This window comes from Rhizobium sp. A22-96 (assembly GCF_053521805.1).
On sequence record NZ_JBNWDQ010000003.1, the window covers coordinates 214,879 to 1,111,503 of the forward strand.

Genomic DNA, 896,625 nt, shown 5'->3' on the forward strand with positions numbered 1-896,625 from the left:
GCCATCTCGAAGGGCGAGGGCGGGTGGCGGCGAGCACGAAATATCCGCAGGCCGCCCAAAATCTTTGCAAATCATGCGGCCGATGCCACGCCTTCGTTCGGAAATTAGCGTCGTCGCATGTTACCGTCTAATCTCGGGTTTGTCGGATGCGGTAGGAGGTATCCGGCGAAACAGCGCAATTGGTGACTGCGATCTCGGGAGGAGAGCAGATGCTGGCAACCAGCGTTTCGCTAGATGATAAATATACCGCAGAAGAAGGCCGTGTTTTCATGACCGGCCTGCAGACGCTGGTGCGGCTGCCCATGACCCAGATGCGGCGGGATCGCGCCGCCGGTCTCAACACCGCAGCCTTCATTTCGGGTTACCGCGGCTCACCTCTCGGCGGCTACGACCAGCAGCTCCTGAAAGCCCAGACCTATCTCGACGCGCACGACGTCACCTTTCAGCCCGGCATCAACGAAGACCTTGCGGCCACCGCTATCTGGGGCACGCAGCAGGTCGGCCTTTCCCCCGGCGTCCGCAAGGATGGGGTGCTCGGCATCTGGTATGGCAAGGGCCCCGGCGTCGACCGCTCAGGCGACGTGCTGAAACACGCCAACGCCGCTGGAACCTCAAGGCATGGCGGCGTCCTCTGTTTTGCCGGCGACGATCATTCCGCCAAATCCTCGACCATTCCGCACCAGACCGATCACGAGTTCATGTCGGCGGTCATGCCGGTTATCTATCCCTCGTCTATCCACGAATTCCTCGAATACGGCCTGCTTGGCATCGCCATGTCGCGCTATTCCGGCTGCTGGGTCGGCATGAAGTTCATTGCCGACACGGTCGAGACGACGGCCGCGGTCGATCTCTCGGGCGAAAAGCGGCAATTCATCTTGCCAACTGATTTCGAGCTGCCGCCCGGTGGCCTCAACCTGCGCTGGCCCGATCCGCCACTGATGCAGGACGATCGCCTGCAGAATTACAAGGCCTACGCCGCCATCGCCTTTGCCCGCGCCAATCGCGTCGACGAAGTGACCCACGATGTGCCCAATGCCCGCTTCGGCATCATCTCCTCCGGCAAGGCCTATGAGGACGTGCTGCAGGCACTGCGCGAACTGGAAATCGGCCCGCAGGAAATGGCTGCGATCGGCTTGCGCATCCTGAAGATCCGCATGCCCTGGCCACTGGAGCCGGAGATTGTGCGGCATTTCTCCGAAGGGCTGGACGAGGTTCTCGTCGTCGAGGAGCGGCGCGAGATCATCGAGAACCAGATCAAGCAGCAGCTGTTCAACTGGCGCGCCGATGTCCGCCCGCGCATCGTCGGCAAGTTCGATGAGCACGACAACCCCTATCTCAGCCTCTCGTCAGCGTTGACGGTCGGTGCCGTCGCCAGAGCCATTGCCGGGCGCATAATCAAGCTCGATCTCGATCGGGGCCTGCATGATCGCATTGCCAACAAGCTTGCCTATCTTGCAGAGCGCGGCCAGATCAGCCGCAGCCATGTCGCGCCGCTGAACCGCACGCCGTTCTTCTGCTCCGGCTGTCCGCACAATATGTCCACCCGCGTTCCTGAAGGCAGCCGCGCCGCCGCAGGAATCGGTTGCCACTACATGGTCACCTGGATGGATCGCAACACCGAGACCTTCACCCAGATGGGCGGAGAAGGCGTGCCGTGGACGGCGATCGCGCGCTACACCGACGAAAAGCACATGTTCGTCAATCTCGGTGACGGCACCTATTTCCATTCGGGCATTCTCGCAGTCCGCCAGTCCGTCGCCGCCAAGGTCAACGTCACCTACAAGCTGCTCTACAATGACGCCGTCGCCATGACCGGCGGCCAGCAGATCGACGGCCATCTGACGCCGCAACTGGTGACCAAGCAGCTGCATGGCGAGGGCGTCAAGCCGATCTACCTGCTGTCGGATAATCCCGATGCCTATCGCGCCTCGGAGCTGGCGCCGGGCGTCAAGGTTCTGCATCGCGACCATATCGACCAGGTGATGCTGACGCTGCGCGACACCGAGGGCTGTTCGGCGATCGTCTATGTTCAGACCTGTGCGGCCGAGAAGCGCCGTCGCCGCAGTCGCGGCCTGATGGAAGATCCGGCCAAGCGCGTCTTCATCAACAAGGCAGTCTGCGAAGGATGCGGCGATTGCTCGGTGCAGTCCAACTGCATCTCAATCGAGCCGCTGGAGACCGAGTTCGGCCGCAAGCGCCAGATCAACCAGTCGAGCTGCAACAAGGATTTCTCCTGCGTCAAAGGCTTCTGCCCGTCCTTCGTGACGGTACATGGCGGCAAGCGCCGCAAGCGCAAGGCGCTGGATCATGCAAATATCGCAGTGCCCTTGCCGGAAATCCCCGTCATCGACAATCGCCCCTGGAATATCGCCATTGCCGGCGTCGGCGGCACCGGCATCCTGACGGTCGGGGCCATTCTCGGCATGGCAGCGCATCTCGATGGCAAGGTGCCGATGATCCTCGATATGGCAGGCCTCGCGCAAAAGGGCGGTGCCGTCATGAGCCATCTGCGCATCGGCCTCAACCAGGCCGATGTCACCTCGTCGCGCATCGTCAATGGCGGCGCTGACCTGCTGTTGTCGGCCGATGACGTGGTGGGGGCGTCCAAGGATGCGATCACGCTCTGCTCGTCGGTGCGCACCACGGCCATCGTCAATACCGGCCTGATGCCGGTCGCCGATTTTGTCCGCAATCGTGATTTCGATTTCAAGGCCGGCTCGGTGCAGCACGCGATCGCCAAGACGGTGAGCGACAAATCCGTATTCCTCGATTTCAACCATGTCGCTACCGAAGTCACCGGCGACGCCATGTCGACCAATATTTTGCTCACCGGCTTTGCCTGGCAGCGTGGCTTGCTGCCGCTGTCGCTCGAGGCGATTGAGAAGGCGATCGAGCTCAATGGCGTTGCCGTCAAGGCCAGCCTCTCCGCCTTTCATTGGGGCAGGCTTCTGGCGCATGATCCACAAGCCGTGCATGGCATGTTGGTCAAGCCGGATGTCGGCAAGACGCTGGCGGACATGAGCCTTGATGAACTCATTACGCATCGCAAGGCGCATTTGGCGGCCTATCAGGATGCAGCCCTTGCCGATCGCTACGCCGCCTTCGTCGCCCATGCCAACGCCTTGGCCATCAAGGAACGCCTTTCCGACAAGGTGCCTTTTGCCGTTGCCGTCACCTATGCGCGCGTGCTTGCCTACAAGGACGAATACGAAGTCGCCCGCCTTTTGACCGATCCGGCCTTCCAGGCGCATCTGCACGAGGAGATGGACGGCGATTTCAGGATTGCCTTCAATCTTGCGCCGCCCATGATTGGAGGCAAGGATCCGAACGGTCGACCAAAGAAGCGCGAATTCGGTGCCTGGATCCTGCCGCTTCTGCGCATGCTGGCACCGATGAAACGCCTGCGCGCCACGGCGCTCGATCCCTTCGGCTATATGGCCGAGCGGCGTGGAGAGCGCAGGCTGATTGCCGAATATGAGGCGGTCGCAGGCCGTGTGCTTGCCGGCCTGCGCAACGACAACGAGGCGGAAGCCCTTGCCATCCTCTCATTGTTCGATGAGATAAGAGGCTTCGGTCCGGTCAAGGAGGAGGCTGCCCGAAAGGTCATGGCTGGCATTGCCGAAAAGCTGCAGGCCTATGAGGCGCCGCGGGAGCAAAAGCATATCTCGGCCGATGCGGCCTGACGCGACTGCGGCGGAAACTTGAAGCAGATACAACGAGACATACGTTCTGAAAGATGGGACGTTCGAGGAAGTCGGGAGGAGACACCGGATGTTTGAAGGGGGACTGAACTTCGCGCTGGGTGAAGAGATCGACGCGCTGCGCGAGCAGGTGCGCCGGTTTGCCGACCGCCGTATCGCGCCGTTTGCCGACGAGATCGATCGCAACAACAGTTTCCCGATGCATCTTTGGCGGGAAATGGGGGATCTCGGTCTGCTCGGCATCACCGCCGGTGACGCCTATGGCGGCGCGGGCCTCGGCTATCTCGCCCATACCGTCGCCATGGAGGAGATCAGCCGCGCTTCGGCCTCCGTCGGCCTCAGCTACGGCGCCCATTCCAACCTCTGCGTCAACCAGATTAACCGCAACGGCACGACGGCGCAGAAGGAGCGCTATCTGCCAAAGCTGATTTCGGGCGAGCATGTCGGCGCGCTGGCCATGTCCGAGCCGGGCTCGGGCTCCGACGTGGTATCGATGAAGCTGCATGCGGAAAAGCGCGGACATCGCTACGTGCTGAATGGCAGCAAGATGTGGATCACCAACGGCCCGGACGCCGATGTTCTCGTCGTCTACGCGAAGACGTCCCCGGATGCCGGGCCGCGAGGGATCACCGCCTTTCTCGTCGAGAAGGGGTTCCCCGGCTTTTCCGTCGGCCAGAAGCTCGACAAGCTCGGCATGCGCGGCTCGAACACTTCCGAGCTGATCTTCCTCGATTGCGAAGTGCCGGAGGAAAATGTGCTCGGCCAGGTCGATGGCGGTGTCCGTGTGCTGATGTCGGGCCTCGATTATGAGCGCGTCGTCCTGTCGGGCGGTCCCGTCGGCATCATGGCGGCCTGCATGGATGTGGTGCTGCCCTATCTGCATGAGCGCAAGCAGTTCGGCCAGTCGATCGGCGAGTTCCAGCTGATGCAAGGCAAGCTCGCCGATATGTACGTGACCATGAACGCCTCGCGCGCCTATGTCTACGCGGTTGCCGCCGCCTGCGATCGCGGTGAGACGACCCGCAAGGATGCAGCCGGCTGCATTCTCTATTCGGCCGAAAAGGCGACGGCGTTGGCGCTCGAATGCATCCAGGCGCTCGGTGGCAACGGCTATACCAATGATTATCCCGCCGGACGGCTGCTGCGTGACGCCAAGCTCTACGAGATCGGCGCCGGCACTTCGGAAATCCGGCGTATGCTGATCGGCCGTGAGTTGTTCGCCGAAACTGCCTGACATCGAAATGCCACTCCTATCAATCGGTAAAGCCGCATGACTGTCCTGAAATCAGAGATATCGACGCATACGGATCGCTTCCGCGATAATCGCGCCGCCATGCTGGAGGCGATCGGCGTCGCGGAAGCTGCGGCCCTGCAGGCGGCGGAAGGTGGCGGGGCACAGTCGCGTGAGCGCCATGTCAGCCGCGGCAAGATGCTGCCGCGTGATCGGGTGATGGGGCTGATCGATCCGGCAACGCCGTTTCTGGAGATTGGCACGACCGCAGCCCATGGCTTGTACGGCGGCGATGCACCAGGTGCCGGTCTGATCGCCGGCGTGGGCCGGGTTTCCGGCCGCGATTGCATGATCGTTTGCAACGATGCCACAGTTAAAGGCGGCACTTACTATCCCGTCACCGTGAAGAAGCATCTGCGGGCGCAGGAGATTGCGGCGGAAAACAATCTGCCCTGCATCTATCTCGTCGATTCCGGCGGCGCCAACCTGCCGAACCAAGACGAGGTCTTTCCCGACCGTGATCATTTCGGTCGCATCTTCTATAATCAGGCCAATATGTCGGCGGCCGGTATTCCGCAGATCGCTGTCGTCATGGGCTCCTGCACGGCCGGCGGCGCCTATGTGCCGGCCATGTCGGACGAGACCATCATTGTCGAAGGGCAGGGGACGATCTTTCTCGCCGGTCCGCCGCTCGTCAAGGCCGCAACCGGCGAAGTGGTTTCGGCCGAAGATCTCGGCGGCGGCGATGTGCACACGCGCCTTTCCGGCGTTGCTGACCATCTGGCGCGCGACGATGCCCATGCACTCGCTTTGGCGCGGCAGGCCGTCGCCAATCTCAATCGCCGCAAGCCCGAGAGTGTCGAGCTGCGCGCGCCCGAGCCACCACTTTACGATCCGGAAGAAATCCTCGGCATCATCCCCTCCGATCTGCGAACGCCCTATGACGTGCGTGAGGTGATCGCCCGCACGGTCGACGGCTCGCGTTTCGATGAATTCAAGGCGCGCTATGGCACGACGCTGGTCTGCGGCTTTGCCCATATCCACGGTATTCCCGTGGGGATCATCGCCAATAATGGCGTGCTCTTCTCGGAATCGGCGCTGAAAGGCGCGCATTTCGTCGAGCTATGCTCGCAGCGCAAGATCCCGCTCATTTTCCTGCAGAACATCACCGGCTTCATGGTCGGCCGCAAATACGAGACCGAGGGCATCGCCAAGAACGGCGCCAAGCTGGTGACGGCGGTTGCCACCACCAAGGTGCCGAAGATCACCATGCTGATCGGCGGCTCCTTCGGCGCCGGCAATTACGGCATGGCCGGCCGCGCCTATTCGCCCCGTTTCCTCTGGACCTGGCCCAACAGCCGCATCTCCGTCATGGGCGGGGAGCAGGCGGCCGGTGTGTTGGCGACGGTGCGTGGCGAGGCGCTGGCGCGCGCCGGCAAGCCCTGGACGAAAGAGGAGGAGGCCGCTTTCAAGGCGCCGACGCTGAAGATGTTCGAAACCCAGAGCCACCCGCTCTATGCCTCGGCCCGGCTTTGGGACGATGGTATCATCGACCCGCGCAAGAGCCGCGATGTGTTGGCGTTGTCGCTCTCTGCTGCGCTCAATGCGCCGATCGAAGACACACGCTTCGGCCTGTTCAGAATGTGAGGAGATCGAGATGAAACGCGATGCCATCAATGCCAAGAATGCGCCTCAGCCGCGCGGGGGCTACGCTCAGGCGGTGAAGCTCGAGAATTTCGAGAAACTGCTGTTTGTCAGCGGCCAGATCCCGATGACATCGGACGATAAGCTTCCCGAGGGCTTCCAGGCACAAGCCCGCCAGGCCTGGCTGAATGTCGACGCCCAGTTGAAGGCCGCGGGCATGAGCAAGGCCGATATCGTCAAGGTGACGGTCTTTCTTGCCGATCGTCAGCACACCATGGAGAACCGCGAGATCCGCGCGGAATATCTGGGCGCGCTTACACCGGCCATGACTGTCGTGATTGCGGGCATTTTCGACACCGCCTGGCTGCTCGAGGTCGAGGTTATCGCTGCGCAATAGGATTCCTAGATGTTTTCGAAGATACTGATCGCCAATCGCGGAGAAATTGCCTGCCGAATCATCCGGACGGCAAGGGGGCTGGGTGTCCGCACGGTCGCCGTCTATTCGGATGCCGATATCGATGCGATGCATGTGGCGCTCGCCGACGAGGCTATCCATATCGGCGCGGCGGCGGCCAGCGAAAGCTATCTTTCAAAAGATGAGATCATCGCGGCGGCTCAGAGGGCCGGCGCGCAAGCCATTCACCCTGGCTATGGCTTCCTGTCGGAAAATGCTGGTTTTGCCGAGGCGGTCGAGAAGGCCGGGCTGGTCTTCATTGGCCCGTCGCCGGCCTCGATCCGGGCGATGGGCTTGAAGGATGCGGCCAAGGCGCTGATGGAGCGTGCCGGCGTGCCGGTCGTTCCCGGCTATCATGGTGAGGGACAAGAGCCGGGCTTTCTGGCCGAGCAGGCTGATGGCATCGGCTTTCCAGTCCTGATCAAGGCGCGGGCGGGCGGTGGCGGCAAGGGCATGCGCCGCGTCGATCGGCCAGAGGATTTTCCGAGTGCACTGGAAGCGGCGCAGCGCGAAGCCAAATCGGCCTTCGGTGACGAGGCCGTGCTGATCGAGAAATATCTGGTCCAGCCCCGCCACATCGAAATCCAGGTTTTTGGCGATAGTCAGGGCAATGTCGTGCATCTCTTCGAACGCGATTGTTCGCTGCAGCGCCGGCACCAGAAGGTGATCGAGGAGGCGCCGGCGCCCGGCATGACGCAGGAGATGCGCAGCGCCATGGGCGAGGCGGCCGTTCGCGCCGCCCGCGCCATAGACTATCGCGGCGCAGGTACGGTCGAGTTCATCGCCGATGTCTCAGATGGCCTGTCACCGGATCGCTTCTTCTTCATGGAGATGAACACCCGCCTGCAGGTCGAGCATCCCGTCACCGAGGCGATCGCCGGCGTCGATCTGGTCGAATGGCAATTGCGTGTTGCCAACGGCGAGCCGTTGCCGAAGACGCAGGACGAGCTCGTCATAAACGGCTGGGCCTTCGAAGCTCGCATCTATGCCGAGGATCCATCGCGCGGCTTCCTGCCTGCAACCGGCACGCTCTCGCATCTCCGCTTTCCCGAAGGCAATGTCCGCATCGATGCCGGCGTGCGCGAGGGTGACAGCATCACCCCGCATTATGATCCGTTGATCGCCAAGCTGACGGTCCATGCCGCGGACCGTCCGGCTGCGCTCGCCAAACTGACGCAGGCGCTGCAGCAGACGCAGGTGGCCGGCACCACCACAAACCTCGATTTCCTCACCCGCCTCAGCCAGCAGCCGGATTTCGTCGTGGGCCGTCCGGATACGGGGCTGATCGATCGGGAGGCGGAGGCTCTGACGTCTGCGCAACCGCCCGACGATGCAGCGCTGGCTATCGCCGCCATTGCCGAAGCGGGAGGCTTTACTCGGCTTGAGGGCACCGATCCGGGGTTTGCTCTTGGCGCCTGGCAGATCTGGGGCGAAATGAGCCGGCCCGTGACGCTGCATTTCGGCGGCGGCCAGGCAAATTGCCGTGTTACTGCAAAGGGCCGGGAGCTTTTCAGTGTCGCTTTCGAGGGTCGCACCATTCCCGTGCGTCTCCTGATGCAGGGCGATGATACCCATCGCGTCGAGATCGATGGCCGGCAGTCGAGCGTCGATATTTTTGAGGCATCGCATGGTATGACGCTGTTCCTCGACGGGCGCACGCATCATTTCCATCGCCTCGATCCGCTCGATGGCGGAGAAGAGGCATCGGCGGGCGGTGACCGGCTGATCGCCCCGATGCCGGGTCTCGTCAAGATTGTCCGCGTCCGTGAGGGCGATGTGGTGACCAAGGGGCAGGCGTTGATCGTCATGGAAGCCATGAAGATGGAGCTGACGCTGACGGCTATGCGCGACGGCATCGTCGAGAGCCTGCATGTCGGCGAGGGTGACCAGACGAGCGAGAGCGCCGTGCTTCTGTCGCTACGGCCGGAGGATGCGGCATGATGGAAGATCTGCCCAACCATGTCACGATCGTTGAAATGGCCCCGCGCGACGGCCTGCAGAACGAAAAGCAGCTGATCGATACCGCGAGAAAGATCGAGCTGGTCGATCTGCTCTCCGATTGCGGCTTCGGCCGCATCGAAGTCACCAGCTTCGTCAGCCCGAAATGGGTGCCGCAGCTTGCTGACGCCGCTGCCGTCATGGCCGGCATCGCGCGCAGGCCGGGTATCCGCTATGCGGCGCTGACACCCAATATGCAGGGCTTCGAGGCGGCAATTGCTGCGGATGCCGATGAAATAGCGATCTTCGCCTCTGCGTCCGAAACCTTCTCGATGCGCAACATCAATTGCTCGATAGCCGAGAGTATCGAGCGCTTCCGGCCGGTGGCGGCCGCGAGCCGTGATCGTGGCGTTCCTCTACGCGGCTATGTCAGCTGCGTCGTCGAATGCCCTTATGAAGGCGCCGTGCCTCCGGAGAATGTCGTGAGTGTAGCCTGGCAGCTGCGGGCGCTCGGTTGCTATGAAGTCAGCCTCGGCGACACGATCGGCAAGGGCACGCCGGAGGCTGTCGACCGGATGCTGGCTGCTGTTCTGGGGGAGCTTCCGGCTACGGCGTTTGCCGGCCATTTTCATGACACGTCGGGGCGGGCGCTCGACAATATTGCCGTCGCGCTCGAGCGCGGTTTGCGCGTGTTCGACGCCTCGGCCGGCGGGCTTGGCGGCTGCCCTTTTGCGCCCGGCGCAAAGGGCAATGTCGATACCGTCGCGGTCCATGAATATCTGACGGCACGCGGCTACGAGACCGGCCTTGACGAGGAGAAACTCGCCCGCGCCGCCGCTTTTGCCCGCAGCCTCAGGAGTGCCTCATGACACCGCAAACGATCCGTATCGCCACCGATGAACGCGGTGTCGCTCGCCTCACTCTGGCACGTCCGGAAAAGCATAATGCTCTTTCGGCCGATATGATTGACGAGTTGACGGCTGCAGCCCGCGATCTTGGCAATGACAAGGCAGTCCGGGTCGTGGTCCTTGCCGGTGAGGGCGCCAGTTTCTGCGCCGGCGGCGATCTCGGCTGGATGCGCGCCCAGTTCGACGCAACGCGCGACGGGCGCATGATCGAGGCGCGGCGGCTAGCCATGCTGTTCAAGGCGCTGAACGAATTGCCCAAGCCGCTTGTCGCGCATGTCCATGGCAATGCCTTCGGCGGCGGCATTGGCATCTTGAGTGTCTGCGACATGGTGATATCAGCCACCACGGCACGCTTCGGCCTGACGGAGGTGCGCCTCGGCATCATCCCCGCCACCATCAGCCCTTACGTCGTTGCCCGAATTGGCGAGGCCAATGCCCGGCCACTCTTTCTTTCGGGCAAGATCATCGATGCCTGGCAGGCGCATGCTGCAGGGTTGCTTTCAAGGGTCGTACCCGAAGAGGCGCTGGATGAGGCTGTCGAGGCGGAAGTCCGCCATTTCCTTGCAGCTTCCCCACAGGCCGCGGCACGTGCCAAGGCGCTCGCCCGCTCGGTCGGTCGGCCGATCACCGATGGCATGATCGATCATGTCGTCGAGCAATTGGCGGATGCCTGGGAAACCGAAGAGGCGAAAGAGGGGGTGACCGCCTTCTTCGAAAAACGGCGACCGAACTGGCTGCAGGCCTAAACCAGCCTGTTGTTCTCGATGCTCAATTGCGGGAACTGCGTGTTCCCCTTGACGAGTTCGTCAGATGCCGGCTTGTCCCAGCGAAAGCCCATGATCGCGCCCTTCTCCATCTCCTGGAAGAGATTGCCCGATATCACGGCCGAGCCGGCGCCATCGGCCACCGAGACGACGCAGCCGATGCCGGCATGGCGGACGATGTTACCTTTAGCGACCACATTGCGGAGATAAGGCCCCCAGCCGAGTTTCAGTCCCCAGAGCGGCGCGTTCTCGATGACATTATCGGCAATCAGCGTGTCGGCTTCGGCCGATATGCCGATGCCGAATCCGCCGTCCTGAGCGTAGGGCGCCGTCAGCGACAGGTTACGGACGATGTTGCCCGTCACGGTGGCGAGGCGGCCGCCCTTGTCGAAATTGGCGACGGCAATGCCGTTGGCCGCACCGTCGATCAGATTGTTGTTGATGGTGGCGCCCACGAATTCGAATTCGCAGAAGATCGCCGTTTCGCCGGAGCGCAGGCATTGATTGCCCGAAATCTGCACGTTCGACGCCGAATTGGCGCGGATCGCGGTGAAGGCGCAATCGGCAATGCGGTTACCGGAAACCAGCACGCCATCGGCGCGAAACACGTTGATGCCATTGCCGTTCTGGCCGGTGCCACCACCATTGGCGCCGATGCGTGCGATGCGATTGTCAGTGACGCTGCTGCCATCCTCAGCCTTGTCCCAGCGATGGATGAGGATGCCGCCATCGCCGCAATCCTCGACGCTATTGCCCGAGACAGTCAGCCCGGTTGACTGGACGGAATAGATGCCGGCTTCGGCAGCGCCCGAGATGCGGCTGCGCTCGATCCGGCCGCCGCAGCGTTCCAGCTGCAGCGCATGCTTGCGGCTGCCGGCAATCACGCAATTGTCGATCAGCACGTCATCGACGCCGGTGAATTGCAGGAGACCGCCGGCATAATCCGCCAGCCAGCGATTGCCGCCATCGAGGACGAGACCGGAAAGCTCGATGCGCCTGGCCTTGTCGGCATTCATCAGATGGCCGTCGCCGCCATAGACAAGGCGCGTTGCGCCGGGAACGCCGGTGATGCGCGTATTGTCGGGGAGCGTCAGGTTCGAGATCGTGAAATTGCCGGGCGGCAGAAGCAGAGGCACGTCGTTGCGCGCGGCGGTGTCGATCATCGCCTGCAGCTTGCCGCTCCTGAGGTCGCTCGTGCCTGGCGTTGCCTTGTAGGCGATGGCATCGATCGGGCCGCGCAGTTCGGCGCCATTCATCTTTGCAAGCGGGGCGGCAAAAATGCGGGGCGCAAACAGGCCAGCCGCCGCGGAAGCGGCGACAGAGGCGATGAACGCGCGGCGCTGGATCATGGCGAACTCCCGAAACATCGATGAACAGGCAGAAATCGTGCCAGGTAAATCTGTCCCGTTTTGGCACGCCTGCGGCCAAGAGCAGGGGCTTGGGCACGTTCTTGCTGCCCGCAGAGGCCATATCCTTCGCATCTCCTTAACCAATCCGGGACAGACGGCGATCGGAATTCGATCGCTTCGGCCTATGGGCGACTCGCCACCCATGCTAGCTCTGCCGCATGCGCATCGCAGCCTTTCAACGTATGGCACTTTTCGACGCCGTCGATCAGGCGGCGGACGTGTTGGCGCGCGATCTTGCATGGGCGGAAACCCAAGGCATCGATCTCGCTCTCTTCCCTGAATGCTACCTTCAAGGCCACAGCTACAACGAGACCATCGCCAGACGGCGCGCTCTTTCCCTGGACGATCACAATTTGAATGCTCTCGTGGGCCGCTTTGCCGTGGGGAAAACGACTGCGATTGTTGGTCTTTTCGAGCAAAGAGGCGAGGCGCTCTACAACAGCGCCATCGTTACCAGGGCAGGCCAGATAATCGGCGTCTATGCCAAGGCGCATCCTTTGGAAAGCGGTTGTTCGCCCGGAAAGGATTTCCCAATCTGGGAAGAGGGCAGCTGGCGCTTCGGCATCAATATCTGCGCCGACCTCCGATACCCCTACACATCGCGTCGCCTGGCTCGAAACGGCGCCGGCCTCATCTGCAACCCCATCAACCTGATGCTGCGGCCCCACAAGGCGGAAAGGTGGCACAAGCCGGGCATATCTAGCCTGCAAACCTGCGCCAGACACACGAAATGCTGGGTCATGGCGTCAGATGTCGTCGGCAGCAATGATGACGGCTGGTTCAGCTATGGTAGCACTGCCATCGTCGATCCCAATGGCGTCGTCGTCGCTAAGGCGGAGCCACATAGCGAGGATGTCCTTGTTTTCGATCTGCCCGATCGACAGCTCGAACGCGGATTCGATCAAAAAGCTGCTGCCATCGCTACCTAATCGTGCAAATCGCGCTATCCTCTTGAATCATGAGACCGGAGCAACTGCTTTATCCCGCGCCTGAAGGATTGTTCTGTCCGATCGGCGGCTTTTACATCGACCCCGTGCAGCCGGTCGAGCGTGCGTTGATAACGCATGGCCATTCCGATCATGCCCGCTCGGGCCACGCCCATGTGCTCGCCACACGCCAGACCCTGGATATCATGCGCATTCGCTATGGCGCTGAGTTCGCCGGATCGGAGCAGGCAGCCGACTTCGGCGAGGAGGTGACGATCAACGGGGTGAAAGTGTCCTTCCATCCGGCGGGCCACGTTCTCGGCTCGGCGCAGATCGCGGTGGAGAAGGATGGGTTGCGGATCGTCGTGTCAGGCGATTACAAGCGCCGGCCCGATCCGACCTGTGCGGCCTATGTGCCTGTTCCCTGCGATGTCTTCATCACTGAGGCCACCTTCGGGCTGCCGGTGTTTCATCATCCCGATCCAATGGTAGAGACACGGAAGCTTCTGGCGTCCCTTCGCCAGTTCCCCGAGCGCACTCATCTCATCGGCGCCTATGCGCTCGGCAAGGCGCAGCGCGTCATCCGGCTGCTGCGTGATGCCGGCTATGACAAGCCGATCTATATTCACGGCGCGCTCGAGACCTTGTGCGACTACTATATCAGCCAGGGCATCGCGCTTGGTGAATTGCGGCCGGCAACGGTAGAAAGCCGCGATCAGTCGATCTTCCACGGCGCCGTTGTCGTCGGCCCGCCGTCTGCTTTCCAGGACCGCTGGGCGAGGCGGTTTCACGATCCATTGCCGGCTTTTGCCTCCGGCTGGATGATGGTGCGCCAGCGCGCCAAGCAGCTTGGCGTCGAGTTGCCGCTGATCATATCGGACCATTGCGACTGGCCGGAGCTGACCGAGACGATTTCCGAGTTGAAGCCGGCCGAGGTCTGGGTCACCCACGGCCGCGAGGAAGCGCTGGTGCGCTGGTGCGAGCTGCAGGGCATCGCGGCCAAGCCCTTGCATCTCATCGGCTATGAAGACGAGGGCGATTGATGAAAGCCTTTGCCGATCTCCTCGACCGCCTGGTGCTGACGCCGAGCCGTAACGGTAAGCTGAAGCTGCTGACTGACTATTTCCGCGACACGCCCGATCCCGATCGCGGTTATGGCCTTGCCGCCATCGCCGGCACGCTGGAGGTGCGCAACGTCAAGCCCGCCATGCTGCGCGAGCTCGTGCTGGAGCGCATGGACGAGGTGCTGTTCCGCTATTCCTATGACTATGTCGGCGATCTCGCCGAGACCATCTCGCTGGTCTGGGACAAGGAAAGCGATATCGAGCGTTCTGCAGCCGAGCAGCCAAGGCTCGGCGAGGTTATCAGCCGCATGAATGCGCTGGGGCGTACCGAGGTTCGCGGTTTCGTCCGCGATTTGCTGGACAAGCTGGATACTTCGGGGCGCTTCGCCTTCCTCAAGCTCGCGACCGGTGCCCTGCGCATCGGCGTATCGGCCCGGCTTGCCAAGCAGGCACTCGCTGAGCTCAGCGGCAAGGACGTGACCGAAATCGAAACGCTGTGGCATGGGTTGCAGCCGCCTTATGAAAGCCTGTTCCAGTGGCTCGAGGGGCGGGGAGAGCGGCCGGTGCTGGCGACGCCGGCGATCTTCCATTCCGTCATGCTGGCCAATCCGGTCGAGCCGGGTGATCTCGATGGGCTGGATCCGAGAGACTTTGCGGCCGAATGGAAATGGGACGGCATCCGCGTCCAGCTTTCGCGCTCCGGTTCCACGAGCAAGCTCTATTCCCGCTCCGGCGACGATATCTCCGGCGCCTTTCCCGATATCGTCGATGCGATGAGCTTTGAAGGCGTCATGGATGGCGAGCTGCTGGTCGGTGGCACCGTGCGCTCCAACAGCGCGACGCGCAGCTTCTCGGATCTGCAGCAGCGCCTCAACCGCAAGACGGTCACAGCGAAGATGCTGGAGGAGTTTCCTGCCTTCATCCGCGCCTACGATCTTCTGTTCGACCGCGAGGAGGATGTGCGTGGTCGCGGTTTTCTCCACCGACGCCAGCGGCTGACAGAGATCGTCGAGACAGCGCCCCATGACCGCTTCGATCTGTCGCCCCTTGTCGATTTCACGTCCTGGGATGAACTCGACCGGCTGCGTTCCTCGCCACCAGATCCGGTGATCGAGGGCGTGATGATCAAGCGCCGTGACAGCGCCTATCTCGCCGGCCGGGCCAAGGGGCCATGGTTCAAATGGAAGCGCGATCCCTATAATGTCGATGCCGTGCTGATGTATGCGCAGCGCGGCCACGGCAAGCGTTCCAGCTATTATTCCGATTTCACCTTCGGTGTCTGGTCGATGACGCCGGAGGGCGAACAGCTGGTGCCCGTCGGCAAGGCTTATTTCGGTTTCACCGATGCCGAGCTCGAAGTGCTCGACAAGTTCGTGCGGAACAACACGGTCGACCGCTTTGGTCCGGTGCGGGCGGTGCGCGCCGATCGCGATTTCGGCTTCGTCCTCGAAGTTGCCTTCGAGGGCATCAATCGCTCGACCCGCCATAAATCCGGTGTTGCGATGCGTTTTCCCCGCATCGCCCGTCTTCGGCCGGATAAGCCGCCCTATGAGGCGGATAGGCTGGAAACTTTGATCGCGCTGATTGACGCGAAGGCTCCCGCTGTTGATGAATAGGGTAGGGCGATTCCTCACCACAATGTGAGTTGGCCTTGCCTTTCAATCCATGCAGATTTGAGCTGCGCCGGGATATTTGGACAAAGCCTATGACCATGTCTGACGACAACATATTCCGTCCCAATCGCCGCCGCGTTCTGGCCGGTCTGGCTGTCACGCTTTTCGCGCCGAATATTGTGAGAGCGGCTGATGACAGCACGGTTGGGAGCAAGCCGGCCGATAGCAAGCCAGTGGTTGTCCCCAGGGGTGATGAAAAGGCCGCGGATGCGCCGCCGTTGATGTCGGGCGACTACCGCAAGGAACGCTATCTCTTCAAGACGGATCTGCTCAGCAAGGGGCCGGCGCCGGATATCTACGAACCGCTGGTGACGCCGCCAACCGCCGACCAGCTCTTCTATCGCAGCGGTCTCGGTGGCCAGTTGGAGCTTGTCGCCTGGGTTTCCCGCTACGTGCGCACACGTACGCCGAAACCGGCCGTGCTTTTCCTGCATGGCGGCAATGCCATCGGCCAAGGTCATTGGCAGCTGATGAAGCCCTATGTCGAGGCCGGCTATGTCGTCATGATCCCCTCCATGCGGGGTGAAAATGGCCAGAAGGGCAATTTCTCCGGCTTTTACGATGAGGTGGCCGATGTGCTGGCCGCCTCCAACCGTTTGCGCAATTTGCCCGGTGTCGACCCGCATCGCATGTTCCTCGCCGGGCATAGCATCGGGGGCACGCTGGCCATGCTGGCGGCCATGTCGACCAAGCGTTTCCGGGCGGTGGCGCCGATCTCCGGCAATCCGGATGCCTATGCCTTTTTCAGCCGCTATCCGGAGGATATCCGGTTCAACACCAAGAATCCGCGCGAATTCCAGATGCGTTCGCCGCTCTGCTATGCGCGCAGCTTCAGAAGCCCGATGAAGCTGTTCCACGGTACGGAGGAAGCCCATTTCGACTCCCGACTGGCGCTGCTCGCCAAACGAGCGACGGCCAGCGGCGTGAAAATAGAGATGGCGACGGTGCCGGGTAGCCACAATTCAGCCCTGCCGGGCGAGATCGAACAAAGCATCCAGTTCTTTAAGAGCGTGGCTGTCTAGCGGCAATAGCTGCTAGACCATCAATCTTTCGATCAATGCCGCTGCTGCTTCCGCGATCACGGTTCCCGGCGGGAAAATCGCGTCTGCGCCGGCTGCTTCCAATGCCGCGAAATCCTGGGGCGGGATGACGCCACCGACCGCGATCAGGACATTGCCGGCGTGGCGGCGCAACAGGGCTTCCTTCAATTCCGGCACCAATGTCAGATGCCCAGCCGCAAGTGAGGATGCGCCAAGGATATCGACACCTTCCCGAACGGCAACATCCGCCACTTCTTCCGGCGTCTGGAACATCGCGCCGACGATGACGTCGAAGCCGAGATCGGCGAATGCCGTTGCGATGACTTTCTGGCCGCGATCATGGCCGTCCTGTCCCATCTTGGCGATGAGAATGCGGGGCTTTTCGCCGCGCGCCTTGCGGAAGGCTTCGACCGCGGCGACTGCCTTGTTGAAGATCGGGTCGGCACCGCCGACTTCCTGACGATAGACGCCAGAGATGGTCCTGATCACGGCGACATGGCGGCCGAAGGCCTTTTCCATCGCCAGCGAAATTTCGCCGACCGTCGCCCTTGCCCGCGCCGCCTTGACGGCAAAGTCGAGCAGATTGCCCGTGCCGTTGCGTGCGGCGTCCGTCAAGGCATCGAGGGCCGTTTCCACCGCAGTGGTCTCGCGCGTGCCCTTCAATTGCTGCAGCTTCGAGAGCTGCCGGGCGCGCACTTCGGAATTGTCGACCTTCAGTACGTCGACTTCGATATCCTTTTCCGGCTTGGAAAAGTTGATGCCGACGAGGATCTGATGGCCGCTGTCGATACGCGCTTGCGTGCGGGCCGAGGCCTCTTCGATGCGAAGCTTCGGAATGCCCTTTTCGATCGCTTTCGCCATGCCGCCGAGCGCTTCGACCTCCTCGATATGCGAAAGGGCGCGGGCTGCAAGATCATGGGTCAGACGCTCGACATAAGCCGAACCGCCCCAGGGGTCGATGATGCCTGTCGTGCCGGATTCCTTCTGCAGCAGGATCTGCGTGTTGCGGGCGATGCGGGCCGAATGGTCGGTCGGCAATGCCAAGGCTTCGTCGAAGGAATTGGTGTGGAGTGATTGTGTATGCCCCTGCGTCGCCGCCATGGCCTCGACCATGGTGCGGATGATGTTGTTCATCGGGTCCTGCGCCGTCAGCGACCAGCCGGAGGTCTGGCTGTGAGTCCTGAGCGCCAGGGATTTCTGATCCTTCGGTGCGAAATTCTTCTGCATCAACGCAGCCCAGATCAGCCGGCCCGCGCGCATCTTGGCGACTTCCATGAAGAAGTTCATGCCGACGGCCCAGAAGAAGGAGAGGCGAGGCGCGAAACTATCGATATCCATCCCGGCCGCGACGCCGGCCCGCGCATATTCTATGCCGTCGGCGATCGTGTAGGCCAGCTCCAGATCGGCGCTCGCTCCGGCTTCCTGCATGTGATAGCCGGAAATCGAGATCGAGTTGAACTTCGGCATTCGCTGGCTGGTATAGCTGAAAATGTCCGAAACGATCCGCATCGAAGGCTGTGGCGGATAGATGTAGGTGTTGCGGACCATGAACTCCTTGAGGATGTCGTTCTGGATCGTGCCCGACAGCTTGTCCTCGGAAACGCCTTGTTCCTCGCCTGCGACGATATAGAGCGCCATGACCGGCAGCACGGCGCCGTTCATGGTCATGGAGACGCTCATCTCGTCGAGCGGTATGCCGTCGAAGAGCTGGCGCATGTCGAGAATGGAATCGATCGCCACGCCTGCCATGCCGACATCGCCCGCCACACGTGGATGATCGCTGTCGTAGCCGCGATGGGTGGCAAGGTCGAAGGCGACGGAGAGACCTTTCTGGCCGGCCGCGAGGTTGCGGCGATAGAAGGCGTTGGACTCCTCGGCCGTGGAAAATCCGGCATACTGCCTAATGGTCCAGGGTTGCTGGACATACATTGTCGGGTAGGGGCCGCGCAGGAAAGGTGCGGCGCCTGGATGGGTATCAAGGAAATGCAGGCCGGCGAGATCGCGTTCGTCATAGCGACGCTTGACGGCGATGCCTTCCGGGGTGTCCCAGACCGGCGCATCCGTCGCCGCCGCCTTGGTTTGCGGCTTTGTCCAGGGGATATTGGCGAAGTCGGGAATTTGGGTCATGGAGCCGATACCTCCGTGAATGCCGGTGCAACTGCAATGAATTCGATGGTCGCTCTCATGCCCCCACTCCCTCATCCAGCCGTAGTGGTGTCAGCCCCATGCCGCCCACAAGCGGCCCCGGCGGGCCCAGGATCTCGACCGGCCGCTCCGTCTTCATCGCAAACAAGGTGGATCCAACAATGGGCTTGGTGCTGCGGCTTGCACACGCCTCGGCAACCATCGCCGCCAGTTGGCCGCTGGCGATCACCTTTGCCAAGCCGCCGTCGCGCTCGATACCGGTAAAGATTTCCCACGCCCGTTCGGCCAGTGTATCGGTCAGCGCTTCGATGCCACCAGCGCCGGCGGCGGGATCAGTAACGTGGTCGAGATGGCTTTCGGCGATGAGGATCGTCTGTGTGTTGCGCGCCAGCCGCCGCGCCAGCGGATCGGGAATGCCATGCGCTAGGCTGTGCGGCAGCACTGCGATTTCATCTGCGCCACCGGTGCCGGCGGCAAAGACCGCGATGGTGTTGCGCAGCGTGTTCGTCTCCGGATCGAGCTTCGTAAGCATGCGATAGCTCGTCTCCACCAGGAGATGCGCGGGCTGCGGATTGGAAACCCCACAGACCTCGGCGATGCGGCCGAAGATCAATCGTGCTGCACGGATCTTGGCCATGGTTGTGAACTGATTCTGGTCGGCCGACAGGCAAAGGCTCACCGCCGCCAACGCTGCTTCCGGCGAAAGTCCGGCGTCATTCAGCAAGCGCAGATGGCCTGCAAGGCTTGCGGCCATGACGGCCAGTTCCTGCGCTTCGGTTCCGCCGGCATTATGGACGGCGCGGCCGTCTGCGTTGACGATCGTGCCGGGCAGCTTTTGTTCGGAGAAACGGCGAATATCGCCCATTATATCGGCTTGTGCGGCACCTGCTGAAAAAGCGTCGAGGCCAAGGTGCATCTCCGTCAGTGGGTTGGCTTTCAGCGCAGTGCTCAAAGTCGCCGTGGCATCAGTGGTGAAGCCATCGAGGCGTAGCGAGATGGTCTTGCCGGATAGCGCGTCAGCGATTCTCTGGGCAAATGCCGGCGTGTCGACGCTGGTTCCCGTGCCAAAGCCAGAGGCGGATTGAGGGGAGACGATACAAATGCCGCTGGCGCCGTTGGCAAGATCGTCCTCGAGCTGCCGAAGAGCGCGATCCACATCGGGATCGTCCATGCGCTGGGTGAGGGTCCAGGGGATATCGGCCCGCTTGCGCGATAAAGGCGCGCAGTCTGACCGGCGCTCGTAGAGCGGTTCGATCGCAATGCCGTCGTCGGTTTGCGATACCAGCGTTTCCTGGAAATCCTTGCCCTTCAGCGCCCGTTCCACCAACTTCAGCCAGGTCTTGCGATCGGTCCGGTCGAAGATGCTCGGGTCGAGACTGTCGATATTCATGCCATCCTCCGTCTCGCAATGGTCTAGCCCATGATGCCGCGAGGGAAAACAGAAGTTTGGTCAATCCGCGCAATATCTTCGCTGCCGACGCCAGCTTCGCTCCAGCCGCATCCGCCATGGTGTCGCCGACCCGATCTGTGTTCCAAATGGTTTTCGATGATGGCCGATCTGCTGCCCGTTTCCCGTCGCCTGCTTGCCGCAGCCGCCTTGGCTGGTTTGTCCGCCTGCAGCATCATTCCGGATACAGGTGCGACCGATCCGGATCGCTTCGTGCAGGACACGACGCCGGTGTTTTACCGCCCGGAGGGCATCGATCCACAGAGAGTGCACCGCTTGCCGGTGCAGCCCGTGCCGCAATCTCGTGATCTCTTCCGCACGCAATTCCATCAGACCTATGGTCTGCCGACCTTCAATCCGGTGCATCAGGCCATGTATGCGCAGCGCAGCGAAGACGACTTCACGCTGCCGGCCATTCCCTACAAGCGCATCGATCCGCGCTTCCTGCGTCAGGAAGTGGACTACACGAGCAGCGAGCGGCCCGGTACGATCGTCGTCGATACCAGAAACCACTACCTCTATCTTATCGAGCCGGGCGGCAAGGCCATGCGTTACGGCGTGGGCCTCGGTGCCGCAGGTTATGCCTGGCATGGCAAGGGCGTGATCCAGTGGAAGCAGAAATGGCCGCGCTGGACGCCGCCGGCCGAAATGGTTTCCCGCGAGCCGCAGATGAGACCATTGTCGGCCGAGCGCGGCGGCATGAATCCGGGGCCGACCAATCCCCTCGGTGCACGGGCGCTTTACATCTATCAGAATGGCAAGGACACGCTTTACCGTGTTCACGGGACGCCGGATTGGCAGTCGATCGGCAGGGCGGCTTCGTCCGGCTGTGTGCGCATGCTCAACCAGGACGTGATAGATCTCTACAACCGAGTGCCGGATAAAGCCGAAATTGTCGTTTTGTAGTGCTAATTTACCACAAATTTTCGTGATGTTGCATAAGTGCGATAGCGGTACGCGGCTGCGCTCTTTAGTTTCGCTCCTGTCTCTGCGAACCTCCGGGGAGCCGAATCAGCCTGTTTGTCTCGGGTTCTTGCTTCCCCTTCAATAGGAACGATGCTGTCGACATGAGCGTGCCTCCATCACTATCCCGACGTAATTTCCTCACCCTTGCTAGCATCGGCGCCGTCACGACGCTCGCCGGCTGTGCCTCCACTGTCGAAAACGGCTCTGTCGTCAGCCCGGTGCAATATACCGGCTCGCCCAGGCCGTTCCGTACCTGGTTTTCCAGCTATGATGGCGAGCAACCGGATCCGGCAGTGATCTATGCGGCCGTGGACGACGGCGGTTTCCATGTTCCAGCCGTACCCTACCAGCAGATTGATCCGCGCTTCTATCGCCAGCGCGTCGTCGATCCGACAGGCGAAGCACCGGGTAGCGTCGTGGTCAACACCACCCAGCGCATGCTGTACGTCACCGAACAGGGTGGCACGGCGATGCGTTACGGCATCGGCGTCGGCCGCGAAGGCTTTGCGTGGCAGGGCCGCGGCGTCATTCAATGGCGCAAGAAGTGGCCGCGCTGGAACCCGCCGGATGAAATGGTCGCCCGCCAGCCGGAGCTCGTCAAGTTCTCCATCGCCAATGGCGGCATGGATCCTGGCCTGAAGAACCCGCTCGGCGCCCGCGCGCTCTACATCTTCGAAGACAAGCAGGATTCGCTTTACCGCCTGCACGGCAATCCGGAATGGCGCTCCATCGGTAAGGCCGTTTCCTCAGGCTGCGTCCGTCTGCTCAATCAGGATGTCATCGATCTCTATGACCGCGTTCCCGAGCGCGCACCGATCCTGGTCACCGCGTAAGATCGCAAGACCACGAAAACAGCAGGGCGCCCGAAAGCGGCGCCCTTTTTTATTTCCTCGCTTTTACCGCAAAGGCACATGGTAAACGCGCGCGGCCTCACTCGGCGGCGAGGTTGGTCTTCAGCCGCCGCAACTGGTCGCGCAAATTGGAGATCTCGGTCATGTCGCAGCCGGTAGCCTGGCCGATGGCGCCCATGATCGTATCGACCTGACATTGCATGGCGCTGCCCTTTTCCGTGAGTGAGACAATCACCTGACGCTCATCCCTCGGATCGCGTGCACGGCCGATCAGGCCTGCCTGTTCCAATCGCTTCAGAAGAGGCGAGAGCGTGCCAGAATCGAGATCGAGCTTTTCGCCGATGATCTTGACCGACAGGCTGCCTTTTTCCCATAGGACGAGCATCACGAGATATTGCGGATAGGTGAGGCCAACCCGATCGAGGATAGGCTTGTAGGCGCGGTTAAAAGCATGCGCAGCGCTGTAAACCGCAAAGCAAAGCTGCCTTTCGAGCCGCTTTTCCTCATCCGGGATGATGGTTTGCCCATTCACATTGTCTGTCATTGCTGCTCCGCCATTTTCTTGTTGGCGGCATTGTCACAAATTCACTTTGCAAAATCAAATTGCAAAAAATATATGTTGCGCACGATTAAATCGTGATATATACAATAATCATCCAAACCGAAGGGAGACATGACATGCCTATTCTCTACACCACCAAAGCTTCTGCCACGGGTGGCCGCGCTGGCCGCGCTGTTTCCGAAAATGGCGTTCTCGACGTCACGCTGACCGTTCCGAAGGAACTTGGCGGCGATGGCGCCACCGGCACCAATCCCGAGCAGCTCTTTGCTGCCGGCTATTCCGCCTGCTTCCTCGGTGCTTTGAAATTTGTCGCAGGTCAGCAGAAGGTCAAGGTTCCGGAAGACACCAAGGTCACCGTAACGGTCGGCATCGGCCCGCGTGAGGACGGCGGCGGTTTCGGCATCGACGTAGCCCTGTCGGTTCACATTCCTGGTATGGACAAGGCCGAAGCTGAAAAGCTTGCCGCCGCTGCTCACATCGTGTGCCCCTACAGCCACGCCATGCGCACCTCGACCGAAGTGCCTGTCACCGTCGCCTAAGACGGAACTTAGTCGTGCTGCCTGAAGGGCGGCAAGAATAGATTGGGAGCGGTGAGCTTTTTACTCGCCGCTCCTTTTCCTTTGCAAGAAATATGCTATATGTTTTCCAAGGAAAGGATGTGGCTATGGCGAAAACCCAAATATTGAGTCATGCAAAGCCTGGTGAGGCTGTTGTCATCACCAAGGCGGTGGTCAATGCTGCCGAGCGGCTGGGATTGAATGCCCGCATACTGGCGGCCGTCATCGGCGTTTCCGAGGCGACTGTGTCGCGCATGAAGCGGCAGGATCATCTTCTGGAGCGCGACAGCAAGCCCTTCGAACTCGGCGTGCTCTTCGTCCGCCTATTTCGCTCGCTCGACGCCATCGTTGGCGGCGACGAGGCCGTGGCGCGCCAGTGGCTACGCAACAACAATCTCGCCCTTGGCGCAGCCCCCCAAGACAAGATCACCTCAATTTCCGGATTGACCGATGTCCTTGCCTATCTGGACGCCCGCCGCGCTCTCATCTGAGGCGCGCGCTATTTCCGGCCGCTATTGGCGGCTGGTGGAATCGCAGCATCAGGTCTCGACGCTGAAGCTGGTCGATACTCTGGAGGAGCAGGCGCTTCTCGAAACGCTTCTGGAGGAGAGCAAGCCGGTCCTGCCGCCGGAATGCGCTGGTCTCGACTATCTGCTGGCGACTCCCTTTCGCTATGGTGCAATCTATCCGCACGGCTCCCGTTTTCGGCGTGCGGGCCGCACGCTCGGTGTTTTCTATGCCTCAGAGCAGGTGGAAACGGCGCTGGCCGAGATGAGCTTCTATCGGCTGCTGTTCTTTCGCGATTCCCCCGACACGCCCTTGCCCGGTAATGCGGCGGAATACACAGCCTTTGCCGCTGCCATCGCCACCAAACAGGCAATCGACCTGACGAGCCCCCCATTGGACCGTGACCGGCAGCAGTGGACCGATCCGGTTAACTACGAAGTATGCCAGTCGCTTGCCGAGGCGGCGCGAGCGGGAGGGGGCGAGGCTATCCTCTATCGCTCTGTGCGGGATCCCCAGGGCGGCAGGAACATCGCCCTTTTGACCGCCAAGGCTTTTGCTGCGCGCGAACCTGTCGAACGCCAAACCTGGCGCATCCGCCTGTCACGAGCCGGCGTTCAGGCACTCTGCGAATTTCCCAGGCGCCGCATCGGCTTCGAAAGGCAGGATTTCGGCAACGATCCCCGGCTGTCGTAACAGCCTTCAGAGCAGCATTGCCAGATCGCGGCGCAAGCGGTCGCCGTTGCCATCGGGCAGCCGCTCTTCCAGTGCCGCATGCGTCAGCTTCCACGTGGGTACGGCCGCGGCAAGAGCCGCTTGACCAGACGGTGTGAGGCTGAGCAGACGAGCGCGGCGATCCTTAGGATTGGGCACGATGTTTACCCATCCGCGTCGCTCCAGCGGTTTCAGGGCGGCAGTCAGCGTTGTCTGGTCCATCGCAAGCAGCGCCGTAACCGAGGCCATGGATGCGGGCATTGGTCTATTCAGGGACATCATCAGGGAAAACTGGCCGTTGGTCAGTCCAAACGGTCTCAGCGCTTCATCGAAGCGACGAGCCAGGGCGCGTGCGGCACGCTGCACATGCAGGCATAGGCAGGTGTCGCGCACAAGTAGGGTGGTTTCAAAGGGGACTTGTACTGTGTTTGACATGATTAATTAATATTGATATCAATGTATTTGTCAAGATTTTGGAGTTGGAACGCCGGAGGAGGGCGCTGACAATGAACCAGATAGTTTCCAGAGACGTATGGCTGGAGGCCCGTCGGCAATTGCTCGCCAGCGAAAAGGAGGCGACGCATCTGCGCGATCGCGTCAATGCCGAGCGCCTGGCTCTGCCATGGGTGAAGGTGGACAAGGATTATGCCTTCGACACGCCTGCGGGCAGGAAGTCGCTTGCCGATCTCTTCGATGGCCGCCACCAGCTGATCGTCTATCATTTCATGCTCGGCCCGGACTGGGATGCCGGCTGCACCGGCTGCTCCTTCCTTGCCGATCATCTCGATGGCGCACTTCCGCATCTCAACCATCATGACGTTACGCTGATAGCCGCATCCCGCGCCCCGCTCGACAAAGTGGAAGCCTATAAAAAGCGCATGGGCTGGCGTTTCCCCTGGGTGTCGTCCTTCGGCAGCGACTTCAACTTCGATTATCACGTCTCCTTCTCGAAGGAGCAGCTCGCCGGCGAGACGGTCTTCTACAATTTCACGCCCATGGATTCGGTAGAAGGGTTTGACGAGCTTCCCGGCCTCAGCGCCTTCTATAAGGACGATGCCGGCAATGTCTTCCACACCTATTCGAGCTATGCCCGTGGCCCGGAAGAGTTGATCGGCACCTTGATGATCCTCGATCGCGCCCCAAAGGGACGCAACGAAAGCAGCACGATGAATTTCGTCCGGCGCCATGACGAATATGAGGACACTGCGAAGGCGGATTCCTGCTGCCGTTAATGCGGATGGGACCTGATGGATCTAAGCGGCGGAAACATAGGGGTCGAATTATCGCGCGTCGTGCCTAGTTATAAACTAGCGCCTGCTTGCCGGGTAACAGACTGGTCGGTCGATCAACCATCGCTCGGCCGTCACTTTTATCGGCGATGATGCGCCTGTGCCGACATCGTGCGCAGGCCGATACAGACGACTGCCACAATTACAATAGGGAGAGAGATTCGATGGCTGAGAAGGGATATTTTGTCTGGTACGAGCTGATGACGTCGGATATGGCGGCAGCAGAGGCTTTCTACCGCAAGGTTGTCGGCTGGGATGCAGCCGATGCCGGCATGCCGGAAGTCGGCATGGACTACACGCTGTTCAGTGCCGGTGCAGGTCCGGTCGCCGGGTTGATGATTTTGCCCGAGGAAGCAAAAGCCATGGGCACGCCGCCCTGCTGGACCGGCTATATCGGTGTTCCCGACGTCGATGAGGCCGCAAAGACCGTTGTTGCCAAGGGCGGCAAGCTTTACCGCGAGCCGACCGATATTCCAGGTGTTGGCCGCTTTGCCGTGGTTGCTGATCCCTATGGCGCTGCCTTCTGCCTCTTCACGCCGTTGCCGGGTCAGGATTGGGAACCGGCGGCGCCCGCTACCCCCGGCTATTTCGGCTGGCACGAGCTTTATGCCGGTGACGGCCCGAAGGCTTTCGATTTCTATTGCGAGATGTTCGGCTGGGAATCGAGTTCCGATTTCGACATGGGGCCGATGGGCAAATACAAGATCTTCAAGATCGGCGACCGCGACTTCGGCGGCATCATGACCAAGCCGGCGGAAATGCCGGTGCCGGCCTGGAATTTCTATATCAACGTGCCGGCTATCGACGCGGCGATCACGCGGATCACCGAGGGTGGCGGCACAATCGTCAATGGCCCCATGGAAGTTCCCGGCGGCAGCTGGATCGTCCAGGCTACCGACCCGCAGGGTGCGTTTTTTTCCCTGGTCGCGCCGGTGCGGTAAATTAACACCTCCCCCTTGAGGGGGGAGGTCGCCGCGAAGCGGCGGGTGGGGGTGACTTCGGACCTCTAGAGATCGTCGCAGATCACCCCACCCCGGACCTGCGGTCCGACCCTCCCCCTCAAGGGGAGGGTAAAGCTTCTACCGCTTCAGGCTGCCGAGAATTCCCCGCACCAGCGCACGGCCAACCTGCGTGGCGACTGTACGGGCCATGCTTTTCATCGTTGCTTCCAGGATCGTCTCGCGCTGATAGCCGGAGCGGCCGCGGGCAGCCGGTTTGCTGTCGCTGCCGCCGAAGCCGGGGAGCGTCCAGCCGCCGGTGCTGGAGCCACCTTCCTTGGTTGCTGCCTCATCGGCCGCCTTGCTGGCGCGCGCCGCGAGGATCTCGTAGGCAGATTCGCGATCGATGGTCTGATCATAGAGGCCGGCAACCGGGCTGGCGTTGATGACGGCCTGGCGTTCGGCATCGGTCAGTGGACCGATGCGCCCGGACGGCGGCCGGATCAGGGTGCGCTCGACGATCGACGGCGCACCCTTGCCTTCGAGCATGGATACCAGCGCCTCGCCGGTGCCGAGCGTGGTGATGACATCCGCGGTCTTGAAGGCCGGGTTGGGGCGGAACGTGTCGGCGGCCGTCTGCACCGCCTTCTGTTCGCGCGGCGTATAGGCGCGCAGCGCATGCTGGACACGGTTGCCGAGCTGCGCCAGCACGGTTTCCGGCACGTCGAGCGGATTTTGCGTGACGAAATAGACGCCGACGCCCTTGGAGCGGATCAGGCGCACAACCTGCTCGACGCGCTCGATCAGCACCTTCGGCGCATCGTTGAAGAGCAGATGCGCCTCATCGAAAAAGAAGACCAGTCTTGGCTTTTCGGGGTCGCCGACTTCGGGCAGCTCTTCGAAGAGTTCGGAGAGCAGCCACAACAGGAAGGTGGCGTAGAGGCGCGGGTTCATCATCAGCTTGTCGGCGGCAAGCACCGACACCTGCCCATAACCGTTGCTGGTGACGCGCATGATGTCGGAGATTTTCAGCGCCGGCTCACCAAAGAAGTTTTCGGCTCCCTGCTGCTCCAACACCAGCAACGATCGCTGCAACGAGCCGACGGAGGTTTTGGAGATCAGGCCGTATTTGTTGGAAAGCTCGCTGGCATTTTCACCCATGTAGTTCAGCAGCGCTTGGAAGTCCTTGAAGTCGAGCAGCGCCAAGCCATTTTCATCGGCGATCTTGAAGGCGATGTTGAGCACGCCCTCCTGCGCCTCCGAGGCATCCATCAGCCGCGAAAGCAGCAGCGGTCCCATCTCGGCGACGGTGGCACGGACGCGATGGCCCTTTTCGCCGTAGATGTCCCAGAAGATCACCGGAAACCGCTCGAATTCATAGGGCTTAAGGCCGATTTCCTCGGCACGCTTCAAAAGGAAATCCTTCGGCTCGCCCTTGGCGGCAATGCCCGAGAGGTCGCCCTTGATATCGGCGCAGAAGACGGGCACGCCGGCCTTGGAAAACCCCTCCGCCAACACCTGCAATGTCACGGTCTTGCCGGTGCCGGTCGCGCCGGTGACGAGGCCGTGGCGGTTGCCGAATTTCAGCGTCAGGAATTCGTCCTTGTTGATGCTTTCGTCCGGATTGCGGCTGGCGCCCACGAAAATCTGTCCGTCCTGCTGCGGCATGGTGTCGTCTCCCTCTGGGCGGCGGCACAGCAACTTTTGAGGGTTGCCAGAGCCGTTCATCGATTTGTCCTGACACTGTTATAAGAACTGACTTGAACGGGGACAACCATTCGCGTCATGCTTATGCTTCTGGTAGTATAACGAGGTCCGGCACGGCTTGTGTCGGTTGCCCCGTTCAGTTACGTTGACGTTAACGTTATAAAGGCAGGAGGCCAAAGTGAACGAAGTTATTGACCAGATCGCAACCAAAGCCGGCATTGCTCCTGATCTCGCAGAGAAGGCCGTCGGCATGATCCTCGGCTTTCTGCAGCGCGAGGCACCCGATGGCCCCGTCACCAAGATGATCCAGGCGATCCCCGGCGCGCCCGATCTCGTTGCCCAGTATAACGGCGAGGGCAGCACGGGCGGCGGCGGTCTGCTCGGCGGACTTCTCAGCGCAGTTGGCGGCGGCGGCGGCCTCATGGCGCTCGGTCAGCAGCTGATGAGCAGCGGCCTCAGCATGGGCGAGATCACCTCGCTCGCCAAGGAAACGATCGCAACGGCTCGCCAGCATGCCGGCGACGAAGTGGTCGACCAGGTCGTCAACTCAGTCCCGGGCCTGCATCAGTTCCTCTGAGGTGAATAAGGCCTTTCCGGAAAGTTCGGGGAGGCCAGCCGCCAGCGGCCCATGGACTTAGCGGGCGTCGTCAGCGAGCGATATTTAATCTTCATGTCTTCCGGCCTTCGCCATCCTCTGTGGAGCGAGGGCCGTTGTTTTTGGAGAGGTTGCTAAGTGTCCGTCAATCCTATTCCCTCCCTTTTGCCGAGAGGGCCGGGTCATCGTTTCGTGCTGTACGGCGATTCCTGTTCCGGTGTTTCGGGCGCCCTGCATGAAGGTACTTTCGCGGCCGTCAACTCTGTCCTGAGCCGGCTCGATCCGCCGCCTGAATTCATCCTGTTTCCGGGCGACGAGATCATTGGGCTGACGGCTGATCCGGAGGCGCTTCGGACGCAATGGCGGCATTGGCTTGACCAGGAGATGGCATGGCTCGACCGGGAGGCGACACCGATCTGGCACACCACAGGCAATCACACCACCTACGACGAGATGAGCGAGCAGGTTTTCCGCGAAGTCTTGCAACTGCCGGAAAACGGGCCGCCGGGGCAGGAGGGACTGTCTTACTGGGTCCACCACGGCGATCTCCTGCTGGTTTTCGTTCATACCCTATCGACCGGCCTTGGCGGCGAAGGACATGTCGAAACGGAATGGCTTGAGGCGACGCTCAAGGCGCATACCGACGTCAGGCACAAAATCGTCCTCGGCCATCATCCCGTCTTCCCGGTGAACGGTTTTTCCGGCGCTTACCAACGCGAAATCGGTCCCGAATATGCCGGGAAATTTTGGGATATTCTCGTTGAGGCCGGTGTTCTTGCCTATGTCTGCAGCCATATCCTTGCCTTCGACGTTCAGGTGCAGCGCGGCGTCCTCCAGCTTTGCACAGCGGGGGCAGGAACTGCGCATCGGATGCCCGAAGGGGTGGAATATCTCCATTGCATCCAGGCCGCACTCGATGCGGAGGGGTTTCGCTATCAGGTGCTGGATACCGAGGGTGCGGTCCGCGAGCAGTTGCAGTGGCCTTTCAAATCAGCCGAGAATTGGAGGAACCTGCCGCATGGGTCGCATGCTGCCGCCTTCACCGGCTCCAAAGGCCCAAACAACATCGTCGAACTGCGGATTGCCGGGCTCATGGCCGAAAAGGCGCATGCGCCGGCGCAAACGCTCTTTTCCGCCTTCGACCACCAAATCATCGCCCCGCTCTGGCTTGGTCTGCGCGGTCCACGCCAGACCCTGACCTTGATCCTCGGCCGCCAGCCCGGACGCAGCCCGCACTATTGGTTCGGGCCCGATCTGCACCCTGGTCAGCCTTTCGATATCGACATCGCCTTGCATGCCGGCATGGGACCCGGTGGCATGCTCTATCGCATACATGGTGATGACAGATGGAGTTCATTCCACGGAGCCTCCGCGACCGGCCTCGAACAGATGATTTGGCCAGGCCAATGGAGCGTGGGACATGGTCAGGGCGGTCCTGCGGACCGGCCCTTCATGGGTAGCGCAATCGCCGTCCAGATTGGATATGAAAGTTAGCGCTATCACACGCGTGCGCTTTCCGTCGCCGTTTCGGATTCTGCTAAACTGCCTCTGTGACCGAGTCGCAGACAAGGGAGTGTTGGCATGGCGAAATGGGATGGCGCCTATACCTGGCACAAGCGGCCGTCGGCTGTCGGGGCGCCGGAGCGGTTACGCGTTGCGACCTGTCAGTTCCCCGTAGGTTACGACATTGCAGCGAATACGACGCAGATTCTATCTTTGATGGAAGCGGCGGGCGAAGGCGGGCGCGGATGTCGCCCATTTCCCGGAATGTGCTCTATCCGGCTATGGTTCGGCCAATTGGCCTGATTGGAGCGGCTTCGATTGGGTGGCTCTGCAATCGGCGCTTGAAGCGGTAAAGTCAGCCGTGCGGACGCACCGCCTCTGGGTCGTGACCGGCAGCGTCCATCGCGACGAGATCACCGGCAAGAAATTCAACTCGGTCTATGTCCTGGATCGTGATGGTAACCTTGCCGGTCGTTACGACAAGCGTTGCTGCTCAGCCAATGATTTGCGCGCTTTCGAATTGGGCCGTCGGCAGCTTACCGTCGATATTGAGGGTGTTTCATGCGGCTTCCTCATTTGCCGGGATTGGAGCCATCCTGAGCTTTGGCGAGACTATGAGGGACGCGTCGAGCTGGTGTTTCATTCCGCCTGTGCCGATGGGCAGGGCCGCGACAAGAACGAGACCCACACCATCCCGGCAATGATGCAGGCTTATGGCAGGCAATATCTCTATGCGATAAGCTCTTCCAATTCCTGCCGGTACAGCCAGGACTATCCAAGCCTATGGATCGAGCGCGGTGGTTATATGGGCGGTCAAGCCATACGCCATGAAGCGGGTTTCACCATCAATGCACTTGCCGACGATCCGGAACAAGACCGCTTCTTCGCTGCGGTTTTGGAAGCGCATCGTGCAGAGCGAATCTTGTACGGGCTGGTCGATTAAAAACCAGATCGGCGGGCCGGCATCCATCGATACCGGCCCTTTTCAGCTTCAAACCTTCTTGCCGCCCAGTTTCTCATCCGGCTGGTGCCATTTGCGGCCGTCGCGTTCGATGAGGTCGTCGGCGCAGGCCGGGCCCATGCTGCCGGGCGCGTAAGGATCGGGCTTGCCGCCCTCGGCCCAGAGATCGAGGAAGGGCTGCACCGCTGCCCAGCCGGCTTCGATGCCGTCGGCGCGCTGGAACAGCGTCTGGTCGCCGACGAAAAGTTCGTAGAACAGGCTCTCGTAGCCCGTCTGCTTGCCGATGTCGAAACGGTCGGCATAGCGGAAATCGAGCGACACCGGCGCGGTCTTCAGGACGAGCCCCGGTGATTTGATCGAGATTTCCATGTCGAGCCCTTCGTCGGGTTGCACCTGGATGATGAGCCTGTTCGGCGGCAGCTCGGGGCTGGAGGCGTGGGCATTGCGGGGGAACTGCGCGAAGGGCACCTGCCGGAAGGTGATGACCACTTCCGTATCGCGCGCCTTCATTGCCTTGCCGGTGCGCAGGTAAAAGGGCACGCCGGCCCAGCGCCATGTATCGACAAACAGCTTCACTGCCACGAAGGTCTCGGTGCTGCTGTCGGGCGCGACATCGGCGGTCTGGGTGAAGGCTGGCAGATCCCTGCCGGCGATCGGACCGGCGGTATATGCACCGCGAACGCCATTCTTGACCGCATCTTCGCGGGAATAATGGCGCAAAGCCTTCAGAACCTTCCCCTTCTCGTTGCGGATCGCCTCCGCATCGAAGCTGTTCGGCGGCTCCATCGCCACCATCGCCAGCAGCTGGAAGAGATGGTTTGGCACCATATCGCGCAGAGCGCCGGTCGCGTCGTAGAACTTGCCACGCGTGCCGACATCCACCAGTTCGGCGGCGGTGATCTGCACGTGGTCGATGTAATTATTGTTCCAGAGCGCCTCGATCATCATGTTGGCGAAGCGCGTCGTCATGATGTTCTGCACCGTTTCCTTGCCGAGGAAATGGTCGATGCGGTAGATCTGGCTTTCAGCCACATGGTTGAGCAGCCGCGCATTCAGCGCCTGTGCCGAGGCAAGATCGTGGCCGAAGGGCTTTTCGATCGCGATGCGGCGGAATGCGCCGGTGGCTTCGTTGGTCAGTCCGTTTTCGGAAAGCTTCTCGGCGATGTCGCCAAAGAACTGCGGCGGTACAGCAAAGTAGAAGGCCGCATTGGCGCTTGGCGCCTTCGAAAGGTGGTCGGCGATTTCCTTGTAGACGGCATTCTGCGTGAAGTCGCCGGAGATGTAGCCGATGCGCTTGCGCAGGCTCTGCCATGCCGCCTGCCGGTCCGGCTCCTCCATGTCGCCGGAGGTTTTCAGGAACGATTCCAGCCGCTCCAGCAGCATGTCGACGCCACCGGGCTCGATGCCGATGCCGAGGATATGGAGATCCTCTCCGACGAGACCACTGCGCGTCATGTTGATCAGCGTCGGGATCAGCAGGCGTCGGGTCAGATCGCCGGCGGCGCCGAAGATCACGAAGGTCAGCGGCGGTGCGGGTGCGACATCAGGGGTGGTCATGAGCGCTTCTCCATTGTGCGGGCACACATCGGGCTTCTGGTCGACATGGATATCTCCTCGGACCTGTTTCAGCTTTGGCTGTTGTTGTTCTAGCGCGGGCCGACGCCGGTTGTCGATGGGATCGACGTGCCGCCGTCAGCGTGATTTTAGCGATGATGGGATGCCTATTTCTTCACGGCGATCAGGAAGAGCCGCGGGAAGCGCAGCAGCACCTTGCCGTCCACGAGCGGTGGATAGGCCTTTTCGATAAGCTTCAGATACTCGGACGTGAAAGCATCGCGATGCTCGGCGCCGGCGTGATCGAGATAGGGGCGCAGGCCCGTGGCCTTCACCCATTCGACGATGGCCGCCGCATTCTCCAGTGCGTGATTGTAGTTGGTGTGCCAGATATCCACCCTGGCCGACTTGCCGATCAGCCTGTTGTAATAGACCGAGGGCGAGGGAAGGGGATTGCGGCGCACGCTCTTCTTGGCAAAGGCACCGCTCCAGGGGCCATTCTTTGCAGTCTCTTCCATCATCATATGGCTGAGCTCGGTCAGATTGTCAGGCATCTGGATGGCAAGCACGCCACCGGGCTTGAGGGCGTCCATCAGATGATCGAAGATCTCGAGATGGCCGGGCAGCCATTGAAAGACGGCATTGGCAAAAAGCAGGTCAACAGGTTCATCGGGACGCCACGTCGCAAGATCGGCCTTTTCAAAACTGGTGCCGGGCATACGCTTGCGGGCGGCCTCCAGCATGTTGTCGTCGCTGTCGAGACCGGAAACACCGGCAGCACCATAGCGCTCGACGATCAACTCGGTCGAATTGCCGGGGCCACAACCGAGGTCGATTGCTCGTTCGATACGTTCCAGCGGCACTTGCGCCAAAAGATCGCGCGCCGGGCGCGTGCGTTCATCCTCGAATTTCACATATTGGCCGGCAGACCATGCCATGAGCATATCCTCTTCCTAGATTGCGTATTCCATCGGTTGGATCCGAACCTTGTCGATATTTCGGCCATTGAGTTTGACCACTTCGAAGGCGAGTCGGCCAGAGTTGAAGCTTTCGCCTTCATGCGGCAAATGGCCAAGCCCCCACAGAATGAAACCGGCCAGCGTCGAATAGCGATCGGCCTCGTCGACGAGATCGATGCCGACAAGCTTCGAGAGGTGGCGAATGTCGATCCAGCCGTCGACGGTCAGCGATCCGTCCTCGCCCTTGTCCATGGTCAGCGGCTCATTGTCTTCGTCGGGGAATTCGCCGGCGATCGCCTCAAGCAGATCGGTCGTCGTCACCAGCCCTTCGATTTCGCCATACTCGTCGAGAACCAGAGCCATGCCCTGGTTCGACTGGCGCAGCCGCTCCATCAGCTTCAGCACGTTGATGCTTTCATGCACGGCAAGCGGCTGGCGGATGGAACGCTGCAGATCTATCTCGCCATTCTGCTGCAGATCGCGCATAACGTCGCGCGCGCTGGCGATGCCGACGAAATCATCGAGGCTGCCGCGCACGACGGGAAAGCGCGAATGGCCGATCTCGATGACGCGGCGCTGCTGCTCTTCGCGCGGCTTGTCGAGATCGAGCCAGACGATATCGGTGCGCGGTGTCATGATCGAGCGGGCCGAGCGGTCGGCAAGCGTCAGCACGCCGTGGATCATGTCCTTCTCTTCCGTCGAGAATACGGCCTCGTGCACCGCTTCCTCGGCGGTTCGTGCGGTTGTTTCGCCGAGCGGGTTTTGCGGCCGTTTCGCACCGAGGAGACCGAGGACGGCATCGGCGGTGCGGTTGCGGATGTTGGTCGGCGTGATCAGCCGTTCCTTGTTGTGGCGGGCAAGCTGGTTCAGCGTTTCGATGATGATCGAGAAGCCGATTGCCGCGTAGAGATAGCCCTTCGGCACATGGAAGCCGAAGCCTTCGACGACGAGCGAGAAGCCGATCATCATCAGGAAGCCGAGGCAGAGGATGACGACGGTCGGGTGCTTTGAGACGAAGGCCATCAGCGGCTTCGAGAGAAACAGCATGACGCCGACCGCGAAGATCACGGCTACCATCATGACAGAGAGTTCCTGCACCATGCCAACGGCGGTGATGACGCTGTCGAGCGAGAAGATGGCGTCGAGCACGACGATCTGGACGATCACCTGCCAGAAGACGGCGTGGACGAGCTTCTTTTCGCCCTGCGCATCGTGGCCTTCCAGCCGCTCATGCAGTTCCATCGTGCCCTTGAACAGCAGGAACAGACCACCGAGGATCAGAATGAGGTCGCGTCCGGAGAGGTCGACGCCCCAGAGGGAAACCAGCGGCGCCGTCAGCGTCACGACCCAGGAAATCGAGGCGAGCAGCGCCAGGCGGATGATAAGCGCCAGCGCCAGGCCGATCATGCGCGCGGCATCGCGCTGGTGCGGCGGCAGCTTGTCGGCAAGGATTGCGATGAATACGAGATTGTCGATGCCGAGAACAATCTCGAGAACGATCAGGGTAGCAAGACCGATCCAGGCGGATGGGTCGGATAGCCAGTCGAAGACCATTAATTGCTAAGCTTGGCACCGGCCTTGAGGAGCCTGCCAATTCTTTCCTTCAGTTTTTCGGATGATATGCCGCGCACCAATGCTGAAGCGCGGCTGGTACAACCGTCGCTATCCGGATCGCTCAGACCAATCGGGTCGGCTTTCTTGGAACTGGAACTATAAGGCTCGCTATCGGGCATGGCCTGCTATCTGGACACGAAACGGTGTTTGCGCAAGTGCATTGGGCAGATCAATCTACCCAAGTTGCATGACATTTTTTCGAAAAGGCTTTCTCGCTCAGCGTTTTGGCCCGTTCGAGGGTCGATAGTGCCGCATTGTGCCCGGACTTCGGAGTTCAAAATCGCGTGATGACGCTGATCCCGGTGCCCTCGGCCTTATCCAATGCCATTAGCGCGGGAACGGCCTCTTCCAGGCTTATCCTGCGGCCAATGAGCTTCTGCGGTGCGATCTTGCCGGCCGCCAGCATGTCGAGCATGGCATCGTAACGCCAGGCCTGCATGCCATGGCTGCCATATATTTCCAGCTCGTGGCCGATGACCTGCGCCATCGGTATCTGCGGCGTCGCATAGTCGCCGAGCATCAGGCCGACCTGCACATGCCGGCCGCGCCGGCGCAGGTTCTTGATGGAATTGAAGCAGGTGGCGGGGTGGCCGAGCGCGTCGATCGAGACATGCGCTCCACCCTTGGTAATCTCGCGCACGGCTTCCGCGACGTCGGCGACTTCGGTCGCATTGATCGTCGCGACTGCGCCGCACTCGCGGGCGAAGGCGAGCTTCTCGTCAGATATGTCGACGGCGATTGCATTCGCGCCAAGCGCGCTGGCGATCATGATGGCAGACAGGCCGACGCCGCCGCAGCCGTGCACGGCGATCCATTCGCCGGGGCGGGTCTTTGCCTGATCGGCAACGGCGCGGAAAGAGGTGGCGAAACGGCAGCCGAGGCTCGCCGCGGTCGCATCATCCACGGTCTCGGGCAGGTGCACGAGGTTGGTATCGGCATAATCGATGGCGACATATTCGGCAAAGGAACCCCAATGGGTAAAGCCTGGCTGGAACTGGCTTGGGCAGACCTGCTGGTTGCCGGAATGGCATTCGGCGCAATGGCCGCAGCCTGACACGAAGGGAACGGTGACGCGATCGCCGACCTTGAAGCGCATGACGCCGCGACCGGTCGCCACCACCTTGCCGGCAAGCTCGTGGCCCGGCACATGCGGCAACTTGATATCCGCGTCATGTCCCATCCAGCCATGCCAGTCGCTGCGGCAGAGCCCGCTCGCGCCGACCTCAATGACGACGCCGTCCTCGTCAGGCGTCGGGTCGGCCAAGGTGCGGATCTCGGGCGTCGCCTGGAAGGACTCGTAATACATGGCTTTCATGGGAATTCTCGCTGTTTCCTGACGTCTGTGCGGTCCATCATTTTTACTGATGGACTCATTCGTCAAGTTGTTGTTTCGGCGCATGAAAATTGCGCTATGAATGCGATATCAAGCGCTTTGTTGCAAATGGATTCTGCCGCGCTGTTTCTGCTTGACCCTGAGATTGTGCGGTTATTTGCTTCTCGCCAGTTGAGAGAGGAAACCACCATGGCCGTCGATACGTCGCCCCGCACCACCACCTGGACCTTTGTCGAAGGAGAATGGCTCTCCGGCAACCCGCCGCTGATCGGGCCGACCTCGCACGCCATGTGGCTTGGCTCGACGGTGTTCGACGGTGCGCGCTGGTTCGATGGCATCGCGCCTGACCTCGATCTCCATTGCCAGCGCATCAATCGCTCGGCCGTCGCCATGGGGCTGAAGGTGCTCAAGACCGCAGAGGAAATCGAGGCGCTCGCCTGGGAGGGCATCAAGAAGTTCGACGGCAAGACGCCGCTCTACATCAAGCCGATGTATTGGGGCGAGCATGGTTCGCCCGGCAGCGTCGTGGCCGTCGATGTGGAGTCGACGCGCTTTGCCCTCTGCCTGTTTGAAGCGCCGCTCGGCGGCACCGGCGGCATCACGCTGACGGTCTCGCCTTTCCGCCGCCCGTCGCCGGAAACGGCAATGACCGACGCCAAGGCCGGCTCGCTTTATCCCAACAGCGGCCGCATGATCCTCGAAGCCCGCGCCCGCGGCTTCAACAATGCGCTGGTGCGTGACATGAATGGCAATGTCGTCGAGACCGCATCCTCCAACGTCTTCATGGTTAAGGATGGCATCGTCTATACGCCGGTCGCCAACCGCACTTTCCTGGCCGGCATCACCCGCGCCCGCGTGATTGGCCTCTTGCGCCAGGAAGGCTTCGACGTGCGCGAGGAGACTCTGTCCGTCGATCAGTTCCTCTCCGCCGACGAGATCTTCACGACCGGCAACTATTCCAAGGTCGTCAGCGTCAATCGTCTGGATGATCGCGAATTCCAGGAGGGTCCGGTCGCCCGCAAGGCTCTGGAGCTTTACATGGATTGGGCGCACGGACGTAGCGCCAGCGAAGAATAGTCAGCTAAAGCCCGCAACCTATTCTGCTTCGAAAGCGTCCCTGGTGATTTGATAGGACGCAAAGGGCTGGCCGAGATAATCTGTCTCGCGCGTAGCCGACAGACCGAGCTTTTCGGCAACGCGCATGGAAGCGATGTTGCCGGGCGCTATGTCGGCGATGACGCGGTCGAGGCCGAGCGTGGCAAAAGCATGAGCAAGAACCGGTCTTGCCGCTTCCGTTGCATAACCTTTGCCCCAGCTGAACCTGTTCAGGCGCCAGCCGATCTCGATTTCCGGCCCGACTGCATCGGCGGGGATCAACAGTATCCAGCCGAGAAATTGCGTTGGATTGTCCTTGGCGAAGATTGACCAATAGCCGAGGCCATCACTGAACTTAGCCTCCATGCGGCTTGTCAGGAATAGTCGGTGTGCCTCCGGATCGTTCCACGGCCCCGGAATGAATCTCGTTACGTCCGGATCTCGATCCATGGCAAGGCAATTTTCGATATCCTTCATGATGCGCGGGCGCAGCACCAGACGGTCGGTTTCAAAAGTCGGAAGCACTGTTGTTTTCCACGGCTATCGAGACAAAAACGAAGATCCCGGGCAATCATAACCAAGCGCGGTGCCAATCCAAATTAAACGGCGCGAAGACAGCTTTTATGCTATTATGATTTTGGTCGGCACAACCATTAAGGAGGCCGCCATGAAGATCTCTCTTCCTGCTTCTGTCTATCTATACGACTATTACAGGCTGTTCTTGCAGCTCTGTGTCGTCGCGGCGATTGGATTTGTCATCTACTCCACGCTGTTTGGATTGACCTGGTGATATTGGAAGTCATCAAAGCCGCCGGCCTGCATGAGGCCGTCGGCCTGAACTCTTATGAGGTAGTCGACGATGGGCTTGAGCTTTCCCAACCGCAGCCGCAGTTATGATGCCTCGGCAAGGCGTATCCGCTTCACCGGCCATGACGGCATGTTCGAGGTCTCGTTTCTCGTCGACGCAGATGTCTTCCCGGGTTCGAATACCGAAGCCGGCTATCTTGCCGCCTTCGATAATGGACGTGAAGCGATCCAGAAGGCCGCAGCCAAAGCCTATGGCCATGCCCGGCGACGCCTCTACGTCCTGACCTCAAGCGATTTTCGCTGAGAAGACTACTCCGCTTCCTTCTTCGGGCTGACCCACCAGCAATAGACGGCCCCCATCGCCAGCAGCACGCAGGTGCCGAGGAAGACGGCGCGCATGCCGATATGGCCGCCCACGAAACCGCCCATCACGGGACCTGCCACCTGACCGACATATTGCGACGAGATGGAAAGGCCGAGGATGCTGCCGGTGGCCGCATCCGGAACATTGTGCCGGATAACGGCGGTGATGCACGGCAGGAGGCCGCCGAGCGCCACGCCCATGAGGAAGCGCAGGCCGATCAATTGCCAGGCGGAGGTTACGAAAGCCTGCGGAATGAGCAGCAGCGCCGCGACGGCAAGGGCCGCCATGATGACCTGCCAGTAGCCGATGCGGTCGGCAAGCTTACCGAGCCATGACGACGACAGGATGCTGCCGAGTGCCGCAGCGGCCATGACGACGCCCGACACCATCGTCACATTGGCGTCGGTGACGAACTGCGCGACATAGACGGTTATGATCGGCTCGATCGACATATTGGCCAGCATCAGCAAAAGGCCGAGCGACAGCATGGCGATGACGGGGCCTTTGTCGGGAATGGAGGCCCAGCTGCCGCTGGCCTTCCCGGCCTTCTTGCGAGCGGCGGATTTCTCCTCCTTGATCAGGAAAGTCGTCGCCAGGAAGGTGAAGAAGATCACGCCGCCGGCCAGCAGGAAGGTGCCGCGGATGCCGATGATCGGCGGCAGCGCGCCGCCAATCAAGGGTCCCACGAGATTGCCGGCCATGATACCGGCAGACAGCGTGCCCAGCGCCCAGGCCGAGCGATGCTTCGGCGTCTGCGCCGCTACCAGCACCATCGATCCCGAGGCATAGCCGCCGGCAAGACCGGTGAACAGGCGCAGCGCCACCAGCTGCCAGACATTGCCAGCCATGCCCATCAGCGAGATCGCCACCGTCATGCCAAGGCTGGCGCGGATCAGCATCAGCTTGCGGCCGTAGATGTCGCCGAGCCGCCCCCAGAGCGGCGCGACAAAGGCGGCGGCGAAGAAGGTGGCGCCATAGGCGATGCCCGACCACTGCACGATCGCCGCCTTGTCGGTGACGCCGAGTTCCTCGACATAGAGCGGCAGAAAGGGAAGCAGCAACGTCATTGCCACAATGGTCGTGAACGAGCCGACGAGGGCGACAATCAGGTTCCGCATCCAATGGGCGGTTTCCGGCTCGGCAGGCGCTGCTGCTTCCCATCTCGTCTCGGTCATTTCTTGGCCTTTGCATTCATTGTGTAAAACAGTTCCCGGCTGCCTGACGCCAGGATGTGACCCTTCGCGGCGGCGATCAGATCGGCGCGGGTGAACAGGTCGGGAAGATTCAGGCGGTCGACATCCAGCGCATAGACGGTGACGTGATAGCTATGGATACGCTCGTCGTTCCAGGGCGGGCATGCGCCCATATAACCGCCATGCGGTCCATCCTTCAAGTTGCCGCCGCCGGCACCATTCTGGCCGCGCCGCCCATAGTCTGTGCGCTCAAGCGGCAAGCCGGTCGCGGAGGGACCATTGCCATCCGCGCCTTCGGCAAGCGTCGTTCTGGAGGCGGGAATATCGGCAAGAACCCAATGGACGAATTCCATCCGCTTGAAATCCTTCGGGATGGTCTTGTCGTCCTTGTTGAACAGCGAAAAGTCGGTCGGCACGTCCGGGTCGACCATGGCAATGGCGTAGGAGCGCGTGCCCTTCGGCCCCTTCGACCATGACAGCGGAAGGCTCTTGTTCGGGCCAGGCGCCGATTTGTCGCTCGGCGTCGAAATGCAGGATGCATTCTCCGGCAACAGCATCCGACCGTCGCTCTTTTGGATCGTCACCTTGAGATCGGCCGCCAGCGCCGGCGTGGCGATTGCTGTTGCGAGGATGACGGTGTTCAAAAACTTGAGCATGGTTTTCATGATGTTGCCCTTTCGTGTTTGAGCTCGGTTGAGCTTTCGAGGGCAGGGTCTAGCAAATTCATTCGGAGCGTCGGCGCACGTAAACGCTCAATATGCGGCCTGAAACGCTCAGGCGCTGCGCAGCCGATCGGCGAAGCGGCGAGGGGAGCGGTAGCCGGTGGCAAGGGCCGCCTCGCGCAACGACAGTCCGTCTTCGGTGAGCAAGGTCGTCGCCAGCGCCACACGTTCGCTTGCCAGCACCTCACGCAGCGATGCTCCCTCCTGTGACAGGCGGCGTCGCAGGGTCGCGTTGCTTGTCCCCAGCTCCGCGGCGATGAGATCGGCGGTCCAGGGGCGATCGGGTTGCCAGCGCACCAGCGCGCGCACCGCCTCGGCGGTCGTTTCCGGTGAGCCCGGTAGGGCGCCGCGCATGCCGAGCACCATCAACACTTCCAGCAGGCGATGTTCGATCAATGCGATCGGCAGTCCGCCCTGGGCGATGCCTTCGCCGGCATGCTGAACCACGGCAGCCAGCAGCGCATCCAGCGGCAGATCGATCTGCGAGGCGATATGCGCGGGCGGAAAGGCCTTGGCGGCGCGACGCACAAGCTCGTCGGGAAAGGTGATGAAGATCGCCCGATAGACACCGCTTTGCGGGTCGGGATCGTTGACGACATCGCCGTTCCATCCGGCCGGCAGCACAATTACCGTACCGGCAGCAAAGCGCCGATGCCTCCCCATGCTCAGGATCTCCTTGGAGCCTTCGAGGATCGCAACGATCGAAACCTGGGAAAACGCCGATCCGGCGATGCGCTCGCGTTCACGCGTGACGAAGGTGAAGAGCGAGGAGTAACTGCTAGCGCCGATCGGCGGCGTTGTCGGACGGTTGTCCTTGGCCGCCAGGCGGCGCAGTTTTTCCAATATATGATGATGAGCCTCGGACACGACGATGGCTTCCTGCTGATGGGGTTGCGGATGAGTTTGGACCACACGGGCGTCAATGCCAAGTCCGCAAACCGCCTTGTCGGTTCGGTCGATGCATGTTATAAACTGATTGCATTATGCAATCAGTTTATGGTGCCCCCGAACGGAGATCGAAACTGGTTGCCCATCCTGAAAAGGAGATGCGCCATGAACTCCCTTGAAGCTTCCCGCTGTGACACGGTGCGGCGTCTGTTCGCCGCCTATGTGGCGCAACATCCCGATGTCGTCGAGCTGATGCTGGCGCCCGACTTCACCTTTTCCAGCCCGCGTGACGATCACATCGACCGGCGACGATATTTCGAGCATTGCTGGCCGCGGGAGAAGGTGTTTCGCGATATTCACATCGAACACCTGATCGCCGATGGTGGCGAGGTGATCGTCAGCTATCGCGCCGAGAAAGTGGATGGTGGCAGCTTCCGCAATGTCGAGCTGATCCGCTTCGCCGGCGACAGGATCGCGGAAGTGAATGTCTATTTCGGGCGCAACATCTGACGCTTTCCGCCCGGAGTGGTATGAAATAACAGTTGCATTCACACAGCGGCGATCTTCGACAGAGCTGCGGCGAGCGCGGTCGTCGGGCCGCTCATGGGGCGCACGCATGTCTCGGGGAGCAATAGTGCTGCATCGGTCATGGAAGCCTGCGCGAAAGCTACAGTAGTAGGGTTTTCGTCGTAGGCAGCCTTTACCGCGTCGGCGATGGAGGCGAGATAGGCTGGCTGATCGCCCGCCCGGAACAATGCCCATGCGCCGGGGATCAATCGAACTTCGATTTCGGCGCCTGTTGCCTTTGCCGCCGCCTCGAACAGCTCGGTGGTCGGGTCGACGGTCGTTTCGACGGTGCAGAGGATGATAACTTTGCCGCCTGCTTTTACAGCCTCGTCGGCAAGGACGCCGTCGGCTCTGATGATCGGAGCTGCGGCAGCGGTAGCGGCTTGCAAGGATGCCGGACCGAGTGTGGAGCAGTTGAGGATGACGGCATCGGCGTCCTGTGCAAGGTGTTGCAGGGTGTCAGCCGTTTGCGCCACGATATCGGCCGTCAATCCTCCCAACCGCTCGGCAGTCAGGAGAAGATCGGCGCGGACATGGTGATGGAGGGCGCCAGCCGGCAGGCCAATCTGCCTCGCTGCGTCCTCATAGATCGGGATATTGCTGTCGGCTGTGTGCAGGCAGGCTATTTTCAAGGGTCTGGTCTCGTTAAAGCCACCTTGATGGTGGCGGTTCGGCGAACCTAGCCTTTGGCACAATGGTTGTCGACGCGTGACATGCGCAGCTGTCTGGCGGCGCATTGGCAATACGAAAAAGGCGAAGGCGCGAGCCTGATTTATTCGGCGTCTGCGCGGGCCGCGATCGGCTCTATGTCGATTTCCTGGGTCACCCGCTCCTGGGCGACGTCGTCATTGCGCATGCGATATTGCGGAGAATTGTCCCGCACAGGAAGAAAAGCCGTAATCCGATAAACATCAGCCGCTTTTGGGGAAAGGCCTTTCATGCTCTTGAGGCGAACAGTCTGGCCGATGGGGAAACGATGGATGGGCACGGTGGACTACGTCTTTCCGACCACTTCTATTGCAATGGCCTTGTTATCGTGGCGCTCGGGCGCGGATGTTGTTTATCGGAAGATGCATGTCCGGCAAAACGGCGGAACTGCCGCTTGCCGAACATCGTGGCTTGATTGTTGGCGGAGTGATTGCGGGCTGCCAGTACATCCGTGGTCAGCAACGCATTCCGTTCCAATCATGCCAATCTGAGTTTGGAAATCGAGCTGCGGCCCATGCCGTCCTGCTCCATTTCGAAGATCAGTTTCTGACCCTTTTTAAGCGTTTCCAGACCGGATTTCATCACGATCTTCGCATGAACGAAGATAGCGACACTTCCGTCCGTCGGCTGAATGAAGCCGTAGCCTTTTTCCAGGTCGAAATTCTTGACGATACCGTTGAACACACTCTCTCCCCGGACTTGGCACAATCAAACGCCGACAATTGTGCCGTCGATAGTCAGACCATACGGTTGAGGAGATCAGCGGGTCGAGAACTCTGACGCCGCGAAGAGCTAAGCTGCTCAAAACGATAAATGCGCAACTATAGGATGATTGAGGCTTAAATAAGACCAGTCATCGGTGAAAGGGCGAATAGGCTGCCGAATGCCGAATTTAAGCGGCGCCATCATGTCCATGTCGGCTTGGTCGGCACAAGTGATATCTGACTGATTGACGGGTAAATTTTCCTCCGGCGTGCAACTTTTTTGGCATGTCGGCGGTTGCTCTTCCAGGTGACCGCTCCTATGTTCCGCATCACCTGCCGACGCAATTTTTTGCCAAGAGGAGATATGACCATGGCTTTCGAATTGCCTGAACTTCCCTATGATTACGAAGCCCTTTCGCCCTTCATGTCGCGTGAGACGCTCGAATATCACCACGACAAGCATCACAAGGCCTATGTCGACAACGGCAACAAGCTCGCTGCTGAAGCCGGCCTTGCCGATCTCTCGCTCGAAGAGATCGTGAAGAAGTCCTTCGGCACGAATGCCGGCCTCTTCAACAATGCAGCCCAGCACTACAACCACGTCCATTTCTGGAAGTGGATGAAGAAGGGCGGCGGCGGCAACAAGCTGCCTGGCAAGCTCGAAGCAGCCTTCGCCTCCGACCTCGGCGGCTATGACAAGTTCAAGGCCGATTTCGCCGCTGCCGGCGCCACTCAGTTCGGCTCCGGCTGGGCATGGGTTTCCGTCAAGAACGGCAAGCTCGAAATCTCCAAGACCCCGAACGGCGAAAACCCGCTCGTTCATGGCGCCACCCCGATCCTCGGCGTCGACGTATGGGAACACTCCTATTACATCGACTATCGCAACCTGCGTCCGAAGTATCTCGAAGCCTTCATCGATAGCCTGATCAACTGGGACTACGTCCTGGAGCGCTACGAAGCCGCAACGAAGTAAACTTCGCCGCATCGGCTGGTTTTCGCACCCGGCGTCTCCTTGGCGCCGGGTGTTTTCTTATAAGCCAGTCGGCAACCATGTATCCGCCTGCCGCTTGCCGACCTAAGGAGGCTGAATGCCATCAGCACCGCTCTTCCGATTTGGTGTCATCGCCGATCCGCAATATGCCGATCTGGAGCCAAACCTGGCCCTCAATCGCTATCCGGCGAACAGCCTCGCCAAGCTTCGCGATGCGATAGAAGAATTCAATCGGCACGATCTCGCCTTCGTGGTGACACTCGGCGATATCATCGATCGCGAATGGAAGAGTTTCGACGGCATACTCCCTGTCTATGAAGCGCTGCGCCACCCAAAGCATTTCCTGCTCGGCAATCACGATTTCGCTATAGCCCCTCAGCATCTGAAGGTTGTTCCCCCGCGCGTCGGCATGCCGTCGGCCTATTACGACTTCAGCCATGCCGGCTATCGCTTCATTGCGCTCGATGGCAACGAGATCAGCGTTTTTGCGCCGCCGGAAGACGACCCGCGTCGAGACGAGGCGAAGGCCCTGATGAAGGCGCTGGAGAACTCGGGCGCCCCGAACGGGCAGCGCTGGAACGCCGCCATCGGCAGTGCCCAGTATGACTGGCTGGTCGAGAAGCTGCACGAGGCAAAGGCGGCGGGCGAGAAGGTCGTCGTGATGAACCACTATCCGATCTTCCCCGAGGACGGGCATAATGCGCTCGATAGCGACCGGCTACTGGCGCTACTCGTACAACATGATCATGTCGTCGCCTACCTCAACGGCCATAATCACGCCGGTAATTTCGGTGCTGTTGACGGCACTTACTTCATTAATTTCAAAGGCATGGTCGATACCGAGACCAGCAGCGCCTATGCGATCGTCTCTGTCTACGAGGATCGGCTTGATATCTCCGGCTTCGGACGAGAGACAAGCAGGAGCTTGCCGTTAGGCTGACATCCCTATGTCAGCCGGTTGCGGCCGAAGTGCCGGTCTGCCAACCATTCACCCAGATCTGCCGCAACCTGTCGCCTTCGCTCTTGAACCAGAGGCCGGTCGCCTGGCAATCCTCGATCCGGTCGCTGCGAAAATTGCGGATCGCCTGCCGTAGCTCGCACCAGGCGACGATATTGGCCGATTCGGCGTAGTAGATCAGCGCGATTGGGCGGATCAGGCGCTCTGTGGCGCGGCCGTGTTCGTCACGATAGGCAAGATCGAGCTTTTCCTCGTCGCGAATGGCGCGGCGCACCAGCGAGAGATCGATGGCCGAGGCCGACGGAGCGGCAAAGCCCCAGGCATGCAGTGCGTTGGCCTCGAAGGTCTGACGCAGCGGCGGCGGCACGGCGCCGGCAATCTTGGTGCTGACGCGCTTGGCAGCCTGCTTTAGCTCATCATCGCCGGTGCGCTCCAGAAGCGCCAGCGACAAGACGATCGCTTCCATTTCCTCGATCGAGAACATGAGCGGCGGCAGGTCGAAGCCGGGGCGCAGGATATAGCCGATACCGCGTTCGCCCTCGATCGGCACCCGCATGGCCTGCAGGGCGGCGATATCGCGATAGACCGAGCGCACGGTGACTTCCAGCTGGTCGGCAATATCGGCCGCCGTGACCGTCCCTTTGGCCAGTCGCAGGATCTGAATGATCTCGAACAGGCGCGACGCCTTGCGCATTTCCTCTTCCCACATTGAAGGCTACTGACAACACCCTGTCAGTTGGCTTCATCTATATGACTGCCTATCGACTTGAAAATCAACAATTTCCTCTGCCGCATCCGCGCGGGGAACGATAGGCAACTGACATGGGTTACGCAGAAAATCTCTGGCTCTTCTTTCTTCTACTCTTGGGCATCATCATCGTTCCGGGCATGGATATGCTGTTCGTGCTCGCCAATTCGCTCACCGGCGGCAGCAATCGCGGATTGGCCGCGACAGGGGGCATCATGCTCGGCGGCGCCGTGCATTCGTTGAATGGCGCCATCGGCATCGGTCTCCTGATGCATTTCGTGCCCGTTCTCTTCAATCCGCTGTTGGTCTTGGGCGGCGCCTACATGGCCTACATCGGCTACACGCTGATGCGCAGTTCCATCACGGTCGGTGAAGAGGGTCCGGCCGGCAGCCGTTCCGCCTGGAAGGCTTTCCGCCAGGGTGCGGTGACTTGCCTGATCAATCCTAAGGCCTATCTCTTCATCCTTGCCGTCTATCCGCAATTCCTGAAGCCGGATTACGGCCCGATGTGGATACAGGCCGTCATCATGGGAGCCATGACCATCTTAACGCAGTTTGCCATCTATGGCGGCCTTGCCATCACCGCGGGACGCAGCCGCAATCTGCTGGTCGCCAATCCCGGAGCGACCGCCTTTGCCGGCCGCGCCGCCGGATTGCTCCTCGTCGCGGTCTCGGCATTCACGGTGTGGGAAGGGTTGAGAATGGCATGATACTGTGAGCGGGCAGGCCAGTGTGTCGGGAACATGACACTGATTTTGCTGGGTTCTCACCACTTTGTGACTTCATTGCCGGAACGGAAACCGGCAAACATGTCGCTGGTAATGCGCCGGCCGCGCACGCGGTCCTTATGACGAGTGGAGAGGTAGGAGAACGAAATGAAGTGGAAAGCGATTGTGACGGCAACGGTTTTTGCCGGTATCGCCCTGGGTTCAGTCGTCGCAGCCGACGGCACGCATGATAGCCGCATCGGATTGATGAAGAAGATCGGCGGCGCGACAGGTGCGCTCGGCGCGATTGCCAAGGGTGACAAGCCCTATGATGCCGAGATCGTCAAGGCTTCGCTGACGACGATCGCCGAAACGGCAAAGGCGTTTCCGGATCAGTTCAATCCGCAGAGCGACAAGACCGATGCCGAGGTCAACCCGAAGATCTGGGACAATCTCGATGACTTCAAGGCCAAGGCCGCCAAGCTTTCGACCGATGCCGAGACGGCACTCGCCCAGCTTCCGGCTGACAAGGCTGGTGTCGGTGCGACGCTGAAGACGCTCGGTGGCAGCTGTGGCGCCTGTCATCAGGCCTACCGCATCAAGAAAGACTAAGCGGTAGGTCGGCCTCGTCTCAGGATTGGTTTCGGCATCCGCACCGGCTTTGCCGCCGGTGCGGTGCCTTGTAGTTTTAAAGCCGAGCTAAGGGGGTAGATGTGATGGCGCGGTTTGTCCGGTGGCTGCTTTGCCTCGTCTGCGTGATCGTTCTTGGCTGTGGCGCGTTCTATGTGATCACCGCGCCGTCGCCCTTGCCGGCGAGCCATTGGGCCAACCTCGGCGATCCCGATGTCAAGAATGGCGAGATGGTGTTCTGGGCCGGCGGCTGCACGAGCTGTCACGCGGCGTCCGGTGCTCAAGGAGACGCCAAACTGGTACTGTCAGGCGGGCTCGCGCTCACCAGCCCCTTCGGCACCTTCCATGTGCCGAACATCTCGCCGGATGAAAAGGCCGGGCTCGGCAGCTGGACACTTACCGATTTCGGCAACGCCATGAAGCGCGGGGTCGGAAAGAACGGCGAGCATCTCTACCCGTCCTTTCCCTACGGCTCCTATACTCGCATGAGCGACAAGGACATCAACGATCTCTGGGCCTTTCTGAAGACCCTGCCGAAGAGCGACAATGTGGCCCCGCCGCATGAACTGCCGTTTCCCTTCAACATCCGGCTGGCGCTCGGCGGCTGGAAATTCCTCTATCTCAACGATCAGCCGCGCGTCGTGCTTGCCAATGCGGACGAGAAGGTCAAACGCGGCCAGTATCTGGTGGAGGGCCCGGGCCATTGTGGCGAATGCCACACCCCGCGCGATGCCCTCGGCGGCTTCTTGAGCGGCCAATGGCTGGCCGGAGCGCCCAATCCGGAAGGCAAGGGCCAGATTCCCGACATAACGCCCGGCTCGAAGGCCATCGGCAGTTGGAGCGCCGGCGATATCGCCAACTATCTCGAAACTGGCTTCACGCCGGACTACGATTCCGCTGGCGGCTCGATGGCCGAAGTGCAGCAGAATATAGCCCACCTTCCGGCGACGGATCGCGAAGCGATCGCGGCTTATCTAAAGGCGCTGCCGTCGCGGTGAGGGGAGGTTATTTTGATCAACCCGAGCGCCGGGCGAGATAAAGATGCGTTTCGTAATGCAGCTCGAATTCGCTGCCTTGAGCGGTAATTGCGTCGGAGATTTCGGAAAGCAGAGCTTTCATCCGATCGTCAGGCAAAAGCCGATAACTTGAGAGCGTGCGCAGCAGGTCGGTATAGCTTTGTGCGGTGTGCGCTCGGCTCCAGCGATAGCATCGCTGTGTCGGCGCTTGAAAATGTTCGGACTGGCGCAGCAATTCGGCGAACGGCCCCTTTGGCAGATACCATGCCTCCACCGGCGGTCCAGCAAGCTGCGGAGCATGGCGGGTGAAGATATCGGCGAACTTTTCCGCGAATGGCGGCTCGGGCGGCATCGGCACATTGCCGAAAACCGCGAGGGTTCCATCCGGGGTAAGCTGGGCGGCGGTCTTGGCGAAGCGCAGTTCCGGTGAAACCCAGTGGATTGATTGCGCTGCCGCCACAAGCTTGAATGCTCCCGCTCCGCCCGGCCATGCCTCGAAGGTGGTCTGCACAAAGCGAACCTTGGGAAACTCCTCCAGACCTTTCCGTGCGACCGCGATCAAGTCCTCGCCCGGATCGAGTGCGAGAACGGAAAGACCGCGGCGTGCAAACACTTGCGTCGCCTGTCCCGTGCCGCAGCCGATTTCAAGGATCTTATCCGTGTCGTTGAGGCCGGCGAAGGCGATGACGTCGTCGAAAAGCGCTTCGGGATAGGTGGGGCGGGCATTGTTGTAGAGGCTGGCAACGCCGTCGAATGTGAACCGCTGTTCCAAGGCACGCCTCCAGTTGTAGATCAAAGCCGGCAGCCATTTTTCTAGCGCATTTCCGATAAAGCTTATAGCGGCAATAGCGCGGGATTCGGCAACGGGAGAGAGCAGTCGTGGACGCAAGGGTGGCGCATAGGGTTCCTTACTTCAGCCAATGGGAAACGCCTGACATGACGCTGGCTGTCGTGGCCGAGGGCGCGCAGGTGGCTTTGCTGAGAGATCCGCTCTGGGCCTCGTCTGGCGCCCGCACCGTCGAGGACTATGCCCGCTGGGCCGGCAATCTCTGCGGCATGGCCTGCCTGAAGATGGTGCTTGCCGCCCGCACTTGCAAAACAGTGCCGATCATGGATCTGGCTATGGGATGCAGAGATTACGGCGGTTATGTCGAAGAGGCGGATGGCCGGATCAAGGGGCTGATCTATGCGCCCTTCGTTCCCTTCGTCAAGGATCGCTTCGATCTGAATGCCAGGGTCGTCACCGGGATTTCCGCCGCCGACATCGCCGATATCCTCGGGCAATCGGAGTTCTTCATCGCGTCAGTGCATCATTCCATCCGCTGGCCCGAGACCGAGCCGCCAATGAAGGGCGGCCATCTGGTGCTGGTCACGGGCATCGATGGAAGCAGGATTCGCTTCCACAATCCGTCCGGTCACGTCGTTGCGACGCGTGAGAACGCGGAGATGTCGCTGGAGGTGTTCGAGAAGTTCTTTGCAGGCCGTGGGATCGCCATCGATCGTTAAAGCTTTGAGCAGCCAACGACGATCCCTCTAAAGGCCGGCATCAGGCAAGTGCCTGCAGATAGCGCATGCCGGTCACCGGCCGCGGCTTGAAATCCATGTTTTCGTAGAAACGGTGGGCCTGGACATTGCCTGTCGCGGCGCCCACGGAAAGGTAGCTGCAGCCGGACTTGCGGGCCACTTCGCGGGCGCGGTCGACGAGATGCTGCCCAATGCCGTGGCCGCGATGGCCGTCGCGCACGAACAGATGATGCAGGTCCATGCCCCGCTGTCCCTCTTGCGCCTTGTAGAGCGGCACGAGGATGGCGTAGCCGATCAGACCGTCATCGCCTTCAGCCACGAGCGCCGTAATCCAGGGCATCGGGCCGAAGAGATCACGCTCGAGCTGTTCGGCGGTCGCGCCGGAGGGGTCGCCGTGATGGGCGGCCAGCAGCCGGATCATGTCGTTCAATTCCGGCAGGTCACGCGGCTGCGCATTGCGGATGGTCAGAACGGGTGGGCGAAGTAGTGAGATGTCGCTATCGTCTAGCATGGCATTCTGCGTCCTTGTTATTTCAATGAGCCGTCAGGACGCTGCCGATACAACAAAGCCGCCTGACGGCGGCTTGTTGACAAAATGATCTGTCTTGGCCGCCCCTTACAGGTACAGCCAAAAATACGAGCGATTGTGGAGCGCGTGCTTGATCATGGGCGCATAAATGATCCGGTTGAGCGCATTTGTCAATGGGGCCTAATGCTCGTGTTCGCATAGTCCGTGATCGGACAAAGCCCGGATCACATAGCAATCCTCGATGCTGTGGCCGTCGCAATGCGAGACGATGCGTTCGAGCTCGTGCTCCAGCCTCTTCAGCTGTGCGATCTTGATGCGCACATCGTCGAGATGCTCGCGGGCGATGCGGTCTGCTCCCACGCAAGGACTATCCGGATGCTGGCTGAGCGAGATCAGTTCCTTGATGGCGTCGATCGTCAGGCCGAGATCGCGGCCATGGCGGATGAAGGCCAGGCGTTCCAGATCGGCCTTCGAATAGCGCCGCTGGTTGCCTTCGCTCCTGTCCGGCTCCGAGATCAATCCCATCTGCTCGTAATAGCGGATGGTCGGCACTTTCACGCCGGTACGCTTGGACAGCTCGCCGATCGACAACATGGCATAATCTCCAATACCTCTAGTCTCTAGAGCAATATATGCGAGTGCTTCGGGAATTTGCAAGGGCGGGCTTCCCTCTCCGCCTTAAAAATAGTATACCCCCCTATATTATATTTCGAGGTGCAGATGTCCCACACCATTCGCCAGCAAGCCAAGCTTCTGTCACGCGTTCGTCGCCTGAAAGGCCAGATGGAGGCGGTGGAGCGTGCGTTGGAAGCGGAAAGGCCGTGCGGCGAGGTGCTGCAGCTTCTCGCCTCCATTCGCGGTGCGCTGACCGGGCTGACTGGTGAGATCTTGGAAGATCATCTGCATGAGCATGTGCTCCATGCCGAAAGTGACGAGGCCCGCCGCCAGGCGGTCGATGAAATATCCGATGTGCTGAAGACCTATCTGCGCTGATCGGGATTTCAGCATGTTCAACAGGAGAATGATGTCATGAGTATTTCCTCCGAAGCGGGCCATAGCCACGTCTTTCTCGGCTCCGATCATAGCCGCAACGAGAGACGCATCTGGCTCGTCATCGCGCTGACGGCGGTCATGATGGTGATCGAGATCAGCGCGGGCTCGGTCTATGGCTCCATGGCGCTGATTGCCGATGGCTGGCATATGTCAACCCATGCCAGCGCCATGCTGATTTCGGCGCTCGCCTATCTCTATGCGCGCCGGCACGCTCACAATGCGCGCTTCACCTTCGGCACCGGCAAGCTCGGCGATCTCGCAGGGTTCGCCAGCGCCATCGTGCTGGCGGGGATTGCGCTATTGATGGGGTGGGAGAGCTTGCTGCGGCTCTTCAATCCGGTCGCCATCAACTTCCACGAGGCGATCGCCATTGCGGTGGCGGGTCTCGTCGTCAATCTCGTCAGCGCATGGCTGCTGCGCGGCGATCATGGCCACGATCATCATGGCCATTCCCACGCACATGAACACCATCATGATCATGGCCACGACCACGCTCCCGGCGGCAAGGATAACAATCTGCGCTCGGCCTATATTCATGTCATCGCCGATGCGATGACCTCGGTTCTTGCCATTGCCGCGTTGCTGCTCGGCAGCCGTTTTGGCTGGACCTTCCTCGATCCGTTGATGGGCATTGTCGGCGGACTGGTGATCCTGCAGTGGTCGTGGAGCCTGCTGCGGGCCTCCGGCGCCATTCTGCTCGATTTCATTCCGGTGGGCGAAGACTTGCCGGATGAGATCCGCGAAGCCATCGAAACCGGCGAGGATCGCATCACCGACCTCCATGTCTGGCAGGTCGGGCCTGGACACCACGCGGCGATCGTGGCGGTGGCGACACCCATGTCGCGCGACCCCGCCTTCTACAAGGCCCGGCTCGCCGATATTCATGAGCTATCTCACGTCACCGTTGAAGTCACGGTCGACAAGGAGGCATGAAATCGAGTAGCAATCGGAGTGGTCAGAGGCTTGCCGCATTCCTCGCATAGCCCTCAATCTGCCCGATTCTGCTGGAGGCCTTCGCATGCCCATATTGCTCACCCGCCGCCGCCTCGTGGCCGGCTCGGCGTTGCTCGTTCCCGCCCTGACATTCGGCCCGGATGTGCTGTTTGCCGAGGATAGCAGCGCCTCGCCGCAGCCCTCCGCCGCAACGGACAACGCGGCAACACCGGATGCCAGCGGGCAGGGTATGGATGGAACCGACGCGGCGCAGGACAATTCGCAGCTCTCCGACGATGTCGACAAGCAGCTGGCGGATCTGGAAAAGAAGACCGGCGGCCGGCTCGGCGTATCCGTGCTCGATACAGAAACCAATATTTCGCTCGGCCATCGTGAAGAAGAGCATTTTCCGCTGTGCAGCACCTACAAGGCGCTCGCCGTCGGTTTCGTGCTGGCGCGCGTCGACCAGGGTGTCGAGAAGCTCGACCGTCGCGTTGCCTATGGCAAGGACAAGGTTGTCACCTATTCGCCGGAAACGGAAAAACATGCCGGCACCGATGGCATGACCATTGCCGAGCTTTGCGGTGCTGCGATCACGCTGAGCGACAACACCGCCGGTAACCTGCTGCTCGAAAGCTTTGGCGGTCCTGCGGCACTGACCGCGTGGCTGCGCACCACCGGCGATACGGAAACCCGCCTCGATCGCAACGAGCCAGACGTCAATCAGGCGATCAAGGACGATCCGCGCGATACGACGACGCCGGATGCCATGCTCGACAGTATCGGTCTTCTGACGCTCGGCAATACGCTGTCGGAAACATCCAGGGATCAATTGGTCAACTGGCTCGTCGGCAACACCACGGGCAACAATCGCCTGCGCGCCGGACTGACGAAAGATTGGAAGGTCGGCGACAAGACCGGGACCGGCAATAACGGCTCCTATGCCGATGTTGCCGTCATCTGGCCGCCGGAGCGCGGCCCGATCCTGGTGACGACCTTCGTCGCCGAGGGCACGGCACCGGCGAAAGACATCGAAGCCGTCTTTGCCGAAGTCGGCAAGATCGTCGTCGGTATGGTCGGGCAATAGCAGGAAATACGGTAGATAAAACAAGGCGATGCGATCGTGATGTGAATCAGGATCGCATCGCCTTCATGTAACGTGGCAATATGTTCAAACAAGAGACAAGGCAGAGGACGCGCTGTCCGTTTCCTTGTCGTCGTCGCTATTGTTGACGCCGAGCTTCTGCTTGATCTCATCCGCGATCTGGTCGTTGATGGCCTTCTGATCATCTGCAGACAGCGACTTGAAGGAATCTTCCGTCAGGCCGTGCGCGTCGAGATATTGCGCGCGGATCTTTTCCGCCGGCGTCATGTTTGCCCATTTGGCAAACTCATCCAGAATATCCTGATTGGACTGTTTGGCCGATGCCGCCGCGCTACTGTTGCTTGCAGCTGACGAATCGTCTTCATCGGTGCTGCCGTCGGATGCCGAAGACGATGTCGCGCCGATCTGACTGAGCCAGAAGCCGGACGAAATCGAGGACGGGACGCCGCTCGACGAGATCGAAGGTCCTTGCGATTCTTCCTGCTGATCGCCATCGCCGCCCGGCAGGGTAAAGGGCGTGCTGTCGTCACCATCGGCATCCTGCTGGCTGCTGCGGATCGGGGTGCTGAAGTAGTTCTGCGTGCTGTGGTGCACCTTCATCGTCATATCTCCCTGTGGGGTTTGACGCGACGATGACTCCGCAAACCTGTCCGGGGCTTGTGCGTCCGGCGTTTCTCAAGTGCCGCAGAAGGTCTGCAGTACCTGTTCTGCCGGCAGGGGCGGCTCGGCATAGGGAGCGAAGGACGGTTGGTCCTCGTAGGGCCTGGAAAGCACCTCGAGCAGTGCCTCGAACAGCGAGAAATCCTCGTCCTCGACCGCGGCCTGGATCGCCTGCTCGATTCGATGATTGCGCGGAATGAAGGCCGGGTTGGCCTTTCGCATTGCCTGCGCCCGTACCGCCGCAGTCCGGGGATCGCGCTCCAGCCGCTCGCGCCAGCGCTCAAGCCAGGGCGCTAGGGATTGCGGATCCTCGAAAGTAGCGGCAAAATCCGTGATATCGTCATCGGCGACGAGAGTGGCAAGCCGGCGGAATGCGAGCGTGAAATCGGCGCTCTGTTGCTGCATGGTCGCCAGCAGCGACTGGATCAGCTCAAGATCGCCATCTTCTTCGTTCGCAAGGCCGATCTTGGCGCGCATGCCCGCAAGCCAATGGGCCTGGAAGCGCTCGCCATAGGCCTTGATGACAGTGTTCGCCAGGTCGATCGCCGTGTCGGCAGATGGGTCGATCAGCGGAATCAGCGTTTCGCCGAGGCGCGCGAGGTTCCATTGGCCGATCGCCGGCTGGTTCGCATAGGCATAGCGGCCGTTGCGGTCGATCGAGGAAAACACGGTCGCCGGATCATAGGCATCCATGAAGGCACAGGGACCGAAGTCGATTGTCTCGCCTGAGACAGTCATATTGTCGGTGTTCATGACGCCATGGATGAAGCCCACATGCAGCCAGCGGGCAATCAGCGCCGCCTGCCGTTCGGCCACGGCTTCGAGCAGCGCCAGATAGGGATTCACCCTGTCTCTGATTTCAGGATAATGGCGCGCAATGACATGATCCGCCAGTGTCCGCAGGCTGTCGGTATCGCCGCGCGCCGCAAAGAACTGGAAGGTGCCGACGCGGATGTGGCTCGCCGCTACGCGCGTGACGATCGCGCCGGGCAGTACCGTCTCACGGTAAACCGGCTCCCCGGTGCTCACAGCCACCAGTGCCCGCGTCGTCGGGATGCCGAGTGCGTGCATGGCCTCGCTGACGATATATTCGCGCAGCACCGGACCGAGCGCCGCACGCCCGTCACCACGCCGCGAAAACGGCGTCGGGCCAGCACCTTTAAGCTGAATATCGCGTCGTCTGCCGTTGCGGTCCTTCACCTCGCCGAGAAGGATCGCGCGACCATCGCCGAGCTGCGGCACGAAATTGCCGAACTGGTGTCCGGCATAGGCCATGGCAATCGGTTGTGATCCCGGCAAAAGCTGGTTTCCCGAAAAGATCGCTGCGCCATCACGCTCCAGCGCGGCCACGTCGAGCCCGAGCTCTCGCGCCAGTGCCTCGTTGAATTTGATCAGTCTCGGCGCCGCCACAGCCGTCGGCGCCTGGTCCGCGAAGAACTGCTGTGGCAGGCGCGCATAGCTATTGTCGAACGGAACGGGTGGTGCTTGAAACGCAGCTGTTTCGGAAGGAAGAGAGCTCATGTCCCTAAGGTAGGGCGGGCGAGGAAGAGACGCAAGCTGCGGGTCGTAATCCGGTCGCGTCCCGTTGTGTCGTCAGCGTTTGCCGTCCTCCATCTCCCGCGCCATTTCCGCCAGTTTCCTCAGCGTGTTGAGATTTCGCGCTGTTCCCGCCTTTAGCGCTGGCAGTTTCAATTTCGAACGCCCCGAACCGTCGGGATAGTGGATGTAGATTTCCCTTCCTGCCACCTGCACCTCCTCGCCACCGGGTGCGATGAGCTTGTCGAGCGCATCCTTCGGCGCTGCCTCCGGAAGGAAGGTTACGAGCAGATAGTTCGGCTTGGCATTCGGGAAGGGGGAGCTTTCCGCTGCGGTCTCTAGCTCCCGGCGGCTGCGCAGGATCACGCCGGGCGATTTGCCCATCTTGCGCGCCAATGCCTCCTCCAGGCGTGCCTGCACCGTGGCCTCGGCCTCAGCCGAGCGAAAAAGCAGGTTGCCGCTCTGGATATAGGTCTTCACATCAGTGAAGCCGATCTCCTCGCAGAGCACCTTCAGTTCCGCCATCGGCAATGTGCCGGTGCCGCCGACATTGACGGCACGCAGCAGGGCGACAAAGACGCTCATCGGTTCCTCCCGGCATTTCGCCTACATCTTATTCGCGACCTTGATGGCGAAGGAATATTCGAACGCCACTTCCTCCAGGCGCTGGAAACGACCTGACGCACCGCCATGACCGGCATCCATGTTGGTCTTCAACAGGATCGGCGCATCGCCCGTCGTCTTGTCGCGCAGCTTGGCAACCCATTTCGCCGGTTCCCAATAGGTAACGCGAGGATCGGTGAGGCCGCCAAGCGCGAGGATGGGTGGGTAGGGCTTTTCGCCGACATTGTCGTAGGGGCTGTAGGCGGCGATCTGCTCGTATTCTTCCTTGCTGTCGATCGGGTTGCCCCATTCGGGCCATTCCGGCGGGGTCAGCGGCAGGGTGTCGTCGAGCATGGTATTGAGCACGTCGACGAAGGGGACGGCGGCGATGATGCCGGCGAATTTTTCTGGCGCCATATTGGCAACCGCGCCCATCAGCATGCCGCCCGCCGAACCGCCCTCGGCGATGATCTTCGCGTAAGAGGTGAACTTCTGCTCATTCAGATAGTCGGCAGCGGCGATGAAGTCCTTGAACGTGTTGGTCTTCTTCTCCATCTTGCCGTCTTCGTACCACGAAAAGCCCTTGTCCTTGCCGCCGCGGATATGGGCGATGGCATAGACGAAGCCGCGATCGGCAAGCGACAGGCAATTGGTGTTGAAGCCGGACGGAATGGCGATGCCATAGGCGCCATAGCCATAGAGCAGGCAGGGAGCCGAGCCGTCAAGCGGCGTGTCCTTGCGATAAAGCAGGGTCACCGGCACTTGCTCGCCGTCCCAGGCAGGCGCAAAGACGCGGCGGGTGACGTAATCGGCGGGATTATGACCCGAGGGCACTTCCTGCGTCTTCAACAGGGTGCGCTCGCGCGTCACCATATTGTAATCGTAGAGCTGGCTCGGCGTCGTCATCGACGAATAGGAGAAGCGGATGACATCCGTATCGTATTCCGCAGCCCCTTGCAGGCCGAGCGAATAGGCTTCTTCCTCGAAGGCGATGGAATGTTCCTCGCCGCTGCGGCGGTCGCGGATGATGATGCGCGGCAGACCGTCCTTGCGCTCCAGCCAGATGAGGTGGCGTGCGTAGGCCATGTGGCTAAGGATCAGCGTGCCTGGCTTGTGGGCAACGATCTCGCGCCAGTTTTCCTTGCCCGGTCTGTCTGCCGGCGTCTCCATGATCTTGAAATCCTTGGCGTCGCCGTCATTCGTCAGAATGTAGAAGACCTCGCCGCCCTCCGTGATCTCATATTCGATCCCGATCTCGCGCTCCGCCACCAGCTTCGGCTCGGCCGTCAGATCCGAGGTCGGGATGATGCGGTATTCGCTGGTCTCGTGGTCGTGGATATCGATGAATATATAATCATCCAACAGCGAGCCGCCGACGCCCATGAAGAAACCGGCATCTTCCTCTTCATAAACCAGACGGTCGTCGGATTGCGGCGTGCCGATGATGTGATGGAAGATCTTCGACGGGCGATGGTTCTCGTCCTGCAGCGTGTAGAAGAAGCTCTTGCCGTCGGGCGCCCAGACGCCGCCGCCGCCGGTATTATCGAGTACATCGGCAAGATCCTCGCCGGTCTCGAGGTTGCGAACCTTCAGCGTGAAATATTCCGAGCCCTTGTCGTCATAGCCCCAGATGCCATGGCTGTGGTCTGTGGAATGGTCGATACCGGAGAGGCGGAAATAGGACTTCCCTTCATTCTCCTTGTCGCCGTTCAACAGCAGCTTGCGGTCGCCGCCGTCGCGGGCCTCGCGAAAGTAATGCGGCTGCTCGCCACCGGTGACGAAGAGCGTGCCGTAGGCGTAAGGACCATCCTTGACCGGAACAGAACTGTCGTCTTCCTTGATGCGGCCTTTCATCTCGGCGAACAGCGCCTTCTGCAGGTCCTTCGTGTCGGCCATAGCCGCATTCATATAGGTGTTTTCGGCTTCCAGATGCGCGCGGATTTCCGGGGCCAGGATCGACGGATCCTTGAACATCGCCTGCCAGTTGTCGGCGCGCAGCCAGGCGTAATCGTCGCTGCGGCTGATGCCGTGGCGCGTATCCGTAACGGGCTTTTTCGGGGCGGCAGGCGGCGTGGGGAGGCTCTTGAAAACTGACACTGGAGCGCTTTCTCTGGTATGAAAGTCGGATGCGAGGAGAAGAGAGAAATAGAGGGCAGCCGCGCGAGGTTCAATAGGCAAGTGTGTCCTCAAGCTTCATGCAAGTCGTGGTAATTAATCTCGGTTGAACAGGCGGCGTGCGGAAAATCCGAGGGGAACGTTGCCTTGATGAGACCACATTCTTTACCGAAGTCGACACGTAATGCGTCGACATAGGGCGGTTGAACCGCCTTCCCCGGTGGAATGGACGCAATCAAATCCAGAACAATGCACGGGACGGTCATCATGCTGAAATTCTTTGCCCTCCTTATCCCTTTGGCCGCTTTCGCCAACTCCGCCTTTGCCGTTGATGCGACCATGAAGAAGGAATTGGAGAAGCTCGATCCTTCCGAACGGATGGAGCAGGCCTGCGACGCGGAGGCGATGAAGCGGATTGGCACGGACAAGACTGGCTTCAAGCCGGACAAGGTAATTGCCTATACCTTCGGCGATCCCGCGATGAACACTGATTCCATGAATGCGCCCGGCGCAGTCTTCCGCAGCAAGGGCGACTGGTATCATCTCTCGTATAATTGCGTCACTGGCCCGCAGCATGTTCATGTTCGGGAATTGAGCTATCAGATTGGCGACAAGGTGCCGCGCGACAGCTGGCAGCAGCACTATCTCTATAATTGAACGACCGGTCGATTCCGCCAGAGGCTAGCGCAGCCTTTGGCCTTCCACGCGCGCAAGTTCAGACAGGATGCGCTCCTGCACATCGGGCGGCTGGCGGCGGACGGCATCCGTCACATCGCGCAGCGTTGCGCGGAGACTGTGAAGCTGATCGACCAGATCCATGACGACATCGACACCGGGCTCGTTGAGGCCCATGGCGTTGCTGAGATCGAGAATGAGCTGGCCGCGCGCAATATCGGCCTCGCGGAAATTCCTGCCCCGGTCGGTGATTTCCGGAACCAGCCAGCCTTGCGAGATCCAGACTTCCAGCACTGTCGTCTCGATCTCGAGGTGCAGTCGAAACTCTTTCTCTTCCATCACCTATTCTCCCATGGTCTTTCTGGGATCTTGCGTCTTGCCTGCCTCCCATTCGGAGACGAAACGCGTGAGCTCGGGGTCGGCCACATCGGGAAGGACTACCTTCAAAGTGACGTAGGCGTCGCCGTTGTCCTTGCCGCGCACCGGCGCACCCTTGCCCTTCAGCCGCAGCACCTTGCCGGAATTTGAATTCGGTTGCAGTGTCACTGTGACGGCGCCGGATGGAGTGGGAACACGGACCTTTCCGCCCAACACCGCCTCGGTCAGTGAGATCGGCAGCTCCAGCCGGATATCGTCACCGTCGCGCGTGTAGAAACGGTGCGGAGGCACATGCACCGCAATCAGCGCATCTCCGGGCTTGCCGCCGTTAAAGCCGGGGTCGCCCTTACCCTTCAGGCGCAGCGTCTGTCCGTCGCGGGTGCCCGGCGGTATCTGGACATCAAGCTCCGGCCCATCGGGCAGGCTGATCTGCTTTTTCACGCCGTTGATGGCGTCAAGAAAGTCGACTTCCATTGTATAGTGACGATCTTGACCCTGCATCTGGGATTGGCCTCGGCTGCGCCGCGAGAAGAAATTGGAAAACATGTCGTCGGCATCGCCGAAATCGGCAAATCCGCCGGCATTCTGATAGGGGCCACGCTGACCTTCATTGGCAGCGTAATCGCGGTAATAGCTGCGCGGCGGCTTCTCGGCGCCGCTGCTGTCGATCTCGCCACGGTCAAAACGCGCACGTTTTTCCTCATCGCCGACGATGCCATAGGCTGCCGAGACTTCCTTGAACTTGTCTTCTGCCTGCTTGTCGCCAGGGTTGAGATCGGGGTGCAGCTTCTTGGCAAGCTTGCGATAGGCGCTTTGGACATCCTTTTGCGGGGCATCCCGTTTTACGCCCAGAATTTCATAGGGATCGCGGCTCATGCATGTCTCTCTTTGGGAGCACCGAAAAATACGCAGATAGTGCTAAGGCGGTCTCATATCAATCGTAACATAGACGTGGTTTGGTTGAAGCCCGCAGCCTTGTGCTTTGTAAGCTCAGTGCATTGTGATGGAAATGGCCACATTTGCCGCCAGTTTGCCATATTTCCGGCGTGTTGCCGGATGATGGCGAGCGTCGACGTGAAAAGCTGTGGCAATCACAGGCTTCTTCCGCCAGATTTTATTGCTCGATCCACTCGGTGGCTGCCCGATGAACCGTTTTTTGCTGACGTCCGCATTCCTTTTCGCCACCGCCTCGGTCGTCGTGGCCGCTCAGCCGACGCAACCGCCGGCCGGTTGGCCTGAGTTGCCGCCGAAGGCTCCGGCCTCCAACGTCAAGCTCGTCGAGCCACATCTGCACGTCAATCGGGCCGGCAAGGGTGCGCCGCGTATTGCTCTGACGTTCGACGCCTGTATGGGCAAGACCGATCCGCGCATTCTGAGCACTCTGGTCGATCAGCGTATCCCGGCGACCATCTTCGTCACCGCGCGCTGGCTGCGTACCAATCCCGATTCTCTTGCCGTCTTCCTGGCCCACCCCGATCTCTTCGAGCTGGAAAATCACGGACAGAACCATATTCCCGCTGTCGATGTCCCCACAAAGGTCTATGGCATTCCCGCCGCCGGATCGCCGCAGGCGGTGGCCCAGGAGGTCAAGGGTGGGAGCGATGCGATGATCGCCGCCGGCATTCCGCAGCCGCGCTGGTTCCGCGGCGCGACCGCGAAATATACGCCTGCCGCCATTACGCAGATCCGCGGCATGGGTTATCGGATCGCCGGGTACTCGGTGAATGGTGATAGCGGCTCGCTGCTGCCGGCCAGGATGGTCGAGAAGCAATATGCCTCCGCCAAGGACGGCGATGTCATCATCTCCCACATCAATCAGCCGACGCATGCAGCCGGCGAGGGCGTGGCGGCCAGCATTCTGGCGCTGAAAGCCAAGGGCGTGCAGTTCGTCCGCCTGCAGGATATCCCCGAAAAGGGCGACGACGGCACCACGAACTGATGGCGTAAAGCGCGGTTCTGCCTCAGCCGGGCAGTTGCGGCTGGACCTTTTCCTCGATGAAAAGCTCGTTGATGACCGTCATGACGATCAGCGACAGCGGCAGCGCCAGCATGGCGCCGACGGCTCCCCACATCCATGTCCAGAAGATGATGGCGAAGAAAACGACAAAGGGATTGAGTTCCCATTGCCGGCCCATGATCGCCGGAAAGACCAGGTTTTCCACGGCCAAATGCACCGCAAAGAAGACAATGGCGGGGGCGAGTGCGATGACGATGTCCGAATGCGTAATGATCCCGGCAATCGCCAGCGCGATCGTCATCGTCGTGACGCCGAGGAACGGGATGAAGCTGGCAACGAAGGCGAAGACGCCCCAGAGCACCGGTACGCTCAAGCCGCCGACATAGGCGATGATGGTCATGGCGACGCCGATGCCGGCATAGATCAGCGAAGCCGTGGCGAAGTAGAAGCCGAGCACCTGCTCGACCGCATTGATGATCCGGATCGTCGTCAGTCTCGCCGCCCTGTTGGAAAAGGCCATGATGATCGTCTTGCGCAGGGTGATGCGGCTGGCGAGAAACAACAGCAATGCCGCAAAGAAGATCAGGATTTGAACGATGGCCGGAGTGAGGTTGCTGGAAACGACATGCAGGACGTTGCCGCTGTTTTCCAGCAGGGTGCTGATCGACATGGGGCCGCTCTGGAAGGTTTCCGGCGAAATATGCAGCCATTTGAACCGATCGAGATAAGGCATCAGCCTATCGGAGGTTCGCTGGAAAAAATCAGGAGCTTCCTGCGCCAGCTTTGCCAGCGGTCCCGCCAGCGCATTGATAATCAGGAAGATGGCCAGTGCCACGGCCGACGAGAGAAGGACTGCATTGAGGACGCGTGGCACGCCGAGCTTGCTGAGTTTCTCCGCCGCCAGGCCGAGGATCATGCCGACCACGACAGCCAGTGTCACTGGAATGAGGATGATCGACATCATGTAGACGCCGGCAAGCGCGAGAATGAGGAAGATGCCGATGGTCGCCCAGGACGCGGCGACTTGAAGCTGGCCCCTTGGTGTATCACCCGCGAGTTCGGCAGCAGCCACGTCGTTACCGAAGGCCTGGGAGATGTTTCTCCCGGTACTCGAGTTGCCTTCGCCCGCCGCCGATCCGCGTTGCTGCTTGCCGGCGGCCTTATCAATCTCCATGCCCGTCAAATCCCCGAAGGCACGATCGCCTTGCCACTCAAACGCGAAAGACCCGTTCCGGTTCCGGAACGGGTCTCGATACGTCTGGTGTGTTGGGGGAATCAGGCGATCAGGTTCAGTCCGATGCCCCAGGGATCGCGCAACGAAACGCCGCCATTGCGCTTCTCGGTCTTGATCTCGTGCTGCTCCAGTGCGGCGACAGCATTGTCGAGTGCGGCTTTGTCGTTGAAGCGCAATGTATAGTCTGAGAGGCCGGTCATGTGCTCGGAACGCACGCCAGCACCTCGGCTGTTCCATGTATTGGCGCCGAGATGGTGGTGATAGCCGCCGGTCGCAAGGAAAGTGGCGCCGGGATAGCGCGCGGCCATGACTTTCATGCCGAGAACGTCGCGGTAGAAGGCATTGGCTTCGGCAACGTCGCCGACCTGCAGGTGAATGTGCCCGATGGCCGAACCATCGGCCATGCCGTCCCAGCGATCCTGCGGCGCGCTTTCATAGAGCGCTTGCAGATCGAGCCGCAGCGTTGCCATCTCCACCGTGCCGTCGCCGTGGAATTTCCACTGGTCGTGCGGCCGGTCGGCATAGATCTCGATGCCGTTGCCCTCGGGGTCGGAAAGATAGATCGCCTCGCTGACGATATGATCCGATGCGCCCTCGAGCACGACGTTATTCTGTGCGGCATGCCGCAGCCAGCGGGCAAGCTCCACGCGGTTCGGCAAAAGGAAGGCGGTGTGAAACAGGCCGGCGGCCGATTGCGGCGCGCGGACCGCAGCCCGGTCCGTCGTTAGGGTTAGCAGGGGCTGGCCGGCGACACCCAAGACTTCGCCGCTCGCCGTCTTCTCGATCACCTTCAGGCCAAGCATGTCCTGATAGAAGCGCGATACCAATGGCAGGTCGGTGACGACGAGATGCGATTGGCCGACATAGGCAGGGCGTGTCAGTGCGTAGGAGGGGGCAATTTCGGTCATGGGGGTCAGTTCCAACCTCGATACATGTGAAAAAAGGCAACCGGCGTCGGCGGCAAGTAGCCGTCAGTGGCGGGTCGGAGATTTCGCCGGTTGATATGCCTCTTTGATATTCTCGGCCCGCTGTACTTGATACTGTATATGGCGGAATTCGATTGTTCACAGAAGACCAGAAATTGCGGATTGAGCGTTCGCTTCCTGTTGACGAGATGCCTTGGCCGTTCACGAAGATTTATCGAAATGCCCGTTCCGTGCGGTTGCGTCCACCTTGGCGAGGTGCAAGGATCGGGCGGTTACGGAATTGGAACACGCATTATATGGCCGACTACAAGGGCATTCGCTGGGCTTATGACCGGTATGAAGTGATCGCCGACAGCATTGTCAACGGCGTCGGCGTCATATTTGCGCTCATCGGCGCGACCGTGCTGATCTTCTACGCGACCGTCTGGAGCTCCCATGGCGAAATCGCTGCCGCCTGGATCTACAGCATCGGCCTCGTGCTGACCCTGGGCATGTCCTTCACCTATAATCTGTGGCCCGTGTCGCGGACGAAATGGTTTCTCCGGCGTTTCGACCATTCCTTCATCTATGTGCTGATTGCCGCCACCTATACGCCTTTTCTCGAGCGTGGTGCCGAGGATCCGCTGCTGTTTGCCATGTTGATAGCGGTCTGGGTTTTCGCGGCCTTCGGCATCGTGCTGAAATGCCTGTTTCCGGGGCGCTACGATCGGCTGGCGATCCTGCTCTATCTTGCCATGGGCTGGAGCGGCATCGTCGTGGCCAAGCCCGTTTCGACGTATATCCCTTTCGCCTCGATGCTGCTGATCGTCATCGGCGGGGTGATCTACTCGCTCGGCGTCATCTTTCACGTATGGGAAAAGCTGCGCTTCCAGAATGCCATCTGGCACGGCTTCGTGGTTGCCGCCGCCGCCGTGCACTATTCGGCGGTGCTCACATGTTTCAGCCTGTCACCGGAAGGTTTTTGACGATCTGCGCTGTCGGCGTGCACTTCTTCGTCGACCGCAGGCTGCGCGCCAGACGCATGACGATGACGTCGTAGCGCTGCATGTCCGCCTTTGAATAATCCATCTGGAAGAACGCGGCTCCGCCGTTGCAAAGCGCCACGCCGCGAACATAGACGATGCGGCCCTGTTTCGTGCCTGAAAAGCTGATGCCACGCGAAGTTGATTTGGAATAGGAGATCTTCCAGCCCTGATCCTTGGCCAGCGCGACACGCACATTCGCTTCCGTCGTGAAGTCGCCATTGGCGACCGCTGTGCCGAAAACCTGCAGCATCGCGGATCGGTCCGCTGGTGACAGCGCAAGGCGATTGAGGTCGTCGGATGGTGCCGAAAGATGGAAGTCCGACGGCAACTCGATCGCATAACCGAAGCCCGCATTGTCATAGGACCACCAGTCAGCAGCAAATGCCGAGGTGGGGCAAAGAAGCAGGAGGGCGATCAGACGCGCGAGCATTGCGGTTTCCGGGAGGCGGGTGCTGCAAACCGATCAAGAATAGCCCTATTTTCCATAGGAATTCCATAGCGATTTAGGAAATGCGTGTAAATTAGCTCAAATTCGTTACAGCTTCATTGCGAGCCATGCAGAAATGGCGGTTTAGCCGGCTGGTATTTGTAGTTGTGATGTCGCGGTGGCGAAAAAGCTTGCAACCTTCGTCATCAGTTCCGCGGAAAACCGATTTTAGTGGTTTACGTCCGGTTTTCTCTCGCCGGGGCTTGAGAGGGGCCACCCTTTCGCCTATCCCTGCACCCTAGCTCCGGTTTTGCCGGATTCCGCATGATGATTCAGCAGGGGGAAGGCATGGCCGGTGTCACGGGCCTGACATTCCTGGCTCTATGTCTGCCCTTTTTCGGTGCGCTGATCGCGCCCGTTATCGTTCGCCGATTTGGCCATAATGCAGCTTGGCCGCTGTCGCTGCTGCCCGCGCTCGCTTTTCTCCATTTTGCCGGGTTTCTACCCGAGATTGCTTCAGGGCAGGCTGTTGAGGGTGGCCTCGACTGGGTGCCAAGCCTGGGCTTGCGTTTTTCCTGGCTGCTCGATGGCCTTTCGCTGACCTTTGCTCTGCTCATTACCGGCATCGGCACGCTGATTATCCTCTACACAGGAGGTTATCTGAAGGGGCATGCGGATCTCGGGCGCTTCTTCTCCTTCATGTTCCTGTTCATGGGCTCGATGCTCGGCCTTGTTGTCTCCGATAGTTTCTTGACGCTGTTCGTCTTCTGGGAGCTGACGTCGATCACCTCTTTCCTGCTGATCGGCTTCGACCATCAGCGGGAAGCGTCGCGCCGGGCGGCACTGCAGGCCCTGGTGGTTACCGGCGGTGGTGGTTTGGTGTTGCTGGCGGGCCTGCTGCTGATCTGGCAGATCACCGGCATCGCCTCCATGTCCGAACTGCTGCAATCCGGCGACACCCTACGTACAAGCCCGCTCTATCTCTCCGCCTTGATCCTGGTGCTCGGCGGCGCTTTCACCAAATCGGCGCAGTTTCCGTTTCACTTCTGGCTGCCGAACGCCATGGAAGCGCCGACCCCCGTTTCGGCCTATCTGCATTCGGCGACGATGGTGAAGGCGGGTGTCTACCTGCTGATGCGGCTCAATCCTGTCATGGGCGATACCGTGGCGTGGCAGACGATCCTTCCGATTTTCGGCGCCGCGACGCTGCTGGTCGGAACCTTGCTGGCGATCCGTCAGACCGACTTGAAGCTGAAGCTCGCCTATACGACGGTTTCTTCGCTCGGCCTGCTCGTGTTGCTCACCGGTTTCGGCACGGACTATGCCATCGAGGCCGCCGTACTTTATCTGGCGGCGCATTCGCTGTTCAAGGGCGCTCTGTTCATGGTCGCCGGCATTGTCGATCATGAAACGGGAACGCGCGACATTACCCGTCTGGGCGGTCTGCGCTCCGCAATGCCGCTCACCTTCGCCGCAGCGATTCTTGCTGCCGTCTCGATGGGCGGCCTGCCGCCTGCCTTCGGCTTTCTCGCCAAGGAGGAGATCTATGTGGCATTGGCGCAGGCTTCGCCGTGGGCGATTATCCTGACCGTCATCGCCGTTGTCGGCAACGCGCTGATGTTTGCCATCGCCTTTGCCGTGGCACTCAAACCCTTCGTCGGGTCCCTTACCGAGACGCCACGCCATCCTCACGAGGCGCCGCCATTGCTATGGCTCGGACCGGTGGTGCTCGCCTTGCTCGGTCTCGCTTCGGCGTTGCTCTCGGGATCATGGCACGGATACGTCTCCTCGCCGATGGCCAGTGCTGTCGGCGGCAAGGAGTTGCATATCTCGGTCTCGCTAGTACCGCATATCGGCTTGCCCCTGGCACTCTCGCTCGTCACCGTGCTCATCGGCATCCTCGTCTACTGGCAGCTCGATCGCGCGCGTTTCCTGATGTCGGTGATCTTGCGGAACCTGGGTCCAGGGCCGGATCGCGGTTTCGATGGCTTTATCTCCGGTCTGGTTCGAGTGTCGCACGTTGTCTCGCGCATCCTGCAGCCAGGCCGCCTCGAGATCTATGTAACCGTGACGTTCCTTTGCCTCGCGGCTATGCTGCTGCTTCCGCCCATTTTCCAAGGCGAATTGCCGGCAATCCCTGCCTGGCCGAATTTGCAATGGCATGAGGCGACCATCTTCCTTATCGCCATCATCGGCCTTGCCGCCGTGGTGCTTGCGCGCGACCGGCTGACGGCCATCGTCTCGCTCGGCATTCAAGGCTTTGCTGTCGCCGTCATCTTCCTGCTGTTCGGTGCACCGGATCTGTCCTTCACCCAGTTCATGGTCGAAACCCTTGCGGTCGTGATCCTGGCCATGGTGATGACGCGCCTGCGCCTTTCCGCTTCGGATCGCCGTCCGCCGTTGAAAATGCTCGCCCATGCCCTGATTGCCATCGCCTGCGGTACCGGCTTCGGCCTCCTGTTGCTGAAAGCGACGGAGGCGCCGTTTGATCTGACGCTGACGGCCTTCTTCAATCATTATTCGAAGCTGATCGCCCATGGCGACAATGTCGTCAACGTCATCATCGTTGACTTCCGAGGCACGGATACGCTCGGCGAGATCGCCGTCGTTGCTATAACCGGGCTTGCCATTCTGGCGCTGATCCGCATCCGCGCTGGCGGCGAGCGCAAGCTTGCGGCCAATGATCCCGATCTTGAGGAAAAGATGGAGGCGGAGCGCTCATGAATACGCTGATCTTCCGCACTGCCGCTCCGTTTCTGACGGCCCTGATGCTGCTCTTTTCCGTTTTCGTGCTGTTGCGCGGCCATAACGAACCCGGCGGCGGCTTCATCGGTGGGCTGATCGCAGCCTCTGCCTTTGCGATCTATGGTATCGCCTGCGGTGTGACGGCCGTGCGTCGCGCCATCATCTTTCACCCATTGGCGATTGCCGGCTTTGGCCTGCTGGCAGCCACCGTCGCCGGCTTCGTGTCCGTCTTCTCCGGTGTGCCGTTCATGACCGGGCTGTGGATCTATCCGCACCTGTTCGGCGTCGAGGTACCGCTTTCCACTGTCATGTTCTTCGATATCGGCGTCTATCTGGTCGTCGTCGGCGCCATCACCTCGATCGCGCTTGCGCTTGAAGAGCGGGAGGTCGATTGATGGAGGTCGTCTTCGCCACTCTGGTCGGCCTGTTCTTCGCCGCCGCGATCTATCTGATGCTGTCGAAATTCTCGATCCGCATCATGCTCGGCATCGCGATTCTCGGGAATGCCGTCAACCTGTTACTCTTCACCGCCGGCCGGATAACGCGTGAAGTGCCACCCATAATTCCGCAAGGCCAAAGCACGCTGGATCTGGCTGCGGCCAATCCGCTGCCGCAGGCGCTGATCTTGACGGCGATCGTCATCTCCTTTTCGTTTCTCGCCTTTCTGCTTGTTCTGACCTATCGGGCCTATCAGGACCTCAAGACGGACAATACCGGCGAGATGCGAGTAGCCGAACCAGACGAGCGGCCGCTGCCGCCTTTGGGGTACTGACGACATGGCCGGACCGACCGACATTCCCGTCGATCTCTCTGCCGCGCTGGTGGCGGCACCCGTGCCGCTCGGGCATTGGCTAGTCATCCTGCCGGTCGCCCTGTGCATTTGCCTTGGCGCCATACTCCTGATGTTGCGTAACCGCACGGAATGGCACGCTTGGATCGCTATTCCCGGCCTGCTGCTGCTGGTGCTCATGGACGCCGCCTTGCTTTACAAGGTCGCGAGCGATGGAGCCGTGACGATGGTCATGGGTCGATGGCTGCCACCCTTCGGTATCGCCTTCAGCGTCGATCTCCTCGGCGCTGCCATGGCACTGGCTGCGGCGATCGTTGCGCTCGCGGCCGGCATCTACGCGCTCGGAGAGATCGGCACCAGCGGCCGCCGCTATGGCTTTTTCCCGTTTCTGATGCTGTTGCTGGCCGGCGTCAGCGGCGCCTTCCTCACTGGAGACGTCTTCAATCTCTATGTCTGGTTCGAGGTATTGCTGATTTCGTCCTTCGGCCTGCTGATACTCGGCTCGGAGCGGGAGCAGATCGACGGCGCGTTGAAATATGCGGTGCTGAACCTCATCGCCACCACGCTGTTTCTCGTTTCTGTCGGCTACCTCTATGCCATCTTCGGCACGCTCAACATGGCCGACATCGCGATCAGGGCAAGGGCTGGCGACACCACCGCGCCACTGATGACGCTGGCCGGTCTGTTTCTGCTCGCTTTCGGCATGAAGGCGGCGGCTTTCCCGGTCAATTTCTGGCTTCCCGCCTCCTACCATACGCCGCGTATCACCGTTTCAGCCCTGTTTGCTGGCCTGCTGACCAAGGTCGGCGTCTATGCGCTCATCAGGGTTCTGGTCATGTTGCTGCCGGTCGAGCGCATGGAACTCGGCCCGATGATAACGGTCGTTGCCATCGCCACGATGCTGGCGGGGGTGCTTGGGGCACTCGGCTCGAACGACATCCGCCGTATGCTCGGCTATATCGTCATATCGGGGATCGGCACGATGCTGGCGGGTGTCGCCCTTGGCAGTGCCGATGGCCTCAGCGGAACGCTCTTCTACGCGCTGCACTCCATGGTGCTGATGACGGCGCTCTATCTGCTTGCGGGTGAAGTCGCCCGGCTCGGCGGCAGCTTTTCGCTGACGTCTCTTGGTGGGCTTTACCGGCGGAACGGTTGGTTCGCCGGCCTCTCCTTGGTGCTGTTCTTCGCTGTCAGCGGCCTGCCGCCCTTTTCCGGCTTCTGGCCGAAGGTAGTTCTGGTAAAGGCAGCGCTCTCCACCGGCGCATGGTGGCTTGCCGCCACGATCCTGCTCGCTGGCTTCCTGACCACGATCGTCTTTGGCCGCGTCTTCCTGCTGGCCTATTGGCGACCTGCGACGGATGACACTGCCGTCTCGGCAGAGCCGATCAAGTGGCAGGCAAGCATGCCGCTTCTCGCTCTCACTCTGCTCGTTGTCGCCTTCGGCTTCTTTCCCGAAAGGCTTTTGCAGCTGACCCAGTCTGCCGCGGCTGGTCTTGAACAGCCGACAGCCTATCTGCATTCGGTCTTCCCGCAGGCGGGAGCTAAGCAATGATCCTGTTTGTTCTAAACCTGTTGCTCGCCATCGTCTGGGTCGCCATTACAGGCAGTGCTTCTTTCCTCAATCTGCTGTTCGGTTTCGTCCTCGCGGCGATTGCGCTTGCCATCGTGCGGTCTTCCTATGGCGGAGTGCTTTATCTCGGCCGTGTTCGACGGATCCTTGCACTCTTCTTCCTGTTTCTGGGCGAACTTGCCAAATCCGCCTGGGCGGTCGCCGTTGCGGTCATGAGCCCGAAGATGGATGTGAAGCCCGGGATTTTTGCCTTCCCTTTGACCGTCGATCGCGATTTTGAAATCGCGCTGCTCGCCAATCTCATCACGCTGACGCCGGGCACGCTATCCGTCGACGTTTCTGACGATCGCAAGACCCTGTACGTCCACGCGCTCGATTGCTCCGATCCGGAGACCATCAGGCGCAGCATTGCTGACGGCTTCGAACGCCGGATACTGGAGGCTTTCCGATGATGGCGGCATCCATCGTTTCGGCAGCAGCAATGGTGGCGCTCGGCATTTTGAGCGTCGCATTCCTGTTTACGGTTTATCGTGTGGTCGCCGGCCCGACATTGCCGGACCGAATTGTGGCGCTCGATATGCTGGTGGCAATCGCGATCGGCTTCATCGCCGTCATCGCCATCAAGACCGGCTTCACGCTCTATATCGATATCGCAATTTCGCTGGGGCTCGTCGGTTTTCTCGCCACCGTCGCCTTTGCCCGGTTTGTTCTTACTCAAGCACAATCCGGCACTTCGGCGCGGTCTCCTGCCGAGCGGGAGAATAGTAACGAATCGCTGCGAAAGCGACCGCGCAAGCAAAACCGGCGACAAAAGGGAGGACGGTAATGGATCTGCTTTGGGCCATCCTCGTGGCAGTCATCTTGCTGGCAGGGGCATTGTTCTCGCTCATCGCCGCGATCGGCATCGTCCGCTTGCCTGACCTCTACAGCCGCATGCATGCCGCGTCGAAGGCCGGTACAGTTGGCTCCGGCCTTTTGCTACTTGCGGTCGGTATTCATTCGCAAGACTTCTCGATATTGGCACGATCCTTGGCCGGATTCGTCTTTTTCGTGCTGACCGCACCGATTGCCGCGCATCTTCTCGCACGAGCGGCGCACAAGGCCAGGTATCGACTGACCGAGCCTTCCGTGCGGGACGAATTATTACTTCAAGGGCAAATCGCGAGGCGCGTGTATAGGAAGAAGACCTAACAAACGCAAAGATTGTTAAAGAAGCAATAGCAGTTCGCCTCTTTAGTTATCTGTTTTTTAGTAGATGAATTTTTTGCGAAGAAATGTTGGTATTAAAAACTGGACATTTGGGTAAAGAGTGCTAATTCAGATTCAAGTAGAGTTCTGATGTTGAGTTAGTCTCGGCCGGGTTTAAGCTCTCAATGCTTTTAACTTTCTTGGGGAAAAGCTGAGCAAAACTTTCCTCCGGTTAACGATTGGAGATCACCTCGTGTGGTCGCTAATCCTGACATCAGGCGGCAAGAAGCGGTTTTCTTCGCGTGAAGTCTAGGGGTGGATTTCCTGCGGTATGAAATGTGGCGTTTATCCACCGTTTTTTGCTGATGGCTGCTACGAATACGGGCGATGCGTTTGTGCGGATTGCTCGGCGCTACGGGACTTGGGGATCAGCAGATTTCTGGGCTAGGCGCGGATTACATAGCAACGTTGTGCCTGTGGGCTCTCTGGAGACGCGGCGCAGCAAGCAAGCCGATGAACAGGAGAACACAATGTCAGATACGGCCCTTGGCAATGGGCAGGAGTTACTGGTTGAACTGACCGCCGACATCGTTGCGGCCTATGTCAGCAACCATGTCGTACCGGTCAGCGACCTTCCGAATTTGATTTCCGACGTACATTCCGCCTTGAGCAGCACCTCGGTTCCGGCGCCCGCCGTTACCGTTGTGGAAAAGCAGAAGCCGGCCGTATCTGTCCGTAAATCGGTACAGGATGACCAGATTACGTGCTTGGAATGTGGTGGAAGCTTCAAGTCGCTGAAGCGCCACTTGATGACCCATCATGGTCTTTCGCCCGAAGAGTATCGCGAGAAGTGGGATCTGGCAGCGGATTATCCGATGGTAGCGCCTGCTTACGCGGAAGCGCGTTCCCGCCTTGCGAAGGAAATGGGTCTCGGGCAGCGCCGCAAGCGCGGCAGCCGCTGAGAGTCATGACGCTTGAAGAAAAACCCGGCTTTCGAGCCGGGTTTTGACTATGGCCGCCGGGTAGCGGCCTGGATATGTCATGCGATCGATGGGATCCGCATCGCTGTGCCGTTGATAGTGTTCCGGCGCAGCGCCGAACGAAGGTCTACCAATACTCTTCTGAAATTGTTTAGGCAGGCGCCCTGACGCGCGCTTCTTCACGGATGCGCTTGATCATCGAGCGTAATCCATTGGCGCGCTGCGACGAGAGATGCTCGACCAGACCGATCTTGCCGAAGACGTCGAGCGCATCGAGAGCGGCGATTTCCGAGGCCTGTTTGCCGGAATAGGTGGCAAGCACGATTGCCACCAGCCCGCGGACGATATGCGCGTCGGAATCGCCTTCGAAGGTCAATGTCGGATTTTCGGGATCGCCGGATGCATGCGTGAAAAGCCAGACCTGGCTGGCGCAGCCCTGCACCTTGTTTTCCAGCGTTCGCTTGTCTTCCGGCAGGTCGGGCAGCGCCTTGCCGAGTTCGATCACGTAGCGATAACGATCCTCCCACTCGTCCAGGAAGGCGAAGTCCTCGATGATCTTGTCAAGCGCAGCCATTGTATCTGTCCAGATTATCCATTGAGGATGGATATAAGCGAAACGGCGGGCAATTTGAACCCGCTGCAAAAAAGAACGCCGCTGGCCATACTTGGCTCGCGGCGCATGAGGCGGGCAAGAGTAGAAGGTGTCAGATCCGTGGCCGCGGCATTGGCAACGGCACGGAGGAGGGCAGCCGCACCGTTCCGGTGACGACCACATCGGCGGTCTCGGTGCCGGTCACGCGCTTGGCAGGCATCGGCTGCGTCGTTGCGGCAATCTGTTCCGGGCTTACATGCGCAACTGCGGTGCCGGCAACGGTATTGGAGGACTGGTCCTTGAAGTGGCGGCCGAGCATGTCATAGGCGACCCGGGCGCCGTCACCGACCTGATATCCAAGTGCGGTCAGCGTTTCGCCACCCTTGACGCAGACCTCAGGCTTTTCGGTGCACATGGCGCCGACATATTGAACGACGCCCGAAGCCGCCGAAATCGCATCGGAAACCTGCATGGTTGGTTCGCCGGCCGGCCGAGGCGCGCCATCGGGCTTGGCAAAGATCGGCAGAAACATGAGAACCAGTGAAAACCAGAACCCCGCTCTAATCAGAAACCACATGTCCTTGCCCACCTTCTCTGTCGTTCGGCTCGTTTGCCGATTCGGACTGGTCTGTCCGATGTGGCTTGAACCCTATCCGGCAGAGGACAACATCACTTTTCAAAACTCGGTGGCATTTTCGGCTAATTTGATTCAAATTTTAGCTTTCCAAATTCGCACCGCATTTAGATCAAATTGTAGCGATTGCTGTTAAGCATGTCTCGCCCGATCCTGTTGATACGCAGGCATTTGCGGGCTCTAGCCTTGTCATAAAAGTTAACGCGCGGCGGAAATACGAATAAAATCCGTTGCTTACCCGCTGTTAACCACAAAAAACAAAGGTCAGGCATTCTGCGCCAAAACGGGATTTCGGAGGCTTTTCGGCCGGTCGGCAGGTTCTCTCTTTATTCTTTCCTTAAGTCGCGAAGGCCTATTGTGCAGTCCAATAAGTGACCGTTTTGACGGGTTGTAGTGTGCGCGTATTGAGTAAAATGGCTGTTGGGGCTGTAGCCTTCGTGGACCGGGTGAGCGGAAGCTGGCTCTCCGGGACGAACGGGAATGGCGAGGTCCCTGCGCAGGAGTTGGCGATCCTGCGCCGGCTTGCGCTTGCCTCCTCCGTCGCACTTTTTGCGGTTCCTGCCGGGCTCTCCTTGGTCACCAGTCCGGCCGTGGCATTGCCTGCCGGTGTGGCCACGGTTTGCGCTGCTTTCCTGTTTTCGGCCGTCGGCAGCATTGCGTTGACACGCCAGCGCCCAGCTTCCCATGCTGCGGACGCCATCGTCGTCGAACATCGCGATCTGATGCTGCAAGCCGCCTTCGGCATGGTGTTGCTGCTTGATCCGCAGGGAAACGTGACCACCGTCGGCGGTCGCGACCGGGCGGAGTTTCTGAGCTGGATGCGCGATCCGACGGGCCGCGGCCTGATCGAGCAGATTCATGTGTCTGACAGGATCGTGTTCCTGCAGGCAATCGACGTTCTTCGTCAGGGCAGAGATGCGATCTGCGTCGATCTGCGCCTGGAACGATCCGCCGTCATCGGTTGTGACGAGCAATTCGTCCATGTTCGTGTGGAACTGACCGCCCGCCGCGATGGCGAGGGCCGGTTGACAGGCATTGTCAGCCAATTGCGCGATATTTCGCAGGATCAGCAGCTCCGTGAAGACGCCGCTCGCAAAACAGCTGAGGCGGAATCGGCGAATGATGCCAAGTCGCGCTTCCTGGCGGCCGTCAGCCATGAACTGCGCACACCGCTCAATGCGATCCTCGGCTTTTCCGATATTCTCAGCGGCGAATATTTCGGCAAGCTGGAAAACAACCGGCAGCGCGAATATGTCGGCCTGATTCGCCAGTCCGGCGCCCACCTTCTGTCGGTGGTCAATACCATGCTCGACATGAGCAAGATCGAAGCTGGACGCTATGAACTGCTGATGGAATCCTTCTCGATCGAAGATTCCATTGCGACATGCGAGGCAATGCTGGCCTTACAGGCGAAGGAAAAGGGCCTGACCCTTTCCAGCCGCGTTCAACGCGGCCTGGGCGAGATCGTTGCCGATCAGCGTGCGCTTCAGCAGGTCCTGATCAACCTTGTCGGCAATGCCATCAAGTTCACCGATGCCGGTGGCGCGGTCACCGTCGATGCGGCATTGACCGATGGAATGCTGAAGCTCTCGGTTGGCGATACCGGCATCGGCATCGCCAGCGAGCTGCTGGCCTCTCTGGGCCAGCCTTTCGTGCAGATCCAGAACGATTACACCCGCCGCTACGCCGGCACCGGCCTTGGTCTGTCGCTCGTCAAGGGGCTGGTAGCCCTGCATGGCGGCAGCTTCTCGATCGCCAGTGCTCCGGGCGAGGGCACGGTGATCACGATTCTTATTCCGATCGATGGTTCGGGCGTCTTGGCTGTGGAGCAGCCTGCGGATGTCAATCGCCCTGTCGATTTTCCGCCGCGCCTGAAACATACTGCGGAGATGAGTGAAGGGCGAAAAGAGGAAGGGATGAATGGCCCCGCAAAAGCGAAAATCGCCTAAGGGAAGAGGCAAGGGCAAGCGCAAGCAGCCTGGGCTGGCTTCTCGCGGAGCGGTCGCCCTGGGCAGCCTCAGCCTGCGCGGAGGCACCGCGCTGGGTGGTCTTGGCCTTCGTGGAGCGGGCGCCTTTGCGGGGTTGATCGGCGGCGCCGTGGGCCGGCATCCGGCGATTGCCGGCGGCGTTGCTCTCTTTCTCGGAGTTTTCGGCTTCGTCACCGCCAATGCGCTCTGGTATCAGACGGGCGCGCATCCATCGCCTTTGCTGCGCACTCGTGACCCCGGCGCTCCCTATCAGATCCCCGGCCGCAAAGCCTTCCTGCATGCACAGCAGACCGACGCCGGCAACGTCACGACCTTCCGTATCGAGCGGCAGGATTCGGTCACCGCCGCGGCACCATCGGCCAATCCCGCCGTTGCACAGTCCGCCGCGCCCTCGAAGCTGGTTGCCGATGTGCAGGCCGAGCTCATTCGTCATGGCCTCTATGACGGTGCTGCGGACGGCGTGCCGGGCTCGCGCACATCAGCCGCTATTCTCTTCTTTCAGGAAGCGTCAGGCCTGACGCAGACGGGTGCCCCGACGCCTGAGCTTCTCGCCACCCTCAAGGCCAGTAATGCCGCTGATTTCGCTCCGGCTGCAGGTGGCAGGGCGAGTGCCCCAGTCGTTCCCGCACAACGCCCTATCAATGTCTCTGCTACGGCGGAGGCCATCGATCCGGTTGCCGCGGCCATCCAGAGCGCCGAGAAGAACATGAGGACCGGCACCGTCGTGGCAAAGGCCACGCCGAACGATGCGGTCAACACGGTGAATATGGTCATGCAGATCCAGAAGGGACTGAGCAATATCGCCTATAGCAATGTCAGCGTCGACGGGGTTGCTGGCGAACAGACGAAAGCGGCCATCCGCCGCTTCCAGAAGCATTATCGTCTGCCGGAGACCGGCGAGCCGAACATGGCCGTGCTGAAGAAGCTGCAGGATATCGGCGCGCTTTAATCCATCGCTTCAATTGCCTCGCAGGCCGCTCGCCGCTATAGCTCGGCCATGAGATTGCGCAGCGACATCTTTGTTTCCGCCATGACCCGCCGTCTGTTTGCCCGGGGCGACTTCGCTGCCATCGAACGAAAGGGCGAGGAGCAGGCAGGTGCTATCTTCATCCGCCAGCGCTTCCGCGACGGACTGGAAACCCTCTATGCTCCGGCGCCGCAAAGTTTATTCGACGGTGAGCGGGATGAAGGGCGGTTGTTCGAGATTAGGGTCGACCGCCAGGAGCCGGCCGAGATCCGCAAAGTCCTCGATCGCGAAGTGAAATTCGATCCGGATTTGTGGGTCATCGAGCTGGAGACGGACGATTTAGCCGAAATCGTCCCTTTGGCCGGTTTACGCGCCAATCCGCTGGATTAACCCGTCTCTATCGCCGGTTTGCCACGCGCAATTCGCGGATCGAACCGGACTTGGCGCCGAACAATTGTGTAGCCGGGCGCTCTGCCGGCTTTTCCTTCGGAAGATAGGTGTAGCTGTCGGCACGGCGCCATGCTTCGACGCGAGCCTGGCTCTCTTCCGCATCGATGCCGTCGAGCACCAGCCATGCGCGGCTGACGCTGCCGTGCCGTTCGGTCAGGTGCGGATAGAAGCGCTCCAGCGAATAGACGGCGTCCGCAATACCCATGCCGAGGCTGACCAAAGTTACGGCGAGTTGTTGGCCCGATGTATCGAGCAGGATGCGTTCTGCAAGCCAATGGCTCGATGAAAGCGCGTCGGCAAGAGTGGTGGCAAATTGCAGCGCATCGCGTTCCCTGGCGAAACGGACGAGCAGGGCCTCCTGCGTTTCGCTGAGGCTGCGCAGGCCGAGACGGTCTTTTTCGTCGCGAGCCAGATGGCGTGCGGCCTGCTTGATCTGCAGGCGCAAGGCTTCCTCGCGCGACAGCCGCTCATGGTCCGTCGTATCGGATTTTGGCGGAAGTGCATTCGCCGATATTTGCGGGTCCATCATGCCGCGATCTGGTTCAGCCTGATGCAGGCCGACGAGCGCGTCGATGACCTTTGGCGACAGTGAGGGCCTGCTGACGATTGCCCGTGCGTGGGCAGCGCCTTGCGTGCGGGCAATGGTGATCAGCGTATCGTCGTCGATCGCCTGTGAACTTGTGAGGAAAGGGGCAGCAATGGCAATCGGCTGGCAACCGATGAACAGGGCTACGGCCTGCGGCACTGTCGGGCATTGGGAGAGGGCGGCCACGGCCTGCCGCTTTGCCTCGTCGGAGGAGGCCTGGAACACCGGCGTAAAGAGCTCGGCAAATTGGCGAAGTTCCGATTTGGAGGGATGCCCCATGCCTTCGAAACTGGTGATCGTCGCCATCAGAACCACGTCTTTCTTACGGACTGTCGCAGGCTCTTCAAGGTCTCGAAACCGGTCACGCACGCCAACACCCATACTGATACGCAGAACAAAAACGCAGGGAACCTGACCGCCGACCACCACACCTCTTTTCGGTCGTGCCGCAAGACCCTTTTAATGTCAGGGGCGTCTTTGGCGGCGGTTGTCGAAACGGGTATGGACACAGTCGTCCTTATCTGGCTTTCACCGAAGACTAAGGCCGGCACGGTTAATGGTTCGTGAAAACTTTATTAAAATCCGAATAAAAATTGCGCGTTAAGCTTGCGCGATGGCTGAGGCCGAATTTTTGCCGGATGATATGCGGGCTAGGGGATGACGCCTGTCATAAACCATCTATCGCCGCAGGAGTGGCGATGTGAATACTCAACTTATGAGCGTTCCTGCTGCGCATCCGGCTGTAAACCAAGTGAATGCCGTCCGAAGCGGTACATCGGACATCAGTTAAGCCTGGCGTGTGAATGGAGCTGCTCTAGATGCCTCTATGCTCGCGCAGTGCTGCGAGCAGCTTTTCCGACGTATTGTAGCCGGATTGAAAAAGGCCCAACGCTGCCGTTGCCGCGAACTGGGCCTCGGTGCTTTTTATATCGATCCGCTTCTCCAGGCACCACTCATCAAGCGCGCCGCGCAGGACTATGACATCCTCTGGAGAGAAGACGGAATTACCCGCCGCAAACATTAGCCACCCTCGATTTCCGACCTTACAATACGTTAATTTTTCGTGAGCGCAAATAATAATTGCGTGACTCTTTTCTGCAACGCGGCTGTTTGCAATATATTCGCCAGCGGCGCCATCTGTTCACCTAAGAATATGATATTGCTTGATTTCACGGCGAATTTGATTCCGACGATTTTTTCGCGGCTCGTGAAACCAAAGCCATAGTCGAAGCGTTAATAGTGCATGACGACTCATGCCAAGGATGACGTGCGACGAGGATTAGCATTCTGTTAACTGCAATATGGCTGAATCCCGGTGAAAGCAGCGATTAGCAGACTGTAGTCGATAGCAGAGAAAGCATGGAAGCCGGCATCGGCGCCCATGCCGCGGTGTCCGGGAAATGCCGTGAGAAGGCGTGAATGCTCCTTGTCTCAGCCAAAAGAAATAGGCCTGATACAAGGGGAAACGCTAGCCCGCTTCAACAACGGGCAGGGTGAAATCAGTCGCAAGTTCATCCGTCTCGAGACGTAAATGGAGACGAGCATGGCAAAGGTAATATCACTTTCGGACTGGCGATTACGCCAGCCGCCGCGCGCCCAGAAGGAGCCGGTGGAAGCAAGAATACTTCTGTTTACCGGTGTGCGCTATGAGCACCTCGATACCCCGACGCACCGTCCGGGAGCAGGCCCCAAGCGGGCTAAAGGCAAGTAATACAGCCGGCTGAGACGCCTGGATGCATCAGGTCTGCATCCACTGGTTGCCGGAAATGACCTGTGGTGCCCGCATTGCGGTGCCTTTGGGCTTGAGCATTGTCACGGGCCAACTCAATCAACGCCGAATTCGTCGCATCCGGCCTGCGACAGGAATTCCTTGGCCGCATCGTCAAAGCTCGCCTGTGGCGCCATCGTGTGCAACACGGCATAGCCCTGGGCATGTGGTACTTCCACCAGGATCGATTGTGCAAGAGCAGGCGGCAGGGCCTTGCGTATGCCTGTCAGCTGGACGGGAGAGGCAAGCAGCAGATCGAGCGTGCCGCCGACGGATGTGCGGTCGCTCATGCTGAATACCTCATTAGATGCGGCGTCATAGACGGCGAGCGACCAGAACGGCACCTTGCCCTTCGCGGTCAGATGCACTGGCACGTCTTCGATGTCGAATGCGCAGACGGCAGTGCGGATGTAGGGGTCGACGTTGGAAAGCCCTGCATCGTCATCCTTGTTATCAAGCATGTAGAAATGGTTCTCGTCGCCTTCGTCCGAGACGCGGGTATAGGCATCGCGGTCGGAGAAATGCGGTAGCGACAGGATGATGACGATATGCAGAAGTGCGGCGCCGAACAGGCCGGTCAGGATTGCGAAAACGAACCTAAACATTGCCGCACCCGATTTTCTCGAGCTTCGGCATAGTGAGATCAATCAGGCCGGAATTGCTGGCCGCCGGCGAATCCAGCAGCGTCCATACCAGCCGGAAATTGCCGGCAGCGGGCAGGGCAAGCCAGTTGCCCGCGCTGGCATTGGGTGAGACGGTAATGGTGAAGCTTGAATCCGGGTTCCGCAACACAACCCAGGAATTGATCGTTAGGGGGCGTCCGGAAGGGCCTGCAAGCGGCGCACCATCATTGCCGGCGATGAAGAGCGTCCAAAGCCGCGCCGGCGGTGTCTGGCCGCTAATGCGATAGCTGCAATTTGTCGTCAGTCTCCCCCCGGCATCGTCGTCGGAAGCGGTAAACACCAATCCTTCCGCCGTGCCGTAAAGCAGGCGCCCTGCGCGAGCTCGGTGCGATTTGGCATAGGGATCAGCATCCGCCGTCTGCATTTCCGGAAATGCCTGCCAGGCCCCAAGCTTGATCGCGCCGAAGCCGGATGTCACGTTCAAAGCAAAGAGGGTGAACACAATCCCGCCGCCGAAAGCGATCAGCAGCGAAAGCGCAACAAGAAGGGGGACTCGGAACACCCTGGGATCGTCCTCGTGACAAATCGATGTCGATTTATTCCTGATTCTGACGGTGGGGGGAAGGGCAGGGCGTCGTCTGGGGCAGTTATGTCGATTTCAAGCGGAAATCCATGCCGCCTGATAGCTTCATTCGGGTAATGCTATTCCGCAGTAGCGACCTTTTGAGCTTCGAGCGCCGCCGCTGCCTTCAGTCTTTCACCGATATCGCGAAGGATCTTGGTGGAATCCACCGATAGGGAGCGTGGCCGGACGAGCGGTGGCAGGCCACCAGCTGCCGGGTCTGCCGGCTTCTTTGCCGCGACTGTCTGCGGTTTCTGCACCGGGAATGGATTGCTGATCCCCGGGATCGGCTTCAGCACCACGCCTTGGTTGGCATAGTCCATGATCTTCTTGAAGGTCATGGCCGGCAGCGTGCCGCCCGTCATGTTGTTGGTCGACGTATAGTCGTCATTGCCGAACCAGACGGCGCAGGTGTAGTTGCCGGTAAAGCCGATGAACCACGCGTCACGATAGGCCTGTGTCGTGCCGGTCTTGCCGCCGACGACGATGCCATTGTCCAGCGCCGCCTTGCGGCCGGTACCGATGATCGGAACCTGCGTCAGCATCTGGTTCATATAGGAGTTGGCTTGCTCGCTGAGGACCCGCTTGGCCGGCGGCTCGTCGCGATTGAAATCGTAGAGCACCTTGCCGTCATAGCCGGTGATCTGGTCGATGCCGTGGCGTCGCGATTGCATGCCGTCAGCGGGAAAGACCGCATAGGCCGTCGCCTGGTCGAGCACAGTCACTTCCGAGGTGCCGATCGGAATGGTCTTGTCGTTGCGGATCGGCGTTTCCACGCCCATGGCCTTGGCCATGTCGCGGATCGGCTGAATACCGAGCTTTTCCTTGGCCAGACGCACCGGGATGGTATTGATCGATTGGGCGATCGCCGTCGTCAGCGTTACCTTGCCCGCATAGCGGTTCTCGTAATTGTGCGGGCTCCAATTGCCCCAGGTGATCGGCGCGTCGACGATGGTGGAGGTCGGCGTCATGCCGCTCTCCATCGCCACGGAGTAAGTATAGATCTTGAAGGATGAACCCGGCTGGCGCAGCGCTTTTGTCGCGCGGTTGAATTGGCTCTCACCATAGTCGCTGCCGCCGACCATGGCGCGGACCGCGCCACCGTTTTCGATCATGACGCTGGCGCCCTGCTTGGCATGATAACGCTCACCAAATTCCATCAGGCTGGATTGGACCGAATCTTCCGCGGCCTTTTGCAGCCCCATGTCGATAGTCGTGCGCACGATCAGTGAACGTTCCGGAAAGCGCGTGGCAAGCCGCTGCACCTCATCGAAAGCCCAGTCGAGGAAATAGTCCGGCGTTTCGATCTGGGCGCGGTCGACGACGGAAGCGGGGTTGCGCCGCGCCGCAATCACCTGTCCCTCGGTCATCAATCCGCTCTGCACGAGGTTGGAGAGCACATCATTGGCGCGAGCGCGGGCGGCCGGCAGATTGACATGCGGCGCATATTTCGCCGGCGCCTTGAACAGGCCGGCAAGCATCGCGGCCTCGGCGAGATTGACGTCGGTGATGCTCTTGCCAAAATAGAATTGCGCAGCCGCAGCCGCGCCGAACGTGCCGCCGCCCATATAGGTGCGGTCGAGATAGAGGCTGAGGATCTCTTTCTTGGAAAGATTGGCCTCGAGCCAGATCGCCAGGAAAGCTTCCTTGATCTTGCGGTCGATCGAACGCTCATTGCTGAGGAAGATATTCTTGGCGAGCTGCTGCGTCAGCGTCGAACCGCCCTGGACGACGCCGCCTGCCTGAGCATTGACGGTGACGGCCCGGAACAGGCCGATCACGTCGATGCCGAAATGATCGAAGAAGCGCCGGTCCTCGGTCGCAAGCACCGCCTTGATGAAATAATCCGGCAGCTGATCCACCGGCACCGAATTCTCGTGAATGATGCCGCGATGGCCGATGACGTTGCCGTAGCGATCGAGAAAGGTGACGGCGAAATTGCCGCGATTGCGCCAATCGCCCTGCGTCGCCTCAAATGCCGGCATGGCCAGCATCAGCATGACCACCGAGCCGGCAGCGCCGAGCGTCAGGCCCTCGCCGAGCAGTTCGAAAACGATGCGTTTCCAGCCGCGTACACGGAATCGGCGGAAGAAAATCGTGATTTCTTCCCAGGTTTCCGCCAAACGGAAGCCGGCATTCCACAGGGTGGAGTCGATCCATGAATCGATGCGCAGAAAGAAATAGCGCTTTCGGCGCCGAGGCTTTTCGGCTCCGCTATCCTGTTGCGCTTCGGGCTCCATCTTCGGCCCGCCTTCTGGATTGGATGGGTCTTCCACGCTCTACTTCCCGACCGCTATAATGCTGCATGCCACCTTGTGGGACACGCAAAGCCCATTATCTCATAGAACGGCTAATTGAAGAATTGGTTGATTTAGAGAAAAGAACAATAGACACGCATGCCGCAGCCCGCATTTCCTGCCAGGGCGGCGAGGATTGACGATGGACGAGATACCTTTCTGGAAAAGCAAGACACTGGCGGAGATGAGCACGTCGGAGTGGGAGAGCCTTTGCGACGGCTGCGGCCTCTGTTGTCTCAACAAGCTCGAGGACTGGGATACCGGTGACGTCTATTTCACCTCCGTTCGCTGCAAGCTGATGGACAGCGAAAGCTGTCGTTGCACCAGCTATCCGAACCGTTGGGATTTCGTGCCTGATTGCGTGCAGCTGACCCCAGAGAAGGTAATGGAACTGGAGTGGCTTCCGCCGACCTGCGCCTATAGCCTCGTCAAGGAAGGGCACGATCTCTACTGGTGGCATCCGCTGATATCGGGCGATCCGGAAACTGTGCACATAGCCCGCGTCTCTGCCCGAGCCCGCACCGTCAGCGAGAATGACGTCGATGTCGAGGACTTCGAGGACTATGTCGTCGATTGGCCGTTGACCGCCAAGGATGATATGGAGCCTAATCCTCCGGCAAAATCATAGATTTCGGCGCCACGTTGCGCCAGGCACGCCGCACGAGCGTCTTGATCGTCTCGTGATCCGCGACGCGGTGGAAAAGCCGGGTCGAGCCTTTCAGCCCCCATCCGCCCGGCACGGCCTCAACGTGCTGCGGCATGATGGTAAGCGCCATCTGTTGCTGATCAGGCGTCAGTTTGACAACGCAGAAATCCGGACCAGGAAGGGTCATGAAGATCTTGCCCCCTATCCGGAAATCGCGAATTCCGAAATGTGAGCTTTCTGTCGCTTCCGGCAGGCTGAGGGCAAAGGCTATGAGATCTTCGTCGGTCATGCGCACGACAATATCATGCATGGGCGGTGCGGGGAAAATGGCTGTGGCTTGGTAGCCTGCGATGATGTCGCCTTGCTGAACACATCGCCTCTTCATTGAAATGAACCGGCGCGCATGATATCGCGCGGTGCCTTCGCACACGCTCAGGGAGCCGCCGCGTGATCCGTCATATCGTCTTCTTCACCGTTCCCGATCGCGCGAACCTCGGGGATGTCCGTTCCGGCCTGTCGATCCTCACAGCCATTCCGCATGCGCGCCTGCTGGAAATCGGCATGAATGTGAAGACAGATCAGCTCGGTACCGATGTCGATATCGTCGTCTATGGCGAGTTCGACGATGAAGCAGCGCTCGCTGCCTACAAGGCCCATCCGAATTATCAGCGCTCGATAGAGCGGGTGCGGCCATTGCGCGAAATGCGGATCGCTGCCGACTATGAGACGACGACTGCTATCCGCGAGCCGTTCTGAAAGAAAGGCCGATCAAAGGGCTTCGATCGCCATTGATTTCAGTTGATTGAGCACTCGCGCGGAATCGATTTGTCGAGGAGCGGATTCATTGCATGAGGCCGTTCAATCAACCTCTCACGTTCCGGACTCAACTTTGAAACAGGTGCCGGCAAGTGATTCAGAAGACTCAAGAAAACCCTGGCGTTTTACCTCAGTAAAACACCTGAAGGCCGGTTGCATTGGCCAATCCTGCGCGGTCGCTCATGACCGGCTTATGATCGAATGATAATCAAGAATGATTAAAAATGGTTGAGTCTCTCGTTTGTGCATGTGGTCGGAAGGCGGGCACAAGCGGTGTAACGGGCATGCATGGGCAATTGGTATCGATCGCGTTCGATCAATCGCCCTTGGCTTCGCTTCGCTGACTTGCCCATAATAGATTCAATGAGTTAAATCACGAATCGAGCGCGTCGCACGTTCTGCGAGCGGAAAATTACAGCCCATTCATTTGCCATTCAGACGTGTTTGGGTACATATTTGCTCAAGTTAATCTCCCCGTGGGAAGTCTGAAGCATGGCCTCAATTTCAAGCATAGCAGCAGCGGCCCTTGTCCTGGCCGGCTCGGCTGTTTTGCCGGCGCCGACGCCGACCCTGGTGGCCCGTGCCAACAGCGACTGCAGCGAAGCTGCGGCCGAGGTGGTTGAAAAGACGGGTGGGCAGCTCCTTTCCGCGCAGCCGTCGGGCGATAGTTGTGTCATCACCGTTCTTGTGCAGGGCAATGGGCAGCGTCCTCGCAAGGTAACGATGAAGGTGCCGATGTGAGGCATGGGCATGTTGGATCATAACGCGCAGCGGACGTTCTAAAGCCTTGAATCTTACGCAAAATCTTATCGTTTCCGTGATTCCACTGCAGCTCGATTTACAGTACTGTTTCTCGAACCGGGGAAATTGGGTCCAAACATGCGCATTCTGATAGTCGAAGACGATATCAACCTTAATCGCCAGCTCGCCGACGCCTTGAAAGAGGCCGGCTATGTGGTCGATACGGCCTTTGATGGTGAGGAGGGGCATTTCCTCGGCGATACCGAGCCTTACGACGCGATCATTCTCGATATCGGCCTGCCGGAGATGGACGGCATCACGGTGTTGGAGAAATGGCGCGGCGCTGGTCGGGCGACGCCGGTCCTGATCCTGACTGCCCGTGATCGCTGGAGCGACAAGGTGGCCGGCATCGATGCGGGTGCCGATGATTATGTCGCAAAGCCCTTTCATGTCGAAGAAGTGCTCGCCCGCATAAGGGCGCTCATTCGCCGCGCGGCCGGCCATGCCTCCTCGGAAATCATCTGCGGCCCGGTGCGGCTCGACACCAAGAGCTCGAAGGCGACCGTGAACGGCAAGCCGCTCAAGCTCACCTCTCATGAGTACCGGCTGCTCGCCTATCTCATGCATCACAAGGGTGAAGTCGTCTCGCGCACAGAGTTGGTCGAGCATATGTACGATCAGGATTTCGATCGCGATTCCAATACGATCGAGGTTTTCGTCGGCCGCTTGCGCAAGAAGATGGGGGTCGACCTGATCGAGACGGTCCGCGGCCTCGGTTACCGCATCCAAGCGCCGACCAATGCGAATTAAGTCACTCACCGCTCGCGTCCTGCTGTTGACCACGCTCTGGTCCGCCGTGGCGCTTGTCGTGATCGGCCTCGTCATTTCCAATATCTACCGCAAGAGCGCCGAACGCGGCTTTCAGGACCTGCTAAGGGCGCAGCTCTATAACGTCATCAACTCGGTGACGATTGGCGACCAGGGCGCATTGAACGGCAGCCCGCAGCTCGGCGACCTTCGTTTTGCCCAGCCGAAGACAGGCTGGTACTGGATGGTCGAACCGCTCGGCACCTATACGGCAACGCCCTTGGTATCGCCGTCTCTCGGCGCTTCGAACTTGCCTGTCCTCTCCGTACTGGAAGCGCCTTTCGACAAGAATTACGAGCGCTACTACATCGTCACGGACGCCTTCGGAAATCGCGTTCAGGTGGCCGAAACAGAAGTCGTGCTCGATACGGATGGCCGCGCCGCCCGCTTCCGCGTCACCGGCAACGTCGCTGTCGTCGAGGACGATGTCCGGAATTTCTCCCACAGCCTTTATTTCGCGCTCGTCGGCTTCGGTGTCGGCAGCCTCATCGTCAATGCGCTTGCCATTCTCTATGGCCTGAAGCCGCTCGATAAGGCCCGCGCGGCGCTGGAGCGTATCCGAGCGGGCGAGAGCGAGCGATTGCAGGGCGATTTCCCGCGCGAAATCCTGCCGCTCGCTAACGAGGTCAACGCGCTGATCGAAAGCAATAGGCGCATCGTCGAGCGGGCCCGCATGCAGGTCGGCAATCTCGCGCATTCGCTGAAGACGCCGATCGCGGTGCTGCTCAACGAATCCCGCGTGCTGGAGCGCTCGCATGGCGATCTGGTCAAGAACCAGGCCGAAGCCATGCAGGGCCAGGTGCAATCCTACCTGAACCGCGCCCGCATCGCGGCGCAGCGCGAATCCGTGCTGGCCCGCACCGAGGCCGAACCGGCGCTGGAGCGGCTTGTCCGCGTCATGCGGCGGCTCAATGCGGAGAAGGAATTCGAGCTCACCGTATCTCCCAATCTGGCGCTCGCCATGGAGCAGCAGGATCTGGAGGAGACGGTGGGCAATCTTCTGGAAAATGCCGCCCGCTTTGCCGAGCACAAGGTGCGTCTTTCCGCAACCGAGGCGCCGCCTGACGTCAAGGGCATCGACCCCGTGCGGCGTCATTGGGTGGAGCTGGTCGTGGAGGATGATGGGCCCGGCCTCGAGCCTGATCAGATCCGCGAAGCCATGAAGCGCGGACGCAGGCTGGACGAGAGCAAGCCGGGCACCGGTCTCGGACTATCGATCGTCAGCGAGATCACCAATGAATATCAGGGCCGGCTGGAGCTCTCCCGCGGTGCCTGGGGTGGCCTTCGTGCCAGCTTAATTCTGCCTGGCCTGACGAAGGATGTTGCGTGAAGCACGGCATGATGACAGAAAGAAGTTGTGGGTCATGATGATGCCGCAGCGCAGTACCTATGGTTTTGCTTGTTGATACTGGTTCGGTTGTATGAAGCTTCGTACCTTTTTCTTGATCACTCCCTCCCTCTTCGCAGCGCTTGCGCTTTCAGGTTGCTCGACCACGAGCAGCAATGGCAGCGGCGCGAGTTTGTTTTCAACCTCCAAGCCACCGGCATCGGCGACGTTCATTAGCGCGCTGGATGGCGGCATTGTCGAACGAACCGGCCTGAAGCTGAGCGACAGTGACAAGCAGCGGGCGCTGGAAGCGGAATATCGGGCGCTGGAAAGCTCGCCTCTCGGCCAGTCTGTGGTCTGGAAAGGCCGGGGTGCCAGCGGCGAAGTGGTGGCCGCAGCGCCCTATCAGGTCGGCTCGCAGAATTGCCGCCAATACACGCACACTGTCACGGTCGACGACAAGCCGACTATGGCAAGGGGAGCCGCGTGTCGCAATGACGACGGCACCTGGACGCCGCTCGACTAGCCCCAATGCGCCGAAAGGCGCGGCCAAACGCCTCAAATCTTCGTCAGCGAGGCTTTCGCGGTTGGAATAAGCGCCCCGTTAAAGTATTGGGCGTGTATGCTGTTCTGGATTCTCGTCGCCGTTCTGACGGCCGTTGTCGGCGCTGTGCTGCTTCACCCTCTTCTGCGTGGTGCAAAGGAGGCTGCGGACTGTCGTTCCGGAGAAGCCGAGGTCTATCGCGATCAGCTCCGCGAGCTGGATCGCGATCTTGCCGGCGGGTTGATTTCCACGGAAGAGGCCGGCTATGCCCGCGCCGAGATCGGGCGTCGCCTTATTGCAGCTTCCAAGGAGGAGGAAAGCGGAGCAAAATCGCCGAAGCGTGGCAGCTATCGCATCTCCCAGGCCTTTATCGTCGTGATGCTGCCCGTCATCGGCCTCTGTCTTTATCTTGCCAATGGCGATCCCGGACTGCCGTCGCAGCCATTGGAGGCGCGTCTGGAGAAGCCTGGAAGCGACCTCGCCCTTTCGATCGTCAAGATCGAGCAGCACCTTGCCAGAAACCCGGATGACGGCAAGGGTTGGGAAGTTTTGGCGCCGATCTACTTCAAGACCAACCGCATCGGCGATGCCGAGCTTGCCTATCGCAACGTCATCCGGCTACTGGGCCCGAGCGCTGCACGCCTTGGCGATCTGGGTGAGGTACTCGTGGTCAAGGCCAACGGCGTGGTGACGGCGGATGCGCGCAGCGTGCTGCAGCAATCGCGGGCGCTCGATGCCGCTAATCCGCGTACGCTCTTCTATCTGGCGCTGGCGCTTGAGCAGGAAGGCAAGGTGGCCGACGCGAAGACCGCCTTCGAGGCCCTGGCGAAGCAATCGCCGCCCGACGCGCCGTGGCTGGCTGTTGTCAATGAGCACATCGCCAAGAATGGCGGCACGCCTGTCGCATCTGCAAATGCCAATGCGCCGGGCAATCCGACCGCCGAGGAGGTCGCCGCCGCGAATACCATGAACACCGGCGACCGTCAGCAGATGATCCGTGGCATGGTCGAAAGCCTCGATGCCAAGCTTAAGGAAGATCCGAAGAATTTCGAAGGCTGGATGCGGTTGATCCGCTCCTATGTCGTGCTGAACGACAGGGATCGTGCCCTGGATGCGCTGAAGCGCGGCTTATCGGCCTTCCCGGCGGATGGCGGCGAGGGACAACAGCTCCTGGCACTGGCGAAAGAATTGGGACTGCCGACGGAGGTGACGCAGCAATGACCCGCAAGCAGAAACGTCTGGCCGTCATTGCCGGCGGCATGGGGTTCATCGCCACCGCCGTACTCCTCGTCCTCTTCGCCTTCAGCCAGTCCGTTGCCTATTTCTACATGCCGGGCGATCTCGCCAAGACCCCCGTCAATGCCGGAACGCTGATCCGCCTGGGTGGTCTGGTCGGTGAAGGCTCCATCAAGCGCGGTCAAGGCACGCAGGTGCAATTCTCCGTGACCGATGGCAAGGATACGATCAAGGTTAGATATGACGGCCTCCTGCCGGATCTCTTCCGCGAGGGGCAGGGTGTGGTGACAGAGGGCAAATTCGAGCCCGGCAGCGATGTCTTCGTTGCGGACAGCGTGCTTGCCAAGCATGATGAGCGTTACATGCCGAAACAGGTTGCCGACAAGCTGAAGGCCGACGGTGTCTGGAAGGGCGAGGAGGCGACCCAATGATCATCGAACTAGGACATTATGCGCTGGTGCTGGCGCTGGCGACCGCGCTCATCGTGTCCATCCTTCCCGTTGTCGGCGCCAGGCGCGGCGATGTGTCGATGATGGATATCGCGCCGGTCGGCTCGATCGTCACTTTCCTGCTCGTCACCTTTTCCTTCGGCGTGCTGACCTACGCCTATGTCGCCTCCGATTTCTCCGTGCTGAATGTCTGGGCCAATTCCCATTCGCTCATGCCGCTGATCTTCAAGATCTCCGGCGTCTGGGGGAATCACGAGGGATCGATGATGCTCTGGCTGCTGATCCTGGTCTTGTTCAGTGCGCTGGTCGCGCTGTTCGGGCGCAATCTGCCAGACGTGCTGCGGGCCAATGTTCTGGCCGTTCAATCCTGGATCTCGTCCGCCTTCCTGATTTTCATCTTGCTCACCTCCAATCCGTTTATCCGGCTTGATCCCGCGCCGGCCGAGGGCAAGGATCTCAATCCTGTCCTGCAGGATATCGGCCTCGCCATCCATCCGCCCTTGCTCTATCTCGGCTATGTCGGCTTTTCCGTCTGCTTCTCTTTCGCTGTGGCGGCACTGCTGGAAGGCCGCATCGATGCGGCCTGGGCGCGCTGGGTCCGTCCCTGGGCGCTCGCCGCCTGGAGCTTCCTGACGCTCGGCATCGCTATGGGTTCCTACTGGGCCTATTACGAGCTCGGCTGGGGTGGCTGGTGGTTCTGGGATCCGGTGGAGAATGCCTCCTTCATGCCCTGGCTCGCCGGCACGGCACTGCTGCATTCGGCACTGGTCATGGAGAAGCGCGATGCGCTGAAGATCTGGACGGTGCTGCTGGCGATCCTGACTTTCTCCCTCTCGCTGCTCGGCACTTTCCTCGTCCGTTCGGGTGTGCTCACCTCGGTTCATTCCTTCGCCAGCGATCCGACGCGCGGCATCTTCATTCTCTGTATCCTGCTGCTCTTCATCGGTGGTGCACTGACGCTCTTCGCCTTCCGGGCGCCAAAGCTTGCCGCCGGCGGATTGTTCGCACCGATCTCGCGTGAGGGCGCGCTGGTCCTCAACAACCTCATCCTCACGGTCGCCTGCGGCACCGTCCTCACAGGCACGCTCTATCCGTTGGCGCTGGAAACCCTGACCGGCGACAAGATTTCCGTCGGGCCGCCTTTCTTCAACATGACGTTCGGATTGTTGATGATGCCGATCCTCATTGCCGTGCCCTTCGGCCCGCTGCTTGCCTGGAAGCGAGGCGATCTGCTCGGTGCCTTGCAGCGGCTCTACGTCGTGGCCGGGTTGGCGTTCCTTGCGGGGCTCGTCCTGTTCTATCTCAAGCACGGCGGTCCGGTGCTTGCCGTTCTGGGATTAGCCGCCGGCTTCTTTCTGTTCTTCGGCGCGCTGGCTGATCTCTGGTATCGCGCCGGCGTCCGCAAGGTGGCTGCCAATGTCGCCTGGCGTCGTCTGCGCGGCCTGCCGCGCTCGGCCTTCGGCACCGCGCTTGCCCATGCCGGCCTCGGCATCACCGTGCTCGGCATCGTCGCCGTGACGACCTTCGAGACGGAGAACATCACCAGCATGAAGCCCGGCGAGACCGCCGAGCTTGGTGGCTACAGCCTGCGCTTTGACGGCATGCAGCCGGGCGTCGGCCCGAATTTCACCGAGGATCGTGCCCACTTCACGGTGAGCCGTGGTGGTGTCGCCTTCACCGAAGTCTCGTCATCCAAGCGCGTCTTCACGGCCAGCCGAACGGGAACCACCGAAGCCGGCATTCTGACGCTCGGCCCCAACCAGCTTTACGTGTCGGTCGGTGACGTCAGCGAGGATGGCGGCATGGTGGTACGCATCTGGTGGAAGCCGTTCATTCTCTGCATCTGGATGGGCGCCCTCGTCATGGCGATCGGTGGTTTCGTTTCGCTCAGCGACCGTCGTCTGCGCGTCGGTGCGCCGAGCCGGAAGGTGAAGCCGGTGCGCCCCGCCATGGAGCCGGCCGAATGAGCAGGAATTGGTTTGGCTTTGTCCGACTATGCCTCTGCCTTGCGGCAATCCTGACACCTTTGTCCGCCTTTGCCGTCAATCCGGATGAGGTCCTGCAGGATCCGGCGCTGGAGGCGAGGGCGCGCACGATCTCCGCCGAATTGCGCTGCATGGTCTGCCAGAACCAGTCCATCGACGATTCCAATGCCGATCTCGCCCGTGACCTGCGGCTACTCGTGCGCAAGCGACTAGGCGATGGTGATACCGATCAGCAAGTTCTTGATTATGTCGTCTCGCGCTATGGCGAGTTTGTGCTGCTAAAACCGCGTCTTACCGAAAAGACGCTCATCCTCTGGGGCGCACCGATCGCGCTCTTTATCGTGGGTGGATTCGCCCTTGCCGTCTATGCCCGCCGCCGTGCCGGCAAGCCCACTGGCAAGCCTCTGAGTGCCGAGGAAGAGGCTCAGTTGAAAGAGATTTTGGGGAAGTGACGCGGTCGCGTTACCCTTCACTCCATTGGAAACATTTCCTTACATTACGAATTTTTCATGGGGCGGACAGTTCGCTGTAAGGTCCGGCGCCCTATATGTTTACAATCACAAATCACAGCCGGTTCCCGCCGGTGGAAATCTGACGAGAGAAGAGAAGGTAACTCGCATATGTTCAGGAATATCAAGAACACCTTGTCCCGTAGCACCGCTATGAAGGCTTCTGTCGTCGCCGGCCTCGCTGTCGCCGCGCTGGCCACGGGTGTTCCGGCTGTCGTCAGCAATTCCTATGCCGATGCCGTCAATGTGCAGGCGCCGCAGGTTCCCAGTTTCGCCAACGTAGTCGATGCCGTATCGCCGGCAGTCGTCTCGGTTCGCGTCGAATCCCGCGTCAATCCCGTTGCGGATGAAGACGACTCCTTCGGCCTTGGCCGTGGCTTCGACGATCTTCCCGATGATCACCCGCTGAAGAAGTTCTTCCGTCAGTTCGAGCAGCAGCAGGGCCGTGGCCAGCAGAAGGGCCAGAACCAGCAGAAGAATTCGGAAGACGGCAAGGGCCATCTGCGTCCGGTCGCCCAGGGATCCGGTTTCTTTGTCTCTGAAGATGGTTACATCGTCACCAACAACCACGTCGTTTCCGATGGCGCTGCTTTCGTCGTCGTCCTCAATGACGGCACCGAGCTTGATGCCAAGCTCGTCGGCAAAGATTCGCGCACCGACCTCGCTGTTCTGAAGGTCGATCCAAAGGGCAAGAAGTTCACCTATGTCGGCTGGGCCGATGATTCCAAGGTCCGCGTTGGTGATTGGGTGGTGGCCGTCGGCAACCCGTTCGGTCTCGGTGGAACCGTCACGGCAGGCATCGTCTCGGCCCGTGGCCGCGATATCCATTCCGGTCCCTATGACGATTACATCCAGATCGACGCACCCGTAAACAAGGGCAATTCCGGCGGCCCGACCTTCAACCTCAACGGCCAGGTGGTCGGCATTAACACTGCCATCTTCTCGCAGTCCGGCGGCAGCGTTGGTATCGCCTTCGCAATCCCGGCAACGACCGCCAAGGATGTCGTCACCGATCTGATCAAGACAGGCACCGTTTCGCGCGGCGCTCTCGGCATACAGATCCAGCCCGTCAGCAAGGATATTGCCGAATCCCTCGGTCTTTCCGAAGCGAGCGGCGCACTCGTCGTCGCGCCGCAGGACGGCTCGGCTGGCCAGAAGGCCGGTATCAAGAACGGTGACGTGATCACTGCAGTCAATGGCGAGCCGGTCAAGGACCCGCGTGATCTGGCCCGTCGTATCGGTGCCATGCAGCCGGGTACCAAGGTTGACGTCTCTCTCTGGCGCAATGGCAAGTCTCAGTCGCTTAGCGTCGAACTGGGAAGCTTGCCGGCAGATCAGAACCAGGCCTCCGGCGACGACGCTCAGCCGGCCCAGCCGCAGCAGCCGTCCTCCGAAAAGGCTCTGGCCGATCTCGGCATGACGGTCGGTCCGTCCGACGATGGCAAGGGTGTGGCAATCACCGCCGTTGATCCCGACTCCGACGCCGCCGACAAGGGCATCAAGGAAGGCGAGAAGATCACCTCGGTCAACAACCAGCAGATCTCGAATGCCGGCGACATTGCCAAGGTCATCGAACAGGCGAAGAAGGATGGCCGCACGCGCGCGCTATTCCAGATCCAGTCCGATGACGGCAGCCGCTTCGTCGCCCTGCCGATCAACGCGGGCTGATCCTTTCAGCCTAGGCGATAATGCATTGGGAAGCCGCGTAGGCCACGGCTTGCGCGGCTTCCCCTTTTAAAAGATGTCAATGATGACTGGCTCCAAGGCAGGTGAAACATGACAACCGCTGGCCAACATGCCGTGAATTCCGCCGATTCTGGTTGTACCGAAGCACCCTCGGCAGGTAATGTCGCCCACATGAAGATTCTGATCATTGAAGACGATCTCGAGGCGGCGGCTTACCTCACAAAGGCGTTTCGCGAGGCTGGCATTATTGCCGATCACGCAAGCGACGGCGAGAGCGGTCTCTTCATGGGCACAGAGAACACCTACGATGTTGCCATCATTGACCGTATGCTGCCCCGCCGCGACGGATTGTCGGTCATCAGTGAACTGCGTCGCAAGGGCGTGCACACGCCGGTTCTGATTCTCTCCGCACTCGGCCAGGTCGACGATCGCGTCACCGGCCTGCGTGCCGGTGGTGATGACTATCTGCCGAAGCCCTATGCTTTCAGCGAGTTGCTGGCGCGTGTGGAAGTGTTGGGGCGCCGCAAGGGCACGCCCGAGCAGGATGTGCTTTATCGTGTCGGCGATCTTGAACTTGACCGGCTGTCACATGAAGTTCGCCGCGCCGGCAAGGAAATCCTGCTGCAGCCACGTGAATTCCGCCTGCTCGAATATCTGATGAAGAATGCCGGCCAGGTCGTGACGCGCACCATGCTGCTCGAAAATGTCTGGGATTATCATTTCGATCCCCAGACCAACGTCATCGATGTGCACGTCTCGCGGCTGCGCTCGAAGATCGAGAAAGATTTCAGCCAGCCGCTGCTCAAGACGATCCGCGGTGCCGGCTACATGATCAAGGACGAAGGATGAGTCGCTTCCGCGTCCTCTTCAAGTCCACAGCAGTCCGCCTTTCCGCCCTTTACATCCTTCTTTTTGCGCTTTGTGCCGCCACGCTGGTCTTCTACGTGACGGCCATGTCCGAGCGGTTGCTGACCGGGCAGATCCGCGATGCCGTTCAGCAGGAAGTCAATCAGGTCAAGCGCGCTTATGATATTGGCGGCCTGAACCTGCTTCTGCGCACGATGGAGCGCCGGGCCCGGCAGCCAGGCGCCAATCTCTATGTCATTGCCGGCCCGTCCGGCGATATTCTCGCCGGCAACGTGGCTTCGGTGCAGCCAGGCGTGCTCGGTCAGGCCGGTTGGACGGAGCTGCCTTTCACCTACGAGCGTTATACCGACGCATCCAACGATCCGGAGCTGCGGCATCTGGCGATCGCTAATATTTTCATCCTGGATAACGGCCTTCGCATCCTGATCGGCCGTGACCTCGGCGAGCCCGAACGCTTCCGCGTGCTGGTGCGGCAGGCGCTGATGCTGGCGCTGGCGATCATGGGTCTCGGTGCGCTGGTGATCTGGTTCGGCATCGGCCGCAACGCCCTGCGACGCATCGACCGAATGACAGGCGCCAGCCGCAAGATCATGGCGGGTGACCTCTCGCAGCGTCTGCCCGTCGGCGGCTCCGGCGACGAGTTCGACCGCATGTCGGCATCGCTGAACGCCATGCTGGAACGTATCGAGAAATTGAACGAAGGCTTGCGACAGGTCTCCGACAATATTGCGCATGACCTGAAGACGCCGCTGACGCGGTTGCGCAACAAGGCCGCCGACGCGCTCGACAGCGCAGACAGTGAGGGTCGCCGCGTCGCCCTGGAGGGCATTATCGGTGAATCCGATCAGCTGATCCGGACCTTCAATGCACTGTTGATGATCTCCCGTGTCGAGGCGGGGTCGGTCGCCGCTGAAATGACCGCCGTCGATCTTTCTTCAATCGTCACCGATACGGCCGAACTCTACGAGCCTGCAGCCGAAGACGTGGGTCTGGCTCTTACAGCCGATATCGAGCCGGATGTCGAAGTCCAGGGCAATCGCGAACTGATCGGCCAGGCACTCTTCAACCTGATCGACAACGCCCTCAAATACGCAACCGGCAGCCAGGGCCAGCCTGCGATCACATTCAAACTCTCGCGTACGCATGATGCGGTAACGCTCGCCGTCGCGGATCACGGCCCAGGCATTCCCGCTCATCAGCGCGCCGACGTCGTCAAACGCTTCTTCCGCCTGGATGAAAGCCGCTCCAAGCCGGGAACCGGCCTTGGTCTTGCGCTGGTGGAAGCGGTCATGGAGCTGCATGGCGGCCGGCTGGAGCTTTCGGATACAGATCCCGATAATCCCACCGCCAAGGGACTAACGGTAACGATGATCTTCCCCATGCAGAAACAATAGGTTAATCCTGCCTTATCCGATTGCTCCTTGGGGAGAGCTGCATGACGACGACGCAAGGCGATTTGCTGCGGGATGTCCCGGCTGGGCGACTGCGACCGCTGAACCAGACGGAGATGAAATCCGCACTCGCCGATCTCAAGCAGATCGCCGGAGCGGAACCCGTCGTTGCGGCCCTGCTCGCCGGCGAGAGCCCCTTGCGGGATTTTATCGTCGCAGCGCTGGCGCTGTCGCCGCATTTGCGCGAAACCGCCAATCTCGAACCTTCGCTGCTCGTTGCCGCCATCGAGAAGCCACTATCGTCGCAGGTCGAAGCCTTGGTTCAACAGGCGCGCCATGCCTGGCTGCCGGCAGAAAATGGTGGACCGTCGCCTTCGGAAGGCGAGGTGATGACGCGCTTGCGCGTCGCCAAGCGCCGGGCTGCCTTTCTGATTGCGCTTGCCGACCTCGCCCGCATCTACGACGGAAGGAAGACCACCCACTGGCTGAGTGCGCTGGCGGAGGCGTCGATATCGGCCGCAATCGACCACTTGCTGCTGTCCTCCCACGAAGCCGGCAAGATCTCGCTTCCCGATCCCACGAGCCCGAGCCTCAAATCCGGCCTGATCGTGCTTGGCATGGGCAAGCTCGGCGCCGAGGAATTGAACTATTCGTCGGATATCGACGTTGTCGTTTTCTTTGATGAAACGGCCGGCATCGTTCCCAATCCCGAGGATGCCATCGATATTTTCCCCCGGCTGATGCGCCGGCTGGTGCGTATCCTGCAGGAGCGCACGGCAGATGGCTACGTCTTCCGCACCGACCTGCGCCTGCGCCCCGATCCCGGTTCGACGCCGCTGGCGATCCCGGTCGATGCCGCAATGAACTACTACGAGGGCAGGGGGCAGAACTGGGAACGCGCCGCCTTCATCAAGGCGCGGCCGGTTGGCGGTGATATCGCCGCCGGACAGGCCTTCATCCGCGACCTCGTACCCTTCGTCTTCCGCAAGTATCTGGACTATGCCGCCATTTCGGACATCCATTCCATCAAGCGGCAGATCCACGCGCACAAGGGGCATGGAGCGATCGCGGTCAAGGGCCACAATGTCAAGCTCGGCCGCGGCGGCATTCGCGAGATCGAGTTCTTCGTGCAGACCCAGCAGCTGATTGCCGGCGGCCGCATGCCGTCGCTGCGCTGCCGCGGCACGGAGGAGACGTTGGCGGAACTCACCAAGGCGAAATGGATCGACGCGGAAACCCGCGACGAACTGGCGGCTGCCTACTGGTTTCTGCGCGACGTCGAGCATCGCGTGCAGATGGTGCGCGACGAGCAGACGCATCTGCTTCCCGAAACGGATGCCGAGCTGAAGCGCGTTGCCTTCATGATGGGTTTTGCCGACGTATCCGCCTTTTCCGAGGCTCTGGTCACGACCCTGAAAACGGTCGAGCGGCGCTATGCGCATCTGTTCGAGCAGGAAACGAAGCTGTCGACAGAAACCGGCAATCTCGTCTTCACCGGCCAGGGCGATGATCCCGATACGCTGGAAACGCTCCGCCATCTCGGCTTCGAGCGGCCGTCGGATATCTCCAATGTCATCAGGACCTGGCACTACGGACGATACCGCGCCACGCAATCGGTCGAGGCGCGCGAGCGGCTGACCGAACTGACGCCGGAGTTGCTGCGGGTCTTCGGCGAGAGCAAGCGTGCAGACAAGGCGCTATTGCGTTTCGACAGTTTCATCTCCGGTCTGCCGGCGGGCATACAGCTGTTCTCGCTGCTCAGCACGAACCCGGCCTTGCTCTCGCTTATCGTCAACATAATGTCGTCTGCGCCGCGGCTTGCCGAGATCATCGCCGCCAAGCCGCATGTCTTCGATGGCATGCTCGATCCCGGCCTGATGGCCGAACTGCCGACGCGCGATTATCTGGCGGAACGCATCAAGAGCTTTCTTGCCCCTGCAAGGCATTACGAGGAGGTGCTGGACCGGCTGCGCATCTTCGCCTCCGAACAGCGCTTCCTGATCGGTATTCGACTGCTGACCGGTGCTATAGGCGGCAACATGGCCGCCCGCGCCTTCACCTATCTTGCCGATCTGATCGTCGAGGCGGCGCTGGATGCGGTGATGAAGGAAATCCGTTCGGCGCATGGAGACTATCCCGGTGGCCGCGTTGCCGTCGTCGGCATGGGCAAGCTCGGAAGCTTCGAGCTCACGGCAGGCTCCGACATCGATATCATCCTGCTCTACGACTATGACGATACGGGAGGAGAATCCTCCGGTGCCAAGCCGCTGGATGCGACCCGCTATTTCACCCGCATCACGCAGCGCCTGATCGCGGCTCTCTCGGCGCCGACGGCCGAGGGCGTGCTCTACGAAGTCGACATGCGCCTGCGCCCATCCGGCAACAAGGGGCCGGTCGCCACGCGCATCAACTCGTTCGAGAAATACCAGCGCGAGGAAGCCTGGACCTGGGAACACATGGCGCTTTCGCGGGCTCGCCTGATCTACGGCGACGAGGAGCTGGTGCTGAATGCCGAGCGCATCATCGGCGAGGTTCTGTCGGTAAAGAGGGACGTTGCCAAGATCGCTAAGGACGTCCGGGAGATGCGCGGCCTGATCGAACAGGAAAAGCCGCCGGAAAGCATCTGGGATATGAAGCTGATCCCTGGCGGGTTGATCGACATCGAATTCATCGCGCAATATCTACGGCTCATTGCGCCGGCGCGTGGTGTCGGTGTCGACGCAAACGGGCTCAGCACGGCCGAGGCGCTGAAATTGCTGGGTGGCAGCCTGATGGATCGCAACGATCTGGATGTCTGCCTGGAGGCGCTTCGCCTCTATTCGGAACTGTCCCAGCTGATCCGGCTTTGCATCGATGGCACGTTTGATCCGGGAAATGCGCCTTCAGGGCTGATCGAGCTGGTCAGTCGCGCCGGCGACTGCCCCGATATTCGCACGCTGGAAGCCGAGCTGAAACGGCTGTCGAAGGCAGTGCGGAAGGTATTTCAGGCGACGGTTGGGAACTGATCAGCCCTGATTGGGGATGCGGATGGCGATGACCGTGCCGATGCCTTCGCGGGAACGGATGCGCATGCGGCCCTGATGCAGTGTTGTCAGCGAGCGTGAAATCGCAAGTCCCAGGCCGGAGCCTCCCTTGCTCTTCGCATATTGGCTTTGCACCTGCTCGAAGGGTTGGCCGATCTTGCTCAAGGCGGATTTCGGAATGCCGATGCCGGTATCGGCGATGATCAGCATCACGGCATCCTCGACCTTGCGGGTGCGAACCGCGATGCGTCCGCCATCATTGGTGAATTTCACGGCGTTGGAGAGCAGGTTGAGCAGGATCTGTTTCATGGCGCGGCGATCGGCGCTGAGCTTGACGTTGGGAGAGACGCACTGCTCGACGAGAATATTCTTGTGTGCCGCAGGGATGCGGGTAAGGCGCAGGCATTCCTCGATCAGGGGCGCGAGATCGATCTGCTCGCGGGAGAGCTTGATGTGCCCTGCCTCGATTTTCGACATATCGAGGATATCGTTGATGACGTTGAGGAGATGCTTGCCGCTGTCGTGGATATCCCTGGCGTATTCATTGTATCGGGCGGAGCCGAGCGGACCGAACATCTGATCCTGCAGGATCTCCGAGAAGCCGAGGATAGCGTTGAGCGGCGTGCGCAGCTCGTGAGACATGTTGGCGAGGAATTCCGATTTCGCCCTGTTGGCGGCTTCTGCGCGCTCTTTCTCTGCGAGATAATTGGTGTTTGCGGTCGAAAGCTCGGCCTTCTGCCGCTCCAGGATTTGCCGCGACGCGGAAAGGTCGTTGATCGTCGCCATCAGTCGGCGCTCGGAATCGCGTAGACGTTCCTGGTTGCGCTTCAGCTGGGTGATATCCGTGCCGACGGAAACGAGACCGCCGTCGCGAGTGCGGCGTTCGTTGATCTGCAGCCAGCGCTCGTCGGCAAGCTGGACTTCCGTGGTCTGCGAATGATTGGAGCGGCCCGGGTCGACGATGCGACGCTCGATGACAGGGCGAACTGCAGCAGCATTGACCACGGCGCGTTCGGTGCCCGGCACCAGCACATTGTCGGGCAGGCCATAAGCCTGCTGGAAGTGGGCGTTACACATGACGAGGCGGTCGTTCTTGTCCCACAGAACGAAGGCTTCCGAGGTGCATTCGATCGCGTCCGCGAGACGCTGATCGGCCTCGGCGTAGCGTTGCGCCAGCCGGTGCTGCTCCGTTACGTCCATGGCGATGCCGATCATGTGCACGTGGCCGGAATTGGTGCGGATGACCTGGGCGCGAGCCCGCATCCACACATAATGACCCTTGGCGTGCCGGATACGCAGGATCTGATCCACCTGGCCGGCGCTGCCGCGCGTGACGGAACGGGCCAACACTTGCAGGCTGCTGTCATCCGGGTGCATCAACCGAGCCGCATCCGTGAAGGCGAATGGTTTGTCGACGGCCGGTAGCCCGAGCATGTCGTACATCGACCGGGACCAGAAGAATTTGCGCGTGGCGAAATCGAAATCCCAGAGGCCGCAACGGCCTCGCGAAAGCGCCGTCTCGACGCGCAGGTTGGATTCGAGGAAGATCTCGTCTGCATCGCGGGCTCGTCTCACCTGCGTGTAATATGCGTAGAGAATGACGAGCAGGATCGAGGAGATGCCGGCAAAGAGCGTGACGTTGAGTGTCAGCTCATCGCGCCAGAGCTTCTCGATCTGCTCCATCGAAGCCGCCGATAGAACGAAGTCGCCCTTGTCGCCCACGAGCGAAATTGCCGCGTAATAGGGCTCGCCGTCGATCATCGTCTCGATGACGCCGGCATGATCGCCAAAATTCCGGATGGCGGAGACTTCTGGAAAGAAATTGGAGATCAACGTGCCGATATAGGCGGAGCCGGCGGCCGACGAGCCGAAAACGCGCCCGCTTGATTGCACGAGCAGAACGAAGGCGCCGGCATCAAGCCGATCCTGTGGCAGATAGGTGGCGAGCTTCCGCTCTGCATTGCCGCGGTCACCCGCCTGGAAGAGGCTGGCATCGTTGGAGAAGGCAGCCGACGCGGCGGCAATGGAGAGCGAGGTCATGCGCCGCGCCGAGGCCGCCATGCGGCTATGCTCCGTCACCATGCCGAAGAAATGCGACGCAGCGACGACCATCAGGAAGGAAACGATGAGAACTGGAATGATGCGCTTGAGGATATGTTCCGTCTGCGGAAAACGACGTGAAATCGTCTCCACTCGCGCGCCTGCTCGATCGGTAACGCCGCTGTGCCAGGACTTTAGACCGTCGAAATTAACACGCAGCCGTCCATCGGCCGCGGTTGCCCGCCGCACGTCCACCATCGCTTTAGCCTTGTCCCTCGTGTGATTCGCTGCGCCGCTCGCCCGAATCTGCCTTAATGAATCACTCGTGATTCGCCTTGTCCAGAGGGCGAGGTAAAACTTTCTTAACCATATGGGATTTCAGCATTTTTTGCACACGCAGCGGTAAGCCGCGCGCATACGAGACTCGCTGAGGCTGAAAAAGACGCTGCAAATCAGTCGTCGTTGGCGACGGCCAGACGGATCGGAATCACTCTTTCAGAATGCGCTCCACAATGTCGCGGACGTCAGTCGAAAGGTTGCCGGCACGCTCGATTCGCAGCAGGGCGGAGCGGGCATGGTCGGCGCGCACCGGTTCCAGCAGGCGCCAGGAGCGCATGGAGGTCAGGATGCGTGCGGCAAGCTGCGGATTACGCTGGTCGATATCAAGGATTTCATCGGCAAGAAGACTGTAGCCGGCACCATCCGCGCGGCCAAAGCCTGTGGGGTTGGCGAAGACGAATGTGCCGAGCACGGCGCGCATGCGGTTCGGATTGGTGCGCTTGAACAGCGGCAGGTCCATGAGCTGACGGATGCGGCCTAGTGCGCCCGGGCCGGGGATGCCGGCCTGGATGGCGAACCACTTGTCGATGACCAAGGGATTTTCGGAGAAGCGGTTGCGGAAATGCTCCAGCGCCGCCGCCGTCTCCGCCGTCTCGGGAAAGCGATGCGCGAGAATGGTCAGCGCGGCGCTGAGATCGGTCATGTTGTTTGCCGAATCGTAAGCCGCCTTTGCGCGGGCAGGCGTATCGTCCAGCAGCGACAGATAGGTGAGCGCGGTATTGCGCAGCGCCCGGCGCCCGGCGCTTGCGGCATCCGGGCTGAATGGGCCTGATGTCTGCATGCCCTCATAGAGCGCTGTAAAGATATCCTTGCCAGTCTCGGCAACCTGCTTGAGGATCGCCTGACGGGCGGTATGGATGGCATCCGGATCGTTATCGCCGCCAAGCTCGCGACCAATGTCGGCTTCGCTCGGCAAGGCCAGCGCCTGAGCCCGGAAGGCCGGCTCAAGGCTGTCGTCATTCGCTGCTGCTAGCAGCGCATCGATGAAGGCGGAATCGCAGGTGACGGCATCACCCTGGCGCGCGTCGCGAGCCGCCTGCAGCAGATTGGGCAGCCCAAGGTCGATCAGAGCCTGCCAGCGAGCGAAATGGTCGGTCTCGTAGCGAGCGATTAGTGCCAGATCCCGAGCGCTTTGATTGAACTGCAGATTTATCGGCGTCGAGAAGCTGCGGTTAAGCGACAGGACCGGCCGCGACGGGATGCCGTGGAAGACCACCGTCTGCGCTTTTTCTGTGAGATGCAGCACGTCACCGGCCAGCTCGGCGCCGGTCACGGAGGTCGGGACGATCGCAGCGCCGCTTTCGGCAATCAGCGCCAGGCGCAGCGGAATATGCAGCGGCTTCTTGGCAGTCTGGCCCGGCGTCGCCGGCTGCATTTGTTCCAGCGCCAGCGTGAAGGTCTTGGCGGCAGCATCATAGTCGCCCGAGGCAGTCACTAGAGGCGTGCCGGCCTGGTGATACCAAAGCGAAAACTGCGTGAGATCGCGGTGGCTGGCATCCTCGAAACATCTGACGAAATCTTCGATGGTGACAGCCTGTCCGTCGTGGCGATCGAAATAGAGATCCATGCCCTTCTTGAACAGATCGCGGCCGAGCAGGGTGGCGATCATGCTGGTGACTTCGCTGCCCTTCTCGTAGACCGTCGTCGTATAGAAATTGTTGATCTCGCGATAGGTCGTCGGGCGTACCGGATGGGCGAGGGGGCCGCTATCTTCCGGAAACTGCTCCGACTTCAGATGCCGAACCTCGGCGATGCGCGTGACCGGGCGCGAGCGCTGGTCGGCGGAAAATTCGTGGTCGCGATAGACCGTCAGGCCTTCCTTGAGGCAGAGCTGGAACCAATCGCGGCAGGTGATGCGGTTGCCCGTCCAGTTGTGGAAATATTCATGCGCGATGATCCGCTCGATATTGGCGTAGTCGGTATCGGTTGCGGTTTCCGGATCGGCCAGCACGTACTTGTCGTTGAAGACGTTGAGACCCTTGTTCTCCATCGCCCCCATATTGAAGTCCGACACGGCGACGATCATGAAGATGTCGAGATCGTATTCGCGGCCGAACCGCTCTTCGTCCCACCTCATCGAGCGCTTCAGCGCATCCATGGCGTAGGTCGCGCGTGGCTCCTTGCCGTGCTCGACATAGATCTTCAAGGCCACTTCGCGGCCGGACATGGTCGTGAACGTATCCTCGACGACACCGAGATCACCGGCGACGAGCGCGAAGAGGTAGCTCGGCTTTGGATGCGGATCGAACCATGCGGCGAAATGCTTGCCTTCGCCATAGCCGGCGCCGCCGAGGAAATTGCCGTTCGACAGCAGCAGCGGGTTTGCCGCCTTATCGGCGATGATGTTGACCGTATAGGGCGCGAGAACATCCGGCCGGTCGGGGAAATAGGTGATGCGGCGAAAGCCTTCGGCCTCGCACTGTGTGCAATAGACCCCACCGGTGCGGTAGAGGCCCATCAACTGCGTGTTGGCCTCCGGATTGATCACCGTGGTGATCGTCAGTTCGAAGGGATTGCTTTCCGGCAGACCGCGAATGGTCAGGCTGTCGGGTGAGGCTTCGTATCGGTCGGCCGGGACTTCGTCCTGATCGATGAGCAAGCCGGAAAGGACGAGTTCATCCCCATCGAGCACCAGCGGCGCTTTTGGATCAGTGCCCTCGCGGCGGTGAAAGATCAGCCGCGCCTCCACCTTGGTCTCGGTCGGATGCAGATCGAAGGTAAGGTCCACGCGTTCCAGAACGAAGTCGGTGGGACGATAGTCTGCCAGAGAAATGATCTGGCCGGTGTCTGTTCGCATGGTCAATCCTGATCAAGGCTTATGCTGTTCGGGTGCAATCCGAAGCGCTGCCTCGGGTTGAAGGTCGGCGCATCATTACATCGAAATCTGAACCAAAGTTAAAGTCATATCATCACTCCATAATGTTTTGCCGTGGCACAGTAAGTATTCGCTTGGTGAGCCAGTTTTCTTATCAGGGCAGGCACCACTTTCGGATGTATATCCAGTCGGCTCGTTTGCATTTCCCATCTGTTTTTACGGGTGCTAACGCGGTTGTTGCCGTGGGAATTGACGGCCTATCGTTGCTGTGCTGTCTTCTGGAAACATCATATTCGGCTAGAGGGCAGTTACTTAGAGTAAATTATTTGTTTAACCTCTTGCGATAAAAGGGCCTCTGCATAACTATAGCATGCTATTAGATGTTGGAATTATGATCGATTCCAGTGAATTCGTTCACAAAAATGAAACATCCTCCCTTTGTTGATAATTGAAATGGGCACCCCAAGGAGGCCCGATTGAGCTTTTCCATCGAGCAGCTTGCTCGCCATCCCAAGTTCCTCGTGGCGCTCCGCTTTCTTGCGGAGGCGTTGCGAAATCGCTATGACCATGGCCCGAGGATCGCGCGTGTACTGGCTTCGCATCAGCGCTGGCTCCTTACCCAGACGGCCTATGCGCTTCATCTTGAATACAACCCGGCCCTGCCTGGCTCCGGACTGACCGTCGTTGGTCTTCGTGATCTCATTACGCATCATCGCGTTGCCAGCCGCAATACCGTGTTGAGCTTCGTCGACGAATTGCTCAACTATCGTTTCATCATGCTCGCTCCCGGCCACACCAGGCGTCCGCGGCGTTATGTGCCGGCCGAAATTAGTCACACGGCGATGTTCGGGTGGTATCTATCCAATTTGGCGGCGCTCGATCTGCTGGATGATGGTGGCCGGGCCGCAGCGCTTGCCTCGTCTCCGGCGTTGCTGGATTTGGCGCAGCCGCGCATGGCGCGTCATTGTCTGGAGACGGAAGTCTGGCGCGAACCGCCGGAATGCATAGGCCTGTTTCTCTGGACGGAGGCAGGCGGTCTGGTCGTCGACTACATCATATCGCAAATGGATTTGACGAACGAAAACGCGGATCGAATCGATATCGGGCGCGTCGATGCGCGCGCCCTTGCGGCACATTTCATGATATCGCGCACCCATTTGCAGCGTCTTTTGCGCAAATCGGCCGATCGTGGCGACATTGGCTGGCACGACGAGGCCAAGAAGACGCGAATGTGGATATCGCGCAATTTCCTGGATCAATATTGCGGATGGCAGGCGGTAAAGCTGGCGGCGGTCGACGAAGCTTTTGCCTGGGCTCTGTCCGTCACGGCGGGCAACGATCCGAAGCAATGATGCGATTGGAGATATCAGCGTCGTCCCGGCGCTGTTCAGGCCTTGCCTTCAGAGCAGGACATGGTCGTGGGCTTGCTGATCCCGTCCAATGGATTTCCTAGAGGGGAATACCGGTCGCTGCTACCCGTGCGGGGCTTGCGTCTCGGCAATCGTCCTTGCGAAGGCCGCGCGCTCGCTCGAATTCCTCGGCTGCCCGCACAGCGGAGCCGATATGGCCGACCGAATCGAAAAGAGTGATAAGCGAACGCAAACCCGAAGACATGATGCAATTCCTGGAAAACAAAGTGATGTGCCGTGCAGACGCGACTTTCGCGCCTGTTAATCAGCAGGCGCGGAAATCGGCGAAAATGGCGGCTGGACGGCCGATGCGGGCCGAAACGCCTGTTCCTCGCGCAGTCATCTGCTCATTGGCAGCGATGCCGAGGTTGCGATGTCCGTTTATGGCGCGCACGGGATCGATGGCGCGGCGCAGGGTATCAAACCCGCAGTGAATAGGGCGAAAACGTGCAGTCATTGCCTTGGTTCCTTTAGAGATTCCTCCCAAGACACTGCTATATATTGCAGTGCAACATTGAGTTTGCAATGCACAACACCGAAGAACTGACATGCGCTTCACGCATGACTGATGTCATTTTTCGTTAATGTAAGCGAAAATCAGCCTAATATTTCGGCGTCGATATGATTCTTGAAGGCCAGCAGATCATTCCATGCCAGCCGCTTGTTGATGGGCGCGGTAAGCAATTCCTGGGGATGAAGGCTGGCAATCGCCGGTATCGTTCGGCCGAGAATGTCGATATCGCGCCATTGTCCGCGCAGACCGTGAATGGTTTCGGCGCTTCCGAAAAAGTGGCGCGCGGTGAAGTTTCCAAGCAATAGCAAGGCTTTCGGTTCGGCAAGCGCGATCTGTCGCTCTATGAACGGGCGGCATATCTCGATTTCCGGCGCAGAAGGTGCACGGTTGCCAGGCGGACGCCATGGAATGACGTTGGTCAACAGGATATTGTCTCGCTGCAGGCCGATCGCGGCCAGCATCTTGTCGAGCAACAGTCCAGTACGACCGGCAAATGGCGCGCCCTCCCGATCGTCATCGGCACTTGGCATGGGGCCGATCACCATGACCCGGCCTTCCGCCGTGCCGCTTGCAAAGATCGTCGAACGGGCGCTGTTCTTGAGATTGCAGCTGCTGAAGGCTTCGAGCGCAGTCTTCAGCTCGCCGAGTGACCGCGCACTTTCCGCGGCGAATCGGGCCTGTTCCACAGCCTGTTCGTCGGGGATTGCCGGCGCATTGCGCGGCGCAGCGGGAGGTGGCGGCGAAGTAGCCGGCTTTGCGACCTGACGGCGATCCGGCTGTGCCTTTGCGGCAGGCGGTTGCGCTTCGACGCGGGGCTGTGTGGCCCTTGCGCCTTGTCGTGCGGCCCGCATCGCCTCGAACTCGGCAAAGCGATCGACCGACTGTTCTTCCAGCAGCCAATCGACACCGGCATCCGCATGAAAATGCAGAAGGGCGGCAAGTTCGGCCGGTGTGAGGTCGCTGGCGGAAATCATGGGGCAACTCTAGCCAAAGCGGCGCGCGAGCGAAAGGGCAGGGGCGCTTGCTATCTCACGCCGTCCACTGGGCGATATCTTCACGTTCGCCGATCAGGGCGAGACCGTGCGCGATCGACAGTAGTTCGCCACCCGTCTCGATGCGTTCCTGGCCGAAGCGTTCGGTGAAGATGCGCCTGACCGCCGGCACGAAGGACGTACCGCCGGTCAGGAACACCTTGTCGATCGCTTCGGGCGGTGTGTTGGTGGTTGTCAGCACATCATCCAGCGCCCCTTCGATTCGGGCGAGATCTTCTGCGATCCAGCTTTCGAAATCGGCACGGCGAACCTGTCTGCGACCGGCCTTGCCGAGTGGCGGGAAGTTGAATTCGGCTTCTTCCTGAGAAGAAAGCGCCATCTTCGTTGCCGATACGGCCTGGTAGAGCGGATAGCCCTCATCATGCTCGACGAGCTCGATGAAGGTCTCCAGCTTTTCGGGCTCGAGGCTGCTGCGCACCAGCGTCTTCAGGTCGGCATATTCACGCGAGGTCTTGAAGATCGAAAGCTGGTTCCAGCGGCCGAAGTTGGCGTAATAGGAGCTCGGCATCTCCAGAAGCTTGTCGAAGCTCCGGAAGTAGCTGCCCTTGCCGATTGCCGGCGAGACGATGTTGTCGATCATCCGGAAGTCGAAATGATCGCCGGCGATGCCGACACCGGAATGGCCGATCGGGTTGGCGGTGAGCTTTCCGGCATGGGTCTCGAAGCGGATGAGCGAATAGTCGGTCGTGCCGCCGCCGAAGTCGGCAACCAGTACCGTCGCATCCTTTTTCAGATGCTGGGCAAAGTAGAAAGCTGCCGCCACCGGCTCGTAGACATAGTGGATTTCGGGAAAGCCGAAACGGGAGAGGGCCTCGTTGTAGCGCTCGGTGGCGAGCGCCGGGTCTGGATTGGCGCCGGCAAAATGCACTGGCCGACCGGCTACGATGCGCGAGACGTCGGTTGGCCAGCCGTCTTCGGCATAGGAGCGCAGCCGCCGAACGAAGATCTCCATCAGATCTTCGAAACGATGGCGCTTGGCGTAAATCAGCGTGCCCTGGAAAAGCGCGCTGGCCGCAAAGGTTTTGATCGACTGCAGAAAGCGACAGTCGCCGGGATTGTCGATGAACTGCCGGATGGCCGCATGTCCGGCCTCGACCTTCAGCGCCGCGGCACCCAGCCCCGGATCCTTCATAAAGGAGAGCGCTGTGCGCATGCTATCGGTCGTGCCTGCTGCACTGTTGAAGGCGACCGATCGCGTGTCGGGTCCATCGGCCATCGCCAGAACCGTGTTCGTCGTGCCAAAGTCGAAACCAAGCGCCCGAGCCATGCCCGCACTCCTTTCCGTCGAAATTTTCTGGATTGGGGCAAAGCCCCTGTGAGGCGCGAGACGCGCCCTTGTCGCAAAGAGCGCGCCTCATGCCATGGCTGGACAGCAAGTGCAAGACTTGGCGATGGTTTTATTCGGCCCGTCTGCAATTCTGGTCGTGTCAAACGAAACGGGCGCCTCTCGGCGCCCGTTCCTGTCACTCGGCGGCAATCGCCGTCGGCGGCTCTTTGTGATGCGGGTCCTTGTCCTTGCGCTTGCCAAGGCGGCCCAGGAAGTCGTTCAGACGGTTCATCTCGAGGAAGATAACCGGCGTGATGAACAGCGTCAGAAGCTGCGAGACGACCAGACCACCGACAACCGCGATGCCGAGCGGCTGGCGCAGTTCCGAGCTGGCTCCACCACCGACCGCGATCGGCAGTGCACCAAGCAGGGCGCAGAAGGTCGTCATCATGATCGGCCGGAAACGGCGAACACAGGCTTCGTGGATCGCTTCCGCCGGTGAGACGCCGCTACCGGATCGAAGCGTCTCCAGTGCCACGTCGATCATCATGATCGCGTTCTTCTTGACGATACCGATCAGCATCAGCAAGCCGATGAGGGCGATGATCGACAGGTCGAAGCCGAAGACCTTGAGCGCAAGCAGTGCGCCGAGGGCCGCGGCCGGCAGACCGGACAGAATGGTCAGCGGATGGATGAAGCTTTCATAGAGAACGCCAAGCACCACGTAGATCGTCAACACGGCAGCCAGGATCAGATACGGCGTGCTGCCCTGCGATTGCTGGAAGATCTGGGCGGTGCCGCCGTAGGACGTGAAGATGTCCGCCGGCATGTTGATGTCCTTCTTGATCTGATCGATCCGGGCCGTGGCGTCGCCAAGCGCTTCGCCAGCCGGCAGATTGAAGGAAACGGTGGTCGAAACAAGCTGCCCCGTCTGGTTGATGGTGACAGGCCCGGTGGTGCGCTGGACATGAGCGAAGTCCGACAAGGGCACTAGCGCACCGCTTGCCGAAGAGATGTGGATATCCTCCAGCCGCCGGTCATCCCATGGCGTGCTGGTGTCGAATTCGACCATGACGTCATAGCTGTCGCCGGTGGTTTGAATCTGCGCGGCGTTGAAGCCGCCGAACGCTTCCTCCAGCGTCGTGCGTAGCTGGCTGTTGTTGATGCCGTAGAGCGCCGCTTTTTCGGTGTCGATGACGATGTTGGCTTGCAGGGCGTTGTTCTGCTCGTCCGATGCAACGTCCGTGAAGCGCGGATCGCGGCGCATCTGCTCCAGCATCTTGTTTGCCCAAAGATTGGTCTGGTCGGCACTCAGCGCCTGTATGACCAACTGATACTGGCTGGCAGTCTGGCGGCCGCCGAAGCGCAGGCTCTGCTGCGGCGTGATGTACGCCCGCAAGCCGGGGACCGACGCGATGCTGGCGCGGAGTTCACGCAGCGTCTTGTCCAGCGGCTCACGTTGATCCTTGGGCTTCAACTGAACGAACATTGTGCCGTTGTTCAGCGGCTGCCGGGTGCTGCCGCCAACGATCGACATGACGTGGCCGACGGCCGGGTTCTGTTTGACAAGCGCGGCCGCCTGGTTCTGCAGGTCTCGCATGGCCGGATAGGATATATCCTGACGCGCCTGCGTGGAAATCTGCAGGCGGCCGATGTCCTCAGTCGGGAAGAAACTCGCCGGCAGCACCATGAACAAATAGAGCGAAAGCCCCACCGAGCCGAGGAAGCTGAGCAGAACGATGCCGCGATTGCGCAGGCACCAGGCAACACCCGTGTCGTATCCGCGCTGGACTGCGTCAAACCCGCGGTTGAACACGCGCACCGGATAGGGCGGCTGCCCATGGCCGGCTGACAGGCGCGAGCTGAGCATCGGCGTCACAGTAAGGGAAACGATGGCGGACGCGACGATGGCAATGGCGACGACCATGCCGAATTCGTTGAAGATACGACCGACAACGCCGCCCATCAGCAGGATAGGGATAAACACCGCGATCAGCGAGATGGACATGGAGATGATGGTATAGCTGACTTCGGCCGATCCCTTGATCGCCGCCTGCAGCACCGGCATGCCTTCTTCGACATGCCGCAATATGTTTTCCAGCATGACGATCGCATCGTCCACCACAAGCCCGACCGCGAGTGTCAGTCCTAGCAGTGATATGTTATCGACACTGTAGCCCAGCACATACATCATGCCGAAGGTCGAAATCAGCGAAAGCGGCACGGCAAGGCCGGGGATGATCGTTGCCGTTACGTGGCCGGTAAACAGATAGATGACGAGAACAACCAGGCCGATGGTCAGCAGCAGCGTGAACTTCACGTCGGAGATGGCGTCACGGATCGGCTGGGCCGAGTCGTTCATGACGCTCGTCGTCACCGATGCGGGAATTTCCGCATGCAGTTGCGGCAGCTTCTTGTTGATCGCATCGACGACTTCGACGGTATTGGCGTCCGGCTGACGCTGGATCGCCAGAATGATCGCCTGCTTGCCATCGTACCAAGAGCCCGCATTGGTATTTTGCACGCTGTCCTGGACGTTGGCGACATCACTCAGGTGGATCGGCGCGCCGTTCGGATTGGCGATGACCAGAGACTTGAATTGTGCGGCATTGGTATTCTGCGTATTGGCGTTGAGCGTCATGCTCTGCTTGTTGTTTTGCAGAGTGCCGACCGGAACCTGACTGTTGGCATTGACGATTGCGCTGTTGACGGTGTCGATGCCGATACCGAGGGCCTGCAGCTTGTCCGGATCGACTTCGACCCGCACGGCGTAGGTTTGCGCGCCGTACACCGTGACTTCCGCGACGCCTGAGATGGTCGATAGCGAAGGAGAGATGATGTCTTCGGCGATTTCGTCGAGCTTGCTGCGCGGCATCGTATCGCTCTGCACGGCAAGCAGCATGATCGGAGCGTCGGCCGGGTTCGTCTTTTTGTAGCCGGGTGGCGTCGTCAGGTTGTTAGGCAGCTGGCGATTTGCATTCGAGATCGCGGCCTGCACATCACCGGCGGCGGCATCGATACTGCGGCTAAGATCGAACTGAAGGACGATGCTCGTATTGCCGAGCGAGCTCGTCGAAGAGATTTCGCTGATGCCGGGGATGGTTTCGAACTGCTTGATCAGCGGTGTGGAAACCGAGGTTGCCATCGTCTGCGGCGAGGCGCCGGTCAACTGTGCCGAAACGTTGATGGTCGGAAAATCGACCTGGGGTACGGCGGCGACCGGCACGAGCTGATAGCCCGCCAGGCCGGCCAGAACGACACCCAAAGCCAGAAGCGTGGTCGCAACAGGCCGCTCGATACAGAACCTGGGTATCATTGCTGCGCTCCAACTGAAATCGTTTCGCTTTTCTGGTTCGTCTGACCATCCGCAGCCGCCACGTTCTCAGACTTTTCGTCGGAGAATTGCTCGACGACATTCTGGCCGTCGATCAGCTGTACCTGGCCTTCGACGACGACGTGATCACCCTCCGAAAGACCCTTGGCTACCGCTGTGAAGCCGCCATTCTCGCGCTCTACGGTGACCGGCGTCATATGAACTTTGTTGTCCTTGACGACATAGGCAAAGAAGCCGTCCGGGCCGGGGCTGATCGCCACGGTCGGAGCGACGATCACCGGCTCGCTGTCGTTGAGGTGAACCACGACGTTGACCGCCCGGCCGGGCCAGATTGCGCCATTGGCATTTTCGAACTTCGCCTTGACGATGATGGTGCCGGAGGTGGGATCTACCGTGTTGTCGAAGAAGCTGACTGCACCCTGGCGGGCCTTGCCCTTGCTCGACTGTGGAACGGTGCTGACCGGCACGACGCCGGCCTTCAAGGCTTCCTCCAATTCCCGCAACTGATTTTGCTGCATGTGGAATTGGACGTAGATCGGATTGTATTGGGTAATGGTCACGACGGCAGAGCCGGGGGTGAGATAGGCGCCGGGGCTCGGAACGATATTGCCAAGGCGACCGTCATAAGGCGCCCGGATTTGGGTGTTCTCAAGCAGAACCTGGTCGGATGCGAGCTGCGCCTTGTCGGCGTTGACGTCTGCCGCGGCCGTATCGCGTGCTGCGACGGCCTGATCGACCGTCTGCTGCGTCCCGGCATTGGCGAGCAGGCTCTTCGCTCGCGTGAGGGCTGATTCTGCCGCCACGAGCGTCGCCTGATCCTTGGCTATAGTGGCTTGATCCTTGTCGACGGCGGCCTGTGCGGTCCGCGCGTCGAGCTTTGCGATCAGATCGCCAGCCTTGACCATCGCTCCGTCCGTGGCTTCGATCGACGTAACGATACCGGATTCCTGCGCGGCAATGGTCGTTGCATTCTGTGCAACGGCCGAGCCAGTCGCCGTGATGTCATTCGGCAGGAGCCTCTTGGTGACGGCAGCCGTCTTGACGGTGGAGGTCAGGCTGGCTTGCTTTTTGCCGCCTGCCGGTGCCGCCTTGCTCGCATCTTTGGTTTCTGCAGAGGCCGGCTCAACAAATGAGGAAAGGAAAGGAATGCGGTCGCGATAGCCCCAGGCTGCAAGGGCAGCAATGAAAAGGAGGCCGAGGGGAAGCCAGATTTTTTTCATATTAAAGAACCGGTCGAAGCGAGTTGAAAAAAGCGCGGTCCCGCCGAAGTGTATTTATTGCGTCGCACAACAAAGACGAGTTGCGCCACAATCCATCACATCGCCGTTACCGCTAACGTTCGGTTATTCTGTCCCTATAACGCGAATTCATGAACGCTCATCCAGCGCAATCTACCACAGTTCGACGGCACGAAAAATTAAAGCTTGGAAAGCTTTCGAGTTGCTAAGGCTTTTGCGGTGCAACAAATGATCAAATGGCTATTTTTTGATTGCCGTTATGTAATAAATGGATGGCTTCGTGGTTCTTTGCATCGTTTATAGTGCAAAGCACGTTCGCAAGCCTCATAGCAGTCTCGGTCTATGCTCACGCAATCGTGTTGTCGGCCCCCGTTTACAGAGGGCCGGTTTTCCAACGGCCCATGGTGCCTTCAAAGTGAACGGGCAGCGCCTCCGTCACAGCGAACCATCGTTCCGGTCACATAACTTGCCGGCCCGCTGCAAAGAAAAGCTGCCGTTGCCGCGAACTCCTCGACACGGCCGTAACGGCCTGCGGGTATGCGTTGCTGACGCTCGGCACTGACGTCTTCGAGGCTTTTGCCGCCGCGCTTGGCTGCAGCCGTGTCAAGCTCGGCTAGCCGGTCGGTCGCGATGCTGCCCGGCAGCAGCATGTTCACTGTGATCCCATGAGCAGCGACTTCGCTCGCCAACGTCTTGCTCCAGCCGGCCAGCGCCGGACGCAGCGTATTGGATAGCGCCAGACCGGCAATCGGCTCGATGACGCCGGAGGAGGCAATGGTGAGGATCCGTCCCCAACCCTGTGCCTTCATGCTCGGCAGGAGCGCGTTGGTGAGGGTAATGATCCGCGACACCATGGAAATGAAATAGGTCTCCAGCCGATCGGCGGTCATATCTTCGGTCGTCCCCGGCGTCGGGCCGCCGCTGTTGTTGACGAGGATGTCGATACCCCCAAGTTTTGCGGTCACCGCGTCGCTAACAACCTGGACGAAATTCTCGTCGTTGAGATCGGCCCAGATCCAGTCGGCGCGACCTTTGCTCTCGGCATTGATGGCCTTGCAATTGCCCTCGAGCCTTTCGCCGCTACGGCCGCAGAGCAGCACGTTTACGCCTTCGCGCGCTAGCGCCACGGCGATGCCATGCCCGAGGCCCTTGGAAGAGGCGAGCACCAGCGCGCGTTTTCCCTCGATACGAAGATCCATCTCGATAATCCTTCCCGCTATCCGAATTCCCAAGCCCTACCTATAGAGTGCCCACGGCTGTCTTTGAAAGTCGCACCGGGGCAGAAGGTCGCAAACGCCATCAGAATATTGACGTTGACGTAAGAGTAATTTAGCTTGATTGTCGCGCTGGGTGAATTGGGGGATTGCCTGTCGCTTCCCGGCTCGACAATCCCTTTCCATTTTGACAAGAGAATAGTCGAAATGGGGAAGACGCCCAAAGGGGGACAGGCCGCGCTCCGACATCATCGAGCGCCTGGTCAATCGGAGAGAGTGAATGACAGACGCGATGGATCTTCCGGAACGCGAAAGCATGGAATTCGACGTTGTGATTGTCGGGGGCGGTCCGGCTGGCTTGTCAGCGGCAATCCGACTGAAGCAGATCAACGGGGATCTGACTGTGGTCGTGCTCGAAAAGGGTGCCGAGGTCGGCGCGCATATCCTGTCCGGCGCCGTCGTCGATCCGATCGGCATCGACCGGTTGCTGCCCGACTGGCGCGAGGAGGAGGGCCATCCCTTCAAGACCAAGGTGACCTCGGATCACTTCCTGCTCCTCGGCCCCGCCGGCTCCATCCGCCTGCCGAACTTCCTGATGCCGCCGCTGATGAACAATCACGGCAATTATATCGTCTCGCTCGGCAATGTCTGTCGGTGGCTGGCCGAAAAGGCGGAAGCGCTCGGCGTCGAGATCTATCCCGGCTTTGCGGCGACGGAAGTGCTCTATAATGACGAAGGCGCCGTCATCGGTGTGGCCACCGGCGACATGGGCATCGAGAAGAACGGCGAACCAGGCCCGAACTATACGCGCGGCATGGCACTGCTCGGCAAATACGTGCTGATCGGCGAGGGCGTGCGCGGCTCGCTTGCCAAGCAGCTGATCGCCAAGTTCGATCTGTCGCGGGACAGCGATGTGCCGAAGTTCGGCATCGGCATCAAGGAACTCTGGCAGGTGAAGCCCGAGAACCATAAGAAGGGTCTCGTGCAGCACTCCTTCGGCTGGCCGCTCGGCATGAAGACGGGTGGCGGCTCGTTCCTCTATCATCTGGAGGACAATCTGGTCGCCGTCGGTTTCGTCGTGCACCTGAACTACAAGAACCCCTATCTCTATCCCTTCGAGGAATTCCAGCGCTTCAAGACGCATCCGGCGATCCGCGGCACCTTCGAGGGCGGCAAGCGCATTTCCTATGGTGCGCGCGCCATCACCGAGGGCGGATACCAGTCGGTGCCGAAGCTGACCTTCCCCGGCGGCGCGCTCATCGGTTGCTCGGCCGGCCTCGTCAATGTTCCCCGTATCAAGGGCAGCCACAATGCGGTGCTGTCGGGCATGCTGGCGGCCGACAGGATCGCCGAGGCGATTGCGGCCGGCCGCGGCAATGACGAAGTGATCGAGATCGAGAACGAATGGCGCCAGACGGATATCGGCAAGGACCTGAAGCGGGTCAGAAACGTCAAGCCGCTGTGGTCGAAGTTCGGCACGGCGATCGGCGTCGCACTCGGTGGCCTCGACATGTGGACCAACCAGTTGCTCGGCTTCTCCTTCTTCGGCACGCTGAAACACGGCAAGACGGATGCGCAGTCGCTGGAGCCTGCCGCGCAACATCAGAAGATCGATTATCCGAAGCCGGATGGCGTGCTCACCTTCGACCGCCTGTCCTCGGTGTTCCTGTCGAACACCAATCACGAGGAAGACCAGCCGGTGCATCTCAAGGTCAGAGACATGGCGCTGCAGGTATCGTCGGAGCACGACGTCTTTGCCGGCCCGTCGACGCGCTACTGTCCGGCCGGTGTCTATGAATGGGTGGAGAAGGATGGCAAGGAGACCTATGTCATCAACGCGCAGAACTGCGTCCACTGCAAGACCTGCGACATCAAGGACCCCAACCAGAACATCAACTGGGTGCCGCCGCAGGGCGGCGAGGGGCCGGTCTATCCCAATATGTGAGATGGAATGACGGAGATCGAGCAAGACGCCTACACGATCCGTCAGGCACGGCCGGATGAGTTGCATTTGCTGGCAGCGATCGAGATCGATGCTTTCTGGGCTCTGCATGAGGCTGGGGCTGTGGATTGCGAACCCGCCTCTCTGCCCCTCGAGGTGCTGAAACAATCTCTCGCGGAGCAATTGCTGTTCGTTGCCGTCGATATCGAAGATCAACCGTTCGGCTTTCTGGCCGGCATTCGAAAGGACGGCTCCGTCCACATTGCCGAGATCGATGTCGTCAGGCGCTGGCAAAAGCGCGGCGTCGGACGCCGGCTGATGGAAGCTGCGATTGCAGCCGCCAGAACCCAGGGCGCCGTCGGGGTTACCTTGACGACGGACCGGCATGCGGCCTTCAACGCGCCATTCTATGCATCGGTGGGATTTCGCATCCTGGATGACGAGGAAAGGCCGGCTGTTCTTACGCAGATCCTGGAGAATGAGTTTGCCCACGGTGCCGATCCGGCCAGACGCGTGGCGATGGTGCTTCGATTCTAACCTGTATCCCGGGGTGCGGGCAGATAGCCAATCCGAAGCGCCATGATGTCAAACCTGGGAATCAACACAAGCGATAGCAAACGCCGCCGCAGAAAACCCTTGTAAAATCACGCTTTCTTTACAGGAAATAATCTCTGTAAATTGAGCTTTGCAGAGGGATCGCCGTGCTCTTCCGCCTTTCGATACCAAGTAACGGCTTCCTCCATGTCTCGCGGTATACCAAGGCCAACTTCAAGCATGTGACCTATATTGTTTTCTGCGCCAGCGTTGCCCTGTTTGGCAGATTTGCGGTACCAAAAGATGGCTTGGGCATAATCTTGAGCTGTGCCGCGACCAAACTCGTACATTTCTCCGAGATTACTCTGAGCTCTTGGATCCCCCTGCTGTGCCGCTCTTCGAAACCAAATGACGGCCTGCACATCGTCTTGGTTCACGCCCCGCGCCCAAAGATACATAACACCAAGATTATTTTGGGCGTCAGAAATACCTTGGACGGCAGATTTGGAAAACCACGTCGCTGCCATCGCATCATTCTGTGAAACGCCATGGCCTAATAGATATAGTAAGCCGAGATTGTCCTGTGCACTGGCGTCGCCTTGCTCCGCAGCTTTCTGGTACCAAGCGGCTGCCGTCTCATAGTTTTGCGGCACGCCATAGCCGTGCTCATAGAGTAATGCGAGATTGTGCTGCGCGCTAGTTTCGCCTTGTTTCGCTGCTTTCAGATACCAAGCGGCTGCCGCCTCATAGTTTTGGGTCACGCCATAGCCATTCGCATAGAGAAAACCAAGACCAAATTCCGCTTGCGCATTATCGTTGGCAGCTAAAGCGCGCCAATCATCCACGGCTCTCTGGTAGTCGCCACGCAAATATGCGTCTTTCCCATCGTCGACAAAAGCACCTGTCGCCGAGCAAAAGACGGCTATCAAAGTGACGACGATCCTTGCGAAAGGCATGCCATCCTCCTTGAATTTCCCCTATGGCTGCGAGTCGATAATATACCGCCTGTGTCGGCCTGCAACTTTTTCCAAAATCCCGACTTTTGTCAGAATTTTTGCGTCTGATATTTACTCAGTCGCAAGTAGTGACTTTTGCGATAATCGCCATTAGCGGAGAGCTGCGGCAAGAGATATACGCAAGGTTGATGGCATTCGCGACTTAATTGCGGGAATTAATGCTGAGTAATCTTCCGGGCGAATAGGCCGGTCGAAAGGGCGACGCCGATACCGGTCACGATGGCGGCTGCGATCCCGGCCACGCCGATTTCCTCACCAAGCAAGAAGCCGCCGCCGATGGTGGCGAGGACAGGCGTGATGGCGGTGAAGGCTGCTGCCTGCGTGCCGCCGAGAGCCTGGACTGCGAGGCCATAGGCAAGGGTGGCGGCAAGGCCGGAGAGCAGGCCCTGGCTGACGACCTGGAGGCCGATTTCCGGCAGCGGAACCGAGGCGAGCGAGCTGCCGAAGACGAAGGCCAGTCCGACATGGATGAGGAAGGACCAGACGGCGATGATGGCGCTCGATTGCAGGGCGCTGAGGCCGGAGCGGCGGAAGGCATGGGTGTAAGAGGCCCAGAGCAGGGCTGCGAGCGGCAGCAGCGTGAAGCCTTCCCAGGAGATCTGTACGCCGTAAAGGCTGCGTGCCAGAAGGATGACGACGCCGGCGACGATGCCACCGAGGCCAAGCCAACGGGTCATATCGAGCCGTTCGCGAAACAGCGTCACGCCGATCACCGCAGCTGCCAGCGGCATGGAGCCGCCGAGCAGGATGCCGGCTGCCGAGGCCGGGGTGAATTGAATGGCGAAGGTGGTCAGCTGGAAGAACAGGGCGCCGGAACCACAGACCATCAGCGCCAGCAGCTTCAGTGGCACGCCCTTCGGCAGCAGGCCGGTCCGCCACCAGACGGGCGCCAGCACCAGCGCCGGCACGCCGTAACGGATGAGACCGAGGTCGATCGTGCTCATCTGGGTCTCCGCCGTGTGGCGCGTGGCGAGAATCCAGTTTGCCCAGATGAGAACGGTGATGATCGCGCCGGCATAGCCGATCGCTGTGGGGCTGATTTTGCGGGTGGGGAGGGTCAAGGCGGTCATCGACATATCCTTTCCAACGATCCGGTTTGTCTTTCGATAGGAAGAAGATAGCGCCGAAGGCCGAGGCATGTCCTTGCTAGTTATGGCTCTGGAAACATGATATGAGCAATAATCTGCCAATATGGATGATTGAGTTTCTCAGATATGCCAAAACTGGATAAATTCGATATTGCCATCCTCAACTGCCTTCAGGAGGATGCGCGGGCCACGAATGTCGAAATCGCCGAGCGTGTGAACCTCTCGCCATCTCCATGTCTAAGGCGCATTCGCAATCTGGAAAAATCCGGGCTGCTGCGCGGCTATCGCGCCGATATCGACCGTAAGGAAGCAGGCCTGGGCCTGACCGTTTTTGTGGAGCTTAAGGTCGGCCATCACTCGAAAGAGAACTCCGAAATGCAGCAGGCAGCATTGCTTGCCATTCCGGAAGTCGTCGCCTGCCATCTGATTTCAGGAACGGCGGATTTTCTGGCCGAAGTGGTGGTGGCGGATCTTGCCGCCTATGAGAAGGTACTGTCGGAAAGGCTTCTGGTGCTTCCCGGCGTGGTTGATCTGCGCTCGAATTTCGCGATCCGCACGATCAAGACCAATGGTGCGCTGAAATTGCCAGAGCCTGAATGAGGCAGCCGGAGTGAAAATGAAAAGGGGCCGTTGCCGGCCCCTTCGCGATGAGAATTTGATTATCCTCAGAGCATCGTTCCACTAAGGATCATTAGGGCGACCGAGAAGTAGATCACCAGGCCGGTGACATCGACCAGCGTGGCGACGAAGGGCGCCGATGCACTGGCGGGATCGAGCCGCAGCTTCTGCAGAACGAAGGGCAGCATCGAGCCGGCAAGCGAACCGAAGGTCACGATGCCGATCAGGGCCGCAAAGACCGTAAGGGCGACAAGCTGCCAGTGCGGGCCGTAATCGAAGAGACCGATGGTCTGCCAGAGCACGATGCGGGCGAAGCCGACGAGGCCGAGGATGGCGCCAAGCACGATGCCTGTGGGCAGTTCGCGGATCGCGACGCGCCACCAGTCCGAAAGCTTCAGTTCGCCGAGCGCCAGCGCCCGGATGATCAGCGAGGTCGCCTGCGAGCCGGAATTGCCGCCCGAGCTCATGATCAACGGGATGAACAGGGTCAACACGACGGCCTTTTCCAGCTCACCCTCGAAATGCTGCATGGCGCTTGCCGTCAGCATTTCGCCAAGGAAGAGGGCAGCGAGCCAGCCGGCGCGCTTGCGGATCATGCCGGCAAAGCTGATCTTCATGTAAGGCTGCCCAAGGGCTTCCATACCACCGAACTTCTGGGCGTCTTCGGTTGTATCGGCAATCATCGTATCGATGACGTCGTCGACGGTGACGATCCCCAGCATATGGCCCTTGTCGTCGACAACCGGAAGCGCCAGCAGGTCGTGGCGGCGGATCAGGCGGGCGACGTCTTCCTGCTTCATCAGCGGCGGCGCCGTCACCGGCGTGCCCTTCTGGGCCACCGTGAGAATACAGGCATCGGGCTCACCGGTGATGAGACGGCGCAGCGTCACGACATGCAGCAGCACATGCGTTTCGTCGTCGAGCACATAGATGGCGTAAACGGTTTCGCGGGAGCGTTCGACCTGGCGAACATGGTCGAGCGTCTGTGCAACGGTCCAGCTTGCGAGCACGCTCACAAACTCCGTCGTCATGATGCCGCCGGCCGTGCGCGGCGGGTAGCCCATCAGGCCCTGGATTGCCACCCGGGCATGCTCGTCGAACGTGGCGAAGAGGCGGGCGCGGGTGTCGATATCCATCTCGAGCAGCACGTCGGCAACGCGGTCGTTGGACATGCCGTGCAGCAGCCGCGAGGCGTCCGCATTGCCCATGACTTCGAGAATGGCGGCTGCGTTGCGCAGCTCCGGCCGGTCGAGAATGCGCACGGCGCGTTCTTCCGGCATCTTGGCGAGGATGCGTCCAGCCTCGGCCACATCGAGCACATTCAGTGACTCGACGCGTTCGGCGATGGTGACGCCACGGTTGTTGTTGATGAATGCACGAGCGGCATTGCCGGCCCGCGCGGGAAAGCTGTTGATGTTCATTATAGCTCGCCTTTCCGTCGATCCGCCGTCGTAGCGGATCGTGGCGAGCCGACAGGAGTCGGTTAGCGCACGAATGCTACTGACGGCAAAGGCAATCGACTACTACTGTCGCTAGGCATCTAAAGATGGCTCCGGTTAATCGGCATGGAAAAGCGCTGCTCTCCATCTGGGGCAGAAGTCGCGCCGAAGGCATAAAAAGTCAAGAGGTGGAAACGGTTTAAAGCCCCATGTCGAAAGAAAAATTTGCTTGGGTGCTTGAAATTTTGTGCGGCGCAACAGGTGGCGTTGCGAATGCGTTAAAATAGCGTGGCCGGACGACGAGCGCCCGGCCTGATTTGCCCTGGATTTTGGCCGTTCAGAAGCCTGCCAGAACGACCTTGCCCTTCATTTTGCCGGTCTCGACGAGGGCATGCGCCTTCTTCAGATTGGCGGCATTGATCGTGCCCGCGGTCTCCGTCAGCGTCGAGCGCATCTTGCCGGCATCGACCAGTTCGGCGACCTTCGTCAGCAGCTTGTGCTGCTCGATCATGTCGGCCGTGTTGAAGAGCGGACGGGTGAACATCAGTTCCCAGTGGATCGACACGGCCTTGCGCTTGAAGGGCACGACGTCGAGCGTCTTCGGGTCGTCGATCAAGGCGAACCGGCCCTGCGGCGCAATCGCTTCGACGATCGACGTGATGTGGTCCGTCGTGTTGGTGGTCGAGAAGACGAAGGCCGGCGCGCCGATGCCAAGCGCTTCGATCTGCGGCGCAAGCGGCTTCGAATGGTCGATCACGTGATGCGCGCCCAGCTCCTTGACCCAAGCCTGCGTTTCAGGTCGGGATGCCGTTGCGATGATGGTGAGATCGGTGAGCGCGCGCGCGATCTGGATGGCGATCGACCCGACGCCGCCGGCGCCGCCGATGATGAGGATTGCATTCGCGACGCCGGGAACGGGATCTTGTACCTTCAGGCGATCGAACAGCGTTTCGTAAGCCGTGATCGAGGTCAGCGGCAGTGCCGCCGCCGCCGGAAAATCGAGGCTTTTCGGCTTGGCGCCCACGATGCGCTCGTCGACCAGGTGGAATTCGACATTCGAACCACCGCGATTGATGGCGCCGGCATAGAAGACTTCGTCACCTGGCTTGAACATGGTGACGTCGGGACCGACAGCCCTGACGATGCCGGACGCGTCCCAGCCGATGATCTTGTACTCACCTTCGGCCGGCGCGACGTTGGCGCGGATTTTGACATCGACCGGATTGACGGAGACGGCCTTCACTTCGACGAGCAGATCGTGACCCTTGGCCTCGGGTGTCGGCAGATCGATATCGATCAGGGATGTTTCTGCGGAAATGGGCTGGGGTTGCTTGTAGGCGACTGCACGCATGGGAGAAGCTCCTGGTTTTGTTGCACAGAGGCTAGATGCGCATTATCATCGAAAGGCGCAAGAATGCACAAATTCTGTACGTAGGTACAAAAAGGATACCGTCAATGTCGCTGCCCCGCTCCAAGCTTGTCAATAATTTCCCGGGTTGTCCGGTCGAGGCGACGCTGAGCCTTCTCGACGGCAAATGGAAGGGCGTGGTTCTTTTTCACCTGATGGAAGGCACGCTGCGCTTCAACGAAATCCGGCGCAAGCTGCCGTCGGTGACACAGCGCATGCTGACGAAGCAGTTGCGCGAACTCGAAGACTCCGGGCTGGTGTCACGCACCGTTTTTCCGGTCGTGCCGCCGCATGTCGAATATGCTTTAACGCCGCTTGGCGCCAGCCTGCGGCCGATCATCAAGGCGATGGCGGTATGGGGCGAGGAGAATGTCTTCTGTCACAACGGCCGGCAGGAGCTGGCAGCGCCCGCCGCTTCAGGCGTGGCCCGTGCGGCGTTCCAGGCCAACTGAAACAGCGAAGATCGCAAGGCCGGCGACGGAGAGAACGGCGCCGACATAGCCTGTGGCAGCCGCGGTGAAGCCCCAGGCGATGACCATGCCGCCGAGCCAGGCGCCCAGCGCATTGGCGATGTTGAAGGCGGAATGGTTGGAGGCGGCAGCTAGCGTCTGCGCATCGGCGGCCACATCCATCAGCCGGGTCTGTACTGCGGGACAAGCGGCAAAACCGCAGCCGATCAGGAAGACGCAGACGCAGAGCATGATCGGATTGGCGGCCGTCAGCGAAAACAGCGTCATGGCGATGATGTTGAAGATCATCATGCCACCGATCGTGCCCTTGATCGAGATGTCGCCGAGGCGCGAACCGACGATGTTGCCGACATTCATGCCGATACCGAACAGCGCCAGCACCACGGGCACCATGCCCGCACCAAGGCCGGCGACCTGGGTCGTCGTGGTTGCCACATAGCTGAAGATCGAGAACATGCCGCCGAAACCGACAGCGGCGATGCCGAGCGTCAGCCAGATCTGAACGCGCTTGAGGGCGCCGAGCTCGCGGGTGATGCTCGCGCCTTCCTCAACCTTGTCCTTCGGCAGGAAGAGGGCGATGAGCAGCATGGTGACGAGGCCGACGCCGCCGACCATCATGAAGGCGGCCCGCCATTCAAGAATCTGGCCGAGGAAGGTGGCAATCGGCGTTCCCACAAGCGTGGCGATGGTGAGGCCAAGCATGACCTGGCCGACAGCACGAACGCGGCGATGAACCGGCACCATGGAGGCGGCAACCAGCGCGGCAACGCCGAAATAGGCGCCGTGCGGCAGTCCGGTGATGAAGCGCAGCGCCGCGAAGCTCGCATAGGTCGGCGCGAATGCGCTGGAAATATTGCCGGCCGCGAAGATCGCCATCATCAGCAGGAGGAGCGTGCGGCGCGCCATCTTGGCGGCGAGCACGGCGATGACAGGTGCACCGACGACGACGCCAAGCGCATAGGCGCTGATCACATGGCCCGCTTCCGGCGTCGTGACGCCAAACGTATCGGCGACATTGGGCAGAAGCCCCATGATGACGAATTCGCCAGTGCCGATGCCAAAGCTGCCGACGGCGAGAGCCAGCGTCACAAGCGCAATGGCCGTGCGCGAGGGCGCTTCGACTGCGATTTGGGAATCGAGGACGTCGACGGCAATATCGCTCACGAAAACTCCTTGGGCGGCAAACCAGGCTGAGCGCCGCGAATCGGGCAACGAACCCCGGCTTCGGTGTTCAATGCATCAAATTGCAATAAGGGACTGGCGAAGCACGGACATGCCTCAAACATACTATCAATCACGGTGAGGTTACTGTCGCGTGCATTTTTTGCAGCGCAGCATGTCGAATGATGCATAAGTGAGTGCGGGTCCGCTCCGGTGCCAGGCCGCCACAGCGCTTGAAATTGCTTCATCAGAAACCATCTGTGAAAAAGCGCACGGGGGCATCAGCTCCTTTCTGAGACACAATTTGTGGAAACACCGGGAGCCCCGATGAAATTGATCGGCTTCTTCAATCGCGATGGCGGTACTTTCCGCACGACCGATATGGCTGCCTACGAGGCGAGGGCAGAGCAGGTTTTCCGCGATGCCGGTCATGAGTTCGAAGCCGTAGTCGTAGCCGGACGAGACATCGTATCGGCCATGGAGCGTGCCGCGCGTCGGGATGATATAGACGGTATCGTCGCCGGCGGCGGCGATGGCACGATTTCGGCCGCTGCCTCCATCGCTTGGAAGAACGGCGTTGCGCTCGGCGTCATTCCCGCCGGTACCATGAACCTGTTCGCGCGCTCGCTGCGGTTGCCGCTCGATATCTGGCAGACGCTGAATGTGCTGGCGACAGGCGAGGTCGATCAGGTCGATATCGGCAGCGCCAATGGCCGAGCCTTCGTGCATCAGTTCTCGGCAGGCCTGCATGCGCGTCTGGTGCGTTATCGCAATAGCTACACCTACCGTTCGCGAATCGGAAAGATGTCGGCCAGCACCCGAGCGGCTTTCGGCGTCATCGCCAATCCGCCGGAATTCGACGTCGATTTCGAAGCCGGCGATATTCGCGGGCACCGGCATGTCTCGGCGATTTCCGTGTCCAACAATCCCTTCGGTGCCAATGCCTTGCTTTATGCCGATAATCTGCGCGGCGGCGAACTGGGGTTTTACACGGCCAAGCCCTTGCGGCCGCTTGGCGTTGCCCGCCTGGCCGTCGACATGTTGCGAGGCCGGGTGCGCGACAATACCGATGTCATGGTGATGCATGCGCCGGAAGTGCATCTGCATTTCCCGAAGCTGCGCCAGCTCGCAAACTGCGTCATGGATGGCGAGCTGCTGCCGCTTGCCCGCGATGTGATCCTCAAGGTTCACCCCGGCGAACTCAAGGTGATGGTTCGCGAAGGCACCGCCGCCCGCGTCGAGCGCGAGGGTTCGGTCGATAGGCTGGCCGTCTGAACCGCTCAGAGGCGCGGCAGGTACGTCCGGTAATCGAAATCGGAAACGCTGCGCAGATAGCGGATCGCTTCCTTGTGCTTCGTATCGCCATATAGCTTCTGATAGCGCTCGCCGAAAATGTCGGCGATGAAGGCGGAGGCGCGGAAGCGTTCGACGGCCGTCAGGAAATCATGAGTCAACTTGGGCGCATCGGCCGGTACTTGAGACGGCGTTGATTCCTCGCCCGGATCGAGGTCGTTCTGCAGCCCAAACAGCATGCCGCCGAGAATTGCCGCCAACATCAGATAGGGATTGGCGTCGGCGCCGGCGACACGGTGTTCGATGCGCGCGCCGGGCCCATCCTTTTCAGGAATGCGGACGGCCGTGCCGCGATGACCAAAGCCCCAGGTCAGATCGACGGGAGCAAACGAGCCCGGCTGGAAGCGGCGATAGGAATTGGCGTAGGGCGCAAAGATCAGCTGCGCGTCCTCAAGCGTTTGCAGCAGACCCGCGCAGATCGACTTCAGCTTCTTCGGCTCGCCGCCCGCTGCATCGAGAACATTGCGGCCCTGATCGTCGATGATGCTGGCATGCACATGCAGCCCGGAGCCGGCATGGTCGGTATAGGGTTTCGCCATGCAGGTCGATTTCAGGCCGTGCTTGCGCGCCGCCTGCTCGGCCACGCGCTTCAGCATGATGCAATCGTCGGCCGCTGCAAGCGCATCCGGGCGGTGCAACAGGTTGATCTCGAACTGGCCGGGGCCGAATTCCGCTGTCGTCGCATCCGCCGGCAATCCCTGCGCCCTGGCATAGCTGCGCAGCGTTTCAAGATAGCCGTCAAGCAGGTCGACGGCGTCCATATCGTAAAGCTGATAGCCATTCGGCTCGTCTCGATAGGTCAATGCCAGGGGCGGCGAGGGGATGCCCCTGTCGCGCCAGTCGCCGGCGAGCAGGTAGAATTCCAGCTCGGTCGCCACGACGGGGGTGAGGCCAAGCGCCTTGTAGCGGTCGACCACGGCAGAAAGAATGGCGCGGGGATCCTGAAAGCTCGGGCTGCCATCAAGCTCATGCATGGTGGCCAGCATCTGCTTAGATCCAGCCGGCGCCCAGGGCATCTCCGCCAGCGTGCGCTTGTCAGCAACGCAGGTGCCATCGGGATCGCCGATCGTCAGCGACAGGCCGGTAATGTCGTCATTGTCATCGCCCCAGATATCGAGCGATTGCGTCGAAGTCGGCAGCCGCACGGCGCCGGACCAGACCTTCTTCTCGGCCGAAATCGGGATCTGCTTGCCCCGCAGTCGGCCGTTCATGTCCGAAATCAGCACCTCAATGCGCGCGTTACCTTCGGTTGCGTTGTCGGCCGCCATGCTCTTGTAAATCCCCCATGCTCACGTCATGGTCGTAACCGATCGTAGCCCGCCTTTCAATCCGACGAGGATTTCGCAGATGCCCGATACATCCAGCCGCTCCAATCTCGCCGCCCTCGATGCCGCCCACCATCTCCATCCCTTTGCCGACATGAAGAAGCTGAACGCCGATGGCGCGCGCATCATCCAGCGGGGCGAGGGCGTCTATATTTTCGATAGCAACGGCAAGAAATATCTGGATGGGTTTGCTGGCCTTTGGTGTGTAAATATCGGCTATGGCCGCACGGAGATCGCCGATGCCGCCATCAGGCAGATGAACGAGCTGCCCTATTACAATACCTTCTTCGGCACGACGACGACACCGGCAACATTGCTGTCGGAAAAGGTCTGCGCCCATGCCGGCCCGCATTTCAATCATGTCTTCTTCACCAATTCCGGCTCCGAGGCCAATGACACCTGGTTCCGCATGGCGCGTGTCTACTGGGCTGCTGTCGGCAAGCCGACGAAGAAGACCGTCATTGCGCGGAAGAACGGCTATCACGGTTCCACCGTCGCCGGCGCCAGCATGGGCGGCATGAAATATATGCATGAGCAGGGCGACCTGCCGATCCCTGGCGTCGTCCATATCGGCCAGCCCTATTGGTATGCCGAGGGCGGCGATCTCTCGCCCGAGGAATTCGGTCTCAAGGTTGCCCGCGAGCTGGAGGAGAAGATCGATGAACTGGGCGAGGACAATGTCGCCGCTTTCATCGCCGAGCCGGTGCAGGGGGCTGGCGGCGTCATCGTGCCGCCCTCCACCTATTGGCCCGAGATCGCCCGCATCTGCAAGGCGCGGAATATTCTGCTCGTCTGTGACGAGGTGATCTGCGGCTTCGGTCGTCTCGGCTCCTGGTTCGGCTATCAGCATTTCGGTGTCGAACCTGATCTCGCTCCGATCGCCAAGGGGCTATCATCGGGCTACCTGCCGATTGGCGGCGTGCTCGTCAGCGATCGCATCGCCGACGTGCTGATCAACGAGGTCGGCGAGTTCAACCACGGCTTCACCTATTCCGGCCATCCGGTGTGCGCGGCAGCTGCGCTCGAGAATTTGAGGATTATCGAGGACGAACGGCTGATCGAGCGTGTCCGCGATGATATCGGCCCTCATTTTGCCAAGGCCTGGGGCAACCTGAGGGATCATGACATGGTCGGCGAAGCGGTCAGTATTGGCCTGATGGGCGCTCTGCAGCTCGCAGCCGACAAATCCACGCGCCGCCGCTTCGAAAAGCCGGATGCCATCGGCTCGGCCGTGCGCAACCACGCTCTCACCAATGGCTTGGTGCTGCGCGCGACCGGCGATCGCATGCTGGCATCGCCACCGCTGATCATCAGCCATGAAGAAGTGGACGCCATGGTGCGCATCACACGGCTGGCGTTGGATGCCGTCTGGGCCGAAGTGAGGTCTTAACTAGCACCCCGATCGGGATGGCTTGGATCACCTTGCCATCCGGTCGGAACTCTATGCGTCCTGATTGTTACGATCGAAGATCTTGCGGACTATATAATTCGGCGAAAGATCGTCGCGATAATAGATGCGGGCGATCATTTCGGCGAGAATGCCTGTGGTGATCATCTGCACGGACGACAGGAGCAGCACGACGCCAACCATCAGCAACGGACGGCTGCCGATATCGTCGCCGAAGACGAACTTGTCGATGAAGAGCCAGAACAGGATCAAGGCTGCGAGCGCGCCGAGGCCGAGGCCAAGGGAACCGAAGAAATGGCCCGGCCGCGCCTTGTAACGCATGAAGAACATCACCGACAGCAGATCGAGAATGACGCGGAAGGTCCGCGAAATCCCGTATTTGGAGGTGCCGTGTTGGCGCGCATGGTGGGTGACGGGCACTTCGCCGATGCGTGAGCTCGGGACAACGCCGGCGACCCAGGCCGGGATGAAGCGATGCATCTCGCCCATCAACTTCACCTGCTTGATGATCGATGAGCGGTAGATCTTCAGGCTGCAGCCATAGTCGTGCAGCTTGACGCCGGTGATGCGGCCGATCAGGTAATTGGCGCACCAGGAGGGGATCTTGCGCAGGAAAAGCCCGTCCTGGCGGTTCTTGCGCCAGCCGACGAGCAGATCGAGCTGCCGCCGTTCCAGCTCCTCGACCATCGAGGGAATATCCTTCGGGTCGTTCTGCAGATCGCCGTCCATGGTGGCGATGAGCCGGCCGTTTGCGGCATCGATACCGGCCTGCATGGCGGCAGTCTGGCCGAAATTGCGCTGGAGCTCGACGATCCGCAATGTCAGCCCGTCACGCAGCAGCGAGCGGCGCGCATTGGCCAGCGTGGCGTCCGTGCTGCCGTCGTCGATAAGGATCAACTCCCAGCGCTTGTCAAAGCTCGCCATGGCGGAACAGATGCGCTCGATCAGCGGACCGACACTTTCTTCCTCGTTGAAGACGGGCACAACCAGCGAAAGCTCAAGCGGGCTTGTCGCATCGGCCTGGGGGAGGGTCGACTCTGCCGTTGTCTGCAACTCTTCTTTCTCCTACAAGACCGGCAGAAACATGCCGGGCGAAACGAGCGACTGTCCGGTCTGAAGCCTCAGCTCGCATTGGGTGCCTAACTACATGAAGACTCCGATGGTTGCCAGCCGACAGAATTGGTTTATTCGCAACCGAATGATGCTGCTGACGCTGGCCGTCGTCATTGCCTATGCGGCCTTCATCGAATGGTTCTGGGGCTGGAGTTCGATCCTGGCGCAATGGGGCAAGGTCGGCGCCCTGCCCATCCTTCTCGCGCTTGTGCTCCTGACCGGCACCTACTTTCTGCGCACCTGGCGCTTTTACGATTACTTCCCGAAGGAGACCTCGGGCCATTTCGCAGTGCTGTTCCGTGTGACGCAGGTGCATAACCTGCTGAATATCATGATGCCCTTTCGCACCGGCGAGACCAGTTTCCCGGTGCTGATGCGATCCGAATTCGGCATTCCGCTGGCTCGTGGCACTTCGGCGCTGTTCGTCATGCGGTTGCTCGACCTGCATGCGCTGCTGGCCGCGGCCGGCGTCGGTCTTGCGCTTGCTTCGCCCTATCGCATTCTGGCCTGGGTCGTGTGGTTGGCTTTCCTGCTTTTGCCGGTCGTGGGCTTCGTCTCGCGCCGCCCGCTGATCCGCCTTGCCGCCCGTATTCTGCCGAAGAAGGCGCAAGGGCTGGTGCACGAGCTGGAGCGTGGTCTGCCGGTCGATGCTCAGGCCTTTGCCCGCGCCTGGCTGACAACGGTGGTCAACTGGCTGGTCAAGGTTGCGGTCCTTGCCTGGGCGCTCGGCCTGATGAACGTCACGCCGCTGTCGGCAAGCTTCGGCGGCGCGCTTGGCGGCGAATTGTCGTCGGTGCTGCCCGTGCATGCGCCGGGAGGCGTCGGCACCTATCCGGCCGGGATCACCGCCGGCGCCATGGCTTTCGGCGCTTCAGGGGAGAAAGCTGCGCTTGAAAATCTAGCGCAGGCCAGCATCAACACCCACCTCCTGATCGTCGTTTCGGCGCTGACGGGCACCGCGATCGGTTTGCTGGTATCGCGCAAGCGCGCCTGATCCGGCTATTGTCGCGTCTTGACTTCAAGCTCGGCAAGCCGCTTGCGCAAGAAGGCCTGCTCCGGCGCCTGTTGGCAAAGCGATAGTGCCGTCACATAGGATTCTCGTGCCTCGTCGCTGCGCCCAAGCTGGCGCAGGAAATCGGCCTTCGCTGCATGCGTGAGGTGATATCGTCCCATACGCTCTTCCCCGAGCAACCTACCGACGATCGAAAGTGCCACTGCCGGGCCATCGCACATCGAAACGGCCACCGCTCGATTGAGTTCGATGACCGGTGAGGGGTTGGCCACCAGCAACAGATCATAGAGCGCGACAATCCGCTGCCAGTCAGTATCCTCTGCCGTCTGAGCCCGGACATGCTCGGCTGCGATAGCCGCCTGCAGTGCATAGGCGCCGACACTTTCTGCGGCCATCGCCCTGGCCGAGAACGTCAGGCCCTCGCGAATTCTTTCGCGGTCCCAGAGCGAGCGATCCTGATCGGCAAGTAGCACGAGATCGCCTGACGTGTCGGCGCGGGCATGCCGTCGAGAATCCTGCAGGAGCATCATCGCCAGCAACCCCGCGACCTCAGCATCCGGCAGAAGCTGCTGCAGCAGCCGGCCAAGGCGAATGGCTTCGGCCGAGAGATCAGCGCGGACGATCGCCGAGCCCGATGATGCTGAATAGCCTTCGTTGAAGACGAGGTAGATGACATGCAGCACCTGCGCCAGCCTCTCCGGCAACTCGGTCTTATCAGGCACTTCGTAGGGGATTTGGGCAGTGCGGATCCGGTTCTTGGCGCGGACGATGCGCTGGGCCACGGTGGGCGCCGGAATCAGGAAGGCGTGGGCGATCTCTTCCGTCGTCAGGCCGCATACTTCCCGCAGCGACATCGCCATCTGCGCTTCCGCCGGAATGAGAGGGTGGCAGCAGGTGAAGACCAGCCGCAGCATATCATCCTCGATCTCGTTGCTTTCAGCGATCTCCATTGTTTCACCCTCCGGATAGAGGCTGTCGGCGATATCGGCCTGGGCGGCATTGAAACGCGATCGCCGCCTGATGTGATCGATGGCGCGAAAGCGCCCGGCGGAGACGAGCCAGGCATAGGGATTGGCCGGTATCGTCTCTTCGGTCCATTGCTGTGCCGCCGCCGAAAACGCATCGTGGAGTGCTTCCTCGGCCCGGTCGAAATCGCCGAGCAAGCGGATCAGCGTCGCCAGCACGCGGCGCGAATGGCTGCGATAGATGCTGTCGATGGTCTGGTTCAGCGACACGGTGTCAGCGTTCCCCCGCGAGATCTCCCTGAAGCGTCAGAATACGCACCGGACGGATCTCGATGGCACCGTAGCGCGCCGAGGGAATACCTTTGGCGATCTCGGTCGCCCCTTCCAGATCCGGCGCTTCGATGAGATAGAAGCCAGCCAAATGCTCCTTCGTCTCCACGAACGGCCCATCCGTCACCGAAAACGTGTCGCCCCGCGGCCGGATGACGATCGATTTGTCCCGGAGTTCCAGTGCATCCGAAACGATCAGGGTCCCGTCCTGTCGCAAGCCCTCATCATAGACGAAATGTTCGCCGATCAGATGGTTCATCTCGTTCGGTGATAGCCGCCCGTCGACGTCGACCGTTGTGTAGATCAGGCATAGAAACCGCATGTCTTCTCCTCTCGCAGCTATTCGTCCGGAAAGCGGATGTCGAAGGAGGCACGGACCTCGATCATGCCGTAGCGGGCAACGGGGAAGGTGGCGGCGATGGCCGTCGCTTCTTCCATATCCCCAGCCTCGATCAGCACGAAGCCGCCGAGATGCTCCTTCAATTCGGCAAAGGGGCCGTCGGTAACAGCTGCTTCACCTTTGCGAACCCGAACCGTTCTGGCAGTCTCCGGCTCCCGCAATGCGTTGGCAATAACAATATGACCGCTGGCGCGCAGCCGGTTGTCATTGTCGATGGACTCCTGCGTGAGCCGTCGCCCTTCCTCCTCGGAAAGCTTGGCGATCTCTGCGCTCTCGAACCAGACCTGGCAAAGAAATTTCATGGCAGCCTCCTCAGGCGTCAGGGCCGAATTCATGGATCGGCCGCACCTCGATGGCGCCGAGCTTGGCGAGCGGAATGCCCGCGGCGACGCGGATCGCATCGTTCAGGTCCTTAGCCTCGATCAGGATGAAGCCGCCGAGATATTCCTTGGTTTCGATGAAGGGGCCATCGGTCACCGCCGTCTCGCCGTTGCGGACCCTCACGGTCACCGCCGATCTTGGGGACTGTAGCGCCTCGGCTTGGATCATGTTGCCACTTGCCATCAGATCCCGATCGTAACCGAGCGAATCCGAATCGAGCCTGTGCTTTTCTTCCTTGGTCATGGTGTCGAGCCTCGTGCCATCGAACCAGACCTGGCAGAGATATTTCATCGCAGCGCCTCCTCTTTCAATTTGCTGACGCCATAGACGAGCAGGCTTTACGCAAATCGACATCCCGATCCGCAGCATGACAAAAATTCCGGGCGTTGTCGAAAAGGGCGCGCGCCGGTCGTCCAGTTTCCGTCATTACCAAAGGAGAGACGGAAATGTACGGTCTGGAGGCAGCAATCGTGCACTACTGGCAAAAGAAGACAATGTCTGAAGAAGAGCTGCTGGATGCGGCGGATGTCGGAAGGGTCGTCTACCGCATCTGGATCGGATTTTCGGGCTTTGCCTTCTTGATCCTGTGCCTGAGTTGGGGTGCCGCGCCAAACGACGAACGGCCGCAGGTTGCGGCCGCCGTTCAGATGCATTCAGTACCCTCGGAGGGGCAATAGTCCGTAGCGTTGCTTACTGGAACGCCGTTTCGAAGAAGCTGCGCAGCTTGCGCGAATGCAGCTTTTCCGGTGGCATTTCGGCCAGTTTCTGGATGGCGCGGATGCCGATCTGCAGATGCTGGTTGACCTGCGTGCGGTAGAAGGCGGTCGCCATGCCCGGGAGCTTCAGCTCCCCATGCAGCGGCTTGTCCGAGACGCAGAGCAGCGTGCCGTAGGGAACGCGGAAACGGAAGCCGTTGGCGGCGATCGTCGCCGATTCCATGTCGAGCGCAACGGCGCGAGCCTGCGACAGCCGTTTGACCGGTCCTGCCTGATCGCGCAGTTCCCAGTTTCGGTTGTCGATGGTGCCGACCGTGCCCGTGCGCATGATGCGCTTAAGCTCGAAGCCTTCGAAGCCGGTGATTTCGGCAACGGCCGCCTCCAGCGCCACCTGCACTTCGGCAAGTGCGGGGATCGGCACCCAGACCGGCAGGTCGTCGTCGAGAACGTGGTCTTCGCGCATATAGGCATGTGCGAGCACGTAGTCACCCAGCCGCTGGCTGTTGCGCAGGCCGGCGCAATGGCCGAGCATCAGCCATGCATGCGGGCGCAGCACGGCGACGTGGTCGGTGATCGTCTTGGCGTTGGACGGGCCGACGCCGATATTGATCATCGTGATGCCGGCATGCCCCTTCTTCTTTAGATGGTAGGCCGGCATCTGCGGCAGGCGTGGCGGCGTCGTATCGCCCTCGGGCTGGCTGGAGCCGGCCTTGGTGATGATGTTGCCGGGTTCGACGAATTCGGTATAGCCGTCTCCGCCGCTCGCCATCAGATCACGAGCCCATTTGCAGAATTCGTCGATATAAAACTGGTAGTTCGTGAACAGCACGAAATTCTGGAAATGTGCAGCGCTCGTCGCGGTATAGTGCGAGAGGCGCGCCAGCGAATAGTCGATGCGCTGTGCGGTAAAGGGTGCTAGCGGCGAGGGCTCACCCGGCGGTGGGATATATTCGCCGTTGGCGATCTCGTCGTCGGTGGTGTTGAGATCCGGCGTATCGAAGAGGTCGCGCAGCGGGATATCTTCGAAAACCGCGGCGGATGCCTCGACATGCGCGCCTTCACCGAAGGCGAAATGCAGCGGAATGGGCGTCGTCGATTCCGACACGACCACCGGCACATTGTGGCTGCGCATCAACAGCGTCAGCTGCTCCTTCAGATAGTGACGGAACAGATGCGGACGTGTGACAGTCGTCGTGTAGACGCCGGGTGCGGTGACGTGACCATAGGAGAGGCGCGAATCGACGTGGCCGAAGCTGGTCGTCTCGATGCTGACCTGCGGATAGAAGGCGCGGTAGCGCGCCGTGATCGGCGCGCCGCTCGCCAACTTGGTGAAACTGTCGATCAGGAACGCGGTATTGCGCTCGTAAAGCTCCGTCAGCGCGTCCACAGCCTTGGCCGGATTATCGAAGGTCCGCGGCTGGAACGGGGTGGGGGAGGAGATGTCGAGGGGTGAAAAAGGAGAGATTCGGTTGCTCATGAGCCATTATAGAGTGTCGTTGTTAACAAGCAAACGACGTTGAAAGAGACGGTCCCGGATTTTCGCAGCTATTTTTGCAGCCGCATCCAGATCCCGGCCAGCCGGGATGAGGGAGTGTTCGCTTACTGAACGGTCGTGCAATAGGGCGCACCGGTTTGCAGGCATGTGAAGCTTGCTCCGAAATGCGATTGCGCGCCGCTGCGGCCGGCGTGTTCGACGACGGCTGAAAAGCTGAATGCGAAGACGGCGGCAAACAGCATGATAACAACAAACCGCCGTGCGATGATGATCGAGTCCATGTTCCTGGCCCTACCAGTGCCCTATACTGGACACTGTTTTGCCATGGTCAGGCTGAACAGGTGCTGAGATACCGGTTCATCCAGCGTTCATGATTCTTAATCTTGCTCGCAGGCTTGTTCCGGACGTCGCCCATAAGAAAAAGCCTGCCCGAAGCGAGCCGGGCAGGCGTGGAATCAGGCCTCTTTCAAGGCGCGTGTCCTCAGAGCCTCTTCCAGGTCTGCGACTTGCAGAAGATCTTCAGGACGCAGCCCGTCATCTTCAAGCTATTGCCGCTGATCGCGCCGGAGCCGCTATAGGTCTTGTCCTCGGAGGGGTCGGTGAGTTCGCCGGTATAGCTGCCGCCCTTGCCCTGCATCTTGCCGATCTGCCGGCCCGCATATTTGCCCGTCTTCAGCGTCACGCAATAGCTGTCCGCGCAGGGCGTGATGGCGGCGGTATCGCCAGCCTCGGTCTTCCAGTTGCCCACGATCGCCTCGTCGGCGAAGGCGCTGCCGGCGCTGACGAGCAGCGCGGCGACAAAAATCGTTGCACGGATCATAGTGTGTTCCTCCCCAGGGCACCTTCCGGCCCAATAGCCGGAAATGAGGCGAGATTATCTGACGCGAACGTAAAGGTAAATATATTTTGCAAGCGCAAATTCCTTGTTTTGCGGCCCTCCGGCCCATCGAAAATCACCGCTTCCAAAGACGGCAGCTTTTTTCGTGGTGAATGAAGGGTTTAAATCCAGATCTTAACAAGATGTAAAATTCGCTCAAAAGTCCTTAATTTGCAAGGCAAGCGATGTTTAACAAAATCCCAAGTTTACCAAGCATTTGTACTTTGTTTGCATCGAATTAAGCATGCATTTTAGCCGTTTTTTGAAAGCCGTCTGCGATAGTGAAGCCATCAAACGAGCGGGGCAAACCCGCCGGCCGGAAGGACCGGAAAGCCGCGAACGACGGCAAGGTCCCGACGGAAAAACAGGGCAAGTACAAATAGAAGTGAAACAGGGATAAAACCGATGGCACGCTTCGAAATACCGATGTCTGAAATGGCCATGATGGGTGGCAACGGCGCCGATGCTCTTTGCGAGCTGGGCGTGAACTACGCGACCGGCAGAGGCTGCACCACAGATCTCGTCGCCGCCCATAAGTGGTTGAATATCGCCGCCATCCGTGGCAGCGCGCGGGCGGCCGAGCTTCGTGCCGACGTCGCCGCGACCTTGACCAAGATGCAGCTCGCGGCAGCGCTCCGCGCCGCCCGCGAGTGGATGACCACGCACTGAAGCGCGCCATGCCGAATACGACGTACTGACCTCGAAGGAGGGGATGTCGGCGGACGACGGAGAGGCGAGCCGCCGAACGATGAAAACCGCGACCGGCCGGAACAAGGCCGGCGCGGTTTCGTCGTTTCTTGCTTAGCCGATCGCCTTCAATACCTTCGGGAGCGCCTCGGCCAGGAGATCCAGATCCTGTTTGGGTCCGACGCTGACGCGGATACAGCGATTGAGCGGCGCTACGCCCGGCATGCGGATGAAGACGGCGTGCTGAATCAGCCCGTCGACGATCGCGCGGGCATAGACGCCGTCGCGGCCGCAATCGATGGCGACGAAATTGGTGGCCGACGCCAGCGGGAGGAGCCCGTTGTCCCGCGCGATCACGCCGATCTGCTCGCGAGCAGCCTGGATCTTTCCGACGACCTCGGCGAGATAGGCCTGATCCTTGAGGGCTGCGAACGCTGCGACGGTTGCCAGCCGGTTCATGCCGAAATGATTGCGGATCTTGTCGAAGGCGATCACGGTTTCTGGTGCGCCGATGACATAGCCGACGCGTGCGCCGGCAAGGCCATAGGCCTTTGAGAAGGTGCGGGTGCGCAAGACGTTCGGCAAGTCGATCAGATCGGAAATCGCCGGCAGCGAACTCGCTGGCCCCGTCTCGCTATAGGCCTCGTCGAGGATCAGCAGACAATTTTCCGGCAGGGCGCGAGCAAAGGCGACGACCTTGTCGGCGTCCCACCAGCTTCCCATCGGATTGTCGGGATTGGCGAAATAGACCAGGGGCGCCTGCTCGCGATTGACCGCCTCCAGCAGCCCATCCAGATCCTCGCGATCATCCACGTAGGGCACGGTCACAAGGCGCCCGCCGAAGCCGGCAACGTGAAAATTGAAGGTGGGATAGCCGCCGAGCGAGGTGACGACAGGCGTCCCCGGTTCGATTACCATGCGTGCGATCAGGCCTAGCAGGCTGTCGATGCCTTCGCCGACGGCGATATTGCCGGATCGGACGCCGAGATGCGCGGCAAGCGCCTGTTTCAGCGCGAAATTTTCCGGATCATTGTACATCCAGATATCGCCGGCCTGCTCGCGCATGGCCGCGATCACCGAGGGTGCAGGACCAAAGCCATTTTCATTGGCGCCGATGCGGGCCTTGACGGAGAGCCCGCGCTGGCGCTCCAGCGCTTCGGGGCCGACGAAAGGAACGGTGGAGGGAAGGGCGCTGATCAGCGGCGTGAAGCGCGAAAAGGCGGACATGCTGGCTCTGTTTCCCGAATTCTGTTGCAAGGTGCGGCAGAATAGGCGCTTGGCAGGCCGTTGCAAGGGTGGAAACCGCTCGATCTGTCCACATTATGGAGCAAATTTTACCGGCCTACTTCGATGGTGAAAGAGAGCGATCAGCTTGTGGCGACTGAGGAGAAGCAGTGCTTTCGTATCGCGTCAGGAGCGGATGTTGGGGTTTATTGGAAATACCATACTGTCCAGGCCCGGAACTGACGGAGCTTTGCGAAAAAGCGTCAGATTGAGGCTTCTACTGAATTCGAAGCAACGATGTGGGTCTCAAAATGTGGACTAAAATCGTAAGAGTTGTCGCTCGGTCTGCATGCCCGATTTGTGACAATGGAAGTTGGCATTTGGAAGCGGGTGAGGATTTAGATGATCCAAATCCAATGGTTAGATGCGCCCGGTGCGGTCATGTTGCACCGTCCGGCGATTTTCGGCGTTCCACCGAATCCGAAGAAACAAAGCTACTACCTCGATCAAACGAATAGATGTCGTCGTATGAGATTCTTAAGTCCCTTAGAGTTCGCTCCGGCTCGAACGCAGACAAAGCGCTCGTGAGCGAATCTGAACGCCCGAAACGCATTCCGAGCGATCCCCAGGCCACTGCTATTCCCGCGGCGCGGACATCTGCGCGATCCGGCTTTCCAGTTCGGCGATCTTGCGATCCTTCTCCGCCAGCAACGTTTGAACAGTGGCGGCATCGATAAGCTGCGGTATGTGCTGCGGGCAGTTCACATCCCATGCGGTTACGGTGAAGAGGATCACCTGTTCGACACGCGCCTTGTAACCCTCGGGAAACAGGCGTTCGGCGAGCTCGGCATCGCCCTCGACCACTCTTGCCTCGCCCCAGATCTTGACGCGCTGCCGGTACGTATAGTCCATCAGGAACAGGTGAGCCTTGGGATTTTCGGCCAGGTTTCCCTGCGTGATGTATTGTCGATTTCCGGCAAAATCGGCAAAGCCGATCGTCTTTCTGTCAAGGACCTTCAGGAAACCCGCGGGGCCGCCACGATGCTGGATGTAGGGCTGGCCAGCAGCGTTTACCGTTGCCAGAAACGCGCTTGTGCGGCTCTCGATAAAGGCAGCAATCTCCGTCGTAATATCGGTCTGCCATGACCCGCCGATTTCCATTCTCTCATAGCCGCGCCTGGAACCCTTGCGGCTCTGGATGGCCTTCACCGAAGGCGTGAAGGCGACATCGCTTGAAAACTCCAAATTTGAATCAGACATCGCCAACTCCTGACGGCTCATCGTGATTTGCGTAGATCGAACCTATGATCCGGCCACCAGCGAAGGCAGCCGAATTACCGCTATTGCCCAATGTAATCAGGCCGCTTTCCTCGCGGTGATCACAGGGAAGTCGATCTCGGTGCCTGCGACCTTGTTGAGATAATTCGTCCATGTGTTCAGCGCGACGTGGAGAACGATCTCGATGATTTCGGCGTCGTCATATCCGGCCGTTTTCACCATCTCCACGTCGCTTGCCTCGACGCTCCCGCGTTCACGAGCCACCTTGGCGGCAAAGCGGACCGCAATGTCAGCCTTGGGGTCGTTGGACTTGCCGTCCCGGTTGGCTTGCATTTCCGCATCGTCGAGTTTGGCGAGGTTGTGACCGAGATAGGTGTGAGCCGAAAGGCAATAGTCGCAGCCGTTGATCTCGGCGACGGCAAGCGCAATCCGGTTACGGGTCTGGACCGAGAGCTTGCCCTTTCCAAGTGCGCCGAACAGTCCGAGATGACCTTCCAGGGACTGCGGACTGACCGCCATCAGACGGAAGAGATTGGGAGCGACGCCAAGCTGCTGCTTGACCGCTGTCAGCATTTGCTGGGAGGCGATTGGAGCGGCTTCGATTGTGGCGGGGATTGCGATGCGGGACATAGGACTGCCTTTCCCTTTGAGATTTGATGGCCGGACCGTACTGCCTTCCGATTTGTGCGAATATCTGCTAATTTCAGGAATGATCCTCTCATTTTACGGAAGTCATGCCTGATCGTCTCGAAGCCATGTCCGTGCTTCTCTCCGTCGTGGATGCCGGAAGCCTATCGGCCGCATCTCGTAGTCTCGGACTGCCATTGGCAACCGTGAGCCGTAAGGTGTCGGAACTTGAGGGTCATCTCGGAACGCGCCTGTTCCAGCGCGCCGGGCGCGGCCTGATCCTCACTGAGACTGGCCAGGCCTACGTGTCGTCCTGCCGGCGCATTCTGGAGGATGTCGCCGAGGCGGAGCGCACGGTTGCGGGCGAATTCAAGGCACCGAAGGGCAACCTGACGATCACCGCGCCGGTCGTCTTCGGCCGGCTGCACGTCCTGCCCGTCATCACCGAGTTTCTGAAGACCTATCCCGAGATCGACGTCCGGCTCATCCAGTCCGATAGATTGATCGACCTGCCGGAGGAGCATGTCGATCTGGCTGTTCGGATCGGCAAATTGCCCGACAGCAGCCTGGTTTTTCGCAGCGTGGGGGAGGTCAGGCAGGTCATTTGCGGAAGTCCCGGCTATCTGGCGGAACGGGGAACGCCCGCAAGTCCGGACGATCTCCGGCTGCACGACTGCATCACGTTCGAAAATCTGATGTCGGTAAAGTCCTGGACCTTCCGAATGGGCCAATCGGACATCAGCGTTCCGATCCGGTCCCGGCTCGTCGTTGACACCGCCGAGGCAGCCATCGACGCCGCAGTCGGCGGCCTCGGTCTTGCCCGCGTGCTTTCCTATCAGGTGAGGGCGCTCATATCCGAAGGGCGATTGAGAACTGTTCTCGACGATGTGGAGCAGGACCCGTGGCCGATCAGTCTGGTCTATCCGTCGCGGGGGCTTATGGCGCTGAAAGTCAGGGCCTTCCTGGATTTTGCAGCCTCGCGGCTCAAGGAAAGGCTTGGTCGACCGGGAGCTGATGCTCCATAACCGAGATCTGGACCTATCGTTTCCTGCCGCGTGCGGCGAGCGCCTCGGCATTGCCGATCATGAAATCGGCGCGCACGACACGGCGCAATGTCTCCGGCTCGATCAGGTTGATGAAGCGGACATGGATGCGGTTGCCGTTGCGGCTGGTTTCGGCGCAGGCGATGCGATAGGCGAGGCCGAGAATGTTCAGGTAATAGTGGTTGGGCAGTCCCACAGTCGTGGCAACAACGAAGCTGGCGCCGCCACGCGAGATGTCGACGATCTCGGCGCTGCGCATGGAGATGCCGGTGAGACAGGGACGTACCGCTACGAGACGCGCGGGCCGCTGGACATAGAACCGCTCCCAACTCCGTTCGTAGACTTCGGATTTGACTTTCGCCAGATGCGTTGCGCGAAGCATTGTCATTCCCTGTTTAAGAACAGACCGAATTCATCTCGGTTACACCACGAACCTTGCACGGAGGTTTTGCGGAAGCGTCAATTGCATTGGTAGAATTTTAACGGGTTCGCTGTTTGTGCCGATTTGAGGGCATCTTGACAGCAAGATCGGCTTCGATCATAGGAAACCTCGGTTCGAGGCGCCTGCCGCTCGCGGATGAAAATCCAAGGTGAAGTTCTCGCAGTTTTGGTCACAGCCACTTGAGGCATGCTGACTGACGGTAATGCGAGCCCCGTTTCACGGTCGTAATTGCGTGCCTTGGTAAAGGCTGATCCTATGACGACGTATCCGTCCATAGATGAATTGAAGGCACAGGCCCGACGTCTGCGTCAGGCCATGGCTGAGCGCGGCGATGACATGAGTCACTCGACGGCGCTGGAGCTGATCGCGAAGCAACATGGCCTGCGTGACTGGAACACGCTGTCGGCGCTCGCGGCCAAACCGAATGATGGGCCTGACGCGCCCTTCGATGTCGGCTCCGCCGTGCGCGGCCGCTATCTGAACAAGCCTTTCACGGGCAAGGTGGTGGCAATGTCGGCGAAATCAGGCGGGCTCTACAGGATCACCATTCACTTCGACGAACCGGTCGATGTGGTGGAGTTCGAGAGCTTCTCGGCCTTTCGCCAGCGCATTAACGCCCAGGTCGATGCCGACGGCATTTCGCCGCGCAGGACGTCGAATGGCCTGCCGCATCTCGTGCTCGACATCTGACATTCCTCTTTCATCGATAGATCCCTATCTTCGCCCATAACGCGTGATTCTGTCCGGATACCACCATGACCCGTCATACCGAAAACAATATGTTCCTCACCGGCTGGCTGCCTGGCGTCTTCGCCAAGACCGCCGCGCCAATCATCGTAATCACCACGGTCAGCGGCCTTTTTGCCGTCGTCGACGCCTATTTCCTCGGCGTCTATGTCGGCGCCGAGGCGCTCTCGGCGGTCAGCCTCATCTTCCCCGCGCTCATGCTGCTGGTCGCGTTGCAGACACTGGTGTCGAACGGCATGGCGAGCATCCTCGCCCGCCGCCTCGGGGCGGGGGATCGCGCAGGGGCAAGATCCGTGTTTACCGGCGCCCATACGCTCGCAATCGCGGTCGTGATTGTCATCAATCTCGTCTACTGGCTCGCAGCCCGGCAGTTCATTGCCGTGGCTGCGGCGGGAAATACCGATGTCGCCCGCAGCGCCGAGGCCTTCATGGGCGTCATGGTCGCCTTCGCGCCGATCAGCTTCTTCCTGTCCGTGCATCTCGATGGGCTGCGTTGCGAAGGAAAGCTCGGCTTCATGACGCTGGTGACGCTTGCCTCGACGCTGCTGAACATCCTGGCAAACTGGCTGTTGATGGCCGTCTTTCACTGGGGGGTAGTCGGCTCGGCCGGCGGCTCGATCCTGGCGCAATTCATCTGCTTGACGATCGTCATCATCTATCGTCTGCGTCGGCCGAATGGTCTCTGGGTTGATATGGCCCTGCATGCGCGCGAATGGCGCGGCATCTTTGCCTTCGGCGCGCCGATGAGCCTCGGCTTCATCGGCATCTCGCTGAGTTCGGCTGCCATCCTTTTCAATGTGTCGATCTGGCATGAGGGGGACTATGTCTCGACCGTCGGCGCCTATGGCATCGTCACCCGGGTCATGACCTTCGCCTATCTGCCACTGCTGGGCTTGAGCATCGCACTGCAGACCATATCGGGCCATAATCATGGAGCCGCCCTTCCAGCCCGCGTCGGCCATAGCGTTGTCATCGCCATGATTTCGGCGCTGGTTTATTGTGCGGCAATCGAGCTTATCGTCGAATTGCTGGCGGCGCATATGGGCTCGATCTTCGTGGCTGATCCGCTGATCGTCGCGGAGGTCGGCCGCATCCTGCCCTGGACGATCGGTGCCTATTTCCTCTTCGGCCAGGCGATCATCCTGTCGTCCTATTTCCAGTCGATCGGCGATGCCAAGCGCGGCGCGATCTTCGGTCTGTCACGGTCCTATCTGTTCACCCTGCCGCTGACATTCCTCCTGCCGTTCGTCTTCGGTGAACGCGGGATCTGGATGACGCCCATCTTCGCGGAAGCAGGGATGATCCTGCTCACCTGGCTGGTGCTGTCGCGCAATGCCAGGGATCGGAACTGGCGCTATGGCCTGCTGCCTGCATGAAATGGAAAAGGCCGCGCTTTCGGGCGCGGCCTTTTCGTTAAATGTCAGTCTAAGGCTAACGTCAGGACTTGAGCAGCCATTCGTGTTCTACCGCATTGTGGAATTTCCAGATGCGCTTCGGTCCGGCCATGACGTTGAGATAGTATAGATCATAGCCGTGGCAGGCGGCGCAGGGGTGATATCCCTTCGGCACCAGCGTCACGTCGCCGTCCTCCAGCACCATAGCCTCGTCCAACGACCGGTCGTCGGTATAGACGCGCTGGAAGCCAAAACCCTGCGGCGGGTTGAGGCGATGGTAATACGTCTCCTCGAGGAAGCTTTCGTTCGGGAGATTGTCCTGATCGTGCTTGTGGGGAGGATAGGAGGAGGTATGGCCGCCCGGCGTGATCACTTCCACGACCAGCAGCGAATGCGCCGCGCCATCGTCTTCCGGCATGATGTTGTTGACGTGGCGGACATTGGTGCCCTTGCCGCGTGTCAGTGCCGGGTGGGTGCCCGGCGGAATGGCGCGGGCCTCATAGGAGCCGCCACCCGGTGCCGAGCAGACTGCCAGTTCCAGATCGGTCTCCGCGGTCACCGACCAGCTTGAACCCGCCGGAATATAGAGCGCATGCGGCGCTCCCTCGAAAGGGCTCATGCGGCCGCCGAGCAGGCCGAAATCCTTCGCGCCCGCCTTGGCGCTGCCCTTGCCGCTGACCCAGACGAGGCAGACTTCGCGATCGCCGGTTTCGGCCGAAGCGGTCTCACCCGGCTTCAGGCGATGGAGATCGAAGCCGACATAGGTCCAGCCGGCGCTTTCAGGTGTGACATGGGTGACGCGGCCATGGGAGCCATCAGGTTTGACCTTGAGATTTGGCATGGACGTTGTTCCTTGCTTACTTGGGAAAACCTTCGGTTTCCACGGTGTAGCCCGCCGCCGTCATGACGCGCATCAATTCGGCATGGCCGATCTCGGCCATTTTCTGCGGCGGTGCCTTGCGCGGGTCCTGCTCGGCCTCGACCACGAACCAGCCTTCATAGCCGTAACCGGCCAGACGCTTGACGATCGCGCCGAAATCGAGCGAGCCATCGCCCGGCACCGTGAACGCACCGAGCGCGACGGCATCGAGGAAGGACTGCTTGCTGCGATCCAGCCCATCGACAACAGGCTTGCGGATATCCTTGACGTGGACGTGGTTGATGCGGGCGTGGTGGTTGTCGATGGCGCGCAGTACGTCGCCGCCGGCAAAGGCGAGATGGCCGGCATCGAGCAGCAGCGGAATACCGGCGCCGGAATTGCGCATGAAAGCATCGAGTTCCGGTTCGGTTTCGACAACAGCGGCCATGTGATGGTGGTAGGAGAGCGGCATGCCCTGCGCGGCGCACCATTCGCCGAATTCGGTGACGCGGCGGCCATAGGCCTTCATCTCGTCATCCGAAAGGCGCGGCTTGGTGGCGAGCGGCTTGGAGCGGTCACCCTGAATGGAGCGGCCGACTTCGCCATAGACGATGCAAGGCGCGTTGACCGCCTTGAACAGCTCGATCATCGGCGCGATGCGGTCCTTGTTGGCGGCAAGCTCCTCGTTGACAAGCGTCCCCGAGAACCAGCCGCCGCACAGCGTGACGTCGGCGGCGCGCAGGATCGGCAGCATCTCATCCGGGTTGCTTGGGAAGCGCCGGCCCTGTTCCATGCCGGTGAAGCCGGCGCCGCGCGACTGGCGCAGGCATTCTTCGAGGGATACGTCGTCGCTCAGCTCGGGAAGATCGTCGTTCCACCACGCGATGGGCGACATGCCAAGTTTGGCCTTCATCAATGGTCTCCTTGAAAATGGTGTCGGAGGAGCGTCTCAGCTCCTCCGGAAAAGTGTCTGACATCAGTTAGCCGATTCGCTGGGCGGCGCGGGCCTTCTCGTAAGCGGCGCGAGCCTTGTTGACCTCGGGCCGCGGGCTGACTTCGGGAACGGCGACGTCCCACCAATGGCCGCCTTCGTCCGTGGTGATCAGCGGGTCGGTATCAATGACGATGACTGAGGTGCGATCGTTCTTCTTCGAGGCCTCGATCGCCTGTTCCAGCTCGGTGATGGAGGAAACCTTGACGGCGATAGCACCCATGCTGGCCGCATGCGCCCTGAAGTCGATCTCCGGCATCACTTCGTGGTACGAATCCTTCAGCAGATTGTTGAAGTTCGCGCCACCTGTGGCCATCTGCAGCCGGTTGATGCAGCCATAGCCGCGGTTGTCGAGCAACACGACCGTCAGCTTCAGGCCGAGCATGACCGAGGTCGCCAGTTCGGAATTCAGCATCATGTAGGAGCCGTCGCCGACCATGACGACGACTTCCTTTTCCGGATGGGCCATCTTCGCCCCAAGTCCGCCGGCGATTTCGTAGCCCATGCAGGAGAAGCCGTATTCCATGTGGTAGCTGCCGGGCGCAGTTGCCGGCCACAGCTTGTGCAGTTCGCCGGGCAGGCCGCCAGCGGCGCAAAGCACGGTAGTTTTCTCGCCGCCGATCGTCCGCGTGACAGCACCGATCACCTGAGCATCGGAGGGCAGGGGGGCACTCGTGGTTGCCATCGCCTTGGCGGCGGCTTCCATCCAGATCTTCTTTTGCTGAGCGGCCTTCTCGGCAAGCGCTGCCGGAGCCTTCCAGCCGGCAAGGCCCACGTCGAGCGCCTTCAGACCTTCGCGCGCATCCGTCACCAAGGGGTGACTGTCATGCTTCAGCGCGTCATAGGCCGCGATATTGAGGCCGATCAGCGCCAGCTTTTCGTTCTTGAACAGCGCCCAGGAGCCGGTGGTGAAATCCTGGCAGCGCGTGCCGACGGCGATGACAAGATCTGTATCTTCGGCGATCGCGTTTGCGGCCGATGTTCCGGTCACACCGACCGAGCCGAGCGCTAGGGGATGCGTCTCATTGATCGCCGACTTGCCGGCCTGTGTCACCACGACGGGCACGCCGTGCGCTTCCGCGAAAGCCGTGAGCTCCTTGGTCGCCTGCGAGTAGAGCACGCCGCCGCCGGCAAGAATGACCGGCTTTTCCGATTTGCGGATCAGCGCAATGGCATTGGCAAGCTCGTCTGCATCAGGCTGCGGGCGCCGCTGGGTCCAGACATGCTCTTCAAAGAAGCTCTCCGGATAGTCGAAGGCTTCCGCCTGCACATCCTGGCAAAGCGAGAGTGTAACCGGGCCACAATCGAGCGGATCGGTCAGCACCTGCATGGCGCGCTTCAAAGCCGAGATGATCTGCTCGGGCCGGGTAATGCGGTCGAAATAGCGCGAGACCGGACGGAAGGCATCATTGGCGGAGACGGTGCCGTCGCCGAAATCCTCGATCTGCTGCAGCACCGGATCGGGCGCGCGATTGGCGAAGACGTCGCCGGGCAGGAAGAGAACGGGAATGCGGTTGACGTGCGCCACGCCGGCGGCAGTGACCATGTTCAGCGCGCCGGGGCCGATCGAGGTCGTGCAGGCCATGAAGCGCTGGCGGAAGCTTGCCTTGGCATAGGCAATGGCAGCATGGGCCATGCCCTGCTCATTGTGGGCGCGATAGGTCGGCAGCTCCTCGCGCACCTGATAGAGCGCCTCGCCGATGCCGGCAACGTTGCCGTGACCGAAGATCGCCCAGACGCCGCCGAAGATCGGCTGCTTCTGCCCATCGATGATGGTCATCTGCTTCTTGAGGAAATGCGTGACGGCCTGTGCCATCGTCAGTCGGATCGTCTTGCCCATCGGGCGCCTCCCAAATGCCGTATCTCTTTAGTTTTAAGCAATTCCGGGCGCAAAACCGCTATGCACTTTTGCTTGAATTGCTCCAGAATTTCACAGGCCGCGGGTTTTAAGCCACGCCTGTGTCAATTGCCGGAAGCGGCCGGCCATGTCGGCAGTCGCTTCCTCGTCGTTCATGCTGCCCGACAGCCAGGCGCGGGCCACATCCGAAAAGATCGTCCGCCCGACGGCGAAACCCTTGACCGAGGGTGCGGCCAGCGTCGCCTCGAAGCTGCGGATCAATTCCTCCGCCGGCGCCTCCAGACCCAGCAGCACGATACCGCGGCACCATGGATCATTTTTGGCGATCACGGCATCGATTTTTTTCCATGCGGCGGTCGATTCTTGCGGCTCCAGCTTCCACCAGTCCGGCTTGATACCGAGTGCGTAAAGCTCTTCCATGGCAGTCGGGATCGTGTCGTCGGTGAGCGGCGCGTTCTTGCTGGCGATGATTTCGACCAGAAGCTCACGACCTACTTTGCGCGCCGCTTCGAACAGCGTCCGCAGCTTCTCCTGCTGCTCCGCCTTCAAGTCCGCGGGATCGTCCGGATGGTAGAAGCAGAGGCATTTGATGCAGTGGTTGAGCGGCCATTCGATGAGCTGCGAACCGATATCCTGGCTGAATTCGAACTTCAGCGGCTTCGATCCCGGCAGCTCGACGGGGCGCCCGATCCAGGAGAAATTCTTGGTCGCGGCATCGAAGAAGGCGTCACGGCCGAAACGTTCATCGATCAGCATGCCATAGCCAGGCCGACCGTCGGCAACGCGCGCCGCCGCCTCGACGGCCAGCCGCTTGAAGGCAACGATCCTGTCATGGCCGATGCCCAGTTCGTCGGCAACGCTGACGAGCTGCGAGCGATGATCGATGGCAAGCGCCATTAGCAGCGGGATTTCTTCGCCACGCCGCGTCGTTGCCCAATGGACGTGGTTGATCGCCTCGTCCTTGCGCAATGCCCGGTGCTTGCTGCCGGTCTTGAGGAAGAAGTCGAGTTCGGTCCAGGTCGGATATTCCGGCGAGCAGAGCAGGCGGGAGACGGCAAAGGCGCCGCAAGCATTTGCCCAGGTGGCGCAAGTCTTCAGCGGTTCGTCGCGCAGGAAGCCGCGCAGGAAGCCGGACATGAAGGCATCGCCGGCGCCGAGCACGTTGAACACCTCGATCGGGAATCCCTCGCCGACGATACCGGCTTCAAGATCGTCCGAGATCGGCCCATCATAGACGATGCAGCCCATGGCGCCGCGTTTCAGCACGATGACCGCAGACGAAAGACGGCGGATTTCCTTCAGTGCGCCGAGCACATCATCCGCACCCGAGGCGATCATGATCTCCTCTTCCGTGCCGACGATCAGGTCGCAGTGCGGCAGCGTCTCCTTCATCTTGGCGGACACGCGATCGGATTTCACATAGCGCTCGAAGCCTTCGGCGTGACCGGCGAGGCCCCAGAGGTTCGGCCGGTAATCGATATCGAAGAGCACCTTGCGGCCATTCGCCTTGGCGATACGGATCGCCTTGCGCTGTGCTGCCTCAGTGTTCGGCTTGGAGAAATGCGTGCCGGAGACCAGAACGGCGCCGGAGGATTTGATGAAATCTTCGTCGATATCGCTTTCATCGAGCGCCATGTCGGCGCAGTCGGAGCGATAGAAAATCATCGGCGAGACGCCCTCGGCCTCGACCGCGAGCAGCACCAGCGCTGTCAGGCGCTCCTTGTCTGTCGCGATCCCGTCGACGGCAACGCCCTCGCGCGCCGACTGCTCGCGGATGAAGCGGCCCATCTGCTCGTCGCCGACGCGGGTTATGAGGCCGGATTTCAGCCCCAGTCGCGCTGTGCCGATGGCGATATTGGCCGGGCAGCCGCCGACCGACTTGGCGAAGGAGGCAATATCCTCCAGCCGCGAGCCGATCTGCTGGCCATAAAGATCGACGGAGGAGCGGCCGATGGTAATCACATCGAGTTTCGCCTCCGGCCGAGCGCCCGGATTATCGTGTGCCATGATGTCCTCCCGTCCATGCATGACCTCTTTTGCTCTTCAGCTTTCGCCGAGATCATGCGTTATTGAAAGTGCCGGTATTCGTTTCGTCCCGGTTGCGGTGGATCGGCGGGCTATCTTTTATGGCCGCGATCCGGGTTGTAGTGAAACATCGGTTCCGAGAATTTGTCAATTCGGAATGTTTATTCCATTTTGGTTTTATCGGCTTTTGCCATGCCTTTTCGCCGGCGCTCGGCTATGGCGACCGGGAAGGCCATGACCAGCGCCATCGATGCCGACATAGAGCGGAAACCGGCGAAGTCCGCCTCGGCCACCTCAAACCAATGAGTGGCGCAGGCGGTGAGCGGCGAGAAGGCCGAATCGGTAATGGCGATGACGGGCACGTTGCGCGAGGCGAGGTCCTCCGCCTGCGCCAGACTGTCTGCGGCATAGGGCGAAAAGCTTGCCGCGATCGCCGCGTCCTTTTCCGTGGCAAAGCGGGTGATCTCGCCGTCGATTCCATTCGGCGAAGCGACGATCTGGTGGCGGATATTCAGCTTGGAAAAGGCGTAGGTCATATGCGCCGTCAGCGGATAGGAGCGGCGCTTGGCGATGAGATAGATCGTCTCGGCCGCGGCGAGTACGTCGATTGCCTTGGCAAAGGTCTCGGTCTCGATGGTGGCGGCGAGCTTGTTGACCGATTGGCTGGCGGCAGACAGGAAGCCGGAGAGAATGCCGGCCTCTTCGTCCTTGATACCGGAGCGTTCCAGCGTCACCAGTCGCTCTTCGTAGCTCAGCGTCCGCTCGCGCAGCCTCTCGCGAAAGATGCTCTGCAGATCGGAAAAACCTTCATAACCGAGATGGTGTGCGAGGCGTACCAGCGTCGACGGCTGGACTTCGGCCGCTGCGGCAATGCTGGCTGTCGTGCCGAAGGCGACTTCGTCGGGATTGGCAAGGGCAAAGGCGGCGACCTGCGCAAGGCGCTTCGGCATGGCGCTCTTCCGCTCTATGACGATGCTACGCAGGCTTTCGAAGTCGCGCGGCACCCTGATCTGCGTGTCGATGCTGTTATCCATGCCCCATCCTTCCGCCGCCATATCAGTCAATGAAACAAACATTCCATATTTGCAACGATAGCGGATTTTGATTTACTCGGCACGAATATTTTTAAGAGAATGATTTAAAACGAATAAATTGGATTTTTTGGCAGTTTGCGCGATGTTGCGCTCAACGGCCCGCTTGTCAAAACGGTCTAAATATTCCAAAAATTGCCCAGCTTCGGGAGAAGATTTGAGGAGAGTGGGCAAATGAAGCCGTTGGGCGTTGGATTGATCGGTACCGGCTACATGGGCAAATGCCATGCGCTGGCGTGGAATGCGGTGAAGACCGTGTTCGGTGACGTTGCACGGCCCCGCCTAGTGCATTTGGCCGAGGCCAATGCCGACCTGGCAAAGGCGAGGGGCGACGAATTCGGCTTCGAGAAGGCGACGGCCAACTGGCGCGATCTCATCGCCGACCCCGACGTCGACGTCGTTTCCGTCACCACACCCAATCAATTCCATCCGGAAATGGCGATTGCGGCCCTGGAAGCCGGCAAGCATGTCTGGTGCGAAAAGCCGATGGCGCCTGCCTTTGGCGATGCCGAACGCATGCTGGCCGCAGCTAGGTCTTCGGGCAAGGTCGCCATTCTCGGCTACAATTATATCCAGAACCCGGTGATGCGGCACATCAAGGCGTTGATCGAAGACGGCGCGATCGGCGCGGTCAATCACGTCCGCGTGGAAATGGATGAGGATTTCATGGCCGATCCGAACGGCCTGTTCTACTGGAAGAGCGAACTTGCCTCCGGCTACGGCGCTCTCGATGATTTCGCCGTGCACCCGCTCTCCCTGCTGTGGTTCCTGTTCGGTCATGTCGATGCCGTCATCACCGATATGGTGAAACCCTATGCGGAGCGGCCCTTGAAGGATGGCGGCAGTCGTGCCGTCGAAAATCACGATCTCGCTAATGTGCTGATGCGGCTTGGTGGCGGCATCTCCGCCGTGTTGATGGCCAACCGGTCGGCCTGGGGCCGCAAGGGGCGCATCGCCCTGCAGATTTTCGGCTCCAAAGGCTCGATCTCCTATGATCAGGAGCGCATGAACGAATTCGAACTCTATCAGGCCGAGGGCAGGGATAGCGAACAGGGTTTCCGCAAGGTTCTCGCCGCTCCCGCCCACAAGCCCTATGACCGCTTCATCCCGGCGCCCGGCCACGGTCTCGGCTTCAACGACCTGAAGATCATCGAATGCCGCGAGCTGATCCGCGCCATTTCCGGCGAGCCCGCGTCAGTCGTGGCTTTCGCAGATGGCCTGCGTATCGAAAAATCGGTCCATGCCATGGCCCGTTCCTTTCATGAGCGGCGCTGGATCGAAATCGCAAGCTGAGCCTTTAGGCCTAATTTTCTCCCGATCCGGGGTGCAGGGTCAGTCGTGATTGACGCTTGCAGGTGCAAGCGTTACCCCTGAGGCCCATAAGCGCGTCTTCCTGCATCAGGCAGGTGGATCGCTATAATAACAATGGAGTACGGATCGTGACGGGCAGATTGGTCATTGTCGGGGCCGGGCAGGCGGGTTTTGCGCTTGCTGCCAAATTGCGTGGGCTGGGTGATTCGAGGCCGATCACCATCGTTGGTGCGGAAGAAAACCTTCCCTATCAGCGACCGCCATTGACCAAGAAATATCTGCTTGGCGAAATGAGCTTCGACCGTCTGCTGTTTCGCCCGGAGCATTGGTATGCGGACAACAATGTCGAGATCCGCGTATCCACCTGGGTCGAGCAGATCGATCGTGCCGCAAAGCAGATCGTCATGCAGGACGGCTCCAGGCTGGACTACGAGACACTGGCGTTGACGACAGGATCCACGCCACGCCGCCTGCCACCCTCCGTGGGTGGTGCGTTAGAGGGCGTCTATCTCGCCCGTGACAAGCGCGATGCCGATCTGCTTGCCGGCGAAATGCGGCCCGGTCGGCGGGTGCTCATCATCGGTGGCGGATATATCGGCCTGGAAGCCGCGGCCGTTGCGCGCCATCGCGGCTTGGAAGTGACCCTGATCGAAATGAGCGACCGAATCCTGCAGCGCGTCGCCGCCAAGGAAACGGCCGACATCTTCAGGGCAATTCATCAGAAGCATGATGTCGTCATTCGCGAACAGACCGGGCTGAAGCAACTCATCGGCCGCAATGGCCATGTCGTCGGTGCGGAGCTTTCCGATGGATCGACGATCGATGTCGACTTCGTCGTCGTCGGCATCGGCGTTGCCCCGAATGACAGGCTCGCCAAGGAGGCGGGCCTTGAAGTCGGCAATGGCATTACTGTCGATTCCTTCGCCCGCACCTCCGATCCGTCGATCTTTGCCATGGGCGATTGCGTCGAGCTGCCATGGGAAGGCGGGCGCATCAGGCTCGAATCGGTGCAGAACGCGGTCGATCAAGCCGATGCTGCGGCCGAGATCATTGCCGGCGGCGACAAGGCGTATGATCCGAAGCCATGGTTCTGGTCGGATCAATATGATGTGAAGCTGCAGATCGCCGGTTTCAACCTTGGCTATGATGAGACGCTGCTGCGCCCCGGCGCCCGCGAGGGTGCGGCCTCCGTCTGGTATTTCAAGCAGGGCCGCTTCATCGCCGTCGACGCCGTCAATGATGCAAAGGCCTATGTTACCGGCAAGAAGCTTCTGGAAACCGGCGCCAATCCGTCCAAAGCGATTCTTTCCGATCCCGCCGCCGACCTCAAGCAACTATTGGCTTGAGGTCGTTTTCACGCCCGCGAGAGCACATGTCCTTCGGCTACCGGTTGTTGCCGAATCTCGGGAAGAACGTGCGTGAAGGCGAAAAAGCGCTTGCGTCGATAAATGAATGGCCCTATCAGGGCCGCACCGGAGAGGTGGCCGAGTGGTCGAAGGCGCTCCCCTGCTAAGGGAGTATACCAGAGATGGTATCGTGGGTTCGAATCCCATCTTCTCCGCCATTCCTATCGTTCGCGCTGAACTTCAAGACGATCCAGCAATTCTGAAATCGCGCGTTCGTAGTTTCCAAGCTCCTCGTCGATTGCCACGCGCTGGGAGTTGCCGTTCTTTCTACCTATCGCCGCAGCAAGCGCTGCGCCGTGTGTGTAGTCCACGAGAATATGCACCCAAAGCAGAGCTCGCGAAGGCGAGAGGCCAAGTTCTCCCAACAGGTTCGTGAGACTGGCTGTGATTCGTCTTGCATGGTCAGGGAGCTCGGCTGACTGGTCGAAAATCGCAAGGGTCAGGCCGGGGTGTCGCACTATCCTTATGCGATATGCCTTCATCAGGGCCTTTATCCGAGATTGAGGGGTGCCTTCCGACGGTGGAACAACATCCTCATAGACAATGTCTGCCAAGGCTCCAATCAATCCGTCCCGATCTTGGAAGTGGTGATAGATCGTCATCGGATTGACGCTCGCGCGCTTGGCTACCGCGCGCATTGTCAGACGATCAAAACCCTCGCTGTCCAAAAGAGCCAAGGCCTCCGCAAGGATTTTAGCCGGTAACTCGTTTTCTTCGTCGGCGCGTGGCCTGCCTCGGCTTCGCTGGGTCATTGTGTGACCGCATAGGTCGATTGCACCAGCCCGGAAGGAAATGCACGGGTGCCCACATGCCTCAGCTGGGTGTCGCGCCGGGCCGGGCCGAACAACGGGCGGCCGCTGCCGAGCAATATGGGGACGCGGGTAATCATCAGGTCGCTGATCAGCCCTTCTTGAAGGAAGGATTGGATAATACGTCCACCATCGACATAGACACGACGACATCCTTCCGCTTCGAGCATCGCCATGGCTTGCCGTGGCGACTTGTCGGCGAAGCGGACCTTGCCGGCAAGGTCAGCGGGCACCGGCTGTTCCGCTAAGGTGGAAGAAAGAACCAGCACCGGGCGATCATAGAACCATGGCGTCATGTCGCGCACCGTGTCGAACGTGCCTCGGCCCATTATGATGACGTCGATATCAGCTATGAAATCATTGTAACCGTGATCCTCGCCTGAGGCGTCGTGCTTGAGCAGCCATTCTATGTCGCCGTCATCGCGGGCGATGAACCCGTCCAGGCTGGTTGCGATAAAAACATGACCCGTGATCATCTCGCGTCTCCTAAATTATACGGTGTATAATTATGAATCGACGCGAGCTGTCAATTCCCCAACAACGAGTGAGCTGCCTGAGAACGGTAGATCCGCCCGACGTCACCAGTCGTCGCAAGTCATGGCCCATCGACGTGACCGTTATCTCACGCTGATCAGGATGCTCGGATCGTGCTGGCTCTTGCACAAAGGTGAGACCCTTCGATCGAGATAAAGCGGGCCGAAGATCGCCATCTGGATGAAACGGACATACAAAGCCGATGCCAACAGCTCTGCAGCGTGGTCATGTCCGCGACCTATGCGGATTGCAAGATCGCTATAATGTCGGTCACCATCTGCACAATTTAGCGATATCGAATCGGCTGCGATAGAATCAATTGGAGGCGTGCATCGATTTGGGACGCTGCCGCGGACGGCTTCCGGCCTGCCCACCACCTGCAATCGTAAGAGCGAAAGCAGCAAATCGACCGCCACGCCTCTCCAAATCCTTCAATTCGCTATGAATTGGCTGATATGGCCGCCAGGCTGTGTTTCTTCGGCGATATTTGATCCGGCTGCCTAAGTGCCCGTGACATAAGAATTTTCTTAACGAAGTCTAAATCTATATTGGCGCGCAGCTGTCGTTTTGTGTCCTTTCGGCAACAGGACTTGCGGAAGGCTTACGCAAATCACCCATTCCGAGAAGATGTCGATTGCGTGACAGAGCGCGTCTTGTATTTTCAATCTCGGAAGCGAGGGCGATTGATCGTCCACTTCTTGAAACGCGAGGATGGGACAGGGAATACCTTCGGGTAGTTCTCATTCTCGAATAAAACTTTGACTGGAGGTCAATATGAACATCAAGAGCCTTCTTCTTGGCTCCGCTGCTGCGCTTGCAGCAGTTTCCGGTGCTCACGCAGCTGACGCTATCGTAGCTGCTGAGCCGGAGCCGTTGGAATACGTTCGCATCTGCGACGCCTACGGTGCAGGCTACTTCTTCATTCCGGGCACCGAAACCTGCCTCAAGATCGGCGGTAAGGTTCGTACCGAAGGTCAGTGGTACGATGCCTACAACCCGAACAGCCGTCTGGGCACGCTTTGGCACACTCGTGCTGAGCTCCGCCTCGCTACCGCAAGCGACACCGAATACGGTCCGCTGAAGACCAACACCGAAATTCGTTGGGACTGGAACGACGGCAACGGCACCAAGACCAACCTGCTGCACGCCAGCATCAGCCTCGGTGGTTTCACCGTTGGTAAGGAAGACTCCGAGTTCAACGTATTCACCGGTTACGCCGGCGACGTAATCAACGACGACGTGGTCTATGATGGCCCGTACGAATTGAACCAGATCACCTACAACTACGATGCAGGCAACGGCTTCACCGCTGTTATCTCGCTCGAAGACACCAACTCCGGCACGGGCGCAACCGGATCGAACGGCGAAGACAGCTCCGATCACTACGCTCCTGATGTTGTCGCCGGTGTTGGCTTCAAGTCTGGCGCATGGGGCTTCAAGGTCGTCGGCGGTTACGACTCGATCGTTGAAGAAGGCGCTATCAAGGCTCGTGTAGACGCTGACTTCGGCGCATTCTCGGCCTTCTTGATGGGCGGCTGGAACACGGACGGCGACAAGCTGAACAAGTATGCCGGCGCAAACGGCGCAGGCGCTGCATCTGGCATCGGCTGGGGCGACTGGGCTCTGTGGGGCGGCGCAAGCGTTCCGATCAACGAAAAGCTGAAGTGGAACGTTCAGCTCGCTTACACCGACTCCAAGATCTTCGCCGCTACGACGAACCTGACCTGGAACCCGGTTAAGAACCTGACCGTGCGTCCGGAAGTCTCCTACACCAACTGGGACTCCATCAATCAGGATCAGTGGTCTGGTATCCTCCGCTTCGAGCGCGCATTCTAATCTGATTTGACTTCGGTCATATGAGATTTATCACTTCGGTGAGGGGAGAGCCCGGCCTTTTGGCCGGGCTTTTTCTATGTTGCATAATCTGCTGCGTTTCTTTGCGTGTACTGCAAAGAGAAGAATGGTTGTTTCGGGATTGCGAATTTTCTCTTTGAATATTGTCTTGTAAGTTGCGCCATTTTTAAAAGTAATCTGAAGTAGAGATTCACTTCAACGGCGGCGATGTTGTGACAGTTTTACGACGTGATTTTTGTGCAACGCACCTTTTGAAACACGCGTCATAAATGCCGATAGTTTGTATCTGATATTGCTCTGAAAAAAACGATCTGTAGGTTCCAAATCGGAAGCAAGGCTTACTGTCTTGGTTCTCCCAGATCAGGGGTCAACTTTTAAAATCTAGGTGGGGTGGGGCGCGTCGATTTTCGCGGCGTGAAGACTCATACCTAATTGATATTGAAACTGGAGTTACTATGAACATCAAGAGCCTTCTTCTCGGCTCCGCTGCTGCGCTGGCAGCAGTATCCGGTGCTCATGCAGCTGACGCTATCGTTGCTGCTGAGCCGGAGCCTTTGGAATACGTTCGCATCTGCGACGCCTACGGTGCTGGCTACTTCTTCCTTCCGGGCACTGAAACCTGCCTCAAGATCGGCGGCATGGTCCGTACCGAAGGCGGCTGGTACAATGCTTACAATCCGGGCGTCGGCGGTAATCGCGGCACCTATTGGCATACCCGCGCTCAGCTGAGCGTCGACACCGCAACGGACACGGAATATGGTCCGCTGAAGACCAACACCGTCTATCGTTTCGACTTCAACGACGGCAAGGCCACGACCACCAAGCTGCTCTGGGCTAACATCAGCCTCGGTGGCTTCACCATTGGTAAGGCCGACTCGGCCTACAACCTGTACACCGGCTACGCTGGCGACGTCATCAACGACGACGTGATCTATGACGGCCCGTACGAACTCAACCAGATCACCTACAACTACGACGCCGGCAACGGCTTCACGGCTGTAGCTTCGGTCGAAGACAGCAACTCCAGCGGCACGGATTCGTCTTCGTACGGCTCCAGCTGGTGGACGGACGACAAGACCAATCACTACGCTCCGGACGGCGTTCTGGGTCTCGGCTACAAGGTTGGCAACTTCGGCTTCAAGGTTGTCGGCGGTTACGACTCCATCGTCGAAGAAGGCGCTGTCAAGGCTCGTATCGATGCCAACTTCGGTGGCTTCACGGCCTTCTTGATGGGCGGCTACAACACGGACGGCGACAAGCTGAACAAGTACGCCGGCACCAACCTCGATCGTTCTGCTTGCCCTGCTAGCGATGCATCGAAGTGCGGCTGGGGTGACTGGGCTGTTTGGGGCGGCGTTGGCGTTCCGATCAACGAAAAGCTGAAGTGGAACCTCCAGCTCGCCTACACCGACTCGAAGATCTTCGAAGCGACCACGAACCTCAAGTTCAACCCGGTCAAGAACCTGCTCATCGAGCCGGAAGTTACCTACACCAACTTCGATTCTGTGAACCAGGATCAGTGGGCTGGTATCCTTCGCTTCCAGCGCAGCTTCTAATTCGGTTCGCCGAATCGGATTGCACTCATCTTCTGATCTGACCTCCGATCAGAAAAAACTGGCCCGGTTCTCCCAACCGGGCCTTTCCTTTTGTGCAGAATTGAGACGTTAAGACCCGGAAAGAAATGAGCGAATGGCATCCGGAATATCACCGAGATGCAGGATGGGAGCATGTCCTTGCCCGGCGATCATCTTGATGGTGGCTCCTGGATGGCGGCGCGCCATTTCGTCGGTCGTGGCGGCGGCCAGCAGCTTCGAATTCTTGCCGCGAATCACCATCAGCGGAATGTCCTTGAAGCCCTCGAACTGTGCCCAAAGATCGGGAAGCGGCGCTTCAAGGTCGAGTGCTTGCATCTGTACGGCGATGGCAGGATCGTAATCGGCAATGGGTTTGCCATCCTTGAAGGCGTAAATTGCCCGCGCCATGTCCTCCCAATCCTCATGACTCAGTGCGGTAAAGGCGCTGCCATGATTTTCCCGCAGGATGTTGACGGCATCGTCCCGATCGGCGGGCTTCCTGTCGCGGTTCAGATAGTCGCGAATGTCGGTGAGCCCGATCTTCTCCAGCACAGGGCCGATATCATTGAGAATGACCGTTTTCAGAATATCCGGGCGGCTCGCCGCCAGCACATGCAGGACGAGACCGCCGCGTGATGTCCCGATGAAGTTGGCCTGGGGGATATCAAGCGCAGCGCAGACGGCCAGAACGTCTTGGGTTTCGACGGCGAGATTGTAGTGGGATTTCTCCGCATCGCGCTCGGACAGGCCGCGCCCGCGGGCGTCGAGCGTGATCACTCTGTAAGGAGTAGTCGGATGCTGCGTCAACAGCAGCGCCAATTGATGAAAATCCCGCGAATTGCGGGTAAGGCCCGGCAGGCAGATGACGGGCGGCCGGGCTCGCGTTGCTGTTTCATCGCCTGTGTAGTCTCGAACATAGAGCTTTAGCCCGTCCTGGGCTGGTATCGTTCGAGCAAGGAAGCCGCTTTCGTCGTCGCTGCTCATACATCGTGCCTCGTGCTTGGAATATCACTCGGGATGTAACGTCATTTCGACAGCATGCACAACCGCGGTTGAGGCTGCCGTCTAGAGCATTTCCAGGAAGAGTGCGCGGCGGTTTTCCGCCCGGAATGCGTACAAACAAAGAGATAGGGCGCTTTCGCGATTCGAAGAAAAGCGAAAATGCTCTAGCCGCGACCGTTGACGAGATCGTGCACGATATCGGCCTTCTGGCCGAGGCGCGTCTTGTAGACTTGATAGTTCTCCATCACCCGTTGCACATAATTGCGTGTCTCGGGGAAGGGGATGCGCTCGATCCAGTCGATGACCTCGTCGATCGACTTGCCGCGCGGGTCGCCATAGCGGCTGATCCATTCCGGCACCTTGTTCGGGCCGGCGTTGTAGGCGATGAAGGTAAGGATGTAAGAACCGCCGAAGGTGTCGATCTGCTCACCGAGATAATGGGCGCCGAGCGTAGCATTATAGCCGGCATCCTGTGTCAGCTTCTCGGCGGAGTAAGCCATGCCGTGCCGCCCGGCAACCGCCTTGGCCGTCTTCGGCAGCAATTGCAGCAGGCCGCGTGCGTTGGCCGAAGACACCGCCGCCGGATTGAAGGCGCTCTCCTGCCGAGCGATGGCATAGGCAAGGGCCTTGCCGGAGCCGGAAATATTGGCATTGGCCGGAATGACGCCGATCGGGAAGGCCAGCGCCGCCACGTCGACGCCGCGACCATAGGCGATCTTGCCGATCTGCAACGAGAGCTGATGGTTGCCGGAGCGCTCCGCGCGAGCCGCCAGCATGGCGATCTCGCCAGGGCTCTCCAATTGCTTCGCCAGTGCACGATAAAGCGCCTCGGCACGCCAGCCATGTCCGGCTGCCTCCAGGCGCGATATGGCCTGCACAGCCTCGCGTGCCTGGAATCGCTGCCTATCCTGAGCTGACGGCGATGGATAGGTGACATCAAGCATCCTGCGGCCGAGCTTCTCGGCCGCGAGCTGGCCGTAGAATGTGCTCGGATAGGAGGCGGCCTTGGCATAGAGGTCGGCGGCTTTTCCGGGGCCGCCTGCGTCGGCCGCACGACCTAGCCAATACCAGGCGCGCGACTGTGAGATCGGCCCATTCGACACCTGCAGGATCTTGCGGAAATGCGCCGCGGCGGTCGCGCCGTCCTTGAGGCCACGTAGTGCATACCATCCGGCATGGAACTCGGCCTCGCCAACATCTTGCGGGCTTTCCGCGACATTGGCATCGACGACGCGATAGGCATCGCTGAAATCGCCCTGGTCCACCAGGCCGCGGCTGACGATGCGCTGCTCGTTCCACCATTGCCCGGGGTTGACGAGCACGCTGCGGTCGCGCGGCATCTGCGCCAGAAGTCTGGCGGCGTCGTCATATCTGTCTTGGCGGCGCAGGTTTTCGATCCGCATGAAGAGATAGGCAGGGTCCTTGCGCCATTGCGCATCCATGGATGCGATCAGCGCATCTGCCTTGCCGGAACGATCATTGACCGCTGCCCAGGCCTTGTAGAGCGATTGCGCCTTGCCAAGGTCACCGAAACGTTTCGCTTGTACGGTACGATCGCGATAAAGCAGGTAGTCCATGCGGGCCTTGTGATCGGCGGGCGAAAGCAGGCTTGAGAATTCCGCGAGGATCTTGTCTTCGAGCGATTTGTCCAGGGTTTCGTTACGCCAGATCTTGCGGATCAGTTTCGCAGCCGGCGCTGACGAGCCGCGTGCCATCAGTGCGCGCGAGAGGATTATAGAGCCTTCCACGGTTTCCGGCTGGGTGCTGCCGAATGCGGCAAGGACTTGATCCGTCGGCGGATTTTCGGCGTAAAGAGCTCGCTCCGAGTTGGCTCGCAGGCTGCCTAGCCCAGGCCAGCCCACGAGCTCGCGGGCGGCAGCGGCAATTTCACCCGAGGGGACGCCGGTTTGGCCCGAAGTTGCGATTGCCCAGGTCAGGATATGGCGATCAAGCGTGCCGTCGCTCATGCTGTTACGCACAGCGATCGCCTGCATCGGATTTTTGTTGGAAAGTGCGTCGAGACCAGCCTTCAGGTCGCTGTTCACGGGCGCAACCGTGGAGCCAAGCGGGATCGCGGCTGTGCTCATCGGATCCGGCACCGCCATGGCCACATCGGCATCATTACGGGCTGCTGTCTGTTTACCGGGAAGCTGCGAGGCAAACGCGCCCCACGCGACCGCCAAGCCGACAACGGTCCAGATCGTCACAGGTTTCTTCATCCGGCTACTCACAAAACAATCAGGCCCTTTCCATTTGCCAAATGCTATATTAACGAAACCTTACCGGTGCTTCGAATTTCAATCAATTATGATATCGGAAACTGACGCTCACCGTTCAAAGCGCGCTTGTCGCCAGCAAGACGGCGCTTTATGGTGCGCGGATTCATAACCATGGATTGCGGCTGAAGCATGAAGGCTATGCCGCTAGGAGACTTGCATGTTCCAGGGGTCCATTCCCGCTCTCGTTACGCCCTTTACTGATGCCGGCAAGGTGGATGAAGCTTCGTTCGCATCCCATGTCGAGTGGCAGATAAAAGAGGGTAGCCGCGGTCTGGTGCCTGTGGGCACGACCGGTGAATCGCCGACCCTGTCGCATGACGAGCACAAGCGTGTCGTCGAGCTCTCCATCGAAGTGGCGAACAAGCGCGTTCCTGTTATGGCCGGTGCCGGCTCGAACAATACGCGCGAAGCGATCGAGCTTGCCCAGCACGCCGAGAAGGTCGGTGCCAATGCTGTGCTGGTGGTTACTCCATATTACAACAAGCCGACGCAGAAGGGCCTGTACGCTCATTTCGCAGCCGTCGCGGAAGCCGTGAAGCTGCCAATCTATATCTACAATATTCCGGGTCGCTCGGTTGTGGACATGACGCCGGAGACCATGGGCGCGCTCGCGAAGGCCTATGCCAATATCGTCGGCGTCAAGGATGCCACCGGCAAGATCGAGCGCGTTTCAGAACAGCGCATTACCTGCGGTCGTGATTTCCGCCAGCTATCCGGCGAAGACGCGACGGCGCTCGGCTTCAATGCGCATGGCGGTATCGGATGCATTTCCGTGACGGCCAATGTCGCTCCGCGCCTCTGTGCGGAATTCCAGGCGGCAACGCTTGCGGGTGATTATGCCAAGGCCCTGGAATATCAGGACCGCCTGATGCCCCTGCATAAGGCGATCTTTATCGAGCCTGGCCTGTGTGGCGCAAAGTATGGCCTTTCGCGCCTTGGCCGCATGAGCCGCAATGTACGTTCGCCGCTTTTGTCGACCCTGGAGCCGGGCACGGAAGCTGCAATCGATGCGGCGCTGCGCCATGCCGGTCTGCTGAACTGACGACAGGCAAGCGTACCGGGGAAACTCTCTGTTGGACCGCTCTCTCTTCACAAGGAGGGCGGTCTCGCTTATTTAGGGTGCAGGAATTTGGCGCGCCGAGGGCTGCCGCCGGAATGAACCAAGAAAAGAAGAAGAATCATGGCCCCCAAAGGCAGCCAACGCGTCGTGAAGAAGATCGTGGCGGAAAACCGCAAGGCACGCTTCAACTACGAGATCATCGATACATATGAGGCCGGGCTCGTGCTGATGGGCACGGAGGTCAAGTCTTTGCGCGAAGGCAAGGCTAACATCGCCGAATCCTACGCTTCCGACGAGGGCGGTGAGATCTGGCTCATCAATTCTTATTTGCCCGAATATCTGCAGGCGAACCGCTTCAACCACGAGCCGCGCCGGCGCCGGAAATTACTGCTTTCCAGCCGCGAAATCGGCCGGTTGCGGTCTGCCATCAATCGCGAGGGCATGACGCTCGTGCCGTTGAAGATCTATTTCAACGACAATGGCCGGGCGAAGCTCGAACTGGCACTCGCCAAGGGTAAGAAGCTCCACGACAAGCGCGAGTCCGAAAAAGAGCGTGATTGGAACCGGCAAAAGAGCCGGCTGCTGAAGGATAACCGCTAGAGCATTTCCAGGAAAAGTGCGCAGCGGTTTTCCGTCCGGAAATGCGTAAGAACAAAGAGATAGAGCCGAAAGTCTTCGGCCTTATTCGCTGTCCGCTTCCGCGTGACTGACCTCTGCCGACCGGTGAGGGCGCTCGGAGGGCTCACGGCCGATTTCGGCTTTCAGCGACACAAGGTCGATGAAATGGTCGGCCTGCCGGCGCAGATCGTCGGCGATCATCGGTGGCTGGGTTGCCATGGTCGAAATCACCGAAACCTTGCGTCCGCGCCGCTGCAGTGCTTCGACCAGCGTGGTGAAATCGCCATCGCCGGAGAAGATCACCAGATGGTCGACGGTTTCGGACTGCTCCATGGCGTCGATCGCCAGCTCGATGTCCATGTTGCCCTTGATCTTGCGGCGCCCCATGGAGTCGGTGAATTCCTTGGCCGGCTTGGTGACGACCTTGTAGCCGTTATAGTCGAGCCAGTCGATCAACGGACGGATCGACGAATATTCCTGATCTTCGATAAGGGCTGTGTAATAATAGGCCCGCAGCAGATAGCCACGCTTCTGGAAGGCTTTCAGGAGTTTGCGGTAGTCGATATCGAAGCCGAGGCTCTTGGATGCAGCGTAGAGGTTGGCGCCGTCTATAAAAAGTGCAATTTTCTCGCGTGGGTCAAACATCGCTTACATATCCACTGTTACAAAAACGTAATATCTTTATTCAAAGTTCAGCTAAAACAATGCCTTATGCTGCAGTGCGGAATAATTCGTATTACTTTATGAACTATTCATATAACCGAGACTTAGGGCACGAAAGGGGATATTCCAAGCAACCTAAGATAGAATTCATAGCTTGTCGCGGAGAATTTTAGCACTTTTCCCGACGGTGCGCAGGCGCTCAAACAGGAAAAACTTGAATTTGCCATCGTTTGCTTGTATCGGCGTGCTACTCCGAGACATGATGACGACATCACGACCGCAAAGGACAGGCAATGGCCCGTGTCACAGTAGAAGATTGCATTGATAAAGTTGAGAACCGGTTCGAGCTCGTATTGCTCGCCAGCCACCGCGCTCGCCTGATTTCGCAAGGGTCCTCGATCACGATCGACCGCGACAACGACAAGAACCCTGTCGTCGCTCTGCGCGAAATCGCCGATGAGACGCTGTCACCAGACGATCTCAAGGAAGACCTGATCCATTCGCTGCAGAAGCATGTCGAAATCGATGAGCCCGAGCCCGATCCTGCAAGCCTTCTGGCCGCCGGCGGTGCTTCTGCCTCGAGCGACGAAGAAGAAGATGCTCCGGAAGCCGTTACTTTCGACCAGATGTCGGAAGAAGAACTGCTGGCCGGCATCGAAGGTCTGGTTCCGCCGGAAAAAAGCGACGATTACTGATCGTTGCGCTTGATGCTCCGAGCAGGAGCGATATGATGAGGGGATGCGTGCGCCGGTCATATGACTGGCGCGCTTTTGTTTTTGCGGGAGTAGCCTTGGAATGATGCGGCAATACGAGCTTGTTGAGCGGGTGCAGAAATACAAGCCCGATGCCAACGAAGCTCTGCTCAACAAGGCCTATGTCTATGCGATGCAGAAGCATGGCCAGCAGAAGCGTGCCAGCGGCGATCCCTATATTTCCCATCCTCTCGAAGTTGCTGCCATCCTGACGGATATGCGTCTGGACGAATCGACCATTGCTGTCGCGCTGCTCCACGACACGATCGAGGATACGACGGCGACGCGCGCCGAGATTGACGAGTTGTTCGGCGAGGATATCGGCCGGCTGGTCGAGGGCCTGACCAAGATCAAGAAGCTCGATCTCGTCACCAAGAAGGCCAAGCAGGCGGAAAACCTGCGCAAGCTGCTGCTGGCCATTTCCGACGATGTGCGCGTGCTTCTGGTGAAGCTTGCCGATCGCCTGCACAATATGCGCACCCTAGATCATATGTCGCCGGAAAAGCGGGCCCGCATTTCCGAGGAGACGATGGAGATCTATGCGCCGCTTGCCGGCCGCATGGGCATGCATGACATGCGCGAAGAACTGGAGGAGCTGTCCTTCCGCCACATCAATCCCGAAGCGCACGATACCGTCACCAAGCGCCTGGAAGAGCTGTCGCGGCGCAACGAAGGCCTGGTCAAGAAGATCGAGACGGAGTTGCGCGATCTTCTTGTTGCCAACGGCCTTGCCAATGCAATGGTCAAGGGCCGGCTGAAGAGCCCTTACTCGGTCTTCCGCAAGATGCAGTCGAAGTCGCTGTCCTTCGAGCAGCTTTCGGATATTTACGGCTTCCGTCTTCTCGTCGATGACGTTCCGTCCTGCTACCGCGCGCTCGGCATCGTCCACACGCGCTGGCGCGTCGTCCCGGGTCGGTTCAAGGACTATATCTCGACGCCGAAGCAGAATGACTACCGCTCCTTGCACACGACGATCGTTGGCCCCTCCAGTCAGCGCATCGAATTGCAGATCCGCACCAAGCGCATGCATGAAATCGCCGAATTCGGCATCGCCGCCCACACGCTCTACAAGGACGGGGCAAACGGCAATGGCGACGGCGAGCTGCTCTCGCGGGAGAGCAATGCCTATTCCTGGCTGCGTCACACCATCGAGGCGCTGGCCGAAGGCGATAGCCCTGAAGAGTTCCTGGAGCATACGAAGCTCGAACTGTTCCAGGATCAGGTCTTCTGCTTCACGCCCAAGGGCAAGCTGATCGCCCTGCCGCGTGGGGCAACGCCGATCGACTTCGCCTATGCCGTTCACACCAATATCGGCGACACGACAGTAGGCGCGAAAATCAACGGCCGTATCATGCCGTTGGTGACGCGCCTGACCAATGGCGACGAGGTCGAGATCATCCGCTCCGGCGTACAGGTGCCGCCGGCCGCGTGGGAAGAGATCGTCGTGACTGGCAAGGCGCGCGCCGCCATTCGCCGCGCCACCCGGCTTGCCATCCGCAAGCAATATGCCGGCCTTGGCCATCGCATTCTCGAACGCACCTTCGAGCGCGCCGGCAAGGTTTTCTCGCGGGATGCACTGAAGCCTGCCCTGCATCGTCTCGGCCAGAAGGATGTCGAGGACGCTATTGCTGCCGTCGGGCGAGGGGAGATGTCGTCGCTCGATGTGCTGCGCGCCGTCTATCCCGACCATCAGGATGAGCGCGTGACAGTCAAGCCTGCCGGCGATGAGGGTTGGTTCAACGTCCACAGCGCCTCCGGCATGATCTTCAAAATCCCCGGCAAGAACAAGGCCGACCTCGTCGATGGCATCGAAGCTCCGCCCATCCGGGGTCTCGCAGCCAATGTCGAAGTGCATTTCGCCCCGACAGGCGCCGTTCCCGGTGACCGCATCGTCGGCATCATGGAAAAAGGCAAGGGGATCACCATATACCCCATCCAGTCGCCGATCCTGCAGCGGTTCGACGACGAGCCGGAGCGCTGGATCGACGTTCGCTGGGATCTGGACGAGGCCAACAAGTCCCGTTTTGCCGCGCGTGTCCTGATCAACGCGCTGAACGAACCCGGCACACTGGCCAAGGTGGCGCAGACCGTCGCCGATGTCGACGTCAATATCCGCATTCTCAATACCGTCCGCGTTGCCGCCGACTTCACCGAGATGGCGCTGGATGTCGAGGTCTGGGACCTGCGCCAGCTCAACCAGCTTTTGGTCCAGCTCAAGGAACTCGATTGCATCGCAACGGTGAAGCGGCTTTACGAATAAAGACACCGCTTCCGCCATCGATCCGGGCATGCTGCATATTTTGTGATCATTTTATGACCAAATTCGAGCGGCTTTCCGGATTGATATGCATTGAACGCATGGCTGTGTGTATTTTAGAGCGGTGGTAATTAGCCTCCGCCGAGCCTATCTTCTGGTCATCGAAGAAACGAAACAGAGATGAGAGAAGACAATGTTTAGCCCGATCAAGAAAATCGCCCGCGCCCTGCGTGTTCCGAGTGTTGAAGAACGCGAAATGGCTTACCTGAATGGTTCGCATGACCGTTTTGACCTTGAGTATCGCCAGCGTCAGGTTGACCGCGGTCTGTTCCGCGTCCGTTAATCGCCGTTAATACTTTTACGACCAGGAGGGGCGCGTTGTTATTGCGCCCTTGGAGCTTCCCGATCTTGCGGGAATGCTTCCCCGAAATGGAAGAACGTTTTTAATTCTGCCTCCTGAGCAGATGACGTTCCAAAAAAGGGCCGTAGTTGCGGTTCTTAATCAGTGCGTGAATGCTTCGCCGGTCTTGTCATGACGGCCCCCAGTGCACTAGATAAGCCGCATGCTATTTCGTCGCCGAAAACCACTGACACTGAAGGAAAAACTGCGGGAGCATCTTTGGCCCCGCAAGGGTTTCGTTCGTTCATTCCAATATTTTGGTAAGCGCCTCGTTCGTCTTGCAGCCTCGCCGCATTCGGTTGCAGCAGGCTTCGCAGCGGGCATCGTTGTGTCATGGACACCCTTCATCGGCGTACATTTCGTGATGGCGATCATCATCGCCTATCTGATCGGTGGCAATGTCATTGCCTCCGCGCTCGGCTGTCTGGCGGCCGGCAATCCCATTACCTATCCCTTCATCTGGGCCTTCACCTGGGAAATTGGCCATCTGATCCTGGCGCGTGACAGCGGCGGGCAGGGCGGTGGCATCGATCTGCCGGCGCTCTGGCACAAGGGCGACCTCCTGCAAATTTGGGACCCGGTTTTGAAGCCGATGCTGATTGGCGGCATTCCCCCGGCGATCATTTCCGGCGTCATCGTCTATGCGCTCACCTATTATGGCGTTAAGACCTTCAAGACGCGCCGCAAGGAACGTTTGATGGAGCGTGCCCGTGAGCGCCTGGCGCTTGCCGACAACGCATCGAGCGTTTGACGAAGCCTGACTTCGCCCCGGCCGCCTGGAGGGCCTTCTATTGATCATCGGGATAGGCAGCGATCTTATCGACATCCGCCGCGTCGAAAAGACGATGGAGCGCTTTGGTGCGCGGTTTACGGAGCGCTGTTTCACCGACATCGAGCGAACCAAGTCCGAGCGCCGCAAGAACAAGGCCGCGTCCTATGCCAAGCGTTTTGCCGCCAAGGAGGCCTGCTCCAAGGCACTGGGTACCGGTCTGGCGCAAGGCGTCTTCTGGCGCGACATGGGTGTCGTCAATCTGCCGAGCGGCAAGCCGACGATGCAGCTGACCGGAGGGGCGGCGGAGCGACTCGCCTCTATGTTGCCGGCAAATCATCGCGCCGCCATTCATTTGACGATAACTGATGATTTTCCTCTTGCTCAGGCATTTGTGATCATCGAGGCTCTACCGATGGACGGCTGAATCGCCGTCAGATGCCGCTTTTGGCACCGGCGCCATTGCCGCCGTGATTTGAAGCGAGTAGAGAAGGCCTGAATGCAAGTTGCGCCGGTGGGGTGCGAAAAAGGAATAAGACTGCGTGTCCGAGAAAGCCGTAAAACAGCAGAATGCTCTGTGGGAAAATATCAAGGTCATCGTTCAGGCACTGCTCCTGGCCATGATCATCCGCACGGTTCTATTTCAGCCATTCACCATTCCGTCCGGCTCGATGATGCCGACGCTCCTGGTCGGCGACTATATCTTCGTCAACAAGTTCGCCTACGGTTATTCGAAATATTCGCTGCCGTTCTCGCCGGACCTGTTCAACGGGCGTATCTTCGGCAGCGAGCCGAAGCGCGGCGACGTCGTGGTTTTCCGCTTCCCGCCAAATCCTGATGTCGACTACATCAAGCGCGTTATCGGTCTCCCCGGCGACCGTATCCAGGTGAAGAATGATATTCTCTATATCAATGGCCAGGCCGTGCCGCGCGAACCGCATGGCACCTTCGCTTCGGATTATAGCCAGGAACCGGGTGATAACATCGCGGTCTACAGCGAGCGCCTGGCGGATACGGGCAAGGTCTACGACACGCTGGACCTGTCGCCGAATTCGCGTGGCGATAACACCCAGGAATATGTCGTGCCGGCAGGTCACTATTTCATGATGGGCGATAATCGCGACAATTCGGACGACAGCCGCTTCGATGTCGGTTATGTGCCGGCTGAGAACCTTATCGGCCGTGCCAGCATCATCTTCTTCTCGCTCGGCCACGACACGTCGTTCCGGGAAGTCTGGAAATGGCCGACCAACATGCGTTGGGATCGCCTCTTCAAGGTTGTCGAATGACGAAAGTGCCGACGCTCTCGCAGGCGGATCGTAGCAAACTCGAATCTGCGATAGGCTACGAGTTCGTCGAGAAGGATCGTCTCGATTGGGCGCTGACGCATGCCAGCGCCCGTACCAACAAGACGGATAATTACGAACGGCTGGAATTTCTCGGTGACCGGGTTCTCGGCCTGTGCATTGCCGAACTGCTGTTCAGAACCTTTACGACGGCGACGGAAGGTGAGCTTTCGGTGCGCCTGAACCAGCTGGTCAGCGCCGACACCTGCGCTGAAGTTGCCGACGAGATGCAGCTGCACCTCTATATCCGCACTGGCGCCGACGTGAAGAAGCTGACCGGCAAACGCATGCTCAATGTACGTGCCGATGTTGTCGAAAGCCTGATTGCGGCAATCTATCTGGATGGCCGCCTCGAAGTGGCCCGCAAGTTCATTTTGCGCTATTGGGAGCGTCGCGCCGTTCGGCCTGATGGCGCAAGACGCGATGCCAAGACGGAATTGCAGGAATGGGCGCATGCGAAATTCGGCGTTACCCCGGTCTACAGGGTTGATGATCGCAGCGGACCGGATCATGATCCCCGCTTCACGGTAACCGTAGAAGTGGCGGGAACGGTGCCCGAGACAGGAATTGATCGCTCCAAACGCGCGGCCGAGCAGGTTGCGGCGACGCGGATATTGGAACGAGAAGGTATATGGCAGCCTCAGTCAACTGAGAAATGACTGCCTGGAAACGACGGAAAAGATGACCAATCAAGAAGACACGCCCACCGACGACGGTGCGGCTGAACACATCGGCCCAACCCATTCAGGCTTCGTGGCCCTCATCGGCCCGACCAATGCCGGCAAGTCGACGTTGCTCAACCGCCTCGTGGGCGCAAAAGTTTCCATCGTCAGCCACAAGGTGCAGACCACGCGCGCGATCGTGCGCGGGATCGCCACCCACAACAACGCGCAGATCGTGTTCATGGACACGCCCGGCATCTTCAAGCCGCGCCGGCGTCTCGACCGCGCCATGGTGACGTCTGCCTGGGGCGGCGCCAAGGATGCCGATCTGATCATGCTGCTGATCGACAGCGAGCGCGGATTGCGCGGCGATGCCGAAGCCATTCTCGAAGGGCTGAAGGAGGTTTTTCAGCCGAAGATCCTTGTCCTCAACAAGATCGACCGTGTCCGTCGCGAAGATCTGCTGGCGCTGGCCGCTGCCGCCAACGAGAAGATCGAATTCACGCAGACCTTCATGGTATCGGCCGAAAACGGCTCCGGCTGCGATGATGTGATGGACTATCTGGCAAAGACCTTGCCGGAGGGGCCTTGGTATTATCCGGAAGACCAGATTTCCGATCTGCCGATGCGTCAGCTTGCCGCCGAAATCACGCGCGAAAAGCTGTTTCTTCGCCTGCATCAGGAACTTCCGTATTCCTCGCATGTCGAGACGGAAAAGTGGGAAGAGCGCAAGGACGGCTCTGTTCGCATCGAGCAGGTGATCTATGTCGAGCGCGAAAGCCAGAAGAAGATTGCGCTGGGCAAGGGAGGCGAGGCGATCAAGTCGATCTCGACCGCATCGCGCAAGGAACTCTCCGAGATCCTCGAGCAGCCGGTGCATCTCTTCCTTTTCGTTAAGGTACGCGAGAATTGGGGAGATGATCCCGAACGCTTCCGGGAGATGGGGCTCGAATTCCCGCGTTGATGGAACTTTGCTCCGCTGAGCGCTTTATATTGCAGCAGTTTAGCGGGCGTGTCGCCTGGGCTGATGCAACTCAGGGGAGCGTTTCATGGCGGGTGCGGCGGCGATGCATGGGCAGCGAACCTCATGCCAGGAATGTCCGTTGAGATTGCTCCCGAGCTTCCGGGAATTCGAGCGCGATGAGCTGAGTTTCATAAGCCGCTTCAAGAAGGGTGAGCTTCTCGTCGACGCCGGCGCCACGATTTTCCTGGAAGGCGCGCACAGTGCCCACCTCTTCACCATCCTGTCAGGCTGGGGCTTTCGCTACAAGACGCTTGAGGACGGTCGCCGGCAGATCCTCAACTATGTGATGCCGGGCGATCTCATCGGATTGCAGGGCTCGATCATGGGCGAGATGCAGCACTCCACCGAGGCGTTGTCGCCGATTACGCTTTGCGTATTCGAGCGGGCGGAATTGATGACGCTTTACAATTCTCATGCCTCGCTTGCCTTCGACGTTACCTGGATTGCTGCTCAGGAAGAGCGAATATTGGACGAGCACCTGCTAAGCATCGGGCGTCGATCGGCAGTCGAGCGGGCAGCCTATCTGATCGCCTACCTGCATCAGCGGGCCAGTGCCCTCCGTCTCTTTGATGGCAGCAAGGTCATCCCGATCACGCAGCAGCATGTTGCCGATACGCTCGGCCTATCCGTTGTCCATACCAACAAGACATTGAAAAAGCTGGCGGAACGCGGACTGATCGCCTGGCAAGAGCGTGGCTGCAAGGTTCTCGATGGAGAAAAGCTCGCCGAAATCGCGGATTGGAACGGTCTTGATTCGGGACGGCGCCCCTTTATTTGACGCCTATTATTGTTCCCGGCAGTATGTCTTTTTTAAATGTCGGCATCGACTGTATCAGGTTAGATTACTTCCTCCGTCACTTTTCGACCAGTTTCACCTTTTACTAACCCCGGTGGCAAAAGCGATTGGAGCATTTTGACGAGCCCATAGTACCGCAATGCAAAAAGTGCGAAGCGGTTTGGAGGCAAGGTCATGTCACAAGAGACTGCGCCGGCATGGATGGTGAAGCCGTCCATTCAATACGGGCCGATGATTGGCGCCGGAGGGATAAATGTGGGATTTATTTACGGGCAGCACCATTTGGGTGCGGGCGTGCAGGATGGCGTTGAAATGACGGTTCAGCGCGCCCTTATTCTGGAAGACAATCTGATTATTGCTATGGAAGTGGAGGAAATACTGCACCTTGTCGGAATTGGACAGGTGGAGATCGCCTCGAATCTGGAGCAGGCTGTTAACGCCATACATTCCGACAGCTTTGATTTTGCGATGTTGGATGTCAATCTCGGCGAGTCGACAAGCTTTGGCTTTGCCCGGCTTCTGACCGAGCGTGGCATCGCGTTTGGTTTCGTCAGTGGTTATTCCGATACACTCGATTTTCCGCCGGATTTGCGGCATGTGCCGCTTTTGAACAAGCCTTTCGACGAACAGTCGATGCGTCTCTTTATCAACGTGCTGTCGACAAGTGCCTCTTCCGGCATGTGACAGCCGGCGCCATTTGCCCTAAACTCGAATCGAGACATTCTTTCGGGCAAACCAGCCGATGCAGTGGCAAGACCATGCGATCATTTTGGGCGTCAAGCGCCTCGGCGAGACAAGCGTCGTCGCCGAGGTGATGACCCGTGCGCGTGGTCGCCATATGGGCCTGGTGCGAGGAGGGCGATCTCGCGCCATGCAACCGGTGCTGCAGGCGGGAAACCTTGTCGAAGTCACCTGGCGGGCAAGGTTGCACGAACATCTCGGCGAATTCCGGATGGAGCCGGTCGCGCTGAGAGCCGCGCGGCTGATGGAGACGGCAACCGCGGTTTATGGTGTGCAGGCGATGGGTGCGCTTCTGCGTCTGCTGCCGGAGCGGGATCCGCACCCGCATCTCTATGACGCGCTGGATGTCATCCTAGAAAACCTGCAAAATCCCGCAGATGCGGGCGAGCTTTTCGTGCGCTTCGAACTGGCAGTCTTGAACGATCTCGGTTTCGGCCTCGATCTGGCCGAGTGCGCCGCGACCGGCATCCGCGAAGACCTGGCATTCGTTTCGCCGAAGACTGGCCGTGCCGTCTGCCGTGCGGCTGGTCTGCCATGGGCCGACAAGATGCTGGCGCTACCGCCTTTCCTGGCGGCTGGGGCCGTGGTTGCGGCAGACAGCGAAAGCCTGGCCGCGGCCTTCCGCCTGACTGGCTTCTTTCTGCATCGCCATGTCTATGAGCCGCGCGGCATAGAGATAGCCGCCGCGCGCGAAGGCTTTATTCAGGCGGCGATGAAGGCTATTGCCGTTGCCTCATTGGACAACAGGATGGTTTCGCCCGGCCTTGTCGCCGAAGGCTGACAAGGCGAACGCAAGCCGCTTCAAGGAACATGCGTTGATCGTTACCGCCGCTTGAACGCCCAACCTTCCGGCCGCCCCTCGAGCACGGTGACCGTATCGCCGATCTTCACCGAGCCTTCGCCGCGCGGAACGGCGTTCCAGCCGAAGAGCGGGCCGGGAACTCGGCGGTCGGCGGACATGCGGATACGGCCCATGGCGGGCATCGGGTTCGGCACATCACGTGATCCGGTCGTCTGATCCTGCGTGGTCATGATGCAGCGCGCGCAGGGCTTGACGAGATCGAGACGGATGCCGCCGATTTCGATCGCCGCCCAGCGGTCCTCTGGCCATTCCTCATCGATATCGATGACGATATTCGGCCGAAAGCGCTCCATGCCGACGGCGCCTTCGCTATGGGCGGCGAGATTGGCGTTGAGCGCCTTCAGCGATCCGGTTGTGGTGACGAGGATCTGATATCCGTCGGCGAAGGTAACCGGTGTGTCTTCGCCAGCCCATTCCGGGCTGGCTATGCGCTTGGCAAGCCTGTCAAAAAAGACCATGCGGACCTCGCGCCCCAGCCAGGCCGAGAGGGCTTTGTTGGTTGCCTCGTCGGCGACGGAAGCGCTGACCCGCGATTTCCAGACGACGACATCCATACGGTTTTCAGGATGCGGCGGCGGCACGATGATGTCGGATTTTCCGTCCATCTTCAGCCGCATATAGGAGGGGGCCGGCTGGATATCGATCCGAGCCAGATCCTGCAATTCGCGTTGCGTGAAGAAATGGCCGGAGGGATCGACCAGCATGGCACGACGATCTCCGGCGAGCCCGAAGGCGTCGACGGATGCCGACGAAATGGCGATACCGCGTGCGCTCTTAAGGGGATAGATGAAGAGATCGCTGACCTGCATGATGTAGCCTCAGATTTCGTCGATGAACATTGCCAGCACAGTTTTCAGCCGGTCGTGCCGTGCGCCGGCAAATCTGCGGCCGGTCTCGGTCTGGAAACCATCCGCCAGTTTGAACAGCTTTGTCTCGAAATGGTCAATGGCGAAGCGTTTGTCGTCGAGCGGCCGCTCGGTTGCGAGCGGGTCGAACGGGTCGTAGAGGCCTGAACCGAGACGGCCGGCAATATAGAAGCAGCGTGCCGCGCCGACCATGCCGATCGCATCCAGCCGATCGGCATCCTGCAGAATTTTCGCTTCCAGCGTTTCCGGTGGAAGATTGGCGGAGAAGCTGTGCGTGGTGATCGCATGCGCCGTCGCGGAGATATCGGCATCGGCCCATCCGAGCTGCTGCAGTATGCCTGAGGCTTTTTCCGCCGCGAGCCGCGATGCCTGCGCGCGATGTGGCGAATTCTTCTCGACCGCTACACAGTCATGCAGCAACACGGCCGCGGCGAGGATGCGGGCATTGCCGCCATCTTCGGCCTGGATGGCCATGGCATTCCTGAAGACGCGCAGGATATGGGCAATATCGTGCGAACCGTCGTCGCCATCAGCCGCATGGGGGATGAGATCCGCAGCCAGCGTTTCGAACGGGGCAAAGGCCCGCGCCATCCTGTTGGTATCCATTGTCGCATTTGCTCCGGAATGATCTGTCGGCAATTCCCCCGTCCTACCGGGTGCAGGGATTCGCCGCAATCATCCCGCCGTTTTCTTGCGCGTCAGGATCTTCTGATAGAACAGGCCAATGCCGATCAGCACAGCGCCAAGGCCAATGAAGGACAGCGCGCGCAGGAAGCCCTCGAGGTTCGCCATGTCGATCAGGAACGCCTTCACGACAGCGATCGAGACCAGTGCCGCAGAAGCAATACGCAGGCTGCGCGCCTCGAAACGAGTGCCAAGCCCGAGGAGGGCGATGCCGATCAGCAGCCAGACGAGCGAATAGGAATAGAGCTCGCCCTGGATGAAGCCATTCCAGAAGGGAATATATTCTCCCTGCCAGAAGCGGCGAACCGACAAGGTCGCCCAGGCGAAGGCCATCACGGCTCCGGCGATGGCCAGCATGCTGACATAGGGAAGCGGCCGCCGATTGCGTGCGAAGAGCGCCAATCCCCCATAGGCGGCGGCGGGCAGCAGATAACCCAGCAATAGCAGGTTGAACACCGGGATGCGGCCCGTGCTTTCGCCCGTGATGAACGGGTTCAATCCCAACAGATGCGTTGTCAGGATCAGGACGACGGAGAGGGTGCCGAGGGCCATGCTGCCATAGCGGAACACCGGGCTCGCCGAACTGAGATCGAGCGCCATCAGCGTCGCGGAGGCGCCGATCGCCAGCAGGGTGTAGATCGATTGTTCTCCGAGCGTCGGCACGGCATCATTCAGCACGCCGCCATTCATCGCATGGCGCACCAGAATGGCGATCGTCAGCAATACGAGGAAGGAAGCCAATGCCTGCAGCGCACTGCGCAGCCGAATATCCGCAGTGCCGCGAACCATGAAGGCCGCCCAGGCGGCCAACGCGGCGGGAATGCCGTAGCCCGCGAGCAACATGTTGAAGACCGGCGTCGTGCCGAGCTCGCCCGGGTCGACGATGGTTGGTTGCCAGGCAATGCGCCCCATGGTGATGATCAAGGCTGCGACCATGGTCCAGGGAAGGACCGGCCAGTCGCGCACGCGCGCCGCCAGAAGATAGGCAATGCCGAGAACCGGCAGCAGTATGGTGGGCACCGCATGATGCGCGAGCGTGTGCAAGGCAAAGATCATGGCGGCAAAGGAGCCGGCGGCGAGGATGTTGGTCGATAGGTTCAGCCGGTCGCCCGAGCGGCGGTATTGCCATTCGGCATATGCCAGCAGCACGATCGCTAGACCGATGCCGTAGAGACCGTGGAGCCAGTCGAGCATCCAGTTGCCATAGTTGACGAAGCTGGTCGTGGCGATCGTCAACGGCGTCGCAACCATGATGAGGCACCAGAGTGCGGCAAAGGGCTTTTCCTCCTCTGCGAATCGCTTGAGGAAGAAGCCACCGATCAGCACGAAGATGGCTCCGAGGCCGAGCGCTTCATAAAGCACCATGTTCTGGATGGTCGAGATGGCATCGGCGCCAACAGTTTCGGCGCCGGCGATCCAATTCGTCAGGACGCCGTATATGCCGAAGACTGCGATGATGGCCGAGAAGATTGCTGCCCAGGCGGAATAAAGACGGCCGGCGCCGAAGGCTGCGACTGCCGCGACGATCGCCGCGAACATGTAGATGGCCTCCACCATGGGATATCCAAATTGGAGACTATAGGTCAGCAAGCAGAGCGCCACGACAAGGGCGCCGATTGTTGCCGTGAGCGTCATTCCGAGCGGTGGGCGGGTCAGGAACGCGCCCCAAGCGACGGAGGCTCTGGGCTGCGATGGATCATCCTCCGACGCGCCGCTAATTCCGGTGGTTGCGGCCTCCTGATATCGCCCGGGCCAAATAAAGATGGTGCCGCCGATCATGGCCAGCATCGAAAGCGTTATAGGCGTGAAATCCACAACCTGACTGTAGGTAATGTACAGCAATGGCCAAAGGCTGAGCAGCGCGTTGGCGAGCGAGGGCGCAATGTGCCAACGGCGCAGCCGAGATGCCAGCAGGGTCGCCAGCCAGGTCAGAACAAGGTAGCCGAACAGGACCCAGGGCCGAGGCGCCGCCGGCCCAATCAGGGCAGGGGTGACCATTGAGGCAAGCAAGCCGAGGCCGGCGAGCGCCTGCCCATGCAGCAACGACAACGCGACGGTGGCAAGCGAGATCAACGCAAGCAAAATGAAAGCCGTTGCCGGCCCGATGAAGCCATAGATGCCATGAGCAGCATAGGTCGAGCCGAACAGCGCCACGACACCTGCGGCCGTCAGCACGCCGGGGATCATCGCGTTCTGGAAAGCATTGCCCAGCACAGGCGCCGAGCGGCGGCGGATGACTTCGCCAGCCGCGACCAGGATCAAGCCGAAGATCGCTGCGAGCACCAGACGGACGCCCGGGCTCAGCAATCCGCTCTCGATCGAATACTTGACCATGAAAATACCGCCAAGAGCGAGAGCGATGCCGCCGACCCAGACTGCCCAGCGTGCGCCGATCGTGCTTTCCAGGCTCTCGCGTGGGTGTATCGCTTCCGGCGCGGTGTGGCTCGAACTGCCGTCCGTCATTGTGTCGGCAATGTCGCGTGCGGCGATCGAAGGCTCTTCGGTTTCAACCGTCGCTGGGGCTTCCATTGCCGCTTCGGCTACCAGGGCCTCTTCGTCGACTGACGGTTGCTCTGCGGCGTCTGTTCCCGAATCAGTCATCAGGGCTGGTTCGCTTGCGCCTGCCGTCTGGAGCTTGCCGGCGAGGGCATTCTGCAGCTCCTGAATGCTGCTTTCCAGTCGCTTTATCCGCAGGTTGTATCCTCGCAATACGAAAATACCGACGATCACGACGATGAGCGGCAACAGTTCCATCATGTCCTCTCCCTGGGTAATCCGCCGCACAATATACCAAACGGGCTGCCCGGTAAGCGCAGATAATCAAATTTGCCTATGATTCCAGTGGATTATGTCAGGTGAACCAATTCGTGCCGTAGTGAGGAAATATTAGGTGATTCCGATTTACTACTTGAAAACTATGGTTAATGATCATTAACAATTTGTCTTTACCGCTGGCGCGAAGCAGCTTATCAGGAACTCATAGTTTAACCCCGAATGTATTGCGTGCAAACGACGTCGCATGAGGCGGCTCCTACCACAGGAGGTTTGTATGTCCCATGTATCTTCCACATCCAACAGCTCTTATCCGTATCGCGGCACGCTCTCGCGCCTCGATGCCAATGGTGACGGCGTTCTCAGCCGTGAGGAACGCGAAGCCAGCGAACGCCCTGGAATTCTCGAGGAGAATGACGGCGGCAATGGCAATAATAGCTCCGGCAGTGCCCTGGGCAGTCTGATGGCCAAGCTTATGCAGCTGCCGAGTGCCGAAACCGCATTCAGCGCCAAAGTGCCGCAATCCAATGTGGCGTTCGATATGGATCTGCTGTCGCCACTGGATGCCTATAACAGCACCTACGGCCAATACGATGTGAATAGCATCGCAGCCTGAAATAGGCGATTTCGACTGATCATGTTGGCGGCTTGCCGGATAACGGCGGGCCGCCTTATCTGTTTGATGCAAATCATTTTCCAGCCTTCGGAACACTCCTGCCTGAAATGCGTTGGACAATATCAACGCAACGAGGGAGTACCGTTTCATGAAACGGACAATGATGATGGCGGCAATTCTGGCTCTGGCCGCGGCCATGCCGGCGGCCGCGCAAGGCCAGAATACGGCGACAGCCGATTTTGTCGGGCTTGATGGCAAGCCGGCCGGCCGGGCGACGCTGACCGAGGGCAAGGCGGGTGTGCTGATCGAGATGGAGGTCTCCGGCCTGCCGACCAATCGCTGGGTTGCTTTCCATATTCACGAAAATAGCAATTGCGACCATACGCACGGATTCGAATCCGCCGGCGGCCATTTCAATCCCACGAAAGCCGACCACGGTTTCCTCGCGGCAAACGGCCCGCATGCGGGCGACATGCCCAATCAGCATGTCGATCAGGACGGCAAATTACAGGCCCAGGTGTTCAACGGCATGGTGTCGCTCAATGGCAAGAACGGCATTCGCGGCCGCACGCTGATGATCCATGCGGAGTCGGATGACTACCGTAGCCAGCCTGTGGGAGGCGCCGGCAAGCGCCTGGCATGCGCGGTCATCCAATAGGTGAGCCGGCAAGGGTGATTCGCACTCTCGACCCCGCATATGCCTAGCGGGGGTTGTCTCCGCTAGGTCCGTGCCCACCGCTAATATGATTCGTCGGCTGTCAATTATGGTTAATGATGAATTAACACCTATCTTTAATCACGTGGCCAAATCGACCTATTCTGCCTTCAGTTGACTAAGCGTGCCGGGGGGCAGTCGAACACGCCGATGGCGTTTGCTTAGGAGATTTGGATGAGTGGCGTTTCTTCAATTGGAAGCAGCATGACGGCTGCCTCGTACAGTCCCCTTGATAAGAACCAGGACGGCGTTGTGGATGCCCAGGAATTGCAGGAGGCTGCGCAATCGGGCCTTCTGTCGGCAAGTATCCTCAACGACGAGGATAGCGACAGCAGCAGCGATCCAAGCGCCACTGATGTCTTCTCAGGCAATCTGGCGTCGATGCTGCTGCAAATGCAACAGGGCAGCGCCGGCCAATCCGGCTCGTCGACGTCAACCGATGGCTCCTCGGACCAATCGCCCATGGACCAGCTGTTTGCCAGCCTCGATAGCAATCAGGATGGCAAGGTCTCGGAGACGGAGTTCGTTGCGGGCCGACCCAAGGATATGAGCGAAAGCGATGCCGAGAACCTGTTCCAGAGCATTGATGCGCAGGGTTCCGGTTCACTGACCAAGGATCAGTTCGCCGAAGGTCTCGATGCGCTTAAATCCTCGGACGCTTCCGCCGCCGATATGCTGTCATTGGAGCCGGCATCGAGCAGCAGCACCGACACAAACTCGGTAACGGCTGCCGAAGACGCCGCGATGGACGCCTTCCTTAGCCAGATGCAAAACCCGACGAGCCTTTATCAGAATACCTATGGTCAGTACGATCCTGACCAGGCGAGTGGCGTCGCTGCCTGATCTCCAGGTGGTGGATTGTCGTAACATGGACGGAGGCTGCGGGAGTGCGGTCTCCGTTTTCATGGATGATCGTTAGGAGCCGCCAATGGCAGCACGAACGGTGCATTGCCGTCGGCATCCGCACCGCGTCCTATCTCCTTGACTGCAGCAACCAGCCGGCCTCCGCGGCCAAGCATCTGATCGCCGATCGAGACCAGCCTTGCATTTGGCGTTGCGAAGGGAGAAGCCGAGCGTAGGCGACGCGCGAGCGTCAGATCATCCTGCTCCGGTTGGACGGCAAGAGCAGCGATCAGCGCCGCAGCCGGCGATCGCGAAACACCCATCCAGCAATGGATCAGCAAAGGCAACGCCCGGTCCCATTCCCTCGCAAAATCGATAATGGCGCGAACATGCGCCTCCTGCGGAGCCACGAGGTCACCCGTACCCGCGAAGCTGATATCGTTCATGTTGAGCAGCAGGTGCCGATCAGCACGGATAACGGCAGGCCGATGAAAGGTCTGCTCCTTGGCCATCAGGCTGATCATCTCGCAGGCCTTGTGGCGAACGGCCATTTCGGCGATGCGCGCCAGAGGTGACACGACAATCGTGGTCACGGTTCCGTCCTCATCGCCGCACGGTCAGCCTCGATCTCCTCGAAACGCCGAAGGAACAGCCGCTGCGCCTCGATTGCCGGCATGGGCTCGATCGGCAGCATCTCGCGGGTAATGTCGCGGGGTTGACCAAAGAACTTGCGCGCTTCCTCCGGCGTGAATCCGGCAAGCAGCGTCGCTTCGAAATAGGCCGAGACCGTATCTGCCTTCTTGATCTTTTCCTTCAGCTGCGGCGCGCAATGCGGCGGCAGGGCAAAGCGTCGATAGATCGCCGCCTCGAGCCGTTTCTCCACCTCCTTGTAGTCGCCTCCAACCACGGATTTGAACGGCGAGATCATGTCGCCGATGACATATTCCGGCGCATCATGCAGCAGTGCCGCCAGCAATTCGTCTGGTGTCGCCGGATTGAGATGGCGAAAGATCGCCTCCACGACCAGACTGTGCTGCGCGACAGAGAAGGCGTGGTCGCCTGAGGTTTGGCCATTCCAGCGCGCGACGCGGGCAAGCCCGTGGGCGATATCGCTGATTTCGACGTCGAGAGGCGAGGGATCAAGCAGATCGAGCCGGCGCCCGGAGAGCATGCGTTGCCAGGCGCGCGGAGCTTTGCCGGATGTCATGCCGAAGCCTCGTCGGTCGAGGCCGGGAAGGAGAGGCCCGACCATGCGGGCAGCGACACTGTCACTTCGACGTCACCCGCGAGGATCGGTGTACCTGCGGCAATCGCTTCGCCAGCGCGGTCGATGCGGATAATGGCAAGGCCCTTGCTGCCCACTACCGAGCCCAGCGATCCCATCGGCTTGCCGCCGGCGGTGAGGTCGGTTCCGGATGAGGGAAGATCCGCACTACCGCTGACGGTGACGACACGTCTGCGCGCCGTGCCGCGGTGGTGCATGCGGGAAACGACTTCCTGGCCGATATAGCACCCCTTGCGAAAGCCCAGGCCGCCGTTGAGATCCATCAGCACATCGTGCGGAAACGCATCCTGCAGCGGAAAATCACGGCCGGAAACGGCGATGCCATTGGCGATGCGCAGCGCGTCGTAAAGCACCTCGGAATCGTGCCCATGTTGGCCCGCCACACGCGTCAGCGCTACGCCTGCCTTGAGAAAACGGCTGTCTCTGGGGTCTTCGCCGGCTTCATCGGCCCAGGCAACCGTGACACCATCGGTCTCCGTGGCGGTGAACTCGACCTTGGCGCGCAGCCGATACATGGTGAGCCGTTTCAGCAGGCCTTCCTGCTGAGCGGTGTCGGTTTCGATGAGAAAGCCGGCACCGTCCCGTCGGATCATGAAGTCGAACAGGATCTTGCCCTGAGGCGTCAGCAACGCGCCGGGGCGCACCTCATCCGCGCCGAGCGAGACGAGATCGGTGGTGATGAGATTGTGCAGAAAAGCTTCCGCTTCCGCGCCGGTGACGTGGATGAAGGAACGCTCTTTCAGGAATACGGCTGGCATGGTGGATCCGCTGATTTGGCCTATGCCTCAGAGGTAGGGCCTTCGGCCGGGAACCGCAAGTTCCCGGACTGGATCATTCGCCCGAGGTAAAGAATTTCCAGCGGCCGTCCGGCGTGATGCCGACGCGATAGAAATTATAGCCGCCGAATTCCAGCATGTCGGCGTAATCGCCCGCTGTCACGATGCGCATCAGGTCGACCTTCTCTGGCGTGGAGAGTGTCTTGATGTCCTTCTGTGCGAAGTAGGGCCAGATATAGATTTCGTCGGGCGTACCCTGGCCGACATGGGCGAAGCCGGTCGACATGATATCGAGAAGGATCGACATGATCTCGATGCCATCGGGATCGCCCGAAAGATCGTGCAAAGTCTTGATCGGATCTTCGCCGGGGTCGTCGGCAGTGACCTGGGTCTGCTTGAGGCCGGCACCGACATTCATCAGTGGCCGCAGGCGCTCGAGATCGCCGGAAGCGGCGGCCTCGACGATCGCCGCGCGGAGCTTTTTCACCGGCTCGGGCGCCTTGTCGATATCGAACAGAAACTCGACGGACTTGCTTGAGTTCGATGTGTCGCCGCTGCTCTGGCCTGCCTGTTTGTTCACCAGCGGATCCGGCATCGGCAGGCTGTTCGACGGTGCTTCAAGCGCCTGCTCGATCGGCTTGTCGTTCTTTTGCTGGCCAGGTGTGCCGGCTGCTTTCGGCAATGGAGCCGGCGGATTGAGCTGGGAGAAGGCCAGGGCCGGTAACGGCAGGGCGGCGCCGCTCAAGAACAGGGTGGCAGCGGCAAACGAGGCAATGGAACAGCGGAACTCATTGCCCGGAAAGATACGCATCAGCAATCTCTGATTGTTATTGCAGGGTACGGTTCGGAGAGAACTCGCCAGCGAGCATGCGTTCGCGAAGCGATTCGAGCAAGGCTTCCGCGCCCTGTTCGCCCTGATTACGAATTGTCTCACGAATCGCGTGAGCAATGGCAGCATCGGCAATAATTTCCGGTTCGATACCGTCTGCCATGCCGTCGGCCCAAGCTTCATTCTGGTATTCCAGCGCTGCCTGCATCTTTTCATGGACGATCATATCGTCGATTTCATTCAGGCTGGTTTCCATTGATTCTTTCCTCGAGACGTTCATGTCCTTACCACTTGCTTAATAACTTTATCAGCCTTTTCCTAAAACGACACGGCTCGGTACGAAAAGGGGTTAATAAAACGTTAATTTCCAAAGCGCGCGGTGATTTCTGTGGCCAGTGTTGCACCTTCGTTACGGTATCGCTCCTCGGCAACGAGGGCCTGCGGTGTGCAATTGGCGTAAACCGATGCGAATGACCTATACCCACGGTTGAATGAGGCCGTCAGCCTCTCCTTCCGTTTCTGCTCGCCCTTCGTCTCGGTATCGAGCAATTGCTGCATGTCGCCGCGCCATCCGTCTTCTCGTGTGGCACTGCATAGATTGCGCAAATAATCGATCGAGCCGAGAATTTCGGCAAGGCGGGAAAGTTGCTCGTCATAGGGCGTGGGCCGTTCGACGTCCGCATTGTCGGGCGCCTGCACCGGCGGAGCATTCGCTGCAGGCTGCGCCGCCGCGGGAAATGCAGCAGCCAGCCCAATGCAGATCAGAAGCGATTGCCCAAGACGGTTGTGAATCATGGCGCCAGTTGACCGGACAAGCATGACGGGAACAAGGCGTCAGGCCGGCTTTTCACCCCGTTATTGCTCCATATCGTTAATTTGGCGGCCGGATTGCGTTCCTGCAGCGGCAATCCTCTCGACACATTCGAGCACGCTCGCCGGCACGGGCAGGGCGCGGATTTCCTCCAGCGAATACCAGCCGATGGCAGCGGCGTCGTCGGCAGCTTCCGCTATCGCATCCTTGTCGGCATCGACGAGGAAGACCGACAGCAGAAAATGGCTCGTCAGCGTACCGTCTGCCGCATGCGAACGCAGGTCATAGGTTTCGAACAGGCGAGGGTTGCGCGCCGTGATGCCGGTTTCTTCCTTGAACTCGCGCAGGGCGGCTTCATCAGGCGTTTCGCCTTCTTCGGCCCTGCCGCCTGGAAAGGCGTACATGTCGGCCGACGGCGGGTTGCTGCGCAGCACCAGCAGGAAATGGCCGTCGCGTTCAAGAATGGCGGAGGAGGCGGGGCGGGGAAGAGACATCATCGGGTCGGTTCGCATTCGCATGACAGGACTGGAGGCAATGGCTTAAGCCATTATCGGCCAATCTCTACAGGAATCGACCCTTGCTGTCCCCTTGGAAAGCCCCTTAACTCGCTGTCGAAATAGGCGACGATTCGGATGCGCCGCATGCACGAGTGACCATGGGGATGATCTACGGACTTTATGCTCTGGCAGCGCTGGCCGAAATTGCCGGCTGCTTCGCCTTCTGGGCCTGGCTCCGGCTGGCAAAGCCGATCTGGTGGCTTGCTCCCGGCATGGTGGCTCTGGCCTTGTTTGCATGGCTGCTGGCATTGGTGCCGAGCGAAGCCGCCGGGCGCACTTTCGCGGCCTATGGCGGCGTCTATATCGTTGCCTCCGTTCTGTGGCTCTGGCTGGCGGAGGGTCGCTTGCCGGATCGCTGGGATATTTCAGGCGCGGCCATCTGCCTCGTCGGTGCGGGTCTCATCCTCTTCGGCCCGCGCGGCTAGCTTCCGCTTGACCCGGCGCTTTCCGGGTGCAAAACAAGCCCCATGTGCGGACGCTTTGCTTTGACATCGACGGCGGACTATGTGGGCGAGGCGTTGGGCGTTCTGCTGCGCGACGATTTTCCCGCGCGCTTCAATATCGCGCCGACGCAACCGATCCTTGTCGTGGTCTCAGGTGACAGGCAGCAGCCCGGAAGCAATCTGCCGGATCGCCGCGCTCTCCTGGTTCGGTGGGGTTTTTTGCCTGGTTGGGTAAAGGACCCGAAGGAGTTTCCGCTTCTGATCAATGCGCGGGCCGAAACGGCGATCGGTAAGGCGTCTTTCCGAGCGGCCATGCGCCATCGCCGCATCCTTATTCCCGCCTCCGGCTTTTATGAGTGGCATCGGCCGTCGAAGGAAAGCGGCGAGAAATCGCAGGCCTATTGGATCAGGCCGCGCAGGGGCGGGGTCATTGCCTTTGCCGGGCTGATGGAAACCTGGTCGTCGGCCGACGGCTCTGAGGTGGATACCGGCGCGATCCTGACGACCGCCGCGAACAGCACCATGCGGCCCATCCATGATCGTATGCCGGTCGTTATCCAGCCGGAGGATTTTGCCCGCTGGCTCGATTGCAAGACGCAGGAGCCGCGCGAGGTCCTGGATCTGATGGCACCGGTTCAGGAGGATTTCTTCGAGGCAATTCCGGTTTCGGATAAGGTCAACAAGGTTGCCAACATGGGACCGGATCTGCAGATGCCGGTAGCGGTCGAGCCGGTGCGGAAATTGCCAAAGAAGACAAATCCCGACGATGGCCAATTAAGCCTTCTCTGAGCGGCCGCCATTTGGCGACCGGCGTCGGGATGCCTCTGCGCCAAGTGGGCTTGGCACGCAGGCAGTCGATTATCGAACCTAAGCGATTTTCTTCTTCAGCGGCTTCTTCAGCATCAGGTGAGCTGCAAGCACGGCCTTCAGGCCCAGAGGGCGATACAGCTTGCTCGGATCGATCTTTGCCTGCGGTTGTGCTTCTTCGTCTTTCTTCTGCGTCATGATTAACTCCTCACCATGCTCCCCCGGAGCATTTCGCGATTCACTGCCGTGCATCGCTATCTCGTGGTAAATCATGACAAATCGAAGGCGTTGGCCAATCAGCTTTTGTAAACAATGACCATATTTCGAGAGATTAGCATCGAATCTTCGCGTAAAATCCGTTCTGACGAGATGCTAATATTCGGTTAAATACTTCGGCTGTGCGCACGCCCACTACGGCACGGCGTCCATCTCAGTCCATCTGATTGCTAAGGGAAACTTACAGACTGCGGTTGCGAACAGGGGTGCCTTCAGAGCCTTCACACCGGGCGCTTTGCGCGCCTCTCAGATATGCCGGCCGATATCGTCGTTGGAATCGTCGACATCCGGATCGCCTGGTCCATTGATGGTGTAAGTGCCGTATTTCTTCGCCCAGGAACGCGCGCCAAGCGGCAACGACAGCAGATAGACGACGACGGTCACGACCATGACATGCCATGTATAGCTCATCAGCAGCGCCACATAGACGACGAGAGCAAGCATGATCGGCAGCACGAGATCACGGCGGATGCCATTGCCTTCTGTTTTGCCGGACCAGACAGGCAGGCGGCTGACCAGCAGAAAGCCGATGAGCACCGTGTAGGCGGCTCCGAAGTAAGCGAAAGTCTTGTCTGGTGTCAGCCCGAGGAAGCCGAGATAGACCGGCAGCAGCACCAGCATGGCGCCGGCAGGCGCGGGAACGCCGACAAAATATTCCGATTGCCAGGAGGCCTTGTGTTCGCGCTCGACCATGACGTTGAAGCGCGCGAGCCGCAAGGCGGCGGCAATGGCGTAAATCAAGGCAGCGATCCAGCCGAGCGAGTGAGCCTGGTCGAGCAGAAAGACATAGACGACCAGCGCCGGAGCGACACCGAAATTGACGATATCGGCCAGCGAATCCATTTGCGCGCCGAATTTGGACGTCGCTTTCATTAGCCGCGCCACGCGCCCGTCCACGCCATCGAGGAAAGCCGCGACCAGCACCGCGACGACCGCAAGTTCGTAGCGGTTTTCGAAAGCAAGGCGGATACCCGTCAACCCCGCGCAGATGGCCAGCACGGTGATCATGTTCGGCACGATCAGCCGCAACGGAATTTCCCTGAGGCGCGGCCCGCGGGCTTCGTCGTTGGGTCCGTGAGGCTCGAAAGGCGGAAAGGGCGTCTTCATGTCACTCGTTTTCCTGAGGCTCAGCTGCGGCGGCTAACGGTCGGGCCCTTGGCGGAGCCGAATTCGGCAATCACGGTTTCGCCGGCAATCGCCCTCTGGCCGACGGCAACGCGTGGAGAAGCGCCTTCCGGAAGGAAGACATCGAGACGCGAGCCGAAGCGGATCAGGCCGATGCGCTCGCCGGCGTCCAGCGGCTCGTTCGGGTTGACGAAGCAAAGGATGCGACGGGCGACGAGGCCGGCAATCTGCACCACGCCGATCTCGCCGTGCTTGGTCTCGATGACGAGGCCGTTGCGCTCGTTCTGCTCGCTCGCCTTGTCCAGTTCCGCATTGAGGAAGCTGCCCTGACGATAGGCGATATTGGTGATGCGGCCGCGCATCGGCGAACGGTTCACATGGCAGTCGAAGACGTTCATGAAGATCGAGACGCGCAGCATCGGTTCTGTGCCGAGGTTAAGTTCGGCCGGCGGCGTAACCATCTGCACGCCGGAAACCTTGCCATCCGCAGGCGATATCGCCAGATCGTCGTCCTGCGGCGTCATGCGCTCGGGATCACGGAAGAAATAGGCGCACCAGAGCGTGAGGATCAGACCGATCCAGAAGAGCGGCTTGAAGATCCAGCCCAGCACCAGCGACGCGACGAAGAAACCTGCAACGAAGGGATACCCCTCCTTGTGCACCGGAACGATGACGTTGCGCACGCTGTTCAACAAGCTCATCTACAGCCTACTCCGTTAGGGCGCCCTTGCGAAAACCGAACCCCGGTTACCGCGCGACATCGCGCCAGTCAAAAGATGAGAACAAGATAAGCGGTCTTGCTCTGATTACCAGTCGACGGTGACTACAGGCAAACGCTGTCATGGGCAATGCTCTCCCACGTTTGCCCGCATGCTATCCGAATTTCGTTTGCTGCGTATCGCTATCTGGCGCTTTCCAAATCCGCTCTCGTAAAGACGGGAAGAACGGAAAGCTGCGGAACGCCCTGGATTGCAGGAGCGCCTTCTCCGCGCCAGATGGCGCAGATGACGGCAAGGATGTGTGCCTGTTCGCCGAGCGCCAGGTGATAGGCATCCTTGACCGCGCCACCCGTCGTAATCACATCCTCGATGAAGGTTACCTTGCGGCCGGCGAGTTGCTGGCCCTCGATTGCCCGGCATGTCCCGTAAGTCTTTGCTTCCTTGCGGATAAACGCTGCTGGGAGGCCGGTCTCAAGCGAGATTGCCGTCACAAGCGGGATGCCGCCCAGTTCCAGACCGGCAAGGATCTCGGTCTCGGCCGGGAGGAGTTCAATCATGGCGCGCGCAAGCGGCTTCAACAATGATGGCGTGCCTTCGAAGCGGTACTTGTCGAAATAGCGGTTGGAGATCTGGCCCGAGCGAAGCTTGAACTCGCCCTCCAAGGTTGCCACTTCGGCGATACGCCGCGCAAGATCGCTTTTCGTATAAGTTACGCCATCAGTCATCAGCAAACCTCCAATATCGCAAAGTTTCACGCGTATACGCGCGAAATCATGCGGCCGTAAACCACATAATGTTCAGCGGTTGCAACGCGTGATGCTGTTGGGCGGGAAGGGCGTTCGCCCTTCACGCTCGGAGGGCCGTAAAAGACAAGCCGCCGGAGACGATCCGGCGGCCTGCGAATGTGAACGGTGTTTCGGAGCAGATATCAGAGGCCGAGAGCGGCGCGCAGTTCGGCCTTGGCGCCTTCGTATTCGCTCTTGTAGTCGTCATGCGTCATGATGGTTTCGGCGATGACGGTGCCGGCGATGCGGCCGGCTTCGATGTCGGATGCATAGTGGATGCCGCCGACGACGCGGTTGTGACCGTATTCCCAGGCGCGAGCCATGATGACCGGACGCTTCTCAGGCACCATGTTCGAGAGCACGATGCCCATCAGCGTGCCGAGCGTCGTGTGACCGGACGGATAGGAGCCGGACTTCGACAGCGGAACGATCGGCTTGACGAGATCGCTGTAGAGATGCGGACGCGGACGCTTCCAGACATCCTTGGCCGGATCGACGACGGCGCCTTCGGTCTCGACGATACGGTCGAAGAAGGCCGAGAACTTCGGCAGGTTTTCCTTGGTGAATTTCGGATTGTCGATGACGTCGGAGAAGCGCCAGACGTTTTCTTCGGCATCGGCAACGGCGCGTGCGGCCGCTTCCGGGGTGCGGGTGACCTGGATTGTCAGGATTTCGCCGAGCTCGGCCTTCATCTGTGCCGAATCATTGGCAGGCGGTGGCGGCAGCAGATTGAGGAGATTGATCTCCTTGGCATCAGCAAACGGCTTGGCATCCTCAGCGAAAACCGGCGAGGCAACGCCGATAACGAGCAGCAACGTTAAAGCTTTGGTGAAATTACGCATTTGGGGCTCCCTTTTAGTGAGACCCGTACCTATCAAGCTGTTGTCTCAACTACGTGACAAGCGCAGTGTGCAATCTCTCCGTGCCATATTTGCAGCGGTGGTCATGCTTGATGCCAGCATGCTTCAGCTTGCCGGCGCCAGCCGGTTGACCACGCCCAGGTCGTCGTTTTCGCGCACCTGCTTCAGATGCTCCTCGGCCTGTGTTGCCTCGCGCTGGCGGCTCCACATGGAGGCATAGAGACCATTCTGGGCTAGAAGGTCTGCATGCGTGCCGCGCTCGGCAATCACGCCGCTTTTCAGCACGATGATTTCGTCGGCGCCGATCACGGTCGAAAGGCGGTGGGCGATGACCAGCGTCGTGCGGTTCTTGGAAACGACATCGAGGGCTGCCTGGATTTCGCGTTCGGTCGTGGTGTCCAGCGCTGACGTCGCTTCGTCGAGGATGAGGACCGGCGGCGCTTTCAGGACGGTGCGGGCGATCGCGACACGCTGCTTCTCGCCACCCGAGAGTTTGAGGCCACGCTCTCCGACCTTTGTGTCGAAACCCTCGGGCAGAAGGCGGATGAAATCGCCGATCTGGGCGATCTCGGTCGCCGCCGCCACATCCTCGTTGCTGGCGTCTGGCCGGCCGTAGCGGATGTTGTAGGCGATCGTGTCGTTGAAGAGCACGGTATCCTGCGGAACCATGCCGATGACCTTGCGCAGGCTCTTCTGCGTCACCGTGCGCAGGTCCTGATCGTCGATGGTGATCGTGCCGCTCTGGACGTCGTAGAAGCGATAGAGAAGGCGCGATAGCGTCGATTTGCCCGCACCCGACGGGCCGACGACGGCCACCGTCTTGCCGGCCGGCACCTCGAAGGAAATGCCCTTCAGGATCGGCCGCGCGGGATCATAGGCGAAATGCACGTCCTTGAACGAGATGGCGCCATTGCCGATGACCAGCTCCTTGGCGTCGGGCGCATCGACCACTTCCGGCCTGACTTCCAGCAGGTCGAACATCTCTTCGATATCGGTCAACCCCTGGCGTATTTCGCGATAGACGAAGCCGATGAAGTTGAGTGGCACGGAGAGCTGCAGCAGCATGGCATTGATGAAAACGAAGTCGCCAACCGTCTGGTGCCCATTGAGAACCGACCAGCCGGAGATGACCATCATGACTGTGGTTCCGAGACCGAAGATCACGCCTTGGCCGAAGTTCAGCCAGCCGAGCGATGTCCAGACGCCGGTCGCCGCTTTTTCATACTTCGCCATCGATTGATCGAAGCGCTTGGCCTCCATCTCCTCGTTGCCGAAATATTTGACGGTCTCGAAGTTCAACAGCGAGTCGATCGCCTTCGTATTGGCGTCCGTGTCGCTGTCGTTCATCGTGCGGCGGATGGAAATGCGCCAATCGCTCGCCTTGACGGTGAACCAGATGTAGAGCCAGACGGTGACGGCCGTGACGGCGAGATAGGAAAAGCCATAGCCGCGCCAGAAGATGATGGCGGTCAGCAGGAATTCGATGAAGGTCGGAAACGTGTTGAGGATGGTGAAGCGGACGATCGTCTCGATGCCCTTGGTGCCCCGCTCGATGACGCGTGACAGGCCACCTGTCTTGCGCTCCAGATGGAAGCGCAGCGACAGCTCATGCATGTGGACGAAGGTGCGGTAGGCGAGCTGGCGAACGGCATATTGGCCAACGCTTGCAAACAGCGCATCCCGGAGCTGGTTGAGGCCGAGCTGGATGAGACGCGTGACGTTCGTGGCGATGATCAGGGCGATGGCGCCGACCATGAAGGCAGGCAGGATGCCCTGCATATCGAGCTTGCCGTTCAGGGCGTCGACGGACCACTTGAAGAAATACGGGACCAGCAGCAGGAAGAATTTCGAGATCAGCAGGAAGACGGTCGCCCATACGACGCGCATTTTGAGATCCATGCGACCGGCGGGCCACATATAGGGCCAGAGGTTGACGATCGTATTCAATGGATTGCTGGAATCCGCCGATATGGTCTTCTTGCGGTCTGCCATGTCCGTCTCCGGCGAAATAATTGAGGCAGCCGGACAGTGACGATGTGGTGTCGGTCCGGCTGGAAAGGCCTGACACACAAAGGCATGGCCGCTGCGTGAAGGCGATGGGGATCGCGCGACGCTTATACTATTTTTATGACGCATAAAAGCATTGGCCGGGCGTTGGTGGCGCCCGGCCAATGAATGTCGTTATCGAGTGACGGCGATCCGCCTAGAGATGTTCGCCCGAAAGCCGCTTGCGGTGAAGCTCTTCGGCATTGGGCAGTGCATCCTTCGGCAGGCCGAACACCTGTCCCGGCAGGATACGGTCCGGATTGTTGATCTTGTCCTCGTTGGCCAGATAGATCGTCGTGTAGCGCACGCCGGCGCCATAGATGCGACGCGAAATCTGCCACAACGTATCGCCGCGACGGATGATGACCGCGCTGGTGTCCTGCGAAAGCGGCGCCTGCTCCAGCGTCTTCGGGCCGTTCTCGCTGGACGAGACCTCCGGATTCGGCTGTGCCGGCGCCGTCTGCACGGGAGCGGTGATGGCGGCGATCATCCGCTCGAGATTGGGCAGCGCATCGCCGACCGACTTCGGGTCCTTCGGAAGGGCCTGCAATACGCCAAGCGCCTTCAGGGCGGCGGCCGAGGCATCGGAAGCAATCTTTTTCAGGCTGGCGCTGGCGCTGATCGACGGCCGGAATTCCGAAAGCGATTTCAGCGCGATCTCGGTGCCGGAGCGGGCGGCGGCAAGCTGTTCCGCATTCGGCTGCTTGCCATCGGTGAACAGACCCTTCAGCAGCGCGAAAGCCTTGCCGGCGCCTTCCTTCAGCTTGGCGAGTTCGCCCTCATCGAGCGGCACCATGTTCGCCGCCGTCGATTGCGACTGGGCGCCGGTCGCAGCCGGCGTCTGTGCGGCAACGGTTACCTGATTGCCTTCCGGGCGGGTGAAGTTGACGCTGGTGCGCACCACGACCTTGCCTGCCTCGTCAAGCACGTCGACACGGATCTTGTGGTCGCCAACCGCAAGCGGCATCGCGCCATCGACGACGAAATGGCCGTCTGCGCCGGCAGCAATTTCGCCGATCAGTTTGTCGTCGGCATACGCGCGCACCTTGGCGTTCGGCTTCGTGGTGCCGGCAACGAAGATATGGTCGTTTTCGATTTCGACCGCATTGACCATGACTTCGGGCTCAGCGTCGGTCTTTGCCGGCGGCGGGGTCGTCGTGCCGGCAGCAGGGTTGGCCGATGCGACGGCCGTGCCATCCTGCTGTGGCTTGGCGTCGGGGGTCGTTGCGGTGTTGCTCTGGGTATTGGCTGCCGGTGCATTCTGCTCCGCGGTGTTCACGCGACCCTGCTTGGCCGAGGGCGCCGTGATGATGCGGCTGGCGGTGCCGGGCTTCGAGACCATGGCGAGAAGCTGTGTGGAATCGTCCTTCGGCACGGAAACGGTTGCGACTTCCTGGGAATTCACGGCCTTGCCGTCCTTGCCCGTGGCACGCAGCACCAGTTCGTGGTCGCCGGGTGGCAGGGGATTGTCGAGTACGGCGGCAAAATCGCCACTGGGCCCGACATTGGTCGTGGTGACGACCTTTTCGCCATCGACAATCTCAAGCTTGGCGTTCGGCTCGGCCGAACCGGCGATGACGGTGGAACCGTCCGGCTCCACGCGCAGCACGTCGAAGGACGGGACTGGAGACTTTGCGGCGGCCTCGGTCTGTGGTGCCGGCTGGCCGGTCAGAGCCGCCAATGCCCTGTCGATCGCGGCGCTGGCTTCAGCGGCGTTATCCGGAAGCGACTGGATGATGGCGACTGCCTTGCCCGCGCCATCCTGGGCCTTTTTGATGAGGCCGGTCGTTGTCGCGTCGATGCCTTCAGGAAGCGCAAAGCCGACGATCGATTGAAGCGCCGTGATCGTCTTCGTCTTCGCGGCTGCGACAATATCCTGGCTTGGCGCGGCGCCATCCTTGAACAACCCCTTGAGGTCGACGAGCGATGTCGCCGCAGCGCCGGTCAGATCGGTCAGCTTCTTGGCAAGATCGGCCGTGTTGACGGCGTTGGACACAGCATTCTGTGTTGCCTGGGCCGTCGTCTTCGCGGTCTCGCCAGCCTTCTGCGCATTTTCGTCGATGGTGTTCTTCACCGTGTTGCTGGCTTGATTGACGACATCGCCGATTGGGTTCTTGTTGCCGTTGATGCGCGGCATTACGAAAAAGACCATAAGGATGGTCGCAATTATCAGCACCAACAGAGCCAGCCAACCGGCACGGTTCTTCATCATCATTCATCTCCACGCGGCGCAGTCGTCGCAACTCCTGAAATTGCTAGCGATTTCGCCTGCTTTTACAAGCTTTCTCAGCCATTTTCGCATGCCCGGGCACAAGTTTTCCGTCGAAAAATCTTGACTGAGCATTCGCAGCATTGTTGTTTGCATCCATGACCGACGATTCCACGCCAATTCGATCCATCTGCGTCTATTGCGGCTCCAGGCCGGGGCGTGATTCTTCCTACATGACCGCAGGCCGGGAGCTGGGCAAAAGCATAGCCGAGAACGGTTTGCGCCTGGTCTATGGCGGTGGAACCAAGGGCATCATGGGCGCTGTCGCAAGCGGCGTGCTCTCGCATGGCGGTCAGGTCACCGGCATCATTCCGGAATTTCTTGTCGACATGGAAGCGACGCGCCATTCGCTCGGTCAACTGGATGAGCTGATCATAACCTCGGACATGCATGAGCGCAAACATGGCATGTTTGAACGGTCGGATGCCTTCGTGGCACTACCGGGCGGCATCGGCACGCTGGAGGAGATCGTCGAGATCATGACGTGGGGTCAGCTCGGCCGTCACGAAAAGCCGATGATCTTTGCCAATATCAACGGTTTCTGGGATCCGATGATGGAGCTCATCCGCCACATGACGGAAGAAGGCTTCATTCACACTCCCCATCGCGTACAGCCGCTGCTGATCGACAACGTGGCCGACATCATCCCGGCCATCCGCAAGCACGCTGCCGAAACGCGCGGCGACCGCAGCGGCGAAGAGGCTGTTATTTCCAAGCTCTGATTAGAGATTTGCTAACCATGCTTGGTGGTTAGCGCTCTCTGCTCTGACGCAGCATCGACCAGCTGTAAAGCACAAGCCCGGCCCAGATCAGCGAGAAGGCGATCATCTGCGTCGTGCCGAAGGGTTCCTTGAACAGGAAGACGGCGATCAGGAAGACCATTGTGGGCACGATGTACTGCATGATGCCGATGGTCGACATTCTCAGAAGCTTCGCGCCGTTGGCAAAGATCATCAGCGGCAGCGCCGTCACCAGCCCGCATCCGAGCAAAAGCGCGGTGTCCGAGAGGCCTGTCTGGTAGAAATGGCCTTCGCCGCGCGCTTCCAGGTAAAGAATGTAGAGCGTTGCGGGAATGCAGAGCAGCAGCACCTCAATGAAGAAGCCCTGATTGGCCCCAACGGGCAAAGTCTTGCGGAAAAACGCGTAGAAGCCCCAGGAGAAGGTGAGCGACAGTGCGACCCAGGGGAGCGTGCCGGCTTTTACGGTCAGGATGATCACGGCCACGGCTGCAAGGCAGATCGCGACGATCTGCGTGGGCGCCAGCTTTTCCTTGAGCAGGATGGCGCCGAGCGCGATGCTGAAGAGCGGATTGATGAAATAACCAAGGGCTGCATCAAGCGAATGGCCGGCGCCGATCGCCCAGACATAGGTTCCCCAGTTGATGGTCACCAGAGTTGCGGTCAGCGAGGCCATGGCAACCGTGCGCGGGTTGCGCAGCGCCACCTTCACGTCCCCCATGCGGCCGAGTGCCAGCAAGACGGCGCCGGCAACCGGAACCGACCAGAAGATGCGATGGGCGATGACCTCAAAGGCCGGGATATGCGCAAGGGCCTTCATGTAGAGCGGTAGAATGCCCCAGAAGAGGTAGGCCGTCATCGCGAAGCCGAAGCCGCGGATAGCGTCGTTGTTCTTGATTTCCGGCTTGACCGCATCGGTGGTCATGATTTTTCCCGTCATTCCTTGTTATTTGAGACGGGATTACTCCAATGCGTAACGCATGGCTAATTCATTTCCTTGACGGCATCGTCAAGCTTTTTGATAGACGGCGGATCACTCCGCCGCAATCTTGCCCGCCATATGGCGGTTCTTCATCAGCTTGTAGATGACGGAATCCACCAGCGCCTGGAACGAGGCGTCGATGATGTTTTCCGAAACGCCGACCGTCCACCAGCGCACGCCGTCGCTGTCGGTGGATTCGATGAGCACGCGGGTTATGGCTTCGGTGCCGCCATTGAGGATACGCACCTTGAAGTCGGCCAGTTCCAGATCGTCGATTTCGTGCTGGTATTTGCCGAAATTCTTGCGCAGCGCCAGGTCGAGCGCGTTGACCGGGCCATCGCCTTCGGCGACCGACATGATGGTCTCGCCGTCGATGATGATCTTGACCACCGCTTCGGAGACGATCTTCACCCGGCCGTGGGAATCGAAACGGCGCTCGACCATAACACGGAAGCCGTCGATCGCGAAGAATTCCGGGATGGTGCCGAGCGTGCGACGCGCCAAAAGCTCGAAGCTGGCATCCGCGCCTTCATAGGCATAGCCGGTGGCTTCGCGTTCCTTGACGATCTGGATCAGCTGGTCGAGTTTGGGGTCGTCCTTGCCCACTTCGATGCCACGGCGCTTCAACGCATTGATGAAGTTCGACTTACCGCCCTGATCGGACACCATGACCTTGCGGAAGTTACCGACGGTCTCAGGCGGAATGTGCTCGTAGGTGCGCGGGTCCTTGAGCAAGGCGGAGGCATGGATGCCGGCTTTGGTCGCAAAGGCGGAGGCGCCGACATAGGGAGCCTGATGGTCTGGCGAACGGTTCAGCAGTTCGTCGAAGGCATGCGAAAGGCCGGTCAAGCCCAGCAGCCGCTCGCCATCGATCGTCGTTTCGAAGCGTTCGCTATAGGCGCGTTTCAGCGCCAGTGTCGGGATCAACGTTACCAGATTGGCATTGCCGCAACGCTCGCCGATGCCGTTCAGCGTGCCCTGGATCTGCCGCACGCCGGCTTCGACGGCGGCCAGCGAATTGGCTACCGCTTGCCCTGTGTCGTTGTGCGCATGGATGCCAAGACAGTGCCCGGGAACGCCGCAGGCAATGACGGCCTCGACGATGGCGCGGACCTCAGGCGGCTGCGTTCCGCCATTGGTGTCACAGAGCACCACCCAACGCGCGCCGGCATCATAGGCCGTCTTGGCGCAGGCAAGCGCATAGGTCGGATTGGCCTTGTAGCCGTCGAAGAAATGCTCGCAATCGACAAGGGCTTCCTTGCCGGCGCCGATGGCGGCCTTGACGCTCTCAGCGATGCTTTCGAGGTTTTCCTCGTTGGTACAGCCGAGCGCGACCTTGACATGATAGTCCCAGCTCTTCGCCACGAAACAGATCGCATCGGCTTTCGCCTGCAAGAGGCTCGCAAGGCCAGGATCGTTAGAGGCGGAAATGCCGGCGCGTTTGGTCATGCCGAAGGCGACGAAGGCAGCCGATTTCGTCCGCTTCTCCTCGAAAAAGGCCGTATCGGTGGGATTGGCGCCGGGATAGCCGCCCTCGACATAATCCAGACCGAACTCGTCCAGCATGGTCGCAATGGCAATCTTGTCCTCGACGGAAAAATCGATGCCGGGCGTCTGCTGGCCATCGCGGAGCGTCGTGTCGAAGAGATAGATTTTTTCGCGTGTCATACTGTTTCCTCCGGCGAACCGGTTTGTTCTTGCTCAGTCGCTCCCTCTCCCTGCTGGCGGGGAGAGGGCTGGGGTGAGAGGCCTTGCGAGGTCAGGCCTTCCCGGCAAACCTATCTGTCGCCCGGATCAGTTGATCGAGAATGCCCGGCTCCGAAGCGGCATGGCCCGCACCCTCGATCAGATGAAATTCCGCCCTCGGCCAAGCCTTGTGCAGCGCCCAGGCATATTTTGCCGGGCAGGGCATGTCGTAACGGCCATGGACGATGACGCCGGGAATGTCCTTGAGCTTATGCGCATCGCGCAGAAGCTGGCCTTCTTCGAGCCAGCCGGCATTGACGAAGAAATGGTTCTCGATGCGGGCGAAGGCATGCGCGTATTCCGCATCCTCGAACTGGCTGCTGACGGATGGTTCGGGCAGCAGGGTGATTGTCTCGCCTTCCCAGATCGACCATGCCTTGGCGGCCTCCAGGCGAGCGGCCTTGTCCGGATGCGTCAGCAGGCGATGGTAGGCTGCCATCATCTCATGGCGCTCGTCAGCCGGGATCGGTGCGACGAAACGCTCCCATTTGTCAGGAAACATCTCGGAAACGCCAAACTGATAATACCAGTCGAGCTCAGCCCGCGTCAGCGTGTAGATGCCGCGTACGACAAGCTCTGAAACCCGCTCCGGATGCGTTTCGGAATAGGCGAGCGCCAGCGTCGAGCCCCAGGAGCCGCCGAAGACGAGCCATTTTTCCACACCGGCCATCTCTCGCAGCCGTTCGATATCGGCGACCAGATGCCAGGTCGTGTTGGCGTTCAGCCCGGCATGCGGCGTCGAGCGCCCGCAGCCGCGCTGATCGAACAGGGTCACATCGTAAAGCGCCGGATCGAACTGGCGGCGATGGTTCGCCGAGCTGCCGCCGCCCGGACCGCCATGCAGGAACACGGCAGGCTTGGCGCCAGGCGTTCCCACGCGTTCCCAATAGATCACATGCCCGTCGCCGACATCGAGATGACCGGACGCATAGGGTTCGATTTCCGGATAGAGCGTCCGCAGCGTTTCCGTCATATTTTCAGTCCCTGGGCAGGCCAGACGTCGGTATCGTGATCGGGATGCTGGAAGGAGATGATCCGCTCCTGCTGAGCATAAAAATCGGGATCCTGATGCACCGGCTTTTCGAAGATGGTCTCGACCCAGGGGAGGCGCGAGGCGTGGTTCACCTGGATCTGCGGGGCCAGATCGTCACGCTCGTCGAAAGCGCCGATGGCGATTTCCAGGCCACCGGGATGGCGATAGGTCATCGGCGTGCCGCAATCCTTGCAGAAGCCGCGCTCGATATTGATGGAGGACTGAAAATAGGTCGGTTCGCCACGCGTCCATTCCAGACTGTCGCCCGGTGCCGTGACCAGGGCGGAGAAGAAGCTGCCGAACTGCTTCTGGCACATGCGGCAATGGCAGATCGACGGGCGGCCGAGCTCGCCGCGAATGCGAAACCGCACCGCGCCGCATTGGCATCCTCCGCTTCTGGTGACTTCAGTCATGGCGCTTCTCCTGTGGCCAGGTTGAGGTATCGTGATCGGGATGTTGATGGTTGGACAGGCGGATCGACACGGCGCGATCGGTTCCATCTTCATCCGGTTCCATTGGCAGCTCATCCAGCGCATGGAACCAAGGCATCTTTGTCCCGCAGTTCGACTGCGCGACGGGCTGGACAGCCATCGGCTCATCGAGCGACCCAAGCGTCACATTGATGAAATCCGTGCCGGGAATATCGTAGAACAGCGGCGTGCCGCAGGTGCCGCAAAAACCGCGGCGCACGAGATCCGACGAATGAAACCACGAGGGCTCGCCGCGCGTCATCTCAAAGCCGGCGCGCTTGGCGCTCCCCAGCGGCAGGGCATAATTGCCCGATGCTTTCTGGCACATGCGACAATGGCAGAGATGCGGATAGGCGAGCGCGCCCGCAGCACGATATCGGACCGCACCGCATTGGCATCCCCCGCTATATCCTTCCGCCATCGTCATTTTCCGGTCTCCGCAGGCCACTCTGCCGTATCGTGATCCGGATGCTGATACGAGACAAGCTCGAGCACGAAAGGCGCCTGCTCGGCATCGTCTTCTGTCCGGTAGCCGGGCAGCAAATGTAGCCGGTCGACAAAATCGATCTTGGCTTCCGTGCCATATTGCACGACAGGCGGCAGCTGCGAAGGATCGTCGAAGGCGCCCGCCGCCACGGCCACACCATCCGGCGCCTCATAGGTCAGCGGCGTGCCGCAATCCCCGCAGAAGCCGCGCTTGACGTGGTTGGAAGACTGGAATGTCTTGCGCTCCCCGCGTGTCCAGACAAGCTCGGCGCCGCGCGTCGAGACCAGCGGTGCGTAATAGGCGCCGAAGGCCTTCTGGCACATGCGACAATGACAGATGGACGCATCTTTCAGCGTGCCCCGCACCCGAAAGCGAACCGCACCGCATTGACAGCCGCCGGTGTAGGTTGAAGCAGTCATTGCCTATCCTTTCCGAGGACGATGAGGATATGCATGCAGACATTGTCGATATCCTTCAGGACATCGTCGTTCCAGAAGCGCAGAACAGTCCAGCCGTCTGCTTGAAGGCGAAGGGTGCGGACCCGGTCATACGTCTGATCGCGATCGTTGGCGTGCTGGGAGCCGTCGACTTCGACAATCAGCTTCTCGGTCGGGCAGGCAAAATCGACGATATAGCCAGCAATCGGCAATTGCCGGCGGAAGCTGAGACCCATGAGGCGATGGGCGCGCAATTCGTTCCAGAGACGCAGTTCCGCGTCAGTCATGACCCTGCGCATGTGGCGGGCATTGCTGCGGATTTTGGGCGGGACTGGAGTATGCGGCAAGGTACCCCCCTCTGTCACTTTCGTGACATCTCCCCCACAAGGGGGGAGATTGTTAACCCCTGGCACTCGCTCGGCCCAAGTGGAGATAGAATCTGCGGAGGCCAAGCCTAATGATTGTATGAGGACATACGGCAAGCTCCCCCCAATCTCCCCCCTTGTGGGGGAGATGTCACGAAAGTGACAGAGGGGGGTATATGCACTCACCGCTTGACCTCCCAAGTCGTGATGCGCTCGCCCGTCACGGGATCCTTGCCGTCCTTCAGCTGGATGCCTTCAGCCAAAAGCGCATCGCGGAGCTTGTCGGCTTCGGCAAAGTTCTTCGCCTTCAGCAGCTCAAGGCGCTGGCGCACCTTGGCATCGATATCGGAAGCAACCGCTTCATCGACTTCCGCCTTCTTCGGCAAGAGGCCGAGCAGGCTGGCGCTTGCCGCGAAGACGGGCAGGAGGCTGGCGTCGGCATTGGCGGCCTGTGCCAGCGCATGCAGCGCCTGCACCGCGGTGACGGTGTTGAGGTCGTCGGCGAGTGCGGCGACAACAGTTGCATCCGGCGCGGCACTGCTGGCATCCGCTGCCGGCCATTTGGCGAGCAGCCGTTCGGCCTCCTCCAGACGCTTGACGGAGAAGTCGATCGGCTCGCGGTAGTGCGTCATCAGCATGGCGAGCCTCAGCACTGCGCCGGGCCACGTCCGGCCGCCGAGCTTTTCCGTCTGCAGCAGCTCATGGATGGTGACGAAGTTGCCTTCCGATTTCGACATCTTGCGGCCTTCGAGCTGCACGAAGCCGTTATGCATCCAGACGTTCGCCATCGTGTGCGTGCCGTGCGCGCAACGCGACTGAGCGATTTCGTTTTCATGATGCGGGAAGATCAGGTCCAGCCCGCCGCCATGAATATCGAAGACATCGCCGAGATAGCGCCCGCTCATGGCCGAGCACTCAATATGCCAGCCCGGACGGCCACGACCCCAGGGGCTTTCCCAGCCGGGTTCGTTCGCATCGGAGAGCTTCCACAGCACAAAGTCGCCGGGGCTCTTCTTGTGCTCATCGACGGCGATGCGCGCGCCCGCCTGCTGCTCATCGAGATTGCGCTTCGAAAGCTGGCCGTAATCGGCCATCGACTTCGTATCGAACAGCACTTCGCCACCAGCCCGATAGGCATGACCCTTGGCGATCAGCTTCTCGATGATCACAATCATCTCAGCGATACTGTCGGTCGCCCGCGGCTGCACCGTCGGCTCAAGGCAACCGAGCGCCGCGGTATCCTCGCGGTACTGCCGTTCAGTCTTTTCCGTTACCAGCCGGATCGCCTCGTTTAGCGGCAGGCCAGGTTGGTCGCGCAGCGCACGCGCGTTGATCTTGTCGTCGAGATCGGTGATGTTGCGGACATAGGTGACGTGGCTCTCGCCATAGACCTGCCGCAGCAGCCGGAACAGCACATCGAAGACGATGGCCGGACGGGCATTGCCGATATGGGCGAAGTCATAGACCGTCGGGCCGCAGACATACATGCGGACATTGTTGCGATCGATCGGCTGGAAATCGACCTTTTCGCGCGTCAGCGTGTTGTAGAATCTCAGTTGCGGCTCGGCGCCCATTTCACTCTCCCAAAGGCATAGATCCGAAAAAAATCGTCACCGGCCGGCCGGAACGTTTGTCATCTTGGATTTTGGGAGACGAAAACGGCCAGACCAGCAAAGCGCTAGCGAATAATTTTCCGGCAGATAATGCAGATAACCGTTTTCATGGCAGGCTTTATCGCGCGACAACGATGATTGGTCAAGAGGGATACAAGCGACATGTCGGCGGACAATGGCTTAATGCATTCGCCTATCCAAAGACTACCGATTATTCAAATCCTGAGATTTCGAAAAGATAGGCTGGTGCCGCAATTTTTGAGTAAAGCCAGTGGAAGTGAACGAGATCACCCCCGTATCAAGTTCAATCTCGTAGTCCCAAAGCAGGCATTTTCCATTGGGCGATAAGTGGGAATTCTTTCGTGTCAGGCCCATAATGAAGCACAAAAGAGCCTGCCCTTGCTCGATTTGAATTTTAAAATCGCTGACATTGTGGAAGGCAATGTCAGAGGCCGAAACCCAAAAGCCCAAATACTGGTCGCCTGACTTTTCCCATTTGAAAATATAATCGATATCGAGCGCAAACTCGAATTTCTCGTTTGGCATCGAAAAGGAATAGAGCCGGTTGTCGTGCCAGCCCATGATGTCGAAGTCTTCCTCTGTCCAGACTTCCTTCTCAAGCATGAGAGCCTATTCCGGCATCCGGTAGTCGACGAGCTTGTTCTCGCGCACGACGAAGAGCTTGCCGGTTTCGGTGACATCGGCGCCCGCGAGCGGCAGGATCGCCTTGGCGACCTCGCGGGGATGCGGCAGCGTATCGGGATCTTCGCCGGGCATGGCCTGGGCGCGCATGGCGGTGCGGGTTGCGCCCGGATCGACGCTGGTAATGCGCAGCGGCGTGCTCTGTGTTTCTCCGGCCCAGGTGCGCGCCAGTGCCTCGACGGCGGCCTTGGAGGCGGAATAGGCGCCCCAGAAGGGCCGGCAGCGGTGGGCTGCGGCCGATGACAGGATCACGGCGCGTCCGGCATCGGAGCGCATCAGCAGCGGCTCGACGGAGCGGATCAGCCGCCAAGTGGCGGTGACGTTGACGGTCATTACCTTCTCGAACACTTTCGCCTCGATATGGCCGATCGGCGAGATGACGCCGAGCACGCCGGCATTGGCGACGAGGATATCGAGCTTGCCCCAGCGCTCGAAGATCGAGCCGCCGAGCGCGTCGATGGCGTTCATGTCGGCGAGGTCGAAAGGTACGAGCGTCGCCGAACCGCCGGCCGCCTTGATGGCATCGTCCAGCTCTTCAAGTCCCCCGACCGTGCGGGCGCAGGCGATCACATGCGCGCCGGCCTTGGCGAGTTCCAGAGCCGTGAAATAGCCGATACCGCGCGACGCGCCGGTAACGAGGGCGATCTTGTCCTTGAGGTTGACGCTCATGCTGTCTTGATCCGAATGCTATGGGAAGGAAAGGGGCGAGAAGCGCCCCTTGTCAGCCGTTACCGAAGGTCAGCCGTTGCTGGCAAGCATGGAGAGCTTGCGCACATTGCTGGTGCTTTCCCGGTCGAGCAGGCGAGTCGGATAGTCACCGGTGAAATAGTGATCGGTGAACTGCGGCTGTGCGTTGTCACGCGGTTCGCCACCGACAGCCCTGTAGAGCCCGTCGATCGACAGGAACTGGAGGGAATCAGCGCCGATGAAATCGCACATGGCCTTCAGGCTGCCATACTGGTTGGCAAGCAGCTTTTCGGCGTCCGGCGTGTCGATGCCGTAGAAGTCCGGATAGAAGATCATCGGGCTGGCGACGCGGATATGCACTTCGCGGGCGCCGGCTTCGCGGATCATCTGCACGATTTTCACCGAGGTCGTGCCGCGCACGATGGAGTCATCCACGAGGATGACGCGCTTGCCTTCGATGATGGCGCGATTGGCGGAATGCTTCAGCTTGACGCCGAAAGCGCGGATCTGCTGCGTCGGCTCGATGAAGGTACGGCCGACATAGTGGTTGCGGATGATGCCGAGCTCGAAGGGAATGCCGCTTTCCTGCGCATAGCCAATGGCAGCCGGCGTGCCGCCATCCGGCACCGGCACGACGACATCGGCCTCGACAGGAGATTCCTTGGCAAGATTGATGCCCATGTTGCGGCGAGCGACATAGACGTTGCGGCCACCGACGACGGAATCGGGACGGGCGAAATAGACATATTCGAACAGGCAGAGCCGCTCGGGCTTGGTCACCTCAGGCTTGCGGGCATCGATGGTGATCGAACCGTCGGGCTGGATCTCGCAGATGATGACTTCGCCATTTTCAACGTCGCGGACATATTTTGCGCCGATGATATCGAGAGCGCAGGTTTCCGAGCAGAAGATCGGCTTGCCGTCGAGCTCGCCCATAACAAGCGGCCGGATGCCGATCGGGTCGCGGGCGGCAATCAGCTTGGTGCGCGTCATGGCCAGCATCGAGTAGCCGCCTTCCATCTGGCGGATGGCATCGATGAAGCGGTCGGAAGAAGAGGCCTGCTTGGAGCGGGCAATGAGATGGAGAACGACTTCGGTGTCGGATGTCGACTGACAGATGGCGCCGTCAGCGATCAACTGCCGGCGCATCGTTAGGCCGTTGGTGAAATTGCCGTTGTGAGCGATGGCGATGCCGCCGACTTCCAGCTCAGCGAACAGCGGCTGCACGTTGCGAAGGATGGTTTCGCCCGTCGTCGAGTAACGCACATGGCCCATCGAGCGGTCGCCGGGCAGGCGGGCAAGCGTGGCAGGATCGGTATAGTGATCGCCGACGAGACCCATGCGCCGCTCCGAATGAAAGCGCTGGCCGTCGAAGGAGACGATGCCGGCCGCTTCCTGACCGCGGTGTTGCAGGGCGTGCAGGCCGAGCGCCGTCAGCGTCGCCGCATCGGGGTGCCCGAGAATGCCGAATACACCGCATTCCTCGTGCAGCGTGTCGCCGTCGATATCATTCTCGATGGAAAGGGAATGGTTCATGGCTGCTGGCCTTTGCTCTCAACGTGGGCGGATCGGGCGGCGTCACGACTGATACTACAATAGCTGAAAATCCGGCCGGAAAACATATCGGGCCGGATTTTCTGATTTCTTGCCGCTCACATGGCGATTATCGCGCTGCGGGTCAAGCCTGTAAACGTATTGTCAATTGTTTGTCTGCGGTGCGGGCGCATCGTCGGGGGGCGCGGTATCGTTCGTCGTACCGTTGTCTCCACCTTGCTGAGGCTGCGTCTGCTGTTGCTGATTGGGCGCGATCTTGTTGATGATCTCGGGCGGCAGCATCGCCTGAACGTTGTCAGGAAGCGCCGATTTCAGCTTTTCGACCATCGAATCGAGGAATGGCTTCGACTTGGCATTGTTGACCCAGTCCGGACGGGCGGCAGGTGCGACGAGCCAGTTCCAGAAGGCCACCACGACGACCATCAGCAGCAGACCGCGAGCTGCGCCGAACAGGAAGCCCAGCGTCCGGTCGAGCGCGCCGATGCGGCTGTCGATAATAAAGTCCGCGATCCGGATGGTGATGAAGGAGATGATGATCAGCGCCAGCAGGAAGATGACACCGGCCGAGGCGATCGTGGCGATCTTGGTGTCGGCCTTGTATTGCAGCGCATAGGGAAGAAGCAGGGGATAGAGATAGTAAGCGGCGACGGCCGAGCCGCCCCAGCTGACAATCGAAAGAATTTCGCGGGAAAACCCGCGGACCATGGCCAGAACGGCGGAGAATAGAAGAACGCCGATAACAATACCGTCGAAAATCGTAATGGGCATGTATAATCCACTTCAAGACTTGCCACGCCGTGTGGCGGGCATCGGCCTCAGTCAAGAGCCTCTTCTACGTCAAGGACGGCTGAAGTAAGGCTCAGTCTTCATCTTCCGCACGCTTGAGCGCGCCCTTCGATCCGGCTATGCGCGCCACCAGATCCGGTAGGCTTTCAACCTCGCTCCAGCGTCCGCCGTTGACCTTCGGAAGGTCGGCGGAAGCGGCAGGCAGAACGGCCGCGGAAAATCCCAGCTTCTCGGCTTCCTTGAGACGCTGGCCAGTGTGCGCAACCGGCCGGACGGCGCCCGACAGGCTGACTTCGCCGAAATAGACGCAATCGGAGGGAAGGGCAAGACCGGCCAGAGAGGAAACCAGTGCAGAGGCGACGGCAAGGTCGGCAGCCGGCTCAGAAATGCGGTAGCCGCCGGCGACATTGAGGTAGACATCGTGCTGGCCGAGGCGAACGCCGCAATGTGCCTCGAGCACTGCGAGAATCATCGATAGCCGCGCCGAATCCCAGCCGATCACGGCTCGCCGGGGCGTACCGAGTGAGGTTGCCGCGACCAATGCCTGCACTTCGACCAGCAGCGGTCTGGTACCTTCCATGCCGGCGAAAACGGCCGCACCCGGTGATTTGGAATTGCGCTCGCCGAGGAAAAGTTCTGACGGATTGGCAACGTCGCGTAGCCCTTTGTCGGACATTTCGAAGACGCCGATCTCATCGGTCGGGCCGAAACGATTCTTGACGGTACGCAGGATGCGGTAGTGATGGCCGCGATCACCTTCGAAATAGAGGACGGCATCGACCATGTGCTCGACCACGCGCGGGCCGGCGATCTGGCCATCCTTGGTGACGTGGCCCACCAGCACCATCGCGGCGCCGGTCTGCTTGGCAAAGCGGATCATCGCCTGAACGCCGGTTCGCACCTGCGTGACGGTGCCGGGAGCGGACTCGGCAAGTTCGCTCCACAGCGTCTGAATGGAATCGATAATGACGAGATCGGGCCTCTTGCCCTCGGCCAGCGTCGCCAGGATGTCCTCGACATTGGTTTCCGCCGCCAGCATGACGTCGGTATCGGCCGCCTGCAGTCGCTGCGCGCGCAGGCGAACCTGTGCCACAGCTTCTTCGCCCGAGACGTAGACGACCTTGTGGCCCTTGCGGGCAAGCGCCGCCGCTGCCTGCATCAGCAAGGTCGATTTGCCGATACCGGGATCGCCACCGACGAGAACAGCTGAGCCGCGGACGAAACCGCCGCCCGTGGCGCGGTCGAGTTCGGAGATGCCGGTGTAGATACGAGGCGCTTCCTCGATCTCGCCCGAAAGCGAGGTCAGCGTCACGGGCCGGCCCTTGCGCGGCGTCTTTGCCGGACCGCCGCCGATCCCGCCCATGGGATCTTCCTCGACGATGGTGTTCCATGCGCCGCAGCTATCGCACTTGCCGGCCCAGCGATTATGGATCGTGCCGCAGTTCTGGCAGATGAATTGTGTACGGGCCTTGGCCATCGGATGCTGTTCTCAAAATTCTATTGCTCCGCTCTTCGAAGCGAATCGCGATCGGCTGTCAGATAATGTCTTTCGCGGCCTATCAAAACTAATGATTTCCGTATCAACGGTGATCGTGGCAGCTTTTATGCCAGCCTTTTTATGGATGATGACCGATGTTCGACTATTCGCTTGCCCACTGGATCGCCTTTCTGACCGCCGCAACGCTGCTCAATCTGTCGCCGGGGCCGGATATCGCCTTCATTCTCGGTCACACGATCCGAAGCGGCATGCGTTCGGGTTTCGCGGCGCTGTTTGGCATATGGAGCGGTGCCTGCCTGCACGTGTTGATGGCCGCTGCCGGGCTATCGGCGATCCTGGCGGCTTCCGCGATTGCCTTCTCGGCAGTCAAATGGATCGGTGCCGCCTATCTGATCTGGCTCGGCATCCAGGCGTTGCGTTCGAAAGGTGAGGGTGCCTGGATCAAGGAAGCCGGCAAGACCTTGTCCTCAAGCCGCATCTACCGGCAGGGCATTCTGGTCTCGCTGCTCAATCCGAAGGTTGCGATCTTCTTTCTCGCCTTCCTGCCGCAGTTCGTCGTCGAAGGCGCGGGCCCGGTCTGGGCGCAACTCCTGCTGCATGGCAGCCTGATCATCGTCGTGGCCGCCTTCATTGAGCCGCCACTTATCCTTCTCGGCGGTCGTCTGAGCGAGGTACTGCGGCGCAATCGCAGTCTCGGGCTGTGGCTCGATCGTGGGTTGGGAACGCTGTTTGTCGCTCTCGGCGTGCGCCTGGCGATCAGCGCGCGCTGAAGGCATCTCCGGGAAAAGTGCGGAGCGGTTTCCGTCCGGAATGCGGAAAACGGGCTATTCCTCCGTCTCTTCCGAGATATACCGCCGCTCGTGCCGCAACCCCATGCTGGTCAGCATCTCATAGCCGATGGTGCCGGCAGCTCTGGCCGCATCGTCCAGCAGAACGTTGTTACCGAAAAGCTCGATATAGTCGCCGGCGCGGACCAGGTTTTCCGGAAGGTCGGTCACGTCGAAGATGGTGAGATCCATGGTGATGCGGCCGGCAACCGGGACCTTGTGCCCGGCGATATAGCCGTGACCACCGGCTATGCCCGTCTGGCGCAATGGTACGCCGGCGCTCGACTGGCTGCGCATATAGCCATCGGCGTAGCCGGCCGAGACGATCGCCAGCCGGCTGTCGCGCGTCAGCTGCAGCGCGCGGCCGTAGCCCACCGTTTCTCCCGCTTTCACGGAGCGGGTCTGGATGATCCGGGCTTCGGCCGTCGCCACCGGGCGCATCGGATTGGCTATGCCGGGTACAGCCTCGCCGCCATAGGTGGCGATGCCGGGGCGAGTGAGATCGAAATGGTACTCTGGCCCGAGGAAGATGCCCGCCGAATTGGCAAGGCTTGCCTCAATCCCCTCGAAAGCCGCGCTGACCTTGCGGAAGGCCTCCAGCTGTTGCCGGTTCATCGCATTCGAAGGATCGTCGCCGCAGGCAAGGTGGCTCATGACCAGCACCGGCGAAAAGCTCGCGGGACGGGACACGTCATCGGCAAGCGCCAGCGCATCCTCCATCGGCAGGCCCAACCGATTGAAGCCGGTGTCGACCTGCAGCGCGCAAGGATAGTCGCCATATTCCGACAGGACCGACATCCAGAAGGTCAGTTGTTCCTCGGAGGCGATGACGGGAACGAGGTCGTTTTCGAAGAATGTCCGCTCCATGCCCGGCCAGATGCCGCAAAGCACGAAGATACGTGCCTCCGGCGCATAGAGCCGCAACGACGCGCCTTCGTCGGCGGTGGCGACGAAGAAATCGCGGGCACCGGCCGCATAAAGGGTTTCGCCGACATCCTCGATGCCGAGCCCATAGGCATCCGCCTTGACGACGGCGGCGGTGCGGGCTCTGCCTGAACGGTGAGCCAGGTCACGCCAGTTTTCAACGAGTGCACCGAGATCCACCGTCAGCCGCAGGCCGGCGGCAGCGAAAGCGTCATTGTCGTCGAAACTATCTGTCATGGGACCGCCTGAACAAGGAAATGGCCGGAGATGATTTGGCTCCGGCCAGGATAGTGATCATCGATGAAAAGAAAAAGTGCTGCGACGCACATATGCGCCGCCAAACAGCTTTATCAATGCTCTTCATACTGAATGAATGAGGAATCGGCGAGGTCGGCAAAACGGGTGAATTCCGACTGGAACGCGAGCCTCACAGTGCCGGTGGGTCCGTGGCGCTGCTTGGCGATGATCACGTCGGCGGTTCCCTTAACCCGCTCGAACTGGGCTTCCCATTCCGCATATTTCGGATCGTTGATATCGCGCGGCTCGGCATTTTTGACGTAATATTCCTCGCGGAACACGAAGAGCACCACGTCGGCGTCCTGCTCGATCGAGCCGGATTCGCGAAGGTCGGAAAGCTGCGGCCGCTTGTCTTCACGGCTTTCGACGGCACGCGAGAGCTGGGAGAGCGCGACGATCGGAACGTTGAGTTCCTTGCCGAGCGCCTTCAGGCCGGTGGTGATCTGGGTGATTTCCTGGACGCGGTTCTCGTTTGATTTTCCCGAGCCGGTCATCAGCTGAACGTAGTCGACCACGAGCACATCAAGGCCGCGCTGTCGCTTCAGGCGCCGTGCACGCGCCGACAGCTGGGCGATGGAGATACCACCGGTCTGGTCGATATAGAGCGGCACCTTCTGCATCATCATCGAGCATGCCACCAGCTTCTCGAAATCCGCGTCGTTGATATCGCCGCGGCGGATCTTCGAGGAGGAGACTTCCGTCTGCTCGGAAATGATACGGGTGGCGAGCTGTTCCGACGACATTTCCAGCGAGTAGAAGCCGACGACACCGCCATTCTTCGCCTTGGTCGAGCCGTCGGCCTGCACTTCGCCTTCGAAGGAGGCGGCGATGTTGTAGGCGATATTGGTGGCAAGTGAGGTCTTGCCCATGCCTGGACGGCCGGCAAGGATGATCAAGTCGGAGCGCTGCAGGCCGCCCATCTTGCTGTCGAGCGAGTGAATACCTGTGGATATGCCCGAGAGGCCGCCATCGCGCTCCTTGGCGACGGCGGCCATGTCGATCGCCAGCGCCACGGCGTCGTTGAAGGCCTGGAAGCCGCCATCGTAACGGCCGTTCTCGGCGAGTTCGAACAGGCGCCGCTCGGTATCCTCGATCTGCGTCTGCGGCGGCATGTCGAGCGGTGCGTCATAGGCGATGTTGACCATGTCTTCGCCGATGGTGATCAGCGCGCGGCGCAGCGCCAGATCGTAGATGGCGCGGCCATAGTCCTCGGCATTGATGATCGATACGGCCTCGACCGCGAGGCGCGCCAGATACTGCGCCACCGTCATGTCGCCGACCTTCTCGTCGGCCGGCACGAAGCTCTTGATGGTGACCGGATTGGCGGTCTTGCCCATGCGAATGATGTCGCCGGCGACCTCGAAGATCTTCCGGTGCAGCGGCTCGTACAGGTGGACGGGCTTCAGGAAGTCGGAGACACGATAATAGGCATCGTTGTTGACGAGGATGGCGCCGAGCAGAGCCTGTTCCGCCTCGATATTGTTAGGCGCCTCGCGATAGTGCTGATCGGCGGGAGCAATGGCGGCGAGCTTGCGCGGCGCTTCGTTCATTTTCCATCTCTTCGTACTTTGGAGTATCGAATGGTTTGCGATGAACCGCTGTCATGGTCAACTGCGCAAGTGGGTCGCATTGGTGAATGAGAGCAAATTCGGCGGCGCTATCAACATTGTTCCACTCGTCCACAGGACAAGTTTCCGCCACTTAAAAAATCCCTTGTCGCCACTTTGCAACGATAGGACCGACACACGAATCACATATGCAAGCCATTCGGGGGCATTTTAGCCGGGTATTTCGCTATTTGCATCAGCTTTCGCGGCTATGATGCTTGAAAAGATAAGAAAATCCGGTTATTGCCTGTAAATAGGGTAGGCTGCTAATAGTATAAAGTTGCAATAAATGTCTGGTGCGCCATCAAGACGAGAGCTGTTCGACGATCTTTCCTCTTTCAACCGTAAGTTGAGAGCTGCATTCGATGCGCTTGTTCGCGAACATGGGATGACCCTCGCGCGGGCACGGGTTTTTCACAAGCTCTCGCGTCGCGACGGGATAAATCAGCGCGAGCTTGCCGACGAGCTGGAGCTTGAGACGCCGACGCTCGTGCGCATCCTGGATGCCATGGAGGCGCAGAGCTTCATCGAGCGCCGAGCCGTGCCCTCAGATCGCCGCGCCAAGCAGATATTCATGACGGAATCCGGAAAAGTCGTTGCTGCCGAGGTCGAGGCACTTGCCACCGGTGTGCGTGCGGATATCTTGGAGGGGATTTCGGACGAGGATATCGGCATGGCGCTCAAGGTTATCCGCGCCATGACTGCCAATCTTCAGAATGTGGGCAAGTCATGAGGTAGTGCATGAGCGGTGAGCCGAGCCTCGTTTCCGAAGCGGAAAGCACCACCGTTCCTCCTGCTCCGCCGCCCATGCCGGGGTGGAAGGTGCCGCTCTACATCGCGGCGTCCGTGATGTTCTTCCTGACGCAGGGCCTGGGGCTCAACCTCGCCTTTGCCAATCTCACCCAGATCCAGGGCACCATTGCCGCAACGACGACGGAATCGGCATGGCTTTCGGCCGCCTACATGGCCCCGAACGTCAGTCTTGCCATCGCGCTGGTCAAGATCCGGCTGCAGTATGGCGTCCGCAATTTCGCCGAGGTCAGCATCCTCGGTTTTGTCGTCGCCTCGCTGCTCAACCTCTTCGTTTCCGACCTGCATTCGGCAATCGTCGTCCGCTTTTTGAGCGGTATCGCCGGTGCGCCGCTTTCGACGCTTGGTTTCCTCTACATGCTGGAAGCCTTCGAGCCGGCCAAGAAGATGACCGTCGGCGTCAGCCTGGCGATGACGAACACGCTGCTAGCTGCCCCCATCACCCGCCTCGTATCGCCTTCGCTGCTCGATTATGGCGAGTGGCGCGGCCTCTATACGCTGGAAATGGCACTGGCGCTGCTGGTCATGCCGATCATCTATCTCCTGCCTCTGACGCCGCCACCGCGCGTTAAGGTCATCGTTCTCGGCGATATCTTCAGCTATTCGCTTGTCGCCATAGGATTCGGCTGTCTGGCGGTTATTCTGTCGGTGGGGCGCCTCTATTGGTGGCTGGAAGTGCCCTGGCTCGGCGTTGTGCTGGCGATCGGCATAGCATCCCTGACGCTTGCCATCGTCGTTGACCTGCGCCGCTCGACGCCGCTCATCGACGTTCGCTGGCTGCTGCGTCCCGAAATCCTGCACCTGACCGCAATCCTGCTGATCTTCCGCCTGATCGCGGCCGAGCAGACCTCGGTCATCATGACCTTCTATCAGAACGCCGTCGGCCTTCTCTATGATCAGCTTTCCATGCTGTATTGGATCATTCTGGCCTTCTCGGTGATCGGTGGGCTCATCTGTACGGTCTTCATGGTGTATGGGTTCAGCTGGCAGATCCAGTTCGCCGCGCTCATCCTGATGGGAGTAGGGGCCCTCATGGACTCACAGGTGACGAACCTCACCCGACCGGAGCAGATGTATCTCAGCCAGGCGATGATGGCGGCCGGCGCGGCACTCTTCCTGCCGCCATCCATGTCGCAAGGTTTCAAGGCGGCGCTGAGCAAGGGACCGCCCTATCTCGTGACCTTCTTCGTCGTCTTCACCTTCACGCAGAGTATCGGCGGTCTCATCGGCTCGGCCTTCTATGGCACGCTGATCATCATTCGCGAGAAATTCCATTCCGCCGTCTTGACCGAGCGGGTGCTTTTGACCGATCCGCATGTGGCCGAGCGCGTCAGCCAGCTTTCATCGTCCTATGGCAAGGTCATCGGCGATAGCGCTCTTCTGAAGGGAGAGGGGTTGGCACTGCTTGGCGCGCAGGTGAGCCGCGAGGCGAACATGCTCGCCTATGGCGACGCATTCTTCGTCGCCGCCGTCATCGCCTTCCTGTCGCTTGCCGGTCTTTCGCTGCACGTATTGTTTCGCTTCGTCAGAGCTCGGCTTGCTGAAGATCAGCCTCAAGCCGTAGCCCCCAACCCATGAGGATATGAAATAGCTCCATGTCGAGGCTCGTTCGCTCCCCAATCGAAGTCATCGCCGTTCTCGCCGGCATCGGCGGCGTCATGCTTGTGCTTTATGCCTGGCATCTGCCGCCGTTCAAGAGTTCCGTCGAGACCACTGACGATGCCTATGTCAAAGGCTACGTCACGACCATCAGCCCGCAGGTCAGCGGCTACATTACCGCTGTGCCGATCAAGGACTACAAGCTCGTCAAGCAGGGCGATGTGCTCGCCCAGATCGACGATCGCATCTATCGGCAGAAGGTGGCGCAGGCGAACGCGACATTGGCTGGTCAGAAGGCCGCTCTTGCCAATTCCCAGCAGCAGGAACAGGCGGCCAAGGCCGGCATCGTCTCCAGCCAGGCGCAGATCGATAGCGCCAACGCCGCGCTGAAGCGCGCCCAACTGGCTGCTGATCGCGTGACGACGCTGGTCGCCAGGGGCGTATCGACGACAAGCGATTCCGAACAGGCGCAGGCGACGCTGCAGCAGGCACAAGCATCGGTCAATCAGGCCAAGGCCGCCCTCGACGTATCGCAGCAGAACCTGACGACGATCATCGTCAATCGCGCCTCGCTCGAGGCAGGCGTCAGCGGCGCGGAGGCAGCCGTGCAGCTTGCCAACATCGATCTTCAGAACGCAACGATCGTCGCGCCTCAGGACGGCCGCGTCGGGGAGGTCGGTGTGCGCCTCGGCCAATATGTGACGGCCGGAACGCAGCTGATGGGGCTTGTGCCGAAGGACATCTGGGTAATCGCCAATTTCAAGGAAACCCAGCTTGACGGCATGAAACTCGACCAGCCGGTCACCATCTCCGTCGATGCGCTCGGGCACCGGCAGATCAAGGGCCGTATCCAGCGTTTCTCGCCGGCGGCAGGCTCCGAGTTCGCCGTCATCAAGCCGGACAACGCCACCGGCAATTTCACCAAGGTCGCCCAGCGCATCGGCGTCCGCGTGAAGATCGAGGATGGCCAACCCCTGACCGACGAATTGGCTCCAGGCATGTCCGTGGTCGTTTCGGTCGACAAGGATTCCACGCCGTTGCCGGAGCCTTCCGCCAACGATTGATAGGGCGGGAATCGCGTGTCGGATGACAAACAAAAAGCCCGGATCGTTGATCCGGGCTTTTGCATATCCAGCAATGGGCTGGAAATTATGCGTCGTCGTCTTCAGCGTTGCCGTCGGCTTCCGGATCGAAGAAGTCTTCCGGACGCAGGGCGTCTTCGTCGATGCCGTAGATGGCGTCGGCGGAGGTGAGGGTCTCACCCTTGGACTGACGCTCGGCTTCTTCGGCGGAACGGGCAATGTTGAGTTCGATCGTGATTTCGACTTCGGCGTGAAGGCCGATCGTAACATCGTGCAGGCCAATGGCCTTGATCGGCGTGTTCAGGTGAACCTGGCTACGGCCGATGCTGAAGCCTTCAGCAGCGAGGATTTCAACGACGTCACGGGCAGCGACCGAGCCGTAGAGCTGGCCGGTTTCGCCAGCCGAGCGAACGACGATGAAGGACTTGCCGGCGAGAACGTCGGCGACCTTCTGGGCTTCGCTCTTGCGCTCCAGGTTACGGGCTTCGAGCGTTGCGCGTTCAGATTCGAAACGAGCCTTGTTGGCAGCGTTGGCGCGCAGCGCCTTGCCGAGCGGCAGCAGGTAGTTGCGAGCAAAGCCGTCGCGAACCTTTACGGTTTCGCCCATCTGGCCGAGCTTGGAGATGCGTTCGAGAAGAATGACTTCCATTTTCTTGTTCCTTTCTATGTCAGATTTTCGTGTCTGTTGGTTTGGGTGTGTCTGCATCCTTGTTCGGGGTCAGCGATATCGCCTTGCGGGTATCGTAGAGGCCGAGAACAAGGATGATGAAGAGCGGTAGCGTCAGGAAGAACGAGACCAGATAGAAGAGGACAAGCACGGGTATGCGCCAGTCCTTGCCGCGCGTCCGGTAGTGCAGCGACGCAAAGCCGGAAACGATGAAACCCGCGCCGAAGGCGCCGAGGACGGCGGCTGCGATCAGGCCGATCACGCCGCCGAAGAACATGGCGACGATCGCCACGAGAAAGACGAAGATCGCATTGCGATTCATGCGCAGCGACGAGGGAATATCCTCGCGCGGGCGCAGATTGTGCTTCGAGGCCGTGACGATGCGGATCGCCACATAATAGGCAGCCAGCAGCATCATGACCCAGATCATGCCCCAGACCATGGGAATGGCGTAAAGCATCAGGAACTTGGTCTTGTCGATCGCCGCCGCATCGAGCTGCAGTGCCGGCTGCTGTTGGTTTACGGCCTTGACATAAAGGTCGATCACCTGGCCGACGAGATCGGCATTGTAGCCCATGATCGCGCCAACGATGATGATCATGGCCGCGGCAAGGCCACACAGATGCAGCATGATGTCGGAGAGCGGATACCAGGCCATCAGATGGTCAGGGCCGCCGAGTTCGGAAGCCGGGCGCGCCAGATTGGCGAGATGGCTGAGCCATGCCGGGATCAGTGTCAACAGAACCGTAAAGAGCCCGAAATACAGAGACTGCCAGACGGCGCCGACGAGACCCGCCACCACGACGGCGACAATGACCGCAGCGTTACCCCAGCCAAGACCGACGATCAGGATGGGAAGAGCGGAAAGCGCGCCGAAAAGGATAAAAAGCAAAGGCTGAGTGGTCGCGCCATACACGAGTAAGGCGACGGTCAGACCGGCGAGCACGCCGATGCCAAGCTCTTTTGCGTTCAACTTTTTCACGTCGCTGTCCTGCTTCGTATGAGCAGTTAGAGGATGCTTCCGAAATTCTGTTCTGGAAGCCGTCCCCAACATGGGGTTTCAATGTTCCGATCCGCGCCCATCGCGAAAGGGAGAAGGGAAGGCATGACTGCCTTCCCTCGATTTCATGCAGCGTCGGCTTGAATTAAGCGACGACGTAAGGCAGCAGGCCGAGGAAACGGGCGCGCTTGATCGCCTGGGCGAGTTCGCGCTGCTTCTTCTGGGAAACGGCCGTGATGCGGGAAGGAACGATCTTGCCGCGCTCGGAAATGTAGCGCTGCAGGAGACGAACGTCCTTGTAGTCGATGCGCGGCGCATTGGCGCCCGAGAACGGGCAGGTCTTGCGGCGGCGATGGAACGGACGGCGGACCGGTGCGGAGGAAACTTCAGACATTGTTCAAAATCTCCTTATACGCGGTCTTCGCGCGGACGGCGCGGACGGTCTTCGCGGTCACCACGATCCGGGCGAGGACCACGGTCACGATCGCCGAAGCTGCGCTCCGGGCGGTCGCCATCGCGGCGCGGACGGTCGTCACGGTCGCGCTTCTGCATCATGGCAGACGGGCCGTCTTCGTGCTTTTCAACAGCGATCGTCATGTAACGCAGGACGTCTTCGCTGATGCGCATCTGACGTTCCATTTCCTGGATCGCAGCGGCCGGAGCATCAATGTCCAGCAGGGCATAATGAGCCTTGCGGTTCTTCTTGATGCGGTAGGTAAGGGACTTGAGGCCCCAGTTTTCGATACGCCCGACTTTACCGCCGTTAGCTTCGATAACACCCTTGTACTGTTCTACGAGGGCGTCGACCTGCTGAGCGGAAATATCCTGTCGAGCAAGGAATACATGTTCATAAAGAGCCATGGATAGCTTTGCCTTTCTTGCGTTGATCTGACCCGGGCTCTAGCGGCTAAGCCTCAACGACTGCTCCTGAGAGGGATAACCCCAAGCAAGAAAAGCGTTTCCGAGACGGTCGAGAGCGGAGACACGGGAGGCTGGAACGCTTCCGTTCCGACGATTTTCCTTGCGAAAAACCGGCCCTCCGTTCAGCCACCAGCCAGAAGACCGGGTTGCGAACAGGGCGGCTTATACGGATTTTTGCGCGAAAGGCAAGGGGACTGGCGAAATTCAATGAAAACCCGCATTGAGGTCTCATTATCAATTTCACCTACTTATTTGACAACAAGTCACCGCAACAGACCTCTCGGACATAGGTATTGCCGAACGTTAAAAAGGCGTCTTTCGCGACTTCATTCTTTGCTCTCAATATCTGGAGCAAAGAGCTTTCAATGCCATTGTCTCCCGTCGCCTTGACCGTAATCGCAAACCCACCATTCGTCGTCAGATGTACTGCCAAAGGAACTTTCGAACCCAAAACGAGCGATCGTGCAGTCGCCAAATCATCGACGCTCCTAATTTGAATATAGGTCTTCCCGAACTCTTTCTCTTCGAACTCGCGAACCCATACCCAAGCATGGTGCATATACCCGCGCTGCCCGGCGATCGATACCTGATACCAGTCACCGTCACTCGCTTTGATTTCGAGTGCGCTTCCGTTTGCAAAACTGGCAATTGTCTTTGAACTCGCGCTGGTGTCGGCCTTGAGTGGCGCAGTGCCTTTCGGGTGTTGAACAATTCCGTTTTGTGCCAAGGGAATTTGAAGAGTGGTGGAGGCCTCTTCGACGGTTTCTGGTTCCGCTTTTGGCTCATCCTCATCTGGTGTCGTCACGCTATACTGTTTCATCTCGCTTGCCGACAGGTAGCGCATGTCATCGGAATCATATTTCAGGGAAAGCTTTAACAGTCCGGGGTCGGCACCCATATCCGTCATGTAGGATATGACGTCGGCTGTTATCGCTTGGACCGCGGCGACGGCGTCTTCAACGCGCATACCCTTCGTATCGGCAAATGAGGTCTTATGGACACCGATCGATCCGGCGTCAGCAAAACGAACGACGCCACCAAGGAACGCCAAGGAGCAGGCTGACGAGCATTCTTGTACACGTACGGCAACCGTGGTCAAACCTAGTGACCGGATCATTCTTCCTAGTTCGAGTGCCTTTGAGACATTTCCGCCGGGGCTGTCGAAGGTGACGGAGTTCGCGCGGTACGATTTCACTGCCTTACCAAATTTGCTTAAATCATCGCCTGAATCGAACGAGCCCTTTACGAGGATATAACGCCTCCCGTCATCCGTCGTGAAGTGGGTGTAACTGAGACGAGCATTCGCATCGGCTGCGAAATAGGTCATGCCCAAAACAAATAGCCATGAAGCACAGCCGATTTGAAATGCTCTCACGACACTCACTCCTGCCTAAGGGAAACTATGAATTTCATAGGTTCCGAGTTTCCACAAGGTCTGCGTTCATCTTTGAGTGTCACTAATGTTTAGATTGCAGAGATTGGGCGCGCCTATGAGTTTACCCCGCCGTGCTGGCCGGGTAGCTGCGTGTAGCGGTGCAGAAGAGGACTTTTGAGAACAGGGCAAAAGCAACACCCGGTTCTCATTAATTTAGGTTCTGAATTGAGGGCCTTTGGCATGAATATGCTCTGCCAATTCATAACCGAGTAGAAGTGCTACTCGCGTCTGTATTCGCTATCGCATTGCGTGCCGCCCGCTCTCCCGTCATGATGCCGTATCAATAGAGGTGACACGACCATTCATGCGCATCTTTCTCGTCCGCCACGGCGAATCCCTCGGCAACATCGATGACCGCGCCTACCAACAGTTCGGCGATCACAATGTTCCGCTGACCGAATGGGGCTATCGCCAGGTGCTGGGGGCAGCGCAGGCGATTGCTGCCTATCTAAAGGGACTGCCGGCTGCCGAATTGCGCAAGCTGAGCGTCTGGTATTCGCCCTTCTTGAGAACGCGGCAGAGCAAGGATGCCTTGCTGGAGGTTTTGCCGGCCGAACTAATCGGAGACATCAGGCAAGACTACCTGCTGCGCGAGCAGGATTTCGGGCTCTTCACCGAAATCTACGACCACGCGGAACAAAGGCGAAAATTTCCCGACGAATTCGAGAAGTGGGCGCGGCTGCGCAACAACAACGGCAAGTTCTACGCGCGGCCGCCGGATGGGGAGAGCCGGGCGGATGTCGCCCAGCGTGTTCGTCTGTTTCTGCAAACCATCATGCACGACGCCGAAAACGGAAAGAACAACGTCATCATCGTCGGTCATGGGGTGACCAACCGCGCCTTCGAAATGAACTTCCTGCATCATCCGGTTGACTGGTTCGAGCGCTCGGACAATCCGGGCAATGCTGACGTTACATTGATCGAGGGAAGGCGTTCGGAGGATTATCGGTCCATCTTGCTGCACAAGTCTGTGGATCGTGTGAAAGGGCAGGAGGAGTTGCGCGAGGCCTATGGTTCCGAACTGACCATAGCACCAAAGGCCGGGAAATAGATCGCCCGCCTCGACACATTCCGCCTCTACCCAACTTTCATTTGCCAAGCGCTCCGCCCTGCGACGGAGCGCTTCAACACATTACATCGGCATCGGATATTTCCGGTGCACCTGCTCGATCTCGGTCAACACCTCTTCCGGCAGCGTCACGTACGCGGCGGCGATATCGGTTTCGAGCTGCGCCATGGTGGTGGCGCCGATGATGACCGAGGCCATGAAGGGCTTGGTGAGGCAGTAGGCAAGCGCCAGCTTGGAAGGATCGATACCGTATTTGGCTGCGATTTCCAGATAAGCCTTGACCGGCGGTTCCTGCAGAGGCTGCAGGCGCCCGCCGATATCAAGGTTGATCGAGCCGCGCGAGCCGGCCGGCCGGGCGCCGCCGACATATTTGCCGCTGAGGATACCGCCGGCGAGCGGCGAATAGGCCAGTAGCCCGACATCCTCGTGATGCGAAAGCTCGGCCAGGTCGAGATCGAAATGCCGGTAGAGCAGATTGTACTCGTTCTGCGTGGTGGCGACGCGCGGCAGGCCCTTCTGCTCGGAGATCGTCAGATATTTCTGGATGCCCCAGGTCGTTTCGTTCGACAGGCCGATAGCGCGGATCTTGCCGGCCTTCACCAGTTCGCCCATCGTCTCAAGAATATCGGTGATATTGGCGACGACCTTCTCGCGATCCTGGTTGAAGGGGTTGTAGCGCCAGTTCTGGCGGAAATGGAAATGGCCGCGGTTGGGCCAGTGAACCTGATAGAGGTCGATGTAATCGGTCTTCAGCCGCTTCAGGCTGCTGTCGATCGCAGCGCGGATATTGGCGGCATCGGCGCCCTGGCCGTTGCGCAGATAATCGCGGCCAGGCCCCGCGACCTTGGTGGCAAGCACGACATCCCGGCGCTTGCCGGTCTTTTCGAACCATGAGCCGATATATTCCTCGGTGCGGCCTTGCGTCTCCGGGCCGACGGGCGTCGTTGGGTACATTTCGGCGGTGTCGAAGAAATTGATGCCCTTATGGAGCGCATAATCCATCTGCTCGTGGGCTTCTGCTTCGCTGTTCTGCGTGCCCCAGGTCATCGTGCCCAGGCAAATCTGGGAAACTGAAATATCGGTGCGGCCTAAATTCTTATATTTCATGGGAAAACCTTGGGGGTAGGAGAAGCTGAAAATGAAGAGGGTCGCGCGAATTTAGGCGCGAACTGAGCGAGCGCAAGAAAAAAATCATTGCCTTTCGCAGGCGCAAAAGCCTGTGGCTGCGGGGCTTGCGCTATTGACTCCGCTGCAAACAATGTCATTGGGAAGCGAAACGACCCCTAAAAGGACGCTTTATAATGACAGTTGCTTTCACATTTCCCGGCCAGGGCAGCCAGGCCGTCGGCATGGGCAAGGATCTTGCCGACAATTTCGCCGAGGCGCGCGCCGTCTTCGAGGAAGTCGATGAAGCGCTCGGTGAAAAGCTCTCCGACGTCATCTTCAATGGTCCGGAAGACAAGTTGACGCTGACGGCCAATGCGCAGCCGGCGCTGATGGCTGTGTCGCTTGCCGTCATTCGTGTTCTGCAGGCCCGCGGCCTCGATCTGAAGAGCAAGGTCGCCTATGTCGCCGGCCATTCGCTCGGCGAATATTCGGCGCTCTGTGCTGCCGGTACTTTCTCGCTTGCCGACACCGCGCGGCTGCTGCGCATTCGCGGCAATGCCATGCAGGCGGCGGTTCCCGTCGGCGTTGGCGCCATGGCCGCGATCATCGGGCTCGAACATGCCGATGTCGTCGCCGTCTGCGAGGAAGCATCCGGCCTCGGCGCCTGTCAGATCGCCAATGACAATGGCGGCGGCCAGATCGTCATTTCCGGCGAGAAGGCTCCCGTCGAGAAGGCGGCCGAGCTTGCGACCGCGAAGGGTGCCAAGCGCGCCATCCTGCTACCGGTCTCTGCGCCCTTCCATTCCGTGCTGATGGCGCCGGCTGCCGAAGCGATGCGCGAAGCGCTCGCCGGCGTCGCCAAGGCCAATCCGGTCGTGCCCGTGATTGCCAATGTCAGGGCTGCTCCGGTGACGGATGCGGATGAGATCGCCAGGCTGCTCGTCGAGCAGGTCACCGGCCAGGTGCGCTGGCGCGAGACTGTTGAGTGGTTTGCTGCTAACAATGTGACAACATTGTATGAAATCGGCGCCGGCAAGGTGCTGACTGGCCTGGCTCGCCGTATCGACAAATCGGTCAATGGCATCGCCGTCAACAATGCTGCGGATATCGACACCGTGCTTGGCGCATTGCTCGGCTGACAGAATTCAAGGAACGAGGGACAAACATGCTTGATTTGACCGGCCGCAAGGCCCTGGTAACCGGTTCATCCGGCGGCATCGGCGAAGAGATCGCCCGGCTCCTGCACAAGCAGGGCGCCATTGTCGGCCTGCACGGCACACGCGTCGAAAAGCTGGAGGCACTGGCGTCCGAACTCGGCGATCGCGTCAAGATCTTCCCGGCCAACCTGTCGGATCGCGACGAAGTCAAGGCGCTCGGCGCCAAGGCTGAAGAGGAGCTCGGCGGCGTCGATATTCTCGTCAACAATGCCGGCATCACCAAGGACGGCCTGTTCGTGCGTATGAGCGACGACGATTGGGATGCCGTGTTGGAAGTCAACCTCACGGCTGTCTTCCGCCTCACGCGCGAGCTGACCCATCCGATGATGCGTCGCCGCTATGGCCGCATCATCAACATCACGTCGGTCGTCGGCGTCACCGGCAATCCGGGTCAGGCGAACTACTGCGCCTCCAAGGCCGGCATGATCGGCTTCACCAAGTCTCTGGCGCAGGAAATTGCCACCCGCAACGTCACGGTAAACTGCGTTGCTCCCGGCTTCATCGAGAGCGCCATGACCGGCAAGCTGAACGATAAGCAGAAGGAAGCCATCATGGGCGCCATTCCCATGAAGCGCATGGGCACCGGTGCGGAGGTCGCTTCGGCGGTCGCCTATCTTGCTTCCTCGGAAGCAAGCTACGTCACGGGCCAGACGATCCATGTCAACGGCGGCATGGCAATGATCTAAAGGGAATTGCTATTGGAGGGAACTTTCCCTCCAATAGCATGTTGAGCAACCCGGAGCCGGCTATTTTCTGGCTTTGCGACGGACTTAAACCGTGTTAAGCGGGCCATGACTGTGAACAGTCGTCCCGAAAATGCAGACGGACGGCGCCGCGCTCAAGGCGGCTCGACCGGATCTCAGTGCCGGGTTGAACGGGTTTGCCAGCGGCGTCAAGACAGATGCTGCAGGCTTGAATTAGGTAGGGATGTCACAGGGCATTCTGATCAGGACATAAGGTCGAGGAAACCGACATGAGCGATATCGCAGAACGCGTAAAGAAAATTGTTGTTGATCATCTTGGCGTTGACGCCGACAAGGTCGTTGAAGGCGCAAGCTTCATCGACGATCTGGGTGCGGACTCGCTCGACACTGTCGAACTGGTCATGGCCTTCGAAGAAGAATTCGGCGTTGAAATCCCCGATGATGCTGCTGACTCGATCCTGACGGTCGGCGACGCGGTAAAGTTCATTGAGAAGGCCCAGGCCTAATCCTTTGTGCTTTTTGAACGGGCGGGCTGAAGAGTCCGCCCTATTTCGTCCGGCAATGTCGGGCGAGCAATATTTATACGCATATCATCATAAGAAGACGGGGGTCTGCGGGCGATGAGACGTGTCGTTATCACGGGTACCGGCATGGTATCACCTTTGGGCTGTGGCACGGAGGTGTCCTGGTCACGCTTGATCGCCGGGCACAACGGCGCACGCCTCGTGACCGAATTCGAAGTCGAAGATCTTCCCGCCAAGATCGCATGCCGCATTCCGGTAGGCGACGGCACCGACGGCACCTTCAATGCTGACGATTGGATGGAGCCGAAGGAACAGCGCAAGGTCGATACCTTCATCATCTACGGCATGGCTGCCGCCGATATGGCGCTTGCCGATGCTGGCTGGCATCCGGCCACCGACGAGGACCAGATCGCGACCGGCGTCATGATCGGCTCCGGTATCGGCGGTCTCGAAGGCATCGTTGAAGCCGGCTACACGCTGCGCGACAAGGGCCCGCGCCGTATCTCGCCCTTCTTCATCCCCGGACGCCTCATCAATCTCGTTTCCGGCCAGGTCTCCATTCGCCACAAGCTGCGCGGCCCGAACCATGCCGTTGTCACCGCATGCTCGACCGGCGCGCACGCCATCGGCGATGCTGCCCGCCTGATCATGCTCGGCGATGCCGATGTCATGGTGGCCGGCGGCGCGGAAGCTCCGGTCTGCCGTATCTCGCTTGCCGGCTTTGCCGCCTGCAAGGCGCTGTCGACGGAATACAATAACGACCCGCAAAAGGCGTCACGCCCCTATGATCGCGATCGTGACGGCTTCGTCATGGGTGAGGGTGCCGGCATTGTCGTTCTGGAAGAGCTGGAACATGCCAAGGCGCGTGGCGCCAAGATCTACGCCGAAGTTGTGGGCTACGGCCTTTCTGGCGACGCCTATCATATCACCGCTCCGTCGTCCGACGGCGAGGGCGCGTACCGCTGCATGATGTCGGCCCTGAAGCGCGCGGGCCTGACCCCGGCGGATGTCGACTACATCAACGCTCATGGTACTTCGACCATGGCAGACACGATCGAGCTCGGCGCCGTCGAGCGGCTGGTTGGCAATGCAGCATCGAAGATCTCGATGTCATCGACGAAATCGGCGACGGGTCATCTGCTCGGCGCTGCCGGTGCGATCGAGGCGATCTTCGCCACGCTCGCCATTCGCGACAACATTGCACCGCCGACGCTCAACCTCGACAATCCGGAACGGGAGACCGCAATCGATCTCGTTCCGCACAAGGCCCGCAAGCGGGAAGTCAACGTTGCGCTGTCGAATTCCTTCGGGTTCGGCGGCACGAATGCGTCGCTTGTCCTGCGCCGTTATGAGGCTTAATAACAGCGCGTAACTGCAACAGCGGGAGTGTTACTCGGCAAGCCTGCGTGCCGTTCTCGAAGGTTACCGTGTTTCAGTGCATCCTCAAGATGCGTCGCGGTCATGTTCGATCGGTGTAAGTCGGAGCCTGACAAGGCCCCGACTTATCTTCTGAACCTGTTTTTTGCCGCATTGCTTGGCCAAAGAGCAGGCAATTAAAAAAGGAAGGGATTGCCGGTGAGCGATACGAACCAGAGCAACGGAACTCCGAACGGGCAGAAGGGGCCGATCATCCCTAAATCGGCGAATGAAGCCCTGCGCCCGGAGCGTGTTCCGGATCCGCCGAAGCGTTCCCGCAAAGCCCGCAGCCAGATGGTGATCTTCCTGAACTTCTTGATGACGCTGGTGGTTTTCGTCGTCATCGCAGCGGTTGCCGGCACCTATTATGCATTCTCGATCTACCGAAGCCCTGGCCCTCTGACGACGAACACAAATTTCATCGTGCGCAATGGCGCCGGGTTGAACGAAATCGCCAACCGACTGGAATCCAACAACATCATTACGGACCAGCGCATTTTCCGCTGGCTGACGGCCACCTATCTGCATGATGGCGAAACCCTGCGGACCGGTGAATACGAGATCAAGGCCGGCGCTTCGATGAAGGACATCATGGAGCTGCTGAAATCGGGCAAATCCATCCTTTATTCCGTGACCCTGCCGGAAGGGCTGACCGTTCGACAGATCTTCAACAAGCTGCAGGCTGATCCGGTGCTGGAAGGCGATTTGCCGTCGGCCTTGCCGACGGAAGGCAGCCTGAGGCCCGATACCTACAAGTTTACGCGCGGCACCAAGCGCACGGAGATCGTCGAGCAGATGGCCGCCGCGCAGGAAAAGCTGGTGGATCAGATCTGGCAAAAGCGTGATTCCGGCGTGCAACTGGCCAACAAGCAGGACTTCGTTACCCTGGCTTCGATCGTCGAGAAGGAAACCGGCCTGGCGGATGAGCGTGCGCATGTCGCCTCCGTATTCCTGAACCGGCTTGGCAAGGGCATGCGCCTGCAATCCGATCCGACAATCATCTATGGTCTGTTTGGCGGCGAGGGGAAGCCTTCCGATCGCCCGATCTACCAGTCGGATCTGAAGAAAGAGACGCCTTACAACACCTACCTGATCAAGGGTCTGCCGCCGACGCCGATCGCAAATCCCGGCAGGGATGCGCTGGAAGCGGTCGCCAACCCCTGGAAGACGCAGGATCTCTATTTCGTGGCCGACGGCACAGGCGGTCACGTCTTTGCCGCGACGCTCGAAGAGCACAACGCTAACGTCAAGCGCTGGCGCAAGCTGGTCGCCGAGAAGGGCGAAGATCCGAGCGCCATCGCCGTCGATGGTCAGCCCGACGATTCCGCAACCGCTCCGGGCTCTGGCACTCAGCAGAAGAAGAAGACCAACTAATCCTTATTGCACCACGGCGTCGATGAGGCCCGTGGTGCGGTTTCACTTTACATTGGTCGTCAATCCAACGATTTTCGGTGGATTGGGGATGGGAATTTTCGGAGGCTTGCATGGCATTGCAGTCCATGACCGGTTTTGCCCGGCGTGAGGGAACGAGCGGTCGCGGTCGCTGGGCATGGGAATTGCGCTCGGTGAACGGCAAGGGGCTGGATGTCCGCCTGCGTCTGCCGCCCGGCCTTGAGCGGCTGGAGACGGAAGTCCGCAAGTCGATCTCCGATCGGTTTTCCCGTGGCAATCTCCAGGTCAGCCTGTCGCTGTCTGTCGAGGAAAGCCGCATTGAGGTTGTCGTGAACCAGGATGCGCTCGCAGCCGTGCTGGCGCTGCGCGATCAGCTCGCTGGTATCATCGATCCCGCGCCGTTGAGACTGGATAGCCTTATGGCGGTTCGAGGCCTTGTCGAGTTCAAGGAAGCCGAGGAAAGCGAAGAAACGCTTGCGGCGCGCGATGCGGATATCCTGAATGGCCTGACGGCGGCCGTGGCGGATCTCCACGAGATGCGAGGCCGAGAAGGGCAGGCACTTGGCAATATCCTGCTCGGCCATGTCGCCACAATCGAGGCTCTGACGGCAACGATCGAGCGCGACCCCTCCCGCTCGCCGCAGGAGATCGCCACGAGGCTGGCGGCTCAGGTTGCCATGCTTCTTGAGGGCTCATCCGGTCTCGACCGCGACCGGCTGCACGCCGAAGCCGCGCTGCTTGCCACCAAGGCCGATCTTCGCGAAGAGATCGACCGGCTTAAGGCCCATGTCGCGGCAGCTCGCGATCTTATTTCCAAAGGTGGACCGGTTGGCCGCAAGCTCGATTTTCTTGCACAGGAATTTAACCGGGAATCGAATACTATCTGTTCGAAGTCGAATGCCGCCGCAGTCACCACTGCCGGCATCGAACTGAAGGTAGTTATCGACCAGTTCCGCGAACAGGTTCAGAATCTGGAGTAGGCCATGAAGCCGGCGACATCAACATCCATCCCGATTGCCCGCCGGGGGCTGATGCTTGCGATTTCCTCGCCGTCCGGCGCGGGCAAGTCGACCATCGCGCGCACCTTGCTGGATAAAGACAAGCAAGTGAGCCTTTCGGTCAGCGTTACGACCCGGCAGCGCCGGCCGAGCGAAATCGAAGGGGTGCACTATCATTTCGTTTCGCAGCGCGAGTTCGAGCGTCTTCGTGATTCCGACTCTCTGCTCGAATGGGCGGAGGTGCATGGCAATTTCTATGGCACGCCACGCGAACCGGTTGAGACCGCGATGGCCGAAGGCCGCGACATGCTCTTCGACATCGACTGGCAGGGTGCCCAGCAGCTGCAGGAGAAGATGCCGGCGGATGTCGTCTCCATCTTCGTGCTGCCGCCGACCATGACCGAGCTGCAGTCACGCCTGCATCGTCGCGCCGAGGATTCCGAAGAGGTGATCGCCATGCGTCTCGCCAATTCCCGGGCCGAGATCGCCCACTGGCGCGAATATGACTACGTCATCGTCAATGACGACCTAAATGTTGCCTTCGACGCCGTACAGTCGATCGTCAAGGCCGAGCGCCTGCGCCGCGATCGCCGACACGGCATGTTTGATTTCGTCCGGGATTTGCTGGAAGAGACGCCGAAGCTCTGAGAGGCCGGCCGTCTGCTCTGATCAGAGGCAATTCGCCAATCGGCAGAACTCTTCGATGGAGAGCGTTTCAGCGCGCCGCTGGGGATCAATATCCGCTTTGAGCAGCAATGCCTCGCCGCCGATCGGCTTCAGGCTCTGGCGTAGCATCTTCCGGCGTTGGCCAAAGGCTGCCTGCGTCACCTTCTCAAGCTTGTCGACCGCGCAGGGAATGGGGTTTTCCCGCGGCGTCAGATGCACCACGGTCGAGGTGACTTTCGGCGGTGGCGTGAAAGCCTGTGGTGATATGTCGAAGGCCATGTGCGCCTGCGTGCGCCAGCCGCAGATCACGCCAAGCCGGCCGTAATGATCGTCATCTTCCTGCGCAACGATCCGCTGGCCGACTTCCTTCTGGAACATCAGGGTCAGCGATTGCCAGAAGGGCGGCCAGGAAGCCGGCAAGAGCCAATTGACGAGCAGCTGCGTGCCGACATTGTAGGGGAGGTTGGCGATGATCTTGACAGGGCTTGCCGGCACCATTGCCGCGAAGTCAGTCTTCAGGGCATCGCCCTCGATGACCTCGAGCCGCCCTGGGTAGTGATCGGCAATTTCCGCCAATGCCGGCAGGCAGCGCGCGTCGCGTTCGACGGCGATGACCTTGGCCGCACCCAGCGCTAGGATGGCGCGCGTCAGGCCGCCCGGTCCCGGTCCTACCTCGAAAACCGTAACGCCCTCAAGCGAACCGGCGTTACGGGCGACCTTCTGCGTCAGGTTCAGATCGAGAAGGAAATTCTGGCCAAGCGCCTTGCGTGCGTCGAGGCCGTGGCGCTGGATCACATCGCGGAGGGGAGGCAAACCATCAAGAGCGGCCATCAGCGGTTGCTTCCGGTCTTGCCGCTGATTTCGCTTGCCAGCTTGAGGGCGGCCACGAGACTGTCTTCCTTTGCAAGGCCCTTGCCGGCGATGCCAAAGGCCGTGCCGTGGTCAGGCGAGGTGCGGACGAATGGCAGCCCGAGCGTCACATTGACGGAATCGTCGAATCCCAATGCCTTGGCCGGGATCAGGGCCTGATCGTGGTACATGCAGATGGCGACATCGTATCGGCGTCGGGCTTCGTCATGGAACATCGTGTCGGCTGGCAAGGGGCCGAAGGCGTCGATCCCCTCACTGCGAAGGACGTCGATTGCCGGCCGGACGATCTCGTCGTCTTCCTTGCCAAGTGCGCCATTCTCTCCGGCATGTGGATTGAGGCCTGCAACCGCAAGGCGTGGCTTGGATATGCCGAAGCGGGTTCGCAGGTCATGCTCGGTGATCCGGCAGGTCTCCGCGATCAGATCGGCAGTCAGTGCCTGCGGTACATCCTTCAGCGGAATATGAATCGTAACCGGGATAGCGCGGAGCTTGGGACCGGCCAGAAGCATGACAGGCATGACCGGCCTGCCGGTCGCGCGCGTTGCCAGATCCGCCAGAAATTCCGTGTGGCCTGGGAAACCGAAGCCGGCATCATAGAGAACCGACTTGGCGATCGGGTTGGTGACGACGGCGGAGGTCTTGCCGCCCATGGTCAGGGAGACCGCCATTTCGATGGCAGCGATTGTTGCCTTCGCGGTGCCGACATGCGGCTCACCTGCAACGACGCTTACCCCAGCCTCGATCGGCAGGACCGGCAGGGCATCAGGGAAGACATCGCATGCGGTTGCGGGATCGGCCTCCTTCAGAGGCACTTCGAAGCCAAGCTGTAAGGCCCGTCCAGAGAGAACGTCCGCATCACCGAGAAACAGGAAAGGTGGCAGGCCGAGCTCGCCGCGGCGAAGCCAGGCGGCGAGCGTGATGTCAGGGCCTATACCCGCCGGATCCCCTTGCGTCAGCGCTAGGGGGATGGAAGAGCGCGAGGGCATGGACGATCAACGATAGACAATCTGCGCCTTGGTGCGCAGTTCATCCATGTACTTCTTATCGTTGGCGCTAACGCCCTGCTGGGCACTGTTCTTGCCGATATCCTCGGCGCGGAAGACGGCAGCCGCGGCGACGTCATCATTGACCTGACGCTGCGAGCAGATGGCGACATATTCGACGCCGCGATCCGTCACGACAGCGCTGGTCGTATTGCCGGTAGCCTTTTCGAGCAACGGCTTCCAGATCTCCGGAACTTCCGGCGCCAGAATGCGGCCGAGATCCTGAACCGAGACGTCGCGCATCGTCGCGGCAAATACCTTTGCCTGATCGCAGCCTGGGAATTTTGCACGGGAAGCTTCGGCTTCGGCCTTGCGTGCATTCAGAATGGCATTCCGCTTTGCGGGCGGGACGACGAAAATGATCTGCTTCAGGAAGTATTCCGTCGTGACCGGCTTCGTCTTGTTCTCCGTCATGCGGGTGACGAGATCGTCGTTCGATATCTTGCTGCTTGCGCCGAAGCGGGCATTGACCACGCGCGGCCAGCTCATCGAAATGGCAATGTAGGATTTGAAGTGGTCGACCGTCACGCCCATCTTATCGAGGATCTGGCTGAGTTGTGCCGTCGACATCTTGTTGCTGGCGGCAAAACGACCGAAGGCAGCGTCGACCTCCGTTGTCGAAACGGACATGCGCAGACGGGAGATTTCCGCGCGTTTCAGCGTTTCGTCGACAAGCTGATCCTTTGCCAGCTTGTTGAGGTCGCCCTTCTGACGCTGCAACTTCAGGAAGTTGACGCGCTTGGCGATATCGCCCGATGTGATGACCTGGTTGTTGACAAGAACCTTCACCTCGCTCGCCGCAAAGGCGACATCGCTGCTCGGCACGGCGAAGCTTGCCATAACAAGGGCTGCAGCTCCGAACATCAGAGCGCGCATCGGTGTCTTTCCAGAAAACATCAACTACCCCTTCCCAAAGGTCTTTCTGTCGGCATGCACCATTTCGGCACGCCTTAGGCGCAATACGTCAACTTTGCGCCACATGTCTACAACAAGCGCGATGAATTGCAAAATCCTTGCGGCGAAACAATGACGCAAAAGGGAGAGCGATCCGCCTCGAAACAATAAAGCCGGCTGTGAAGCCGGCTTTATGCAATTTTCTTAGATATCAGAACGTTGCGTCCTGGACGCTGCCAAGGTTGACATCGCCGAGCGTACGGAAGGTCAGCCGCGCGCCGATCGACCAGTCGCTTGCGGCCTGGTTGGTCGAGTCCTTCTTGTTCAGGAACGAAATGTTCAAGATCGTGCACTCGTCCTCGTAGGAGAGGCCGATACCCTGACGGGTGACCTGGCTGTTGTTGATATCGTAGCTGACCGTTCCAAAGACGGACCAGTATTCCTTGAACTTGATCTGAGCACGCGTCTGGATTTCATCCTGATTGCTCGTAAAGCCATACTGAGGCTGGGCGGCAATATGGGTGTAGATCAAATTCGTCTGGAATATATCGTTCGAGAAGCCGAGCGATGTGTCACCACGACGGAAAGCGAAGTCCTTTTCATCGAAGCGGTAGGATGTTGCCAGTGAGATGCCCTGCGGCGTCGTCAGGCCGAACATCGTAACATAGTCGGAACGAGTGCTTTCAAGGCCCGAATCCGAGCCGACGCCCGCGAGATCCGTGGTGGCGAAGGAGTTGCGTCCGGCAAGCTGATAGGACTGGCCGAAAATATGCTGCAACTTGTAGCCGTTGTCGAAGCTGCCCGTATAGCGCCAGCCGAGGTTGGCGCGCGTACCGCCTTCTACACGGTCGAATCCAGAGAACTTGTCGCGGTCGAACAGGTTCGTGGCATCGAAGACGAAGCTCTGCGCATCTTCGTTCGGCAGTCTTCCGCCAAGCTGCTCGTCCGGGCGCACATAAAGCTGCGCGATCGGCTCGAACACATGCGTGCTGTTGCTTGTCGTGATGAGGAATGGATACTTGGCCTCAAGACCGGCCGTCACCATGCCACGCGTTGCAAAGTCACTGTTGTCGTAATTGCCAGAGTAAGTGCCGGCTGTCGGCCCATTCATATCCAGGCCATAGACGTCGCCACGAGCTGCGGCCAACGGAGTCAATACCAAACCACCATCGGTGGTAAAGGTGCGCTGCCACTGAAGCTCGGTAGTCAGTCGGGTATAGTCCCCCTTAAGGCCGAGGTAACGATCGTTCAGGGTTGGATCGAGAAGAGACGTGGTGGCGTCGAGCACCGAGGTTTTGTCACGCGATAGATGCGTGAGGTTCATCGTTGCCGACAGCTCGCCACCATAAACCGATTTTGGATCGACATAGTGATAGTCGATGCTCGGATAGACGTAGGCCTGCTGCTTTTGCGACGTATTATTGTTGTCCGCATCCTGCTCGTTATAGTAGAAAGCGCGCATGTCGAAATAGTTGCGCTTGCCCAGGCCCGTCAAATAGGCCTGATTGATATGGGTGCTCTGGTTGAGACCATCCAGGCCATAGGTGCGCGAGAAGTTATTGTCACTCTGCGCCATGACGTCCCAGCCGAAAGTCCAGCGGGGATTAATCCTGAAGTCCGCCTTCGACGAGATCATGCCGCGCGTTTTATGCTCGGCATCGCTGGTACCCGACGTAAAGGCCTCTTGATCCATCTGGCTGATACCGGCGACGCGTAAAGTATGCGTACCGTTCTCGAAACGCTGACGGAATTCGCCTTCCAGAAGAAGACCCTGGTTGGTGAAGCCGGTGGCGGTGACTGTCGCATCCATGCTGGGCGAGATGACGTAATAGTAAGGAACCCTTACGCCAACGCCGAGGCGCTGCGAGATGCTGACCGACGGAAACAGGAAGCCGGACTTACGCTTTACCGTATTGTCGGGAACTTCGATCCACGGCACGTAGGCAATCGGCTGGCCGAAGAGCTCGAAACGAGCATGCTCCAGGCGGATGGTATGGGTCACGCCGTTCTGGACGACGCGCTGTGCCTTGACCTGCCATAGCGGCGCGCGGCCCTGTTCGGAGCAGGCCATGCAGGCGGTGTAGACGCCCTTTGTCAGAATCAACTGCGTGCCGCCGACGCGTTCGCCCTTTTCGGCGACCATGCGTGTGTTGTCGGGCATCTCGACGCGCAGAGAATTGACGAAGCCATCCGAGAAGCTGTCGGTGACATCCATTTTGTCACCGTACATGCGATTGCCGTCCGGGGTGATCAACTCGACATTGCCGAGAGCCGTCATCCGCCCGGATTTCTGATTATATTCAACTTTTTGGGCGACCATTCTATAGCCGCCATAGTTGATCTGAACGGCACCGCTGGCGGTGACGATCTGCGTGTCCTTATTATATATCAGCTCGTTCGACGACAAGACGAGCTTGGCGCCGTCCGGTACCTTCACCTTGACAGGAGAGGTCGCTGCACCGGCGCTGCTATTATTATTGCTAGCCTGTGCATAAACTGCGACCGGGCTCATAATATACGCGCATGCGGCCGTGCCCGTGACAAGGGCAGCCACAATCTTTCTGATACTCTTGCGGTTGGCTGCCGCCACTTAGCCGTCCTCCTGATGAAGCAGGATCGTTGCTCCGAATGCTAATGCGACGATCACGGGTATCCATGTCGCCACGAAGGGAGGAACCACTCCGCTGCTCCCGAATGCTTTTACAAGCACGGTGACAACATAAAGCACGAAGCCTGAGAGGATTCCACCCAGAATCACAGAGCGCGATTGGTTGAATCTGCTGAATTTTAGGGACACAGTTGCAGCGATCAGCGTCATGGCCACCAAAAGGAACGGCTGTGACAGCAGCGAGTGAAACTGCGTTTCGAGTGCATTGGTCGAGATGCCGAAGGAGCGCGCGACCTTTATTCGATTAGAAAGATCATAAAAAGCAATGGTTTCCGGCTGCGCCAGACGCTGAGAGACAAAATCCTGTTTCAGATTCGTACGGACCTGTACCGAACTTTTGTGATCCGGAATTTCACCCGGCCGACGTTCGACAACATTGTTAAGAAGCCAGTAACCATCTTCCAATTTTGCCGACTCGCCATCCTGGCGGAGAACGATATTTCCCTGTGAATCGAAGTGGATAAACACGACACCCTTAAGCGTCGTTCCGTTGTCCAGAATAGCCTTGGCACCGATAATCGTGTCGTCTTTCCCACTCGATTGGCGCAGCCACGGCACGGAAAGTGTATTGTGATAGGACGGATCGCCGCGCAGATCGGCTTCCATCGTTTCAGACAGTCGCTGTCCCCAAGCCGCCACGGGATTGAGGGCGAGCATCGTCAAAAGGCCAACGCAGAAGGCGCCTACCACAAAGGGCGTCATGAACTGCCAGACCGAGATGCCGGCCGCGCGGGCGATCACCAGTTCGCGGCGTCGGTTGAGCGCGATCAGCACCGTCATGCCGACGAAGAGCGCGATGAACGGTACTGTCTGCTGCATGATGAACGGCAGCCGGACCGCCGTCATTATCAAGCCGAGGGAGACGGTGTAGCCGGGCAACCCGGCGAGGCGTCCGGCCGTCTCGCTGAAATCGACGAGATATACGATGGATATGACGCCCAGGAAGAACCAGAACGTGGTGACGACGTAACGCGTGAAGAAGTAGCGTCCGAGCGTACTGAAGATCATGCGCCACTCCCGTTCGAATTGCCGGGTGCAGCGGGCAGGCGCTCCTGAACCTTCTGTCTCCAGTTGCTGAGGCGATTGCGGATCGATACCGGCATCGACATTTTCCGGTTTCTCATCAGCAACGCGATGGCTATCAGCGCGGCGGCGATATTAAGGCCATAGAGAACGCCAATGAAAGCGGGTGTACTCTCGATCTGGTTGGTGGCGTAGAAATCAGCCCAGCGCAAGGCAAAGGCCAAGGTCAGAGCCGACACCATGGGGTGCAGCCGTGCCTCACGATGCGATCGCGCATCGCCGGCGATCACCAGGGAGATCAGCGCGAAAATGGCGGGAAGCGCCCAGTCGTTGAGGCGGCGGTGCAATTCCGTCCTGTAGCCGGTAGGCTTTGCCTTATAGTCCGCGTCGTTCGGATCTGGATTCAGCAGGAAGCTGAGGCTGCGGTCGCTGGCGCGCAAGGTCGCCTGGCCGCGATTCTGCGTCATGTCAGATAGATCGAAGGAGTAGGAATCGAACTTGATTACGGAGACGTTGCCATCAGGCGTCTTGCGGTGAACCTCGCCATCCTTCATCAGCAGCGATGAGCCGCTCGGATCGACGGCGCCTTCCTTGGCGTAATAGATGAGATCGAACGCCGGATCGCGTGAATCCACCACGAACAACCCCTTGAGGATGCGCCCCGACATGCGCTGGCTGATCTGCACATATAGGCCGTCGTCGATACGTCGGAAATTCTTCTCTTCGATAACGGTGGAGAGAAGGTCGGCATAGGCTTCGGCCACCATCTGGCGCGCAGCGACGCGTGCCTTGGGCTCGACCACATTGTCGACGAAGAAAGAGAAGGCGCTGACCGCGATCGCGAGGATCATGATCGGGCGAATGATGATGCTGCGTCTTGCACCCGCCGCTTCCATGACTGTCAGCTCGGAATCACTGTTCATGGCCGTCAGCGTCTGTGTGATGCCGATCACGAGTGCGAAAGGCAGAACGATGGGGATGATGGTCGGCAGGATAAGGGTCGCAAGCTTTACGAAAGACCCCATCGACTGGCCGCTGTCGGTCACGAGATTGATGCGCTGCAGCACCTGGGTCGTCCAGATAATAGCAAGCACTGGCAGCAACGCCACCAGGAACATCATACCGACACGCCGTACGATATATGTTTCGAATAACTTCATGCCGGCCCTTAAACGCAAACGCTCTTCGGGCGAGCCGACAGAGATTCACCCTCATCTACGCTGTTTGCGTTTTTTTGGCGACAACCAACTCGCAAAAAAATCGTTAATTTTCCGAGATTCTTTTGTTGTGTGTCGTTTGAGATAATGCCAGCAGGGCGGCGAATATGACAAGCGAGGACAGCCATCCGAGCACGGCATCTGAAAGATAATGTCCGCCAAAAGCCACCCGAAGTGCCGGAATAAGCAGGGAAACGGCCGCAATCGGCAGAGCGACGGCCGTCCGCAACGGTTGGGGGATGATGAAGATCAGGCAGAACAGCCAACCCGCAGCAGCAGCTTCGCCGGAGATGAACGAGCAGTTGCTGACACATTTGCCGGCGAAGGATCCTGCATGGACGAAGTCGAGCGTGCCGCCGAACAGATCGGTTTGCCGAGGGCGAGGGCGACCCGAGAAGGCTTTTAGCCAAAGGTTGACGACCAGCACCGGGCCGATCAGCAGGGAGCCGAGCGCAATCTTCAGGTTGCGCGCCCTGTCCTTGTTGAACGTGGCGCCATGGTGCTGCCAGCATTGAAACAACATCCAGCATAGAGCGAACGCAGTGATGTAGGGCAGTTGGAAGAACACCTCCCGCAGGAAACGCATGCGCGGATCGTCGCTGTACGGGAAAAAGCCGCAGATCTGGTCAGGCTTGGCAAGGACGTGGCATTGCTCGGGCAGGAAGAAAAGATTCGCGACGGCAAGATCGATCTGCGGAAAGAGCGAAAACAAGCCGAGCAGCGCCCACCATAGGCAGAAGAGGGCGATGAAGGCGTCGCCAGCCGTCCGCGGGCGCAGAATTTCAGGAAAGCGGTCTTCCCGGTTCAGGCTGTTGAAATCAATAATCAAGGCGGTTTCCGCTACAAGAACAACACCGTCCGACGACGATAAAATCGATTATTTGAAGATCTTAGCCGCACTAAATGACAGGGATTTGAAGCCGCCGGTTTGCTTCCTCGAGGAATGGCTTTGCCAAAGGGTTGTATTCCCTAGGCAAACCTTGAATGATGGTTGCCTAATCCTTCTTCTATAATTGCATGTTCATCGGAGCAGAAATGTCTGTGAAATTCGAGATCTCCTTCGCCAAGTCGGCTCGCCTCAGTGGTGGTCTGGCCATTCTCCTGAAAGACACGGACAGTGAGAGGCCCGCAGGCGCGGACAGCGCCGATCCGGCAAATGTTTTTGCCAAGGCCGCGCCGATTTCCGGCTTCAAGAGCAAGGCGTTGAGCAGTCTCGACATCATTGCTCCGGAAGCCGCTCCCGTCGATCGGATCATTGTCATCGGTGTCGGCAAGGCCAAGAACCTGCAGGCACATGACTGGCTGAAGCTCGGCGGCGGCGCGGCAGCCAAAATCCGCAATGTCGAGAAGGTAGCCATCTACATCGATGCCCCGGGCGTCGAGGTCGGAGCCAAGGCGGCCGCCGATTTCGCGTTGGGCATGCTGCTGCGCGCCTATAGCTTCGATACTTATAAGACGAAGAAGGGCGATGACGAGGAGAAGGGCAGCGCTCGCAAGGCCGTGAAGGTGACGATCGTGACCCAGGAAGCCGCTGCGGCCAAGAAGCTGTTCGCCGCCTCGGAAGCCATTGCCGGCGGCGTGATTCTTGCGCGCGATCTCGTCAACGAACCGCCGAACGTCCTCGGCCCGGTCGAATTTGCCGCGAAGGCCAAGGAGCTTGAGAAGCTTGGCGTCGAGATCGAAATCCTGACCGAGCGCGAGATGCGCCGACTTGGCATGGGCGCACTGCTCGGCGTTGCCCAAGGTTCCGTCCGGCCGCCGCGCCTGGTGATCATGCAGTGGAAGGGGGGCAAGTCGAAAGACAAGCCAGTGGCTTTCATCGGCAAGGGCGTGGTGTTTGACACCGGCGGCATCTCCATCAAGCCGGCTGCCGGCATGGAGGACATGAAGGGTGACATGGGTGGGGCTGCAGCCGTGACCGGCCTGATGCATACGCTTGCCGCGCGCGGCGCCAAGGTCAACGCTATCGGTGTCATCGGCCTTGTCGAGAATATGCCTGATGGCAATGCCCAGCGCCCGGGCGATATCGTCACCTCCATGTCGGGCCAGACGATCGAGATCATCAACACGGATGCCGAGGGTCGGCTAGTGCTCTGTGATGCGCTCTGGTACACCAATGACCGTTTCAAACCGCAATTCATGATCAACCTGGCGACCCTGACCGGTGCGATCCTGGTTGCACTCGGCAATCTGCAGGCTGGCCTTTTCAGCAACGACGACAAACTGTCGAACGAGCTGACGGCGGCAGGACTGCTGACCGATGAGCGCCTGTGGCGCATGCCGCTCGGCAAAGACTACGACAAGATGATCGACAGCAAGTTCGCCGATATGAAGAATACCGGCGGCCGTTATGCCGGCTCGATCACTGCCGCTCAGTTCCTGAAGCGCTTCGTTGGCGAGACGCCCTGGGCGCATCTCGATATTGCCGGTACGGCGATGGGTTCGGTGCAGGATGAGATCAATCAATCCTGGGGTTCCGGTTTCGGCGTGCGCCTCCTCGACGAGCTGGTCCGTGCCAACTACGAATCGTGACCCGCGCCGCTTTGTGAGATAGAAGAGGCGCCATGACAGACGTTCTCTTCTATCACCTGACCGAATCGAAGCTTGAAGATGCCCTGCCGCCGCTCATCGACAAAAGCGTCGAGCGCGGCTGGCAGGTGGCCGTGCAGATGCGAGACCCGGCGCGGCGCGATGTTCTCGATACTCATCTCTGGACCTATCGCGAGGACAGCTTCCTGCCGCACGGCACCGATGAAGGCGAGATGGCAGACCGGCAGCCGGTGCTTTTGACCGTTTCGCCTGACAATCTGAACAATGCCGCCGTTCGTTTCTTCATCGAAGGTGCGGAAGCGACTGATGTCGAGTCCTACCAGCGTGTCGTTCTGATGTTTGATGGTTACGACCAGGAGCAGCTGGAAAGCGCTCGTGCCCAATGGAAGCGGCTGAAAGGCGAGGGGCATAATCTGACCTACTGGCAGCAGAGCCAGGATGGTCGCTGGGAGAAAAAGGCCTAGCAGGTCTCCCGCATTGCACGGAAAATGCGCCTACTGGCCTTCCGCAAGGATCTTCTGGATAAAATCCTTCTTCGCCGCCGTATAGGCCGCGCGGTCATTGGCATATTTCGCTGCCAGTTCGACCTTCAGCGCCTCATAGGCATGGGCCAGGTCCGGTTCCCGACGCAAGCGATCGCGGAAAATAAGGAAGTTGCGCCAGGTCGGGCCGCCATATTCGACCACATGCACCAGGTGCGTGCGGGTGTTCCCTTCGATATCACGACCAAAAATATGATCGTCCGGGACAATATTGCTGCCGGCATAGATATAGCCGATGGATGCCATCGGCTCGATGCAGGCGAGGCCATCCTCGAAGCGTCGGACGCCCACGGCGATATCGATGATCGGCTTGGCCTTGATTTCCGGGACTGAGGTGCTGCCGAAATGCTGCACATCGACGGCAAGGTCGCCGAGCGCACCACGAATGGCAGCCTCTTCCAGCAAATAGGCTTCGTGCCAGCTCTGGTTCGGCTCGGCGAGCCTGACAGATTTGTTGCCGACGCCGAGCCCGAAGGTCTGTTCATGCTCCGATGCCATAGGCATCATCTCCGATGAGGACTTTGTGCTAAGCTAGCACGTTGCGGATCGAATTGTCTTCATCGGGAAGCGCGTATCAATCATAAAATGCTTCGACAAATTTGCGTTTGCCGAGCATGAAAGCATCGGCGACGTGCCGCAGCGGCGAAACGTCGACGTCGGAGGTTCCGGCTTTGACGATTTCCGCAAAACGGCGATAGAGCGAAGGATATTCGGCTTCAGGCGCCGAGAAGGTCAGTTCGCCGTTCACCGAAAGCTTGGAGCCGCCTTCGGCTAGAACCATCTGGCCGGCGTCCGTCTCGGCGACGATATCCCAGCTCTGCTTGCCGGTCTGGCGCCAGTCGAATTCGGCGTGAACCGGAAGTCCCTGGCCACTCTTGAAATGGAGATCGGCTGCGATGGGCGAATCGCGATTTTCCGGAAACTCCAGTGTTGCGCCCGTCAGGAAAAGGGCGGGGAAAATATGCGTGACGATCGACAGCGCGTTGATGCCGGGATCGAAAACTCCGAGCCCGCCGGCCTGCCAGATCCATTCCTGGTTTGGATGCCAGTGACGGACATCTTCCTTCCAGATGACATGGACGCTGCGGATGGTCGTACCGGCGAGGAAGGCTTTTGCCGCCTCCACTGCCGGAGCATAGCGCGAATGCCAGCTTGCAAAAAGCGAAACACCCTTGGCTTTTGCGAGATTTTCGAGATCCACAATTTCGCTCAGCGTCGCCCCCGGTGGCTTTTCCAGGAAGACGTGCTTGCCGGCCAGAAGCGCCTTGTAGGCTGCCTCGTAACGATATTGCGGCGGCATGCAGAGCGAAACCGCATCGATCGAAGGGGCGGCGTCCAGCATGGCCTCGATGGTGGTGAAGGCCGGAATGCCCTCGACCGTACCATGGCGGCTGGCCGTGGCGACCAGCTTGAAATCCGGATTGTTCGCGATGGACGGAAGGTGCTGGTCGCGGACGATCTTGCCGACGCCGACAATAGCGAGGTTGATGGGGGACATGGGTGTCTCTCGATTAGTATGATTATTAATCTGATCTTTATCAGAATGCTGCCAGTGGGCAAGGGTGACCAGACATGATCTCCGACGGAGCGATTCAGCCGTCGCTCTGCTTTACGATCGTCTCTCGGAGAAAACTGTAACCCAGTGCGACGCGTGCCGCCAGCTCGGTCGACGCCCCGTCACCCCCATGGCCGCCCGAACCGAATTCATGAAACAGTGGATGATGGCCGAGCTCCTCCATGCGGGCGGCAAACCGCCGTGCATGCGAGGGATGAACCCGGTCGTCGTTACTGGAGCTCTCGATGTAGATCGGCGGATAGGTAATCTCGGAGGCAGGCTTGATGTTTTGCAGCGGCGAATAGGTCAGCAGATATTCGAGATCGGCCGGATCGTCGGGACTGCCGTATTCGTCGATCCAGGCCTGCCCGGCCGGGAAGACGTGGAAACGGGTCATGTCCAGTACCGGCACCTGGCACCAGATCGCACCGAAATCCTGCGGATAGCGTGTCGTCATGACACCGGTTAGCAGCCCTCCATTGCTGCCGCCATTGGCGGCAATACGCGAAGGCTTGGTGTAACCCCGGGCAACAAGATCACGAGCGACCGCGACAAAATCGGCGTAGGCCCTATGGCGTCCATGGCCCTTGGCGGAACGATGCCAATGGGGGCCGAGTTCGCCGCCGCCACGAATATAGGCCTGGACGTAACCGCCACCCTGTTCCAGCCAGCGGCCGATCGTGCCGGAATAATACGGACTGAGCGAAACGTCGAAACCGCCATAACCATAGAGCAGTACCGGCAGTTCGCCTTTGGTCCAGCTCTTTGGCAAGACAAGCCGATAGGGCACCTTCGTGCCGTCTTCGGAGGTGGCTTCCAGCAATTCGGCGACCATGCCTTCACTGTCGAAATAGGCAGGCGAACTGGCGATATGCTCAAGCTCAAGCGGCTTCTCGCGATTGGAAAGCTCCAGCCGATAGCTCGATGGCGGCTGGAGGAAACCGTTGCCGTAGACCTGCAGCGTATCGTCGCCGAGATGCAGGTCGGAATAAAGGGGTGAGATCCCCACCGTCTGTGCGTCCGCCGGCAAGACAATCTCCTGGACTGCAGCATCGGCCCGAGCCAGATCGAGGACGAAGAGGCGCGGTTGCAAATTGTCGGATACGACGAAAACGCACCATTCCCGCATCAGCAAGAAACGCGATATCGATTGCCGTTCGCCCGGCGAAAACAGCACACGCATCGCTGCACCGCCGGGATCGCCGGCATGTCGGGGCAAGGGCTGTAGCACTAGGCTGCCGGCAGCCACCCGCTCGTCAGTCTTCGCAAGCCAGAGACAGTAGGAATGGTTAAACCCCGCGTCGATCTCTCTCGGCAGATCGATCCGCCGCAACGAAAGGTCCTCATCCTCGATGAAGACGCTGGAGCTGCCGATTTCATGACCGGCAATGAACAGGCGCACCGGCCGCTCAGCATTCTCCGTAGCAGTGCTGTTGGTCAGCGGATTGAGCACGGTGCAGGAACCGTAGACGTCGGCATCATCGGCCGCATAGAGCACAGGCGCTTCTGCGGGAGCGACCCCGCGCTTCAGGCTGCGACCGACGCGCGGCCATCCCGAACGGGTCGAGGAGAAGCGATCGATCGAGCCGAAATAGGCGATCTCGTCGCGGCTGAGCCAGGTCGCGTGGCAGCGCACCGGCGGCGTGTCGAACCCGCCTTCGACGATGCTTTTCGCCTCGCAATCGAATTCAAGGAGCCGCATGGGATCGGAGCCGCCATCTGAAAGGCAAAGCAACACGCGGGTCGGCTCCCAGGGACAGGTAATCGCGCCGCGCCAGAGCCACGATCTGTTTTCACTGGCACAGAAGGCGTCGAGATCGAAGATCGGCTCCCAGGGTGCATCGGGGAGAGGGGTCTGGTCTGCGGGCAGCCGCGACCATACGCCGAGGGGATGATCCGCGCTGCGGTGAAAGTCGAACAGCCAATTGCCACGGCGCACGGCGTGGATCAGCCGGTCTTCCCGCTCGATAAGGGCTTTGATCGCCGCACTGTCCGCCTCGAATTCCGGCGTCTTCAGCGCCTTCTCCGATTGCGCACCCCTCTCGGCGACGAATTGCAGGGTGAGTGGATCGTCGTCGCGTTCGAGGTGGAGGTGCATAATAGCCCTGAAATCCATTGATGATGGCAGTCGCCCGCCACCAAATCAAAATACGGCCGCGGAAGCAACCATGCTTCCGCGGCCGTATTGACCATGGATTTTTCGGTGTTGACGGGTCTCAGCGCACCATCTTGATATCGGCCTGAGCGACGAGATTGGTCGCCGGGGCGGGAGCGTGCCGGTACTTGAGTGTCACCACCTTGTAGCCCTCTTTTTCCAGACGGGTGAGAAGGACCGGCAGCATCCTCACGGTCCGCTGGTGGATGTCGTGCATCAGAATGATGCCGTGGCCGCGTTGATGCAGCTGTCTCATGGTGCGATCCGCCACAGCGGCGGGCGTCGAGGTGAAGTAGTCCTTGCTGTCGACGTCGACATCCATGACGATCATGCCGCGGTCGGCGATGGCGGCACGCAGGCGCTTGGAATCGGCAAGGTAGGGGAAGCGGAAGAAAGGCACGTCGCTGCCGACAACCTTGGAGACGGCGTTCTTGCCCTTGGCAATCTCGGCCATCGCCATGTCGAAACTCATCTTGTCGAGGTCCGGATGGCGGAAGGTGTGGCTGCCGATCGTGTCGCCGCGAGCGGAGACTTCCCGGGCGGTCGCCGGATGAGCCAGCGCCATCTCGCCGACCATCATGAACGTCGCCTTGACGCCGAACTTGTCGAGCGTGGCAAGAATGCGTTCGGTCTTGCCGGGGGCAGGGCCGTCATCGAAGGTCAGGACGACTTCCTTGTCCGCCAGCCTGATATCCTTGAGCGAGGAGACTTCAAGCGTCCGGCCGGCAAGATTGTGCGGGCCGTTGAGACCCGCCAGATCTCGGGTCTCGAGATCGGCGACGAGCCATTTGTTCGGCTCCATTTCGACCGGGTCGTTAGCTTTCAGCGCCTTGTGGCGCGGCTCTTCGGCGGCGTAGCCGGTCTTGAGCGAAGCTTCGCTGCCCGGCTTTGTGGCACATCCTCCCAGAGCCAGGGACACGGCAATGCCAGCCAGTAAAACGCGGTAGTTCATCGGAATCGCTCAACACTTATGTCAATGAAGGTTGAGCGTACTTTCCGTAATTATGGTTAATGATCGGTTAGGATCGGCTCCGAAACCATTAAGAATTCGCCGAGATCAACCGGCCATGGCGCTTTCATATTCCGCTGAAAGTTCCAGCCATTGCTCTTCGGCTGCAGCGAGCTTTTCAGCGGCATCCGCGCGCTGCTTCGCCTTCTCAGCAGCCTTGGCGGGCGCCTTCTCGTAAAGGGCGGGATCTGCAAGCTCTGCATCAAGCGCCTGAATCAGTTTCTCAAGCTTGGTGGTCAAGGATTCGATTTCGTTGATCTTCTTCTTGAGCGGCGCCTGCGAAGCACGGCGCTCGGCAGCGAGCTTGCGCTGATCCGCCTTGGAGACGGAATCGTCGCCGGCATTTGCCTTGGCCTTGTCATCGCGCGGCTTCGGGCTCGCAACGACGAGGCTGCGATAATCTTCAAGATCTCCGTCGAAGACCGATACTGTGCCGTCGCGCACCAGCCATAGCCGGTCGACCGTCGCCTCGATCAGATGGCGGTCGTGCGAAATAAGAATAACGGCACCGGGATAGTCGTTCAGCGCCTGAATGAGCGCATTGCGGCTGTCGATATCCAGATGGTTGGTGGGTTCGTCGAGGATCAGCAGGTTCGGCGCGTCGAAGGCGGCAAGGCCCATCAGCAATCGGGCCTTCTCGCCGCCGGAGAGGTCCTTGACCTGTGTGTCCATCTTCTCTGTTGCCAGGCCCATTTGCGCGACGCGAGAGCGCACTTTTGCTTCCGGCGTCTCGGGCATGCGGCGGCGAACATGCTCGACAGCCGTCTGGTTTGGAATGAGATCATCGAGCTGATGCTGGGCGAAGAAGCCGATCTTCAGGCTCGGCGCCAGCTTCACATCGCCGCTCTCGGCGCTAAGCCGACCGGAGATGAATTTTGCGAAGGTCGATTTGCCGTTGCCGTTCGAGCCGAGCAGGGCGATGCGGTCATCGGCATCGATACGCAGGTTCAGCCGCTTCAGGATCGGCTTTTCCGGCTCATAGCCGACGGCACCGCCGCTGACGGCGATGATGGGCGAGGCGGGCTGCTTTTCGGGCTCCGGAAAGCTGAAGCCCATGACATGATCTTCGATGACGGAGGCGACGGTTCCCATCCGCTCCAGCGCCTTGACGCGCGACTGCGCCTGCCGCGCCTTCGAGGCTTTGGCCTTGAAGCGGTCGATGAAGCTCTGCAGATGCTTGCGCGCCGCGTCGTTCTTGGCTTTCGCCTTCGTCTGCAACTCGTCGGCCTCGGCCTTCTGCCGCTCGAACTGATCGTAGGAGCCGCGATAGAAGGTGAGTTTCTTCTGGTCGAGATGGACGATGGAATTGACCGCCGTGTTCAGCAGGTCGCGGTCATGCGAGATGATGATGACGGTATGCGGGTAGCGGCGAATATAGTCCTCGAGCCACAGCGTGCCTTCGAGGTCGAGATAGTTTGTCGGTTCGTCGAGCAGCAGCAGATCCGGCTCGGAAAACAGCACGGCTGCGAGCGCCACGCGCATGCGCCAGCCGCCGGAGAAGGAGGAGGCCGGGCGCTTCTGCGCTTCGTGGTCGAAGCCTAGGCCGGCGAGGATGCTGGCGGCACGCGCTTCGGCAGAATGCGCGCCGATATCGGCAAGCCGCGTCTGGATATCGGCGATCCGGTGCGGGTCGGTTGCCGTCTCGGCTTCCACGAGCAGGGCGGCCCGCTCCTTGTCGGCCGCAAGCACGATATCGATCAGCGGCTCTTCCGTGCCGGGCGCTTCCTGCGCGACCTGGCCGATGCGGGCATTACGCGGGATCGACACCGAACCGCTTTCGGGGGCGAAATCGCCGGTAATGATCCTGAACAGTGTGGATTTGCCCGCGCCATTCTTGCCGACGAGACCTGCCTTCGTGCCCGCCGGAAGCGTCACGTTGGCATGGTCGATGAGAAGGCGGCCGGCAATGCGGGCGGAAAGGTCTGAAATCGAAATCATGGCGCGGTTTTGGCCGAACTCGGCGCCGAAGGCAAGAGTGTGAAAGCGCTCAGGCGTCTGCGCGGAGGGCTGCTTTCGGCAGATTGGCGCAGTTCTTCAGCCTCTCGGTCAACTCGGTCTCGTAGAGCATCAGATTGCTCAGGGAGGCGTTGAGGCTGTCGAGCGTCGCATTGACATCCGGAATCGTTGCGATCTCGCGGGCGAAATGCTGCTTTTTCATCAGCCCCTTGGCGAGCTGATCCGCCACCTCGCGCAGCATCTCGGCCGCATCGTTTTCGGATTTGCGTGCCACCAGTCCGCAATGGCTGACGAGGCGATGTTTCAAGCCGATCTCGTCGAGCCTGCCCTGCGAGGGTTGGGGGCCAAGCGCCTCGATCTCTTCGGAAAGACAGCGGTCCTGCCCAAAGAGCGCTTCATGGAAGAGTTGATAGTTGCGCGGCAGGTTTCGGATCTTCAGCCGCGTCATGAAGCGGCCGATGGCTTCGAGCTCGGTTTCTCCTTCACCGTCAGCATTGTCGGTGAAATACGTGGAAACACCTGTCTGCGAACTCTTCATGCCTGCTCTCTGACTGCCACTCGGTCGATATATCTCTCCAATTTGCAGGTGCGCAGGTTAAGGCAGCATGAACAAAACGGCTTATCGGCTTGGCCACGCAACAAAATGAGGCACATGCTCAACGCATGGGCGAGGTCGAGAAATGCCGGCTCGCTCAATGCTTACATCGCCAATGCCTATAACCACTGCTGCCCTTCGGTGCGTTGGAAGTGCAAGAGGTCCAGCACCAACGATGGCTTGCCCATCGACGTCAGGATCATGTGGCATTGGCCGCGATGATGGGTGTGGTGGTTGAACATATGCCCCACTGCCAGGTGAAGTGGGTGAGTGATGGCGCCCGGTCGCAGGACGGATGTATAGGTGATGTCGGTGGCGAGAGCCGCAGCATCGAGCGTATCGACCCAATCCCTGATGCGCCGATCTTCCGCTTCGCGTGCTGCACGAAGGCCTTTGAGATCGTCATGCAGAACGAGGCCCAGTGCTTTCGGTATTTCGCCGGTGCCGCTGAAGCGCTGCATCCATAATCGGTCCGCCACCAGGAGATGGTTCAGCGTGCCGTGGAGCGAACCGAAGAAGGCGCCACGGTCTTCGTGGAACTCCGCGTCGCTGAGGTCTGCTGCGGCATTATAGACCTGAACATTGGCCCAGCGATTATAGTCGGCAAGCATCCTGAAATACCTGAGCATATCGTTCTCCTCCATTGTGGTGGTGATGTTATCGCGAAGTTCGGCAATGGGCAGCCGCTTCGTGGCCTCATGGATCGCGAATCGGTGGCCCGTACTGTGACAGCGGCGTGAAATTGGCCCATACCCCTTGTTTTCGGGCTGTGGGGCGGGTAAAGACCGCCCACTTTTCTCTGATTACAAGGAATGGATCCATGGCGATTGAACGTACTTTCTCGATGATCAAGCCGGACGCAACGAAGCGCAACCTTACCGGCGCCATCACCAAGATTTTTGAAGACAACGGCCTGCGCGTCATCGCCTCCAAGCGCGTCTGGATGAGCAAGCGCGAAGCCGAAGGCTTCTACGCTGTTCACAAGGAACGCCCCTTCTTCGGCGAACTCGTCGAAGGCATGACCTCTGGCCCGACCGTCGTTCAGGTTCTGGAAGGCGAAGGTGCCATCCTGAAGAACCGCGAAATCATGGGTGCCACTAACCCGGCCAATGCTGCTGAAGGCACGATCCGCAAGATCCATGCTCTGTCGATCGGCGAAAACTCCGTTCACGGCTCGGACGCTCCGGAAACGGCTGCCGTCGAAATCGCCTACTGGTTCGCCGAAACCGAAATCGTCGGCTGAATCGGCCTCTCAGCTCCAGGGCTGAACGATTTGAATTGACTCATGAAAGCCGGGATCGCATCCCGGCTTTTTTCATGCCGGACAGGCGGCGTCGTGCCCATAGTCGGTGCTGCCGTCGCCCTTGAAGACCTCCGGATTGGCTGTGTAAACCGGGCCGACGACGAGGGGCTTGGTCGGCAGCACCGTCTGATCGAGATCGGATTTCACCTCGGTTTTGATCGTCTGGATCGTCTTGTTGCTGGCATCCACGAGCTTGATCGAGACGGAATAGGGGCGATCCTTGCGCACGCAGCGCAGGTCCGGGCTTTCGAGCGTGATCTTGTCCCAGAAGGTATAGATCTTCTCGCGGATCACAAGCGGATCGCCACCGGCTGGATTTTCGAATTCCGCGACAGCCGTCGTCCCCTCGGGAATTGGAGCGATCTTCTTGAGCGTGACCATGTAGCTGGCGCTTGCCACGCGATAATTGAAGACGAAGAGGCGGCCGCTCAGCTGGGTCGGGCCTTCATCGTCTTTCCTCTGGCAGCCGGCTAGCGCCAGTCCCATGATCGTCGCGGATAATAGGATCGTTCGAATTTTCATGGTGCCGTCTCCTCCTTCTTGCGCCGGTAGTGCCGGCTTGCCTTGGCGCGGTTGCCGCAGACCGCCATGTCGCACCAGGCGCGGCTTTTGTTCTTGCTGCGATCGATGAAGAGCCAGCCGCAGTTGCCGCAGATTTTCATGCGTTCGGGATCGGGCATGGCGATCAGGCGCAGCGTCGAATGTACGGTGGCTGCATCGAGTCCATCGGACGACGCGCGCTTGAGAACCTTCGCCAGCACAGCCAGGAGTTCGGCCAGCAGCATGTCGGCCATCTCGCCCTGAACGCGGGCGCGAAAGTAGCGGTCGATCGCTTCGCGCAAACCGATGAAGTCCGTCCTGTTCTCGCGCACCACAGGCAGAATATCGCCAAACAAGGCCCGCTCGGCGCAGAAATTCGCCGCCGCCTTCGGAAAGCTTTCCATCTGGCCTGCCGCCTCGAACCGGTCGACCCGGCGCTCGTCGTCATGGCGCAGGATCACGCTGTTGGCGACATCAAGTGCCAAGGCGCCACCGGAAAAACGATGCGGGGTCCAGGAAAAGCTCATATCGAAAATTATAACTGGTAAAATCAATTTTGCCAGTTACTATTTACCAATCCTTCGGAGGGGCGAATGGCTTATCTTCTGCAGCAGTTGGCGAACGCGGTTCCGCTTGCCGCGCTTTATGCTGCGCTGGCCTTCGGTTATGCCATTGCGTTCGGAGTGATGAAGCGGGCCGATATCACCTACGGTGCGCTGTTCGCCTTCGCCGGCCAGATGCTGGTGCTGTTTACCGATGTCGGCTACACGCGGATGTATCTTATCCTGCCGGCCGCCTTCACCTTCGGCGCGATCGTTGCGGCGACTTATACGCTGGGCACAAGTTTGCTCGTCGGCCGCTCGATCATGCTGCCTCTCTCGCGCAAATCGCCGAATACCGTCATCGTCGCCGCGCTCGGCATGATGATCATCCTGATGGAGACGGCGCGGCTCGCCTCCAATACCCGCGGCATCTGGCTGCCACCCTTCCTGAACGGAGCGATCGTCTTCTGGGATAGCGGTGACTTTCGGGTGACGCTGACCGAGATCCAGCTGATTAATACGACATTGATGATACTGGTCATCCTGGCCGGCGCCTATGTCCTCAAATGCACGGGATGGGGCCGTATCTGGCGGGCTGTCACCGATGACGCGCTGGCCGCCGAGCTTTGCGGCACAAGCGCCAATCGCGTCTTCCTGATGGCCTACGTCGCCTCGGCACTGGTCGCGACCATCTGCGGGCTGCTGGCCACCTCCTATTACGGCACGATGGATTTCGGGGCAGGGCTGATGTTCGGGCTCAAAGTGCTGATGATCGCGGCGGTCGGGGGCTATTCCGACCCGCTGAAGTCTGCGGCAGGCGCTGCGCTGCTCGGCCTGGGGGAGACGATGTGGGGGGCTTACGGCCCATTCCTCTGGCGCGACTTCGTCATTTTCTCACTGCTCGTCCTGCTGCTGATATGGAGCCGGCGCGAGCGGGTCGTTCCCTGAGCTCTATGTCTTGCCCGTCCATTTGGCACGAGCGGTATCGTCCGCATCTTTGGCCGCAATCCAGTCGCCAGCCTTGCCGTCCTTGGCGTGTTCCTTCTTCCAGAACGGAGCCGAGGTCTTCAGGAAATCCATGACGAAATTGGCGCCGTCGAAAGCAACCTGCCGATGTGGTGCTGCGGCGATGACGAGGACGATGTTTTCGCCGGGCACGATCTTGCCGTAGCGATGGATGGCGGTCAGGCCGAGAAGCCCGAAGCGGTCGACGGCAAGGTTGGCGATGCGGGTGATTTCCGCCTCCGCCATGCCTGGATAATGCTCCAATTCAAGTGCGCTGAGCGTGCCGCCATCATTGCGGCAGAGCCCGGAAAATGTCACGACGGCGCCAATGTCGAGCCGCCCCTGTGTCAGCCGGTCGATCTCCGTCTGGAGATCGAAATCTTCCTGCTGAACTTTGACAAATGGTGAAATCATCGCAATTTCCTTGCCGCCCTCCGAAACGGTCTGAGGAGCTTCCCGGCCCTTCGCTTTGGCTCAGGGCGTTCGTCGCTGCAATCGATTCACTGGATCGATTGCTCGGGCGTTGCCCGACCGCTCCTCACCCTCCAGTCATCGGAGGAAAGAGCCCGATCTCCCGCGCGCCAGCGATCGGCTCGTCATGATCGGCGTGTTCCATGTTGATGGCGACGCGGATCGCTTCCGGAAATTGCAGCGCCGCTTCGTATTCTTCGCCCAAGGTCTTCAAATGGTTGAGGAGATCGCCGACGGTAATCACCTCGGCAGGCAGGGAAATCTCTTCCTCGGCCTTGCCGATCCGCTCGCGCACCCAGGCGAAATAGACGAGCCTCGTCATCATTCATCGTCCACGATATGCTTCAGGCCGGCGCGGAAATAGTCGTAGCCGGTGTAGATGGTCAGCAGCGCCGCGACCCAGAGCAGAAGGATGCCGATCTCCGTGGTGTAGGGTAGCACCTTGTCACCGGCCGGCCCAGCCAGAAGGAAGGCGATGGCCACAAGCTGCGCAGTCGTCTTCCATTTCGCGATACGCGTCACGGGAACACTCACCTTCAATGCGGCCAGATACTCGCGCAAGCCGGATACCAGTATTTCACGGCAGAGAATGATGATCGCAGCCCAGAGCGACCAGCCGGCAATGGTGCCGTCCGCAGCCACCAGAAGCAGGATCGAGGCCACCAGCAGCTTGTCGGCGATCGGGTCCAGCATGCGGCCGATATTCGAGGTCTGGTTCCAGATGCGCGCGAGATAGCCGTCGAGAAAGTCGGTGAGCGAGGCAATGACGAAGATCCAGAGCGCAACCCACCGAGCGAAATCGGAACCTTCCAGCTTGCCTTCGATGAAGAAGCACAGAACGATCAGGGGTACGCAGAGGATGCGGCCGTAGGTGAGCAGATTGGGGATGCTGTAAGCGCGCGAAGCCATGGAAATCGTTTCGTTTCGGTTGTATCGGCGGACTTTGATGAGCTTCTATTCAAGCCCCATCGCGTGCCGACCTTTTGATTGAGCATGATCTGGTCCAAAAACCGCTCCGCACTTTTTGGGATCATGCTTAGATGATGGTTTGACTAGCTTATCGTCAACATTGTTTCTGTTTTTTCACCGCTATTGCGTGGAATTTGCGACCGAGATTTCTTATTTCGCGGCGTCCTCGTGGAAATGATTATAGACCTGCCGCGCTACCGCTTCCGATATGCCTTCCACGGCCATCAGATCGGAGAGGGCGGCGCGCGATACGGCCTTGGCGGTGCCGAAATGCTGCAGCAGTGCCCGCTTGCGCGAAGGGCCGATGCCGCCGATCTCGTCCAGCGGGTTCTTCACCATCTCTTTCTTGCGTCTGGCGCGATGCGATCCAATGGCGAAACGGTGGGCTTCGTCGCGCAGGCGCTGGATGAAATAAAGCACGGGATCGCGCGGCGGCAGGGTGAAGCTTTCGCGGGAAGGAGGGAAAAAGCGCTCGCGTCCCGCATCGCGGTCGACGCCCTTGGCGACGCCGATGGCGATGACGCTGTCGGTGATTCCCAATTCCTCGAGAATGGCGCGCACGGCGGTCATCTGCCCCTGGCCGCCATCGATGAGGATGATGTCGGGCCAGGCGGGGAAGGGCTGGTCGGCCGCATCGGCGGCGGACGCCTCGGTCACGGCGCTCCGGTCGGGCTTGCCCTCTTCCTTCAGCAGCCGGGAGAACCGCCGGGTCATCACTTCGCGCATCATGCCGAAGTCGTCACCAGGGGTGATGTCAGTCGATTTGATGTTGAACTTGCGGTACTGGCCTTTGACGAAGCCTTCAGGTCCCGCCACGACCATGCCGCCGACGGCATTCGTTCCCATGATATGGGAGTTGTCGTAGATCTCGATGCGCTGCGGCACGTAAGGAAGCTTGAAGGTTTCCTTGAAGCCCTCAAGCAGCCGCGATTGCGAAGCCGTCTCCGCAAGCTTGCGGCCATGCGCCTCGCGGGCATTGGCAACGACATGCTCCACAAGATCGCGCTTCTCGCCGCGTTGCGGCACGAGGATCGAAACCTTGTGGCCAGTCTTCTCGCTCAGTGCGGTTGCCAGCAGCTCGATTTCCTCGACGGTCTCCGAAAGCAGGATCTGTTTCGGAACCGGCTTGTCATCATAGAACTGCGCCAGGAAGGCGTTCAGCACCTCGGCGCCGGACAGCGATGGGTCTGCCTTCGGGAAATAGGCGCGGTTACCCCAGTTCTGGCCGGTGCGGAAGAAGAAGACCTGGATACAAGAGATACCACCCTCATGGTGAATGGCGAAGACATCGGCCTCCTCGACTCCGGCCGGGTTGATGCCCTGGTGGCTTTGCACATGCGATAGCGCCGCCAGCCGGTCGCGAAAGACGGCCGCACGCTCGAAATCGAGATTCTCGGCGGCAGCATTCATCTCCTCGGCCATGTGCGCCTTGACGTTCTGGCTCTTGCCGGACAAGAAATCCTTCGCCTCCTGCACCAGCTCGGCATACCCCGCATCGCTGATCTCATGCGTGCAGGGGCCCGAACAGCGCTTGATCTGATAGAGCAGACAGGGCCGGGTGCGCGTTTCGAAAACACTATCGGCGCAAGTCCGGATCAGGAAGGCACGCTGCAGCGAGTTGATGGTGCGGCCGACGGCGCCCGCCGACGCAAAGGGACCGAAATAATCGCCCTTGCGGGCGCGCGCCCCACGATGCTTGAAAATGGCGGGTGCGCGCCGGTCGCCGGTGATCAGGATATAAGGGAACGACTTGTCGTCCCGCAGTAAGACATTGAAGCGCGGCCGCAAGCGCTTGATCAGATTCGCTTCCAGCAGCAGCGCTTCCGTCTCGGTGCGGGTGGTGACGAACTCCATATTGGCGGTTTCGCGCACCATCCGGGCAATACGGTTAGAATGCCCTCGGCCCATGGCATAGTTGGCGACACGCTTCTTCAGGCTGCGCGCCTTGCCGACATAAAGCACGTCGCCGGCTTCGTTGAACATGCGGTAGACGCCGGGGTTGTTCGGCAATCGCTTGACGAACTCGGCGATCAGTTCCGCGCCGCGAAGCCCGGTTTCGTTCTTGCCGCCTTCGTTCCAGTCGACGGGCACGACAGGGGAGGCGGCGGCATCGCCCTCTACCTCGATGTCGTCTTCTATATCATCCGATTCGTCGTAGAGAATGCCGCCGTCGGGCAGCTTTCTTCCATTCATTCCGCACTCTCCGCCACATCGGGCGTTTCCCAGGCAAGATGCTGGCCGCCATCGAGCGCTATCATTTGGCCCGTGATCGAGGGCGTGTCAAAAAGAAAGCGGATGGTGTGGCCGAATTCCTCCAGCCCCGGCGCCGCCTTTAATATGAGGCCGTCGATCTGCGCTTGAAAGTCCTCCTCCGACTGTCGAACGCTGCGCACCGTCGGGCCCGGGCCGATCGCGTTGACGCGAATGCGAGGCGCAAAGCTCTGGGCCATCGTTTGAGTCGCGGCCCAGAGCGCCGCCTTCGATAAGGTATAGGAATAGAAGCGCGGATTGAGCGCCCAGACCCTCTGGTCGACCATGTTGACGATCAATCCCGGATGGGGCTCGGGAAGCTGCCGGACGAAATCGGCAGCGAGGATGGAGGGCGCACGGACATGCACGGCAAAATGCGCGTCGAAGGCTTCCGAGTCGAAACGCTCGGCGGAATCACCGAGGAAAGCGGAGGCGTTGTTAACAAGCAGATCAAGTGGGCCGAGTGTATCGGTGACCCTTTCGACAAGGGTTGACGTCTCACCAAAATTTTGCAGATCGGCCTTGATCGCAATCGCCTTTCTGCCAGCTTGTCGCAATTTTGCCGCAATCTCCGCAGCCTCGGCGAATGATTGATGAGCATGCAGCGCCACTGAAAAGCCGTTAGCCGACAAATCCTCGGCGATTGCCCGGCCTATTCTTTTCGAAGCGCCTGTGATCAGCGCCGTTCGTAGTTTTTCCTGGCTCAAGATGCTGCCTTCTTCTCGTCGTTACCCGGTCGACGCTCATATAGGGTGTGGATACACCATATGAAAAGGTGTTGAGACGAATGACGCTCTCGATGCGTCTTATGTAAAGCTTGAGTTATAGTTCGATTAAAATAAGTATACACGGTTTAACCATTGGTTATGGTTAACAATTCATCTGTTGCGATGAAGCAACATCGAAATTCAGCCACCTCTGTGCCACAATGATATCATATTTTGGCTCTTCCAATTCCTCATTTGCACTCCAATTTCAATCTCGATCCGGGAGGGATTTGTTTTAATTGCTCGTGACGCTTCGAAGTCAAAGATAGTAGACGAAGCACACGGGACTGAAAGGAGAAAAGTATGCGTACTCTCGTAACGACCCTCATGGTCTCCGCTTTGGCTCTCGGCGGCTACACCGCAGCTCATGCTGCCGACGCTGTTGAGCAGATCCCGCAGCCGCCCGTCGCTCAGGATGCACCTCCGGCCATCAATAACTGGTCTGGCTTCTACATCGGTGGCGAAGGCGACTGGAACAAGGGTCACTTCAACCGCACCGGCAACAGCTACGCCTTCGGCGGCGGCGCCTTCACCGGCTACAACTGGCAGCAGGGCCAGATCGTATACGGTGTCGAAGGTGACCTCGGTTACGCCGACTCCGAAACGAGCCGCAACGGCCTCACCGCCAAGAACGGCATCAACGGCTCGGTTCGCGGCCGTCTCGGTTACGACTTCAACCCGTTCATGCTGTACGGCACGGCCGGTCTGGCTCTCGGCCAGAACAAGCTCTCCGACTCTACGTCGTCTGAAAGCAAGACGGGCGTTGGTTACACGGTCGGTGCAGGTGCTGAAACCTTCATCACCAACAACATCACGGCTCGTCTCGAGTACCGTTACACCGACTACGGCAAGAAGACCTTCAACCTCGACTCGGGCAGCTTCTCGCGCGGCTTCGACGAGCAGAGCGTCAAGGTCGGTATCGGCGTCAAGTTCTAATCACTTGACCGCATGGTATGAAGAAAAAGCCGGGGCTCTTGCCCCGGCTTTTTCTGTTTGTCCTTAGAGTTGTGAAGCATCAGCGCCTGATGTGATCGGGCACGATTTATGCTCGGGGCTTCATTGCCTGATAGGCCGGAAAATGCTTCTCGAACTTCGCAGCCCATTCGATCAGGCCGGCGTGATCCGTCTCCCATTGGCCTTCGAAGCGGAGCTGCAAATAGCCGATGAGGGCAGCAAGCGCGAAATGTCCTGCATGTAGCTTCTTGCCGATCTTCGGCGGTTCGGCGCTAAGATGCATGAGTGCGCGCTTTGCCTTTGTCCATTGCCGGTCGATCCACGGCTGGTGCTGCTTTTCAGGCTCGCGAAGCCGCCGTTCATAGACGATGGAGAGAAGGCATTCCTTCGTGCCGTCGCATAGCGCTTCCAGAACTTCGGCCTCGGTGCGCTTGCCCTTCTTGGAAGGATAAAGGCCGCCTTCCTGGCGGTCGAAGTAATGCATGATCGCGCGGCTGTCGAAAATCGCCTCGCCATCGCCGGTCAGCAAGGTCGGGATCTTGCCGAGCGGATTATTGTCGACGAGCAGCGCCGGTCCTGCATTCGTCTCGACATGGATCTCCTCGAGCTTGATGTCGAGATGGCGCGCCGCCATGCGCACCTTGCTGGAAAAGGGGGAGGCGGGCGAGCAGAGCAGTCTCATCAAGTCACCTGTGGGATATGCAGAGAAGGATTCAATGTTCGCCGCGCAGCCAGAAGGCGCGCTGCGAGGCGAAGCGATCCTGCGCCAGCAGGTCCTTCAGCGCCGGCAGCAGCGCATGCAGCTCGTCCTTCAGCGTGAAGGGTGGATTGACGATGATGAGGCCGGAACCGGTGAGCCCGGTGAAGCCGCGATCGCTTTTGATGGTGAGTTCGGCGCAAAGCATCTTCGGGATTTCCAATGCCTGCAGCGCCTCGTGGAACTGCTTGATCGGCGCATCCTTCTTGATCGGATACCAGAGGCAATAGGTGCCGCCGGGAAAACGTCGCCAGGCCTTCGCCAGGCCGTCCACCAGCCGCTCATATTCGCCGTCTTCCTCGAAGGGCGGGTCCACGAGCACGATGCCGCGCTTTTCCTTCGGCGGCAGATGCGCGCCGAGCGCCAGCCAGCCGTCGAGCTCGGTGACGCGGGCGTGGTGGTCTCCCTCGAACAGCCGGTGCAGCCGCTGGAAGTCCTGCGGGTGCAGCTCCATCGCCGACAGCCGGTCTTGCGGGCGGAACAGCATGCGGGCCAGCTTGGGCGAGCCGGGATAAAGCCGGATGCCGCCCTCGGGGTTCAGCTCGCGAACGGCAGTGAGGTAGGGCTCAAGCAGGTCGGCCACCTGTGGCACGAGTTCCGCCTCGAGCAGGCGGCCGATTCCGTCTTGCCACTCGCCGGTTTTCTGCGCCTCCTCCGAGGAGAGATCGTAAAGCCCGATGCCGGCATGCGTGTCCAGGACGCGGAACGCCTTGTCCTTGTTCTGCATGTAGCGGACGAGGCGGGCAAGGATCGCGTGCTTCAGCACATCGGCGAAGTTGCCCGCGTGATAGATATGCCGATAGTTCATTGTCGGTGAAGTCCGCATGAATTGTTGAGATGGGCCGGATTATCGCTAGTGGCCGGTCACCGCTTGAAATATAGAAATATCATGAACATTGCGACCCCTATTCAAGCCAAACCCCGCATTGGTCACACGGCCTGTCCGCACGACTGTCCGTCCACCTGTGCGCTGGAGATCGATCTGACCGAGGATGGCCGGATGGGCCGCGTCCGCGGCGCCGGCGATCATTCCTACACATCCGGCGTTATCTGCGCCAAGGTCGCGCGTTATGCCGAGCGGCTCTATCATCCCGATCGTCTGATGAAGCCTTTGCGCCGCGCCGGCGCCAAGGGCGAGGGGAGCTGGCAGGAAATCTCCTGGGACGACGCTCTGGACGAGATCGCCGAGGCCTTCGTCAAGGCTGAGGCCAGGGATGGCAGCGAGGCGATCTGGCCCTATTTCTATGCCGGCACCATGGGTTGGGTGCAGCGCGATTCCATCGATCGCCTTCGCCACGCCAAGCGTTATTCCGGCTTCTTTTCCTCGATTTGCACCAATCCGGCCTGGACCGGCTTTACCATGGCGACGGGCGTGCTGCGTGGCCCCGATCCGCGCGAGATGGGCCGCACGGACTGCGTCGTCATCTGGGGCACGAATGCGGTGGCGACGCAGGTCAATGTGATGACGCATGCGATCAAATCCCGCAAGGAACGCGGCGCCAAGATCGTCGTCGTCGATATCTACGACAATCCGACGATGAAGCAGGCCGATCTGGCGTTGATCGTCAAGCCGGGCACGGATGCGGCGCTCGCCTGCGCCGTCATGCATGTCGCTTTCCGCGATGGCTATGCCGACCGCGCCTATATGGCTATATATGCCGACGATCCCTCAGGTCTAGAAGAGCATTTGAAGTCGAAGACACCTGCCTGGGCCGCCGATATCACAGGCCTTTCGGTCGACGAGATCGAAGCCTTCGCCAAGCTGGTGGGAACCACGAAGAAGACCTATTTCCGCCTGGGCTACGGCTTCACCCGCCAGCGCAACGGTGCCATCGCCATGCATGCGGCGGCCTCGATCGCCACGGTGCTGGGCTCCTGGCAATATGAGGGCGGTGGCGCCTTTCATTCGAACAGCGATATCTTCCGCATGGACGCGAGCGAGCTGACCGGCCGCGCCATGAAGGATGCCGACATCCGCATGATCGACCAGTCGCAGATCGGCCGCGCATTGACCGGCGACGCCGTGGCGCTGCGCCATCGCGGCCCGGTGACGGCCATGCTGATCCAGAATACCAATCCGGTGAACATCGCGCCCGAGCAGCGGCTGGTGAAGCGTGGCTTTGCCCGCAGCGATCTCTTCGTCGCCGTGCACGAGCAGTTCATGACCGACACGGCCGAGATGGCCGATATCGTCATTCCTGCCACCATGTTCGTCGAGCATGACGACATCTATCGCGCCGGTGGCCAGAACCATATTCTTCTTGGCCCGAAGCTGGTGGAGCCGCCACCGACGGTACGCAGCAACCTTTTCGTCATCGAGGAACTGGCCAAGCGTCTCGGCGTGGCGGATCGGCCCGGCTTCGGCTTTTCCGCCCGCGAGATGGTCGATCGGATTCTGACGAAAAGCGGGCTGCCGGATTACGACCATTTCCTCGAGCACAAATGGTTTGACCGCCAGCCGGCTTTCGAAGACGCGCATTTCATCAACGGCTTTGGCCATCCCGACGGCAAGTTCCGCTTCCGTCCGGATTGGGTCAACCAGCCTGCGCCGAACCGGCCGCCGGCCGCCGTTGGATTGCTTGGCCCGCATGTGGAGCTGCCGGAATTTCCGGATCAGGTCGACGTGATCGAAGTGGCCGATCCCGAGCATCCGTTCCGGCTTGCGACGTCGCCGGCGCGCAATTTCCTCAATTCGAGCTTCGCGGAAACCAAGACCTCCCGGCAGAAGGAAGGCCGTCCCGAAGTGATGATCAATCCGGCCGATGCCGAGCGGCTCGATATCATCAATGGAGAGTTGATCCGCGTTGGCAATATGAGGGGCGATATTCGCCTTCATGCGCGCGTGACGACAGAGGTGAAGCCCGGCGTGCTGATCGCCGAAGGTCTCTGGCCGAACAAGGCTCATGTTGACGGCGAGGGCATCAACGTGCTCACCGGCGCCGATCCGGTCGCGCCCTATGGCGGCGCGGCGATTCACGACAACAAGGTATGGCTTCGCAAGGATGTGGCATGACCGAATTTGGAAAGGCGAAAGCCGAGATCGTCAACGAAAAGACGTTGGCGGACCAATGGACGCGGCTGAGCAGCTACGATCTCGACTACACGGATTCTCGCGGCGAAAAGCACCGCGTGAAGCGCGAGGTCTATCACCGCACCCCGGCCGCCTGCATCCTGCTTTATGATCCCAAGCGTGAGACGGTGGTGCTTGTCCGCCAATATCGCCTGCCATCGCAGTTGGTCGGCATGCCGGCATGGATGATCGAAGTGCCCGCTGGACTGCTCGACGGTGACGATCCGGAAGCTGCGATCCGCCGCGAAGCCATGGAGGAAACCGGGTTTCACATTCGAGACGTCCGCTTCCTCTTCAAGGCGCTGACCTCTCCCGGTTCAGTGACCGAGGTCATCCACTTCTTTGCTGCGGTGATCGATACGGCGGATCGCATCGCCGACGGCGGCGGGCTTGCCGAGGAACATGAAGACATCGAGGTTCTGGAAGTCCGCTTGTCCGAAGCCATGGCCATGATCGAGGCGGGCGATATTTACGACGCAAAGACGATCATGCTGCTGCAATGGGCAGTCCTGAACAAGGCCAGCCTCAAATAAGCAGGCGGCCGGCCGGGAGGCATGTCCACCGGCCTTCATCATCATGTCACGAATCGGGGCTAACGGGGCGTCTTGATCGGAAACATTCGAATGTTTCCCGACCGCCTTCGATATTTGATGCTGTTTCAGGAGAAAGCCGATGTGGCTCAGCAATTTCACGCTCGTTCTTCCCAATGAAGTCGTCGAGAGCGGCGCGGTGCGCATTGAGGACGGCGTGATTGCCGAAATCCGCTCCGAGCCAGTGGAACAGCCGACATTCGATGGTGGCGGGCGTCTGCTGATGCCGGGTTTTGTCGACCTTCACTGTGACATGATCGAGCGCGAGATCGCCCCTCGACCGAATGCCATGATGCCAATCGATTTCGGCATTCATGAACTCGACAAGAAGCTGGCCGCTGCCGGCGTCACCACGGCTTTTGCCGCGCTCTCCTTTGCGACTGAAAGCGTCTACGGTCACGTCCGCTCGCTCGAAACCACCTCGGCGGTCATCCGTGGCATCAACGGCCTGCGCCATGAACTGTTGATCGATCATCGTGTCCATGCCCGCTACGAGATCACCAATCTCGGCGCCGCTCCGACGCTGGAGCGGCTGCTGGAAGAGGGCTCCGTCGATATGGTCTCACTCACCGACCATACGCCGGGGCAGGGGCAATACAACGATATCGAAAGCTATATCCGCAGCATGTCCGAGCGCCGCTCCATGTCGCGCGAGGCGGCCGAGGAAGTTGTGGCAAAGCGTATCGCGCAGCGCCAGGACCCGGAGATCGAGCGCAAGCTGCATGACGTGGTCGAGCTTTCGCTGAAGCATAAGCTGTCGCTCGCCTCGCATGATGACGACAGTGCCGAAAAGGTTGCGGCGATGCACGATCTCGGCGTGACGATCAGCGAATTTCCAGTCACCGGACCGGCAGCCGAAGAAGCCTGCCGCCGTGGCCTCTGGACCTTGATGGGTGCGCCGAACGCGTTGCGTGGCCAATCCATGTCCGGCAATCTCAGTGCGCTGGATGCGGCTCGCTCCGGCTTGCTCGGCATTATCGCGGCCGACTATCACCCGGCTGCCTTCGTCCCGGCGATTTTCAAGATTGCGGACGTGGTTGCCGGGGGTCTACCAGCGGCGGTTGCGACGGCAACGTCCAATGCCGCGCGTTCGGCAGGCCTCAAGGATCGTGGTGAGATTGCCGTCGGTCAGCTTGCCGATCTGGTGGCAGTCGAACCGGGCTCGGTTCACCGCATCCGCGCAACCTTCCGCGGCGGCCGCATCGTCTATAGCGACGGCACGCTGCATCCGCTGATGGTGCTGGCCGCCTGAAAACTAGCTCGCATCACCGAGCAGTGACACGACCTGCTGCCCTTTGGCGGCAGGCGTTTTGGCAAGGCTCACGGCCTTTCCGCCGTCCATCCTCACATTGCCTTCCGCGAAGAGGCGCAGCGACTGCGGATAGATCTGATGCTCGATCGTCAGTACGCGGGCAGCCAGCGCGTCCGCCGTGTCATCGGTCAAGACCGGCACGGCGGCCTGGCCGATCACCGGGCCTTCATCCATGCCTTCGGTGACGAAATGCACCGTGCAGCCTGCAATGCGCATGCCGGCGTCGATGGCGCGCTGATGCGTATGCAATCCGGGGAAAAGCGGCAGCAGGGAAGGATGGATATTGATGATCCGGCCTTCGTAAGCCTGGATGAAGCGGCCGGAAAGCAGCCGCATGTAGCCCGCAAGGCAGATGATGTCGGGCGAGAGGGCCGCAAGCTGCGCAAGGATCGCCTCTTCATGGGCTTCCTTGCTGGCAAAATCCTTGCGGACGAAAGAGAATGTGGCAATGCCTTCGGCGGCGGCTTTCGCCAGTCCACCGGCATCGGCCTTGTCGGCGATGACGCCGACGATCTCGGCCGGATAGTCGGCGGCCTTCGTGGCTTTCAGAAGAGCCAGCATATTGGAGCCGCCGCCGGAGATGAAGACGACGACGCGTTTGCGCGGCGTGGTCATAGGGCCAGCGTGCCCTTGTAGACGGTGCCGTGAGCGCCTTCTTCGCGCGCGATCATGCGACCGAGTGTGATGACTGCCTCGCCCTCGGCTTCGAGTGCGGCCTTGACGGCAGCAACATTTTCCGGCGCCACGACGACGATCATGCCAACGCCGCAATTGAAGGTGCGCAGCATTTCCTTGGCTTCGACGCCGCCCGTCTTGGCGAGCCACGAGAAGACCGGCGGCACCTTGACGGCGGCCAAATCGATTTCAGCGGCCAGATGCTTTGGCAGCACGCGCGGGATATTTTCAGGGAAACCGCCGCCGGTGATATGGGCGAGCGCCTTCAGACCATGGGTCTCGCGGATGGCCTTGAGCAGCGGCTTCACATAGATGCGTGTCGGCGTCAGCAGCGCTTCGCCGAGTGCCTTGCCTTCGGCAAAGGGGGCCGGGGCATCCCAGCCAAGGCCGGAAAGTTCGACGATCTTGCGCACCAGCGAAAAGCCGTTGGAATGGACGCCGGAGGAGGCAAGGCCGAGAATAATGTCGCCTTCGGCAATATCGCCCGAGGGCAGTAACTGACCGCGTTCGGCAGCACCAACGGCAAAGCCAGCCAGATCGTAATCGCCATGGGAATACATGCCCGGCATCTCGGCCGTTTCGCCGCCGATCAGCGCGCAGCCCGCATCGCGGCAGCCGGCGGCAATCCCGCCGACGATCGCCGCGCCCTGGTCGGGATCGAGCTTGCCCGTGGCGAAGTAATCGAGGAAGAACAGTGGCTCGGCGCCTTGGACAACCAGATCGTTGACGCACATCGCGACGAGGTCGATGCCGACTGTGTCGTGATAGTTCGCGTCGATGGCGATCTTCAGCTTGGTGCCGACGCCGTCATTGGCAGCCACCAGGACAGGATCGGTAAAGCCGGCGGCTTTGAGATCAAACAGGCCGCCGAAACCGCCGATTTCGCCATCGGCGCCGGGGCGGCGCGTCGAGCGCACGGCAGGCTTGATCTTTTCGACGAGCAGGTTGCCGGCATCGATATCGACACCCGCGTCGCTATAGGTCAGACCGTTTTTTCCAGACTGGCTCATGCTTGCGCCTCCGATGGCCGCCCTTCGTCTCGACAGGGCTTCGATCGGGTCGCCATTGCATGATAGGGCCGTTTATGCAAGGCGCAAGCGCCTCAAACCCCTCGATTTCCCCGCTTCACAGCGCATGAAGCCGATTTCCGGTCTGAGGCTTGACCATAATTGCAGCATCATCCTATGTCCTAAGCAAGCGGCAGGTAGGCCGGAAACAGCGGGGAAGTCGATGGAGCAAAAGGTCAGCGGAGCGAGCCTCAAGCGTCAAGTCACGTTCTGGGTGATCGTGCTCGTCGTCTTCATCAGCTTTGTCTATATCTTCAGCACGATCCTGCTGCCGTTCATCGCCGGCATGGCGGTCGCCTATTTTCTCGATCCGATCGCCGACCGGCTGGAAAGGCTTGGCCTTAGCCGCCTGATGGCGACGGTGGTGATCCTCGTATCCTTCGTGCTGGTCTTTGCCCTGGCGCTGACGATCGTCATTCCGATCATCATCAACCAGTTCAACGACTTCATTCAGCACATACCGACCTATGTGCAGCAGATACAGCAGCTGATCGCCAAGGCGCAGACGATGGTGCTGCCGGACTGGATCCGCAATCAGCTCGGCGCGATCAAGGACAATTTCTCCAGCATCATGTCGGAAGGCTTGAGCTTCGTCGGCGGGCTGTTCGCGCAGCTCTGGAGCTCCGGCAAGGCGCTCGTCAACATCCTCTCGCTGATGGTCGTCACACCTGTCGTCGCCTTTTACATGCTGCTCGATTGGGACCGGATGATTGCCAAGGTGGACGACTGGATCCCGCGGGACCACGTCGCCACCGTCCGGCAGATTGCTCGCGAGATCGATCAGGCGATTGCCGGTTTCATCCGGGGACAGGGCTCGCTCTGCATTATTCTCGGCGTGTATTACGGTGTCGGCCTCTCGCTCGTCGGCTTGAACTTCGGCCTTTTGATCGGCCTGTTCGCTGGTGCCATCAGCTTCATTCCCTATGTGGGCTCAATGGTTGGGCTGGTTCTGGCCGTCGGAGTGGCGCTGGTCCAGTTCTGGCCAGATTATCTTTGGGTCGGCCTGACGCTCGCGGTCTTCTTCACCGGACAGTTCCTCGAGGGCAACGTGCTGCAGCCGAAGCTCGTCGGCGAAAGTGTCGGCCTGCATCCGGTCTGGCTGATGTTCGCGCTTTTCGCCTTTGGCGCCCTTTTCGGCTTTGTCGGCCTTTTGATCGCGGTTCCGGCCGCGGCAGCCTGCGGCGTGCTTGTCCGGTTTGCCCTTTCGAGATACCTTCAGAGCGATCTCTACCACGGCCGTTCGGAAGCAGGTAAGGCGCGCAGAGCCAAGGCCGGGAAGCCCGAGAACAGCTAGACATGACCGATACAAAAAATGCTGATGTGAGGCGCAAGACCGCCGAACAGCTACCCTTGGCCTTTACGCACGACCCCGCAAGCGGCCGTGACGACCTTCTCGTCGCCAATCCATTGAGCGCGGCGGTGAAGATCGTCGATTCCTGGCCGCATTGGCCGTCGCCGGTGGTCATCCTTGCCGGCCCGGTCGGCTCGGGAAAATCGCATCTCGCCAATATCTGGAGCGAGAGATGCGACGCAACGTCGATCCATCCCGTGGCGGGCGCCAATGCCGCCGTTGTGGCTGCGAACGGCCCCGTCATCTTCGAAGATGTAGATCGCCTCGGCTTTGACGATAGAGAGCTGTTCCATGTCATTAACAGTGTCAGGGAAAACGGCACCAGCCTGCTGATGACGACGCGCCTCTGGCCGATGTCCTGGCCGGTCACTTTGCCGGATCTGCGCTCTCGCCTGAAGGCGGCGACGGTGGTCGAAATCGGCGAGCCGGATGAGGAATTGCTGTCGCAGGTGATCGTAAAACTCTTCGCCGACCGCCAGCTTTATATCGATGACAAACTCGTCCTTTATATCGTCAATCGAATGGAGCGTTCCATGAACGCGGCGCAGTTGATCGTCGACCGGCTGGATCGGCTGGCGCTTGCGCGAGGCACGCGAATTACGCGTGTGCTGGCGACTGAAGTGTTGAATGAACTGGGTAATGCCGCTCAACCCGATTGAGCCGATGTTGAACTGTCACAGTTCCGTCGTCAAACTGATATACGTGGCACATGGGTTAGAGATGAGGGTAGGTGGAACATGGACTCGGCAGTAACGGAACATCAGGACGCCAGCCAAGAGACACCGGAGGCCACGCCGCCGATCAACGAGCTGCTGAGCAGCCCCGAACGCTTCATCAACCGCGAATTTTCCTGGCTGCAGTTCAATCGCCGCGTTCTCGAGGAGACGTTGAACACGGCGCATCCGCTGCTGGAACGCGTGCGCTTCCTCTCCATTTCCGCCGCCAATCTCGACGAGTTCTTCATGGTGCGCGTCGCCGGTCTTGAAGGCCAGGTCCGCCAGAAGATCTTGGTGCGCACGCCCGACGGCAAGACACCGGCCGAACAGCTCGACGATATCCTGCGCGAGATCGACAATCTGCAGATGGAACAGCAGGCTTCGCTTGCCGTCCTGCAGCAATATCTCGCCAAGGAAGACATTCTGATCGTCCGCCCGGCCGCCCTTTCCGATATGGATCGGCAGTGGCTGCACACCGAGTTCGAGCAGGCGATCTTCCCCGTCCTGACACCGCTCTCCATCGATCCGGCCCATCCGTTCCCATTCATTCCGAACCTCGGTTTCTCGATCGCGCTGCAGCTGAAGAGCATGAACGGTCGCGAGCCGATGACGGCACTGCTGCGTCTGCCGCCGGCGCTCGATCGCTTCGTGCGCCTGCCGGATGCGAGCAACGTCATCCGCTACATCACGCTTGAAGACGTGGTGAACATCTTCATCCACCGGCTCTATCCCGGCTATGAAGTGCAGGGCTCGGGTACGTTCCGACTGATCCGCGACAGCGATATCGAAGTCGAGGAAGAGGCCGAAGACCTTGTGCGCTTCTTCGAAACCGCACTGAAGCGCCGCCGCCGCGGTTCGGTGATCCGCATCGAGACCGACTCCGAAATGCCGCTCGAGCTGCGTCAGTTCGTGGTGGAATCGCTGAACGTGCCGGGCAACCGCATCGCGGTTCTGCCGGGCCTGCTCGCCCTCAATACGCTCTCCGAAATCTGCAAGGCGCCGCGCGACGATCTTCGTTTCGAGCCCTACAATGCGCGATTTCCTGAGCGCGTCCGCGAGCACGCCGGCGATTGCTTCGCCGCAATCCGCGAAAAGGACATGGTCGTCCACCACCCCTACGAATCCTTCGACGTGGTGGTCCAGTTCCTTCTCCAGGCTGCTAGGGATCCTGACGTTCTGGCGATAAAGCAGACGCTTTATCGTACGTCGAATGACAGCCCGATCGTACGTGCGCTGATCGACGCGGCCGATCTCGGCAAGTCGGTGACGGCTCTGGTGGAGCTGAAAGCCCGTTTCGACGAAGAGGCAAACATCCGCTGGGCTCGCGATCTCGAGCGCGCCGGCGTGCAAGTCGTGTTCGGCTTCATCGAACTCAAGACCCATTCGAAAATGTCGATGGTCGTGCGGCGCGAGGACGGCAAGCTGCGCACCTATTGCCACCTCGGCACCGGCAACTACCATCCGATCACCGCGAAGATCTATACCGACCTTTCCTACTTTACCTGCGATCCGAAGATCGCCCATGACATGGCGAACATCTTCAATTTCATCACCGGCTATGGCGAGCCGGAACATGACATGAAGATCGCGGTTTCGCCTTACACGCTCCGCAGCCGCATCCTTCAGCATATCGAGGGTGAGATCGAGCATGCCAAGAACGGCCATCCGGCTGCAATCTGGATGAAGATGAATTCGCTTGTCGATCCTGACATCATCGACGCGCTTTATCGTGCCAGCAATGCCGGCGTCGAGGTCGATCTCGTCGTGCGCGGCATCTGCTGCCTGCGTCCGCAGGTGGCCGGCCTTTCCGAGAATATCCGCGTCAAGTCGATCATCGGCCGCTTCCTCGAGCACAGCCGCATCTTCTGTTTCGGCAATGGCCAGGGCCTGCCTTCGGACAAGGCGCTGGTCTATATCGGCTCGGCGGACATGATGCCGAGAAACCTTGATCGTCGCGTTGAAACCCTCGTGCCGCTGACCAACAAGACCGTGCATGAGCAGGTGCTTTCGCAGATCATGCTGGGCAATATCATTGACAATCAGCAAAGCTACGAGATATTGCCGGACGGTACTTCAAGGCGCATGGAAGTGCGCAAGGGAGAAGAGCCATTCAATGCGCAGCAGTATTTCATGACCAATCCCAGCCTGTCCGGCCGCGGTGAAGCCTTGAAATCCAGTGCGCCGAAACTGATCGCTGGGCTGTTGTCGGGCCGCAACAAATAAACTGGACCTGCATGGTTGAATCAGAAGCCCAGGGGCGCCTTCCCGGTATTGCCCCTGTCTCCGTTGTCGATATCGGGTCGAATTCGGTCCGTCTCGTCGTCTATGAAGGCCACTCGCGGTCGCCAACCATTCTTTTCAACGAGAAAGTGCTTTGTGGCCTGGGAAAGGGCATAGCACTGACCGGGAAGATGGATGAGGAAAGCGTGGCCCGGGCGCTCGCAGCCCTGCATCGCTTCAAGGCGCTCTCCGATCAGGCCCGTGCATCGACCATCTATGTCCTGGCGACAGCGGCTGCGCGCGAAGCGAGCAACGGTCCCGAATTCATCCATCAGGCCGAAACCATCCTGCAGCGCAAGGTGCGCGTGCTCTCCGGCGAGGAGGAGGCGCGCTTCTCCGCGCTCGGCATCGTCAGCGGCTTCTTTCATCCCGATGGCATTGCCGGCGACCTGGGCGGCGGCTCGCTGGAATTGATCGATATCAAGGACCGGGAAATCGGCAAGGGCATCACCCTGCCGCTCGGCGGCCTGCGCCTGTCGGAATATGCCGGCGGTTCAATCGAAAAGGCGCGCAGCTTTGCGCGCAAGCATGTGAAGACGGCGAAGCTTCTCGCCAAGGGCGAGGGCCGCACTTTCTATGCCGTTGGCGGCACCTGGCGAAACATCGCCAAGCTGCATATGGAAACCCGCAAATATCCGCTGCACATGATGCAGGGCTATGAAGTGTCTCTCGAGGAGATGATGCGGTTCCTCGACCAGCTCGGCGATGCGCGGGAAACGAAAGACCCGGCTCTGCTGACGATTTCAAAGCACCGCCGTTCGCTGCTGCCCTTCGGCGCAGTGGCGATGCGCGAAGTGCTGGCGACCATGAAGCCGTCCATCGTCTCCTTTTCCGCGCAGGGTGTGCGCGAGGGCTATCTCTACTCCTTGCTGACGGAGGCGGAACGCCAAAGCGACCCGTTGCTTGTGGCGGCTGGTGAGCTTGCCATCCTGCGAGCCCGTTCGCCGGAGCATGCCCGCGAGCTCGCCGAATGGACGGGGCGGATGATGCCCTTCTTTGGGATCACCGAGACCGAGGAAGAGAGCCGCTATCGTCAGGCCGCGTGCCTTCTGGCGGATATCAGCTGGCGTGCTCATCCGGATTATCGTGGCCTGCAGGCGCTGAACATCATCGCCCATACGTCCTTCGTCGGCATCACCCATGCCGGCCGTGCCTTCATCGCGCTTGCCAATTACTATCGTTTCGAGGGATTGCACGATGACGGCGCGACCGAGCCGTTGGCGACGATCGCAACCCCGCTCTACATCGAGCGCGCCAAGCTGCTCGGTGGCCTGCTGCGCGTGGTCTATCTGTTTTCGGCATCGATGCCGGGCGTTGTGCGCAATCTGTCGTTCCGCCGTTCGACAAACCCCGAGCTGGATCTCGAATTCGTGGTTCCGGCCGAGTATCACGATTTTGCCGGCGAGAGGCTTGATGGGCGCCTGCAGCAGCTCGGCAAGCTCACGAACCGCCGACTGGCGTTCTGCTTCGAATAGGTCCGCTCGAATAATGCCTCTCCCCGCAGGGCAGGGAGAGGCGGGATTGTTGCAGCTTACTTCGCGTTCAGGAAATCACCGACTTCAAGAATGCTGAACTCGTTGTCGTCTGCCTTGTCGACGGCTCGGCCGGCCGAGAAGGGCAGGTTGTTGTCGTTGCCGATGATGATATGCGTGGCATCGACGCGGTCGACATTCTCGATGGTGACGAAGGGCATGTCGTAGAAGCCTTCGCCGCCGCCCTGGCGACGCTTGTGGTTTGGATCCTCGATGCGCATGAGATCGATATAGCCGATCTTGCGGACGGATTTGCCGACATTGGCGTCGCTGAACTCGATTTTGTAGACGCGCTTCAGCTCTGCCGGGGCTTCGAAGCAATCCGGCTTCGGCTGCTTGGGATCGGCGCAAGCCTTGTCCTTCGTGCCGGCGCCGTTGTCGCGCTCGATCACCAATGCCGTCTTTTCATCGAGCATGTTGAAATCGCCGATCGACGCACCCTTGTCTGCGAACGGATAGAGCCAGCTGCGGCCGGTCCAGCCCTTCGAGGCGACGTCGAATTCGATGACGCGGATGGCGGTCTTGCCATCGACGCTCTCCATCTGGCCGTCATCCTTGTAGATCGGGCCTTCCAGCAGACCGTAGAGCTTCGAGCCGTCCTTCGACATGGCAAGGCCTTCGAAGCCGCCAGAGCGCTTCAGGTTGAAGGCCGGCATCTTCTGCGTGGGGTTGCCCGGAAGCTGCAGCAGCGGATTGTCCGGAGACATCACAGGCTTGCCGTCGACCGTCGTCGAGAAGACGTCCGTCAGCTGGCCATTCGTATCGAACTTCAGCAGATAGGGACCGAACTCCTCGCCGATCCAGAAGCCGTCTGCGACGGGCTGGATCGATTCGATGTCGAAGTCGGAGCCGGTGAGATAGCGCTTGTCGGAGCCTTCGAGAACGATCGGGAAGGGGGCCTTCTTGTTCGGGTCGGAAAGGAAGAGGTTCTTGACGACATCGACCTTGCCATTGTCCCAGTCGAACTTCAGCTGGTGCAGGAAGAGCATCGCGTCGCTGGAGTTCTGCTTGGAGCCGAAGCCGTTGTCCGACAGCGTCCAGAACGTGCCGTCAGGCATGGCCTTGATGCCGGAAAAACCCTGGATCGGCTGGCCGTCGAAAGGCAGCTTCAGGTCGGTCACGCGAGCGCCGTCCTTGCCGGGCACAGTGCCGAGAGCCTCTGTGCGCTTGCGATCCGGCGTCGTGAACTTGCCGGAGGTCTTGACGAAATCAGGCGCATCGGCCGGCGCTGGAACGATGGTGTTGGCCGGCAGGATGGCCTGCCCGGCAAGCTTTGCCGGAAATTGCTGCTCGTCGGCATGGGCCGATGCAGCAAGCAAAATGAAGAGTGCCGTAGAGGCAGAAAGAATTCGGGTCATCATGTCACCTTGTTGGCCAGGATTGGCGAAAACAACCCCGCTTAACAGGCGAGCAGTGTCGACGAATTAACGCTTAGGTGAAGATTTGGTGACTGTGGACAACCTATGAGGTGTGAAGCCCAGGCGTGTGTCGATATGTCAATACAGCCGATGCTTTGTATTGCTTACGATCTGCCGCGTGCTGTCTTGAGGGCCTGGCGGCTTTGCGTATGAAGCGCGATGACGCCAAGCGACTGGTCGCGGCCGCGAACGGCATGCTCCCCGAGGTCTTCCTTGATGATCGCTTCGGGAAGCTCCAGCTGCCGGGCGAGGTCTGTGGAAATCAGCACCTGGCGCTCCAGCGTCTTGCAGAGTGATTCCAGTCTGGCGACGGTGTTCACCGTGTCGCCGAAATAGGCGATCTTGTGATGATCGACGCCGATTTCGGCGGTGACGATGCTGCCGCCATGCAAGGCAGCCCTCAGGCGTGGTACTCGACCGTATGATTTCAGCCATGTCTCGGCATTCTTTTCGATATCGTCGAGAATGTTGAAGACACAGCGCACGCAGTTGGCATTCTTGACACCGCGCCGAAGCGGCCAGGTGATGACGGCGGCATCGCCGATATAGTCGTCGATTGCCCCCTGATGCCGACGCACGGGTTCGGCCATGGCGCCAAATACGGCACCGAGAAATTCCTGCGTCTTGAGATCTCCATGCTCTTCCGCAAACGCGGTGGAGCCGACGAGATCTACGAACAGAAATACGCGCTCTTCCTGCACAGGATTGCGGTAGCGACCGGTCAGCAGGCTGAGGAAGATATCGCGCCCCAGCAATTCCCGCACGCGGCCGACGAAAATGACGATGGCCGTTACCAGCACGGCATAGATATAGACGTCAATCTTCAGGACCGTGAGGTCTTCCCAAGAGCCGTCGACCAGGCCCAGCAGTTTCATGAGGCTGCCTGCAATGGCGTAGCCGACGCTCATCAGGAGGAAATCGACGATCAGGGCCGAAAAGATGAAGGCCGGTGTCGGCAGGCGATGCATCCAGTCATTCAGCCTCGACAGGATCATCCGGCGTTCGAAGACCAGCAGCGGCATGCCGCAGAACAGCGCAAAGACCGCACCGATATAGGACGGCGCTTGCGGGAAGAATATCTTGCCGTAGATGACACCCGTCGAAGCGACGAATAGCGATGTCAGAATCCAGTTGCGCATCGAATGGAGAATGCCCATTCACTTTTCCGCCGAGAAGCGACGCCTGTCATTGGCGCGGAATTGCGCCAGCAAACTGGAACGTCATCGAATATAACGACCACATCAGACGTTCATTCCACGAGATTTGCGGCGCAATCGTGATCGCCGTCTGCATGCCCGTTGCCGAATCATACGCAATCGCAACGCGTCGGGAAAGAGCGATGTCGCGACTAGAGCGTGACCGTCTCGACCCGCTTCCCGACGAAGCGCAAGGCCACCTGGCCCTGGATCAGCTGCAGAGCCGTTTCGCCGAAGAGATCGCGCCGCCAGCCGGTAAGGGCGGCAACATCGGCCTTCTCGCCTTCCGCGGCGATCTTGTCGAGATCTTCGCTATTGGCGATCACTTTCGGCGCGACGCCATGCTTTTCCGCGATCAGCTTCAGCAGCACCTTCAGCAGTTCGGCAGCGGCGGCCGTGCCTTCGGGAGCCTGCTGATGGCGCGGCGGATGCGGCATGTCGGATTTGGGTAGCGCCAGGGCAGCGTTGATCGCCTCGATCACGGCCGCACCGGCGGCGGAACGTTCCCAGCCCTTCGGAATGGTGCGCAGCCGGGCAAGCGCTTCGCTGTCCTTCGGCTGCTGTTGGGCGATCTCATAGATAGCATCGTCCTTCACCACACGAGCGCGCGGAACGTTGCGGGCGCGTGCCTCGCGTTCGCGCCAGGCGGCCACATATTTGAGCACTGCGAGTTCCTGTGGCTTGCGCAGTCGCATCTTCAGGCGCTGCCAGGCATCATCCGGATGCAGATCGTAAGTCTCGCGCGCTTCGAGGATAGCCATTTCCTCCTGCAGCCAGGAGGCTCGTCCTTCGCGCTTCAGCTGTTCGTCAAGCGCAAGGTAGACGTCGCGCAGATGGGTGACGTCGGCGAGCGCATAGTCCAGCTGCTTTTCCGACAGCGGCCGGCGGCTCCAGTCGGTAAATCGCGAGGACTTGTCGATATGGACATTCTTGATACGGCTGACGAGCTGATCGTATGAAACGGAATCCCCGAAACCGCAGACCATCGCCGCGACCTGCGTATCGAAGATCGGATGCGGGATGAGATTGCCGCGATGGAAAATGATTTCGATATCCTGACGTGCCGCGTGAAAAACCTTCAGCACGGCCGGGTTTGCCATCAGCTCGAAAAATGGCGCAAGGTCCAACCCCTTGGCCAGTGGATCCACCAGCACTTCGGTTGTCGGGCTCGCCATTTGTATCAGGCACAGCTCTGGCCAGAAGGTTGTCTCGCGCAGGAATTCGGTATCAATGGTAATGAATTCCGACTTGGCCAGCTCTTGGCAGGCCGCCTCCAATTGGGCGGTAGTTTCGATCATCTCAACACATTCATCGGTAAAACAATTCCTTAACTTCCTTCTCCTTTCAGCCGGATATGTCAATACTTTCGCGGACAAAGCTTTGCCGCATTTCGTTTTTTGCTGAAATTACCCGGAAGGATGCAGCCGCGAGGGGCTCCAGGCGGATGGACTATCGACGGCTGTAAGTTAGGCGACGCGGACGTAGCTGGTCATGCCGGTTTTCTGATGCTCGATGATATGGCAATGCAGCAGCCAGTCGCCGGGATTGTCGGCGACGAAGGCGAGCTGCACTTTTTCATCCGGCTGGATCAGGTAGGTATCGGATACGAACGGCTGCACCTGCCGCGTCGAAGAAGAGATGACGGTGAAGCTCATCCCGTGCAGATGGATCGGATGGCTGTGGGGCGTCACGTTTTCCATGTCGATGACATAGCTCTTGCCGAGTTTCAGTTCGGCAAGCGGCGCGGTCGGGTCGGGCGTGTCGCCCGGCCACGGCACCTTGTTGATCGCCCAGAAGCTGTAGCCGAGCGAGCCGCAGATGCTGTTGTCTGCCGTATTTTCCGCCGTTGAGCTGAGGATCAGCGGCAGGTGTGTTGCTGCGCCGAAATCTGCCTTCTGCACTGGATTATCTTCCAGGGGTGGCAGATCGCGAACGTCGCGCTTCAGCGAGCTACCCACCGAGCGCAGCGTCGCCAGCACCTTCGGGTTCGTTCCCTTGATGTCCTCAAGCTTCACCACCGCACCTTCGCTATCGGGCATGCGCACGGCCAGTTCCAGTCGCTGGCCGGGGCCGAGCTGCAGCAGGTCCAGCGGAAAACGCTGCGGCACCGGATTGCCGTCGATGGCGATCACGGTTGCTTCGGCTCCATCCATTCGAAAGGAATAGATGCGCGTAACATCGGTAATGGCAATGCGCAGCCGCACAAGGCCGCCTGAGGGCGCATCATATTGCGGCTGCTGCTGCCAGTTTGCTGTCCGCACCGTACCATAGGTGCCGGATTTGGCGGCATCGCGGGGGCGGAACTGCGCGATGAACTGGCCGTCGCCACCCAGGCGCCAATCGCGCAGATTGAGCACCACTTCCGAATCGAATGCTGGATCCTTCGGGTTTTCGACGACAATGACACCGGTCATGCCATGGCCCATCTGCTCCAGCGTGTTGCAGTGCGGGTGATACCAGAATGTGCCGGCGTCGGGCGGCGTGAAGGCATAATCGAAATGATCGCCGGTATAGACATAGGGCTGGGTCAGGAAGGGCACGCCGTCCATGTTGTTCGGAAGCCGGATGCCGTGCCAGTGGATCGTCGTCGGATCGTCTATGCCGTTGATGAGGCGGGCGGCGAAGGATTCGCCCTTCTTCATGCGCACCACAGGCGGCATTCCGCCGTCACCATACGTCAGGACATCCTTGGTAGGCCCGCCATCCGCCAGATTGGCCTGGATCTTGGCGGTCTTCAACACACGCGGCTCGGCTGCCGCCGCCTTGCCGGCAAACCTGCCGGCGATGCCAAGACCGACACCATAGGCGCCTGCGACCGCGGAGGCTTTCAGAAGATTGCGGCGGGTCAGGATTGGCATGTCGGGCTCCGGGGGCGAAGATATCTGGATGTCTGTTTAAAGTTGACCGTGCCGTTCAGCAATAGCATTGCGGTAGCCAAACTGCCGCAGCGGCTACTTGCGGGTGTCGATAGAGGCGGTGAATGATCTTCGTTTGGCCTAGCTACAGGCTAATCCATATGCTCTCTGGGTGGCGATAGTCGAAATGGGAGAACCAATGTCTCGCGACGTTCCGGATCGGTTGCGGCAATTCGCAAAGGCAATGCGCAGCGACGCGACCAAGGCGGAAAATATGCTTTGGCAAGCTTTGCGTCGAAGCCAACTCGAAGGCTTCAAGTTCAGGCGACAGGTGCCGATCGATGGCTATATTGTTGATTTTGTATGTTTCGAAGCGCGGTTGATCATTGAGGTCGATGGCGCGCAGCACGCCGAAAGCGTGAGGGATCGGAAGAGGGATGTTTATTTTTCAAATCAGGGCTTTCGCATCCTGCGAGTGTGGAACCATGAGGTCGTAACGAATCTCGATGGAATCTGCCTGACAATCCTGGCGGAGCTTAAAAACACCGGAGAATAGCTGGAGAGCGAGGCAAACTCCGACCTATCTCGCCCCTGGCGGGCGAGAAAGCAATTTCACTGGTTTAGGAATTGCGAAACAGGACCTTCAAGGCACACCAAGGCATGGCGCAATTTCTAAGCCATTGAAATTGCAAGAGCGGGGGTCACGTTCTTGTTCCAGAAACTCTGGGATTGGATGCGTCCCTGCCTTCCCCCTCTCTTGCAATTTCTAACACTTAGCCTTGCGGCTAAATGCAAGAAATTGCTTTCTCGCCCGCCAAGGGCGAGAGAAGGCCATCGCTCAAGCCTTGACAAATCGGGCGTGCCATGCGCTTTTCCGCCCGATTTTCTCGTCGGCAGGCGAGGGCTTGCATGCCCTTTCGCCGCGGCCCGCCAAGTCCAGGATATATACTATGCATCGCTATCGCAGCCACACATGCGCCGCCCTGCGCAAGTCCGACGTCGGTTCGACCGTCCGTATTTCCGGCTGGGTTCATCGCGTCCGAGATCATGGCGGCGTGCTGTTCATCGACCTTCGCGACCACTATGGCATTACTCAGGTCGTCGCCGACCCTGATTCTCCGGCGTTCAAGCTCGCCGAAACTGTCCGTGGCGAGTGGGTCATCCGCATCGACGGCCTGGTGAAGGCCCGCACGGAAGATACCGTCAACAAGAACATGCCGACCGGCGAAATCGAGCTTTACGCTCAGGAGATCGAAGTGCTCTCCGCCGCCAAGGAATTGCCGCTGCCGATCTTCGGCGAGCCGGACTATCCGGAAGACGTGCGCCTCAAGTATCGCTTCCTCGATCTGCGCCGCGACACACTGCACAAGAACATCGTCAAGCGCACGCAGGTCATCTCCTCCATGCGCCGTCACATGGGCGAAGTCGGCTTTACCGAATACACGACCCCGATCCTGACGGCCTCATCGCCGGAAGGCGCGCGCGACTTCCTCGTACCATCCCGCATCCATCCCGGCACCTTCTACGCGCTGCCGCAGGCGCCGCAGCAGTACAAGCAGCTGCTGATGGTCGCCGGTTTCGACCGCTACTTCCAGATCGCGCCGTGCTTCCGTGATGAAGACCCGCGCGCCGACCGTCTGCCGGGCGAATTCTACCAGCTCGACCTCGAAATGAGCTTCGTCACCCAGGAAGACGTCTGGAACACCATGGCACCGCTGATGACCCAGGTGTTCGAGGAGTTTGCCGATGGCAAGCCCGTCACCAAGGAATGGCCGCGTATCCCCTATGACGTTGCGATCCGCAAGTATGGCTCCGACAAGCCGGACCTGCGTAACCCGATCGTCATGGAAGCCGTCACCGAGCATTTTGCCGGCTCCGGCTTCAAGGTCTTCGCCAATATGATCGCCTCCAACCCGAAGGTCGAAGTCTGGGCCATCCCGGCCAAGACCGGTGGTTCGCGCGCGTTCTGCGACCGCATGAACGCCTGGGCGCAGAGCCAGGGCCAGCCGGGCCTCGGCTACATCTTCTGGCGCAAGGAAGGCGAAAAGCTCGAGGGCGCTGGCCCGCTCGCCAAGAACATCGGCGAAGAGCGCACTGATGCGATCCGCACCCAGCTCGGCCTCGATGACGGCGACGCCTGCTTCTTCGTCGCCGGCGATCCCGCCAAGTTCTACAAGTTTGCCGGTGAAGCCCGCACCCGGGCCGGCGAAGAGTTGAACCTGGTCGATCGCGATCGCTTCGAGCTGTGCTGGATCGTCGACTTCCCGTTCTTCGAATGGAGCGAGGAAGAAAAGAAGGTCGATTTCGCCCACAACCCGTTCTCGATGCCGCAGGGTGGCCTTGAGGCGCTGCAGAACCAGGATCCCCTCACCATCAAGGCGTTCCAGTACGACGCCGTCTGCAACGGCTTTGAAATCGCCTCGGGCTCGATCCGTAACCAGTCGCCGGAAACCATGGTCGCTGCCTTCGAAAAGGTCGGCCTCAGCCAGGCTGATGTCGAGGAGCGCTTCGGCGGCCTCTACCGCGCCTTCCAGTATGGTGCGCCTCCGCACGGCGGCGCTGCCTTCGGTATCGACCGTATCGTCATGCTGCTGGTTGGCGCCAAGAACCTGCGTGAGATCTCGCTGTTCCCGATGAACCAGCAGGCGCAGGATCTGCTGATGGGCGCTCCCTCGGCCGCAACGCCGACGCAGCTGCGCGAACTGGCCATCCGCCCGGTACCGCCGGTGAAAAAGGACTAAGATCCTTCAGGCCCGTTCAGAAATACAAAACCCGGCGACCGAAATCGCCGGGTTTTTGTTTTGGATATTGGGCACAGGTTAAATCGCGGCATAGACCGCTTTGGCGAGATCAATCGTGAATTGCCCCCACATGCCTTCGAGCGCCGTGTTGGTCAGCGCCACCACAGTCAGCTTTTTCCGAGGGTCCGCGAACCAGCTGTGACCGTATACGCCACCCCATTTGATCGTGCCCGCCGAGAAGGGCACTTGAGCGGCGAGGGGGTCGGTGATGACAGACCAGCCATAGCCGAAACCGACGCCGGTCTGCAGAGCCTGCATATGTCCATCAGCCTGATCGGTCATCATCGTCTTCACGGTATCTGCCGCCAAGAGCGGTGCGCCACCCCTCTGTATGGCCTCCAGAATTGTGAGGATATCATGTGCCGTTCCGGCCATGCCTGCGCCGCCGGAATGATAGGAGCCGGGATCGAAGATCCTGTCCGGTGCAAAGCGGATCACACCGTCGAGTATCGGAACAAGCGTGCCGTCTTCCATTCGCTGCGGCTGGGGATCACCATTTACGTAATTGGCCGAGAGGCGGCTGCGATCCCGAACCGAGAATGCCGTATCGGAAAGGCCGAGAGGCTTCATGACAAGCTCTGCGACTACATCGCCGAGCGCGCGGCCGGTCTCCTTTTCGATGACGCCGCCGAGCACATCCATCGCCAGCGAATAGCGCCAGTTTTCGCCGGGTGCGAATAGAAGCGGGACACTGGAAAGGCGCCTGAGATTTTCTGCGATCGCAAGACCGGGCGTGTCGAGGCCATCGGACACACCGGCACGATGATAGGGGCCGTCCTGTTCCTCGGCGAAGGTGTAGCCAAGCCCGGAGGTGTGCGTGAGGAGATGCCGGATAAGGATAGTGGCTTCGCCGCCGTCGGGCAGTCGCGGCCGGAAATCGGGCAGCCATTTGGTGATCGGATCGTCGAGCACGATGCGGCCTTGTTCGACGAGCCGCATGGCGGTGATGGCGACAATCGGCTTGGTGATGGAGGCAAGGCGGAAGATGGTATCCTCTCGCACCGCCACCTTGTTCTCGCGATCAGCCAGACCGGCGGCGCGCCGATAGACAAGCTCTCCGTCCCGGGCGACCAGAACGACGGTGCCGACCAACCTCTTGTCCGCCAGGGCGGAATCGACAGCGGCATTCACGCCTTCAGCAAGGCTGCCGTCGCTTGGGCGTGCGGAATTTTCGAGGGGAAGACTCATGGCGCAAAACCTTCTATAATCACAATGACCATTCCTGAATAAACCAGATTGGAGATTATTTCTAGAGTGACCATTGTGAAAAATAATGAGGCGGCCGAAAATTCTGCGCCGCGCAAACGCGGCCGCCCGCCCGCCTTCGATCGCGAGACCGTTCTTGCCGCCGCACGGGATACATTCTGGAAGCATGGTTATGACGGCTCTTCCATCGCCGATCTGACCGCGGCAATGGGAATTACGCCCCAGAGCCTCTATGCCGCCTTCAATTCGAAAGCTGATCTCTATCGCGAGACGCTCGAGCAATATCGCCGCATGCCGCGGCCTGAACCCGGTAATCCCTTTCAGGAGAAGGTGGATACGGTGACAGCCTTCGAACGCTTCCTGACGAATTCGGCCAGGATTTTCACCGCACCTGAACATCCGAAGGGCTGCATGATTTCGACGGCAGTGCTGAATTGCGCTGAGGAGAACGAGCCGATTGCCCATCATGTCGCATCCATGCGCCTGCAGACGCTGGATATCTTCACCGCCCGGATCGAGCGCGGTATTGCGGAGGGTGACATGCGGCCGGACGCCAATGCCCGCTCTCTGGCGCGCTTTCTCGGCGCGATCGTGCAAGGCATGTCCGTGCAGGCGAGGGACGGTGCGACGACGGATGAGCTGCTCGCCTTGATAGCCCATGGCTTGAGCGAGCTTCGGAAGTATCAGCTCGCCACGACAGCAGGCCTTTGACGGCAAAGAAAAACCCGGCGACCGAAATCGCCGGGTTTCCATATCGTTCGGTGAATGACCGATCAGTCGTTCGACGAAACCTTGAGGCCGATGACCTGCGGGATCGAGTTCGGAGCGCCCATGGCAGCCCCGATGATCATCGGCACCGGAACCGGCTTGCCCGGAGCGGCGGAGATCGTCAGGCTCTTCGGATTGTCGAGATAGGAGCTGACGGCAGCCGATACGGCGTTCTGCAGTTCCGGAACGTTGAGCTGCGCCATCATGATCGGCGTCATCGCCTTCAGCGTGTCGGCGAGCTGCTTGCCCGTGACGCCCTGCTGCTTCCCGGCGAAATCAAGCGCGCGAGCCGTGATCGACGCATCGTCGAAACGAATCTTGGCGCTGTTGAACGTCAGCTGCTGCAGAAGGCCGAGCATGGCGAGGCCGGCAGACTGCTGTGCTTCCTGCTGGTTCGGGTTGGAGCGTACGGTCTTGAGCGCATCCTGCATCGACTTTGCGAAGGCAGGCGTGTAGCCGGAAATGCTGAAGGCCAGGTTCAGCTTGCCGATATCCCGGAAATCGAAGGAATATTCGCTGATGTCGATCGTGCCGGGGCCGATTTCCCAGCTGCCCTTCATGGCGATCGTGCCATCGACCTGCTGCAGCTTCAGCGCCTCGATGGCTTCCTTGGCCTTCGGGTCGTCAACCTTGCTGAGATCGCCCTTGACGCCGTTGATCTTGGCGTCGAAATCGAGGCCCGACTTGTCGTCGCGCTTCTTCATGTTGGCATCGGCGCCCTCGATCGAGAACACTTCGTCGCCGTCCTTGCTGACGGACACGGCGCCTGCATGGGCGCTCTTGTAGTAGAGAAGCGAGGTCAGGTCGCCCTTGGTGGCGTCGGCCGGGATCTCGACACCGGTCAGCTTCAGGTCGGTGGCGGAAATGGCCGCGCCATCCTTGTCAAAATCGACATCCGCAAAATCGATTTCATCGATCGTGTAGCCGCCATTGCTTTCTTCAACGCCATCAAGGGTGATGTCGCCGAGCGGAATGCTGTTGTCCAACCCGGCGGCCTTGAGGGTCGCGCCCTTCAGCGTCACCGTCGTGCCGTCCACATCGACACCTTCGGCGGCGATCGAGCCGCCCTGCTGGCCGTATACGTCGTTGATCTTCTTCAGCAGGTCATTGCCATCAAGCGCGAAGGCTGAGCTGGCGAAAGACAGGATGGCGGCGCTGCTCAGCATCAGCCGCGTGGTCCGGTAGAAAGTCATGATGGCGTTTCCTCGTTAAGACGGTGGTATCTAGGCGGGGGGTGTACATATTCAGCGTGTACTGCCGGGATTTATATTGATCTTTCTCTAAAAATCCAACGACAAAGACAATTGCGAGCAGGTGCAGCAAAAATGTGTCTATCTCCGTATGGAAAGATGGTTGAAAGGCCTTCATCCACAAGTGCTTTCCGCTGATTTCTTGCCGGGAATCGCGATCTTCTATAGTCAAGGGCCATGGGACAAAATCTGACTCCGCCGTCTGGTGATGGCGACGACAACATCCTTCCAGTCGATCTGAAGGCAGCACTCGAAGAGCGCTACCTGGCCTATGCCTTGTCGACGATTACGCAACGCGCGCTTCCCGACGTTCGCGACGGTCTGAAGCCGGTGCATCGGCGCATCGTCTATGCGATGAGCGAGATGGGGCTACGTCCCAATGCGGCCTTCCGCAAATGCGCGAAGATCGTCGGTGAGGTGATGGGTAACTATCACCCGCATGGCGACCAATCGATCTACGATGCGCTGGCGCGCCTCGCGCAGGATTTCTCGCAGCGCTACACGCTGGTCAACGGCCAGGGCAATTTCGGCAATATCGACGGCGATAGCCCGGCCGCGATGCGCTACACCGAATCCAAGATGACGGCGGTGTCCGAACTGCTGCTCGAAGGCATCGATCAGGATGCCGTGGATTTTCGCGACACCTACGACGAGTCGAATTCCGAGCCCATCGTTCTGCCGGGTGCCTTCCCGAACCTGCTTGCCAATGGTTCCTCGGGCATCGCGGTGGGCATGGCGACTTCCATTCCCTCGCACAATGCCCATGAGCTCTGCGACGCCGCGCTGCATCTGATCAAGGATCGCGATGCCACGGTCGAGAAGCTGGTGGAGCTCTATATTCCCGGTCCGGATTTTCCGACCGGCGGCATCATCATCGATGATCGCCGCAGCATCATCGAAAGCTACAAGACCGGCCGCGGCGGTTTCCGCGTCCGCTCCAAATGGGAGATCGAGGATCTCGGCCGCGGCGGCTACCAGATCGTCGTCACCGAAATCCCCTTCCAGGTGCAGAAGTCGAGGCTGATCGAGAAGATCGCCGAACTGCTTATCGCGCGCAAGCTGCCGCTGCTCGAAGACATCCGCGATGAATCCGCCGAGGATATCCGCGTCGTTCTCGTGCCGAAGAGCCGCAGCGTCGATGCGACGATCCTGATGGAATCGATGTTCAAGCTCACCGAGCTTGAGAGCCGCTTCCCACTCAACATGAACGTCCTGTCCATGGGCCGCATTCCCAAGGTCATGGCGCTGAATGAAGTGCTGAAGGAGTGGCTGGATCATCGCCGCGAAGTTCTGTTGCGCCGTTCGCGCTTCCGGCTTGCCGCCATCGAAAAGCGGCTTGAGATCCTTGGCGGCTTCCTGATCGCCTATCTCAATATCGATGAGATCATCGCCATTATCCGTGAGGAGGATGAGCCGAAGCCCGTGATGATGGAGCGGTTCGGCCTCACCGACAACCAGGTCGAAGCGATCCTGAACATGCGGCTGCGCTCCTTGCGCAAGCTGGAGGAATTCGAAATCCGCAAGGAATTCGACGGCCTCAGCAAGGAAAAGGCCGACATAGAATCGTTGCTCGCCTCGGAAGAGAAGCAGTGGCAGACGGTTGCCTGGGAAATCGGCGAGGTGAAGAAGAAATTCGCCAAGGCCACCGAGATCGGCCGCCGCCGCACGCAGTTTGCCGAAGCGCCCGAGGCCGATGACGCAGCGATCCAGCAGGCGATGATCGAGAAAGAGCCAATCACGGTCGTCGTCTCCGAAAAGGGATGGATCCGTGCCCTGAAGGGCCACATTTCCGATACGGCGACGCTGACCTTCAAGGAAGGCGACGCGCTGAAGGTGGCCTTCCCGGCCCAGACGACCGACAAGATCCTCATCATCACGACAGGCGGCAAGGCCTATACGCTCGGCGGCGACAAACTGCCCGGCGGGCGTGGTCATGGCGAACCGCTGCGCATCATGGTCGATATGGAGAATGATCAGGATGTGCTGACGGCCTTTGTCCATGATCCCCAGCGCAAGCAACTGATCGCCTCGACGGCCGGCAACGGCTTCATCGTGGCCGAGGCGGAGCTGGTTGCCAATACCCGCAAGGGCAAGCAGATCATGAATGTCTCCTATCCGGACGAGACGAAGCTGCTGGTGCCGATCTCGGGCGATCATGCTGCCGTGGTCGGCGAGAACCGCAAGATGGTGATCTTCTCGCTGTCGCAGGTGCCGGAAATGTCGCGCGGCAAGGGCGTGCGCCTCCAGCGCTACAAGGATGGCGGCGTCGCCGATATCAGATGCTTCGCGATTGCCGATGGCCTGACATGGGAAGACAGCGCTGGCCGCACCTTCACCAAGACCAAGGATGATCTGGCCGAATGGCTGGGCGACCGCGCCAGCGCCGGCCGCGCCGTGCCGAAGGGCTTCCCGAGAAGCGGCAGGTTTTCGGGGTGACGAGCGGTTGGGCGTAGCCCGAGCAATCGACCCGGTGGGTCGATTGCAGCGACGAACGCCCTGAGCCAAAGCTAAGGGCCGGGTGGCGCCGCAGATGGGGTCGTCGCTACCCGGCGAGTGGAATGCAGAAGTCTTTGAAAAACTGCGTAGCGCCCGTTTCGTCAATTTCTCCGGCGGCGACACCCTGTACGAAGGCGACAACCGTTGCGTCATCAGCGTCGATCAGATTGCCGTTGATGTAGAGAAACGTGAACGCTGCCAGATAGCCTGCTCGTTTGTTTCCATCGGAAAATGGGTGATTCCGAACGATGCCGTAGAGGTAAGCGGCGGCCAGAGCGAATAAATCATTCTCGCCATATGCTGCCTTGTTCAACGGGCGCGCCATGGCTGCTTCCAGCGCATTCTCGTCTTTTAGTCCCGGCAATCCGCCATGCTCAGCGAGTTGCTCTTCATGCATGATTTCAACCGCTTTGCGGGAGAGCCATTTGTAGTCGTTCATTTTGCGAGTTCACGCAGGGCGGCGCGATATTTCTGCATGCCAAGTCTTGCGGCCCGCAGTTGTTCGGCAAGGTCAGCGCGCTCCGGAACCAACTCGATGTTGCCGTTCACTTCGCGGATCTCCAGCGCATCGCCATTTTTCAGGCCGAGCCTCTGGAGAACTTCCTTCGGAATAATCACGCCCTCGGAATTGCCGATTTTGCGGATGACGACGTTCATATCTCAACTCTCCAATGTAATAACCAAGTTATAACATCGGGCGGCGATAATATCAACGCATTGACCTTATCCGGCCATCGCCGCTCGTGTCTTCATCCGCGCCTGCCACAGCGAATGGGCTCCCAGCGCCACGATCAATATGGCGCCGCCAGCAAGGGTCATGTCGGTTGGCGCTTCGGCAAAGATCATCCAGACCCAGATCGGCGCCAGGATCGTTTCGAGGAGATAGAACATCGCCACCTCAGGCGCCGAGAGGAAGCGTGTGCCTGTGGCGAGGCACCAGAAGGAGAGGGGCATGAGTACAGCCCCGTCGAAGAGGATCCAGCCGGGATGCTCGATCGAAAAGCCTGAGGGGATAACGTGATAAAGTCCGACAATGGCTGGCATGACCGCCGCCAGCAACGAGGCGAAACCCATATCCTGTCGCGAGGCGCGGCTGATAGTGATGGCGCAGGCAATCGAAAACGACGCAACCACGGAAAGTGCATCGCCGAGAAGATGGCCGCCCTCCATGCCGTCCCCGACGATCAGGCCAACGCCGATGATCATGACGGCCATGGTGATGAAGGTCGAAACGGCGGGACGTTCCTTGAGGAATATCCAGGAAAGCAGCGCCGTGAACATCGGGTTGAGCGCGATGATGAAAACCACATTGGCTGCCGTCGTATAATAGACGGCAAGAAGAAAGCTGATCGTCGTCAGCCCATAGAAGAACCCCACCGGAAGCCCAAGCCAGCCGGGCAGCACGCCGCGCAGCGAACCGGTGACGCGACGGATGATGAAGAGGGCGGCCAGCGCCACGACCACCGTTGCAAGACTGCGTACCGACAGCACCGACCAGACTTCGCCGCTGGAGAGCCGGATCAGCGGAATATCCATCGACAGGGCCAGGCCGCCGAGTGTGGTCAGCAGCAGGCCCTTCCTGTGGTCTGAGAGATTGGCGAACATTCAGCGGGCGCTGTCTTTGTCGCCGTCCGCGGCTGGGTCGAAGCGCTCCCAGCCACGCGGGGTCAGATGTTCCTGCGGCTGAAAACGCGTCTTGTAGTCCATCTTGCGCGATCCCCTGACCCAATAGCCGAGATAGACGTGCGGAAGTCCCAGCGCCTTCGTCCGCTTGATGTGATCGAGGATCATGAACGTACCGAGCGATCGCTCGTCGAAATCGGGATTGAAGTAGGAATAAACCATCGACAGCCCATCGCTCATCACATCGGTTAGGGCCGCCGCCAGCAGTTCGCCTTTCGGGCGCTGTTCCAGCCCGGAGCCTTCCTCACGACGGCGATACTCAATGATGCGTGTGTTGACATGCGTGTCTTCGACCATGATCGCATAGTCGAGCACGGTCATGTCGGACATCCCGCCCTGTTGGTGGCGATAGTCCAGGTAACGGCGGAAGAGGGAATATTGTTCGCTCGAGGGCTGTGCCGGAAATTCGGTGGCGATGATATCGCTATTGGTTGCCAGCACGCGTCTCATCGAGCGGCTGGGCTCGAATTCCTGGGCAAGAATACGCACCGATATGCAGGCGCGACAAGATTCGCAGGCCGGTCGATAGGCGATGTTCTGCGAGCGTCGAAAGCCGCCCTGCGTCAGGATATCATTCATCTCCGCGGCGCGCGGACCGACGAGATGCGTGAAAACCTTGCGCTCCATCTCGTGCGGCAAGTACGGGCAGGTAGCCGGTGCCGTCAGATAAAACTGCGGAGATGGCGTCGACTGCGTGTTCATCTGCCGTTGAATGCCCTTTCTTTCGGCATTGGTTTTTTACAAGCATGGCCCAAGTTTGGAAAACGTCAACCATGTCCTTTGCTAAAGATCACAGTTTCCTAAAAGACTGCATGCGAAAAGACCGCCCTATGCGCCCAAAGGCTTAGCCGTAAACCGCATATGGAGTTGTGGATAGCGTCTCGTCCTAGGCCGTGCGGGCGATTACCGTACCGAGCAACAGGTCGTGCACAAGGCGGCTGCGATCGGTGAAGAGGCCTGCGAGCAGGATCAGCGGCGTCAGCACCGAGTTCAGGATCCAGAATAGTGCCAGATGGACGATCGCGGTCAGGAAATCCATCCGCCGACCGTCGACCCGCACCATCGTAATGCCCATGGCGCGCATGCCGAGCGACGCCTGATAGGGGCCGCCAAGCGTCCAGCCGAAATAGAGGCCGGCAACGAGGATGAAGAGCACAGGATAGAGGAAGAAGCCAAGCCCGAGTGTCAGGATCGACAGGAAGAACAGCACGACGGCCGCAGGAATGCAAAGCAGGGCGACGATGATATAGTCGACGATGAAGGCGAAGATGCGCCGGCTCAGCACACCACTATAGGCGCGCCAGTCTTCCGGTGCTGCATAAAGCGGGCTGGGGTTCAGGCTCATCGTTTTTTGCTCCTTCGCGTGCCCTTCAATCGTTCCGATATGAAGAAGGCTTATGCGCCAGTTGAAAGATCCTTCTGCGACTTTTATACGACCGATCGGCGCGAAAGCCGCAGCAAGGGAAACATTTGCCGAACATATGGTGTCAGGTCCGGCAAATACAATAAGCCTGGCTTGGAGCTACTTTCTTGCCAGGTGCCTTGCCACATCCATCGCGAAATAGGTGAGGATGCCGTCGCAGCCGGCGCGCTTGAAGGCGAGCAGGGTTTCCAGCATCACCCTTTCGCCGTCGATCCAGCCATTGGCGGCGGCGGCCTTGATCATCGCGTATTCGCCTGAGACCTGATAGGCGAAGGTCGGAAGGCCGAAAGCCTCCTTCAGCCGCCAACAGATGTCGAGATAGGGCAGGCCCGGCTTGACCATCAGCATGTCGGCGCCTTCCTCTACGTCGAGGGCCGCATCGCGCACGGCTTCGGTGCCGTTTGCCGGGTCGATATAATAGGTCTTCTTGTCACCCTTCAGCAGCCCGCCGGTGGAAATCGCCTCGCGGTAAGGGCCGTAGAAGGCCGAGCTGAACTTGGTTGCATAGCTCATGATGCCGACATTCTGGTGGCCGGCGGCGTCCAGCGCCTGACGGATGGCGCCGATGCGCCCGTCCATCATTTCCGAAGGTGCGATGATGTCGGCACCGGCGTTGGCCTGATAGACGGCCGCGCGGGCGACCTGCTCGACCGTTTCGTCATTGACGATCTCGTTGCCACGCAGGATGCCGTCGTGCCCATGGCTGGTGAACGGGTCGAGGGCGACATCGGTAATGATGCCGATGTTCGGCACGGCTTTCTTGATCGCGGCTGTTGTCAGATTGATGAGGTTGTTCTTCTCGAGGCTGTTTGAGCCGGTCTCGTCGCGCAGTTCCATTTCGATGTTCGGGAATGTGGCGAGCGCGGGAATGCCGAGATCAGCCGCTTCCTTAGCTGCTTCCACGGCTTTATCCACCGTCATGCGGTTGACGCCGGGCATGGCGGGGATCGGTTCCACGATGCCGGTGCCGGGGATGACGAAGATCGGCCAGATCAGATCGTCGACGGTCAATCGGTTTTCCTGCACCAGGCGGCGGGTCCAATCGGCCTTGCGATTGCGCCGCATGCGACGATGCCCGGTGATCTCGTCCACGAGATGCGTCTTGTTCTCCATGATGCCGCCATCCTTCTTCGTCTATCTATGGCCTTATTATATGGGCAGCGTACCTAGCACGCTGTCCCCAGGATTCAAAACCAGGCGAAAGGCCGCAGCCATTATGCTCTGGCGAGCCGGGTGCCTCCTACGTATTGTTCGCGCATGGACTCTGATTCTTCGACCGTACCCAAGAATACGCTGACGGACATCCTGTTCGTCCTGTTCCTGCGGCTGATCGCCATTGCCTGCTTCTGGCTCGGTCTGCAGTACTGGGCCATGCTGGTCGGCTACTCCCTTGATGGCCATGCCCGCTTCGACCTCCTTAATCTGCCGTGGAAGGTCGCGAGCGCTGGACTGGCCGTCGTTTTCCCCGTCGCCGCGCTTGGATTGTGGCTCACCGTATCCTGGGGACCGGTGATCTGGGTGCTCGCTGCAGGAGGGCAGGGATTGATGTACGGGATGTGGCCGGAGGTGTTCGGATCCAATCCGTTGATCATGATCTTGCATGTCTGTGTCGCCGTGCTGTATTGCCTGTTCCGCATCCTTTTATGGCAGGAAAAGCGCCGGCGCCGGCAGCAGCAGGTAATGGTTGATTTACCCTGAGACAGCAAGAGTTCGCGGTAAGGTGCTGTTAAGCTTGCAGTTTAAGTAGAATTTTATGTGTATTCGATAGGGTCTCACTCAAGGCGGGAAGAAAACGACACCGCCAAACAAAACAGAGTGAGGCCAAGTCATGATGAACACGAAAATGAAGCCGCAGGCAGTTGCGAACGCTCGGGATCAGCAGGTTGACGACATCCGGGCCCTCTACATGGAATCTCTCCATCTGGTCGAGCGTTTGCACCGCCGCCTGCTTGATGTCATCAAGGACGAGTTCGACCGTCAGGGTCGCGACGACGTCAACGCCGTCCAGGCGCTTCTCCTTTTCAACATCGGCAATTCCGAACTGACAGCCGGCGAACTGCGTTCCCGCGGTTTCTACCTCGGCTCCAACGTTTCCTACAACGTGAAGAAGCTGGTCGACCTCGGCTTCATCAATCATCAGCGCTCGCGCATCGACCGTCGCTCGGTCCGCATCAGCCTGACGGAAACGGGCCAGGACATCGCCGAAACCGTTGCCAAGCTCTATGAGCGCCACATCGGCTCGATCGACAAGGTCGGCGGCATCGGTACCGACGAGTTCACCCAGATGAACAAGCTCCTGCAGCGCCTCGACCGCTTCTGGAACGACAGCATCGCCTACCGCATGTGATTAGCGACCGTTGATCGGTCGCAAGATCCTCCAGTCGAAACAAGCTGGACACGTTCCCTGCGTGTCCGGCTCGCTCCTGTTCTCAACCCTGCAATTGTGCGCTTTTTGCCACGTCCGCTCCTCACCTTCTGTCGCAGAGGAGGCTCGGGGCATCTGAGCGATTGACGGCAGGTCAGGACAGGTTATGAACCAAGCCCATTCTGTGGTATATTAGCACATACAATATGGCGATCCTCCGCGAGCGCTCGGCACGGCAAGTTTCATGCCGCGCGACACGAATTGGCCATATTGATATGACAGCGGAAACTGACGGCAAGCGACGTTTTCAAACATCGATCTCCCTATGCCTTCGCTTCGCAATATTGTGATAGTTCGTGGCGAAGTTTTTGGTGGTGCATTAAGGGAACGGATCGATACTGAGCTGCGTTACTTGGCGCGAGCCGCGCTAATTGCTGCTTTCCTCTCTAGGCTGCGTATAATTGGATCGCAGCGCTGAACGGTTGGGATATGTCGAAGAAAAACGGAATTGAACCCTTCTCGCGCCGCTCTTTCCTGCGGTCGGCCGTAACTTTTGGCGCTGCCGCATTGGCTGCACCGGCCCTCGCGCAAAACGCGACACCGCTGGAAGCGTTGATCAATGACCGTTCTCGCGGCAACTGGGACGACCAGTTCGATGCCAAGGCCGCGGCTCGTACGGCCGCCGCCGTACAATCGAACACGCCAATCCTCGGACCGGATTCCGTGCCGAACATCCAGCAGGCGATTGCCCAGTATCAGAGCATCGTTGCCAATGGTGGTTGGCCGCAGGTCAATCCGACGAGCCAGCAGCCTCTGCAGATCGGCGCCACTGATCCTGCGGTGCAGACGCTTCGTCAACATCTGATGGTTTCCGGTGACTTGCCGCGCGAGGCGGGTATCTCCTCCTCCTTCGATTCTTACGTGGACGGCGCCGTCAAGCGCTTCCAGGCTCGTCACGGCTTGCCGCCAGATGGCGTCATCGGCGATTTCACGCAAAAGGCGATGAACATTCCCGCCAATGTTCGTCTGCAGCAGCTGAATACAAATCTCGTCCGCCTTCAGACCTTCCCGTCCGACCTCGGACGCCGTCACGTCATGGTCAACATCCCGGCGACCCGTGTCGAAGCCGTGGAAGACGGCCAGGTGGCACTGCGTCATGAGGCGATCGTCGGCCGTGAATCGCGCCCGACCCACATCATCAATTCGAAGATCTATGAGGTCATCCTCAATCCATACTGGACGGCGCCGCGCTCCATCATCATCAAGGACATCATGCCGCTTATGCGGAAGGATCCGACCTACCTGACGAAGAGCAACATCCGCCTTCTCGATGGCAAGGGTCAGGAAGTAGCGCCCGAGACGATCGACTGGAATTCGGACAAGGCACCGGACCTGATGTTCCGTCAGGACCCGGGCAAGACCAACGCCATGGCGTCCACGAAGATCAACTTCCATAACCCCAACAACGAATACATGCACGATACGCCGGAGCAGGGGCTGTTCAACAAGCTGATGCGCTTCGACAGCTCGGGCTGTGTGCGCGTTCAGAACGTTCGTGACTTGGCGACCTGGCTGTTGTCGGAAACGCCTGGCTGGCCGCGCCAGCACATCGAGCAGGTGATCTCGACCCGCGTCAACACGCCGATCACCCTGGCGACGGAAGTGCCCGTTTATTTCGTCTACATCTCCGCATGGAGTGCTCGCGACGGCATCGTGCAGTTCCGCGACGATATCTATAATCTCGACGGCAATGCCCAGCTGGCGCTTGATACGACCCAGGGCATGGAGCAGCCGGTTCAGTAATCGGCATTCCGACTGCAATTCATATCAAAGCCGCATCCCCGGATGCGGCTTTTTCATTGGCCGGAACCGCTCTGCGTAGAATGCCCAGCAAATGTCGCTGGTCGTATTGCCCTTGTGCGACCCTGACGTTAATACCAACTACATTGCCGTTTGGCCGTTCAGGAGCTTTCACGATGACCAATGCGTTCACCGAACCCTTCTTCAATCGCTCGCTTGCCGATACTGATCCGGAAATTTTTGGCGCGATCGGCAAGGAATTGGGTCGCCAGCGGCACGAAATCGAACTGATCGCCTCGGAAAACATCGTCTCGCGCGCCGTGCTGGAAGCGCAGGGCTCGATCATGACGAACAAGTACGCTGAGGGATATCCGGGCAAGCGCTATTACGGCGGCTGCCAGTTCGTCGATATCGCCGAAGAGCTCGCCATCGAGCGCGCCAAGAAGCTGTTCGGCGTCAATTTTGCCAACGTCCAGCCGAATTCCGGTTCGCAGATGAACCAGGCCGTATTCCTCGCGCTGCTGCAGCCGGGCGATACCTTCATGGGCCTCGATCTGAACTCGGGCGGCCACCTGACGCATGGTTCGCCGGTCAACATGTCCGGCAAGTGGTTCAACGTGGTGTCCTATGGCGTGCGCGAAGGCGACAACCTGCTCGATATGGATGCGGTTCAGCGCAAGGCCGAGGAAACCAAACCGAAGCTGATCATCGCCGGCGGCACGGCCTATTCCCGCATCTGGGACTGGAAGCGCTTCCGCGAGATCGCCGACAGCGTTGGCGCCTATCTGATGGTCGACATGGCTCACATCGCCGGCCTCGTCGCTGGTGGCCAGCATCCGTCGCCGTTCCCGCATTGCCACGTTGCCACCACGACCACGCACAAGTCGCTGCGCGGCCCGCGCGGCGGCATGATCCTCACCAATGACGAGGATTTGGCCAAAAAGTTCAATTCGGCCGTCTTCCCCGGCCTGCAGGGCGGCCCGCTGATGCATGTCATCGCCGCCAAGGCCGTCGCCCTCGGCGAAGCGCTGCAGCCTGATTTCAAGGACTATGCCGCCCAGATCGTCAAGAATGCCAAGGCGCTGGCCGAAACGCTGATCTCCGGCGGCGTCGACGTCGTCTCCGGCGGCACCGACAACCATCTGATGCTTGTGGACTTGCGCAAGAAGAACGCCACCGGCAAGCGCGCCGAGGCTGCCCTTGGCCGAGCCTACGTCACCTGCAACAAGAACGGCATTCCGTTCGATCCGGAAAAGCCTTTCGTCACGTCGGGTGTCCGTCTCGGCACTCCGGCCGGCACGACGCGCGGTTTCAAGGAAGCCGAATTCCGCGAAATCGGCAATCTGATCATCGAAGTGCTCGATGGCCTAAAGGTTGCCAACTCCGATGAAGGCAATGCTGCCGTCGAAGCGGCCGTACGCGAGAAGGTGGTCAAGCTCACCGACCGCTTCCCGATGTACGGCTACATGGGCTGAGGAGGGCGCATGCGCTGCCCCTATTGCGGTACGGAAGACACGCAGGTGAAGGATTCGCGCCCGGCGGAGGATAATACCTCCATCCGCCGGCGGCGTATCTGCCCGGATTGCGGCGGCCGCTTCACGACGTTCGAGCGCGTGCAGCTCCGCGAGCTGATGGTCATCAAGAAGACCGGCCGCAAGGTGCTTTTCGATCGCGACAAGCTGGTGCGATCCTTCGAGATTGCGTTGCGCAAGCGTCCGGTCGATCGCGATCGCATTGAGCGTGCCGTTTCCGGCATCGTTCGCCGCCTCGAAAGCTCGGGCGAGACGGAAATCAGCTCGGAGCAGATCGGTCTTCAGGTGCTGGAAGCGCTGAAGAGTCTCGATGATGTTGCTTTCGTGCGCTATGCGTCCGTCTATCGCGATTTCTCCCATGCGGAGGATTTCGAGCACGTGATCAACGAGATCAACGCCAAGATCGCCCGCGATCCGCTGGATCCTTGACTATGAGCGAGCAGCCGGAAGACGAGCGTTTCATGGCGGAGGCGATCCGCTTTTCGCTCACGCATCTAGGGCTGACCTCCACCAACCCGTCCGTCGGCTGCCTCATCGTGAAAGATGGCATTGTCATCGGCCGTGGCGTCACGGCTGTGGGCGGCCGTCCGCATGCTGAACCTCAGGCTCTGGTCGAGGCAGGCGAAGCGGCGAGGGGAGCGACAGCCTATGTCACGCTCGAACCCTGCTCGCATTACGGCAAGACACCGCCCTGCGCCGAAGCGCTGATCGCTTATGGTGTCGCACGGGTTGTCGTCAGCGTCACCGATCCCGATCAGCGTGTGTCCGGCCGTGGCATCAACATGCTGCGTGCTGCCGGCATCGAAGTCGATACCGGTGTTCTTGAGAAAGAGGGTAGGCGCTCCCTGGCGGGCTACCTGATGCGCCAGACGAGAAACCGGCCCTATGTGACTCTCAAGCTTGCCGTTTCCGCCGATGGCATGATCGGCAGGACAGGCGAGGGGCAGGTCCGCATCACCGGCGATCTTGCCCGGGCAGAGGTGCAGAAGCTGCGGGCCGAAAGCGATGCCATTCTCGTTGGTATCGGCACGGCGATCGCAGACGATCCGGAATTGACCTGCCGGCTTCCGGGCCTGGAAGATCGCACCCCCTTGCGTATCGTTATCGATGAAGACCTGCAGCTGCCGCTCGGCAGCAAGCTGGTGAAGACTGCGCGGCAATATCCGGTCATCGCCGTTGCCAGCCATCAGCCGCCCTTTGACGAGAATACCAACAGCGCCTTTTTAGGTCGCCGCGCCGCCCTTGATGCGGCGGGTGTCGAGGTGCTGCAGTCCAATTCCAGCGAGCCGGGAGAGCTGCTCGAAGCTTTGGGCACGCGCGGGATTTCCTCCCTGCTGGTCGAAGGTGGCGCCAGGACCGCGCGGCGTTTCCTCGAGGCCGGGATGGTCGATCGCATCCTGCTGTTCCAGGGACCGGCCGATATTGGCGAAGGCGGTATTGAATCGCCCGTTCTCAGATCCAATATCCCACCCAGTTTCATGCATATCGGCGAGAGCCAGTTTGGCGACGATCGCTGCGACGAATACGAAAGAGGTTTTTGATGTTTACGGGAATTGTCACCGATCTCGGCACGGTCGAATCCGTTTCTCCTCTGAAAGAAGGTATCAAGCTGCGCGTTGCCACCAATTATGATCCGGCAACCATCGACATGGGTGCTTCGATTTCGCATGCCGGCGTCTGCCTGACAGTGACCGGCCTGCCGCAAGAGGGCAGCAACGGTCGCTGGTTCGAGGTCGAGGCCTGGGAAGAAGCCCTGCGGCTGACCACCATCGGCAGCTGGGAAGCGGGAGCCAAGATCAACCTCGAACGTTCGCTGAAGATTGGCGATGAGCTCGGCGGACACATTGTTTCCGGCCATGTCGACGGCAGGGCTGAAATTCTCTCGGTAACGCCTGAAGGCGATGCCACCCGCTATCGCCTGCGCGCGCCGGAGCATCTTGCCAAATTCGTCGCGCCGAAGGGGTCGATTGCACTCGACGGCACCTCGCTGACGGTCAACGCCGTCGATGGGACCGATTTCGACGTGCTGCTGATCCGCCACACCCTTGAGGTCACCACCTGGGGCGAACGCAAGGCCGGAGACTTCGTCAATTTCGAGGTCGATACCATGGCGCGCTATGCTGCCCGGCTGGCTGAATTTCCGGTCGTCCGCGAAGGCTGAGCCTCACCCCCACTCCCACATATGAGCTCGGACTGTTTACTCGAGCATTTTCTCCATGCGAAAATTCGCCAGCGTCTGGCCGAGCTTTTGCACCTGTTGCGCGGCCAGGACGACAAAGCCCTTTCGCTCGAAGAAGGGACGGGCGGTCAGGCTGGCTTCGGTGAATATTCGCTGCAGGCCTTGATCGCGAGCAGCCTTTTCGACGGTCGCAAGCAGCAGGCTGGCAATACCCTTGCCCTGATGATCGGGGTCCACGAACATCATGTCCAGACAGCCGTCCGGCTTGAGATCCGTGAAACCGACCGGCATTGGTCCGTTCATTGCAAGCCATGTCGGTCGGCTCGCGCGATATTGAGCCCAGACTTCGGCATCATCGACCTTTGCCCAGGCCGCAATTTGCTCGGGGCTATAATCCTTAGATGCAGTCTCACGAATGGCTCTTAGGAAAATGTCGATCGTGGCCCGTGCATCATCCGGCACATAGGCCTTGATCGAGAACATCTCCAACATCCGCGCCTTTTCCCGGTTCGTCTATCGTTCGAACATGGCGTTGGGTTTGTGTTTGTAGGTCACGTCACCGATCCGCCGGAAGCCGATCTTTTCGGCGATGCGTAGCGACGGCTTGTTTTCCAGATCGACCATGCAGGTCATGCGCCGGCCGGCGAACTGCTTGTCCGCCCAAGAGATCGCGGCACTCATTGCCTCCGTCGCATAGCCCTTTCCCTGCATCGGCGGCGTGATGCCCCAGCCCGCTTCGAGCGTGCCCTCCGTCGACGGGATCTCGTCTCTGTGCAGATCGAGAAAACCAACTTCGCCGATCAGCTTGCCGCTTTCGCGTTCCTGGACCGCGAAGAAACCGAAGCCAAGATGATGCCACAGGCCGCCGTAGCGCAGGAGGCGCGCCCAGACCTGCTCGCGGGTGGGCAACTCGCCGCCGATGAAGCGCACGAGGTCCTTATGCTTCCAGAGATCAAGAAATTCGTCGAAATCGTCCAGCCGGTGGCCGCGCAGCAAAAGCCGCTCAGTCGTCAATATCGGAATGATGGTCATGGGGGTCTATGTCTTTGCTAATATGTATTTGGTTAGATTCAGTCGTTCGATGCGCCGGGCTCGCCGTCCCAGTAGTCTACATTGGTGGTCGCAGCCCGCCCGATGACGCGGAATGCCGCCTCACCGTTGCGGTTGGTCTTGGCCAGAAACTTGCCGGAATCGGGATATTCGACGACTTCCGTCTGCGCCTTGGTCGAAATGGCGAGATAGATCAGCACACCAGGGCCGTTGTTGATCAGCTGGTGCGCCGTTTCCGGGCCGCCGGCCGGGGCTCCGAGGACGTCACCCTGCCTCACAGCAATCCGATGGTCTCCAAAACGATATTCGCCTTCACCGTCGAGAATGACGAACATCTCTTCCTCGACGTGATGATTGTGAAACGGACAGCCCGATTTGCCGGGGGGGACTTCGTTGTAACTGATGCCGAGGTGCTTCAGGCCGAGCATCGCCCCGAAAGAGGCGTCGCTGCCGGCAAAAAAGCTTCCCTGCTGCCAGTGATCCAGCTGAAGTTCGCCGACATTCACGGCGGGTATGGATTTCTTCGTCATGAGCCCCCCTTCCCAAGTCTGGAATTATTATCGAAGCAGCCGCACGCGCGAAAGCTACAATTTTATGGGTGTTTCGATGATCTCCAAATAGGGTTAGAATCAGGCTCGACCGTTGAAAAACACTTGCCAAGCGAGGCCTGCCGTGGTTTGACCCGGCCTAATAAGGTGCCCAGCCCCTCTCAATCCGCAGGTGATCCATGTCAAGCTCTTCCAATGCCCATATCCTGATCGTCGAAGCCCGCTTCTACGACGATATGGCCGACGCCCTGCTCGATGGTGCCAAGACCGCTCTCGAGGAGGCAGGCGCCACCTATGACGTCGTCACCGTGCCCGGCGCGCTGGAAATTCCGGCTGCGATTGCGATGGCGCTTGACGGTGGTGACAATGGCGGCGTCGTCTATGACGGCTATATCGCTCTCGGCATGGTCATCCGCGGCGAAACCTATCATTTCGATATCGTCGCCAATGAATCCTCGCGCGCTCTGATGGATCTCGCCGTCAGCGAATCCCTGCCGATCGGCAACGGTATCCTGACCGTCGAGAATGACGATCAGGCCTGGGCGCGCGCACGGCGTACGGACAAGGACAAGGGTGGCTTTGCCGCCCGTGCGGCGCTGACGATGATCGCGCTGAAACAGAAGTTGGGTGCATAAGTTCATGAGCAATCAGGACAACGAGCGATCGGCAAAGCCCGCTAATCAGCGGGGCGCGGCGCGTCTTGCGGCGGTGCAGGCGCTCTATCAGATGGATATCGGCGGAACCGGCGTTCTGGAGGTGGTGGCCGAATACGAGGCGCACCGTCTCGGGCAGGAACTGGACGGTGAGACCTATCTGAAGGCTGACGCCTCCTGGTTCCGTTCCATCGTATCGGGCGTCGTGCGTGAACAGACCAAGCTCGATCCGCTGATCGGCTCGGCTCTTCAGGACGACTGGGCGTTGTCGCGTCTCGACAGCACCGTTCGTGCGATCCTGCGTGCCGGCACATTCGAACTGCTCGACCGCAAGGACGTGCCGGTTCCGGTCATCGTCACCGAATATGTCGAGATTGCGCATGCCTTCTTCGAAGAAGATGAGCCGAAACTCGTGAATGCCGTGCTCGACCGAATCGCCAAGCAGGTTCGCGGCGAAGCCAAGAAATAAGCTTCGCCGAGGCTGCGGCCTCCGGCGCGTTGCGCTTTCGTTTCCTTCGTTCGCGCCTGATTTCAGCCACGGATATTCTTTTGAACCTCCTGCGGGCGTTTTACCCGCGGGCGGTCTTGACGCGACGTTTTCCCAACAGCAATCTTGCACTGCACATCCGTCGATCGCCTTGGAGGAGGGCAGTCACGGTTGTCGCAGGCGGCCGGGGGAGGAGTGAACCGCCGGCTTTTTTGGAGGGAAAAAGCGAAATGTCGATTCTTATAGGCGTTATAGCGTGCGGGCTGCTCTCGGTGGTTTATGCCATCTGGACGACCCGGTCGGTGCTTGCGGCCGATCAGGGTAATGCGCGCATGCAGGAAATTGCGGGTTATATCCGCGAAGGCGCACAAGCTTATCTGGCGCGCCAATATACAGCGATCGCAATTGTTGGTGTCATTGTTTTCATTGCCGCCTGGCTTCTATTGTCTGGCGAAGCCGCTATCGGCTTCCTGATCGGCGCAGTTCTCTCGGGCGCGGCCGGATTCATCGGCATGCATGTCTCCGTGCGCGCCAACGTTCGCACCGCGCAGGCCTCATCGCATAGCCTGTCCGCCGGTCTCGATATCGCCTTCAAGTCGGGCGCAATCACCGGCATGCTGGTTGCCGGCCTCGCATTGCTTGGCGTCTCGATCTATTTCTACGTGCTAACAGGCGTTCTCGGTCATGAACCGGGCTCGCGCGATGTCATCGATGCACTCGTCGCCCTCGGTTTCGGCGCGTCGCTGATTTCGATCTTCGCCCGTCTCGGCGGCGGTATTTTCACCAAGGGTGCCGATGTCGGCGGTGACCTGGTCGGCAAGGTGGAAGCCGGCATTCCCGAGGATGATCCGCGCAATCCCGCCACCATCGCCGATAACGTCGGCGACAACGTCGGCGATTGCGCCGGCATGGCAGCCGATCTGTTCGAAACCTATGCGGTCTCCGTCGTCGCGACCATGGTCCTCGCCTCGATCTTCTTCGCCGGCTCGCCGCTGCTTGCTTCCGCGATGATCTATCCGCTTGCGATTTGCGGCGCCTGCATCATCACATCGATCATCGGCACCTTCTTCGTGAAGCTTGGTGCGAATGGATCGATCATGGGCGCTCTTTACAAGGGGCTCATCGCCACCGGCATCCTCTCGATCCTCGGGCTGGCCGCGGCCACGTCGCTGACCATCGGTTGGGGCTCGGTTGGGACCATCGCCGGTTTCGAGGTCACCGGAACCAAGCTCTTCGCCTGCGGCATCGTCGGCCTGATCGTCACGGCGCTAATCGTCGTCATCACCGAATACTACACAGGCACGAACAAGCGACCGGTCAACTCCATCGCGCAGGCATCGGTCACCGGCCACGGCACCAACGTCATCCAGGGCCTCGCCGTTTCACTTGAATCGACGGCTTTGCCGGCGATCGTCATTGTCGGCGGCATCATCGCGACCTATCAGCTCGGCGGCCTGTTTGGCACCGGTATCGCCGTTACGGCCATGCTTGGTCTTGCCGGTATGATCGTTGCGCTCGACGCCTTCGGCCCGGTCACCGACAATGCCGGGGGCATCGCGGAAATGTCGCATCTTCCGCCGGAAGTGCGCAAATCGACCGATGCACTCGATGCGGTCGGCAACACCACCAAGGCAGTCACAAAGGGCTATGCCATCGGCTCGGCTGGTCTCGGCGCACTGGTACTGTTCGCTGCCTATTCGAACGACCTGCAGTATTTCGCGGCTCACGGCGACAAGTTCCCTTATTTCGCCAATGTCGGCACGATCTCCTTCGATCTGTCGAACCCCTATGTCGTTGCCGGGTTGTTGTTCGGTGGCCTCATTCCCTACCTCTTCGGCGGTATCGCCATGACGGCCGTCGGCCGGGCTGCCGGTTCGATCGTCGAGGAAGTGCGCAAGCAGTTTCGCGAGAAACCGGGTATCATGCAGGGCACCGAACGTCCCGATTATGGTCGCGCGGTCGACATACTGACCAAGGCCGCCATTCGCGAGATGATCATTCCGTCGCTGCTGCCCGTTCTGGCACCGATCGTCGTCTATTTCGGCGTTCTGCTGATTTCCGGCTCCAAGGCCTCGGCCTTCGCAGCCCTCGGTGCGTCCTTGCTTGGCGTGATCATCAACGGCCTTTTCGTCGCCATCTCCATGACGTCGGGTGGCGGTGCATGGGACAATGCCAAGAAGAGCTTCGAGGATGGCTTCGTCGACAAGGACGGCACGCGCCACATGAAGGGCTCCGAAGCTCACAAGGCCTCGGTAACGGGCGATACCGTCGGCGATCCCTATAAGGATACAGCGGGTCCCGCAGTCAATCCGGCGATCAAGATCACCAACATTGTCGCATTGCTGCTGCTGGCTATCCTTGCCGGCTAAAACATGATGCCGAAAGGCGCGGAGCGGATTGAGAATTCAGGTCGGCTCGACCTGAATTCTTCCGCTCCAGGCGAAGCAAAAACGAACGCATAAAGAAAACCCGCGAGGCGAAACGCCTCGCGGGTTTTTTGCTGGAAGACTTTCCCGGCTTACTGGCCCGGGTTGAGGTTGTTGAGGAAGTTCCTCGCACCGTTGACGCCACTGCCGCCACCCTGGAGGATCTGCTGCAGGAAGGTGATGTCGCGGCCGCCTGTCGGCGTCGTCCGGCCGATCATGTCGAAGACCTTGCCGTCCTTCAGCGTGTAGTTGGCTTCCTGCTTCACGATGCCATCCTTGTCGAAATAGATCGCCAGGATGTTCTGGTCGACCAGCTTCGGCTTCATGAAGGCGACGGCGCGCGTGCGCTTCTGGGAAATGTAATAGAAGACCTCGCCGTCGAACGTCGCAGTGGTCGAAGGCGTACCAAGCGAGAGCAGGACCTGCTCGCGGCTCGAGCCAACCGGCGCCAGCGCCAGCGACTGCTGATCGAAGATGTAACCGTTGTTCATGACGTCGCCGGTCTGGCAAGCCGTAAGTCCTACGGTCGCAATCACCAGGGCGATGGCGGCACTGCTGCTGAAAGTTATGTCAGACTTGAAATACCGTCTGGTCAACGACATCTCATCTCCCCTAATGAATCAATCCGATGGCCGGTCGGCCGGTATCACCTTGCTGTACATATCATTGTGGCCTTTCCGCGATTGAAAAGGGCACAAGACGTTGTTCGTCACTCTTCATCACCGATCATGCACAGCGTGACGACGGGTAAGGGCAGGAGCCTCGAAGCGGGCACAAACGGCATTGCAATTCGCGCCTGCTTCGGTAAACCAGCTTTAGCGTGGATGCAACAAGGCCAAGCAAAAACGGCGCGCTCTGAATGAGCCAATTCCGGGAATTCTCATGATTTTTGGGCTCTTTCGCAAAAGAAATAACAATCAGCTCATTGTCGTCAGGCAATATGAGCTTCTGACATCCGTGGCGCGGCAGCCGATTTTCTATACCGATTATGATGTGCCCGACACGGTGATGGGGCGCTTCGAATTGCTTTCGGTCGTCATGATCCTGTTTTTTCGCCGCACACGGGCGTCAGCGACCAGTGGGCAGGAGCTCGCGCAGGAAATCGTCGATGCGTTCTTCGAGGACATCGATTATTCGATCCGCGAACTCGGAATCGGTGACAACAGCGTACCGAAGCGCATGAAGAAGCTGGCGGGTATGTTCTATGGCCGGCTCGAGAGCTATGCAGCCGCCATGGACGGCAATGATCGCGTTGCTCTTGCCGCGGCCCTTCGGCGCAACATCTATCCCAAGGCCGCTGACGGTGAGGCCTCCATGGCCGCGCTTGCGGAATGGATGATGACCGCGGAGGCGCATATGGCTGGGATAGAAGAGGATGCGATTGCCACGGGTTCGGCGGTGTTGCCGTTGCCGGCCGCGCTCGGGCAACAGTTGGTTTAGGAGATAAGAATGAAAAACAACGACTCCGGCGAAACGCCTTTTTCCTATTTCGTGAAGGTTGGCCACATCTCCGCCAATCCCGTCGAGGTGCATGTCGAGGCTGATAAACGCGAGCTTGCAGGCCTGGCGGAGCTATGGGATGTCCTCTCTGTGGAGAAGCTTGAGGCCGATCTGAAGATCTCGCGCTGGAAGCGTGACGGCGTGCGGATCAAGGGAGATGTGCGGGCGAAGATCGTTCAGGCTTGCGTCGTTACGCTCGAGCCTGTGGAATCGGAGATCAACGAGAATTTCGAGCATATTTTCGTGCCGGAAGATTCCAAACTGGCGCGCGCGCCGTCGATGGATGCCGGTGAAATGGTGCTCGATCCGGACGGCCCTGATATCCCAGAGACATTTACCGGAGATACAATCGATGCCGGTGCGGTCGTTGCGGAATTCGCAGCGCTCGCAATCGATCCTTACCCACGCAAGCCCGGCGTAGAGTTCGACGGGCATATTGAAGATACGGGCGAAAGTGACAGGAAACCGTCACCTTTCGCGGTTCTGAAAGACTGGAAAAAGGAATAGACCCTCGTGGCAACCGAGCACAATTCAGTTGTAACCGAGGGAGAAAACGGTATTTTGACGCCAAATTCGCCAGGCCCGGCGGACAACAAGGACTAGGGACGCGTGATCAGAATTTCTCTTGACCTGATGGGTGGCGACTTCGGCCCTGAGGTTGTTGTTCCCGGCGCGGCCAAGGCGCTGGATAGGCATCCCGATATCACGTTCATCCTATACGGACAGAAGGACCGCTGCGAGGCGGTCCTGGCCAAATATCCGAAGCTTAGGGAAAAGTCCGTCTTTCACGAATGTGATGTTGCCATCGGCATGGACGAGAAGCCAAGCCAGGCACTTCGCCGCGGCCGCTACGTGTCCAGCATGTGGCGTTCGATCGAAGCGGTGAAGCTCGGAGACGCGGATGTCGTCGTGTCGGCCGGTAATACCGGCGCGCTCATGGCTATGGCGAAGTTCTGTTTGCGCACCATGGCCAATATAGAACGGCCGGCGATCGCCGCGATCTGGCCCACGCTGCGCGGCGAAAGCATCGTGCTTGATGTCGGAGCCACCATTGGCGCTGATGCCCAGCAATTGCTCGATTTTGCCTTGATGGGTGGCGCCATGGCGCGTGCGCTCTTCGAGATCGAACGTCCGACGGTTGGCCTGCTGAATGTCGGTGTTGAGGAAATCAAGGGGCAGGAAGACGTCAAGGATGCCGGACGCCTGATCCGTGAGGCCAATCTCGAATCGCTTGAATATTCCGGTTTCGTCGAAGGCGACGATATCGGCAAGGGTACGGTCGACGTCGTGGTCACCGAAGGCTTCTCAGGCAATATCGCGCTGAAGGCTGCAGAGGGCACGGCAAAGCAGATCGGCGCCTATTTGCGCGCGGCGATGACGAGGACGTTGCTGGCGCGCATTGGCTATATCTTTGCCAAGGGCGCGTTCGACCTGCTGCGCGAGAAGCTCGATCCCAGCAAGGTCAATGGTGGCGTCTTTCTCGGCCTCAACGGTATTGTCATCAAGAGCCATGGTGGCGCGAATGCCGAAGCCTTCGCGGCGGCTATCGATGTTGGCTACGATATGGCCAAGAATGGGCTCACGCAGAAAATCGAAAATGATTTGAAGAGATATCATGCCAAGCGGCTCCCCCCAATCGGGCCGGAAGCGGCATGAGCGACGGGGTAAAAGCAGAATGATCCGTTCAGTTGTTCGCGGTTTTGGGGCGGCGCTCCCCAAACGCGTCATGACCAATGCCGAGATGGAACAGGTTGTCGAAACCAGCGACGACTGGATTGTCCAGCGCAGCGGTATTCGTCAGCGCTACATAGCAGGCGAAGATGAAACCACGGCGTCGCTGGGCGAGCAGGCGGCGCGAGCCGCCCTTGCCAATGCCGGTTTGACGCCCGACGATCTCGACATGATCATCGTTGCCACCTCGACACCGGACAATACTTTTCCGGCAACCGCGGTGAACATTCAGAATCGGCTCGGCATGCATCATGGCTTTGCCTTCGATGTTCAGGCCGTCTGTACCGGTTTCGTCTATGCCGTGACCACCGCCGACGCCTATATTCGCGGCGGCCTTGCCAAGCGTGTGCTCGTCATCGGCGCCGAGACGTTTTCCCGTATTCTCGATTGGACCGATCGCACGACCTGCGTTCTCTTCGGCGACGGCGCTGGCGCCCTGATCCTCGAGGCAGGCGAGGGGAGCGGCGCCAACACCGATCGCGGCGTGCTCTCGGCAAGTCTGCGTTCCGACGGCGCGCACAAGGACAAGCTCTATGTCGACGGCGGTCCGTCGTCGACGGGCACGGTCGGCGTGCTGCACATGGCCGGGCGTGAGGTGTTCAAGCACGCCGTCGGCATGATCACGGACGTTATCCAGGCTGCCTTCGATGCCACTGGTTCGACCGTGGAGGATCTGGATTGGCTGGTGCCGCATCAGGCCAATCGCCGGATCATTGACGGCTCCGCCAAGAAGCTTGGAATTGCTCCCGAGAAGGTTGTGATCACCGTCGATCTTCATGGCAATACGTCCGCTGCCTCGATCCCCCTGGCGCTTTCGGTTGCTGCCGGAGATGGCCGAATCAAGAAGGGTGATCTGGTGATGCTGGAGGCGATGGGCGGTGGATTCACCTGGGGTGCAGTGCTGCTGCGCTGGTAGCGCGATATCTCCAAAAGCCGTTCCGAACAATAGCTTGACCGTTTGCCGCAAGGGCAATAGTCTCTCACGGCTTGAATAAGATTACCTATCAATATGGGCGGGGAGCTATGACGGGCAAGACAGTGACGCGCGCAGATTTGGCGGAGTCGGTATTCCGGAAAGTCGGCCTCTCGCGGACGGAGTCGGCGGAGCTCGTCGAGACGGTTATCGATGAAATTTGCAACGCCATCGTGCGTGGCGAAACCGTAAAACTCTCTTCATTCGCGACGTTTCAGGTGCGCGATAAAAATGAACGCGTCGGTCGCAATCCGAAGACCGGCGAGGAAGTGCCGATCTCTCCGCGCCGTGTCATGACGTTCAAGGCATCGAACGTTTTGAAAACGCGCATTCTGAAGGCTCATGCAAGCCGCAAGGCGAAAGCCAGACCGGCAAATCCAGCCTCCTGATCCATCCGAAAGCTTGGTTTTGTAATGGGCCACATGCCTTGCGCTGTGGCCTTTAGCGTTCGGTTTCTGCGCGGCTTTTCAGCTTGCTTGTGCAGCAGTTGAACAGACCACTTGAATTTCCGCCGCCAAACCGTTGAAATATGGTGAGTCGTATCTTGAAGGATTCGGCATCGATATCCGGTTTTGCGCGATCCGGCCCGAATGGTGCCGCACTCACGCTGTGGGAGTATGATGATGGACAAGAGCCCGGATGCATTTCGCACGATCAGCGAAGTTGCGGAAGACCTTGATCTGCCGCAGCATGTCCTACGGTTCTGGGAGACGCGCTTTCCACAAATCAAGCCGATGAAGCGAGGCGGCGGTCGGCGCTATTACCGGCCTGAAGATGTCGATCTGCTGAATGGCATCCGGCATCTGCTCTATGATCATGGCTACACGATCAAGGGCGTTCAGAAGCTTCTGAAGACCAATGGCAACAAGTTCGTCATCGCCGTCGGTCATGGGGATCTCGCCAGTGTCGAAGCTCTGGCTGCTGCCACACAGGAGCCCGCACCCGTCGAGCCGCGCGTCAACTCGGCCAACCCCGATGAAGATCAGATTGTCGGCCGTGCCAAGGCACCGATAAGCCGCCGTTTCTTCAATTTCGTCAGCGGTGACGATGGTACGCCGGATGTTTCCATCGGCAAGTCCAGTGTCGGCAAGGAAGATCGAGCCCTGCTGCAGGAAACGCTTTACGATCTTTTGGAATGCAAGCGCCTGCTGGATCAAGTGCGATAAGGCGCATCTGTTTCGCGCTGTGGATGTATGCCCAGTGGCGTATGTACAATATGCGAAATACAAATTATGGTGGTTTGCGTGCTGATTAGCATCCTAGGGATGCTGACCGGACGCATATGTATAGGTATCGGCTGCGTTCGGTGACATTTTTGTCACATTGCCACTCTTCTGCGTTGTAGGAAATTAGTTCGGCAGCCTTATTAACTTGCCCGACCCCAACTCTGGGTTCAGTTTGGCGGCGAAGCTTCGTTGCTTCACCCTTCAAAGAAGGGGAACAGCCAGTCAGGCCATGGAGGGGCAAGAAATTGTCTGCCGGGAGACTCCGTCCCTGATGGATAGTCGAATGGAGACACCATGAACATCAAGAGCCTTCTTCTTGGCTCCGCCGCTGCAATCGCCGCAGCGAGCGGTGCGCATGCCGCCGATGCCATCGTTTCAGCAGAACCGGAACCGCTGGAATATGTCCGCATATGTGACGCCTACGGTACCGGCTATTTCTTTATTCCCGGCACTGAAACCTGCCTGAAAGTCGGCGGCAAGGTCCGTACCGAAGGTGAATGGTACGATGCCTATAATCCGCGTAGCAGGGTCGGCACTCTCTGGCATGAGCGCGTGGAGCTCAATGTCGATACTGCGACCGATACCGAATATGGAGCGCTGAAGACCAACACCATCTTCCGTTGGGAATGGAACGACGGAGGCGCGACATCCGCCAAGCTACTGTTCGCCAATATCAGCCTCGGTGGCTTCACGGTTGGTAAGCTCGACTCGCAGTACAACCTTTATGTGGGTTATGCCGGCGACGTCATCAACGATGATGCGATCTATGATGGCCCATACGAACTCAACCAGCTGACCTATAATTATGATGCAGGCAACGGTTTCACGGCCGTGATCTCGCTCGAAGATAGCAACTCCACGTCCGACGGCTCGGCATCTTACGGCGCCGGCTGGTGGACGGACGACAAGTCCGACCACTACGCGCCCGATGTTGTCGCTGGTTTCGGCTACAAGGTGGATAACTGGGGCTTCAAGATCGTCGGCGGTTACGACTCGATCGTCGAAGAGGGTGCCATCAAGGCACGCATCGATGCCAAGTTCGGCGCTTTCGAAGCCTTCCTGATGGGCGGCTGGAACACCGATGGCGACAAGCTCAACAAATATGCCGGCACGAACCAGGATATTTCCGCCTGCACGACGTCGAGCGGCACCGTCAACGCCGGCAAGTGCGGCTGGGGTGACTGGGCAGTCTGGGGCGGCGTTGGCGTTCCGATCAACGACAAGCTGAAGTGGAACCTGCAGCTAGCCTACACCGAGTCGAAGATGTTCGAGGCAACGACGAACCTCAAGATCTATCCGGTCAAGGATTTCCTGGTCGAGCCGGAACTGACCTATATGCACTACGACTTTATCAAGGATGATACTGTCGCCGGCATCCTCCGTTTCGAACGGAATTTCTGATCCGAGCAGGCTATCTGCCGCAGTCCCCAAATGGATCTGCCGGCAAAAGCCAGGCACCGCAGGCCCCGCCGAAATGCGGGGCCTTTTCGTTCGCGGCCCCATCGGCTGTTAAGCATGCTACCATCTTTGCGCGCATCTCAAGGCAGTTTTGGCCCGATTCCGTGCATCGCATGATAAGGTTGGCTTGCTAAACATTACCTTTGGCTGTATTCGCTTCTTCGGGGTTGTCTTATAAATTGCCGGAGGGAACATGCGCATACGTGCCACCGTGGCGGCGAGTCTCGTCGCTATAACCACCATTCTATCGAGCTGTCAGACACCACAGGAATCTGCGATGAATGCCGAAATGACCTGTCAGTCGCAGGGCTTCCGCCCAGGCACGCAACGCTACAATCGCTGCGTCGGCGCGACCTATCAGGCAAACCGCGTTCAGGCGCAGCAGGCTGAAAATCAGGCTGCCGGACTTGCCGCTGCCGGCATCATCGGCGGTGTTCTGGTCGGCGCCGCAGTCAGCGACCATCATCACCGCGGCTACTACGGCCGGCCTTACTATCGTCGCTGCTATCGTTGCTGGTAGTCGGCACGCTGGCCCGCATATGAATTTAAAAACTCCGCTGGTTCGCTCCGGCGGAGTTTTTTGTTTTCGTCACACGACGTTAAAACGGCGTGACAATCTCGCGGTTGACCAGCTTCAAGCTGCGATCCGGCTGCAGGATATAGGTCTCATAGACATCCTCTCCCCATTGATTGGTGAAGCGATGGTCAATGCGGGCTCCGATCGGCGATTGGGTCAGCTTCATGTGCGGCTGGCCGCCATAGGTGATGCTGCCGGGAATGGGTTGCAGCGATTGCGTCGTGTTGCATGCCGCGAGCAGCGGCGCACACAGCATGAGGACTATCAGAGGCTTCATCGCCGTAACTTTCCGTTGACTTCTCGTTTGCCGGAATTCGTCACGCAATTATGACGGAAGGGCATCTATGAGTATGGATCGAAATCACTATATACAGGTAGTATCGGCATGCTCGGCGACAAGGTTTCTCACGCAGATGTGCTTGGGCAGTGCTGCCGGATTTCGAAGGAGTCGCATATGTTTACGATTGCCAGATCGATAACTGCCGCCGGCTTTGGTTTGTTGCTGGCGGCCGGCGCCGCCATGCCGGCAGGCGCAATGACCATGCCAGCGCTATCTGTACCCGCGCCCGAGCAGACCGACGTCATCCAGGTTCGCGATCACGGACATGGCCATTGGCACAATCACAATCGCTGGGGTGGTGGTCATCATTGGCGCCATGGTTCCGATAGCTATTACGACGACGACTCGGACAGTGGCGTGCTCTTCAAATCCTTCGTGACAGGCACACTCTTCAACGGGCAGCGTGCCAGAGGCTATTACGACAGTCATACCCGCGCCTGCGCGAGCCGCTACCAGTCTTATCGGCCTTCGGATAACACCTATCAGCCGAGCAAGGGGCCTAGGCGCGCGTGCCGCTAAGCCGGAACTTTTTCTAAGCGGGTTATTACTTTTCGCTTGCGTCGGGAAACTCTAAACTCTAAACGAAACAAGCCGTTTCGGCAGGTCGGGGCGTAGCGCAGCCCGGTAGCGCACTTGACTGGGGGTCAAGGGGTCGCAGGTTCAAATCCTGTCGCCCCGACCATTTATCTCCTTGAGCTCCCAATCGAATTTTCAGTGAGTTAGCCGCACCAGGAAGGCGCCTGGCCGTTCCAGCGCCGTGCGAGGCCCTCGGAGACGAGCTGGTCGCCGATTGAGCGGCCGGCGCGCATGGCTATGCGCAGCTTGCCGCCATTTTGGTCGTCGCCACGGTTGCTGCCGGAAAGCACGAAGGTCCCGTCATTGAGAATGGCCTGCAGCCGCAGTTTTGCGGCCACCGCCTTTTGCCTCTCGCTTGGGCAACGCGCGGCACCGACATCGGGCACATCGACATCGGCCAGCTGGATCCTGACGCCATCCTGCCAGAACGTGTTGCCATCCACCACGCAGTTCGTGCCGGAACCGCCGCCGCAAAGCACGAACCGGCCGCCGCTTTGAACCCGCGGAGCGGGGGAGGGTCTTTCGATCGGCGTCTTGCTCACCGGCATGGCCACGGGAATGGCTGCCGGCGGTACCGGCAGGGCGTTTGTCTCACGCGGCTCGGGAGTGATTGCTGCTGTTCTGGCCCTCGGCTTGCTTGCCGGTACCGGCGCTTCCTGTGCCACATGCGGCAGACCGGCAACGGCGCCTGCATGAGCAATCATCGACGGCATTTCCTTGCGATGCTGGTAGGCGTAGATGCCGGCCACGGCCGCCAGGCCGACGACACCCCACAGCCACATCGAACTGCCCGCGCTGGATTGCGGCTTGCGCCGCGTGCGTCGTTTCGCTTTTGCCATGGTAGAATCCCTCAATTGCGAGGGGATTATCGCCGCGATTTCTTACCGATCCGTTGGCTTTTCGTCACCTGGCGCCGAAGGCCGGGGATTCCTATTTCGTTGACGTGGTCGATGGCTTGAGCTTGACGGCCATCGTGACCTGGCCGCTCACCGAAAGTTTCGGCCCACGCCCATCGAAATTATTGATCGACGTATTGCTCGACATCGCACTGATTTCGCAGCTGTCGGCGATGGTATCGAGCAGGGTGGCGCAGCTGCTTGCCGCGACCTTATAGAAGGATTTCAATGCCTTCTCCTGCTGCTCCTCATTGTCGCCATCGGGTAGCGAGTAGGAAAACGATATCCCGGATTGCACAGAGATATATCCATCCGGCAGCTGCCGAGGGGTGCGCAGCGGCAGATTCTGGAGATTTTGCGCCAGGGCCGGCAAGGCCAGACCGGCCAGCAGCAATCCAAGAACAGCGGAAATAAAGGATCTGGTCGTCGTCATCGTCAGGTCTCCGTTTTGTTCGCTTATCTCAGGTGCAGATGAAGGTCTGGTGATGGCGTAACTTAAAATTGTATCTTTTGCGAAGCTGTCGCATTGTGTGCGAATCAGAAATGCATCACGGCATGCGATTGCACCAAAAGCTTTCTTGCCAAGCCTAAGGCCAGAGCGCATAGTCTAGTCATATTGTCGGGCAAGAAGCGGATACTGGCGATATTGTTGCGTGCTTCCGCCCGAAAGACGAGGCAGCGCAATGTTGGAAACCCCACTACATCCACGGGATTTACCCCTGTTTTCGGACGATCTGGATCGTCTGGAGAAGGTATTGGACAGCGTCTGCCGGGATCGCGGCATGAACCCGCGCAGTCCGGAGGCCGAGCGGGTCGGGGCGTTGATCATCCAGCTTTATCGCCAGGGGGTGAAGGACGACGCTAAGCTCCTCGCGCTCGCCAGGGCTTATTTCTGACACAACTGCGTTTTTTTATGGCCTTGAATCTAATCGATTTAAGCTGATTTCACATAGCAGCAATGATGCATTGTGTCTGTTCGAAGCGACACTGCCATCCTATATATGCTGCATTGCACAAAGAGAATTGATTTCTCAATGTCACTGATTCTCCATTCAGGGACAGTGCGCGGCTGCCGCAGCGGAGGAAACACCGGGAGCGGCGGGCGTGGATAATGTGAAAGGCCCATGATGAATTTTAAAGTTCCGAGCCGGCTTCGCCGTTTGCTCGTCGATTCCGTCGAGCTTCCGCAGCTCAAGTTTCCGATGACACGGCCGCTCGCGCAGCCGTCGCGTCGCCGTATTTCCGCGCGGCCTACGCCGCAGCGTTTGACGGAAATCCTGTGGTTCGGCCGTAATCCCGGCGACCTGCGCATGCTCGAATATGTACCGCCGGGCGTCAAGGGCCCGATGCCGCTCGTCGTCGTCCTGCACGGCTGTCATCAGAATGCCGAGGATTTCGATCGCGCCAGCGGTTGGACCACTCTGGCTCGCCAGCACGGATTTGCGGTGCTTTATGCCGAGCAGAAGCTGTCGAACAATCCCAACCTGTGCTTCAACTGGTTTCGCCCGAGCATGGTGACACGCGACCGCGGCGAACTCGGCTCCATTCGCGAGATGATCGATTTCAGCCGGCGTGTGCATACGATCGACGATAGCAAGATTTTCGTCATGGGCCTGTCTGCCGGCGGTGCCATGGCTGCAGCGCTCCTTGCGACCTACCCGGAGCTGTTTGCCGCAGGCGCCGTCATTGGCGGCTTGCCTTTCGGCGCCGCCCGCGATGCCATGTCTGCTCTCGATGTGATGAACCGTGGCTCGACGCGCGCAGCTGAAAAATGGGGAGAACTCGTCCGCGAAGTTTCGCCCGATGCCGAGCGTTATCCCGTCGTCTCCATCTGGCATGGCGACGAGGATGAGGTCGTTTCGGTTGCCAATGCCGAAGCATCGATCGCCCAATGGCTGGACGTACGTGATCGTCCGCGGATCAAGGGTCGCCTGCGCCTCTTCGAGGGCGGCGAGCGGCGCGAATGGCGCGACGACTACGGCAACATCATCCTGGAACTTGTGACGTTGAATGGCTTTGGCCACGGTCTGCCGGTTGGTCCGGTCATCGAAGGCTGGGAGCCGGCAAACGATACCGAGCGCTACATCCTGCCTGCGGCCGTTTCCGCGCCGGAGCAGCTGGTCAAGGGCTGGGGATTGGCGGCCTAGATGTCTCTCGGGAGAGATGTAATCTAGCTCCCGGGCTTTGGAATAGATAGGATTGCGGAGCGGTCGTGCTAAATCGCATGATCGCTCCGGCTATCAATCATCATTAGTGGCGTTCAGATTTTCCGGCCGAATGCCATCATCATCGGCGCTCCGATGCCTGAAGCGGATGCCGGCGCCGCCGGCTCCATCATTACCGCTTGCAAGAAAAAGCACGCCGCGCGTTTCGAGTGCAGATCGTACGGCGGTAAGTGCCTTCCCATCGGCGGAATTCACATCCGTTTCCAGCGCTTCAATAGTCGATACCGGAAGCTTGCTTTCGCCGGCGAGAGCTTCCGCTGTCAGTCCGAGCATGGCGCGCGCGCCGCGTAATTGTGCTGATGTGATCATCGTTTAAGTGTACCGCATAAGCTTGAAAATCGGAACCGTTTTCGGGTGAAAATCACCAGTCGGCTCAGAACGCGGCAATGCTTTTTGTCCGTCCTTCGGCAACGGTGCGCAGCCTGGCGTTTTCCGGTCTTTCCAGCGGGGCAGGGGCGGGATAGCCGAGAAGATCGTAGTAGATTTTCTCCGTGGCGTCGGCCATGCCTGCAAGCGTATAGCCATCCTTGCGACGGCGAGCCTCAGCGGCAAAGTTGGCAAGCAGCTTGGGATCAGCGAAGCGCGCCATCGCGGCGGCCAGCTCTTCCGGATCGTCGCTGTTAGGTACGATGTAGCCGTTCCTACCGGGCTCCACCACCGTTCGCGCGCCGCCAACATCGGCCAGCAAGAGAGGCTTGCCCGCGGCCGCAGCCTCCAGCATCACATAGGACATCGCTTCGTAGCGGCTCGGCATGACCACGACGTCGAAAGCATCGATGGCGGTGACCCCCGGTATGCCGTCATCAAGGCGAGCTCGATGCTCGAGGCCGGCCGCCTCGATCATGTCGGTAACGGCAGATGCCAGTTCACCGACGCCGATCATCAGCAAATAAGCCCGCGGCAGTTCCGCGGCTATGCGGGCAAAAGCCTCGACCAGCCGTTCCGGTGCCTTCTGCCGGGTCATGCGGCCAACGAAACCAAAAACCAGGGCGTCCTGAGGTATCCCATAACGCTTGCGGATGGCGCCTCGTTGGCTGCTTGGTGGGGCATTGACGCCGTTGACGACGATGCTGAGGTGCGTATCGGAAATGCCGAGCGACAGTGCGTGATTATATTCATCCCTGGAAACGCAGATCACGCGGTCTGTCAGGCGATTGCCGAGAAGGCGCTCGATGCCGCCATAAATCAGCCGGCCCTTGGAACCCAAAGTCGGATCCATGGTGCGAAAGGCGTGCGGTGTATAGAGCACCGGCGTATGTCTTCCGGGCAAGCGCAAGCGCGTCAATGCGCCGGCTTTCGAGCTGTGACCATGGATCAAATCAAAGGACCCGTGTCCGGCGGCAATCTTGCGGAGATGCCACCATGCGGTGATATCCCACGGGCCTGGCGCGCGGCGCATGGCAAGCGGGATAACATGGTCGAGGCCGATGCCTTCCAGCTCAGAGACGAAAGCTGCCTCGGCGCGCACCGGCGAATAAACGGCGGTCACCGAATGGCCGCGATGCTGCATCGCCCGGCATAGATCGAGGAAATGCCGGCCGGAGCCGCCGCCGCTCGGTTCGAGAACCTGCAGCAGCGAGAGGCGCTTGATGCTGGTACGAATATTCACGGTGCTGCTTCCCTTCGCGTCAAGCTACGCTGGTACTTTTGCTCGAGGGCGCCGCAGCCCCAGACAATGCCGATCAGCATGTAAAGATGGCGCCAGTGGTCGGTATCGATGACGTTGCCGATGCCGACATGGCCGAGGACGACGATCCAGGCGATCATCACGTAGGGCTGCCAGGGCCGCTCCTTCAGGAGATTGCGAAAGCCGATATAGATGGTCCAGCAGATCATGCTGACCCAGCAGAAGAAGCCGAGCCAGCCATAGGTGGTCAGCGTCTTCAGCCAGATATTGTGTTCGTCCTCGCGAAACATGGTGGAGAAGACCAGCGGTCCCAGGCCGAGCGGCCGCTCCATGGAGAGCATGAAACCGATGCGATGGCGCTCGAAGCGGCCAAGATGCCCGCCATCATAGTTCTGCACCAGTTGCGTGCGGGTGGAGAAGAGATCGTTGACCTGCGGAAATTGCAGGGCGACCACGAGCAGCACGACCATGAGGATGATCGCCGCCAGCGACATAACCAGAATACGCAGCCGAAACGTGTTGCTCCGGTGTTTCAGCAGCATGCAGAAGATCAGCATTGCGGCAGCAAAGGCAAACAGCGCCCACGCCGCGCGGGAGAAGGAGAGGAAGATGCCGAAGGCGAGAATAAACAGGCAGACGCCCTTGATCGGCGCCTTTTTCAGATCGCCGATCAGGATGCCGTGCATGAGGTAGATGGTCGGTGTCACCAGGAAGGGACCAAAGACGTTCGGGTCCTGGAAGGCGCCCATGGCGCGGTCGTAGCGGGTAAAGATGTCGAAGCCGGGAACGGCATGGAAATAGCCGAGGATGCCGAGGCTTGCCGTAATGAGCGCGGCGACGACCCAGGTATTGAAGATCAACTTCAGCCGCTTTTCACTGTCTTCGATGATGGCGGCATAGAAGACGGAGCTGAGCGCCAGGAAAGTGGAGACGGCGATATAGACTGGGCCGTCGAGGTGGTCGCTGGCGTTGAGATTGCGCATCTGCGTGATCGACAGCATGCCGCCGATGTTGAACGCCAGAAACAGGGCCAGAAGCGGTGCGACGCTGCGGGATATCTTCAATCCGAGAATGAACCAGACGCCGATGAGAAAGGCGAGCCAGAGCTCATAGGGCGCGGGTTCGGCGATCACGAAGCCGGACAGGAAAACCCCGACGGCAACGCTGGCCGTTCCGATCAGCCGCAACGCGGCGAGCTGCGGCCGCGCGATGCGGGAGGAGGGGAGCTCGATCGTGGTCAATAGGCGTTTTCCGTATTGAGCAGACGGAACGGCGTCAGGAACAGGATCTTCAGGTCGAACAGCAGCGACCAGTTCTCGATGTAGTAGAGATCGTAGGCCGTGCGGAACCTGATCTTGTCGTCGCTGTCGATCTCGCCGCGCCAGCCGTTGATCTGTGCCCAGCCGGTCACGCCCGGCTTGACGCGATGGCGGGCGAAATAGCCTTCGACGACATCGGAATAGGTCCGGTTGTGGCTGGCGGCGAGCACGGCATGCGGTCGCGGGCCGACGAGCGAGAGACTGCCAAGAAGCACGTTGAAGAGCTGCGGCAGCTCGTCGATCGACGTCTTGCGGATGAAACGTCCGACAGGGGTGACACGCGGGTCGTTCTTGGTCACGGCATTGCGTGCGGTCGGGTCGCTCATTTCAGTAAACATCGAGCGGAACTTGAAGACGTTGATGATCTCGTTGTTGAAGCCGTGACGCTTCTGCATGAAGAGGACTGGCCCCTTCGATGTTGTCTTCACGGCGATCGCTGCTCCGAGCATGATCGGCCAGAGCAGGGCCAACGCCACCACGCTGAAGAAGACATCGAAGATGCGCTTGGCGACGCCGTCCCAATCACGGATCGGCTTGTTGAAGATATCGAGCATCGGCACGGCGCCGACATGCGAATAGGCGCGGGGCCGGAAGCGCAGCTTGTTGGCATGCGCCGCCAGACGGATGTCGACGGGCAGCACCCAGAGCATCTTCAGTAGCTGCAGGATGCGGTCTTCGGCGCTGATCGGAAGCGCGATGATCAGCATGTCGACACGCGTCAACCGGGCGAACTCGACCAGCTCGGCAACCGTACCCAGCTTCGGATAGCCGGCGACCATCACCGGCGAGCGCTTTTCGCCGCGGTCGTCGAAGATGCCGCAAATACGGATATCGTTGTCGGGCTGGTGTTCGAGGGCGCGGATCAGCTCCTTGGCCGGTTCGCCGCCGCCGATGATCACGGCGCGTCTTTCCATGATGCCGTTGCGGGCCCAGTTGCGAATGCCATAGGCGAATAGCAGCCGTGCGACGATAAGGAATCCTGCGCCCGTGGCCAGCCAACCGCCGAGAAGGGGGATCGAATAGATGCTGTTGATGTCGAAGGGGATGAGGGCAATGGTTACTACTGCGAAAGCCGCAACCCACGGGCCGACGATGCGATGAAGGAAACGATGCGGTGAGCGCAGTATCGGTATCTGATAGGCGTCGGCCACCTGAAGGAACATGATGGCAAGGCCGCTGAGCGCAATGGTCACGGCCGCTTTCGACAGGAACGGATGCTCGCCCGGCGCTGTTTCGAAGAAGAAGAGCGCCAGCCCAACCGCGAGCAATGACAGGAATTCGAACAGCCGATATTGCCCGATGATGATCGCCGGCGTCTGGTTGGTTTCGCGAAATTGCTCGGCGATCTGCCGTGCATAGGCATTGATATCGCTGCTTGGACGATCGTCGCGAGGCTCTTCGGCGCCGCGGGTACGGATTTCCGAAACCTGCTTGCGAATGTTGTCCAAGTTAAATTGCTCGGACTTCTCACTAGTGTTCATGGCAATTCATCCGGTCGTTACCGGAAGAGAGCTAGCAGATATCAGCTAAGAAACACTTACAACACCTGCTTGTATTCTAACCTTCTCCACCCAAGCCAAGTATATTTTGATACAGGTGCAAAGTATCGCGGGCCATGACCGAGGCGGAAAAGTTCGCCCGGATCGTGTCAATATTGGGCATGTTGCGCTGGCTCCATTCCGGCCCCGTGATAGCTTCGGCCATGACGCGCGACAGGTCGTCGGCATCATCGGGTTTGGCGAGTGCTGCGCTGTCTTCTCCGAGTGCCTCCGGAATGCCGCCGACCCGCGAAGCGATGACTGTCTTTCCAGCGGCCAGCGCTTCCAGCACGATGTAGGGCATAGCCTCGGCACGCGAGGGAACGACGACATTCTGGGAAACGGCAAAGGCTTCCTGCACGCGCATGGCCGGCAGCATGCCGATGCGGTGACCCAGGCCGCGCTCGATCATCATCCTGTGGTACTTGTCCCTGTCCGGCCCGTCGCCGATCATTAATGCAGAGAGCGGCCTGCCGATCCGTCGCTCCGTTCTCGCGAAGGCGTCGACAAACAGATCGGGGCCTTTGAGGTCTCGCAGCATGCCGATATAGACGAAATGCACGGAGTCCGATCGTGTCGGTATGCTGCGGAAATCGCGCTCGCTGATGCCATTGTAGATCAACACCGAGCGCGTGCGCGGCTTGCCAATCTTCTTCTCATAGGCGCGCCGTTCGAAATCGCAGATGAAGATCAGGCCGTCAGTCAAGAATTCCAGCATTCGCTCAAGGCTGTGCACCAGCATGCCCTGGAGCGAGGCGCGCGGGAAATGCAGGCTGCCGCCATGCGCGGTATAGAGGCGGGCCACGCGATATTTGTTCACCCGCAGGATCGAGCCGAGCACACGCGCAATCAGGCCGCCCTTGGCGCCGTGCCCATGCAATACATCCGGCCGTAAGCCTCTGATTTTCTTGTAGCTGCTCCAAAGCGTCGAGGCATCGGAGAGACCGATATGCCGCCGGATCGGCAACCGGATCACGCCGAGTGCGAGAAAGGGCGCAATGTCCTCGAACAGATGATCTTCGTGCTCTCCGCCGGTGAGGCTGTCGCAGAGGATGCCGACTTCATGCCCCGCCTTGCTCTGCTCCTCCGCCAGATCCCGGACGTGGCGGAAGACCCCGCCGACGGGCGATCTGAAACAGTGGAGGATCCGGAGGGGTTTTGCCATGGGTGGGCGCGGTTAGAACAACCGCTCTCTGACGTAGATCGTGTCGCCCGCCAACACCGGATCGGAGATGCCGACACGGCCGGTCATGACGTGACCGTTGATCTTGCGCGTAACGTCCGCATTGGATTGATTGGCGCGGCTGCTGAAGCCGCCGGCGACCGCGATGGCATTCTGGATCGTCATGCCGGGGACGTAGGAATACTGGCCCGGCTGGCCGACTTCGCCCATGATATAGACTGAACGGTAGCGATCGACATCGATCGAGACGTCGGGGTCACGAATATAGCCCTGGCGCAGCTTCTGTGCGATCTGGCCGGAGAGCTGCTGCAAGGTTCGGCCGCGAGCGGTGACCTGGCCAATCAACGGAAATGCAATATAGCCGGCCTGATCGACAGTATAGGTATTGCTCAATCCGGGCTGATCGAACACCGTCACACGCAGCCGGTCACCACTATCTAGCGAATAAGGCTGGATCGTCGCCTCGTTGAAGGCCTTCGGCGCGGGCTGATAGGTATTGCAGGCAGCGAGCGCGGCGCTCATGGCTGCCATGCTGAGTGCAAGGGCAATCTTTGGCTTTGCGAAGGGCATTTCGCGCTCACAAGAATGGAGAATAACTGCCGTCGTTATCAGTCCGTTAGGGTTAATGATCGGTAAATAGTCAATAGGATTCCCGCTAAAATTTAGTTGCGTCGAAAATAATGCAAGCGAAATACTATTAACGCTTGAGTTACCATAGTCGTTTACGGTTAATTTCGGCTTTCTATTACGGAGTTCTTGCATATGTCCGGTGTCAACAACACCCAGCAGGATGTGGACATCGATCTCGCTCAGCTCTTTCGCGCCGTATGGCGGCGACGGTTGCGGGTCATCGCCATCACGCTGGCGGGTGCTTTTCTGGCGCTTGTCATCGCCAAGCTCGTGTCGCCCGAATATCGTAGCGAGACCCGTATCCTGATCGAGCAGCGCGCTCCGGCCTTTGCAACGACGACGACCAATAATGATTCCAGTGCCGCGCCGTTGCTGGACGAACTGAATATTGCCAGCCAGGTTCAGATCCTGCAGTCCGCAGATCTCATCAAGCAGGTCATTACCAATCTCAAGCTTTACGAGCATCCGGAATTCGCCGCAGCCAACAACAGCTCCGCGCTTTCCGATCTGCTGGTCAAATTGCACCTGAAGCGTGGCGCCGCCGACAAGGCACCGGAAGAGCGCATGCTGGACGCATTTACTGGCCGGCTGCAGGTCTACCAGATCAACAGTTCGCGTGTGATCGGCATCAGCTTCACGTCCCGCGACCCGGATCTCGCCGCCAGCGTGCCCAATGCCGTAGCGCAGGTCTATCTGTCCATGCAGAGCGGCGCCAAGCTCGATTCCAATAGCGAGGCGACACGGTGGCTCGAGCCGGAGATCGCCAATCTGCGCGAGAAGGTCAGCGAAGCCGAAAAGAAGGTTGCCGATTATCGTTCGGCCAACGGTCTTCTTCAGACCAGCCAGAACGGCAACTTCGCCACACAGCAGCTTGCCGATATCTCCGGTCAACTCGCACAGGTGCGCGGCAACAAGGCCAATGCCGAGGCGCGTGCTCAAGCCGTGCGCAACGCTCTGGCTAGCGGCCTCTCCACCGACACGCTTGCCGATGTCGCCGGGTCTCAGGCCATTCAGCGATTGAAGGCGACGGAATCCAGCCTGGAATCGCAGATCTCGGATCTGTCGACGACGCTGATGGAAGGCCATCCACGATTGAAGAGCCTGCGCGCGCAGCTTGCCGATATCCGCCAGCAGATCAACCGCGAGACCCAGCGGATCCTGACCAGCATCGAGAATGAAGCCAAGGTGGCGCAGCTGCGCGAGCAGCAGTTGCTGGGGCAATCAAACACGCTCAAGGCCGATAGCGCCAGGGCAGGGGAGGATGAGGTCGGTCTCAACGCGCTGGAGCGCGAAGCGGCGGCCGAGCGGCAATTGCTGGAAACCTATCTTGCCCGCTACCGTGAGGCAGCCTCCCGCGCCGACAAGAATTCGAGCCCGGCCGATGCACGCATCGTTTCCAAGGCCGTGGAGCCGGCCGATCCCGCCTTCCCGAAGGTGGGTCCCATCGTGGTGGTTGCGGCGGTCGCAAGCTTCCTGCTGACCTCGATTGTCATCATGCTGGCGGAGTTGTTCAGCGGACGCGCATTGCGGCCTGTTGGTCCTTCGAGCCGCGAGGAACGGGCTGCGCCTGAAATTTCGTCTCGCCCTCAGCCTGATATCCGCGCCGAAGCTGTTGCCAGCAAGCGTGCTGATGTCCCTGCAAGCATGCTCTCCGTGCCCGCTGATGAAGCGTTGGCGCAGGAAATGGAAGCGGCGGTCGATCCGGTTCATACGCCCGAGGAAGTGGTTGAGGAAACCGAAGAGGAAGATTTCTCCATTCAGTCGGTTGCCGACTATTTGATCGACAGCGGCTCACGGTTGGCAATCGCCATATCACCGAGCGGTGATGGTGGTTCCACCGCGACGGTCATGCTTGCGCGCACAATCGCAGATGCCGGAAACCGCATCGTGCTGGTCGACATGACCGGAACCGGGTGTCCCTCCAGGCTCATGGCGGAACATGACGAGCTTCCCGGCGTGACGGACCTGCTTTGTGGCGAGACCGCCTTTGCCGACACTATTCATCCGGACCGGCTTTCCGATGCCCATCTTGTGCCGCAAGGCATGAGTGATCTCGGCCGTGCGATGCGGGGCGCCGATCGCCTGTCGCTGATCCTCGATGCGCTCGGCTCGGCCTATGATATCGTTCTGGTGGAATGCGGCGCGGCCGAGGTTTCCGGAGTGGCGCGCCTGACGCGCAGCAAGGAAACGGAAATCATTCTTTCCATGCCCGAGCCTGACGAAAAGCAGTTCCTTGTGGCGATGACTGAGTTCCAGAAGGCCGGCTATGAGCACATCATCCTGATGTCCGGCTGGCGCGAGGAGCATGATCCGGACACGCGCCGCGACGCCGCCTGATCAATCTCCAGCCCCGCCGCTGCCATCGTCTGCCGATGCAGCGTCGCCGTCACGTCGCGCCCGTATTTTCTGGATGAAGGAATAGAGCCGTCGATTGGACTTGATCGCCACCTTCGTGCGCGTAATGCCGCGTTGTGCCACCGCAGCCAGATGGCCCATCGTCGAAATCGGCAGGAACAGATCATACTGAACCGTTTCCATCGGGCACCATGAGCGTTTGTAGGTCTGGTTGCCGATGCCGAAATCGAAGAGGGCGGCGCCCTCGCGATGCAGCCGCTCGATCATCAGCCAGAACAGCAATTCGCCGGGGCTTGCCTCGGGGACGAGCGTCTCGTCGATGGAGGCAAACTGGCAGATGACATGGTCTCCCTTGCGCGAGAGGGCGGCGATTGCCGGAATATGGCCCTCATGCTCACCCTTCAGTCGCAGCGCGTGGATCTGCAGCGTCGCATCGAGGCCGCTATTTCCATCCCGGTGCAACATCGCACGCAGCGCGGTCTTGATGCGGGTGTCTTTGAAGGCATCCGGCAGGCCGGCATCCTTGAAGCGGACCGCCTTTTGCCGGAAGAACAGGTCGAGAAGCGCGTCCTGCTGTTCGAAATCGGCAATGACGTGCTCGTAACCGCCTTTGGCATCCAGGAGCCTGCTCTGATGCTTGAACTTTTTGCGCCGGCGCTTGGCGTTCACCTGCTTCAGGCTTGCTTCGAAACTGCCGAGGAAGGGAAGCTGGAAGGCGCGGTTCTGGTTTTCGATTGATGTCAGCGATGCGAGCGGGCTGCCGCGGCCACGCCATGTGAGGGGAACGTTGCGCAGGACGACGACATCGACCTTGCCGCGCAGAGCCGCCGCGATGGCGTTTGCCTGAATGGAAGTCAGTTCGCCATTTGCCAGGAAGCCGGCCGAAAACAGGCCGGTATTGATATTATTATGGTGCCCCCCGATGAACTCGGCCCGTCGTATTCCGCGGCTGCGGATGATCTCGAGCGGCAGGATGAAGGCAACATGCTCGCCAATGGAGCCACGGACGATGGTCAGCGGTCGTTGGAAGCTTTCCACCCAGGCGGCACACCAGTCATAGCTTTGATGCAGTGAGGTCAGGTCGTCTTCTTCCAGCGCGCGCCATTCGGCTTCAAGCGGCGCCATGCTGTCGAAGATGTCGACGCGCAGATGGGTGCCTGCGGCAGTCTGCGTCGGCACGGATGCTGTCTGCTCAACCGTTGCCTCGGCGGCGGCCATATCGGCGATATCTCGCGTCTGGGTCTGCATCCGATCCTCTCCGCGCTGGCGGCATTCGGGCACAACCCTACGGGGAGCGGTTTATTTTTGGCTTAATAGGGCACGATTTGCCTGGGTATCCCGTGGATCAGGGTTAGCCTTGCGTAAACGCTGCGCGTGCCGCGACTATTGCGGACGTGGCCCCGCCATCCATTTGATAATGCCCATGGCCGGAAGCACCCAGATGATACCGCTGAAAAGGAAGTAGAGGAAATGGACCCAGCCGGGTTGCTCTCCGAGCGTACGCACTGCAACTATCATGGCAACGATCGCATAGATTACAACCAAAAGCACAAGCAGGATCATGCCGATGAATTTGCGCAGGCGAAGGGGCACGAGTGGGTTTCTCCTCTTACAACGACATGCCGCGACGGCATGCCGCAAACTCCCGGGACTTGTTTTGCACGCCCCTATCGGGCAAATCAACAGCCTGATCGAAGGGAGACGACATGGCTGCCACTAATTTCACGTCGGAACAGGCTATAATGAAGGAAGTGGTCCGTCAGGACCGCAATCGCAGAGCCATCCGCCTCTGGCTTGCCTGCGTGCTGCTGGTTCTCTTCGGCCTCGTGCTGGTGGGTGGCGCGACGCGGCTGACCAATTCCGGCCTGTCGATCACCCAGTGGCAGCCGATCCACGGTGTCGTTCCGCCTCTGAACGCGCAGGAATGGCAGGAGGAGTTCGATCTCTACAAGCGCATCCCGCAATTTCAGCTCCTGAACAAGGACATGACGGTCGATGAGTTCAAGGGCATCTTCTGGTGGGAATGGGCGCACCGGCTGCTTGCGCGCGCCATCGGCATCATCTTCGGCGTGCCCTTGCTGTTCTTCGTGCTCACCGGCCGTGTCGAGCGGAAGCTCTGGCTGCCGCTTGCCGGCATCTTCGTGCTCGGCGGGTTGCAGGGCGCGATCGGCTGGTGGATGGTGTCGTCAGGTCTGGAGGCGCGCACGGACGTCAGCCAGTATCGCCTCGCCACTCATCTCGTCACGGCCTGTCTGATCTTTGCCGCCTGCATGTGGTTCATGCGGGCGCTGTCGCCGCACTCCAACGAGGCGCCGCCGACCCGCTATTCGGCGAAGCTGGCGGGCCTTATCGCCATCATGGCGCTGTTTCAGATCTATCTTGGCGCGCTCGTTGCCGGGCTGGATGCCGGCCTGAGTTACAACACATGGCCGCTCATGGATGGCGCCATAGTTCCGAACGGTCTGCTCGTGCAGTCGCCCGGCTGGATCAATTTCTTCGAAAACCCGAAGACGGTGCAATACGTCCATCGACTCGGCGCCTATGCGCTCTTCATCGTCGTGGCCATCAACATGATCATCTCGCTACGTGCGGCGGCGCAAACGACGCATGCGCGCCGTTCGGTCGTCCTGTTCGTGCTGGTTCTGATCCAGGCGATCCTCGGCATTTCGACGCTGCTGCTGCAAGTGCCGCTGCATCTGGCACTGGCGCATCAGGCCGGCGCTTTGATCGTATTCGGCTTTGCCATTGCCAATTGGCGCGGGTTTTACGGGGAATTGCCGCGCCAGACATCAATTGTCGTGGGAGGTTGAGGCGCCACTGTGCGCCTCATTCTTTTCGCTTTGCAGGTTTCCGGACGGGAAACCTCTATATATTTTCCTTGGAAATGATCTAGCGCGAGGCGACGCTTGCCGCCGACGACATGCGCGATACGACTTTCAAGTGCTTGATTTCACCACGCTTGAAGGCGGCGAGGAAGCGATTGTAGTCCTTGAAGACCACGCAGCCATTCGACTCTCCACGGCCTCCTCTGAGCATATAGGTATGAGCCAGCAGGCCGTCACGGCCATAGACGCGAGAGCCGCCTGTGGGTGTCAGGCGCAGCGCCTGTACGCCATGGAAGGGGCTTTCCCTGTAGGTCAGCTTATAAGTCTCGGGCGGTGTCGGGCCGGTGTTTTTGCGGTCGACATAGCGCGGATTGTCACGCATGTAGCCGAGGCCTGAATGGGCTTCCAGACGCTCGCCGCTCGGCAGATAGACGGTCTTGGCTTCGATATCGTAGATCGCCGTACCTTCGCCCGGGCTGATGGCCGCAAACGGATTGAGCGAGGGCTTGGCCTTGCGCACGGAGCTGTCATCCGGATCCGCATAAGCCATCAGGCGCGCCGGTGGCTGCGCCGTGGCGGTATCCTTGACCGTTGCTCTCGCGATCGCGGCGGTGGCTGGCGTATTGGCACGCTGCACATCCGCGTCGCGGGCAGGGCGGGCCAGCGGCACTACGCTCAGCACAGCCTCGGCCATGGCGATATCGGCATCCTTGGCGGGCAGTGGCGTCGCTTCGGCGATGGCCGGCAAGCCTGCGGGTGCTGCCGAGGCGACTGCCAGCGGCTGCAGCGCCGCCTTTGCAGGGCCTGCTGCCGGGATCGAGGCTGCGGCATATTTTACCTGCGCCAGCGATTGCACCGCCGTCGCGAAATTGATGGCGATCACCTTGCGCAGATGGTCGATCGTCTCCGGTGAGGCTGCTGCTATTTCCACGCGGCCGCTCTTGATGCTGGCGGATGCGCTTTGCGCCTGCTTGATATCAGATGCCTGCTGGGCGAGTGCAGTCGCCAGATGAAGGCGCAACGCATCCTTCGACTGAACCATGCCATCCTGGGCAGGCGCATAGGCCGCGCCGCCGACAGGAGCGTTGGCGGGCACGCCGGCGAAGCGGTTCCGGTCGTTCAGCGATGCGACTTGGCTGGAGAGACGCGCAGGGTGCGCCATCTGGCTTTGCGGCACGATGAAAGCCGATGCTCGCGGCGTGAGGAAATCATTGGCGGCGGTGGTCGCGCCCGGAAGGGACAGCACCATCGATTGCGTGGTGATCAGCGTCGCGGCGACCCAGGCGAAAGCCACCACGGCGACGCCGGTGGCCAATGTGCCGGGGCGGATATTGAAGGATTTTTTCCGTCGCGAGGCGTAGCCGGAACGCGAATTGAGGTTACCGAAGCCTTCGGTCACAAACGCCATGATACTCGTTATCCAAACTACACAGACACTATGCCGGCTCACAAATGCACACGTCGCCCTGACGCTGAACCTGCGCCTGACCACCACATTGCCGACTGTCTGGAAGCATGCCGAATTATGGTAACCAATTCCTTTACGCTGCTTCATTCTTGGATATTCATTTAAAAAAGGGATGCCTTTGATGACCAATTCACTCGGGCCCTAAAGCCGATAAAGAATGAATCCGGCCGACAATGGGTCGCGCCGCATCGCGGTCGATCAATTTTCCGTGTAGCGCCTGCTAATTTAGCGGAAAGGCAAAATTGTGGCTGCCAACTGTCAAAAGTAGGCGTCGAACTCTGAGGCGCCAACTGCGCATGAAAAAGCCCGGCCAACCGATCGCTCAGAGCGAACAATTGGCCGGGCGAATAGAGTGCCGGCTGGTAGGCTGACTGCGGCGCCTCAGGCGCTCAACATCAGATCCATGTTCTGCACGGCAGCGCCCGAAGCGCCCTTGCCGAGATTGTCGAGCAGAGCCACCAGATTGACCTGGCCAGTGCCCGGCGTGCCGAACACGAACAGCTTCATCGTATCCTTGCCGGCGAGCTCGACTGCGTTGACACGCGGCAAGGCGCGGCTCTCATCGAGCGAAACGACCTGAACGATATCCTGGCCGGCATAATGAGCCACCAGTGCGGCGTGAATGCTTTCCAGCGTCGCGCCCTCTGCCAGATCACCCAGGTGCAGCGGCACCTGCACGATCATGCCCTGCGCGAAGCGGCCGACGGATGGCGAAAAGATCGGCGCGCGATCGAGCAGGCCATGCGTCGTCATTTCAGGCACGTGCTTATGGGTCAGCGGCAGGCCGTAGAGGAAATGTGGCGCGTCGATCGCATCCGGATGATCCGCATTTTCCATCTGGGCAATCATCTGCTTGCCGCCGCCGGTATAGCCGGAAACGGCATTGACCGTGACGGGATAGTCGGCCGGAAGAATGCCGGCGGCACGCAGCGGCCGGATAAGGCCGATTGCACCTGTCGGGTAGCAGCCCGGATTGGCGACGAAGCGCGCAGACTTGATCTTGTTGCCCTGATCGCTGTCCATTTCGGCAAAGCCATAGGCCCAGTCCGGATGGATGCGGAAGGCGGTGGAGGTGTCGATGACGCGGACATTGTTGTTGGCCGCCACCATCGTCACCGCTTCCTTCGACGCATCGTCGGGCAGGCAGAGAATGGCGATATCGGCACTGTTCAGCATGTCCTCGCGGATGGCGGCATTGCGCCGCTCGGCTTCCGGAATGGACAGAAGCTCGACATCGCGGCGGTCGGCCATGCGCGTGCGGATCTGCAAGCCCGTGGTTCCGTGTTCGCCATCGATGAAGATCTTCGGTGCCATTTTATATCTCACTTTTTCAACAGGTTGAGAGTATTTCCGGATTCAGTTTGCCATGCAGTTGATTCAAAATGATAACAGCTGGATTTGTCCGATCATGATCTTGTCCGAAAACCGTTTCATACTTTTCGGGATCATGCCTAACGCCCAGCCGCACGCCTTTCAGCGTGGAGACCGAGCATATACATCGCCACCGTTGCCCCTGCAATGGCGGTGATATCGGCATGATCATAGGCTGGTGACACTTCAACGACATCGGCGCCCCTGATGTCGAGTTGATGCAGCCTTTGCAGCACCGACAGGATCTTCGCGCTGGAGGGGCCGCCGGCCACCGGCGTTCCCGTACCCGGTGCATAGGCCGGGTCCAGGCAATCGATATCGAAGGTAAGATAGGCGGGCGAGCCCTTGGTGTGAGAGATGATCGTCGAGGCGATTTCGGCAGCACTCATTTCCTCGACCTGGTGGCCATAGAGAATATGGATGCCGAAATCATCGGGCGCATGCGTGCGGATGCCGATCTGAAGGGAGCGATCGGGATCGATCAGCCCTTCACGCACGGCGCGGGCGACGAATGAACCGTGGTCGAGCCGCTTGCCATCATCGAACCAGGTGTCCTGATGCGCATCGAATTGCACCAGGGCGAGGGGCCCATGTTTGGCGGCATGTGCCTTCAGCAGCGGCCATGTGATGAAATGATCGCCGCCGAGCGTCAGCATGAATGCGCCGCTGTCGAGGATCGTGGTGGCCTGTCGCTCGATAGCGCCGGGTGTTTCCTGATGATTGCCGTAATCGAGCAGGCAGTCGCCATAGTCGATGACGGATAGCTCGGCGAAGAGATCGCGATTGAACGGATATTGCGGATCATTGTCGAAGATCGCCGAGGCGCGGCGGATCGCCTGCGGCCCGAAGCGCGTTCCCGGCCGGTTGGAGGTCGCCGCATCGAAGGGGATGCCCCACACCACGGCATCGACGCCCTCAAGCGATTTGGTAAAGCGCCGGCGCATGAAGGAGAGCGCGCCGGCAAAGGTCGGGTCGCTGGCGGCCGAGGTCAGGCTGGTCGCGGTGAAGGCGTGGTCAATCGACGTGCTCGGCAAGGGCCTCTCCTTTGCTCGCATGGAAATCATAGGCCCGTTCTACCTTGGCTATGCGAACCTTATATTGCTCGTACCAGCGCTCACGGCCCAGTTTCTGCGCGCCCAGATGCGACACGACATTCTTCCAGGCGTGGATGCTCTTCTCATCCCGCCAGAAGGAGATTGTGATGCCGAAGCCATCGGCGCCGCGCGCGCTCTCAAGCCCGAGACAGCCGTCCTGTGCCAGCGCCAGCGTTTCCATGCGTTCGCCCATGGCGCCATAGCCATTGTCTCCCTCGGTGCGGATGGAGGAGAAGGAAACGATGTAGTAGGGCGGCTCGGGTGTGTTTGCAAAATGCGATGATCTGTCTGTGCTCATGGCGTGCCTCTTCGGGCGAACGGGAATCGCGGGTTTGATGTGAATCGTAAGGGAATGGGCCTCGATGGATTATTTGCCCGATCTCGCGGTGCATTGATATTCCTTTTTCACGCAGGCGATCTGCGGCGTGGAGCATTGGGCCAAGCGGTCTGTGACAACACAGTAGGAACAGCTGTCGGTGAAAGCCTGGCAATCCGTGTTCGCCTGCAGAAAGTCCCGCATGCTCTGCATCTCCACCGCCTTCTCCGGAGGCGGTGGCACGGTATCGTCGCAAAGGGCCGGCGACATGCCGGCCATTACAAACAAGATGGGCAAAGCGAATCTGAGCATGTGCATCCCTCACTTAGAAGGTCCGAGCCTGCATCAAAAGCATGACTTCTTCGACAGATATGCACTTTTGCCGTGCAAGTGTAAAAAGAAAAAGGCCGGGCAAACCCCGGCCTTTCCAAATCCGATCCCGGCTAATGACTTGGTACCGGTTTTTGGGCGGTTCTAGCTTCTCCTCCGCAGGTGCCAAAGGGCAAACAGCGTCACAAGAGCCATGACGGAGCAATAGCCGGCTAGCGGCCATGCCGTATCTCCTCGGAGGAAGACGACGAACAAGGTGCCGACAAGGCTGACGATCAGGCTCTCCACGCAGAAGTAGAGTGCCACTGCTGTCCCCGCCGTATTGCCGAAGGCTTGAAGTGCGCCATTTGCCGTGACCGCCGTCGTAAAGACGATGCCGATGGCAATGATCCACATCGGCAGAACGAAGCTGACAAACGACGGAACCAGAAGCAGTTCTCCTGCCGCAAGCAGCAAAGCTCCGGCGAGCAGCAGCATCATCCCCCTGGCAAGACTGCCGGCCAAACCCCATCGTTTGACGAAGCCTCCGGCAAAACGCGCCGTGACGATCATCACCACCGCCGCGGTCGCGAAGGCAAGGCTGAAGGAGAGGCTCGAGAAACCGGCCCGATCGATCAGCACGCGCGGCGCGGTCGAGAAGAAGACGAAGAAGGCGCCCATGGCCGCGCTGAAGCCGATCGTGTAGGTCCAGAAGGAAAAATCCTTCAAGATTGGGCGAAAGGCTGTCCTTTGCTTCGATTCGACGATCGGCCGGGTTTCATGCCATCGCAGGATGGCATGAAGGATAGCCAGTAGTGTCAGGATGCCGAGAATCAGGAATATGACACGCCATCCGAAGTGATCCGAGATCAAGGCGCCGAGGATTGGGCCGAGAGCCGGCACAAAAGAGAGCATGGCACCCAGCAGGCTATAGATCACGGCGCTTTCCGGACGTTCGGCATAGACATCCCGCACCGTTGCAAAGGTCGCAACCAGCGCCGCCGAGGCCCCCACCGCCTGCAGCAGGCGCAGGACGACGAAGAGGCTGGCGGAGGACGTTCCCGCGAGCAGGAAGGATGCGGCGGCAAACAGTGCCGCACCGCCGATGAGCACGGGCCGACGTCCGACAATGTCGGAAAGTGGCCCAAAGACGATCTGGCCCGCGCCGAGCGTGAGCATGTAAAGGCTGAGGGTCAGCTGGATGACGGCCGGTGACGTATCGAGCGCACGCGGCATGATCGGAACGGCCGGGAGGTAGATATCCATTGCGAGGGACGCAAGAATATCGAAAGGCGCCATCAGCAGCAGCGCTGCCGACAGGCGGTAGTTCCACGTTTGGGTTTTTGAAGGCATGAGTAGACACCCGCTCAAATAACTGGATTTGGCGGCAGCCTGTCTTTCATCATGGTCAGATTGGCTGTGACAGACGCCGCAACAACAAAAAGCTGCTGCGGCCTATCTGTCTGCGGACTTGGTGCTTCCCATCGTCTGGTCCTGTCTGCGGCTTCGGCTATTGCGAGGCGCTGCGCTTATCTACCAGCAGCGTCCGAATGCGACAATGCGCAAAAGAAAAAGGCCGGGTTTGCACCCGGCCTTTCCAAAATCCGATCTCGGATAAGCGATTAACGCTTCGAGAACTGGAACGAACGACGTGCCTTCGCACGGCCGTACTTCTTACGCTCGACGACGCGGCTGTCGCGGGTCAGGAAGCCACCCTTCTTCAGGACCGAGCGCAGGCCCGGTTCGAAGTAGGTGAGGGCCTTGGACAGGCCGTGACGAACGGCACCGGCCTGACCGGAAAGACCACCACCGGCAACGGTAGCGACGATATCGAACTGGCCATCACGGGCAGCAGCGAAGATCGGCTGACGCAGGATCATCTGCAGGACCGGACGGGCGAAATAGTCCGTGTAGTCCTTTTCATTGACGATGATCTTGCCGGAGCCGGCCTTGAGCCATACGCGGGCAACAGCATTCTTGCGCTTGCCGGTTGCGTAGGAACGGCCAAGCGAGTCGACCTTGCGGACGTGAACCGGAGCAGCAGCTTCCGATGCCGTGCCGAGATCCTTCAGGGAAGAGAGATCAGCCATTATCAGGCGCTCCTTACATTCTTCTTGTTCAGCTTGGCGACGTCGAGAACGACGGGCTGCTGGGCTTCATGGGGATGGTTCGAGCCGGCGTAAACGCGCAGGTTCTTCATCTGGCGACGGCCGAGCGGGCCGCGCGGAACCATGCGTTCGACAGCTTTCTCAACGACGCGCTCCGGGAAGCGGCCTTCGATGATCTGACGAGCGGTACGCTCCTTGATGCCGCCGGCATAACCGGTGTGCCAGTAGTAAACCTTGTCTTCGTACTTCTTGCCGGTAAGGACGACCTTGTCGGCATTGATGACGATGACATTGTCGCCGTCGTCGACGTGCGGCGTAAAGGTAGCCTTATGCTTGCCACGCAGACGCATTGCGATGATAGAAGCGAGACGACCAACAACGAGCCCTTCGGCGTCGATGAGGATCCACTTCTTCTCCACCTCTGCAGGCTTCTGGGAGAAGGTTGCCATGTTGCATACTCTCTTTATAGGACCCTTGGCCCGAAGGCGCTTGGGCGTTTCTTGTTGCTTGATTTGGCTTGCTTTATGCCGGCCAAAAAGAAAGCAGCCCGGAAAGGCTGCAATCTTTGGCGGCTTATAGAGCGAACCGATATCGGCGTCAATATAGCCGAATTTTGCAATCTCAAAAATTTGTCAACAAAATCAATGTGTTGTTTATATGGTATAATTATACCACACATTTAAGTCGTCAACCCAGCCGCAAAACCAGGACGCCAGCGGCAATGATCGCGCCGGCAACGTAGCGCCAAATGCTTGATCGCTCCTTCAAGACGAGAACCGATATGACCAGCGCGAAGAGGATCGACGTCTCGCGCAGGGCAGCGACCATGGCGACAGGCGCCTTGGTCATCGCCCATAAAGCCAGCCCGTAGGAGACGATCGAGCCGCCGCCGCCGATAAGCCCACGCCACCAATTATAGCGGATGTGAGCGGCCACGGCATTGATGCCACGCTGCGAGATCGCCCATATGAATAACAGAACCGGCGGCAGGAGCGACATCCACAGCGTATAGGAGATCGAGTTGCCGGATATCCGTGCGCCGATGCCGTCGACATAGGTATAGGTCGCGATGACAATGGCATTGGCAAGCGCCAGCAGGATAGCCCGGCGACTGCCCTTCCGGGCTTCGAAAGCAAGTGTCAAGATACCGGCGCAGATCGTCATCGTGCCGATCAGCGCGCCGCCTGACAGTGATTCCTTGAGGATGAAGCTGCTTGTGGAAACGATGATCAGGGGTGCCACACCGCGCATCAGCGGGTAGACGAGGCCGATGTCGCCCGCACGATAGGCGGCCGCGACGAGCTGGAAATAGGCAAATTGCAGAATGGCCGAGGCGCCGATAAACGGCCAGGCCGCGGAAGCCGGCATGGGCAGGAATGGCAGCAGGGGCAGGGCTGCAACAGCGCCTCCGGCCGAGACCAGTGCGGCATCGAGCGATTTGTCGGTGCCGGCCTTGATGATCGCATTCCATGTCGCATGCAGCAGGGCGCCGAAAAGGACAAGGGCGATGACGTCGAGTGACACGAAAACCTCGGAAATTGGCTAGGAGACACAAAAGCTTGGTAATTTGTGGGAGTTTGGCTTTCATATGCTCCGCAATCCATCAGAAAGCAACGAAATATGCTGTCTTATGAGACTTGTCCTGCAAGGGAATATTTGGGACACGGGCTTGAATGGAGGCGTTCGCTTTAGGTTCCGATCGCGCCTCTTGATATTATGTATTACTAATTTATTGGAGTATGAATCGCGAACAAACATCGCATGTGATGTGAACGCATGGGTAGAATTAACTCATTATGGTGCAGTTGGTACTGCCGTCCGATGCGGCCATAGAATAAAAACGCCTGCGAGAAGTTGTTGAGTTGAAATGATCCTCTATTTTCTCGTTATGATTGATTTTGAGTTAAATACAGTGGAAAATTTTGCAAATAATGTAAACTATTACAGATTACCGATTATCGTTACGTCAATGCCATGCACTAGCTTTTCGGTGACGGTTTTAAGTATAAAACTGAAATACACCTATCAAAATTGGTGTAAAGCGGCCTAAAACCAAAAAATATTCTGTGGGAAATTTGTGACTGTGCACATAAAGCTGCGTTCGCAATCGGTTCTCATTTCAGCCGCCATTTTATTAGTAATAACTAATTGGCATGCGAATGAATGGAGAACAAAGATTGCATTTCACGAGAACGCATTTGAGCCGCATCTGGGAAACCTATGAAAGCGCTTTGACAGCTACCCCGCGCCTAGGTCCACGACAACCTCTGCATGGTCGCTGCGTCGGCAGCGCTCCATGCCCAGAACAATCAGTGGTCGTAAGCGACTGTATGCGCCGCGCCCGAAGTAACACCTAGCGCATCACAATCACCGCCGGAAAATCAAATCATCGTCATCAAGGTCGGTTGTCGGCCGGCATATGTAGACGGGGCAGGAGGCCCGGTCTTTTGTGGGCAGATAATCCTGATCGGCATAGTAGCCGATGTCGCACGCGCCGCTGTCTGCGACATAGCGGTCATAGAGTGTCATGTTGGGCGTTCTTTTGGACGGGTAGCGCATGATCACGGCCCGTTCGCGATTGATAGTCGCCTTGGCCTCGGCGCAGGTCATCGACATGGAGTTGTAACGGGAAATCGCCAGAGCCGGCGTCGCGGCCACCGTAATCAGTAGGCCCAGGAGAACGATCTTTTTCATGGGGTTAATCCTCCCTGAAGTTGTTATAATGCAATATATACGTAGAGGCTGCGGCTGCGGTTTCTATGTTTGCGGCAGAAACGCAAGTTCGATCGAGTAGGGAGGCTTCGTGATGAACCACGACACTTATGACGATTCCTATATTGCCGATATCCTTCTTTCAGTCAGGACCATCGCGGTCCTCGGCGCTTCACCCAATCCCGCGCGGCCGAGCAACGGCGTGATGGCCTATCTGCTCAACAAGGGCTATCGCGTCATTCCTGTTAATCCCGGCCAGGCCGGCAAGGAAATCCTCGGGCAATGGGTCTATGCGCATTTGGCCGATATTCCCGAGCCGGTGGATATGGTCGATGTCTTTCGTGCGCCCGAATATCTGCGGTCGGTCGTCGAGGAGACCATCATGGTCGATCCCCGTCCGCCGGTGATCTGGGGTCAGCTCGGCGTGCGTGACGACGCGGCGGCGGCAAGAGCCGAGGCTGCAGGCGTCAGGGTCATCATGGACCGTTGCCCGGCCATCGAATATCCGCGTCTGGTTGCCTGATCCGAGATGGCGCCGGCCGTGGACAATCGGCCGTTTATCGCGCGATCTCTCTGAAATATGGCAAGTTTTTTCCGCGAGCCGAAGAGCACGGCAAAGTTCGCGGTTAACTTTCATGTTCCGACCGCTATGATCTTGCCACGACAAAGACAATCTGGCGGGAGGAAAGATCATGCCGACGAACAACCCTGGTTTCGATACGCTGGCAATCCATGCAGGCGCGCAACCGGATCCCACCACCGGGGCCCGCGCGACGCCGATCTATCAGACGACATCCTTCGTTTTCCAGGATGCGGATCATGCCGCAGCACTCTTCGGACTGCAGCAGTTCGGCAATATCTATACCCGCATCATGAACCCGACCCAGGCTGTGCTTGAGGAGCGGGTGGCGGCCCTTGAAGGAGGAACGGCAGCGCTTGCCGTAGCATCTGGTCATGCGGCCCAGCTGCTCGTCTTCCACACCATCATGCGGCCGGGCGATAATTTCGTCGCCGCCAAGCGACTTTATGGCGGCTCCGTCAATCAGTTCGGCCAATCCTTCAAGAACTTCGATTGGCGGGTCCGCTGGGCTGATTCGGCCGATCCGTCGAGCTTCGAAGCGCAGATCGACGATCGCACCCGTGGCATCTTCATCGAGAGCCTCGCCAACCCCGGCGGCACTTTTGTCGATATTGCAGCAATCGCTGCCGTTGCCCACAAGCACGGCCTGCCGCTGATCGTCGACAATACCCTGGCGAGCCCCTATCTGATCCGGCCGCTGGAGCACGGCGCCGATATTGTCGTGCACTCGCTGACGAAATTCCTCGGCGGCCACGGCAATTCCATGGGTGGCATCATCATCGATGGCGGTACGTTCGATTGGTCGGCTTCGGGCAACTACCCCATGCTGTCAGAGCCAAGGCCGGAATATAATGGTGTCGTGCTGCACGCGACCTTTGGCAACTTCGCTTTCGCCATCGCCTGCCGCGTTCTCGGCCTGCGCGATCTGGGGCCGGCAATTTCACCGTTTAACGCTTTCCTGATCCTGACCGGCATCGAGACGTTGCCGCTACGCATACAGCGCCATTCCGACAATGCGATCGCCGTGGCGCGCTGGCTGAAGGGGCAAGAGAAAGTGGCGTGGGTCAACTATGCCGGCCTTGAGGATGACCCGAACCACGCATTGCAGCAGCGCTACTCCCCCAAGGGAGCAGGGTCGGTCTTCACCTTCGGGCTGAAAGGCGGCTACGAGGCGGGCAAGGGTCTGGTGGAGGGGCTGGAACTCTTCTCCCATCTCGCCAATATCGGTGACACCAAGTCCCTGGTCATCCATCCCGCATCGACGACGCACAAGCAGCTGACCGACGAGCAGAAGGTCGCTGCCGGTGCCGGGCCCGATGTGGTGCGCCTGTCCGTCGGCATCGAGGACGTCAAGGATATCATCGCCGATCTGGAGCAGGCACTGGCGAAGGTTTGATGCGGCGGGTGGCAAAGCGTTAAAACCCGCCGCGTGTCGCCAAGTCAGATTGAATTCAGGGAAACTCGCTGCTCGAGTTTGGCGGCGGTTTCCCTTCGCTCGCTGTAGCGATCGGTGAGATATGGCGAGGCGTCGCGGGTGATGATGGTGAACTTTACCAGCTCTTCACAGACGTCGACGACCCTATCGTAGAAAGCCGACGGCTTCATACGGCCGTCAGCATCGAATTCCTGATAGGCCTTGGCCACCGAGGACTGATTGGGGATGGTGATCATCCGCATCCAGCGGCCAAGCACACGCATCTGGTTCAGTGCGTTGAAGGACTGGCTGCCGCCCGACACCTCCATGACGGCGAGGGTCTTTCCCTGCGTTGGGCGGACGGAACCGATGGAGAGCGGAATCCAGTCGATCTGCGCTTTCATGATGCCCGTCATGGCTCCATGGCGCTCCGGACTGACCCATACCTGACCTTCAGACCATTCGGACAACTCGCGAAGTTCCTTCACCTTCGGATGGCTCGCCGGCGCCTCGTCGGGGAGGGGCAGGCCTTTGGGATCGAACATCCTGACCTCGCACCCAAGGCGTTCCAACAGGCGGCGGGCCTCATGGGCGAGCAGACGGCTATAGGAGACCTCGCGCAAGGAACCATAGAGGATCAGGATTCGCGGTCTATGCGTCGAGAATGCCGGGCGAAGCGCATCGAGATCCGGCTGGTGCAGGTGCCCGGCATCCAGGGCGGGGAATGTCTCAGACAATGCGCTTGCCTTTCTCATCGAGGACCTTCTCGCCGTCTTCCTTGATGAATTCACCCTTATGGGTGTCCGGAAGTATATCGAGTACGAGTTCGGATGGCCGGCTCAACCGTGTTCCGAGTGGACTAACCACGAAAGGGCGGTTGATGAGGATGGGGTCCTTGAGCATGGCATCGATCAATTGCTCGTCCGTCAGGGTCGGGTCGTCGAGGCCAAGTTCAGCATAGGGTGTTCCCTTCTCGCGGATCGTCTGGCGGACTGTAAGGCCTGCGTCGGAGATCAGTTTGGTCAATTGCTCCCGCGATGGCGGCGTCTTCAGATACTCGATCACCAAGGGTTCGATCCCGGCGTTCCGGATCATCTCCAGTGTGTTTCGGGAGGTCCCGCAGGCGGGATTGTGGTAGATGGTGACGTTCATGATGACGTCCTTTCGCTGACTGTATTTTTGATGACTGCGGGGCTGGCCTCGTACCAGCCTTTGGAACGGTTCACGATCCAGACGACCGAGAGCATCACGGGAACCTCGATGAGGACGCCGACGACGGTCGCAAGCGCTGCGCCCGACTGAAAGCCGAACAAGCTGATCGCGGCCGCCACTGCGAGCTCGAAAAAGTTGCTGGCACCAATCAGGGCCGACGGACCGGCCACGCAGTGCTGCTCTCCGGACATGCGGTTCAGCAAATAGGCGAGCCCTGAATTGAAGTAGACCTGGATCAGGATCGGAACGGCCAGCAATGCGATGATCGTCGGTTGCGCGATAATCTGCTCTCCCTGGAAGCCGAACAGAAGAACGAGAGTTGCCAGCAATGCCAGGAGGGATAGCGGTTGCAGCTTTGCCAGGAGGGCGTCCATCGCGCGAGTCGACCCCTCGGCTGTCAGATATCTGCGGATAATCTGCGAGATCGCTACGGGAATGAGAATGTAGAGCGCCACCGAGATCATCAATGTATCCCAGGGAACGGTAATGGCGGACAGCCCGAGCAGCAATCCCACGATCGGCGCAAAGGCCACGATCATGATTGCGTCGTTCAGCGCCACCTGGGAAAGGGTGAAGTGGGGCTCGCCTCTGGTCAGATTGCTCCAGACGAAAACCATGGCCGTACAAGGTGCCGCAGCAAGGATGATCAGCCCCGCGATGTAGGAATCGATCTGATCTGCCGGGAGAAAGGGATGGAATAGCCAGCCGACGAACAGCCAGCCCAGCAGAGCCATCGAGAACGGCTTGACGGCCCAGTTGATGAACAGCGTGACACCGATCCCGCGCCAATAGCTCCCGACCTTCGCAAGTGAACCGAAATCGATCCTCAGCAGCATCGGAATGACCATCAGCCAGATGAGGATGGCCACGGGAATATTGACCTTGGCGGCTTCGGCTGCGCCGATGGCATGGAATACACCGGGCACTAGGTGGCCAAGAGCGATGCCGGCAACAATGCACAAAAAGACCCAGACGGTCAGATATCTCTCGAAAGTGGACATCAGCCTGCCTTCTCGGATTTGACCGATGCACCTTCAAGGGCGCTGATCTGCCGAAGCTTGTGTTCCTGCGCTATGCGACTGCCGCCCGCCTTGCTGAGCATCGACCCGGCGAGAATAGAGCGTGCGGAATTGCCCGTGCACAAGAAGAGCGCGCTGTAGGTCCTAGCGGTCATGGTCATGTTCCGTGGTTAGGTCGGAGGTCGAATGGTCGCCGGCGGGCAGCATGGCGTAAGATCGGCGATCAAGGGCGCGCACAATTCCGCATTTCCCCCGCAGCAGTCCTTAAGAAGGAACAGCGTCAGCGCCCGAAAACCTTCGAGATCAGCACGGTAGATTATGGAGCGGCTCCGGCGTTCGCTTCGCACGATGCCGGCTCGAGACAGGGTCCCCAGATGCGCGGACATCGTGTTCTGCGGAACATCAAGCATTCGGGCCAGTTCGCCCGCTGGGATTCCATCCGGCTCCGATTTGACCAGCAGGCGAAAGGTTTCGAGCCTTGTCGTCTGCGCCAGGGCGGCCAGCGCCGCAATTGCATCTGTTGATTCCATATATCCAGAATAATGGATATATAGATCTTGTCAACTGGAGAGCCGTGACTGCCTCCTGCATTTGATTATCTTCAAGACCGAAGCGGCTTGGCCGCGTCGCGGTATTCGTCTGGCTCACCTATTTCGAGGCGCCGCAATCCGGCAAAGGGCTGAAAAAGCCGATGGGCTATCTTTGACGGCCTGTCGTTTCGTGCTTGTCTCGATCCGGCAGCTACGAGAAAAGCAATGCAGGCGAGCAATGAGGAGGCATTCATGACGACATATCTGCGACTGGATATCGATGGCGTCGAACCGGAAGCGGGAACGCCTGCCGCAGATCGGCTCGTTTCGGGGGCTCCCGCGTTTCGCACCTGGAACCTCGAAGAGGCCGATGGCGATCTTTATGCAGGCATATGGGAGGCGACGCCGGGCAAATGGAAGATCATCTATGACGAGTGGGAATACTTCCATATCCTCTCGGGCTACTCAATCGTGACGGCGGACGACGGCGAGACTTTTCATCTGCGTGCAGGCGACCGTCTCATCTTGAAGCCGGGCTTCAAGGGGACATGGGAAGTCATTGAAACGACTCGCAAGGATTATGTGATCCGACTTTGAAAAGTTTGTTGAATCAAAACATGAAGTTCGATGTTGCGAATTGCCCGAAGCGGCCCATTCCATGGGGTTCCGCATCGGCCGCGATGATTGCCGCAGGTTGTGTCACCGCCGCTTCATTAAACTGTCATCAAACTGAAACAATGCGGCATTAGAGCCATCACTGTCGCTAGGAGATTGAGGTGGGGTTCTTAACCGATGGGATACTCCGTGCTCAGCTCCTGCTTGCCATCCTTTCATCACTCTGGGAAGTGAGTTCAATCATGTTGAATCAGAAATTTCGTTCGCTCTGCCTGACTGCAGGCTTCATCGCGGCTATGTCCGTTTCGGCCTCGGCTGCCGACATCACGGGCGCCGGCTCGAGCTTCATTGCTCCGGTTCTGTCCAAGTGGGCCGAAGGCTACAAGGCTGCGACGAACAATGTCGTCAACTACCAGTCGGTCGGTTCGGGCGCTGGCATCAAGCAGCTCCTCGACAAGACCATCATCTTCGGCGCTTCCGACAAGCCGATGAGCGACGCTGACCTCGAGAAGAACGGCATTGCCCAGTTCCCGATGATCTCCGGCGGTATCGTCGTTTCCTATAACGTTGCTGGCGTAAAGCCTGGCGAACTCGTTCTCGACGGCAAGACGCTGGCTGACATCTTCCTCGGCAAGATCGCCAAGTGGGACGACGCGGCTATCAAGGCTCTCAACCCCGACGTGAAGCTGCCTTCCGCTCCGATCTCGGTCGTTTATCGCGCCGACAGCTCGGGCACGACCTTCAACTTCACCGACTACCTGGCCAAGGTTTCGCCGGAGTGGAAGGAAAAGGTTGGTTCGAACACGGCTGTTGAATGGCCGGTCGGCTTCGGCGCCAAGGGTTCTGAAGGCGTTTCCACCACAGTCAACCAGACGGCTGGTTCGATCTCCTACGTTGAATATTCCTACGTCGTCGCCAACCACATCGGTTTTGCGAAGATGAAGAATGCTGCCGGCAAGGTTATCGAGCCGAGCCTCGACACCTTCAAGGCTGCTGCTTCCAACGCTGATTGGGCCAAGGCCAAGAACTTCAACCTGATCATCACCAATCAGCCGGGCGAAAAGAGCTGGCCGATTGCAGCTTCGACCTGGGTTCTGCTCTACAAGAAGCCGGCTGATCCTGCTCTCAACGAAGAAGCGCTGAAGTTCTTCAAGTGGTCCTATGAGCATGGCCAGAAGGACGCAACCGCCCTGTCGTACCTCGCGATCCCGGAAAGCGTTGCTGCGATCGTCGAGAAGTCCTGGAAGACGGACTTCGGCACGAAGTAATCTGTGCTGAGTTAAAAGTTACGGCGGACAGGGCATGGCCCTGTCCGCCTTCGTGACAGGACAAGGGGAAATCGATGGCTGATGCGACTCAGACGGCTGGCTTCCAGGGACTGGATACCAGCGCCAGCACCAGGAAATTCCGGATACAAGACCGGATTTTCTACTTTATGACGCTTGGCTCGGCTGCTCTTGTCGTGCTTCTGCTGCTGGCAATCATCGTGGTTCTCATCATCGATGCCCTGCCGACCTTCCAGGCCTTCGGGTTTTCGTTTCTATGGGGCACGAAGTGGAGTGCTCCTGCCGATATCTATGGCGCCGTACCTGCCGTTGTCGGCACGCTGGTGAGCTCGCTCATCGCCATGCTGATTGCCGTTCCCTTGGGCATCGGCATCGCCATCTTCCTCACGGAACTTTGCCCTGGCAGCCTACGACGTCCGATCAGCACGGCCATCGAGCTTCTGGCTGGCGTTCCCTCCATTATCTACGGCATCGTCGGCTTGTTCATTCTCGTGCCGCTGATGCAGAACTATATTCTGCCGTTTCTTATCATGACGATCGGCGAAGTGCCGATTATCGGCCTGCTTTTCCAGCCGCCGGCACCGGGTGTCGGCCTGCTGACGGCAAGCCTCGTGCTGGCCGTCATGATCCTGCCGTTCATCACCGCGATCTCCCGTGACGTGTTCGGAACGGTGCCGCCGATGCTGCGTGAATCCGCCTACGGCATGGGCATGACGACATGGGAAGTGGCTCGCTACATCCTGATCCCCTACACACGACGCGGTCTCGTCGGCGGCATCATGCTCGGCCTCGGCCGCGCGCTTGGCGAAACCATGGCCGTCACCTTCGTCATTGGCTCGGTCAGCCGTCTGCAATCGTCGATAATCTCGCCGTCCACCACCATTTCCGCCCAGATCGCGAACAACTTCGGCGATGCCGACGGTCTGCAATTGTCGAGCCTTATTGCGCTCGGCCTGCTCCTGTTCGTCCTCTCCTTCTGCGTGCTTGCGGTGGCGAGATGGATGATCGGCCGCGGCGACGCGCTTTGAGGGAAAAAGCCATGGAAAATGCAATTCGTCAGAACATCGTGTCGCGGCGTTACGGAAAGAACCGGGTGATGATGGCCTTGTGCTTCATCGCGGCCGTCCTCGGCATATTCTTTCTCAGCGTGATCCTTGTCAGCCTGGTTTACCGCGGTGTATCGGCGCTGAGCCTTGACGTGTTCACCATGTCGATCCCGGCCCAGGGCTCGCGCGGCGGCCTGATCAACGCGATCTACGGCACCGTGCTGGTCACGGGCTGCGCCATCCTGATCGCCGCGCCGATCGGCATTCTCGCCGGCACCTATCTGGTCGAATATGCCAACGGCAGCAAGCTTGCCGAGGCCGCCAAGTTCCTCAACGACATCCTGCTGTCCGCGCCTTCGATCATCATCGGCGTGTTTGTCTATGGTGCGGTTGTCGTGCCCATGCGCGGCAACTCTGCCTTCGCCGGCATTCTCGCGCTGGCGCTGATCGCCCTTCCTGTGGTAAACCGTACTACACAGGACATGCTATTACTCGTGCCGAATGCGCTTCGGGAGGCGACTGCCGCGCTCGGCGCGCCGCGCTGGAAATCCATGGTGATGGTGATTTACCGTTCCGCCTGGACGGGCATTCTCACCGGTATCCTGCTGGCCGTCGCCCGCATCAGCGGCGAAACCGCACCGCTTCTCTTCACAGCCGGCTACAGCAAGTTTATGAATGCAGGCTTGACCGGTCCAATTGCCACGCTGCCGGTTGCGATCAATACGCTCGCCGCCGATGCAGGCGAGGATCTGAAACAACTGGCCTGGGCCGGCGCGCTGATCATCACCGTAGCCATCCTCGCCCTCAACATCCTTGCCCGTGTCTTGAGTGGGCGCCGCCAATGACGCAGCCGCCGAACGATAGGAATGAGACCATGAACATGAGCGACAGCAATTTCCAGAGCGTCAATGCACAGCCGGGGAAGGACGCCGCGTCCCAGTCGGATCTCGGCGCGCTCGCGAAACTCGAGGTGAAGAAACTCGATTTCACCTATCAGAACGGCCATCGCGTTCTGAAGGACGTGAATATGAACATCCGCAAAAATGCGGTCACCGCGTTCATCGGCCCTTCGGGTTGCGGCAAGTCCACGCTGCTGCGCACGTTCAACCGGATGTATGATCTTTATCCCGGCCAGACGGTTGCGGGCGAGATCCTGCTCGATGGCCGCAACATTCTCACCAAGGACGTCGATCTCAACGATCTGCGCGCCAAGGTCGGCATGGTGTTCCAGAAGCCCACGCCGTTCCCGATGACGATCTATGAAAACGTTGCCTTCGGCATCCGGCTCTATGAAAAGATCTCAAAGGCGGAGATGGACGTCCGCGTCGAAGCCGCGTTGACGGAAACGGCACTGTGGAGCGAAGTGAAGGAAAAGCTGCACCAGAGCGGACTTGGCCTTTCCGGCGGTCAGCAGCAGCGCCTCTGTATCGCCCGCGCCATTGCCCTTCGCCCGGAAGTCCTCCTGCTCGACGAACCGACCTCGGCTCTCGACCCGATCTCGACCGCCAAGGTCGAGGAACTGGTGTCGCAGTTGAAGGGCGAGTTCACGATCGTCATCGTGACGCACAATATGCAGCAGGCAAGCCGTATCTCCGACAGCACCGCCTTCATGTATCTTGGCGAGCTGATCGAATATGGCGCCACCGAGCAGATCTTCCAGGCACCGAAGGTCAAGCGCACGGAAGACTATATCACCGGTCGCTACGGCTGATACGACCTGGGCATCGCTTTCGTTGATTTGCAATGGCGCGCTGATCAAGCGCGCCATTTTGCATTTCGCGGCGCGAATGCTGCTTTCCGGTCACCAGGCTGCACTCGACCGCCAGAAAAGACGCTGCGGTTACATCCCGGCAAGCTTACCCAGGCGTCTTAGCGCGTGAATCTGGTCCTCGATCGTCGGCACCAGTTCGCCGCCATCCGTATCGGGCGGCGTATCTGCCGCCTTTGCGGTTTCCGTCTCGTTGAAGACGATGGTGCAATTGCGCCCTGCGCGCTTGGCGGCGTAAAGCGCGCGGTCGGCCGACGAGACGAGCCGGTCCCAGCTGACGGTGTCGCGCGGCATCATCGCAAGGCCGACGCTAACTGTCGCCGACACCAGCGAGGGACCCGCGAGCAATGGAACACGGCAGAAATCGGCACGAATGGTTTCCGCCAGCGCTTCCGCCTGCGCCTGATCGTCTATCGGCACGAAGGCTACGAACTCCTCGCCGCCCATCCTGCCGAATGCGCCATTGCGCGGAACGAATTGGCGCGCGATACGGGCAAATTCCGTGAGGACCATGTCGCCGGTCTGGTGGCCGTGGCGATCGTTGATCGATTTGAAATGGTCGAGATCGAACAGCAATGCGGCAAGCTTCTGTGGCTGTCGCTGTTTGTCACTGACGAGAATATCGTAGCTCTCCTGAAGGCCGCGCCGGTTCAGGACGCCCGTTAGCGTATCGGTGATGGAGATCGCCCGCCAGCGGCGTTCGGAGCGTTCCATCAGCAGCTTGCCGTTCAAGACGATGGCGACGATGACAATGAGTGCATAGCCGAGCGCGGCGTAGCCACGGTAGATCAGGGCCTCTTCCAGGGTTGGCCTCAGCAATGACATCCAAACACCGGAGAGGAAACAGAAGCAGGCAAGCGTCATGAAAACGACGCCGAGCTGTCCGCGCGCCGGCTCCCGGCGCCCTTCGCCCGGATGCACGGCAAAGGCAAGCAAAGTTGCGCCGGCGGCGCCGGCGAGATCGTAAAGAATGACGCGATTGACGAAGTTGTCGCTGACCCAGGGCAGGCTGACGCCGACGAGCCAGATGGCTGGCGGCAGCAACGCCGACCATTCAAGCCTGCGCTTGTCCATCCAGCGGAAACCGGCGATCCATGCGCTTTCACCAAGTAGGGCGACGGCATTGCCGATCTGGATCGACCATATGTCAGGAATGATGCCGCGAGCCGCGACCATGGCAAACCCGATAGCGCTGACGCTGAAGCCCAGGGCCCACATCAGATAGGCGGGGGATTGGCGGTCATGGCGCCAGGCAAGCAGGAGCACGGTTGCCAGGGTGATGGCTTCGGAACACCAGATGGTCAGCCCTGTGGTCATGTTAAGCACGATCGGCATTTCTCCCGGCCAGGGTCTTCTCGTCTGCGCGAAAGGCGGGACGGTTCCTGTAATGAGCTTATCCTTACCGAATAAGATGGTAAGTTCCTTAAGTGTCTTGGTAAATTTTACTTGTGGCCGCGCGCTTGCCGCATGGCATGGTCCTTCACGTTTTCTTCATCTTGCTGCCGGGAAAAGCGGTGGGTTGTGCCTGGCGCCGTCCTTAGCCACTTGGCGTTACAAAAACGGCCATTAGAAATGCTTTGTCAACGCTTCCTGGGGCATTAGTGCTTTTTGAGGTTATGCTTTCATGCGTCTTGAAGTGCAGGGCAGGGACACTCTATGTAGGGATAAAGGAATTTTGTTCGATTCCCGGTGTTTTTGTCGCCGGGGCAAGCTTGGTAAAGGACGCACATGAGAAATCCAGTTGATACAGCTATGGCTCTGGTGCCGATGGTTGTTGAGCAGACCAACCGTGGGGAACGGTCTTACGACATCTATTCCCGCCTGCTGAAAGAACGTATCATCTTCCTGACCGGCCCGGTCGAAGACCACATGGCAACATTGGTGTGCGCACAGCTCCTCTTCCTCGAGGCAGAAAACCCGAAGAAGGAAATCGCGCTCTACATCAATTCGCCGGGCGGCGTCGTCACCGCTGGCATGGCGATCTACGATACGATGCAGTTCATCAAGCCTGCCGTTTCGACGCTCTGCATCGGGCAGGCTGCATCCATGGGGTCGCTGCTGCTTGCAGCCGGCGACAAGGACATGCGTTTCGCAACGCCGAATTCCCGCATCATGGTTCATCAGCCCTCGGGCGGTTTCCAGGGGCAGGCTTCGGATATCGAACGCCACGCGCGCGACATCATCAAGATGAAGCGTCGCCTGAACGAAGTTTACGTCAAGCATTGCGGCCGGACCTACGAAGAGGTCGAGCAGACGCTCGATCGTGACCATTTCATGTCCTCGGATGAGGCCAAGGAATGGGGTCTGATCGACAAGGTATTGACGTCGCGTACCGAAATGGAAGGTGAAACCGCCGCGTGATTATCCACGTGACGGTGCCTTCCATGCCACAGTTCTATCCCATTTGTGAACGAATAGGGGTTTAATGTGGAAGAGAACGCGGTAATAGTATGCATTCATGCTATGTAGCGTTTTTGTGACATGGCATTCGGCATTCGAAGGGGAATCGTTGCCACGCAGTTCCGGTGAGCCGGGCCTGCGTTCAGTACCCCGAAGGGCGCCGCGATCTGCCAGTAACGAGGGGCAGGTCCGGCGGGCGCATTGAGTGGACCGCGATTTCAGCTTGGAAATTGGCGGCGTGCTGGAAGGAAAGTGATATGAGCAAAGTCAGCGGCAGCAACGGCGGCGACTCGAAGAACACGCTTTATTGTTCGTTCTGCGGTAAGAGCCAGCATGAAGTCCGCAAGTTGATTGCCGGACCGACCGTCTTCATCTGCGATGAGTGCGTTGAGCTATGCATGGACATCATCCGCGAGGAAAACAAATCCTCGATGGTGAAGTCGCGTGACGGGGTTCCGACACCGCAGGACATCATCAAGGTTCTCGACGAATACGTCATCGGCCAGCGCCAGGCGAAGAAGATCCTGTCGGTTGCCGTTCACAACCATTACAAGCGCCTCGCGCATGCGTCGAAGAACGGCGATGTCGAGTTGGCGAAGTCGAACATCATGCTCGTCGGTCCGACCGGCTGCGGCAAGACCTATCTGGCCCAGACGCTCGCCCGCATCATCGACGTGCCCTTCACCATGGCCGATGCCACGACATTGACCGAAGCCGGTTATGTCGGTGAAGACGTCGAAAACATCATCCTCAAGCTGCTGCAGGCTGCCGACTACAACGTCGAGCGCGCCCAGCGCGGCATCGTCTACATCGACGAAGTCGACAAGATTTCCCGCAAGTCGGACAATCCGTCGATCACGCGCGACGTGTCGGGCGAGGGCGTACAGCAGGCTCTGCTGAAGATCATGGAAGGCACCGTCGCTTCGGTTCCCCCTCAAGGCGGCCGCAAGCATCCGCAGCAGGAGTTCCTGCAGGTGGATACGACCAACATCCTCTTCATCTGCGGCGGCGCCTTTGCCGGCCTCGACAAGATCATCTCCGCCCGTGGCGAGAAGACCTCGATCGGCTTCGGTGCTACCGTCAAGGCGCAGGATGATCGCCGCGTCGGTGAAGTGCTGCGCGAACTGGAGCCGGAAGATCTGGTGAAGTTCGGCCTCATCCCGGAATTCATCGGCCGTCTGCCTGTTCTGGCGACGCTGGAAGACCTGGATGCGGATGCGCTGATCCAGATCCTGTCGGAGCCCAAGAACGCTCTCGTCAAGCAGTACCAGCGCCTGTTCGAGATGGAAGATGTCGAACTGACCTTCCACGAAGATGCGCTGCGCGAGATTGCCCGTAGGGCGATCGTCCGCAAGACGGGCGCTCGCGGTCTGCGCTCGATCATGGAAAAGATCCTCCTCGACACCATGTTCGACCTGCCGGCGCTGGAAGGCGTGCGCGAGGTTGTCATTTCCGAGGAAGTCGTCCGTGGCTCCGCTCGTCCGCTCTACATTTATGCCGATCGGCAGGAAGAAAAGGCCAACGCAACGGCCTGATGTCTTCATCGACGATCACGAATCGGGGGCTCGTCATGGACGGGCCCCTTTCTGTTTGAAAAATCGTACAGTTTACTGATAAAGTCTTGGATAAGCTGATGGGAATGCCATCAAAGCTGGTTGTGAAGAGCGCCTGCTGCGGCCATCATGGCATGATTCTGGAGCATCCGGTGATTTGGGCATCAGCCCGGTATTTTCCTTCGGATTCCGCTTCGCCAGTGATTGTTTGAGTGGCTGGGCTTCGGTGTTTGTTGTTGCGTTCCTCCTCGTAAACAAGCGGGGCTGCCGTGTGACGGTGGCATGTCTCGCGTGACTTGAAATAGGTAATGTGAAGCTCCACTTGTTTATCAAGTGAGAGAGCCGGCTAATCCTCCCCCCAGCTGGCAGAGAGCCCGGGAACGGGACGACGGAAAGGAAATAACATGACTAAGAAAACGTCTGCGGCACATGAGAGCATTGCCTATCCGGTATTGCCGTTGCGCGACATCGTGGTTTTCCCACACATGATCGTGCCGCTGTTCGTCGGACGGGAGAAATCCATTCGCGCGCTGGAAGAGGTCATGGGCTCCGACAAGCAGATCATGCTGGTCACCCAGATCAATGCCAGTGACGACGATCCCGCGCCGGACGCCATCCACAAGGTGGGCACTGTTGCCAATGTTCTGCAGCTGCTGAAACTGCCCGACGGTACCGTCAAGGTGCTGGTCGAAGGCCGTGCGCGCGCAGAGATCGACGAATATACCAGCCGCGAAGACTTCTACGAAGCTCTCGGTCATACGCTCAACGAGCCGGAAGAGGATCAGGTCGAGCTTGAGGCGCTGAGCCGTTCGGTCGTTTCCGAATTCGAGAGCTACGTGAAGCTCAACAAGAAGATTTCGCCGGAAGTGGTTGGTGCTGCCAGCCAGATCGACGACTATTCGAAGCTGGCCGATACCGTCGCATCGCATCTGTCGATCAAGATCACCGAGAAGCAGGAGATGCTGGAAACCACCAGCGTCAAGGCTCGCCTCGAAAAGGCGCTCGGCTTCATGGAAGGCGAGATTTCGGTTCTGCAGGTCGAGAAGCGCATCCGCTCGCGCGTCAAGCGCCAGATGGAGAAGACCCAGCGCGAATACTACCTGAATGAGCAGATGAAGGCGATCCAGAAGGAGCTCGGCGACGGCGAGGAAGGCCGCGACGAGATGGCCGAACTGGAAGAGCGCATCTCCAAGACGAAGCTGTCGAAGGAAGCCAAGGAAAAGGCCGATGCCGAGCTGAAGAAGCTCCGGCAGATGAGCCCGATGTCGGCTGAAGCGACCGTCGTGCGCAACTATCTCGACTGGCTGCTGGGCATCCCCTGGCACAAGAAGTCGAAGGTCAAGGCTGATCTGAACAATGCCGAGAAGATCCTCGAAGCCGATCACTTCGGTCTCGACAAGGTCAAGGAGCGCATCGTCGAGTATCTGGCCGTCCAGGCGCGTGCGACCAAGATCAAGGGGCCGATCCTGTGCCTCGTCGGACCTCCGGGCGTCGGCAAGACCTCGCTTGCCCAGTCGATCGCCAAGGCGACCGGCCGTGAGTATGTCCGCATGGCGCTTGGCGGCGTTCGTGACGAAGCCGAAATCCGCGGTCACCGCCGCACCTATATCGGCTCGATGCCCGGCAAGGTCATCCAGTCGATGAAGAAGGCTAAGAAGTCCAATCCGCTGTTCTTGCTCGACGAAATCGACAAGCTCGGCCAGGACTATCGCGGCGATCCGTCTTCGGCTCTGCTTGAGGTGCTGGACCCCGCGCAGAACTCGACCTTCATGGATCACTACCTGGAAGTCGAATACGATCTGTCGGACGTGATGTTCATCACGACGGCGAATACTTTGAATATCCCTGCGCCCCTGATGGACCGCATGGAAATCATCCGTATCGCCGGCTACACCGAAGATGAAAAGCGCGAGATCGCCAAGCGGCACCTGCTGCCGAAGGCCATCAAGGAACATGCTTTGCAGCCGAGCGAATTCTCGGTGAGCGACGATGCCCTGATGGTCATCATCCAGCAGTACACCCGCGAAGCAGGCGTTCGTAACCTCGAGCGCGAATTGATGAAGCTCGCCCGCAAGGCGGTCACCGAGATCATCAAGGGCAAGACCAAGTCGGTCGCCGTTACGGGTGAGAACGTTCCGGACTATCTCGGCGTGCCGCGCTTCCGCCATGGTGAAGCCGAACGCGAAGATCAGGTCGGTGTTGTCACCGGTCTCGCATGGACCGAGGTTGGCGGCGAACTGCTGACGATCGAAGGCGTGCTGATGCCGGGCAAGGGTCGCATGACCGTGACCGGCAACCTGAAGGAAGTCATGAAGGAATCGATTTCCGCTGCGGCATCCTATGTCCGCTCGCGCGCCGTCGATTTCGGCATCGAGCCTCCGCGCTTCGACAAGAGCGACATCCACGTGCACGTGCCGGAAGGTGCGACGCCCAAGGATGGCCCGTCGGCCGGTGTTGCCATGGCAACCGCGATCGTCTCGATCATGACCGGCATCCCGGTTTCCAAGGATGTCGCCATGACCGGTGAAATCACGCTGCGCGGCCGCGTGCTGCCGATCGGTGGCCTGAAGGAAAAGCTGCTTGCGGCTCTGCGTGGCGGCATCAAGAAGGTGCTGATCCCGGAAGAAAACGCCAAGGATCTGGCGGAGATTCCGGACAACGTGAAGAACCGGATGGAGATCATTCCCGTGTCGCGCATGGGTGAGGTGATCAAGCATGCGCTTGTTCGCCGGCCCGAGCCGATCGAATGGGATGGCACCGTCGAAACGCCCGTGATCGCAACGGTCGAAGGCGTCGACGATGTAGGTGCGACGATCGCACATTGAGGCTCATCGCCTCAATTCTGTCGAATTGTCATAAATGACGAAAAGACCGGCATTTTTGCCGGTCTTTTTTTGTGAAAAGCGGCTGGTAACGCTTGCTTTTCCTTGATTTGCAGGGCTTTTGGGGTTGCGGCGGGTAAGAGCATTCGTACTTGCACCCCGCTTACCGATAAGTCGTTTCATACCAAAGAAAGGGGTGGAAACATGAACAAGAATGAGCTCGTGTCCGCAGTGGCCGAGAAGGCCGGTATCACGAAGGCTGACGCTGCTTCCGCTGTTGACGCTGTTTTCGAGACCGTCCAGGCTGAACTGAAGAAGGGCGGCGACATTCGCCTCGCTGGTTTCGGCAGCTTCACCGTTTCCCACCGTGCAGCCACGAAGGGCCGTAACCCATCCACCGGCGCTGAGGTCGATATTGCGGCCCGCAACGTGCCGAAGTTCACGCCCGGCAAGGGCCTGAAGGACTCGGTCAACAGCTGATTTCGTTTTCACCCGCTGCGAGGCGTTAGCCTTGCGGGTGAGGAACATTGAGGGTCCGCCTTAGCGGGCCCTTTTTTGTTTTGAGATAGGGAACGGCTGGATTTTGTTCATTAGCCACGACCATCAAAATAAGGGATGTCCACGGCGTAGACGCTTGGTGCATTCTGTTGCGAGGGAAACGTCATGAGGTATTTTCGAACGCCCGACATTGGCGTTTCAGCCAAATGACCATCAGGATGATCACGAAATGACCGCATCGTCTTCCTTTCTCGGCCTTCCCGATCAACTAGCCGATGGCAGCCTGTGTCGCGCGATCATTTTCGGAGCTGGCCACGGCAGCACCTATCCCGACAAAGACAGTCGTGGCTATATGTTGGCTGCCGACGCTATTCGCTCAGCAAGCCAGGGTGATGCTCCTTTGAGCGAACATTGGGATTTCGATATTGGCGGCCCGCTGTTTGACGGCAAGCCCCCGTGCTGCGTCGATACCGGCGACATCCAAACCACCATGCACGACAATGCCGTAAACCGTGCCCGGATCGAGGCGAGGACGCGTGAGATACTGGCATCATCAGCCGTACCGATCCTGATCGGCGGCGATTGTTCCGTGACGATCCCTTTCCTCGCCGGATTTGCGGATCATGGGCCGGTCTGGGTCCTGCAGATCGATGCTCATATCGATTGGCGCGACGAGCTGCACGGCGAGCGCTACGGCTATTCGAGCCCGATGCGTCGGGCGAGCGAGATGCAGCATGTTGCCGGCATGGTTCAGGTCGGTCTTCGTAGTGTCGGCAGCGCAGGTCTCACTGAAGTCGAAGCCGCGAAGCGCTATGGCAGCCATTTCGTGACGGCTCGCAAGGTGCATGCCGAGGGCGTCGAAGCCGCTCTGCAGCATATTCCTGAAGGTGCGCGGGTTGTTGTCACCCTCGATTGCGACAGCATCGATCCATCGATCATGCCTGGGGTAGCCGCGCGCACGCCCGGAGGTTTGACCTATACACAAGTAATCGAACTGATTGCGGGTCTGGGTCGGCGCGCGAAGATTGCTGGTTTCGACCTGGTCGAATTCTATCCGCCTACCGATATTGACGGCTTATCGGCCGTCACCGCCGCCCGCATTCTTACCAACGTCATCGGAGCCATTGTCCGGCAAGCGTAAGCCCTTTTGGGATCGGGCTCTATTCCGGAATATTGGGGGAGGCTCTTGCCCGCGGGGGAGTTCAATCGCAAACAGTCATTTCAATGGCGATGAACGACAGCGAATTTGGATGAGATCATGACTGGTTTAAGCCGCCCGGACCTAAGCGATATTCAACTTGGTGATTGGGTGGATCGTCGGCTGCCGCCTTTTTGGCGGCCATATACGCGCCTGGCCCGGCTGGATCGGCCGGTAGGAATATGGCTGACGCTTTTCCCGTGCTGGGCAGTTCTCATCCAGGCATCGTACGGTTTTCCGGACCTTCGAGAGCTGGTTGTTTTCTCTCTCGGTGCCTTGCTGATGAGAAGCGCCGGCTCGACGGTTAACGATATTGCAGATCGGAAGTTTGACGGCCATGTCGAGCGAACCCGCTTTCGACCTTTGGCAAGCGGACAGATCGGCGCGCTGCAGGCTTCTGTCTTTCTGGCCGTCCAGCTTGCACTGGCGGCATCGCTTCTGTTCTTCCTGACACCCTATGCACGCCTTGTCGCCATATGCGTTCTGCCGCTGGTCTTCATCTATCCGCTCTGCAAGCGTTTCACTCATTGGCCCCAGGCTGTGCTGGGTGCGGCGTTCAATTGGGGCATGCTGATGGCTTGGGCCGAAGTTGCCGGGCATATCCCGGCGGGCGCGGTCCTCATGTGGGCTGGCGCTATCGCATGGCAGATCGGCTACGACACCGTCTATGCCTATGTCGACGTAAAGGACGACACCCAACTTGGCCTGAAATCGACGGCAATCCTGTTTGGCCGGCACGGCAAGGCCTGTGTCGGTCTGTTCTATGCTCTGACGGTCTTGGCGTGGTCGGTCGGGGGCTGGTTGCTCGGCATGTCGCTGGCCTACGCCATGGGAATGCTTGTCATAGCCGCGCACCTGGGCTGGCAAACCTGGCGAATCGACCTTGACCGTCCCGAGGTGAATTTCCGCCTGTTCCTGGCGAATATCCTGACCGGAGCGCTGCTAGCCTGCGCGGCATTCATCGGAACGTGGTGAGCCGTTCAATCAAGCTTTAGAGTATTTCCAGGAAAAGTGCGCAGCGGTTTTCCGTCCGGAAATACGTAAAACAAAGCGCTCTACGATTTGAAGTTTGCCAACCGAGTGTTGTGCCGGGAAGCGGCCTTTGGTTCGGTAGGGGCCGGATCATCCCGGCCCCTCGTTTCCGGATCGGCTATTACCAGCGATGATGAACGTGCGGAGCGATCAGGCGTTCGTAGATCTCACGCGTCGCCGCCATGACATCAGCGGATAGCGGTGCAAGATCGGCGGCAGCCGCATTGGCCTTCGCCTGTTCGGCATTGCGCGCACCGGGGATGACGACCGTAACGGCGTCGCTCATCAGGATCCAGCGCAGCGCGAAGGCTGCCATGCTGGAGCCCGCGGGCACCAGCTTGCGCACCTCTTCCACCGCCTGAAGGCCGACTTCGAAGGGAACGCCGGCAAAGGTTTCGCCGACATCGAAAGCCTCGCCATGGCGATTGAAGTTGCGGTGATCGTCGCTGGCAAATTGCGTGTCGCGAGTGATCTTGCCGGAGAGCAGGCCGGAGGCCAGCGGCACGCGGGCGATAACAGCCACGTTCTTGCGCTTGGCTTCCTTGAAGAACAGATGATCAGGCCGCTGGCGGAAGATGTTGTAGATGATCTGGATGCTGAGCACGCCCGGAAATTCGATGGCCTTCAGCGCCTCTTCGACCGTCGCAACACTGACGCCATATCCCTTGATCTTGCCGGCCTTCTGTAGCTCATCAAGGCCTGTAAAGACTTCCGGCCGATAGAGAACTTCGGTCGGCGGGCAGTGCAACTGAACAAGGTCCAGGCTTTCGACGTCGAGGTTCTTCAGGCTGCGATCGATGAAGCCTTCGAGATTGGCTTTGGTATAGCCCTCTGTCACATGCGGGTTCAGCCGGCGGCCGGCCTTGGTCGCCACCATCGGGCGCTCGCCGCCTCGGGCCTTCAGCACATCGGCGATGATCTTTTCCGAGCGGCCGTCACCATAGACATCGGCGGTGTCGATGAAGGTCATGCCGGCATCAAGCGCAGCATTCAGCGCCGCGCGGCCATCGGCCTCGCTGACATCGCCCCATGCGCCGCCGATCTGCCAGGCGCCGAAGCCGACATCGGTGACGATGAAGGGTGTCCGTCCGAAAGCATGATGTCTCATGAAAGATCTCCTCTTGGTAATGAAATGCCAGCGCAGTAGCAGCCGACCGAACCTGCCGCAAGCGCGCAGGGGGCAATGCAGGATCGCAATCGCGTGACCCAGGAATATGACAGCTCCGACCCGCTTGCGAAACCATTGGATGAAGCAAGTGGCGCAGTGTTCATTGCCTCTCCGCTTCCTTACAAGGGGAGACCGGATATCTGACGGTGATCGGAGCCCATGCCTTCTTTCAGTTTCATCCATGCCGCCGACCTGCATCTTGGCAGCCCCTTTCAGGGGTTGGCCCTGAAGGACGCCGCTGTCGCCGCCATCTTCGTGGAAGCGAGCCGCAAGGCCTTCTCGACGCTGGTGGGGCTGGCGATCGAACGGCGGGTCGATTTCTTCGTCATCGCCGGCGATGTCTATGACGGCGACTGGAAGGACAACAAGATCGGCCTGTTCTTCAATCGTGAAATGGCGCGGCTCGAGCGGGCCGGCATCCCGGTCTATCTGCTGCGCGGCAATCACGATGCGGCAAGCGTTATCACCAAGACCATCACCCTGCCAAGCAATGTCTATGAGTTCCCGACGAACAAGCCTGGCAGCGTCAAGTTGGACGCGCTACAGGTGGCGCTGCACGGGCAAGGCTTTGCCGAACGCTCGGCCAACGACAATCTGGCGATTTCCTATCCCGCACCGGTCACAGGCTGGTTCAACATCGGCATTCTCCACACATCGCTGACCGGCCGCGAGCCGCATGCGCCCTATGCGCCATGCTCCATCGATGATCTGCGCTCGCGCGGCTATGATTACTGGGCGCTTGGGCATGTGCATGACTACGAAGTGGTGGCGCGAGATCCGCTAGTCATTTTTCCCGGCAACCTTCAAGGTCGCAACATCCGCGAGCGCGGCGCCAAGGGCGCGGTGCTTGTGACCGTCGAAGACGGCCGCATCGAGCATGAGCGGCTGATTGTTGACGAGGCGCGCTTCGCACAGATCGATATAGGCATCGGCCCGGATGACGATCAGACAGCGATCCTGCGTCGCGTCGAGCAGGCGGTGCAGCCGCTCGCCGACAATATGGCCGGGCGCATGACGGCGCTGCGGGTCAGGCTTTCGGGTATCACGCCGCTGCACGGCGCCATTACCGCCAACCGTCAGCAATGGCGCGATGAGGTCGAGGCCGCGTGCCATCGCGTGCATGAGGATATCTGGCTCGAAAAGCTGGAGTTGCGGCTGGAGCCGCCGCCGGCATCAGTCATCGAGACGGATGGCGCACTCGATCTCCGCCAATTGCTGGCCGAACATGCAGGCGACACCGATATCGTGACTGAGGCGGGCAGGTTGGTCGACGAGATTGCGATACGCCTGCCGGGTGGCCTTGGAGCGGCAGCACAGCCGCTGGATGACAGCATGGAGACCCTCATCGAGGAAGCGCGGCAACTGCTGCTCGCGCGCGGGCAGGGGGCTGGCTGATGCGTTTCGACCGCCTCGATATTCTTCGCTATGGAGCACTGACCGACCGCACGCTCGATTTCCGCGCCGGTGCCAAGCTGCATGTCATCTATGGTCCGAACGAAGCGGGCAAGTCTTCGGCTCTAAGCGCGATTTCCGATCTGCTCTTTGGTTTTCCCGCCGCGGCTGAGCAGAGCTTTCTGCATGAGCCCGGCAGCTTGCGGATCGGCGCTTCGATCAGCGCGCGTGACGGCGCGAGGCTCGCTTTCCGCCGCCGCCGCGGGCGCAAGAGCACACTTCTTGCCCCCGATGACAAGGAGATACCGCTTGCCGAGGATGCGCTTTCGCCGTTCATCGGCAATTTGAGCCGCGATGTCTTCGAGCGCGCCTTCGGTCTGGATTCACAGAGGCTGCGGCAGGGAGCGACCACCATGCTGCGCAGCGGCGGCGAGATTGGCAGCCTGCTGTTTTCGGCCGCCTCCGGACTCACCGGACTGTCGCGGCTGCGCCAATCGCTGGAGGCGGAGGCCGACGGTATCTACGCGGCCAGACGCTCGAAGGACCGCGGTTTCTATCAGGCCCTCGACCGCTACGAGGATGCCCGGAAAGCCGAACGCGACAACGAACTCAAATCCGGGGATTGGAAGAAGCTGCTGGCGGAGGCGGCCGAGCTTGAAGCCGAACTGGAGCGTTTGCAGGCGGAACGCCGCGAGACGCGACAGACTCTGGACCGGCTCAAGAAACTGAAGACCTTGCAGCCTCTGCTCGCGGAGATCGACGCCGAAACCGTCGCGCTGGAGGGCTTGGCTGATATCGCCGCGATACCCGAAAGTCTGGGCGACAAGCTCGAGCAGAGACTGCGGGACAAACAAGCCGCCGAGGAGGAGCTGCTCCGGGGACGGCAGGTGCTTGCGCGTGCCGAGGACGACCTGTCCCGCATCCATGTCGATGACGGGTTGCTGCAGATCTCGGGCGATATCACCCAGCTCTTTGCCGACACCGGCAACTATCGCGCCCAGCGTCACGACCTGCCGGGTGTGGATCGGGAGTTGGCTGACTTCGAAACGGAGCTCACGCAGCTTGCCCGTCGCCTCGGTATTGCTGAGGTCGAGCTGGAGAAGCGTCAACCGAGCGATATCGACCGTACGCGCCTGTCCGAGCTGGCGGAGCAGGGCAGGCAGCTTGTGCGGCAAATCCAGTCCCTCGCGGAGCAGGTCGAGAGTGAGCGCGGACAGCTTGCGGCCCTGGAGAAGGATAGTCTTGCGGGGCGATTGATCGATCCGAGACCCTATATCGATCAGCTCGAGGCACTGGGCAACGATCTCTCTGCCTTGGCGCGTCTTGACGGGCTGCAAACGCAGATACGGCGCATCGAGACCGATCTCAAGGAGGTTGCCGGGCAATTGCGGCCACCGGTCGGTGACATCGATGCACTTTTCTCCGTGCCCCTACCGGAGCCGACGGAGATTACCGGGCATCGCGATGCCATCGATGCCGCACGCACGAGGATGCGCGAGGCCGCCGGCAAGCTGCAAAACTATGATGAGCAGCTGGCGGAGATAGAGCGCACGCTCGCGGATGCCGAGCGTAACGGGCCGATCGTAACGCGTGAGCAGATCGTCGCTGCGCGTGAAGGTCGCGATGCACAGTGGACCGCTATTCAGCAGAGCCTGGCGGATGGCCCGGCTCCGGGAGCCAAGGTGCTTGCGACGCTGACCCAGAGCCTTGCCGAGGCCGATCGTCTGGCCGATGCCGCGTTGAGCGATGCGGACCGTGTTGCGCGCCATGCCGACTATCGCCTGCGTCAGGCGCGCCTGCTGCAGGAGCGCAAAGAGGCCTCCGAGCGGTTCGGAATCTGTGAGAAAACCCTGAAGGATGCCCAGGCAACCTTCGCTATGCTTTTCGAGCCTTGCGGCATCGATGCACTCGATCCTTCGGCGATGCTGGAGTGGCGGCGTGGAGTTGAATTGCTGCGACGTGAGCGCAAGGCATTGCGCGATCTGCTTGACGAGCGGGATGAGTACGCTGCGGCTGAAGAACGCGTCTTACCCGCCTTGCAGGACATCGTGGAGGCGACCGGCTACAAGAGCGGCCGGCTACCGCCGGTCGCAATCGCGGACGGGCTGCGAAAGCATCTGCGCCTGCTGTCAGAACGCTGGAGTGAAAGCCGGACGCGGGAGGGGGAGATTGGCGCGACGCGCGAGCGGCTCGCCCGGTTCGACGGCCAGCAACAGGTATTGGAGCGGCAGCATGCCGACTGGAACGAGGTTTTCGGCAAGGCCGCCGAACATCTCGGTCTGCCATCCGACACGACATTGGACATGGCGTCCGCAGCCCTGAAAGCCTGGGAAGAACTGCCGGATGCCTTGGCGGAGCGCGATAACCGCTTGCGGCGTGTGAGCGGCATGCGGCGCGACATGGCGGATTTCGAGCGCCGGCTCGCAACGCTTGCAGCCAGCGCCGGCTATGAGCTGGATCATCTGCCGCCGGATGCCGCAGCCGAAGCGCTGCATAGCCGCGCCAATGCCATGCGCAGCGAGCTGAAGAAGCGCGACGGCCTGGAGGAGGATCGTCAGCGCGCGGAAGCGCTGCTTGTCCGTCACCAGGAGGCGCTTACCGCCATCATCGACGATCTCGATCATCTGACTGCGGATCTACCGGGGTCTAAGGATTTGCCTGCGTTGCTGTCGCGGCTGCGCGAGCGCACGCGCTTGAGTGGCCGCTTGATCGAAAGCCGCGATCGCTTCCGTCAGCAAGCTGATGGCAAGGCGGAAGACGAGGTTCGGATCCAGCTTGGCGATTTCGAGCGGGTTGCCGCAGATCTTGAAATAGAGCGGCTGGCCGAAGAGGACCAGCGGCAGTTCACGGCGCATGGCGCACTTTCGGCGCGGCTGGCGGAAAATGGCCGTCAGCGGCAGGCGCTTGAGACCGGTGTCAGCGCTGAATACGCGGTGTTCGAAAAGCTATCGGCCGAACAGGAGGCAAAGGATCTGGCGCGGCAATGGGTCGTCCTCAAGCTTGCCGTGCGGATGTTGGCGGGCTCGATGGAATCCTATCGCGAAAAGCAAGCGGATCCGGTCGTCAAGCGGGCAGGCGAGCTGTTTTCACAGCTGACCGGAGGCCGTTTCCTCCGCCTCGTCGAGGCGCATGACGAAAGCGATGCGCTGCAGTTGCTGGCGGAACGCGTGGGCGGTGAGCGTGTGCCATTGGATGGCCTGAGCGAGGGCACGGGTGACCAGCTCTATCTCGCCCTGCGATTGGCTTTCCTGGAGGATTATTCCGCCCGTAACGAGCCGGCACCGCTGATCGTCGACGATATCTTTCAGACCTTTGACGATGAGCGGGCAAGCGCGGGATTGAAAGTGCTTGCGACCACTGCCGAGCGTTTCCAGACGATTCTCTTCACGCACGAGATGAGCGTGGTCGAGATTGCCAAACGCGAGGTGGGTGAAGGCTTGGACCTGATCCAACTTTGAGATGGGGCCGGACGGCCCCGCAATCCCTCACGACATCGACGGAATGAATAGCTGTGTCGGCACCACGATCCGTGGGTCCGACTTGTCGCGGCTATAGGCGGGATTGAGCGCCCTGTCGGCAAAAGCCTGTGTCGTATGCAGCCGGCGCAGATTGCCCTTCTCCTGCTCGAACCGTCTCTTGCGCTCGCCTGACTTGTCCGATCCCCGTGAAAGAGATTCATGATGGTAAAGGCAGGCAAACGGCGTCCAGACGATGCGAAAACCCGCCTTGTGCGCGCGCAGGCAATAGTCGACGTCATTATAGGCGACGGCAAAGTTTTCCTCGTCGAACAGGCCGATCTTCCGAAGGCAGTCGCCCGAGATCAGCATGACAGCGCCGGTGACGCAGGTCATGCTATTGCGGACATGCAGCCGGTTCATAGGCCCGCCGAATTCCCTTGGCTTGTTCATATACCAATGTCCGGCCAGGCCGCCGAAACCGACGATAACACCCGCATGCTGCATCTTGTTATTCGCGAAGAGCAGCTTGGCACCGACGATGCCAGTCCGGTCATAGGCAAGGCAGGACACCATCTCCTTCAGCCAACCTGGCTCGATGACCTCGACGTCATTGTTGAGGATCAGAAAGTGCTCTCCTGTAGACGTCTTCAGGCCGCGATTGACCGAGCGCGAGAAATTGAAGGCTTCGGGTGTGACGGCGGCTGAAAAATTCGGACGCGTTTGGCTATAGCGGTCGTAGAGATCAAGGACAGCCTGGTTGGTGGAACCGTTGTCGACGACCAGCACCTCGAAATTGGGGTAATCCGTCTTTTCGAACAGGTCATTCAGAACTCGGGAGATGAGGTCGAGATTGTCCTTGCTGGGAATGACGATCGAAACCTTCGGCCAGTCGCGAGGCGCTTCGAAGACGACCCGATGCAGCGTCTTGGTCAGCGTTCCCTCAACTTCGATCGCTCGCTGTTGCCGTTGGAATCTCTCGGTTAGCGCTCTGCGCGCATTTACCGTCGCGGCATCCATGAATTTGCGCGAATAGGTCCGGCCATTGCGGCGCCACCAATAGGCGGGGTAGGGCAGGTGCAGGATGCTTTGCTCCGGAACACCCTCCAGATAGCGCAGCAGCAGATCATAATCCTGCGAGCCATCGTAACCGGTTCTGAGGTACCCGATCTCCCGCAGCCGGCTGTGGCGATAGATGGAGAAGTGGTTGATATAGTTGACGCCCGTAAGCAGCACGGGATCATAGGCAGGCTTCAGCATCACTCCGGTCGGCTTCAGCGTGTCGTCGACCACCAGTTCGTCGGTATAGAGGAAATTGGCGTGCGGATTTTGCTCCAGCGTATGCCTGATCAGTTTGAAGGCATGCGGAGCGATCACATCGTCATGATCGAGAAAGGCGACCCATTGGCCGCTTGCGTGAGATAGGCCGGAATTGGTGGCCGCCGCGATCCCGCCGTTGCGCTCGTTCAGCATGAGGCGAATGTTATCTTTCGCATGCCGCGCCTCATACCATTGCCGCGTCTCCGGCGATGTCGAGCCGTCGTCGCTCAGAATGAGTTCCGTGCCCTGTTCCCCTTGGGCTTCGAAGGACTCGATGAGATCATTCAGGTATCGTACTGGTGCATTGAAGACGGGAACGACGACGCTCAGCCAGGTGCCAGTTGTTGCCGACGCCGGTGAGGCCACGAGATCGGCTGCAAGTCGGTAGTTTGCGTCGGCATATTGCGCCGTCAGATTGGCGGCCCGTTTGCCGAATTTCAGATTTGGTATCTTGGTCCAATGTTGCGGAAGTTTGCCGAGATCGATGCGCTCGGTCTTTTCCCCCGCCGCGTTCAAGTGTGCAATATAGGTCTCTGCCGACTTCGCTGATGCGAAAGCCTTGACCTCAAAACGAAATATAGTCGGGAAGCTGACCGGATCGGCGCGCAGCGCGCAAATCGTCCCAACCGACCCTATGTCTGCCGTGATGATGAAGCGGCGTGCCTCCGGCAGCGAGGCGGCATCCTTTTCGCGAAATCCGCGGCCGCGATTGATATAGAATTTCGGATCTATCGGTTCGTTGCCCGCGGCGATGTGAATGACGAGCAGCCGCTTTCTGACAGGCGAAAACCTGATTTCAAAAGCTGGATCGTCACCCAGGGATTTCCATAGATCGGAACCGGCGCCAACCGCGATTGCACGTTCCAGGTCAGCGTTGGGTAAAATTTTCAGTGCCATAAGCCTATTTATGTCCAGAGGCCCGCAACGAGCATTATTCTTAAAAAATCAGCCTTAAGCTGCACCACTGAGCGGTTCAAAATGTATGCCCGGAAATGCCGGTGTCGCGTGCTGCCGCATTTTTTCAATCGAGTTGCGCGTGGCATCGCGAGCTGCAAGATAACATTCTCGATCGCTGATCAGCTGGTCAATCGCCGCCAGCCATTCTTCGGCGGTGTTGCCGATATGAAGTTCTCCGGGGACGGCACATCGCGCGAATGTCGGGCATTGTGAAAAGATCGCTGCAGCCTGCAAACGGCTGATGTCGATACGCTTGGTGTCGGCCCGGCTTGCATTTGTTTTTCCCGACAGCAAAGGGGCCAGCGCTATATCGGCATTGTGCTTCGTCGTCCTGGCAAGATAGGCCGGCCACGATAGTGGCGGGATGATGGTTATCCTGGCAGGATCGATCCCTTGGCGGGCCCAGCGGCGTGCAACGGTACCATTGGCAAAAACTTCGAAATGCAGATGGATATGTTTTTCCATCGCGGCTTTGACAATCGGCATCAGGAATTCATGTTCGTGACGGTGAACGCCGGTTGCATGATAGACCATCTTGACGGGCGGTGCGTCGTCGCCTTCGGCGATGGAGGGTGCATCCGAGAGATTTGCCGGCATGGGCGCCAGGATATCGATCTTGTGGCCCGTCGTGGCAAGGGTACCCGCCAGGGCCTCGGTCGAGGTCCAGATATGCGTCAGCAGTCGATTGACCCTCGGCAATGGACGAACGGCTAATTTGATCAGCCTGTATTTGTAGGGCAAGCTCGCTTCCTTGCCGGTGACGACGGCACGAATATCGTCATCGACGAAATAGGCTACTCCGGCGAGATCATCCCGTCTTTCTTCAAGCCAGCGCAACTGCGGGTGCTTGATGTAGCGGCAGATGATGACGAAGAGACCTTCGCTGTCGATCGCTTCGAGGGGATCGTCGAGGCCTTTCATGATGACCGGGATATCGCCAAGTGTCTTGGCGCGCTCATCGAGATAGTAGCTGAAGCTGGGGTTGGGATGGCGCGACAGGATTAAGAGCCGCTTTGCCGCACGACGAGAATCTCTCATTGCCGCTCCGAACGGTAGCGGCCTTGGAAGCATGTGATAGAGCATATCGCGCAGAATTTGCATGGGCCATCCGCGCAATTCTAAGCCAGCCGATTTCGGATGTTCATCAGGACGGCCAGGGCCACTCCCCAAAGCAGCAGTGTCACAGCGAAAATCGCGCCGATCCAGAGCAGCCGCTGCGGATATTCGGCTTCATCCGGCAAATCCGGTGCGAGGAACGTGTCGAGATAGAGAAGCTGCTGCTTGCTGACGAACCGAACCTGCTCCAGCGTTTTCATGCTGGTTGCGAACTGCTGTTCCGCCAAGCCCTGCTCCAGTTCGCGCTGAGACATATCGACTGAAACATCGGCAAGGTTCTGCTCGGATTTGTTCTGCCCGGCAATTTGGCTGTTAAGCTGATCCAGTTGCGCTTGTTGGCTTTCGATTTCGCGTTTGAGAACACGCATTTGCGGGGCGTTGGGCGACACAGCGCCGAGCTGGGCATCATATCGTTGCTGAAGATCTATCCGCTGCTTCTGTACGGATGAGATCAGGTTGGTGATAACGGTCGACGATCCCTCGACACTGAGAACACCCGTTTGGTTGCGAGCAGCCAGAAGCCGGTCCCGTGCGCCCTGCAACTGGTTCTTGGCGTTATCGAGATTTGCCTCTGCCGTCGCGATGACATCGCGCCAGATGCGGTTGTTGACGTCGTTGACCACGGTTTCGGAGGCCGCGACGACCTGCTGCAGCACTTTCTGCGCGTCTGCGGCCGAAAAAGCGCGAGCCTTGACCGTTACGATGCCACTATTAGCGTCGATTTTGACCGAGACCATATTTTCCCAATAATCGAGCAGCTTTTCCGAACTCACATCCGATTTGAGCCTTGCCAGCCGGTCGATGGACTGGTTCCCATAGATCTTCTGGAAGTCGACCTTGCCCTCGAGTGCTGCCACCATATCCTTGCTTTTGATGAAATTGGTGACGATCAACGTATCCTGGACGATTTGCGCAGCAGGCAGACCGGTGACTTTTGCCAGTTGGTTTCCTCCAAGCGCCGGCGTGGAAGACCGCACGGTAAAACGGGTCTCCGATTGGTACTGATCGGATGCCATGAAGGTAAAATAGCAGATTGAAGCGATATTCGGGACGACGAGCAGCAGCAAAGTAGACACCAGGATCACCTTGCCGATGATCTGCTGCATCGGACGCGGCCGCAGGCCGACGGCCTTGAACAATTGGCTTCGTCTCGATGTCGAGAAACGCAGCTTCCGCGCGGTCACGGATAGATTCGTGGCCACGCTGCGGCTGTGTTCCGTTGCGCTGAGCTGAATCGTCTTGGGTGCGTTTTCGGTGTCGTGAGCCATATCGGACCTTGCCGGCAATTCCTCGTGTCTTATCGGTTCAGTCTATAATAGGCTTCGATAGCCTGCTCCACCTTATCGAAAACAATAAGCCTGCCGTCGACAAGTACCATGCCCTTGTCGCAATGCGTATTGATCATACTCATGCTATGAGAAACCATAATGATGTCGGAAGTCTTCCGTCTGTTTTCGAACGCGATGCGGCAGCGCTCCTGAAAACGAGCATCACCGACGGCAAGAACCTCATCCACCAGGTAGCACTCGAATTCTATGGCCATCGAAAGGCCGAACGCCAGGCGAGCGCCCATGCCCGAGGAGTAGGTACGCACCGGAGCGTCTAGATAATCGCCCAGTTCTGCGAACTCCTCGACGAAGCGGGACACGCGTCTCACATCTTCGCCGTAGGCGCGGGCGACGAAATGAACATTGGCTCGTCCTGTCATCAGAGGATTGAAGCCACTGCTCAAACCCAAGGGCCAGGATACCCGTACGTCCTTGGAGATTCTGCCCGAATTGGGCAACATCGTTCCGGCAATCATCCGCACCGTGGTCGATTTGCCGGCGCCATTGACCCCCAGCAAACCGTAGGAATAGCCCGACTGGAACTCGCAACTCACTCGATCGAGGATGACTTTCTTGCCGGCCTGAGTCTTGAAGAACTTGGAGACATTGTTGAATCGGATCATAACGCATCCCGTCTCATATCCGGTGATCCTCCACGGATGCCCAGATGAGAGAAAGCGTCGCCCATGTTACAATCAGGGCAAGCAGGATGATAAGGGGTGTGCTGACCCTGCGAGGGAAAATCGATTCCTCCGGCAGCACGGGTTTGACGAAGACAGCAAGATAGAGTGTTTTGCGAAGAGCCTCGGCAAGCACCGCGTCGTAATTCTTCTGCGAGCTCTCATACAGCTTCTCGGCGATCATGCGTTCGGTATCGAGTCTGGAATATTCCAGCAAGGCCTTCGCCAGGCTGGCATTTTCCGGCCCGGTCAATGCCGATTTCATCTTTTCGATCTGCGTGTCCAGACTGTCCTTGGCCAGGGTTAGCTGCTGATAGGTTGGAGAGTTCTCAGCGTTAGATTGCCGCATGACGAACAGGCGTGTTTCAAATTCCATCTTCTGGGCCAGCAGGCCCGTGAGAAGCGTACCGCTGTCTTTTGCCTGCGTCTGTGGGCTGAGCAGTCCGGAGGCGTTTTGAAATTGATTAAGGGCAATGAGCGTGTCGCCGTAAGCCTTGCCGCTTTTCTCGACATCGGCCTTCATGCTTCGGACGATATCACTGCGTGCCCGCTCGGAGAGCTCGTTGATGAGCTTTTCGCTTTCATCGATGATGGCATCCGCGAGCTTTACGGAATCATCGGGTGCGAAAGTCCGGACCTTCAGCGTGATGATACCGGAGGTGACGTCGATATAAGCGGTGACGTGGTCGTTCCAGTATTTCAGGAATTCCTCGTCAGATTGGGAAGCGCGAAATCGCGTCAGGAAATCCGCATCCTGCTTTGTAAACATCGAGCGGTAGTCGAGTTTCGCGCCAATTCTTTTCAAGATTTCCGTGGAATGGATGAAGCTGGTTACAACATAGGCGTCCTGTGATGCCGAACGCATGTTGAGGGCATTGGTCGCTCCTCCGGCGCGGAGAGAATCGTCGCCGTCGCCGCTGTCGCTGGCTCCCGATACCGCTCGCACGGCAAAACGTGCTTCCGCTACATATTGGTCCGAGGCGATAAAGGCATAATAGAGCGAACTCGCCAAAAACGGCAGGATAACGAGCAGCAGGAAGCCCAGCAGCCTCAACGGCGGCTTGCCACCGGAGCGGGTTTCCGGTTTCGGTCCATCATGGACCGGCGTGTATTCGATTTCTTCAAGGTCGTTGCGCCCGCGTTGACTGGGCATCTTGCGTCGAAACAACGCCGGCAGGATGTGCCGGCCGGGCTTAACCTGCGGAGAATCCTGAACTACCGCCTCTTCGATGACTGGTTTTGGCATGTCAGCTTGCAATCGTTTCCGGCAATTCAGACGTGGCTGGCTTCATCGCTTCACGCACGTAGTGATCGAAAATCAAATCTTCTTCAAGCATAAGCTCAGCAATATGCAATGAACGCAGCCGTGTCGCAATGTCTTCAAGTGCACTATGCCTTGGGGGCAAGGGGAAGTCATCGACCGAAATCCCGAGCAATTCGCCGACGGCATGCTGGAAATAAAGACTGTCAGTATCGCGTCCAACGATGGCAAAACGCGACAGCAGATCGATCGCTGTCGCTACATCGGCGCGCGTGACAGCCTGTTCAGGTATGGTCGTGGCAAGTTGACGGGTGACGGGCGAGGCTATCACGTTTCTTACGTTTTGCGGTGCTTTCTTGAGAGCCATTTTGAGCGAGGCCTCGCTATCAAGAGTGACATCGGCAAAATGTTCCGCAGCAGGTGCGAGGATGATTTTGTCGCGATCGCCGAAGAAGGAGATTTGAGTTTTTGCCATTCGTTTCAGCAGGAATATTCGCAAGGCCAGTTCATAATATGGGTCCGTGAGCAGGACGATTGCCTTGAATCCCTTATCCAGAAACTCCTCGTAATTGCGCATGAGCAGGCGACCGCTGATGTAGATCGACTGGATGGCATTCAGATGAAAGGCTTGAAGCGTGGTCTCGTGGCCGAAACGCTCCACGGACGCGAGCTCATATTGGAAATGGCGGCCGCAGTGATAGTCGAACTTGACCATCGGCAGCAGCTGCGTTTCAAGCCGCACGACCTTCAGCGGAATTGTCGTCGACACCTGAGGTCGCCTATAGATCAATAGTCCGGATTTGGCGTCGTGGATCATCAGCGAACTACGTTCCACCAGATCGGGAATGATCGTCGTATCGAGTTTGAAACCGACGCGACCGTCTTCATGACGTCCTGAATCGATAACCGCCTGTTTGATCTGATCGCACGGCAGAACCATCAATTCGCCGTCGGCATCCGACACCTTGATCTGCGGCTTATCGGAAAAGCCGTCGGGGATCAGGTAACCCTCGATCAAGTGCCCATGATCATATTCGAGGTTAAAGAGCACGGATATCCTCCGATGCCCCCATTCGGCATGGGCTGGGTCCCGATCGACGACCGAAATGCATCAAATTATCCACCGCGCCACTCAATGCATCGAGGCAGCTGTCGGCATCGTCTTTATCGAATTCCGGCATTCAGGCCTCATCACGCGATTTACGGGCCATCAGCGAAAAGCTTGGACCACCGGGATGGCTGAAATCCTCATCCCTGATGATGACGTCATCAAAGCCAAACTCGCGCAAGAGCATCAATATGTCGTCTCTGTGCATCCAAAAGTGCCGGTCCTTCATGCCGCCACAGAAGGATGCATTCGCATTGGCATGATGGTAGCTGCGCTCGTAGTAGCGTACCGCAAGGCCACCAACCATCCTTGTCTCAACTTTACCGCTGAAAGGCAGGCGGCGAACGTCACCCTCAGGCATTGCTTCTTCGAGAACGAAGTGGGTCCAGATGAAAACCGCATTGGAACGCTTGGCCAGCAGCCGAAGAAATTCGCCGGGATCCGCCATATGGTACAGGACGCCTGATGCTATGACTAAGTCATAAGCGGCTTCCCGTTCCGTCAGCCATGACTGAATATCGCCCAGCATAAATGCAGCGCTGTCGATGCTCAGAACCTGCTTGGTGACCAGGCATCGGAGGAAGCAAAGACGATTTGCTTCAATCGCATCGATTTTCGCGGGACGATGGCAATGCAGCATGTAGGTATGCATACCCTCCAGAGGGCCGACCTCCAGAACAATCTTACCCTCTATCGAGCCGAAAGTCTGCAACGCCCATGCAATGCGGTCGTCAGCATAGAGAGGCAGATTTCCAGCGCTGAGGTTGAATTCTGGCGGAAAAGCGCAATTCCAGCCTGGCAGGGCATCGATTGCGTTTTGGAAGCTTGGCATGCCCTGCTCGTATTGATCGAATATCTCCAAGGGGGTTTTCGACGGTTTCTTTTGCGAACGTCTTGCAAAGCCGAGCATGGAGGCAACCTTAATTTTCATCGGCCATTAGCCGATCTGAAGAAATTTGTGGGCCGAATTCAAACGGAAGCGCGGTTGCTTTCATCCGTTTTCAGCCTTGAATATAAATTCCGCAGTAAACTGGTGTATTTTGTGAACGTCCCCGACTCTTTGCCGAATGATCGGCGGCACTTTCCTGCAACCGCAGATCTGTTCCATCGGAGGCCGGGAAAGCTCCGTATACTCTGTTGTTGCCATTAACTGATTATCTCGCGGAAAGTCGATATTCGACAGCTTCTGATCGATGTGACCTGCCATCGCTGGCTAAAGTTCAGTTCGGGACGTGCAACCTTTATAGGCAATGGCGAGACGACGAAAGCCGGTTCGGCACGAATTGACGAAACATAAATTCGTTACTCGTGCAGGCCGTCGTTAATGCCGTTATCCAGCGGTCATTTACCATAATTCTTAAAATTTTAATTAAAGCCCTCAAGGAATACCCGCGTAAATTGCTTCGTTCGCATTTGATCCTTATACACGGGGAGGGGCGCGCGTTCATCCAACTCCCAAGTGTGTTAAGATGATCGCATGTGACTTTTTTGATTGTATTTGCAGTATTATGGGCTTGTTGTGGGACGTCCATTATGCTTTTCAAAGCATCGTTAGATTTAATATATACGATGTCGGTCCGAACCGTCGGGTAGTGCGGCAGCAAATGGGTTTGAGGTTGTTCAATTGATTCGTATTGGCGCCGTACTTTGTTGCCTTGTTTTGGCGGGGTGCAACTCCGTGTCGAGCGAGGGGCCGCTTGCTGATGCGATAACCAAGGATGCGGGGCAATCCAGTGCCGAACTTGGCCGGCAGAATGCAGCGGTTTTCGATATTGTCGACATTGACAGCCGCAGCGCGCGGCTGGTTTCGGATTATGTTTCCTCCGCGTTCAATCGCCGGTTCGGCATCGGTGGTGGCGCCGCACCGGTCGTAATCGGCGTTGGCGACGCACTGAAAGTGACGATTTTCGAGGCCGGTGTTGATGGCCTCTTCTCCACGGCGCAATCTAAGCAAGTGTCGCTGGATATCGTCGTGCAGCCCGACGGAACTGCGGCCATCCCCTATGCTGGCTCCGTTCGATTCTCGGGCAAGACGCTCGATCAGGCCCGCAAGGCTATATTGGCGGCTTTGGCGACCAAGGCCGTCGAGCCTGATGTCATCGTGACGAGCATGGGAACGCCGTCGCGAACCGTCACTGTTTCGGGTTCGGTCGGCCGTCCTTCCATGGTTTCGCTGGACCTGACCAAGGAAAAGATTACCGAGGTGATCGCCAAGGCCGGCGGACCTTCGACGCAGCCTTACGAGACCTATGTCACGCTGGTTCGCGGCAGCAGGACCGGGACGGCTTTGCTGAAGTCCATTATCGAGCATCCCTCCGAGGATATCTATGTCCAGCCGGGCGATCAGATTTTCCTCGTCCGTGATCCGAGAACCTTCACGCTGCTTGGTTCCGTGCGCGGAGACGGACGCCTGGAATTTGGGGCTAACGATCTCAACCTTCTTGAGGCCGTTGCCCTGGGGCATGGCGCCATCGATGACTCGAGCAACGCCAAGGGCTTCTTCCTGTTCCGTTACGAGGAGCCGGATGTCGTCAGGAGCCTGCTTGGTCCGGTGCGATTCCAGGGGCTGCTGCGCAAGGGCATGGTGCCAGATTCCAAGGGGCGTTATCCGATCGTCTATCGTTTCGATATGTCCAATCCCGATAGCTTGATCGTTGGGCAGACTTTCCCGGTCAAGAGCCGTGATGTGATCTATGTGTCACGTCATCCCTCGGTTGATATTCGCAAGTTCCTGTCGATTGTCGGTGCGCCATTGGGTATCGCCGCCCAGGGAGCTGCGACAGCAACCATTCTGAGCCAATAATACCAACGGCAGAGGTTCCTTCTCCGGTAAACCTCTGTTTTCACCCGCATCGATGGATAGATGCCGACATCTGTATGGTCGTGACGGATCATGCCTTGTTGTTAAGATCGAATTGATCGCGAATTGATATGCGGGATGAAAGGGGAGCGCGACTTCCGCCTAAGGCGTTGGATATCATGGATTGCATCGGTTGCTGCGTTGCCGCATATTGACTGTACGCCCGGATTTTTTATCTATGACAACCAGAGATAATTATCGTGTGAACAGTTGATAGTGAAACTGGCCAGTTTGATACGACGCATTCTGTAGAAATATTGCCGAGAGATCATGACAGTTGAAATTATCGGACGCGCAAGCGTTGCACCTGGGGCCGGGTCGATCGAAGAGCTTCAGCTCGTCCTCAAGGAAGGGCGTTGTACTGTAAGCCGCATACCTGAGGGGCGCTGGGACTTGGCGCGCTTTTGGCATCCGGCTGTCGGCGTCCAGGGCAAGACCTATAGCTACGCCGCCGGCGTCATCGATAATATATATGGCTTCGATCCGGCGGTTTTCGGCCTTTCGCAGCGCGAAGCCATGCAGATGGATCCGCAACAGCGGATTCTTCTAAATGTCGTTTGGCGCGCCCTGGAAGATGCGAATTTGCCGATCGACGGCTTTGAGGGTCAGAAAGTCGGTGTCTATATCGGTGCTTCCTCTCTGGAGCACGGCAATCTGACACTCGAGGACCCAGCCTCCGGCAGCCCGTATTTTATGACGGGCAATACGCTGTCCATCGTTTCCAACCGTATCTCGCACATATTCGGGCTGCGCGGCCCGAGCATGACGATTGATACCGCTTGTTCCTCGTCGCTGGTTGCTTTGGACCAGGCGGTGCGGTCGCTGGAATGTGGTGAGATCGATACGGCCATTGTCGGTGGTATCAACATTCTGCTCCACCCAATGTCCTTTGTCGGCTTTGCACAGGCACGCATGCTATCGCCCGAGGGGCTCTGCCGCGCTTATGACGATAACGGCCGCGGCTATGTCCGCGCGGAAGGCGGCGCGGCGATCGTGCTGCGGCGGACCGATGTCGCCCTGCGTGAAAAGGATCGCAGCTACGCCAGAATTCATGCCGTCGGCGTCAATTCGTCCGGGCGTACCAACGGCATTTCCATGCCGTCACGCGAGGCACAGGCCGCCCTGCTGCGTTCGATCTATGAAGGCCAGAATATAGACGTCAATCGTATCGCCTTTATAGAGGGTCACGGGACGGGAACAAAGGTCGGCGACCCCGCCGAGATCTGGGCGATCGGTGAAGTCATAGGGCGCAATCGCCGAGCGCCGGTGCCGGTAGGTTCGATCAAGACCAATATCGGCCATACCGAGCCGGCATCCGGTCTTTTCGGTCTGCTGAAGGCGATGATCTCGCTGGAGAACAATTTCCTGCCGGCGTCGCTGCATTTCGACAAGCCAAACGAAAATATCGACTTCGAAGGATTGAACGTCCGGGTCAACACCTCTGCGATCGAACTTCTCCCTGCAAAGCAGGCGCGCTTCGCCGGGGTCAATTCCTTCGGATTCGGTGGCACGAACGCTCATGTCGTCATCAGCGATCCCGATCCGATCGCGCCGCCCGAACCTCAAATTCGCGGCGAAGGGATGGTGTTTGCCGTCAGCGCCCAGACCGCTTCGGCACTTTCGGCGCTGCTTGAAGATTATAGAAGACGTCTTGAAAATGCCGAGCCAAAGGAAGCTCGACAGATCGTCGTGTCCGCCGCAGCCAACCGTGAACCGATGCGTCACCGCTTCGCCGCGCGCGCCAAGGACAGCGCGGCTGTGCTTGCCGCAATCGATGCGCATCTTGCCGGAAAGAATTCGGTCGGCGAAGCCGGCGAGGCGCCGGCACAGGCCGCCAAGATCGCCTTTGTCTTTTCCGGCAACGGCTCGCAATGGGCAGGCATGGGCGCCGGCGCCTATCAGGAAAATCGCCATTTCCGTCAGTGCTTTCAGTCTTTCAGCGCACTTTTCGAATATTATCTGGGCGAAAAGCTCACGGATCTTCTGGTCGCTCCGGATCTTTCTGCGCGGCTGGCCGATACCAAGATTGCGCAACCTCTGTTGTTCGCGGTCCAGGCTTCGCTTTCGGATTGCTTGTGGGCCTTAGGCGTAAGGCCCGATGCCGTCCTCGGTCATTCCGTGGGCGAAATCGCTGCTGCCTATGCCGCCAAGGCGCTGACGGCTGCCGAAGCTGTCGCCATCGTCGCCAAACGCTCGCTGCATCAGGATCTTCTCGCTGGTGAAGGCAAGATGGCGGCCGTTGTTCTCAACGAAGACGCGGCGCTTGCCTTCGCGCGATCCAATGGCCTCGACAGCATCTGCATTGCCGCGATCAATGCCCCGAATTCGGTGACGATTTCCGGTCCGGTCAGCGAGATAGAAGCATTCAGGGACGCTGCGCGCAAAGCCCATATCGTCGCGCATGTCCTCGACATCAACTATCCTTTTCACCATCCGATCATCGATCGCGCCAAGGATGCGTTCCTTGCAGATCTGCCCGATGTGGCGCCGGATGACGGGGCAGGGACCTTCATCTCCACGGTGACGGGCGAACTGCGCGACGGACGTCTGCTGGATGCGCAATATTGGTGGCGTAATGTGCGCGACCCCGTGCTGTTCAAGGCCGGCTGCCAGGCTGCGATGGCGATGGGGTGCAATCTCTTCATCGAGATATCTCCACGCCCGATCCTGACCAATTACATAGCGGAAATTGCAAAGCAGGCCTCGATCCAGGTTATCGCCATACCGACCTTGCCGCGCGAGGCTGCGGTCGCCGGTCACGATCCGGTTTCGCAATCATTTGCGCGCGCGGTTGCCAATGGCGCGCCGGCGCTGCGGGCAAGGGGCAGCGCCGCGCGCAACGCATTCGTCAATCTGCCGCCGCTGCCATTCGAGTTGGTCGAATTGCGCACTCAACCGACCAGTGACGAGATCGATATTTTCGGCCGCGATCGCAAAAGCGCATACAGCTTGCTCGGTTGGCGAACCGACCCCAATGGTTCGAGCTGGAAAAACCATCTCGATGCCCAGCTGTATACCGACCTTGCGGAGCATGTGGTCGATGGTAAGGCAATCATGCCGGGCAGCGGTTTCATCGAGATCGCCGTCACCGCCGCGCAACAATATTATGGCGCGGATGAGGTTGAAATCGGCAATATCGAGATCGTCCGGCCGCTTGAGCTGCGCCAGGACCGCATGGTGGAATTGTCGACGATCCTCTCGCCTGAGACCGGAGATCTGGAGATCCGGTCACGCGAACGTCTTAGCCATGATGACTGGACCATCCACGCCGTCGCGCGCTGCCGCAAACCGCTTGAGTCCGAGAGCTTTGGCAACGGTTTCGAACCATCGAGCAAGGCGCGCAAATCCGTCCTGACCTCCGAGATGGCCTATGAAACGGCGGAGCGTTTCGGACTGCATTATGGTCCGGGCTTCCAACTGCTGTCGAAGGCTATCGCTTATGGTCATGACGCAATCGAAGTGGACCTGAAGCCGGCGGCCTCGCCTTCGAATCCCTTCGCGACCTATAATCTCAACCCCATGTCGGTCGATGCGGCTTTCCATGGACTTGTTGCTCTTTTCGACCAGCTTTCCGGGGACGAAACCGGCGCGCCCTATATCCCGGTTCACTTCGGCACCGTGCGGATTTTTGGCAAGGCAAGATCGGTCGTCAAGGCTCTCATCGAGATCGATCGGTTCAGCGCCAATTCGATCAAGGCGCGCTTCGGCCTGTTCGATGCGAGCGGCGAACGGGTCGCAGACCTCGACGATTGTCGCTTCCGCCGCACGCAGCTGCGCCGCCGTACAACGCTCGATTCCGTCGCGTTTCACTATGAAAGTATCCCGTCGAGCCTCTTCGCGCGCCGATCGAATGCAGATATGCGCCCGTCCGATGTCTCGGCCTTGCCAGGCGTGGGCGGGGATCATTCGCCCAACAATGCGACCCTGCTTCTTGACGCCGCGATTTACCGGGCATGCCATGATATCGCCCTCGCGGCTGCCGAGCGCCGCAGCACTGTTTCGTTTTCCGACCTCCCGGGTGATCCTGACTTCAGGCCTTTCCTGGTCAATTGCCTCTATATTCTCGAAGATGCCGGCATAGCCTCTGCAACGGGGAGCGAATGGAATATCCCGACGGAACCGACGCTGCCGCCGGTTGCGGAACTGCTGCAGGAAATTTATCGCGAGGATGCCGGCCGGGTCGCCGAGGCCGTTCTCGTCAACAATGCGTATCATGAGACACTCGAGCGTTTGGCGGCAATGCGACCGCACGCCCTGGGACAAGAGCCATCGGTATCCAGCCCGAATCTGCCTGGGGGCGCGACGCTGGAACATGTGCTCGTTCAATCCCCGCTGAGCGAAAGACGGCTTGAGATCCTGGCGGAGGCTCTTGCGGCTTCCATCGAAGCCAATCCGGGCGTCATCCGGCATATTGTCGAGATTGGCTCGGTATCGACGGCTTTCAGCCGCAGGCTGGCCGAAATTGCAACAGCGATAGGTTCCAGCCTCACCATTGCCGAGCCGCGCGAGCAGATGCGCCGTTCGCTCGAGATCGCTTTTGAACGCGACGCGAACGTCATCGTGACCGAGCCTGCCAAGCTGGCTGATCGCACCGTCGCGGATATTCTTGTTGCAACCGGCGACCAGAGCCGGCATCTGCTGCGGCATGATGATGGCACCCAGGCCATGGTCCGCGCCGTTGCGATCCGTGGCGGTCAGTTGCTGCTGGCCGATCGTGCGCCGAGCGCCTTCAATGATTTTGTTTTCGGCCTGTCGGAAGGATGGTTCGAGGATAGCCAGTCGCCGGAATTTCCGGTCGGACGACTCGGTACGAAGCAACAGGTCGAGGATCTGCTTGCCGCACTGGGCTTTGCCAAAGTCCAGCTGCGCGAACTGGCGTTTCCGGAAGGTACGTTGATTGCTGGGTCGGCCATCGCTGAGCCACAGTCGCAAGCGACCGACCGGGTGGAAATTTCGGAGCCGGTGTTGATCCTGTCCGAGCAGGGCAAGAAGGGCATGGGCGGCCTGAATGGACGAGCCGCCGTTGTCGACATCGGTTCATCGTCCGTCGATATCGCGGAAGTGTTGGAAGCATTCGACCGAAATTCGTGTGGGATCGTCTATATCGCCAATGCGAAGCGCGATCGCGACACGACCGAACTCTCGCTGTCTCGCCTTTCGATCTTCACCGAACTGGCAAATACACTATCGCGCAACAGCAACGGTGTGAGGAGCAAGCTGGTCATCGTTGCGCCGGGTGGCTCGCCATTGTCCAGCGGACCCGTCGATGTCGCCAATGCCGGCCTCTGGGCTTTCGCGCGCGTCCTTCAAAACGAATACGACGCTTTCGATGTGCACCTGGTGGATGTCGATGCGGAGGACAAGCGGGCATTCGCTGTCGTCGAGACCATATTGGCCGCAGAGACCGACAATAGGGAATGGGCACTGGATCGCTCGACTGGAGAAATTCGGGAGATCCGGGCGGCTGCCGGCCCCTTCGTCGCCAGCGAGACGAACCGGCATGACTTTGCCGCCGCCACCATCCGCCAGCACGCAAGCGGTCGCCTCGACAGCATGGCCTGGGAGGAAACAAAGCTTCCGGTGCCCGAGGAGAGTGAGGTCGTTGTCGCCGTTGAAGCCACCGGCCTCAATTTTCGCGATGTCATGTGGGCGATGGGCCTTCTGCCGGAAGAGGCATTGGAGGACGGTTTTGCTGGCGCCACGATCGGTATGGAATTTGCCGGGCGGGTTCTTGCCGTGGGAGATGCGGTCGGGGATCTGCAACCCGGCGAGAAGGTGATGGGTATCGGCCCCGCCGCCTTCTCCACGCATGTTCGCGTCCGCCGTGATGGCGTGACCAGGCTGCCGGAGAAAATGGAAACCGCTGCCGCAGCCACGGTGCCGGTTGCTTTCCTGACGGCCTATTACGCCATGGTCGAGCTTGGTCGCATCCAGCCGGGCGAAACCATCCTGATCCATGGAGCGGCCGGCGGCGTCGGCCTCGCAGCGCTTCAGATCGCAAAGCTGAAGGGCGCCAGGGTCATAGCCACCGCAGGCACGGTCGAAAAGCGCCGCTTCCTCGAGACGCTCGGGGCGGACCATGTGTTCGATTCCCGCTCGCTGGATTTCGTCACCGATGTTCGCCGGATAACGCGTGGCGAGGGTGTCGATCTCGTTCTCAACTCGCTGTTCTCCGAAGCGATGGAGCGCAGCATCGAACTGGTCAAACCGTTCGGGCGCTTCCTGGAGCTTGGCAAGCGCGACTATTATTCCGATCGCAAGATCGGCCTGCGGCCCTTCCGCCGTAATGTCAGCTATTTCGGCATCGATGCGGATCAACTGCTGGTCAATGTGCCCGACCTGACGCGGCGAATCTTCGCGGAAATCGGTCAGCTCTTCGCGGACGAAAAACTGACGCCCCTGCCATATCGTGCCTTCGGCTATGATGAGATCGGCAACGCCTTCAGGTTGATGCAGAATGCCGGCCATATCGGCAAGATCGTCGTGCGGCCACCCGTTGTCGGAAGCGATGCTGTCTTGCCCGCACCGGCGAAATCCCTTCGGTTTGACGCCAGGGGCACTTTCCTCGTGGTTGGCGGTATTGGCGGTTTCGGACTTGCCGCCGCCGATTGGCTTGTCTCCAAGGGTGCGCGCCGTATCGCGCTGTGTTCTCGCCGCGGCATAGCCGACGCTGAAACGAAGAAGGCCATGGGCGATTGGGCGAAGCGGGGCGTTGTGACGACGCTGCACGCCTGTGATATCGCCGATGAAAAGGCAGCCGGGGCGCTGCTCTCCTCGCTTCGAGCCGAAGGCGGGCTGAAGGGCGTCATTCACGCCGCCATGGTTCTGGATGATGCGCTCCTTGCCAATTTAACGCCGGAACGCAATCGACCCGTCCTCGAGGTCAAGATACGCGGTGCCGAGATCCTCGATCGTTTGACGCAAAAGGATCAGCTTGAGCTGTTCCTGCTGTTCTCGTCGGCCACGACCATGCTCGGCAATCCCGGGCAGGCGAATTATGTGGTCGCAAATGGCTATCTGGAAGGCTTGGCGCGTGCGCGGCGCGCAGCCGGCAAGCCTGCCCTGGCCGTCGGTTTTGGTGCCATTGCGGACAAGGGCTTCCTCGCCCGTCATGGCGAAGTCAACGAACTGCTGTCCAAGCGCATCGGCAAGACCGCCCTCAAAGCCCGCGATGCATTGGAGCAGGTCGAACGCTATATCCTGGCAGACAAGGGGACCGTAGACGCCGCCGCCGTCATGATTGGCGAAATCGATTGGAATGCCGTTCGCCTGTTGCCGATCGCAAGCCGGTCGCTGTTTGAACCGCTGATGCGCCATGCCGGCAGCCACCAGTCGCTGAACGAAGGCGGTATCATCGATCTCAGGGAACTGATCAAGGGCAAGTCGGAAGAAGAGGCGCAGGCAACACTTCACGCGCTCGTCGCATCCGAGATTGCTGCGATCCTACGCGTGACCGAAGACACGGTGACACCGGACAAGGTGTTGAAGGATATCGGCCTCGATAGCCTGATGGCCATGGAACTCGGCTTGAGCTTTCAGCAGAAGACGGGCTTCGATATACCCTTGAGCGGCGTAGGTGAGGGCACTACCGTCAGTGACGTGGTCAGCCGCTTGCGTGACCGCGTCATGAATCGCGGTGGCGACGAAGCGGATAGCGCTTCGGCGAGCGAAGATCAGGTGGTCGAACGTCTGGCCCGCAGCCACACTGCGGAGCAGGAAAAAAGGGTCGCCAAGTAATGACGCAAGATGCCAATGATGGCAGCCCGGCGGAGCAGAAGAAAAGCAATCTGCTGGAACAGATGCGCCGCGTCGGTGAATCTTCTGGGCGCAATCGTGCCGAACGCCTGAACCGGCAGTCTCTGCCTCAGCAACGTCAGGCGATCCGCTTTGAAGATCTGCCGGAATACAAGCGCGTTGCGACGCAACGGATAGCCGGCGAGATGCTTGGCGTCGCCAATCCCTTTTATCGTTCGCACGATATTGCTGCCGGCGCGACGACACGCATCGGCGGGCGCGACTTCGTCAACTTCGCTTCCTATGACTATCTGGGCACAAATACGGACCCGCATGTCGCGGCGAGCGCCAAGGAGGCCATCGATCGCTTCGGAATTTCCGCCTCCGCCAGTCGTCTGGTTGCCGGCGAACGGCCTGGGCATGTGGAGCTGGAGCAGAAACTTGCCGGCGTTTACGGGGTCGACGCCGCGGTTTGCTTCGTCAGCGGCTATCTGACCAATGTGGCGGCGATCGCCTGCCTCATGGGGCCGCAGGATCTGGTGATCCACGACGAGTTCATCCACAACAGCGCATTGGCTGGCATCAAGCTTTCAGGCGCCGTACGTCGGCTGTTCAAACACAATGATGTCGAGAATCTCGAGAGCACCCTGAAGACGCTGTCATCGGATTTCCGGCGCATCCTTGTAATCGTCGAAGGCATATATTCGATGGATGGCGACGTGGCCGACTTGCCGGCTCTGCTGGAATTGAAGGCGCGTTATGGTTTCTGGCTGATGGTCGACGAAGCCCATGCGCTCGGCATCCTCGGGAAAACAGGCCGTGGAACCTTTGAGCATTTCGGGCTTGATCCGCGCGACGTCGATATCTGGATGGGTACCCTGTCGAAGACGACTTCGAGCTGTGGCGGTTACATCGCCGGCAACAACGCGCTTGTCGATATCTTGAAGGCGGAAGCGGGCGGCTTTGTCTACAGCGTCGGTCTGTCACCTGTCCTTGCCGCCGCGGCAATTGCAGCGCTTAATGTCCTTCAATCCGGGTCAGAGCGAACCGAGCGCCTGAGGCGCAACGGTCACCTGTTTCTCGAATGCGCCAAGGCGGCGGGCCTCGATACCGGCCTCAGCGTCGGTCATTCGGTCGTGCCTGTCATTGTCGGCGATTCGCTTCGTGCGGCGCAGCTTTCGAACGATCTGTTGGCGGAAGGCATCAATGTGCTGCCCATCATCCATCCGGCCGTGCCGGAGGGCATGGCACGCCTCCGCTTCTTCATCACCTGCGATCACACGGAGGAGCAGATCCGCCGTGCGGTTGCGTTGACCGCGGCGAAGCTCAAGAGTTTGCAGGACAGGAATTTCGGCCTGGCATCGCTTGATATGGATAAGATGATGCAGTTGCTGCCGACAATCCAGACATCGAGCGGCAGGCCGTAACATCCGGGTGGGGGTTCATGCACGTTATCGTCACCGGAGGCTCCAGCGGAATTGGTTTGGCGATCGCGACGCTTTATGCGAGCCGTGGCGATCGTGTATCTCTTCTTGCCCGTCATCCAGGACGATTGGAGCAGGCGCAAGCCCAGATCGCCGCGCTCCCGGGAATCGATAGCTCCCGCATTCAAATCGCATCGGTCGACGTGGCCTCCGCCGCACAGGTCTCGTCAGCGATTGAGAGCTGTGAAGCATCGTTCGGGCCATGCGATATTCTGATCGCGTCCGCCGGCATTGTCGAACCCCGGACATTCGACGCCATGCCGGCATCTGTCTTCGATGAACAGATTTCGATCAATCTGCTTGGAACTGCAAATGTGGTGCGCGCGGTCTACAAGGGTATGAAGAGCCGCCGTGACGGCAAGATCATGATGATCTCGTCCGGTGCCGCCTTGATCGGTATTTTCGGTTATACCGCCTATTGTGCGTCCAAATCCGCATTGGGCGGCTTCGCAGAGGCGTTGAGCGCCGAGGCAGCGGCTTACGGCATCCGCGTTTCAATCTGCTTCCCGCCCGATACGCAGACGCCGCAATATCGGCGCGAACTCTTGATGCGGCCGCCTGAAGCGGCGGCCCTCATGGGCTCGGTCAAGCCGTGGAGTGCGGAGGCGGTGGCGGCAAAGATCGTTGGCGGGATCGATCGGGGCAGGGCGAAGATCCACTTTGGGTTTTCGTTGACCATGCTCGCTTATTTGGGGCCTCTGATAAAGCCATCACTGATATGGTGGGTCTCGCGAAAAACGCGAAAAAACATTGGGAAAGAGACAAGCGAAAGTCTTGCCGAAAGTTCGGATCGACGATTTGATCATGGTAAGTAATACAAAGCAGTTGTCGCTGTTGCGCTTCCTGCGAAACATCGGCAGGAGAAGGTGAGTCAGGGAGTTGGCTGCCCGTTCCCGGCGGGCGAAGAAAACGCTGTCACGGACAGCGAATAATGGGTGGCGTAGTTTTGAAGCTTCATGATTTTCCGGTTCTCTTGACGCTTGCAGGCTTCGCGTTTTCCTGCGTCGTGGTGTTCCTGACCGATACCTTCGCGATGCCAGCAGCCATCAATGCGCAGAATCGTATAGAGAGAAGCTGGTGGCGCACAATTTGCGACTGGGCAGTCAGAATCCCTGTGATCCTGCTGATCTATGCCGCCTTCTTCGCAATTTCCTGGCGCCCCATCTACAGCACGCAGGCCGTCATCAGCTTCTTTGTCATCTTCACTGGCATTTCGCGCGCCAAGTTTGAATTCATCCGGGAACCCCTGGTGTTCTCTGACATCGCTCTCGTTGTCGACGTCTTCAAGTACAAGGAAATTTTCTACGCGACCTCGCTGAATATCGTCTTCTGGGTGATCGCCTTCGCTTACGTGTTCGGCCTAAGCGGCCTCTACATGTATTGGGAACCATCTGTTCTGCCGGCGCACAATGATTTCTTTTGGGTGCTGGTGATGTTGGCCGTCGCCTTCGCGCCGTGGCTTGCTCTGTTCAGCAGGATAGTCAGCGAACCGGTATGCCGTTTCACGCAGAGGTATCTCGGCAAGGTCGACGTCAAAGTGGATACGGTGCGATTCGGCACCTTCGCCTCGGTGGTCTTTCATTTCGTCATCTGGGTTGGCGTCAGACGCGAGGCGATCGTCGCGGAGCTGTCGGGGCGCTTTATCTCGGCATTGCAGGAGCTTTGGGAGCAGGGCGACGACGAGCCGCTCATCGTCATCTGGCAATCCGAGTCCTTCATCGATCTCCGGCATTTCGGCGTCGAGAACGTCAAGCTCCCCAATCTCGACCGTTTGCGCGATCAAGCCGCTCAGTGGGGCCGGATGACCAGTGTTTTCGAAGGGGGCTACACGCTGCGCACCGAATTTGCGGTGCTGAGCGGGCTGTTACCCGAAAATGTGCATATCGATGCGAGCTATCCCTATTTGCGCGCCAGCCATTACAAGGATGTCGTCTGGCCCGCGCGGCTCAAGAAGGCGGGATGGAAGACGCAGTTCATTCACCCCTATGACAAGACCTTCTTCCTGCGCCACAAGGCTTTGCCCCAGCTCGGCTTCGACCGGATGATGATGCTGGATGAATTCGATCACAATCCAGAGCGGGACGGTCCCTATGTCAGCGACCTCACGCTGACGAAAAGCGTGATTCGCGCGATCGACGAAGATGGTCCGAACAAGAATTTCGTCTTTGTCGCCTCCATGGCGAATCACGGCCCGTGGGAGCCCGGTCGCTGCGGCGATCTGGTCAATCCGGTGGATATTTACGGTGAGCTCTTGATGCGCGCCGATCATGCGCTCGGCAATCTCGCCCATCATCTCGACAGGCTGGATCGCCCGGTCTGGCTCTTGTTTTACGGCGATCATGCGCCGTTGCTCAAGGCCTTCGCCGATCCGTTCCCCGATCCGCGCACCGATTATGTCATCGTGCCGCTGGGGAGGGCTCGCGCCCATTCGCAAAAGCCGACGCCGCAGCAGGAAGAGGCGCCCTGGAATCTCATCGGCACCATGCTGCGTTATGCGGGGTTGAGCACTGAGGTTTCGGAGTGATGACAGAGGGGAAAGGGGAGGGAGACGGTTCTCCCCGCGTGTTCCTCTTCCTTCAGGGGCCATCCTCGCCCTTGTTCGTAGATACCGCCAGAGCGCTGCGGGCAGCTGGCGGCCGATGCCTCCGCATCAACCTGAATGCCGGAGACTGGATCTCCTGGCGGAAAGATGGTGTTCTCAATTATCGGGGCAATTTCACCGATTGGCGTGACTACGTCAGGCATCGATTCGAGACCGAGAATGTCACGGATCTGATTCTGCATGGCGAGGAGCGTCCCTATCATCGCGTCGCCATCGAAGAGGCGCACCGGCTGGGCGTCTGTGTCAGCGTCGTGGAGATGGGATATTTGCGGCCGGACTGGGTGACGCTCGAGCGTGATGGGCTGTCTTCCAACTCACATTTTCCGGCGGATCCGGCCTATATCATCCAGGCGGCTGCAAATCTGCCGGAGCCGGACTGGACGCCGTGTTTCAGCCAGACTTTCCTCGCCGAAGCGCTCTATGACCTGCTCTATTATCTGCCGACGGTTTTTCTCTGGTTCCTCTATCCCGGCTACCGGCGGCATGGGCTTTATCATCCGCTGATGGAATATGCCGGTTGGCTTCGCAAACTTCCCTTTGGCGGAAGGCGGTCACGCGAGGCGGGGAGAGTGATCGAGAGGATGATCGGCGATGGGCGGCGATTCTTTGTCTACCCCTTGCAGCTCCAGACGGATTATCAGCTGCGTTCGCACTCCCCCTTTCATCGACAAGAGGATGCCATAAGGCTGATTCTGCGATCCTTTGCCGCGAATGCGGCCCACGAGACGCATCTCGTCGTCAAATTGCACCCGCTCGATTGTGGGCTCGTCGATTGGAGGGCCTATATTGCCCGCCTCAGTGCCTCCCTGGGCCTGCCAGACCGTGTTCATGTCATCGATGGCGGAAGCCTGGATAGATTGATTGCTGCAAGCGGGGGGATGGTGACGGTCAATTCCACCGCGGCACTTTCGGCTCTACAGGCCGGCAAGCCGGTGAAAACTCTGGGCGTCGCGGTCTATGATATGGAAGGGCTTACCGACCAGCAGCCCTTGTATCGATTCTGGCAGGACCCGGTGCTGCCGTCGGCCGAGCTTCGCGGCGCATTTTTGCGGCTGCTTGCTTCGAGCGTGCAGCTACGCGGCAATTTCTGCTCTAGAGCAGGTGCAGACGCCGCGGCCAAGCAGATTGCCGAAAGATTGCTGTCACGAACGGTCAACCTGCCCGGCGCCTTCATCGATCCCCTGCCTCGGCAAAAGCCGGCAAAGATCGATGTTCCATAGCCGCCCGATACGACGCATCTCGATATGAGCGCTGCAAAGGGAATCAGCGGCTCATTTTTGGGAGTGTCAGGCAACCCGATGACCGTGAAATTGACATTGCGGCTGCATATATGTGGAATTGTACCGAACCTGATGCGCCGATTCGACGTTGGGATAGACAACACATCACTGTTTGCGGGGAGCAAACGTCATGGATGGCGGTAAGATGGAAAGATTTATGCTGAAAGAGCTGCTGATGATCATAGCGGCTCTCGTGCTCGTTTCCGTGGTGCTGCTGGGGATCGTCATAACCGGCAACTATTGAGCAGCTGCCGCAATCGCCAGACGTCTTCCACATCCAGCGCTAAACCGGTGCTGATCAGCAAGTATTCTTAATCAGGATAGTTTTGGGAATGGTGGGCGATGAGAGACTCGAACTCCCGACATCCTCGGTGTAAACGAGGCGCTCTACCAACTGAGCTAATCGCCCTTCTGCAAACCGGGATATTCGCCCGCCGCATTCGGTGGCCGTGATCTATGCGGAACGACGAAAAACCGCAAGAGTGTTTGTGAAGTTTTTTTGATTTTTTTGATCTTTGAACAGTTTCGACCGCCACTATCCCCATGCGCAGATCCGAGGGCAGGGCGATTTTCACAGCGCATGTAAGGCTCTGATGAAATGCGCAAGGCGGGAGGCTGCTATGTCAAATCGGAAGGGCGGAAATTGGGCTCGAGCTTGTCCAAAACAATTTTCGCTCTGTCATCGATTTGTATTCAAACCTGCTTGACACCCAAACGCGAACCCCGTAGTTAGCCGCTCATCGAACGGCGAGGCCGCTTTGATGGGTGCGAAAGCGTCCAGAATGCTTGAAATGAAATGCGGGTGTAGCTCAGTTGGTTAGAGTGCCGGCCTGTCACGCCGGAGGTCGCGGGTTCGAGCCCCGTCACTCGCGCCATTTCAAGGCAAATCTGGACTTGGTACTCGGCTGAAAGGCCAAACAATGCGCGGGTGTAGCTCAGTCGGTTAGAGTGCCGGCCTGTCACGCCGGAGGTCGCGGGTTCGAGCCCCGTCACTCGCGCCATTCTTTCCCAAGCCATTACAATCAATCATCAATTTATTGCGATTGCGAAAGGCCCTTTTCGCGTTTGCGCCAATTTGTCGCGATGCCGTCGCAACATATTGATATCTACCGCTCGACAGTACTCCAAACGACCGATTCAAAAGGCTTGCGCCCGCGCTCCGGCTGCGCTAACCACGGCTTTGTTGCAACACTCTTTCGCTTGCTTGGGCATTTGCTCAGATGCGCCGCCCCGGCGCTGATCGCAGGCAGGGATGGACATGATGACTGGACTGCTCAGTTCCTATATTCCGATAGCGATTTTCATTGGTATTGCCTTGGTGATTGGCCTGGCGTTGTTGATCACGCCGTTTGCCGTCGCTTTCAAGGCGCCTGATTCCGAAAAGCTTTCGGCCTATGAATGCGGCTTCAACGCATTCGATGACGCCCGCATGAAGTTCGATATCCGCTTCTACCTGGTATCGATTCTCTTCATCATCTTCGACCTGGAAGTCGCCTTCCTCTTCCCCTGGGCCGTATCCTTCGGTGCGATCGGCTGGTTCGGGTTCTGGTCGATGATGGTGTTCCTCGCGGTGCTGACCATCGGCTTTATCTATGAATGGAAGAAGGGAGCCCTGGAATGGGAGTAGCCCCAAGCAACACGCCGCTCGTGGCGCCGCAGCCGAAGGGGATCATCGATCCTGCAACCGGCCGGCCCGTTGGCAGCAACGATCCGTTCTTCGGCGAGATCAACAATGAGCTCGCCGACAAGGGCTTTCTGGTCACCTCGACCGACGAGCTGATCAACTGGGCCCGTACCGGTTCGTTGATGTGGATGACTTTCGGTCTCGCATGCTGCGCCGTCGAGATGATGCAGGTTTCGATGCCGCGTTACGACGTCGAGCGTTTCGGTTTCGCGCCGCGCGCTTCGCCGCGTCAGTCCGACGTTATGATCGTCGCCGGTACGCTGACCAACAAGATGGCTCCTGCGCTCCGCAAGGTCTACGACCAGATGCCTGAGCCGCGTTACGTCATCTCGATGGGATCCTGTGCCAACGGCGGCGGCTACTACCATTATTCCTATTCGGTTGTGCGTGGATGCGATCGCATCGTGCCGATCGACATTTACATACCGGGCTGTCCTCCCACGGCAGAGGCGCTGCTTTACGGCGTGCTCCTGCTGCAGAAGAAGATCCGGCGCACCGGCACGATCGAACGGTAAGGCAGGGGACAAGGCATTATGAGTGAAGCCCTGAACGAACTCGCCGCTTACCTCACGGAAGTTCGCAGCGCCTTGATCTCGTCGAGCGAGATCAAGTACGGCGAGCTGAACGTGACGACGACGGCCGAAAACGTTATCGGACTGCTGACCTTCCTGCGTGACGATGCCAAGTGCGGCTTCGTCAACATGACGGATATCTGCGGTGTCGACTGGCCGCAGCGTGCTGACCGTTTCGATGTTGTCTATCATCTGCTGTCGCCGAAGAAGAACCTGCGCATTCGCGTCAAGGTTCCCGTCGGCGAGGATCAGCCTGTGCCGTCGGCCTGTGGCATCTATCCCGGCGCTGATTGGTTCGAGCGCGAAACCTGGGACATGTACGGTGTTCTCTTCACCGGCCATCCGGATCTGCGCCGCATCCTGACCGACTACGGTTTCGAAGGCCATCCGCTCCGCAAGGATTTCCCGACCACCGGTTTCGTGGAAGTTCGCTATGACGACGCTGCCAAGCGCGTTGTCTACGAGCCTGTGGAACTGAAGCAGGAATTCCGCAACTTCGACTTTCTGTCTCCCTGGGAAGGCACGGACTACGTGCTGCCGGGTGACGAAAAGGCGAAAGCATAATTTGAAGGTGTGTGGCGGGCTTCGGCCTGCCATTCTCTGAATATCTGACAACGCGAGCATCGCCGCCATGACAGAACATAACGTTCGCAACTTCAACATCAATTTCGGCCCGCAGCATCCGGCCGCGCACGGCGTTTTGCGTCTTGTCCTCGAATTGGACGGCGAAATTGTGGAGCGCGTCGATCCGCATATCGGCCTGCTGCATCGCGGCACGGAAAAGCTGATCGAGACCAAGACCTATCTGCAGGCAGTTCCTTATTTCGACCGCCTCGACTACGTCGCGCCGATGAACCAGGAGCATGCCTATGCGCTGGCCGTCGAGAAGCTGCTCGGTATCGATATCCCGATCCGCGGCCAGTTGATCCGTGTGCTCTATTCGGAAATCGGCCGTATCCTGTCGCATCTCCTGAACGTCACCACGCAGGCCATGGACGTCGGCGCGCTGACGCCGCCGCTCTGGGGCTTCGAAGAGCGCGAAAAGCTGATGGTGTTCTATGAGCGTGCCTCCGGCTCGCGCATGCATGCCGCTTACGTGCGTCCAGGCGGTGTTCACCAGGATCTTCCGGAAAAGCTCGTTCAGGATATCGGCGATTGGTGCGATCCCTTCCTGAAGGCGCTCGACGATATCGACGATCTTTTGACCGGCAACCGTATTTTCAAACAGCGTAACGTCGATATCGGCGTCGTTTCGCTCGAAGACTGTTGGGCCTGGGGCTTCTCCGGCGTCATGGTTCGTGGCTCGGGTGCCGCATGGGACCTGCGCAAGTCGCAGCCCTACGAATGCTATTCCGATCTCGAGTTCGACATTCCGATCGGCAAGAACGGCGACTGCTACGACCGTTACCTCATCCGTATGATTGAAATGCGTGAGTCCGTCCGCATCATGAAGCAGTGCGTCAACCGCCTGCTCGGCGATGCGAAGACCGGACCGGTCTCGTCGCTTGATGGTAAGGTCGTACCGCCGAAGCGTGGCGAAATGAAGCGCTCGATGGAAGCCTTGATCCACCATTTCAAGCTTTACACCGAAGGCTATCACGTGCCGGCCGGCGAAGTTTACGCAGCCGTCGAAGCGCCGAAGGGCGAGTTCGGCGTCTACCTTGTCTCCGACGGCACCAACAAGCCTTACCGCTGCAAGATCCGTGCGCCGGGCTATGCGCATTTGCAGGCCATGGATTTCATGTGCCGCGGCCATCAGCTCGCCGACGTTGCTGCAGTTCTCGGTTCGCTCGACATCGTCTTCGGTGAGGTGGATCGTTGATGCGAGCCTGGCAGGTTGTCATTCCCGCGCTTCTGGTCGCCTGCGGTGCTTCGGCACAGCAAGTGGGCAAGACGCAGAACCTGCCAAACATGAAAATGCAGGGTTCGAACACAACAGGCTCGAATGCTGCAAAGGGTGAAAGCACAGTCTCGCCGGATGGGGATTCGACCGTGGCCGATCTCCTGTCTCGCGGTTATCAAATCAAGGCCGCTGTGCCAAACGGTGGCAAGTTCGTTGTGTTTATGCAGAAAGACCAGTCGGCCTACGCCTGCGAATTTTCGTCTCTGACGAATACGCGGTGTGGGTCCTTAAACTGAGATAAGGCGTGAAAGATGTCCGTTCGTCGACTAGCCGAAGATCAATTCCAGCCTGCCGCCTTCGCTTTCAGCGATGAGAATGCGGTTTGGGCGGAAAAGACGATCAAGAAATACCCCGAGGGTCGCCAGCAGTCCGCCATCATTCCATTGATGATGCGCGCGCAGGAGCAGGATGGCTGGGTCACCAGGGCGGCTATCGAAACGATAGCCGACATGCTGGATATGGCCCATATCCGCGCGCTCGAAGTCGCGACCTTCTACACGCAGTTCCAGCTGCATCCGGTCGGCACGCGCGCCCATGTTCAGGTTTGCGGCACGACGCCCTGCATGCTGCGCGGCGCGGAAGGGCTGATCAAGGTCTGCAAGAGCAAGATCAATGCACACGCCTTCGATCGCAATGCCGACGGCACGCTGTCCTGGGAAGAAGTTGAATGTCAGGGCGCCTGCGTCAACGCACCGATGGTGGTGATCGGCAAGGATACCTACGAGGATCTGACGCCGACACGTCTCGAAGAGATCATCGACGCGTTCGCGGCAGGCAAGGGCGGCGAAGTTCCGACAGGCCCGCAGATCGATCGCGTGTTCTCCGCGCCGGAAGGCGGATTGACGTCGTTGACATCAGAAGAACCGAAGGCAAAGAGCACGCCGGCCAAGGCCAAGGCTGACGCCGTTTCGGTTCCGCCATCTGAAGCGGCACGCGTAAAGAGCACGGACGCCGAAACCAACCAGAGCCTGAAGACACCTGCGACTGCGCCGGCCGAAGCGGCGAAGAATGCCAAGTCTGCGGAAGCGCAGCCGGTGGCAGGGGAGAAGACCGAGACGACGCAGAAGCCGTCACTGACGGACAAGAACCGTCCCGCCGGCATCGAGAAGCCCGCGCAGCCGGACGATATCCAGCTCATTTCCGGCGTTGGTCCGAAGATCGAGTCAATCCTGCACGAGTTGGGCATCTTCACCTTCGCGCAGATTGCGAGCTGGAAGAAGGCCGAGCGCGAATGGGTCGATGGCTATCTGAATTTCAAGGGTCGGATCGAACGCGACGATTGGATCAAGCAGGCCAAGGCACTCGCTAAGGGTGGCGAAGCAGAATATATCAAGGTCTTCGGCAAGAAGCCGCGGTAAGAGGTGAAGCATGTTACAAGATCAAGATCGCATCTTTACCAATATCTACGGCCTCAAGGACAAGTCCCTGAAAGGCGCGATGTCGCGCGGCCATTGGGACGGCACCAAGCAGATCCTCGAAAAGGGTCGTGACTGGATCATCAACGAGATGAAGGCTTCCGGCCTTCGCGGTCGCGGCGGCGCAGGCTTCCCGACCGGCCTCAAGTGGTCCTTCATGCCGAAGGAAAGCGACGGGCGTCCGCATTATCTCGTGGTCAACGCCGACGAGTCCGAACCGGGCACCTGCAAAGACCGCGATATCATGCGCCACGATCCGCACACGCTGATCGAAGGCTGCGTCATCGCCGGTTTCGCCATGGGCGCAAACACCGCTTATATCTACGTTCGCGGCGAATATATGCGCGAACGTGAAGCCCTGCAGGCGGCAATCGACGAATGCTACGATGCCGGACTTCTGGGAAAAAACAACAAGTTGGGCTGGGATTATGATGTTTATGTTCATCATGGCGCCGGCGCTTACATCTGCGGCGAAGAGACCGCGCTGCTCGAAAGCCTGGAAGGCAAGAAGGGCCAACCGCGCCTGAAGCCGCCATTCCCGGCCAATATGGGCCTCTATGGTTGCCCGACGACCGTCAACAACGTCGAGTCGATCGCCGTTGCTCCGACGATCCTGCGTCGCGGTGCCGGCTGGTTCTCCTCCTTCGGTCGTCCGAACAATGTCGGCACGAAGCTGTTCATGCTTTCCGGTCACGTCAACCGTCCGTGCACGGTTGAAGAGACCATGGGCATCACCTTCCGCGAACTGGTTGACAAACATGGCGGCGGTATTCGTGGCGGCTGGGACAATCTGCTCGCCGTCATTCCCGGCGGCGCATCGTGCCCGATCGTTCCTGCGGCTGACATTATCGACTGCCCGATGGATTTTGACGGCCTGCGTGAAGTCAAGTCGTCTTTCGGCACCGCAGCGGCAATCGTCATGGACAAGTCGACCGACGTTATCAAGGCGATTGCCCGCATCTCGGCCTTCTTCAAGCATGAGAGCTGCGGCCAGTGTACGCCGTGCCGCGAAGGAACGGGCTGGATGTGGCGCGTTCTGGAGCGTATGGCGCGCGGCAATGCGCAGAAGCGCGAGATCGACATGCTGTTCCAGGTGACGAAGCAGATCGAAGGTCATACCATCTGTGCACTCGGTGACGCGGCCGCATGGCCGGTGCAAGGTCTGATCCGCAACTTCCGCCCGGAGATCGAAAAGCGTATCGATCAGTATACGGCCAACGCGACGAGCCACGGCGCAGTGCTGGAAGCAGCGGAGTAAGGATTGTCATGGCGAAGACCAGGGATATCAAGCAGGACAGCGGAGCGGCCGATAATGCATCGGCTGATCTCGGCCGCGTCGCTGCCGATATGCTGCGGAACGCGCCAACAATGCCGATCCATCCGCTGATGGCTCATCCGGCGGCAGCGTTTGCCGCTGCGGCTGCCATAGGCTTCGGCGTCACGTCGCAGATTGCCGGTGCATTCTTCGGTGCGCTCCAGGGGGCCGTCGAGGCCGCCAACAAGCGCGCTGTCGTGCCGACCGCAAAAACTGTCGCGGCCGCCGACGAAAAGCCGGCGGCAAAGAAGGAGGGGGCAGGGGAAGCAAAGCCTGCTGCCAAGCCTGCTGTATCAAAACCCGTGACTGCCAAGGCAAAACCTGCGGTCGCAAAGAAGGCCGAACCGAAGCCGGTTGCGGCTGCCGCGACCGTGACGGCGCCTGCCAAAAGCAAGGCCAAGGTCGAAGTGGCGGCACCGGTTGCAGCCAAGCCGGCTCCCGCGCGCAGCCGCAAGGTTGCTGTGAAGGCTGATGATCTGAAGCGGATTTCGGGCGTCGGTCCGAAGCTGGAGCAGGTGCTCAACGGACGTGGGATCCAGCGCTTTGCTGATATCGCGGCCTGGAGCGACGCGGATATCGTGCGGATCGATGCCGAGCTCGGCTTTGACGGCCGCATCAGGCGCGACGATTGGGTCGGCCAGGCAAAGGCACTCCTGCCGAAGGGCCGGAGCTGAGATTTTTTCCCCGAAAGCCTCAGGCGATCGAGGAAAGTGAATGAAGGCGGTGGAAACGTTGCGGGTATGACCCCCAATGTTTCGACCGGCGCCGGTCTTGCGGGGACAAGATTGGGCAAAGCTTATGACAAGCAAACTGGCGCCACACGGTTTCGTGCCGTGCCGGTGGCAAGCTGGTCTTGCGATTATGAAATTGTCTGCGGCCAGGTTCGGCTGCAGACGTGACATAGGACTGAGTGGACGATGGCTAAACTGAAGATTGACGGTAAAGAGATCGAAGTTCCGGATCACTACACGCTTATCCAGGCGTGCGAGGAAGCCGGCGCCGAAGTCCCGCGCTTCTGCTTCCATGAACGACTGTCGGTGGCCGGCAATTGCCGCATGTGCCTCGTCGAGGTGAAGGGTGGCCCGCCGAAGCCGCAGGCATCCTGCGCCATGGGCGTGCGCGACATCCGCGGCGGCCCGAACGGCGAGCTTCCGGAAGTCTTCACCAACACGCCGATGGTCAAGAAGGCCCGCGAAGGTGTGATGGAATTCCTGCTGATCAACCACCCGCTGGATTGCCCGATCTGCGACCAGGGCGGCGAGTGCGACCTGCAGGACCAGGCCATGGCCTTCGGTATCGACAGTTCGCGCTATCAGGAAGACAAGCGCGCCGTCGAAGACAAGTATATCGGACCGCTCGTCAAGACCGTGATGAACCGCTGCATTCACTGCACGCGCTGCGTCCGCTTCACGACCGAGGTCGCCGGCATTTCCGAGCTGGGCCTGATCGGCCGTGGTGAAGATGCGGAGATCACCACCTATCTCGAACAGGCGATGACCTCGGAGCTGCAGGGCAACGTTGTCGACCTTTGCCCGGTCGGCGCGCTCACCTCCAAGCCTTTTGCCTTCACGGCCCGCCCGTGGGAGCTGAACAAGACCGAATCGATCGACGTCATGGACGCGCTCGGCTCGGCCATCCGCGTCGACACGCGTGGCCGCGAAGTCATGCGCGTGCTGCCGCGCGTGAACGAGCAGATCAACGAAGAGTGGATCTCCGACAAGACCCGCTTCATCTGGGATGGCCTGAAGACGCAGCGCCTCGACAAGCCTTACGTCCGCAAGGACGGTCGTCTGCAGGCCGCGACGTGGAGCGATGCCTTCGCCGCCATAAAGTCGGCAGTGTCTGCCACCAGCGGCGAGAAGATCGGCGCCATCGCCGGTGATCTCGCTTCGGTCGAAGAGATGTACGCTCTGTCCGAACTGCTGAAATCGCTCGGCTCGGAAAATCTCGACTGTCGCCAGGACGGGACGGCGCTTGATCCGTCGCTTGGCCGCGCAAGCTACATCTTCAACCCCACCATTGAAGGCATTGAAGCCGCCGATGCATTGCTGATCGTCGGCGCCAACCCGCGCTTCGAAGCAGCCGTGATGAATTCGCGCATCCGTAAGCGCTGGCGTCGGGGCAAGTTCCCGATCGGTGTGATCGGCGAACATTCTGATCTGCGCTACTCCTATGATTATCTCGGCGCCGGCCCGGATACGCTTGCTGACCTCGTTAGCGGCTCGCACAAGTTCGCCGACGTTCTGAAGAACGCTCAGAAGCCGATGATCATCATCGGCCAGGGTGCGCTGATCCGCGAAGACGGCGCGCAGGTGCTGGCAAACGCCGCCAAGCTCGCCGCTGCTGTCGGCGTCGTCAAGGACGGCTGGAACGGCTTTGCGGTGCTGCATACCGCAGCGTCGCGCGTCGGAGGCCTTGATCTCGGCTTCGTACCCGGTGCAAAGGGTGTTGATGCGGCAGCCATGCTGTCCTCGATGGATGTGCTCTTCCTGCTCGGTGCCGATGAGCTCGATTTCAGCCGCAAGGGCGCGAAGTTCACTGTTTATATCGGCTCGCATGGCGACAACGGCGCTCAGAGTGCCGACGTCATCCTGCCGGCTGCGGCCTACACCGAAAAGTCGGGCACCTGGGTCAACACTGAGGGCCGCGTTCAGATGGGCAACCGGGCCGGTTTCGCGCCGGGCGATGCCCGCGAGGACTGGGCCGTCATCCGCGCCCTTTCCGATGTGCTCGGCAACAAGCTTCCCTTTGATTCGCTGAGGGAATTGCGCGCGAAGCTCTATGCTGCTTTCCCGCATTTCGCCGCCATTGATGAGATCGCCGAAGGCGATAGCGCTCAAATTGTCGCACTTGCGAAAAAAGCCGGCGCGATGGGCAAATCCGCGTTTGCTTCGCCGATCAAAGACTTCTATTTGACGAACCCGATAACGCGTGCCTCGGCTGTCATGGCGGAGTGCTCGGCGTTGGCCCGCAACAATTTCCAGGCTGCGGCAGAGTAAAGGCAGAGGACTATGGATTCATTCGTTTCGACCTATCTTTGGCCGGCGCTGATTATCATCGGTCAGTCCCTGCTGCTCCTGGTCTGCCTGCTGATCTTCATCGCCTATATCCTTCTTGCCGACCGCAAGATCTGGGCGGCGGTTCAGCTGCGCCGCGGCCCGAACATTGTTGGTCCGTTCGGCCTGTTTCAGTCCTTCGCCGACCTTCTGAAGTTCATGGTCAAGGAGCCGATCATTCCGGCCGGCGCCAACAAGACTGTGTTTCTGCTCGCGCCGCTGGTTTCCGTGGTGCTGGCGCTGTCCACCTGGGCCGTCGTGCCGGTGGCTCAGAACTGGGTCGTGGCCGATATCAATGTCGGCATTCTCTACATTCTGGCAATCTCGTCGCTCGAAGTTTACGGCATCATCATGGGTGGCTGGGCTTCGAACTCGAAGTATCCGTTCCTTGGCGCGCTGCGCTCCGCCGCACAGATGGTGTCCTACGAAGTCTCGATCGGCCTTGTCATCGTCACCGTTCTGCTCTGCGTCGGTTCGCTGAACCTCACGGACATCGTGCTGTCGCAGCAGACCGGTCTCGGCACCAAGCTCGGCCTGCCGGCATCCTTCCTCGACTGGCACTGGCTGTCGCTGTTCCCGATGTTCATCGTGTTCTTCATCTCGGCGCTGGCTGAAACCAACCGTCCGCCCTTCGACCTTCCGGAAGCGGAATCGGAGCTGGTTGCCGGCTTCATGGTGGAATATGGCTCTTCTCCGTACATGATGTTCATGCTCGGCGAATACGCTGCCGTCGTCCTGATGTGCTCGCTGACCACGATCCTCTTCCTTGGCGGCTGGCTGCCCCCGGTCGATATCTGGATCCTGAACTGGGTTCCCGGCATCATCTGGTTCCTTTTGAAGTCGTGCCTTGTTTTCTTCATGTTCGCGATGGTGAAGGCTTTCGTGCCCCGCTACCGCTATGACCAGCTCATGCGTCTCGGCTGGAAGGTGTTCCTGCCACTGTCGCTCGCCATGGTCGTTATCGTTGCATTCGTGCTGAAGCTGACGGGATGGGCATGATAATGTCGATCCTCGCTTCAAGCAGATTTGGAGGTTGAAGATGGCCGGAATTTCCAACGCCGTCAGCTCGCTGTTCCTCAAGGAATTTGTCGGCGCATTCTTTTTGTCGATGCGTTACTTCTTCAAGCAGAAGGCAACGATCAACTACCCCTTTGAAAAGGGACCGGTCAGCCCACGCTTTCGTGGCGAACACGCCTTGCGCCGTTATCCCAACGGCGAGGAGCGCTGCATCGCCTGCAAGCTCTGCGAAGCCATCTGTCCTGCCCAGGCCATCACCATCGAGGCGGGGCCGCGCCGCAACGACGGCACCCGCCGTACGGTGCGTTACGACATCGACATGGTGAAGTGCATCTATTGCGGCTTCTGCCAGGAAGCCTGCCCGGTCGACGCCATCGTCGAAGGGCCGAATTTCGAATTCGCCACCGAAACCCGCGAAGAACTCTATTTCGACAAGGCGCGGCTTTTGGACAATGGCGACCGCTGGGAACGCGAAATCGCGCACAACATCGCGCTGGATTCGCCGTACCGCTAAGCGGAGTTTTGAATATGCCGTGACAGGCGGCGCGATTGTCGCCGTCGCGGTTAAATCTAGACCGGAGCTTTGCTGGACCAAGGTCTGACTGAGCTCCATCGGGCAGGGGACCTCCCAGCTGCCCGGGGGAAGACGAAAAAGGCACCAACATGGGTCTGCAGGCTCTTTTTTTCTATATCTTCGCCTTTGTCGCTGTGGCGTCGGCGTTCATGGTCATCTCGGCGCGGAATCCGGTCCATTCGGTCCTGTTCCTCATCCTGGTTTTCTTCAACGCGGCCGGCCTCTTCCTGTTGATGGGGGCTGAGTTCCTGGCGATGATCCTGCTGGTCGTTTATGTCGGCGCCGTGGCGGTTCTCTTCCTCTTCGTCGTCATGATGCTCGACATCGACTTCTCCGAGCTCAGGTCCGGCATTCTTGAATATGCACCGATCGGCGCCTTGATCGGCATCATTCTTGCCGCGGAACTGATCGTGGTCATTGGTGGCAGCGTGATTTCGCCGACCATTGCCAAGTCGGTCGCCATGCCGATCCCCGCGATTGCGGACCGCACGAACACCGCCGCCCTCGGCGACGTCCTCTACACCAACTACGTCTATTTCTTCGAGATCGCCGGCCTCGTGCTGCTGGTGGCGATGATCGGCGCGATCGTGCTGACATTGAAGCATCGCACGCACATCAAGCGCCAGAATATTTCCCAACAGGTCGCCCGCACGCCCGCGACCGCCGTCGAGGTGGTCAAGGTCAAGCCGGGGCAGGGCGTCTGAGGCGAGGCACGAGGATCAAAGGAACAACATCATGGTCATCGGACTTTCCCACTACCTCACGGTCAGCGCCATCCTCTTCGTGCTCGGCGTCTTCGGTATTTTCCTGAACCGCAAGAATGTCATCATTATCCTGATGTCGATCGAGCTCATATTGCTCGCGGTCAACATCAACATGGTCGCCTTCTCGTCGTTCCTTAACGATATCGTCGGCCAAGTCTTCGCTCTGTTCATTTTGACTGTCGCCGCCGCCGAGGCTGCGATCGGTCTTGCAATTCTCGTCGTCTTCTATCGTAACCGCGGCTCTATCGCGGTCGAAGACGTCAACGTGATGAAGGGCTGATACAGCTATGTTCTTATATAAGGCTATCGTCTTTCTTCCCTTGATCGGTGCGATCATCGCCGGCCTTTTCGGTCGCGCGATCGGCGCCAAGGCTTCCGAATATGTCACCAGCGGCCTGATGATCATTGCCGCAGTGCTGTCATGGATCGTCTTCTTCACGGTGGCGCTCGGCCACCCGGATGGAGCGATCAAGGTCGAGGTGCTGCGCTGGATCCAGTCCGGCGGCATCGACGTCTCCTGGTCGCTGCGCGTCGACACGCTGACCTCTGTCATGCTGATCGTCGTGAACTCGGTCTCGACGCTGGTTCACATCTATTCGATCGGGTACATGCACCACGATCCGCATCGTCCGCGCTTCTTCGCCTATCTCTCGCTCTTCACCTTCGCCATGCTCATGCTGGTGACCTCCGATAACCTCGCCCAGATGTTCTTCGGCTGGGAAGGCGTCGGTCTGGCCTCCTATCTGCTGATCGGCTTCTGGTTCAAGAAGCCTTCGGCATCGGCGGCCGCAATGAAGGCCTTCATCGTCAACCGCGTCGGCGACTTCGGCTTCGTGCTCGGCATTGCAGGCGTCTTCGTTCTTTTCGGTTCGATCAATTTCGACGTGATCTTCGGCAATGCTCAGAGCTTCGCTTCGGGGCAGGGTGGCCAGCCGACCGATATCGTGCTGAACCTCTTCGGCCTGCATCTTGATCGTGCCCAGGCACTGACCGGCGTCTGCCTGCTGCTCTTCATGGGCGCGATGGGCAAGTCGGCACAGTTCCTGCTGCACACCTGGCTGCCGGACGCCATGGAAGGCCCGACCCCGGTCTCGGCACTCATTCATGCCGCAACCATGGTCACCGCGGGTGTCTTCCTCGTCGCCCGTATGTCGCCGATCTTCGAACTTTCGCCTGACGCGCTGACTTTCGTCACCATCATCGGCGCGATCACCGCCTTCTTCGCGGCAACCGTCGGCCTCGTGCAGAACGATATCAAGCGCGTCATCGCCTACTCGACCTGTTCGCAGCTGGGCTACATGTTCGTCGCCCTCGGCGTCGGCGCTTACGGCGCGGCCATCTTCCACCTGTTCACGCATGCCTTCTTCAAGGCTCTTCTGTTCCTTTGCGCCGGCTCGGTCATCCATGCCGTCGATGGCGAGCAGGATATGCGTCACATGGGTGGTCTTCGCACACACATCAAGAAGACCTACTGGATGATGATGATCGGCACGCTGGCGATCACCGGTGTCGGCATTCCGTTCTCGCCGATCGGCTTTGCCGGCTTCTTCTCCAAGGACGCGATCATCGAGGCTGCGTACACCTCGCACAATCCGGCGTCAGGCTTTGCCTTCACGCTGCTGGTTATCGCCGCTCTGTTCACCAGCTTCTACTCATGGCGCCTGATTTTCATGACTTTCTACGGCAAGCCCCGCGCTTCGCACGAGGTCATGCATCACGTCCATGAATCGCCGAATGTCATGCTGATCCCGCTTTATCTGCTGGCGATCGGCGCCGTATTCGCCGGCTGGTATTTCCATGAGTACTTCGTAGGTCACGACTACGAGGAATTCTGGAAGCACGCGCTCTTCACGCTGCCTGATAACAAGATCCTCGAAGAGATGGAACATGCTCCGCACTGGGTCGAGCTCAGCCCGTTCATCGCGATGGTCGTCGGCTTCGTGGTTGCCTGGTACATGTACATCAAGTCGCCGGAGACGCCGCGCAGGCTCGCTCAGCAGCAGCGTCCGCTCTACGAGTTCTTGTTGAACAAGTGGTACTTCGATGAACTCTACGACTTCATCTTCGTTCGTTCCGCCAAGGCGATCGGACGCTTCCTCTGGAAGAAGGGTGACGTCGGTGTCATCGATACCTACGGCCCGAACGGCATTGCCGCCCGCGTCGTCGACGTCACCAACCGCGTCGTGCGCCTGCAGACCGGTTACCTCTATCACTATGCCTTTGCGATGCTGCTCGGCATTGCAGCCCTCGTTACCTGGATGATGCTCGGGAGTGCCCTTTGATGACCGATTGGCCTATTCTCTCAACGGTCACGTTCCTGCCGCTGGTGGGCGTCCTTCTCCTGCTGTTTACGCGGGATGACGGACCCAACGGCCGCCGCAACATCCTGAATATTTCGCTGGCGACGACGGTCTTCACCTTCATCGTGTCGCTGTTCATCTGGATCTGGTTCGACAACGCCAATCCGGGCTTCCAGATGATCGAGAAGCATGACTGGCTGACCACCGGCATCAGCTATCACATGGGCGTCGACGGCATCTCCATGCTGTTCGTCATCCTGTCGACCTTCCTGATGCCCTTCTGCGTGCTGGCAAGCTGGCTCTCGGTGGAAAAGCGCCTGAAGGACTACATGATCGCCTTCCTCGTCCTTGAGACGATGATGATCGGCGTCTTCGTGTCGCTCGATATCGTGCTGTTCTACGTCTTCTTCGAAGCCGGCCTGATCCCGATGTTCCTGATCATCGGCGTCTGGGGCGGCAAGGATCGCGTCTACGCCAGCTACAAGTTCTTCCTGTACACGCTGCTCGGCTCGGTGCTGATGCTGCTCGCCATCATGGCGATGTACTGGCAGTCCGGCACGACCGACATCCCGTCGCTGCTGGCCTACAAGTTCCCGCCGCAGATGCAGACGTGGCTATGGCTGGCCTTCTTCGCCTCCTTTGCGGTGAAGATGCCGATGTGGCCGGTCCACACCTGGCTGCCAGATGCCCACGTTCAGGCGCCGACGGCTGGCTCCGTCATCCTGGCAGGCGTCCTCCTGAAGCTCGGCGGCTACGGCCTCATCCGCTTCTCGCTCGGCATGTTCCCGAATGCGTCGGAATATTTCGCGCCGTTCGTCTTCGCGCTGTCGGTCATCGCCATCATCTACACCTCGCTGGTGGCGCTGATGCAGGAAGACATCAAGAAGCTGATCGCTTACTCCTCGGTCGCCCACATGGGCTACGTGACGATGGGCATCTTCGCTGCCAACCAGCAGGGCGTCCAGGGCGCGATCTTCCAGATGCTGTCGCACGGCATCGTTTCGGGCGCTCTCTTCCTCTGCGTCGGCGTGATCTACGACCGGACCCATACCCGCGAAATCGCGGCCTATGGCGGCCTGGTCAACAACATGCCGAAATACGCGGTCGCGATGATGGTCTTTACGATGGCCAATGTCGGTCTGCCCGGCACCTCCGGCTTCATCGGTGAATTCCTCACGCTGATCGGCGTCTTCCGTGTCAACACATGGGTCGCACTGTTTGCCGCCACCGGCGTCATCCTGTCGGCTGCCTATGCGCTCTGGCTATATCGCCGCGTCATTTTCGGCGTGCTGGAAAAGGAAAACCTGAAGAAGCTGCTGGATCTGTCGCCACGTGAACAGTTGATCCTTTATCCGCTGATCGCGCTGACGATCCTCTTCGGTGTCTATCCGGCTCCGATCTTTGATGCCACGGCCGCTTCGGTGGACCTTCTGGTAAACAATTACACCGCTGCCCTGCACGCTGCGCAGAATGTTGCGCTGTCGATGAATTGATGACGGGACCTATTCGACATGACTGCTGACACAATTCTTGCAAGCCTGCATCTTTCCATTCCGGAGCTCATCCTCGCGGTCGGTGCGCTTGTGCTGCTCATGATCGGCGTCTTCTCAGGCGAGCGGTCCGGACCCATGGTCACCGGTCTTGCCATCGCACTTCTTGCGGTGGCCGGTCTCTGGATCATCTTTGTGCCGGGCGAAGGCCTGGCCTATGGCGGCGCCTATCTCGCCGACGGCTTCTCGCGCTTCATGAAGGTCGTTGCGCTGGTCGGCTCCATCGTTGCCATGTTCCTCAGCATGGGGCAGGCGCGCGAGCAGAAGCTCGATCGCTTCGAATTCCCGGTGCTCCTGCTGCTGGCGACCCTCGGCATCCTGCTGATGATCTCGGCGCATGACCTGATTTCGCTCTACCTGTCGCTGGAACTGCAGTCGCTGGCGCTCTACGTCGTCGCCGCCATCAACCGCGACAGCCTGAAGTCGACCGAAGCCGGCCTGAAGTATTTCGTCCTTGGCGCTCTGTCTTCCGGCATGCTGCTCTATGGCATGTCGCTAGTCTACGGCTTCACCGGTCATACGAGCTTCGATGCCATCGCAACGGCGCTGAGCGCCGAGACGCGCTCGCTCGGTCTCGTCTTCGGTCTGGTTTTCGTTCTCGCCGGCCTGGCCTTCAAGATCTCGGCCGTGCCGTTCCACATGTGGACGCCGGACGTTTATGAAGGCGCCCCGACCCCGGTTACTGCCTTCTTCGCCGCCGCGCCTAAGGTTGCCGCCATGGCAATCCTGACCCGTATCGTCGTGACCGCCTTCCAGCCGGTGCTTGCCGACTGGCAGCAGATCATCGTGTTCATCTCGATCGCCTCGATGCTGCTCGGCTCCTTCGCCGCTATCGGACAGCGCAACTTCAAGCGACTGATGGCCTATTCCTCGATCGGTCACATGGGCTATGCGCTGGTCGGCCTTGCCGCCGGCACCAAGACCGGCGTCTCGGGCGTTATGCTCTACATGGTCATCTACATGGTCATGACCCTCGGCTCCTTCGCCATCATCATGGCGATGCGCCGCAAGGATGGCCGTCAGGTCGAAAGCATCGACGATCTCGCCGGTCTTTCCACGACGAACCCGTTCATGGCGGTGGTGCTGACCGCGCTGATGTTCTCGTTGGCAGGTATTCCGCCGCTCGCAGGCTTCTTCGGAAAGTATTTCGTCTTCGTCGCAGCTATCCAGGCTCATCTCTATGCGCTCGCCATCATCGGCGTTCTCTCATCGGTTGTTGGCGCCTACTACTACCTGCGCGTCATCAAGGTGATGTGGTTTGACGAAGCCAAGGATGAATTTGCCCGCACGGCCGGTTCGCTGCGTCTGGTGTTCGGTCTGTCTGGCCTGTTCGTCATCGCTTACGTCTTCTTCGGCGGCGCAATCGGCGGTGCTGCCGATCTGGCGGCCGCGACGCTGTTTTGATGGCGTCTGACACGAATAGCCGGAAGTCGCTTGCCGACTTCCGGCATGATGCCCTTCTTGAGACTTCCTCGACAAACAATGTGTGCCTGGAAAGGGCGCGCTCCGGTGACCCAGGCAATCTATGGGTGACCGCCGAGCGTCAGACCGGCGGCCGCGGCCGCCGTGGCCGCCCTTGGGTCTCGGAACCCGGCAATCTCTACGCATCTCTCCTGTTGATCGATCCTGCCCCGATGGAGCGCCTTGGTTCCTTGCCGCTTGCGGTCGCGGTTGCCGTGCATCAGGCTGTGCGCAGCGTGTTACCGCTGGCTGCCGAACCGGCCGAGATCAAGTGGCCAAACGATATATTGGTTGGTCGCAAAAAGATCTGCGGGATCCTCATCGAGGGGGAAGCTCTTCCCGACGGGCGCTATGCGATTGTCATCGGCATCGGCATCAATGTCGTCGCCATGCCCGATAATCCCATGTATCCGGTGACCTGCCTGCGCCAGCAGGGCTCCATGGTCTCGGCGGAAGAGCTGTTTGCGCATCTCTACGCAGCAATGGCCGAAGCGCTTGTCGTTTGGAACAGCGGCAAGGGTATTCGGGAGATCACGGCTCGCTGGCGTGACGTGGCGTGCGGCATCGGTGAAAAGATCACCGTGAATTTGCCGGACAGGTCGATTTTAGGCCATTTCGTCGGAATCGATGATAATGGCTTGTTGATGCTCGAAACCGAGGACGGCAGGACCATGCCGATCGCAGCGGGCGATGTTTTTCTTAGGTAATGATTGAGGACGAAATGGCGAAACAAGACGAACTGGTGTTTCTGCCACTCGGCGGCGTCGGTGAGATCGGGATGAATCTCGCGCTGTACGGCTACGGCACGCCGGAGCATCGTCAATGGATCATGGTCGATTGCGGCGTCACCTTCCCGGGGCCGGACCTGCCTGGCGTCGATCTGGTATTGCCGGACATCCGCTTCCTCGCCAAGGAACGCAAGAACCTCAAGGGCATCATCATCACTCACGCCCATGAGGATCATTACGGCGCGCTGAATGATCTCTGGCCTGGCTTGAACGTTCCTGTCTATGCCTCCGGCTTTACCGCCGGTCTGCTGGAAGCCAAGCGCGACTACGAAAAGACGATGGGCGAGATTCCGATCACCCCTTTCAAGGCTGGTGATCGTATCAATGTCGGTCCCTTCAGCATCGAAGGTGTTGCCGTCAACCACTCGATCCCAGAGCCGATGTCGCTGATGATCCGCACGCCGGTCGGCAACGTCATTCATACCGGCGACTGGAAGATCGATCACGAGCCTTCGCTCGGGCCGCTCACCGACGAGACCCGTTTTCGGCAGTTGGGCGACGAAGGCGTGCTGGCGCTGATGTGCGACTCCACCAATGCTCTTCGCGATGGCGTATCGCCTTCCGAAAAGGACGTTTCGGCGAGCCTGCGCAAGATCATCGAGAATGCCGAGGGCCGGGTGGCCATCACCACCTTCTCCTCGAATGTCGGCCGCATCCGTACTGTCGCCGAGGCAGCCGAAGCCGCCGGTCGCGAAGTGCTGCTATTGGGCAGTTCGCTAAAGCGTGTCGTCGATGTCGCCCGCGACGTCGGCCTCATGGAAGGCGTCAAGCCGTTCATCGCTGAAGACGAGTATGGCTATATCCCGCGCGACAAGGTCGTGGTCATTCTGACCGGCAGCCAGGGCGAGCCGCGTGCAGCGCTTGCCAAGCTGTCGAGGGATGAGATGCGCAACGTCGCGCTCGCTTCGGGCGATATCGTCGTCTTCTCGTCGCGCGCCATTCCGGGCAATGAAAAGGCCATTCAGGATATCAAGAACGGCCTGATCGAGCAGGGCATCCATATCGTCACGGATGCCGAAGCGCTCGTTCACGTGTCGGGCCATCCCCGCCGCAACGAATTGCAGAAGATGTATGAGTGGACGCGGCCGAAGATCGTGGTGCCCGTGCATGGCGAGCCGACGCATCTGACCGCGCACAAGGAACTGGCCGAACAGAGCGGCATCTCCATCGTTCCGCGCGTGCGCAACGGTGACATATTGCGCCTCGCGCCAGGCCCGGTCGAGGTGATCGGCGAGGCGCCGCATGGGCGTATCTTCAAGGATGGCACCCTGATCGGCGATTTCGACGAGATGGGTATTGGCGAGCGCAAGAAGCTCTCCTATGTCGGTCATGTCGCCGTCAACGTCGTGCTCGATGCCCGTTATGACATCGTCGGCGATCCGGACCTCGTTGCGATCGGCCTCCCGGCCTATGATGACGAAGGCGAGGACATGGAAGATACGCTTTTCGACGCCATCGTCAGTGCCATCGAGAGCATTCCGCGCGCCCGCCGCAAGGATTTGAACATGCTGCAGGAGGCCGCTCGCCGCGCCGTGCGTGCGGCTGCCAACCAGGGCTGGGGGAAGAAGCCGCTCGTCACCGTGTTCGTCACGCGTACCGGCGGCTGAAGCCCGCGATCCGAACGGGGAGGAGAGATCCGTGCTTGGACGCATTAATCATGTCGCGCTCGCCGTACCGGATCTAGCCGCGGCCGCGAAGGCTTATCGCGAGACACTGGGCGCGGTCGTGTCTGCACCGCAGGTGCTACCCGAGCATGGGGTGACCGTCGTTTTCGTCGAATTGCCGAACAGCAAGGTGGAGTTGCTGGAGCCGCTGGGCGAAGCTTCGCCGATTGCGGCCTTCCTGGCCAAGAACCCGGATGGCGGCATGCATCACATCTGCTACGAGGTTGCCGATATTCTTGCTGCACGAGATCACCTAGTCGCCACGGGCGCTCGGGTGCTTGGCGGCAGCGAGCCGAAAATCGGCGCTCATGGCAAGCCAGTGCTTTTCCTGCACCCCAAGGACTTCTTCGGCACGCTGATCGAGCTCGAGCAAGTGTGACATTAAGGCGCTGAAAGACGCTTTGAAACGCCGCGGCGTTAATCCTATAAACAACTGGGAAGAGGAAGAGGCGAGCAGGCTCGTCTTAAGGGAGCAGAATGGTCCAGCAGATTTTATCGAGCTTGGCGGTATATTTCGTTGTCTGGTGGATTACGCTTTTTGCAGTCCTTCCATTCGGCCTGCGCACTCAGGCCGAGGATAAGCATGTGATCCTTGGCACCGTCGAAAGCGCCCCCACGAAATTCCAGGCATGGAGAGTGGTGCTCACCACGACGCTGGTCTCGGCTCTGGTCTATGGCACCTGGTATGTCGCATCGCATTATCTGGGACTGACCGTAGACTCGCTTCCACAGATCGTTCCGAACTTCGATAAATAGCCGATCGGGACCTAGGCGAGAGCGGCACGAACAGACATCGCCTCGCAATCACCTTCAATTCGTCACACGCCTGTCATGTCCGTAAAGCAAAGACTTTACGGAAAGACGGTTGCGATATGCTGGTTGAAGAGCCTTCTGATGCTTGCTGTGGAGCCGGTCGACACAGAGCAACGAAGGCGAGAAAGCAAAAAAAAACAAGGCTATAAGCCTTGTTTTAAAGTATCGCGTGATCCTTATCCGTTACCGGGGCAGCGAGTGAACGCGCCTAAGATCTGATCCTCCCAAGACTTGACCGCGAAACGGCAAGAATTTAGCCTTCTTGCCTCTTTTGTGAGCTAAAATTAGCTCAAACATTGAGCTTTGTCATCTGTTTTTTTGCTTTTTTACTACAGTCGCGCAGAATTTTTCTATTGACAGATTTTCGTCGTAAATCCTTATAAACGCCCATTTTTTCGAAATCGTGAAAATGTGCTGCATCGCCTGCATTCTCGGGCGTTTGCCAAATTCCCCTCCTATAGAATGCGGGTTTCCTTCCTGCGCCGAAGCAGTTATGAACTGCCTTCAGTACACAATTTGCTAACGATTCCGCAAAGAGCGGACCGTCAAACCATCTGGAACAAGCGTCATGCGTCTGTCTCGTTACTTCATGCCCATTCTGAAGGAAAATCCTAAAGAGGCTGAAATCGTTTCTCATCGCCTCATGCTGCGCAGCGGCATGGTTCGCCAGCAGTCGCAAGGCATTTATTCCTGGCTGCCGTTGGGCAAGCGCGTGCTTGACAAGGTCAACAAGATCATTCGCGAAGAGCAGAACCGTTCCGGTGCCATCGAGCTTTTGATGCCGACGCTGCAGTCGGCCGAGCTCTGGCAGGAAAGCGGCCGCTACGAAGCCTATGGCAAGGAGATGCTGCGCATCAAGGACCGGCAGGACCGGCCCATGCTCTATGGCCCGACCAATGAGGAGATGATCACCGACATCTTCCGGTCCTACGTCAAGTCCTACAAGGACCTGCCGCTGAACCTCTATCACATCCAGCTGAAGTTCCGTGACGAGATCCGTCCTCGCTTCGGCACCATGCGCTCGCGCGAATTCATGATGAAAGATGCCTATTCCTTTGATCTGACGCAGGAAGGCGCTGTCCACTCCTACAACAAGATGTTCGCGGCCTATCTGCGTACGTTCAATCGTCTTGGTCTGAGAGCGATCCCCATGCGGGCCGATACCGGTCCGATCGGCGGCAACCTCAGCCACGAATTCATCATTCTTGCCGACACTGGCGAGTCGGAGGTCTTCTGCCACAAGGATTTCGTCAATTTCGATATCCCCGGCGAAGATACGAATTTCGATGATGTCGCCGGCTTGAAGAGCATCTTCGATCAGTGGACTTCGGTCTATGCCGCGACCTCGGAAATGCATGACGAGGCTGCCTTCAATGCTATTCCCGAAGGCGAACGCCTGTCGGCGCGCGGTATCGAAGTCGGCCACATCTTCTATTTCGGCACGAAATATTCCGAGCCGATGGGTGCGAAAGTGCAGGGTCCGGACGGCAAGGAACACGCTGTCCACATGGGGTCTTACGGTATTGGCCCGACACGCCTTGTTCCCGCCATCATCGAAGCATCGCATGATGAGAACGGAATCATCTGGCCTGCTTCGGTTGCGCCGTTTGATGTCGTGGTGATCAACATGAAGACCGGCGACCAGGCATGTGACGATGCTTGCGAGAAGATCTACGCCGCTCTCTCGAAGGCCGGCAAGGATGTCCTCTTCGACGATCGTGACGATCGCGCCGGAACGAAGTTCGCAACGGCGGATCTGATCGGCGTGCCCGTGCAGATCATCGTCGGGCCGCGTTCGATCGCGGGCGGCGAAGTGGAAGTGAAGGATCGCAAGACCGGCGATCGTGAGACGATGACAGTCGAAGCGGCAATCAAGCGGCTGGCAGGCTGATAGACGATAGATAGGATGGAAGGCGAATGGCGGTGAATGTGGCAGTGGAACAGCAGGTGAATTCGTCCAAGGCCAGCCCGTCTTCTCGTCCGTTTTCCGGCTTTGAACGGCTTGTCGCCTGGCGCTATCTCCGCTCCCGGCGCAAGGAAGCGTCGATTTCGGTCATTGCCGGCTTCTCGCTGGTCGGCATCATGCTGGGTGTCGCCGCGCTGATCATCGTCATGGCCGTGATGAACGGCTTCCGCGCCGAACTCTTCAAGCAGATCCTCGGCTTCAACGGCCATGTCGTGGTGCAGCCGATCGATTCGCCGCTGACTGATTATGCTGAGCTGGCAAAGAAGTTTGCCGCGGTTCCCGGCGTCACCATGGCTCTGCCCTTGGTCGAAGGCGAAACGCTCGCCTCCGGCCGTGGCGGCTCAGGCACTGGTGCGCTGGTGCGCGGCATCCGCGCCGAAGACATGACCAAGCTCAAGACCGTTTCAGATCATGTCGTCTCCGGCGACATGGTAGGCTTTGCCTCGGGGCAGGGCGTTCTGGTGGGCACGCGGCTTGCGCGGCAGTTGGGGTTGACAGTCGGTGACCAGATCACGCTGACAGCTCCGGATGGCGACGTGACGCCGTTCGGCGTCAATCCACGCGTCAAGGCCTATACGATTTCCGGCCTCTTCGAAGTCGGCATGTCCGAATATGATTCCTCCGTCGTCTTCATGCCGTTGGAGGAGGCGCAGCTCTTTTTCAACGCACAGGGCATCGTTGAGAAGATAGAGCTCTTCGTCAGCAATCCGGATGATGTCGACGAGTTGAGGCCGAAGATCGAGGCTGCGGCGGGTCGGCAGGTGTTCCTCACTGACTGGCGGCAGGTCAACGAGACCTTCTTTTCGGCGCTTCAGGTCGAACGCAATACGATGTTCATGATCCTGACGCTGATCGTGCTCGTGGCGGCCCTGAATATTATTTCCGGCCTGATCATGCTGGTGAAGGACAAGGGAAGTGATATCGCCATTCTGCGCACAATGGGCGCGACGTCAGGCGCTATCATGCGCATCTTCTTTATGACAGGTGCTGCCATCGGTTTGGTCGGCACGCTCGCCGGCGTTCTTCTCGGCGTGCTGGTCTGCCTGAATATCGAATCCATCCGCCAGTTCTTCTCCTGGATTTCGGGCACGGTGATCTTCAATCCCGAGGTCTATTTCCTCAGCAAGCTCCCGGCCCAGATGAATATGAGCGAGACGATCTCCGTCGTCGTGATGGCTCTGACGCTTTCTTTCCTTGCCACGATCTTTCCGGCCTGGCGTGCCTCGCGGCTCGATCCGGTGCAGGCGTTGCGCTACGAATAAGGAATCCGCATTTGATGAAAGGCAACGTCGTTCTCCAGCTCTCCGACGTAGAGCGCCATTACGGGCAAGGCGATACCCAGCTATCGATCCTGAAAGGAGCCGACTTCGCTCTGCGCAGTGGCGAGATCGTCGCGCTCGTCGCCCCCTCGGGCACGGGCAAGTCGACGCTTTTGCATGTAGCCGGCCTGCTTGAGCATCCGGATAGCGGCGAAGTCTTGATCAACGGCCAGGCATGCGAAAATCTCTCTGACGACAGGCGCACTGCCGTTCGCCGCAGCGAGATCGGCTTCGTCTATCAGTTCCATCACCTGCTGCCGGAATTTTCCGCGCTCGAAAATATCATGATGCCGCAGCTGATCTCCGGCCTCTCACGCAAGGACGCCAGCGAGCGGGCTGCCCAGCTTCTCGACTATATGCGCATCGGCCACCGCGCCCATCATCGCCCCGCCGAACTGTCGGGCGGCGAACAGCAGCGCGTCGCCATCGCCCGCGCGGTCGCAAATGCGCCGCTGGTGTTGCTCGCCGATGAGCCGACTGGCAATCTCGATCCGGCAACCGCGCATTATGTGTTCGATGCGCTGGAAGCCCTGGTGCGCCAATCGGGCCTCGCAGCGCTGATCGCCACGCACAATCACGAACTCGCGGTCCGCATGGACCGTCGTGTTACGCTGAGCGAAGGCAAGGTGGTCGAGGTTTGATCGCTCGTTACGGAACGACCAAACCGCCGCGATAATCCAGCTCATAGGCTTTGCGGTCAGCGACCATGATGACTTCCTGGCCGCTGAAATGGGCGCAATCGCCGCTGCTCTGATCGACGTAGCGGCCGAACGCGTGCTCGAACTCATAGCCGCCGAGAAAGCGCTTCTCATCGAGATAGAGTCGCAGCAGGGCGGACTTGATGACCATGCCGGCACGATGTCCGTCGATCAGATCCGGCGCGACGATGTGGCCGAAATAATTCATCGCCCAGACCGGTTCGCCATCGTGCCAGACGAGTTCCTGCCCGGCGAAATCCGTGCCGCCGAAATAGCTGTCGAGATAGCGCCAGCGGCCGCTGGCATAGCCGATATCATGCGAGCCGCTTCGGCAGGACGGCAGCCTCTCGCCATCGCCGACATAGGTTTCGGACTTGGCGGTGACAATGAAATCATTCAACTCGGCAAGATCCGGCATGACCCTCTCCAATTTTGATGAGGGCTCACAATGGCATTTGCCTCGTGAATTGTAAAGAACAAATAGTGAACATATGCGCTGTCACTCGCCGTTTCCACAAACCTTCTGGCCGAAATCATCCTGCCAGTCCTGAATGCTAACCGTCCTGGCTTCGGCCTTCAGATCCTTGCCGCTCTTCGTCGCCTTGCCGGTGAGCACATTGTAGTCGCAGCTGTAACTGGAGTCGGGCTCGAGCGTATCTCGGTAGGTATAAGTGTAACCGGCGACGATGAAACTGTTGTTGCGATAGGCGAGCGTCAGCGTCTGCTGCCAGCGGTCGCGCCCGACGCTGTCGTTCTGCGAGGTGACGGCGATGGATCCATTCGGGAGGGCCGCAATTGACGGCTCCTGGCCGACCATGCCGTCAGGCCCGACCGTGCCCCAGACTTTGTGCGGAGCACTTGCGGCCAGCGTCAGAAGCAAGTGCTCGCCGCCGCGCAGGTAGATGTAGATGCCGATCGGATTGTCGGCATCGTCGCCCGGAGCGGATGCGACCAGCAAAGCGAGATCGGGCTTACCGTCCTTGTTCCAATCGCCGATCGCCGCATCGATGATACGGTCGGGTGCAATGGCGTCTTCGGCCTGGGCCGTGGTTGCGAGCAAGGCTAGAGTGAAGGCAGCATAAGCCAGTGATTTCATGGTGATCTCCCCTTCATTCCTGCATAGCCTCGGCTTGTCCGCGCGTCCATTGGCAAGGCAAAAAGTCAGGCAATGAAATTTATTGATGTATCTATTGACTCTCGAACAAAAATAGAACAAAAAAGAAACATAACGAGTAAGGAGCGCGTAAATGACCGATATCATTCGAGACGTTGCAGCATTCACCTCCATCGTGATGTTTGTCGCCAGCTTTTCCCTCATCATGATGGCGATGTGAGTTTTATCTCTGTATGCACATGTTGCTCCCCGGTTTGATGGGAGCAACTTCTGGACTTTGTCGTCCGCAATGCCGAAGATATCACCGATTCATTTGGGCATGCGGAAGGGTACAAGATGGCGGATATTGGCGACAGTGGCGCATCGGCGGCGTCGGTCGGTGAGGCACCGGAATTCGTACACCTGCGGGTCCATTCCGCCTATTCCCTGCTTGAGGGCGCTTTGCCGCTCAAGAAGATACTGGCCAAGGCCGCCGGCGACAGTCAGCCCGCGATCGCCATCACCGATACCAACAATCTCTTTGTCGCTCTCGAGTTCGCTCAGAAGGCGATGGACGAAGGGTTGCAGCCGATCATCGGCTGCCAGGTCTCGATCGACATGGAAGATGGCGGCGAGGGCGAAAAGCGCGGGCCGCAGCAATCGCTTGCCAAGCTTCCGTCCATCGTCCTTCTCGCCGCGACGGGAGAAGGCTATGAGCGCCTCGTCGATCTCATCAGCCGCGCCTACCTCGGCGGAGAAGGCAATCAGGCCGTTCACATTACCACTTCGTGGTTGGAGGAAATCGGCACCGAGGGCATGATCGCGCTTACCGGTTCGCTGGGCGGCCCGGTCGATATGGCTCTGAAAGAGGGCCATGCGCCACAGGCGTTATCGAGGCTTCTGACACTGAAGCGGTTGTTCGGCGACAGGCTCTATGTCGAGCTCCAGCGTCACGGCACCTATGATCGCCGTCATGAACGCAAGATGCTGACGCTTGCCTATGAGCACGAGCTCCCGCTGGTTGCCACCAACGAAGCATTCTTCCCGACGCGCGACGACTACGATGCCCATGATGCGCTGATGGCGGTCGCCCACAATGCCATCGTCTCGGACGATACGCGCTTCCGTCTGACGCCGGACCATTATCTGAAAAGCCGGGCCGACATGGCCAAGCTCTTCGCTAACTTGCCCGAGGCGCTGGAGAATACCGTCGAGATCGCCCGGCGCTGCTCCTTCGTGCTGCAAACGCGCAAGCCGATCTTGCCGCGCTTCACGGGTGCCGCCGCCGACGAGGACGAAGCCGACCGTGCCGAATCCGCAGAGTTGCGCGCCCAGGCGGTCGAAGGCCTCGACCAGCGTCTGGCCTCGCTCGGCATGGCGCCGGGTTATGAGGAGAAGGATTATCGCGAGCGGCTGGAATTCGAGCTCAGCGTTATCGAGGGCATGAAGTTCCCCGGTTACTTCCTGATCGTTGCCGACTTCATCAAATGGGCCAAGCGGCATGATATTCCGGTTGGGCCGGGCCGCGGTTCCGGTGCGGGCTCGCTGGTCGCCTATGCGCTGACGATCACCGACGTCGATCCGCTGCGCTTCTCGTTGCTGTTCGAGCGCTTCCTCAACCCGTCGCGCGTATCCATGCCCGACTTCGACATCGACTTCTGCCAGGATCGGCGCGAAGAGGTGATCCGTTACGTGCAGGCCAAGTACGGCCGCGAGCAGGTGGCGCAGATCATCACCTTCGGTTCGCTGCAGGCGCGTGCTGCGCTTCGCGACGTCGGCCGTGTGCTGGAAATGCCTTACGGCCAGGTCGACAAGATCTGCAAGCTGGTTCCGAATAACCCCGCCAATCCGACGCCATTGAGCAAGGCGATTGAGGAAGAGCCGCGTCTGCAGGAAGAGGCGGACAAGGAGCCGGTCGTCGCCCGGCTGCTCGATATCGCCCAGAAGATCGAGGGCCTCTACCGCCATGCCTCGACGCACGCCGCCGGTATCGTCATCGGCGACCGGCCGCTCTCGAAGCTCGTGCCGATGTATCGCGATCCGCGCTCCGACATGCCGGTCACCCAGTTCAACATGAAATGGGTGGAACAGGCCGGCCTGGTGAAGTTCGACTTTCTCGGCCTGAAGACGCTGACGGTGCTGAAGACGGCGGTCGATTTCGTCGCCAAACGCGGTATTTCGATCGATCTCGCCAGCATCCCGCTCGATGACAAGAAGACCTACGACATGCTCTCGCGCGGCGAGACGGTTGGCGTGTTCCAGGTGGAAAGTGCCGGCATGCGCAAGGCCCTCATCGGCATGCGTCCGGACTGCATCGAAGACATCATCGCACTGGTGGCGCTCTATCGCCCCGGTCCAATGGAGAACATTCCGGTCTACAACGCCCGCAAGCACGGCGAGGAAGAGATCGAATCGATCCATCCGAAGATCGACTATCTCTTGAAGGAGACGCAGGGCGTCATCGTCTACCAGGAGCAGGTGATGCAGGTCGCCCAGGTGCTGTCGGGCTATTCGCTCGGCGAAGCCGACCTTCTGCGCCGCGCCATGGGTAAGAAAATCAAGGCGGAGATGGACCAGCAGCGCGAGCGTTTCGTCGATGGCGCCGTCAAGAACGAAGTGTCCAAGGGCCAGGCCGACGTCATTTTCGATCTGCTCGCCAAGTTCGCCAACTACGGCTTCAACAAGTCGCACGCCGCCGCGTACGCCATCGTCTCCTACCAGACGGCCTTTATGAAGGCGCATTATCCGGTGGAGTTTCTGGCGGCGTCGATGACGCTCGATATGGCCAATACCGAAAAGGTCAATGACTTCCGCCAGGATGCCAAGCGCCTGGGCATCGAGGTCATCGCGCCCTCGGTCCAGACCTCGTTCCGCCATTTCGAGACCGGCGAAAACCGCATCTATTATGCGCTGGCGGCCATCAAGGGTGTCGGCGAATCGGCGGTGGAACACATTGTCGAGGTGCGCGGCGACCAGCCCTTTGCCGGCATCGAGGATTTCTGCCTGCGCATCGATCCGAAGCAGATCAACCGTCGTGTTCTCGAAAGCCTGATTTCCGCCGGCGCCTTCGATTGTTTCGACATCGACCGCGCACAGTTGATCGGCGGGTTGGACCGGATCATGGGCTATGCCCAGGTGGCGCAGGAAAACAAGCGCAGCGGTCAGCACGACATGTTCGGAAGTGCTGCGTCCGGGCCGGAGAAAATCACCTTTCCATCCTATACGCCATGGCTAGCTTCGGAGCGCTTGCTGCGCGAGTTCCAGGTGCTCGGCTTCTATCTGACGGCCCATCCGCTTGATACCTACAAGAGCGTGCTCGACAAGATGCGCGTGCAGAACTTTGCCGATTTTTCCGCTGCGGTGAAGCAGGGGGCCGGCAACGGTCGTCTCGCCGGCACGGTGATCTCGAAGCAGGAGCGCAAGACGCGCACCGGCAACAAGATGGGCATTTTCGTCTTCTCCGATGCCTCCGGCCAGTTCGAAACGGTGCTTTTTTCGGAAACACTCAACCAGTACCGCGATGTCCTCGAAGTCGGAAAATCCTTCGTCATCACCGCGCAGGCGGATGAGCGACCCGAAGGCATCAGCCTGCGTCTGCAGACGGCGCAGTCGTTGGAAGAGAAGTCGCTGCAGATGCAGAAGGCGCTGCGTGTCTATGTTCGCGATTCCGGGCCGCTGAAAGCGGTAGCGGCGCATCTAAATACAAAGGGAGATGGCCTCGTCTCCTTCATCGTGATCAAGGATGAGGGTTCGCGCGAGGTCGAGGTAGCGCTGCCGGAGAAATACCGCATCACGCCCGAGATTGCCGCCGCATTGCGCACGGCGCCCGGCGTTATCGATGTCGAGCTGGTCTAAAGCGCGTCGTGATCTTTCAGGATCGCTCGCCGCGCCTTAGTACCTGATGCTCAGCCTTTTTTGCCGAGCGCGCCATTGTTGGTGATGGTGATGAAATCGGTCTCGTTGCCGGTTTCCGGTCCTATGCCCGTGTCGGAGATCGTCAACGACGAGCCCTGCGTCAGCAGGTCCTCGATGCGATGGCGTGCCTCATCGGGAATGCTGATACGGCCGAGCGCCTGTCCGGCGGCATCGAGCGATTGCGACTGGGCCTCGCTCGTAATCCCCAACCGCTTCTTGGTCTGCTTGCTGAGGTCTTCTTCCAGCGTCATGCCGAACCAGTCAGCCTTGCCGCTGATGCGATCGATCGCATTGGCGGTGAAGAAATGCACGCCCAGCGCTTCCTCCGGCTCGGCGATATTAGCCGGCGCCTCGAAGAGCGGCTTGAAATTCTGGCGGACCATGATCGCGCCGTTCGGCGGTTCGCCCTTGCCGGCGGCGGCATAGACCGCCTTCATCAAGGCCGGGCTCACAAGCCCGCCTACCGTCTTGATATCATGCGCCTTCTTGAAATCTTCGATTGCCTGCACCGTCGCCGGACCGAGCATGCCGTCCGGCGTGCCGACCATGAAGCCCATGCCGTTCAACAGGCCCTGGAGATCGCGGACATTCTCGCGCAATCCCCGTCGGGTGATCAGAATGCTGAGTGGCGCCTGCTCCGCGGGTGGCTCAACAACCGCCTGCGCCTTCGGAATCGGGATCGAGGTGACATCGTTCGTCGCGACCTGCAGCGGTTGCGCCTGCGGCAGGAAGCTTGCCGTCATCGGGCGCAATTCCATGCCGGAAAATAGAGCGGGGGGAGGTGCCGCCTGCGGTTGGAACAGCATGGAGTTCTGAAAGGGCTGAGGCACCAGCGGCTGGTCGGCGATGACGACGTGTACGCCGCGCTCCGTCATCTGGTAAAGCGCCTTGGCAAATGCCTTGGGCATGCGCACGCAGCCATGAGACGCCGGATAATTCGGAACCGAGTTGGATTCATGCAGTGCGATGCCCGACCAGGTCAGCCGCTGCATGAAGGGCATGGGCGCGGCCGAATAGAGATTGGACTCGTGATAGACCTTCTTCTCCAGGATTGAGAAGATGCCGCTCGGCGTCGTGTGCCCACGCTTGCCGGTCGAAACCTTCGAGGTCGCCACCACCTGGTCGCCATCATAGACGGCAAGCGATTGCCTGTCCTTCGACACCACGATCTGCAGGGTGCGGGCATCCGATGCGGCAAGGCTAGGATGGGAAAGGGCAGTAGCTGAAAGCAGCCCAAGCCCAAGCAGGAAAAACGGCTTCATGGACACAACCAAAACGCAATACTCGTAACGGCGAAGGTTAGACTTCGAAGTTTAAGGAAGACTTGCCGAAAGTGAATGCTTCTATCTGCGCGTCGGAAATCAATGCTTCCGGATGCGAGAGGCAGTGGCAGAAATACAAAAGCAGGGTGGTGAACCCTGCTTTTGCGGTAACCTATCGATAGAGAATGGAGGTATCAGCGTACGCTGGACGCCACCCAGTTATGCCATTCTTCCGCGCTGCCATGGAAGGCATTGAGGTCGATCCTGCCGTCGACGCCATGCGAGACGCCGGAGCCGGAATATTGCCAGAACAGCCAGTTCCGGCCCGGATAGACCTTGGAAGGATGAGCGGCGACGGAGCGCAGCCAGAAGGGATAGTTGAGCAATTCACCGCGCAGATTGTCGCGATAGAAATCCGGAGCGGTATAGACGATGGGGCGCTGGCCGTAATGTCTTTCCAGCTTGTCCATGAAGACCTGCATCTTCGCCAGAACCTGTTCGCGCGACGGCCGCCGCTTGCAGCTGGATTCGCCGTTCCATTCCACGTCGATCACCGGCGGCAGGGCGCCAGCCTCCCGTGGAACGTTGCGGATGAACCAATCGGCCTGCTCGCCGGCGGTCCGGCACCAATAGAAGAAGTGGTAGGCACCATGCTTCAGGCCGGCTTGCTGTGCGGCCCGCCAGTTCTTCTTGAACATCGGATCCAGATGGTCACCGCCATCGGTCGCCTTGATGTAAACGAAATTGGCACCCTGCGTGCGGAGCGTGTTCCAGTCGATGTCACCCTGCCAGCGGGAAACGTCGACGCCATGTACGGCCAGCTTCCTTGGCGAAGTCGTGCCGAAGTTGATCGGCTTGGCATCGCGGAACTGGTGGGAATAGATCTGCATCGGCTGCTGCCGCATGGCGCGGGGCATCGGGTTTGCCGGCGAAAGCATGGCGAGCGGCCGTTGCAGCGGCATGGGAACGTCATCGCGACCCTGGTCGGATGGCAGGAATCCCTCCGGCCGGGGATCGGCAGGCAGCGAGGTCGCCAGCGCCTGCTGCCGCTCGACGCGCGAGACGGTTTCTCCGATTTCGACCGTCGGCACCGGGGTGCCGCTCTTGGCTATGGAGCTGGTCATTTCCTTGGAAGGCGCGCTCGACTGCGCGGCTTCGCGCTCGCCTCTGGCGGCGCAGCCCGATATCGTCAGGCAGGCAAGAAGGATGGTCGATACAGCCGATAGACGCATAGGAACCCGTACGCAAAACACAATCGACAGCCCAACAGAGCTGCCCGGAAGTTACAGAGATCGAGTCCTAATAGAAATTTACCAAGAAAGATTGAATCCGAGCTATTCGCGGCGAAGAATCGCACACGCGAGGCAATTATTTGTTATGGCCCACAATATCACCGATTGGTGACTATTTGGCAAGCCATTGTTATTTATCGCGTTTTCCGCCGAAGGTGTAACCGGTCTCGACGGTCTTGTTGCCGAATTTTTCTCGAAGCTTGTCCATGGCCGCCTCGGCTGCGGCGCGGCGTGTAGCCTGCTGGTCGATCAAATCGGGAGGATCGGCGCGTCCGGCATCGCCAAGATCGGTGACGCCGATGCCGATGAGACGGAACTTCGTACCGTCCGTCTCCGGCTCGAGCAGGCGCAAGCCGGTGCGGAAGATTCGGTCGGCGAGCTGCGTCGGGTCTTCCAGGCGGCGGTTGCGCGTCCGGCTCTTGAAATCTGATGTTTTCAGCTTCAGCACGACGGTCTGGCCGGCGATGCCGCTGCGCTTCAGACGGCGCGAAACCTTCTCCGACAGATCGCGAAGGATGGGCACCAGGTCATCGTAGCGGGATATGTCTTCGAAGAAGGTGGTTTCGGCCGACACGCTTTTCGCGGCCTCGTTCGGATGCACCGTGCGGTCATCGATGCCGCGCGACAGGCGGGAAAGCCGCTGGCCGATGACGCCGTAGCGGCGCATGAGGTCGCTTTCGTCCATGCCCTGCAATTGGCCGATGGTGCGAATGCCGTCGCTTTCCAGCGTCGCCGCGAAGGCCTTGCCGACGCCCCAGATGGTTGTCACCGGGCGGGGCTCCAGAAACGAAACGGCCTCCTCACGGCCGATGACGGAGAAGCCGCGGGGCTTCTGCAGATCAGAGGCGACCTTGGCGAGGAACTTGCAGTAGGAGAGGCCGATGGAGATGGTGATGCCGATCTCCTGCTCCACGCGCCGCGCGAATTTCGCCAGGATACGGGCCGGCGGATCATGATGAAGCCGCTGCGTGCCGTCGAGTTCCAGAAAGGCCTCGTCGATCGAAAGCGGCTGCACCAAGGGCGTCAGATCCTGCATCATGGTGCGGATCTCCCGGCCGACCCGCACGTACTTCTCCATGTTCGGACGGATGACCACCGCCTGCGGACACGCTTCCAAGGCCTTGAACATCGGCATCGCGGAGCGAACGCCGTGAATGCGGGCGATATAGCAGGCGGTGGAGACGACGCCGCGCTTGCCGCCGCCAACGATTAGCGGCTTGTCGGCCAATTCCGGATTATCCCGTTTTTCGATCGAGGCATAGAAGGCGTCGCAATCGATATGCGCCAGCGTCAGCCCATAGAGCTCGCGATGATAGACGAGGCGAGGGCTGCCGCAGGCCCGGCAACGCGTACGCACGGCAGATTGCTCGCTCAAGCAATCGCGACAGAAACCGGAAATCTTGTCGGGCGCAGTGGTCATCGAATGAGAACAAAAATTGAACATTGCCACTTTATGTTTTAAGTTTGCGAGTCTCAAGCGGGAAAACAGGGAGGTGATGGAGTGGAAAATTTACGCGTGCAGCCTCTGACGTGGGATCGCTGGGACGATTTCGAGGTGTTGTTCGGACCAAGCGGCGCCTGCTACGGTTGCTGGTGCACGCATTTCCGCATTCCGACATCGCAGCGCAAGACGATGGACGGAGACGCCAAGAAGCGCTTCATTCAGGACCGCGTCGCGGCGGGACCGCCACCCGGCCTCCTCGGCTATGCCGGTGAGCGCCCGGTTGCCTGGGTGCAGGTCGGGCCCCGCTTGGAGCTACCGCAATGGAATTCACCGAAGACGGTCTCGCACCCGCTCGATCCGGCCGATGCCGAGGATAGCTCGGTCTGGGCGGTGAGCTGTTTCTTCATGAATTCGCGTGATCGCGGCAAGGGATACAGCCATCGCATGCTGTCGGAGGCCATAAATTTCGCCAAGGCTTCAGGTGCGCGTCTGCTTGAGGGCTGTCCGATCGAACGCACGAAGCAGTCAAAATCCGTGGGTCTCTATGTCGGCTCGCAGCGCATATTCGAGGCGGCGGGATTTTCTGAGATCGCCAAACGCAAGGACGGGCGCCCTCTGATGCGCCTCGTCCTTTGATATCGGGTCGATGGTTTCAGCCGCCGATGTGAGCCCTGAGCAATGGCGCCGCCTGGCTCCATTCACTCGCTTCGGGAATGCCTGCCGGCGCTGCCGGCGCCATGCGGTGGACGACAGAATCAGGCTTCAGATTGATCAGGAGGCAGTCCGGAACATGTTCGCCAACCGAATGCAGATTATGCGCCATGTCGTCGACGAAAACGACCGGCAATGCGCGCCTTGCATGCAGCGACCGGACGATCGGCCCTTTCGGCTGCAGCGATGCAAGCAATGGATAGGCAAGGCCGAGCCGATCGAGAAGGCGGCGCCGCTGAGCCCAGTATTGCGGCGGCATGGCCGTCAGGAAAACGATATCGGCATCCTTGGAAAAGTCGCCAAGCGTATCGACGACAAGATCAAGGGGCGTCTGCCATTGCTCCTGCGCCTCGAAGAAGGCCTCTATCAGCCGGTGGACGTCCTTTTCCTCCAGCGCCGTTCCGTTGGCCCTGGAGATGATGTTGCCGGTCAGCCGGAAGGATCGCGGCAGGAACTCATGGCCTTCACCGTCGAGGAAGGTCAGGAAAGGTGCAAAGAAATGCAAAACGACATCGTCGACATCACAAACGATCAGCGGCCGATCCTGGAGGCGGATATGCGATGTATCGAATTCGAGCGGTGCATCCATGATCAATATTCTCCGGAGGCCAGGCCGGGCGGCGAGAAATGCGCCGATGCAGCGGCGACCGCCTCCGGCGGAATGCCGTTGGCTTCGCAAAAGGCCAGCAATGTCGGTTCGTGGTTCATCAGGAAGTCCAGCATGCCCGCGAGAAAGGCGGGCTCGTTGATGGCGTTGCGCACCTGCGCCGGTTCAACTCCGGTCAGGGCCAGAAAGCGGCTGAACATATCCGGTTCGTTCGCCAGCCAGCCGAGTACGGCAATGGCTGTCTCTTGCGGCGCGGCCGCATTCTTCTTCGGGTTCTTGAAGTTACTTTGCATTTTGAAGGGTGAGTTACCTATTTTTCAACCAAATCCCGGTAGTATGCGATTCAAGTATTTGTGGAATCGGTTCCTCGCGACCCTATATTTCGAGAGAATGGATGCAATACCGGATGCAGGGACATCTCTCCATGCCTAAACAGGTAATGATTGTAGAAGACAATGAGCTGAATATGAAGCTCTTTCGCGATCTGATCGAGGCGTCCGGTTATACGACGATCCAGACCCGAAACGGTATGGAAGCGCTTGATCTTGCTCGTAAACACCGCCCAGATCTCATTCTGATGGACATCCAGCTTCCGGAAGTTTCCGGGCTGGAGGTGACAAAATGGCTGAAGGAGGATGATGATCTGCATGTCATCCCCGTCATCGCAGTCACGGCCTTTGCCATGAAGGGCGATGAGGAGCGCATTCGCCAGGGCGGATGCGAAGCCTATGTCTCGAAGCCGATTTCCGTGCCGAAATTCATCGAGACCATTAAAACTTATCTGGGCGACGCCTGAGCGTAGGAAGAACGAATGACCGCCCGCATCCTGGTAGTCGACGATATCCCGGCAAATGTGAAGCTTCTGGAAGCGCGGTTGCTGGCTGAATATTTTGAGGTGCTGACCGCCGAAGATGGTTTGCAGGCGCTCGCCATCTGCGCGCGCGCCCAGGTCGATCTTATCCTCCTCGATATCATGATGCCCGGCATGGATGGCTTCGAGGTGTGCGAGCGCCTGAAGTCCGATCCCCGTACCGCTCATATTCCTGTGGTCATGGTCACCGCGCTCGATCAGCCGACCGATCGGGTGCGCGGCCTGAAGGCCGGCGCGGATGATTTCCTGACCAAGCCGGTCAACGATCTGCAGCTCATTTCTCGCGTCAAGAGCCTGCTGCGCCTGAAGACGTTGAGCGATGAATTGTCCATGCGCAACGAAACGGCGCGCAATTTCGGCATCGATGATCTGTTGCGTGCCGGCGATGGCCGCGCCGAAGAAACCGGGCAAGTGCTCCTGGTTGACGGCCGCGCCAACTCGCAGGAACGCATCATCCGCACGCTCAAGCCGATCGCGGAAGTCGTCGCCATGTCCGATCCGCAGGCGGCCTTGTTCGAGGCTGCAGAACGGCCGTTCGAACTGGTCATCGTCAATTCGAATTTCGACGATTACGATCCGCTGCGGCTCTGCTCGCAGCTTCGCTCGCTGGAGCGTACGCGCTTCCTGCCGGTGCTATTGGTGACGGAGCAGGGGGCAGATGACATGATCGTCCGTGCCCTCGATCTCGGCGTCAATGATTATATCGTTCGGCCTGTCGATCCAAACGAGCTGGTGGCCCGCTGCCTGACGCAGATACGCCGGAAGCGCTATAATGATCGCCTCCGCGCCAGCGTACAGCAGACCATCGAGCTTGCCGTCACCGACGCGCTCACCGGTTTGAACAACAGGCGATACCTGGACAATCACCTGAAGATTCTTTTCGATCGGTCGTTGGCCCGGGCCCGTCCGCTCTCCGTTCTGATCGCCGATATCGATCGCTTCAAACTGGTCAACGATACCTACGGTCATGATGCCGGCGACGAAGTGCTCAAGGAGTTCGCTTCCCGTATCCGCTCGACGGTGCGCGGTGCCGATCTGGCCTGCCGTTATGGCGGCGAGGAATTCGTTGTCGTCATGCCGGATACGACCGCCGACATTGCCGCCGCCGTCGCAGAGCGTCTGCGCGCTGCGGTAGAAAATATGCCAGTCAAGCTGCGGGATGCCGGTGCCACGCTTAACATCACGGCCTCCTTCGGCATCTCGTGCCGTTTGGAGACAATCGAGACACCGGAACAGTTGATGAAGCAGGCCGATCTTGCTCTTTATGAAGCGAAAAGGGCCGGGCGCAACAGGGTTGTCGCTTCGGCCGCCTGACTGAAAATCGGCCATAATAGGGTTGGTTTTCCCATGAATATTGGGGGACTTGCCGGGCTGTTGAGTGAAGATTAATTATTTTTAATCTTCTGATGAGATCCACTGGAGCACAGATCTTGCTGGACGTTGAGCGTCGTATTTTTACTTCGGAATTGAAAGAGAACCTGCATTTTCTGCGCGTTTTGTGACGAAGTCAGTTCGGTTGTTATATAGTTATGATTTCCTGCCTATTTTCGTCGGAAGACGCAGAAAGGAGACTAGACATCATTTGAAAAGCATTATCGTGCTTGGATATTCTTAGTCGGCTGTATTTAGAGTTTGTCATAAATACGGGAGTTGTTGATTTTTTCTTGGAGAATATTCAATTTTGATTTGTTAATTCTACGGGAGATTTCTGTCAGTGGTGACGTGAATTTTAACCATCCCAGCAGACGGGTATTTTTCATCATTAAGAATTTGTTGATTTTCTTTTGATTTCGCGCGAATTTAGTCCCGTACAGAGACAGCCCATAAGGGTTTCCAGATACCCCATGATGCTCAGGTCCGCCGCATCTCCTGGGTCGTGGGGTCGGTCGGCTGGCAGGCAAATTACAACGGTTCCTCGTGCCGTTTTGCAGGCTAGCCGGCCCCCGAATTCAGAACGCCGCTCTTCGATTTTCGAAGGCGGCGTTTTTCTTTTTGGAGGCGCTGGCAGTCCTTTTTCAGGTCATCTCGAGCGGTAAAACCCGATCGGATTTTACGGGTGCGAAGCGCTGAAAACGAAAAAAGGCGCAAGCCCGGAGGCTGCGCCTTTTGTAACCTGAAGTTTAGGAAACTTACTTGATCTTCGTTTCCTTGAACTCGACATGCTTCTTAGCAACCGGGTCGTACTTCGTCTTCGTCATCTTGTCCGTCATCGTACGGCTGTTCTTCGTCGTGACGTAGAAGAAACCAGTGTCGGCCGTCGACAGCAGCTTGATCTTGATTGTGGTAGCCTTGGCCATAGTCGTCCTGCCTTTAATAAAAATGAACGCCGTGGACGGCCAGTGCGGTGGTCCACGGCGAATTCTGGCGCGAAAATACAAATCGCGCCCGAAAAGTCAACCTCTGTTGCCCATGAAAAGCAGTCGTATCCCCGAAAGCAGAACATAAAGGCCGAAGAAAAAGGCTACAGCCCAGGCAAAGCCGCTGGGATTGACCAAATCCATCGCGGTACCGATCGTCGGCGGCCCGAGAACCATGCCGATCGCATAGCAGAAAACGAAGGCCGCATTGGCGGCCACAAGGTCTGCGCCGGTCAGCCGCGTACCCAGGTGGCTGAGGCCGACCGTGTACATGCCGGAAACGCAGCCGCCCCAGAAGAGCAGGATGACGGCGAGGATAATCCAGTTCGACGACAGGGATGGCAGCAACAGCGCGCCAACCAGGCCGATGGTGGCCATGATCGACAGCAATGGCCGCTTGTCGCGCATGCGGTCGGCCAGCAGCCCGAGCGGAATCTGAAACACGAAATTGCCGATGCCCATGACGGTCAACAGCAATGCCGCCTGCGATTCGTTGAAGCCCAGGCGGGTGGCATAGCTGGTAAACAGCGACCCGCCGCCAACGGTCACGGCGCCGAACACGAACACGGCCGCAGTGGCCGTCGGCACCAGGAAGATATAGCGGACGAAATGCAGCTCGGGCTTCTCGTCGACCACGGGACTTTCGTTACGGGCGATGAAGATCGGGATCGCCGCCGCCAGAATGATGCAGGCGCCAATCAGAAACGGCATGAGGCCCTCGCTGCCGACAAGCGAGAAGAGCAGGGGGCCGGCCGCAAAGCCAAGCGAGAAGACCGTGGAATAGAGGCCGAGTACGAAACCACGCTTGGACGGTGGCGAAGCCGCATTGATCCAGAATTCCGACAGAATGAAGAGGGTGGTCGTCGAGCCGTGGAACAGGATGCGCAGGGGGAACCACAGAAGCAGGTTTTCTGCATAATAGAAGCCCAGCGAGCTCAGCGCGGACAGTATCACGGCCCAGATCATCGTCTGCACGACGCCGAAGCGATGCGCGAGCTTGGTGGTGATGATAGCCGCGAGCATGGCCGCTATGCCCATCATCGCCGTGTTGAGGCCGATCAGGCTTGAGGAGACGCCGCGCTTCTCCAGAATGATGCTGAGAAGCGGCAGGCCCAGGCCAATGGCAATGCCCACGGCGGATACGGACGCGATGGCGGCGACGAGCGAAGGCCAGTGAATTTCTTCGACATGGCCGGCCTTGCCGTTCGTCGGTTCAAGCATAAACTGATCCCTGGAGCATGAGGCAGGCGAATCGATCACGATACGCAACATAGAAAGGCACGGCTCGGCCAAATTCAGGTGACGGGTCGGCTTTCATGAGATCGGTCATATCCCCCAGAATGATCCTTTCGATGCCCGGCATGTTCAGACAAGAAAAGCCGCTCGTGTCAAGCCGTTGCCGCCGAAGCAGCGTGTGCGAATCACGAATATCCGGGAAATCGATCATGGTTCCCGCTGGGGGAGAGCGATAATGCGAAACAACCGCGGTCTCCCGAGCAGACCGATGTGACAGGCTTGCGGGCATGGTCACGACCGCCCGTTTCCCTGATCCCATTCGTCCGGGCTGTCGTCGTGGCCGCCGAAACCATGCATGCGCAGCGCCCATTGCAGGCCGATCACGCCACCCTTGATGGGCTGTATGATCGCGAGGGCCGCTATGACCGTGATCGGCGCCCAGATGGCGAGATGGACCCACATGGGCAGATTGAAGGCCATGTCCGTCATCATGTAGCCGCCGACGATGATGTGGCCGAGAACGAAGATCACCAGGTAAGGCGGCAGATCATCGGCTCGTTGATGAAAGATCTCCTCGCCGCAAACAGCACAATTGTCGACTGGCTTCAGGAAGGCGCGAAAGAGTTTGCCCGTCCCGCAGCGCGGGCAGCGGTTAAGCATGCCGCGGGAAATCGACCGGGCGACCGGGCGCTCGCTTTCGTCGGTGCCGCCGTAGCGGATGGGGGAATCGGATGGGCTGCCCGTCATGAATGCTCTTCCTTACTGCCGGCAGCCATCGTTTACCGGCGGCCGCGCGGTGGTCTCGTGCCCGGCGTCTTGCGTGCCTGGCTTTGATTGCGACGGGTCGCCTTGTGGAAAGAGCGTACCGCCGTCGGCAACGACCGTCCGTCACTCAGCATCTCGAAGCGCAGGGCGCCTGCAAGCGGTACGGCTTCCACCAGCCGCACGGTCACCTCGTCGCCAAGGCGATAGCCGAGCCCGGTCTTTTCGCCCGTCAGCGCCTGATGCGCCTCATCATAGATGAAGTAGTCGCTGCCGAGCGTAGATATAGGGATGAAACCGTCGGCTCCGTAGTCGGGCAGGGTGACAAAAAGTCCCGACTTGGTGACACCGCCGACGCGCGCCTCGAATTCCGCGCCGACCTTGCCCGCCAGATGATGGGCTATGAGTCGATCGACCGTCTCGCGTTCGGCGGCCATGGCGCGGCGCTCGAAGGTTGAGATCTCGGCGGCGATGTCATCGAGCACAGCTTCCTCATCCGGCGTGATGCCGCCTTCACCGAAGCCGAGCGAGCCGACGAGCGCACGATGCACGATCAGATCCGCGTAGCGGCGGATCGGTGAGGTGAAATGGGCGTACTTCATCAGGTTCAGGCCGAAGTGCCCGATATTGTCGGGGCTGTAGATTGCCTGACTCTGTGAGCGCAGCACCATCTCGTTGACCATGGTTTGATGCGGCGTACCCTCGGCCTTCGCCAGAATGCCGTTGAAGCTGTTGGCCCGGACATTGCCACCCTTGGCGAGCGTTATGTCGAGGGTCTTGAGGAATTCGCGCAACACTTCCTGCTTGGCGAGCGTCGGACCGTCATGGATGCGGTAGATGAGTACCTGCTTCTTCTTTTCCAGCGTCTCGGCGGCGGCGACGTTCGCCTGGATCATCATTTCTTCGATCAGCTTGTGTGCATCGAGGCGCGGCGGCACGAAGACGCGGTCGACTGTGCCATCCTCCTTCAAAAGGATCTTGCGCTCGGGCATGTCGAGTTCCAGCGGCTGACGCCGCTCGCGGCCCTTCTTCATGATCTCATAGGCATGCCACAGCGGCTTCAGGATCGGCTCCAGCATCGGCCCGGTCTTATCGTCGGGTTGGCCGTCGATGGCCGCCTGCGCCTGCTGGTAGGAAAGCTTGGCGGCACTCTTCATCATGATGCGATGGAAGGTGTGGCCCGCCTTGCGGCCTTCCTTGGAGAAGATCATCCGGACGGCGAGGGCGGGACGGTCGACGCCTTCCTTCAGCGAGCAAAGATCGTTGGAGATGCGCTCAGGCAGCATCGGGACGACCCGGTCGGGGAAATAGACGGAGTTGCCGCGCTTCAGCGCCTCTCGGTCGAGCGGCGAATGGGGGCGCACGTACCAAGAGACGTCGGCAATGGCGACAGTGACAACAATGCCGTCTGGATTGTCGGGCGACGGGTCCATCTCGGCATAGACGGCATCGTCATGGTCCTTGGCGTCCGCCGGATCGATGGTGATCAGCGGCAGGCTGCGCCAGTCCTCGCGATGCGCCATCGTCGCGGGCTTGGCCGCATCGGCTTCGGCGATCACGGCGGCCGGGAAGACATGCGGAATGCCATGGGCATGAATGGCGATCATCGAGATCGCCTTTTCGGAAGCGACGGAGCCAACGACCGAGAGAACCTTGGCGCGCGGCAGGCCGAAACGGCCAAGACGGGCGACTTCGACCTCGACGAGATCGCCATCCTTGGCGTCGCCGGTATAGTCCGGATCGATCACCATTTCTTCGCCGCGCCGCTCGATCGGCATCAGCCGACCGCCGCCGCCCGGCGTCTCGCGGAAGACGCCCATGCTGGCGCCCTTGCGCTTGTCGATAACCTTGATGATGCGTGCCGTATAGGCCGGACCGCCACGATCCACCGCGGCAAATATCTTCGCGAGGACGCGGTCGCCCATGCCGGCGACCGGCGCCTTGCCCTTGCCATTGCGGCCGGCGGGTGAGGAGGACTGCTTGATCATCACGGCCGGTGCCACGCCGTTCTCATCAGCCCAATCGGCCGGGCGGCCGATCAGTCCGCCATCCTTGTCGCGGGTCGTGATATCGAGAACGGTGATCGGCGGCAGTGCACCCGGGCGGATAAGCGACTTGCGGCTCTTCTGCACCATCCCGTCTTCTTCGAGCTCGCGCAGCAGGCTCTTCAGCGCAATGCGGCTCTCGCCCTTCAGGCCGAAGGCCTTTGCAAGTTCACGCTTGGAAGCCTGCTCGGGATGTTCCGAGATGAAGCGAAGAATGACTTCGCGCGGCGGCAGGGTGCCGTGCACGATCGCCATCATCGGCTCGGTGTCGCCGCTGGCCTTACCGGCGCGGCCGGGCTTGCCGGAACGACGTTCCGACGATGGATTCCTGCCGCGCGGTTCTCTGCTCACTCTGCACTCTTCTTTTTCGCTGCCGTCTTGGCCGCGGGCTTCTTTGCAGCAGCCTTCGGCTTGGCGGTCGTCTTTGTCGCTTTGGCACCGGCGGCCGCGGTCTTTGCCTTGGCAGGAGCCTTTTTCGTTGTAGTGCCGCTCTTGCCGGCTTTCGCAACGATCAGAGCCAGGGCTTCCTCAACTGTGATCGCCTGCGGGTCGGTGCCCTTCGGCAGGGTGGCGTTGACTTTGCCCCAATTGACATAGGGACCGTATTTCCCGTCACGAACGGTGATCGAGCCGCCGCCGTCCGGATGCGCGCCAAGATCCTTCAGCGCTGCCGGCGTGCCGCCGCGTGCTCCGCCTGCCTTGCTCTGCTTTTCGGCAAGCACGGTCACGGCGCGGTTCAGGCCGACGGTGAATACGTCCTCGACAGTTTCGAGATTGGCGTAGCTGCCGTCATGCAGCAGGAAGGGACCGTAGCGTCCGATGCCGGACGAGATCATCTTGCCGCTTTCAGGATGCTTGCCGATATCGCGGGGCAGCGAGATCAACGCCATCGCCTTCTCGTAGTCGATATCCTCAGGCTTCCAGCCCTTCGGCAGCGACGAGCGCTTGGCCTCTTTGCCATCGCCACGCTGGATATAAGGTCCGAATCGGCCCGAACGCAGTGTCAGCTCTTCACCGGTAACCGGATCCTGGCCGAGTGCCTTCGGTTCATTCAGCCCTGTGGATTCTGCTTCCGCACCGCCTTCCGAAGAGAGCTGGCGCGTATAGTTGCATTCCGGATAGTTCGAGCAGCCGACGAAGGCGCCGTACTTGCCGAGCTTCAGCGACAGGTTGCCCGTGCCGCAGACCTGGCAGATGCGTGGATCGCTGCCGTCTTCGCGCTTCGGGAAGACCAGCGGCGCCAGCGCCTCGTTCAACGCGTCGAGCACATTGGTGACGCGCAGTTCCTTGGTGTCCTCGATCTGGGCGAAGAAATCGCGCCAGAAATCGCGCAGAACGTCCTTCCAGTTCAGCTCGCCGGCGGAAATACGGTCGAGTTTCTCTTCGAGATCGGCGGTGAAGTCGTATTCGACGTATTTGGTGAAGAAGCTTTCCAGGAATGCGGTCACCAACCGGCCCTTGGCTTGCGGCACCAGCTTGCGCTTGTCGATCGTGACATAGTCGCGGTCGCGCAGCGTCGCCAGCGTCGCCGCATAGGTCGACGGGCGGCCAATTCCGAGCTCTTCCATCTTCTTGATCAGCGATGCTTCGGAATAGCGCGGCGGCGGTTCGGTGAAGTGCTGGGTCGAATTGATCTTCTGCTTGGCGAGGTTTTCGCGGGCGTTGATCTCGGGCAGGCGGCCATCCTCGTCGTCGGCATCGTCGCTTTGCTCACCGTCTTCCTTCTGGTCGGTATAGGCGGCGATGAAGCCGTCGAAGCGGATCACCGAGCCGACGGCGCGCAGTCCGGCCTTCTCGCCAGCCTTATCAGCCAGAATCTCGACGGTGGTGCGTTCGATCTCTGCGGAGGCCATCTGGCTGGCAATGCCGCGCTTCCAGATCAGGTCATACAATCTCAGCTGGTCGGCATCGAGGTATTTGCGGACGTGGTCGGGTGTGCGATCGAAGCCGGTCGGGCGGATCGCTTCGTGTGCTTCCTGGGCGTTCTTCGCCTTGGTCGAATAGAAGCGTGCCTTTTCCGGCAGGTAGCGGTTGCCGAATTGATCGGCGATTGCGACGCGAGCCGCATCGATCGCTTCCGGCGCCATCTGCACGCCGTCGGTACGCATATAGGTGATGAGACCGACCGTCTCGCCACCGATGTCGACGCCTTCATAAAGCTTCTGCGCTACCTGCATGGTGCGCGAAGCGGAGAAGCCGAGCTTGGAGGACGCGGCCTGCTGCAAGGTGGAGGTGGTGAAAGGCGGGCTCGGATTGCGCCTGACCGGCTTTGCCTCGACGCTTTCGACGACATAGGAGGCACCTTCCAGCAATGCCTTCAGCTTGCCGGCCTCTTCGCCGTTGCCGATTGCGCGCGGCTGCAGGCGCTTGCCGCCGGCGGAGACGAGACGAGCTTCGAATTCGTCGCCGCGCGGCGTCTTCAGGATTGCCGAAAGGTTCCAGTATTCTTCCGAAATGAAGCGCTCGATCTCGGATTCACGGTCGCAGACGAGGCGAAGCGCGACGGACTGAACACGGCCGGCCGAGCGGGCGCCAGGCAGCTTGCGCCACAGCACCGGCGACAGATTGAAGCCGACGAGATAATCGAGAGCACGGCGGGCGAGGTAAGCGTCGACCAGCGGCACGTCGATGTCGCGCGGGTCGGCCATCGCGTCGAGCACGGCTTTCTTGGTGATGGCGTTGAAGACGACGCGCTTGACGGGCTTGCCGTTGATGACACGCTTCTTGTTGAGAAGATCGAGAACATGCCAGGAAATCGCCTCACCTTCGCGATCCGGGTCGGTCGCGAGGAACAGGGCGTCGGAGGATTTCACCGCATCGGCAATGTCCTTCATGCGCTTTTGCGAAGCGCCATCGACTTCCCAGAGCATTTCGAAATCCTGGTCCGGCAGTACCGAACCGTCTTTGGCGGGCAGGTCACGCACATGGCCGAAGGAGGCAAGAACCTTATATCCGGGTCCCAGATATTTGTTGATTGTCTTAGCCTTGGCAGGCGATTCCACCACTACAACGTTCATCATTAAGTCTCTGAATACGAGGTCGTGCCGAAACAAGGCACTGGAGAAGCCGGGCTTTTCCGTCTTCCCGGCCTTCCGACATGGACAGGGAATTCGTCGCGGTCAAGAGGCGAAGTCGATTTTTGCCATCGACGCGGCGATGCGAAGCTTAGAATTGGTATGCGTGTCACAGTTTTCAATCCAGCATGGAGATCGACACCAGCCCGCCGGGGTGGCGATGCAGCCGTCCGGCCATGTCCAGCTCAAGAAGGACAGAGTGAACAGCGGATACCGGTAGGCCGGTATGCCTGACGATATCGTCAATCTCGACCGGTGTCGGCCCGAGCGCGTCGACGATGTAGTCACGCTCGGCATCGTCGGGCGGCACGGAGAGCGGCTTGCTCCGTTCGATCGGAGCTTCGACAGGGCGAGGGCGGAAGAGATCCGGCTCGGCCAGCGGCCGCAAGGCGTCGACTATATCGCCCGGCGTGGTCACGATCATCGCGCCGTCCTTCAACAGGCCGTTGGTGCCCTCGCAACGGGGATCGAGCGGCGAACCCGGAACGGCGAAGACCAGCCGGCCAAATTCGCCGGCAAGACGCGCGGTGATCAGCGAGCCGGAGCGGGTCGCGGCCTCGACGATGACGACGCCGAGCGAAATGCCCGATATCAGCCGGTTGCGGCGCGGAAAGTCGCGTGCCCGCGGTTCCCATCCGAACGGCATCTCGCTGACGGCAAGCCCGTTTCCATTCCATATGTCGTTGAGCAGGCCGATATTCTCCGGCGGGTAGGGCTGATCAAGACCGCCGGCCATTGCGGCGACGGTCCCCGTTTCGAGGCTGGCGCGATGGGCGGCGGTATCGATGCCACGCGCAAGCCCGGAGACGACGGCATAACCGGCCTCGCCGCAGGTTCGGGCAATCATCGCGGTGAACTTCGCGCCGCTGATCGAGGCATTGCGCGAGCCGACGATACCGATGGCCGGTCGCGTCGCCGTCGGTACATTGCCCTTGACCGTCAGGAGAGGCGGCGCCCCGTCGATCTCCCTTAGCGCCGGCGGATAATCCGGCTCGCCGATGCCCACGAAGCGTGCGCCGAAGCGATGTACAGCTTCCAGCTCGCGCAGAGCGTCTCGCTCGTCGGCAATGCGGATCGCTCGCGTCGAGCCGCCGCGCTGGGAAAGTTCCGGCAGCATCGCAAGCGCTGCTTCTGCCGAGCCATAATGATTGATGAGATCGCGAAAGGTGGATGGTCCGACATTGTCGGAGCGGATCAGCCTGAGCCAGGCTATCCTTTGTTTTTCGGTCAGCGCAACTCCGGTCCGTCTTGCGCTGCCTACGTCCATTATCCCTTTGCTCCGATCTTGCCTTCCGTTCCGGCGGTCAACCGGGCGATGTTGGCCCTGTGCTTGTACCAGGAGATGACGGTCATCAGCGCCATGACGGCGGCAATCTTGTCGACGCCCAATATCCACAATACAACCGGGATGACAAGGGTTGCAACCAATGCGGAGAGCGAGGAATAACGGGTCGTGAAGGCAATGACCAGCCAGATGATGGCGAAAATCAAGGCCATCAGCGGCGCCAGGCCGAGGAGGATGCCGAGATAGGTCGCGACGCCCTTGCCGCCCTTGAAGCCGATCCAGACCGGGAAGATGTGGCCGATGAAGGCCGCGAAGCCGGCAAGCACACCGGCATCCTCACCGAAGAAATGGGCTGTTATCAGAACGGCGGCTGTGCCCTTGAAGGCATCGAGCAGCAGCGTCGCAGCCGCAAGCCACTTGTTACCGGTGCGCAGCACGTTTGTCGCGCCGATATTGCCCGAGCCGATATTGCGGACGTCGCCGAGGCCGGCCATGCGCGTCAGCAACAGGCCGAAGGGGATGGAGCCGAGCAGGTAGCCGATGACGATGGCTGCCAGCAATGTCTGCGGGGTGAGCTGCCAAGTCCAGAAATCCGCCATCACGTCTTATTCTCCGTAAACCCGGGCTTGCCCTAGAGGCTGTGAACCAGCTTGCCGGCGACATAGGTCGCGACTGCCCGGCCGCTCATTCTCGCATCTTCGAAAGGTGTATTTTTCGAGCGCGACAAAAGCATGTCTTTTGCGACAAGCCAAGGCTCGTCGAGATCGATCAGGGCGATATCTGCCTTGGCACCTGGCTTCAGCGTACCGGCATCGAGACCGAAAATCTGGGCCGGCCGCGTCGACAGCGCATCGATGAGTCGCATCAGGCTGACCTGGCCGCTATGATAAAGCCGAAGGGCGGCGGCAAGCAGTGTTTCCAGGCCGACGGCGCCGTCTTCAGCTTCGCCGAAGGGCAGGCGCTTGGTATCCACATCCTGCGGGTCGTGCGAGGAGACGATGATGTCGATCGTGCCGTCCGCCAACGCTTCGATCATACCCGTGCGATCGTCCTCGGAGCGAAGCGGCGGGTAGACTTTAAAGAACGTCCGGTATTCGCCGATGTCGTTCTCGTTCAGTGCGAGATTGTTGATCGAGATGCCGCATGTGACCTTGGCGCCGCGCGAGCGGGCGAGGCGGATGGCCTCGGCCGATTCGGGCACGGAGATCATGGCTGCGTGGTAGTGGCTGCGGGTCAGTGCGGCGATACGCAGATCGCACTCCAGCGGGATAAGCTCGGCTTCCTTAGGGATGCCCGATAGCCCGAGCCAGCTCGCCAGCAATCCTTCATGCATGACGCCGTTGGCGCCGAGATATTTGTCGCGGGTCTCGCAGGAAATGACCGCGCCAAATTCGCGGGCATAGGTCATCAACCGCCGCAGGACCTGCGTGTCATAGACGGCGGAATGCGCATCGGTGAAGGCGACGGCCCCAGCTGCCCGAAGCAAGCCTATTTCCGTCATCTCTTCACCGGCGAGACCCTTGGTGAGTGCTGCTGCCGGATAGACATTGACGACCGCCGTATCCCGCGCCGTCTTCTTGACGAATTCGACCAGGGCGATGTCGTCGATGACGGGATGGGTATCCGGCATCATGATGAAGGAGGTAACTCCGCCGGCCGCTGCCGCACGGCTTGCTGACGCGATCGTTTCGCGATGCTCGCCGCCGGGCTCGCCGACATGGACGCGGGCATCGACCAGGCCCGGCACGGCGACAAGGCCGGTGCAATCCCGCACCGTCGCGCCCTTGGGTGTCGCATGGCCTTTGAGGCCCTTGCCGGCGAAAATGATGATGCCATCCTCGACGACAATCGCGCCGACCTCATCGAGATTGCGGGAGGGGTCGATGATGCGGACATTCTGCAGGACGATTGAGTTGCTCATGCGCCTGCTCCCTCGCTGCGAGGCCCCTGGTTCTGGGAGATGAGCAGCGTCTCCATGACCGCCATGCGCACGGCGACGCCCATTTCCACCTGTTCGGCAATGACGCTCTGCGGACCATCGGCGACTTCGGAGGCGATCTCGACCCCACGGTTCATCGGGCCTGGATGCATGACAAGCGCATCCTCCTTGGCGGCTTTCAGCGTCTCCGCGTCGAGCCCGTAGAAATGATAGTATTCACGCACCGACGGCACGAAGGCGCCGGACATTCGCTCTCGCTGCAACCGCAGCATCATGACGACATCGGCGTCCTTCAGGCCTTCCTTCATCGAATGGAAGACCTCGGCGCCCATGTCGGCGATGCCCGTGGGCAGAAGCGTGGCGGGAGCAACCACACGGACGCGGGCACCCATGGCGTTTAGAAGCAGGATGTTGGAACGGGCAACGCGCGAATGCAGCACGTCACCGCAGATGGCGACGATGATGCGCGAAAGCTTGCCCTTGGCGCGGCGGATCGTCAGCGCATCGAGGAGCGCCTGGGTCGGATGCTCGTGCTGGCCGTCACCGGCATTGACGACCGAGCAGGAGACTTTTTGGGCAAGCAATGCGGCAGCGCCTGCGCTCGAATGGCGAATGACCAATACGTCCGGCCGCATGGCGTTCAGCGTCATCGCCGTATCGATCAGCGTTTCGCCTTTTTTCACCGAGGAATTGCCAACCGACATGTTCATCACATCGGCGCCGAGCCGTTTTCCGGCCAGCTCGAAGGAGGATTGCGTGCGGGTCGAGGCTTCGAAGAAGAGGTTGATTTGCGTGAGACCGCGAAGCGTCGACGTCTTCTTCTCACGCTGGCGGCTTATCTTGACGGCTTCGTCGGCCTTGTCGAGAAGATAGGTAATATCCTGCTCGGTAAGACCCTTGATGCCGATGAGGTGGCGGTGGGGAAAGAAGACCATGGACCTGCCCTCTGAATGTCGTCAGGGGGTCTATAGAGAGGGAGCGCCAAAGGGGCAAGCGCGCGTATGCGATGAGCCTGCTTGTTCCCCATGCAATTTCGCCCGAATGCCGTTACAGCAGCTATGCTGTTGGGAGACAAAACTTCCGGTTTCCTTTTGCAACCCTCTTGCTCTAAAAAGCGATTCATGACCCAACAGACCCGGACCGACGACCCATTTGCCGACTTGAACCAGCCGAGCCTCTGGTCCGGCATCAATGCCTATCGTTCCGATCCGCTCATCGTTGATCTGACCTCTGGTCTGCCACGCTCGATCCGCGAAGATTTGGAGCAGCTCGGCCGCTTCGTCACCTCTCACGAGGCGCAGGAGCTGGCGCGTATGGCAAACCAGGGCACGCCGCAGCTGCGCACCCATGGTCCGCGCGGCGAGCGTCTCGATGTCGTCGAATTCCATCCGGCCTGGCACGCGCTGATGCGCCGCTCCATGGCGTCAGGCCTGCATTCCTCGATCTGGGATGCACAGGCGGATCCCGAAGCAAAGGGACAGTCGCACAAGGTGCGCGCCGCGCGCTTCTATCTGACGGCACAGCTCGAATGCGGCCACCTCTGCCCGTTGACGATGACCAGCGCCTCCGTGGCCGCCATGATGGCGTCGCCAGCCGTCCAGAAGGACTGGGCGCCAAAAATCCTGTCGCGCAAATATGATTCGTCCAACAAGCCCGCCATGCAGAAGACCGCCGTCACCATCGGCATGGGCATGACAGAGAAGCAGGGCGGCACAGATGTGCGTGCCAACAAGACCAGTGCGGAAAAGGTGAGCGACGGCATCTACCGGCTTTCGGGCCACAAATGGTTCATGTCGGCGCCGATGAGCGATGCCTTCATCATGCTCGCCCAGACCAAGGAGGGCCTTGGCTGCTTCCTCGTGCCGAGGCTGCTCGAGGATGGCTCGGCCAACGGCCTCCAGTTCCAGCGGCTGAAGGACAAGCTCGGCAATCGCTCGAACGCGTCTTCCGAAGTCGAGTTCCACGACACATTCGGCTTCCTGCTCGGAACGCCCGATGCCGGCATACGCACGATCCTCGACATGGTGACGCTGACGCGGCTTGACTGCGCGTTGGCCTCGGCCGGTATCATGCGGGCTTCGCTGGCCGAGGCGGTGCATCATGCGCGCGGCCGCAGCGTGTTCGGCAAGATGCTGGTCAACCAGCCGATCATGACGCGCGTGCTCGCCGACATGGCGCTCGATGTTGCCGCAGCAACGGCTCTCGCCTTCCGTCTGGCCGAGGCCTTCGACAAGGCGAGCGGCAGCAGCGAGGACGCGGCCTATGCCCGTGTCATGACGCCGGTTGCCAAATACTGGTGCTGCAAGATCGCTCCGGCTCTCATCTATGAAGCCATGGAGTGCATTGGCGGCAGCGGCTATATCGAGGAGCGTCCGATCGCCCGTCATTACCGCGAAGCACCTGTTAACGCGATCTGGGAAGGTTCCGGCAATGTCATGGCGCTCGACGTTCTACGCGTGTTGAACCGTGGCAAGGACCTGTTCGAAACAGTGTTCGCCGGCCTTGCCCGCGATCTCGGACCTGCCGGCAAGAAGACCATCGAGGTGCTGCGCGCAGCCATGGCGCTTTGCGAGCAGGATGAGGGCGCTGCCCGCCTGCTAGTCGAACAAATGGCGCTTGCTGCCGGGGCGGCCGAACTCTATCGCCTCGGTGCCGGCAAGATCGCCGACGCCTTCATCGAAACCCGCCTTGCCGGCGGCTGGCGCTCCACCTATGGCATGCTCGACGCGCGGTTCGATGCCGGCTACATCGTCGACCTCCTCTATCCGCCGGCCACCTAGAATTTGCGCCGGCGATTGCCGCGATACCAATATGTATTATATATTGGTATCGACAAGGGAGTCTTTCATGGCCCGCAACACATCAGTTTCGCTCGGTGATCATTTCAGCGACTTCATCGATGCCCAGGTGCAGACAGGCCGCTACGGCTCCGCTAGCGATGTTGTCCGCGCTGGCCTGCGGCTGCTCGAAGAGCACGAGGCAAAGGTCCGGGCTCTTAAAGAGGCGTTGATTGCCGGCGAGGAATCCGGAAAACCCGCCCCCTTCGATAATGCTGCATTCCTGAAGCGGATGCGTGCCACATATGGCGAATAGGACTGGTCGCTACGGTCTATCGCCCTTGGCGGAGGCCGACCTTGAAGATGTCTGGCGATATACGGTCGAGAACTGGTCTGCGCAGCAAGCGGAAGCCTACCATGCCGAAATCGTCGAAGTTTTCGAGGGGTTGGCGTCCGGTCTGAAAGTCGGGCGTCGTGCCGACATTCGTGAAGGCTATTTCAAATATGCCGTCGGCTCGCATGTGATCTACTATCTTCTATCCGATGCGGAGATGAGTGTGATTCGTGTGTTGCATCGGCGAATGGATGTCAGCCGGCACCTCTGAAGAGGTGTTTGGATCTGAACAATTTGGCTTGGTATCATGTTCGCATTCGTTTGCAGGGGCTCCCATGATCAATCTCCGTCCAGTCCAACCCGACGACATTGACCAGCTCTATGCTATCTCGCTGAAGACGGGTGATGCCGGCAAGGATGCGACGCCGCTTCACCGCGACGGACGTTTGATCGGGCACATCTATTCGGCGCCCTATGCGAAGCTTCTTCCCGAACTGGTCTTCGTTGCCGAGGATGGCGAAGGTGTCTTTGGCTATATTTCCGGTGCCTTCGATACGGTCGCTTTCGAAGACCGGCTTGAGCGCGAATGGTGGCCGGGCTTGCGCCGGCAATATGCCGCTCCGTCGGGAGATCCGACGCTTTGGGATGCTGACCAGCGGCGCATATCCGCAATCCATCGTCCGAACCGAGTGCCCACCTTCCTCACAGATCGCTTTCCCGCACATATTCATATGAACCTGCTGCCGAGGGCTCAGGGGAAGGGCATCGGCACGGCTTTGCTCGGTCGCTGGATTGAGAATGCCCGCGCCAACGGTGTCAAGGGCATTCATCTCGGTGCCAATTCCGGCAATCACGGCGCGATCCGCTTCTGGTCGTCGCGGGGTTTCGTGCCGGTGGAACTGCCCGCGGGTCTCGCGTCGGAAACGACCGTATGGTTTGGCCAATCGCTCTAAATCTGTGGATTTGCGGGCTTAGATGATATCGCTGCCCACAGCTTAGTTGTTCGCGTCGATGCGGCTTGCTACTCACCGCTCGGTGACAGATTGGAGCTGAGTCGATGGCCGTTGCAAACGCAGCCGTTAAAATACCGTTGGAAACGCCTGTTGCGGAAAAGCGGGTGCGCAACCGCGCCGCGACCGAGCAGGCGATCCTCGATGCTGCCAAGCGGCTTCTGGCGGAGGAGGGGTTCCAGAATTTCGGCATCAATGCGGTGGCGCGCGGTGCCGGCTGCGACAAGCAGCTGATCTACCGCTATTATGGCGGCCTCAACGGCCTTGTGGAAGCGATCGGCACGGATCTCGGAGACTGGGTGAAGGACCGCATTCCCGACGACACCGGCGGCATGTTCATTCTGACCTATGGCGATCTGATGGAGCGCCTTGCTCTGCTATTTCTCGACGCCCTGCGCGCCGACCCGTTGATGCGCCGCATTGTCGCCTGGGAAGTCTCCGAAAACAGCGAGCAGGTCCGCCGATTGTCCGAGGCCCGTTCCAAGGCGCTGGCGGGCTGGATCGAGCGCATGCGCGGCTCGCTGACACCGCCGAAAGGGGTCGATGCGCAGGCGGTCAACGCCATGATCTTCGCGGCCATCCAGCATCTTGTCCTGTCGGCAGCGATCAGCGATCAATGCGCCGGTCTTCCTTTGAAAAACGCCAAGGATTGGGAGAAGGCGGCAGCCTCATTGAAGCGGATCGTACGCGGCGTTTACGGCTGATGCCGGCGCCCGTTCGGGAGATATCCACAAGCCCACCGCGCTGTTAACCTTAACAAATGGTTTACGTTGCGCCGCACCGGTTAACTCGTCACTGTGAAGAGACCGATTGTTAACCATCAAGCGTGCAGCCATGGGGTTGAGACCCGCAAAATTAGTGTTTCTTGTCGCGGCGATGATGTTCTTCGCCGTGCTCGCACTAGATATAACCTGGCCCGCGGTGGTTTTGAGCGCCATGGCGCTGTCGAACTGGTTTGTCCTTTCGGCTGGCACGACGCAATTTCAGCGTCGAAGGGGTACCGCATGAAGTGGTTGTTGATTTGCTGGGCTGGGCCCGTCTCGTTTCTCGGGGCTTGGTATTATCTGTCGTACTACGACATGAGCTTCGGCATCTTCATGCTGACACGGCAGATGCATGACCTAGTGTTCGATATCTACGGCAAGATCCTCGGCATTCCGCCGGAAACCATTCCGCCGCTGGTCGCGCGCGCGATCGCCTTCGACAGTCTGCTTGTCTTTGCGATCTTCGGCTTTCGCCGCCGCGCAGCCATCATTGCCTGGTGGAAGCGCCGTCAGGCGTCGAGATCGGGCAGGGTGGCCCTGCCGAGCGCCGACAGCCTGTCCAAGGCTCCCTGAAGAATAAAGCTCGCCGCCGCCGAGTCGATACGCTCGGCTCGCTTGGCGCGCGAGACGTCCATTTCCAGAAGCGCCCGTTCGGCCGCGACGGTCGAAAGCCGCTCGTCCCAGAAGACGAAGGGCAGGGCGGTCTTGTCGGCCATGCTGCGCACGAAGGCGCGGGTGGCCTGGACGCGCGGCCCCGAAGAACCATCCATATTGACAGGCAGGCCGATGATGAAGGCGGCGACCTTCTCCTTCTCTGCGAAGGCGAGCAGGGTCTGGGCGTCCTGGGTGAACTTGACCCGCTTGATCGCCGGGCGCGGCGTGGCGAAACGCCGGCCGAGATCGGACATGGCCAGCCCGATGGTCTTGGTGCCGAGATCGAGGCCGGCGACTGCCTGGCCGGGCAGAAGCATCACGGCCAGGTCTTCGATGGTCAGCGTCGTCATCGGGCTTTCGCTCCTGTCAAAACAAATTGAAGTCAAAGCCGCTTTTCTTTGTCGCGGTTTGAGATATCTCCTAGACACCAGCCTTCCATTGCAAATCAAGTCATAAGGATAAACCCGATGAAGATCATTTGGCTCGGCCATGCCGCTTTTCGTATCGAAACGGCGAAGGCGAAAATACTGATCGATCCTTTCCTGACCTATAACCCTTCCTTTGCCGCCGCCGGCCTCAACATCAAGGATGCCGCCGAAGGCGTGACCCATATCCTGCTGACGCACGGCCATGCCGACCATGTCGGCGATACGGTTCAGATCGCAAAGGACACCGGCGCCGTCGTTCTCGCCAACGCCGATCTCGCCTCCTGGCTGGGCACGAAGGGCGTCGAGAAGCTCGAAATGGGCAATACCGGCGGCACCGTCAGCCTCGGCGGCTTCTCGGCCACCTTTACCAATGCGCTGCACTCTTCCGCCCAGATCACGGAAGATGGCGTTTCCCACGCGCTCGGCAACCCGAACGGCCTGATGCTGCATTTTGACGATGAAGCATCGCTCTTCCACATGGGCGATACCGACATCTTCTCGGATATGGCCCTGATCAACGAACTGCATCAACCCGATATCGGCATCCTGCCGATTGGCGACCGCTTTACCATGGGCGGTGCCGTGGCCGCACTCGCCTGCCAACGCTTCTTCAACTTCAAGACCGCCATCCCCTGCCACTATGGCAGCTTCCCCTTCATCGACCAGACCGCGGAAAAGTTCGTTGTCGGCATGGAAGGTTCGAAGACGACGGTTGCCGCACCGAAGGTGGGCGAGAGCGTTTCTGCCTGACGATACCCGTTGCGTATGGCGGGCATGGTCTTTATAGCGAGTGAGAAAAATCCTATCCGGAGAATGCCATGTCCGTCGATCTCGCCACTGTCAAACGCGTCGCCCATCTTGCCCGCATCGCCGTCAATGAAGACGAAGCGCAGCGGATGATGGGCGAGCTGAACGGCATTCTGGGCTTCGTCGAGCAGCTCTCCGAAGTGAATGTCGATGGCGTCGAGGCGATGACCTCGGTGATGCCGATGGCAATGAAGAAGCGCACCGACGAAGTCACAGACGGCAACAAGGCCGCCGACATCGTTGCGAACGCGCCGAATACCGATCAGAATTTCTTCCTGGTGCCCAAAGTCGTCGAATAACGGTTCCCTTCGAGCCTTTCCGACCCGTTGCCCAATTCCAGATCTGAAGCGAAACAAAATGAGCGAACTGACCAGCCTGACCATTGCCGAAGCCCGCGACAAGCTGCGCGCCAAGCAGATTACCGCCACCGAACTGACCGAAGCCTATATTTCGGCGATCGACGCGGCCAACGGTCAGATCAATGCCTATATCAAGGTGACGCCGGAAAAGGCGCTAGACATGGCCAAGGCTTCGGATGCACGCCTCGCAGCCGGCAAGGCCGGCGCGCTCGAAGGCATTCCGCTCGGGATCAAGGACCTGTTCGGCACCGAAGGCATTCACACCCAGGCCTGCAGCCACATCCTCGACGGTTTCCAGCCGCGCTACGAATCGACCGTCACGCAGAACCTCTGGAACGACGGCGCCGTTATGCTCGGCAAGCTCAACATGGATGAATTCGCCATGGGCTCGTCCAACGAGAGCTCCTATTACGGCCCGGTCATCAACCCCTGGCGCGCCGAAGGCACCAACCAGCAACTCGTTCCGGGCGGCTCGTCGGGCGGTTCGGCCGCTGCCGTTGCCGCGCATCTTTGCGCCGGCGCCACCGCCACGGATACCGGCGGCTCCATCCGCCAGCCGGCCGCCTTCACCGGCACCGTCGGTATCAAGCCGACTTACGGCCGCTGCTCGCGCTGGGGCATCGTCGCCTTCGCCTCGTCGCTCGACCAGGCCGGCCCGATCGCCCGCGACGTGCGCGACGCCGCCATCCTCCTGAAGTCGATGGCAAGCGTCGATGCCAAGGACACGACCTCCGTCGACTTGGCCGTGCCGGACTATGAAGCCTCGCTCGGCCAGTCGCTGAAGGGCATGAAGATCGGTATCCCCAACGAATACCGCGTCGATGGCATGCCGGACGAGATCGAAAAGCTCTGGCAGCAGGGTATTGCCTGGCTGAAGGACGCCGGTGCCGAGATCGTCAACATCTCGCTTCCGCACACGAAATACGCTCTGCCGGCCTACTACATCGTCGCGCCCGCCGAAGCCTCCTCGAACCTCGCCCGCTATGACGGCGTCCGCTACGGCCTGCGCGTCGACGGCAAGGATATCGTCGACATGTACGAGAAGACGCGCGCTGCCGGTTTCGGCCAGGAAGTGAAGCGCCGCATCATGATCGGCACGTATGTTCTGTCGGCCGGCTATTACGACGCCTATTACCTGCGCGCCCAGAAGGTCCGCACGCTGATCAAGCGCGATTTCGAGCTTGCCTTCAACGCCGGCGTCGACGCCATCCTGACGCCCGCCACGCCGTCCTCGGCCTTCGGCATCGCCGACGAGGACCTCGCTTCCGATCCGGTGAAGATGTACCTCAACGACATCTTCACGGTGACGGTCAACATGGCCGGTCTGCCGGGCATCGCCGTCCCCGCCGGCCTCGACCCGAAGGGCCTGCCGCTCGGCCTCCAGCTCATCGGCAAGCCGTTCGAGGAAGAAACCCTCTTCAAGACCGCCCACGTCATCGAACAGGCCGCCGGCAAGTTCACGCCGGCGAAGTGGTGGTAAGCACCGCTTTTTTATGACCGCCACCGATCAAGTGATCGGCGCGGTCTTTCTAGAGCAAACTGCACATCAATAAGTCGTGTTATAATTGCAACAACACGTGTGCATAAGCGTGTACGCTCATTTCTCTACCTTGAAACGATTCTAAACTGGAGCTATACGCGCAATCCCGGTCGTCGTGCCGATGCGAGCGTTGATGGTTGGAGCTCCAAAGCTCCTCCCGTGCAGGCGGTTTGCCGTTCTGTATACGAATGCCGTGTCGGGAGACGGGAAGGCTTTTGGAGTATAGCTCAGATAGGTAGAGCACCGGATGTTCGTCCGGAGGTCGTGGGTTCGAATCCCGCTGCACCAGCCAAATGGATAGCTCAGCTTGGTAGAGCATCAGACTTATAATCTGATTGTCAAAGGTTCGAATCCTTTTCCAACCGCCGGTCGAAAGGCCGGCACCAGCCTGCAAAGCTGTTTACCAATGACGGTCCGGGGACCGGAATGCGCAAGTTCGGATATCCGCGTAATCTCCAGGGATTGCCGGATAGATGGACGAGCGCCGGGATTATGGGCTTGATTGGTGATGAAGATTTCGCCGTGCCCCGGCCAGCAAGGAGGAAGCCCTCCAAAGCCGTCGGGATACTGCGCAACCCGCTCTTCGCAAATCCGCCCGTCGTCACTGCCACCGGTCTCCGGATCTCGATGATCGGCACATGAAACGAAACACGAAAGGAACATCGGTCTATGACGTAGCGCATACCGAAGGAGTAGGAACAATGATGACATTTCTCGATAAGATCTTGGGACGCAAGCGCGTCCTCGTTAAGGAAAACGAACGTCTGGTCGCCCTGTACAAGGGGACGATTCTTGGCATTTTCGGGCCGGGTCAGCATGTATTGCCGAACCGACACAACAACCTTGATGTTTTCCGCTACGATCTGACCAATCCGGTTTTTGCATCGGTCTACGAGAAGGCGTTGTTCGAAAAGCTCCCGGAGGTTGCCGAGCATCATCTGGCCGTATTCCGTACCGATGTTGGCCAGGTTGCCGTCATCGAGCGCGACGGCGCAATTTACGCCACACTTGGTCCGAGCCAGAAACTTGTTGTCTGGAAGGAAGCAGGCCCGTGGAAGGAAATACGCGTCGATACCGCAGACGAACTATCCGTCGACCGAGTCCTCGCGCGTCGCCTTGGGCTGGCACGGAAGCATGAGTTCGTCGGCAGCTACGCCGTGCTTGAAGGGCAGGTGGGGCTGCTGTTCGTCGAGGGCATCTACCTGCGGACGCTCGATCCGGGCATGCATACCTTCTGGAATGTCGGTAAGGCGCTGCAGGTCAAGATCGTCGATCTGAAGCGTCAGTCGCTCGATGTTGCGGGGCAGGAACTCCTGACCAAGGATCGCGTGACGATCCGTGTCAACATCTCCGCGGATTACCGCGTGGTCGATCCGGTCAAGGCCGTTGGCTCCGTCAAGGATTTTGCGGATGCGCTCTATCGTGCTCTGCAACTGGCTTTCCGCCGGACGCTCGGCACGATGACGCTGGACCAGATCCTGGAGCGCCGCGTCTCCATCAACGCCGAAGCGGCCGAAAAGGTGCGCGAGGACATGATGGTGATCGGTGTGGAAATCTCGGATATCGAACTGAAGGATGTGATCCTGCCGGGCGATATGCGTGAGATCCTGAACCAGGTGGTTGCCGCCGAGAAGCAGGCGGAAGCCAACGTCATCCGCCGCCGTGAGGAAACGAACGCCACCCGTTCGTTGCTGAACACGGCGAAGGTGATGGCGGAGCATCCGGTCATGCTGCGCCTGAAGGAACTCGAGGCTCTGGAAGCTATCGCCGGCAAGGTGGATAAGCTGACGATCCACAACGGCACGAGCGGCTTGATGAACGATCTCGTCAAGCTTCGCGATATCTGATGCCACTGACAGGAAGGGCCGCCCGGAAATCCGCGCGGCCCCTTTTGCGTGTGCCAATATTCCGCCCACGCGCCATCACACTTTGGACCGAAATACGATCATAAATTGCAGCGAGCCGCTTGGTCTCGTCCACTGCAACCGAATCGGAAGGTCTCTTCATGCTCAAGCAAGTCACGGCGATCCTGCTCCTCAGCGTGTCATGTCCAGCGATTGTGCTGGCCGCCGACAATGGGGCCATTCGATCCATTACCCTGTCCTCGGGCGGTCTGGCCCAGGTTTCGCGAGCGGCCGATATCAATAGCGACGGCGTGATCCAGATCGAGGTGCCGCTCGATCAGGTTGACGATATCCTGAAGAGCCTTGTGGTCAACGGGTCCGCGGGTTCGGTGGCCGGCATGTCGCTGGCAGGGCCGCAGCCCTTGCAAGAGACATTCAAGGGCCTGCCATTCAGTCTGGAAGCGCTCTCCTCCGTGCCGTCGCTTCTGACATCGATGCAGGGCGCCAAGGTGGCGGTTACCAGCGGTGGCAAGACCGTTGAAGGAAGCATCCTCGGCATAGAGGCCAGGAAGGCCGACGAGAAGACATCGACTTATCTGCTGACCGTCATCGACAAGGATGGCGCGGTGGAGACGCTGGCGCTCGGCCAGGATGCGTCCGTCCGCTTTGACGATCCCGATACGAGGGCAAAGCTCGCCAAGGCGACGGCAGCCATTGCCCGCGGCAAGAACGATCGCACCCGCGCCATCGATATCAAGGTGAATGGCGTGAAGAACAGCGGTGATATCGGTCTCACCTATGTCGTTCCGTCACCGATCTGGAAAACGGCCTACAAGGTCGTCATCGATGGAAATAACAAGGCGCGCCTGCAGGCGTGGACGGTGCTGGAAAATGCCAGCGGCGAGGATTGGAAGGGCATCAAGCTGACGCTGACCTCGGCCGAACCGGTGACGCTGAAGCAGGGCCTGCACCAGCTTTATTGGAGAGAGCGGCAGGAAGTGCCTGTCAACACGGCGTCGAACAATGTCCCCGATCCGGACAGCGGCGATCTCTCCAACAGGCGGCGGCTGGCATCCAGCGCCGCGGCGCCTGCACCCGCCGGGGCCATGCATTATGAGGCCAAAAGAATGGCGGATGCGCAGGCCTATGCGACCGACGAGTTGGCGCGGCCGGCAGAACCGATGCAAGTTGCCGCCGGAAATCCAACAGCGGCAACCGAAAGCGATATTTCCGCTACCTTCGAGCTTCCGGGAACTTACGATCTGGCCAATGGCGATACCTTGTCGGTGCCGATCAAGGATGCGGATGTCGAGGCCAACATGGTGGACATGTATCGGGCCGGCAGCGCCTTTCGCAATCCCATCGCCGCCGTGATGCTGAAGAACACCACCGGGGTCAGCTTGCCGGCGGGCATTCTGACCCTCTACGATAGCAAAACCGGCTATATCGGCGATTCCCAGCTGTCGGCGCTGCCCAAGGACGACACGCGCCTCGCCAGCTTTGCCACCGATCGAAAGGTATCGATCAGCGAACAGCAGACGCCGACCGAGGAAATCGCCTCCCTCAAGGTTTCCGATGGCGTGATGAATGCCACCGTTAGATATCGCCAGACGACGACATACACCGTGTCAGGTGCGCTTGATGGCGAGCGGACCGTTATTATCGAACATCCGATCCGGGACGGCTGGGCGTTCTCATCAGCCGAAAGCTTCGGCAAGACTGCAACGCATCAACGGCTCAAGGTGGTCGTGCCCGCTGGCACGGAAAAGACGCTGACGGCAGTCGACGAGCAGCTTCAGAGCAATAGCTATGCCCTGGTCGATGTTGAACCGGACATGCTGCTCGGATGGTCGGCCTCGACACAGGACAAGGCGCTGACGGACAAGCTCACAAATCTGGCAGACGCGCGCAAAAGGCAGGTCGCGATCCAGAACGAACTGGCGAGCCTCGACAGCGAAATCGAGAAAACCATCAACGATCAGGAACGGATAAGGCGCAATCTCGGCGCCGTGCCCGACAATAGCGATCTGAAAAAGCGCTATTTGAAGGCTCTGGCGGATAGTGAGGACCAAATTGCCTCGATGAACGAAAGGCGCGATACGGTGCAGCAGGAAAGCGATCGTCGCGGCGACAAGGTGACTGACATCATCAGAACATTCTGATCGCGGTCGGCAGCGCCTATTGGAGAGAGCCGCCTCACCGGGCGGCTCTCGTCCTTGCTCTATCGATTGTCCAGCTGCGCCCTCACCAGCTTCAGCCCCTTTTCCGTGATCCGGTAGGGTTGACCGTCGGTGGACCGGATGGCCTTCAGCCGTCTGAGCCTGCGAAAGAGTTCAATCCCGAAATCGGGATAGAGCCAGCCGTCGCGCGTGTAGCAACTGGCGGTCTCGATCTTCTTCTTTTCGGTACGTTCGAGTTCGATGCGTCCGCCCTGAGCGAGCAGGTGGAGAATGCGCTGTTCCGCGCGTGAAATATCCATTGGAGTCAGAATCCGTAATGCGCCATAGGGCGCAACAAAACGATCCGAAGCTTCCCTGGAGGGAAGTCGGGGCTTCGTTTTTCAGGCCTGGCACGCAAGCGAACTTGCGAGCGAGGCCTTTACCGGGTCTGACAAAAGGTGGACATAAAAACTCCGTCGAGGCGCCGTGTTTAAAACAGGTTGCGCCCGGCAGTCAAGCGCAACCGTATCTGCGGTATGAAATGCGATGTGCAACCGCGAATCTCGCCGCTGGAAAAAGCCGCGCTCCGGTGCTTTACTACCGGAAATGGCGGGGGCTTGATGATCCATATTCGCAATGCCCATGAGGGTGAAACCGAGGTATTGGCGAGTATAGGCGTGCGCTCCTGGCAGAAGGCCATGGGCGCGATCGGAGGCTCGGGTGAGCTTCTGGAGAGCGCCAGCGACGCCTTTGCCAATTTCACCCGCAATATGTGGCTGACGATCACGATCATCGAACTGAATGCGGAAGTTGTCGGTTGGGCGGCGCGTGAGGCGCTCGATGAGACCATCTCCGATTTCTGGATCGATCCCGGGTTTCTTCGTCAGGGATTGGGTTCAGCGCTGCTGGCACGCATCGAGCAGGATGTGCGCGAGCAGGGACTGGAAAAGATCTCCCTTCACACGCACGCCGGCAATGCCGACGCGATCGGCTTCTTCAAGGCGCACGGCTACGAGATCCGCTGGTTGTCGATCGTCTATTCGCCGAAGCTAGATAGCGACGTTCCGACGATTGGACTTTCGAAAGCGCTGGTCGAGGACGGCGACGGCGCCTATGGTCCCGGCATATAGCGCGCCGGCAGTGCCGAAAGCCTTGCGCCATCTTGCCAATTGCTCTACCTCACAAAGTTCAGAAGAACAGCATTTCAAGAGCTTCCCATGACCCTTGTCGACGTCCGCACGCCAGATCCGAAACGCTTCATTCCCGGTGCCACCGGCGATTGGGAAATCGTTATCGGCATGGAAGTCCATGCCCAGGTGTTGAGCAATTCCAAGCTCTTCTCCGGTGCCTCGACCGAGTTCGGCAAGCCGCAGAATTCCAACGTGTCGCTCGTCGATGCCGCCATGCCCGGCATGCTGCCCGTCATCAACGAGGAATGCGTCGCGCAGGCCGTGCGCACCGGTCTCGGCCTGAAGGCGCAGATCAACAATCGTTCGATCTTCGACCGCAAGAACTATTTCTATCCCGATCTGCCACAGGGCTATCAGATCTCGCAGTTCAAGGACCCGATCGTCGGCGAGGGCAAGATCGTCATCTCGCTCGGCCCGGACCGTCAGGGCCAGTTCGAAGATATCGAGATCGGTATCGAACGTCTGCATCTGGAGCAGGATGCCGGCAAGTCGCTGCACGACCAGCACGCCACCATGTCTTATGTGGATCTCAACCGCTCCGGCGTCGCGCTGATGGAAATCGTCTCCAAGCCGGATATCCGCTCGTCGGACGAGGCGAAGGCCTATATGACGAAGCTGCGTTCGATCGTGCGCTATCTCGGCACCTGCGACGGCAACATGGACGAGGGCTCCATGCGCGCCGACGTCAACGTTTCGGTCCGCCGCCCGGGCGGTGAATTCGGCACGCGCTGCGAAATCAAGAACGTCAACTCCATCCGCTTCATCGGTCAGGCGATCGAATACGAAGCACGCCGGCAGATCGGCATTCTGGAGGATGGCGGCACGATCGACCAGGAAACCCGCCTGTTCGATCCGAACAAGGGCGAGACGCGATCGCTGCGCACCAAGGAAGATGCGCATGACTACCGCTATTTCCCGGATCCTGACCTGCTGCCGCTCGAATTCGACGATGCCTTCGTCAACGAGCTAGCCAAGCATCTGCCTGAGCTGCCGGACGACAAGAAGGAGCGCTTCGTTCGTGAGCTCGGCCTTTCGATCTACGACGCCTCCGTGCTCGTCTCGGAAAAGGCGATCGCCGATTATTTCGAAGCGGTCGCTGCCGGCCGTGACGGCAAGATGGCGGCCAACTGGGTGATCAACGACTTGCTGGGCGCTCTGAACAGAATCGGCAAAGACATTGAAGAGACTCCGGTTTCGCCCGCCCAGCTCGGCGCGATCATCGACCTCATCAAGGCCGAGACCATCTCCGGCAAGATCGCCAAGGATCTGTTCGAGATCATCCTCACCGAGGGTGGCGATCCCGCTGAGATCGTTGAGGCCCGCGGCATGAAGCAGGTCACCGACACCGGCGCCATCGAAAAGGCCGTCGACGAAATCATCGCCGCTAACCCGGACCAGGTCGCCAAGGTCAAGGCCAAGCCGACCCTTGCCGGCTGGTTCGTCGGCCAGGTGATGAAGTCCACGGGTGGCAAGGCAAACCCGCAGGCCGTGCAGGCGTTGGTCAAAGCCAAGCTCGGCATCGAAGAGGAATAGCAGGTGTTCTTCGTACGCACCGCCGGCGAGCAGGATCTGGAAAAGGTCCGCGCTCTGCTGCGCGAAACCTGGCATGCGACCTACGATCATATCTATGGGGCAGACAAGGTCAGCGAGCTGCATGCCTCCTGGCATTCTCTGGCATCGCTGAAGGCGCGGCTGGCGAAGAAGAACGCCGAATTCCTCGTCGCCGACGACGGCAGGGCAATTGGCGGCATGGGTTATGCCGCCATGTCCACGGAAATGACCAAGACGGTCATGTTGCACATGCTCTATGTCGGCCCGCGCTATCAGCGGCAGGGTGTCGGCCGCGACATCTTCGCCGAGTTGGAAACCTGCTTTCCGGACGCAGAAATCATGCGGCTCGAAGTCGATCCGCAAAACGAGCCGGCGATCGCCTTCTACAAGGCGCATGGTTTTGTCGAAGTTGGCCGCGCTGACAATAACGGGCCGGGGCAATCGGGCATACCGACGCTGGTGTTTGAGAAGCCGCTGGTGAACAATTAGGGCGGCGAGCAAGGTCTAAGATGGAAAATACCCGCCTTGTTATCCGCGAAGCGCTGGAATCTGATCTCCCTGCCTTGATAGCGCTTTTTGCCGCCGATGCGGTGGGTGGCCATGGCGATACCACTGATCCTTCCGCCTATGATGATTATCTCAGCGCCTTTCGCGCTGTCGCCTCATCTTCGGACCAGACGCTCTATGCCGCCGAACTTGCCGGCGAGATCGTCGGCACCTTCCAGACGATCGTCGTCACTTCGTTGCATGCTCGGGGATCGTCCGCGATGATTATCGAGTCGGTCCAGACGCGTTCGGATATGCGCGGGCAGGGGATAGGTGCTGCGATGATCAATTTCTGCATCGACGAGGCAAAAAGCCGCGGCATGCGGCTGGTGCAGCTAACCTCGAATGCTCAGCGCAAGGATGCCCACCGTTTCTATGAGAGACTGGGCTTCAAGCCGAGTCATCTCGGTTTCAAGATGGCATTGAAATGACCGTGTTTCCTGCCGGAATCACTGGACAAGCCGATCTCGTGGCGGCATAAGCAAGCTATCGAATTCTGGTATCGCTCGCCCCTCAGCGGGTATCGAGGAAAAGACATGTGGAATTTCATCGTACAAACCTTCACCTGGTGGAATGGTCAGACAATGGGTACGCGATTCGCGACCTGGCGTTTCGGCAAGCGCGTTGGCGAGGATGAATTCGGCAATGTCTATTACGAAGGCGGCATGTCCTCCTATGGTCTCCAGAAGCGCTGGGTAATCTACAAGGGTTACGCGGAAGCTTCGGCGATTCCTCCGGGCTGGCACGGCTGGATGCATCACCGCACCGACGTTCCCCCGACCAAGGAAAACTACGTCGCCAAGGAATGGCAGAAAGAGCACCGCGCCAACCAGACCGGCACTCCGCAAGCCTATCGTCCGCCGGGTTCGCTGGCTGTTGCCGGCGAGCGTCCGCGCGTGACGGGCGACTACGACGCCTGGACCCCGGGCAACTGAGCATAGCGAGCCGGCTCGTCCTTTGGCCACAATTGGCCGTTAGGCGCGAGAGATGCCGGCTCTTGCTCGGCGCTTTGACCGAGACCAAGCGGAGAGTGGCGGATATGACGTTTTTCACGCGGAGCGCTTCTTTGCGTGCAATAGCGGGAGCGGGCCTTGCTCTCCTGGCCGGTATCCTGTCCGCTCCATCAGCAGAGGCGGCGCGCATTGCCAATCCTGTCGCCGTTTTTTCCGGCCTCGACAAGATCACCGGTCGCATCACCACTTTCGACGTCTATATCAACGAGACCGTCCAGTTCGGCGCGTTGCAGGTGACGCCGCGTGCCTGCTACTCGCGCGATGATACCGAGCAGCAGAAGGTGGATGGTTTCGTCGAGGTCGATGAGATCACGCTTGATCGCCGTATCCGTCGCATCTTCACCGGCTGGATGTTTGCCGACAGCCCAGGCCTCAACGCCGTCGAGCATCCGATCTACGACGTGTGGCTGAAAGAGTGCAAACAGAAGTCCGACGTGCCGGCGCCGGATACTGCCGGCGCGAAATAATCAACTTGCCGAGAATTTATGGCTAAAATGGCTAGCCCGCAGGAGCATGGCTCCCGCGGGCATTTTGTTATTCAGCCTGCGGATTTGCGGCCGCTTCTGCGATCGCGTCGCGATCCCCGTCATCGGATAGATCGATGGCAATGCGCATTCCGGCCTTGATACGATGACGCAGGGCGTCGCCGCGCCCCGAATGCACCTTCAGTTTGCCGTCCTCATGCAGGGTCTGAAGCCTCCGTCGTGAGATAGTAAGCTCGGATGCTAGCAACCGGTCGAGGCGAAGGCTTGCGGCGCACTCAGCCGCAAGCTCGATCTCAAGCGTGGTCCAACCGTCCAGGCGCCGGATCATCTCTTTCCGAACAACGGCATCGGGCGACCAGTCGATGCGCTGTGCGTATCGCTTCAGTCCATCGACATCGAACTCCTGAAGCCGCACCCAGTCCGGATCGCTGTCCTGCAAGGCGGCCAGTGTCGATTGACCTAGGTCACGCACGTTCCGCCGCTCGAAGAGCGTTCGGTTCCAGGTCTTGTCGCAATCGGTGCATTTGTAGATGAGCCAGGCATCAAGCTTTCTGCCATTGGCATTGAGCCTGATCCTGCCGCTCGATCGGAAGGGTTTCAAACATCCACAGCCGCTGCAGGCGATCCATGGTTGGGGTGCGGTCTGGGGAGAAATGGTCCATCGGACCCGAAGAATATTGCACATACCGTCTTGGTCTTCCGTCTGGAAGTTCACCAAGCTGGCGGCAGGACAAGCCCTTTACGGGCACGGTGTGGCGATGTTGCGGGGACGGCTGAAGAGCTGAGACAGCAATGGCTGCGCTGGGCGCGTTTTGACAATGCCAAACCGGTCTCAGGCCACCACCCGATGAACATGATCGCACATCGGCAGCGCTGGGCTACCCATGCACGGGGTGAAACTGGATGAGACCGGTATTTACGACGGCAAAGCGGAACCTCTATGCACCAACGCTCTTCGCGTTGAGCGATAGCAAATAACAACCGTAGTTTGAAGCCCCGAAAGCTTCAGGCCGGGATTGTCTCAGGCGTCCGTGTTTCCCTTGCGGCGAAACATGCCGAGAACCTTGCGGCCAGCGGCAACCACACCCGCCAAGGCGACGATCAGTCCCTTCTTGAGCGCGAGAAGGGCGACGCCAAAACTCTTCAAGAAGCCCAGAACGATGGCAAGGAAGCCAAGCTTCGCCGCAATCTTCACGCCGGCGCCCGCCGCGATCATCCCCGCCATGCTGTAGGCGGCGATCTTGTCGCCATTGACGAAATCGGCATAACGTTTGCCGCTGTCATACTGCACGGTGTTGATGACGCTTGGAATGGCGGTGTTGATTTCCTGCAACTGATCGAGCCCGGCGATGAAATCGAGTTCCGTGACGCCCTCGCGCCCGAGAACGCGGACGGAGTAGTTGAGCGTATGCTCCCCGTTCTGATCCTTGCCGAAGATCAGATCGCGCGCCCAGTGCAGGGCGTGCGTTGCCTTGTCGTAATGCGGCGGCTCCGCCCAGCCGACAAGCGTGATCGGATCATAGCCCTGCTGCTCGCGTTCCGGGTTTGCCTCTTTGATCGCGTCCTGGATCTGCTTCAGCACTTCGTTATAGTCAGTCGATGCGGCATCATCGTCGGAGACGTGACCACTCTTATCATAGTCGATGACCGCACCCCATGAGTGCGGATCGGTCGGCGGATATTTTGCCGGAAAGATCATGCCGAGGGTGGTGCCGGCGGCACTCTCCGGATTGCCCCAGAGTTGCACCAGTACCTTCCTCGTATCGTCCGGATTGAGATAGTAGAACTGATCCGAAATGTTCAGCGTCGCATCTGCTGCTGAGAGCTTGATCGCGCCTTGCTGAAAGTTCAGCTGTTTCAGCGCTGTGGCTGCAGGCCCTGTCGGAGGCTCGGCGCCGAACATGTCGTGGAAGGATTTGGCATCGGCCTGCGTTGTGGCTGCCAAAGCGGCGAGAACGGCGATTGCAAGATAATTTTTCAATGTACTACCCCCGGCTGTCGAGGCCAACTTAGGGCATTCTTGATTAGAATCAATTCATTGACGGAAAAATTCAGTCGTTTGCAAAACTTAAGTTGGGCGATTCCATCGCCTTCTCGAGCATCTTTGAGTAGCCGTCCTTCGGCACATCGATCGCGCCGAATGTCTTCAAATGCTCGGTGGTGAACTGGGTGTCAAGCAGGGTGAAGCCGCGTTGCCGCAAGCGCTCGACCAGATAGACAAGGCAGATCTTGGAAGCATCCGTGCGGCGGGAGAACATGCTCTCGCCGAAGAACGCTGAGCCGAGCGAGACACCGTAAAGGCCGCCGACCAGCTTGTCGCCCTCCCAGGCCTCGACAGAATGCGCATGGCCGATATGGTGCAGCGTCATATAGAGGGAACGGATCGTCTGGTTGATCCAGGTGCTGGGCCGGCCGCTGGTCTGCTCGGCACAGGCTACTATGACGCCGCCGAAATCCGTGTTGAAGCGGATGTCGAAAGGCTGCTGGCGGATCGTCTTGGCAAGGCTTTTGGAGACATGAAAGCCATCGAGCGGCAAGACGCCGCGAACTTCCGGCTCGACCCAGAATATCTCCGGGTCATCAGCCGATTCCGCCATGGGGAAGAGCCCGATGGAGTAGGCGCGCAGCAAAATCTCCGGGGTAACGCCGGGATGTCTGCTGCGCGTACCAGGCACGGCCTAGGCCGATGTCTTGGCCAGGTAGTCTTCCAGCCAGTGGATATCATAGTCGCCATTGGCGATATCCTGGTTGGAAACCAGATCCTGGAACAGCGGCAGGGTGGTCTTGATGCCGTCGACGACGAATTCGTCGAGCGCGCGGCGCAGGCGCATCATGCATTCGACGCGGGTGCGGCCATGCACGATCAGCTTGCCGATCAGGCTGTCGTAGTAGGGCGGGATCTTGTAGCCCTGATAGGCGCCCGAATCGATACGCACGCCAAGCCCACCCGGCGCATGGAAATGCGTGATGGTGCCGGGGGAGGGAACGAAGGTGCGCGCGTCTTCCGCATTGATGCGGCATTCGATGGCGTGGCCATGGAAATGCACTTCATCCTGCGTCACCGAAAGGCCGCCGCCGGAGGCGACGCGGATCTGTTCGTGCACAAGATCGATGCCGGTGATGGCTTCCGTGACCGGATGCTCGACCTGCAGGCGGGTGTTCATTTCGATGAAATAGAACTCGCCGTTCTCGTAGAGGAACTCGATCGTGCCGGCGCCGCGATACTTCAGCTTCTTCATGGCGTCGGCGCAGATCTGGCCGATCTTCATGCGCTGTTCGACGTTGAGCGCCGGAGAGTTGGCTTCTTCCCACACCTTCTGGTGACGGCGCTGCAGCGAGCAGTCGCGTTCGCCGAGATGGACGGCATTTCCTTCGCCATCGCCGAACACCTGAACTTCGATGTGGCGCGGCTTGCCGAGGTATTTTTCCATGTAGACGGAATCATTGCCGAAGGCGGCGCCGGCTTCGGTGCGTGCCGTCGACCATGCTTCGACGAGGTCCGCTTCCGTGCGCGCCACCTTCATGCCGCGGCCGCCGCCGCCAGCCGTTGCCTTGATGAGCACGGGATAGCCGATCTCGCGCGCCGTCTTCAGCGCATCGGCCTCGGTTTTCACTTCGCCGTCTGAACCGGGAACGACCGGGATGCCGAGCTGCAATGCAGTGGTCTTGGCCGTGATCTTGTCGCCCATGATGCGGATATGATCCGCCGTCGGGCCGATGAAGGTGATGCCATGCGCATCAAGAATATCGGCGAACTTGGCATTTTCCGAAAGGAAACCATAGCCGGGATGCACGGCGTCGGCGCCTGTGATCTCACAGGCGGCAACGATCTGGTGGATGTTGAGATAGCTTTCGCGAGACGGCGGCGGGCCGATGCAAACGCTCTCATCCGCAAGCCGTACATGCATCGCATCGGCGTCGGCGGTGGAATGCACCGCGACGCTGGCAATGCCGAGTTCCTTGCAGGCGCGCAGCACCCGCAGGGCGATCTCTCCGCGATTGGCTATGAGAATCTTCGAAATCATTGGCATGGGCTTACTCGATGACGACAAGAGGTTCGCCGTATTCGACCGGGCGTCCGTCCTGAACGACGATCTCGGTCACCGTGCCGGACTTGGGCGCAGGGATCTGGTTCATCGTCTTCATGGCTTCGATGATCAGCAGCGTCTGGCCTTCCTTGACCACGGAGCCGACCTGGATGAAGGCGGCCGAGCCCGGTGCCGGCGCCAGGTAGGCGGTGCCGACCATGGGCGCGCTGACGAGGTTGTCAGGATTGCGCGTCTTGCCTGCAGGTGCTGCTGCGGCAGCCGGTGCAGCGGCGGCAGGAGCGGCAAACGCCGCGGGTGTCCCGACGGGCGCCTGAACATATTGCACGTTGCCGGCGCGGGACACGCGGATGCGCAGATCTTCTTGCTCGACTTCGATCTCGGTGAGATCCGTGTCATTGAGAATATTGGCGAGATCGCGGATCAGCGCCTGGTCGATACCCGATTTCTTTTCAGCCATTGGATTTCTTGCCCTGTATTTTTGTTATTGGGTGATGGATTTCAGCGCATGAAGCGCCAGGATGTAACTATAAGGTCCGAAACCGCAGATCATGCCCTTGGCAGCGGGCGCGATCATCGATTTGTGCCGGAATTCTTCGCGGGCGTGGATATTGGAGATATGCACCTCCACCACGGGAACCGAAATAGCGCGGATTGCATCATGCAGCGCGATCGACGTGTGACCGTAGGCGCCGGGATTGATCGCAACGCCGGCGGCAGTATCTCCTGCCTCATGCATCCAGTCGACCAGCACGCCTTCGTGATTGCTTTGGCGGAAATCGATGGTGAAGCCCAGGCTTTCGCCGGCGGACTTACAGTCTGCCTCGATATCCTTCAGCGTCTTGCCGCCATAGATGCCCGGCTCGCGCTTGCCGAGAGCGTTCAAATTGGGTCCGTTGAGGACAAAAATAGTTTGCGCCATCAGTGGTTCCGTCTAAGTGCAGCGCAACCTATAGACTCCCGAGGCCTTATAGGAAAGCCCCGCAGCGAAGGTTGCGCGTCTCTAGATGTGGAAACGCCGCGATTTTGGCGATTTTGAGCCCCATCGAAATCGGTGCGGTTTCGATGAGGCCTCAAAAGCAGTACGCGACGCGGAGATGCGGTTCTCAGCAGCTGGTCTTGCCGCAGCTGCGGACGTTGGCAATCTTCTGCTGAATGGCTTCGAGCCCGATCGCGCCCGAAATCGTTTCATTGCCAATGACATAGGCCGGCGTACCCGTGACGTTCAGATCGGTCGCGAGCTGGTAGGTCGCCTTGATCATGTCGTTGTTCGGGCTCTTGGCCATTTCCGCGCGAATGGCCGCTTCGGTGACGCCGAGGGAGGTGGCAACCTCGATGGCACTATCTTCCGACGCACGGCTATCGCTTCCCAGAAGCGCATGGTGGAACTGGGCGTATTTTTCAGGTGCGAGCTTGCGGAAGGCATCGGAAACCCGCGATGCGGCGACCGAATCCGCCCCGAGGATCGGGAACTCCTTCAGGACGAAACGCACGTCCTTGTCCTGCTTCAGCAAGGTGTCCATATCCCCCAGCGCATGCCGGCAATAGGTGCAATTGTAATCGAAGAATTCGACTACCGTGATGCTGCCCTTCGGATTGCCGATGGCGACGTCATCCTTTGAGTTGAAGATAGCATCCTTGTTCTGGGCAATCAGCTGGGCCGACTGAGTGAGGCGGGCCTCGTCCTGCTTCTTCTCAAGTGCCGCCTGCGCGTCCAGCAGAACTTCCGGATGCTCGACGAGGTATTCCTTGATGAACTCCCCGATTTCCTTCTTCTGCTGATCGTCCAGTGCGGCAGCGGGCTGGATTGCGGCGAAGGATGCTGTAAGGGCAATCGCCGAAACCGTCAGCAGGCTTTTGAAAGAAAAGGTCATTGGGTCCTCGTTTGGATCTATGCGGAGACTTCATTTTCAGATGCGGCATAGCACCGTCGGGTTAACATCCGCAAATATGCATGGGCAATTTACGGCGCATGCTTATTTCCAGAAACAGGAATTTTCGCGACAAAGCCGCAATCGCAGGATTGTGAACGGCCGGATATTGCGGCAAATGTCGCATGGCAATCCCATCCGAGAGAGAATTGATCTTGTTTTCCCTATCCAAGCGCAGCGACGTCGAACCTTTCCATGCCATGGATGTGCTGGCCGAGGCGACGCTGCGGCGTCAGGCCGGGCATCCCGTCATTTCCATGGCTGTCGGCCAGCCGTCTCACCCGACGCCCCAGGCGGCGCTTGAAGCGGCGCGCGCAGCGCTTGGTCACGGCCGCATTGGCTACACGGATTCGCTCGGTACTCTTGCGCTGCGGCAGGCGCTCTCCGCGCACTACAAGACGCGCCACAGCCTGTCGGTCGACCCCAAGCGCATCGCCATCACCACAGGCTCGTCGGCGGGTTTCAATCTCGCCTTCCTCACCCTGTTCGATGCCGGCGATAGCGTCGCCATCGCCCGTCCGGGATACCCCGCCTATCGCAATATCCTAGCCGCATTGGGGCTCGATGTTGTAGAAGTTCCGGTGAGCGAGGAAACGCAATTCACGCTGACGCCGGAAAGCCTTGAGGCTGCGCAGATCGCCAGCGGCAAACGGCTGAAGGGCGTACTGCTCGCCAGCCCCGCCAATCCGACGGGGACAGTGACGGGCAGGGCAGCGCTGAAGGCACTCGCCGATTATTGCTCGGATCGTTCCATCGCCTTCATCTCCGACGAGATCTATCACGGGCTCACCTTTGTCGGCGAAGAGACAAGCGCCCTGGAGCTGACCGACGAGGCGATCATCATCAACTCCTTTTCGAAATATTACTGCATGACCGGCTGGCGCATCGGCTGGATGGTGTTGCCGGAGCGACTGGTGCGTCCCATCGAACGTGTCGCCCAAAGCCTCTACATCTCTGCACCGGAACTTTCCCAGATCGCCGCCGAAGCAGCCCTTGGCGCGGGGGAGGAGCTGGACAGCTATCGCGACAGCTATGGTCGCAACCGCGATTTCCTGATGCGTCGCCTGCCGGAGATCGGCTTTCGAATTGCCTCGCCAATGGATGGCGCTTTCTACGCCTATGCCGATGTCAGCCGCTTCACCAATGACAGCATGGCCTTCGCCCGCAAGATGCTGGCGGAAATCAATGTTGCCGCCACGCCGGGTCTTGATTTCGACCCGCTCGAAGGGCATCGCGCCATACGCTTCTCCTATGCCGGCTCGAATGCCGAGATCGAGGAAGCGACCGAACGCATGGCGGCTTGGCTGAAATAGAATCCGGGATCAAAGACTTGTGGCGGCTTTTGAAGATCCGCTGGTAAGAACTTGAATCAAACTGCGAGGTAATGGGCTTACCTCTTTGGGCCATAGGCCGACCACACTCTTCAGGGTGGGGTGTGGCGGGTATTGTCGCCGAGCTTAGAAGATTGGCGTCGCTCTTATTGTTCTTCAAAACAGAAAAACCGGCCGTGTCGTCACGGCCGGTTTTTATTTATTCGTTCCGAACAACAATGTTCAGAAGAAACCGCGGCGCTGCCACCAGCCGGCCTTCTTCGGCTTGGTCGGATCGCTGTCGCCATCGCCGCCCTCATTGGTGCGGGTGGATTTGACCACCGGCTCGGAGGACGAGACGTTGGACTCGCGGTTGGCGCGCGCCGGCTTGGCTTGTTCGTCGACAGCGGCCGGTTCCACGGCGCTATCAAGGGCTTCGGTGATCTCGGCAACCGTCTCGGTTTCGATGTCGGCCGCAGGAGCTTCCTCCACGATCGGTGTCTCGACAGGCGATGCTTCGACGGCTTTGGGCTTGCGGCGGCTGCGGCCCTTCGCAGGCTTCACATCCTCGGTAACGCTGGCGGCCGTCTCGACGGCTGCCATGGCCGGCTGAGCTTCGACAGCAGCTTCGGCTTCGGAGACGGCGATTTCAGCGACCGTTACAGTCGTTTCGTTCTCGTCATCACCCTTGGCTTCAAGCGCTTCGGCCGAGCCGGATTCGCCATTTGCACCCTGTTCGCCACCCTCGTTTTCACGGTTGCGGCGACCGCCGCGCTTGCCGCGACGACGGCGCTTGCGCTTCTGCTGTGCATCGTCATCATCGGAGGATGCGGCGGCGTCAGCATTGACGTCATCTTCATCCTCGTCACCTTCTTCTCCGTCCTCGGCGGCATCGCTCGCGGAGGTATCGTCGGAGCCGGAGGCAGTCTGGGTGTCATTGCCACGTCCGCGACGGCGGCGACGACGCTTGCGCTTGCGGCCATTCTCATTGCTTTCGGAGCGGGCCGCCGGCTGCTGTTCGGTCGCTGCAGCCTTTTCTTCCAGCTCTTCGTCTTCTTCCTCGTCGGCCTCGATGACGATATCGTCGTCATCGTCCTCGGGGATTGCAGCGAAGTTGAACAGGCTTTCGATCTTGACCGGATTGGCCACCGGCTCGCCGCGGTCGATCGCGAAGTGCTGGGTACCAACGGAATTATCGGCACCGATAATGATGGCGACGCCGAAGCGGGTTTCGTAATCGACGATCGTCTGGCGCTTGTGGTTCAGCAGGTACAGCGCAATGTCCGGCGTCGTGCGCACGGTGATGTCGTGCGTCGTGTTCTTGAGGAGATATTCCTCGATGCCGCGCAGGACGTGCAGCGCGACGGACGACTGCGAGCGCACATGGCCGGTTCCGCCGCAATGCGAGCAGATCTGCGTGGTGCTTTCGAGAACCGATGCGCGGATGCGCTGGCGCGACATTTCCAGCAAGCCGAAATGCGAGATGCGGCCGACCTGGATGCGGGCGCGATCGTTCTTCAGGCATTCCTTCAGCTTCTTCTCGACGGCGCGATTGTTGCGCTTTTCTTCCATGTCGATGAAGTCGATGACGATCAGGCCGGCAAGGTCGCGCAGGCGAAGCTGGCGGGCCACTTCATCGGCGGCCTCGAGGTTCGTCTGGAGCGCGGTGTCCTCGATCGAATGCTCGCGGGTCGAGCGGCCGGAGTTCACGTCGATCGAAACCAGCGCTTCCGTCTGGTTCATGATCAGGTAGCCGCCGGATTTCAGCGTCACCTGCGGCTGCAGCATGCGGTCGAGCTGCGCTTCGATGCCGGAGCGCGAGAAGATCGGGTGGATGTCGCGATAGGGCTGAACCACCTTGGCATGGCTCGGCATCAGCATCTTCATGAAGTCTTTGGCTTCACGATAGCCTTCCTCGCCGGAAACGATGACTTCGCCGATATCCTTGTTGTAGAGGTCGCGGATCGAGCGCTTGATCAGGCTGCCTTCTTCATAGACGAGGCAGGGAGCGGTCGACGCCAGCGTCAGCGTGCGGACGTTTTCCCACAGGCGCATCAGATATTCAAAGTCGCGCTTGACCTCAACCTTGGTGCGGTTGGCACCGGCGGTGCGCAGGATCACGCCCATGCCCTGCGGCACTTCGAGCAGCTTGGCGATTTCCTTCAGGCGCTTGCGGTCCTGCGGATTGGTGATCTTGCGGGAAATACCGCCGCCGCGCGCCGTGTTCGGCATCAGAACCGAATAGCGGCCTGCGAGCGAGAGATAGGTCGTCAGCGCCGCACCCTTGTTGCCGCGCTCTTCCTTGGCCACCTGCACCAGCAGGATCTGCCGGCGCTTGATGACTTCCTGAATACGATACTGCTTGCGCGGCTTGCGCTGCACGCGGTCCGGAACCTCTTCCATCGCGTCTTCGGCGCCGACCGACTCGATCACTTCCTCTTCGTGGTCGTGATCATCGTCGTCGTCGTCATGGCGACGCTTGGAAAGGTCGACATCTTCGGAAATCGAATCGGTTTCGACCATCGCGGCCATCTCGCCGGAAGGACCTTCCTCGTCGTCGCCGGGTGCGTCGACCTTGGCCTCGGCAGGGGGCGCTTCTTCGGCGGCGACTACCTTCTTGCGGCTGCGGCGCGGCTTCGCTGCCTTCTTGGCCGGAGCCTCATCGACGGGAGCGGCTGCTTCTGGGGCAGGCGCCTCTTCTGCGATCGCCGCAGACACGGCAGCCTCTTCGCTCTCCTTGGCATGGATGCCGATATCCGGCTGTTCCTGCTGCGAAAGATCGAGCGCGGTTTCCACATGCTCGACATCGTCGTCGCGGCGATGTTCCTCGGCTTCGGCTCTCAGCAGCGCCTGCCGGTCGGCGAGGGGGATTTGATAATAGTCGGGGTGAATTTCCGCAAAGGCCAGAAAGCCATGCCGATTACCGCCGTAATCAACGAAAGCGGCCTGCAGCGAGGGTTCGACCCTGGTTACTTTTGCGAGATAGATGTTGCCGCGTATCTGCTTCTTGTGCTGGGACTCGAAGTCAAATTCTTCTATGCGGTTCCCGCGAACGACAACGACGCGCGTCTCTTCCTCGTGAGACGCATCGATAAGCATTTTGTCTGCCATGAAAGCTGTGCTCCTCGGCGCCGGCAACCGGAAGGGAGCCTGCCTGTCACATGGACAAGCCGGATATGTTCCACCGTTGCTGCACCGGATAATGAAAGTCGCGATTGGTTATTCGGCGGTGACAGCATCCAGACGGCAACCGGGGCGTTACTTCCCTGGGGTCTGTTGACTTTGTGAAAAAGCTGCTGCGGTAACATCCGTAACCAAGCGAGATCGACTATGCCTTAGACCCACAAGCGGGGTCCGATGAATGTGCTCTCTAAAGAGCGTTTGGTGGCTCTCCACCGATGAATTTCCCGTCTGAAACCGGAAATCCAGATATCCACTATTTCGAATAGAAGCACTGCAGACGTCGGATGAATGCCGCTTATGGCGCCTGGTACTCGAGGCGGCTGCCGTTGCGACGACTCTATCCCGTCAACACTTCTACCCTAATGTGCGTTGTATGTTTTATCTGTCACAATAGCAAGGGAAAAGCCAAGTATGCCATAATATTGATGGATTCGTCGGATGATGAGAGCACAGGAGAGCGTCTGTCGATTCTCTTCGAGGCACATCGTCAGATGGCATCCATCACGTAACCTGGTTCCCGTTATTGGGGCTTCAAAAACAACGTCGGAACCGATATGGGGCGCGTTGGATAATTGTTAAAGGGATTGCGGCATGTGGCGGAGATCGGTGTGAAGGCTTTGCGACTTGCGACGGCGGCCTTTACCCTTGTGGCGCTGGCGATGTTTGCGCCACTCGCGCCTTCCATGGCGGCCGACGGCTCCCTGCTCGCCTACGGTGCCCGCATAGCAGGTGACGATGCCCGCACGCGCATCGTCATAGACATGGATCGCGAGCCGACCTTCACCGTGCATTATCTCGACAATCCGGTCCGCGTCGTGGTCGATCTTCCGGCAACGGCTTTCGGCTTTCCGGCCGCCGATCTCAAGCCGACCGGTCTTTTCAAGGATATTCGCTACGGTACGATGGACGCCGATAGCGCCCGCATCGTGCTGACGGCGAAGAAGCCCGTGAAGCTGGTCATGGCCAAGGCGCAGGCTGACGAGAACGGCAAGGGACATCGTCTCGTGCTCGATGCCGAAATGCTGCCGGCGGACCAATTTGCCGAGTTGGTCAAGCAGCAGAGCTGGACGAGCGACGATACGGCCAAGGATGTCGGTCCAGTCGAGCCAGCGCAGAAGGCCGACCCGAACACGTTCCTCGTCGCCGTCGACGCTGGGCATGGCGGTATCGACGCTGGCGCGACCGGCACGGATGGAGTGACGCAGGAAAAGGACATTACACTGGCCTTCGCCAAGATGTTTGCCGACAAACTGAACGCTCAACCGGGCATCAAGGCCTTCCTGACGCGTGACAAGGACCAGTATCTGTCGCTTTCGGAGCGTGTGACGATCGCCCGGCAGAACAGAGCCTCGCTCTTTATTTCCTTGCATGCCGATACGCTCAAGCAGAAGGATATTCGCGGCGCGACGGTCTATACGATCTCCGACAAGGCGTCCGACCGGCTTGCCGGGGAAGTGGCCGATCGCGAAAACAATTCCGATCAGATCGCGGGCACCGAGACAAAGACGCAGCCGGCTGCCGTTACCGACATTCTGATGGATCTTACCCGTCGCGAGACGCAGGCCTTCTCCATTTCGTTGGCGCAGGACGTGTTGTCCTCGTTTACCGGCCAAATCTCCATGATCAACAATCCGCATCGCCACGCAGGCTTCCAGGTCCTGACGGCGCCGGATGTGCCCTCGATCTTGCTCGAGTTGGGTTTCCTCTCCAACAAGGAAGATGAAAAGCTTCTGCTCAACGAGGATTGGCGCCAGAAGGTCGCCGACCGGCTGACGGAGGCTGTCAAGCAGTATCGGGTATCGATCATCGCAAACGGCGGTTAAGGAGCTTCAAGCCAAGCGTCAGCCGTGGCTTCCATGTAACAGCGGTGAACTTTAGAATTGGATGAAATTGGGAATAGAGGAGGCAAGCCCTATTTTGCTCACATTCCCGCCGTTACAGCAAAGTATCATTCACGCGCGGATGGTGCACGGCTTTGTCTAGTTGCCGTCTTGCATTAACGCCGTGAGCGTGCAAAACGCCCGTGGTTATGCGATGATATCGCAGTCGTGCCGCATGAAGAACAAGCACCGGTAGTATCATAATGATCAGACTGATTGGATATTTCTTTGGGCTAGGCTGCCTCCTTTTTCTGGGCGCGGCAGCTGCGGCGGCGATCTATTTGAGCGTCGTCTCCAAGGAGCTTCCCGACTACGAGGTGCTTGCGAAATATGCGCCGCCCGTGACGACTCGCATTCACGCCGGCAACGGCGCGTTGATGAAGGAATATTCTCGCGAAAACCGGCTTTTCGTACCGATCCAGGCCATTCCTGATCGCGTCAAGGCAGCTTTCCTTTCGGCTGAAGACAAGAATTTCTACAATCATCCGGGTGTCGACGTTAACGGCCTGCTGCGCGCCGTCGTCGTTAACCTGCAGAACATCGGTTCGGGCCGCCGCTTCGTCGGCGCATCCACCATCACGCAGCAGGTTGCCAAGAACTTCCTGCTTTCTGCCGATCAGACGTTCGACCGAAAGATCAAGGAAGCGATTCTGTCTTTCCGCATCGAACAGGCCTACAGCAAGGACAAGATCCTCGAGCTCTATCTCAACGAGATCTATTTCGGGCTGAATTCCTATGGCATTGCCGGCGCCTCGCTTACCTATTTCGGCAAGTCGGTCAACGAGCTCAGCATCGCCGAATCGGCCTATCTCGCATCGCTCCCGAAAGGACCTGCCAACTACAACCCGTTTCGTCGCGCCGAGGCTGCGCTTACCCGCCGCAATTGGGTGATCGACCGTATGGTCGAGAATGGTTATGTGAGCCAGAGCGATGGCGAAGATGCCAAGAAGCAGCCCCTCGGCGTCGTGCCGCCGAAGAGTGGCCCATCGTTGTTTGCCTCCGACTATTTCGCCGAGGAAGTCCGCCGGCAGCTGATCGACCAGTATGGCGAAAAGACCCTTTACGAAGGAGGTCTCTCGGTTCGCACCTCGCTTGATCCGCAGATGCAGCTGGAAGCGCGCAAGGCTCTGCAGGACGGTCTGGTCGATTATGACGAGCGCCGCGGCTATCGTGGCCCCATTAAGCAGATCACGACCTCGCAGGATTGGGGAGCCGAGCTTGCCAAGGTCCCGAGCTTGAGCGATGTGCCGGAATGGCAGGTCGCCGTCGTGCTGTCCGTATCCGATCAGGCTGTCGACATTGGCTTGCAGCCGAGCGTCGATGCCAGCGGCAAGGTTTCGACCGACCGCAAGCGCGGTACCATCGCCGCAGCCGACATGCGCTGGGCCTTCCGCTCGGCCGGCGGTAAAGCGGTGAAATCACCCAGCGGCGTGCTGAGCCCAGGCGATGTCATTTTCGCGCAGAAGACCGGTAGCGCCGATTCCAGCAGCTATCGCTTGCGCCAGCCGCCGAAAGTGCAGGGCGGCCTGGTGGTCATGGACCCGCATACCGGGCGCGTGCTCGCCATGGTCGGCGGTTTCTCTTATGCGCAATCCGAGTTCAACCGCGCGACCCAGGCAAAGCGCCAGCCGGGTTCGTCCTTCAAGCCCTTCGTCTACGCAGCCGCGATGGACAACGGCTATACGCCTGCCTCCGTCATTCTGGACGATCCCTTGCAGATCACGCTTAGCAATGGCGATGTCTGGAAGCCTACGAACTACGAAGGCGAGGGCGGTGGTGTGCACACGCTGCGCTTCGCCATCGAACATTCGCGCAACCTGATGACGGTTCGCCTCGCCGCCGACATGGGCATGCCCCTGGTCGCCGAATATGCCGAGCGCTTCGGGATCTACGACCGCATGAACCCGGTTCTCGCCATGTCGCTCGGTGCCGGCGAAACGACGGTGCTGCGGATGGTTTCGGCCTATTCGGTCATCGCCAATGGCGGCAAGCAGATCAAGCCGACGCTGATCGACCGCATTCAGGACCGCTACGGCAAGACCATCTTCAAGCATGAGGAGCGTGTCTGCGACAGCTGCAACGTCAGTGCCTGGCAGAATCAGGATGAACCTGTCATCGCCGACAATCGCGAGCAGGTGCTCGATCCGATGACGGCCTATCAGGTCACCTCGATGATGCAGGGCGTCGTCATCCGCGGCACGGCTGCTGGGAAGATCAAGCTCAACACCGATGTCGCCGGTAAGACCGGCACGACCAACGACGAAAAGGACTCCTGGTTCGTCGGCTTCACGCCGAGCCTCGTCGCCGGTCTCTACATCGGCTACGACACTCCGGCCACGCTTGGTAGAGGCGGCACGGGCGGCGCTCTTGCGGCTCCGATCTTCAACGAATTCATGCAGGCTGCGACGAAGGACGAGGCGCCGGAGAAATTCCAGGTGCCACCGGGAATGACGATGATGGCAGTCAACCGCGCCACGGGCATGGCGGCAGAACCGGGCGATCCGAGCGCCATCATGGAAGCCTTCAAGCCCGGCACCGGCCCTGCCACGACCTTGACGGTCATCGGCGGCGGAGAGGCGGCACAGGTCGCTCCAGAGGAAATTCTGCGGACGTCGCCACAGGCGAACCAGGCTGTTACCTCGGGAGCCGGCGGCCTGTTTTGATGCCATCCTATTTGTCCGATCACGATGCCGCGGGGCTTTACAGCTGCGGCATGTGTATCTATGTCACCAGCACTCTTTGAATTGGATTGCCGCTCGTCACGAACGGCGAAATGAAGAAGCAGGAACATGAGAGCCGAAATCGAGAAAATAGTCGACGAAACCAAGCAGGCTATCACCCTGCTGAGGAGGCATCTTTGACTGGGATCAGGCGGTAAGACGACTGGACTGGTTGAATAACAAGTCAGAGGATCCGACCCTCTGGAACGATGCTGCCGAAGCGCAGAAACTGATGCGCGAGCGCCAGCAGCTTGATGATGGCATCAGTGGCGTGCGTGCCCTCGAACAGCAGCTTACTGATAATGTCGAGCTGATCGAACTGGGCGAAGAAGAGGGCGATGCCGATGTCGTTCGCGACGCGGAAGAGGCTCTCAAGGGCCTGAAGACCGAAGCGGCGCGCCGGCAGGTGGAAGCCATGCTCTCGGGCGAGGCCGATTCCAACGACACCTATGTCGAAGTCCATTCGGGCGCAGGCGGCACCGAGAGCCAGGACTGGGCGAACATGCTGTTGCGCATGTATACCCGCTGGGCCGAACGCCAGCGCTTCAAGGTTGAGCTGCTCGAAGTCCATGACGGGGAAGAAGCCGGCATCAAGTCCGCGACGCTGCTCGTCAAGGGACACAATGCCTATGGCTGGCTGAAGACCGAATCGGGCGTGCACCGTCTCGTGCGCATTTCGCCCTATGACAGCAACGCGCGCCGTCACACGTCCTTCTCGTCGATCTGGGTCTACCCGGTCGTTGATGATTCGATCCAGATCGATATCAACGAAAGCGACTGCCGTATCGATACCTATCGTTCTTCCGGCGCCGGCGGGCAGCACGTCAACACCACCGACTCGGCCGTTCGCATCACGCATATCCCGACGGGCATCGTCGTGCAGTGCCAGCAGGAACGTTCGCAGCACAAGAACCGGGCCAAGGCCTGGGACATGTTGCGCGCCCGCATGTACGAGGCGGAGCTGATGAAGCGCGAAGAGGCAGCCAATGCCGAAGCCGCTTCCAAGACGGATATCGGTTGGGGTCACCAGATCCGTTCCTACGTCCTGCAGCCCTATCAGCTCGTCAAGGATTTGCGCACCGGCGTTGCCAGCACGGCGCCCGGCGATGTGCTTGATGGCGATCTCAATGAATTCATGGAAGCTGCGCTTGCGCATCGCATCAGCGGTGCGGCGGATGCCGTTGTCGACGACGTCGATTGAGTTCAGATAGATGCGAACAAACAAAAGCCCCGGTAACGGGGCTTTTTTCATGCCGGCATTCGTCAGCATTCAATCGGAGAATTGTTCTGCCAGTATCCTCTCGGACCAGGAGCGATCCGGATCGGAAAGAATGCGCGCGGTCGTGTCTTCGGTCTGGGCGATCCGGACGCTGAGGACCGATTTGACCTCGGCATTGTCGGCGACGGCGTTCACCGGCCGCTTCTCCGGTTCCAGCACAGTAATCTCGATCGAAACCTTGTTCGGCAATAGGGCGCCGCGCCAGCGGCGAGGGCGAAACGCACTCACGGGCGTCATGGCCAGCAATGGCGCTTCCAGCGGCAGAATGGGACCGTGGGCGGAGAGATTGTAGGCAGTGGAGCCAGCGGGCGTCGTGACCATCAACCCATCGCAGATCAGTTCCGGCAGGCGTACGTGTCCATCGATCTCGACCTTGAGCTTTGCTGCCTGGTAGGACTGGCGAAACAACGAGACTTCGTTGATGGCGAGCGCGACCGAGGTGGTGCCGTCATCATTGCGCGTGCTCATCTGCAGCGGATGAAAAGCATTTTCGACAGCTGCATCAATGCGTTCCGCCAGGCAATCCGTGCGATAGTCGTTCATCAGGAAGCCGATGGAGCCGCGATTCATGCCATAGACGCGCTTGCCGGAATTCATCGTCTTGTGCAGCGTCTGGAGCATGAAGCCGTCGCCGCCAAGCGCCACGACGATATCGGCCTCCTGCTGCGGCGTCTGGCCATAGAGGCGAATCAGTTCTGCCTGAGCCTCCTGGGCTTCCGGAGCAGGTGAGGCGAGAAAACAAACAGACTGAAAATGACGCGACATGCAATGTCCCTTTAATCATCGTACTAGGTAGTCATATTCCCCCTATGCGACAAGACGTTTTGCAAAGACTGGTAAATCTGCGATCGCCACGGTGAACCGGAACCTGAGGAAAACAACCGATTTTCCCTTTACAGGATTTCAAAATCTGTTAGTTGGCATGCCGATGTGCCCTTGTAGCTCAGTTGGTAGAGCACCTGATTTGTAATCAGGGGGTCGCGGGTTCGAACCCTGCCGGGGGCACCATCATCATTCCGCAAGTGTTGCGGTTCCTCCATTACAATTTGCAAATCATTGGTGTCCGCGTTCACGCGAACCGCAATGAGTGTCCGATTTTTTCAGGAATATGGTGGCGATGCTAATGTCGGTATGGAAAACCGGCGACATCAGCCTAATATGTCAGTGCAGACGCCTTCAGGCCGTTTGCGACGATCTTCAACATAATATCGCTCCTTGGAAAGACATGACCATCAAGCCGAAGAAGCCCAAACTCGAACATTCCGAGCTCTCAGGTGAATTTACCGATGACGATGTCACCGTTCTGGTCGATATCTTTCGCGCCGCCGGCACCAATGACGACTGGCGGATGGAAGTCATCACGCCGGAGGAAGATCTGATCGAGTGGGAAGAGCCCTTCGCTACCGACCGCGAAGCCTTCGACGAATTCCTGGCGACGATTGCGCGCGATGGCATCAGGTCGTTCTTTGACGAAGCGGATCCCGCAGTTCACTGAGCCTCTTTCGGCTTTTCCGTCGATTTCATCGTCACGGCGCGGCTCGGTTTGCCGTCGGCATGTCGGCCGACCGCAGCCGAAAGTGTCGCTTCATTTACAAGGCGCAAAATAGGCATACACTTCTCCGGCCAATGGCGGGCGCGGATATGATCATGCACAGGATATCGAGGCATGTCGTCTTGGGATTGCCGCTTGTTGTGATCGCGGTGATTGTGAGCGTGTCGGCTTTGGCCGGCGAGAACTGCTACTGCAAGAATACGGATGGAAAGCAGCATGCGGTCGGTGAGGTCGCTTGCATGACCGTGGGCGGCAAGAACTATCTCGCGCAATGCGAGATGAACCTCAATGTCACCTCCTGGTCGAAGTTGCAGGAAGGATGCCCGGTCACGCGGAGCGGGTTCAAGCAGCAATCGGTTTGGCACCCTCAGCTGATCGCGATACGCTGACCATTGCTGGCTATTGGCCGTGGCAGGTGCGTTCCGAATGGCGCCCATGCCGGACGGGTCGCTCTACCATGTCTTTCAACAGAAAATAGGAATGGGCGAAATAGATGCCTATTTCCGCGGCGCAGCCTTCGAGATTATTCCGCTTTGCCGTTGGATCAATATATCCCTCCACGCTGGGCGGATCGTGAAAATGAACTTTCGGATATTCGACAGTACCACGCACACAGTGAAACCTTGCGCCGCGCGACAATGATCAGTGGCCGTTGAACCGGCTCCAAGAAAGATGTCGCGTTTCCGAGGCATCAACCAGATGCGCCGCTCCGATGCTCAGCCGCCCTGTTTGCGCAACAGCAAGAGCGGCTCGCCTTCCTCTTCGTCGGACTTCTGAAAACTGCCGTCCGGCTTCATGTCGAAGGAGAGGGAGGAGCCGTCATTGCCCAGCATCACCAGGCCGAAGCCCTCCGTCGCCCAGAGCGAAAGCTTGAGGTCGCCGACTTCGCTGGGACAGTCCCCGGCTGGTGACATTTTCGCGGTTCCGTCCGGATCCTTGTCGGTGGTCAGCGTGACATCGCAGACGGGTTTTCCATCCGGCCGTTGGATGTGCCAGGCTCCGGCGAGGCTTGCAACGGTCGGCACATGGTCGACGTCGCCAAGCGCTGGTAGCAGCCAGGTGGGGTCGCCGGCGTCACTCTCCCAGGGAGAGCCTTCTTCCTGCTGGAACCGGACAAGCGTTTTCGCCGAGGCATCGATGATGGTGAGGGATCCGTCATCGGCGAAATTCCATGCGCTCGCCTTGGAGAGTGCGGGCAGGGGCGTTGCACAGGCGTCCGCCCCGGTGATGCCATAGCCGCCGCCGGTGACCGGGTTGGTATCGAAGGTCAGCCGGCATCCCTTGGCACCGCTTTCAGGTGCCAATAGCCATGCGCCCGCCTGCGCTTTGACAAGTTCGTCATCGGCAGCGCGTGCCGGTTGACCCATAGCGAGAGCAAGGGCGACGGAAGCCGCCGCTAGACCAAGAACACGGATCAAGGCAAATTCCCCCAACTGGTCGCGGCAGCTTCGGTGCCGCTAGATTTTCAGATAGGATCGCGCCGCATAAAGCGCGATCGCCGCTGCATTCGAGACATTGAGCGATTTGATGGCGCCCGGCATGTCGAGGCGCGCCAGTGCGTTCACGGTTTCCCGCGTCTTCTGGCGCAATCCCTTGCCCTCGGAGCCGAGAACGAGGGCGACCTTGCCGCCGCTGAAGGTGCCTTCGAGCGGTGCCGGCCCTTCCGAATCAAGGCCGATGGTCGTGAAACCCAGCTGGTGCAGTTCGCCGAGCGCATCGGCGAGATTGGTGATCTGTATATAAGGTATGAGTTCGAGCGCGCCCGAGGCCGATTTTGCCAGCACGCCTGATTCGGTCGGGCTGTGGCGCTGCGTGGTGATCACGGCTCCTGCATCGAAGGCCACGGCCGAGCGCATGATCGCGCCGACATTGTGCGGATCCGTCACCTGATCGAGAACGAGCAACAGCGGGCTGTCCTTCAGCGCTTCGAGGCGGCGAACGGGCAGGGGCCGCGTTTCCAGCATCACGCCCTGGTGGATCGCCTCAGGTCCCAGCACCTTGTCGATATCCTGCGGCGAAACGATCTCCACGGGAATGCCGATCCCTTCAACGGGGCCGATCTCCAGCCGCACCAGCGCATTCTGTGTCGTGGACAGCTTAATGTTCTTACGCTCGGGATTGGCAAGAGCGGCGCGAACGGTATGCAATCCATAAAGAAGGACCTGGTCCGGCGCGAGTGCCGGCGGCTTCCAATCGTCCGCGCCCGCCCGCTTGCGCTTCTGCGGCGCCGGCGTCGGGATTTCGCCGCGCTCGCGCTTGGCGTCGCGATGGGCGCGCCGCAGGGTGGCATAATGCGTATCCTTGGCCGACTTGTCGTCGGCGGTGTTGTCTGGGCCGGAGCGGCCGGAAATTTTATCTTTGCTCATGCGGCTTTATAACCAGCGCCTTCCCGGGCGCATAGCCTCTTTTGGCGGCAAGCTTTTCCCACAGGCTGAAATCTTTTCGTCATTTTTGGTAATTCCCTGTGTTGACAGACGGAAATCGTCCGGTCATATACGCGGCGCAGATGACGGCGGCGACGCCAACATCGAGCAACTTGGTCGCAAGATCCAGTCGGAATACTGGAGGGATGCCCGAGTGGTTAAAGGGGACGGACTGTAAATCCGTTGGCTCAGCCTACGTTGGTTCAAATCCAACTCCCTCCACCATTCCGGACCGGATCTTGACCACCCGCGCGGGTATAGCTCAATGGTAGAGCAGCAGCCTTCCAAGCTGAATACGCGGGTTCGATTCCCGCTACCCGCTCCAAAGTTTTTAAATCACCTAGCTATATGACGTGTCACGGTGTGCCAGTCGGCCTTCTTAGTTCGACATTCCACTTGTTCCCGCGTTCGGCGGCTGCTCTCCAAGCCATCGCTGCGGCTATATGCCAGGCTCCGGCGTCTCGACCTGCTCGGCACCGCATCGTCGTCCGTCCAATCCTTGCCGGCGCTTGAGGCCTCGTAAGCTTCAAGCGTCCCGGATATCCGAAGCAAGCCCACGACAATCCCGCCGACCATACAGGCAATGCCCGTCACGGCAATCATGTGGTGCATTGTCTCACTCCAAAGACTCTACCTCGCTGCTGCAATCAGTGACTGAGCCGAGCGATTTCTCTTTCGGCATCGGCAAATTCCTCTGCCCAACACTTCAAGTCAGCGGGAGTGGCGCATTCAGGCAGAGCATTTGCTGCGTAAGCACCCAGCATTACTCTTGCCAACTTGCGTCTCGATTTTGCGGCGTCCCTTGGCAATTTAAAGATGATCAGATCTTGCGTGTCATCGGTCATGATCAACCCGCTTTGTGTCTTCGGTATGCAAAGGTTCCGGTGGAGATACGCATCGGGGTCAATTGTGGGTGTCCCCGCATTTCCACGTTTTAACTACGGCCAACCCAATAGCCAGGGTGGCGTCATATGGAGGCGTAGCGAGGTTTCGGCTGATAAGTTGACATACAGCGTCGCGAACTTGATCGGCAGTTATTTTATCCGGAAGACAGGTCTTGCCGGCAAGCCGAGTATACTTGCCGTTGTTAAATGTCTTCTCTTGCGGGCTTTCGGCTTCTAGAGCGCGATCCATTGCTCTTGAAGCGGTGTTCATGTGATCAAGGACGCCTGCGATATAGAATGATGCGCTTTTGGGATCGGACTGACAAAGGCCGTAGAGCTCATAAAAGTTCATGTGTCGCGCGTCAGGGGTGGCGTTCGATGGAAATACCGTCACCGTGACGAGTAGCAACGCTGCGATTAGTCTCATGAACTTAACTCAAGATTGAAGTTGTTGTTTAACATTCAATCATCCCAGATATTTTCTGACAATGCCTCATTCGTGACAGAACACGCCGCGCCGACCTCATACGCTTCGCAACTGGTCTACTTCCTCGCAAATTCGATGGGATCTGGCTCCGGCATACCGGCTCGCGCTTCCCATGCGGCCGCGCTCAATTTTCTCCGACGGGTGCCGAGGCGAGGAAATTTCCCCCAACCTCCCGCTTCCTTCAGGCGAGTTTGCTTTCAGCATCACGGCTCGAAATCCGACCATTTGTATTCCCAGCGATCGCCGAGGTGGTTAAATCATGCGCACACAGGCTGCGTACCGCTTGAAAACGTTGGCGCCCTTCCTCTTTGCATATTTGACATGAAGGGTTGCTTATATCAACGCGAGCGATAGATATTGCTCAGGCAACCGAAACGGGAGAGCGCAAATGGGTATCTTCGACAAGATCAAGGGTGCAATCTGGGGACAGGCAAAGGCTGCCGAGGCTGCTCCTGCACCGACCACCACCGCTGCAACTGCCAATCCGGCGCCTGCGCCGACGCCGACTCCTTCGTCTACCACGGCCGCCACATCGCCTGCGACCAGCGCGCCGTCGGCTCCGGTGGATATCGCCTCGATCCTTGATGCGGCGGTAAAGAAGAGCGGCCAGAAGCTGGACTGGAAGCATTCGATCGTCGATCTGATGAAGGCGCTTGGCATGGATGCAAGCCTTTCCGAGCGCAAGGAACTGGCGCAGGAACTGGGCTACACCGGAGATGCCGGCGATTCCGCCAAGATGAATATTTTCCTTCACAAGGCGCTTCTGCAGAAGCTTGCCGACAATGGCGGCAAGGTGCCGGCCGATCTTCTGGACTGATAGCGTCAAGCATCGGTGAACGGCATCTGCCGGCCTCAACCGGTAAAGCGTCGCGATCGGTGACGATCTATAGCCGTTTAATTATTTTGCGCCCTTTCCCAGCGGGAGAGGGCGCTTTGTTTTGACCGATATCCCATTTGCAAGGATGCTTTCATCCCGCATCCACCACTGGAATTCCATAGGATGCTTCCCTATCTAAGCGTCTGAACCGGCAAATGCTTTTTTGTCTTTCCGGATCGGCCGGCGAACCTTACGCGGCGAATGAAAGTCGAAGGCTGCGGATCATGCGCCATCGGCCGGGCTTCGCTTGAAATAGGCCCTGCAATTAAGTCTTGCGCAAACGCGACGAAAGCCTTAAACGGCGGCACTAAACCGGTTCGCCGGGGTCACTCATTACGTTCATAGGAAGCATTCAAATGGCAAAGAGTAAGTTTGAGCGCAATAAGCCTCACGTTAACATTGGTACGATTGGGCACGTTGACCACGGCAAGACGTCGCTGACAGCAGCGATCACGAAGTACTTCGGCGAGTTCAAGGCGTACGACCAGATCGACGCTGCTCCGGAAGAGAAGGCTCGTGGTATCACGATCTCGACGGCCCACGTTGAGTATGAGACGCCTGCTCGTCACTACGCTCACGTCGACTGCCCCGGCCACGCTGACTATGTCAAGAACATGATCACCGGTGCTGCACAGATGGACGGCGCGATCCTGGTTTGCTCGGCTGCCGACGGCCCGATGCCGCAGACCCGCGAGCACATCCTGCTTGCTCGTCAGGTTGGCGTTCCGGCAATCGTTGTGTTCCTGAACAAGGTCGACCAGGTTGACGACGCCGAGCTTCTCGAACTCGTCGAGCTCGAAGTTCGCGAACTTCTGTCGTCCTACGACTTCCCGGGCGACGACATCCCGGTTGTCAAGGGTTCGGCACTTGCTGCTCTTGAAGACTCTGACAAGAAGATCGGTGAAGACGCGATCCGCGAGCTGATGGCTCAGGTTGACGCCTACATCCCGACGCCTGAGCGTCCGATCGACCAGCCGTTCCTGATGCCGATCGAAGACGTGTTCTCGATCTCCGGCCGTGGTACGGTTGTGACGGGTCGCGTTGAGCGCGGTATCGTCAAGGTTGGTGAAGAAGTCGAAATCGTCGGCATTCGTGCGACGTCGAAGACGACGGTTACCGGTGTTGAAATGTTCCGCAAGCTGCTCGATCAGGGCCAGGCAGGCGACAACATCGGCGCACTGGTTCGCGGTGTTAACCGTGACGGCGTCGAGCGTGGTCAGATCCTGTGCAAGCCGGGCTCTGTCAAGCCGCACAAGAAGTTCATGGCTGAAGCCTACATCCTGACGAAGGAAGAAGGCGGCCGTCATACGCCGTTCTTCACGAACTACCGTCCGCAGTTCTACTTCCGTACGACGGACGTGACCGGCATCGTGACGCTTCCGGAAGGCACGGAAATGGTTATGCCTGGCGACAACGTGACCGTTGCCGTTGAGCTGATCGTTCCGATCGCGATGGAAGAAAAGCTTCGCTTCGCTATCCGCGAAGGCGGCCGTACCGTCGGCGCAGGCATCGTTGCCTCCATCGTCGAGTAATCCCAGGATTATTCCTTTATAAAGAGGCCCCGCTGGAAACAGCGGGGCCTTTTCATTTGCTTGATGGTTGGCGAGCCTCCGCCAGAGCCCTGCTGACGATGTCTGCAACGAAATCGCTCTTGCCGCCGGTATAGTGATCCCAATCGCCATCCGCTTCGATTGCAAGCTTCCTCTTCAACGTCGCATAGGTCTCGGCAGCTTCGGGATGAACGCGAAGATAGTCGCGAAAGAGGACCCGTTCCTGATGGGCAGGATTGTCCGGCAGGCACAGATAGAGGCGCGTCCCGTAGGGCTTCTCGTCCTTGGTGAATGTCCACCTGTCGGCGCCATGTGGGTCACCGTGAAAGACGTATCCATCATGCTTCAGCCGTTCGGTTGCCTCGATCCTTGCTTCATTGGATAGAAGTACTGCATCGATATCGAGCTTCGGCTTGGCGCAAAGTCCTGGGATGGATGTGCTGCCAATATGCTGGATATCCGTCGGATGGCCGAGCAGGGCCGTGATCGCCTCGCGCCGGCTGCGGAAGAGGGCGGGCCAAGCAGGGTCGTAGTCGACAAGTTTGATTGCGTCCATTCCGTACCCGCCTTCCGCGCGATTCCCTCAGCCGTCGTGGATCTTTCTCCCAATCTCTCCCTGAGACAATCCGACCACGCCATATGCCTTGCGAAACGCCGGAAAGGGTCTATCTATCGCCCGGTTTTCCCAGGAGGAGATTTTCATGAAGAAGCGCATATTGTTCACCGGCGGCAGCGGCAAGGCCGGGCGGCACACTGTTCCCTGGCTCGTCGAAGCCGGCTATGAAGTTCACAATATCGATCTCGTGCCGCTCAATAGTCCCGGCGTTACCAATCTGCAGGCCGATATCACCGATGCGGGACAAGTCTATAATGTCCTGAGCATGCATCGGGATTTTCCCGATCTCGAAGAGGGCAAGGGCGTGCAGTCCTTCGATGCCGTCGTGCATTTCGCCGCCGTGCCGCGCATCCTGATAAAGCCGGATAACGAGACCTTCCGCATCAATACGATGGGGACTTACAATGTCATCGAAGCGGCCGCCAAGCTCGGCGTCAAGAAGATCATCGTCGCGTCAAGCGAAACGACCTATGGCGTCTGTTTTGCAGAGGGGCATCGTGATTTCCATCAGTTCCCGCTGGACGAAGATTATGATGTCAATCCGATGGATTCCTATGGCCTGTCGAAGGTCCTGAACGAGAAGACGGCCCGCGCCTTCGCCGAGCGTTTCGGCATCGATATCTACGCGCTACGCATCGGCAACGTCATCGAGCCGCATGAGTATGAGCGTTTCCCGGAATATTTCGCCAATAGCGAGATGCGCAAGCGAATCGCCTGGAGCTATATCGACGCCCGCGATCTCGGCCAGATCGTTCATCTCTGCATCGAGAAGAGCAGCCTTGGCTACCAGGTTTTCAACGCCGCTAACGACACGGTCTCGGCCAACACGCCGTCTCGCGAACTCGCAGCGAAGCATTATCCGAACGTGCCCTTCACCCGCGAGATCGGCGAGTATGAGGGCCTGCTTTCCAACCGCAAGATCCGCGAGGTTCTGGGCTTCAAGGAGGAACACGACTGGCGTAAATATGTGAAGGTTTGAGCTTCAGCGGCCTTTAGCACACGCCGGCTGGTGTTTTCCTCTGCCCGCCATCGATATCGAGCCGGGCAGGGGTTCTCTCCATTTGTTACGCTGCATAACCAAAAATGCTTCCGCAAACACTCGACAAATATCGTCATTTATCTAAGTAGAGTTGTGTTCGCAGGGTGTCCCCTTGAGATTGCAGCTCTCGGTAGGCCGTATTCAGGTCCCTGTTTCGAGCAAGCACCGCTTGGACAAGAGTGCCCGGGCGGGGTTGAAATGGACGCGGCCAGCGCCGCGACGCAGGATAATTTGCCGGGTGATTTTAGAGCAGCCGGCCGCTTCGGAGGTATTATGAAGGATAGTGTTGCACGTATATTTGTCGGCTTTGATTCAAAGGAGGTCGTAGCCTATCACGTCCTCGCCCAGAGCATCATCGAGCATTCTTCGATCCCGGTGGCGTTCTCGCCGATCGTGCTCGGTAATCTCGGCGGCATTTTCACGCGTGAGCGCAACGCGCTGCAATCGACCGAGTTTTCCTTCTCGCGCTTCCTCGTGCCTTATTTGAGCAACTATGAGGGCTGGAGCATCTTCATGGATTGCGACATGCTCGCCCGAACCGATATCGCCGAGCTCTGGGCGCTGCGTGACGACCGTTATGCGGCCATGTGCGTCAAGCATGACTACCAGCCGAAAGTCGAAACCAAATTCCTGGGCCAGACGCAGACCAAATACGAAAAGAAGAACTGGTCGAGCATGATCCTGTTCAACAATGCCAAGTGCAAGGCGCTGACCAAGGATTTCGTCAATACAGCGACCGGCCTCCAGCTCCACCAGTTCAAGTGGCTGGAGAGCGACGATCAGATCGGGGAGATCCCGGTCACCTGGAATTACCTCGTCAATGAATATGACCGCCGCGAAGATGCCAAGCTGGTGCACTTCACCGACGGCGGTCCGTATTTCGACGAATATCGCAATGACGATTATGCCGAAGAATGGTTCGCCATGCGCGACCGGATACTGCACGTTCAGCAGAAGTAAGCGCATTGGATCAGGAGGAAACAGATCCTATCGGCAAAGGCATTCCGGCGGCAGGTTCTGCGGCCGGACTGGGCAGCGCCGCTGAGTGGCGCGCGGTACTGGCGGCATTCTCGCATATCGTGCTGGTCGCCAACAGCGATGCGGTCGATATAGCGAGCCTGCAGGCGCAGTTTCCGCCCACGGCGCTCTTTGTCTTCTTCAATAAGGTCTACAAGGTTCTGGATCGACCGTTCCACGGACATTCACTGCTGATCTCGCGTGGCCAGCCGCGCGGTGCCAATATCGTCTACCGTGGGGAGGTGGGCGAGGTCGTCAAATTCTTTCCAAAGGAATACTTCCTCGGCATCCTCAATATCCGCCTCGGCCCCGAAGAGAAACTCAATCCGGCCGCGGACTTCCAGGGCGCACCCACCGGCCATCTTGATCTGGTCGGCCTCTGTTCCGATTTCTATACCGAGGGCAAGACGCCGACGAGCGGCTTTGCCCTGGCGCTCTGGTTGAGCGATCTGAAGCTGCCCGGTGCTATCGTCCTTGCTGGTTTTTCGGCAAGGCGCAGTCAGAAGTGGCGAGTGGTCTCCGTGCATGACTGGAGCTTCGAGCAGACCTTCCTGCGGCTCTTTGCACGGCTGGGAAAGATCACCATTCACGGCGGCGTATCGCTTAATCCCTATATCAGGCTCGCCGAACGATTTACCGACATACCGCCAGCCGAGATTTCGCTCGCGGCTGCAGAGGTATTGTCCGAGCGACTCGGCAACACCGATGCTGAGGTAGACAGGCTGATTTCCTTGACGAATGTGATTCGCTCCACGGATAACTTCCTGCGCCAGCTCAGGCCGAAATTTCTCAAACGCAAGCCGAAGGCTCCATCCGGAGAGCAATAGGCCAAAACAGGCTGCTTTGCCGCCTTTCTTCTTGGCCTTGCGGCAGCACATATCAGACGTGTTGCGGCAGAGTGAAGTGAGGAGCGACTGTCTTGATTGGGAAAAAGCGAAAAACGCTCTTGCCAATCGTTTCGTCCCGCCTTAAAGGGAGCGCCATGTCTTCGAACTGCCCGGACGGTACACCGCTCGATGCAATTCTCGAAGAAAGAAGGGGTATAGCTCAGTTGGTAGAGCGGCGGTCTCCAAAACCGCAGGTCGTAGGTTCGAGCCCTGCTGCCCCTGCCATTTTCCTTGATCTGACTGGCGCGCTGATATCGCTGCTTCTCGGGTTGAGGATTATGCCGGTTTGGCGGCAAATTTTCGAAAACACTGGATTACCTCTTGTTAAAACGGGAATCGGTGTTTATGTAGGGGTTCAACAGACACGCGGTGCGTGGGGCTGATTTGTTCAGCTTTACGCGCCGTAATTGCGTGGGCAGTCAATGGCATCCAAAACGAATCCACTAGCGTTTCTGCAGCAGGTACGCTCCGAGACGTCGAAAGTTACTTGGCCCTCTCGCCGCGAGACGATGATCTCGACGGTGATGGTATTGGTCATGGTTGTTTTCGCCTCGTTGTTTTTCTTTGCTGCCGACCAGCTCATCGGCTGGGTTCTCAGCTATGTGCTGAATACCGGCAACTGATAACGGGTGGAGATGAACATGGCGGCACGTTGGTACATCGTCCACGCTTATTCTAATTTTGAAAAGAAGGTGGCTGAATCCATCGAGGAGAAGGCTAGGCAGAAGGGTCTCGATCATTTGTTCGAGAAGATCCTCGTGCCGACTGAAAAGGTTGTCGAAGTGCGTCGCGGCCGTAAGGTCGATAGCGAGCGCAAGTTTTTCCCGGGTTACGTGATGGTTCGCGCCAACCTGACGGATGAAGCTTACCACCTGATCAAGAATACGCCGAAGGTTACTGGCTTCCTGGGTTCAGACAATAAACCAGTTCCGATTCCGGATTATGAAGCCGAGCGCATTCTCGGTCAGGTCCAGGAAGGTGTCGAGCGGCCGAAGGCCTCCGTGTCCTTCGAGATCGGCGAACAGGTCCGCGTTTCCGATGGTCCGTTCGCTTCGTTCAACGGCACGGTTCAGGATGTGGATGAAGAGCGTTCGCGCCTTAAGGTCGAAGTATCGATCTTCGGCCGCGCTACGCCGGTCGAGCTTGAATACAGTCAGGTCGAGAAGGTCTGATTATCGTCATTGCGAAAGGTCGGTGTCATCGCTGGCCTTTCTTTTGGGCTTGGATATAAGTAAACGCTTACTTATGTCTCGCGGCGCAGCCGCAATCCGCGTGGAAGGGTAGGGTCTTAGCCGGACCTGGTGATCCGCACCACGCAACCGCAGCCGCCGGAGCGATCCGGCATAATGGGCCGGGTAACCGGTCATTTGGAAAGGCAGAGAGAAATGGCTAAGAAAGTAGCGGGCCAGCTCAAGCTGCAGGTCAAGGCCGGCTCGGCGAATCCGTCGCCGCCGATTGGTCCTGCGCTTGGTCAGCGTGGCATTAACATCATGGAATTCTGCAAGGCGTTCAATGCGTCTACGCAGGAAATGGAAAAGGGTATGCCGATCCCGGTCGTCATCACCTACTACCAGGACAAGTCCTTCACCTTCATCATGAAGCAGCCGCCGGTCAGCTACTTCCTGAAGAAGGAAGCAAAGATCCAGTCCGGCTCGAAGACGCCGGGCAAGGGTGGCAAGGCTGGAAGCCTCACCAAGGCTCAGATCAAGTCGATCGCCGAAGCCAAGATGAAGGATCTGAACGCCGCCGATATCGAAGGCGCAATGGCCATGATCGAGGGCTCTGCCCGCGCCATGGGCCTGGAAGTGGTGGGTTGAGATCATGGTAGCAAAGCGTATTCAGAAGACTCGTGAAGGCGTTGATCCGACAAAGCTTTATGCTCTGGATCTGGCCATCAACATGGTCAAGGAACGTGCCGTCGCAAAGTTCGACGAAACCGTCGAAATCGCGATGAACCTCGGTGTTGACCCGCGTCACGCCGACCAGATGGTTCGCGGCGTTGTCAACCTGCCGAACGGCACGGGCCGTACGGTTCGCGTGGCCGTTTTCGCTCGTGGCGCCAAGGCCGACGAAGCCAAGGCTGCCGGTGCTGACATCGTCGGCGCTGAAGACCTGGTCGAAATCGTTCAGGGCGGCAAGATCGATTTCGATCGCTGCATCGCGACCCCGGACATGATGCCGCTCGTCGGTCGCCTCGGTAAGGTTCTCGGCCCGCGTGGCATGATGCCGAACCCAAAGGTCGGAACCGTTACGATGGACGTCAAGTCTGCCGTTGAAGCTTCCAAGGGCGGCGCTGTCGAGTTCCGTGTCGAGAAGGCTGGTATCATCCACGCCGGCATCGGCAAGGCCTCCTTCGAAGCCAAGGCTCTCGAAGAAAACATCCGCGCTTTCGCGGACGCCGTCATCAAGGCAAAGCCGGCTGGCGCCAAGGGTAACTACCTGAAGCGCGTAGCGATCTCCTCGACCATGGGTCCGGGCGTCAAGATCGAGCTGTCGACGGTTACGGCGCCTAGCGCCTGATAATCATATCGGACCTCGTGTCCGGTGTTTAAGAATTCCCGGCCTTTCGAGGCCGGGATTTCTGGAGAAATCCGGAATTCCTGTCCGAGATTGCAGGTGGTTATCCCTTAATCACTTAAGCCTGCATGAGACGGGTAAGACCCGAATTTTGAAGAAGCATCGCTTCGATGAACTCGGTTCGAGCCTTGGATGCCTTGTGCCTTTGAGCCGTCAGGCTTGAGCGCGAGGGGACAGGATCCTCAAGCGTCGCTTGGGATCTCTCTTGATCCCAGGAGGCAAAAGGCAACCCGGCAGGTCCGTTAACCCGGTCCTGTCAACTGGAGAAAAGCAGTGGAAAGAGCGGAAAAACGCGAATTCGTCACGGAACTGAACGAAGTCTTCAAGGCTTCGGGCTCAGTTGTCGTGGCCCACTATGCTGGTGCTACAGTCGCTCAGATGAACGATTTTCGTTCGAAGATGCGCGCTGCTGGCGGCACTATCAAAGTCGCGAAGAACCGCCTGGCCAAAATTGCTCTTCAGGGCACCGAAGCGGAAGGGATTTCCAATCTCTTCACCGGTCAGACGCTGATCGCATACAGCACTGATCCGATTACCGCTCCGAAGGTCGTCGTGGATTTCGCCAAGGGCAACGACAAGATCGTTGTCTTGGGCGGCGCCATGGGAACAACAACGCTCAACGCCGAAGGTGTGAAGTCGCTCGCGACCCTGCCTTCGCTGGACGAGCTGCGCGCGAAGCTGCTGGGCATGATCCAGACTCCGGCTACCCGCATCGCAGGTGTTGTTGCAGCGCCGGCAAGTCAGCTTGCTCGCGTGTTCTCGGCCTACGCCAAGAAGGACGAAGCCGCGTAAGGCGGTTTTTCGCTGTTCATAATCAACCAGTTCGAACCGAACAAAAGGAACTAAAAAATGGCTGATCTCGCAAAGATCGTAGACGACCTCTCCTCGCTGACCGTTCTCGAAGCCGCAGAACTGTCCAAGCTTCTCGAAGAAAAGTGGGGCGTATCCGCCGCTGCTCCGGTAGCTGTTGCTGCCGCTGGCGGTGCTGCTGTTGCCGCTGCCGTTGAAGAAGAAAAGACCGAGTTCGACGTCGTCCTCACGGATGCCGGCGCTAACAAGATCAACGTCATCAAGGAAGTCCGCGCTATCACCGGCCTGGGCCTCAAGGAAGCTAAGGACCTCGTCGAAGCTGCTCCGAAGGCTGTCAAGGAAGCTGTCTCCAAGGCAGAAGCCGCTGACATCAAGAAGAAGCTCGAAGACGCCGGCGCTAAGGTCGACGTTAAGTAAGCTTGAAACTGCTTTGGGAGATGGCTTTTTGCCGTCTCCCATTTGCCGTTTTTCTGAACAAATTACCCAAAAGCCGCAGGCAAAACGGCTTTTGGGTAATGGGTTCTTCAAGAGGATGGTCTCAAATCGAACCGCGACGCAATCCGTGCCGAGCGGTTTTCGATTAGTTAGACGAGATTGAACTACTCATTGATTGATGGGGTCGCCTGGCCAGCGTTTCCCATCCGTTGCAGGCCCGGGTGCAGGATTTTAAAGGAGCGACGATGGCTCAGACCCTTTCGTTCAATGGGCGCAGGCGCGTACGCAAGTTTTTTGGTAAGATTCCCGAAGTCGCAGAGATGCCGAACCTCATCGAGGTTCAGAAGGCATCCTACGATCAGTTTCTCATGGTCGAAGAACCCAAGGGCGGCCGCCCGGACGAAGGTCTTCAGGCTGTTTTCAAGTCGGTTTTCCCGATCACCGACTTCTCCGGCGCTTCCATGCTGGAGTTCGTATCCTATGAATTCGAACCGCCGAAGTTCGACGTCGATGAGTGCCGCCAGCGCGACCTGACCTACGCCGCGCCGCTGAAGGTCACTCTCCGTCTGATCGTGTTCGATATCGACGAGGATACCGGCGCGAAGTCCATCAAGGACATCAAGGAACAGAGCGTTTACATGGGCGACATGCCGCTCATGACGAACAACGGTACGTTCATCGTCAACGGCACCGAGCGCGTTATCGTATCGCAGATGCACCGTTCGCCGGGCGTCTTCTTCGATCATGACAAGGGCAAGAGCCATTCTTCCGGCAAGCTGCTCTTTGCCGCTCGCGTCATTCCGTATCGCGGTTCCTGGCTCGACATCGAATTCGATGCCAAGGATATCGTCTACGCCCGTATCGACCGTCGCCGCAAGATTCCGGTGACGTCGCTGCTGATGGCGCTCGGCATGGATGGCGAAGAAATCCTGTCGACCTTCTACACGAAGTCGCTCTACCAGCGCTCCGGCGATGGCTGGCGCATCCCCTTCAAGGCGGAAACGCTGAAGGGCGCCAAGACCGTTACCGACATGATCGACGCCGACACCGGCGAAGTCGTTGTCGAGGGCGGCAAGAAGCTGACGCCGCGCCTGCTGCGCCAGCTGCAGGACAAGGGCCTGAAGGCCTTGAAGGCCACCGACGAAGAGCTTTATGGCCTGTTCCTGGCCGAAGATATCGTCAACTTCCAGACCGGTGAGATCTATCTCGAAGCCGGCGATGAAATCGACGAGAAGACCCTGCCTGTCATCCTCAAGGCTGGTTTCGACGAAATCCCGGTTCTCGGCATCGACCACATCAACGTCGGCGCCTACATCCGTAACACGCTGTCCGCGGACAAGAACGAGAACCGTCAGGACGCTCTGTTCGACATCTATCGCGTCATGCGTCCGGGTGAGCCGCCGACCATGGAGTCGGGCGAAGCCATGTTCAACTCGCTGTTCTTCGATGCGGAGCGTTACGACCTCTCCGCCGTCGGCCGCGTTAAGATGAACATGCGTCTCGACCTCGACGTCGAAGACACCGTTCGCATCCTGCGCAAGGACGACATCCTGGCCGTGGTCAAGATGCTTGTCGAACTGCGTGACGGCAAGGGCGAGATCGACGACATCGACAACCTCGGCAACCGCCGTGTTCGTTCTGTCGGCGAGCTGATGGAGAACCAGTATCGTCTGGGTCTGCTGCGCATGGAACGTGCGATCAAGGAACGCATGTCCTCGATCGAAATCGACACGGTCATGCCGCAGGATCTGATCAACGCCAAGCCGGCTGCCGCCGCCGTTCGCGAATTCTTCGGCTCCTCGCAGCTGTCGCAGTTCATGGACCAGGTGAACCCGCTTTCGGAAATCACCCACAAGCGCCGTCTTTCGGCTCTTGGTCCGGGTGGTCTGACCCGCGAGCGCGCCGGCTTCGAAGTCCGCGACGTTCATCCGACGCACTACGGTCGTATTTGCCCGATCGAAACGCCGGAAGGCCCGAACATCGGTCTCATCAACTCGCTGGCGACCTTTGCCCGTGTCAACAAGTACGGCTTCATCGAAAGCCCTTATCGCCGCATCATCGACGGTAAGGTGACCAACGATGTGCTCTACCTCTCCGCTATGGAAGAGGCGAAGTACTACGTTGCCCAGGCTAATGCCGAGCTCGACGCCGAAGGTTCGTTCATCGAAGAATTCGTCGTCTGCCGTCATGCCGGCGAAGTCATGCTCGCTCCGCGCGACAACATCAACCTGATGGACGTCTCGCCGAAGCAGCTGGTTTCGGTCGCAGCCGCGCTGATCCCGTTCCTGGAAAACGACGACGCCAACCGCGCTCTCATGGGCTCGAACATGCAGCGTCAGGCCGTGCCGCTTCTGCGTGCCGAAGCTCCGTTCGTCGGTACCGGCATGGAGCCGGTCGTCGCACGTGACTCCGGCGCTGCCATCGGCGCCCGCCGCGGCGGCGTGGTCGACCAGGTCGACGCGACGCGTATCGTTATCCGCGCCACCGAAGACCTCGATCCGTCGAAGTCCGGCGTCGATATCTACCGCCTGATGAAGTTCCAGCGTTCGAACCAGAACACCTGCGTCAACCAGCGTCCGCTTGTTACCGTCGGTGACGTGGTCAACCGGGGTGACATTCTGGCCGACGGTCCGTCCACCGACCTCGGCGATCTGGCCCTCGGCCGCAACGTGCTTGTCGCGTTCATGCCGTGGAACGGCTACAACTACGAAGACTCGATCCTGCTCTCCGAGCGTATCGTTGCCGACGACGTGTTCACCTCCATCCACATCGAAGAATTCGAAGTGATGGCGCGTGACACCAAGCTTGGTCCGGAAGAAATCACCCGCGACATTCCGAACGTTTCGGAAGAAGCGCTGAAGAACCTGGACGAAGCCGGTATCGTTTACATCGGTGCTGAAGTTCAGCCGGGCGATATCCTCGTCGGCAAGATCACGCCGAAGGGCGAAAGCCCGATGACGCCGGAAGAAAAGCTTCTGCGCGCCATCTTCGGTGAAAAGGCGTCCGACGTTCGCGATACCTCCATGCGCATGCCGCCCGGCACCTACGGTACGGTCGTCGAAGTTCGCGTTTTCAACCGCCACGGCGTTGAGAAGGACGAACGCGCCATGGCGATCGAGCGCGAAGAGATCGAGCGTCTCGCGAAGGACCGCGACGACGAGCAGGCGATCCTGGACCGTAACGTCTACGGCCGTCTGGTCGAAATGCTGCGTGGTCAGGTTGCTCTTGCAGGTCCGAAGGGCTTCAAGAAGGGCACGGAACTGTCGAACGCCATCGTTTCGGAGTATCCGCGTTCGCAGTGGTGGATGTTCGCCGTCGAAGACGAGAAGATCCAGAGCGAGCTCGAAGCCCTGCGTGGCCAGTACGACGAATCCAAGTCGCGCCTTGAACAGCGCTTCATGGACAAGGTCGAGAAGGTCCAGCGCGGCGATGAAATGCCTCCGGGCGTCATGAAGATGGTCAAGGTCTTCGTCGCTGTTAAGCGCAAGATCCAGCCAGGCGACAAGATGGCTGGCCGTCACGGCAACAAGGGTGTCGTATCGCGCATCGTGCCGGTTGAAGACATGCCGTTCCTCGAAGACGGTACGCATGTCGACATCGTGCTGAACCCGCTCGGCGTTCCCTCGCGTATGAACGTTGGTCAGATTCTCGAAACGCACCTCGGCTGGGCTTGCGCCGGCATGGGTCGTCAGATCGGTGAACTGATCGATGCTTACAAGGCGAGCGGCAACATCGAACCTCTGCGCAAGACGATCGACATGGTCGTCGGCGACGGTCCGAAGAGCGACGACGTGCACGCATATGACGATGCATCGGTCCTGCGTCTGGCCGACCAGTGGAAGCGTGGCGTGTCCATCGCGACCCCGGTCTTCGACGGCGCCGGCGAAGCCGATGTCAACGAGATGCTGGCAATGGCAGGTCTCAAGGAGACCGGTCAGTCGACGCTGTACGACGGTCGTACCGGCGAGCAGTTCGACCGTCAGGTCACGGTTGGCTACATCTACATGCTGAAGCTGAACCACCTTGTCGACGACAAGATCCACGCCCGTTCGATCGGTCCATACTCGCTCGTCACCCAGCAGCCGCTGGGCGGTAAGGCGCAGTTCGGCGGTCAGCGCTTCGGCGAAATGGAAGTCTGGGCGCTCGAAGCTTACGGTGCAGCCTACACGCTGCAGGAAATGCTCACGGTCAAGTCGGACGACGTGGCCGGCCGCACCAAGGTCTACGAAGCCATCGTTCGTGGCGACGACACCTTCGAAGCGGGCATTCCGGAAAGCTTCAACGTTCTCGTCAAGGAAATGCGTTCGCTGGGTCTCAGCGTCGAACTGGAAAACTCCAAGATTGACGATCTGCAGACCGCGACCCAGCTTCCGGACGCAGCCGAGTAACAGCTGATAGGGTGCGCGCTGTCCGTCAGCGCGCACCGTTCCAGCCGGCGCCCGATTTCCGGTGGCGCCAGGCGGGGACGGTTTCGCCGCATTTTGCGGTTATTGTCGTTTTAGCGCGTCAGTCCGGTTCCCGGGAATTTGCCGGCACTGATTGCAGTTCGAGGGCGCTTCGCCCCAAAAGGAGACAGGCATGAACCAAGAGGTCATGAATCTTTTCAATCCGCAGGTGCCTGCACAGAACTTCGATTCCATCCGGATATCGATCGCATCGCCGGAGAAGATTCTTTCCTGGTCTTATGGCGAGATCAAGAAGCCGGAAACGATCAACTATCGTACGTTCAAGCCGGAACGCGATGGTCTTTTCTGCGCGCGAATCTTCGGGCCGATCAAGGATTACGAGTGCCTGTGCGGCAAGTACAAGCGCATGAAGTACAAGGGCATCATCTGCGAAAAGTGCGGCGTCGAAGTCACGCTGTCGCGCGTTCGCCGTGAGCGCATGGGCCATATCGAGCTCGCCGCTCCCGTTGCCCACATCTGGTTCCTGAAGTCGCTGCCTTCTCGCATTTCGACGCTGCTCGACATGACGCTGAAGGATGTCGAGCGCGTTCTTTACTTCGAGAACTACATCGTCACCGAGCCGGGCCTGACTGCTCTTAAGGAGCATCAGCTTCTGTCGGAAGAAGAGTACATGCTCGCCATCGACGAGTATGGCGAAGACCAGTTCACCGCCATGATCGGTGCTGAAGCGATCTACGAGATGCTTGCCAGCATGCAGCTCGAAAAGATCGCCGGCGATCTGCGCTCCGAGCTTGCCGACACCACGTCGGATCTCAAGCAGAAGAAGCTGATGAAGCGCCTGAAGATCGTCGAGAACTTCATGGAATCGGGCAATCGTCCTGAATGGATGATCATGAAGGTCGTCCCGGTCATCCCGCCGGACCTACGCCCGCTGGTTCCGCTCGATGGCGGCCGCTTCGCGACGTCGGATCTGAACGATCTGTATCGCCGCGTCATCAACCGTAACAACCGTCTGAAGCGCCTCATCGAACTGCGCGCTCCGGGCATCATCATCCGTAACGAAAAGCGCATGCTGCAGGAATCTGTCGATGCGCTGTTCGACAACGGCCGCCGTGGCCGCGTCATCACCGGCGCCAACAAGCGTCCGCTGAAGTCGCTGTCCGACATGCTCAAGGGCAAGCAGGGCCGCTTCCGTCAGAACCTGCTCGGCAAGCGCGTCGACTATTCCGGCCGTTCGGTCATCGTGACCGGTCCGGAACTGAAGCTGCACCAGTGCGGCCTGCCGAAGAAGATGGCGCTCGAGCTGTTCAAGCCGTTCATCTACGCCCGCCTCGACGCCAAGGGTTACTCCTCGACCGTCAAGCAGGCCAAGAAGCTGGTCGAAAAGGAAAAGCCGGAAGTCTGGGATATCCTCGACGAGGTCATCCGCGAGCATCCGGTTCTCCTGAACCGCGCACCGACGCTGCACCGCCTGGGCATCCAGGCCTTCGAACCCATGCTGGTCGAAGGCAAGGCCATCCAGCTGCACCCGCTCGTCTGCACGGCCTTCAACGCCGACTTCGACGGCGACCAGATGGCTGTTCACGTACCGCTGTCGCTTGAAGCCCAGCTTGAAGCACGCGTGCTGATGATGTCGACCAACAACATCCTGCATCCGGCAAACGGCGCGCCGATCATCGTTCCCTCGCAGGACATGGTTCTCGGCCTCTACTATCTGTCGATCCTGAACCAGAACGAGCCGGGCGAAGGCATGGCCTTCTCCGACCTCGGCGAGCTGCACCATGCACTCGAAAACAAGGTCGTGACGCTGCATTCCAAGATCCGCGGCCGCTTCAAGTCGGTCGACGAAGAGGGCAAGCCCTATTCGAAGATCTACGAAACGACGCCCGGCCGCCTGCTGATCGGCGAACTTCTGCCTAAGCACGGCAAGGTGACCTTCGATATCTGCAACCAGGAAATGACCAAGAAGAACATCTCCAAGATGATCGACACGGTCTACCGCCATTGCGGGCAGAAGGACACGGTCATTTTCTGCGACCGCATCATGCAGCTCGGCTTCTCCCATGCTTGCCGCGCCGGCATTTCGTTCGGCAAGGACGACATGGTCATTCCGGATACCAAGGTTAAGATCGTTGGCGACACCGAAGCCTTGGTCAAGGAATACGAACAGCAGTACAATGACGGTCTGATTACCCAGGGCGAAAAGTACAACAAGGTTGTCGACGCTTGGGGCAAGGCTACCGAAAAGGTCGCCGAAGAAATGATGGCCCGCATTAAGGCCGTCGAATTCGACGAAAAGACCGGTCGTCAGAAGCCGATGAACTCGATCTACATGATGAGCCATTCGGGCGCTCGTGGTTCGCCGAACCAGATGCGTCAGTTGGGCGGCATGCGCGGCCTCATGGCCAAGCCGTCGGGCGAAATCATCGAGACGCCGATCATCTCGAACTTCAAGGAAGGCCTGACCGTTAACGAGTACTTCAACTCGACGCACGGTGCCCGTAAGGGTCTTGCAGATACCGCCTTGAAGACCGCGAACTCGGGCTACCTGACCCGCCGTCTCGTCGACGTCGCTCAGGATTGCATCGTCACGCATGTGGATTGCGGCACCGACAAGGGCCTCACCATGACCGCCATCGTCGATGCCGGTCAGGTCGTTGCTTCGCTCGGCGCCCGCATCCTCGGCCGCACGGCACTGGACGATATCGATCATCCGGTCACGGGTGAGCGTATCGTCGATGCCGGCACCATGATCCTGGAACCGGATGTCATCGAGATCGAGAAGGCTGGTATCCAGTCGATCCGCATCCGTTCGGCACTGACCTGCGAAATCCAGACGGGCGTATGCTCGGTCTGCTACGGCCGCGACCTGGCTCGCGGTACGCCTGTCAACCTCGGTGAAGCTGTCGGCGTTATCGCCGCACAGTCGATCGGTGAGCCGGGCACGCAGCTGACCATGCGTACCTTCCACTTGGGCGGCACGGCGACCGTGGTCGACCAGTCGTTCCTGGAAGCTTCGTATGAAGGCACGGTGCAGATCAAGAACCGCAACATGCTGCGTAACTCCGATGGCAACCTGGTTGCCATGGGCCGCAACATGGCGGTTCAGATCCTGGACGAACGTGGCGTCGAGCGCTCCTCGCAGCGCGTCGCTTACGGCTCCAAGATCTATGTCGACGAGGGCGACAAGGTGAAGCGCGGCCAGCGTCTGGCGGAATGGGACCCCTATACCCGTCCGATGATGACGGAATTGGCCGGTACGGTTCAGTTCGAAGACGTCATCGACGGTCTTTCGGTTCTCGAAGCGACCGACGAATCCACCGGCATCACCAAGCGTCAGGTTATCGACTGGCGTTCGACGCCGCGCGGTTCGGACCTGAAGCCGGCGATCGTCATCAAGGACGCCAGCGGCAATGTTGCCAAGCTGTCGCGTGGCGGTGAAGCCCGCTTCCTGCTCTCGGTCGACGCGATCCTGTCCGTCGAGCCGGGCCAGAAGGTGTCGCAGGGTGACGTTCTTGCCCGTTCGCCGCTGGAAAGCGCCAAGACCAAGGACATCACCGGTGGTCTGCCGCGTGTTGCCGAACTGTTCGAAGCTCGTCGTCCGAAGGACCACGCCATCATCGCAGAGATCGATGGTACGATCCGCCTCGGCCGCGACTACAAGAACAAGCGCCGTGTCATCATCGAGCCGGCGGAAGACGGTGTCGAGCCGGTCGAATACCTGATCCCGAAGGGCAAGCCCTTCCACCTTCAGGAAGGCGACTACATCGAAAAGGGTGATTACATCCTCGACGGTAACCCGGCTCCGCACGACATCCTGGCGATCAAGGGCGTGGAGGCTCTGGCTTCCTACCTGGTCAATGAAATTCAGGAAGTCTACCGCTTGCAGGGCGTTGTCATCAACGACAAGCACATCGAAGTGATTGTCCGTCAGATGCTGCAGAAGGTGGAAATCACCGATGCAGGCGACAGCCAGTACATCGTCGGCGACAACGTCGACCGTATCGAGCTGGACGACAACAACGACCGCCTGATCGAAGAAGGCAAGAAGCCTGCTTACGGTGATCCGGTTCTGCTCGGGATCACCAAGGCATCGCTGCAGACGCCGTCCTTCATCTCCGCCGCTTCCTTCCAGGAAACGACGAAGGTGCTGACCGAAGCTGCGATTGCCGGCAAGACCGACGGTCTGCAGGGTCTGAAGGAAAACGTCATCGTCGGCCGCCTTATCCCGGCCGGTACCGGCGGCACCATGACCCAGATCCGCCGTATCGCTACGGCTCGCGACGAGCTCATTCTGGAAGAGCGTCGCAAGGGCACGGGCGCAGCTGTCGCAACGCCGATGCTGCAGGATATGGCTGGCGAGAATGCCCCGGCCGCTGAATAAGCGAGACCGCGACCATTAGAAAATAAGGAACCGCCCGGAGCGATCCGGGCGGTTTCTTTTTGCTTGCTGATAAGGGGAGGGAGGGGCACCTGCCTCGGGGAGGCGCGGCCCGTCAGCGGAACCGGATAATCGCGACTTCGCCCTCGAGCGCGCCCTGATAGGCCGATGCGTGCGGCTCTTCGTCCGGAACATCCGTCAGCATGCCGATCTGGTCGAGATCCGCCTCGATGAAGCCTTCCTCGGCGAGCGCGTTGAGAGCCTCGCGTACGGCCGTGTCGTCGTCCGGCGCCCGCAGCATGACATGCAGGTCGATGCCTTCTCCGCCATCGGTCTCGTAGCCCTTGCCGATGATGATGAAGACCATGGGGCCGTCGGAATTGTTGTCGTTGTCTGGCGCAGTAATCATGAGTCTTCCTTCGGGAGTATCGAATCGACCCGGCGATTCCTCGTGGTTGCCTGGGGTCATCGGGTGGAATTGGCTTTCGGTGATTCCTTATAGGGATTTTGGCGAAATACCAAAGTCCATCTTGCCGAAGAGGCGCCATTTCCGTATTCAAAGCGTCAAATGGCCGGTTTTCCCGGGCTTCCGGGCCTTTGTGACAAAGATAATTTCTTAACCGGCCTTGACGAAACGGCGGGAAACCAGTAGTACCGCCGCCATCGGGACCCATGTGAGGCATGGCTGTTCGGAGCGACGCGCTCTGGAGTTCACCTCAAACAAGGTTCTAAACGCACGTTGAAGACAAGAATGCTGCACGCAAGACGCCATCTTGGTGTCCTCTGCTTTTCTGTGGTCCATCTGCGAAAGCGGATCGGGCCACGTTTTGCGCATTGAGACGATCGTGTGTAGTTGCCGGTGACGGCGATAGTCATGCCCGCAAGGGTGTCGAGATAGATTTACAAGGGATGGTTGAATGCCTACCGTAAACCAGCTGATCCGCAAGCCTCGCCAGGCGCAGGTAAAGCGCAATAAGGTTCCTGCTCTCCAGGAAAACCCGCAGAAGCGTGGCGTTTGCACCCGCGTTTACACGACCACGCCGAAGAAGCCGAACTCGGCTCTGCGTAAGGTCGCAAAGATCCGTCTGACCAACGGCTTCGAAGTCATTGGTTACATTCCCGGTGAAGGTCACAACCTTCAGGAACACTCTGTCGTCATGATCCGTGGCGGCCGCGTAAAGGACCTTCCGGGCGTTCGTTACCACATCATCCGCGGCGTTCTCGATACCCAGGGTGTCAAGAACCGCAAGCAGCGCCGTTCCAAGTACGGTGCGAAGCGTCCGAAGTAATTCGGTTTCAGATAATCCGGTGCTGCGCGAGGTTCTCCGCGTGGTGAAGCGCCGCTAACAGTTGAGAGACGAGAAGTACATGTCCAGACGTCATAGAGCAGAAAAGCGCGAGATCAATCCGGACCCGAAGTTCGGCGATCTGGTCGTTACGAAGTTCATGAATGCCATCATGCTCGACGGCAAGAAGTCCGTAGCTGAAAACATCGTATACGGCGCATTCGACGCCGTGCAGGGCAAGGCAAAGCAGGAACCGCTCGGCGTGTTCCATCAGGCTTTGGATAACATCGCTCCGCACGTTGAAGTTCGTTCGCGTCGTGTTGGTGGTGCTACCTACCAGGTTCCGGTCGACGTTCGTCCGGAGCGCCGTCAGGCTCTGGCCATTCGCTGGCTGATCACTGCTGCTCGCAAGCGCAACGAAACCACCATGGTTGACCGCCTGAGCGGCGAACTTCTCGATGCCTCCAACAACCGCGGCGCTGCCGTTAAGAAGCGCGAAGACACGCACAAGATGGCTGATGCCAACCGTGCGTTCTCGCATTATCGCTGGTAATCCCGAACGGTTTCGGAAAGGCAGTCCATTATGGCTCGCGAATATAAAATCGAAGACTACCGCAATTTCGGTATCATGGCGCACATCGACGCCGGCAAGACCACGACCACCGAGCGTATTCTTTATTACACCGGTAAGTCGCACAAAATCGGTGAAGTGCACGACGGCGCAGCCACCATGGACTGGATGGAGCAGGAGCAGGAGCGTGGCATCACGATCACCTCTGCTGCTACCACGACCTACTGGAAGGGCCGTGACGGCAAGACCCGCCGCTTCAACATCATCGACACCCCCGGCCACGTCGACTTCACCATCGAAGTCGAGCGTTCGCTGCGCGTTCTCGACGGTGCCATCGCTCTGCTCGACGCCAACGCCGGCGTTGAGCCGCAGACGGAAACCGTCTGGCGTCAGGCTGAGAAGTATCATGTTCCGCGCATGATCTTCTGCAACAAGATGGACAAGACCGGCGCTGACTTCTATCGCTCGGTTGAGATGATCAAGACCCGTCTCGGTGCGACCGCTGTTGTCATGCAGCTGCCGATCGGTGCGGAAACCGAGTTCAAGGGCGTTATCGACCTGATCGAGATGAATGCTCTCATCTGGCGCGACGAATCGCTCGGCGCTCAGTGGGACGTCGTCGAAATCCCGGAAGACATGAAGGCCAAGGCTGCCGAATATCGCGAAAAGCTGATCGAGACCGTTGTCGAGATCGACGAAGCCGCGACCGAAGCCTACCTCGAAGGCAACCTGCCTGACAACGATCAGATCCGCGCGCTCGTCCGTCGCGGCACGATCGACGTCAAGTTCCATCCGATGTTCTGCGGCACCGCCTTCAAGAACAAGGGCGTTCAGCCGCTGCTCGACGCCGTTGTCGACTACCTGCCGTCGCCGCTCGACATTCCGGCGATCAAGGGCATCGACTTCAAGACGGAAGCCGAAATCGAACGTCATGCTGACGACAGCGAGCCGTTGTCCATGCTGGCATTCAAGATCATGAACGACCCCTTCGTCGGTTCGCTGACCTTCGCCCGCGTTTACTCCGGCAAGCTCGAAAAGGGCGCATCGGTCATGAACACGGTCAAGGACAAGCGCGAGCGCGTCGGCCGTATGCTGCAGATGCACTCGAACTCGCGTGAAGACATCGAAGAAGCCTTCGCTGGCGATATCGTTGCTCTGGCCGGCCTCAAGGAAACCACCACTGGCGATACGCTCTGCGATCCGTTGAAGCCGGTTATCCTCGAGCGCATGGAATTCCCCGAGCCGGTCATCCAGATCGCGATCGAGCCGAAGACCAAGGGCGACCAGGAAAAGATGGGCCTCGCGCTCAACCGCCTGGCTGCCGAAGATCCGTCCTTCCGCGTGAAGACGGACCAGGAATCGGGTCAGACCATCATCGCCGGCATGGGTGAACTTCACCTCGACATCATCGTCGACCGCATGCGTCGTGAATTCAAGGTTGAAGCTACCGTCGGCGCGCCGCAGGTTGCTTACCGCGAAACCATCACGCGTCAGACGGAAAAGGACTACACCCACAAGAAGCAGTCCGGTGGTACTGGTCAGTTCGCTCGCGTCAAGATCGTGTTCGAACCGAACCCGGACGGCGAAGACTTCAAGTTCGAGTCGAAGATCGTCGGCGGTTCTGTTCCGAAGGAATACATCCCGGGCGTTCAGAAGGGTATCGAAAGCGTTCTGTCTTCGGGCCCGCTGGCTGGCTTCCCGATGCTCGGCGTCAAGGCGACGCTCATCGATGGCGCCTTCCACGACGTCGACTCGTCGGTTCTGGCCTTCGAAATCGCCTCGCGCGCTTGCTTCCGTGAAGCAGCCCGTGAAGCTGGTGCCCAGCTCCTCGAGCCGATGATGAAGGTCGAAGTCGTGACGCCGGAAGATTACGTCGGTGACGTTATCGGCGATCTGAACTCGCGTCGTGGCCAGATCCAGGGCCAGGAAAGCCGCGGTATCGCAGTTGTCATCAACGCGAACGTCCCGCTGGCGAACATGTTCAAGTACGTCGATAACCTGCGCTCCATGTCCCAGGGTCGTGCACAGTACACGATGACCTTCGACCATTACGCGCCGGTTCCGTCGAACGTCGCACAGGAAATCCAGGCAAAGTATTCCGGTCAGAAGTGACCGGAATACCAATTGACCGATAACAAGAATTGATCCCCTCGGGGACAGGAAAAACGGAGAGCCGAAAATGGCAAAGAGTAAGTTTGAGCGCAATAAGCCTCACGTTAACATTGGTACGATTGGGCACGTTGACCACGGCAAGACGTCACTGACAGCAGCGATCACGAAGTACTTCGGCGAGTTCAAGGCGTATGACCAGATCGACGCTGCTCCGGAAGAGAAGGCTCGTGGTATCACGATCTCGACGGCCCACGTTGAGTATGAGACGCCTGCTCGTCACTACGCTCACGTCGACTGCCCCGGCCACGCTGACTATGTCAAGAACATGATCACCGGCGCGGCTCAGATGGACGGCGCGATCCTGGTTTGCTCGGCAGCCGACGGCCCGATGCCGCAGACCCGCGAGCACATCCTGCTTGCTCGTCAGGTTGGCGTTCCGGCAATCGTTGTATTCCTGAACAAGGTCGACCAGGTTGACGACGCCGAGCTTCTCGAACTCGTCGAGCTCGAAGTTCGCGAACTTCTGTCGTCCTACGACTTCCCGGGCGACGACATCCCGGTTGTCAAGGGTTCGGCACTTGCTGCTCTTGAAGACTCTGACAAGAAGATCGGTGAAGACGCGATCCGCGAGCTGATGGCTCAGGTTGACGCCTACATCCCGACGCCAGAGCGTCCGATCGACCAGCCGTTCCTGATGCCGATCGAAGACGTGTTCTCGATCTCGGGCCGTGGTACGGTTGTGACGGGTCGCGTTGAGCGCGGTATCGTCAAGGTTGGTGAAGAAGTCGAAATCGTCGGCATCCGTGCGACGTCGAAGACGACGGTTACCGGCGTTGAAATGTTCCGCAAGCTGCTCGATCAGGGCCAGGCAGGCGACAACATCGGCGCACTGGTTCGCGGTGTTAACCGTGACGGCGTCGAGCGTGGTCAGATCCTGTGCAAGCCGGGCTCTGTCAAGCCGCACAAGAAGTTCATGGCTGAAGCCTACATCCTGACGAAGGAAGAAGGCGGCCGTCATACGCCGTTCTTCACGAACTACCGTCCGCAGTTCTACTTCCGTACGACTGACGTGACCGGCATCGTGACGCTTCCGGAAGGCACGGAAATGGTTATGCCTGGCGACAACGTGACCGTTGCCGTTGAGCTGATCGTTCCGATCGCGATGGAAGAAAAGCTTCGCTTCGCTATCCGCGAAGGCGGCCGTACCGTCGGCGCAGGCATCGTTGCCTCCATCGTCGAGTAATAAGCAGGCGGCTGGCCAAGGCCCGCAAATGAGTGATGGGGACGCCGATAAATTCGGTGTCCCTCTCGATCTTTGAAACCGGTGGCCCGCCTAAGGTAACTAAAGGTAAAGACGTGTCTCTTAGAGAGACGCGCGGATAACAAACACAAGGATAAAGTCGAATGAACGGCCAGAATATCCGCATCCGCCTTAAGGCGTTCGATCATCGGATTCTCGACGCTTCCACGCGCGAGATCGTGTCGACGGCTAAGCGCACCGGTGCTAGCGTCCGGGGCCCCGTTCCGCTTCCGACCCGTATCGAGAAGTTCACGGTGAACCGGTCCCCGCACATCGACAAGAAGAGCCGCGAGCAGTTCGAGATGCGCACGCATAAGCGCCTTCTCGACATCGTTGACCCGACCCCGCAGACGGTAGACGCGCTGATGAAGCTCGATCTCGCCGCCGGTGTCGATGTTGAGATCAAGCTCTGAGACCTGGTCTCGAGCTGAGTGAGAAGGATTGAACCGATGCGTTCAGGTGTGATTGCACAGAAGGTGGGAATGACCCGCGTCTATAACGACGCCGGCGAGCATGTCCCGGTAACCGTATTGCGTTTGGAAGGCTGCCAGGTCGTGGCCCAGCGCACAGTAGAGAAGAATGGCTACACCGCAGTTCAGCTCGGTGCCGGCCAGGCAAAAGTTAAGAACACGACGAAGGCCCTGCGCGGTCATTTCGCCGTCGCCAGCGTTGAGCCGAAGGCCAAGCTCGTTGAATTCCGTGTCACGGACGAAAACCTGCTTGAAGTCGGTACCGAGATCAAGGCAGCTCACTTTGCAGCTGGCCAGCTCGTCGACGTAACCGGCACGACGATCGGTAAAGGTTTTGCCGGCGCCATCAAGCGCCACGGCTTCGGCGGTCTGCGTGCCACGCACGGTGTGTCGGTTTCGCACCGCTCGCACGGTTCGACCGGCTCGCGCCAGGATCCGGGCAAGGTGTTCAAGAACAAGAAGATGGCTGGTCACATGGGCCAGACGCGCGTGACGACGCAGAACCTTGAAGTAGTATCGACCGACGAAGATCGCGGTCTGATCCTTATCAAGGGTGCGGTCCCCGGCTCCAAGGGTGCCTGGATCATCGTACGCGACGCCGTCAAGTCGGCAGCGAAGTAAGGGAGCCAAACCAATGGAATTGAACGTCAAGACCCTCGAGGGCAAAGACGCTGGGAAGGTTTCCCTTTCTGATGCGATTTTCGGCCTTGAGCCGCGTGAAGATATCATCGCACGCGTCATTCGCTGGCAGCTCGCCAAGAAGCGCCAGGGCACGCACAAGGCTAAGGGCCGCGCAGAAATAGCGCGCACCGGCGCCAAGATGTACAAGCAGAAGGGTACGGGCCGCGCTCGTCACCATTCGGCCCGTGCTCCGCAGTTCCGCGGCGGTGGTAAGGCTCACGGCCCGGTCGTGCGCAGCCATGAGCATGACCTTCCCAAGAAGGTTCGCGCCCTCGGCCTGCGTCTCGCGCTCTCCGCCAAGTTCAAGGCTGAGGACGTTATCGTTCTCGACAGCCTGGTCGCGGCTGATGCCAAGACCAAGGCTCTGGCCGGTGCTTTCGAGACGCTGGGCCTGACCAACGCGCTCTTCATCGGTGGTGCAGAGCTCGACAGCAACTTCAAGCTCGCAGCCGCGAACATCCCGAATATCGATGTTCTCCCGGTTCAGGGCATCAACGTTTACGACATCCTGCGCCGCGGCAAGCTTGTGCTGTCCAAGGCTGCAGTTGAGGCTCTAGAGGAGCGATTCAAGTGACGGATCTTCGCCATTACGATGTGATCGTTTCTCCTGCGATCACCGAAAAGTCCACCCTGCTTTCGGACAACAATCAGGTTGTTTTCAACGTTGCCAAGACCGCGACGAAGCCTGAAATCAAGGCTGCCGTCGAAGCGCTGTTCGGCGTCAAGGTAACGGCCGTCAACACCCTGCTGCGCCTGGGCAAGACCAAGCGGTTCAAAGGTCTCGTCGGCAAGCAGAAGGACGTGAAGAAGGCTATCGTGACGCTCGCCGAAGGCCAGTCGATCGACGTCTCCACCGGTCTCTGAGGAATAAGAAAATGGCATTGAAAACATTCAATCCGACGACCCCGAGCCAGCGTCAGCTGGTCATCGTCGACCGCTCTTCGCTCTACAAGGGCAAGCCGGTCAAGGCGCTGACGGAAGGCCTGACCTCCAAGGGCGGCCGTAACAACACCGGCCGTATCACCGTTCGTTTCCAGGGCGGTGGTCACAAGCGCACCTATCGTCTGGTAGACTTCAAGCGTCGCAAGTTCGACGTTGAGGGCACCGTCGAGCGTATCGAATACGATCCGAACCGTACCGCTTACATCGCTCTGGTGAAGTACACGGACGGCGAACTGGCCTACATCCTCGCTCCGCAGCGTCTGACTGCCGGCGACAAGGTCATCGCTTCGGAAAAGGCCGTGGACGTGAAGCCGGGCAACACCATGCCGCTTCAGTTCATCCCGGTCGGCTCCATCATCCACAATGTGGAAATGAAGCCGGGCAAGGGTGGTCAGATCGGTCGCTCTGCTGGTTCCTACGCCCAGCTCGTTGGTCGTGACCAGGGTATGGCGATCCTTCGCCTGAACTCAGGCGAACAGCGCCTCGTGCACGGCAGCTGCCTTGCAACGATCGGTGCCGTTTCCAACCCGGATCACGCCAACATCAACGACGGTAAGGCCGGTCGTTCGCGTTGGCGCGGCAAGAAGCCGCATAACCGCGGCGTCGTCATGAACCCGGTCGACCATCCGCACGGCGGTGGTGAAGGCCGCACCTCTGGTGGTCGCCATCCGGTGACCCCGTGGGGCAAGCCGACCAAGGGCAAGCGTACGCGGTCGAACAAGTCGACCGACAAGATGATCATGCGCTCGCGCCATCAGCGCAAGAAGTAAGAGAGGAAGTCTCAAGTGGCTCGTTCAGTATGGAAAGGTCCGTTTGTTGACGGCTATCTTCTCAAGAAGGCTGAGAAGGTGCGTGAAGGCGGACGTAACGAAGTGATCAAGATGTGGAGCCGTCGCTCCACCATCATGCCGCAGTTCGTTGGTCTCACCTTTGGTGTTTACAACGGCAGCAAGCATATTCCGGTCAGCGTCAATGAAGACATGGTCGGACACAAGTTCGGCGAGTTCGCCCCGACCCGTACCTATTATGGTCACGGTGCGGACAAGAAGGCGAAGAGGAAGTAACAATGGGCAAGGCAAAAACCGAACGCCGGCTGAAGGATAATGAGGCGCAGGCAGTTGCGCGCACGCTCCGTGTCAGCCCGCAGAAGCTCAACCTGGTCGCGGCTTCTATCCGCGGCAAGAAGGTTGATCGCGCGCTCGCAGAGCTGGAGTTCTCGCGCAAGCGTATCGCAGGCGCCGTCAAGAAGACGCTCGAATCCGCGATCGCCAATGCAGAGAACAACCATGATCTCGACGTTGACTCGCTGGTCGTGGCTGAAGCCTACGTCGGCAAGTCGATCGTCATGAAGCGTTTCCACGCTCGTGGCCGCGGTCGTGCATCGCGCATCGAACGTCCGTTCGCGCATCTGACGATCGTCGTTCGTGAAGTGGAAGCTCAAGAGGAGGCCGCATAATGGGTCAGAAAATCAATCCAATCGGTTTTCGTCTTGGCATCAACCGTACCTGGGATAGCCGCTGGTTTGCGGACAATGCCGAGTATGGCCAGCTTCTTCACGAAGACCTGAAGATGCGCAAGTTCGTCATGAACGAACTGAAGCAGGCTGGTATCTCCAAGGTGGTCATCGAGCGTCCGCACAAGAAGTGCCGCGTCACGATCCACTCGGCTCGTCCGGGCCTGATCATCGGCAAGAAGGGCGCTGACATCGACAAGCTCCGCAAGAAGCTGTCGGACATGACGAATTCCGAAACGCACCTCAACATCGTTGAAGTTCGCAAGCCGGAAATCGACGCAACGCTCGTTGCCCAGTCGATCGCTCAGCAGCTCGAACGCCGCGTTGCTTTCCGTCGTGCCATGAAGCGCGCCGTTCAGTCCGCGATGCGTCTTGGCGCCGAAGGCATCAAGATCACCTGCGCAGGCCGTCTTGGCGGTGCTGAAATCGCTCGTACGGAATGGTACCGCGAAGGTCGCGTGCCGCTGCATACGCTGCGCGCCGACATCGACTACGGTACGGCTGAAGCAGAAACCGCTTTCGGCATCTGCGGCATCAAGGTTTGGATCTTCAAGGGCGAAATCCTTGAGCATGATCCGATGGCCTCCGAACGCCGCGCGCTCGAGGGCGACGCCCAGGGTCCGGCTAGCCGCGATCGCGATAGAGACCGCCGCCGCGACAACGCTTGATAGCGTACGTGGCAGATAAGTTCGGAGAATAAGAAAATGTTGCAGCCAAAGCGTACGAAGTACCGTAAGCAGTTCAAAGGTCGCATCAAGGGCGTCGCCAAGGGCGGCTCTGACCTTGCGTTCGGTGAATTCGGTCTGAAGGCGCAGGAACCAAACCGTGTCAACGCTCGCGAGATCGAAGCGGCCCGCCGCGCGATCACGCGCTACATGAAGCGTGCCGGCCGTGTATGGATCCGCGTGTTTCCGGATGTTCCGGTCACCAAGAAGCCGACCGAAGTCCGTATGGGTAAAGGTAAGGGCTCCGTCGAATACTGGGCATGCAAGGTCAAGCCCGGCCGCATGATGTTCGAGATCGATGGCGTAAGCGAAGAAATCGCTCGTGAGGCTCTGCGCCTCGGGTCCGCCAAGCTCTCAGTCAAGACGCGCTTCGTGCAGCGCATCGCAGAGTAAGGAAGAAGCTCATGAAAGCCGCAGATGTTCGCGCCCTGAGCGCCGACCAACTCAAGGACGAGCTTGCCAAGCTGAAGAAGGAGCAGTTCAACCTGCGCTTTCAGAAGGCGACTGGCCAGCTTGAGAAGTCCTCGCGCATCAACGAAGTCCGCAAGGACATCGCCCGCGTGAAAACCATTGCCCGCCAGAAGGCGGCAGAAGCAAAGGCCTAAAGGAAAAATAACATGCCGAAGCGCATTCTGCAGGGCGTCGTGGTCAGCGACAAGAACGAGAAGACGGTAGTTGTCCGCGTAGAGCGTCGTTTCGCTCACCCGCTGCTCCAGAAGACCGTTCGTCGTTCCAAGAAGTACAAGGCTCACGACGAGAACAATCAGTACAAAATCGGCGACGTCGTTTCCATCGAGGAATGCGCGCCGATCTCCAAGGACAAGACCTGGACGGTCGTTTCCGCCCAGTCCAAGTAACAGAATTTCGCTCAGGCCCTTGCGCTTGGGCGAAATATCTGTATGAAGCACGAGCTTGGAAGCAGGACGCTCGAGAACGGGCGTTCTTTTGCTTTGTTGATGGCTGGTGAAGGTGACCGAAGCGGTCCTGGAACCCGGCAAAATCAGACAAGACACTAGTCCATAAGCCGGGGTAGGGGGTCGGTTGACCCAACCATTCCGGTAACAACAAGAAGGCGACCTGACATGATTCAGATGCAAACAAACCTCGACGTGGCGGATAATTCCGGCGCACGTCGTGTCATGTGCATCAAGGTGCTGGGCGGCTCCAAGCGTAAGTATGCCTCGATCGGCGACGTCATCGTTGTTTCGATCAAGGAGGCTATTCCGCGCGGCCGTGTGAAGAAAGGTGACGTGATGAAGGCGGTTGTCGTTCGTACCGCCAAGGACATCCGTCGTCCGGATGGCAGCGTCATCCGCTTCGATACCAACGCAGCAGTCCTCATCGACAACAAAAAAGAGCCGATCGGCACCCGTATCTTCGGACCGGTTCCGCGCGAACTTCGCGCCAAGAACCACATGAAGATCATCTCGCTGGCTCCAGAAGTACTGTAAGGGAGCGGAGCGATGCAGAAGATCCGTAAAGGCGACAAGGTCGTCGTATTGACCGGTAAGGACAAGGGCCGTACCGGCGAAGTCGTTCAAGTGCTGCCGAAGGAAGACCGCGCGGTCGTCCGTGGCGTCAATGTTGTCAAGCGCCACCAGCGCCAGACGCAGAGCCAGGAAGCCGGCATCATCAGCAAGGAAGCCCCGCTTCACCTGTCCAACATTGCAATCGTCGACAAGGACGGTAAGCCGACCCGCGTCGGTTTCAAGGTTGTGGATGGCAAGAAGGTCCGTGTGGCCAAGACCTCTGGAGAAGTGATCGATGGCTGAGGCAAAGTACGAGCCGCGGCTCAAGAAGGAATACAACGCTCGCATTCGCGCGGCTATGCAGGAGGCTTTCTCCTACGCCAACGAAATGCAGATCCCGAAGCTTGAAAAGATCGTGATCAACATGGGCGTAGGCGAAGCAACGGCTGATTCGAAGAAGCCGACTGTTGCTGCTGCCGACCTCGCAGCGATTGCCGGCCAGAAGCCGGTCATCACGCGTGCACGCAACTCCATCGCAGGCTTCAAGGTCCGCGAAAATATGCCGATCGGCGCCAAGGTTACCCTGCGCGGCGCTCGCATGTATGAGTTCCTGGATCGTCTGGTCAACATCGCGCTTCCGCGCGTTCGCGACTTCCGCGGCCTGAACCCGAAGAGCTTTGACGGTCGTGGCAATTTCGCCATGGGCATCAAGGAGCACATTGTGTTCCCAGAGATCAACTACGACAAGGTTGATCAGATGTGGGGCATGGACATCATCGTTTGCACGACGGCGAACACGGACGACGAAGCCCGGACTCTTCTGAAAGAGTTCAACTTCCCGTTCCGTCAATAACCGTAACGACGAGCGTAGAAAAGGAACCCTGATATGGCGAAGACAAGCGCAGTTGAAAAGAACAAGCGCCGCCGCAATACGGTTGCCACTCAATCCGCAAAGCGGGCTGCTCTGAAGGCAATCATCATGAACCAGTCTCTTTCGATCGAAGACCGGTTCAAGGCCACTCTGAAGTTGGCATCGCTCCCGCGCGATGGATCGAAGACCCGTATTCGCAATCGTTGCGAAGTTTCCGGCCGTCCGCGCGCCTACTACCGCAAACTGCGCATGTCGCGTATCGCGCTGCGTGAACTCGGCAATCTCGGCAAGGTGCCGGGCATTGTCAAGTCGAGCTGGTAAGGAGCAGATTAGATGACTATGACTGATCCTTTGGGCGATATGCTCACCCGCATCCGCAATGGCGCTTCGCGTCGCAAGTCGTCGGTTTCGACGCCTGCTTCCAAGCTCCGTGCGCGCGTTCTCGATGTCCTCCAGGCTGAAGGCTACATCCGTGGCTACTCCGTCGTCGATTTCGGCAACGGCAAGTCTGAGCTCAGCATCGAGCTGAAGTACTATGAAGGCACGTCGGTGATCCGTGAGATCGGCCGCGTGTCCAAGCCGGGCCGCCGAGTTTATGTCTCGGTTAAGTCCATTCCGCAGGTCGCGAACGGTCTCGGCATCACTATCCTTTCGACTCCGAAGGGTGTGATGGCTGATCACCAGGCTCGTGAACAGAATGTTGGTGGTGAGGTTCTCTGCTCGGTCTTCTAAGATCGAACAGGGATCTCCTTCGAAACAGACAGGTTTGAAAAAATGTCTCGTATCGGTAAGAAGCCCGTTCAGGTGCCTGCAGGGATCACGGCCTCGGTTGATGGCCAAAAAGTGACTGCCAAGGGCCCTAAGGGCGAGCTGTTTTTCATCGCTAACGATGAAATCGGTCTCAAGCTTGAAAACAATGCAATTGTCGTAACGCCGCTTAACGACTCCAAGGACGCTCGCTCAAAGTGGGGCATGTCCCGCACGATGGTCGAGAACATCCTGAAGGGTGTTAAGGAAGGCTACGAGCGCAAGCTCGAAATCAACGGCGTCGGCTACCGTGCCGCCCTGCAGGGCAAGAACCTGCAGCTCGCGCTCGGCTTCAGCCACGACGTGATTTACGTGCCGCCGGAAGGCATCACGATTGCTGTGCCGAAGCCGACGGAAATCGTCGTCACCGGCATCAACAAGCAGCAGGTCGGCCAGGTTGCCGCTGAAATCCGCGAATATCGCGGTCCTGAGCCCTACAAGGGCAAGGGCGTTAAGTATGCCGGCGAGCGGATCGTCCGCAAAGAAGGCAAGAAGAAGTAAGGATCACGCGAAATGGCTAGCAGGAAAGAAGCACTTGCACGTCGTGCCAACCGCGTGCGTCGTCAAATCAAGGCGGTGGCCAATGGCCGTCCGCGCCTGTCGGTTCATCGCTCGTCGAAGAACATCTACGTTCAGGTCATCGATGATGTGGTCGGTAAGACGCTTGCGTCTGCCTCCACCCTCGATAAGGATCTGCGCGGTTCTCTGAAGACTGGTGCCGATACCGCCGCCGCAGCCCTCGTTGGCAAGCTCGTAGCCGAGCGTGCCTCCAAGGCAGGCGTCAAGGAAGTCGTGTTCGATCGCGGCGCCTTCATCTACCACGGCCGCATCAAGGCCCTGGCTGAAGCAGCCCGCGAAGGCGGTCTGTCCTTCTGATCAAGTTTCCGGTCGGCAGCTTTCAAGCGCCGGCCGGATGTTCACCGGACCGCACGTTTCCCCTCCAGGGGAGGGCATGCGGTTTTTGTTGTTTGCCGATTGCACCCGGAAAAGAAAAAGGAAGAGGACAATGGCACAGGAAAAGAGGGGCTCGCGGGATGACCGTCAGAGCCGTGAAGAGCGCGATAGCGAATTCGTCGACAAGCTGGTCGCGATTAACCGCGTCGCCAAGGTCGTAAAGGGTGGCCGCCGTTTCGGTTTCGCCGCTCTCGTCGTCGTCGGTGATCAGAAGGGCCGCGTTGGCTTCGGTCACGGCAAGGCACGCGAAGTGCCGGAAGCGATCCGCAAGGCTACCGAAAGCGCCAAGCGCGACATGATCTTCGTACCGCTGCGCGACGGCCGTACGCTTCACCATGACGTTCATGGCCGTCACGGCGCCGGCAAGGTTCTGCTGCGCTCGGCCAAGGTCGGTACCGGTATCATCGCCGGCGGCCCGATGCGCGCCGTTTTCGAAACGCTCGGCGTTCATGACGTTGTCGCCAAGTCGACCGGTTCGTCGAACCCGTACAACATGGTTCGCGCCACGTTCGACGCCCTGAAGCACCAGGTTCACCCGAAGGACATCGCAGCTCAGCGCGGCATCAAGTATGCCACCCTGCAGGCTCGTCGTACCGCTTCGGGCAACGCCACCGAAGAATAAGGGAGTTTGACCTATGGCCAAGACGACCAAGAAGGCTGAAGCCAAGACCGTTACGGTCGAACAGGTTGGCAGCCCGATCCGCCGTCCGGATGTTCAGCAGAAGACGCTGATCGGTCTCGGACTGAACAAGATGCACCGTCGCCGCACGCTGGAAGATACCCCGGCTGTTCGTGGCATGATCCGTGCTGTCCAGCATCTCGTTCGCGTTGTCGACGAGAAGTGAGCCGGAGGTAAATTGCTATGAAACTGAATGACATCAAGGATAACGAAGGCTCTACCCACAGCCGCAAGCGCCTCGGCCGCGGCATCGGCTCCGGCTCCGGCAAGACCGGTGGTCGTGGTGTAAAGGGTCAGAAGTCCCGCTCGGGTGTTGCGATCAACGGCTTCGAAGGTGGTCAGATGCCCATCTATCGTCGCCTGCCGAAGCGCGGCTTCAACAACATCTTCGCCGCCGATTACGTTGTCGTATCGCTGGCTCGCATCCAGGCTGCCGTCGATGCCGGCAAGCTCGATGCGAAGAAGACCGTTGATGCAGCAGCTCTTAAGGCTGCCGGCGTCATCCGCCGCGTCAAGGACGGCGTTCGGGTTCTCTCGGACGGCGAACTGAAGGCGAAGATCACGCTTGAAGTTGCAGGCGCTTCCAAGCCGGCGGTCGAAAAGATCGAAAAGGCTGGCGGCTCCATCAAGCTGCTGGCTGCGGCCGCAGAAGCTTCTGCCGCAGAATAATCTTATCAATAATCGCCCGGGGTGCTTCACTTCGGGCGATTTTGCTCCCATATGTGAGCCTCACGAATCTGAACGATGCGGCAGTGTCTTTCCGGTTGATAACGGGAACCAAGGGTGAGGCGTCCGATTGCACCGCAATCCGTCCAAGCCCGGCTTTTGAACAATTTACATACTGATTCCGGACCCGGCCGATTATGCCGGAATTGGTAGTGCGGAGATTTGCATGGCTTCTGCAGCGGAACAACTGGCGTCCAATCTCAATTTCTCGACCTTCGCCAAGGCTGAGGATCTCAAGAAGCGCTTGTGGTTTACGCTCGGCGCACTTCTCGTTTACCGGCTCGGCACTCACATTCCGCTTCCTGGCCTCAATCCTGCTGCCTATGCGCAGGCATTCCAGAATCAGTCTGGCGGTATTCTCGGCCTCTTCAACATGTTCTCGGGCGGCGCCGTACAGCGCATGGCGATTTTCGCGCTCGGCATCATGCCCTATATTTCCGCCTCGATCATCGTTCAGCTCATGACCTCGGTCGTGCCTTCGCTTGAGAATCTCAAGAAGGAAGGCGAGCAGGGCCGCAAGATCATCAACCAATACACTCGCTACGGCACGGTGCTGCTCGGCGCATTGCAGGCTTATGGCATTGCGATCGGCCTTGAGCATGGCAATGGTGTCGTGATCGATCCAGGCTGGTTCTTCCGCATTTCCACGGTCATAACGTTGCTCGGCGGCACAATGTTCCTGATGTGGCTCGGCGAACAGGTAACTTCGCGCGGTATCGGCAACGGTATCTCGCTCATCATCTTCGCCGGCATCGCTGCTGGTCTGCCGACGGCACTTGCCGGCACGCTCGAGCTGGGCCGTACAGGTGCTCTGTCCACAGGTCTCATTCTGGCTGTTCTGGTCGTCGCTGTCCTGGTCATCGCGCTCATCGTTTTCGTCGAACGTGCCCAGCGTCGCCTGTTGATCCAGTATCCGAAGCGCCAGGTCGGTACCCGCATGTTCCAGGGCGATACGTCGCACCTGCCGTTGAAGCTCAACACTTCGGGCGTCATTCCGGCGATCTTCGCATCCTCGCTGCTGCTGCTGCCGGCAACCGTTGCGGGCCTCGGCAACAACACGGCGCTTCCGGGTTGGGTGACGTCGATCGTCGCGGCACTTGGTCACGGCCAGCCTGTCTATATGGTGCTTTACGGTGCGCTGATTGCCTTCTTCGCTTTCTTCTACACGGCGCTGGTCTTCAATCCGAAGGACACGGCAGACAATCTGAAGAAGCATGGCGGCTTTATTCCGGGTATTCGTCCGGGCGAACGCACCGCCGAGTATATCGACTACGTGCTGACCCGGATCACGGTCATCGGCGCGATCTACCTCGTCTTCGTCTGCATCCTGCCCGAAATTCTCGTGTCCCAGACCGGTATTCCGCTGTCGCTGGGTGGCACTTCTCTTCTGATCGTGGTTAGCGTAACGCTGGATACGGTGGCACAGATTCAGGGTCACTTGATCGCGCAGCAATATGAAGGCCTGATCAAGAAATCGAAGTTGCGTGGAGGAAAGAGGGGGCGATGAGACTCATACTTTTAGGGCCGCCGGGAGCAGGTAAGGGGACCCAGGCCCAGCGTATCGTGGAAAAGCACGGCATTCCGCAGCTTTCCACCGGCGATATGCTGAGAGCTGCGGTGGCGGCCGAGACTGAGGTTGGCAAGCGCGCCAAGGCTGTCATGGACGCCGGCAAGCTTGTTTCGGATGAGATCGTCAACGCCATTGTTTCGGAGCGAATCGACCAGCCGGATTGCGCCAAGGGTTTCATCCTTGACGGTTTCCCCCGCACTCTGGTGCAGGCCGATGCGACGGAGCAGATGCTGAAGGCCAAGGGTCTTGAGCTTTCCGTCGTCATCGAGCTGAAGGTCGATGACGCGGAACTGATTCGCCGCGTCTCGGGGCGTTACTCCTGTTCGAATTGCGGTAGTGTCTATCACGATACCGATAAGGTTCCGGCGACAGCCGGTGTCTGCGACAAGTGCGGCTCGACCCACTTCAAGCGCCGCCCGGATGATAATGCCGAAACGATGGCGACGCGCCTCCAAGTCTACTACAAGGAGACCTCGCCGCTGATCGGTTACTACTATGCCAAGGGCAAGTTGCAGAGCATCGACGGCATGGCCGATATCGAGCATGTGACGGATAGCATCGAAGGTATCCTGGCTAAGCTTGGATAGCCTAAAATAAACTTGCCGAAGCGGTTGCTTTTTTGCGCTGATTCCGCTAAACACCGCGCCAACTCGCGACATGCTATGCGATCGGCGCGGATTTCCAACGGGGAGTCCGGGTACGGTCGTTTTGACATGTTGCGGACTCACAACGAACAAGCAGCTCCCGGGCTGCATAACAAGGCCCTTTGCTTAGGCAAAAGGAATGCAAGGAGAACAGGCGTGGCTCGTATCGCTGGCGTCAACATCCCGACTGCAAAGCGCGTAGTTATTGCGCTTCGTTACATTCACGGGATCGGACCGAAGTTTGCACAGGAAATCTGCGAGAAGGTCGGTATTCCGGCTGAGCGTCGCGTCAACCAGTTGACCGATGCTGAAGTTCTGCAGATCCGCGAAACCATCGACCGTGACTATCAGGTCGAAGGTGATCTGCGTCGCGATACCGCGATGAACATCAAGCGTCTGATGGACCTGGGCAGCTACCGCGGCTTGCGTCATCGTCGCGGCCTGCCGGTTCGCGGCCAGCGCACCCACACCAATGCTCGTACCCGCAAGGGCCCGGCAAAGGCGATCGCTGGTAAGAAGAAGTAATTTCCGGGCAACCGGATTTGGGAGGCTGGCGGTCCGCCGGCCTCTTTTGAGTTTGAAGCGGTGCCCTCCGGGTATCGCTTCGGTGTAGCCGCTGGCATTACGGCGGTGCAGAGATCCAAGAAAGGACTAACATGGCCAAGGAAGCCGTACGCGTTCGTCGTCGCGAGCGTAAAAATATCACGTCGGGCGTCGCACACGTCAACTCGACCTTCAACAACACGATGATCACCATCACCGACGCACAGGGCAACGCTATTGCCTGGTCGTCCGCTGGTGCCAAGGGCTTCAAGGGTTCGCGCAAGTCGACCCCGTTCGCTGCCCAGATCGCTGCTGAAGACTGCGCCAAGAAGGCTCAGGAACACGGCATGAAGTCGCTGGAAGTTGAAGTTTGCGGTCCGGGCTCCGGTCGTGAATCTGCTCTGCGCGCGCTCCAGGCTGCCGGTTTCATGATCACGTCCATCCGCGACGTGACCCCGATCCCGCACAATGGTTGCCGCCCGCGCAAGAAGCGTCGCGTCTGATCATCGCCACTCTCGACACTGGCCGGGGTAGATGCGCCCGGCTTGGTGTTTCTCAAGCTCGGTTGCCACGATTGGATGGTGGCAACGAACGGAAGGCAAAAACATGATTCAGAAAAACTGGCAGGAACTGATCAAGCCCAACAAGGTCGAGTTCACCTCGAGCGCCCGTACCAAGGCAACGCTCGTGGCCGAACCGCTGGAGCGTGGCTTCGGTCTCACCCTCGGCAACGCGCTGCGTCGCGTTCTGCTGTCTTCTCTGCGTGGCGCCGCTGTGACGGCTGTGCAGATCGACGGCGTGCTGCATGAGTTCTCCTCTATCCCGGGCGTCCGGGAAGACGTGACGGACATCGTGCTGAACATCAAGGAAATCGCCATCAAGATGGATGGCGATGATGCCAAGCGCATGGTCGTCCGCAAGCAGGGCCCAGGCGTAGTAACAGCTGGCGACATTCAGACGGTCGGCGATATCGAAATCCTCAACCCCGAGCATGTGATCTGCACGCTCGACGAGGGCGCCGAAATCCGCATGGAATTCACCGTCAACAATGGCAAGGGCTATGTCCCGGCCGAGCGTAATCGTGCGGAAGATGCTCCGATCGGTCTCATCCCGGTCGACAGCCTCTATTCGCCGGTCAAGAAGGTGTCCTACAAGGTTGAAAATACCCGTGAAGGACAGGTTCTCGACTACGACAAGCTGAGCATGTCGCTGGAAACCGATGGTTCTATCAGCGGTGAAGATGCAGTCGCTTTCGCGGCACGCATCCTGCAGGATCAGCTTGGCGTGTTCGTCAACTTCGACGAGCCGCAGAAGGAAACCGAAGAGGAAGCAGTTACCGAACTCGCTTTCAACCCGGCTCTCCTCAAGAAGGTGGACGAATTGGAACTGTCTGTTCGCTCGGCAAACTGCCTGAAGAACGACAACATCGTCTACATCGGCGACCTCATTCAGAAGACCGAAGCAGAAATGCTCCGCACGCCGAATTTTGGTCGCAAGTCGCTGAACGAAATCAAGGAAGTTCTCGCTTCCATGGGCCTGCACCTCGGCATGGAAGTGCCGGCATGGCCGCCTGAGAACATCGAAGATCTCGCCAAGCGATACGAAGACCAATACTAACGTTTCAAACGGCAGGCGAACGATGCCTGCAAGTGAAGGAGAATAGCAATGCGCCACGGTAAAGCCGGCCGCAAGCTGAACAGAACCGCTAGCCACCGTAAGGCGATGTTCGCCAACATGGCAGCTTCGCTCATTACCCATGAGCAGATCGTCACCACGCTCCCGAAGGCGAAGGAAATTCGTCCGATCGTCGAGAAGCTGGTTACCCTCGGCAAGCGCGGCGACCTGCACGCTCGTCGTCAGGCCATCTCGCAGATTCGCGACGCCGTTGTCGTCGCCAAGCTGTTTGATGCGATCGCAACGCGTTACGCCACCCGCAACGGCGGCTACCTGCGTATCATGAAGGCTGGCTTCCGCCAGGGCGACAATGCCGCTCTCGCAGTCGTCGAATTCGTCGATCGCGACACCTCTGCCAAGGGCGCAGCCGACAAGGCTCGCGTTGCTGCCGAGGAAGAAGCTGCAGCCGCTTAAGGCTAGCTTCGGATAAAAGATCCAGGGCCGGATGAGCGATCATCCGGCCTTTTTGGCGTTTGAGGGTTTGCCGGGAGCCGACTTGCTCTCCTGGAGCCGCCATGGACCACGAATATGCTGGCTGAGTTGCCTGGCGGCTCATGCTCTTGAGCTATAGGAACGACTATTGGACACGCAGCGGCAATTCATACGCAGAAGGGCGATGCTACTTCTGGCCCTGTTCTTGACCATAGCCTGCGGTCTTGCGCTCCGGCGATTTGGTTATGCCGCCGATCTTCCCTTCACCGTGGTCAAATATGGTGGTTCGATCTTGTGGGGCGCGATGGTCTATTGGCTTCTGGCGACGCTATTCGTCACCGGTAGGCCTTTCAAAATTGCTTTCGGCGCGCTGATCCTGGCGACGGCCGTCGAATTCTTCAGGCTTTGGCATGCACCTGCGCTGGATGCGTTTCGATTGACCACCGCCGGCGCCTCGTTGCTCGGAAGAGTGTTCTCGCTGTGGAACATTGTGGCCTATGCCGTTGGCATAGCGGCGGCTTTGGTGCTGGATCGCATTCTGTTGGCGGTAAGGCGCGCCAACTGAGATCGCGGTACAGCAGGGCGATCGGATCGCTGCATCATGAAGGCCGGATGAGCGATCATCCGGCCTTCAGTCGTTTGCCTATGTGGGTAGCGACGCCAAGCACGGCGCTATTCGGCTGCCACGGCGTGCCGGCGCGAAGGCTCCGTTCTGTGAAGATAAACGGCGAAAGTATCCCACGGCGGCGTGATCGAGAGCTGTGCCAGCAGGCGGCCAATCTCGCCCCGGTGATATCCTCCATGCGTGACGACATGGAGGAGCATCTCCTGCCGCGACATGCAGCCCCTGTCGCCGTCGGTGAAGACGAACGGCAGAGCTTCGGACAAGAGGTCAGGGGTCAGCGTTTCAAGATATCTGAGATACCATTGATCCGACGCGATCAGCGCGGTGCGGAGCTCCGCCAGTGATGGCGTGTCCGGTGTGTTGTCGGCAGTGAAGCCATGGTCCTGCCCGTTAAGGTGGGCCGCAAATATCCGGCCGACGACCAGGGAATGGTTCATCAGGCGGATGGAGGCATGACGCTCCTTTGCATGCCGCACGGTATCGAGGTTACCTATGCCGTCAAGCAGATCCTTGTTTGCCCATGCCTGATAGCTGAAAAGCGTATGCAGCAACGACTGTTCGCTCATGAGAAATCCCTTTTTGTTATCCGGTAAAATGCGAGTAATGTGTTCACATTTTCGAGGAGCAGGAAGGGCATGTCTACTCGCATTGGAAAGTCCGGCGCCCCGATGCGAAAGGAGCCGAGCCAGGCGCGTTCACGGGCGACGGTCGATGCCATTCTCGAGGCGGGTGCTCGCATTTTGGGAGATCGCGGATGGGCCGGATTTACGACGAATGCCGTCGCGGCGGTTGCCGGCATCAGCATTGGGTCGCTCTATCAATATTTTCCCGACAAGCTTTCCCTGGTCGAGGCCATCCGGCGGCGTCACTTCGATGACATTCTGGCGGTCATGCGGAAGGCTATGGCCGGAGACTTGCCATTGCAGCAGCGCGCAGAGGCTCTCGTTGAGGGCATGATCGATGCCCATAACATCAATCCGGAGCTGCACAGGGTGCTTCTGGACGAAGCGCCCGGGTATGATGGCTCCAGATTGGCGCATGATGCATTTCTTGCCGAGTATCAAGGCCACTACAGAGATTTTGTGGCCGCGCATCGCAGCGGTCGCAAAGGTCCCGGCAATGACGTTCTCGCGCAGCTGCTATCGGGTGCTGTCGAGGGCGTGATCCACAGTGCAGCCCGAAAGCGTACGCTCGGTTCGCCGGAGCTGAAACAGGAACTGGCGAGGATGATCTGTTCCTATCTGCGAAACGCTGATTAACCCTTCGCGGTCGACCCGGCGCTGTTCCGACCATCGTTGAACGCATGGCTGCATTTCGCTTTTCGGATGGTAATTTGAGTTCATATAGTTTGAATCCTAATTAGTTTAGTGCTAATAGATAATTATGGAATCGCTCAACACTCTTCAACGCATTTTCACCGCCAATCTGCTGACCACTGGCCGCCAATGGCGCCGGGTCGTCGATCTCGCACTGAGCTCCTACGGCATCTCGGAGGCCGCGGCAGCACCGCTGCTCTGGATCGGCCGTCTGGGAGGAGGTGTCCGACAGGTGGCGATCGCCACCTATGTCGGTATCGAAGGTCCGTCGCTGGTTCGGCTGATCGATCAGCTGGAAAGCATGGATCTCGTGATCCGCAAGGATGATCCGACGGATCGCCGCGCGAAGGGTCTTTGGCTGACGCCGGAGGGCGAGAAGCTTGCGTCCCGCATGGAAGACGCGCTCGACGAACTGCGCGGCAAGATCCTTGCCGATGTCGACAAGGCGGATATCGAAGCTGCTATCCGCGTCCTGAAGGCCTTCGAGGAGTTCGAGACCGTGAAGACGACCGAAACGGAGCCGGAGAAGGAGAGCGTTTCATGAGCATTCCATCCTGGCGGGACTGGCTGTTTTCGGTCAAAGCCTTCATTGCAGCCATCATGGCGCTGTTCATTGCGCTGTCGCTGGACTTGCCGCGCCCTTACTGGGCAATGGCGGCCGTCTATGTGGTTGCCAATCCGCTTGCGGGCGCAACGAGCTCAAAGGCGCTCTATCGTACGCTCGGCACGCTGATCGGCGCCTGTGCCTCGGTGATCTTCGTTCCGCTCTTCGTCAATGCGCCGGAATTGCTTTCGGTCGTCGTGGCGCTCTGGACCGGAACCCTGCTGTTCATCTCGATGCTCGACCGCACCTCGCGCAGTTATGTCTTCATGCTCGCCGGCTATTCATTGCCGCTGATCGCGCTGCCGACGGTCGGCGCGCCCGAAACCGTATTCGACGTCGCGCTTGCCCGCTCCGAAGAGATCATCATCGGCATCGTTTGCGCCAGCGTCGTCAGCTCCATCATCTTTCCGAGCAGCGTCGGCACCGTGCTCGGCCAGCGCATCGGCTCCTGGCTCGATGATGCCGGCACCTGGGCCGATGAAATCCTGCGAGGCGAGGGTGCTTCACCCGCAACGCCGCTGAAGCGTCAGAAGCTTGCCGCCGACGTCTCCGGCCTCGACCTTGTCATCAGCCAGCTCAAATATGATGCGGGCAGTCGCGATATCGTCAGGCATTCCCGGGAGCTGCGCGGCCGTCTCTTGATGCTGCTGCCGCTCTTCTCGTCGCTGGCCGACCGCTTGCATGCGTTGAAGGCCGGCGAGAAGCCGCTGCCTCCGGAGCTTGTCTCGGTTCTGAACGATGTCGCCGATTGGCTGGGGCAGGGCGGACGCGGCAAGGCTGATGACACTGCGGATGCCTTGTCGAAAAAGATCGAGGAACTGCAGCAGAATGACCTTGATCTCGGCTGGGACGATCTCGTCCGGTCGAGTGCTCTGGCGCGCCTGAAGGAAATCGTCGATCTCTGGCAGGACTGCCTGACATTGCGCGACCAGATCGTCTCCGGCCAGCAGGTCGGCACCTGGCGGCCAGCCTTCCGGCACCGGAATGTCGTCGGCCAAAGCAGGCACTATGATTATGCCTTGCTTGCCTTTTCGGCCGGCACGGTCGTCGTCGGCATTGCTGCTGCCTGCTTCTTCTGGATCTATTCCGGATGGGAGGACGGCGCCGGCTTCGTCACAATGGCGGCTGTTGCCTGTTCGTTTTTCGCCGCGCTCGATCGCCCTGCGCCGTTCATCACCTCGATGTTCATCTGGAGCGCAATGAGCCTGGTGATTGCATGCGTCTATATCTTCGGCATCCTGCCTTCCATTTCCGGCTTCGAAATGCTGGTGCTGGTCTTTGCGCCGCCCTTCCTGGTGATGGGCCTGTTGATCCCGCGGCCACAGACCAACCTGCTCGCCATGCTGCTGGCGGTGAACGGCGCCACCTTCATTGCGCTGCAGGATCGCTACACTGCCGATTTCGCCAGTTTCGCGAATAGCGCGATCGCCGCCTTGGCAGGCATCGGCTTCGCACTCGTCTGGACCTTGATGACCCGTCCGTTCGGCTCTGAACTTGCCGCCTGGCGGTTGGTGCGCGCCGGCTGGACCGACCTTGCCGAAACGGCAGCCGGCATCCGCCGCGCCGATCACGAGCGCCTCTCCGGCCGCATTCTTGATCGTCTCGGACAGCTTGTGCCGCGTCTTGCCGGCATCGAGGACCGTGAGCTGAAGAAGGTCGACGGCTATGCCGATGTCCGCCTCGGCTTCAACGTGCTGATGCTGCAGAAGGAGCGGGGCCAGCTGAATTCCGCCGCTGCCGCCTCCGTCAGCGAGGTTCTGATCGGCGTGTCCGATTTCTATCGTTCGCGGCTGAAGGCCAAGCGCGCCATCGATCCCTCCGACGAGTTGCGCCTATCGATCGATCGTGGCCTCGAAGCGGTGGCGCAGAACAGGCGCGAGCCCGGTCGAGCCAGCCTCGATGCCCTGGTGGGGCTCCGCCGCGCGCTCTTCCCACATGCCGAACCACCGGCGAGCTGGCAGCCGCCGGTATCGAACACGTCTCAACCTCTTCCCATTGCCGCCGAGTAACATCATGCCCGCAGAATTCGATCTTTATGGCGTCTACATGCCACGCCTTCTGGTTCTCATGCTCGTGACGCTGTTTGTCGTCATCATCCTTCGACGCCTGCTCGCATGGGCTGGAGCTTACACTCTGGTCTGGCATCGCGGCCTTTTCGATCTGGCGCTCTACGTTCTGTTGCTCGGCGCCGTCTCCTCTGTCTCCCGTTGGTACTTCACATGAACACGTTAAAACTCATCGGCCGTGTCGCCGTCACCCTCATCTTCGTCATCGCTGCCGTCTATGTCGGCCGCCAGCTCTGGGGCCATTACATGGACGAGCCCTGGACCCGCGACGCGCGCTTGCGCGCCGATGTCGTCGGCATTGCGCCTGACGTTTCGGGCCTCGTGAGCGACGTCCTGGTCAAGGACAACCAGATCGTCAAGAAGGGCGACCTTCTTTTCCGTGTGGATCGCGATCGCTTCGCCATCGCCCTCGAACAGGCGGACGCCGCGCTCGCAAGCAGCAATGCCGCTCTCGAACAGGCTCAGCGCGAAAGCGCCCGGCAGGCGCGCCTCGGTGATGCTGCTTCCTTGCAGCAGAAGGAGCAGGCGCTGACCGCTGTGCAGCAGGACGAAGCCGCTGTCCGTCAGGCGACAGCCAACCGCGAGCTTGCCCAGCTGAACCTCGATCGCTCGGAAGTCCGTGCCACCGTCAACGGTACGATCTCGAACCTCAGCCTGCGTCCGGGCGATTATGTCTCGGCCGGTACGGCGAAAGTGGCGCTGATCGACAGCGATTCCCTGCGCGTTGAAGGCTATTTCGAGGAAACCAAGCTGCCGCGCATCCATGTCGGCGACGAAGTCTACATCCATCTGATGGGGCAGGCCGAAAAGCTGACCGGCCATGTCGAAAGCATCGCCTATGGCATCGAGGATCGCGAACGGACCTCGGGCAGCCTGCTTGCCAATATCACCCCGACTTTCAGCTGGGTACGTTTGGCGCAGCGTGTGCCGGTGCGCATCGCACTCGACAAGGTGCCTGATGGCACGAAGCTGATTGCCGGCCTGACGGCGACCGTCGAGGTACAGGAGCAAGGTCAGGCCAAGATCGCCAGCGCTGCGGAATGAACATCTCGTGAATGGGCAGAGCGGCCGAGTTCAGGCCGCTCTGGAATTGGAAGCCGCAACCGGCCGGCGCGCGGCCCGGCGTCGCTCCATCATGATCGGCCTGTAGGATCTGTAGAGGATCATGGCGATCAGCAGGCCGATATAGATAAACTGCTCCAGCGACAGGATCTTGGTCGACAGCGCGAAGTGCAGCGCGCCGCAGGCTGCGACGATATAGACGAGGCGGTGCAGCCAGATCCATTTCTTGCCGAGCCGCTTGATCGAAAAATTGTTCGAGGTCACGGCCAGCGCCAGCAGCATGACGAGGCCTGCCATGCCGAACATGATGAAAGGCCGCTTCAGCACGTCATCAATGACGGCCCGCACATCCAGCGCCTGATCGAGGACCATGTAGACGGTCAGATGCATCAGCGCGTAGTAGAAACAGAGCAGGCCGAGCGCGCGGCGATAGCGCAGATAGTTCCAGCCGAAGAGATCCCGAAGCGGCGTGACCGCAAGCGTCAGCAGCAGGAAGCGGATCGCCCAAAGCCCCAGGAAAAGCTCGAAGGTCTTGACGGCGTCGGCGCCAAGCTGGTCCGTAGCGCCGAGATAGAATTCCCAGGCAGCCGGCAGCAACCCCACGATATAGAGCGCCCAGACGGAGGCCGGTTGCCAGCGCTTGGGCAGGGCGAAGGAAAAAGCCATCAGAAGTTCACCCGAAGGTCCATGCCGCTATAGAGGCTGGCGACTTGATCGGCATAGCCATTGAAGGGCAGGGTGGGGTGACGGTTGGAGCTGAAGAACCCGCCTTCGCCGATGCGCCGCTCCGTCGCCTGGCTCCAGCGGGGATGGTCGACAGCCGGATTGACGTTGGCGTAGAAGCCGTACTCCTGGCTGTTGGTCACTTGCCATGTGTTCAGCGGCTGCTTGTCGGTGAGCGTGATGCGCACAATCGACTTGATGCCCTTGAAGCCGTATTTCCACGGTACGACGAGGCGGATCGGCGCGCCGTTCTGGTTCGGCAGCGTCTCGCCATAGAGGCCGACGGCAAGCAGCGTCAGAGGATTGCGCGCTTCATCCAGCCGCAAGCCCTCGACATAGGGCCAATCCAGGGACTGCAGGAGACCCGATTGCCCCGGCATTTCCGAAGGCCGGACGACTGTTTCGAAGGCAACGAACTTGGCGCTTCCCTGCGGCTCCACCTTGTCGAGCAGTGCCGCAAGCGGAAATCCGTCCCAGGGGATGACCATCGACCATGCCTCGACGCAGCGCATGCGATAGACGCGCTCCTCCGGTGGGAACTCCTTGATCAGCGCGTCGATATCGAAGGTGCCGGGCTTGTTGACCATGCCGTCGACCTTGACGGTCCATGGCCGTGGCTTGAACTTGCCGGAAAGATTGGCCGGGTCGGCCTTGTCGAGGCCGAATTCGTAGAAATTATTGTAGGTGGTGACATCCTTGATCGGCGTCAGCTTCTCGTCGACAGTATAGTTGCTTTTCGTCACGGTCAGTGCGTCAGCGAGCGCGGCCTTGCCGCCAACTGCTGCCATGCCGATGCCGGCCGCTGCTGCGGTCAGGAATTCGCGCCGCCTCAGATAGGCCGAGCGCGGTGTGATCTCGGAAGACGCAATTTTCGGCGGACGATAAGAAGGCATGACAGTTCCTTTATGCGATCGCAGCTTCGATATGAGCTATACGCAGCAGAGGCATATTTTGTTACACTCTTAGGCCGGCAATTCTTTGCAAGGGAAACCAACTTTTTGTGTGTACTTGTGATCGGGCGGCTTCGTTCCCAATTCTGATCACAGGTTCGTCGCGCCGAAGCATATCATAGTTGCCAATCCGCTCCTGCCCTTGTGGCGTACCGGATTCGCTTGAGTTGATAGTGACAGTACCGCACGATTGGATTAGGACAATTCCAAAAAGCAGGAATGTCGGCGCTCCCTTGGGCGCAAAGCTCGGGCCGGCCGACGCCGCACAAATTCCAGGATGACGAGGAAGACACCATGCCAGCTTATCGTTCCAGAACCACGACCCACGGCCGCAACATGGCCGGCGCACGCGGCCTTTGGCGCGCGACGGGTATGAAGGACAGCGATTTCGGCAAGCCGATCATTGCGGTGGTCAACTCCTTCACCCAGTTCGTGCCCGGTCACGTTCACCTCAAGGATCTCGGCCAGCTCGTGGCGCGCGAGATCGAGGCGGCCGGCGGTGTCGCCAAGGAATTCAATACCATCGCCGTCGATGACGGCATCGCCATGGGCCATGACGGCATGCTCTATTCGCTGCCGTCGCGCGAACTCATCGCCGACAGCGTCGAGTACATGGTCAACGCCCACTGCGCCGACGCCATGGTCTGTATCTCCAACTGCGACAAGATCACCCCCGGCATGCTGATGGCGTCGCTGCGGCTGAACATCCCCACGGTCTTCGTCTCCGGTGGTCCGATGGAAGCCGGCAAGGTCATCCTGCATGGCAAGAAGGTCGCTCTCGACCTCGTCGACGCCATGGTTGCCGCTGCTGACGATAAGATCAGCGACGAGGACGTCGCCACCATCGAACGCTCGGCTTGCCCAACCTGCGGCTCCTGCTCGGGCATGTTCACGGCCAATTCGATGAACTGTCTGACCGAAGCCCTCGGCCTGTCCTTGCCCGGCAACGGCTCGACGCTTGCCACCCATTCGGACCGCAAGGAACTCTTTCTCGAAGCCGGCCGCCGTGTCGTTGCTCTGGCGAAGCGCTATTATGAGCAGGACGACGTGACGGCACTGCCGCGGACGATTGCGAGCAAGGGCGCGTTCGAAAACGCCATGGCACTTGATATCGCCATGGGCGGCTCGACCAATACCGTGCTGCATATTCTTGCAGCAGCCCATGAGGGCGAGATCGACTTCACGATGGATGATATCGATCGCCTGTCACGCCGTGTTCCCTGCCTTTCCAAGGTGGCGCCTGCCAAGGCCGACGTTCATATGGAAGATGTGCATCGCGCCGGCGGCATCATGGCGATCCTCGGCGAGTTGAACCGTGCCGGACTGATAAATGCCGACCTGCCAACCGTTCACGCTGCGACGCTGGGCGAAGCTCTGGCACAGTGGGATATTGCCGTTACCGACAACAAGGCTGCCCTGGAGCTCTTCAGCGCCGCTCCTGGCGGTGTCCCGACGCAGGTTGCCTTCAGCCAGAGCGCGCGCTGGGAAGAGCTTGATCTCGATCGCGAAAAGGGTGTCATCCGCGATGCCCAGCATCCGTTCTCCAAGGATGGCGGTCTTGCCGTCCTCAAGGGGAATCTGGCTGTTGACGGCTGCATTGTGAAGACGGCTGGCGTCGATGAATCGATCCTGAAATTCTCCGGCCCGGCCAAGGTCTTCGAAAGCCAGGACGCGGCGGTCAAGGGCATCCTTAGCAACGAAGTCGTTGCGGGCGATGTCGTCGTCATCCGCTACGAGGGCCCGAAGGGCGGCCCCGGCATGCAGGAAATGCTCTACCCAACGAGCTATCTGAAGTCGAAGGGCCTCGGCAAGGCTTGCGCACTGATCACCGACGGCCGCTTCTCGGGCGGCACTTCGGGCCTGTCGATCGGCCACGCCTCGCCGGAAGCGGCAAACGGCGGCACGATCGGTCTGGTGCGCGAAGGCGACATGATCGACATCGACATCCCGAACCGCACCATCAGCCTGCGCGTCGACGATGCCGAGCTTGCAGCTCGCCGTGAAGCCCAGAACGCCAAGGGTTGGCATCCGGCGGAACCGCGCAAGCGCAACGTGACCACGGCGTTGAAGGCCTATGCTGCTTTCGCGACCAGTGCCGACCGCGGCGCCGTCCGCGATCTGGGCGGGAAGTAACCAGGCTCCTTCGCCCCGTGAAACGGGGAGAAGGTGGACTCGAACGGTCGAGTATAGCTCGGCCGCGAGAGGACGGATGAGGGGCCTTTCGAGCTTTATCGCAACAGCGGATTTTGCCGAACCTGCGGTAGCCCCTCACCCTAGCCCTCTCCCCGCAGGCGGAGAGAGGGGAGGTTTCAAATCCACGGCTAAAGCGGCCGATTGATCTGCTTGTACGTGTCGTTGAGCACTTTCAGGCGCTCCTCATAGGATGTGGTCAGGCAGGCGACATCGGCTTCGCAGGCCTGCCGCTTCTTCAGCCATTCCGTCTGTTGATCCTGCATCGTGCCGCGCGCGCCCATGGCGAGCAGGCCGGAAAGCAGGTCGAAAGTCGTCACCATCTTCACATCGGCGTCGTTAAGCGCCCTGACGTCGCATATTTTCTTCTCATCGGGCTTCAGGGTCTGCGCCTCGCAATCGAAGCTGGCGGCATACGAAGTGCCGGCAGTGCCGAGAGAGAGGAGAAGGACGGCGGCGGCTAGATGGTTCAATCGCATGTTTGGCTCCCTATGACGATTCCCAACGCGAAATGCATGACAGCATGTTTTTGTTCACCGAACCTGTTTTTTATCGCTGAAAACTTCCATTTATGCTTCATGCTTCCGCCCTCTTTCCTTTCTAGCGTCGGGCGCTACAACGTTGTTTAAAGAGAATTAAAAAGGGAAATTTCCATGCATGTCCTCCTGAAGCGCACTGCCGTTTCGATGATTGCCCTCGCAATGGTGATGCCGCTTTCCGCTGAAGCACAGACGGCGAAGTCGGTGCCGCAAAATCAGGTGCAGATGCAGCTTTCCTTTGCGCCGCTGGTCAAGCAGACCGCCGGTGCCGTGGTGAACGTCTATGCGGAGCGCCAGGTGCAGCGGCAGTCGCCCTTCGCCGGCGATCCCTTCTTCGAGCAGTTCTTCGGCCAGCGCATGCCGAATCGCACCGAGAAGCAGTCCTCGCTGGGCTCTGGCGTCATCGTCGAGGCCAACGGCACTGTCATCACCAACAATCACGTCATCGATGGCGCCGACGATATCAAGATCGCGCTGTCGGATGGCCGCGAATTTCCCTGCAAGGTCATATTGAAGGATGACAGGGTCGATCTCGCGGTCCTGAAGATCCAGTCAAAGAACGAGACCTTCCCGATCCTGCCCATCGCCAATTCCGATGCGGTCGAGGTCGGCGATCTCGTGCTGGCGATCGGTAATCCCTTCGGCGTCGGACAGACGGTGACGAGTGGTATCGTATCGGCGCTCGCCCGCAACCAGGTAAAGAACGAGGTCGGCTTCTTCATTCAGACGGATGCCTCGATCAATCCCGGCAATTCCGGCGGCGCGCTGGTGAACATGAATGGCGAGCTGATCGCGCTCAACACGGCCATCTTCTCGCAAGGCGGCGGCTCCAACGGCATCGGCTTTGCCATCCCTGCCAATCTGGTCAAGGTCTTCCTGGCCGCCTCCGACCGTGGCGACAAGTCTTTCGAGCGGCCCTATATCGGCGCATCCTTCGAGCCTGTGACGTCTGACGTTGCCGAAGCGCTTGGCCTCGACAAGGTGCGCGGCGCACTGGTGACCAAGGTTGTCGACGGTGGCCCCGCCGCCAAGGCTGGCCTGAAGCCCGGCGAGGTGATCACCGCACTCAACAGTATCCCGGTCGAGCATCCCGATGCGCTGGGTTATCGCCTGACCACGGCAGGGCTTGGCGCCACCGTATCGTTGACCGTGCTCGACAATGGCAAGGAGCATGAGGCCAGCATGACGCTTGCCGCAGCGCCTGAATCGACGCCGCGCGACGAGAGGCAGATCCAGGGCAACAATCCCTTCTCGGGCGCAACGGTTGCCAATCTTTCGCCGCGCGTCGCCGATGAACTGCATCTGCCGCCTGATTCCACCGGTGTCGTCATCGAGAGCCTGAAGTCGGATTCGCCAGCTGCGCGTCTCGGTTTCGCGCCGCGTGACATCGTCGTCTCGATCAACGGTGTCAACGTCAACTCGACCGAGATATTGCAGCGGACCGTCGGCTCCAATCCGAGCTTCTGGCGCGTAGAAATCGAGCGTGACGGCCAGCGCATCCGGCAGTTCTTCCGATGAGTAATGACCTGTTTGCACCGCGGATACCGGAGGAGGTCGCAAACAAGCGGCCTCTGGCCGATCGCCTGCGGCCGCAAACGCTGGCCGAGGTCACAGGCCAATCGCATCTGACCGGTGAAGACGGCGTGCTTCGCCGGATGATCGAAGCCGGCTCGCTCGGCTCCATGATCTTCTGGGGGCCGCCCGGCACCGGCAAGACGACGGTCGCAAGGCTGCTTTCGGGCGAGGCGGGTCTTGCCTTCGAACAGATATCGGCGATCTTTTCAGGCGTCGCCGATCTGAAGAAGGTATTCGAGGCAGCGCGCCTGCGCCGCATGGATGGTCGCCAGACCCTTCTTTTCGTCGATGAGATCCATCGCTTCAATCGTGCCCAGCAGGATAGCTTCCTGCCCGTCATGGAGGACGGCACGGTGATCCTGGTCGGTGCGACGACGGAGAACCCGTCCTTCGAACTCAACGCCGCTCTTCTGTCCCGTGCCCGTGTCCTCACATTCCAGTCGCATGATGAGGAAAGCCTGGAGGAGCTGCTGCGACGCGCCGAGGCGGTGGAGGGCAAGCCGCTGCCGTTGACCGAAAATGCGCGCGCCAGCCTGATCGGCATGGCCGACGGCGACGGGCGCTCGGTGCTGACGCTCGCGGAAGAGGTCTGGCGTGCCGCGCGCAAGGACGAGCTTTTCGACCCTGACATGCTGATCAAGATCGTCCAGCGCCGAGCTCCAGTCTACGACAAGGCGCAGGACGGGCACTACAATCTGATCTCGGCCCTGCACAAATCCGTTCGCGGCTCCGATCCCGACGCAGCGCTTTACTATCTCGCCCGCATGTTCGATGCCGGCGAGGATCCGCTCTATCTCGGCCGGCGGCTGGTGCGCATGGCAGTCGAGGATATCGGCCTTGCCGATCCGCAGGCGCTGGTGATCTGCAACGCCGCCAAGGACGCCTATGAATACCTGGGGTCACCGGAGGGTGAATTGGCGCTGGCGCAGGCCTGCGTGTATCTCGCCACCGCCCCGAAATCGAATGCCGTCTACACCGCCTTCAAGGCGGCGACGCAAGCCGCGAAGCAGAACGGTTCGCTGCTGCCGCCCAAGCATATCCTCAACGCGCCGACGAAACTGATGCGCACCGAGGGATATGGCGACGGCTATCGCTACGATCATGACGAGCCGGATGCCTTTTCGGGCCAGAATTACTTTCCGGAGAAGATGGGCCGCCAGACCTTCTACGATCCGCCCGAGCGCGGTTTCGAGCGCGAAATCCGCAAGCGGCTGGACTGGTGGTCGAAGCTGCGCAAGGAGCGCGGCGAGCGCTAATCAGCAAATCACCTGCTGGTGACTGCTTTCCGCTATGCTTTTTGCATACGTGGAACGGTTACCCTGTCCACCATCTTGACGCTCGATTCCGCCAGGCTCTTGTGGCCTTCCATATCGACGACCAGATGCCAATGGCCGGCCTCCGGAATGACCAGCCGTATCGGGGATTTCTTGGCGACGCCGCCAAGGAACTGATGCTTGAGGGTTTCCGTGAAGCGCTCGAAATTAGAGCTGTTCATCAGCCTGACATTGGCGACAGCCGAGAGCGTAATCTCGATCACCGTACCGGCGTGCTGTTCTTTGAGATCGTAATGGCTGTAGCGGAAAGCAGGCTTCGACATCTTGTTTCTATTCTCTGGGACACCCGTGCCAAAAACCTACTCAAGGCGGGTTAAGGAAGCGTTTGGTCGGGTTGCAGCTGTCGAAGCCTGCCCTGGAGCGGTTGAGCGTTTCTCAGAACCGCTCAACCGCTCTAAACTATTGTTCTTACGCAATTTTAGATGGAGAACCGCTGCGCAAGTTTTACTCGGGTTGATCTGGGTCTAGTGCAGATTGGACGAGGTGAATACGAAACCATCCAGGTCGAGGACTGCGCCTTCCGGCGCGTGGCAGATGTCGGCCGGGTTATGGTTGCATTCTTCAGCCGCAAAGTGCAGGGCAGCGGCCTCGTTGCGGAACAGGCCGCCGACGAGCCCCTGACGGTCCTGGACGATCCAGCTGCCGCGGCGATCACGGCCGATGACGAAGCGGGCCGGTGCCGGCGAAAAGGGGCCGTGAGCCGAGCGGCGCTGGATATGCTGTGCGTTTGCCATTTTTTCTTCCTCTTGGATCTCTTCGGTTAGGTTCAATGTCCGGCCCAATGCAGCAGCATCTGGAGGACGCCGGCGATGAGGAAGACAAGCCCGAGGCGCGGAGCGATGGAGCGAAGGCCATGCAGCAGCGCGTCTGAAGAGAGATGCCGTTCGTCCCCGGCAAGGGCCACGGCGCGAGGGCGTTGGAGGGGATCGGCGGTTAGGCCGGCATGCGTATAGCGTGACATCGTAGTTCCTTTCCAGTGTCACCGGCACCTGAGGTCCGCTGGACCATGGGTGCCACGCTCTTGAATCTATGGGTGAGTTGCTAGGATTTCCATTTGCCTCGAATGGCAAAAATATAAAAATCTCATAGGGATGACGTGATCTTACAATCCCAGCCGGAAGGTTCGGCGGGAGGCAAAGCGGCCGCTTCCGTCGGCTTGAAACTGTGCGAGGGCAGTCTGGATCGCCGTCGCGGTTTCATTGGCTACGCCGACCAACGGCAGGCGCACATCGGCTGCGATATACCGCACCAGCGACAGGGCATGCTTGATGGTCGCCGGCTCGCTTTCACGCGCTAGCGCATTGAATAGCGGCTGCAGGCGTTCGTCGATGGATTGGGCTGCGCTGATATGGCCACAGGCCGCCGAATGCTGCATGGACTGGAATAATCGCGGCACGATATTCGCCGCGCTGGAAAAGCAGCCACGGCCGCCTGCGACAGTGAAGGCAAACGCACTGGCATCGTTAGACGTATAGAGCCCTAATCGCTCGGGCAGCTGGGATCGCCAGCGATCGATGCGCGAGATATCGCTGCTGTCATCACAAATCCCGATAATCCCGGGAATCTCCGCCAGTCGCAGGACGGTCGCCGGAGCGAGATCGATTGCGGTATGCGATGGCTGATTGTGGACGATGAGCGGCAGCTCGGTATGGGCGGCAAGCTGTTCGAAGTGATGAAGCACGCCCTTCTGGGTCGGCTTTGAATAGTAGGGCACCGTCACAAGGGCGGCGTCGGCGCCAAGTCGTTGCGCCTGCAGCGTTTCCGCGATGGTCGTTGCCGTGTCGTTCGTGCCGGATGCGACGATGACGGGCACCTGGTCCTCGCAAAGTTCGACACAGATTTCGATGGCGCGAAGCCGTTCCGCCTCCGTCAGCGTCGGGCCTTCGCCGGTCAGGGAGCAAACGAGGAGCCCGTCAACGCTGCTCAGCAATTGCCATTCCACATGCGCCATCATATCGACGCTGTCGAAAACGCCGTTATGAAACGGGGTGACAAGGGCGGTGATCGCGCCGCCGATGCGTCTTTGAAAGCTTGGCCTTTTCATCTCGGCTGCGCCTCAAAGATAATGCAGCACGATGAAGAGCTCGAGGCCGCCAAGCAGCAGCCCGAAGGCGAACATCGCTTGAAATGTACGTTTCTCGCGTATCTGCCGATCGCGGGGCTGGCGCCTCGGTCGGGCCTTCGCCGTTGGAACCGATGCGGTCGTGCGATGGTGTCTCTCATCGCTATTGTGGACGAGGACGCGGATGGATTCCGTCAGGTTTGGTGCGTGTGTATCGAGCATGGCAGCTGCCTCCGTATTTCAACAGAAGCGTAGTGCCGGGCGACATAGGAAATCCATTCGCGGCCGGAGCCGAAGAAGTAAGTGCGATATAAAGGACCGGAAAGCGCTATCCGGCCGCTTGCAGGTTCTTCCGATCGAGCTGCCTCACCAGCGCCAGGATCGTTGCCGAAACCGGCGTTGCAACGCCCGTCAGCTTGCCGAGCGAAACGACGACGCCGACGAGGGGCGTGATCTCCAGCGCCTTGCCGGCAAGCAGATCCTGCAGCATCGAGGTCCGTACCGGCCCGATCTGGCGCGAGTGTTCGAGACGCTCCTCGACCGACATCGGCACTTGCGCGCCCAAAGCCTCGGCGACCGCTTTCACCTCGCTCATGACCTGGCCGACCATCACCGAAAGAGCGGGGTCGTTCATGATGTCGGACATCAATCCGCGCGTCAGAGCGCTGATCGGATTGAAGGCGGCATTGCCCATCAGCTTGCTCCAGATATCGTCGCGAATGCGCGCGGAAATGGAGACGGTGACGCCGGCCTGCTGCAGCAGTGCTGCGATGGCCTCTATGTCGGACGTTGTCTCGCCGGACGGCTCACCCAGGATGAAATGGCCCTTGTTGCTGAGCCTGATCTCGCCGGGATTGGCGACCTCCGCTCCCTGATAGGCAACGCAACCGATGACGCGCTCGGGACCGATCAGTCGCCAGAGATCGCCATTCACGTCCAGTTCTTCCATCTGGTGCTCGGCATGGCCGCTCTGCCGATCCCGGTGAAAATACCACCACGGTACGCCGTTGAGGATCATCACGACGCGGGTGCCGGCATGCAGCAGCTTGGCGATGCCGGGCACGGCCGCCGCCAGCTGATGACCCTTGAGGCCGGTAATGACGAGATCCTGTGGTGGCAACTCGCCCGCATCGTCCGTTGCCGTCACTTGTGCCACGAGCGCGCTGCTTGCCTCTGCTTCCCAAAGATGAATGCCGCCGGAGCGAATGGCTTCCAGATGCGCCCCGCGCGCGACGACAGAGACCTTCGCCTGATCGCCGGAGGAAGCCAGCTTTGCCGCAATCGCGCCACCGAGTGCGCCCGCGCCGTAGATACAGATATTCTTGAAGGGGGAAGACGTCATGGCTTGGAGCTCCAGTCAGATCGCATGCGCTGAAAATTATGTCACGTCGGTGATTTGGCGAATGGTTCATTAGGTCGGCGGCAATTGGAATTGAAAATCGCGAAGCCTTCCTTCACATTATCGGCATATGGAAATTTCGCCATGCTCGTTCGAGCTCAAATGGAATCAATCCGGCAAGAAAAATAGTATCGGCTTGTGCCGCCGGCATGGGTCGGTGCGGATTTCGTGAACAAGATCATGTTTTCACTGCATACGTTTGGTGGTTTGAAGCTTCTGGATGGCGATGGCCGAAAGGTCGCGTTTCCCGAGAAGGGGCTGTTGATACTTGCCTATCTCATGACGGAGCCGACATCACGCGCGCCGCGCAGCGCGATCGCCCAGCTTCTGTGGGGGCTGGATGACAATGGCGGCGCGCAAGTCAATCTGCGCAAGCTGGTTTCAAGGATAAGGACTCGTCAGGGAGAGCTGGGTAGCACATTTCTTCGTTTCAACGAGAGCACGGTCGAGCTTGAGCCGCATCTGCTGGCCTCCGATATCTCTGCTCTCGACGCGACTGCTGACGGCCAGGTTTTCGCAAGGCTGCAGTTGCTAACGAAGACGCTCCCGGCGGAGTTCCTGCCTGATGTCGATTGCGAGAGCGCGGTTTTCTTTGGATGGCGTGCAAGGCAGAAGCGTCACCATATCCGGATGCTGAGGGAGACGATCAAGGCTGCTGCCGAGGCGACCACAGCGGACGATGCCGGTCTGGTGAGGGCGGCGGCCTTCCTATTTCTGAGCCTCGACCCGCAGGACCGGGATATCCATCCAGTTTTGCTGCAGATATTCGATGCTTTCGGGGAGGCAGAGCATTTTCGGCAGCTCTCCGGGCGGCGCAATGCGCTTTTGGCCGCATGGTGGGCGCGCAAGTCTGGATCGCCGCATCTCCGTGACGAGAAGGGCATCTCGCTGCTGGCAGATTTGGCGGCCGTACCTCAAGAGATCCGGATGCCATTCCTGGTCCTGTCTCCACCTGACGGGCCGGCCTGTGGATATGACGCATCATCCCTTGTCGAGGATGTCACCATTGGTTTCTGTGCGCTGAACAGCCTTGAGGCGAATGAGGGCGGCAGGGCGATCCAGATCGGTTGGCGCAACGCAGCTCCAGCCGGGACCTTGGATCGGCAGGAGCGGTCATATGCGCTGGAGATGCGGTTCAGTGGCCACGATAACGAGACCCTGTTGTTCTCGCAGCTTGTCGACGCAGCGAGCGATGAGATCGTCTGGGCGGACCGGCTAAAGATTGCACCATGCGCTCATGGACAGCAGCGGCAGGAGATTTCCCGTCACCTCGTCCTGTCGCTGGCCGGGCAGATCGAGCGATGCGAGATGACAAGATCCCATTTCGAGGGAAATCCGGCTGGTCATCAACGCTATCTCGCTGGCCGCCGCTATCTGGACCGTCTCTCCGTATCGAACCTGCAGAAAGCGCGGACAGAGCTGAAGGCTGCGCTGCAGAGTGGCGGGCCCTTCGCTCCCGCCTTGGGCTCCATTGCCCGTACCTATTCGAAGCAATGGTTGTTGACCGCGGGAGACGATGCGGCTCTTTTGCAGGAGGCGGAAGCCTATGCCCTGCAGGCTATTGCCGCGCGGCGTGACATCGCGGACGGCTACCGCGAGCTTGGTGTCGCAAAAAGCTTCCAGGGCGCAAACGACGAGAGCATCGAGGCTCTGGAGCTTGCCGATGCCCTCAATCCGAACCATGCCGGTATTATCGCCGATCACGCCGAAGCCCTGGTCTATGCATCCAAGCCTGATCTGGGTCTGCAGAAGATCGAACATGCGCTCGCGCTCAATCCGCTTAGTCCCGACTCCTATTTGTGGATTGCTTCGGCGGCCAGCTACATGCTCGGCTCTTTTGACGCTGCCCTTGGCTATATCGCTCGGATGGCGGATACCAGCTTGGCAGACAGGATTTCTGCTGCCAGCTGGGCGATGCTTGGCGACGAGGAGAGGGCAGGGTTCTTTGTTCGACGCGTGCATCAGGCCAATCCCGGCTTCGACGTCGACAAGTGGCTTTCCGTCATACCGTTCAAGGAGCAATGGCAGCACGAGATTTATCGAGACGGGCTGCGCCGGGCCGGCTTCTGGAAGAGCGCCCCCAATTCGGGCGAAGCATAGTCGGCACTCTCATCATCACAGCAGGTTTTGACGGGATCAAAACAGGCGTTTTCCAATCGACATCCGTTCGGGCTAGTCTTTACCACAATCGCATCCTAACCTCGGCTATATCGCTCTGGACCGGGAACAACCGGTGCGGTATCGATCTATCGTTTTGTCCTTTCTAAGTTGATGAATTTGCCGGGGAAGATCGTTGCGTTTCGAAGCCTTAAACCGCCTCTGGGAAAGTGTTCGGGAGACCAGCCATGATTTCCGGGCCTCGACGGATGTCTTTCCCGTCATCGATATCGAGAAGCTCGGATCGACACTCGATCTGAAGGAGAAAGGTGCGGCAGCGGGAAGGCTGAACCGGCCGGCCACGGGCGCCCAATCATTCGACGAGACGGAACAGCGTATCGTCGCCTGGGTCGAGGCGGAGAAGAAGAGTTCCTATCAGGTCCTCGAAGATCAATTCCAAACCTTCGACAGTCGCCTGCGCAACCTCGATTTCGAAGGCCAGTTCGGGCTGATCCGTCAGGCGAACGCCTCCAGCCTGTCGGATTTTCGTGCCGAGGTGGCAAGCGGCGTCGACGAACTGCATGGCCTTCGGCGCAATCTGAAGACCGCCGAAGATGAAATGGTGGATTTCAAGGCCCGGCACAGATTGCAGCGCGCCGCGAAAGTCTCGAGCAAAGCGGCATGGGGCTTCAAGGTCTCCCTCATCGTCTTTCTCATCCTCATCGAAATGGTGATGAATGGCAGCTTCCTTGCCAAGGGGAGTGAGCAGGGTGTCGTTGGCGGTGTGACGGAGGCGGCGGCCTTCGCCTTCCTGAACATCGGCACCGCGCTGATGTTTTCCTTCTTCTGCGTCCGCTTTCTCGTACATCGCTCCTATGCGCTGAAACTGCTCGGCCTGCTTGGGCTCGTCGCCTATATCGCTGTAGCTCTCGGGATCAACATCGCGCTGGCGCATTATCGCGAGGTATCGGCCACCATTTTGAGCGGCGCCGGTGCCGAGGTGATCCAGCGCTTGAAGACAGCGCCGCTCGGACTGCAGGAGCTTAATTCCTGGATGCTCTTTGCCGTCGGCCTTATGTTCTCGCTCTTTGCCTTCATTGACGGCTGCTATCTGACCGATCCCTATCCAGGTTTCGCCGGAGTGCAGAAGCGTCTTGATGCGGCGAGGGACAATTATATCGACCGCAAACTCGATCTGATCGATGACCTGCGCGAGATTCGTGACGAGCACAACAGCCAGATAGAGGCAATCATCCGCGATCTCTCGCTTCGCCGGCAGGAGACATCAGCCATTATCGCCCATCGTGGCCGGACGGCGGGGCTATTTGCCGAACATCAGAACCATCTGGAGCGTGCAGCCAATGTGCTGCTCACCTCTTACCGCGATGCCAATAGATCGGCCCGCGCCGAGCCGGAGCCGCCCTATTTCCTGTCCGCCTACAAGATGGAGCGATTGACACCGGTGATGCGCACCGACGAGGAATTGGACGACAAGGTGCTCGGCGCTCGTGTCCAGAGCGCGCAGGGCGAGCTATCCGAGCAGATCAAGCAGATCGGCGACGAATTCGAACGGGCTATCGACAAGTATCACAAGCTCGACAATCTTTTCCCGGAGAGCATCCTTGGCGCGACGCAAGCGGCGTAGCCGGCACGGCGGTTCCGCCGGCCTCATCATCGCAACGGTTTGCCTCGCCGTCCTGTCCCTGGGGATCGTCGGCGCCTATGGCTGGCTGCGCTACAAGGCGGGCGGCAATGTCGCCGTCGACCAGGCGTCGCTTTGCCCGGTGGATGGCCCGAAGGCGGAAACGGCGATCCTGCTCGATGTCACCGATCCGATCTCGGATACGACCGCGCTCGATCTGCGCAACCAGTTCCAGAAGATCGTGGCGGACGTGCCGATCGGCGGCGCGATCGATATCTATGCGCTGACGGAGAAGGAAGGCGAGCTCATCCAGACGTTTCATGGCTGCAATCCGGGAAGCGGCGCAAATGTCGACGAATGGACCAGCAATCCGCGTTTGGCCCAAGCCCGCTGGGAAAAGGGCTTCCAGAAGCCGCTCGCCGATATCGCCGGCAAGCTGACCGAGGGAGAGTCCGGCAGGCAATCGCCGATCATGGCGGCCATTCAGAAGATCAATCTGGAGGTTTTTTCCGGTGCGGCGGGTGGCATGCCGAAGCGGCTCTACGTCGCTTCCGACATGATCGAGCATACAGCTGCCTTCTCGAATTATCGCGATGGCGCTTCCTACCAGAAGTACCAGCATAGCCCGGCAAACGACCGTTTCCGCACGTCACTGGATGGTGTCTCGGTCAGGATACTTGCCTTCCAAAGGCCGAATATCAAGTTCAGCATGGAAGATCTCGCCAACTTCTGGGCGCAATGGATCAAGAGCAACAACGGCCATTTCGACGGATTCGTGCGATTGGAGGGGATACGCTGATGGCCGGAACCGAGGCGCGATACGTCATTCGAGACTACGGCCCGATGGTTCTTTTTGCATCCGCTACCATCGGCGGCATGATCTTCATCTGGTCGTCGAAACTCCTGGGCTGGTCGCTGCCGATCGTGACGGGCGTGCCGCTGCTGCTGATGGGGATTTACTTTGTGGCTTCGCTGGCCTTCGCGGGATTTCGCCTGCACAACGAGCAGACCGGCGACAACCTCTATTACATGGGTTTTCTCTTCACCCTGTCGAGCCTGGGCGTTTCGCTTTATCTCTTTGCCGGCGAAACATCGATCGAGACCATCGTCCGCAATTTCGGTATCGCCGTCACCTCGACCATCGCCGGCGTGACGCTGCGCATCCTCTTCAATCAGATGCGGCGCGACCCGATCGATATCGAGCGCAGTGTACGCCATGAGCTTGCGGAGATGACGCGGCGGGTGCGCACCGAGCTTGATTCCTCGTCACGCGAGTTCTCGCACTATCGACGGGTCAGCAATCAGATGTTGTCGGAGGGGTTCGAAGAGATCGCGCACCAGGCCGAGCGCAATGGCGAGGAGATCAACAAGATCCTGGAGACGCTGGCAAAACAAGCGGTGACCCCGATCAACGACGCAGCGGCGCAACTGACGGCGACGACGTCGCAGCTATCGGAGATCATCGGCAAGTTCGGCACCGCCGTCGAAAGCGTCGGCCGGAAGCTGGAAGAGATCCGTTCGCCTGAGGACGTCGTCCGCTCCGAGCTGGCCCCGGCGATCGTCGCCATTAAGGAGATGTCGGAGGCGCAATTGCAGCCGCTGCGCAACATCGAAGAGGCGCTCGGCCGCATGGCGGAAGCCATGGGGCAAACGCCGTTGCCGAAGCGGAAAGCCGAAGGGGATAACGCAGCGGATGATGAAGCGGTGCCGCGAAAACGCTGGTGGCATCTATGGTAACGGGGACGCCGGACGGCGCGCCAAGACTGGAGCATAAAGGCTATAATCGTGGCCTTATTCTCGGTCTGACGATGGCCGAATCCATGCTGCTCCTCGTCTTCTGCCTGCTGCTGGTCGCTGCGGCCATGATTTCGGCGGAGAGAAATCGCCGCTATGAAATCGAGCGCAAACTCGAGAAAGCCGAACAGCAGGTCACCTCGCTTGAGAAGAGGCGGGCAGAGCAGACGGCCGAGATCGTGCTGCTGCAGTCCAAGGTCGTTTCCGGCGATCTCTCTGCCGCCGATAAGGCCGTGGTGGGCAAGCAATGGCGGGAGCTGGTGCTGGCGAAGGAGACGCTCGACAGCATAGTGGACGAAGGCGCGACGCCGGCCGATCTGCAGTCGCTTTCGAAGGTTGCCGCGGTGCTGAAAGAGCATAACATCGCGCTGGCGGCCGCGCCTGACGAGGTCAACAAGCTGCTGGCTGGCAACGGCGGCGGCGGCGGTGCGCATGACTGGCCGCCGATCATCAATCTCGACGATGCCAAGAAGAACTATTTCCAGTCGGGCAGTGCCGAGCTCACCGGCACCTTCGCTCAGTTACTGACCACGACGATCACAGACGAGATCGCCAGCAATCTGAGCCTCTACGGTGCCAATATCGTCGAAGTGATCGGCCATACGGATGAGCAGCCGGTGGCGCGAGAGAAGTCCAACCTCGACGATACGATTATCAATGCGATGGATGGCAAGCTGCCGGTATCGTCCCTGCAGCCCGCCGACAATGCCGGTCTTGGGCTTGCCCGCGCCATCGCTGTTGCCAACGTGCTCAAGGCCAATCCCAAGCTGAAGGATGCCACCATCCTGCCGATGTCGGCCGCGCAATTGATCCTGCCCGGAGATACGGTGACATCGGGCCAGCGCGGCGCCGTGGAGTCACGCCGCCGCATCGAGATCCGCGTGCGCGGCAGAACCGCGCCGGTTGCCGTCATCAATGCCGGAACCACATTGCCCGCCGACGTGCACTGACGGCGGCGGACAAGAGCGTCAGCCATGCAGGCCTGGCGCCTCGTGGCCGGTACGTGCCACATATTCGGTATAGCCGCCGGCATATTGATGGATGCCTTCGGGCGTCAGCTCCAGAACGCGATTGGAGAGTGCCGCAAGGAAATGCCGGTCGTGCGAGACGAACAGCATGGTGCCCTCATATTGCGACAGAGCCTTGATGAGCATTTCCTTCGTGTCGAGATCGAGATGGTTCGTCGGCTCGTCGAGCACGAGGAGGTTCGGCGGGTTGAAGAGCATGATCGCCATGACCAGCCGCGCCTTTTCGCCACCGGACAGTACCCGGCATCTCTTCTCGACATCATCGCCGGAAAAGCCGAAGCAACCGGCAAGAGCCCGCAGCGAGCCTTGCCCCGCCTGCGGAAAATCATGTTCGAGTTGCTGAAACACGGTGCGCTCGCCGTCGAGAAGATCCATGGCGTGCTGGGCGAAATAACCCATCTTGACGCTGGCACCCAAGGCTACGCTGCCTTCGTCCGGCTGCGCCGAGCCTGCCACCAGCTTCAGCAAGGTGGACTTGCCGGCGCCGTTGATGCCCATGATGCACCAGCGCTCGCGGCGACGCACCACGAAATCAAGTCCTTCATAGATGATGCGGCTGCCGTATTTCTTATGGACGTTTTTCAGGTTGACCACGTCTTCACCCGAGCGTGGCGCGGGCTGGAATTCGAAGGCGACCGTCTGACGACGCTTCGGCGGCTCGACTCGATCAATCTTTTCCAGCTTCTTCACGCGGCTCTGCACCTGCGATGCATGCGAGGCGCGCGCCTTGAAGCGCTCGATGAACTTGATTTCCTTGGCGAGCATGGCCTGCTGGCGTTCGAACTGTGCCTGCTGCTGCTTCTCGTTCTGGGCGCGCTGCTGCTCGTAGAACTCGTAGTCGCCCGAATAGCTGGTCAGGTTGCCGCCGTCGATCTCGATGATCTTGGTGACGATGCGGTTCATGAACTCGCGGTCGTGCGAGGTCATCAACAATGCGCCTTCATAGCCCTTCAGGAAGGACTCCAGCCAGATCAGGCTTTCGAGGTCCAGATGGTTGCTTGGCTCGTCGAGCAGCATGACATCGGGGCGCATGAGCAGGATGCGGGCGAGCGCCACGCGCATCTTCCAGCCGCCAGATAGCGCGCCGACATCGCCGTCCATCATTTCCTGGCTGAAGCTCAGACCGTCCAGAACCTCGCGGGCGCGTCCCTCGAGAGCATAGCCGTCCAGTTCCTCGTATCGCGCCTGCACCTCGCCGTAACGCTCGATGATCTCATCCATCTTGTCGACCTGGTCCGGATCGACCATGGCTGCTTCCAGCTCGCGCAATTCGGCAGCGACGATGCTGACGGGGCCGGCGCCTTCCATCACTTCGGCAACGGCACTGCGCCCGGCCATTTCACCGACATCCTGGTTGAAGTAGCCGATGGTCACGCCTTTATCGGCTGAGACCTGGCCCTCGTCGGGCTGCTCCTGTCCGGTGATCATCCGAAAAAGGGTGGTCTTGCCGGCACCATTGGGGCCGACGAGCCCGACACTCTCGCCCCTGTTAAGTGCGGCGGATGCCTCGATGAAGAGGATGCGATGGCTGTTCTGCTTGCTGATGTTTTCGATACGGATCATGTCTATGCGCGGCCCACAAATAAGTTTTCGGGGGCCTTATGCCACGGGTTGTCAGTTCTGTCGCAGGTTTTTGATGATATGATCGGGAGCCAGGGACGCCGTGGCTAGATAAATGAATCCCTATCCATGCCGGTCGGCCGGAGTTTCCGGCATCTCAATCGTAGAATCACGCAACGGCGACATCAATCATCGTATTTTTACAGACTATACGTTCCCAAAACGGGCGATAGAAAGCTTTGACCGGTAATTCTGTCACAATAACCGAATTTCCGAAAAATATTATCGGTATGCCCGAATACGTACAAGCCAGACGGTTTCTGGCTGGCATCAAGTGAATATTGCCTTCTAGCTTGCGGGCGTGGTCGACGCTTGGCCGATTTGATTACATGGGCTCTCTCTTGGAAAATGCGGGTTCCAAGACGAGAGATTTCACCGGGTAATTGAAAGTCGCCTTGAACAGACATCGGAGCTTTTGGCAATCGGAGCGCACACCCGACGGGTTTCGCTCATTCTTTAACTCGATGATAATAGGGGGCGAAAAATGCAGATGGCTGCGGTGTCAGGTGATGTCGATGTCCTGGATGTAACTCTGAGAAAAGCTTGGAGTGAAGTTCATGGATGGGTTGGCGACAGAATTCCGCATATCCTGAAATTTGTTCGTGAATTGCATACTGCCGACAATGTCACCGGCGATATCCTGGAGATCGGCGTTCATCATGGCAAGCTGTTCTTCCTGCTTGCGGCAGCATCGAGAGACGATGAACACTGTGTGGCTGTCGATCTTTTTGAGGATCAGCAGAAGAATTTGGATCACAGCGGGAAGGGATCGCTGAGCATATTCAGCCAGCACCTGGAGAAGCTTTTTCCAGAATATGCATCGAGGGTCACCGCCATTTCCGCTGACAGCATGTCTTTGACGCCGGTCACGGCGCGGGACAAGCTTGGTGTGACGGGAGTGCGGTTGATGTCGGTCGACGGAGGGCACACGATCGCTCACGTCGTCAACGATATGCACATTGCTCAAGAACTCCTTGTTCCGGGAGGCGTCGTGCTTCTCGATGACTTTATGGGCGTGCATTGGCCGACGGTGACGGAAGGATTCTACAGATACATGCAGGTTGCCAACCGGCGGCTTGCTCCCTTCCTGATTTTCCAGAACAAGCTATTCCTGACGACCTTTTCGGAACAGCCTGCTACCTTGACAAAATTGCGTAGCTATCTGGATCGAACTCTGCCCACCGAGATCCATTCCGGACGCTGGCGCTACACTACGGTCGGCGAGCACACCGTCCTTTCATTCGCATAGTTTACTGGACCGCCGGCGTTAAAGCCGGAGCGAATACCCGCGCTCAAGAGCACTTCAAATCAAAAGGCCCCGCAACTTTCGTCCGGGGCCTTTCCAAGTGATCAGTCAAATTCCAGCGCTCAGCTGCAGCCGCTCGTTGCGCCGCAAGTGTCGCACTTTTCGCAGGTGCCATTGCGAACCATCGTGAAGTTCTGGCATTCCGTGCACATGTTGCCGGTGTAGCCTTGCATGATGGAGCGGGCGCGGCGTTCGGATTCCAGCTTCTTGGCATCCGTCTTGGCGGATGCGGCGTCACTGGCGGCCTTGTCGGTGAAGAGGCCGGTGGAGGATTCGGCGGTTTCGCTCACCAGTTCCTCTGCGATCTCTTCGGCCAGTTCCTTCGCGCGCTCTTCATAATCGCGCTTGAAGGCGACGACTTCGGAGGTGGAGATGGCACTGGTCGGTTCCAGCTTGCGCACCGTGTTACCGGCAAAGGCCGTCACGCTTGCGAGCGAAGCGGCGCGTGCCGGAGCGGCTGTGGCTGCCCCCTTGACCTGCTCGCCGCTGGTGGGAACCAGCGTCGGCTTGTAGCCGCGGGTCAGGCCCTTCGAGACGACGTCGGCCTTGCCTTCGGAAACACCACGGCCAAGTGCCGTGTTGTTGAAGTCGGAGGTGTCGACATGAGCGAGGTCGTGGCGGCCGAGATAGGAGATCGCCAGTTCACGGAACACGTAGTCGAGGATCGATGTCGCGTTCTTGATGGCGTCGTTGCCGGTGACGATTCCTGCCGGCTCGAACTTGGTGAAGGTGAAGGCGTCGACATATTCCTCGAGCGGCACGCCATACTGCAGGCCGAGCGAGACCGAGATCGCGAAGTTGTTGATGAAGGCGCGCAGTGCCGAGCCTTCCTTGTTCATGTCAAGGAAGATTTCGCCGAGGCGGCCGTCGTCATATTCGCCGGTGCGCAGGAAGATCGTGTGTCCGCCGATCTTTGCCTTCTGGGTATAGCCCTTGCGGCGGCCCGGCAGCTTCTCCTGCGTGCGGATGACCTTTTCGATCACGCGCTCGACGATCTTCTCGGTGATGGTGACAGCCTGTGCGGCAGCCGGAGCCTGCAGGAATTCTTCCAGCGCATCTTCGTCATTGTCGTCTTCGATCAGCGACGAGTTGAGCGGCTGGCTGAGCTTGGAGCCGTCGCGATAGAGCGCGTTGGCCTTGAGGCCGAGCTTCCAGGAGAGCATGTAGGCGTTCTTGCAATCTTCGACGGTTGCTTCGTTCGCCATGTTGATCGTCTTGGAGATCGCGCCGGAGATGAACGGCTGGGCAGCCGCCATCATGCGGATGTGGCTTTCAACCGAGAGATAACGCTTGCCGATCTTGCCGCAGGGATTGGCGCAATCGAAGACGGCGAGGTGCTCGTTCTTCAGGAACGGAGCGCCTTCCAGCGTCATCGCGCCGCAAACGTGGATGTTGGCGGCCTCGATGTCCTTCTTGGAGAAGCCGAGGTGATCAAGCAGGTTGAAGCCGATATCGGCCATCTGTTCGTCGGAAACCTTCAGCGTTCCCTTCAGGAAGTCGGCACCAAGCGTCCACTGGTTGAAGACGAACTTGATGTCGAAGGCGCTCTTCAGCGCAGCATTGACCGCTTCGACCTTCTCGTCCGTGAAGCCCTTGGCCTTCAGCGTCGAGGGGTTGATGGCCGGAGCCTGGTTCAGATTGCCATGGCCGACGGCATAGGCCTCGATTTCGGCGATCTGGCTTTCGGAATAGCCGAGTGCACGCAGCGCTTCCGGAACGGCGCGGTTGATGATCTTAAAGTAGCCGCCACCGGCGAGCTTCTTGAACTTCACGAGAGCGAAGTCGGGCTCGATACCGGTCGTGTCGCAATCCATGACGAGGCCGATCGTGCCGGTCGGCGCGATAACGGTGGCCTGGGCGTTGCGGTAGCCGTGCTTTTCACCGAGGTCCAGGGCCTTGTCCCAGGCAGCCTTGGCATGGGCGACGAGATCCTGATCCGGATTTTCGGAATGGATCAGCGCCACCGGATTGACCGACAGGCCTTCATAGCCCGTGGTCTCGCCATAAGCGGCGCGGCGATGGTTGCGGATGACGCGCAGCATATTCTCGCGGTTCGGCTGGAACATCGGGAACGTCCCGAGCTCGGAGGCCATTTCCGCCGAGGTTGCGTAGGAGATGCCGGTCATGATGGCGGTCAGCGAGCCGGCGATGGCGCGGGCTTCATCGCTGTCATAGGGAATGCCCGAGGACATCAGCAGGCCACCGATATTGGCGTAGCCGAGGCCAAGCGTGCGGTATTCGTAAGAGAGTTCGGCAATGCGGCGCGACGGGAACTGCGCCATCATCACGGAGACTTCGAGAACGACGGTCCAGAGGCGGACGGCATGTTCGTAATCGGCGATGTTGATCCGCTTCGTCGCCGCGTCCTTGAAGGTCATCAGGTTCAGCGAAGCGAGGTTGCAGGCCGTGTCGTCGAGGAACATGTATTCCGAGCACGGATTGGATGCGCGGATCGGGCCGGCCGCCGGGCTGGTGTGCCAGTCGTTCATCGTCGTGTTGAAATGCAGGCCCGGATCGGCCGATGCCCAGGCGGCGTAGGAAATGGATTCCCAGAGGTCGCGTGCCTTCAGGGTCTTGATGACCTTGCCATCCTTGCGGGCGGTCAGGTTCCAGTCGCCATCGTTCTCGACGGCGCGCAGGAAGTCATCCTTGATGGAGACCGAATTGTTGGAATTCTGGCCCGATACGGTGAGATAGGCTTCCGAATCCCAGTCGGTGTCGTAGGTCTTGAATTCCAGATCCTTGTAGCCCTGGCGAGCAAACTGGATGACGCGCTGAACGTAGTTTTCAGGAACCTGGTCCTTCTTTGCCGCGCGGATCTCGCGCTTCAGGGCAGGGTTCTTGGCCGGGTCGAAGCAATCGTCATTGTCACCTTCGCAATTGACGGTGGCTTTCATGATCGCCTTCAGGTGCTTGGCGACGATCTTCGAACCGGTAACGAGGGCAGCAACCTTCTGCTCTTCCTTGACCTTCCAGTTGATGTAATCCTCGATATCCGGATGATCGATGTCGACGACGACCATCTTGGCGGCGCGGCGCGTCGTGCCGCCCGACTTGATGGCGCCGGCAGCGCGGTCGCCGATCTTGAGGAAGCTCATCAGGCCGGACGAACGGCCGCCGCCGGAGAGCTTTTCGCCTTCGCCGCGTAGCAGCGAGAAATTGGAGCCGGTGCCGGAGCCATACTTGAACAGACGGGCTTCGCGAACCCAGAGATCCATGATGCCGCCCTCGTTGACGAGGTCGTCTTCGACGGACTGGATGAAGCAGGCATGCGGCTGCGGATGCTCGTAGGCCGACTTGGACTTGGTGAGCTTGCCGGTGAAGGGGTCGACGTAATAGTGGCCCTGACCGGGGCCATCGATGCCGTAGGCCCAGTGCATGCCGGTGTTGAACCACTGCGGCGAATTCGGAGCGACGCGCTGGGTGGCGAGCATATAGGCAAGTTCGTCACGGAAGGCGGAGGCGTCTTCTTCCGACGAGAAATAGCCGCCTTTCCAGCCCCAGTAGGTCCAGGTGCCGGCCAGGCGATCGAAGACCTGTCGCGCGTCGATTTCGGAGCCGGTCTGCTGCTCCTTGGGAAGATCCTTCAGCGCCGCATCGTCAGGCACGGAGCGCCAGAGGAAGGAAGGAACGTCATTTTCCTCAACCTTCTTGAGCTTGGCGGGAACGCCGGCCTTGCGGAAATATTTCTGTGCCAGGATATCGGCGGCGACCTGCGAGAACTGCGCGGGCACGTCAATGTTTTCGAGGCGGAAGACGATCGACCCATCGGGGTTCTTGATCTCGCTGGTCGCCTTGCGGAATTCGATATCCGCGTAAGCTGACTGGCCGGCCTTCGTAAAGCGACGTTCGATGCGCATGGTCCCAATCCTCATTCGTTGGCGCGCCCGTGAGGGGAAAGGGCGCAAAAATCCCTATCCGGCCTCGCGATTTCAACGCGCAGCCAGTCTTCAATCCGCTTTCTGACAGGAGGTGTCACCCGGAGATGGCTTCCTGTATCTTGTGGTGATGGTGGCTGCAAACACTAAATATAGTATTAACAGCTTATTGCCGCCAGTCCCCGCATGTGTTTTTTCGGCAGCATCGGCATCGGCACAAAAAGCCCCATGGCGGCCACTACCAAGAGTGTATCGCCCTGAATCCAAATCCGATTTCGAATTGAGAACCAGCCCTCATAAAATCGCCTGGTCCAGTCGCCGCCGCAACGTCGTCCATTAACTTTGAAAGACATGAGTCCGTCAAGGGGTGGTTTGAGATGGATTGTTAACCACAATATCTTGTGGGCTCATCTGTGGAAATTGGGGAAACGTCAGGAGGGTAGAAGATTCAAGAACTTGAGGGGGGATGCTCGTGCTTGCTGCGATGATGAATAGGGCGAATGTCATCACTGCCGGAGTCAAAAGCGACAAAATTGTGACCGTGACCCTCAAGCCATTGGCAGCGAGGCAAAAGCATGCCGTGGCGTATTATGATTCGTTCGGAACGCCTTGAATCTCACACGTTCTCGTCAGATGGCATCCACTAAATATAGTGGGCGCCGCAGCGCCCACCTCTATTATGACTGTCCTGGCTCGCTTTGACGCCTTGCGCCGAATCAATGCTGATTCGCGCAACGGCCATTCAGCTTCAGCCGCGATGACCCTTGGCAATCGGCTCTTGATAGGTGAAGCCCATGTCCCATGGAAAGTAGATCCAGGTGTCCTGGCTGACCTCGGTGATGAAGGTATCGATTGTTGGAACGCCGGTCGGCTTGGCGTAGACACAGGCGAAATGCGCCTTCGGCAGGAGGGCGCGGACTTCGAGGGCCGTCTTACCGGTATCCGTCAGATCGTCGACGACGAGAACGCCTTCGCCGCCATTGACGGAAAGTTCGGGTGCGATGCCCTTGAGCAGGTTCATTTCACCCTGGCTGGAATAATCGTGATAGGAGGCGACGCAGACCGTCTCAATCAGGCGGATGTTGAGCTCTCGCGAGATGATGGCGGCAGGCACGAGGCCACCACGGGTGATACAGACAATCGCCTTGAATTCGCGGTTAAGGCCTGCAAGCCGCCAGGCAAGCGCGCGGGCATCGCGATGGAACTGATCCCAGGATACGGGAAAGGCTTTATCGGGCAGGGACATGGCAACAGGCTCCGGGGCATGGAATAACGACGCACCGGCGCGCCGGCGACCCTGAGCAGACCCCGCGGCGGGCGCGGACCATGAACCAAATCCGGAACGCGGTTCGCTGCTATCTGCTTGAACAGGATCTCATCCGGGAAAGAGCTAGGTGTCTTTCGGGATCATGTTCCATCGACCGCGCGAACGGTTCCCTGGCGGGAATTCTGTCATCGGTCGCTGCTTTCTGCTGGATTTACCGTCAAAAGGCAATAGCGGCAAAGCAACGGACTAGTGCACATCCCCGCCGGAAACCTTCGCTTCCGGCATTCTCGCCGATTACCGGGCGAGAAGCGTCATCGCCGTCATGGATTGCAGCAATGTGCGCGTCGTGCCGCCGAAGATCATCTGCCAGAGCCAGGAATGGGTATAGGCGCCCATGACGAGCAGATCGATGCTGTTGTCGGCAAGGCGATTTTCGATGACCTGCGAGGGCGTTGACTTGCCGGAGCAGGCGGCTGTTTCGAACTTGGCCCGAACGCCGTGGCGCGTAAGAGCCGCCGCAATCTGAACGCCGCTTTCCTTGGAGGGATGGGTTTCCTTTTCCGAGGTGCTGACTGAGAGAATTTCCACGGAATCGGCAGCTTTCAGGAAGGGCAGGGCATCGAAGGTGGCGCGCGCCACTTCCTTGGAGCCATTCCATGCGATCAGCACGCGACGAACGGGCTTCGGTTCCTTCAGGATATAGGGGATCAGCAGGACCGGGCGGCCGCTATCGAACAGGAAGGTTTCGACATCGACCTGGGTGTCGGCATATTTGGACGGGTCGGGCTGCACGGCAACCAGCAGGTCGGCGCTGCGGGCGCTTTCGATCAGCGGCTCGGTGCCGTAGCCGACGGTGCTGGTGAAGCTGTGCCAGTCATAATCGAGGCCCGCACCTTCCATTTTCGTGCGGAACAGACGCTCGACTTCGATCGCCTGGTTATGGGCGACATCCTGAAGCGCCTGAACGGCGACAGGGTCCGGGATTTCCATCGGCGCCACCAGCGGCACTGTGGAGACGACTTCCGCATGCAGGCCGACAATGTGGGCGCCATGCTCCTTGGCAAAGGCCGCCGCAAAATCGGCGGCGACGCGCGTGTTGTCGGGATTGTCGAGGACGGTCACTATGGTTTTATAGGACATGACGTGATCTCCCATGCGGAAGGGTTGGATCGTTTCATTATATCAGCATTCCGCTTCAGAATAATGCGCCGAGATCGTTCCGGTTCCACAACAAAATGCACGCCGCCGTTGAAGGTTACGCTTCAGCGGACTGATTTTCCTTGGCTTTCGACTGCCGGATCGTTTCGATCATCGCTCGCACTTCGCCAGCGACGCTTTCAACAAGCTCGGCGGAGCGGCCTCTTACGACGATTTCTGTCGAGAAGAATTGGCCGACATAGCGCGGATATGAGCCGATGCTGGTATCCGGATGTGCCTTTTGGATGAGGCCGAGCGGCGTACCGATTTCGCCTTCACCATAAGGGCAGGAAATCGCCGTCGACAGCATGCGCACGCCGGTTCGAAGCGTCGGGATGACATTGTCGAGCATCGCCTGGAAAACCTGCGGCACGCCGGCCATCACATAGACGTTGCCGATGTTGAAGCCGGGAGCGGTCGAGACTGGATTGGGGATATGCTTCGATCCCACGGGCATGCGCGCCATGCGCTGGCGGGCTTCGGTGAATTCCATATCGCGTCTTGCATACATTTCACCCATCAGCCGCATGGCTTCGGCATCATGTTCGCAAGCCACGCCGAACGCCTTGGCGATGGCATCGGCGGTAATGTCGTCATGCGTCGGGCCGATGCCGCCGGAGGTAAAGATATAGTCGTACTGACTGCGCAGCGCGTTCAGCGCCGAGACGATGGCATCCTCATCGTCGGCGACGATCCGGACTTCCTTCAGATCGATTCCGGCGAGCAGCAGCACATCGGCGAGATGGCCGATATTCTTGTCCTTGGTGCGGCCGGAGAGCAGTTCGTCGCCGATAGCCAGCATGGCGGCGGTGACAATGGTATCGTTGGTCATGAAAACATCCGTGGAGTTGCGCAGCGGCGCGTTCGCAAAAGCTTTGAAATAGGTAACGCCGTTTTCTGCGAATGCAAACCATGGTTTTTGCGTCGCCATCGGTCACTGCAGAGCGCCACAAATGAATTTTCGTCTACAGGGGATGAACAGTGCGTTCTGGGCATGGGGGCTGCGCTGCTATCGCATCGCTGCTAGAACTTCCCTCGACACTCAACGCGTCCAAAAAACAGGAGACGTTCATGGCTAAGGTTCTGGTTCTCTACTATTCGGCTTACGGTCACATCGAGAAGATGGCCTATGCCGTCGCAGAAGGCGCAAAGTCCGCTGGCGCCGAAGTCACCGTGAAGCGCGTGCCCGAGCTCGTGCCGGAAGAGGTCGCAAAGGCCTCCTATTTCAAGCTCGATCAGGAAGCACCTGTTGCAACGCCTGACGAACTGGCCGAGTACGATGCCATCATCGTCGGCGCAGGCACCCGCTTCGGTACGGTCGCCTCGCAGATGCGCAATTTCTGGGATCAGACCGGCGGTCTCTGGTTCGGCGGTAAGCTGGTCGGCAAGGTCGGCTCGGTCTTCACATCCTCTGCCACCCAGCACGGCGGCCAGGAATCGACCATCCTCGGCTTCATCCCCACCCTGCTGCACCACGGCATGGCTGTCGTAGGCCTTCCCTATGCATTCCAGGGCCAGATGGGCACCGAGGAAGTCAAGGGCGGCTCGCCCTACGGCGCTTCCACCATCACCAACGGCGACGGCTCGCGCCAGCCTTCCGAAATCGAGCTGGAAGCAGCAAAGTTCCAGGGGGCCCATGTCGCCAAGATCGCTGCCAAGCTGACCGCCTAATTCGAGCTTTGCATATTGAGGAAACGGCGCGGCGGAAGCTGCGCCTTTTTCGTTTGGGCATGAAGGATTTCGTGTTTGGTGCGGACGACGGGGGTCGAACCCGTACGGATCACTCCGAGGGATTTTAAGTCCCTTGCGTCTACCAGTTTCGCCACGTCCGCGTGCCTTTCCCCTTCAAGCACTTGAGCGATTCAGTCAAGGAAATGTTTTGACGAAAGCGAGCCAGCTGGCCTGGGCGCGCCGCGCTACAAGAAGTATCCGGTGCGATAAGCTCAGCGTCCTTTGAGGACTGCGATGAGTGCCGGGGTTGCCTTCTTCTGCTGGAAGAGGGCTTTGAAATCCGCATAGCTTATTTTTCCGAAAGCGAGGCCGTTCGTCAGCCGCTGGCAGAAAAGCCGCTTCGCGTCGCTTTTCTGCGATTTCACATAAAAGGCGATCTCATCCAGCGTTTCTGAAGGCAAGTGCTGCGACATGCACTTTTCGGCGACCAGCGCACGGGCGCTCGGGCTTTCCTTCAAGATCGGGATCGCCTTCTCGAAGCTTTCCTTCTGCGGTGTGCAGGAGGCCAGAATGGCGAGAGTGAAGACGAATGACGCGGATCGGATCAAGCGCATGATGATGGTCTCCCTAGAATAATATCGGGATAAACACCTTTCGCGCGATTCTCAATCGCAAGCGCAATTATGAAGTTAACTCTTGCGCTGTCGCTGGTAGGCGAAGCCCGCCTGAGCCGACGGGTCGGTTCTTGGACGGGCCTCTAACCATCATCATGATGGCTGTCCCGTATTGGAGAGAGGCAGGTCCGTGCTGTCAATTCGCAGATTTCGGGGGGATTTCGAGGATGGAAGGCATCTATCCTCGATCCGGACGATTCATCATGAACAATATCGATCCTGCAGGTCGGAAAGGATGCTAAACAGGCTTTCTTTGGTCATCTTTCCTGTGCCATAGCGGGAATGGATTGAAAAAGGACGGATAACCGTGGACAAACAAACTGTTCTCGAAGCCACCGAGGCCATGCGTGGTCTCTTTCCCGCAACGCCGCTGCAGCTGAACGAGCATCTTTCGGCGCGCTACGGCGCCGAGATTTGGCTGAAGCGCGAGGATCTGACGCCGGTCCGTTCCTACAAGATTCGCGGCGCCTTCAATTTCTTCCGCAAGGTGATTGCCGAGGGCGGCACGGAGAAGACCTTCGTCTGCGCATCCGCCGGCAATCATGCGCAAGGCTTTGCCTTCGTCTGCCGGCATTTCGGCGTGCCGGGCGTGGTCTACATGCCGGTCACGACGCCGCAGCAAAAGATCGACAAGACGCGCATCTTCGGCGGCGAATTCATCACCATCAAGCTCTTCGGCGATTTCTTCGACCAATGCTATCAGGCGGCGCGCGAGCACGTCGAGAAGATCGACGGCGTCATGGTGCCGCCGTTTGATCATGTGGATATCATCGAGGGGCAGGCAACTGTTGCCGCCGAAATCGCCGAACAGCTGCCGGAAGGTGTCGTGCCCGACCGTATCCTTCTGCCTGTGGGCGGCGGCGGTCTGGCGGCCGGCATCACCAGCTATTTTGCCGATCGGCTTGCCCGTGACGCTTTCGTCTTCGCCGAGCCGGCCGGCGCGCCGAGCCTCAGGCGCAGCATCGAGGCGGGGCAGGTGGTTACGCTGACCAAGGTCGACAACTTCGTCGATGGCGCCGCCGTCGGTCGTATCGGCGATCTGAATTTCGCCGCGCTGAAGGATTTTGCCGCCGAGCAGGTCCAACTCATCGATGAGAACGCCATCTGCGTCACCATCGCCGACATGCTGAACGTCGAGGGTGTGGTGCTAGAGCCCGCCGGCGCATTGGCGATCACCGCGCTCGAGACCCTGGATCGCGACAGCATTCGCGGCAAGACCATCGTCGCCGTTGTCTCAGGCGGCAATTTCGACTTCGAGCGCCTGCCTGACGTCAAGGAGCGCGCTATGCGTTACGCCGGGCTGAAGAAATACTTCATCCTGCGTCTCGCGCAGCGTCCCGGTGCCTTGAGGGATTTCCTCAACATGCTCGGACCCGAGGATGACATCGCGCGTTTCGAATATCTGAAGAAGAGCGCCCGCAATTTCGGCTCGATCCTGATCGGCATCGAGACGAAGAATCCGGACAACTTCAAGGAGCTTATCGCCCAGTTCGAAAAGTCGGGCATGGGGTATGAGGACATCACCGAAAACGACATCCTGGCAAACCTGATCATTTGACTTTGCGAGCCTGCAACCTTCGTGCTAAAGGCGATCCATGGCTTCGTTCTTTTCAAATATCATCTCGATCTTCACCGGTGGCGCGTCGCAGGCGGGCTCCGAAAAGTCCGGCGGCTCGACTGTCGGTGCCGAGCCTCAGATGCATGCCGGTTGCACGATCCATGCAACGCCGCAGCGCGAAGGCAATCAGTTCCGCCTCATGGGCCGGATCGAGAAGGACGTGAACGGCGAAATCCTGGTGCGCAACTTCATTCGCGCCGATGTTTTCAGCTCGTCGGACGATGCCGTGGAATCGACCTTCCGCAAGGCGCAGCAGATCATCGATCAGAATGGCCCGTCGCTGTTCGGCGATGGCGAGAAGATCCGCCAAGTCTAATTCCAAAGCTAATTGGTGATAAGCCGTGAGCGGTAAAAGCCATCGAAGGAACTGAGTGTTCCTTCGATGGCTAGCAATCTCATGCTGCCACGGAAATCTGCGGTTCGTTGGTAACGGGAAAATTCACCGAGCGCGCAATGAAGCACATTTCGTGCGCCTTGTGATGCAGCTCAAGCGCTATCTTTGCGTCCGATGTGGCGTCGATGACGATCCTGGGATGCAGGGTGACTGAGGTGAATTGCCCGGCGCCACCACTCTCTTCCAGCATGATTCCCTCCGCTGCGTCCTCGTAAGACAGGACGACAACGCCGGCTTGCGCGCAAAGGCCGAGATACCAAAGCTTGTGACAGGCCGAGAGTGATGCGACCAGCAGTTCCTCGGGGTTCCAGCGCGCTGGATCGCCTCGGAAACTCGGGTCGGAAGAGCCGGTGATCGCCGGTTTACCCTCGGCACGTATCTCATGATCTCGTTTATAGCCGCGGTAGCTCGACGTTCCGATGCCGTCATTTCCGGTCCAGACGACATTGACGATGTAGGTATGCAGCTTGTCTTTCACGAGAACCCTCCGACTTCACACCAGTAAGTCTGTGCTCCGGATGTATTCCATCGAAGCATCGTGATCGCGTATACTGCAACGGATCGGCTGAAGGCTTAAGCCACTTTTGCGATAAATTGCAGACCGGTCTCGCGCGGCAATCGGAATTCGGAGATGCGAGCCGCATTCCCGAAAAGGAAAGGCCGCCTCCAGCATCACGCTTCCGGCGGCCTTCTTAATAAGGCCAAGGCACCGGCTCGCAAAGAGACGAGCGGGCGCCTAAGCTCTGTAGGCTCAACCCTTGCGGAATATCTTGGCGCCGGAGGGGGCGTTGATGGCACCGCCGTCAACCGTGATCTCGATCGCCGTGACGTTGACGGAATCGTCTGATGCGAGATAGAGGGCGGCCTTGGCGAGCTCATCGGCTTCGCTCATACGACCGAGCGGGCTCAAGCTGCCGAGATAGGCCTCGAGCGCGTCCTTGGCGTCCGGCGTTGCTGCACTTGAATCCCAGATCGGTGTCCTGGTGGCGCCAGGAGTGACCTGGTTGACGCGGATGCCGCGCGGAGCGAGCTCCGATGCCAGATTGCGGGTCATGGCGCGAACGGCGCCCTTCGTGCCCGCATAGGCCGAATAACCGGGAATACCGAGCACGGCATGAACAGAGCCATTCAGGATCACGGAGCCGCCGTCGTTCAGATAGGGCAGCGCGGCCTGCACGGTGAAGAAGACGCCGGTGAAATTGATGCGGACGATGGTCTCGAACTGCTCGAGCGTGGTCTGGCCGACCGGGGTTTCGCCGCCAATCCCGGCATTGGCGAAGACGATGTCGAATTTTCCGAGCTTCTCCGTCGCCTGAGCGAAAGCCTTCTCCATTGCCGGAATGTCTGTGGTGTCGGCCTGCAAGGCCAGCACGTTGTCACCCAGTTCCTTTGCGGCCGCTGCAAGCGTCTGCGGATTGCGGCCGGTGATGACGACCTTTGCACCCTCGGCGAGGAAGAGGCGGGCTGTAGCGAGGCCGATACCGCTGTTTCCGCCCGTGATGACGGCGACCTTGTTCTTGAGACGCATGTTCATAGCTCCTGTTGGCTTTTCTCACGATCTGGATTATGATCGTTCTCTATAAGGATTATGTTCGTAATCCATTTTGTCAAGGCTAAGCGGAAAGGATTCTCGATGGGCCGTTCACAATTGGAAAAACAGAAGACGCATGAACGCATCGTCGAGCTTGCCGCGAGACGCCTGCGAGAAGAGGGCCTGGACGGGATCGGCGTCGCGGATCTGATGAAGGAAGCGGGACTGACCGTCGGCGGCTTCTACAAGCACTTCGCCTCTCGTGACGAGCTGGTGGCGGAGGCGGTGCAATCGGCTGTCGAATCCTGGCGGAAACAGCAGGAGGAGAAAGGCATCGATCCCGCACACATACCGCTGAATGAGTATGTCGAGACCTATCTCAGCGAAACTCATCGGGATCATTGCGGCGAGGGCTGCGCCTATGCCGCACTGACGGCAGACATGGCCCGCAGCAGCGAGGCGGTCCGCACTATCGCAACGGAAGGACTACGGAAGAATTTCGATGCCATGACGGCGCGTATGCCGCAGCCGGAAACGATCGATGCAAGGCAGAAGGCGATTATCGCATCCTGCCTGATGACCGGCGCCGTCGGTCTCGCGCGCGTGGCCAACGACGAAACGCTCTCCAGTGAAATTCTGGAGACGGTGAACCAGTTCGTGAAGAGTTTGGCGAAGGCCGAATAAAAATGAAAAGGCGGCCGACAAATGCCGACCGCCTTCAATGCTTGGGTAGCGCCGTCGATTAGGCAGCAAGCGCCAGTTCGGATGCGCGGGCCTGAGCGGCACCGATTGCCTTCTCGACTGCTTCCGGACCGAAGGCGATGCCTTCGACATAGACGGTCTCGACTTCGGTAATGCCGATGAAGGCGAGAACCGACTTCAGGTACGGGACAGCATGGTTCAACGGAGCAGCCGGGCCTTCGGAGTAAACGCCGCCGGATGCGAGAACGATATAGGCCTTCTTACCGGTAGCCAGGCCCTTCGGGCCGGTTTCGGTGTAGGTGAAGGTACGGCCGGCGCGAGCGATGTTATCGATCCAGGTCTTCAGCGACGAATAGATGTTGAAGTTGATGAGGCCGGTGCCGATGACCACGGTGTCGGCAGCGAGCAGTTCGTCGACGAGTGCGTCGGAAACCTTCACCAGTTCGTTCTGTTCAGGTGTGCGAGCGTCAACGGGCGTGCGGATCGCGGCCGTGAAAGGGCCGTCGATATGCGGCAGCGCGTCGGCGGCGAGGTCGCGATGAACGATGGTCTTGCCCGGGTTGTTTGCCTTGATCTTGTCGGCAAGCTCGGTGGCGATCTTGGTCGAGAGCGAGTCAGCGCGCGGGCTGGATGTCAGAAGCAGAATGGAGGACATGTCGTTATTCCTTTTCAATGAGTTGCGAAATCGGGCGGGAGAACCCGATCACCTTCCCCCAAAGAGATAAGTCCTCAGTGCCATCGAGAAAAACTGTGATAATATGGATCATAGTTATCGATAGAATGGATGGCAGATGCTCCCCAATCCCACCCTCGACCAATTGCAGGTCTTTCTGACCGTTGCGGAATCAGGCAGTTTTTCGGCTGCCTCGCGCGTGCTCAACCGTGCTCAGTCGGTCATCAGCTATACGATCGCCAATCTGGAGGCGCAGCTTGAAATGCCGCTGTTCGAGCGCTCTGGCTCGCGCCAGCCGAGATTGACGGATGCGGGCAGGGTGATGCTGGAGGATGCGCGGCGCATCCTGTCGGACCTTCAGGTGATGCGCGCCAGGGTGAAGGGCTTGAAGACTGGGCTTGAGGCGGAAGTGTCCGTTGCCATCAGCGTCATGGTGCCGGTCCATGCCACCGTCGACGTGCTGCGGGAATTCCGTGACCGCTTCCCCTTTGTGTCGCTGCGTCTCGATACTGGTGAGCTTGGTTCGATGCTGGAGCTGGTTACCAGTGGCAAATCGACGATCGGTATTGGCGGCTCGATATTGAAGCAGGATGATGCATTGGTCATCGAACGCATCGGCCATTCCTTCATGTTACCGGTCGCAGCGCCCACCCATCCGCTTGCCCGTCTGGGACGGCCGCTGGCGCTTGCCGATGTGCGCGAGGAAGTGCAGCTGGTCGTCACCGATGCCTCAAGCCTCACGAACGGCAAGGATTTCAATGTCCTGTCCTACAAGATCTGGCATGTCAGCGATATCGCCACCAAGCATCAGTTGATCCGCGGCGGGCTTGGTTGGGGTGGGCTACCGGCCTCGTTCATCATGGAGGATTTGCAGAAGGGGCGTCTGGTGCCGCTGGCGCTGGATGCCTACGACCAGAGCGAATATCCGATCTATGCGGTTCGCAAGCTCGATAACCCTCCCGGTCCGGCTGCGGCCTGGATGATCGAAGCCTTCAGCTCACGCCTTTCCCGCTGCCCGAACCAGGCGGATTTCAAGGCGGCGGTCGAGATGTTTCATCCGGAAGAGACGCAGCTGGCAGCCGAATGAGGACCCTCTCCCCGAGCCGGGGAGAGGGCGATATTCTGACGGCTTACAGCACCAGCCGGTAATTGCGGAAGCCGTCGGCACCTTCGCCGGCGTCTTCGATCTTCACGCTCTTAACCTGATCCAGGAAATCCTTGGCCTTTGGCGAGCTCTGGAACACCGCTGTCGTGCCCGGCAGCGGCTTGAAGGTCCAGTTGCCGTCGGCGGTCGGATTGATCGTGCCCTGATCGTGCACGTAGCGCACGATGACGTCGCGGTTGGTATCCGGTGCCTGGTAGACGACCTTGTCGGCGCCGATCTCGGGGAAATTGCCACCGCCGCCGGCGCGATAGTTGTTGCTGACCACGACGAATTTCTGCGTGGGATCGATCGGCTTGCCATCGAACTGCAGGTTCTGGATGCGGTTCGAATCGGCATTCAGAACCTTGCCGTCATCGCCGAAGCGGCGCGGTTGCGACACGTCGATCTGGTAGGTGACGCCGTCGATCACGTCGAAATTGTAGGATGGGAAGGCGTTGTTGATAAGATCGGCATCCTTGGCGCCGGGCTTGACCTGATTGAACATGGCAGCCGACATTTCCAGCCAGTTCTTGACCTGCGCGCCGTTGATGACGACGGCCTGCACCGTGTTGGGATAGAGGTAGAGGTCGGCGACGTTCTTGATGGCGATATTGCCGGCCGGAACGTCCGTATAGTAGTCGGCGCCGTTGCGGCCGCCGCATTTGAAGGGAGCTGCGGCTGAAAGAACCGGCAGGTCCTTGTAATGCGTCTCCTTCAGCATGTCCTTGATGTACCAGACCTGCGCCTGGCTGACGATCTGGACGGATGGATCGTCCGCGACCAGCGCGAAATAGGAGTAGAGCGGTGCGGAGGTCTTGCCGACGGGCGTGCGGACATAGGTCAGCGTCGCTTCATGCTCGGCCTTGGCCGCTTCCACCACTTCCTTTTTGTCGGCAACATCGGCGATGACCTTCTTCTTGTCGTCGCGGTGATAGATCGGCCGCGCCTCGGAGGTGAAATCGACGATCTTCCAGCTCTTGCCGTCCTTTTCGAGCAGCAGGTCGATGAGGCCGAGATGCGACCCCCAGAAGCCGGCCATGACGGCAGGCTTGCCATGCAGCGTGCCCTTGACCGGATCGGCATCCTTGATGCCGTCCCAAGTCTTTGGGCCAGGGAAGACGAGATGCTGGTGGCCGGTGAAGACGGCGTCGATGCCGTCAACGGCAGCAACATAGAGCGAGGCGTTTTCCATCTTGTCGGATGGGCCGCTGCCGTCGATACCGGAATGCGAGAGAGCGATGATGATATCCGCACCCTCAGCCTTCATGACCGGCACCCAGGCCTTAGCGGCTTCGACGATATCGCGCGTCTGCGCCTTGCCTTCGAGGTTCTTGATATCCCAGAGCATGATCTGCGGCGGCACGAAGCCGATGAAGCCGATCTTGATCGGGCTTTCATTGCCTGATCCGTCCTTGATCTTCTTTTCCTGGATCAGATAGGGCTTGAAGAACAGGTCGTCCTTCGTCGGATCGGAAGCGAGCTGGCCCTTTGTCAGATTGGCGCAGACGAAGGGGAAGTTCGCGCCGGCCAGCACCTTGAACATGAAGTCGAGGCCGTAATTGAATTCGTGGTTGCCGAGCGTTCCAACGGAGTAGCCGAGCGTGTTCATTGCCTTGATGACGGGATGGACGTCGCCGTCCTTCATGCCGTGCTGGTAGGCCATGTAATCGCCCATCGGGTTGCCCTGCAGCACGTCGCCATTGTCGATCAACAGCGAGTTGGTAGCTTCCGCACGGATGTTGTCGATGATCGTCGCGGTACGCGTCAGACCCATCGTGTCATTCGGCTTGTCGGCATAGTAGTCGTAGGGGAAGACGTTGACGTGGATGTCAGTGGTTTCCATGAGACGCAGATGCGCCTGGTTGCCGGCCGCGCGCGCTGCAAAGGGATGCAGCATGATCAACGCCGCAGTGGCACTGAGGCCCTGCAGCAGGGAACGGCGCGACATACTGGGCAAATCCAGAATGGAAGACATGAAACACTCCTTCTACGGTGGGGCTATGGTCCCGCGATCATCTCTCGGGTGAGGGAGATTAGGACGATTTGCGAAGGTGTGCACCAGTAATGTGACAGGCTTATTGTGGACGGCGATCGGCAGCCTTCCGCAAGCGCTTAACGTTTCAGAACCGGCTTTATGTCCTTGTGGAAAAAGCGGAAATAGGAAGCGACCTTTGCCGATGCATTGGACGAGCGGTCGAACTCGATGCCGATACGGCCGTTGTGGGCCCAACGGACGAAACCATCCAGCAGGCCGATATCATCGCATTCGACACGAACCTTGCTGCCTGCAGCTGCATAGAGCGGTCCCTGTAGATCGAGAGCAATCCCACTGGTGGAAATGTTGACGACACGGCCTGCAACAAGCTTGGTGAAATACCGCACGTGGCCGGTTAGTCGGGCATGTTGGCGCGGCGAACCTCGTGACTTGATCTTCAGATTATCTTGAACGAGAGATTTCGAAGAGGACTGCATAATGTTATCCCGGCTCGCACATCTTTTTTCAGGTTTTGGATAGCATGCGTGCATTGAAAAATTCTTAGGGTAACCGCTAAAATTGTAAGCGAACGTCTCGAATCGGCACCAGTCTCAGACGATCAGCTGGGAAGTTTCTTCGAGGGCCAGCAGGTTTCCTGTTGTTGGGCGGACGTCGATTGGCAAGCAGATATGGAAAAGGGGAAGGACGTTGCGCATCGTTTCTTTGAATGCATGGGGCGGCCAGTTGCATGAGCCGCTCATGCCTTATCTCATCGATGTGGATGCGGATGTCCTGTGCCTGCAGGAAGTTGTGCGTACACTCGATTCGAAGTCCGATTGGCTTGTTTATCGCGATCACGGCGTGGAGCTTCAGCAACGGGCGAATCTCTTCGAGGAGCTGCAGGCCGCCCTACCGGGTCACGATGCATTCTTCCTTCCGGTTGCGCGGGGTGATCTCTTCGACAGCGACCGACAGCTCTTTTCGGAATTTGGCCTGGCGACCTTCGTCCGTAAGTCCTATCCGGTCATCGGTCAGGCCACCGGGTTCGTGCACGGCGAATTTTCGGCCAACGGCTGGGGCGCGCATCCAAGGTCGCGCAATGCCCACTGCATCCGCCTTTTCGACTATGAGCACGATTACCCGATCACCATTGCCCATATGCACGGCCTTCGCGATACGGCGGGCAAGGGAGATACGCCCGCCCGGCGTCATCAGGCGGATGCACTGGTTGAGATTATCCGTCAGGTGCGGCAAGGCGACGAGCGGCTGGTTGTCTGCGGCGATTTCAATGTGTTGCCGGATAGCGTTACATTCGAAGCTCTCGGCAACCTTGGTCTTGTCGATCTCGTCACCTCACGGGGACATGACGATACCCGCACGTCTCACTACAAAAAGCAGCCTCGTTTTGCCGATTACATGCTGGTGACGCCAGATGTTGAGGTGATCAAATTCGATCCCGTGGCCGAGCCCGAGGTATCGGATCACCGCGCGTTGCTGCTGGACCTGCGATGATAGAGTTCAAAGGCCGACATTCGGCCGGTCGATGATCTCGCGCAGGGCGAAGCTGGAATTGATCTTCACGACATGCGGCAGCGCCGAAAGCCAGTCGCGATGGATGCGCTCATAGTCTTCCAGATCGCGTGTGGCGACGCGTAATATGTAGTCGTATTCCCCCGACATGAGGTAGCAGGAGAGCACGTTCGGACAACGCTTCACGGCCGTTTCGAACTCCGAAAGCGTCTTGGCGAATTGGCCGGACAGCGAGATATGCACGAAGGCGATCATCTTGTAGTCCAGCGCCTTGTGCGACAGATGCGCATGATAGCCGTCGATGACGCCGTTCTTTTCCAAGATATCGAGCCGGCGCGAGCAGGCCGATGGCGACAGGCCGACCTTCTCGGCGAGATCCGCATTGGTCATCCGCGCGTTCTGCTGCAGCATCCGCAGAATCGAATGATCGATGGCGTCGAGGTCAGACATTCGAAGATCCTTCGAAAAAACTCTTGTTGGCGCAATAATTCACGAAAAATGATGGTAGCGCAAATCGTCTTTGCAAGGACATTGCAGAGCGGAGGTGGTCTGATTTCCCTCGGAGAGATTGCAGACGCAAAACCATTCGAGGAGGAATGAAATGCGCGTTGGTTGCCCCAAGGAAATCAAGAACCACGAATATCGCGTCGGCCTGACGCCGGCATCCGTCCGTGAATATGTCGCCCATGGCCACGAGGTCTGGGTCGAGACGAAGGCCGGTGCCGGCATCGGTGCCGACGATCATGCCTATATCGCCGCCGGCGCCAAGATCGCCGCCAGCGCCAAGGATATTTTCGACAAGTGCGACATGATCGTGAAGGTCAAGGAGCCGCAGCCTTCCGAATGGGCGCAGCTTCGTGAGGGCCAGCTTCTCTACACCTATCTGCATCTGGCACCCGATCCGGAGCAGACCAAGGGCCTGCTGGCTTCGGGCGTGACCGCCATTGCCTATGAGACCGTCACCGACGAGCGTGGCGGCCTGCCACTGCTGGCGCCGATGTCCGAGGTCGCTGGCCGTCTATCGATCCAGGCGGGTGCCACGGCCCTGCAGAAGGCCAATGGCGGCCTCGGTATCCTGCTCGGCGGCGTGCCGGGCGTTCTGCCGGCCAAGGTCACCATCATCGGCGGTGGTGTCGTCGGCCTGCATGCGGCCAAGATGGCGGCTGGTCTCGGCGCCGACGTCAGCATCCTCGACCGCTCGCTGCCGCGCCTGCGCCAGCTGGACGATATCTTCAACGGCCGCGTCCACACCCGCTATTCCAGCATTCAGGCGCTGGAAGAGGAAGTCTTCTCCGCCGACCTGGTCATCGGCGCAGTTCTGATCCCCGGTGCCGCTGCGCCGAAACTCGTCACGCATGAGATGCTGTCCGGCATGAAGAAGGGCTCGGTCATTGTCGACGTCGCCATCGATCAGGGCGGCTGCTTCGAAACCTCGCATGCGACAACCCATTCCGACCCGACCTACGTGGTCGAGGGCGTCGTGCACTATTGTGTCGCCAACATGCCCGGCGCTGTTCCGGTCACCTCGGCGCACGCGCTGAATAACGCCACCATCTATCACGGTCTGGCCTTGGCCGATCGCGGCCTGCGCGCCATCGCGGAAGACAAGCACCTCCGCAATGGCCTTAACGTGCACAAGGGCCGCGTCACCAACAAGCCGGTGGCTGAAGCCTTGGGTTACGAGGCCGTCGCGCCGGAAAGCATTCTGAACGTCGCGTAAAGCCCATCGCGCGTACGTCAGATGGAAACGCCGGCATCCGTGTATGCCGGCGTTTCGGTTTTATCGATCCGGCACTGATAGCAGTTGTTGCGCGCCGAGCGAACATGGACATAGGCGATGTCGGGACGTTCGAGCAGCGAGGCGGCATAGGCAGGAATATCCCCCGTCGGCGTTACGGCGCCGGTTCCATAGACGATGCGGTTGTTCTTCCCATAACCACGCACGATGAAGTCGCGGCTGGTCGCCAGCACGGGCGGCAGGACTTCCGCTGCCTCGTAGCGCTTGCAGGGCGTCTTGTGCAGGAAGATCGGGCCGGTTTCCGCATAGGGCTGCAATTCCGGGAAGGGGCGGTAGGCAAAGACGAAAAGCTCTTCGCCGGCCGCGATATTGTGCAGGCAGTGGCGGCAGGGATGACCCGGACCATCGGAGATCATGGTCTCCGGCTGGTGACCATAGGCGTCGGCACCACCGTTCCAGAGAATTTCGGCATCGGATGTGGGCATGGCTGCAAAGGTGACGGAAGGCATGGCAAAGCTCCTTTCGAGATTTACCATGTGATGCTCCGGACCAGCGCAGGAAGCCACCCGATTCCTGCCGCCCCTAAAATACCCTAGCCCTTCCTGGCGAGCTCCAGCAGTTCCTTATCGCTCAGTGGTCGGACGATGCCTTCGCCGGTTGATGTCGGCGAGAAGCCGAACATCTGGTAGAGCTGCAGGGCTCGCGGATGATCGAGATTGTTCGTCGTCGTCACGATGCGTTGCGGGTTCAGCGCCCAGATCGCGTAGAGCGACTGGAGCAGGAACCATTTGCCGATGCCGAGGCCGAGCGCATTTTCGATGAGGCCGAAATGGCTGAGCTCGATCGTCTCTTCATCCTGACGGAAATATTCGAAGAAGCCGCCCGGTGCGCCGTTGACGTAGAGCACGCTGATGTCATTGCGCGGGTCGTGGAGGGCCGACGCCAATTCCTCGTCAGAGAGGCGAAGCCTGTCGACCCAGTGCCAGCGGGCGCCGACCTGGCGATAGAGATAACGATAGAAGGGTAGCGGAATGCCCGGAGAACGCATGATGGCCGTCTGGATGTTGACCGGCACCGCCAGACTGGTCTTGGGCGGCGCCGTCATTTCCAGACGGGTGATATGGACCTTGATCGATGAAGGGGTTTTCACGACCGCGCTGCTCAATCTTGACCAGTAACGATGGGCGTATCCGGGCGGCTGCCCCATTCCGACCAGGAGCCGTCATAGAGCTTGTTGTCGCCATGGCCGAGCGATTCGAGCGCCAGCGTGATGATTGCTGCGGTAATGCCCGAGCCGCAGGTGGTGACGACAGGCTTGTCGAGATCGATGCCGGCCTTCTCTATCGTCTCACGCAGTTCCGGCAAGGACTTGAACTTGCCGTTCGTGGCAAACACACCCGATGGCAGGTTACGAGCTCCCGGCATATGGCCCGAGCGCATGCCTTCGCGCGGCTCCGGCTCTGCGGCTGCAAAGCGGCCGGCGCTGCGTGCGTCCGCGATCTGCAGGGCGTGGCTATCGACGATGCCACGCATCTCTTCAAGGGAAACGACACGGCTGCCGTTGAACTTCGGCTTGAAGGTCGCCGCTTCGAAGGCAGGTAGCGCTGTTTCCAGCGGACGTCCCTCGGCCTTCCAGCCATCCAGGCCGCCGTCGAGCACGAAGACGTTCGGTGCCCCCATGACGATGTGGAACAGCCACCAGACGCGCGGTGAAGCAAACAGGCCCGGGCCGTCATAGATGACGATGCGGTCGGTCTCACTGATGCCGAGCTTGCCGACTTCCGCGGCAAAGAATTCGGGCGAGGGGACCATATGCGGCAGGTTGGTCGAATGATCCGATATCTTGTCCTGATCGAAGCGGATGGCGCCCGGAATATGGCCGCTGGCATATTCGGCGTCGGCATTGCGCTTCTGCGCCGGTAGATAGAAGGACGCGTCGAGGATGCGCAGGTCCTTGGCACCCAACTCGCTCTGCAGCCAGTCGGCGGATACGACGAAACGGCTCTTGTCCGCTGCCATGATGATCTCTCCCTGCTATGATTTATCGGCTTGGATATGGGGATATGGATATGGGCGCTGGCCCGGTCAATTCTCGTCGGTCGATGCCCCGAACCGAATGCGGAAGCGGCGGTTTTCCTTGCCCTTCTTTTCGATCTTGGCGATGTGGATCGCCCCGACTTCCTGTGTCTCGGACACATGTGTGCCGCCGCAGGGCTGGCTGTCAACGGCGGAATCCTCGCCGATGCAGACAAGACTGACGCGGCCAAGCCCCATCGGCGGCCGCACGTTCTTGGATTTGACGATGCCGGGATTGGCCGCCAGTTCCTCGTCGGTGATCCACTGGAGGAACACGGGATGGTTCTCATTGATGAGGGCCATCATCTTGGCCGTCACTTCGTCCTTGTAGATCGTCTCGCTCATGTCGAAATCGACCCGGCTTTCTTCCTCGCCGACCGCTGCACCGGTGATCGGGTAGGGGCAGATCACCGAGAGCAGGTGACAGGCCGTGTGCATGCGCATCAGCTTGTAGCGGCGCGGCCAGTCGATATGCAGCACCAGCTTTTCGCCGAGAATGGGCAGAGGTTCGCCTTCGAGCGGCACATGGATGATGATGTCTTTGATCGGACCATGCTTCGTCTGCCCAAGCATGATCCTGGAACCGTCACCGCGTTCCAGGAAGCCGGTATCACCAGGCTGTCCGCCCGAGGTTGCGTAAAAGCAGGTCTGGTCGAGCTCGATGCCCCCGTCTTCATGGATTGCGGTTACCACCGCCTCTGCGGTCGAGAGGTAGAAATCGTCACGATAGAGGGCATTCACGGTCATGAGTTCACGCTACTGTTTCATATGGGACGGAAATATCCGTCCGCTTTGCAAGATAGGATGGCAGCGGCAGGCCCTTCGACTTCAGAAAATCCGGATTGAAGAGCTTGGACTGATAGCGATTGCCGTAATCGCACAGGATGGTCACGATCGTATGTCCCGGGCCAAGATCCCTCGCCAGGCGTACGGCGCCCGCGATGTTGATGGCCGTCGAGCCGCCAAGGCACAGGCCTTCATATTCGACCAGATCGAAAAGATAGGGCAGGGCTTCTGCATCGGTGACCTGGTAGGCGAAATCAGGCGTAAAACCTTCCAGATTGGCCGTTATCCGGCCCTGGCCGATGCCCTCGGTGATCGAAGAGCCGGAGGATTTCAGCTCGCCGTTCTTGTAGAACTCATAAAGCGCGGCGCCTTCCGGGTCGGCGATGCCGATCTTGATGTCCTTGTTGAAGCCATGCAGGCCCATGGCGACGCCCGCCAATGTGCCACCGGAGCCGACCGAGCAGATGAAGCCGTCGATCTTGCCATTGGTGTCAGTCCAGATTTCCTTGGCGGTCGTCTCGATATGCGCCTGACGGTTGGCGACGTTGTCGAACTGGTTCGCCCAGATCGCGCCGTTCGGCTCCGTCTTTGCCAGTTGCTCGGCCAGCCGGCCCGAGACCTTCACATAATTGTTCGGGTTCTTGTAGGGAACGGCTGGAACCTCGACCAATTCAGCGCCGAGCAGCTTCAGCGCATCCTTCTTTTCCTGGCTCTGGGTTTCCGGAATGACGATAACAGTGCGATAGCCGAGTGCCTTGGCGACAAGCGTCAGGCCGATGCCAGTATTGCCGGCCGTGCCCTCGACGATAACGCCACCGGGCCTGAGCAACCCCTTCTTCTCGGCATCGCGAATGATATAGAGCGCGGCGCGATCCTTGACCGACTGACCGGGGTTGAGGAACTCGGCCTTGCCAAGGATGGTCGAGCCCGTCGCCTCGGAGGCGCCCTTGAGCTTGATCAGCGGCGTATTGCCAATTGCTTCGAGGACGGACGGATGGACGGTCATGGAATCTGCCTTCTGTTCGCAACTACTGTAAGAACGGTCTTTTCCCTTCACAAGGCGATATAGGCAAGAAATTCTGTTCCTCGCTCTTTGTTCGGCCCGCAAAATTCGTCTTGGGCGACGTTCTTTGGGGTAGTGCCGGCTCTCTTGCTAGTCTCCGATAAGTGACATCGATTTCCTCGCCGAACCAATAAACTGGCCGAAAGCGGCCACAATGATGCGCTATTTCTAAAATGCCACGGACGGCCGCGATTGAGCGTTTGATGTAGGCGACCGCCAGCCAAGGAGAAGAGCCATGAGCCCGTTCATCGCACGTCCTGAACACGGAGTTGTCTGGATCACCGGCGCAAGTTCCGGCATCGGCCGTGCACTGGCGCTGAAATTGGCGGAAGAAGGCTACAAGGTGGCCGTTACGGCCCGTAGCCACGACAAGCTTCTGGCCTTGCAGGCCGAGGCAAGCAGCCTTCCCGGCAGCATCGTCGTGGTGGATGGCGACGTGACCAATGCCGAAGATATGGAGCACACCATAGCGGCTATCGAATATCAGCACGGCGCGGTTGCGCTGGCTGTGCTCAATGCCGGTATCTATCTGCCGGCGCGCGGCGAGGATCTGAACCATGAGGTTTTCGACCGCAGTTTCGCGGTCAACCTCCATGGCGTGGTCAATTGCCTCATTCCGGCAGTGCGGCACATGCGGGCCAGGGGATATGGCCAGGTTGCGCTTGTGTCGTCACTTGCGGGCTATGCTGGCCTTCCCGGTTGCGCCGCCTACGGCGCCACCAAGGCCGCCCTCATCAACATGGCGGAAAGCCTGAACTTCGAACTCGATCGCATGGGCATCCATATCCAGCTCATAACCCCCGGCTATGTCGAAACGCCGCTGACGGCGAACAACAAATTCGCCATGCCGGGTATCCTGTCCGCCAAGGAAGCGGCCGACACGATCGCTGCCGGATTGAAGTCACCGGCTTTCGACATCAGTTTCCCGAAGAGCATGGTCTATCGAGCAAAGCTTTTGAAGCTGCTGCCCTACGGCCTCTATTTCCGCATGGTCCGATATTTTCTCGGAGGCGGCGGCAAGCGGCCGTCCGTCGGCACACGGGCAACGCCGCACCCGGCGGAGTAGCGCTTATCATTCAGTCTTCAGCGACGCATGCGCTTCAAGCGCGCGTCGCCGCGCAACGGCATGATCGACGATCGGTCGTGGATAGTGCTGGCCAAGTATTATGCCCGAGCGCCTGAGCACATCATCAGGTGCCTCGAATGGCCGATGGATATATTTGCCGTCAAGATTGGCCAATTCGGGCACGAAGGTCCTGATATAACCGCCGTCCGCATCAAATTTTTCGCCCTGCAGCACCGGATTGAAGATGCGGAAGAAGGGTGAGGCATCGGCGCCGGACCCCGCCACCCATTGCCAGTTTGCGGCGTTGGCCGCCGGGTCGGCATCAACAAGCGTGTCGCGGAACCAGCTTTCTCCCTCGCGCCAGTCGATCAATAGATCCTTGATCAGGAAGGAGGCGACGATCATGCGGACGCGATTGTGCATCCAGCCATGGCGCCAGAGCTGTCGCATGCCGGCATCGACGATCGGATATCCCGTTTGCCCACGCCGCCAGCTGTCGAACAGCTTCGCATCCGAGCGCCATGGGAAATCGTCATAGCGATCGTTCCAGTTGGCCGAATTGAGTTTGGGGAAATGGAAGAGCTGATGATAGCAGAATTCCCGCCACGCCAGTTCCTTGCGAAAGCGAACGATATTGTCCGTCGGGATATGTTTGGGAAGACCGCGCGTAGAGTGCCAGACCCGCGCTGGCGAGATCTCACCGAGCGCCAGATGTGGCGAAAGCAGCGATGTTGCCGGCTTGTCGGGAAAATCGCGATCGATGGCGTAGCTGTCGAGTGAGGCCTCGATGAAATCGGTGAGCTTCTCGCGTGCCGCAGCCTCGCCTGGTGTCCACATATCCTGGAAATCGGAGGCCCAGTTCGGCTTGGTCGGCAGCAGCCCCCACGAGCCGAGCGAATCCGATTGGGGCCAGTGGCTGGGTGCCTCCATTTTTTTCGGGGCATCGATCGGGAAGGGTGGCTCGCCGGATTGCTCCAGTGCCCGCCAGAACGGCGTATAGGTCTTGTAGGGATTGCCCGTGCCGGTGCGCACGCGGGACGGTTCGTGCAGCAGCTGACCGGCAAAGCTGTTTGCCTCGAAACCTGCATCCCGCAAGCTCTTCTTGACGTGCATATCCACAGCCATGCCTGCGGGATCATAGCGGCGGTTCCAGACGATCGCTTCTGCTCCGGTTTCCTCGACAAACTTTTGGATGACCGAAAGGGCATCACCCGTTCGCAGAACAAGCTTGCTGCCGAGCGCGAGAAGACTTTCGTCCAAGGCGGCGAGGGAATGATGCAGCCACCATCGTTGTGCCGCCCCGAGCGGCCCACAGCCTTTCACTTCCGGCTCTTGGATATAGATGGGAACGACAGGCCGCCCTGAGGCCGCCGCCGTCTGCAGGGCGTGATTGTCGTCAAGACGGAGATCCTTGCGGAACCACAGGAGGATAGGCTTCGGCTCGCTGTTGGATGATGTCATGGTTCTCGTCGGTCGCCTGTACGGTTTTCAGATGTTGTGTTGCCGCCGAACCAGTATACGACGCGGGTAGAGGAATGGTTCCACCACCGCCCGTTTCATAAGAGAATTCTACACGCAACTCTCGTGAAGGAATCTGGACACTGCCTGTGATATAAGGGTCTTTGTCACTGTTCTGTAATGCAAATTCGCTAGCAGTCCAGCCGATTGACGGCCCAGAATTGACAGGCGGGGAAAATTGATATGGCGGAAATTCGGATCGAACAAGTTCGCAAGGCCTATGGACGCAATGAGGTCGTTCATGGTGTCGACCTGAATTTCCGATCGGGCGAGTTCGTCGTCATTCTCGGGCCTTCCGGCTGCGGCAAGTCCACGTTGCTGCGCATGATTGCCGGCCTTGAGGATATTTCCTCGGGCGAGATCATCATCGACGGCAAGGTCGTCAATCAGCTTGAGCCCCGCGAGCGCGGCTGCGCCATGGTCTTCCAGAACTACGCGCTCTACCCGCACATGAATGTCGCTGCCAATATGGGCTATGCATTGAAGGTGGCCGGCGTGCCGCGCGAGGAGCGTGACCGACGCATCAAGGAAACCGCCAAGATCGTCGGCCTGGAGGATTTCCTCGCCCGCAAGCCGGCCGAGCTTTCCGGCGGCCAGCGCCAGCGCGTCGCCATGGGTCGCGCTATCATCCGCGAGCCGAAGGTCTTCCTCTTCGACGAACCGCTGTCCAACCTCGATGCCAAACTGCGCGTACAGATGCGCGTCGAAATCCGCCGCCTGCACAAGCGCCTGTCGGCCACTTCGGTTTTCGTGACCCATGACCAGGTCGAGGCCATGACACTCGCCGACAAACTGGTGGTCATGTACAAGGGAAATGTCGAGCAGGTCGGCACCCCTCTTGAAATCTACAACACGCCGCGCACCCGCTTCGTCGGCTCCTTCATCGGCTCGCCGGCCATGAACTTCCTGGAAGGCACATTTTCGGCCAACGGCGAGCAGTTCATCTTCGATGGCCTGCCGATCGGCATTGATGCCAATATCGGCAAGCGTCATGCCGGCCAGCCTGTCGCCCTCGGTATCCGCCCGGAACATGCCCGTCTCGTGCCGGCAGGCACGCTTGGCGCCATTCCGGCGACGGTGGATTTCGTTGAAGAACTCGGCGCCGGCCGTGTCATCCATTGCGATATAAACGGATCGAGCTTTGCCGTCGCCGTATCGGACCACACGACCGGTCAGACCGGCCAGTCCGTTGGTCTCGAACTGCCGCCGCAGCACACGCATCTCTTTGCACAGGATACCGGCCTGCGGCTCGACGCCGTTGCCTCCGTCACGCCGCTTAAGGTGATGGCGCACTAATTTCAGACATCAATTTTTAGCAGGAGTGCCCGGAAGTCTTTATGACTTCCGGGCTTTTTTATGCCGAGCTGCCGTCGATTGCGGCAGCGATCCGGGCTCTAGGCTCGCCGGCGGATCATTTGGCGCATTCGAAACTCTCCGCCTTGTTCGGATCGGTCGCCCCGGCCTTGTATTTCGGATAAGAGGGGTATTCGCACATGGGCCGTGTGCGGCCGGCGCCATCCTTGCCGGCATCGCCGACGATCAGATTTTCGGGGGCTTTTCCTTTTTCGACCCAATTCTCCAATGCCGTCAGAGGATCCCAGGCGGCGATGAACTTGCCGCTGCCATGGCCGAATCCGGGCACGAGGTAGAAGCGCATGAAGCTATGGACCTCGTCCGCCCTCATCGTTTTGACCACGCGCTCATAGTAGGAAACCGTATTGTAAGGCGAGATCGCGAAATCGATGGTGCCGTGCATCAGCAGCATCTTGCCACCGCGCTTTTCGAATGCGGACAGGTCGGCGCTGTTCGCATCGATCAGCTTGGAAACCTCCCCTATACGCTTTGCATATTTCGCGGGATCGAAAGTCATGGTGTCGAACTTCGGATCGCGCACGATCGCGTAGCGGATCAGTGGATCTGCCAGGACGGCAAGGCCGAAATTGGCGACAGGAGTCGGCGGATTTGTCAGATCCGGCGATAGGCCGAAACCCCAGAGACCATAGAGATCGCCACCTTGAAAAATCGGCCAGCGCGCGAAGCCCTCGACACCGTCCTGCAGCTTGACCGGAGACTTATAGGGCGTGTTGATCGTCTTCAATACCGCGATCTGCGCGTCTGAAAGGCATGTGTCGCCTTCATCCTTTCCGCTTGTGCAGCGAAGGTCCTCAACCTTGAAGGTTGCGTCGCAGGCTGTCGTATTCGAGATGAGGCCGTCTTCAACGCCGTCGAGCTTGTCGCATGCCCTGGTGACGGCAGAATTGAGCAGTTCGACTTTGGCGGGGTTTAGATAGCCGCCCTTCCGATAGAAAGCCTTCGCGAGATGATTGCCGGAAAGCTGCAAGGCGGAGAAGGGGTTGGCCGGATGAGTGACGATGGCGCCATCGTAATCGGCCGGCCAGCGCTGGATGGCAATCAGGGATTCGTGCCCGCCCTGCGAATTGCCTTGAATATAGGTCTTCTGCGGCTTCCTGCCGTAATAGTCGGAGACCACGGCCATTGTGACATCGTGGGTCTTCTTGATTTGCAGACCGCCGAAATTGGCAAGGGCCTCATCGTTCAGGAGAAATTTGCCGTCGAGCACCGATGGCGACTGGTGGCCGCTGTCGCTGCCGAAGGTAACATAGCCGCGCTGCAGAGGCGTCTGGACGGCATCCGAGCCAAAGGAGACGTTTTTGACCGCCTCGATCAGGGTTCCGTCATAGCCTCCGCCGCCATACTGGATGATCTTGTCGTTCCAGGTCAGCGGCAGATTGATTTGGAAATTGATGTTCGGTGCCTTGGGATCAACGGGCTCGATCCCACCGAGCACCTTACAGAAGCCACCGCCGGCGGCTTGGTCGCCTTTAAGGAGGTCAGCGGAATAGACGACAGCGCGGCGAGCCGGCTCGCCGATCTTGTCCGGGGAAATCAACATTCCGCGCAAGGCCATGCAATGCGCTTCTTCGGGTGTTGGCATGTCTTGAGCAGCGCTGACGCCTGCGCTCAAGAAAAGCACGGCATTCGCCAAGATAAATTGCCAAAGTCTCATTGCGTCCTCCTCCTTGCAATTTCGATGCCTTTGCATGGTTGGATTTGTCGCTCGACCAATTTCGATGTTCCTGTCGGGAACCGCGCGCCTGCACCATCTTTTCGCGACGAAGCCCCACCGCGCCGATAGCGCAGGTGGCGAGATCATGGCGAAAAGCATGCAATTGGCTGAAACTTGACGAATCCCCCCAATCAGGCCCTCCAGCCGATTGAGTCAGTGAAAAATGCAGGCAACGAAGGAGCGTCACAATGCATTTTTCGGGCAATAAATTGCATTAATCGAACATCGCCACAGACGCGCGTGGGGTGGCGTGCGCAGTCAGGCAGCGACAAAAGCCTGGAGGCGGGAGGGGATTTAATGTCTTTGGCGCCGGCGGCGCGGGCAACTGCCGCGCCCGATAATGAGGCGCGGCAGGCTACTTATCACTTCTCGGTCGAGATGAGCCCGCGAACGAACCAGCGCTGCATCAGCACGACGACGGCAAGCGGTGGCAGCATGACGATGAGTGTGCCTGCCATGGCGATATGCCATTCCGGAAGGCCACCAATGTTCGGGATGAGCTGCTTGAGTTCGGTCACTGCCGTCATGTGCGCCGGATCGGTGGTGACGAGCAGCGGCCAGAGATACTGGTTCCAGGATCCGAGAAACATGATCGTGCCAAGTGCGGCCATGTTGGTGCGCGACAGCGGCAGCAGGATGTCAACGAAGAAGCGCAGTGCTCCGGCGCCGTCCATGCGCGCGGCCTCGGTTAGCTCGTCCGGTATCGTCAGGAAGAACTGACGATAGAGGAATGTACCCGTCGCGGTCGCGACCAGCGGCAGGATCAGGCCGATTGAGGAGTTAAGCAACCCGAGGTTCAACGCGACTTCAACGCCTGTAACCTTCTGGATGAGCCAACTGATGCCGGTGACGTCGAGGATCCCCTGATAGGGCGACAAGACGTTCGCCGCGACCGCATAGGTCGGCACGATGCGCACTTCGAGCGGAAGCATCAGCGTTATGAAGATCAGCCAGAAAATGAAATGGCGACCCGGATAGCGAAAGTAGACCAGCGAAAAGGCAGTGATCGCAGAAATCAGCACTTTTCCCACCGCAACACCGCTGGCGAAGATCAGGCTGTTCAGCAGCTTGGGTCCGAGATTGGCGGTTGTCCAGGCCGTCTGCAGATTGAACCAGAAGTCCGAGCCGGGGATCAGCGACATCGGAACCTTGTTGACGTCGGCCAGATTATGCGATGCGGCGATGGAGACGATTGCCAAAGGTCCCACCGCCACCAGGAAGCCGATGAACAGGATCAGATGGGTGAAGAAATTAAGGATAGGTGTGCGCTCGACCATGTCAGCCTCAACGGTAATGAACGCGCCGCTCGATGAAGCGGAACTGGAAAATGGTAATCACGATGATCAGCAGCATCAGAACAATGCTCTGCGCCGCCGCACCAGAAAAATCGAGGCCTTTGAAGCCGTCGGAATAGATCTTGTAGACCATGAGGTTGGTCGAGTTGTGCGGCCCGCCTGATGTCATGATGTCGACGATACCGAATGAATCCTGGAAGCTCTCGGTGATGTTGATGACCAGCAGGAAGAAGATCGTCGGCGTAATTAACGGGAATTGGACATCCCAGAACCGCCGCAGCACGCTGGAGCCATCCATCGCTGCTGCTTCCATCAGCGAGCGCGGAATGCCCTGGAAGGCCGCCAGGAAAAAGATGAAGCTATAGCCGATATATTTCCACGAGAAGGCGGCGATGATGCAAGCCATGGCCGCGTTGCCGTCGAGGCCCGGATCCCAGATGCCCGGCCACCACTGATTGACCACCGCGATAAGGCCGGCTTCCGGCGCCAGAATGAAGCGGAAGGCCATTGCCGATGCGGGCGCAGCAATACCATAGGGCCAGATCAGAACGACGCGGTAGAATTTCGAGCCGCGCAGCTGTCGATCGGTCAGGGCTGCGAGGACAAGGCCGCCAACCATGGAAATGCTGGTGCTGATGGCCGCGAAAATGATGCTGATCGTAACCGAGTTCCAGTAATCGGAACTGGCGAGGATGGCTTTGAAATTGTCGAGCCCGACCCAGATGTTGCCGCCGCCCCAGGGCTGCTGCAGCGTCAACGACCAGAAGACCGCTTGACCGGCCGGCCAATAGAAAAAGGTGAAGATGAGGAGCAGCTGCGGCACTGCGAACAGGATGCCAACGCTCCATTTGCTGAAAGTTATACGCTTTTCCATGGTCTCTTCCGGCTTGGGATTCCGATGCCATTCTTGCTCTCATAACGAACGTCCGCCGGGAAACCCCGGCGGACGCCGCCTGTCACGAGCTTTGCTGCTTAAGGCAGCTGCTTGCCCTTGTAGGTAGCTTCGAAGCGATCGAGAACGGCGTCGCCATTCTTGACCAGATTGTCGATGCCTTCCTGAACGCTGACCTTGTTGGCGAAAATGGCCTGCATCTGATTGCCGAATTCAGCGCGGATCTGCGTGAAGTTGCCGAGGCGAACGCCGCGGGTGATCGGGGTCGGCTCGGAGGCGGTCAAGCTGGCGATCGCGATTTCACGGCCCTTGTAGGGAGCCTTGTCGTAGAAGCCGGAGGACTTCATGAAGTTGAAGCCAGACTTGGTGACCGGAATATAACCGGTGTTGGTCGACCAGAAGAGGGCGGTTTCCGGCTTGGCGATGAAGTTTAGGAACGCGGCAGCGCCCTTGTATTCATCAGAGGACTTGCCGGAGAGAACCCAGAGCGATGCGCCGCCGACGAGCGAGTTCTTGCGCTCGGTGCCGGCATAGACCGGAAGTTCGGCAACATCCCAGTTCAGGCCAGCCTTCTGGGTCTTGGTGATCGAGCCGTGGTCGCCGACCGAGGTGAGGATCATCTGGCAATCACCAGAAGCAAAGGCCTGGACCATATCCTGGCCGAGATCCTTCGACTTGATCTTGATGAGGCCCTGATCGTACCAGCTCTTGAGGTCGGTAACGTACTTGACGAACTTGGTCTTGTTGACGGTGAGGCGAGCGTCGATGCCGTCATAACCGTTGTTCTTCGTTGCGACCGGCTGGTCGTGAATAGCAGAGAACTGCTCCATCAGCTGCCAGCTTTCGTTGCCGGAGATATTGATGGCCATCGGGCAATCATAACCAGCGCCCTTCAGTGCCTTCATGTCGGCAGCGGCATCTTCCCAGGTCTTCGGAGCTTCGGTCTTGCCGATCTTGGCGAAAGCGTCCTTGTTCCAATAGAGCAGAGCGGTCGAAGAGTTGAACGGGAAGGACAGCAGTTCGCCCTTCGACGTTGCGTAGTAACGGGCGATACCCGGGAAATAGTCGTTCCAGTCGACCTTGTAACCGTTTTCAGCCATCAGCTTGGTGACGGAATGATAGGCGCCCGAAAGCATCATGGTCGCGGTGCCGACGTCATAGACCTGAACGATCGTCGGCTGCTTGCCGGCACGGAAGGCGGCAATGGTGTTCTGCAGAGCAGCGTCGTAGCTGCCCTGGCTGACGCAGGAGACTTCATAATCCTTCTGCGAGTCATTGAAGTTCTTGCACATCGTCTGAACAACGCGTTCCAGGTCGCCCGACAGGCCGAACCAGAAATCGAACTTGGTCGGAGCAGCAGCAGCAGGCAAGGCCAGCGCTAAGCTCATGACGCCGGCGGCGGCAGCCGAAATGCAGTTTTTAAGTTTCGACATAATCCCTATTTCCTTTTTGAAAGCTCGGAACCGGTGGTCTTGCGCAAGTCCGCGGTAGCGGCGTTATAGACAAGCTGTGTGACAGTTTGTTGAGGGCGAGAATCCCGTGTTGCCGGGCATTTTCAGTCGAAGTAAGGGGGGGCGGGGCGCGCTCTTCAATCGATTATACATTTGAGAAAATGCTAATCAAGGCGTGCAATATTCAACGGTTCGCGCCCGGCTTGTCGCCTGTTCGCAAGTGGCCGATTACCTTGCTTGCTGACGGCCCGAACGGTGATGCATGATCACCCACGGCGAATCCTGAAAGCATTGGGGGAAGAGATCGATGGATCTGAGTGAGAAGCAGAAGATGGTGGCGGGCGAATGGTATTGTTGCTTCGATCCAGAACTCGATAGCCTGCGCTGGCACGCGCGCGATGCTGTGCATCAGCACAATACCATGCTGCCGTCGCAGCGCGGCAATATGGGGCCTGCTTTATCTGCGCTCTTTGCCGATGCCGGGGAGAGCGCTTTCATCGAGGCTCCGTTCCACTGCTCCTACGGCATGAACATTTCGCTGGGGAGCCGGGTCTATCTGAATGCCGGCTGCACCATTCTCGATAGTGGCAGCGTGCGCATCGGCGACGGCAGCATGCTCGGGCCGGGCGTCCATATATATTGTGCGGAACATCACAAGGATGCGGCGCTGCGCGGGCAGGGCATGGAAATTGCGCGGCCGGTCACGATAGGCCGGAGCGTGTGGATTGGTGGTGGCGCGATCCTCGTCGGTGGCGTGACGATCGGCGACGGCGCAATCATCGGCGCGGGCGCTGTGGTGACCAGGGATGTCGCGCCGGGCGCGACCGTTGTGGGCAATCCCGCTCGTCCGGTCGGCGTAAGATAAAGCGGGGCTAGCTTGCCGGGCGGCGCTTTCGCGTCCACCACACGGCAAATCGCCTGCGCCAGCGGCGCACGGTGGGCATATCATGCGACAGCACGATGAAGCCCAATGGCAGCATCCAGAAGCCAAGCACCGGCAGGAAGCCAAGCAGGCCGCCAAAAATGAGAGCGATGCCGACGCCGAGGCGCGCAAGCCGCGATCGGGGTAGGGGAATTCTCACAGAGCCGAAAACAAGCTCGCGAGTTGAGGGATCAATGCCGAAACGGCGGGTTTTCCGGCCATTTCGATCGGCATTTGCTGTCGTTCCGCTTTGATCAGTCATCCACAGGAAATGGTGAGGCGGCGAAATAATGCAAGAGAATTCGATTTTTTTGAAAAAACCGCTTGGCAAATCGGGAAAGCATTTGTAGAAGCCCACTCACACCGCGCCAAGCGCATTCCCTGGTAGCTCAGCGGTAGAGCATTCGACTGTTAATCGACAGGTCGCCGGTTCGAATCCGGCCCGGGGAGCCACTCTTTCTGAAAGAGCTGGTCTTGGCTATATCCAAAAGAACATGGATGTTGCTTCTCTAACTACCTTTGAAACTCCCATCTGGGATGATATGCGCACGACGATCAAATCGCCAGCGGCGCGTCGCCATGTGGTACTGTCCTGGAGATGGTGGCGCTTGCGCGATCGATAGGGATTCCACGGAAGTCTTTTCAGTTGCGAAGCTGGGCCATTTGCGCTTGTGTCGGCGAAAAGCATGAATCTGAGGAATTGCTAGAGATGATGCGTGGATTGATGACTTTGGCGTTGTGTCTATCGATGAGCGCCGGGCACGCCTTAGCTGAACCCGAAGCCGTCACGAATGCGAAAACGCTTTGCCGCGCAGTCGACACGACAATCTCGCTGTCTCCCTGCACCTACTCCGAGGAAGCGAAAACGGTCACCGTCTCAGTTGCGACCGCAGGCGGAGACGCTCGGGAGCTTTGCCAGACCATCGTGAGTTCGCTTGTCGAAAAGCAGATATATTTCGGTGCCGCTCCCTGGAAGCTCAATCTGAAGTCGCCCGCCAGCGGCGACAGCACGATCGCATCTTGCGATTTGCCGCAAACTCCTCACTGAAGGGTAACGCCGGCCGGAGAGCGGTGGATGAAACGAGAGCTGGTGAGATGTCGAAAGTCAATGATCTGATAACGTCGGCAAAGAGCGTGTGGGACCGATACGATAAGGGGCGCATGGAGAGGGAAACCGTCCGTGAATGGGTCTTGCGCCTCGGAGCCTATCCGCCGCCGCATGGCGACCGCGTGCGGGAAGCAGTGGAGTGGTTCAAGGCCCATTCGGGCGCCGAAGTGGCGGCCGATATCCGAAATGTCGATCTGGACAGATTGAGGGCAATCTTTTCGTAGCGAGCCGATCGCACTTGATTGTCCTTACGAATGCGATAGAGACCAGAGAAGAACGCGACTGCCGTTAATCTAGAACGGGGTCGGGCGGCCGATTGACGTCACGCTGCTGCTGCGAGATCACGCAGCCGTTCTCTTGTCACAAACTTGAAGAGTGCAGGGGCTGCGTCGACGCAGCTGTGCGATGGCATTCGAGGCATTTGACTTAGCGTCGATTTTCCTTCTCGATGCCGCTTGTGGCGTAGTTGACCTGTCTTTCCCACCCATGCCAGATTGCCGCCGTTCTTCCGACTGCTGATGGGGCGTACGGGGAACATGGGCCGCGTTCGGCATGTTGGGGGATACAATGGTTGAGGAAACGAGCTCTCGCACGGGAGCGTTGGTTGGTTGGGTTGTTAGCGCAATCGTGATTCTCATATTGGCGGCCGATGCTGCCGTAGATCTTTTTTCACCCTCGCTGATCAGTGCCGAGATGGAGGCATCGGGCTTCCCGACCAGCCAGGCAACATTGCTCGGCCTGATCATCCTCGTCTGCGCAGTTCTCTATGCGATTCCACGTACCGCGGTTCTGGGAGCCATCCTGACGACGGGCTTCTTTGGTGGCGCGATCTGCACCCATTTCCGCCTCGGAGAAGTGGGGTCTCCGCCACAACTTATCAGTTTGGTTTTAGGTATCATGGCCTGGGGTGGTCTCTATCTTCGCGACAAGCGGATTCGCGACCTTCTGCCCTTTCGCGTCGCGGCTGGCTGAAAAACGAACGCCACACCACCAGGGCTTTTTTGTGTTGCAACAACAGTATGTTGCACCTGCTCTGATTCATCGCTCGCTAACCATAGCTCCTTAACCGGCAGGAATTGGACCACTGCGACAAGTGGTAAATTCACACGCCGTTATCGACAGTTTTCGTGCAGATGTATGTGGTATTTCGACGAAATTTGGTTCAAGGTATGGTTGCTCTCGTGAATGTGAGAAAATGTTCATGTGGCGTTAATATGAACCGGCGCATGAACGTAGTGCGCGATACGCGCAGCATAGTCCCCCAATGCTTAGAGGTTCGACATGAAAAACCTGATTCTTGCTTCTGCACTTGCTTTGGCATCGGTCGTTGCCGTCAGCGCATCGGCCGAGGCAGCTCCGATGCATCATCGTCACCATCAACATTGCCACATTAAGAAGGTGAAGCATAAGGTTCATGGCCACTGGGTCGTACGCAAGGTACGCGTCTGCCGTTAATCGGTAGAAGCTTCGAACTATCGGAAATTCCCTTTTGACAGCAAGTCGGCCGCTACCGAAATCACCGGTAGCGGCCGTTAGCTTTTCCAGGCTTGAAGATCTCAAGCCAGATGGTGGTTCAAATCGCGGGCGCCTGGGAGCCAAACGGTTGGCCGTTGATCGTTACACCAGGATCCATCAATCAGAGGCGTCAGGGGCGTATTTCAAATATAACGCCACTATGGTGGCGGTGACGGTAGCGCCTGTCGTCGGACCAGTAACGATCCCTGTCGCGACGATCCCAGCCGCGGTCGCCACGCCAATGGCGGCGATCACGATCGCGCCAATGACGGCGATCGTCATACGAGTCCGGGTGCCAGCGTGTGCCATGGTCCTGGACCAGAATGATGTTAGAGCTATTCGGCGCCGATGGGCTGCCGAAAGGCGCTGCCGAGGCGGGCAGGGCAACAGATAATAAGGACCCCACGGCCAAAGCGGCGGTCAAGGCGATTGAAGCAAGATGTTTCAAGTCGGTAACTCCTTCTTAGGCACGTCCCTTTCACCGTAAACGCTGTGGGTGCGACAAGGTTCCCCTTTCTGGTTGATCGGGATTCGTCACGACACGCGGTGATGGATGGTCATGCTTGCGATTTCAGGAGTTCAGCGCATAAAAAAAAGGGGGCCGGCAGGGAAAGCCGGCCCCCTTCCTTCTCTGATCGGAGGTCAAATCTGATCAGGTTAGAAGTTGCGTTCGAAACGCAGGATGCCCGAAACGGTGTCGTCGTGGGCGTAGTCGTAGTGAACGTAGGTCAGTTCCGGCTCGACGAGGAGGTTCTTAACCGGATTGAACTTCAGGTTCGTGGTGGCTTCGAACATCTTCGAGTCGGTGTAAGCGAGCTGGAGGTTCCACTTCAGCTTTTCATTGACCGGAACGCCAACGCCGCCCCAAACTGCCCAGTCACCCCAGCCGCACTTCGATGCGTTGACGGTGCCATTCGGCGCCGTGCAGGCCGAAACGTCCTGGTTGGTGCCGGCATACTTGTTGAGCTTGTCGCCGTCGGTGTTGTAGCCGCCCATCAAGAAGGCCGTGAATGCGCCGAAGTCAGCGTCTACGCGAGCCTTGATGGCGCCTTCCTTGACGATCGAGTCATAACCGCCAACGACCTTGAAGCCCCATGCACCGGACTTGAAGCCGAGACCGCCAACAACGTCAGGAGCGTAGTGGTTGGTCTTGTCGTCCGTCCAGAAGCTGGCGCCGTAAGATGCCGAGCCGGTCGTAGCAGAGTTGGAATCTTCGAGCGAGATCACAGCCGAGAAGCCGTTGCCGCCGTCATATTCATAGGTCAACTGGTTGAGTTCGTACGGACCGTCATAGATCACGTCGTCGTTGATGACGTCGCCGGCATAACCCATGTACAGGTTGTACTGCGAGTCTTTCTTACCAACCGTGAAGCCGCCGAGGCTGATGTAGGACCACAGCAGGTTGGTGCTGGTGGAGCCGCCGTCATTCCAGTCCCAACGAACGATGGTTTCGGTCTTCAGCGGGCCGTATTCGGTGTCGGTCGCGGTGTCGACGTTCAGCTCAGCACGAGTGTGCCACAGCGTGCCCTGATGGCTGTCACGGTTATAGGCGTTGTACCATTCACCTTCCGTACGAACCTTGCCGCCGATCTTGAGGCAGGTTTCCGTACCCGGGATGAAGAAGTAGCCTGCACCGTAGGCGTCGCAGATGCGAACGTATTCCAGCGGCTCCGGCTCAGCAGCAACGATAGCGTCAGCTGCATGAGCACCGGATACTGCTGCCAGGGCAGCAGCGGAGCCGAGAAGAAGGCTCTTGATGTTCATAATAACTCCAATCTTTCTTGATTGGGCCTGAGATTTCGCGCCGCCGAAGCGGCGTGCCCAACCCCATCCCGTTCATGTTCCCTATCAGTAGGTGCGAAGTAATAAGCCCCGCGAACTATTTCCTGAACCTGCTTCACTGATTTGGCAAGATACTAAGACTGGCGAACTATATGTGCGCTATCCGAAAAAAAAGTTTGTTGCAAAAATGACGCAATTCGCCGACTGAGCCGACTATGTGGCCATTTTGCGCCCAATTGGCGACACCGAAAACAAGGGCTGTCTTTGGGCTGCAAGTCCTGAACGGCGTCGCCGGAACGATGCCGGGGAGGGCGAGTCGGAGATGCGCGGCAATCGCATTGTGTCGTTTGCGTTCCGGATCGATCCGGCATGTGTTCAGGAGTGTTTATATCAGCGGCAACGAGAATGATGGAGCTGCTCTGATCTGCGCATCCGCATATCCGGCGCGAAACGATAGCAGTGCGCCCGATGAGACTACTGGGGGCGTAGTCTCATCGGGCGCGGGACTGTCCGGTTCAGGGGTGGCATCCAAACCGGTAGCAATGAAGCTAACATCTACCGTAGGTGTGTATAACCTACCTGAATGGGCTGGCACGAACGCGGCCCCGTTAGGAAACGGAGCTGCGCAATGGATACCGTTTCAAAATGGTTCGAAACGAGTTCGAATCCGTGTCTCACCGGATTGACTCACCACAAGGGAATGACGGCGGCAGTTAACGATGGCTTCCGACGAACGGTCTATCCTCCGAACCGCGCGACGCAACGACTTAGGTGGTCACTGCGCTTTCCCATCGCATATGGAGGATCGGGAAGGGACGGCCCTGGTCGTCAAGCTCCGAACGGCCCGTCACCTTGAACCCCAACCTTTCGTAAAAGCCCACCGCCGTCGGATTCTGCTCGTTGACATCGACGGTAACGACGTCTTTTCCTGTTCGGAAAGTGTCGAGAAGAAGACGTCCTAAGCCTGCGCCTCTGCTTTCCGCATGAACGAAAAGCGCGTCGATATGGTTTCCGGAGGTTCCCAGGAAGGCGTGGGATGTATCGTCACCATCGACAGCCACTGTGAATTCGGCATTCGACAGGTAATCCTCCAGCACCATCTTCCCGATCGCCTCCAGATCCGAGTCACTGAGAAAATGATGGGTGGCTTCGACGGCCGTCCGCCATACCTCATAGTTACGCGCTATGTCGGCCGGTTTGGCTTGTCGCAACTGGAACATGTCAGCCTCTCTCATGTCTTTTTATGATTCTCAGGTGCTCGTTTAGGATCTCCGTCGGAATGCGTAAAGACTGCTTGCGCGTGTGGTTCGTGTCACGGGGCCTTCATGAGGAGCCGCTAGACGGCAACTCATGACCCACGTTTCCGACAAGACCCAGCCCAAAATCGCCAAGTCGATCGTTGACCCTACTGCAAGGATCAGAGACTCGATCATAGGTGATCGTTGCGAGGTTCTCGCAGATACCTCTCTGCATTCTACGCAACTCGGCGATTTCTCTTATCTCGGGCCTCGTTGCACGGTTGCCGATGCCGAGATAGGGCGCTTCTGCGCCATTGCCGCCGAGGTGAGAATCGGTGCGCCCAATCATCCGATCGATCGTCCCTCAATGCATCGTTTCACCTATTGCCCGGAATATTATTCGGCAGACGCGACACGCGATCTTGCTTTCTTTGAAAAACGCCATGCCGACCGTGTGACTATCGGCCACGATGTTTGGATAGGGCATGGCGTGATCGTTCTGCCCGGTGTCACAGTTGGGAATGGAGCGGTACTGGCGGCCGGAGCCGTCGTTACCAAGGACGTCTCGCCCTATACGATCGTTGGAGGCGTCCCGGCTCGCTTGATCCGTGAGCGATTCAGTGCGTCCGTCGCGGCGAAGCTGAATGATATTGCGTGGTGGGATTGGCCGTTCGAAACCATAATGGAGCGTCTTGAAGACTTCCAATCCACCAACATCGAATCCTTCTGCGAACGCTGGTCGAAAATCGGCTGATCACCGAGATTGCGATCATGATTTCAAGATCTTTCGGAAGCCGTCGGCTCCAGCGACAAATCGGCCGCTATGTTAGATGCCCCCAAGTCGAGCGACATTCTCCGAATGTATAGAGCGAACAAATTGGCAAGTCTGAAAATACCGAAAAAATTCACTTTCTTACGCAATTATAGAGGGAGAGGAGAATCGGAGAGATCGCCAAAAGTGGTGGGAGACGAATGGAGGTCTCACTACTACAGACGAATTCACCTCAGTTCGCCGGCACGAAAAATGAGTAGATCAAGCAGATCGGCAAGGTCGTCTCTGTCGTCAAAATCGAGGCGTGCCTAGGTGCGATCATGCGTAATGCAGTCTCTAAACTGAAACAGCCGGCCACGCCAAAGTATTAGGAGGTAGCGGAATGGATCGTAGGTGGAATTTCATAACGCACAACCATCCGATGGGATGTATAGCCAGGTACTGACTATATCACCATGGCGAGAAGCGGGTTATTCGTGCGCGCCGCGATCACATTATTCTTCGGCACGCAGGCAAGCCGAATGCGCGGGCAAGTTCGCCCTCCTGGTTAGGCAATTCGTCAATAGAGCCGGATAGCGGAGAGCTTGTCGGCGCTATATAAAATACCGACAACAATCGGCCCTATTGGGCAACGACATGCAAAACGGAAGCTTCGAAGAGCTCTGCGACAGACTGGTGGGATGACATGGCGGTCGGGCAAAAGGCTAAGCTGAGGGAGAGCATCGTAGCCTACGCAAACCAGCGATCCTAATTCGCGCCGGCCACATCGAGGTCGAAAACACTCAAATATGAAACTCGAGCGCTCCCGCCCGTGTTTCGTGGTACTTATCCAGCTCAAATCGAGCTAATTGGGCGCAGTCGACGTTGGCGCAATGCTCTTGCTCCATCTCGACCCGAACGTTGATCGAGACCACCAACCGCAGGCCCTGTCGAACCGCTTCCGCAGAGACTTGGCTCAGGGTAGGAATTCCACCCAAACATTTGTCCATGATCTCCTCGACAAGCCGCTCGAACGCCATGTCACCTTTCACTTCCAAATTGCTGTTCCTCGTCTTTAGTTTCGACAGAAAATTCGGATTGCGAATTGCGATAGCCAATCCGACGGCATGGAGACCGAAGGACCGCGTCACCCAGTACTACCCCGACAGCGCTTTTGCCAAGGCTATAATGTGGCAACGCTCCGGCTTTTTGCTTCGCCGATAGGCAACGAGATCTGGGATCGTGGTGTGTTACCCGCAAGAGGATCGCTGCGTGGGCTTTTGCGAACCATTTAAATCAGATCGGGAAGAGGTGACACCTATCCGTCGGCGTTACTGCGTCGTTTCTCAATATTCGTTCCTTTCAAGAAGAACACGATGGCGGCGTATGTGCAAGGCAGGAAGACAAACATGAGTCGGGCGCGAAATTAACCTGCGACGCAATTGAGAATTGGCGATGCAACAAGCCCATACATCAAAACAAACTCGACACCTTTGGAACTTCAAGACGGCCTGTCGTCGGAATTTCGCCCACGTGGCCCAAAGGGTCAATCGTTGTTGGATCGCTTCAAAGTTTTCGAGACCACCACGAACCGGTTGATATTCTTATGACAACAGTATCGGGTGCCTACGTCCCCAAGAGGAACAAGACTGGCACTCCTGGTATCGGCTCGGCGGATCTGGGCAGATGCAATATGTCTAATGTTTAGCTTTGTTCATGCGGACTTGGAAAAGCAAGCGCAGAAAAATTGCGATTGCAGCTGCTTTGATCAGCTGTTGGCCGGGCCGCTATACAGTCCAGTGCTCCCAATGAGGCTTTATCAGTCGACAAAAGCACGATGCCTGCGCCTATATGTTCATTTGATATCAGTAAGCTTCTAGCAGCTAAAAGATCGTCAATCTCAGATGAGAATATAGCCTATTCACTGCTTCAGTAGCTGAGGTTTTGCCTGCATCAAGCACTATGTCTGGGCAATCCGGTATTTCAAATGCGCTATCTATACCTGTGAAGTTTTTGATCTCGCCGGCACGCGCACGGTCGTAAAGGCCCTTCGCGTCACGCGCTTCGCAGATTTCTAGCGACGTACTTACATATGTCTCGATAAAAATCACGTCACCTGCGATTTCTCGTGCTAATTTCCGCTCCTTTTGGAAAGGGGAAATCAAGGCCACGATTACAATGAGTCCGGCTTCAGCCATGAGGCGTGCCACCTCAGCGACTCTCCTCACATTCTCTGCACGTGATTCATCAGAAAAGTCTAAATCCTTGTTAAGGCCGTGTCGGACATTGTCTCCGTCCAAAATAAAAACATGCTTGCCCTCAGCAATAAGGCGCTTTTCAAGCAGATTGGCGATGGTGGACTTGCCCGCGCCCGAGAGCCCGGTGAGCCATATAATAGCGGGCTTCTGCCCTTTCATTTTCGCGCGAGTTTCTCTCGAAACTTCAAAGTCTTGATATGTAACGATTCTCGTCTCACAATTTCTATTAGTTTCTGCTTCAATTTCAAGCATTGTATTGGAAATTCGATTCATAGATGCAGATCTTCCAGGATCTCAATACGTTCTCATTTATGCATCAAAACATTCTCTTCTGAAAAAAACGAAATTGCTAACACTCAATTCCAGTGCTTAGTAGCACTACAGAGTCGCAAACACGCACGATTTTATCTCTCCTCCGTGGCGATGAGATTTTTTATGCGCCACCCTCAATTTCATTGAGAGGTAATCTTAGCTCCATCCAACTCGAAGATGCAAATGCTTTGTATACACTCAATCATCGCGATTGGCCGTTTGGCTGTAGCGCCTAATAACTTGCTTCATTGCTCCTAATCCGATGAAATCACCTGTCGGATTGAGCGCAAATGAGTCCTTGGTCGGACCGACATCACATGCATTGTTTGCCGATATCTTTTCCGTCAACTCGATCGTCTGTCCAATTATTTTCCGATGATCGTCTCCAGACTCTGCAAAAATCCTAAAGTCATGTAAGTCGCGTAGAAAATTTCCTCGCGGGCGATGAATGTTAGTGAATTGCGTTTGGTAGTGATGTAGAGGATTGATCTGCTACCATTGCATGCACTGAGATGAAACGAAAAATTGAACATTTCAAATATCGCGAACCCGTTTACTAATTTTAGCTCCCGTCGCAAACGCTAGCCGTCCTCACTTTTGTGAGTATGGGGCAGCCTACCTCTCGGTGGCAAATTTTTGATGATACGTCCGCCGGATATCGGGCAGTTAATCTGGAGTGAGATGATTGGCAACAATTAGCAAAATTATCCAACGCAACATGACGGCCCTTAGAGCTCGTGAAGTAGAAGTAAGTGAGCTTGTTGACGTTGAATGGTATTTCAATCGCTATCCTGACGTCCGAGCGTCAAAAATGGATCCGCGATATCATTACCTTCGATACGGTGGATTTGAGGGGCGCGATCCCCATCCCCTTTTTTCAACTTCCTTCTATGCAACGCGATATCCAGCGGTAACTAGTTCGGGAATGAATCCGCTAGTTCACTATCTTCGCATTGGTGCCGCATCAGGCTATGATCCGCATCCTATATTTTCGAGCATCTATGTCGCAACGCGGTTGGGCACCTGCAAGAATCCATTAATCTCATTCTTGGAAAGCAGCCGTAATGGGGCTTTGGTATCGCCTCATCCACTTTTCGACTCAGAGTGGTATGCGCGACGGTATGGAGCCGAGATCCCAAACGGCATGGATCCGCTGATTCACTTTATCTATTTCGGGGCAAGACTCGGATTCGACCCGCACCTCCTTTTCTCAACATCCTATTATCGGGCGCGTTACAGTGACATAGGGCCCGAGGTTAACCCGCTATCTCATTTTATTGCACAAGGCGCGTTGGAAGGACGGGACCCGCATCCGGCTTTTGATACCAACTGGTACCGAGCCCGGTATATGGGCGGATTACCTGCTACCGATAATCCCTTAGTACATTTTATTTCGGTGGGCAGTCTCGTTGATGCTGTTCCACATGTGCTCTTCCCCACCGAGCAATATCGACGCGAGATGGGTGAATCGATGCCAAAAGATGCGCATCCTCTAATGTATGCGCTTCAGCAAAAGCATTTGAAATTTGAAGTTCCAAAGCTCACCGTCGATGAAGAGACGACCATTTCCAAGCGTCGTGCTGAGGTCGCCATTTACCATCAGATTGATGCATTCCTAACGTTCAATGTTGATGCCATCTCAGGTGGAATCTTCTCAATTTTCTCCATTGTAGAGGAATTGAGGCGGTTGGGGAGAGAGACGGTGCTCTTTTCCTTGCCTGGCGGCGACCCTATAGTTCGATATAAGCGGTTCAATAATCACGAGATCATCTTGCCTTTCGGAGATCTGATTTCAGCTATACGGCTGAAACGCATACAAACGATCCATGTCCCAGAGGTTGTGTTGCCTATTTTTATTAATCACCTTAGGGATGTTCTCGGTAATCCAGAGCTAAGAGATATAAAACTTAATATACTCAACCAAAATGGCGAATTAATGCCAGAAAAGCATGTCTATCAGCGGTTTGTGCATCAATTTCGTGAAGCAACTATGACGACCGCACATGAACGCTATTCAACAAGCCTCCATGCCGAGCGTTGGGGCGTTCCGATAAAGCACATATCCACGTATATGTCGTTCGACGACTATAAAATACGAAATTTCACTTCGAAGAAAAATATTATCTTGCTGTCTCCTGATCGAATGATTGGTGATGAGGTTGTATTAGATCAACTACAGTCGAGTTTTGGCGGATATTATGTATATAGAGTTGCTGCGCTTCATTATGAATTCTATAAATTCTGCATAGGTTGGTGTAAGTTCTGTATTACGTTTGGGGAAGGGTTAGATAATTATTTCATCGAAACTACGTTCACGGGAGGAATAGCATTTGCCGTCTACAATCCGGTCTTCATGCCATCCTCGATGAAAGCACTTCCGAACGTGTTTGGAAATTTGATTGAAATGAAAGAGAAACTCCCCAGTTTGATGCGAGATCTCGAACTCGACGAAAAATATCGCGAAGAAGTTTTCTTGATGAATTTCAGCCTTCTAAAAAAGCTGTATGACAAAAGTATATACCGCCAAAAATTGAAGGACTTTTCCTTGGGCCGTTTCGATTGGGCGCCGGGAGCCGCGCAATGAGAGGTCGGGTTCTTGTAGTTCCGGCTGGTACGGAAATAGGCCACGAGGTCTACGAAAGCCTGCGCTATTCGAAGCACTGGGAATTGGTCGGCGCGAACGCTGTTAAAGATCACAGCGAAGTCACCTTTCCGGAGGCCTATTTCGGTCTACCCTATGTTGATGATGATAGCTTCGTTTTTGAAGTTCAGCGCCTGGTTGCGGAGAAGAGGATCGACTATGTCATTCCTGCACATGACGAGGCCTTATTTCAGCTCTCAGGAAAGTCAACGACCGCGGTTTTTGTGGGTCCCTCAATCGAACTATCTGATATCCTCAGATTTAAATCCAAGGTTTTGATGAAGCTTCGAGATCACATTCCGGTCCCAGAAGCTATTGGTAACTCACCGTTATTTCCAATTTTTAGCAAACCCGACCGGGGTCAAGGATCGAGAGGTGCGCGAATCGTCAGAAATGAGAGAGAGCTTGAACTCCTAAACGAAGCGCGGGAACCAATGATATTCCAGGAGTTACTGCCTGGAGATGAGCTGACCGTTGATTGCTTCTCGTTGCCGGATCACGAGGTTGTCTATTGTGCTGCACGACGGCGAGAGCGGGTCTCATCTGGTATTGCGACTAGAATGCAGATGGTCGAGGAGCCTCTCATGTTAAAACATGCTTCGGTCATTTCGAGGGAGCTGAAGATTTCGGGTGCTTGGTTTTTTCAGATGAAGCAAGACATCCACGGGACGTACAAGCTTCTTGAAGTAGCAAATCGGATTGCCGGTTCCTCGGGGTTTCAGAGGGCAATGGGAATCAACCTGATGGATGCGTGGCTGCATCAACTTGCTGGAAAGGAGGTCTCTTTTATTAAGCCGTTTGTCGACGGGCTCATATATGATCGGGCGCTTTACGCTCGTATTAAGCTCCATCGAATCGTGAAAAATATATACGTCGATTTTGATGACACCTTGATTTTCAATCAGGGAAAACAGGTGCACCATCGACTAATCGGACTCCTGTATGCTTTTAAGATAACAAAGGGCGTTCCGCTTACATTACTAACGAGACATGGCGGCGAAATTGATGCATTGCTTCGCCGAATGGGCTTGATCGAGCTTTTTGATAGTATAATTCACTTGAAGAATGGTGAGAAGAAGTCGCTATACATCAATTCAGACGGGGCTATATTTATAGATGACGCCTTCAGTGAGAGAAAAGAAGTAAATTCTTTGGGCGGAATAATTTGTCTTCCGCCCGAGTCAATTGATGTATTAGAAGCTATACTATGATATCAACCCGAAGGCATTTGCTATGCATACCCTGCGACGCGCCCCATTATATGTCACTCGCCCTATTACACCAACTCTCGATCTGGTAAGTCGTTACAATGCGGCAATATTCGAAAGTGGAATGTACTCAAACTTCGGTCCGATGGAACAGAGCCTGACTTCGCAATTTCGCGAGAGGTTTGACTGTGACAAGGTATTACTGTTCAACAACGGAACAATAGCCTTGCTTACGGCTCTTCTGTCACTACCTCGTAAGGGAGGCACGTTTCTCACAAGTCCGTTTACATTTCCTGCAAGTGTTCACTGCATCAAGTTGGCGGGATACGACGTGCGCTTCGTGGATGTGGACGAGAAGACGTTGAATATTGATCCTCAAAAAATTGAGGACGCTTGTGACGATGATACAGTGGGCATTTTGGCTGTCCACGTCTACGGAAATCCATGTGACATTTCTGCGATCCATGATTTGTGCCGGCGCAAAGCTTTGTACGAAATCTATGACGCCGCGCACTGCTTTGATGTCTTTGATGACGGCCAGGCAGTCTATAAAAGTGGTCTAATGAGCATTGCGAGCTTGCACGCAACAAAATTGATGCATACTGGCGAAGGCGGCGCGCTGTTTGTCTCGGATGGCGGTATTTTCGAACGAGCACGTTCGTGCATGAATTTTGGCATTCAAGGAGAGGATATAATTCACGGAATCGGCCTCAACGGCAAGTTAAGTGAAATCAATGCTGCCATTGGACTCGCAGTGCTTCCACAGGTCACCATGGAAATCTCCAAGCGAAAGGTGATTGCTGATCGCTACACCCGCCTTTTAAGTGGACTAAAGGGCGTCGACTTTCCCTATTTTAAGGAGACGACGACCAGGAATTACCAATATTTTCCGGTCATATTTGACCGTAGCGGTGGCTTAGATCGCGATTCGATATGGTCTGCTTTGAGGGCTCGAAATATCTTTGCCCGTAAATATTTCTATCCTCTGTTATCTGATTGCTTTCCGTATAACGCTGGCGGGAACGAGAGATACTATCCGATAGCGGTTAAGGCAGCGCAAAATGTGTTGTGCTTGCCGATGCATTCCGGTGTCAGCGAAGGCGACGTTGATGAAATCGTGGATATTATTTTGCAAACGCTGGAGGGAGGTAAGCCGTGGCTATCAGCCTGATTTTGCCTGTTCATAATGCGGAAAATTTTCTTGTCGAAACGCTTTACTCAATTAACGAAGCCCTTGGAACTGGCGATCAGCTAGTCATAATTTTCGACAACTGCACAGACGGTTCTGTTGCAGTATTTGAGGCATGGCGTAAGTTAAATGCCTCGGCCATTGGATATGAAATAACGATTTCAGTGGAGACGCTGGGAGGAGTGGCGGAGGCTCGCAATCGAGGAATAGATTTGGCTGATCGACCATGGATCAGCTTTGTTGACCACGATGATGTCGTCTCGGCTTCGATTTATAGGGATCTTTTGGCAGCCACATCGCGAACAGGTGCCGATGTGGCGCGCTGCGGTTACGCGAAACGTTCCAAAGATAATGTGGAGGTTTTCTATCCTGACTTTTCTCCAGACTATTATGCCTTTTTCGGAATATTCATATGGAATTCGCTGTTCGACGCCGAGCTAATAAGAGGAAATGCGATCCGTTTCGTTCCTGGATATGGCGAGGATTATGAATTCAACCTTCGAATTGCACAGCATTCCAAAAGTCAGACGTTTGTGAAGGGACCTTTGTATTACTGGAGAATTCATGGATTAAATCATCACCTTGCGCGCAGGCCCGAGGATTTCGTTGAGCGTGTTTTGGGGATGTTTTATCGAAACCAGACTTACCTATCGCGTGCGCCAAATGCAGGGGCCGCTTTTAGCAAATGGGTGCACGACTATCTAGTGCATTTGCGGAACCAGTTTGGCTCAGCAGCCGTCGACGCCGCGATTGAGAAGTCCGGTTTGGGCCCATCACTTTCGAGAATATGGTTACTTTCACTGAATTGACCGGGCAATTTAAAAAATGCCACCAGGAACATCCTTGATCGAGTCTAATCTATCGGGAAAGTAATAATGAAGAAGTAAAGAGCTCTCGGCATGGGAGGTTGAGCCAATGGTGAGCTGCTAGGCAATGGCATCGCAGATATCCTTGCATCTCGCCGCCACCAGTCATGCAGGTAGGGCGGGCGGCTGGCTTGTTAACTTTGCTTTTCTAAGTTCTCTGCGGCAAACTGCAACCGCGGTTCCGCGTCCATGTTGTGTTCGCCACTCCGATCAATAATCGCCTACCATGGATAAGCAACATGAGTTTTTCTATGGAATGCCCGATCACAGACTAGGGCGGACAAGGTAAGTTGAGAGCGGAAGACCGGTTACGGTGAAGCATGTCGCCGCATTCAGGCACGCTGTCTTCGACCGCAAATCCGAGAAGACCGATCTCGCATAACTCGACCTCGCGCTGGAGGACATAGAAACGGGTCCATGTTGACGACGAAGCGGATAGCTTTTCAGGGAAAGCCGCAGCCCAAACAACGCGCAGCCAATCGCTGCGCTCTTACCGCCCATCTTCCGCGCATTGAAGAAAACATCGAACCGGAAAACTTGTTCTGCTCTTATGGCGGAGGCTTGCACTACATCGGCGAGGACCCATCGCCACACAGCTCCGCGTCATCATCATTCACTGCCCCAAAATATGCCTGCCAAGCCTGTATGGATTGCGTTGCTCAGGCTCGAGCGCCTCCACTATTGATCTAGGTCGGATTTTCGGTAGTGACCACCATCACCTATATGCTGATGTCCAAATACGCCGACCATCTCTTGCTTTAACGGCAGGCCCAGATCAAGGGGCGCCAGGGCATTGATCTTGACCGCTCTGTACTTACTGATTGGATCGGTCAGGCAGCATCCGAATTGTGACCTGTCTTCGATGCCTTGATTGCCGACCTGAAGCGCTCGACCAAGCTCTTCATGAACGAGATGCGTGCGCGCCGGTACTCGATCCGGCTCCCGTAAAAGTAAGCCCCAATACTCTAAGCACTTGCTCGTGACGACTACCCGTGGGGTGGCGGTGCTCCATTATGCGCGACCTCCATCTATGCCCTAGGTCGGGCCGTGTAGCGCGCCGAATGGATATTGGAAAGATTCACGGGCGTCGTTTAGGTCGAGGGATATGCCGGATATAATCGGCTGATCACTCCAGATCACGTCGGTCCCAACATTCAGCTCGCCTATTATTGGGCTTACGCGCTACGCAAGCTTGCCGAGATCACTCGTACAGGCTCAGTACGGATTGCTGAGGAAAGTGCGAAGCGGATCGGTAAACTCTATAGCATCGAAGCCAAGCTACGCGGCTTCAACTCTTGACTCTCGTCTTGCAGGAGGACAAGGGCGATAAGCACCGCTAATCACTAACATGCGGACCTGGCTCACCCATCATCGCGCCCGCGTTGTTGGCAGGTCGCTGCTCGGCGAAGCACTTGCTTACATTGCTAAATACTGGGTTGGGCCTCTGCATCTTCCTAACCGCCGGTCATATCGAGATTGATAACAACGCCGTCGAGAGAACCATTCGGCCGATGGCATTAAATCGGAATAATGCCTGTTTTCCGGCCATGGGGCTGGTGCACAGAAATGAGTGATTATTGTCTCGCTCATCGACACCCGCGAGCTCAACACCATCGATCCGTTCGCCTATTTGACCAGAACATTCATCGGTGTCGTCACCGGCTATAAGCCGAACTGCATCAAAGGACTTTCGCCATGAGCCGTTAAAAACACCTAAACTGCTTGACATCACGAGTTAGAGGCCATTCCTCGGACACCTTCGGGATTCACACTGCTACTCGGTAAATTGTGACCTCAATTGCTATACCTCCCTGGACGAGGATACGAACACTTGAAGCCGCCGTCGTATAGAGTAAGAGCTTTCCGGTTTGACGATTCATCCAAATTGTTGGCCCCGTTTTATCGTCCGCGATTACTAACAGAGCAAGACTGAGAGTGCCCAGCCGCCAATATGCTAAAATATTTGCACATCACGCTCTTTAATCGTGGTCAATGAAAGTTGCCGCCATTGGCCGATTCGGCTCTCTTGCGTATTCAATCTGCCAGCAATCAGCATCTACTCCCAATACCGTGTCCGCCAGGCCATAAGCTCTGCTGAAAACTATCCTTTCCGCGGTCTTATTATCCAGATATCGCTTCGAGTTTGGTAGCGAATGAAACCGGACCGACGTTAATAATTCGTACGCGCGGAGCATTCAGCTTAAAAAACTTTAATTGCCATGGAGTGACGACCATTCACGCTATGGATCTATTGGATTTAGTACACGTGTCTCTTCCAGGCGGAAAATATCACTGTTGACCTTGTTGAACGTCAAACAATTAGATCAATCAGGCATGCGAGGTGGAGAAACAACGGTGCTTATGTTAAACTATCGATTTGTAAATTCATCTCACTTGTGGTGAAAGGGCGGATAACGCGCCCAATCTCGATACCGGGGTTATAGCCAATCTACTGTCGAATACAATCTCAAGAATCCATAACCACCGATACTTAAAAAGGTATTGGCCATTCGTATTCCTGGCTGTATTCAACCGTCAGTCGTACCATTCAGAGCCTTGTAGCCGGCGGAACTGATCAAAGAGATTGCTGATTGCAAAGCTTCCCTCGAAGGTACAACACTGCAGAGTGCCGCAAATTCGCTGACAAAAACGCCTGGGCTTGCAAGAATCTTCTCATATTCGCAGACTGCGAATGCACCTTTGACGATCCCGATATCGCGGAAACAATCTGCGTACATTGCGATCGCATGGGAGTAACCGTTAAAATAATCTAGCATGCTATTACCGTACGTTTCATCGCGGTTGACTAGGCTGCATGCAACGCCAAATGGGTTTCTCACCACAATAACATAAAGTGGATTTGGAAGTGTTTTTTCAAATGCATGGAGCATTGTCAGCGCTGCCGGCAGCTTAAGACTCCAGCCTTCGTATTTTGAAACTTTGTGTTCAATCAAGCTATGCCAGCGGTCGTAATCTGTGATGCTGTTGTTAAGGAGATCTACAAAGTCGAAGTCTTCGTGGGTGGTCGGATGGAGATTATCTCCCATATTAAGGTTAACCGCCCGCATGACTGCCGCTACCGCTGAAGTCCCGCCCCGGCTGGAGCCTGCGGTTATAACGTTGAACGGCCTCTTAAATTGCCGTTCTAGTCTATCTGCGCCGAAAACTGTTAGTGTCTTTTTCTGCTCAATTTGCATGCGCATGCCTCGTTAATAAAGTCGGGACATTTCTGCCAAAGTGCCGCAGGTCGTCAAGCCAACATCCAATAACAACGTGGTTCGCGCAATTATTTTTGTGGAGCAGTTGGTTTTGTTCGGCCGCCCGTCATGGAGTTAACGAGGAATATTTGTATGAAAGATATTATACTGAAAACTGGAGCATTTCTGGTTGCACTGCCGATAGCGCTATCGGCCGCGGCTGAGCAATATCCTTCCCCACCCTATGGCGATCTCAAGCTCACAAGTCCGCGAGGTCAGTCTGGACAGCTTGTCATCGCGCCAACTGGACGGGTTGTATTGTCTGCGGTGTTTGACGTCTCGGCATATGGCGCCGTGGGCGATGGCACTACTGATAATGCCACTGCATATAGTAAAATAATCTCGGCTGTCGCGACGGGCGCTCAGGGTGGCCGGATTGATTTTCCCTGCGGCAAGTTCAAATCGTCGCTGCCGCTATCTTTGTCGGTCCCCAACGGCAAGCACATTTCAATCAACGGTCAGGGATGCACAGAGCTCTTTTTCCCTGCCTCTGATGGTATCAAGTTGATCTATGGAAACAACGCCTCCTATGCATCGATCGCCGATCTGAAGGTCACCACTGGGAGTAGTTCGTCTCGCTACACAGCGATTTGGCTCACTTCGGCTGTGGTCAACACGCCGCAGAATGCATCCCCATCCTACATTAATCATGTTTCAGTCAATGGCAGCGACGGACTTGGCCTCATGAACTACTGGGGCAAAGGGATCTTTCAAGACAAGGTATCTTTCCTAAATGTCGATGACTTCAATTTTAACGGGTCCAGCACGCTGCAGGGCATGGGCATGTTATTGCAAGGCGACACGGCGAATGCAGAGTTCAACGTCGTCACCAACGTCAGCCATTCGAATTTTGCTTTTTGCGCTGTTGGCGTTGAATACGGCGAATACTATCAAGGGCTGAATTTCACCGAAAATAATATTACTGGTTGCAATCGAGGTATCTACTCACCTCCGGGCAGTACTCTAAATTTGCAAGCGTCGATTACCGCAAATCAGTTCAACAACGCAACCTCGAGTATCGAGTTTGCATCGGAAATGCCTGGTGCCCAAATCGTTGGCAATACGTTTTTGTTACATGGCTACGGCATCAAGACAGTCGGTCTGATCAACAGCACCATAATTGGGAATTCATTCTCGGCTGCTGCGAAGCCCGGCGACGGCAATGCCATTAACATCGGTTCGTCCAACAATTCGGCTGAATCTGCAATCATCGATGGAAACGCGTGTCTGAGCATCAATTCGTGCATCACTGTTGCAAGCGGTGCCAAGGGACGAGCATCCGGCAACATTTGGTGGAATGTAGCGACGCCCTATACAAATGCCTCCAGCAATTTTTTCCAGGGTGGGAATATTGCCAATGGCGCACAATTTGCGTCGCAGGCTGGTAGCCTATCCGGAGTGACATTTAGCGACATTGTTACAGTCAATAATCTGTTAGCGTCGAAAACTGTTCCTACAATTTCCTCCGGCTTTTGCACCTCTCCAAGCATAGTTGTTCCGAACGGAACATGGACATTCCGGATTTTGGTGGGGTCATCATGCTCGGCTTCCTCCGGCGTCATTACCATGCCGACGGCTGCTAATGGCTGGGATTGTAAGGCTACGAGCGGGACCGCCGTGGCGTCGAGCGTTCCCGTCCAAGATCTTACCGGATCAACAGCGACAAGTATCACCATAAGGAATTACTCTCGCACAACCGGCGCCGCAGCTAACTTTACTAGTGGAGATGTGCTGTTGGTTTCGTGCGTTGGTCAATGATTATAGAGCCATCAATGAAGCGCCGAGGAAAGGACGTACGCGGTTCATCTGCGGGCTGCCGTCCTTCCAACGTCTTGCACACAAACCATTACCGTCATTTAGGGCGATCATGCATTTAATGCGATAGAGTTCGTCAAAGTCTTTGGTTGTGACGAACAGCTTGTTGTCGCTGAATGCAATAGGCCGTAGGTTTGAGCCTTCGGACGCCATGTAGCGGAAAACGCCCTCTGATACGGCTGCGCTTGTTGGTGAGAAAAAGTCATCGAGCGCCATGATGCCACCGGGTGAAAGAACGGACTCGACAAGCTTCATGTCGTGGAAGACGCCGTCTGCGCTATGGTCGCCATCGATGCTTGCAAAGCAAATTGAGGTAATGCCCGCGGATGCAAGATGCGCCTTAAACGCTTCTTCCGTCAGTGATTGGGAATTTGACTGTATCAGAGTTACGGTTGAGGTAGATGCATGATCTGTGACAACCCGCTCCACATTATTTTTGGCTGTCTCTTGTTGGCCCAAGAAAAACACATCCATCCCGGCCCATTTGATATCAGTCGAGGCCGCCATAAAGGAAAGATACGCGCCTTCAAACACGCCGATTTCCAATCCGTCTCCTGGGATGTTCATCGTTTTCTGCGCGGCAAGCAACATTTCCGTAACTTCAACTGCGCCAGGGTAGAGCCATCCCTTGATCGTATCTTTGACCTCGGACAAATATTTTTCGGCTGAAATCGGCATGAAAATCTCCCAACAAATCCAACTCGCCGATCAGTAAAGTCTTCCGATCGAAAATTGAAGCGGAGATTTGCAACGCCTGCTTGTTTTATCGAGGATTGTTCAAGAACACGATCATGTAGTGACAACAGACGAACTTACAATGAATCCATTAAGAGGCGCCTGCAGCATCTCTCCGTGGCGAGCCCGATAAATAGAGTGCCTATTCCGAATGCAAGTAGATATTCTTTGTTCACCAGCTTGTCGCTATAGTTTTCAAAATAAGCTGATCGCATCCACTCGACGCATTGCAAAACTGGATTGTAAGCGAGGAGGTTTGTCGCTGTGTCCGGTAAATCGATGGTGACGAAAACGCAGCCTGATGTCAGATAGAATATGATACCTGCAAGAGCCCACGCGGTGGCAATCATCGGTATGAAAGCGCAAGTTACGCCAACGATTGTGCCAAACCCCAGAGCCAGCAGAACCGTAGCCATATAGGCAAGAACGGCTTGGGCAGGATCGTCTGGAAATGGGGGAATCCCCATAGCGGTGAAAATAATCCACACTAGCACGATTGTTATAAATCCGGCGATTATCTCAAGAAAAGCCCGACCAAATAAAATATCAGTAATGTGGATTGTTTGAAACAACAACATATTCTTGTTCATAATGACGGATAAGCACATGAACCGCGAAATATAGATGAAGGTCAGGGTCGGAATGACACCGGCACCGAAATAAATAAATGGACTTTGCCCATAGGGTGCGGCACGTCCGAACAGGGCGTTGAGAGTGATAATGACTACCATGTGAACCAATGGCCATAAAGACTGAACGATAAAGCCGGCTCCATGATTGAAAAACCTAGTTCGCATATCGCGAAGAATCACAGCACCCATTGCGTTTCTCTTTGTTTTAAACGCTTTGATTATTGGCGATCGATGGAGGAGCCTAAATTCTTGCATCATAAATCTCGAGACGTACACCGATAAGTCGTAACTGAGCTGTCTTAACACGATTATGATTGTACCTAAGATGGCGTTTGCACCTGTTATTACAAAATTCAGATCGTTGAACGATGGAAATCTCTCTAGGAAGTTTTCAATTCTCCTTACTAATTTCTCATCGCCAACCGTTGTGATCAGCCATCTAGATCCACATGGTAATACGCTTTGTTGACTTAGCTTTGGCAAGCGCATCTCAGCAACGCAAGCGCTTTTTATCGTGGCCTACAACAAGCTACGCGAAGTTATCTGCGACGATGAACACGTCTATTTCTCACGGCATTCCATGAAACCGAAACTCGTCCCGAACGCGGGCCGGTTGCTTAAGTTTTAGCTTGTCTGCGGATGATCGAGGCGTTTGTCGCGATCACGTTGCTCGACTTGGCGGCGTCGCCGGGTACCTCCCTTCAAATCGGCGTGGCTCTTCTGCGCAACATCCATTTGTGGATCACTTGCGTGAGCATTCTGGTTCGTCTTTCAACTCAAGATCTCAGGAGATTGCGATTCCAATCAATAACCGCGGTCCAACACCGCGGTGAGGGCATTTATATTTTTCATCGTGGCAGCTACGGTCATCGGGTGGTATGCCGTCTCAATCTTTCACAACAGCCAAAGGTTTATGACGCAGTTGCGCCTGCCATCAAAACTGCAAACGGCGCCAGCTCGACAGTATAGCAAAGCCATCAGCCTTCGGTTTTCCCCTGTTGGGCGATCCGAGGCTAATGTTAGTGCGTGCTCGGTTTGGCCTCTACCACCGGAGTTCAGGAGGGACCGTTCTCGCGTGGTTAGACGAAGCTCGCGGGCGCGGGTGGCTTAGAGTTCAAGGGTGAGTAAGGAGGCACGGTGTTATAGTGTTGCTGCCCACGTTCCGATGATGAACTCGCCTCTTTGGACGTGTAGGAGATTTCCATGTTGAGTAGTTCGTTTATGTGCTTCGAGTTGAAGCTTTCGCAGTAGTCGTTCTGCCAGTGTTACCGGGTTTAGTTTAGCCGTCTTTGCACTGGCTAGTGCAACCCACTCTAGCGTAAACTTGTCGATTACGTCAGCGCAAATGCAAGGCATTTGTCGCGAGCATGCGAGTTTTCTTGCGGTTGTGCATACGATCCTCGACAAAGTCATAGGACAGGACATGGTTAGGATATTCCGGCCGAAGCCGGATGCGCGGAGCTGTCGTTCAGCCAAAGTCGACCAGATTGGTGCGGTTACGCCCCGATAGCTATATCGGCCATGATGTCGGCGCTCAATGCCACTTCACTATCTGGTGTCACTGCGACCTGGCTGGATGAAGCGATAGTGGCCGAGAACCTGTCAAGCCGCGTCGTTCGCACACGTCCAGCTTATCAAGACATAATCCATACAAGCTCGGCGATGGGCAGAGCTTCGAAGCTTGTCTTGACGGCTCGGTCAGGATCATCTTCTCGAGATTCAGACCGCTAGCGTTCTTATGTAGCCTCCGTCTCGCTTATCGGCCGAATCGCTTCCATTGTTGATTTTTCCTGCACATTCGCCATGTCAACCTGACGAAGCTTCGTCACTATCTCTTCGACTCTGTGTCGTTTTGCTGCAATTTCAATCTTCTTCTTCGGTGCTTAGCCATACTTGAAGAAAAATCACTCCCCAGAAGGTGGACCCATTCAAGCCTGAATTGCTAAGCCTTGAAGATCTACATTTGATTTCGAACGACTATAACGATGATGACAGGGATAAAGCGGTCCAGCTCAAGATCGAAAGATATATTTGGAGGCCTCGCCCGGAATCGAACCGGGATGCAAGGATTTGCAGTCCTCTGCGTAACCACTCCGCCACGAGGCCATCCGATTTATAAGGGCGAGTGATGCCGGGCGTTTAGAACGAATCTTGAATCGGCGCAAGAGCCTCAATCTGAATATCGCTCTTTTTTCAACATTGCCGGCAATTCATGGGCGGTGAGAACCCTTCATAGGGTCTGCGCAGGATGTCTATTCTTCCAGGCAGGGAAAGGCGAACTTGAAGGAACGTGCGATCAGTGAACTTGCAGGCCGCTCGAGCTGCCAGGAATGTTCCGCCATCCACTTGCATGCGATAGCCGTCGCCTTCGTGTTGTTGAGATCGGGCGGAAGACAGAATGCCCCCACGAACTGCTGAAGGTAATGCGTATAGCGCGATGAGTTTTTCGGCGTCTGCTTCGTGGCACGGATGGTCAGGTTCTTCGTGCGCTGCGCTTCGTCGAGAATCCCCTGCACATAGACCGAGGCCAGCGTCCGGTCCTCTTCACACCATTCATCAAGCTGTTTGCCGGTGACGACATGTCCGATGATCGGTGCCGCGGCTTCCGGCGCTTCATCGCTCAAGGCGATCTGGGGTATGAGAAGGACGGATACTACGACAGAGAGCGGAAGCCGCATTCGAAGGGCCTACATCATTGAGGACAGACTGGCGGCCAGAAAAACCACCAGCGGCAACGAGGTTGCTACAAAAAGAACGAGAGAGATAGACATCCCAGTCACCTTCTATTCAATTTTAATCTTAACCCGAATGATTTCGGGCCGGAAGGTTGATTGGTCACCACGTTCAGGCGGTCCAATATCGGCAAGCGTGTTCCCGGGAAGTTAACATTTGACTAACGAATGTGCCGCTTTGAGCCAACCTCCTTCCGTTTGCCCTCGAGATTGTCGCTCGGTGTCGACGGAAAGAACCTGCTGCAGGGCCTTCAGTCTCTATAGCTACGTGGAGCAGGCATCGTTTTGATTGTTGTTCTCCAGCGACGCATTGCCAGGAATCTGGATGCCGCGTGCAGCGATGCCTTGAAAGCGTAGCAACAGGCGATTAAGACACGGATAGCAGTGAAGCAAAGCCGGCCTCAAAAGGCGCAAGAGGATATGATGGATTTCGAAGCAGCACGTGTGAAGATGGTCGAGAACCAGATCCGCACGACGGATGTCACCTCCCATTCCGTGTTGAATGCATTTTTTGCAGTACCGCGCGAAAATTTCGTGCCGGAGAAGTCGAAGCTCCTGGCCTATGTCGACAATGACATCGAGATTGCCCCGGCAGCCTCAGGCAAGCCAGCCCGGTTCCTGATGGAAGCTTCCCCCTTGGCGAAGCTGCTGCAGCTCGGTGTCATCACCAAGGACGACAAGGTCCTCGATGTCGGCTGTGGCACGGGTTATGTATCGGCCGTCCTGTCGCTTATCGCCGGTCAGGTGGTTGCCCTGGAATCAGACGAAGAGCTTGCCGGTCAGGCCAAGACCAATCTCGCGGCGCTCGGCTATGGAAATGTCACCGTTGTCACCGGCGATCTGGAAAAGGGTCATGCGGGCAATGGCCCTTATGATGTCATTTTCCTCAACGGCTCGATCGAGCAGCTGCCGCAGGCGCTGCTGGAGCAGCTTGGCGAAGATGGACGCCTGATCACGGTGCTTGGCTATGGCCACGCCGCACGCGCCACGGTTTTCATGAAGGAGCGCGGCGCTTTCTCGGAAAACGTTTTCTTCAACGCGTCGATCAAGCCGCTGCCTGGTTTTGCCAAGGCCAAAGAATTCGTATTTTGATCGTTTGAGCGATCAGTGACGTGTTTGTGACAGGCGCCTTCAGGCGCCTGTTTTTTTATGCGCCCGCATGTGTCAGAATCAGAGATAGCAGGGCGATTCGCTGTGATCGTAACAAAACTGTGCATCACCGGGTTTAGTGCTTTTCAGGTGATTTTTTTCCCGAGGACAGTCATCTAGGGTGACCCTGATTCGGGTGCCGCGTTGGCGAGTTTCCGGTCATCGGATATGGGAAAACGGGGATGAATATGGCTCAGCCAAATGTAGTGCGTGAACCGTCCATGGAAGAGATCCTGGCATCGATCCGCCGGATCATCGAAAGCAACGAGCCCGTCACCGGAAAGCCGATGTCATCGACACATTTTGGCGCTTCCAACGGTCGTGACGATGACATTCAATTGACTGTCGACGAGGAGTTCGCAGCTGCCGATCGCGCCCGTGCCGCCGATCAGGAGCCTCGCTTCGTTGCCGCAAATTCGCAGATGCCCGTTACAGAGCCTGAGAATGCCAATCGCGGCCTGTCGCTTGCCGATGTCGCTGCTCGCGTTCGCGCAGCCTCCGAACGCAACGCCGCAATGCTGAGCGCCGGACGCGAATTGCCGCTGCCGCGCGAACTGCCGCCGGCCATGGCGGCGCGCCTTGCCGAAGCTCATGTCGAGCCGGTCAGCAATTTCCCGCTGCGCAATACCGTTGTCGAGGTGCCAGCGCCGGCGGTCCAGCCCGTGGCGGAAGTATTATCGGTGAGCGAAGCGGAATCCGCGATAGAGGAAGCGATGGCGCAAGAGGCGGCTCCGGCTCCGCAGATGTCTGCGCCGGTCGAAACGCCGATTTTTCACGCGCCGGAAGCACATCGGCCTGTCGCAAACGAAACCGAGCCGTCCCTGTCTCTGGCTGCGCCCACACCATCTTCCCCATTGATGTCCGAAGCTGCGGGCGCGCAGGTCTCCCGTTCGTTTGAAGAGCTTGCGGCCATGGTTGATGGCGGCCCGCGCCGCTCCCTCGATGAATTGGCTCAGGAAATGCTGCGGCCGATGCTGCAGGAATGGCTCGACGACAATTTGCCGACCTTGGTCGAGCGTCTCGTGCGCGAAGAAATCGAACGAGTGGCGCGCGGCCCGCGCCGCTGATAAGCCTTGAGCTTCGGGTAACCGATCCGCCGCTCCGGGCTCCGGGGCGGCTTTTTTATTGACTTGCCCACAGCCATCCTATTTACAACCCGCATCACCCAGTCCTCTAGATCCGGTCAAAAAATGCTCGACAAAACATATGATTCCGCCGCGGTCGAACCGAAGATCGCCCAAAAATGGGATGAAGCCGACGCTTTTCGCGCCGGTGTAAACGCCAAGCCGGGCGCTGAAACCTTCACCATCGTCATTCCGCCGCCGAACGTGACCGGTTCGCTGCACATGGGCCATGCGCTGAACAACACGCTGCAGGACATCATGGTGCGGTTCGAGCGCATGCGCGGCAAGGACGTTCTCTGGCAGCCGGGCATGGATCATGCCGGTATCGCCACGCAGATGGTTGTCGAACGCCGGCTGGCCGAACGCCAACAGCCGGATCGCCGCAAGATGGGCCGCGAAGCCTTCATCGAGAAGATCTGGGAATGGAAGGCTGAATCGGGCGGCCTGATCTTCAATCAGCTGAAGCGCCTCGGCGCGTCCTGCGATTGGTCGCGCGAGCGCTTCACGATGGATGAGGGCCTGTCCAAGGCCGTTCTCGAAGTCTTCGTTACGCTCTACAAGGAAGGCCTGATCTACAAGGACAAGCGCCTTGTCAATTGGGACCCGAAGCTGCTCACGGCAATCTCCGATATGGAGGTCGAACAGCACGAGCTGAAGGGTAATCTCTGGCATCTGCGCTATCCGCTGGAGCCGGGCGTTACCTATGAATATCCGATCGCCTTCGACGAGGAGGGCAGGCCGACCGAATTCGAGACGCGTGATTACATCGTCGTTGCGACGACGCGCCCGGAAACGATGCTCGGCGATACCGGCATTGCGGTAAATCCGGAAGACGAGCGTTATCGTGGCATCGTCGGCAAGCATGTTATTCTGCCGATCGTTGGTCGCAGGATTCCGATCGTCGCCGATTCCTATGCCGATCCGACCGCCGGCACCGGCGCGGTGAAGATCACCCCCGCACATGACTTCAACGACTTCGAGGTCGGCAAGCGGGCAGGGCTGCGCTCGATCAATGTGTTGAACATTGATGCCTCCATCACCATCAAGGAAAACGAGGATTTCCTCGAAGGTCTCGATAATCCCGCGGCGCTGCATGGTGCTTGGGACGAGCTGGAAGGCAAGGATCGCTTCGAGGCACGCAAGATCATCGTCCGCATCTTCGAAGAGGCAGGTCTGCTCGACAAGATCGAGCCGCATACGCATGCCGTGCCGCATGGCGATCGTGGCGGTGTGCCGATCGAGCCGCGCCTGACCGAGCAGTGGTTTGTCGACAACAAGACGCTGGGGCAGCCGGCGCTGGAATCCGTCCGCGAAGGAAGAACCAAGTTCGTCCCCAGGAATTGGGAAAACACCTATTTCAATTGGCTTGAGAATATCGAGCCCTGGTGCATTTCCCGCCAACTTTGGTGGGGCCATCAGATTCCGGCATGGTACGGACCGGATGGCCAGGTCTTCGTCGAGAAGACCGAGGAAGAGGCACTTCAGGCGGCGATCCAGCATTATCTCTCGCATGAAGGCCCGATGAAGGCCTATGTCGAGGACCTGCTGGAGAACTTCAAGCCGGGCGAAATCCTGACGCGTGACGAAGATGTGCTCGACACCTGGTTCTCGTCCGCTCTCTGGCCGTTCTCGACGCTCGGCTGGCCGGATGAGACGCCGGAACTGGCGCGCTATTATCCGACGAACGTCCTCGTGACCGGCTTCGATATCATTCCGTTCTGGGTCGTTCGCATGATGCAGATGGGTCTGCATTTCATGAAGGATGAGAACGGCAATCCCGTCGAGCCATTCAGCACGGTCTATATTCACGCACTGGTGCGCGACAAGAACGGGCAGAAGATGTCGAAGTCCAAGGGCAACGTCATCGATCCGCTTGAACTGATCGATCAGTACGGCGCCGATTCGCTGCGTTTCACGCTGGCGATCATGGCGGCGCAGGGCCGCGACGTGAAGCTCGATCCGGCCCGCATCGCCGGCTACCGCAATTTCGGTACCAAGCTCTGGAACGCCACGCGCTTCGCCGAGATGAACGGCGCCAAGAGCGATCCGCATTTCGTGCCGGAAGCTGCCGAACTCACCGTCAACCGCTGGATCCTCACGGAACTTGCCCGCGCGGAACGTGACGTCACCGAAGCGCTGGAAAGCTTCCGCTTCAACGATGCGGCAAGCGCGCTCTATCGCTTTACCTGGAATCAGTTTTGCGACTGGTATCTCGAGCTGCTGAAGCCGATCTTCATCGGCGAAGACGAGGGCGCAAAGGCGGAAGCCCAGTCCTGCGCGGCTTATGTGCTCGAGGAGACCTACAAGCTGTTGCACCCGTTCATGCCGTTCATGACCGAGGAGCTTTGGGCGCATACGGCAGGCGAGGGACAGGAGCGTGAAGGCTTGATCTGCCACGCCGACTGGCCGGCCCCGTCTTATGCGGACAATGTCGCCGCTGACGAAATCAATTGGCTGATCGACCTCGTCACCGGCCTTCGCTCTGTGCGCTCGGAGATGAACGTTCCACCGGCGGCCACTGCGCCGCTGGTCGTTGTCGGGGCGAACAGCTTGACGCGCGAACGCCTGTTCCGCCATGACGCTGCCATCAAGCGGCTGGCACGCGTCGAAGCGATTTCGCTTGCCGATACCGCGCCGAAGGGGGCCGCGCAGATCGTCGTCGGTGAGGCGACGGTATGCCTGCCGCTGGGCAGCCTTATCGACCTGTCCGTTGAAAAGGCCCGCCTTGAAAAGGCGATCGCCAAGAACGACCAGGATATGGCACGCATCGTCGGCAAGCTCTCGAATGAAAAGTTCGTTGCCAACGCCAATCCGGATGTTGTCACCGCTGAGCGCGAACGCCTCAGCGAACTTGAGGGGCAGCAGACCAGTCTCAAGGTGGCCCTGGCCCGCGTCAGCGAAGCGGGCTGAACGGGAAAGCAAAATCGTTTCAAGTAGTTGAAAGGCACGCGACATACGTCGCGTGCCCTTTTTGTTTGTCCGGTCGATTCGGGATCGATTGATTGGATGGGAGGAATTCGCTCGCCGCCAGTTTCGCGCAGGCGAAGCGGAATACACTCAAAATTAGTAGTTATTCTCGAAAAGCGCGACTGTTGTCAGATTGTAACAGAATTGTTGCTATGAAGAATGAAAATCTACGCGGGGATGAAAATGTTTTTTAAAAAGCAAAAACTATCTAAAATTGTAGATTTTCGGAGGCCGAGCTCACATCCTTACGTAAATCAATCACTATCTCCCACGGTTGCAACTGTGCCGGGGCACATTGCTAATTCAATCGATCATGACAACAATCGAAGAAATGAATGCACCAGTGGGGGAGACACAATGGCATTTTCCGTTGCGCTGAGGGGCGCACTTGCAGTCGTCATCGGTTCATCTTTCGCGAGCGCCGCCTTTGCTGGCGGCCTTGATCGCGGCGGTTACGATATCGACCTGCTCTTCGACAAGGGACGTTATGTTTTCGAGTCCGGCGTTACCTATGTCATGCCCGACCGCAAGCTGAAGAATGCGAAGGACACCGATCCGACCGACGGCAATCTCAATGGCCGCAGCCATTCGACGGATGCGTCGGAGAATTATGCGATACCCTATGGCGCCTTCAAGATTGGCATCACCGACGATCTCGACTGCATGGCCGACTATTCGCAGCCGTTCGGTGGGCATCTGAACGAGGGCCAGAATTGGGCCGGTGCCAACAATGAAATCGAGGTCAAGGTACGCACCAACAATTATGGCGCAACCTGCTCGTACAAGTTCGATGTAGGTCCTGGCGAATTCCGCGTCATTGGCGGCGGCTTCTATCAGGAAGTCAGCGGTTATAAGTCGCGTCTCGTCTCTGCCATTCCGGCTCCGCTTTCCTCCATCTACGACGGCGTCGGTTCGCTGGATGTGGACGGTCACGGCTGGGGCTGGCGCGCCGGTCTCGCCTACGAAATTCCGGAATATGCCTTCCGCACCAGCCTCCTCTACAACAGCCGGGTCAAGTACGACAACCTCAAGGGTACCGTCGATCTGACCGAACTGCCGCCGATCCGGCCGTTCTTTGGCAAGGTGACCTCGGTGTTCGGTTCGGCCGATGCGCCCGATTCGCTGGAATGGAAAGTGCAGAGCGGCATCGCGCCTGATTGGCTTGCCTTCGGCTCGGTGAAGTGGACGAACTGGAGCATCCTGCAGAGCATCGCGCTTTGCCCGACCTCCACACGCGGTGTTTCCTGCAAGACTGGGAGCCCGACGGAATTGACCTCACTGGATCTTCTGTACCGCGATGGCTGGACCATCACCGGCGGCGTTGGACATAAGTTCAATGACAAATGGAGCGGTGCTGTCAGCCTGACTTGGGACCGCGGCACGAGCGATGGCTACGGCATGAATTCAGACACCTGGACGCTCGGCGCAGGTGTAGCCTACAAGGCGACGGAACATGTCCAGTTCAACTTTGGTGGCGCGCTTGGCCTGATGACATCAGGCAAATCCGGACAGATCACTCGCGGTGGCATCGTCTACGGTAACGATGCCAGCTACAGCTTCGGCAACGATTTGGTCGCCGCTCTTCAAACTTCGGTCAAAGTAAGCTTCTGACCATAACCCATTGAGATGAAGGGGTTATCGACTGCCCCTTCATGTATCTTCCGACGCCGCGGCGCTTCCGAGCCTCGCGGCGTTTCTTTGCCGCATGGGTGCCTGCGTCGGCGCAAAAGCGTGAGATTTGCCGCGTTCATGGTTAAGGAAATCTCAAGGTCGGTAAAATTTTTGTGACGAATTAGCAACACTCTATTTCAACGTATTGCAGGCCCGTGATCAGATTACAATTTGTCCATTTCCCGCCACAAATGGGGAGCAGCGATTATACGGGCACAGGGGCAAGCCTTGTAGAAAGTGCGTAAGCGGTCGATGGGTGAACTTCCACTTTGGCATAAACAAGAAATCCGGATCGGAGCGGCAGCGCTTCCGATGCAGCGAAAAAGTCTTTGTCTCTCAGGGGAAGTCGCCGGCCTGGTGATGTTCGATTTCAATTATCGAAAAGCAGATATGGGCGCCGTCTTGGTAAAGCCATGTGCTGATAACCGCACAAATGCTGGTTTGGACATAATTGCAAGCTATGCTCGCAATTGTGGCAAACAGCCTTCGTTGAATGCCGCAGGGACCTTCTTTTTGGAGGGTCATCCAGTCTTGTGTGCCATCAGGGAAAACATTCGCAAATCTGATGGCGTGTATGCGAACGCCGCGGCAGATGCGGATGGAGCGAAAGAAATCGACTGTTATGTTTAGGTCCGAGTTCATATCAGCGAGAGTCATGATGCTCAGCCTGTGTCTGGCCACTGCGGTGGCGCTGGCAGGCCAAGCCCGCGCATTCGATATCAATGCCGGTGTCAGCAAGGAATCAGGTCCGTTCGATCTCTTCAAGTTCGGCTTTCGGGCCTACAAGAACGGACAGAAGGAAGAGGCGGTCGAAGCGTATCGCTATGCCGCCGAAAAGGGTCATACCGGTTCGCGCTGGGCTCTCGCCAACATGTATGCCGATGGCGACGGCGTCGCTCAGAATGATTTCGAAGCCTTCAAGATCTACAGCGAGATCGCGCAGCAGGGTGTCGAGCCGGGTTCCGAGGACACAGGCTTTTTCATCAATGCGCTGCTTGCCCTTGCCAGCTATTACAAGACCGGCATTGCCAACAGTCCGGTGAAAGTCGATCTCAGTCAGGCACGCCAGCTCTATTTCCAGGTTGCCTCGACTTTCGGCGTGCCGGAGGCGCAGTTCCAGCTTGCGCAGATGATGCTGTCCGGCGAGGGCGGTTCGGCCAATGTGCAGCAGGCCAAGAAGTGGCTCAATCAGGCACGCAAGAGCGGCCATCCGGGCGCCATGGCCGTTTTCGGCAATCTCCTGTTTCAGGAAGGCCAGTCCATTCGCGGCCTGGCATTCATGACCGCGGCGCTCGACAAGTGCAAGCCGCAGGATTGCGGCTGGATGGAAGACATACAGGAACAGGCTTTCTCGCTGGCCAACGAGAATGACCGCCGTGTCGCGGTCTCCATGGCGCATCAGCTCGACGTTGCAGGCTCCGATTGATCGGCGCCTCCCTGCCAAAGATGGCAGGGCAGTTCGGGCCGATCAGGATAGAAGCCTAGTGGTTGAAATCGAGATGCGCCATGACCGGGACGTGGTCCGAAGGTTTTTCCCAGGCGCGTACATGCTTTTCGATTGCAGTCGACGTCAGGCGATCGGCAGCTTCCGGCGACAGCATCAGGTGATCGATGCGGATGCCGTTATTCTTCGGCCAGGCGCCGGCCTGATAATCCCAGAATGAATAGAGCTTGATCGCATCCGTGGTCGCGCGAACAGCATCGGTGAAGCCGAGATGTTCAAGCTGGCGGAAAGCTCGCCGCGTCTGCGGCAGGAACAGGGCGTCGTTTTCCCATACCTTCGGGTCGAAGCAATCATGCGGTTCGGGAATGACGTTGTAGTCGCCGGCAAGGACGATCGGCTCTTCCAGCGCCAGACGATCTCCGGCGAACTTCCGCAGACGTTCCATCCAGGCAAGCTTGTACGGATATTTTTCCGTATCGACCGGATTGCCGTTTGGCAGATAGAGGCAGCAGACCCGCAATGCGCCGTGTCCTTCGATGGAAAACACTGCCTCCATGAAGCGGGATTGTTCATCGCTGTCGTCACCGGGCAGGCCGCGCGTCACTTCGTCAGGCTTGGTCCTGGAGAGAATCGCAACGCCGTTGAAGCCTTTTTGCCCGTGTGTCTCGACATGATAGCCGAGCGCTTCGATCTCCAGGCGCGGAAAGCCTTCGTCGACCGTCTTGATCTCCTGAAGGCAAACGATGTCCGGGCTCGAATCCTTCAGCCATTGGCAGAGGTTCTCGATGCGCGCTTTGACGCCGTTGATATTCCAGGTGGCGATTTTCATGGACAGCTCATTCCGTTGCTTCGTCCTTTTGTATCCGCAGCGGAACGACTTGACTACAGCCCATGTGAAAACCGGCCCGGAGCAAAGGCTCCGAGCCGGTGATCAAGCTGTGGAAAAGAGGAGGGGTCAGATCGCAAAACTGGTGCCGCAGCCGCAGCTTGCAACAGCGTTCGGATTCTTGATCTGAAAAGATTGCCCGAGCAGGTTATCCACGAAATCGATCTCGGAACCGGCCATATAGATCAGCGACATCTGATCGATCAGCACCTTGGCATCGCCTTTTTCGACAACGATATCATCATCCTCGGGGCCTTCGGCGAGATCGAATTTATAAGAAAATCCGGAACAGCCACCGCCTTCAACGGCAACGCGAAGTGCCTGTTTGCCGGATTCCGCGCCGACGATCGCAGCGATTCGCTTTGCTGCGGCATCCGATAGGGTTACGCCTGTCTCAGTCATGTCTTCCTCCTGCCGGGGTCAAGATCCGGAGAGAACCAATTGGCCGTCGAACTTTCAAACGGCTGATATCCATAGCCTTTATCATGAAAGTCAGGCCGGTGACAGCTCTGGTTTCGCGGTTGAGCCGCGCGCCATTTTGCTGTTTTCTTGTCTATAGGTATGAAGGCTGTAAAGCGGCGTCAATGGGTGGGTTCCTCCATGTTGGAAGGAAAGCCATTGATGGGGTGAAATGAAGCGACCGTCGTGCGCCTGGATGCACGGGGCGAAATGCCGAAATGGATTGATGATGACGATCGATACGCATGCATTGGGTTTCGGGTATGGTGAGAAGGCAGTTTATGCGACCAATCCATGGGCATCGCGGGGGCGGCTTTACGATGAGGGTTCGAGCCCGACGCGCTCCGAATTCCAGCGCGACCGCGATAGAATTGTTCACACGACCGCTTTCCGAAGGCTCAAGCACAAGACGCAGGTCTTCATTGCCCAGGATGGCGATCACTATCGTACCCGCCTGACGCATACGATCGAAGTCGCGCAGATTGCGCGTGCCTTGGCGCGCGCCCTGAAGCTGGATGAAGATCTGGCGGAGGGCGTGGCGCTGGTTCACGATTTCGGCCATACACCTTTCGGGCATACTGGCGAGGATGCGCTGCACGAGATGCTGCAGCCCTATGGCGGCTTCGATCACAATGCGCAGTCGCTGCGCATTGTGACGAAGCTCGAGCGGCGCTATGCCGATTTCGACGGGCTCAATCTCACCTGGGAGACGCTCGAGGGTCTGGTCAAGCACAACGGTCCGCTGATGACGCCGGATGGCAAGGGCACCCGCGGCCCGGTGCCGCAGCCGATCCTGGATTATTGCGAAATCCACGACCTCGAAATTGCCTCCTACGCCAGCCTGGAGGCACAGGTTGCGGCGATCGCCGACGATATCGCCTATAATACGCATGACATCGATGACGGCCTTCGCTCCGGCTACCTGACCTTCGACATGCTGGAGGAGGTGCCGTTTCTCTCCGGGCTCATGGCAGAGGTGAGGGCGCGTTATCCGCATCTGGAGCCGAGCCGCTTCACCCATGAAATCATGCGCCGGCAGATCACCCGCATGGTCGAGGACGTGATTGCGGTATCGCAGCGCGCACTTGCCGAAATCAGACCTGGCAGCGTTGCCGATATCCGCGGCGCCGGCCGGGTGGTCGCGACTTTCTCGCCCGAAATGGCCGAAACCGACAAGCAGATCAAGCAGATGCTGTTCAAACGCATCTATCGGCACCCCGATATTATGCGCATCCGCACCGGGGCAGCGCAGATCGTTACAGATCTATTCCACGCCTATATGGACAATCCCAAGGAGATGCAGAGCCACTATTGGGTCGATCATATCGCAGGCCTTGCCGTCGCCGCCAAGGCGCGTCATGTCGGCGACTATCTGGCCGGCATGACGGACACCTATGCCATCAGCGCCCATAAGCGCCTGTTTGACCAGACTCCCGATTTGCGCTAGGCAGCGGCGGCGTCGGGCCGATAGCGGCTCGCCCAAGCTACGTGTGGACGATATCATGAACCTTTTCACCGACTTCGAAGTAAGAATTAAGAACGCTCTCGAGCAAATTGATATTGTGCGAGAAAAGCGATCTGAGCTCGACTTCAGTCGTGTCGGTGTGGAGCCGCCGAGAGACGCCAGTCATGGCGATGTCGCCACCAACGCGGCCATGGTGTTGTCCAAGGCGCTCGGTACAAATCCGCGCGCGCTGGCCGAGATTATCGTAGCGAAGTTGAAGGAAGATGCCGATGTCGCCGAGGTTTCGGTCGCCGGGCCGGGCTTCATCAATATCCGCCTTTCCGTCGGCTACTGGCAGCGCCTGCTGTCGACGATGATCTCTGAGTCCGGTCAATTCGGCCGTTCGACTCTAGGCTTGGGCCAGAAGGTCAATGTCGAATATGTTTCGGCCAACCCGACCGGCCCGATGCATGTCGGGCATTGCCGCGGCGCCGTTGTTGGCGACGCACTGGCGAATCTGCTTGGCTTTGCCGGCTATGACGTGACCAAAGAATACTACATCAACGATGCCGGCGGTCAGATCGACGTGCTGGCGCGTTCGGTTTTCCTGCGTTACCGCGAGGCACTTGGGGAGCAAATCGGTGAGATTCCCGCTGGTCTCTATCCCGGCGATTACTTGGTTCCGGTCGGCGAAGCTTTGGTCGAGGAATTTGGCAGCAAGTTGCGGGGTATGCCGGAAGAGCAATGGCTGCCCATCGTCAAGGACCGTGCGATCGATGCAATGATGGCGATGATCCGAGAGGATCTGGCGGCGATAAATGTCCATCACGACGTGTTCTTCTCAGAACGGACGCTGCACGCCAACGGTGCAGCATTGATTAGGACCGCGATCAATGACCTGACTTTCAAAGGTTATGTCTACAAGGGCGCGCTGCCGCCGCCGAAGGGACAATTGCCTGAGGATTGGGAAGATCGCGAGCAGACGCTGTTTCGCTCGACCGAGGTCGGTGATGATATTGATCGTCCGCTGATCAAGTCAGACGGCTCCTATACGTATTTTGCGGCAGATGTCGCGTATTTCAAGAACAAGTATGACCGCGGCTTCAACGAGATGATCTATATCCTCGGCGCCGATCATGGCGGCTATGTCAAGCGGCTAGAGGCCGTGGCGCGTGGTGTGTCAGAGGGCAAGGCCAAGCTGACAGTGCTGCTGTGCCAGCTCGTTAAATTGCTTCGCAACGGTGAAGTGGTGAAAATGGGGAAGCGCGCCGGCAACTTCGTTACCTTGCGTGACGTGGTGGACGAAGTCGGTCGCGATTCCGTGCGTTTCATGATGCTCTACCGGAAGAGCTCCGAGCCGCTGGATTTCGATTTTGCCAAGGTCACCGAGCAATCAAAGGACAATCCGGTCTTCTACGTGCAATACGCGCACGCCCGCTGCATGTCGGTCTTCCGGCAGGCCAAGGAGGCCTTCCCGGATCTCGATATCGCCTCGCTCGATCTGGCCAAGTCCGTCGTCGGTGCGATCTCCGATCCGGCCGAACTGCAGCTCATCGCCAAGATTGCGGAATTTCCGCGAATCGTTGAAGCTGCGGCACAGTCGCAGGAGCCCCATCGCATCGCGTTTTACCTTTACGATCTAGCAAGTTCCTTCCATGGACACTGGAATAAAGGTAAAGATTTACCTGAATTACGATTTGTTAACGATAAGAACCGAGAATTGAGCATTGCCAGACTTGGGCTGGTGTACGCTGTCGCGTCGGTTTTGAAGTCGGGTCTTGGTATAACCGGGACCGCAGCACCGGATGAAATGCGATAAACGTCACCATTTACCCACATTGCGCTGGCATTTAACTGTAGCGTTTGCGAGTGGAACGGGTGATGGCAGAAAAACAGTTGGCGTATCGCGCAAGCGGAAACGACGAGCTCTTTGCGGATGATGATCCGCTCGCTGAACTCGCCCGCATCGTAGGTTTTGAGCCGCGCCCCGCTGCTCAGGCCGCTCCTCCAGCTCAACGGCAAGAGCCCGCCTTCAATCTTGAGGACGAGCTCCTTCGCGAATTCGAGCGCTACGATACGCCGCGTATGAATCCGGCAAATGACACTGCTGCTCCGACCGAGCAAGTGTCTCCCGTCGAGCAGGTTCAGGCCTCGCTCCCTACCGCAGAACCGGTGCGGGTCGAGCCTGAATTTGAAGCGCCGCCACAGCCTGTGGCGCCGGTCAAGCCGAGCCTGGGTGCTCGCGATCTGATCGAAGAGCTGGAAATGTCGATAGCGCCGGCTATGCAGGCGGTTATCGCATCGCCTCCGCCAGCCGTGCCGGCGGCGCCCCCGGTCGCCAAGATACCGCAATCTGCCGCCGCCACCGTGCGGTTGCCGCTTGCCAATTTCACGCTGGCATCTGCGTCCGCCCAGCGCGAGCAGTCTCCGCCAGCCGTCGCCCGTCCTATTGCTCCTCCGGTGGCGCCAGCTGCTCCCGTGGAAGCAATGTTCGATGAGATGGCCATCGATTTTGCGCCAGCCAAGGCGGCCGAACCGGTCTACCAGCCGCAGCCTGTCGTCGCGCCGCAACCTGCTCCTGTGGTCGACAGGGCGCCCGAGCCGCTGAAGGCTCCGAATGTCGATGCGGCCGCACTTTCTGCCGAGATAGATGCTCTGCTCGCGGACGTGGATCGCTATCCCGTGCCGCCGAGAGCGAATGTGCCGGCAGCGAATGTCGAGCCTGTTTTCGGGGATTTCCATCCGTCGTTCGATGAACAGCCGGTTGCGCCTGCCGCAGCCGCTGCTCCGCAGCATGAAGAGCCTGCGTCGATCACCTTCGGTGCCGAAGACCCGTTTGCGGGTCAGGACTTCGAGTTCGATCTTGCCGATATCGAGATGGAGCTTGCAGAGCTCGATTTCGCCGAAGCAAACAAGGCTCCTGTCGCTTCGGCTCCCGAGCCGATCGTTTCTCGTGCTACGCCGGTCATGCCGGCTCCTGCTGCTCCTGTCGCCGCCGCTGTGGCGCCGCAGCCGCTGCAGGCCGCACCGGTTGCTGCCGCACGCAGCGCTGTACCTGCATTCGATGCTGATCAGGCGTTACCCTTCGACCCGACGGAAATCTCCGATACGGAAGAGCGCGTCGAAACCTTCGAAGATTCGCACGTTCCGCACCTGCCGGCGATCGAGCACGAAGAGCCGATCGTTGTTCCGCCGGAATATGATTTCGACATCGATTCCGAAATGGCGAACTTTCTCGGTACACCGAAGGAAGCAGCACAGGAGCCGTTCAAGCCCTCTGCCGCCGCTGCATTCGGTGGCGCCGCCGCCGCTGCATCGTGGTCGAAGAATGCCGCCGCCCAACCGGCAGCAACGACTGCCAAGCAGCCGATCGAAGAATTCGACGAGTTCGAGCGCGCGCTTGAGGAGGATTTCCGCCGCAGCTATCGCGAGGCGTCCGCCCCGGTTGAAAACGTTGCTCGGATGACGCTGAACCCGGCGGCTGGCAGCCGTCGCCCGGCTCGCTCGGTGCGCGGCATGGCAACCGCTGCTGCCGTCATCGTGGTGCTCGGTGTGGGCGCTTACGGTGCTTACAGCTGGGTCCGCCATGGGGCGCCGATCTCCAGCTTCTCCGGCGAGCCGCGTGTTATCACGGCCGATGCCGATCCGGTGAAGGTCGCCCCGGAAAATCCGGGCGGCACCGTTGTGCCGAATCAGGACAAGGCCGTCTATGACCGCGTGGCGGGCGACAGCACCGCTGCGCCGAAGCAGAAGGAATTGGTCTCCTCCAACGAACAGCCTGTCGATGTCGTTCAGAAGACGCTGATCCCCGAATCCATATCTCCGGATGACGGCAGCGCTGACCAGGTGACACCGACCCCGGCCGGCGACACCCAGGATCCGCGCTTGCTGCCGAACCAGAATGGCGGCAATACCAACGTAGCGTCCAATGACGACGGTCAGGTGCCTGCCGTGTCGCCGCGCAAGGTGCGCACGATGATCGTCAAGCCTGACGGTTCGCTGGTTCCGCGTGACGAGCCGGCTCCCGCTGCCGTCGACAAGACGACGACCGCCGCAGCCAAGCCCACAGCGAACAATCAGGTGGCATTGGCCGACCCGACCCCGTCCAATGCAAATGCCCAGCCGGCGGCAACGCAGCCTGCGAACGACGATGCGGCAAGTGCCGAAAGCACGCCGATCCGCGTCGTCAAGACGACTCCGCTGCCGACCGCGCGTCCGGAGTCTTCCAAGGCGGCGAACACCGCAATTGCACCGCGTGAGACGCCCGCCAAGGCTCAGCCGCAGCAGGTTGCTTCGGCTAGCCCGGCGACGAGCCAGGCCGCTCCGGCAGCTTCCGCTGGCAGCAGCGGCGCCTACGGTGTCCAGATCGCCTCGCTCCCGACCGAAGCCGACGCGCAGAAGTCGCAGGCTAACCTGAAGGTGAAGTTCGCCAGCGTCATCGGCAATCATCCGCTGGAAATCCGCAAGGCCGATATCGCCGGTAAGGGCACCTACTATCGTGTCCGCGTCGTCGCCGGCTCGAAGGATGAAGCTGCAGCGATTTGCGAACGGTACCGCACCGCTGGTGGCACCTGCCTGATTTCGAAATAAGCATCAGGCGCTGAACTCTCTGAAAACGGCGGGTATAAACCCGCCGTTTTCATTTGAGGTACCTTGTTCCTGTGTATCTCGGCTTGACCTCACTCGCGTTTCGCGGCGTCAGTCTCTATGATTCGGATATGACCGAATCGAAATCCATGATCCTTGGCTGCAGCGGCCATACCATCACGCCCGAAGAGCGTTCCTTCTATCAGGGGGAGCAGCCATGGGGCTTCATTCTGTTTGGACGCAATATTTCCGAGCCGGCGCAGATCGCCGATCTGGTTGCGTCCCTGCGTGAGAGTGTCGGACGCGACGCGCCGGTGTTTATCGACCAGGAAGGTGGCAGGGTGCAGCGCATTCGCCCGCCGATCCTGCAGCATTATCCCTCGGGACAGGCTCTGGGCGACCTTTATCGGCAGGATCGCGGGCGTGGTCTGCGCGCTGCATGGCTGATGTCGCGGCTTCATGCCTTCGATTTGCTGAAGTTCGGCATCAATGTCGATTGCCTGCCAGTGCTGGATGTTCCGGTGGAGGGATCGAGCAATGTCATCGGCAATCGCGCCTATGGCGGCGATCCGGTGACGGTAACGGAAATGGGGCGTGCTGCGGCGGAGGGCCTGAAGGCCGGCGGTGTCCTGCCCGTGATGAAGCATATGCCCGGTCATGGCCGCGGCTTTGCGGATTCGCATCACGAATTGCCTGTGGTCTCCGTTCCGCGTGCGGAACTGGAGGCGCATGATTTTGTGCCTTTCGTGGCGCTGAAGGATGAGCTGATGGCGATGACGTGCCACGTCGTCTTCACCGATATCGATCCGACCAACCCTGCAACGACATCTCGCAAGGTGATCGAAGAGATCATTCGCGGCCATATCGGCTTCCAGGGCCTGCTTTTGTCGGATGATACATCGATGAACGCGCTGAAGGGTACGATCGGCGAGCGTGCGGCAAATATTATTGCCGGCGGCTGCGATATCGTGCTGCATTGCAATGGCGTCATGAACGAGATGCTAGAGGTCGTGCGCAACGTTCCGCCTTTGGCCGGTGCGGCGCTTGCAAGGGTCAAGGCAGTGGAAGCAGCATTCGGCCATGCTGACAACGCGAACGAGGCGGCGATTCGCGCCGAATTTGACGCAATGTTTGCGGTGGCCTAACCGAACTCCGAGGATCTGACGAGTGAACAAGGTGAGCGGCACGGAAAAGCTTCAGCAGGCGGCAACGCCGATGGACAAGATCTGGCAGGAGGGCGAGGGAGAGCGCGGCTCGCACGAGCCGGCTCTGGTCGTCGATATCGCCGGCTTCGAAGGACCGCTGGATCTGCTGTTGCATCTGGCTCGCACGCAGAAGGTCGACCTCTCGCGCATTTCCGTCGTGGCGCTCGTCGAGCAATATCTGCAGTTCATCGAGACTGCGCGGCGCATCCGCATCGAGCTTGCGGCCGATTATCTCGTCATGGCCGCGTGGCTGGCCTATCTCAAATCCAAGTTGCTCATTCCGCAGCAGAGCAAGGAAGACGGCCCGACGGGTGAGGAGATGGCGGCAACGCTTGCCTTCCGCCTGAAGCGCCTCGAAGCCATGCGCGATGCGGCATCCAATCTCGTCAACCGCAATCGCCTCGGCCGCGATATCTTCGCTCGCGGCGCGCCCGAACATATTCCCGATCGGCGTCAATCCGCCTTCGATGCCAGCCTTTACGACCTCCTGACGGCCTATGCCGGCCTGCGCCAGCGGCAGGCCGTCACGCAGGTGACGATCGAAAAGCGCAGCGTCTGGTCGCTTGCCGATGCCCGGGTGATCCTGGACCGGATGATCGGAGAAATCACCGATTGGACCGCTTTGGAGCACTATCTGCTGCGCTATATGGTCAGCGCCAGCGACCGTGTAACGGCCATCGCCAGCGCCTTTGCGGCTTCGCTTGAGCTAGTGCGCGAAGGGCAGCTGGAGATACGCCAGGAAGGCGCCTTTCAGCCATTATATATGCGGCGCGGGCCGAAGCATGGTTCGCTCGAGGCGGCGGAATAGGGTAGGATGCAAGCGTGACCGAGCCGCAGGACGATCAGCAGAGCATGGAATACGAGACGACCACGCCCGAGATCGACGATCGTCGCGTCGGCGAGGCGGAGCGCATTGCCGAAGCGCTGGTTTTTGCTTCGGCTCAACCGGTCTCCGAAGCGTTCATTGCCGAGCGTGTTGGCGATGGCATTGATGTTGCTGCCGTGATGCAGAAACTTAAGGCCGATTATGCGATGCGCGGCGTCAACCTCGTGCAGGTGGATGGCGCCTGGGCTTTCCGGACGGCCGCCGATCTCTCATTCGTGATCCGGCGCGATGACAGCGAGGTACGCAAGCTCTCCCGTGCCGCCCTGGAAGTGCTTGCCATCATCGCCTATCACCAGCCGGTGACGCGCGCTGAGATCGAAGATATCAGAGGCGTACAGACGTCAAAGGGCACGCTCGACGTTTTGATGGAATCGGGCTGGGTTCGCTTCCGTGGTCGCCGACGCACCCCCGGCCGGCCGGTCACACTCGGCACCACGCGTGATTTTCTCGATCATTTCGGCCTAGAGGAGCTGCGCGATCTGCCCGGTCTCGAAGAGTTGAAGGGCGCGGGGCTTCTGTCTGGCCGCATCCCCGCCAATTTCAATATCCCATCCCCCTTGATGAGCGACGAACTCACCGAGGATGAAGATCCGATCACGCATCTGGATCTGGAGGAGCTCGGTCTGCTACCGCCCAGTGGAGCGACTTCGGGCGATTGAAGCTGATATCGGCGCCTCCGGCGGTTGATCGCGCCGGGTTTGGCTCCAGCGAATTTCTTTCAGGAACCGGTAGCCGGTCTCTCTTTCGCCATCAGCAGATGCGAATATAGAAATCATCCCCTTGAGTTGGAGACGTTTGGTCGCCGCTATCGGCGTTCCACATCCTGATATACGTGGATGTACCGAATTTTGTTGTTTGAAAAACATCAATAAACGTCTTACATCGGGATGACATTGAAATCGGGAGTTATCGCAATGGGTTCTCTAAGCATATGGCACTGGCTCATCGTCCTGGCCATCGCGCTGTTGTTGTTCGGCCGTGGAAAGATCCCGGAACTGATGGGTGACGTCGCCAAGGGTATCAAGAGCTTCAAAAAAGGCATGAACGACGACGAGGATACTTCGGCCCAGCCGCAGCCGACCTCGGCGACGACGACGTCCCGCACGGTCGAGCACAAGGCTGACGAAACGAAGTAAACATGTCGGGCAGGCGGAGGCCGAAAGGCTTGCCGTTGGCCCAGGAGCCTTTGCATGTTCGATATAGGCTGGTCCGAGCTGGTAATTATTGCCGTCGTGGCCTTGGTGGTCATTGGTCCAAAGGAGCTTCCAGCAACCTTGCGGACCATCGGCAAGATGACGGCGAGAGCCCGGAAGGTCGCGGGTGATTTCCGCGCGCAGTTCGACGAGGCCATGCGCGAGGCAGAGCTGGACGACGTGCGCCAGACGATCTCGGATGCCCAGAAGCTCAATCCGGTCAATTCATTGCGTGAAGCCATGAATCCGCTGCGCGAAATGGGCAACGAGATAAAGGCTGATCTGCAGCGTTCGGCGACGCCGGATAAACCGGCCGTTGCTGCCACACCCTTGCCGGACGAGCCGGTGCCGGGTGTATCGACAGGCTTGCCCGAAGCGCTTTCCGCGGCCTCCGCGCCGAGCAATCCGCCGCCGGTCGCCGCCCCCACGCCGCAACCGGTCGCCGTTGCGAGCGAGACTGCTGTAAAGCCGAGGAAGCCGCGCGCCAAGCCGGCTGCAAAGGTCGATGATGTCGCCGCGGCAGCAGTCCAGACACCCGTCGTTACCGAAAAACCCAAGCGCGCGCCACGCAAGGTCGCCGTCGCTGCCGTAGAGAAAACGCCTGCAGCTCCCAGCAAGCGCGCTACAGCAAGCAAGACAACGCCGAAAAAGAAGGACCAGGCATGACGGGTGATATCAACGATAAGCCGCAGCCGCTTATCGAACACCTCATGGAACTGCGTTCGCGACTGATCTGGTCGCTGGTGGCGTTCTTCATCGCCTTTATCGGATGCTTTGCCGTGGCGAAGCATCTGTTCAATTATCTGGTCTATCCCTACAAATGGGCTGTGGTCTGGGCCGGGCTCGATCTCAGCAAGGCCGAGTTGATCTATACCGCGCCGCAGGAATTCTTCTTCACCCAGGTGAAGGTCGCCATGTTCGGCGCGCTGGTCATCGCCTTCCCGATCATCGCCGCCCAGATCTACAAGTTCGTGGCGCCTGGCCTCTACAAGAACGAGCGCGCGGCATTCCTGCCGTTTCTGATCGCCTCGCCGGTGCTGTTTCTCATGGGCGCGGCGCTCGTCTATTTCTTCTTCTGCCCCATGGTCATGTGGTTCTTCCTGAAGATGCAGCAGGCGCCGGCCGATGGCCAGGTGGGCATCGCGTTGTTGCCTAAGGTCTCGGAATATCTGAGCCTGATCATGACACTGGTCCTTTCCTTCGGCCTCGTCTTTCAGCTGCCCGTCATCACGACGCTGCTGGCCCGTGTCGGCCTGGTGAGCTCGGCCTGGCTTGCGCAGAAGCGCAAATTCGCGATCGTCTTCGCCTTCATCGTCGCCGCCGTGCTGACGCCGCCGGATCCGATGTCTCAGATCGGCCTTGCAGTGCCGACGATCCTTCTCTACGAGATTTCCATCTACGCGGCGCGACTCGTGGAACGCCAGCGTGCCCGGCAGACGCTTGAAGAGAATGACGAGACGTCCGATGTCGCCAAGACGGATAATGTCTGAGCGACGGATCATGATCGTTCTTCCATAGAGGTTGCCGGATCGATCTCCGACCGATATTTCGGTCGGAGCTATAGTCATGTGTAACGACCTGGAACGACGATGCTTGATATCAAATGGATTCGTGAGAATGCCGAGGCCCTCGATGCAGCGCTTGCCAAGCGCAGTGCGGAGCCTCTGTCGCAAGGCCTCATCGCGCTCGACGAGAAGCGCCGCTCCGTTGTTCAGTCCGTCCAGGATATGCAGTCCCGCCGCAACGCCGCCTCGAAGGAGATCGGCGCGGCCATGGGGCAAAAGAACACCGAGCTTGCCGAAAGACTGAAGGCAGAAGTCGCCGACATCAAGACTTCGCTGCCTGCCGCGGAAGAGCAGGAGCGCGTGCTGACGGCCGAGCTTAACGACGCGCTGTCACGCATTCCGAACATCCCGCTTGACGATGTGCCTGTCGGCAAGGACGAGCACGACAATGTCGTCAAACATGCCTGGGGCGCCAAGCCGACCTGGAACCATCCGCCGAAAGAGCATTTCGACATCGGCGAAGAGCTCGGCTACATGGATTTCGAGCGCGCCGCGAAGCTTTCCGGTTCGCGCTTCACGGTGCTGACCTCGCAGCTGGCGCGCCTTGAGCGGGCGCTCGGCCAGTTCATGCTCGATCTCCATACCAGCGAGCATGGGTATACCGAAGTCAGCGCGCCATTGCTGGTGCGTGACGAAGCCCTGTTCGGTACGAACCAGTTGCCGAAATTCGCCGAAGATCTTTTCAAGACCACGGACGGGCGCTGGCTGATCCCGACAGCCGAAGTGACCCTCACCAATCTGGTCTCCGGCGAAATTCTCGATCAGGAGAAGCTGCCGCTTCGCTTCACGGCGCTGACGCCGTCCTTCCGCTCGGAAGCGGGCTCCGCTGGCCGCGATACGCGCGGCATGCTGCGCCAGCATCAGTTCTGGAAGTGCGAGCTGGTGTCGATCACCGACGCCGAAAGCTCCATTGTCGAGCACGAGCGCATGACGGCCTGTGCCGAGGAGGTGCTGAAACGCCTTGGTCTGCATTACCGCCTCATGACGTTGTCGACGGGCGATATGGGCTTTGGCGCCCGCAAGACCTATGACCTCGAAGTCTGGCTGCCGGGGCAGGATACCTATCGCGAAATCTCGTCCTGCTCGGTCTGCGGTGATTTTCAGGCCCGGCGCATGAATGCGCGCTATCGCGGCAAGGACGACAAGGGCACGAAGTTCGTTCACACACTGAACGGCTCCGGCACGGCCGTCGGTCGCTGCCTGATCGCGGTCCTTGAGAATTATCTGAACGCCGATGGCTCCGTCACTGTCCCGGACGCACTGCTGCCATATATGGGTGGTGTGAAGAGGATCGAGAAAGCGGCATAAATAACAAGGCGGTGGGGCGATGCGCATACTTCTGACCAATGACGATGGCATTCACGCCGAAGGGCTGGCCGCATTGGAACGTATCGCCCGCACGCTGTCTGACGACGTCTGGGTCGTGGCACCCGAGACCGATCAGAGCGGCCTTGCTCATTCGCTCAGCCTTTCCGAGCCGCTGCGCATGCGCAAGGTTTCCGACAAGCATTTCGCGCTGCGCGGTACCCCGACCGATTGCGTCATCATGGCTATCCGCCAGGTTCTGGACAGGAAACCGGATATCATTCTCTCGGGTGTCAATTCCGGCTCGAACGTCGCCGATGATGTCACCTATTCCGGAACCATCGCCGGCGCGATCGAAGGCACGCTGCAGGGTGTTCGTTCCTTTGCACTGAGCCAGGCTTATGTCTACGAAAACGGCGCCCGGATCGTCCCTTGGGACGTGGCCGAAGCCCATGCACCGGCGCTGCTCGGCAAATTGTTGAATGTGGATCTGCCTGACGGCACGTTCCTGAACCTGAATTTCCCGAATTGCCGCCCGGATGATGTCGCCGGGACGGAAGTGACGGCACAAGGCAACCTTGCCTTCAACGTTCAGGTGGAAGAGCGCGCCGACGGTCGTGGCTTTCCATATTATTGGCTGAAATTCGGCGAACGCAGCGGTATCTTCCGGCCGGGAACCGATATCCAGGCGTTGAAACAAAATCGGATTTCGGTAACGCCTTTGAAACTCGATCTGACGGATTATTCGGCGCAGGACCGCGTGGCGCGGGCGCTTGGTATGGAGTAGCGCATTGACACCTCGTTTGGTGGAAAAGGAAGGCTTTGCAGCCGTGGTTCTGCGGCTGCGGGCGGAAGGCATATTGGATATCGATCTGATGACGGCGGTCGAGCAGACGCCGCGCCTGCCTTTCGTGCCCGCGCAGTTCGTCGACGATGCCTATTCCAGCCGGACCATTCCCATCGAATGCGGTGCCTTCATGGAAGGTATGGATCTGGTCGTTCGCATTCTTCACAGCCTCAAGATCAAGCCGGGCCACAGGGTTCTTGAAATCGGAACCGGCAGTGGTTTTACCGCTGCAGTCATGGGGCGGATCGTCGAGCGGGTGCTGACGGTCGACCGCTACAAGACGCTGACGACGGCGGCGCAGCAGCGCATGGATGCGCTTGGGCTGCGCAATGTCATCATTCGCCAGGCCGACGGCAGCGCTGGGCTGCAGGGTGAGGGCACCTTCGACCGCATCCTGGTAACTGCCGCTTTCACGACCATGCCGCGCTTCTATGCCGAGCAGCTGGTGTCGGGCGGATCCATGATTGCACCACTCATCATGTCCGACGATGTTTGCCGTCTGGTGCGTCTGACGAAGACCGGCAGCCGATTCGAGCGCGAGGAACTGTTCGACGTTCCCTACCAACCGATCGTGCCGCTGCTCGCCTCCTATCTTTGAAACTCAAGCCGGCTTGATGCCGATGAAACGGCCGCAAGAGAGGCCGTCTCGTTTCTATGGTTAGCAATTCCTCAAAAATACACATGCCGCACCAGTGCTTTAACCGCATGGTAAGATTAACGCGCTTTAATCGACCCATAAACGGTTGCGTCTTAAGTGGGTCGAGTCATGGGTTTCAGTCTTTCTTCAAACTTCGGTAAATCGGCAGGGAAAGTCCTAGTGGCAATTCTTCTGGCGAGCACTGCAACGGCTTGTAGTTCAGACACAACCCGCTTCAGCGGGCTCTTCTCCAAAAACACGGATAATGTGACGACCGGTTCCATCAACCGGCGCAGTCTGAATGGTCCGGATGGCGATCCGGTGCCGAGGGCCGATGTTGCTCAGGCTGGCGGTTATGGTCAGCAGGATTATTCGCAGCAGAGCGCACCGGTAACGCAACCCTACCCGAATTCGCCGGCTCGCTATAATCCGTCCTACTCCAGCGCTCGGGCATCGACCGCGCCTGTCGCAATCCAGCGTTCCGATCTTGCGCCTCCCGGCGCATCGGCCGACGCCGGCCGTCCGCGCAATGGCTCCAGGGCCGAAAATGAAGCGATGGCCCAGCCATTCCCCGCTTCGCACAACAACAATGGTTCCCGCAATGCTCCGGCTCTTGCGCCTGACACATTGTCGACGGGTACGATCAAGACCGCCGCTGCGCCGCAAATGTCTCCGGGCTGGACCACGGTCAACGCTCCGAGCGTGACGCTGCATCAGGGCGAAAACATCGCGCTGCTGTCGCGCCGCTATGGTGTGCCGGAAAAGGAAATCCTGCGTGCAAACGGCTTGCGCAACGGCGCTGGCGCACAGCCAGGCCAGCAGATCGTCATCCCCACCATGAACGGTGCGGGCGCCTCCAGCCCGGCCAAGATGGCTTCGGAAGCCACCGATCTTTCCAAGGACGGCAAGATGCCCGGCCCGGGCAAGGCTCCGCAGCAAGATGCGCTTGCGCTGCCGTCCAACGGTCAGATGCGCGGCAAGTCCCAGGCTGGTCTTGCTGACCCGAACAAGCTTGCTGCCGGTAACGGCAAAGGTCCGGCACCGAAGGGTACCTATGTCGTCAAGCCGGGTGATTCTCTTGCCAGGATTGCTAAGGAAAGCGGCGTAACGGTTGCCGAATTGAAGCGGGCCAATAATATGAAGGCTGGCGATAGCGTTCGCATCGGTCAGGCCTTGGCATTGCCGCATGGTGGCGTCGCTGCTGCCGACCCGGTCAAGACGGCTTCCATCGAGCCGCAGAAGATTTCCGCCAAGCCGACTGCAGAGCCGGTTGCAAAGCAAGCGCCCAAGGTCGTCGCTCATGCAGACGCGCCAGCCGATACCTCCAAGCCGCAGGTGGTCGCTTCCGCTTCTCCGAGCCAGTCGATCAATGACGCGGCCAAATCCGACGCGCAGGCAGATGCGCCTGAGGCAACCGGTATCGGCAAATATCGCTGGCCGGTTCGTGGTGCGGTCATCGCCGGCTACGGTGCCAACGTCAACGGCAGCCGCAATGACGGTATCGACATCTCCGTTCCAGAGGGCACGCCGGTCAAGGCTGCCGAAAACGGCGTCGTCATCTATGCAGGCAACGGCCTGAAGGAGCTTGGCAATACGGTTCTCGTCCGTCACGACGACGGCACCGTCACGGTCTACGGCCACGCCGATGCGCTCAGCGTCACCCGCGGCCAAAAGGTTCAGCGCGGCCAGACGCTCGCAACCTCTGGCATGAGCGGCAATGTCAGCCAGCCGCAGCTACACTTCGAAGTCCGAAAGAATTCGGCTCCGATCAACCCGATGACGTTCCTTGAATAGGTAGTGCATCTCAAGGACTCTGCAAAAAGCCCGGTGATCACCGGGCTTTTTGTCGTTTGAGGCCTGGAGAGCTGAGATCAGTCCCGATCAAGCACGATACGCAGCCGTCCGGCCAGATCCTGGATATATTGCCAGGCGACGCGGCCAGATCGGGCGCCGCGCGTGGTTGCCCATTCCAGTGCCTCGTGGTGCATCCGCGCCCGATCGAGGTCCAGCTTGAAATGATCGGCATAGGCATCGATCATCACCAGATAGTCTTCCTGGCTGCACTTGTGGAAACCGAGCCAAAGGCCGAAGCGATCGGAAAGAGAGACCTTCTCCTCCACGGCCTCGGACGGATTAATCGCCGTCGATTGCTCGTTTTCCATCATATGCCGCGGCAGCAGATGCCGACGGTTGGACGTCGCGTAGAACAACACGTTGTCCGGCCGCCCCTCGACACCACCGTCCAGCGCTGCCTTCAGCGATTTGTATGCAGTATCGTCGTGATCGAAGGATAGGTCATCGCAGAAGATGATGATGCGGTGCGGCGCAGCCTTCAATATATCGAGCAGCACCGGCAGCGACGAGATATCTTCGCGATGCACCTCGATCAATTTGAGCGAGATGCCCGTGGCGCGGCGTACATCCTCGTGCACCGCCTTGACGAGCGAGGATTTGCCCATGCCGCGCGCGCCCCAGAGCAGGACGTTGTTGGCGGCAAAGCCGTCGGCAAAGCGCAGTGTGTTCTCGTGCAGAATATCGCGGACGTGATCGACGCCGCGAATGAGCGTGAGCGCCACCCGGTTTGGCCGCGGAACTGGTTGCAAATGGAGCCGGGTAGGCGCCCAGACGAAGCAGTCGGCAGCGTTCCAATCGTTGACAGCCGGAGCAGGGCCGGCCAGACGTTCAACCGCGTCGGCGAGGCGGCGGACTTCGGCAAGGATCAGGGCGTTTTGGTTTTCAGTCACCGTTTTCCTCCTGAATAATGATCAAGAAAGTCGTAGAATGCGCGCGCTGTCTTGCCGGGTATCATGCTCCATCCGGAGCTGAAAGGCTAAGAGACCGGGAAAACGGTACGGTTGGCGGCTGTTTTTGTTGCAATCGCCATGCGCGTAACTATATTCCGGCCACCTGACGCGGGGCCCGTTCCCGCTAGGAGTTCAAGGGAGTTCTCGATGTTTATTACCAACGCATATGCGCAGAGCGCGACAGATTCGGCAGCCGGTGTCTTCGGTGGTTCCGGTTTCGAAATGATCATCCTGTTTGTGCCGCTGATGGTCGTTTGGTATTTCCTTCTCATCCGTCCGCAGCGTGCGCAGGCAAAGAAGCGTGACGAAATCTTGAAGAACATTCGCCGCGGCGATCAGATCGTCACCAGCGGCATCGTCGGCAAGGTGACGAAGGTCATCGACGACAAGGAACTCGAAGTCGAGATTGCCGACGGCGTGCGCATCCGCGTCGTCCGCAGTGCGATTTCGGAAGTTCGCGTCAAGGGTGAGCCTGTCAAGGCTGACGCAGCGTAAGCTTCTCTCGTGCAGGCAGCTCGCCTGGCCTGTGCATGTCCTCGAAAATCGGAATCGACTTTCTTGATGGATTATGCACAAATTCAAGGTGTTACTGCGCCCGTCGCATTTCCTGCTAAAAGCGGGGCGCAGTAGAGAAGCCCAAACTCGAGAGAATGATGCTGCACGTCTCCTGGTGGAAGACCACCCTGATCTGGTTCGTCGTTCTCTTGAGCGTGCTACTTGCCGCTCCCAACCTGCTTGGCGAGCGCGCTCTTTCCTCTCTTCCGACATGGTGGGCGCACAGAAAGATCGAGCTCGGGCTCGATCTTCGCGGCGGCTCGCATCTCCTCCTCAAGATCGAACGGGATGATGTCGAGAAAGACCGCCTGGAAGCCATCGTTGGCGATGTCGGAACACGATTGCGCATCGTCAATGTCGCCTATTCCGGCCTGACCGGAACCGGCCGGAAAATCCAGCTTCGCATCAATGATCCCGCGCAGGTTCAGGCGGCGGTAACCGCATTGCGGCCGCTCACCACCGGCTCGGACAAGCCGGCCATCACGCTTTCCCAGGGTGACGCCGGCGCATTGACACTCGATATCACCGATGCGGATATCGACAGTCACGTGTCCGCGGCGGTTGCCCGGTCAATCCGGGTCATTCGCAACCGAATTGCACAGCTTGGGGTGGGCGAGCCTCTGATCCGCAGCCAGGGACGGGATCGCATCATCGTGCAGGTGCCTGATCTCGCAGATCCGCAGCGGTTGAAGAACCTGCTCGGTCAGCCAGCTCAGCTCAGCTTCCGCCTCGTCGATCAATCGATGACGGTCCAGAATGCCATGGATGGCCAGCCGCCGGCCGGCACCGACGTCATGTTTTCCGAAGATGACCCACCGGTCGGCTATCTCGTGCAGCGCCAGCCCATCCTCTCCAATGTGGATTTTGCCGACGCCGTTGCCGTGGTCAACAGCCAGAACAATGGTGGCACGACCTCCGTGAAGCTGACGCAGGAAGCGGCCCACCGGTTCGCGCAAGCAACCGCAAGCAATCTCGGCAGGGTCATCGTCGTCGTGCTTGATGATCAGGTTATCTCTGCTGCCGCACTGAAGACCGTGATCGCAACGGGCGAGGTTGATGTTCCAGGAGATTTCACGGCCCAAGGAGCCCAGGATCTGGCTGTGATGATCAAGAGCGGGCCTTTGCCCGCGACGTTGACAACGGTTGAGGAGCGGACCATCCAGCCGGGTCTCGGCGGTGAAACCGCGCGTTACGGCATCATAGCCTGCATCGCCGCCGCGGTTTTCGTCGCCGCCTTGATGATCGGCTTCTATCGTCTGCTCGGCATTGCAGCGACCATCGCGCTGATCATCAACATCATCATGGTGTTGGCGATCATGGGGTTGCTTGGCATAGCGCTGACGCTGCCGGGAGTCGCCGCTATCGTCCTGATCATCGGTATCGGGCTGGATGCCCTGGTGCTGATCTATGAGCGCGTGCGTGAGGAAGAAAAGAAGACGCATCTCCTCGTTGACGCGTTGCGCCATGGTTTCAACCGGGCGGCCGCGACCGTGGCCGATGCCAATCTGACCGTGCTTATCGTTGCGGCCATTCTTTTCTATGCCAGCAGCGGCTCGGTGCGTGGTTTCGCCGCGACCCTTATCATCGGCGTGTTCACCACTTTTTTCACCTCCTGCTTCGTGACGCGTTCGCTCATCGATATGTGGATATCGCACCGCAAGCCGCGCACCCTCCTGGTCGGTGTGCGCAGCGGCATTTTCGACAATGCCAACATCCGCTTCATGGGCATCCGGCGTTATACGTTCACGGTTTCCGCCGCCCTGTCGGTTGCAACACTTGTTGCCTTCGCGACGATCGGCATGCATCTCGGCATCGATTTCGCCGGCGGTTCCATCATCGAAGTTCGCGCCAAACAGGGCCTCGTGGACCCGGTAAATATCCAGTCACGTCTTCAGGATATCGTCCCGGGGGATGTGCGGGTCGAGCGGATCGCCGATCGCCTCGGCGCGGTCATCCGGGTGCATGCCCAGGAGGGGGGCGAAAATGCCGAGCAATCGGCCGTAACCCTTGTGCGCGAAGAATTGGGCAAGGATTACGATTTCTCCCGCGTGGAAGTGGTTGGTCCCGCTGTTTCCGGTGAAATCACCACGACGGCTTCTCTTGCCGTGCTGGCAGCCTTGATTGCAATTCTCGTTTACATATGGCTGCGCTTCGAGTGGCAGTTCGCAGTCGGCGCGATCATCGCGACGTTGCACGACGTCATCCTGACGCTCGGCCTCTTCGTTCTGACCGGCATGGAATTCAACATGACGAGTATCGCCGCGATCCTGACCATTGTCGGTTATTCGCTGAACGACACCGTTGTCGTCTATGACCGCATGCGCGAGAACCTCAAGCGCTATTCGCAGATGCCTTTGCCGATCCTGATCGACGCCTCCATCAATCAGACACTATCGCGGACCATTCTGACATCGGCGACGACGCTTCTGGCGCTGCTCGCGCTCTACATCTTCGGTGGCGAAGTGATCCGTGCCTTCACCTTCGTGCTGCTTTTCGGTGTCGCAGTCGGCACTTTTTCGTCGATTTATATTGCGGCGCCCGTGCTGATCCTGTTCAAGCTGCGGCCGGACAAGTTCCAAACCGGTGGTGAAAGCTCAGGCCCCGCCGCCGGCGACATTCAGTCAGGCAAACCAGCGGTGTGATACATTGGCAAAAGGTATAGAAATCCGGAAAGCGCATTTCCCCGGGCGCGCACCGATCGACGCTTACGGCAATGGCGGTTTCCGCTTCGCCGACATGTCGCATCGCGGCTCTCTGCTGTGCCTGCCTTCGGGCATTTACGGCTGGGACATGCTGTTGGGCGACGCGCTGACACCGGATCGCTTCCAGAAGGTGCTCGACGAGGCCGCACAGATCGAAGTCCTGCTTGTCGGCACCGGCATGGAACTGCGACCTCTGCCGGCTGATCTGAAGTCGGCCCTGCGCGCCCGGCAGATTTCCTCCGACCCGATGAGTACGGGAGCGGCTGTTCGCACGTTCAATATCATGTTGTCCGAGTCGCGTGCCGTCGCTGCTGCGCTGATTGCAGTTTGACCTCCGGATCACGCGACATGACGACATCAGCTACGCTGCGGAGCAATCGGGACATCTGCCTCGCCACGCTTCGAGATACCGATCGCGATCGTTATCTTGCCTGCCTGTTGGCGCCGGAGGAAAAGCGCCCGGCACTTGCCGCGCTTTACGCCTTCAATGCCGAATTGGCCCGCGTCCGCGACCTCGTGCATGAGCCATTGCCCGGCGAAGTGCGAATGCAATACTGGCGCGATCTCCTCGAAGGGCAGGCCCATGGCTCGAGCGAAGCCAATCCCATTGCCGCCGAACTTCTGACGACGATTGAACAATACCGCCTGCCGCGCCAGACGTTGATCGACATGATCGACGCGCGCATCTTCGATCTCTACGACGATCCGATGGAGACGCGTGGCAATTTGGAGGGTTATGCCGGGGAAACGGCGTCAGCCCTCATTCAGCTTGCGAGCCTGGTCCTGTCACCGGACGAGGCGAAGCGTTCCGCTGATATTGCCGGCCATGCCGGCGTCGCGCAGGCGATCGGCGGCTTGCTGCTGTTGATGCCGCTCCAGCGCCATCGCGGCCAACTCCACCTGCCGCTCGAGATTCTCGCAGCAACAGGCCTTGATCGGGATAGTTTCCTAGCCGGTGAGGACAAGGCACGCATTTCAGCCGCGATCGAGGCGTTCGCGGGTCTTGGCCGTGAGCATCTGGCCAAGGCGAGGGCGGCAGGCACGATACCGCCTGCGGTATTTCCAGCCTTCTTGCCCGTAACCCTTGCAGAGCCTGTCTTGAAAAAAGCGCAGAGATTGGGAGCCGGTCTCTTCGACCATCCACTGGCGCTGCCGCAATGGCGGCGGCAGATGCGCATGGCGCTGGCCTCTATTACAAAGAAAATCTAAAATAACATCACGCTCGCGCAAGTCTCGGCGTTTATGGAGATGGGCGGGCACTTGATTTATTTTTCAGGGGGAGCTGCCGTGGGCATTATCGTCTGGTGCGTACTTTTCGCGATTGTCGTCTTCTTCGCTTTCTTCGCGACGCGCATGGCTTCGCAGAACAAGGAAGACGGTCTGCACGATACCGGACTTGCGATCATCGAGTTCGGCCGCGCTTTCCCAACCGAGGCGATCAGGCAACTGCAGACGACAGCCAACGGGCAGGCGGTCTTTGTACGCCTGCATGACGACAAGGCTGGCTTCATGCGCAGCCTGCGAAATCATTTCAGCGTCCATCTGATCGAACCCGGCCGGGCGCATGCCAGGGATTCGGGCACTGGTCGTGGTCTGGCGGTCGAGTTTCTCGATGCCCCCCATCACAATGGAACGTTCGAATTCTCAACTCCGGCAGAAGCGGCGGAAGTCTCTCTTTGGCTGCTCGGCAATTATGTGGCTGGCGACAATGCCAAGCCGGCGCAGCTGATGCCGCCGGCCAAGGCCTGAGAGATCTCAGGCGCTTTCAGCAAGGGCAGGAGCCGGCAGGCCGAGCCATTGAGCGCAATCGCCAAGCGCGCGCTTGGCGATGAGCTGACGCTTCATGATGGTCTTGTCCTTGCCGCGAAAGCGCTTGATGCCTTCCGGTCTGACGATCGACCCCGGCTCCAACTCCGGGAAAAGCCCGAAATTGATGTTCATCGGCTGGAACGAACGCTTGCCTGGCTCCTCGTCGGAGACGATATGGCCGCCGGTGATGTGGTTAAGCAATGAGCCGAGCGCCGTCGTAGCCGGCGGGAGCGATGGTGTTTCGCCCTTGCGTTCCGCAGCGGCAAAGCGTCCGGCAAGCAGCCCGATGCTGGCGCTTTCGACATAGCCTTCGCAGCCGGTGATCTGACCGGCGAATCGCAGGCCCGGTCGCGACTTCAGCATCAGCGAGCGGTCGAGCAGCGTCGGGGAGTTGATGTAGGTGTTGCGATGCAGCCCGCCGAGCCGCGCGAATTCGGCATTCTCAAGGCCGGGAATCAGGCGAAAGATCTCTGCCTGTGCGCCATATTTCAACTTCGTCTGGAAGCCGACCATGTTGTAGAGCGTGCCGAGGGCATTGTCCTGGCGCAGCTGCACCACGGCATAGGCCTTGACTGTGGGGTTATGCGAGTTGGTGAGGCCCATCGGCTTCATCGGACCGTGGCGCAGCGTTTCGCGTCCGCGCTCGGCCATGACTTCGATCGGCAGGCAACCGTCGAAATAGGGCGTGCCTTCCCATTCCTTGAAGCCCACGGCGTCACCGGCAATCAGGGCATCGAGGAAGGCATTGTACTGGGCCTGGTCCATCGGGCAGTTGATATAGTCCTTACCCGTGCCGCCCGGCCCGACCTTGTCGTAGCGGGACTGATACCAGCAGATGTCCATATTGATGCTGTCGCGATAGACGATCGGCGCAATGGCGTCGAAAAAGGCAAGCGCATCGGCGCCCGTTTCGGCCTGGATGGCGCTGGCAAGACCGGGCGCGGTCAGCGGGCCGGTGGCGATGATCGCCTGGTCCCATTCTTCGGGCGGCAATCCCTGGATTTCCTCGCGGACAACGGTGATCAACGGATGGTTCGCGATCGCCTGGGTTACGGCTGCGGAAAAACCGTCGCGATCGACAGCAAGGGCTCCACCGGCCGGCACCTGATGTCGATCCGCGCACGCCATGATCAGCGAACCGGCCATGCGCATCTCTGCATGGATGACGCCGACCGCGTTGCTCGTGGCGTCGTCTGAGCGGAACGAGTTGGAGCACACCAGCTCGGCGAGATCGTCGGTCTTGTGTGCCTCGGTGCCGCGCACGCCACGCATCTCGTGCAGGATGACGGGCACGCCGGCGCTGGCGATCTGCCAGGCGGCTTCGGAGCCTGCAAGGCCGCCGCCGATGATGTGGATAGGGGAGTGAGAGCTGGTCTGTGTCATGCGCGCGTCATTATCACGGGCAGCGCGGCGATCCAATTGCTTTGCGCAATGACTGGAGCCGAAAATAGCGCTGGAATCAAAAACGGCGCCGAAAGGCGCCGTCTTGAGGCAGTCTGCAGTTCAATACCGATTAACGGAAAGAACGTGCAGCGATGTTGCGGATTTCGTAGCGGCTAACGCCGATGTCCGACAGGGTCTGGCTGGAGAGGTTGCCGAGTTCGTTCAGAGTGCGGCGGTAGCTGATCCAGTTCTTGGCAATGCGAAGCGGGTTCATGATCTTGTCCTCAGTATCTTGTTTGCGAGCGGTACGATTACCGCCTCAGCGCTTGCACCCTATATAGGCGTGAGAACGTGCTTTGTGCAGTGCAAAGAAAAGGCGCCTGCTATGCATTTGTGCAATATGACGCCCAAAAAGCCATCAATGCCTAAAATTTACATGCCTTGCGTGTCGCGAATAGCTCGGACTAGGTCGCATTATGCTGCAGCTGCACAATGGACAAAAAAGAACGCCCGTCGCGGTGGTCCGCAACGGGCGTTGAGAAGGCTTTCGCTATTGGGCGAAGCCTATCCGGCGATTAGCGGCCGGTGGCTTCGCGAGCAACGCGATGGATGTCAGCGCGGTCGATACCGAGGTCGTGCAGTTCACGCGAGCTCATGCGGCCGAGTTCGTTGACGGTCTGACGATACTTGCGCCAGTTGTTGAAAGAGCGGGTCAGGTTCATTTTAGTCCCTTTCGAGGATTTGAAGATCTCGCGGCCCAGTGATTGGTTCCGTCGTCGATCTGATGCCTCACTATATATGCTGCGCTGCGAGAACTAAAAAGCGCGAATGCTTCATGTCACCTATGCGTAAAGTGCAATCCTTGTAGGCGATCTGCCCAAGAAGATGGCTGCTTTATGTGCATATCGCGGCTGAACGAAGAATGCCCCGAAGAGCTCGTTCTCCGGCAAACCTCAGCTTTTCAAGGGCGGTTCTCCCGTTTGCCTGCATCCGGCCATGTTTTCGCCAGCCTTGCTATTTTCGGGTAGGTCCAATTGCTGAGGTGCGCCTTGCCGGAGATTTTTGATCGGCATGCTTTGGGCTCGATAGGTTTCGCGCCCGCACGACGCTTGCTGGCGTACGAGGGTGCATCGAGTGGCATATAAACGATTGAAACGGGCAAAAAAATAACGCCCACCGCGGGAGGAGGTGCGGCGGGCGTCATTTGTGGTGATTGACGACTGGGAGGAGGAGTGTCGTCAATCCATCGGAGCGCACTGGGAGGAGGAGTGTGCAGCTCCGAATTCTCTGTCAGGATTTACATCCTCAGGCTTGCTCCGATTTGCATCGGCCCGGCGCGCCATTGCCGTGTTTTGTTGGCTCATTAATAGTATGACTTTTTGATTTTGTGCAGCGCAATAATTTCATGGGAGATATGTCGTCTGCGCATGTCTTGCATGGGTATCTCGATACCGGTCCTTAGGATACTGAATGATCGCTTAATACTGTATTAACGAGAGACATATTCGTGTGGAAGGTGCTGGCGGCGCATACGCGCAAGCTCGGATCGATCGCCTGCCGTTTTGTGGTAATTCTTCTCTATGCGGAGAGTCGCATGGGTAGGGGGCCGGGATGTATAGAGGCAGGCTGGAGCGGGATCTGAAGATCTGGGTCGACAAGGGACTTGTCGATGCGACGGCGGCACAGGCTGTGCTGCGTGAATATGACGGACGCCAGACAAGCTTCAGCGCGGGGAGGGTGCTGACCATCCTGGCGGCTGTCCTTCTCGGCTTGGCGCTATTGCTGTTCATCTCCGCGAACTGGGAAGAGATCCCGAGGCTCGGGCGCCTTGTCGCTCTCTTTGCCATGATATGGGGCTTCTATCTAGGTGCCGCGAAGCTGCTGACTGCCGGGCGCTCTATATTGGCGGCAGCCTTGCTGATTCTCGGGACATTGAGCTTCGGCGGTGCCATGGCGCTCGTCGGTCAGATGTACAACATGTCCGGCGACGAACTGAGAATGATAATCGTGTGGTTCGCGGCGGCCTGCATTGTCGCCGCGCTCTTTCGCTCGAGCGCGCAGGTCGCACTGGCTGGCTTCCTCGCCTGGGCGTTTTGCGGTGCCTATCTCTGGGATCATTTTGATCGCTGGCAGGGCGTCATGCCGTGGGTGCCGCTTCTGATGGCCGCGGTCCTGATTGCGCTCGTCAGATATGTCGACGCGCCGAGAGCGAGACACTTCGCCTATCTGATCATCGTTGGGTGGCTGACCTGGCTTTTCGGCCTGCACGAGAGCCTGAATGCGGCAATCCTGTTCGCCGCCCTCGGAATGGCCGCCTTCCTTGCAGTCAGCATCCCGGCCTCGCCACTGATGCCTCTTGCGCGGACGGCGGGTGCGGCACCAGCCTTTTACGCCTTTCTTGTCGCCGCGATCGGTCTCTTTCTGGTCCACGCCGAAGTTAGCAACGAGACCTTTACGAATGATCTTTGGGAGAAAGATGCGCTTGCCCTCATCATTGTTGCCGTTGCGACGCTGGCAAGCTCTGTCATCGCAATCGCCCTTAGCGGTCGTGACAATGGTGCGGTACGCTTTCTCGCCTATTTCGTCTTCGCCTGCGAGATCCTCTATCTCGCCAGCGAAACGATCGGCTCGATCATCGGTACGGCGGGCTTCTTCCTGATTGCCGGTTTGTTGGTGGCGTTTGCCGCCTGGGTGGTCATCCGGTTGGAACGGCGCTTTTCCGGCAGTCGCGAGCAGGGGGCACAGGCATGAGTGATCTGGCTGAGAAGAATGCTGTTCTGAGTGGCCCGCATCGCTTCTGGATTGCCGCCATCATCGTTGCGGTCCTGCAGACGGCCGTGCTCGGCTATATGGTCGGCGAGCGGGCCTGGGGCCTGCGAAGCGGTGTCGAGGTTATCCTGAAGACAGCGCCGGTCGATCCGCGCGATCTTCTGCGCGGCGATTACGTGACCTTGAACTACGACATTTCGCGGGTTCCGATCTCGACACTGGTCGGCGGTGCGCCGAAGCAAAGTCTGACCGCCCAGATCCTGTCCGTTCGCCTGAAGAAACAGGATGACGGCTACTGGGGTATTGTCGAATCATCCTTTGGAGCGCTCGATCCCAAGCCCGACACGGTCGTGCTCAAAAGCCTGCCCGTCGATTATTTCTTTTATGCGGAGCAGACCGATGCGTCGCAGTCATTGATCTCGGTCGACTATGGCATTGAGCGCTATTATGTGCCCGAAGGTCAGGGGCACGACATCGAGAGCGCGCGCAATGAGAGCCGTGTCGCCATTGCGGCCCGCATCTCTTCCGATGGTGCTGCCCACATCAGGGCGCTGCTTCTTGACGGCAAACCGGTATACGAGGAGCCGCTTTATTGACGATGTTTGCCCGCCAAAACCGGATAAGCTTGCCCATGGTCGTGGAACCGTCATTTTTCCTTTGCGTGGTTTGAAACGGGTGATATAGAGACGCCGCGCTCCGGAAGGCCCCATGGGCAGGCATCGCCATGCGGTTTTGGGAACGCGGGTATGGTGAAATTGGTAGACACGCCAGATTTAGGTTCTGGTGCCGCAAGGCGTGGGAGTTCAAGTCTCTCTACCCGCACCAAGACGTCTTATGGACGGGGGAGGCTGAACAAGCTTGTCTTCCTACATGCCGCAGGACGCGCCATTTTGCCTAGGCATCCCGCTTTCGGATAGGGAGTGGATCAGATGCTTCGACTCGTAACGAGATAGGGCTGCCTCTTGCGCGTTCATTCGAAGGCGCGGCGCTCTTGGCAAAGTGACAGGGAATTGCATCCAAGCCACGCTCGGGATTTTCCGGCGTCGTGCTCATCGAAACGAACGGCTGTCTGGGCACGGCCGCCATGAATGAAGGTAGGACAATGCAGGTTATCGAAACGCTCGCTGAAGGGCTGAAGCGCGAAATCAAGGTGGTCATCCCCGCCAAGGACATGGAAGTTCGCATGAACGAACGCCTGGCCGAGGTCAAGGACAAGGTCCGCATCAACGGTTTCCGTCCGGGCAAGGTACCGGTTGCGCATCTGAAGAAGGTCTATGGCAAGTCCATCATGGCCGACCTCGTCAACGAGATCGTTCGCGACCAGCCGCCGGCAATCCTGACCGAGCGCGGCGAAAAGTCGGCAACCCAGCCGGAAATCGCCATGACCGAGGACAAGGACGAGGCAGAAAAGATCCTCGCTGCCGAAGCCGATTTCGAATTCACGCTTTCCTACGAAGTTATCCCGGCGATCGAACTGAAGTCCGTCAAGGGCATCAAGATCACGCGCGAAGTTGCTGAGATTGCCGAAGACGAAGTCACCGAGCAGATCCTCAAGATCGCCGAAAGCGCCCGCACCTACGAAACCAAGAAGGGCAAGGCCGCTGACGGCGACCGCGTCACCATCGATTACCTCGGCAAGGTCGACGGCGAAGCCTTCGACGGCGGCAAGGACGAAGACGCACAGCTCGTTCTCGGCTCCAACCGCTTCATCCCGGGCTTCGAAGAACAGCTCGTCGGCCTCAAAGCTGGCGATGAGAAGGTCATCACCGTAACCTTCCCGACCGACTATCCGGCCAAGAACCTCGCAGGCAAGGAAGCCACCTTCGACATCAACGTCAAGGAAGTCGCAGCTGCCGGCGAAATCGAGATCAACGACGAACTCGCCACCAAGCTCGGCCTCGAATCGGCTGATCGCCTGAAGGAAATCGTCCGCGGCCAGATCGAAAGCCAGTACGGCTCGGTTACGCGCCAGAAGGTCAAGCGTCAGATCCTCGACCAGCTCGACGAAATGTACCAGTTCGACACCCCGCAGAAGCTCGTCGAAGCCGAATTCGCCAGCATCTGGCGCCAGATCCAGACGGATCTTGCTGAATCGGGCAAGACCTTCGAAGACGAAGACACCACGGAAGAAAAGGCTCGCGAAGAGTACCGCAAGCTTGCCGAGCGCCGCGTTCGCCTCGGCCTCGTTCTCTCCGAAATCGGCGAGAAGGCCGGCGTCGAAGTCAGCGAAGACGAACTGCAGCGTGCGCTTTACTCGCAGCTCCAGCAGTTCCCGGGCCAGGAAAAGGAAATCCTGGAATTCTTCCGCAACACGCCTGGCGCTTCGGCCAACCTGCGCGCGCCGATCTTCGAAGAGAAGGTCATCGATCACCTGCTGACCGAAGTCGACGTCACGGACAAGACCGTTTCCAAGGAAGCGCTGCTGGCCGACGACGAAGCCGAAGACAAGCCGGCTGCCAAGAAGGCTGCTCCGAAGAAGAAGGCCGCTGCCAAGGCTGACGCGACCGAAGCTGCCGCCGACGGCGAAGAAGCCGCTCCGAAGAAGAAGGCTGCTCCGAAGAAGAAGGCTGCTGAAGACAGCGCCGAATAATCGGTTTTTCTTTCTGATTGAAATGAAGCCCTGCCGCTCGCGGCGGGGCTTTTTGTTGCAGTGACGAAAGGCCGTCTTGCTCTTCGAGGCGCCAGCCGCTTGGACAAATTCAGGCCCTCCGCTTCTCAGGGTGGGGACGGTTCATCGCGTGGAACGAAGCCTAGTCGATGTGCGTCTTGCCCAGAAGCTTAGCTCTTATAGTGAGGTGTGTAGGGCGGTTAGGCCAGAGCCCCGAACCACGAGGGCGAGTGGTGAATAGGTCACGCGATTCCGGACATCTGCACGAGCCGCCGTCGATTGCGATGGACATTTTTCACCTCCGTCATACGCTCCAACTGGAAAAGCAGCTCGGTGCGATAACCCAGGATGCAGGACGTGATTGAAGCGGTGATGTTTGACCTTGATGAAACCCTCATCGATCGGAGAGCGGCGCTGAGGGCGTTTCTGCCGGATCAATTCAAGCGGTTCGGGGATCAACTGCAGGGCGTGCCATTGCGGGCGTTCGAGGCAACTTTCTTTACATTGGAGAAGGAAGGCCTGGTCGACAAGCAAAAACTCTACCCGAGCTTGGCAGCAGCTCTGGATGTGGACAGTCATTGCGGAGCTCGCCTGCTTTCCGATTTTCAAACGCATTATCCGCATTTCGCCAGGCTATCGATTGGCGCTCTCGAAACGCTGGTAGCGTTGCGGGCGCGTGGTTTGAAGACGGCCATCATCAGCAACGGTCATACCAAAGTTCAATCCGCAAAAATTGAGATCACCGGGCTCAAAGACGCCGTCGACCTCGTTGTCATTTCGGAGGATGTCGGGCTGCGGAAGCCGGACCCGCGAATTTTTCGACTCGCCGCCGAACGGCTGGGCGTGGCGCCGGCACAGTGCATCTTCATAGGCGATAATCCGGAGGCGGATGTCCTGGGTGCAGAAGCATCTGGGATGACAGGCGTATTCTATGGTGACGGTGCGATCTGGCCAGACACACTGCCATTCCCGAAATACGGCATAGATACTCTCGACGAGGTTCTCCCCCTGATCGAAGCTGTTGCACGGGATCTGCCACGGTCGCCTGACGTCAGTTGGTAGCGGCTCAAATCTCCGACTTGATATCGCCCATGCGGTTCCAGGCATCCAGACCAGCGATCTTGTAGGCTTCAGCGAGCGTCGGATAGTTGAAGGTGTTCTCGACGAAATATTCGACGGTGCCCTTGAGGTTCAGCACCGCCTGGCCGATGTGGACGAGTTCGGTCGCGCCTTCGCCGACGATGTGGACGCCGAGCAGGCGGCGTGTCTTCAGCGAGAAGATCATCTTCAGAAGGCCGGTATCGAGGCCCATGATGTGGCCGCGCGAGGTCTCGCGGAAACGGGCGATGCCGCATTCATAGGCGATGTGTCGTTCCTTGACCTCTTCCTCGGTCAGGCCACAGGTGGAGATCTCAGGCACGGCGTAGATGCCGTAGGGGAAGTATTTCGGCGGCTCCTTGGCGATCGCACCGACAGCGACACGCGCGGCGATACGGCCCTGTTCCATTGAGGTGGAGGCAAGGCTCGGGAAGCCGACGACGTCGCCTGCGGCAAAGATATGCGGAACCTTGGTGGCGAAGGTTTCCGGATTGACGCTCAGACGGCCGCGCGCATCGGCCTCGAGGCCGGCGGCGGGGAGATTGAGCGTATCGGTCGCGCCCATGCGGCCGGCGGCAAACAGCACCATATCGGTGGTGAGGCGGCGGCCATTGTCGAGTGTCAGTTCGACCTTGCCGTTCTGATGGGTAACCTTGTCAGCCTTCTGGCCGAGGAACAGCTTCATGTTGCGATCGCGCAGCTGATAGGTGAAATCCTCGACAATCTCCTTGTCGATGAAGTCGAGCATGGTCGACTTCGGATCAATCAGCGTCACCTGCGTGTCGAGCGCACTGAAGATTGTAGCGTATTCGATGCCGATGACGCCGGCGCCGATCACGACCATCGAGCGCGGCAGCTCCTCAATTTCCAACAGCTCGTCGCTATCGAGAACCGTCTTGCCATCGAAGGGCATGTAATCGGGACGGAACGGCTTGGTGCCGACCGCGAGCAGGATGCTGGCGGCGGAAACGGTGACAACCTCGCCGTCATCCTTAACGACCTGCATGGTCTGGGGATCGACGAAGCTTGCCTTGCCGCGCATATGCTGAACGCGATTGCGCGCGAACTGGTGTTCCAGCACTTCGACTTCATGATCTAGGGTGATCAGCAGGCGGCGGCGCAGATCCTCTGCGCTGATTTCCTGCTTGACGCGATAGGCACGCCCATAGAAGCCGCGTTCGCGCCAGCCTGACAGGTTCAGCGCGGTTTCACGCAGCGTCTTGGAGGGGATAGTGCCGGTATGGACCGAAACGCCGCCGACGCGCTTGCCCTGCTCGATGACGAGCACCTTCTTGCCGAGCTTGGCAGCCTGAATGGCACCTCTGCGGCCGGCAGGGCCACTGCCCACGACTAGAAGATCGAATTGGTCCATCGGGAAGCCTCGGATGATTGGATAGGGAATCAATGTCGCAACGCAACATGCTGTCCGTCAACCGGTAGCTGCTCAATGTTACAGATTATCTAACAGGAAACGCCGTTCCTCAGGAGGCCGGCGGGTTGAGCCAGGGTTGGAGCTTTTCGAAAGTCCGATCCATGGCATAGGCACGCATAAAAGGAAGAGAGACGTGTCCATAGACGATCGACATCTGGTTGCCTGCAATCGCCTGACTGGTCTTGGCGATGGCGGCCAGATAAAGCGCGGATGCAAGCCCGGTGCGGTCAGCTCCGGCCTGGCAATGAATGAGGATCGGTTTTGGCGCATCACGCATGATCTCGACCAACTGCGCCGCCTGCGCCTCCGTCAATTCCTTGTTCGAGGACATGCGGAAATCGATATGATTGATGTCGAGCTGCTTCGCTTCGGCGACTTCCTTATCGTACCAATGACGGCCGCTATTGTTGCCACGCAGATTGATGATGGTCTTGATGCCATATTGCTTCTGGAAATCCGCGATAGTCGCTGCCGATGGCTGAGAGGAACGATAGAGCTCACCGGCGATGACCGGATGGAAATTCGTTGTCCAAAGCATATGGGCATAGAAGCCGCCCGCGACTGCCGTAAATGCCACCAAAGCGACAATTGCCCCGCCACCGATGCGGCGGAGGTAACGAGCAAGTGTCGGCGATATCTTCTGCATGCGATCTCCGGGCTGGCATAGCGCTCAAGCGAATAGGTCAAATTAAAACAACACCATATGCCAACAGACTTGCCGTTTTGGGTGCGGCGATCCTTTTGACAGGTCATCATGATGCTGAACTGAAAAATGGAAACAGGGATCAAGAGGGCAAGATCGCAAGATTTTACGTAGGCCTACAAAGCGTATGAATATAAAAATATAGAGAATTTAACATTATATTAAAAATCACTAATATTTTACTTTAGCGTAATTGAAGCGATTTCAGATCAGCCGCAATGCTCTGAAGCTGACATGGCCGTTCTTGCCGATGATAATATGATCGTGAACGGTAATACCCAAGGGCTTGGCCGTATCGATGATCGTCTTGGTCATCTCGATATCGGCGCGCGACGGCGTCGGATCTCCTGACGGATGATTGTGGACGAGAATCACCGCTGTGGAAGAGAGTTCCAGTGCGCGCTTGACCACCTCGCGCGGATAAACGGGCGTGTGGTCGACGGTGCCAAGGCCCTGGATTTCGTCGGCAATCAAGGCGTTGCGCTTATCGAGGAACAGTAGCCGGAATTGCTCGCGCGCCTCGTGCGCCATAGCCGTGTGACAATAATCGATCAGCGCCTTCCAGGAAGATAGAACCGGTTTACCCGTCAGTTCGCTCTTCAGCATGCGCTGCGCCACGCTTGCGACAAGCTTCAGATCAAGCGCGACTGCATCGCCGACGCCGCTGATCTCCGTCAGCAGGCCCACCGGCGCACCGAAGACGCCGCCGAGCGTTCCGAAGCGGGCGAGCAGGGCCTTGGCGATCGGTTTCGTGTCGCGGCGCGGAATGAGCCTGAACAGCAGCAATTCGAGAATTTCATAGTCGGCGAGCGCCGTGTCGCCACCGTCGCGATAGCGGTTGCGTAGCCGCTCGCGATGGCCATGGTAATCGGCTTCCACTTTGGCAGGAGCCGATTTGGCGGCAGCGGGTGGCGATTTCGCGGATTGCGCAGGAAAAAACATCCGCTCATCGAAAAGCTGGGCTTCTTCCAACGCCTCCGCCGTCCCGCCGCCGTCAAGGGGCATGTCACCATGTCCGGAAGAGCGAGCGGGGCGTTTCGCCATCAGTTATCCCTGCAGCGGCGGCAGGCCGGGGCGATCGAGACCGCCGGGCGATAGGGTAAAGATCTCGCAGCCCGTGGCAGTAACCCCGACGGTGTGCTCGTATTGAGCCGAGAGCGAGCGATCTCGCGTCACGGCAGTCCAGCCGTCGCCGAGCACCTTCACATGTGGCTTGCCGAGATTGATCATGGGCTCAATGGTAAAGATCATGCCCTCGCGCAATTCCGGTCCGTCGCTGGCGCGGCCGTAATGCAGGATATTCGGCGAGTCGTGGAAGAGGCTGCCGACGCCATGGCCGCAGAAGTCGCGAACGACGGAGCAGCGCTCTGCCTCGGCATAGGTCTGGATCGCCTCGCCGATGGCGCCGGTGCGGGCGCCCGGGCGCACGGCGGCGATGCCGCGCATCAGGGATTCATAGGTGACTTCCAGAAGCCGTTCCGCCGAGCGCTTGATTTCGCCGACAGGATACATGCGGCTGGAATCGCCATGCCATCCGTCGAGCACATAGGTCACGTCGATGTTGACGACGTCTCCGTCGCGCAGCGGCTTTTCGTTGGGAATGCCGTGGCAGACGACATGGTTGATCGAGGTACAGGAGGATTTCATATAGCCGCGATAATTCAGCGTCGCCGGAAAGGCACCGTGATCCATGCCGAATTCGAAAACGAAGCGATCGATGACGTCGGTCGCGACGCCCGGCTCGACGATGGCGGCGAGTTCATCGAGGCAGCGGGCGGTTAGCTGGCACGCCTTGCGCATGCCGGCAAACGCATCCTGCCCGTAGAGGCGGATAGCGCCCGTATTCTTCGCCGGCGCGGTTGCCGCTTCGATGTAGTTCACCATGGTTAGCCTTCAGCCGAAATCTCTATACTGGTATCTAATGCAGCTATGCCGGGTTCGTCTATCGGGATCAACCCGGCAGGGGTGATTTCCGTCGGTGAAACCCTGCATTTCAGAGCATATACTTCGACGCCGCGCCCCAACGCCCGCTCGAAGGCCTTGAGGTAAATGGGATCGAGATCGCCGCAGATCCGAAAGCGATGGCAATCATCCCGCTGGATCACGAACAGCATCAGGGCGCGAAAGCCTGCCTGCACCATGTCACCAAGCTCTTCCAGATGCTTGGCGCCGCGCGCCGTCGCCGTATCGGGAAATTCCGCCAGATGTGGCTGTCGCATGAAGTGGACGTTCTTGACCTCGACATAGGTGGTTGTCTTCAACGGGTCGGTCAAGAGCAGGTCGATGCGGGAGTTGCGGCCGTAATTCTGCTCGCGCTTGACCGTGGTGTAGTCGCCGAGATCGGAGACCTGGCCGAGCGCGATGGCTTCCGCCGCGATGCGGTTCGGCATGCCGGTATTGACGCCAACCGTCGTGCCGTCGGCCTCGATCAGCTCGAAGACATGGCGATACTTCCGCTTGGTGCCCTCATGCTCTGAGAGCCAGATGCGGGAGCCGGGCGCCGTCAGCCCCAGCATGGAGCCGGTATTCGGGCAGGAGCCTGTGATAAGCGTCCCGTCTTCCAGTTCGGCATCGAAAAGGAAGCGCTTGTATCGCGCGATCAGCCGGGCAGGGACGAGAGGCGGATTGAAGAGCATGAATGAATTGATCGCCTAGGCCCGTTCCAGCACGAAGCTGCCGGGCGCCTCTTCAAGGGCGTTGAGAGCCTGGCCGCCGGGCTGGCGCGCAGGCGCCATGCGATGGTCCTGGGACAGGATCCATGCATGCCAATGCGTCCACCAGGAGCCGGGCGTCTCCTTCGCGTCCTCCAGCCAATGCTCGTAGTCGCCCTTCACCGGGCCACCGGTCCAGAACTGGTATTTGCGCTTGTCCGGCGGGTTGACGACGCCGGCGATATGGCCGGACCCCGTGAGCACAAATTCCACCGGCCCGCCAAAATACTGGCTGCCGACGAAAACGGACTTCGCAGGGGCGATATGATCTTCCCGCGTCGCCAGATTATAAACGGGGATGCGTACATCCTTCAGCGACAATGTTTTGCCGTCGAGGACCATCTTGCCCTGGCTCAGCGTATTGTTGAGGTAGCAATTGCGCAGATAGAAGGAGTGGTTGGCCGCCGCCATACGCGTCGAATCGGCATTCCAGAACAGAAGATCGAAGGGCAGGGGTTCCTGACCCTTCAGGTAGCTGTTGACGAAGTATGGCCAGATCAATTCGGAGGCGCGAAGCATATTGAAGGCCGCGGCCATCTTCGATCCCTCAAGATAGCCGACGACATTCATCTGCTGCTCGAGCGACGCGATCTGTTCCTCGTCGACGAAAACCTTGAGATCGCCGGCAAAGGTGAAGTCGACCTGCGTCGTCAGGAAGGTCACGGTGCGGATGCGCTTGTTCTTTTCCTTGGCGTGGAGGGCGAGCGTTGCCGCGAGCAGCGTACCGCCGACGCAATAACCGACAGCATTGACCTCTTGTTCGCCGGTCGCCTTTTCGACGGCTTCCAGCGCGAAATCGATGCCTTCGCGCGCATAGGAGGTCCAGTCCTTCAGCGCGTGGCGTTGATCGGGGTTCACCCAGGAAATGACGAAGACTGTGTGTCCCTGTTCCACGCACCATTTGATGAATGATTTCTGCGGGTTGAGATCGAGAATGTAGAATTTGTTGATCCAGGGCGGGCAGATGAGCAGCGGCCGCTTCAGCACCTTCTCTGTCGCCGGCTCATATTGGATGATCTGGCAGACATCGCTTTGTGCGATCACCTTGCCGGGCGTCAGCGCCATATCGCGACCGACGGCAAATTTCGTCATGTCGGTCTGCCGCAACCGCAATTCGCCGCGGCCCAGATTGATGTCTTCGGCAAGCATCTTCATGCCGCGCACCAGGTTCTCCGCGTTGGAGGCGACCGTTTCGCGATAGAGCTGCGGATTCGTCGCAATGAAATTGCTCGGCGAAAAAGCGGCCGTGATCTGCTTCGTATAGAAAGCGGCCTTGTGGCGCGTATGGTCGTCCAGGCCCTCAGCGTCGCCAACGAGCTTTTCCGCCCAGCCGGCGGTCAGAAGATAGGTCTGCTTCAGAAAGTCGAAGAAGGGGTTCTTCTGCCAGTCCTCATCCGCGAAGCGCTTGTCCTTGACCGGTTCGGCCTCGGTCTCGGCAGACGAATCGCCGTTGAGGCGCTGCAGCGTTTTCGTCCATAGGCCAAAATAACCAGACAGCAGATAGGTTTGCGCCTCCAGCGTCCGGCGCGGGTCGGAAAGCCAGTATTCGCCGACTTTGGACAGCGTTTTGACCATATCGGTGATCGGATCGGCGACGGTGTCAACCTTCTCGCCGCGTTCGCGTGGCGCCAGCCACTCGGATGCCGCCTTGCCGAGATTTTCCAGCGCACGGGCGAAGTTGACGGCCATCGCTTCGGGATCCCTGACGATGTAAGGCTCGACTGACTTCGGGTCGAAGCCGGCAAAGCCGCCATTTCCTTCATTGTTGTCCCGCTTGCTGTCGGTCACGCATCATCCTCCCGGCGGCAATTGTCTCTTGTTTTCCATTTGTACATCTTGCGGGAAAAGGAATACAAGTCGAATGAAACGCAACCCTGCTCTTGCTTTGCTGCTGCGACAAATTTAACAGTCGCAACCCACAGCAAGGAATAGCGCAGGAAGACAATTATGGGCGGCGGCATGGTGGCAAGACTGAACCGGTATTCCGTACTCTGCGGTGCGATGTGCGGAATTCTCGCATTGACGCTCGCGGGCTGCTCGACTCCTGAGGAAAAAGCGGCCTTTGCCAAGCGCAAGCAGCCGCCGGCTGCTGTCATCGTCAAACCTGCCAAAGGCAGTCAGGTCGATCTCAGTAACACGCAGCAATACTACAAGGACGGCTACCCGTCTTTCAACGCGCCACCGACAGCCGCGAACGTTCAGATCAACGATCAGCAGGCTGGAGATCTGGTCAAGCAGCTGACCGCGCTCGGATCGCAGCGCAAGGCCGGCACCATCTCGGAAGCCGAGTACCAGAAGCGCGTCGCCGACATGCGCAAGCTCGCCGCCGAACACGGCCAGGATACGTTGCAGGAAATTCAGAAAGAGAGCAGCGCTCAGCCGAGCCAGACGCAGAATTAACCTTGCGTTTCAGGCAATTTCGACGCAAAGCGTTCGGATAGGCCGAATTTGGATGTGTCTTTATCGGTTAAGTGCAGTTTGCCTGCGCAACCGCCCAAGATTCACCTTATCTTTCGAGTCAGCTAGTTGCGGCGCCGCGATTCCAAGTTCGTATCGCGGCTCACCGGAAGATCGACGAACTTCATCGCGGTTGTGAGGGCCGCTGTCCCTGGGGAAATAAATGGAAGAGTTTCATAAAGTCCGGCGTTTGCCGCCCTACGTTTTCGAACAGGTCAACCGTTTGAAAGCAAGCGCGCGAGCGGGCGGGGCGGACATTATCGACCTCGGCATGGGCAATCCCGACCTTCCTACCCCGAAGGCGATCGTCGACAAGCTGTGCGAAGTGGTCCAGGACCCGCGCACGCATCGCTATTCCTCATCCAAGGGAATTCCTGGCCTGCGCCGGGCGCAGGCCGCCTATTACGCTCGTCGTTTCGGCGTCAAGCTCAATCCGGATACGCAGGTGGTCGCCACGCTGGGCTCCAAGGAAGGCTTCGCCAACATGGCGCAGGCGATCACGGCGCCGGGCGATGTCATTCTCTGCCCGAACCCGACCTATCCGATCCACGCCTTCGGCTTCCTGATGGCAGGCGGCGTCATCCGTTCGATGTCGGTCGAGCCGGACGATAGCTTCTTCCCTCCGCTGGAGCGGGCCGTGCGTCATTCGATCCCGAAGCCGCTGGCCTTGATCCTCAATTACCCGTCGAACCCGACGGCCTATGTGGCGACGCTGGATTTCTACAAGGAAGTCATCGCCTTCGCCAAGAAGCACGACATCATCGTGCTGTCGGATCTCGCCTATTCGGAGATCTACTTCGATGACGCTCCGCCGCCGTCGGTGCTGGAAGTTCCTGGCGCCATGGACGTGACGGTCGAGTTCACCTCGATGTCGAAGACCTTCTCCATGCCCGGCTGGCGCATGGGATTTGCCGTCGGCAACGAGCGGCTGATTGCTGCATTGACGCGGGTGAAGTCTTACCTCGATTACGGCGCCTTCACGCCGATCCAGGTGGCCGCGACCCATGCACTCAACGGCGACGGTTCCGACATCGCCGAAGTGCGCAGCATCTACAAGCGTCGCCGCGACGTTCTGGTCGACAGCTTCGGCAAGGCCGGCTTCGAAGTGCCGCCGCCGGCAGCGACTATGTTCGCCTGGGCGAAGATCCCGGAGAAGTTCCGTCATCTCGGCTCGCTGGAGTTTTCCAAGCTCCTCGTCGAGAAGGCCGACATCGCGGTTGCGCCTGGCATCGGCTTCGGCGAGCAGGGCGACGATTATGTCCGCATCGCGCTTGTCGAGAATGAGCATCGCATCCGGCAGGCAGCGCGCAATCTGAAGCGCTTCCTCTCCACCGCCGATGAAACAATGCATAATGTGATTTCGCTGAACGCACATCGTTGATATCGCGCGGCAGCCGTTCCCGCGGCTGCCGTCCCAAGATACTGATCAGGAATTTTTCATGGCAGATGCCCTCAAAATCGGCATTGCGGGCTTGGGCACCGTTGGTGCCTCGCTCGTCCGCATCATCCAGAGCCGCGCCAACGAGCTTGCCGTCACCTGCGGCCGTCCCATCAAGATCGTCGCCGTCACCGCGCGTGATCGCACCAAGGATCGCGGCATCGACCTCACGGATGTCGAATGGTTCGGCGGTCCGGTCGATCTGGCTCAGAAGGCCGATATCGATGTTTTCGTCGAGTTGATCGGCGGCTCCGAGGGCGCTGCCAACGCTGCCGTGCGCGCCGCTCTTGCCCGTGGCCTGCATGTCGTTACCGCCAACAAGGCGCTTCTTGCCTATCATGGTGTCGAGCTCGCGCAGATCGCGGAAGAGAAGGGCGCTCTGCTCAATTTCGAAGCGGCGGTCGCCGGCGGGATTCCGGTCATCAAGGCCCTGCGCGAATCCTTGACGGGCAACACGATTTCGCGCGTCTACGGCATCATGAACGGCACCTGCAACTACATCCTGACCCGGATGGAGAAGGAAGGCCTGTCCTTTGCCGATTGCCTGAAGGAGGCGCAGCGCCTCGGCTATGCCGAAGCCGATCCGGCCTTCGACATTGAGGGCAATGACACGGCGCACAAGCTAGCCATCCTGACGACGCTTGCCTTCGGCAACCGCATCGCAGCCGACGACATCTATCTCGAAGGCATCACCAACGTCTCCATCGAGGATATCCGTGCTGCCGCCGATCTCGGCTATCGCATCAAGCTGCTCGGCGTTGCCCAGCGCACCGAAAGCGGGATCGAACAACGCGTGCATCCGACCATGGTACCGCTCGATTCGGTCATCGCCCAGGTCGATGGCGTCACCAATGCCGTGGCGATCGAATCGGACATTCTCGGGGAACTGCTGATGGTAGGCCCCGGCGCCGGAGGCAACGCCACAGCGTCCTCCGTACTCGGCGACATCGCTGATATCGCCAAGAGCCAGCCGGGCGCACAGCGCGTGCCGGTGCTTGGCCACCCTGCCAAGTCGCTGGAGCCTTATCGCAAGGCGCAGATGCAGAGCCACGAAGGCGGCTATTTCATCCGCCTGACCGTTCTCGACCGCACCGGCGTCTTCGCAAGCGTTGCGACCCGCATGGCGGAGAACCACATCTCGCTCGAATCGATCGTCCAGCGCTCGACACAGCACCTGTCGCCCTCGGCGCATCAGACGATCATTCTCGTGACCCACGCGACCACCGAGGATTCGGTGCGCAAGGCTGTCGCTGCCATAAAGACCGAAGGCTACCTCGTCGGCGAGCCGCAGGTCATTCGCATCGAGCGGCCGAAGGAATAGGCTGACGACGGCGGCGCTTCAAAGGACGCCGCCATCCTCAAATTTTGGGAGAGATGGTGGAGCAACCGGTCGATCCAGTTCAGCGAGCCTTTCTGGGCGTGGAGCGCTCGGTATCCGGCAATCGCTGGGTCTCCCGGCTCGACCAGGCCGGACAGAACAGGGCACTCGCCATCGCGCAGGTGCATGGTCTGCCGGAGCTGATCGCCCGCGTGCTTGCCGGTCGTGGTGTCGGCATCGATGAGGCCATGGCCTTCCTCGATCCGACGATCCGCAGCCTGATGCCCGATCCCTATCTGCTGACTGACTGCGAAAAGGCGGCACAGCGCCTTCTGCGTGCGATCAAAACAGGCGAAACCGTTGCGATCTTCGGCGACTACGATGTCGATGGCGCCTCCTCGTCGGCGTTGCTCCATCGCTTCCTGACCCATTTCGGCGTTCCAGCCAGCATCTATATCCCCGATCGTATCTTCGAAGGCTACGGCCCCAATCCCAATGCCATCAACCAGCTCATCGACAATGGCGCGACACTGATCGTGACGGTCGATTGCGGCTCCACCAGCTTCGAGGCGCTGGATGCGGCAAGAGCGCGTAATATCGACGTCGTCGTCATCGATCATCACCAGGTGGCGCACGAGCTGCCGCCATGCCACGCGTTGGTCAATCCGAACCGTGAGGACGATCTCTCAGGGCAGGGGCATCTCTGCGCTGCCGGCGTCGTCTTCCTCGTTCTCGTTGCTGCCCTGAAGCAATTGCGTGAAGTCGGTGACGCTCGTGTGCGCTCGCTGGATCTTCTGGCCTGGCTCGATATCGTCGCGCTCGCGACCGTCTGCGATGTCGTGCCGCTCAAGGGTCTCAATCGCGCCTATGTCGTCAAAGGCCTGATTGCCGCCCGTCACCAGGGCAATCCCGGACTTGCCGCTCTGTTTCGCAAGGCAGGGCTTGGCGGCCCGGTGACGCCCTATCATTTCGGTTTCCTGATCGGCCCGCGCATCAATGCCGGCGGCCGCATCGGCGATGCAGCACTCGGCGCGCGCCTGCTGACCCTCGACGATACCAGTGAAGCCGAGACGATTGCTGCGAAGCTCGATGAGCTCAACCGTGACCGCCAGCTCATGGAGGCCGCCATGCTGCAGGAGGCCGAGGGTGAAGCGCTGGCGGAATATGGCAATGGCGACGGCGCCTCGGTCATCATCACGGCGCGGGAGAACTGGCATCCCGGCATCGTCGGCCTAATCGCCTCGCGCCTCAAAGACAAGTTTCGCCGCCCTGCCTTTGCAATTGCCTTTGATTCGTCGGGCAAGGGTACCGGCTCCGGCCGCTCGATCAACGGCTTCGACATGGGCCGCATGGTCCGCGCCGCCGTCGATGCCGGTTTGCTGGTCAAGGGCGGCGGTCACGCGATGGCCGCCGGCCTGACGGTGGAGCGGAGCAATCTCGGAAAATTGCGCGCCTTCTTCACCGAGAAGGCGGAAAAGCAGGTTGCCGGCCTCGTGGCCAACGAGACATTGAAGATCGACGGTGCACTCGGCGCAAGCGGCGCGACCGTGGAACTGATAGACCGCCTCGAAACGGCCGGCCCTTACGGCTCAGGTCATCCACAGCCCATCTTCGCCCTGCCGAGCCACCGGCTGCGCGATTCCCGTCTCGTCGGCCAGTCACATATCAAGGTGACACTGGAAGCGCAGGATGGCGGCCGGGTCGATGGCATAGCCTTCCGCGCCGCCGAAACGCCCCTGGGTGAATTGCTGATGTCCTCCCGCGGCGCGCAGCTCCATGTAGCGGGCACGCTCGGCGCCGATCACTGGCAGGGAAGCCGTCGCGTGCAGCTGCGCGTCATGGATGCGGCCAAAGCGCCCTAATCATTCCACCGATCACATGGGCGCTAAGCACCAGCGGTAGCAATGAATTTATCAATTCATGGCATCCGGCAGGTGCGTCTATTTATTGCCATTTCTCAAGAGATATTGGTCAGATTGTGAAGCGCTGTTGCTGGCGACTTTGGATGGTATCGATGTCTTTTAGAGTTAAGTTTTCTATTGCTATTTTCATCCTGATTTTTGTGGTGATGGCAGGCGCAGCCGGTTGGCTATGGGAGCGCAACGGAGCTTACGGGTTCAACACGTTGCTCCGGCGTGGCGGCACCTATTGGATTTCGATCAAGGCTGACGATCCGCGCTTGTCGCCGTCTATGCGACTGGCCTTAAGCGATCCACAGCCGGCCGCGCAAGCGGGACAACTGGTTTGGCAGGAGCCCGAGAAAGGTTTTGAAGTTGCCGAGCTGCCTGTCAAGGTCGATGGCCGCGAGGTCGACCGTATCCTGCTGAACCGTATTGATCCGACACTTTACCGCTTTGTGGCAAGAAATGCGCCGAGCGGTGACAAAGGGATCGATGAATGGGAGCGAGCGTTGCCAAACGCAGTCCTCATCGTCAATGGCAGCTATTACGATTTAAAGGGCAGGCCTGACACGCCGATCATAAGCGAGGGTACCGCTGCCGGACCGGCGATCTATGATGCGAAGGCAGGCGCCTTTGTCGCCGGCGAGGGTTTCGCGGATATCAAGGATCTATCGCATCAGGATTGGCAAACAGCGCTCGCAGGTGCGGCCAATGCCATGGTTTCCTATCCTCTGTTGATCGGCGCGGATGGACAGACCCACGTCACGACAAAGAGCCGCTGGCTCGCAAATCGCACCTTTGTCGGCAAGGATGGCGCGGGCCGCATTATCGTTGGCACGACGAAGGACGCTTTCTTTCCACTCGGCCCGCTGGCAGAGTTTCTGAAAAGGTCCCCTCTGGATTTGAAAATGGCCCTCAATTTCGACGGTGGACCGATTGCTTGCCAAAGCGTCCGGCTACCGGGATTTCAGAGGAAACTTTATGCGCTCTGGGAAGCGCAGGTCTATGGCAGCGAGGTCAGCCTTTTGAGATGGCGGCTATCGAGCGCCACCTGGGCGATGCCAATGGTTTTGACGGTCGAGCGAAAATAACGACGCGAATTCAAAGATTTCGAGGGAGAACAGTGGCACGCCCTAGGGGAGTCGAACCCCTCTTTACAGAATGAAAATCTGTCGTCCTAACCGATAGACGAAGGGCGCGTGCTGTGGCGCCCTTATAGTCAGCACCTTTTGTTCCCGCAAGCGGAAAATCGAGAAAAATCCCAGAAAAATCCATGACTAGGCGCAGATTTTTCGAGGCAATTGTGGAAAACCCAGCAACACCATGATTTGGTACGCCCTAGGGGAGTCGAACCCCTCTTTACAGAATGAGAATCTGTCGTCCTAACCGATAGACGAAGGGCGCAAGCCACACCGCACAGATAGGAATGGTGCATGGCGTCCGCAAGCGGAAGCTTAATGAATTCACGATGGGGAGGAAGAACAACAGTGGCACGCCCTAGGGGAGTCGAACCCCTCTTTACAGAATGAAAATCTGTCGTCCTAACCGATAGACGAAGGGCGCGTACAGCTGTTGTGTGGCGCGCTTATAGCGGGGTGATTTCATTCCTGCAAGCGGCAATTTCGCTTTTTTGTGGAAAAAATGACAGGTGGATGAAAGTGCTGCCGGCCCGGAATAAGCAAGACTTAACAGGGTGTTGCCGGCAGGATTGCAGATTCCCCGCTAGCGGCCGCCTTATCGGCCGGTTCCGTTTTGTATCGGCTCCACCAGCAGCTTGCCGTCCTTGCCCTGGTTCTTCGATGCGATGAAGTTTGCCAGCATCGCCGCTTCCTTGCTGTCCAGTTTGCGGACATTGGCGCCTGGTAGCGGCATGATTTTCGAAGGCGTCGCATCGGCCGTCGGCTTCATCGGGGTAGCGGCGGTTTGAGCGGAAACATTGCGGACGACGGGTGGAGGCAGAAAGTCTTCCGAGGTCCGTGTTGCCGGCGAGCCGGCCATGCCGGTTTGCGGTGCGACAGCCTGCATCGCGTTTGGCGGCATGCTGTAGACGCTGCGTATGCCCGGCGTGATTCCCTGCACGCCAGCGTCAGGCTGCGTCTTGGCAAGCGTCCCGTCTGGATTGACCGCAATCGGCGGCGGCGCCGAAAAAATGCTGCTCCTGTTTGCATTGACGCCAGTCGGCTGCGTCACGAGACCAGCAATGCTGGCGGGTGCATCGGAAGGTGCAGCTGTCGGCGCGCCGGGGTAAAGGGCCTGGTTCTGCTCGGTGACCAATCGCTGCTGCGTGCCGTTGACGCTATGGACACGCGGGTCACGATAGGCGGCATCGCCTTTCTGTCGCCTGGCCTCAGCCTTGTCGTTCAGGTTTGCCGCAAGCTGTTCGGCTTCGCTCAGCTGCGGAGCCGCCTCGGATGTCTCCTGCGGCTTCGTGCTGGTGGTCGCGCAACCGGCGATCATCACAAATGAGGCGATGACGGCAATAGTGCTTGCGAGCTTCTTCTTACCGTATAAAATCTGTCGATCGCACAAAGGACGTTCCTCGCAAAAAAAGGTTTGCATCGAACGGCCTCCTGCGAGGGACGATGATATGGCGCGCGCCGACTGGGAGCGATAACCGCGCGATATCCGATGCATGATGCTTCGAGTCGTCCAAGCATGCCGGAGGATGGGCATGGGCGGCAAGCGCGAAACGGATGGCTCCGCGCGTGCCGTAAGCCTCGCGAAAGCTTGCGTTTTACCAGGCGCCGGTATTGGGAAGGGAAGCCCAAGGCTCGGCGGACGGAAGATTGTCGCCCTTCTGCAGGATCTCGATGGAAATGCCGTCCGGAGACCTTACGAACGCCATGTGGCCATCACGCGGCGGGCGATTGATGATGATGCCATTGTCCATGAGCTTCTGGCAGGTCGCGTAGATGTCGTCGACCTCATAGGCAAGATGACCGAAATTGCGTCCGCCTGTATAGACTTCCGGGTCCCAGTTATAGGTCAATTCCAGGCTGGGCGCACCATTGCTTCGGGACGATTCGGCATCTTCGGCCGCGGCAAGGAATACGAGCGTAAAGCGACCCTTCTCGTTTTCGTAGCGGCGGGTTTCGGTGAGGCCGAATAGGGTGCTATAAAAATGCAACGAGGCGTCGAGATCGGTGACGCGGACCATTGTGTGGAGATAACGCATTCTATTTCCTCTCTTAATATTGAGCTGGTGCGATCTTGGATCGCGACGCCAGCTTCGCGCAAGTGTTGGAGCGGTAATCTTAGGGTGCGGATAAACAAAAACTAGGACTTGCGCTTTTCCGTTACCAAGATGTTAATCTTGATATCAGGGAATCAGTTAACCGTAACAGTGTGACGCGTAATCGAGGGCTGGCTAGGATGGGTGACAGAATTTCATCGAAGGGAGTTGAAGACTTCGAGGAGATGTCCGGCGATACCGTCGAGCTCGTCGAAATCTCCGGCGTCGTCAAGTGGTTCGATGTTGCCAAGGGTTTTGGTTTCATCGTGCCCGACAACGGCATGCAGGACGTTTTGCTGCATGTGACATGCCTGCGTCGCGACGGTTATCAGACTATTCTCGAGGGAACGCGCATCGTAGCGCTGATCCAGCGCCGGGAGCGCGGCTATCAGGCCTTCAAGATTCTCTCCATGGATCAGTCGACCGCCACGCATCCATCGCAGATGCCGCCGGTGCGCACCCATGTGCAGGTAACGGCGACCAGTGGTCTGGAGCGTGCCTTGGTCAAGTGGTTCAACCGCACCAAGGGTTTTGGCTTCCTGACGCGCGGTGAGGGCACAGAGGATATCTTCGTGCACATGGAAACGTTGCGCCGCTTCGGCCTGGCGGAGCTGCGGCCGGGGCAGGTGGTGCTCGTTCGCTTCGGACCTGGCGAAAAGGGCCTGATGGCGGCGGAAATCCATCCGGATGCACCAAGCGCGGCAACACGGCCGCACTGAAATCGTCGCGAATTTGTGTCTCATGGTTTCGAAGAGCGTCGCTTGGACGCTTCATTGGACCGTGAGATCGCACAATGTTTCTCGATCCAATTGCCATATGCAGGGGCTGAAGCGGCACTTCGTCGGCATTCGCGATAATCAAGATCACCCGCTCAAGGTCACCGCAACTGGCGCTAACCTCGAATTTGCAATGCATCGATCAGCCGATGCACCTTTTCGGTTGCATAGACAATATCCTCCCGGGGCAAATGCACCGTGATTTCGATCTCCTGCCATCGCCCGCCATGATCTTTGGCGTAGCTGACCGCGGCCCTTAGAGATTTGAATTCAACTGCGGGAGTGTCGGTAATCCAGAACTGTACGGTGCAGTCCGCCTCAGCATAGTCTGTAAGAGCTTTGATTGGGTCTAGGGCCATGATGAGAGCATTATACCGTTGCCAGCTCTTTGGCTATCGGACCTGTGTCTGAAATCCGCCACTATGCCGGCCAACCGGCAACGTCTCTAGTTCGGCAAGCCTCTTTCCATCACGCTTGAGCCTCCGGCCGGTGATCTCTTCAATTGGCATCCCAGCGCTTTTTGCTGATCGACAGACGTGGCCATTGCGGCCATAATATCTCCAAAGGCAACCTGTTTGAGTATGGTCTAATTTATGGCGTTGAATACAAAATATAATAAAAACATGATGTTAAGCGCACTAAAAGGCGCCATCGTGGCGCTTTTTCTCGTTGGCGCCGCGGCTCCGACTTCGGTTGCCGCGCAGGCGACGAGCCAGCAGTCGATGGCCTTCGAATCGGAGCCGCTGTCGATCACCTCGCCCAAGGGCGTGACGCACAAGTTCAGCGTCGAACTGGCTCTGACGCCGCCGCAGCTGGAATTCGGCCTGATGTATCGCGACAAGATGGCCGCCGATCATGGCATGCTGTTCGATTTCGGCACGTCACGCCCCGTCATGATGTGGATGAAGAACACCAAGCTGCCGCTCGACATGCTGTTTCTGGATCAGACAGGTGTTGTGACCCATATCCAGGAAAATGCCGTGCCTTATTCCGAGGCGATCATCAGCTCAGGCGGTCCGGTCGCCTATGTCATCGAGCTGAACGGTGGAATTGTCAAAAAAATCGGCCTTGCTGTCGGCGATAAGGTGACGAGCGCCACCATCTCAAAGAAATCGGCCAAGTAGATTTCTCCGGGGAAGAGTTGTCCGGCGTGATTTTACCTGTTGCAGCCGACAGGTGAACCGTGTATCTCCCCAATCGTTCCGCAGGGCAGGTGTTCGGCGGTACAGGATACAAGCACGATCTCGTTTGCTTAGATGCATTGTTTCGAGGATCGTGCTGACGGTACGGAGTGTAGCGCAGTCTGGTAGCGCATCTGGTTTGGGACCAGAGGGTCGGGAGTTCGAATCTCTCCACTCCGACCACTTTAAACCCCTTCATCGATATCGCTTAATTCGCGTTGGTTGCGACTGCCTTTTCGCTTGAAAGCAAAGGGATTCGCGGCTAAGCAAAAGTCGTGTTCGCGCGGCCGGCAAGGCTTCGCGCCAAGGCAAGAGAAGCAAAAAAAAGCGGATCATTCCCGCTTGATTCGGAGGCTGCAGCAATGCCTGCCAAGATTTATCGTCCCGCAAAGACCGCCATGCAATCTGGCAAGGCCAAGACCAATGTGTGGGTTCTGGAGTTCGATCAGGAGATCCCGCGCAAGATCGATCCGATCATGGGCTATACCTCCTCCGCCGATACGCGCCAGCAGCTGAAGCTGACATTCGACACGCAGGAGCAGGCCGAAGCCTATGCCAAGCGCGAAGGCATCGAATACCGCGTCATCGCCCCCAAGGATGCCAATCGGCAGGTTGTTTCCTACACCGATAACTTCCGCTTCAGCCGCATCCAGCCCTGGACTCACTGAAACAGGCACTTATTGAAGCCGCCGCCCATTGAGTTTGCTGGCGGTTTCAGGCATGAGTTGCCCGCCGCAACCAAATTGCGGCTCGGCTTTAGGCCCCTTAGCTCAGCTGGATAGAGCACCTGCCTTCTAAGCAGGTGGTCGCAGGTTCGAATCCTGCAGGGGTCGCCAAGCTTCCAACTATTTCATCCGGCCGACGTGAGATTGTGTTCTCTATCGCTCTGTCCGGATTGGGCTGTACTCTCCACCGTTCTCAATTCGCCGCTGCCATCCAACCGCCGGCATTTGTCGGTCTCGTGGCATCGACTGCCATCTGGATGAGATCGTAGCCGAACATGGCGCCGGCCAGTTTGATAACGATGATGGCTACGCCCAGTAAAGCGAGGCCGCCGATAATTCTGTCGCTTTTCTTCACGGCCCCGCTTCCCCCGACGTCTCGCGAATGCCGCATTATTCGCGGTGGCAAATAATATATCGCGTTTTCCGTGAAGCGCCATACGGCTCTTTCAGGTCGCCAATCGTGCGGCGGCGACCAACAGGAGGCAGCCTGCAATGCCTTCGCTCCAGCGGCGGCGGCGATCGCTGAAGCTCGCGTGCGAGCCGATCGCTGCAAGGGTGAGGCTGAGGAAAGTGTAAAATACTCCGCATAGGCCGATGAAGATGGCCGAGAGCAGTGACGCCTGCAGCGCTATGCTTTGATCATGGCTGATGAACTGCGGCAGGATGGCGAAATAGATCATCATGCCCTTGGGATTGAGAATGGCCGTCAGGAAGCCACGTCGGAGGCTGTCGGATGCGTTCGACGATGCCGGCACGAACTTGCCGGCCTTCATCGAGGAGCCGATCAAGCGGGCTGCTAGGTAGGCGAGATAATCGATGCCGAGCCAGCGCAACAGCATGAACAGGGCAGGAGAGGCGGCGACGATGGCTGCCACGCCGAGGGCCGCGAGTGAGGAATGGATGACATAGCCAAGGCAGACCCCGGCTGTTGAGCGTAGCCCGGCGGCCGCGCCTCCGGACATTGTCTGCGATGCCACGAAGAGCATGTCCGGCCCCGGCGTGCAGATGAGGGGCAGGACGGTGGCGGCAAAGAGAAGAAGACTGGTGTTTCCCATGAATGGAAGCTTAGCTGTTTGCGAGCGCAATCGGCTTGCTTAGATGCTAGTTTTGGACAAATAATTAGCATTAGAATTCAAAATAGGCGTTCTATTGGTGGAGGATGCCAATGCGGCTCGATGAGATCGACAAGCGCATCTTGCGCGTGCTGCAGCGCGACGGACGCATTCAGAATATCGAACTGGCCAAGGAGGTCGGCCTGTCTCCATCGCCATGCCTGCGGCGCGTGAAGCTCCTCGAGGATGCCGGCATCATCGATCGCTATGTGGCGGTGCTCAATCCGGTCAAGGCGGGTCTGCCGCTGTCGCTGTTTGCCCGCGTCTGGCTCACCGCCCAGGATGCCGAGACGATCGATCACTTCATAGCTGCCATGAAGAAACTGCCGCAGGTGATGGAGTGCTACATCATGCTTGGCGAAAGCGATGCGCTGCTGCGTGTCGCCGTGTCCGACCTCGATGACTATCGGCAGTTCCAGTCGACGCATCTGACGAAGATCAACGGCATCCAGAATGTGAAGACGGATGTGCCGAGTGAGGTCGTCAAGCAGAGCTATGCGCTGCCCTTACGCTGAAGCGCGCAGCTCCACTGCCAACTCTGTTGTGGTGCGGAGCGGGCATGAAAAAACCGCCGGCTGGGATGCAGCCGGCGGTTTTTTCGTGGATAAAGATGTCAGTCTCAGTGCAGGATCTGGCTGAGGAAGAGCTTGGTGCGCTCATGCTGCGGATTGTCGAAGAATTCCTTCGGGGAATTCTGTTCGACGATCTGGCCCTGGTCCATGAAGATGACGCGGTTGGCAACCTGGCGGGCAAAGCCCATTTCGTGGGTCACGCACAGCATCGTCATGCCTTCTTCGGCAAGACCCACCATGGTGTCGAGCACTTCCTTGATCATTTCCGGATCGAGCGCCGAGGTCGGCTCGTCGAACAGCATGATCTTCGGGTTCATGCACAGAGAGCGCGCGATCGCCACGCGCTGCTGCTGGCCGCCTGAGAGCTGTCCTGGATACTTCTTGGCCTGCTCCGGGATCTTGACGCGGGTGAGGAAATGCATGGCGATTTCTTCCGCCTGCTTCTTCGGCATCTTGCGCACCCAGATCGGCGCCAGCGTGCAGTTTTCCAGAATGGTCAGATGCGGGAAGAGGTTGAAGTGCTGGAACACCATGCCGACTTCGCGGCGCACTTCATCGATCTTCTTCAAATCGTTGGTGAGTTCCACGCCGTCGACGATGATCTGGCCCTTCTGGTGCTCTTCCAGGCGGTTGATACAACGGATCATCGTCGATTTGCCCGAGCCGGATGGGCCGGCAATGACGATGCGCTCGCCGCGCATGACCTTGAGATTGATGTCGCGCAGCACGTGAAAATCGCCGTACCACTTGTTGAGGTTGATCATGTCAACCGCGACTTCTGTCTCGGAGATGGTGAGTTTTTTCGGTTGGGCGTCAGCCATATTGTTATTTCCCTCAATTCTTATCGTTTGTGGCCGGTGTCGAGATGGCGTTCCATGAAACCTGAATAACGCGACATGCCGAAGCAGAACAACCAAAAAACAAAACCGGCGAAAATGAGACCGGTAACGGGTGTGACTGCACTTGCCCAGTTCGCGTCAGAAAAATTCTGACGGACGATGCCAAGCAGGTCGAACATGCCGACGATAGCCACCAGCGACGTATCCTTGAACATGCTGATATAGGAGTTGACGATGCTCGGGATGACCAGCTTGATGGCCTGCGGCAGCACGATCAACCGCATTTTCTGCCAGTAGCCAAGGCCGAGTGAGTCGGCGCCTTCGAACTGTCCTTTCGGCACGGCCTGAAGACCGCCGCGGAAGACTTCGGCCATATAGGCCGAGGTGAAGATCGCAACCCCGACTACGGCACGCAACAGCTTATCCACCGTCCAGCCCTGTGGCATGAACAGCGGCAGCATGTAGCTGGCCATGAAGAGCACCGTGATCAACGGCACGCCGCGGATGACTTCGATGAAGATCACGCACAGCATGCGAAGGACGGGCAACTTCGAGCGGCGTCCGAGCGCAAGTACGATACCGAATGGAAAGGACACCGCGATCGCCACGAAGGAAATCACCAGCGTCACCAACAGGCCGCCCCATCTTTCCGTTTCCACGACTTCGAGGCCAAATCCACCATGAAGCAGGAAAAACGACACAACTGGCAGCGCAACGAATGCCAGGAGCAGGTTCAACCCCTTCCTGGGAGCCGACGGTATCATCAGCGGTACAAAGGTGATGACCGTGAGAATGAGCACCAGTACAGGTCGCCAACGTTCGTCCGGTGGAAAGAGGCCGAACATGAAGATGACAAACTTCGAGCGGACGAAAGCCCAGCACGCGCCGCTCCAGCCGTCGGGCTGGGTACCGCCCTGAACGGTCGTGGCGCAGAATGTGCGATCGGTTCCGCTCCAGGCCGCTTTTACGAACAGCCAGTCGACCAGCTGCGGGATCGCCCAGACGAGAAACAGGATGGCAAGAACCGTCAGAACGATGTCCTTCGGCGTGGCAAAGAGGTTCTTCCTCATCCAGTGCCATGCGCCTCTTTCGCCGGGCGGTGCAGGCTGCTGCATCAAAAGGGTCTTGCTGACAAAGCCTTGATTTTGATCCGACATCTTATCTCTCCACCAAAGCCATCTTGGCATTGAACCAGTTCATGAACAGCGATGTCACGATGCTCAAGGCGAGATAGATAATCATCCATATGATGACGACTTCGACGGCGCGGCCGGACTGATTGAGGATCACGCCGCCGACGGCAACGAGATCGGCGTAGCCGATGGCGATAGCGAGCGAGGAGTTCTTGATCAGGTTGAGATACTGGCTCGTCAACGGTGGAATGATGATGCGCATTGCCTGCGGAATAACGACAAGCCTGGTTATGGCAGAAGCGCGAAGTCCGAGCGCGCCTGCCGCCTCCGATTGGCCCTTTGCCACACCGCGAATACCGGCCCTGACGATTTCGGCGATATAGGTGGCGGTGTAAAGCGACAAGGCGAGAAGAAGCGCCAGGAACTCCGGCCCTACGACGAGCCCGCCCTTCAGATTAAATTTGCCGGCAACCGGATAGTCGAAGGAGAGCGGTCGGCCGACCACAAGGAAGGTCAATAGCGGCAGTCCGATCAATATCCCGATTGCCGCCCAGATCGTGTGGAACTGCTGGCCAGTCGCCGCCTGGCGCTTATGTGCCCAGCGGGCCACGAAAAACACCACGGCAATTGCGACGAGGAAGGCAACGCCAACGGCCCACATACCCTCGCCGAAAATCGGGCTGGGGAAGGCCAGGCCGCGATTGCTCAGATAGCTCGAGAATGGAAGATGCACGGCATCTCGTGCCTGCGGCAGAAGCACCAGAACCCCGCTGTACCAGAAGAAGATGACGAGCAGAGGCGGGATGTTGCGGAAAATCTCGACATAGGTCTGAGACAGCTTCGCAATCAGCCAGTTGCCTGAAAGTCTGCCGATGCCGATGATAAAGCCGACGATCGTTGCGCAGATAATGCCGACCACCGAAATGAGAAGCGTGTTGAGCAGACCGACAAGAAGCGCTTGGGTATTGGTGGAATCGCTGGAATAGGGAATCAGTGCCTGTCCGAGATTGAAGCCGGAGCGGCCTTCGAGAAAGCTGAACCCGAAAGAACGGTTCAAATCGCTGAGATTGCGGGCGGTATTGTGGATCAGGAACCAACCGAGAGCCACGAGAATGATAATGGTAACGGCCTGATAAAAAACACCTCTAACTTGCGGGTTGTTTATCGCCGATACGGATGATCGCTCGCCTTCAGGCGAATTTGTAGTAATTGCCATACAAAAATTTTCCCCAATGTGCCTGTTTCAGGCTTGTTTTCTTGAGGGGAGAAAGGCGGATGCCGCCTTTCTCTATAAGTTTGTGCCGTTAGCGGCTTAGCGGACCGGCGGTGCGTACTGGATGCCGCCCTTGTTCCACAGAGCGTTGATGCCGCGAGCGATCTTCAGCGGGCTGCCTGCACCGATGTTACGGTCGAAGACTTCGCCGTAATTGCCGACGCCCTTGATGACGTTGTAGGCCCAGTCGTTGGTCAGGCCGAGGTCTGTGCCGATGGTGGAACCCTGTTCAGCGCCGAGGAAACGCTTGATATCCGGGTTTGCCGAAGCCTTCATCTCGTCGACGTTCTTCTGCGTGATGCCGAATTCCTCGGCGTTCACAAGCGCATAAGCCGTCCAGCTGACAATGTTGAACCACTGGTCGTCGCCCTGGCGAACGGCCGGGCCGAGCGGCTCCTTGGAGATGATCTCGGGCAGAACGACGTTGTCGTCTGGGTTCTTCAGCGTCAGGCGCAGAGCGTAGAGACCGGACTGGTCGGTGGTGTAGACGTCGCAGCGGCCGGAGTCATAGGCTGTGTTGACTTCTTCGAGCTTGTCGAAGACCACCGGGTTGTACTGAAGGTTGTTGGTCTTGAAGTAGTCTGCAAGGTTCAGTTCGGTCGTTGTGCCGGACTGGACGCAGACGGCGGCGCCGGAGAGCTCGAGAGCCGACTTGACGTTCAGTTCCTTGCGAACCATGAAGCCCTGGCCGTCATAATAGGTGACGGGGCGGAACTTGAGGCCAAGCGCGGTGTCGCGGTTGATGGTCCAGGTCGTGTTGCGGGAAAGCACATCGATTTCGCCCGACTGCAGGGCCGTGAAACGGTCCTTGGCGCTGAGGGGTGTGTACTTTACCTTGGTCGCATCACCGAAGACGGCCGAAGCGACAGCTTTGCAGAAGTCGACGTCGAAACCGGCCCAGTTACCGGAAGCGTCTGGCTGTGCGAAGCCAAGAAGGCCCGTATTCACGCCGCATTGGACGAAGCCCTTGGCCTTGACGTCGCTCAGCGTCGAAGCCGACGCGCCGGAGACGGTGCAAGCCAATGCTGCGGCTCCGAGAAATGCGGAGAGAGCAAACTTTTTCATCTTTCCCTACCTTTGTGTATTGTTTTATATTTAAAATTTATCGCGCCCGATGCGGGTTCTTGGGAGAACCACGTTCCCTCACTCTTCTGGCGCGAGTGGTCCTATCACAGTCGTAAATGGATTGGCGGTCAAGAGATCCGCCCCATTATTGCGGTTTTATTCGGCGTTTTCGCCTTGTGCGGTCGAAAAATGGGCATTTGACATCAAAATAAGCACCGTTTTGCCAAAAAACTGCACGAAAATGGGGTTTATCGCGCTGTTTTGTTATTTTAGCCTTCTAATAATATGGCGGGTCGATAGGGTTGGGGTTGACCCAACTGGACTTGGTCGCCACAAATCCAGCATCATACAGCGCCAAGGGCATATCCGGACATGAAAGACAAAGACACACTCCTGCAAAACGCCGGCATCAACACGCGTTTATCCCACATCGGCAATTCGCCATTCGATTTCCATGGCTTCGTCAATCCGCCCGTCGTGCATGCGTCCACGGTGCTGTTTCCCAACGCGCGGACCATGGAGACGCACGACCAGAAATATACCTATGGCACGCGCGGTACGCCGACGACGGATGCGCTGTGTGAGGCGATGGATGCACTGGAAGGATCGGCCGGAACGATCATCGTTCCCTCTGGCCTTGCCGCGGTCACGGTGCCGTTTCTGGCTTATTTGTCCGCTGGCGATCACGCCCTGATCGTTGATTCGGTCTACGGCCCCACACGCTTCTTCTGCGATACGATGCTGAAGCGCCTCGGTATTGAGATCGACTACTACGATCCGCTGATCGGGGCCGGGATCGAGCAATTGATCAAGCCGAACACCAAGCTGGTTCATACCGAGGCGCCGGGTTCCAATACCTTCGAAATGCAGGATATCCCGGCGATTTCGGCGGCAGCGCACCGGCATGGCTGCGTCGTGACCATGGACAATACCTGGGCGACGCCGCTTTATTTCAAGCCGCTCGACCATGGTGTCGACGTCTCGATCCATGCGGTGACGAAATATCCCGCCGGTCATTCGGATATTGTGATGGGAACCGTTTCCGCCAATGAGGCGCACTGGAAGCAGCTGCTGGACGCTCATGGCCAACTCGGCATCTGCGGCGCCCCGGATGACGCCTATCAGGTGCTGCGCGGCTTGCGCACCATGGGCGTACGGCTGGAGCGTCACCAGGAAAGTGCGCTGGCGATCGCGCAGTGGCTGGAGGGCAGGGAAGACGTTGCGCGGGTGCTGCATCCTGCGCTGCCGAGCTTCCCAAGCCACGAGATCTGGAAGCGTGACTTCAAGGGTGCGAGCGGCATCTTCTCTTTCGTCCTGGCTGTCGACAGTCCCGAGAAATTCAAGGTCAAGGCGCACGCTTTCCTTGATGCGCTGAAGTTTTTTGGCCTTGGCTATTCCTGGGGTGGCTTCGAAAGCCTCGCCTTGCATGTCAACCTCAACGACCGCCGCGTCACCAAGGCTCCGACGGAAGGACCGGTGCTTCGCCTGCAGATCGGTCTGGAAGATGTCGCCGACCTCAAGGCGGATATCGAAAAGGGCTTTGCCGCAGCCAAGGAAGCTTGATCAGCCGGTGGCGCGATAGCCGTAGATCCAGTCCATGTCCGCCGCAAGACTTTGCGGCGGGCGGAGTGAGAGAACAAGATCACGCGCCATGCGGATCGGGCCACGAGCATGATAAGCGAATTGATTGAAGGCGGCGCGCTGGCGCAGGCGGGCAATGCGCGGCGCGCGATGCTTCTCATAGAGATCGAAGGCTTCCCGCAGCGGGCGCGTTGCCAGCATGCCGGCCAGCTCGAAAGCATCCTCGATGGCCATGGCCGCACCCTGCGCGGCAAAGGGCATCATCGCGTGCGCCGCGTCGCCGATCAGGATCGTGTCACTGCCATTGTGCCAGCGCCCCACGCCCATTTCATAAAGCGGCCAGAGGCTCGCTTGCTCCTGAGCTTCCAGCAATCGCAGGATTGCGTCGTTCCAGCCGGAGAAGCCGCGAAGCATATTGTCTCTCTGCGCTTTGCTGCCCGTTGCGTTCCAATCCTGGCTGGTGCTGCTGCCTGAAACGATGGCAACGATGTTGAAGGCCGCATTTTCCCGGATGGGATAGCAAACGAGATGGCTTGAGGGGCCGAGAAATGCCGTGACGCTGGTCTTGTTCAGAATGGCCGGCGCCGACGCCTCGGCAACCGTGAAACGCCAGGCGATATTGCCGGAAAAGAGCGGTGAGGGCGCGTCGGGCACGAGGGCACGCGTCTTTGACCAGACACCGTCAGCCCCGATGACGAGATCGAACTCTCCGCCCGCGATCCCATCCGGCATTTGTCGGTCTTTTACATCGATGCGTTGACCGAGCCGCAGCGTGCAGAGCGCATTGGCTGCCACCGCATCTAGAAGTGCTTTCTGCAGCGTGGCGCGATGCGCGGTACCGTAAGGAGATCCCCAGCGGTACTTGGCAAAGTTCCCGCAAGGCACCGAAGCGACCTGCCGCAATGAAGAACCGGATACCAGCCGCACTTCTTCCGGCTCCAGCCAGACAGGCAGAAGAGCATCGAGCACGCCGAGCGTATCGAGGATGCGGGAAGCATTCGGAGAAATCTGCAGGCCGGCGCCGACTTCGGTCAGCGCTTCGGCCTGTTCGAAAATATGAGAACGGATGCCGTGCCTCGCCAGCGCCAGCGCCGCCGTCAATCCGGCAATTCCGGCGCCGATGATTGCGGCTGATTTGACCGGCATCAGGCTATGTCCGATCGGAATCTATCGGCTCAAGCAGCCTTGAAGTGGAAAACGCTGCCCGGCGGGATGGTCTGGTCGGCCTTCAGCGATGCGTTGTAGCGATACAGCGTCGAGCAGTAGGAGCAGACCTTCTCGTTCTCGTCGCCCATATCGATGAAGATATGTGGGTGATCGTAGGGAACCGAGGCGCCGGTGCACATGAATTCCTTCACGCCGATCTCGATAACGCGGTGTCCGCCGTCGTTCTGGAAATGGGGAATATTGTGACCGGCCATGATGATCTCCAAATGCGTCTTGCCTTGAGCGGCATGAATGTTGCGCCAGACTTGGTAGCCCCTCTTTATAATCCTTCTTATCGATTGTGTAGTGCGAAAGTCCGGCTCGACGCAGAGATTTTTGCCCATGCGGGGTTCACCTGATATCGCCGATAAAATATGGTCCGGCGCCAAGAAGACCCCAGTTTGCGAAGACATTGCCATGAATTTGAACGTTCCTGCCTTTTCCCATTTTGTCAGAGACGGCGTGAAGCTAGCCTATTTCGACGAGGGTGATCCTAACGGCACGCCAGTTCTGCTGATTCACGGCTTTGCCTCGACGGCCGTTGCCAATTGGGTCAATCCGGGTTGGCTGAAGGTGCTGGGCGAGGCGGGTTACCGCGTGATTGCCATCGACAATCGCGGTCACGGCACGAGCGACAAGCCCTATGATTCCGATGTCTACCATCCCTGGATTATGGCAGAGGACGCGGTTGCGCTTCTGGATCACCTGGGCATCCCCGAAGCGCATGTCATGGGCTATTCGATGGGCGCGCGCGTTTCGACCTTCATGGCGATCGCGCATCCCGATCGCGTCCGCTCATTGGTTCTCGGCGGCCTTGGCATCGGCATGGTCGAGGGCGTCGGTGATTGGGATCCGATAGCGGACGCTCTGCTTGCGCCGTCGCTCGACGACGTCACGCATCAGCGCGGCCGCATGTTCCGCGCCTTCGCCGAACAGACAAAGAGCGATCGGCAGGCGTTGGCCGCCTGCATCCAGGGCTCGCGTGATCTGGCCACAAAAGAAGATGTCGCAAAGATCGAAGCGCCGACGCTGATCGCCGTCGGCACCAAGGATGATATCGCCGGTTCGGCGCAGGAACTCGCCGACCTGATGCAGCATGCAGAAGTCGTCGACATTCCCAATCGCGATCACATGCTCGCCGTCGGCGACAAGGTGTTCAAGACGGCGGTCTTGGAATTCTACAAGCGACTGGAAAACCGCTAGACCAAGTCACTTGCCGGTGAATTTCGGCTTCCGGCGTGCGGCAAAGGCGGCGCGCCCTTCGGCATAGTCGGCGCTGTCGAAGGTCTCGGCGCCGATGACTTCCGCCTCGCGCAGCAGATCGCCGTCCTGTTCGATGACGGCGCGGATCGCGAGTTTGGAGGCATGCAGCGCAATCGGCGCATTGGCGGCGATCGCATGGGCGAGGGCGGATACCTCACCGTCGAAAGCGCTGGCCTCTATTTCTTCCAGCAGAAATCCGGCCGCGACCATCTTCTCGCTCGACATTGGCGCGCCGGTAAACAGCGCAACCTTTGCCATCTGCGATCCGAGCGCGTTGACGATGTCCTGCACGGCATCGGCGGGGTAGGCGATGCCGAGACGTACGGCGGGGACGCAGAAGCGCGCGCCTTGCTCAGCGATGCGCAAATCGCAAGCGGCCGCCAGCCCGAAGCCGCCGCCATAACAGATGCCGCGGATTGCGGCGATCGTCGGCACGCGGCAATGGCGGATTGCAGTAAAGGCTTCGCTGTTTGATGCCTCATAAACGACGGCTGTCTCGGCATCCTTACGCAGGCGATCGAATTCACGGATGTCGGCGCCGGCGGAAAAATCGGCGCCCACGCCGCGAAGAACGAGGACATGCGCATGTGCCTCATCGGTCAGAAAACGCACGGCCTGGGGAATTGCGCGCCACATGGCGGCGGTTACCGCATTCTTCCTATCGGGATTTTTGATCGTGATCGTGCCTATGGCATCGCTGCTGGTTACACGAAGGAGACCGCCGGCAAAATCACGTTCGAAATTCATGCGCGCTCGACCCATTTGTCTTGTGTGGCATTTATTCTATATAATGCACGCCAGACAGAAAATCGGGAGGCCGCCAATGGTCGCAGTAACGGACATTCGCCCCTTGGAGGGCCTGGGCACGGTCAAGGTCGTGGATCCCATCTGGGATAGCATGCGCGAGGAAGCTCGCACCGCCGCCGAGCGGGACCCGCTTCTGGCAGCCTTTCTCTATTCGACGATCATCAATCATCGTTCGCTGGAAGAATGCGTCATCTATCGTATCTGCGAGCGTCTCGATCATCCGGACATGCAGGCCATCCTGCTGCGGCAGACATTCGAAGAAATGCTGGCCGATTGGCCGGAATGGGGTTCGATCCTGCGCGTCGACATCCAGGCCATCTATGATCGCGATCCCGCCTGCCTGCGTTTCCTCGAAGCGGTTCTCTACTTCAAGGGTTTTCATGCCCTGCAGACGCACCGCCTCGCTCACTGGCTGTACAATCGCGGCCGGCGTGATTTCGCGCTTTACCTGCAAAGCCGCTCCTCGAGCATCTTCCAGACCGATATCAATCCGGCGGCGCGCATCGGCAAGGGCATTTTCCTCGATCACGCGACTGGCCTGGTGGTGGGCGAAACGGCTGTTATCGGCGACAACGTATCGATCCTGCATGGCGTCACCCTTGGCGGCACCGGCAAGGAAGGCAGCGACCGTCATCCGAAGATTGCCCATGGCGTCTTGATCGGCGCCGGCGCCAAGATCCTGGGCAATATCCAGATCGGCCACTGCTCGCGTATCGCCGCCGGCTCGGTGGTCCTCAAGGAAGTGCCGCCGAAGACGACTGTTGCCGGTGTTCCGGCCAAGGTCGTCGGTGAAGCCGGCTGTTCCGAACCCTCGCGTTCCATGGATCAATTGCTCGCCGAACGCATGGTCGTGGACCAGATCATGGGTGCTGGAATCTAAGGAAGGTCCAGCCTGATTTCCGAGATCGAGCGGCGTCGCCAAAGGTGTATTGGCGCCGTTCCGGTCTTTACACTGCCGCTTTTCCTATGCAAGAAGCGGCCAACCAGAGATCCTCACGGAGATGCATTGTGAAGCCTGACGAAATCAAGAAACTCGACGCCTATTTCAAGCGCACGCTTAACCCCCAGATCGTGGTGAAGGCCCGGCCGCGCAAGAATGATTCGGCAGAAGTTTATCTTGGGGAAGAATTCCTCGGCGTCGTCTATATCGACGATGAAGATGGCGATCGTTCCTACAATTTCTCGATGGCTATCCTGGACGTCGATCTCTAGGCTTTTTCGGCGATCCATATCGCAATCGAATTTTCGAGCCGTATTTCTTCGAAATGCGGCTCTTTTCTATGGCCGCTGCCGGAATTGCCATGATCGTCCAGGCAGGATTCCAACTGAGCCGGCTGCCACCCGCTATGATTTTCGCGAAGAGCGGCAATATTTTTCCCAAAGCCTCCGGTTGCAGGGTGAATGATATATATTAGGAAAATCAGAATGATGCAGTGCAACCAGTACCGTTGACATCGACCTGTTACCGGAAATGCAACCTTGAGAGGATATTGCGACGCACAAGACTACTTGACTAATGGTGCGTCGCATTTAACTTTGAGGCTGTAAACCGGCCGTCGGCTGGCCAACAAAAGGGACGGAGACGCATGTTCAATTTTGAAGAAGCCAATAAAAAGGGCAAGGAAGCTGTAGACACGGCGCTGAAGAGCTATTCCGATGTCAACAAGGGTTTCCAGGCGATTGCCGCCGAGACTGCTGAATATTCCAAGAAGTCTTTCCAGGACGGCGTTGCGCATTTTGAAACGCTCGCTGGCGTCAAGAGCTTTGAAGCTGCCTTCGAACTGCAGAGCAGCTTTGTGAAGTCCGCCTACGAAAACTTTGTCGCTGAAGCCACCAAGCTCGGCGAAATGTATGCCGATCTCGCCAAGACCGCCTACAAGCCCTACGAAGCGCCCATCGCTGCTGCGACGAAGGCTGCTGGCAAGGCAACCGCGACGGCCCCCGCCGCTTAAGAATCGCCCGAAGCGATAAAATTTGGAAAGACCGGCTGCGCGATGCGTGGCCGGTCTTTTGCGTTTTCATAAACTTGGGCCAGCCCGGGCCATATGCAGCGACTTTTTTGGCCAGAGCCCGTTTTGTCAGCGAATTGTGATTGCAGTGTCCAGTAAGGGGCTTAAAATCGCGCCAATATGAACTACCTTAGGGGTTCGGACATTCGGCCCGACCGAGTCAATAAACCAACCCACTTGCCAAGTCGGAATGCGATAGCTTCTGCCGGATGATTTGAGGAAAGAACGAAATGATCGCTGAGCCGATCCGGATGCAAAACAATGGCGAAAGGAATGGGGAAAACGCAAACCGCGGGACCTCGGTGATTACACGCACCAAGCCCAAGACCAAAAAGCCCAACCTCTACCGCGTGCTGCTTCTGAATGACGACTATACGCCCATGGATTTCGTGATCCACATCCTGGAGCGTTTCTTTCAAAAGGATCTTGAGAGTGCCACTCGCATCATGCTTCATGTCCACAACCAAGGCGTGGGCGAATGCGGGATATATACATATGAAGTAGCCGAAACGAAGGTGAGCCAGGTGATGGATTTTGCCCGGCAGCACCAACATCCGCTGCAATGTGTTATGGAAAAGAAGTGAGGATCTGAACGTGCCAACATTTTCGCCTAGTCTTGAGAAGGCGCTGCACCAGGCACTGACTTACGCGAACGAGCGGCATCACGAGTATGCCACGCTGGAACATCTGCTTTTGGCGTTGGTTGACGACGCCGACGCCGCAGCTGTCATGGGCGCGTGCAATGTTGATCTCGACGCGCTCCGTAAGACTCTGACTGAATACGTCGATAATGAACTTTCTAACCTGATTACGGGCTATGATGAGGACTCGAAGCCGACTTCCGGCTTCCAGCGCGTCATCCAGCGTGCCGTGATCCATGTCCAGTCGTCCGGTCGCGAAGAAGTGACGGGCGCCAACGTTCTCGTCGCGATTTTTGCGGAACGGGAAAGCCATGCTGCATTCTTCCTGCAGGAGCAGGAAATGACCCGCTACGACGCGGTAAACTACATATCTCACGGCATCGGCAAGCGTCCGGGCTCCTCCCAGGCCCGCGCGCCGCGTGGCGCCGAGGAAAGCGAATCCGAAAGCAAGCCGACCTCCCGCGGCGAGCAGGAGGAAGGCAATGGCAAGAAGCAGCAGGATGCGCTGAAGGCCTATTGCGTCAACCTCAACGAGAAGGCCAAGAACGGCAAGATCGATCCGCTGATCGGTCGCCATTCGGAAGTCAGCCGTACCATCCAGGTGCTGTGCCGCCGCTCGAAGAACAATCCGCTCTATGTCGGCGACCCGGGCGTGGGCAAGACGGCGATTGCCGAAGGCCTTGCCAAGCGCATCGTCGAAGGCAAGGTTCCGGAAGCTCTGGCCGATGCCACGATCTTTTCGCTCGATATGGGCACGCTGCTGGCCGGCACCCGTTATCGCGGCGATTTCGAAGAACGCCTGAAGCAGGTCGTCAAGGAACTCGAGGAATATCCGGGCGCCGTGCTGTTCATCGATGAAATCCACACTGTCATCGGCGCTGGCGCCACCTCGGGCGGTGCGATGGATGCATCGAACCTGCTGAAGCCGGCTCTCTCCTCGGGTGCGATCCGTTGCATCGGTTCGACCACCTACAAGGAATACCGTCAGTTCTTCGAGAAGGACCGGGCACTTGTCCGCCGCTTCCAGAAGATCGACGTCAACGAGCCGAGCATCGAGGATGCCATCGAAATCATGAAGGGCCTGAAGCCCTATTTCGAAGAGTATCATCACCTGCGCTACTCGAACGACGCCATCAAGTCGGCTGTCGAGCTGTCGGCGCGCTACATTTCCGACCGCAAGCTGCCGGACAAGGCGATCGACGTCATCGACGAAACGGGTGCCGCGCAAATGCTGCTGCCGCCGTCCAAGCGTCGCAAGCTGATCACCGAGAAGGAGATCGAGGTCACGATCGCCACTATGGCCCGTATTCCCCCGAAGACGGTGTCCAAGGATGACGAGATGGTTCTCGCCAACCTCGAACAGGAGCTGCGTTCGGTCGTGTATGGCCAGGACACGGCGATCGAGGCTCTGTCGACGGCGATCAAGCTGGCTCGTGCTGGCCTGCGCGAACCGAACAAGCCGATCGGCTGCTACATCTTCTCCGGCCCCACGGGCGTCGGTAAGACGGAAGTCGCCAAGCAGCTTGCTTCGTCGCTGGGCGTCGAACTGCTGCGCTTCGACATGTCGGAATATATGGAGCGTCACACGGTTTCCCGTCTGCTCGGCGCACCTCCCGGCTATGTCGGCTTCGACCAGGGCGGCCTGCTGACCGATGGTGTCGACCAGCATCCGCATAGCGTGGTGCTGCTCGACGAAATCGAGAAGGCGCATCCGGATATCTTCAATATCCTGCTGCAGGTCATGGACCATGGTTCGCTGACCGACCACAACGGCAAGAAGATCGACTTCCGCAACGTCATCCTGATCATGACGACCAACGCGGGCGCATCGGAAATGGCCAAGGCCGCTATCGGCTTCGGCTCCGCCAAGCGTACCGGCGAGGACGAAGAGGCTCTCAACCGGCTCTTCACCCCGGAATTCCGCAACCGTCTGGATGCGACCATTCCGTTCGCGCCGCTGCCGACCGTCGTTATCCACAAGGTCGTGCAGAAGTTCATCATGCAGCTGGAGGCTCAGCTTTCCGAAAGGAATGTGACCTTTGATCTGCATGAGGACGCGATCGCTTGGCTGTCTGAAAAGGGCTACGACGAAAAGATGGGCGCCCGTCCGCTGGCGCGTGTCATTCAGGAAAACATCAAGAAGCCGCTGGCGAACGAAATCCTCTTCGGCAAGTTGAAGAAGGGTGGCGTCGTAACGGTCACGGTCGGCAAGAAGGAAGACGGCACCACGGGCATCGTGCTCGAATCCGTCTCCGAGACCGCGCCGATCCGGCCGAAGCCGGAAGCTGAAGTCGGCGATGTGCCGGTCGAGGCGGAGCACGATGATGGTGACACCACGGTCAAGGCCAGAAGCCGTGTCGGCAAGGCCGGTGCAGCCGCGGATGCCCGTCGCTCGGCCAAGGCCGCTGCGGCCAGCGACAACGTGGAGCCGGAAGGCAAGTCGTCCCGCAAGGGTGGCACGGTGCCGAAGGTTCCGCGCAAGTAACCGGCGAGTGATCGCTTGAAAACAGAAAGGCTGCATTGGCAACAATGCAGCCTTTTCATTTTATTATGCGTGATATCTAATGCAAGAGATGAAGAGGTTTCTCCGCCTCCCGCTCAGCGCAAGGCCTCGATGATCTTTTTGGCGTTGTCTGCCAGAACGTCGCCATCTTCCATCTTGCCCGAATGCGGCTTCAGCGCCACGCCTTCGTGACGCGGGATGACGTGGAAGTGGAGGTGGAACACGGTCTGGCCCGCGGCCGGCTCGTTGAACTGGGCGATATAGACGCCATCGGCGTCAAAGGCTTCCTGGACCGCGACAGCGACTTTCTGGACCACGGTGATCGCGTGCTGAAGCGCTGCCGGATCGGCGTCGAGCATGTTGCGCGACGGAGATTTCGGCAAAACCAGCGTATGGCCCGGCGATTGCGGCATGACGTCCATGAAGGCGACCGTGTGTTCATCCTCGTAGACACGATAGGAAGGGATCTCGCCTTTCAGGATCTTCGCGAAGATGTTGTTGCTGTCGTAGGCCGCGTTGGTCATCCAGGGTCTCCTCGTCTTCCGTTTGTGATTGTCGTGGACGGCTAGATATCCTGCCGTTCGCCTTTGCGGAAGGGGCTGTGTTCGCTCAGAACTTCGCTCATCTCTTCCACCTGCTCCCGTTCATGCTGCAGATAGTCGGCGACCGCACGGCGCAGGCCTTGATGGCCGATATAATGCGCCGAATGCGTGATGACGGGAAGGTAACCTCGGGCAAGCTTGTGCTCGCCCTGTGCGCCTGCCTCCACGCGCTTCAATCCCTTGCTCAGCGCAAAATCGATCGCCTGATGATAGCAGACCTCGAAATGCAGAAAGGGATGATCCTCGATGCAGCCCCAATGCCGGCCGTAAAGCGTTTCTCCACCGATGAAGTTGATGGCGCCGGCAATGTAGCGGCCCTCGCGTTTTGCCATGACCAGCAGGACATCGTCAGCCATGCGCTCGCCGATCAGCGAGTAGAACTTCCGGGTGAGATAGGGCCGGCCCCATTTGCGGCTGCCCGTATCCATGTAGAAGGCGAAGAATTGATCCCAGATACCTTCGGTGAGGTCACTGCCGGTCAGCCAGTCGATGGTGATCCCGTGCTCCAGCGCGGCGCGGCGCTCCTTCTTCAGCGCCTTGCGCTTGCGGGAGGCCAGCGTTTCGAGGAAGGCATCGTGATCCGAATAGCCCTCATTGATGAAATGGAACTGCTGATCGGTGCGATGCAGATAGCCATCCGTTTCGAAGACGGAAACCTCGTCTTGCGGCAGGAAAGTAATATGCGCCGAGGAAACGCCAAGCTGCCGAGTCACTTCCTTCAGGCTCTCGGCAAGCGCCGGCTGGATGGCCTCCCGATCCTGGTCTTCGGCAACCAGCAGCCGCGGTCCCGTGGCAGGTGTGAAGGGAATGGAGCATTGCAGCTTCGGATAGTAACGGCCACCGGCGCGCTCAAAGGCATCGGCCCAGCCATGGTCAAAGACATATTCGCCCTGGCTGTGGGTTTTGAGGTAACCGACGACAGCGCCGATCAATTCACCGCTATCGGTTTCGAGCAGCAGATGGTTTCCGAGCCACCCCGTCTTGTCGGTTGCCGAGCCGGATTCCTCGAGTGAGGACAGAAAGGCGTGCGAGACAAACGGATTGTAGGGCAACACGCTGCTCGTCTTGGACGCCCCGGCCAGCCTGGACCAGCTTTCCGGAGCGATGTTCTTGAAGGATCGTTCGACTCGAATGGATAATTCGTCTGTCATCAAATTCTTGGCGCTAGGAAGGAAGGGCGGGGCTCTCAACCACTGCGCCATGCTGGACGCAGTGGAAATTCAAGTTTGCGCATCGCCTTCCTTCGATCGAAGCCGGTTTACGAGGCGATGCGCGGATCAAAACCTTCAAAGGTCATCTGGTCTGCATTGGCAAATGTATGTTTGCGGGCCGCTTCGTCGCGCACGGTCCAGGTGATGACCGGAATGCCGCGCTGGCGCTGCGCCGTGATGAAGGGGTTCGGCAGATGGCCGTGGAAGTATGAAATGAAGTCTAGCCCAAGCTGCATGGCTTCGTCATGCTGAAAAAATGTCTCAGGCTTGTTTCCTTCGGCCGTAAGCCCGACTGGGTAGGATGCTTCCAGTGACTTGAGGTCCTTTAGCAGCCAATGGTCGAAACTCATCAGCGCCACATGGCCCTTATAGCCTTCCAGCACCTCGAGCACGGATTCGGCAAAGCCTTCGTCGTCGCCTTCGCGGCCCTTGAGCTCCAGCACCAGCGGAACCTTGCCGTCGCAGAGCTGCAGAAGCTGCTTCAAGGTTGGGATCTTGTCCTTGGTGCCGCCGATGGAGAGCAGGCCGAGTTCGGCCGAAGTGCGATCGCGCAGCTGGCCGGGAAGATTGCAGACGCGCTGCAGATCGTCATCATGGAAAACGACGGGCACGCTGTCGGAGGCATAATGCAGGTCGCATTCTATGGCAAAGCCGGCATCGATGGCGCGGCTGAAGGCCGAGAGCGTGTTCTCCCAGACTTCCCTGTTCATGTCGTGATAGCCGCGATGGGCGACGGGACGTTCGGTCAGCCAGGCAAGCTTGCTCATCAGGCGATTTCCAGAATGGCATCGATTTCGACGGCGGCATTGAGCGGCAAGGCAGCCATGCCCACGGCGGCGCGGGCATGCTTGCCAGCCTCGCCCAATACATTTGCCAGAAGATTGGAGGCACCGTTGATCACAAGGTGTTGTTCGACGAAATCCGGCGTTGAGGCGACGAAGCCGTTCAGCTTGATCAGGCGCTTGATGCGGCCGAGATCGCCGCCGAGGGCGGCCTTCGCCTGTGCGAGAATGTTGATGGCGCAAAGCTCGGCGGCGCGCTGGCCGCCGGTAACGTCGACGTCTTTGCCGAGATGGCCTGTCACGCTGACCTTGCCGTTCTCGATGGGCAACTGCCCCGACAGATAGAGAAGATTGCCGCTGATGACATAGGGAACGTAGTTGGCGGCCGGTGCAGCGGCCTGCGGCAGAACAATCCCGAGTTCCTTCAGACGACCCTCTATAGCGTCGGACATTTTCATCTCCCGTTTTGTTGTAAAACCTTCAAAAATCCGGCATCAAGGCTAAGTTCCGCCAATTGGGACTGGCAGCCTCGTTTTAGCCGAAAGCGTTCTTATAACATCGCGTGCGAGTCCAACAGGAGATAATGAATGTTCCGCTCGAGTATTGCTGCCACCGTCGTTTCGGGGCTGGGCATTCTTTCACTGGGGACGCCGTCCGCCCAGGCCGCAGGTCCAAGCGGGCTTATCGCGCATCGCGCCGTCTACGATCTGGAACTGAAGGACGCCACCGACCGCTCCGGCATCGCCGGAATGTTCGGTCGCATGGTCTATGAATTCGAAGGCTCCGATTGCGCCGGATTCACCACGAATTTCCGTTTCGTCACACAGATCGACACGGGCGATTCCACGCGTGTCAGCGACCAGCAGACGACGACCTTCGAGGACCTGGCCAAGCGGGTATTCCGCTTTGAAACCAAATCCTATACCGACAGCCAGCTCGACAAGGATGTGCGTGGCGCCGCAACCGACGATCAGAAGGGCATCAAGGTCGATCTGACCCAGCCGCACAGCAAGCAGGTCGAACTGATCCAGAGCCGGTTCCCGACGGAACACATGCTCGACATCATTCAGAATGCCAAGATCGGCAAGAAATTCTTTGAAGCTCAGGTTTTTGACGGTTCCGACGATGGCGACAAGCCGTTGATCGCGACCACCGTCGTCGGCAAGCAGGAGACGCCCGCCAAGGATGACCCCGATGCCGACAAGGCCGGCGCCTTTGCCAAGACGGCTTTCTGGCCGGTGACGGTCGCCTATTTCAATGAGAAATCCACGGGCGACGCCATGCCGGTTTATCGCATGTCGTTCAAGCTCTACGAGAATGGCATCACGCGCGATCTCACCATGGATTATGGCGACTTCGTCCTGACCGGCAAGCTGACCAAGCTCGAAGTTCTCGATAATAAGGCATGCCAATAGCTGCCGGGCGATGGCGCGCAAGCTGTAAGATCTCCGTCATAAAACTGTGATCCAAGTTTCACTATTGTGTGAAACGATCGGCACGCTTGGGTGAGTCTAACCGCTTCCCATAACGATCTGGAATTGTGGTGGGGCGCGCGGGGAAATGATCGTCTTGGGGACGATTGATGATTTTTGCGGTCGGCTCCGTTTTTATGGACGAGAAAGCCCGACCTATGAGCAATACCGATATCGCCGCCGGTTCCAATGAGACCCTGCCTTTGGTCGCCGCCGATCCGGCTGAAATCGCCCGCATCGGCGATGCCATCGACATCACCGACCGTGCCGGCATTTCCGTCTATGGCGACCGCGCCCAGCAATCCGTGTCCGATTATTCGGACCGGATTCTGCGCGAAGTCCGAAACCGCGATCTCGGTGAAGTCGGCAAGCTGCTCACCGATATCATCGTCAAATCGAAGAAACTCGATCCGGCGTCCCTGAAGGACGAGGGTTTTCTTTCGCGGATGTTCTCCTCCTTCCGGGCGAGAGTTGAGCGCTTCAAGGAGCAGTTCGAGGATGTGGCGGGCCAGATCGATCGCATCGGGCTGGAGCTTGATCGCCACAAGGATATTCTGCGTCGCGATATCGCCCTTCTCGACGATCTGCACGAGGAGACAAAGCAGTCGATCCTGCAGCTCGATGCTTACGTGCAGGCGGGCAAGAACTTCACCGAGCGCTTTCGCGTGACGGAACTCCCGAGGCTGAAGAGTGCGGCCGATGCGGCTTCAGCCAATCCCGGCGGCGGCATGCTGGAGGCGCAGGTCTATCAGGATAGCGTGCAGGCTCTGGATCGCTTGGAAAAGCGGGTTTTCTACCTGCAGCAGGCCCGCCAGCTCGGCATCCAGCAGCTGCCGCAGATCCGTATCGTCCAGGCGGGTGACGAGACGCTGATCGAGAATTTGCAGGCGACCTCGGCGCTGACGGTGCCGGCCTGGAAGCAGAAGATGGTGATTCTGCTCGGCCTGACCCAGCAGAAATCGGCGCTCGAATTGCAGAAGACGGTGACGGACGCCACCAACGACATGATCCGCGAAGCTTCGAAAATGATGAAAGATCAGGCCATTGCCATAGAGCAGCAATCGCAGCGCGGTATCGTCGATATCGATACGCTTGCCGCCGCCAACCGCGACCTGATCGATACGATCGGTGGCGTGCTGAAGGTGCAGGAGGATGGCCGCGCCAAGCGGGCCGAGGCCGAGCAGCGGATGCAAAAAATGACTATTGAGCTCAAGAAAGCAATGATCGAGGCGCGGTAATTCGCATGATAAACCGCACATTCGTCACCGGCCTGATACTGGCTGCGGCTCTCGCGCTCAGCGGCTGCAATGTCGGTGGGGAAGGCCCGAAGTTCTCGATCGTTTCCGGCTCTGAAAATACCGTCATCCAGCCAATCGTCGAGGAGTTCTGCAAGGAAAAGAAGGCGACCTGCAGCTTCTCTTATGAGGGCACGCTGGATATCGGGCTTGCTCTCCAGAGTGAGCAGGGTGTCGAGCAGGACGCTGTCTGGCCGGCATCGAGCGTTTGGGTCGATATGTTCGACGTCAAGCGCCGGGTGAAGTCGTTGACCTCGGTCGCGCAGATGCCTGTCATTCTCGGCGTGCGCAAATCCAAGGCCGAGGCGCTCGGCTGGGTTGGCAAGCCCGTCTACATGAAGGACATATTGGCGGCGGTAAAGAGCGGTTCGCTGAAGTTTCTCATGACATCGGCGACGCAATCCAATTCCGGCGCCAGCGCCTATCTCGGCATGTTGTCGACGGCGCTTGGCAACAAGCCCGTCATCGAGCCTGGTGATCTCGACAAGCCGGATGTGCAGGATGCGGTCCGCTCCCTGCTTGCCGGCGTCGAGCGCTCTTCCGGTTCGTCCGGCTGGCTTGCAGATCTCTATACGGATCAGGCTTCGAAGGGCACGCTCTACGACGCGATGTGGAACTACGAAGCTGTCCTGAAGGAAACCAATGACAAGCTCGCGGGCATGGGCAAGGAGCCGCTTTATGCGATCTATCCGGCCGATGGCGTCGTAGTCGCCGATTCGCCGATCGGCTTCGTCGATCACGGACGCGGACAGGAGGTCGAGACCTTCTTCAACCAGCTTGTCGAGTATCTTCGGTCCGCGCCGGTGCAGAAGCGCATCGCCGATACCGGACGCCGCATTCCCCTCGCTGATGTTACGGCCAGGCCGGACCCGTCATGGAATTTCGATCCGACACGGCTGGTGACGGCTATACGCATGCCGGAGCCCGCTGTGATCCGCCAGGCGCTTGATCTCTATCAGGTGGCTTTGCGAAAGCCTTCGTTGACGGCTCTTTGCCTCGATTTCTCAGGCTCGATGGAGGGGCCGGGCGAAAATCAGCTCCAGGCGGCCATGCGATTCCTGTTCAATCCGGATGAGACCGGCAAGGTATTGGCGCAATGGACCCCGGCCGATCGCATCATGGTCATTCCCTTCGACGCCAATGTGCGCGGCACCTTCGAGGGCACGGGAAATCCCGCCCAGCAGAGGAACCTTGTCGACAAGGTATCGCGCCAGCGCGCCGGCGGCGGTACGGATATGTATGCCTGCGCGAGCAGGGCGCTTGACTGGATGAAGAGTACGCGAGATCTGTCGTCTTACCTGCCGGCGATCGTCATCATGACCGATGGAAAATCCGACGATGCCAATCGCGATTTCATGAGCCGATGGGCATCGGTCAGCCCGCATGTCCCGGTGTTCGGCATCACCTTCGGCGATGCGGACAAGCGGCAATTGGATGCCCTGGCGCAGGAAACCTCGGCACGCGTCTTCGATGGTCGCGGCGATCTGGTCAGCGCGTTCCGGGCAGTGCGCGGCTATAATTAGGACGAGAATGCGCAATTGGTTCGGCAATGATTGGAATTGGATCGTGGCGGGCCTTGCCGCCGCGATCGTCATTCCTGTGCTGAGCTTCTTTGCCGGCATGCCTATATGGATCGCGGCCGCCATTGGCCTGCTCGTCTTTGTCGGCCTCATCTTCGTGCTGGCCCCACGCAGCCTTTTCGAAGGGTTGGATGCCAGGGTCATCGGCCGGGGACGGCTTGAATTCGCTCGTGATCTGCTGAACTCGGCGGCACCGGCCGCGCGCAGGCTGGAAGCTTCGGCGGCCGGGATTACCAGCAAGGATACGGCAAGGCGGGTGCGGCATCTGGCGGAGATTGCCGCCGACGTCTTCGCCAAGGTGGAGGCCAATCCGGAAAGTGCCGCTACGGTGAGGCGGTTCTTGAGCTATTACCTGCCGCGCGCCGCCGAAGTGGCGGAAGGCTTCGCCGTGATCGAGGCGAAGCGCCAGCCTGATGCCGCGCGCTTGCAGGAGATCGGCCTGGTCCTGACCAAGCTGGAGGATGCCTTCGTCCACTATTCGGACAGCCTGGTCGATGACAGGCTCGATACGCTTGATACGGAGCTGCGGCTGATACAGGCCTCGCTCAAAGAGGATATAGGACGCTGATGGCCATTTCCCGCCGCGCATTTGGAGTAGGGCTTCTCGCTGCCGGAGTTGCAGGCACTGGCGGCTATTTCGCCGTCAAGGACCGGCCGGAGCTGCAGGGGCTGCTCGGCAACAGCACAAAGCTCTTCGGTTTTATCGGCGGCGAAAAGGAAGCATTCTTGGCCGATAGCGATGTGATCGGCGCGCTGCACAGCCATGGGCTTGAGATCAACAGCCGCGTCGCGGGCTCCGTCGAGATGGTGCGCGAACAGGCTCTGCTGTTGCAGAATCCGGCATTTCTCTGGCCGTCCTCCTCGATCATGGTCGATATTGCCCGGCAAAACGGCATCAAGATCCGTAATGACCGCGTCATCCTCAATACGCCTGTCGTCGTCTATTCCTGGCAGCCTGTCGTCGATGGGTTGATTAAGGCCGGGCTTGTCACCACGACATCGGAAGGCCAGCATCAGCTCGATCTGAAGGCGCTGCTCGATGCCGTGCTTGCGGGAACGACGTGGTCCAAGCTCGGCGTCGGCTCGCTCTATGGACAGTCACGGATCGTGTCCACCGATCCGAACCGATCCAATTCCGGCTTCATGTTTGCCGGCCTGGTGCTCAGCCTGCTGAGCGGCAACGTCGCGAATGCTGGCAACCTCTCGCAGTTCGGTGACAAGGCACAGGCGATTTTCCGCAACATGGGCTTCAAGTCCTCGTCGTCGGGCAAGCTGTTCGAGCAGTATCTTGCCGGCGGCATTGGCGGCGAACCGATGATTGTCGGCTATGAGAATCAGCTGGTGGAATGGATCCTCGCCGACCCGCAGCGTTGGAAAAGGGTCCAGGCCAGCAACGGCGCGAAGCCCGTGGTGCTCTATCCGCATCCGACCGTCTATTCCGCCCATCCCCTGATCGCCATCGACGAGCAGGCCGATCGCGTGATCGAGGCGCTGATCAGCCCGCGATTGCAGGAGCTCGCCTGGACAAAGCATGGGTTTCGCGGGCCGTTGGGTACGGCGACGGGTGATGCCGACAGCGCCATTGCTGGCTTGCTGCCGGCGGAAATCGATGCCGTCTTGCCTATGCCGGATGCCAATGTCATGCTGGCCCTGCTCGATAAACTGGCCGCCTGAGGGCAGGCTGGGGCTCTTTTTTAGACGAAAGCCTTGCATTCCCGGCAAATCGAATGTATGGGCAGCCGCATTCCACACGTAAGGCATGGGATTGTCCGGGAGAAATCCGGATCGTTCCGCCCGGTGGCATTCTCGAAGAGGATGCTGTTCGCCTTGCGGAGGTTCAACCGGAAAAGGATACAAAGGCATGGCATTGCCCGATTTTTCTATGCGCCAGCTTCTCGAAGCAGGTGTTCACTTCGGCCACCAGACGCACCGCTGGAACCCGAAGATGAAGCCGTACATTTTCGGCGATCGTAACAACATCCACATCATCGACCTCGCACAGACGGTTCCGTTGCTGAGCCGCGCCCTGCAGGTTGTCAGCGACACCGTTGCCCGTGGCGGCCGCGTCCTGTTCGTCGGCACCAAGCGTCAGGCGTCTGAACTGATCGCCGACAGCGCAAAGCGCTCGGCTCAGTACTACGTCAACGCCCGCTGGCTCGGCGGCATGATGACCAACTGGAAGACGATCTCCAACTCGATCCAGCGTCTGCGCAAGCTCGACGAAATCCTCTCCGGCGACGCCCAGGGCTTCACCAAGAAGGAACGTCTGAACCTTGAGCGCGAGCGCGAAAAGCTCGATAAGGCCCTCGGTGGTATCAAGGACATGGGCGGCACGCCGGACCTGATGTTCATCATCGACACCAACAAGGAAAAGATCGCGATCGACGAAGCCAAGCGCCTCGGCATCCCGGTTGTCGCCATCATCGACTCGAACTGCGATCCGGACCTGATCGACTACCCGATCCCGGGCAACGACGACGCTTCGCGAGCCATCGCTCTTTACTGCGATCTGATCGCGCGCGCTGCCATCGACGGCATTGCTCGCCAGCAGAGCGCATCGGGCCGTGACCTCGGTGCTGCCGAGGAAACTCCGGTCGAGCCGACCCTGGCGGACGGCGCCGAAGCCTGATCGCGCCGCGAGGCGGGCAGTAAATCGCCCACCCAAGCGCATTGACATCCGGGATAAGGCCGTTTGCGACTTCAAGAAGTTCGAGCGGCCTTATCGCGTTTTAGGTAACGTTTTGCCTGCTGCATAATTCCTTAAATCGGAATCGATTTAAGGGTAAAATTATGCAGAGGATTTAAAGTGCTACAGCGGCCTTTGCACGTCACTTGTGACGTGCGGCGCTGTAGACGTTAAAGTCAGGCATGTTCCAATCAAGAATTCCACAGTATGACGCAGCTTCATAACGCTGTCATACTTACGGGTACATTTCGTCCCTCAAATCGGTGCCGCTTCGGATCGAAACCGCATGCCGCACCGTATGAACCGACAAGAGGAAGCTTATGACCGAGATTACGGCTGCACTGGTAAAGGAACTGCGCGAAAAGTCTGGCGCAGGCATGATGGACTGCAAGAAGGCGCTGACCGAAACCAACGGCGATATCGAAGCAGCGATCGACTGGCTGCGCGCCAAGGGCATCTCCAAGGCCGACAAGAAGTCTGGCCGCACCGCCGCTGAAGGCCTGGTCGCCATCGCCGGCGCCGGCCACAAGGCTGTTGTCGTCGAGCTCAACTCCGAAACCGACTTCGTTGCCCGTAACGATGCCTTCCAGGATCTCGCTCGCGGCATCGCCGAAGTTGCGCTGTCCACCAACGGCACGGTCGAAGCCATTTCGGCTGCCACCTATCCGGCATCCGGCAAGCCGGTCGCCGACACCATCAAGGACGCGATCGCCACCATCGGCGAAAACATGACGCTTCGCCGTTCGGCCAAGCTGGAAGTCGAGCACGGCGTCGTGGCGACCTACATCCACAACGCTGCCGGCGACGGCATCGGCAAGCTCGGCGTTCTGGTCGCCCTGAAGTCGGTCGGCGACAAGGCCGTTCTGACCTCGATCGGCCGTCAGGTTGCCATGCACATTGCTGCCACCAACCCGCTGGCTATCCGCGCCGAAGAAGTCGATGCAGCAGTCGCCGAGCGCGAACGCAACGTCTTCATCGAGCAGTCCCGCGAATCCGGCAAGCCGGAAGCCATCATCGAAAAGATGGTCGAAGGCCGTATGCGGAAGTTCTTCGAGGAAGTCGCTCTTCTCTCGCAGGCTTTCGTCATCAATCCGGACCTGACGGTCGGCGCGGCCATCAAGGAAGCTGAAAAGACCGCTGGCGCCGCGATCGAAGTCGTCGGCATGGCCCGTCTGCTGCTCGGCGAAGGCGTCGAGAAGGAAGAAACCGACTTCGCTGCCGAAGTCGCAGCTGTCGCCAAGGGCTGATCAGGGAAAAGAAATCATATCCCGGTTTGGTGAAACCATATCAGGGAAAACCTCAGGGCATCGCGTGACAACGCGGTGCCCTTCGTGTATCCGGCTTTCACAATCATCCCCCGCGATCACCTCAAGGAGCCACGATGTCTCAGCCGATCTACAAGCGCGTACTGCTAAAGGCCTCCGGCGAAGCCCTTATGGGCAGCCAAGGCTTCGGTATCGACGTTACCGTCTCCGACCGGATTGCCTCCGATATCGCAGAAGCGCGCGCAATGGGCGTTGAAGTCGGCGTCGTCGTCGGCGGCGGCAATATCTTCCGCGGCGTTGCCGTGGCCTCCAAGGGCGGCGACCGCGTCACCGGCGACCATATGGGCATGCTGGGAACCGTTATAAACGCGCTGGCGCTGGCGACTTCGCTACGCAAGCTCGACATCGAGACCGTGGTGTTATCGGCCATTTCCATGCCGGAGATCTGCGAGAGCTTCTCGCAGCGTGCCACGCTCTATCACCTCTCCCTTGGCCGCGTGGTGATCTTCGCCGGCGGCACCGGCAATCCGTTCTTCACCACTGATTCTGCGGCCGCCCTGCGCGCTGCCGAAATGGGCGCACAGGCGATCTTCAAGGGCACACAGGTGGACGGCATCTACTCCGCCGATCCGAAGAAGTTCCCCGATGCCGAGCGTTTCGATCACCTGACCCACAGCCAGGTGCTGGAAAAGGGATTGGCGGTCATGGATGTGGCAGCCGTGGCGCTCGCGCGGGAAAACTCCATTCCGATCATTGTTTTCTCTATTCATGAGAAGGGCGGCTTCGGGGAAATCTTGACCGGCGGCGGCCGCAAGACCATCGTATCAGACAATTGACGTTCCTGTGGCGCCGGGTCGCCCCGGCGTCGCCTTATTACAGGGGAGTATAGACATGAGTGACGGCACAGACCTCAAGGAATTGAAGCGGCGCATGGATGGCGCCATCGCAGCATTCAAGAGCGATATCGCCTCGCTGCGCACCGGCCGTGCATCCGCAAACATTCTGGACCCGGTCACGATCGAAGCCTACGGCTCTCGCATGCCGCTGAATCAGGTGTCGAATATCAGCGTGCCGGAAGCCCGCATGCTGATGGTATCGGTATGGGACAAGTCGATGGTCGGCGCCGTCGAGCGTGCCATTCGCGAATCCAATCTCGGCCTCAATCCGATCATCGATGGACAGAATCTGCGCATTCCGTTGCCGGAACTCAACGAAGAGCGCCGCCGGTCGCTGGTCAAGGTTGCGCACGAATATGCCGAAAAGGCGAAGGTCGCGATTCGCCACGTCCGCCGTGATGGCATGGATGGTCTCAAAAAGGCCGAAAAGGACGGGGTAATCGGTCAGGACGAGAGCCGATCGCTCTCCGAGCGTGTGCAGAAGATGACTGATGAGACGATTTCGGATGTCGACCGCTTGCTAGCCGACAAAGAAAAGGAAATCATGCAGGTCTGATCGCACGCTGGGGACGTCGCGCTTTCGATTTGGAAACATTGAAAGCCGTGATTGTGCCCTAGATTACGAGGCCAGGGCATCTTCTGCCGAACGAAACCGGATCCATATGTCAGCTCCTACGTTCTCTGTCGTACCCGAACACGTCGCCATCATCATGGATGGCAACGGGCGTTGGGCCAACGCGCGCGGCCTGCCGCGCACCATGGGCCACCGCAAGGGCGTGGAGGCCGTTCGGGAAACGGTACGGGCGGCCGGCGATATCGGCATAAAATATCTGACGCTCTTTGCGTTCTCCTCCGAGAATTGGCGCCGCCCGGAGACGGAGGTCAGCGACCTCCTCGGTCTTCTCAAGGCGTTCATCCGGCGAGATCTTGCCGAGCTTCACCGACAGAACGTGCGGATCCGCGTCATCGGCGATCGCAGCAACCTGCGTGGCGATATTCTGCCCCTGCTGATCGAGGCCGAGGAGACCACCAGGAACAACACGGCCCTGACACTGGTCATTGCATTCAATTACGGCTCGCGCGACGAGATTGTGCGGGCTTTTGCGAGCCTGGCCAGGGACGTGGAGGCGGGACGCCTGCGTCCGCAGGACATCAGCCCGGATTTGGTCGGCGCCCGCCTGGATACAGCAGGCATTCCCGATCCCGACCTCATTATCCGCACGAGCGGTGAGGAGCGGCTGTCGAACTTCCTGCTTTGGCAGGCAGCCTATTCCGAATTCATGTTCATGCCCGAATACTGGCCCGACTTTAGCCGCGATCTCTTCTTTGCAGCGCTGGAGAAATATGCCGCACGCGACCGGCGATTTGGCGGTCTTTCCGCCAAGCCGGCGGCGGCTGTGGGGTCTTGATGAGCCGCGAACTCAGGCTGCGTATCATCTCCGGCATCATCCTTGCCGTCATCGTTCTTGCCGCTACCTGGTATGGCGGCCTGGGCTTTCGCTTTCTGGCCGCGGCTATAGGCTTGCTCGTTTATTATGAGTGGTCGACGATAACTGATCTGCATGGCACCGATCCGCAGGGAAATGCGCTCGGTTGGCTCGGCCTTGTTTTGATTGCCGGTGCAACTCTGGTGGGCGAATCGGTCTACTCCGTCGAGGTTCTGGCTGCTTTTGTCGCTGCGACTGCCGTCATGGCCGGTGTCCGGCGAAAAAGCTGGTGGCTGCCCGGAGGTGTTTTCTATTCCGGATTGACCGTAATTGCCCTTGCTGAGATTCGCGATGACGATCTGCGCGGCTTCGTGTTGATGCTGTTTATCTTCGCCACCGTCTGGGCAACTGATATCTTTGCCTATTTCGTCGGCCGTGCGATCGGCGGTGCGAAGCTCGCGCCGAGCATCTCGCCGGGCAAGACCTGGTCAGGGGCGATCGGCGGTGCCATTGCCGCCGTTGTAGCGGGAACCGCTGTCGTCTGGAGCTATTTTTCCGCCAATGATTTGAGGGTGCCGATCCTGGCGCTGGTGCTGTCCATATGCAGCCAGATTGGCGATTTATTCGAGTCTTTCATCAAGCGCCGTTTCGGCGTGAAGGATTCAAGCCATCTGATTCCCGGCCATGGCGGCGTCATGGATCGGGTCGATGGACTAATTTTTGCTTGTTTTGCGGCGTTTTTGTTGGCTATCGTAATATCGCTGACAATGAGCGGCGAGACCTTGTCATTGGGCGGCGTTCTGCTCGGTGTCTGAAACTAACACGAACAGGATCGTTGCATGGGTGCCGCTGCTGGCTTCATCGGGTTTTTAACGAACAACGTCATCACGTTTGTTTTTGTCCTGTCTCTGCTCGTTTTTGTCCATGAGATGGGCCACTATCTGGTCGGCCGTTGGTCCGGTATCCGCATCATGGCCTTCTCGATCGGTTTCGGCCCGGAGATTGCCGGCTTTACCGATCGTCATGGCACACGCTGGAAACTCTCGCTTATTCCGCTTGGCGGCTATGTGCGCTTCTTCGGCGACGAGGATGCCTCGAGCAAGACCGATGTCGATCAACTGTCGGCAATGACGGAGGAGGAGCGGGCCCAATCCTTCGCCGGCGCCAAGCTCTGGAAGCGGGCCGCGACGGTTGCAGCCGGCCCGATTGCAAATTTCATTCTCGCCATTGCTATCTTCGCCGTGCTTTTCAGCATTTACGGTCGCACCGCGGCCGATCCAGTGGTTGCCATGGTGACGCGCGACGGCGCCGCCGCCGAGGCCGGTATCGAGCCTGGCGATCGGCTGGTTGCCATCGACGGTGTCAAGATCACCACTTTCGACGAGGTGCAGCGCTATGTCGGGCTGCGCCCGAGCCGCACGATCGTGCTGAGCGTCGAACGTGACGGTCAGAAGCGCGACTTCAAGATTATCCCGAAACTGGTTGAGGACACCGATCAGTTCGGCAACAAGATGGAGATGGGCCGCATCGGCATCGCATTGGTCGATCCGCTCGTTACGGCCATCGAGCCTGCCGGTCCGGCGGCAAAGGCCGGGATATTGGCTGGAGACCGGCTGGTCGCCATCGACGGCAACAATGTCGCCACCTATTACGATATCGGTCGTTACGTCAGTGATCGCCCCGGCAAGAGCATTGTCCTGACTGTGCAGCGCAATGGCCAGATGCGCGATTTTCCGGTGGTTCCGGAGAGGCTGACCGACACCGACGCCTCCGGTAACAAAAAGGATGTCGGCAGCATCGGCATAGCTCCGATCGATCCGCTGGTCGGGTCGATTGCTCCCGATAGCCCTGCCGAAGCGGCGGGCCTAGAGCTCGGCGATCGCATTCTTTCTGTGGATGGACGTGCAATCGGCTCTATCGGTGAAGTGCAGCGTTATGCCGCCGCACATGCCGACAAGCCTGTGACCTTGTCGGTAGAACGCAACGGCCAGACGCGCGACCTGTCGGTGACGCCGAAGAAGTCGGAGGAGGCGGATGCCTTTGGCACCCAGGCGGAGATCGCCACCATTGGCATCACGGATGGTCAGAAGCCGATTAAGCTGCGCTACGAGGCTTATGGGCCGCTGCAGGCGGTGGGCGAGGGCGTCAAGCAGACTGGGAGCATCATCTCGGGGACCTTCGAATATATCGCCAACGTCATTGGCGGATACATGAAGGCTGATCAGCTGGGTGGCCCCATCAGGGTTGCGCAACTTTCGGGTCAAATGGCAACCTTAGGTTTTGCTGCGGTGCTTCAGTTCGCCGCCATACTTTCTGTTTCAATAGGGTTATTAAATTTGATGCCGGTGCCGGTACTTGATGGCGGGCATCTGATGTTCTATGCGATTGAAGCCGTAAGGGGAAAACCGTTGGGTGCACGGGCACAGGATATCGCTTTCCGGATTGGATTTGCGATGGTGTTGTCACTCATGGTGTTTGCGACATGGAACGATATTAGTTCCAGATTAGGCTAGCGGAGCGAGACGAGAGGAAATTACGATTTATTTACGATGTTTCAAAGCTGTAGTGGCGAATGGGTCACGCTTTGAAATGAAGTAAACGGAAATTAACTTGCTCCCTTGCTTGTATGTCAAAAGCGGGTAAAACGACACACGTGGCCGGAATCGGGTTCGCTCGGGGCTGGGGACGACTGAAAAAAAGGTAAGAAGTGAAAATGAAGGCTGGTTCAAGATTATTGAACGCAGTGTCGGCGGTAGCGCTGTCTGCTGGTGTTGTTGCGTCGGGCGCTGGTGTTATCACCCTTGCCTCTGCCTCAGTTGCGGAAGCCGCTGTTATTCAGCGGGTCGATGTCCAGGGTGCCGAGCGCATCGGGGCAACGGCTGTTCGTGACAATATCACGATCAAGCCCGGCAAGAGCTTCTCTCCCGCCGATATCGATTCATCGGTGAAGCAGCTTTATGCGACCGGATACTTCTCCGATGTGCATATCAGCGTTTCGGGCAGCGCCCTTATCGTCTCCGTCAAGGAAAACCAGCTGATCAACGCTGTGGTTTTCAACGGCAACCACAAGATCAAGGACGACAAGCTTCAGGGCATCGTGCAGACGCATGCTGCCGGTCCTTACAACGAAGCCAGCGTTCAGGCCGATATCAAGACCATCAAGGACGCCTATGCCTCGATTGGCCGTAACGACGTCCAGGTGACGACGCAGACCGCACAGGTCGCGCAGGGCCGCCTCAACGTGGCCTTCGTCATCAATGAAGGTGACCGCACCAAGATCGACAAGATCAACTTCTCGGGCAACCAGGCTTACGGCAGCGGCCGTCTCGCGTCGGTCATAAGCACGAAGAAGACGAACTTCCTGTCCTTCCTGACGCGTAAGGACGTGTATAGCCCGGAACGCCAGCAGGCCGACCAGGATACGCTGCGTCAGTTCTATTACAATCACGGCTATGCCGACTTCCGCATCGTCAGCGCTGACGCGACGATGAACGAGCAGAGCAACGAATACACGCTGAACTTCAATGTCGACGAAGGTCCGCGCTATAATTACGGTGACATCAACGTCGTCTCGACGGTCGATGGCGTCAATGCCGACGAACTGAAGGGTCTCGTTATCACGCACAAGGGCGATGTTTACAGCGCCAAGGATATCCAGACTTCGATCGAAAATATTTCCAAGCGCGTCGCTTCTGCAGGCTATCCGTTTGCTCGCATCACGCCGCGCGGCAACCGCGATCTGACTGGCCACACGATTGGTATCGAATACCTCGTTGACCAGGGCGAGCGCGCTTATGTCGAGCGTATCGAAATCCGCGGCAACACCCGCACGCGCGATTACGTCATCCGCCGCGAGTTCGATCTCAACGAAGGCGATGCGTTCAATCAGGAAATGATCACGCGTGCCAAGCGCCGCCTTGATGCCCTTGGTTACTTCACCAAGGTTGACATCACCACGGCGCAGGGCAGTGCCGCTGACCGTGTCGTCGTCATCGTCAACGTCGAAGATCAGCCGACCGGCTCGTTTGGTATCGGTGCTGGTTACGCCGTCGGCAACAACGGCGGTCTCCTGCTGGAAGCGTCTGTCGAAGAAAAGAACTTCCTCGGCCGTGGTCAGTATATCCGCATCGCAGCGGGTGCCGGCACGGAAGGCAATCGTACCTATAACGTGTCGTTCACCGAGCCTTACTTCCTCGGTTATCGCCTGGCTGCCGGTTTCGATATCTTCAAGAACCAGACGTCGAGCGCCGACTACTACGATTATTCGGAAGAAGGTTTCTCGCTGCGCGTCACCGCGCCGATCACCGAGAACCTGGCGACGACGCTGCGTTATAACTACAAGAAGCTGACATACGACGGCACGAACGATTGGCAGGACAATCTTTCGCGCGCATATGTCAATCTCATTGAAAACGGTCCCTGGACCCAGTCAACGATTTCGCAGACCTTCACCTACAATACGCTGGACGACCAGAATCTGCCGCGTGAAGGTTTCATCGCCAAGTTTACGCATGAATTTGCGGGCCTCGGCGGCGACTCGAACTTCTACAAGCTGAGCGGCAAGGCTCGTTACTACCAGATGATCAGCGACGAAGCCGATATCATCGGCTCGTTGACGGTCGGTGCCGGTTACGTGATGCCGACGGATGGCAGCAAGCTGAACGTGTTCGATCAGTTCACGCTCGGTGGCCGTGAAGTCCGCGGCTTCCAGAATGCTGGTATCGGTCCTCGCGTCGGCAATAACGATAACAACCCGCTCGGTGGCACGACTTACTTCACCGCTTCGGCTGAAGCGAGCATGCCGATGCCGGGTGTACCGCAGGACATTGGTCTGCGTCTGGCAGCATTCGCGGACGCGGGTACGCTCTACGGTAACAAGGCGAATTCCTTCGGCGATTCGGTTTACAACGATAGTTCGATCCGAGCTTCGCTCGGTGCAGGCCTGATCTGGTCGTCGCCGTTCGGTGTCATCCGCGTTGACTATGCTGTTCCGGTTCTCAAGCAGGATTACGACCAGGTTGAGAATTTCCGGTTTGGCATCGCCAACCAGTTCTGATATCGGCAGTCCAGAACTGCGGGCTTGAACACCGTTCTGGAGCTGGTGCTTATGGAACATACAGGTTTTTTCCCGCTCCACGGTGGAGTCAGCTTAGCTAAGCTGGCTCTCCATCTTGGGGCGGAACTTGCTGATGCGGCCTCTTCGGAGGTCGTCATCAGATCTATTGCTCCCGTCTACCGGGCGGGCGAAGGCGATATTTGCTATATTCTTTCCCGGAAAAATCGTAGCGAGCTGGAGACCTGCAAGGCTTCGGCGATTATTTGTCTGCCGGCACTGCGATCCTTTGTGCCTGCACATATTCCGATACTTCTTTCCAAGAAGCCGCATACGGATTTCGCACTTGTGGGTGGATTGCTGCATCCAGAAGCGCTGCAGCCGGTTGCGTTCACGTCGAGCCCGGGGACTATTTCACCCGGTGCCTTCATCGATGCGACGGCCAAGCTGGAAGCCAATATTGGCGTGGAGCCGGGAGCTGTCATCGGGCCAGGTGCTGAGATCGGCGAGGGAACCCGCATAGGTGCCAACGCGCTGATCGGACCTGGCGTCAAGATCGGACGAAATTGCAATATCGGCGGCGGAGCGAGCGTGCTCTGCGCCTATATCGGTAACGGTGTCATTATCCACAACGGCACGCGCATCGGCCAGGACGGCTTCGGTTATGCACCTGGGCCGCGTGGCATGGTGAAAATCGTGCAGATCGGCCGCGTGATCATTCAGGACAATGTCGAGATCGGCGCCAATACCACGATAGACCGCGGCACGATGGACGACACCGTGATCGGCGAAGGCACCAAGATCGACAATCAAGTTCAGATCGGACATAACGTTCGCATCGGCCGCCACTGCGCGATCGTCAGCCAGGTCGGCATCGCCGGCAGCACGGTGATTGGTGACGGTGTGCAGATCGGTGGTCAGGCGGGGTTGAACGGCCATATTCACATTGGCGACGGTGTACAGATCGGTGCCAAAAGCGGCGTGATGAACAGCATTCCGGCGGGCGAGCGTTATGCTGGTCTTCCAGCGCGACCCCTGTGGGATTTTCTAAGGGAATCGGCGGAGATCGCAAAGCGGTCAGGAGCAAGAGAAAAGAAGGACGGGAGTGCGGAGCATGACTGAGGAAGCCAAGGCGTCGTTGTCGTCGGCCGACGTTCTGGAAATTATGAAGCTTTTGCCGCATCGCTATCCTTTCTTGATGGTCGACAAGATCATCGAGATCGACAGCGATAATTCCGCGATCGGCATCAAGAACGTGACGGCGAACGAGCCGCAATTCACCGGGCATTTTCCGGGCTCCCCGATCATGCCGGGCGTGCTGCTCATCGAAGGCATGGCGCAGACTGCAGGCGCAATCTGCGCCCGCAAGGACGGTATCGGCGGCAATCTCGTCTACTTCATGACGATCGACAATGCCCGTTTCCGCAGACCGGTCGTTCCGGGTGATCGCGTCGAGTTTCATGTCGTCAAGCAAAAGCAGCGTGGCACGATCTGGAAATTCCATTGCGACGCCAAGGTAGATGGCTCGCTGGTTGCCGAGGCCGATATCGGCGCGATGATTGTGAGGAAGGATCAAGACCAGGCATGAGCAGCATCGCAAAAAGCGCGAGCATTCATAAGTTCGCGGTCGTTGAGGATGGTGCCATCGTCGGCGAGAACGTCGTGGTCGGCCCTTTCTGCCATGTCGGCCCCAAGGTCGTGCTTCATGACAACGTCCAACTGCTGACGCATGCCGTGGTCACCGGACGTACGACGATCGGCAAGGCAACGAAGATATTTCCGATGGCCATCGTCGGTGGCGATCCGCAGAGCGTCCATCACGGCGGCGAAGAAACGACGCTGGATGTTGGCGAGAACTGCACCATCCGCGAAGGCGTGACGATCAACACCGGTACAGCCGATTACGGCGGTAAGACGATCGTCGGCAACAATAATTTGTTCCTCGCCAATTCGCATGTGGCGCATGATTGCCGCATCGGTAACAACGTTATCATGTCAAACAACGTCATGCTGGCAGGGCATGTGACCGTGGAAGATCGGGCCATTCTCGGTGGCGGTTGCGCTGTCCATCAGTTCACGCGCATCGGCCGGCAGGCCTTCATCGGCGGCCTTTCGGCTGCGAGTTACGATGTCATTCCCTACGGCATGCTGAACGGCAATCCTGGTGTGCTTTCCGGCCTCAATATTGTCGGCATGTCTCGTGCGGGTATCGACCGTGCGGTCATTCACAGGGTTCGGCGCGCCTATAAGAGCATCTTCGAAGGCGGCGGTTCGATCCGTGACAACGCCACTGCGATCCGCGAGGAATATGTCGATTGCAAGGAAGTGATTGAGATCCTCGATTTCATCGCGGCCGATAGCGATCGCGCACTGTCGTCGCCTAATCGCGGCAAGAGCTGACGTGGTTTCGGCCGGCCTCAAGGGCGAGGGCAGGTTGGCGATCATCGCAGGCAGTGGCTTCTTGCCCGCCTATGTCGCCGACGCCGCCCGGCAGGCCGGTGAAAATCCCGTTGTTATCGCCTTGACGAATGAAGCGGACCGAGATTGGTCCGCTTTCGATCACGCCAATCTCGGCGTTGGCAATTTTGCCGGCCTGGAAGCAACTTTTCGCCGCTATGGCGTTGACCGGGTCGTCATGTCCGGCGGCGTTGCCCGCCGTCCGCCCTGGCGCGAGATCCACCCGACTTGGCGGGTGATCAAGGAATTGCCCCTAACCATTCGCACACTTCTTTCCGGTGGCGACAATGCCGTGCTGCAAATGGTCATCCGTTTGATCGAGGCCGGTGGCGTCCGCGTCGTCGGCGCGCATGAAATCGCGCCCGATCTCTTGGCAACTACCGGGCCGCTCGGCCGTCACGCACCATCCGCGGAGGATCTGCGCGATATCGCGCAAGGTGCCAAGGCTGCCGATGCGTTGGGGTTGCTGGATGTCGGCCAGGGTGCGGTCAGTGTCGGCGGTCGTGTCGTTGCGCTGGAAGGTGCCGAGGGCACGGACAGAATGATCGAGCGTGTGGCCGGCTTACGTGCTGAAGGGCGTATATCGCAGCGCCGTCGCGGCGTACTGGTCAAGCTCTGCAAACCGCAGCAGGATGTGCGTGCCGATCTGCCGTCCATCGGCGTTTCCACCGTGCTGAATGCCAAAAAGGCAGGGCTTGCTGGCGTCGCAGTGGAGGCGGGCAGGGCACTGGTTCTCGAGCGTGAAGCGGTGATTGCAGCGGCGGACGAGGCAGGCATTTTCGTTTGCGGTATCGACCGCGGATTAAGCGCGGAGGGCTTCATGTGAGCGGTGTGGCACCACTGAAGCTCGCCGTCGTCGCCGGCGAAGTCTCTGGCGATCTGTTGGGCGGCGATCTCGTTGCGGCGTTGAAGCGGCGCTATGAAGGCCCCGTGGAATTGGTTGGCGTCGGCGGCGAGGCGCTGGAAGCCCAGGGGCTGCATTCGCTGTTCGATTATTCCGAGCTCTCGATCATGGGTTTCATCCAGGTGATCAAGCAACTGCCGAAGTTGCTCGCTCGCATTCGCCAGACGGCCGATGCCATTATCGCCGCCAAGCCCGACGTGCTTCTTATCATCGACAGCCCGGATTTCACGCATCGCGTCGCCAAGAGGGTGCGCAAGGCATTGCCCACCGTTCCGATCGTCAACTACGTCTGCCCCAGCGTCTGGGCGTGGAAGGAGTATCGGGCGCAAAAGATGCTTGCCTATGTCGATCACGTGCTGGCGGTTCTGCCATTCGAGCCGGAAGCGATGCAGCGCCTCGGTGGTCCGGCGACCACCTATGTTGGCCACCGCCTGACCGTGGATGCCAATCTGCTGGAGACGCGCCAACAGCGTGCTTTGCGCGGTGCCGTCGCCGCCGACACCCCGATGACTGTTCTCCTTCTCCCGGGGTCGCGCGGTTCCGAAATCCGCCAGCTCCTTCCAGTCTTTGAGCGGGCTACCGAAGAACTTAGTCGGCGAAATAATGCAGTTCGCTACCTGCTTCCGACAGTCCCGAAGCAGGAAACTCTCGTGCGCTCGCTCCTGGAAAGCTGGACCGTCAAACCGGAAATCCTTGTCGGTCAGCATGCAAAATGGCAGGCCTTCGCGCAGGCGGATGCCGCCATGGCCGCATCGGGCACGGTGATTCTGGAACTGGGCCTGGCCAGCGTTCCGGTGGTTTCGACCTACAAAACGGAGTGGCTGGCGAGATTCGTGATGTCGCGCATCAAGGTGTGGTCGGCCGCCCTGCCGAACCTGATTGCCGACTATGCCGTAGTCCCGGAACTTATCAACGACGTCCTGCGTCCCGGCCTGTTGGCGCGTTACATGGAGCGCCTGTCGAATGATACGCGCGAGCGCGCGGCGATGCTCGCGGGCTACGATCTGGTCTGGCAACGGATGCAGACAGAGGAGCCGCCGGGCGACAAGGCTGCGGCGATCATTCTGGACGTTTTGTCCCATAAAAAAACCGGTCATTTCTGACCGGTTTTTTGTTTTCAATGCCAAAGCTTAGCGCTTGGAGACCGGAACATATTCGCGCAGCGGTGCGCCGGTGTAGAGCTGGCGCGGACGGCCGATACGCTGATGCGGATCCTCGATCATCTCGTTCCACTGAGCGATCCAGCCGACGGTACGGGCGAGAGCGAACAGCACGGTGAACATGGTCGTGGGGAAGCCCAGAGCCTTCAGCGTAATGCCGGAGTAGAAGTCGACGTTCGGATAGAGCTTCTTCTCGATGAAATATTCATCGGTAAGCGCGATGCGCTCCAGCTCGATCGCGATATCCAGCAGCGGATCGTCCTTGATACCGAGTTCGCCGAGAACTTCGTGCGCCGTCTTCTGCATGATCTTGGCGCGCGGGTCGTAGTTCTTGTAGACGCGATGGCCGAAGCCCATCAGGCGGAACGGATCGTTCTTGTCCTTGGCGCGGGCAATGTATTCCGGAATACGATCAACGGAGCCGATTTCGCTGAGCATGTTGAGCGCTGCTTCGTTGGCGCCGCCATGAGCTGGGCCCCAGAGGCAGGCAATGCCGGCAGCGATACAGGCAAACGGATTGGCACCTGAAGAGCCGGCGAGACGGACCGTCGAGGTCGACGCATTCTGCTCATGGTCCGCATGCAGGATGAAGATGCGGTCCATGGCGCGTGCGAGCACCGGATTGACCACATATTCTTCGCAGGGAACCGCGAAACACATGCGCAGAAAGTTCGATGCGTAGTCGAGATCGTTCTTCGGATAAACGAAGGGCTGGCCGATATGATACTTGTAGGCCATTGCGGCAAGCGTCGGCATCTTCGCGATCATGCGAAGACTCGCGACCATGCGCTGATGCGGATCGGTGATGTCGGTCGAGTCGTGATAGAAGGCCGACAGCGCGCCAACGCAGCCGCACATGACGGCCATCGGATGCGCATCGCGGCGGAAGCCGGTGAAGAAGCGCGACATCTGCTCATGCACCATGGTGTGGTGCACGACGCGATGGTCGAAGTCCTTCTTCTGTGCTGCCGTCGGCAATTCGCCGTAAAGAAGCAGATAGCAAACTTCGAGAAAATCGCCGTGTTCGGCCAGCTGATCGATCGGATAGCCGCGGTGCAGCAGAACGCCTTCGTCGCCATCAATATAGGTGATGCTCGACTCGCAAGACGCCGTCGAGGTGAAGCCGGGATCGTAGGTGAAAGTGGAGGTGTTCTTATAAAGGGCACCAATATCAATGACACTCGGGCCGATGGTTCCGGTTTTGACCGGCAGATCCACCGTCTTCTCACCCCAAGTTAGTTTCGCGCTTTGTTCCGTCATGCTGATCCTCCAAGATTTGGCGGGATTGACGCCATAAAAAGCGCCAAAAGGTTAAGCGACTAACGACTAGCTATATGATCCAGAGCCTAATGCCAAGTTATCCTAATGCCGAATTGTGCATTGCAGTATCAACTTTTGGGCACTGCGGTAGCCTGTTTGATCGCGCCGTTCCGGTAAATAGCGCAAATCGGTGACAGATTTGTCGATTTCGGTTGAAATCACCTGATGGTGACGGCAAAAATCGCGCGAAAGCTGTAGTTTTGCGTGGGGCAGGCGCTCAATGCCTAATTTAGAGGCACCGGAACAGCAGGAAGATGGCCGGGACCTTGTTCTGCCTTCGCAGCATCGCCACGCTATTGCCTCATTCGCCCCTCGTGCGAAGACTGGACGACGTCAACGAACGCAAGATCAGGCGCGCCTGTTCGCACAGCTCTACCTGGCCCTCGGTCATGGCCGAGCTGCCATAGGAAGACTGATCGAAGAGGAAGCGGCGCATGGTCGCGCCATCCTGTTCGCACCAATCTATATGGGGCTGGGCTCGATATTTTGGTTCAAGGTCGATAGCGATCCGCCTTCGCAAGCGGTCCTGGTGGCACTGCTGCTTTTGACGGGTGCCTTTCTGTTTAAGCGTGATGCGGGCCGTCTGTTCCGACATGCCCTCTTTGCCGGCATGCTGATGAGTCTGGGCGTGGCTCTGGCGCAATGGGAAAGCTGGCGGGCATCGACAGTGATGCTCGATTCGGCAGTGACGACAACCGTTACTGGTCGGGTCGAAAGGCGTGAATCCTATGACAACGGCCGTTGGAGATATGTCGTCAAAGTCGATGGAACGGAAAAGCCGGCCATTCGAAGAGCGCCGGAACGCGTCACTATCTTCGTCCGAAAACAGGCAGAGCCATTCAACCTGGGTGATCGGATCCAGGGCAGGGCGCGGTTAACCCCGCCGGCAGGCCCGGCCTTGCCGCGCCTCAACGATTTCGCATTCAGCTCCTATTTCAATGGAATTGGCGCGAACGGCTTCGCCTACGGCACCCCGGAATTATTGTCACCAGATGGTGATATCACAAAAGAGTCGTTGCTCGATCAGGCGGATATCTGGCTCGCCGGCCTGCGTAACAGCATAGGCGACAGGATCAGGAGAACCTTGCCAGGTGACACCGGTGCGTTTGCAGCCGCGCTTGTCACCGATGAGAGACGAGCGATTTCAGATGAAACGACCGAGGCGCTGCGAACCGCAGGCCTGACGCATATCATCGCCATTTCAGGCTTGAACATGGCGCTATCGGCGGGCATTTTCTATATCGGCCTGCGTTATCTCTTCAGTCTGTTTCCTGGTGTCGCGCAGGCCTGGCCAACCAAGAAGGTGGCCGCGTTTGGTGCGCTGCTCACCGTGACAGCCTATTACCTCATTTCCGGTTTCGGCGTGTCTGCAGAACGCGCCTTCATCATGATGGCGATCATGCTGGTTGCCGTGCTCTTCGACCGGCCATCGATCAGCCTGCGAAATGTAGCGCTTTCGGCAATCGTGATCCTCATTCTGTCTCCATCGCAAGTGCTGGGGCCGAGTTTCCAGATGTCCTATGCCGCGACGCTGGCGCTGGTGTCGGGCTATACGCTGTGGAAGCGGCGGCAGCATCGCGAAAGCATATTTTCGCGCTCCAGGCTCCTCAGCCCGCTGCTCTTCGTCTCTCGTTTTTTCGGCGGCGTGTTGTCGACATCCTTCGTCGGCGGTGCTTCGACGGCGATTTTCTCGATCGAGCATTTTCACCGACTGGCGACATACGGGCTTGCCGCAAATCTCGCCGCCATGCCGATCGTCTCGTTCATTGTCATGCCGTTCGGTATGATGGCCATGTTGCTGATGCCGCTTGGCCTTGATGCGCCATTCTGGAAAGTCACCGGTGAGGGACTGGAACTGGTCATCCTGATCGCCAAGACCGTGGCGGGCTGGGGAGGCGATATCACCTTTGGCCGTCAAGCGGGCTGGCTCATGCCGACTTTCATAGCCGGCTTCCTGATCATGACCATGTTGCGGACCCGCCTGCGCCATGTCGGGCTGCTGCTGTTGCTCTCAGCGATCGGTGCAGCAACATTCAGTTCCGGCGTGCCGAAGCCGGATCTGATGATTTCCGAAGATGGCGCTCTGGTCGCGTTGCGACAGGACTACATCTTGGCAACGAACCGCGAAAGACCGCAGGCTTTTATCTTCGAGCAATGGCAGAAGGCGCTGGTGGCAGCAGAACACCAACCGCCAACCATTCTTCCGGCCGACAGCCGGCTCCCTCATGTCAGCAAAGCAGATCGCCGCCGGCGGTTAAGCACGGAGGAACAAAACGCAGTGCGCAAGGCAATGGAGGAAGCGCTCGATCAGACGATGCAGGGAAGCTTTGCCTGCCAGAAGGGTGCATGGTGTGTCGCAATGCTTGAAAACGGCGCAATGCTCGTCACCATCGAGGACGCAGCCTATCTACCGCCTGCTTGCGATACCGCAAATATCGTCGTTACGCCGATAAAACTGCGTCTCGATCGCTGCCGCTCCGGAGCAATGCTTTTCACCGGCGCTACATTGAGGCGAACCGGCTCGGTCGAAATGAATTTCGACTCGGACACGCCTATCATCTCCACAGCTTTCGACAATCCGCAACGCCCATGGATGCGGCACCGAACCTATGATTGGCGCACCGGAACCTATGGTGTGCCAATCCGTTCTGCGTCACCAGTCAATGATAGCGGCGAATGAGGCCGACAAGCTTGCCCTGGACCTTGACGCGATCCGGCCCGAATATGCGTGTTTCATATGCCGGATTGGCGGCTTCTAGAGCGATGGAAGCGCCCTTGCGGCGAAACCGCTTCAACGTTGCTTCTTCGTCATCCACAAGGGCGACAACAATGTCACCGGGATTGGCAGTCGTCGAATTGCGGATGATGACGGTATCGCCGTCAAAAATGCCGGCATCGATCATCGAATCGCCCCGCACTTCCAAGGCATAATGTTCGCCCGAACCGAGCATATCGGCGGGAACGGTTATTTCATGGGTATTGTTCTGGATGGCCGAGATCGGAACGCCGGCTGCGATGCGGCCCATGACGGGCACCGACACCGAACTGTTCTGGTCGTCATTGGCCACCTTTGGGGGAGCAGGCGGCGCGACCGGCTGTGGCTTGCCAAGACTGCCTTCGATGACGCTCGGTGAAAAGCCGCGGCGCGGCTGCAGGCTGGGATTGTAGGCATCCGGCAGCTTGATGACTTCGAGCGCTCTTGCCCGGTTCGGCAGGCGACGGATGAAGCCTCGCTCTTCCAAAGCCGTGATCAAACGGTGAATGCCGGACTTGGATGCAAGATCCAATGCGTCCTTCATTTCATCGAAAGATGGTGGAACGCCGGACTCCTTCATCCGTTCGTGAATGAAGAGAAGCAGTTCCTGCTGCTTGCGCGTCAACATCGTCTTGGAACCCCAGAATCAAGAGAAACGTCGTGAAACAAATCCAGAACGGACACTATATGTTCCATATGTGTTCCGCAAGTACTTAAATTTCGGTAAAGCTTTGCCCTGTCAGTTAGATATTTAAAATTATCGAATGGATCGTGGCGCGGCGGCGAATGGTTATATCGGTGCTAACATAACGATAAATATGGGAAAACGCCGCTGGATGCGCAGACGGAGTGGTTTTGAGTTTAAGTCACCTATCTGAAGCATGGCTGAAATCTAGCTTGTACCGAGAAGGTTCGGCTGCTGTCGAGAAACAGTCATTGTCCAGCATCATCGCTGCGCTGCTTTGGCCTTGAATTGGACCGTGGATCGGCGCAAACCTGCCGCAGCAGAAAATCGGAGACGCCATGACTTCGTTGCCGCATCCGCTGGATCATCTTGTGTTGCCGACGGTCAATATCGCATCGGCGCGTGAACGCCTTGGCAGGCTTGGCTTTACGGTGGCTCCGGATGCGCGCCATCCCTTTGGCACCGAGAACGCATGCGTCTTCTTTGCCGACAAGACCTATCTGGAGCCCCTCGGGGTCACATCTCTGGAGCAGTGTGAAAAGAGCATCGAGGACGGCAATGTCTTCGTCGCTCGTGATCAGGCCTATCGGTTTCGAATGGGTGAAGACGGGTTCTCCGGAGTGGTTTTCGGCACGAACGACGCTGTCGCTGACGACGAACGTTTCAAGGCCGGCATGATCTCCGCCGGACGGATGCTGGATTTTTCGAGGCCGATGAAGATGCCGGATGGCACGGAAACCCAGGCGGGTTTCCGTCTTGCCTTTGCCGCCGATCTGCGTGCGCCCGATTTCCTGGCCTTCTGCTGCCAGCGCATCAATCCGTCGCCCGCCGATCGCAGCGTGCTGGAGCGCCATGAAAATGCTGTCACCGGCATTGCGCGGGTGGCGATATCGACGACCAAACCCGCCGCGTACCGCTCGTTTTTCGAGGAGATCATAGGTGACCCCAGGATATCCGAGCATTCCTTCGGGCTGACAATCCGGGCTGCCAATGCCGACATCGATCTCCTGACGCCGGAAGGCATGGAGGCGTTTTACGATTTGCGGGTCGGCAAGGACGATCCGGGGCTTCGAGCCCGCGCAATCCTTTTCAAAACACGCGATCTTTCCGTGACATCGTCGCATTTCGCTGCTAACGGCGTCACCTACACGCGTAAGAACAATCGTATATTGGCAAAGCTGGCGCCCGCAGCGGGCGCTCTTTTCGCCTTCGAGGAGATAGCATGAGCACGAATTCGGAAGTGATCGTCGGCGAGGGAGCGTCCAAGGTTCTGTTTTCCAACACTGCCAAGCTGTCGCTGATCGCCGGCCCCTGCCAGATGGAGAGCCGCGAGCATGCCTTCATGGTGGCCGGCGTGCTGAAGGAACTCTGCGACAAGCTCGGCATCGGCCTTGTCTATAAATCCTCCTATGACAAGGCGAACCGCACCTCGCTCTCCGGCAAGCGCGGTATCGGCATCGAGAAGGGATTGGAAATTTTTGCCGATCTCAAGAAGGAATATGGCTTTCCGGTGCTGACCGATATTCACACCGAGGAACAATGCGCCGTTGTCGCCAAGACGGTTGATATCCTGCAGATCCCGGCCTTCCTTTCGCGCCAGACCGACCTGCTGGTCGCCGCCGCCAAGACCGGCCGCGTCGTCAACGTCAAGAAGGGCCAGTTCCTGGCGCCCTGGGACATGAAGAACGTCCTTGCCAAGCTGAATGAAAGCGGCAACCCGAATATCCTCCTCTGCGAGCGTGGCGCCTCCTTCGGTTATAACACGCTCGTCTCGGACATGCGCTCGCTGCCGATCATGGCGGCAATGGGTGCGCCTGTCATTTTCGATGCCACCCACTCCGTGCAGCAGCCGGGCGGGCAGGGCGGCTCGACTGGCGGCGATCGCCGATTCGTAGAGACGCTGGCGCGCGCCGCAGTTGCCGTTGGCGTTGCCGGCGTCTTCGTCGAGACGCACGAAGATCCGGACAATGCGCCCTCGGACGGCCCGAACATGGTCTATCTGAAGGATATGCCAAGGCTTCTGGAGAAGCTTCTGGCCTTCGACGCCATCGCCAAGGCCTGAGAAATCACAGGCATTCAACAGGCTGACATGATTTTGCGTTACGGGGCCTGAAGGAGTGTCAAATCGGGAGGCGGAGCGGCATTGTAATTTCCGCGTCTTCGATTAAGACCATTTCAATCGATTTATAAACCAGCGAGCAGGAAGCTATCATGACCGCAATCACCGACATTATCGCCCGCGAGATTCTCGACAGCCGTGGCAATCCCACCGTCGAAGTCGATGTCTACCTCGAAGACGGCAGCATGGGCCGCGCGGCGGTTCCGTCGGGTGCGTCTACCGGTGCGCACGAAGCCGTCGAGCTTCGCGATGGCGGCACGCGCTACCATGGCAAGGGTGTTGAGAAGGCTGTCGAGGCCGTCAATTCGGAAATCTTCGACGCGATCGGCGGCATGGACGCTGAAAACCAGATCCAGCTCGACGACATCATGATCGAGCTTGACGGTACGCCGAACAAGTCCCGCATTGGCGCCAACGCCATCCTCGGCGTATCGCTCGCCGTCGCCAAGGCCGCAGCCCAGAGCGCCAACCTGCCGCTCTACCGTTATGTCGGCGGCGCTCATGCCCGCTTGCTGCCGGTTCCGATGATGAACATCATCAACGGCGGCGCTCATGCCGACAACCCGATCGATTTCCAGGAATTCATGATCCTGCCAATCGGCGCCGAAACGTTCCGCGATGCCGTGCGCATGGGCTCGGAAGTTTTCCACGTCCTCAAGAAGGAACTGGCCTCCCAGGGCCACAACACCAATGTCGGTGACGAAGGCGGCTTTGCACCGGGCCTGTCGAGCGCTCCTGCTGCCCTCGATTTCATCATGAAGTCGATCGAAAAGGCTGGCTACAAGCCTGGCGAAGAAATTGCGCTTGGCCTCGATTGCGCCTCGACCGAGTTCTTCAAGGACGGCAAGTACGTGCTGGAAGGCGAAGGCCGCACGCTGGAATCCGGCGCGATGGCTGAATACCTCGCGGAACTCGCCGCCAAGTACCCGATTGTCTCGATCGAAGACGGCATGGCTGAAGACGACTGGGAAGGCTGGAAGACGCTCACCGACCTGATCGGCAAGAAGACGCAGCTCGTCGGCGACGACCTGTTCGTCACCAACTCCGCTCGCCTGCGCGATGGCATCCGCATGGGCGTCGCCAACTCGATCCTCGTCAAGGTCAACCAGATCGGTTCGCTGACCGAAACCCTCGACGCCGTCGAAACTGCGCACAAGGCCAACTACACAGCCGTCATGTCGCACCGCTCTGGCGAAACCGAAGACTCCACGATCGCCGATCTCGCGGTTGCCACCAACTGCGGTCAGATCAAGACCGGCTCGCTGTCGCGCTCCGACCGTCTTGCCAAGTACAACCAGCTGATCCGCATCGAAGAAGGTCTCGGCCCACAGGCAAAATATGCCGGCCGCTCCATTCTTCGCGCCTGATACTCGGGCAGCGTGATCCCCGGGGATCTACGCCTTCGTCATCCAGGAGATCGAACCGCGCCTTCGGGCGCGGTTTTTTGTTGCGGGGGCAGTTAGAGTCAACGGACGGTTAATCTCTCGCGGCTAGAGTCGCTCTAGGTGTTTGATTTGACGTGATCTTATCCGCAGCCACAATGCTATCGTCGCATGGGTCTGAGGCTAGCGATCTCCAGCGATAGAGCGTTTCGAGCGAGTATGTGGACAAAGTATCATAAGAAGAGAAAGTTCGGCCGTTTCGTTCTTCCCGCTGTTACTGTGGCCTTCGTCAGCTATTTCGGCTATCATTGTGTCCATGGTGACTACGGCCTGAAGGCCACGGAGGTTTTCGAGCAGCGCCGTATCGATCGCAGCAAGGAACTCGCTGATCTCGTCGCCAAGCGTGAGCACCTTGAAAAGGAAGTCGCTCTGCTGAGCGATGGCTCCCTGGACAAGGATATGCTGGACCAATATGCGCGCTATCAGCTGACCTATTCCAAGGCGAACGAGATCGTCATCTTCAATAAATAGCCACAATTAACCGAATTTCGGTTAATTGCATTTTTGCAAATAATATCAGTTACTTGCAAAGAATATGAGCCATGCAATTATAGCATTGCTGTGGCGAACAATCTTGCCTATGTTACGCCTCACCACAAAACGAGGCTACTCACACAGGGAGGGTTGAATGGCGCCGCGAAAGAACGCGACCGTTTCCAGCCGTAAAACAGCATCCAGGCCTGCCAAGGAAACCAATGGCGGTCCGATCGCGGAATTCGACCGTGATGCGGAGCTTAAGGCTTATCGTGAGATGCTTCTGATCCGCCGCTTTGAAGAGAAGGCCGGTCAGCTTTACGGCATGGGCTTCATCGGCGGTTTCTGTCACCTCTATATCGGCCAGGAAGCTGTCGTCGTCGGCATGCAGATGGTCTTGAAGGATGGTGATCAGGTCATCACCGGTTATCGCGATCACGGGCACATGCTGGCAACCGGTATGGAAGCACGCGGCGTGATGGCCGAGCTTACCGGACGTCAGGGCGGCTATTCCCGAGGGAAGGGCGGCTCCATGCACATGTTCTCCAAAGAAAAGAATTTCTACGGCGGCCACGGCATCGTCGGCGCCCAGGTCTCGCTCGGCACCGGCCTCGCCTTTGCCAACCGCTATCGCGGCAATGACAATGTCAGCGTCGCCTATTTCGGCGATGGTGCTGCCAACCAGGGCCAGGTCTACGAAAGCTTCAACATGGCGCAGCTCTGGAAGCTGCCTGTTATCTTCGTGATCGAGAACAACCGTTACGCCATGGGCACTTCGACTGCCCGCGCTACTGCGCAGGCTGATTTCTCCAAGCGCGGCGCCTCGTTCGGCATCCCCGGCATTCAGGTTGACGGCATGGACGTTCGCGCCGTCAAGGCAGCGGCCGACGAGGCCATAACTTACTGCCGTTCCGGCAAGGGCCCGATCATCCTGGAAATGCTGACCTACCGTTATCGCGGTCACTCCATGTCGGACCCGGCTAAGTATCGCTCCAAGGACGAAGTGCAGAAGATGCGCTCCGAGCATGATCCGATTGAGCAGGTTCGCGTTCGCCTTCTCGAAAAGGGCTGGGCGACCGAGGATGATCTGAAGGATATCGACAAGGATGTCCGCGAAATCGTCGCCGATAGCGCCGATTTTGCCCAGAGCAATCCGGAGCCGGACGCATCCGAGCTCTACACCGACATTCTGCTGTAAATCGGGGAGGGACGATCAATGCCCATCGATATTCTTATGCCCGCCCTTTCTCCGACGATGGAAGAAGGCACTCTTTCGAAATGGCTCAAGAAGGAAGGCGACAAAGTCACTTCCGGTGACGTCATTGCCGAAATCGAAACCGACAAGGCCACCATGGAAGTGGAAGCTGTCGACGAAGGCGTCATCGGCAAGTTGCTGGTTGAAGCCGGCACCGAAGGCGTGAAGGTCAACGCCAAGATCGCCATCCTGCTGCAGGACGGTGAATCCGCTGCAGACATTTCGTCCGCCAAGGCTGCACCCGCTGTCGAACCGGCCAAGACCGAAGCACCTGCTGCCGCTGCTCCCGCGCCGGCCCCCGTTCCGGCTCAGCCGAAGGCCGCTGCTCCTGTCGATCCGGAAATCCCGGCCGGCACCGAGATGGTCTCGACGACCGTGCGCGAAGCGTTGCGCGATGCAATGGCCGAAGAAATGCGCGCCAATCCCGACGTTTTCGTCATGGGCGAAGAAGTCGCCGAATACCAGGGTGCTTACAAGGTCACTCAGGGTCTGCTGCAGGAGTTTGGTGCACGTCGCGTTGTCGACACCCCGATCACCGAGCATGGCTTTGCCGGTATCGGCGTCGGTGCCGCCATGGCTGGCCTCCGCCCGATCGTCGAGTTCATGACCTTCAACTTCGCCATGCAGGCGATCGACCAGATCATCAATTCCGCTGCCAAGACGCTCTATATGTCCGGCGGCCAGATGGGTGCTCCGATCGTCTTCCGCGGTCCGAATGGCGCTGCTGCCCGCGTTGGCGCTCAGCACAGCCAGGATTACGCCGCCTGGTACAGCCAGATCCCCGGTCTCAAGGTCGTCATGCCCTACACGGCAGCCGACGCCAAGGGCCTGCTGAAGTCGGCTATCCGCGATCCGAACCCGGTCATCTTCCTCGAGAACGAAATTCTCTACGGCCAGCACTTCGACGTGCCGAAGCTCGATGATTTCACCGTGCCGATCGGCAAGGCCCGCATCCATCGTCCGGGCAAAGACGTAACGGTCGTCTCCTTCGGCATCGGCATGACCTATGCCACCAAGGCGGTTGCCGAGCTGGAAGCCCAGGGCATCGATGTCGAACTGATCGACCTGCGCACCATCCGTCCGATGGATCTGCCGGCGATCATCGAATCGGTCAAGAAGACCGGTCGCCTGGTGACCGTCGAAGAGGGTTATCCGCAGTCGTCCGTCGGCACCGAAATCGCCACCCGCGTCATGCAGCAGGCCTTCGACTATCTCGATGCGCCGATCCTGACGATTGCTGGCAAGGACGTACCCATGCCTTACGCCGCCAACCTCGAAAAGCTGGCGCTTCCAAGCGTCGCCGAAGTGGTCGATGCGGTGAAGGCCGTTTGCTACAAATAAGGGGAGGGCCCATCGATGCCTATCAACATCACCATGCCTGCCCTCTCGCCGACCATGGAAGAGGGCAACCTCGCCAAGTGGCTCGTCAAGGAAGGCGACAAGATCAAGTCCGGCGATGTCATTGCCGAGATCGAGACCGACAAGGCAACGATGGAAGTCGAAGCTGTCGATGAAGGCACCGTTGCCAAGATCGTCGTTCCGGCCGGCACCGAAGGCGTCAAGGTCAATGCCTTGATTGCGGTGCTTGCCGCCGATGGCGAGGATGTTGCGGCTGCTGCTTCCGGTGCCGGTGGCGGCGCTGCCCCGGCTCCCAAGGAAGCACCGAAGGCGGAAGCTGCTCCTGCAGCCGCCCCGGCTGCAGCGCCTGCTCCGGCAAGCGTTACGGCTCCCGTTGCATCCGCTCCGGCTCCGGCCGCAGCGGACGGTCATCGCACCTTCGCTTCGCCGCTCGCACGTCGTCTTGCCAAGGAAGCCGGCGTCGATGTCGCTGCAGTTGCAGGCTCCGGCCCACACGGCCGCGTCGTCAAGAAGGATATCGAATCTGCGATCGCAGGCGGTACAGGCAAAGCTGCTCCCGCAGCAGCACCATCTGCACAGCCGGCCGCCGCTCCGGCAGCGCCGAAGGGCATGTCCGACGATGCCGTCCTCAAGCTGTTCGAGCAGGGTTCCTACGAGCTCGTGCCGCATGACGGCATGCGCAAGACGATTGCCAAGCGCCTGCAGGAATCCAAGCAGACGATCCCGCACTTCTACGTCTCGGTCGATTGCGAACTCGACGCGCTGCTGGCTCTCCGCACGCAGCTCAACGATTCCGCTCCGAAGTCGAAGGACGGCGTTCCGGCCTACAAGCTCTCGGTCAACGACATGGTCATCAAGGCCTTGGCTCTCGCACTGCGTGACGTGCCGGATGCCAACGTGTCCTGGACCGACAGCAACATGGTCAAGCACAAGCACGCCGATGTCGGCGTTGCCGTCTCCATTCCGGGCGGCCTGATCACGCCGATCATCCGCAGCGCCGAACAGAAGACGCTCTCCACCATCTCCAATGAGATGAAGGACTACGGCAAGCGCGCCAAGGAGCGCAAGCTGAAGCCCGAGGAGTATCAGGGCGGTACGACTGCCGTGTCGAACATGGGCATGATGGGCGTCAAGAACTTCGCCGCCGTCGTCAACCCGCCGCATGCGACCATTCTGGCCGTCGGCGCGGGCGAGCAGCGCGTCATCGTCAAGAAGGGCGAAATGGTGATTGCCAACGTGATGACCGTCACGCTGTCGACCGACCATCGCGCCGTCGACGGTGCGCTTGGTGCCGAGCTCCTGGCAGCCTTCAAGGGCTACATCGAAAATCCGATGGGGATGCTCGTCTGAGCCTTGTCGCGACACGGAGGCATGAATGACCAAGACTGTTCTGTGTTACGGCGACTCGCTGACATGGGGCTACAGCGCCGAGACGATCGGCCGTCATGCCTATGAAGATCGATGGCCGAGCGTGCTGCAAAAGGCGCTCGGCGATCAGGTTCGCGTCATTCCGGAAGGATTGAACGGCCGCACCACCGCTTTCGACGATCATCTGGCCGATTGCGATCGCAACGGCGCGCGGATTTTGCCGACGATCCTGCAGACTCACAATCCGCTGGATCTCGTGATCATCATGCTGGGCACCAATGACATGAAGCCGGTTGTGGCCGGTTCGGCCTTTGCTGCTCTTCAGGGCATCAGCCGGTTGGTGCAGCTGGTTCGCAATCACGCCTGGGGGTTCGACTACGAGGTGCCTGACATCCTCATCGTCGCCCCGCCGGCGATTACCGAGACGGCGAATGCGGCGTTTGCGGCAAGCTTTTTGGGCGCGGTCCACGAATCGAACAAGCTGCCGACGCTCTATAGCGATCTGGCCGACGAACTGGGCTGTGGTTTCTTCGATGCGAATACGGCCGCCGTCACTACGCCGCTCGATGGCGTGCATCTCGATGCGGAAAATACCCGGGCGCTCGGTCGCGGCCTCGAGCCGATCGTGCGGATGATGCTCGGTCTCTGATAAATTCAAGGCGCCAGCTTGCGATGCGCCGCCACCAATAAGGCAGGAAACACATGGCTGAGAATTACGACGTCATCATCATCGGCTCCGGTCCCGGCGGTTATGTCGCCGCCGTGCGCGCCGGCCAGCTTGGCCTGAAGACCGCAATCGTCGAGCGCGAGCATTTGGGCGGCATCTGCCTCAACTGGGGCTGCATACCCACGAAGGCGCTGCTTCGCTCGGCCGAAATTCTTGATCATTCCAATCATCTGAAAGATTACGGTCTCGTTCTCGAAGGCAAGGTGAGCGCGGATGTGAAGGCAGTGGTCGCCCGTTCGCGCGGCGTCTCCGCCCGGCTGAACACTGGCGTCGGCTTCCTGATGAAGAAGAACAAGGTCGACGTCATCTGGGGCGAAGCCAAGATCACCAAGCCGGGCGAAATCGTGGTCGGCAAGTCGACCAAGCCGGCCGTCGAGCCGCAGCATCCGCTGCCAAAGAACGTCAAGGGCGAAGGCACTTACACCGCCAAGCACATCATCGTCGCGACAGGCGCCCGTCCGCGCGCTCTTCCGGGCATCGAGCCTGACGGTAAGCTGATCTGGACCTATTTCGAAGCGCTGAAGCCGGATTTCCTGCCGAAGTCGCTGCTGGTCATGGGCTCGGGCGCCATCGGTATCGAATTTGCGAGCTTCTATCGCTCGATGGGCGTTGATGTGACGGTCGTCGAAGTCATGCCGACCATCATGCCGGTCGAGGATGCTGAAATCTCCGGCATCGCCCGCAAGCAGCTCGAAAAGCGCGGCCTGAAGATCCTGACCAAGGCGAAGGTCACGAAGGTCGAAAAGGCAGCCAACAGCATTACCGCTCATGTCGAGACGGAAGACGGCAAGGTGCAGCAGATCGTTGCCGACCGCATGATCTCCGCCGTCGGCGTACAGGGCAACATCGAGAATCTCGGGCTTGAAGCACTCGGCGTGAAGACCGACCGCGGCTGCGTCGTTATCGACGGTTACGGCAAGACCAACGTAGCAGGCATCTACGCGATCGGCGACGTCGCCGGCCCACCGATGCTCGCCCACAAGGCCGAACACGAAGGCGTTGTCTGCATCGAAAAGATCGCCGGTCTGCCGAATGTTCATCCGACCGACAAGGGCAAGGTTCCGGGCTGCACCTATTGCCAGCCGCAGGTCGCTTCCGTCGGCCTCACCGAAGCCAAGGCCAAGGAACTCGGCCGCGATATCCGCGTCGGCCGCTTCTCCTTCGCATATAACGGCAAGGCCATCGCGCTTGGCGAGGATCAGGGCCTCTGCAAGGTCATCTTCGACAAGAAGACCGGCGAGCTGCTCGGCGCGCACATGGTCGGCGCCGAAGTGACCGAACTGATCCAGGGCTTCGTCGTTGCGATGAACCTGGAGACGACCGAAGAAGAGCTGATGCACACGATCTTCCCGCATCCCACAGTTTCGGAATCGATGAAGGAAGCGGTGCTCGACGCCTACGGCCGGGTACTGAACGCTTGATAAATTCCTGCCTCGCCCTCTATCCAGGGGGTGGAAAACAGGAAAGGAAATCAACATGTCTATAGCTGCGCAAGGTTGGGTCGTCTTTCTTCTCATCGGGCTGGTCGCGGGTTTTCTCGCGAGCTTGATCGTCGGAGGCGGTGGGCTCATCGGTTGCTTGGTGAGCGGAGTGATCGGCGCTTTCGTGGGCGGTTTCCTGTTTCATTATTTCGGGATATCGCTCGGGATTGAAAATGCGCTTGTCGTAGAAGTCATTCATGCCACGGTCGGCGCGATTATCGTGGTGCTGCTGGCGAGACTGATCGTCTAGGGCATCCTGGCTATAGGTCTGGAACGAGGGTTTGATGGAAAGCGTGGGTTGGCTGGGTCTGATCATCATCGGCGGTCTTGCGGGTTGGCTCGCGGGTAAGCTGATGGATGCGCGCTATGGGGTCATCCTCAACATCATCCTCGGTATTGCCGGCTCGGTCGTGGCTGCAGCGCTGTTGGTGGCGCTGCATGTCGGCGTGCCCGGCGGCCGACTCGGCTTTTTCGTCACCGGTTTCATTGGTGCATGCATTCTGATATTCCTCGCCAAATTCGCGCGGCGATGAAGGGCCGCAGGTAGCGGCGGAAAGTAGACGTTTCATGGTCACGATTCTCGACACGATCAACCCGGACGCAAAGCGCGTTCGACACCCGGAGAAGGCGCATCGGCCCGATACGGAAGTCTTGCGCAAGCCGGATTGGATCCGCGTGAAGGCGCCGACATCGAAGGGCTATGCCGAAACACGCTCCATCGTGAAGGAGCACAAGCTCGTCACGGTCTGCGAGGAAGCCGGCTGCCCGAACATCGGCGAATGTTGGGACAAGAAGCACGCGACCTTCATGATCATGGGCGAGATCTGCACGCGCGCATGTGCGTTCTGCAATGTCGCCACGGGCAAGCCGAATGCGCTCGACATGGCCGAGCCGGAAAACGTCGCCAAGGCCGTCAAGCAGATGGGCCTCAGCCACGTCGTCATCACCTCGGTCGATCGTGACGACCTGGCGGATGGTGGCGCCGAGCATTTCGAAAAGGTGATCTGGGCAATCCGCGCCGCTTCGCCGAACACCACCATCGAGATCCTGACGCCGGACTTCCTGAAGAAGCCGGGCGCTCTCGAGCGTGTCGTTGCTGCCAAACCCGACGTTTTCAACCACAACATGGAAACGGTGCCCGGCAACTACCTCAAGGTTCGCCCCGGTGCTCGCTACTTCCACTCCGTTCGCCTGCTGCAGCGGGTCAAGGAACTTGATCCCACCATGTTCACCAAGTCGGGCATCATGGTCGGCCTCGGCGAAGAGCGCAATGAAGTCCTGCAGTTGATGGACGACCTGCGCACCGCCGACGTCGACTTCCTGACCATCGGCCAGTATCTCCAGCCGACGCGTAAGCATCATCAGGTCATGAGCTTCGTCACGCCGGAAGAATTCAAGTCCTATGAGACGGTCGCCTATACGAAGGGCTTCCTGATGGTGGCTTCCAGCCCGCTGACCCGCTCGTCGCATCATGCCGGCGACGATTTCGAGCGCCTGCGCGCTGCTCGCGAAAAGAAGCTGCTGCTGGCAGCCGAATAAACCCGGCAAAATTCAGTATTGCCTTTTGAGCGAACCGCGGCGAACTTGCCGCGGTTTTTGTTTGCGCCGTCATTTGCCTGTCATCTGAACGGCCTAGGGAACACGCCGCCGTTTGTGACCGGTATCGGCGCTTTAGATTCGACTATGGAGCTGGACCGTGGAGCAGATTGTCGCGCCGCTGGCGCTGCCGCATGCCGTCGATATCGACGAGGCAGCCTTTATCCTGCAAAAGGCAGACCGGATCCTTGTCATAGGTTGCTCCGGCACCGGCAAGAGCACGCTGGCGCAGGCGATCGCCTCGTTGCGCGGGCTGACTTACGTGTCCATGGACCGCGATATCTTCTGGCTGCCGGGTTGGAAGCCCCGCCCGCGCGCCGAGGCGATCTCACGGATAGAACAGGCCGTTGCCGGCCCGCGTTGGATCATGGATGGCAATAGCCCCGGCACCTTGCCATTAAGGCTGCCGCGTGCCGAGATCGTCATATGGCTCCGACCTCCGCGGCGCGTGGCATTGCGCGGCGTCTTTTCACGCTGGTTGCGTTACAGGGGCAGATCGCGGCCCGAGATGGCGGAAGGTTGCCCCGAGCGGTTGGACTGGAAATTCCTGCACTACATCTGGACGTTCGAGCGCAACGAAGTGCCGCAGTTTCAGGAAATGCTGGTGCAGCATGGCCCGCATGTCCCTGTTTTGACGCTGAATTCCCATCGTGATGGCGCGAGATTACTGGCTCGCCTGCAAGCCAGTATTTGAAACGGAGCTACCATGGATCAGATGACGATGCCCACGCTACGCCGGGAAATACACGATCTCGCCGAGGCAGCCGATCATATCCGCCGGGCGAACCGTATCCTGGTCATGGGCTGCTCCGGCGGCGGAAAGTCGACACTGTCGCTCAAAATCGCCAGCCGCTTCGGCCTTGACTATGTTTCGATCGACCGCGACGTCTTGTGGCTGCCGGGCTGGAAGGAACGTGGCAAGGAAGAGCAACGGGCCATCATCGTCTCGAAGGTGCAGGGCGAGTGCTGGATCATGGATGGCACGAACCCTTCCACCTTCGACATACGTCTGCCGCGAACCGATCTCGTCATCTGGGTGAGGATGCCGCGATTGCTTTGCATCTGGGGTGCCGTCTCGCGCTGGGTCAAGTGGATCGGCCGCACACGTCCGGAAATGGCGCCAGGCTGCAAGGAGAAAATTGACTGGGAATTCCTGCGCTTCATATGGACATTCGAAGAGAAATTTAGCCCGCGTGTCGTCGCCGGCCTTGTCGAACATGGCTCCGAGGTGCCGGTCTTCCAACTGACCAGCCGCCGTCAGATGCGCGATTTGCTTGATCTGCTTGCAGTGCCGGGCTGATCGCGAGCCGGACTTCATAATAATGCGGTCGGGCGTTTCCAAGAGGTGAAACATGAAGGAATTGAAGACCATAGATGAGGGAGCCACCCGCCTTAAAATCGCGGATCGTATTCTCATCATGGGTTGTTCCGGCGGTGGGAAGTCAACATTGGCACAGCAAATCGTCGCTCGCACGGACCTGCCTTACATCTCGATGGATCGTGAGTTTTTCTGGTTGCCGGGATGGGTGAAGAGAGACAGGGCCGAAGAACGCGCTCTTATCGCGGCCAAGGTAGCCGAGGACCGCTGGCTGATCGACGGAACCGGACCATCGAGCTTTGACCTGCGATTGCCACGCACACAGCTTGTCCTTTGGGTACGCATGCCGCGCTGGCTATGCGTGTGGGGAGCCCTGTCGAGAGCGCTGCGCTGGGTTGGACGGTCTCGCCCGGATATGGCGCCGGGTTGTCCAGAGCGTATCGACTGGGAGTTCCTGCGCTACATTTGGGATTGGGAGCGGAAATTGGCACCCAAAGTGCTTGCAGGCCTTGCCCAGCATGGCGCCGATGTGCCTGTTTTGCAGTTAAAATCCCGCGGCGAAATGCGCCAGCTTCTTGATCTTCGTGGCCGTCCTGCTTAATTGCGGCTCATGCCTCAGTTCGAAACTCATCGCCCCGTTCCGCATTCGCCTGACCAGATGTTCGACCTCGTCGCCGACGTCGAACGCTATCCGGAATTCCTGCCGCTTTGTGACGGTCTTGTCGTTCGCAGCCGCAAGGAGCGCGACGGCAAGGTGTTGCTGGTCGCCGATATGACCGTTGGCTACAAGGCAATCCGCGAAACCTTCACCACGCAGGTACTACTCCACAAGGCCGAGCGCGCCATCGATGTCAAATATATCGACGGTCCTTTCAAATATCTCGATAATCGCTGGCGTTTTGCGCCGCTGGAAAATGGCGGCTGTAGCGTCGATTTCTTCATCGACTACGAGTTCAAGAGCCGCATTCTCGGCGCCCTGATGGGGTCGATGTTCGATCGTGCTTTCCGCATGTTCACGGATGCCTTCGAGACGCGCGCGAACAAGATCTACGCTTGAGCCTGACTTACTTGGCGAGCGCGATCAGCATTTCCAGCGCCGTCTTCACGGTGGCAAGCCGAACCTTATCGCGGCCGATATCGCCATAGCGCATTTCATGATGGATGAGCTCGCCGTTGCGCGTCTTGGCGGCCAAGTGGACGAGGCCGACCGGTTTTTCCACGGAGCCACCACCGGGACCGGCCACCCCTGTGACCGCGACTGAGAGATCGGCATGGGAGCGGAAGAGGGCGCCATGCACCATCTGCAGGGCCGTTTCCTTGGAAACGGCGCCGAATTGCGCAAGCGTCCGTTCCTGAACGCCAAGCATCTCCATCTTCGCCGAATTCGTATAGGTCACGAAGCCACGGTCGACCACGGCCGACGAGCCGGGGATTTCCGTCAGCGCGCCGGCGATCAGCCCGCCGGTGCAGGATTCCGCCGTCGAGACCATCAGGCCCTTTGCGGTGAAGTCCGTCACGATGGTTTGCGCGAGTGCCAGAATCTCATCCGGGAAATGCATCAGGCCCTTCCTCCGCGATAGACGACGGTTGCGGTTGCGATAGCGGCAATGCCTTCGCGCCGCCCGACAAAGCCGATCTGCTCGTTGGTCGTTGCCTTCACGGAGCAACGATCGAGGCTGATCTCCAGAAATTCCGAGAGCTTTGCGCGCATGACGTCTCGATGCGGCCCGATCTTCGGTGCTTCCGCAATCAAAGACACGTCCGCATTCATGATGGTGCCGCCGCGCTCGCGGACGATCTTGGCCGCATGTTCGATGAAGATGCGCGAAGGCGCGCCTTTCCATTGCGGATCGGAAGGTGGGAAGTGATCGCCGATATCGCCTGCGCCGCAAGTGGCGAGCAGGGCATCCGTCAAGGCGTGCAGCGCAACGTCAGCGTCGGAATGTCCCTTCAGCTTCTGATCATGCGGGATGAACACGCCGCAAAGCGTAACGCCGTCGCCCGGCTCCAGCTGGTGTACATCATAGCCATTGCCGGTGCGCACATCGGGCAAAAGGCCGGCGGTCAGCTTTTCGTCGGCCATGGTAATATCCCTTTTGATGGTCAGCTTGACGTTGTCGGCACTCCCGGTCACCAAGGTCACCGGCAGGTGACTCCATTCCGCAATCGCGGCATCGTCGGTGAAATCCGTCCTGCCGTCGGTGGCTGCTTTCTCATGCGCCGCCAGAATATCGGCAAGGCGGAAGGATTGCGGTGTCTGCGCGGCATGAAGCCCGGCGCGGGGCACAGTTTCCATCACCAGCCCATTGTCGTCGCCCCGCTTCAGCGTATCTGTGACGGGCATGGCGGGCAGTACCGCCGGTGCGCCCGCCGCAAGGGCTGCCGCGATGCGATCCAGCAGGTCGTGATCGAAGAAGGGACGCACGGCGTCATGGATCATCACATGCGTCGCTTCGCTTTTAGCCAATTGCTGGAGGCCGGCCAGTACGGATTGCTGGCGCGTTGCGCCGCCAAAGGCAATCTCGATATCCGGTAGTCCCGTGACTTGCGTCATTGCCGAGCGGAGGAGGGCTTCATCGTCGCGATGGATGACGATGACGATCTTCGCGGTTTGCGGCCATGTCACGAATCTTTCAAGCGTATGCGCAATAACCGGTCTGCCGCCGATCGCGCGATACTGTTTTGGGCCTTCTTCCGGCGATCCCGCCCGTTCGCCGCGCCCGGCGGCAACGATCACGATTCCCACTGACAGCGGTTGCGTTGAATGCATTTGCGTCATAAACCCCCGAAGAATAAAAGGCTCCGTCTCCGGCATGGCTTTGAAAAGCGCAGAGCTTTCTTTTGAACAAGCACATGCTAAATAGATCGCCAGAACGGGATCCCGCTCCAGCAGGGTCTATCGCCTCAACTGAGTATTTTCCAGCATTTGCCCAAAAAATATCGGGGTTCTTCGAAACCTCTTGGCAAACTTCTCAAGCGTGTCTAAAAATAGTGCAGATGTATGGTGTGCCCGAAAGATAATCACTTGCTTTCCTCCGAGCTTGCAGCCTCGTTTTCCATTGGTCCGGTATCTATCCGCAATCGCGTCATCCTGGCGCCGATGTCGGGCGTGACCGATTTGCCGTTTCGGCAGCTGGCATTGCGTCATGGTGCCGGTCTGGTCGTCACCGAAATGGTGGCAAGCCGCGAGCTTGTACAGGATACCGCTGAATCCTGGGCGCGCCTGAAGAGTGCCGGCCTGAAGCCGCATATGGTACAGCTCGCCGGCCGCGAGGCATATTGGATGGCCGAGGCCGCGAAGATCGCAGCCGACAATGGCGCCGACATCATCGATATCAACATGGGCTGCCCGGCCAAGAAGGTCATCGGCGGCTATTCCGGTTCGGCGCTGATGCGTGATCCGGATCACGCATTGAGCCTGATCGAGGCGACGGTTGGCGCGGTCGATATTCCGGTAACGCTGAAGATGCGGCTCGGCTGGGATGAAAACTCGATCAACGCGCCGGATATTGCGCGCCGCGCCGAAGAGGCCGGCATTCAGCTCGTCACCATCCATGGCCGTACGCGCATGCAGTTTTACGAGGGCAGGGCGAACTGGGATGCCATCCGTGCTGTGCGCGATGTCGTTTCCATTCCGCTGGTCGCCAATGGCGATGTCGAGACACCGGATGATGCACGCGAAATCCTGCGCCGCTCCGGCGCCGATGCCGTGATGATCGGCCGCGGTTGCCAGGGCCGCCCCTGGCATGCCGGCGTTCTTGCCGGTCATCGCCAACCGGACCGTGAGGAGATCGTTGAGATCGCCGTCGGACATTACCTCTCCATGCTGGAATTCTATGGTGAGGCTGTCGGCATTCGCCATGCCCGCAAGCATCTCGCCTGGTATCTGGATCGCCATGCGCCGGCGACGACGGGTGCCGACAAGGCCAAAATCATGACTTCGAAAGATAGCCGCGAGGTGACTGCAGCGTTCCAGGCGGCGCTACAGGCCGGCGCCGATCTCCCCCAACGCGTCCAGGAGGCGGCATGACTTCAAAATCCAACTCCGGAGCCGGAGACAATGCCGGCAATTCGGTGGCGATGGCTGTTCTCAACGCGATCCAGAATCCGGTTGTCATGGTCGACGAGGCCGGTCTCATCGCCTTCGCCAATTGGGAGGCCGAAGCCTTTTTCGGCGCCAGCGCCTCGCATCTGTCGCGCTACAAGATTTCCACCTTCATCCCGTTCGGCAGCCCCCTGCTGGCGCTGATCGATCAGGTGCGCGAGCGCCGCGCGCCGGTCAACGAATATCGCGTCGATCTCAGCTCGCCGCGTCTTGGTCAGGACAAGCTGGTGGACCTCTACGTCGCGCCGATTTCCAGCGAGCCAGGCTCCGTGGTCGTCGTGTTCCAGGAACGCTCGATGGCGGACAAGATCGACCGGCAGCTGACCCATCGCGCCGCCGCCCGCTCCGTCACCGGCCTTGCCTCGATGCTGGCACATGAGATCAAGAACCCGCTATCGGGCATTCGCGGCGCGGCACAGTTGCTCGAACAGTCCGTGGAGGACGACGATCGTGCGCTGACGCGGCTTATCTGCGACGAGACCGACCGTATCGTGTCGCTGGTCGACCGTATGGAAGTGTTCTCCGATGAGCGGCCTGTCGATCGCGTTCCGGTCAACATCCACTCAGTCCTCGATCATGTGAAGGCGGTCGCCCGGGCCGGCTTTGCCCGCAACATCAAACTCTCCGAGAATTACGACCCGTCACTCCCGGCTGTTTTCGCCAACAGGGACCAGCTCGTACAGGTCTTTCTCAATCTGGTGAAGAATGCCGCTGAAGCAGTGGGCGACCGGCCGGATGGCGAGATCATGCTGACGACGGCCTATCGTCCTGGTATCCGCCTTTCGGTCGCCGGCACGCGCGAGAAGATCTCGCTGCCGCTCGAATTCTGCGTGATCGACAATGGCCCCGGTGTTCCATCAGACCTCGTACCGCATCTTTTCGACCCGTTCATCACGACGAAGACGAACGGAACCGGTCTCGGCCTGGCGCTCGTCGCCAAGATCATCGGCGATCACGGTGGTATCGTCGAATGCGACAGCCAGAACCACCGCACCACTTTCCGCGTTTTGATGCCGGCTTCCAAGGGCATCACGCTTGAAGACGCCCCCTTTCCAAACTCTACAGGGACTACTCGATGACAGCCACGATCCTTGTCGCCGATGACGATGCGGCCATCCGTACCGTGCTCAATCAGGCTTTGAGCCGCGCGGGCTACGACGTACGCATCACGTCCAACGCCGCCACGCTCTGGCGTTGGGTTTCTGCCGGCGAAGGCGACCTCGTAGTAACCGATGTCGTTATGCCCGACGAAAATGCGTTCGATCTGCTACCGCGCATCAAAAAGGCGAGACCGGATCTGCCTGTCCTGGTCATGAGCGCGCAGAACACCTTCATGACGGCGATCAAGGCGTCGGAGAAGGGTGCCTACGACTATCTGCCGAAGCCTTTCGATCTGACGGAACTGATCGCGATCGTCGGCCGTGCCCTGTCGGAGCCGAAGCGCAAGCCGGCGAAGCTCGAAGATGACATGCAGGACGGTATGCCGCTCGTCGGTCGTTCCGCTGCCATGCAGGAAATCTATCGCGTGCTGGCGCGCCTGATGCAGACCGACCTGACGCTGATGATTACCGGCGAATCCGGTACCGGCAAGGAACTGGTGGCTCGCGCCCTGCACGACTATGGCAAGCGCCGCAACGGTCCCTTCGTTGCCATCAACATGGCGGCGATCCCGCGCGATCTGATTGAGTCGGAATTGTTCGGCCATGAGAAAGGCGCCTTCACGGGTGCGCAGACCCGCTCGACTGGCCGTTTCGAGCAGGCCGAGGGCGGCACGCTGTTTCTCGATGAAATCGGCGACATGCCGATGGATGCGCAGACGCGCCTGTTGCGCGTGCTGCAGCAGGGCGAATACACGACGGTCGGCGGCCGCACGCCGATCCGCACCGATGTGCGCATCGTTGCCGCTACCAACAAGGACCTGAAGCAGGCGATCAATCAGGGCCTTTTCCGCGAGGATCTCTATTATCGTCTCAACGTCGTGCCGCTGCGCCTGCCGCCGCTGCGCGACCGCGCCGAGGACATTCCCGATCTTGTCCGCCATTTCATCACCCAGGCTGAAAAAGAAGGGCTTGGCTCCAAACGGTTCGATCAGGAAGCGCTTGAGCTGATGAAGGCCTATCCCTGGCCGGGCAACGTCCGTGAGCTGGAAAACCTCATTCGCCGGCTGATGGCGCTCTATCCACAGGACGTCATTACCCGCGAGATCATCGATGCCGAACTGCGGGCCGATGTTCCCGACAGCCCGATCGAGAAGGGACCGGTCCGCACCGGCACCATGACCATCGCCCAGGCTGTCGAGGAAAACATGCGGACCTATTTCTCGAGCTTTGGCGAAAACCTTCCGCCCCCCGGTCTCTACGACCGTGTTTTGACGGAAATGGAGTATCCGCTGATCCTGGCTGCTTTGACCGCCACGCGCGGCAATCAGATCAAGGCGGCCGATCTTTTGGGCCTCAACCGCAATACCTTGCGCAAAAAGATCAGAGAGCTGGGAGTTTCCGTCTACAGAAGTTCCCGTACCGCTTGACAACGCAATCGGATGCGTTGCATTTTCGCCACAATGCGTTGCTTAAAGGTCACGCAGGAGATTCGTCGTTTTTGCGATGGCGATTCGTCTGACGCATTTCCGTTGAGATGGAATTTCGTCCGATTTTTCAGTCAATTGTAAAAATGATTTAAAATAAAGGTTTCGCTTCTGGCGAAATCGAACGACAGTTCCCGCCTTTGCCTGTCGCTCGTGCTGATGCCGAAATAATGGCAGCACGATTTGATCAGGGGGCCGACCGTCGCTCGGGCGTGGAGATGATGGGAATGATACAGGACGCGGTGTCGCCGGCGGCGAGCGACGAGGCGGTTGTTGTCAAAGTGACGGACCGTCGTGCTTCCTTCGCCTTGCCTGGTCTCATTCTGGCCGGCGGAGCGCTATTATGCGCTATCGCGACCCTTCTGATGCTTCTTGGCCTGACGCCCGTAGGCCCCACAACTTCGGTTGTCTTTACATCGGCCGTCATCAACGGCTTGTTTGTGCTGGGATTGATTGCGCTGATTGTGCGGGAAGTTGCGAGGCTGATGAAGGCGCGCAGCCGAGGCCGTGCAGCCGCGCGTCTCCACATTCGCATCGTCGCCCTGTTTTCGATCGTAGCGATCACGCCGGCAATTCTCGTTGCGATCGTTGCGAGCCTGACGCTCAATGTCGGCCTCGACCGCTGGTTTGGCGTGCGCACGCAGCAGATTATCAGTTCCTCGCAGAATGTTGCGCAAGCCTATCTGATGGAGAATGCGAGCTATCTGCAAGGGCAGACGGTTTCGATGGCGAACGACCTGGAGCGCAATCGCTCGCTCTATAGCCTCGATCGCACCGGTTTTGCCGATCTGATGACCCGCCAGGCTCGCGGACGCGGTCTGTTGGGTGCTTTCATTGTACGGCGTGATGGCAGCGCAATCGTGCAGGCCGATATCAAAACCGAGCGTCCGCTGCCGGCGATCCCGAAGGGTGCGCTCGAAGCATCGGCCAATGGCGAGCCGTCGCTTATCCCGCCCGGAGTGACCAACCTTGTCGGTGCTGTCATCAAGCTGGATGAAATACCCGGCTCGTTCCTTTACACCGTACGGGCTGTCGATCCGCGTGTCATGAATGCGATGCGGATGGTGGAGGACAACACGCTGGAATACAAGGCGATGGAAGAGGGGCGCATGACCCTCCAGATCGCGTTCGCGGTTATCTATATCGGCTTCGCTCTGATCGTGCTCCTAGCGGCAATCTGGACCGCGATCGCTGTCGCCGACCGTATAGTGCGGCCGATCCGTCTTCTCATCAGCGCCGCAGACAATGTCGCTTCAGGCAATATGAACGTGCTGGTGCCGGTACGCTCGGCCGACGGCGACGTCGGCAGCCTGTCGCGTACCTTCAACAAGATGATCTCGGAAATCCGCACCCAACGCGATGAGATCCTTGAGGCGAAGGATGAGGTGGATGATCGCCGCCGCTTCATCGAGGCTGTTTTGTCGGGCGTGACGGCCGCCGTCATCGGGGTCGAGCATGATCGTCGCATCGCTATCGTCAATACCTCGGCCGAAGAGCTGCTGACGCTGACGAGCGACGAACTCGTTGGCAGGAGCCTGGTAGAAATCGCTCCTGAGGTCGATCAGGTGGTGACCGAGGCAACGACGCGTCATCGCAATGATTTCCGCAAACAGATCAGCCTCGTCCGCGGCGGCACGGTGCGCACGCTGAGCGTTCAGGTGACGCGAGAGGAATCGCGCGATGCCAATGAATCCTATGTCATCACGCTCGACGACATCACCGATCTGGTCATAGCGCAGCGCTCAACGGCCTGGGCCGATGTCGCACGCCGCATCGCCCATGAAATCAAGAACCCGCTGACGCCGATCCAGCTTTCAGCAGAGCGCATTCGCCGTCGTTTTGGCAAGAACATCGCCGATGTCGATCGTCCGGTATTCGATCAGTGCACGGATACGATCATCCGGCAGGTTGGCGATATCGGCCGTATGGTCGACGAATTCTCTTCTTTTGCCCGCATGCCCAAGCCGACCATGGAGCCGAGCGATCTGCGCGACATCCTGCGCGACTCGGTGTTTTTGCGCGAAATGGGCAACAACCACGTCAAATTCGAGCGAGACCTGGGCGACGAGCGGCTGGAAGGCATGTTCGATGCGCGAATGCTGGGCCAAGCCTTCGGTAATCTCATCAAGAATGCCGTGGAATCGATCGAAGGAGTGCCGAGCGAGGAGGCACGCGAGCAGCCGAAGGTCCTGGTGCGCGCTTCGCTCGATCAGGACCGTGATCGCTTTACCGTTGATGTCATCGACAACGGCCGCGGCCTGCCGGTGGAGAACCGGCACAGCATTCTCGAGCCTTACATGACGATGCGCGAGAAGGGCACGGGCCTGGGCCTCGCTATCGTCAAGAAGATCATTGAAGACCATGGCGGGCAGATCGAACTTCACGACGCTCCCGCCGATTTCGACCAGGGTAAGGGGGCCATGATCCGCGTGCATCTGCCGCGCCGTGAGCAGGCCACTGTCGCCCATACAGAAAGTGACAAGGAAAGCGTTTATGGCCTCTGATATTCTCGTAGTCGACGACGAGGAAGACATTCGCGAAATCGTTTCGGGAATTCTTTCGGATGAAGGACACGAAACCCGCACGGCGCATGACAGCGACAGTGCGCTGGCCGCGATTTCCGATCGCGCGCCGCGACTGATCTTTCTCGATATCTGGATGCAGGGCAGCAAGCTCGACGGCCTCGCATTGCTGGACGAAATCAAGGCACGGCATCCGGAATTGCCTGTGGTCATGATCTCCGGTCACGGCAATATCGAGACGGCCGTGTCGGCCATCAAGCGCGGCGCCTTCGACTTCATCGAAAAGCCGTTCAAGGCTGATCGTCTGATCCTGATCGCCGAACGCGCCTTGGAAAACTCCAAGCTGAAAAGAGAAGTGTCGGAGCTGAAGCGCCGGACCGGTGATGCTGTCGAACTCATCGGTACGTCGGTCGCAGTCTCTCAGCTTCGCCAGACCATCGACAAGGTCTCGCCGACCAATAGCCGCGTGATGATCTTCGGCCCTTCCGGTTCCGGCAAGGAGCTTGTGGCGCGGATGATGCACAAGAAGTCGACGCGCGGCACAGGCCCCTTTGTGGCGCTGAACGCCGCGACGATCACGCCCGAGCGCATGGAAATCGCTCTCTTCGGCACCGAAGGCTCTCCGGGGCAGGCGCGCAAGATCGGCGCATTGGAAGAAGCGCATCGCGGCATTCTTTACCTCGATGAAGTTGGCGAAATGCCGCGCGAGACGCAGAACAAGATCCTGCGCGTGCTGGTCGATCAGCAGTTCGAGCGTGTTGGCGGTTCGAAGCGGGTCAAAGTGGACGTTCGCATCATCTCGTCCACGGCTTACAATCTCGAAAGCAGGATCGCCGAGGGCCTGTTCCGCGAAGATCTCTATCACCGTCTGGCCGTTGTGCCCGTGCGCGTGCCGGCACTGGCCGAACGGCGTGAGGACATACCTTTCCTCGTCGACCAGTTGATGCGGCAGATTTCTGAGCAGGCCGGCATTCGGCCGCGCCGGATCGGCGACGATGCCATGGCGGTGCTGCAGGCGCATGATTGGCCGGGCAATATCCGCCAGCTGCGCAACAATATCGAGCGTCTGATGATCTTGGCGCGCACCGATGGGGCCGATACGCCGATCACGGCCGAAATGCTGCCGACCGATCTCGGCGACATGCTGCCAAAGGTCTCCGCCAAGAATGATTATCACATCATGACGCTGCCGCTGCGCGAGGCACGTGAGATGTTCGAGCGTGATTATTTGATCGCTCAGATCAATCGCTTCGGCGGTAATATCTCGCGCACTGCGGAATTCGTCGGCATGGAGCGCTCGGCCTTGCATCGCAAGCTGAAATCGCTGGGTGTCTGATCCGTCTTGCAATGCACTGACATTTGAGAATTTTGATCAGGGGCTTTCATGCCGAGAATAGCTTATGTGAACGGCCGCTACGTCCAGCACGGCGATGCCATGGTGCATATCGAGGACCGCGGTTATCAGCTCGCTGACGGCGTCTATGAGGTTTGCGAGGTGCGTCACGGCGTGATCGTCGACCTGACACGCCATCTCGATCGTCTCAATCGCTCGCTGGGCGAGCTTCGCATCGCCTGGCCGATGGCGCGCGCGGCACTGGTTGTGGTGATTCGGGAGACGCTGCGCCGCAACCACGTCCGCAATGGCATGTTCTATCTGCAGGTCACGCGTGGTGTTGCCCGTCGTGATCATGTCTTTCCGGCCGATGACACGCCGTCTTCGATCGTCGTCACTGCCAAGAGCACCGATCAGTCGCTGATTGCCAGGAAGAATGCCAACGGCATCAAGGCGATTACCGTGCGTGACAATCGTTGGGACCGGGTCGACATCAAGTCTGTGGGCCTGTTGCCGAATGTGATGGCCCGCCAGCAGGCGAAGGAAGCCGGTGCGCAGGAAGCGATCTATATCGATCACAACGGCATGGTGAAGGAAGGTGCCGCCACCAACGTCTGGATCGTCGACCATGACGGGAATCTCGTCACGCGTCCGGCTGAGCACGGCATTCTGCGCGGCATCACGCGCACGACGCTGATGGATGTGGCAGCCAAGCTCGGGGTGACGATCGTTGAGCGCTACTTCTCGGTGGAGGAGATGATGGCAGCCCGCGAGGTGTTCATCACGGCGGCGACAAGCATCTGTTTTCCGGTCGTTTCCATCGATGGGGAAACGATTGCCAACGGTCATCCGGGCAGCATGTCACAGAAAATTCGTGAAGCCTTTTTCGACGTTGCGGAAAAGACCGTGATTTGATACCAACATTCGCTGGGGGGAGAGAATGAGGGTATCTCCCGTCCGGGACCTCTGTATATCATGATATTTCACCGACTTAGGTCGGCAAAAAAGAAAGAAGCGGCGCGATGGCGGAACGTTCTCAAAACTTGCAGGACTTGTTTCTCAATACTGTTCGCAAGCAAAAGATTTCACTGACAATTTTCTTGATCAACGGCGTAAAGCTCACGGGTGTCGTAACATCGTTCGACAACTTCTGCGTTCTGCTTCGCCGCGATGGCCATTCGCAGCTCGTTTACAAGCACGCAATCTCGACGATCATGCCGGGCCAGCCGATGCAGATGTTCGAGAGCGAAGAAGCCGCATCCTAACTGGGATTTGCCACTATCACGACACGCGATACGAAAAACGATTCCCTCATTCCGGAGTCCATAAAGCACCGGGATGACATGCGCGCTATCGTGGTCGTTCCTGTTCTGAAACAGGGACGCACGTCGCGCTCCGCCCAGGCCGAGAGTGCCATTTCCGTGTCGCGTCTGCCTGAAAGCAGGTTGGAAGAGGCCAAGGGTCTCGCTCTGGCGATCGATCTCGAAGTGGTCAGCGGTTCCGTCGTTCCGATCAATGATCCGAGGCCCGCGACCCTGCTTGGCACCGGCAAGATCGAGGAAATCCTCGCCCTGCTGGATGAGTTCAACGCCGGACTTGTGATCGTCGATCATCCGTTGACGCCGGTGCAGCAGCGCAATCTCGAGAAGGCATGGAACGCCAAGGTCATCGATCGTACCGGCCTCATCCTCGAAATCTTCGGCCGCCGCGCCTCCACCAAGGAAGGCACGCTGCAGGTTGAGCTTGCGCATCTGAACTATCAGAAGGGCCGGTTGGTTCGAAGCTGGACCCACCTTGAACGCCAGCGCGGTGGCGCCGGTTTCATGGGCGGTCCCGGCGAAACCCAGATCGAAGCGGACCGTCGCCAATTGCAGGAGCGTATCATCCGGCTCGAGCGCGAGTTGGAGCAAGTGGTGCGCACCCGCCAGCTTCATCGCGCCAAGCGCCGCAAGGTGCCGCATCCGATCGTTGCATTGGTCGGCTACACCAATGCCGGCAAGTCGACGCTGTTCAATCGCATTACCGGTGCTGGCGTGCTGGCCGAAGACATGCTGTTCGCGACGCTAGATCCGACGCTGCGCCGCATGAAGCTGCCGCACGGCCGTACCGTCATTCTCTCCGATACCGTCGGCTTCATCTCGGACCTGCCGACTCACCTTGTGGCAGCTTTCCGCGCCACGCTGGAAGAGGTGCTGGAAGCCGATCTGATTCTGCATGTGCGCGATCTCTCGGATGACGACAATCAGGTCCAGAGCGCCGATGTCATGCGCATTCTCGGTGATCTCGGCATCGGCGAAGCCGAAGGCGCCGAGCGCATCGTTGAGGTCTGGAACAAGATAGATCGCTTGGAGCCGGAGGCGCATGACGCCATCGTGCAGAAGGCGTCGACCACCGAAAATGTTATCGCCGTCTCCGCAAGAAACGGCGAGGGCGTCGATCGACTGATGGATGAAATCAGCCGGCGTCTTTCCGGTGTGCTGACGGAAACCACGATCACGCTTCCGGTCGAAAAGCTGACGCTGCTGCCTTGGCTCTACAACCACGCCATCGTCGACAACCGCGAGGACAATGAGGACGGCACGGTGACGCTCGATGTCCGGCTGACCGAGACCGAGGCGGTTGAACTGGAACGGCGCATGGGCAATGGCCCGAAGGCACCGCGTGAGGATTGGGAATAGGCGGCTTCTACGCGGTCTTTACGTCGTCAAGCTGACGTTCGATCGCCTTTGCCGCTTGCCAGATTTCTTCCATTCGCTCCAGCGATGCGCCTTCCAACGTCTCGCCTTCCGCCTCTAGCGTCGTCTCAATGTGATGGAACCGGCGGCGGAATTTCGTGTTCGTCCCGCGCAGAGCCTGTTCTGGGTCGGTTTTCACGTGGCGGCCGATATTGACGACGGCAAAGATCAGGTCGCCAAGCTCGTCGCTCACCTTCGCTTTGTCACCGCTCGCAAGCGCCACTCGCAACTCGGCGACCTCTTCCTCGATCTTGTCGAGGATGGGCCCAGGGGCAGACCAGTCGAAGCCAACCTTGGCCGCCTGCTCCTGTAATTTCAATGCTTCCGTCAGGGCAGGGAAGGACCGCTGCACCGAGCCGAGGAAACCTGCCTTGAAATCCTCGGTCACGCCGCTGCGGGCACGACGCTCTGCGCGTTCGCGCTTCTCCTCGGCCTTGATCCGATCCCATTGCAGCGTCACCGCGTCCTCGGTCTTGGCGTCCGAGACGGCAAAAACATGCGGATGGCGGCGGATCATCTTGCGGGTGATGGCATGCACCACGTCGCCAAAGGAAAAGGCGCCGCTTTCCTCGGCGATCCGCGCATGGAAGACGACCTGCAGCAGCAGGTCACCGAGCTCGTCGCAAAGATCGTCCGTGTCCTTTCGCTCGATCGCGTCAGCCACTTCATAGGCCTCTTCGATCGTGTAGGGCTTGATGGTCTCAAAGGTCTGGACAATGTCCCAAGGGCAACCGGTTTCAGGGTTTCGCAGCGCCGCCATGATGTCGATCAGGCCGGAAATGTCTCGCGATGCTTCCATCATTGCCTCGGGTCTTGCTTTGTCAATTCAAAGGGATCTCGTTGCTGCCCTTCGACGCCTGGTAGTTGTCGGAGAGACCAGCATAGGCCTGCTTAATACGCGCGGTCTGTTCCTTCAACTCACCTTTGCGCGGATCTTCTTCTGTTTCCACGAGATCGGAGATGGCAAAGCTCTTCCAGAATGCGTTTTGGCGACGATAGCCGCCCGGCTCCAGGCCGAAGACCTCCTTCAGAATCTTGAGATCGTGCGGGATCGCGAAGGCATCCCGGGAATCCTCATGGCTGAAGAAATAATAATAATTGTCGAAGCCGGCCCAGGTAATCGCCGACATGCACATGGTGCAGGGCTCATGGGTCGAGAGGAAAATCAGATCTTTGGTGACCGGTTTCTCGCCCAGCTCGTAGAAGCGCTTGAGGGCATGGACCTCGCCGTGCCAGAGCGGATTCTCCAATTCGTTGTTGGTTTCCGCGACGACGAGCGAAAGGTCGGATTTCCGCAGGATGGCGGCGCCGAAGACCTTGTTGCCGGTGGCGACGCCCTTGCGGGTCAAGGGTAGGATGTCGTGCTCGACGACGTTAAGAAGGCGTGCAGCGATGCTATTGTCAGACAAGGGTTTCCTCCAACGGTTTTCGCTGCAATCTATCGGGATTGGAAATGCGGCGGTATGTGCAAATAAGTTAAAGACTATGTTCGCCACAGGCAATAAAGCAATCCGCCGATATCATTGAATCGTAAAAATCTATAGATTTTATGCATTTATTGCAATCTGTTTGCCTAGTGAGTTTTGCTCAAATCCTTGGTATGTCGAGCATAGGAATACGGACTTGCCGGGGCATTAGAATTTCTGTTTCTTCAATCTCTTGGCCGCAAAGGCGATATTCGGCACATCTCGAATTGGAATGACGATGCCTCCAAGGACTGAACAGCTTTCGGTGTTTCCCGCCTTCTTCCGTGTGGACGGAAGGACTGCGGCCGTCTTCGGCAATGGCGACGAAGCTTTTGCCAAGGTGCGACTGCTGATGAACACCCAGGCGAAGATCGTCGCCTATACGCAGTCACCTGAGGCCGACTATCATTCCTTCCTGATTGCCAATCGGATCGCGACCGCGCGCGGCGAGTTTTCGGCCGAGCAGGTCAAAGGCGCTACGCTGGTCTTCGCTGCGACGGGTGATGCGGAGGCCGATCGGGCCATCGTCGACGCCGCCCGCGCCGAAAGAATCCCCGCAAACGCTGTCGATCAGCCGGATTATTGCGATTTCTATACGCCGGCGCTGGTCAATCGCGCTCCTGTGGCCGTTGCCATCGGCACGGAAGGTGCTGGTCCGGTACTGGCGCAGATGATCCGGGCTCAGATCGATCAGATGCTGTCGCCCTCGCTCGGCAAGCTGGCGGAACTGGCGACGCGTTACCGCAAGCCGGTCGATCGCCTTGTGCCGCGCGGTGTCGCGCGCCGCGTGTTCTGGCGCCGCTTCTTCTCCGGCCCCGTTGCCGATGCCGTCAACGCCGGCCACCTGCTGCAGGCCGAACAGGCTGCGGATGAACTGCTGCAGTCCTCGCGAGAAGTCGAGGGTCGCGTATGGCTGGTTGGTGCCGGTCCCGGTGCGGAAGACCTGCTGACGCTGCGTGCCCAGCGGGTGATGATGGAAGCCGATGTCATCGTCTATGACGCTCTCGTGCCGCAGGCGATCGTCGATATGGGCCGCCGTGATGCCGAGCGGCTGTCCGTCGGCAAGCGCAAGGGCTGCCATACAAAGTCGCAGGAAGAGATCAACGATCTGCTGGTGCAGCTTGGCCGTGATGGCAAGCGCGTCGTGCGGTTGAAATCCGGCGATCCGCTGGTTTATGGCCGTGCTGGCGAGGAAATGGCCGCGCTGCGCTCCGCCGGCATCGGCTACGAGATCGTTCCCGGCATCACCTCCGCCTTTGCGGCGGCTGCCGATTTCGAACTGCCGCTGACATTGCGCGGTGTCGCCTCGTCGCTGGTCTTTACAACAGGCCATGATCTGACGGGCGATGTCCTGCCCGATTGGGCAAGTCTCGCCGTGTCAGGCGCAACCATTGCCGTCTATATGGGCCGCGCGGTCGCGGCCTCCGTCGCAGGCCGTTTGATGGAAGCCGGGCTTCCAGCGGAAACCACCGTCGCCGTCATCGAGAATGCGAGCCGCCGCGATCGTCGCCTGATGCACGGCATTTTGCGGGATCTGCCTGACCTCGAGTATCGCGACGAGTTGAGCGGGCCGGTGATGGTCATTATCGGCGAAGCTGTCGCCGGTGCGAATTTCGAACAATCCGAGCCGCTGGTCCGCCGCGAGACCGTTGCTCAAGACTATGCAAGGAGCTGACCTATGGTCGACAAGGTTCTGACCGCAAACCGGCTCACCGATGGCGTCGCCGTTTGGCTGAACGCCAATGGCGAGTGGGTAACATCGCTGCAGGAATCGCTGGTCGCGCGCCATGCCGAGGCCGAAGCCGCACTGGAAGCTGTCGGCAAGCAGGCCTATGCCGACAACAAGGTTGTCGACGTCAACCTGATCGATGTTCAGGAAACCGGCGGCAAGCTCTGGCCGCTGCGCCTGCGTGAGCGCATTCGCGCCGAAGGTCCCACCATGGAATACGCGCCCGGCTATGCCGCGGCCGATCCGGAATTTATTGCAGTCTGAGGAAGTCCCGAGGAAATCATGTATCGTTACGACGAATTTGACCACGCCTTTGTTGCGGAACGCGTTGCACAGTTCCGCGATCAGGTGGAGCGGCGCCTCGCAGGCGAACTCTCGGAAGATGCCTTCAAGCCGCTGCGCCTGATGAATGGCGTCTATCTGCAGCTGCATGCCTATATGCTGCGCATCGCCATTCCCTACGGTACGCTGAGTTCGCGCCAGATGCGCATGCTGGCCCATATCGGCCGCACCTATGACCGTGGCTACGGCCACTTCACGACACGGCAGAACCTTCAGTTCAACTGGCCGAAGCTGTCCGACATGCCCGATGTGCTGGCCGAACTGGCCTCCGTCGAGATGCACGCCATCCAGACCTCAGGCAACTGCATCCGCAATGTCACGGCCGATCATTTCGCCGGCGCCGCCGCCGATGAAGTTGCCGACCCGCGCCCTTACGCCGAAATCCTGCGTCAGTGGTCATCCGTACATCCGGAATTTTCCTTCCTGCCGCGCAAGTTCAAGATCGCTGTCACCGGCGCCGAACGCGACCGCGCCGCGATCCAGGTGCATGATATCGGTCTGCATCTGAAGAAGAACGATAAGGGCGAGATCGGTTTTGCCGTCTATGTCGGCGGCGGGCAGGGTCGCACGCCGATGGTTGCCAAGCTGATCCGCGATTTCCTGCCGGAAGAGGATCTGCTGTCCTACACGACCGCCGTCATGCGCGTTTACAATCTGCACGGACGCCGCGACAACAAGTACAAGGCCCGCATCAAGATTCTCGTCCATGAAACCGGCGCTGAAGAACTGGCGCGTCAGGTCGAGGTCGAGTTCGACAAGCTTAGGGATACCGAGCTAAAGCTCCCGGAAGCCGACGTTCAGGCAATTTCCGCCTATTTCGCACCACCGGCCCTGCCGCAACGCGCCGAGGGCTGGGAAAGCCTCGCTCGCTGGAAGAAGGCCGATCCGGACTTTGCCCGTTGGGTGCAGCAGAATGTACAGCCGCACAAGAACCCCGACTATGGCATGGTGACGGTCTCGCTGAAGCCGATCGGCGGTATTCCGGGCGATGCTTCGGATGCGCAGATGGATGCGGTGGCTGATATTGCCGAGGAATATGCTTTCGACGAAATCCGTGTCAGCCATGAGCAGAACCTCATCCTGCCGCATGTAGCATTGGCCGATCTTGAAGCCGTTTATCGCGGTCTGGTCGCTGTCGGCTTGGAAACGGCGAACGCCGGCCTGATCACGGATATCATTGCCTGTCCCGGCCTCGACTATTGCGCGCTCGCCAATGCCCGCTCGATCCCGGTGGCGCAGGAGATTTCGACTCGTTTCGGCTCGGCAGAACGCCAGGCCGAGATCGGCGAGTTGAAGATCAAGATTTCCGGCTGCATCAACGCCTGCGGCCACCACCATGTCGGTCACATCGGCCTGCTCGGCGTCGAGAAGAAGGGTGCGGAACTCTATCAGATCACGCTCGGCGGCTCTGGTGACGAACACACGTCGATTGGCGAGATCATCGGTCGCGGCTTTGAGCCCGAAAAGGTCACCGACGCTATCGAGACCATCGTCGATACCTATATCGGCCTGCGTCTCGATCCCTCCGAGATTTTCCTCGACGCCTATCGACGCGTTGGACCGCAGCCCTTCAAGGATGCGCTCTATGGCTCGTCTTCATCAGCCGAAGCGGCGTAAGGGGATATGGCCATGACGAAGATTTGGCGGGAAACCGGTTTTGTGGAAAGTGACGCGTGGGTCATCGAGACCGATGAGGTCAAGGCGACTGAGGGACAGAAGCCGCTGCTCGCTCTCGATGCGTTGATTGCCAGAGCAGAGGAAAGCAACGAAGTTGGCCTCGGCGTGGTGATCAAGCCGGCCGACGACGTGACAAAGCTGCAGCCCTATCTTGATCGCCTCGCCATTGTCGCAGTCGCCTTTCCGGCCTTCAATGACGGCCGCGCGTTCAGCCATGCCGCGCTGCTTCGCGAGCGCCTCGGCTATACCAACGAACTGCGCGCGGTCGGCGATGTGCTGATTGACCAGATTCCGCTGATGCTGCGCGTCGGCGTCGATAGTTTCGCAGTCAGCAACGAAACCGCATTAAAGCGGCTGTCGGAAGATCGGCTGCCGGGTATCCCGCATTATTATCAGCCGACCGCTCGTCCCGCCGAAGCCGGGCAGGCCTACAGCTGGCGGCGGTTGCCGGCAAAGTCGGCCTGACTATCGCGGGGCTGGAGAGGTCGGCGATTTGACAGCGTCGAGCTGCCGCATTCATGCCGATCATTATGTGTATCGTCGGCCCTATGAAATCTTGACTGAAATGCACATATTTCAGTCCTGTGGCTCCGGATGGAATGGAAAGCCTTTCAATTCGGGCTATATTATAATATCAGCCTTTCGCAATGAGCCTGCCAGGAATGACGTTTAAGACGAATACGGGATCAGAGACAGAATGAACGCCCCCGCCAAGACAGATGATTTTGCTTCCGCAGTACCAGCGGGCGTTTTCGCCGAGAAGGTGCTGAGCGTTACGCATTATACCGACCGGCTCTTTCGCTTTACGATGACGCGGCCGCAAGGCTTCCGTTTCCGCTCCGGCGAGTTTGCGATGATCGGCCTGATGGTCGACGGCAAACCGCTCTACCGCGCCTATTCGATCGCGAGCCCGGCCTGGGCTGACGAGCTCGAATTCTTTTCGATCAAGGTGCCTGAGGGGCCGCTGACATCGCACCTGCAGAATATTAAGCCGGGCGACGAAGTGCTGATGCGCAAGAAGCCGACAGGCACGCTGGTTCTCGATGCGCTGACGCCGGGCAGGCGGCTTTACATGTTCTCGACCGGCACCGGCATTGCACCTTTTGCAAGCCTGATCCGCGATCCCGAGACCTATGAGAAGTTCGAGGAAGTCATCCTCACCCATACGACGCGCGATGTCGCCGAGCTGAAATACGGCTTCGATCTGGTCGAGGAAATCCGCAACGACGAGCTCCTGAGCGAGGTCGTCGGCGACAAGCTGCGTCACTACGCGACCGTTACCCGCGAGGAGTTTCCGTTTACCGGCCGGATCACCGACCTCATCAAGAGCGGCAAGCTTTTCCGCGATCTGGGCGTGCCCGCCTTCGATATCGGCATTGACCGCGGCATGATCTGCGGCTCGTCGGCAATGCTGAAGGATACGAAGGATTTGCTGGAGCAGGCCGGTCTTACCGAAGGCGCCAACAACAAGCCCGCCGAGTTCGTCATCGAACGCGCCTTCGTCGGCTAGATGAAGTTTCTATGGATGCATGAGAGGCGGATTCGGCGACGGAGCCGCCTTTTTTCATGGGTTGGTGAGATAATCGATCAGTGCCGCCATAGCGGTTCGCGCATTCTCCGCATCGCCGCTAAGGATCGCCTTGATAGCCTGAATATGCATCGCGATTGCGCGATCCATACGACCGGGTGAGCCGGTCGAGTACCAGAGCCGGCGCGCATGCGTTTGCACCGGCCCCAGGGCCGCGATGATGAACCTGTTCGGGCATGCCTCCTCGAGGATCTCATCGAATGTCTTGTCGGCCGCGAAGAAGCCGGGAAGATCCCCCGTCAAGGCGCATTCCGTCATCAAGCGTGCGCACTCGTCCAGCTGGTCGCGCTGTTGCCTGTCGGCATGCAAGGCGGCAAGCGCGGCCGCGATCGGCTCCAACTCGCGCCTGACTTGCATGACATCACGATGGTCCTCTGGACCGATCTCGGCGATCTGCAGGCCGACGCGCGGCCGCACATGGATCAATCCCTGCCAAGCAAGCTTCTGAATTGCCTCGCGCACCGGCGTCCGGCCGTGCCCGGCCATTTCGATCAACTGCTTCTCGGTGACGAGAGCGCCGGGTTTTAGCTCGAGCGTAACGATCAGATACTCGAGCGCGAGATAGGCGAGGTGGCTAAGCGAATTCTGCATTCTGGCGACGTCCGACCGAGCTTGGAGAGCACACAGTGTCACCTGGCATCATCGGAGGCAACGGGTCGTGATATATCAATATGGCTAGGCGGCCGCCATAGCTGTCTGCGTTACCTGGCAATTGCACCGTGATCTCAAGATGTTGTAACGCATCCGCGGCGTGTGCGCCGTATCAGTGGCCGATAATCGAAGAAAGCGTTGATTGCTTCCGTTTCGCAGCCATCAGCAAGTCAAGTTCTGTCGATGACGGGCCGAACTTGTAGAAGATGCGCTTCGCTTCAGTCTCGTCGAGACGATACTTTCGCGCGAACTCGGCAATACTATATGGCCGGCCGCGCATGACCTTGCGAGCTGGTGTCCGATTGGTGTTTTCCGTCATGTTGCATCCTTTCGGTTCCATTTTCGTACATAGCGCCGCAAAGGTGGTTGGAAAGGCCTGTGCTTGCATTATGCCGTATGAATGCAACAAAAAAGGGAAGGCGAGATGTCCCGTCTTCCCTTTCTCCTCTTCCCGATTGGGGCGTCTCCCGCCCCGCGGTATCGCTATCGCCTGATCAAACGACCAATGAAGATCAGGATGCAGGCGCCGATAAAGCCCGTAATCAGGTAGTTCAGCCATGCATGGAAGGGCAGCGCAATATGGAGTGCGCCAAACAACCAGCTGGCGACGAGCGCGCCAACGATGCCGAGGACGATGTTCATGATAATGCCAGTGTTGCTTTTCATGATCATCTCGGCGAACCAGCCCGCTAGGCCGCCAATAATAATTGCTGCGATCCAACCGACGTGTGCATCTTCCATAAAAGAACCTCCTGAGGACCCGACGGGTTGTTAACATTAACTGATATACACCAAAAATGATTCGTACCCCAATATTTGCGGGGCAGCACAATGACGCCGTGCATTGCAACCCTGATTATTGAGGGAAATTGTTACGATTGTTCCGGGGAATGGAACCGTAATGCCTTTACGCGTAGCTTTTTCGGCAACAGCGATTCTCCAGCCAGGGTCACCTATTCTGCCGATCCTGACGGCAAGTGCGGCGATTCCCTAGCCTGGAGGTGAGGAAAACCATCCAGAGACAGGTATAACCTCGATTTTATGGGTTGACCGCAATAGGACGTCTGCATATGTTCCGCGCACTTCCAGCCGGGGCGAAAACGCCCGCGGAAAGGGAGAGCGTAGCTCAGCTGGTAGAGCAACTGACTTTTAATCAGTAGGTCATGGGTTCGAGCCCCATCGCTCTCACCACAGATTTTTCAAGGTCTTAGGTGGGTCTGTTAATCAGGCGTTTTATTATGAAATTTCTAAAAGGGTAACGTCTGGGGTAACCAGAGTGAAGTGCCGAAAAACTCTGCCGAGCCAGACGGCGAGGCGGAAGGTTATCTATGAAGAATTGAACGGGCCTGCGAATGCTGCAATGGGGCGCGGAGACGTAAGCGCCAACTTGGCGGATACGTTCGTGATGAATACCGCTGCCGCGACCGGACAATCCGAGCGAACCATTCAGCGTGACGCCGAGCGCGGCTCTAAGGTCATTGCCGAAGTCATCGATCTTATCACCGGAACAAAGCTCGAGACAGGCATACATCAGCGATCGAGGATTCTCCAACTCGGCGAATCATCCGCTGTTCGACCCGGTATGAATAGTGAACTTCCAGCCGTCGATCGCGACCATAAGTTCCTGTGCTTCCTCAGGGACGTGGATACGCAGGCCCATAGGGTTTGACCATCCGAGGGTGTATTCGTAATCAGAATTGTCTTCTTCCAGATCTGAACATGTGCCAGCCAGATATGGTTCGAGGTCACAATCGCCATCAATATAATCGAGGAGAGCAATCATTTTCTCTATTCGGGCCTCAAGCTCAGCTCGCAGACTCAGAGGGTCCATAGCAGACAGCAAAAGCTTAGCCATCGGCATGCCCCTTTTGTGCAGCTCCGATGAACTTTAATGTTTCAAATACCTCCCTTGCGCCGATATAGCCGACGTCTTCTTCGTAGGCTTTAATTATCCAAGCTGCTTTCGATCATGCAGTCTCGAAATCGTTAGTTGCAAGGTCAACGATTTGTCGTTCAATGTCTTTGACAGCATCAGTGGATGCGAAAGCCGCTTGTTCAGCGGCCGTGAAGCCGCATTCATCCTGGATGCGTGTGCGTTCTGCGCAAATAGCATTGAATTGTGCCGTCTTCTCTGCCACCCATTCCGTTCGTTTCGCTTCGAGCCTAGCAATACCGGCAGCATTGTCCCGGCTTACGAACAGGCCTATTTGGAAATCCATATTCTTTTGCGCCTCTTGGGCAATTTGCTCCAAGCTAGTTGCATGAATTGGTGTTCTAATAGGTTGCCCTTCTTCATCGCAACCATGGCGAAGCGTTCCGATTTGCACACGAAGCGGAGGGCATGCCTTCATGGGTTCGCTGTCTTCAATATCCGAGAAAGCCCTCCATAAGGCTTCATCGATCTCCCATAGACGCACGTGACGATCGATCAGGTCGCGAAGCGTGTGCAACGAAGGTAATGCTGATCTAGATTCATCAGACTGGGTATCCAGTAGTGATAAGGCACCACCGACATCCCCTGATTTTAGCATGTCCCGCAAATTCGCCAGTATATTACCCGCAGACATAGCTTCACCGGCGGCCACAACAGCATGGTTGGGCATGATCGTCTCTTCAGTTTCAACGGTTTTCGTTTATTTATGATAAAAAGCGCGAATTTTACCGCATGTCAACGATTTTCGTTTGTGTTAAACGAAAATGGTGAAAGGACCGCTTTTTATGACGATCACATCTGAACAATCTCGTGCAGCAAGGGGCCTCCTCGATTGGTCACAAACTCGCTTGGCAAAAGAATCCAACCTCAGCGAGAGCACAATTCGAGATTTCGAAAAGGGACGTCGCTTGCCTTCGGTGAATAATCTGGCCGCCATTCGTTGTGCGCTGGAAGCCGCCGGCGTGACCTTCCTAGGGGACGCTGAGACAGTGGATGGCGGGGTAGGGGTGAGGTTACGGAAATGACGGCAATTCCGGCGTGGATACAGATCTTTCAGGCTCTGCTGGCTCCAGCAATTGCTATCGCGGTAGGTATCGTCGGGTTTCTGCAGTGGCGCACTTCCCACCAGAAGGTTGTTCTCGATTTATTTGAGCGACGTTGGCAGGTTTATGTCGACCTTCATAATTTAGCTGCAGCCATAGAAAGCGAACACAGAAACTATGACGCCTTTCGCCAACGGGGTCAGAACTCATGGTTGATGGCACGTTTTCTATTTGGAAGCGATGTCACAATGAAAGTCGATGAGTTTTGGGAAGCAGTCGAGTCGCTCGAAAATATTGAGCGGGCAATGCACCTCTATAAGGATCGGGCCGACGAGCTAGCCGAGCGACAGAAAAATAATGAGTTCTGGAGGGACAAAATTCTAGTATTTAAGTCCAGCTTACCGAGAATCTTTTCCCCATATCTCCAGATGGCCCAAAAGTCCAAGTTCCGCTAAACTGCTAGGCGAAATCTCGCCATCGACATTCGCGCGACTTTTGCTAACTTCTACGTTGGGTAGCAGACAGCCAGGGAGGGCGGAATGTCTGAGCAGGAGAAGAATGTTGAGAACTTGCTGATGATCCGGGATGCTCTTGTCAAGAGGCGTAGAGAAAAGGCGTTTCATGCAGCCCAAAACGACGGACTAGGAACCATAAAGGCGGTCATAGAAATCCAGCAACAGATCGAGATCATCGATCGCGCGGTCGAGGATGAGGTGAAGCAATTCAATCCAGAAGTGTGGAAGATGATATTTGGATGAGTGTTGAAGGTTTTGCTCGACTGATGATAGATCTGGGGGATGCTGAATTTTCAGCAGAGGTCTATACAGTCCATGGAGGCTTTTACTCACAGGGCATAAGCTACGTTGTGAGGCGATGATGAATCCATCGTCTATTGATGGATGGTTGTCGCTGTGCCGGCAGCATGAAATTGCGGCTCGCGCTACGGCAGATAACAAAGAAGCCGCTGCGCAAGGCTTCTTCCATGCCGGTTTGGCCGTTGAATGTGCTTTGAAGGCATATATATGGCATCTTGAACGATTCAACGCGTGGCCCGACAAAGATCAGCGGCCTGACTTACACACGCACAATCTTCGCGTGCTGAAAGATATTGCCGGGATCAAGATCACGGTGACGGATTCCAATGCGCCTTGCTGGCATGTCGTGCTACAATGGGATAGGAACCAAGCTTACGATCCGAAACCGATGCCACGAAAAGTAGCACGAGCCATGGTGGAAGCGGCTTTTGGCGATGAAGGAATAGTGACATGGCTGCGCCAGACATTGAAGACAAATATCTGAAGGCTGGTCGTGAGTTTGCGTCAGCGCTCGATGCGTTAGGGCTTGATGCAAATGCTCTTTTCTGGGCATTTGATAGTGCCGAGAGCCGCCATGTTCTGGTACTTGTGACGGACTTCTTCGATTTCAAAGGGCCGCTTGAAATTTCGAAGCAGTTATTTAAGGCATATAATGCCTCCGCCACACCAAAGGAAATCGACCCCTTTGTAATCCGACTTCACTCCATTAATCAGGCGATGGGCGAACGATACTCTGAGCACGCATCGTCCGATTGGAAGCTACGGGTTCGCGCAGGGAATAAAGCAGGTCCTATTCCGGGTCTGACATCTGCCGTCATCAACAACCTGACAATTGGCGATCTCGAAATGAGACCGGAATGGGTTATCAGAGGACGGAAGGTCACCCGTAGCAAATCAAATGACCTTTCCCGGCGATGGGGACGGTTCACGCGAAATGTTGAGAAAGCTGCCGCTTAGATCCTTCAGGCCGTCGTCAGCTACTCGTAAGGCTCTCTGCTCCGCCTCACGCCTACGAGGCAGAGCGCTCCTCCATCGCCATCCGCGTATACCGCTGCACGGTGCCGTAGCTGAGACCCGATTGCTCCTGCACCCAGGGTAGCCATTCACCGTGAGGCAGCCGAGATCTGATATCGATCAGCTTGCGGCCCGTCTCGATCACCTGCTCACGATTGGCATTGCGGCGAGCCCTCCCGACCTCTGGAACCTTGTTCTTGATCGTGCTGGTCGTGTCTTTGGCCGACATACGCTGCTCGCTATAGGTACACAGACGCCAGTATATAGCGCCGGCCAGGGCGAGACGCTGATTGATCACGCCGCGGAGCTGATCGATCAGCGCGTTATTCCCCCGCGTCTCGCCCAGCGTGGTCATGACGAGCCGGAAATGGCCTTCTCCGTACTTGGCCAGGATCTGGCACATCGTGGATACGGCGCGCGTCTGCCCCGGCATAGGGAAGACGTTCGCCGGGACAATCTGAATCTCATATTCGGAGCAGATGGCTCGCACGAGGGATTCGGTTTTGGCGTTGTGCTTCACGTGTCGAGCTCCCTGTCTATTGTCCAGCACACGATAGAAGCAACACGTCACCAGATGTGAAGGCAGCCGGGGCACCGTTCGAGCGCGCATAATTCTTGACGTTGACTGTCGTGGACGTCGATGCGGTCAGATCCATGACCGGGACGCTAGACGCACTTGCGGTTCCGCTCGTCACCTTGCAGTCCCAACCATTGGCAGCTTGTCGGCATAGTGATGACACCGGTCCCCGTCACGCAACTCGTGCCGACGGCGACCCTGAATGTCCAGGTGCCGTTTGGCACAAGCACACTCGGAGAGCTGCAAAAAACTGATGAGATCGTAGGGCTCGTTTTGCTTCCCAACAGATTGTTGACGGAAACTGTGTCGCTCAAGGAAATGCCAGATAGTGGACCAGCCTGAGAAACAAGCTGGGTTCCATTTTGGATGTTCCCGCTTTGGAAGAAATTGCTAGAAGCGTTCGAATAGGGGGCGGTGACGTTACACCAGATGTTGCCGGATGCGCGGCCCTTGGCTCCGCTAGCAACATTGATGCAGGAATTGATGCTAAGGCGGTTATTCCCTGTAATTGTCACTGCCTCATCCGCCAACAAAAGACGGATGGTCAGGCGAAACAGGTGGGGGGTCAAAATTGGACGCCGGTCACCCCGCCAGAGGGGTCAATATTCCAGACCGAAACACATCTGGGCAGGTAACGCAGGCACAAGCAATTTTTGGCGAGCATTGGGGTATTGAATATGAGTATTTTTGTAACCTTGGACCCAGCCCGGCATATTACAGGGTGCTATCCCGACGACATGTTTTCCGAAGAAACACGACTGGATGATGCGATCGAAATCACCGAAGAAGTCTGGCGCGAGTGGCTTTCCGATCAGACGAAGGTTCTGTCGGCAGACGGCAGTTGCATGGATGCGGCGACAGTGGCGCTCGATGACGTCAAGGTGGCGAAAATCATCGCACTCACTGCCGCATGCGCAGCGGCGATCGTTGGCGGATACGAGTCAAGGGCGCTTGACTCGGCATACACCTACCCCAGCAACGTGACCGACCAGATGAACATGATAGGCAGTGTAACTGCCAGCCTCCTGCCTGGTTTGGCGGCAGATTGGTCGACACCGTTCTGGTGTGCAGATGTGTCTGGCCAATGGGCGTTCCGTCTGCACAGCGCAGCCCAAATTCAGATGGCAGGGTCTGACGGAAAAGCGCATGTTGTGACGTGCCAGGCAACGCTTGAACAACTCACCGCTGCTGTATCGCAATCTCCGACGGCAGAGATGGTAGAAGCCGTTACACGGCCGTCGACCTGACATATTTTAGGCTGTGATCATGTCCAAAGAATCTTGATGACATGATGGCAAATGATGTCGTGATCAACCAGTGTACAGAATTGCTTTTAAATTGGAGTCGTAGTCTATGTTTCGGTGTTCAACCACCGAGAGAATGCTGAATATGGGTCTCATCTATTCTGAAAAAACACACGCTGATGCGTCGAGGCCCAATAACCTTTTCGTCTGTTCCACGCTCGTTCTGTGCTTGTTCGCTATCGAGGCATTTGGTCCCGAAATTCGGGCGCTCGCTGAGGAAGCGGGCTGGAATGGTCATTTGGTTTTCGCCATTCTCCGCCAGCTCATGCTCGGCGCGAGCGCGATCCTGTTTTATATGGGGTTACCGCGCGTCGCTGATACACCCAAAAATCTAGTTCCGGACCAAATTACAGGATTTGATCCGCTTTTGACGTTGCGGGCGCTTGCTTGTTTTATGGTCGTTTTTGGCCATGGATTGCCGCTGGTATTTCTGCCGACAGAACGGCCCTTGAAACTGTCGGTTTGGCCTTTAATGGGCTCTGCCTGGCCTGGTGTTTGGGTGTTTTTTGTTCTGTCCGGTTATTTGATGGGCAAGGGCTTTTACAGCGGGCGCTACGGCCTTTCGAAGGAGAGAGTTTGGTCATTCTATATTAATAGGTGCCGACGGATTGTTCCGATGTACTACACGGTACTGTTTCTCACGGCTGTTCTTTCAGTTCCGGGGATCTACCTGCTTGCCAATCTATGGGAGATTGTTGCACTTGTGACTTTCTCTCAGCAAAACGGTGCGGGCATGCCGATAGTTGCAGCGCTTTGGTCCGTGCAAACCGAGGTCGCTTTTTATGCGCTCGTGCCTCTCCTGTTCGGTGGAATTTCGATAGCTGCAAAGCGATTGCATCCGATAGCGATAATCTGTGCGCTGCTCGTTTTAGGTTTTGTCTATCGTGGAGCCGCTGTGCAGCTAGATTCTGGCGGATGGGTCCCACGAGCACTGGTTCCATTGGTTGCCAATATCGACCTCTTTCTAATCGGCATGCTGCTAAATTGGGTAATCGCTCTTGTTCCAAAGCGCCCCTCGGCCAGGAATCTGCTCAACTATGGCCTTTGGCTGCTCTTGGCGGGTTATTTAGTTTTGTCCTTCGCCTACTCGCGCGTGGCGGTGCCCAATCCATACACGCAGACGTCGATGAACCTGATCATATATATTGGACCGACGCTGGTCACCTTGATGACCGGCGCGGCAATCATCCTTTTCGAGACGCACGTTAGATCCGGTGAGACATCTGGAAGGATCGGCAAGGCGATCGTTCGGAATACACAATTCTTCGGCGCAATCACTTACGCATTCTATAGCTGGCACGAGCCAATCTATCTTCATCTGCGGGCGAGTTTGCCGGCGATAATTGGGTTGCGCGAAGCGTTCACGGGGCTGCTGACAGCGCTCTGCATCACCATGGTTGTCGCTTATGCCAGCTACAAACTGGTCGAAGAACGCTTCGAGAAGCGTCGAACCTTGGCCATCACACCGGATGCAAAGGAGTAGACAGCGTCTGAAAGCGTTCTTTCCTGGCGGCATATTTGATCCGCAGATAGACGTAGAGGAATGTGATAAGGGCAGCGTTCACCGGGACGCCGATCGAAACGTTGTAGGGTGCTACACTTAGTCCGTAAGGGATCCATGCAAAGGTTTTTGGGACCAGGGCCGCTACGATGATAAATTGAACGACACGGTCTCGTTTGAGGTTTGGAGTGAAGATAAAGATGAGTAGCGGTACCGTCAGCAGGGTCAAATAATAGTCCGAGATAATTGGCGGTGCCATGACCTGGTATATGGCCGAAAGAGACATCGCGATTGCTGGTGAAAGCCGCTTGCGCCACGTCTGGACCAATAGATCGAGTCCGACTGCGGCCATCACGATTGTGTAGTAGGGCATCAAATTGGAGATGAGTGGTATGGCCTTCAGGCTCGCTTCTTCGAAATTAAAGCCCCGTGCAACTTCGAAGAACGTAACGACAAGTCGGATGAGGGAGAATAGCGAAGTGCTGTATGCCAATCCAATCTCTGGGCTGACCGCCATTTCATCGGAGTAGATCTTCTGTCCGTCCAGCATCCAGTTGATATTGTATCCGTAGAGATGCCATAGGATGATGGTCGGAACAATGAAGCCAGTTGCTGCCAAGGCCATCATAAAGGCCAGCGGCTTCCATTTCCTCTCTCTGAAGTAAGATACCGCAAAAGCAATCGGCGTTATCTTGGAAATAGTAGCCAGATCGAAGGCGATAGCCGCCAGATATGGTGAGCCTCGCAGATACAATGCCGCCCCGAGGATGATAAGGCCGGTGTTGTGGATAGCCGAATTCCCACGGTCGATTGCGAAGTGTATTGGGTAAAGCATCAGCACCAATATCGAGAGTAGCAAAATCCTTGTTGTCTGAAATCTTCGATCGGTCCCGCACGCCTGCGTCAAGCGTATCATTCCAAATACGTGGATCCCGAGGCCTAGGCCGCAAAACAACACAAAGAATAATCCGCTATCCCAAGTCGCAGGCCACTCAACCATCATAAATTGCTTGACCATAATTCTGATCTGCTCGGCTGGCGGAGAGGCCCAACTAATCGCTGAAACGTAGTTTGGGAAAGTCCAGATCTCTGTGAAGTCTGTGAACGGAGCGCCAAGTTCGTAAAGTGGCGCTCTCGTTTGAAAAGCATTGGCATTGATGTGCAGAACATGAGCCAGTCGCCTGGGGATCTCGAGGGCGGTGTAGGTCCACGCCGCGATGTTCGCGATCGCGAGAATGCCGGTGACTGTAGCAAGCCTTCGGTTGATATCGTCGGTAGAAATCTCGGAAGCGATGCGCTTAAGGTCAGAGCGTCTTGCCCTTAGCGACGCAATGAGGACGGCGATAATAACCGCGACGGTCGCCCAATAGGCCATCAAGACAGAATTGTAAGGCGTGGCGCCTGAGGCTTCCAATCTGACGTTACGGATATCACCATGAAAGGCGCGGTCCTTATCGTACCCGGCGCCGATCTTTACGTCATCGGTTTTGAACGTGATGTGCTTGTCTTGTATCAATGCAGTGTTGCGATCGTCCAGGCGAATGGAAACGAAACCCTGGTCCAATGCTTCGATGGTCAGATTGTACCATCGCCCTGTCTCGATTGGAGTTGAAACGGCAGTGGCAATTGGAGCCCAGTATGGGCGGTTGTTACCGGCGACCACAGCAACATTGTTGCGGTTGACTTCAACACGAACGCCATCGTTGTCGCCGCTTGTTTGGAAAACATTCGGGTGACCTGCTGTGGATTCCGCGCGAATTTGAAGCGAGAGCCGAAAGTGAAGGTTTGCGCCTTCCGGCATTCCTTCAATGCGGTAAGGCTCAGATGTTGATTTATCATTGCTTGCCAAGACGGTTGACGATTCCGATCCCCACATCCGAACGTTACTTATGATCTCTGCTTTGCCGATAAATAAAAGGATGAGAGCCGGAACGGTGAGCGCTATAGCCAGAAGAGAAGGCGAAAAACATCCACGCCAGCGCACGACATATAATTTTTGCAGGGAGTTTTCAAACATTGCAAAGAAGCTGAACCGCGGCACCATTTCGCTCCACTTTCGTCTCGCGTCATCGGCTGACCTGCAGGCTTTTAGGCCGGTTAACGACGCACCAAGCACGCCAAGAACGGCGTGCATATGAGCCCCAACGTTGCCTTCAGTGGCGCCATGCTTCTACAGTGCCCACGTGCGCTCCCGCAAGTTTTTTTAATTTCGGCTGAGCTGCGGTTGATCTCAATTGATTTCGCATTGAAGTTGGAGCGCCTGTTTCAGAGCAGCTCAGGAAGCCGGTACTCTTCCCACGCACGAGCCGAGTGCTTCGTCGTGCATTGTTCGGGCGGTTGCTGGAGTGGGGGCCGTTCGCAACGATGGAACCAGTGGGATTGATGTCCACCTGACGACCAATGTGATGGCCGTCACGCCCATGCCTTGCTGGCATGGTTGTGTAAAATAATTGTAACTCGCATTAAACATGTAATATTTGCCGGCGCCATAATTGGCGCAGCTCGCCGAGCTGTCTTCCCGCAAGGGAGCTTAGATAGTCACCCACAAAAGGAAGATATCGTGAAACTCGTACCCAAGCCGGGGCGGGCGCTTTGGCGCGCCTACTCCATGTGGCCGGTCTATGTCGCCGGACTCCTCGGCATCCTTCCGTTCGTTGTCCTGTATCTCGACGGGGGCATTCCGCGATGGTTGTCGATCGTCATCCTTCTTCTGTCCCCGCTGGGACGCGTCATCGATCAAGGAGGCATTGATACCGATCAATAAGATTGTCGCCACCAAGCGTGGCAAAGCTGCCATTGCGGCTACGCTCATCGCGGCGGCTGGTGGTGGCTGGCATTCCATAAAGGATAGCTCGCCGACGGCTCACCCACCTGCTGCGATCCGCGCGACAGACAGCCTGATCAAGCCGTGGGAAGGCCTTGCGCTCTCCGCACATTGGGATCGATATGCCAAGATCTACGACACCCTAGCCATCATGTTCGCGGCTACTACCGGCCTGCCGCGAGTGAGCAATGGGCGTTGCGCTGGAGCTAGCTCGACCTAACGGCCGGAAGCGTGAAGGTTAACACGCGAGTCGATGTCTTCGGCACTTTTAGCGTTACCAAGTCCGACGCCGGCACGCGCGACGTTCCGTTAAGCAAGGCTTTGGCGAAAGCCCTTGAGCCGTGGCGAAATGATTCGAAATTCGCGGGCGACGATGATTTTGTGTTTCCGGACACTGAGGGCAGCTATACTCGGCATACGAATTTTATGAAGCGCAACTGGAAAAGCGATAAGAAGACCGCGCGCAAAGGCATCATTGAGTTGGCGGCGATCGAGGACATCGGTTGGCACGCTTTGCGCCACTTTGCGATATCGACTTGGATCGAAGCCGGGCTATCACCGAAGGCAGTTCAGACTCTTGCCGGTCATGCGACATTTCAGATCACGATGGACCGCTACAGTCATCTTTTCCCGGCCGAAAGTCACAAGATCGCGATGGACAAAATCAGTTCCGATTTATTCGCTTAATGACAAGATTTGCGGTTGTTACCTCTTTCTCTGTGGCGCATAAAACGCTAGATGCTCTGTAAATACTTGATTTATCTAAAGCCTTTTAATCAGTAGGTCATGGGTTCGAGCCCCATGGCTCTCACCACCGAATTTCGGACGCGTTAGTGATCCCCTCCAGATACTCGCATTGTTCTCTCAGGCTTGCTTGCGATCAATCGGTTGTCTGTCGATACGGCATCGGGCGTTTTTCCATGGCTATCTCTAATGCTAACAACAACCTTGCTGACAATCAGGTAGCGAGCCCATCTGGTGATTGCCTGGCGGTGGGCCGGGGAGGTATATGCGGGAGTGTAGAGCACCGTGAGCTCCCTGGAAGCGCTTGCGCTCACATTGGCCTTCTGACTTCAAACTATGCTGCACGCGCTGAAAAGTGACTGGCGAAAAATGTCGATCTGGCGCTAAAATAACCACAGCCGATGAGACGACCGATAAAGACGATGGACGCATAATGGAATTTTTGGCCGAACTATCCTCATGGGAAATCTACGCGATCGTTTGCGGTTTGCTGGGTGGCCTGGGGATTTTATTCGGTGTGATCGCCAGGAAGAAGGTGGCGATACCGCTGAGCGTGCTGCCTTTGTTGGGGGTAGCCATCACAACGCCGGTTACGGAGCAATTTGTGCTTCCGCAGCTTGCTAACCGGTATCCGCTGGTGTTCGCCAACAAGGATCTGCCCAAGAAAATCGATCAGCAAACCACGCTGAAGAAAATAGATCTGACCGATAGCATCTACAGCTATTTCTATGATCTGGACCTCGATGACGATTGGTTCGATGCGCCTCTCGTCAAATCCGCCCAGCTTTCCGATTTATGCAATTCCTTGCTGCCGAAGTTCGTGTCCGGTGAAGCTTCCCTCGCCAATTACATCTACCAGCTCAAGGGCAAGGATTACTCCTTTTCGGTCGACAGCTCCGATTGCTTATAAGGGCTTCGGTCGCAGAAATGCGATGTGACAGCTCCGTGCGGCATTAATTGCAGATAGGTTTTCGGATTTGATCGGCCGCGCACAGCTTTTCTCAAGCCGCCGTCTAGCTAGCTCTGCGCCTATGCCATCGCTGAAAGTGCAACGATCCCAACAACAGTAAGGCCACCGAAGACCGGTAGCAATATGAGCATTATGCGTCGAGCAAGCTTCGTCTTCTCGATTGAAGTCATGATCAGATTCCTCACATGTCAGTGAAACTGAGACGTTTAGATTCATGATGAATCGCATCAATCGTCGCATTATAATATATGATGTCGCTAAAAGTACAGTGTCTAATATAGTGGGCGCATATCTCTCGACACTCCTGCCATGCTATCCATTTTGACCGGCTGAAAAAGCGCGTCCGGCGAAGGGTTTTAACGCCACATCGCCGGACGCCGCGGCATCGGCGCGGAGGCGTCCTTTGCCGCCGTCTCCGGCGCAGTGCGGGCGCCGGCGACAGGTGGAATCTTCCGGTTTGTCTGGGCAGACGCCGGTCCATGCTTTTTGAGATATACGGGCTATCTGACAGATAGTTTCAGCGCCGCCTGCTATTTTGGCGCGCACGCGATTGCAGGGTGATGGAGAGGTTGCTTTCTGCGGAACCTAATCGAATCGGCCGTGTTTCCCTTTCAGAAGAAGGAGAACCACCTTGGTACATGATCAATCCCTAAACCCAAAGCGCGGCAAGGAAAACGAGCAGTCACTCGCAAAAATACAGCATAGCAAGGCTCATGATGTGAAAAAGGCAGCGGATACGACAGGTAAGAGCGCGCTTGTTGCAGACCCGCGTAATAGGCTGGCGGATGGAAAAGTCGATCCGGTGACAAGGGAGCTCAAGCCGAAAGGCAAATAAAATGCCGCTGCATGTCTTCTCAGGCGCTGGCGCAAACCACGCTGGCGTTGAGATCTCATAAGCAGGCGTCTCTCAGTGTGAGGATTTGCCAGGAAGCAATGCTTAGATCACCAAAATCAACTTTACCGCCATTTCGGCGGTAAAGTTGACCATTGGATAAGGGCAATGTCAGATTTTATGCCTTGCCACCGCTCTTCTTGCAGTCGCTGCGGAACTTGGCGCGAGCCTTTCCGTGGAGACCCTTGGCATCGGCCTGAGCCGAGCATGCCTTGGAAACGGCAGTCTGAGCCGGCTTCATGGCCTTTGGCTTGGTCGTTGCCGATTTCGCTGCGGGTGCTGCCGTTGTAGCACTTGGCGTTGTGGTTGTGGCGCTCGGTGTTGTCGTCGTGGTGCTGGGGGTCGCCGTTTGTGCCATGGCGCTTACGCTGAAGAGAGCGACAAAGGCTGCAGTCGTGAACATAGTAACGATTCGCATGGGGGTAGTTCCTCCGCTAAGTACTTGGGTGGAATGCACGTTGTTCAACGAACGATCCCAGCTTGAACCAATATTTTTGCAAAAGCAATTCGTTCGTTAGGCCGTTCTGCGACCGTTGGTCGCGCCCTTTGTCCGCCGGCTTCGGGTGGCTGGATTGGCTTTCTTGTTAGCTCGCGGCGGAACCTTGTGAGGCTGCTCCCTCGAAAAGGTGATTGGCTTTCCGGCATTCGCGACGGTAGGAAGAGGGCGAAATGACCTAGCCGGAGTCCATCGTGTCGCTTGCCGATATCTCGCTTCTCAGTGCCTTGATCGCCGGGGCGCTTTCGTTCCTTTCTCCTTGCGTGCTGCCGCTGGTGCCGCCTTATCTCTGCTATATGGCCGGAATTTCGGTTGAGCAGTTTCGTGGTGGTGGCGCGGCCTTGGCGAAGGGACCGAGCGTTCGCGGCAATGTGCTGATGTCGGCGTTGTTCTTCACGCTGGGGTTTGCCACCGTATTTGTCGCGCTCGGCGCCGGCGCTTCGTCGATCGGCCTGTTGCTGCGCCAACATCTCGATATTCTCTCAAAGATCGGCGGCCTCATAATCGTCGTTATGGGATTGAATTTCCTCGGTGTTTTCCGCATCGGTCTTTTTGCTCGCGAAGCGCGTTTTCAAGGAAACGGCAAACCGGCGACCTTGACGGGTGCCTATATTATGGGCCTTGCCTTTGCCTTTGGCTGGACGCCCTGCATCGGCCCGGTTCTCGGCGCTATCCTCGGTGTTGCAGCGTCGCGCGAGACGGTTGGTGCCGGCGCCGGTCTGTTGGCTGTTTATTCGCTGGGCCTTGCCATTCCGTTCTGGATCGCCGCGGGCTTTTCCGGCGCCTTCATGAATTTTCTGTCCCGCTTCCGCCGCCATCTCGGCACGGTGGAGAAGGTCATGGGCGGGTTGCTGGTGCTGACGGGGCTGGCCTTCATCTTCGGCTATGTCAGCGATATGGCGATCTGGTTTCAGCAGACCTTTCCAATCCTGATGAAAATCGGCTAAGCCGGGGCGACATCTTTCGCCTTCGTTTCCTCGGCAAAATGGAACATGCCCGATGGCTGACATTGTCGGTCTGTTGCTGCCGTTCTTCGGCCTGATCCTGATCGGCTATGCCGCCGCGCGCATGACCAAACAGCCGGCGGAAGCGCTTGGCTGGCTCAATACCTTCATCATCTATGCGGCCTTGCCGGCGCTGTTCTTCAAGCTGGTTTCGCAGACACCGATCGAGCAACTGACCCGCATCGATTTCATCGCTACCGATATCGCCGCCACCTATTCGATTTTTCTGCTGCTGTTTCTCGTCGGGCGTTTCCTGCGCCGCAATTCGCTCGCCGACAGCACCATCCAGGCATTTGCGGGAGCCTATGGCAATATCGGCTACATGGGACCGGGCCTGGCACTTCTGGCCCTGGGAGAGAAGGCAGCCGTTCCGGTCGCGTTGATAGTCTGCTTCGAAAACGCGCTCCACTTCATCGTCGCGCCGGCTTTGATGGCGCTCGAAGGTGGAGACAAGCGCTCTATCTGGCGCCTGGCTGGAGATATCGCCCGGAAAGTGCTGCTGCACCCTTTCATCCTATCGACCGCTTTGGGCTTTGCCGTGGCCGCGCTCTCAATTCCCCAACCAACGGCCTTCGAGCGATTTATCAACTATCTGGCGCAAGCGGCAGCACCCTGTGCTCTATTTGCAATGGGTGTAACGCTCGCCTTGCGTCCGTTGAAGCGGGTGCCGGTCGAGATCGGCTATATCGTGCCGGCAAAGCTTATCCTGCATCCGCTCATCGTTTATATCGTGCTGCAGGCGGTCGGCGGCTTTGATCCGATCTGGATCGAAGCGGCAATGTTGCTGGCCGCCTTGCCAACGGCGACGAACGTCTTCGTCATCGGTCAGCAGTACGGCGTCTGGCAGGAGCGGGCCTCCGCCACAATCCTGATCACCACGGCTTGTTCCGTGGTGACGGTCTCATTGTTGCTCTATCTGATAAAGTCGGGTGCGCTACCGGCGCAGCTTTTCTCTTAGCATTGAAGGGAAGTTCCGCAGGCTGCCGCCGGGCTCGATGCCTTCGCGCATGACGATATTCCTGAGCGGCGCGATGGCGGAGAGCACATGCAGCCCCGCGGCGCGCAACATCTGCACCGGCAGGAAATCCGAAAGAAGCGAGCGATTGAGCAAGTCGACGCTCGTCGTGCGGCTGATAATGTCGGCGCGGCGCTTGCTGTCGAACCGGTCACCGGCGGAAGCTGAGATGGGTTGATCCGTCGTGCCACTGAGAATGTCGGACAGCGCCAAAATATCGCGCAGGCTCAGATTGAGACCCTGCGCCCCGATTGGCGGAAAAACATGGGCGGCTTCGCCGATCAGGGCGGCACGGCCCTTGCCGAAGCGGCGGGCTGTCATGCCAGAGAGCGGCCATACCTGAACATTATCTTCCACCGTCACCTGTCCGAGCATAGACTGCATGCGCTCTTCGACCAGCCTGCCGAGCTCTTCCAGCGACTTTTCGGCATTGGCCGCGGCTTCGGCAGGTTTCTGCACCCAGACGAGGCCGGAGCGGTTGCCGGGTAGGGGCACCTGCGTGAACGGACCGCTTTCGGTGTGGAATTCCGTCGAGATATTTTGATGCGGCAGAGTATGTGCGAAATTCAGTACCATGGCCGATTGCGGATAGGACCAGCCCTTGACCTTGATGCCCAGGGACTCGCGCACCATAGAGTTCCGGCCATCGGAGCCGACAACGAAAGCGGCTTCGATCTGTTCGCCATTGTCGATCGCAATCGTCACGCCATCATCGCGAAAGCTGATGTCCGAAGCGGTGGCTTCGATGCGGCTGATATTGCCTTCCGCTTCGATGGCCTTGCCGAGCGTGTCGAGCAGCACGGCATTCGGAATATTGTAGCCGAAAGCGTCGAGACCGATTTCCGAGCATCGGAAGGAGACGGTCGGCGCACGCAGCAGCCTCGATGTGCCGTCTATGATCCGCATCGTTGTCAGCGGGGTCGCGGACGGTGCGATCTTTTCCCACAACGTCAGTCGCTCGAGAAAGCGGATGGATTGATCCATCAGTGCAGTCGTCCGCTTGTCGGCCTTGTTGTGTGGCGCTGCCACCAGGGCGACGGATCTTCCGCCGCGCGCAAGCGCGAATGCGGTGATCATACCGGCCAGACCCCCGCCGATGACGGCCACTTCAATCTGCTTCATATCGATGCCTCAATTGCTTCTCGTTCTGAAAATAGGCGCTTAGCCTGTTGAAATCCATGGGATGAAACATCGCAGCGGGTGAAAATGACAGGAACTCGCGCTAGCGTGTCGAGGACGAACGCTTTTGCGCTGGCGGTGAAGACCAAAGGATGCATATTAGCGAGAAAAACCGTCTGCCGGGGCAGGCGCATAAACCGACGAGTCATGGGGCGGATGAAAATCTTCAAATATAAACGGGTGCCATATGCGGAGATTCGTGCCTTCTCCGTGCATATATTGACGGCATCTGGATCTTTTCTCGCCTTTCTCGGCGTCGTCGCGGCCTCGGAGCATCGTTTTGTCGATATGTTCTGGTGGCTCGGTCTGGCGCTGCTGGTGGATGGCATCGATGGGCCGATCGCCCGCAAGGTCCGCGTCAAGGAAGTCCTGCCCAATTGGTCCGGCGATACGCTTGATAACATTATCGACTACGTGACCTATGTGCTGCTGCCGGCCTTCGCGCTTTATGAAAGCGGCATGATCGGTGAGCCCTGGTCCTTTGTCGCCGCCGGCATGATCGTGGTTTCCAGCGCCATCTATTACGCCGATACCGGCATGAAGACTGAGGAGTATTTCTTCTCTGGCTTCCCGGTGGTCTGGAACATGGTGATCTTCACGCTCTTCGTCATCGATGCGAGCGCCACGACAGCCATGATCGTGGTCGGCGTTTCCGTCGTCCTCACATTCCTGCCGATAAACTTCCTGCACCCGGTACGCGTCAAACGCTTGCGACCGCTCAATCTCGGCATATTCCTGTTCTGGTCGGCGTTGGGCGTCTATTCGCTGCTGATGCATTTCGTCATGCCGCAATGGGCCGTTGTCCTGTTTATCATCAGCGGTATCTACCTCTATTGCATCGGCGCCGTGCTGCAGTTTTTCCCGTCTCTCGGGCGTCAATGAGGATTGCGCATCATGACTAGGACCAAGGTCATTCAGATCCATGAAAATGGCGGCCCGGACGTCATGAAGTTGGAGGAGGTGGATCTGCCGCCTCCCGGTGCCGGTGAGGTTCAGATTCGCCAGGCCGCCATTGGCCTGAATTTCATAGATGTCTATTTGCGGTCGGGCCTCTATAAGGCGCCGCGCTTTCCGCTGCAGCTGGGGAAAGAAGGCGCGGGCACGGTTACCGCCATAGGCCCTGGCGTTTCCGATTTCTCTGTTGGAGATCGCGTCGCCTATGCCGGCAGTGACGGCGCCTATAGCGTCGAGCGCAACATCGAGGCCCGCCATCTGGTCAAGGTGCCCGACGACATCCCGCTCGAAACGGCGGCTGCGATGATGCTGAAAGGCATGACCGCCGAATACTTGCTTAATCGCACCTTCAAGGTCGGCCCCGGCACCGCATTGCTGTTCCATGCCGCTGCCGGCGGCGTTGGCTTGATTGCCGGCCAGTGGGCGAAGGCGCTTGGGGCGCCTATGGTGATCGGGACGGCCGGTTCCCGGGAAAAGGTCGAGCTGGCATTGGCCCATGGCTATGACCATGTCATCGACTATAGCCGGGAAAATTTTGCCGAGCGCGTTCAGGAGATCACCGGTGGCAAGGGCGTCGATGTCGTTTACGACTCAGTGGGCAAGGACACGTTTCCGCAGTCGCTCGACTGCCTGAAGCCGCGCGGCATGTGGGTTACCTTCGGCCAGTCCTCTGGGCCGATCGAGAATTTCAATCTCGCTACCCTCAATCAGAAAGGCTCGCTTTTCGCGACGCGTCCAAGCCTTTTCGCCTATGTCTCCACACCTGAAGAGCTCAGAGCCAGCGCCGGGGCGTTATTTGCTGTTGTGCAAAGCAACAAAGTGCGTATCAATATTCATCAGACTTATCCGCTTGCTGATGCAGGGCGCGCACACGCGGATCTGGAAGCCAGGAAAACGAGTGGAACTACACTACTGATCCCATAGATCCGTAAAGGGCAGGACGGTGGGAAGGAAATGAGGGGAACGTGTCATCATCTGATGTACCGGCGGCCGGCGCGTTGTTGTCGGTTCGCAAACTGACGAAGCTATTCGGTAGTTTTGCCGCCTGCAATGAAATCGATCTGGAAATCCAGCCGGGCGAAATTCACGCTCTGCTCGGCGAAAACGGCGCAGGCAAATCCACGCTCGTGAAGATGCTGTTCGGCGTGCTGGAGCCGACGCATGGAGAGATAGTCTGGCAGGGCCAGCCCGTTGCGATCGACGCGCCGGGTACGGCCCGCAAGCTTGGCATCGGCATGGTCTTTCAGCATTTCTCGCTGTTTGAAGCGCTGACGGTTGCTGAAAATATCGCCCTGTCGCTCGACAGCAAGATACCGATCGCGAAAATATCCGAGGAAGCGGCAAAGCTGTCGCGTGCCTATGGCCTGCCTCTCGATCCGAATGCGCATGTTGCCGACCTCTCCGTTGGCGAGCGCCAGCGTATCGAGATCGTCCGCGCGCTGCTGCAGAATCCGAAGCTGATCATTCTCGACGAGCCGACTTCGGTGCTGACACCGCAGGAGGCCGACCGTCTGTTCGAAACCCTGTTCCAGTTAAGGGACGAAGGGCGTTCGGTGCTTTACATCAGCCACCGCCTCGAAGAAGTGCAGCGCATCTGTTCGCGCGCCACGGTGCTTCGCCACGGCAAGGTGACCGGTGCCTGCGACCCACGGCAGGAAACGACGGGCTCGCTCGCCCGCATGATGGTCGGAAGCGATGTCGCCAGCGTGCAGCATGAGGGACTTGGGAAACCCGGCGACATCCAGCTGGAGGTCGCAGGCCTGACTGTACCGGCGCGGACGCCCTTTGCCATGTCGCTGAAGGATGTTTCGTTGCGCGTGCGTGCCGGCGAGGTGCTGGCGATCGCAGGCGTTGCGGGAAACGGGCAGGGCGAGTTGTTCGATGTCATTTCCGGCGAATACACAGTCCCGTCAGACAATCTGATCCATGTGCGCGGCAAGGCCGTTGGCACCAAGGGTATCAATGCCCGCCGGTTGCTCGGGGCCGGTTTCGTGCCGGAAGAGCGCCATGGCCATGCCGCCGTTTCGGCGATGAGGCTCTCGGACAATCTCGTGCTGGCCCGCAATCAATCGGACCGCAAGGCATTCCTGCTCGGTCGCTTCCTCAACGTCATCCGTCACCGCGTCGTCAAGCAGGCTTCCAAACGCATTTGCGAGGCAATGGACGTGCGCAAGAGCGGCGATGATCCGGCCGCCGGCGCGCTTTCCGGCGGCAATCTGCAGAAGTTCATCGTCGGCCGCGAGCTGGATCGCCAGCCGAGCGTGCTGGTCGTCAATCAGCCGACCTGGGGTGTGGACGCAGGCGCTGCGAGCCGTATCCGGCAGGCGCTGGTCGATCTCGCCCGCGACGGTTCGGCGGTGCTTGTCATCAGCCAGGACCTTGACGAGATCTTTGAAGTCGCAACCGAGATAGCGGTGATCTCGGAAGGGCGTCTGTCGCCATCCTATCCAGCCGGCGAACTCACACGCGAAAAGATCGGCTTGTTGATGGGCGGTATGCATGAATCCAGGACGCATTCGGAGCCCGCGCATGCGCATTGAACTTGAAAAGCGCCCGCAGGTCTCGAAGCTGTTTGGCATCCTGTCGCCGCTGCTTGCCCTCGCGCTGGCGCTCATCGCCGGCACCATCATGTTCGCCATCATGGGCAAGGATCCCGTGGAGGCGCTGGATGCGTTCTTCGTCGAGCCGCTGCTTGAAGTCTGGTCGTTGCACGAGCTGGCGATCAAGGCCGGCCCGCTGATCCTGATCGCCGTCGGCCTCTGCGTCTGCTACCGATCCAACAACTGGAACATCGGAGCGGAAGGTCAGTTCTCGATCGGGGCCGTTACCGGCTCGTTCATTCCGATTGTCTTCACCGGTTGGCATTCGCCGATGGTCCTGCCGTTGATGCTGATTGCCGGTGCAATCGGCGGCGCTCTTTATGGCGCCATTCCGGCGCTGCTGAAGGCGCATTTCAATACCAACGAGATCCTGACCAGCCTGATGCTCGTCTATATCGGGCAACTCTTCCTGGATTGGCTGTCGCGCGGACCGTGGCGCGATCCCCAGGGCCATAATTTTCCGCAAAGCATCGATTTTCCGCCGGAGGCGGTGTTGCCGGCAATCTGGGAGGATTCCGGCCGCGCGCATTGGGGGATCGTCTTTGCCGTCGTTGCGGCTCTCCTTGCCTGGTTCATGATCAAATACACGCTGAAGGGCTTCGAGATAACCGTGCTCGGCCAATCGGCGCGGGCAGGGCGTTTTGCCGGGTTTTCGTCGCGGAAAATGGTCTGGTTTTCCTTTCTCTTTTCCGGTGCGCTCGCGGGCCTTGCTGGTATTTCCGAGGTCTCAGGTTCGATCGGCCATCTTCAGCCGGCGATCTCGCCGGGCTATGGCTTTACCGCAATCATCGTTGCGTTCCTGGCGCGTCTCAATCCGCTGGGTGCGATCTTGTCCGGGTTTGTGTTGGCGCTGACCTATCTCGGCGGTGAGGCGGCGCAATTGTCGCCCGGCATTTCCGCCAAGGCGGCAAGCGTCTTCCAGGGGCTGCTGCTGTTTTTCGTGCTCTCCTGCGATACGTTGATCCACTACAAGATCCGTCTGGTCTGGTCGCGCGTTCGGGGAGGTGCGGCATGAGCATCTTTGAAGCAATCCTGCTGACCATCATCACCGCATCGACGCCGCTCGTCATTGCGGGCCTCGGCGAACTGGTAGTGGAACGCTCTGGCGTGCTCAATCTCGGCGTCGAAGGCATGATGATCATGGGCGCGGTCGCCGCTTTCGTCGGCGCGCAGATGACGGGCTCGCCTTATGTCGGCCTCATCACCGGTGTCGTTGCCGGCGCGTTGTTTTCACAGCTGTTCGCCTTTCTCACGTTGACACTCGTTACCAATCAGGTCGCCACGGGTCTTGCGCTGACCATTCTCGGCCTCGGCCTCTCCGGCATGATCGGCGAGGGTTATGTGAGCGTGCCGGGCGTGCAGCTGCAGGAAATCGTCTTCCCGTTCCTGTCTGATATCCCGCTTCTCGGGCCGGTGCTGTTCAAGCAGGACCTGACCTTCTACCTGTCGATTGCGCTGCTCGTCGGCGTCAACTGGTTCCTCTTCCGCAGCCGCGCGGGCCTGAAGCTGCGCGCCGTTGGTGACAGTCATGGCTCGGCTCACGCTCTCGGCATCGACGTCATCCGTACGCGCTATCTGGCCGTGATGTTCGGCGGCGCCTGTGCGGGGCTCGCCGGTGCGCAACTGTCGCTCGTCTACACACCGCAATGGGTTGAGAACATGTCTGCCGGCCGCGGCTGGGTGACGCTGGCTCTCGTCGTCTTCGCGTCCTGGCGGCCGATGCGTGTCATGGCCGGCGGCTATCTCTTTGGCGCCGTTACGATCCTGCAGTTTCACGCCCAGGGTTTTGGCGTCGGTATTCCCTCACAATTCCTGTCGATGCTGCCTTACGCATCGACTATTGTGGTTCTCGTCATCATCTCTCAAAATCGCCGCGCGACCTTGATCAACACGCCAGCGTCGCTCGGCAAGCCCTTCGTTCCGGAGCGCTGAAGACAAAGAGCCGGACGGATTTTCTGCAAAACATGTCAAACCAACAGGGGTAATCATGAAAAAACTAGCACTCGCCCTCTCAACGACAGCCGCTGCCATCGTTGGTTTCGCCGCTGCCGCCGAAGCGGCCCCGACCAAGGTCTGCTTTGTTTACGTCGGCTCGCATACGGATGGCGGTTATTCGCAGGCGCATGACCTCGGCCGCCAGCAGATCCAGAAGGAATTCGGCAACAAGATCGAGACGCCTTATCTCGAAAACGTACCGGAAGGCCCGGATGCCGAGCGCGCCATCGAGCGCCTCGCCCGTTCCGGCTGCTCGCTGATCTTCTCGACCTCGTTCGGCTTCATGGACGCGACCGTCAAGGTTGCCGCGAAATTCCCGAAGGTGAAGTTCGAGCACGCTACCGGCTTCAAGAGCGGCCCGAACCTCGCCACCTACAATTCGCGCTTCTATGAAGGCCGTTACATCCTCGGCCAGATTGCGGCGAAGACGTCGAAGAACCACGGTGCCGCCTACATTGCTTCCTTCCCGATCCCGGAAGTCGTCATGGGCATCAATTCCTTCGAGCAAGGCGCCCGTTCGATCGATCCGAGCTTCAAGCTCAAGGTCATCTGGGTCAACACCTGGTTCGACCCGGGCAAGGAAGCCGACGCCGCCAAGGCCATGGTTGACCAGGGCGTTGATGTCCTGACCCAGCACACCGACACCACGGCACCGATGCAGGTGGCTCAGGAGCGTGGCATCCACGCATTCGGCCAGGCCTCCGACATGATCGCCGCCGGCCCGAAGGCGCAGCTGACGGCTATCGTCGATACCTGGGGCAACTACTACTCCAAGCGCGTTCATGCGCTGCTCGACGGCACCTGGAAGTCCGAGCAGAGCTGGGATGGTCTGAAGGACGGCATCCTGAAGATGGCCGACTATACCAACATGCCTGACGACGTGAAGAAGATGGCTCAGGAAACCGAAGCCAAGATCAAGTCCGGCGAGCTTGCACCCTTCACCGGCCCGATCAACAAGCAGGACGGCACGCCCTGGCTGAAGGCTGGCGAGAAGGCCGATGACGGCACGCTGCTCGGCATGAACTTCTACATCGAAGGCGTCGACGACAAGCTGCCGGCTTCGAAGTAATCGCCGAAGGATAAAGTGAGTTGAAAAGGGGCGCCCGTGGCGCCCTTTTTTGTTGCGCTGCACCATCGAATGCCGATTTACAAAAGTATTACTGTATGATGTTTCTGATCTCGGGCCGAGGAGACGGCCCTCGGGAGAGACGTCGCTGATCTATCCGGAATCGTTTTTTCCATTTATACATCAGCGGGATATTCGCTTGCCACGATCGGCGCCGAGCCTGGCGCAACTGCGCTCGTGGTCATGGGCGGAACACTGCTAACGGGAGGAGCGGAGTTCGGCGGAGGAACACTCATCGGAATTCTCATACAGGGCTTGATACAGACCTGCGCCACCTTTGATGGAATGTTTTCCAGTGGATGGACAAAGGCTTGATCGGCTTGCTGCTGTTGCCCTTATTCTGATGCAGAAGGATCTTCTGCTGCTTTCCCGTTTAAATCGACGTGACGTCTAAGGGAAGGACGGGGTGCTTTGCGTAGCAGACTGCTTGATACGAGAAAAACCGAGGGGAAGTCGCGCACGAGCCATGCGCAGGTGGTCGACGACCTCGGCAAGGCAATCGTATCGGGTGATTTTCCGATCGGCAGCATTCTCCCCGGCGACAGCGACCTTCTCTTGCGGTTCAAAGTATCCCGCACCGTTCTGCGGGAGAGTATGAAGACCCTGGCGGCAAAGGGGCTGGTCGTGCCGCGCGCCCGCGTCGGCACGCGCGTCACCGAGAAGATCTACTGGAACATGTTCGACAACGATGTGCTCAACTGGCATTTCGAAAGCGGGATCGACAAGGAATTCCTTCTGCATCTCTACGACATACGCATGGCCTTCGAGCCGTTCGCCGCCAGTCTCGTGGCGGAGCGCGCCAGCCGCGAAGACATCGATCTGTTGCGGCGCCTCGCGGCTTCCATGGCCGCACCTCATCACACATCGGACAGCCTGGCCGTTGCCGATCTGCATTTCCATCTGGCCATCACCGAGGCATCGCAAAACCCTTTCATGCGCTCGCTTGGCGGCCTGATCGAGGCCGCGTTGGTCGGCATGTTCCGCATGAGCGCGCCGAGTTCCACCACGGGCTTCGGCAATATAGCGGACACGCACATGGCAATCGTCGAAGCCATTGCGGCGCGGGATACCGTTGCTGCTCACAAGGCTATGGAGTTCGTCATCGTCGACGGGCGTCAACATGTCCTTGAAGCTTTTGCGGCTCTTGCCGAGGCTTGAGGGCCGCCGCTAATTTCGCCGTAGTTCGCCACTCGACTAGTTGCTATGAGGGAACTGTGCCCGACAACGGGCACTGCCTGATCGTACACCTCGGAGCCTGCAATGGAACGCACCTGCCTCGCCATCATCCTCGCCGCCGGCGACAGCACCCGCATGAAATCATCGATCTCGAAGGTGCTGCACCCGATCGCCGGGCGGCCCATGATCGCCCACGTAATGGAGGCAATCACCAGGACCGATATTTCGGCGGCAGCGCTCGTCGTCGGGCGCAATGCCGATGAAGTCAGCGCGGCTGCATCGATCGGCGGAATTACGGTTGAATCCTATCTGCAGAAAGAGCGCCTCGGCACCGGCCATGCCGTGCTCGCAGCGCGCGAGGCGATTGCACGAGGCTATGACGACATCATCGTTGCCTACGGAGACGTGCCGTTGCTGACCGATGTCCCGCTGCGTGCTGCGCGTCAGGGCCTCGCTGAGGGCAATGACATCGTCGTCATCGGTTTTCACACCGACAGCCCGAATGCCTACGGCCGGCTGCTGGTCAAGGACGGTGAACTCATCGCGATCCGCGAAGCCAAGGATGCGACGGATGCCGAGCTGGCGGTTACCTGGTGCAACAGCGGCCTGATGGCGATCAACGGCCGCAAGGCGCTGGATCTGCTCGATCGCATCGGCAACAGCAATGCCAAGGGCGAATATTACCTCACGGACCTGGTCGAGATCGCCCGGTCGCTCGGCGGCCGAGCCGTGGCCGTCGATGCGCCGGAGGTTGAGATGACCGGGTGCAACAATCGCGCCGAACTCGCCTTCATCGAGCGCCTTTGGCAGGAGCGGCGGCGCCACGAGCTAATGCTGTCGGGTGTCACCATGATCGCGCCCGAGACGGTGTTTCTCTCCTATGACACCGTCATCGGTCAGGACGCGCTGATCGAGCCGAACGTGGTCTTCGGCCCCGGCGCCGTCATCGAAGGCAGCGCGATCGTTCACTCGTTCTCGCATGTCGAGGGTGCCCATGTCAGCGCCGGCGCGACGGTCGGGCCGTTCGCGCGGTTGCGTCCCGGCGCCGATCTCGCCAGTGGTTCAAAGGTCGGCAACTTCTGCGAGGTGAAGAACGGCAAGATCGGCGAGGGCGCCAAGGTCAATCACCTGACCTATATCGGCGATGCGACCATCGGCGCTGGCAGCAATATCGGCGCTGGTACGATCACCTGCAACTATGATGGGGTCAACAAGTACCAGACCCATATCGGCGCGAACGCCTTCATCGGCTCCAACTCCTCGCTCGTGGCGCCCCTGCATATCGGCGATGGCGCCTATGTCGCTTCCGGCAGTGTCATCACCGAGGACGTCCCGGATAATGCACTGGCCTTCGGGCGTGCGCGTCAGGAGATCAAGCCGGAACGCGCCAAGGCTCTGCGTGAGCGAGCCCTTGCCATCAAAGCAGCGAAGAAGGGTGGCCACTAAACCCCTGGGCGTCACGCGTAACGGTCCGAAATCGAAAGTGACCGTTGCGGCAATTGAGAAAATTGCAGGAATGATTAGGACTTGCCCTCGTAACTGAGGCCAGACGGAGAGTTGTATGTGCGGTATTGTTGGGATCGTCGGAACGAAGCCGGTGGCGGACCGCCTGGTGGATGCGCTGCGGCGCCTCGAATACCGCGGCTACGATTCGGCTGGTGTTGCGACCATCCATGAAGGCGCGATGGATCGCCGCCGCGCGGAGGGAAAGCTTTTCAATCTGGAAAAGCACCTGGAGGCAAATCCGCTACCCGGTACGACTGGCATCGCTCATACGCGCTGGGCAACCCACGGCGTTCCCAATGAAACCAACGCCCATCCGCATTTTGTCGACGGCGTCGCCGTCGTGCACAATGGCATCATCGAAAATTTCTCCGAGTTGCGCGAGGAGTTGAAGGCAGAGGGCAGGGTATTCGCCTCGCAGACAGATACCGAAGTGGTGGCGCATCTGTTGGCGAACTACATCCGCGATGGCCTCGAGCCCCGCGCTGCCATGCTGAAGATGTTGAACCGCGTCACCGGCGCTTATGCGTTGGCCGTGATGTTTGAAAACGATCCCGGCACGCTGATGGCCGCTCGTTCCGGGCCGCCGCTTGCCGTCGGATACGGCAAGGATGAGATGTTCCTTGGCTCGGATGCGATTGCGCTCGCTCCCTTCACGAATGAGATCACCTACCTCGTCGATGGTGACTGCGCGATCGTCACCCATGGCGGTGCGATCATTATCGATTTCAATGGCAAGGAAGTGAGCAGGCCTCGCCAGATCTCGCAGGCGACCGCCTATGTGGTCGACAAGGGCAACCACCGCCACTTCATGGAAAAGGAAATCTACGAGCAGCCGGAGGTTATCTCGCATGCGCTCAGCCATTATGTGGATTTCGCCAGCCATCAGGTGCGCCCAAGCGTATCGGCAATCGACTTCGGCAAGGTTTCCGGCCTGGCGATCTCCGCTTGCGGCACGGCCTATCTCGCCGGTCTGATCGGCAAATACTGGTTCGAGCGTTATGCCCGGCTTCCAGTCGAAATCGATGTTGCCTCTGAGTTCCGCTATCGCGAAATGCCCTTGTCTTCCTCGCAGGCGGCGCTCTTCATCTCGCAATCCGGCGAGACGGCCGACACGTTGGCTTCTCTGCGCTATTGCAGGGACAATGGCTTGAAGATCGGTGCGGTCGTCAATGTCAAGGAATCGACGATCGCTCGCGAATCCGATGCCGTGTTCCCGATTATGGCCGGCCCCGAGATCGGCGTTGCCTCGACCAAGGCCTTCACCTGCCAGCTTGCCGTTCTAGCCTCCCTGGCGATTGGGGCGGGGGTCGCCCGCGGCACCATCAGTCCTGCGGACGAAAAGGAAATGGTGCGTCACCTCGTCGAGATGCCGCGCATCATGGCGCAGGTGCTCAATATCATTCAGCCACAGATGGAAAGCCTCTCGCGCGACATTTCGAAATACAAGGATGTGCTTTATCTCGGCCGTGGCACCAGCTTCCCGCTCGCTATGGAGGGGGCGCTGAAGCTGAAGGAAATCTCGTATATTCATGCCGAAGGCTATGCCGCCGGCGAGCTCAAGCATGGGCCGATTGCGCTGATCGACGAGAATATGCCCGTCATCGTCATCGCTCCGCACGACCGCTTCTTCGACAAGACGGTTTCCAACATGCAGGAAGTGGCGGCACGCGGCGGACGAATCATCTTCATCACCGATGAAACAGGTGCCGCTGCATCGACACTGCCGACGATGGCGACGATTACTCTGCCTGTCGTTGACGAGATCATCGCGCCGATCATCTTCTCGCTGCCGATTCAGTTACTTGCCTATCATACCGCCGTCTTCATGGGCACGGATGTGGATCAGCCGCGCAACCTCGCCAAATCGGTGACGGTGGAGTAGGGCCTCGCTCCATTTGCGCCCGGTGGTCACGTCGTCGTGAGAGGAAGCTCCGTTCGACGCGGCGGGATGACTGCCGGGTTGTATGCCACATCGATTTCTGGCACTTTTCCTTGAGGAGAGGTGGGGGAGGATTTGCCTGATAGCGGTAGGCGGCGGAATGGAGTTTTCGAACGGCACATGACTGAGAAACTCATCAAGATGTCCGTGACGACGCGGATCAGAAACAACTTCCTGGCCGGCCTCATCATCTGCGCTCCGATCGCCATTACGATCTGGCTTACGTGGTCCGTCGTCCATTGGGCAGACAGCTGGGTCCGCCCCTATATTCCCGCGCGGTACGATCCTGAGAGCTATCTGAACTTCGCTGTCCCAGGCACCGGCCTGGTGATCGCGATGATCTTCATCACCATCGTCGGTTTCCTGGCCAAGAACCTGATCGGGCAAAGCATCGTTCGTTTTGGCGAGTCGATCGTCAATCGCGTGCCGCTCGTGCGAAGCATCTACAAGAGCGTCAAGCAGATCTTCGAGACGGTGCTGAAAGAGCAGGGCACTTCTTTCAAAAAGGTCGGTTTGATCGAATATCCAAGCCCTGGCCTCTGGTCCATGGTGTTCATTTCGACGGATGCCAAGGGCGAGATTGCCTCGAAATTTAATGCCATGGGTCACGATATGGTCGCAGTGTTCCTGCCGCCGACACCGGTGCCGACAGCAGGCTTCCTGGTTTTCGTTCCGCGCGAAAAGATTACGGTGCTCGACATGGGGCCTGAGGACGGCGCGAAACTTTTGATTTCCGGCGGCCTGGTCTCGCCGGAATACAAGGAGGAGCTTGTTGCCGCGAAGGGCTTGCGCGCGCCGGTTCCGATGAAGTCTCTGACTTAGAAACGGCCATTCGTGCAGCTCGTTGACGATCTTCGCGCGCAGCGCGAATTGTCATGCGCCTATCATGTTGACACCTTAGATCGTCGATGGGGACAGGCAATCTGATGTATCTCATCATTGAATGCTCGGGGCTTGGGCGCCGGGCGATTGCTCTTCGACGCAAGGCTCTGGACCAGGCCGAGGATGATGCCGCTGTCTCCGCAAGGGTTTTCATCAGGAGGATATTGCCTTGAAATATATGCGTTCGAAGAGCCTGCCGCTGCTGTCGGCGGCGCTTGCCACATTTGTTTTCGCTGCGCCGGTCGCAGCACTTGCCGATACTTCGGTAGCCGTTCAGGGCCTGACGCTCGTCAACAAGGGCCGGGTCGCCATCGGCCGCATTCCGGCCAACCAGCGCGACAAGTTCGGCGAGACCTTCGGCTCGGGCTCTGGAATGTCTATCGACACCAAGAGCTGGACCCGCAATGCCGACGGCACCTACAAGGGCTCGCTCTGGCTGCTGCCGGATCGCGGCTACAATGTTGCAGGCACCACCGATTATCGCGCACGCCTCAACACGATCGATATCCTGCTGACGCCGGTTGCTCCCGGTGCAACGCCGCCGGCCGGCAAGGAACAATCGGGCGTAGACGCCAAGCTCGCAGACACCTTTCTCCTGAAGGATGATAAGGGCGTAGAGGCGACCGGTCTCGATCCGGCCAATGGCACCCGCCATCCTGAAGGCGGTATGCCGTTGTTGCCCGAAGCGCCGAATGGCAAGATCTCGCTGGACAATGAAGCGATTGCCCGTCTGCCCGACGGCACGATGTTCATCAGCGATGAATACGGCCCCTATATCTATCGCTTCTCGGCGGATGGCCGGATGCTGTCTGCCACGACACCGCCGGATGCATTCCTGCCGATGCGCAATGGCGCCGTGAACTTCTCGTCGAACAATCCAGGCCCCGGCGAAGCTGCGCCTGATCCCAAGGATCCGACCAGCGGACGTCAGAACAACCAGGGCTTCGAGGGCATGTCTCTCACCCCGGACGGCAAGTTCCTGATCGCTGTACTGCAGTCGGCGACCCGCCAGGATGGCGGCGATTCCAGCTCGACGCGGCAGAACACGCGCGCGCTTGTCTATGACGCTTCCGATGTCGCTCATCTGAAACTGGTGCATGAATATGTCGTGCCATTGCCGGTTTTCACCAATGAGAAGGGCAAGACGGTCGTTGCGGCCCAGAGCGAGATCGTGGCGCTTTCGTCGACGAGCTTCCTGATGCTGGCGCGTGACAGCGGCAATGGTTATGGCCAGAAGGGCGACAAGTCCCTCTACCGTAGCATCGACATTGTCGACGTCTCCGCCGCCACTGACATTGCCGGCAGCAAGTTCGATACCGGCACATCGGTCGCCCCCAAGGGCGTTCTCGACCCCACGGTAAAGCCGGCGGCCGTCAACCAGTTCATCGACATCAACGATAGCGCCGATCTCGCACGTTTCGGCCTGCACAACGGTGCTCCGAACGATCGCAGCAATCTTTCGGAGAAGTGGGAAGCGATGTCGCTTGCCAGCGTTCAGGACCCGAAGCTGCCGGACGATTACTTCCTGTTCGTCGCCAACGACAACGACTTCATCACCCAGGACGGTTTCCAGGTTGGAGCCGCCTACAAGGATGATAGCGGCGCCGATGTCGACACCATGTTCCAGGTGTTCCAGGTGACCATTCCCGGTCTTGCTGGCAAGTAAGCCTTTTGAAGGAGGATGGGCGCGTTGACCGCGTCCATCCAGTCATCCGGCTCGGAGGAAACGGATCGCCTCATCTCGGCGGAAAAGATAGAGCAAGGTGCGTATCGCCATGCCGCGCTCTCCGGTCAGTTCCGGATCGCGCTCGATGATATAGGCGGCATCCTTGCGGGCGATTTCCAGAAGATCGGCATGAGCTTCTAGGCTGGCGATGCGAAAGCCTGGCGTGCCGGACTGGCGCGTGCCCAGAAGCTCGCCTTCACCGCGCAGCTTCAGATCCTCCTCGGCGATACGGAAGCCATCCTCGGTGTCGCGCATGATCGAGAGCCGGGCATGTCCGGTTTCACCAAGCGGCCCCTTGTAGAGCAGGATGCAGGTGGAGGCCTCGTCTCCGCGTCCGACGCGACCGCGCAGCTGATGGAGCTGCGCCAGACCGAAACGCTCCGCATGTTCTATGACCATGATCGTGGCATCGGGAACGTCGACGCCGACTTCGACGACGGTTGTTGCCACGAGCAGCCGTATCTCACCATTCTTGAAGGCCATCATGACGGCGTCTTTTTCAGGGCCGCTCATCCGGCCGTGGATGAGACCGATGCCGGGCCCTAACGCGCTCGTCAATGTCGCGTGACGCTCCTCGACAGACATTAAATCGGATTCTTCAGATTCTTCCACAAGTGGGCATATCCAATAGGCTTTCTTGCCTTCCGATAGCGCGCTTTTGAGTCTCGCGACGATCTCGCCGGTTCGCTCATTCGGGATGGTGATCGTCTGGATCGGCTTGCGCCCGGCCGGCTTCTCGGTGAGCTTGGAAACGTCCATATCGCCGAAGGCGGCCAGCACGAGGGTTCGCGGAATGGGCGTCGCGGTCATGACGAGCATATGCGGCGAGATGCCTTTCGCAGTCAGGCGCAGGCGCTGGTGGACGCCGAAGCGATGCTGCTCGTCGACAACGGCCAGCACGAGGTTGGCATAGGCGACACTGTCCTGGAACAGCGCATGCGTGCCGATGATGATCTGCGCTTCGCCAGAGGCGATGCGCTCGAGAATGACGTCTCGCTCACGACCCTTCGTCCTACCTGTGAGAACTTCCACCGAAAGATTTGCATTTGCTGCGAATTTTGAGATCGTCGCATGATGCTGCCGTGCAAGGATTTCGGTCGGCGCCATCAACACCGCCTGACCGCCGCTTTCGATCGCAGCGGCAATCGCCATCAGGGCCACCAGCGTCTTGCCGGCCCCGACATCGCCCTGCAGCAGCCGCAGCATACGCTCCGTGCCGGCCATATCCTTGAGAATATCCGCCACCGCTTCACGCTGGCTGTTGGTCATCGAGAAGGGCAGGGATTCCAATATCTTGCTGCTGATTTCTCCGGTGGCATGCACAGGCTTGCCGGCGACCTTGCGCAGCCGCTGGCGCACGAGAGACAGCGAGAGCTGCCCGGCCAGGAATTCGTCGTAAGCAAGCCGGCGGCGCGCCGGCGTCTGCGGATCGATATCGGCCGCGTCGCGTGGCGCGTGCAGCATGTGGAAACTGTCCGATATCGAGGGAAAGCCCTGCTTCTGTGCCAGAGCCAGATCGTCCCACTCCGGCAATTCAGGCATGCGCGGCAGAGCCGCCTCGATGGTCTTGCGCAGGAATTTCGGCGAGAGGCCGGCCGTCAGCGGATAGACCGGCTCGACCAGCGGCAGGTTTTCCGCCTCGCTCTCGCGCATAATGTAATCCGGATGCACCATCGACGGACGGCCATTGAACCAGTCGACCTTGCCGCTGACAGTTACCGTTTCATCGAGTGGCAGCTGCTTTTCCAGCCATTGCGCCTTGCCGCGGAAGAAGACCAGCGCCAGTTCTCCCGTCTCGTCGTGTAGGTATACGCGATAGGGCACGTTGCTGCGCGCCGGCGGCGCCTGGTGGCGGTCGACGCGGCCGGTAATGGTGACGATTGTGCCCTGTGGCGCCCTGGCGATACCCGGCTGCTCGCGCCGATCGATGATGGAGTGTGGTGCGTGAAACAAGAGGTCGATGACCCGGCAATCGTCGATCGTCTCGCGGTCGAGCAGCTTCACCAGCAGTTCGGATACCTTCGGCCCGACGCCGGGCAGCGAAGAGATGGAGGCAAACAAAGGGTCGAGGATGGCGGGACGCATGGCGGGCAAAATGCGACGGGCAGGGTGGATTTGGCAAGGGGCGGCCGGAAACTCCTCTCCATTGAGGCCAACACTCCCCGGAAAATTGCGTCTGGGACGCTTTTTTCTGAAAAATCGGTTCCCACCTTTCCCTGCTGGTTTTATAGAGACGCATCAACATAAAGGTGTTTTTGATGACTGGGCTCACCCTCAGCAGTGCCGATCTCGATCCCCGCCGTCGGCGCATCCTTTTTCGCTGCTGGCATCGCGGCATCCGCGAGATGGATCTGGTCTTCGGGCAGTTCGCCGATAACGAGCTGCCGGGGCTGGCGGAAGCCGATCTCGACGAGCTCGAGCGGATCATGGATGAAGAGGACAACGATCTCGTCAAGTGGATCCTCGGCACCGAGCCGATACCGCAGCATCTCCAGACGCCGCTGTTCGAGCGTATCGGATCCTACAAGCCCGATTTCGAAGAGATTGCCGAAAGGTTTGGTTTAACGAAATGATCCCCGGTTTCGACGCGAAGAAGGTGCTCGCCGCAAGCGAGCCGCTGACGGTCGGTCATGTTCCGGCCGGCATGGAGCCGTTCCTGCTTGCCGAACTGGCAAGGGCCGGTCAGCCGGTCGCCTATGTCATGTCCGATGGACAGCATATGGCCGATGTCGAGCAGATGCTCGGCTTCATCGCGCCCGAAATACCGGTGTTGAGTTTGCCCGCCTGGGACTGCCTTCCCTATGACCGCGTTTCCCCGAGCTCTGATACTTCGGCTCGCCGTCTGGCCGCCTTTTCCGGGCTGATCGCATATCACCGCAAGCCGCATGCCGCGATCGTACTGGTGACGGTCAATGCCATGCTGCAGAAGGTAGCGCCGCAGGATATCATCGAGAGCCTGGCGTTTTCAGCAAGACCGGGCAACCAGGTGCGCATGGACGACATCGCCAGCCGCCTGGAGCGCAACGGCTTTGATCGCGTCGCCACCGTGCGCGAAGTCGGCGAATTTGCCGTGCGCGGCGGTATTCTCGATGTCTTCGTTCCCGGTACGGAAGAACCGGTGCGTCTGGATTTCTTCGGCGACACGCTGGAAAGCATCCGCAGCTTCGATCCCGCCAGCCAGCGCACGATCGGGCAGGTCCGCTCGCTCGATCTTAATCCGATGAGCGAAGTGACGCTGACGCCGGATACGATCAGCCGTTTCCGCAAGAATTATCTTTCCGCCTTTGGCGCCGCTACTCGCGACGATGCGCTCTATCTCGCAGTGTCCGAAGGCCGCCGCTACGCGGGCATGGAGCACTGGCTGCCGCTGTTCTACGAGAAGCTTGAGACGGTCTTCGACTATCTCAAGGGCTTCCGTCTGGTCACCGACCATACGGTGCGCGAAGCCGCCGAGGAGCGCTCAAAGCTCGTTTTCGATTATTACGACGCTCGCCTGAACTCCGGCCAGCAAAGCAAGAGCCAGATGGGGCAGGGCACGCCCTACAAGCCCGTCACGCCGGGCCAACTCTATCTCGATGGCGGCACCTTCGGCAAGGCGCTCGATGCTTTCGACGCCATCCGCATATCGCCCTTTAACGAGCATGAGGGCGAGGCGCGCCGCGTCCTCAGCATCGACGCCCGTCAGGGACCACGCTGGGCGCGCTCGGCGACGGAAAGTGCCGACAGCGAACGCGTCAACGTCTTCGACGCCGTTGTCAAGCACATCGCCGACAAGCGGGCCTCCGGCGCCAAGGTGCTGATTTCAGCCTGGACGGAGGGCTCGCTCGACCGCCTCCTGCAGGTGCTTGCCGAGCATGGGCTGGCGCGCGTCAAGACGATCGAGGCTTTCAAGGATCTTGGCGGCTTGGCGAAAGGCGAGGCGGCAGCGGCCGTGCTCAGCCTCGAAGCGGGCTTCGAGGCCGGCGATCTCGTCATTATCGGCGAGCAGGACATTCTCGGCGACCGTATGGTGCGCCGCTCCAAGCGCCGCAAGCGTGCCGCCGATTTCATCTCGGAAGTGGCGGGCCTGGACGAAGGCTCGATCGTCGTTCATGCCGAACACGGCATCGGCCGTTTCGTCGGCCTCAGGACCATCGAGGCGGCGGGCGCTCCGCATGCCTGTCTTGAACTGCAATATGCCGACGACGCCAAGCTGTTCCTGCCGGTCGAAAACATCGATCTGCTGTCGCGCTATGGCGGCGAGGGCACCGAGGCGCAGCTCGACAAGCTCGGCGGCGGCGCATGGCAGATGCGCAAGGCCAAGCTCAAGAAGCGCCTGCTCGATATGGCCGGCGCTTTGATCCGCATCGCGGCCGAGCGCCTGACCCGGCATGCGCCGGTGCTCAGCACCCCGGACGGCCTCTATGACGAGTTTGCCGCCCGCTTCCCTTATGACGAAACCGAAGACCAGATGAACGCGATCGAGGCGGTGCGTGACGATCTCGGCGCCGGCCGGCCAATGGATCGCCTCGTCTGCGGCGATGTCGGCTTCGGCAAAACGGAAGTGGCCCTGCGCGCGGCCTTCGTTGCGGCCATGAACGGCGCCCAGGTTGCCGTCGTGGTGCCGACGACGCTGCTCGCTCGCCAGCATTTCAAGACGTTTTCAGAGCGCTTTCGTGGCTTGCCGATCCGCATTCAGCAGGCATCGCGTCTCGTTGGCGCCAAGGATCTGGCGTTGACAAAGAAGGAAGTGTCCGAAGGCAAGACGGATATTGTCGTCGGCACGCATGCGCTGCTCGGCGCTGGCATCCAGTTCGCCAATCTCGGCCTGCTCGTCATCGACGAGGAGCAGCATTTCGGCGTCAAGCACAAGGAGCGCCTGAAGGAGCTGAAGAGCGACGTGCATGTGCTGACGCTGTCGGCAACGCCGATCCCGCGCACACTGCAGCTTGCCATGACGGGCGTGCGCGAACTGTCGCTTATCACCACGCCGCCGGTCGACCGCATGGCAGTGCGCACCTTCATCTCGCCTTTCGATTCGCTCGTCATCCGCGAAACGCTGATGCGCGAGCATTATCGCGGCGGCCAGAGCTTCTATGTCTGTCCGCGCCTCGCCGATCTCGCTGATATCCACGCCTTCCTGCAATCGGATGTGCCGGAGCTGAAGGTGGCGGTCGCCCATGGCCAGATGCCGGCCGGTGAACTCGAAGACATCATGAACGCCTTCTACGAAGGCCGCTATGACGTGCTGCTCTCCACGACCATAGTCGAATCCGGCCTCGACGTGCCCACGGCTAACACGCTGATCGTCCATCGCGCCGATATGTTCGGCCTTGCGCAGCTCTATCAGCTGCGCGGCCGCGTCGGCCGCTCCAAGGTGCGCGCCTTTGCGCTCTTCACCCTGCCGGTCAACAAGGTGCTGACGGCAACGGCGGAGCGCCGCCTCAAGGTGCTGCAATCGCTGGACACGCTCGGCGCCGGTTTCCAGCTCGCCAGCCACGATCTCGATATCCGCGGCGCCGGCAATCTGCTTGGCGAGGAACAGTCCGGCCATATCAAGGAAGTCGGCTTCGAGCTTTACCAGCAGATGCTCGAGGAGGCTGTCGCCGAGGTCAAGGGCGTCGACGAGATCCAGGACACTGGCTGGTCGCCGCAGATCTCAGTCGGCACGCCGGTCATGATCCCCGACAATTACGTGCCGGATCTGCATCTGCGAATGGCGCTCTATCGCCGCCTCGGCGAAATCACTGAAATCAAGGAGATCGACGGTTTCGGTGCCGAAATGATCGACCGTTTCGGGCCGATGCCGATCGAGGTCCAGCACCTGCTGAAGATCGTCTACATCAAGTCGCTCTGCCGCATCGCCAATGTCGAGAAGCTCGACGCCGGCCCGAAGGGCGTCGTCGTGCAATTCCGCAACAAGGAATTCCCGAACCCCGGCAATCTGGTCGGCTATATCGCCAAGCAGGGCACGATGGCCAAGATCCGCCCCGACCACAGCGTCTTCCTGACGCGCGACCTGCCGACGCCTGAAAAGCGGCTGCAGGGTGCGGCTGTTGTCATGACGCAGCTGGCGGAGCTGGCGAAATAGGAAGGTTGAGTGAGATGCTGCGCGGCTTTCCGCACCTGAAAGCCATCAGGATTTTGCGGAAATCGCGCTCAGCTCTTCCAGATCGAGATCTCGCTCCAGTTCGTGGAGCGTTTCATCGTCGATATCTCCGGCGCGGTGAAGCCGTATGAGTTCGCGGCGACCGGTCGCGACCGCTTCCAGAACGACATCGAAATGTGCCTGTAGCATAGGGGCGTACTCGTCTGTGCGCGCGGCATAGTCGACGATCTTTTCCGCTCTGGTCTGATAGCGATTGAGCAGCTGCGGGTGAATAAGATTGCCTTCGCTGTCGTAGGCCAATGTCTGGATCGTCGCCCACTGTGCCTGGGCCATGGCGGCTTCTGCTTGGCTCATGGTGAAGCGAGCTTTGGCCGATTCCGGCTCCGTCAGCTGCGACCACTTGATGACATATCCAAGTGTGGTGCCTTGCAAAAGCACGGTCCCAAGAATGATGGCAAACGACGTCACCAGGATAAAGTCGCGGCCGGGGAAGTTTTCGGGCACGCTCAGTGCCAGGGCCAGCGTGACCACCCCGCGGACACCAGCCCAACCCAGTACGGTCGCGCCGCGGAACCCGAGCGGAGTATAGCGCTTAACTCCAAGAAGATTACACAGGCTGATGACCCAATCGGAGCCGTAGGTCCATGCAAAGCGTGCGAGAGTGAGCGCGATCAGGATGACGAGTATCGGCAATCCCATCGTGGCGAGTACCACGTCGAAACCGCCGCCGCGTTCGACAACACCGCGCAGGGATAGGCCGATCAGGATGAAAACCGTGGCTTCCATGAGGAAGACGATGACGGTCCAGAATGACGTGCCGCGCATGCGTGTGGAAGCGGACAGGACGGTGTGCTGGTGCCAGCTCATGATCAGGCCGGTGGTCACCGTCGCGATGACGCTCGAGACATGCAGCAACTCGCCGAGCAGGTAGGAAATCCATGCCAGGAGCGCAGTGGCGGCGATGATCAGATATTCGTCGCCCAGCCGGCGCACGAAGAGAACCCATGTCGTGCCGACGGCGATGCCGACCACCGCGCCGCCGATTGCCAGCACGAAGAAACTCCCCACGGCATCTACAGCGCTGAAGGTGCCGGTCACGCCGGCGGCGATGGCGAAACGGAAGAGCACCAGGCCGCTTGCATCATTGAGCAGGCTTTCGCCCTCCAGCAGGATTTGCAGACGCCGGGGCAATTTCACGCGCTCCAGCACCGCCCGGGCAGACACCGCGTCCGGCGGCGACACGATGGCTCCAAGGGCGGCGCAGGCTGCCCAGGGGAGCGAGGGAAACAGCAGATGGGTCACCACGGCCACGACGGCGCAAGTGAAGAAGACCGCGCCGATGGCGAGCGAGGCAATGCCGATCATGTGGCGGCGAACGCGCCCCAGAGCGATGGACCAGGCACCATCCAGCAGCAGAGGCGGTAGGAAGATGACCAGCACCAGAGCCGGATCGATCTGTATGGTCGGCAATCCCGGCAGAAAGGCAATCAATCCGCCACCCGCAAGCAGCGCCACGGAGGGCGGCATTCCGAGCCGATGAGCGGCATAATGAAGTGCTATGATCGCTACAAACATCGCGATCACCAACTCGAACAAATGTGTTGGTTCCATACGCCCGCCCCGAGTGCCGTCCCTCTTTATCGAAGCTATTAAAGGGTTTGTCTTGGGGGAATGCAATCGGGCGGGTGGTCGGCCAGAATCAAGGAAGCTTCTCGTCACACAGTCCGCAACAAGCAATATCCGGATCGGGCCGCTTTCCATCAGAAGGAGACGAGCTCTATTCTTCAGAAAGCTGCTTCAGGAATTTTATCGTCAGTTCCGACACCTCGCTCGGTCGCTCCTGCTGGAGCCAATGACCGGCCGCTGGCAGAACATGCGAGCCACGCAAGTGGGGGACCAAGTGTGGCATGCTCGCGATTATCTGATCCATACCGGGGATGCTGAGGCCGGTGTCGCGTTCACCGGTCATGAACAGCGCGGGGACATTGACCAGCTGGCCTGCGTTGGCCTGCTGTAGCTCCCAATTTCGGTCGAGATTGCGATAGTAGTTGAGACCACCAGTGAAGCCAGAGGCCTTGAAAGCAGTCACCAGCCGCTCAAAATCTTCCTTCGGAAGCCAATCGGGAGGCTGAATCGGATCGGGCAGGGTTGCTAGCAGTCCGGTGCTGCGTTGAACCATGCCAAAAGGGTTGGGCGTGGCGTCGCCAGCCTTGCGCGGCCCGGCCTCACCGCTCGCGGCGTAGATGAGTTTCCGGAGCGTCAGGCTGACGTCCTGACTGAATTCGGCTTCGGCACCTTCCGGGTCTTGGAAATAAAGAGTGTAGAATAGCGCCTCGTCATTATGCGGGAAAATCTTCGAGGGCGGCACAGGTGGCAATCCCATCATTGGTACGCTCAAAGCCACGACGGCGCGAAATCTGTCCGGGCGCAGGAGCGCGGCCTGCCAAGCGATTGTTGCGCCCCAATCGTGGCCAACGATAACGGCTTGCTTCTCCTCCAAGGCGTCGAGCAGGGCCAGCAAATCGCCAACCGCATGGAAGACGGTATACTGATCGGCTCGCTCTGGGGCCTCGGTCTTGCCGTAGCCTCTCATGTCCGGTGCGACGGCACGGTAACCTGCATTTGCGAGAGCCCCAATCTGATGCCGCCAAGCGTATTTGGTTTCAGGAAAGCCGTGGCACAGCAATACCAAAGGACCTTTTCCTTCATCAAGGACGCTCATGCTGATTGTGCGGGTCTGAATGGTGCTCTCTTTCATCGGAACCTCTTGCTTAGCTGCTGTTGCGTGAAAGGAGGTAGCGATCAGGGCTGTCGAAGCGGCCAGGAATTGTCGGCGTCGCATGTGTGCTCCTTCTATTCTGTAACAGCATGTGTTACGTTAGAATGGGTGTCAAGATAGCGTAACAACTATTGTTGCGGAAAGGTGCGCGATGAAGACCGACGGTAGGCTTGCCAGGATGTTGCATGTGTTGGTGCACATGGGCTTGCTCGGCGGTAGGGAAACCTCGGAAAGGATTGGCCAGATGCTCAATACCAATCCGGTCGTCGTGCGCCGAACGCTGGGAGCACTGCGCGAACATGGCATCGTTGAATCGGAAGGCGGCCGTGGCGGAGGTTGGAAGCTGATCAAATCACTCGATGAAGTGACAGTGCTGCATGTCCAGCGTGCGCTGCACGAGGGGGCGATCCTCGCAGCCCCAATTTCGCGAGACCACCCGTCTTGTCCGGTGGAGCGGGCCTCAAATTCAATCCTTGAGGCAGCTCATGCCGCAGCAGAGCGCGAACTTACGGAAAAGTATGCGGCGACGACGCTCGCGCAGATAGCGGCAATTGCACTTGCCGATGGGGACGGACCGCCGGGTCATTCGCGATAGCGACGACAAGTCGGCTGTTGACCCCTGGCGGCTACTGCCGCCCAAGATCGAAACAGTAATCTCCGTTCAATTCATCCCAGCCCGCGCTTCGGCCTTCATCTTGGCGATATCGCGCAACGCCTCCACCAGCACATCCGGTGTCTGCGCGCCGCTGACGGCATATTGCTGGTCGAAGATGAAGAAGGGCACGCCGGTGACGCCGATCTTCTGGGCGGCGTCGATTTCGGCGATGACGAGGTCGCGGTCAGCGTCGGAGGCGAGGAGGGTTGATATGACGGAGCGGTCGAGCCCGGCCTTTTCGGCGATATCGAGCAGAACCGTGTGGTCGCCGACATTGCGACCCTCTTCGAAATTGGCCTTGAACAGGGCGTTGACGACTTTTTCCTGCTTCTCGCGGCTTTCGGTGACGGCCCAGTGGATGAGGCGGTGTGCGTCGAGCGTGTTCGGGCCTATCTTGATGGCTTCGAAATCGAAGGCTATGCCTACTTCGCGGCCGAGATCGGTCAGCATCTTGTGTCCCTGCGCCACGCGTTCGGCGCCGCCAAGCTTCTGCTCAAGCGCCTTCTTCTGATCGACGCCTTCGGGCGGATAGTCCGGGTTCAGCCGATAGGGACGCCAGTTGAGGTCGACACTCACCGTGTCCTGCACCTCGGCGATCGCCAGTTCCAGCCGGGCCTTGCCAAGATAGCACCACGGACAAACGACGTCCGAGACGATATCGATCGTGATGCGTTCCATGGCTCTATCCTTTCAGTTTTGGCTCGTTTCCACCATCTAGGCCTTTGCGCCGACGGCTTCAACCGGTTACCGAAAGGGAACCACGCGGAATGCGCCTAACATCTATTGCGCGGTCGCGTCCCACCAAACGGGCAGGTAATAGCCGTAGAGCGGCAATGTGTCGGGATGGGCTATACGGCTGCGCCGCGCCACCCATTGCTGAGCGATATGATAGAGCGGCACGACGTAGTAGCCCGATATCAGGATACGATCGAAGGAGCGCACGGCGTCGCGGAAATCCTCGGCCGAATGCGCCGTCAGGAAGTGATCGATCAACGTATCGACATCGGGATCCGCGACACCGGCGAAATTCAGGCTACCCGGGGTCTTCGCCGCGACGGAGCTCCAGCGGCCCACCTGCTCGATACCGGGCGACAGCGATGACGGGTAGGATTTGATGATGACATCATAGTCGTAATTGGTCGTCCGCAGCTGATACTGAGAATCGTCGACGGTGCGGATGGTGACGGCGATGCCGAGCAGGCTCAGCGAGCGGCGATAGGCGATGGCGATTCGCTCCTGATCCGCATTCTGCGTCATGATTTCGAAGCTGAGCTGCCGCCCGGCGCTGTCGACCATGCGCTCGCCCTTGATCGTATAGCCACCCTGCTTGAGGAAATTGACGGCCTTGCGCAGGATCGAGCGATCGCGTCCGGAACCGTCACTGACCGGCAGCTTATAGGTGCCATCGAGCACGTCGGCGTCGATATGGTCCTTGATCGGGCCAAGCATGGCGAGCTCGTTGGCATCAGCGGGAACGCCGAAGGAGGAGAGATCGGAATTCTGCCAATAGCTTTCCGTACGCGTATAGGCACTGGATGCCAGATTGCGGTTGAACCATTCGAAATCGAAGGCAAGCGCCAGGCCCTTGCGTACATTCTTGTTGGCGAAGATCGGCCGGCGTGTGTTGAAGACGAAACCCAGCATGCCGCTCGGCGTCTTCGGCGTGAACGTTTCCTTGACGACCGAGCCAGAGCTTACCGCCGGGAAATTGTAAGCCTGCTGCCAGTGCGCCGGGCTGCCATCCGGATAAATGTCGATGTCCCCCTTCTTGAAGGACTCGAACACTGTCGTGTCCTGCAGGAAGTAGTTCACGATGATCTGGTCGTAGTTGTCGACGCCAATCTTTATCGGAATATTCTTGCCCCAGTAGTCGGGATTGCGTTCGAAAACGATTCGCTGGCCTGGATCGACGCTCTTCACGCGATAGGGGCCGGAGCCGATTGGGATGCTCAGCGTCGTGCGTTCAAAATTATCGATATCGGTGGCGTGTTTCGGCAGGATCGGCAGCGACGAAGCAATGATCAGCGGCGTTTCGCGATTCGCCTTCTCGTTGAAATGAATGAGCACGCCATGTTCGCCGACTTTCTCCATCTTGCTGATCGTTTCCAGCGGGTAGGAGAAGACGACACGCCCCTTGTCACGCAGGAGCTGGAAGGTGAAGAGAACGTCCTCGGGGGTGACCGGCTGCCCGTCCGACCATTTTGCATCGGGATTGAGATTGAACTGGATGTAGCTCCGGCTGTCGTCCCATTCGACCGTCTGCGCCAGCAGCCCGTAAAGCGTGAAAGGTTCGTCGCGCGAGCGCACCATCAGCGATTCGAAGATGAGGTTGCCATATTCCGGGTCCCACATGCCGCGCGCGGTCGTGCGCATGCTCTTCAGAATGAAGGGATTGAGATTGTCGAACGTGCCGACGACACCATAGCTGATGCGACCGCCTTTTTTGACGTCCGGATTGACGTAGGGCAAATGCTTGAAATCAGCCGGCAGCGCCGGCTCGCCATGCATGGCGATGCCATGGAGCGGCTGCGCCGCTGCGGCGTTGCACAAGGCTGCGAAGAATAGGAAAACAGCGATCCGGAGCGCTTGCATGGCATCCTTTCCGGTAAGGGGTACGATTCGGCCGAACCTTATCATGAGCGTGCCGAATTCAACACGCGACCATGGAATTCTTGGGTCTCGATAGAAAAGACCAAAGAAACGCTGGATATCCGCGCCGGTGCGATGTAACAGGGGTGCCGGGTTTCCCGGGTCATGCATTTGCCTTATTCATTCGACAGGTGGACGACGGTTTGACCCGAATGGCATGGGACGGCACGCGTCGTTCCGCAGCGGATTTCAGGAGGCGGTTTCGCTATGATGTTCAAGACTGACAACAAAATGCGGGCAGGTCTCTCTGCTCTGGCTCTCATGATCGGCGCGGCGCTTCCGGCGGCCGCTTTCGCTCAGGATGCGTCGAATGCAGCTCCTGCCGATGGTGGTGGCGATCCCAACCAGCCACGTCTGGGCTGGTACAAGACCTGCGCCAAGCAGGACGATGCCGATATCTGCATCGTGCAGAACCTGATCATGGCCAATAACGGCCAGCTGGTCACGGCCGTCGGCCTCATCTCCGTTGATGGCAAGGTCAACCGCAAGATCCTGCAGATTTCCGTTCCGACGGCTCGCCTGATCCCGCCCGGCATCACCATGCAGGTTGATGGCGGCAAGGGCCAGAAGCTGGACTACGCAGTCTGCCTTCCGGACAAGTGCACGGCTGAAGTTCCTGTGACGGACGCAATGGTCGCCTCGCTGAAGAAGGGAACCGACGTGACCTTCACCTCGATCAACTTCCGTCGCGCTCCGAACCCGATCAAGATTTCGCTGAGCGGCTTCGGCGCTGCCTTTGACGGCCCGGCGATCTCCGACAGCAAGCTTGCCGAAAGCCAGAAGAGCCTGCAGGACAGCATGCAGAAGAAGGCTGAGGAAGCACGCAAGAAGCTGGAAGATGCCCAGAAGGCTGCCAAAGCGCAGTAAGCTTGCGGAATTTCATTATCCTATAGAAAAGCCCGGAGCGATCCGGGCTTTTTCTTTTGTGGTTGGCCGTTATCGGTGTGACGCACAAATGAAAAGGGAAGGCCTTGGGTGCCTTCCCTTTAAAAGAGAATGAATTTCTTGGCGTTTAGTGGGCGAAGCTCATCTTGGGCTTGAGCTGACCTGTCGGCGCCTGGTCGAAAATCTGGGCAATCTGCGGATTGCGGAGCGGAACGCCGCTCTCGTCGCTGATCAGATTCTGTTCCGACACGTATGCGACATACTCCGTCTCGTCGTTTTCAGCGAGAAGGTGATAGAAGGGCTGATCCTTGCTGGGACGCACTTCTGCCGGAATGGAATTCCACCATTCCTCGGTATTTGCAAATTCCGGATCGACATCGAAGATGACACCGCGGAAGGGGAACATCCGGTGTCGAACCACATCGCCAATATTGAATTTTGCGTTGCTTTGTTTCATGGCACGACTTCCTTTCACATGTTCATGTGGTGACATTCACCACTGAAATCAAGGATTTTGCCCCCATTCCTTCATCGAACTGACACATTGGGCTCGGTTCAGGATCGAACGCAATAGAGAGCCGAATGTGAAAATTCGATGCCGTGGGTCGCCTGCCACCGGCTTCCCAATCATGAAGAAAGCCCCGGCGAGCCGGGGCTTTCGTATCTTCTATCAGACCGAATAGTACATGTCGTATTCGACCGGATGCGGGGTCATTTCGTAGCGCATGACTTCCTGCATCTTCAGCTCGATGAATGCATCGATCTGATCGTCGTCGAAGACGCCGCCGGCGGTCAGGAACTTGCGGTCCTTGTCGAGGCTTTCGAGCGCTTCGCGCAGCGAGCCGCAAACCGTCGGGATCTTCTTCAGCTCCTTCGGCGGCAGATCATAGAGATCCTTGTCCATGGCCTTGCCCGGATGGATCTTGTTCTTGATGCCGTCGAGGCCGGCCATCAACATGGCGGCGAAGCCGAGATAGGGGTTGGCGGTCGGGTCAGGGAAGCGGACTTCGACGCGCTTTGCCTTCGGGTTGGTGCCGAACGGGATGCGGCAGGAAGCCGAACGGTTACGAGCCGAGTAAGCAAGCAGAACCGGAGCTTCGTAACCCGGGACGAGACGCTTGTAGGAGTTCGTCGATGGGTTGGTGAAGGCGTTGATCGCCTTGGCATGCTTGATGATGCCGCCGATGTAGAAGAGGCAGCTCTCTGACAGGCCTGCATATTCGTCGCCGGCGAAAGTCGGCTTGCCGGCCTTCCAGATCGACTGGTGAACGTGCATGCCCGAGCCGTTGTCGCCGAAGATCGGCTTCGGCATGAAGGTTGCCGTCTTGCCGTAAGCGTTGGCGACCTGATGGACCACATACTTGTAGATCTGCATCTTGTCGGCGTTGCGCACCAGCGTGTCGAACTTGATGCCAAGCTCGTGCTGGGCAGCGGCGACTTCGTGGTGATGCTTTTCGACGACGACGCCCATCTCGGTCAGAACCGTCAGCATTTCAGAACGCATGTCCTGGCAGCTGTCGATCGGCGGAACGGGGAAGTAGCCGCCCTTGACGCGCGGACGGTGACCGAGGTTGCCGGTCTCATAGTCTGTGTCGTCGTTGGAAGGCAGTTCGCTGGAATCGAGCTTGAAGCCGGTATTGTAGGGATCGGCCTTGTACTTGACGTCGTCGAAGACGAAGAATTCGGCTTCCGGGCCGAAGAAGGCGGTGTCGCCGATACCGGAGGCCTTCAGATAGGCTTCGGCCTTCTTGGCGGTGCCGCGCGGATCGCGGTTATAGGCTTCACCCGAAACCGGGTCCAGGATGTCACAGAGGATGACCATGGTGGACTGCGCGAAGAACGGATCCATATGGACCGTATCCGTATCGGGCATCAGCACCATGTCGGATTCATTGATGGCCTTCCAACCCCCAATCGAGGAGCCGTCGAACATGACGCCATCGGCGAACATGTCTTCGTCGACGCAGACCACATCCATGGTGAGGTGCTGCAGCTTGCCCTTCGGGTCGGTGAAGCGCAAGTCAACGAACTTCACGTCGTTGTCCTTGATTTGTTTCAGAATATCGCTTGCGGTCGTCATTAAATTGCTTCCCTTGACTTAGATGACGATTACGAGCCGCGGCCATATGGGCCGGGCGGGTTAGATGGCGTCGATGCCCGTTTCGCCGGTGCGGATTCGGATGACTTCCTCCACATTGGAGACGAATATCTTTCCATCGCCGATACGGCCGGTTTGCGCAGCCTTGCGGATGGCATCGATCACTGCCTCCGCATTTTCGTCTGCCAATACGACTTCGACCTTCACCTTCGGCAGGAAGTCGACGACATATTCGGCGCCACGATAAAGTTCCGTGTGGCCCTTTTGACGACCGAAGCCCTTCGCTTCCGTGACGGTGATGCCCTGCAGGCCGACTTCCTGAAGGGCTTCCTTCACTTCGTCGAGCTTGAAGGGCTTAATGATCGCTTCGATCTTTTTCATGAGAAAATGTCTCTCCGCTTTTCCTGTTACAGCAGGACTACTCCCCGCTCGGCGAACGTAATGCACGTATCATGCCAGTTGAGAATGGGTTGCTGTAAAAAATCCCGGCGAATTCGCGCCGAGACGATGAATTGATGAGGATTTTTTGGGAAAATGGAAGCGATTTCGCGTCGAAATGCGTTGGATAAGTAAAATTTCGCAAAAAAGTGCCGTGCACGTCATATTCATGCTCGTACAAGGGCTTGAATGACTTTGTTCATTCATTATGCAAATGCATATTTATTGATCAAAATGAGTGTCGGGATAGCGGTTGTTTTTCGGGCAGATTTCGCATCTATAATATTGCCTCATGACGTTACCCCTTGCCGATTTGCTACTCTCTCCGGAAGACATGGCCGCCGTGGACAGGGAGGCCGCCGCTTCCGGCATCGATTCCTATGGGCTCATGGAAAAAGCGGGGCAGGCTGTCGCGGCAAGCGCGCTGCGGCACTTTCCCGGGGCACTGCGATACGTTGTCCTTTGCGGCCCGGGCAATAATGGCGGTGACGGCTATGTGGTGGCGCGCGCTCTCAAGGGGAGCGGAGCCGACGTTAGCCTTTTCCATTTGGGCGATCCGCAGCGCTTGAAGGGCGATGCGGCGCGTGCTTTTGCTGATTGCCGGATTGAGGGTGAGGCGATCGCAGGCTATGTGCCGCGAAATGGCGACGTCGTGATCGACGCGATTTTTGGCGCGGGGCTATCAAGACCGGTTCCGAATGACGTCGATGTCGTGATCGAGCGCGTCACCGAGGCCGGAATCCCCATCATTGCCGTCGATCTGCCCTCTGGGCTCGACGGATCGAGTGGCCAGATCCTCGGCGTTGCTTTTCGCGCGTCACGCACGGTCACCTTCATGACGCGCAAGCCTGGTCATCTTCTGCTGCCCGGCCGCGATCTCTGCGGTGAACTGGAGGTTTTCGACATAGGCATTCCCGCGCGCATCGTTCGCGCTAATGCCGATGGCATGCTTGCTGAGAATACGCCGGCTCAATGGCGGACGGAGATACCTTCGGAGGCTTCGGATACGCATAAATACAAGCGGGGTCATCTCGTCGTCTTTTCCGGCGGCGCAAACGCGACCGGTGCTGCCCGTATGTCGGCCATGGCGGGCCTGAAGGCAGGGGCGGGGCTCGTCACCATCGCCTCACCGAAGGACGCATTGGCGGTCAACAGCGGCATGCTGACGGCAATTATGCTGCATGCCGTCGATGACGAAGCGGCGTTGCAGGCGTGGGTGTCAGATCGACGGCTCTCAACTTTCGTTCTTGGTCCCGGCTTCGGAGCTGGCGAAAAGGCACGCCGGTTCTGCCTTGCGCTCGCCGATCGTCATCTGGTGCTCGACGCGGATGGCATCACCTCGTTCCGCGATCATCCCCAACAACTGTTCGACGCCTTTGCCGAGGGGCCGACGCGACTGGTTCTGACGCCGCATGAGGGTGAATTCGCGCGACTTTTCCCAGACATCGCCGCCGACGTCGGTCTCAGCAAGGTAGACAAGGCGAGGGCGGCGGCGGCTCGGGCTCATGCCGCCATTATCTACAAGGGTGCCGATAGCGTAATTGCTGCGCCGGACGGCAGGGCGCTGATCAATGCCAACGCGCCGCCCTGGCTAGCGACCGCCGGCTCCGGCGACGTGCTGGCCGGCATCGTCGGCGCACTCATGGCGCAAGGCGCGCCGGCCTTTGAAGCGGCAGCGGCAGGCGTCTGGCTGCACGGTCTGGCCGGGCAGCGTGCCGGAAAGGGGCTGACGGCCGAGGATCTGGTCGCCAGCGTCATCCCTTTTTGAAATCGGCTACTTTCCGACTTCTTTCTGCAGGGCAATGGCACCGGGCGGGGCGTTCACCTTGCCCTCATGGATCATGAAGGCGAAAACGTCACGCGGTTCCGCTTTCACCTTGCGGCTCTGATCGATCAGCGGCAGGTCGCTCGGAACCTCACCCTTGGCCCATGTTTTCAGGCGATCGGCCCAGGCCTTCAGATCCTTCGGCGGATAGCAGGTCTCGATATCATCCGACCCTTTCTGCAGGCGGGCATAGACGAAATCGGCGGTGACATCCGCAATCATCGGATATTCGAAATGCTCCGCGCAGACCGGAGCGATATTGTACTTCGCCAGCAGCGCAACGAATTCCGGCACCTTGAAGGAATCGTGCCGGACTTCGACGACGTGTTGCAGCGTCAGACCATCCTGCTTGGCCGGCAGCAGCTTCAGAAACGCCTCGAAATCATCCGGATCGAACCTCTTCGTCGGCGCGAATTGCCAGAGCAGCGGTCCAAGATGATCTCCGAGCTCGCTGATGCCGGATTCCAGAAATTTCTGCATGGATTCGCCAGCCTCGGAAAGAACCCGGCGATTGGTGACGAAGCGTGTGGCCTTCAGCGAGAAGATGAAACCATCCGGGACATCGGCCGCCCATTTGGCGAAGACTGCAGGCTTCTGGGTGCTGTAATAGGTGCCGTTGACCTCGATTACCTTCAGCTGGCGGCTGGCGTAATTGAGTTCGTCCTTCTGCTTCAGCGTGTCGGGATAGAAGGTCCCGCGCCACGGCTCAAAAGTCCAACCGCCTATGCCTGTACGGATTTCGCCCGCTTTGGTCATTCTTTCCTCCCTAGCCGTTCAGTCGGGTGAAACTCACTCCGCCGCTGCAACTTTCTTCATTGGCCGACGCTCCAGCAATTCCTTGAGGAAATGCCCGGTATAGGAGCGCTTTTCCTTGACGATGGTTTCCGGCGTGCCGATCGCCACGATCTCCCCGCCACCATCGCCGCCTTCCGGACCGAAATCGAGGATCCAGTCGGCTGTCTTGATCACTTCGAGATTGTGCTCGATGACCACGACCGAATTGCCCTGATTGACCAGTTCGTGCAGCATTTCCAGAAGCTTGGCGACATCGTGGAAGTGCAGCCCGGTTGTCGGTTCGTCGAGAATGTAGAGCGTGCGGCCCGTCGATCGCTTCGACAGCTCCTTGGCTAGCTTGACGCGCTGCGCCTCGCCACCCGAAAGCGTATTGGCCTGCTGCCCGACCTTGATATAGCCGAGGCCGACGTCCTTCAGGCTCTGCAGCTTGTCGCGCACGGCGGGGACGGCGGCAAAGAAATCGACGCCTTCCTCGACCGTCATGTCGAGCACATCGGCGATCGACTTGGTCTTGAAGGTGACGTTTAGCGTTTCCCTGTTGTAGCGCTTGCCGTGGCAGACGTCGCAGGTGACGTAAACGTCAGGCAGGAAGTGCATCTCGATCTTGATGACGCCGTCGCCCTGACAGGCTTCGCAGCGGCCACCCTTGACGTTGAAGGAGAAGCGACCCGGCTGATAACCGCGCGCCTTGGCCTCCGGCAGCCCGGCGAACCAGTCGCGGATCGGCGTGAAGGCGCCGGTATAGGTCGCCGGGTTCGACCGCGGCGTGCGGCCGATCGGCGACTGATCGATGTCGATCACCTTGTCGATATGTTCGAAGCCGTCGATGCGATCATGATCGGCCGGGATTTCACGCGCGCCCATGACGCGCCGCGCAGCCGACTTGTAAAGCGTCTCGATCAGGAAGGTGGACTTGCCGCCGCCGGACACGCCGGTGACCGCGGTGAAGACACCGAGCGGAATGGAGGCCGTGACATCCTTGAGGTTGTTGCCCCTTGCGCCGACGACCTTGATTTCCTTGCCCTTCTTAGGCTTGCGACGCTCTTCGGGAACGGGCACGCCGAGTTCGCCGGAGAGATATTTTCCCGTCAGCGACTTCGGGTTCGCCATGATGTCCTGCGGTGTGCCATGCGCGATGACCTGGCCGCCATGCACGCCGGCGGCGGGACCGATATCGACCACGTCGTCCGCCGTCAGGATCGCATCCTCGTCATGCTCGACCACGATAACCGTGTTGCCGATATCGCGCAGGTGCTTCAACGTCTCCAGAAGGCGGGCATTGTCGCGCTGATGCAGGCCGATCGACGGCTCGTCGAGTACGTAGAGCACGCCCGTCAACCCTGAGCCGATCTGCGATGCCAGCCGGATGCGCTGGCTTTCGCCGCCCGAAAGCGTGCCGGAATTACGCGACAGGCTCAGATATTCGAGGCCGACATCGTTCAGGAAGCGCAGGCGATCACGGATTTCCTTCAGGATTCGGACAGCGATTTCGTTCTGTTTGTCGGTAAAAGTCTCCGGCAGCTCGTTGAACCAGTCGCGAGCGACACGGATCGACATTTCCGCCACCTGGCTGATGTGCAGCTTGTTGATCTTGACCGCGAGGGCTTCCGGCTTCAGGCGATAGCCATTGCAGGCCGGGCAGGGGGCCGCCGACATGTAGCGCTCGATCTCTTCACGCGCCCAGGCGGAATCGGTTTCCTTCCAGCGGCGCTCAAGGTTCGGCACGATGCCTTCGAAATTCTTGTGCGTCGTGTAGGAACGCGCGCCATCGGCATAATGGAATTCAATCTTGTCTTCCGTGCCGTTCAGAATGACGTCCTGCGCCTTTTCCGATAGCTCGTTCCAGCGGCTGCCGAGCTTGAAGCCGTAATGCTTGCCGAGCGCTTCGAGCGTCTGGTTGTAATAGGGCGAGCTGGACTTGGCCCAGGGGGCGATGGCACCATCGCGCAAGGTACGCTCCGGCTCCGGCACAATCAGATCGGGGTCAATCTTCTGCTGAGAGCCGAGACCGTCGCAAGACGGGCAGGCGCCGAAGGGATTGTTGAATGAGAACAGACGCGGCTCGATTTCCGGAATGGTGAAGCCGGAAACCGGGCAGGCGAATTTCTCCGAAAACAGGACGCGTTCGTGCGTCTCGTTCAGCGACTTGTTGGCCGAGCCACCGGCAGCGGTTTCCTCTGGTGGCAACGGCTTGTCGGCGAATTCCGCAACGGCCAGGCCATCGGCAAGGCGCAGCGAGGTTTCGAAACTGTCGGCTAGGCGAGACGCCATGTCTGGTCTGACCACGATACGGTCGACCACCACGTCGATATCGTGCTTGTATTTCTTGTCTAGCGCCGGCACGTCTGTGATCTCGTAGAACTGCCCGTCGACCTTGACGCGCTGGAAGCCCTTTTTCATGAGCTCCGCCAGTTCCTTCTTGTATTCGCCCTTACGTCCCCGCACCAGCGGCGCAAGAATATAGAGCCTGGTGCCTTCCTCGTAGGCGAGCACGCGGTCCACCATCTGGCTGACCGTCTGGCTCTCGATCGGCAGGCCCGTAACCGGCGAATAAGGCACGCCGACGCGGGCAAACAGCAGGCGCATATAGTCGTAGATTTCGGTGACAGTGCCGACCGTCGAGCGCGGATTGCGCGAGGTCGTCTTCTGCTCGATCGAAATGGCCGGCGACAGACCGTCGATCTGGTCGACATCCGGCTTCTGCATCATTTCGAGAAACTGGCGCGCATAGGCCGACAGGCTCTCGACATAACGGCGCTGGCCTTCGGCGTAGATGGTGTCGAAGGCAAGCGATGACTTGCCCGAGCCGGAAAGCCCGGTCATGACGATCAGCTTGTTGCGCGGCAGGTCGAGATCGATGCCCTTGAGATTGTGCTCGCGAGCACCACGTATGGAAATAGTCTTCAGTTCGCTCATCGTCTTACGCTTATCCCTTGGAGTCTGCCCTTATTTAGTGATGCCAAGCCGTGAGTCGAGGCTGAAAAGAAGGACAGGGCCAGGTTTTCGATTCCGTTGACAGGATCATAAGGACAAATTAGAACAAAGAAAGAACAAAATTGCCTTTGGACATTTCTTTGTGGATGAAGAGCCCTCAGGCGGTGCTTGTATGACACCTGAGGACAGCAATGGTCTAAGGTGTGCGGATGAAATTTAAGAGCCGTCGATGGGCGGCAAGCAGGGTGGTGTCATGGCCGGTAGTGTGAACAAGGTAATTCTGATTGGAAATCTGGGGGCGGATCCGGAAATTCGCCGCACGCAGGACGGCCGCCCGATCGCCAACCTCAACATCGCGACATCGGAAACCTGGCGCGACCGCAATTCCGGCGAGCGCAAGGAAAAGACGGAATGGCACCGCGTCGTCATCTTCAACGAAGGTCTCTGCAAGGTTGCCGAGCAGTATCTGAAGAAGGGCGCCAAGGTCTATATCGAAGGCGCGCTGCAGACCCGCAAGTGGCAGGATCAGAACGGCCAGGATAAGTATTCGACCGAAATCGTGCTGCAGGGCTTCAATTCGACGCTGACCATGCTGGACGGTCGCGGTGAGGGCGGCGGTGGTGGCTCCTTCGAGGGCGGCGGTCGCGGCGGACGCAGCGGCGGTGGCGACTTTGGCGGCGGCGATTACGGTGGCGACGATTATGGACAGCCATCGTCGCAAGGTTCTTCCCGTGGCGGAAGCGGCAATCGCGGTGGCGGCAGCCCGGCAGGTGGCGGCGGAAACTTCTCGCGCGATCTGGACGACGATATTCCGTTTTGAGCCTTCCGGCCCGAACATCTGGATTTTCAAAGGCCTGCCTTCATCGGCAGGCCTTTTTCATGGCAGCTTCAGCGCCGCCCGCGCGCCGTCGACGACGAATTGGGCGGCAAGTGCGGCGAGGATCACGCCGAGCAACCGTGTCAGAATGGCTCTGCCGGTTGCTCCCAGCATACGGTCGAGCCTGTCCGAAACAGCAAGTGCTGCAAACACCACAATGAGGTTGACGGCGATGACGCCGATCAGCTGCGCCCGGTCGAGCATGGTCTGCAGCGAGCCCGCGAGCAGGATCGTGGCCGAGATCGCGCCGGGGCCGGCAATCAGCGGCAGGGCGAGGGGAAAAACTGCGATATTGCGGATATGATCCTTGGTTATCGCAACCTCGGTCGTCTTTTCCTTTCTGTCCTGACGCCGCTCGAACACCATCTCGAAGGCGATCCAGAACAGCAGCAGGCCGCCCGCGATGCGGAAGGCGCCGATGGAGATGCCGAGAACGCCCAGCACACTCGCGCCGAACAGGGCGAAGGCCGCCAGGATGAAGAAGGCAATGAGCGAGCCGCGTAGCGCCACCTGCTTGCGTTCTGCGCGGTTCATGCCGACAGTAAGGCCGATGAACAACGGCGCTAGGCCAGGTGCATCGACGGTCACAAGCAGCGTCGTGAAGGCATTGATCAGCGTGTCTGCGCTCGCCATATGATCCCCGGCAACGGTTCTTTGTCGTTGTTATGACCCATTGTTATGCGAGGAATAGACTTTCGCAAAGCGCAATGCACCGCTATAGGCAGGTTGCGCCACGGAAATGTTCGATTTCATGGCTTAAAGGGGCAAAAGCCTGTTCAAAAACATCGGGCTAAATTGGCGCTCGCCGAGCCTTTCCGCTATAAATTTCGCAGTGATTCTAAAAGAGATCGTGATCTGTTTTGACTGAGCAAACACCATCCGGCGGCGGGAAGCTCCCGCCAGGCATAGAGCCGATTTCCATCATGGAGGAAATGCAGCGGTCGTATCTCGGTTACGCCATGAGCGTGATCGTCAGCCGCGCGCTTCCCGATGTCCGCGATGGTCTCAAGCCCGTTCACCGGCGCATCCTCTATGCAGCGCATGAAAGCGGTTATCACTGGAACCGCAAATACGTGAAGTCGGCCCGTCCGGTCGCCGACGTCATGGGTAAATACCATCCGCACGGCGACGCCTCGATCTACGACGCCTTGGTCCGCATGGCGCAGCACTGGTCGCTTCGTGTGCCGCTCATCGACGGGCAGGGGAACTTCGGCTCAATCGACGGCGATCCGCCGGCAGCGATGCGTTATACCGAATCGCGCCTGACGAAAGTTGCCCACGAGCTTCTCGAGGATATCGACAAGGAAACGGTCGATTTCCAGGAAAACTACGACGCGACCATGGAAGAGCCCAAGGTTCTGCCGGCGCGCTTCCCCAACCTCCTTGTCAACGGCTCGGGCGGCATCGCCGTCGGCATGGCCACGAATATCCCGCCGCATAATCTCTCGGAAGTGGTCGATGGCTGTATCGCCCTGATCGACAATCCGGCGATCGAGCTGCCTGAAATCATGGAGATCATTCCCGGTCCGGATTTCCCGACGGGCGCCAAGATCCTCGGTCGCGCCGGCATCCGCTCCGCTTACGAGACCGGTCGCGGCTCCGTCGTCATGCGCGGCGTTGCCACGATCGAGCCGATGCGCGGCGATCGCGAGCAGATCATCATCACCGAAATTCCCTTCCAGGTGAACAAGGCGTCGATGATCGAGAAGATGGCCGAGCTGGTGCGCGACAAGCGCATCGAGGGCATCTCCGATCTGCGTGACGAATCCGACCGTCAAGGTTATCGCGTCGTCGTCGAACTGAAGCGTGATGCCAATGCCGACGTCATTCTGAACCAGCTTTATCGCTATACGCCGCTGCAAACCTCTTTCGGTTGCAACATGCTGGCGCTGAACGGTGGCAAGCCTGAGCAGATGAACCTGCTGGACATGCTGCGCGCCTTCGTGGTCTTCCGTGAAGAGGTGATCAGCCGTCGTACGAAGTACCTGCTGCGCAAGGCGCGCGATCGCGCGCATGTGTTGGTCGGCCTTGCAATCGCCGTCGCCAATATCGACGAAGTCATCCGCGTTATTCGCGGCGCTCCGGATCCGCAGTCGGCGCGCGAAGAACTGATGACCCGCCGCTGGCCGGCCGCAGACGTTGAATCTCTTATCCGGCTAATCGATGACCCGCGCCACCGCATCAACGACGACGGCACGTACAACCTTTCGGAAGAACAGGCGCGTGCCATCCTCGAACTGCGTTTGGCACGTCTGACCGCTCTCGGCCGCGACGAAATCGACGAAGAGCTCAATCAGATCGGCGTCGAAATCAAGGATTACCTCGATATTCTCTCATCGCGTGTCCGTATCCAAACCATTGTAAAGAATGAGCTTATCGCTGTTCGCGACGAGTTCGGGACGCCGCGCCGCACCGAGATCGTTGACGGCGGTCTGGAGATGGACGACGAGGACTTGATTGCCCGCGAGGACATGGTCGTCACCGTTTCGCATCTCGGCTACATCAAGCGCGTGCCGCTGACGACCTACCGGGCTCAGCGCCGAGGCGGCAAGGGCCGCTCCGGCATGACGACGCGTGACGAAGATTTCGTTACCCGGCTATTCGTATTGAATACACATACGCCGGTTCTGTTCTTCTCCTCGCGCGGTATCGTCTACAAGGAGAAGGTCTGGCGCTTGCCAATCGGCACGCCGACGTCGCGCGGCAAGGCATTGATCAATATGCTGCCCCTGGAGCCCGGTGAGCGCATTACGACCATCATGCCGCTGCCCGAGGACGAGGATACCTGGGATAACCTCGACGTCATGTTCACGACGACGCGCGGTACCGTGCGCCGCAACAAGTTGTCGGACTTCATTCAGGTCAACCGTAACGGCAAGATCGCCATGAAGCTCGAAGAGGAGGGTGATGAAATCCTCTCCGTCGAGACCTGCACCGAGCAGGACGACGTGCTGATGACGACGGCGCTTGGCCAGTGCATCCGTTTCTCCGTTTCGGATGTACGCGTCTTTGCCGGCCGCAACTCGATCGGCGTTCGCGGCATCAATCTCGCAACTGGCGACCGTATCATCTCGATGACGATCGTTCGCCATGTGGATGCCGAGCCCTGGGAGCGTGCGGCCTATCTGAAGCGGTCGGTTCTCGATCGCCGCACGGCGACGGGCGAGGAAGAGGAAATCGCGCTGGTCGGCGAGGAAGTCACCGAAGAGGGACAGCTGAGCGACGAGCGCTACGAAGAACTGAAGGCACTGGAGCAATTCGTGCTCACGGTATCGGAAAAGGGCTTCGGCAAGCGTTCCTCCTCCTACGATTTCCGTATCTCCGGCCGTGGCGGCAAGGGTATCCGCGCCACCGACACGTCGAAGACGGGCGAAATCGGCGAACTCGTCGCCGCCTTCCCGGTCGAGGATGGCGATCAGATCATGCTTGTTTCCGATGGCGGCCAGTTGATCCGCGTTCCCGTCGGCGGCATCCGCATCGCCAGCCGCGCCACCAAGGGTGTGACCATCTTCTCCACAGCGAAGGACGAAAAGGTTGTTTCCGTGGAGCGCATCAGCGAGCCGGAAGGCGAAGATGATGCAGGCTCAGAGGACGAGGCCGTCAATGGCGAGTCCACTGAGGCCGGCAGCGATGTTGATGGCGCCAGCGAGGAATAAGGCTCGCAGCGCACGACGCTGAAGCGAAGGCGGGCGTAAGCTCGCCGCAGTTAGAAAAATCGCCCGGGTCTGCCATGAAAAGCAGGCCCGGGCGATTTCTTTTGGATCGATACCCAGATTGACCCGCGAGCTGGAATTTCCGGGATGCCGGCCGTGCTATTCAGCCTGCCTGTTGATCGAAGAAAAAGGCGGCAAAACCTCCAGGCTTCCCCGATCCAGTTGCGCCAAAACCTCTCCATAACTGAAGCGGGCACGCCATCCCAGCGCGCAATTTGCCGACGTCGAAGCATAGATGCGGTCGATCGTTTGCGGCAGAGACCACCTTCGGCGGTCGAATTCTGCAGCAAGTCTGGGAGCACGCAATCTGATGACGGAGGCCGCATCAGTCGCCAGAGCTTCACAATCCTCTGGCTTGAAAGGCGTCTCAGCCGAAACGATATGCCGTTGAAAGCGATCGCCCGTATTGGTCAAGGCAGCGGCATGGGCATCGGCGACATCGCGGATATCGATACCACGATGCAGGCGATAGGCAGCCATTGCATCGGCAGGCTCTGGGAAACTACGAGACATGCGTAAAACGCGTACCTGCAAATCTGAACAGGCCATGTCCTCCAGGAGCTGCTCAGCCTCCAGTTTCGTCCGATGATAGATGCTTCTCGGTTCAGGCACGGTATTCTCGTCGATCCATCGGCACTCCCCAGAAACGACGGCATGGCCATAGAGCGCCGTGGTGCTGGTAAATACCAGCCGCTTGATACCGGCAGCCAGAGCGGCCTCGGCTAGAAGGCGCGTTCCTTCGACATTGATGCGGCGAAATTCATCGTCCGATATGGTCCCGACATGGGGAGCGTGCAGTGCTGCGCAATGAACGATCGCATCGGCATCGGCCAGAGCGTCCTCCAATAATCCCGTGTCGGTAAAATCGCCGATAAGATGCGTCGTCGAGAATGGCGAGCGATCGACGCCGACGAGCGTGTGGCTCGTCGCCAAGGCATTGAAGATGGCGCGGCCGAGCCGCCCGGAGCTGCCGGTTAGGACAATGCGCATCTCATTACCTCGACGAAACTGAACATCCCCATCGCGATTGAGGCGATAGCCTCGCTTTATGTCGCAAAACCAGTTGCTTGCGGCAACTCGAATATATCCGGAAAAGCCGAAAAATGATGTTGGCACTCCGGAAACGAAAAAACCGGACGCTTGGGGCGTCCGGTTAAAAGTCCAGCCGAGCTCTTGGTGGGGAGAAGTGCTCGGTACGCGGAGGTCAGAGCGTCTTGTGACGCTTATGCAGCCTTTTGCTCTCTTCGCTTTCGCGGTGGAGCGCCAAAATGGTGGATGCGACTGAGACAACAAACATGATGCTGATGAAAAGCGTAAGCAGCGTCAAAATCGTGAACATGATCGCTCCCCTCCTTGGTGGGACTAGCGTTCAGATCCCTTAGTACTGGCTCGAGACAACGTAGGGACGAGCCGAAGCAAAGGGACCATAGACCTTCGACTGGTCGGTTTTCTGATCGTAAAGCGCGATGGTAGCTGCCAGCATTCCCGTAATCATGGTCATCCAAACAGCGTTAATGAGGGTGATCTTACCGGGCATGCTCATCTTCCTTCTTGCCGCAACGTGCAATCTGAGTTCGGTGGTTAAACGCAGCGGTTCGCAAATGGTTCCGCCGATGTTGAGGGGTATCTAGCAATGCGCTCCTGAAGCCATCTTGAATGCCTTGTTCATCTGGCGTTCAGATTCGCGATGCGTTTTGCGCATGGCAATGGCGATTTCTTGAGCAGAATTCATGCTTTTGGCCGTTTCCGTGTTCGCGGTCCATTCGATCTCGTAGTTGTCGGCGAGAAGATGAACGAGGTATTCCACGAAAAATGAACCGATAACGGCGCCTGCAATAATGAAGACCAGCATGGCATGAAATTCCTTGAGCCTGATATCGACAAGCCGTTGAGAGAGGCCCGTTTCGATGTTGGTGCCAGTAAAGCATTCTCGATCTGAAACGGGCTTGAACATCGCGTTCATCTACGGTTCAGAGGCGGCCCACGGGTTGCAAATGACTTGCGATGCGGCCCCATCCGTGACAAAAGGCGTCGAAACAACGAGCCGGCTTGGTATGACGACAGCCTTTTATCCCGGATCTTTCGACCCGATGACCAATGGACATCTGGATGTCCTCGTGCAGGCACTGAACGTTGCCTCGAAGGTCATCGTCGCGATCGGCATTCACCCTGGCAAGAAGCCGCTTTTTTCTTTTGAAGAGCGGGCGGAATTGATCCGCAGATCGCTCGGCGAAGCATTGCCTCAAAAGGTGGCCGACATTTCCGTCGTGGCTTTCGACAATCTGGTGGTCGACGCAGCGCGCGCTCATGGCGCCACCTTGCTGGTCCGTGGCCTGCGCGATGGCACGGATCTCGACTATGAAATGCAGATGGCCGGTATGAACAGGCAGATGGCGCCGGATATTCAGACGCTGTTTCTGCCTGCCGGCACTGCCTCGCGGCCCATAACCGCCACATTGGTGCGGCAGATCGCATCCATGGGCGGCAATGTCAGCGCCTTCGTACCGCCGGCGGTTCTCGAAGCCCTGACTGGCAAACTCAAAGATGCGGCTGGCGCCAAGAGCTGAGCCGAAATCCATTTTCGAACGGAGCACCCATGAAACTCTTTCATATCGCATTGGCAGGCTTTTTGGGCCTTGCCGCCCTTGCAGGCAGCGCATTCTCGGCCGCAGCCGCCGATCTTCTGACGATCCAGCTCAAGGACGGTCCTGTGGTCATCCAGTTGATGCCTGAAGTTGCTCCCAAGCACGTCGCGCAGATCGAAGCGCTTGCGAAGAAGGGTGCCTATGACAACGTCGTCTTCCATCGCGTCATCGATGGCTTCATGGCCCAGACCGGCGACGTCCAGTACGGCAACACCACCAAGGGCTATGATGCGAACAAGGCCGGCACCGGCGGTTCCGATCTGCCTAACTTGCCTGCAGAATTCTCCAAGGTTCCGTTCACGCGCGGTGTTGTCGGCATGGCGCGCGCCCAGGATCCGAATTCTGCCAACTCGCAATTTTTCATCATGTTCGCCGATGGCGCTTTCCTGAATGGCCAGTACACAGTTGTCGGCAAGGTCATCTCCGGCATGGAACTCGTCGACAAGATCAAGCGCGGCGAGGGCCAGAACGGCGAAGTGAGCAACCCGGACAAGATGGTCAAGGTCACCGTCACCAAGAAGTAATGTCACGGGCATGATCCCCAAAAGTACCACGCGGTTTTTGGACAAGATCACGCGCAATCAAAACACAGAAAGAGGAAACGAACATGGCTGAGATCAAGGATCCAGAAAACACCCTCATCCTGGAAACCACCAAGGGCCAGGTTGTCATTCAGCTTCTGCCGCAGGTCGCTCCTGAGCATGTTGCCCGCATCAAGGAACTTGCCCGCGAAAAGGCCTACGACAACGTCGTGTTCCATCGCGTCATCGATGGCTTTATGGCTCAGACCGGCGATGTCGAGCATGGCAAGGTCGGCGGCAATACGGCGCGTGCCGGCACAGGCGGCTCGTCCAAGCCGGACCTGAAGGCTGAATTTTCCGCCACCTCGCATACGCGCGGCACCTGCTCAATGGCCCGTTCGCAGAACCCGAACTCGGCCAACTCGCAGTTCTTCATCTGCTTCACTGATGCGCCTTGGCTCAACAAGCAGTATTCCGTCTGGGGTCAGGTGATCAGCGGCATGGACAATGTCGACAAGATCAAGCGCGGCGAGCCGGTCAAGGATCCGGATTCGATCGTATCCGCGCGGGTTGCCGCCGACGTCTGATCGTGATTATTCCTGAAACCCGCCTCTTGCGCCTCGGGCGCGGGGGCGGGTTTCGCTTTGCCTGGATGAGTTGAATGCGTGTTGACCTTTTCGATTTCGATCTGCCGGATGAGCGTATTGCGCTTCGGCCCGCCGAGCCGCGCGATAGCGCGCGCCTGCTCGTTGTCGATCCGAATGCCGGCGATAACACGCTGAGTGATCATCTGATCCGGGATCTGCCATCCTTTCTGCAACCCGGCGACGCCATGGTCTTCAACGATACCAGGGTGATCCCGGCGCAACTGGAAGGTATTCGCCATCGCGAGGGCGCACCCGGCCAGCAGGTTTCCGCGACCTTGCATATGCGTGTGGCGCCCGATCGCTGGAAAGCCTTCGCCAAACCCGGCAAGCGCATCAAGATCGGCGACCGTATCCAGTTCGGCCATGGTGAAAATGTCTGCGCGCTCGGTACGCTGGACGCGACTGTCGAGGACAAGGGCGAGGGCGGTGAGATTACGCTGTTGTTCGATCTCTCCGGTCCGGCGCTGGACGAAGCGATTGCCACCGTGGGGCATATTCCATTGCCGCCCTATATTGCTGCCAAGCGTCCGGAAGACGAGCGCGATCGCGCCGATTACCAGACGATCTATGCGCGCGAAGAAGGCGCTGTCGCCGCGCCGACGGCCGGCCTGCATTTCACGCCATCGCTGTTTGCCACGCTCGATGCCATGGGCGTCGAACGCCACTTCGTGACGCTGCATGTCGGCGCCGGCACCTTCCTGCCAGTCAAGGCCGACGATACCGACGACCACAAAATGCATTTCGAGATCGGCTATGTCGATGCTTCGACGGCCGCAAAGCTGAATGCCGTGAAGGCGAGGGGTGGGCGCATCGTCTGCGTCGGCACGACGTCGCTGCGGCTGATCGAAAGTGCTGCCGCCGACGATGGCACAGTTCAGCCCTGGCAAGGCGCCACCGGTATCTTCATCACACCTGGCTACCGCTTCAAGGCTGTCGACATGCTGATGACCAATTTTCACCTGCCGCGCTCGACCCTCTTCATGCTCGTATCGGCCTTTGCCGGCCTCGATACGATGCGCGCGGCCTATACCCATGCTATCGAGACGGGCTATCGCTTCTATTCCTACGGCGATGGCAGCCTTCTCCACCGGAAAGACTAGGACGAGATGAGCGAGAGCTTTCAGTTTCAATTGAAGAAGACCAATGGCGGTGCTCGTCTTGGCGAAGTCTCCATGCCGCGCGGCACGATCCGTACACCGGCCTTCATGCCCGTCGGCACCGTCGGCACGGTCAAGGCCATGTATCTCGACCAGGTACGCGAGAGCGGCGCCGACATCATTCTCGGCAATACCTATCATTTGATGCTGCGTCCGGGCGCCGAACGTGTCGCCCGTCTTGGCGGCTTGCACGAACTGATCCGCTGGCCGCATCCGATCCTGACCGATTCCGGCGGCTTCCAGGTGATGTCGCTGTCGGGCTTGCGCAAGCTCGATGAGCAGGGCGTCACCTTCAAGTCGCATGTCGACGGCAGCCTGCATCATATGTCGCCCGAGCGTTCGATCGAGATCCAGGGCCTGCTTGGCTCCGATATCCAGATGCAGCTCGACGAATGCGTGGCTTTGCCATCGACTCCGAAAGAGATCGAGCGCGCCATGGAAATGTCCCTACGCTGGGCGGATCGCTGCAAGGTGGCCTTCGGTGATCAGCCGGGCAAGGCAATGTTCGGCATCGTTCAGGGCGGCGATATCCCCGAGCTACGTGTTCGCTCCGCCCAAGCCTTGAGCGGGCTGGACCTGAAAGGCTATGCCGTCGGCGGTCTTGCAGTCGGTGAGCCTCAAGAGGTCATGCTGCGCATGCTCGAGATCACGCTGCCCGAGCTGCCGACCCAAAAGCCGCGCTACCTGATGGGCGTCGGCACGCCGGACGATATCCTGAAGTCTGTGGCCCGGGGTATCGACATGTTCGATTGCGTCATGCCGACGCGCTCAGGCCGTCACGGGCTGGCCTTCACGCGCCGCGGCAAGGTCAATATCCGCAATGCGCGTCACGCCGAGGATATGCGCCCGCTAGACGACCAGTCCAACTGCCCGGCCTCGCGCGACTATTCCCGCGCCTATCTGCATCATCTCGTCCGCGCCAACGAGGCGCTCGGCGGTATGCTGCTTTCCTGGCACAATCTCGCCTATTATCAGGAGTTGATGCAGGGCATCCGCAAGGCGATCGCCGAGGATCGTTTCGCCGATTTTATGGCTGAGACGCAGGAAAACTGGGCGAGGGGTGATTTGGAGCCGGTGTAGCGTACCGTCTTTCGGCACCTCGCTTTGAACAAAGGTATTATGGCCCTTTGTCGCATATGATTTTTCGTGCGGCACCATGCCAGATGTAGTGACCCGAAGTTTGATCGGCGCAACGATCGATCCAGTCGTTGATCTTGTTAAAGGCTATGGCCAAAAGCACTAAATACAAGAAGCCTCCGAGCATCAGAGTGTAGACAGCGATACGAAGAAATCTTGCCAACTTGGTGCCGATTGCCATGTTTCTTCCAATCTCTGTCATCAGTCATATCTAAGACGCCAGCTGGTTCATTATCTGTAGTATCAATCTCTGATTGAATTTCGACCGTTTCATGTTTTGTCGAAAGGGCGATGGATCTTGCTCCTATCGCAATTTCGCGCTAATCGAAGCTCGTCGAAAAAGGCAGGGTCGGATCGGTAAGCCCGACCCCTTCCATGCGGAAGATCTGCTCCTCGCCTCTGGCGTGAGAACCCACGACGCGGAACTTGGCCATTGTGGTTAAGTGTCCCGCGTTGGCGTGGGCCGTTTCGACCGACATGTCTCCGCGGGAATGCCTCTTGGAGCTGTCATGAGATTGAACCATCTAGATCTTCACGTTCCCGATGTCGCCGCGACCCGGGATTTTCTTGTCTCCGTTTTTGGTCTGACCGAGGTCGAAACGCGCGGGGCGAATGGCCTTGCGATTCTACGCGACGATGCCGGTCTCGAGCTCGTCATCAGCCGGCCGATCGAGAAATTCGGTGGGGCCGATAGCATATCCGTTGGCCACAACACCTACCATATCGGCTTCATGCAGCCCTCTCGCGAGGCGGTGGATGTGCTCTACGAACGAGCAAAATCGTCCGGTTGCGAGATCGGGCAGCCGCCTGCCGCGATACGCGGAGGGTGGCTGTTTTATTGTTTTGCCCCGGGGCGGATCCTCATCGAGGTAGGCTGGCGGATGGAGCTCACCCGCGTAGTAAATCATTTATTATCAATTGATTGCTAACCTTAATCAACGTTATTTCGAGCCAGTCGAAGCGCGGATGCCGAGATGCATTCGGTGCTTCGACTGCGCTCGCGATATGGCTTTGTGACAAGAAAGCATTGGGAAAAGCAACGAATCGGAATAAACGGTCCATCCGCCATTGATAAGCTTCACTGGCTAAATTGATTGCGCGACGCTTGGAATTTTAAATAAATCCGGCTACAACGCTTTCTCTTGATCGATAAGGGCTGTTCTATTGAAACTAGGAGGCACCTGCCGTTGAGGGCGCAACGCAAGTTTGGGGCATGTCTTTCAGGGCTATTGATCGTTGGTCTGGCAGCAACTGGCTGTACGACGACGCAGAAGACATCCCCCGCTCCACGCACTGCCACGAAGCCTATTCGCGGCGCGAAAGTGACGTATAATTACACCGCGAAGGACAAAGAGTGTCTTGAGCGCGCGATGTATTTCGAGTCAGAGCGTTCCGATCCAAGCGGCTATATGGCTGTCGGCACGGTCGTGATGAACAGATTGACCTCCGGCGCTTATCCGCCGACAATCTGTGGCGTCGTATCTCAGGAAAAGCAGTTCGCTCCAGGCGTAATGTCCAAGGAAGTCAAGGATCAGGCGAAGCCGGATCTTGATAACGCTGCTTCGGCGATCCTGCGCGGCGAACGGCATCCCCAGGTGAAAGACGCTATGTTCTTTCATACCGAAGGCCTCAGATTCCCATACGACAATATGCACTATGTCGCCTATGCTGGCGGAAATGCTTTCTACGAAAAGCGTGGCCGTGATGGCGAATTGCAGACGCCTGCGCCGCTTCCGGCTTACGAGGTCGCGATGAACTACGTGCCTGGGCAAGGCATGTCGGCAACGCAGTCGCCGTTCACGCTACCGGAAACGCAGCCTGCGGTGCCGCAAGAGTCTGCTGTTGCCGCCTTTACGCCGGTCTCCAATCCGACTGTCGTAATGCCTGCAACGACAACTCCAATTCCGACGGCAACTTATATTCCCGCGGCTGTTCCCATTCCCACACCGGCTCCGACGTTTATTTCCACACCTCTCTCGGATGAAAATGCAGCCGCGGCGCCGGCTCCGATTTCAACGATCGTCATTCCGCAGCCTCGCCCCGAACTCGAGGGCACCAGCCTGTCCGCCAAATCACCTAGAATTCGAGGCTGATAGGGCTTGCCACCTCATTTCGACGGCGCGCAGCAGACGCGCCGTCTCCAGGCACTCAGATGCCTTCACTGGTGGTATTTTTAAGAATCTGCACGCCATTGATCTTGTAGCTACCGTCCGGCTGGCGGGTTATCTGATAGATAGCCGTCCAGTCCTTGCCGTCGGTGCCGGTGATCAGCACCTCCTGATAGACGACGGCGCCATTGTCGATGGCGCGGCTTTTCCCAAAAGCGTAGTTGCCCGGGTGATAGACCGGTTGGTAGGCCTTCTTCACCATGGCAAAGAAGGTATCCTTGTCTGGAAACATCGCCTTGATACCGGGCGCCGCGAAAGAATAGGCGGCAGTCGCATCGTTGTGAAGGAAGGCGCCAATTTGATCCTGGATAAGGCTTTGGGCCGTTTGCACAGGATCTTCCGCGCGTGCTGTCGAAGCAAGGATCAGGCAGAGTATGGCGGCGGCTACGGGAAATGCACGCATAGGCGATCTCCAGCTATCTATTCGATCAGAATAGCGCGCTTCCCGTTCCGGCGAAAGCGGTTACTGCCAGCGGCGGAAAAGGGCGCTGGCATTGACGCCGCCGAACCCGAAGCCGTTGGAGATCGCATAATCCATGGCCATCGGCCGGGCGGTGGCACCAACAATATCGATGCCTTCGGCCGCAGCATCCGGTTCCTGCAGATTGCGGGTCGGAGGGGCGATCTGGTCGCGCAACGCCATGATGGTGAAGATCGCCTCCATGCCGCCGGCCGCACCGAGAAGATGGCCCGTCGCCGCCTTCGTGCCGCTGACGGCAATCGCGCCATCGCGGCCGAACACCGTCTTGATGGCTTCCATCTCACCATGGTCGCCGACAGGCGTCGAGGTCGCGTGCGCATTGAGATGCTTGACCTCCGCAGGCGAGATCTTTGCTTGCGACAGAGCCGCGAGCATGGCCCGCCGTGCGCCATCGCCATCCTCCGGACCGGCCGTCATGTGATAGGCGTCGGCGGCCGTGCCATAGCCGACAAGTTCGGCAAGTGGCGTGGCGCCGCGGGCAAGCGCATGCTCCAGCGTCTCGATGACAAGCATCCCGGCGCCTTCACCCATGACGAAACCGTCGCGGGCGCTGTCGAAGGGGCGCGAGGCTTCCTCCGGCCGGTTGCTGAAGCCGGTGGAAAGGGCGCGGGCTGCTGCAAAGCCTCCGAGGCTGACCTTGTCGATGCAGGCTTCGGCACCACCGCAGATCGCAACATCGGCTTCGCCGGAGCGGATCAGGCGTGCCGCATCGCCGATTGCCTGGACGCTGGCGGCGCAAGCCGTGACTGGCGCACCGAGCGGTCCCTTGTAGCCATAACGGATGCTGATCTGGCCGGCGGCAAGATTGACGAGGAAGGATGGGATGGTGAAGGGCGACAGCCGCCGCACACCGCGCGTTTCGGCCGTGCGCACAGCATCAGCGATGGCCGGAAAGCCGCCGACCCCAGAGGCTATGATCGTGGCGGTGCGTTCCAGATCGCCCAGCGCAGTCGGCTGCCAGCCAGATTGGAGGATCGCCTCCTCGGCAGCGGCCATGGCGAAGAGGATGAAACGATCCATCTTCTTCTGGTCCTTGATCGGCACATAGCGGTCGACATCGAAGCCGGCTTCCGCGTCCTCTTCAAGGCTCGGAACGACACCACCCACCTTGGCCGCGAGATCGCCAACCATGTCCTCGGGCAACAGCCTGAGGCCGGAGCGCCCGGCGATCAACCGCTGCCAGCTCGCGTTGACGCCGACACCAAGAGGTGAAACCAGGCCCATGCCGGTTACGACGATACGATCCATGTCTTGCTCCTATTTCGCTCAGGCGTCGAAGCCCAAGAACCATGCTTTCATCTGAGCGATGCGCTCATGAACCTCATCGTCGGCTGCAGGCCCCGGCACCAATATGGTGTCTTCGGGGTGGAAGGTGCGGCCGGTTACCCTATCGATCAGCAGCGGATCGCGGTCTTCTCCGGTATTTGCATCGGCGAGCCGCATCGAGACTTCCTCTGGCGGCAGATGCTGATTGCCCCAGGTGAAGAGCGCCATCAGAACAGGAAAGAAATCCCGCCCCCTGGCAGTCAGCACATATTCGTAGCGTGGCGGCCGCTCATTATAGAGGCGCCGCTCGAACAGGCCTTCATCGGTCAAGTGCTTGAGCCGTCGTGTGAGGATGTTCGGCGCGACGCCGAGATTTTTCTGAAATTCATCGAACCGGCTCAAACCCTGAAACGCGTCGCGCAGGATCAGGATGCTCCACCAGTCACCGACGCTTTCAAGCGCGCGAGCAGCGGGGCATTTGAATGTACTGAAGCTGGTTCTTTGCATGCGACGGCGAATAACACGAGTAACTATCATTATGCAAGTTACTATAGCCGGCAAAAGGCAAGCTGAGACGTCAGTACGGAGGCGCCTTCAGAGCGCGCTGTCGTTTTACCGCCTCGGTCCACCAGGAGAGGTCGTCGGCGAAGCGGGGAAAAGCTCTCGCAAGGGCATCGCCGCCGCTTCCGAGAGGTTTGTTGTCTGCGTCCAATGCTGCCGAGATATTGGCGACGGCGAGGGTGCTTGAGATCACGACCATTCCCATCTCCGAAAGGGTGCCGTGCCAGGGGCCGGCCGCATGCGCGCCGGAAAGGCGGCCGCCTGAGTAACTGGCAATGGCGGCTGGCCGCCAGAACCACTCCTCAAGGTAATGATCGGTCAGGTTTTTCAGACCTGGCTGCACGCCCCAATTGTATTCGCCGGTCACGAAAATAAAGGCATCGGCATTCCGGATTTTCTCGGCAAGCCTCTCCATTTCCGGCGGAGCAGAGCCTTTCGGATATTCCTTGTACATCCGATCGAGCATTGGCAGGCCAACATCTTTGGCGTCGATCAGTTCCGCGTCGTCTCCGCGTTCGCGAAGGCTGTTGACGATGTAATTTGCCAGACGGATGCCAACGCGATCCGACCGATAAGAGCCGTAGAGAACCAGGATATTGTTGGTCATTGTTGAATATGTCCTCCATAGCCAACGCAGAAATAAAGTGGACGCAAGCCATCGCCACACGCATAGCCGGCAGCCAACGCGCTACGTCGCATGGAAAGGATATAGATCTAATTCCGGAGCTCTGACAGGCGCTCCAACAAAATGGGGCACCTCAGGGGCTGAATGTAACCCTTCCACTTGGGCGAGGCGGACGACTAGGTCTGCGATTCCGCCGGCACGGAAGTCGTCACTTCATCCTCCGGAATATCGTCGAAGGAAGCGTAGTTGAGGTTGTAGAGCTTCGAATAGAGTTTGCCGTTGGCCATGAGCTGGTTGTGATTGCCACTCTCGATCAGCTGTCCGTTCTGCAGGACGATGATGCGGTCGGCCTCGCGGATTGTGGCAAGGCGATGGGCGATCACGAGACCCGTGCGGCCTTCGAGCAGCTTGACCAGCGCCTTCTGGATCAGCATTTCGGTATAGCTGTCGATATTCGCCGTAGCCTCGTCCAGCACCAGGATCTTGGCGTCCGCTACGAGGGCACGCGCAAAACTGACAAGCTGGCGCTGGCCAAGCGAAAGACCGCCGCCGCGTTCGCCGAGAATGGTCTCGTACCCATCAGGCAACCGCTCTATGAACTCATGCGCACCGACTGCCTTTGCAGCCTCGATGGCCTCCTCGCGCGTCGCTTCCGCCTTGTTGTAGCGAATGTTCTCCAACACCGTACCGGTGAAGAGGTAGGGTTCCTGCAGCACCATGGCGACCTGGCGGCCAAGCGAATCCTGGGTGAGGGAGCGAACATCGTGACCGCCGACCAGCACCTCGCCCTGCTGCACATCGTAGAACCGATGGATGAGCGCCATGGAGCTGGACTTGCCCGAGCCCGTGGGGCCGATCAGCGCCACGGTCTCACCCGGATTGACCTTGAAACTGACATTCTTCAGCACCGGATGGTTGGGATTGTAGCCGAAGACGACGTCGCGGAACTCTACCGAGCCGTCCATATCGGGCGAAAGCTCCTTGGCGTCGGGCGCATCCTTGATGTCTATCGGCACATCGAGCACTTCGGTCAAGCGCTGGCCCGAAGCCATGGCGCGCTGCATGACGGAATATTGCATGGTGAGCGAGCGGATCGGGTCGAAGAAGCGCTGAATGTAGAACAGGAAGGCGACCATGATGCCGACATCGAGCTTGTGGTTCAGAACCATCGAACCGCCGACGATGATCACGATCGCCATGGCCATTCCGGTCAGCGTATCGACGATCGGCACCATGATCTGGGCATAGCGCGCTGCGGTCAGATGCGCTTCGAGATTGGTATGCGCCTTGTCGTCGAAAAGCGAGAAATTGACCCCTTGCCGGTGCATGCCCTGCACGGCACGCACGCCATGGATCGCTTCGGCCAACGCGCCGTTGGTAATCGAATTCGTCTCATGCGCGTTCATGAAGGCGACGCGCGCCTTCGGCAGCCAGAACAGCCGAACGATGAAGAGGATCGGCATGACGGACAGCGTCAGCAGGCCCAGCCGGAAATCAAGCGACAGCATGACGATGACGATGCCGAAGAGCAGAGCAATGTCGCCGACGGAAAGTACTGAAGTTTCAAGGAATTCCTGCATGGAGTTAACGTCGCCTTGAAGGCGCGACATCAAGCGTCCAACTTCCGTCTTGTCCATGAACGAGAGCGAGACGCGTTGCAGATGGGCGAACATCGCGCGGCGTATGTCGAACAGCACCTCTTCCGCGACCTCGCCGACATAGGTCTCCTGGACATAGCTTGCGCCGTAGTTGACGAGAATCGCGACTGCGAAAATCCCCAGCGACAACCAGAGCGCCGAGTAATCGATCGCTCCCGGCGCCATCGCATTGTCGATCGCGTGGCGAATGACCAACGGTATGACGATCTGCGACGCCGTGAACAGCAACACGGCGACCACCGAAATATAGATCTGGCGGCGATAGGGGCTAACGAAGGACCAGATACGACCGATGATCTTTGTATCGAAGACCTTGCCGAAAATTTCTTCCTCGACACGATGCGAACCGACCACGGCACGGGGAGGGCGACGTCCATCTTCGCGCACGTCGTTGCGCTCGGTTTCGATAGTTTCCGACATTGTCAGACCTCCCTTTTCGCTCTTTCGAGCTTGCCGCCGGATGTCTTGACGACATCGTCCTCAGGGCGAACCTGCAGATCGTAAAGCGCCTTGTACCGGCCACCCGCGGCCAAAAGCTGCTCATGGGTTCCGCGCTCGACGATCTTGCCATCCTCGATGAACAGGATCTGGTCGGCATGCATCAGTGAACTCAGTCGGTGAGCGACGATCAGCGTCACCCGGTCGCGGGCAAAGCGCTTCATGGCGCTGCGGATACGCTGTTCGGTTGCGGCGTCGATGGCGGCGGTGGAATCGTCGAAAACCATCACTGCCGGTTTCAGCATCAGAGTCCGTGCAATGGTCAGACGCTGGCGCTGGCCGCCGGACAACGACACGCCGCGCTCGCCGACGACGGTGGTGTAGCCTGCCGGCAGGCCAAGAATGTAGTTGTGCAGCTGCGCCGACTCGGCGGCACGCTCGATCCGGCCTTCTTTCGCCCAGGGGTCGCCATAGGCGATGTTGTTCTCGATGCTCGTCGTGAACAGGAAGGAATCCTGCTGCACGACGGCAACATTCTGCCTAAGGGATTGCAACGTCGCCTTACCGATATCCTGGTCGTCGATGGTGATACGGCCGGAGGTGACGTCATAAAAGCGCGGAATGAGATGGGCGATGGTGGATTTGCCGCTGCCAGGTGGTCCGACAATGCCGATCGTCTCGCCGCGTTTCGCCTCGAAACAGATATCCTTCAGCACCGGGCGCTTGTCCGGACCGGGATAGCTGAAGCCGACATTTTCGAAGCGCAACACGCCCTCGGTTACCGCCAATGGCTTTGCGTCCGGAGCATCCTTGATCGGGATATCGAGATCGAGCAGCGCAAATAGGCGCGAGCCGCAGGTTGAAGCACGGGCGAAGGCATTGACCATCAGCCCGAGCTGGCGCACCGGCATCTGCAGGATAGTCATGAAAGTGAGGAATGAGGCGAGGGTGCCGACGCTGATTTCACCGGCGATCACCTTGAGGCCACCCACCCAGAGCACCAGGCCCATGGCGATGAAGAAGGAAAGGTTCATCGCGCTGGTATTGATGACGCGGATGCCGACACGCTTGTGGGCGAGGGTGAGCGCACTGTGTGAGGCGCGGTCGAATTTCGCAATTTCGTGCAGCTGCGCCGCGAAAGCGCGGACGACACGAATGCCGCCGAGATTTTCTTCCATCACGCGCGTCAACACGGAAAGGCGTTCCTGCAGGTCGAGCCAGGTCGCACGCAACCTCAATTGCGTGACGGAGGAGCGCCAGGCCACGAAAGGCACGAAACTCAACGCGAGAAATCCGAGGACAACATCGGTCGACAGCAAGAGGTAGGCGCCGACACCGATGAGCACGCTGAGCAGCAGCATGCGCACCAGTGCGGTGGAGAAGTACATGCGCACCCCTTCCAGATCGAGCAGCCCGACGGTGATGAGGTCACCGGAATGCACCTTGTCGTGGAAGCTGAAGGAGAGCTGCTGGATCTTCTCATAACAGGCGAGCCTGAGTTCGTAGCCCATATGGTGGCCGACGGACTCGCTGTAATAGTTCTGCACCATCGTGAAAAGGCCGCGCAGAATGCTGATGACGAGCAGCAGCAGGGCGGTCGTCAGCAGCGCATTCTCGGCAATATGCCCGGCCGCTCCGCCTGCAACCGCCGTCTGCGTTTGGTCGACCGCACGGCCAAGCAGGCGCGGAATCATCAACTGCAACGTTGCAGCTACAAAAGTTGCCCCAATGGCGAAGCTTGTCTGCCAGGGATGGCGCAGCGTCATATGGGTGATCCGCACGATGGTAGAGAGACCTTGTCCCCAACCGGTCGCATTGACATGCGCACGCGAAGCCAAGGACTTCGCGGCGCTTCTTGATGAATCGCTGCTCACGCTTTTATCCAGGTGTTTTCAAATGAGGCGGGCCCGGAGTCGGGTTCGTATCTCAGGGGAAGTATTGATAGGATGAATTTTGCCGATTCCGTGGCGAGGTTCAAGAGTCAATTGGTCACAAGTCCCACGCGAACGTTAGATTGCGTGTTCGAAAAATTATCGATGAGATGTCGGCATCGAAATCGGCGGGACGTCCTTGGAGCACTAAGCCTGAAACAAGGAGGACATTATGCGCAAGGTCATAGCAGCAACATTCATCAGCCTCGACGGCGTCATGCAGGCACCCGGCGGCCCGCAAGAGGATCCGACCGGTGGTTTCCAGCATGGCGGCTGGGTATTTCCCCATGCCGATGAAGCGACAGGCAAGATCCTTTTCGAAATCTTCGAAAAGCCGTTCGATCTTCTGCTCGGACGCAAGACCTATGATATTTTCGCGGCCCATTGGCCGCATATCGGCGACGACGATCCTATCGCCAGGCAGTTCAACTCGGTCACCAAATATGTCGCCACGCGCAGAAGCGGTGCGCTGACGTGGAACAACAGCCGGTCGCTCGGCAGCGATGTCGTGGCGGCGATCAAGGCGTTGAAAGCAGGTGAGGGACCGGATCTCCTCATCCAGGGCAGTGGTGATCTCATTCAGACCCTGCTGCGCCACGGGTTGATCGACGAATTCAGCCTGATGATCTTTCCGCTCGTGCTTGGCGGCGGCAAGAAGCTGTTTGCCGATGGCGCCGTCCCGGCCGCGATGAAGCTGCTGCGCACGCAGTCGTCTCCGACGGGTGTCATCTTTGCGACCTATCAGCCTGATGGTCCGGTCAAGACGGGCTCCTTCGCTTTGCCCGATCCGTCGGACGAGGAAATCGAGCGTCGCAACCAGCTACAATGATTGATGGCGGGGGGAGCTTGAAGAGCTGTCTCCGATAGAGACTAGGCTTCATGCTCCCGGTCATCTTGAAGTTCACGCAGGGATTTCAGGATCTCGCGAAGTCCTTTTGTGAGGTGCTTGTCACGGCGTAGCACGATGCCGAGCTGCCGGACGAGCCGCGGCTTGAGCGGCGAAGTGACGAGCCGGTCCGACTCCTCACGCCGCAGCGCCATGTCAGGAAGGACAGACCACCCAAGACCCGCAGCGACCAGCTCCTTGATGGCCTCGACGCTTCCGAACTCCATGGCCGGCTCTGGGCGAACTCCGGAAGCCTCGAACCATTCGTTGGTGGCGCGACGCGTGTTTCCGCCTTCATAAAGCAGGAGTGTCTTCTCCTTCATGAATTCCACATCCGGTCCGCCATCCGGCATCACGCTTCCCTTTGGCGCCACGGCCAGAAGCTCGTCCTCATGAAATGGCTCGACCTCGAGGGAACGGCCGGAGGCGGGCAGGGCTACCACAGCCAGATCCAGGGCATTGGCTTCGAGATCACGGAGAATCTCGTCGATATTGCCAACGCGGACGATGATTTCGAGATCGGGCATGCGCTTCTTTGCCATGGCGATGGCGCGTGGCAGCAGATGGATTGACGCGGTGCCACCACTGCCGATCCGCACACGGCCACTCGAGCCCTCGCGAAAAGGCATCATCGCCTCTTCCGCCAGGGAACAGGCTTCGATGATGCGACGCGCTTGGGGAATGAGCTCAAGTCCCGCCGGCGACGGCTGTGCCCGCCGTCCCACGCGTTCGATCAGTCTCACACCGAGACGTTGCTCCAGAAGCTTCACCTGCAGGCTGACGGCCGGTTGCGTGAGTCCGGCCTTGTCGGCAGCGGCCGTGAAGCTGCCGAAATCGACGACATTGAGGAAGGCGCCAAGCTGATCCAGATTAAGCAACAAAAGAATTCCTTATGGATTGTATAATTACCATAAGCTTCTTTCATTGCGTTCACCAGTGCATCCTGAAGCCACGTTGATGTGAGCTTAAGGAGCATGAAGATGACGATCGATGTCGACAGGCCGCTACTGGCGGCAACGGGTGAGGGCAAGGATCGGCACAAGCCCGGATTTCTGCTGACGGCATTGGTCAGATTTCTTGCCTATCTCGAAAAGCGCGGAACAAGATGGGACCTGCGCGAGCTGACCGACGATCAGCTTCGCGATATTGGCGTGACAGCAGCCGAGGCGCGGGCAGAGGTCAGCAAGTCATGGTTTTGGGACTAGGATGCAGAACGATGCCCGAGCCCCACTCGTCAGCGTCAATAGCTGCCGTCATCATGTACGACACCGACGATATCTCCACTCCGGGATACGCTAACGAGCAGATTATCGTCGCCCCGCGTCGCCTGAACAAGATAGCGAACACCGACATCTCTAACGTCTCGCACTCGATAGCCGCGGCGCTCAAGAAGACGTATCACATCATCCGGACCGAAATTGTTGCGGCGTTCTCCCGACATGTTGGGCGCGTCGTGATGGCGATTCCAGGCGTGAAGAAAGTCGGACTCCACTTCATCCTGAGCGCCATCATCGCCCGGCGATTGGTTCTGGTGAAGGACGACCTGTGCAGTTGCCGGAATGACAAGGCCGGCCGAAATGATGATTGATAGACCCAAAGCGATGACGACAGGCTTCATTGGCATATCCTTTGTCTATTGATGGCCGATATGTGGGATCAACACCTCGATGAAGCGCTTTCGCTTGATCATGCGTACTTGTTCCTGGCCTTGTTCTTGAAAGCAGGGCAGTCGGCCTGGTTGAATTCCAGGCCCGTCGCTCCTGTCAGAATTTGTAGCTTGCGCCGAAGACTATCTTTTGCTGATCGCCGCTGAAGTCTCCGATGCGCGAACCAAAATCCTTCTTGCCGAAATCGGAGTAGCGATATTCGCCGCGCAACAGGATATTGTCGGTCAAGGCGTGCTCGACGCCGCCGCCGGCCGTCCAGCCAATCAGGATATCATCCTTCTTTCCAATTGCCGGAGCATCGACCTTGCCGCCGGCTGCTGCGAGACCCGCCGTCGTGAAGAACAGTGTTCGATCCAAGGCATAGCCGACACGGGCACGGCCCGATGCATCCCACTGAAGATTGGCTTCCTTGTCTTTGTTGAAGCTGTAGTTGAAATCGTTCTCGATGCCGTAGACGATATTTCCGCTCTGAAAATTATAGCCCGCATGCGCCCCGAACGAGCCGCCGTCGAGGTTCTGTTCTGTTCCGAGATATTTTGCCTTGTTCCAGGAATATCCACCCTGGACGCCGAGATAGAAGCCGGACCAATCATAGGCCGATTGTTGGGGCTGGGGAGCCGGTTGCTCGAAAGCCATATCCGCGGCCATGGCGGGCATGGTCGAGGAGAGGGCCAGGCCGACCATGGCGAATATTCTGATATGCATTAGGGAGATGCCTCATCTTCGTGCTGCAAAAGAGACGGCGTTTGCGAAACGCAAAGGCCCGACTCGTGACGGTTCACTATGTGTCGAGGCCTTGTTGCAGAGTGTCTTTTCACATTGCGTTATGTTGCGGAGAGAGGATGCAGAGGCCGGGAAGAGGCTTTTATCGACAGGGCGATCGGACGGCGGGTGAGGTGGGCTTTGCCCCCGTCAATAAACAGGGCTGGGGACTATTCTCGGATAGTCCATTTTTCATGGCATCGTTCTTGTTTCCGCCATAGATTTGCCCGATCCATCTCGCTCGAAAGCTGGCCGCGAATTCACCTCGGCCGCTTGCTGCTCCGTCAAGAACATCAATAATAGAGACTGCAAAAATCCATGGGCAACATCACTTCTTCGCTCCTTGCCGCGACCATCTCGGCCGTGTCGCTTCTCGGTGCCGTTTCGGCGGCAGAGGCCGGGCAGGCGAGCTATCTCGTGGACGCGCATAGCGGCCAGGTGCTGGAGGCGTCTAATGAGAACGAGCTGAACTATCCGGCCTCGCTCACCAAGATGATGACGCTCTATCTTGCTTTCGAAGCGCTGCATGACGGCCGCCTGAAATGGGATCAGAAGCTGACCATGTCGGAAAATGCTGAGGGCAAGGAGCCTTTCAAGCTCGCCGTCGGCGTCGGCCGCAAGGTAACTGTACGCGAGGCGGTTGAAGGCATCGTCGTTCTCTCCGCCAATGACGCGGCTGTTGCGATCGGCGAGCAGCTCAGCGGCAATGAGGACAGCTTCGGCAAGGTAATGACCGCAAAGGCGCATCAGCTCGGCATGAGCAACACCGTCTTCAAGAATGCGTCCGGCCTGCCAGACCCGGAACAGGTAACCACCGCACACGACATGGCGACGCTCGGCGTCGCGCTGATGCGCGACTTTCCGGAGGAGTTCAAGCTTTTTTCGATGCGTGGGATCAAGTTCCGCGGCATGAAGCTGCGCGGCCATAACAATCTGATGTACCGCTATGCTGGCGCCGACGGTATCAAGACCGGCTACACCGATGCCTCCGGCTACAATCTCGTCACCTCCGCGACCAAGAACGGCCGCCGCGTCGTCGGCGTCGTCATGGGCGAAAAGACCGCGCAGATTCGCGACGACAAGATGGCTGGTCTCATCGACACCTATGTGCCGGCAGCGGCAATCGCCACGGGATCCTCAGGTATCGCCAAACAGAGCACCACCAATTGATCGCTGCGTTTGACGCGCATCTGGATCGATCTCGGCCGTGAACTGAAACCACGCTGTTGGGGTGGGAAGCCGCGGCATGGGCGAGGGCGATACGAACCCGTCTCGGCTTGTCTAGGCGGCCGGGAACCCCGATAGTCGAGATCAACATCGTTGAACAAGGTGTCATGATGCCGATGCCACGCCGCACTCTGCTTCAATTGGCCGCTTTGGCTGGCGGACTCTCTGTGTTCTCTCGAGCCGCCGAAGCAAAGACGACGGCGCGTAGCGCCGGATTCTGGTATCCAGAAGAGACCGATCCGCACGAACGCACTTTCATGCAGTGGCCCAACAATCGGAAGGTCTATGACGATCCTGACTTCCTGTTCGATCTGCAGGGCACGATCGCCAGGATTGCCAATGCGATCGTCGATTTCGAGCCCGTGGTGATGATGGCTTCTGCTGAACATCACAAGGCGATCCGAAAGCGCATCTCGTCCAAGGTCGAACTCTGGGATATCCCGACAGACGATCTATGGTGCCGGGACTCCGGGCCATCCTTTGTCGTTGACGGCAAGGGCGGCATTGCGGTGACGCAGTTTAATTTCAACGGCTGGGGCAACAAGCAGCTTCACGGCAATGATGGACGGATTGCAGCGCGCGTTGCCGACCGGCTGGGCCTTCAGGTTTTTGACGCCGGCCTGGTCGGCGAGGCTGGAGGGGTGGAAACTGACGGCCACGGCACGTTGATCGCGCACGAAAGCACCTTCATCAACCCCAACCGCAACAAGGGCTCCAAGGCCGAGATTGAGGCGATGCTGCTGGAAACCATGGGCGCGAGGAAGATGATCTGGGCGCCGGGCATAAAGGGTGCCGACATCACGGATTACCACATCGACGCTCTGGCTCGATTTGTGAAACCGGGCGTCGTCGTGATCCAGATGGGCGACGAACCAGATCCAAAGGATCCATGGTCTGTCTCTGCCTTTGAGACACATGACATTCTGGCCAAGGCGACTGACGCAGAAGGCCGCAAGCTCAATCTGGTCATTCTGCCTGAACCTTCCGATATCCGCACCGAGGCCGACGATTTCGTCTCGTCCTATGTCAACTACTACGTTTGCAACGGCGCCGTGATCGCCGCCCAATTCGGCGACAGGCAAGCCGATCAAAAAGCGAAGGCGACGCTGGCCGATCTTTATCCGGGCCGTGATATCGTCATGCTCGATATCGACAATGTTGGCCAGGTCGGCGGCGGCATTCATTGCGCGACGCATGAGCAACCGAAAGTCTGATCCTGTATCTACAGATCAGGATGCGGGGAGTGTGAGATCTCGATTTTTGAGGGGCAGAGGTACTTCAACTTAACTCTGCCCAGTCCGCAAACAAAGATCAGATAAGATAGATTATGGAACTAAATTTGATATCCGTTTTGATGGAAAAAGCATAATATGTGAATTATTCCAGCTACTTGGCTGGATCCCTCGAACACACCTCTTGCCTCATCAACTCGCCTTGATACGGATTACCTTTGCGGCGATCTTCTCGGCCAGCAGCGTCGGATTGCAGGCGAAAATGCTGTCTGGCCGCCCGGCTGCGCACCAGACTTGATCGTAGGCCAAAAGGCTTTCATCGATGAAAACAGGCAGTTCGACGAGATGGCCGATCGGGCCGACGCCGCCAATGGCAAAGCCGGTCTCGTCGCGGACCCGGTCGATATCGGCGCGCTTGAGCCGAATCCCGTAAGTTGCTGCTATATGTGCTGTATCGGCATTGTGTGCGCCGGAGACGAGAAGCAGCGTCAGCTGATGTGTATCGGCATTGACGAAGACCAGCGACTTGACGATCTGGCCGACGGCGCATCCGGCCGCCTTGGCGGCTTCTTCCGCCGTTCGCGTCGATTGCTCCATGCGCTTGATCGAGATATCGAGACCGAGATTGCGCGCGGCAAGCTCGACGCGTTCCAGGCTGGAAAGCTTCCTGCTGTCTTCGCTCATAGATCGTCATCCTCCACGTCTAGCTCGATCTGCATCTGATCATAGGCCGGCTCGACATGATCGGGCGTTTCCGCGAGCACGGTTTCATAATCAAGCGGCGTATGCATATGGGTCAAGATAGCACGCTTCGGCCGCAGCCGTTCGATCCAGGCTAGCGATTGCTCCAGCGAAAGATGGCTCGGATGGAAGCGGTACTGGAGGGCGTCGATGATCAAGACATCCAGATCCTGGACTCTTTCCACAGATTCCGCCGGGAAGTCACTGATATCACTGCAATAAGCGAGATTGCCGATACGGAAGCCGAGCGAATGGATATCGCCGTGGATCTGCTTGTGCGGCCAGAAGCGGATAGGGCCACCTGCCCCTTCGACCGTGAAGCTCTTCTCCAGAGTTTCAATCAGCACCGGCCGGACGATCGGCGGATAGCTGCTGCCGGGCGGCGTTTCCAGGCAATAGCGGAAGCCTTCACGAATACGGTCCATGGTCGGCGGATCGGCATAGATCGGGATGCGCTCATGGGCATTATGGAAGAAACCGCGAAGATCGTCGATGCCGTGAATATGGTCGGCATGGGCGTGGGTATAAAGTACGGCATCGACGGAACTGACGCCGGCATGGATCATCTGCTCGCGAAAATCCGGGCCTGTATCGATAACGACGGTCGTAATACCGCCATCCGGCGCGATCTGCTCGATCAGGAAGGCCGCACGCGTGCGGCGGTTTTTTGCGTTTTTCGGATCGCAGGCACCCCAGTCGCCGGTGATGCGCGGCACACCCGGCGACGAGGAACAGCCCAATATGGTGAAGCGCCGCCGGTATGTCACGCCGTCAGACCCTTGTCATCTTCGAGAAGCAGCGGAAGGCATTCGCCGTGGTGATCTCGGCAATCTCTTCCATGCTGACGCCGATCGTCTCCGCCAGCACTTCTGCTGTGTTGACGACATAGGAAGGCTCATTGCGCTTGCCGCGCCAGCGCTTCGGCGCCAGATACGGCGCATCGGTCTCGACGAGCAGCCGGTCATGCGGGATCGTCTTGGCGATGTCGCGCAACTCTTCCGACTTCGGGAAGGTCAGGATGCCGGAAAAGGAGATATAGCCGCCAAGCTCGACACCCGTCTGGGCAAGGGCAGGGCCGGCCGAGAAGCAATGGAGAATGAAGGGGAAAGCCCCCTTCCCGGTTTCCTCGGTCAGGATCGCGGCCATGTCCTCGTCGGCGCTGCGGCTGTGAATGACCAGCGGCAACTTCGTTTCACGGGCCGCCGCGATGTGGCGCAGGAAGCCGGTCTTCTGGTCTTCCGGCTTCACCGTATCGTAGAAATAATCGAGCCCCGCCTCACCGATCGCGACGATCTTCGCATGCTGGTTTGCCAGCCGCACGAGATCTTCCGTCTGGATATCAAGCTCCTGATCGGCACTGTTCGGATGCGTTCCCACAGAGCAGAAAACCGACGGATAACGCTCGGTGAGCGCGATCAACCCGTCAAGCTTTCGAACCCTGGTCGAGATCGTGACCATCTGCTTGACGCCCATTTCGTGAGCGCGCGCGACGATCGCGTCACGCTCTTCCTCGAAGTCGGCAAAATCCAGGTGGCAATGCGTATCGATCAGCATAGAAAACCTTATTCGACGGTCGGCGCGACATAGCGCGGGAAGACCGGCTTGGGGGCTTCCAGCGGCGTTCCGGCAACGAGACGGCCAGCCTCGCCGAGCGCTGCAAAGTCACGCTTGTCTGCGGGGATGGCGATGAGATCCAGCAGCTTCGCGGAGGATTCCGGCATGAAGGGCTGCAGCAGGATACCGATCTGGCGCACGACATCTGCCGTGACGTAAAGCACGGTCGCCATGCGGGCCGGATCGGTCTTCTTCAGCGCCCAGGGCTCCTGGCTTGCGAAATAGCGGTCCGTCTCCGAGACCACGGCGATAATCGACGCCAGCGCACGGTGGATGAGCTGCTTGCCCATATCCTCGCGGGTAGAAGCCAGCAGTGCGTCTGCCTGTGCGATCAGCGCTTTGTCTTCGTCCGTCAGAGGGCCGCATTCGGGGATCTGTCCCTCGCAGTTCTTGACGATCATCGACAGCGAGCGGCTGGCGAGGTTGCCGATGCCGTTGGCGAGATCGGAGTTGATACGTATGCCGATCGCTTCTTCGCTGTAGCTACCGTCCTGGCCGAAGGAAACTTCGCGCAGGAAGAAGTAGCGCACCTGGTCGAGACCGAAATGGTTCACGAGGTTGACCGGATCGACGACATTGCCGAGCGACTTCGACATCTTCTCGCCCTTGTTGAGCAGGAAGCCATGGGCATAGACGCGCTTCGGCAGCGGCAGCTTTGCCGACATCAGGAAGGCCGGCCAGTAGACGGCGTGGAAGCGGATAATGTCCTTGCCGATGATGTGTACGTCAGCCGGCCAGTATTTTGCTCGCGGATTGTTGCGGTCTTCGATGTAGCCGGTTGCGGTGATGTAGTTCGTGAGCGCGTCGACCCACACATACATGACATGCGACGGGTCGTTCGGCACCTTGATGCCCCAGTCGAAGGTCGTGCGCGAGATTGACAGGTCCTTGAGGCCGGATTTGACGAAGGAAATCACTTCGTTGCGGCGTTCGGCCGGTCCGATGAAATCAGGATTCTCTTCATAGAGCTTCAGCAGCCGGTCCTGGTATTCCGAGAGCTTGAAGAAGTAGCTCGCCTCCTCCACCCACTCGACCGGCGTGCCCTGAGGTCCGTAGCGCACGCCATCGGCGCGCAGCTCGGTCTCGTTTTCCTGGTAATAGGCTTCGTCGCGAACCGAATACCAGCCGGCATAGGAATCCTTGTAGATGTCGCCAGCGTCGGCCATCAGGTTCCAGATGTTCTGCGATGTCTCGTGGTGCCGCGACTGGGTCGTGCGGATGAAATCATCGTTGGACGCGTTCAGCAGCTTGCCCATGGCCTGGAATTCATCGGAATTGCGGTTGGCGAGTTCCTGCGGCGTCAGGCCCTCGGCCCGCGCCGTCTGCTGCATCTTCTGGCCATGTTCGTCCGTACCCGTCAGGAAGAAGACGTCGAGGCCATCTAGGCGCTGGAATCGCGCCATGGCGTCGGTTGCAATCAGCTCATAGGCGTGGCCGATATGCGGCTTGCCGTTGGGATAGGCGATGGCTGTGGTGATGTAGAACGGGGTCTTTTCGGTCATGTCAGGCAGGGATCCGCTTTTACGGTTGCGTCTCTGTTATTCTTGGCTCCGCTCGCTTTAGCGCATGTTTGCCGGGAGCGAAACACCAAGTTTCGTGCTCGCAGCATTCGGGCGGCCTCGCGCGGGCCTTGCTTGACAGGGTGCTGCCTCGGCTTTACCCCTTCGAAGAACCAGAGCGCAGGACAGAGATCGCCGTGAATTTCATAGATTTTCCAATGAGCCTGGCCAACGGCTTCAGGGAGCCGTGGTTTTGAGTTTGATCGCTTCCTATCAGCCGCTCTATTCCTTTTCCGGCTTTTTCGTTGGCATGCTGGTCGGCATTACCGGCGTTGGCGGCGGATCGCTGATGACGCCGTTGCTGGTCTTGTTCTTCGGCGTGCATCCGGCAACAGCCGTTGGTACCGATCTGCTCTATGCGGCAATTACCAAAACCGCTGGAACCGCGGTTCACGGCATGCATGGACGCGTCAATTGGAAGGTCGTTGGCTTCCTGGCTTCAGGCAGCGTACCGGCGGCCCTGGCCATGCTTTGGATCATGGCGGGCGTCAATCGCGAGAGCCCGGCGGTCGCTCATACCATCACCCTGTCCCTCGGCTGTCTTCTGTTGTTGACGGCGGTCATGCTGATCTTCCGCGGCCAGATACTGGACTCCATACGCAAATGGCGAGGCGAGCGCGGCAAGCTGACCCCGCGTACGATCGCATTGCTGACCATCATTCTTGGCCTTGTGCTCGGCATTCTGGTCACCATGACCTCGGTCGGCGCCGGCGCGCTCGGCGTCACAGTGCTGCTGGTGCTCTATCCGCAGCTCGACGTCCGCGAGATCGTCGGCTCGGACATCGTTCATGCGGTACCGCTCACCTTGATCGGCGGCATGGGATATTGGTTCATCGGCGAGATCAACTGGACGATGCTGTTCGCACTGCTTGTGGGATCGATCCCCGGCATCGTTGCCGGTAGCCTGCTCGCTCCGCGCCTGCACGAGCGCTCCGTGCGCATCATTCTCGCCGTCACGCTGACGGTGGTCGCCTGGAAGCTTATTTTTCCCTGAAGTAGCTCCAAGCAAAGCGAGAAATTACCAGGAGAGAAGCGATGAGCGATTGGCAACCCTATCTGCGAACCGCATTTCCGCAGCCGACTGATGAAGACAGAACTCGGCTTGAGCATTTCGCAGGCGCGGCCCTCCCCGACGCCTACTGGCGCATGGTAGGTTCACATCAGGGAGAGGTCCTGGATACCGAGCTTGAGCTGGAGGGCGAGGGCGCGATCAATTTCGGCGTCTTGTTGTTGGCCTTGTCTCCTCTTGCCGTTGAAAGGCAAAGCGCATCCTATTGCGTGGAATACTGCTTCGAAGGCATGCAAGACCGCTATCCGGCAGGCCTATTCCCATTTGCCGATGATACGGGCGGAAACTACTGGGCTTTCGATTTTCGTACCAATTCAACCGATCCGGCCGTTGTCTTCATCGACCATGAAATGGTCGGAGATGCAGGTGTCACCGCAGCATCGGAGAGCTTTGCAGCCTTTATGGCAAGCGCGGGAGCCCCGGGCTTCTAGATCCAAGGGTCTATGCCGAAAGCTGCTGCTTGAGCTCACCGAGGACTGTCATGAGTGTCTGCTTGCGATCGAGATTGTAGGCTTGCGAGATATTGAGCCGTTCGGTGGTCTCGGAGTGGAGACGGGCCAGTCTTTCCGCCATGCCGAGATACCCGCCAAACGCAGCGGCTCTCGCACGTTCGGCGATATCGTCACCGATATGGGATATGAAGAAGCCGAAGATCGTGTCGCTGTCCTTGCTGGAAAGCGCGTCGGCAAGGCGATGCATCGCCTTGCGTGAGGCGGGGCCTTCAGCGGAAAGGACCTGCCGATAGGCTTCGATGATCTCGCCGCCGCCGTAGTTCAGAAGCTTCAGCGCCTCGCTGACACTGCCTTTGGCGGCCGAGAGCAGTTCACTCCCCTGCCCGGCCGGCACGCCGAGATTTTCGAGCGCCGAACGCAAGGCCTCGTCTCCGAGCGCCGCAAGCTTCAACGGCAGGCAGCGCGAGCGTATGGTCGGTAGCAGCCGGCCAGGCGCATGCGACAGCACGAGGAACAAGGCACGCTTCGGCGGCTCCTCGAGGATCTTCAGGATAGCGTTTGCGGCGTTGCGGTTGAGATCGTCGGCCGGGTCGATGATGACGATCCGCCAGTTGCCGGTGCCCGAGGTTTGCGAAAAGAACTTTCCGGCGCGCCGGACTTCGTCCACCGTGATAGCCGATTTCACCTTGCCGGTCTTGTCGTCCACGGGACGGCTCAGATGCAGCAGATTATGGGATGCGCCACCGGATATCTGCCGGCTTATGGCGGAGGACGGATCGGGATCCCCGATCGTCTCGGGTGCGGATGCCGGGTCGGGATGGGACAGAACGTGATTGGCAAACCGGAAAGCGAGCGTCGCCTTGCCGATCCCCTCGGGTCCCTCGATCAGCACGGCGTGATGGCCTTTGCCGGAGCGATAGGATTGCGCCAGGAAGGCTTCCGCCTCCTCATGGCCGAAGAGCCTGGGATTATCCTGTGGAGCGATCGCGCCATCGAGAACGCCGGGCCGATCCTCGCTCATTGCGCCGCTTCCGATCTGGCCGCAGCGATAGTCGCGGCAGGGCCAAGGCGCCTGTCGACGATCCCGGCGATGTCTGCGGCGATCTCGTCTTCCGAGCGCTGGGCGTCGATGACATGGCAGCGCTCCGGCTCGCGTGCGGCGATATCGAGAAAAGCCTCACGGCGTTTCTCATGGGTCTGCATCTCTTCCTTCTCGAAGCGGTCGGGAGCGACGACGGCGGAGGCCCGCTTGCGCGCGCGCTCAAGCCCGATCTCGGCGGGAATGTCGAGGATCAGCGTGCAGTCGGGCACGACGCCATTCACGGCAACTCTTTGCAAGGCCTCGATGTAGTCGGCCTCGAGATTGCCGGTCACGCCCTGATAGACGCGTGAGGAATCCATGAACCTGTCGCAAAGGACGATGGTGCCGCGTCCCAGCGCCGGGCGAATGACTTCCTCGACATGGTCGTTGCGGGCAGCGGCGAAGAGAATCGCTTCCATGCGCGTGCCGAAGATCTCGGCAGCTCCGGACAGCAGCACATGGCGGACAGCTTCGGCGCCGGGAGATCCGCCTGGCTCGCGCGTCACAAGCACGTCATGACCACGTTCACGCAATCGCTCGGCTAACCGGCGGATCTGGGTTGATTTGCCAGCCCCTTCGCCGCCTTCGAAGCTTACGAATAATCCGTTTGCATCAGCCAATGATCATGTCCTGCACTTTTCGCCTGCCTGTCGCTTGGCATGTGATACGTCTCTTGTTTAACCCAAGACATGCCCGCGTGGAACCGTGCATGTGTCGGCGTCAGGCATTCTATATGGGGTGTGAACAGGGATTTCGCGAGCCGCGCAATCCGTCAGGCCGGCAGAGGCCTGTCCCATAGCCAAGAGAATAGCAAGGATTCGGTCAATTCCATGAAAGCATCGAAGGCGCGTCGGCTGAGCGTGCCCTGAGCGATTGATTCTTTTGTATAAAGCGGCAATTCGCGCACCAGCCGCGCGCCCAGAAACACGCGAAGCGTTCCGGCATCATAATCCGCGGCGACGGGTGCCGTCAGCGGCCAGCGATAGACGATTCGCGCCGACAGGCGATCGGGCGTATCCACTGGAACGTAGACATCGACGGGCATCTTTGCCAGCAAGCCTACCGTCGACTGAGCGCCGCCATAGACGCTGGCATCGCCGATGACTTCTCCGCCGGCGAAAATACGTTGGCTCTTGAAATTGCTGAGCCCCCATTCGAGCACGCGGCGGGTTTCCTCCGTGCGCTCCTTGTCGCTCTTAAGACCACCAAGCGCCAGGAACAGCCGGCGGCCGTCACGTTCCACCGATGCGACGATCGAAAAGCCCTCTCCGTCGGTAAAGCCCAGCCCAAGACCGTCGACGCCAACGTTGAGCAGCAGCAATGGGTTCTTGTTGCGCTGGTAGATCTTGTTCCAAGTGAAATCCGGCTGGCCGAAATATTTGTAGAGATCTTGATGTTTCTGCTGCAAATCCTGCGCAAGCGTCACCAGTTCCCGCATCGAGACTTTGCCGCCGCCGCTGGGGTCGTTGGCATCCGGCAAGCCGGTGGAATTGGTGAAGGTGGCGCGCGGCATGCCGATCTCGCGTGCCCTCGCCGTCATGCGCCGGGCAAATTCGCGCTCGCTCACCGAAATACCCTCGGCCAGCACGATGCAGCTGTCGTTGGCCTGCTGCACGGCGACGCCCTGAATAAGGTCTCCGACGCGTACGCGGGATTTCAATGCGGCAAACATAGTCGATGCGCGCGAGGGAGCGCCGCCGGTCCGCCAGGCATTTTCCGAGACTGGATATTCGGTATCGAGCGAAATCTCCCCTCGCCCGATGGCATCGAAGATGACGTCCAGCGTCATCAGTTTCGCAAGCGACGCCGGCGAGATCGGCTGATCCTCGGCTTTTGCAAGGAGAATTGTGCCTGTCGAGGCCTCGATCATGAATGCCTGTGCGGCTTTCGTATCGAAGGCGCCTGGGGTAGCCGGCTGCGCCAAGGCCGCCGCATTGCCGATACCGAGGAGCAAAAGGAACAAAAGAATCAAGCGCTTTGGCATACCGTCCCCTCAATCCAATCACCCGCCCCCATTATTTTAGAGACAGGTAAAGATTCAGGCAATGATGCTGATCAATCAGCCTGCGTGGTGCCCTGATGCTGGCGACGATAGGCCGAGAGGATCGACTCCTGCGTCAGGCCGTCATTGCGGACCATGACGGCATCGAATGCCAGGTCGACATAGACAGTCTTGACCGGCGCATTCTGGTAGGCGGCGACCGCCGAGCCCAACGACTGGTCGTCAAGGCTTGCCATGCGAGGCGTGAAATCAGGCCGCTCGCGCGGGATCGGTCCGATCTGCGGCAGAACGATCATGACGGGCTGAGCAGATTCAACTGATGGCATGGCACCGCCGTTCCACGTCATCGGAGGCAGATTGTTGCTGCGCTTGTCGTTATTGTAAGCCGGCTTGGGCGCATCGGCGAAAGCCGTGGTCGCATATGGCGATTGACGCGGAATGGGAGCGATCGCCGGTGTAGCATCAAAGCTGCGCACTTCACGGCTGGCGCGTGTTGGTGTTGGCGTATACGAATCCGGTAGCTGATCGGCGGTCATCCGGCCGGCCGAGGCCACCATCACGCCGGTTGCGATCTGGCCACCAGGATTGATGCTCGGCAGGCGCGAACCCTTCGGAATGTAGGATGCCATGAGATAGGGCTCGTCGTGGCCGTCCATGCGGGCGCGGCCGACATATTGCACGCGCACATCGCCGGTGCCGCTGTGCTGGAGATCGAGCAACTGCGCCGTCTTGTTGGAAAGATCGATGATGCGGCCGGGATGATAAGGACCGCGATCGTTGACGCGAACGATGATGGAAGAGCCGGTCTCGACATTGGTAACACGCGCATAGCTCGGCAGCGGGAAAGTCGGGTGGGCAGCGGTCAGCGACTGTTGGTCATAGACTTCGCCATTTGCGGTCAGGCGGCCGTGGAACGCCGAGCCGTACCAGGAAGCGATGCCGACCTTGCTATAACCGAAATCTTCCTTGGGATAATACCACTTGCCCTTCACCTGATACGGGTTGCCGACCATGAAACGGCCGCCGCCCTTGGGAACGGGGCCGTTGGCGACAACCCGCGGGCTGGCCTTCACGCCATATTCCTTCTCGGAGAAGTATTCCTTGCCATGCTGGCGCGTCGAAGCAACCTTCTGGGTCGTTCCGCAGGCGGTGATGGTTGCGCACATCAGTGAGAGAGCAAACCAACGCATACCCGTTGCGCATGTCACCGCACGATTTTCGAATTTCATCTGTCCCACGCCGCTACTCATTACTTTGACGGAGGTCTGCAGAACCGGCACATCCCTCATTCCGGTACCCTGCTACGCCTCAATCACCTAACGGTACTTTAATCATGATTGGAGTTTGTCCATTTTGCGATGCAAATTGAGCGCACCGGGGAAATTCTGAAGATCATGGTTAATGAATAGCTAAAATGGCGTTCGCCTATCCGTGCTAGCGTTGGAGCCGGTCTCGTTGCAATGTCGATCGGCAAGCACATTTATCAAAAGTTCGCGAGTTGACATTTGAAAGCCGCCGTTGCTTTGTTACGCGACAAGCAATTTACGCGTTTGTATTTGGAGTGAAAATGAGCGATTCAGCCGACAGAGTAATCGTCTACAAGTACAACGTGACACCTCAGCACAAAATATATCATGCGGACGGGATGTATGGAGGAAATAACACTCAAAATAAACTTGTTGTATCTTTTTATGCCGAGAAGCCGCCTTCGCCAGAAGTTGCAAAATTAGAACTTAAAGGAGGAGTTCCACAGGGACCGGAGGAATTTACTTTTGGTGACGCTGTGGAAAGAGATATCGACGTAAGTATTTCTATGGATTTGAACGTTGCAATTGCTTTTTACGTCTGGATGGAAGAAAAAGTACGAAACATGACCGAGGCTGCAGGTATGCCAAAGGAAGAGTTGACGAAAATGCTGGAGGGCGCTCGCGGTGGCCATATCGCTCTCTAATCCAGCATCAAGCGAGCAATCGCTATTTGGTATAACCAAAATTTTTCTTGGATCTACAACCAATGCGAAGCTTGTCAGAGCGTCTTCTTCTGGCAGCGGGTTTATGCTGGATGCTAGAATTAATATACCTACAAATGTTGGTATATCCGTTGGGTACGTTAAGAAATTCAATTGGACTGCGAGTCCGACAAAAACAATAAGAGAATATACGATGCGACATGAGGATGAACGCAGCGCCGAGATTTCAAAGTTCGGATGTTTTGTTTTGGGATTGGTAATACTTTCGGCCATGCTTTTTGTGGTAGGCTTCACACAGGCTTCGTTCAGGGGCCGAAGCAGCTTTGGCTTTTTGATTCCTCTCTCGTTTGCAGTCTTATATATCAGCAGCCGCCTGGCTTCCTCTGCCAAGGTCATCAAATCTTGACTAAGCCATTCGATGCACAAACGATGTTCCGAGAAATTTCTAAAATGGGCGGCGGCGCAGCGTCGATGTTCTTAGCAACGGCTTCGGTATACAGCGGAGAGTGGGCGAGCAAAATGAGGCCGCCTTTCGACTGGTGGACAAGCCTTTTGATCACCGTCAGCGCTTACGTGGGCTATTTTTTTATTGCATACCTTGCAGGTCGGGCCGTGTTCTTTCCGCATAAGGAGGTGGAGCTCCCCCAAAAAGCTCAGAGACGTCCAGCAAAGAATACAGATGCCACTGTCTCTTGATGTGGGGGGCCGTTTTTATCGCGCAAAGGTCAACAAGCCTATCTGGGAAATCGCAAATAGCGGTATTGTATTCGACCATGTGGCCGAAACGGTGCACGCAAAATCCGGCGCCAGAAGCGCACGGAGGGCAATAATGGCATCGCGCGATGCGTTTTTAGAGCGTCTTTGCTGTACGGTAGCTATGCAGCTTCCCATCCCGCTCTCCCTTTCGTCAACGGTCAATGGCTCATGACGCTTGTTATGTGCCTCAGCTTGTCCGGATTGCGCGTGCAATAAATAGCAACGACCTTTTCCTGCACCACATGCAGTGCGGTCGTTTGCACGACGTCGCCGCCTTCCATCGTCACGAAGCCGGGCAAGCCATCGATGACGGCATAATGGATCAAGCGTGACGGCTGCGAGAGGAAAATGCGCGCCATCATCTCGTGACGCAGCATGACTGCATCGAGCCCGATTAGCGGCTGCCTTGAGGCCGGCACCTTGCCGCCGCCATCCGCATAGGCAACGACATCCTGCGAAAGCAAGGCGCGCAATGCGGCCATGTCGCCGGTCCTCGATGCCGTGAAGAAGGCGGTGGCAAGCTTGAGCCCCTGCTCTTTGCCGACAGCGAACCGGGGCCGGGCGTCGACGATATGCGCCCTCGCCCGGCTCGCGAGCTTGCGGCAGGCCGCCTCTTCGCGGCCGATCGCCAGCGCCACGTCCTCAAAGCCCATGCCGAACACGTCATGCAGCAGGAAAGCGGCGCGTTCGAGCGGCGACAGACGCTCCAGCGCCAGCATCAACGGCAATGTCACATCGTCGGCTGCATCGTCATCTTCCGGGTCGAAGATCGGCTCGGGCAGCCATGGTCCGACATAGGTCTCGCGCCGACGCCGGGCGGATTTCAACTCGTTCAGGCAGAGCCTGGTGACGATGGTCCTCAGGAACGCAGCCGGCTCGCGAATCGATTCACGATCCGTCGCGAGCCAGCGCATCCAGGCTTCCTGCACGATATCTTCGGCATCGGCGACCGATCCGAGCATCCGGTAGGCAAGCCGCACAAGACGTGGGCGCAGCTCTGAGAAGATCGGATCAGTAGATGTCTCGGTCATGAGGTCACAAGAGCGTGTTGCAACGGAGCGGCCAAGGCTTGGCGGCCGCGAACGAATTGTAGCGTCGTCAGCGCGACGCGTCGCCCCAGATAACGCGCAGTCGCGAGATCGGATTCGGGTGGCGCGGTCTCCGGGCCTTCATCGGTGTTTGCCTGGGCGCCGGCGCCGAGCCAGAAGCCAAGCCGGTTCATATCCGCTTCCGAGCCCGTTGACGAGCAGTTGGCCGGCGGCAGGTCGAGACCGACCCAATGCATTCCGTGCTGCGCGGCAAAGATTGCCAGCTGGATCAAGGTTGAAAGCTTGTCACCGGAGCGGGACCCCGAGGTGGTGAAACCGGCGGCGATCTTGTCCTTCCAGAGAAAGCCCTTGGCAAGGACGGCGGTCGACGTCGCCTCCTCGAAGGCTTTGAATGCGGCTGAAACGGAGCCCATGTAGGTCGGCGAACCGAAGATGATCGCCTGCGCGGCATGGAGATCCTCCCAATGCCGCTCCACCTTATCCACGCTCAACAGCATGGCCTCGACACCCTTGACTTGTTCGACCCCTGCCCTGACGGCTTCGGCCTGGCGACCGGTGTGCCCATAACCGCTGTGATAGACGATTGCGATGCGCTGGCGAACCATTGTTATCTCCTTCGAAAAATGGCGTTGCGAAGGTTAGGACAAGGCAGGGATGCCATCTGTGACATGCCCTGCCCTTTTTTCCTTTTGGCAGCGGCCTGGTGGCCGGCTACGATTACTTCTGCCGATAGAGGATCATGCCGCCGTGATGCAGCACGCCATCGATGAATGTTCCATCGGCGGTAAAGCCGGTATCGTCCCAATAATCGATATGATTGCCTCGGACTTCATAGCGTCCCTGATAGGCGCTCTCCCGCTTGCCGCGTGCTTCATCGTAACGGCCGTTCGCAAGCAGGTTATGGCGGACATGGCCATCGCCCGTGATCCACATGCCGACATAGGGGTGGTTTTCCGAGGGGCGGGTAACAGTGTTTTGCTCGATACTCATCTGAGTGAGACCTTTCTCTATGGTTAGGATAGCCGCGCCGGCGAAAAGTCCGGCTGCGGCAAGAAGCGAAACCTGATTCATCTGTTGCGCGTTGGACGGATGACGATCTCGTTGACGTCGACATCGTCAGGCTGCTCGATGGCAAAGCGCACGGCTCGGCCGATCGCGTCCGGCTGCAGCGCTATGGCGCGGTAGGTCTTCATGGCTTCCACCGCCACCGGATCGGTGATCGTGCTGGCAAGCTCGCTCTCGACCACACCGGGATGGATGCAGGTGACGCGGAGCTTGTCGTTTTCCTGCCTCAAGCCATCGGAGATTGCCCGCACCGCATATTTGGTGGCGCAATAGACGGCGGCCGTGGGCGAGACGGCGAGCGCGCCGATGGAGGCGATGTTGATGATATGGCCGGAGCCCCGGGCCGTCATCTCAGGCAATACCGCGGCGATGCCATAGAGCACGCCCTTGATGTTGACATCGACCATCTGATCCCACTCCTCGACCTTCAGCGAGGCCATAAGCGACAGGGGCATGACGCCGGCATTGTTGACGATCACGTCGACGCGACCAAAGCCCTGGCGTGCGGCCTCGGCAAAAGCGGCGACGTCGGCGCGATCCGTCACATCAAGGCGGCGCGTCATTGCTTCGCCGCCACTTTCCCTGATTTCGTTTGCCAGCGCCTCCAGACGATCGGTGCGGCGCGCGCCGAGCATCACCTTCGCGCCAGCTGCGCCGAGTTCCCGGGCAATCCCGGCGCCGATGCCGCTCGAAGCTCCGGTTATAAGGACGACTTTGTTGAGGGGCATGTTCATTTCCTTCCTGGTTGATCTTCAAACCGCTCTGAAGCAGTTGTCAGGAAGGTAGATCCAGCCCATTGTTATGATAAGACATCCATTCATTGCCATTATGGAAAGCGTTACTAACCAATGGAGCCGGATCTCAATGCACTCGCCGTCTTCGCACTCGTCGCCGAGGAGCGGAGTTTCCGTGCAGCTGCCGACCGTATGGGTGTCACCCGATCAGCGGTCAGCCAAACGATCCGGCGGTTGGAGGAAGCGCTGGGAATAGCACTGGTGCTGCGTACGACCCGCAGCGTAAGCCTTACCGAGGCGGGCGAGCGCCTGTATGGCGAGGTCGCTCCCGCGATCGCAGACATGCGCATCGCCGTGGAAGCCACCGGAAATTTGCGTGGGCCCGCGCGCGGCCAACTGAGACTGGCGGTCTCATCGATTGCCGAGCGCTTTCTGTCCGGGCCGTTCCTCGCAAGCTTTGCAGAGGCCAATCCCGAGGTTCAGATCGATGTCACCGTGACGGACGAAGAGTTCGACATCGTTGCGGAAGGATATGATGCAGGCGTGAGGCTCGGCGAGGTCATCGAGCAGGACATGATCGCAGTGCCAGTGGCCGGCGACGAACGGCAGCTTGCCGTCTGTTCACCGGGATATCTGCAGCGCTTTGGCGCGCCTTCGCATCCGAGCGAGCTGGCCGCCCATCGCTGTATCGGCTGGCGTTCGGCACCGAAGGTCGCGCCATATCGCTGGGAATTTGCCGAAGGCGGCAAGGAGTTCAGCGTCGCGGTCGCGCCGGAGATCACCACCAACGACATGGCGTTGATGACAAAGCTTGCCGTTGCCGGGGCCGGAATCACATTCGGCATGGAGGAGAGCTTCCGACCATCTATCGATCGCGGCGAACTCGTGCCCATCCTCGAAAGCTTCTGCCCACGTTTTGCTGGTTTCTACCTCTATTACTCCAGCCGCCGCCACATGGCCCCGAAGCTGCGAGCCCTTGTCGACCACCTGCGTGCTTTGCGGTAGCGCCGGCGATCCGGCAGAAACGAAACGGCCCAGCCGCTGGAGACGGCTGAGCCACCTTTGCCAGGTCAGGGGTCAAATCCGACTGAAGCATCCTAGTAATAAGATAAGCTTAGTTTTTGTCAATGATCGTTCATACGTTCAAGCTGTCTTGTTAGCAAATGCGGCTGAGAAGCGTCTGCCTGCTTTGTGCAGCACGATTAAAACAAATATTCGCGGGAATTTAATGGCGGAAGAGGTGGGATTCGAACCCACGGTACGGTTTCCCGCACGCCGGTTTTCAAGACCGGTTCCTTAAACCACTCGGACACTCTTCCTGTCACGGCGGCATGCGCCTTGTATAAAGTGGTTGGCTGGCTTTACAGCTATTCGGGCCGAACCGTCAACCGGGCTGCTGTGCATCTTTGGTGATCGGGCAGCCTTGTGTGAAGGATTTGGCATCGACTATCCGGAAGGACATTGCCTCGCTCATGACATTCGACGATCAACCTTTGCCTCTCGGCCCAAAACCATTGACCGGCCCTGCCCTTGCTGCCTTCTTTGGCCGCGATGCCGTTGTTGTCTCATCGGATCTGATCGGTGCACGGTTTACGGTCTCGGGCATCGGTGGCCGCATCGTTGAGACGGAGGCCTATCGACCCGATGACGAGGCTTCGCACGCCTATCGCGGTCCGACGCCGCGCAACGCCGCCATGTTCGGCCCACCGGGCCGCGTCTATATCTACCGCTCCTACGGTATCCACTGGTGTATAAACTTCGTCTGCCTTACAGGAAGCGCTGTGCTCATTCGGGCGCTGGAGCCGGAAACGGGCATCGAGGAGATGATACGGCGGCGTGGCATGGCCAATATCATCTCGCTGTGCAATGGGCCGGGAAAGCTCTCGCAGGCGCTGGCCATCGATATCGGTCTCAACGCTTTCTCGCTGGATGAGAAGCCTTTTGCCTTTTCCCTTGCCGAACCAGTCGCAGTCGTGTCGGGCAAGCGCATTGGGATCACCAAGAATGTCGATCCGCTCTGGCGTTTCGGTGCTGTGGGCTCCCGCTTCGTCAGCCGCCGTTTTCCTGGTTGAATGGAAAAGACCGCCGGGGTGGTGCCCGGCGGCCATATGGCCTCGCAGTGAAACTGGAAAGACTGCGCGGCTATTCCATGGCGACGCTATGATCGACGACCGGCGGTGCCTTTGGTTTGCGCAAGAGAACCAGCAGCGGTATGGCGCAGATCGACATCAGCATCAGCAGCTTGAAGTCATCGATATAGGCGATGATGGTCGCCTGCGTGGTGATCATGCCGTCAAGCGTGGCGCGTCCGACAGCCGTCAGCGGACTGATACCCTGGGCAGCCGTCGCGTCGAAGTAACGGTTGAATGGCGTCACATAGGCGGCAATATTCGCGTGGTTGACCTGCGTGTTCTCCGTAATCAGCATCGAGACGACGGAAATCCCGACGCTCGAGCCGATATTACGCGAGAGGTTGTAAAGGCCAGTGCCCTCGCCGCGCATCTGCGCCGGCAACGTCGCAAACGCGATCGTCGTCAGCGGTACGAAGAGGAAGCCAAGGCCGGCACCCTGAACGAAGCCGACCGAGATCAGCGTCCATTGCGAAACTTCGGGCGTCCAGCCTGTCATATCGTACATCGCCCAAGCGGTCAGGGCGAGACCGATGAACAGCAGGAAGCGCGTATCCACCTTGCCGATCAGCCGTCCCACAAGGAACATGCAGAACATCGTGCCGAGACCGCGCGGCCCCATGACGATGCCGGCAGTGACCACGGGATAGCCCATCAGCGTCTGCAGATAGGGTGTCATCAGGGCGAGCGAAGCCAGATAGGTCACACCGACGATGAAGATGAACAGCATGCTGACGGCAAAATTCTGGTCGAGAAACAGCCTCGGATTGACGAAACTTCGTTCGGCCGTGAACGTATGCACGATAAAAAGATAGAAGGCGCAGACGCAAACGAGCGCCTCGATGATGATCTCGCTCGAATAGAACCAGTCCAGCTGTTCGCCGCGATCGAGAAAGAGCTGTAGCGCGGCAATGGCGATCGACAGCATGCCGAAGCCGAACAGATCCAGCTTGGCGAGAGCATCGAGCTTGGTTTCGGTCACGTAGACAACGATGCCGAAGAAGGCGAGCGCGCCGATCGGCACGTTGATGTAAAACACCCAGCGCCAGCTGATATTGTCCGTCAGCCAGCCGCCGATCACCGGGCCGAGCACAGGGCCGACCATGACCGAGACGCCGAACAATGCCATCGCGCGGCCGCGCTCCTCGACATTGTAGATATCGAGCAGAATGCCCTGCGACAGCGGCACCAGGGCAGCGCCGAAGAGACCCTGCAACAGGCGGAATCCGACGATTTGGTTCAAGGATTCCGAGAGGCCGCACAGGACGGAAGCGGCGACAAACCCAGCGATCGCCACCAGCAGTACGCGCTTGCGGCCGAACTTCGCCGAGAGGAAGCCGGACGGCGGCGTCATGATGGCTGCAGCGACGATGTAGGAGGTCAGCACCCAGTTGATCTGGTCGGCACTGGCCGAAACGTCGCCCTGGATATGCGGCAGGGCAACGTTGGCGATGGTGGTGTCCAACGCCTGCATGATGACAGACAGGATCACGCAGGCGGTGATCGCGCCACGATTGGCGATCGGCGCCGATGGCGAAGCGGTGGTAGCGTTACTCATGGTCCTGACCGCGGGAATGGCCCAGCAGATTGCTGATGAAATCGGGCAGGCCGCGGGCATGGCCGGTGTCGACACCAGCGACGACGCTCATTCCGACGCGCAGCGGCGGCTTGCCCTGCGTATCGTCGATATTGATGATCATCGGGATGCGCTGCACGACCTTGACCCAGTTGCCGGTCGTGTTCTGAGCAGGCAGCAGCGAGAAGCTGGAGCCGGATGCCGGCGCGATGCTGGCGACAGTGCCCTTCCAGGTTACGCCCGGATAGGCATCGACGGAGATGTCAACCTTCTGGCCAGTCCGCACATAAGTCAGCTCGGTTTCCTTCGGGCTGGCGTTGATCCACATATGCGTGGTCGATACCAGCGAGAAGCCCTGCTGAGCGGCCGTCAGATAGGCACCGACCTGCAGCGAGGGAACATTAGCGGTAACGCCGTCGAATGGAGCCCGTACCACGGTGTCGTCCAGCTCGCGCTGCGCATTGTCGACCGCAGCCTTGGCCTGCAGGTAGAGCGGGTTCTGTTCCGGAGGCAGATCGGCCGTGCCATCGCCGCCCAACTGCGCGAGTGTCGCGGCAGCCTGCGCCTGCGCAACCGTGACCTTCTGCTGGGCAGCAGTGAGATTTTGCTTGGCCTGGTCAAAGGCCGCCTTCGAGGCGACCGAGCTGTTGATCAGGTTCTGCTGTCGCTCAAGCTCTGTCTGGTAGTAAGGGATGTCGGCCTGCGCCTGCGCGATTTCGGCTACGGATTGCTTGTAGCTCGCCTGCAGGTTCAGGATCTGGTTTCTGGCGTTGCCCAGCTGCGCCTGCGCGCCTTCCAGCGCGATGCGGAACGAATCGGGCTTGAGGCGGAAAAGCACCTGCCCTTTCTTCACCACTTCGTTCTCGTGCACGTCGACCGAAATCACCGTGCCGGAAACGTCGGTGGAAACGCCGACCATGTCTGCCTGAATATAGGCATTGTCCGTCGACATGATCTGTCCGCCGGTAACGTAATAATAGCCACCGATAACGAGTGCGACCGGCAGCAGAGCGAACAGGATCGGCCGCGTCGGGCTGCGTCGTTTGCGCGGCGTTTCAGGAGGCGTGACTGGAGCTGCCGCGGCGACTGTCGTCGCCGGCTGTGGCGCCGGGTTCGAAGACGGCGCCTCGGCGGTGGGAGCTTGAATTTGTTCCGAGGAATTTGCGTTTGCGGGTACGCGAAGCGGAGAGGATGCGTCAGCCATGTTGGATCTCTTTGTCGACTGCCTTCGAGCGGCAGGCGTTGAGCAGGTTCGATTTCATAAGGGTAAGCAATTCATAGAGGCGTTCGTGATCCTCCTGGGGCACTCCGTCGAGCGCCTCCCTGCGGGTCTGGTCGCCTATGCTGCGCATCGTGTCCATCAGCGGCCGAGCCTCGTCGCGCATGTAGAGGAGCCAGCTGCGTCGATCGCTGGGATGCTGCCGGCGCTCCACGAAACCGCGTTCGCTCAGCTTGTCCAGGATGCGGACCAGGGTGATCGGTTCGATCTCCAGGATTTCCGCCAATCCGGCCTGATGGATACCTTCGTTGTTTGCGAGATAGGCCAGCGTCTGCCACTGCGAACGCGTGAGCCCCAAATCCTTTGCGCGCTGCTCGAACCTCTTTCTAAGAAGCCGGGCAACGTCATGGAGGAGAAAGCCGAGAGTGGGTGTCGAGTTCATTTTATAGCAAGCCTGCTATTCATAAGCAACCTTATAATTACTGCTACGTATAGTAAGCGTCCACTCGATACAAGAGGGCGAGCGCTCAAGAAGTGTCGATGGTCGAAGATGTCGCAGGGGTGTCGCAAAGATGTCGCAGTCGATCCGCGCGCCCATTTCACGCCAAAAAACACAACGTCAAATGGGACGGACTCATCGCTAAGAGCACCGCATAATTGAAAAGGCGCGGACGATTTGTCCGCGCCTTTTCGGCAGTTTCACAAACGGGATTGGAAGCGTGGGGCCACTTCCTACCCTCGAGAGTTCAGCGTTGAAGCTAGCGTCGGCTTAGAAGTCCGATCTAGCGTCGGCTTAGAAGTCCGATCAGGTAGCCGATGCCTGCGGCGGCGGCGACCATGAAGATCGGATCTTCGCGAACCCTTTCGCGCAACTGCTCTGTGATCTCCTGGGCTTCTTCCGCGACGACCGACTTTGCTCCCTGCCCGACTGCGGCCGCACTCTGTGACAGCCTTGTCAGATCTTCGCGCAATGCAGCGACCTGCGCGGCCAGATCCTCCATCGCCGTTTCGGTCTGCGCGCGCGCCGAAGAAGACTGGTTGGAAGCTGATTTCGTCTCTGCCATCGTGAGCTCCTAGTGTTTTCTTGTTCAACAAAACGTCATTCCGGATCAAAGGTTCCGGCACTTTCGCGCCGAGTTCGGTGATTTCCCCCCTGGCTCTTCAATTCCGGTTCGGATTGTTCTAAGGAACGTCGATTGTTTCGCCTGCGGGCGAAGACGTGATGATGACGAGGTTTGCTTTCCGATGTTCGACGTGCTGAGAAAAATCGCCCAGACTTGGGTTGCCAAGGGTTTGCTACTTCTTCTGGCGGCAGCCTTCGGTGTATGGGGCGTCGAGCGCTCGTTGATAACAGGTGGTAACAGCAACACCGTGGTGACTGTCGGCGATCAGCATATCGATACCAATGAATTCCGCCTCGCCTATCGTCGCCAGATTCAGGCGATCAGCCAGCAATTGCGCATGCAGATCACCCCGGAACAGGCGCGTGCCTTCGGCATCGGGCAGCAGACGGTTGCACAGCTCGTTGCAGGCGCCTCGCTCGATCAGCTTGCTGCCGACATGAACCTCGGCCTTTCGCAGGATCGTCTCGCCAAGCTCATTGGCGACGATCCGGCATTCAAGGCGCCGAATGGCGCTTTCGATCGCCAGAAGTTTGAGCTGCTTTTGCGCAACAGCAGCATTACGCCGGACGATTACATCAAGGAACGCAGCAAGGTCGCGGTCCGCAGCCAGATCGTTGAAGCGGTGTCCAATGGCTTTGTTGCACCGAAGGTGCTGGTCGATGCCGTCAAGCAATATCACGATGAGAGCCGCAGCATCGACTACCTGCTGCTGACCAACGCCAACATCGATCCCGTCAAGGCTCCGGCTGACGATGTGCTGTCCAAGTGGTTCGATGGCGTCAAGTCCAGATATCGTGCTCCGGAATATCGCAAGTTCGCATATGTGAAGCTGCAGGCCGAGGATCTGGCCGATCCGGCAAGCGTTTCCGATGATGAGCTGCGTGCCCAATACGACAAGCGCAAGGACAGCTTCACGACCCCGGCGACGCGGACGATCGAACAGCTGACCTTCGCCAACAAGGATCTTGCCAACGCAGCCTCGGATGCGCTGAAGACGGGCACCACCTTCGACCAGCTGGTCTCCGATCAGGGCAAGAAGCCGGCAGACGTTCTGCTGGGCAACTTCACCAAGGATCAGGTTCCTGACAAGACGATTGCCGATGCGGCCTTCGGCGTCACCAAGGATGGCGGTACGACGCCTGTCGTCGACGGTTCTTTCGGCCCCGTCATTCTGCGCGTGACAAACGTGAAGAATGAAACGGCGAAGAACTTCGACGACGTCAAGGAAGACATCCGAAAGCAGATCGCGCTCAGCAACGCCGCCACCGAAATCACCAGCGTCCACGATAAGTTCGAGGATCTGCGCGGCTCCGGCGCCTCGCTGCAGGAAGCAGCAGCGCAGCTCAAGCTGAAGCTTGTGACGATCGATGCGATCGATGCGACAGGCCTCGACCAGAGCGGCAACGACATCAAGGACCTGCCGGTTCGCCAGCAGCTGCTTTCGGAGGTCTTCAAGGCCGATCAGGGAGGCAATCCTGCGCCGCTGACCGTCGGCAATGATGGTTATATCTGGTACGACATATTGGGCATCACGCCTGATCACGATCGCGCGCTCGCCGACGTCCGCGAGAAGGCTGTCGCCGATTGGACCGCCGAGCAGCAGAAGATTGCGCTGGCCGCCAAGGCCACCGAGCTGAAGCAGGAAGCGCAGAAGGGCAAGTCGCTTGCCGATATCGCCGCACCGCTCGGCATCGCCGTCGAGAGCAAGAGCAATGTCCTGCGCTCTACCGATGATCCGGTTCTGGGTCGTGGCGGCATCGCCGCTGCCTTTTCGGGTCCGGTCGATACGGCTGCCAACGCCGTTGGCGCTGACGACACGACGCAGATCCTGCTCAAGGTTACGGATGTCAATGATAGCCCGACGACGGATGCATTGAGCAATGACGATCAGCAGATCGCTCAGATCGCCAATGCCGCCGGCGACGATATCCTCGATCAGATGGTCAACCAGCTGCAATCCAAATATGCCGTCACGGTCAACCAGAGCCTCGCCGAACAGGCGATGTCCCGCTAGGCCCGGTCGGGAGGATGGATAGCCAATGGCTGAATTGAAGCCTTTCCTTGCCAAGGTCGCCAATCGCGAGGCGCTGACGCGGGATGAAGCCCGCCAGGCATTCGAGATCCTGATGTCGGGCGAAGCGACGCCGTCACAGATCGGCGCCTTTCTCATGGCGCTGCGCGTGCGCGGCGAGACGGTCGACGAGATCGTCGGCGCCGTCACAACGATGCGCGCGAAGATGCTGCCGGTTGACGCGCCTGCCGATGCCATCGACATCGTCGGTACGGGTGGCGACGGTTTCGGCACCTACAATATTTCCACGCTGGCAGCCTTCATCGTTGCCGGCGCAGGCGTGCCGGTGGCAAAGCACGGCAATCGCGCACAGAGTTCCAAGGCCGGCACCGCCGACACGCAATCGGTATTGGGCATCAAGCTCGATATCGGTCCCGATGTCATCGCCCGCTGCATTCGCGAAGCTGGTATCGGTTTCATGTTCGCGCAATTGCATCATTCGTCGATGCGCCACGTCGGCCCTTCCCGCGTCGAACTCGGCACACGCACGATCTTCAATCTGCTGGGGCCGTTGTCGAACCCCGCTGGCGCACGGCGTCAGCTGCTGGGCGTCTTTGCGCCGCAGTGGGTCGTTCCGCTTGCCGAAGTGCTCAAGGATCTCAACGCCGAAAGCGTCTGGGTCGTGCATGGTGAAGGTCTCGACGAGATCACGACCACCGGCACCACCTCGGTTGCCGCGCTTGAAAACGGCAAGATCCGCACCTTCGAACTGACACCATCGGATTTCGGCCTGCAGCATGCCGATCTTGCTGACCTCAAGGGCGGCGATGGCGTTGCCAATGCGGCGGCGTTGCGCGCTGTGCTCAGAGGCGAGAAGAATGCCTATCGCGATATTGCGCTGGCCAATGCAGCCGCATCGCTTGTCATTGCCGGCAAGGCGGAAACGCTCCATGATGGCATGAGGCTCGCAGCCCAGTCGCTTGATAGCGGTGCGACCGCTGTCGCCTTGGAAAAGCTGATCGCCGTCTCCAACGACGAAGAATAGGTTCAGGACATCATGACCGATATCCTTCAGAAGATCGAAACCTACAAGCGCGAGGAAATCGCCGCCGCCAAGGCGAAGGTTTCCCTTGCCGACCTCAAGGCCATGCAGGCCGGCCAGTCCGCACCGCGCGGCTTCCACAAGGCACTGCTCGCAAAGAAGAAAGCCGGGATCTTCGGTCTGATTGCCGAAATCAAGAAAGCAAGCCCGTCGAAGGGCCTTATTCGCCCCGATTTCGATCCGCCCGCGCTTGCAAAGGCGTATGAGGCCGGCGGTGCTGCCTGCCTCTCGGTGTTGACCGATACGCCAAGCTTCCAGGGCGCGCCCGAATTCCTGACATCGGCCCGTGCCGCCTGCTCCTTGCCGGCGCTGCGCAAGGATTTCATGTTTGAAACCTATCAGGTGCAGGAAGCCCGCGCCTGGGGTGCAGACTGCATTCTGCTGATCATGGCCTCGCTTTCCGACGACGACGCGCAACGCCTTGAGGACGAAGCCTTTGGCCTCGGCATGGATGTGCTGGTCGAGGTTCACGATGCCGAAGAGATGGAGCGGGCGCTGAAGCTGTCCTCGCCATTGATCGGCATCAACAACCGCAATCTGCGCACCTTTGAAGTCAGCCTTACGGTCAGTGAAACCTTGTCGGCCATGGTGCCGGAAGGACGGCTGCTGGTCGGCGAGAGCGGCGTCTTCACCCATGCCGATTGCAAGCGTCTTGAGGCCGTCGGTATCACCACCTTCCTCGTCGGCGAAAGCCTGATGCGCAAGGACGACGTGACGGCAGCGACACGGCTACTGCTGAACGGCGAAGCCGGCATTCTGGCGGCCGAGTGAAATGAGCACCGCAAAATCCGGCCTCACCCATATCGACGCGTCAGGCGAAGCGCATATGGTCGATGTCGGCGACAAGACCGAAACAACGCGCAGCGCCACGGCCGGCGGCTATGTCAGGATGAAGCCGGAAACGCTAGCACTGATTCGCGATGGCAACGCCAAGAAGGGCGATGTCATCGGCACAGCGCGGCTCGCCGGCATCATGGCGGCCAAGCAGACATCCAATCTCATCCCGCTATGCCATCCGCTCATGCTGACGAAGGTGGCGGTCGACATCGTCGAAGATGCCGCCCTGCCCGGCCTGCGAGTGACCGCGACGGCAAAGCTTACCGGCCGCACCGGCGTCGAGATGGAGGCGCTGACGGCGGTCTCCGTCGCCTGCCTGACGATCTACGATATGGCCAAGGCCGCCGACCGCAGTATGGAAATCGGCGGCATAACGCTATTGGAGAAATCCGGCGGCAAATCCGGAGATTTCCGCCATCCGGGGGCCTGATGCCATGAGCCTGTTACCTGTCGCCGAAGCACAAGCGCGCCTGCTGAATAGTGCTACACCACTTCATCGTATCGAAAGTGTTCCGCTCGATATGGCGGAAGGCAGGGTGCTGGCCAAGGATCTGGCGGCTCGCCTGACACAACCGCCCTTCGACGCTTCGGCCATGGATGGCTATGCGCTGCGTTTCGAGGATGCGGCAATGCCCGGCTCCGAGCTTCAGGTGATTGGTGCATCCGCCGCAGGCCACGCCTTCGAGGGTACTTTAGGCAAGGGCGAGACTGTCCGCATTTTTACCGGCGCACCGGTTCCGGCCGGAGTCGATTCGGTGCTCCTGCAGGAGGATGCGGAACGTCTGGAAGGCGATCGCATTCGCACCACCTATGCCCTGCGCAAAGGACAACACATACGCCCGCGCGGCCAGGATTTCCTCGAGGGCGAAGTCGTGCTGCCGGCCCGCACGGTGATGGATTTTTCAAGGCTGACGGTCGCGGCCGGCATGAATCATCCGGCGCTGGACGTTTATCGCCGGCCTCTGGTCGCCATCCTAGCAACAGGCGACGAGCTGGTCGTGCCGGGCAGCGTGCCTGGTCCCTCGCAGATCATTGCATCGAACACCTTTGGTATCGCTGCACTCGCGCACAGTGCCGGCGCCCATGTGCTCGATCTCGGCATCGTCCCCGACAATAGCGATGAAATCACTGCCGCGATCGGCCGCGCGCAGGTGGCAAAGGCCGATATCATCGTCACGCTAGGCGGCGCCTCGGTCGGCGATCATGATCTGGTGCAGGCCACCTTGATTGCCGCCGGCATGCAGCTGGATTTCTGGCGCATCGCCATGCGGCCCGGCAAGCCGCTAATGGTCGGCAGTCTTGGCGAAACCCATGTTCTCGGCCTGCCCGGCAACCCTGTCTCCAGCCTTGTGTGCGGCGTGTTGTTCCTGGAACCCCTCATCCGTAAGCTCGCATCCCTGCCGCCGGTAAAACGCGAGAGCGTCGCGCGGGCCGCCATCCCATTTGCAGCGAACGATCAGCGTCAGGATTACGTGCGCGCGACGTTGACGAAGGCTGCCGACGGCAACTGGCTGGCCGAGCCTTTCTCGAAGCAGGATTCCTCGATGATGAAGGTCTTCTCGCGCGCCGATTGCCTTGTGGTGCGCCCGGTGCACGCGCCAGCACTTGAGGCGGGTTCGCCGACTCAAGTCATACTCTTGCGGCCAGACCTGCTGGGCTGAGCCAGGCAAGGAAAAGCCGGGAGATTTGATCCTCCCGGCTCATACTCATCAAATCTGCGAGCAGATTACTTGACGGGCTTCTCGTGATGGCCGCCGAAGCCGGCGCGCATCGCGGAGAGAACCTTGTTGGCGTAATCGTCGTTGCCGCGCGAAGCGAAGCGGCCGTAAAGGGCGGCGCTCAGCACCGGCGTCGGAACGCCTTCGTCGATTGCGGCCGAGATCGTCCAGCGACCTTCGCCCGAGTCCGAAACGCGGCCGGCATATTGCGACAGGGCGGCGTCGCCATGCAAGGCGTCGGCGGTGAGGTCGAGCAGCCAGGAGGTGATGACGCTGCCACGACGCCAGACTTCGCTGATTTCGGCGATGTCGAGATCGTACTGATAATATTGCGGATGGGCGATCGGCGCCGTTTCGGCATCCTTCTCGGCATCCAGCTTGCCGACATTGGCGTGGCGCAACACGTTCAGGCCTTCGGCATAGGCAGCCATCAGGCCGTATTCGATGCCGTTATGAACCATCTTGACGAAGTGCCCAGCACCCGACGGGCCGCAATGCAGATAGCCCTGCTCGGCGGTGCTCTTCTTGGCGGCTTCTTCGGAGCGCATCGGCGAAGCGGCAACGTCGCCGACGCCTGGTGCTAGCGTCGCGAAAATCGGCGATAGATGCTCGACGACTTCCTTCTCGCCGCCGATCATCAGGCAATAGCCGCGCTGCAGGCCGAAAACGCCGCCGCTGGTGCCAACATCGGCATAATGAATGCCCTTGGACTTCAGCTCCTCGGCGCGGCGGATATCGTCATGGTAGTAGGAGTTGCCGCCGTCGATGACGATGTCGCCTTCTTCCAGCAGCGGTACGATCGATGCCAGTTCCTGGTCGACGATCGCAGCCGGCAGCATCAACCAGACGACACGCGGTTTGGCGAGCTTCGATACGAAATCCTCGAGTGACTTGCTACCGGTGGCGCCGAGCTGCTCGAGGCCTGCGATGCTTTCCGGACGTGCATCGAAAACAACCGCGGTGTGACCGCCCTTCATCAGGCGCTGCACCATGTTGTTGCCCATGCGGCCAAGGCCAATCATTCCGATTTGCATATGTCAGTCTCCTAGGACGGTTTTAATCGTTTTGAATCTCAATAAAGACATTTCGCAATATTTTCCAATGAACAAATGACGGGCGAGCCATGCGCAGGCCGGAGAGCGGTGAAAATTGGCTGTGTTCACGCATCTGTGATGGCGCATGCAAGAGCATGCCGTTTGCCACTATAATCGCCCTTTGTCCGTGCTGATGAAAGCGGTATTTCACGGGAGCTATCGGAGTTCTGGAATCCGTGTCCACCAGCTGAAAAATAGTTTTCATCGCTCATCATGTTTCGATGTAACGTTGAGCTGCTTATTATCGATCCCGGGATTCTTTGCATCGTTCTCTATCTAAGACGCTGAACGTAAAGCGTCATAGGAGGCATATGTCTGCGTCGCTGAAACTGCCGCTCGTTCCGGCCTCATTTTTTGGCATCGTTTTGGGACTTTCCGGGCTTGCCAATGCCTGGCGCGTCGGAGCGCGCATATGGCAACTGCCGTCGATGGTCGGCGAGATACTGACCTTCGTCAGTTTCGCAGTCTGGCTGCTGCTGATCGTACTTTTCTCGTTGAAGTGGATCATGGCTCGTGAGGAAGCCCTCAAGGAAGTGGCGCATCCGGTCCAGTGCTGCTTTATCGGTCTCCTCGGCGTGACGACAATGCTTACAGCCGGCGGCCTATTGCCCTATTCACGCATTGGCGCAGAAACCATTTTTCTTGTCGGCGCCGCCTTCACGCTTGCGTTTTCAGTTTGGCGCACAGGCGGCCTCTGGCATGGCGAACGCGATATTGCAGCAACGACCGCCGTACTTTACCTGCCGAGTGGTGCGGGCTTTTTCGTTACCGCCATCGTCAGCGCGGCTCTCGGATTCCCCGATTGGGCGCAACTTTTCTTTGGCGCCGGCTTCTTCAGCTGGCTCGCTATCGAATCGGCTCTGTTGCATCGTCTCTTGACCGGACCGGCGCTTCCTCCGCCGCTGCGGCCGACGCTCGGCATTCAATTGGCGCCGCCAACCGTCGGTGCCCTTGCCTATATGAGCGTGATGCAGGGGCCGGCCGATACACTTGTGCACGCCATGATCGGTTACGGCCTGCTGCAGGCCCTGATCCTGCTTCGCCTTCTGCCATGGCTCATGAAAGATTCCTTCAGCCCGGGCTATTGGGCCTTCACCTTCGGTGCCACGGCGCTGGCGACGGCTCCGATGCGGCTGATCGAGCGCGGCGATACCGGTCCTGTGGTGAAACTGGCGCCCGTCCTCTTCATCGCAGCCAATATCGTCGTCATTCTGGTTGCCGCGGCAACAATATGGCTGATCGCCAATCGCAAGCTGGTTATCGGCTGGGCTGAGTTCACGGATAGCAGCGCCGTCGGCCGGCGTTAAACGAAACCGAGACAAGGCATCGAAGGATAATATGCTGGATCATGTGACCATAGGTGTTCGGGATATCGAGAAATCGAGGATCTTTTACGATGCGGTTCTGCATATTCTCGGCATTGAACGCCTCTATGCGGAAGGCGAAACCTTCGCGGGTTACGGCATCAGGCCAAAGGCATTCTTTTGGATCGGCCAGCGCACTGGCCCACAGACAGGCACCCATATCGCCTTTGTCGCGAAAAACCGGGAGGCGGTTGACCGGTTCCACCAAGCAGCTCTTGCCGCAGGCGGCATCGACAACGGGCCGCCCGGTCTTCGGCCGCATTATCACCCGGACTATTACGGCGCCTTCATACTCGATCCCGATGGCCACAATATCGAGGCGGTATGTCACCTATCGGTGAGTTAGCCATTGCACGCCTCGATTTTGGTGAGGATGGGATCACTGCACCGGCGGCCCGACATAGCGCGCACGCGGCCGGATGAGGCGGCCACTGGTCGCCTGCTCCATCGCGTGGGCCAGCCAACCGACGGTGCGCGCCAGTGCGAAGATGATCAGCGGCGCATCCTCCGGCAGATGATAGGCGTGGGTCATCGCGGTCAAGGCAAAATCAACATTGACGCGCTCACCGACGAGCTGCTCGCCGACATCGCGAACCCCGGCAAAGAGCGGAGGCAGCTTGAAGCAGCGAAGCAATGCTTCGGCACGCGCATCGACATCCGGATACAATTGATGGCCAAAGGCCGGTAACGGCCGGCCCTCGGAGAGGTAGCTGCGCACTGCCTCCTCCGCGCCGATCACAGCTGCCCGGCCGATCAGTGAACGCACACTCTGCCACGCGCCGCCATGCAGCGGGCCTGTCAACGTGGAAAGACCGGACAAGGCAGCGGCGGATAAGGTCGCGCCGGCGGAAGCCGTGATCCGCGCCGTGAACGTCGAGGCGTTCAGCTCGTGGTCCGCGAGCAACACAAAGCAACGTCGTATCAGATCGCCTGCATCCGGACGATCCCAGGCCATGGCGAGGCGTTGATGCAGCGGCTTGTCAGCGGCACCCGGAGCCAGCGCGTCGGCAACGGTGCCAAACACGCTTTCTGCCTCGCTCTGCAACGCCGGAAGCGAACGCCCAAGCGACGGCAGATCATTTGTCGTGCGCTCGGCAAGTGCCAAAAACGCTGCATTCAAGGAAGGGAGCTTTCGCCGTACCTCGGCCTGCTCCAGATACAGCGGGCGTTTCATGTCCCAGAGCAATAGCGCGACATCTTCGAGGCTCGCTCTCTCGGCAAGCTTGGCGGCATCCTGACCGCGATAGAAAAGCCGTCCGTTGAAAACCGTGGACAATGCCGAGGGCAGCACCGGGTCTCCCCATTGGATGGCCTCAGCGGCAACCGCTTCCGTCTTGCGCCGGCCGGCATGGCGGGTCGCCAGCCGCTTTACGTCGTCGGTGAAATAGAGGCTGCGCCGCGTATCCGCCGGATCCGGCTTCGCGCGAATGCGGCCGCGGCTGACATTGGCGTACAGCGTCTGCGATTTCGTTCCCAGCAGGTTCAGCGCCTGCTCCGCCGTCAGCCAGCTCATAAGTCCTCATATTGATCAATTGCATCAAGATTGACGTCAACAAAAATAGACCCGATCTAATCGGATAGTCAAAGGAGAACCGTAATGAAAAGTGGTCTTGAAGATGTCATTGCCGCAGAAACCAAGCTGTCCGACGTCGATGGCGCTGCCGGTCGTCTGATCATACGCGGCGTATCGCTCGATGATCTGGTGGCAACCAGCCGCTTCGAGGATGTGGCGGCGCTGTTGCTCGATGGCCTGTTCGACGAACATATCGATGCCGCCTCCATCCGGAAGCAGCTTGGCGCGGCCCGCGTTGCGCTCTTCGCGCATGTAGCGGCCGCCGATGCAACGCTGCTCGCTTTGCCGCCAGTGGACGCGATGCGCGCGCTGCTGGCACGAATCGCAGACGGCGAGGATTTCGCGAGCGCCATCAACCTGATGGCAGCACCGGCCGTCTTCCTCCCAGCGGTGTTGCGGTTGCAGAAGGGCGATACGCCGATCAAACCGGATGCCTCATTATCCCAGTCGGCCGATATCCTGCGCATGCTGAGTGGTCGTGTACCGACAGCAGAGCAGACAGCAGGGCTCGACGCCTATCTCGTGACGATTTCCGATCATGGTTTGAACGCGTCGACATTCGCGTCACGTGTCATTGCCTCCACCCATGCCGGCCTGACCTCTTCCGTGCTGGCAGCGATCAGCGCCCTGAAGGGTCCGTTGCATGGTGGTGCCCCTGGCCCCGTCCTCGATATGCTCGATGGCGTCGGCAAGCCGGAGAACGCGCGTGAATGGTTGTCAAATGCGCTCGATCATGGCGAGCGATTGATGGGCTTCGGCCATCGTATCTATCGTGTCCGCGACCCGCGTGCCGATTCGTTGAAAACCGCGCTGAAGCCGATTTTCGCCAGCGGCCAGGCGGATGCCGGTCGTATCGCGCTGGCGGAGGCGATCGAAGCGGCGGCACTCGCCCTGCTCAAGGAGCGCAAGCCTGATCGCCCACTCGACGTCAATGTTGAATACTACACGGCCCTGCTGCTCGACGCCCTTGGCTTTCCGCGAAACTCCTTCACCGGCGTCTTTGCGATCGGCCGTACGGTTGGCTGGATTGCCCATGCGCGTGAACAGACGCTTGACGGGCGTCTCATCCGCCCGCAGTCGCGCTATGTTGGCCCCCTGCCGAAGGCCGCATAAACCCTATCCGGGGTGATCGATGCTCAAGCGGCCGCGGATTGGCGCGGCCGCACCAATCCCTCGCGGATATGGCGGGCGAGCTCCTGTGCCGGCGGCGTTGCATTCCCCTTGGGCAAATGTAGATTGATCGCGAAAACCGGCAGCTCCGGCAACCCTTCTTCACTCGAGAGAATGTCGAGATCGGCAGGGACAGTAGACGCCAGCCAAGCGGTAACCGCCAGATCGGTGCGCACGGTCGCGGTGGTGGCTTCGATATTGCCGTTCTCGAACACGGTGCGCCAGCGCCGACCGCCATTGCTCAATGCCGAAAATACGGACGAGCGGAAAGCACAGGTATCGGCCACCATCGAGATCGGTAGCGGCATCTTGCGATAGGCGTTTCCGCCTTTCGCCCCGACCCAGACCAGCCGCTCGACAGCCAGACACTCGCCTTGAGACGAACCGAACGGTTCTTCGACCACGCAGAGGTCGATAGCGCCCTTCTCCAATTCCTCCAGCAGCTCCGGCGATGAGGCGCAAACCAGAGAAATCTCCACCTGCGGGTAGCGCTCGGCATAGGATTTCAGCACCGGTGCCAGCGTCGCACCCACAAGATCATAGGGAACGCCGAGCCGCACACTTCCCTGAACCGTCCGCTCGGTCATGTCAGCCCAGATGTCGTCGTTCAGCGTCAGCAATCGGCGGGCATTTCCGAGCAGCCGCTCGCCGGCGTCCGTCAGCCGCAAGCCGCGCTTGTCCCGCTCAAACAAGGTGGATCCCAGCATCTCCTCCAGCCTCTTGATCTGCTGACTGACGGCGCCTTGCGTCATGTGCAGCATATTGGCCGCGACGGTCATGCTGCCTTGGTCGGCAGCAGCAGTGAAGGTTCTGATGAGCGCGATATCGAAGTTTCGGGTCATCTGAGCATTATAGATGCTAATGCTTATGTCCTTCAATATTCGATTTCATGATGGGCGTTGCGTGCCTATCCCTTCTCCAGAATTGGAGAAAGGCCGAAATGACCATTGAATCCCTGTTGCCGCTGATTCTGTTCGCACTCGTCTCGACCATCACGCCGGGCGGCGCGACAACGCTTGCGACCGCTTCCGGCGCCCATTTCGGCTTTCGTCGGTCGATCCCCGTCATGGCAGGTTTCGCCTTCGGCCTCGGCTCCATGGCCGGCGCGGCCGCCGCCGGACTTGGCGGTGTCTTGTTGGCTTTCCCGATATTGCAGATCGCCATGAAGACGCTTGGCTCGCTCTATCTGGTCTGGCTGGCGATACGGATCGGCAAGAGCGGTCAACCGCATAACGCCGATCAGATGGCGAAGCCGACAGGCTTTGTCGCTGGCATCTGGATGCTGTGGCACAATCCCAAGGGCTGGGCGATGACGATGGGTGCCGCCGCCTCCTTTGCCATGCTGGCAAGTGGCCCGCTGATGCTCGCGATGCTGCTAGCCTCCACCTTCTGTCTGATGGCAGCCATCTCTCTGGCATTGTGGTGTGCTCTGGGGCAGTTGCTCGCCCGCCTACTGAATGCGCCGTGGCAATGGCGCGTCCTCAATGTCTCGCTCGCTTGCCTGCTGGTGATATCCATTATCCCGATGTGGCGCGGCTGAAGCCAGAAATGGCGAGATCGTTTGCAATCACACCCGGCTGTGCCAGAGCCACACGGTCAGCGACCCGGCGCGGCCGCGCAAGCTCGTGTCGATCGGGCCGTCGAGCCTGCCTTCGATGTAGGGAGCACTATCGCTGCCGGCGGAAAGCAGGAGGTCGTCGCTGATGGCGATCTCCGCGCCGTTGCTGGCAGCCACTTCCATCAGGCGGCTTGCCACATTGACGGTGTCGCCTGTCGCGGTGATCTGCTGCCTCCCGCCATCGCCGAGCCTGGAGGCGACGATGGTGCCGAAATGCGCGCCGATCTTGAAGCCGATGCGGGAAGCCGTCTCTTCGGGCAGCGTTGCGAGCCAACCCCTCATCCGACCGGCAAGGCGAATGCAGCAGCGCGCCGCATTGGCCGGATCGGTTCGCTTCGGTTGCGGTAGACCGAAGAGGATCATCGCGCCATCACCCATGAAGCTGGTAATTGCACCGCCGCTGGCCGTCACCTCCTCGTCGACAAGATGGAAGAAGCCGTTCAACAATTCCCGCACGGCCGTCGGGCCGATGGTTTCACTGAGGCCGGTAAAGCCATTGATGTCGATGAAGACCACAGCCGCTTCCTGGTGCACGGGTTCTGCAAGGAAGGCGGGGTCGCGGGCCAGATGTTCGGCGAGGCCCGGTGCCTGGATGCGCTGCAGCCGCTCGCTCTGCGCCGCGAGGCGCCCCGCCTGCCTGCGGCCGAGCCAGATCTGGGCTGCGCCGAAAAGCAGCGCCGGCGGTAAAGTCGCGGCAATCGGCAGGGCAGCGCTCAACCAGAAACCGTATTTGAAAGCACTGATATTGATCCCCAGCCAGGCGATGATGGCGCAAAGCGCCATGATCAAGCCGATGGTGTTGCGCCGCCAGGCCAGCAGGCCGACGATGATGAGAGGCATGCCCAAAGCGAAATAAAGATCGATATAGCGGATGCCGTGGTCCCGGATGAGCCCGTCTCTTGCGATCAGATGTGTGATCGAGGTGGAGATGACTTCGACACCAGGCAATACCGGATCGAAAGGCGTCGGAAAGACATCGCCGCCGCCGGTCACTGTCGCACCGATGACGACGATATGGTCCTTGATTGCCGCCTCCGGCAGTTGACCGCTGAGCGCAGCACTGGCGCTGAGGGTGCGGATCGTGCCGCGCGGCCCATAAAACGAAAGCGGCATCAGATAGCCGGTATCGGTATAAACGGAGTGGCCACCAATCTTTATGCGGTCCGAGATGACCACCGGCTGTTCGCCGGTGGCCGCTGAAACGACACGCATCGAAAACGACGGCTCGATGCGTTCGCCGCTACGAAACAGCATCGGCACGAATCGCGGCGTCCCCGTCTTGTCGGTCTGTACGTTGACGACGCCGGTGCTTGCGGCACCCGCGAATCTCTCCTCTGGCTCCAGAAATTGCAGTGCGCTCGGCACGCGGGCGAGAGGCTCCTTGCTGTCATCGGTAACGCGCTGGCGGCTTTCAGGAAAAATGCCGGCGGCGGCCAGGACGGCATTGGTCCGCTTCAGCGATTGCTCCAGCGCCGCATCGCCGGCCTCATCTCCGGGATCGACCAGGAGCATGTCGAGCGCGATAGCCTTTGGTCCCAGTGCCGCGATGGCGTCGACCACCTTGGCAAGTGTGTTGCGGGGAAGCGGGTAATGTCCGGCCACACGCGACGTCTCGTCGTCGATAGCGACGATGGTGACGATGTCGGGCGGCTGGCGGCTGCCGCCGATCGTATCCCTCAGATTCGTCAGGGTCGCCTCGGCGCCGTCGACAAACGGGATATCGCCATGCAGGTTCATAATGCCGAGGCCAAGGCCCCAGACAGCAGTCAGGACAAGCGCTATCAGCGTCTGCAGCGGCGGTCTGCGCATCGGCTCAGGATCTCACTGGCCGAGACGGGTCATCAATGCGCTGATGCGCTGCGGTGCCCAGGGTATGACACGCAACGGCGAGCGGCCCTTGTCGGCATCGATGCCCTGTCCCTGGCCGAGCGTGACGCCCTGCCCGGTTGATACTTTGTTGACCGCGACACGGCCGCGCAGGACGAGTACGGATGTCTTGCCGGCCTTCACATCGACCGCCCACCGCGTGCCACGAACGGCGGCGATTGCCTGCGGCGTCACCACCTCGAATCCGCCTTTGACGCGACTGCTGTCGACATCGACCAAGGCTGCTTTGCCGCTGAGCACCAGCGCATCCACCTGCCCATCATGATTGCGGTCCGCGAGACGGTAATGTGCGCCGCGCTCGATGGTAATGCTGAGCCCCGGCTGGCAATTTAACGTCTGGCGTTCGGTGCTGACAGTCGGTTGAAGCGAGCAGTTCCCGGTGGATTCGGCAGAAGCCGTGCCGGCGCCGACGAGGCATAGAAGGCCCGTTGCCAGCGCCGCGCCGAGAAAATTACTCATTTGAATCATCATTTTGGCCCTCATCACCTATAACTGGGGCCGAAGACGAGGATGTCCAGTCACGGCATTCCAGATACTTGGCGGTGATGATGCGTCAGGGATGGTTGATCTGCAAGTTGTCGTAGCCCCGCGCCTTATAAAGCACCGTTGAAATCAGCCAGCTCAACAGGAAAATACCGACGACAGCGAAGCCGAAATTGGCGAGATTGTCGTTGAGTTCGCCGATGAAGCGCCAGAATCCGCCTTCGAGACCGAGCTTGTCCGAAATAAGCCCGAGCGCCTCTATGCCGCCGATGAAGATGGCGACGACGACGGAAGCGGCGGTGATCGTCATATTGTACCAGAGCTTGCGGATCGGCTTGACGAAGGCCCAGCCATAGGCGCCGGTCATCAGCGTGCTGTCGAGCGTATCCATCAGCGACATGCCGGCGGTGAAGAGTGCGGGGAAAACCAGGATGGTCCAGAAGGACATGCCCTGCGCGGCCTGGGCGGCGGAAATGCCGAGAAGCCCGATCTCGGTTGCGGTGTCGAAACCGAGGCCAAAGAGGAAGCCGATCGGATACATGTGCCATGAGCGGGTCACGACCTTGAACATCGGCCGGAAGATGCGCGCCAGGAGGCCACCACCGGCAAGCAGCGTATCCAGATCCTCATCGGCGATCCTCTCGCCTCTCCGCGCACGCTTGAAGGCCGACCAGACGCCCTTGAGCACGAAGAGATTGGCAATACCGATCAGAAGCAGGAAGACCGCCGATACGGTGGTGCCGATGACACCGCCGACATCATGAAACGAATCGAGTTGGCTCTGCATCGCGGCGGCCGTCGCGGCAATCAGGATCGAGGCGATGAGGACGATCGAGGAGTGACCGAGGGAGAAGAAGAAGCCGACAGCATAGGGCTGCTTCTTTTCCTGGATGAGCTTGCGCACGACATTGTCGATGGCGGCGATATGGTCGGCGTCGAAGGCGTGACGAAGGCCGAACATATAGGCCAGAAACGCAATGCCGAGCAGCGACGGCCTGTCCGAGAAGGCGACCCAGGCCCAGATCCAGGCAACAATGTTGAAAATAATCAAAAGTGCAAAAGTGAAGGCGATCTTGGCTTTCGGCCGCTCGACGCCATCGTCAAATGGATTGAGGATCATACTTTTGTTCCCGTTATGCTTACTCGTACGGTGCCACGGAAACGGTGAGGACGCGACAGTCAAATGACGTAGATGCCGAAGTTTTTCGCAGTGTTGCAAATTTGGGCAAGCCCGGCATGAGCCAGGCTTGCATTGTTGTTGCATCATCCTCTTTCGAAGGGATGGCCCTCGTCTGCCCAGCCGGTAATGCCGCCGATCATCACCTTCACGCGTTTGCCGAGCGTGCCGAGCCGCAAGGCGGCCCTGTCGGTGCCGTTGCAATGCGGACCGGCGCAATAGACCACGAACAGTGTATCCTCAGGCCATTCCGCCATCTTTCGCGCCGTCATCTTGCCATGCGGCAGATTGATCGCGCCGGGAATATGCTGCTCCTGAAACAGGGCTGGACCGCGAACATCGATGAGGACGAAATCCGCGTTGCCTGATGTCATGGCCTGCTGCACATCGGAACAATCGGTCTCGAAGGCGAGCCTGCGGGCATAATGTTCGGCAACGAGCTGCGGATCTGCGGCAGGGATTTCACTGACTAGGGACATGGAACGCTCCTTCTTTGGTTCGCTGCATTCATGCCCGAGCGGTTCGACAGTTGAAATTGGCCGAAATGCCATATAGCGTCAAAATCATGCCAAACTCTCACAGTCCAAATCTTCTCGGTCCGCATGTCGTCACGCTCGTCTATGACGGGCTATGCACGTTCGAATTCGGCGTCGCCCATGAAATCTTCGGCCTCTCGCGGCCTGAGATGGGGGACGACTGGTATCGATTCTCCGCCTGCGCGATCGAGGATGGTCCGTTGCGGGCTGCCGGCGGCCTCACGGTGCAGGTCGATCACGGATTGGAAGTGATTGCCGATGCCGATCTGATTATCGTGCCCGGATGGCGCGGGATTGGGACACCTGTCCCCTCCCCGCTAATTGCCGAGTTGCAGGCGGCCAGTCGCCGTGGCGTGCGCATCATGTCTTTATGCTCGGGCGTAGCGGTGCTTGCTGCCGCAGGATTGCTCGCTGGCCGAAAGGCAACGACGCATTGGCGCTATGTGGATTCCATAGCCGCGCGCTATCCGGATATTTCAGTCGATGCCGATGTTCTCTATGTCGATGAAGACAGCGTGCTGACGGCGGCAGGAAGTGCCGCGGCCATCGATCTCTGCCTGCATGTCGTGCGCCGGGATTTCGGACCTGATGCCGCCAACAGCGTCGCCCGTCGGCTTGTGGTGCCCCCACATCGAGAGGGCGGTCAGGCCCAATATATCGAGACACCTGTTCTCAGGCAGCGCGAGGGCGCTCGATTGGGGCCATTGCTCGAATGGATGCGCGAACGTCTGCAGGAGGAGCAGCCGATATTAGCGCTCGCGACGCGAGCCGGCATGAGCACGCGAACCTTCCAGCGTCGCTTCGAAGCGACCACAGGCATGTCTCCGGGGGAATGGCTGCTGGGCGAGAGATTAAGGCGCGCTCGCGACCTTTTGGAAAGGCAGGCGGCCATTTCGCTCGATGACGTGGCCGTGGCGAGCGGGTTCGGGTCGCTCGCCACCATGCGTCATCATTTCAGGGAAAAGCTTGCGGTCAGCCCGAGCGACTACCGCAAGCGATTTTCCGGCCTTAGACCAAGCGGCTCTGCTCCGTCGCAGCTTCGATGAAGCTGGAGAACAGCGGATGCGGCTCCAGCGGCCGAGACTTCAGTTCCGGGTGATACTGGACGCCGATAAACCAGGGATGATCCGGATATTCGACCGTCTCCGGCAGGATGCCGTCCGGTGACATGCCGGAGAAGATGAGACCGCAGTCTTCAAGCTTGTCCTTGTAGTCTACATTGACTTCATAGCGGTGGCGATGGCGCTCGGAGATATCGGTCGAGCCATAGATCTCCGAAATCTTCGTGCCCTTCTTGAGAGCTGCCTTGTAGGCGCCGAGGCGCATGGTGCCGCCGAGGTCGCCAGCTGCGGTGCGCTTCTGCAGCTCGTTGCCCTTCAGCCATTCGGTCATCAGGCCAACGACAGGCTCCTTGGTCGGTCCGAATTCCGTCGATGAGGCATGTTCGACGCCGGCCAGGTTGCGGGCCGCTTCGATGACAGCCATCTGCATGCCGAAGCAGATGCCGAAATACGGCACCTTGCGCTCGCGTGCGAAACGGGCCGCAAGGATCTTGCCTTCCGAACCGCGCTCGCCGAAACCGCCGGGCACGAGAATGCCGTGAACCTTCTCGAGATAGGGCGCCGGATCTTCCTTTTCGAAGACCTCGGATTCGATCCATTCGAGATTGACCTTGACGCGATTGGCGATGCCGCCGTGATGCAGCGCTTCGATCAGCGACTTATAGGCGTCCTTGAGGCCGGTGTACTTGCCGACGATGGCAATGGTCACCTCGCCTTCCGGCGTACGGATGCGATTGCAGACTTCTTCCCACTGATCGAGACGCGGCTTCGGCGCCGGCTCGATGCCGAAGGCGGCCAGAACCTCGTTGTCGAGCCCTTCCTTGTGGTAGGCCATCGGCACGTCATAGATGTTTGCGACGTCGAGTGCCTGGATGACGGCCGACTGACGGACGTTGCAGAACAGCGAGAGCTTACGACGCTCTGCTTCGGGGATCTCGCGATCCGCGCGCACGAGCAGGATATCGGGATGAATACCGAGTGCCTGCAGTTCCTTGACCGAATGCTGTGTCGGCTTGGTCTTCAGCTCGCCGGCAGCCGGAATATAAGGCATCAGCGTCAGGTGGACGTAGATCGCGGTGCCGCGCGGCAGGTCGTTGCCGAGCTGGCGGATCGCTTCCATGAACGGCATGGCTTCGATGTCGCCAACCGTGCCGCCGATCTCGCAGATGACGAAATCATAGTCGTCATTGCCTTCGATGACGAAATCCTTGATCTCGTTCGTAACGTGCGGAATGACCTGAACGGTGGCGCCCAGATAGTCGCCGCGGCGTTCCTTGTCGATAATGTTCTTGTAGATGCGACCGGTGGTGATGTTGTCGGTCTTGGTGGCCGAGCGGCCGGTAAAGCGCTCGTAATGGCCGAGATCGAGGTCGGTTTCCGCACCGTCGTCGGTGACGAAGACCTCGCCGTGCTGGGTCGGGCTCATCGTGCCCGGATCCACGTTCAGATAGGGGTCGAGTTTGCGAAGGCGGACTCGATAACCACGAGCCTGCAACAACGCTCCGAGAGCCGCAGCCGCAATTCCTTTTCCGAGGGAAGAAACCACGCCGCCTGTGATGAATACATATCGCGCCATGGGAGTCACCGGATACCTTTTAACAAATGATTCCGCTAGCCCTAAAATTCGTTTCCGGAATTTTGGACACAGAAGACGGAATATCGACAAAACAAAACCGGCAGATCCAAGGACCTGCCGGGGATGATCTTGGCCGACCTGGCTTACTTGCCGGTCGGGACTTCGCCGCCGCTCTGGGCTGGCGCAGGTGTCGTAGCCGCCGGCGCGGTCTGCTGACCGGTAGCGGCCGGAGCCGGCTGCGTGGCCGTTGCAGCTGCCGGCTGGTTCGTCGTTGCGGGCGGCGTCGCCTGCGACTGCGGAGCGACGGCACCGCTGTTCGGAACGCCGCTATTGTCGGCTGGCTTCGGCTGAGTCGTCGCCGGAGCAGCACCCTTCTGGCCGCCGAGCGAGTCGAGAATGCCGTTACCCTGGCCCGCCGTGCTCGGGATACGGTTCAGAATGTCGGTCGGGCGTGATTCGAAGCGCGACAGAACATTCATGCCAAGCGCCAGTACGAAGAACAGCGCCGCCAGGATGGCCGTGGTGCGCGTCAGCGCATTGGCCGTACCACGCGCGGACATGAAGCCCGATCCGCCACCGATGCCGAGGCCACCGCCTTCGGAGCGCTGAATCAGCACCACGCCGATGAGGGCGACAACGATCATGAGATAGATGACAAGCAGTACGGTTTGCATAGGTCCAGTCCTGCCCGCATGCGGGCATCAAAAAGAAAAGCTCGCGGCTCTTTACATGAGGCTCTCGCCTATTCCAAGCCCTTTTGAGGCCGGAATTCCGGACAAGCCGGTCTTTAGGCGAACTGCCGTTCGAATGCGGCATAAATGGCGAGGAAATCGACCGCTTTCAAGCTTTGACCTCCGACAAGCAAACCATTGACGTTGGGAACATCGAGAAGGTCCCGCGCATTAGCGCCGCTGACCGATCCGCCGTAGAGGATTCTCATTTTGGCGCCTTGCTTGCCGAAGCGCTCGACAAGCTCGGAACGGATGAAGCCATGGGCCTCCTCGACATTTTCGCGGGTCGGAACCTGACCGGTGCCGATCGCCCATACAGGCTCGTAGGCGATGACGGTCGATTCTGCCGTCGAGTCGTCCGGAACGGAGCCGGCCAGTTCGCGCTTCAGCACATCCAGGGTCTGGCCGCTGTTGCGCTCATAGGCGGTTTCGCCAAGGCAGATGATGGCCGTCAAGCCCGCTTCATGGGCTGCATGCGCCTTGGCACGCACCAGCATGTCGCTTTCCGCGTGGTTCCGGCGACGCTCCGAATGGCCGACGATCACATGGGTGCCGAAGCAATCCGCAACCATCTCGGCCGAGATATCGCCGGTATGTGCGCCGCTGACCTGCTGGTGGCAATCCTGGGCGCCTATCGCCAGCGGGCTGTCGTCGCAGAGCGCCGTCGCGACATAGAGCAAGGTGGCCGGAGGGCAAAGCAGCGTATCGATTTTCTCCGATAGCGGCGTCTTGACGCCGTCCGCGATCGCCTTGATCTGATCCAGGCTCGCCCGCGTGCCGTTCATCTTCCAGTTTCCGGCCAGAAGCGGCCGTACAGTCTTCGTCATTCCGAACTTCTCCCCCTTGATCCATCTGCCGGACTAACAAAACTGTGGAGGAAAGGAAAGTTATGGAAAGGGGTCGAAACCGGTTCAAATCGTTTGAAAGATGCTTATCCGGAAAATAAGTCGAATTGGCTGATATGTTTCAGGAGGCTTGTGGATCAGCGATCCAGTTGAGCACCCTGCGCCAATCGGTCATCCGCACTGGCGTTCCATGATTTCCGGTTTCGAAAAGCGTGAACCGCGTCGGGTAATGCGCCTTGTAGAGCTTCTCGAACAGGGCTTGCTGGTCGGTTGCCGCATAGACCGGGTCCTTGCTGCCATGCGTAAACCAAAGCGGCAGCTTGGCCTTGTAGAAGGCGCTCTTCGTAAAATCCGGATCGGTGACGCCGCTCAGAATTGCCATCCCTTTCAGGCGTTTGACGCTTTCAGCATCGCGGGTGATGCCCCAGCAGATGAAGCTGCCCATCGAGGCACAAGTCAGAATGACGGGCTTGCCGCCGGATTGCTCGGAGGAATGGCGGATCAGCGCCGCGATATCGGCGACGCCGTTGCTGTCGAAGCTCTTGACGCTCGGCGCATAGTAGGTGCCGCCGTTTGCGTAGGCGAGGTTTTTCAGCCGGTTGAAGTTGCCGCCGAACGTATAGTCGTTGGAGCCGAGCCGGCGGTCGCCACCACGACCGTGGATGAAAATGACGGTGAAGGCCTGCTTCGATGCCGGCCCTATCCGCGTGACATCGATCTTGCGATCGCCGAGCTGCAGGGTCTCGTCTTCCTGCGCCTTCCAGCGGACGCCCGTGTCGACATAGGCCGGCTTGACGCGCTTTTCCGGGATCTGGTCACGGCCGTTGATATCCCGCATCTCCTGATAATCGATCGTCTGGAACGCGCCGTTGTCATGACTCTCGAGGACGGTCTGGCTGGAAAAGAGCTCGTCCTTGAAGGGCTTCAACATCTCCGCATCGGCGCTGGAAGCGGCCGCAAGCAGCAGAAAGCTTGATATCGCGGCCAGGATAGGCAAATGAGCTGTGGACATTCGCATGCGGACACTTCCTCCGATCGGCCATCGGGCTTGCCATTCGTCACCCGGCAACGCAAATCTCTTTATAAATCTGCCCCGTCGTGGGGCGCCATCGCTCTTGTGTGCCGTTTCTGGCAGAATCACGGTGATTCGCGAATAGCGGCCGCAAATGCGATAATAAAAGGGGTCTGGCCCCACCAGAACAAATCTGAGCAGCTTGAAATTCTATGGATAACAGCAACGATCTCTTCTCCGGACTGCCTAGCGCCCCTAAGCCGGAGGTCACGGAAAAGCCCGCCCTGAAAGTTGAAAAGCCTGTGGCAGCGACGCCGCAGCGCGCGGCGCCGACGACATCTTCAGCCGAAGAATATGGCGCGAGCTCGATCCGCGTTCTTGAGGGGCTTGAGCCGGTCCGCATGCGTCCGGGCATGTATATCGGCGGCACGGATGAAAAGGCGCTGCACCATCTCTTTGCCGAAGTCATCGACAATTCGATGGACGAAGCCGTTGCCGGCCATGCCAATTTCATCGAGGTCTATCTCGACCGGCAGGGCTATCTGACCGTCACCGACAACGGTCGCGGCATCCCGGTGGAAAACCATCCGCAGGTACCGGGCAAATCGACGCTCGAAGTGATCATGACCAAGCTGCATGCCGGCGGCAAGTTCGATGGCAAGGCTTACGAGACCTCGGGCGGTCTGCACGGCGTCGGCGTCTCCGTCGTCAACGCGCTGTCGGATGATCTGGAAGTCGAGGTCGCCCGCAATCGCAAGCTCTATCGCCAGCGCTTTTCGCGCGGCGTGCCGGTCGGCGGCCTTGAAGAACTGGGCGATGTCCATAATCGCCGCGGCACCCGGGTCCGCTTCCATCCCGATCCGCAGATCTTTGGCGATCATGCCCGCTTCGAGCCGGCCCGTGTCTTCCGCATGGCGCGCTCCAAGGCCTACCTGTTCGGCGGCGTCGAGATTCGCTGGAGCTGCGATCCGGAACTGGCGCCGGAGGGTTCCGATGTTCCTGAGAAAGCCGTCTTCCATTTCCCTGGCGGCTTGAAAGATTATCTCAAGGCGACGATGGGCAACGAGTTCACCGTTACCCGGGAGATTTTCGCCGGCAAGACGGAGAAGGATAGCGGCCACGGTTCGCTGGAATGGGCGATCACCTGGTACGGCGGCGATCCGCAGATCCATTCCTATTGCAACACCATCCCGACACCTGAAGGCGGCACCCATGAGGCCGGGTTCCGCATCGCGCTCACCAAGGGTTTGAAGAGCTACGCCGAGCTGACGCAGAACAAGCGCGCCGCCAATATCAGCACGGAAGACGTGATGATATCGGGCGTCGGCATGCTCTCGATCTTTATCCGCGAACCGGAATTCGTCGGCCAGACCAAGGACAGGCTCGCGACAGTCGAGGCGCAGCGCATCGTCGAAAACGCTCTGCGCGATCCCTTCGACCACTATCTTACCGATAATCCGACCGAAGCCGAAAAGCTGTTGGAATGGGTGATCGAGCGCTCTGAGGAGCGCATGCGCCGCCGCAAGGAAAAGGAAGTCAACCGCAAGACCGCCGTGCGCAAGCTGCGCCTGCCCGGCAAGCTCGCGGACTGCTCGCAGAACTCCGCCGCCGGCGCCGAACTCTTCCTAGTCGAGGGTGACTCGGCCGGTGGCTCTGCCAAGCAGGCGCGCAATCGCATGAATCAGGCGATCCTGCCGCTGCGCGGCAAGATCCTCAACGTCGCCAGCGCCGGCCGCGAAAAGCTTTCGGCCAACCAGCAGATCGCCGATCTGATCCAGGCGCTGGGCTGCGGCACGCGCTCGAAATACCGGGAAGAAGACCTTCGCTATCAGCGCATCGTCGTCATGACCGATGCCGACGTCGACGGTGCTCACATCGCCTCGCTGCTGATTACATTCTTTTATCAGGAAATGCCGGAGCTGGTCCGCGGTGGCCATCTTTTCCTGGCCGTTCCGCCGCTCTACAAGATCACGCAGGGGTCGAAATCGATTTATGCTCGCGACGACGCGCATCGGCTGGAGCTGATGGAGACGGAGTTTAAGGGCAAAGGCAAGCTCGAGATCAGCCGATTCAAAGGCTTGGGCGAAATGCTTCCCGCGCAGCTCAAGGAAACGACGATGGATCCGTCCAAGCGGACCTTGTTGCGCGTCGAGATCGACGAGGTCGATTTCGAGGGCACGCGCGATGCAGTCGACAATCTCATGGGCACAAAGGCCGATGCCCGCTTCCGCTTTATTCAGGAGCGTGCGGCCTTCGCCGAGGATCTGGATATCTGACAACCGCAACGGGTTGCCGTTGCCCGGCACTATCCCCGATATTTTATCGGATTGTCGGATATTCGTTACGAGCGCGTCATGGACGGATGCATAGATGGCGGCATTAGCTTGAATGTCGCCATTTAACCGCTCGGATTGACCATATCGCCATGTTGAAGCCCATTTTGTCGGCTCTTGCCGCTGCCTTGCTGTTCGGCCTTCCCGTTCACGCTGCAGACATCGGCACAACCATCGAGGTGCCCTGCCCCTTTGGCGACTGCAACGCCGGCATCAGCCTCTCCTATCTCGGCAGCTATGATATTCCGACAGGCTTCACCGAAAATGGCGTCGAAGTCGGGGGCCTCTCGGGCATCGAATTTGATCCGGCCACCGGCCGCTATATTTCCATCAGCGACGACCGCTCCGAAAAGGCGCCGGCCCGCTTCTACCACCTGGATATCGACGTCAGCGGCGACGGCCTGAAAGGCGTAGTTGTTCTCGATCATGTCACGCTGCAGGATAAAGACGGCCAGCCTTTCGCGACGAAAAAGGTGGATGCGGAATCCATTCGTTTGGGCAGGGATGGCATCTATTGGAGCAGTGAAGGCGACGGCAAGGCGTTGTTGCCGCCCTTCGTTCGCATCGCCAACCGAGACGGCAGCTTCATGCGCGAATTTTCATTGCCGGATGGATTCGCGCCCACCGCCGACAAGAGCACTGGCATCCGTGACAATCTCGCCTTCGAAGGCCTGGCTTTTCTCTCCAGTGGAGATCTGATCGTCGGCACGGAATCGGCGCTCTATCAGGATGGACAGATCGCCACGCTCACCGGCGGCGCGCTGGCCCGTCTCATCCGCTATGACGTCGCGACCGGAGAGCAGAAGGCGCAATATGTCTATCCGATCTCGCCAATCCCGCAGGCACCGCCCACCGCAAGCGGCTGGAACGATTCCGGCCTGTCGGAGATCCTCGGACTTGACGACCGCCACCTGCTCGCGATCGAACGCGGCTACGCGCAGGGCATCGGCAATACTATCGTGATCAATATGTTTGATCTGGACGGCGCAACCGACGTATCGAACATCCCTTCCCTGGCGAAGACGGATCAGCGTATCGTGCCGGTGCGCAAGGCCCAGATCATGGATCTGCGGGCTCTCGGCCTTGCCCCTGACAACATCGAAGGCATTGCGTTCGGCAAGGCCAAGGACGGCACGGATGTATTGATCCTTGTCGCCGACAACAACTTCAATCCGATGCAAAAGACCCAGTTTTTCGCATTCAAGGTGATCCGCCGCCCCTCCTGACGCCTTGTTATTATCTTTACGTCAGTCGTGTTATTGTCACGGCATCGGAATAAAGAGGCTTTCAGGGCGTTGCTCTTGAAAGAGCCTAGATCGTACCCCATAACCGGGTGGATCTAGTTGAAGAGGGGCAAAGTAAGTCCGGTGGGTGTATTTGAACGTCAGAAGCCGAAGGAGCACCGTTGGCTGGGGTCTAGTGCGCATGCGCGCATGCCGCTTATTCCATCCATCTCCGCTGCGCGTTGGCTGCTAATTCTGATTGCCATTGCCGGCGCCTATTTCTTCTACGGCTTTCTTGTTCCGGTTTTAGCCGCAGCGGTGATCGGTTTCGCCACTTGGCCGCTTTATAGCGAGCTGCTGCGCCGCACCGGCGGCAATACGACGCTCGCGGCCACCATCGCCCTTGTCTTCATCGTGACGTTTCTCGTCCTGCCGATCGTGCTGTCGGCCATCTACATGGCCGGCGAAGTGCGCGAATGGTTCGGCTGGGCCGTTCATGTCAACCGGGAAGGCGCGCCAACGCCAGAATGGATCCTGGCCTTGCCTGTCGTCGGCCCATGGCTTGGCGAACAATGGACGCAATATGTCGGCAGCCCGGGCTCGATCGGCGAGCTGGCGCAACTGGTCAGCGGCGCGCATATCGGCAACATCTACAGGGCAGTCCTGGCGGCAGGCGGCAACGCGTTTCATGTCGTCCTGACCCTGCTGTTCATGCTGATCGCCCTATTCTTTATCTATCGTGACGGCTCGACATTCGTGCGCCAGGTCGATCTCCTTGGCGAACGCATCCTTCCGAACCGCTGGGAACGGATTTCCCGCGTCGTGCCGGCCACCATCAGCTCCACCGTCATGGGCATGACACTGATCGCCATCGGTGAAGGCATTGTGCTCGGTGTGGCCTATTGGATCGCCGGTGCACCATCTGCGATCACACTTGGCGTTCTCACGGGCGTGATGGCCCTCGTCCCGGGTGGCGCGCCGCTGTCCATGTCGCTTGTCTCGATTTACCTCGTCGCCAGCGGCTCGCTTTGGGCGGGTATTGCCTTGTTTATTTGGGGCACGGTCGAGCTCTTCATCGTCGACAAGACGCTTCGCCCGAAGCTTGTTGGCGGCCCGATCAAGCTGCCCTTTTTGCCGACGTTCTTCGGTCTCGTCGGCGGCGTAAAGACCATGGGCTTCCTCGGTCTCTTCATCGGCCCGGTCTTGATGGCAATCATCGTCGCCATCTGGCGCGAATGGATTCGCGAGGCGGAATTGACGGAAGAGCAGCATGCGCAAGAGCCGGAGCTGCAATTGCGCGGCCCCACAGTTCCGAACGCTGATCGCGTCCCTAGGTCAGAGCCAGCCTCTTCTCCATGAAAAGGCTGAGCGGGTCTGGCTGGTAGCTGCCGAAGGCGGCAATCTCCACATAACCGAACCTTTTGTAGAGGGCGATCGCTTCCGGCTGATATATGCCGGTTTCCAGGCGGATGGCTTCAAGTCGCTTTTCGGATGCGGTTGTTTCGAGCGTCTCCATCAGCTTGCGCGCAACGCTAAGCCCTCTGGCAGTGGGATCCACGAACATGCGTTTGATTTCCGCGGTGCCGTCGCCTGCTTCCACCAGCCCGCAGCACCCGACGATATCATCGTTGATTCTCGCAACCCAGAACGTCACCTCAGGCTTTTCCAGCGAAGCAAGGTCGAGCATGTGGTTGCTCTCGGCCGGATAAAGCGATTCCGCATAGGCATCCGACATGTTGAGAAGGCGGATAACGCCATCCTGGCGGGGAGATTCAACAGCGATAGACAGCGGCAAGATACACCTCGGTGAAGACTGTCGCTGGATATCACGCGGCGGCGAGGGTCGCCAGTGCGGCGAAGCCTCGGGCGGCCTGTCGCCGCTCGGCATTCGCAAGTTTCTCCACCATGTCGAGCAGCTGCGTGGCCGCAGCCGGCTGTTCCGTCAGGCGGAATTTACGCATTAGGAGAGACGAGACATTCTCGAGCATGGCTCCGCCATTCGCCCGTGACGCATCACGCCAGGTGAGCGTTGCTTCCACGAATACGGTGCTGATGTCCCGGGATAGTCCGGCGCTCTCATAAAGCGCACGGATGGCATGAGCTCGGCCTCTGGAGATGATCGAGCGGGTGCGTCGTTCGTCGCAACCGGAAAGATTGGTGATGGCGCAGGCGAAGAAATCGACCTTGCCGGAGCAGAGTGCATGCATCAGGAAGGCAGGCGTCAACCAGCCGCTCTGCCTCAAATGTTCGACCAGGTCCGGCAGCTGTTCGTGTTGCGCAGATCCGGCGATGGCAACGGTCGCCGATTCGCTGGCTTCGCGGGTCACTTGCTGCAACCTGCCGGCGCCGATAACCGTTTGGATGAGGCTCGATTCCGATAGCGCCTCGCCGACCCGGCGCATCAACAGGTGCCGGATGTCGGACGACAGGCCATCGCGGGACAGAAGCAGGCCGCGTATGTCGGCACAATCGCCTAGCCGCTCTGCGATACGCTTCAGCGAAGCCTGCGAAAGCAATGCTCCGTCATTCTCGAGAAGGCAGAGGATTTCGGTCTCTCCGCCGATCTCCGCAAGGGCCGCACAAGCCATCCGAGGCACCTGCCCGCGCGACGCGATCAAAATCCGCGTCACATCGCTGCCATGCAGCACGAGATCGACCAGATCGGCATCGGTGAATACCGGAGAAAACAAGATGATCTGCCCGGCGATTTCGGGCTGATCCTCGGCAAGAGACAAGATGACGTTGCGCGGAGCATCGGATGAGCGGGCGACGGCTTCGGCCAGCGCCAGTCGTACGCGCGGTGACGGATCATCGAGCAAGTAGGTCATCGCCATTTCGGCGGCCACGCGCTCTTCCTTCGGCATGTCCGATTGCAGATAGGCGCGGCCGAGGGCATTGGCTGCCCTGGCTCTGTTGTCTGCCTTTGCGGTCTCGGCCCAGCGAAGGAATGCTTCTATGATCACGTTACGCCTCGATATCGGCGAGGCGATTCCCGCCCCGCGAACTCATGCTCCCAACCTTAGCGGGCAAAGGTTTACGGGGCGTTTACCTTGTTCATTAACCAAGAAAAATGAGCGCGATATGTGTCAGGGTGCCTTGGGGCGTATCATTTCGAAGACGTCGCTGCCTTCGCTATAATCCATATAGCCCATGCGCGCGATCGGCCTTGCCAGCGCCATATCGAGCCTTCCATCGCGAATGATCGTTTCATCAATATGGATGCCAACGACCTGGCCGATAACCATGATGTTTTCCGAAGCCTCGCCATCCAGACCTTTCGGCTCCAGAATTTCGGTGACGCGGCACTCCAGCACCGCAAAGGCCTCACCGACATAGGGCGCATCGACCAATTCGCCCTGCCTTGCAGTCAGCCCGGCCAATTCGAACTCGTTGACGCCATAGGGTACGGCGATGGATGATTGGTTCATCTTTTCAGCGATGTTGCGGCTGACGAGGTTGGCCGTAAACACGCCGGTCTCCTCGACATTACGAACACTGTCCTTGCGTCCGGCGGACGAAAACATCACCAGCTTCGGCTGGTCGCTGACCGCATTGAAAAAAGAATAGGGAGACAGGTTCAGCGAACCGTCCCTGCCCTTGCTTCCGATCCAGCCAATCGGCCTTGGCGCGACGATGGCCTTGAAGGGGTCGCGTGCCAGACCGTGACGATTGGTATCCGTCGTGTAGAACATCAGGCGTCCCCGCCACCGACCCATGTCACCGTTTCCGACAATTCCGGACGCGGACGCTCGACGGGTGGGAAGCTCGAGGAGCCGATATGGATGAAGCCTGCGACCTTCTCGCCCGGGGCGACGCCGAGCAGCGGATAGGCGCGCTCGTCATAGGCAAACCATTCCGTCAGCCAGTTGGATACCCAGCCATGAGCATTGGCCGAAATCAGCAGGTTCAGGCAAAGTGCGCCTGCCGACATCAATTGCTCCCATTCCGGGATCTTGACATGCGGCGCCGCCTTGCTGACGACGGCGATAACGACAGGCGCACGCGTGAAGCGGGTGCGCTCCACCTGGATCATTTCTTCCGACAGATCAGGCTTGGCTTCCAATGCAAGCTTCAACAGCTCTTCGCCGATGCGCGCACGCTCCTCGCCGCGATAGACGATGAAGCGCCAAGGGGCGATCTTGCCGTGATCCGGCACGCGCGAGGCCAATCGGATGATCTCCTCGATCTCGACCTTTTCCGGACCTGGCTCTGCCATTTGAAATGCAGGGATAGATCGTCGCACGGCGAGATAATCGATCAGCTTGATGTCGGTTTTCATTGAGTGATTGCTCTCATTTTACGGATACGAGGATGTGGGTCTTGAATTTGCCACCGCATTGGTTTTGAAGTGGCGTGTGTTTTATCGGAAGTCAATCGGTTCGGAACCCATGTCAGGCATTTCATCCGCTCGCCGATTGAGCGCGGCTTTTGCCGTCCTGCTGAGCCTCAATAGCACCGCATCCGCGCAGGAGGCTTTCAAGGAGTTCAAGCAGCTCGATGGCAGCGTGAAGATGCCGAAGCTCAACGCATTTGTAGCGCCCGGCGGCGAAAATTCGCCCTCCCGCACATTGCGTGACGTTTGGCTTGAAGCGAAGCTGACCCCGCAGAGCGGCCCGCAACAGCAAGGCCTGTCCTGGTATGTCTTCAGCCCGATTGCCGGCGCCGACGGCAAGCTGCCGCTGGTGGCAAGCTCGAAGGGTGGCTCGGCCGCCTTCCATCTTCTGCCCGGTGACTACTTCGTCAATGTCTCCTTCGGCCGCGCTGGCGTGACCAAGAAGTTAAGCGTCTCGGAAACGGGCGATACCCAGAAACAAACCATGGTTCTTGATGCCGGCGGCATGGTGCTGAACGCCGTTTCCGGATCCGATGTCCGCATTCCGCCAAAAGAGTTGAGTTTCTCGATCTATTCCAGCGAGGCCAAGGAAGATGGCGAACGCGGCCTTGTCATGGCCGACGTCAAGCCGAACACGCTGGTGGGCCTGAGCGCAGGCACCTACCACATCGTTTCGGAGTATGGCAGCGTCAACGCAGTCATACGCGCCGATATTCAGGTTGAAGCCGGCAAGGTGACGGAGGCGACCATCCAGCACCGGGCGGCAAAGATCACGCTCAAGCTGGTGTCTGACGCCGGCGGCGAAGCGATTGCCGATACTGCCTGGTCGATCCTGACCTCCGCCGGCGATATCGTCGGGGAAAGCCTGAGCGCTTTCCCGACCATGGTGCTTGCCGAGGGCCGTTACACAGCGGTGGCGCGCAACAAGGACAAGATCTACCAGCGGGACTTTACCGTCGTTGCGGGCACCAACACCGATGTGGAAGTGCTGATGAAGGAACAGCAGCCGCAGGAAGTCGACGACCAGCAACCGGCCCAGCAGCTCCCGATCCAGATGCCGCAGATGCGCCAGACCCAAAGCCCCCAGACGCAACCGGCGACCTCCACCCAACAACCATTGCCGACATATGAGCAACTGGTACCCGCCGGAGGCGACGAAGGCGAAAGCATGGATTGAGGCCTTGAGTGCTGCTTTTACGCCATCGAAGCGCAAAAGCAGGCAGAAGTATCTCGCCCCTCAGACAGCCTTTCGCCGCAGCATCCTTCTCGGTGGCGCCATCGAAAATACGGCACCGTATAGCTTCGAGAGCATATCCTTGCGGTCGCTTCCTTCGCTCAGCGCTTCCCAGCTCATCAGGGCACCGACATGCGCTGTGATCGTGCTTCCTGACAGACGCCGGAATTCGCGGATCAACAATGAGAGGCGCAGCGTCATCGAAAGGCGGCTCGCCAGATGAAACAGCCGGCCGTTTTGCCCTTCGAAATAGACCGGTATGACGCTGGCGCGCGCCGCCTGGATCAGCTTAGCCGGAAATATCTTCCACGGCAGGTCTTCGGCGCGGCCAAAACCCTTCTTCGCAGTGGCGACGCCGCCAGCGGGAAAGATGATGATCGTCGTGCCTTCCTTGAGCAGACGAACGGCTTCATGACGCGTCTTCATGTTGATCGCCATCGCTTCCTTGGTTTCCTCGAAGGAAACGGGCAGCGAATAATCATGCATCTCCGGCACCTTCAACAACTCGTTGTTGATCAGGACCTTGAACGGACGGCCGAGCTGCTCGGCAAGCGCCAGGACGGCGATCCCGTCGCCGATGCCAAAGGGATGATTGGCGACAATGACGATCGGCGCGTCGGGAATTTGGACCGGAGGCCATTCGCCCTTGGCAAGCAGGCGCACGTCGATGAGATCGAGCATCTTACCGAAGACGCGCTCGCTCTTGCCGACGATATCGCTACGCCAGATATCATAAAGTCGGGCATAACGATCGCGGCCGGACAGGCCTTCGATGGAGCGGATGAACCAGCGCTTGATGCGCGGGTCCCGTTCATTGGCGTAGGATAATTCTTTGAAATCCAAATGCGCGACGGGCTGCCCCGCTCCTATCGTTCAGCTGCGCGATGTACAGCGGCCGCAGCAACGCTTTGATTTATAAACTATATGAAAGATTTATGTCAGTTGTCTGACGGCACCCTTAAAGTGCCGTCAGGTATCATTTTGCCGTTAAGCAGCGGCCTTGGCGCGCCGTGCTTCCCGCTTGCGCAGAATATCCGGCGCCGTGGCCTCGAGAGTAAGCGATGCGATGGCTTCATCAAGTGACATAGCCGTCTGAACCTGGCTGCCGAGACGGCGGATGTTGACCGAGCGCTCTTCGGCTTCCTTCTTGCCGCAGACGATGATCACGGGAACCTTCGTCACCGAATGTTCGCGGACCTTGTAGTTGATCTTCTCGTTGCGGAAGTCGGTCTCCACGTCGAGGCCGGCGTCGCGTAGCGCTTCGGCAACTTCTTCGCCATAGGCATCCGCCTCCGACGTGATCGTCGCCACGACGACCTGAAGCGGCGAAACCCAAAGCGGCATGTGACCGGCGAAGTTCTCGATCAGAATGCCAAGGAAACGTTCCATCGAGCCGCAGATGGCGCGATGGATCATGACCGGCTGGGTCTTCTCCGAATGCTGGTCAATGTAGAAGGCACCGAAGCGTTCCGGCAGGTTGAAGTCGACCTGTGTGGTGCCGCACTGCCATTCGCGGCCGATAGCGTCCTTCAGCGTATATTCGAACTTCGGACCGTAGAACGCACCCTCGCCCGGCAGAATGCCGGTCTTGATGCGGCCTTCGGACTGCGCCTCGATGGTCTTCAGCACATCCATCATCACGCTTTCGGCGCGGTCCCAGAGCGCGTCGGAGCCGACGCGCTTTTCCGGACGGGTCGACAGCTTGACGACGATTTCCTTGAAGCCGAAATCCTCATAGACCGACAGGATAAGGTCATTGATCTTCAGGCACTCGGCGGCCATCTGCTCGTCGGTGCAGAAGATGTGAGCGTCGTCCTGCGTGAAGCCGCGCACGCGCATCAGGCCATGCAATGCGCCTGAGGGCTCGTAGCGATGTACTGCGCCGAATTCCGCAAGGCGGATCGGCAGTTCGCGGTAAGACTTCAAGCCATGCTTGAAGATCTGGATATGGCCTGGGCAGTTCATCGGCTTCAGCGCGAAGACGCGATCATCATCCGTATCGTCGCCGGCGACGGTGACCTTGAACATGTTGTCGCGATACCAGCCCCAGTGACCGGAGGTTTCCCAGAGCGACTTGTCGAGCACCTGCGGTGCGTTGACTTCCTGATAGTCGCCCTGCAGCCGCCGGCGCATATAGGAAACGAGCGTCTGGAACATGCGCCAGCCCTTGCCGTGCCAGAAGACGACGCCTGGGCCTTCTTCCTGGAAATGGAACAGGTCCATTTCGCGGCCAAGGCGACGATGATCACGCTTCTCGGCCTCTGCAAGGATGTGCAGATAATTGTCGAGATCGGCCTGCTCGGCGAATGCCGTGCCGTAGATGCGGGTCAGCATCGGATTGTTGCTGTCGCCACGCCAATAGGCACCGGCCACCTTCATCAGCTTGAACGCCGTGCCGATCTGGCCGGTGGACGCCATATGCGGACCACGGCAGAGGTCGAACCAATCGCCCTGATAGTAGATCTTCAGATCCTGACCTTCAGGGATCGCATCGACCAGCTCCACCTTGTAGCGCTCGCCCTTGGCTGCAAAGACTTCCTTTGCCTTCTCGCGCGACCAAATCTGCTTGGTGAACGGAGCATTGCGCTGGATGATCTCGCGCATCTTCTTCTCGATGACCGGAAGATCATCGGGCGTGAAGGGCTCGTTCTTGGCAAAATCGTAGTAGAAACCGTTCTCGATGACCGGACCGATCGTCACCTGCGTGCCGGGCCACAGTTCCTGAACCGCTTCCGCCATAACGTGTGCCGCGTCATGCCGGATGAGCTCCAGCGCGCGATCGTCCGTGCGGGTGATGATTTCGATCTTGCCGTCAGTTACCGGATCCGAGAGATCACGCACGGTGCCGTCAATGGCAATGGCGACCGACTTCTTGGCCAGCGACTTTGAAATGGATTCGGCGACATCGCGACCGGTTGTGCCGGCAGCGAAGCTGCGCACGGAACCATCGGGAAATGTCAGGGAAACGGATTGGGACATCGATATTCTCCTTGTCCAGTCCCGCCAACGAATGCGGGTGGTTTCTATGGAAGCGGTCAATTATCCGCAAGTTGCGGATGATCGACCGCAGCCTGATAATGACTTTTCATGATTTAGTAAAGGAAAGTGGGTCTCAGGGCTGTAGAAATCGAGTGGGGTTTTGGTGTCAAAATCAGGAAATCTTGGGAACTTGTTTCCCCAAAAAATACCCAATGAGGCTAACAACCCAGACGAAAAGCAACCAGTAGTAGAAATAGATTCTGAGGAGACTTTTAATGATTGCGGCTTTGATGGAATCACTCGGGTGGAAACCAAGCCAAGCGTGCGGGCCGTAGTAATTGTCGAACTTATCCAACCACATGAAAAATATAGCGAAACCTATCAATAGAGCCGGAAAAATCAGGGGTACTTTCTTGACTCTGAATCCCCCCAATGCCTTGAAGGTAAAGGTAAGAAGAGTGGTGAAACCTAAGAGCAAGGTTAGGCTCGCTATCGACCTGACACCGAAGAAAGTACATTGATCCCCCTCGGAATACGGTAAGCTCTGCATTTGCGACAAAGCGGTAGCATTCGGCGGCCACAGATCACGGAGAAATGGATTGTCGCGGAAGTAACAGGCGGTCTTTAATTCGTAATGGAACAACACCCAAGCCAGGATCGTGACAAGGAATGCGGTACCCAATACGATTAGGAGGAATTCACCGCGTCTGTTGGCCGCCGCTATCTTTGCTTGCAGCTCCTGCTTAGGATCTTTTGAGATATCCTGACTCAACGCATTCCCACCCAGGTTCATCGTCATAATTGTGACCGAGATTATTGCTCAATCAATATGAAAATAAGGGTATACCTCGCCGCTTTTTTATCAAACGCGAGCTGTTTTCGCGCGGCTAATCATTTCATGAATTCCACGCACGGTGTTCCAGTTTCGCATCGTTCCGATGCCAAGCCGTTTTGTCGTCAGAGCCGACAACAGCTTCGTCTCGCTGGCTTTGAGGCCGAAATCGATCCAGAGATCGCCATCGACAATCGCGATGCGCTCGTCCCGCCGATATCTGGCAAATATATCGAGGACTTGAGGCTCAAGCGGCTGACGCATGACGCGAATGATGACCTCGCTGCCGATCCCGTCAAGAAAGGGATTGCCTTCTGCAAGCCTCAGCCAGGTATCCGCGTCGCGCACGATGATATCGACATGTTTCCCGAAGGTTGCGGCAAAGCCGGCTTCGAGCTTCGCCTCGATCGAGGCAATGGGCTGCCTCTCGCCTTCGAAAATCAGATTGCCAGTTGCGACAAGCGTTCTGGTGTTGCGAAAGCCGAGCGCCTCCGCCATCGCCTTGAGATCGGCCATCACAACCCTGCGGCCCGGACCGAGAACGATGCTGTAGAGCAGCGCGACGTAGATCGCCATGTCGTCAGGCGGCCTTCTGCCCGAGGCGGAAGTAGCGCCAAGGCGCCCACCAATGGTAGCGGCTCTCCAATGTATCGGGCACCGGATCAAGCCCGCTTGTGCCTCCGGGGCCGCAGCGCCCTACCCGAAACAGCGTCATCCAGCCACCGGCCCATAGACCATGCCGGGCAATCGCCTCGTAGCCATATTCCGAGCAGGTCGGGATATGGCGGCAGGAATTGCCGATGAAGCCGGACAAGGTTAGCTGATAGAGGCGGATGAAGCCCATGCCGAAGAGGCGGTCCGGCGTCTTGCGGAAAGGGCCGGAATAGTTGCGTGATTGATTTATCCGGTTGGGTGGCTCCGCATTGCGTCGTGCGCTTTTCGGAGCCGCCGCGCCGCCCTCGTCTTCATCGTCGTCCTGCATGAGACAGAATTGACACATCGCACTGAGCCTCGATCAGACAGCTGCGGCCGTTTTGGCGTTTCCGCCCTGGCGTTCCGCCTCGATCTGGCCGATCGCGTCGACAACGGCATCGAATGTCAGCATTGTCGATGCGTGACGCGCCTTGTAATCCCGGACGGGTTTCAAGTAGCGCATGTCCTCGAAGCGACCGCTTGGTCCCTCACCATCAGCCTTGAGCATCGCGAGCATATCCTCGCGCGCCTGGCGCAATTCTTCCGCCGATGCTCCAACGACATGGCGGGCCATGATCGAAGACGACGCCTGGCCGAGCGCGCAGGCCTTGACGTCATGGGCAAAATCGGTCACCACATCGCCGTCCATTTTCAGCCAGATTTTTACGCGAGAACCGCACAGTCTGGAATGGGCCTGGGCACTGGCATCGGCGTCAGGAAGACTGCCGATAAGGCCGATATTACCGGCAAATTCCAGGATTTTGCTGTTGTAGATGTCGTCCATCACCGATTTTGCTCCGATGCACCTGTGTTGCGTTGCGTAATAAAAAACACAGCGTGTCCGTTTAGGACACTTTCACAGGAACGATGCCATACTATATGTATGTCGTTCGAAGACCATAGAAATGCAATGGTCTTCTGTAAGTTTGATGGGAAACCGTGCAGGACGGCAGGCTTGTCCGCCAGCCAGAACGCCCCGGAGCCCGCCAAAGGTACACAATCTCCGTATCTCGGGGATGCCAGTGGCGAGTCCGACAGATGATATCCGCGAAGCGGGTAGGAGAACCACAGGTAATGGACGCCATTGTAAAGAATTTTCCGCAAGTCGTTGAATCCGAACGTCCGTCGCAGAAGGAAGCCGAAGACGCAGTCCGCGTTCTGCTTCGCTGGGCTGGTGACGATCCGCAGCGCGAAGGCCTACTCGATACGCCGGCTCGTGTCGCCAAGGCCTATCGCGAGCTTTTCGCCGGCTACGATCAGAACCCCGAGGATGTACTAGGCCGCACCTTCGAGGAGGTTGCCGGCTATGACGATATCGTCCTCGTGCGCGACATTCCATTCTTCTCGCATTGCGAACATCACATGGTGCCGATCATCGGCAAGGCGCATGTCGCTTATCTGCCGAACGGTCGCGTGCTCGGTCTGTCGAAGATCGCACGCGTCATTGAAATCTTCGGCCGCAGGCTGCAGACCCAGGAAGCCATGACTGCGCAGATTGCCAATGCGATCGACGATACGCTCCGCCCACGCGGCGTTGCCGTCATGATCGATGCCGAGCATATGTGCATGGCCATGCGCGGTGTGCAGAAGCAGGGGGCGACGACTTTGACCACGACCTTTACCGGCGCTTTCAAGGCAGACCCTGCTGAACAAGTACGTTTCATGTCGATGGTCCGGGGCCGCTAACCGGGCTCCAAGGAAAGAGCCGGAAATGAATATGATTTTCAATGCGCCTTCCGAAGACAAGTCCGAGCTCGAAGACGCCGGCGATTTCACGCCCCGTTTCGACGATCGCGGTTTGATCACCGCAATCGTAACCGATGCGCATGACGGCGAACTGCTGATGGTCGCACACATGAATGCCGAGGCGCTTGCCTTGACGATCAAGACCGGCACGGCGCACTATTTCAGCCGTTCTCGCGGAAAAATCTGGAAGAAGGGCGAGACATCCGGAAATCTGCAGACGGTGAAGGAAATCCGTACCGATTGCGATCAGGACGCCATATGGCTGAAGGTCGACGTCGCCGGGCATGACGCCACCTGTCACACCGGACGCCGGTCCTGTTTCTATCGTACTGTCGAGCTGGAAGACGGAAAGCCGATGCTGAGCGTGGTCGATGATCACCTGCATTTCGATCCGGACGAAGTCTACAAGCATTAGACCTATTGGCGAAGTGCGCTAATTAGTTACAACCGATATACGATTTGGAAACGAAAAAGGGACAGTATTTTGCTGGGGGCACATTAGGCTCCGGAGGAGACTTCAAATGCTGAATTGGGGTTTGAATCGTCATAGCGGCGGACAGAACTCGACCGGTTTGAGCACCTCGCAAGATACATCCAATTCGCCTCCAACCGTCGCTCCCCCAAAGAAAGTCAAGATCGCGCTGGCACTCGGCGGCGGTGCGGCGCGAGGCTGGGCGCATATCGGCGTGTTGCGCGCCCTGGATGAGGCCGGGATAGCTGTCGGCATGATTGCCGGCACATCGATCGGGGCCCTCGTTGGCGGCTGCTATCTCGCCGGCAAGCTCGACGAACTGGAGGCTTTCGCCCGTTCGCTGACCATGCGCCGCATCGCAAGCCTTCTTGATCTGACCATCGGCGGCAGTGGCCTGTTCGGCGGCATGCGGTTGACCAAGCGCATGCAGGAACATCTCGAAGGGCTTTCGATCGAAGATCTCGAGCATCCTTTCGTCGCCGTTGCCGCGGAGCTGAACACCGGCCACGAAGTTTGGATTGCCAATGGTTCCCTGATCACGGCCCTCCGGGCGTCATACGCCCTGCCCGGCATTTTCGAGCCGGTGCGCTCCAACGGCCGAACCCTGGTCGATGGCGCGCTGGTCAATCCCGTACCGGTTTCTGTGTGCCGCACCTATGAACAGCCGCTCGTGGTCGGGGTGAACCTGCATTACGATCTCTATGGTCGATCCGCCGTGATCAAACACAATGTCGGCCCGCCAAATGGCGACCTGTTGCGCCGCGAAGACGCGCCTGCCACGAAACTCGGCATGACCGGCGTCATGGTGCAGGCCTTCAACATTATCCAGGACAGGATTGCCCGCGCGCGCCTGGCCGGAGACCCACCCGACCTGGCGCTGCATCCGCGCCTGAGCGACATCGGCCTTTCGGAGTTTCATCGCGCAGGTGAAGCGATCGAGCGCGGCTACGAGGAAACCCTGGCCAGACTGACCGAGATCCGCCGGATGCAGGAAGCCTATGCGCGGTAGCGCGTAAAGTCGAAAAATTTCAGACCATTGGGCCTATCCGCCAAAAACCGGCAAGGCATCCACTGATGCTGCGCAATTCCGGTACTTCGCTTTGTGCTCGGCACATTCGTCGTTGCAATCGACCCCACCGGGCCGATTGCTTCGCCAGCGGCGAGCCGTTACTCACCCGGCAATATAGGCCTTGATCTGCTCGGCCTCGAGTTCGATCTCGCGGATACGCCATTTGACGACGTCACCGATCGAAATGATGCCGCTGAGCTTACCCTTTTCCTCGACAGGGACGTGGCGGAAGCGACGCAATGTCATCAGCTCCATCAATTCGTCGGTGGTGGTGTCTTCCTTGCAGCGATGCACCTTCGCCGTCATCATCGATGCAATCGGCTTATCGAGGCACTCCGCGCCATCCTTGGCAACGGCATTGACGACATCTCGCTCGGTAAAGATACCCGAGATCTTGCCGCCTGCCCCAACGACGACGATTGCGCCGATGCGCTTCTCGTTGAGTATCCTGGCGGCCTCGCCAACGGTGGTGTTACCCCCGGTGGTAACAACGTCGCGGCCTTTGGCATCAAGTATGGCTTTTACGGAAACTGACATTCGATCCTCCCATCTCGAAAGCATGGTGAACACTTCAAGCGTCCGATATGTTCCGAAACTACCCCCGGAGCTCAAACCGGCGCACTGCCCGTCGGTCTAGTCGATCTCCTCTATCCCAAGACCGACGGATGGTAATGGTGCGCCCGCGGCGTCAAGAAAGCAACAGCTTCATTCGTCCAGCGGCGGGGCTTTCTGCACTTCTGTGACTGGTTGCCGATCAAACAGCGCGAACAGCAGAAATCCGAAGAGAAAGCCGCCGATATGGGCATCCCAGGCCACTGGCTGCGAGCTGTCACCGGCAAGGGTGATGCCAAACGCAACGAGTGCATTACCGGCAATCCACATGACGATATAGGCAACGACGGTGCGACTGCGCAGTGACGCGAGAATGGTGAGGCGCAGGTTCAGATGCGCTTGCCCCATGGAGCGCCGGCGGCCATCCATGGCCGGAAAGGCGAAACGGCAGGCAGCGCCCATGAGCGCCGAGACGACACCGGATGCGCCGATCAGCAATGTCTGGTCGCCCCAATAGAGGGCAGCATGCATGAAGGCGGAGGCGGCAGACGAGAGAATCCAGAAAATCACGTAGCGCAACGTGCCGATGCGCCGAGCCACCGGCGCTGCAAAGACCATCAGCCAAAGGCTGTTGAAAACGATGTGCTCGATGCCGCCATGCAAGAGCGAATAGGTCACCGGCGTCCAAAGCCATTCGAGACCCTGCTGCGACAGCGAAAATGCGTACCGTGCCGGTATGAAGCTGAAGGTGAAATAGATCCAGTTCAATGTGTCGTCCGACCATGACGGCATGTTCATGACCGCGAAGACGATCACCAGCAGAGCAAGGCTGGCGAGGATGACCGGCGGCAGGTTGAAAGCCGGAACACGTTGCTGCGGCCGTGGATCTTCCGGCTCTGGGCGCGGCAGCTGTTCATCATCCATGTCTTGGCTCTGCTTTTCTGTAGATGTGACCGACACATAGCCCAGCAAAACTCAAAAAAAAAGCCGCCCAGTCATGCCGGGCGGCGCATCGGGCGCTTCTCTGCGGAATAGGCTTGGAAAAGCCTGTCCCACGCCCGGAAAGTTCGTGCTGAAGGTCACTTGGTGAAGTGATGAAAAGCTTCTTTCATTTGATGCCGCCCGAGGCAATCGAAACCATTCATTAACCCTAACGGCCCGGCTCTGGCACGAAACTAGCAAGGCTTGATGTGAGGGCGATGAACGCCCTTGAATTTGAGCTAAAATGGGACACGGACGTATCATGCGCCAGGCAACGAGCATCGAGTTATTTACCTACTGGGAGCGGATCCGTGGCGATACGGATGCCCCCATGCGCAATCTGATACAGCCATCGGCGGTCAGCCATATTCTTCCTGAGCTGTTTATCCTGGAGAACACTGCTGACGACAATCCACGTTTCCGCCTCGCCGGCACGGCAATCTGTAATCTCATGGGCCGTGAGATTCGCGGAGAGAATTTTGCAGCACTATGGGCCGGAAGCCAGCAGGAAGACCCGGTGCGCATCGCCGCTGGCGTGATGACACATGTCGTTCCCGCCTTGATCAACGCGACGGGTTATTGCATCAGCGGCCGCAGCATGACCTTCGAACTGGTACTGATGCCGTTGCGAACCTCCTACAACGCATCCGACAGGTTGCTGGGATGTCTGACGCCGGCTGCCCGTTCGGCATGGCTCGGCAACGAGCGTCTCGAGTTCCTGGCGCTCGATCGCAGCCGCCTCCTTTACGACCGCCCTGCCCGCCTCCTGGATTTGCCTCCCCATCCGGATCCGAGCGATCTTCTACCAACCCAGGAGAGTATCGGCCTAGGTGAGTGGATGAGAAAGAAGCTAAATCGGTCTGTTGCTGCACGAGATGCTGGCGAGATTGAACCATCGCGAGACAAAATTCGCCGTCATCTCTAAGTCATGCCTTGGGAAAGACAACCATACCTTAAGAAGTTTCGGCTAAATATTGCAGTCGACGCAATCGGTTAAAGAAGCTTCTCCATGCATTTGTTCCAGCCGGCCCATGCGACTCGGTCAAATCAATTTGCAGGCAATGGCGCGCGCGGCGATCAGCGGACCTTTCAGCGGGTTCCGATCAATATGCAGGGCCGCCTGATGCTGGCAAATTATGAGGAATACGAGTGCCTGGTCACAGAAATGTCGCCCGGCGACATGTATGTCACCTGCTTGGGGCGTCCATGCTCCGGTGAGCGAGTTATCGCTTATGTCGATCATCTTGGCCGTGTTGAGGGCAATGTTGTTGCTGTCGATGGTCGCGGCTTCAGCATGTCGATCAACGCCACCGAGCGGAAGCGCGAGAAGCTCGCAGCTCAGCTGACGTGGCTTGCCAACAAGCATGAACTCGGCCTGCCGGAAGATCGCCGTCACGATCGCCTGACGCCGCGCAGCACCAGTAGCGAACTTACTCTTGAAGACGGCACGCAATATATCTGCCGCATCATGGACCTTTCGCTTTCGGGGGCTGCAGTCGATCTTGAAGTTCGCCCGCCTATCGGCACCGCGGTCCGCCTTGGCAACATGCGTGGCCGCATCGTCCGCCACTTCATGGAAGGCGTCGCAATCGAGTTTCTCTCCCTGCAGTCGCGCGAGACCCTGCGCGAATTTCTCTGATACTGTCATGCTCTTGTTACGCAGCGTCTTGAAATAGCGACGCTTGTCTTTCTCTTCGATGCGTGACGACGAGATGCTCTATCCCGACCTGGTTTCTTATGATGAGGGCTTGCTGGATGTCGGCGACGGCCAGCGGGTTTTCTGGACGCAATCCGGAAATCCCGAAGGCCTGCCCGTTCTCATGCTGCATGGCGGACCAGGCTCCGGCAGTTCCGCCAGTACACGGCGCTATTTCGATCCGCAGCATTATAGAATCATCCAGTTCGATCAGCGCGGCTGCGGCAACAGCGTACCGCATGCATCCGAACCCGAAATCGATATGTCAGCCAATACGACATGGCATACGGTCGCCGATATCGAGCAGCTAAGGCAACTCTTCGGTGTTGAGCGCTGGATCGTATTCGGCAATTCATGGGGCTGCACGCTTGCCCTCCTCTATGCCGAAACCCACCCGGATCGCGTTGCATCTCTGCTCGTTGTCGGTGTCACGATGACGAGACAATCGGAAATAGACTGGCTCTATCGCGGCCTTGGCCGGTTCTTTCCCGAGGAATGGGCGCGCTTTCGCGCGGCTTTGCCGGTGCAGGATCGCGATGGCGATCTCGTGGAGGCCTATTATCGCCTTCTGTGTAATCCGGATCCGGCAATCCACATGAAGGCCGCAAAGGATTGGCATGAGTGGGAGGCTGCCTCGATCCTAGTCGACCCTCGTGCCACCATGCCGGCGCGCTGGTCCGACCCACGCTATCTAACGGCGCGAGCACGCATCATCGCGCATTACTTTCACCATCTGGCCTGGCTGGAGGAGGAGCAGATCTTGCGGGACATCAAGCGGCTCGCCGGCATTCCATGCACAATGATCCAGGGGCGTCTCGATTTGGAGGCCCCCGTCATTACGGCCTGGGAATTGTCGCAGGCATGGCCTGAAGCCAAGCTGGTGATCGTTCCCAGCGCCGCTCATTCGCTCGCAACCTCGGATATGGCCATCGCCATCGTCGGCGTGACCGATGCGCTTCGCACGCTCAACCAGCGATAAAATATTCAAAAATATTTTGAGCACGTTTTCTCGCAATGGCACAGCTTCGCACCTGTTCAGCCCCTTTGGACATCGTATTGAAGCCGCCATGCAGATTCGATGTTTCATTTTGGGACGAATTCCAGCCTGGAGACGCTCTTGCCGTTAAGAATCCGATCGGCGGGAAACCATTTCAAAACAGTGCGGTACTTCATTTCGACGACCACGATCCGATACCGGAAACATTCAAATTTTAATCGAATTTGCCGAAAAATTGCTTCAAGTTTTCTGCGTGTTTTATGAAAATTCGATCCGGATTTGAATCAATTAAGCCCTTAATTTGACTACGTAATTTTGCGTCAGATAAAATGATGAGTGTCATTCTGATCCCAACAAAAAAGGGACAGGGACATGAACTTTCAATTCGTACTCAGCGGCTGCGCCGCATTGGCACTCGCCACGCTCGGCTTCTTTGGCCTCGCGCAGGCTGCTCCTGCCAACATGACGATTACCGGCGACGCAGCTCCCCCGATCGGTCACTACGAATTCTGCAAGCAGAACCCTAGGGAATGCGCCTATGCCGGCGGCGATGCCGGAGCGATCATTCTCAACCAGGATAACTGGAAGACGATCCTGAAGATCAACTACACGGTCAACACGACGATCAAGCCGATGACCGACATGGAACTCTATGGCGTCGAGGAAAAGTGGGCGATCCCGACCACTGCTGGCGACTGTGAGGATTTCGCGCTGCTGAAGCGCAAGCAGTTGATCGACGCAGGCTTCTCTCCCTCCGATCTCCTGATGACCGTCGTGCTGCAGCCGAATGGCGAAGGCCATGCCGTTCTGACCGTTCGCACCGATCGCGGCGACTTCGTTCTCGACAACATGCGCAACAAGGTGAAGCTCTGGTCGGAGACCGAGTACACCTTCCTCAAGCGCCAGTCCGCTGACGATCCGGCCCGCTGGGTAAAGATACAGGACGGTCGCGCCGTCGCAGTCGGCAGCTTGAAGTAAAGCCGCAGGATACAGGGTCATCGGCGGCCTAGCGCCGGTGACCAACATCAGAGGCCCGGTCTTGTCCCCGACTTCTGTCCAGGCCGGTGCCTCTGAGCCGTTCCCACTGTCCCGGGAACGGCTCTTTTCGTTACTGTCGGCCTATTTCAAGACGAGTGGCAATTGGTGTGCAGATAGGCACCCGAAATAGAATGTCTGCCGACATATTTTTAAAGCTTCATTAACCATCAAGGCGCCAATCATTTTCTCGACAAGACTCATCAAAAGTCTGATGCCGCGGCGGATATATCCTTTATCGAGTTGAGGATCGTTTCCAGGGCGGAAGGAAATGAAGGCAAGGGCATGGTTTCTTCTCCGTCATCCGCCACAATGATCGAAGAGCGGCCGCTGATATCAAGCGGCTTCGTCTATCGGCTCACGGCTGGCATCGCCGTTCTGGCCGCCCTCACCGTCGGCATATCCGTTGGTGGTCATTGGCTTGGCGAAAAGATTTCGCTGGCCGGCCACACGACGGATACGAGACCTGTTTCGGTGACGATCGGCGAGGATATGCTTCGCCTGACGGCAAACACCATTCGTTTCCCGAGCGAACGGGTCGATGGCGCAGCCGATCGTGTCGATCTCTACCTCACCTGGCCGCAAATGCAGGGCTATGCCGAAGCCGATCGCCTGCGATTCGATGACATCTCACAATCGTCTTCCCTGATCTTCCTTCAGCTCAGCCAGAGTACGATGTCGCGCGACATGTCCGGCCGGCTCGAGCCGATCTATTCGCACATTATGGATGGCGACGCCTATGCCGGCCCCTACGGGCTGACTGCGCATCGCCTGCGTGCGGATGCCGGCTACAATGACGAAGTGCTTCTGACGGCTGCCCGTCCTAACCAGCCGGATTACGTGGTACGCTGTATTCTGCCTCCATCGCCGGACCAGGCAACCAGCGGCGATTGTCAGAGAGACGTCAAGGTCGGCAAGGACCTGAGTGTCCTCTATCGTTTCTCCAGCAACCAGCTTGGAGACTGGCGGATCATGGATGCGAGCGTGCAGGACTTCATCAAGGCGCATCTGGTGAATACAGCCAGCCCCGCAGCGCCGGCTGTTGATGGTCGCTAAAATGGCGCAAAAACCTGAAACCAAAAGTTCATCATAAACCGATTGGTAACGCTAAGCCCTTAGTCTCCACCCAACGGGCGTTTCTGGAGGCGGCGGCCGGATCATCGAGAATGTAAATGCAAGCAGAGAGTGATTTAGTGTCCAGAACAATCCTTCCCGTATCGTCGTCTCAATCCGGCAAGATTCTGGCGAAAATGCTTCTCGGTTTTTCGCTTGCAACAGCGACGATTACCGTAAGTTTTGAGGCGGATGCTGCCAGCGGCTCGAAATATGCCGGCATTGTCATCGACGCCAATACGGGCAATGTTCTCTACAGTGAAAACGCCGATACGCTTCACTATCCCGCCTCGCTGACCAAGATGATGACGGTCTATCTGACCTTCGAAGCGCTGGAAGCGGGCCGCATCACTCTCGATACACCCGTCGTATTCTCCAGGAATGCCGCTGGCCAGGCACCGACCAAGCTCGGCATCGGCGCCGGTCGCTCCGTGACGGTCCGCGAGGCGATCCTCGGCATCGTCACCAAATCCGCCAACGATGCCGCCATGGGGCTAGGCGAAATGCTCGGCGGCTCCGAAGAGGGCTTTGCCCGCATGATGAATGACAAGGCGCGTGCGCTCGGCATGACACGCACCACCTATCGCAATCCGAACGGCCTGCCGAATACGGCGCAGATGACGACGGCGCGCGATCAGGCACGCCTCGGCATCGCCCTGCGTGAACATTTTCCGCAATATTACGGCTTCTTTTCCGAGACGAGCTTTCGCCTCGGCAACCGGATTATCCCGGGGCATAACCATCTGATCGGTTCGGTGCGCGGTGTCGACGGCATCAAGACGGGCTATACGCGCGCCGCAGGATATAATCTTGCGACCTCCGTGAAGGTTGATGGGCGCTCTATCGTCGGCGTCGTCCTCGGGGGTGCCTCGACGCCGGCCCGTGACAATCAGATGCGCAAGCTGATCGCTCAATATCTGCCGGAAGCCTCGACGAGGCACATCGCTTCGGATGTCATCGCGCATACACCGGCGACGTCACCGAATGTCCAGGTCGCAAGCGCCCGTTTTGGTGACGTGACCCGTGGCAAGATCAAGAACGACGAGACCGCGGAAGCAGTCGAGACGCAACAACCTTCCAGCGCCGCGGCATTTGCCGCAGTAGCGCCAAGATCCACCAATCCGCTGCTTACGACCAAGCCTGTCCAGAGCCCTGCCTCTGACGAAGTTGCGTCTATATCGGCTTCCGACAGTGCCGATGAGGACGAGATCGATACCGTTACGACCGCTTCGACATCCAAGGACGATACGAAGGTCGTGAAGTTGCAGCGGGCCGAGAAGGCTGAAAAGACGGAGAAGGTTGCAAAGGCAGGCAAGGCCGAGCGCGAACCCACCGGCTGGGTCGTGCAGATCGGCATTTCCTCCAGCAAGGATGGCGCCAGCGATCTTCTCGACGCAGCCAAAAACAAGGGCGGCAAGGCGCTCCGCTCCGCCAAGCCTTACACTGTCGCCTTCGATGGCGGCTATCGCGCGCGCTTCGGCGGCTTCGAAGATCAGAATGCGGCAATCAACGCCTGCAAGGCTCTCAAGCGCGCCGGCGTGAAGTGCTGGGCAAGTACAGAATAAGGGTGCGGCCGCGTTTTTGCACCGCATTGTTTGAGAATTGGTCCGGTGTCCATTGAGGATGCCTGACCCCCTCCGGTTCCGAATGTCATCGGGCCGGCCCTGAGTTTGTAACGTGTACGGGGATTTGAAATGGCAGTGAACGAGAACTTTCCTGGTTTCTCGCTCGATGGCGGGGGCAAGATGAAACCGAAGAGCTTTGCTCTTCATCCGCTGCATGAGGCAGCGATGCGGTTGGCGGACCTTGGTCTGAACCGTTCGCGACCGCGCAGCAAGACGAAAGACCTGATCGGCATCCTGCTTTGCCATGGAGCAAGAGCCTGGCGCTACTCGCAGCCGGACGCACATATCCATCTGCACATCACCGCGCCGAGCGGTCGAGCACCGGTCATGATGCGCCTGCGCTAAGCAGGCGCCTATCTTACAGCAATCCGAGTTCGGAAAGTTCCCGCCGCAGGTCGGCGGGCATTTCTGCAGCAGCGCCGAGACTGTCGAGATCGCGCGGCACATCTTCCTGAGGCAGATAACGCCAGCCCTGGAACGGTCGGCGCGGCTGGCCGGTGGTTTCAACAACGCTCGGGTCCAGGATCAGCCGGCAGCGGTGTATCCCTTCCGCATCGGTGAAGGTCTCGATGCCGAGCAGCTTCTGCCGCGCCTGCACCTGCCCCTTGATCACCCAATAGAGCGAGCCCCCATCCAGTAGATCGTCGACGCGCTTCGGCACCATGCGCGTTGTATGGGTAGTATGGGGCTCGAGCCCGGCGGCGATGGCGTTCATCGCCCGCTCGGAAACCCACTCGCGCAGATCATCAATCGAGTCCGCGCCCACGCATAATTTAATGAGATGCAAAGCCATAACGCCGTTGAAATCCTTTTGACAGGCAGCGTCAAGCCTCTAGATCAAGCATCCACACTCAGCATTCCACCACATTCACCGCAAGGCCGCCCAGCGAGGTTTCCTTGTACTTCTCGCTCATGTCATTGCCGGTCTGGCGCATGGTTTCGATGCAGGCATCGAGCGGCACGAAATGCTGGCCGTCGCCCTTGAGGGCAAGCGAGGCGGCAGTGACAGCCTTGACGGCGCCGAGGGCATTTCGTTCGATGCAGGGCACCTGGACGAGGCCGGCGATCGGATCGCAGGTCATGCCGAGATGATGCTCCAGGGCGATTTCCGCGGCATTTTCGATTTGCGCCGGTGTCGCGCCCATGACGGCGGCAAGCCCCGCAGCCGCCATTGCAGCCGCCGAACCCACCTCGCCCTGACAGCCGACTTCGGCGCCAGAAATCGAGGCATTGTGCTTGATGATACCGCCGACGGCTGCAGCCGTCAGGAGATAGTTGCGGATGCCGTCCTGATCCCAATCCTCATGGAAATGCTGATAGTAGCGGACCGTCGCCGGGATGACGCCGGCAGCGCCGTTGGTCGGCGCGGTCACCACGCGACCGCCGGCCGCGTTTTCCTCGTTGACCGCCATGGCGTAGACACTCAGCCAATCGTTGGCCAGCAACGGATTGATGCGGTTGCTGCGCCATTCCTCCTGCAGCTTGTCGTGAATGGCGCGGGCACGGCGACGCACCTTCAGACCGCCCGGCATGATGCCGTCGACCTTGAGACCACGGTCGATGCAGCTGCTCATGGCGGCCCAGATGCGGTCTAGCCCGGCATCCAGATCGTCGCTGCTCATACGGGTCTCTTCGTTGGCGCGCTTCATCTGCGCGATCGAGAGGCCGGAGCGTTCTGCCATTTCGAGCATCTGATTGGCACTGGAGAAGGGGAACGGAACGCGGTCGCCCGCAGCCGCAGGCTTCTTCTTGTCGGCCTTCATCTGTTCCAGCTCGGTATCGGTGACGACGAAACCGCCACCCACAGAGTAGTAGATGCGCTTGACAAGCAGGCGCTCGTCCTTGTCGAAAGCGGAAAAACTCATGCCGTTGGCATGGCCCGGCAACGGCACCTTCTTGTCGAAGATAAGGTCGGTCCTGGGCTGAAACTGGTAGGCGGGATGGCCTGGCGGCGTGATGCGCCCGCTGCGCTCGACCTCGTCAATAGTGGCGTCCATCTGGTCCGGATCGACATTATCAGGCCGCTCTCCCATCAGGCCGAGAATGACGGCCCTGCCGGTGCCGTGGCCGATACCCGTATGGGCAAGCGAGCCATGGAGGCTGACCTTGATCGAGGCAACATGCACATTCGAGGATGGGCGCGGCCACTCGTTCGAGAGCACGAGATCGAGGAAACGATTCGCGGCGGACATTGGCCCCATCGTGTGTGAGCTGGACGGTCCCACACCGATCTTGAAGACATCGAAAACAGAAAGAAACATGGACCTTTGGTGCCTCCTCGGCAAATCGATTGTTGGCAAGGCTACGCTATCGGGGCAACCTTGCACGGCGATCAACCGACATCGGATTTCATGGCAGCGACATAACATATAGGCATTCGGCGAGGCAAACAGAAGGCCATTGCACACGGCCGGAGCTGCGTTACAGTCCACATCGGATCGCTCCTGGGGAATCTGCTTTTATGACGACTGCCGACTATGTCGCCCTCGCCCTCTTCATCTTTCTCTGGGTCGCGCTGAACTGGATCACCAGCAGCGCCCATTTCTTCAATCGCACCAGCCTGACGCTGGCGATGAACGAGCGCCGCCGCGAATGGATCTATAATTCGCTGCGCCGCGATCTGAAGATGATCGATACACAAATCCTCTCCGGACTGCAGAACGGTACGGGCTTCTTCGCCTCGACCTCGATCTTCGCCATTGGCAGCTGCTTCGCGCTGCTGGGCGCCACGGACAAGATCAACGCCTTCTTCTCCGATCTCCCCTTCATCCTCAATGGCGGCCGCGCGGCCTTCGAGCTCAAGGTGGCAGGGCTGGCCTGTCTGTTCGGCTATGCCTTCTTCAAGTTCGGCTGGGCCTATCGCCTGTTCAACTACTGCACCATTCTCTTCGGTTCCCTGCCGATGGTCGAGGATGCCATTCTCGATCCCGTGCGCGCCGAACGCGCCGCCGAGCGGGTCATTCGCATGAACGTCATCGCCGCGCGCAATTTCAACGCGGGTCTGCGGGCGATCTTCCTGTCGATCGGCTATCTCGGCTGGTTCCTCAGCCCCTATGTCTTCATGGCCACGACGATATTCATCATTGTCGTGCTGATCCGCCGGCAGTTTTTTTCCGATGCCCGTCTGGCCATCATGGATATCGATGTGCCATGACAAGGCCGCGCCGCCTCAAGCTGGCGCAAACGATTTGAATTCATGCCTGGAAGGACCCGCCCCATGGTCGCGATCGTCGAGAGCGCCGATGCACCCGTAAAAACGCCCCGCATCGGCATTCTGGATACGGCGCGCGGCATCGCGCTTTTGGCGATGGCGAGCTATCATTTCACCTGGGATTTCGAGTATTTCGGCTATCTCGATGGCGGCACGGCGGAGACGGGCTGGTTGAAGCTCTATGCCCGCGCCATTGCCAGCACCTTCCTGTTTCTGGCTGGCTTCAGCCTTGTGCTTGCCAATACGCCCGAGATCCGCTGGCGCTCCTATTGGCGCCGCCTCGGAATGATCGTGGTCGCGGCCGTGGCGATCTCGCTCGTTACCTATTTCCTGATCGGCGCGGGATGGATCTATTTCGGGATCCTTCATTCGATCGCGGCCGCCAGCATCATCGGCCTGCTTTTCCTGCGGCTGCCGGCTTTCGCGACGCTGCTGATCGCCGCCTTGCTGGCGGCGGGCATCGTCGTCGACAATGTCATTGCGCCCTTCTCGCTGCATTCGGCCGCCTTCGATACACCTTGGCTCTGGTGGGTCGGCCTGTCGGAGACGCCGCAGCAATCGAACGACTATGTGCCGCTCTTTCCCTGGCTGACGCCGTTTCTGTTCGGCCTCGGCATGGCGCAGCTGGCAATGTCTTTCGGCTGGCTGAAATGGCTGGCGAAATTCGGTCCGGGCAGCAATCTGATTGCCCGCGCCGGTCGCCACAGCCTAGCCTTCTATCTTATTCACCAGCCGCTGCTATTTGGTCTTGTCTTTCTTGTATCGACCGTTGCCCCAGCCCCGCAGCAGGATCCAGCCGTCGGCTATGTCAGGCAATGCGTGGCGTCATGCACGCGATCGGGCAGCGAAGCCATGTGCCGCAGCTTTTGCCAATGCACTCTCGACAAGTTGCAGGCGCAAAATCTCTTCACGCCCCTGAATTCCGGGGCGATCAAGGCAGATAGTGATGAGCGAGTAAACCGAATCGCGATACAATGCACGGATGAAGCGCAATGACAGGGTTATTCTATGAATGCCTATCGTTCGAAGTCGCTGAGTTTTCCGTGGCCGCCGCTAATCTATAGTGGTGCGGTCCTTATCGCATTGTACCTCCAAAGGTACGATCCATTGCCCTTGCCCTTCATCTGGTCGATCATAGCATGGGCTATTGGGGCAATCCTCACGGCCTTTGCGGTGACGCTGAATGTCTGGGCCGTCAAGACGCTGGTAGAGAGACGCACCACCGTGCTGACCCAGCGCTGCAGCTCACATCTGGTGACGTCTGGCCCATTTCGCTTCACCCGCAATCCGACCTATCTCGGCTACACGCTGCTGACGGCCGGACTTGGCCTGATGATCGGCAATCTCTGGTTCGTGGCAATGGCCGCGGTCGCCGCTGCGCTGACCACCCTGCTCGTCATCCGCTGCGAGGAAATGCATCTTCTATCCCGCTTCGGCTGTGAGTTCGAATTTTATTGCAAGCACACGCGACGGTGGTTTTGAAACTGGATGGATTTGTAAGGCCATACACAGAATGTGGGCTATCGGTGATCCTCTTTTCTAAAAAAGGATCGCGATCCGACCAATCTTCGTTCTTTCGCGATAAACTAGATCCACCTCGATGGCGCTATCTCTGCCGGAGTACAGATCAAATTCACGAATGTTTTTTTGACCACGGATTCCTTCCAACCGGGTCGATGCTTTCCAGTTTGAAAAAGAACACTCTTGTTTGCCGCAGTTCACACTAACGTCGCCCGCCAAAAACTTCTTGGAATCGAGCGTCAAACTCAATTGGAAGCCGCTTTCCTTGTTATCGGCAAGCTGGCAGCGAACATGAACTTTACAAACAACTTGCCCATAACTCGCATCCTTGCCATCCAGAAGAAGGGCGTACCCAACCGGAATATCAGATGTACCGTCCTCGGCTGCGTAGCTGCTGCCAAGGCCGGCGAACAGAGCTGTTGCAAGTGCAATAAAGGCGGCCCCTAGCTTTGCCATAACGCCAATAACTCCCCAAGAACGCTCAGCTTTTTAAGAAGCGTTCCCGCCGGAACTATGGCCGTAATGTTGGAAGTTTATCTCTTGTGTGCAGTAATCAGGTGCCCACACCGATATCGGCCAGTCTCCCAAGACAGGCCTCCTCGACATTGTCGAGCTCGTTGAGGGTATCGTCGATATCCTTGCGCTTCTGGCGCAATTCGTCGCGCTTCTCGTCCACCCGTTTCATCAGCAGCTTCAGTTGGCCGATCTCGCCCGGAGGTTCCTTGTAGACCTGGATGATTTCCCGGATCTCGGCAATGGTGAAGCCGATGCGGCGTCCGCGCAGGATTTCCATGATCAGGCGCCGATCGGCTGCACGGAACAGGCGCGTGCGACCCCGGCGCTCAGGGTGGATAAGGCCTTCGTCCTCGTAGAAACGCAACGTTCGGGTGGAAACCCCGAATTCCCGCGTAAGCTCCGTTATGCTATAATATCCGTCGACCAAGAATCCGCCCCTTATTGATGGGGACTATAATATTGACTTTTACGTAATAGTCAATTTTCACCAAAATGACATTGTTTTCGCATTTTCGCGTTGCGGATGTTCGAACTGCGGCATTGCAAAGTCGGACAACGAAATCCCCGCCACGAGGCTTGAGTGGCGATCCAAGCATGGATGCTACAATGGAAAAAACTCATTGCGGATAGGTGGATAGATACAAAATCTAATGTACTCTATCAATCCACAGGCCCGCAGGAATCACATCCATTTTGCCTGCTATCAAAGCTATTCTTCCAACTATAGGGAATTCCGTGTCGGTTCGTCCCATCATCCGCTTCCCCGATCCATTGCTGCGAACCGCCTGCGCGCCGGTCATTGTGTTCGATAACGATCTGCGCGCGCTTGTGGCGGATCTGCTGGATACGATGCGCGCCGCGCCCGGCGTTGGCATTACCGGCCCACATGTCGGCGTGCTCAAACGCGTGGTCGTGATAGAACTCAGCCGCGAAGACGGCGTGCGCACCTATATCAATCCGGAGATCCTCTCATCCTCGGAAGAAACCATGCGGCATATGGAGGGTAGCGTATCCATGCCTGGCATGACTGAAGAGATCGTCAGGCCGAAAGCCATCCGCTTTCGCTATCAGGATATCGATGGCGTGGCGCACGAGGCGGCGGCCGAGGACTTTCTTGCCATCTGCATCCAGCATGAGATCGACCAGCTGGATGGCATCTTCTGGCTTCAGCGCCTTTCGAAGCTCAAGCGTGACCGCTTGACGAAGAAGTGGGAAAAGATCCGGACTTGAAGCGGTCTGGAAAAACAAACGGGCGCCACGAAGGCGCCCGTTCGATCAATTCGTCCAATCCAAGGCTTAGCCCTTGAGCTTGGAGTTGCAGAGGCTGTAGTAGCCGCCGCCCTTCTGGATCCACTTCAGGCCGCCGAGCGAATTCTTGGCCTTGTTGGCGTTGTACGCGTCGACGCAGGTATGGAAACGGCCCTTGCCGGGCGTGTCGCTTGCATACTTCGGGTCGATGCTTGCCGGGAAGCTTACGCCAGCCGGGGCAGCGATCGTCGGCTTTGCCGGTTCGGTCGCCGGTGGCTTGGTGGCATCCGGCTCGCTGGCGTCAACCTTGGCGGCTGCCGTCGTCTTCGCGGGCTTTGCCGGCGTCGTTGCAGCAGGTGCGGTCGTTGCCGGTGCGGTCGTCGTGGCGCTTGCGTCCGCGCTGCATTGCGTGGCGCGGAAGTCGTTCCACTTCTGGCCGTTCAAGGTACCAGCAGTCTTGGCAGCCTGATATTTGGCGCTGCATTCTTTCATGGTTAGCGCAGAAGCCGAAGAAGCGAGGCCTAACGAGCCTGCAACCGTAAGGGACGCGAGAGACATCAACAGGATGGCACGACTAGTCATTGGCAAATCCTCCGCTCTATGACGAATGTCGAAACTATTAATCGTATCGTCCCTACCGATTGTCAATCGACACGCGATTTCGGGGCGACGGATGACACCATATGCGGACGAATATGAACGCAGACTGTACGAAAATAGCGATCGAAAATAGTATCTTAGCCCAGCTACCAATCCTTGATGGCAATTCGAGGGGCCATCGGACTCAGCCACAGGTAGGTGCGAACCAGTCTCGATATGGGGCGACTTTACCTACGGCGACTTCAATCGCAGATAAGGGACGCGCTCGGGCTGCAATAGCATTGATAGCGAGGAGCGGGACACGTCGCCACCACGAGTGTGTAATCGTGACAATTGCATTCGACAAGAAATCGCTGGTCCGCCGTCACCGAGGTCGCACTGTAAGTCGAAAATCCTTGGCCAACATCCGCAGGGCGAGACCCCACGCTAAAGGGATAATTGGCACCGGCGCTCGAGGATGAAGAGCTGTCCTGGCAGAGCGCCGCAGACGGCAGGTAGATCCCGATAGAGGCGGCGATCAGAAATCTTGCTGCAAAGGAGGCGCTCATGCTGCCGCCCTTCTTATTGGCACATCAGGTAGGCATGCGGCACGCAGGTGCAGGCATAAGCCTGGGTCGGGCACGAGAGATCCTGCAATGTGCGATCATCGCAATTGCAAGTCACGAAGTAAGATGAATTGTTGGGCAGCTTCAGGATACTGGAGGTCGAATAGCCGCTGCCAAGATCCGCCCGCCGATAGGTGAAGCTTGACGCCGAGTTGCCGGCAGCAGCAGGCTTGGTATCCGCGGCTTGGGTCAGGGAAGGCAGTCCGATCAAGACCACCACTAACGATGCCTTGCAGCACATCTTCAGATATTTTGCGGCGCCGATAAGATCTCTCATGTCTCTACTCCGTCCAATAGATCGCCATACGGGACTATTTGTAGGCAGGGAATATTTCTCACATTTGTCCCTCGGTTGCGAAGTGTTTCCACCCGCGCCTTCTGTCCATTCAATGAATTGGCGCGTCAGCTTCACATGATGTGAAATCGCATCGACGGTCACGAACCGCTCCGCGGCGAGAAAAATCCAAATCCCGTATCGTTGTCAGACGCTAGCACCGTCGAAATAGAGCTGGAAGCTTGGGTTTTCGAACAGTTGCCAATTCACGATCACTGTTTCGCGATCTCCCATGCAGACGCAGCTGCGAGCTTGCGTGCATTGCAGTGAAGTTAAAGCCTTGAAGTGTGCCGATGTCGCCCTATTATCTTTCAGGCAGTTCCCCTCCTTATGCCCTGGATGCTCTCCCTTCCAGGGCATTTTTCTTGACAACGTCCCCTATGGCCATCGGCTCCGCCTTTGCCCATGAGGGTTTGGAAATGGCCGAAAGCTAAGGTGAGCGAACAATTAATAGGCTTTCGTTAACCATTGATGGCGTACGCATCTGCGTGCCCTCAAACATTTGGAGCTATGAAATGCGTAAATTCACTCTTGCGGCTATGTTTGCTGCTTCTGCGATCGTTGCATCGGGCCAGGCATACGCGGCTCCCCGCCATCATCACAAGCCGGCTTGCCACACCGAGCACCATAAGGTGAAGGTCCACGGCAAGTGGATCGTCAAGGCCGTCAGGGTCTGCAGATAAGAACGGAGGGGCGGCGCAAGCCGCCCTTTTTTCTGAGAATCGGCACTCATAGAAAAGATATGCGCCGATCGATTGAGCATCTGCAGCGACGAAATGACTGGCCTTGGCCCACAAATGGGCATAGTTTAGCAACATGGCTGGCAATTGAACCCGTAGGCGCCAGCAACCGAGAGCCTTGCGCTCTCGCCTGCAGAGGTCAAGGAGTTGCCCGCATGACCTCACATGACAATGGCGACAATATTCTCACCGATCAGAAACTGCATGATCTTCTCAAAGCGGAAGACGAAATGGATCGCGTGACGGAATCGAAGCAGACCATTCCGGACGAATCGGAATTGCTTCCGGATGAAGCATCACAGGTGCTCATCTCCTGAAAGCCAGGAGGTTCAGCGGTCGTCGACTTCAATGCTGAGTCGGCCGAAACTACGGTGTGAATATCTGCATTGTCGCGTGCGAGGCGCCATTCATTCAAAAGAATCCGGAACAACCAGGACGAAGCTGACGTTTGGCTAGTACCCATTCGATCAGGAGGCAGTCTCATGCGTCACGTTGTCGGCTTTACGAAAAAGATTACCGAACAACCCTTCCACATCCTCGAGATCAGCGACCAGCCGGTTCCGTTCAGCGTCGGTCAATTCGTCAAGACGGAGCCGACAGGCAACTGGCTGCAGATCTATCAGATCGGAACAAGAATCAATGACGACCAACTGTACACAACCGTCGTCATCGGCGATCTGCCGCCAGCCGGTGCTCTGAGCGATGGCGAAAATTGGTCAGAAGCCCCAGACTGGACTGGCGGCCGCCGGCAGTGATCTTCTGCAGTCCTAGACGGCCATTTCGTTGAGCTTGGATAAAAACAAGCCAGGAAACCTGCGCTCCAGCAAGCGATTTTCGGCGATCGGCCAAATCAGCCCGGTGTCCAACATCACATCTTTTGTAAGGAGATTAAAAAGAAAAAGCCCGCAAAAGCGGGCTTTTCTTGTAGTACTTGGTGCGGTCGAGAAGACTCGAACTTCCACGGGTTGCCCCACAGCGACCTCAACGCTGCGCGTCTACCAATTCCGCCACGACCGCATCGTGGTAGGGCCGAATTGCTCCGGCGCGGCTGCATGTAGCAAAAGCATTCGGGGGGCACAAGAGCGATGTGTCAGTTTTTTTAAATTCCTGCACAGCTCCCCGGATTGCCGGTCCGGAATTGTCGAACAAGTGCCGTAGATGTTTGAATTTCCGTCCGAATACCTCCATATGTGGACAACCGTCGGCGCACCGGTTTTCCCATATCAGCGGCCTGCCGGATTGGCGCAAAGGACTGCCAGATGCTTCGCACCGAACTCTCACATCAAATGTTTCCCTCGCAAGGCACCCCGCCGGTGCGCTGGCGCATCGCCGATGGCCTTGTGCCCTATGACGAAGCGGTGGCGGCCATGGAAGCCGAAGTCGCAGCTATTGCCGACGGTCGTTCGCCGGAACTCGTCTGGCTGGTGGAGCACCCACCTCTTTATACGGCCGGCACCAGCGCCAATGCGGCTGACCTCATAGAGCCGGATCGCTTTCCGGTCTTCGCCACCGGGCGTGGCGGTGAATACACCTATCACGGGCCAGGTCAGCGCGTTGCCTATGTCATGCTCGATCTGAAGTGTCGCCGGCAGGATATCCGCGCTTTCGTGGCTTCTCTCGAAGAGGTCATCATCCGCACCCTCGAATCGATGAACGTACGCGGTGAGCGGCGCGAGGATCGTGTCGGTGTCTGGGTGAGGCGCCCGGAGCGACCGGCGCTGCCCGACGGAACCATGGCCGAGGACAAGATTGCCGCCCTCGGCATCCGCGTGCGCAAATGGGTGACGTTTCACGGCCTGTCGCTGAATGTCGACCCCGATCTCGGCCATTTCACCGGCATCGTCCCCTGTGGGATCTCCGCCTATGGCGTGACCAGCCTCGTCGATCTCGGCCTGCCGGTCATGATGGCGGATGTCGATATCCGCCTCCGCGAAGCTTTCGAACAGGTATTCGGCGAAACCGTCAACGATGCTTAATGCGCAATGTCCTTGCTGACATTGCGCAGCCGGATCTGATGATCGAGCCGTTCGATCTGGCTGGTGGTCGCTTCGATCAGCCGGCCGATTTCCTGATGGGCAGACCTTAGCCGCGAAAGTTCATTTCTCACGGCCACCAGCGCCCGCTCGTCACTGTCGTCGCCTGGCCCGTCGCCGGTTCCGGTCATCAACCAGGCAGGCGACACGCCGAAAAGATCCGACATCTTGATCAGAGTGGATGGCGCGGGTTCGGAGCGATCGGATTCCCATGCAAGCATCGTTTCCTCGCTGACGCCAAGCTTGTTCGCCAGCGTCTCGAGATTGATGCCGGCAGCGTCACGCGCCATGGAGAGCCGGCCGCCCAAGGTATCGCCGCCCTCGTCCGAAAAAACGGTCGTCTCTTGTTCGGTCTTGAACATCGGTGCGATCCCTTTCTTGGCCGCGCCGACGAATTCATGCGCGGCGCCTATCTGTTTTAGCCGTTTCCAAAAGCACAGATAGGTCTATGGGCGTCATCTCGCCACCATGATCTGTCCCAAATGGAAAAGTGCGCCCTCGTCCGCCGTCATCCTCGCGGTTTTGAATTCCGCCGCTGATCGCTTCTTGATTGCACGCCGTTCCTGTGTTTGATGACAGTCCATGTCCGCCGTCTCAGCCGCTCCCAGCCAGCAGAATCCGCTTCAAGGCATGACGATCATGGCAAGCGCCATGATCATGCTGCCGATGATGGATGCGATCGCCAAATACATGGCGAGTTTCGAGGGCATGTCGCCCGGACAGGTGACATTCTACCGTTTTTTCTTCCAGCTCGTATGCATGCTGCCGCTGCTGGCGACAATTTCCGGCCGTGCGGCCTTTTCCGCGAAACGCCCTTGGCTGAACCTCCTGCGCGGCGCCTTGCATGGAGCCGCAAGCCTGCTCTTTTTCGCGGCCGTCAAATACATGCCGCTCGCCGACGTCTTCGCGATCTATTTCGTCGAGCCGTTCATGCTGACGGCGCTTTCCGCCGTGTTTCTCGGCGACAAGGTGGGGTGGCGGCGTTGGCTTGCCATTGTCATCGGTTTCGGCGGCGCGATGATCGTCATCCAGCCGAGTTTCGAGATTTTCGGGTTGAAGGCGCTGCTTCCGGTCGCCTGTGCCTTTCTTTACGCGCTCTATCTGTTCATGAACCGCGCCGTCGGCGAAGCCGATTCGCCAATGACGATGCAGATCATGGCGGGCGTGGGCGGCACATTGTTCATGACCTTCGCTCTGTTTACAGGCGCTTCGGCAGGCATTGCCGATTTCGAGCCGTCACTGCCTGCTTCCGGGCTCGGTCTCGTCCTCTTGCTGATCCTGGGTTCGATCTCCGGCTACGCGCACATGCTCGTCGTCAGGGCCTTCCGGCTGGCGCCCCTGTCGCTGCTCGCACCGTTCCAGTATTTCGAGATCATCTCGGCGACGATCCTCGGCTATGCGATCTTTGGCGATTTTCCCAATTTCTCCAAATGGATCGGCATCGCCATCATCGTCGGTTCAGGCCTCTTCATCATCTGGCGGGAGCGCGTGCAGTCGCGATCGGAGAATTTGAGGTAGGTGCGGATATCTTGCGCATGGACCGGCGGCCCGGTTTGTGGCTAAAACACTGAGACAGCAGACGTATTGGGCGGAGATTGCATGTTCAAGAAAATCCTGATCGCCAATCGCGGCGAGATCGCTTGCCGCGTGATCAAGAGCGCGCGCCGGATGGGCATCCTGACGGTCGCCGTCTACTCGGATGCCGACCGCGATGCCCTGCATGTCGAAATGGCCGATGAATCAGTCCATATTGGCCCGGCTCCGGCTGCGGAAAGCTATCTCATTGCCGACAAGATCATCGCCGCCTGCAAGGAAACCGGAGCGGAAGCGGTCCATCCGGGTTACGGCTTTCTTTCCGAGCGCGCATCCTTCTGCGCAGCGCTTGAGAAGGAGGGCATCGTCTTTATCGGCCCGAAGCCGAAGGCGATCGAGGCCATGGGCGACAAAATCGAATCGAAGAAATTCGCGAACGCCGCCAAGGTCTCGACCGTGCCGGGCCATCTCGGCATCATCGAGGATGGCGATCACGCCGAGAAGATCGCAGCCGAGATCGGTTATCCCGTCATGATCAAGGCATCCGCCGGCGGCGGCGGCAAGGGCATGCGCATCGCTTGGAGCAAGGACGAGGTGCGCGACGGCTTCGACCGGGCCCGCTCCGAGGCGAGGAGCTCGTTTGGCGACGACCGCGTCTTCATCGAGAAGTTCGTGGTCGACCCCCGCCACATCGAAATCCAGGTACTGGCCGACGGTCACGGCAATGTCGTCTATCTCGGCGAGCGTGAATGCTCCATCCAGCGCCGGAACCAGAAGGTGGTGGAAGAAGCGCCCTCGCCGTTCCTCGATGAGGCAACGCGGAAAGCCATGGGCGAACAATCCGTGGCCCTTGCCAAGGCTGTCGACTACCAGAGCGCCGGCACCGTCGAGTTCATCGTCGATCGCGACAGGAATTTCTATTTTCTTGAAATGAATACCCGCCTGCAGGTCGAGCATCCCGTGACCGAACTCGTGACCGGCATCGACCTGGTCGAGCAGATGATTCGTGTTGCGTTCGGTGAAAAGCTGCCTTTCAAGCAAGAAGACATCAAGCTCAACGGCTGGGCTGTCGAAAGCCGTCTCTATGCGGAAGACCCCTATCGCAATTTCCTGCCCTCGATCGGCCGCCTGACGCGTTATCGTCCGCCGCGCGAGGGCAAGCGCGGCAAGTCGATCGTCCGCAACGACACCGGCGTCTTCGAAGGCGCCGAGATTTCCATGTATTACGACCCGATGATCGCCAAGCTTTGCACCTGGGCCCCATCCAGGCTGGAGGCGATCGAGGCCATGGGCGAAGCGCTGGATGGCTTCGTCGTCGACGGGATCGAGCACAACATGCCGTTCCTCTCGGCACTGATGAAGCATCCGCGCTGGCGCGAGGGGCGCCTTTCCACCGGCTTCATCGCCGAGGAATATCCGGAAGGCTTTGCGCCGGCAGCACCGGATGAGAACCAGGCCGCGGTGCTCGCAGCCGTCGCCCTCTCCTGCAGCCTGATCGAATCGGGCCGCCGCGAACGTTACGCCGACCGCCTGCGACCAGCGGCAGGCCCACTGCGGGACGAATGGGTCGTCAAGCTCGGCACCGACTACCTGCCCGTGACATTGCTCGAAGGCGTGGTGACCATCCCCTTCGAGATGGACATGCGGATTGGCGACGAGACTGCGACGGTCGCAACCGACTGGCGGCCTGGCGATGCGGTGTGGGTCGGCAGCGTCGGCAGTCGCAAGCTGACAGCACAGATCCGCCCATTGCTGAATGGCCTGCGCATCGATTGGCAGGGCATTTCGGTGCGGCTGAAAGTCTTCACGCCTCGTCAGGCGGAACTTGACAGACTGATGCCCGTCAAATTGCCGCCGGATACGTCCAAGCTTCTGCTCTGCCCCATGCCCGGCCTGGTCGTCGCCATTGCGGTTGCCGAGGGCCAGGAGGTCAAGGCGGGAGAGACGCTTGCCATCGTCGAAGCAATGAAGATGGAGAATGTTCTGCGCGCCGAGCGTGACCTGGTTGTCAGCAAGATCAATGCCAAGGCGGGTGAAAGCCTAGCGGTCGATGCTGTCATCATGGAATTTGCTTGATCAAAATACGGCATTGATTTCACTTGAGGCGTCCCGTACGCCCATGCCAATGTCGTGCGAACCAAAATCATTGCAAGAAGGGATGAGACGATGGATGTACGTGCTGCGGTAGCAGTTCAGGCTGGCAAGCCGCTTGAGGTGATGACGGTTCAGCTGGAGGGGCCGAAGGCCGGCGAAGTGCTGATCGAGGTGAAGGCGACAGGCATCTGCCACACCGACGACTTCACTCTGTCGGGGGCTGATCCTGAAGGTCTGTTCCCCGCCATCCTCGGCCATGAGGGCGCCGGCATCGTCGTTGATGTAGGACCAGGTGTGACCTCGGTGAAGAAGGGCGATCACGTCATTCCGCTTTATACGCCGGAGTGCCGCGAGTGCTATTCCTGCCTTTCGCGCAAGACCAACCTCTGCACCTCGATCCGCGCAACCCAGGGCCAGGGTCTCATGCCCGATGGCACGTCGCGTTTCTCGATCGGCAAGGACAAGATCCATCACTACATGGGCTGTTCAACCTTCGCCAACTTCACCGTTCTGCCCGAGATCGCCCTTGCCAAGGTCAATCCGGACGCCCCCTTCGACAAGATCTGCTACATCGGCTGCGGCGTCACGACAGGCATCGGCGCCGTCATCAACACCGCCAAGGTCGAAATCGGCTCGACCGCGATCGTCTTCGGTCTCGGCGGCATCGGTCTCAATGTGCTTCAAGGCCTGCGCCTTGCCGGCGCGGATATGATCATCGGCGTCGATATCAACAATGACCGCAAGGCCTGGGGCGAAAAGTTCGGTATGACCCACTTCGTCAATCCGAAGGAAGTCGGTGACGACATCGTGCCCTATCTCGTCAACTTGACGAAACGCAACGGCGACCTGATCGGCGGCGCTGACTACACGTTCGACTGCACGGGTAACACCAAGGTCATGCGGCAGGCGCTGGAAGCCTCGCATCGCGGCTGGGGCAAATCCATCATCATCGGCGTTGCAGGGGCTGGCCAGGAGATCTCTACCCGTCCGTTCCAACTGGTCACCGGCCGCAACTGGATGGGCACTGCCTTCGGCGGCGCACGTGGCCGCACCGATGTGCCGAAGATCGTCGACTGGTACATGCAAGGCAAGATCCAGATCGATCCGATGATCACCCACACCATGCCGCTTGAAGACATCAACAGAGGCTTCGAGCTGATGCATTCCGGCGAAAGCATCCGGGGTGTCGTGGTCTACTAAGGCCGAGGAATTGCATGCGGCATATAAGAAATATGCCGCATGCATCTGAAAAGATTTGATTTAATGATCTATGTCGATGCAGACGCCTGCCCGGTCAAACCGGAAATCCTGAAGGTTGCCGAACGCCACGGCATCGAAGTTACCCTTGTCGCCAATTCCGGATTGCGCCCGTCGCGGGATCCGATGGTGAAGAACATCATCGTCTCCAACGCCTTTGATGCGGCCGATAACTGGATCGCCGAGCATGCCGGTCCCGGAGATATTGTAGTCACCGCCGACGTGCCGCTCGCCGGGCGCTGCGTCGCCACCGGCGCGCTGGTTACCGGACCGACAGGTCGAGTGTTTGACGTTGCCAATATCGGCATGGCGACCGCGATGCGCGATCTCGGCGCACATCTTCGCGAAACCGGCGAGAGCAAAGGCTACAACGCCGCCTTTTCGCCGCGCGACCGCTCCGCTTTCCTTGAAACATTCGACCGGCTCTGCCGGCGTGCCAAAGCACATCAATCATCGCCTGGAGATCAGTCTTGAATATCATTTCCCAGAACACCGCCTTCGGCGGCATGCAGGGCGTCTTTTCGCACGAGTCGGACGCCTGCAAATGCGAAATGACCTTCGCTGTCTTCGTGCCGCCGCAGGCGATCAAGGAGCCTCGCCCGGTCCTCTGGTATCTCTCCGGCCTCACCTGCACCCATGCCAATGTGATGGAAAAAGGCGAATATCGCCGCATGGCCGCCGAGCTCGGCCTGATCATCGTCTGCCCGGACACCAGCCCGCGCGGCAATGACGTGCCGGACGAACTGACCAACTGGCAGATGGGCAAAGGCGCCGGCTTCTATCTCGACGCCACCGAGACGCCCTGGGCCGAAAATTATCGGATGTACAGCTATATCACCGAGGAGTTGCCACCACTCCTCGCCAAGCAGTTCCGCGTCGACATGAGCCGCCAGGGCATTTTCGGCCATTCCATGGGCGGCCACGGCGCAATGACGATCGCACTGAAGAACCCGGATCGCTTCAAGAGCTGCTCCGCCTTTGCACCGATCGTCCAGCCGTCGACTGCGGATTGGTCCGCACCGGGCTTTGAGAAATATCTCGGTGCCGACAAGGCTGCCTGGAGACGATACGATGCGTGCTCTCTCGTTGAGGACGGCGCCCGCTTCCCGGAGTTCCTGATCGATCAAGGCAAGGCCGACAGCTTCCTCGAAAACGGCCTGCGCCCCTGGCTGTTCGAAGAGTCGGTCAAGGACACCGGTATCGGCCTGACGCTGCGCATGCACGAACGCTACGACCACTCCTACTATTTCATTTCTAGCTTCATGGACGATCATCTGAAATGGCACGCTGAACGCCTAGCGTGAAACGGGTGGCATAGCAGCCATGCACTCAAAAGCTTGAAAAACGCCAGTAATAGAGGCATATAGAAAACGCGCAGACGACTGCGGCGGCCGCTATCGATTGATCGGCCGTAAGCTTCCGCGGGGACGGCCTCGCTCTTAACAAAGGAGCGTAAAATGGCTTGGTTTCTGCTTTTCCTTGCAGGTCTGTTCGAAATTGGCTGGGCGGTCGGCCTGAAATATACCGATGGTTTCACGCGGCTGACGCCGACTGTCCTCACCGTCATATCGATGATCATCAGCATTGCGTTGCTGGGCCTTGCGGTAAAGACCCTGCCCATGGGCACGGCCTATGCCGTCTGGACCGGCATCGGCACGGTCGGCACCGTGCTGCTGGGCATATGGCTGCTTGGCGATCCAGCAACCCTGGTCCGCCTCGCCTGCATCGGCCTGATCGTGGCCGGCATTGCCGGCCTCAAATTCGTCGCCTGACGAACCCGCAATCATCGGCGCTGGCGATTGTCCAGCGCCCACTCTCCCGCACCGGCAAACACCAGAAACAGGAAGATGAAGCAGAACAGCACTGCGCCATCGCCCTGATTGTTGGCTGGGAAGAAATTGATCGGCATATGGACGGTGAAATAGGCGACCGCCATTTCGCCGCTGAGCAGGAACGCAATGGGGCGGGTAAAGAGACCGATCAGAATCAGAATGCCGCCAACAAGCTCGATCACAGCCGCGACGAAAAATAATGTCGTGATTGCATAGGGAGCTGGCGGAAAGCCGAAGAGCTTTTGCGTGCCATGTTCGATGAACAATAGAGCCGTGACAATTCGCAGGACCGCGAGTGCAGCGGGCTGATAAGGCGACAAGCGTTCGGAAAGGGACATAAGGATCTCCGTTCGAAGGGGATGCGAACGAGATCCTTCCTAAATGCTCTCGTTCCGCCGACTATGGAGTCAACACGCGAGAGACGGATTTATTCGCCGGGCCCAGCCATCAGCCGAGCCCGGCATCTATGTGCTTACTTCTTGTTGTTGTCGATCGCCAGAAGGCCGGGGCCAGCGAAGATCAGGAACAGGAAGATGAAGCAGTAGAGGATAGCCGCATCACCGCCATTGTTGGCCGGGAAGAAATTCTTCGGGTAATGCGCCATGAAATAGGCAACCGCCATATTGCCGCAAAGGATGAATGCGACAGGACGGGTAAAGAAGCCGACAATCGTCGCCAAACCGCCGACGACCTCGATGATACCCTGCACCAGAAGCAGGGTCGGCAACGGGCTTGGGAACTGACCACCTGGCGGGAAGCCAAAAAGCTTCTGCAGGCCATGTTCGATGAACAATACGCCGGTGACGATACGCAATACAGTAAGAGCATAGGGCTGATATTGGTTCAGCCGATCGGAAAGCGCCATTTTAGACTCCAGTTTTAACTCCCCCAGGAGCAAGCATTAGAGCGGACGCCCGCGAACGGGAAAACACGGATTCTGACGTCCAATCAATTTTCCGTGTAAAATCCGTGGCTTGTTGTCACATACTCACAGGGGAATGTTGTCGTGCTTCTTCCAGGGATTGGTCAGATCTTTGTTGCGCAGCATCCGTAACCCCTGGGCCAACCGCCTGCGGGTCGAGCGCGGCATGATCACCTCGTCGATATAGCCGCGTTCGGCGGCGACGAAGGGCGACAGGAAACGGTCCTCATACATCTTGGTATGGGCCGCGATCTTCTCGGGATCGGCAATATCCTTGCGGAAGATGATCTCGACTGCGCCCTTGGCACCCATGACGGCGATCTGCGCCGTCGGCCACGCATAGTTGAGATCGCCACGCAGATGCTTTGACGCCATGACGTCATAGGCGCCGCCAAAGGCCTTGCGGGTGATGACCGTCAGTTTCGGCACCGTCGCCTCCGCATAGGCAAACAGCAGCTTGGCGCCATGCTTGATCAAGCCGCCATATTCCTGCGCCGTTCCCGGCAAGAAGCCAGGGACATCGACGAAGGTCACGAGCGGGATATTGAAGCAATCGCAGAAGCGCACGAAACGCGCGGCCTTGCGCGAGGCATCGCTGTCGAGCACGCCGGCCAGCACCATGGGCTGATTAGCGACGAAGCCGACCGTGGCTCCCTCGATCCGGCCAAAGCCGCAGACGATGTTCTTGGCAAAACTCTCCTGTATCTCAAGGAAATCGCCCTCGTCCGCCACCTTCAGGATCAGCTCCTTGATGTCGTAGGGCTTGTTGGCATTGGCCGGGATCAGCGTATCAAGCGAGGTATCGGGCTCGGTGACGGATTGATAGCACTCGATCTCGGGAAGTGCCGATGTGTTCGACTGCGGCAGAAAGTCGATGAGGCGGCGCACCTGCAGCAGCGTGTCGACATCATTGTCGTAAGCCGCATCGGCGATCGAGGATTTCGTCGTGTGCACCGAGGCGCCACCGAGCTGCTCGGAGGTCACAGTCTCGTTGGTAACGGTTTTCACCACGTCCGGCCCGGTTACGAACATGTAGGACGTGTCGCGAACCATGAAGATGAAATCGGTCATGGCTGGCGAATAGACGTCGCCACCCGCACAGGGGCCCATGATCACGGAAATCTGCGGGATGACGCCGGAGGCAAGCACGTTGCGCTGGAACACCTCGGCATAGCCGCCAAGTGCGGCCACGCCTTCCTGAATACGGGCGCCGCCGGCATCGTAGATACCAATGATGGGCGCCCGATTCTTCAGCGCCATGTCTTGTACCTTGGTGATCTTTTCCGCATGCGCTTCTGAAAGAGACCCGCCGAAGACAGTGAAATCCTTGGCAAAAATGAAAACAGTGCGTCCGTTGACGGTGCCCCAGCCGGTGACGACGCCGTCGCCGGCGATCTTGCTCTTGTCCATGCCGAAATCGGTCGAGCGATGTTCGACGAACATGTCGAATTCCTCGAAGGAACCTTCATCGAGAAAGATATCGATGCGCTCGCGCGCCGTCAGCTTGCCGCGCGCATGCTGCGCGTCGATGCGCGCCTGGCCGCCGCCCAGTCTTGCGACTTCGCGACGGCGTTCCAGTTCCTGCAGGATTTCCTTCATGCGGCCCTCTCTCCCTCACTGCTCGGGCTTAGCATGGCGCGAGCCTTCCTTGAAGCTATCAGCTTATTCCGCCAGCCGCGGCATGGTCAGCGAAAAGATGGAGCGGACGCGCGCGGCGATATCTTCCGCCAGCAGCTCGTCGGCCGTGGCCGGATCGGGCGCGACCGTTCTGATCTCAAAGGACGCCATGGCGATGACGGAGCCGCCGTTCAGCTCGGCTGCATCGATATTGACCTTCGCGCTGCTGCGATCGCGATTGAAGCCGCGCGCCTTGCGAACATCGGTCAGCCGGATGGTGATGGCGACAGGCGGCAGCGCCGCATTATGGGTTGTCGCAGCGATCGAGGCGTTTACGCGATCATTGACCGCTGCAATCAGCGCCGGCGAAACGGGCGGCAAGGCCTGATCGGCCACCACGGTCGAGCTGCGAACGTCATAGGTCGGAGGAGGAGGATCAACGGACCAGCTGGAGCACGCCGCCAGAGCCAAACATCCCACGAGCGCCAACACGGCTCCCGACCTCGACAACAACATGATACCTGCCCCGACTTCCCAACCTGCAAGATACGAAGGCCGCTATAAAGGACTGGAAATCAACAATATTCAACTGCGCAGAGCAGAAAAAACATCCGTTGCGGCCTGAAATTCTTCAAAACGTTGCGAGCGCCGCCGTTCCGCTTCCTCGTCGCTGCCCCAATGTTCGATCGTCCAGTCCTCGTCGAGATGGGCAAGCGACCAGACTTCGGCGAGCGGCAGGAAACCCTCTGCGAAAGCAAGCGCCAGGATCGCCGAGCCCGTCAGCGTCGTGATCGTATGCAGGCTCGCAAGCTCCATCAGCGCACCGTATTTCTGCAATGCCGAGGCAAAGGCAGCGATGGCTTCGCCGGGCTGATCCTGATGCATGACACCTTCAGCGAGGATGAAGCGAGCGCCAAGCGCGTCCGCCGCCCATTCGATCACCGGGTTCCAGCGTGCCGACTGCCGCTCCACGAGGCGCTCCGGGCCATCGGCCCGATAGCAGAGCAGGTCATTGCCGGAAAAACGCACGATTTCGTCGAACACCGCCTGGCTCTCAGCAACGACGCCATCGATGGCGGTGTTGACGAGGCGGGTAACGGGCATGGTTGCGGGATCGATGACCTCGACCTGTCTCGCCCATTCGGCGGCCACCAGTCTGGCGAGCGCTTCCGTCGGCAAAGCCAGAGTATGGCGAGCTGGCGTCTTGACCGCCTTGCCATCGAGCGCAATGGCGTGTCCATCTTCACCCTTGCTGATCGTCACCTCCTTGTAGAAGCGCTTCGGCAAGGGCCTTTTCATCTGGATCTGCGCACGGCGGATCGGATCGGGGTGGCTCAACCCCTCGGAAAGATCGTTCAACAGGTCGCGCATGGCGTCACCTCAGAGAATATGGCTCAACAAGTCGTTGGGATGGTGGGCGATCGCATCGGCGCCGGCTGCAAGCAGCTCCTCGACCGAAGCGTAACCCCAAGATACGCCGATCGCCGTGGCGCCTGCTGCCTTTGCCATCTGCATGTCATAGACCGCATCGCCGATGACGATGGTATCGTGTGGGTCCATCCCGGTTTCATCGCAGCATTCCGTCACCATCGCCGGATGCGGCTTCGACGGGCAATCGTCGGCGGTGCGTGAAACCACGAAGTAAGGCGTGAAACCATTGACTTCAAGAATATGGGTCAGGCCACGGCGGGACTTGCCTGTCACGGCACCGAGCAGCAACTCGTCGCGAGCCGCGAGGATCTCGATCAACGGCTTGATGCCGTCGAACAGCGGCGTCTGCATGTCAGCCTCATCGCGAACGCCGGGGAAGATCGACTTGTAATGCGCTGTCATGGCGATCGCTTCGTCATCGACATGGGCCTTGCCCTGCATGCGGGCAATGGCGATATCGAGCGTCAGACCGATGATCGATTTGGTAGCGGAGACATCCGGGCGCTTGTAGCCGAAAGCCACAAACGTCCGCGCCATGACCTCATGGATAAGGCGCGCGCTGTCGATCAGCGTGCCATCGCAATCGAAAAGAACCAGTTTCATTCGTCTTCCGGCTCCCCTGCCGATGCCATGTCAAGTCCGAGAAGGTTCCAGGTCTGCACCATGTGCGGCGGCAAAGGTGCCGTAACGCGCAGGCGACCGCCATTCGGATGCGGGATGTCGATGTGTCGGGCATGCAGATGCAATCGCTTCTGAACACCGCCTGGAAAATCCCAGTTCGGATCGTCATCGAAATATTTGGGGTCGCCGATGATCGGGTGGCCTATGTGCAGGGCATGAACGCGCAGCTGGTGCGTGCGGCCGGTATAGGGCTCCATTTCGAGCCAGGCGAGGCTCTGTGCCGCGGTTTCGAGTACACGGTAGTAGGAGATGGCGTGGTCCGCGCCGTCTTCCCCATGCTTGGCGATGCGCATGCGATCACCATCCGGTGTCGCTTCCTTCACCAGCCAGGTGGAAATCTTGTCCTCGTGCTTGCGCGGCACGCCTTTCACCAGCGACCAATAGGTCTTCTTGGTATCGCGCTCGCGAAAGGCCGCCGTCAGCTTCTGCGCCGCGCCGCGGGTGCGGGCTACGACAAGGACGCCGGATGTATCGCGGTCGAGACGGTGCACCAGGCGCGGCTTTTCGCCCTTCTTGCTCGTCCACGCCTCAAGCATCTTATCAAGATGCCGGACAAGGCCGGAACCGCCCTGCACTGCAAGGCCGGCCGGCTTGTTCAATACAAAGACCTTGTCGTCTTCATGCAGCAGCATGCGCGCGAGAAGCTCGCCGTCGCCGGAATGTTTCAAGTCATTGTTGCCGATGGGCCCGCTCTTCAGCGCCTTGGCGTCTACGTCGAGTGGCGGCACGCGCACCACCTGCCCCGGCTGCACGCGCGCATCCGTCTTGACGCGACCGCCATCGACGCGCACCTGACCAGAACGCAGCAGCTTCTGCAGCTGACCAAATCCCAGACCCGGAAAATGGACTTTGAACCAACGATCGAGGCGCATGCCGGCTTCTTCAGGCTCGACCTGTATATGTTCAATCCCGGCCATTGTTCTTCTTTCAAATGCCGCGGCATGCCCCGGAAGTGCCAAACATTCGCTGGACGGGATCATGCCGATTCAAACAACGGGACGAATAGCCCCGCGGCCGGGCATTTCCCGACCTTTTGAGGTGGCTTTAGAGCATTTCGAGCAAAAGTGGAAACTGGAATTATCCGCGCCGGATAATTTTCTGGCTCAGTTTCCCTTGGCCGAGACGACAGGCAGGGTGAGATCGATCATCCCGGCCTTCTCGAACATCAGCATGACAGGCACCGTGCCGCCCTTCTTGAAAGGCGTCTTCACCTGCTTGAACATCATATGCATAGTGTTGGGCGCAAGCGTCACGGTAGCGCCGGCGGGAATGGCGATGCCATCCTTCATCTCGCGCATCTTCATGATCTCGCCGTCCATCTTCATCTCGTGCAGCTCCACCTTGCCCGCCTCCGATGAGGTGACCGAGGTCAGCTTGTCGGCGGTCTTGCCGGTATTGTGGATGGTAATATACCCGCCGCCGACCGGCTGGCCGGGCAGCATGGCACGAACATAACCACCGCTGATATCGAGATCGCCAAGCTTGCCGGTAGCGGAACCGGACGGTGCTGCCTGTGCATCCATATGCATTCCAGCCATGCCCTTCATGTCATTGCTCTGCTGCGCAACCGCGCCAATCGGCGAAAGCGAAAGTACGGCTGCTGAGATCAGCAATGCTGCGACGTGACAACGGTTCATCATTTTCTCCTGCCCGGCTCCTCTGTCGACCCGAAGGGATAGCCTTTCGAGAGGTCATTGCAAAGCCCCGCATCTGCCGCTCGGCACGCCTTCGAACGGCGCGACAAAAATTTGTTCGATGACGACATTTGCCCCTTGCCATCTCTCTCGACTACCAGATAATGACACTCAACCTTGTTGGGAGAATCCGGCGCGAGCCGGTGCCGAAGGAGCAACCGCCCCGGAAACTCTCAGGCCAAAGGACCAGCAAGGGGCAGACGGAACTCTGGAGAGAAGCGCGAAAGCGTTCGCCGAAGGGATAACAATCTCAGGCACACAGACAGAGGGGGCTCATCGTCAGGCGCAACCGCGTCGAAATTGTGAGCTCTGCGCTTCGATATCAGCGCAAAACCCGGAGGCGTCATTTGGACGAGACCGCTGCCCTCAAGAAAACACCGTTTCACGATCTGCATGTATCGCTCGGCGCCCGCATGGTGCCGTTCGCTGGTTACGACATGCCCGTGCAGTATCCTGCAGGCGTCATGAAGGAGCATCTTTGGACCCGCGCTTCAGCCGGTCTGTTCGATGTCTCCCATATGGGCCAGGTGACGATCCGCGCCCGCTCCGGCCAATATGAGGATGCCGCACTTGCGCTGGAATGCCTTGTGCCGGTCGATATCCTCGGGCTCGCCGAGGGACGTCAGCGCTACGGCTTCTTCACCGACGACAATGGTGGCATTCTTGACGATCTGATGATCACCCACCTGGACGATCACCTGTTCGTCGTCGTCAACGCTGCCTGCAAGGAGCAGGATCTCAAGCATCTTCAAGCTCATATCGGCGATCGCTGCGAAATTACTTTACTCGATCGCGCGCTGATCGCCCTTCAGGGGCCGCATGCGGTCGATGTGCTTGCCGAACTCTGGGCCGACATCGCCCACATGAAATTCATGGATGTGCGCCATTGTCGCCTCCATGACGTTTCCTGCCTCGTCTCTCGTTCGGGCTATAGCGGCGAAGACGGTTTCGAGATTTCCGTACCGGCCGACAAGGCCGTGGACATTGCCAATCGGCTGCTCGAGCATCCGGATGTGCAGCCGATCGGCCTTGGTGCCCGCGACTCCCTGCGTCTCGAAGCCGGTCTCTGCCTCTATGGCAATGATATCGACCAGACCACGACGCCGGTGGAAGCCGCGCTCGAATGGGCGATGCAGAAGGCTCGCAAGACCGGTGGCGCCCGTGCCGGCGGCTTTCCCGGTTCATCCCGCATTCTCGCGGAACTCGACAATGGCGCCTCGCGCCGCCGCGTCGGCCTGAAGCCGGAAGGCAAGGCGCCGGTGCGCAATCATGCCAAGCTCTATGCCGACGCCGAAGGCAAGACCGAAATCGGTGAGGTCACCTCGGGCAGCTTCGGTCCGAGCGCCGAGTCGCCCGTCGCCATGGGTTATGTGCCGACCTCGCTCGCCTCGCCCGGCACGACCGTCTATGCCGAGGTACGCGGCAAGTACCTGCCCGTCGCTGTCAGCGCCCTGCCTTTCGTCAAACCTACCTACAAACGCTGAACGTCTTTTCCAGAGAGGATTTATCCATGCTGAAATTCACCGAAGAACATGAATGGCTGAAGGTTGAAGGCGACGTCGCAACGGTCGGCATCACCGCACACGCCGCCGAACAGCTCGGCGATCTCGTGTTCGTGGAACTGCCCGAAGTTGGCGCCAACCTCTCCAAGGGCGCCGACGCGGCAACCGTCGAATCCGTCAAGGCGGCTTCCGAAGTCTATTGTCCGCTTGATGGAGAAATCACCGAAGTCAACGAAGCCATCGCTGCCGATCCTGCACTCGTCAATTCCGACCCGATGGGTGACGGCTGGTTCTTCAAGCTGAAGCTGAAGAATGTCAGTGATCTTGATGGTCTTCTTGATGAATCCGGTTACAAGGAGTTGATCGGGTAATGACGACGCCTACGGAATTCACATTCACCGATTACCAGCCCTACGATTTTGCCAATCGCCGTCATATCGGTCCGTCTCCGTCGGAGATGACCGATATGCTTCGCGTCATCGGCTATAAGAGCCTCGACGGCCTGATTGATGCGACGCTGCCGCCGGCCATCCGCCAGAAGGCGCCGCTCGCATGGGGCGCGCCGATGACGGAGCGCGAGGCGCTCGACAAGCTGCGCGACACCGCCAACAAGAACAAGGTTCTGGTTTCGCTGATTGGCCAAGGCTATTATGGCACGATCACGCCGCCGGTCATCCAGCGCAACATTCTGGAAAACCCCGCCTGGTACACCGCCTATACGCCGTATCAGCCCGAAATCAGCCAGGGTCGTCTCGAAGCCCTTCTGAATTATCAGACGATGATCAGCGACCTCACGGGCCTGGATGTCTCCAACGCCTCGCTCCTCGATGAAGCGACTGCCGCGGCCGAAGGCATGGCAATGGCGGAACGCGTGGCGAAGTCGAAGGCCAAGGCCTTCTTCGTCGATGCCGATTGCCATCCGCAGACCATCGCGCTGATCAAGACGCGCGCCGAGCCGCTCGGCTGGTCCGTCATCGTCGGCAATCCCTTCACTGACCTCGATCCGGTCGATGTCTTCGGCGCGATCTTCCAGTATCCGGGCACCCATGGCCGTATAAGCGATTTCACCGGCCTGATTTCGCGACTGCACCAGACCGGCGCCATCGCCGTCGTCGCTGCCGATCTGCTGGCACTGACGCTCCTGAAGTCTCCCGGTGAAATGGGCGCGGACATCGCCATCGGCTCCTCCCAGCGCTTCGGCGTACCTGTGGGATATGGCGGTCCGCACGCGGCCTATATGGCCGTAAAGGACGACCACAAGCGCTCCATGCCCGGCCGCCTCGTCGGCGTCTCCGTCGACGCGCGCGGCAACCGCGCCTATCGCCTGTCGCTGCAGACCCGCGAACAGCATATCCGCCGCGAAAAGGCGACATCGAACATCTGCACCGCGCAGGTTCTGCTTGCCGTCATGGCCTCGATGTATGCGGTGTTCCACGGTCCGCAGGGGCTGAAGGCCATAGCCCAGCAGGTCCACCAGAAGGCCGTCCTGATGGCCAAGGGGTTGGAAAAGCTCGGCTATACCGTCCAGCCGGAAAGCTTCTTCGACACGATCACCGTTGAAGTCGGCCACATGCAGGGCCTGATCATGCGGGCAGCCGTCGCCGAGGGTGTGAACCTTCGCAAGGTCGGCGAGACGAAGATCGCCATGAGCCTCGACGAGCGCACGCGCCCGGCGACGCTGGAAGCCGTCTGGCGTGCCTTTGGCGGCAATTTCCGCATCGCCGATTTCGAGCCTTCCTATCGTCTGCCGAAGGATCTGCTGCGCACCAGCGAGTATCTGACGCACCCGATCTTCCACATGAACCGCGCGGAAAGCGAGATGACCCGCTACATCCGCCGTCTCTCCGACCGCGACCTGGCGCTCGACCGTTCGATGATCCCGCTCGGCTCCTGCACGATGAAGCTGAATGCGACGGCGGAAATGCTGCCGATCACCTGGCCGGAATTCTCCGACATCCATCCTTTCGTGCCGGCCGATCAGGCGCTCGGCTATCGCGAAATGATCGATGATCTGACTGAGAAGCTGTGCTCCGTGACTGGCTACGACGCCTTCTCCATGCAACCGAACTCCGGTGCACAGGGCGAATATGCCGGCCTCCTGACCATCCGTAACTACCACATTGCCAATGGCCAGGGTCATCGCGACATCTGCCTGATCCCGACTTCGGCGCACGGTACCAACCCGGCCTCCGCGCAGATGGCGGGCATGAAGGTGGTGATCGTCAAGGTCAGCGATGACGGCGATATCGACATGGCCGATTTCCGCGCCAAGACCGAGCAATATGCCGACAACCTCTCCTGCTGCATGATCACCTATCCTTCGACGCACGGCGTTTTCGAGGAGACGGTGAAGGAGATCTGCGATCTCGTGCACAAGCATGGCGGTCAGGTCTATCTCGATGGCGCCAACATGAACGCCATGGTCGGCCTGTCGCGCCCGGGCGACATCGGCTCCGACGTCAGCCATCTCAACCTGCACAAGACCTTCTGCATCCCGCATGGCGGCGGCGGACCCGGCATGGGGCCGATCGGCGTCAAGGCGCATCTGGCGCCTCACCTGCCCGGCCACCCGGAAACGGACGGCCGCAGCGGTGCTGTCTCGGCAGCAGCCTTCGGTTCTGCCTCCATCCTGCCGATCTCCTGGAGCTACTGCCTGATGATGGGCGGCGAAGGCCTGACGCAGGCAACGAAGGTGGCGATCCTCAACGCCAACTACATCGCCGCCCGTCTGAAGGGTGCCTATGACGTCCTCTACAAGTCCAAGGACGGACGCGTCGCGCATGAATGCATCATCGATACGCGCCCGCTGGTCGCAAGCGCCGGCGTGACGGTCGACGATGTTGCCAAGCGCCTCATCGATTGTGGCTTCCATGCACCGACCATGAGTTGGCCGGTTGCCGGAACGCTGATGATCGAGCCGACCGAATCGGAGACGAAGGCCGAACTCGACCGTTTCTGCGCGGCGATGCTGGCAATCCGTGAGGAAGCCCGCGCCATCGAAGAGGGCCGGATGGACAAGACCAACAATCCCCTCAAGAACGCGCCGCACACGGTGGAAGATCTTGTCGGTGAATGGGATCGACCCTATTCGCGCGAACAGGCCTGCTACCCGCCAGGTGCTTTCCGCGTGGACAAGTACTGGTCGCCGGTCAATCGCGTCGACAACGTCTATGGCGACAGGAACCTGATTTGCTCCTGTCCGCCGGTCGAATCCTACGCCGAGGCCGCCGAATAGGATTTTTCGCGAAAAAGCGAAGCGGTTCAGTCGCTTCGCCAAATGCCGACATAAATCTATTGCGAAACTTGTCTATGAAACGCTGCGCGTCCCACCGGATGCGCGGCGTTTTTATTGACGCGGCAATGGGCTTTGGAAGTCAGTTTTATGCCGGAATGGCCGGAATTTCATGTCGTCACCGGGCGAGCGGACCATCCCTCGCCTCCGCTGATTCTGCTGCACGGCAGCAGCGGCGATGAAACGTCTCTCATCCCGCTTGCGGATACGATTGCGCCGCAACGACCGTATATGTCTCTGCGCGGCGCGGTCGAATGGGAGGATGGTTTTGCCTTCTTTCGCCGCACCCCTGACCGTAGCCTGGATTACAACGATCTCGACCGGCAGACGGACAGGCTCTGCCGTTTCATTGCAATGGCGATAGAGATAAAGCAGCTTGCGCAGCCGCCTATTCTGGTCGGTTTCTCCAAC

At 59.1% G+C, this 896,625-nt stretch carries 870 protein-coding genes, 22 tRNA genes, 5 pseudogenes and 1 riboswitch (1 of these 898 only partly in view); of the genes and pseudogenes, 504 read left to right on the forward strand and 393 right to left on the reverse strand.

Annotation, left to right across the window (positions count from 1 at the left end; translation table 11 throughout):
* Positions 1-191 precede the first annotated feature (191 nt).
* The 7 genes from ACQZ6F_RS13805 to ACQZ6F_RS13835 all read left to right on the forward strand — a co-directional run bounded on the left by ACQZ6F_RS13805 (position 192) and on the right by ACQZ6F_RS13835 (position 10,622).
* On the forward strand, positions 192-3,683 hold the full coding sequence (locus ACQZ6F_RS13805) for an indolepyruvate ferredoxin oxidoreductase family protein (protein ID WP_449093711.1): 3,492 nt from the start codon (positions 192-194) through the stop codon (positions 3,681-3,683).
* An 88-nt stretch (positions 3,684-3,771) separates the two neighbouring features.
* Complete coding sequence (locus ACQZ6F_RS13810; protein ID WP_449093637.1) at positions 3,772-4,935, forward strand: isovaleryl-CoA dehydrogenase; 1,164 nt, start codon at positions 3,772-3,774, stop codon at positions 4,933-4,935.
* A gap of 36 nt (positions 4,936-4,971) precedes the next feature.
* A complete protein-coding gene (locus ACQZ6F_RS13815) occupies positions 4,972-6,579 on the forward strand; it encodes a carboxyl transferase domain-containing protein (RefSeq protein WP_449093636.1) in 1,608 nt (535 codons plus the stop codon).
* Between the two features lie 10 nt (positions 6,580-6,589).
* Positions 6,590-6,973 carry a RidA family protein gene (locus ACQZ6F_RS13820; protein WP_077471200.1) on the forward strand — a complete coding sequence of 128 codons (384 nt, stop codon included), beginning with the start codon at positions 6,590-6,592 and terminating at the stop codon, positions 6,971-6,973.
* Between the two features lie 9 nt (positions 6,974-6,982).
* Positions 6,983-8,971 carry an acetyl-CoA carboxylase biotin carboxylase subunit gene (locus ACQZ6F_RS13825; RefSeq protein WP_449093635.1) on the forward strand — a complete coding sequence of 663 codons (1,989 nt, stop codon included), beginning with the start codon at positions 6,983-6,985 and terminating at the stop codon, positions 8,969-8,971.
* Complete coding sequence (locus ACQZ6F_RS13830) at positions 8,968-9,837, forward strand: hydroxymethylglutaryl-CoA lyase (protein ID WP_077471198.1); 870 nt, start codon at positions 8,968-8,970, stop codon at positions 9,835-9,837. The genes ACQZ6F_RS13825 and ACQZ6F_RS13830 overlap by 4 nt, the downstream gene beginning before the upstream one ends.
* Positions 9,834-10,622 (forward strand): crotonase/enoyl-CoA hydratase family protein, encoded by a 789-nt coding sequence (locus ACQZ6F_RS13835; RefSeq protein WP_449093634.1) that lies wholly within the window; start codon positions 9,834-9,836, stop codon positions 10,620-10,622. The genes ACQZ6F_RS13830 and ACQZ6F_RS13835 overlap by 4 nt, the downstream gene beginning before the upstream one ends.
* On the opposite strand, the gene ACQZ6F_RS13840 is transcribed toward ACQZ6F_RS13835, so the two are convergent.
* Positions 10,619-11,989, reverse strand: a complete 1,371-nt coding sequence (locus ACQZ6F_RS13840) for a TIGR03808 family TAT-translocated repetitive protein (RefSeq protein WP_449093633.1) — start codon at positions 11,987-11,989, stop codon at positions 10,619-10,621. The two genes, ACQZ6F_RS13835 and ACQZ6F_RS13840, sit on opposite strands and share 4 nt — an antisense overlap.
* Before the next feature lie 218 nt (positions 11,990-12,207).
* On the opposite strand from ACQZ6F_RS13840, the gene ACQZ6F_RS13845 reads away from it, so the two are divergent.
* The 4 genes from ACQZ6F_RS13845 (at position 12,208) to ACQZ6F_RS13860 (ending at position 16,734) form a co-directional block, all read left to right on the forward strand.
* The gene (locus ACQZ6F_RS13845) at positions 12,208-12,978 is read left to right on the forward strand and encodes a carbon-nitrogen hydrolase family protein (protein WP_449093632.1); all 771 of its coding nucleotides are present in this window, start codon (positions 12,208-12,210) and stop codon (positions 12,976-12,978) included.
* 29 nt (positions 12,979-13,007) lie between these two features.
* Entirely contained in the window at positions 13,008-14,018 is a 1,011-nt protein-coding gene (locus ACQZ6F_RS13850; RefSeq protein WP_449093631.1) for a ligase-associated DNA damage response exonuclease, read from the forward strand.
* Entirely contained in the window at positions 14,018-15,655 is a 1,638-nt protein-coding gene (locus tag ACQZ6F_RS13855) for a cisplatin damage response ATP-dependent DNA ligase (protein ID WP_449093630.1), read from the forward strand. The genes ACQZ6F_RS13850 and ACQZ6F_RS13855 overlap by 1 nt, the downstream gene beginning before the upstream one ends.
* Before the next feature lie 89 nt (positions 15,656-15,744).
* Positions 15,745-16,734: an alpha/beta hydrolase family protein gene (locus ACQZ6F_RS13860; protein ID WP_077471192.1), complete on the forward strand. Its 990-nt coding sequence runs from the start codon at positions 15,745-15,747 to the stop codon at positions 16,732-16,734.
* A gap of 12 nt (positions 16,735-16,746) precedes the next feature.
* Here the strand turns inward: ACQZ6F_RS13860 and scpA are convergent, their stop codons facing one another.
* Both scpA and ACQZ6F_RS13870 read right to left on the reverse strand, forming a co-directional pair.
* Complete coding sequence (gene scpA, locus ACQZ6F_RS13865) at positions 16,747-18,879, reverse strand: methylmalonyl-CoA mutase (protein WP_449093629.1); 2,133 nt, start codon at positions 18,877-18,879, stop codon at positions 16,747-16,749.
* A gap of 55 nt (positions 18,880-18,934) precedes the next feature.
* Positions 18,935-20,287, reverse strand: a complete 1,353-nt coding sequence (locus ACQZ6F_RS13870; protein WP_449093628.1) for a methylmalonyl-CoA mutase family protein — start codon at positions 20,285-20,287, stop codon at positions 18,935-18,937.
* 156 nt (positions 20,288-20,443) lie between these two features.
* Here ACQZ6F_RS13870 and ACQZ6F_RS13875 point away from each other — a divergent pair, with 156 nt between their 5' ends.
* Together ACQZ6F_RS13875 and ACQZ6F_RS13880 are read left to right on the forward strand one after the other, a co-directional pair.
* Positions 20,444-21,250 carry a L,D-transpeptidase gene (locus ACQZ6F_RS13875; RefSeq protein WP_068385204.1) on the forward strand — a complete coding sequence of 269 codons (807 nt, stop codon included), beginning with the start codon at positions 20,444-20,446 and terminating at the stop codon, positions 21,248-21,250.
* Positions 21,251-21,411: 161 nt separating this feature from the next.
* Positions 21,412-22,143, forward strand: coding sequence for a L,D-transpeptidase family protein (locus ACQZ6F_RS13880; RefSeq protein ID WP_077471189.1), 732 nt, complete (start codon positions 21,412-21,414; stop codon positions 22,141-22,143).
* A 97-nt stretch (positions 22,144-22,240) separates the two neighbouring features.
* Here the strand turns inward: ACQZ6F_RS13880 and ACQZ6F_RS13885 are convergent, their stop codons facing one another.
* Positions 22,241-22,705: a MarR family winged helix-turn-helix transcriptional regulator gene (locus tag ACQZ6F_RS13885; protein ID WP_077471188.1), complete on the reverse strand. Its 465-nt coding sequence runs from the start codon at positions 22,703-22,705 to the stop codon at positions 22,241-22,243.
* 134 nt (positions 22,706-22,839) lie between these two features.
* On the opposite strand from ACQZ6F_RS13885, the gene ACQZ6F_RS13890 reads away from it, so the two are divergent.
* From ACQZ6F_RS13890 to ACQZ6F_RS13900, 3 genes are all read left to right on the forward strand, one after another.
* Positions 22,840-23,262: an organic hydroperoxide resistance protein gene (locus tag ACQZ6F_RS13890; RefSeq protein WP_068385214.1), complete on the forward strand. Its 423-nt coding sequence runs from the start codon at positions 22,840-22,842 to the stop codon at positions 23,260-23,262.
* A gap of 125 nt (positions 23,263-23,387) precedes the next feature.
* The gene (locus tag ACQZ6F_RS13895) at positions 23,388-23,771 is read left to right on the forward strand and encodes an antitoxin Xre/MbcA/ParS toxin-binding domain-containing protein (protein ID WP_449093627.1); all 384 of its coding nucleotides are present in this window, start codon (positions 23,388-23,390) and stop codon (positions 23,769-23,771) included.
* A complete protein-coding gene (locus tag ACQZ6F_RS13900; RefSeq protein WP_449093626.1) occupies positions 23,731-24,480 on the forward strand; it encodes an RES family NAD+ phosphorylase in 750 nt (249 codons plus the stop codon). Before ACQZ6F_RS13895 ends, ACQZ6F_RS13900 begins: the two co-directional genes overlap by 41 nt.
* A 6-nt stretch (positions 24,481-24,486) precedes the next feature.
* On the opposite strand, the gene ACQZ6F_RS13905 is transcribed toward ACQZ6F_RS13900, so the two are convergent.
* Positions 24,487-24,933 (reverse strand): MarR family winged helix-turn-helix transcriptional regulator, encoded by a 447-nt coding sequence (locus tag ACQZ6F_RS13905; protein WP_449093625.1) that lies wholly within the window; start codon positions 24,931-24,933, stop codon positions 24,487-24,489.
* Positions 24,934-25,004: 71 nt separating this feature from the next.
* Between ACQZ6F_RS13905 and ACQZ6F_RS13910 the strand changes: the two genes are divergently transcribed.
* Together ACQZ6F_RS13910 and ACQZ6F_RS13915 are read left to right on the forward strand one after the other, a co-directional pair.
* Positions 25,005-25,730, forward strand: a complete 726-nt coding sequence (locus ACQZ6F_RS13910; RefSeq protein WP_449093624.1) for a DUF899 domain-containing protein — start codon at positions 25,005-25,007, stop codon at positions 25,728-25,730.
* Between the two features lie 221 nt (positions 25,731-25,951).
* Entirely contained in the window at positions 25,952-26,728 is a 777-nt protein-coding gene (locus ACQZ6F_RS13915; protein ID WP_449093623.1) for a VOC family protein, read from the forward strand.
* Between the two features lie 138 nt (positions 26,729-26,866).
* On the opposite strand, the gene ACQZ6F_RS13920 is transcribed toward ACQZ6F_RS13915, so the two are convergent.
* A complete protein-coding gene (locus tag ACQZ6F_RS13920; protein ID WP_449093622.1) occupies positions 26,867-28,393 on the reverse strand; it encodes a helicase HerA-like C-terminal domain-containing protein in 1,527 nt (508 codons plus the stop codon).
* 217 nt (positions 28,394-28,610) lie between these two features.
* Here ACQZ6F_RS13920 and ACQZ6F_RS13925 point away from each other — a divergent pair, with 217 nt between their 5' ends.
* From ACQZ6F_RS13925 to ACQZ6F_RS13935, 3 genes and pseudogenes are all read left to right on the forward strand, one after another.
* Positions 28,611-29,009 (forward strand): hypothetical protein, encoded by a 399-nt coding sequence (locus tag ACQZ6F_RS13925; protein WP_077472676.1) that lies wholly within the window; start codon positions 28,611-28,613, stop codon positions 29,007-29,009.
* A gap of 156 nt (positions 29,010-29,165) precedes the next feature.
* Complete coding sequence (locus ACQZ6F_RS13930) at positions 29,166-30,521, forward strand: metallophosphoesterase family protein (protein ID WP_449093621.1); 1,356 nt, start codon at positions 29,166-29,168, stop codon at positions 30,519-30,521.
* Positions 30,522-30,771: 250 nt separating this feature from the next.
* Positions 30,772-31,473: pseudogene (locus ACQZ6F_RS13935) on the forward strand (carbon-nitrogen hydrolase family protein); the annotation flags it as partial.
* A gap of 48 nt (positions 31,474-31,521) precedes the next feature.
* Here ACQZ6F_RS13935 and zwf read toward each other — a convergent pair.
* The 4 genes from zwf to ACQZ6F_RS13955 all read right to left on the reverse strand — a co-directional run bounded on the left by zwf (position 31,522) and on the right by ACQZ6F_RS13955 (position 36,933).
* A complete protein-coding gene (gene zwf, locus ACQZ6F_RS13940) occupies positions 31,522-33,048 on the reverse strand; it encodes a glucose-6-phosphate dehydrogenase (protein ID WP_449093620.1) in 1,527 nt (508 codons plus the stop codon).
* 164 nt (positions 33,049-33,212) lie between these two features.
* A complete protein-coding gene (gene tam, locus ACQZ6F_RS13945; protein ID WP_449093619.1) occupies positions 33,213-33,983 on the reverse strand; it encodes a trans-aconitate 2-methyltransferase in 771 nt (256 codons plus the stop codon).
* 15 nt (positions 33,984-33,998) lie between these two features.
* Positions 33,999-35,558 carry a TerC family protein gene (locus ACQZ6F_RS13950; RefSeq protein ID WP_449093618.1) on the reverse strand — a complete coding sequence of 520 codons (1,560 nt, stop codon included), beginning with the start codon at positions 35,556-35,558 and terminating at the stop codon, positions 33,999-34,001.
* Positions 35,559-35,892: 334 nt separating this feature from the next.
* Positions 35,893-36,933: a zinc-dependent alcohol dehydrogenase family protein gene (locus tag ACQZ6F_RS13955; RefSeq protein ID WP_449093617.1), complete on the reverse strand. Its 1,041-nt coding sequence runs from the start codon at positions 36,931-36,933 to the stop codon at positions 35,893-35,895.
* Between the two features lie 207 nt (positions 36,934-37,140).
* On the opposite strand from ACQZ6F_RS13955, the gene ACQZ6F_RS13960 reads away from it, so the two are divergent.
* Positions 37,141-38,028, forward strand: a complete 888-nt coding sequence (locus ACQZ6F_RS13960) for a branched-chain amino acid aminotransferase (protein WP_449093616.1) — start codon at positions 37,141-37,143, stop codon at positions 38,026-38,028.
* A gap of 18 nt (positions 38,029-38,046) precedes the next feature.
* Here the strand turns inward: ACQZ6F_RS13960 and ACQZ6F_RS13965 are convergent, their stop codons facing one another.
* Entirely contained in the window at positions 38,047-38,571 is a 525-nt protein-coding gene (locus tag ACQZ6F_RS13965; RefSeq protein ID WP_449093615.1) for a GNAT family N-acetyltransferase, read from the reverse strand.
* Positions 38,572-38,713: 142 nt separating this feature from the next.
* Here ACQZ6F_RS13965 and ACQZ6F_RS13970 point away from each other — a divergent pair, with 142 nt between their 5' ends.
* A complete protein-coding gene (locus tag ACQZ6F_RS13970; protein ID WP_267549768.1) occupies positions 38,714-38,836 on the forward strand; it encodes a hypothetical protein in 123 nt (40 codons plus the stop codon).
* A 69-nt stretch (positions 38,837-38,905) separates the two neighbouring features.
* Complete coding sequence (locus tag ACQZ6F_RS13975; RefSeq protein WP_449093614.1) at positions 38,906-39,157, forward strand: DUF1488 domain-containing protein; 252 nt, start codon at positions 38,906-38,908, stop codon at positions 39,155-39,157.
* A 5-nt stretch (positions 39,158-39,162) separates the two neighbouring features.
* Here ACQZ6F_RS13975 and ACQZ6F_RS13980 read toward each other — a convergent pair whose 3' ends face one another.
* The 3 genes from ACQZ6F_RS13980 to ACQZ6F_RS13990 all read right to left on the reverse strand — a co-directional run bounded on the left by ACQZ6F_RS13980 (position 39,163) and on the right by ACQZ6F_RS13990 (position 41,999).
* Positions 39,163-40,392 (reverse strand): MFS transporter, encoded by a 1,230-nt coding sequence (locus tag ACQZ6F_RS13980; RefSeq protein WP_449093613.1) that lies wholly within the window; start codon positions 40,390-40,392, stop codon positions 39,163-39,165.
* Entirely contained in the window at positions 40,389-41,075 is a 687-nt protein-coding gene (locus tag ACQZ6F_RS13985; protein ID WP_077472666.1) for a YbhB/YbcL family Raf kinase inhibitor-like protein, read from the reverse strand. The genes ACQZ6F_RS13980 and ACQZ6F_RS13985 overlap by 4 nt, the downstream gene beginning before the upstream one ends.
* Before the next feature lie 108 nt (positions 41,076-41,183).
* Entirely contained in the window at positions 41,184-41,999 is an 816-nt protein-coding gene (locus tag ACQZ6F_RS13990; RefSeq protein ID WP_077472665.1) for a helix-turn-helix transcriptional regulator, read from the reverse strand.
* A gap of 186 nt (positions 42,000-42,185) precedes the next feature.
* Here ACQZ6F_RS13990 and ACQZ6F_RS13995 point away from each other — a divergent pair, with 186 nt between their 5' ends.
* Positions 42,186-42,530, forward strand: coding sequence for a nuclear transport factor 2 family protein (locus ACQZ6F_RS13995; protein WP_449093710.1), 345 nt, complete (start codon positions 42,186-42,188; stop codon positions 42,528-42,530).
* Positions 42,531-42,568: 38 nt separating this feature from the next.
* Here ACQZ6F_RS13995 and ACQZ6F_RS14000 read toward each other — a convergent pair whose 3' ends face one another.
* Positions 42,569-43,219 carry an aspartate/glutamate racemase family protein gene (locus ACQZ6F_RS14000; RefSeq protein ID WP_449093612.1) on the reverse strand — a complete coding sequence of 217 codons (651 nt, stop codon included), beginning with the start codon at positions 43,217-43,219 and terminating at the stop codon, positions 42,569-42,571.
* A 442-nt stretch (positions 43,220-43,661) separates the two neighbouring features.
* Here ACQZ6F_RS14000 and ACQZ6F_RS14005 point away from each other — a divergent pair, with 442 nt between their 5' ends.
* From ACQZ6F_RS14005 to ACQZ6F_RS14015, 3 genes are all read left to right on the forward strand, one after another.
* A complete protein-coding gene (locus ACQZ6F_RS14005) occupies positions 43,662-44,075 on the forward strand; it encodes a hypothetical protein (protein ID WP_449093611.1) in 414 nt (137 codons plus the stop codon).
* A gap of 294 nt (positions 44,076-44,369) precedes the next feature.
* Positions 44,370-44,972 carry a superoxide dismutase gene (locus tag ACQZ6F_RS14010; RefSeq protein ID WP_068387638.1) on the forward strand — a complete coding sequence of 201 codons (603 nt, stop codon included), beginning with the start codon at positions 44,370-44,372 and terminating at the stop codon, positions 44,970-44,972.
* Between the two features lie 115 nt (positions 44,973-45,087).
* Complete coding sequence (locus tag ACQZ6F_RS14015; RefSeq protein ID WP_449093610.1) at positions 45,088-45,930, forward strand: metallophosphoesterase; 843 nt, start codon at positions 45,088-45,090, stop codon at positions 45,928-45,930.
* Between the two features lie 10 nt (positions 45,931-45,940).
* Here ACQZ6F_RS14015 and ACQZ6F_RS14020 read toward each other — a convergent pair whose 3' ends face one another.
* Positions 45,941-46,642 (reverse strand): helix-turn-helix transcriptional regulator, encoded by a 702-nt coding sequence (locus tag ACQZ6F_RS14020; protein WP_449093609.1) that lies wholly within the window; start codon positions 46,640-46,642, stop codon positions 45,941-45,943.
* A 128-nt stretch (positions 46,643-46,770) separates the two neighbouring features.
* Between ACQZ6F_RS14020 and ACQZ6F_RS14025 the strand changes: the two genes are divergently transcribed.
* From ACQZ6F_RS14025 to ACQZ6F_RS14035, 3 genes are all read left to right on the forward strand, one after another.
* Positions 46,771-47,406 carry a LysE family translocator gene (locus tag ACQZ6F_RS14025; protein ID WP_449093608.1) on the forward strand — a complete coding sequence of 212 codons (636 nt, stop codon included), beginning with the start codon at positions 46,771-46,773 and terminating at the stop codon, positions 47,404-47,406.
* 165 nt (positions 47,407-47,571) lie between these two features.
* Positions 47,572-48,015 carry a c-type cytochrome gene (locus ACQZ6F_RS14030; protein WP_449093607.1) on the forward strand — a complete coding sequence of 148 codons (444 nt, stop codon included), beginning with the start codon at positions 47,572-47,574 and terminating at the stop codon, positions 48,013-48,015.
* Between the two features lie 101 nt (positions 48,016-48,116).
* Complete coding sequence (locus ACQZ6F_RS14035; protein WP_449093606.1) at positions 48,117-49,031, forward strand: c-type cytochrome; 915 nt, start codon at positions 48,117-48,119, stop codon at positions 49,029-49,031.
* Between the two features lie 16 nt (positions 49,032-49,047).
* Here ACQZ6F_RS14035 and ACQZ6F_RS14040 read toward each other — a convergent pair whose 3' ends face one another.
* Positions 49,048-49,821, reverse strand: a complete 774-nt coding sequence (locus tag ACQZ6F_RS14040) for a class I SAM-dependent methyltransferase (RefSeq protein ID WP_449093605.1) — start codon at positions 49,819-49,821, stop codon at positions 49,048-49,050.
* A gap of 107 nt (positions 49,822-49,928) precedes the next feature.
* Here ACQZ6F_RS14040 and ACQZ6F_RS14045 point away from each other — a divergent pair, with 107 nt between their 5' ends.
* Complete coding sequence (locus tag ACQZ6F_RS14045) at positions 49,929-50,555, forward strand: C39 family peptidase (RefSeq protein ID WP_449093604.1); 627 nt, start codon at positions 49,929-49,931, stop codon at positions 50,553-50,555.
* A gap of 40 nt (positions 50,556-50,595) precedes the next feature.
* Here the strand turns inward: ACQZ6F_RS14045 and ACQZ6F_RS14050 are convergent, their stop codons facing one another.
* Positions 50,596-51,084, reverse strand: a complete 489-nt coding sequence (locus ACQZ6F_RS14050) for a GNAT family N-acetyltransferase (protein ID WP_068385291.1) — start codon at positions 51,082-51,084, stop codon at positions 50,596-50,598.
* A 198-nt stretch (positions 51,085-51,282) separates the two neighbouring features.
* A complete protein-coding gene (locus ACQZ6F_RS14055; protein WP_174070805.1) occupies positions 51,283-51,696 on the reverse strand; it encodes a MerR family transcriptional regulator in 414 nt (137 codons plus the stop codon).
* A gap of 126 nt (positions 51,697-51,822) precedes the next feature.
* Here ACQZ6F_RS14055 and dmeR point away from each other — a divergent pair, with 126 nt between their 5' ends.
* The 3 genes from dmeR to bla all read left to right on the forward strand — a co-directional run bounded on the left by dmeR (position 51,823) and on the right by bla (position 54,175).
* A complete protein-coding gene (gene dmeR / locus ACQZ6F_RS14060) occupies positions 51,823-52,095 on the forward strand; it encodes a Ni(II)/Co(II)-sensing transcriptional repressor DmeR (RefSeq protein ID WP_077472654.1) in 273 nt (90 codons plus the stop codon).
* Positions 52,096-52,131: 36 nt separating this feature from the next.
* Complete coding sequence (gene dmeF, locus ACQZ6F_RS14065; RefSeq protein WP_449093603.1) at positions 52,132-53,088, forward strand: CDF family Co(II)/Ni(II) efflux transporter DmeF; 957 nt, start codon at positions 52,132-52,134, stop codon at positions 53,086-53,088.
* A gap of 85 nt (positions 53,089-53,173) precedes the next feature.
* Entirely contained in the window at positions 53,174-54,175 is a 1,002-nt protein-coding gene (gene bla, locus ACQZ6F_RS14070) for a class A beta-lactamase (RefSeq protein ID WP_449093602.1), read from the forward strand.
* An 84-nt stretch (positions 54,176-54,259) separates the two neighbouring features.
* Here the strand turns inward: bla and ACQZ6F_RS14075 are convergent, their stop codons facing one another.
* The 4 genes from ACQZ6F_RS14075 to ACQZ6F_RS14090 all read right to left on the reverse strand — a co-directional run bounded on the left by ACQZ6F_RS14075 (position 54,260) and on the right by ACQZ6F_RS14090 (position 59,089).
* Positions 54,260-54,793, reverse strand: a complete 534-nt coding sequence (locus ACQZ6F_RS14075; RefSeq protein WP_267549750.1) for a hypothetical protein — start codon at positions 54,791-54,793, stop codon at positions 54,260-54,262.
* Between the two features lie 75 nt (positions 54,794-54,868).
* Positions 54,869-56,374 (reverse strand): protein adenylyltransferase SelO, encoded by a 1,506-nt coding sequence (locus tag ACQZ6F_RS14080; RefSeq protein WP_449093601.1) that lies wholly within the window; start codon positions 56,372-56,374, stop codon positions 54,869-54,871.
* Positions 56,375-56,446: 72 nt separating this feature from the next.
* Positions 56,447-56,974 carry a DUF1697 domain-containing protein gene (locus ACQZ6F_RS14085; RefSeq protein ID WP_449093600.1) on the reverse strand — a complete coding sequence of 176 codons (528 nt, stop codon included), beginning with the start codon at positions 56,972-56,974 and terminating at the stop codon, positions 56,447-56,449.
* Between the two features lie 21 nt (positions 56,975-56,995).
* Positions 56,996-59,089, reverse strand: coding sequence for a S9 family peptidase (locus tag ACQZ6F_RS14090; RefSeq protein ID WP_449093599.1), 2,094 nt, complete (start codon positions 59,087-59,089; stop codon positions 56,996-56,998).
* Between the two features lie 285 nt (positions 59,090-59,374).
* Here ACQZ6F_RS14090 and ACQZ6F_RS14095 point away from each other — a divergent pair, with 285 nt between their 5' ends.
* On the forward strand, positions 59,375-59,764 hold the full coding sequence (locus ACQZ6F_RS14095) for a DUF930 domain-containing protein (RefSeq protein WP_077472682.1): 390 nt from the start codon (positions 59,375-59,377) through the stop codon (positions 59,762-59,764).
* 24 nt (positions 59,765-59,788) lie between these two features.
* On the opposite strand, the gene ACQZ6F_RS14100 is transcribed toward ACQZ6F_RS14095, so the two are convergent.
* Together ACQZ6F_RS14100 and ACQZ6F_RS14105 are read right to left on the reverse strand one after the other, a co-directional pair.
* Positions 59,789-60,121: a chaperone modulator CbpM gene (locus tag ACQZ6F_RS14100; RefSeq protein ID WP_449093598.1), complete on the reverse strand. Its 333-nt coding sequence runs from the start codon at positions 60,119-60,121 to the stop codon at positions 59,789-59,791.
* Positions 60,122-60,124: 3 nt separating this feature from the next.
* Positions 60,125-61,036, reverse strand: a complete 912-nt coding sequence (locus ACQZ6F_RS14105) for a DnaJ C-terminal domain-containing protein (protein ID WP_077472646.1) — start codon at positions 61,034-61,036, stop codon at positions 60,125-60,127.
* A 268-nt stretch (positions 61,037-61,304) separates the two neighbouring features.
* On the opposite strand from ACQZ6F_RS14105, the gene ACQZ6F_RS14110 reads away from it, so the two are divergent.
* Positions 61,305-62,099 (forward strand): polysaccharide deacetylase family protein, encoded by a 795-nt coding sequence (locus tag ACQZ6F_RS14110; RefSeq protein ID WP_449093597.1) that lies wholly within the window; start codon positions 61,305-61,307, stop codon positions 62,097-62,099.
* A 22-nt stretch (positions 62,100-62,121) separates the two neighbouring features.
* On the opposite strand, the gene ACQZ6F_RS14115 is transcribed toward ACQZ6F_RS14110, so the two are convergent.
* Both ACQZ6F_RS14115 and ACQZ6F_RS14120 read right to left on the reverse strand, forming a co-directional pair.
* Positions 62,122-63,291 carry an AI-2E family transporter gene (locus ACQZ6F_RS14115; RefSeq protein WP_449093596.1) on the reverse strand — a complete coding sequence of 390 codons (1,170 nt, stop codon included), beginning with the start codon at positions 63,289-63,291 and terminating at the stop codon, positions 62,122-62,124.
* 101 nt (positions 63,292-63,392) lie between these two features.
* A complete protein-coding gene (locus tag ACQZ6F_RS14120) occupies positions 63,393-64,259 on the reverse strand; it encodes a VOC family protein (protein WP_449093595.1) in 867 nt (288 codons plus the stop codon).
* Positions 64,260-64,573: 314 nt separating this feature from the next.
* Here ACQZ6F_RS14120 and trhA point away from each other — a divergent pair, with 314 nt between their 5' ends.
* Complete coding sequence (trhA, locus tag ACQZ6F_RS14125; protein WP_449093594.1) at positions 64,574-65,242, forward strand: PAQR family membrane homeostasis protein TrhA; 669 nt, start codon at positions 64,574-64,576, stop codon at positions 65,240-65,242.
* Here the strand turns inward: trhA and ACQZ6F_RS14130 are convergent.
* Entirely contained in the window at positions 65,217-65,732 is a 516-nt protein-coding gene (locus ACQZ6F_RS14130; protein WP_449093593.1) for a hypothetical protein, read from the reverse strand. The two genes, trhA and ACQZ6F_RS14130, sit on opposite strands and share 26 nt — an antisense overlap.
* Before the next feature lie 345 nt (positions 65,733-66,077).
* Here ACQZ6F_RS14130 and ACQZ6F_RS14135 point away from each other — a divergent pair, with 345 nt between their 5' ends.
* From ACQZ6F_RS14135 to ACQZ6F_RS14170, 8 genes are all read left to right on the forward strand, one after another.
* Positions 66,078-68,453 (forward strand): putative monovalent cation/H+ antiporter subunit A, encoded by a 2,376-nt coding sequence (locus ACQZ6F_RS14135; RefSeq protein WP_449093709.1) that lies wholly within the window; start codon positions 66,078-66,080, stop codon positions 68,451-68,453.
* Positions 68,450-68,869 carry a Na+/H+ antiporter subunit B gene (locus tag ACQZ6F_RS14140; RefSeq protein WP_077472641.1) on the forward strand — a complete coding sequence of 140 codons (420 nt, stop codon included), beginning with the start codon at positions 68,450-68,452 and terminating at the stop codon, positions 68,867-68,869. Before ACQZ6F_RS14135 ends, ACQZ6F_RS14140 begins: the two co-directional genes overlap by 4 nt.
* Positions 68,869-69,246: a Na+/H+ antiporter subunit C gene (locus ACQZ6F_RS14145; RefSeq protein WP_077472640.1), complete on the forward strand. Its 378-nt coding sequence runs from the start codon at positions 68,869-68,871 to the stop codon at positions 69,244-69,246. Before ACQZ6F_RS14140 ends, ACQZ6F_RS14145 begins: the two co-directional genes overlap by 1 nt.
* A 4-nt stretch (positions 69,247-69,250) precedes the next feature.
* A complete protein-coding gene (locus tag ACQZ6F_RS14150) occupies positions 69,251-70,816 on the forward strand; it encodes a Na+/H+ antiporter subunit D (RefSeq protein ID WP_449093592.1) in 1,566 nt (521 codons plus the stop codon).
* Positions 70,813-71,286 carry a Na+/H+ antiporter subunit E gene (locus ACQZ6F_RS14155; RefSeq protein WP_449093591.1) on the forward strand — a complete coding sequence of 158 codons (474 nt, stop codon included), beginning with the start codon at positions 70,813-70,815 and terminating at the stop codon, positions 71,284-71,286. Before ACQZ6F_RS14150 ends, ACQZ6F_RS14155 begins: the two co-directional genes overlap by 4 nt.
* A complete protein-coding gene (locus tag ACQZ6F_RS14160; RefSeq protein WP_077472637.1) occupies positions 71,283-71,660 on the forward strand; it encodes a cation:proton antiporter in 378 nt (125 codons plus the stop codon). Before ACQZ6F_RS14155 ends, ACQZ6F_RS14160 begins: the two co-directional genes overlap by 4 nt.
* Positions 71,660-72,025 carry a monovalent cation/H(+) antiporter subunit G gene (mnhG, locus tag ACQZ6F_RS14165; RefSeq protein WP_449093590.1) on the forward strand — a complete coding sequence of 122 codons (366 nt, stop codon included), beginning with the start codon at positions 71,660-71,662 and terminating at the stop codon, positions 72,023-72,025. The genes ACQZ6F_RS14160 and mnhG overlap by 1 nt, the downstream gene beginning before the upstream one ends.
* 527 nt (positions 72,026-72,552) lie before the next feature.
* Entirely contained in the window at positions 72,553-72,984 is a 432-nt protein-coding gene (locus tag ACQZ6F_RS14170; RefSeq protein WP_068387651.1) for a Ros/MucR family transcriptional regulator, read from the forward strand.
* Between the two features lie 169 nt (positions 72,985-73,153).
* Here the strand turns inward: ACQZ6F_RS14170 and ACQZ6F_RS14175 are convergent, their stop codons facing one another.
* A complete protein-coding gene (locus ACQZ6F_RS14175) occupies positions 73,154-73,576 on the reverse strand; it encodes a SufE family protein (protein ID WP_449093589.1) in 423 nt (140 codons plus the stop codon).
* A 130-nt stretch (positions 73,577-73,706) separates the two neighbouring features.
* Entirely contained in the window at positions 73,707-74,171 is a 465-nt protein-coding gene (locus ACQZ6F_RS14180) for a DUF5330 domain-containing protein (RefSeq protein WP_449093588.1), read from the reverse strand.
* A 470-nt stretch (positions 74,172-74,641) separates the two neighbouring features.
* Between ACQZ6F_RS14180 and ACQZ6F_RS14185 the strand changes: the two genes are divergently transcribed.
* From ACQZ6F_RS14185 to ACQZ6F_RS14195, 3 genes are read left to right on the forward strand one after another with little or no spacing between them, the layout of a single operon-like run.
* Entirely contained in the window at positions 74,642-76,177 is a 1,536-nt protein-coding gene (locus tag ACQZ6F_RS14185; RefSeq protein WP_449093587.1) for a sensor histidine kinase, read from the forward strand.
* Positions 76,149-77,165: a peptidoglycan-binding domain-containing protein gene (locus tag ACQZ6F_RS14190; protein ID WP_449093586.1), complete on the forward strand. Its 1,017-nt coding sequence runs from the start codon at positions 76,149-76,151 to the stop codon at positions 77,163-77,165. Before ACQZ6F_RS14185 ends, ACQZ6F_RS14190 begins: the two co-directional genes overlap by 29 nt.
* Before the next feature lie 48 nt (positions 77,166-77,213).
* A complete protein-coding gene (locus ACQZ6F_RS14195) occupies positions 77,214-77,573 on the forward strand; it encodes a DUF1491 family protein (protein WP_449093585.1) in 360 nt (119 codons plus the stop codon).
* 7 nt (positions 77,574-77,580) lie between these two features.
* Here the strand turns inward: ACQZ6F_RS14195 and ACQZ6F_RS14200 are convergent, their stop codons facing one another.
* Both ACQZ6F_RS14200 and ACQZ6F_RS14205 read right to left on the reverse strand, forming a co-directional pair.
* Positions 77,581-78,588, reverse strand: coding sequence for a DUF2336 domain-containing protein (locus ACQZ6F_RS14200; protein ID WP_449093584.1), 1,008 nt, complete (start codon positions 78,586-78,588; stop codon positions 77,581-77,583).
* A 445-nt stretch (positions 78,589-79,033) separates the two neighbouring features.
* Positions 79,034-79,240: a hypothetical protein gene (locus tag ACQZ6F_RS14205; protein WP_068385381.1), complete on the reverse strand. Its 207-nt coding sequence runs from the start codon at positions 79,238-79,240 to the stop codon at positions 79,034-79,036.
* A gap of 522 nt (positions 79,241-79,762) precedes the next feature.
* On the opposite strand from ACQZ6F_RS14205, the gene ACQZ6F_RS14210 reads away from it, so the two are divergent.
* The gene (locus tag ACQZ6F_RS14210; protein WP_169055455.1) at positions 79,763-79,930 is read left to right on the forward strand and encodes a hypothetical protein; all 168 of its coding nucleotides are present in this window, start codon (positions 79,763-79,765) and stop codon (positions 79,928-79,930) included.
* A gap of 113 nt (positions 79,931-80,043) precedes the next feature.
* Here ACQZ6F_RS14210 and ACQZ6F_RS14215 read toward each other — a convergent pair whose 3' ends face one another.
* The 3 genes from ACQZ6F_RS14215 to ACQZ6F_RS14225 all read right to left on the reverse strand — a co-directional run bounded on the left by ACQZ6F_RS14215 (position 80,044) and on the right by ACQZ6F_RS14225 (position 83,508).
* Positions 80,044-80,592, reverse strand: a complete 549-nt coding sequence (locus tag ACQZ6F_RS14215; RefSeq protein ID WP_449093583.1) for a DUF1254 domain-containing protein — start codon at positions 80,590-80,592, stop codon at positions 80,044-80,046.
* Positions 80,585-81,172 carry a DUF1214 domain-containing protein gene (locus tag ACQZ6F_RS14220; protein ID WP_077472630.1) on the reverse strand — a complete coding sequence of 196 codons (588 nt, stop codon included), beginning with the start codon at positions 81,170-81,172 and terminating at the stop codon, positions 80,585-80,587. Before ACQZ6F_RS14220 ends, ACQZ6F_RS14215 begins: the two co-directional genes overlap by 8 nt.
* Before the next feature lie 140 nt (positions 81,173-81,312).
* Positions 81,313-83,508 (reverse strand): transglycosylase domain-containing protein, encoded by a 2,196-nt coding sequence (locus tag ACQZ6F_RS14225; RefSeq protein ID WP_449093582.1) that lies wholly within the window; start codon positions 83,506-83,508, stop codon positions 81,313-81,315.
* A gap of 163 nt (positions 83,509-83,671) precedes the next feature.
* On the opposite strand from ACQZ6F_RS14225, the gene ACQZ6F_RS14230 reads away from it, so the two are divergent.
* Positions 83,672-84,157, forward strand: coding sequence for a YcgN family cysteine cluster protein (locus tag ACQZ6F_RS14230; RefSeq protein ID WP_077472628.1), 486 nt, complete (start codon positions 83,672-83,674; stop codon positions 84,155-84,157).
* On the opposite strand, the gene ACQZ6F_RS14235 is transcribed toward ACQZ6F_RS14230, so the two are convergent.
* Positions 84,135-84,464, reverse strand: coding sequence for an MmcQ/YjbR family DNA-binding protein (locus ACQZ6F_RS14235; protein ID WP_449093581.1), 330 nt, complete (start codon positions 84,462-84,464; stop codon positions 84,135-84,137). The genes ACQZ6F_RS14230 and ACQZ6F_RS14235 overlap by 23 nt on opposite strands.
* 158 nt (positions 84,465-84,622) lie before the next feature.
* On the opposite strand from ACQZ6F_RS14235, the gene ACQZ6F_RS14240 reads away from it, so the two are divergent.
* From ACQZ6F_RS14240 to ACQZ6F_RS14300, 13 genes are all read left to right on the forward strand, one after another.
* Positions 84,623-84,931, forward strand: coding sequence for a Dabb family protein (locus ACQZ6F_RS14240; RefSeq protein WP_449093580.1), 309 nt, complete (start codon positions 84,623-84,625; stop codon positions 84,929-84,931).
* A 552-nt stretch (positions 84,932-85,483) separates the two neighbouring features.
* Positions 85,484-85,732, forward strand: coding sequence for a hypothetical protein (locus ACQZ6F_RS14245; RefSeq protein WP_449093579.1), 249 nt, complete (start codon positions 85,484-85,486; stop codon positions 85,730-85,732).
* Positions 85,733-85,870: 138 nt separating this feature from the next.
* Positions 85,871-86,542, forward strand: coding sequence for a response regulator transcription factor (locus ACQZ6F_RS14250; RefSeq protein ID WP_068385405.1), 672 nt, complete (start codon positions 85,871-85,873; stop codon positions 86,540-86,542).
* Entirely contained in the window at positions 86,532-87,929 is a 1,398-nt protein-coding gene (locus tag ACQZ6F_RS14255; RefSeq protein WP_068385408.1) for an ATP-binding protein, read from the forward strand. Before ACQZ6F_RS14250 ends, ACQZ6F_RS14255 begins: the two co-directional genes overlap by 11 nt.
* Positions 87,930-88,020: 91 nt before the next feature.
* The gene (locus tag ACQZ6F_RS14260) at positions 88,021-88,452 is read left to right on the forward strand and encodes a hypothetical protein (protein WP_077472625.1); all 432 of its coding nucleotides are present in this window, start codon (positions 88,021-88,023) and stop codon (positions 88,450-88,452) included.
* Between the two features lie 96 nt (positions 88,453-88,548).
* On the forward strand, positions 88,549-89,691 hold the full coding sequence (ccmI, locus tag ACQZ6F_RS14265; RefSeq protein ID WP_449093578.1) for a c-type cytochrome biogenesis protein CcmI: 1,143 nt from the start codon (positions 88,549-88,551) through the stop codon (positions 89,689-89,691).
* Complete coding sequence (gene ccmE / locus ACQZ6F_RS14270) at positions 89,688-90,137, forward strand: cytochrome c maturation protein CcmE (protein WP_077472623.1); 450 nt, start codon at positions 89,688-89,690, stop codon at positions 90,135-90,137. Before ccmI ends, ccmE begins: the two co-directional genes overlap by 4 nt.
* On the forward strand, positions 90,134-92,122 hold the full coding sequence (locus ACQZ6F_RS14275) for a heme lyase CcmF/NrfE family subunit (RefSeq protein WP_449093577.1): 1,989 nt from the start codon (positions 90,134-90,136) through the stop codon (positions 92,120-92,122). Before ccmE ends, ACQZ6F_RS14275 begins: the two co-directional genes overlap by 4 nt.
* Positions 92,119-92,592, forward strand: coding sequence for a cytochrome c-type biogenesis protein (locus ACQZ6F_RS14280; protein WP_077472622.1), 474 nt, complete (start codon positions 92,119-92,121; stop codon positions 92,590-92,592). Before ACQZ6F_RS14275 ends, ACQZ6F_RS14280 begins: the two co-directional genes overlap by 4 nt.
* Before the next feature lie 168 nt (positions 92,593-92,760).
* Positions 92,761-94,317 carry a Do family serine endopeptidase gene (locus tag ACQZ6F_RS14285; protein WP_077472621.1) on the forward strand — a complete coding sequence of 519 codons (1,557 nt, stop codon included), beginning with the start codon at positions 92,761-92,763 and terminating at the stop codon, positions 94,315-94,317.
* 108 nt (positions 94,318-94,425) lie between these two features.
* Positions 94,426-95,184 carry a response regulator transcription factor gene (locus tag ACQZ6F_RS14290; protein WP_405048615.1) on the forward strand — a complete coding sequence of 253 codons (759 nt, stop codon included), beginning with the start codon at positions 94,426-94,428 and terminating at the stop codon, positions 95,182-95,184.
* Positions 95,181-96,596: a sensor histidine kinase gene (locus ACQZ6F_RS14295; RefSeq protein ID WP_077472620.1), complete on the forward strand. Its 1,416-nt coding sequence runs from the start codon at positions 95,181-95,183 to the stop codon at positions 96,594-96,596. Before ACQZ6F_RS14290 ends, ACQZ6F_RS14295 begins: the two co-directional genes overlap by 4 nt.
* A gap of 41 nt (positions 96,597-96,637) precedes the next feature.
* The gene (locus ACQZ6F_RS14300) at positions 96,638-99,598 is read left to right on the forward strand and encodes a bifunctional [glutamine synthetase] adenylyltransferase/[glutamine synthetase]-adenylyl-L-tyrosine phosphorylase (protein ID WP_449093576.1); all 2,961 of its coding nucleotides are present in this window, start codon (positions 96,638-96,640) and stop codon (positions 99,596-99,598) included.
* Here the strand turns inward: ACQZ6F_RS14300 and ACQZ6F_RS14305 are convergent, their stop codons facing one another.
* Both ACQZ6F_RS14305 and pepN read right to left on the reverse strand, forming a co-directional pair.
* Entirely contained in the window at positions 99,599-101,914 is a 2,316-nt protein-coding gene (locus ACQZ6F_RS14305; protein WP_449093575.1) for a PAS domain-containing sensor histidine kinase, read from the reverse strand.
* Between the two features lie 229 nt (positions 101,915-102,143).
* Positions 102,144-104,792: an aminopeptidase N gene (pepN, locus tag ACQZ6F_RS14310; RefSeq protein WP_449093574.1), complete on the reverse strand. Its 2,649-nt coding sequence runs from the start codon at positions 104,790-104,792 to the stop codon at positions 102,144-102,146.
* A 494-nt stretch (positions 104,793-105,286) separates the two neighbouring features.
* Between pepN and ACQZ6F_RS14315 the strand changes: the two genes are divergently transcribed.
* Entirely contained in the window at positions 105,287-106,162 is an 876-nt protein-coding gene (locus ACQZ6F_RS14315; RefSeq protein ID WP_077472616.1) for a hypothetical protein, read from the forward strand.
* Positions 106,163-106,259: 97 nt separating this feature from the next.
* On the opposite strand, the gene ACQZ6F_RS14320 is transcribed toward ACQZ6F_RS14315, so the two are convergent.
* From ACQZ6F_RS14320 to ACQZ6F_RS14350, 7 genes are all read right to left on the reverse strand, one after another.
* Entirely contained in the window at positions 106,260-106,424 is a 165-nt protein-coding gene (locus ACQZ6F_RS14320) for a hypothetical protein (RefSeq protein WP_449093573.1), read from the reverse strand.
* 60 nt (positions 106,425-106,484) lie between these two features.
* Complete coding sequence (locus ACQZ6F_RS14325) at positions 106,485-106,676, reverse strand: hypothetical protein (protein WP_077472615.1); 192 nt, start codon at positions 106,674-106,676, stop codon at positions 106,485-106,487.
* Positions 106,677-106,816: 140 nt separating this feature from the next.
* Positions 106,817-107,707 (reverse strand): uracil-DNA glycosylase, encoded by an 891-nt coding sequence (locus ACQZ6F_RS14330; protein WP_449093572.1) that lies wholly within the window; start codon positions 107,705-107,707, stop codon positions 106,817-106,819.
* Positions 107,708-107,762: 55 nt separating this feature from the next.
* Positions 107,763-109,052: an Hsp70 family protein gene (locus ACQZ6F_RS14335; RefSeq protein ID WP_449093571.1), complete on the reverse strand. Its 1,290-nt coding sequence runs from the start codon at positions 109,050-109,052 to the stop codon at positions 107,763-107,765.
* A gap of 196 nt (positions 109,053-109,248) precedes the next feature.
* Positions 109,249-112,368, reverse strand: coding sequence for an efflux RND transporter permease subunit (locus ACQZ6F_RS14340; RefSeq protein WP_449093570.1), 3,120 nt, complete (start codon positions 112,366-112,368; stop codon positions 109,249-109,251).
* Entirely contained in the window at positions 112,365-113,606 is a 1,242-nt protein-coding gene (locus ACQZ6F_RS14345) for an efflux RND transporter periplasmic adaptor subunit (RefSeq protein ID WP_449093569.1), read from the reverse strand. Before ACQZ6F_RS14345 ends, ACQZ6F_RS14340 begins: the two co-directional genes overlap by 4 nt.
* A gap of 428 nt (positions 113,607-114,034) precedes the next feature.
* Positions 114,035-114,823, reverse strand: coding sequence for an SDR family oxidoreductase (locus tag ACQZ6F_RS14350; RefSeq protein WP_449093568.1), 789 nt, complete (start codon positions 114,821-114,823; stop codon positions 114,035-114,037).
* A gap of 295 nt (positions 114,824-115,118) precedes the next feature.
* Between ACQZ6F_RS14350 and ACQZ6F_RS14355 the strand changes: the two genes are divergently transcribed.
* Together ACQZ6F_RS14355 and ACQZ6F_RS14360 are read left to right on the forward strand one after the other, a co-directional pair.
* Complete coding sequence (locus ACQZ6F_RS14355; protein ID WP_449093567.1) at positions 115,119-116,783, forward strand: electron transfer flavoprotein-ubiquinone oxidoreductase; 1,665 nt, start codon at positions 115,119-115,121, stop codon at positions 116,781-116,783.
* Between the two features lie 6 nt (positions 116,784-116,789).
* Complete coding sequence (locus ACQZ6F_RS14360; protein WP_449093566.1) at positions 116,790-117,317, forward strand: GNAT family N-acetyltransferase; 528 nt, start codon at positions 116,790-116,792, stop codon at positions 117,315-117,317.
* A 107-nt stretch (positions 117,318-117,424) separates the two neighbouring features.
* On the opposite strand, the gene ACQZ6F_RS14365 is transcribed toward ACQZ6F_RS14360, so the two are convergent.
* Both ACQZ6F_RS14365 and ACQZ6F_RS14370 read right to left on the reverse strand, forming a co-directional pair.
* Positions 117,425-118,270: a tetratricopeptide repeat protein gene (locus ACQZ6F_RS14365; protein ID WP_449093565.1), complete on the reverse strand. Its 846-nt coding sequence runs from the start codon at positions 118,268-118,270 to the stop codon at positions 117,425-117,427.
* A gap of 215 nt (positions 118,271-118,485) precedes the next feature.
* On the reverse strand, positions 118,486-119,400 hold the full coding sequence (locus tag ACQZ6F_RS14370; RefSeq protein ID WP_449093564.1) for a DMT family transporter: 915 nt from the start codon (positions 119,398-119,400) through the stop codon (positions 118,486-118,488).
* 144 nt (positions 119,401-119,544) lie between these two features.
* On the opposite strand from ACQZ6F_RS14370, the gene ACQZ6F_RS14375 reads away from it, so the two are divergent.
* Positions 119,545-120,018 (forward strand): Lrp/AsnC family transcriptional regulator, encoded by a 474-nt coding sequence (locus ACQZ6F_RS14375; RefSeq protein WP_449093563.1) that lies wholly within the window; start codon positions 119,545-119,547, stop codon positions 120,016-120,018.
* A 65-nt stretch (positions 120,019-120,083) separates the two neighbouring features.
* On the opposite strand, the gene mgtE is transcribed toward ACQZ6F_RS14375, so the two are convergent.
* Together mgtE and ACQZ6F_RS14385 are read right to left on the reverse strand one after the other, a co-directional pair.
* Positions 120,084-121,457, reverse strand: coding sequence for a magnesium transporter (gene mgtE / locus ACQZ6F_RS14380; protein ID WP_077469938.1), 1,374 nt, complete (start codon positions 121,455-121,457; stop codon positions 120,084-120,086).
* 355 nt (positions 121,458-121,812) lie between these two features.
* A complete protein-coding gene (locus ACQZ6F_RS14385; RefSeq protein ID WP_449093562.1) occupies positions 121,813-122,826 on the reverse strand; it encodes a zinc-binding alcohol dehydrogenase family protein in 1,014 nt (337 codons plus the stop codon).
* A 104-nt stretch (positions 122,827-122,930) separates the two neighbouring features.
* On the opposite strand from ACQZ6F_RS14385, the gene ACQZ6F_RS14390 reads away from it, so the two are divergent.
* Positions 122,931-123,335, forward strand: coding sequence for a winged helix-turn-helix transcriptional regulator (locus tag ACQZ6F_RS14390; RefSeq protein ID WP_449093708.1), 405 nt, complete (start codon positions 122,931-122,933; stop codon positions 123,333-123,335).
* On the opposite strand, the gene ACQZ6F_RS14395 is transcribed toward ACQZ6F_RS14390, so the two are convergent.
* Positions 123,300-124,517 (reverse strand): MFS transporter, encoded by a 1,218-nt coding sequence (locus tag ACQZ6F_RS14395; protein ID WP_449093561.1) that lies wholly within the window; start codon positions 124,515-124,517, stop codon positions 123,300-123,302. The two genes, ACQZ6F_RS14390 and ACQZ6F_RS14395, sit on opposite strands and share 36 nt — an antisense overlap.
* Before the next feature lie 324 nt (positions 124,518-124,841).
* On the opposite strand from ACQZ6F_RS14395, the gene ACQZ6F_RS14400 reads away from it, so the two are divergent.
* Complete coding sequence (locus ACQZ6F_RS14400) at positions 124,842-125,789, forward strand: diacylglycerol/lipid kinase family protein (protein WP_449093560.1); 948 nt, start codon at positions 124,842-124,844, stop codon at positions 125,787-125,789.
* A gap of 5 nt (positions 125,790-125,794) precedes the next feature.
* Here ACQZ6F_RS14400 and ACQZ6F_RS14405 read toward each other — a convergent pair whose 3' ends face one another.
* Positions 125,795-127,135 carry a glutamine synthetase family protein gene (locus ACQZ6F_RS14405; protein ID WP_449093559.1) on the reverse strand — a complete coding sequence of 447 codons (1,341 nt, stop codon included), beginning with the start codon at positions 127,133-127,135 and terminating at the stop codon, positions 125,795-125,797.
* A 79-nt stretch (positions 127,136-127,214) separates the two neighbouring features.
* Between ACQZ6F_RS14405 and ACQZ6F_RS14410 the strand changes: the two genes are divergently transcribed.
* Positions 127,215-128,582: an aspartate aminotransferase family protein gene (locus tag ACQZ6F_RS14410; protein WP_449093558.1), complete on the forward strand. Its 1,368-nt coding sequence runs from the start codon at positions 127,215-127,217 to the stop codon at positions 128,580-128,582.
* A 51-nt stretch (positions 128,583-128,633) separates the two neighbouring features.
* Here the strand turns inward: ACQZ6F_RS14410 and ACQZ6F_RS14415 are convergent, their stop codons facing one another.
* On the reverse strand, positions 128,634-129,653 hold the full coding sequence (locus ACQZ6F_RS14415; protein WP_449093557.1) for a glycosyltransferase family 2 protein: 1,020 nt from the start codon (positions 129,651-129,653) through the stop codon (positions 128,634-128,636).
* Positions 129,654-129,747: 94 nt separating this feature from the next.
* On the opposite strand from ACQZ6F_RS14415, the gene ACQZ6F_RS14420 reads away from it, so the two are divergent.
* Positions 129,748-130,707: a lysylphosphatidylglycerol synthase domain-containing protein gene (locus tag ACQZ6F_RS14420; RefSeq protein ID WP_068385486.1), complete on the forward strand. Its 960-nt coding sequence runs from the start codon at positions 129,748-129,750 to the stop codon at positions 130,705-130,707.
* Positions 130,708-130,712: 5 nt separating this feature from the next.
* On the opposite strand, the gene ACQZ6F_RS14425 is transcribed toward ACQZ6F_RS14420, so the two are convergent.
* Genes ACQZ6F_RS14425 through ACQZ6F_RS14440 form a run of 4 tightly spaced genes read right to left on the reverse strand, consistent with a single transcriptional unit; the run spans position 130,713 to position 133,092 of the window.
* A complete protein-coding gene (locus ACQZ6F_RS14425) occupies positions 130,713-131,954 on the reverse strand; it encodes an RNA polymerase sigma factor (RefSeq protein WP_449093707.1) in 1,242 nt (413 codons plus the stop codon).
* Between the two features lie 10 nt (positions 131,955-131,964).
* Positions 131,965-132,342 (reverse strand): YciI family protein, encoded by a 378-nt coding sequence (locus ACQZ6F_RS14430; protein WP_077469948.1) that lies wholly within the window; start codon positions 132,340-132,342, stop codon positions 131,965-131,967.
* A 17-nt stretch (positions 132,343-132,359) separates the two neighbouring features.
* A complete protein-coding gene (locus ACQZ6F_RS14435) occupies positions 132,360-132,722 on the reverse strand; it encodes a YciI family protein (protein ID WP_449093556.1) in 363 nt (120 codons plus the stop codon).
* Positions 132,723-132,732: 10 nt separating this feature from the next.
* Positions 132,733-133,092 (reverse strand): YciI family protein, encoded by a 360-nt coding sequence (locus ACQZ6F_RS14440; protein ID WP_449093555.1) that lies wholly within the window; start codon positions 133,090-133,092, stop codon positions 132,733-132,735.
* Positions 133,093-133,247: 155 nt separating this feature from the next.
* Here ACQZ6F_RS14440 and ACQZ6F_RS14445 point away from each other — a divergent pair, with 155 nt between their 5' ends.
* Positions 133,248-133,478, forward strand: a complete 231-nt coding sequence (locus ACQZ6F_RS14445; protein ID WP_449093554.1) for a hypothetical protein — start codon at positions 133,248-133,250, stop codon at positions 133,476-133,478.
* 13 nt (positions 133,479-133,491) lie between these two features.
* Here ACQZ6F_RS14445 and ACQZ6F_RS14450 read toward each other — a convergent pair whose 3' ends face one another.
* From ACQZ6F_RS14450 to ACQZ6F_RS14460, 3 genes are all read right to left on the reverse strand, one after another.
* Positions 133,492-134,994: an AMP nucleosidase gene (locus ACQZ6F_RS14450; RefSeq protein ID WP_449093553.1), complete on the reverse strand. Its 1,503-nt coding sequence runs from the start codon at positions 134,992-134,994 to the stop codon at positions 133,492-133,494.
* A 122-nt stretch (positions 134,995-135,116) separates the two neighbouring features.
* The gene (locus tag ACQZ6F_RS14455; RefSeq protein WP_169055453.1) at positions 135,117-135,293 is read right to left on the reverse strand and encodes a hypothetical protein; all 177 of its coding nucleotides are present in this window, start codon (positions 135,291-135,293) and stop codon (positions 135,117-135,119) included.
* Between the two features lie 200 nt (positions 135,294-135,493).
* Positions 135,494-135,832: a DUF2147 domain-containing protein gene (locus ACQZ6F_RS14460; protein ID WP_449093552.1), complete on the reverse strand. Its 339-nt coding sequence runs from the start codon at positions 135,830-135,832 to the stop codon at positions 135,494-135,496.
* A gap of 462 nt (positions 135,833-136,294) precedes the next feature.
* Here ACQZ6F_RS14460 and ACQZ6F_RS14465 point away from each other — a divergent pair, with 462 nt between their 5' ends.
* Positions 136,295-136,558 carry a sel1 repeat family protein gene (locus ACQZ6F_RS14465; RefSeq protein WP_077469953.1) on the forward strand — a complete coding sequence of 88 codons (264 nt, stop codon included), beginning with the start codon at positions 136,295-136,297 and terminating at the stop codon, positions 136,556-136,558.
* Between the two features lie 132 nt (positions 136,559-136,690).
* Here ACQZ6F_RS14465 and ACQZ6F_RS14470 read toward each other — a convergent pair whose 3' ends face one another.
* The 3 genes from ACQZ6F_RS14470 to ACQZ6F_RS14480 form a co-directional block, all read right to left on the reverse strand.
* The gene (locus ACQZ6F_RS14470; RefSeq protein ID WP_449093551.1) at positions 136,691-137,803 is read right to left on the reverse strand and encodes a pyridoxal phosphate-dependent aminotransferase; all 1,113 of its coding nucleotides are present in this window, start codon (positions 137,801-137,803) and stop codon (positions 136,691-136,693) included.
* A 633-nt stretch (positions 137,804-138,436) separates the two neighbouring features.
* Positions 138,437-139,060, reverse strand: coding sequence for a pyridoxamine 5'-phosphate oxidase family protein (locus ACQZ6F_RS14475; RefSeq protein WP_449093550.1), 624 nt, complete (start codon positions 139,058-139,060; stop codon positions 138,437-138,439).
* 96 nt (positions 139,061-139,156) lie between these two features.
* Positions 139,157-139,708 (reverse strand): carboxymuconolactone decarboxylase family protein, encoded by a 552-nt coding sequence (locus ACQZ6F_RS14480; RefSeq protein ID WP_449093549.1) that lies wholly within the window; start codon positions 139,706-139,708, stop codon positions 139,157-139,159.
* Between the two features lie 104 nt (positions 139,709-139,812).
* Between ACQZ6F_RS14480 and ACQZ6F_RS14485 the strand changes: the two genes are divergently transcribed.
* Positions 139,813-140,730, forward strand: coding sequence for a LysR family transcriptional regulator (locus tag ACQZ6F_RS14485; RefSeq protein ID WP_449093548.1), 918 nt, complete (start codon positions 139,813-139,815; stop codon positions 140,728-140,730).
* Positions 140,731-140,743: 13 nt separating this feature from the next.
* Here ACQZ6F_RS14485 and ACQZ6F_RS14490 read toward each other — a convergent pair whose 3' ends face one another.
* Positions 140,744-141,136 (reverse strand): PilZ domain-containing protein, encoded by a 393-nt coding sequence (locus ACQZ6F_RS14490; protein WP_169055452.1) that lies wholly within the window; start codon positions 141,134-141,136, stop codon positions 140,744-140,746.
* Between the two features lie 309 nt (positions 141,137-141,445).
* Between ACQZ6F_RS14490 and ACQZ6F_RS14495 the strand changes: the two genes are divergently transcribed.
* Together ACQZ6F_RS14495 and ACQZ6F_RS14500 are read left to right on the forward strand one after the other, a co-directional pair.
* Positions 141,446-141,880, forward strand: a complete 435-nt coding sequence (locus ACQZ6F_RS14495; protein ID WP_449093547.1) for a glyoxalase superfamily protein — start codon at positions 141,446-141,448, stop codon at positions 141,878-141,880.
* 65 nt (positions 141,881-141,945) lie between these two features.
* Positions 141,946-143,313, forward strand: a complete 1,368-nt coding sequence (locus ACQZ6F_RS14500; RefSeq protein WP_449093546.1) for an MATE family efflux transporter — start codon at positions 141,946-141,948, stop codon at positions 143,311-143,313.
* A 61-nt stretch (positions 143,314-143,374) separates the two neighbouring features.
* Here ACQZ6F_RS14500 and iolB read toward each other — a convergent pair whose 3' ends face one another.
* The 5 genes from iolB to ACQZ6F_RS14525 form a co-directional block, all read right to left on the reverse strand.
* Positions 143,375-144,172 (reverse strand): 5-deoxy-glucuronate isomerase, encoded by a 798-nt coding sequence (gene iolB / locus ACQZ6F_RS14505; protein WP_174070925.1) that lies wholly within the window; start codon positions 144,170-144,172, stop codon positions 143,375-143,377.
* A gap of 16 nt (positions 144,173-144,188) precedes the next feature.
* A complete protein-coding gene (gene iolE, locus ACQZ6F_RS14510; protein WP_449093545.1) occupies positions 144,189-145,103 on the reverse strand; it encodes a myo-inosose-2 dehydratase in 915 nt (304 codons plus the stop codon).
* 67 nt (positions 145,104-145,170) lie between these two features.
* Positions 145,171-147,021: a 3D-(3,5/4)-trihydroxycyclohexane-1,2-dione acylhydrolase (decyclizing) gene (gene iolD / locus ACQZ6F_RS14515; protein ID WP_449093544.1), complete on the reverse strand. Its 1,851-nt coding sequence runs from the start codon at positions 147,019-147,021 to the stop codon at positions 145,171-145,173.
* A gap of 90 nt (positions 147,022-147,111) precedes the next feature.
* On the reverse strand, positions 147,112-149,046 hold the full coding sequence (locus tag ACQZ6F_RS14520) for a bifunctional 5-dehydro-2-deoxygluconokinase/5-dehydro-2-deoxyphosphogluconate aldolase (protein ID WP_449093543.1): 1,935 nt from the start codon (positions 149,044-149,046) through the stop codon (positions 147,112-147,114).
* Positions 149,047-149,225: 179 nt separating this feature from the next.
* Positions 149,226-150,098, reverse strand: coding sequence for a MurR/RpiR family transcriptional regulator (locus tag ACQZ6F_RS14525; RefSeq protein ID WP_077469963.1), 873 nt, complete (start codon positions 150,096-150,098; stop codon positions 149,226-149,228).
* A gap of 231 nt (positions 150,099-150,329) precedes the next feature.
* On the opposite strand from ACQZ6F_RS14525, the gene ACQZ6F_RS14530 reads away from it, so the two are divergent.
* The 4 genes from ACQZ6F_RS14530 to ACQZ6F_RS14545 all read left to right on the forward strand — a co-directional run bounded on the left by ACQZ6F_RS14530 (position 150,330) and on the right by ACQZ6F_RS14545 (position 153,030).
* The gene (locus tag ACQZ6F_RS14530; protein ID WP_449093542.1) at positions 150,330-151,448 is read left to right on the forward strand and encodes a Gfo/Idh/MocA family protein; all 1,119 of its coding nucleotides are present in this window, start codon (positions 150,330-150,332) and stop codon (positions 151,446-151,448) included.
* Between the two features lie 146 nt (positions 151,449-151,594).
* On the forward strand, positions 151,595-152,812 hold the full coding sequence (locus ACQZ6F_RS14535) for an NAD(P)/FAD-dependent oxidoreductase (RefSeq protein WP_449093541.1): 1,218 nt from the start codon (positions 151,595-151,597) through the stop codon (positions 152,810-152,812).
* Between the two features lie 26 nt (positions 152,813-152,838).
* Entirely contained in the window at positions 152,839-152,979 is a 141-nt protein-coding gene (locus tag ACQZ6F_RS14540) for a hypothetical protein (RefSeq protein ID WP_449093540.1), read from the forward strand.
* Positions 152,941-153,030, forward strand: a tRNA-Ser gene (locus ACQZ6F_RS14545). Before ACQZ6F_RS14540 ends, ACQZ6F_RS14545 begins: the two co-directional genes overlap by 39 nt.
* 3 nt (positions 153,031-153,033) lie before the next feature.
* On the opposite strand, the gene ACQZ6F_RS14550 is transcribed toward ACQZ6F_RS14545, so the two are convergent.
* Both ACQZ6F_RS14550 and ACQZ6F_RS14555 read right to left on the reverse strand, forming a co-directional pair.
* A complete protein-coding gene (locus tag ACQZ6F_RS14550) occupies positions 153,034-153,624 on the reverse strand; it encodes a TetR/AcrR family transcriptional regulator (RefSeq protein ID WP_449093539.1) in 591 nt (196 codons plus the stop codon).
* The gene (locus tag ACQZ6F_RS14555) at positions 153,621-154,157 is read right to left on the reverse strand and encodes a dihydrofolate reductase family protein (protein ID WP_077469967.1); all 537 of its coding nucleotides are present in this window, start codon (positions 154,155-154,157) and stop codon (positions 153,621-153,623) included. Before ACQZ6F_RS14555 ends, ACQZ6F_RS14550 begins: the two co-directional genes overlap by 4 nt.
* Positions 154,158-154,989: 832 nt before the next feature.
* Between ACQZ6F_RS14555 and ACQZ6F_RS14560 the strand changes: the two genes are divergently transcribed.
* Together ACQZ6F_RS14560 and ACQZ6F_RS14565 are read left to right on the forward strand one after the other, a co-directional pair.
* Entirely contained in the window at positions 154,990-156,051 is a 1,062-nt protein-coding gene (locus ACQZ6F_RS14560) for a porin (protein ID WP_077469969.1), read from the forward strand.
* A 473-nt stretch (positions 156,052-156,524) separates the two neighbouring features.
* Positions 156,525-157,625: a porin gene (locus tag ACQZ6F_RS14565; RefSeq protein ID WP_077469970.1), complete on the forward strand. Its 1,101-nt coding sequence runs from the start codon at positions 156,525-156,527 to the stop codon at positions 157,623-157,625.
* Positions 157,626-157,733: 108 nt separating this feature from the next.
* On the opposite strand, the gene ACQZ6F_RS14570 is transcribed toward ACQZ6F_RS14565, so the two are convergent.
* Positions 157,734-158,627, reverse strand: a complete 894-nt coding sequence (locus tag ACQZ6F_RS14570) for an alpha/beta fold hydrolase (protein ID WP_449093538.1) — start codon at positions 158,625-158,627, stop codon at positions 157,734-157,736.
* Positions 158,628-158,809: 182 nt separating this feature from the next.
* Positions 158,810-160,864 carry a lytic transglycosylase domain-containing protein gene (locus ACQZ6F_RS14575; RefSeq protein WP_449093537.1) on the reverse strand — a complete coding sequence of 685 codons (2,055 nt, stop codon included), beginning with the start codon at positions 160,862-160,864 and terminating at the stop codon, positions 158,810-158,812.
* Positions 160,865-161,081: 217 nt separating this feature from the next.
* On the opposite strand from ACQZ6F_RS14575, the gene dapA (ACQZ6F_RS14580) reads away from it, so the two are divergent.
* Both dapA (ACQZ6F_RS14580) and smpB read left to right on the forward strand, forming a co-directional pair.
* On the forward strand, positions 161,082-161,966 hold the full coding sequence (dapA, locus tag ACQZ6F_RS14580; RefSeq protein WP_077469973.1) for a 4-hydroxy-tetrahydrodipicolinate synthase: 885 nt from the start codon (positions 161,082-161,084) through the stop codon (positions 161,964-161,966).
* Positions 161,967-162,104: 138 nt separating this feature from the next.
* A complete protein-coding gene (gene smpB / locus ACQZ6F_RS14585) occupies positions 162,105-162,584 on the forward strand; it encodes an SsrA-binding protein SmpB (RefSeq protein WP_068385567.1) in 480 nt (159 codons plus the stop codon).
* A gap of 81 nt (positions 162,585-162,665) precedes the next feature.
* Here smpB and ACQZ6F_RS14590 read toward each other — a convergent pair whose 3' ends face one another.
* A complete protein-coding gene (locus ACQZ6F_RS14590) occupies positions 162,666-163,247 on the reverse strand; it encodes a LabA-like NYN domain-containing protein (protein WP_068385569.1) in 582 nt (193 codons plus the stop codon).
* A 311-nt stretch (positions 163,248-163,558) separates the two neighbouring features.
* Between ACQZ6F_RS14590 and rpoZ the strand changes: the two genes are divergently transcribed.
* The 11 genes from rpoZ to recO all read left to right on the forward strand — a co-directional run bounded on the left by rpoZ (position 163,559) and on the right by recO (position 172,793).
* Positions 163,559-163,960: a DNA-directed RNA polymerase subunit omega gene (gene rpoZ, locus ACQZ6F_RS14595; RefSeq protein ID WP_068385571.1), complete on the forward strand. Its 402-nt coding sequence runs from the start codon at positions 163,559-163,561 to the stop codon at positions 163,958-163,960.
* A gap of 100 nt (positions 163,961-164,060) precedes the next feature.
* Positions 164,061-166,277, forward strand: a complete 2,217-nt coding sequence (locus ACQZ6F_RS14600) for a RelA/SpoT family protein (protein ID WP_174070946.1) — start codon at positions 164,061-164,063, stop codon at positions 166,275-166,277.
* A 190-nt stretch (positions 166,278-166,467) separates the two neighbouring features.
* On the forward strand, positions 166,468-166,617 hold the full coding sequence (locus ACQZ6F_RS14605) for a DUF3563 family protein (RefSeq protein WP_068385574.1): 150 nt from the start codon (positions 166,468-166,470) through the stop codon (positions 166,615-166,617).
* 220 nt (positions 166,618-166,837) lie between these two features.
* Positions 166,838-167,425, forward strand: a complete 588-nt coding sequence (locus tag ACQZ6F_RS14610) for a DUF2062 domain-containing protein (RefSeq protein ID WP_077469975.1) — start codon at positions 166,838-166,840, stop codon at positions 167,423-167,425.
* A 40-nt stretch (positions 167,426-167,465) separates the two neighbouring features.
* Entirely contained in the window at positions 167,466-167,870 is a 405-nt protein-coding gene (gene acpS / locus ACQZ6F_RS14615; protein ID WP_449093536.1) for a holo-ACP synthase, read from the forward strand.
* 115 nt (positions 167,871-167,985) lie between these two features.
* Positions 167,986-168,732: a signal peptidase I gene (gene lepB / locus ACQZ6F_RS14620; protein ID WP_077469976.1), complete on the forward strand. Its 747-nt coding sequence runs from the start codon at positions 167,986-167,988 to the stop codon at positions 168,730-168,732.
* The gene (rnc, locus tag ACQZ6F_RS14625) at positions 168,729-169,448 is read left to right on the forward strand and encodes a ribonuclease III (protein WP_449093535.1); all 720 of its coding nucleotides are present in this window, start codon (positions 168,729-168,731) and stop codon (positions 169,446-169,448) included. Before lepB ends, rnc begins: the two co-directional genes overlap by 4 nt.
* A 22-nt stretch (positions 169,449-169,470) precedes the next feature.
* Positions 169,471-170,415 carry a GTPase Era gene (gene era / locus ACQZ6F_RS14630; protein WP_068385583.1) on the forward strand — a complete coding sequence of 315 codons (945 nt, stop codon included), beginning with the start codon at positions 169,471-169,473 and terminating at the stop codon, positions 170,413-170,415.
* 85 nt (positions 170,416-170,500) lie between these two features.
* Positions 170,501-171,253 (forward strand): Crp/Fnr family transcriptional regulator, encoded by a 753-nt coding sequence (locus ACQZ6F_RS14635; protein ID WP_077469978.1) that lies wholly within the window; start codon positions 170,501-170,503, stop codon positions 171,251-171,253.
* A gap of 192 nt (positions 171,254-171,445) precedes the next feature.
* A complete protein-coding gene (locus tag ACQZ6F_RS14640; RefSeq protein WP_246662666.1) occupies positions 171,446-171,955 on the forward strand; it encodes a response regulator in 510 nt (169 codons plus the stop codon).
* Positions 171,956-172,013: 58 nt separating this feature from the next.
* Complete coding sequence (gene recO / locus ACQZ6F_RS14645) at positions 172,014-172,793, forward strand: DNA repair protein RecO (RefSeq protein WP_077469979.1); 780 nt, start codon at positions 172,014-172,016, stop codon at positions 172,791-172,793.
* Positions 172,794-172,834: 41 nt separating this feature from the next.
* On the opposite strand, the gene ACQZ6F_RS14650 is transcribed toward recO, so the two are convergent.
* From ACQZ6F_RS14650 to ACQZ6F_RS14660, 3 genes are all read right to left on the reverse strand, one after another.
* Complete coding sequence (locus ACQZ6F_RS14650; protein WP_449093534.1) at positions 172,835-173,683, reverse strand: MOSC domain-containing protein; 849 nt, start codon at positions 173,681-173,683, stop codon at positions 172,835-172,837.
* Between the two features lie 9 nt (positions 173,684-173,692).
* Positions 173,693-174,346 (reverse strand): HD domain-containing protein, encoded by a 654-nt coding sequence (locus ACQZ6F_RS14655; protein WP_449093533.1) that lies wholly within the window; start codon positions 174,344-174,346, stop codon positions 173,693-173,695.
* 69 nt (positions 174,347-174,415) lie between these two features.
* Positions 174,416-177,178, reverse strand: a complete 2,763-nt coding sequence (locus ACQZ6F_RS14660) for a DUF2339 domain-containing protein (RefSeq protein WP_449093706.1) — start codon at positions 177,176-177,178, stop codon at positions 174,416-174,418.
* Positions 177,179-177,473: 295 nt separating this feature from the next.
* Between ACQZ6F_RS14660 and ACQZ6F_RS14665 the strand changes: the two genes are divergently transcribed.
* The 3 genes from ACQZ6F_RS14665 to ACQZ6F_RS14675 all read left to right on the forward strand — a co-directional run bounded on the left by ACQZ6F_RS14665 (position 177,474) and on the right by ACQZ6F_RS14675 (position 179,370).
* Positions 177,474-177,812: a hypothetical protein gene (locus ACQZ6F_RS14665; RefSeq protein ID WP_077469982.1), complete on the forward strand. Its 339-nt coding sequence runs from the start codon at positions 177,474-177,476 to the stop codon at positions 177,810-177,812.
* Between the two features lie 148 nt (positions 177,813-177,960).
* The gene (locus ACQZ6F_RS14670; protein ID WP_449093532.1) at positions 177,961-178,470 is read left to right on the forward strand and encodes a superoxide dismutase family protein; all 510 of its coding nucleotides are present in this window, start codon (positions 177,961-177,963) and stop codon (positions 178,468-178,470) included.
* Positions 178,471-178,731: 261 nt separating this feature from the next.
* Positions 178,732-179,370 carry an EF-hand domain-containing protein gene (locus ACQZ6F_RS14675; protein WP_246662665.1) on the forward strand — a complete coding sequence of 213 codons (639 nt, stop codon included), beginning with the start codon at positions 178,732-178,734 and terminating at the stop codon, positions 179,368-179,370.
* Positions 179,371-179,429: 59 nt separating this feature from the next.
* On the opposite strand, the gene ACQZ6F_RS14680 is transcribed toward ACQZ6F_RS14675, so the two are convergent.
* The 7 genes from ACQZ6F_RS14680 to ACQZ6F_RS14710 all read right to left on the reverse strand — a co-directional run bounded on the left by ACQZ6F_RS14680 (position 179,430) and on the right by ACQZ6F_RS14710 (position 183,568).
* Entirely contained in the window at positions 179,430-179,963 is a 534-nt protein-coding gene (locus tag ACQZ6F_RS14680) for a tyrosine phosphatase family protein (RefSeq protein WP_449093531.1), read from the reverse strand.
* On the reverse strand, positions 179,960-180,577 hold the full coding sequence (locus ACQZ6F_RS14685; protein WP_449093530.1) for a YfbR-like 5'-deoxynucleotidase: 618 nt from the start codon (positions 180,575-180,577) through the stop codon (positions 179,960-179,962). Before ACQZ6F_RS14685 ends, ACQZ6F_RS14680 begins: the two co-directional genes overlap by 4 nt.
* Positions 180,574-181,413, reverse strand: a complete 840-nt coding sequence (gene ygfZ / locus ACQZ6F_RS14690; RefSeq protein ID WP_449093529.1) for a CAF17-like 4Fe-4S cluster assembly/insertion protein YgfZ — start codon at positions 181,411-181,413, stop codon at positions 180,574-180,576. Before ygfZ ends, ACQZ6F_RS14685 begins: the two co-directional genes overlap by 4 nt.
* Positions 181,414-181,486: 73 nt before the next feature.
* Positions 181,487-182,242 carry a hypothetical protein gene (locus ACQZ6F_RS14695; RefSeq protein WP_449093528.1) on the reverse strand — a complete coding sequence of 252 codons (756 nt, stop codon included), beginning with the start codon at positions 182,240-182,242 and terminating at the stop codon, positions 181,487-181,489.
* A gap of 16 nt (positions 182,243-182,258) precedes the next feature.
* Entirely contained in the window at positions 182,259-182,516 is a 258-nt protein-coding gene (locus ACQZ6F_RS14700; protein WP_068385602.1) for a hypothetical protein, read from the reverse strand.
* Positions 182,517-182,620: 104 nt separating this feature from the next.
* Entirely contained in the window at positions 182,621-183,055 is a 435-nt protein-coding gene (locus ACQZ6F_RS14705) for a TIGR02301 family protein (RefSeq protein ID WP_077470138.1), read from the reverse strand.
* Between the two features lie 60 nt (positions 183,056-183,115).
* Positions 183,116-183,568 (reverse strand): NUDIX hydrolase, encoded by a 453-nt coding sequence (locus ACQZ6F_RS14710; protein WP_077469988.1) that lies wholly within the window; start codon positions 183,566-183,568, stop codon positions 183,116-183,118.
* 164 nt (positions 183,569-183,732) lie between these two features.
* Between ACQZ6F_RS14710 and ACQZ6F_RS14715 the strand changes: the two genes are divergently transcribed.
* Both ACQZ6F_RS14715 and ACQZ6F_RS14720 read left to right on the forward strand, forming a co-directional pair.
* A complete protein-coding gene (locus tag ACQZ6F_RS14715; protein ID WP_449093705.1) occupies positions 183,733-184,053 on the forward strand; it encodes a YnfA family protein in 321 nt (106 codons plus the stop codon).
* A gap of 42 nt (positions 184,054-184,095) precedes the next feature.
* A complete protein-coding gene (locus ACQZ6F_RS14720; RefSeq protein ID WP_449093527.1) occupies positions 184,096-184,860 on the forward strand; it encodes an SOS response-associated peptidase in 765 nt (254 codons plus the stop codon).
* A gap of 78 nt (positions 184,861-184,938) precedes the next feature.
* Here the strand turns inward: ACQZ6F_RS14720 and ACQZ6F_RS14725 are convergent, their stop codons facing one another.
* The 7 genes from ACQZ6F_RS14725 to ACQZ6F_RS14755 all read right to left on the reverse strand — a co-directional run bounded on the left by ACQZ6F_RS14725 (position 184,939) and on the right by ACQZ6F_RS14755 (position 192,901).
* Positions 184,939-185,076 (reverse strand): hypothetical protein, encoded by a 138-nt coding sequence (locus tag ACQZ6F_RS14725; protein ID WP_169055450.1) that lies wholly within the window; start codon positions 185,074-185,076, stop codon positions 184,939-184,941.
* A 324-nt stretch (positions 185,077-185,400) separates the two neighbouring features.
* A complete protein-coding gene (gene pssA, locus ACQZ6F_RS14730; protein ID WP_077469990.1) occupies positions 185,401-186,261 on the reverse strand; it encodes a CDP-diacylglycerol--serine O-phosphatidyltransferase in 861 nt (286 codons plus the stop codon).
* Between the two features lie 20 nt (positions 186,262-186,281).
* Positions 186,282-186,980: a phosphatidylserine decarboxylase gene (locus tag ACQZ6F_RS14735; RefSeq protein WP_077469991.1), complete on the reverse strand. Its 699-nt coding sequence runs from the start codon at positions 186,978-186,980 to the stop codon at positions 186,282-186,284.
* A gap of 200 nt (positions 186,981-187,180) precedes the next feature.
* The gene (pyrE, locus tag ACQZ6F_RS14740) at positions 187,181-187,723 is read right to left on the reverse strand and encodes an orotate phosphoribosyltransferase (RefSeq protein ID WP_267549665.1); all 543 of its coding nucleotides are present in this window, start codon (positions 187,721-187,723) and stop codon (positions 187,181-187,183) included.
* A gap of 203 nt (positions 187,724-187,926) precedes the next feature.
* On the reverse strand, positions 187,927-188,625 hold the full coding sequence (locus tag ACQZ6F_RS14745) for an acid phosphatase (protein WP_068385613.1): 699 nt from the start codon (positions 188,623-188,625) through the stop codon (positions 187,927-187,929).
* Between the two features lie 123 nt (positions 188,626-188,748).
* Positions 188,749-190,635, reverse strand: coding sequence for an ABCB family ABC transporter ATP-binding protein/permease (locus ACQZ6F_RS14750; protein WP_449093526.1), 1,887 nt, complete (start codon positions 190,633-190,635; stop codon positions 188,749-188,751).
* A gap of 211 nt (positions 190,636-190,846) precedes the next feature.
* A complete protein-coding gene (locus tag ACQZ6F_RS14755; protein WP_449093525.1) occupies positions 190,847-192,901 on the reverse strand; it encodes a LysM peptidoglycan-binding domain-containing protein in 2,055 nt (684 codons plus the stop codon).
* 155 nt (positions 192,902-193,056) lie between these two features.
* Here ACQZ6F_RS14755 and ACQZ6F_RS14760 point away from each other — a divergent pair, with 155 nt between their 5' ends.
* Complete coding sequence (locus ACQZ6F_RS14760; protein ID WP_449093524.1) at positions 193,057-193,680, forward strand: LOG family protein; 624 nt, start codon at positions 193,057-193,059, stop codon at positions 193,678-193,680.
* A 28-nt stretch (positions 193,681-193,708) separates the two neighbouring features.
* Here ACQZ6F_RS14760 and rarD read toward each other — a convergent pair whose 3' ends face one another.
* The 13 genes from rarD to radA all read right to left on the reverse strand — a co-directional run bounded on the left by rarD (position 193,709) and on the right by radA (position 206,034).
* Positions 193,709-194,620: an EamA family transporter RarD gene (gene rarD / locus ACQZ6F_RS14765; RefSeq protein ID WP_077469994.1), complete on the reverse strand. Its 912-nt coding sequence runs from the start codon at positions 194,618-194,620 to the stop codon at positions 193,709-193,711.
* Between the two features lie 108 nt (positions 194,621-194,728).
* Complete coding sequence (gene cimA / locus ACQZ6F_RS14770) at positions 194,729-196,345, reverse strand: citramalate synthase (RefSeq protein WP_449093523.1); 1,617 nt, start codon at positions 196,343-196,345, stop codon at positions 194,729-194,731.
* A gap of 91 nt (positions 196,346-196,436) precedes the next feature.
* Positions 196,437-197,396: a prolyl aminopeptidase gene (gene pip, locus ACQZ6F_RS14775; RefSeq protein WP_449093522.1), complete on the reverse strand. Its 960-nt coding sequence runs from the start codon at positions 197,394-197,396 to the stop codon at positions 196,437-196,439.
* A complete protein-coding gene (locus ACQZ6F_RS14780; RefSeq protein WP_077469997.1) occupies positions 197,393-197,869 on the reverse strand; it encodes a GFA family protein in 477 nt (158 codons plus the stop codon). Before ACQZ6F_RS14780 ends, pip (ACQZ6F_RS14775) begins: the two co-directional genes overlap by 4 nt.
* The gene (locus tag ACQZ6F_RS14785; RefSeq protein ID WP_449093521.1) at positions 197,862-198,353 is read right to left on the reverse strand and encodes a GFA family protein; all 492 of its coding nucleotides are present in this window, start codon (positions 198,351-198,353) and stop codon (positions 197,862-197,864) included. The genes ACQZ6F_RS14780 and ACQZ6F_RS14785 overlap by 8 nt, the downstream gene beginning before the upstream one ends.
* A complete protein-coding gene (locus ACQZ6F_RS14790; protein WP_449093520.1) occupies positions 198,350-198,832 on the reverse strand; it encodes a GFA family protein in 483 nt (160 codons plus the stop codon). The genes ACQZ6F_RS14785 and ACQZ6F_RS14790 overlap by 4 nt, the downstream gene beginning before the upstream one ends.
* Positions 198,829-199,149: an endonuclease domain-containing protein gene (locus ACQZ6F_RS14795; RefSeq protein WP_449093704.1), complete on the reverse strand. Its 321-nt coding sequence runs from the start codon at positions 199,147-199,149 to the stop codon at positions 198,829-198,831. Before ACQZ6F_RS14795 ends, ACQZ6F_RS14790 begins: the two co-directional genes overlap by 4 nt.
* Positions 199,150-199,397: 248 nt before the next feature.
* Positions 199,398-200,789 (reverse strand): cysteine--tRNA ligase, encoded by a 1,392-nt coding sequence (gene cysS / locus ACQZ6F_RS14800; RefSeq protein ID WP_449093519.1) that lies wholly within the window; start codon positions 200,787-200,789, stop codon positions 199,398-199,400.
* A 243-nt stretch (positions 200,790-201,032) separates the two neighbouring features.
* Positions 201,033-201,452 carry a hypothetical protein gene (locus ACQZ6F_RS14805; RefSeq protein WP_449093518.1) on the reverse strand — a complete coding sequence of 140 codons (420 nt, stop codon included), beginning with the start codon at positions 201,450-201,452 and terminating at the stop codon, positions 201,033-201,035.
* A gap of 6 nt (positions 201,453-201,458) precedes the next feature.
* Positions 201,459-202,199: an SDR family NAD(P)-dependent oxidoreductase gene (locus tag ACQZ6F_RS14810; protein ID WP_077470002.1), complete on the reverse strand. Its 741-nt coding sequence runs from the start codon at positions 202,197-202,199 to the stop codon at positions 201,459-201,461.
* Positions 202,200-202,268: 69 nt separating this feature from the next.
* Positions 202,269-203,753: an amidophosphoribosyltransferase gene (purF, locus tag ACQZ6F_RS14815; RefSeq protein WP_449093517.1), complete on the reverse strand. Its 1,485-nt coding sequence runs from the start codon at positions 203,751-203,753 to the stop codon at positions 202,269-202,271.
* Positions 203,754-203,915: 162 nt separating this feature from the next.
* Positions 203,916-204,539: a CvpA family protein gene (locus tag ACQZ6F_RS14820; RefSeq protein WP_068385638.1), complete on the reverse strand. Its 624-nt coding sequence runs from the start codon at positions 204,537-204,539 to the stop codon at positions 203,916-203,918.
* A gap of 91 nt (positions 204,540-204,630) precedes the next feature.
* Positions 204,631-206,034, reverse strand: a complete 1,404-nt coding sequence (gene radA / locus ACQZ6F_RS14825) for a DNA repair protein RadA (protein ID WP_068385642.1) — start codon at positions 206,032-206,034, stop codon at positions 204,631-204,633.
* Between the two features lie 155 nt (positions 206,035-206,189).
* On the opposite strand from radA, the gene ACQZ6F_RS14830 reads away from it, so the two are divergent.
* Positions 206,190-206,825 carry a LysE family translocator gene (locus tag ACQZ6F_RS14830; protein WP_449093516.1) on the forward strand — a complete coding sequence of 212 codons (636 nt, stop codon included), beginning with the start codon at positions 206,190-206,192 and terminating at the stop codon, positions 206,823-206,825.
* A 54-nt stretch (positions 206,826-206,879) separates the two neighbouring features.
* Here the strand turns inward: ACQZ6F_RS14830 and alr are convergent, their stop codons facing one another.
* On the reverse strand, positions 206,880-208,043 hold the full coding sequence (gene alr / locus ACQZ6F_RS14835) for an alanine racemase (RefSeq protein ID WP_449093515.1): 1,164 nt from the start codon (positions 208,041-208,043) through the stop codon (positions 206,880-206,882).
* Positions 208,044-208,156: 113 nt separating this feature from the next.
* Positions 208,157-209,653 carry a replicative DNA helicase gene (locus ACQZ6F_RS14840; protein WP_068385650.1) on the reverse strand — a complete coding sequence of 499 codons (1,497 nt, stop codon included), beginning with the start codon at positions 209,651-209,653 and terminating at the stop codon, positions 208,157-208,159.
* Between the two features lie 346 nt (positions 209,654-209,999).
* Between ACQZ6F_RS14840 and ACQZ6F_RS14845 the strand changes: the two genes are divergently transcribed.
* From ACQZ6F_RS14845 to ACQZ6F_RS14855, 3 genes are read left to right on the forward strand one after another with little or no spacing between them, the layout of a single operon-like run.
* Entirely contained in the window at positions 210,000-210,443 is a 444-nt protein-coding gene (locus tag ACQZ6F_RS14845) for a MarR family winged helix-turn-helix transcriptional regulator (RefSeq protein WP_077470006.1), read from the forward strand.
* Between the two features lie 8 nt (positions 210,444-210,451).
* Positions 210,452-212,098 carry an MFS transporter gene (locus tag ACQZ6F_RS14850; protein WP_449093514.1) on the forward strand — a complete coding sequence of 549 codons (1,647 nt, stop codon included), beginning with the start codon at positions 210,452-210,454 and terminating at the stop codon, positions 212,096-212,098.
* Positions 212,099-212,115: 17 nt separating this feature from the next.
* Positions 212,116-213,183 (forward strand): HlyD family secretion protein, encoded by a 1,068-nt coding sequence (locus ACQZ6F_RS14855; RefSeq protein ID WP_077470008.1) that lies wholly within the window; start codon positions 212,116-212,118, stop codon positions 213,181-213,183.
* A gap of 85 nt (positions 213,184-213,268) precedes the next feature.
* Here ACQZ6F_RS14855 and rplI read toward each other — a convergent pair whose 3' ends face one another.
* The 5 genes from rplI to ACQZ6F_RS14880 all read right to left on the reverse strand — a co-directional run bounded on the left by rplI (position 213,269) and on the right by ACQZ6F_RS14880 (position 217,164).
* Entirely contained in the window at positions 213,269-213,850 is a 582-nt protein-coding gene (gene rplI / locus ACQZ6F_RS14860) for a 50S ribosomal protein L9 (RefSeq protein WP_068385655.1), read from the reverse strand.
* 19 nt (positions 213,851-213,869) lie between these two features.
* On the reverse strand, positions 213,870-214,850 hold the full coding sequence (locus ACQZ6F_RS14865) for a DUF2232 domain-containing protein (RefSeq protein ID WP_077470142.1): 981 nt from the start codon (positions 214,848-214,850) through the stop codon (positions 213,870-213,872).
* Positions 214,851-215,013: 163 nt separating this feature from the next.
* Positions 215,014-215,262, reverse strand: a complete 249-nt coding sequence (rpsR, locus tag ACQZ6F_RS14870; RefSeq protein ID WP_004122103.1) for a 30S ribosomal protein S18 — start codon at positions 215,260-215,262, stop codon at positions 215,014-215,016.
* Between the two features lie 14 nt (positions 215,263-215,276).
* The gene (gene rpsF, locus ACQZ6F_RS14875; RefSeq protein WP_077470009.1) at positions 215,277-215,729 is read right to left on the reverse strand and encodes a 30S ribosomal protein S6; all 453 of its coding nucleotides are present in this window, start codon (positions 215,727-215,729) and stop codon (positions 215,277-215,279) included.
* Positions 215,730-216,033: 304 nt separating this feature from the next.
* Positions 216,034-217,164, reverse strand: coding sequence for an SH3 domain-containing protein (locus tag ACQZ6F_RS14880; RefSeq protein WP_449093513.1), 1,131 nt, complete (start codon positions 217,162-217,164; stop codon positions 216,034-216,036).
* 364 nt (positions 217,165-217,528) lie between these two features.
* On the opposite strand from ACQZ6F_RS14880, the gene ACQZ6F_RS14885 reads away from it, so the two are divergent.
* Positions 217,529-218,275: a histidine phosphatase family protein gene (locus tag ACQZ6F_RS14885; RefSeq protein WP_449093512.1), complete on the forward strand. Its 747-nt coding sequence runs from the start codon at positions 217,529-217,531 to the stop codon at positions 218,273-218,275.
* Between the two features lie 81 nt (positions 218,276-218,356).
* On the opposite strand, the gene ACQZ6F_RS14890 is transcribed toward ACQZ6F_RS14885, so the two are convergent.
* Positions 218,357-219,400: an aldo/keto reductase gene (locus tag ACQZ6F_RS14890; protein WP_077470012.1), complete on the reverse strand. Its 1,044-nt coding sequence runs from the start codon at positions 219,398-219,400 to the stop codon at positions 218,357-218,359.
* Positions 219,401-219,594: 194 nt separating this feature from the next.
* Between ACQZ6F_RS14890 and fabD the strand changes: the two genes are divergently transcribed.
* From fabD to gmk, 7 genes are all read left to right on the forward strand, one after another.
* A complete protein-coding gene (gene fabD / locus ACQZ6F_RS14895; protein ID WP_449093511.1) occupies positions 219,595-220,539 on the forward strand; it encodes an ACP S-malonyltransferase in 945 nt (314 codons plus the stop codon).
* 26 nt (positions 220,540-220,565) lie between these two features.
* Entirely contained in the window at positions 220,566-221,303 is a 738-nt protein-coding gene (gene fabG, locus ACQZ6F_RS14900; RefSeq protein ID WP_068385664.1) for a 3-oxoacyl-[acyl-carrier-protein] reductase, read from the forward strand.
* 287 nt (positions 221,304-221,590) lie between these two features.
* A complete protein-coding gene (locus tag ACQZ6F_RS14905) occupies positions 221,591-221,827 on the forward strand; it encodes an acyl carrier protein (RefSeq protein WP_027675866.1) in 237 nt (78 codons plus the stop codon).
* A 114-nt stretch (positions 221,828-221,941) separates the two neighbouring features.
* Positions 221,942-223,204 carry a beta-ketoacyl-ACP synthase II gene (gene fabF, locus ACQZ6F_RS14910; RefSeq protein ID WP_449093510.1) on the forward strand — a complete coding sequence of 421 codons (1,263 nt, stop codon included), beginning with the start codon at positions 221,942-221,944 and terminating at the stop codon, positions 223,202-223,204.
* Between the two features lie 216 nt (positions 223,205-223,420).
* Complete coding sequence (mltG, locus tag ACQZ6F_RS14915; protein ID WP_077470016.1) at positions 223,421-224,635, forward strand: endolytic transglycosylase MltG; 1,215 nt, start codon at positions 223,421-223,423, stop codon at positions 224,633-224,635.
* Positions 224,636-224,745: 110 nt separating this feature from the next.
* Positions 224,746-225,633 (forward strand): YicC/YloC family endoribonuclease, encoded by an 888-nt coding sequence (locus ACQZ6F_RS14920; RefSeq protein WP_077470017.1) that lies wholly within the window; start codon positions 224,746-224,748, stop codon positions 225,631-225,633.
* 3 nt (positions 225,634-225,636) lie between these two features.
* The gene (gene gmk, locus ACQZ6F_RS14925) at positions 225,637-226,299 is read left to right on the forward strand and encodes a guanylate kinase (protein ID WP_015339363.1); all 663 of its coding nucleotides are present in this window, start codon (positions 225,637-225,639) and stop codon (positions 226,297-226,299) included.
* 21 nt (positions 226,300-226,320) lie between these two features.
* On the opposite strand, the gene rsmA is transcribed toward gmk, so the two are convergent.
* From rsmA to ACQZ6F_RS14960, 7 genes are all read right to left on the reverse strand, one after another.
* Positions 226,321-227,148, reverse strand: a complete 828-nt coding sequence (gene rsmA, locus ACQZ6F_RS14930) for a 16S rRNA (adenine(1518)-N(6)/adenine(1519)-N(6))-dimethyltransferase RsmA (protein ID WP_449093509.1) — start codon at positions 227,146-227,148, stop codon at positions 226,321-226,323.
* Positions 227,148-228,173 carry a 4-hydroxythreonine-4-phosphate dehydrogenase PdxA gene (pdxA, locus tag ACQZ6F_RS14935; protein ID WP_449093508.1) on the reverse strand — a complete coding sequence of 342 codons (1,026 nt, stop codon included), beginning with the start codon at positions 228,171-228,173 and terminating at the stop codon, positions 227,148-227,150. Before pdxA ends, rsmA begins: the two co-directional genes overlap by 1 nt.
* Positions 228,174-228,179: 6 nt before the next feature.
* Positions 228,180-229,127 carry a SurA N-terminal domain-containing protein gene (locus ACQZ6F_RS14940; protein WP_405048609.1) on the reverse strand — a complete coding sequence of 316 codons (948 nt, stop codon included), beginning with the start codon at positions 229,125-229,127 and terminating at the stop codon, positions 228,180-228,182.
* A 208-nt stretch (positions 229,128-229,335) separates the two neighbouring features.
* Positions 229,336-231,714, reverse strand: coding sequence for an LPS-assembly protein LptD (locus ACQZ6F_RS14945; RefSeq protein ID WP_449093507.1), 2,379 nt, complete (start codon positions 231,712-231,714; stop codon positions 229,336-229,338).
* A complete protein-coding gene (gene lptG / locus ACQZ6F_RS14950; protein ID WP_077470023.1) occupies positions 231,715-232,800 on the reverse strand; it encodes an LPS export ABC transporter permease LptG in 1,086 nt (361 codons plus the stop codon).
* Entirely contained in the window at positions 232,797-233,975 is a 1,179-nt protein-coding gene (locus ACQZ6F_RS14955; protein ID WP_449093506.1) for an LptF/LptG family permease, read from the reverse strand. The genes lptG and ACQZ6F_RS14955 overlap by 4 nt, the downstream gene beginning before the upstream one ends.
* 103 nt (positions 233,976-234,078) lie before the next feature.
* A complete protein-coding gene (locus tag ACQZ6F_RS14960) occupies positions 234,079-234,861 on the reverse strand; it encodes a phosphatase PAP2 family protein (RefSeq protein WP_077470025.1) in 783 nt (260 codons plus the stop codon).
* Between the two features lie 206 nt (positions 234,862-235,067).
* On the opposite strand from ACQZ6F_RS14960, the gene ACQZ6F_RS14965 reads away from it, so the two are divergent.
* Together ACQZ6F_RS14965 and ACQZ6F_RS14970 are read left to right on the forward strand one after the other, a co-directional pair.
* Positions 235,068-236,564: a leucyl aminopeptidase gene (locus ACQZ6F_RS14965; protein WP_449093505.1), complete on the forward strand. Its 1,497-nt coding sequence runs from the start codon at positions 235,068-235,070 to the stop codon at positions 236,562-236,564.
* A 32-nt stretch (positions 236,565-236,596) separates the two neighbouring features.
* On the forward strand, positions 236,597-237,046 hold the full coding sequence (locus tag ACQZ6F_RS14970; protein ID WP_077470026.1) for a DNA polymerase III subunit chi: 450 nt from the start codon (positions 236,597-236,599) through the stop codon (positions 237,044-237,046).
* A 30-nt stretch (positions 237,047-237,076) separates the two neighbouring features.
* Here ACQZ6F_RS14970 and ACQZ6F_RS14975 read toward each other — a convergent pair whose 3' ends face one another.
* The 7 genes from ACQZ6F_RS14975 to ACQZ6F_RS15005 all read right to left on the reverse strand — a co-directional run bounded on the left by ACQZ6F_RS14975 (position 237,077) and on the right by ACQZ6F_RS15005 (position 245,023).
* A complete protein-coding gene (locus ACQZ6F_RS14975) occupies positions 237,077-237,622 on the reverse strand; it encodes a GrpB family protein (RefSeq protein WP_077470027.1) in 546 nt (181 codons plus the stop codon).
* Positions 237,623-237,698: 76 nt separating this feature from the next.
* Entirely contained in the window at positions 237,699-238,622 is a 924-nt protein-coding gene (locus tag ACQZ6F_RS14980; RefSeq protein ID WP_449093504.1) for a Gfo/Idh/MocA family protein, read from the reverse strand.
* Positions 238,623-238,716: 94 nt separating this feature from the next.
* A complete protein-coding gene (locus ACQZ6F_RS14985) occupies positions 238,717-240,777 on the reverse strand; it encodes a prolyl oligopeptidase family serine peptidase (protein ID WP_449093503.1) in 2,061 nt (686 codons plus the stop codon).
* 118 nt (positions 240,778-240,895) lie between these two features.
* Positions 240,896-241,786: a polysaccharide deacetylase family protein gene (locus ACQZ6F_RS14990; protein ID WP_077470030.1), complete on the reverse strand. Its 891-nt coding sequence runs from the start codon at positions 241,784-241,786 to the stop codon at positions 240,896-240,898.
* A gap of 105 nt (positions 241,787-241,891) precedes the next feature.
* Entirely contained in the window at positions 241,892-243,781 is a 1,890-nt protein-coding gene (locus ACQZ6F_RS14995; RefSeq protein WP_449093502.1) for an ABC-F family ATP-binding cassette domain-containing protein, read from the reverse strand.
* A gap of 49 nt (positions 243,782-243,830) precedes the next feature.
* Complete coding sequence (locus ACQZ6F_RS15000) at positions 243,831-244,337, reverse strand: hypothetical protein (RefSeq protein WP_077470032.1); 507 nt, start codon at positions 244,335-244,337, stop codon at positions 243,831-243,833.
* Between the two features lie 176 nt (positions 244,338-244,513).
* The gene (locus tag ACQZ6F_RS15005; protein ID WP_449093501.1) at positions 244,514-245,023 is read right to left on the reverse strand and encodes a DinB family protein; all 510 of its coding nucleotides are present in this window, start codon (positions 245,021-245,023) and stop codon (positions 244,514-244,516) included.
* Between the two features lie 191 nt (positions 245,024-245,214).
* Between ACQZ6F_RS15005 and ndk the strand changes: the two genes are divergently transcribed.
* Complete coding sequence (gene ndk, locus ACQZ6F_RS15010; RefSeq protein ID WP_077470033.1) at positions 245,215-245,637, forward strand: nucleoside-diphosphate kinase; 423 nt, start codon at positions 245,215-245,217, stop codon at positions 245,635-245,637.
* A gap of 72 nt (positions 245,638-245,709) precedes the next feature.
* Here ndk and ACQZ6F_RS15015 read toward each other — a convergent pair whose 3' ends face one another.
* Positions 245,710-246,219 (reverse strand): hypothetical protein, encoded by a 510-nt coding sequence (locus ACQZ6F_RS15015; RefSeq protein WP_449093500.1) that lies wholly within the window; start codon positions 246,217-246,219, stop codon positions 245,710-245,712.
* Positions 246,216-246,764 carry a CGNR zinc finger domain-containing protein gene (locus ACQZ6F_RS15020; RefSeq protein WP_068385702.1) on the reverse strand — a complete coding sequence of 183 codons (549 nt, stop codon included), beginning with the start codon at positions 246,762-246,764 and terminating at the stop codon, positions 246,216-246,218. The genes ACQZ6F_RS15015 and ACQZ6F_RS15020 overlap by 4 nt, the downstream gene beginning before the upstream one ends.
* A 66-nt stretch (positions 246,765-246,830) precedes the next feature.
* On the opposite strand from ACQZ6F_RS15020, the gene ACQZ6F_RS15025 reads away from it, so the two are divergent.
* Positions 246,831-247,727, forward strand: coding sequence for a branched-chain amino acid ABC transporter permease (locus tag ACQZ6F_RS15025; RefSeq protein WP_267549635.1), 897 nt, complete (start codon positions 246,831-246,833; stop codon positions 247,725-247,727).
* A gap of 3 nt (positions 247,728-247,730) precedes the next feature.
* Here ACQZ6F_RS15025 and ACQZ6F_RS15030 read toward each other — a convergent pair whose 3' ends face one another.
* From ACQZ6F_RS15030 to ACQZ6F_RS15050, 5 genes are all read right to left on the reverse strand, one after another.
* Positions 247,731-248,198, reverse strand: coding sequence for a molybdenum cofactor biosynthesis protein MoaE (locus tag ACQZ6F_RS15030; protein ID WP_449093499.1), 468 nt, complete (start codon positions 248,196-248,198; stop codon positions 247,731-247,733).
* A gap of 124 nt (positions 248,199-248,322) precedes the next feature.
* On the reverse strand, positions 248,323-248,577 hold the full coding sequence (gene moaD, locus ACQZ6F_RS15035; protein WP_449093703.1) for a molybdopterin converting factor subunit 1: 255 nt from the start codon (positions 248,575-248,577) through the stop codon (positions 248,323-248,325).
* On the reverse strand, positions 248,577-249,164 hold the full coding sequence (gene pgsA, locus ACQZ6F_RS15040; protein WP_077470037.1) for a CDP-diacylglycerol--glycerol-3-phosphate 3-phosphatidyltransferase: 588 nt from the start codon (positions 249,162-249,164) through the stop codon (positions 248,577-248,579). Before pgsA ends, moaD begins: the two co-directional genes overlap by 1 nt.
* Positions 249,165-249,374: 210 nt before the next feature.
* Positions 249,375-251,417 (reverse strand): excinuclease ABC subunit UvrC, encoded by a 2,043-nt coding sequence (gene uvrC / locus ACQZ6F_RS15045; RefSeq protein WP_449093498.1) that lies wholly within the window; start codon positions 251,415-251,417, stop codon positions 249,375-249,377.
* The gene (locus tag ACQZ6F_RS15050; protein ID WP_449093497.1) at positions 251,414-252,181 is read right to left on the reverse strand and encodes an SDR family oxidoreductase; all 768 of its coding nucleotides are present in this window, start codon (positions 252,179-252,181) and stop codon (positions 251,414-251,416) included. The genes uvrC and ACQZ6F_RS15050 overlap by 4 nt, the downstream gene beginning before the upstream one ends.
* 363 nt (positions 252,182-252,544) lie before the next feature.
* On the opposite strand from ACQZ6F_RS15050, the gene ACQZ6F_RS15055 reads away from it, so the two are divergent.
* Positions 252,545-253,177, forward strand: a complete 633-nt coding sequence (locus tag ACQZ6F_RS15055; RefSeq protein ID WP_077470039.1) for an outer membrane protein — start codon at positions 252,545-252,547, stop codon at positions 253,175-253,177.
* A gap of 106 nt (positions 253,178-253,283) precedes the next feature.
* Here ACQZ6F_RS15055 and ACQZ6F_RS15060 read toward each other — a convergent pair whose 3' ends face one another.
* Together ACQZ6F_RS15060 and ACQZ6F_RS15065 are read right to left on the reverse strand one after the other, a co-directional pair.
* Positions 253,284-253,877 (reverse strand): glutathione S-transferase, encoded by a 594-nt coding sequence (locus ACQZ6F_RS15060; RefSeq protein ID WP_449093496.1) that lies wholly within the window; start codon positions 253,875-253,877, stop codon positions 253,284-253,286.
* Positions 253,878-253,908: 31 nt separating this feature from the next.
* Positions 253,909-254,760: a 23S rRNA (adenine(2030)-N(6))-methyltransferase RlmJ gene (locus ACQZ6F_RS15065; protein ID WP_077470041.1), complete on the reverse strand. Its 852-nt coding sequence runs from the start codon at positions 254,758-254,760 to the stop codon at positions 253,909-253,911.
* Between the two features lie 81 nt (positions 254,761-254,841).
* Here ACQZ6F_RS15065 and ACQZ6F_RS15070 point away from each other — a divergent pair, with 81 nt between their 5' ends.
* The 3 genes from ACQZ6F_RS15070 (at position 254,842) to ACQZ6F_RS15080 (ending at position 258,864) form a co-directional block, all read left to right on the forward strand.
* Positions 254,842-256,965, forward strand: a complete 2,124-nt coding sequence (locus ACQZ6F_RS15070; protein WP_449093495.1) for a molybdopterin-containing oxidoreductase family protein — start codon at positions 254,842-254,844, stop codon at positions 256,963-256,965.
* A complete protein-coding gene (locus tag ACQZ6F_RS15075) occupies positions 256,962-257,555 on the forward strand; it encodes an NUDIX domain-containing protein (RefSeq protein ID WP_449093494.1) in 594 nt (197 codons plus the stop codon). Before ACQZ6F_RS15070 ends, ACQZ6F_RS15075 begins: the two co-directional genes overlap by 4 nt.
* Positions 257,556-257,694: 139 nt before the next feature.
* Entirely contained in the window at positions 257,695-258,864 is a 1,170-nt protein-coding gene (locus tag ACQZ6F_RS15080; RefSeq protein ID WP_449093493.1) for an alpha-D-ribose 1-methylphosphonate 5-triphosphate diphosphatase, read from the forward strand.
* 3 nt (positions 258,865-258,867) lie between these two features.
* On the opposite strand, the gene purN is transcribed toward ACQZ6F_RS15080, so the two are convergent.
* Together purN and purM are read right to left on the reverse strand one after the other, a co-directional pair.
* Entirely contained in the window at positions 258,868-259,539 is a 672-nt protein-coding gene (purN, locus tag ACQZ6F_RS15085) for a phosphoribosylglycinamide formyltransferase (RefSeq protein ID WP_068385723.1), read from the reverse strand.
* Complete coding sequence (gene purM, locus ACQZ6F_RS15090) at positions 259,536-260,609, reverse strand: phosphoribosylformylglycinamidine cyclo-ligase (protein ID WP_449093492.1); 1,074 nt, start codon at positions 260,607-260,609, stop codon at positions 259,536-259,538. Before purM ends, purN begins: the two co-directional genes overlap by 4 nt.
* Positions 260,610-260,829: 220 nt before the next feature.
* Between purM and ACQZ6F_RS15095 the strand changes: the two genes are divergently transcribed.
* From ACQZ6F_RS15095 to ppx, 4 genes are all read left to right on the forward strand, one after another.
* Positions 260,830-261,960: an AI-2E family transporter gene (locus ACQZ6F_RS15095; RefSeq protein ID WP_077470047.1), complete on the forward strand. Its 1,131-nt coding sequence runs from the start codon at positions 260,830-260,832 to the stop codon at positions 261,958-261,960.
* A gap of 2 nt (positions 261,961-261,962) precedes the next feature.
* On the forward strand, positions 261,963-262,676 hold the full coding sequence (hdaA, locus tag ACQZ6F_RS15100) for a DnaA regulatory inactivator HdaA (protein WP_449093491.1): 714 nt from the start codon (positions 261,963-261,965) through the stop codon (positions 262,674-262,676).
* A 78-nt stretch (positions 262,677-262,754) separates the two neighbouring features.
* The gene (locus ACQZ6F_RS15105) at positions 262,755-264,956 is read left to right on the forward strand and encodes an RNA degradosome polyphosphate kinase (protein WP_077470049.1); all 2,202 of its coding nucleotides are present in this window, start codon (positions 262,755-262,757) and stop codon (positions 264,954-264,956) included.
* 11 nt (positions 264,957-264,967) lie between these two features.
* Positions 264,968-266,488 carry an exopolyphosphatase gene (gene ppx / locus ACQZ6F_RS15110; protein WP_077470050.1) on the forward strand — a complete coding sequence of 507 codons (1,521 nt, stop codon included), beginning with the start codon at positions 264,968-264,970 and terminating at the stop codon, positions 266,486-266,488.
* A 56-nt stretch (positions 266,489-266,544) separates the two neighbouring features.
* Here ppx and ACQZ6F_RS15115 read toward each other — a convergent pair whose 3' ends face one another.
* From ACQZ6F_RS15115 to ACQZ6F_RS15130, 4 genes are all read right to left on the reverse strand, one after another.
* Positions 266,545-267,903, reverse strand: a complete 1,359-nt coding sequence (locus tag ACQZ6F_RS15115) for an esterase-like activity of phytase family protein (RefSeq protein WP_077470146.1) — start codon at positions 267,901-267,903, stop codon at positions 266,545-266,547.
* Between the two features lie 164 nt (positions 267,904-268,067).
* Complete coding sequence (locus ACQZ6F_RS15120; RefSeq protein WP_077470051.1) at positions 268,068-269,120, reverse strand: adenylate/guanylate cyclase domain-containing protein; 1,053 nt, start codon at positions 269,118-269,120, stop codon at positions 268,068-268,070.
* A 191-nt stretch (positions 269,121-269,311) separates the two neighbouring features.
* The gene (gene rnd / locus ACQZ6F_RS15125; RefSeq protein ID WP_449093490.1) at positions 269,312-270,457 is read right to left on the reverse strand and encodes a ribonuclease D; all 1,146 of its coding nucleotides are present in this window, start codon (positions 270,455-270,457) and stop codon (positions 269,312-269,314) included.
* A gap of 168 nt (positions 270,458-270,625) precedes the next feature.
* Positions 270,626-272,017 carry a multicopper oxidase family protein gene (locus ACQZ6F_RS15130; RefSeq protein WP_449093489.1) on the reverse strand — a complete coding sequence of 464 codons (1,392 nt, stop codon included), beginning with the start codon at positions 272,015-272,017 and terminating at the stop codon, positions 270,626-270,628.
* A gap of 196 nt (positions 272,018-272,213) precedes the next feature.
* Between ACQZ6F_RS15130 and ACQZ6F_RS15135 the strand changes: the two genes are divergently transcribed.
* Entirely contained in the window at positions 272,214-272,570 is a 357-nt protein-coding gene (locus tag ACQZ6F_RS15135) for an endonuclease domain-containing protein (RefSeq protein WP_449093488.1), read from the forward strand.
* A gap of 394 nt (positions 272,571-272,964) precedes the next feature.
* Complete coding sequence (gene aspS / locus ACQZ6F_RS15140) at positions 272,965-274,755, forward strand: aspartate--tRNA ligase (RefSeq protein ID WP_077470053.1); 1,791 nt, start codon at positions 272,965-272,967, stop codon at positions 274,753-274,755.
* 78 nt (positions 274,756-274,833) lie between these two features.
* Here aspS and ACQZ6F_RS15145 read toward each other — a convergent pair whose 3' ends face one another.
* Positions 274,834-276,003: a serine hydrolase domain-containing protein gene (locus ACQZ6F_RS15145; RefSeq protein WP_449093487.1), complete on the reverse strand. Its 1,170-nt coding sequence runs from the start codon at positions 276,001-276,003 to the stop codon at positions 274,834-274,836.
* 66 nt (positions 276,004-276,069) lie between these two features.
* Between ACQZ6F_RS15145 and ACQZ6F_RS15150 the strand changes: the two genes are divergently transcribed.
* Positions 276,070-276,732, forward strand: coding sequence for a TetR/AcrR family transcriptional regulator (locus tag ACQZ6F_RS15150; RefSeq protein ID WP_449093486.1), 663 nt, complete (start codon positions 276,070-276,072; stop codon positions 276,730-276,732).
* A gap of 62 nt (positions 276,733-276,794) precedes the next feature.
* Here the strand turns inward: ACQZ6F_RS15150 and ACQZ6F_RS15155 are convergent, their stop codons facing one another.
* Entirely contained in the window at positions 276,795-277,982 is a 1,188-nt protein-coding gene (locus tag ACQZ6F_RS15155) for a hypothetical protein (protein ID WP_449093485.1), read from the reverse strand.
* A 234-nt stretch (positions 277,983-278,216) separates the two neighbouring features.
* Between ACQZ6F_RS15155 and parC the strand changes: the two genes are divergently transcribed.
* Positions 278,217-280,475, forward strand: a complete 2,259-nt coding sequence (gene parC / locus ACQZ6F_RS15160; RefSeq protein ID WP_449093484.1) for a DNA topoisomerase IV subunit A — start codon at positions 278,217-278,219, stop codon at positions 280,473-280,475.
* Between the two features lie 106 nt (positions 280,476-280,581).
* Here the strand turns inward: parC and ACQZ6F_RS15165 are convergent, their stop codons facing one another.
* From ACQZ6F_RS15165 to hemB, 6 genes are all read right to left on the reverse strand, one after another.
* On the reverse strand, positions 280,582-280,974 hold the full coding sequence (locus ACQZ6F_RS15165) for a type II toxin-antitoxin system death-on-curing family toxin (protein ID WP_449093483.1): 393 nt from the start codon (positions 280,972-280,974) through the stop codon (positions 280,582-280,584).
* Positions 280,971-281,192, reverse strand: coding sequence for an AbrB/MazE/SpoVT family DNA-binding domain-containing protein (locus tag ACQZ6F_RS15170; protein WP_034487322.1), 222 nt, complete (start codon positions 281,190-281,192; stop codon positions 280,971-280,973). The genes ACQZ6F_RS15165 and ACQZ6F_RS15170 overlap by 4 nt, the downstream gene beginning before the upstream one ends.
* A gap of 66 nt (positions 281,193-281,258) precedes the next feature.
* On the reverse strand, positions 281,259-282,140 hold the full coding sequence (locus ACQZ6F_RS15175) for a DMT family transporter (protein ID WP_449093482.1): 882 nt from the start codon (positions 282,138-282,140) through the stop codon (positions 281,259-281,261).
* Positions 282,141-282,920 (reverse strand): arginyltransferase, encoded by a 780-nt coding sequence (locus ACQZ6F_RS15180; protein WP_068385753.1) that lies wholly within the window; start codon positions 282,918-282,920, stop codon positions 282,141-282,143. It abuts the gene before it with no gap.
* Positions 282,921-283,104: 184 nt separating this feature from the next.
* Entirely contained in the window at positions 283,105-283,563 is a 459-nt protein-coding gene (locus ACQZ6F_RS15185) for an RDD family protein (protein ID WP_077470059.1), read from the reverse strand.
* 177 nt (positions 283,564-283,740) lie between these two features.
* Positions 283,741-284,754, reverse strand: coding sequence for a porphobilinogen synthase (gene hemB, locus ACQZ6F_RS15190; RefSeq protein ID WP_449093481.1), 1,014 nt, complete (start codon positions 284,752-284,754; stop codon positions 283,741-283,743).
* A 144-nt stretch (positions 284,755-284,898) separates the two neighbouring features.
* Between hemB and ACQZ6F_RS15195 the strand changes: the two genes are divergently transcribed.
* The 7 genes from ACQZ6F_RS15195 (at position 284,899) to ACQZ6F_RS15225 (ending at position 291,499) form a co-directional block, all read left to right on the forward strand.
* Positions 284,899-285,339: a DUF6163 family protein gene (locus tag ACQZ6F_RS15195; RefSeq protein ID WP_449093480.1), complete on the forward strand. Its 441-nt coding sequence runs from the start codon at positions 284,899-284,901 to the stop codon at positions 285,337-285,339.
* A 133-nt stretch (positions 285,340-285,472) separates the two neighbouring features.
* The gene (gene ldtR, locus ACQZ6F_RS15200; RefSeq protein ID WP_068385759.1) at positions 285,473-285,988 is read left to right on the forward strand and encodes a transcriptional regulator LdtR; all 516 of its coding nucleotides are present in this window, start codon (positions 285,473-285,475) and stop codon (positions 285,986-285,988) included.
* Between the two features lie 507 nt (positions 285,989-286,495).
* Positions 286,496-287,809 carry a L,D-transpeptidase family protein gene (locus ACQZ6F_RS15205; RefSeq protein WP_077470064.1) on the forward strand — a complete coding sequence of 438 codons (1,314 nt, stop codon included), beginning with the start codon at positions 286,496-286,498 and terminating at the stop codon, positions 287,807-287,809.
* A 173-nt stretch (positions 287,810-287,982) separates the two neighbouring features.
* Positions 287,983-289,281, forward strand: a complete 1,299-nt coding sequence (gene glyA, locus ACQZ6F_RS15210) for a serine hydroxymethyltransferase (RefSeq protein ID WP_449093479.1) — start codon at positions 287,983-287,985, stop codon at positions 289,279-289,281.
* A 9-nt stretch (positions 289,282-289,290) separates the two neighbouring features.
* Positions 289,291-289,767, forward strand: a complete 477-nt coding sequence (gene nrdR / locus ACQZ6F_RS15215; RefSeq protein ID WP_068385764.1) for a transcriptional regulator NrdR — start codon at positions 289,291-289,293, stop codon at positions 289,765-289,767.
* A 2-nt stretch (positions 289,768-289,769) separates the two neighbouring features.
* The gene (ribD, locus tag ACQZ6F_RS15220) at positions 289,770-290,879 is read left to right on the forward strand and encodes a bifunctional diaminohydroxyphosphoribosylaminopyrimidine deaminase/5-amino-6-(5-phosphoribosylamino)uracil reductase RibD (RefSeq protein ID WP_449093478.1); all 1,110 of its coding nucleotides are present in this window, start codon (positions 289,770-289,772) and stop codon (positions 290,877-290,879) included.
* Entirely contained in the window at positions 290,879-291,499 is a 621-nt protein-coding gene (locus ACQZ6F_RS15225; RefSeq protein ID WP_449093477.1) for a riboflavin synthase, read from the forward strand. Before ribD ends, ACQZ6F_RS15225 begins: the two co-directional genes overlap by 1 nt.
* Positions 291,500-291,535: 36 nt before the next feature.
* On the opposite strand, the gene ACQZ6F_RS15230 is transcribed toward ACQZ6F_RS15225, so the two are convergent.
* Genes ACQZ6F_RS15230 through ACQZ6F_RS15240 form a run of 3 tightly spaced genes read right to left on the reverse strand, consistent with a single transcriptional unit; the run spans position 291,536 to position 293,097 of the window.
* On the reverse strand, positions 291,536-292,009 hold the full coding sequence (locus tag ACQZ6F_RS15230; protein ID WP_449093476.1) for a GNAT family N-acetyltransferase: 474 nt from the start codon (positions 292,007-292,009) through the stop codon (positions 291,536-291,538).
* Positions 292,010-292,030: 21 nt separating this feature from the next.
* Complete coding sequence (locus ACQZ6F_RS15235; protein ID WP_068385772.1) at positions 292,031-292,549, reverse strand: GNAT family N-acetyltransferase; 519 nt, start codon at positions 292,547-292,549, stop codon at positions 292,031-292,033.
* 38 nt (positions 292,550-292,587) lie between these two features.
* Positions 292,588-293,097, reverse strand: coding sequence for a cupin domain-containing protein (locus tag ACQZ6F_RS15240; protein WP_449093475.1), 510 nt, complete (start codon positions 293,095-293,097; stop codon positions 292,588-292,590).
* Positions 293,098-293,294: 197 nt separating this feature from the next.
* Here ACQZ6F_RS15240 and ACQZ6F_RS15245 point away from each other — a divergent pair, with 197 nt between their 5' ends.
* The 3 genes from ACQZ6F_RS15245 to ACQZ6F_RS15255 all read left to right on the forward strand — a co-directional run bounded on the left by ACQZ6F_RS15245 (position 293,295) and on the right by ACQZ6F_RS15255 (position 296,624).
* Entirely contained in the window at positions 293,295-293,750 is a 456-nt protein-coding gene (locus tag ACQZ6F_RS15245; RefSeq protein ID WP_449093474.1) for a 6,7-dimethyl-8-ribityllumazine synthase, read from the forward strand.
* A 4-nt stretch (positions 293,751-293,754) separates the two neighbouring features.
* Entirely contained in the window at positions 293,755-294,237 is a 483-nt protein-coding gene (nusB, locus tag ACQZ6F_RS15250) for a transcription antitermination factor NusB (RefSeq protein WP_449093473.1), read from the forward strand.
* Between the two features lie 248 nt (positions 294,238-294,485).
* Complete coding sequence (locus ACQZ6F_RS15255; RefSeq protein ID WP_077470070.1) at positions 294,486-296,624, forward strand: sodium-translocating pyrophosphatase; 2,139 nt, start codon at positions 294,486-294,488, stop codon at positions 296,622-296,624.
* Between the two features lie 149 nt (positions 296,625-296,773).
* Here the strand turns inward: ACQZ6F_RS15255 and ACQZ6F_RS15260 are convergent, their stop codons facing one another.
* Positions 296,774-297,283, reverse strand: a complete 510-nt coding sequence (locus ACQZ6F_RS15260) for an outer membrane protein assembly factor BamE (protein WP_077470071.1) — start codon at positions 297,281-297,283, stop codon at positions 296,774-296,776.
* A 280-nt stretch (positions 297,284-297,563) separates the two neighbouring features.
* Between ACQZ6F_RS15260 and ACQZ6F_RS15265 the strand changes: the two genes are divergently transcribed.
* From ACQZ6F_RS15265 to ACQZ6F_RS15300, 8 genes are all read left to right on the forward strand, one after another.
* Positions 297,564-298,121: a ubiquinol-cytochrome C chaperone family protein gene (locus ACQZ6F_RS15265; protein WP_449093472.1), complete on the forward strand. Its 558-nt coding sequence runs from the start codon at positions 297,564-297,566 to the stop codon at positions 298,119-298,121.
* Between the two features lie 9 nt (positions 298,122-298,130).
* Positions 298,131-298,688 (forward strand): YceD family protein, encoded by a 558-nt coding sequence (locus ACQZ6F_RS15270; RefSeq protein WP_267549606.1) that lies wholly within the window; start codon positions 298,131-298,133, stop codon positions 298,686-298,688.
* Positions 298,689-298,790: 102 nt separating this feature from the next.
* Positions 298,791-299,837, forward strand: coding sequence for a phosphate acyltransferase PlsX (plsX, locus tag ACQZ6F_RS15275; RefSeq protein WP_077470073.1), 1,047 nt, complete (start codon positions 298,791-298,793; stop codon positions 299,835-299,837).
* Positions 299,838-299,856: 19 nt separating this feature from the next.
* Complete coding sequence (locus ACQZ6F_RS15280; RefSeq protein ID WP_449093471.1) at positions 299,857-300,828, forward strand: beta-ketoacyl-ACP synthase III; 972 nt, start codon at positions 299,857-299,859, stop codon at positions 300,826-300,828.
* 107 nt (positions 300,829-300,935) lie between these two features.
* Positions 300,936-301,274, forward strand: coding sequence for an integration host factor subunit alpha (locus tag ACQZ6F_RS15285; RefSeq protein WP_068385791.1), 339 nt, complete (start codon positions 300,936-300,938; stop codon positions 301,272-301,274).
* Between the two features lie 228 nt (positions 301,275-301,502).
* A complete protein-coding gene (locus tag ACQZ6F_RS15290) occupies positions 301,503-302,051 on the forward strand; it encodes a MerR family transcriptional regulator (protein ID WP_077470075.1) in 549 nt (182 codons plus the stop codon).
* Positions 302,052-302,405: 354 nt separating this feature from the next.
* The gene (locus tag ACQZ6F_RS15295) at positions 302,406-303,512 is read left to right on the forward strand and encodes a porin (protein WP_449093470.1); all 1,107 of its coding nucleotides are present in this window, start codon (positions 302,406-302,408) and stop codon (positions 303,510-303,512) included.
* A 250-nt stretch (positions 303,513-303,762) separates the two neighbouring features.
* Positions 303,763-304,089, forward strand: a complete 327-nt coding sequence (locus tag ACQZ6F_RS15300) for a hypothetical protein (RefSeq protein WP_068385796.1) — start codon at positions 303,763-303,765, stop codon at positions 304,087-304,089.
* A gap of 79 nt (positions 304,090-304,168) precedes the next feature.
* On the opposite strand, the gene ACQZ6F_RS15305 is transcribed toward ACQZ6F_RS15300, so the two are convergent.
* On the reverse strand, positions 304,169-304,423 hold the full coding sequence (locus ACQZ6F_RS15305; RefSeq protein WP_068385798.1) for a hypothetical protein: 255 nt from the start codon (positions 304,421-304,423) through the stop codon (positions 304,169-304,171).
* 177 nt (positions 304,424-304,600) lie between these two features.
* Here ACQZ6F_RS15305 and ACQZ6F_RS15310 point away from each other — a divergent pair, with 177 nt between their 5' ends.
* The gene (locus ACQZ6F_RS15310) at positions 304,601-305,005 is read left to right on the forward strand and encodes a BA14K family protein (protein ID WP_077470077.1); all 405 of its coding nucleotides are present in this window, start codon (positions 304,601-304,603) and stop codon (positions 305,003-305,005) included.
* A gap of 86 nt (positions 305,006-305,091) precedes the next feature.
* A tRNA-Pro gene (locus tag ACQZ6F_RS15315) sits at positions 305,092-305,168 on the forward strand.
* A gap of 37 nt (positions 305,169-305,205) precedes the next feature.
* On the opposite strand, the gene ACQZ6F_RS15320 is transcribed toward ACQZ6F_RS15315, so the two are convergent.
* Positions 305,206-305,901, reverse strand: coding sequence for a thermonuclease family protein (locus ACQZ6F_RS15320; RefSeq protein WP_449093469.1), 696 nt, complete (start codon positions 305,899-305,901; stop codon positions 305,206-305,208).
* Between the two features lie 91 nt (positions 305,902-305,992).
* Positions 305,993-306,562 (reverse strand): hypothetical protein, encoded by a 570-nt coding sequence (locus ACQZ6F_RS15325; RefSeq protein ID WP_449093468.1) that lies wholly within the window; start codon positions 306,560-306,562, stop codon positions 305,993-305,995.
* 79 nt (positions 306,563-306,641) lie between these two features.
* Between ACQZ6F_RS15325 and ACQZ6F_RS15330 the strand changes: the two genes are divergently transcribed.
* Positions 306,642-306,854: a hypothetical protein gene (locus ACQZ6F_RS15330; protein WP_077470080.1), complete on the forward strand. Its 213-nt coding sequence runs from the start codon at positions 306,642-306,644 to the stop codon at positions 306,852-306,854.
* Positions 306,855-307,082: 228 nt separating this feature from the next.
* Complete coding sequence (locus tag ACQZ6F_RS15335; RefSeq protein WP_449093467.1) at positions 307,083-308,105, forward strand: extracellular catalytic domain type 1 short-chain-length polyhydroxyalkanoate depolymerase; 1,023 nt, start codon at positions 307,083-307,085, stop codon at positions 308,103-308,105.
* A gap of 93 nt (positions 308,106-308,198) precedes the next feature.
* On the opposite strand, the gene ACQZ6F_RS15340 is transcribed toward ACQZ6F_RS15335, so the two are convergent.
* From ACQZ6F_RS15340 to ACQZ6F_RS15365, 6 genes are all read right to left on the reverse strand, one after another.
* Positions 308,199-308,492 (reverse strand): DNA-binding protein, encoded by a 294-nt coding sequence (locus ACQZ6F_RS15340; protein ID WP_449093466.1) that lies wholly within the window; start codon positions 308,490-308,492, stop codon positions 308,199-308,201.
* Between the two features lie 64 nt (positions 308,493-308,556).
* Positions 308,557-309,792 (reverse strand): glycosyltransferase, encoded by a 1,236-nt coding sequence (locus ACQZ6F_RS15345; RefSeq protein ID WP_449093465.1) that lies wholly within the window; start codon positions 309,790-309,792, stop codon positions 308,557-308,559.
* Positions 309,789-311,051, reverse strand: coding sequence for an O-antigen ligase family protein (locus tag ACQZ6F_RS15350; RefSeq protein ID WP_077470083.1), 1,263 nt, complete (start codon positions 311,049-311,051; stop codon positions 309,789-309,791). Before ACQZ6F_RS15350 ends, ACQZ6F_RS15345 begins: the two co-directional genes overlap by 4 nt.
* Positions 311,048-312,610, reverse strand: a complete 1,563-nt coding sequence (locus tag ACQZ6F_RS15355; protein WP_077470084.1) for an undecaprenyl-phosphate glucose phosphotransferase — start codon at positions 312,608-312,610, stop codon at positions 311,048-311,050. The genes ACQZ6F_RS15350 and ACQZ6F_RS15355 overlap by 4 nt, the downstream gene beginning before the upstream one ends.
* A gap of 76 nt (positions 312,611-312,686) precedes the next feature.
* Positions 312,687-313,832: a glycosyltransferase family 4 protein gene (locus ACQZ6F_RS15360; RefSeq protein ID WP_449093464.1), complete on the reverse strand. Its 1,146-nt coding sequence runs from the start codon at positions 313,830-313,832 to the stop codon at positions 312,687-312,689.
* Between the two features lie 12 nt (positions 313,833-313,844).
* Positions 313,845-314,420: a polysaccharide biosynthesis/export family protein gene (locus ACQZ6F_RS15365; protein WP_068385814.1), complete on the reverse strand. Its 576-nt coding sequence runs from the start codon at positions 314,418-314,420 to the stop codon at positions 313,845-313,847.
* Between the two features lie 192 nt (positions 314,421-314,612).
* On the opposite strand from ACQZ6F_RS15365, the gene ACQZ6F_RS15370 reads away from it, so the two are divergent.
* Positions 314,613-316,817 carry a GumC family protein gene (locus ACQZ6F_RS15370; RefSeq protein ID WP_449093463.1) on the forward strand — a complete coding sequence of 735 codons (2,205 nt, stop codon included), beginning with the start codon at positions 314,613-314,615 and terminating at the stop codon, positions 316,815-316,817.
* Here the strand turns inward: ACQZ6F_RS15370 and ACQZ6F_RS15375 are convergent, their stop codons facing one another.
* Both ACQZ6F_RS15375 and ACQZ6F_RS15380 read right to left on the reverse strand, forming a co-directional pair.
* Positions 316,818-318,083 (reverse strand): GNAT family N-acetyltransferase, encoded by a 1,266-nt coding sequence (locus tag ACQZ6F_RS15375; RefSeq protein ID WP_449093462.1) that lies wholly within the window; start codon positions 318,081-318,083, stop codon positions 316,818-316,820.
* Between the two features lie 135 nt (positions 318,084-318,218).
* Entirely contained in the window at positions 318,219-318,428 is a 210-nt protein-coding gene (locus ACQZ6F_RS15380; protein ID WP_449093461.1) for a DUF2842 domain-containing protein, read from the reverse strand.
* 113 nt (positions 318,429-318,541) lie between these two features.
* On the opposite strand from ACQZ6F_RS15380, the gene ACQZ6F_RS15385 reads away from it, so the two are divergent.
* Entirely contained in the window at positions 318,542-319,645 is a 1,104-nt protein-coding gene (locus tag ACQZ6F_RS15385; RefSeq protein WP_077470088.1) for a COX15/CtaA family protein, read from the forward strand.
* A gap of 79 nt (positions 319,646-319,724) precedes the next feature.
* On the opposite strand, the gene ACQZ6F_RS15390 is transcribed toward ACQZ6F_RS15385, so the two are convergent.
* The 4 genes from ACQZ6F_RS15390 to ACQZ6F_RS15405 form a co-directional block, all read right to left on the reverse strand.
* The gene (locus tag ACQZ6F_RS15390; RefSeq protein ID WP_449093460.1) at positions 319,725-321,068 is read right to left on the reverse strand and encodes a tlde1 domain-containing protein; all 1,344 of its coding nucleotides are present in this window, start codon (positions 321,066-321,068) and stop codon (positions 319,725-319,727) included.
* Positions 321,069-321,509: 441 nt separating this feature from the next.
* The gene (argC, locus tag ACQZ6F_RS15395; RefSeq protein ID WP_449093459.1) at positions 321,510-322,442 is read right to left on the reverse strand and encodes an N-acetyl-gamma-glutamyl-phosphate reductase; all 933 of its coding nucleotides are present in this window, start codon (positions 322,440-322,442) and stop codon (positions 321,510-321,512) included.
* A 137-nt stretch (positions 322,443-322,579) separates the two neighbouring features.
* Entirely contained in the window at positions 322,580-323,533 is a 954-nt protein-coding gene (gene speB, locus ACQZ6F_RS15400; RefSeq protein WP_449093458.1) for an agmatinase, read from the reverse strand.
* Entirely contained in the window at positions 323,514-323,891 is a 378-nt protein-coding gene (locus ACQZ6F_RS15405; RefSeq protein ID WP_449093457.1) for an antibiotic biosynthesis monooxygenase family protein, read from the reverse strand. The genes speB and ACQZ6F_RS15405 overlap by 20 nt, the downstream gene beginning before the upstream one ends.
* 178 nt (positions 323,892-324,069) lie before the next feature.
* Between ACQZ6F_RS15405 and ACQZ6F_RS15410 the strand changes: the two genes are divergently transcribed.
* The gene (locus tag ACQZ6F_RS15410) at positions 324,070-324,387 is read left to right on the forward strand and encodes a hypothetical protein (protein ID WP_449093456.1); all 318 of its coding nucleotides are present in this window, start codon (positions 324,070-324,072) and stop codon (positions 324,385-324,387) included.
* On the opposite strand, the gene cml is transcribed toward ACQZ6F_RS15410, so the two are convergent.
* The 5 genes from cml to ACQZ6F_RS15435 form a co-directional block, all read right to left on the reverse strand.
* Positions 324,384-325,571, reverse strand: a complete 1,188-nt coding sequence (gene cml / locus ACQZ6F_RS15415) for a CmlA/FloR family chloramphenicol efflux MFS transporter (RefSeq protein ID WP_449093455.1) — start codon at positions 325,569-325,571, stop codon at positions 324,384-324,386. The genes ACQZ6F_RS15410 and cml overlap by 4 nt on opposite strands.
* A 269-nt stretch (positions 325,572-325,840) precedes the next feature.
* Positions 325,841-326,308, reverse strand: coding sequence for a 30S ribosomal protein S9 (rpsI, locus tag ACQZ6F_RS15420; protein ID WP_068385833.1), 468 nt, complete (start codon positions 326,306-326,308; stop codon positions 325,841-325,843).
* A 2-nt stretch (positions 326,309-326,310) separates the two neighbouring features.
* Positions 326,311-326,775, reverse strand: a complete 465-nt coding sequence (gene rplM / locus ACQZ6F_RS15425; RefSeq protein ID WP_068385834.1) for a 50S ribosomal protein L13 — start codon at positions 326,773-326,775, stop codon at positions 326,311-326,313.
* A 238-nt stretch (positions 326,776-327,013) separates the two neighbouring features.
* The gene (locus ACQZ6F_RS15430; RefSeq protein WP_077470095.1) at positions 327,014-327,850 is read right to left on the reverse strand and encodes an EamA family transporter; all 837 of its coding nucleotides are present in this window, start codon (positions 327,848-327,850) and stop codon (positions 327,014-327,016) included.
* Between the two features lie 843 nt (positions 327,851-328,693).
* Positions 328,694-329,020 carry a hypothetical protein gene (locus ACQZ6F_RS15435; RefSeq protein ID WP_077470096.1) on the reverse strand — a complete coding sequence of 109 codons (327 nt, stop codon included), beginning with the start codon at positions 329,018-329,020 and terminating at the stop codon, positions 328,694-328,696.
* A 112-nt stretch (positions 329,021-329,132) separates the two neighbouring features.
* Between ACQZ6F_RS15435 and ACQZ6F_RS15440 the strand changes: the two genes are divergently transcribed.
* Both ACQZ6F_RS15440 and ACQZ6F_RS15445 read left to right on the forward strand, forming a co-directional pair.
* The gene (locus tag ACQZ6F_RS15440; protein ID WP_077470097.1) at positions 329,133-329,561 is read left to right on the forward strand and encodes a CoA-binding protein; all 429 of its coding nucleotides are present in this window, start codon (positions 329,133-329,135) and stop codon (positions 329,559-329,561) included.
* 169 nt (positions 329,562-329,730) lie between these two features.
* Positions 329,731-331,014, forward strand: coding sequence for an O-acetylhomoserine aminocarboxypropyltransferase (locus ACQZ6F_RS15445; protein ID WP_449093454.1), 1,284 nt, complete (start codon positions 329,731-329,733; stop codon positions 331,012-331,014).
* 44 nt (positions 331,015-331,058) lie between these two features.
* Here the strand turns inward: ACQZ6F_RS15445 and arsH are convergent, their stop codons facing one another.
* From arsH to ACQZ6F_RS15470, 5 genes and pseudogenes are all read right to left on the reverse strand, one after another.
* Positions 331,059-331,787: an arsenical resistance protein ArsH gene (arsH, locus tag ACQZ6F_RS15450; RefSeq protein WP_449093453.1), complete on the reverse strand. Its 729-nt coding sequence runs from the start codon at positions 331,785-331,787 to the stop codon at positions 331,059-331,061.
* Entirely contained in the window at positions 331,762-332,184 is a 423-nt protein-coding gene (arsC, locus tag ACQZ6F_RS15455; protein ID WP_449093452.1) for an arsenate reductase (glutaredoxin), read from the reverse strand. The genes arsH and arsC overlap by 26 nt, the downstream gene beginning before the upstream one ends.
* The gene (arsB, locus tag ACQZ6F_RS15460; protein WP_449093451.1) at positions 332,181-333,245 is read right to left on the reverse strand and encodes an ACR3 family arsenite efflux transporter; all 1,065 of its coding nucleotides are present in this window, start codon (positions 333,243-333,245) and stop codon (positions 332,181-332,183) included. The genes arsC and arsB overlap by 4 nt, the downstream gene beginning before the upstream one ends.
* A gap of 74 nt (positions 333,246-333,319) precedes the next feature.
* Positions 333,320-333,418, reverse strand: a pseudogene (locus ACQZ6F_RS15465) (arsenate reductase ArsC); the annotation flags it as partial.
* A 15-nt stretch (positions 333,419-333,433) separates the two neighbouring features.
* Entirely contained in the window at positions 333,434-333,793 is a 360-nt protein-coding gene (locus tag ACQZ6F_RS15470) for an ArsR/SmtB family transcription factor (protein ID WP_077470102.1), read from the reverse strand.
* 252 nt (positions 333,794-334,045) lie between these two features.
* Here ACQZ6F_RS15470 and ACQZ6F_RS15475 point away from each other — a divergent pair, with 252 nt between their 5' ends.
* From ACQZ6F_RS15475 to pstB, 5 genes are all read left to right on the forward strand, one after another.
* Positions 334,046-334,390: a cupin domain-containing protein gene (locus ACQZ6F_RS15475; protein WP_449093450.1), complete on the forward strand. Its 345-nt coding sequence runs from the start codon at positions 334,046-334,048 to the stop codon at positions 334,388-334,390.
* 260 nt (positions 334,391-334,650) lie between these two features.
* Positions 334,651-335,676: a phosphate ABC transporter substrate-binding protein PstS gene (pstS, locus tag ACQZ6F_RS15480; RefSeq protein ID WP_077470103.1), complete on the forward strand. Its 1,026-nt coding sequence runs from the start codon at positions 334,651-334,653 to the stop codon at positions 335,674-335,676.
* Positions 335,677-335,750: 74 nt separating this feature from the next.
* Positions 335,751-336,722 carry a phosphate ABC transporter permease subunit PstC gene (gene pstC, locus ACQZ6F_RS15485; RefSeq protein WP_077470104.1) on the forward strand — a complete coding sequence of 324 codons (972 nt, stop codon included), beginning with the start codon at positions 335,751-335,753 and terminating at the stop codon, positions 336,720-336,722.
* 11 nt (positions 336,723-336,733) lie between these two features.
* Positions 336,734-337,585, forward strand: coding sequence for a phosphate ABC transporter permease PstA (pstA, locus tag ACQZ6F_RS15490; protein WP_077470105.1), 852 nt, complete (start codon positions 336,734-336,736; stop codon positions 337,583-337,585).
* 29 nt (positions 337,586-337,614) lie between these two features.
* Positions 337,615-338,451: a phosphate ABC transporter ATP-binding protein PstB gene (pstB, locus tag ACQZ6F_RS15495; protein WP_077470150.1), complete on the forward strand. Its 837-nt coding sequence runs from the start codon at positions 337,615-337,617 to the stop codon at positions 338,449-338,451.
* Between the two features lie 129 nt (positions 338,452-338,580).
* Here the strand turns inward: pstB and ACQZ6F_RS15500 are convergent, their stop codons facing one another.
* Positions 338,581-339,843 (reverse strand): diguanylate cyclase domain-containing protein, encoded by a 1,263-nt coding sequence (locus ACQZ6F_RS15500; RefSeq protein WP_449093449.1) that lies wholly within the window; start codon positions 339,841-339,843, stop codon positions 338,581-338,583.
* A gap of 393 nt (positions 339,844-340,236) precedes the next feature.
* On the opposite strand from ACQZ6F_RS15500, the gene clpP reads away from it, so the two are divergent.
* The 6 genes from clpP to ubiA all read left to right on the forward strand — a co-directional run bounded on the left by clpP (position 340,237) and on the right by ubiA (position 347,954).
* A complete protein-coding gene (gene clpP / locus ACQZ6F_RS15505; protein ID WP_068385855.1) occupies positions 340,237-340,869 on the forward strand; it encodes an ATP-dependent Clp endopeptidase proteolytic subunit ClpP in 633 nt (210 codons plus the stop codon).
* A gap of 296 nt (positions 340,870-341,165) precedes the next feature.
* On the forward strand, positions 341,166-342,443 hold the full coding sequence (gene clpX / locus ACQZ6F_RS15510; RefSeq protein WP_068385857.1) for an ATP-dependent Clp protease ATP-binding subunit ClpX: 1,278 nt from the start codon (positions 341,166-341,168) through the stop codon (positions 342,441-342,443).
* 422 nt (positions 342,444-342,865) lie between these two features.
* A complete protein-coding gene (lon, locus tag ACQZ6F_RS15515) occupies positions 342,866-345,286 on the forward strand; it encodes an endopeptidase La (RefSeq protein ID WP_068385859.1) in 2,421 nt (806 codons plus the stop codon).
* Between the two features lie 201 nt (positions 345,287-345,487).
* The gene (gene hupB, locus ACQZ6F_RS15520) at positions 345,488-345,763 is read left to right on the forward strand and encodes a DNA-binding protein HupB (protein WP_034487026.1); all 276 of its coding nucleotides are present in this window, start codon (positions 345,488-345,490) and stop codon (positions 345,761-345,763) included.
* A gap of 247 nt (positions 345,764-346,010) precedes the next feature.
* Complete coding sequence (locus tag ACQZ6F_RS15525; protein ID WP_449093448.1) at positions 346,011-346,922, forward strand: agmatinase; 912 nt, start codon at positions 346,011-346,013, stop codon at positions 346,920-346,922.
* Positions 346,923-347,039: 117 nt separating this feature from the next.
* Positions 347,040-347,954 carry a 4-hydroxybenzoate octaprenyltransferase gene (ubiA, locus tag ACQZ6F_RS15530; protein ID WP_449093447.1) on the forward strand — a complete coding sequence of 305 codons (915 nt, stop codon included), beginning with the start codon at positions 347,040-347,042 and terminating at the stop codon, positions 347,952-347,954.
* Positions 347,955-348,132: 178 nt separating this feature from the next.
* Here the strand turns inward: ubiA and ACQZ6F_RS15535 are convergent, their stop codons facing one another.
* Positions 348,133-349,119 carry an aldo/keto reductase gene (locus ACQZ6F_RS15535; protein WP_449093446.1) on the reverse strand — a complete coding sequence of 329 codons (987 nt, stop codon included), beginning with the start codon at positions 349,117-349,119 and terminating at the stop codon, positions 348,133-348,135.
* 219 nt (positions 349,120-349,338) lie between these two features.
* Here ACQZ6F_RS15535 and ACQZ6F_RS15540 point away from each other — a divergent pair, with 219 nt between their 5' ends.
* Both ACQZ6F_RS15540 and ACQZ6F_RS15545 read left to right on the forward strand, forming a co-directional pair.
* Positions 349,339-350,574: a metallophosphoesterase family protein gene (locus ACQZ6F_RS15540; protein ID WP_449093445.1), complete on the forward strand. Its 1,236-nt coding sequence runs from the start codon at positions 349,339-349,341 to the stop codon at positions 350,572-350,574.
* A complete protein-coding gene (locus ACQZ6F_RS15545) occupies positions 350,574-354,029 on the forward strand; it encodes an AAA family ATPase (RefSeq protein ID WP_449093444.1) in 3,456 nt (1,151 codons plus the stop codon). Before ACQZ6F_RS15540 ends, ACQZ6F_RS15545 begins: the two co-directional genes overlap by 1 nt.
* Positions 354,030-354,056: 27 nt before the next feature.
* Here ACQZ6F_RS15545 and ACQZ6F_RS15550 read toward each other — a convergent pair whose 3' ends face one another.
* From ACQZ6F_RS15550 to ACQZ6F_RS15580, 7 genes are all read right to left on the reverse strand, one after another.
* Positions 354,057-356,243 (reverse strand): glycosyltransferase family 2 protein, encoded by a 2,187-nt coding sequence (locus ACQZ6F_RS15550; protein WP_449093443.1) that lies wholly within the window; start codon positions 356,241-356,243, stop codon positions 354,057-354,059.
* 54 nt (positions 356,244-356,297) lie between these two features.
* Entirely contained in the window at positions 356,298-357,341 is a 1,044-nt protein-coding gene (locus tag ACQZ6F_RS15555; protein WP_449093442.1) for a hypothetical protein, read from the reverse strand.
* Between the two features lie 80 nt (positions 357,342-357,421).
* Positions 357,422-358,603, reverse strand: a complete 1,182-nt coding sequence (locus ACQZ6F_RS15560) for a capsule biosynthesis protein (RefSeq protein WP_246662659.1) — start codon at positions 358,601-358,603, stop codon at positions 357,422-357,424.
* 113 nt (positions 358,604-358,716) lie between these two features.
* Positions 358,717-359,370: an ABC transporter ATP-binding protein gene (locus ACQZ6F_RS15565; protein ID WP_449093441.1), complete on the reverse strand. Its 654-nt coding sequence runs from the start codon at positions 359,368-359,370 to the stop codon at positions 358,717-358,719.
* Positions 359,371-359,383: 13 nt separating this feature from the next.
* Positions 359,384-360,673, reverse strand: a complete 1,290-nt coding sequence (locus tag ACQZ6F_RS15570) for a capsule biosynthesis protein (protein ID WP_449093440.1) — start codon at positions 360,671-360,673, stop codon at positions 359,384-359,386.
* Position 360,674: 1 nt separating this feature from the next.
* A complete protein-coding gene (locus tag ACQZ6F_RS15575) occupies positions 360,675-361,652 on the reverse strand; it encodes a hypothetical protein (protein ID WP_449093439.1) in 978 nt (325 codons plus the stop codon).
* Positions 361,653-361,869: 217 nt separating this feature from the next.
* A complete protein-coding gene (locus tag ACQZ6F_RS15580; protein WP_449093438.1) occupies positions 361,870-362,727 on the reverse strand; it encodes a class I SAM-dependent methyltransferase in 858 nt (285 codons plus the stop codon).
* Between the two features lie 693 nt (positions 362,728-363,420).
* Here ACQZ6F_RS15580 and ACQZ6F_RS15585 point away from each other — a divergent pair.
* The 6 genes from ACQZ6F_RS15585 (at position 363,421) to ACQZ6F_RS15610 (ending at position 377,696) form a co-directional block, all read left to right on the forward strand.
* Complete coding sequence (locus ACQZ6F_RS15585; RefSeq protein WP_449093437.1) at positions 363,421-364,599, forward strand: polysaccharide biosynthesis/export family protein; 1,179 nt, start codon at positions 363,421-363,423, stop codon at positions 364,597-364,599.
* Positions 364,600-364,926: 327 nt separating this feature from the next.
* A complete protein-coding gene (locus ACQZ6F_RS15590; RefSeq protein ID WP_449093436.1) occupies positions 364,927-372,393 on the forward strand; it encodes a type I polyketide synthase in 7,467 nt (2,488 codons plus the stop codon).
* Entirely contained in the window at positions 372,393-373,817 is a 1,425-nt protein-coding gene (locus ACQZ6F_RS15595; RefSeq protein ID WP_449093435.1) for an aminotransferase class I/II-fold pyridoxal phosphate-dependent enzyme, read from the forward strand. The genes ACQZ6F_RS15590 and ACQZ6F_RS15595 overlap by 1 nt, the downstream gene beginning before the upstream one ends.
* A 17-nt stretch (positions 373,818-373,834) precedes the next feature.
* Positions 373,835-374,689, forward strand: a complete 855-nt coding sequence (locus ACQZ6F_RS15600) for an SDR family oxidoreductase (RefSeq protein ID WP_449093434.1) — start codon at positions 373,835-373,837, stop codon at positions 374,687-374,689.
* Positions 374,690-374,805: 116 nt separating this feature from the next.
* On the forward strand, positions 374,806-376,398 hold the full coding sequence (locus ACQZ6F_RS15605) for an LTA synthase family protein (RefSeq protein WP_449093433.1): 1,593 nt from the start codon (positions 374,806-374,808) through the stop codon (positions 376,396-376,398).
* On the forward strand, positions 376,398-377,696 hold the full coding sequence (locus tag ACQZ6F_RS15610) for a capsule biosynthesis protein (protein ID WP_449093432.1): 1,299 nt from the start codon (positions 376,398-376,400) through the stop codon (positions 377,694-377,696). The genes ACQZ6F_RS15605 and ACQZ6F_RS15610 overlap by 1 nt, the downstream gene beginning before the upstream one ends.
* 393 nt (positions 377,697-378,089) lie before the next feature.
* Here the strand turns inward: ACQZ6F_RS15610 and ACQZ6F_RS15615 are convergent.
* Positions 378,090-378,165 (reverse strand) — tRNA-Val (locus ACQZ6F_RS15615).
* A gap of 389 nt (positions 378,166-378,554) precedes the next feature.
* Between ACQZ6F_RS15615 and ACQZ6F_RS15620 the strand changes: the two genes are divergently transcribed.
* The 25 genes from ACQZ6F_RS15620 to ACQZ6F_RS15740 all read left to right on the forward strand — a co-directional run bounded on the left by ACQZ6F_RS15620 (position 378,555) and on the right by ACQZ6F_RS15740 (position 402,558).
* Positions 378,555-378,631 (forward strand) — tRNA-Asp (locus tag ACQZ6F_RS15620).
* Positions 378,632-378,680: 49 nt separating this feature from the next.
* Positions 378,681-378,757, forward strand: a tRNA-Asp gene (locus tag ACQZ6F_RS15625).
* Between the two features lie 260 nt (positions 378,758-379,017).
* A complete protein-coding gene (locus ACQZ6F_RS15630; RefSeq protein ID WP_034489570.1) occupies positions 379,018-379,383 on the forward strand; it encodes an NADH-quinone oxidoreductase subunit A in 366 nt (121 codons plus the stop codon).
* Positions 379,374-379,955 (forward strand): NuoB/complex I 20 kDa subunit family protein, encoded by a 582-nt coding sequence (locus ACQZ6F_RS15635; RefSeq protein ID WP_077470122.1) that lies wholly within the window; start codon positions 379,374-379,376, stop codon positions 379,953-379,955. The genes ACQZ6F_RS15630 and ACQZ6F_RS15635 overlap by 10 nt, the downstream gene beginning before the upstream one ends.
* Before the next feature lie 18 nt (positions 379,956-379,973).
* Positions 379,974-380,576 carry an NADH-quinone oxidoreductase subunit C gene (locus tag ACQZ6F_RS15640; protein ID WP_077470123.1) on the forward strand — a complete coding sequence of 201 codons (603 nt, stop codon included), beginning with the start codon at positions 379,974-379,976 and terminating at the stop codon, positions 380,574-380,576.
* Between the two features lie 67 nt (positions 380,577-380,643).
* The gene (locus tag ACQZ6F_RS15645) at positions 380,644-381,834 is read left to right on the forward strand and encodes an NADH-quinone oxidoreductase subunit D (RefSeq protein WP_449093431.1); all 1,191 of its coding nucleotides are present in this window, start codon (positions 380,644-380,646) and stop codon (positions 381,832-381,834) included.
* Positions 381,834-382,151: a hypothetical protein gene (locus tag ACQZ6F_RS15650; protein ID WP_449093430.1), complete on the forward strand. Its 318-nt coding sequence runs from the start codon at positions 381,834-381,836 to the stop codon at positions 382,149-382,151. The genes ACQZ6F_RS15645 and ACQZ6F_RS15650 overlap by 1 nt, the downstream gene beginning before the upstream one ends.
* Before the next feature lie 15 nt (positions 382,152-382,166).
* Complete coding sequence (gene nuoE / locus ACQZ6F_RS15655; protein ID WP_449093429.1) at positions 382,167-383,273, forward strand: NADH-quinone oxidoreductase subunit NuoE; 1,107 nt, start codon at positions 382,167-382,169, stop codon at positions 383,271-383,273.
* 10 nt (positions 383,274-383,283) lie between these two features.
* The gene (gene nuoF / locus ACQZ6F_RS15660; RefSeq protein ID WP_449093428.1) at positions 383,284-384,588 is read left to right on the forward strand and encodes an NADH-quinone oxidoreductase subunit NuoF; all 1,305 of its coding nucleotides are present in this window, start codon (positions 383,284-383,286) and stop codon (positions 384,586-384,588) included.
* Between the two features lie 8 nt (positions 384,589-384,596).
* Positions 384,597-385,319, forward strand: a complete 723-nt coding sequence (locus ACQZ6F_RS15665; RefSeq protein WP_449093427.1) for a 5' DNA nuclease — start codon at positions 384,597-384,599, stop codon at positions 385,317-385,319.
* A 243-nt stretch (positions 385,320-385,562) separates the two neighbouring features.
* Complete coding sequence (gene nuoG, locus ACQZ6F_RS15670) at positions 385,563-387,644, forward strand: NADH-quinone oxidoreductase subunit NuoG (protein WP_267549571.1); 2,082 nt, start codon at positions 385,563-385,565, stop codon at positions 387,642-387,644.
* A 12-nt stretch (positions 387,645-387,656) separates the two neighbouring features.
* Positions 387,657-388,700, forward strand: coding sequence for an NADH-quinone oxidoreductase subunit NuoH (gene nuoH, locus ACQZ6F_RS15675; RefSeq protein ID WP_068385911.1), 1,044 nt, complete (start codon positions 387,657-387,659; stop codon positions 388,698-388,700).
* A gap of 40 nt (positions 388,701-388,740) precedes the next feature.
* Positions 388,741-389,232, forward strand: coding sequence for an NADH-quinone oxidoreductase subunit NuoI (nuoI, locus tag ACQZ6F_RS15680; RefSeq protein WP_068385913.1), 492 nt, complete (start codon positions 388,741-388,743; stop codon positions 389,230-389,232).
* Positions 389,233-389,381: 149 nt separating this feature from the next.
* Positions 389,382-389,996, forward strand: a complete 615-nt coding sequence (locus tag ACQZ6F_RS15685) for an NADH-quinone oxidoreductase subunit J (protein WP_174071150.1) — start codon at positions 389,382-389,384, stop codon at positions 389,994-389,996.
* Between the two features lie 31 nt (positions 389,997-390,027).
* The gene (gene nuoK / locus ACQZ6F_RS15690) at positions 390,028-390,336 is read left to right on the forward strand and encodes an NADH-quinone oxidoreductase subunit NuoK (RefSeq protein WP_004122490.1); all 309 of its coding nucleotides are present in this window, start codon (positions 390,028-390,030) and stop codon (positions 390,334-390,336) included.
* Between the two features lie 7 nt (positions 390,337-390,343).
* Positions 390,344-392,338 (forward strand): NADH-quinone oxidoreductase subunit L, encoded by a 1,995-nt coding sequence (nuoL, locus tag ACQZ6F_RS15695; RefSeq protein WP_068385917.1) that lies wholly within the window; start codon positions 390,344-390,346, stop codon positions 392,336-392,338.
* Positions 392,338-393,849 (forward strand): NADH-quinone oxidoreductase subunit M, encoded by a 1,512-nt coding sequence (locus ACQZ6F_RS15700; protein WP_068385919.1) that lies wholly within the window; start codon positions 392,338-392,340, stop codon positions 393,847-393,849. The genes nuoL and ACQZ6F_RS15700 overlap by 1 nt, the downstream gene beginning before the upstream one ends.
* Before the next feature lie 18 nt (positions 393,850-393,867).
* The gene (gene nuoN / locus ACQZ6F_RS15705; RefSeq protein WP_449093426.1) at positions 393,868-395,310 is read left to right on the forward strand and encodes an NADH-quinone oxidoreductase subunit NuoN; all 1,443 of its coding nucleotides are present in this window, start codon (positions 393,868-393,870) and stop codon (positions 395,308-395,310) included.
* Entirely contained in the window at positions 395,310-396,074 is a 765-nt protein-coding gene (locus ACQZ6F_RS15710) for a biotin--[acetyl-CoA-carboxylase] ligase (protein ID WP_449093425.1), read from the forward strand. Before nuoN ends, ACQZ6F_RS15710 begins: the two co-directional genes overlap by 1 nt.
* Before the next feature lie 14 nt (positions 396,075-396,088).
* Positions 396,089-397,762 carry a ribonuclease J gene (locus ACQZ6F_RS15715; protein WP_068387766.1) on the forward strand — a complete coding sequence of 558 codons (1,674 nt, stop codon included), beginning with the start codon at positions 396,089-396,091 and terminating at the stop codon, positions 397,760-397,762.
* 31 nt (positions 397,763-397,793) lie between these two features.
* Entirely contained in the window at positions 397,794-398,198 is a 405-nt protein-coding gene (gene mce / locus ACQZ6F_RS15720) for a methylmalonyl-CoA epimerase (RefSeq protein WP_449093424.1), read from the forward strand.
* Positions 398,199-398,296: 98 nt separating this feature from the next.
* Positions 398,297-398,575: a DUF1467 family protein gene (locus tag ACQZ6F_RS15725; protein ID WP_068385927.1), complete on the forward strand. Its 279-nt coding sequence runs from the start codon at positions 398,297-398,299 to the stop codon at positions 398,573-398,575.
* A 625-nt stretch (positions 398,576-399,200) separates the two neighbouring features.
* Positions 399,201-400,523 (forward strand): proline--tRNA ligase, encoded by a 1,323-nt coding sequence (proS, locus tag ACQZ6F_RS15730; protein ID WP_449093423.1) that lies wholly within the window; start codon positions 399,201-399,203, stop codon positions 400,521-400,523.
* Between the two features lie 26 nt (positions 400,524-400,549).
* On the forward strand, positions 400,550-401,860 hold the full coding sequence (locus ACQZ6F_RS15735; RefSeq protein WP_077470130.1) for a lipoprotein-releasing ABC transporter permease subunit: 1,311 nt from the start codon (positions 400,550-400,552) through the stop codon (positions 401,858-401,860).
* A gap of 14 nt (positions 401,861-401,874) precedes the next feature.
* Positions 401,875-402,558, forward strand: coding sequence for an ABC transporter ATP-binding protein (locus ACQZ6F_RS15740; protein ID WP_068385933.1), 684 nt, complete (start codon positions 401,875-401,877; stop codon positions 402,556-402,558).
* Between the two features lie 7 nt (positions 402,559-402,565).
* On the opposite strand, the gene ACQZ6F_RS15745 is transcribed toward ACQZ6F_RS15740, so the two are convergent.
* Both ACQZ6F_RS15745 and ACQZ6F_RS15750 read right to left on the reverse strand, forming a co-directional pair.
* Positions 402,566-403,033: a DUF5680 domain-containing protein gene (locus ACQZ6F_RS15745; RefSeq protein ID WP_449093422.1), complete on the reverse strand. Its 468-nt coding sequence runs from the start codon at positions 403,031-403,033 to the stop codon at positions 402,566-402,568.
* 81 nt (positions 403,034-403,114) lie between these two features.
* Positions 403,115-403,711: a hypothetical protein gene (locus ACQZ6F_RS15750; protein ID WP_449093421.1), complete on the reverse strand. Its 597-nt coding sequence runs from the start codon at positions 403,709-403,711 to the stop codon at positions 403,115-403,117.
* A 354-nt stretch (positions 403,712-404,065) separates the two neighbouring features.
* On the opposite strand from ACQZ6F_RS15750, the gene dnaE reads away from it, so the two are divergent.
* Positions 404,066-407,563 carry a DNA polymerase III subunit alpha gene (dnaE, locus tag ACQZ6F_RS15755; RefSeq protein ID WP_449093420.1) on the forward strand — a complete coding sequence of 1,166 codons (3,498 nt, stop codon included), beginning with the start codon at positions 404,066-404,068 and terminating at the stop codon, positions 407,561-407,563.
* Between the two features lie 50 nt (positions 407,564-407,613).
* Here the strand turns inward: dnaE and ACQZ6F_RS15760 are convergent, their stop codons facing one another.
* The 3 genes from ACQZ6F_RS15760 to ACQZ6F_RS15770 all read right to left on the reverse strand — a co-directional run bounded on the left by ACQZ6F_RS15760 (position 407,614) and on the right by ACQZ6F_RS15770 (position 411,597).
* Positions 407,614-408,885 (reverse strand): L,D-transpeptidase family protein, encoded by a 1,272-nt coding sequence (locus tag ACQZ6F_RS15760; RefSeq protein ID WP_449093419.1) that lies wholly within the window; start codon positions 408,883-408,885, stop codon positions 407,614-407,616.
* Between the two features lie 194 nt (positions 408,886-409,079).
* Positions 409,080-410,117, reverse strand: coding sequence for a glycoside hydrolase family 25 protein (locus ACQZ6F_RS15765; protein WP_068385943.1), 1,038 nt, complete (start codon positions 410,115-410,117; stop codon positions 409,080-409,082).
* A 190-nt stretch (positions 410,118-410,307) separates the two neighbouring features.
* On the reverse strand, positions 410,308-411,597 hold the full coding sequence (locus tag ACQZ6F_RS15770) for a DNA polymerase IV (RefSeq protein ID WP_077472784.1): 1,290 nt from the start codon (positions 411,595-411,597) through the stop codon (positions 410,308-410,310).
* 81 nt (positions 411,598-411,678) lie between these two features.
* Here ACQZ6F_RS15770 and ACQZ6F_RS15775 point away from each other — a divergent pair, with 81 nt between their 5' ends.
* Positions 411,679-412,257, forward strand: a complete 579-nt coding sequence (locus tag ACQZ6F_RS15775; RefSeq protein ID WP_449093418.1) for a GNAT family N-acetyltransferase — start codon at positions 411,679-411,681, stop codon at positions 412,255-412,257.
* 16 nt (positions 412,258-412,273) lie between these two features.
* On the opposite strand, the gene ACQZ6F_RS15780 is transcribed toward ACQZ6F_RS15775, so the two are convergent.
* Positions 412,274-412,921 carry a hypothetical protein gene (locus ACQZ6F_RS15780; RefSeq protein WP_449093417.1) on the reverse strand — a complete coding sequence of 216 codons (648 nt, stop codon included), beginning with the start codon at positions 412,919-412,921 and terminating at the stop codon, positions 412,274-412,276.
* A 2-nt stretch (positions 412,922-412,923) separates the two neighbouring features.
* Positions 412,924-413,232: a DUF3572 domain-containing protein gene (locus ACQZ6F_RS15785; RefSeq protein WP_449093416.1), complete on the reverse strand. Its 309-nt coding sequence runs from the start codon at positions 413,230-413,232 to the stop codon at positions 412,924-412,926.
* 131 nt (positions 413,233-413,363) lie between these two features.
* On the opposite strand from ACQZ6F_RS15785, the gene ACQZ6F_RS15790 reads away from it, so the two are divergent.
* Both ACQZ6F_RS15790 and ACQZ6F_RS15795 read left to right on the forward strand, forming a co-directional pair.
* Positions 413,364-413,735, forward strand: a complete 372-nt coding sequence (locus ACQZ6F_RS15790; protein ID WP_028754034.1) for a response regulator — start codon at positions 413,364-413,366, stop codon at positions 413,733-413,735.
* A 15-nt stretch (positions 413,736-413,750) separates the two neighbouring features.
* Positions 413,751-415,124, forward strand: a complete 1,374-nt coding sequence (locus ACQZ6F_RS15795; RefSeq protein ID WP_077472780.1) for a PleD family two-component system response regulator — start codon at positions 413,751-413,753, stop codon at positions 415,122-415,124.
* A gap of 815 nt (positions 415,125-415,939) precedes the next feature.
* On the opposite strand, the gene rpmG is transcribed toward ACQZ6F_RS15795, so the two are convergent.
* The 10 genes from rpmG to ACQZ6F_RS15845 all read right to left on the reverse strand — a co-directional run bounded on the left by rpmG (position 415,940) and on the right by ACQZ6F_RS15845 (position 427,443).
* Entirely contained in the window at positions 415,940-416,107 is a 168-nt protein-coding gene (rpmG, locus tag ACQZ6F_RS15800; protein WP_003547442.1) for a 50S ribosomal protein L33, read from the reverse strand.
* A 96-nt stretch (positions 416,108-416,203) separates the two neighbouring features.
* Complete coding sequence (locus ACQZ6F_RS15805; RefSeq protein ID WP_077472779.1) at positions 416,204-417,388, reverse strand: MFS transporter; 1,185 nt, start codon at positions 417,386-417,388, stop codon at positions 416,204-416,206.
* Positions 417,381-417,614 carry a hypothetical protein gene (locus ACQZ6F_RS15810; protein WP_077472778.1) on the reverse strand — a complete coding sequence of 78 codons (234 nt, stop codon included), beginning with the start codon at positions 417,612-417,614 and terminating at the stop codon, positions 417,381-417,383. Before ACQZ6F_RS15810 ends, ACQZ6F_RS15805 begins: the two co-directional genes overlap by 8 nt.
* 80 nt (positions 417,615-417,694) lie before the next feature.
* Positions 417,695-418,150 (reverse strand): DUF983 domain-containing protein, encoded by a 456-nt coding sequence (locus tag ACQZ6F_RS15815; RefSeq protein WP_174071160.1) that lies wholly within the window; start codon positions 418,148-418,150, stop codon positions 417,695-417,697.
* A 32-nt stretch (positions 418,151-418,182) separates the two neighbouring features.
* Positions 418,183-420,561 carry a ribonuclease R gene (rnr, locus tag ACQZ6F_RS15820; RefSeq protein WP_449093415.1) on the reverse strand — a complete coding sequence of 793 codons (2,379 nt, stop codon included), beginning with the start codon at positions 420,559-420,561 and terminating at the stop codon, positions 418,183-418,185.
* Positions 420,558-423,227 (reverse strand): type I DNA topoisomerase, encoded by a 2,670-nt coding sequence (gene topA / locus ACQZ6F_RS15825; protein ID WP_449093702.1) that lies wholly within the window; start codon positions 423,225-423,227, stop codon positions 420,558-420,560. The genes rnr and topA overlap by 4 nt, the downstream gene beginning before the upstream one ends.
* A gap of 175 nt (positions 423,228-423,402) precedes the next feature.
* A complete protein-coding gene (gene dprA / locus ACQZ6F_RS15830) occupies positions 423,403-424,551 on the reverse strand; it encodes a DNA-processing protein DprA (RefSeq protein ID WP_449093414.1) in 1,149 nt (382 codons plus the stop codon).
* Positions 424,551-425,171 carry a glycerol-3-phosphate 1-O-acyltransferase PlsY gene (plsY, locus tag ACQZ6F_RS15835; RefSeq protein ID WP_205910649.1) on the reverse strand — a complete coding sequence of 207 codons (621 nt, stop codon included), beginning with the start codon at positions 425,169-425,171 and terminating at the stop codon, positions 424,551-424,553. Before plsY ends, dprA begins: the two co-directional genes overlap by 1 nt.
* Positions 425,172-425,200: 29 nt before the next feature.
* Entirely contained in the window at positions 425,201-426,490 is a 1,290-nt protein-coding gene (locus ACQZ6F_RS15840; protein ID WP_449093413.1) for a dihydroorotase, read from the reverse strand.
* Entirely contained in the window at positions 426,487-427,443 is a 957-nt protein-coding gene (locus ACQZ6F_RS15845; protein ID WP_077472772.1) for an aspartate carbamoyltransferase catalytic subunit, read from the reverse strand. Before ACQZ6F_RS15845 ends, ACQZ6F_RS15840 begins: the two co-directional genes overlap by 4 nt.
* A gap of 186 nt (positions 427,444-427,629) precedes the next feature.
* Between ACQZ6F_RS15845 and ACQZ6F_RS15850 the strand changes: the two genes are divergently transcribed.
* The 6 genes from ACQZ6F_RS15850 (at position 427,630) to ACQZ6F_RS15875 (ending at position 431,966) form a co-directional block, all read left to right on the forward strand.
* A complete protein-coding gene (locus ACQZ6F_RS15850) occupies positions 427,630-429,288 on the forward strand; it encodes an acyl-CoA dehydrogenase family protein (protein ID WP_449093412.1) in 1,659 nt (552 codons plus the stop codon).
* Between the two features lie 67 nt (positions 429,289-429,355).
* Positions 429,356-429,601 (forward strand): type II toxin-antitoxin system ParD family antitoxin, encoded by a 246-nt coding sequence (locus ACQZ6F_RS15855; RefSeq protein WP_449093411.1) that lies wholly within the window; start codon positions 429,356-429,358, stop codon positions 429,599-429,601.
* The gene (locus ACQZ6F_RS15860; RefSeq protein ID WP_449093410.1) at positions 429,591-429,890 is read left to right on the forward strand and encodes a type II toxin-antitoxin system RelE/ParE family toxin; all 300 of its coding nucleotides are present in this window, start codon (positions 429,591-429,593) and stop codon (positions 429,888-429,890) included. Before ACQZ6F_RS15855 ends, ACQZ6F_RS15860 begins: the two co-directional genes overlap by 11 nt.
* A 64-nt stretch (positions 429,891-429,954) precedes the next feature.
* Positions 429,955-430,572: a GNAT family N-acetyltransferase gene (locus ACQZ6F_RS15865; protein WP_449093409.1), complete on the forward strand. Its 618-nt coding sequence runs from the start codon at positions 429,955-429,957 to the stop codon at positions 430,570-430,572.
* 104 nt (positions 430,573-430,676) lie between these two features.
* Positions 430,677-431,333 carry a TetR/AcrR family transcriptional regulator gene (locus ACQZ6F_RS15870; RefSeq protein WP_449093408.1) on the forward strand — a complete coding sequence of 219 codons (657 nt, stop codon included), beginning with the start codon at positions 430,677-430,679 and terminating at the stop codon, positions 431,331-431,333.
* 300 nt (positions 431,334-431,633) lie between these two features.
* Positions 431,634-431,966 carry a DUF6105 family protein gene (locus ACQZ6F_RS15875; protein WP_449093407.1) on the forward strand — a complete coding sequence of 111 codons (333 nt, stop codon included), beginning with the start codon at positions 431,634-431,636 and terminating at the stop codon, positions 431,964-431,966.
* Here the strand turns inward: ACQZ6F_RS15875 and ruvX are convergent.
* Positions 431,903-432,397 (reverse strand): Holliday junction resolvase RuvX, encoded by a 495-nt coding sequence (ruvX, locus tag ACQZ6F_RS15880; protein ID WP_449093406.1) that lies wholly within the window; start codon positions 432,395-432,397, stop codon positions 431,903-431,905. The two genes, ACQZ6F_RS15875 and ruvX, sit on opposite strands and share 64 nt — an antisense overlap.
* 117 nt (positions 432,398-432,514) lie before the next feature.
* Between ruvX and ACQZ6F_RS15885 the strand changes: the two genes are divergently transcribed.
* The 7 genes from ACQZ6F_RS15885 to ACQZ6F_RS15915 all read left to right on the forward strand — a co-directional run bounded on the left by ACQZ6F_RS15885 (position 432,515) and on the right by ACQZ6F_RS15915 (position 439,187).
* Entirely contained in the window at positions 432,515-433,225 is a 711-nt protein-coding gene (locus ACQZ6F_RS15885) for a metal-dependent hydrolase (RefSeq protein ID WP_449093405.1), read from the forward strand.
* 68 nt (positions 433,226-433,293) lie between these two features.
* On the forward strand, positions 433,294-433,581 hold the full coding sequence (gatC, locus tag ACQZ6F_RS15890) for an Asp-tRNA(Asn)/Glu-tRNA(Gln) amidotransferase subunit GatC (protein WP_449093404.1): 288 nt from the start codon (positions 433,294-433,296) through the stop codon (positions 433,579-433,581).
* Positions 433,582-433,639: 58 nt separating this feature from the next.
* Positions 433,640-435,121: an Asp-tRNA(Asn)/Glu-tRNA(Gln) amidotransferase subunit GatA gene (gene gatA / locus ACQZ6F_RS15895; protein ID WP_449093403.1), complete on the forward strand. Its 1,482-nt coding sequence runs from the start codon at positions 433,640-433,642 to the stop codon at positions 435,119-435,121.
* A 354-nt stretch (positions 435,122-435,475) separates the two neighbouring features.
* Positions 435,476-435,543: transfer RNA gene (locus ACQZ6F_RS15900), tRNA-Ile, on the forward strand.
* A 64-nt stretch (positions 435,544-435,607) separates the two neighbouring features.
* Positions 435,608-435,823 carry a hypothetical protein gene (locus tag ACQZ6F_RS15905; protein WP_449093402.1) on the forward strand — a complete coding sequence of 72 codons (216 nt, stop codon included), beginning with the start codon at positions 435,608-435,610 and terminating at the stop codon, positions 435,821-435,823.
* A gap of 59 nt (positions 435,824-435,882) precedes the next feature.
* Positions 435,883-437,028 carry a slipin family protein gene (locus ACQZ6F_RS15910; protein WP_449093401.1) on the forward strand — a complete coding sequence of 382 codons (1,146 nt, stop codon included), beginning with the start codon at positions 435,883-435,885 and terminating at the stop codon, positions 437,026-437,028.
* Between the two features lie 158 nt (positions 437,029-437,186).
* Entirely contained in the window at positions 437,187-439,187 is a 2,001-nt protein-coding gene (locus tag ACQZ6F_RS15915; protein ID WP_449093400.1) for a DUF4139 domain-containing protein, read from the forward strand.
* Positions 439,188-439,246: 59 nt separating this feature from the next.
* Here ACQZ6F_RS15915 and ACQZ6F_RS15920 read toward each other — a convergent pair whose 3' ends face one another.
* Positions 439,247-439,504, reverse strand: a complete 258-nt coding sequence (locus ACQZ6F_RS15920) for a YjhX family toxin (RefSeq protein ID WP_077472763.1) — start codon at positions 439,502-439,504, stop codon at positions 439,247-439,249.
* 300 nt (positions 439,505-439,804) lie between these two features.
* On the opposite strand from ACQZ6F_RS15920, the gene ACQZ6F_RS15925 reads away from it, so the two are divergent.
* From ACQZ6F_RS15925 to ACQZ6F_RS15950, 6 genes are all read left to right on the forward strand, one after another.
* A complete protein-coding gene (locus ACQZ6F_RS15925; protein ID WP_077472762.1) occupies positions 439,805-440,314 on the forward strand; it encodes a GNAT family N-acetyltransferase in 510 nt (169 codons plus the stop codon).
* 87 nt (positions 440,315-440,401) lie between these two features.
* Positions 440,402-441,907 (forward strand): Asp-tRNA(Asn)/Glu-tRNA(Gln) amidotransferase subunit GatB, encoded by a 1,506-nt coding sequence (gene gatB, locus ACQZ6F_RS15930; RefSeq protein WP_449093399.1) that lies wholly within the window; start codon positions 440,402-440,404, stop codon positions 441,905-441,907.
* A 3-nt stretch (positions 441,908-441,910) separates the two neighbouring features.
* On the forward strand, positions 441,911-442,414 hold the full coding sequence (locus ACQZ6F_RS15935; protein ID WP_267549544.1) for a GNAT family N-acetyltransferase: 504 nt from the start codon (positions 441,911-441,913) through the stop codon (positions 442,412-442,414).
* Positions 442,415-442,434: 20 nt separating this feature from the next.
* Positions 442,435-442,902: a GNAT family N-acetyltransferase gene (locus ACQZ6F_RS15940; RefSeq protein WP_449093398.1), complete on the forward strand. Its 468-nt coding sequence runs from the start codon at positions 442,435-442,437 to the stop codon at positions 442,900-442,902.
* Positions 442,903-443,007: 105 nt separating this feature from the next.
* Positions 443,008-443,406: an NADH:ubiquinone oxidoreductase subunit NDUFA12 gene (locus ACQZ6F_RS15945; RefSeq protein ID WP_068386003.1), complete on the forward strand. Its 399-nt coding sequence runs from the start codon at positions 443,008-443,010 to the stop codon at positions 443,404-443,406.
* 104 nt (positions 443,407-443,510) lie between these two features.
* A complete protein-coding gene (locus ACQZ6F_RS15950; protein ID WP_068387775.1) occupies positions 443,511-443,951 on the forward strand; it encodes a DUF2155 domain-containing protein in 441 nt (146 codons plus the stop codon).
* Positions 443,952-444,018: 67 nt separating this feature from the next.
* Here the strand turns inward: ACQZ6F_RS15950 and ACQZ6F_RS15955 are convergent, their stop codons facing one another.
* The gene (locus ACQZ6F_RS15955; RefSeq protein WP_449093397.1) at positions 444,019-444,570 is read right to left on the reverse strand and encodes a DUF1062 domain-containing protein; all 552 of its coding nucleotides are present in this window, start codon (positions 444,568-444,570) and stop codon (positions 444,019-444,021) included.
* Between ACQZ6F_RS15955 and ACQZ6F_RS15960 the strand changes: the two genes are divergently transcribed.
* Complete coding sequence (locus tag ACQZ6F_RS15960; RefSeq protein WP_246662695.1) at positions 444,500-444,754, forward strand: hypothetical protein; 255 nt, start codon at positions 444,500-444,502, stop codon at positions 444,752-444,754. The genes ACQZ6F_RS15955 and ACQZ6F_RS15960 overlap by 71 nt on opposite strands.
* A 236-nt stretch (positions 444,755-444,990) precedes the next feature.
* On the opposite strand, the gene ACQZ6F_RS15965 is transcribed toward ACQZ6F_RS15960, so the two are convergent.
* From ACQZ6F_RS15965 to ACQZ6F_RS15990, 6 genes are all read right to left on the reverse strand, one after another.
* Positions 444,991-445,950: a DUF2167 domain-containing protein gene (locus ACQZ6F_RS15965; RefSeq protein WP_449093396.1), complete on the reverse strand. Its 960-nt coding sequence runs from the start codon at positions 445,948-445,950 to the stop codon at positions 444,991-444,993.
* Positions 445,951-446,020: 70 nt separating this feature from the next.
* Positions 446,021-446,644 carry a leucyl/phenylalanyl-tRNA--protein transferase gene (gene aat / locus ACQZ6F_RS15970; protein WP_449093395.1) on the reverse strand — a complete coding sequence of 208 codons (624 nt, stop codon included), beginning with the start codon at positions 446,642-446,644 and terminating at the stop codon, positions 446,021-446,023.
* A 3-nt stretch (positions 446,645-446,647) separates the two neighbouring features.
* A complete protein-coding gene (accC, locus tag ACQZ6F_RS15975) occupies positions 446,648-448,000 on the reverse strand; it encodes an acetyl-CoA carboxylase biotin carboxylase subunit (protein ID WP_174071182.1) in 1,353 nt (450 codons plus the stop codon).
* A 4-nt stretch (positions 448,001-448,004) separates the two neighbouring features.
* Positions 448,005-448,475 carry an acetyl-CoA carboxylase biotin carboxyl carrier protein gene (gene accB / locus ACQZ6F_RS15980; RefSeq protein WP_077472754.1) on the reverse strand — a complete coding sequence of 157 codons (471 nt, stop codon included), beginning with the start codon at positions 448,473-448,475 and terminating at the stop codon, positions 448,005-448,007.
* 24 nt (positions 448,476-448,499) lie between these two features.
* A complete protein-coding gene (aroQ, locus tag ACQZ6F_RS15985; RefSeq protein ID WP_077472753.1) occupies positions 448,500-448,937 on the reverse strand; it encodes a type II 3-dehydroquinate dehydratase in 438 nt (145 codons plus the stop codon).
* Between the two features lie 184 nt (positions 448,938-449,121).
* A complete protein-coding gene (locus ACQZ6F_RS15990; protein ID WP_449093394.1) occupies positions 449,122-449,889 on the reverse strand; it encodes a DsbA family protein in 768 nt (255 codons plus the stop codon).
* 212 nt (positions 449,890-450,101) lie between these two features.
* Between ACQZ6F_RS15990 and ACQZ6F_RS15995 the strand changes: the two genes are divergently transcribed.
* Positions 450,102-451,259 carry a pyridoxal phosphate-dependent aminotransferase gene (locus ACQZ6F_RS15995; protein WP_449093393.1) on the forward strand — a complete coding sequence of 386 codons (1,158 nt, stop codon included), beginning with the start codon at positions 450,102-450,104 and terminating at the stop codon, positions 451,257-451,259.
* Between the two features lie 240 nt (positions 451,260-451,499).
* Here ACQZ6F_RS15995 and ACQZ6F_RS16000 read toward each other — a convergent pair whose 3' ends face one another.
* Positions 451,500-454,367 (reverse strand): Rne/Rng family ribonuclease, encoded by a 2,868-nt coding sequence (locus ACQZ6F_RS16000; protein WP_449093392.1) that lies wholly within the window; start codon positions 454,365-454,367, stop codon positions 451,500-451,502.
* A gap of 644 nt (positions 454,368-455,011) precedes the next feature.
* On the opposite strand from ACQZ6F_RS16000, the gene ACQZ6F_RS16005 reads away from it, so the two are divergent.
* The 3 genes from ACQZ6F_RS16005 to prfB all read left to right on the forward strand — a co-directional run bounded on the left by ACQZ6F_RS16005 (position 455,012) and on the right by prfB (position 460,240).
* Complete coding sequence (locus ACQZ6F_RS16005) at positions 455,012-456,262, forward strand: N-acetylmuramoyl-L-alanine amidase (protein ID WP_449093391.1); 1,251 nt, start codon at positions 455,012-455,014, stop codon at positions 456,260-456,262.
* A gap of 260 nt (positions 456,263-456,522) precedes the next feature.
* Positions 456,523-458,982, forward strand: coding sequence for a penicillin-binding protein 1A (locus tag ACQZ6F_RS16010; protein ID WP_449093390.1), 2,460 nt, complete (start codon positions 456,523-456,525; stop codon positions 458,980-458,982).
* Positions 458,983-459,108: 126 nt separating this feature from the next.
* A protein-coding gene (gene prfB, locus ACQZ6F_RS16015) for a peptide chain release factor 2 (protein WP_136687201.1) occupies positions 459,109-460,240 on the forward strand; the annotation gives its coding sequence in 2 pieces (ribosomal slippage) (positions 459,109-459,177 and positions 459,179-460,240; 1,131 coding nt in all).
* Between the two features lie 69 nt (positions 460,241-460,309).
* Here prfB and ACQZ6F_RS16020 read toward each other — a convergent pair.
* The gene (locus ACQZ6F_RS16020; protein ID WP_068386024.1) at positions 460,310-461,083 is read right to left on the reverse strand and encodes an NAD kinase; all 774 of its coding nucleotides are present in this window, start codon (positions 461,081-461,083) and stop codon (positions 460,310-460,312) included.
* A 167-nt stretch (positions 461,084-461,250) separates the two neighbouring features.
* Between ACQZ6F_RS16020 and ACQZ6F_RS16025 the strand changes: the two genes are divergently transcribed.
* A tRNA-Thr gene (locus ACQZ6F_RS16025) sits at positions 461,251-461,326 on the forward strand.
* Between the two features lie 217 nt (positions 461,327-461,543).
* Positions 461,544-461,813 carry a hypothetical protein gene (locus ACQZ6F_RS16030; protein WP_068386025.1) on the forward strand — a complete coding sequence of 90 codons (270 nt, stop codon included), beginning with the start codon at positions 461,544-461,546 and terminating at the stop codon, positions 461,811-461,813.
* Here the strand turns inward: ACQZ6F_RS16030 and ACQZ6F_RS16035 are convergent.
* Positions 461,807-461,929: a hypothetical protein gene (locus ACQZ6F_RS16035; protein WP_281406649.1), complete on the reverse strand. Its 123-nt coding sequence runs from the start codon at positions 461,927-461,929 to the stop codon at positions 461,807-461,809. The two genes, ACQZ6F_RS16030 and ACQZ6F_RS16035, sit on opposite strands and share 7 nt — an antisense overlap.
* A 36-nt stretch (positions 461,930-461,965) precedes the next feature.
* On the opposite strand from ACQZ6F_RS16035, the gene ACQZ6F_RS16040 reads away from it, so the two are divergent.
* Positions 461,966-462,259, forward strand: coding sequence for a hypothetical protein (locus tag ACQZ6F_RS16040; RefSeq protein ID WP_449093389.1), 294 nt, complete (start codon positions 461,966-461,968; stop codon positions 462,257-462,259).
* Positions 462,260-462,586: 327 nt separating this feature from the next.
* Here the strand turns inward: ACQZ6F_RS16040 and ACQZ6F_RS16045 are convergent, their stop codons facing one another.
* Positions 462,587-463,288 (reverse strand): AprI/Inh family metalloprotease inhibitor, encoded by a 702-nt coding sequence (locus tag ACQZ6F_RS16045; protein ID WP_449093388.1) that lies wholly within the window; start codon positions 463,286-463,288, stop codon positions 462,587-462,589.
* A gap of 39 nt (positions 463,289-463,327) precedes the next feature.
* Positions 463,328-464,236 carry a 23S rRNA (guanosine(2251)-2'-O)-methyltransferase RlmB gene (gene rlmB, locus ACQZ6F_RS16050; protein WP_068386027.1) on the reverse strand — a complete coding sequence of 303 codons (909 nt, stop codon included), beginning with the start codon at positions 464,234-464,236 and terminating at the stop codon, positions 463,328-463,330.
* Positions 464,237-464,433: 197 nt separating this feature from the next.
* Here rlmB and ACQZ6F_RS16055 point away from each other — a divergent pair.
* Both ACQZ6F_RS16055 and ACQZ6F_RS16060 read left to right on the forward strand, forming a co-directional pair.
* Positions 464,434-464,518 (forward strand) — tRNA-Tyr (locus ACQZ6F_RS16055).
* Positions 464,519-464,544: 26 nt separating this feature from the next.
* Positions 464,545-464,618: transfer RNA gene (locus ACQZ6F_RS16060), tRNA-Gly, on the forward strand.
* 578 nt (positions 464,619-465,196) lie between these two features.
* Here ACQZ6F_RS16060 and ACQZ6F_RS16065 read toward each other — a convergent pair.
* Entirely contained in the window at positions 465,197-465,604 is a 408-nt protein-coding gene (locus ACQZ6F_RS16065) for a Rap1a/Tai family immunity protein (protein ID WP_449093387.1), read from the reverse strand.
* Positions 465,605-466,052: 448 nt separating this feature from the next.
* On the opposite strand from ACQZ6F_RS16065, the gene ACQZ6F_RS16070 reads away from it, so the two are divergent.
* Together ACQZ6F_RS16070 and tuf (ACQZ6F_RS16075) are read left to right on the forward strand one after the other, a co-directional pair.
* Positions 466,053-466,481, forward strand: coding sequence for a DUF3597 domain-containing protein (locus ACQZ6F_RS16070; RefSeq protein WP_449093386.1), 429 nt, complete (start codon positions 466,053-466,055; stop codon positions 466,479-466,481).
* 416 nt (positions 466,482-466,897) lie between these two features.
* Complete coding sequence (tuf, locus tag ACQZ6F_RS16075; protein ID WP_077473019.1) at positions 466,898-468,073, forward strand: elongation factor Tu; 1,176 nt, start codon at positions 466,898-466,900, stop codon at positions 468,071-468,073.
* Positions 468,074-468,125: 52 nt separating this feature from the next.
* Here the strand turns inward: tuf (ACQZ6F_RS16075) and ACQZ6F_RS16080 are convergent, their stop codons facing one another.
* The gene (locus ACQZ6F_RS16080; protein WP_449093385.1) at positions 468,126-468,647 is read right to left on the reverse strand and encodes a GrpB family protein; all 522 of its coding nucleotides are present in this window, start codon (positions 468,645-468,647) and stop codon (positions 468,126-468,128) included.
* A 145-nt stretch (positions 468,648-468,792) separates the two neighbouring features.
* Between ACQZ6F_RS16080 and ACQZ6F_RS16085 the strand changes: the two genes are divergently transcribed.
* From ACQZ6F_RS16085 to rpoC, 12 genes are all read left to right on the forward strand, one after another.
* Positions 468,793-469,686: an NAD-dependent epimerase/dehydratase family protein gene (locus tag ACQZ6F_RS16085; RefSeq protein WP_449093384.1), complete on the forward strand. Its 894-nt coding sequence runs from the start codon at positions 468,793-468,795 to the stop codon at positions 469,684-469,686.
* Positions 469,687-470,019: 333 nt separating this feature from the next.
* Entirely contained in the window at positions 470,020-470,706 is a 687-nt protein-coding gene (locus ACQZ6F_RS16090; protein ID WP_077472950.1) for a glycosyltransferase family protein, read from the forward strand.
* Between the two features lie 5 nt (positions 470,707-470,711).
* On the forward strand, positions 470,712-471,590 hold the full coding sequence (locus tag ACQZ6F_RS16095) for a 3-deoxy-manno-octulosonate cytidylyltransferase (RefSeq protein ID WP_449093383.1): 879 nt from the start codon (positions 470,712-470,714) through the stop codon (positions 471,588-471,590).
* Positions 471,591-471,799: 209 nt separating this feature from the next.
* Positions 471,800-471,875: transfer RNA gene (locus ACQZ6F_RS16100), tRNA-Trp, on the forward strand.
* 197 nt (positions 471,876-472,072) lie between these two features.
* Positions 472,073-472,273: a preprotein translocase subunit SecE gene (gene secE / locus ACQZ6F_RS16105; RefSeq protein ID WP_068386049.1), complete on the forward strand. Its 201-nt coding sequence runs from the start codon at positions 472,073-472,075 to the stop codon at positions 472,271-472,273.
* Between the two features lie 18 nt (positions 472,274-472,291).
* Positions 472,292-472,822 carry a transcription termination/antitermination protein NusG gene (nusG, locus tag ACQZ6F_RS16110; protein ID WP_068386050.1) on the forward strand — a complete coding sequence of 177 codons (531 nt, stop codon included), beginning with the start codon at positions 472,292-472,294 and terminating at the stop codon, positions 472,820-472,822.
* A gap of 213 nt (positions 472,823-473,035) precedes the next feature.
* A complete protein-coding gene (gene rplK / locus ACQZ6F_RS16115; protein ID WP_068386051.1) occupies positions 473,036-473,467 on the forward strand; it encodes a 50S ribosomal protein L11 in 432 nt (143 codons plus the stop codon).
* A 4-nt stretch (positions 473,468-473,471) separates the two neighbouring features.
* A complete protein-coding gene (gene rplA / locus ACQZ6F_RS16120) occupies positions 473,472-474,170 on the forward strand; it encodes a 50S ribosomal protein L1 (RefSeq protein ID WP_068386052.1) in 699 nt (232 codons plus the stop codon).
* A 330-nt stretch (positions 474,171-474,500) separates the two neighbouring features.
* Complete coding sequence (gene rplJ, locus ACQZ6F_RS16125; protein ID WP_077472949.1) at positions 474,501-475,019, forward strand: 50S ribosomal protein L10; 519 nt, start codon at positions 474,501-474,503, stop codon at positions 475,017-475,019.
* Between the two features lie 57 nt (positions 475,020-475,076).
* On the forward strand, positions 475,077-475,454 hold the full coding sequence (gene rplL / locus ACQZ6F_RS16130) for a 50S ribosomal protein L7/L12 (protein ID WP_068386061.1): 378 nt from the start codon (positions 475,077-475,079) through the stop codon (positions 475,452-475,454).
* A gap of 263 nt (positions 475,455-475,717) precedes the next feature.
* Positions 475,718-479,860: a DNA-directed RNA polymerase subunit beta gene (gene rpoB / locus ACQZ6F_RS16135; protein ID WP_174070539.1), complete on the forward strand. Its 4,143-nt coding sequence runs from the start codon at positions 475,718-475,720 to the stop codon at positions 479,858-479,860.
* A gap of 190 nt (positions 479,861-480,050) precedes the next feature.
* The gene (gene rpoC / locus ACQZ6F_RS16140) at positions 480,051-484,262 is read left to right on the forward strand and encodes a DNA-directed RNA polymerase subunit beta' (RefSeq protein WP_068387800.1); all 4,212 of its coding nucleotides are present in this window, start codon (positions 480,051-480,053) and stop codon (positions 484,260-484,262) included.
* 112 nt (positions 484,263-484,374) lie between these two features.
* Here the strand turns inward: rpoC and ACQZ6F_RS16145 are convergent, their stop codons facing one another.
* Positions 484,375-484,668: a transcriptional regulator gene (locus tag ACQZ6F_RS16145; protein WP_068386063.1), complete on the reverse strand. Its 294-nt coding sequence runs from the start codon at positions 484,666-484,668 to the stop codon at positions 484,375-484,377.
* 508 nt (positions 484,669-485,176) lie between these two features.
* Between ACQZ6F_RS16145 and rpsL the strand changes: the two genes are divergently transcribed.
* The 32 genes from rpsL (at position 485,177) to ACQZ6F_RS16305 (ending at position 504,793) form a co-directional block, all read left to right on the forward strand.
* Positions 485,177-485,548, forward strand: a complete 372-nt coding sequence (gene rpsL, locus ACQZ6F_RS16150) for a 30S ribosomal protein S12 (RefSeq protein WP_003507760.1) — start codon at positions 485,177-485,179, stop codon at positions 485,546-485,548.
* Positions 485,549-485,627: 79 nt separating this feature from the next.
* A complete protein-coding gene (gene rpsG, locus ACQZ6F_RS16155) occupies positions 485,628-486,098 on the forward strand; it encodes a 30S ribosomal protein S7 (protein WP_034486676.1) in 471 nt (156 codons plus the stop codon).
* 30 nt (positions 486,099-486,128) lie between these two features.
* Positions 486,129-488,228: an elongation factor G gene (gene fusA / locus ACQZ6F_RS16160; protein WP_068386065.1), complete on the forward strand. Its 2,100-nt coding sequence runs from the start codon at positions 486,129-486,131 to the stop codon at positions 488,226-488,228.
* 67 nt (positions 488,229-488,295) lie between these two features.
* The gene (gene tuf, locus ACQZ6F_RS16165; RefSeq protein ID WP_077473019.1) at positions 488,296-489,471 is read left to right on the forward strand and encodes an elongation factor Tu; all 1,176 of its coding nucleotides are present in this window, start codon (positions 488,296-488,298) and stop codon (positions 489,469-489,471) included.
* A gap of 161 nt (positions 489,472-489,632) precedes the next feature.
* Complete coding sequence (rpsJ, locus tag ACQZ6F_RS16170; protein ID WP_003547547.1) at positions 489,633-489,941, forward strand: 30S ribosomal protein S10; 309 nt, start codon at positions 489,633-489,635, stop codon at positions 489,939-489,941.
* 36 nt (positions 489,942-489,977) lie between these two features.
* On the forward strand, positions 489,978-490,619 hold the full coding sequence (gene rplC, locus ACQZ6F_RS16175; RefSeq protein WP_449093382.1) for a 50S ribosomal protein L3: 642 nt from the start codon (positions 489,978-489,980) through the stop codon (positions 490,617-490,619).
* 13 nt (positions 490,620-490,632) lie between these two features.
* The gene (gene rplD / locus ACQZ6F_RS16180; RefSeq protein WP_077469709.1) at positions 490,633-491,253 is read left to right on the forward strand and encodes a 50S ribosomal protein L4; all 621 of its coding nucleotides are present in this window, start codon (positions 490,633-490,635) and stop codon (positions 491,251-491,253) included.
* Complete coding sequence (locus ACQZ6F_RS16185; protein WP_007690755.1) at positions 491,250-491,543, forward strand: 50S ribosomal protein L23; 294 nt, start codon at positions 491,250-491,252, stop codon at positions 491,541-491,543. Before rplD ends, ACQZ6F_RS16185 begins: the two co-directional genes overlap by 4 nt.
* An 11-nt stretch (positions 491,544-491,554) precedes the next feature.
* A complete protein-coding gene (gene rplB / locus ACQZ6F_RS16190; RefSeq protein ID WP_068386070.1) occupies positions 491,555-492,391 on the forward strand; it encodes a 50S ribosomal protein L2 in 837 nt (278 codons plus the stop codon).
* A 15-nt stretch (positions 492,392-492,406) separates the two neighbouring features.
* Positions 492,407-492,685 (forward strand): 30S ribosomal protein S19, encoded by a 279-nt coding sequence (rpsS, locus tag ACQZ6F_RS16195; RefSeq protein ID WP_037199970.1) that lies wholly within the window; start codon positions 492,407-492,409, stop codon positions 492,683-492,685.
* A 2-nt stretch (positions 492,686-492,687) separates the two neighbouring features.
* Positions 492,688-493,077: a 50S ribosomal protein L22 gene (rplV, locus tag ACQZ6F_RS16200; RefSeq protein WP_015339603.1), complete on the forward strand. Its 390-nt coding sequence runs from the start codon at positions 492,688-492,690 to the stop codon at positions 493,075-493,077.
* On the forward strand, positions 493,077-493,802 hold the full coding sequence (rpsC, locus tag ACQZ6F_RS16205) for a 30S ribosomal protein S3 (protein ID WP_004118393.1): 726 nt from the start codon (positions 493,077-493,079) through the stop codon (positions 493,800-493,802). The genes rplV and rpsC overlap by 1 nt, the downstream gene beginning before the upstream one ends.
* Positions 493,803-493,838: 36 nt before the next feature.
* Positions 493,839-494,252, forward strand: a complete 414-nt coding sequence (gene rplP, locus ACQZ6F_RS16210) for a 50S ribosomal protein L16 (RefSeq protein ID WP_003547555.1) — start codon at positions 493,839-493,841, stop codon at positions 494,250-494,252.
* A gap of 11 nt (positions 494,253-494,263) precedes the next feature.
* A complete protein-coding gene (gene rpmC, locus ACQZ6F_RS16215) occupies positions 494,264-494,464 on the forward strand; it encodes a 50S ribosomal protein L29 (protein ID WP_007690763.1) in 201 nt (66 codons plus the stop codon).
* Between the two features lie 12 nt (positions 494,465-494,476).
* Positions 494,477-494,716, forward strand: a complete 240-nt coding sequence (gene rpsQ, locus ACQZ6F_RS16220; protein WP_068386071.1) for a 30S ribosomal protein S17 — start codon at positions 494,477-494,479, stop codon at positions 494,714-494,716.
* Positions 494,717-494,941: 225 nt separating this feature from the next.
* Positions 494,942-495,310, forward strand: coding sequence for a 50S ribosomal protein L14 (gene rplN / locus ACQZ6F_RS16225; protein WP_003573790.1), 369 nt, complete (start codon positions 494,942-494,944; stop codon positions 495,308-495,310).
* 12 nt (positions 495,311-495,322) lie between these two features.
* Entirely contained in the window at positions 495,323-495,631 is a 309-nt protein-coding gene (gene rplX, locus ACQZ6F_RS16230; protein ID WP_004118401.1) for a 50S ribosomal protein L24, read from the forward strand.
* A complete protein-coding gene (gene rplE / locus ACQZ6F_RS16235; RefSeq protein WP_068386073.1) occupies positions 495,624-496,181 on the forward strand; it encodes a 50S ribosomal protein L5 in 558 nt (185 codons plus the stop codon). The genes rplX and rplE overlap by 8 nt, the downstream gene beginning before the upstream one ends.
* 33 nt (positions 496,182-496,214) lie before the next feature.
* The gene (gene rpsN / locus ACQZ6F_RS16240; protein ID WP_068386075.1) at positions 496,215-496,520 is read left to right on the forward strand and encodes a 30S ribosomal protein S14; all 306 of its coding nucleotides are present in this window, start codon (positions 496,215-496,217) and stop codon (positions 496,518-496,520) included.
* A gap of 12 nt (positions 496,521-496,532) precedes the next feature.
* A complete protein-coding gene (rpsH, locus tag ACQZ6F_RS16245; protein ID WP_034507380.1) occupies positions 496,533-496,931 on the forward strand; it encodes a 30S ribosomal protein S8 in 399 nt (132 codons plus the stop codon).
* 42 nt (positions 496,932-496,973) lie between these two features.
* Complete coding sequence (gene rplF, locus ACQZ6F_RS16250) at positions 496,974-497,507, forward strand: 50S ribosomal protein L6 (RefSeq protein WP_068386076.1); 534 nt, start codon at positions 496,974-496,976, stop codon at positions 497,505-497,507.
* Positions 497,508-497,519: 12 nt separating this feature from the next.
* The gene (rplR, locus tag ACQZ6F_RS16255; RefSeq protein WP_449093381.1) at positions 497,520-497,882 is read left to right on the forward strand and encodes a 50S ribosomal protein L18; all 363 of its coding nucleotides are present in this window, start codon (positions 497,520-497,522) and stop codon (positions 497,880-497,882) included.
* A gap of 130 nt (positions 497,883-498,012) precedes the next feature.
* A complete protein-coding gene (rpsE, locus tag ACQZ6F_RS16260) occupies positions 498,013-498,582 on the forward strand; it encodes a 30S ribosomal protein S5 (RefSeq protein WP_068386081.1) in 570 nt (189 codons plus the stop codon).
* Between the two features lie 13 nt (positions 498,583-498,595).
* The gene (gene rpmD, locus ACQZ6F_RS16265) at positions 498,596-498,805 is read left to right on the forward strand and encodes a 50S ribosomal protein L30 (protein ID WP_034507370.1); all 210 of its coding nucleotides are present in this window, start codon (positions 498,596-498,598) and stop codon (positions 498,803-498,805) included.
* A gap of 17 nt (positions 498,806-498,822) precedes the next feature.
* Positions 498,823-499,308: a 50S ribosomal protein L15 gene (rplO, locus tag ACQZ6F_RS16270; RefSeq protein ID WP_449093380.1), complete on the forward strand. Its 486-nt coding sequence runs from the start codon at positions 498,823-498,825 to the stop codon at positions 499,306-499,308.
* A 223-nt stretch (positions 499,309-499,531) separates the two neighbouring features.
* Entirely contained in the window at positions 499,532-500,872 is a 1,341-nt protein-coding gene (secY, locus tag ACQZ6F_RS16275) for a preprotein translocase subunit SecY (RefSeq protein WP_077469712.1), read from the forward strand.
* A complete protein-coding gene (locus ACQZ6F_RS16280) occupies positions 500,869-501,522 on the forward strand; it encodes an adenylate kinase (RefSeq protein WP_077469713.1) in 654 nt (217 codons plus the stop codon). The genes secY and ACQZ6F_RS16280 overlap by 4 nt, the downstream gene beginning before the upstream one ends.
* Before the next feature lie 213 nt (positions 501,523-501,735).
* Complete coding sequence (gene rpsM, locus ACQZ6F_RS16285) at positions 501,736-502,104, forward strand: 30S ribosomal protein S13 (protein WP_015339612.1); 369 nt, start codon at positions 501,736-501,738, stop codon at positions 502,102-502,104.
* Positions 502,105-502,235: 131 nt separating this feature from the next.
* Positions 502,236-502,625, forward strand: a complete 390-nt coding sequence (gene rpsK / locus ACQZ6F_RS16290; protein ID WP_004118426.1) for a 30S ribosomal protein S11 — start codon at positions 502,236-502,238, stop codon at positions 502,623-502,625.
* Positions 502,626-502,728: 103 nt separating this feature from the next.
* Positions 502,729-503,739: a DNA-directed RNA polymerase subunit alpha gene (locus ACQZ6F_RS16295; protein WP_449093379.1), complete on the forward strand. Its 1,011-nt coding sequence runs from the start codon at positions 502,729-502,731 to the stop codon at positions 503,737-503,739.
* 48 nt (positions 503,740-503,787) lie between these two features.
* Positions 503,788-504,210, forward strand: coding sequence for a 50S ribosomal protein L17 (rplQ, locus tag ACQZ6F_RS16300; RefSeq protein WP_007690793.1), 423 nt, complete (start codon positions 503,788-503,790; stop codon positions 504,208-504,210).
* A 202-nt stretch (positions 504,211-504,412) separates the two neighbouring features.
* Positions 504,413-504,793, forward strand: coding sequence for a ribosomal maturation YjgA family protein (locus tag ACQZ6F_RS16305; RefSeq protein WP_449093378.1), 381 nt, complete (start codon positions 504,413-504,415; stop codon positions 504,791-504,793).
* Positions 504,794-504,900: 107 nt separating this feature from the next.
* Here ACQZ6F_RS16305 and ACQZ6F_RS16310 read toward each other — a convergent pair whose 3' ends face one another.
* Positions 504,901-505,419, reverse strand: a complete 519-nt coding sequence (locus tag ACQZ6F_RS16310) for a DinB family protein (RefSeq protein WP_449093377.1) — start codon at positions 505,417-505,419, stop codon at positions 504,901-504,903.
* A gap of 69 nt (positions 505,420-505,488) precedes the next feature.
* Between ACQZ6F_RS16310 and ACQZ6F_RS16315 the strand changes: the two genes are divergently transcribed.
* The 5 genes from ACQZ6F_RS16315 to ACQZ6F_RS16335 all read left to right on the forward strand — a co-directional run bounded on the left by ACQZ6F_RS16315 (position 505,489) and on the right by ACQZ6F_RS16335 (position 509,883).
* Complete coding sequence (locus tag ACQZ6F_RS16315; RefSeq protein WP_449093376.1) at positions 505,489-506,112, forward strand: TetR/AcrR family transcriptional regulator; 624 nt, start codon at positions 505,489-505,491, stop codon at positions 506,110-506,112.
* A 124-nt stretch (positions 506,113-506,236) separates the two neighbouring features.
* Positions 506,237-506,713, forward strand: a complete 477-nt coding sequence (locus ACQZ6F_RS16320) for a MarR family winged helix-turn-helix transcriptional regulator (protein ID WP_077469719.1) — start codon at positions 506,237-506,239, stop codon at positions 506,711-506,713.
* Positions 506,710-508,782: an FUSC family protein gene (locus ACQZ6F_RS16325; RefSeq protein ID WP_449093375.1), complete on the forward strand. Its 2,073-nt coding sequence runs from the start codon at positions 506,710-506,712 to the stop codon at positions 508,780-508,782. Before ACQZ6F_RS16320 ends, ACQZ6F_RS16325 begins: the two co-directional genes overlap by 4 nt.
* 4 nt (positions 508,783-508,786) lie before the next feature.
* Positions 508,787-508,996: a DUF1656 domain-containing protein gene (locus ACQZ6F_RS16330; RefSeq protein ID WP_034507353.1), complete on the forward strand. Its 210-nt coding sequence runs from the start codon at positions 508,787-508,789 to the stop codon at positions 508,994-508,996.
* Positions 508,993-509,883 carry an efflux RND transporter periplasmic adaptor subunit gene (locus ACQZ6F_RS16335; protein ID WP_449093374.1) on the forward strand — a complete coding sequence of 297 codons (891 nt, stop codon included), beginning with the start codon at positions 508,993-508,995 and terminating at the stop codon, positions 509,881-509,883. Before ACQZ6F_RS16330 ends, ACQZ6F_RS16335 begins: the two co-directional genes overlap by 4 nt.
* 30 nt (positions 509,884-509,913) lie before the next feature.
* On the opposite strand, the gene msrQ is transcribed toward ACQZ6F_RS16335, so the two are convergent.
* Together msrQ and msrP are read right to left on the reverse strand one after the other, a co-directional pair.
* The gene (msrQ, locus tag ACQZ6F_RS16340) at positions 509,914-510,567 is read right to left on the reverse strand and encodes a protein-methionine-sulfoxide reductase heme-binding subunit MsrQ (protein ID WP_449093373.1); all 654 of its coding nucleotides are present in this window, start codon (positions 510,565-510,567) and stop codon (positions 509,914-509,916) included.
* Positions 510,567-511,517 (reverse strand): protein-methionine-sulfoxide reductase catalytic subunit MsrP, encoded by a 951-nt coding sequence (msrP, locus tag ACQZ6F_RS16345; protein WP_449093372.1) that lies wholly within the window; start codon positions 511,515-511,517, stop codon positions 510,567-510,569. Before msrP ends, msrQ begins: the two co-directional genes overlap by 1 nt.
* A gap of 351 nt (positions 511,518-511,868) precedes the next feature.
* On the opposite strand from msrP, the gene ilvD reads away from it, so the two are divergent.
* On the forward strand, positions 511,869-513,707 hold the full coding sequence (gene ilvD / locus ACQZ6F_RS16350) for a dihydroxy-acid dehydratase (RefSeq protein ID WP_449093371.1): 1,839 nt from the start codon (positions 511,869-511,871) through the stop codon (positions 513,705-513,707).
* 188 nt (positions 513,708-513,895) lie between these two features.
* On the opposite strand, the gene ACQZ6F_RS16355 is transcribed toward ilvD, so the two are convergent.
* Complete coding sequence (locus ACQZ6F_RS16355) at positions 513,896-514,243, reverse strand: lysozyme inhibitor LprI family protein (RefSeq protein ID WP_449093370.1); 348 nt, start codon at positions 514,241-514,243, stop codon at positions 513,896-513,898.
* A gap of 174 nt (positions 514,244-514,417) precedes the next feature.
* Between ACQZ6F_RS16355 and ACQZ6F_RS16360 the strand changes: the two genes are divergently transcribed.
* Both ACQZ6F_RS16360 and ACQZ6F_RS16365 read left to right on the forward strand, forming a co-directional pair.
* Positions 514,418-515,821 carry a DegQ family serine endoprotease gene (locus tag ACQZ6F_RS16360; protein WP_068386109.1) on the forward strand — a complete coding sequence of 468 codons (1,404 nt, stop codon included), beginning with the start codon at positions 514,418-514,420 and terminating at the stop codon, positions 515,819-515,821.
* Positions 515,818-517,134: a replication-associated recombination protein A gene (locus tag ACQZ6F_RS16365; protein ID WP_449093369.1), complete on the forward strand. Its 1,317-nt coding sequence runs from the start codon at positions 515,818-515,820 to the stop codon at positions 517,132-517,134. The genes ACQZ6F_RS16360 and ACQZ6F_RS16365 overlap by 4 nt, the downstream gene beginning before the upstream one ends.
* 32 nt (positions 517,135-517,166) lie before the next feature.
* Here ACQZ6F_RS16365 and ACQZ6F_RS16370 read toward each other — a convergent pair whose 3' ends face one another.
* The 6 genes from ACQZ6F_RS16370 to ACQZ6F_RS16395 form a co-directional block, all read right to left on the reverse strand.
* Positions 517,167-517,475 (reverse strand): DUF1883 domain-containing protein, encoded by a 309-nt coding sequence (locus tag ACQZ6F_RS16370; protein WP_068386113.1) that lies wholly within the window; start codon positions 517,473-517,475, stop codon positions 517,167-517,169.
* Positions 517,476-517,676: 201 nt separating this feature from the next.
* Entirely contained in the window at positions 517,677-517,946 is a 270-nt protein-coding gene (locus tag ACQZ6F_RS16375) for a hypothetical protein (RefSeq protein ID WP_449093368.1), read from the reverse strand.
* A gap of 32 nt (positions 517,947-517,978) precedes the next feature.
* The gene (locus ACQZ6F_RS16380; RefSeq protein ID WP_449093367.1) at positions 517,979-518,173 is read right to left on the reverse strand and encodes a hypothetical protein; all 195 of its coding nucleotides are present in this window, start codon (positions 518,171-518,173) and stop codon (positions 517,979-517,981) included.
* A 141-nt stretch (positions 518,174-518,314) separates the two neighbouring features.
* Complete coding sequence (gene dapA, locus ACQZ6F_RS16385) at positions 518,315-519,256, reverse strand: 4-hydroxy-tetrahydrodipicolinate synthase (protein ID WP_449093366.1); 942 nt, start codon at positions 519,254-519,256, stop codon at positions 518,315-518,317.
* Positions 519,257-519,268: 12 nt separating this feature from the next.
* Positions 519,269-519,496, reverse strand: a complete 228-nt coding sequence (locus ACQZ6F_RS16390) for a hypothetical protein (RefSeq protein WP_077469728.1) — start codon at positions 519,494-519,496, stop codon at positions 519,269-519,271.
* 106 nt (positions 519,497-519,602) lie between these two features.
* Positions 519,603-520,616, reverse strand: coding sequence for a ketopantoate reductase family protein (locus ACQZ6F_RS16395; protein ID WP_449093365.1), 1,014 nt, complete (start codon positions 520,614-520,616; stop codon positions 519,603-519,605).
* 237 nt (positions 520,617-520,853) lie between these two features.
* On the opposite strand from ACQZ6F_RS16395, the gene ACQZ6F_RS16400 reads away from it, so the two are divergent.
* From ACQZ6F_RS16400 to ACQZ6F_RS16420, 5 genes are all read left to right on the forward strand, one after another.
* Positions 520,854-522,773 carry a hypothetical protein gene (locus ACQZ6F_RS16400; protein WP_449093364.1) on the forward strand — a complete coding sequence of 640 codons (1,920 nt, stop codon included), beginning with the start codon at positions 520,854-520,856 and terminating at the stop codon, positions 522,771-522,773.
* Between the two features lie 193 nt (positions 522,774-522,966).
* A complete protein-coding gene (locus tag ACQZ6F_RS16405) occupies positions 522,967-524,415 on the forward strand; it encodes a hypothetical protein (protein ID WP_449093363.1) in 1,449 nt (482 codons plus the stop codon).
* Positions 524,393-525,211, forward strand: a complete 819-nt coding sequence (locus ACQZ6F_RS16410) for a hypothetical protein (RefSeq protein WP_449093362.1) — start codon at positions 524,393-524,395, stop codon at positions 525,209-525,211. The genes ACQZ6F_RS16405 and ACQZ6F_RS16410 overlap by 23 nt, the downstream gene beginning before the upstream one ends.
* Positions 525,211-526,149, forward strand: coding sequence for a methyl-accepting chemotaxis domain-containing protein (locus ACQZ6F_RS16415; RefSeq protein WP_077469733.1), 939 nt, complete (start codon positions 525,211-525,213; stop codon positions 526,147-526,149). Before ACQZ6F_RS16410 ends, ACQZ6F_RS16415 begins: the two co-directional genes overlap by 1 nt.
* On the forward strand, positions 526,143-527,156 hold the full coding sequence (locus tag ACQZ6F_RS16420) for a hypothetical protein (RefSeq protein ID WP_449093701.1): 1,014 nt from the start codon (positions 526,143-526,145) through the stop codon (positions 527,154-527,156). The genes ACQZ6F_RS16415 and ACQZ6F_RS16420 overlap by 7 nt, the downstream gene beginning before the upstream one ends.
* A gap of 18 nt (positions 527,157-527,174) precedes the next feature.
* Here the strand turns inward: ACQZ6F_RS16420 and ACQZ6F_RS16425 are convergent, their stop codons facing one another.
* The gene (locus ACQZ6F_RS16425; RefSeq protein WP_449093361.1) at positions 527,175-528,797 is read right to left on the reverse strand and encodes an ABC-F family ATP-binding cassette domain-containing protein; all 1,623 of its coding nucleotides are present in this window, start codon (positions 528,795-528,797) and stop codon (positions 527,175-527,177) included.
* A 541-nt stretch (positions 528,798-529,338) separates the two neighbouring features.
* Between ACQZ6F_RS16425 and ACQZ6F_RS16430 the strand changes: the two genes are divergently transcribed.
* A complete protein-coding gene (locus tag ACQZ6F_RS16430; protein ID WP_077469736.1) occupies positions 529,339-530,103 on the forward strand; it encodes a class I SAM-dependent methyltransferase in 765 nt (254 codons plus the stop codon).
* 119 nt (positions 530,104-530,222) lie between these two features.
* Here the strand turns inward: ACQZ6F_RS16430 and ACQZ6F_RS16435 are convergent, their stop codons facing one another.
* The 4 genes from ACQZ6F_RS16435 to ACQZ6F_RS16450 all read right to left on the reverse strand — a co-directional run bounded on the left by ACQZ6F_RS16435 (position 530,223) and on the right by ACQZ6F_RS16450 (position 537,334).
* Entirely contained in the window at positions 530,223-534,020 is a 3,798-nt protein-coding gene (locus tag ACQZ6F_RS16435; RefSeq protein WP_449093360.1) for a vitamin B12-dependent ribonucleotide reductase, read from the reverse strand.
* Positions 534,021-534,786: 766 nt separating this feature from the next.
* Entirely contained in the window at positions 534,787-535,284 is a 498-nt protein-coding gene (gpt, locus tag ACQZ6F_RS16440; RefSeq protein ID WP_068386133.1) for a xanthine phosphoribosyltransferase, read from the reverse strand.
* Between the two features lie 315 nt (positions 535,285-535,599).
* Positions 535,600-536,445 carry a universal stress protein gene (locus tag ACQZ6F_RS16445; protein ID WP_449093359.1) on the reverse strand — a complete coding sequence of 282 codons (846 nt, stop codon included), beginning with the start codon at positions 536,443-536,445 and terminating at the stop codon, positions 535,600-535,602.
* 115 nt (positions 536,446-536,560) lie between these two features.
* On the reverse strand, positions 536,561-537,334 hold the full coding sequence (locus ACQZ6F_RS16450) for a competence/damage-inducible protein A (RefSeq protein ID WP_077469740.1): 774 nt from the start codon (positions 537,332-537,334) through the stop codon (positions 536,561-536,563).
* A 239-nt stretch (positions 537,335-537,573) separates the two neighbouring features.
* Between ACQZ6F_RS16450 and wrbA the strand changes: the two genes are divergently transcribed.
* Entirely contained in the window at positions 537,574-538,173 is a 600-nt protein-coding gene (gene wrbA / locus ACQZ6F_RS16455) for an NAD(P)H:quinone oxidoreductase type IV (protein WP_068386138.1), read from the forward strand.
* Positions 538,174-538,249: 76 nt separating this feature from the next.
* Here wrbA and ACQZ6F_RS16460 read toward each other — a convergent pair.
* Positions 538,250-538,334, reverse strand: a tRNA-Leu gene (locus ACQZ6F_RS16460).
* 111 nt (positions 538,335-538,445) lie between these two features.
* Positions 538,446-538,787 (reverse strand): hypothetical protein, encoded by a 342-nt coding sequence (locus ACQZ6F_RS16465; RefSeq protein WP_449093358.1) that lies wholly within the window; start codon positions 538,785-538,787, stop codon positions 538,446-538,448.
* Between the two features lie 403 nt (positions 538,788-539,190).
* On the opposite strand from ACQZ6F_RS16465, the gene ilvA reads away from it, so the two are divergent.
* Positions 539,191-540,405: a threonine ammonia-lyase gene (gene ilvA, locus ACQZ6F_RS16470; RefSeq protein ID WP_449093700.1), complete on the forward strand. Its 1,215-nt coding sequence runs from the start codon at positions 539,191-539,193 to the stop codon at positions 540,403-540,405.
* Between the two features lie 37 nt (positions 540,406-540,442).
* Positions 540,443-540,781 (forward strand): HlyU domain-containing protein, encoded by a 339-nt coding sequence (locus ACQZ6F_RS16475; protein WP_449093357.1) that lies wholly within the window; start codon positions 540,443-540,445, stop codon positions 540,779-540,781.
* 79 nt (positions 540,782-540,860) lie between these two features.
* Here ACQZ6F_RS16475 and ACQZ6F_RS16480 read toward each other — a convergent pair whose 3' ends face one another.
* Positions 540,861-541,337 (reverse strand): OsmC family protein, encoded by a 477-nt coding sequence (locus tag ACQZ6F_RS16480; RefSeq protein ID WP_449093356.1) that lies wholly within the window; start codon positions 541,335-541,337, stop codon positions 540,861-540,863.
* A 273-nt stretch (positions 541,338-541,610) separates the two neighbouring features.
* Positions 541,611-542,387 (reverse strand): SDR family NAD(P)-dependent oxidoreductase, encoded by a 777-nt coding sequence (locus tag ACQZ6F_RS16485; RefSeq protein WP_449093355.1) that lies wholly within the window; start codon positions 542,385-542,387, stop codon positions 541,611-541,613.
* A 105-nt stretch (positions 542,388-542,492) separates the two neighbouring features.
* Between ACQZ6F_RS16485 and ACQZ6F_RS16490 the strand changes: the two genes are divergently transcribed.
* Positions 542,493-543,074 carry a TetR/AcrR family transcriptional regulator gene (locus ACQZ6F_RS16490; RefSeq protein ID WP_449093354.1) on the forward strand — a complete coding sequence of 194 codons (582 nt, stop codon included), beginning with the start codon at positions 542,493-542,495 and terminating at the stop codon, positions 543,072-543,074.
* Positions 543,075-543,132: 58 nt separating this feature from the next.
* Here ACQZ6F_RS16490 and ACQZ6F_RS16495 read toward each other — a convergent pair whose 3' ends face one another.
* On the reverse strand, positions 543,133-543,747 hold the full coding sequence (locus ACQZ6F_RS16495; protein WP_449093353.1) for an FMN-dependent NADH-azoreductase: 615 nt from the start codon (positions 543,745-543,747) through the stop codon (positions 543,133-543,135).
* A 136-nt stretch (positions 543,748-543,883) separates the two neighbouring features.
* Between ACQZ6F_RS16495 and ACQZ6F_RS16500 the strand changes: the two genes are divergently transcribed.
* On the forward strand, positions 543,884-544,852 hold the full coding sequence (locus ACQZ6F_RS16500) for a LysR family transcriptional regulator (protein WP_077469747.1): 969 nt from the start codon (positions 543,884-543,886) through the stop codon (positions 544,850-544,852).
* Between the two features lie 43 nt (positions 544,853-544,895).
* Here the strand turns inward: ACQZ6F_RS16500 and ACQZ6F_RS16505 are convergent, their stop codons facing one another.
* Both ACQZ6F_RS16505 and ACQZ6F_RS16510 read right to left on the reverse strand, forming a co-directional pair.
* Entirely contained in the window at positions 544,896-546,884 is a 1,989-nt protein-coding gene (locus tag ACQZ6F_RS16505) for a bifunctional 2',3'-cyclic-nucleotide 2'-phosphodiesterase/3'-nucleotidase (protein ID WP_449093352.1), read from the reverse strand.
* A 137-nt stretch (positions 546,885-547,021) separates the two neighbouring features.
* Entirely contained in the window at positions 547,022-547,381 is a 360-nt protein-coding gene (locus ACQZ6F_RS16510; protein WP_077469749.1) for a PilZ domain-containing protein, read from the reverse strand.
* A 211-nt stretch (positions 547,382-547,592) separates the two neighbouring features.
* Between ACQZ6F_RS16510 and ACQZ6F_RS16515 the strand changes: the two genes are divergently transcribed.
* Entirely contained in the window at positions 547,593-548,396 is an 804-nt protein-coding gene (locus ACQZ6F_RS16515; RefSeq protein ID WP_449093351.1) for an endonuclease/exonuclease/phosphatase family protein, read from the forward strand.
* Positions 548,397-548,402: 6 nt separating this feature from the next.
* Here ACQZ6F_RS16515 and ACQZ6F_RS16520 read toward each other — a convergent pair whose 3' ends face one another.
* Positions 548,403-548,864 (reverse strand): Lrp/AsnC family transcriptional regulator, encoded by a 462-nt coding sequence (locus ACQZ6F_RS16520; RefSeq protein WP_077469751.1) that lies wholly within the window; start codon positions 548,862-548,864, stop codon positions 548,403-548,405.
* Between the two features lie 151 nt (positions 548,865-549,015).
* Here ACQZ6F_RS16520 and ald point away from each other — a divergent pair, with 151 nt between their 5' ends.
* Positions 549,016-550,134, forward strand: coding sequence for an alanine dehydrogenase (gene ald / locus ACQZ6F_RS16525; RefSeq protein ID WP_068386147.1), 1,119 nt, complete (start codon positions 549,016-549,018; stop codon positions 550,132-550,134).
* A 17-nt stretch (positions 550,135-550,151) separates the two neighbouring features.
* Here ald and ACQZ6F_RS16530 read toward each other — a convergent pair whose 3' ends face one another.
* From ACQZ6F_RS16530 to ACQZ6F_RS16550, 5 genes are all read right to left on the reverse strand, one after another.
* Complete coding sequence (locus ACQZ6F_RS16530; RefSeq protein ID WP_449093699.1) at positions 550,152-550,661, reverse strand: DUF1203 domain-containing protein; 510 nt, start codon at positions 550,659-550,661, stop codon at positions 550,152-550,154.
* A gap of 83 nt (positions 550,662-550,744) precedes the next feature.
* Positions 550,745-551,359 carry a GNAT family N-acetyltransferase gene (locus ACQZ6F_RS16535; RefSeq protein WP_449093350.1) on the reverse strand — a complete coding sequence of 205 codons (615 nt, stop codon included), beginning with the start codon at positions 551,357-551,359 and terminating at the stop codon, positions 550,745-550,747.
* On the reverse strand, positions 551,314-552,171 hold the full coding sequence (gene sseA / locus ACQZ6F_RS16540; protein WP_449093349.1) for a 3-mercaptopyruvate sulfurtransferase: 858 nt from the start codon (positions 552,169-552,171) through the stop codon (positions 551,314-551,316). Before sseA ends, ACQZ6F_RS16535 begins: the two co-directional genes overlap by 46 nt.
* Before the next feature lie 66 nt (positions 552,172-552,237).
* The gene (locus ACQZ6F_RS16545) at positions 552,238-552,975 is read right to left on the reverse strand and encodes an alanyl-tRNA editing protein (RefSeq protein WP_449093348.1); all 738 of its coding nucleotides are present in this window, start codon (positions 552,973-552,975) and stop codon (positions 552,238-552,240) included.
* 4 nt (positions 552,976-552,979) lie between these two features.
* Positions 552,980-554,020 carry a cysteine synthase A gene (locus ACQZ6F_RS16550; protein ID WP_449093347.1) on the reverse strand — a complete coding sequence of 347 codons (1,041 nt, stop codon included), beginning with the start codon at positions 554,018-554,020 and terminating at the stop codon, positions 552,980-552,982.
* A gap of 292 nt (positions 554,021-554,312) precedes the next feature.
* Here ACQZ6F_RS16550 and ACQZ6F_RS16555 point away from each other — a divergent pair, with 292 nt between their 5' ends.
* Positions 554,313-555,143 carry an SDR family NAD(P)-dependent oxidoreductase gene (locus tag ACQZ6F_RS16555; protein ID WP_449093346.1) on the forward strand — a complete coding sequence of 277 codons (831 nt, stop codon included), beginning with the start codon at positions 554,313-554,315 and terminating at the stop codon, positions 555,141-555,143.
* Positions 555,144-555,149: 6 nt separating this feature from the next.
* On the opposite strand, the gene ACQZ6F_RS16560 is transcribed toward ACQZ6F_RS16555, so the two are convergent.
* A complete protein-coding gene (locus ACQZ6F_RS16560) occupies positions 555,150-556,604 on the reverse strand; it encodes a cryptochrome/photolyase family protein (protein WP_449093345.1) in 1,455 nt (484 codons plus the stop codon).
* 240 nt (positions 556,605-556,844) lie between these two features.
* Between ACQZ6F_RS16560 and ACQZ6F_RS16565 the strand changes: the two genes are divergently transcribed.
* Positions 556,845-557,957, forward strand: coding sequence for a sn-glycerol-3-phosphate import ATP-binding protein UgpC (locus tag ACQZ6F_RS16565; RefSeq protein WP_077469758.1), 1,113 nt, complete (start codon positions 556,845-556,847; stop codon positions 557,955-557,957).
* A 115-nt stretch (positions 557,958-558,072) separates the two neighbouring features.
* Here the strand turns inward: ACQZ6F_RS16565 and ACQZ6F_RS16570 are convergent, their stop codons facing one another.
* From ACQZ6F_RS16570 to ACQZ6F_RS16585, 4 genes are all read right to left on the reverse strand, one after another.
* Complete coding sequence (locus tag ACQZ6F_RS16570) at positions 558,073-559,689, reverse strand: tannase/feruloyl esterase family alpha/beta hydrolase (RefSeq protein ID WP_449093344.1); 1,617 nt, start codon at positions 559,687-559,689, stop codon at positions 558,073-558,075.
* Between the two features lie 422 nt (positions 559,690-560,111).
* Positions 560,112-561,026, reverse strand: a complete 915-nt coding sequence (locus tag ACQZ6F_RS16575) for an ABC transporter permease subunit (protein WP_449093343.1) — start codon at positions 561,024-561,026, stop codon at positions 560,112-560,114.
* A gap of 7 nt (positions 561,027-561,033) precedes the next feature.
* Positions 561,034-561,918 carry a carbohydrate ABC transporter permease gene (locus ACQZ6F_RS16580; protein ID WP_449093342.1) on the reverse strand — a complete coding sequence of 295 codons (885 nt, stop codon included), beginning with the start codon at positions 561,916-561,918 and terminating at the stop codon, positions 561,034-561,036.
* Between the two features lie 98 nt (positions 561,919-562,016).
* On the reverse strand, positions 562,017-563,369 hold the full coding sequence (locus tag ACQZ6F_RS16585) for an extracellular solute-binding protein (protein WP_449093341.1): 1,353 nt from the start codon (positions 563,367-563,369) through the stop codon (positions 562,017-562,019).
* Between the two features lie 325 nt (positions 563,370-563,694).
* Here ACQZ6F_RS16585 and ACQZ6F_RS16590 point away from each other — a divergent pair, with 325 nt between their 5' ends.
* Positions 563,695-564,252 carry a sugar O-acetyltransferase gene (locus ACQZ6F_RS16590; protein ID WP_449093340.1) on the forward strand — a complete coding sequence of 186 codons (558 nt, stop codon included), beginning with the start codon at positions 563,695-563,697 and terminating at the stop codon, positions 564,250-564,252.
* Positions 564,253-564,259: 7 nt separating this feature from the next.
* Here ACQZ6F_RS16590 and ACQZ6F_RS16595 read toward each other — a convergent pair whose 3' ends face one another.
* Complete coding sequence (locus ACQZ6F_RS16595) at positions 564,260-564,571, reverse strand: hypothetical protein (protein WP_449093698.1); 312 nt, start codon at positions 564,569-564,571, stop codon at positions 564,260-564,262.
* Positions 564,572-564,687: 116 nt separating this feature from the next.
* Between ACQZ6F_RS16595 and ACQZ6F_RS16600 the strand changes: the two genes are divergently transcribed.
* From ACQZ6F_RS16600 to ACQZ6F_RS16620, 5 genes are all read left to right on the forward strand, one after another.
* Positions 564,688-564,762, forward strand: a tRNA-Asn gene (locus tag ACQZ6F_RS16600).
* Between the two features lie 193 nt (positions 564,763-564,955).
* Complete coding sequence (locus ACQZ6F_RS16605) at positions 564,956-565,357, forward strand: hypothetical protein (RefSeq protein ID WP_449093339.1); 402 nt, start codon at positions 564,956-564,958, stop codon at positions 565,355-565,357.
* 47 nt (positions 565,358-565,404) lie between these two features.
* The gene (locus ACQZ6F_RS16610; protein WP_449093338.1) at positions 565,405-565,641 is read left to right on the forward strand and encodes a hypothetical protein; all 237 of its coding nucleotides are present in this window, start codon (positions 565,405-565,407) and stop codon (positions 565,639-565,641) included.
* Between the two features lie 343 nt (positions 565,642-565,984).
* On the forward strand, positions 565,985-566,389 hold the full coding sequence (locus ACQZ6F_RS16615) for a DoxX family protein (protein ID WP_449093337.1): 405 nt from the start codon (positions 565,985-565,987) through the stop codon (positions 566,387-566,389).
* 309 nt (positions 566,390-566,698) lie between these two features.
* Positions 566,699-566,872, forward strand: coding sequence for a hypothetical protein (locus tag ACQZ6F_RS16620; protein WP_169055449.1), 174 nt, complete (start codon positions 566,699-566,701; stop codon positions 566,870-566,872).
* 177 nt (positions 566,873-567,049) lie between these two features.
* On the opposite strand, the gene ACQZ6F_RS16625 is transcribed toward ACQZ6F_RS16620, so the two are convergent.
* The 3 genes from ACQZ6F_RS16625 to ACQZ6F_RS16635 form a co-directional block, all read right to left on the reverse strand.
* Positions 567,050-567,214, reverse strand: a complete 165-nt coding sequence (locus ACQZ6F_RS16625) for a hypothetical protein (protein ID WP_449093336.1) — start codon at positions 567,212-567,214, stop codon at positions 567,050-567,052.
* A 375-nt stretch (positions 567,215-567,589) separates the two neighbouring features.
* Complete coding sequence (locus ACQZ6F_RS16630; protein WP_077469767.1) at positions 567,590-568,696, reverse strand: porin; 1,107 nt, start codon at positions 568,694-568,696, stop codon at positions 567,590-567,592.
* A gap of 785 nt (positions 568,697-569,481) precedes the next feature.
* On the reverse strand, positions 569,482-569,934 hold the full coding sequence (locus ACQZ6F_RS16635) for an acetyltransferase (RefSeq protein ID WP_449093335.1): 453 nt from the start codon (positions 569,932-569,934) through the stop codon (positions 569,482-569,484).
* Between the two features lie 130 nt (positions 569,935-570,064).
* On the opposite strand from ACQZ6F_RS16635, the gene ACQZ6F_RS16640 reads away from it, so the two are divergent.
* Entirely contained in the window at positions 570,065-570,706 is a 642-nt protein-coding gene (locus ACQZ6F_RS16640; protein ID WP_449093334.1) for a DapH/DapD/GlmU-related protein, read from the forward strand.
* A gap of 800 nt (positions 570,707-571,506) precedes the next feature.
* On the opposite strand, the gene ACQZ6F_RS16645 is transcribed toward ACQZ6F_RS16640, so the two are convergent.
* Together ACQZ6F_RS16645 and cysC are read right to left on the reverse strand one after the other, a co-directional pair.
* A complete protein-coding gene (locus ACQZ6F_RS16645) occupies positions 571,507-571,761 on the reverse strand; it encodes a hypothetical protein (protein ID WP_449093333.1) in 255 nt (84 codons plus the stop codon).
* 825 nt (positions 571,762-572,586) lie between these two features.
* A complete protein-coding gene (gene cysC, locus ACQZ6F_RS16650) occupies positions 572,587-573,234 on the reverse strand; it encodes an adenylyl-sulfate kinase (protein WP_449093332.1) in 648 nt (215 codons plus the stop codon).
* Positions 573,235-573,958: 724 nt separating this feature from the next.
* Here cysC and ACQZ6F_RS16655 point away from each other — a divergent pair.
* The 5 genes and pseudogenes from ACQZ6F_RS16655 to tnpC form a co-directional block, all read left to right on the forward strand.
* A complete protein-coding gene (locus ACQZ6F_RS16655; RefSeq protein ID WP_449093331.1) occupies positions 573,959-575,857 on the forward strand; it encodes a hypothetical protein in 1,899 nt (632 codons plus the stop codon).
* A complete protein-coding gene (locus ACQZ6F_RS16660) occupies positions 575,854-577,125 on the forward strand; it encodes an ATP-grasp domain-containing protein (protein ID WP_449093330.1) in 1,272 nt (423 codons plus the stop codon). The genes ACQZ6F_RS16655 and ACQZ6F_RS16660 overlap by 4 nt, the downstream gene beginning before the upstream one ends.
* A gap of 22 nt (positions 577,126-577,147) precedes the next feature.
* On the forward strand, positions 577,148-578,293 hold the full coding sequence (locus ACQZ6F_RS16665) for a DegT/DnrJ/EryC1/StrS family aminotransferase (protein WP_449093329.1): 1,146 nt from the start codon (positions 577,148-577,150) through the stop codon (positions 578,291-578,293).
* Positions 578,278-579,120, forward strand: coding sequence for a glycosyltransferase family 2 protein (locus ACQZ6F_RS16670; RefSeq protein WP_449093328.1), 843 nt, complete (start codon positions 578,278-578,280; stop codon positions 579,118-579,120). The genes ACQZ6F_RS16665 and ACQZ6F_RS16670 overlap by 16 nt, the downstream gene beginning before the upstream one ends.
* 373 nt (positions 579,121-579,493) lie before the next feature.
* Positions 579,494-580,876: pseudogene (tnpC, locus tag ACQZ6F_RS16675) on the forward strand (IS66 family transposase); the annotation flags it as partial.
* 280 nt (positions 580,877-581,156) lie between these two features.
* Here tnpC and ACQZ6F_RS16680 read toward each other — a convergent pair.
* Positions 581,157-581,372 (reverse strand): DUF3885 domain-containing protein, encoded by a 216-nt coding sequence (locus ACQZ6F_RS16680; protein ID WP_449093327.1) that lies wholly within the window; start codon positions 581,370-581,372, stop codon positions 581,157-581,159.
* Between the two features lie 333 nt (positions 581,373-581,705).
* Positions 581,706-582,374, reverse strand: a complete 669-nt coding sequence (locus ACQZ6F_RS16685; protein WP_449093326.1) for a hypothetical protein — start codon at positions 582,372-582,374, stop codon at positions 581,706-581,708.
* A gap of 153 nt (positions 582,375-582,527) precedes the next feature.
* Between ACQZ6F_RS16685 and ACQZ6F_RS16690 the strand changes: the two genes are divergently transcribed.
* Positions 582,528-584,192: a hypothetical protein gene (locus tag ACQZ6F_RS16690; protein WP_449093325.1), complete on the forward strand. Its 1,665-nt coding sequence runs from the start codon at positions 582,528-582,530 to the stop codon at positions 584,190-584,192.
* Here the strand turns inward: ACQZ6F_RS16690 and ACQZ6F_RS16695 are convergent, their stop codons facing one another.
* The 5 genes and pseudogenes from ACQZ6F_RS16695 to ACQZ6F_RS16715 form a co-directional block, all read right to left on the reverse strand.
* Entirely contained in the window at positions 584,193-584,927 is a 735-nt protein-coding gene (locus ACQZ6F_RS16695; RefSeq protein WP_449093324.1) for a class I SAM-dependent methyltransferase, read from the reverse strand.
* A gap of 134 nt (positions 584,928-585,061) precedes the next feature.
* Positions 585,062-585,805, reverse strand: a complete 744-nt coding sequence (locus ACQZ6F_RS16700; RefSeq protein ID WP_449093323.1) for an ABC transporter permease — start codon at positions 585,803-585,805, stop codon at positions 585,062-585,064.
* A gap of 890 nt (positions 585,806-586,695) precedes the next feature.
* A pseudogene (locus tag ACQZ6F_RS16705) lies at positions 586,696-586,866 on the reverse strand (integrase core domain-containing protein); the annotation flags it as partial.
* Between the two features lie 782 nt (positions 586,867-587,648).
* Positions 587,649-587,722, reverse strand: a tRNA-Cys gene (locus ACQZ6F_RS16710).
* Positions 587,723-587,868: 146 nt separating this feature from the next.
* Positions 587,869-588,294: a Rap1a/Tai family immunity protein gene (locus ACQZ6F_RS16715; RefSeq protein ID WP_077469781.1), complete on the reverse strand. Its 426-nt coding sequence runs from the start codon at positions 588,292-588,294 to the stop codon at positions 587,869-587,871.
* A gap of 474 nt (positions 588,295-588,768) precedes the next feature.
* Between ACQZ6F_RS16715 and ACQZ6F_RS16720 the strand changes: the two genes are divergently transcribed.
* From ACQZ6F_RS16720 to exoR, 6 genes are all read left to right on the forward strand, one after another.
* A complete protein-coding gene (locus ACQZ6F_RS16720) occupies positions 588,769-589,440 on the forward strand; it encodes a protein-L-isoaspartate O-methyltransferase family protein (protein WP_205910645.1) in 672 nt (223 codons plus the stop codon).
* A 239-nt stretch (positions 589,441-589,679) separates the two neighbouring features.
* On the forward strand, positions 589,680-590,564 hold the full coding sequence (locus ACQZ6F_RS16725; RefSeq protein ID WP_449093322.1) for a DUF2497 domain-containing protein: 885 nt from the start codon (positions 589,680-589,682) through the stop codon (positions 590,562-590,564).
* A gap of 123 nt (positions 590,565-590,687) precedes the next feature.
* Positions 590,688-593,531: a valine--tRNA ligase gene (locus tag ACQZ6F_RS16730; RefSeq protein ID WP_449093321.1), complete on the forward strand. Its 2,844-nt coding sequence runs from the start codon at positions 590,688-590,690 to the stop codon at positions 593,529-593,531.
* A gap of 414 nt (positions 593,532-593,945) precedes the next feature.
* Positions 593,946-595,199 (forward strand): OmpP1/FadL family transporter, encoded by a 1,254-nt coding sequence (locus ACQZ6F_RS16735; protein WP_077469785.1) that lies wholly within the window; start codon positions 593,946-593,948, stop codon positions 595,197-595,199.
* Between the two features lie 312 nt (positions 595,200-595,511).
* Complete coding sequence (locus ACQZ6F_RS16740; RefSeq protein ID WP_449093320.1) at positions 595,512-595,889, forward strand: hypothetical protein; 378 nt, start codon at positions 595,512-595,514, stop codon at positions 595,887-595,889.
* Positions 595,882-596,685 (forward strand): exopolysaccharide production regulator ExoR, encoded by an 804-nt coding sequence (gene exoR, locus ACQZ6F_RS16745; protein WP_077469922.1) that lies wholly within the window; start codon positions 595,882-595,884, stop codon positions 596,683-596,685. The genes ACQZ6F_RS16740 and exoR overlap by 8 nt, the downstream gene beginning before the upstream one ends.
* A gap of 55 nt (positions 596,686-596,740) precedes the next feature.
* On the opposite strand, the gene xth is transcribed toward exoR, so the two are convergent.
* Positions 596,741-597,532, reverse strand: a complete 792-nt coding sequence (xth, locus tag ACQZ6F_RS16750) for an exodeoxyribonuclease III (RefSeq protein ID WP_449093319.1) — start codon at positions 597,530-597,532, stop codon at positions 596,741-596,743.
* A 126-nt stretch (positions 597,533-597,658) separates the two neighbouring features.
* Complete coding sequence (erpA, locus tag ACQZ6F_RS16755; RefSeq protein ID WP_068386214.1) at positions 597,659-597,991, reverse strand: iron-sulfur cluster insertion protein ErpA; 333 nt, start codon at positions 597,989-597,991, stop codon at positions 597,659-597,661.
* A gap of 286 nt (positions 597,992-598,277) precedes the next feature.
* On the opposite strand from erpA, the gene ACQZ6F_RS16760 reads away from it, so the two are divergent.
* The 13 genes from ACQZ6F_RS16760 (at position 598,278) to ACQZ6F_RS16820 (ending at position 613,511) form a co-directional block, all read left to right on the forward strand.
* Positions 598,278-599,495 (forward strand): deoxyguanosinetriphosphate triphosphohydrolase, encoded by a 1,218-nt coding sequence (locus tag ACQZ6F_RS16760; protein WP_449093697.1) that lies wholly within the window; start codon positions 598,278-598,280, stop codon positions 599,493-599,495.
* A gap of 55 nt (positions 599,496-599,550) precedes the next feature.
* Entirely contained in the window at positions 599,551-601,311 is a 1,761-nt protein-coding gene (gene argS / locus ACQZ6F_RS16765) for an arginine--tRNA ligase (protein WP_449093318.1), read from the forward strand.
* A gap of 62 nt (positions 601,312-601,373) precedes the next feature.
* A complete protein-coding gene (locus ACQZ6F_RS16770) occupies positions 601,374-604,082 on the forward strand; it encodes an SPOR domain-containing protein (protein ID WP_449093317.1) in 2,709 nt (902 codons plus the stop codon).
* 128 nt (positions 604,083-604,210) lie between these two features.
* Positions 604,211-605,224: a beta-N-acetylhexosaminidase gene (gene nagZ / locus ACQZ6F_RS16775; protein WP_449093316.1), complete on the forward strand. Its 1,014-nt coding sequence runs from the start codon at positions 604,211-604,213 to the stop codon at positions 605,222-605,224.
* Positions 605,225-605,246: 22 nt separating this feature from the next.
* Complete coding sequence (locus tag ACQZ6F_RS16780; RefSeq protein WP_449093315.1) at positions 605,247-606,092, forward strand: segregation and condensation protein A; 846 nt, start codon at positions 605,247-605,249, stop codon at positions 606,090-606,092.
* 44 nt (positions 606,093-606,136) lie between these two features.
* The gene (gene scpB, locus ACQZ6F_RS16785; protein WP_449093696.1) at positions 606,137-606,829 is read left to right on the forward strand and encodes an SMC-Scp complex subunit ScpB; all 693 of its coding nucleotides are present in this window, start codon (positions 606,137-606,139) and stop codon (positions 606,827-606,829) included.
* 255 nt (positions 606,830-607,084) lie between these two features.
* Positions 607,085-607,306 carry a twin-arginine translocase TatA/TatE family subunit gene (locus ACQZ6F_RS16790; protein WP_068386228.1) on the forward strand — a complete coding sequence of 74 codons (222 nt, stop codon included), beginning with the start codon at positions 607,085-607,087 and terminating at the stop codon, positions 607,304-607,306.
* A 54-nt stretch (positions 607,307-607,360) separates the two neighbouring features.
* Complete coding sequence (tatB, locus tag ACQZ6F_RS16795) at positions 607,361-608,029, forward strand: Sec-independent protein translocase protein TatB (RefSeq protein WP_449093314.1); 669 nt, start codon at positions 607,361-607,363, stop codon at positions 608,027-608,029.
* Entirely contained in the window at positions 608,026-608,853 is an 828-nt protein-coding gene (tatC, locus tag ACQZ6F_RS16800) for a twin-arginine translocase subunit TatC (protein ID WP_449093313.1), read from the forward strand. Before tatB ends, tatC begins: the two co-directional genes overlap by 4 nt.
* 99 nt (positions 608,854-608,952) lie before the next feature.
* Complete coding sequence (serS, locus tag ACQZ6F_RS16805; protein WP_449093312.1) at positions 608,953-610,236, forward strand: serine--tRNA ligase; 1,284 nt, start codon at positions 608,953-608,955, stop codon at positions 610,234-610,236.
* A 19-nt stretch (positions 610,237-610,255) separates the two neighbouring features.
* The gene (gene surE / locus ACQZ6F_RS16810; RefSeq protein WP_077469792.1) at positions 610,256-611,020 is read left to right on the forward strand and encodes a 5'/3'-nucleotidase SurE; all 765 of its coding nucleotides are present in this window, start codon (positions 610,256-610,258) and stop codon (positions 611,018-611,020) included.
* Between the two features lie 4 nt (positions 611,021-611,024).
* The gene (locus ACQZ6F_RS16815; protein ID WP_077469793.1) at positions 611,025-611,678 is read left to right on the forward strand and encodes a protein-L-isoaspartate(D-aspartate) O-methyltransferase; all 654 of its coding nucleotides are present in this window, start codon (positions 611,025-611,027) and stop codon (positions 611,676-611,678) included.
* Between the two features lie 168 nt (positions 611,679-611,846).
* Complete coding sequence (locus ACQZ6F_RS16820) at positions 611,847-613,511, forward strand: peptidoglycan DD-metalloendopeptidase family protein (RefSeq protein WP_449093311.1); 1,665 nt, start codon at positions 611,847-611,849, stop codon at positions 613,509-613,511.
* A 77-nt stretch (positions 613,512-613,588) separates the two neighbouring features.
* Here the strand turns inward: ACQZ6F_RS16820 and ACQZ6F_RS16825 are convergent, their stop codons facing one another.
* Positions 613,589-614,461, reverse strand: coding sequence for an ATP-binding protein (locus tag ACQZ6F_RS16825; protein WP_449093310.1), 873 nt, complete (start codon positions 614,459-614,461; stop codon positions 613,589-613,591).
* Between the two features lie 207 nt (positions 614,462-614,668).
* Here ACQZ6F_RS16825 and yajC point away from each other — a divergent pair, with 207 nt between their 5' ends.
* The 5 genes from yajC (at position 614,669) to ACQZ6F_RS16850 (ending at position 619,527) form a co-directional block, all read left to right on the forward strand.
* Positions 614,669-615,016 (forward strand): preprotein translocase subunit YajC, encoded by a 348-nt coding sequence (gene yajC, locus ACQZ6F_RS16830; RefSeq protein ID WP_068386251.1) that lies wholly within the window; start codon positions 614,669-614,671, stop codon positions 615,014-615,016.
* 158 nt (positions 615,017-615,174) lie between these two features.
* Complete coding sequence (gene secDF / locus ACQZ6F_RS16835) at positions 615,175-617,718, forward strand: protein translocase subunit SecDF (RefSeq protein ID WP_449093309.1); 2,544 nt, start codon at positions 615,175-615,177, stop codon at positions 617,716-617,718.
* A 4-nt stretch (positions 617,719-617,722) separates the two neighbouring features.
* Positions 617,723-618,109: an Mth938-like domain-containing protein gene (locus tag ACQZ6F_RS16840; protein WP_449093308.1), complete on the forward strand. Its 387-nt coding sequence runs from the start codon at positions 617,723-617,725 to the stop codon at positions 618,107-618,109.
* Positions 618,110-618,126: 17 nt separating this feature from the next.
* Complete coding sequence (locus ACQZ6F_RS16845; protein WP_449093307.1) at positions 618,127-618,987, forward strand: phytoene/squalene synthase family protein; 861 nt, start codon at positions 618,127-618,129, stop codon at positions 618,985-618,987.
* A 78-nt stretch (positions 618,988-619,065) separates the two neighbouring features.
* Complete coding sequence (locus ACQZ6F_RS16850; RefSeq protein ID WP_449093306.1) at positions 619,066-619,527, forward strand: hypothetical protein; 462 nt, start codon at positions 619,066-619,068, stop codon at positions 619,525-619,527.
* 6 nt (positions 619,528-619,533) lie between these two features.
* Here ACQZ6F_RS16850 and trmFO read toward each other — a convergent pair whose 3' ends face one another.
* From trmFO to ACQZ6F_RS16865, 3 genes are all read right to left on the reverse strand, one after another.
* Positions 619,534-620,970, reverse strand: coding sequence for a methylenetetrahydrofolate--tRNA-(uracil(54)-C(5))-methyltransferase (FADH(2)-oxidizing) TrmFO (trmFO, locus tag ACQZ6F_RS16855; protein WP_077469927.1), 1,437 nt, complete (start codon positions 620,968-620,970; stop codon positions 619,534-619,536).
* Between the two features lie 130 nt (positions 620,971-621,100).
* A complete protein-coding gene (locus tag ACQZ6F_RS16860) occupies positions 621,101-621,244 on the reverse strand; it encodes a DUF1127 domain-containing protein (protein WP_015339701.1) in 144 nt (47 codons plus the stop codon).
* 301 nt (positions 621,245-621,545) lie between these two features.
* The gene (locus tag ACQZ6F_RS16865; RefSeq protein WP_015339702.1) at positions 621,546-621,692 is read right to left on the reverse strand and encodes a DUF1127 domain-containing protein; all 147 of its coding nucleotides are present in this window, start codon (positions 621,690-621,692) and stop codon (positions 621,546-621,548) included.
* A gap of 889 nt (positions 621,693-622,581) precedes the next feature.
* Here ACQZ6F_RS16865 and ACQZ6F_RS16870 point away from each other — a divergent pair.
* The 5 genes from ACQZ6F_RS16870 to ACQZ6F_RS16890 all read left to right on the forward strand — a co-directional run bounded on the left by ACQZ6F_RS16870 (position 622,582) and on the right by ACQZ6F_RS16890 (position 627,409).
* Positions 622,582-623,721 (forward strand): DUF2157 domain-containing protein, encoded by a 1,140-nt coding sequence (locus ACQZ6F_RS16870; RefSeq protein ID WP_449093305.1) that lies wholly within the window; start codon positions 622,582-622,584, stop codon positions 623,719-623,721.
* Entirely contained in the window at positions 623,718-624,335 is a 618-nt protein-coding gene (locus ACQZ6F_RS16875) for a GDYXXLXY domain-containing protein (RefSeq protein WP_449093304.1), read from the forward strand. Before ACQZ6F_RS16870 ends, ACQZ6F_RS16875 begins: the two co-directional genes overlap by 4 nt.
* Before the next feature lie 144 nt (positions 624,336-624,479).
* Positions 624,480-624,564, forward strand: a tRNA-Leu gene (locus tag ACQZ6F_RS16880).
* A gap of 277 nt (positions 624,565-624,841) precedes the next feature.
* Positions 624,842-626,329 carry a trigger factor gene (tig, locus tag ACQZ6F_RS16885; RefSeq protein WP_449093303.1) on the forward strand — a complete coding sequence of 496 codons (1,488 nt, stop codon included), beginning with the start codon at positions 624,842-624,844 and terminating at the stop codon, positions 626,327-626,329.
* A gap of 366 nt (positions 626,330-626,695) precedes the next feature.
* Positions 626,696-627,409: an HAD family hydrolase gene (locus ACQZ6F_RS16890; RefSeq protein ID WP_449093302.1), complete on the forward strand. Its 714-nt coding sequence runs from the start codon at positions 626,696-626,698 to the stop codon at positions 627,407-627,409.
* 4 nt (positions 627,410-627,413) lie between these two features.
* On the opposite strand, the gene sthA is transcribed toward ACQZ6F_RS16890, so the two are convergent.
* The 6 genes from sthA to phaC form a co-directional block, all read right to left on the reverse strand.
* Positions 627,414-628,817, reverse strand: coding sequence for a Si-specific NAD(P)(+) transhydrogenase (gene sthA, locus ACQZ6F_RS16895; protein ID WP_449093301.1), 1,404 nt, complete (start codon positions 628,815-628,817; stop codon positions 627,414-627,416).
* Positions 628,818-628,926: 109 nt separating this feature from the next.
* Positions 628,927-629,523, reverse strand: coding sequence for a dual specificity protein phosphatase family protein (locus ACQZ6F_RS16900; protein ID WP_077469802.1), 597 nt, complete (start codon positions 629,521-629,523; stop codon positions 628,927-628,929).
* A 261-nt stretch (positions 629,524-629,784) separates the two neighbouring features.
* Positions 629,785-630,624, reverse strand: coding sequence for a RadC family protein (gene radC / locus ACQZ6F_RS16905; protein ID WP_449093300.1), 840 nt, complete (start codon positions 630,622-630,624; stop codon positions 629,785-629,787).
* Positions 630,625-630,627: 3 nt separating this feature from the next.
* Positions 630,628-631,464, reverse strand: a complete 837-nt coding sequence (gene map, locus ACQZ6F_RS16910) for a type I methionyl aminopeptidase (RefSeq protein WP_077469804.1) — start codon at positions 631,462-631,464, stop codon at positions 630,628-630,630.
* A 2-nt stretch (positions 631,465-631,466) separates the two neighbouring features.
* On the reverse strand, positions 631,467-632,216 hold the full coding sequence (gene sfsA / locus ACQZ6F_RS16915; RefSeq protein ID WP_449093299.1) for a DNA/RNA nuclease SfsA: 750 nt from the start codon (positions 632,214-632,216) through the stop codon (positions 631,467-631,469).
* Positions 632,217-632,231: 15 nt separating this feature from the next.
* Positions 632,232-634,079 carry a class I poly(R)-hydroxyalkanoic acid synthase gene (phaC, locus tag ACQZ6F_RS16920; RefSeq protein WP_449093298.1) on the reverse strand — a complete coding sequence of 616 codons (1,848 nt, stop codon included), beginning with the start codon at positions 634,077-634,079 and terminating at the stop codon, positions 632,232-632,234.
* A 159-nt stretch (positions 634,080-634,238) separates the two neighbouring features.
* Here phaC and ACQZ6F_RS16925 point away from each other — a divergent pair, with 159 nt between their 5' ends.
* The 5 genes from ACQZ6F_RS16925 to ACQZ6F_RS16945 all read left to right on the forward strand — a co-directional run bounded on the left by ACQZ6F_RS16925 (position 634,239) and on the right by ACQZ6F_RS16945 (position 640,496).
* Positions 634,239-634,691 carry a hypothetical protein gene (locus ACQZ6F_RS16925; RefSeq protein ID WP_077469807.1) on the forward strand — a complete coding sequence of 151 codons (453 nt, stop codon included), beginning with the start codon at positions 634,239-634,241 and terminating at the stop codon, positions 634,689-634,691.
* A 220-nt stretch (positions 634,692-634,911) separates the two neighbouring features.
* Positions 634,912-636,129 (forward strand): LL-diaminopimelate aminotransferase, encoded by a 1,218-nt coding sequence (locus ACQZ6F_RS16930; RefSeq protein ID WP_068386290.1) that lies wholly within the window; start codon positions 634,912-634,914, stop codon positions 636,127-636,129.
* A gap of 58 nt (positions 636,130-636,187) precedes the next feature.
* Positions 636,188-637,507, forward strand: coding sequence for a homoserine dehydrogenase (locus tag ACQZ6F_RS16935; protein ID WP_068386293.1), 1,320 nt, complete (start codon positions 636,188-636,190; stop codon positions 637,505-637,507).
* Positions 637,508-637,560: 53 nt separating this feature from the next.
* Positions 637,561-639,366, forward strand: coding sequence for a single-stranded-DNA-specific exonuclease RecJ (recJ, locus tag ACQZ6F_RS16940; RefSeq protein ID WP_449093297.1), 1,806 nt, complete (start codon positions 637,561-637,563; stop codon positions 639,364-639,366).
* 152 nt (positions 639,367-639,518) lie between these two features.
* A complete protein-coding gene (locus tag ACQZ6F_RS16945; protein ID WP_449093296.1) occupies positions 639,519-640,496 on the forward strand; it encodes a phosphodiester glycosidase family protein in 978 nt (325 codons plus the stop codon).
* A 33-nt stretch (positions 640,497-640,529) separates the two neighbouring features.
* On the opposite strand, the gene ACQZ6F_RS16950 is transcribed toward ACQZ6F_RS16945, so the two are convergent.
* The 5 genes from ACQZ6F_RS16950 to ACQZ6F_RS16970 form a co-directional block, all read right to left on the reverse strand.
* Positions 640,530-640,604: transfer RNA gene (locus ACQZ6F_RS16950), tRNA-Glu, on the reverse strand.
* 130 nt (positions 640,605-640,734) lie between these two features.
* Positions 640,735-640,809: transfer RNA gene (locus ACQZ6F_RS16955), tRNA-Glu, on the reverse strand.
* An 84-nt stretch (positions 640,810-640,893) separates the two neighbouring features.
* A tRNA-Glu gene (locus tag ACQZ6F_RS16960) sits at positions 640,894-640,968 on the reverse strand.
* 171 nt (positions 640,969-641,139) lie between these two features.
* Positions 641,140-641,964, reverse strand: coding sequence for a hypothetical protein (locus tag ACQZ6F_RS16965; protein WP_449093295.1), 825 nt, complete (start codon positions 641,962-641,964; stop codon positions 641,140-641,142).
* A gap of 175 nt (positions 641,965-642,139) precedes the next feature.
* Positions 642,140-642,580, reverse strand: a complete 441-nt coding sequence (locus ACQZ6F_RS16970) for a VOC family protein (protein ID WP_068386302.1) — start codon at positions 642,578-642,580, stop codon at positions 642,140-642,142.
* Between the two features lie 197 nt (positions 642,581-642,777).
* Between ACQZ6F_RS16970 and ACQZ6F_RS16975 the strand changes: the two genes are divergently transcribed.
* Positions 642,778-643,356, forward strand: a complete 579-nt coding sequence (locus tag ACQZ6F_RS16975; protein ID WP_449093294.1) for a cold-shock protein — start codon at positions 642,778-642,780, stop codon at positions 643,354-643,356.
* A 173-nt stretch (positions 643,357-643,529) separates the two neighbouring features.
* Here the strand turns inward: ACQZ6F_RS16975 and ACQZ6F_RS16980 are convergent, their stop codons facing one another.
* Positions 643,530-643,772: a hypothetical protein gene (locus ACQZ6F_RS16980; protein WP_449093293.1), complete on the reverse strand. Its 243-nt coding sequence runs from the start codon at positions 643,770-643,772 to the stop codon at positions 643,530-643,532.
* A 264-nt stretch (positions 643,773-644,036) separates the two neighbouring features.
* On the opposite strand from ACQZ6F_RS16980, the gene ACQZ6F_RS16985 reads away from it, so the two are divergent.
* The 4 genes from ACQZ6F_RS16985 (at position 644,037) to ACQZ6F_RS17000 (ending at position 645,430) form a co-directional block, all read left to right on the forward strand.
* Complete coding sequence (locus ACQZ6F_RS16985; RefSeq protein WP_449093292.1) at positions 644,037-644,537, forward strand: DUF192 domain-containing protein; 501 nt, start codon at positions 644,037-644,039, stop codon at positions 644,535-644,537.
* Between the two features lie 163 nt (positions 644,538-644,700).
* A tRNA-Pro gene (locus ACQZ6F_RS16990) sits at positions 644,701-644,777 on the forward strand.
* 179 nt (positions 644,778-644,956) lie between these two features.
* On the forward strand, positions 644,957-645,262 hold the full coding sequence (locus ACQZ6F_RS16995; protein ID WP_068387867.1) for an ETC complex I subunit: 306 nt from the start codon (positions 644,957-644,959) through the stop codon (positions 645,260-645,262).
* Positions 645,263-645,353: 91 nt separating this feature from the next.
* A tRNA-Arg gene (locus ACQZ6F_RS17000) sits at positions 645,354-645,430 on the forward strand.
* Between the two features lie 82 nt (positions 645,431-645,512).
* Here the strand turns inward: ACQZ6F_RS17000 and ACQZ6F_RS17005 are convergent.
* Together ACQZ6F_RS17005 and ACQZ6F_RS17010 are read right to left on the reverse strand one after the other, a co-directional pair.
* Positions 645,513-645,674 (reverse strand): hypothetical protein, encoded by a 162-nt coding sequence (locus ACQZ6F_RS17005; protein ID WP_169055444.1) that lies wholly within the window; start codon positions 645,672-645,674, stop codon positions 645,513-645,515.
* A 91-nt stretch (positions 645,675-645,765) separates the two neighbouring features.
* Positions 645,766-646,374, reverse strand: a complete 609-nt coding sequence (locus tag ACQZ6F_RS17010; RefSeq protein WP_449093291.1) for a LysE family translocator — start codon at positions 646,372-646,374, stop codon at positions 645,766-645,768.
* A 104-nt stretch (positions 646,375-646,478) separates the two neighbouring features.
* On the opposite strand from ACQZ6F_RS17010, the gene ACQZ6F_RS17015 reads away from it, so the two are divergent.
* Positions 646,479-646,946, forward strand: coding sequence for an Lrp/AsnC family transcriptional regulator (locus tag ACQZ6F_RS17015; RefSeq protein ID WP_205910643.1), 468 nt, complete (start codon positions 646,479-646,481; stop codon positions 646,944-646,946).
* A 104-nt stretch (positions 646,947-647,050) separates the two neighbouring features.
* Here ACQZ6F_RS17015 and ACQZ6F_RS17020 read toward each other — a convergent pair whose 3' ends face one another.
* The 4 genes from ACQZ6F_RS17020 to ACQZ6F_RS17035 form a co-directional block, all read right to left on the reverse strand.
* A complete protein-coding gene (locus tag ACQZ6F_RS17020) occupies positions 647,051-647,824 on the reverse strand; it encodes an amino acid ABC transporter ATP-binding protein (protein ID WP_068386317.1) in 774 nt (257 codons plus the stop codon).
* Positions 647,825-647,844: 20 nt separating this feature from the next.
* Positions 647,845-648,999, reverse strand: coding sequence for an amino acid ABC transporter permease (locus ACQZ6F_RS17025; RefSeq protein WP_077469834.1), 1,155 nt, complete (start codon positions 648,997-648,999; stop codon positions 647,845-647,847).
* Between the two features lies 1 nt (position 649,000).
* Entirely contained in the window at positions 649,001-650,191 is a 1,191-nt protein-coding gene (locus ACQZ6F_RS17030; RefSeq protein ID WP_449093290.1) for an amino acid ABC transporter permease, read from the reverse strand.
* A gap of 96 nt (positions 650,192-650,287) precedes the next feature.
* A complete protein-coding gene (locus ACQZ6F_RS17035; protein WP_077469835.1) occupies positions 650,288-651,313 on the reverse strand; it encodes an amino acid ABC transporter substrate-binding protein in 1,026 nt (341 codons plus the stop codon).
* A 372-nt stretch (positions 651,314-651,685) separates the two neighbouring features.
* Between ACQZ6F_RS17035 and ACQZ6F_RS17040 the strand changes: the two genes are divergently transcribed.
* A complete protein-coding gene (locus tag ACQZ6F_RS17040; protein WP_449093289.1) occupies positions 651,686-652,876 on the forward strand; it encodes a cystathionine beta-lyase in 1,191 nt (396 codons plus the stop codon).
* Here ACQZ6F_RS17040 and ACQZ6F_RS17045 read toward each other — a convergent pair whose 3' ends face one another.
* Both ACQZ6F_RS17045 and ACQZ6F_RS17050 read right to left on the reverse strand, forming a co-directional pair.
* Positions 652,877-654,040: an FAD-dependent monooxygenase gene (locus ACQZ6F_RS17045; protein ID WP_449093288.1), complete on the reverse strand. Its 1,164-nt coding sequence runs from the start codon at positions 654,038-654,040 to the stop codon at positions 652,877-652,879.
* 29 nt (positions 654,041-654,069) lie between these two features.
* Complete coding sequence (locus ACQZ6F_RS17050) at positions 654,070-654,315, reverse strand: zinc-finger domain-containing protein (protein WP_068387869.1); 246 nt, start codon at positions 654,313-654,315, stop codon at positions 654,070-654,072.
* Positions 654,316-654,517: 202 nt separating this feature from the next.
* Between ACQZ6F_RS17050 and ACQZ6F_RS17055 the strand changes: the two genes are divergently transcribed.
* Entirely contained in the window at positions 654,518-655,303 is a 786-nt protein-coding gene (locus ACQZ6F_RS17055) for an alpha/beta fold hydrolase (RefSeq protein ID WP_449093287.1), read from the forward strand.
* A 6-nt stretch (positions 655,304-655,309) separates the two neighbouring features.
* On the opposite strand, the gene ACQZ6F_RS17060 is transcribed toward ACQZ6F_RS17055, so the two are convergent.
* A complete protein-coding gene (locus ACQZ6F_RS17060; RefSeq protein WP_449093286.1) occupies positions 655,310-656,110 on the reverse strand; it encodes an enoyl-CoA hydratase-related protein in 801 nt (266 codons plus the stop codon).
* 76 nt (positions 656,111-656,186) lie between these two features.
* Between ACQZ6F_RS17060 and cysE the strand changes: the two genes are divergently transcribed.
* The 5 genes from cysE to clpA all read left to right on the forward strand — a co-directional run bounded on the left by cysE (position 656,187) and on the right by clpA (position 661,305).
* Positions 656,187-657,050 (forward strand): serine O-acetyltransferase, encoded by an 864-nt coding sequence (gene cysE, locus ACQZ6F_RS17065; RefSeq protein ID WP_068386335.1) that lies wholly within the window; start codon positions 656,187-656,189, stop codon positions 657,048-657,050.
* A 128-nt stretch (positions 657,051-657,178) separates the two neighbouring features.
* Entirely contained in the window at positions 657,179-657,382 is a 204-nt protein-coding gene (locus ACQZ6F_RS17070; protein WP_068386338.1) for a DUF3126 family protein, read from the forward strand.
* 374 nt (positions 657,383-657,756) lie between these two features.
* Positions 657,757-658,122, forward strand: a complete 366-nt coding sequence (locus tag ACQZ6F_RS17075) for a phasin family protein (protein WP_077469839.1) — start codon at positions 657,757-657,759, stop codon at positions 658,120-658,122.
* 287 nt (positions 658,123-658,409) lie between these two features.
* On the forward strand, positions 658,410-658,763 hold the full coding sequence (gene clpS / locus ACQZ6F_RS17080) for an ATP-dependent Clp protease adapter ClpS (protein ID WP_068386344.1): 354 nt from the start codon (positions 658,410-658,412) through the stop codon (positions 658,761-658,763).
* Between the two features lie 10 nt (positions 658,764-658,773).
* Complete coding sequence (clpA, locus tag ACQZ6F_RS17085; protein WP_077469840.1) at positions 658,774-661,305, forward strand: ATP-dependent Clp protease ATP-binding subunit ClpA; 2,532 nt, start codon at positions 658,774-658,776, stop codon at positions 661,303-661,305.
* A 113-nt stretch (positions 661,306-661,418) separates the two neighbouring features.
* Here clpA and ACQZ6F_RS17090 read toward each other — a convergent pair whose 3' ends face one another.
* From ACQZ6F_RS17090 to ACQZ6F_RS17105, 4 genes are all read right to left on the reverse strand, one after another.
* Complete coding sequence (locus tag ACQZ6F_RS17090) at positions 661,419-661,847, reverse strand: HIT family protein (protein ID WP_077469841.1); 429 nt, start codon at positions 661,845-661,847, stop codon at positions 661,419-661,421.
* Between the two features lie 41 nt (positions 661,848-661,888).
* Positions 661,889-663,076, reverse strand: a complete 1,188-nt coding sequence (locus ACQZ6F_RS17095; protein ID WP_449093285.1) for a GNAT family N-acetyltransferase — start codon at positions 663,074-663,076, stop codon at positions 661,889-661,891.
* A gap of 107 nt (positions 663,077-663,183) precedes the next feature.
* Entirely contained in the window at positions 663,184-663,903 is a 720-nt protein-coding gene (locus tag ACQZ6F_RS17100; RefSeq protein WP_449093284.1) for a glycerophosphodiester phosphodiesterase, read from the reverse strand.
* Complete coding sequence (locus ACQZ6F_RS17105; protein ID WP_449093283.1) at positions 663,903-664,370, reverse strand: RidA family protein; 468 nt, start codon at positions 664,368-664,370, stop codon at positions 663,903-663,905. The genes ACQZ6F_RS17100 and ACQZ6F_RS17105 overlap by 1 nt, the downstream gene beginning before the upstream one ends.
* Before the next feature lie 135 nt (positions 664,371-664,505).
* On the opposite strand from ACQZ6F_RS17105, the gene ACQZ6F_RS17110 reads away from it, so the two are divergent.
* From ACQZ6F_RS17110 to lpxB, 18 genes are all read left to right on the forward strand, one after another.
* Positions 664,506-665,333, forward strand: a complete 828-nt coding sequence (locus ACQZ6F_RS17110; RefSeq protein WP_077469845.1) for a cell envelope integrity EipB family protein — start codon at positions 664,506-664,508, stop codon at positions 665,331-665,333.
* A gap of 215 nt (positions 665,334-665,548) precedes the next feature.
* Positions 665,549-666,628, forward strand: coding sequence for a toxic anion resistance protein (locus ACQZ6F_RS17115; protein ID WP_449093282.1), 1,080 nt, complete (start codon positions 665,549-665,551; stop codon positions 666,626-666,628).
* A 5-nt stretch (positions 666,629-666,633) separates the two neighbouring features.
* Positions 666,634-668,208, forward strand: a complete 1,575-nt coding sequence (locus tag ACQZ6F_RS17120; RefSeq protein ID WP_449093281.1) for a substrate-binding domain-containing protein — start codon at positions 666,634-666,636, stop codon at positions 668,206-668,208.
* Between the two features lie 7 nt (positions 668,209-668,215).
* Positions 668,216-668,833 (forward strand): 5-bromo-4-chloroindolyl phosphate hydrolysis family protein, encoded by a 618-nt coding sequence (locus ACQZ6F_RS17125; RefSeq protein WP_449093280.1) that lies wholly within the window; start codon positions 668,216-668,218, stop codon positions 668,831-668,833.
* Complete coding sequence (locus tag ACQZ6F_RS17130; protein ID WP_449093279.1) at positions 668,833-669,939, forward strand: hypothetical protein; 1,107 nt, start codon at positions 668,833-668,835, stop codon at positions 669,937-669,939. The genes ACQZ6F_RS17125 and ACQZ6F_RS17130 overlap by 1 nt, the downstream gene beginning before the upstream one ends.
* Before the next feature lie 187 nt (positions 669,940-670,126).
* Positions 670,127-670,894, forward strand: coding sequence for a 30S ribosomal protein S2 (rpsB, locus tag ACQZ6F_RS17135; RefSeq protein ID WP_068386374.1), 768 nt, complete (start codon positions 670,127-670,129; stop codon positions 670,892-670,894).
* Positions 670,895-671,271: 377 nt separating this feature from the next.
* Positions 671,272-672,198: a translation elongation factor Ts gene (tsf, locus tag ACQZ6F_RS17140; protein ID WP_174071282.1), complete on the forward strand. Its 927-nt coding sequence runs from the start codon at positions 671,272-671,274 to the stop codon at positions 672,196-672,198.
* 134 nt (positions 672,199-672,332) lie between these two features.
* Entirely contained in the window at positions 672,333-673,052 is a 720-nt protein-coding gene (gene pyrH / locus ACQZ6F_RS17145; protein WP_068386380.1) for a UMP kinase, read from the forward strand.
* Positions 673,053-673,107: 55 nt separating this feature from the next.
* Positions 673,108-673,668, forward strand: a complete 561-nt coding sequence (gene frr, locus ACQZ6F_RS17150; RefSeq protein WP_068386384.1) for a ribosome recycling factor — start codon at positions 673,108-673,110, stop codon at positions 673,666-673,668.
* A gap of 106 nt (positions 673,669-673,774) precedes the next feature.
* Positions 673,775-674,521: an isoprenyl transferase gene (locus ACQZ6F_RS17155; protein WP_068386386.1), complete on the forward strand. Its 747-nt coding sequence runs from the start codon at positions 673,775-673,777 to the stop codon at positions 674,519-674,521.
* Entirely contained in the window at positions 674,521-675,354 is an 834-nt protein-coding gene (locus tag ACQZ6F_RS17160) for a phosphatidate cytidylyltransferase (protein WP_077469848.1), read from the forward strand. Before ACQZ6F_RS17155 ends, ACQZ6F_RS17160 begins: the two co-directional genes overlap by 1 nt.
* Before the next feature lie 24 nt (positions 675,355-675,378).
* Positions 675,379-677,052, forward strand: a complete 1,674-nt coding sequence (gene rseP / locus ACQZ6F_RS17165; protein ID WP_449093278.1) for an RIP metalloprotease RseP — start codon at positions 675,379-675,381, stop codon at positions 677,050-677,052.
* A 200-nt stretch (positions 677,053-677,252) separates the two neighbouring features.
* A complete protein-coding gene (bamA, locus tag ACQZ6F_RS17170; protein WP_077469850.1) occupies positions 677,253-679,595 on the forward strand; it encodes an outer membrane protein assembly factor BamA in 2,343 nt (780 codons plus the stop codon).
* A 51-nt stretch (positions 679,596-679,646) separates the two neighbouring features.
* A complete protein-coding gene (gene lpxD, locus ACQZ6F_RS17175) occupies positions 679,647-680,714 on the forward strand; it encodes a UDP-3-O-(3-hydroxymyristoyl)glucosamine N-acyltransferase (RefSeq protein ID WP_077469851.1) in 1,068 nt (355 codons plus the stop codon).
* Positions 680,707-681,180, forward strand: a complete 474-nt coding sequence (gene fabZ / locus ACQZ6F_RS17180) for a 3-hydroxyacyl-ACP dehydratase FabZ (protein ID WP_077469852.1) — start codon at positions 680,707-680,709, stop codon at positions 681,178-681,180. Before lpxD ends, fabZ begins: the two co-directional genes overlap by 8 nt.
* Positions 681,177-681,992 carry an acyl-ACP--UDP-N-acetylglucosamine O-acyltransferase gene (gene lpxA / locus ACQZ6F_RS17185; RefSeq protein ID WP_449093277.1) on the forward strand — a complete coding sequence of 272 codons (816 nt, stop codon included), beginning with the start codon at positions 681,177-681,179 and terminating at the stop codon, positions 681,990-681,992. The genes fabZ and lpxA overlap by 4 nt, the downstream gene beginning before the upstream one ends.
* Position 681,993: 1 nt before the next feature.
* On the forward strand, positions 681,994-682,875 hold the full coding sequence (locus ACQZ6F_RS17190) for an LpxI family protein (RefSeq protein WP_449093276.1): 882 nt from the start codon (positions 681,994-681,996) through the stop codon (positions 682,873-682,875).
* The gene (gene lpxB, locus ACQZ6F_RS17195; protein WP_449093275.1) at positions 682,872-684,056 is read left to right on the forward strand and encodes a lipid-A-disaccharide synthase; all 1,185 of its coding nucleotides are present in this window, start codon (positions 682,872-682,874) and stop codon (positions 684,054-684,056) included. The genes ACQZ6F_RS17190 and lpxB overlap by 4 nt, the downstream gene beginning before the upstream one ends.
* Positions 684,057-684,083: 27 nt before the next feature.
* Here the strand turns inward: lpxB and gltA are convergent, their stop codons facing one another.
* Entirely contained in the window at positions 684,084-685,373 is a 1,290-nt protein-coding gene (gene gltA / locus ACQZ6F_RS17200) for a citrate synthase (RefSeq protein ID WP_077469856.1), read from the reverse strand.
* A gap of 526 nt (positions 685,374-685,899) precedes the next feature.
* Between gltA and ACQZ6F_RS17205 the strand changes: the two genes are divergently transcribed.
* Positions 685,900-688,113 carry a ComEC/Rec2 family competence protein gene (locus ACQZ6F_RS17205; RefSeq protein ID WP_449093695.1) on the forward strand — a complete coding sequence of 738 codons (2,214 nt, stop codon included), beginning with the start codon at positions 685,900-685,902 and terminating at the stop codon, positions 688,111-688,113.
* Here ACQZ6F_RS17205 and lexA read toward each other — a convergent pair.
* Positions 688,094-688,816, reverse strand: a complete 723-nt coding sequence (lexA, locus tag ACQZ6F_RS17210; protein WP_068386422.1) for a transcriptional repressor LexA — start codon at positions 688,814-688,816, stop codon at positions 688,094-688,096. The two genes, ACQZ6F_RS17205 and lexA, sit on opposite strands and share 20 nt — an antisense overlap.
* Positions 688,817-689,211: 395 nt before the next feature.
* Here lexA and ACQZ6F_RS17215 point away from each other — a divergent pair, with 395 nt between their 5' ends.
* The 16 genes from ACQZ6F_RS17215 to ACQZ6F_RS17290 all read left to right on the forward strand — a co-directional run bounded on the left by ACQZ6F_RS17215 (position 689,212) and on the right by ACQZ6F_RS17290 (position 703,069).
* Entirely contained in the window at positions 689,212-690,099 is an 888-nt protein-coding gene (locus ACQZ6F_RS17215; RefSeq protein WP_449093274.1) for a VOC family protein, read from the forward strand.
* Positions 690,096-690,935, forward strand: coding sequence for a 3-deoxy-8-phosphooctulonate synthase (kdsA, locus tag ACQZ6F_RS17220; protein ID WP_449093273.1), 840 nt, complete (start codon positions 690,096-690,098; stop codon positions 690,933-690,935). The genes ACQZ6F_RS17215 and kdsA overlap by 4 nt, the downstream gene beginning before the upstream one ends.
* A gap of 149 nt (positions 690,936-691,084) precedes the next feature.
* Positions 691,085-692,359 carry a phosphopyruvate hydratase gene (eno, locus tag ACQZ6F_RS17225; protein ID WP_077469860.1) on the forward strand — a complete coding sequence of 425 codons (1,275 nt, stop codon included), beginning with the start codon at positions 691,085-691,087 and terminating at the stop codon, positions 692,357-692,359.
* Positions 692,360-692,593: 234 nt separating this feature from the next.
* Positions 692,594-692,905, forward strand: a complete 312-nt coding sequence (locus ACQZ6F_RS17230) for an FtsB family cell division protein (RefSeq protein ID WP_068386432.1) — start codon at positions 692,594-692,596, stop codon at positions 692,903-692,905.
* A 157-nt stretch (positions 692,906-693,062) separates the two neighbouring features.
* Positions 693,063-694,106, forward strand: coding sequence for a pyruvate dehydrogenase (acetyl-transferring) E1 component subunit alpha (pdhA, locus tag ACQZ6F_RS17235; protein ID WP_449093272.1), 1,044 nt, complete (start codon positions 693,063-693,065; stop codon positions 694,104-694,106).
* Positions 694,107-694,124: 18 nt separating this feature from the next.
* Positions 694,125-695,504: a pyruvate dehydrogenase complex E1 component subunit beta gene (locus tag ACQZ6F_RS17240; protein ID WP_449093271.1), complete on the forward strand. Its 1,380-nt coding sequence runs from the start codon at positions 694,125-694,127 to the stop codon at positions 695,502-695,504.
* A gap of 15 nt (positions 695,505-695,519) precedes the next feature.
* Complete coding sequence (locus tag ACQZ6F_RS17245) at positions 695,520-696,872, forward strand: pyruvate dehydrogenase complex dihydrolipoamide acetyltransferase (protein WP_449093270.1); 1,353 nt, start codon at positions 695,520-695,522, stop codon at positions 696,870-696,872.
* A gap of 25 nt (positions 696,873-696,897) precedes the next feature.
* Positions 696,898-697,539: an SGNH/GDSL hydrolase family protein gene (locus ACQZ6F_RS17250; protein WP_267550976.1), complete on the forward strand. Its 642-nt coding sequence runs from the start codon at positions 696,898-696,900 to the stop codon at positions 697,537-697,539.
* 53 nt (positions 697,540-697,592) lie between these two features.
* Positions 697,593-699,038 (forward strand): dihydrolipoyl dehydrogenase, encoded by a 1,446-nt coding sequence (lpdA, locus tag ACQZ6F_RS17255; protein WP_174071291.1) that lies wholly within the window; start codon positions 697,593-697,595, stop codon positions 699,036-699,038.
* A gap of 55 nt (positions 699,039-699,093) precedes the next feature.
* Entirely contained in the window at positions 699,094-699,348 is a 255-nt protein-coding gene (locus tag ACQZ6F_RS17260) for a GlsB/YeaQ/YmgE family stress response membrane protein (RefSeq protein WP_174071292.1), read from the forward strand.
* Positions 699,349-699,382: 34 nt separating this feature from the next.
* A complete protein-coding gene (locus tag ACQZ6F_RS17265) occupies positions 699,383-699,631 on the forward strand; it encodes a GlsB/YeaQ/YmgE family stress response membrane protein (protein ID WP_068386452.1) in 249 nt (82 codons plus the stop codon).
* Positions 699,632-699,665: 34 nt separating this feature from the next.
* On the forward strand, positions 699,666-700,637 hold the full coding sequence (lipA, locus tag ACQZ6F_RS17270; RefSeq protein WP_068386455.1) for a lipoyl synthase: 972 nt from the start codon (positions 699,666-699,668) through the stop codon (positions 700,635-700,637).
* Between the two features lie 157 nt (positions 700,638-700,794).
* Positions 700,795-701,388: an AAA family ATPase gene (locus ACQZ6F_RS17275; RefSeq protein WP_449093269.1), complete on the forward strand. Its 594-nt coding sequence runs from the start codon at positions 700,795-700,797 to the stop codon at positions 701,386-701,388.
* A 27-nt stretch (positions 701,389-701,415) separates the two neighbouring features.
* Positions 701,416-701,994 carry an AAA family ATPase gene (locus tag ACQZ6F_RS17280; protein ID WP_449093694.1) on the forward strand — a complete coding sequence of 193 codons (579 nt, stop codon included), beginning with the start codon at positions 701,416-701,418 and terminating at the stop codon, positions 701,992-701,994.
* A 52-nt stretch (positions 701,995-702,046) separates the two neighbouring features.
* Positions 702,047-702,613, forward strand: coding sequence for an AAA family ATPase (locus tag ACQZ6F_RS17285; protein WP_449093268.1), 567 nt, complete (start codon positions 702,047-702,049; stop codon positions 702,611-702,613).
* Positions 702,614-702,622: 9 nt separating this feature from the next.
* On the forward strand, positions 702,623-703,069 hold the full coding sequence (locus ACQZ6F_RS17290) for a type II toxin-antitoxin system RatA family toxin (RefSeq protein WP_068387880.1): 447 nt from the start codon (positions 702,623-702,625) through the stop codon (positions 703,067-703,069).
* Between the two features lie 7 nt (positions 703,070-703,076).
* On the opposite strand, the gene ACQZ6F_RS17295 is transcribed toward ACQZ6F_RS17290, so the two are convergent.
* Both ACQZ6F_RS17295 and ACQZ6F_RS17300 read right to left on the reverse strand, forming a co-directional pair.
* Positions 703,077-703,571 (reverse strand): CinA family protein, encoded by a 495-nt coding sequence (locus ACQZ6F_RS17295; protein WP_449093267.1) that lies wholly within the window; start codon positions 703,569-703,571, stop codon positions 703,077-703,079.
* Positions 703,571-704,791: a bifunctional 2-C-methyl-D-erythritol 4-phosphate cytidylyltransferase/2-C-methyl-D-erythritol 2,4-cyclodiphosphate synthase gene (locus tag ACQZ6F_RS17300; protein ID WP_449093266.1), complete on the reverse strand. Its 1,221-nt coding sequence runs from the start codon at positions 704,789-704,791 to the stop codon at positions 703,571-703,573. Before ACQZ6F_RS17300 ends, ACQZ6F_RS17295 begins: the two co-directional genes overlap by 1 nt.
* Positions 704,792-705,013: 222 nt before the next feature.
* Here ACQZ6F_RS17300 and dusB point away from each other — a divergent pair, with 222 nt between their 5' ends.
* The 8 genes from dusB (at position 705,014) to hflX (ending at position 715,234) form a co-directional block, all read left to right on the forward strand.
* A complete protein-coding gene (gene dusB / locus ACQZ6F_RS17305; protein ID WP_449093265.1) occupies positions 705,014-706,042 on the forward strand; it encodes a tRNA dihydrouridine synthase DusB in 1,029 nt (342 codons plus the stop codon).
* Positions 706,039-707,196, forward strand: a complete 1,158-nt coding sequence (locus ACQZ6F_RS17310) for a two-component system sensor histidine kinase NtrB (RefSeq protein WP_068386475.1) — start codon at positions 706,039-706,041, stop codon at positions 707,194-707,196. Before dusB ends, ACQZ6F_RS17310 begins: the two co-directional genes overlap by 4 nt.
* Positions 707,193-708,644, forward strand: coding sequence for a nitrogen regulation protein NR(I) (ntrC, locus tag ACQZ6F_RS17315; protein ID WP_068386478.1), 1,452 nt, complete (start codon positions 707,193-707,195; stop codon positions 708,642-708,644). The genes ACQZ6F_RS17310 and ntrC overlap by 4 nt, the downstream gene beginning before the upstream one ends.
* 284 nt (positions 708,645-708,928) lie before the next feature.
* On the forward strand, positions 708,929-711,205 hold the full coding sequence (locus ACQZ6F_RS17320; protein ID WP_077469871.1) for a sensor histidine kinase NtrY-like: 2,277 nt from the start codon (positions 708,929-708,931) through the stop codon (positions 711,203-711,205).
* Positions 711,195-712,559 (forward strand): nitrogen assimilation response regulator NtrX, encoded by a 1,365-nt coding sequence (gene ntrX, locus ACQZ6F_RS17325; RefSeq protein ID WP_068386481.1) that lies wholly within the window; start codon positions 711,195-711,197, stop codon positions 712,557-712,559. The genes ACQZ6F_RS17320 and ntrX overlap by 11 nt, the downstream gene beginning before the upstream one ends.
* A gap of 48 nt (positions 712,560-712,607) precedes the next feature.
* Positions 712,608-713,471 (forward strand): D-amino-acid transaminase, encoded by an 864-nt coding sequence (locus tag ACQZ6F_RS17330; protein ID WP_449093264.1) that lies wholly within the window; start codon positions 712,608-712,610, stop codon positions 713,469-713,471.
* A gap of 107 nt (positions 713,472-713,578) precedes the next feature.
* Positions 713,579-713,821: an RNA chaperone Hfq gene (hfq, locus tag ACQZ6F_RS17335; RefSeq protein WP_003539403.1), complete on the forward strand. Its 243-nt coding sequence runs from the start codon at positions 713,579-713,581 to the stop codon at positions 713,819-713,821.
* 78 nt (positions 713,822-713,899) lie between these two features.
* Positions 713,900-715,234, forward strand: coding sequence for a GTPase HflX (hflX, locus tag ACQZ6F_RS17340; protein WP_449093263.1), 1,335 nt, complete (start codon positions 713,900-713,902; stop codon positions 715,232-715,234).
* 7 nt (positions 715,235-715,241) lie between these two features.
* Here hflX and mazG read toward each other — a convergent pair whose 3' ends face one another.
* Entirely contained in the window at positions 715,242-716,090 is an 849-nt protein-coding gene (gene mazG, locus ACQZ6F_RS17345) for a nucleoside triphosphate pyrophosphohydrolase (protein ID WP_449093693.1), read from the reverse strand.
* A 22-nt stretch (positions 716,091-716,112) separates the two neighbouring features.
* Positions 716,113-716,700 carry a deaminase gene (locus tag ACQZ6F_RS17350; RefSeq protein ID WP_077469874.1) on the reverse strand — a complete coding sequence of 196 codons (588 nt, stop codon included), beginning with the start codon at positions 716,698-716,700 and terminating at the stop codon, positions 716,113-716,115.
* A gap of 289 nt (positions 716,701-716,989) precedes the next feature.
* Between ACQZ6F_RS17350 and cysG the strand changes: the two genes are divergently transcribed.
* From cysG to ACQZ6F_RS17375, 5 genes are all read left to right on the forward strand, one after another.
* Positions 716,990-718,432: a siroheme synthase CysG gene (gene cysG / locus ACQZ6F_RS17355; protein ID WP_449093262.1), complete on the forward strand. Its 1,443-nt coding sequence runs from the start codon at positions 716,990-716,992 to the stop codon at positions 718,430-718,432.
* 3 nt (positions 718,433-718,435) lie between these two features.
* Positions 718,436-718,750: a DUF2849 domain-containing protein gene (locus ACQZ6F_RS17360; protein ID WP_068386493.1), complete on the forward strand. Its 315-nt coding sequence runs from the start codon at positions 718,436-718,438 to the stop codon at positions 718,748-718,750.
* 18 nt (positions 718,751-718,768) lie between these two features.
* Complete coding sequence (locus ACQZ6F_RS17365) at positions 718,769-720,445, forward strand: nitrite/sulfite reductase (RefSeq protein WP_077469875.1); 1,677 nt, start codon at positions 718,769-718,771, stop codon at positions 720,443-720,445.
* Between the two features lie 12 nt (positions 720,446-720,457).
* On the forward strand, positions 720,458-720,970 hold the full coding sequence (locus ACQZ6F_RS17370; protein ID WP_449093261.1) for a DUF934 domain-containing protein: 513 nt from the start codon (positions 720,458-720,460) through the stop codon (positions 720,968-720,970).
* Between the two features lie 232 nt (positions 720,971-721,202).
* Positions 721,203-722,015, forward strand: a complete 813-nt coding sequence (locus tag ACQZ6F_RS17375; RefSeq protein WP_174071305.1) for a ferredoxin--NADP reductase — start codon at positions 721,203-721,205, stop codon at positions 722,013-722,015.
* Between the two features lie 54 nt (positions 722,016-722,069).
* Here the strand turns inward: ACQZ6F_RS17375 and ACQZ6F_RS17380 are convergent, their stop codons facing one another.
* The 3 genes from ACQZ6F_RS17380 to ACQZ6F_RS17390 all read right to left on the reverse strand — a co-directional run bounded on the left by ACQZ6F_RS17380 (position 722,070) and on the right by ACQZ6F_RS17390 (position 723,485).
* Positions 722,070-722,684 carry a GntR family transcriptional regulator gene (locus ACQZ6F_RS17380; RefSeq protein WP_449093260.1) on the reverse strand — a complete coding sequence of 205 codons (615 nt, stop codon included), beginning with the start codon at positions 722,682-722,684 and terminating at the stop codon, positions 722,070-722,072.
* A gap of 172 nt (positions 722,685-722,856) precedes the next feature.
* The gene (locus ACQZ6F_RS17385; RefSeq protein WP_068387894.1) at positions 722,857-723,063 is read right to left on the reverse strand and encodes a hypothetical protein; all 207 of its coding nucleotides are present in this window, start codon (positions 723,061-723,063) and stop codon (positions 722,857-722,859) included.
* A gap of 164 nt (positions 723,064-723,227) precedes the next feature.
* On the reverse strand, positions 723,228-723,485 hold the full coding sequence (locus ACQZ6F_RS17390) for a GlsB/YeaQ/YmgE family stress response membrane protein (protein WP_077469879.1): 258 nt from the start codon (positions 723,483-723,485) through the stop codon (positions 723,228-723,230).
* Between the two features lie 374 nt (positions 723,486-723,859).
* Here ACQZ6F_RS17390 and ACQZ6F_RS17395 point away from each other — a divergent pair.
* Positions 723,860-723,935: transfer RNA gene (locus tag ACQZ6F_RS17395), tRNA-Lys, on the forward strand.
* 370 nt (positions 723,936-724,305) lie between these two features.
* Here the strand turns inward: ACQZ6F_RS17395 and ACQZ6F_RS17400 are convergent.
* Together ACQZ6F_RS17400 and ACQZ6F_RS17405 are read right to left on the reverse strand one after the other, a co-directional pair.
* A complete protein-coding gene (locus ACQZ6F_RS17400) occupies positions 724,306-724,599 on the reverse strand; it encodes a hypothetical protein (protein ID WP_449093259.1) in 294 nt (97 codons plus the stop codon).
* Between the two features lie 112 nt (positions 724,600-724,711).
* Positions 724,712-725,347 carry a hypothetical protein gene (locus ACQZ6F_RS17405; RefSeq protein WP_449093258.1) on the reverse strand — a complete coding sequence of 212 codons (636 nt, stop codon included), beginning with the start codon at positions 725,345-725,347 and terminating at the stop codon, positions 724,712-724,714.
* Positions 725,348-725,462: 115 nt separating this feature from the next.
* On the opposite strand from ACQZ6F_RS17405, the gene ACQZ6F_RS17410 reads away from it, so the two are divergent.
* The 5 genes from ACQZ6F_RS17410 to ACQZ6F_RS17430 all read left to right on the forward strand — a co-directional run bounded on the left by ACQZ6F_RS17410 (position 725,463) and on the right by ACQZ6F_RS17430 (position 727,492).
* Entirely contained in the window at positions 725,463-725,702 is a 240-nt protein-coding gene (locus ACQZ6F_RS17410; protein ID WP_449096334.1) for a helix-turn-helix domain-containing protein, read from the forward strand.
* On the forward strand, positions 725,699-726,175 hold the full coding sequence (locus ACQZ6F_RS17415; RefSeq protein ID WP_449093256.1) for a hypothetical protein: 477 nt from the start codon (positions 725,699-725,701) through the stop codon (positions 726,173-726,175). Before ACQZ6F_RS17410 ends, ACQZ6F_RS17415 begins: the two co-directional genes overlap by 4 nt.
* An 84-nt stretch (positions 726,176-726,259) precedes the next feature.
* Complete coding sequence (locus ACQZ6F_RS17420; protein WP_449093255.1) at positions 726,260-726,478, forward strand: hypothetical protein; 219 nt, start codon at positions 726,260-726,262, stop codon at positions 726,476-726,478.
* 115 nt (positions 726,479-726,593) lie between these two features.
* On the forward strand, positions 726,594-727,019 hold the full coding sequence (locus tag ACQZ6F_RS17425; protein ID WP_449093254.1) for a hypothetical protein: 426 nt from the start codon (positions 726,594-726,596) through the stop codon (positions 727,017-727,019).
* Positions 726,986-727,492: a hypothetical protein gene (locus ACQZ6F_RS17430; protein WP_449093253.1), complete on the forward strand. Its 507-nt coding sequence runs from the start codon at positions 726,986-726,988 to the stop codon at positions 727,490-727,492. The genes ACQZ6F_RS17425 and ACQZ6F_RS17430 overlap by 34 nt, the downstream gene beginning before the upstream one ends.
* A 52-nt stretch (positions 727,493-727,544) precedes the next feature.
* Here ACQZ6F_RS17430 and ACQZ6F_RS17435 read toward each other — a convergent pair whose 3' ends face one another.
* On the reverse strand, positions 727,545-728,069 hold the full coding sequence (locus ACQZ6F_RS17435) for a DUF3102 domain-containing protein (protein ID WP_449093252.1): 525 nt from the start codon (positions 728,067-728,069) through the stop codon (positions 727,545-727,547).
* 734 nt (positions 728,070-728,803) lie between these two features.
* On the opposite strand from ACQZ6F_RS17435, the gene ACQZ6F_RS17440 reads away from it, so the two are divergent.
* Entirely contained in the window at positions 728,804-729,373 is a 570-nt protein-coding gene (locus tag ACQZ6F_RS17440) for a DUF4376 domain-containing protein (RefSeq protein WP_449093251.1), read from the forward strand.
* Positions 729,374-729,515: 142 nt separating this feature from the next.
* Positions 729,516-730,913 (forward strand): acyltransferase family protein, encoded by a 1,398-nt coding sequence (locus ACQZ6F_RS17445; RefSeq protein WP_449093250.1) that lies wholly within the window; start codon positions 729,516-729,518, stop codon positions 730,911-730,913.
* On the opposite strand, the gene ACQZ6F_RS17450 is transcribed toward ACQZ6F_RS17445, so the two are convergent.
* A complete protein-coding gene (locus ACQZ6F_RS17450) occupies positions 730,891-733,065 on the reverse strand; it encodes a glycosyltransferase 87 family protein (protein ID WP_449093249.1) in 2,175 nt (724 codons plus the stop codon). The two genes, ACQZ6F_RS17445 and ACQZ6F_RS17450, sit on opposite strands and share 23 nt — an antisense overlap.
* Positions 733,066-733,491: 426 nt before the next feature.
* Between ACQZ6F_RS17450 and ACQZ6F_RS17455 the strand changes: the two genes are divergently transcribed.
* The 5 genes from ACQZ6F_RS17455 (at position 733,492) to ACQZ6F_RS17475 (ending at position 736,304) form a co-directional block, all read left to right on the forward strand.
* Positions 733,492-733,695: a DUF7940 domain-containing protein gene (locus ACQZ6F_RS17455; protein WP_449093248.1), complete on the forward strand. Its 204-nt coding sequence runs from the start codon at positions 733,492-733,494 to the stop codon at positions 733,693-733,695.
* Positions 733,679-733,975: a hypothetical protein gene (locus tag ACQZ6F_RS17460; protein WP_449093247.1), complete on the forward strand. Its 297-nt coding sequence runs from the start codon at positions 733,679-733,681 to the stop codon at positions 733,973-733,975. The genes ACQZ6F_RS17455 and ACQZ6F_RS17460 overlap by 17 nt, the downstream gene beginning before the upstream one ends.
* An 11-nt stretch (positions 733,976-733,986) precedes the next feature.
* Complete coding sequence (locus ACQZ6F_RS17465; protein ID WP_449093246.1) at positions 733,987-734,442, forward strand: tyrosine-type recombinase/integrase; 456 nt, start codon at positions 733,987-733,989, stop codon at positions 734,440-734,442.
* A gap of 490 nt (positions 734,443-734,932) precedes the next feature.
* Positions 734,933-735,409 (forward strand): hypothetical protein, encoded by a 477-nt coding sequence (locus ACQZ6F_RS17470; protein WP_449093245.1) that lies wholly within the window; start codon positions 734,933-734,935, stop codon positions 735,407-735,409.
* 691 nt (positions 735,410-736,100) lie between these two features.
* A complete protein-coding gene (locus ACQZ6F_RS17475) occupies positions 736,101-736,304 on the forward strand; it encodes a hypothetical protein (protein ID WP_077471151.1) in 204 nt (67 codons plus the stop codon).
* Between the two features lie 175 nt (positions 736,305-736,479).
* Here ACQZ6F_RS17475 and ACQZ6F_RS17480 read toward each other — a convergent pair whose 3' ends face one another.
* Complete coding sequence (locus ACQZ6F_RS17480) at positions 736,480-736,779, reverse strand: PsiF family protein (protein ID WP_077471150.1); 300 nt, start codon at positions 736,777-736,779, stop codon at positions 736,480-736,482.
* A gap of 272 nt (positions 736,780-737,051) precedes the next feature.
* Between ACQZ6F_RS17480 and ACQZ6F_RS17485 the strand changes: the two genes are divergently transcribed.
* Positions 737,052-737,804 carry a cytochrome c biogenesis CcdA family protein gene (locus ACQZ6F_RS17485; RefSeq protein WP_449093244.1) on the forward strand — a complete coding sequence of 251 codons (753 nt, stop codon included), beginning with the start codon at positions 737,052-737,054 and terminating at the stop codon, positions 737,802-737,804.
* A gap of 52 nt (positions 737,805-737,856) precedes the next feature.
* On the forward strand, positions 737,857-738,819 hold the full coding sequence (locus tag ACQZ6F_RS17490; protein WP_449093243.1) for an AEC family transporter: 963 nt from the start codon (positions 737,857-737,859) through the stop codon (positions 738,817-738,819).
* Here ACQZ6F_RS17490 and ACQZ6F_RS17495 read toward each other — a convergent pair.
* Complete coding sequence (locus ACQZ6F_RS17495) at positions 738,796-739,998, reverse strand: UbiH/UbiF family hydroxylase (protein WP_449093242.1); 1,203 nt, start codon at positions 739,996-739,998, stop codon at positions 738,796-738,798. The two genes, ACQZ6F_RS17490 and ACQZ6F_RS17495, sit on opposite strands and share 24 nt — an antisense overlap.
* Positions 739,999-740,211: 213 nt before the next feature.
* On the opposite strand from ACQZ6F_RS17495, the gene pcsA reads away from it, so the two are divergent.
* From pcsA to ACQZ6F_RS17555, 12 genes and pseudogenes are all read left to right on the forward strand, one after another.
* Positions 740,212-740,937 carry a phosphatidylcholine synthase gene (pcsA, locus tag ACQZ6F_RS17500; protein WP_068386530.1) on the forward strand — a complete coding sequence of 242 codons (726 nt, stop codon included), beginning with the start codon at positions 740,212-740,214 and terminating at the stop codon, positions 740,935-740,937.
* 12 nt (positions 740,938-740,949) lie between these two features.
* Entirely contained in the window at positions 740,950-741,933 is a 984-nt protein-coding gene (locus tag ACQZ6F_RS17505) for a quinone oxidoreductase family protein (RefSeq protein WP_449093241.1), read from the forward strand.
* 41 nt (positions 741,934-741,974) lie between these two features.
* The gene (locus ACQZ6F_RS17510; RefSeq protein WP_077471146.1) at positions 741,975-743,549 is read left to right on the forward strand and encodes an ABC transporter ATP-binding protein; all 1,575 of its coding nucleotides are present in this window, start codon (positions 741,975-741,977) and stop codon (positions 743,547-743,549) included.
* On the forward strand, positions 743,539-744,624 hold the full coding sequence (locus tag ACQZ6F_RS17515; RefSeq protein ID WP_449093240.1) for an ABC transporter permease: 1,086 nt from the start codon (positions 743,539-743,541) through the stop codon (positions 744,622-744,624). The genes ACQZ6F_RS17510 and ACQZ6F_RS17515 overlap by 11 nt, the downstream gene beginning before the upstream one ends.
* Complete coding sequence (locus ACQZ6F_RS17520) at positions 744,621-745,541, forward strand: ABC transporter permease (RefSeq protein ID WP_449093239.1); 921 nt, start codon at positions 744,621-744,623, stop codon at positions 745,539-745,541. The genes ACQZ6F_RS17515 and ACQZ6F_RS17520 overlap by 4 nt, the downstream gene beginning before the upstream one ends.
* A gap of 55 nt (positions 745,542-745,596) precedes the next feature.
* Positions 745,597-746,673: a BMP family ABC transporter substrate-binding protein gene (locus ACQZ6F_RS17525; RefSeq protein WP_077471143.1), complete on the forward strand. Its 1,077-nt coding sequence runs from the start codon at positions 745,597-745,599 to the stop codon at positions 746,671-746,673.
* A 126-nt stretch (positions 746,674-746,799) separates the two neighbouring features.
* Positions 746,800-747,124, forward strand: a pseudogene (locus tag ACQZ6F_RS17530) (sugar ABC transporter permease YjfF); the annotation flags it as partial.
* A 17-nt stretch (positions 747,125-747,141) separates the two neighbouring features.
* Positions 747,142-747,888, forward strand: a complete 747-nt coding sequence (locus tag ACQZ6F_RS17535; RefSeq protein ID WP_068386544.1) for a FadR/GntR family transcriptional regulator — start codon at positions 747,142-747,144, stop codon at positions 747,886-747,888.
* Positions 747,889-747,990: 102 nt separating this feature from the next.
* A complete protein-coding gene (gene glmU / locus ACQZ6F_RS17540) occupies positions 747,991-749,352 on the forward strand; it encodes a bifunctional UDP-N-acetylglucosamine diphosphorylase/glucosamine-1-phosphate N-acetyltransferase GlmU (RefSeq protein ID WP_449093238.1) in 1,362 nt (453 codons plus the stop codon).
* 115 nt (positions 749,353-749,467) lie between these two features.
* The gene (gene glmS, locus ACQZ6F_RS17545) at positions 749,468-751,294 is read left to right on the forward strand and encodes a glutamine--fructose-6-phosphate transaminase (isomerizing) (RefSeq protein ID WP_449093237.1); all 1,827 of its coding nucleotides are present in this window, start codon (positions 749,468-749,470) and stop codon (positions 751,292-751,294) included.
* Between the two features lie 177 nt (positions 751,295-751,471).
* Positions 751,472-752,173: a DUF502 domain-containing protein gene (locus tag ACQZ6F_RS17550; protein ID WP_068386556.1), complete on the forward strand. Its 702-nt coding sequence runs from the start codon at positions 751,472-751,474 to the stop codon at positions 752,171-752,173.
* Positions 752,174-752,411: 238 nt separating this feature from the next.
* The gene (locus ACQZ6F_RS17555; protein ID WP_449093692.1) at positions 752,412-753,899 is read left to right on the forward strand and encodes an esterase-like activity of phytase family protein; all 1,488 of its coding nucleotides are present in this window, start codon (positions 752,412-752,414) and stop codon (positions 753,897-753,899) included.
* Positions 753,900-753,941: 42 nt separating this feature from the next.
* Here ACQZ6F_RS17555 and recG read toward each other — a convergent pair whose 3' ends face one another.
* Complete coding sequence (gene recG, locus ACQZ6F_RS17560) at positions 753,942-756,044, reverse strand: ATP-dependent DNA helicase RecG (RefSeq protein WP_449093236.1); 2,103 nt, start codon at positions 756,042-756,044, stop codon at positions 753,942-753,944.
* Positions 756,045-756,217: 173 nt separating this feature from the next.
* Here recG and ACQZ6F_RS17565 point away from each other — a divergent pair, with 173 nt between their 5' ends.
* Both ACQZ6F_RS17565 and mfd read left to right on the forward strand, forming a co-directional pair.
* On the forward strand, positions 756,218-756,532 hold the full coding sequence (locus tag ACQZ6F_RS17565; RefSeq protein ID WP_068386565.1) for an FAD assembly factor SdhE: 315 nt from the start codon (positions 756,218-756,220) through the stop codon (positions 756,530-756,532).
* Positions 756,529-760,029 (forward strand): transcription-repair coupling factor, encoded by a 3,501-nt coding sequence (gene mfd, locus ACQZ6F_RS17570; RefSeq protein WP_449093235.1) that lies wholly within the window; start codon positions 756,529-756,531, stop codon positions 760,027-760,029. Before ACQZ6F_RS17565 ends, mfd begins: the two co-directional genes overlap by 4 nt.
* A gap of 45 nt (positions 760,030-760,074) precedes the next feature.
* On the opposite strand, the gene ACQZ6F_RS17575 is transcribed toward mfd, so the two are convergent.
* Positions 760,075-761,658 (reverse strand): Na+/H+ antiporter, encoded by a 1,584-nt coding sequence (locus ACQZ6F_RS17575; protein WP_449093234.1) that lies wholly within the window; start codon positions 761,656-761,658, stop codon positions 760,075-760,077.
* A 166-nt stretch (positions 761,659-761,824) separates the two neighbouring features.
* Positions 761,825-762,805 carry an alpha/beta fold hydrolase gene (locus ACQZ6F_RS17580; RefSeq protein ID WP_449093233.1) on the reverse strand — a complete coding sequence of 327 codons (981 nt, stop codon included), beginning with the start codon at positions 762,803-762,805 and terminating at the stop codon, positions 761,825-761,827.
* Positions 762,806-762,977: 172 nt separating this feature from the next.
* Here ACQZ6F_RS17580 and ACQZ6F_RS17585 point away from each other — a divergent pair, with 172 nt between their 5' ends.
* Positions 762,978-763,421, forward strand: a complete 444-nt coding sequence (locus ACQZ6F_RS17585) for an RrF2 family transcriptional regulator (RefSeq protein WP_449093232.1) — start codon at positions 762,978-762,980, stop codon at positions 763,419-763,421.
* 66 nt (positions 763,422-763,487) lie between these two features.
* Here the strand turns inward: ACQZ6F_RS17585 and ACQZ6F_RS17590 are convergent, their stop codons facing one another.
* Together ACQZ6F_RS17590 and ACQZ6F_RS17595 are read right to left on the reverse strand one after the other, a co-directional pair.
* A complete protein-coding gene (locus ACQZ6F_RS17590; protein ID WP_449093231.1) occupies positions 763,488-764,159 on the reverse strand; it encodes a DsbA family oxidoreductase in 672 nt (223 codons plus the stop codon).
* A gap of 102 nt (positions 764,160-764,261) precedes the next feature.
* Positions 764,262-766,073, reverse strand: coding sequence for an extracellular solute-binding protein (locus tag ACQZ6F_RS17595; protein WP_449093230.1), 1,812 nt, complete (start codon positions 766,071-766,073; stop codon positions 764,262-764,264).
* Between the two features lie 264 nt (positions 766,074-766,337).
* Here ACQZ6F_RS17595 and ACQZ6F_RS17600 point away from each other — a divergent pair, with 264 nt between their 5' ends.
* On the forward strand, positions 766,338-766,997 hold the full coding sequence (locus ACQZ6F_RS17600) for an invasion associated locus B family protein (protein ID WP_449093229.1): 660 nt from the start codon (positions 766,338-766,340) through the stop codon (positions 766,995-766,997).
* Positions 766,998-767,142: 145 nt separating this feature from the next.
* Here ACQZ6F_RS17600 and hspQ read toward each other — a convergent pair whose 3' ends face one another.
* The 3 genes from hspQ to ACQZ6F_RS17615 form a co-directional block, all read right to left on the reverse strand.
* Positions 767,143-767,472 carry a heat shock protein HspQ gene (gene hspQ / locus ACQZ6F_RS17605; protein WP_068386581.1) on the reverse strand — a complete coding sequence of 110 codons (330 nt, stop codon included), beginning with the start codon at positions 767,470-767,472 and terminating at the stop codon, positions 767,143-767,145.
* A gap of 213 nt (positions 767,473-767,685) precedes the next feature.
* Complete coding sequence (gene glnA, locus ACQZ6F_RS17610; RefSeq protein ID WP_077471134.1) at positions 767,686-769,095, reverse strand: type I glutamate--ammonia ligase; 1,410 nt, start codon at positions 769,093-769,095, stop codon at positions 767,686-767,688.
* Positions 769,096-769,155: 60 nt separating this feature from the next.
* Positions 769,156-769,494 carry a P-II family nitrogen regulator gene (locus tag ACQZ6F_RS17615; RefSeq protein WP_003539626.1) on the reverse strand — a complete coding sequence of 113 codons (339 nt, stop codon included), beginning with the start codon at positions 769,492-769,494 and terminating at the stop codon, positions 769,156-769,158.
* A 349-nt stretch (positions 769,495-769,843) separates the two neighbouring features.
* On the opposite strand from ACQZ6F_RS17615, the gene ACQZ6F_RS17620 reads away from it, so the two are divergent.
* The gene (locus ACQZ6F_RS17620) at positions 769,844-771,319 is read left to right on the forward strand and encodes an NAD(P)H-hydrate dehydratase (protein ID WP_449093228.1); all 1,476 of its coding nucleotides are present in this window, start codon (positions 769,844-769,846) and stop codon (positions 771,317-771,319) included.
* Between the two features lie 6 nt (positions 771,320-771,325).
* Here the strand turns inward: ACQZ6F_RS17620 and ACQZ6F_RS17625 are convergent, their stop codons facing one another.
* Both ACQZ6F_RS17625 and uvrA read right to left on the reverse strand, forming a co-directional pair.
* The gene (locus ACQZ6F_RS17625; protein WP_449093227.1) at positions 771,326-772,132 is read right to left on the reverse strand and encodes a DUF72 domain-containing protein; all 807 of its coding nucleotides are present in this window, start codon (positions 772,130-772,132) and stop codon (positions 771,326-771,328) included.
* Between the two features lie 33 nt (positions 772,133-772,165).
* A complete protein-coding gene (gene uvrA / locus ACQZ6F_RS17630) occupies positions 772,166-775,087 on the reverse strand; it encodes an excinuclease ABC subunit UvrA (RefSeq protein ID WP_068386592.1) in 2,922 nt (973 codons plus the stop codon).
* Between the two features lie 271 nt (positions 775,088-775,358).
* On the opposite strand from uvrA, the gene ACQZ6F_RS17635 reads away from it, so the two are divergent.
* Positions 775,359-775,925, forward strand: coding sequence for a single-stranded DNA-binding protein (locus ACQZ6F_RS17635; protein WP_174071329.1), 567 nt, complete (start codon positions 775,359-775,361; stop codon positions 775,923-775,925).
* A gap of 57 nt (positions 775,926-775,982) precedes the next feature.
* Here ACQZ6F_RS17635 and ACQZ6F_RS17640 read toward each other — a convergent pair whose 3' ends face one another.
* On the reverse strand, positions 775,983-776,615 hold the full coding sequence (locus ACQZ6F_RS17640) for a MarC family protein (RefSeq protein WP_077471132.1): 633 nt from the start codon (positions 776,613-776,615) through the stop codon (positions 775,983-775,985).
* Between the two features lie 227 nt (positions 776,616-776,842).
* Here ACQZ6F_RS17640 and gyrA point away from each other — a divergent pair, with 227 nt between their 5' ends.
* On the forward strand, positions 776,843-779,638 hold the full coding sequence (gene gyrA, locus ACQZ6F_RS17645; protein WP_449093226.1) for a DNA gyrase subunit A: 2,796 nt from the start codon (positions 776,843-776,845) through the stop codon (positions 779,636-779,638).
* A gap of 156 nt (positions 779,639-779,794) precedes the next feature.
* On the opposite strand, the gene ACQZ6F_RS17650 is transcribed toward gyrA, so the two are convergent.
* From ACQZ6F_RS17650 to ACQZ6F_RS17660, 3 genes are all read right to left on the reverse strand, one after another.
* Entirely contained in the window at positions 779,795-780,685 is an 891-nt protein-coding gene (locus ACQZ6F_RS17650) for an NAD-dependent epimerase/dehydratase family protein (protein WP_449093225.1), read from the reverse strand.
* 388 nt (positions 780,686-781,073) lie between these two features.
* Positions 781,074-781,238, reverse strand: coding sequence for a hypothetical protein (locus ACQZ6F_RS17655; protein WP_449093712.1), 165 nt, complete (start codon positions 781,236-781,238; stop codon positions 781,074-781,076).
* 84 nt (positions 781,239-781,322) lie between these two features.
* Positions 781,323-781,658 (reverse strand): hypothetical protein, encoded by a 336-nt coding sequence (locus tag ACQZ6F_RS17660; RefSeq protein ID WP_449093224.1) that lies wholly within the window; start codon positions 781,656-781,658, stop codon positions 781,323-781,325.
* A 91-nt stretch (positions 781,659-781,749) separates the two neighbouring features.
* Here ACQZ6F_RS17660 and coaD point away from each other — a divergent pair, with 91 nt between their 5' ends.
* The 5 genes from coaD (at position 781,750) to tgt (ending at position 785,745) form a co-directional block, all read left to right on the forward strand.
* A complete protein-coding gene (gene coaD, locus ACQZ6F_RS17665) occupies positions 781,750-782,262 on the forward strand; it encodes a pantetheine-phosphate adenylyltransferase (RefSeq protein ID WP_068387908.1) in 513 nt (170 codons plus the stop codon).
* 29 nt (positions 782,263-782,291) lie between these two features.
* Positions 782,292-782,864, forward strand: a complete 573-nt coding sequence (locus tag ACQZ6F_RS17670) for a peptidylprolyl isomerase (protein WP_068386608.1) — start codon at positions 782,292-782,294, stop codon at positions 782,862-782,864.
* 83 nt (positions 782,865-782,947) lie between these two features.
* Entirely contained in the window at positions 782,948-783,448 is a 501-nt protein-coding gene (locus tag ACQZ6F_RS17675; RefSeq protein ID WP_068386614.1) for a peptidylprolyl isomerase, read from the forward strand.
* 74 nt (positions 783,449-783,522) lie between these two features.
* On the forward strand, positions 783,523-784,608 hold the full coding sequence (gene queA, locus ACQZ6F_RS17680) for a tRNA preQ1(34) S-adenosylmethionine ribosyltransferase-isomerase QueA (RefSeq protein ID WP_449093223.1): 1,086 nt from the start codon (positions 783,523-783,525) through the stop codon (positions 784,606-784,608).
* A 6-nt stretch (positions 784,609-784,614) separates the two neighbouring features.
* Complete coding sequence (gene tgt, locus ACQZ6F_RS17685) at positions 784,615-785,745, forward strand: tRNA guanosine(34) transglycosylase Tgt (protein WP_449093222.1); 1,131 nt, start codon at positions 784,615-784,617, stop codon at positions 785,743-785,745.
* Positions 785,746-785,782: 37 nt separating this feature from the next.
* On the opposite strand, the gene ACQZ6F_RS17690 is transcribed toward tgt, so the two are convergent.
* Positions 785,783-785,983 carry a hypothetical protein gene (locus tag ACQZ6F_RS17690; protein ID WP_449093221.1) on the reverse strand — a complete coding sequence of 67 codons (201 nt, stop codon included), beginning with the start codon at positions 785,981-785,983 and terminating at the stop codon, positions 785,783-785,785.
* A 328-nt stretch (positions 785,984-786,311) separates the two neighbouring features.
* On the opposite strand from ACQZ6F_RS17690, the gene ACQZ6F_RS17695 reads away from it, so the two are divergent.
* Both ACQZ6F_RS17695 and ACQZ6F_RS17700 read left to right on the forward strand, forming a co-directional pair.
* Entirely contained in the window at positions 786,312-786,731 is a 420-nt protein-coding gene (locus tag ACQZ6F_RS17695) for a VOC family protein (protein WP_077471127.1), read from the forward strand.
* Between the two features lie 258 nt (positions 786,732-786,989).
* The gene (locus ACQZ6F_RS17700) at positions 786,990-787,895 is read left to right on the forward strand and encodes a cell wall hydrolase (protein WP_449093691.1); all 906 of its coding nucleotides are present in this window, start codon (positions 786,990-786,992) and stop codon (positions 787,893-787,895) included.
* 55 nt (positions 787,896-787,950) lie between these two features.
* Here the strand turns inward: ACQZ6F_RS17700 and ACQZ6F_RS17705 are convergent, their stop codons facing one another.
* From ACQZ6F_RS17705 to ACQZ6F_RS17730, 6 genes are all read right to left on the reverse strand, one after another.
* Complete coding sequence (locus tag ACQZ6F_RS17705; RefSeq protein ID WP_077471125.1) at positions 787,951-788,373, reverse strand: DUF4864 domain-containing protein; 423 nt, start codon at positions 788,371-788,373, stop codon at positions 787,951-787,953.
* Positions 788,374-788,433: 60 nt separating this feature from the next.
* Positions 788,434-789,699, reverse strand: a complete 1,266-nt coding sequence (gene fabF / locus ACQZ6F_RS17710; protein ID WP_077471124.1) for a beta-ketoacyl-ACP synthase II — start codon at positions 789,697-789,699, stop codon at positions 788,434-788,436.
* Positions 789,700-789,717: 18 nt separating this feature from the next.
* The gene (locus tag ACQZ6F_RS17715) at positions 789,718-790,224 is read right to left on the reverse strand and encodes a winged helix-turn-helix transcriptional regulator (RefSeq protein WP_174071338.1); all 507 of its coding nucleotides are present in this window, start codon (positions 790,222-790,224) and stop codon (positions 789,718-789,720) included.
* A gap of 70 nt (positions 790,225-790,294) precedes the next feature.
* Entirely contained in the window at positions 790,295-790,885 is a 591-nt protein-coding gene (locus ACQZ6F_RS17720) for an NADPH-dependent FMN reductase (RefSeq protein ID WP_449093220.1), read from the reverse strand.
* Positions 790,886-791,079: 194 nt separating this feature from the next.
* On the reverse strand, positions 791,080-792,981 hold the full coding sequence (locus ACQZ6F_RS17725) for an ABC transporter ATP-binding protein (protein ID WP_077471121.1): 1,902 nt from the start codon (positions 792,979-792,981) through the stop codon (positions 791,080-791,082).
* Between the two features lie 2 nt (positions 792,982-792,983).
* Positions 792,984-794,873 (reverse strand): ABC transporter ATP-binding protein, encoded by a 1,890-nt coding sequence (locus tag ACQZ6F_RS17730; RefSeq protein WP_449093219.1) that lies wholly within the window; start codon positions 794,871-794,873, stop codon positions 792,984-792,986.
* 229 nt (positions 794,874-795,102) lie between these two features.
* Between ACQZ6F_RS17730 and ACQZ6F_RS17735 the strand changes: the two genes are divergently transcribed.
* Positions 795,103-795,759 (forward strand): dihydrofolate reductase family protein, encoded by a 657-nt coding sequence (locus ACQZ6F_RS17735; RefSeq protein WP_449093218.1) that lies wholly within the window; start codon positions 795,103-795,105, stop codon positions 795,757-795,759.
* Positions 795,760-795,800: 41 nt separating this feature from the next.
* Here the strand turns inward: ACQZ6F_RS17735 and ACQZ6F_RS17740 are convergent, their stop codons facing one another.
* Positions 795,801-796,697: a LysR family transcriptional regulator gene (locus ACQZ6F_RS17740; RefSeq protein WP_449093217.1), complete on the reverse strand. Its 897-nt coding sequence runs from the start codon at positions 796,695-796,697 to the stop codon at positions 795,801-795,803.
* Positions 796,698-796,796: 99 nt separating this feature from the next.
* Between ACQZ6F_RS17740 and ACQZ6F_RS17745 the strand changes: the two genes are divergently transcribed.
* Positions 796,797-797,021, forward strand: coding sequence for a DUF1127 domain-containing protein (locus tag ACQZ6F_RS17745; protein WP_077471178.1), 225 nt, complete (start codon positions 796,797-796,799; stop codon positions 797,019-797,021).
* Between the two features lie 11 nt (positions 797,022-797,032).
* Positions 797,033-797,404, forward strand: a complete 372-nt coding sequence (locus tag ACQZ6F_RS17750) for a hypothetical protein (protein WP_449093216.1) — start codon at positions 797,033-797,035, stop codon at positions 797,402-797,404.
* 175 nt (positions 797,405-797,579) lie between these two features.
* Here ACQZ6F_RS17750 and ACQZ6F_RS17755 read toward each other — a convergent pair whose 3' ends face one another.
* Positions 797,580-798,188 (reverse strand): outer membrane protein, encoded by a 609-nt coding sequence (locus ACQZ6F_RS17755; protein ID WP_449093215.1) that lies wholly within the window; start codon positions 798,186-798,188, stop codon positions 797,580-797,582.
* Positions 798,189-798,563: 375 nt separating this feature from the next.
* On the opposite strand from ACQZ6F_RS17755, the gene ACQZ6F_RS17760 reads away from it, so the two are divergent.
* Entirely contained in the window at positions 798,564-799,415 is an 852-nt protein-coding gene (locus tag ACQZ6F_RS17760; RefSeq protein WP_449093214.1) for a D-alanyl-D-alanine carboxypeptidase family protein, read from the forward strand.
* A gap of 173 nt (positions 799,416-799,588) precedes the next feature.
* The gene (locus ACQZ6F_RS17765) at positions 799,589-800,686 is read left to right on the forward strand and encodes an agmatine deiminase family protein (protein WP_449096335.1); all 1,098 of its coding nucleotides are present in this window, start codon (positions 799,589-799,591) and stop codon (positions 800,684-800,686) included.
* Between the two features lie 210 nt (positions 800,687-800,896).
* Here the strand turns inward: ACQZ6F_RS17765 and ACQZ6F_RS17770 are convergent, their stop codons facing one another.
* The 4 genes from ACQZ6F_RS17770 to metG are packed head-to-tail and all read right to left on the reverse strand — an operon-like array spanning position 800,897 to position 804,561.
* On the reverse strand, positions 800,897-801,388 hold the full coding sequence (locus ACQZ6F_RS17770) for a YbaK/EbsC family protein (RefSeq protein ID WP_068386666.1): 492 nt from the start codon (positions 801,386-801,388) through the stop codon (positions 800,897-800,899).
* Complete coding sequence (locus ACQZ6F_RS17775) at positions 801,385-802,212, reverse strand: MBL fold metallo-hydrolase (RefSeq protein WP_449093212.1); 828 nt, start codon at positions 802,210-802,212, stop codon at positions 801,385-801,387. The genes ACQZ6F_RS17770 and ACQZ6F_RS17775 overlap by 4 nt, the downstream gene beginning before the upstream one ends.
* Positions 802,213-802,216: 4 nt before the next feature.
* Positions 802,217-802,999 (reverse strand): TatD family hydrolase, encoded by a 783-nt coding sequence (locus tag ACQZ6F_RS17780; RefSeq protein WP_449093211.1) that lies wholly within the window; start codon positions 802,997-802,999, stop codon positions 802,217-802,219.
* A gap of 8 nt (positions 803,000-803,007) precedes the next feature.
* Entirely contained in the window at positions 803,008-804,561 is a 1,554-nt protein-coding gene (gene metG, locus ACQZ6F_RS17785) for a methionine--tRNA ligase (RefSeq protein WP_449093210.1), read from the reverse strand.
* 250 nt (positions 804,562-804,811) lie between these two features.
* Between metG and ACQZ6F_RS17790 the strand changes: the two genes are divergently transcribed.
* Positions 804,812-805,612: a sulfite exporter TauE/SafE family protein gene (locus ACQZ6F_RS17790; RefSeq protein ID WP_077471112.1), complete on the forward strand. Its 801-nt coding sequence runs from the start codon at positions 804,812-804,814 to the stop codon at positions 805,610-805,612.
* A 41-nt stretch (positions 805,613-805,653) separates the two neighbouring features.
* Positions 805,654-806,118 (forward strand): SMI1/KNR4 family protein, encoded by a 465-nt coding sequence (locus tag ACQZ6F_RS17795; protein ID WP_449093209.1) that lies wholly within the window; start codon positions 805,654-805,656, stop codon positions 806,116-806,118.
* Positions 806,119-806,128: 10 nt separating this feature from the next.
* On the opposite strand, the gene ACQZ6F_RS17800 is transcribed toward ACQZ6F_RS17795, so the two are convergent.
* The 4 genes from ACQZ6F_RS17800 to ACQZ6F_RS17815 all read right to left on the reverse strand — a co-directional run bounded on the left by ACQZ6F_RS17800 (position 806,129) and on the right by ACQZ6F_RS17815 (position 810,451).
* Positions 806,129-807,160, reverse strand: coding sequence for a DNA polymerase III subunit delta' (locus ACQZ6F_RS17800; RefSeq protein WP_136687144.1), 1,032 nt, complete (start codon positions 807,158-807,160; stop codon positions 806,129-806,131).
* On the reverse strand, positions 807,157-807,840 hold the full coding sequence (gene tmk / locus ACQZ6F_RS17805) for a dTMP kinase (protein WP_449093208.1): 684 nt from the start codon (positions 807,838-807,840) through the stop codon (positions 807,157-807,159). Before tmk ends, ACQZ6F_RS17800 begins: the two co-directional genes overlap by 4 nt.
* A gap of 152 nt (positions 807,841-807,992) precedes the next feature.
* Positions 807,993-809,204: a D-alanyl-D-alanine carboxypeptidase family protein gene (locus ACQZ6F_RS17810; RefSeq protein ID WP_449093207.1), complete on the reverse strand. Its 1,212-nt coding sequence runs from the start codon at positions 809,202-809,204 to the stop codon at positions 807,993-807,995.
* 71 nt (positions 809,205-809,275) lie between these two features.
* Complete coding sequence (locus ACQZ6F_RS17815) at positions 809,276-810,451, reverse strand: septal ring lytic transglycosylase RlpA family protein (protein WP_449093206.1); 1,176 nt, start codon at positions 810,449-810,451, stop codon at positions 809,276-809,278.
* 338 nt (positions 810,452-810,789) lie between these two features.
* Here ACQZ6F_RS17815 and ACQZ6F_RS17820 point away from each other — a divergent pair, with 338 nt between their 5' ends.
* A complete protein-coding gene (locus ACQZ6F_RS17820) occupies positions 810,790-811,173 on the forward strand; it encodes a hypothetical protein (protein WP_449093205.1) in 384 nt (127 codons plus the stop codon).
* Positions 811,154-811,597 carry a hypothetical protein gene (locus ACQZ6F_RS17825; RefSeq protein ID WP_449093204.1) on the forward strand — a complete coding sequence of 148 codons (444 nt, stop codon included), beginning with the start codon at positions 811,154-811,156 and terminating at the stop codon, positions 811,595-811,597. Before ACQZ6F_RS17820 ends, ACQZ6F_RS17825 begins: the two co-directional genes overlap by 20 nt.
* Positions 811,598-812,105: 508 nt before the next feature.
* Here ACQZ6F_RS17825 and ACQZ6F_RS17830 read toward each other — a convergent pair.
* The 4 genes from ACQZ6F_RS17830 to ACQZ6F_RS17845 form a co-directional block, all read right to left on the reverse strand.
* Positions 812,106-812,978: a sigma-70 family RNA polymerase sigma factor gene (locus tag ACQZ6F_RS17830; RefSeq protein ID WP_449093203.1), complete on the reverse strand. Its 873-nt coding sequence runs from the start codon at positions 812,976-812,978 to the stop codon at positions 812,106-812,108.
* Positions 812,975-813,601, reverse strand: coding sequence for a flavodoxin family protein (locus ACQZ6F_RS17835; RefSeq protein ID WP_449093202.1), 627 nt, complete (start codon positions 813,599-813,601; stop codon positions 812,975-812,977). The genes ACQZ6F_RS17830 and ACQZ6F_RS17835 overlap by 4 nt, the downstream gene beginning before the upstream one ends.
* A gap of 112 nt (positions 813,602-813,713) precedes the next feature.
* Positions 813,714-813,986, reverse strand: coding sequence for an Atu4866 domain-containing protein (locus ACQZ6F_RS17840; protein WP_449093690.1), 273 nt, complete (start codon positions 813,984-813,986; stop codon positions 813,714-813,716).
* Positions 813,987-814,063: 77 nt separating this feature from the next.
* A complete protein-coding gene (locus ACQZ6F_RS17845; RefSeq protein WP_449093201.1) occupies positions 814,064-814,789 on the reverse strand; it encodes an SDR family oxidoreductase in 726 nt (241 codons plus the stop codon).
* Positions 814,790-814,909: 120 nt separating this feature from the next.
* Between ACQZ6F_RS17845 and ACQZ6F_RS17850 the strand changes: the two genes are divergently transcribed.
* On the forward strand, positions 814,910-815,800 hold the full coding sequence (locus tag ACQZ6F_RS17850) for a LysR family transcriptional regulator (protein WP_449093200.1): 891 nt from the start codon (positions 814,910-814,912) through the stop codon (positions 815,798-815,800).
* A gap of 224 nt (positions 815,801-816,024) precedes the next feature.
* Here the strand turns inward: ACQZ6F_RS17850 and ACQZ6F_RS17855 are convergent.
* A tRNA-Ser gene (locus ACQZ6F_RS17855) sits at positions 816,025-816,114 on the reverse strand.
* A gap of 153 nt (positions 816,115-816,267) precedes the next feature.
* On the opposite strand from ACQZ6F_RS17855, the gene ACQZ6F_RS17860 reads away from it, so the two are divergent.
* Positions 816,268-816,867, forward strand: coding sequence for a DNA-3-methyladenine glycosylase (locus ACQZ6F_RS17860; protein ID WP_449093199.1), 600 nt, complete (start codon positions 816,268-816,270; stop codon positions 816,865-816,867).
* Between the two features lie 70 nt (positions 816,868-816,937).
* On the opposite strand, the gene ACQZ6F_RS17865 is transcribed toward ACQZ6F_RS17860, so the two are convergent.
* From ACQZ6F_RS17865 to ACQZ6F_RS17880, 4 genes are all read right to left on the reverse strand, one after another.
* Positions 816,938-818,482 carry a DHA2 family efflux MFS transporter permease subunit gene (locus ACQZ6F_RS17865; protein WP_077471102.1) on the reverse strand — a complete coding sequence of 515 codons (1,545 nt, stop codon included), beginning with the start codon at positions 818,480-818,482 and terminating at the stop codon, positions 816,938-816,940.
* Positions 818,475-819,704, reverse strand: a complete 1,230-nt coding sequence (locus tag ACQZ6F_RS17870; protein ID WP_449093198.1) for an HlyD family secretion protein — start codon at positions 819,702-819,704, stop codon at positions 818,475-818,477. Before ACQZ6F_RS17870 ends, ACQZ6F_RS17865 begins: the two co-directional genes overlap by 8 nt.
* Positions 819,697-820,161 carry a MarR family winged helix-turn-helix transcriptional regulator gene (locus ACQZ6F_RS17875; protein WP_077471100.1) on the reverse strand — a complete coding sequence of 155 codons (465 nt, stop codon included), beginning with the start codon at positions 820,159-820,161 and terminating at the stop codon, positions 819,697-819,699. The genes ACQZ6F_RS17870 and ACQZ6F_RS17875 overlap by 8 nt, the downstream gene beginning before the upstream one ends.
* Positions 820,162-820,501: 340 nt before the next feature.
* Positions 820,502-820,783, reverse strand: coding sequence for a hypothetical protein (locus tag ACQZ6F_RS17880; RefSeq protein WP_068386726.1), 282 nt, complete (start codon positions 820,781-820,783; stop codon positions 820,502-820,504).
* A 181-nt stretch (positions 820,784-820,964) separates the two neighbouring features.
* On the opposite strand from ACQZ6F_RS17880, the gene ACQZ6F_RS17885 reads away from it, so the two are divergent.
* Genes ACQZ6F_RS17885 through ACQZ6F_RS17905 form a run of 5 tightly spaced genes read left to right on the forward strand, consistent with a single transcriptional unit; the run spans position 820,965 to position 826,454 of the window.
* The gene (locus ACQZ6F_RS17885) at positions 820,965-822,857 is read left to right on the forward strand and encodes a SurA N-terminal domain-containing protein (RefSeq protein ID WP_449093197.1); all 1,893 of its coding nucleotides are present in this window, start codon (positions 820,965-820,967) and stop codon (positions 822,855-822,857) included.
* Positions 822,858-822,882: 25 nt separating this feature from the next.
* On the forward strand, positions 822,883-823,899 hold the full coding sequence (gene trpD / locus ACQZ6F_RS17890; RefSeq protein WP_449093196.1) for an anthranilate phosphoribosyltransferase: 1,017 nt from the start codon (positions 822,883-822,885) through the stop codon (positions 823,897-823,899).
* 12 nt (positions 823,900-823,911) lie between these two features.
* Positions 823,912-824,727 (forward strand): indole-3-glycerol phosphate synthase TrpC, encoded by an 816-nt coding sequence (trpC, locus tag ACQZ6F_RS17895; protein WP_449093195.1) that lies wholly within the window; start codon positions 823,912-823,914, stop codon positions 824,725-824,727.
* A 1-nt stretch (position 824,728) separates the two neighbouring features.
* Positions 824,729-825,223 (forward strand): cyclic pyranopterin monophosphate synthase MoaC, encoded by a 495-nt coding sequence (moaC, locus tag ACQZ6F_RS17900; RefSeq protein ID WP_449093194.1) that lies wholly within the window; start codon positions 824,729-824,731, stop codon positions 825,221-825,223.
* Positions 825,224-825,227: 4 nt separating this feature from the next.
* Positions 825,228-826,454, forward strand: a complete 1,227-nt coding sequence (locus ACQZ6F_RS17905; protein WP_449093193.1) for a molybdopterin molybdotransferase MoeA — start codon at positions 825,228-825,230, stop codon at positions 826,452-826,454.
* A 65-nt stretch (positions 826,455-826,519) separates the two neighbouring features.
* Here ACQZ6F_RS17905 and gnd read toward each other — a convergent pair whose 3' ends face one another.
* Positions 826,520-827,545, reverse strand: coding sequence for a phosphogluconate dehydrogenase (NAD(+)-dependent, decarboxylating) (gene gnd / locus ACQZ6F_RS17910; protein WP_077471093.1), 1,026 nt, complete (start codon positions 827,543-827,545; stop codon positions 826,520-826,522).
* 22 nt (positions 827,546-827,567) lie between these two features.
* Entirely contained in the window at positions 827,568-827,810 is a 243-nt protein-coding gene (locus ACQZ6F_RS17915; protein ID WP_136687142.1) for a hypothetical protein, read from the reverse strand.
* Between the two features lie 106 nt (positions 827,811-827,916).
* Here ACQZ6F_RS17915 and tehA point away from each other — a divergent pair, with 106 nt between their 5' ends.
* On the forward strand, positions 827,917-828,912 hold the full coding sequence (tehA, locus tag ACQZ6F_RS17920) for a dicarboxylate transporter/tellurite-resistance protein TehA (RefSeq protein ID WP_449093192.1): 996 nt from the start codon (positions 827,917-827,919) through the stop codon (positions 828,910-828,912).
* A gap of 31 nt (positions 828,913-828,943) precedes the next feature.
* A complete protein-coding gene (locus ACQZ6F_RS17925; RefSeq protein ID WP_449093191.1) occupies positions 828,944-829,315 on the forward strand; it encodes a VOC family protein in 372 nt (123 codons plus the stop codon).
* A 33-nt stretch (positions 829,316-829,348) separates the two neighbouring features.
* Here ACQZ6F_RS17925 and ACQZ6F_RS17930 read toward each other — a convergent pair whose 3' ends face one another.
* Positions 829,349-830,482, reverse strand: coding sequence for a citrate synthase (locus ACQZ6F_RS17930; RefSeq protein WP_449093190.1), 1,134 nt, complete (start codon positions 830,480-830,482; stop codon positions 829,349-829,351).
* 84 nt (positions 830,483-830,566) lie between these two features.
* On the opposite strand from ACQZ6F_RS17930, the gene ACQZ6F_RS17935 reads away from it, so the two are divergent.
* The gene (locus ACQZ6F_RS17935) at positions 830,567-831,655 is read left to right on the forward strand and encodes a citrate synthase/methylcitrate synthase (protein ID WP_449093189.1); all 1,089 of its coding nucleotides are present in this window, start codon (positions 830,567-830,569) and stop codon (positions 831,653-831,655) included.
* Between the two features lie 23 nt (positions 831,656-831,678).
* Here the strand turns inward: ACQZ6F_RS17935 and ACQZ6F_RS17940 are convergent, their stop codons facing one another.
* Positions 831,679-832,554, reverse strand: a complete 876-nt coding sequence (locus ACQZ6F_RS17940; RefSeq protein ID WP_449093188.1) for a LysR family transcriptional regulator — start codon at positions 832,552-832,554, stop codon at positions 831,679-831,681.
* A 98-nt stretch (positions 832,555-832,652) separates the two neighbouring features.
* Between ACQZ6F_RS17940 and ACQZ6F_RS17945 the strand changes: the two genes are divergently transcribed.
* Positions 832,653-833,252, forward strand: a complete 600-nt coding sequence (locus ACQZ6F_RS17945) for a LysE family translocator (RefSeq protein ID WP_077471087.1) — start codon at positions 832,653-832,655, stop codon at positions 833,250-833,252.
* Between the two features lie 27 nt (positions 833,253-833,279).
* Here the strand turns inward: ACQZ6F_RS17945 and ACQZ6F_RS17950 are convergent, their stop codons facing one another.
* The 4 genes from ACQZ6F_RS17950 to ACQZ6F_RS17965 all read right to left on the reverse strand — a co-directional run bounded on the left by ACQZ6F_RS17950 (position 833,280) and on the right by ACQZ6F_RS17965 (position 837,356).
* Positions 833,280-835,139, reverse strand: coding sequence for a CHASE2 domain-containing protein (locus ACQZ6F_RS17950; RefSeq protein WP_449093187.1), 1,860 nt, complete (start codon positions 835,137-835,139; stop codon positions 833,280-833,282).
* Between the two features lie 12 nt (positions 835,140-835,151).
* Positions 835,152-835,685 (reverse strand): FecR domain-containing protein, encoded by a 534-nt coding sequence (locus ACQZ6F_RS17955; RefSeq protein WP_449093689.1) that lies wholly within the window; start codon positions 835,683-835,685, stop codon positions 835,152-835,154.
* Between the two features lie 85 nt (positions 835,686-835,770).
* Positions 835,771-836,820 (reverse strand): HoxN/HupN/NixA family nickel/cobalt transporter, encoded by a 1,050-nt coding sequence (locus ACQZ6F_RS17960; protein ID WP_449093186.1) that lies wholly within the window; start codon positions 836,818-836,820, stop codon positions 835,771-835,773.
* Between the two features lie 143 nt (positions 836,821-836,963).
* Positions 836,964-837,356 carry a rhodanese-like domain-containing protein gene (locus tag ACQZ6F_RS17965; protein WP_068387929.1) on the reverse strand — a complete coding sequence of 131 codons (393 nt, stop codon included), beginning with the start codon at positions 837,354-837,356 and terminating at the stop codon, positions 836,964-836,966.
* Between the two features lie 65 nt (positions 837,357-837,421).
* On the opposite strand from ACQZ6F_RS17965, the gene ftrA reads away from it, so the two are divergent.
* A complete protein-coding gene (gene ftrA / locus ACQZ6F_RS17970; RefSeq protein WP_449093185.1) occupies positions 837,422-838,459 on the forward strand; it encodes a transcriptional regulator FtrA in 1,038 nt (345 codons plus the stop codon).
* Here ftrA and ACQZ6F_RS17975 read toward each other — a convergent pair.
* The 4 genes from ACQZ6F_RS17975 to ACQZ6F_RS17990 all read right to left on the reverse strand — a co-directional run bounded on the left by ACQZ6F_RS17975 (position 838,422) and on the right by ACQZ6F_RS17990 (position 842,644).
* Positions 838,422-840,050: a CTP synthase gene (locus tag ACQZ6F_RS17975; RefSeq protein ID WP_449093184.1), complete on the reverse strand. Its 1,629-nt coding sequence runs from the start codon at positions 840,048-840,050 to the stop codon at positions 838,422-838,424. The two genes, ftrA and ACQZ6F_RS17975, sit on opposite strands and share 38 nt — an antisense overlap.
* Before the next feature lie 143 nt (positions 840,051-840,193).
* Positions 840,194-840,724 carry a preprotein translocase subunit SecG gene (secG, locus tag ACQZ6F_RS17980; protein WP_077471081.1) on the reverse strand — a complete coding sequence of 177 codons (531 nt, stop codon included), beginning with the start codon at positions 840,722-840,724 and terminating at the stop codon, positions 840,194-840,196.
* Between the two features lie 113 nt (positions 840,725-840,837).
* Positions 840,838-841,608 (reverse strand): triose-phosphate isomerase, encoded by a 771-nt coding sequence (gene tpiA, locus ACQZ6F_RS17985; protein WP_449093183.1) that lies wholly within the window; start codon positions 841,606-841,608, stop codon positions 840,838-840,840.
* Positions 841,609-841,747: 139 nt separating this feature from the next.
* On the reverse strand, positions 841,748-842,644 hold the full coding sequence (locus tag ACQZ6F_RS17990) for a dienelactone hydrolase family protein (RefSeq protein WP_449093182.1): 897 nt from the start codon (positions 842,642-842,644) through the stop codon (positions 841,748-841,750).
* 206 nt (positions 842,645-842,850) lie between these two features.
* Here ACQZ6F_RS17990 and parE point away from each other — a divergent pair, with 206 nt between their 5' ends.
* The 3 genes from parE to ACQZ6F_RS18005 all read left to right on the forward strand — a co-directional run bounded on the left by parE (position 842,851) and on the right by ACQZ6F_RS18005 (position 847,553).
* Positions 842,851-844,914, forward strand: coding sequence for a DNA topoisomerase IV subunit B (gene parE / locus ACQZ6F_RS17995; RefSeq protein ID WP_449093181.1), 2,064 nt, complete (start codon positions 842,851-842,853; stop codon positions 844,912-844,914).
* Positions 844,915-845,063: 149 nt separating this feature from the next.
* Complete coding sequence (locus ACQZ6F_RS18000; protein WP_449093180.1) at positions 845,064-846,197, forward strand: esterase-like activity of phytase family protein; 1,134 nt, start codon at positions 845,064-845,066, stop codon at positions 846,195-846,197.
* 141 nt (positions 846,198-846,338) lie between these two features.
* On the forward strand, positions 846,339-847,553 hold the full coding sequence (locus ACQZ6F_RS18005) for an AI-2E family transporter (RefSeq protein ID WP_449093179.1): 1,215 nt from the start codon (positions 846,339-846,341) through the stop codon (positions 847,551-847,553).
* On the opposite strand, the gene ACQZ6F_RS18010 is transcribed toward ACQZ6F_RS18005, so the two are convergent.
* The 4 genes from ACQZ6F_RS18010 to ACQZ6F_RS18025 all read right to left on the reverse strand — a co-directional run bounded on the left by ACQZ6F_RS18010 (position 847,525) and on the right by ACQZ6F_RS18025 (position 850,473).
* Positions 847,525-847,989 carry a GNAT family N-acetyltransferase gene (locus ACQZ6F_RS18010; protein ID WP_449093178.1) on the reverse strand — a complete coding sequence of 155 codons (465 nt, stop codon included), beginning with the start codon at positions 847,987-847,989 and terminating at the stop codon, positions 847,525-847,527. The two genes, ACQZ6F_RS18005 and ACQZ6F_RS18010, sit on opposite strands and share 29 nt — an antisense overlap.
* A 31-nt stretch (positions 847,990-848,020) precedes the next feature.
* Positions 848,021-849,157, reverse strand: a complete 1,137-nt coding sequence (locus ACQZ6F_RS18015; RefSeq protein ID WP_449093177.1) for a DUF2336 domain-containing protein — start codon at positions 849,155-849,157, stop codon at positions 848,021-848,023.
* Positions 849,158-849,280: 123 nt separating this feature from the next.
* Entirely contained in the window at positions 849,281-849,886 is a 606-nt protein-coding gene (locus tag ACQZ6F_RS18020; protein WP_449093688.1) for a flavin reductase family protein, read from the reverse strand.
* A complete protein-coding gene (locus ACQZ6F_RS18025) occupies positions 849,886-850,473 on the reverse strand; it encodes a nitroreductase family protein (protein ID WP_449093176.1) in 588 nt (195 codons plus the stop codon). The genes ACQZ6F_RS18020 and ACQZ6F_RS18025 overlap by 1 nt, the downstream gene beginning before the upstream one ends.
* A 109-nt stretch (positions 850,474-850,582) precedes the next feature.
* Here ACQZ6F_RS18025 and ACQZ6F_RS18030 point away from each other — a divergent pair, with 109 nt between their 5' ends.
* A complete protein-coding gene (locus tag ACQZ6F_RS18030) occupies positions 850,583-851,704 on the forward strand; it encodes a hypothetical protein (protein WP_449093175.1) in 1,122 nt (373 codons plus the stop codon).
* Between the two features lie 60 nt (positions 851,705-851,764).
* Here the strand turns inward: ACQZ6F_RS18030 and ACQZ6F_RS18035 are convergent, their stop codons facing one another.
* From ACQZ6F_RS18035 to ACQZ6F_RS18060, 6 genes are all read right to left on the reverse strand, one after another.
* Positions 851,765-852,604 carry a lysophospholipid acyltransferase family protein gene (locus ACQZ6F_RS18035; protein ID WP_068386807.1) on the reverse strand — a complete coding sequence of 280 codons (840 nt, stop codon included), beginning with the start codon at positions 852,602-852,604 and terminating at the stop codon, positions 851,765-851,767.
* 144 nt (positions 852,605-852,748) lie between these two features.
* Positions 852,749-854,740, reverse strand: coding sequence for a threonine--tRNA ligase (thrS, locus tag ACQZ6F_RS18040; RefSeq protein ID WP_449093174.1), 1,992 nt, complete (start codon positions 854,738-854,740; stop codon positions 852,749-852,751).
* 172 nt (positions 854,741-854,912) lie between these two features.
* Complete coding sequence (locus tag ACQZ6F_RS18045) at positions 854,913-855,539, reverse strand: hypothetical protein (RefSeq protein WP_449093173.1); 627 nt, start codon at positions 855,537-855,539, stop codon at positions 854,913-854,915.
* A 63-nt stretch (positions 855,540-855,602) separates the two neighbouring features.
* Entirely contained in the window at positions 855,603-856,148 is a 546-nt protein-coding gene (locus tag ACQZ6F_RS18050; RefSeq protein WP_449093172.1) for a DUF1697 domain-containing protein, read from the reverse strand.
* A gap of 4 nt (positions 856,149-856,152) precedes the next feature.
* Positions 856,153-856,572 carry a membrane protein insertion efficiency factor YidD gene (gene yidD, locus ACQZ6F_RS18055; RefSeq protein WP_077471067.1) on the reverse strand — a complete coding sequence of 140 codons (420 nt, stop codon included), beginning with the start codon at positions 856,570-856,572 and terminating at the stop codon, positions 856,153-856,155.
* Between the two features lie 15 nt (positions 856,573-856,587).
* Positions 856,588-857,049 (reverse strand): iron-sulfur cluster assembly scaffold protein, encoded by a 462-nt coding sequence (locus tag ACQZ6F_RS18060; RefSeq protein ID WP_077471066.1) that lies wholly within the window; start codon positions 857,047-857,049, stop codon positions 856,588-856,590.
* Positions 857,050-857,339: 290 nt separating this feature from the next.
* Here ACQZ6F_RS18060 and folE point away from each other — a divergent pair, with 290 nt between their 5' ends.
* The 3 genes from folE to ACQZ6F_RS18075 all read left to right on the forward strand — a co-directional run bounded on the left by folE (position 857,340) and on the right by ACQZ6F_RS18075 (position 859,492).
* Complete coding sequence (gene folE / locus ACQZ6F_RS18065) at positions 857,340-857,951, forward strand: GTP cyclohydrolase I FolE (protein WP_068386820.1); 612 nt, start codon at positions 857,340-857,342, stop codon at positions 857,949-857,951.
* Between the two features lie 25 nt (positions 857,952-857,976).
* A complete protein-coding gene (gene hisI, locus ACQZ6F_RS18070; RefSeq protein WP_077471064.1) occupies positions 857,977-858,426 on the forward strand; it encodes a phosphoribosyl-AMP cyclohydrolase in 450 nt (149 codons plus the stop codon).
* A 106-nt stretch (positions 858,427-858,532) separates the two neighbouring features.
* On the forward strand, positions 858,533-859,492 hold the full coding sequence (locus tag ACQZ6F_RS18075; protein ID WP_449093171.1) for a patatin-like phospholipase family protein: 960 nt from the start codon (positions 858,533-858,535) through the stop codon (positions 859,490-859,492).
* 162 nt (positions 859,493-859,654) lie between these two features.
* Here the strand turns inward: ACQZ6F_RS18075 and ACQZ6F_RS18080 are convergent, their stop codons facing one another.
* Positions 859,655-860,089 carry a CBS domain-containing protein gene (locus ACQZ6F_RS18080; RefSeq protein WP_068386828.1) on the reverse strand — a complete coding sequence of 145 codons (435 nt, stop codon included), beginning with the start codon at positions 860,087-860,089 and terminating at the stop codon, positions 859,655-859,657.
* A gap of 168 nt (positions 860,090-860,257) precedes the next feature.
* Positions 860,258-861,028 carry a rhomboid family intramembrane serine protease gene (locus ACQZ6F_RS18085; protein WP_449093170.1) on the reverse strand — a complete coding sequence of 257 codons (771 nt, stop codon included), beginning with the start codon at positions 861,026-861,028 and terminating at the stop codon, positions 860,258-860,260.
* Positions 861,029-861,347: 319 nt separating this feature from the next.
* Between ACQZ6F_RS18085 and ACQZ6F_RS18090 the strand changes: the two genes are divergently transcribed.
* The 7 genes from ACQZ6F_RS18090 (at position 861,348) to ACQZ6F_RS18120 (ending at position 867,896) form a co-directional block, all read left to right on the forward strand.
* The gene (locus ACQZ6F_RS18090) at positions 861,348-862,010 is read left to right on the forward strand and encodes a PAS domain-containing protein (RefSeq protein WP_449093169.1); all 663 of its coding nucleotides are present in this window, start codon (positions 861,348-861,350) and stop codon (positions 862,008-862,010) included.
* Between the two features lie 84 nt (positions 862,011-862,094).
* The gene (locus ACQZ6F_RS18095; RefSeq protein WP_449093168.1) at positions 862,095-862,724 is read left to right on the forward strand and encodes a PilZ domain-containing protein; all 630 of its coding nucleotides are present in this window, start codon (positions 862,095-862,097) and stop codon (positions 862,722-862,724) included.
* Between the two features lie 73 nt (positions 862,725-862,797).
* The gene (gene pip, locus ACQZ6F_RS18100; protein ID WP_449093687.1) at positions 862,798-863,760 is read left to right on the forward strand and encodes a prolyl aminopeptidase; all 963 of its coding nucleotides are present in this window, start codon (positions 862,798-862,800) and stop codon (positions 863,758-863,760) included.
* Positions 863,761-864,150: 390 nt separating this feature from the next.
* Positions 864,151-864,756 (forward strand): transglutaminase-like cysteine peptidase, encoded by a 606-nt coding sequence (locus ACQZ6F_RS18105; protein WP_077471060.1) that lies wholly within the window; start codon positions 864,151-864,153, stop codon positions 864,754-864,756.
* Positions 864,757-865,098: 342 nt separating this feature from the next.
* Entirely contained in the window at positions 865,099-865,869 is a 771-nt protein-coding gene (locus ACQZ6F_RS18110; protein ID WP_449093167.1) for a hypothetical protein, read from the forward strand.
* 116 nt (positions 865,870-865,985) lie between these two features.
* A complete protein-coding gene (locus ACQZ6F_RS18115) occupies positions 865,986-867,491 on the forward strand; it encodes an SPOR domain-containing protein (protein WP_077471058.1) in 1,506 nt (501 codons plus the stop codon).
* 129 nt (positions 867,492-867,620) lie between these two features.
* Positions 867,621-867,896, forward strand: a complete 276-nt coding sequence (locus ACQZ6F_RS18120; RefSeq protein ID WP_077471057.1) for a hypothetical protein — start codon at positions 867,621-867,623, stop codon at positions 867,894-867,896.
* A 13-nt stretch (positions 867,897-867,909) separates the two neighbouring features.
* Here the strand turns inward: ACQZ6F_RS18120 and ACQZ6F_RS18125 are convergent, their stop codons facing one another.
* Positions 867,910-868,344: a DUF1489 family protein gene (locus tag ACQZ6F_RS18125; RefSeq protein WP_068386852.1), complete on the reverse strand. Its 435-nt coding sequence runs from the start codon at positions 868,342-868,344 to the stop codon at positions 867,910-867,912.
* 58 nt (positions 868,345-868,402) lie between these two features.
* Entirely contained in the window at positions 868,403-869,812 is a 1,410-nt protein-coding gene (locus ACQZ6F_RS18130) for an L-serine ammonia-lyase (protein ID WP_449093166.1), read from the reverse strand.
* A gap of 200 nt (positions 869,813-870,012) precedes the next feature.
* Between ACQZ6F_RS18130 and ACQZ6F_RS18135 the strand changes: the two genes are divergently transcribed.
* From ACQZ6F_RS18135 to ACQZ6F_RS18145, 3 genes are all read left to right on the forward strand, one after another.
* Complete coding sequence (locus ACQZ6F_RS18135; protein WP_449093165.1) at positions 870,013-870,705, forward strand: DUF599 domain-containing protein; 693 nt, start codon at positions 870,013-870,015, stop codon at positions 870,703-870,705.
* Between the two features lie 63 nt (positions 870,706-870,768).
* On the forward strand, positions 870,769-871,758 hold the full coding sequence (locus tag ACQZ6F_RS18140; protein ID WP_449093686.1) for a DUF1624 domain-containing protein: 990 nt from the start codon (positions 870,769-870,771) through the stop codon (positions 871,756-871,758).
* A gap of 12 nt (positions 871,759-871,770) precedes the next feature.
* Complete coding sequence (locus tag ACQZ6F_RS18145) at positions 871,771-872,244, forward strand: methyltransferase family protein (RefSeq protein WP_449093164.1); 474 nt, start codon at positions 871,771-871,773, stop codon at positions 872,242-872,244.
* Positions 872,245-872,301: 57 nt separating this feature from the next.
* Here the strand turns inward: ACQZ6F_RS18145 and ACQZ6F_RS18150 are convergent, their stop codons facing one another.
* Positions 872,302-872,739 carry a hypothetical protein gene (locus tag ACQZ6F_RS18150; RefSeq protein WP_449093163.1) on the reverse strand — a complete coding sequence of 146 codons (438 nt, stop codon included), beginning with the start codon at positions 872,737-872,739 and terminating at the stop codon, positions 872,302-872,304.
* A 97-nt stretch (positions 872,740-872,836) separates the two neighbouring features.
* The gene (locus ACQZ6F_RS18155; protein WP_034480869.1) at positions 872,837-873,226 is read right to left on the reverse strand and encodes a MerR family transcriptional regulator; all 390 of its coding nucleotides are present in this window, start codon (positions 873,224-873,226) and stop codon (positions 872,837-872,839) included.
* Positions 873,227-873,534: 308 nt separating this feature from the next.
* Between ACQZ6F_RS18155 and ACQZ6F_RS18160 the strand changes: the two genes are divergently transcribed.
* Entirely contained in the window at positions 873,535-874,029 is a 495-nt protein-coding gene (locus tag ACQZ6F_RS18160; protein WP_449093162.1) for a peptide deformylase, read from the forward strand.
* A 66-nt stretch (positions 874,030-874,095) separates the two neighbouring features.
* Here the strand turns inward: ACQZ6F_RS18160 and ACQZ6F_RS18165 are convergent, their stop codons facing one another.
* Positions 874,096-874,629 (reverse strand): hypothetical protein, encoded by a 534-nt coding sequence (locus ACQZ6F_RS18165; RefSeq protein WP_068386871.1) that lies wholly within the window; start codon positions 874,627-874,629, stop codon positions 874,096-874,098.
* Positions 874,630-875,208: 579 nt separating this feature from the next.
* Positions 875,209-875,529: a hypothetical protein gene (locus tag ACQZ6F_RS18170; RefSeq protein WP_449093161.1), complete on the reverse strand. Its 321-nt coding sequence runs from the start codon at positions 875,527-875,529 to the stop codon at positions 875,209-875,211.
* 952 nt (positions 875,530-876,481) lie between these two features.
* Here ACQZ6F_RS18170 and ACQZ6F_RS18175 point away from each other — a divergent pair.
* Positions 876,482-876,643 (forward strand): hypothetical protein, encoded by a 162-nt coding sequence (locus ACQZ6F_RS18175; protein WP_169055434.1) that lies wholly within the window; start codon positions 876,482-876,484, stop codon positions 876,641-876,643.
* 165 nt (positions 876,644-876,808) lie between these two features.
* Positions 876,809-877,081, forward strand: coding sequence for a hypothetical protein (locus tag ACQZ6F_RS18180; RefSeq protein WP_068386877.1), 273 nt, complete (start codon positions 876,809-876,811; stop codon positions 877,079-877,081).
* A gap of 177 nt (positions 877,082-877,258) precedes the next feature.
* Here the strand turns inward: ACQZ6F_RS18180 and ACQZ6F_RS18185 are convergent.
* Positions 877,259-877,343: transfer RNA gene (locus ACQZ6F_RS18185), tRNA-Leu, on the reverse strand.
* A 242-nt stretch (positions 877,344-877,585) separates the two neighbouring features.
* On the opposite strand from ACQZ6F_RS18185, the gene lipB reads away from it, so the two are divergent.
* A complete protein-coding gene (gene lipB / locus ACQZ6F_RS18190; protein ID WP_449093160.1) occupies positions 877,586-878,302 on the forward strand; it encodes a lipoyl(octanoyl) transferase LipB in 717 nt (238 codons plus the stop codon).
* Here the strand turns inward: lipB and ACQZ6F_RS18195 are convergent.
* Positions 878,299-878,721: a helix-turn-helix domain-containing protein gene (locus ACQZ6F_RS18195; protein WP_068387113.1), complete on the reverse strand. Its 423-nt coding sequence runs from the start codon at positions 878,719-878,721 to the stop codon at positions 878,299-878,301. The two genes, lipB and ACQZ6F_RS18195, sit on opposite strands and share 4 nt — an antisense overlap.
* A gap of 220 nt (positions 878,722-878,941) precedes the next feature.
* On the opposite strand from ACQZ6F_RS18195, the gene ACQZ6F_RS18200 reads away from it, so the two are divergent.
* From ACQZ6F_RS18200 to sugE, 6 genes are all read left to right on the forward strand, one after another.
* On the forward strand, positions 878,942-879,877 hold the full coding sequence (locus tag ACQZ6F_RS18200; protein WP_449093159.1) for a DMT family transporter: 936 nt from the start codon (positions 878,942-878,944) through the stop codon (positions 879,875-879,877).
* Positions 879,878-879,958: 81 nt separating this feature from the next.
* Positions 879,959-881,968, forward strand: coding sequence for an acetyl-CoA carboxylase biotin carboxylase subunit (locus tag ACQZ6F_RS18205; protein WP_449093158.1), 2,010 nt, complete (start codon positions 879,959-879,961; stop codon positions 881,966-881,968).
* Positions 881,969-882,058: 90 nt separating this feature from the next.
* On the forward strand, positions 882,059-883,186 hold the full coding sequence (locus ACQZ6F_RS18210; RefSeq protein WP_077471045.1) for an S-(hydroxymethyl)glutathione dehydrogenase/class III alcohol dehydrogenase: 1,128 nt from the start codon (positions 882,059-882,061) through the stop codon (positions 883,184-883,186).
* Positions 883,187-883,249: 63 nt separating this feature from the next.
* Entirely contained in the window at positions 883,250-883,717 is a 468-nt protein-coding gene (locus ACQZ6F_RS18215) for a YaiI/YqxD family protein (protein WP_449093157.1), read from the forward strand.
* A complete protein-coding gene (gene fghA / locus ACQZ6F_RS18220; RefSeq protein WP_449093156.1) occupies positions 883,714-884,547 on the forward strand; it encodes an S-formylglutathione hydrolase in 834 nt (277 codons plus the stop codon). Before ACQZ6F_RS18215 ends, fghA begins: the two co-directional genes overlap by 4 nt.
* Before the next feature lie 153 nt (positions 884,548-884,700).
* Positions 884,701-885,015 (forward strand): quaternary ammonium compound efflux SMR transporter SugE, encoded by a 315-nt coding sequence (gene sugE / locus ACQZ6F_RS18225; protein WP_449093155.1) that lies wholly within the window; start codon positions 884,701-884,703, stop codon positions 885,013-885,015.
* An 11-nt stretch (positions 885,016-885,026) separates the two neighbouring features.
* Here sugE and ACQZ6F_RS18230 read toward each other — a convergent pair whose 3' ends face one another.
* From ACQZ6F_RS18230 to ACQZ6F_RS18265, 8 genes are all read right to left on the reverse strand, one after another.
* Positions 885,027-885,413 carry a DoxX family protein gene (locus ACQZ6F_RS18230; protein WP_449093154.1) on the reverse strand — a complete coding sequence of 129 codons (387 nt, stop codon included), beginning with the start codon at positions 885,411-885,413 and terminating at the stop codon, positions 885,027-885,029.
* A gap of 134 nt (positions 885,414-885,547) precedes the next feature.
* Complete coding sequence (locus tag ACQZ6F_RS18235; RefSeq protein ID WP_034477484.1) at positions 885,548-885,940, reverse strand: DoxX family protein; 393 nt, start codon at positions 885,938-885,940, stop codon at positions 885,548-885,550.
* Positions 885,941-886,063: 123 nt separating this feature from the next.
* Complete coding sequence (locus ACQZ6F_RS18240; RefSeq protein WP_449093153.1) at positions 886,064-887,596, reverse strand: acyl-CoA carboxylase subunit beta; 1,533 nt, start codon at positions 887,594-887,596, stop codon at positions 886,064-886,066.
* 63 nt (positions 887,597-887,659) lie between these two features.
* A complete protein-coding gene (locus ACQZ6F_RS18245; RefSeq protein ID WP_449093152.1) occupies positions 887,660-888,130 on the reverse strand; it encodes a hypothetical protein in 471 nt (156 codons plus the stop codon).
* Positions 888,131-888,199: 69 nt separating this feature from the next.
* Positions 888,200-888,985: an ATP12 family chaperone protein gene (locus ACQZ6F_RS18250; RefSeq protein WP_449093151.1), complete on the reverse strand. Its 786-nt coding sequence runs from the start codon at positions 888,983-888,985 to the stop codon at positions 888,200-888,202.
* Between the two features lie 9 nt (positions 888,986-888,994).
* Positions 888,995-889,648, reverse strand: coding sequence for an HAD-IA family hydrolase (locus ACQZ6F_RS18255; protein WP_077471038.1), 654 nt, complete (start codon positions 889,646-889,648; stop codon positions 888,995-888,997).
* Positions 889,645-890,643, reverse strand: a complete 999-nt coding sequence (locus ACQZ6F_RS18260; RefSeq protein WP_449093150.1) for an RluA family pseudouridine synthase — start codon at positions 890,641-890,643, stop codon at positions 889,645-889,647. The genes ACQZ6F_RS18255 and ACQZ6F_RS18260 overlap by 4 nt, the downstream gene beginning before the upstream one ends.
* Positions 890,644-890,829: 186 nt before the next feature.
* Positions 890,830-891,363, reverse strand: coding sequence for a copper chaperone PCu(A)C (locus ACQZ6F_RS18265; protein ID WP_449093149.1), 534 nt, complete (start codon positions 891,361-891,363; stop codon positions 890,830-890,832).
* Between the two features lie 168 nt (positions 891,364-891,531).
* Positions 891,532-891,619: riboswitch (glycine riboswitch) on the forward strand.
* Positions 891,620-891,767: 148 nt separating this feature from the next.
* Here ACQZ6F_RS18265 and gcvT point away from each other — a divergent pair.
* From gcvT to ACQZ6F_RS18285, 4 genes are all read left to right on the forward strand, one after another.
* Positions 891,768-892,904, forward strand: a complete 1,137-nt coding sequence (gcvT, locus tag ACQZ6F_RS18270) for a glycine cleavage system aminomethyltransferase GcvT (protein WP_449093148.1) — start codon at positions 891,768-891,770, stop codon at positions 892,902-892,904.
* Between the two features lie 26 nt (positions 892,905-892,930).
* Positions 892,931-893,293 (forward strand): glycine cleavage system protein GcvH, encoded by a 363-nt coding sequence (gcvH, locus tag ACQZ6F_RS18275; RefSeq protein ID WP_068387158.1) that lies wholly within the window; start codon positions 892,931-892,933, stop codon positions 893,291-893,293.
* Positions 893,293-896,157 (forward strand): aminomethyl-transferring glycine dehydrogenase, encoded by a 2,865-nt coding sequence (gene gcvP, locus ACQZ6F_RS18280; RefSeq protein ID WP_449093147.1) that lies wholly within the window; start codon positions 893,293-893,295, stop codon positions 896,155-896,157. Before gcvH ends, gcvP begins: the two co-directional genes overlap by 1 nt.
* Positions 896,158-896,304: 147 nt before the next feature.
* Positions 896,305-896,625, forward strand: the 5' portion of a protein-coding gene (locus tag ACQZ6F_RS18285; protein WP_449093146.1) for an alpha/beta hydrolase. Its footprint extends 300 nt past the window's final position; only the first 321 of its 621 coding nucleotides appear in the window; the start codon lies at positions 896,305-896,307; the stop codon falls past the right edge of the window.

Bases quoted from the DNA above. Each gene is read 5' to 3' on its own strand.
- ACQZ6F_RS16390 (WP_077469728.1), bottom strand. From the start codon at position 519,496: ATGCTCGATACACACGCACCAAACCTGACGGAATCCATCCGCGTCCTC.
- ACQZ6F_RS14145 (WP_077472640.1), top strand. From the start codon at position 68,869: ATGGAGGTCGTCTTCGCCACTCTGGTCGGCCTGTTCTTCGCCGCCGCG.
- ACQZ6F_RS16040 (WP_449093389.1), top strand. From the start codon at position 461,966: ATGCACAGGATATCGAGGCATGTCGTCTTGGGATTGCCGCTTGTTGTG.
- rpsL (WP_003507760.1), top strand. From the start codon at position 485,177: ATGCCTACCGTAAACCAGCTGATCCGCAAGCCTCGCCAGGCGCAGGTA.
- ACQZ6F_RS15020 (WP_068385702.1), bottom strand. From the start codon at position 246,764: ATGAGCTTTTCCTGGACCCCGCATCGTTTTTCCGGTGGCGCCTTGGCA.
- ACQZ6F_RS16585 (WP_449093341.1), bottom strand. From the start codon at position 563,369: ATGTCGAAACTTAAAAACTGCATTTCGGCTGCCGCCGCCGGCGTCATG.
- ACQZ6F_RS16325 (WP_449093375.1), top strand. From the start codon at position 506,710: ATGAGCATTCCATCCTGGCGGGACTGGCTGTTTTCGGTCAAAGCCTTC.
- arsB (WP_449093451.1), bottom strand. From the start codon at position 333,245: ATGTCCACTTTCGAGAGATATCTGACCGTCTGGGTCTTTTTGTGCATT.
- ACQZ6F_RS17010 (WP_449093291.1), bottom strand. From the start codon at position 646,374: ATGGGAAACACCAGTCTTCTTCTCTTTGCCGCCACCGTCCTGCCCCTC.
- ACQZ6F_RS15875 (WP_449093407.1), top strand. From the start codon at position 431,634: ATGAAGTGGTTGTTGATTTGCTGGGCTGGGCCCGTCTCGTTTCTCGGG.
- ACQZ6F_RS15600 (WP_449093434.1), top strand. From the start codon at position 373,835: ATGCACGTTATCGTCACCGGAGGCTCCAGCGGAATTGGTTTGGCGATC.
- metG (WP_449093210.1), bottom strand. From the start codon at position 804,561: ATGACCGAAAAGACCCCGTTCTACATCACCACAGCCATCGCCTATCCC.
- rpoC (WP_068387800.1), top strand. From the start codon at position 480,051: ATGAACCAAGAGGTCATGAATCTTTTCAATCCGCAGGTGCCTGCACAG.
- ACQZ6F_RS15865 (WP_449093409.1), top strand. From the start codon at position 429,955: ATGATCAATCTCCGTCCAGTCCAACCCGACGACATTGACCAGCTCTAT.
- ACQZ6F_RS17040 (WP_449093289.1), top strand. From the start codon at position 651,686: ATGAAAGACAAAGACACACTCCTGCAAAACGCCGGCATCAACACGCGT.
- ACQZ6F_RS13970 (WP_267549768.1), top strand. From the start codon at position 38,714: ATGAAGATCTCTCTTCCTGCTTCTGTCTATCTATACGACTATTACAGG.
- rplI (WP_068385655.1), bottom strand. From the start codon at position 213,850: ATGGAAGTCATTCTTCTCGAACGCATCTCCAAGCTCGGCCAGATGGGC.
- ACQZ6F_RS16790 (WP_068386228.1), top strand. From the start codon at position 607,085: ATGGGTTCTCTAAGCATATGGCACTGGCTCATCGTCCTGGCCATCGCG.
- ACQZ6F_RS14655 (WP_449093533.1), bottom strand. From the start codon at position 174,346: ATGGATACCAACAGGATGGCGCGGGCCTTTGCCCCGTTCGAAACGCTG.
- ACQZ6F_RS13860 (WP_077471192.1), top strand. From the start codon at position 15,745: ATGACCATGTCTGACGACAACATATTCCGTCCCAATCGCCGCCGCGTT.
- ftrA (WP_449093185.1), top strand. From the start codon at position 837,422: ATGCCATATAGCGTCAAAATCATGCCAAACTCTCACAGTCCAAATCTT.
- lpxD (WP_077469851.1), top strand. From the start codon at position 679,647: ATGGAACATACAGGTTTTTTCCCGCTCCACGGTGGAGTCAGCTTAGCT.
- ribD (WP_449093478.1), top strand. From the start codon at position 289,770: ATGAGCGAGCAGCCGGAAGACGAGCGTTTCATGGCGGAGGCGATCCGC.
- ACQZ6F_RS17365 (WP_077469875.1), top strand. From the start codon at position 718,769: ATGTATCGTTACGACGAATTTGACCACGCCTTTGTTGCGGAACGCGTT.
- ACQZ6F_RS13855 (WP_449093630.1), top strand. From the start codon at position 14,018: ATGAAAGCCTTTGCCGATCTCCTCGACCGCCTGGTGCTGACGCCGAGC.
- ACQZ6F_RS17250 (WP_267550976.1), top strand. From the start codon at position 696,898: ATGACCAAGACTGTTCTGTGTTACGGCGACTCGCTGACATGGGGCTAC.
- ACQZ6F_RS16320 (WP_077469719.1), top strand. From the start codon at position 506,237: ATGGAATCGCTCAACACTCTTCAACGCATTTTCACCGCCAATCTGCTG.
- arsH (WP_449093453.1), bottom strand. From the start codon at position 331,787: ATGAGAAAGGCAAGCGCATTGTCTGAGACATTCCCCGCCCTGGATGCC.
- ACQZ6F_RS14695 (WP_449093528.1), bottom strand. From the start codon at position 182,242: ATGCGTATCTTTCCGGGCAATGAGTTCCGCTGTTCCATTGCCTCGTTT.
- ACQZ6F_RS14745 (WP_068385613.1), bottom strand. From the start codon at position 188,625: ATGCGTAATTTCACCAAAGCTTTAACGTTGCTGCTCGTTATCGGCGTT.
- gcvH (WP_068387158.1), top strand. From the start codon at position 892,931: ATGCTGAAATTCACCGAAGAACATGAATGGCTGAAGGTTGAAGGCGAC.
- uvrA (WP_068386592.1), bottom strand. From the start codon at position 775,087: ATGAGCGAACTGAAGACTATTTCCATACGTGGTGCTCGCGAGCACAAT.
- ACQZ6F_RS14275 (WP_449093577.1), top strand. From the start codon at position 90,134: ATGATCATCGAACTAGGACATTATGCGCTGGTGCTGGCGCTGGCGACC.
- ACQZ6F_RS14055 (WP_174070805.1), bottom strand. From the start codon at position 51,696: ATGTTGTCGATCGGCGAGCTGTCCAAGCGTACCGGCGTGAAAGTGCCG.
- ACQZ6F_RS15580 (WP_449093438.1), bottom strand. From the start codon at position 362,727: ATGAAAATTAAGGTTGCCTCCATGCTCGGCTTTGCAAGACGTTCGCAA.
- ACQZ6F_RS17600 (WP_449093229.1), top strand. From the start codon at position 766,338: ATGATGTTCAAGACTGACAACAAAATGCGGGCAGGTCTCTCTGCTCTG.
- ACQZ6F_RS17660 (WP_449093224.1), bottom strand. From the start codon at position 781,658: ATGAACGCGATGTTCAAGCCCGTTTCAGATCGAGAATGCTTTACTGGC.
- ACQZ6F_RS14490 (WP_169055452.1), bottom strand. From the start codon at position 141,136: ATGACAATGCTTCGCGCAACGCATCTGGCGAAAGTCAAATCCGAAGTC.
- ACQZ6F_RS14435 (WP_449093556.1), bottom strand. From the start codon at position 132,722: ATGAAATTTCTTTGCCAGGTCTGGTTCGAGAGCGCAGAGATCGCCAAG.
- ACQZ6F_RS17505 (WP_449093241.1), top strand. From the start codon at position 740,950: ATGACTAGGACCAAGGTCATTCAGATCCATGAAAATGGCGGCCCGGAC.
- ACQZ6F_RS17320 (WP_077469871.1), top strand. From the start codon at position 708,929: ATGATACAGGACGCGGTGTCGCCGGCGGCGAGCGACGAGGCGGTTGTT.
- ACQZ6F_RS14565 (WP_077469970.1), top strand. From the start codon at position 156,525: ATGAACATCAAGAGCCTTCTTCTCGGCTCCGCTGCTGCGCTGGCAGCA.
- erpA (WP_068386214.1), bottom strand. From the start codon at position 597,991: ATGACTGAGACAGGCGTAACCCTATCGGATGCCGCAGCAAAGCGAATC.
- ACQZ6F_RS13885 (WP_077471188.1), bottom strand. From the start codon at position 22,705: ATGACAGACAATGTGAATGGGCAAACCATCATCCCGGATGAGGAAAAG.
- dusB (WP_449093265.1), top strand. From the start codon at position 705,014: ATGGTGTGCCCGAAAGATAATCACTTGCTTTCCTCCGAGCTTGCAGCC.
- ACQZ6F_RS14180 (WP_449093588.1), bottom strand. From the start codon at position 74,171: ATGTGGTTTCTGATTAGAGCGGGGTTCTGGTTTTCACTGGTTCTCATG.
- ACQZ6F_RS17405 (WP_449093258.1), bottom strand. From the start codon at position 725,347: ATGCCCAACCATGCTGTTGTGGCCGCCGGTGAAGCTATGTCTGCGGGT.
- ACQZ6F_RS16995 (WP_068387867.1), top strand. From the start codon at position 644,957: ATGCCTGCCAAGATTTATCGTCCCGCAAAGACCGCCATGCAATCTGGC.
- ACQZ6F_RS17160 (WP_077469848.1), top strand. From the start codon at position 674,521: ATGAGCCGCGAACTCAGGCTGCGTATCATCTCCGGCATCATCCTTGCC.
- ACQZ6F_RS17675 (WP_068386614.1), top strand. From the start codon at position 782,948: ATGGCTGAGATCAAGGATCCAGAAAACACCCTCATCCTGGAAACCACC.
- ACQZ6F_RS15440 (WP_077470097.1), top strand. From the start codon at position 329,133: ATGAACCACGACACTTATGACGATTCCTATATTGCCGATATCCTTCTT.
- ACQZ6F_RS15710 (WP_449093425.1), top strand. From the start codon at position 395,310: ATGGCGTCTGACACGAATAGCCGGAAGTCGCTTGCCGACTTCCGGCAT.
- ACQZ6F_RS14075 (WP_267549750.1), bottom strand. From the start codon at position 54,793: ATGAAGGTGCACCACAGCACGCAGAACTACTTCAGCACCCCGATCCGC.
- ACQZ6F_RS15305 (WP_068385798.1), bottom strand. From the start codon at position 304,423: ATGAAGCCTCTGATAGTCCTCATGCTGTGTGCGCCGCTGCTCGCGGCA.
- ACQZ6F_RS14320 (WP_449093573.1), bottom strand. From the start codon at position 106,424: ATGTCTTCGGGTTTGCGTTCGCTTATCACTCTTTTCGATTCGGTCGGC.
- ACQZ6F_RS15115 (WP_077470146.1), bottom strand. From the start codon at position 267,903: ATGACCCGAATTCTTTCTGCCTCTACGGCACTCTTCATTTTGCTTGCT.
- ACQZ6F_RS16430 (WP_077469736.1), top strand. From the start codon at position 529,339: ATGCAGATGGCTGCGGTGTCAGGTGATGTCGATGTCCTGGATGTAACT.
- ACQZ6F_RS13915 (WP_449093623.1), top strand. From the start codon at position 25,952: ATGGCTGAGAAGGGATATTTTGTCTGGTACGAGCTGATGACGTCGGAT.
- ACQZ6F_RS17050 (WP_068387869.1), bottom strand. From the start codon at position 654,315: ATGGCCGGTCACAATATTCCCCATTTCCAGAACGACGGCGGACACCGC.
- rplV (WP_015339603.1), top strand. From the start codon at position 492,688: ATGGGCAAGGCAAAAACCGAACGCCGGCTGAAGGATAATGAGGCGCAG.
- ACQZ6F_RS15920 (WP_077472763.1), bottom strand. From the start codon at position 439,504: ATGGATATTTCACGCGCGGAACAGCGCATTCTCCACCTGCTCGCTCAG.
- ACQZ6F_RS16435 (WP_449093360.1), bottom strand. From the start codon at position 534,020: ATGCGCATCGAACGTCGCTTTACGAAGGCCGGCCAGTCAGCTTACGCG.
- fabG (WP_068385664.1), top strand. From the start codon at position 220,566: ATGCTTGATTTGACCGGCCGCAAGGCCCTGGTAACCGGTTCATCCGGC.
- ACQZ6F_RS14115 (WP_449093596.1), bottom strand. From the start codon at position 63,291: ATGGAGATTGATAAGGCCGCCGGCAAGCAGCAACGCGGATCGGCGGCG.
- ACQZ6F_RS15810 (WP_077472778.1), bottom strand. From the start codon at position 417,614: ATGATCGATTTCCCGGATATTCGTGATTCGCACACGCTGCTTCGGCGG.
- ACQZ6F_RS18150 (WP_449093163.1), bottom strand. From the start codon at position 872,739: ATGGCAAAGCTAGGGGCCGCCTTTATTGCACTTGCAACAGCTCTGTTC.
- scpB (WP_449093696.1), top strand. From the start codon at position 606,137: ATGGAATACGAGACGACCACGCCCGAGATCGACGATCGTCGCGTCGGC.
- ACQZ6F_RS17450 (WP_449093249.1), bottom strand. From the start codon at position 733,065: ATGCACGCCGTTCTTGGCGTGCTTGGTGCGTCGTTAACCGGCCTAAAA.
- eno (WP_077469860.1), top strand. From the start codon at position 691,085: ATGACCGCAATCACCGACATTATCGCCCGCGAGATTCTCGACAGCCGT.
- ACQZ6F_RS15240 (WP_449093475.1), bottom strand. From the start codon at position 293,097: ATGACGAAGAAATCCATACCCGCCGTGAATGTCGGCGAACTTCAGCTG.
- ACQZ6F_RS16545 (WP_449093348.1), bottom strand. From the start codon at position 552,975: ATGACCGTGAATGCCCTCTATCGTGACGATTTCTACCTCTCGACCGCA.
- ACQZ6F_RS16295 (WP_449093379.1), top strand. From the start codon at position 502,729: ATGATTCAGAAAAACTGGCAGGAACTGATCAAGCCCAACAAGGTCGAG.
- iolE (WP_449093545.1), bottom strand. From the start codon at position 145,103: ATGAAGGCCAAACTTGGCATGTCGCCCATCGCGTGGTGGAACGACGAT.
- ACQZ6F_RS17960 (WP_449093186.1), bottom strand. From the start codon at position 836,820: ATGATCCTCAATCCATTTGACGATGGCGTCGAGCGGCCGAAAGCCAAG.
- pstB (WP_077470150.1), top strand. From the start codon at position 337,615: ATGAACATGAGCGACAGCAATTTCCAGAGCGTCAATGCACAGCCGGGG.
- fabZ (WP_077469852.1), top strand. From the start codon at position 680,707: ATGACTGAGGAAGCCAAGGCGTCGTTGTCGTCGGCCGACGTTCTGGAA.
- recJ (WP_449093297.1), top strand. From the start codon at position 637,561: ATGGTGGAGCAACCGGTCGATCCAGTTCAGCGAGCCTTTCTGGGCGTG.
- ACQZ6F_RS16665 (WP_449093329.1), top strand. From the start codon at position 577,148: ATGCATACCCTGCGACGCGCCCCATTATATGTCACTCGCCCTATTACA.
- ACQZ6F_RS17620 (WP_449093228.1), top strand. From the start codon at position 769,844: ATGACGTTACCCCTTGCCGATTTGCTACTCTCTCCGGAAGACATGGCC.
- pstA (WP_077470105.1), top strand. From the start codon at position 336,734: ATGGAAAATGCAATTCGTCAGAACATCGTGTCGCGGCGTTACGGAAAG.
- ACQZ6F_RS15205 (WP_077470064.1), top strand. From the start codon at position 286,496: ATGTCGAAGAAAAACGGAATTGAACCCTTCTCGCGCCGCTCTTTCCTG.
- ACQZ6F_RS15385 (WP_077470088.1), top strand. From the start codon at position 318,542: ATGGCTGCCACTAATTTCACGTCGGAACAGGCTATAATGAAGGAAGTG.
- ACQZ6F_RS14195 (WP_449093585.1), top strand. From the start codon at position 77,214: ATGAGATTGCGCAGCGACATCTTTGTTTCCGCCATGACCCGCCGTCTG.
- ACQZ6F_RS15760 (WP_449093419.1), bottom strand. From the start codon at position 408,885: ATGAAGCCGTTTTTCCTGCTTGGGCTTGGGCTGCTTTCAGCTACTGCC.
- ACQZ6F_RS17990 (WP_449093182.1), bottom strand. From the start codon at position 842,644: ATGCGAATGTCCACAGCTCATTTGCCTATCCTGGCCGCGATATCAAGC.
- ACQZ6F_RS16070 (WP_449093386.1), top strand. From the start codon at position 466,053: ATGGGTATCTTCGACAAGATCAAGGGTGCAATCTGGGGACAGGCAAAG.
- ACQZ6F_RS14540 (WP_449093540.1), top strand. From the start codon at position 152,839: ATGTCCTTCGGCTACCGGTTGTTGCCGAATCTCGGGAAGAACGTGCGT.
- ACQZ6F_RS15335 (WP_449093467.1), top strand. From the start codon at position 307,083: ATGATGAATTTTAAAGTTCCGAGCCGGCTTCGCCGTTTGCTCGTCGAT.
- ACQZ6F_RS17445 (WP_449093250.1), top strand. From the start codon at position 729,516: ATGGGTCTCATCTATTCTGAAAAAACACACGCTGATGCGTCGAGGCCC.
- ACQZ6F_RS16500 (WP_077469747.1), top strand. From the start codon at position 543,884: ATGCTCCCCAATCCCACCCTCGACCAATTGCAGGTCTTTCTGACCGTT.
- ACQZ6F_RS14955 (WP_449093506.1), bottom strand. From the start codon at position 233,975: ATGAAGTTATTCGAAACATATATCGTACGGCGTGTCGGTATGATGTTC.
- ACQZ6F_RS15070 (WP_449093495.1), top strand. From the start codon at position 254,842: ATGAACATTGCGACCCCTATTCAAGCCAAACCCCGCATTGGTCACACG.
- ACQZ6F_RS16485 (WP_449093355.1), bottom strand. From the start codon at position 542,387: ATGCGTCTCAAGAACAAGGTCGCCGTCATCACGGGCGGAAACAGCGGT.
- ACQZ6F_RS14780 (WP_077469997.1), bottom strand. From the start codon at position 197,869: ATGACTGAAGTCACCAGAAGCGGAGGATGCCAATGCGGCGCGGTGCGG.
- rplL (WP_068386061.1), top strand. From the start codon at position 475,077: ATGGCTGATCTCGCAAAGATCGTAGACGACCTCTCCTCGCTGACCGTT.
- ACQZ6F_RS17120 (WP_449093281.1), top strand. From the start codon at position 666,634: ATGATAAACCGCACATTCGTCACCGGCCTGATACTGGCTGCGGCTCTC.
- ACQZ6F_RS14410 (WP_449093558.1), top strand. From the start codon at position 127,215: ATGCCCGATACATCCAGCCGCTCCAATCTCGCCGCCCTCGATGCCGCC.
- ACQZ6F_RS15025 (WP_267549635.1), top strand. From the start codon at position 246,831: ATGGCTTATCTTCTGCAGCAGTTGGCGAACGCGGTTCCGCTTGCCGCG.
- ACQZ6F_RS17495 (WP_449093242.1), bottom strand. From the start codon at position 739,998: ATGAAGCAGATTGAAGTGGCCGTCATCGGCGGGGGTCTGGCCGGTATG.
- pcsA (WP_068386530.1), top strand. From the start codon at position 740,212: ATGAAAATCTTCAAATATAAACGGGTGCCATATGCGGAGATTCGTGCC.
- glmS (WP_449093237.1), top strand. From the start codon at position 749,468: ATGTGCGGTATTGTTGGGATCGTCGGAACGAAGCCGGTGGCGGACCGC.
- pip (WP_449093687.1), top strand. From the start codon at position 862,798: ATGCTCTATCCCGACCTGGTTTCTTATGATGAGGGCTTGCTGGATGTC.
- ACQZ6F_RS16760 (WP_449093697.1), top strand. From the start codon at position 598,278: ATGACGATCGATACGCATGCATTGGGTTTCGGGTATGGTGAGAAGGCA.
- ACQZ6F_RS15525 (WP_449093448.1), top strand. From the start codon at position 346,011: ATGACCGCATCGTCTTCCTTTCTCGGCCTTCCCGATCAACTAGCCGAT.
- ACQZ6F_RS17125 (WP_449093280.1), top strand. From the start codon at position 668,216: ATGCGCAATTGGTTCGGCAATGATTGGAATTGGATCGTGGCGGGCCTT.
- ACQZ6F_RS14675 (WP_246662665.1), top strand. From the start codon at position 178,732: ATGACGGCTGCCTCGTACAGTCCCCTTGATAAGAACCAGGACGGCGTT.
- ACQZ6F_RS17020 (WP_068386317.1), bottom strand. From the start codon at position 647,824: ATGGCTGACGCCCAACCGAAAAAACTCACCATCTCCGAGACAGAAGTC.
- recG (WP_449093236.1), bottom strand. From the start codon at position 756,044: ATGCGTCCCGCCATCCTCGACCCTTTGTTTGCCTCCATCTCTTCGCTG.
- ACQZ6F_RS14840 (WP_068385650.1), bottom strand. From the start codon at position 209,653: ATGAACGAAGCGCCGCGCAAGCTCGCCGCCATTGCTCCCGCCGATCAG.
- ACQZ6F_RS14030 (WP_449093607.1), top strand. From the start codon at position 47,572: ATGAAGTGGAAAGCGATTGTGACGGCAACGGTTTTTGCCGGTATCGCC.
- ACQZ6F_RS14375 (WP_449093563.1), top strand. From the start codon at position 119,545: ATGCCAAAACTGGATAAATTCGATATTGCCATCCTCAACTGCCTTCAG.
- nuoG (WP_267549571.1), top strand. From the start codon at position 385,563: ATGGCTAAACTGAAGATTGACGGTAAAGAGATCGAAGTTCCGGATCAC.
- ACQZ6F_RS16725 (WP_449093322.1), top strand. From the start codon at position 589,680: ATGAATATGGCTCAGCCAAATGTAGTGCGTGAACCGTCCATGGAAGAG.
- ACQZ6F_RS14760 (WP_449093524.1), top strand. From the start codon at position 193,057: ATGACCGACGATTCCACGCCAATTCGATCCATCTGCGTCTATTGCGGC.
- gatC (WP_449093404.1), top strand. From the start codon at position 433,294: ATGTCCGTCGATCTCGCCACTGTCAAACGCGTCGCCCATCTTGCCCGC.
- ubiA (WP_449093447.1), top strand. From the start codon at position 347,040: ATGACTGGTTTAAGCCGCCCGGACCTAAGCGATATTCAACTTGGTGAT.
- ACQZ6F_RS17130 (WP_449093279.1), top strand. From the start codon at position 668,833: ATGGCCATTTCCCGCCGCGCATTTGGAGTAGGGCTTCTCGCTGCCGGA.
- ACQZ6F_RS14830 (WP_449093516.1), top strand. From the start codon at position 206,190: ATGTTCGACTATTCGCTTGCCCACTGGATCGCCTTTCTGACCGCCGCA.
- pssA (WP_077469990.1), bottom strand. From the start codon at position 186,261: ATGAAGACGCCCTTTCCGCCTTTCGAGCCTCACGGACCCAACGACGAA.
- ACQZ6F_RS17095 (WP_449093285.1), bottom strand. From the start codon at position 663,076: ATGACAGACGAATTATCCATTCGAGTCGAACGATCCTTCAAGAACATC.
- ACQZ6F_RS14185 (WP_449093587.1), top strand. From the start codon at position 74,642: ATGGCTGTTGGGGCTGTAGCCTTCGTGGACCGGGTGAGCGGAAGCTGG.
- ACQZ6F_RS17030 (WP_449093290.1), bottom strand. From the start codon at position 650,191: ATGGCAATTACTACAAATTCGCCTGAAGGCGAGCGATCATCCGTATCG.
- ACQZ6F_RS16660 (WP_449093330.1), top strand. From the start codon at position 575,854: ATGAGAGGTCGGGTTCTTGTAGTTCCGGCTGGTACGGAAATAGGCCAC.
- ACQZ6F_RS18165 (WP_068386871.1), bottom strand. From the start codon at position 874,629: ATGACTAGTCGTGCCATCCTGTTGATGTCTCTCGCGTCCCTTACGGTT.
- ACQZ6F_RS16625 (WP_449093336.1), bottom strand. From the start codon at position 567,214: ATGACGATCGCCGTCATTGGCGCGATCGTGATCGCCGCCATTGGCGTG.
- sseA (WP_449093349.1), bottom strand. From the start codon at position 552,171: ATGGCAGCGGACAAGAGCCGTTTCGTCGTATCCGCCGACTGGCTGCAG.
- ACQZ6F_RS13920 (WP_449093622.1), bottom strand. From the start codon at position 28,393: ATGCCGCAGCAGGACGGACAGATTTTCGTGGGCGCCAGCCGCAATCCG.
- ACQZ6F_RS15535 (WP_449093446.1), bottom strand. From the start codon at position 349,119: ATGAGACATCATGCTTTCGGACGGACACCCTTCATCGTCACCGATGTC.
- ACQZ6F_RS15075 (WP_449093494.1), top strand. From the start codon at position 256,962: ATGACCGAATTTGGAAAGGCGAAAGCCGAGATCGTCAACGAAAAGACG.
- ACQZ6F_RS14205 (WP_068385381.1), bottom strand. From the start codon at position 79,240: ATGTTTGCGGCGGGTAATTCCGTCTTCTCTCCAGAGGATGTCATAGTC.
- ACQZ6F_RS18240 (WP_449093153.1), bottom strand. From the start codon at position 887,596: ATGAAGGAAATCCTGCAGGAACTGGAACGCCGTCGCGAAGTCGCAAGA.
- thrS (WP_449093174.1), bottom strand. From the start codon at position 854,740: ATGTCCCAATCCGTTTCCCTGACATTTCCCGATGGTTCCGTGCGCAGC.
- rpsB (WP_068386374.1), top strand. From the start codon at position 670,127: ATGGCATTGCCCGATTTTTCTATGCGCCAGCTTCTCGAAGCAGGTGTT.
- ACQZ6F_RS15285 (WP_068385791.1), top strand. From the start codon at position 300,936: ATGACGGGCAAGACAGTGACGCGCGCAGATTTGGCGGAGTCGGTATTC.
- trmFO (WP_077469927.1), bottom strand. From the start codon at position 620,970: ATGACACAGACCAGCTCTCACTCCCCTATCCACATCATCGGCGGCGGC.
- ACQZ6F_RS14735 (WP_077469991.1), bottom strand. From the start codon at position 186,980: ATGAGCTTGTTGAACAGCGTGCGCAACGTCATCGTTCCGGTGCACAAG.
- sugE (WP_449093155.1), top strand. From the start codon at position 884,701: ATGGCTTGGTTTCTGCTTTTCCTTGCAGGTCTGTTCGAAATTGGCTGG.
- ccmE (WP_077472623.1), top strand. From the start codon at position 89,688: ATGACCCGCAAGCAGAAACGTCTGGCCGTCATTGCCGGCGGCATGGGG.
- tuf (WP_077473019.1), top strand. From the start codon at position 488,296: ATGGCAAAGAGTAAGTTTGAGCGCAATAAGCCTCACGTTAACATTGGT.
- ACQZ6F_RS14805 (WP_449093518.1), bottom strand. From the start codon at position 201,452: ATGCTTGAGAAGGAAGTCTGGACAGAGGAAGACTTCGACATCATGGGC.
- ACQZ6F_RS16535 (WP_449093350.1), bottom strand. From the start codon at position 551,359: ATGGGGCAGCCGCCCGGATACGCCCATCGTTACTGGTCAAGATTGAGC.
- ACQZ6F_RS16425 (WP_449093361.1), bottom strand. From the start codon at position 528,797: ATGATCCGTATCGAAAACATCAGCAAGCAGAACAGCCATCGCATCCTC.
- ACQZ6F_RS17635 (WP_174071329.1), top strand. From the start codon at position 775,359: ATGGCCGGTAGTGTGAACAAGGTAATTCTGATTGGAAATCTGGGGGCG.
- msrQ (WP_449093373.1), bottom strand. From the start codon at position 510,567: ATGGCTTTTTCCTTCGCCCTGCCCAAGCGCTGGCAACCGGCCTCCGTC.
- ACQZ6F_RS17260 (WP_174071292.1), top strand. From the start codon at position 699,094: ATGTCTATAGCTGCGCAAGGTTGGGTCGTCTTTCTTCTCATCGGGCTG.
- ACQZ6F_RS14920 (WP_077470017.1), top strand. From the start codon at position 224,746: ATGGCATTGCAGTCCATGACCGGTTTTGCCCGGCGTGAGGGAACGAGC.
- dmeR (WP_077472654.1), top strand. From the start codon at position 51,823: ATGTCCCACACCATTCGCCAGCAAGCCAAGCTTCTGTCACGCGTTCGT.
- rpsE (WP_068386081.1), top strand. From the start codon at position 498,013: ATGGCACAGGAAAAGAGGGGCTCGCGGGATGACCGTCAGAGCCGTGAA.
- rpsG (WP_034486676.1), top strand. From the start codon at position 485,628: ATGTCCAGACGTCATAGAGCAGAAAAGCGCGAGATCAATCCGGACCCG.
- ACQZ6F_RS14530 (WP_449093542.1), top strand. From the start codon at position 150,330: ATGAAGCCGTTGGGCGTTGGATTGATCGGTACCGGCTACATGGGCAAA.
- ACQZ6F_RS15095 (WP_077470047.1), top strand. From the start codon at position 260,830: ATGGAGCAAAAGGTCAGCGGAGCGAGCCTCAAGCGTCAAGTCACGTTC.
- ACQZ6F_RS14590 (WP_068385569.1), bottom strand. From the start codon at position 163,247: ATGTTTGACCCACGCGAGAAAATTGCACTTTTTATAGACGGCGCCAAC.
- ACQZ6F_RS13870 (WP_449093628.1), bottom strand. From the start codon at position 20,287: ATGAATATCGACAGTCTCGACCCGAGCATCTTCGACCGGACCGATCGC.
- ACQZ6F_RS16935 (WP_068386293.1), top strand. From the start codon at position 636,188: ATGGCAGATGCCCTCAAAATCGGCATTGCGGGCTTGGGCACCGTTGGT.
- ACQZ6F_RS16740 (WP_449093320.1), top strand. From the start codon at position 595,512: ATGGGTGAACTTCCACTTTGGCATAAACAAGAAATCCGGATCGGAGCG.
- ACQZ6F_RS15330 (WP_077470080.1), top strand. From the start codon at position 306,642: ATGTTGGAAACCCCACTACATCCACGGGATTTACCCCTGTTTTCGGAC.
- ACQZ6F_RS15065 (WP_077470041.1), bottom strand. From the start codon at position 254,760: ATGAACTATCGGCATATCTATCACGCGGGCAACTTCGCCGATGTGCTG.
- ACQZ6F_RS16595 (WP_449093698.1), bottom strand. From the start codon at position 564,571: ATGACTGATCAAAGCGGAACGACAGCAAATGCCGATCGAAATGGCCGG.
- radC (WP_449093300.1), bottom strand. From the start codon at position 630,624: ATGGCGAAACGCCCCGCTCGCTCTTCCGGACATGGTGACATGCCCCTT.
- ACQZ6F_RS14120 (WP_449093595.1), bottom strand. From the start codon at position 64,259: ATGACCGAAATTGCCCCCTCCTACGCACTGACACGCCCTGCCTATGTC.
- ACQZ6F_RS16335 (WP_449093374.1), top strand. From the start codon at position 508,993: ATGAACACGTTAAAACTCATCGGCCGTGTCGCCGTCACCCTCATCTTC.
- tam (WP_449093619.1), bottom strand. From the start codon at position 33,983: ATGGCATGGTCTGCCGGCCAATATGTGAAATTCGAGGATGAACGCACG.
- ACQZ6F_RS13980 (WP_449093613.1), bottom strand. From the start codon at position 40,392: ATGACCGAGACGAGATGGGAAGCAGCAGCGCCTGCCGAGCCGGAAACC.
- ACQZ6F_RS16730 (WP_449093321.1), top strand. From the start codon at position 590,688: ATGCTCGACAAAACATATGATTCCGCCGCGGTCGAACCGAAGATCGCC.
- fabF (WP_077471124.1), bottom strand. From the start codon at position 789,699: ATGGATCGTATCGTCGTAACCGGCATGGGCCTGGTTTCACCTCTTGGT.
- ccmI (WP_449093578.1), top strand. From the start codon at position 88,549: ATGCTGTTCTGGATTCTCGTCGCCGTTCTGACGGCCGTTGTCGGCGCT.
- gatA (WP_449093403.1), top strand. From the start codon at position 433,640: ATGAGCGAACTGACCAGCCTGACCATTGCCGAAGCCCGCGACAAGCTG.
- ACQZ6F_RS16365 (WP_449093369.1), top strand. From the start codon at position 515,818: ATGAGTAATGACCTGTTTGCACCGCGGATACCGGAGGAGGTCGCAAAC.
- lon (WP_068385859.1), top strand. From the start codon at position 342,866: ATGACTAAGAAAACGTCTGCGGCACATGAGAGCATTGCCTATCCGGTA.
- tatB (WP_449093314.1), top strand. From the start codon at position 607,361: ATGTTCGATATAGGCTGGTCCGAGCTGGTAATTATTGCCGTCGTGGCC.
- ACQZ6F_RS17025 (WP_077469834.1), bottom strand. From the start codon at position 648,999: ATGTCGGATCAAAATCAAGGCTTTGTCAGCAAGACCCTTTTGATGCAG.
- ACQZ6F_RS17385 (WP_068387894.1), bottom strand. From the start codon at position 723,063: ATGACGGAAAACACCAATCGGACACCAGCTCGCAAGGTCATGCGCGGC.
- hspQ (WP_068386581.1), bottom strand. From the start codon at position 767,472: ATGAAACAAAGCAACGCAAAATTCAATATTGGCGATGTGGTTCGACAC.
- ACQZ6F_RS13985 (WP_077472666.1), bottom strand. From the start codon at position 41,075: ATGAAAACCATGCTCAAGTTTTTGAACACCGTCATCCTCGCAACAGCA.
- rplN (WP_003573790.1), top strand. From the start codon at position 494,942: ATGATTCAGATGCAAACAAACCTCGACGTGGCGGATAATTCCGGCGCA.
- proS (WP_449093423.1), top strand. From the start codon at position 399,201: ATGCGTCTGTCTCGTTACTTCATGCCCATTCTGAAGGAAAATCCTAAA.
- rpoZ (WP_068385571.1), top strand. From the start codon at position 163,559: ATGGCCCGTGTCACAGTAGAAGATTGCATTGATAAAGTTGAGAACCGG.
- ACQZ6F_RS14130 (WP_449093593.1), bottom strand. From the start codon at position 65,732: ATGCTCGCGCGTCTGATCGCCCTCCTGCTTCTTTGCCCCACCTCGGCA.
- ACQZ6F_RS18030 (WP_449093175.1), top strand. From the start codon at position 850,583: ATGTCAGGCATTTCATCCGCTCGCCGATTGAGCGCGGCTTTTGCCGTC.
- gmk (WP_015339363.1), top strand. From the start codon at position 225,637: ATGAAGCCGGCGACATCAACATCCATCCCGATTGCCCGCCGGGGGCTG.
- ACQZ6F_RS17515 (WP_449093240.1), top strand. From the start codon at position 743,539: ATGCGCATTGAACTTGAAAAGCGCCCGCAGGTCTCGAAGCTGTTTGGC.
- ACQZ6F_RS14095 (WP_077472682.1), top strand. From the start codon at position 59,375: ATGCTGAAATTCTTTGCCCTCCTTATCCCTTTGGCCGCTTTCGCCAAC.
- ACQZ6F_RS16565 (WP_077469758.1), top strand. From the start codon at position 556,845: ATGGCGGAAATTCGGATCGAACAAGTTCGCAAGGCCTATGGACGCAAT.
- pepN (WP_449093574.1), bottom strand. From the start codon at position 104,792: ATGCGAACAGACACCGGCCAGATCATTTCTCTGGCAGACTATCGTCCC.
- ACQZ6F_RS13810 (WP_449093637.1), top strand. From the start codon at position 3,772: ATGTTTGAAGGGGGACTGAACTTCGCGCTGGGTGAAGAGATCGACGCG.
- ACQZ6F_RS17815 (WP_449093206.1), bottom strand. From the start codon at position 810,451: ATGAAATTCGAAAATCGTGCGGTGACATGCGCAACGGGTATGCGTTGG.
- tig (WP_449093303.1), top strand. From the start codon at position 624,842: ATGCAGGTTATCGAAACGCTCGCTGAAGGGCTGAAGCGCGAAATCAAG.
- gltA (WP_077469856.1), bottom strand. From the start codon at position 685,373: ATGACGGAACAAAGCGCGAAACTAACTTGGGGTGAGAAGACGGTGGAT.
- ACQZ6F_RS13820 (WP_077471200.1), top strand. From the start codon at position 6,590: ATGAAACGCGATGCCATCAATGCCAAGAATGCGCCTCAGCCGCGCGGG.
- rpsN (WP_068386075.1), top strand. From the start codon at position 496,215: ATGGCGAAGACAAGCGCAGTTGAAAAGAACAAGCGCCGCCGCAATACG.
- ACQZ6F_RS14465 (WP_077469953.1), top strand. From the start codon at position 136,295: ATGGCACGCTTCGAAATACCGATGTCTGAAATGGCCATGATGGGTGGC.
- ACQZ6F_RS15310 (WP_077470077.1), top strand. From the start codon at position 304,601: ATGTTTACGATTGCCAGATCGATAACTGCCGCCGGCTTTGGTTTGTTG.
- ACQZ6F_RS15925 (WP_077472762.1), top strand. From the start codon at position 439,805: ATGATCCATATTCGCAATGCCCATGAGGGTGAAACCGAGGTATTGGCG.
- ACQZ6F_RS13975 (WP_449093614.1), top strand. From the start codon at position 38,906: ATGGGCTTGAGCTTTCCCAACCGCAGCCGCAGTTATGATGCCTCGGCA.
- ACQZ6F_RS16080 (WP_449093385.1), bottom strand. From the start codon at position 468,647: ATGGACGCAATCAAACTTGTCGACTACGACCCTGCTTGGCCCGCCCTC.
- ACQZ6F_RS14025 (WP_449093608.1), top strand. From the start codon at position 46,771: ATGGGTTACGCAGAAAATCTCTGGCTCTTCTTTCTTCTACTCTTGGGC.
- ACQZ6F_RS15665 (WP_449093427.1), top strand. From the start codon at position 384,597: ATGGCGAAGACCAGGGATATCAAGCAGGACAGCGGAGCGGCCGATAAT.
- ACQZ6F_RS16945 (WP_449093296.1), top strand. From the start codon at position 639,519: ATGTCTTTTAGAGTTAAGTTTTCTATTGCTATTTTCATCCTGATTTTT.
- moaC (WP_449093194.1), top strand. From the start codon at position 824,729: ATGAGCACCGCAAAATCCGGCCTCACCCATATCGACGCGTCAGGCGAA.
- ACQZ6F_RS16980 (WP_449093293.1), bottom strand. From the start codon at position 643,772: ATGGCCCTAGACCCAATCAAAGCTCTTACAGACTATGCTGAGGCGGAC.
- ACQZ6F_RS15255 (WP_077470070.1), top strand. From the start codon at position 294,486: ATGTCGATTCTTATAGGCGTTATAGCGTGCGGGCTGCTCTCGGTGGTT.
- ACQZ6F_RS15990 (WP_449093394.1), bottom strand. From the start codon at position 449,889: ATGACCTTTTCTTTCAAAAGCCTGCTGACGGTTTCGGCGATTGCCCTT.
- trpC (WP_449093195.1), top strand. From the start codon at position 823,912: ATGACCGATATCCTTCAGAAGATCGAAACCTACAAGCGCGAGGAAATC.
- ACQZ6F_RS17750 (WP_449093216.1), top strand. From the start codon at position 797,033: ATGCCCGAGCCCCACTCGTCAGCGTCAATAGCTGCCGTCATCATGTAC.
- ACQZ6F_RS14020 (WP_449093609.1), bottom strand. From the start codon at position 46,642: ATGCGCAAGGCGTCGCGCCTGTTCGAGATCATTCAGATCCTGCGACTG.
- alr (WP_449093515.1), bottom strand. From the start codon at position 208,043: ATGACAGATAGTTTCGACGACAATGACGCTTTCGCTGCCGCCGGCCTG.
- ACQZ6F_RS14260 (WP_077472625.1), top strand. From the start codon at position 88,021: ATGAAGCTTCGTACCTTTTTCTTGATCACTCCCTCCCTCTTCGCAGCG.
- dapA (WP_449093366.1), bottom strand. From the start codon at position 519,256: ATGAAAAGGCCAAGCTTTCAAAGACGCATCGGCGGCGCGATCACCGCC.
- ACQZ6F_RS18020 (WP_449093688.1), bottom strand. From the start codon at position 849,886: ATGTTCTACACGACGGATACCAATCGTCACGGTCTGGCACGCGACCCC.
- ACQZ6F_RS16360 (WP_068386109.1), top strand. From the start codon at position 514,418: ATGCATGTCCTCCTGAAGCGCACTGCCGTTTCGATGATTGCCCTCGCA.
- ACQZ6F_RS15175 (WP_449093482.1), bottom strand. From the start codon at position 282,140: ATGTTCGCCAATCTCTCAGACCACAGGAAGGGCCTGCTGCTGACCACA.
- ACQZ6F_RS15105 (WP_077470049.1), top strand. From the start codon at position 262,755: ATGGACTCGGCAGTAACGGAACATCAGGACGCCAGCCAAGAGACACCG.
- ACQZ6F_RS15030 (WP_449093499.1), bottom strand. From the start codon at position 248,198: ATGATTTCACCATTTGTCAAAGTTCAGCAGGAAGATTTCGATCTCCAG.
- ACQZ6F_RS18145 (WP_449093164.1), top strand. From the start codon at position 871,771: ATGAATGCCTATCGTTCGAAGTCGCTGAGTTTTCCGTGGCCGCCGCTA.
- rplP (WP_003547555.1), top strand. From the start codon at position 493,839: ATGTTGCAGCCAAAGCGTACGAAGTACCGTAAGCAGTTCAAAGGTCGC.
- ACQZ6F_RS15555 (WP_449093442.1), bottom strand. From the start codon at position 357,341: ATGAGAGATTCTCGTCGTGCGGCAAAGCGGCTCTTAATCCTGTCGCGC.
- ACQZ6F_RS14390 (WP_449093708.1), top strand. From the start codon at position 122,931: ATGTCGCTGCCCCGCTCCAAGCTTGTCAATAATTTCCCGGGTTGTCCG.
- ACQZ6F_RS14660 (WP_449093706.1), bottom strand. From the start codon at position 177,178: ATGGAACTGTTGCCGCTCATCGTCGTGATCGTCGGTATTTTCGTATTG.
- fabD (WP_449093511.1), top strand. From the start codon at position 219,595: ATGACAGTTGCTTTCACATTTCCCGGCCAGGGCAGCCAGGCCGTCGGC.
- ACQZ6F_RS14305 (WP_449093575.1), bottom strand. From the start codon at position 101,914: ATGGTGGACGTGCGGCGGGCAACCGCGGCCGATGGACGGCTGCGTGTT.
- ACQZ6F_RS15850 (WP_449093412.1), top strand. From the start codon at position 427,630: ATGACCCAACAGACCCGGACCGACGACCCATTTGCCGACTTGAACCAG.
- ACQZ6F_RS14885 (WP_449093512.1), top strand. From the start codon at position 217,529: ATGCGCATCTTTCTCGTCCGCCACGGCGAATCCCTCGGCAACATCGAT.
- pyrH (WP_068386380.1), top strand. From the start codon at position 672,333: ATGTCTCAGCCGATCTACAAGCGCGTACTGCTAAAGGCCTCCGGCGAA.
- ACQZ6F_RS16575 (WP_449093343.1), bottom strand. From the start codon at position 561,026: ATGGTCGAGCGCACACCTATCCTTAATTTCTTCACCCATCTGATCCTG.
- ACQZ6F_RS16400 (WP_449093364.1), top strand. From the start codon at position 520,854: ATGTTTTCACTGCATACGTTTGGTGGTTTGAAGCTTCTGGATGGCGAT.
- ACQZ6F_RS18120 (WP_077471057.1), top strand. From the start codon at position 867,621: ATGGCAGTGAACGAGAACTTTCCTGGTTTCTCGCTCGATGGCGGGGGC.
- ACQZ6F_RS16610 (WP_449093338.1), top strand. From the start codon at position 565,405: ATGTCGAAAGTCAATGATCTGATAACGTCGGCAAAGAGCGTGTGGGAC.
- ACQZ6F_RS15185 (WP_077470059.1), bottom strand. From the start codon at position 283,563: ATGAGCCTGAACCCCAGCCCGCTTTATGCAGCACCGGAAGACTGGCGC.
- ACQZ6F_RS15545 (WP_449093444.1), top strand. From the start codon at position 350,574: ATGCGTTTCGACCGCCTCGATATTCTTCGCTATGGAGCACTGACCGAC.
- ACQZ6F_RS14795 (WP_449093704.1), bottom strand. From the start codon at position 199,149: ATGCGCAGGGTCATGACTGACGCGGAACTGCGTCTCTGGAACGAATTG.
- ACQZ6F_RS16280 (WP_077469713.1), top strand. From the start codon at position 500,869: ATGAGACTCATACTTTTAGGGCCGCCGGGAGCAGGTAAGGGGACCCAG.
- ACQZ6F_RS16970 (WP_068386302.1), bottom strand. From the start codon at position 642,580: ATGCGTTATCTCCACACAATGGTCCGCGTCACCGATCTCGACGCCTCG.
- ACQZ6F_RS17580 (WP_449093233.1), bottom strand. From the start codon at position 762,805: ATGAAAGAGAGCACCATTCAGACCCGCACAATCAGCATGAGCGTCCTT.
- ACQZ6F_RS17765 (WP_449096335.1), top strand. From the start codon at position 799,589: ATGCCACGCCGCACTCTGCTTCAATTGGCCGCTTTGGCTGGCGGACTC.
- ACQZ6F_RS14525 (WP_077469963.1), bottom strand. From the start codon at position 150,098: ATGGATAACAGCATCGACACGCAGATCAGGGTGCCGCGCGACTTCGAA.
- iolB (WP_174070925.1), bottom strand. From the start codon at position 144,172: ATGCCAAATCTCAAGGTCAAACCTGATGGCTCCCATGGCCGCGTCACC.
- ACQZ6F_RS15290 (WP_077470075.1), top strand. From the start codon at position 301,503: ATGATGATGGACAAGAGCCCGGATGCATTTCGCACGATCAGCGAAGTT.
- ACQZ6F_RS14360 (WP_449093566.1), top strand. From the start codon at position 116,790: ATGACGGAGATCGAGCAAGACGCCTACACGATCCGTCAGGCACGGCCG.
- ACQZ6F_RS16020 (WP_068386024.1), bottom strand. From the start codon at position 461,083: ATGTCGCGTCATTTTCAGTCTGTTTGTTTTCTCGCCTCACCTGCTCCG.
- ACQZ6F_RS14160 (WP_077472637.1), top strand. From the start codon at position 71,283: ATGATGGCGGCATCCATCGTTTCGGCAGCAGCAATGGTGGCGCTCGGC.
- ACQZ6F_RS17800 (WP_136687144.1), bottom strand. From the start codon at position 807,160: ATGAGCGAGGATCGGCCCGGCGTTCTCGATGGCGCGATCGCTCCACAG.
- ACQZ6F_RS16355 (WP_449093370.1), bottom strand. From the start codon at position 514,243: ATGCGATTGAACCATCTAGCCGCCGCCGTCCTTCTCCTCTCTCTCGGC.
- rpsJ (WP_003547547.1), top strand. From the start codon at position 489,633: ATGAACGGCCAGAATATCCGCATCCGCCTTAAGGCGTTCGATCATCGG.
- ACQZ6F_RS17725 (WP_077471121.1), bottom strand. From the start codon at position 792,981: ATGTCGGAAACTATCGAAACCGAGCGCAACGACGTGCGCGAAGATGGA.
- ACQZ6F_RS18140 (WP_449093686.1), top strand. From the start codon at position 870,769: ATGGTCGCGATCGTCGAGAGCGCCGATGCACCCGTAAAAACGCCCCGC.
- nuoI (WP_068385913.1), top strand. From the start codon at position 388,741: ATGGCCGGAATTTCCAACGCCGTCAGCTCGCTGTTCCTCAAGGAATTT.
- rplR (WP_449093381.1), top strand. From the start codon at position 497,520: ATGGCTAGCAGGAAAGAAGCACTTGCACGTCGTGCCAACCGCGTGCGT.
- ACQZ6F_RS18245 (WP_449093152.1), bottom strand. From the start codon at position 888,130: ATGTTGTTGTCGAGGTCGGGAGCCGTGTTGGCGCTCGTGGGATGTTTG.
- nuoN (WP_449093426.1), top strand. From the start codon at position 393,868: ATGACTGCTGACACAATTCTTGCAAGCCTGCATCTTTCCATTCCGGAG.
- clpX (WP_068385857.1), top strand. From the start codon at position 341,166: ATGAGCAAAGTCAGCGGCAGCAACGGCGGCGACTCGAAGAACACGCTT.
- ygfZ (WP_449093529.1), bottom strand. From the start codon at position 181,413: ATGCCAGCCGTATTCCTGAAAGAGCGTTCCTTCATCCACGTCACCGGC.
- ACQZ6F_RS14665 (WP_077469982.1), top strand. From the start codon at position 177,474: ATGTCCCATGTATCTTCCACATCCAACAGCTCTTATCCGTATCGCGGC.
- ACQZ6F_RS14710 (WP_077469988.1), bottom strand. From the start codon at position 183,568: ATGATGTCTCTTCCCCGCCCCGCCTCCTCCGCCATTCTTGAACGCGAC.
- ACQZ6F_RS15770 (WP_077472784.1), bottom strand. From the start codon at position 411,597: ATGACCACTGCGCCCGACAAGATTTCCGGTTTCTGTCGCGATTGCTTG.
- ACQZ6F_RS17525 (WP_077471143.1), top strand. From the start codon at position 745,597: ATGAAAAAACTAGCACTCGCCCTCTCAACGACAGCCGCTGCCATCGTT.
- ACQZ6F_RS18265 (WP_449093149.1), bottom strand. From the start codon at position 891,363: ATGAACCGTTGTCACGTCGCAGCATTGCTGATCTCAGCAGCCGTACTT.
- rplX (WP_004118401.1), top strand. From the start codon at position 495,323: ATGCAGAAGATCCGTAAAGGCGACAAGGTCGTCGTATTGACCGGTAAG.
- ACQZ6F_RS15390 (WP_449093460.1), bottom strand. From the start codon at position 321,068: ATGGCGTTTGTGACCGAAGGCTTCGGTAACCTCAATTCGCGTTCCGGC.
- ACQZ6F_RS17735 (WP_449093218.1), top strand. From the start codon at position 795,103: ATGCGCAAGGTCATAGCAGCAACATTCATCAGCCTCGACGGCGTCATG.
- purF (WP_449093517.1), bottom strand. From the start codon at position 203,753: ATGAACCATTCCCTTTCCATCGAGAATGATATCGACGGCGACACGCTG.
- ACQZ6F_RS15885 (WP_449093405.1), top strand. From the start codon at position 432,515: ATGAAGATCATTTGGCTCGGCCATGCCGCTTTTCGTATCGAAACGGCG.
- ACQZ6F_RS15080 (WP_449093493.1), top strand. From the start codon at position 257,695: ATGTGGCTCAGCAATTTCACGCTCGTTCTTCCCAATGAAGTCGTCGAG.
- ACQZ6F_RS17565 (WP_068386565.1), top strand. From the start codon at position 756,218: ATGACTGGGCTCACCCTCAGCAGTGCCGATCTCGATCCCCGCCGTCGG.
- tsf (WP_174071282.1), top strand. From the start codon at position 671,272: ATGACCGAGATTACGGCTGCACTGGTAAAGGAACTGCGCGAAAAGTCT.
- dnaE (WP_449093420.1), top strand. From the start codon at position 404,066: ATGGCGGATATTGGCGACAGTGGCGCATCGGCGGCGTCGGTCGGTGAG.
- ACQZ6F_RS17375 (WP_174071305.1), top strand. From the start codon at position 721,203: ATGAACGCCCCCGCCAAGACAGATGATTTTGCTTCCGCAGTACCAGCG.
- ACQZ6F_RS14965 (WP_449093505.1), top strand. From the start codon at position 235,068: ATGTCTGTGAAATTCGAGATCTCCTTCGCCAAGTCGGCTCGCCTCAGT.
- ACQZ6F_RS14495 (WP_449093547.1), top strand. From the start codon at position 141,446: ATGACGACGTATCCGTCCATAGATGAATTGAAGGCACAGGCCCGACGT.
- xth (WP_449093319.1), bottom strand. From the start codon at position 597,532: ATGAAAATCGCCACCTGGAATATCAACGGCGTCAAAGCGCGCATCGAG.
- ACQZ6F_RS15265 (WP_449093472.1), top strand. From the start codon at position 297,564: ATGATTTTTGGGCTCTTTCGCAAAAGAAATAACAATCAGCTCATTGTC.
- ACQZ6F_RS15630 (WP_034489570.1), top strand. From the start codon at position 379,018: ATGACTGGACTGCTCAGTTCCTATATTCCGATAGCGATTTTCATTGGT.
- dmeF (WP_449093603.1), top strand. From the start codon at position 52,132: ATGAGTATTTCCTCCGAAGCGGGCCATAGCCACGTCTTTCTCGGCTCC.
- hflX (WP_449093263.1), top strand. From the start codon at position 713,900: ATGCGCGCTATCGTGGTCGTTCCTGTTCTGAAACAGGGACGCACGTCG.
- ACQZ6F_RS14015 (WP_449093610.1), top strand. From the start codon at position 45,088: ATGCCATCAGCACCGCTCTTCCGATTTGGTGTCATCGCCGATCCGCAA.
- ACQZ6F_RS17295 (WP_449093267.1), bottom strand. From the start codon at position 703,571: ATGCATTTCCCGGATGAGATTCTGGCACTCGCGCAAACCATCGTGACG.
- ACQZ6F_RS13955 (WP_449093617.1), bottom strand. From the start codon at position 36,933: ATGAAAGCCATGTATTACGAGTCCTTCCAGGCGACGCCCGAGATCCGC.
- ACQZ6F_RS17425 (WP_449093254.1), top strand. From the start codon at position 726,594: ATGATGAATCCATCGTCTATTGATGGATGGTTGTCGCTGTGCCGGCAG.
- ACQZ6F_RS15940 (WP_449093398.1), top strand. From the start codon at position 442,435: ATGGAAAATACCCGCCTTGTTATCCGCGAAGCGCTGGAATCTGATCTC.
- ACQZ6F_RS14785 (WP_449093521.1), bottom strand. From the start codon at position 198,353: ATGACGATGGCGGAAGGATATAGCGGGGGATGCCAATGCGGTGCGGTC.
- ACQZ6F_RS15855 (WP_449093411.1), top strand. From the start codon at position 429,356: ATGGCCCGCAACACATCAGTTTCGCTCGGTGATCATTTCAGCGACTTC.
- ACQZ6F_RS17835 (WP_449093202.1), bottom strand. From the start codon at position 813,601: ATGGTTCGCCAGCGCATCGCAATCGTCTATCACAGCGGTTATGGGCAC.
- ACQZ6F_RS15550 (WP_449093443.1), bottom strand. From the start codon at position 356,243: ATGGCACTGAAAATTTTACCCAACGCTGACCTGGAACGTGCAATCGCG.
- ACQZ6F_RS17265 (WP_068386452.1), top strand. From the start codon at position 699,383: ATGGAAAGCGTGGGTTGGCTGGGTCTGATCATCATCGGCGGTCTTGCG.
- ACQZ6F_RS18060 (WP_077471066.1), bottom strand. From the start codon at position 857,049: ATGGACGACATCTACAACAGCAAAATCCTGGAATTTGCCGGTAATATC.
- ACQZ6F_RS17415 (WP_449093256.1), top strand. From the start codon at position 725,699: ATGACGGCAATTCCGGCGTGGATACAGATCTTTCAGGCTCTGCTGGCT.
- rpsC (WP_004118393.1), top strand. From the start codon at position 493,077: ATGGGTCAGAAAATCAATCCAATCGGTTTTCGTCTTGGCATCAACCGT.
- ACQZ6F_RS17865 (WP_077471102.1), bottom strand. From the start codon at position 818,482: ATGAGTAACGCTACCACCGCTTCGCCATCGGCGCCGATCGCCAATCGT.
- ACQZ6F_RS15245 (WP_449093474.1), top strand. From the start codon at position 293,295: ATGTCAAGCTCTTCCAATGCCCATATCCTGATCGTCGAAGCCCGCTTC.
- ACQZ6F_RS16090 (WP_077472950.1), top strand. From the start codon at position 470,020: ATGAAGGATAGTGTTGCACGTATATTTGTCGGCTTTGATTCAAAGGAG.
- ACQZ6F_RS14700 (WP_068385602.1), bottom strand. From the start codon at position 182,516: ATGGAAACCAGCCTGAATGAAATCGACGATATGATCGTCCATGAAAAG.
- ACQZ6F_RS17075 (WP_077469839.1), top strand. From the start codon at position 657,757: ATGTTCAATTTTGAAGAAGCCAATAAAAAGGGCAAGGAAGCTGTAGAC.
- ACQZ6F_RS17520 (WP_449093239.1), top strand. From the start codon at position 744,621: ATGAGCATCTTTGAAGCAATCCTGCTGACCATCATCACCGCATCGACG.
- zwf (WP_449093620.1), bottom strand. From the start codon at position 33,048: ATGACCACCCCTGATGTCGCACCCGCACCGCCGCTGACCTTCGTGATC.
- ACQZ6F_RS13905 (WP_449093625.1), bottom strand. From the start codon at position 24,933: ATGTCAAACACAGTACAAGTCCCCTTTGAAACCACCCTACTTGTGCGC.
- ACQZ6F_RS14335 (WP_449093571.1), bottom strand. From the start codon at position 109,052: ATGGCTCGGGCGCTTGGTTTCGACTTTGGCACGACGAACACGGTTCTG.
- rlmB (WP_068386027.1), bottom strand. From the start codon at position 464,236: ATGAGCAAAGATAAAATTTCCGGCCGCTCCGGCCCAGACAACACCGCC.
- hfq (WP_003539403.1), top strand. From the start codon at position 713,579: ATGGCGGAACGTTCTCAAAACTTGCAGGACTTGTTTCTCAATACTGTT.
- ACQZ6F_RS16975 (WP_449093294.1), top strand. From the start codon at position 642,778: ATGGGTGACAGAATTTCATCGAAGGGAGTTGAAGACTTCGAGGAGATG.
- ACQZ6F_RS16490 (WP_449093354.1), top strand. From the start codon at position 542,493: ATGGGCCGTTCACAATTGGAAAAACAGAAGACGCATGAACGCATCGTC.
- yajC (WP_068386251.1), top strand. From the start codon at position 614,669: ATGTTTATTACCAACGCATATGCGCAGAGCGCGACAGATTCGGCAGCC.
- ACQZ6F_RS17640 (WP_077471132.1), bottom strand. From the start codon at position 776,615: ATGGCGAGCGCAGACACGCTGATCAATGCCTTCACGACGCTGCTTGTG.
- gpt (WP_068386133.1), bottom strand. From the start codon at position 535,284: ATGTCCCTGCCCGATAAAGCCTTTCCCGTATCCTGGGATCAGTTCCAT.
- surE (WP_077469792.1), top strand. From the start codon at position 610,256: ATGCGCATACTTCTGACCAATGACGATGGCATTCACGCCGAAGGGCTG.
- ACQZ6F_RS14345 (WP_449093569.1), bottom strand. From the start codon at position 113,606: ATGAAAAAAATCTGGCTTCCCCTCGGCCTCCTTTTCATTGCTGCCCTT.
- ilvA (WP_449093700.1), top strand. From the start codon at position 539,191: ATGCGTGGTCTCTTTCCCGCAACGCCGCTGCAGCTGAACGAGCATCTT.
- ACQZ6F_RS15155 (WP_449093485.1), bottom strand. From the start codon at position 277,982: ATGACTTTCTACCGGACCACGCGGCTGATGCTGAGCAGCGCCGCCATC.
- ACQZ6F_RS17935 (WP_449093189.1), top strand. From the start codon at position 830,567: ATGAAAAGTGGTCTTGAAGATGTCATTGCCGCAGAAACCAAGCTGTCC.
- glnA (WP_077471134.1), bottom strand. From the start codon at position 769,095: ATGACGACCGCAAGCGATATTCTGAAACAAATCAAGGACAACGACGTG.
- ACQZ6F_RS17845 (WP_449093201.1), bottom strand. From the start codon at position 814,789: ATGCCCCTCAACAAAGTCGTCCTTATAACCGGAGCTTCGAGCGGCATC.
- ACQZ6F_RS14110 (WP_449093597.1), top strand. From the start codon at position 61,305: ATGAACCGTTTTTTGCTGACGTCCGCATTCCTTTTCGCCACCGCCTCG.
- nuoH (WP_068385911.1), top strand. From the start codon at position 387,657: ATGGATTCATTCGTTTCGACCTATCTTTGGCCGGCGCTGATTATCATC.
- ACQZ6F_RS17720 (WP_449093220.1), bottom strand. From the start codon at position 790,885: ATGACCAACAATATCCTGGTTCTCTACGGCTCTTATCGGTCGGATCGC.
- ACQZ6F_RS17940 (WP_449093188.1), bottom strand. From the start codon at position 832,554: ATGACCCGAAACTTCGATATCGCGCTCATCAGAACCTTCACTGCTGCT.
- ACQZ6F_RS16450 (WP_077469740.1), bottom strand. From the start codon at position 537,334: ATGACCAACGATACCATTGTCACCGCCGCCATGCTGGCTATCGGCGAC.
- ACQZ6F_RS17590 (WP_449093231.1), bottom strand. From the start codon at position 764,159: ATGGAACGCATCACGATCGATATCGTCTCGGACGTCGTTTGTCCGTGG.
- ACQZ6F_RS17045 (WP_449093288.1), bottom strand. From the start codon at position 654,040: ATGCCGGTCAAATCAGCCGCAATCATCGGCGCCGGAATTGCCGGATTG.
- ACQZ6F_RS15905 (WP_449093402.1), top strand. From the start codon at position 435,608: ATGCGCAAGTTCGGATATCCGCGTAATCTCCAGGGATTGCCGGATAGA.
- ACQZ6F_RS15740 (WP_068385933.1), top strand. From the start codon at position 401,875: ATGAAAGGCAACGTCGTTCTCCAGCTCTCCGACGTAGAGCGCCATTAC.
- sthA (WP_449093301.1), bottom strand. From the start codon at position 628,817: ATGGACCAATTCGATCTTCTAGTCGTGGGCAGTGGCCCTGCCGGCCGC.
- ACQZ6F_RS14245 (WP_449093579.1), top strand. From the start codon at position 85,484: ATGGCCTCAATTTCAAGCATAGCAGCAGCGGCCCTTGTCCTGGCCGGC.
- ald (WP_068386147.1), top strand. From the start codon at position 549,016: ATGCGCGTTGGTTGCCCCAAGGAAATCAAGAACCACGAATATCGCGTC.
- ACQZ6F_RS18195 (WP_068387113.1), bottom strand. From the start codon at position 878,721: ATGTTCAAGACCGAACAAGAGACGACCGTTTTTTCGGACGAGGGCGGC.
- ACQZ6F_RS16475 (WP_449093357.1), top strand. From the start codon at position 540,443: ATGGCTTCGTTCTTTTCAAATATCATCTCGATCTTCACCGGTGGCGCG.
- ACQZ6F_RS14985 (WP_449093503.1), bottom strand. From the start codon at position 240,777: ATGCACCTCCACCTCGAACGCGACGACGATCCACTCACCCTGCAATTC.
- ACQZ6F_RS14140 (WP_077472641.1), top strand. From the start codon at position 68,450: ATGAATACGCTGATCTTCCGCACTGCCGCTCCGTTTCTGACGGCCCTG.
- rplE (WP_068386073.1), top strand. From the start codon at position 495,624: ATGGCTGAGGCAAAGTACGAGCCGCGGCTCAAGAAGGAATACAACGCT.
- ACQZ6F_RS17820 (WP_449093205.1), top strand. From the start codon at position 810,790: ATGAGCGATTCAGCCGACAGAGTAATCGTCTACAAGTACAACGTGACA.
- glmU (WP_449093238.1), top strand. From the start codon at position 747,991: ATGGAACGCACCTGCCTCGCCATCATCCTCGCCGCCGGCGACAGCACC.
- ACQZ6F_RS14285 (WP_077472621.1), top strand. From the start codon at position 92,761: ATGTTCAGGAATATCAAGAACACCTTGTCCCGTAGCACCGCTATGAAG.
- ACQZ6F_RS18215 (WP_449093157.1), top strand. From the start codon at position 883,250: ATGATCTATGTCGATGCAGACGCCTGCCCGGTCAAACCGGAAATCCTG.
- exoR (WP_077469922.1), top strand. From the start codon at position 595,882: ATGTTTAGGTCCGAGTTCATATCAGCGAGAGTCATGATGCTCAGCCTG.
- cysE (WP_068386335.1), top strand. From the start codon at position 656,187: ATGGTCGCAGTAACGGACATTCGCCCCTTGGAGGGCCTGGGCACGGTC.
- ACQZ6F_RS16900 (WP_077469802.1), bottom strand. From the start codon at position 629,523: ATGCAGAAGATATCGCCGACACTTGCTCGTTACCTCCGCCGCATCGGT.
- ACQZ6F_RS14450 (WP_449093553.1), bottom strand. From the start codon at position 134,994: ATGAGCAACCGAATCTCTCCTTTTTCACCCCTCGACATCTCCTCCCCC.
- ACQZ6F_RS18205 (WP_449093158.1), top strand. From the start codon at position 879,959: ATGTTCAAGAAAATCCTGATCGCCAATCGCGGCGAGATCGCTTGCCGC.
- moaD (WP_449093703.1), bottom strand. From the start codon at position 248,577: ATGACGAGGCTCGTCTATTTCGCCTGGGTGCGCGAGCGGATCGGCAAG.
- ACQZ6F_RS16555 (WP_449093346.1), top strand. From the start codon at position 554,313: ATGAGCCCGTTCATCGCACGTCCTGAACACGGAGTTGTCTGGATCACC.
- rplA (WP_068386052.1), top strand. From the start codon at position 473,472: ATGGTAGCAAAGCGTATTCAGAAGACTCGTGAAGGCGTTGATCCGACA.
- queA (WP_449093223.1), top strand. From the start codon at position 783,523: ATGCGTGTTGACCTTTTCGATTTCGATCTGCCGGATGAGCGTATTGCG.
- ACQZ6F_RS14725 (WP_169055450.1), bottom strand. From the start codon at position 185,076: ATGACGCAGAAGAAAGACGAAGAAGCACAACCGCAGGCAAAGATCGAT.
- ACQZ6F_RS15945 (WP_068386003.1), top strand. From the start codon at position 443,008: ATGTGGAATTTCATCGTACAAACCTTCACCTGGTGGAATGGTCAGACA.
- rplO (WP_449093380.1), top strand. From the start codon at position 498,823: ATGAAACTGAATGACATCAAGGATAACGAAGGCTCTACCCACAGCCGC.
- dapA (WP_077469973.1), top strand. From the start codon at position 161,082: ATGTTCCAGGGGTCCATTCCCGCTCTCGTTACGCCCTTTACTGATGCC.
- ACQZ6F_RS13815 (WP_449093636.1), top strand. From the start codon at position 4,972: ATGACTGTCCTGAAATCAGAGATATCGACGCATACGGATCGCTTCCGC.
- ACQZ6F_RS15750 (WP_449093421.1), bottom strand. From the start codon at position 403,711: ATGAAATCACTGGCTTATGCTGCCTTCACTCTAGCCTTGCTCGCAACC.
- nuoE (WP_449093429.1), top strand. From the start codon at position 382,167: ATGTCCGTTCGTCGACTAGCCGAAGATCAATTCCAGCCTGCCGCCTTC.
- ACQZ6F_RS14970 (WP_077470026.1), top strand. From the start codon at position 236,597: ATGACAGACGTTCTCTTCTATCACCTGACCGAATCGAAGCTTGAAGAT.
- ACQZ6F_RS15370 (WP_449093463.1), top strand. From the start codon at position 314,613: ATGTCCGGTGTCAACAACACCCAGCAGGATGTGGACATCGATCTCGCT.
- ACQZ6F_RS15815 (WP_174071160.1), bottom strand. From the start codon at position 418,150: ATGACGGGCAGCCCATCCGATTCCCCCATCCGCTACGGCGGCACCGAC.
- ACQZ6F_RS17830 (WP_449093203.1), bottom strand. From the start codon at position 812,978: ATGACCGAGACATCTACTGATCCGATCTTCTCAGAGCTGCGCCCACGT.
- ACQZ6F_RS14855 (WP_077470008.1), top strand. From the start codon at position 212,116: ATGTCGAGGCTCGTTCGCTCCCCAATCGAAGTCATCGCCGTTCTCGCC.
- ACQZ6F_RS16630 (WP_077469767.1), bottom strand. From the start codon at position 568,696: ATGAACATCAAGAGCCTTCTTCTCGGCTCCGCTGCTGCCCTGGCAGCA.
- ACQZ6F_RS14230 (WP_077472628.1), top strand. From the start codon at position 83,672: ATGGACGAGATACCTTTCTGGAAAAGCAAGACACTGGCGGAGATGAGC.
- rnc (WP_449093535.1), top strand. From the start codon at position 168,729: ATGACGAAAGTGCCGACGCTCTCGCAGGCGGATCGTAGCAAACTCGAA.
- ACQZ6F_RS17695 (WP_077471127.1), top strand. From the start codon at position 786,312: ATGAGATTGAACCATCTAGATCTTCACGTTCCCGATGTCGCCGCGACC.
- ACQZ6F_RS16640 (WP_449093334.1), top strand. From the start codon at position 570,065: ATGACCCACGTTTCCGACAAGACCCAGCCCAAAATCGCCAAGTCGATC.
- ACQZ6F_RS16445 (WP_449093359.1), bottom strand. From the start codon at position 536,445: ATGTCCTATAAAACCATAGTGACCGTCCTCGACAATCCCGACAACACG.
- ACQZ6F_RS17240 (WP_449093271.1), top strand. From the start codon at position 694,125: ATGCCCATCGATATTCTTATGCCCGCCCTTTCTCCGACGATGGAAGAA.
- ACQZ6F_RS18130 (WP_449093166.1), bottom strand. From the start codon at position 869,812: ATGTTTCTTTCTGTTTTCGATGTCTTCAAGATCGGTGTGGGACCGTCC.
- ACQZ6F_RS14575 (WP_449093537.1), bottom strand. From the start codon at position 160,864: ATGAAGAAACCTGTGACGATCTGGACCGTTGTCGGCTTGGCGGTCGCG.
- ACQZ6F_RS14005 (WP_449093611.1), top strand. From the start codon at position 43,662: ATGTCCGGCAAAACGGCGGAACTGCCGCTTGCCGAACATCGTGGCTTG.
- ACQZ6F_RS14370 (WP_449093564.1), bottom strand. From the start codon at position 119,400: ATGACCGCCTTGACCCTCCCCACCCGCAAAATCAGCCCCACAGCGATC.
- ACQZ6F_RS17745 (WP_077471178.1), top strand. From the start codon at position 796,797: ATGACGATCGATGTCGACAGGCCGCTACTGGCGGCAACGGGTGAGGGC.
- ACQZ6F_RS15180 (WP_068385753.1), bottom strand. From the start codon at position 282,920: ATGAACACGCAGTCGACGCCATCTCCGCAGTTTTATCTGACGGCACCG.
- ACQZ6F_RS15500 (WP_449093449.1), bottom strand. From the start codon at position 339,843: ATGCCGATCGTGCTTAACATGACCACAGGGCTGACCATCTGGTGTTCC.
- ACQZ6F_RS16415 (WP_077469733.1), top strand. From the start codon at position 525,211: ATGGCCGGAACCGAGGCGCGATACGTCATTCGAGACTACGGCCCGATG.
- hdaA (WP_449093491.1), top strand. From the start codon at position 261,963: ATGACCGATACAAAAAATGCTGATGTGAGGCGCAAGACCGCCGAACAG.
- ACQZ6F_RS18085 (WP_449093170.1), bottom strand. From the start codon at position 861,028: ATGGATGATGAACAGCTGCCGCGCCCAGAGCCGGAAGATCCACGGCCG.
- ACQZ6F_RS16145 (WP_068386063.1), bottom strand. From the start codon at position 484,668: ATGATTACTGCGCCAGACAACGACAACAATTCCGACGGCCCCATGGTC.
- ACQZ6F_RS15270 (WP_267549606.1), top strand. From the start codon at position 298,131: ATGAAAAACAACGACTCCGGCGAAACGCCTTTTTCCTATTTCGTGAAG.
- ACQZ6F_RS17215 (WP_449093274.1), top strand. From the start codon at position 689,212: ATGACTTCGTTGCCGCATCCGCTGGATCATCTTGTGTTGCCGACGGTC.
- rplD (WP_077469709.1), top strand. From the start codon at position 490,633: ATGGAATTGAACGTCAAGACCCTCGAGGGCAAAGACGCTGGGAAGGTT.
- ACQZ6F_RS18050 (WP_449093172.1), bottom strand. From the start codon at position 856,148: ATGGCGATCTACGTCGCGCTGCTCTACAGCATCGTTCTCGGTCCGGGC.
- tgt (WP_449093222.1), top strand. From the start codon at position 784,615: ATGAGCGAGAGCTTTCAGTTTCAATTGAAGAAGACCAATGGCGGTGCT.
- ACQZ6F_RS14325 (WP_077472615.1), bottom strand. From the start codon at position 106,676: ATGACTGCACGTTTTCGCCCTATTCACTGCGGGTTTGATACCCTGCGC.
- rarD (WP_077469994.1), bottom strand. From the start codon at position 194,620: ATGACCACCGATGCGGTCAAGCCGGAAATCAAGAACAACGACGCTATC.
- secG (WP_077471081.1), bottom strand. From the start codon at position 840,724: ATGCAAACCGTACTGCTTGTCATCTATCTCATGATCGTTGTCGCCCTC.
- ACQZ6F_RS15365 (WP_068385814.1), bottom strand. From the start codon at position 314,420: ATGCCCTTCGCAAAGCCAAAGATTGCCCTTGCACTCAGCATGGCAGCC.
- ACQZ6F_RS15785 (WP_449093416.1), bottom strand. From the start codon at position 413,232: ATGCAAAGTAACTTCAAGAACCCGAAGAAGAATGCGGCCGCGCCGCAA.
- nrdR (WP_068385764.1), top strand. From the start codon at position 289,291: ATGCGCTGCCCCTATTGCGGTACGGAAGACACGCAGGTGAAGGATTCG.
- ACQZ6F_RS16510 (WP_077469749.1), bottom strand. From the start codon at position 547,381: ATGCAGTCCTCTTCGAAATCTCTCGTTCAAGATAATCTGAAGATCAAG.
- gnd (WP_077471093.1), bottom strand. From the start codon at position 827,545: ATGCAAATCGGAATGATTGGCCTTGGCCGCATGGGCAACAACATGGTG.
- glyA (WP_449093479.1), top strand. From the start codon at position 287,983: ATGACCAATGCGTTCACCGAACCCTTCTTCAATCGCTCGCTTGCCGAT.
- ACQZ6F_RS14290 (WP_405048615.1), top strand. From the start codon at position 94,426: ATGACAACCGCTGGCCAACATGCCGTGAATTCCGCCGATTCTGGTTGT.
- ACQZ6F_RS16590 (WP_449093340.1), top strand. From the start codon at position 563,695: ATGGATCTGAGTGAGAAGCAGAAGATGGTGGCGGGCGAATGGTATTGT.
- ACQZ6F_RS14105 (WP_077472646.1), bottom strand. From the start codon at position 61,036: ATGAGCCGCGATCCCTATGAAATTCTGGGCGTAAAACGGGATGCCCCG.
- ACQZ6F_RS14330 (WP_449093572.1), bottom strand. From the start codon at position 107,707: ATGATTTCCGCCAGCGACCTCACACCGGCCGAACTTGCCGCCCTTCTG.
- ACQZ6F_RS17795 (WP_449093209.1), top strand. From the start codon at position 805,654: ATGAGCGATTGGCAACCCTATCTGCGAACCGCATTTCCGCAGCCGACT.
- ACQZ6F_RS17955 (WP_449093689.1), bottom strand. From the start codon at position 835,685: ATGATTCAAATGAGTAATTTTCTCGGCGCGGCGCTGGCAACGGGCCTT.
- ACQZ6F_RS15135 (WP_449093488.1), top strand. From the start codon at position 272,214: ATGTCTCGCGACGTTCCGGATCGGTTGCGGCAATTCGCAAAGGCAATG.
- hisI (WP_077471064.1), top strand. From the start codon at position 857,977: ATGAATATGATTTTCAATGCGCCTTCCGAAGACAAGTCCGAGCTCGAA.
- ACQZ6F_RS17360 (WP_068386493.1), top strand. From the start codon at position 718,436: ATGGTCGACAAGGTTCTGACCGCAAACCGGCTCACCGATGGCGTCGCC.
- ACQZ6F_RS14280 (WP_077472622.1), top strand. From the start codon at position 92,119: ATGAGCAGGAATTGGTTTGGCTTTGTCCGACTATGCCTCTGCCTTGCG.
- nuoL (WP_068385917.1), top strand. From the start codon at position 390,344: ATGTTCTTATATAAGGCTATCGTCTTTCTTCCCTTGATCGGTGCGATC.
- rplF (WP_068386076.1), top strand. From the start codon at position 496,974: ATGTCTCGTATCGGTAAGAAGCCCGTTCAGGTGCCTGCAGGGATCACG.
- ACQZ6F_RS16580 (WP_449093342.1), bottom strand. From the start codon at position 561,918: ATGGAAAAGCGTATAACTTTCAGCAAATGGAGCGTTGGCATCCTGTTC.
- ACQZ6F_RS14155 (WP_449093591.1), top strand. From the start codon at position 70,813: ATGATCCTGTTTGTTCTAAACCTGTTGCTCGCCATCGTCTGGGTCGCC.
- ACQZ6F_RS13895 (WP_449093627.1), top strand. From the start codon at position 23,388: ATGGCGAAAACCCAAATATTGAGTCATGCAAAGCCTGGTGAGGCTGTT.
- ACQZ6F_RS17555 (WP_449093692.1), top strand. From the start codon at position 752,412: ATGCGTTCGAAGAGCCTGCCGCTGCTGTCGGCGGCGCTTGCCACATTT.
- ACQZ6F_RS17470 (WP_449093245.1), top strand. From the start codon at position 734,933: ATGGAATTTTTGGCCGAACTATCCTCATGGGAAATCTACGCGATCGTT.
- rnd (WP_449093490.1), bottom strand. From the start codon at position 270,457: ATGATCGAAACTACCGCCCAATTGGAGGCGGCCTGCCAAGAGCTGGCC.
- ACQZ6F_RS17880 (WP_068386726.1), bottom strand. From the start codon at position 820,783: ATGGCAGAGACGAAATCAGCTTCCAACCAGTCTTCTTCGGCGCGCGCG.
- ACQZ6F_RS15650 (WP_449093430.1), top strand. From the start codon at position 381,834: ATGCGAGCCTGGCAGGTTGTCATTCCCGCGCTTCTGGTCGCCTGCGGT.
- ACQZ6F_RS15260 (WP_077470071.1), bottom strand. From the start codon at position 297,283: ATGTCGTTGACCAGACGGTATTTCAAGTCTGACATAACTTTCAGCAGC.
- ACQZ6F_RS15915 (WP_449093400.1), top strand. From the start codon at position 437,187: ATGCTCAAGCAAGTCACGGCGATCCTGCTCCTCAGCGTGTCATGTCCA.
- ACQZ6F_RS17850 (WP_449093200.1), top strand. From the start codon at position 814,910: ATGGAGCCGGATCTCAATGCACTCGCCGTCTTCGCACTCGTCGCCGAG.
- ACQZ6F_RS15605 (WP_449093433.1), top strand. From the start codon at position 374,806: ATGGGTGGCGTAGTTTTGAAGCTTCATGATTTTCCGGTTCTCTTGACG.
- ACQZ6F_RS17060 (WP_449093286.1), bottom strand. From the start codon at position 656,110: ATGAATTTCGAACGTGATTTTGCCGGCGGTCTCCTTCGTGTAACCAGC.
- ACQZ6F_RS17930 (WP_449093190.1), bottom strand. From the start codon at position 830,482: ATGAGCTGGCTGACGGCGGAGCAGGCGCTGAACCTGCTGGGAACGAAA.
- ACQZ6F_RS15120 (WP_077470051.1), bottom strand. From the start codon at position 269,120: ATGGGCATTCTCCATTCGATGCGCAACTGGATTCTGACATCGCTATTC.
- ACQZ6F_RS14755 (WP_449093525.1), bottom strand. From the start codon at position 192,901: ATGATGAAGAACCGTGCCGGTTGGCTGGCTCTGTTGGTGCTGATAATT.
- ACQZ6F_RS17770 (WP_068386666.1), bottom strand. From the start codon at position 801,388: ATGAGCGAAGACAGCAGGAAGCTTTCCAGCCTGGAACGCGTCGAGCTT.
- ACQZ6F_RS18250 (WP_449093151.1), bottom strand. From the start codon at position 888,985: ATGCGCGACCTGTTGAACGATCTTTCCGAGGGGTTGAGCCACCCCGAT.
- nuoF (WP_449093428.1), top strand. From the start codon at position 383,284: ATGTTACAAGATCAAGATCGCATCTTTACCAATATCTACGGCCTCAAG.
- ACQZ6F_RS16035 (WP_281406649.1), bottom strand. From the start codon at position 461,929: ATGCCTATTTTGCGCCTTGTAAATGAAGCGACACTTTCGGCTGCGGTC.
- ACQZ6F_RS15700 (WP_068385919.1), top strand. From the start codon at position 392,338: ATGACCGATTGGCCTATTCTCTCAACGGTCACGTTCCTGCCGCTGGTG.
- ACQZ6F_RS15745 (WP_449093422.1), bottom strand. From the start codon at position 403,033: ATGCCGGATCTTGCCGAGTTGAATGATTTCATTGTCACCGCCAAGTCC.
- ACQZ6F_RS17410 (WP_449096334.1), top strand. From the start codon at position 725,463: ATGACGATCACATCTGAACAATCTCGTGCAGCAAGGGGCCTCCTCGAT.
- ACQZ6F_RS13995 (WP_449093710.1), top strand. From the start codon at position 42,186: ATGAACTCCCTTGAAGCTTCCCGCTGTGACACGGTGCGGCGTCTGTTC.
- pdxA (WP_449093508.1), bottom strand. From the start codon at position 228,173: ATGCCCTCGCGCTCTTCCATCCCCCTAGCGCTGACGCAAGGGGATCCG.
- ACQZ6F_RS14010 (WP_068387638.1), top strand. From the start codon at position 44,370: ATGGCTTTCGAATTGCCTGAACTTCCCTATGATTACGAAGCCCTTTCG.
- ACQZ6F_RS14190 (WP_449093586.1), top strand. From the start codon at position 76,149: ATGGCCCCGCAAAAGCGAAAATCGCCTAAGGGAAGAGGCAAGGGCAAG.
- ACQZ6F_RS14420 (WP_068385486.1), top strand. From the start codon at position 129,748: ATGAAGACTCCGATGGTTGCCAGCCGACAGAATTGGTTTATTCGCAAC.
- dprA (WP_449093414.1), bottom strand. From the start codon at position 424,551: ATGGACGTAGGCAGCGCAAGACGGACCGGAGTTGCGCTGACCGAAAAA.
- ACQZ6F_RS17810 (WP_449093207.1), bottom strand. From the start codon at position 809,204: ATGCCAAAGCGCTTGATTCTTTTGTTCCTTTTGCTCCTCGGTATCGGC.
- rplC (WP_449093382.1), top strand. From the start codon at position 489,978: ATGCGTTCAGGTGTGATTGCACAGAAGGTGGGAATGACCCGCGTCTAT.
- ACQZ6F_RS18175 (WP_169055434.1), top strand. From the start codon at position 876,482: ATGACCTCACATGACAATGGCGACAATATTCTCACCGATCAGAAACTG.
- ACQZ6F_RS17925 (WP_449093191.1), top strand. From the start codon at position 828,944: ATGCTGGATCATGTGACCATAGGTGTTCGGGATATCGAGAAATCGAGG.
- ACQZ6F_RS17115 (WP_449093282.1), top strand. From the start codon at position 665,549: ATGAGCAATACCGATATCGCCGCCGGTTCCAATGAGACCCTGCCTTTG.
- ACQZ6F_RS16330 (WP_034507353.1), top strand. From the start codon at position 508,787: ATGCCCGCAGAATTCGATCTTTATGGCGTCTACATGCCACGCCTTCTG.
- ACQZ6F_RS15445 (WP_449093454.1), top strand. From the start codon at position 329,731: ATGCCGACGAACAACCCTGGTTTCGATACGCTGGCAATCCATGCAGGC.
- clpS (WP_068386344.1), top strand. From the start codon at position 658,410: ATGATCGCTGAGCCGATCCGGATGCAAAACAATGGCGAAAGGAATGGG.
- iolD (WP_449093544.1), bottom strand. From the start codon at position 147,021: ATGGGCAAGACGATCCGACTGACGATGGCACAGGCCGTCACGCATTTC.
- ACQZ6F_RS16820 (WP_449093311.1), top strand. From the start codon at position 611,847: ATGGGTTTCAGTCTTTCTTCAAACTTCGGTAAATCGGCAGGGAAAGTC.
- cysG (WP_449093262.1), top strand. From the start codon at position 716,990: ATGACGATGCCTCCAAGGACTGAACAGCTTTCGGTGTTTCCCGCCTTC.
- sfsA (WP_449093299.1), bottom strand. From the start codon at position 632,216: ATGCTCTTCAATCCGCCTCTCGTCCCTGCCCGGCTGATCGCGCGATAC.
- ACQZ6F_RS15635 (WP_077470122.1), top strand. From the start codon at position 379,374: ATGGGAGTAGCCCCAAGCAACACGCCGCTCGTGGCGCCGCAGCCGAAG.
- ACQZ6F_RS15725 (WP_068385927.1), top strand. From the start codon at position 398,297: ATGGTCCAGCAGATTTTATCGAGCTTGGCGGTATATTTCGTTGTCTGG.
- ACQZ6F_RS14485 (WP_449093548.1), top strand. From the start codon at position 139,813: ATGCCTGATCGTCTCGAAGCCATGTCCGTGCTTCTCTCCGTCGTGGAT.
- ACQZ6F_RS17945 (WP_077471087.1), top strand. From the start codon at position 832,653: ATGACCATTGAATCCCTGTTGCCGCTGATTCTGTTCGCACTCGTCTCG.
- ACQZ6F_RS14820 (WP_068385638.1), bottom strand. From the start codon at position 204,539: ATGCCCATTACGATTTTCGACGGTATTGTTATCGGCGTTCTTCTATTC.
- ACQZ6F_RS15405 (WP_449093457.1), bottom strand. From the start codon at position 323,891: ATGAGCACAGACAGATCATCGCATTTTGCAAACACACCCGAGCCGCCC.
- ACQZ6F_RS16315 (WP_449093376.1), top strand. From the start codon at position 505,489: ATGTCTACTCGCATTGGAAAGTCCGGCGCCCCGATGCGAAAGGAGCCG.
- ACQZ6F_RS13910 (WP_449093624.1), top strand. From the start codon at position 25,005: ATGAACCAGATAGTTTCCAGAGACGTATGGCTGGAGGCCCGTCGGCAA.
- ACQZ6F_RS14440 (WP_449093555.1), bottom strand. From the start codon at position 133,092: ATGAAATATCTCTGCCAGGTCTGGTTCGATGGCACGAGGCTCGACACC.
- ACQZ6F_RS15805 (WP_077472779.1), bottom strand. From the start codon at position 417,388: ATGCTTGAACCGACGAACGGCAAGGCCGGCCATGTCGAAGAAATTCAC.
- yidD (WP_077471067.1), bottom strand. From the start codon at position 856,572: ATGTGTCAATTCTGTCTCATGCAGGACGACGATGAAGACGAGGGCGGC.
- ACQZ6F_RS16310 (WP_449093377.1), bottom strand. From the start codon at position 505,419: ATGAGCGAACAGTCGTTGCTGCATACGCTTTTCAGCTATCAGGCATGG.
- pstS (WP_077470103.1), top strand. From the start codon at position 334,651: ATGTTGAATCAGAAATTTCGTTCGCTCTGCCTGACTGCAGGCTTCATC.
- ACQZ6F_RS17490 (WP_449093243.1), top strand. From the start codon at position 737,857: ATGGCTGACATTGTCGGTCTGTTGCTGCCGTTCTTCGGCCTGATCCTG.
- ACQZ6F_RS15645 (WP_449093431.1), top strand. From the start codon at position 380,644: ATGACAGAACATAACGTTCGCAACTTCAACATCAATTTCGGCCCGCAG.
- ACQZ6F_RS18045 (WP_449093173.1), bottom strand. From the start codon at position 855,539: ATGACGATGAACCTGGGTGGGAATGCGTTGAGTCAGGATATCTCAAAA.
- ACQZ6F_RS17655 (WP_449093712.1), bottom strand. From the start codon at position 781,238: ATGAGCATGCCCGGTAAGATCACCCTCATTAACGCTGTTTGGATGACC.
- ACQZ6F_RS17585 (WP_449093232.1), top strand. From the start codon at position 762,978: ATGAAGACCGACGGTAGGCTTGCCAGGATGTTGCATGTGTTGGTGCAC.
- ACQZ6F_RS17905 (WP_449093193.1), top strand. From the start codon at position 825,228: ATGAGCCTGTTACCTGTCGCCGAAGCACAAGCGCGCCTGCTGAATAGT.
- ACQZ6F_RS13830 (WP_077471198.1), top strand. From the start codon at position 8,968: ATGATGGAAGATCTGCCCAACCATGTCACGATCGTTGAAATGGCCCCG.
- ACQZ6F_RS17100 (WP_449093284.1), bottom strand. From the start codon at position 663,903: ATGAGCAAGCTTGCCTGGCTGACCGAACGTCCCGTCGCCCATCGCGGC.
- ACQZ6F_RS15235 (WP_068385772.1), bottom strand. From the start codon at position 292,549: ATGACCATCATTCCGATATTGACGACTGAGCGGCTTTTGCTGCGCGGC.
- secY (WP_077469712.1), top strand. From the start codon at position 499,532: ATGGCTTCTGCAGCGGAACAACTGGCGTCCAATCTCAATTTCTCGACC.
- ACQZ6F_RS14400 (WP_449093560.1), top strand. From the start codon at position 124,842: ATGAAATTGATCGGCTTCTTCAATCGCGATGGCGGTACTTTCCGCACG.
- ACQZ6F_RS16615 (WP_449093337.1), top strand. From the start codon at position 565,985: ATGGTTGAGGAAACGAGCTCTCGCACGGGAGCGTTGGTTGGTTGGGTT.
- ACQZ6F_RS17420 (WP_449093255.1), top strand. From the start codon at position 726,260: ATGTCTGAGCAGGAGAAGAATGTTGAGAACTTGCTGATGATCCGGGAT.
- ACQZ6F_RS17755 (WP_449093215.1), bottom strand. From the start codon at position 798,188: ATGCATATCAGAATATTCGCCATGGTCGGCCTGGCCCTCTCCTCGACC.
- ACQZ6F_RS15640 (WP_077470123.1), top strand. From the start codon at position 379,974: ATGAGTGAAGCCCTGAACGAACTCGCCGCTTACCTCACGGAAGTTCGC.
- ACQZ6F_RS15130 (WP_449093489.1), bottom strand. From the start codon at position 272,017: ATGCCAATCCTGACCCGCCGCAATCTTCTGAAAGCCTCCGCGGTCGCA.
- ACQZ6F_RS14990 (WP_077470030.1), bottom strand. From the start codon at position 241,786: ATGAACTACCGCGTTTTACTGGCTGGCATTGCCGTGTCCCTGGCTCTG.
- ACQZ6F_RS14845 (WP_077470006.1), top strand. From the start codon at position 210,000: ATGTCTGGTGCGCCATCAAGACGAGAGCTGTTCGACGATCTTTCCTCT.
- ACQZ6F_RS14905 (WP_027675866.1), top strand. From the start codon at position 221,591: ATGAGCGATATCGCAGAACGCGTAAAGAAAATTGTTGTTGATCATCTT.
- ACQZ6F_RS17575 (WP_449093234.1), bottom strand. From the start codon at position 761,658: ATGGAACCAACACATTTGTTCGAGTTGGTGATCGCGATGTTTGTAGCG.
- tuf (WP_077473019.1), top strand. From the start codon at position 466,898: ATGGCAAAGAGTAAGTTTGAGCGCAATAAGCCTCACGTTAACATTGGT.
- ACQZ6F_RS17015 (WP_205910643.1), top strand. From the start codon at position 646,479: ATGCCAATGCGGCTCGATGAGATCGACAAGCGCATCTTGCGCGTGCTG.
- ACQZ6F_RS14250 (WP_068385405.1), top strand. From the start codon at position 85,871: ATGCGCATTCTGATAGTCGAAGACGATATCAACCTTAATCGCCAGCTC.
- pdhA (WP_449093272.1), top strand. From the start codon at position 693,063: ATGGCGCCGCGAAAGAACGCGACCGTTTCCAGCCGTAAAACAGCATCC.
- rpsK (WP_004118426.1), top strand. From the start codon at position 502,236: ATGGCCAAGGAAGCCGTACGCGTTCGTCGTCGCGAGCGTAAAAATATC.
- ACQZ6F_RS16560 (WP_449093345.1), bottom strand. From the start codon at position 556,604: ATGACATCATCCAACAGCGAGCCGAAGCCTATCCTCCTGTGGTTCCGC.
- ACQZ6F_RS16685 (WP_449093326.1), bottom strand. From the start codon at position 582,374: ATGCAAATTGAGCAGAAAAAGACACTAACAGTTTTCGGCGCAGATAGA.
- ACQZ6F_RS15340 (WP_449093466.1), bottom strand. From the start codon at position 308,492: ATGATCACATCAGCACAATTACGCGGCGCGCGCGCCATGCTCGGACTG.
- ACQZ6F_RS17430 (WP_449093253.1), top strand. From the start codon at position 726,986: ATGGCTGCGCCAGACATTGAAGACAAATATCTGAAGGCTGGTCGTGAG.
- frr (WP_068386384.1), top strand. From the start codon at position 673,108: ATGAGTGACGGCACAGACCTCAAGGAATTGAAGCGGCGCATGGATGGC.
- ACQZ6F_RS14340 (WP_449093570.1), bottom strand. From the start codon at position 112,368: ATGATACCCAGGTTCTGTATCGAGCGGCCTGTTGCGACCACGCTTCTG.
- rplK (WP_068386051.1), top strand. From the start codon at position 473,036: ATGGCTAAGAAAGTAGCGGGCCAGCTCAAGCTGCAGGTCAAGGCCGGC.
- ACQZ6F_RS16770 (WP_449093317.1), top strand. From the start codon at position 601,374: ATGGCAGAAAAACAGTTGGCGTATCGCGCAAGCGGAAACGACGAGCTC.
- ACQZ6F_RS17155 (WP_068386386.1), top strand. From the start codon at position 673,775: ATGTCAGCTCCTACGTTCTCTGTCGTACCCGAACACGTCGCCATCATC.
- ACQZ6F_RS17950 (WP_449093187.1), bottom strand. From the start codon at position 835,139: ATGCGCAGACCGCCGCTGCAGACGCTGATAGCGCTTGTCCTGACTGCT.
- pgsA (WP_077470037.1), bottom strand. From the start codon at position 249,164: ATGGCTTCGCGCGCTTACAGCATCCCCAATCTGCTCACCTACGGCCGC.
- ACQZ6F_RS13950 (WP_449093618.1), bottom strand. From the start codon at position 35,558: ATGGTCTTCGACTGGCTATCCGACCCATCCGCCTGGATCGGTCTTGCT.
- ACQZ6F_RS17975 (WP_449093184.1), bottom strand. From the start codon at position 840,050: ATGGCGCGATATGTATTCATCACAGGCGGCGTGGTTTCTTCCCTCGGA.
- ACQZ6F_RS18090 (WP_449093169.1), top strand. From the start codon at position 861,348: ATGCGCCAGGCAACGAGCATCGAGTTATTTACCTACTGGGAGCGGATC.
- ACQZ6F_RS17915 (WP_136687142.1), bottom strand. From the start codon at position 827,810: ATGAAAACTATTTTTCAGCTGGTGGACACGGATTCCAGAACTCCGATA.
- rpsI (WP_068385833.1), bottom strand. From the start codon at position 326,308: ATGGCTGATCTCTCTTCCCTGAAGGATCTCGGCACGGCATCGGAAGCT.
- fabF (WP_449093510.1), top strand. From the start codon at position 221,942: ATGAGACGTGTCGTTATCACGGGTACCGGCATGGTATCACCTTTGGGC.
- ACQZ6F_RS16420 (WP_449093701.1), top strand. From the start codon at position 526,143: ATGGTAACGGGGACGCCGGACGGCGCGCCAAGACTGGAGCATAAAGGC.
- pip (WP_449093522.1), bottom strand. From the start codon at position 197,396: ATGACGGAAACGCTGCGGACGCTCTATCCGGAAATCGAACCCTATGCG.
- ACQZ6F_RS15795 (WP_077472780.1), top strand. From the start codon at position 413,751: ATGACCGCCCGCATCCTGGTAGTCGACGATATCCCGGCAAATGTGAAG.
- ACQZ6F_RS14470 (WP_449093551.1), bottom strand. From the start codon at position 137,803: ATGTCCGCCTTTTCGCGCTTCACGCCGCTGATCAGCGCCCTTCCCTCC.
- ACQZ6F_RS14685 (WP_449093530.1), bottom strand. From the start codon at position 180,577: ATGACATCCGGCAAAGCTCCGCGCGCCTGGCAACGCATGCTCTCCGGG.
- ACQZ6F_RS14750 (WP_449093526.1), bottom strand. From the start codon at position 190,635: ATGGCAGACCGCAAGAAGACCATATCGGCGGATTCCAGCAATCCATTG.
- ACQZ6F_RS15910 (WP_449093401.1), top strand. From the start codon at position 435,883: ATGATGACATTTCTCGATAAGATCTTGGGACGCAAGCGCGTCCTCGTT.
- ACQZ6F_RS16000 (WP_449093392.1), bottom strand. From the start codon at position 454,367: ATGGCAGACAAAATGCTTATCGATGCGTCTCACGAGGAAGAGACGCGC.
- purN (WP_068385723.1), bottom strand. From the start codon at position 259,539: ATGACCACGCCGCGCAAACGCGTCGTCGTCTTCATCTCCGGCGGCGGC.
- pstC (WP_077470104.1), top strand. From the start codon at position 335,751: ATGGCTGATGCGACTCAGACGGCTGGCTTCCAGGGACTGGATACCAGC.
- ACQZ6F_RS14720 (WP_449093527.1), top strand. From the start codon at position 184,096: ATGTGCGGACGCTTTGCTTTGACATCGACGGCGGACTATGTGGGCGAG.
- serS (WP_449093312.1), top strand. From the start codon at position 608,953: ATGCTTGATATCAAATGGATTCGTGAGAATGCCGAGGCCCTCGATGCA.
- lipB (WP_449093160.1), top strand. From the start codon at position 877,586: ATGCTTCGCACCGAACTCTCACATCAAATGTTTCCCTCGCAAGGCACC.
- ruvX (WP_449093406.1), bottom strand. From the start codon at position 432,397: ATGACGACGCTGACCATCGAAGACCTGGCCGTGATGCTTCTGCCCGGC.
- ACQZ6F_RS17705 (WP_077471125.1), bottom strand. From the start codon at position 788,373: ATGCGTGCATTTCCCGTAGCCGCCGCCATACTCTGCCTGATCCTTGCT.
- recO (WP_077469979.1), top strand. From the start codon at position 172,014: ATGCAGTGGCAAGACCATGCGATCATTTTGGGCGTCAAGCGCCTCGGC.
- ACQZ6F_RS17440 (WP_449093251.1), top strand. From the start codon at position 728,804: ATGAGTATTTTTGTAACCTTGGACCCAGCCCGGCATATTACAGGGTGC.
- ACQZ6F_RS14705 (WP_077470138.1), bottom strand. From the start codon at position 183,055: ATGATTCACAACCGTCTTGGGCAATCGCTTCTGATCTGCATTGGGCTG.
- ACQZ6F_RS15295 (WP_449093470.1), top strand. From the start codon at position 302,406: ATGAACATCAAGAGCCTTCTTCTTGGCTCCGCCGCTGCAATCGCCGCA.
- rseP (WP_449093278.1), top strand. From the start codon at position 675,379: ATGGGTGCCGCTGCTGGCTTCATCGGGTTTTTAACGAACAACGTCATC.
- rpmG (WP_003547442.1), bottom strand. From the start codon at position 416,107: ATGGCCAAGGCTACCACAATCAAGATCAAGCTGCTGTCGACGGCCGAC.
- cml (WP_449093455.1), bottom strand. From the start codon at position 325,571: ATGCCTTCAAAAACCCAAACGTGGAACTACCGCCTGTCGGCAGCGCTG.
- ACQZ6F_RS14570 (WP_449093538.1), bottom strand. From the start codon at position 158,627: ATGAGCAGCGACGACGAAAGCGGCTTCCTTGCTCGAACGATACCAGCC.
- ACQZ6F_RS17965 (WP_068387929.1), bottom strand. From the start codon at position 837,356: ATGTCCCTAGTCAGTGAAATCCCTGCCGCAGATCCGCAGCTCGTTGCC.
- ACQZ6F_RS16570 (WP_449093344.1), bottom strand. From the start codon at position 559,689: ATGAGACTTTGGCAATTTATCTTGGCGAATGCCGTGCTTTTCTTGAGC.
- ACQZ6F_RS17300 (WP_449093266.1), bottom strand. From the start codon at position 704,791: ATGACGCAAATGCATTCAACGCAACCGCTGTCAGTGGGAATCGTGATC.
- ACQZ6F_RS15610 (WP_449093432.1), top strand. From the start codon at position 376,398: ATGACAGAGGGGAAAGGGGAGGGAGACGGTTCTCCCCGCGTGTTCCTC.
- ACQZ6F_RS15435 (WP_077470096.1), bottom strand. From the start codon at position 329,020: ATGAAAAAGATCGTTCTCCTGGGCCTACTGATTACGGTGGCCGCGACG.
- ACQZ6F_RS16495 (WP_449093353.1), bottom strand. From the start codon at position 543,747: ATGTCCTCCATTCTGCTTCTGACATCCAGCCCGCGCGCTGACTCGCTC.
- ACQZ6F_RS14385 (WP_449093562.1), bottom strand. From the start codon at position 122,826: ATGCGTGCAGTCGCCTACAAGCAACCCCAGCCCATTTCCGCAGAAACA.
- ACQZ6F_RS14355 (WP_449093567.1), top strand. From the start codon at position 115,119: ATGACAGACGCGATGGATCTTCCGGAACGCGAAAGCATGGAATTCGAC.
- rpsF (WP_077470009.1), bottom strand. From the start codon at position 215,729: ATGGCTCTTTATGAACATGTATTCCTTGCTCGACAGGATATTTCCGCT.
- argS (WP_449093318.1), top strand. From the start codon at position 599,551: ATGAACCTTTTCACCGACTTCGAAGTAAGAATTAAGAACGCTCTCGAG.
- ACQZ6F_RS15355 (WP_077470084.1), bottom strand. From the start codon at position 312,610: ATGAACACTAGTGAGAAGTCCGAGCAATTTAACTTGGACAACATTCGC.
- ACQZ6F_RS14790 (WP_449093520.1), bottom strand. From the start codon at position 198,832: ATGACTGCTTCAACCTACACCGGCGGCTGTCAATGCGGTGCGGTTCGC.
- ACQZ6F_RS17105 (WP_449093283.1), bottom strand. From the start codon at position 664,370: ATGTCCGACGCTATAGAGGGTCGTCTGAAGGAACTCGGGATTGTTCTG.
- ACQZ6F_RS16530 (WP_449093699.1), bottom strand. From the start codon at position 550,661: ATGCCTTCCGTCACCTTTGCAGCCATGCCCACATCCGATGCCGAAATT.
- ACQZ6F_RS17390 (WP_077469879.1), bottom strand. From the start codon at position 723,485: ATGGAAGATGCACACGTCGGTTGGATCGCAGCAATTATTATTGGCGGC.
- ACQZ6F_RS14890 (WP_077470012.1), bottom strand. From the start codon at position 219,400: ATGAAATATAAGAATTTAGGCCGCACCGATATTTCAGTTTCCCAGATT.
- ACQZ6F_RS14980 (WP_449093504.1), bottom strand. From the start codon at position 238,622: ATGTCCCCCATCAACCTCGCTATTGTCGGCGTCGGCAAGATCGTCCGC.
- lptG (WP_077470023.1), bottom strand. From the start codon at position 232,800: ATGATCTTCAGTACGCTCGGACGCTACTTCTTCACGCGTTACGTCGTC.
- ACQZ6F_RS14480 (WP_449093549.1), bottom strand. From the start codon at position 139,708: ATGTCCCGCATCGCAATCCCCGCCACAATCGAAGCCGCTCCAATCGCC.
- lexA (WP_068386422.1), bottom strand. From the start codon at position 688,816: ATGTTGACGCGCAAGCAGCAGGAACTGCTTCTCTTCATTCACGAACGG.
- ACQZ6F_RS15570 (WP_449093440.1), bottom strand. From the start codon at position 360,673: ATGCCAAAACCAGTCATCGAAGAGGCGGTAGTTCAGGATTCTCCGCAG.
- ACQZ6F_RS18075 (WP_449093171.1), top strand. From the start codon at position 858,533: ATGCTGAATTGGGGTTTGAATCGTCATAGCGGCGGACAGAACTCGACC.
- era (WP_068385583.1), top strand. From the start codon at position 169,471: ATGACCAATCAAGAAGACACGCCCACCGACGACGGTGCGGCTGAACAC.
- ACQZ6F_RS14175 (WP_449093589.1), bottom strand. From the start codon at position 73,576: ATGGCTGCGCTTGACAAGATCATCGAGGACTTCGCCTTCCTGGACGAG.
- ACQZ6F_RS18135 (WP_449093165.1), top strand. From the start codon at position 870,013: ATGACGACTGCCGACTATGTCGCCCTCGCCCTCTTCATCTTTCTCTGG.
- ACQZ6F_RS17285 (WP_449093268.1), top strand. From the start codon at position 702,047: ATGAAGGAATTGAAGACCATAGATGAGGGAGCCACCCGCCTTAAAATC.
- ACQZ6F_RS17370 (WP_449093261.1), top strand. From the start codon at position 720,458: ATGACGAAGATTTGGCGGGAAACCGGTTTTGTGGAAAGTGACGCGTGG.
- ACQZ6F_RS17615 (WP_003539626.1), bottom strand. From the start codon at position 769,494: ATGAAAAAGATCGAAGCGATCATTAAGCCCTTCAAGCTCGACGAAGTG.
- ACQZ6F_RS14550 (WP_449093539.1), bottom strand. From the start codon at position 153,624: ATGACCCAGCGAAGCCGAGGCAGGCCACGCGCCGACGAAGAAAACGAG.
- mfd (WP_449093235.1), top strand. From the start codon at position 756,529: ATGATCCCCGGTTTCGACGCGAAGAAGGTGCTCGCCGCAAGCGAGCCG.
- ACQZ6F_RS15060 (WP_449093496.1), bottom strand. From the start codon at position 253,877: ATGAGACTGCTCTGCTCGCCCGCCTCCCCCTTTTCCAGCAAGGTGCGC.
- mnhG (WP_449093590.1), top strand. From the start codon at position 71,660: ATGGATCTGCTTTGGGCCATCCTCGTGGCAGTCATCTTGCTGGCAGGG.
- ACQZ6F_RS15145 (WP_449093487.1), bottom strand. From the start codon at position 276,003: ATGAGTCTTCCCCTCGAAAATTCCGCACGCCCAAGCGACGGCAGCCTT.
- ACQZ6F_RS17230 (WP_068386432.1), top strand. From the start codon at position 692,594: ATGTGGACAAAGTATCATAAGAAGAGAAAGTTCGGCCGTTTCGTTCTT.
- ACQZ6F_RS16715 (WP_077469781.1), bottom strand. From the start codon at position 588,294: ATGCGGCTTCCGCTCTCTGTCGTAGTATCCGTCCTTCTCATACCCCAG.
- ACQZ6F_RS18180 (WP_068386877.1), top strand. From the start codon at position 876,809: ATGCGTCACGTTGTCGGCTTTACGAAAAAGATTACCGAACAACCCTTC.
- ACQZ6F_RS15790 (WP_028754034.1), top strand. From the start codon at position 413,364: ATGCCTAAACAGGTAATGATTGTAGAAGACAATGAGCTGAATATGAAG.
- ACQZ6F_RS17205 (WP_449093695.1), top strand. From the start codon at position 685,900: ATGGGGCTGGGCTCGATATTTTGGTTCAAGGTCGATAGCGATCCGCCT.
- ACQZ6F_RS16695 (WP_449093324.1), bottom strand. From the start codon at position 584,927: ATGCCGATTTCAGCCGAAAAATATTTGTCCGAGGTCAAAGATACGATC.
- secDF (WP_449093309.1), top strand. From the start codon at position 615,175: ATGCTGCACGTCTCCTGGTGGAAGACCACCCTGATCTGGTTCGTCGTT.
- ACQZ6F_RS14365 (WP_449093565.1), bottom strand. From the start codon at position 118,270: ATGCCTTTCGCAAGGATCGTCGTCACTTTGATAGCCGTCTTTTGCTCG.
- ACQZ6F_RS18115 (WP_077471058.1), top strand. From the start codon at position 865,986: ATGCAAGCAGAGAGTGATTTAGTGTCCAGAACAATCCTTCCCGTATCG.
- ACQZ6F_RS17595 (WP_449093230.1), bottom strand. From the start codon at position 766,073: ATGCAAGCGCTCCGGATCGCTGTTTTCCTATTCTTCGCAGCCTTGTGC.
- tehA (WP_449093192.1), top strand. From the start codon at position 827,917: ATGTCTGCGTCGCTGAAACTGCCGCTCGTTCCGGCCTCATTTTTTGGC.
- ACQZ6F_RS16465 (WP_449093358.1), bottom strand. From the start codon at position 538,787: ATGCGCTTGATCCGATCCGCGTCATTCGTCTTCACTCTCGCCATTCTG.
- scpA (WP_449093629.1), bottom strand. From the start codon at position 18,879: ATGACCCAAATTCCCGACTTCGCCAATATCCCCTGGACAAAGCCGCAA.
- ACQZ6F_RS13900 (WP_449093626.1), top strand. From the start codon at position 23,731: ATGTCCTTGCCTATCTGGACGCCCGCCGCGCTCTCATCTGAGGCGCGC.
- ACQZ6F_RS16550 (WP_449093347.1), bottom strand. From the start codon at position 554,020: ATGACCGTCCATCCGTCCGTCCTCGAAGCAATTGGCAATACGCCGCTG.
- ACQZ6F_RS18255 (WP_077471038.1), bottom strand. From the start codon at position 889,648: ATGAAACTGGTTCTTTTCGATTGCGATGGCACGCTGATCGACAGCGCG.
- ACQZ6F_RS16700 (WP_449093323.1), bottom strand. From the start codon at position 585,805: ATGGGTGCTGTGATTCTTCGCGATATGCGAACTAGGTTTTTCAATCAT.
- ACQZ6F_RS13890 (WP_068385214.1), top strand. From the start codon at position 22,840: ATGCCTATTCTCTACACCACCAAAGCTTCTGCCACGGGTGGCCGCGCT.
- ACQZ6F_RS16065 (WP_449093387.1), bottom strand. From the start codon at position 465,604: ATGAGACTAATCGCAGCGTTGCTACTCGTCACGGTGACGGTATTTCCA.
- nusB (WP_449093473.1), top strand. From the start codon at position 293,755: ATGAGCAATCAGGACAACGAGCGATCGGCAAAGCCCGCTAATCAGCGG.
- ACQZ6F_RS14560 (WP_077469969.1), top strand. From the start codon at position 154,990: ATGAACATCAAGAGCCTTCTTCTTGGCTCCGCTGCTGCGCTTGCAGCA.
- ACQZ6F_RS17090 (WP_077469841.1), bottom strand. From the start codon at position 661,847: ATGACCAACGCGGCCTACGACAGCAACAACATCTTCGCGAAGATCCTG.
- ACQZ6F_RS14235 (WP_449093581.1), bottom strand. From the start codon at position 84,464: ATGACCGACGAAGATCTCATAGCCTTTGCCCTCAGCCTGCCGGAAGCG.
- ACQZ6F_RS18170 (WP_449093161.1), bottom strand. From the start codon at position 875,529: ATGAGAGATCTTATCGGCGCCGCAAAATATCTGAAGATGTGCTGCAAG.
- ACQZ6F_RS18235 (WP_034477484.1), bottom strand. From the start codon at position 885,940: ATGGCGCTTTCCGATCGGCTGAACCAATATCAGCCCTATGCTCTTACT.
- ACQZ6F_RS16930 (WP_068386290.1), top strand. From the start codon at position 634,912: ATGGAAGAGTTTCATAAAGTCCGGCGTTTGCCGCCCTACGTTTTCGAA.
- ACQZ6F_RS15470 (WP_077470102.1), bottom strand. From the start codon at position 333,793: ATGGAATCAACAGATGCAATTGCGGCGCTGGCCGCCCTGGCGCAGACG.
- lpxA (WP_449093277.1), top strand. From the start codon at position 681,177: ATGAGCAGCATCGCAAAAAGCGCGAGCATTCATAAGTTCGCGGTCGTT.
- ACQZ6F_RS14650 (WP_449093534.1), bottom strand. From the start codon at position 173,683: ATGCAGGTCAGCGATCTCTTCATCTATCCCCTTAAGAGCGCACGCGGT.
- ACQZ6F_RS17290 (WP_068387880.1), top strand. From the start codon at position 702,623: ATGCCTCAGTTCGAAACTCATCGCCCCGTTCCGCATTCGCCTGACCAG.
- ACQZ6F_RS13850 (WP_449093631.1), top strand. From the start codon at position 13,008: ATGAGACCGGAGCAACTGCTTTATCCCGCGCCTGAAGGATTGTTCTGT.
- ntrC (WP_068386478.1), top strand. From the start codon at position 707,193: ATGACAGCCACGATCCTTGTCGCCGATGACGATGCGGCCATCCGTACC.
- ACQZ6F_RS14350 (WP_449093568.1), bottom strand. From the start codon at position 114,823: ATGGATCTTCGTATCGAGGGAAAACGCGCGCTGGTGCTCGCCTCTTCC.
- ACQZ6F_RS18095 (WP_449093168.1), top strand. From the start codon at position 862,095: ATGCATTTGTTCCAGCCGGCCCATGCGACTCGGTCAAATCAATTTGCA.
- ACQZ6F_RS15320 (WP_449093469.1), bottom strand. From the start codon at position 305,901: ATGGCAAAAGCGAAACGACGCACGCGGCGCAAGCCGCAATCCAGCGCG.
- ACQZ6F_RS16985 (WP_449093292.1), top strand. From the start codon at position 644,037: ATGATGTTAAGCGCACTAAAAGGCGCCATCGTGGCGCTTTTTCTCGTT.
- ACQZ6F_RS17245 (WP_449093270.1), top strand. From the start codon at position 695,520: ATGCCTATCAACATCACCATGCCTGCCCTCTCGCCGACCATGGAAGAG.
- ACQZ6F_RS14605 (WP_068385574.1), top strand. From the start codon at position 166,468: ATGTTTAGCCCGATCAAGAAAATCGCCCGCGCCCTGCGTGTTCCGAGT.
- ACQZ6F_RS16520 (WP_077469751.1), bottom strand. From the start codon at position 548,864: ATGTCTGACCTCGACGCCATCGATCATTCGATTCTGCGGATGCTGCAG.
- aroQ (WP_077472753.1), bottom strand. From the start codon at position 448,937: ATGGCGCAAACTATTTTTGTCCTCAACGGACCCAATTTGAACGCTCTC.
- rpmC (WP_007690763.1), top strand. From the start codon at position 494,264: ATGAAAGCCGCAGATGTTCGCGCCCTGAGCGCCGACCAACTCAAGGAC.
- ACQZ6F_RS17885 (WP_449093197.1), top strand. From the start codon at position 820,965: ATGTTCGACGTGCTGAGAAAAATCGCCCAGACTTGGGTTGCCAAGGGT.
- ACQZ6F_RS18200 (WP_449093159.1), top strand. From the start codon at position 878,942: ATGTCCGCCGTCTCAGCCGCTCCCAGCCAGCAGAATCCGCTTCAAGGC.
- ACQZ6F_RS14170 (WP_068387651.1), top strand. From the start codon at position 72,553: ATGTCAGATACGGCCCTTGGCAATGGGCAGGAGTTACTGGTTGAACTG.
- ACQZ6F_RS14135 (WP_449093709.1), top strand. From the start codon at position 66,078: ATGGCCGGTGTCACGGGCCTGACATTCCTGGCTCTATGTCTGCCCTTT.
- ACQZ6F_RS16010 (WP_449093390.1), top strand. From the start codon at position 456,523: ATGATCAGACTGATTGGATATTTCTTTGGGCTAGGCTGCCTCCTTTTT.
- ACQZ6F_RS14405 (WP_449093559.1), bottom strand. From the start codon at position 127,135: ATGGCGGCCGACAACGCAACCGAAGGTAACGCGCGCATTGAGGTGCTG.
- wrbA (WP_068386138.1), top strand. From the start codon at position 537,574: ATGGCTAAGGTTCTGGTTCTCTACTATTCGGCTTACGGTCACATCGAG.
- ACQZ6F_RS15000 (WP_077470032.1), bottom strand. From the start codon at position 244,337: ATGAAGAGTTCGCAGACAGGTGTTTCCACGTATTTCACCGACAATGCT.
- rsmA (WP_449093509.1), bottom strand. From the start codon at position 227,148: ATGGCCGCTCTTGATGGTTTGCCTCCCCTCCGCGATGTGATCCAGCGC.
- ACQZ6F_RS14975 (WP_077470027.1), bottom strand. From the start codon at position 237,622: ATGGCATCGGAGCATGAACAGACCTTCGGGCTCGGCGTCGGCAACAAA.
- topA (WP_449093702.1), bottom strand. From the start codon at position 423,227: ATGAACGTTGTAGTGGTGGAATCGCCTGCCAAGGCTAAGACAATCAAC.
- ACQZ6F_RS16890 (WP_449093302.1), top strand. From the start codon at position 626,696: ATGCAGGACGTGATTGAAGCGGTGATGTTTGACCTTGATGAAACCCTC.
- ACQZ6F_RS17055 (WP_449093287.1), top strand. From the start codon at position 654,518: ATGAATTTGAACGTTCCTGCCTTTTCCCATTTTGTCAGAGACGGCGTG.
- ACQZ6F_RS16375 (WP_449093368.1), bottom strand. From the start codon at position 517,946: ATGGCAAACGCACAGCATATCCAGCGCCGCTCGGCTCACGGCCCCTTT.
- ACQZ6F_RS18125 (WP_068386852.1), bottom strand. From the start codon at position 868,344: ATGGCTTTGCATCTCATTAAATTATGCGTGGGCGCGGACTCGATTGAT.
- uvrC (WP_449093498.1), bottom strand. From the start codon at position 251,417: ATGAATGGAAGAAAGCTGCCCGACGGCGGCATTCTCTACGACGAATCG.
- ACQZ6F_RS14215 (WP_449093583.1), bottom strand. From the start codon at position 80,592: ATGTTTAGGTTCGTTTTCGCAATCCTGACCGGCCTGTTCGGCGCCGCA.
- ACQZ6F_RS14940 (WP_405048609.1), bottom strand. From the start codon at position 229,127: ATGTTTTCTGGAAAGACACCGATGCGCGCTCTGATGTTCGGAGCTGCA.
- ACQZ6F_RS17670 (WP_068386608.1), top strand. From the start codon at position 782,292: ATGAAACTCTTTCATATCGCATTGGCAGGCTTTTTGGGCCTTGCCGCC.
- tatC (WP_449093313.1), top strand. From the start codon at position 608,026: ATGACGGGTGATATCAACGATAAGCCGCAGCCGCTTATCGAACACCTC.
- ACQZ6F_RS15325 (WP_449093468.1), bottom strand. From the start codon at position 306,562: ATGCGCTCTGGCCTTAGGCTTGGCAAGAAAGCTTTTGGTGCAATCGCA.
- ACQZ6F_RS17330 (WP_449093264.1), top strand. From the start codon at position 712,608: ATGCCGAGAATAGCTTATGTGAACGGCCGCTACGTCCAGCACGGCGAT.
- folE (WP_068386820.1), top strand. From the start codon at position 857,340: ATGGACGCCATTGTAAAGAATTTTCCGCAAGTCGTTGAATCCGAACGT.
- mgtE (WP_077469938.1), bottom strand. From the start codon at position 121,457: ATGAACATCAACAGCTTTCCCGCGCGGGCCGGCAATGCCGCTCGTGCA.
- ACQZ6F_RS14255 (WP_068385408.1), top strand. From the start codon at position 86,532: ATGCGAATTAAGTCACTCACCGCTCGCGTCCTGCTGTTGACCACGCTC.
- ndk (WP_077470033.1), top strand. From the start codon at position 245,215: ATGGCGATTGAACGTACTTTCTCGATGATCAAGCCGGACGCAACGAAG.
- ACQZ6F_RS15870 (WP_449093408.1), top strand. From the start codon at position 430,677: ATGGCCGTTGCAAACGCAGCCGTTAAAATACCGTTGGAAACGCCTGTT.
- ACQZ6F_RS14995 (WP_449093502.1), bottom strand. From the start codon at position 243,781: ATGATTTCGATTTCAGACCTTTCCGCCCGCATTGCCGGCCGCCTTCTC.
- clpP (WP_068385855.1), top strand. From the start codon at position 340,237: ATGAGAAATCCAGTTGATACAGCTATGGCTCTGGTGCCGATGGTTGTT.
- coaD (WP_068387908.1), top strand. From the start codon at position 781,750: ATGACGACAGCCTTTTATCCCGGATCTTTCGACCCGATGACCAATGGA.
- ACQZ6F_RS14100 (WP_449093598.1), bottom strand. From the start codon at position 60,121: ATGGAAGAGAAAGAGTTTCGACTGCACCTCGAGATCGAGACGACAGTG.
- rplQ (WP_007690793.1), top strand. From the start codon at position 503,788: ATGCGCCACGGTAAAGCCGGCCGCAAGCTGAACAGAACCGCTAGCCAC.
- ACQZ6F_RS14810 (WP_077470002.1), bottom strand. From the start codon at position 202,199: ATGAGCGTCAACCTCAAGGACAAGATCGCCCTCGTTACCGGCGCGTCG.
- bla (WP_449093602.1), top strand. From the start codon at position 53,174: ATGCCCATATTGCTCACCCGCCGCCGCCTCGTGGCCGGCTCGGCGTTG.
- ACQZ6F_RS16620 (WP_169055449.1), top strand. From the start codon at position 566,699: ATGAAAAACCTGATTCTTGCTTCTGCACTTGCTTTGGCATCGGTCGTT.
- pyrE (WP_267549665.1), bottom strand. From the start codon at position 187,723: ATGACTGATGGCGTAACTTATACGAAAAGCGATCTTGCGCGGCGTATC.
- map (WP_077469804.1), bottom strand. From the start codon at position 631,464: ATGGTGAACTACATCGAAGCGGCAACCGCGCCGGCGAAGAATACGGGC.
- ACQZ6F_RS13825 (WP_449093635.1), top strand. From the start codon at position 6,983: ATGTTTTCGAAGATACTGATCGCCAATCGCGGAGAAATTGCCTGCCGA.
- ACQZ6F_RS17400 (WP_449093259.1), bottom strand. From the start codon at position 724,599: ATGGCTAAGCTTTTGCTGTCTGCTATGGACCCTCTGAGTCTGCGAGCT.
- gcvP (WP_449093147.1), top strand. From the start codon at position 893,293: ATGACGACGCCTACGGAATTCACATTCACCGATTACCAGCCCTACGAT.
- purM (WP_449093492.1), bottom strand. From the start codon at position 260,609: ATGAGCCAGTCTGGAAAAAACGGTCTGACCTATAGCGACGCGGGTGTC.
- accB (WP_077472754.1), bottom strand. From the start codon at position 448,475: ATGGCTGAAAAGAAATCGGGTATCGACCAGGCGCTGATCCGCGATCTC.
- aspS (WP_077470053.1), top strand. From the start codon at position 272,965: ATGCATCGCTATCGCAGCCACACATGCGCCGCCCTGCGCAAGTCCGAC.
- ACQZ6F_RS13835 (WP_449093634.1), top strand. From the start codon at position 9,834: ATGACACCGCAAACGATCCGTATCGCCACCGATGAACGCGGTGTCGCT.
- rpoB (WP_174070539.1), top strand. From the start codon at position 475,718: ATGGCTCAGACCCTTTCGTTCAATGGGCGCAGGCGCGTACGCAAGTTT.
- ACQZ6F_RS16845 (WP_449093307.1), top strand. From the start codon at position 618,127: ATGACGACATCAGCTACGCTGCGGAGCAATCGGGACATCTGCCTCGCC.
- ACQZ6F_RS14555 (WP_077469967.1), bottom strand. From the start codon at position 154,157: ATGATCACGGGTCATGTTTTTATCGCAACCAGCCTGGACGGGTTCATC.
- ACQZ6F_RS14455 (WP_169055453.1), bottom strand. From the start codon at position 135,293: ATGGACTCGATCATCATCGCACGGCGGTTTGTTGTTATCATGCTGTTT.
- arsC (WP_449093452.1), bottom strand. From the start codon at position 332,184: ATGAACGTCACCATCTACCACAATCCCGCCTGCGGGACCTCCCGAAAC.
- ACQZ6F_RS15475 (WP_449093450.1), top strand. From the start codon at position 334,046: ATGACGACATATCTGCGACTGGATATCGATGGCGTCGAACCGGAAGCG.
- ACQZ6F_RS16865 (WP_015339702.1), bottom strand. From the start codon at position 621,692: ATGAACCTGACCCGCTCTTTCAACAACTGGCGCAAGTATCGTCAGACC.
- ACQZ6F_RS17715 (WP_174071338.1), bottom strand. From the start codon at position 790,224: ATGCAAAGAACCAGCTTCAGTACATTCAAATGCCCCGCTGCTCGCGCG.
- ACQZ6F_RS15845 (WP_077472772.1), bottom strand. From the start codon at position 427,443: ATGGTCTTCTTTCCCCACCGCCACCTCATCGGCATCAAGGGTCTTACC.
- rpsH (WP_034507380.1), top strand. From the start codon at position 496,533: ATGACTATGACTGATCCTTTGGGCGATATGCTCACCCGCATCCGCAAT.
- nusG (WP_068386050.1), top strand. From the start codon at position 472,292: ATGGCGGCACGTTGGTACATCGTCCACGCTTATTCTAATTTTGAAAAG.
- nuoK (WP_004122490.1), top strand. From the start codon at position 390,028: ATGGTCATCGGACTTTCCCACTACCTCACGGTCAGCGCCATCCTCTTC.
- ACQZ6F_RS17860 (WP_449093199.1), top strand. From the start codon at position 816,268: ATGACATTCGACGATCAACCTTTGCCTCTCGGCCCAAAACCATTGACC.
- ACQZ6F_RS17875 (WP_077471100.1), bottom strand. From the start codon at position 820,161: ATGAACTCGACACCCACTCTCGGCTTTCTCCTCCATGACGTTGCCCGG.
- ntrX (WP_068386481.1), top strand. From the start codon at position 711,195: ATGGCCTCTGATATTCTCGTAGTCGACGACGAGGAAGACATTCGCGAA.
- ACQZ6F_RS14150 (WP_449093592.1), top strand. From the start codon at position 69,251: ATGGCCGGACCGACCGACATTCCCGTCGATCTCTCTGCCGCGCTGGTG.
- ACQZ6F_RS16860 (WP_015339701.1), bottom strand. From the start codon at position 621,244: ATGAACCCGCTTCGCATTGCCAAGAACTGGATCAGCTACCGCCGCACT.
- ACQZ6F_RS18260 (WP_449093150.1), bottom strand. From the start codon at position 890,643: ATGGCCGGGATTGAACATATACAGGTCGAGCCTGAAGAAGCCGGCATG.
- ACQZ6F_RS16680 (WP_449093327.1), bottom strand. From the start codon at position 581,372: ATGCTCCGCGCGTACGAATTATTAACGTCGGTCCGGTTTCATTCGCTA.
- nagZ (WP_449093316.1), top strand. From the start codon at position 604,211: ATGACCGAATCGAAATCCATGATCCTTGGCTGCAGCGGCCATACCATC.
- cysS (WP_449093519.1), bottom strand. From the start codon at position 200,789: ATGGGCGCCGAGCCGCAACTGAGATTCTACAACACGCTGACGCGCGAA.
- ACQZ6F_RS16505 (WP_449093352.1), bottom strand. From the start codon at position 546,884: ATGTCTTCCATTCTGGATTTGCCCAGTATGTCGCGCCGTTCCCTGCTG.
- ACQZ6F_RS15540 (WP_449093445.1), top strand. From the start codon at position 349,339: ATGCCTTCTTTCAGTTTCATCCATGCCGCCGACCTGCATCTTGGCAGC.
- ACQZ6F_RS14610 (WP_077469975.1), top strand. From the start codon at position 166,838: ATGCTATTTCGTCGCCGAAAACCACTGACACTGAAGGAAAAACTGCGG.
- ACQZ6F_RS15715 (WP_068387766.1), top strand. From the start codon at position 396,089: ATGGCGAAACAAGACGAACTGGTGTTTCTGCCACTCGGCGGCGTCGGT.
- ACQZ6F_RS15685 (WP_174071150.1), top strand. From the start codon at position 389,382: ATGGGTCTGCAGGCTCTTTTTTTCTATATCTTCGCCTTTGTCGCTGTG.
- ACQZ6F_RS14640 (WP_246662666.1), top strand. From the start codon at position 171,446: ATGTCACAAGAGACTGCGCCGGCATGGATGGTGAAGCCGTCCATTCAA.
- ACQZ6F_RS14475 (WP_449093550.1), bottom strand. From the start codon at position 139,060: ATGTCTGATTCAAATTTGGAGTTTTCAAGCGATGTCGCCTTCACGCCT.
- ACQZ6F_RS16720 (WP_205910645.1), top strand. From the start codon at position 588,769: ATGATGGATTTCGAAGCAGCACGTGTGAAGATGGTCGAGAACCAGATC.
- rplM (WP_068385834.1), bottom strand. From the start codon at position 326,775: ATGGCAACCTTCTCCCAGAAGCCTGCAGAGGTGGAGAAGAAGTGGATC.
- ACQZ6F_RS13845 (WP_449093632.1), top strand. From the start codon at position 12,208: ATGCGCATCGCAGCCTTTCAACGTATGGCACTTTTCGACGCCGTCGAT.
- mazG (WP_449093693.1), bottom strand. From the start codon at position 716,090: ATGGAAGCATCGCGAGACATTTCCGGCCTGATCGACATCATGGCGGCG.
- ACQZ6F_RS13840 (WP_449093633.1), bottom strand. From the start codon at position 11,989: ATGATCCAGCGCCGCGCGTTCATCGCCTCTGTCGCCGCTTCCGCGGCG.
- ACQZ6F_RS18210 (WP_077471045.1), top strand. From the start codon at position 882,059: ATGGATGTACGTGCTGCGGTAGCAGTTCAGGCTGGCAAGCCGCTTGAG.
- ACQZ6F_RS18000 (WP_449093180.1), top strand. From the start codon at position 845,064: ATGTTGAAGCCCATTTTGTCGGCTCTTGCCGCTGCCTTGCTGTTCGGC.
- ACQZ6F_RS16735 (WP_077469785.1), top strand. From the start codon at position 593,946: ATGGCATTTTCCGTTGCGCTGAGGGGCGCACTTGCAGTCGTCATCGGT.
- smpB (WP_068385567.1), top strand. From the start codon at position 162,105: ATGGCCCCCAAAGGCAGCCAACGCGTCGTGAAGAAGATCGTGGCGGAA.
- ACQZ6F_RS15565 (WP_449093441.1), bottom strand. From the start codon at position 359,370: ATGATCCGATTCAACAATGTCTCCAAGTTCTTCAAGACTCAGGCCGGC.
- ACQZ6F_RS17625 (WP_449093227.1), bottom strand. From the start codon at position 772,132: ATGACCAAAGCGGGCGAAATCCGTACAGGCATAGGCGGTTGGACTTTT.
- ACQZ6F_RS18025 (WP_449093176.1), bottom strand. From the start codon at position 850,473: ATGAAAACCGACATCAAGCTGATCGATTATCTCGCCGTGCGACGATCT.
- ACQZ6F_RS15840 (WP_449093413.1), bottom strand. From the start codon at position 426,490: ATGAGCAACTCAATCGTCCTGCAGAATGTCCGCATCATCGACCCCTCC.
- ACQZ6F_RS14460 (WP_449093552.1), bottom strand. From the start codon at position 135,832: ATGATCCGTGCAACGATTTTTGTCGCCGCGCTGCTCGTCAGCGCCGGC.
- ACQZ6F_RS16635 (WP_449093335.1), bottom strand. From the start codon at position 569,934: ATGTTCCAGTTGCGACAAGCCAAACCGGCCGACATAGCGCGTAACTAT.
- ACQZ6F_RS14445 (WP_449093554.1), top strand. From the start codon at position 133,248: ATGTACGGTCTGGAGGCAGCAATCGTGCACTACTGGCAAAAGAAGACA.
- ACQZ6F_RS17870 (WP_449093198.1), bottom strand. From the start codon at position 819,704: ATGGCTGACGCATCCTCTCCGCTTCGCGTACCCGCAAACGCAAATTCC.
- ACQZ6F_RS15960 (WP_246662695.1), top strand. From the start codon at position 444,500: ATGAGCCAGGCATCAAGCTTTCTGCCATTGGCATTGAGCCTGATCCTG.
- ACQZ6F_RS16380 (WP_449093367.1), bottom strand. From the start codon at position 518,173: ATGTCACGCTATACGCATGCCGGCCTAACCGCCGATCCCCTCCAACGC.
- ACQZ6F_RS14085 (WP_449093600.1), bottom strand. From the start codon at position 56,974: ATGAGCGTCTTTGTCGCCCTGCTGCGTGCCGTCAATGTCGGCGGCACC.
- ACQZ6F_RS15005 (WP_449093501.1), bottom strand. From the start codon at position 245,023: ATGCTCAGGTATTTCAGGATGCTTGCCGACTATAATCGCTGGGCCAAT.
- ACQZ6F_RS15595 (WP_449093435.1), top strand. From the start codon at position 372,393: ATGACGCAAGATGCCAATGATGGCAGCCCGGCGGAGCAGAAGAAAAGC.
- ACQZ6F_RS14300 (WP_449093576.1), top strand. From the start codon at position 96,638: ATGACGACGACGCAAGGCGATTTGCTGCGGGATGTCCCGGCTGGGCGA.
- ACQZ6F_RS13880 (WP_077471189.1), top strand. From the start codon at position 21,412: ATGAGCGTGCCTCCATCACTATCCCGACGTAATTTCCTCACCCTTGCT.
- radA (WP_068385642.1), bottom strand. From the start codon at position 206,034: ATGGCCAAGGCCCGTACACAATTCATCTGCCAGAACTGCGGCACGATC.
- ACQZ6F_RS17110 (WP_077469845.1), top strand. From the start codon at position 664,506: ATGTTCCGCTCGAGTATTGCTGCCACCGTCGTTTCGGGGCTGGGCATT.
- ACQZ6F_RS17760 (WP_449093214.1), top strand. From the start codon at position 798,564: ATGGGCAACATCACTTCTTCGCTCCTTGCCGCGACCATCTCGGCCGTG.
- ACQZ6F_RS14520 (WP_449093543.1), bottom strand. From the start codon at position 149,046: ATGGCACACGATAATCCGGGCGCTCGGCCGGAGGCGAAACTCGATGTG.
- trhA (WP_449093594.1), top strand. From the start codon at position 64,574: ATGGCCGACTACAAGGGCATTCGCTGGGCTTATGACCGGTATGAAGTG.
- ACQZ6F_RS14600 (WP_174070946.1), top strand. From the start codon at position 164,061: ATGATGCGGCAATACGAGCTTGTTGAGCGGGTGCAGAAATACAAGCCC.
- msrP (WP_449093372.1), bottom strand. From the start codon at position 511,517: ATGCCTTCTTATCGTCCGCCGAAAATTGCGTCTTCCGAGATCACACCG.
- ACQZ6F_RS18110 (WP_449093167.1), top strand. From the start codon at position 865,099: ATGGTTTCTTCTCCGTCATCCGCCACAATGATCGAAGAGCGGCCGCTG.
- ACQZ6F_RS14430 (WP_077469948.1), bottom strand. From the start codon at position 132,342: ATGCGGTTTCTATGCCTGATCTACACAACGGTCGACGTCGACGGGCGG.
- ACQZ6F_RS14670 (WP_449093532.1), top strand. From the start codon at position 177,961: ATGAAACGGACAATGATGATGGCGGCAATTCTGGCTCTGGCCGCGGCC.
- hupB (WP_034487026.1), top strand. From the start codon at position 345,488: ATGAACAAGAATGAGCTCGTGTCCGCAGTGGCCGAGAAGGCCGGTATC.
- ACQZ6F_RS16395 (WP_449093365.1), bottom strand. From the start codon at position 520,616: ATGACGTCTTCCCCCTTCAAGAATATCTGTATCTACGGCGCGGGCGCA.
- ACQZ6F_RS16875 (WP_449093304.1), top strand. From the start codon at position 623,718: ATGAGTGATCTGGCTGAGAAGAATGCTGTTCTGAGTGGCCCGCATCGC.
- rpmD (WP_034507370.1), top strand. From the start codon at position 498,596: ATGGCCAAGACGACCAAGAAGGCTGAAGCCAAGACCGTTACGGTCGAA.
- ACQZ6F_RS18230 (WP_449093154.1), bottom strand. From the start codon at position 885,413: ATGTCCCTTTCCGAACGCTTGTCGCCTTATCAGCCCGCTGCACTCGCG.
- ACQZ6F_RS16690 (WP_449093325.1), top strand. From the start codon at position 582,528: ATGAAAGATATTATACTGAAAACTGGAGCATTTCTGGTTGCACTGCCG.
- ACQZ6F_RS15170 (WP_034487322.1), bottom strand. From the start codon at position 281,192: ATGAACGTCGTCATCCGCAAAATCGGCAATTCCGAGGGCGTGATTATT.
- lipA (WP_068386455.1), top strand. From the start codon at position 699,666: ATGGTCACGATTCTCGACACGATCAACCCGGACGCAAAGCGCGTTCGA.
- rpsQ (WP_068386071.1), top strand. From the start codon at position 494,477: ATGCCGAAGCGCATTCTGCAGGGCGTCGTGGTCAGCGACAAGAACGAG.
- ACQZ6F_RS15780 (WP_449093417.1), bottom strand. From the start codon at position 412,921: ATGGATGCACCGCTCGAATTCGATACATCGCATATCCGCCTCCAGGAT.
- accC (WP_174071182.1), bottom strand. From the start codon at position 448,000: ATGCCAATGATTTCGAAGATTCTCATAGCCAATCGCGGAGAGATCGCC.
- cysC (WP_449093332.1), bottom strand. From the start codon at position 573,234: ATGAATCGAATTTCCAATACAATGCTTGAAATTGAAGCAGAAACTAAT.
- kdsA (WP_449093273.1), top strand. From the start codon at position 690,096: ATGAGCACGAATTCGGAAGTGATCGTCGGCGAGGGAGCGTCCAAGGTT.
- ACQZ6F_RS14635 (WP_077469978.1), top strand. From the start codon at position 170,501: ATGGCGGGTGCGGCGGCGATGCATGGGCAGCGAACCTCATGCCAGGAA.
- ACQZ6F_RS18080 (WP_068386828.1), bottom strand. From the start codon at position 860,089: ATGTCAGTTTCCGTAAAAGCCATACTTGATGCCAAAGGCCGCGACGTT.
- ACQZ6F_RS16965 (WP_449093295.1), bottom strand. From the start codon at position 641,964: ATGCAAACCTTTTTTTGCGAGGAACGTCCTTTGTGCGATCGACAGATT.
- ACQZ6F_RS14500 (WP_449093546.1), top strand. From the start codon at position 141,946: ATGACCCGTCATACCGAAAACAATATGTTCCTCACCGGCTGGCTGCCT.
- cimA (WP_449093523.1), bottom strand. From the start codon at position 196,345: ATGACACGCGAAAAAATCTATCTCTTCGACACGACGCTCCGCGATGGC.
- ACQZ6F_RS17310 (WP_068386475.1), top strand. From the start codon at position 706,039: ATGACTTCAAAATCCAACTCCGGAGCCGGAGACAATGCCGGCAATTCG.
- ACQZ6F_RS14715 (WP_449093705.1), top strand. From the start codon at position 183,733: ATGATCTACGGACTTTATGCTCTGGCAGCGCTGGCCGAAATTGCCGGC.
- ACQZ6F_RS17840 (WP_449093690.1), bottom strand. From the start codon at position 813,986: ATGAGTATCGAGCAAAACACTGTTACCCGCCCCTCGGAAAACCACCCC.
- ACQZ6F_RS17690 (WP_449093221.1), bottom strand. From the start codon at position 785,983: ATGGCAATCGGCACCAAGTTGGCAAGATTTCTTCGTATCGCTGTCTAC.
- ACQZ6F_RS15860 (WP_449093410.1), top strand. From the start codon at position 429,591: ATGGCGAATAGGACTGGTCGCTACGGTCTATCGCCCTTGGCGGAGGCC.
- ldtR (WP_068385759.1), top strand. From the start codon at position 285,473: ATGAACACGAAAATGAAGCCGCAGGCAGTTGCGAACGCTCGGGATCAG.
- ACQZ6F_RS17550 (WP_068386556.1), top strand. From the start codon at position 751,472: ATGACTGAGAAACTCATCAAGATGTCCGTGACGACGCGGATCAGAAAC.
- rpsR (WP_004122103.1), bottom strand. From the start codon at position 215,262: ATGTCTGAAGTTTCCTCCGCACCGGTCCGCCGTCCGTTCCATCGCCGC.
- ACQZ6F_RS14295 (WP_077472620.1), top strand. From the start codon at position 95,181: ATGAGTCGCTTCCGCGTCCTCTTCAAGTCCACAGCAGTCCGCCTTTCC.
- ACQZ6F_RS13960 (WP_449093616.1), top strand. From the start codon at position 37,141: ATGGCCGTCGATACGTCGCCCCGCACCACCACCTGGACCTTTGTCGAA.
- ACQZ6F_RS16925 (WP_077469807.1), top strand. From the start codon at position 634,239: ATGGGCGGCGGCATGGTGGCAAGACTGAACCGGTATTCCGTACTCTGC.
- ACQZ6F_RS18105 (WP_077471060.1), top strand. From the start codon at position 864,151: ATGAACTTTCAATTCGTACTCAGCGGCTGCGCCGCATTGGCACTCGCC.
- ACQZ6F_RS17280 (WP_449093694.1), top strand. From the start codon at position 701,416: ATGCCCACGCTACGCCGGGAAATACACGATCTCGCCGAGGCAGCCGAT.
- ACQZ6F_RS15360 (WP_449093464.1), bottom strand. From the start codon at position 313,832: ATGGCAAAACCCCTCCGGATCCTCCACTGTTTCAGATCGCCCGTCGGC.
- ACQZ6F_RS15015 (WP_449093500.1), bottom strand. From the start codon at position 246,219: ATGAAAATTCGAACGATCCTATTATCCGCGACGATCATGGGACTGGCG.
- rplB (WP_068386070.1), top strand. From the start codon at position 491,555: ATGGCATTGAAAACATTCAATCCGACGACCCCGAGCCAGCGTCAGCTG.
- ACQZ6F_RS17035 (WP_077469835.1), bottom strand. From the start codon at position 651,313: ATGAAAAAGTTTGCTCTCTCCGCATTTCTCGGAGCCGCAGCATTGGCT.
- ppx (WP_077470050.1), top strand. From the start codon at position 264,968: ATGGTTGAATCAGAAGCCCAGGGGCGCCTTCCCGGTATTGCCCCTGTC.
- ACQZ6F_RS16870 (WP_449093305.1), top strand. From the start codon at position 622,582: ATGTATAGAGGCAGGCTGGAGCGGGATCTGAAGATCTGGGTCGACAAG.
- ACQZ6F_RS17380 (WP_449093260.1), bottom strand. From the start codon at position 722,684: ATGCAGAATTCGCTTAGCCACCTCGCCTATCTCGCGCTCGAGTATCTG.
- ACQZ6F_RS14080 (WP_449093601.1), bottom strand. From the start codon at position 56,374: ATGAGCTCTCTTCCTTCCGAAACAGCTGCGTTTCAAGCACCACCCGTT.
- parE (WP_449093181.1), top strand. From the start codon at position 842,851: ATGGATAACAGCAACGATCTCTTCTCCGGACTGCCTAGCGCCCCTAAG.
- hemB (WP_449093481.1), bottom strand. From the start codon at position 284,754: ATGGAGAACAAGACGCATCTCGTGGACGAGATCACCGGGCATCGTCGC.
- secE (WP_068386049.1), top strand. From the start codon at position 472,073: ATGGCATCCAAAACGAATCCACTAGCGTTTCTGCAGCAGGTACGCTCC.
- ACQZ6F_RS15225 (WP_449093477.1), top strand. From the start codon at position 290,879: ATGTTTACGGGAATTGTCACCGATCTCGGCACGGTCGAATCCGTTTCT.
- ACQZ6F_RS15950 (WP_068387775.1), top strand. From the start codon at position 443,511: ATGACGTTTTTCACGCGGAGCGCTTCTTTGCGTGCAATAGCGGGAGCG.
- ACQZ6F_RS14210 (WP_169055455.1), top strand. From the start codon at position 79,763: ATGGCAAAGGTAATATCACTTTCGGACTGGCGATTACGCCAGCCGCCG.
- gatB (WP_449093399.1), top strand. From the start codon at position 440,402: ATGACCCTTGTCGACGTCCGCACGCCAGATCCGAAACGCTTCATTCCC.
- ACQZ6F_RS15765 (WP_068385943.1), bottom strand. From the start codon at position 410,117: ATGCGTCTATCGGCTGTATCGACCATCCTTCTTGCCTGCCTGACGATA.
- trpD (WP_449093196.1), top strand. From the start codon at position 822,883: ATGGCTGAATTGAAGCCTTTCCTTGCCAAGGTCGCCAATCGCGAGGCG.
- ACQZ6F_RS15735 (WP_077470130.1), top strand. From the start codon at position 400,550: ATGGCGGTGAATGTGGCAGTGGAACAGCAGGTGAATTCGTCCAAGGCC.
- ACQZ6F_RS15590 (WP_449093436.1), top strand. From the start codon at position 364,927: ATGACAGTTGAAATTATCGGACGCGCAAGCGTTGCACCTGGGGCCGGG.
- ACQZ6F_RS15195 (WP_449093480.1), top strand. From the start codon at position 284,899: ATGGACTCTGATTCTTCGACCGTACCCAAGAATACGCTGACGGACATC.
- ilvD (WP_449093371.1), top strand. From the start codon at position 511,869: ATGCCAGCTTATCGTTCCAGAACCACGACCCACGGCCGCAACATGGCC.
- ACQZ6F_RS13875 (WP_068385204.1), top strand. From the start codon at position 20,444: ATGATGGCCGATCTGCTGCCCGTTTCCCGTCGCCTGCTTGCCGCAGCC.
- tpiA (WP_449093183.1), bottom strand. From the start codon at position 841,608: ATGACGAAGACTGTACGGCCGCTTCTGGCCGGAAACTGGAAGATGAAC.
- ACQZ6F_RS17650 (WP_449093225.1), bottom strand. From the start codon at position 780,685: ATGCGCATTGTCCTAACCGGCAGCTCCGGGCGGCTCGGCCGCGCCATC.
- argC (WP_449093459.1), bottom strand. From the start codon at position 322,442: ATGGCACCGAAGATCTTCATCGATGGCGAACACGGAACCACGGGCTTG.
- ACQZ6F_RS15165 (WP_449093483.1), bottom strand. From the start codon at position 280,974: ATGAACGACTACAAATGGCTCTCCCGCAAAGCGGTTGAAATCATGCAT.
- ACQZ6F_RS15300 (WP_068385796.1), top strand. From the start codon at position 303,763: ATGCGCATACGTGCCACCGTGGCGGCGAGTCTCGTCGCTATAACCACC.
- ACQZ6F_RS15230 (WP_449093476.1), bottom strand. From the start codon at position 292,009: ATGTTGGAGATGTTCTCGATCAAGGCCTATGTGCCGGATGATGCACGG.
- ACQZ6F_RS16370 (WP_068386113.1), bottom strand. From the start codon at position 517,475: ATGTCGAAGCCTGCTTTCCGCTACAGCCATTACGATCTCAAAGAACAG.
- bamA (WP_077469850.1), top strand. From the start codon at position 677,253: ATGAAGGCTGGTTCAAGATTATTGAACGCAGTGTCGGCGGTAGCGCTG.
- ACQZ6F_RS14850 (WP_449093514.1), top strand. From the start codon at position 210,452: ATGAGCGGTGAGCCGAGCCTCGTTTCCGAAGCGGAAAGCACCACCGTT.
- ACQZ6F_RS15055 (WP_077470039.1), top strand. From the start codon at position 252,545: ATGCGTACTCTCGTAACGACCCTCATGGTCTCCGCTTTGGCTCTCGGC.
- parC (WP_449093484.1), top strand. From the start codon at position 278,217: ATGGGACAAAATCTGACTCCGCCGTCTGGTGATGGCGACGACAACATC.
- ACQZ6F_RS15280 (WP_449093471.1), top strand. From the start codon at position 299,857: ATGATCCGTTCAGTTGTTCGCGGTTTTGGGGCGGCGCTCCCCAAACGC.
- ACQZ6F_RS16305 (WP_449093378.1), top strand. From the start codon at position 504,413: ATGCTACTTCTGGCCCTGTTCTTGACCATAGCCTGCGGTCTTGCGCTC.
- ACQZ6F_RS17480 (WP_077471150.1), bottom strand. From the start codon at position 736,779: ATGCGAATCGTTACTATGTTCACGACTGCAGCCTTTGTCGCTCTCTTC.
- ACQZ6F_RS17780 (WP_449093211.1), bottom strand. From the start codon at position 802,999: ATGCTGATCGATACGCATTGCCACCTGGATTTTGCCGACTTCGAGGAA.
- fusA (WP_068386065.1), top strand. From the start codon at position 486,129: ATGGCTCGCGAATATAAAATCGAAGACTACCGCAATTTCGGTATCATG.
- ACQZ6F_RS15375 (WP_449093462.1), bottom strand. From the start codon at position 318,083: ATGCAGACCCAGACGCGAGATATCGCCGATATGGCCGCCGCCGAGGCA.
- ACQZ6F_RS16085 (WP_449093384.1), top strand. From the start codon at position 468,793: ATGAAGAAGCGCATATTGTTCACCGGCGGCAGCGGCAAGGCCGGGCGG.
- lpdA (WP_174071291.1), top strand. From the start codon at position 697,593: ATGGCTGAGAATTACGACGTCATCATCATCGGCTCCGGTCCCGGCGGT.
- ACQZ6F_RS16030 (WP_068386025.1), top strand. From the start codon at position 461,544: ATGACCATCAAGCCGAAGAAGCCCAAACTCGAACATTCCGAGCTCTCA.
- ACQZ6F_RS14050 (WP_068385291.1), bottom strand. From the start codon at position 51,084: ATGCTAGACGATAGCGACATCTCACTACTTCGCCCACCCGTTCTGACC.